This window comes from Mesorhizobium sp. USDA 3734 (assembly GCF_056279665.1).
Genome location: NZ_JBWCCW010000001.1, coordinates 2,038,241 through 2,945,496 on the forward strand (window position 1 = coordinate 2,038,241; position 907,256 = coordinate 2,945,496).

Consider the following 907,256-nt stretch of genomic DNA (forward strand, 5'->3'; position numbering starts at 1 on the left):
CTGATCGAATTCGTGCTGCAGGAAACGCATTACCGGCAGGATATGCTGAGCCAAGTGCCGCCGGCCTACTGGATCGCGCCGGCGCTGGCCTCCAGCCGCAGCTTCCTCGAGCCTCTGCAATGCGGCGGCATCCGCACCATGGGCATCCACAAGCCGTGGTCGCCGAGCCGCTCCTACGGGCTGGTGGTCAAGCTCGACCAGAAGATGCAGCCGCAATTCAGCCTGCACAGCCGCGCCAACGGCACGCGTCACGGCATCTGCAGTGTCGCCGAGAAGGATGGCCTTCTGTTCATCGCCTCCAGGGGCGGCGACTGCGTGCTGGCCATCGACCTCGCATCGGGAGGTTTCTGATGGAACCGATCATCCGTCTGGAGAACGTCACCAAGAATTATCGTGGCGTACCTGCGGTGAAGAATGTCAGTTTTGAGCTGCGCAAAGGCGAGATCCATGCGCTGCTCGGCGAAAATGGCGCGGGAAAATCGACGCTGACCAAAATCATCGCCGGCGTGGTCGATGCCACCTCAGGCAAGATGTTCCATAACAGTCGGGAGATCGCCTACGCTTCGCCGCATGCCGCACTTGAAGCCGGCATCGCCATGGTGTTCCAGGAGACCAGCCTGGTGCCGTCGATGACGGTCGCGCAGAACCTCTATCTCGGCACCGAAAAGTTCCTCAACCGGCTGCGCGGCACCTACATTTCGGCGCAGCAGTTTCTGCAATCGCTGAATTTTCCGGTCGACCCCAACGCCATGGTGGCAACGCTGGGTGCGGCCAAGCGGCAGATGGTCGAGATTGCGCGCGCCGTCCACCACAATGCCGAGATCATCATCTTCGACGAGCCGACGGCGACGTTGACGCCGGAGGAGAAGCGCCACTTCTTCGCGCTGATCCGCCGGTTGAAGACGAGCGGCGTGTCGATCGTCTTCATCAGCCACGCTCTGGAAGAAGCGCTTGATATTGCCGATCGCATCACCATCCTGCGCGATGGCGAACTGGTCATCACCGACGACACATCCGCCTTCGACCGCGACAGGATCGTCGCCGCCATGGTCGGGCGTACACTGTCGGGGCAGATCTACCGGCAGCGCGACGAAGCCAAGCTGCGCAAGGCGGGCCGAAAGGTGCTGTCGGTGCAGGACATTTCGATGAGCAATGTCGTGCGCAACACGTCCTTCTCGATATTCGAGGGCCAGATCACCGGCGTGTTCGGGCTGATCGGCTCCGGCCGCACCGAGACCTTCAAGATCGTCTCCGGTATCTACAAGCGCGATTTTCTGCGCGGCGGCGCGATTGAACTCGATGACAGACCGGTGCGCTATCTCGTGCCGAGCGAAGCGGTGGCCGACGGCATCGTCTACGTCACCGAGGACCGCAAGAGCGAAGGCATTTTCGAGACGATGGGGATTGCCGAAAACCTGTTCGGCGGGCTGCTGGCGGCGGGCCGCGAAAGGGCCTGGGTGATCAACCAGCAGGAGATGCGCGCGCTGTCGGCCGAATGGACGAAGACGCTGAACATCAAGGCGATCAACGACAATGCGCGTGTGGTCGAACTGTCTGGTGGCAACCAGCAGAAGGTGGTGATCGGCAAGGGACTGGTGCAGAAGCCGCGCATCGTCATCTTCGACGAGCCGACACGCGGCGTCGATGTCGGCGCGATCGCCGAGATCCACCAGATCATCAACCGGCTGGCCGATGAGGGCCTGGCCGTCGTCGTCATCTCGTCCTACCTGCCGGAGATCATGAACCTGTCCGACCGCATCCTGGTCTGCCGCCAAGGCCGCATCGTCGAGGAGTTTTCGCCGGCGGAGGCTACGGAGGAGAAGATCATGTACGCGGCCGTTCACTAGGGTTCGGGCCGATGCGTACGTCGATAATTGGCCGGGACGTCCATCCCTTCGTCATCCACGGGCGAAGCAAGGAGCGTAGCGACGCGGCGCAGACCCGAGGATCCATGCCGGGACTCCGTAGCGCTGCTGCGGTGCGGAATTCTGCTCAGCTGCACTCTTCGGCTAAGGCCACGGAATGGATCCCAGGGTCTCCGCGACGGCGCTTCGCGCCTGCTTCGCCCGGGGATGACGAAGGTTAGGTGCCTCGGCTAATCTTCAACGCTATTGCGCGCCAAAAACTGAGTCAAAGAAACTGGTTAGCCGCCTCTGCTCGAAATTTGATTCAACGAGCCAGTTCATCGATCCAAACGAAAGGAAATTCCATGGCGACCACAAGACTTCTCAGCGATGCCGAGGTCGAGAAAATCCCGGCGGTGAAGGCCGTCTTCGACGACATCCGCGCGACGCGCAAATCCGATTTCGTCAACAATTTCTGGCGCGGGCTGGCCAATGATCCCCCGGCGCTGAAGCGGATCTGGGAACAGTTGAAGGTGGTGATGGTCACTGAGAGCGCCATCGATCCGCTGACCAAGGAGATGATCTACATTGCGGTGTCGACCGCCAATGGCTGCTCCTACTGCGTCCATTCGCACACGGCCGCCGCTCGCGCGAAAGGCATGACCGACGCGCAGCATGGCGAGCTGGTGTCGATCATCGGATTGGCTGGGCAGACCAACCATCTGGTGACGGCGATGCAGATCCCGGTCGATCCGCAGTTCGAGGTGAAGTGAGGAGGCGCACGGTCTTCCCTCTTCCACGGAGGGAGAAGGGAAGAGCGTTCTCACACCGGCCGGTAGACCTTTTCCGCTGTGTTCCAGAAGATATCCGCCTCTGCGGCCGCACCATGCTTGGCCACCGCATCCCGGTGCGCCTTGATCAACTCGGCGTGGCTGATCCAAAGCTTCTCGATCGGGAAGTTCGAGCCGAACATCAGATGGTCGGCGCCCAGGATGTCGATCGCATTGTCGACGATATAGGCGATCAGCGCCGGGTCGTTGCGGTGGACGAAGGTGCCGAGGCCGGACAGCTTGGCATAGAAATTGGGCGCCGCCGACAGCGTGCGCAGGCCTTCCTTCCAGGCTTCGGTGGTTTCCGGTTCCATGCCGGTCAGCATGCCGGCGTGGGTGAGGATGAAGTTTGTCTCCGGGTTTTCACCGACCAACGTCAGGCCGTCCTTCATCTGGGCAGGGAAGAGCTGCAGATCGAAGGAGAGGCCATAATCCTTCAGCCTCGCCACGTTGGCGCGCACCTTCGGGTCGATCACCTGGTCGGCCGAAGCTGCGAAACGGAAGGCCGGCGTCTCGTGCCAATGCAGCTGCATGCGCACGCCGCGCAGCAGCGGATATTTTTTCAAGCGATCGATCTGCGGCCTGATATCGTCCACGGTCATGTCGGTGTAGCCGACGATGGCGTGTGGCCAGCCGGTCTCGTCGGCTGTCTTCTGCAGGAAGGCGACTTCCTTCTCGAAATCCTCCTTGGCCCAGTTGGTCTGGACATAGACGGCCTTCTCGACGCCGGCGCCTTTCTGGTCAGCCAGAAACTCCTCGATCGGGTAGTCGCGTCGGATCGGCTCGTAGGGGCCGAAGATGCGCGGCACCATCGGGCCGACCAGCCAGGGCTGGTCCTTCTGGCGCCAGATGTGGAAATGCGCGTCGATTGTTTTCTGCATCATGAAACCCTCTTCCAGATTGCCGCCGCCGCCGGGGCAGGGCGGGCAAGCGACAGGATGAAATCGGTGAGACCCTTGAGCGACGAGCCGTCGACGAGATCGTCGAGGTCAGGCAGGATGGCGCGAAGTGCCGCCGTTGCCGGCCGGAAGCGCGGGTCGCCGGCCAAAGGGGTTGCCAGCGAAAGCCGGAAGGCGCGGGCGCTCAGCCGGCGCATGGCTGTCTCCAATTCAGCATGGTCACCGCGTTCCAGTGCATCGGAGAGGATGACGACGGCAGCACCGCGGGCGAAGGACGAGAAGCGCGGCACCGAGAGAAAGGCGAGCAGCGTCGGCCCCATGCGGGTGCCGCCGTCCCAGTCGTCGACCTGGGCGGCCGCGCGCGCCAGCGCCTGGTCGCGGTCGCGGATGCGCAGCGCCGTGGTGATGCGGGTCAGCCGCGTGCCGAAGGTGAAGATCTCGGCACGGTCGGCGCCTTGCACAGCGGCATGCGCGAGCTTCAGATAATCCGCGGTGTGCAGCTTCATCGAGCCGGACACGTCGATCAGGAGCAGCAGCTTGCGCGGCACGGTCTGGCGGCGGCGCAGCAGCGGCGAGGGGACGTCGCCATCGGCGCTGACGATTTCCCTGAGCGACCGGCGCAGGTCGAGCTTGCCACGCGAATGCGTGCGCACGGTGCGGAAAGAGCGGCGGGCAGGCAGGGCGGAAGCGAGCTTGCGGCGGAAAGCTGTCAGCCGGTCGTCTTCGCGCCGAAAATCACGCGCGCTCAATTGCTCCAGGGCGGAGGATAGCTCTCCGCCTTCTTCGTTGCGCTTGGCCTCGGTCTGCTCTTCCTCGGCGCCGCCATCATCCTTGATGCGGGTTTCCTCGTCGGCGTCGCCTTCGACCACGGCGGATGTGTTGCCATAAAAATGGCTCTGGAAATGCGCCTCGAATTCGTCGCGGCGGTCGGGGGGCGGCGCCAGCGTCGCGAGGGCCGCCTCGCGGATGTCGGCCATCGAGCGCGGCCCGAGCAGCGTCACCGCCTGCATGAAGCCGGAGACCTGCTCGGGTGCAATGGCAAAGCCGTAGCGGCGCAGCAGCCGACCGAAGCCGAGCAGGGGCGTGGCCGCGCGAGGCAACGCGCTCACGCCAGCGCCTCCTCGACAATCCGGCCAAGCTCCGGTGCGATGTAGGAGAGATCCTCTTCGTCCTTGATCAGCACGCCGATGGCGCGGCGGAAGGCTTCCGGCCACGGACTGCCGCCTTTCTCGAGGATGGTGGCGGCATTGGCCCATTCGACCGCCTCGGCAATGCCTGGCGGCTTGGCGAGCGGGCGGGCGCGAATGGTCTGCACGGCTGCAGCCACGGCGCGCGCCGTTGCCTCGGCCACATCGCCGGCGCGCAGCATGATGATGGCGGCCTCGCGCTCGGCGTCGGGATAGCCGATCCAGTGATAGACGCAGCGCCGGCGCAGCGCTTCGGCGAGTTCGCGGGTGCGGTTCGAGGTCAGGATGACGATCGGCTGTGCCGTGGCGCGGATGGTGCCGCGCTCGGGAATGCTGATCTGGAAATCGGAGAGGAATTCCAGCAGCAGGGCTTCGAATTCATGGTCCGAGCGGTCGATCTCGTCGACCAGCAGCACGCGCTGCTCGGGCGCCCTCAGCACCTGCAGCAGCGGCCGGGCGATCAGGAAACGGTCGTCATAAATGTCGATCTCATGCTCGCCGGCATGGCGGATGGCGAGCAGCTGGCGCTGATAATTCCATTCGTAGAGCGCATGCGCGGCATCGATGCCTTCATAGCATTGCAGCCGCACCAGATCGCGGCCGAGCAGTTGTGCGATCGCCTTCGCCGCTTCCGTCTTGCCGACGCCCGGCGCGCCTTCGAGCAGCAGCGGCTTGCCCAGCCGGATCGCCAGGAAGATGGCGGTCGAAAGGCTTTCATCCGCCAGATAGCGCGAGGCGGCCAGATGCGACGCCACCGCCTCCGGCGAGGTCGCGACAGTCTCGGCGCTTGTCCCGGTCATTCCAGCCCTCAGTTCGCCGCTTGCGCCTTCAGCGCGCGCAGGATGCGCTCCGGCGTGATCGGCAGCGTGTCGATGCGCACGCCGACGGCGTCGAAGACGGCATTGGCGACCGCCGGAATCTGCGGGTTGGCGCACATCTCGCCCGGTCCCTTGGCGCCATAGGGCCCATCAGCCGAGGGCCGTTCCAGCACGATGATCTCCGTTTCGGCGAGGTCGCCGGGGCCGGGCATCAGATACTGGTTGAAGTCGGTGCCGCCATGGTCGCGGTTGGGATAGTAGGGCTCGGTGGTCTCATAGAGTGCGTGGCTGATGCCCATCCACGAGCCGCCGACCAGCTGTTGCTCGACCATTTTAGGGTTCAGCGCGCGGCCGATCTCGAAAATGTTCTTCACCGTCAGCACGGTCACCTCGCCGGTCTCGTCGTCGACCTCGACCTCGGCCACCGTGCAGGCGTGCGCGTAGCAGGTCGACGGCTTCATCGCGCCGGTCTCTTTCTCCGGATAGGAGCGCGGGATGAGGAACATGCCGCGGCCGGAGATCGAGCGGCCGCGCTTGAAATGCGCCGACAGCGCGACATCGAAGATCGAGATCGACTTTTGCGGCGCGCCCTTGACCAGGATGTTGCCCTGGCCGTCGGTCTCGAGGTCGGAGGCATTCACCTCCAGTTCCTCTGCCGCCACTTCCAGCATCACCTGGCGGGCTTCCCTGGCTGCCTGGATGACGGCGTTGCCGGCGCGGTGGGTGCCGCGCGAGGCAAACGTGCCCATGCAATGCGGGCCGGTGTCGGTGTCGGCGGTATCGACGACGACGCGGTCGGTCGGCACGCCGATCGTCTCGGCGCAGATCTGCGCCATGATCTGCTTCATGCCCTGGCCGAGATCGACCGAGGACAGCGTCACCATGAAATTGCCGGTCGGCGTCGAATGCACCAGGGCCTGGGTAGGGTCGCCGCCGAGATTCATGCCGGTGGGATAGTTGATCGCGGCGACGCCGCGTCCACGCCTGATCGCCATCTCAAGCTCCCTTCACGTAGGACGACATCGCCATGAATTTCTCCGCCACCGGCCAGTTGGCGGCGCGCGAGGCTTCCTGCATGCATTCGATCAGCGCCGCCCCCTCGGTCGGCTGGCGGTGCGCCTTCATGTCGCCGTCGCGATAGGCGTTGATGAAGCGGAATTCGAGCGGGTCCATGCCGATCAGCCGCGCCAGCTTGTCCATCTGCACCTCCAGCGCGAAGTCACCGATGGTGACGCCGAAGCCACGCATGGCGGAGGACGGTGTGCGGTTGGTGTAGACGCAATAGGTGTCGATCCAGACATTGGGGATCGTGTAAGGGCCGGGATAGTGCCCCGCACCCTTCTGCGCACCATAGGGCGAGTGGCGCGAATAGGCGCCGGCGTCGGTATAGCCGGTGACTTTTCGCGCGACGATGCGGCCGTCCTTCATGACGCCGTCCTTGATGACGACCTTTTCGGCCGCGCGCGGCGACGATATCTGCATCTCCTCCTCGCGGCTGTAGATAAAACAGACTGGTCGCCCGGTTAATTTTGCGCCGAGGATGGCGATCGGCTCGACAATGACGTCGACCTTGCCGCCAAAGCCGCCGCCGACGGTGCCGCCGACGAAATGCAATTTGCTGCCGGGCATCTGCAGAATGATCGAGGTGTTGTCGAGCGTGAAGAACATCGCCTGCGTGTTGGTGTAGCAGGTGAAGCGGTCGTTACCCTCGGGCGCCACGACGCAACCGGTGGTCTCGGTCGGCGCATGCTCGATCGGCGAGGACTGGTAGCTCTGTTCCAGCACGTGGTCGGCGCCGGCGAAGCCCGCTTCGACATCGCCGAAGCGCACCTTGCGGCACTCGCCGCTGTCATAGAGATAATAGTTCTGGCCGTGATATTCGTTGACCAGCGGCGCGCCGGGCTTCAGCGCCTCCTCCATGTCGAAGACGGCCGGCAGCACCTCGTAATCGATCTTGACCTTGGCGGCAGCCTCTTGCGCGGCGCGCTCGGTCTCGGCCAGCACCGCCACCACGGCCTCGCCCTTCCAGCGCACCTTGCCGTCGGCCAGCACCGTCTCGTCCTCCGGCCCGATCTGGATCAGGATCAGGATGGTGTAGACATTGTGCGGCACGTCCTTGGCGGTCAGAATTTTCACCACGCCCGGATGCTTCTCCGCCTCCGACGTGTCGATCGAGCGGATGCGGGCATGGTGATGCGGGCTGCGCACCATCTTCAGGTGCAGCATGCCGGGAAAGTTCCGGTCGGCGAAAAAGGCGGTCTTGCCGGTGACATGGCCGGGCGAATCCGAGCGCGGGCGGGGCTGGCCGATCTCGTGCAGATCGTCCTTGCGGACATCGGCGAAGTAGTTCTTGCGCAGTTCCATTCTTTTGTTCCCTCAAGCCGCGTTCTGAGAGTTGGATCGGGCGGCGGTCAGCACCGCCTGGATGATCGGCTCGTAGCCAGTGCAGCGGCAGATGTTCCCGGACAGCGCCTCGACCACCTCGTCGCGGCTGGGGTTGGGCGTATGGTCGAGCAGCACCTTGGCCGCCATGATCATGCCCGGCGTGCAGAAGCCGCATTGCGTGGCGAACGTGTCGAGGAAGGCGCGCTGCAAGGGATGCAAGACGCCGCTTTCCGAAAGGCCTGATGTCGTGCTGATGGTCGCCCCGTTGCAAGTCTCGGCCAAGGTCAGGCAGGAGAGCCGGAGCTCGTCGTCGATGATGACGGAGCAAGCGCCGCAGGTGCCTTGATGGCAACCGCCTTTCGGCGAGGTGTCGCCGATCTTGTCGCGCAAGGCGTGCAGCAACGTCGTGCCGCTGTCGACGAATTCGGCCTTTTCAGAACCGTTGAGCGTGAATTGAACCGGAACCTTTGCCATGTTTTCCCTCCCAGCGCGCCTGCCCGAACCATCGGACAGACGCGCGCCCCCCGAACGAAATATTATGCGAGCAGCAGCCGGCCGAGATGGACCGGCAGGACTTCGTTGCGATACCAGGCGCTGGCAATCGGATCGGTGATGGGCGAGGTGCCATAACCGGCTGCGGCCAAGGCCGGCGCGATGCCGTCAGCGGTCAGCGTCCGGCCGAGCAGGGCCTTTTCCGCCGCGCTGGCACGCACTGGCCGGTCGGCCATACAGCCGAGCGCGATCCGCGCCGAAGAGACGGTGCCGTCTGGCGACTGTGCCAGAATAGCGGCGATGCTGAGCACGGAGACGCCTTTGGGCTTGACCCTCGACACTTTCAGGAAGCGGAAACTGTCGGCCTTCGGAAGCGTGAAGCTCACCAAAGTGACGATGGCGCGACTGCCGTCCCGATCGGCCAGAAAAGTCTCGATCGGCATCTCGCCGTCATCGGTGCTGATCGTGGCGTCGAGCGCCAGCAGGGCAACGGCGAAATCGCCATAGGGAGCCGGGGCAAACAGATTGCCGCCGACCGTCGCCATGTTGCGGATTGCCGGGCCACCGACGGCGCGGGCGGCCTTGGCAAGTGCGCCGAGGTCCGGATGGCGGGCGATCGCCGCCATGGTCACCGAAGCGCCAATGCGGACTTTATCGCCCGCAACTGCGATGGTGGACAGAGACGGCTCGGTCGAGCGGATAAGACCGGAGACCGAAACATCGCCTTCATTGGCCGCGCGGACCACCAGTGTACCGCCACCGAGATAGCGCGTGCCAGCGGCTTTCAGCGCCGCGTTGGCGTCCTTCACCGTTGCAAAAGTCTGCAGTGCTAGCGCCATGGCTCGGCTCCTGTCAGCTCTGGCCGGCGAAATGGCTTTTCAGGGCGTTGAAGCCGCCCTGGAAGACATTGGCGCCCATGCCCTCGGCAATCTTGTCGGCTTCCTCGGGTGGCGCGTCGAAGCTGGCGGTCCATTCGGCATAGGTGCGGTCGCCATCGGTCACGCGACGCAACTGCAGCGTCGCCTTGTGATTGGTCAGCGGCTGCGGCGTCTCCAAGATGGAGTAGCTGACGAGGAAATTCTGATCGGAGAAGTCGAGCAGTTTTTCACGGATGCGGGCGCCGCTGGCGAGCTGGAAGTTGCGCACGCTGCCGATCGTTGAGGCGTCCTTGCCGTCTTCGATATGGCTTTCCACCATGCGCGGATGCCAACCTGGCAGGCCGTTGAAGTCGCGTATGCGCGCCCAGACCTTTTCGACCGGCGCGTCGATGACGCTGGAGATGGTGACTTTGGCCATTCAAATGTTCCCTTGCAAAAACGATCCGGAGCAAGGGTAGGGCGGCCGCTTCACCGGCGCTTATCAATGCGTCTTGAGCGCGTATCAAGGAGTCTGAAAAAGGGTTGACCTCCGGATTTCTTCCTTTGCCACACTTCAAGATGCATGAAGCCTTTGATTGCGCCGTTTGCCAGCAGCGATTGTAGGCTGCTGGGTCCGTTTTGCGCCAAGCTACCTCTCGCGGCGCATCCGCCTGGCTAGAAAGGGGCGGTGCCATACCGCCCCTTTCTGGACCTCAGTTCCGGCAATTGGGACTGACAGGGTCATATATTCGTGGGCTCACCCCGAGACACTTGGACGTCGGCTCGGCGCCGGCGTTCCCGATGGCCCCTGCCTGGACAGGGTCCACCATGGCTTTGGCGACGAACGAATCTCGAGTCGCCGGGTCGCCCCAAGTATCGAAGTCGCCATTGTCGGCACGTAGACTGTGAACGCCGACGAAGGGGGCGGTATTCGAGTAGGCGGCTTCGCTCACGATCGAGTTCGCCAAAAGGCCGAACACTACAAGTGAAACCGTACGAGTGGTGCGAGTAGTCTGGTTAGAAGCAAAGTACAACATGTCAACCTCCTTTTATTGATTATTAGTCTCTCGTGATTGAGAAACTGCATGGAGGTTACGAACGGGTCCGGAGCCTTCCGTGAAAAAAAGAAGCCCCGATCGTGAAAAACTCGAAACCGGAAATTCTGATTTGACGGGCGATGGCTGCCGGAAAAGGATTGGAGACCTAAGACGTGATACATGATATTGAGCTAAATTACACGATGTGAGGCGTCGTGACCTATGGTCGGAGCAACTGAACCAGACACGCGGCCGTACCTAAAGTTGCTGGGCAGAGTTGCCTTGCACGATTGCGACGGGCGCGACCTGACTCCAAAATCCCGAAGGTCTGTCTGCTTACTCGCTTTTCTGGCGCTCCAGCGCGATGGGCAAGCCACGCGAGAGAAAATCTGCGGATTGCTATGGAGTGGCAGAGGTGACGAACAAGCGCGCGACTCGCTTCGCCAAACCTTGGCCGACCTCAGGCGCACATTCGGAGCAAGAGCCAAGCAGCTCCTTCGAGCCACAAGAGACACGATTGGAATAGATCTGGGAGAACTTCGCGTCGATGTGCGGATAGTCGAACAGATGTTGGCTCAAGGGAACCCCGAAGCAATCCTCTTTGCGGCGGACCATTGGGATGGTGGACTCTTGGAGGGCCTGCTTTCTCCGGATCCCGAATTCGACGCCTGGTTGAGCATCGAGCGGATGCACATAACAGAAATTTTCGTACGTTCGGCTGGCGTGGCTCTGGCGGTCGCTGTTCGAACGGGATGCGAGCCGGACCTTCACAAACTGGCGGAGTATCTCATTCGAATTGAGCCAACAAACGAGGCTGCTCACTCGGCGTTGATTGGATGGGCGCTAGACAAAGGCAATGCATCCGCAGCTCTTCGACGCTATGAGGCATGCCGCGAGGCATTTAGACGTGATCTTGATTCCGAGCCCCCATTGGCTTTACGGCGGCTCGCCGAAGCCGCGCAGGGTCCCCAGCGCGAAGCTTTGAACCGACAAGAATCAGGCCGGTCATTGACTTGCCGGCGGCTGCCTTCCGTCGCGTTGATTGCCAGGCCACCAGTAGGGCCGCCGGAGTTTACCAACGGGCTCGCTGGTTTCCTGTTTGAGGAGCTGGTGGGTGCATTGGGACGATCGCACAGTCTTGCGTTGTTGCTCCCAACGCACCCCGACGAACGCCTCGATGCGACTTACACGCTCACAATGAATATGTGGGTCGACGAAAGGCGACTGCAGGCTTCTTTCAGATTGAGCAGGAACATCGATCGGACGCATCTCCTTTCGGAGCGAATGGACAATGAAAACCTGGGCATTGTTGCAGAGTCGCTGGCCGATTTGGATCGGATTGTCAGTCACGTCGAATACGCAATCGCCACCGACCATCGTCAGGCAGCCAAAGAACTAGAGGACGCTTACAGTCTATGGCTGAATGCCGACCAACTAACCGAAAGTTTTCGTCCTGCTGATCTCGCCAGCGCTGTCTCAATGTTGCATCGAGCCGCCGCGCTGGACTCGGGATTTTCTCGCCCAATCGCAGGACTTGCCTCCATTCAACTTTCTTACCCTATGGCGAATCCCGGCAACGAGGCCACGCCACATTCGTTTAGCGAGGCGCTCGCATTAGCGAAGAATGCAGTGGCGATCGATCCATGGGACGCCAGGAACCACGGAGTTCTAGGATGGGCTTATTATCGCACGGGCCTTTACACCCAAGGTGAAAGGGAGTTCAGACGCGCGGTCGAGCTTGACCCCTGTGATCCTTTGGTATTGATTGCCGCGTCTGAGGGCCTCGCTTACAGCGGTGACGCAAATGCGGCCGTCAGGTATGCCGAAAGGGCGTTTCTGCTTCATCCTGCCGCGCCCGACTTTTTCCACTGCTTCGGACTTCAGGCATTTGCCATACTCGGGGCCTACGAACGAGCCCTTTTCCACGGCTCGGCACTGCGGTCATTCGGATTGGCCGAGCCCCTTGCTTGGAATGCGTTCGCGTTGGCCAAAAGCGCGCGCCACGACGAAGCTCGCGCATCCACGGTTGCATTCCTGCAGGTAGTTGAAAATCATTGGGGAGGCGCGTGTAACTTTAGCCCTGCTGCTGCGCTAAAGTGGTTGGATCAGATCATCCTGGTGGCTGACAGGCACAGACGCGAGGAGTTTCTCGCCTGCATTGCCACACTTCTCACAGAGGTCACAGGTTCTCCGATGCCGATTACTATTTACACCCCATAATTGTCACGAAACCCAGCTCTCGTAGGTATTTTTTTAAGCCTCCTTTGCTCTCATTCACCACCGGTATCACGATATGCACGACAGACTTTTTGTCTCGGACAACCTTTATCGTCAAATCAGCCAACTGCGACGGCTTTATATCGGCTTGCCCCAAGAAGAGTTTTGGGTTCTCGGCGAACTTGTCGAATTCGGCTTTGTCAGTAGCGGCTCGATAAATAAGTTCTCCCACTTTCAGGCAGGCCGTTGAGTTGGCTTTAAAAGTTAGCGACTTGCTGCCCTTTACGGCAGGGATGGTCCGGAGTCGCATCTCATACCTCCTTGGTAAGCTTTTCAAGCTTTCGTAAGTCCAGAATGTATGGCTCAGAGCAATTTTAGAGAACTCTAACACATAAGACCGTCAGCACAAAGAGGGCGTACTGAACCGGTGAACCGAAATTTCGATTTACTTCATCTGGCGCATACTGATGCTCCTGCGGAGTTCATCATCGCTGCACGGGAGTCCGCTGGCAAAGCCGAGATACTCGGCTCGGGACGGGGTCTGACGCGCCAGAATGCGCTGGCATCCTGTCTAGGCGAAATGGCGGAGCGAGCGGCTGCTTCTCAAATCGATGCTCTCCAGATTATTGAGGCGCGTGCAACCGATCTGCCAGGAAGTTCTATCGCGCCCAACCATTTTTGGCAGTTTTCGGATATTCAACTCCGAGATGGTGCCGATCCAGGTGAATTGATCACACCGCGCGCATGGTCGGTCGTCAAGGAACATGTCTCCAACTGCACCAGTTGGTGCCTGGCGAAGCCAAATCGCGCTGGCCCAGACGTATTCGTGCCAATCGTCAACGTCGTGCTCGGTGAGGGACCGACAGATAGCAATGGTCTTGCCGCTGGCATTGACCGCTCCACCGCCCAGGTCGCCGCGCTGCTGGAACTTGTGGAACGAGATGCTGTCGCTATCTGGTGGTACGGACGCATAAGACGTCCTCCGGTGTCGCTCGGAACGCTTGATGAACCGGCCCATTCGGATCTGCGACGTTGGCTTGAGCGGCGGCAACGACGCACCTGGCTCCTGGATCTTACAAACGACCTCGGCGTGCCAGTCATCGCCGCCATTTCGGCCGATCAGAACGGCTCGAATATCGCCTATGGTTTCGCAGCGCATTTGTCGGTCCGGCAAGCCAGCCAGTCGGCCGTCCTCGAGATGTTGCAGAGCGAGCTATCGCTTATCCTCGCCGAGAAGAGGGCGTTGCAGTCCGGTAGGCCAGAAGGCCCAGCCGGACGGTTCTTGTCTTGGTCGCGCTCCGCATCGGTTACACGCATGGCCCACCTCTTGCCCGATCTCGACGCAACGACCATTCCTTCTACCAACTCGCCAGCTGCGGATCTGAGCGATGTAGTTGCGAAAAGGACAGGGGCACCAGTGGTATTTGTGGACCTTGATCTGCCGGACGATACATTCAAAGTTGTTCGTGCATTATCACCTTGCCTCCGGTCATGGCGGCCCAGGTTTCGAAGAGGCCGACTGCAGTCTGTACCTCGGACTCTTGGTTGGGCGCGCGAGGCATTCGACGAGACCTCTTTCGATGGTAACGTCATTCTAATCTAGCATCAGGGATCGCAATATCGACTGATGCTGAAGCCGGTCGGCTCCGCCAGCTAACAAGCGAGAGATAGCGCCGTCATCGCAACATTGGCGCGCTGCGGTAGTTCAATGCCCGCTGGGATCATCGGCAATTCGGCCGAGCGCAAACGAGCTTCCGCTCCGGGTCGATACGCGACGGTCCTGATGGCTATACCGCACGGGCGGCTGGCGGTTGGTTCAGGCGATCGCTCGCGCCGCTTCGCGGTAGAGCGTCGGCGGCACGCCGACATGGTCGCGGAAGAAGCGCGAGAAATTGCCTTGCGTGGTGAAGCCGAGATTGCAGGCGACCGAGATCAGCGGCTCCTGCGACCATTGCAGCTGCCGCACCGCTTCCTCCATGCGCAGCGTGTTCCAGTAGACGTTGGGCGTCAGATTGGTCTGTTCCTTGAACAGCGCGAAGAAATGCGGCCGCGACAGGCCGACGCTGCGTGCCACGTCGTCGAAGCAGATGCGCTCGCAGACATTCGCCTTCATCAACTGGATCGCCTTGCGGACGCGGAAATCCTGCATGGTGTTGATGCGGACACGCGCCTCCTGCGGCGCCGAGGCATCGGCGGCATCGAGCACGCTGTCGATGAAACGCTCGATCTCGTAATTGGCGATGTCGTCGATGCTCTCATTGTCGCTGAGATGGTCGAGCAGATTTGCGGCGGCCTGGTGCAGCCATGGTTCGAGCGTTATCGCCGCCTGCGCAAACAGCGGTGCGGCCGAAGGCAGGTCGCGCCGTCGCCGCGCCCAGTCCGGATCGATGTAGAAGGCGAGAAACAGACCGGGCGTCCCGTTTTGCGATAGAATATGGCTGTGCGGCTGGAAGGAGTTGATGCCGGCGGCGGTGCGCGGTCCAAGCGGCACCGTTTCGCGGCCTATGGTCATTTCTCCGGCCGTGCCTTCCAGCCAGATGATCAGATGTGCCTCGACATGGGCATGGGTGACGAAGTCGCTTGCGACATTCAGGACAGAAACATGTCCGAACCGGCCCCAGTAGAGCCTGATCGCTTCCGTCATGGGTATATCCTCCCGCAGACGACTGGCCTCCCTTCGCCTGCAACGGGGATAGTGTGGCTGAGTTCGGGCCCGCGTCAAGACGCGGGGTTGGGGCGAGGGTGAATGGTGGCCGATGTGGGCGGATTTTCAGACTGAGCGATAGGCGGGAAGGCAAGGTGGCCCTCAAACCGAAGCCGTCATGCCGCCATCGACATACAGCGTATGGCCGTTGACAAAGGACGAGGCATCTGACGCCAGAAACACCGCGGCGCCGATCAGCTCGTCGACATTTCCCCAGCGCCCGGCCGGCGTGCGCTTTTCCAGCCAGGTGGAAAATTCCGGATTGTCGACCAGCGCCTGGTTCATCTCTGTGCGGAAATAGCCGGGCGCGAGCGCATTTATCTGCAGGCCGTATCTCGCCCAGTCGGCGCACATCCCCCGGGTCAGGTTGCGGATCGCACCCTTGGTGGCGGTATAGGGCGCGATGTTCGGCCGGGCCAGTTCACTCTGCACGGAGCCGATGTTGATGATCTTGCCCTTGCCGCGCGGGATCATGTGGCGGGCGACCGCCTTGCCGGCATGGAAGGCGCCCGACACATTGGTCTTGAATAGCCGCTCCCATTGCTCCTCGGGAAAATCCTCGAGCGGGGCGCGGAACTGCACGCCGGCATTGTTGACGAGGACATCGATGGCGCCGATCTCGGCCTCGATGCGGGCAATGTCCGCGTTGACCGCTTCAAAATCGGTGACGTCGAAGGTCGAAGCATGCGCCTTGAAGCCGGCATCACGCAGCGTATCGACCGAGCTGCCGATCCTGGCGGCATCGCGGCCGTTCAGCACCACGCTGGCGCCGTGTTCTGCGAGACCGCGAGCCAAGGCGAACCCTATGCCTTGGCCGGAACCGGTGATCAGCGCAAGCCGCCCATCGAGGCTGAACAGGGAGTTCGTCACGGACTGTCCCGGCCTAGTCGCTGCGGCGGAAATTGCGGATGCGGTCGAACAGCACCGCCAGCAGGATGGCGCCGCCGATGAAGACACCTTGCCAGAAGGCATTGATGCCGAGCAGGCCAAGGCTGTTGCGGATCACCTCGATCAGCGCCGCGCCGACGATGGCGCCGAAGGCGGTGCCGACGCCGCCGGCCAGATTGGCGCCGCCGATGACGGTGGCGGCGATCACCTGGAGCTCCATGCCGGTGCCGAGATTGGTGGTGACGGCGCCCAGCCAGCCGGTCTGGATGATGCCGGCAATGCCCGCCGACAGCGCCGAGATCATGTAGACCGCGACCTTGATCTGTCGCACCGGAACGCCGCGTCAGCGTCGCCGCATGCTCGTTGCCGCCGATGGCGAAGATATGCCGGCCGAACTTGGTCCAACGCAGGATGAAGCCGGTGATCAGTGCCAGAAGGATCATGTAAAGCACCGGATTGGCGATGCCGAACACCCAGGCGCCGCCGCCCAATGCCAGAAGCTTGGCGTGATCCGGTCCGAACTGGAAGACGACGGTGTTGTTGGAGGCGACCATGGCCAGGCTGCGGGCGATCGACAGCATGCCGAGCGTCACCACGAAGGGTGGAAAGCCGAGATAGGCGATCAGGATGCCGTTGAAAGCGCCAATGGCGAGCGCGGTGGCGATCGAAGCCAGGATGCCGACCTCGATCGAGTAGCCGGCATGCATGGTGACGGCCAGCACCATCGACGACAGGCACAGCACCGAGCCGACCGACAGGTCGATGCCGCCGGTGATGATGACGAAGGTCATGCCGAGCGCGATGATGGCGACGAAGGTGATGTTGCGGGTGATGTTGTAGAGGTTCTTCGACGTGGCGAACGCGTCGGTGGCAAACGACAGGAACAGGCAGGCGAGGATGACGGCGATCACCACCCAGAAGGTCTGGCTGGCAAACAACCGCGCGGCCAAGGATTGCTGCTTGTGTTCGATCGGCTGGTCAATTGTCAGTGCCATCGTCGACCTTCATCTGCTGTGCGTGGTGGAATTCGCTGAAATCAAACCTGTTCGATGGCGCCGGTGATCAGCCCGGTGACTTCCTCGGGCGAACTCGACGCAATCGTCTTGTCGGCAACCTTGCGGCCGCGCCGCATGACGATGACGCGGTCGGCGACGGTGAAGACGTCAGGCATGCGGTGGCTGATCAGTACCACGGCGATGCCCTGATCGCGCAAATGGCGGATCAGATTCAGCACCTCGGCGACCTGACGCACCGAGATTGCCGCCGTCGGTTCGTCCATCAGCACGATCTTGGCCTGCGACAGCATGGTGCGGGCAATAGCCACCGCCTGGCGCTGACCGCCCGACATCTGCTTGACGAGGTCGCGCGGACGGGTCTCGGACTTCAATTCGGCGAAGAGCTGGCCGGCGCGCCTGTACATCGTCGCATAGTCGAGGATGCGGAACGGGCCGACGCCGCGCCGCAGCTCGCGGCCAAGATAGACATTGGCGGCGGCGGTCAGATTGTTGCAGAGCGCAAGGTCCTGGTGGACGATCTCGATGCCGTGCTGGCGGGCTTCCGCCGGCTTGTGCAGGATCAATTCCTTGCCGTCCATGTGCATGGTGCCATGGCTTGGGCGGAAATTGCCGGCGATCATCTTGACCAGCGTCGACTTGCCGGCGCCGTTGTCACCCATCAGGCCGACCACCTGTCCGGGCTCGATCGACAGCGAAACGTCGTTGACCGCCTGGATGGCGCCGAAATGCCTTGAGATGTTGGTGAGTTCGAGAACCGCCACCAGCCTTTGCCTCCCCGTGCCTTGCGGCCTGCTGCTGTTCCCGGCGTGAATGCCGGCGCTGCTTTGGCCCCGCTCTCCCCAGCTCCTCCCGGAAACAGCGTTAGCGTTGTTTTACGCAAAAGCCGGCGCGCGTCAATCAATTGTCGGACGAATTGAAGTCCGGGTTATTCTAAAAATCCGTTTTGTAGGACAAATAGCATTGACGTTGGCGGCGAGCCGATATTAGCTAAGCGTCGGAGGAGATTATGCCGATCCCCGCTGGCGGTTCGCCTGACGGAATCGGCGGAGGTTTATCGGTCGAGGGTCCGGCGGCACGCGTGTTTGAGCCGGTCCAAAGCCGCATCTGGAAATGCTTATCGATCTGTCCTGGCGACAAGAGCGCTCGCGAAACGAACGTCTGTCATCACGCATCCGGTCGATCTGTGTGGCGGGCACGCCGTGTCCGTCTGTTTCAAGGGAGGACTGACATGAGGAAAACACTTTTGCTCGCCGCCGTCGCCGCCATGGCATTGGGCGCCGGGCCGGCTTTGGCCAAGAAACAGCTCGTCATCGTTGTGAAAGGTCTCGACAATCCGTTCTTCGAAGCCATCCACCAGGGCTGCGAGAAATGGAACAAGGAAAACGCCAGCTCGGAATATGAATGCTTCTACACCGGTCCGGCGTCGACTTCCGACGAAGCCGGCGAGGCGCAGATCGTCCAGGACATGCTGAGCAAGGCCGACACGGTGGCAATGGCGATTTCGCCATCCAACGCGCCGCTGATCGCGCAGACGATCAAGACCGCCAATCCGACGATCCCGATCATGACGCTGGATGCCGACCTCAGCAAGGAAGATGCAGCCCTTCGCAAGACCTATCTCGGCACCGACAACTATTTGATGGGCAAGAAGATCGGCGAGTACATCAAGAAGGGCAAGCCGAATGGCGGCACGATCTGCACGATCGAGGGCAATCCCGCGGCCGACAACATCCTGCGCCGTGCCCAGGGCATGCGTGACGCATTGTCGGGCAAGGACGGCCTCGCCGCACTGGCCGGTGAAGGTGGCTGGACCGAAGTCGCCGGCTGCCCGGTGTTCACCAATGATGACGGCGCCAAGGGCGTGCAGGCGATGACCGACATCCTCGCCGCCAACCCCAAGCTTGACGCGTTCGGCATCATGGGCGGCTGGCCGCTGTTTGGCGCGCCGCAGCCCTATCGTGATCTGTTCGGGCCGCTCAAGGACCGGATCGCCAGCAACGACTTCGTCATCGGCGCCGCCGACACGATCGGCGACGAGGTGGCGATCGCCCGTGACGGCCTTGTGACTGCTCTGGTCGGTCAGCGGCCGTTCGAAATGGGCTACAAGGCACCGTCGGTGATGATCGACCTGGTCGAGGGCAAAGCCGTCGCCGATCCGGTGTTCACCGGCCTCGACGAATGCACCAAGGACACGGTCGACACCTGCATCCAGAAGTAGGGTTTCGATTTCGGGGCGCCCGGTGACGGGCGCCCCGTCAATTCCTCAACGGACGCGATAGGTTGGGGCAAAAGGCTCCGGCTTTGGTGCGCCCATAATCTGGATTTTCGGCAACGAGATCGGCGCGCCGCGCAGGTTCGGTCCAGTCCGGACGACAGACGGCCGACGCATTGGAACGTGGATGCCGGACGAGAAGTCAAAGAAGCGAGCCGCCCGGGCCAAGGCAGAAGCCAGCTCCCGTCCGGCCATCATGCGCAAGGCTGGTGCCGCGCACTTTGCGGGAGCCAGCGTCCATGTCTCGCTGGCCGGCGAGATTGGCCTGCGGATCGTGCGTGGCGACTATCCGCCCGGCACCATCCTGCCCAACGAAGCCAAATGGGCCGAGATCTTCAATGTCAGCCGTTCAGCCGTGCGTGAGGCCATCAAGATGCTGATGGCGAAAAGCCTGTTGGCATCGCGGCCCAAGATCGGCAGCTGGGTCGAGCCGAAGGAGCGCTGGAACCTGCTCGACCGTGACGTGCTGGCCTGGTACGCGACGGCGCCCGATCGCGAGGCGTTCCTGCGCACCGTGCAGGAATTCCGCCACATCATCGAGCCGGAAGCATCGGCCTTTGCCGCCACGCGGCGCAGCGACGAGCAAATGGCGGAAATCAGCCAGGCCTGCCGCGAGATGGGCGAGGCCTTGAGCCTGCAGGAGCGTATCCGCGCCGACACGCGATTTCACCTCGCCATCCTGCGCGCCTCGGGCAACGACCTCCTGGTGCCGCTCGGCGTGCTGATCGAGTCGGCGCTCGACCATCTCTTCGCATTTACGACGCAGCAGGTCGGCGATCAGCGCCAGGCTCAGAAGCTGCATGAGGCGATCGAAAAGAACATCCGCCTGCAGCGCCCGGCCGCAGCGCGTAACGCCGTGCACAAGCTGCTTGCGGATACCGATGAAGGGATCGGGCGCTGGAGGCGGTGATCCACGCTTGCGTTTGGCAATCTCAAATCGTCTGTTTCTTCCCATCCTTCATCGGCATCAGGTCGACACCGTTCACCTCAGCGATATGCGTCGCCAGCATCGGCACGAATTGCTCGGCCGGGCCGGTTGCATGGGCACCGGCGAAGGAGTTCTTGGTGGCGTTGCCGAGCGGGTTGGCGATGCCGGCGGCACCGGCCATGGATTCCAGATAGGTCAGGTCCTTGAAGGCGTTGGCGATGGTGAATTTGTGGGCGTCGCGGTCGCCCTCCAGCGTCCAGCGCATAAAGGTCTGGTAGAAGCCACAATCCATACGGCCATTGCGGATGACGCTGTCGAAGCGCGGCGGCGAGATGCCGACCTTCTCAGCCAATGCCAGCGCCTCGGAATAGATCGCGGCATAGCCGAGCGAGATGAAATTGTTGAGCAGTTTCATGCGGTGACCGTCGCCGGTGTCGCCGATATGGACGATGCGCCCGGCCCAGGTTTCGATCACCGGTTTCACCCTGGCAAAGAGGGCGTCCGGCGCGCCGACCATGGCGTCGAGCGTGCCTTCCCAGGCTTCCTTCGGCGTGCGGCTGAGGGGTGCGTCGACAAAATCGACGCCGAGCGCCTTGAGTTCCGCTGCCAGCGCTACTGTCGAGACCGGATCGGAGGTCGAGCAGTCGACGACGACCGAGCCCTTTTTCAAGCCCTCCTTGAGGCCGCCGGGGCCGCGAATGATGGCTTCGACCTCGCGTGAGCCGGTGACGCAGATGAAGACGATTGTCGATGCCGCCGCCACATCGCGCGAGGTCGATGCTTCCTTCGCACCCCGACCGAGCAGGTCCTCCGCCGGCTTGCGGTTCTTGCGGCCGAGGAAGGTCAGGCTGTAGCCCTTGTCGACGATGTTCTTGGCGATCCCGTGCCCCATCAGGCCAAGGCCGATGAAGCCGATCTTTTCGCTCGCGGCAGTCGTGTTCATGTCTTCAAGTCCTGTTGCAATGATTGATGTCAGGCGCTGCCGTTTTGCAGGCGAGGGTGGTTGCGGATGGCGATATTGTCTGACAATACACATAAATCCCAGAGGATGTGGAGAGCAAAATGACGAAGCGGATCATGTTCACCGGCGGCAGCGGCAAGGCCGGACGCCATGTCGTGCAGTATCTGGTGGAGCAAGGCTGCCAGGTGCTCAACATCGACACCAAGCCGCTCGACAATCCAAAGGTGCGTACGCTGATCACCGACATCACTGACAGCGGGCAGGTGTTCAACGCGCTGTCGAGCTATATGGGCCTGCATGAATTCGACCCGTCGCTGCGTCCCCAGCCGGTCGATGCCGTGGTCCATTTCGCCGCCATTCCGCGCATCATGATCACCACCGACAATGAGGTGTTCCGCATCAACGCGCTCGGCACCTACAACGTCATTGAGGCGGCGGTGAAGCTCGGCATCCGCAAGGTTATCATCGCTTCCAGCGAGACCACCTATGGCCTGGTCTTCGCCAACGAACCGCGCGATCCCAAATATTTCCCGCTCGACGAGGACTATGATGTCGACCCGATGGACAGCTATGCGTTGTCCAAGATCGTCAACGAGAAGACGGCGCGTGCCTTTGCGCAGCGCGATGGTACCGACATCTACGCCTTGCGCATCGGCAACGTCATCGAGCCGCACGAATATTCGCTGTTTCCGAAATGGTTCGCCGATCCGGGGTTCCGCAAGCGCATCGCCTGGAGCTATGTCGACGCGCGCGACCTCGGCCAGATCACGCTGCGCGCCATCGAGAAGGACGGCCTCGGCTATCAGGTTTTCAACGCCGCCAATGACGACACCTCGTCCGACCTGCCGACCGCTGAACTCTTGAAGCGGTTCTATCCGGGCGTTCCGGTCAAGGCCGAGCTCGGCGAATACGAGACGCTGCTCTCCAACCGCAAGGCGCGCGACGTGCTGGGTTTCCGCCCGGAGCATAGCTGGCGCAAATACGTCAAAACCGCCTAAGCGAGCAGGCAAACGGGGTTGGGCTGTGCATAGCAGTGCGCTTTGCGGCCCAACCGTTCGGTGGTGCTTGACAGCCTCTGCAAACCGGCCTTTCTGAAGTCTATGCGGGACGCAAAGCCGAACAAGGAAAAATCGCCGAAAAAGCCTGCAGCCGCCGAGCGCCCCTCAGGTGTTCGCCGGCCCGACGCGGCGCGTATTCCCGGCGCCAGCGTGCACACGTCGCTGGCCAGCGAGATTGGCCTGCGGATCGTGCGCGGCGACTATCCGCCCGGCACCATCCTGCCCAATGAAGCGAAATGGTCGGAGACCTTCAGCGTCAGCCGCTCGGCGGTGCGCGAAGCAATCAAGATGTTGATGGCCAAGAGCCTTTTGGCCTCACGCCCCAAGATCGGCAGCTGGGTCGAGCCGAAGGAACGCTGGAACCTGCTCGATCGCGATGTGCTGGCCTGGTACGCGACGTCGCCGGACCGCGAAGTGTTCCTGAAGACCGTGCAGGAGTTCCGCCACATCATCGAGCCGGAAGCGACGGCGTTTGCCGCGATGCGGCGCACGGACGAACAGATGGCCGAGATCAGTCTGGCCTGCCGTGAGATGGGAGAGGCGACGAGCCTGCAGGAGCGCACCCGCGCCGACACGCGATTTCACCTCGCCATCCTGCGCGCCTCGGGCAACGACCTCCTGGTGCCGCTCGGCGTGCTGATCGAATCCGCCTTCGATCATCTCTTTGCCTATACGACGCGGGAGATCGACGATCTCAACCACGCTCAGAAGCTGCACGAGGCGATCGAGAAGAACATCCGCCTGCAGCGGCCGGACGCGGCACGCAATGCCGTGCGAAAGCTGCTCGCCAACACCGACGGCGTCATCCGCGCCCGATAACCCGATAAAGGGAATAGCTTCTAGTCGTCCTTGTCGCGCCCGAAAGCGGTGCGCAGTTCGTTCTTGGCGTCCTCAAGCACTTTTTTGCGCGTGGCAGGCAGGTTCTTGCCCGCGCGGTTGATGTAGAAGTTGAGCATCGACATCGCGGACTGGAACGGCTCGGCCTTGCGCCGGTGGCTGTGTTCGGCGGATCGCTTGAGCGAGGCGGCGATATTCCTGGCGTCGTCAGATTCGAAGACGTGATCCTCGAGATCCATCGCGTCGCTGTGCTCGGTCACCTCGGCCGACCATTTTTTCCTGGTGGCGGTCATGGCTGGACTCCTCTGCGGGTTTGCTTGTCGGGAAACTCCGCATACTGGCATCGGTTCCTGCATTCGCCTTAGGTCTGGAGCCACGGATTTGCCCGCTGTGGCGCTGCTGCGGCCTGAGAATGCGCCGATAGTGGCGCAAACGGCAGCCGATTTTCGAGACAGCCGACAGGAAACGCCTTGACCCGAACCGATTTGAGCCGGCCGAGCCCCGGCATCGACAGCTCCTATGCCTGGATGCGGCTTGCCATTTCGATGCTGCTGGCGACGATCGGCGCCGTCGGCATGTGGGCTGTCGTCGTGGTGCTGCCCGCCGTGCAGGCCGAATTCGGCGTCGACCGCGCCGCGGCGTCCATGCCCTACACCGCGACCATGATCGGCTTTGCCGCCGGCAACGTGCTGGTCGGGCGCGCCATCGACCGGATGGGCTACTGGATCCCCGCGCTGCTCTCTACGATCGCGCTTTCCGCCGGCCTCCTGCTCGCGGCGCTGTCGACCTCGATCCTGCAATTCACCCTTGCTCAGGGGTTGCTGATCGGTGTCGGCACGTCGGTGATCTTCGGGCCGCTGATCGCCGATATCTCGCACTGGTTCAACCGCCGGCGCGGCGTCGCCGTGACCGCGGCGGCCGCCGGCAACTACCTCGCGGGAGCGTTCTGGCCGACCATCATGCCGACGCTGATGAAGGCGGAAGGCTGGCGTTTCACCTATGCGGCAATCGGCATCTTCTGCCTGGTCACCATGGTGCCGCTGGTGCTGATGCTGCGGCGCGGCGCTCCTGAGGCGGCCGCCGCCGGTTCGCCCGGAAGCCGGACGGTGCAGCCGATCTCGCTGTCGCCGGCGGCGTTGCAGGTGCTGCTGGTCGTCGCCGGGCTCGGCTGCTGCGTGGCGATGTCGATGCCGCAGGTTCATATCGTCGCCTATTGCATGGATCTCGGCTATGGCGTGGCGCATGGCGCCGACATGCTGTCGATCATGATGGCAGGCGGCGTCGTCAGCCGGCTGGCATCGGGCTTTCTCGCCGACCGCATCGGCGCTGTGTGGACATTGATGATCGGCTCGGTGCTGCAGTGCCTGTCGCTGCTGTTCTACATCCCGTTCGACGGGCTTGCCTCGCTCTATGTGGTGTCGCTGGTGTTCGGCCTGTCGCAAGGCGGCATCGTGCCTTGCTACGCGATCATCGTGCGCGATTACATGCCGGCCAAGGAGGCCGGGCAGCGTATTGGTATCGTCATGATGGCGACGATCTTCGGCATGGCGATCGGCGGCTGGATGTCGGGCTGGATCTATGACCTGACCGGCTCCTATGCGGCTGCGTTCCTGAACGGTATCGCCTGGAATTTGCTGAACATACTGGCGATCGGACTGTTGTTCTGGAGAGCAAAGCGCGGCGCCGCTGTGATGGCCTGAACTGTCCCCGACCATTTGGTTTGGAAACTGCGCGGCTTGACAACCACCCAAGGCTGCGCGACGCCGGAAGGCGAGTGTGTGCGGCAATAGGCCGGTTTGGCATGGCGACAGTGGCAAAGAATATGGTTCTGCAAGCGCTTGGTTGCACCAGCCTGTCGCAAGGAGCGCGTCCTTGACCAAGCCGCGCTCACGCCGGGGCGGCGGCCGCCCGACCATATCCGATGTCGCGCGCAAGGCCGGCGTCGGCGCCATCACCGTGTCGCGCGCCTTGCGCGAGCCGGAGCGTGTCTCGGAAGAATTGCGCCGCCAGATCCAGGCCGCCGTCGACGAACTCGGTTACGTGCCGGACCCGAATGCACGGGCGCTGGCCTCGGCGCGCGCCGAGGTGTTCGGCGTGCTGGTGCCGTCGCTCACCAACAATGTCTTCGCCGAGGTGGTGCGCGGCATCTATGACAGCCTGTCGGCCAGTCCGTTCCGCATCCAGCTTGGCAACACCCATTATTCCGGCCTCGAGGAAGAGCGGCTGCTGCAGGTGTTCGGCTCGCAGCGGCCGGCGGCACTCATCGTCGCCGGCATCGACCAGACGCCAACCTCGCGAAAGCTGCTGGAGAGCGCCGGCTGCCCGGTGGTGCAGGTCATGGAGACCGGGCCCGATCCGGTCGACATGATGGTCGGCTTCTCGCATCTCGATGGCGGCCGGACGGCGACGGAACATCTGGTCGAGGCGGGCTGCCGCCGGATCGGCTTCATCGGCGCGCGCATGGATCCCCGTTCGCAGCGGCGTCTTGCCGGCTATCGCGCGGCGATGGAGGCTGCCGGCCTGTTCGACCCGCGCCTTGTCACCACCACGCCGGTGCTGTCCAGCGTGTCGCTCGGCCGAGAGATGCTCCGCGACGCGCTGGCCAAGGTGCCGACGCTCGACGGTGTCTTCTGCAACAATGACGACATCGCGCTCGGTGTGTTGTTCGAGTGCCATCGCGCCTCGATCGCGGTGCCGAAGACGATCGGCATCGTCGGCTTCAACGACCTCGACATGATGCAGGTGGCGTTTCCATCGATCACCAGCATCCGCACCCATCGCTATGAGATCGGCAGGCGTGCAGTCGCCATGGCACTGGCGGCGATTGCCGGCAACAGGCCGGAGCAACGGATCGTCGATCTCGGTTTCGAACTCAAGCGCCGCGAGAGCACGGCGCGTTGAAACGCACAGAGGCGACTGTGCGAATGCCGGTTTACACACCAATTTGGTAGCGCTACCATCTTTGGTGAACGGGTGGACAAGCGACAGGTCGCGCCTGTTTATTATACATAAGCGACAACTAAACCTTGTTTATTATGGATAATATGATAATTTTCGCCCCGCTGGCGGCGACAAGGGAGGAACCGGGTCGGCCACCACCGGCGGCCAAAAAACGCGCATGGCGAGGCGGGAGGTGCCGGTCCATCGCTGGGAAATTTCGCAGAGCGAAAATCACAATCAGAACTGCAATCGGGAGGATTATCGATGATCAAGTCACTTGTTGGTGGCATCGTTGCCGCCAGTGCATTCGTCATGCTCAATTCGGCCGCCATGGCCGCCGGGCCCGAGGTCGTGCCGGGCCCCGCCGCTCAGGCGGACTGCTTCGCGCCGTGGAGCGCGGATACGAAATTCTTCAAATATCCCAAGAAGGAAGGCCCGTTCCGCATCGCTTTCGCCAATGGCTATATCGCCAACACCTGGCGCATCCAGATGGTGCAGACCGCCAAGGCGTATGCAGCGCAGCCCGACGTCAAGGCCAAGCTCAAGGAATTCAAGGTCGTGTCGACCGGCGAGGACGTGCCGGCGCAGATCTCGGCGATCAACAATTTCATCGATTCCGGCTATGACGCCATCGTCACCGACGCGCAGAACCCGACCGCCTTCGGGCCGGTCATCAAGCGCGCCAAGGAAGCCGGCATCGTGCTGGTCGCCTTCGACAACATCCTCGACACCAAGGACGCCATCAACGTCAATGTCGACCAGAAGGGGCTTGGCGAATTGTGGGCCAAGTGGCTGGTCGCCAAGATACCGAACGGCGGCAAGGTCCTGGAAGTGCGTGGTGTGGCCGGCACCTCCGTAGACACCGACCGCCACAATGGCATCCACGAGGTCTTCGACGCTTCCGGCAAGAAATGGGACGTCACCGAAGTCGCCGGCAAATGGGATGACGGCGTGGCGCAGAAGGTGACCGCCGACGCGATTGCCACCAACGGCCCGTTCGATGGCATCACCGGGCAGGGCGGCGACACCGGCATCGTGCAGGCGATGATCGACGCCAAGCATCCGTTCGTGCCGTTCGGCGGCGAGACCGAGAACGGCTTCCGCAAGTTCTGCGCCGCGCATTCGGCCGACGGGCTGAAGTGCTCGTCCGCTGGTTCGGGCCCTGCCCAGGTTGCTGTCGCCATCAAGACGGCGATTGCCGCGCTCGAGGGCGAAGTGGTGCCGCAAGAAGTGAAGCTGCCGCTGGCGATCGCCGAAGACCCGAATATGAAGGAAGGCACGGATTACTTCGCCAAGGAATCCGACAATTTCTTCGTCGGCAACTCCTTCCCGACCTGCGGCATCAATTTCAGCGCCCAGGAAATCATGGGTCAGACCAAGGAAAACCAGTAAATCATCGCTGGCTATCGCCTGGCGCCGCGGCTTAGGCTGCGGCGCCTGTTTCCAATCCCATAATCGCCCTGGGAGGGCCGATGGACGGTGTGGCTACGCTCTTTCGCATGGAAGGCATATCCAAGCGCTATGGCGGCGTGCGGGCGCTGGAAAAGGCCGAGCTCGTCGTGGAGGCCGGCAGCATCCACGCCATTCTCGGTGAAAACGGCGCTGGCAAATCGACGCTGATCAAGGTCATGGCCGGTGTGGTGGCGCCCGACGAGGGCCGCATGACCCTGGACGGGCGCGAGGTGGCCTTTGCCTCACCCGGAGCTGCCAACAAGGCCGGCATCGTCTGCATCTTCCAGGAACTGTCGCTGGTCCCCGAGCTCAGCGTTGCCGACAACATCGTCATTTCCGATCCGCCCAAACGCTTCGGCATGATCGACCGCAAGGCGCAGCGCCGCATTGCGGAAGAGGCGCTGGCACGCGCCGGTGCGGCCGACATCCACCCGCTGGCGCTGGTCAAGGACCTGCCACTGTCGCGCCGGCAGATGGTCGAGATTGCCAAGGCCCTGGCCCGCAAACCGCGCATCCTCATCCTCGACGAAGCGACCTCGGCGCTGACGGCGGCTGACGTCTCGAAGATCTTCGCGGTGCTGAAGCGGCTGCGCTCGGAAGGGCTGGCGCTGCTCTACATCTCGCACCGCATGAACGAGATCGCCGAACTGGCCGACCAGTGCACGGTGTTCCGCAATGGCCGCAATGTCGCCAGCTATCCGGCCGGTTCGAAGAGCGACAATGAAGTGGTCGAACTGATGATCGGCCGCGAATACAGCCACATCTTTCCGCCCAAGCCGGCGGCCGTGCCTGCCACCGCGGCCCCCAGGTTAGAGGCCCGCAAGCTCTCCTGGGCCGACCGGCTGCACGACATCTCGCTCACCGTCAGGGCGGGCGAGGTGGTCGGCCTCGGCGGCCTCGACGGCCAGGGCCAGCGCGAATTGCTGCTCGCCTTCTTCGGCGTGCTGCGCGGCCTCGGCGGCCAGATCCTGATCGACGGCAAGCCTGTGTCGATTACCAGTCCATCCGTTGCGCGCGACGACGGTATCGGCATGGCGCTCATTCCCGAGGACCGCAAGACCGAAGGCCTGATGTTGCCGATGACGGTGCGCGAAAACCTGTCCTTCGCAGCCCTCGATCGGCTGTCGAAGGCGGGCATCATCGATCGCGCCGCCGAGCAGCGGCTGATCGACGACATGGTCGGCCTTCTGGCAATCAAGACGGCGGGTCTCGACATTCCGGTCGGCGCGCTGTCAGGCGGCAACCAGCAGAAGGTGGTCATCGCCAAATGGCTGATGCGCCAGCCGCGCATCATCCTGCTCAATGATCCGACGCGCGGCATCGATGTCGGCACCAAGCAGGAACTGTATCAGTTGATGCGCAAGCTTGCCGATGCGGGGGCTGCGATCCTGTTCTATTCGACCGACTATGACGAGCTGATCGGCTGCTGCGACCGTGTGCTGGTGCTCTATGACGGGGCGGTCAAGCGCGAGCTGGTCGGCGCCGAGATCACCGAGCGGGCGCTGATATCAAGCGCACTCAACATCCATGGCGAGGAGAGCCCGGTGGGCCTGGGAGCAAGTGCGTGAAAGATTGGCGCTACTGGCTGGCCGAGCAGCGTGGAACGCTGCTGGCATTCGGCATTTTCATCGTCATGTTCGTCATCTACACCTCGAACCATCCGGCCGGCTTCACCGCCAATGTCGTGCAGACGGCGTCCAACAAGGGTGTGCTGCTGGCCTTCGTCGCCATGGCGCAGACGCTGGTGGTGATCACCGCCGGCATCGACCTGTCCGTCGGCATGATCTTCCTGCTCACCAACTGCCTGGCCTCCTGGCTGGTGGTCGGCACACCGATGCAGACGACGCTCGGCGTCATCGCCGTGCTGGCGGTGGGGCTGCTGTGCGGCGCCATCAATGGCGCCATCGTTATCTATGGCCGGCTGCAGCCGATCGTCGCCACCATTGCCACAGGGGCCGTCTATTACGGCATCGGCCTGTTGCTGCGGCCATTCCCGGGCGGCTCGGTCAATGAGGATCTGGCCGACGCGCTGACCGGCCGTGTGTTCGGCGTGGTGCCGGCGAGCCTGGTCGTGCTGTTGGTAATCGTGCTGGTGATCTGGGTGCCGTTCAGCCGCTCGGTGCTCGGCCGCGCCGCCTACGCAGCCGGGTCGTCGGAGACGGCGGCCTACATGTCCGGCGTGCCGATCCGGCGCGGCAAGTTCGCTGCCTACACGCTGGCCGGCCTGCTGGCGGCGATCGGCGGCCTGTTCCTGACCTTTTTCACCTATACGGGCGAGGCGGCCTACGCCAGCGGCAACTCCTACACGCTGTTTTCGATCGCCGCGGTGGTGCTCGGCGGCGTCTCGCTGTTCGGCGGCAAGGGCAGCGCGATCGGTGCGATCTTCGGCGCACTGGCCTTCCGCACCATCGGCGACCTGTTGTTCGTCTTCGATTTCGATCCGCTCTGGCAGCCGCTGTTCCAGGGCGTTATCCTGCTGGTCGCCGTCAGCCTCGGCGCCTTCGCCCTGTTTCGGGTCCGTAACCGGCTGGAGTGGTTCCTGTGAGCGAAACGACGCTTGGCGGCATTGCCGGCCGCATGCCCAGATTCATCCGCCGCGCCGATCCGGCGGTGCTGACGGCCTTTGCCTGCATCGTGCTTTTGCTGTTCCTGGGCAGTCTCTATTCCAGAAGCTTCCTGTCGCCTGAATATCTTCTGCAGCAGCTCAAGGTGGCGTCGTTCCTCGGCGTCATCGCCACCGGCATGATGCTGGTCATCCTGCTTGGCCAGATCGACCTGTCCGTGCCGTGGGCGGTGGCGGCGGGCGCGATGATGGCCTGTGCGGCGGCGGCCTATGGTCCAGTCGGTGTGGCGCTCGCCATTCCGTTCGGTATTCTCTGCGGCATGCTGATCGGCGTCGTCAACGGCATCGGCGTCGCCTATCTGCGTATCCCCTCGATGATCATCACGCTGGCCACCAACGCCGTCGCGCAAGGGCTGATGGTCGTCTACACCGGTGGCTTCTCGCCGCAGGATTCGGCAACGGGCGCGATGCGCTACCTGGCAACCGGCTTCACCATTCCGGGCGTGCCCAACGCGGTCATCATCTGGGCGCTGATCGGTGCTGCAATTGTGTTCGTGCTGACCCGCACCAGCTTCGGCCGCACCGTCTACGGCATCGGCAACCGCGAGCGTGCCGCCTACCTCTCCGGCATCGACACACGGCGCGTGGTGATGATCGCCTTCGCCGTGTCGGGCGGGCTCTCGGCTTTCGGCGGGGTGCTGCTCGCCGGCTATGCCTCCAAGGCCGCGCAGTCGATGGGTGATGCCTATCTGCTGCCATCGATCGCCGCTGTCGTGCTGGGCGGCACCTCGATCCTGGGTGGGCGCGGCTCCTATCTCGGCACCGTCGCCGGCGTGATCCTGATCACGCTGCTGCAATCCATCCTGTCGGTCATGCAGATGCCGGAGGCGGGGCGGCAGATCATCTACGGCGTCGTCATCGTCGCCATGCTGCTGCTCTACGGCCGCGCGCCGGCAAGCCGCTGACTGTGGACGAAAAGGCAGCACAGGCGCCAACGGGCGCTCCCGGCTCGGTGCCTCCGGCCATCGTGGTGATGGGCGTCGCCGGCTGCGGCAAGTCGGCCGTCGGTGTTGCACTGGCAGCCGCGCTGGGCGTTACCTTTATCGAGGGCGACAGGCTGCACCCGCCGGAAAATGTCGCACGCATGGCAAGCGGCGAGCCGCTCACCGATCAACTGCGCGAAGGCTGGCTCGACGCGATCGGCGAGCGCATCGCTGCGTCGGTTGGGAAGGGCGAAGGCGTGGTTGCCGCCTGCTCGGCACTGAAGCGCAGCTATCGCGACCGGCTGAGCGGCTTCTGCCCGCAAATCGTCTTCCTCTATCTGGAGATCGACCCTGCCACGGCCAGGCTGCGCGTCGGCAACCGCAAGGGCCACTTCATGCCGGCGAGCCTGGTCGATAGCCAGTTCGCTATCCTCGAGCCGCCGGCAGCGGATGAGCGGGCCTTGACGCTCGATGCGACACGCCTGGTCGGTGAAGTCGTCGCTGCCGCGATCCGCCAGATGCGCCGGTCATGAGCCTTCATCCGTGCCGATGCCGGTGCTGTCCTGAGCCTCGGTCAGCCGCTGCCGACGGGACCATGTCATCATCTGCTCGGGGCAGAACTTCAGCGCCTCCAGCAGGCGGTCGCGCTTGAGCAGGATGTAGTGTGCCTGCATGGCCAAGTTCCTGGTTCCATCCCTGGCTATGTCCGGTGCCGGGGTGACAGGCGCCTCCGGCATCAGCGCGGGGCTGAGCACGGCACGGTATTCGATGAAGGGAACCACTTCGAAGGTCGACATGGCAAACAGGGCAGTCCTGCCCCTGGCGGCGAAATTCGCCGGCGCCGAGGCGAGATGGGTCCAGCCGCTTTCGCCCATGGCGGCCTCGGTGAAGGTCGTGCCGGCATGGATGGTGTTGGTCATCATCACCACGCCATTCTGCTTCAGGATCTTCTGGATGCGGATTGTGACTTGATAGGCGTCGTCGCGATCAAAGGCGACCCGGCTTTTCAGGAACCGGTTCTCGACATTGATCAGCGGCGGGTTGAGGAAACGCAGGCCGAACGCCGTTTCGGAAATGCCGTGGGTGTGGACACTCACCTGATGCGCCTCGATACCAGCCTCGCATAAAGCGCGCTTGCCGATGATGGTCTGGGCGGTGAACTGATCGCACCAGAGGATCGCCCCGTGGCCCTGCTGCAAGGCCGACTGCAGCCCGTCCAACCCCTCCAGCCGGATCGTCGGCGACCAGCGGCGAGCCACCAGATGTGCGGCGAGCTGCAGGCGGCGGCGATGGCGCGCCGCCAGCAATCCCTCGAACAGCTTGCGTGCATCGGTGCCGTCGCCAAGCACCGCGCGTGTGGCGGCCGCGTAAGCGGGAAATTCCTTGCGCATATGGCGCTTCAGGCGAAACCTGGACATGCGGCCGCAGATCGGCGCCCACCAACGCACCGGCAGGGCCGCCGCGACCATGAGATAGAAGACGGACAGCAGGCTTTCGCGGAGGTCCCTGTTGGAAAAGCGGCGAAGCCGGCCGGGGTGAACCAGCTTGCGGGTGAAGAAACGCACCTCCTCGGCCCGTTCCGGGACGAAGACGTCAGCGATGATTTCAGTGCGGAAACTGGCTGCCGATGGCGGCTTGCGGGCCGCCTTGCGGGATTTTGCGAACCACGACAGCCTCATCGGTCCAGCCCGTTCTTCGAACCCCGCTTTACTGCGTCGGCATGGACCGCGCAACCTTGCGATGGCGAACGCCGGAGTTAGATTTGCGACGTCAGCTCGACCGGAAAATCATCATTGTCGGCATCGCGCATGGCGGCGAGGCTGCGGTTATCAAGCACTTCGGCGATCGCCTGCCGCACCTCCAGCATCATGTGCCGGACCTGGCAGGTCGCTTCGTCGCAGTCGTCACACCGCTGATACTGCGTGCGGCTGGCGCAGGGGATCGGCGCCAATGGCCCGTCAAGCACGCGTACGACATGGCCGATCTTGATTTCGGAGGCCGGCCGGGCGAGGCGATAGCCGCCTTCCTTGCCCTTGCGGCTCTGGACGAAGCCGGCATTGCGCAACTCGCCCAGGATGGCATCGAGGAATTTCTTCGGGATGTTGTTGGCCACCGCGATATCGTTGACGAAGGCCAATTGGCCGACCGGCAGGCCGGACAGGTGCACGAGAGCCTTGAGGCCGTATTTGCCTTTTTTTGTCAGCATGCCCAGATCAACCCATAAAAGCCCCAACCACCCGCATCTGGCGACTGTTTGTGTGCAAATAATGACGTTTTCGCCGCGCGATGATGTTTCGCGAAAACAACCCGCCGGATTGCACGTTAGGCACAAACGCGTTGATTCTTTGTAACGTTTTTCACGGACGGGGCCGATATTCCGCTGCAGACCGGGTCTCCGGCGCACAAAACGAAAAAGCCGGCAAAGCGCCGGCTCTCTCGTTTACCCTGGATATTGCTTTGTCAGCGGCTGCCATAGGTCTGGTCGAGCAGGCCGCCGGCGGCGAAATGCTCCTTCTGCACCTTGTCCCAGCCGCCAAATACCTCTTCGACCGTCAGCAGGCGGACATCGGGAAACTGGGCTTTGTACTTGGCCTCCACTGCCGCATCGCGGACCCTGGTGCCGTTCTGGGCGAGGATGTCCTGACCCTCCGGGGTGTAGAGGAAGTCGAGATAGGTCTTGGCCAGATCGCGGGTGCCGTGCTCGTCGGCGACCTTGTCGACGATCGCGACCGGGAATTCGGCGAGCAGACTGACCGAGGGCGTGACCTGCTCGAACTTGTCGTCGCCATACTCCTTGCGGATGCCGCGTGTTTCCGACTCGAAGGTGATCAGCACGTCGCCGATCTCACGCTGCACGAAGGTGGTGGTCGCGGCGCGGCCGCCGGTGTCGAAGATCGGCACGTTGTTGAACAGCTTGGTGATGAACTCCTTCACCTTGGCGTCGTCGCCCTTGAAGGCTTCCTTGGCGTAGGCGGTTGCCGCCAGATAGGTGTAGCGCGCATTGCCGGAGGTTTTCGGGTTGGGGAAGATCACCTGCACATCGTCTCGCACAAGATCGTTCCAGTCCTTGATGTGCTTGGGGTTGCCCGCGCGGACAAGGAACGAAGGCAGCGAATAGAAGGGCGAGGCGTTGTCGGGGAAATCCTTCTGCCAATCGGCCGAGACGAGCCCCTTCTTGACCAGAAAGTCGATGTCGGTGACCTGGTTGAAGGTAACGACATCGGCGCCAAGGCCCTCGGCGATGGCGCGCGCCTGCGCCGAAGTGCCGGCATGCGACTGGTCGACAGTGACGCCCGGATGCTGCGCGACGAAGGCCTTGTTGACCTGCACGAACAGTTCGCGGCCGACATCATAGGATGCGTTGAGCAGTTTGTCGGCCGACCACGCTTGAGAGGATGCGAGGAACAGGCCGGCGACGGCGGCAAGCCCGAGGAAAAATCGCTTCATGAAAACAGGCTCCGATGCAATGGTTTATGGTCGAACCATAGCCGTGGCGCAGGGCGCGCGACGAGGCATAGGTTCAGGGCTTAGTGCTCGTTCCTAGAAAAACCGTTGCCGAAATGGACGGTTCGTAGGATTTTCTTTCAGGGAAGATAGATACACATTGTGTATGCGAGTGTGTTATGATTGAGCACAGGAGTTTTTCATGACAAAGACCGCACCCGAGACCCACGCCAAACCTGTCAATCTGCGCATCCGAGAGGACATGCGTATACTGATTGACCGCGCTGCGAAAATACGCGGGAAAACCCGCTCCGACTTTATGATCGATGCCGCCTATCGTGCGGCAGAGGACACGCTGCTCGACCAGGCACTGATCAAGGTGGATATTGAGAGCTACCGCCACTATCTCGACATCCTCGATGAACCGCCGAACGGTGAAGGTTTTGCACGCCTTATGAACGTGCCCAAGCCGTGGTAGGGGTGATGCTATCGGCGCCCGCGCCTCTGGCCGAAAACCACGATCTCGACCTCTTCCAAAGCGGGACGGAAAGTCTCGACCAATGGCTTCGCCGCAGGGCTCGGGCCAACCAGGTCAGCGGCGCGTCGCGCACCTATGTGGTGGCGGAAGGTGCGCGCGTTGTCGCTTACTACTGTCTCTCTTCGGGCGGGCTTGATCTCGCGCAGGCACCCGGCGCCATCCGCCGCAACATGCCTGATCCTATTCCCATGGTCGTGCTCGGGCGTCTTGCCGTCGACGCGGACTGGCAAGGAAAGGGGCTGGGTGCCGCGCTGCTGCAAGACGCCGTTTTGCGGGCAGGTCACGCTGCGACGATCCTCGGCATTCGTGGTGTTTTTGTTCATGCCATATCGGATGAAGCGAAAGCCTTTTATGAGCACTATGGCTTCGCGGCTTCCCCGAAGAATCCAATGACCTTGGTGTTGTCGCTGAAGGGCGCGCTGAAAGAGTAGTCGATGCCGCTCAGCACGAAAGAGGCGACCGCCACCAGGTCGGGATGTTCCCCTTATAACTAGGCAGTCGGAAAAAGCTTCCAGCGTCCGGGGCGGAACGCCACCCGGCTTTTCTGGGCCGCGGGGTGATCGACCGGCAGTTCGATTTCGACCCGCTGGCGCTCGCCGCCGATCTCAAGCTCGACCCGGCGCGTGCCGGCGACGCGGCGGCTGGCGGCGACCGTGCCGGCGATGCAGCCGCTGCAGCCGTCCAGCAATTCGACATCGTGCGGGCGGAAGTAGAGCGTTGCATCGCCCGAGGGCTCGTTGGGCGCGGCAAGCCCGATCGGACGGTCGGCGAGCCAGATCTCGCCATTCTCGACCTTGACGGGAAGCGAGCTCGATTCACCGATGAAACCGTAGACGAAGGGCGAGTTCGGCGTGTCGTAGATGTCGTCGGCGGTGCCGACCTGCTCGATGCGGCCCTGGCTCATGACAACGACGCGGTCGGCAAGCTCCAGCGCCTCTTCCTGGTCGTGGGTGACGAAGACGGTGGTGTGGCCGGTGGCGTCATGGATTTCGCGCAGCCAGCGGCGCAATTCCCGGCGCACCTGCGCGTCAAGCGCGCCGAACGGCTCGTCGAGCAGCAGCACCTTGGGTTCGATGGCCATGGCGCGCGCCAGCGCCACGCGCTGCCGCTGGCCGCCGGAAAGCTGCGCCGGATAGCGCTTCTCCAGCCCCGACAGCTGGACAAGGTCGAGAAGCTCGGAGGCGCGGCGGCGGATCTCCTGCGCCGGCGGGCGCGACGGCCCGTGCCGGACCTTCAGGCCAAAGCCGATATTGTCGGCCACCGTCATGTGCCGGAACAGCGCATAATGCTGGAAGACAAAGCCGACATTGCGATCCTGGATCGACTTGTGCGAGGCGTCCTCGTCGCCGAAGAAGATGTTTCCCCGCGTCGGCCGCTCCAGTCCGGCGATCAGCCTGAGCAGCGTCGTCTTGCCGGAGCCGGACGGCCCCAGCAACGCGATCAGCTCGCCCGACTTGATGTCGAGCGACACATCGTGGAGGGCCGGAAACCGGTCGAACTCCTTGCGCACGTTGGCAACGCGAACTTCCATCGACAGAACCTTTTTATTTGATGCATGTCGTTATCCCAAAACCGCCAGGCACTTTTGGGCAACATGCATTAATGCCCGCGCGCGGCGGCGATCTCGGCGCCGTAACGCATCTCGAGAAGTGTTTTCAAGACCAGCGTGACGAGCGCCAGGCCCGCAAGCAATGAAGCGACGGCGAAGGCGCCGACGGCGTTGTACTCGTTGTAGAGGATCTCGACATGCAGCGGCATGGTGTTGGTCAGGCCGCGTATGTGGCCCGACACCACCGACACCGCGCCGAACTCGCCCATGGCCCGCGCATTGCACAAAAGCACGCCGTAGAGCAGCCCCCATTTGACGTTGGGCAAGGTCACGAACCAGAAGGTCTGCCAGCCATTGGCGCCAAGCGAGAGCGCTGCCTCCTCGTCGCCATTGCCCTGTTCCTGCATCAGCGGGATCAACTCGCGGGCGACGAAGGGGAAGGTGACGAAGACGGTGGCCAGCACGATGCCCGGCACGGCAAACAGGATGACGATGCCATGCGCTTTCAGCCAGCCGCCAAGCAGCCCCTGGGCGCCGAACAAAAGCACATAGACGAGGCCCGATATGACCGGCGAGACCGAGAAGGGCAGGTCGATCAGCGTGGTCAGGAAGGCCTTGCCCTTGAACTCGAACTTGGCGATCGCCCAGGCGGCGGAGATGCCGAAGACAATGTTGAGCGGCACCGAGATCGCCGCCACCAGCAGCGTCAGCCGGATCGCCGAGCGCGTGTCGGCATCACTCAGCGACTGCGTATAGGCACTGACGCCTTTTGCCAGCGCTTCGTGGAAGACGATGATCAGCGGCAGCAGCAGGAAGATGCCAAGGAAAGCGAAGACGATGGCCATCAGCACGGCCTGCGCCGGCCGGCTCTCGGTCACCGCCGCCGAGCGGCTCTCGTGATGCGGTGCGTAGGATTTGATCTCGGGATCAGCCATAGCGCTTGCGGCTCCATGACTGTGCGAGATTGACGATCAAAAGCATCAGGAACGACAAGAACAGCATGATCGCCGCGATCGCGGTCGCGGCCGGATAATTGTACTCCTCCAGCCGGATGACGATCAGAAGCGGCGCGATCTCGGATTTGTAGGGCAAATTGCCGGCAATGAAGATGACCGAGCCGTATTCGCCGACGCCGCGCGCGAAAGCCAGCGAAAAGCCGGTGGTGATGGCCGGCGCCAGGCCCGGAAACAGGATGCGGGTGATGATCTGGAAGCGGCTGGCGCCAAGCGTGGCGGCGGCTTCCTCCACCTCCTTGTCGATCTCCTCCATGATCGGCTGCACGGTGCGCACGACGAAGGGCAGGCCGATGAAGATCAGCGCGATGACGATGCCGAGCGGCGTGTAGGCGACCTTGATGCCAAGCGGCATCAGCAATTTTCCGATCCAGCCGTTCGGCGCATAGAGCGTGGTCAGCGCAATGCCGGCCACCGCCGTCGGCAGCGCGAAGGGCAGGTCGACCATGGCATCGACGATGCGGCGGCCGGGAAAGCGGTAGCGCACCAGCACCCAGGCGACCAGCGTGCCGAAGACGACGTTGACGGCGGCCGCGATGAAGGCGGTGCCGAAGCTGATTTCAAGCGCGTTGACGGTGCGACGGTCGGTTGCGATCGACCAGAACTCGGGCCAGCCCAAGGCGGCCGAGCGCCAGATCAGCCCCGACAGCGGGATGAGGATGATAAGGGTGAGGTAGGCAAGCGAGAAGCCGAGCGTCAATCCGAAACCCGGAATGACACTCGGCTGTCTGAACCGCCACCCAGCCTGCGCGGGTGCTGTGGTCATATCGTCCTGATCTAGATTTAGCTCACTGGGCCGGCTTGTAGATCTGGTCGAATATACCACCATCGCCGAAATGATAAGGCTGTGCCTTCTTCCAGCCGCCAAAAAGCGGATCGTCGATGGAGATCAGCTTGATTTCAGGTGTTTTGGGCAGATCCGCCGGAGCCACCAGTTCGGGCTTGGCCGGACGATAGTGGTTCTTGGCGATGATGGTCTGCGCTTCCTTGGAATAGAGCCAGCCCAGATAGGCTTCGGCGACCTTGCGCGTGCCCTTGGCGTCGACATTGGCGTCGACAATCGCCACCGGCGGCTCGGCCAGGATCGATGTCGGCGGGTAGACGATGTCGAAATTGTCGGCGCCGAATTCGTCGAGTGCCAGATAGGCATCGTTTTCCCAGCCGATCAGCACGTCGCCGATGCCCTTTTGCGCGAAGGTCACGGTCGAGCCGCGCGCGCCGGTGTCGAGCACCGGAGCATTGGCGTAGAGCTTGCCGACGAATTCCTTGTTCTTGGCCTCGTCGCCGCCGTCATTGGCGTTGGCGTAAGCCCAGGCGGCGAGATAGTTCCAGCGCGCGCCGCCGGAGGTCTTGGGATTGGGCGTGATCACCTGGACGCCGTCCTTGACGAGATCGCCCCAGTCGTGGATGCCCTTGGGATTGCCCTTGCGCACGAGGAAGATGATGGTCGATGTGTAAGGTGCCGAATTGTTCTCGAATTTCTTGCGCCAGTCGGGATTGATCTTCTTCGACTTCGAGACGATCGCATTGATGTCGCCTTCAAGTGCCAGCGTCACCACATCGGCATCGAGGCCATCGATCACGGCGCGGGCCTGGGCGCCCGATCCGCCATGCGACTGCTGGACGGTGACCGTCTCGCCGGTCTCGGCCTTCCAGTGGGCGACGAAAGCTTCGTCATAGGCCTTGTAGAGCTCGCGTGTCGGATCGTAGGACACGTTGAGGATGGTGGTATCGGCAAACGCGAAACCGAGCGTGCCTGATAGAACAGATGTGGCGACCAGTGCGCCGAGCAGTTTCCTGAAATGAGGTTTGGTCATTTCTGCCTCCGTTGAACCCGCGCCAAATCTACCGAATTGATAGAAATTAGATGCATTCAATGTTGCCTTTTTTGCCCCCTTGGAGAAAATATTCGACGATCTTTCGCTCTGTGGAGAAATTTCTTCCTCATGGCCGCATTGAGCGAGCTCCGAGCCCGTCTGATGTTTCATCTAGGCTTGGGAGCCGCCGGGACAAGAACTTCGCCGGCGAGGGAGGTTTGGCTCAGCCTTCGCTGTCGATGGTGATCAGCGAGGCCATGTTGGGGCTGTTGAGCGGCACCGACGAGGGACAGCGGCAGCCCGGAATGACGGCGATGTCGAACAGCTCGGTGATATGCCCCTTCAGTTCGATCCACTCGGCGATGCCGCCGGTATGCAGGTCGATTATGTAGAGCGCGCAGCGCGGCTCGGCGTCGCGTGTCTGGAGATTGGCCTGCAGCGGCAGATCCTTGAAAAGCCCATCGCGCGGCAGCGACGTGGTGACGATGGCAAAGCGGCCATGAAAGCTCAGACCGCGCAGGAAGCCGGGGCAGAAGGCGATATTCTGCTTTTCCTGCGTCCTGGGATCGATGCGGACCAGGAAGCCGCGGCCGGAATCGAGCACCCACAGCGCGCCGTCATGGACGCGCGGCGAATGCGGCATCGACAAATCGCCGACCACCACCTTGTCTTCGGTGATGTCGATGATCATGCCGCCTTCCCAGCGGCGGTCGCGCCAGCCGCCGACCGAGTCCGATCGGCTGATCGCGCTGACATAGCGGGCGCGCCCGTTCTGCATGGCGAGGCCGTTGAGATGACAGCGGTCCTCCGGCACCAGCTTGCTGATGAAGGACGGTTTCCACAGCGGCCGGAACGAATGCGTCGGGCTCAGCGTTGCCAGGCAAGAGAATTTTGTGTTGATGAACACGATCTGCCCATCCTCGCGGACGGCCAGCTCATGGATGTCCAGGTCGCCGGTGTAGGATGCGGCGCGGGGCACATACATGCGGTCATAGACGGCGTTGGCGACCTGATCGGGACCAAGGATGTTCTCCAGCCGCCACACCGCGGTGTCCGATGCGAGGATGATGCGCTGTCCGGCAACGGTTACGCCCATGGCCCTGGTGAAACTGGTCTGGTGGATGGACGCTTTCCGGTCGCCGGTGAGGCCGACGAGGAACAGCTGCCCGGTCTGGTAGGAGGTGAAGGCCAGCGAGCACTGCGCCGTCTCCATCCAGTTGATGAAGCCGCGCGACAGCGAGACGTTGGTCTGCTGTTCGGCCGGGGCGGCAGGCGCGGCTTCCGCCAGGATCTCGTTGGTCGCCTCGGATGTGCTCACGCTTGCTCCATGGATGGACACATTCATGACTACGCCGGCCACGAGGGCCGGCGCAAGAACTTCAAGATGCAATCCGCTTGACTACCAGCCGTAGCGGAGTGCCGCGCTGATGGAGCCGGCGCTGTAATTGTCGCCGAAGCGGACGCTGCCGTGCACCACCCCGGACCAGTTGCTGGCGCTCGCCACGTTCACGCCGACGCCGACCTCACCGAATGTGCCATTGCCGGCGCTGTCGGTGGCCGAGAAGGCGTTGCCGGGGAAGTCGATGTTGACCGCATTTTCGCTGCCGAAATGGTTCCACACGCTGAGCGTCAGGTCGGGGCTGACGGTCAAGCCGTTCATCTGCATGTCGGTGCCGACGCGCACGCCGATCCTGGCGCGGCCGCTGCTGCCGTTCTGGAAGTCGATATCGCCGCCGAACAGCGAGACCGAGTCCATGTTGGTATGCACCCATTCCAGGCTGGCTTGAGGTTCGACGAAGCCCCAGCTCGTGGCGACGCGGTAGCCGGTGTCCAGGCGCACGCCGAGGTTGGTGGCGTTGGTGCCAGCGCTGTCGCCGACGCCGCCCTGGCTGTCGTTGATGTCGACATTCAGGAAGTCCGCCTTGACGAGGCCGTCGAGGTAGAAGCCGCCGTTGAGATAAGTCGCATAGGCGCCGACCGTACCGCCCTTGTAGCTCCAGCTGTCATCCGTCGCCTTGAAGTCGAGCTTCGAGGTGACATAGCCGGCCATGACGCCGAACAGCATGTCACCGCCGGCGACGCCTTCCAATCCCATGTCAATGCCGCCGAGGAAAGCGCCGGTGCGCTGGCTGCGATCGAGATTGAGCGTTTCCGTCCGCAGCGAGACCGGATCTATGTAGCTGGCGTCTGCGTCGCGGCTGGACCAGTCGCCCATAGCGCGCGCCCAGACGCCGCCCATGCGTGCGGCGAGCTTTTCCTCGGGCATGTCGGCATTGTGGGTGCCGCTTGCCTGCGTGCGCAGGTCCGCCATGCGGTCCTGCCAGAAGCCGGTCGTGTCCTGCCAGACATCCTGCGCGCCGGTGATGCCGGCAGGCAGTTCGAAGGCGGCGTTGCCAAGGCCGACATAGCGCAGGCCATGCGTGTTGCCTTGCAGGAAGAGGTCGTAGGCGAACAGGCCGGCATTGACCGGTGCGGGAACATCGAAATTGCCGTCCGATGTCGTGCCGGTGACGGTGACGACCGGGATGAAGGTCGCGGTCGGCACGCCTGATGCAATAGCGGTGACGTTCACCACAAGGTTGGTATGGCCATAGGAGTTGCCGCCGATGGTCAGCGTGTCCGCTGTGTTGTTCGAGAAGTCGGTGTCGACGCCAAGCTTCGAATTGCCCTGGCCGGTGAAGTTGCCGCTGGTGGTCAGGCTGTCGCCGACCACGCCGTCGATCATCGTCGTCAGGCCGGGGCCGGAGCCAAGGCTGCCGTTGACGAAGTTTTCGAGACCGGTGAGCGTGACGGTGTTCGGCGATGAGCCGAAGTAGCTGCCCGATGCGTTGACGATACCGGAATTGTTGAGCGTATCGTTGCCGGCGCCAAAACTGCTGTTGGTAAACGCCCGGAAGGTGCCTTTGTCGTCGATGTTCATGACGTTGCCGGCGTCGCTCAACTCGACCCGGCCAGCAATCACGCCATTGTCGTTGATCTCGACCGTTCCGACCGTCGACTTGATGGCGAGGTAATTGTCGGCGCCGACATAGCCCGACGTGCCGATATTGACCGTCGCACCGCCAGTCGAATTGACCTTGATGCCGCCCATCTCGCCGTACACATCGCCATCGTTGGTTACGGTGATCGTGCTGGCGGCGCCGGTCGTCTCGGCAACAATTGCGTAATTGGCACCAAAAACGCTCGAGTTCTTTTCCGTGGTAATGATGATGTTGCTGTCGGTGCCGCTAGATTTAGCGTTGATTCCATCTTTGCTGTCGGAATAAATGCTGCCGCCATTGGTGATGGCTATCAAGCTCGACGGGCCGGTGGTCTCGGCAACCACTGCGTTGCCAGAGCCGTATATATGCGAATTTTCACCGGTGTTGTTGATGACGATACTGCTGTTGACGCCGCTTGCGTATGCCGCGAGCGCTGCCGCGGTGCCATACGCGTTGACGGATCCGGAGTTGGTGACGGTGACATTGCTGTTGTCCCCGTTCGATTTCGCAAAGATGCCTTCCTCATTGGCAGAGTAGACATCGCCTTTGTTGGTGACGGTGACCGTGCCATTCGAACCATAGGTATAGGCTCCGATGCCCTTGCCGCCCGCGTCGATGGTCGCGGCGTTGGTGACGGTGACCGTGCCGCCATTGTCGTCGTTGGGGGCTTGGTTCTGTGGGTTGACGCTTCCGGCTTGGGCGAAGATGCCAAAGGCGTCGCTGCCTGTCGTGGTGATCGTGCCGCCGGCCTTGTTGTTGACGACAACGCTGCCGTTGTTGGTGGGGACGATGACGTTACCGTCGCTAACACCATAATAGTTCGCGATCGCTGAAATGCCTGCCGCACTGGTGCCGCTTGTTGTGATTGCGCCGTTGTTGGTGACCGTAACCAGACTGTTGTCGCCATTGACGTCGGCGAATATGCCGGTCGATCCGCCATTGGTCGTGGCACTGGGCCCTGTCTGGATTGCGCCGCTGTTGTCGACGGTCACCACGCCATTGGCACCGGTTGAGGCGGCCTTGATGCCCGCTGATTCCGCGCCTGTCGTGATGCTGCCCGAATTGGTGACGGATATAACCAGGTTGGTGTCGTTGAACCCAGGGCCGTTGACGGCTTCGATGCCGACGGACTTGTCGCCACCGCTGGTCGTATCGATGTTGCCCGTGTTGGTGATGGTGATGGTCGAGTTACCGCTGTTGGCCGACGCCTTGATGCCATCCGAACCATCGGCGCCGCCGGTGCCTGATGTGACGTTGCCCTTGTTTGATATGGTGATGTTGCCGCCGCTGCCATAGGTGAAGCCGGCAACGCCGATGTAGCCGGCGCTGACGGTGGCCGCATTGGTGATCTTGACGGTGCCGCCATTGTTGGGATTGGGCGGTGAATTGGTCGGGGCGATGCTGCCGGCCTGGGCGAAGATGCCATAAGCGTCGTTGCCGGTGGTGGTGATATTGCCGCCGGCCTTGTTGTTGACGACGACACTGCCATTGTTGCCATGGTAATAGTTGGAGATCGCCGAGATGCCGGCCGCACTGGTGCCGATCGTCGTGATCGCACCGCTGTTGGTTACGCTCACCTTGGTGTTGTCGCCATCGGCGTCGGCGAAGATGCCGGTTGAGCCGCCGATGGTCGAAACGCTGGCGCCGGTCTCGATGGCGCCGCTGTTGTCAACGGTCACGACGCCATTGGCGCCGGTCGAGGCAGCCTTGATGCCGGCCGATTCCGCGCCCGTCGTGATGTCGCCAGAGTTGGTCACGGAGATGTTCAGGTTGGAGCCGGTGAACCCCGGGCCGTTGACCGCTTCGATGCCGACCGACTTGTCGCCGCCGCTGGTGGTATCGATGTTGCCGGAGTTGGTGATGGTGATGGTCGAGTTACCGCTGTTGGCCGACGCCTTGATGCCGTCGGAGCCGCCAGCGCCCCCGGTGCCGGACGTGATGTTGGCCTTGTTGTCGATGGTGATGTTGCCGCCGCTGCCATAGGTGAAGCCGGCAACGCCGATGTAGCCGGCGCTGACGGTGGCCGCATTGGTGATCTTGACGGTGCCGCCATTGTTGGGATTGGGCGGTGAATTGGTCGGGGCGATGCTGCCGGCCTGGGCGAAGATGCCGTAGGCGCTGACGCCGGTCGTGGTGATCGTGCCGCCGGCCTTGTTGTTGATGACGATGCTGCCATTGTCGCCATTGTAGTAGTTGGCGATCGCCGAGATGCCGGCTGCACTGGCGCCGATCGTGCTGATGGTACCGTTGTTGGTGACGTTGATCTTGGTGTTGTCGCCATCGACATCGGCGAAGATGCCGGATGAGCTGCCGCTCAGCGAGGCGCTGGATCCCGTCTGGATGTTGCCGCTGTTGTCGACCGTGACCATGCCGCCATCACCGACCGAGCGGGCGAAAATGCCTTCCGAATCTGCGCCCGTGGTGATGTCGCCCGTATTGGTCACCGAAATCTGCAGATTGGAGCCGGAGAACAACGGGCCGTTGATAGCCTCGATGCCGATCGAATTCGCGCCGCCCGCAGTGGTGTCGATGGCGCCGCTGTTGGTGACACTGAGCGTGGAATCGCTGCCATTGGCGACGGCCTTGATGCCGTCCGAGCCATCGCCGCCGCCGTTTCCGGAGGTTATGGCGGCTGTGTTGGATATGGTGATATCGCCACCGGTGCCGTAGGTGAAGGCACCGACGCCGATATAGCCGGAATTGATCGTGGCGGCATTGGTGAGCTTGATGGTGCCGCCATTGTCGGGATTGGCCGGGCCGATGCTGCCTGCCTGCGCAAAGATGCCGTAGGCGCCGTTCGTGGTGTTGATGATGCCGCCGGCCTTGTTGTTGATGACGATGCTGCTGTTCGAGCCGTTGTAGTAGCTGGCGATCGCCGTAATGCCGGCAGCACTCAGGCCCGTGGTGGTGATGGCGCCGCTGTTGGTGATGTCGACAAGCCCGTTGTCGCCGCCGACATTGCCGACGATGCCCGTCGAGGTGCCGGAGGTCGACGTGCTGTAGCCGGTCTGGATGCTGCCGCTGTTGTTGATCGTCACGACATTGCCGGCGCCATAGCTGGCGCGGGCGAAAATACCTTCGGCGTTGGGGCCTGCGGTCAGGTTGCCCGAATTGGTGATGGTGATGTGGGTGTCGTTGCTGAAAACGGTGCCGCTCGTGGCGGCATCGGTCGCCTTGATGCTGTCGCTGTACGAGTTGATAGTGCCGGTGTTCTTGATGGTGATGTCGGCGCCGATGCCGTTGGTGCCGGCATAGATACCGCGTGCGCCAGTCGACTGCGAGTAGCTGGGACCGGGAATGAGTGAGGTCGAAGTCGTCGTCAGCAAGCCGCTGTTGGTGATGTCGACGGTATTGCCGTTGCCGGTCGTCACAATGCCGATCGCGTTGTCGCCGGCCACCGTTGCGGTGCGCGCAACGGTGTTGGTGCACGAGATCGGTGTCGCTGCACCCGTAACTGTGATCGGTGAGGGCGAGGCCGGCTGCGTGCAGTTCGCCGCGAGGGACGGAGAGGCGGAGAACGCCATGAGCGTCGAGCCGAGCGCCGTGCCCAGAAGGAGCAAGCGGCGACGCTTTGGACACAGTTGAACAGTGCCGCGCGTGAACGCGACATCAACACCCGACGTAAGCCCCATAAGGAAAGCCCTCCCGCGGCCATGCCTACTCTTGCGGAAGAAAATTGCAATTGACTCGGGCCGTTTTTCGATCACGTCTTAGTCATCAGTAATTTGTGTTGTAATAATACAACAAAAATGAGGGCTAATTCTTGTTGACAAGGCATTTCCTGTGATCGAGGAGGCGGGGCGCCGATCATAACAGCAACCTCGGCCCTCTCGGCCCTAGTTGCCGGTAATGGGAAAGTCAAAACGCTCCTTGGCGAACGGTTCATTTGTCAGCGTGAAGTGCCACCATTCCCGTGCATAGTTCTTGAAGCCGGCTACATGCATGGCATCGACAAGCATCTTGCGGTTTGCCGCCGCTTCACTGGCGAGGCCGCGGTGGGCGGTTTCGCTCATCGGGTCGAAGCAGTCGAAGCCGGTGCCGAAATCGAGCGTGTCGGCATCAACGGCGCCGCAGGCCGGGTTTGGGCTGGACCTGCGGTCCGTTCGGGCGATGGCAACGTCGATGGTCGAGCCACGTGAATGGGTTGATAGTTCTCCGACATAGCCCTTGGCGATCAGCTCGCTGCGCCTGACCTTCGGATACCATTGCGGATCGGGCGGCCCGCCCTCACGCGTCCATTCGCCCATGTCGGCGACGGCGCGGGCAGGGCGGTAGCAATCGAACACCACCAGGGTCAGGCCTCTGGCGGCGATCGCCTTCTGGACCGCGGAGAGTGTCTTTGCCGCCTGCTCGGTGAGAATGCACGCCGGCGCGTCATAGCCGTTCACCTTGCGATGCAGAAAATTGTCCGATCCGGCGTAGGGGATGTCCTGGCGGATCGAGGGGTCGACATCGGCGAGCCGGACAAAGCCGGCGGGGAGGGGGTTGGCATGTGCCGGCGGAACGAAAGCTGCAAGCATCAGCGCGTAAAAGCCAATGCGCTGAATCGCCTGGCGCATTCTATTCAACGGACACTTTCACTCGACGAACACCTTGACGCTGGCCGCGCGTCCCGCGGCGTCGATCACGGTCAGCGTCGAATAGCCGGCGCCGTCGGGTTGCCAGGTCGCGGTGCGGCGGCGGTCGATGCCGGTGAGCGGCTTGCCATTGGCCAGCCAGCGGAACGGCGCGCGGCCGCCTTGCAGCTTCAGCACCAGCGGCGAGGCGTCGACTGAATTGGTGCCGAGATCGACGCGGGCGCCGTCGGGCGGGAAGATGATGGTCGGAGCGGGTTCGGTCACTGTCGCCTGCACCAGGCCGTCCGACCCGGCGCCAAAGCGGGCGAGCGTCACCGGCAAATCCTCGCGCCTGGGGCTGAACACGCCGGGCGGCTTGCCCGGCAATGGGACGGTGGCCAGGCCCGAGCGGACAAAACCCTCGAACAGAATGGGGGCGGCCGAGACATAGCCGGACAGGCCGGGCACCGCGCCGGCGTCGGGGCGGCCGACCCAGACACCCAGCACATAGCGGCCGTCGAAGCCGACCGACCAGGCGTCGCGGTAGCCGTAGGAGGTGCCGGTCTTGTAGGCGATGCCGCGCTGCAAGGCACCCTCGGGCGGCTTGACGCCCGACAATATGTCGATGATCTGCCAGTTGGCCTGACCATCGAGAATGGTGGCGCTGGTGCGCTCTGCAATGGCAGGCTCGGTGCCATCATGCAGCGTATGCGTCTTGCCGCCATTGGCGAGCCCCGTGTAGAGCTGGACGAGGTCGCGCAGAGTGACGCCTACGCCGCCAAGGCCGATGGCCAGGCCCGGCGCCTCGTTGACCGGCAGTATGGGGTTTACCCCTGCCTGGCGGAAGCGCGCCATCAGCCGCGTTGGCCCGACAGCGTCGAGCACACGGATTGCCGGCACGTTGAGCGACAGTTGCAGCGCTTGCCGGATGCTGACATCGCCCTGATAGCCCATGTCGAAATTCTTCGGGCGATAGCCGGAGAAATCGACGGGGCTGTCGTCGATCAGCGTCTCCTGCGCCACCAGGCCCTGTTCGAAAGCCAGACCGTAGATGAACGGCTTGAGCGTTGAGCCGGGCGAGCGGACGATCTTGGTCATATCGATCCAGCCGGAGCGGCTGGCGTCGAAGAAATTGGCCGAGCCGACTTCGCCAAGGATGTCTCCGGTGCGGGAGTCGGCCAGCACCATGGCGACCGACAGGCGAGGCCCAAGCTTGGTGGCCGCGTCCCTCGCCACCTGTTCCAGCCCTTCCTGGACGCTCTTGCGGATCGTCAGTTGCAAGGGCTGGCCGGGAACGGCTTTGGGCAGCATCGCATAGGCGGCGTGCGCGGCGAGCGCCGGCAGCGTGCGGCGCAGGCCCGCCACATCGTCGAGGGCGGCACGTGCGGCCTCGCGCTCGCCGAGCAGGCCGGAGGACACCATGCGGGTCAGCACCCGGTCGCGTGCGGCGTGGGCGATCTTCAAATTGCGATCGGGCCGGCGCTTTTCCGGCAGTTGCGGCAGGGCGACGAGAAGAGCGGATTCGGAAACGGTGAGCCGCTTCGGCTCCTTGCCGAAATAGGCGAGCGAGGCGGCGCGCACGCCTTCCAGATTGCCGCCATAAGGCGCCAGAGTCAGGTAGCGTTCGAGGATCTCGCGCTTGGATAGCCGCCGCTCGATCTGGATGGCGCGCAGCATCTGCTTGATTTTGGACCCGAGGCTGCGGCTTTCGCGCGGCTCGATCAGCCGGGCAAGCTGCATCGATAGGGTCGAGCCGCCGGAGACGATGTGGCCGCTGGTGGCGAACTGACCGGCGGCGCGCGCCAGCGCCAGCACGTCGACACCCTCATGGTCCCAGAAACGCTTGTCCTCATAGGTGACCAGCATGTCGACGAATTGCTTGTCGACCTGGTCGAGCCGGGTTTCGAGCCGCCAGTAGCCGTCCGGCGTGGCAAAGGCGCGCAACAGCTGGCCGTCGCGGTCCTGCACTTCGGTCGAGACCGTGAGTTCGGCCGGCAGCGGGGGCGGGAAGGCACGGTCGAGTTCCCAGAGGGACGCAGCGGAGAGAGCGAGGAGACCGACGCAGGAAGCTGCGGCTATGGCCGTCCGCTGGAGAAGTTTTCTGGAGAGCATGGCGCCGCCCCTCATCCGGCTGCCGCCACCGTCTCCCCGTATAGTGACGAGGAGACGGGAGCTGTGGCAAGCGTCGGCGCTATTTCTGCAACGTTCAAAGTTGGCGAAAGCTTCGGCGCAGGCCCCTTTCTCCCCGTCACTATACGGGGAGAAATGCCCGGCAGGGCAATGAGGGGCAGCGCAGGCCTCACGCTCATATTCGCCAAGGCCCCTTACGGCGCCTTGATCTCCATCATGCCGGTGGCGGTGCGGGCCGAGTATTGCGGCCGGTACATGTCCTCCACCGTCGCCGCCGGGTGCGCATAGGTGCCAGGTGTCACCGCGCGCACGACGTAGGCGAGGGTCAAATTGTGGTCGTGGTCGCCGTCGGCCGGGTTGAACGCCGCGACGAAACGGTCGTCGCGGAATTCGAGATGGGCCGCATCGGTCTGCGCCAGCCACGAGAAGTTCGTCAATTGGGCGCTGGACACCAGGCCGGGATTGTCGATCTCGAAGCCGGCCGGCAGCAGGTCGGTGACCAGCAGGCGCGACGGCCATGTGTTCTGCTCGTTGACCTTGAGCACGACGACATAGCGTTCGTTCTGCGTCGCCTCGGTGACGTTGGCTTCGGTGCCATCGAGCTTGTAGTAGGTGCGGCTGATGGTGAAGCCGTCGCCACCGGCCGGCAGGGGCTGGACCGGCGACGCCACCGTGGTGACGACGGCCTGCAGCGGGGTCTTGCCGGTGTTGGCGATGGTCAGCGGGCTGTCGACCAGGTCAGAACCTTCGACCTGGTTGGAATAGCCGCCGGAATGCGCAGCGCCATTGACGGTCAGCGTGATCGTATCATTGCCTTCCCTGAGCGCGCGTGCCGCCAGCAGCATCCAGGATTCGTCCTGGGTGCTGGTCCAGCGGGCTTCGGCGCGTTCCCTGGTCACCAGCTTGATCAGCTCCGGCACGATCGTCGGCACCGGCTTCGATTCCGCTGCCAGCGCCAGCATCGCCGCGCCGTCACGCAGCCGCGAGCCGTAGTCGGAGCGGTAGTAGTCATAGTCGGTGGTCGACCTGGCGAGCTGCAGGGCGGTTTTAAAGGTCGATTCCGCACGCGGCGTATCGCCGTAGAGCGCCAGGCTCGCCGCCAGCTGGGCAACGGCCATCGGGCTCGAGAAAGCTTCGAGCTGGGTGTCCGCGTAGTAGCGCAGGTCGCCGATCGAGGCCTTCTTGTTGCGGGCCAGAACGTAGAGGGCGTAGGCGATCTCGCTGCCACGGTCCTGTACGCTCTGGTCGTAGCCGAGCGAGTTCTGCAGGTTGCTCAGCGCCTGGTTCATGGCCAGGCTCGGCACGTCGTATTTCTGCTCGCGCGCCCTGGTCAGGAAGTCGGTGACATAGGCATCGAGCCACAGATCGCCGGAGCCCGGACCCCACAGGCCGAAGCTGCCGGCCGAGGCCTGGTAGCTCAGAACCTTGTAGATGGCGTCCTGGATGCGGCCATGGATGTCGGGGTCGCTGGCCATGCCGATGCCGGATGCCAACTCATTGACGTAGAGAAGCGGCATGGCGCGGCTGGTGGTCTGCTCGGCGCAACCATAGGGGTAGCGGTCGAGCGTCATCAACAGCGACGGCACGTCGAAGGCGGCGGCCTGCGAAACGCCGACGCTGACGGAGGCGCCGTCGAGCAGGCTGGCCGCCAGCAATTCCTTGTCGACGCGCAGCGCGCCGCCATTGCCCTTGAGGTCGACCACCAGGCGGGTGGTGACCGGCAATTGCGCCGGGCGCACCGGCACATAGAGCGTCTGCTCGACCTTGGTGCCGTCGGCATGGGCGAGCTTGATGGTGAGCGAGGCATTGCCGGCCGTCTGTGCGATCAGCGGCACGGTCAGCGTCTGGCGCTTGCCCTGGGCGAGCGTCAGCTTCTGGGGCAGGGGCTTGTCGCCTGTCGACAGGTCGCCCGTCGTTTCGATCGAGAAGGCGTAGTCGCCGGCAGGACCGTCGGTGTCGGCGACATCGAGGCGCATGACGGCGGCGTCACCGGGCGCCAGGAAGCGCGGCAGGCCGGCGGTGATCACGACGGGATCACGCACGATCACGTCGGACTGGGCGTGGCCGACCGCTTCCCTGGTCCAGGCGACGGCCATGACGCGCACGGTGCCGTTGAACTGCGGGATGTCGAAGTCGATCCGCGCCTTGCCGTCAGCGTCGAGTTCGACAGGACCGGAGAAGAAGGCGACCAGCTTTTCAGTCGGCGGGCTGCCTTGCGCCTGCATGTTGGCGCCGTCACCGCCGGTCCTGAGCTTGCCGGTGTTGCCCAGCGAGCCGTCGATCAGGCGACCGTAGATGTCGCGGATTTCCATGCCCAGCATGCGCTGGCCGAAGAACCATTCCTCCGGATCCGGCGCCTTGTAGTTGGTCAGGTTGAGGATGCCGACATCGACGGCGGCAACCATGACATAGGCGTTGCTGCCCGGCTGCACGCCGGCAACGGAAACCGGGATCGACAGCTGCTGGCGCGGCATGGTCTTGTCCGGTGGCGTCAAGGTGATGGCGAGCCTCTTCGAGCCCGGATCGACCTTCAGCCATTTCACGCCGATGGCGCGCGCCGGCATGCGCGTCTCCTGCGCCTCGCCCGGCCGGAACAGGGTTGCCGTGACATAGGCGCCGGCGCCCCAGTCGTCGCCGACCGGAATGTCGACGGTGCTGCCGCCGGCCGGCACTGACGCCGTGACGGTCTTCAACAGCTTGTCGGAACCGATGTTGATGAGAAGTTCGCCGGCAAAGTGCGGCGAGACTTTCAGCTTGGCCACTTCGCCGGCGGCATAGGTGTCCTTGTCGAGGGCGATCTCGAGGCCGTCAGGCGTTTCGGTGGTGGTCGAGGAGACATACCAGCCGGCATCGAACTCATAGCTGGTCGCCGGTCCCTCAGGATCCGATGTCTCGACCTCGAGGCGGTACTGGCCCCAGTCGACCGGCACGGAGACCGTTGCGTCGCCGTCGGCGTTGAGGTCGACCTGGCCGTTGGCGATCGACTTGGTGAAGGTGACCGGCTCGTAGTTCCAGGAATTGTTGGAGCGGTACCACTGGTAATTGCGTTCGACCTTGACCAGCGTCCATTGCGCGCCCTTCAATGCCTCGCGCTTGCCGTCGGGATCGACGGCGATCAGGCTGAACTTGGCTGTGCCGCCCTGCGGCACTTCATTGTCGGCGAAATCCGGGCGGATGCCGATCATATGGCCTTGCGGGCGGATGCCGATGTTGAGCGAGCGCTCGATGGCGCGGCCGCCGGTTTCGCGCATCCTGACCGTCACCTTGGCGTCGACCAGCTTGGTGGTCGAAGGCAGTTGCTCGACAGAGACCGGGAAGGTCACCTTGCCGTCATCGCCAACCACTGGCAGATCGGCGAGGGGGGTGACTGTGGGTTCGGCCGACTGCTCGTCGGCGAGACCGAAGGAAAAGCCCTGAAAACGGTCCCAGTCGCGCGACGTCGACAGCGTCAACTCCCCTTCCAGCGCCAGGCCTGCTGCCGGCGCGCCATAGAGGAAGCGGCCGTCAATGTTGATGGTGGCGGTTTCGCCCTGCGCGATTTCCTGCTTGTCGGCCTTCATGTCGAATTCGATGCGATCCGGCACGAAATCCTCGACCAGGAACATCTGGCTGGCCACCGCCGGCTGCTTGGGATCGGTGTAGATCGACACCGACCAGGTGCCGCGCATGGCGTTGGGTGCGAGCGGCAGGTCGACGGCATGGCCGCCGGCGGAGGCGCCGTCGCTGACGATGCGGCGGTCCTCGACGCCGTCGGGGCGCGAGAAGATGAAGGTCAGCGGCAGGTTCTCGACCGCCTTGGCGGCGCCGTCGCGGGCAAGGGCCGCGACATGAACATCCTCGCCGGCGCGGTAGATGCCGCGTTCGGTCCAGGCATAGACGTCAAGCGCGCCGGGCGCCGCGCGCCCGGTGACGCCGCGGTCGGACAGGTCGAAGCCTGCCCGGCCCATGTCGAGGAAGACGAAGTCATTGTCGCCCTGCTTGGCCATCAGCACGGCCGGCACCATGCCGCCGTCGCCGCGCGTCAGGCCGGGGTTGAAGACGGCATGGCCGTCGGCATCCGATGTCGCCGTGCCGAGAACCTCGTTGTTCCTGGCAACCAGGGTCAGCTCGGCGCCTGCTATCGGCTTGGCGCTGCCCAGCGAACGGGCAAAGACATTGAGCCCGTCCTGTCCGGTATAGGTCGACAGGCCGATGTCGGAGACGACGAACCATTGCGTGGCCATTGAATTGTAGTCGTCGGCCTTGTCGTTGACGGCCTGGGCGGTCAGCACATAGACGCCGGGCTTGCGCTGGGGCAGCGCTTCGTCGACCGGGAAGGAGGTGGTGACCTCCTTGTTGAGATCATTGGCGATGTCGAGCTGGCCTTGCCAGACCGGCGCGCCCATCTGCTCGGAAATGTTGGAGATGTCATAGCCGTCGAGCTGGTGCAGGAACTGGTAGCCCGACAGAAGCTGCGCCAGCGAACGGTCGCCGATGCGATAGAGCTTCATCTCGGCGGCGTTCATATTGACTGTGACGACCGGGATGCCGCGGCGCGCGCCGGCCGGCAGCACGAAGCTGTCGCCGGTGAAGCGGGCGGACGGTGCGCGGTCCTGGACATAGATCGACAGCACCACGGGAGCCGCGGTCACCTCGCCGATTGCGGCCGGCAGGCCGGCGCGGAAGGTGACGTCGTAATGCTGGCCGTGCTCCAGCCCCTCGACGCAGATCTGCTTGTCCTTGGCCTCGACGCCCTTGGGCGGCGCGTTGTCGACGGTGACAAACTGCGCGTAGTCGACGCCGGTCTTGACCAGATCCTCGGAAAATTGCGCGCAGATGCGAGGCGCGCTGGTGTCGGCATCGACGGTGTGGTCGATGACGCGGAAACCCTTGCGCGCCTTCAGATCGGCATAATCGGCCTGGACCGCGGGCGAAGGAACCAGGGCAAGGCTGGCTTCATAGGCCTGCAGCGCCGGCCGGTAGAGATCACGCTTGTCGAGGCCGTTGCCGAGCAGCGCCAGCACGTCGGCGCGCGTCTTGGTGGTGCGCAGCAGCTTGTAGGCGTTGAAAGCAGCCGAGGTGCCGTTTGCCGGCAAAGTGGATGCATCGGAGGTGTTGGCGGCCGGTTGCACTGCCAACGTTTCACGCGCCAGATTGAGCCAGAGCTGGCCATCGTCGGGCAGCACCGAGACCGCGGCTTCGTATTTCAGCATGGCGGAGTGGTGGTCGCCGGTCAGCACGGCCTGCTCGGTGGCATTCATCAAGGCCGCCATGCCCTCGGTCGGCTTGTCATAGGCCGGGCCGAGCAGCTTGTTGCGGTATTGCTGGGCCTGATCGGCCATCCAGTTGGGGAAGAAGGCGAGTTCCGGCGGCGCGCCGATATCAGGATCGCCATCGATGTTGACGACCTTGCCGGCGACCGCTCCATTGAAGGTTTTCAGCTGGTTGTAGTCGGATTTGAGGAAGCACCATTTGGCTTTTTTATTGTAGGTGAAGGCGCGGCAGGCCGGGTCGCCCAGACATGTCGTCTTGCACTGGTCGAGCGTGACATTCTGGTCGGACCTGAGATCAAAGCCGAAATAATCGGAATTGTCCGTCGTCGCGATTCGCCGGGCTTCTGCCGCTTGCGCGACACCGCTCCAGGCCAAGACATTGGCCCAGGCAAAAAACAGAAGAATCAGGATCGACAGACCACGAGCCGCGCGCATTGCCATAACACCCTCCAGACAGTGCTAACGTCCGGGCATGATCAAGCTTCAGTCAAGCTTGTCAACACAGGGACGCGGCAGGGTTCCGCCTGCCAACGGTTTCCTTTCCGGCCGATGACCGGTAGTACCTCCATAGGACAGGGGATCACGCTTTCTTGCGGCGACGCAAAAGGTGTGAATTCCAAGCCCGCCCTATTTCAGACAATTGGATTGTGGCCCCTTTACGAGCGCTTCAGAACTTCATTCCAATTTTAGTTTTATAACCTAGGTTGTCTTAATGCCGGCGCATGAAGAGCAGATGTCAGGAGGTCGCGCGCCAGGGCGTGCGCTTCCGCGCGCCCTGCTTTTGGCCATGATGTGCTCGACCGCGCTGGTCGCCGAATCGCGGCCGGCGGCGGCTTTCGAGCTTTTCGGCATCAAATTGTGGGGATCGTCCAGCGACGAGGATGCCGACATTGTCGATCCCATGCGCTACGCCGTCACCATCAATGCCCCCGACGCCGACAAGGATCTGGTCAAGAAGCTGGAAAACGCCTCGACGCTGAAAAGTGACGAGGAACGTCCGGTTTCCGGCTCGCTCGGACTGATGGCCAAGGCGCGCAGCGATCGCGAACAGCTTGTCGCCGCGCTCTATGCCGATGCCCGCTACGAAGGCGTCGTCACCGTCACCATCGACGGCAAGCCGCTCGACGATCTGCCGCCCGATGCCGAATTCAAGGGTCCGCAGCCGGTTCCCGTGGTCATCGACATTGTCAGCGGGCCGAAATTCACTTTGGGCAATATCCACCTTGAGGGCGACGCGGCGGGGCTGATGAGCGCCGATTACGGCCTGATATCGGGCGGCGACGCCGGGTCCGGCGCCGTGCTCAAGGCCGAGGCGCTGATCGTGCGGACGCTGAAGGAGCAAGGCAGGCCGCTGGCCAAGGTGACGGACCGCCAGATTGTCGCCGACCATGCCACCTCGACGCTCGACGTGACGCTGACGGTCGCCGCCGGGCCGGTCGCAGGCTATGGCCCGACCACGGTGGAAGGCACTGAAAAGGTCGATCGCGACTTCACCGAATACATGACCGGCCTCAAGCGCGGTCGGCAATACTCGCCGCAAGAGATCAGCGACGCGCGCGACCGGCTGCTGGCGCTCGAGGTGTTCAACAGCGTGACGTTCAAGGAAGCCGACGCGCTCGATGCCGACGGCAACATTCCGATCGGCGTCCAGGTCAGCGAGCGCAAGCCGCGCTATTTCGGCGTCGGCGGCACCTTCTCCAACACCGAGGGGCTGGGCCTGGAAGGCTATTGGGGCCACCGCAACCTGTTCGGCCGGGCCGAGAAGCTGCGCATCGACGGCGCCATCAGCGGCATCGGCAGCAATGATCTCGGCGAGCTCAACTACAATGCCGGCATCATGTTCGAAAAGCCCGGTGTGATCGGACCGGCATCGAAGTTCTTCGCCAGCGTCAAGACCGTGCTCGAACATCCGGATGCCTATGACCATTTCTCGGTCAAGGGCAGCACCGGCCTGTCCTACGAACTGACCAAGAAGCAGACGGTTTCGGCTGAGGTGGCGCTCGACTATTCCCGGATTCACGACGCCTTCGGCAAGCACAAATACCTGATCGCCAGCATTCCGCTGCAATATGTCTATGACAACCGAGACAACCGGCTGAACCCGACCAGCGGATTCCGCGTGCTGGCCTACGCCGAGCCCAGCTACGACATTTTGAGTGGTGCGGCCTTCCTCAAGCTGAAGGGCGAGGGATCGGCCTATCAGTCGCTGGATTCGGCTTCGAAGTTCGTGCTGGCCGAACGTGTCGCCATCGGTTCGATCGTCGGCACCAGCCTCGAACACGTGCCGGCCGACCGGCGCTTCTATTCCGGTGGCGGTGGTTCGGTGCGCGGCTACGCCTATCAGGGCATCGGCCCCAAGGACTTCACCGGCCAGCCGATCGGCGGCCTGTCCTTCTTCGAAACCTCGGTCGAGATGCGCATCGCCATCACTGACACGATCGGCATCGTGCCGTTCGTCGATGCCGGCACCGTGTCGACCAAATCGGTCCCCGATTTCTCCGACGTCAAGGTCGGTGCCGGCGTCGGCCTGCGCTATGTCACGCCGTTCGGGCCGCTGCGCATCGACGCGGCCGTGCCGCTCAACCGCGATCCGGGCGACCCGCATTTCGGCATCTATGCTGGCATCGGGCAGGCGTTCTGAGCGATGAAGACGGTCTGGCGCATCCTTCGCATTGTCCTTTACACGCTGCTCATCGTGGTCGCGGGAGCGATCGGTGCACTGGTCGTGCTGACCAAGACCGAGCGCGGACGCGACAATCTCGCCGGCATCATCTCACGCATGGCCTCGAGCGACGACCGCAAGATCACGGTCAGCGGCATAGACGGCATCTGGTCCGGGGCCCTCAGTGTCGACCATGTCGTGCTGGAGGACCGCGAGGGCGCCTGGCTGGTGGCACGCAAGGTGGCCGTCGACTGGTCGCCGCTGGCGCTGCTGTCGAAGAACTTCAGCGCCGACCGCATCGCGGCCGAGCGCATCGAACTGGCCCGGTTGCCGGTGGCCAGCACGCAGCCAGCGCAGAGCAGCGGCACGACGACGCTTCCCGTTTCGCTCGACATTAAGCAGATCGACCTGCCCGAGATCGCGCTGGGGCAAGACCTTGCCGGCAGCGGCATCGCCGAACTCGCCGCCAAGGGCATGCTCAAGGCCGATGCCGCGCCGCTGGCGGTCGAGACGACGCTCAACGTCTCCCGCCATGACGGCAAGCAAGGCAATGTCGACGCCAAAATCCACTTTGCGCCGGCAGACAACAGGCTCGATCTCGACCTTAAAGCCTCGGAGCCGGCAGGCGGCATCATCGCCAATCTGCTCAAGCTGCCCGATACGCCGCCGGTCGACATAATCGTCTCTGGCACGGGACCGCTTGCCAACTGGAACGGCATCGGCACGTTTTCGGTCGACGGCAAGATCGTCACCCAGCTGACGGGCCGCCATCAGTTGACCGACAAGGGAAATCACATCGAGGCCAAGGGCGACGGCGACTTCGCCCGCTTCCTGCCGGAGAATTTGAAGCCGCTGTTTGCCGGCAAGACCAGTTTCGATGTCGCGGGCACCGCCACCTCAGCCGGCGGTGTCAGCGTCGACCGCGCCAATATCGACAGCGATGCGGTGCATGGCACCGCCACCGGCATCGTCGATCCTGCCGGTGCCAGCGATCTCTCGGTCGAACTCGCCGCCAAGGGCCCGCCCGTGGTGATCAGCGTCGGCAGCAAGGCGCAGCCGATCACGCTGGCCATCAACAATGCCACCGCCCGCGCCTTCGGCGACGGCAAGGCGCCGATCATCGACATCGGCGCGTCCTTCGTTTCGATCGTCGCCGGCGGCACGCGGCTGGACGATCTGGCGGCGCAGATCCATTCCGACGGCTTCGACATCCAGAACCGCGCCGGGCCGGTCACCGTCAAGCTGGAGGCGGGTGGTCTCAAGACCGACGTGGCGACGCTGGCGCCGCTGATCACCGGTAAGGTCGATGTCGATCTGGCCGGGTCGGTCAGCAAGGACGCCATTGCCATCGACCAAGGCACATTGCGTTCCGACGCGCTCAACGCTTCGCTGACAGCCACGGTGGGACTTGCCGATCTGTCGATGCAGCTCAAGATGAACGCGGATGCCGTGGCGACGGCCTTTCCGCCGCAGATCGCCTCGGTGCTCGGCGCCCGCGTGAAATTCTCGGCCAGCGCGACGCGCGATCCGCAGGGGTCCTTCGCCGCGAATTCGATCGAGTTCACGTCCGGTACGCTCAGCGCCGCCGGCACGGCCAGCATGCAAGGCACCGACATCCAGGCCGACATCAAGGGCAAGCTGGGTGATGTTTCGGTGCTGTCGCCGACGGTCGGCGTGCCGGTTGCTGGTGGTATCGACTTCGCGCTGTCGGCAAGCGGCGCCATGACGGCGCCGGATTTCACTGTTACCGCCGACAGCGACAGCCTGACCGCCTCGGGCCGCACGGTGAAGACCGTCAAGCTGACGGCGAGCGGCAAGGCCGACATCGCCAGCCCCGCAGCCAATGTCTCGCTGACCGGTTCCGTCAACGACCAGCCGCTCGACATCAAGGCGCGGCGCTGGTGACGAGCGAAGGCAAGCGTTCGATCAATGGTTTTCTGGTTTCACTGGGCGACAACAAGGTCTCGGGCGATCTCGCGCTGGACGACAAGTACATGCCGCTCGGCACACTGACGCTCGACGCGCCCGCTATCGACCAGCTGGCCGCACTGGCCGGCCAGGCGGTGACGGGCGACATCGACGGCACCATCCGCTTTGCCAAGGAGGGCGACGCACCCTCCGTCGCCATCGACGCGAAGAGCACGTCGATCGCGCGCGGCGAGGTGACGGCCAAGGCCATCACCGTCAATGCGCTGATTGCCAATTATCTCAAGGCGCCGGCGATCGCTGGTTCGATCAAAGCCGACAGCATCACCTCGGGGACCACCGAAATCGGCGGCATCGGCGTCGACCTGAAACGCGACGGCGACTGGACCAATTTCACTGGCGGCGCCACCATAGCTGGCATTCCGGCAACCGCTGCCGGCCGGGTGAAGATTGCTGACGGCACGACCAGCGTCGAGATCGCCTCGGGCGAAGCCACTGTTCGCGGTATCAAGGCGGCAATCGCTCAAGCCTCGACGCTGAGCATCGCCAACGGCACGGCCAGCATTGAAAGGCTGGCGCTCGATGTCGGCGGCGGTTCGGTCACCTTGTCGGGTACCGCCGGCCAGACGCTCGACCTCGCGGCGCAATTTTCGGCACTGCCGGCAGCGCTCGCCAATGATTTCTCGCCGGGTCTCGATGCCGTGGGCACGCTCGGCGGCACGGCGCAGGTGACCGGATCGCCATCTGCGCCAGATGTCCGTTTCAACGCGCAACTGGCCGGCGTCGAAACCAGCCAGACCCGCCAGGCGGGGCTCGGGGCGCTGGCCGTCGACGCGGCAGGCAGCTACACCATGGCCGGCGGCGTTGTGCTCGACCATGCGACGCTGACCGGCGACAAGATTTCCGGCAAGGCGGCCGGCATCCTCAACCCGAACGGTGCCAGCGATTTCGCTCTCGACCTCATCTCATCCGGCCCCAGCCTGCCTCTGACGGTTGGCAGCGCCGAGAGTCCGGTCAAGATCGAGATCCAGTCCTTGTCGGCCAAAATGGCGGGCGAAAGCACACAGGCCCGGCTGGATATCTCCGCGATCCTGCCCTCGGTCACCACCAGTCCCGCCAAGGTGGACGGGCTTGTCTTGGCATTGCACTCGGATGCGTTCGATCTCAAGAGCCGCTCTGGGCCGGTTTCCGGCACGGTGTCGGTGGACAAGGTCGGTCTCGACAACCCCGCGATCGCGCCACTGATCGCCGGCAAGGTCACGGCAGCGCTCAACGGCCGCCTGACGGCCGATGCGGTTGCCATCGACAGCGGCTCGCTAAAGAGCGATGCGCTGAACAGCCAGGTCGCCGGCCAGGTGTCGCTGCGCGACGGCGCCATCGATCTCAACCTGAAGGCGGATGCTCCATCATCGGCCCTGCCGGCGGCGGCGCGCGGCATGCTTGGCGAACGCGCGCAGATCAGCGCCACGCTGAAGCGCGACCCCAACGGCAGTATCGATATAAACGCATTGAAGCTGGTCTCGGGCGCGCTGACCGCCGACGGGCAGGCGAGCCTTGCCGACAACAAGGTGGCCGCCGACATCAAAGGTGCGCTGAGCGACATCTCGTTGCTGTCGAAGGATGCCAAGGGCGCCATCGCCTTTGCGTTGAACGCGCAGGGGCCGGCCACGGCGCCGGATCTGTCACTCACGATAGACAGCGACAGGCTGCTGGTGGCATCGCGCGAGATCACCGGGCTGAAGCTGACCGCCACTGGCAAGGCCGATGCCGCCAACCCGGCGGCGAATGTGCAGCTGACCGGCAATGTCGCCGGCCAGGCGCTGCAAGGCAGTGCGGTGCTGGCGACGGCGGACGGCAAGAGCGCTATCAACGGCCTGCTGCTGTCGCTGGGCAAGAACAGGATTTCCGGCGATCTGGCGCTGGATGAGAAGTTCGTGCCGGTCGGCACCATCGCGCTCGACCTGCCCGATATCGGCCCGCTGGCGGCACTGGCGCTCGAAAAGGCCGAAGGCGACGTACGCGGCACGATTGCTTTCTCGAAGAACGGCACCGCACCGCAGGTCGCGATCAAGGCGGCGACAGCGTCGATTACGCGGGGCGACCTTCAGGCGAAAGCTGTCTCTATTGATGCGCTGGTCGCCAACTATCTCGCCGCACCCGTGATCTCCGGAAAGATCCGCGCCAATACCGTCACGTCGGGTGGCACCGTGATCAGCGGGATCGATGTCGATTTGAAGCGTGACGGCGACTGGACCGGCTTCTCCGGCGGCGCAACCGTCAAGGGCATTCCGGCACAGGCCGCCGGCCGGGTGAAAGTGGCCAACGGCACGACGACCATCGAGCTTGCGTCCGGCCAGGCGATTGTCCAGGGCATCAAGGCAGCCATCGCCCAGGCCTCGACCGTCACCATCGCCAACGGCACGACGACGCTGGACCGGCTGGTGCTGAACCTTGGCGGCGGTACGGCAACGGTGACCGGCAAGGTCGGCACGGCGCTCGACATCAACGCGACGCTGGCGCGGGTGCCGATGTCGCTCGCCAACGGTTTCTCGCCGGGGCTTGATGCCGCCGGCTCGATTTCGGGCACGGTCAAGGTGACGGGTGCGCCGGCGAACCCGACAATTGCCTTCAATATCGACGCGGCCGGCGTGCAGACGTCGCAGACCCGAGGTGCTGGTGTCGGTGCGGTGAGTATCTCCTCGTCAGGCACCTTTGCCGCCAACAAGCTGACCTTCAATGCCAATGTCAGCGATGGAGCCGGCCTCGGCCTCAAGGGCGGTGGCACCGTGACGACGGCAGGCACGCCGGCGCTGGTGCTCGACTTCAATGGCGCCGTGCCCTTCGGCCTGCTCAGTCAGAAACTTGCCGCGCAGGGCCTGGCGCTGACAGGAACGGCCAATGTCAACGTGCAGGTGCGCGGTCCCGCGACTTCGCCTGTCATCGGCGGCAGCGTCAGCACCTCCGGTGCGCGCCTGGTCGATGCGCGCTCAGGCCTGGCTGTCAACGATCTCGCCGCCGATGTCTCGATCGCCGGCGGTGTCGCCCGGATCAACCGGCTGACCGGAACACTGTCGACGCGCGGCAGCCTGTCAGCCAGCGGCACGGTCGGCATCAATCCGGCGCAGGGTTTCCCGGCCGACCTGTCGATCAAGCTGGTCGACGGCCGCTATACGGACGGCCGTGTGGTGACCGCCAATCTCGGCGGCGACCTGACGATCAAGGGACCGCTGACGTCCGCACCGGTGATTGCCGGCACCGTCAACCTCGCCAAGACGGTGATCACGGTTCCGGACAAGCTGCCGGGCTCGCTGGCGGCGCTCGACGTCAAACACAAGAATGCGCCGGGTGCGGTCAAAGCGCAGGACAAGGCGCTGCGGCCGCCGACGACCAGCGGCAAGGGCGGCGGCACGGGCCTCGCGCTCGATGTCACGGTCAACGCGCCGAACCAGATCTTCATCCAGGGCAGGGGTGTCGATGCCGAACTCGGCGGCTCGCTCAAGCTGACCGGCCCGGCCTCGTCGCCGCAAGCGGTCGGCACCTTCACCCTGCAGCGCGGACGGCTGTCGATCCTCGGCAAGCGGCTGACCTTCACCGAAGGCACGGTCGGCTTCTCCGGTTCGCTGGTGCCCTATCTCAACCTGACGGCGACCACGACGACGACCAGCGCCACCGTCACCATCGTGGTGTCGGGCGAGGCGACCAATCCGAAATTCACCTTCTCCTCGGTGCCGGCGCTGCCCGAGGACGAGGTGCTGGCGCAATTGATCTTCGGCCGCTCGATGTCGAACCTGTCGCCGCTGCAGATTGCACAGCTCGCGGAGGCCGCCGGACAACTGGCCGGTGTCGGCGGCTCGACGTCGCTGCTGGAAAACCTGCGCAGCGCGATCGGCGTCGACGATCTCGACGTCACCACGGACGACAAGGGCGGCACGGCGGTTTCGGCCGGCAAGTACCTCAACGACCGCACCTATGTGACGATCCAGAAGGGCGACAAGCCGGGCTCGGGCAAGGCGACGATCGACCTCAATGTCGGGCGCGGCGTCAAGCTGCGTGGCGAGGCCAACGATGCCGGCGAAGCCAAGGGCGGCATCTTTTACGAGAAAGAATACTGACCTTTCGATGGGGTTTTTGGCCCCATGTCAGCTCGGAGCTGGCGCTGTTCGAGCTCCGCTAAATGTCCCAGTTTAATCGACTATCGAGATTCCAGAGGAATCCGTCGCATAGTAGCAAATTTGCGCCAAGACTGTCGTTATCACGCGAACCGCTCCCGTTCCAAAGTTGCACATTCCCTAACATGTTCCCAATCCATGTCGTCTTTGACATCATGGCCTGGATGCGGAATGTTAAAAGGCGGAAAGCCAACAATGGGAGTTAAGTCATGACAATTTACAAGAGTAACGGCGATCGCGTTCCGGATCACATCCTGGCCATGGCCGAAGAAGCCAAGGCAGGCAGGGTCGATCGCCGCGAATTCCTGGCCATGGCCAGCGTCTTTGGTGCCTCGACGGCAATGGCTTACGGCTTGCTCGGCCTCGCCGACCCGACGCCGGCGAAGGCCGAAGAGGTGAAGGGCAAGAAGGGCGGCACGCTGAAGATCGCCCAGTGGATCAAGGATCCCAAGGACCCGCGCAAGGCCGACTGGTCGGAAATCGCCAATGCCGAGCGCCAGGCACTCGAACCGCTGGTCAAGTACACATCCGAATACACGTTCCGCCCCTATCTGCTGGAGAGCTGGGACGTCAACGACGACGCCACGCAGTACACGCTGCATGTGCGCAAGGGCGTCACCTGGTCGAATGGCGATGCCTTCACCGCCGATGACGTTATCTTCAACCTGAAGCGCTGGGCCGACAAGAAAGCCGAAGGCAATTCGATGCCCGGCCGTCTCGGCTCGCTGGTCAAGGACGACAAGCTCGACGAAAGCGCCGTCACCAAGCCGGACGACCACACGGTGGTGCTGAAGCTCACCAAGCCCGACATCGCGCTGATCCCGAACATGTGCGACTACCCCGGCCTGATCGTCCACAAGAGCTTCGATGAGAAGGGCGGCGATTTCAAATCCTGCCCGATCGGCACCGGTCCGTTCGAACTCGTCTCCTACGATGTCGGCCAGAAAGTGGTCTACAAGCGCCGCACCGATGACAAGTGGTGGGACGGCGAAGTGTTCCTCGATGGCCTGGAATTCATCGACTACGGCACCGATCCGGCGGCCATGGTCAGCGCTTTCGAAGCCGGCGAAGTCCACACCAATTTCGAGACCTCGGCCGACTACGTGTCGATCCTCGACGGCATGGACCTGGTCAAGTCGGAGATCGTCACCGCGTCGACCATCGTCTGCCGCACCAACGTCAACAACAAGCCCTATGGCGACCAGAAGGTGCGCAACGCGCTGCAGCTTGGCGTCGACAACAATGTCGTCCTCCAGCTTGGCTACGGCAATGCCGGCTCGGTCGCCGAAAACCACCATGTCTGCTCGATCCACCCGGAATATTACGAGCTGCCCAAGATTGCCCGTGATCCGGCCAAGGCGAAGGCGCTGATGGCGGAAGCCGGCCAGGCCGACTTCGAACACGAGTTGATCACGGTCGACGAGGACTGGCACAAGAACACCGGCGATGCGATCGCCGCCCAGCTGCGCGACGCCGGTATCAAGGTGAAGCGCACCGTACTGCCGGGTTCGACGTTCTGGAACGACTGGACGAAGTATCCGCTGTCGATGACCAACTGGAACATGCGCCCGCTCGGCGTCCAGGTCCTGGCCATCGCCTACCGCACTGGCGAGGCCTGGAACGAGGCCGGCTGGTCGAACCCGGACTGGGATGCCAAGCTCAATGCGGCGCTCGCCGTTGCCGACGCCGCCAAGCGCAAGGAAATGATGAAGGACATCGAGCAGATCCTGCAGGATTCCGGCATCCTGATCCAGCCGTACTGGCGCAAACTCTACAGCCACTCGGTCAAGGCGGTGCAGAACTACAAGATGCACCCGACCTTCGAGCGCGACTACGGCAAGGTCTGGCTCGACCAGGCTTGATCGCATCGATAGGGGGAAGGGGCGTCGCCCCTTCCCTCGCTCTTTGCATCGTCCGTCCCTGTTGGTCCGCGCTTTCTCAAAAAAGTTGCGGACTCGCGGGCAAGGCCATGCAACAAAAACAGGGTTGATCGCATCCGAAGGCCTGTTTGACAGCCAGCCCCGCCGGTCACGGCAGGGTTGGCTTTCATAGCCGGCTCAAACCCCAACCCATCGGCAGGGGGCCGCCATGCTTTCCTTCGTTATCAGGCGTCTTGGCACCATGGCATTGACGATGCTGTGTCTGACCATGGTCGTCTTCTTCCTGATCAACCTCGAACCCAATCTGAAGAAGCTGGCGATCAGCCAGACCGAAATGCACACGTCGGCCGAGCAGCTCGAGAGCTGGCTGGTCAACCATGGCTACCGGCAGAACTTCTTCGTCCGCTATGGGCAGTGGCTGGGCCTCGTGCCCAAGCAGCCGGTGACCGACCCGGCGACCGGCAAGCCGGCGCAGCGTTTCTCCTTCTGCAACGACCCGCTCGTGTCGACATTCTCCGGTGTTCTCGAAGGCGACTTCGGCTGCTCGACCAAGTTCAAGGCAACCGTCGCCTCGAAACTGTTTCCCGCGCTCGGCGCCACCGGCATTCTGATGTTCTGGGTGCTGGCTGTGATGGTGCCGATCTCGCTGCTGATCGGCATTCTGGCCGGCATGCGGGAGGGGTCGCGAACCGACCGCGTACTGTCGGTGGCCTCGATCGCCTCGACGGCGACGCCCGAATACGTGTCTGGCGTCATCTTCACCGTCATCTTCGCCTCATGGCTCGGCTGGCTGAACGGCTCGGCGGCCTCGGCCAGCCAGGGCATCACCTTCTACAATTTCACGCTGCCGGTGATGACGCTGGCGATCTACGGCATCGGCTACATCGCCCGCATGACGCGCGCTTCGATGGTCGAGGTGATGACGCAGCAATATATCCGCACCGCCCGGTTGAAGGGTCTCTCCTTCGGCAGCGTGGTGGTCAAACATGCGTTGCGCAACGCGCTGATCGCACCCTTCACCGTCATCATGCTGCAGTTTCCCTGGCTGCTCACCGGCGTCGTCATCGTCGAGGTGATGTTCCGCTACCAGGGCTTCGGCTACACGCTGGTCGAGGCGGCCGGCAACAACGACATCGACCTTCTGCTCGGCTGCTCGCTGGTCTCGGTGTTCATCGTCCTGATCACGCAGCTCATTTCCGATGTCGGCTACGCGTTTCTCAATCCGCGTATCAGAGTTCAGTAGGGGACGAAGCGGATGCCTGTTCAATATATCAGTGGCTTCACCGTCGTTCTCGAAGTGCTGTCGCGCTTCTGGCCGGTCTGGATCGCGCTCCTCATCGTCATGGGTGCGAGCTTCGCCTACAAGAAGAAGCTGGCGCTCTACGGCCAGCTGTTCGACAGCGGCGTCGGCATCGTCGGCGTCGGCATCTGCCTGTTCTGGCTGTTCACGGCGATCTTCGCCGCGACCATCTCGCCCTTCGATCCGCTGGCCCAGATCCCCATCATGAAGGACGTGCTGCCCGGCGCCGTCGAACCGCAATCGGGGCTGACCTATCTGTTCGGCGGCGACAAGCTGGCGCGCGACGTGTTTTCGCGCATGGTCTATGGCAGCCAGATCGTGCTGATCATCGCGCCTGCGGCAACTGGCTTCGCGCTGATGGTCGGCATCACGCTCGGCCTGCCCGCCGGCTATTACGGCGGCAAGATCGACACTGTGCTGTCGTTCCTGGCCAACCTTGTGCTCGCCTTCCCGGTGATCCTGCTGTTCTACCTGCTGGTGACGCCGGGCATCATGGACACGCCGATCCCCTATGGCATGGCCGGTGTCTTCTTCCTGTTTCCGATCATCTTCTTCAGCGTGCTGTTCTGGACGCGCTACAAGAACCGACCCGACCGGCTCTACATCCTGCTTGGCATTACCCTGATCCTCGGTGGCTGGATCTATGCCGGCCTGGTCTTCGACGCCGATCCGCTGAAGATCGTGCACATCGATCCCAACCAGCTCAACATCTTCGTGGCGGTGGTGTTCGCCTCCAGCCCCGGCGTGTTCCGCATCGTGCGTGGCCTGGTGATGGACATCAAGACACGCGACTATGTGGCGGCGGCGCAGACGCGCGGTGAATCGCCGTGGTACATCATGCTGTGGGAGATCCTTCCCAATGCGCGCGGGCCGCTGATCGTCGATGCCTGCCTGCGCATCGGCTACACCACGATCCTGCTCGGCACGCTCGGCTATTTCGGCCTTGGCCTGGCGCCGGAAAGTCCGGACTGGGGCACCGCGATCAAGGACGCCAGCCGCCTGCTGCGCTCCTTCATCCACCCGGCGCTGCCGCCGACGATCGCACTGATGTCGTTCGTGCTGGGCTTGAACCTGCTCGCCGACTCGCTGCGCGAACAATCGATGAAAGACTGATCTCACGGGTTTCGACCCGATGCGCCTGGAAGAACCAGGCCCGAAAGAACCAGGATTGGAGCGACCCATGAATGAGGCAGTTCGAAATCCCGCCAAGCCGACCCCCGGGCCAACCAAAGGGCCGATTATCGAGATCGAGAACCTGTCGATCTCCTTCTTCACCCGCAAGGGTGAGATACCGGCGGTCATGGATTTTTCCTGCACCGTCATGCCGGGCGAAGCGATGGGCATCGTCGGCGAATCCGGCTGCGGCAAGTCGACCGTGTCGCTCGGCATCATGCGCGACCTCTCCAACATCGGGAAGATCGTCGGCGGCAAGATCAAGTTCCAGGGCAAGGACATGGGCGAGCTGTCCGATGAGGAGTTGCGCTCCATTCGCGGCAACAAGATCGCGATGATCTACCAGGAGCCGATGGCGAGCCTGAACCCGGCAATGAAGGTCGGCCAGCAATTGATGGAAGTGCCGCTGATCCACGACAAGGTGTCGAAGGAAGAAGCGTATAAGCGCGCGCTTGATATGGTGCGCTCGGTCAAGCTGCCCGATCCGGAGCGCATGATGCGCTCCTATCCGCACCAGCTCTCCGGCGGCCAGCAGCAGCGCATCGTCATAGCCATGGCGCTGCTGTCGAAGCCGGCGCTGCTTTTGCTCGACGAACCGACGACGGCGCTCGACGTGACGGTCGAGGCGGGCATTGTCGACCTGGTCAAGGGGCTCGGCGAGAAGTTCGGCACATCGATGATCTTCGTGTCGCATAATCTCGGCCTGATCCTGGAGACCTGCGACCGCATCACGGTGATGTATTCGGGCGAAGCGGTCGAGACCGGCAAGATCAAGGACGTGTTCGACCGGATGCGCCATCCCTATACGCAAGGGCTGTTCCGCTCGATCCCGCTGCCTGGCGCCGACAAGAATTCAAGGCCGCTGATCTCCATCCCCGGACAATTGCCGCTGCCGCACGAGCGGCCCAAGGGCTGCAATTTCGGCCCGCGCTGCCACCATTTCGTCGAGGGCGTCTGCAACGCCGCCGAAATCCCGATGATCGAGGTCGCCGGACACGAAGGCCATTTCTCGCGCTGCGTGCGCTTCAACGAGATCGATTGGGAGGCACTGCCGCCCGGCGCCAAGAAGGTCAATGAGCGCGTCGTGCCCGGTGCGCCAGTGCTCAAGATCGAGGACCTCAGAAAATACTACAAGGTCGGCGGCAGCGAGGTGTTCGGTTCAAGCGAAGGCCGTGTCGTCAAGGCCAACGAGACGATCTCGTTCATGGCGCGCGAATCCGAGACGGTTGCCATCGTCGGCGAATCCGGCTGCGGAAAGTCGACGCTGGCCAAGGTGCTGCTCGGGCTGGAGACGGCAAGTGCCGGCACGGTGACGCTGGGCAACAAGGAAATCCAGTCGACCGGCATCGAGAAGCGCAGCGTCGAAACCGTATCGTCGATCCAGATGGTGTTCCAGAATCCGTTCGATACGCTCAATCCCAGCCATTCGGTCGGTTCGCAGATCATCCGCACGCTGGAGAAGTTCAATGTCGGCAAGACGGTTGCCGATCGCCGCAAGCGCATGCTGGAACTGCTCGACCTGGTGAAGCTGCCTCGGGCGTTCGAGACCCGCAAGCCGCGCCAGCTGTCGGGCGGCCAGAAGCAGCGCATCGGCGTTGCGCGGGCCTTTGCCGGCGATGCCAAGGTGGTGGTGGCCGACGAGCCGGTCTCGGCGCTCGACGTGTCGGTGCAGGCGGCGGTGACCGAACTGCTGATGGACATCCAGCGCAAGAACAAGACGACGATGCTGTTCATCAGCCACGACCTGTCCGTCGTGCGCTACATCGCCGACCGCGTCGTTGTCATGTATCTCGGCTACATCGTAGAGCAGGGCACGACCGACCAGATCTTCGCGCCGCCCTATCACCCCTATACCGAGGCATTGCTGTCGGCGATCCCGATCGCCGACACCAGCGTGGTCAAGCGGCACATCGTGCTGGAAGGCGACATCCCGTCGGCGATGAACCCCTCCGTCGGGCTGTCCGTTCCAGACCCGCTGCGGCTACAAGAAGCTGGTGCCGGACAATCTGTGCGAGACCAAGGTGCCGCCGGTCAAGCATCTCGGCGACGGCCATATGAGCTTGTGCTGGCTCTCCGACGACGTGCTGGCCAAGATGGAGCCGGTGATCAAGTTCGACAAGGAACACGCGGCGCATGAGGGTGTGCCGGAAGACGCGCCGCATGGTGATGGCCCTGGGTTTGTCGGCACGCCACCGAAACGTCCGCGCGGCAAGAAGCCGAACTTAACAGCATAGAGGCAATGCCGTGCGCGTGCCTCCGCAGCGTCGCGATACCTCATGTCTGTCAAAGAATGACAGGCTACGTTCGCTTGAATATGCCCGTCAATCGTTCTATGTGATGCGTGATGTTTGATGCGCAGTAAGGAAAAGTACTGTGAGAACGACACTTGCAATTGATGATGACGTCCTTCTTGCCGCCAAGGCCATGGCGCGACAACAGGATCGCAGCGTTGGCGAGGTCATTTCCGATTTGGTTCGCCGCTCATTGCGCAGGCCGCACGCTGGCGGCGAACGCAACGGCATCCCCTTACTTGCCTCGCGGCCCGATGGCCCTTTGGTCGATCTCGAAATGGTCAATGCGCTTCGCGATGAACTGCCGTGAGCTTTCTGCTCGACGTCAACGTCCTGATCGCGTTGATCGATCCGGCTCATGTCGCGCATGAAGATGCGCATCGGTGGTTCCAATCCACTGGGCATTCGTCGTGGGCTACATGTCCGATTACCGAGAATGGTGTCATCAGGATTTTGAGCAATTCGAAATACCCTAATTCTCCTGGTTCGCCTGCTGTCGTAGCGCAGATCGTCGGCAAACTGCATGCCCTTCCAGGGCACCAGTTCTGGTCGGACGACATCAGTCTCGTCGGTTCCAGCGACTTCGATACAGGCAAGATCCTAACCTCGGCGCAAGTAATGGACAGTTATCTGCTGGGACTGGCCAAGGCACGTGATGGCAAGTTGGCGACCTTTGACCGAAAGCTGTCGACGGCGGCAGTAAGGGGAGGAAAGCTGATCCTCCACTTGATCCCGAGCGAATGAATCGCTGAGGATCTATTCCGATCCGGAGTTGATTTCTCTTAGCAGCGAAATGCCCCGGCGAGTTAATTGCCGCACTCGCTCAACTGCTGCGCGTAGTCCCGTGCCATCTTTTCGGTGGCCCGGGCATAGCCCTGGACACCGGCATCGCCACGGTTGCCGCGGCCATAGGCGGTCCAGCCGAGATAGTAGGCGAGGTAGAGGTTGTAGGTGTCGTTGCGGGCGACGCCGAACGTGTCTGATGTCTTGGAGTGATACCAGCCGACGAAATCGACGGCATCGGCGAATTTCGTCCGCCGTGCCGCCCAGTTGCCGGTCTCTCGCTGATATTGCGACCAGGTGCCGTCCAGCGCTTGCGAGAAGCCGGTGGCCGACGAGACGTGCTTCCACGGAATGAAGCCGAGAAGCTTGGTGCGCGGCGGCCGGGCATTGCTCTTGAAACCGGATTCCTTGCGCACCGTCGCCATCAGCACGGGAACGGGGATGCCGTATTTCTGCTGGGTGCGCTCGGCGGCCGACTGCCAGTTGTCGAACCAGCCGTCATTCTGGTCGAAGACGGCGCAGACATTGTTGATGTGATTGGGCGGCGTGGCGCAGGCCGAAAGCGCCAGCAGCACGCAAACCGCACCAATTTTACTAAAACTCGAACTACGCATTGGCAGAGCAATAGGCCGAAATCATAAAGGGAATCTTGCAGCGTCCGTTAACGCTTCGCCCGAGCAATCGCTTGAGGAAATCCCGTATCAGCAATCCGACGCATTTCGTCGCTTTTTCTAAACAGATATTGCAAAAATGCCGCCGTGGCTAAAATCACGCCCGCAAACGGCGCATTTCTGACAGCTTGCCTGGTTTGCCGGGGCTTTGATGCCGGGCATGAACGAACCGAGACGCAAGCGCGGCGCCGAGCGCACCAGCAACAGGGGGCCGTCGGCCATCCCGCAATTGCCGCTCAGGCGGGTGACCAATCCCTATCCGCCGATGGCGATGCTGTCGCCCGACCAGATCGAGCAGATCCACCAGGCGTCGATGCATATATTGGAGAATTTCGGCATCGAGGTGATGAGCCCGCGGGCGCTGTCGCTGTTCGAGAAGGCCGGCGCCAAAGTCGATCATGCCTCGGCGAATGTCCGCATCGATCGCGGCCAGATCGCCGAGGCGCTGAAGACTACGCAGTCCAGCTATGTGTTGACGCCGCGCAATCCGGCCAAGTCAGTTCATCTCGGCGGCAACACCATCAATTTCACGCTCGTTGCCGGGCCGCCCAATGTGCACGACATGGAGCGCGGCCGCCGCGCCGGCAATTTGCGCGACTATGCGGACCTCACCCGGCTGGCGCAGCATTTCAACTGCATCCACATGCTCGGCAACCAGGTCTGCGCGCCGGTGGAGCTGCCGGCAAACTCCCGCCATCTCGACACCTACTTCACCAATCTGACGCTGACCGACAAGAGTTTCCATGTTTCGGCGATCGGACGGGGCAGGGCACTGGACGGCATCGAGATGATGGCCATCGCGCGTGGGTTGACGCTCGACCAGATGCGCGATGATCCCGGCATCACCACCATCATCTCGGTCAACTCGCCGCGCCGCTTCGATGAGATGATGGCCGAAGGGCTGATGACCATGGCCGAGTTCGGCCAGTCGGTGGCGGTGACGCCGTTCACGCTGATGGGGGCGATGAGCCCGGTGACGCTGGCAGGCGCGCTGGCGCAGCAGAATGCCGAGGCGCTGTTCGGCGTCGTGCTGACGCAGCTGGTCCGTCCAGGCGCTCCGGTCATGTATGGCGCCTTCACCTCCAATGTCGACATGAAGTCGGGCGCGCCGGCCTTCGGCACGCCGGAGAATACCAAGGCCAATATTGCGTCAGGGCAGTTGGCGCGGCGCTACGGGCTGCCGTACCGCACGACACCGGGCTCGGCCTCCAACGCCGCCGATGCGCAAGGCGCCTATGAGACGCTGATGGCGCTGTGGGGCGCGGTGCTCGGCCACGGCAACCTCGTCTACCATGCCGCCGGCTGGCAGGAGGGCGGGCTGACGGCGTCGTTCGAAAAACTTATTATCGATGTCGAGATGATCCAGCACATGATGGAGTTCTTGCGCCCGATCGAGGTCAACGAGGCCGAACTTGCCGTCGAGGCGCTGGGCGCGGTGCCGACCGGCGGCCATTTCTTCGGCGAGCCGCACACGCTCGAGCGCTACGCCACCGCCTTCTACCAGCCGATGCTGTCCAACTGGCAGAATTACGAGGCCTGGCAGGAGGCCGGCGGGCTCGACGCGACGGCGCGCGCGACGCGGCTGTGGAAAAAGGCGCTGGAGGACTATGTCGAGCCGGTGATGGATATCGCCGTGCGCGAGGCGCTGGAGGCTTACATGGCCAGGCGCAAGGAAGCGATCGGGCAGGGCGAGCCGTGATGCCTCGCAGCTTGAATCCACTCACCCATCCAACTCACTGATATCAGAGAAAAATCCATGAAATCGCATGCAAAGGTCGTGGTCATTGGCGGTGGTGTCGTCGGGTGCTCCGTTTTGTTCCATCTCGCCCGCCACGGCTGGACCGATGTCGTTCTTCTGGAGCGCGACGAACTGACATCGGGCTCGACATGGCACGCGGCCGGCGGCATGCACACAATCAATGGCGACCCCAACGTCGCCAAGCTGCAGAAATACACGATCAACCTCTACAAGGAGATCGAGGAGCTTTCCGGCCAGGCGACTGGCGTGCATCTGACTGGCGGCGTGCTGCTGGCGGCGACCGAGGCGCGGCTCGACTGGCTGCGCGGCGTCGTCGCCAAGGGCCGTTATCTCGGCATCGAGCTCGAGGAAATCTCGCCCAACGAAGCGGCCGAACTGATGCCGCTGCTCGATCCCAAGCAGTTCGTCGGCGCCGTCAGAAACAAGGAGGACGGCCATCTCGATCCGTCGGGCGTCACCCATGCCTATGCCAAGGCCGCACGGAAGTTGGGCGCCGAGGTCGAGCGCTTCACCAAGGTCGAGGACATCGTGCGGCGTCCCGACGGGCTGTGGCGGGTCATCACCAACAAGGGCGAGGTGGTGGCCGAACACGTCGTCAATGCCGGCGGCCTGTGGGCGCGCGAGGTCGGCCGCATGGTTGGCCTCGAACTGCCGGTGCTGGCGATGGAGCACATGTACCTGATCACCGAGGACATGCCGGAGGTCGCCGCCTGGAACGCCAAGACCGGCACGGAGATCATCCACGCGGTCGACTTCGACGGCGAGCTCTACCTGCGCCAGGAGCGTGGCGGTATGCTGATGGGGACCTATGAGAAGGCCAACAAGCCGTGGTCAGAATACCAGACGCCGTGGAATTTCGGCCATGAATTGCTGGCGCCCGACATCGACCGCATCGCGCCGTCACTGGAGGTCGGCTTCCGGCATTTCCCGGCCTTCCAGAACACCGGCATCAAGCAGATCATCAACGGCCCTTTCACCTTCGCGCCGGACGGCAACCCGCTGGTCGGACCGGTGCGCGGCCTGCCGGGCTTCTGGGTCGCCTGCGGCGTCATGGCCGGTTTCAGCCAAGGCGGCGGCGTCGGGCTGGCGCTGTCCAACTGGATGATCGAGGGCGATCCTGGCGCAGACATCTGGGCGATGGATGTCGCGCGCTACGGCGACTGGGCGACGATGGCCTACACCAACGCCAAGGTGCGCGAGAATTATTCCAGGCGCTTTTCGATCCGCTTTCCCAATGAGGAACTGCCCGCCGGGCGGCCGCTGAAGACGACGCCGGTCTACGACCTGCTGTCGGCCAAGGGTGCGCAATGGGGCGTTGCCTACGGGCTGGAGGTGCCGCTCTGGTACGCGCCGGAGGGCGTCAAGGACGAGTTCTCGTGGCGCCGCTCGAGCGACTTCACGCAGGTCGCCAGGGAGGTCGCGACCGTTCGTGACGGCGTCGCGCCTGTCCGAGATTTCGAGCTTCGCCAAATACAAGGTGACGGGCGAGGGGGCGGCCGCCTGGCTCGACCGGATCCTTGCCTGCAAGCTGCCGAAGCCCGGCCGCATGACGCTGGCGCCGATGCTGAAGGAGGATGGCAGGCTGATCGGCGACTTCACGCTGGCCAATCTCGGCCCTCTTGATCGAGATGGCTGGTTCCTCGCGGGCTCCGGCATTGCCGAGCAGTACCACATGCGCTGGTTCGAGAAGCACCTGCCTGACGATGGCTCGGTACGCATCGAGGCGCTGGGCGCGAAGCTCGCCGGCCTGTCGATCGCCGGGCCGAAGGCGCGCGATGTGCTGGCAAAGGTCACGCGCTCGGATGTCTCCAATAAGTCATTTCCATTCATGGCCATAGGCAGGATGGATATTGGCATGGCGCCGTGCCTGGTCGGCCGCGTCAGCTACACCGGCGATCTCGGCTACGAGATGTGGGTAGCACCGGAGTATCAGCGTGCCGCCTATCAGGCCCTGATGGCCGCAGGCGAGGAATTCGGCATCGGCTTGTTCGGCTCGCGCGCGCTCAATGCGCTGCGGCTGGAAAAGAACTACGGCTCATGGGGGCGCGAATACCGGCCGATCTATGGACCTCTGGAAGCTGGGCTCGACCGCTTCGTCGCTTATGGCAAGGAGGCCGATTTCATCGGCAAGGCGGCGGCTCTCGCGGAGCGCAAGCAGGGCGGCAAATTGCGCCTGCGCGCCTTCATCGTCGAGGCTGACGATGCCGATGTCATCGGCGACGAGCCTATCTGGTTCGACGGCGCCGTACGCGGCTGGGTCACTTCGGGCGGCTATGCGCATCATTCGAAGAAGTCCGTCGCCGTCGGCTACGTGCCGAAGGAGATCGCCGACGAGAGCGACGGCTTCGAGATCGAGCTGCTGGGCAAACGCCATGCGGCGCGCATGCAGCCCGCGCCGCTGTTCGATGCCAATTTCGAAAGGATGCGTGCCTGAAACCAGGCACGCTTTTTTCAAGGTCTCAAGACGTCAGGCGCTACGGCGATTGTCCAGCGCGAAGGCGCCGGCGCCGGCAAACACCAGGTAAAGGAAGATGAAGCAAAACGAGATTGCCGAATCACCGCCGTTGTTGACCGGGAAGAAGTCGCGCGGCATGTGCGCCATGAAATAGGCGATCGCCATTTCGCCGGCCAGAAGGAACGCGACCGGCCGGGTGAGCAGGCCCAGCGCCAGCAGGATGCCGCCTCCGAATTCGAGAATTCCAGCGGCGAGCGTCAGCCCGGTGAGGGTATGGGGTTGGTCGCTGACGGGAAAATTGAACAATTTCTGGCTGCCGTGCTCGATGAACTGCAGCGCGGTCATGATGCGCAGCACGCCCAGGGCGTGCGGCTGGCATTTGGCGAGGCCTTCGAAAAGCTTCATAAATGACTCCATTTTAGCCGCCCCGGCCATAGATTATCATCCGGCAATGGACCATTCATGTCCCATGGCCTGCCATCAACAATCGGTGATTGGAAATGTCCCCGCCTGATGGTCATATTGTTCTCGTCATAGTTGCATTTGTATCGCTATGGTTGTATTGATATATGGCTATTCCGAACATGTGGGGTCCACTTATCATGAAAAAATTCGCCATCAGCCTGTTCGCAATCCTTGCAGGCACCAGCTTCGCCATGGCGGAGGACGCCGGCTGTGAGGCGTTCAAGTGGCCGGTGACACGGGAACAGGCCCTGTTTGCTGCGGCACCCGCAACGCCGTCCGGAACGACGCTTGCGGTGGGCGCTGCCGCGGATCTGGCACTGGTGCCGGTCGAAAAGGCCGGCTTCGAGCTGTCGCCCGAACGTGCCCCGGCATCAGGCACGTTTGGTGCTGTCACCAGCGTGGAGGTGCCGGCCGAGGGGGCCATCCAGATAAGCCTCTCGGGCGAGGCCTGGATCGATGTCATTCAGGACGGCCAGGCCATCAAGTCGGCGGGGTATAGCGGCGTGAAAACCTGCCCCGGCATCCGTAAAAGCGTGCGGTTCAAGCTTGCTTCCGGCCCGGCAACCATCCAGTTCAGCGGTGCAAAAACGGCTGACCTGAAGGTCGCGGTGCTGACGCCGGAATAGGTCAGCGCTAAAGCCAGGAAAGACGCCCTTCATCGGTGGTACGATGAAGGGGCGGCCATTTGTATGTGCGCTGTTGATCGCCGTCAGCGCACCGGCGCCATCAAGGCGAAATGGGCGCCTTGCGGGTCCTGGCACTGGACGATCCAGCTGCCGCCGGGGACCTCCATCGGGCCCATCAGGATCTTGCCGCCATTGTCGGTCACCCGCTTGGCCGCCGCATCGATGGCCGGAACGTTGAAATAGAACTGCCACACCGGCACCGGAATCTGCTCCGGCTTGTTCATGATGCCGCCGCCGGATTCGGGGCCGGCCGTGAAGGTCTGGTAGGTGCCCATCGGGCCCATGTCGAAATCGCCGGCATCGACCCAGCCGAACTGGTCGGAATAAAAATCGAACGCGGCCTTCCAGTCACTCGTGTAAAGCTCGTGCCAGCCGATATGGCCCGGCGTGCTGGCCGGCACGACAGGCTGGTCCGGGCCGTTCGGCTGCAAGAACATGAACGTCGCGCCCTGCGGATCGGCGACGACGGCAAAGCGGCCGACGCCGGGAATGTCGTCGGGCTGGCGATGAACGGCACCGCCGGCCTTCTTCAGCGATGCCGTCGAGGCATCGACATCCCTGGTGTGGATATATCCGAGCCAGGCGGGCGGCATGCCCATCTTGGCGGCATCCTCCGGCATTGTCATCAGGCCGCCGACGCCGCGTTCGCCGACATTCATGACGACATAGCGCGGCATGCCGGGCGCCACGTCGAATGGCTGCGCCGTCCAGCCGACCACCTTGGGGTAGAACGCCTCGGCGGCGTCGAGATCTGATGTCATCAATTCGTACCAGAAGAAGGGCATCGGGGCTTTTGGCATTTTCGGTCTCCTCACCTTTCATGCATCGATCGTCGTCCGATCTATCATAGGACGATCCTCACGACGGAAATCCGACACCGCCCGGACAGTAATGGTCGAACCGCGGCAAGCGTTCCGAGGCTTGCACGCCGAGCGGTTTTCGATTTCTCTGCGGTGATGAGGGGATGTCGTTCATGCGCTTGATGTCGCTCACGCCCGAGCTTGTCGCACTGTGCCACCGGGAGGAGGCCGATCCCGGTCCGGACCCGAGCTGGACGGAGTTGAACGACGAGGATTTCCGGACCCTTGCCTTGCGGCTGTCCGAGGAAGCCGACGAGGGGCCACTATGGGTGTTCGCCTATGGGTCGCTGATCTGGAAGCCGGAATTCGAGTCGGTCGAGCAACAGCTCGCCACTGCCTTTGGCTGGCACCGCTCTTTCTGCCTCGACATGGTGCGCTGGCGCGGCAGCGCCGAGCAGCCGGGTTTGATGATGGCGCTCGAACGGGGCGGACGCTGCAACGGGGTGATCTACCGCTTGCCGGAGGGCGAAAAGCCGGTCCAGATCGAAAGGCTGCTGCGGCGCGAGATCAGCGACCATGAAAGCGTCGACACGGTCAGGTGGCTGCCGGTGCATACGGCGCAAGGTGCGCTGCGCGCGCTTGGCTTCTGGGTCGGCGTGAAGGGCAGGGGAACGTCGCTGAACCAGCCGCTGGACAGAGTGGCAAGCGTGCTGGCCAGAGCCTGCGGGCATATCGGATCCGGTGCCGAATACCTCTACAACACGGTCAGCCACCTCGAAGCGTTCGGCATCCACGACCGCAACCTGTGGCGGTTGCAGCAATTGGTCGCGGACGAGGTCAGGGCTATCCATGGCCATGGACTTGAGCCCGGCCATTCGCTCACGCTGCAAACGCAACCGCAGTCGCCATAACATGAGTAAAAAAATCAAGTTATTGTCGAGCCTTTTCAGGGGCTTACGCCGAAAATTGACCAATTGATAAAAAAATAAAACGTGCTAGCCTTCCCCAAAACAAAACATGGGGAACTGACGATGCCAGAAGGCCAGTTTAGGGAAGGCATTGCAGGCGGCAGGCTCTCGGCCGACCAGTATGCGGACAATTTTTCCGACATGCACCCGCCGCTCGATCACCACGAGGCGCTGGTCGAATCCGACCGCTGCTATTTCTGCTACGACGCGCCGTGCATGAATGCATGCCCGACCTCGATCGACATTCCGCTGTTCATCCGCCAAATCTCGACCGGCAATCCGATCGGTTCGGCCAAGACCATCTTCGACCAGAACATCCTGGGCGGCATGTGCGCCCGCGTCTGCCCGACGGAGACGCTGTGCGAGGAAGTCTGCGTGCGCGAAGTGGCGGAAGGCAAGCCGGTGCAGATCGGCCGCCTGCAGCGCTACGCCACCGATGTAGCCATGAGCGAGAACAAGCAGTTTTACCCGCGCGCCGAGCCGACCGGGAAGACAATCGCCGTGGTCGGCGCCGGCCCGGCCGGCCTTGCCGCCGCGCACCGGCTCGCCCGCCATGGCCATGACGTGACCATTCTGGAGGCACGGCCAAAGGCCGGCGGCCTCAACGAATACGGCATCGCCGCCTACAAGAGCGTCGACAATTTCGCCCAGGCCGAAGTCGACTACGTGACCGCGATCGGCGGCATCGATATCCAGAACGGCAAGGCGCTTGGCCGCGACTACCAGCTGTCCGACCTGATCCGCAATTACGACGCGGTGTTTCTCGGTATGGGGCTTGGCGGCGTCAATGCGCTGCGCGCCGATGGCGAGGACGCCGACGGCGTCATCAATGCGGTCGAGTTCATTGCCGAACTGCGTCAGGCCAGTGACCTTTCCGGCCTCCCTGTTGGCCGGCGCGTCGTCGTCATCGGCGGCGGCATGACGGCGATCGACGCCGCCGTGCAGTCGAAACTGCTCGGCGCCGAGGAGGTGACGATCTGTTACCGGCGCGGCCAGGAGCACATGAACGCCTCCGAGTTCGAACAGGATCTGGCCGCCGCCAATGGCGTCACCATCCGTCACTGGCTGCAGCCGAAGCGGGTGATCGCCGACGGCGGCAAGGTCAGCGCTATCGAACTCGAATATACGGCGTTGAACGGCGACAGGCTTGCCGGCACCGGCGAGACGCTGACGCTCAACGCCGACCAGGTGTTCAAGGCGATCGGCCAGAGCTTCGTGCCGGCCGCTCTCAACGGCAGCGGCGCCTCCATCGACCTCGAAGCCGGCCGCATCAAGGTCGACGCGGAAGGGCGCACCTCGCTGGCAACAGTCTGGGCCGGCGGCGACTGCATCTTCGGCGGCGACGATCTGACCGTCTCTGCGGTCGCGCAGGGCCGCGACGCGGCGGAGAGCATCAATCGAGCACTGACCTCGAACGGGAGGGCATGAGCATGGCAGACATCCGCAACAATTTCGTCGGCATCAAATCGCCCAATCCGTTCTGGCTGGCCTCGGCGCCACCGACCGACAAGGCCTACAACGTCATCCGCGCCTTCAAGGCCGGCTGGGGCGGCGTGGTGTGGAAGACGCTGGGCGAGGAAGGTCCGCCGGTGGTCAACGTCAACGGCCCGCGCTATGGCGCGATCTGGGGCGCCGACCGCCGCCTGCTCGGCCTCAACAACATCGAGCTGATCACCGACCGCGACCTGCAGGTCAATCTGCGCGAGATCAAGCAGGTCAAGAAGGACTGGCCCGACCGCGCCATCGTCGTCTCGCTGATGGTGCCTTGCGTCGAGGAGGCCTGGAAGGCGATCCTGCCGGTGGTCGAGGAGACGGAGGCCGACGGCATCGAGCTCAATTTCGGCTGCCCGCACGGCATGTCGGAACGCGGCATGGGTGCCGCCGTCGGCCAGGTGCCGGAATATATCGAAATGGTGGTGCGCTGGTGCAAACAGAACACCCGCATGCCTGTCATCACCAAGCTGACGCCCAACATAACCGATGTGCGCAAGCCCGCGCGAGCAGCACACGCCGGCGGCACCGACGCGGTGTCGCTGATCAACACCATCAACTCGATCACCGGCGTCGATCTCGACAGTTTCGCACCGCAGCCGACCATCGACGGCAAGGGCTCGCATGGCGGCTATTGCGGCCCGGCGGTGAAGCCGATCGCCATGAACATGGTGGCCGAGATCGCGCGCGATCCGGAAACTCACGGTCTGCCGATCTCCGGCATCGGCGGCATCACCACCTGGCGCGACGCGGCCGAGTTCATGGCGCTCGGCGCCGGCAATGTGCAGGTGTGCACCGCGGCGATGACCTACGGCTTCAAGATCGTGCAGGAGATGATCGCCGGTCTGGAAAACTGGATGGACGAGAAGGGCCATGCCTCGCTCGACGACATCGTTGGCCGCGCCACGCCCAACGTCACCGACTGGCAGTATCTCAACCTCAACTATGTCGCCAAGGCGCGTATCGACCAGGACGCCTGCATCAAATGCGGCCGCTGCCACATCGCCTGCGAGGATACCTCGCACCAGGCGATCACCAATATGGTCGATGGCGTCAGGCACTTCGAAGTGATCGAAGCCGAATGCGTCGGCTGCAATCTGTGCGTCAATGTATGCCCGGTCGAGAACTGCATCACCATGGAACCGCTGGCGGTCGGCGAGATGGACCAGCGCACCGGCAAGCCGGTGTCGCCGATCTACGCCAACTGGACAACGCACCCGAACAACCCGATGGCCAAGGTGGCGGCGGAGTAGGGAACCGTTCGACGAAAAAAGCGGCGTCTTCGGGCGCCGTTTTTTCATTTTCCTATTGCAGATAAAAATTATCCGCGATAAAATATATCCATGAATTGGAGATCAACACAATGAAGCTGGGCGAGGGCGTTGAAGCAGCCATCCACTGCGCCGCCACGCTGGCCAGTGTGGAAGGCAACAGCACCATGCCTGGCGCTGCTCTCGCTGAGGCCTTTGGCCTGTCACCGAGCTATTTGCTGAAGCACCTCAATATGCTGAGCGCCGCACACATTCTGGAATCGGTCTCGGGTCCCTCCGGTGGCTACCGGCTGGCTCGGCCGGCTGAGCGCATCACGCTGCTCGACATCGTGCTGGCCGTCGAGGGCCGCGAGCCGGCTTTTCGCTGTGGCGAAATCCGCCAGCGCGGTCCCGTGAAGCTCGATGCATCGGCCTATGTCAAACCCTGCGGCATCAATGCCGCGATGCTGAAGGCCGAGCGCGCCTATCGGGCCGCGCTCGCCGAGACCAAGCTGTCCGATATCGTGGCCACTTATGCGGCAGAAGGCGATCCGAGGTCGCTTGCCGCGAGCTGCGCCTTTGTCGAGCGCCACCAGCGGCCGCAGAAATCCAGTTAACCCGCAGACCCAAAACCCAAAGCAGACGTGAAAGGACAAGACGATGAAACAGAGGCTGCAATTTTTCGCCAAGGCGCCGGAAATCATGAAGGCGGTGTCGGCGCTCAACAAGGCGGTGGACGAATGCGGGCTCGAGGAAAGCCTGCTGCACCTGATCAAGTTGCGGGCGTCGCAGATCAATGGCTGCTCGTACTGCGTCGAGATGCACAGCCGCGAGGCGAGGCGCGACGGCGAGACCGAACAACGGCTCTATCTGGTTTCGGCGTGGAAGGAATCGCCGCTGTTTTCCGAGCGCGAACGCGCCGCCTTGGCGTGGACCGAGGCCGTGACCCTGATCGCCAGCAATGGCGTGCCGGACGAACTTTATGCACGCACGCTCGAGCATTTCTCGGAAGAGGAACTGGTCAAGCTGTCCGTTGCGCTCGGCATGATCAACACCTGGAACCGGCTGTGCATCCCGTTCCAGGCCATTCACCCGATGCCGGCGGCCAAGGCTGCCTGATTGTCCGGATTGTGTTTGGAGCGCCGTCGAAAGGCGGCGCTCCAATCGTTTTCAAAGGGAGAGTTTGATGCCCGCCGATTTGCCATCAATCTTGTTGTTTCTCGGCCGTCTGCTGCTCGGCGGCGCCTTTGTCTTCGCCGGCCTGCGCAACATCCAGAATGCGGCCTTCCTGACCCAGCTGATGGCCGCGCGCGGTGTGCCGCAGGCGGGGTTGGCGCTGTGGGCCGGTATCGTGCTTCAGGTCGCCGCCGGTATGCTGGTCATCGCCGGCCTGTGGACGGCAATCGCGGCTGGAGTGCTGCTGCTGTTCCTTGTCGTTGCCACGCCGATGTTCCACAATTTCTGGGACCATCAGGGCCCGGACCGCGCGTCGCGCATCAATGGCTTCGTCGGCAATGTTGCACTGAGCGGTGGCTTTCTGACGCTGATCGCTCAGTCTGCTTGATGCGGTTCCATGCCGACTTCGGCAGTGAGGCGCCGACGGCATCGATCTTAAATCGGAACCAATCCAGCCGTTGACGCATTTCGCACCTGTATGCCCAGCATCCAGGATGAAATATGAAAATCGCCCACGTCGCGCCGCTTTATGAATCGGTGCCGCCGAGACTCTATGGCGGCACCGAACGCATCGTCTCGTATCTGACCGAAGCGCTGGTCGATTTGGGCCATGAGGTGACGCTGTTTGCCAGTGGCGACAGCCAGACTTCCGCAAAGCTGGTGGCTGGCCGGGAATGCGCCCTCCGCCTCGATCCGCGTCCGCTGAAATCCGAGATCGCGGCGCATCTTTCGATGCTTGCCGAGGTGAGGAAACGGGCGTCGGAGTTTGACGTCATCCACTTCCACCTCAGCCACTTCCTGCATTTTTCCTTCTTCGAGGACATTGCGGGGCGGACGGTAACGACGCCGCATGGCAGGCTGGATTATGTCGACCTGGCGCCGGCCTATGAGCGTTTCCCGCGCTTTCCCCTGATTTCCATTTCGCACAGCCAGAAGGCTGGCCTTGCCAAGGCCAACTGGCTGGCAACGATCCATCACGGACTGCCGACCGGTATTTACGAACCGACTTTCGAGACGACGGCGGAAGAACCCTATCTTGCCTTCCTCGGCCGGTTCTCACGCGACAAGCGTCCCGATCGCGCCATCGAGATCGCCTTGCGCTCGGGGCTCAAGCTGAAGCTTGCGGCAAAGATCGGCGACGACGATCGCGCCTATTTCCATGAGGTGGTCGAGCCTTTGATCGACGGCGATCGTGTCGAGTATGTCGGCGAGATCGAGGAGGACAGGAAGGCGGAATTTCTCGGCAAGGCGGCCGGCCTGCTGTTCCCGATCGATTGGCCGGAACCGTTCGGCCTTGTCGCCATCGAGGCAATGGCCTGCGGCACGCCGGTTATCGGCTGGAATTGCGGCGCACTGCCCGAGATCATCGATCAGGGCGTGACCGGTTTTATCGCGGACACGACGGACGGCGCGGTCGCCGCGGTGCCTGACCTGCTGCAGCTCGACAGGCGAAAGGTGAGGGCCGTTTTCGAAAAGCGGTTTTCCGCCAGAAGAATGGCCGGCGACTATCTGGCCGCCTATGCGCGGCTGATCGGCGTCCCGAGCGAGGCGAAGGCGTCGTGAGCAGCGACGTGCGTCAGCGACAAGACCGCAACAACAGGGATCTGTGACCAATGGCTCTACTCGACGAGCGCCAGCTCGATCCCGCCGTAGCCCTTGCCTCGCTCGACGCGACCGCTCCTCGCGAGCCGCACCGGCTGTTTGCGCTCAAGCAGGGCGACTGCTTTGCGGTTGCGGATGCCTATGGCGACATACGCGGCGCCGGAGACGGTTTCTTTCGCGACGACACACGGGTGCTCTCCGAATTCCGGCTGACCGTCGGCGGCCGGCAGACATCGTTGCTTGGCGCCTCGCTCAGCCAGGACAATGTGCTGTTCACCACCAACCTGACCAATCTGCCGATGCAGAGTGCTGCCGGTCGCGACATTCCGCAGGGCGCGATTCATGTCGAACGCGTCAGGCTGCTGTGGCAAGACAGGCTGTTCGAACGCATCACCCTTTCCAACTACAGCCGGGAAACCTCGACAATCGGCGTTTCCCTGCACTTTGCCGCCGATTTCCGCGACATGTTCGAAGTGCGCGGCTCGACACGGCTGCGGCGCGGGCTGGCGCATGTGGCCGAGATGGACGCGACATCCGTGCTGCTGCGCTATGACGGGTTGGATGGGCTGGCGCGCGCATCGGCGATATCGTTCTCGCAGGCACCGGACCAGCTGACAGCCGACCGCGCCGATTTCCTGCTCGCCGTAACCAAGCGCAGCAGCAAGGTGCTCTATGTCGAGGTCGGTCCCGAGTTGGCCGAGCCGCCGGACCGCGACCGTTTCCGCGCCGCTGCCGCCCGGGCGCGCTTCGGCATGCGGGCCAAGCGTCGCCATGGCGCGACGGTGCACAGCTCCGGTCGCGTCTTCAACGACTGGGTCGAGCGCGCCCGCGCCGATGTCGCGCTGCTGACCACCGAGCTTGCGACCGGACCCTATCCCTATGCCGGCATTCCCTGGTTCTCGACGGCGTTCGGACGCGACGGCGTCATCTCGGCGCTGCAGATGCTCTGGCTCAATCCAGGCCTGGCGCGGGGCGTGCTGGCCTTCCTGGCCCAGCATCAGGCCACGGAGACGTCGCCGTTCAGCGATTCGCAGCCGGGCAAGATCATGCACGAGACCCGCAAGGGCGAGATGGCGGCGCTGCGGGAGCTTCCTTTCGGCCGCTACTATGGCGGCGTCGATACGACGCCGCTCTACATCCATCTCGCCTGTGCCTATGCCGATCGTACCGGTGACATGGCGTTCATCGACAGCCTGTGGCCGTCTCTGTGCGCCGCGGCCGAATGGACGGAGGAGGCGGGCCGCGAGACCGGCTTCGTGACCTACCAGCGGGCCGCCGAGTCCGGCCTCGCCAACCAGGGATGGAAGGATAGTTTCGATTCCGTCTTTCATGCCGATGGCCGCATTCCCAAGGGTCCGATCGCGCTGGTGGAAGTGCAAGGCTATGTCTTTGCCGCTTTCCGGGGGCTGGCGAAGCTTGCCCGCCGCCGTGGCGAGGACGAGAAAGCCGATCACTGGGAGGACCGTGCCGAGGCCATGCGGGTGGCGGTGGAACGCGATTTCTGGCTCGACGATCTCGGCTTCTACGCCCTGGCGATCGATGGTGAAGGCGAACCCTGCAAGGTGCGGACCTCGAATGCGGGCCATCTTCTCCTTGTCGGATTGCCTGAGCCGGCGCGGGCGCAGATGGTCGCAGACCAGCTGCTTTCCGCCTCCTTCCATTCCGGCTGGGGGCTGAGGACGCTTGCCGACGATGCCGTGTTCTTCAACCCGATGTCGTACCACAATGGCTCGATCTGGCCGCATGACACCGCCATGTGCGGTGCCGGCCTGGCGCGTTATGGCGAGCGTGAAAGCGTGGTCCGCCTGATGAGCGGCACGTTCGAATCCGCGGTCCATTTCAACATGCGGCTGCCCGAACTGTTCTGCGGTTTTACCCGCGCGCCGGGCGAAGCACCCATCGCCTATCCCGTCGCCTGCCTGCCGCAAGCGTGGTCGGCAGGCTCCGCCTTCATGCTGATGCAGGCGTGCCTTGGCCTGGAGATCGACGGCTGGGATGGCGAAATCCGGGTTACCCGCCCGAGGCTGCCGATCGGCATCGACACGCTCACGCTGCGCCACCTGGGCGTTGGCGAAAGAGTGGTCGATCTCACCTTCCAGCGCGTCGGCGACCGGGTCGTCGCTTTCCTCGCCGACCGCCATGAAGGGCTGGTGCCGCTCATCGTCAGAACATGATTCGAACAAAATTGGCGGAACCGATCCGGGCTTTGTGCGTTGCAAAAATACAGGTCCGGACGGCGACCCCTGTCGCCGCGGACAGTTTCAAATCGGAAACACGAACAAAACGGCCGCCGAACGGCCGGAGGTGAGTTGGCATTCCCATGACAAATTACGGTGCGGACCTGCTCTGGGTTCTGATCCTCGCGAGCCTCGGTTTTTCCGCTTTTGCCGTTTTCTTCTCTCTATCGCGGCAGCGCCGCAGTCATCCTCCGGCGGTTGCGCATACAGCGGGCGAAGACGTGGCCGCCGAAGCGGCGCGCAAGGTGATACGGGAGTTCGAGAAGAACGGCCAATCGGCCGATGCGGCGCTGGTGACGTGGTCGCCCGAAACATTGCGCAAGATCCTCGCCGACGATCTGCCCGATGCGCAGGTCATCGTGGTGTCCAACCGCGAACCCTATATCCACAACATCAGGGATGATGGCGTCGAATTGCTGGTGCCGGCCAGCGGGCTGGTGTCGGCGCTCGAGCCGATCACCCGTGCCTGTGGCGGCACCTGGATCGCCTATGGCGGTGGAACCGCCGACCGTCTGACGGTCGATCAGGACGACCGGGTACAGGTTCCGCCCGGCCATCCGTCCTACACGCTGCGCCGGGTCTGGCTGACGGAGGAAGAGCATCAGGGCTACTATCTCGGCTTCGCCAATGAGGGCCTCTGGCCGCTTTGCCATATCGCCTTCACCCGGCCGATTTTTCGCGCCTCGGACTGGGAGGCCTATGAGGCCGTCAACCGGAAGTTCGCCGACACGGTGGTTGCCGAAGCGCGCAACGAGCGGCCGATCGTGCTGGTCCAGGACTACCACTTCGCGCTGCTGCCGCGCATGATCCGCGAACGCCTGCCGGAGGCGATCGTCATCACCTTCTGGCACATCCCATGGCCGAACTCGGAAGTGTACAGCATCTGTCCGTGGCGTGAACGCATCCTGGAGGGGCTGCTTGGCAGCTCGATCATCGGTTTCCACACCCAGTTCCACGCCAACAATTTCACCGAAAGCGTCGATCGCTTCCTGGAAAGCCGCATCGAGCGGGCGGATGCGGCGATCTCCTATGGCGGGCAGACGACACTGGTGCACGCCTATCCCATCTCCATAGAATGGCCGGCGGACCTGCTGGCAAAATTGCCTGATGTCGATGACTGCCGCGCCCGCCTGCGCAACAGGTTCGGACTGAAAGCGGATGTGAAGCTGGCCGTGGGTGTCGAGCGTCTCGACTACACCAAGGGCATTCTGGATCGGTTTCAGGCGCTGGACGAATTGTTCAAGCGATACCCTGAATGGATCGGAAAGCTGGTTTTCCTGCAGATCGCGGCGCCCAGCCGCGGCACGCTCCCGGCCTACAAGCTGCTCCATGACGAATGCCACCGCTATGCCGAGGAGCTCAACCAGCGCTATGGCAGCGAGGGCTACAGACCGGTGGTCATGGTGGCCGAACATCACTCGCAGGAACAGGTCTACGAGATCTATCGCGCCGCCGACATATGCATGGTCACCAGCCTGCATGACGGTATGAACCTGGTCGCCAAGGAATTCGTCGCGGCGCGCGACGACGAACAGGGCGTCCTGATGCTCAGCACCTTCGCCGGCGCCTCGCGCGAATTGCTGGAGGCGCTGATCGTCAACCCCTACGACGCGGCCATGATGAGTGAAGCGCTGCTGCAGGCGCTGACCATGACGCCGGACGAACAGCGCGAGCGCATGCGGCCGATGCGGCAGATGGTCCGCGACAACAATGTCTATCGCTGGGCCGGCAGCATGCTTCTGGACGCGGCGCGCCTGCGCAAGCGCGGTGACCTCGATCGGGTAACAGGTGCTGGCGACCGGCCGGCCGGCATCGACAATGTCGTATCCATGTTCGAACGCAAACGGGTGGCAATGCTATGAGCGAGACCCTGCAAAAAATTGCTGGCGAAAGCTTGCAAAGGCCGCCGGCCTTGCTGACCGGCGAATGGGCGTTGTTCCTCGACATCGATGGCACGCTGCTTGAACATGCGGAACACCCGGACGCGGTCTCGGTCAGCGACGAGCTTCGCTCCTTGCTGCAAGGCCTGGATCGCAAGTTGGACGGGGCATTGGCCTTCATCACAGGCCGCTCCGTTGCGGCAGCGGACCAGCTGTTTCAGCCCTTGAAGCTGCGCGCTGCCGGGCTCTATGGCCTGGAACACAGGCTCCTGCCGGACGACAAGGTCGAGGTCGCCGGAGAGCCGGCGGATATCGCGGCGCTTGCCGATGAGATCCAGGCCGAGCTCGGTCGTGGGGCCTATATCGAGCGCAAAGGACGGGTGCTCGCCATCCACACGCGCGCTGCGCCGCATCTGCTTCCCCGCGCGACGCAGCTTGTCGAGCAGGCGCTGGCCACGCTGCCAAAGGGCTACCGCGTGGTTCCCGGCAATGCCGGTGTGGAACTGCTGCCGCTCGAGGCAGCCAAGGGCGCCGCGATCCGGCGTTTCATGGACATCGCGCCATTTGTGGGCCGCCGCCCGGTCTTCCTGGGCGACGACACCTCGGACGAAAACGGCTTCGAAGCCGTCAATGATGCCGGTGGCCTGTCAATACGGGTCAAGCCACCTGCGCATACCACCGCGCAGTACGGGCTCGCCGGCGTTGCCGAGACGCTGGCCTGGCTGAGAGCTCAACTTTAGGTCCAATCGAGGATGCCACCGCGCCCGCGCATCCTGGAAAGGGCAAGGAAAGGAACGGTTCGATGGGACGCTTTGCACAATTGGTTCGAGAGATCACGCCGAATTGGCTTCACTCCCGCTCCTCCCGCCATGGGATCGCCGCCGTTTCACCGTCCGATGCCGACTCCAGCTGGCAGGAAGCGATCGACAACAAGATGTATGGGGCTGATACGCCTGATTATTCCTATGTTCCGGAAAAGCCCGTTACGCCGCAAACCGCAGACCACCGTCGCAGGTCAGCACCTGACCGGTCATGAAGCCGTTGGAGACGAGGAAGGCGATTGCCGAGGCGACGTCTTCGGCACGGCCGATGCGGCCAACCGGCGTCTTGCCGGCATAGTCGGCAAAGATAGCCTGCCTCTGCTCCTCGGCCAGAAAATTCCACCAGGGCGTGTCGATGACGCCGGGCGCCACGACATTGACGCGCAGCGGCTTCAATTCCAGGGCCAGGATGGGCACCACGGTCAAAAGCATGCCGTTGATGGCGGCGATGCCGGCGACGCCGGGCGTTGCGAGCTGCGCCGAAACCGCCGAGATGAAGGTGACCGATCCGGCCTTGTTCAGAGTGGGCAAGGCCGCCTGCAGGCAGGATAGCTGCGGGCGGACTTTCTCGTCGACGCCACCGCCGATGTCGCTCAGGTCAAGCGTCGGGAAGGGGCCAAGGCCCTTGCCGCCGCTGGCCGCCAGCACCAGATGGTCGAAAGGACCGAGGTGCTCGAAGAACTGGCGGACCTCATCCGGCTTCGAGGCGTCGAAAGCCGCCTTGTCGGCAGCGCCGCCAAGGCTTTTCCACGCGCTCTTCAGTTTCTCCTCGTTGCGCCCGGTGATGGTCACCTTCATGCCTGGGCCGAGCAGGTTGCGCGCCGTCGCCAGGCCGATGCCGGACGAGCCGCCGATGATGACGGCATGTTCGATTGTCTTGGTCATGAATGCTGTTCCTCCGATGTGGGGGAGACCGGGCCGATGAGGTCGAGACTCAAAGCTCGCAACTGTTGCCTTGCCTTGGCGTCATAGGCCTGGGCGTCGGCACGGGATTCCCGCAGGCCGTCGAAATAGAGGCCGCTTTTTCCGTCAAGCGCGGGTGAGATGGCGAGGTTGAGGATGGCGTCGGCACCGGTTTCGACCGAGCTCCATGGCGTCACGCCGGCCTGCCGGACCATGGTGGTGTTCATGTAGCTCGCCGGATGCAGAGCGTTGACGGTGACGCCGCTGCCTTTCAACTGCTCCGCAAGGTCGACGGTGAACAGGATCTGCGCCAGCTTGCTCTGGCAGTAGGCACGCACGCCGTCATAGGAGCGGGTCAGCATGACATCGCTGAAATCGATCGCCTGCTGACCTGCCGAGGCGACATTGACGATGCGCGCCGGCGTGCTCTCCTTCAGCAATGGCAGAAGCTCGGATGTGAGCAGGAAACCGGCGAGGTAGTTGACGGCGAAGCGCAGTTCGTAGCCATCGGCGCTGACTTGCCGTTTGGCGCCCTGGCTCGCGGTACCGATGCCGGCATTGTTGATAAGGACGTCGAGCCGGTTCGTGCGGGCGCGCACCGCCTCGGCAAGGCGGCACACTTCTGCCAGCGAAGAGAGCTCGGCGACCAGAAGCTCCGCCTTGCCGCCGGCGGCTTCGATCTCGGTGACAACAGCCTTGCCGCGCGTCGCATCGCGACCATGCACCAGGACATGGGCGCCCGCGGCGCCGAGCCGTTGCGCGACGACGCGGCCAACGCCATCGGTTGACCCGGTGATGAGGATCGTCTTGTCTTTGAGTTCCATGTTCAGAGCCTCCATTCTGTTGCTCTGAACGGAAGATGGGACAGTTGGCGCGAGCCAAACAGTTCAAACTTTATCCTGGTATCAATACTGCTATAATAAGCCCATGGAGTCCCAACCCCATTCGGCCCCCACACACTCGGCTGAAGACAGCCGCCGGCGCGAACTCGGCGCCTTCCTGCGCTCGCGCCGCGAAAGGCTGACGCCCTCGGCCACAGGCATCGCCACCGGTCTCAGGCGACGTACGCCCGGCTTGCGGCGCGAGGAGGTGGCGATGATCGCCGGTGTCGGCACCACCTGGTACACATGGCTGGAGCAGGGGCGCGAGGTCAGGCCCTCGGTCGAGGTGCTGACGGCGCTCGCCGAAGCGCTGCGCCTCGACGCGGCCGAAAAACAGCATCTGTTCATCCTGGCCGACCGCCAGCAGCCGGAGCGCCGCGCCGTCGCGCCGGAAAAGGTCGATGGTCCGTTGCTGCATATGCTGCAGAGCCTGGTGCTGCAGCCGGCCTATGTCGTCGGGCGGCGCTGGGACGTGCTGGCCTGGAACCCGGCGGCGGTGGCGGTGTTCGGCGATTATGGCCTGCTGGAGGGTGACGCCCGCAACATCGTCCACATGGTGTTCACCAACCCGCACCATCGGCGCCTGCTGGTCGACTGGGAGGAATTGGCGCGCACCGTGCTGGCTTCGTTCCGGGCCGCGAGCGCCCGCTATGTCGGCGATCCGGATTTCGAGCGGCTGATCGAGTTGATGACGCGCTCGAGCCCCGAATTTCGCAGTTGGTGGCCGCAGCGCGACGTCGCGCACCGATTGTCGGGGGTGAAGCATGTCCGGCACCCGAGCGCGGGCGCCATGACCTTCGAGCATATGAGCCTGTCGATCGGCGACGGCTCCGACATGAAGCTGATCGTCTACACGCCGCTCGCCGAGCAGAACTCGGTCGCCAAGCTGCAGACATTGCTGGACGCGCTGCCGGCCGAGCGCCGCAGCGCCTGAGATTGGCCGGCGGCAGCCCCTCAACTTCGTCATCCACGGGCGGAGCGGGAGCGAAGCGGACGCGGAGATCCGAGAATCCATGCCGGGACGTTTGCCGAAGAGTACTACGGAGCAGAATTGGACCGTTGCGGCGCGTTGAAGTCGCGGCATGGATTCCTTGGGCTACGGAGCAGCTCCAGGGGGCTGCGCCGCGTCGCCTCGCTCCTTGCTTCGCCCGAGAATGACGAAGCCATCTAGCCCTTCGGCTTGAGCCCATCGAGGAACAACTGCTCGAGAAATCTTGCCGCATCCTCGAAGCGGCCGTCGCCGCCTCGGTTCGGCCCGAGCACGGCGCGGACCTGGACGTCGAAATCGGCATAATGCTGCGTCGTCGCCCAGATCGAGAAGATCAGGTGCCAGGGGTCGGTGCGTGCGATCTTGCCGGCGCGCATCCAGCCCTTGATGACGGCGGCCTTCTCGTCCACGAGCGTCTTCAGCTCGCCGGCCAGCAGCGGCATGATGCGCGGCGCGCCTTGCAGGATCTCGTTGGCGAACAGCCGGCTCTCGCGCGGAAAATCGCGCGCCATCTCCAGCTTGCGCCTGATGTAGCTGCGCAATTCGGTCAAGGGGTCGCCGATGTCGTCGAGTTCGCGCAGCGGCGCCAGCCAGGTGTCGAGCAGGCGCTGCATCAGTGTCTCGTGGATGTCTTCCTTGCGGCGGAAATAATAGAGCAGGTTGGGCTTCGACATGCCGGCGGCTTCGGCGATCTGGTCGATGGTCGAGCCGCGAAAGCCGTTGGTGGAGAAAACCTCGAGCGCCGCCTCCAGGATGAGTTCGCGCTTTTCCTGTTGGATGCGGGTGCGGCGAGGGGCGTCCGTGCTGGTGGTCATCGTTGCCAGCCCTCGCGTTGAGGGTCATCTGGACCAATTCTCTGGACCAGTTTTTCCCTAGCCTGTGGAACGCACTTCAGGTGCCGCATTTCCGCTAGTAATCCCTTGACCGCCGACAGGGCGGTGCTAACGTTTGTCCAATCGGTCAAAAATTTGCGTAGCATGAAAACGCAGCAAAGACCAAGCGTTGGGCGCACCGAAACAGATTACAAGGGGAAGTCCTGGTCATGTCCAACCGGCTGAAAGTCACGCCGAACGATCTCAGCGCATTCTGGATGCCGTTCACGGCAAACCGGCAGTTCAAGCAGGCGCCGCGCATGATGGTGTCCGCCAAGGACATGCATTACACGACCAGCGACGGCCGCAAGGTGCTCGACGGCACCGCCGGCCTGTGGTGCGTCAATGCCGGCCACTGCCGGCCGAAGATCACCGAGGCGATCCAGCACCAGGCCGCCGAGCTCGACTATGCGCCCGCCTTCCAGATGGGCCATCCGATCGTGTTCGAACTGGCCAACCGCCTGGTCGACCTCGCGCCCAAGGGCATGGATCATGTCTTCTTCACCAATTCCGGCTCGGAATCGGTCGAGACGGCGCTGAAAATGGCGATCGCCTACCACCGCGTGAAGGGCGAGGGGTCGCGCACCCGGCTGATCGGCCGCGAGCGCGGCTATCACGGCGTCAATTTCGGCGGCATCTCGGTCGGCGGCATCGTCACTAACCGCAAGATGTTCGGCACGCTGCTCGGCGGCGTCGACCACATGCCGCACACGCATCTGCCGGAAAAGAACGCCTTTACCAAGGGCGTGCCGGAGTATGGCGCGGAACTCGCCAACGAGTTGGAGCGCATTGTCGCCCTGCATGATGCTTCCACCATCGCCGCCGTCATCGTCGAGCCGGTGGCCGGCTCCACCGGCGTCATCCTACCGCCCAAGGGCTATCTGCAGAAGCTGCGCGAGATCTGCACCAAGCACGGCATCCTGTTGATCTTCGACGAGGTCATCACCGGTTTCGGCCGTCTCGGCACGCCGTTTGCCGCCGATTATTTCGGTGTGACGCCCGACATCATGACCACCGCCAAGGGCGTCTCCAACGGCGTCATCCCGATGGGCGCGGTGTTCGTGAAGAAGGAAATCCACGACGCCTTCATGACCGGCCCCGAGCACATGATCGAGTTCTTCCACGGCTACACCTATTCGGGCAATCCGATCGCCTGCGCAGCCGCACTCGGCACGCTCGACACCTACAAGGAAGAGGGCCTGCTGACCCGTGGCGAGGAACTGGCACCCTATTGGGAAGACGCCCTGCATTCGCTGAAGGGTGAGCCGAACGTCATCGACATCAGGAACATCGGACTGATCGGTGCGATCGAGCTGGCGCCGATTGCTGGTCAACCGACCAAGCGGGCCTTCTCGGCCTTCGTCAAGGCGTTCGAGCGCGGCGCGCTGATCCGCACCACCGGCGACATCATCGCGCTGTCGCCTCCGCTGATCATCACCAAGGGCCAGATCAACGAATTGATCGACCATGTGCGTGATGTGCTGCGGTCGATAGATTGAAGAACTGGGCGCGGATATCCCTCCCCCTTGAGGGGAGGGTGGCCGCGAAGCGGTCGGGTGGGGTCGGTGCGGCAGTGCGCCGACCTGATCTTTTGCTGCGAGGTCTATGCTGATGCCCCGTACCCGCGTGAGCTTCGAAATACGCCAGAAGCCGCGCGCGCTTCGAGTTCATGCGACTAAGGGCGAATCTCTGCTGTGGTATGAACTGCGTGAGCTGAAATCGAGCGGCATCAAGTTTCGCCGTCAGTGCCCGATTGGGCCTTACATCGTCGACTTCGCTTGCCTCGCGGTGAAGCTGATCGTTGAGGTCGATGGTGATCTGCACGAACACGAGAAGGGCAAGCGGCACGATGCTGTTCGTGATGCCTATCTGCGCTCACTCGGGTTTGATGTCTTCCGTGTTGACGAGCCCGATGTCATAAACAGCGCGTGGCATGTCGCGCAGGTGGTCAAGGAGAAGGTCGAGCATATGTCAGCCGACCCCACCCGACCGCTTCGCGGCCACCCTCCCCTCAAGGGGGAGGGGGACGCCGGCGATCCGCAATCGATGAGGTTTTAGAGCATGGCCGCACCCGGCGAGAATCTTCGAATCAATTCAGACCGTTTGTGGGATTCCATCATGGAGATGGCGAAGATCGGCCCCGGCATTGCCGGCGGCAACAATCGCCAGACCGTGACCGACGAGGACGGCGAGGGCCGGCATCTGTTCAAGCGCTGGTGCGATCAGGCCGGGCTCGAAATGGGCGTCGACGAGATGGGCACCATGTTTGCCCGCCGCGAAGGCACCGATCCCGGCCTGCCACCGGTCTATGTCGGCAGTCATCTCGATACGCAGCCGACCGGCGGCAAGTATGACGGCGTGCTGGGTGTGCTGGGCGGGCTGGAAGTGGTGCGCTCGCTCAACGACCTCGGCATCAGGACCAAACATCCGATCGTCGTCACCAACTGGACGAACGAGGAGGGCGCGCGCTTCGCGCCGGCGATGATGGCGTCCGGCGTGTTTGCCGGCGTACTCGAACAGGCCGATGTCTACGGGCATGTCGACAAGCAGGGCAAGAAATTCGGCGAGGAGCTCGAACGCATCGGCTGGAAAGGCAGCGAGAAGGTCGGCGACCGCAAGATCCACGCCTTCTTCGAACTGCATATCGAACAGGGACCGATCCTCGAGGACGAAGACATTGACATTGGCGTCGTCACCCACGGCCAGGGCCTGAAATGGCTGCAGGTGACGCTGACCGGCAAGGAAGCCCATACCGGCTCGACGCCGATGCCCAAGCGCCGCAATGCCGGGCTCGGCATGGCACGGGTGATCGAGCTGGTGCATGAGATCGCCATGGACTACCAGCCCGACGCCGTCGGCGCGGTCGGCCACATGGAGGTCTATCCCAACTCGCGCAACATCATCGCCGGGCGCACTGTCTTCACCGTCGACATCCGCTCGCCGGAAAAGGAAGTGCTGGATGCGATGGACGGCCGCATCCGCGAAGGCATCGACACGATCTGCGAGGCGCTCGATATCCAGTACAAGATCGAACAGGTCGGCGCTTTCGATCCGGTTACCTTCGACGCCGGCTGCGTCAAGGCAATCCGCGATGCCGCCGACCGCCTCGGCTATTCGCATCGCAACATCGTTTCCGGCGCCGGCCACGACGCCTGCTGGATCAACCGCGTCGCGCCCACCGCCATGGTGATGTGCCCCTGTGTCGACGGGTTGTCACACAACGAGGCCGAGGAGATCACCAAGGAATGGGCAGGCGCCGGCGCTGACGTGCTGTTCCATGCGGTGGTGGAGACGGCTGTCATCGTGGAGTGAGCCTAGAAATCTACCTTCCAAACGCTGCTCGCAAGAAGCGCGAAGAGAACAAGGGAACAGAAAATGACCAAAGTCATCAAGAACGGCACCATCGTCACGGCCGACCGCACGTGGAAGGCCGATGTGCTGATGCAGCATGGCAAGATCGTCGCCATCGGCTCCAATCTGCATGGCGACCACGAGTTCGACGCCACCGGCTGCTACATCATGCCGGGCGGCATCGACCCGCACACCCATCTCGAAATGCCGTTCATGGGCACCTATTCGGCCGATGATTTCGAATCCGGCACGCGGGCGGCCCTTGCCGGCGGTACCACCATGGTGGTCGATTTCTGCCTGCCGGCGCCGCAGCAGTCGCTGCTCGAAGCCTTGCAGATGTGGGACAACAAGACCTCGACGGCGTCCTGCGACTACTCCTTCCACATGGCGATCACCTGGTGGGGCAAGCAGGTGTTCGACGAGATGGCCACCGTCGTCGACAAGGGCATCACCTCGTTCAAGCATTTCATGGCCTACAAGGGCGCGCTGATGGTCGATGACGACGAGATGTATGCGTCGTTCCAGCGCTGCGCCGACCTCGGCGCGCTGCCCCTGGTGCATGCCGAGAATGGCGACGTGGTCGCCGCTTTGTCGCAGAAGCTGCTTGCCGCCGGCAACAACGGCCCCGAGGGGCACGCCTATTCGCGCCCACCGGAGGTGGAAGGCGAGGCGACCAACCGCGCCATCATGATCGCCGACATGGCCGGCGTGCCGCTCTATGTCGTGCATGTGTCCTGCGAGCAGAGCCACGAAGCGATCCGCCGGGCGCGCCAGAAGGGCATGCGCGTGTTCGGGGAGCCGCTGATCCAGCACCTGACGCTGGACGAGAGCGAGTATTTCGACAAGGATTGGGACCATGCGGCGCGCCGCGTGATGAGCCCGCCATTTCGCAACAAATTGCACCAGGATTCGCTGTGGGCCGGCCTGCAGGCGGGATCACTGCAGGTGGTGGCGACCGACCATTGTGCCTTCACCACCAAGCAGAAGCGCAACGGCGTCGGCGATTTCACCAAGATCCCGAACGGCACCGGCGGACTTGAGGACCGCATGCCGGTGCTGTGGACCACCGGCGTCAACACCGGCCGGCTGACGATGAACGAGTTCGTCGCGGTGACTTCGACCAACATCGCCAAGATACTCAACATGTATCCGAAAAAGGGCGCCATCGTCGAAGGCGCGGATGCCGACATCGTCGTCTGGGATCCGAAGCGGAAGAAGAAGATCTCCTCGAAGAAGCAGCAGTCGGTGATCGACTACAACGTCTTCGAAGGGTTCGAGGTGACCGGCCTGCCGCGCTTCGTCTTCTCGCGCGGCGAACTGTCGATCCAGGAGGCCGAGGTCAAGGCCAAGCCCGGCCATGGCGAGTTCGTTGGCCGCGAGCCGAATGCGGCGGTCAACCGGGCGCTGTCGACGTGGAAAGAGATTTCCGCGCCGCGCAAGGTGGAACGCACCGGTATCCCGGCGACCGGGGTTTGAGCTTGGCGCGTTCGGCCGCGCTCATTTCACTGGTCCTGGTGGCAAGTGTCGCCGGTCCGGCAGCGGCAGGCGGCGTGCTGGCCGGCTCCTGGGGCAATGATGTCGGCTGCGCCGGCGTCAAGGCCGGTTATCAGGACAGCGATGCCTATATCGTGCTGACGGCCGAAGGCATCGAGACTTATGGCAGCGGTTGCCGGTTCGCGCAGCAACTGACGCCGTTGCTGGGTGCGCAATCGCTGACTTCGACCTGTTCCGCCGAGGGCGAGGCCGGAACGACAATCGAAACCGTCGTGGTCACCAACAAGGGTGAGGATGGTTTCTTCGTCACCATTCCAGGCCTTGAGGAAATGGGGCCGCTGCAATCATGTTCGTGATGTCGGGGGGATGAGCATGCGCGGTTTTGCTCTGTCTGTTGCGATGGTACTCATGCTGGCTGCTGGTCAAGCGTCAGCGGCGGGCATCGATCTGTCCAAGCCCTATGGCAACAAGTCCGGCTGTATCAACAAGAACGGCCAGGAAGTCTATGCCGAAGACATGCTGCTGTTGACCGACACCGATCTGGTCACCGCGGCCAGCGCCTGTACCTTCACCGACAAGCAGGCGAAACCAGATGGCTCGCTCGCCATCAAGGCGCAGTGCGAAGCGGAAGGCGAGGATGGCCAGTCACCGACCGAATTCACCGTCAAGCGCAGCCCCAAGAATGCCAAGAAACTGGTGATCACCGATGCGGACGGCAATGTCATGGGGGAAGTCTCCCGGTGCCGATGACGATCAAGTTGCCATTGGTTTCAGGCAACCAGCGCATCCAGTTCCGGCAGCAGGACGACGCTTTCCTGTTCGTTGGGATCCGTGCGGGCAATGACGGCCGAAGACGGAGCGCCGCTCAGATTGGCCGGCAGATGCGGCACGCCGGCCGGAATGTAGAAGAGGTCGCCGGCCTTGACGACGATATGGTGCTCGAGCCGGTCGCCATACCAGGTATGAACTTCGCCGGAGAGGACATAGATCGCCGTCTCATGGCTCTCATGCATGTGCGCCTTGGCGCGGGCGCCGGGCGGCAAGGTGAGCAGGTGCATGCAGATGCCGGAGGAGCCGACGGTCTCCGTGGCGATGCCGGCGAAATAGGTCAGCCCTTGCTTGCCTTCATAAGTGCTTTCAGGGCGGATAAGATGACAAGTGGGTTTGGGCGACATCGGGAAACTCCGGGCGTCGATTGAGTGGGACAAGACCAATGGGACAGGGCGAGTGGAAAACAACATCGCGATAAAAGCAATCGGATTCCAGCCGGCGCCGCGGGGGCGGGAACGGGCAGGCGGCAGCCGATGACAGGGACTTCGCCAGCCGTCGTCGCGGCAAGCAAACTCGGACTGACCTTCCAAACCAATGACGGGCCGGTCCAGGCGCTGTCCAATGTCGATCTCACCATCGGCAAGGGGGAGTTCGTCTCCTTCATCGGGCCTTCGGGCTGCGGCAAGACCACGCTGCTGCGCGTCATCGCCGATCTGGAGAAGCCGACCTCGGGGACGATTTCGGTCAACGGCATGACAGCGGAACAGGCACGCGAGAAACGCGCCTACGGCTATGTCTTCCAGGCGGCGGCGCTGTTTCCGTGGCGCACCATCGAGCGCAATGTCGGGCTGCCTTTGGAGATCATGGGCCTGTCCAAGGCGGAACAGGCACAGCGCATCAAGCGCACGCTCGACCTCGTCAACCTCTCGGGCTTCGAGAAGAAATATCCCTGGCAGCTCTCGGGCGGCATGCAGCAGCGCGCCTCGATCGCCCGCGCGCTGGCCTTCGATGCCGACCTTCTGCTGATGGACGAGCCGTTCGGCGCGCTGGACGAGATCGTGCGCGACCATCTCAATGAGCAATTGCTGGAACTGTGGGGACGCACCAACAAGACGATCTGCTTCGTCACCCATTCCATTCCGGAAGCGGTGTATCTGTCGACGCGGATCGTCGTCATGTCGCCGCGGCCGGGCCGCGTGAGCGATGTCATCGAGTCGACGCTGCCGAAGGAGCGGCCGCTCGACATCCGCGAGACGCCGGAGTTCTTGGCGATCGCAGCGCGGGTCCGCGATGGGCTGCGGGCAGGGCACAGTTATGATGATTGAGCGCCCTGACAAGCGAGCGGCCAACCCTGCCTTCGTCATCCTAGGGCGAAGCAAGCGCGAAGCGGCCTGCTGGGAGGGAGCGGCCAACCATGCCTTCGTCATCCTAGGGCGGAGCAAGGAGCGAAGCGACGCGGCGCAGACCCTAGGATCCATGCCGTGACATCAGTCGAAAAACACAGACGGCCCAGAATGACCGCAAGGCAAATCACGGCGGCGGACTGTTTCCCTGGCTCGGGAGCCATGTTCAGCACCGTCGCGGAGCATAGAAGTAACGGCATGGATCCTAGGGTCTGCGCCGCGTCGCTTCGCTCCTTGCTCCGCCCTAGGATGACGAAGAAAAAGGCGCTCGACCTCCGCTTCGCTCCGGCCACCCTCTCCCCGTTGGGGAGAGGAGGGCGCCTGTCCGGCGAGGCTTGCTGATGGATAGCTTCCGCGACAAGCTCATTCCTGTCACCTCGATCCTCGCCGGCGTGGTCGTGCTCTGGTATGTCTTCGCCGTCATCCTCAACACGCCATTCCAGCGCGATCTCGACCGCCGCGCCGGTGAAACACATACTTTGAGCGAATTCATCGGCAAGACGCTGGCGCAGCCGAAGCCGACATTGCCGGCGCCGCATCAGGTGGCGGTGAATTTCTTTGAAAACACCTTCCTGCGGCCCATCACCTCGAACCGCAGCCTCGTCTACAATGCCTGGGTGACGCTGTCGTCGACACTGCTCGGCTTCGCTTTCGGCACGGCGCTCGGCATCATCATTGCTGTCGGCATCGTGCATGTGGCGACGCTCGACCGCAGCCTGATGCCGTGGATCATCGCCTCGCAGACCATTCCCATCCTGGCGGTGGCGCCGATGATCATCGTCGTGCTGGCGGCGATCGGCATCACTGGCCTGGTCCCGAAGGCGATGATCTCGACCTATCTGTCGTTCTTCCCGGTGACGGTGGGCATGGTGAAGGGCCTGCGCTCGCCCGAGATCATGCATCTCGACCTGATGCACACCTACAATGCCAGTCGTGCGCAGACCTTCTGGAAACTGCGCGTGCCGGCCTCAGTGCCGTTCCTGTTCACCTCGATGAAAGTGGCGGTGGCGGCAAGCCTGGTCGGCGCCATCGTCGGCGAACTGCCGACCGGCGCTGTCGCCGGCATCGGCGCCAAGCTGCTCGCCGGTGCTTATTACAGCCAGTCCATCGACATCTGGTCGGCGCTGGTTGCCGGTTCGGTGGTGGCGGCACTTCTGGTCATGGTGGTCGGCATTGCCGGGCGTATCGTCGACCGCGCCATGGGCGGGAGGCCGGCATGAACTGGCTGAAACCCTCCTGGCAAGCGGTGCTGGCGATCGTGCTGTGCCTGATCGCAGTCGCGCTCGGTGCCATCGCCGCGCCGAAAGTGGATCCACTGGCACAGCCCGCTGGCACGTTGATATATCCCTATGTAGCGACGACCTGGCCGATCTTCGGCGTGCTGCTTCTCGCCGCTTTGATCTCGATGGCCAGAATACCGTCCATCGTCGAAGCTGTTGTGCTTTTCATCGGCGCGCATCTGGTCGCCTGGCTGCTGATTGGAGGCATAGCCGGATTCGAGGGTCTGGCGCGGGCGCCGTTTTTCCTGCTGCTCACCGCTGCCTGGCTGCTTGGCTGGCGCTGCGTCGCCGTCCTGTCGGGCCTTCGCCCGATGGCAAGCTGGGCGCGGACCGCGCTGCGCCTGATCATCCCGGCCATCTTCGGCGCCTGGATCCTGATCATCTGGGAAGCGGTGACGCGCGGCGCCGGCATTCCCTTCATCCTTTTGCCGCCGCCAAGCGCCATCGGCGCCCGCATCGCCAGTTCGCTGCCGGTGCTCGGCGCCGATGTTCGCCAGACCATCTTCAAGGCGGTGATCTTCGGCTATGTCGTGGGCAGCGGCGCCGGATTCATCACTGCCGTGCTCGCCGACCGGGTGCCGTTCCTGCGGCGCGGCCTCTTGCCGATCGGCAACATGGTCTCGGCGCTGCCAATCATCGGCGTCGCCCCGATCATGGTCATGTGGTTCGGTTTCGACTGGCAGTCCAAGGCGGCGGTGGTCATCATCATGACCTTCTTCCCGATGCTGGTGAACACGGTCGCCGGGCTGGCCGCCTCCGGCCATATGGAGCGCGACCTGATGCGCACCTATGCGTCGGGCTATTGGCAGACGCTCTTGAAGCTTCGGCTGCCGGCCGCGGCGCCTTTCATCTTCAACGCGCTGAAGATCAACTCGACGCTGGCGCTGATCGGCGCCATCGTCGCCGAGTTCTTCGGCACGCCCGTCGTCGGCATGGGCTTCCGCATCTCGACCGAGGTCGGGCGGATGAACATCGACATGGTCTGGGCCGAAATCGCAGTTGCAGCACTTGCGGGTTCGGTCTTTTATGGCGTGGTCGCTCTTGTCGAAAGAGCCGTCACGTTTTGGCATCCCTCTGTCCGTGGTGGATAGGGGCGGTGGGTTTAAGGGCACTAACTTCAGAGGGTAAAAACATGAAAAGACTGATTATTCCCGTTCTGGCCGGCGCGATGTCGCTGGCCGCTTTCCAGGCAATGGCCGCCGACAAGGTGACGTTGCAGTTGAAATGGGTCACGCAGGCCCAGTTTGCCGGCTACTATGTCGCCAAGGCCAAGGGTTTCTATGAGGCCGAGGGTCTCGACGTCGACATCAAGCCGGGCGGTCCCGATATCGCGCCCGAGCAGGTGATCGCCGGCGGCGGCGCCGACGTCATCGTCGACTGGATGGGCGGTGCGCTGGCGGCCCGCGAAAAGGGCGTGCCGCTGGTCAACATCGCCCAGCCGTTCAAGAAGGCCGGCATGGAACTGGTCTGCCCGAAGGACGGCCCGATCAAGACCGAAGCCGACTTCAAGGGCCACACGCTCGGCGTCTGGTTCTTCGGCAACGAATATCCATTCTACGCCTGGATGAACAAGCTCGGCCTCAAGACCGAAGGCGGCCCGGATGGCGTCACGGTGCTCAAGCAGAGCTTCGATGTGCAGCCGCTGATTCAGAAGCAGGCGGATTGCATCTCGGTCATGACCTATAACGAGTACTGGCAGCTGATCGACGCCGGCTACAAGCCGGAGCAGCTGACCGTGTTCAACTACTCGGCGATGGGCAACGACCTGCTCGAGGACGGGCTCTATGCGTCGGAAGACAAGCTCAAGGATCCGGCCTTCGAAGACAAGATGGTGCGTTTCGTGCGCGCCTCGATGAAGGGCTGGAAATACGCCATCGACAACAATGACGAAGCCGCAGGCATCGTCATGGACGGTGGCGGCCAGGACGAGAACCACCAGAAGCGCATGATGAGCGAAGTCGCCAAGCTGATCGACAATGCCGACGGCAAGCTCGACCCGGCGACCTACGAGCGCACCGCCAAGGCGCTGCTCGACCAGAAGATCATCACCAAGGAGCCGACCGGCGCCTACACCACCGCCATCACGGACAAGGCTGTGAAGTAGGCCTAGTCGGCAACATATCGATCTAGAGACGGCGCCTTTTGCTAGAGGCGCCGTTCCTTTATGGTGTTCATGACGAAGCTGGTTTCGATCGAGGCGACGCATTTCAGCCGCGCGATCTTTTCCTTGATGAAGCGCTCGTATTGCTCGAGGTTTCCCGTCACCACCTTCAGCACATAGTCGCGCGAACCGGTGACGAGGTGGCATTCCAGCACCTCTTCCCAACCGCAGATCGCGTCCTCGAACATCACGATCTCGTCTTCGTTCTGGCGGCTGAGCCGGATGGTGGCGATGGCGACCATGCTCCAGCCGAAGGCTGAGGGATCGACCAGCGTGGTGTAGCCTCTGATGACGCCGGTTTCCTCCAGCCGCCGCACTCGCCTCAGGCACGGCGACGGCGACAGGCCGATCCGCTCGGCAAGCTCGTTGTTGGTGATGCGGGCGTCGGCCTGCAGCTCACGCAGGATCTTGCGGTCGAAATCATCGGCTATCTTCTGCTGCACTTTTGGTCTCTCCGGGCAATTTGTTGCGGGAATGCAGCCATGCGAGCCCAAGAATAGCAAGGACTGGCGGATCGGGATCGCATAAATTGCCGTACGACACTCCTCAAAAAGCAGGAAAAGCCATGACCGCGCCACGCCCGTCGAAAACCCATATCGGCAACCACAAGCTCCACCCGGAGACGCTGATGCTGAGCTATGGCTTCGATCCGCAGCTTTCGGAGGGCGCGGTCAAGCCACCAGTGTTCCTGACCTCGACCTTCGTGTTCAAGTCGGCGGAAGAGGGACGCGACTTCTTCGACTACACGTCCGGCCGCAAGGAGCCGCCGAGCGGCACGGCGTCCGGCCTGGTCTATTCGCGCTTCAACCATCCCAACAGCGAGATCGTCGAGGACCGGCTGGCGATCTATGAGGGGACGGATGCCTGCATCCTGTTTTCATCAGGCATGTCGGCGATCGCCACGACGCTGCTCGCCTATATCAGGCCGGGCGACGTCATCCTGCATTCGCAGCCGCTTTACGGCGGCACCGAGACGCTTTTGACGCGCACGCTTTCCGGTTTCGGCATCGGCGCTGTCGGCTTTGCGGACGGCGTCGATGAGACAGCGGTGCGCGCCGCCGCCGACGCGGCCGTCGCGAAGGGCCGCGTGTCGGTCATCCTGATCGAGACGCCGTCAAATCCGACCAACAGCCTGGTCGACATCGCGCTGATGCGGACGATCGCCGACGAGATCGGTGCGCGCCAGGGGTCGACGCCGATCGTCGTCTGCGACAACACATTGCTCGGCCCGGTGTTTCAACGGCCGATCGAACACGGCGCCGATGTCTCCGTTTATTCGCTGACCAAATATGTCGGCGGCCATTCCGACCTGATCGCGGGCGCCGCGATGGGCAGCAAGGCGGTCACCAAGCCGATCAAGGCGCTGCGCGGCGCAATCGGCACGCAGCTCGACCCGCATTCCTGCTGGATGCTCGGCCGCTCGCTGGAGACGCTGTCGATCCGCATGGAACGGGCCAACGACAATGCGCGCCTGGTCGCCGAATTCCTGCGCGATCATGCCAAGGTCGACAAGGTGCACTACCTGCCGTTCCTGGGCGAGGATACGCCGGCGGGCCGCGCCTACAGAGCGCAATGCACCGGTGCCGGCTCGACCTTCTCCTTTGATATCAAGGGCGGGGAGAAGGCGGCTTTCGCCTTTCTCAACAACCTGCAGATATTCAAGCTGGCGGTGAGCCTGGGCGGAACGGAATCCTTGGCCAGTCACCCCGCAGCCATGACCCATTCGGGCATTCCCTTCGAGGTGCGCCAGCGCATTGGCGTGTTGGAGACCACGGTCAGGCTGTCGATCGGTGTCGAGCATCCGGACGATCTGATCGCCGACCTGACGCAGGCGTTGGCAGCGGTCTGAACCGCCTCCGGGTCGTCCGCGGCTCCGTTTGCACATAAGCGTTACCGGGTGGAGCCTTCTGCTCTCACAACCGTTGTGTCGGTGCATCCGTGCGCCGGGGGGCCGCGGAGGATGTTGCTCGTCAAACGGAGATTCTCATGCGTATCCAATCCTTGGCACCAATGCTCTCGGCACTGGCCATCTCGGCGTCCTTCCTCATGGCTTCACCGGCTTTGGCTGAGACAGTGAAGCTGACGGCAACGCTGGACGGCGGCCAACAGAATCCGCCAGTGACCACGAAAGGCAAGGGAACGGCCGCTCTCACCTTCGACACGGTCAAGAAGAAGCTCAGCTGGAACGTCAAATATTCCGGGCTGAGCGGGCCGGCCACGGCCGGACACATTCACGGCCCAGCCGCGGTTGGTGAGAACGCCGGGGTGGCGATCCCGTTCAAGGGCAAGCTCAAGAGCCCGATCAAGGGTTCGGCTGTCCTGACTGACGCGCAGGCCGCCGACCTGATGGCCGGCAAGGACTATGTCAATTTGCACACGGCGGCCAACAAGGACGGCGAGATCCGTGGGCAGATCGAGGCCGCGAAATAGCGCGAGCGGTATGACAAAAAGGGGCGGGCGACCGCCCCTTTTTGTTTGGATTACGCCTTGTCGCGGATCTGGGTCATCGTCCGGGTCGGTGTGATCGCTTCGGGGTCGAGCCGGATTTCGACGATCGCCGGCTTGCCGCTGGCGCGCGCACGTTCGAAGGCCGGTGCGAAATCGGCGGTCTTCTCAACCGTTTCGCCATGACCGCCATAGGCGCGGGCGAGGGCCGCAAAGTCGGGGTTCTTGAGATCCGTGGCCACCACGCGGCCGGGATATTCGCGCTCCTGATGCATGCGGATGGTGCCGTAGATGCCGTTGTTGACGACGACGACGACGATCGGTAGGTCATATTGCACGGCGGTGGCGAACTCCTGCCCGTTCATCAGGAAGCAGCCGTCGCCGGCGAAAGCGACCACGGTGCGGTCCGGAAACAGCTCTTTGGCGGCGACCGCCGCAGGCGTGCCATAGCCCATCGAGCCCGATGTCGGCGCACCTTGGGTGGCAAAGCGGCGGAAGCGGTGGAAACGGTGCACCCAAGTGGCGTAATTGCCGGCGCCGTTGGTGAGGATGGCGTCGTCGGGCAGCATTTTTTCCAGGTAGTTCATGATCGGCCCCATCTGGACCGAGCCGGGGCCGCTTTCCGGCGGGGTCGACCAGTCGAGATAGGCGGCATGCAGTTTTGGCGTCTCGGCTGCCCAAGTTGGCGCCGAGGCCGGCTTGCGCTTGGCGAAAGCTTCGATGAAGGAGGAAGGCGAAGCGTTGATCGCCAGTGTCGGCCGGTAGACGCGGCCGAGTTCGCCGGCGTCGGCATGGACATGGACCAGCGTCTGGTCGGGGTAGGGGCTTTTCAACAGCGTGTAGTCGGACGACGGCATTTCGCCCATGCGGCCGCCGATCAGCAGCACGAGATCGGCTTGCTTGATGGCTGTGGCCAGCTTCGGATTGATGCCGATGCCGACATCGCCGGCATAGCTCGGATGCAGATGATCGAACAGCATCTGGCGGCGGAAGGAACAGCCGACCGGCAGCGACCACGCCTCGGCGATCGTGCGCATCCGCGCCACCGCCTCGGCATCCCAGCGCGTGCCGCCGAGGATGACGAAAGGCCGCTTGGCCTTGCCGAGCAGCTTCTCCAGCGCGTCGAGTTCGGCTTCGCCCGGCCGGGTTTCGACCGGTGTGTGCGGCAAGACGATGGGTGCCTCGACGACGCTGGTCAGCATGTCTTCCGGCAGCGAGATGACAACCGGGCCGGGGCGGCCCGATGTCGCCACCGCGAAGGCGCGGGTGACGAATTCCGGGATGCGCGAGGCATCGTCGATCTCGACCACCCATTTGGCGATGTCGCCGAAGAACCTGACGTAGTCGACTTCCTGGAAGGCCTCGCGCTCCTTGGCGTGGCTGGCGACCTGGCCGATGAACAGGATGACGGGTATCGAATCCTGCATGGCGATGTGGATGCCGGCCGAGGCGTTGGTGGCGCCGGGGCCGCGGGTGACGAAGCATATGCCGGGCTTGCCGGTCAGGCGGCCGTGGCAGTCGGCCATCATGGCGGCACCACCTTCCTGGCGGCAGACGATGGTGCGGATCGCTGAATCGTGCAGCGCGTCGAGCACCGCCAGATAGGATTCACCGGGCACGCAATAGATGCGGTCGGTGCCATTGGCTTCGAGCGCGTCGACGATCAGTTGTCCGCCGGTCTTCATTGTCCAGACTTCTCCAGTTCGGCAAGGATTTCTTGCGTGTGCTCGCCCAGGCGCGGTGAGGGGCGCTCGTAGACCAGCGGCGTGCCCGACATCACCATCGGCGCACGCACCGAAGGCAGAAGATTGCCATGGCCGTCGTCGAGATCGAGCCGCATGCCGCGCGCGATGGTCTGCGGATCGGCGAACATCTGGCCGATCGTGTTGATCGGGCTCGCCGGCACGCCGGCCGCTTCCAGCTTTGCCAGCAACGGATCGCGGTCGAAAACCTTCAGCGCCTCGATCATGCGCTCGCGCAGCTTGACCCGATTGGCGACCCGGGCAGGGTTGGTGGCGAAGTCGGGATTTGCAGGCAAATCGTCCAGCCCAACGGCAGCGCAGAACTTGGCGAACTGGCCGTCATTGCCGACCGCCAGGATGATGTGCCCATCCCTGACCGGCACCACCTCGTACGGGGCGATGTTCATATGCGCATTGCCCATCTGCACGGGCGACTTGCCAGAGACGAGGTAGTTCAAATTCTGGTTGCCTAGGGCCGAGATCTGGGTGTCGAAGAGCGCCATGTCGATGTGCTGGCCGTCGCCGGTCTGCTCGGCATGACGCAGTGCTGCCTGGATGGCGATGACCGAATAGAGGCCGGTGAAGATGTCGGAGATGGCGACGCCCGCCTTTTGCGGCTCGCGGCCGACCTCGCCGGTGATCGACATCATGCCGGCCATGGCCTGGATGATGAAGTCGTAGCCGGCGCGTGGCGCGTAGGGTCCGTCCTGACCAAAGCCGGTGATCGAGCAATAGACGAGGCGGGGGTTGATCTTGCGCAGGCTGTCATAGTCGAGGCCGTATTTCTTCAGGCCGCCGAGCTTGAAGTTCTCGATCAGTACGTCCGAAGTCGCGACCAGCCGTCGCACGGTCTCGGCTCCCTCCGGCATCGAGAAGTCGATGGCGATGGAGCGCTTGCCACGATTGCAGGAATGGTAATAGGCGGCCGACAGGTTCTCGCCGTCCTTGCCCATGACGAAGGGCGGGCCCCATTTGCGGGTGTCGTCGCCGCCATCGGGGCTCTCTACCTTGATGACATCGGCGCCGAGATCGGCAAGCAATTGCCCGGCCCATGGCCCGGCAAGGATGCGGGCGAGTTCGACGACGCGGACGCCTTTCAGCGGGGGCTCAGCCATGGATCACCGTGGTTGCTGCAATCACCTTGATTGCTGCGAAAGCAGAGCCTCTATCAAGCCCTGCAACGGCTGTCACGGCTCTTGCGATAGGCCAATCCGTTGCGCTTTCAGGATATCGTCCGCCCAATCTGTGAAATCACCCATGATGATGTCGCGGTTCACCTCGTTCAGGCTTTCGTGGCGGGTGTCGGCGTAAACCTTTGAAACCAGATTCGAAAAGCCCATCGCGCGCATGCGATTGGCAAGATGGGTGATCCCTTTGCCATAGTCGGAAGCCGGATCCTTTTCGCCGCCAACGATGCTGACGGGGAGGTCGCGCCTGATGCCGGCAAAGCCGGCATCCTTGCCGCCGTTGAGCGCCATCGAGACCACGTCGCGCCACATCGACACCGAGGCATCCCAGCCGCAGAGCGGATCGGCGATGTATTTCGCCACTTCCGCCTCGTCGCGTGACAGCCAGTCGAACAATGTGCGGTGGTTGGGTACCGCCTTGCCCCAGGCCTGGAAGGTGAGCTTCGGCAACAGCCGTGACGGCACGTCGGAGCCGAGCCGCATCCGTTCCCACGCAAGGATGCCAAGCGCTACCTGTCCGAGCAGGCCTTGGGAGAAATTGCCGTTCCAGATCGCGGCGGCATGAACGCGCGGCGAGTGGCGCAACAGGTAGTTCAGCGCCACGGAAGCACCCATCGAATGGCCGAAAAGGATGACGGGCAGGTTCGGCTGTTCGCTGGCGATCAGATCATGGATGGCGTCGACGTCGACGATCACCTTGGCGGGGCCGTCCCTGTCGGCGAACCTGCCGATCGGCGCGTCTGGGGCCTTGGTCGCGCCATGGCCGCGATGATCGTGGACATAGGTGTGGAAGCCGCGGGAGCCAAGAAAATCGGCAAAGCGGGCATAGCGCGCAGCGTGCTCGGCCAGGCCGTGATTGATCTGGACGACGGCACGTGCCCGGCCATCAGCCTGTTTGACGAAAAGATTGAGCTCGGCACCGGTCGGCGAGGTAACCACGCGCTGCTGGCTGAATGACATGCCGCTCGGTCTCCAGGCTCTGGCCGCCACCGTGGCGCCGGCTTTGTTTGCGCCGACGCCGGTTGTGCGTCAATTGGCAAAGCCGGCTTTTCCGCGACGATGTTTCTTGCGTTTGGCCAGCAAAATATCGCAATTCTGACATGGAGACAGCTTCAGTCTGTCGCCCACTTCTTCAGCCGGGGATTTTCCATGCGCATTGGTGTCGTTTTCGGATTGGCCATGCTGGCGGCTTCGCTGGCCGGGGCGGCGCGTGCCGACGTCAAGATGAGCGGCACTTTCGTTGCCGACGCTGCCTGTCCGGCGACGCAAGCCATCAAGAACGGCAAGAACCCCGGCAATGTCTCGACCGATGCCGGGCAGAGCTACCAGCTGCTTGCCGGCAACAAGGATGCGCCGACGCACTATCTCATCCTGGTGCCGGGCGCCGATCCGGAGCGCCGCTGGGTGAAGGTCACCTGCGGCCATGTTTCGGGCAGCAGTGCCGCGACGGTGCCGGCCGCACCGGGCGGGCAAGGCAAGCCGGCGGCGTCGGGAAAACCCGAATACGTCTTCGCGCTGAGCTGGCAGCCGGCCTTCTGCGAGACCAAGTCGAGCAAGACCGAATGCAAGGCGCAAAATGCTGGTGATTTCGACGCGACGCATTTCACCTTGCACGGCCTGTGGCCGCAGCCGAACGGCAATTTCTATTGCCAAGCGACAGCGAGCGACAAGGCCAACGACAATCCGGCCCACTGGAAGGACCTGCCGCCGGTCAATCTGGACGCCGACACCCGCACGGAACTCGATCAGGTGATGCCGGGGACAGCTTCGAAGCTCGAACGGCATGAATGGATCAAGCACGGCACCTGCTACGGCAAGAGCCAGCAGGAATACTTCTCCGACGCGCTCAACCTGATGCGCGCGGTGAACAGCTCGCCGGTGCGCGATCTCTTTGCGAAGAACATCGGCGGCAAGCTGACGGCTGACCAGATCCGCGGCGCCTTCGACACTGCCTTCGGGGCGGGAGCAGGGGACCGCGTGCGCGTTTCCTGCGTCATCGATCCGTCGAGCGGCAGGCGGCTGATCGGCGAACTGACGCTCGGCCTCGCCGGCCCGATCGGACCCAACAGCGCGCTCAAGGATCTGTTGCTGGCCTCGGTGCCAACCAACAAGGCGGGCTGTCCGACAGGCAATGTCGACGCGATCGGCTTCCAGTAACACTCAACAGAGACTCCGGACTGTCGCGCTGCCGCGCCCTGGTGCTATGCTGCGCGCGCATCATTCGGGCGGGGGTCGCAATGGATGGCATGACGAGCAGCGCACTGGCGCGGCTGGCTTTCTGGGCCAGGGGCATGGTCTCGATAAACGATGCCCGCATGGAATGGCCGGGCTTTTCCTATAGCGACGCAGAGTGGGCACGCATGCGAACGCTCTCCGAACCTATCGGCGTCGGCACCTACCGGCTGTTCACGATCGTCAATGCGGTGATTTTCATCGCTATTGCGGCGATCGGCATTTTCGGCGTCTTCCTGCCGATGGCGACGTTGCTGTTTCCTGTGCCGGCGGAAACCAGCACGCTGACGTTTTCGCTGCTGCTGGCGGCTTGTGCATTCCTGATCATTGGGCTCGGCCTGCCGATCTCGATGCGCCTTTCGGCCATGCTGGTGGGTGGCAAGACGATGCGAGCAGCACTTGTTTCCGCGCCCGGCGACGCGGCACTGGCGTCAAAAGTGTCCTGGCAGATCAACCGCATCATGCTGATCATGTGCGGCCTGCTGGTGCCAGGCATCCTGCTGTTCATTGCCTTCGATATCCAGGCCGGGCCGATCATCACGGCGCTGAAATGGCTGGCGATCGCGCTGATGGCGGTTTCCACCGGGACAGGCCTTCGGCGGCAGAAGAAGTCGCAACAACGGAATTAGATCTGCGCGGATTTCGTCCAGGCAATTGCTGCGTCGGCTTCGTGACCGCCCGGCTCGCCGACGACGCGATCGCGACCGGTCGATTTCGCCTTGTAGAGACGCTGGTCGGCAAGAGCGAACAGGTCGGCCAGGCAGCGTGTCGTTTCGCTGACGCTTGAAACGCCGGCACTGACGGTCAGCTCGAAGCGGCGGGTGGCGGCCGATGCCTTGACCGCGTAGCGGATGCTTTCGCCAAACAGCCTGGCGACCGAATGCGGGCGCGAACTGAGGATGGCGAATTCCTCGCCGCCGATCCGGAACACCTGGTCCTCGGCGCTTGCCGCCTCGCCAAGCAGGGCTGCGACCGCTTTCAGCACCTTGTCGCCTTCGGCATGGCCGAAACGGTCGTTGATCGACTTGAAATGGTCGACATCGATGATCAGCAGGCTGAGCGGCCTGGCGGTGCGCAGGCTTACCTGGACGGCGGCTTCACCGTCGGCGTCGAAGCGCCCGCGATGCAGCAGGCCGGTCAGGCCGTCACGTCCGACATGTTCGACCAGCGCTTCGTAGCGTTCGCGATAGGTTAGTGTTTCGAAAATGTCGGTCAGCCCGCGTGGCGCCGTGATCTGGCGCTCTTCGAACCATTTGAGATAGGCGACAAGCATGGTGCTGAAGGTCAGCGCCGCCGCCATCTTGGCGACCCAACCGCCGAAAAAGACTGCGATCGGTGCGCCGGCGACGAAATGCAGCGCGATGAAGAACCCGGCCTGGTCGAAGGTCAGCACGCAAGCGACCGAAATCAGGATGCGTGCGAACTGTGCCTTGCGCAGATGCCGCCCGAGCTTTTCATAGAGCAGTATGATCAGGATGGCGTCGACGAACAGCAGCGTCGTGCCCCAGACCATCAGCCAGCCCATCTGGTCGATGAAGCCGATGTCGGGAAGCCTGCCGTCGGGAAGTGCCGCGATGGCGTGGAGGCGCAGCAGCAGTACCAGTCCGATCATCAGCGCATTGCCAAGCAGCAGGCCGTAGATCGGCTGACGCACGGTGGCGGCATCCTCTTTCATGTAGAGCAGCAAAAGCATCACCAGCTTGCCGGAAAACAGCACTGCCGAGCCGGGAGAGACCATGCCGAACGGCAAGGCAACGTAAAAGACGCTGGCGAGATAGGTCTCGAGGAAGTGCATGACGCCGAGCGCGCAGACGAAGACGCCGAGGCCGATGCGCCGTCTAAAGCGGAAAAGCGTCACCATGACGCTGAAGTAGACGACCGCTTCGGCAAGGAGCAGGAAACTGTTCAGCAATGCCGTCGATCCGATCTTTCTCCTGAAATCGCGGCAAATCAGCGATTCCACCTCGATCCTGTTTTGACGCGGAAGGGTTAACCGGAGCTTTCAGCGCGCCCGGTGAGCGTGGAAAACCTCAGCGCTTGGCGGACACTTCCGCGTGTGAGCGGCCAGATGCGGCAAAAGCGATTGCCGTTCGCCGCCGCATCGCCTACATAGCGGCCAACCTCCATTCAATTCGACAATCCAGTCAGTTTTTTCAGGGAAAGCGCGCGTGGCACGCCAGTTCATCTATCACATGGCCGGCCTCAACAAGGCCTATGGCACCAAGAAGGTGCTCGAGAACATCCATCTGTCCTTCTATCCGGACGCCAAGATCGGCATCCTCGGCCCCAACGGCTCGGGCAAGTCAACGATCCTCAAGATCATGGCCGGGCTCGACAAGGAGTGGAACGGCGAGGCGTGGCTCGCCGAAGGCGCCACTGTCGGTTACCTGGCGCAGGAGCCGGCGCTCGATCCGGCTAAGACCGTGTTCGAAAACATCATGGAAGGCGTCGCTGCGAAGACCGCCATCATCGAACGCTACAACGAACTGATGATGAACTACTCCGACGAGACGGCCGACGAGTCGGCCAAGCTCCAGGATGAGATGGACCGGCTCAACCTCTGGGATCTCGAGCAGCAGGTCGAGATGGCGATGGAAGCGCTGGGCTGCCCGCCCAAGGATTCGGAAGTCACCAAGCTGTCGGGCGGCGAGCGCCGCCGCGTCGCGCTCTGCCAGCTCTTGCTGCGCCAGCCCGACCTTTTGCTGCTCGACGAACCGACCAACCATCTCGACGCTGAAACCACGGCGTGGCTGGAAAAGCATCTGCGTGCCTATCCGGGCGCCGTGATGATCATCACCCACGATCGCTACTTCCTCGACAATGTCACCGGCTGGATCCTCGAACTTGATCGCGGTCGCGGCATTCCCTATGAGGGCAACTACACCAAGTACCTCGAAGCCAAGGCCAAGCGGCTCAAGCAGGAAGGCCGCGAGGATGATGCCCGCCAGCGCGCCATCGGCCGCGAGCGCGAATGGATCCAGTCGAGCCCCAAGGCTCGCCAGACCAAGTCCAAGGCGCGTATCCAGGCGTTCCAGGATCTTTTGGATGCAGCCGACAAGCGGCGTCCGAGCGATACGCAGATCGTCATTCCGCATGGCGAGCGGCTCGGCAATGTGGTGATCGAGGCGGAAGGCCTGTCGAAGGGCTTTGGCGACACGCTTTTGATCGACGGGCTGGAATTCAAGCTGCCGCCCGGCGGCATCGTCGGCGTCATCGGCCCGAACGGCGCCGGCAAGACGACGCTGTTTCGCATGATCACCGGCCAGGAAAAGCCGGATGCAGGCTCCGTCCGCGTCGGCGAAACCGTGAAGCTCGGCTATGTCGACCAGAGCCGCGATGCGCTTGATCCGTCAAAGACGGTGTGGGAAGAAATTTCCGGCGGCGCCGAAGTGGTCAAGCTCGGCAAGTTCGAAGCCAACACGCGAGCCTATTGCGCGTCGTTCAACTTCCGTGGCGGCGACCAGCAGCAGAAGGTCGGCAACCTGTCCGGCGGCCAGCGCAACCGCGTGCATCTGGCCAAGATGCTGAAGACCGGCGGCAATGTGCTGCTGCTCGACGAACCGACCAACGATCTCGATACGGAAACGCTGGCCGCACTCGAAGACGCGCTGGAGAACTTCGGCGGTTGCGCCGTCATCATCTCGCACGATCGCATGTTCCTCGACCGTCTGGCGACGCATATCCTCGCCTTCGAAGGCGATAGTCACGTCGAATGGTTCGAGGGCAATTTCGAGGATTACGAGCAGGACAAGATCCGCCGCCTCGGCCCCGATGCCGTCAACCCGCACCGCATGACCTACAAGAGGCTGACGCGGTAAGGGGCAGGGGTCCGTTGCGGGCGATCGTCGTTTGACCTAAATTGGGTTGACGGAGCTTTTCATGATCACAGTGAAACTGCCGCAAAAGACCGAAAAGCTGCTGGCCGACATGGCCAAGGCGAGTGGCCGCACGACCGATCAGGTCGCAGTCGACGCGATCCTCGAGGCCATCGAGGATTGGCAGGACGCCAGGATTGCCGAGGAACGGGTCAGGAATGATGACGGTGTTCGTATCCCGCTGGAGGAGATGATCCGTCAGCTTGAACTTCGTGAACGCGACGAGCTTAGCAAGAAGCCCGCCGCTGAATGAGTTGGCGTGTCGAGTTCACGCCGCGCGCTAAAAAGGACATTGAGCGGCTTTCGACGAAGGATCAGCGCCGTGTCCTCGAATTCCTCGACGGGAGAGTTTCAGCGCATCCCGATCCAAGAGTTCTTGCCAAACGCCTTACCGCAACCAAAGAAGAAGCTTGGCGGTTTCGCGTCGGCGACTACCGGATCATCGTCCAGTTCTGGGATAGTCGTCTTGTCGTCCTGGTCGTGGAAATAGGCAACCGTCGCGAGGTCTATCGATGAACACCAGCGCCATTTCACAAAAGTCAGATTGGTCCGCCGCCCAATATCTGAAATTCGAGGACGAGCGCACCCGACCCGCGCGGGACCTTGTGGCGCAGGTGCCCGTCGACTTCCCGCGCCGGGTCGTCGACATCGGCTGCGGGCCGGGCAATTCGACCGAGCTGCTTGTCGAGCGCTGGCCGGATGCGCAGGTGAGCGGCTTCGACACCTCCCCCGACATGATCGAGAAGGCGAGGGCGCGCCTGCCCGAGGTCACCTTTGATCTCGCCGATGCCGCCAAATGGCAGCCGGCGGAGCCGGTCGACGTGATTTTTGCCAATGCGGTGTTCCAGTGGCTGCCCGAGCATCCCGCGGTCTTCCAGCGGCTGATGGGTTTTCTCGCCCCAGGCGGCGCGCTCGCCATCCAGATGCCCGACAATATGGGCGAGGACTCCCACCGCCTGATGCGGGAGACCGCCGCCGAAATGCCATTTGCCGAAAAGCTGAAGGGCGCTGCGCGCGGCCCGCTGCTGCCGGTGTCGTTCTATTATGACCTCCTGTCGCCGCTCAGTGATCGGCTTGATATCTGGCACACGATCTACAACCACCCGCTTGCCGACGCGCAGGCGATCGTCGAATGGGTGAAATCGACGGGCCTGAAGCCTTTTGTCGACCCGCTCGATGCGAATGAGAAGGCGCTGTTCCTCGACAGCTACACGGCCAAGATCGCCAAGGCCTATCCGAAGACGGCGAGCGGTAAGGTGCTCTTGCGCTTTCCGCGCATTTTCATCGTCGCCAAACGGGCCTGATTATCCACGTTGCACGGCGCCCGTTGCGGCCGCTTGACCCGGTTTCGCCGCCATGCATCGCGTTGGGGTCACGATGGCCCATGGCAGGGGGGTGGATGATGACATTGAAAAAGATGCTTTTCGGCGGCAGTGTGTGCGCGGCGGCACTTCTGGCGTTCTCGATCTCGGCGCAAGCCAAGCGGGCGCGCTGCTTCACCAGCGATGACGGCTATTTCGCATGCAGCTATCGTGCGATCGATGATGCGGGCAGCTTCCGCATCTCGGCGCCGGGCTATCCGACCTATGTGCTGGAGATCGACGGGCCGGGCTTTGCCTATGGCTATGTCAATCTCGGCCGTCGCAACGTGCCGTTGCCAGGCCAGTTCGTGCGCAGCCGCGACGACGGCGCCTGCTGGAACAACCCGCAGACCAACACCAAGCTCTGCGCCTGGTGAAACCAGGCTTAAGTTGGCCCAAACCTTTGGTTTAAGCCGGTGTAAACCGCCGCGGTGAGAAAAGTGTTGCGCCGGAGCGTTCCGGCGCCCACATGAAGCCCGCAACGCCTGCGGATGGGACGGACTGGATATATGCATCGCGTCATCATCAGCGGCATCGGCGTTGAAATCCCTGAAGCCAAGATCACCAACGAAGAGCTGGTCGCCAGCTTCAATGCCTGGGTCGACACGGAGAATGCGCGCCGCCTGGGCACCGGCGAGCCGCCGCTGCCGAAATCGGACAGTGACTTCATCGTCCACGCCTCGGGCGTGCGCACCCGTCATGTGATCGAGCGCGAGGGCATTCTCGATCCGACCCGCATGGCGCCGCGCATTCCGGCACGGCCTGATGATGCGCTGTCGCTCGAAGCCGAGTTCGGCATCGCCTCCGCCAAAAAGGCTCTCGATCATGCCGGGCTGAAGCCGTCCGATATCGACCTGGTGATCTGCTCGGCCTCGCATCACCAGCGGCCCTATCCGGCAATCGCCGTCGAAATGCAGGAGGCGCTGGGGACAAAGGGCGCTGGCTTTGACATGGGGCTTGGCTGTTCTTCGGCGGCGGCGGCCTTGCACATTGCCGTCAACCTGGTGCGGTCGGGCGCGCACAAACGGATTCTCGTGACGACGCCGGAGATCATCACTGGCCACCTCAATTTCCGCGACCGGCAGACGCATTTCATCTTCGGCGACGCTTCGGTGTCGATGGTGGTCGAAGGACTGGCCAAGGGCGACAAGCGGCCAGGGCGCTTCGAGGTGCTCGACACGCGCGTCTGGACGCAGATGTCGAACAATATCCGCACCAATCTGGGCTATCACACCCGCACTGCCCAAGATGATCCCTACATGATCAATCTGGAAGGCAATCTGATCAAGCAGGTCGGCAACAAGGTGTTCAAGGAAGTCACCGTCGCCGGGCAAAAATTCATCGTCGAATTCCTCGCCGAGCATGGGCTGACACCGCAGGCGATCAGGCGCTTCTGGCTGCATCAGGCCAATGCGCGCATGAATGCGATGATCCTGAAACTGTCGTTCGGCCACGAGGTCGACCACGATCGCGCGCCGATGGTGCTGGAGCGGCTGGGCAACACGGCGGGCGCCGGCGCCATCGTCGCGCTGTCGGAAAACCATGCCGACATGAAGCCCGGCGATTTCGGACTGATCTGCGCCTTTGGCGCGGGCTATTCGATAGGCGGCGCGCTATTGCGGATGCTGTAGAGCATTCGATGTTCAGGTGACGCCGGCCTGCAAATAGCGGCGTGCCCAAGGTGCTGCCCAGCCGGCTCACGCCCGTCTCCCATTCCCGCTCAGCCTGACCTGACGCTCAACACCCGCGTGTTGGGGCGTGTCCCGGTTTGAAATCAAACGATCTCGTTTCAGAAACGGAGGATTTTCCGATGGTTGATGCCCGATGCAGTTGCGGCGCTCTCACGTTGACGCTGCCAGGACCTTCAAAACTGGTCGTCGCCTGTCATTGTCTTGATTGCCAACGCAGAACCGGCGCGCCCTTTGGCGTCGGCGCCTTCTATCCGGCCGACGCGGTCGTCATTTCCGGACCCGCGAAAGAATTCATCCGCGATGCGGCAAGCGGCGGCAAGGTCCACACCTACTTTTGTCCAAATTGCGGCTCGACGATCTGTTGGAAGGCCGACAACCTGCCGTCGATGGTCGGTGTTGCCATCGGTGCGCTGGCAGACCCAAAAAGCCCGCCCCCTGTCAGATCGGTTTTCGAGCAGTCGAAACATGATTGGGTTCAAATCGGTGGCGCCGTCGAACATTTCCCGCAAAGCAGTGCGGCAAAGAAATCGGGCTGAGACTGGCATTCAACCACCGTGTCAGGCTGGGGCGAACGGCACCAGCATCGGCACGCGCCTGGCGTAGTCGTCATAGGCCGTGCCGAGTTCGCCGCGCAGGAAGCTTTCTTCCAGTCTTGCCTTAGTCACGATGCCGATGATGAGCAGGGCAGTTCCGGCTATGCCCCAGACGGTGCCCTTGGCCGCCATGGTGGCGAGGATCGCCAGCAGCAATCCGGTGTAGATCGGATGCCGGACAAGGCCGTACGGGCCGGTGTTGATGACCCGGTGCCCGGCCTTGGCGGTGATGGTGCCCGACCATAGCCTGCCAAGATGCAGGCGCGCCCACCAGGCAAAGGCGATGCCGATGGCGATCAGGGCGACACAAATCCAGGCTTCGGGGAGATCAGGCATCCACAGCCTGAGCCGGCCTTCATAGCCGTGCGCCGGAATGAACAGCAGCACCGCGCCGGCCAGCCAGAGACCCCGATAGCGGGCCTCCGCCCTCAATCCGGCGCGCTTCTGGGCAGGGTCGGACCACAAAGCGGCTACGGCCCAGGTTCCTGCCCAGATCAACCAAAGCAACGTGATTGCTGTCACGGGTCGCATCATCAGCCTCCGCGAACTGTCCTGATATCACCATGAAACCGGCACAGCGCGGCGGCAATGCGGCGCGACGCCGGACGGGCTTCATTCCTGGTAAGAAGATCGTGATCCGCGGGCCTATCCCCTGGAACAACTGAACATCCATTGCACGCCGAAGGCGTCGACCAGCATGCCGAAGCTGGCTCCCCAACCTTGCCGCGCCAGAGGCACGGTGATCCGCCCGCCTGCGCTCATGCGACCGAAGAGCTCCTGCATGGCGGCCAAGTCTTCGAACTCCAGGCAAAGGGCGGAGCCCTTCATCGGCTCGGCGTCGTCATTGTCGGAGGCATGAAACAGGACGCCGGAGCCTTCAAACCGGGCATGCAATACCTTTCCGCGCATGGCTTCGGTTCGCACCGGCATGTCGTTGTCTCCCCAGCGCAGCAGGATCGTTGCCCGGCCGAGACCGCACCGCTCGTAGAAGGCCAGTGCCGGCTCGCAATTGGTGGTGAAGAACAGCGAAGGGGAGAGCCGCATCAGGTAACTCCTGTTCATCACAACGGTCAGATCAGAGCGCGGCTGCGCTGGCGGCGGCGATGAGCATGTCGCCCGTATATTGTCGGTCACCGATGCCCCAGCCGCCGTCGGGCGCATTGACGATGTTGATCCAGGTGTTCTCAGGCCGGTGCCCCGGCACGCAGAGTTCGGCGACAATACCGGCGGCTGCGGTGATGAAGGTCCTGCGGGCTTCGACCGAGCCTAGTCCGATGTTGGGCAATTTCAATTCCACCATGACGACAGGCCGATTGGCGCCGCCCGCATAGATGTGGTGAGGCGGCAAGATGTGGACCGTGCCGCCGACGATCGCGGTGAAGAACGAATTGCCGGTGGCGCCGGAGGCTTCGATGAGGGCGGTGCTGAGACGCGGCAGGATCTCGCGCTCTCCTGCCGGGGTCAGTATGCCTTCCGGCGCGGTCACGGTTATTGGCATTTGGCCCTCCATTTTGCTGGTTCTCCATGGGCCTTCCGACTGACATGTCTTCCGGCTTGCCATGTTTCGTATCGATTGGTACGTTACACGGAGAAGTCGAGTCAATAGGTTTCGTATCGATCGCTATGGATAATTCGGAAAAGCCCCGCGGCGGCCGGCCGCGCGCTTTCGACCCCGACCGGGCGCTGGATGCGGCGATGCATCTGTTCTGGGAGCATGGCTATGAGGCGACGTCGCTGGCCATGCTGCGCGAGGCGATGGGGCTGACGCCGCCGCAGATCTACAACGCCTTCACCGACAAGGAGACTTTGTTCCGAAGGGCGCTGACACGCTACCACGAGACCGAGATCGGCTTTGCGCTGGAAGCGCTGAGCGCGCCGGTATCGACGCGGGAGGCGATCCGGCGATTGTTGCTCGGTGCGGCAGAAGCCTATTCGAGGCCCGGCAAGCCTGGTGGCTGTCTGTTCGTCAGCGGCGCGCTGGCAGCCTCGCCACAGGCGCAAGCCATTGCCGATGAACTCAGAACCTATCGCAAGGCGAGTGAAGCGGCGATCGCGGATCGGCTGGCCAGGGGCAGGGCGGTGGGCGACCTGCCGGCGGACTTGTCGGTCGAGGGATTCGCCAAATACCTGGCCGGCGTCATGAACGGCATGTCGATCCAGGCGCGGGACGGTGCTTCGGTCGAAGAGTTGCGCGTTTTGGCCCAAACCGCTCTTGCGGCCTTGCCAGCCGAAGGGCAAAACCAAGTGGCATCATCCAAGGAATGAAGCCATGCTGGATCTCTTCCCCGAGGCTGAAAAGCCGGTTGAAATCATCCCCGCGCAAAAGCTCACCGCCAAGGCGGCAGCGCTTTACGTGGCGCCAGCGGATCATTTTCAGACGCGCCCGGTGGACGAATTGCGGCTGGGCTTCGACGGCATATCGGGCGATTTCCATGCCGGACCGACACGGCGCTCAGGCGGGCGCGAGCCCTGGTATCCGCGGGGCACCGAAATGCGCAATGAACGGCAGATATCCATCGTGGCGGCGGATGAACTCGCCATCGTCGCCGAACGAATGAGCCTCACCGAAATCAAGCCAGAGTGGATCGGCGCCAATCTGGTGATCGAAGGCGTGCCGCATCTATCGATGCTGCCGGCCGGCACGCTGTTGTTCTTCAAGGGTGGCGTGACCGTCAAGGTCGACGCGCAGAACGGGCCTTGCCGCATCGCCGGCCGGTCGATCGCCGAAAATGCCGGAATGGCCGACGTCGAAGCCGGCGCGCTGCTGTTCCCGAAAGCGGCGAAGCGGCTACGTGGCGTCGTCGCCTGGGTCGAGAAGCCCGGCACGATTAAGGTAGGAGAGGAGATATCGGCGCGGGTACCCGAGCAGTGGATCTACACGGCATAGCCGCCGGTTCTCATACAGCCAAGGGTAGGGGGCTACGCCACCTTAAAAGGCGGCGTAGCAAAAGCGCTGGCCTTATGCCTTGCGGTTCTTCTTGGCGCCTTGCGCCATGATGGAAACGTGGTCCCACTTGTCCCAGGTGGCGAGGCGGTTGGCGTATTCCTGGCGTATCATGGGCAGGCCGCTGTCGCCGAAGAACACCCGGAGCGGCGGCTCGGCGGCGTCGACTATGGCCAGCATCGCAGGACCGGTGGCTTCGGGATCGCCGGCGACGGAATTGGCGCGGCGCTCGGCCATCTTGGCACGGGCGGGCGCATAGGCCTCGATCGGTTGGGACACCTTTGCAGACGGGCCGGCCCAGTCGGTGGAGAAGCCACCGGGTTCGACCAGCGTCACATGGATGCCGAATTCCGCGATCTCGATACTGAGCGACTGGCTGAAAGCCTCCAGCGCCCATTTCGAGGCGTGGTAGAGGCCGAGCGAGGCAAAGGCATTGACGCCGCCGATCGACGAGATCTGGATGATGTGGCCGGACCGCTGCGCCCGCATGATCGGCAGCGCGGCCTGGGTCACCCACAGGGCGCCGAAGACATTGGTTTCGACCTGGTCGCGGGCTTCCTGTTCGCTGACCTCCTCGATGGCGCCGAAATGGCCGTAGCCGGCATTGTTGATGACGACGTCGAGCCGGCCAAAGCGCTTGTGCGCCTCGGCGACAGCGGCATCGACGGCTTTCTTGTCGGTGACGTCGAGCTTTATCGCGGCGACGTTATCGCCATATTTGTCGACGAGATCGGCGAGCGTGCCGGCGTCGCGGGCCGTCGCCGCGACGCGGTCGCCACGCGCGAGCGCCGCCTCGGCCCAGACGCGGCCAAAGCCCTTCGACGATCCGGTGATGAACCAAACCTTGTTTGTCATGATGTGGAGTCCTTGCCCCTGCGGGCGCGATTTCAGGTGAAAGCGGAGGCTTCTCCGCTTTCAGGCATATACGGCTTAACCCGGTGACTTTCCAGAGGCGAGGGGAAATCTTTTGAAGAAGGCGCCGGGTAATCAGGGATAATTCACCTGAGACGACCAGGCCGGATCGTCGTGCTTTTCCCAGTAGCGTGCCATCAGCCGGCTGGTGATCGGCCCGACCTTGCCGTCCGCGATCCGCACGCCGTCGATCTCCGTCACCGGCATGATGCCGCCTGCGGTCGAGGTGATGAAAACCTCGTCTGCCCCGCGCAATGCGGCAACGCTGACATCGGTGGCGGTGGCGGCAAGACCTTCTTCGGCGCACAGATCAAAGACAGTGCGGCGGGTGATGCCGGGCAGCACGCCGATAGAAGGCGTCGACAGTTTGCCATCCTCGACGCAGAAGACATTGAAGCCCGGGCCTTCGGCGATATTGCCGTTGAAGTCGAGGAGCAGCGCGGTCTCGGCGCCGTGGTCATAGGCATCGTAGAGGCCGCGCACCAGATCGAGCCAGTGGTAGTTCTTGATCGCCGGGTCGATCGAGGCCGGCGGAATGCGCACCTTGTCGCTGATGGCGACACGCAGACCGCGCTCCAACTGCTCGGCATTGGCGACCGAGCCGAAGGGCACGGCAAACGCCATGAAGCGGTTGACCGCCTGGCGCGGGTCGCGGCTGAAGGTCGGCGAGGCGCCGCGCGTGCACAGCATTTCGACATAGGCGGCGCGATGACCCGACAGCGCCACGCAATTGTGCAGGATTTCGGCCACACCGTCGCGATCGAAGGGAATGGTCATGCGCAGCTTTTCCAGCCCGCCGAAGAAGCGGTCGAGATGCAAATCGAGGCGGAAGAAGCGGCCATTCCAGACATGCACGGTGTCGTAAGTGGCATCGGAATGCAGAAAACCCCAGTCCAGCACCGAGACCTTGGCTTGCGACATCGGCAGGTATTGGCCGTCGAGGAAAGCGACCCCCTCGGGGTAGGAGTGCGGGTCGATATGGAAAGCGCCGAGTGCAGGCAGTGAGTTCGCATCGGGCGTCGCTATCGTCTGGCTCATCGGTGCCTCCTCCAACCAGGGCGGATCAGCAGGCTATCGGCGCTGGGCAGAAGGCATAGAGCCACTCGCCCGGCGCTGTTTGGCCTCCATGGCGATCTCTCCGATACATCGGATCGGAATTGCCTTACAATTTGCGAGTTCTGAATGGGAGGGGAAGATGGGCAGGCTTGGGGCCGTCATAGCAGCCATGATGATGTTCGCCGTCGCGGGCGAAGCCAGCGCCCAGTGCGCGCGCGAAGGCGAGGAATTGTGCCAGAGCGGACAGATCTATCGCTGCGAGAAAACCGGCAGCGAATTGACACCGATCTTCCAGAACGTGCCTTGTGCGGTGAATCTGCCGTCGCTGAGTGGCACCTGGGTCGGCAGCGGCCACCAGAGCCCGGCCGGCGATGCCGGGGCCGACTGGCCGATTGCCATGACGATCAACGATGGCGGTGCGTCGATCGACTATCCGTCGCTCGGCTGCGGCGGGTCCCTGTCGCAGACGTCCAGGGACAACACATCGGCGGAATACCACGAGAGCATTACCTACGGTCAGGACAAGTGCATCGATGGCGGCAACATCACCGTCAGGTTTTGGAAATCTGTCCTGGACCTGGGTCGGCCAGGCCGACGGCCAGCCCTACAATGCGGTCGCCGTGCTGAAGCGGCGGTAGCGGCGTTCATTCCTCGTCGTCATCCGCGTCGAGCAGGCGCGTCGCGCGCCAGCGGGTGAGCACGATGTTGGTCTGCTCGATGACGAAGAAACGCGCCGAGTCGCGGTCGTAACCTTCGGCCAGAAGCTTTTCGTAGTCAGTGTGCATGTGGCGGATGTGGGCAATCGTCGCCAGCCATACGGCGATGCCTGGCGGCAAGGTCTTCATGTGAACCGCGCCGGCGTCGGTTCGGATCTTCTCCATATCGGCATAGGGCGCCAGCGGCAGAAGTGCGGTCAGCGCCTTGGCGATGGCGCGGCGGCGGCCGGTCGGCGCTGTCATCGCCGGATCCGATCGGGCTCATCGCGCCCTTCGATGGTCGCCTCGGCAATGGCGTCGGTCGAGGCGAAATAGGGTTTCAGGTCGATGACCGGCGTGCCGTCCAGCACGTCGATGGCGTCGAGATCGACGCGGCCGGTGCCGATGTCGACGGCAATGAGCCTGGCGATGTGCAGCCCGATGGGGTTCGGTCGGGCAGGGGAGCGCAGCGAAAATACGCCTTTCGCTTCAGCCGCATGGCGCGGTTTCTGCACAATCAGGTCCCGCGGCGAGTGATGCAGCCAGGACAGGATGATGACGTGGCTGGCGCGCTCCAGCCCTTGCAGGCCACTTCGGTAGGGTGCGTCGATGATCAGCACCGCGGGCTGTCCGGTCTCGCGCGCGGTGCGCATGTTCTTCGGGCAGGTTTCGCTCGTCTTCCATGGCGAGGTGATGCGGCCGATGAAGACGATCCCGCCATCCGGCGGCATAAGTGCCGGATCGTTCTCCAGCCTCTGCTCGCCTTCGCGCGTCTCGAACATCTCACGCGTTTCGGTCATCCTGCTCTCATCCCGCATCATTTTTTTGTGCATGTCATTGTCCGAAAACCGCGGCCCAGTTTTGGGCTATATGCATCGAGAGTCGACGCATGCGCCATTTTCTTGTCCGGAAGCGACATAGCGCTTGCAAGGTTTTGAAAATCGACATAAACATATGTTTATATCTTTTCAAAGAGAATACGCTGATGCATGTCTCGCTCGACACCATGGTGGATACATTGAAGGCGGCGGCCGAATCCAGCCGGCTGCGCATATTGGCACTGTTGTCGCGTGGCGACCTCACCGTTTCCGATCTTACCGAAATTCTCGGCCAGTCGCAGCCGCGCGTTTCGCGGCATCTGAAGCTGCTTCTGGAGGCCGGGTTGATCGGCCGCTACCAGGAAGGGTCGTGGGCCTTCTTCCGCCTGTCGGACGCGGATTCCGCGCGTGACTTCGTCATGGGGCTGGTTTCCGGCATTCGCGGTGCCGATCCGCAGGTCGAGCGCGATCTGGAGCGCCTGGCCTCGGTCAAGCGCAAGCGGCAGGACCGGGCGGTCGAGTATTTTTCCGTGAATGCGGCAAGCTGGGACCACATCCGCTCGCTGCATGTGCCGGACCGCGCCGTCGAAGCCGCGATGTTGAAGCTGGTCGGCAAGCGGCCGTTCCAGTCGATGCTCGATCTCGGCACCGGCACCGGGCGGCTGCTCGAGATCTTCTCGCCGCTCTATCGGCGCGGCGTCGGCATCGACATGTCGCGCGAGATGCTGACCGTGGCGCGCGCCAATCTCGACAAGGCCGGCGTTTCGAATGCGCAGGTGCGGCAGGGCGACATCTTCGCGCCGCCGGTCGAGCGCGATGCCTTCGATCTCGTCACCATCCATCAGGTGCTGCACTATCTCGACGATCCCGCCCGCGCCATCCACGAGGCGGCGCGGCTTTTGCGTCCGGCAGGGCGGCTGGTCATCGTCGATTTCGCGCCGCATGCGCTGGAATTCCTGCGCGAGGAGCACGCGCATATGCGGCTCGGCTTTTCCGACCGGCAGATTTCCGACTGGTTTTCGGAAGCCGGCCTCGATCTCGAAGACAGCCAGGAATTCGAGCCGCGCGGCGGCAACGAGGCCAGGCTCACCGTGAAACTCTGGCTTGGCCGCGATCGGCGCCTGCTGATCGCCGATCCTTCCAACGACACAAGGCAGATAAGGGAAATCGCCTGATGAACCAGTTCCGCTTTTCCCGCCGCCCCGACATTGGTGACAAGGTCCGGGTTTCCTTTGAATTCTTCCCGCCGAAGACGGACGAGATGGAAGCAAGGCTGTGGGAGACCGTCACAAGGCTGGAGCCGCTGAAGCCGAAATTCGTCTCGGTGACCTACGGCGCCGGCGGCTCGACGCGGGAGCGCACCGCACGCACTGTAAAGCGCATCCTGACGGAAACCGCTATTCCCGCCGCGGCGCATCTGACCTGTGTCGGGGCAACGCGCGACGAGGTCGATGCGGTCATCCAGGATTACAAGTCGATCGGCATCAACCGGTTCGTGGCGCTGCGCGGCGACCCGGCTTCCGGCGTCGGCGAGCCCTATCGGCCGCATCCCGGTGGCTACGAGAATGGCGCGGAACTCGTCGCCGGGCTTAAGGCGATCGCGGATTTCGACATCTCCGTCGCGGCCTACCCGGAAAAGCATCCGCAAAGCCCCGATTTCGCCACTGACATCGAGATGCTGAAACGCAAGGTCGACAATGGCGCGACGCGGGCGATCACCCAGTTCTTCTTCGACAACGATCTCTACGAGCGCTATGTCGAGCGCGTCCGCCGCGCCGGCATCTACATCCCCATCGTGCCGGGTATCCAGCCGGTTCATAGCTTCAGGCAGGTCGCGAACTTTTCCGCGAGGGCGGGCGCGCATGTGCCGGGCTGGCTGGCGGAACGGTTCGAGGGCCTTGACCGGGACCCGCAGACGCATGCGCTGGTGGCCTCGGCGGTGGCGGCCGAACAGGTCATGGACCTGGTCGAGCGCGGCGTCGGCGATTTCCACTTCTACACCATGAACCGGGCCGACCTGGTCTTCGCCATCTGCCACATGATCGGCATCCGGTCGCACGACGCGGAGACGGCGGGTTCTGCCGCGGCTTAGGGGCGCTCCGATATTCAGGTGAGACCGGCCTGCTCACGTATCCAAAAGTACGCTCCGTTCAGGTTCTCGGAATCCACCATTTTCGACTCGGCCTGACCTGAATCTCGACACACCCTGGCTCCAAAAGAGCGTCCGAAATGCAAAAAGGCCGGGTAAAAACCCGGCCTTTTCAATGATTTGGACTATGTGGTGCTGGTCTTCCCCGTCTTGGCGGGTCAGGGAAGAAAGCCCATAATAAGGGCTCCGATGAAAGCGAACGCAGCACAGATCATCAATGCGTTGATAGGCCTCGTAAGTCCCATGACATAGCCTCCTCTAAAGAGCTATGCCTGAGAGTCTAGGTTCATTTGTGCCACAGGCAAGCGGAAAATGTGCTGCATTGCGACGTGATTGTGGGATTTGCGACTCCGCTTTTGCCGTTACGCGTTGAAACTCCTAGGCAAAAACCGGCTTCAGACCTGTGAATAAATTATGGCGGCGGTGTGTCGCTACCGTGTCGTGGTAGCGCTACCTGCGAAAGTCGCCTTCGACTTTCGCAGATGCGAGGGTTCAATTAAGTGGGTAAAGCGTCCTTTGCACATCCAGGTGGACGCGCAGCACTCTAACGTCGACCAAGCAGTCGCCCGTCGATGGTGATAAGGCCGAGTCCGATCAGCAGCACGCCGCCAATCTCGAACAGCTCCAGCCGCTCGCCAAGGAACAGGAAGCCGAGCAGCATGGCGCTGGCCGGCACGACAAGCGTGACCAGCGAGGCGTTGGTGGCGCCGGCCGAGGCGACGAGGTTGAAATAGAGGATGTAGGCGAAGGCGGTGGACAAAAGCGCCAGCGCCAGCACCGCCGCCCAGACCGGCGGCGAGGCCGAGAACAGGCCGGATGGACCGTAAGTGAAGAGCACGATCGGGATCATGATGATGGTCGAAGCCGTCAACTGTCCAGTGGCGATGACCGGCGAGGGCACGCCCTTGAAGCGGCGGGCGACCATCAGCGCGACGCCGTAGGACAGCGAAGCGCCGATCAGCGCGAATTTTGCCCAGACCGGGCCGCCGAGTCCGGCAAGCAGGCCAGGGCCGACCATGACAGCCGTGCCGGCGATGCCGAGCGCAATGCCGGCGAGCTTGTTCCAGGAGAGCTTTTCGTCCGATGTCAGCGCGTTGGCGAGAATCAGCGTCCAGAACGGCGTCGTTGCGTTGAGCACCGAGGCGACGCCGGCGCCAAGCTCTGTCTGGCCGGCGAAGATCAGCGAGAAAGGGACGACGTTGTTGGTGAGCGCCAGCAGGAAGAACAGGCCGGCATGGGGAAGGGCGAGGCGGAAGGACGGGCCACGCAGGCCGAGATAGATCTGCAGCGCGATCGCGGCGATGGCGACGCGAAACAGCACCAGCACCAGCGGATGAAGTTCCGCCACCGCGATGCGGGCAAAGAAGAACGAGCCGCCCCAGATCGCACCGAGCAGCAGGAGTTGGGCCCAGTCCTTGAGCACCATCGGCCCGCGTGGTGCTGATGTCGCGGCTATTGCCATGTGAGTCGCCCTCCCAGACGGACTGTATGCCAGTGAGGCAGAAGCCATATCGGGTTCACAGACAAGGGCCACCCGAAACATGATTGCTGGCAACGGTCGGCCAAGGACCTAGCGCCGCTGCGTCAGCGCTGCGAGACACAGAATTGTTTTCATTAGCCGCTAGCTTGGATTAATTGTGCGCAGCCGAGGTGAGGATTCGTCCATGCAGCGATTCGAGAATGCCCGCGAAGCGGCACTGGCGCTTCGCCCGGACGATCCGATCTATTGCTTCCGCCCGCAGGTGCTGATGGCGGATGCCAGGCAGTTCATGGGCATGTTCCCCGGCAAGACCGCCTATGCGGTCAAGACCAATGGCGAGCAGATCGTGCTGAAGGCCCTGGTCGAGGCCGGCGTCAACGCTTTCGACGTCGCTTCGCCGGGCGAGTTCGCCGCCGTGCGTGCGGTCTCTCCCGATGCCGAAATGCTCTACATGCACCCGGTCAAGGCGCAGTCGGACATCAAGCTGGCGCTGGAGAAGTACGGTATCCGCGTCATTTCGCTCGACCATGAGGACGAGATCACCAAGCTGACGCGAGTGGTGCGGGCGCTCGACATCGATCCGGGCTCGATCAGTGTGTTCGTGCGCATCCAGACGAAAGGATCGGCCGCCTATGAACTGTCGAAGAAATTCGGCGCCGGGCCGGCCTATGCCGTCGAACTCGCCGAGCGGCTGAATCGTACCGGCTATAAGGTTGGTCTCTGTTTTCATGTCGGCAGCCAGATCGAGGATCCCGACACCTATGAACGGGCGCTGGCCTCGGCCGACTGGGTGCGCAACCGGCTGACCTTCGATATTGCCGGGCTCGATGTCGGCGGCGGTTTTCCCGCCGAATACGGCCACGATCCTAACCGCAAGCAGATCGAGATGCCATCGCTCGGCCAGATCATGTCGCGGCTGTCGGGCGATCTGAAAGAGTATCACTTCGACCAGATGCCACTGGTGGCCGAGCCGGGCAGGGTGATCGTGGCGCGCTGCCTGTCGCTGATCGTGCGGGTGCTGCTGCGCAAGGGCAAACGGCTCTACATCAATGACGGCATCTGGGCGTCGCTGTCGGATTCATGGACCGGCAAGATCACGCTGCCGGCGCGTTTCATTCCCGATCCGGCGATCCGCTCGCGCAATGGCGAGGAGAAGAACATCGTGCCGTTCAAGGTTTGCGGCGCGACCTGCGATTCCGTCGATATCCTGTCGCGGCCATTCTGGCTGCCGGAAACCGTCGATACCGGCGACTGGATCGAAATCGGCCATATCGGCGCTTATTCGCTGTCGCTGAGAACCCGCTTCAACGGCTTCTATCCCGACACCTTCGTCGAGGTGACGACGCCCTTCGATGAAGGCGACGCGCCGCAAGGGTTTGCGAGTCTGGAGACGATGGCGGATTAGGGAATAGGGAATAGGGAATAGGGAATAGGGGTGGCCGGCACTGCGTTCGGAGTAATTTTCTACTGCCTACTGCCTACTGCCTACTGCCTACTGCCTACTGCCCTACAATTTCCCCAACAGCTCCGGTGTCGGCCAGCCGTCCACCGCCAAACCTAGCCGCATCTGTTCCTTGCGGATAGCCTCGCGGGTGTTGGTGCCGAGGATGCCATCGACGGTGCCGACATCGTAGCCCCTGGCTTCCAGCTTGGTCTGCAGCGCCTTCATCTGTTCGTTGTTGAGGCCGGTCTCGGGATTGCGCGGGTCGAACTGTTTTGCCCCCGCCAGCCGGGCGGCGAGGTTGGCCGCGGTCAGCGCATAGGTGAAGGACTGGTTCCACTCGAGATAGACGTCGAAATTGTCATAGGCGAGGAAGGCGGGCCCCTTGCGGCCCATGGGCAGCGCAAGGCCGGCCTTGAGGCCGTTGTCGATCAGCGGCGTGCCGTCGGGGTTGGTGACGCCCCATTGCGCCCATTGCGACAGCGGCAGCTTGTTGGTGCGCCCGGTCTGGTCCCACGGCATGTCTTCGGGCACGCGGACTTCCTGGATCCAGGGCTCGTCGCGTTTCCAGCCGCGCGACAGCACCTTGTTGGCGGTGGTCATGATCACGTCCGGCACGCTGCCGCGCAGGTCGACCTTGCCGTCGCCGTCACCGTCGACGCCGCGCGCCAGGTAGTCGGAAGGCAGGATCTGCGTCTGGCCGATCTCGCCGGCCCAGGCACCCCTGACGTCGGCCGGCACCACGCCGCGATCGATCAATTGCAGAAGCGGTATCAACTGAGGCCGGAACAGTTGCGGGCGGCGGCAATCATGCGACAGCGTCACCAGCGCGCTCAGCGTGTGGAAATCGCCCTGGACGGCGCCGAAATCGGTCTCCAGCGCCCAGAAGGCGGCGATGATCGGCGCCTGGACGCCGAACTGCTGGTCGGCGCGGGCGAAGACGTCGGCGTATTTCTTTAGGTTTGCCGCACCTTGCTTCAGCCGGTAGGCCGAGATCATGCGGTTGGAGAATTCGATGAAGGTCTGGGTGAAGACGCCCTGGGCGCGGTCGCGCGCCAGAACCTTGTCGTCGATGGTCGCGGCCTCCAGCGCCTCGAGGCCAGCGGGGCCTACACCGGCAGCCTTGGCTTCCACCGCCACGCTTTGCTTCCAGGTTTCGAAGTCGCCGCCGCATTCCTGCGCCATCGCCGGCAAGGCCGTGGCGCACAGGAACAGCGCCGCGAGGGCTTGAGAACGCAGTCGCATCAGCTTCCTTTCGAAACGAATGGGGCATTTGTCTTGCTCCCCTGGGAAGCCCAACGCCCTGAATTGCCTGCGGTTGCACTCTTTGCCGCTGGCTGTGTCGAAAGCAGGCGGCAGGTCCGGTGTCAACGGGTGTTCTGCCGCAGCCATTTATTCCAGGCAGCTTCGCTGCCGTTGAAGACGTTGATGTCGGCCTTGCCGGGCATGCCGGGAATGATGCCGGTTCCGGTGTACTGCCAGAAGGTGAAGGGGTGGCTGCCGTACTTCTCGCGCGGGTGGCCGGCGACGGAGCGCAGCCAGTAGGGGTAGCCGCGGAAGCTCGACAGCTCGTTGTCGTCGAAGAAGTCGACCGAGGTGTAGATGATCGGCTTCTTGCCGTAGTGCCGTTCGACGATTTCGAGGAAGGTGGTCATCTCCGCGCGCACCGTGGCTGCGTCGGGGCGCAGCCTGCAGGTCGGCGATTGCGGGTTCCATTCCATGTCGAGAACCGGCGGCATCGCCGAGCGATCGACAGGGACGTTGCGGATGAACCAGCGCGCCTGCACGGCAGCCGGGGTGCAGAAATAGTAGAAATGATAGGCGGCTCGCGGAATGCCGTTGGCCTTCGTGCGCGCCCAATGCTCGTTGAAATACTCGTCGAAACGGTCGCCGCCCTCGGTCGCCTTGATGAAGGCGAAGGAAATTCCGCTGGCCCTGGCTGCCGGCCAGTCGACCGAGGTCTGGTATTTGGAAACATCAGTGCCGTGGACGGCATAGTTCCAGGGCGCGCCGCTGTCCCATTCATGCGGCTTGGAATCCTCGAAGCGCGGCGCACGCACGGCGACCGTCGGGCTGCTGGAAGCGGACGGCGACAGCGGCGACAGATCGTCCACGGTCGAGCAGGCGCCAAGCAGCGTCAGCATGATGAGGCCCGCGAACCGGCGCATCGCTTCTCCTGAGCCGGAATCAGCCGGCCGCTGATGGGTTCTGTTGCGGGTGGCCCCCTCGAATGGCCTTATCAAGCGATCGCCCCACAGCATCGCCCGTATATCCTGTGATCGCCGATCATGGTTGATATCAGGTTGATGGCGCTCGACAAGCACAGCGATTTGCTGAAGCAATGGCGGCAAATCGATGTCATCGGGTGGAACTCCGCTCGAACGAGGGTGAAAAATGCGGTTTGTCGTCAAGATCGTCAAATGGCTGCTTGGCCTGATCGCTCTGGCGATCGCTGCGCTTTTTGCATGGCTTTACATCGCGCCGCCGGAATTGATCCGCGTCGGCTCGGGCTATTCGGCCAAGATCGTCTGTTCGAACGTCTTCATCGCCGGCCGCGACGCCAATGAGGTGCTCGCCGTCGACGTGCAGGCGCCCGGGCACCCGCTGCTGCGGTTGATGCGGGTCTCGGTGGACAAGAACAGGGGAACGGTCTCGGCCGGCCTGCTTGGCTTCCTCGGCAAGAGCGTCGCTGTCGCCCGCGACGGGCTCGGTTGTGCATCGGTTCCGGACGGCGACGTCGGCAAGGTACGGCGCACGGCGATCCATGCGGAGCCGTCGGCGGTCAGTGAGGACGCGCTGTGGCCAGAAGGAGAGCGGGTCGAGGCATCACAGGATCCGGTGATAGCCAAGCTGCTGGACGATGCGGCACTTAACGGCACCGGCATGCGCGCGGTGGTGGTGGTCAAGAATGGCCGCGTCGTCGCCGAGCGCTATAGCGACGGCTTTTCGGCCAAGACGCCGCTGCTCGGCTGGTCGATGACCAAGACGGTGAACGCCGCCATCGTCGGCACACTGGTCAAGGACGGCAAGATGGCCATCACCGACAAAGAACTGTTCGCGCCGTGGAAGGCGGATGGCCGCACTGCCATCAGCCTTGCCGACATGATGGCGATGTCGAGCGGGCTGGAGTTCAACGAGGATTATGGCGATGTCGCCGACGTCACGCGCATGCTCTACCTCGAGTCCGACATGGCGGGCTTTGCCGAAGCCAAGCCGCTGGCGGCCGAGGTGGGCAAGGTGTTTTCCTATTCGAGCGGCACGGCGGTGATGCTATCGCGCCTCTGGCAGGACGCGATCGGTGACAAGGCCAAGGCGCTGACGTGGCCGCGCATCGCCCTGTTCGAGCCACTTGGCATGCACAGCGCGGTGCTCGAGACCGACGAGCAGGGCACTTTTGTCGGCTCGTCCTATCTCTACGCAACCGCGCATGACTGGGCGCGCTTCGGCCAATTCCTGCTGCAAGGTGGGGTGTGGAACGGCAACCAGATCCTGCCGGCAAGCTTCGTCGACTGGATGCGCGAGCCGGCACCGGCCTCGAAAGTCTACGGCAAGGGCCAGGTGTGGATCGAGGCCCCGGGCGATGAGGAAAACCCCGGCGCCGGCGTCGCCGCGGGTCTGCCCAAGGATACCTACTGGATGGAAGGCCATGACGGGCAGACGGTCGCCATCATTCCCTCGGAGCAACTGGTGGTGGTACGGCTGGGGCTAACGCCGGCCAAGCTCGGCTACCGGCCGCAGACGATGGTGGGAGCGCTGCTGAAGGCGCTACACTAGTTTCTATCGACGCGGCCCGATCACGGCCAGCCAGGCATAACCGCGATAAAACGTGCGGAAACGGAAGCTTGCGCCGGTTCGCCGAGATTCCGATTCCAGAACCTCGCACAGCGATTCACGCGGCGCGACGTGGAATTTTTTGAGCCAGCCACGCAGCAAGGTCCGGAACCAGTCCGGCAGGCCTTCCTGCTGGCCGAAATCGACAATGTGCAGCGAACCATTCGGTGACAGTGCGGCAAGCGCTGCCGACACGGTTTTTTCCCAGCCGGGGATCATCGACAGCGAATAGGACACGAAGACGCGATCGAAGCTATTGCGTCCGAACAGCGCGTTGGCATCGAATGCCGTGGCGTCGCCCTGAGCGAGCGTGACACGATCGACAAGGCCTTCGCGGGCAATCGCGGCACCGGCCGTCTCCAGCATTTCGGCTGAGATATCAAGGCCGTAGAAGCGGGTGCCGGGATAGCGGTGCGCGGCGAGGATGACGTTGCGGCCGGTGCCGCAGCCGAGTTCCAGCACGGTGCCGCCGGCCGGGACGTCGAGCCCGTCGATCAGCCGGTCGCGGCCGAGCAGGTAGTATTTGCGGGTCAGGTCGTAGATGTGGCGCTGCCAGCGGTAGACGCCGTCCATCAACTCGGCATGGCTGGCCGGCAGCTCGGTGGTGCTCATGCCGCGCGCTTCACATAGAGATGGAAGCCGCCATAGATGGCCGAGCGGTCGCGGGCCGAAAATTCCCGCGAAGCCTCGATCTGATACTCCCACTGGTCGAGCAGCGAGCTGGAGACGCGGCCAGGCAACAGGCTGGGCTCGGCGGCGGTGCGGAAGATGACGCGGGCGCCGGCGGAAGCGGTGCGGGTGATTTCTGCCCACAGCGCGTTGAGCTGATCGTCGGTCATCCAGTCCTGTGCATCGAGCAGGACGAAACGGTCGACCGCGCCGGCGTCCTTGCCGGCGAGGAATTCGATCAGATTGGCGTGGTGGATGGCCACGCGATCGATGTTGCCGCGGATGGTGCCGTAATTCTGTTTTTCGAGATAGGCGGGCAGGGCGGCCTCGCCGGGGTTCGGATAGCGCCGGGCGAAGGCCTGCCAGGCGAAGTAATTATTCTGCAACGGAAAATCGCAAGCGAGCTTTTCCAGCCGGGCTTTCAGCACACTGGCCATGGTGCCGTCACCGGAGGTGATCAGCGAATCGTACTGCGCCGGCGGAATGCCGAGGCCGAACAGCGAGGCCTTGCGCGACGTCGCCCATTTCAAAAGCTTCCTGTCGAAGACCGGCGCCAGTTCCTCATGGAAGAAGCGACGCTGCTCGCCGATGTTGCGGGCCTGCATGATGCCGGCAGGGTCGACGCCGAAGAACTTTGCCGTGCGGTGGCCCATGGCGATGAACAGGCCAAGCAGGCCGGTCTGGTAGAAGTTGCGGTCGAAAACAGCGATGCGCCTGATACCGCGCCAGTTGCGCCGCTCCCAGTAGTGGCGGCTGACCGGATCGAGATGCGGCGCGATGAAACGGTCGTAGGCTGCCGAATTGTGACTGGTGTCGGCGGCGCCGAAGAAGCGGAACAGGTCGCCCTGCGAAGGCAAATGACGCACCGCCTCCAGCTTCATGCGGTTCAGCGCGATGTGCGCGGCGTTGAGATCGACGGCGTCGACCCGTGCCGGCGAACGGGTGAGATAGGCCAGGATGTTGCAGCCGCCCGAGGCGATGGTGACGACGCGGTGGCCCTGGCCAAGCTGCATCGCCTCCATGTCGACGTCGGGGTCTTCCCAGATCTGCGGATAGACGAGGCCGGAAAACAGGAAGGCAAACAGCCGCTCGGAAATGCCGGCCTTCGACAGCGGGCGGTTCTGGTAGACGGCCTTTCCAACTTCCTTGCCCCGGCGAAAAACCAGATCTGCGGAGACGTCGGTCATGGCAAGATGATTCCCCATTTGCTTTGCCGCAAGCGGGTAGCGCAGGGTCATGACAGCCCGGTGACAGCCTGTTGACGCGTCCTTACAGCTTGCCAAACCCGCCCGGCGTCGGCGTCGTCAGGATGACGGCGTCGCCGGCCTGCAGCACGGTCTGGTCGCAGGCCTTCAGCACGTCGATCGTCCCGTCCTTGCGGCGGACCTTGGTCGAACCGACCTCGCCATCGCCACCGCCGTCCAGCCCTTGCGGCGGCCGGTTGCGGTGCGAGGACAGGATCGCGCATTCCATCTTTTCCAGGAAACGGATCGTGCGCCTGGTGCCGTCGCCGGCGCTCCATCTGCCCTTGCCGCCTGAGCCTTCGCGGATGTGGAAATCCTCGAGCATGACGGGAAAGCGCAGCTCCAGCACTTCGGGATCGGTGAGGCGAGAATTGGTCATGTGGGTGTGGACGCCGGAAGTGCCGGCAAAGCCGCGGCCGGAGTTCATCTGGCCGGCGGGTGAACCGGAGCAGATCGTTTCGTAGTACTGGTAGATCTTGTTGCCGAAGGTCAGGTTGTTCATCGTGCCTTGCGCGTTTGCCATGGCGCCCATGGCGCCGAACAGCGCGTTGGTGACATGCTGCGAGGTCTCGACATTGCCGGCAACGACGGCGGCGGGGTAGGCGGGTTTCAGCATGCAGCCATCGGGAATGATGATGTTGATGGGCCTGAGGCACCCGGCATTCATCGGAATCATGTCCTCGACCATGACGCGGAAGGCATAGAGCACGGCAGCGCGGGCGACGGGTTCCGGCGCGTTGAAATTGTTCTTCATGACCGGTGATGTGCCGGTGAAATCGACGGTCGCCTCGCGTTTTTGCCGGTCGACCGTGATCTTCACCTTGATGACCTGGCCGGTGTCGGTCGGGTATTCGTACCCAGAACTATCCGGCAGCCGCTCCAGCACGCGGCGCACGCTTTCGGCGGCGTTATCCTGGACATGGCCCATATAGGCCTCGACGACATCGAGGCCGAAATGCGTGACCATCTTGCGCAGTTCCGCGACGCCCTTCTCGTTGGCGGCGATCTGCGCCTTGAGGTCGGCGATGTTCTGGTGCGGGTTGCGGGCCGGGTATCGGTGATCGGTGAGCAGCGTTTCCAGCTCCTTCTCGCGGAATTTTCCGCGATCGACGATGCGGAAATTGTCGAACAGCACGCCTTCCTCGTCGACCGTGGTGGCAAGCGGCGTCATCGAGCCGGGTGCCGTGCCGCCGATATCGGCATGATGGCCGCGCGAGGCGGCCCAGAAGAGGATGTGCTGCTTGATATCGTCGAAAACCGGCGTCACCACGGTGATGTCGGGCAGATGCGTGCCGCCATTGTAGGGTGCGTTGAGGGCAAAGACGTCGCCGGGGTGGATGTCGCCGGAATTCAGCCGGATGATGGTTTCGACCGAACGGTCCATAGAGCCCAGATGCACCGGCATATGCGGCGCGTTGGCGACCAGCGCGCCGGTGCGGTCGAAGACAGCGCAGGAGAAATCCAGTCTTTCCTTGATGTTGACGGAATAGGCGGTGTTCTGCAGCGTCACGCCCATCTGCTCGGCGATCGACATGAACAAATTGTTGAAGACCTCCAGCATGACCGGGTCGGCCTCGGTGCCGAGCGCTGCCTGCCGGCGCTTTTTCTCGACGCGGCGCAGGAGCACATGGTTCCTGGCGGTGATTTCGGCCTGCCAGCCCGGCTCGATAACGATTGTCTGGTTCGGCTCGATGATCAAGGCAGGTCCCGCAATCCTGTTTCCCGGCTTCAGCGCCTCGCGGCGGAAGATGCCGGAAGCGCGCCACTCTCCCTCGGTGAAGATTTCGCGGGTCTGCGAAGGCCTTACGGCAAGGTCTTCGGTTTGCGATTCAGTTTCGTCGCGGCCGGTGCCGCCGGTGTCGGTGCCTTCGACGCCGACGGTCTCGACGATCATCGGCTTGTCGTCATAGACGAAACCGAACTGCGCCTTGTGGGCGATTTCGAAATCGCGCTTGGCCTGGAAAATCGAGTCCGCCTCGAAATTCACCGGCAGCGTCGTGTCGGTGCCGTCATAGCGAATGTGCAGCACCGGCTTGGCGGCGACCGTATCCTCGGCGATGCCTTGCGCTGAGAGTTCGGAGATGACTGCTTTTCTCAAGATGGCAATGAGGTTGCCGATCTCCGTTCTGGACTCTTCGGCAAGCGGCTTGAGCAGCGCCTGCTGGCGCGAGGCAAAGACCGAGGACAGGCCGATGCCATAGGCCGACAGCAGGCCGGAGAAGGGATGGATCAGCACCGCCTCCATGCCGAGCGCGTCGGCGACCAGGCAGGCGTGCTGGCCGCCGGCGCCACCGAAGCAGTTCAGGAGATATTCGGTGACATCATAGCCGCGCTGGACGGAGATCTTCTTGATGGCGTTGGCCATGTTCTCAACGGCAATGGTGACGAACCCTTCGGCGACAGCCTCGGGCGTACGGCTGTCGCCGATTTCGGCGGCCAGCACGGCGAATTTTGACCGCACCGTCTCGACATCGAGCGGCTGGTCCTGGCCGGGTCCGAAAATGGCCGGGAAGAAAACGGGCTGCAGCTTGCCCAGCATGACATTGGCATCGGTGACGGCGAGCGGGCCGCCGCGCCGGTAGGCGGCAGGGCCGGGATTGGCGCCTGCGGAATCCGGCCCGGCACGGAAGCGGCCGGCCTCGTAGTGCAGGATCGAGCCACCGCCGGCTGCGACAGTATGAATTCGCATCATCGGCGCGCGGATGCGCACGCCGGCGACTTCGGTGTCGAAGGCACGCTCATACTCGCCGTCATAGTGGGCGACGTCGGTGGAGGTGCCGCCCATGTCGAAGCCGATGACCTTGTTGAAGCCGGCGAGCTTCGCCGTCTCGACCATGCCGACAACACCGCCGGCCGGCCCGGACAGCAGCGCGTCCTTGCCCTGGAACATGTCGGCGGCGGTGAGGCCGCCCGACGACATCATGAACATGAGATGAGGTTGGTGCGGTCCCTCGGCGGCAGTGCTGGCGCCGCTTCCAGCAATGCCCAACTCTCCCGCCACCCTTTGCACATATCGCGACAGGATCGGCGACAGATAGGCGTCGACCACCGTGGTATCACCGCGGCCGACCAGCTTGATCAGCGGCGAAACCTCATGGCTGACCGAGACCTGGCTGAAACCAAGCTTGCGGCAGACTTTTGCCACCGCTTTCTCGTGGTCGGGGTATTTCCAGGCATGCATGAAGACGATGGCGACCGCATCGATGCCATCGGCCCTGGCCTGTTCGATCGCCGGCCGGCAGGCGGCGATGTCGAGCAATTGTTCGACGCAGCCGTCGGCGCGCACGCGCTCGTTGATTTCGATGACGCGCTCGTAGAGCTGTTCGGGAAGGATGATCTCCTTGGCGAAGATGTCCGGGCGCGCCTGGTAGGCGATCTTCAGCGCATCGCGAAAGCCCTTGGTGATGAGCAAAAGCACGCGATCGCCCTTGCGCTCCAGCAGTGCGTTGGTGGCAACCGTGGTCCCCATCTTGATGTCGCCGATCAGGCCGGGCGGGATCGCGTCGCCGGAGGACAAGCCGAGAAGGTCGCGAATGCCCTGGATGGCGGCATCGGTATAGGCTTCGGGATTTTCGGAGAGAAGCTTGCGGGGATGCAGCCCGCCTTGCGGGTCGCGGCCGATGACATCGGTGAACGTGCCGCCGCGGTCGATCCAGAAATCCCACTTGGTGGTCATGCGGCATGCTCCCGGCATTTTGTCGATGCAATCTGTTAGTTCGCAATGGCTTGGCCGGCAACGGCCATGCGCATGATGTTACATGCGGACACGCAACGTTACGAAACTCATGGCTAGCTGATGCATTTCCTATTCAACCGTTCACCGCAACGTGAACGTGTGTTGAAGGAGAGATGTTATGAAAAAGCTCATTCTTGCGTCCGTTTCCGCGCTGGCCTTGCTTGGCGTTGCCGCCTGTAGCGACAGCGGGACGGATAACACCACCACCCAGAGCACCAACCCGCCGGCCGCCGAACAGCCGATGAAGCCGGCCACGCCTGATGCACCGAAGCCTGCCGAACCGGCTCCGGCAACACCGGCTCCTGCGCCCGCGCAGTAGTTGAGTAAGCAGTACTTCGTGTGATGAATGAGAAAGGCCGGCTCACGTCGGCCTTTTTCATGTTGTCCGCTGAGGTTGCGTCGTCGTCAGCGTCAAGCTGATCGGACGTGTCGGGCCTGCGGCACTGTCCCGGCTTGATAGCGGGGGGCGGTGGCACTAAGAAGCAGGCCATGTCGATTTGGGATCGCCTTGGCGAGTTCATCACCCGCGTTTCATCCTCAACCTCGTCGGGTGTCGCCGACGTCGTCGAGGCCGTGCGCACGGTTTTCTCCGGCGATGCGGATCTGCGCCGGCGTGTCGCCTTCTCGGTGGCGATGATTGCGCTGTCGGCCAAGATGGCCAAGGCCGATGGCATCGTCACCCAGGATGAGGTGCGCGCTTTCCAGGAAATCTTCGAGGTGCCGCCGAAGGAGACGCGCAATGTGGCGCGGCTGTTCGATCTCGCCCAGCGCGACGTGGCCGGTTTCGAGACCTATGCCGAGCGGATGGCGCAGCTGTGCGGTTCCGGGCATTCCAACTGCGTGATGCTGGAAGACATACTCGACGGCCTCTTCCACATCGCCAAGGCCGACGGCCTTGTGCATGAGCACGAAGGGCTCTTCCTGCACCGCATCGCCGAGATTTTCCGCATCGACGAGGCGCATTACGAAAGCATCATGGCGCGGCACGTCAATCTGGGCGCCGGGGATCCCTATATCGTGCTCGGCATCGAGCGCGGCAAGCCGTTCGAAGAGGTCAAGAAGCGCTATCGCAAGCTGGTGTCCGACAATCATCCGGACCGGCTGATCGCGCGCGGCCTGCCACAGGAATTCATCAAGATCGCGACGACCAGGGTCGCGGCGATCAACGCCGCGTATGAGATGATCGAGCGGGGCCTGCGCCACGCATGAGCGGCTTCCTGCCCGACGAGCCACGTGCCGAGGTCAGGGTATCGCCGAATTTCGGTCCGCGGCGCGACACGCTCAAGCCTGATATGATCGTGCTGCACTACACCGGCATGGCGACCGGCGCCGGAGCCGAAGCGTGGCTGTGCGATCCGGCGAGCGAGGTCTCGTCGCATTATCTTGTCCATGAGAACGGCCACATCGTGCAGATGGTCAGGGAAAGCGACCGCGCCTGGCACGCCGGCAAGAGTTCGTGGTTCGGACGCGCCGACATCAATTCCTGTTCGGTCGGCATCGAGATCGTCAATCCGGGACATTCGCTGGGCTATCCCGGTTTCCCCAGGCGGCAGATCGATGCGGTGATCGAGCTGTGTAAGGGGATCGCCGGTCGGCATTCGATAGCCGCCGAGCGGGTGCTGGCGCATTCCGACGTGGCGCCGGGGCGCAAGATCGATCCGGGCGAGAAGTTTCCGTGGCGGACGCTGTTCGATGCCGGTGTCGGTCATCTCGTGGCGGCCGCACCTGTCAGGCGAGGAGCTACGCTGACAACCGGCGACACCGGCGGCGATGTCGAGGCCTTGCAGTCGATGCTGGCGCTCTACGGCTATGGCGTCGAGATATCGGCCATTTTCGACCGGCAGACGGAGATCGTCGTCGGGGCCTTCCAGCGGCATTTCCGGCCGCGCAAGGTGGATGGCGTTGCCGATGGCTCGACGCTGCGGACGCTGCAGAGGCTGCTTGCCTCCATGAGGTACTGACCCCTGGGGAGGCCTCTCTCAAGCAACCCCTTCCAGTCCTTAAATTACAAGTTGTCACTTAAAGTGACTTGCCTGGCCTTGTTTGACACCAATTCGAGCGTCAAACGGCTGACGTGCAGATGTCGGACCCCCAGCCCCCCGGGTTGTTCCGATATTGATTAGGCGTTGCTGCGTGAACATCTTCACGCGGTTCAGACAGAACAGGATCACATGCAGAAATTGACCGTTTTAACGGCAGCTCTTGCTGCTGGCGTAATGACTTTTGCCTTCAGTGCCGCAGATGCCACACCACTCAGCCCGCGGGCCGATCAAGGGCTTGTCTTGGCATCCGCAAAAAGCGGCAAGGCCACGCTGGCAAAGAGCGGCAAGGCAGGTCACGACGCCAAGGCGACAAAGCTGGCTTCCGCCAAAGCGGAAAAGGCAAGCTGGTCCAAAGCGAAGAAGTCCACCGCCAAAAGGCAGACGAAGCGCGGCCGCAAGACCGTCGACATGACGGCAACGGCATCGATTGGCCTCAGGAACGTCGCGGCGTCGACGGCCGCGGTGCCCAGCAGCGGCCAGTATTCCGCAATCGTTGCCCGCTATGCGGCGATCGAAGGCGTGCCCGTGTCGCTCGCCACGGCGGTTATCAAGATCGAGAGCAACTATCGGCCCAACATCGTCGGCAGCGCCGGCGAGATCGGCCTGATGCAGATCAAGCCGGCAACGGCGCGGATGATGGGTTACAACGGTTCCGCCAAGGGCCTCTTCGATCCCGACACCAACATCAAATACGGCATGAAATACCTTGCCATGGCGCGGAATCTCGGCGGCGGCACGACCTGCGGCACGATTCTGAAATACAATGCCGGACACGCTGCAACGCGGATGAACCCGGTGTCAGCCGCCTATTGCGGCAAGGTCAAGGTGCAGATGGCTGCGCTTGGATCGCCCGCATAAGTCTGCTTTTTCGTTTGCGTTTTCGGGCGTGAACCCCTTTATACGCCTTGCCAGCTGGCTGGGCGGCCGCACCCGCAAACGCCGAAAGGTCGCGGGTGAGGAAAGTCCGGGCTCCATGGAAACACGGTGCCGGTTAATGGCCGGCGGGGGCGACCCCAGGGAAAGTGCCACAGAAAGCAAACCGCCACGATCCGGCTTGCCGGATTCGGGGCAAGGGTGAAAGGGTGGGGTAAGAGCCCACCGCGCGACTGGCAACAGGAGCGGCACGGTAAACCCCACCGGGAGCAAGACCGAATAGGGGCGGTGCGAGGGGAAACTCTCGAGGGCTGTTTCCGGCTCACCGTCCGGGTAGGTTGCGTGAGGCGCATGGCAACATGCGCCCAAGATGAATGGCCGCCACGTTCTCGCCTTGCAAGGGGCGAGGGCCATACAGAACCCGGCTTACAGGCCAGCTGGCAATTCTCTCCATATCGAAGAGAAGTATTTTGAGATCAGCAGGTTGCGCCCTCGGGCGCGCCTGTCGATTCAAGCTTGTTCAGCGATCCATCCATGCAAGCCGGGACCGGCGATTGCTTGAAATTGGTGCGATTAAATCGTACCATGGATCGGGAAATGGTATCGGGAGCGCCTTATGGGACAGGTCGACAAACGCAGCATCACGCTGTCGCCGGAACTGGCGCAGGCAGTGGACGACGTGGTCGCCGCCGGCGAGTATGCGTCGGCCAGCGAAGTGATCCGCGATGCGCTGCGGCAATGGAAGGATCGGCGCGACCTGCACGGCTATACGGTCGAGGAATTGCGCAAGCTGGTGCAGGAGGGCATCGACAGCGGGCCGGCGCAAGACGGCCAGCCAATCATGGAACGTTTGCGCGCCAAATACATGAAAATGGCCGGGGCTTCCACGAGTGAAGTATCGCCTGCTTCCCCAAGCAGTGGTCGACCTCGAAGACATCGGTGATTACATTGCCGGCCATGATCCCCGGGCAGCAGTCCGTCTCGTGGATACGTTGGAAAGACGGTGGGATTTGCTGACTTTGCATCCCTTCTCAGGCGCGCCGCGCGACGATATCGCGCCAGGCATCCGTCATCTGGTCGTCGGCGACTATCTCACCTTGTATCGGGTTGGTGACGACGCGATCGAGATCATCCGCTTGCTGCACGGCCATCGCAACATCGAAGCCGATGATCTCGGCCCGTGATCGACCCAGTCAGCCGCTGATCTTGTCCAACGACGCCTCGATCGCCTTCCAAAGCTCTTCCACCGGCTCGCAGCCGACCGAGAGGCGAACGAAACCGGGGGGAACCGCATCACCTCGCTTCAAGCGCCGCTCGGCGGAGGTGTGGACGCCGCCGAAGGATGTCGCGGCCTGCATCAGTTCGCAATTGTTGATGAAATCTTCGGCTTTGTCTTCCGAGGCGAGCTCGAAAGAGATCAGAAAGCCGAAGCGCTCCATCTGGGCGCGGGCGAGGTTGTGCGACGGATCGCTTTCCAGCCCGGGAAAACGCAGGCCGCTGATTGCCCTGTGGCCTTTCAGCCGCTGTGCTATGACTTCCGCCGAGGAGCACATGCGATCGAAGCGCACATCCAGTGTCTCGAGGCCGCGATGCACCAACCACGCTTCGAACGGACCGGGAATGCTGCCCGAAACCTCGCGCCAGCCGGTCACGGCGGCGATGATATCGGCATTGCGGCTGGCGACATGGCCGAACAGCACATCGGAATGGCCATTGGGCGCCTTGGTGTCGGCGGCAATGACAATATCGGCGCCATGGTCGAGCGGCCGCTGGCCGAAGGGCGTCATGGTCGTGTTGTCGACCACCAGCAACGCGCCGGCTTTGTGAACAGCGTCGGCAACGGCCGCGATATCGCAGATATCCAGCCCCGGATTGGCAGGGGTTTCGACAAACGCCAGGCGATAGCCATCGAAGCCGCTATCGAGGAAGGTCGAGGTCGGCCTGACGTCGTAGGTGATGCCGAGTGGCTTGAGGAAGCGCTCGGCCAGCGCCCTTGTCGTGTGGTAGCCGTCCGAAGGCAGCAGGATACGGTCGCCGGTTTTGAGCACGGCAAAAAACGCCGCCGAGATTGCCGCCATTCCGGAAGGGAAGGCGACGCAGGGCGCGTCCTCCAGATGGGCCAGCATATGCTCAACCGCATCCCAGGTCGGGTTGCTGAAGCGGCCGTACTGGTTGAAGCCGGTAGCGTCGCCGGGCGCGTGAAAAATGGCGGCCATGGTCAGGGGCAGCGGGATGGAATCGCCCATGGCAAGCCTGCTGCGACGCAAATGAGGAAGTGCTGCCGCGCGTGACTTTGCTGTTTCAGACATCGAATTTCAAACCCTGTTTGTGACCGGCCGGATGCGGCGAGACGCTATGCTGGGCAGCGGCTCGCGGCAAGGCGCGTCCGGTTGGGCCAGGCGGCTCTAAACGCTTCGTTAGGCTTAATGATCCATAAAGACGAGACATGCCGTCACGGCTGCTCTCATTGGTTGCGGCGCGCGTGTTTGTGAAGCCTATTCCCGTTGACGCCCATAGTGCCCCATGATATCCCATTTCGACATCAAAGCCTTCGTTCCGCGTCAGGGTAAAGCGTACGCCAATCGGGCAGCCGCGGCGGCTGCGCGTTTGCCGGTTTTTGCCCATGCGAACGAGGTTGATACGGGGCAGGGAGCGCGCTGCGGCGGCGCGTGCGACAAGATGGAGAGGGGTGCGGCGGCGCAAGCGGCTGTAGCGTTTAATGGACCGGTTTCTGTCAAACACGGTAAGCAGGATCGATGCGAAGGGACGGGTGTCCGTTCCCGCGCATTTCCGTGCCGTCGTGCAGAAGCGCGGCTATTCGGAACTCTACGCACTGCGCTGCCTCGACCTGCCGGCGATGGATGTCGGCGGGCTCGACCTGCTCGACCGCTACGAGCAGCGCATCGCGCTCGAGGATCCCTTCCTGCAGACGGCGGACGATATGTCGTTCTTCTGCCATGGCGATGGCACCTTCTTGAAACTCGACCAGGACGGCCGCATCACGATGAGCGATTTCATTCGCGAACACACCGGCATTTCGGCGGAAGTGGCCTTTGTCGGACGCGGCAATTTCTTTCAGATCTGGGAGCCGGGACGGCTTGCCGCCTATGGGGCGCAGGCGCGAGCTCGGCTTTTGCAGCTTCGGCAGGGGACGAAGCCTGGGGAGCGACCGGAATGACGGCGAGCCACGGCGATGACCTGCCTCACGCCGTAGATGGGCACGCCGTTGGCGGATCGGCCCGCCACATTCCGGTCCTCCTTGGCGAAGTGCTCGAAGCACTGGCGCCGGCGCAGGGCGACATCATCATTGACGGCACGTTCGGCGCCGGCGGCTACACCCGGGCCATTCTGGCGACGGGTGCCTCCGTGGTGGCGATCGACCGCGATCCTGATGCCATTGCTGCCGGGCGCGATCTGGAAGTGCAGTCGGGCGGCCGGCTGCGGCTGGTGCAGGCACCGTTTTCGACGCTGGACGAGCATGTCGAGACCGCCGACGGCGTCGTGCTCGACATCGGTGTGTCCTCGATGCAGCTCGACCAGGCCGAGCGCGGGTTTTCGTTCCGCGCCGACGGGCCGCTCGACATGCGCATGGCGCAGGCTGGTTTGAGTGCCGCCGACGTCGTCAACAGCTTCAAGCCGGGCGACCTTGCGCGCATCTTCGGCTTCCTCGGCGAGGAGCGTCATGCCGGGCGCATCGCCCGCATGATCGAGGCTCGCCGCGAAAAGCGTCCGTTCGAGCGCACGCTGGAACTCGCTGACGCCATCGAGACTCATGTCGGTCGCGCGCCGAAGGACAAGATCCATCCGGCGACGCGCGTCTTCCAGGCGCTGCGTATCTTCGTCAATGACGAGCTTGGCGAACTGGCCAAGGCCTTGTTTGCCGCCGAACGCGCGCTGAAGCCGGGCGGACGGCTCGCCGTGGTGACGTTCCATTCGCTGGAAGACCGCATCGTCAAGCGTTTCATCGCCGATCGGGCCGACGTCGCCACCGGCTCGCGTCACCTGCCCGAGGCTCATGCGCGCACCGCGACCTTCCGCAAGGTGGGTGGCGGCGTGACGGCCGGCGATGCCGAGGTGGCGGCCAATCCGCGTGCCCGTTCGGCCAGGCTGCGCGCGGCGATCCGCACCGAGGCGCCGGCACGCAGCAGCGACTTTTCGATTTTCGGCCTTCCAAAGCTTCCCGGCCCAACACTTCCCGGCACAGGCCGGCCGGGGGAGAGGTAAGCACGTGTTTCGTACCAGCGACATCGTCCTGATCGCCGTCATGGTTGCGGCGGCCGCCCTTACCTACAAGGCCAAGCGCGAGGCTGAGGAACAATTGGCTTCGGTGCAGAAGATCCATGAGCAGATCCGCTATGAGGAGGACACGATCGACCTGCTCAAGGCCGACTGGAGCCTGCTCACCCAGCCGTCACGGCTGCAGAAGCTGACGGAACTCTACAAATCACAGCTCGAACTCGAGCCGGTCAGCGCCCGCCAGATCGTCGGCATCGGCGACCTGCCGGCCAAATCCCTGGACATTCAGGACATCCTGAACGGACGCCAGGGTGGTATGGCCGACAATTCCGACCAAGCGCCTCCGGGCAGCAGGGATCCCGTGGTGACCGGAGGCATCGCCCAATGATCGGCAAACTGCTGAAGCGTCGCGCCAGGACGAGTGAAGACGGATCGATCGTCGTCGAGGGCGCCCGCAAGGCGACCGGCGGCAAGGGCAGGACGCGCATCGTGATGACGATGGCGGTGTTCTTCGGCATCTTCTCGACCATTTCCGGGCGGCTGGTCTATCTCGGCTTCCAGACCCCCGACATGTCGGGCGGTCCGCAGAGCCGGGTGACGGCATCGCGGCCTGACATTGTCGACCGCAACGGCGAAGTGCTGGCGACGGACATCAAGACGGCGTCGCTGTTTGCCGAACCGCGTCGGATTGTCGACGCCGACGAGGCGATCGAGAAACTGTCGACGGTGCTTCCGGATATCGACTATGAGCAGACCTACCACAAGCTCAAGAGCGGCGCCGGTTTCGTCTGGCTGCAGCGGCAGCTGACGCCCAAGCAACAGTCCGACATCATGCAGCTCGGCATTCCCGGCTTCGGCTTCCGCACCGAGAAGCGCCGCTTTTATCCGAGCGGCGAGACCTCGTCCTACATTGTCGGCCTCACCAACATCGACAACCAGGGCATCTCCGGCATGGAGAAGTATGTCGATGAGCAGGGCCTGAGCGACCTGCAGGCATCGGGCCTCGCGGTGGCCAAGGATCTCAAGCCGGTGAAGCTTTCGATCGATCTGCGCGTCCAGCATATCGTCCGCGACGAGATTGCCGCCGGCCTGGAGCGCTACCGCGCCATGGGCGCCGGCGCCGTTGTGCTCAACGTCAAGACCGGCGAAGTGGTGGCGATGGCCTCGGTGCCGGACTTCGATCCGAACAATCCTTACAATGCGCAGGACAAGGACCGGCTGAACCGCATGTCGGCGGGGCTCTATGAGATGGGCTCGACCTTCAAGAGCTTCACCTCAGCCATGGCGCTCGATTCCGGCAAGGCAACGATGGCGAGCCGCTTCGATGCCTCGCATCCGATCCGGGTCGGCCATCAGGCGATTCACGATTTCCACGGCAAGAACCGTGTGCTGTCGTTGCCGGAGGTGTTCCTCTATTCGTCCAACATCGGGTCGGCCAGGGAGGCCGAGATGGTCGGCATCGAGGGGCACCGCGAATTCCTGCATCGCCTTGGCATTCTGGACAAGATGCAGACTGAACTGCCGGAAGTCGCCCGCCCGACTGAACCGAAGGTCTGGAAACAGGTCAATTCGTTCACCATCGCCTTCGGCCACGGCGTGTCGACGACACCGCTGCAAGCGGCTGTAGGCTGCGCGGCCTTGATGAACGGCGGCTTCCTGATGAACCCCACCTTCCTGATGCGTACGCAGGAGGAAGCGATGGCCACCGCCAAAAAGGTGGTCAGCGAAAAGACCGTTGAAGGCATGCGCTACCTCTATTCGCTCAACGCAGAGAAGGGCTCGGCCAGAAATGCCAGGGTCCCCGGCTATCGCGTTGGCGGCAAGACCGGAACAGCCGAGAAGGTCATCAACGGCCGCTACTCGAAGGACTTGAATTTCAACACCTTCGTCGCCGCCTTCCCGATGGACGATCCGCAGTATCTCGTGTTTACGATCGCCGATGCCCCGCACCCGGAAAAGCCTGGCATGACAGACGTCGCGGCCGCGAATGCGGGGGTTATGGCCGGTAATATCATCAGGCGTGCAGCGGCCATGCTTGGCGTGGAGCCAGATTTCAGCCATGAAAATGGTGCAACGCTGGTTTCCTATCAGTGATTCTTAGGGCGCGCCGGTAACTGCGCGCTATTTTATTGCGGTGAACGGGACTCGATGAAGCTCAGAGATCTAGCCGGTATCCTGCCCGTCGAGGGAATAGCTTCCGTCGATCTGGAGGTTACAGGGATTTCTTCGGATTCCCGCCAGGTAAAACCGGGCGTTGTCTTTTTTGCGCTCGCCGGAACCAAGGCCGATGGTGCCGTTTATGCCGCCGACGCCGCCGCACGCGGCGCGGCCGCGATCGTGGCGGGCAAGGGCAGCACCATTGCCGGGCTGTCGGTTCCGGTATTGGCGGTCGACGATCCGCGCCTGGCGCTGGCGCTGAGTGCGGCCCGCTATTTCGGCAAGCAGCCGCAGACCATGGTCGCGGTGACCGGCACCAGCGGCAAGACGTCGGTCGCTGCCTTCACCAGGCAGATCTGGGAGCAGGCCGGCTATGCCTCCGCTTCGATCGGCACCACCGGCGTGGTGGCGCCGGGCCGCAATGATTATGGCTCGCTGACGACGCCCGATCCGGTCGCCCTACATCAATTGCTGCGGGAATTGGCCGATGCTGGTGTCACCCACGCCTCGATGGAAGCCTCCAGTCATGGGCTCGACCAGCGCCGCCTCGATGGCGTGAGGCTGGCGGCCGGCGGCTTCACCAATCTCGGCCGCGACCATATGGACTATCATCCGACCATCGAGGACTACCACCGCGCCAAATTGCGCCTGTTCGACGCACTGCTGCCGAAGGGCGCGCCGGCCGTGATCTTCGCCGACGATCCATGGTCGGCGCCGACGATCCTGGCCGCACAAGCTGCCGGGCTCAAGGTGCTGACGGTCGGCCGCCATGGCGATTTCCTCAGGCTGAAGCGGGTCGAGCACGAGCGCCACCGCCAGCGCGCCGAAGTCGAGGCCGACGGCGTGCTCTACGAGATCGACCTGCCGCTGGCCGGTGATTTCCAGATTTCGAACGCGCTGGTTTCGGCGGGTCTTGCCATTTCCACGGGAACACCTGTCGCCAAGGCCTTGATGGCGTTGGAGAAACTGAAGGGCGCGCCGGGCCGGCTCGACCTCGTCGGCACCACCGGCAATGGCGCGCCGGTCTATGTCGATTATGCCCACAAGCCCGACGCGCTGGAGAACGTGCTGGCCTCGGTGCGCCCATTCACCACCGGCCGCGTCATCGTCGTGTTCGGCTGCGGCGGCGACCGCGACCGCGGCAAGCGACCGATCATGGGCGAAATCGCGACGCGGCTTGCCGATGTCGTGATCGTCACCGACGACAATCCGCGCTCGGAAGTGCCGGAAACGATTCGTGCCGCCATCCTCGCCGCTGCTCCCGGCGCCATCGAGATCGGCGACCGGCGCCAGGCGATCCATGAGGCGGTGGCTATGCTGCATGCCGGCGACACGCTGATCGTGGCCGGCAAAGGCCATGAGGAGGGCCAGACGATCGGCTCCGAGACCTTGCATTTCTCCGATCATGAGGAAGTCCGCGCAGCCCTCGTGGAGCGTGCCGCATGAGCTTGCTGTGGACCTCCGAGGCGCTGGTTGCTGCCATGGACGGTCGGCCGCTCGGGCCGATGCCGGAAGGCATTTCAGGCATTTCGATCGACAGCCGCAGTCTGCAGCCGGGTGACGCCTTCTTCGCCATCAAGGGCGAGGCGATGGACGGCCATGACTTTGCAACCGCCGCCATCAAGGCCGGCGCCGGCGTGTTGGTGGTGGCCGAAGGCAAGCTGCCGTCGCTCGGCCGGCTGACGGCGCCGATCATCGTCGTCGAGGACGTGCTGGTCGCGCTGGAAAAGCTCGGCGTTGCGTCGCGCGCCCGCTCGAGCGCGAAAATCATTGCGGTGACCGGTTCGGCCGGCAAGACCACCACCAAGGAAGCGCTGCGCCATGTGCTGCAAGCGGTCGGCAAGGTGCATGCCTCGGCGCAGTCGTTCAACAATCACTGGGGCGTACCGCTGACCTTGGCGCGGATGCCCGATGATTGCGATTATGCCGTGTTCGAGATCGGCATGAACCATCCCGACGAGATCCGTCCGCTGGTCAAGATGGTGAGGCCGCATGTCGCCATCGTCACCATGATCGCTGCCGCCCACCTTGGCTTCTTCCGCAATCTGGACGAGATCGCCAAGGCCAAGGCCGAGATTTTCGAAGGGCTGGAGCCTGAAGGTGCTGCCGTCCTCAACCGCGACGACGCGCGCTTCAAGATTCTCGACAAGATGGCGCATGCCGTCGGTGTCGAGCACGTTTACGGCTTCGGTGAGAATGCGCGCTCGACCTTCAAGCTCACCAAATGCGAATTGCATGCGGATCATTCCGACATCACCGCCAGGATCAGCGGCCACGAGGTGACGGCGCGGATCGGCGCGCCCGGCCGCCATATGGTGCAGAACGTGCTGGCGGTGCTGGGTGCGGCGCATCTGGTCGGCGCCGATCTCGACAAGGTGGCTTCATCGCTGGCCGATCTTTCGGCCGAACGCGGGCGCGGCAAGCGCCATGTGCTGCGCCATTCCGGTGGACTGATCACGCTGATCGACGAGAGCTACAACGCCAATCCGGCATCGATGGCTGCTGCCATGGCATTGCTCAACGCGACGCCGGTGACGGGCGAGGGCCGTCGCATCGCCGTGCTCGGCGATATGCTCGAACTCGGCGACCACTCGGCCAAGCTGCATGCAGCCCTTGCCGAGCTCATCGTTGGCACCGGGACACAGACGGTCTTTCTCGGCGGCCCCGAAATGCGGGCGCTGGCGCAGACGCTGCCGGCTGAGATCAAGACGGAATACCGCGCCGGTGTCGAGGAACTGAAGCCGGTGCTGCTTGCCGCGCTGAAGCCGGGCGACGTGGTGATGATCAAATCGTCGAAGGGCATCGGTTTTGCGAAACTGGTCGATGCGCTGCTGGGCAAATTCCCGGCTGAATCGACAACCAGAAAACAGACCTAGGTCGGGGGACGAAAAGCGCATGTTTACACTGCTCGTCGATTTTGCGGACAAGGTCTCGGTCTTCAATGTCTTCCGCTACATCACCTTCCGCACCGGCGGGGCGCTGATCACGTCGGCGCTGATCGTCTTCATCTTCGGGCCGACCATCATCAATTCGCTGCGGCTGCGGCAAGGCAAGGGCCAGCCGATCCGCGCCGATGGACCGCAGACGCATTTCAAGAAGGCCGGCACGCCGACCATGGGCGGTCTGATGATCCTGTCCGGCATTATCGGGTCGTCGCTTTTGTGGGCGAACCTGTCGAGCATCTATGTCTGGGTGGTGCTGCTGGTGACGCTGGGCTTCGGATCGATCGGCTTTTACGACGACTATCTGAAGGTGACCAAGCAGTCGCATCTCGGCTTTTCCGGCAAGGCACGCCTTGCGCTTGAATTCGTCATCGCCGGCATCGCCGCCTGGGTGATCATGCACAATGGCCAGGCGCCGTTCTCGTCGTCGCTGACATTCCCCTTCGCCAAGGAATTCATCATCAATCTCGGCTGGTTCTTCATTCCGTTCTCCTGCTTCGTCATCGTCGGCGCCGGCAATGCGGTGAACCTGACCGACGGCCTGGACGGGCTGGCGATCGTGCCGATCATGATCGCGGCGGCCTCCTTCGGCGTCATCGCCTATCTCTCCGGCAACGCCGTGTTCGCCGAATATCTGCAGATCCATTTCGTGCCCGGCACCGGCGAACTGGCGGTCGTGCTTGGCTCGGTCATCGGCGCCGGCCTTGGCTTCCTCTGGTTCAATGCGCCGCCGGCGGCGATCTTCATGGGCGACACCGGATCGCTGGCCATGGGCGGCCTGATCGGCACGGTCGCCGTCGCCACCAAGCACGAGATCGTGCTGGTCATCGTCGGCGGATTGTTCGTCGTGGAAATCCTGTCGGTCATCATCCAGGTCGGCTACTTCAAGATGACCGGCAAGCGGGTGTTCCTGATGGCGCCGATCCACCATCATTTTGAAAAGCTCGGCTGGACCGAAAGCCAGGTGGTGATCCGCTTCTGGATCATCGCCGTCATCCTGGCGCTGGTCGGCCTGTCGACCCTCAAGCTGAGATAGGAAGCCCTTTGATCCCCGCCGCATCCTTTTCAGGCAAGCGCGTTTCGCTCTTCGGGCTCGGTGGCTCGGGGATCGCGACGGCGCGCGCGCTGATCGAGGGCGGGGCGGACGTGCTGGCCTGGGACGACAATCCCGAAAGTGTGGCCAAGGCCGCCGTTGCCGGCATCGCAACCGCTGATCTGCGTGGCGCCGACTGGGCGAAATTCTCAGCCTTCGTGCTGTCCCCCGGCGTGCCGCTGACGCATCCCAAGCCGCATTGGACGGTGGAGTTGGCGCGCGGTTCAGGCGTCGAGATCATCGGCGACATCGAGCTTTTCTGCCGCGAGCGGATGCTGAGCGCGCCAACGTCGCCCTTCATCGCCATCACCGGCACCAACGGCAAGTCGACGACGACCGCGCTGACCGCGCATATCCTGAAAGCTGCGGGACGGGACACCCAGATGGGCGGCAATATCGGCCGCGCGGTGATGACGCTCGATCCGCCTGAGCCAGATCGGCACTATGTGGTCGAATGCTCGTCCTACCAGATCGACCTGGCGCCCTCGATCAACCCGACGGCCGGCATACTGCTCAATCTGACGCCCGACCATCTCGACCGCCACGGCACCATGCAGCACTACGCCGCGATCAAGGAACGGCTGGTGGCCGGCAGCGAGACGGCGATCGTCGGCATCGACGATTCCTGGTGCGCGCAGATCGCCGAGCGGTTGGAGCGGGCGGGGCGTCATGTCATCCGCATTTCCAAGCGGCTGCCGCTGACCGACGGCTATTTCGCCGATGGTGGCGATCTGATGGAGGCGGTGCACGGCCGCTACAGCCGTGTCGCCTTCCTCGAAGGCATCGGCTCGCTGCGCGGCCAGCACAATGCGCAGAACGCGCTGGCAGCGGTCGCCTCATGCCTCAGGGTCGGATTGGAGCTTGGCGAAATCCAGTCGGGGCTGGAAAGCTTTCCCGGCCTCGCGCACCGCATGGAGCAGGTCGGCCGCAAGGACCGTGTGCTGTTCATCAACGATTCCAAGGCGACCAACGCCGATGCGGCGGCCCCCGCGCTGTCGAGCTTTGCGCGCATCTACTGGATCGCTGGCGGCTTGCCCAAGGAAGGCGGCATCGAGCCGTTGCGCGGCTTCTTCCCGCGCATCGCCAAGGCCTATCTGATCGGCGAGGCCGCTCCCGCCTTTTCGGCGACGCTGGGCGAGGCCGTGCCCTACGAGATTTCAGGCACGCTGGCCGCGGCGGTCGAGCATGCCGCGCATGATGCGGCTAAGGACGACAGCGGCGAGGCGGTGGTGCTGTTGTCGCCGGCCTGCGCCAGTTTCGACCAGTTCAAGAATTTCGAAGTCCGCGGCGAAGCCTTCAGGCAAGCTGCGAATGCTATCGAGGGCGTGAAACCCATCGGAGGGGCACGATAATGCAGAGCCGTCTCGACAAAAGTCCGGTTGCGACCTGGTGGTGGACGATCGATCGCTGGTTCCTGGCGGCGTTCCTGTCGCTGATGGGGCTCGGCATCGTGTTGTCCTTCGCCGCCAGCCCGGCGGTGGCCGAACGCATCGGTCTCGACAGTTTCCACTTCGCCACAAGGCAGATCATCTTCACCGTGCCGGCGCTTGGCGTGATGCTGGCCGTGTCCTTCCTCGATTCCAGGCAGATCCGGCGCATGGCGCTGATCATGCTGTGCCTGATGCTGGTGCTGATGGTGGCGGTGCTCTACATCGGCGTCGAGGTGAAGGGCGCGCGCCGCTGGGTGTCGCTTGCCGGCCTGTCGATCCAGCCGTCGGAATTTCTGAAACCCGCCTTCGTCATCATGTGCGCCTGGCTGTTCGCCGAACACAAGCGCCAGCCCGACATTCCGGGCAATCTGTTCGCCATGCTGCTGCTGGTGCTGGTGGTGTCGCTGCTGGTGGCGCAACCGGACCTCGGCCAGACCATGCTGACGACCGGCACCTGGGGCATCATGTTCTTCATGGCTGGGCTGCCTTGGCTGTGGATCGTCGCACTGGGGGCGGCCGGCGTCGGTGGCGTTTTCGCCGCCTATACGGTGTTTCCGCACGTTGCCTTGCGCATCGACAAGTTCCTCACCGGCGAAGGCGACACGTTCCAGGTCGACATGGGGCGCGAGGCGCTGATCAATGGCGGCTGGTTCGGTGTCGGGCCGGGCGAGGGCACGGTCAAGCGGGTCATTCCCGACAGTCATGCCGACTTCGTCTTCTCGGTCGCCGGCGAAGAGTTCGGGCTGATCATGTGCTTCTTCATCATGTCGATCTTCGCCTTCATCGTGCTGCGCGGCCTCAACACGGCGCTGAAGGAGCATGACGATTTCACCCGCTATGCGGTCGGCGGCCTCGTCACCGTGTTCGGCCTGCAGGCCGTCATCAACATGTGCGTCAACCTGCAGCTGGTGCCGGCCAAGGGCATGACGCTGCCGTTCATCTCCTATGGCGGCTCCTCGCAGATCGCCATCGCCATCTCGATGGGCATGGTGCTGGCGCTGACACGCAAGCGGCCGGAAAAGCGCAAGCAAATGGGCTTTGGCCTGTCGCAACGCGCCGTGCCGGCGGAGTGATATGGCCAGAGGCGTCATCCTTCTCGCGGCGGGCGGAACCGGTGGGCATCTTTTCCCGGCCGAGGCGCTGGCGCATGAGCTGAACGAGCGCGGCTGGTCGGTGCATCTGGCGACCGACGACCGTGCCGAGCGTTTCGCCGGCCATTTTCCGGCCGCCGCCATCCATCCGATCCAGTCGGCGACGATGGGCTCGAAAAATCCTTTTGCCCTGCTTGGCGCCTTCTGGAAAATCTGGCGCGGCGTGCGCCAGGCTTCCGCCGTCATCGGCAGGATCAAGCCGGATGCCGTCGTTGGCTTCGGCGGCTATCCGACCTTGCCGCCACTCTACGCGGCGACACGGCGCAAGGTGCCGACGCTGATCCACGAGCAGAACGCGGTGATGGGGCGCGCCAACCGGGCGCTGGCCGGCCGTGTCGATGCCATCGCCGGCGGCTTCCTGCCGCGGGACACCAGTGCTGCCGGCGTCAAGACGGTGACGACGGGCAATCCGGTCAGGCCTGCCGTGCTGGAAGCGGCCAAGACGGCTTATGCGGCGTCGACGGGGGAGCAGCCGTTCCGCCTGCTGGTGTTCGGCGGCAGCCAGGGCGCCCAGTTCTTTTCCGATGCCGTGCCGGGAGCCATCGCGCTGCTTTCCGATGCGCAGCGCAAGCGGCTGGTCATTACCCAACAAGCTCGCGCGGATGACGTGGCGCGGGTCAAGGCGGCCTATACCGCCCTTGGCGTCGCCGTCGAGGTCTCGCCCTTTTTCACCGACATGGCGGCACGCATGGCGGCGGCGCATCTGGTGATCTCGCGCTCCGGCGCCTCGACGGTTTCGGAGATCGCGGTCATCGGCCGGCCGGCGTTGCTGGTACCTTATCCCTATGCGCTCGATCACGATCAGGCGGCGAACGCAGCGGCCCTTGCCGCTGCCGGTGGCGGCGAAGTGCACCCGCAATCCTCGCTTTCGCCCGAACGCATCGCAGCGCTTGTCGGGGGGCTGATGGACGCCCCCGAGCGGCTGGCGGCGATGGCAGCGGGCGCGAAATCGGCCGGCAGGCCGGACGCGGCACGGTTGCTCGCCGATCTCACAGAGGCTATTGCGTCCAAAAAAACCGTTTCGGATTTCAGGAAGGGGACGCACGCATGAAGATGCCGCAGACCATCGGCCTTGTGCATTTCATCGGCATTGGCGGCATCGGCATGAGCGGCATTGCCGAAGTGCTGCACAATCTCGGCTACAAGGTGCAAGGGTCCGACCAAGCCGAAAGCGCCAATGTGCAGCGGCTGCGCGACAAGGGCATCGAATGCTTTGTCGGCCACAAGGCCGAAAATCTCGGCGATGCCGAGGTTGTCGTCGTCTCGACGGCGATCAAGAAATCCAATCCGGAGCTGAAGGCCGCGCGCGAAAAGCTGTTGCCGATCGTGCGCCGGGCCGAGATGCTGGCCGAACTGATGCGCTTTCGCCAGGCGGTGGCGATCGGCGGCACGCATGGCAAGACGACGACGACCTCGATGGTGGCGACCTTGCTCGATGCCGGCGGGCTCGATCCGACCGTCATCAATGGCGGCATCATCAACGCCTATGGCACCAACGCGCGCATGGGGGACGGCGAATGGATGGTGGTCGAGGCCGACGAGAGCGACGGCACCTTCCTCAAGCTGCCGGCCGAGATTGCCGTCGTCACCAACATCGATCCCGAGCATCTCGATCACTATGGCAGCTTCGACAAGGTGCGCGAGGCGTTTCGCCAGTTCGTCGAGAACGTGCCGTTCTACGGTTTTGGCGTGATGTGCACCGATCATCCCGAGGTGCAGGCGCTGGTCAGCCGCATCGAGGATCGCCGCGTCGTCACCTATGGCGAAAACGCGCAGGCCGATGTGCGCTTCACCAACCACCGCATGGCGGGCGCGACTTCGGAATTCGACGTGGTGATCCGCGATCGCAAGACCGGCGGCCAGACGACGATAGCAGGCCTGCGCCTGCCGATGCCCGGCCGACATAACGTCTCCAACGCTACCGCGGCGATCGCCGTCGCGCATGAGCTTGGCCTGTCGGCCGAGGCGATCAAGAAGGGCCTGTCGTCCTTCGCCGGCGTCAAGCGCCGCTTCACCCTTACCGGTTCGTGGAACGGCGTCGATGTGTTCGACGATTACGGCCACCATCCGGTCGAGATATCGGCGGTGCTGAAGGCGGCGCGCAGCGCCACCAAGGGCCGCGTCATCGCTATCGCCCAGCCGCATCGCTTTACCCGGCTGCATGATCTGTTCAACGAGTTTTCCGCCTGCTTCAACGACGCTGACACGGTAATGGTGGCGCCGGTCTACGCGGCCGGCGAGGAGCCGATCGACGGCGTCAGCTCGGACGCGCTGGTGTCGCGCATCCGCGCCGGCGGCCATCGCGACGCGCGCTACATCGAGGGTCCGGCAGCGATTGCGCCCATCATCCGTGATCTGGCCAAGCCGGGCGATTTCGTCGTCTTCCTTGGCGCCGGCAACATCACCCAATGGGCCTATGCATTGCCCAAGGAGCTTGGCGGGACCGTCTCATGATGCACGGCCAGGCCCTGATCGACAGACTTGGCGACCGGCTAGCCGGCCTGCGCGGCCGCCTCACGCCGAATGCCGAGATGGACAAGATCACCTGGTTCCGTGCCGGTGGCCTGGCTGAAGCCTTGTTCCAGCCGGCCGATGAGGAGGATCTTGCAGCGTTCCTCAAAGCTGTTCCGGAGGACATCCCGCTGGCCATCGTCGGTGTCGGCTCGAACCTTCTGGTCCGCGACGGCGGCATCCCGGGCTTTGTCATCCGGCTTTCGGCCAAAGGCTTTGGCGAGGCCGAGGTGATTGGCCCAACAACGATCAAAGCGGGGGCTGCGACACCTGACAAGCGTGTTGCCGCAGTGGCGCTCGAGGCCGGCATTGGCGGTTTCCATTTCTACCACGGCATTCCGGGCGCCATAGGCGGTGCGCTGAGGATGAATGCCGGCGCCAATGGCGTCGAGACACGCGAGCGCGTCGTCGAAGTGCGCGCGCTCGACCGCAAGGGCAATGTGCAGACGCTGAGCAATGCCGATATGGGCTACGCCTATCGCCATTCGGCGGCACCTGCCGGGCTGATCTTCACCTCGGCCGTGTTCGAAGGCTTTGCCGAGGACAAGGCGGCGATCAAGGCGGCGATGGATGCGGTGCAGAGCCACCGCGAGACCGTGCAGCCGATCCGCGAGAAGACCGGCGGCTCGACCTTCAAGAATCCCGAAGGCACGTCGGCCTGGAAGGAGATCGACAAGGCGGGTTGCCGCGGCCTGATGATAGGCGGCGCGCAGATGTCGCCGATGCATTGCAACTTCATGATCAACACCGGAACCGCGACCGGCTACGACCTTGAATATCTCGGCGAGACGGTGCGCACGCGGGTGCTGGAGAATTCCGGCATCCGGCTGCAATGGGAAATCAAGCGCATCGGCAATTTCCGGCCGGGACATGCGGTTCAGGAGTTTCTCGGGCAACTCCTTTAGCCCGCCTTGAAGTTCATGTGATGCATGAACTTCAAGGGGGCTGAAACGGCCCAAAACCGTTGCTGTAAAGACTCAACGACACGCTTTTCGCATCCATTTTCTCAGAAAGTGAATCTCTCGGAATCGTAAGCACTTGCCAGTGAATCAACTCTCTGATTCTCTGCTCAAAAGCGTTTCCTGATTTGAGTCGTTCGACGCGTTACCCGCGTTTTCCGTCTGGGGGGTAGCCTACCGGGAGACTCGGACTCAATGTTGCGGAAAATCTTGGTTTTTGGTCCGCCGTGAGAGGGGATGCCGGGGAATGAAAAGCAAGCATGTGGCCGTCCTGCTGGGTGGGTTTTCGTCCGAGCGGCCCGTGTCTCTGTCCTCGGGAAAGGCTTGTGCCGATGAGCTCGAGAAGGAAGGCTACCAGGTCACGCGCGTCGATGTCGGGCGCGATGTCGGCTCGGTGCTTGCCGAACTCAAGCCCGATGTCGCCTTCAACGCGCTGCATGGCCCCTTTGGCGAGGATGGCACCATCCAGGGCATCCTTGAATATCTCGGCATTCCCTACACTCATTCCGGCGTGCTCGCTTCGGCTCTGGCCATGAACAAGGAGCAGGCCAAGCGGGTTGCCAAGGCGGTCGGCGTCCCGGTTGCCGAATCGAAGGTTGCCAGCCGCTTCGCCATCCAGAACAAACATCCGATGAAGCCGCCCTATGTGGTCAAGCCGGTCAATGAGGGCTCGAGCTTCGGTGTCGTCATCGTGCATGAAGGCCAGTCGCATCCGCCGCAGGTTCTTGGCTCGTCGGAATGGAAATATGGCGACACCGTCATGGTCGAGCGCTACATCCACGGCAGGGAGCTGACCTGCGCGGTCATGGGCGATGTGGCGCTGGGGGTCTGCGAGATCATCCCGACCGGCCATTCCTTCTACGACTATGATTCAAAATATGTCGCCGGGGGATCAAAGCACGAATGCCCCGCAAAAGTTTCACCGAATATTTACCAAAAAATACAAACACTGGCGCTCAAGGCTCACCAAGCGATCGGCTGTCGGGGCGTTTCCCGGTCGGACTTCCGTTATGACGATCGGCATTCCGAAAACGGCGAGATTGTCTGGCTCGAGGTCAACACCCAGCCGGGTATGACGCCGACGTCCTTGGTGCCTGAAATCGCCGCCCAGGCAGGGCACTCGTTTGGCGATTTGTTGAGTTGGATGGTGGAGGACGCTTCGTGTCTGCGTTGAAATGGGGGCAGGGTAAGGAGAGGGGCGCGGCCGGGCCGGCGCTGTTCGGCTTGCCGTTGTCGTTGGACCATTTCGTGCTGCCGCGGATGCTGCGTCGCCCGGTGCGCATTCTGACGCGCCTGGGTGTCGGGGAATTCCAGGCGCCGCGCTTTTCCGCGGCCATGATGTCGGCCGTGCTGATTGCTTCGAGCGGTGCCTATGGCGCCTATCTCGGCGGCCATGTCGACGGCATCGTGCAGAGCATCACCGCCCGCACCGGCTTTGCCGTCGATCAGGTCAAGGTGGTCGGCAATCGTCAGACCTCGGAGATAGATATTCTCGACAGGCTCGAACTCGACGGCTGGACGTCGCTGATCGGCTTTGACGCCGAGGCGGCGCGCGAGCGCATCTCCGGCCTGCCGTGGATCGAGGTTGCCGCGGTGCGCAAGGTCTATCCGCACACGCTGGAAGTGCGCGTCGAAGAGCGCGAGGCCTTCGCGCTTTGGCAGCAGGGCGACGAACTGTCCGTCATCGAGAAGGATGGCGCCGTGATCGCGCCGTTCTCAGGTGGCAAGCAGGTGCTGCTGCCGCTGCTGATTGGCACCGGCGCGCCGGCGAGCGCGCCCGACTTCATCGCCAAGATCGAAAAATATCCTGATCTCGCGACCCGGATCAAAGGCTATATCCGCGTCGGCGAACGCCGCTGGGACCTGAAGCTGGACAATGGCATCACCGTCAAGCTTCCCGAGGATGGCGAGGACCAGGCGCTCGCCGAACTCGTCAAGATGGACCAGGACAAGGGCCTGTTGTCGCGCGATATCGCCGCCGTCGACATGCGCCTGACCGACCGGCTGGTCGTGCAGTTGACGCCCGAGGCGGCAACGCAGCGCGAAGCCGCACTCAACGAAAAACCCAAGAGCCTGAAGCGCAAGCCGGAGACGAAGATATGAGCTGGCTTGGCGGTCATGGCGATGCCTCGTCGCGCCGGTCCGGCACCCTGACGGTGCTGGATGTCGGTTCGAGCAAGGTCTGCTGCATGGTGGCCAAGCTGAAGCCGTGCGATGACGGCAAGCTGTTGCGTGGCCGCTCGCACCGGATCCAGGTGATTGGCATCGGTCATCAGAAATCGCAAGGCGTGAAATCGGGCGTCGTCGTCGATCTCGACCGCGCCGAGCATGCCATCCGCCTCGCCGTCGATGCGGCCGAACGCATGGCCGGGCTGACGGTCGATTCGCTGATCGTCAACATGACGGCCGGCCGGCTGAAGAGTGAAGCCTATTCCGCTACCATCAATCTGGGCGGCCACGAGGCTGACGAGGCCGACATCAAGCGCGTTCTCGGCGCCGGCGCCAAGCAGGCGCTGAAGGCCGAGCGCGAGGTGATCCATTCGCTTCCTGTCGGCTTCTCGCTGGATGCGGAACGCGGCGTGCGCGATCCGCGCGGCATGGTCGGCGACGCACTCGGCGTCGACATGCATGTGCTGACCGGTGACGCGGCTCCGATGCGCAATCTGGAGCTTTCCATCAACCGTTCGCACCTGTCGGTCGAGCGCATGGTGGCGACGCCCTATGCCAGCGGGTTGGCGGCCCTGGTCGACGACGAACTGGAAATGGGCGCGGCCTGCATCGACATGGGCGGCGGCACGACGACGATCTCGGTGTTTTCGGAAGGCAAGTTCGTCCATGGCGACGCCATCGCCATCGGCGGCAATCATGTCACGCTGGACATGGCCAAGGGGCTGTCGACCTCGCTCGATGCGGCGGAACGGCTGAAGGTGATGCATGGTTCGGCGCTGCCGGGCAGTGCCGACGACCGCGACCTGGTCTCGATCCAGCCGATTGGCGACGATGGCGATGTGCCTTTGCAGATCCCGCGCTCGGTGATGACGCGCATCGTGCGCGCCCGCATCGACGAGACGCTCGAATTGTTGCGCGACCGGCTCAACAAGTCTGGCTACGGCAATGCGGTTGGCAAGCGTGTGGTGCTCACCGGCGGCGCCAGCCAGCTTGCCGGTCTGCCGGAGGCGGCGCGCCGCATCCTGGGACGCAATGTGCGCATCGGCCGTCCGCTTGGCGTGGCCGGCCTGCCGGAAGCGGCGAAGGGGCCGGCCTTCTCGGCAGCGGTGGGGCTTCTGATCTATCCGCAGATGGCGAACTTCGAGAGCCATCCGGCGAAAGGAATTTCCGGTCTCAGAATGACCGGAACGGGCGGAAAACTGCATCGCATGAGTCAGTGGTTGAGAGACAGTTTCTAAATTGACGGGGACAGCCCCATAGGCGGCCGCGGCGGCGAAGCGGCGTGAAAGGCAAAGGACGGAGACAATGACCATCAATCTGCAAAAGCCGGACATCACCGAGCTTAAGCCGCGCATCACCGTGTTCGGTGTCGGCGGCGGCGGCGGCAATGCCGTCAACAACATGATCACCGCCGGTTTGCGCGGTGTCGAGTTCGTGGTGGCCAACACCGACGCGCAGGCGCTGACCATGTCAAAGGCCTCACGGCTGATCCAGCTTGGCGCCCATGTCACCGAGGGTCTGGGCGCCGGCTCGCAGCCGGAAGTCGGCCGAGCGGCGGCGGAAGAGTGCATCGACGAGATCCTCGATCACCTGACCAACACCCATATGTGCTTCGTCACCGCAGGCATGGGCGGCGGCACCGGCACTGGGGCGGCTCCCGTCGTAGCGCGTGCCGCCCGTGAAAAGGGCATCCTCACCGTCGGCGTCGTCACCAAGCCGTTCCACTTCGAAGGCCAGCGCCGCATGAAGACGGCGGACTTCGGCATCGAGGAACTGCAGAAATGCGTCGATACGCTGATCGTCATCCCCAACCAGAACCTGTTCCGGCTGGCCAATGACAAGACCACCTTCGCCGACGCCTTCGCCATGGCCGACCAGGTGCTCTATTCCGGTGTTGCCTGCATCACCGACCTGATGGTCAAGGAAGGCCTGATCAATCTCGACTTCGCTGACGTCCGTTCCGTCATGCGCGAGATGGGCAAGGCGATGATGGGCACCGGCGAGGCTTCCGGCGAGGGCCGTGCGATGGCCGCCGCTGAGGCTGCGATCGCCAACCCGCTGCTCGACGAGACCTCGATGAAGGGCGCCAAGGGCCTGCTGATTTCGATCACCGGCGGCCGCGACCTGACGCTGTTCGAAGTCGACGAAGCGGCGACCCGTATCCGCGAGGAAGTCGACCAGGACGCCAACATCATCCTGGGCGCCACCTTCGACGAGGAACTCGAAGGCGTCATCCGCGTCTCGGTGGTTGCTACCGGCATCGACAAGTCGGCGGCTGAAATCGCTGCTGCGCCGATCTCGATCCGCACGGCGCCGCCGAAGCCGGTCAGCCGCCCGGCCGTTGCCGCGGTGGAAAGCCGCCCGGCGCCGGTCCAGCAGACTGCGTACGAACCGCGAGCCGTCGACCCGGTCGCCGAAGCCATCCAACTGGCCGAAGCAAATGCCGCGGCCATGGCTCAGGCGCGCCCGGCTCCGGTCGCTCACGCTGAAGATTTCCGCCCGCAGAGCAAGATCTTCCAGGCGCCGCCAGCACAGCCGATGCCGCAGCCGGTGGTCCAGCAGATGCAGCCGGCTCCGCAGCCGCGCGAAATGCTGCAGCGCGAAGCCCCGCAGCCGGTTGCCATGGCACCGCAGCGTATGCCGCGCGTCGAGGACTTTCCGCCCGTCGTCAAGGCCGAGGTGGATGCCAAGAGCCGCCCGGTCGACCACGAGAACAACAGCGGACCGATGGGCCTGCTGAAGCGCCTGACCAACGGCCTGACCCGCCGCGAAGAAGAGCCTGCACGGCTGCAGCCGGCGCAGCCGCGCGAGCCCAAGCTGCGCCAGGCAGCGCCCGAAGTGCGCCGTCTCGCCAGCCAGGACGCGCAGCTCTACGCGCCGCGCCGTGGTCAACTCGACGACCAGGGCCGCCTGACACCGCAGGTGAGGTCGACTCAGGAAGACGATCAGCTGGAGATTCCGGCGTTCCTGCGCCGCCAGGCCAACTGATTGGTAAACGGACTGTAACATTTGTTAACAGGCAAGCGAGGAATCGCTTGCCTGTTAACGTTTTAAATGATGTGATTTCAATCACTTACCAAGTAGCGCCCATTCCAGTTGCGGTTACACAGAGTAAGAAACCGTGATTTGGAGTCTCCCTGACGGGACATTATCTTCGCTGCCTACCATCGTCGGTTTGCCGGGATTTCGGGGGAAGTCGCCCTGCCTGCCGATTCACACAAGAGCCGCGCCCTCGGGCTGGAGAAGCGGACCTAGGCATTACGGGCTTATGGGGATTGTCTTGCACGACTATCAGACGACATTGAAGACGCGCGCGTCGCTTACCGGCACCGGCGTCCACAGCGGCAAGGAAGTGTCCATCAGCTTTTTGCCAGCGGATGCAGACACCGGCATCGTTTTCCAGCTTTTCAACGGTGCGGAGCAGGGCCGCGAGTTTCGTGCCCTGGTCTCGGAAGTCGGCGCCACCGACCTGTGCACCATGCTTGGTGATCCCGCTGGCGAGCACATCGCCACGGTCGAGCACATCATGGCGGCGCTGTTCGGGCTCGGCATCGACAATGTCGCCATCGAGATCGATGGTTCCGAGGTTCCGATCTTCGATGGCAGCGCCATGGCGTTCGTCGAAGCCATCGACCAGGCGGGCATCGAGACGCTCTCTGTCAAGCGCCGCTATATCAGGGTCATCAAGCCGGTCCGCATCGAGAACGGCGCCTCCTGGGCGGAGTTCAGGCCGTATGACGGCACCCGTTTCGAGATCGAGATCGACTTCGAGAGCCCGGCAATCGGCCGTCAGCTGTTCGCGTCCGACCTCAATGCCGATATCTTCCGCCGCGACATCGCCCGCGCCCGCACCTTCGGCTTCATGAAGGATGTCGAGCGGCTGTGGGCCGCCGGCTACGCGCTCGGCTCCTCGCTGGAGAACTCGCTGGTGATCGGTGACGACAACCGCGTCATCAACATGGGCGGCCTGCGCTATCCCAACGAATTCGTGCGCCATAAGACGCTGGACGCCATGGGCGACCTGGCGCTGGCCGGTGCCCGCTTCATCGGCTGCTTCCGCTCCTATCGCGGCGGCCACAGGATGAATGCCGCGGCCCTGCGCCGCCTGCTGTCGGATCGGACTGCGTTCGAAATCGTCGAGACGACGCGCCGCGAGCGCGGCCGCAGCGCCGAGATGAACGCCGTCAACGCGCCGCTCTACGCGCCCTGGATGATCTGATTTTCTTCATTTTTCTCGGGTTCCAGCGCGGGCGGCCGGTGTTGCATGAATGCACCACCTGCCGGTGAAATCACATGGGTGTCGGGCCGCCCGCTTGTCGCCACAAAAATGCGCGATTGGCCGGCGATAGCGTTGCCCGGCAAGGCGGTTATGGTTTATGGCTGCTGCCGTCGATTAGTGCATGTCGTTCAAAAGTGGGGACCAGTTTTGAAACAATGGCATGCAACCGGTATTGAAATAACGCCGAAAGGGCGGAATCCAATCATGTTCTTCAAGCGAGTTGGTCAATTGAAAGCGCCGCAGAGGGCTGTTTTCCTGGCGCTTTCGGTGGTTGTTCCATCGCTCTTCCTGTCAGCCTGCATGTCGTCGGAGAAAGATATCGACCTGTCGACCTATGTCGACCAGACCGAGCCGGCCGATGTTCTCTACAATCAGGGCCTCGCCAACCTCAATGCCGGACGCCTGCAGGAGGCAAGCCGCAAGTTCGACGCTGTCGACCGCCAGCATCCCTATTCGGAATGGGCCCGCAAATCCATGGTGATGGGCGCTTTCGCCGATTACCGCCAGGGCAATTATGACGAGGCGATCGGCTCGGCCAAGCGCTATCTCACGCTCTATCCGTCGACCGATGACGCTGCTTATGCGCAGTACATCATCGGCTTGAGCTACTACCGCCAGATCAAGGACGTGACGCAGGACCAGAAGGAAGCGCGCCAAACCGTTCAGACGATGCAGGACCTGGTGACGCGCTGGCCTACATCGGAATATGTCGACGATGCCAAGGAAAAGATCCGCTTCGCCAACGATCAGCTGGCCGGCAAGGAAATGCAGATCGGCCGCTATTATCTCGAGCGCCGCGAATACATCGCCGCCGTCAAGCGCTTCCGCACCGTGGTCGAGAGCTATTCCAACACGCGCCATGTCGAGGAGGCGCTCGCCCGCCTGACCGAAAGCTATTACGCGATGGGCCTGACCTCCGAGGCACAGACCGCCGCCGCCGTGCTTGGCACCAACTACCCTGACAGCCCGTGGTACAAGGATTCCTACAAGCTCTTGCAGAGCAATGGGCTTGCACCGCGCGAAAATGCCGGGTCGTGGATATCCAAGGCTGGGAAGATGATCACCGGCGCCTGATCCCAAGCAGACTGCGCGGGCTTCGCCTACGCGCGGTCCGCTTGGTTTTCCTGGTTTGTCGCAGGTTTCTTGTCGCAAAACCGCACGACACTTTTGCGCAACCTGCTTGGAGTACTCGGACCGAAGCGTGCGCAGCGCTTTTTCGGATTGATCCGATGCTCAAACAAAAAGATAGTGCGGCGCTGCGACTCCAAATGGTCGCGTGCCGTTCTAGATTCGGGTTCTGATGCTTTCCAGACTATCGATCCGCGATATCGTCCTGATCGAGAAGCTGGATATCGACTTCCAGCCGGGTCTTTCGGTGCTGACCGGCGAAACCGGCGCCGGCAAATCCATCCTGCTCGATGCCTTGTCGCTGGCGCTCGGTGCGCGCGGCGACGCGTCGCTGGTGCGCCATGGCGCGGCGCAGGGCCAGGTCATCGCGGTCTTCGACGTGCCGCGCAACCATCCGGTGCGCGCGCTGCTTGCCGAGAACGCCATCGAGGATGATGGCGACATTATCCTGCGCCGCCTGCAGACGGCGGATGGCCGCACCCGCGTCTTCGTCAACGATCAGCCTTCGAGCGTCACCTTGATGCGCGATGTCGGCCGCGCGTTGGTCGAAATCCACGGCCAGCACGACGAACGCGCGCTGGTCGATCCCGGCGCCCACCGCGAGGTGCTCGACGCTTTCGGCGGCCATCTCGGGGCCGTCCGCTCGACGGGCGAGGCATGGCGGCACTGGCGCGCCTGCGAGCAGGAGCTGTCGCGCCATCGTGCCAAGGTGGCGGCGGCCGCGCGCGAGGCCGACTATCTGCGTGCGGCGGTCGCGGAACTGACGAAGCTCGATCCGCAGCCGGGCGAAGAGACCGATCTTGCCGAACTGCGCGCGTCGATGATGCGCGTGGAGAAGATCGCCTCCGAAATCCATGATGCGCAGGATGTGCTGTCCGGTCCGTCCTCGCCCTTGCCGCAACTGGCCAGCCTGCTGCGACGGCTGCAGCGCAAGGTGACGGAGGCGCCCGGCCTGCTCGATGACGTGGTCAAGTCGCTGGATGAGGCGATGCTGTCGCTCGATGCTGCGCAATCGGGCGTCGAGGCCGCACTTCGCGCCACCGAATATGATCCGCAGCGGTTGGAGAAGGCGGAGGAGCGGCTTTTTTCGCTGCGCGCGGCCTCGCGCAAGCACAGCGTCGCCGTCGACGATCTGGCGCAGCTGCGCGACACGATGTCGGCCGATCTCGCCGATCTCGACGCCGGCGAGGAACGCCTGCACGGGTTGGAAAAGCAGGCCACTGCCGCGCGCGAGACCTATGACATCGCCGCCGCTCAGCTGTCCTCGCTTCGCCATGCGGCCGCGGTCGGCCTGACCAAGGCGGTCATGGCCGAATTGCCGGCGCTGAAGCTCGAACGCGCTGCCTTTATCGTGGAAATGAAGAGCGATGCCGAGAGCCGCATGGAAGAGGGCATCGACCAGATCGAATTCTGGGTGCGCACCAATCCCGGCACGCGACCCGGCCCGATGATGAAGGTGGCTTCCGGCGGTGAGCTTTCGCGCTTCCTTTTGGCGCTGAAGGTGGCGCTGGCGGACCGTGGCTCGGCGCCGACGCTGGTTTTCGATGAGATCGACACCGGCGTGGGCGGCGCTGTCGCCGACGCCATCGGCCAGCGGCTGGCGCGATTGTCGAAGCGCGTCCAGGTGCTCTCGGTGACGCACGCGCCGCAGGTTGCGGCGCGCGCGGCGACGCATTTCCTGATCTCCAAATCCGGCACCACCGACAGGGTTGCCACCGGCATTGCCGAGATGGACCGGCCGGCGCGGCAGGAAGAGATCGCGCGCATGCTGGCTGGCGCCACCATCACTGACGAAGCGCGCGCTGCCGCGGAGCGGCTGCTGCGTGAAAATACCACGGCGGCATAGGAACGACGGGTGTCAGGGATCGAGTCAGGATATGGCTCCATCCCGCTGTTCAGGAATGCTTTTCCCAAAATCCTGATCTATTGTGGCGGGCCACGGTTCGGGGAAGGAAAGCATGGCTGAAAAACCTGTCGATTCGCTCAGTGAGAACGAGGCCGAAGCCGAGCTGAAGCGCCTGGCGGAAGAGATCGCCGAGCACGACCGGCGCTACCATACCGAAGACGCGCCTGTTATCACCGACGCGGAATATGATGCCTTGGCTCGGCGCAACCTTGCCATCGAGGAGCGCTTTCCGGCTTTGGTGCGCGAGGATTCGCCGTCGCGCAGGGTAGGTGCGGCACCTGCGGAAGGCTTTGCCAAGGTGCGCCATGCGGTGCCGATGCTCAGCCTCGCCAAGGCCTATACCGACGAAGACGTCACGGATTTCATCGAACGCGGCCGGCGATTCTTCGATCGCGACAAGGATCTCGACATCGCCTTCACGGCCGAACCGAAGATCGACGGGCTGTCGGCTTCGCTGCGCTACGAGAAAGGCGTGTTCGTGCAGGGCGCAACGCGCGGCGACGGCACTGTGGGCGAGGACATCACCGCCAATTTGAAGACCATCGCCGACATTCCCGCCAAGCTGGAGGGATCGGGCTGGCCCGAAATCATCGAGATCCGTGGCGAGGTCTACATGACCTATGCGGAATTCGAAGCGCTGAAGCAGCGCTCGGCCGCGGTCGGCGGCCAGGATTACGTCAATCCGCGCAACACGGCGGCCGGGTCGCTGCGCCAGAAGGATCCGTCCGTCACCGCCAGCCGCAACCTCAAATTCTTCGCCTATGCCTGGGGCTACACGACAGCGGACCCGGCTCCGACCCAATATGATTCGGTGCAGAAATTCGCCGAGTGGGGGTTCAAGATCAGTCCGCTGATGGTGCGGGCCAAATCGGCCGAGGAGCTGATCGCGCATTATCATCGGATCGAGGAGCAGCGCTCGGCGCTTGGCTACGACATCGACGGCGTCGTCTACAAGGTCGACCAGCTGGAATTGCAGCGCCGATGGGGGTTCGTCACCGGCGAGCCGCGCTGGGCCGTCGCGCACAAGTTTCCGGCCGAACAGGCGATGACGACCGTGCAGAGGATCGACATCCAGGTCGGCCGCACCGGTACGCTGGCGCCGGTTGCCCGGCTGGCGCCGGTCACGGTTGGCGGCGTCGTGGTCGAGAATGTCACGCTGCACAATGAGGACTACATCAAGGGGCTGGACAGCACGGGCCAGCCGATACGCGACGGCATCGACGTGCGCATCGGCGACACGGTCGTGATCCAGCGAGCGGGCGATGTCATTCCGCAGATCGTCAGCGTCGTCATCGACAAGCGGCCCCCCGACGCCGTGCCATACGAATTCCCGCATACCTGTCCGATCTGCGGCTCCCCGGCGACGCGCGAGATCAACGAGAAGACCGGCAAGGAAGATTCGCGCCGGCGCTGCACCGGCGAACTGATCTGTCCGGCGCAAGCGGTGGAAGGATTGCGCCACTTCGTGTCACGCGGTGCCCTGGACATCGAAGGCCTTGGTGCCGAAAACATAGACACCTTCTTCAATGCGGGTCTGATCAAGACGGCCGCCGATATCTTCACGCTCAGGGATCGCCGCCCGGCCGTCACCAGGGCGCTGGCCGAGCGGCGCGAGGAGCAGGCCAGGCAGCGCGAGGCCGCATCGGGCAAGACGCGCAAGAACGTGCGCAGCGTCGAGGATCGCAACTATGAGGGCCTCGACAAGCTGTTCGCCGCCATCGACTCGCGCCGCGAGCCGGAACTCGACCGCTTCATCTTCGCGCTCGGCATCCGCCATATCGGCGAAACAACGGCCGCCGTGCTTGCCCGAACCTTCTCGACCATCGAGGAGCTGATCCGAGTCGGCAAGGAGACAGCGGCAGCAGCCGATCCGCACAGTGTTTTCCCATCGGTCAACGGCATCGGCGATACCGTGATCGATGCGTTGCGCGACTTCTTCGGCAATGAGCGCAATGACGACGTGCTTGATGCGCTGCTCACGCAGGTCAAGCCGAAGCCGTATATCGTCAACGTCTCGGCCGACAGCGAGGTCGCCGGCAAGACGGTCGTGTTCACGGGCTCGCTGGAGAAGATGACACGCTCCGAAGCCAAGGCCATGGCGGAGCGCCTCGGCGCTAAGGTCGCGGGCTCGGTTTCGGCAAAGACGGATCTGGTGGTCGCCGGGCCGGGTGCCGGCTCCAAGCTGAAGCTTGCCAGCGAACTCGGCATCGAGGTGATCGACGAAGATGCCTGGCTGGCGCGGATCGGCAAGGCGTGATGGAAGGCGCATTCAAAGGGTTCGGCCCAAAGGCCATTCCGTTCCTCAAGGCGCTGGACTTCCACCAGAGCCGCGAATGGTTCCTGGAAAACCGCGAGCTGTTCGAAAAGGAACTGCGCGATCCCTTTGGCGATCTCGTCGACACGCTGACCGAGCGCTTCGCAAAGGCAGGCCTCGGCCTGCGCGGCGACCGCAAGAAGTCGCTGTTCCGGATCAATCGGGATGTGCGCTTCGCCAAGGACAAGCGGCCCTACAACAGGCATCTGTCGGCCATCCTGTCGCCTGACGGCACCAAGATGGAGCAGGGCGTGTTCTACGTGCATATCGGGCTTGAGCGCTGCTTTGCCGACATTGCCTGGTGGCAGCCGGAGCCGCCGCTGCTGCTGGCGATGCGCAAAGCCATCGCGGCAAAGCCGGAAAAGTTTCGTGCCCTGGTGGCGGCGTTGAAGAAGAACCGTCTTGAACTCGAGACCGAAGGCCGCATGAAGCGCACGCCGCGTGGCTTCGAGGAAATCAGCGATCCCGATCTGGTCGCCGCCATCCGCCACCGGCATTTCTATGTCCAGCATGTCATCGATCCGGCGGGAATCCATACGGCTGATCTGGTCGACGAGCTCGTCGATTTCACCTTGCGCGCCAAGCCGCTACTTGACTGGGGCAGGGCGATCGAGGGCAAGGTTCTCGCCGGCTAACCCGTCTACAAGGCGCCATCACGATCATTTCCGCTGATCATTTGGCTCAAGCGAATTCGTGTGACAGCGCAGGTCGCGCCACCTACATACCGCCATTCCCTTGTTCCCAAAACCGCTACGCACTTTTGGGCGACATGCATCAGGAGTGGTCGATGGCGACGGACGTAATTTCCGAGAGCGGCGCGAAAAGCGATTTCTGGCAGGGCGTGCGGCTCTCGATGCCTGTCGTGGTAGCGTCGGCGCCGTTTGCGGTGCTGTTCGGTGCGCTCGCCGTCGACAATGGCTTCTCGGTCCTGGAAGCCTTCCTGATGAGCGCGCTGGTCTATGGCGGCGCCAGCCAGATGGTCGGCATCCAACTGTTCGGCCAGCATGTGGCGCCGTGGCTGATCGTGCTGTCGATCTTCGCCGTCAATTTCCGCCATGTGCTCTATTCCGCCGGCATCGGCCGGCGCATCGCCCACTGGCCCGTTATCAGCCAAGCGCTCGGCTATTTCATCCTCACCGACCCGCAATTCGCGGTTGCCGAGGCGCGGGCGCAATCCGGCCAGACAGTCGGCTTTGCCTGGTACCTGGGACTTGGCCTGCCGGTCTATGTGTTCTGGGTGATCGAAAGCGCGCTCGGCGCGGTGTTCGGCAAGCTGATCCCCGACACACATGCCCTGGGCATCGATTTCCTGCTGCCGATCTATTTTCTCGGTCTTGTGCTGGGCTTCCGCAAGCGGCCGCTGTGGCTGCCTGTCGTGATTGCCAGTGCGGCTGCCTCCATCGTCGCCTACAAGACGGTGGGCTCGCCCTGGCATGTCTCGATCGGCGCGATTGCCGGCGTGCTGCTGGCGGTCATCCTGCCACCTCACCACAGCGGCGTGAAGGCACGGCCATGAGCACGACATTCTGGATCATCATCGCCGGCGCGATCGCCACCTATCTGACACGGATCGGCGGCCATCTGGTCATCTCTCGCTTCGACACCATCCATCCGCGTGTGGAAGCCGGTCTCAACGCCGTGCCGGCGGCGGTGCTGACGACGCTGGTGGCGCCCGAACTGTTGAATGCCGGGCCGGCGGAATGGGCAGCTCTGGTCGTCACCGCTGTTGTGTCACTGCGCGGTGGGCTGATGGCGATGTTTCTGGCGGGCGCGGCGGTGTTGATTTTGGCGCGGCAATTTGTGGGCTAGGGTCTGGGCGCGATCGACTTGAACCGTTAGCGCTGCCCCTCATCTGCCTGCCGGCATCTTCTCCCCGTATAGTGACGGGAGAAGGGAGCTGTCTCAACCTCGGCGCTTTTCTGCAACGTTGGCGGTTGGCGAAATCGTCGATGACGGCATCCTTCTCCCCGTCACTATACGGGGAGAAGTGCCCGGTGTCCGAACCGGATAGATAGGTAACAGAATGGACCGATTAGATGGGTGACAGTTTTCTGCCTCGCCGGGAGGACCGGCGATGGTTTGGCGAGAGACTGCACTCATGGATGATCGGCTTCGGTTTGTTGTGGAATGCCTTTCTGGCGAGGAGACGATGACGCAGGTGTGTGCGGCCTTCGATATCTCTCGCAAGACCGGCTACAAATGGCTTGAACGCTACCGGGAGTATGGACCGGGAGGCTTGCATGATCTGCCGCGTGCGCCGCTCAATCACGGTCGGGCGACGGCCGTGGATGTGGTGGAGCGGATCGTGGCCATGAAGGAGGCGCATCCGTTGTGGGGACCCAAGAAGATCATTGCCAGGCTCAAGCTTGCGGAGCCCTGCTGCGGCTGGCCCGCGGTCTCGACGGCCGGTGAGCTTCTGAAGCGGCATGGACTTGTGGGGCGCAGGCGCAGGCGCTGGAGGGCGGCAGGCAACGGCCCATGGCCGGAAGCTTCGGAGCCGAACGCGGTGTGGACGGGGGACCACAAGGGCTGGTTCCGGACCCGCGACGGGTGGCGCTGCGAACCGCTGACGGTGATGGATGCGTTGAGCCGCTACCTGTTGGGGCTCGAGGCAACGAGCTCGACGTCGGATGAAGAGGCTTGGCCGGTGTTTGAGCGGTTGTTTGAGGAGAACGGCCTGCCGGATCGCTTCAGAAGCGACAATGGCTCCCCATTTGCGTCGGCCGGCGTCACCGGGCTGACGCCGCTTGCGGCGCGCTTCATCAAGCTCGGCATCGCCCTTGAGCGCATCCAGCCGGGCAAGCCGCAGCAGAACGGGCGCCATGAGCGTTTTCACCTGACCATGCTGCCGATGGCCAAGGCACCGGAGGCTGACAGGGCGGCTCAAGCCCAGGTCTTCGAGGCCTTCCGGCGCAGCTACAATGAGGAGCGCCCGCACGAGGCCCTTGGCATGGGCACCCCGGCGCAGCATTACCGTCCCTCGACCCGTCCCATGCCCAAGACGACCCCCGAGCCGGACTATCCGGCCGAGGCGGCCGTGCGCAGCGTGCGTCAGAACGGCGCCGTCAAATGGCAGGGCACCGAGATCTATGTCTCGGCCACGCTGGCAGGCGAGCCGATTGCCATCGAAGAGACCGAGAACGGCGAATGGGCGATGCGCTTCTATGCCCATCCGCTCGGCTTCATCGACCACAAGCACATGAAACTGGTTCGCCGCAGCGCCGCGCCAACCCAACCGCTCGGCGCTGCGCCGAACCCATCATAAGGGGAGAAAACTGTTACCTATGTATCCGGTTCAAACTGTTACCCATCTATCGGCTGGACACCGGCAGGGCGATGAGGGGCGGCGCCGCCCTTCCAAGACCGATTTCAAATCTTGGCATCATGCGGCAGCGGGGCCGTTGCCTTTTCCAGCCAGGCCAGCGTCTCGCCGTCGAGCATCGGCCCGATCTCGGCCAGCACGCGCGCGTGGTAGGCGTCGAGCCAGTGCAGCTCGTCGCGCGTCAGCAGGTCTGACCGCACCAGTCTGGTGTCGATCGGCGCCAGCGTCAGCGTCTCGAAGCCGTGCATGGCGATGTCGCCGCCCTCGATCTCTTGCGCCGGCGTCACCAGGATCAGGTTCTCGATGCGGATGCCGTAGGCGCCTTCCTTGTAGTAGCCGGGCTCGTTGGACAGCATCATGCCTTCGAGCAGCTTTTCGGTGCCGGTGCGGGCAATGCGCTGCGGCCCTTCATGCACGGCCAGATACGAGCCGACGCCATGGCCGGTGCCGTGGGCGAAGTCGCAACCGTGCTTCCACAGCGCCATGCGCGCGACGGCATCGATTTCCGAGCCGCGCGTGCCGGTGGGAAAGCGCAGCGTCGAGATGCCGATCATGCCTTTCAGTACCAGCGTGAAGCGTTCGCGCATCTCCTCGGTCGGCTGGCCGATCGGCACGGTGCGGGTGATGTCGGTGGTGCCGTCCTGATACTGCGCGCCTGAATCGAGCAGGAACAGTTCGCCGGTCTGCAGCTTGCGGCTGGTGGCGCGCGACACACGGTAATGCATGATGGCGCCGTTCGGGCCGGCGCCGGAAATGGTGTCGAAGGAGACGTCGCGCAGCGGCATCTGGGTTTCCTCGCCCGTCTGCCGGCGCGACTCCTCCAGCCTGGTGACGACTGATATCTCGTCAAGAGAGCCGGGTTTCTGCCGCTCCAGCCAGCACAGCAGCTTTGCCACAGCCGCGCCATCACGACGATGCGCGGCGCGTGAGCCGTTGATCTCGGCCTGGTTCTTGGTGGCGCGCGGGATGCGGGCTGGGTCGACTGCTGCAATCACGGTGCCGCCATTCTCCTCGACCAGCATGCGCAGCCTGTCGGCCGCCAGCACCGGATCGAGCGCGATTTTCGCGCCACTCTTGGCAAGCGCTGCGATCGCCGCTTCGAATTCGCCGGGCTCGTGCGGCTCGGCGAGCTGGGTGAGGTAGGCCGCGACCTGACGCGAGAACTTGCGCTTAGCCATGAAAATCTGGTGCGATCCGTCGGCGGCGAGGATGGCGAAGCCGAGCGCCAGCGGCGTGTGCGGCACGTCACCGCCACGGATGTTGAAGGCCCAGGCGATGGAGGAGGGGTCGGTGAGCACGGCATGGGTGGCGCCATCCTTGGCGATCGCAATTGCCAGCCGCGCCAGCTTGTCCTTGGCGAGTTCGCCGGCAAAGCCGATCGGGTGGAGTTCGACTGATGCCACCGGTGCCTCGGGCTGATCCTTCCAGATGATGTCGATCGGGTTCTTGTCGAGCGGCACCAGCACGGCGCCTGATTTGTCGGCCGAGGCCTGCAGCGCCTTGACCTCGCTGATCGTGTGCAGCCAGGGATCGAAGCCCAGCCGCGCGCCCTTGCCAAGATTGTCCTTGAGCCAGAGAGCCGGCGGATTGTCGACCAGGCTTTCGACGGAAAAGACGTCGAGATCGACCTCGCCGCGCACCTGCAGCGTGTAGCGCCCGTCAACAAAGACGAAGGCGCGGTCGCGCAAGACGATGGCGACACCGGCCGAGCCGCTGAAGCCGGTCAGCCACTTCAGCCGTGCCGAACGATCGGCGACATATTCGCCCTGATGCTCGTCCGCGCGTGGCACGATAAAACCATCGAGGCCATTCGCGGCCAGCCATTGGCGCAGCAGGGCCACGCGCGGCTTTCCGACTGCCGGGTCGCCGGCGGAATCGAAGGTCTGGAACATGATGGGCCTCCTGATGTCGCGTGACCGTAGCCTATGGGTCCGGAAAGCGGAATCGATTTCCGGTTGGCGCAACCTGCTACAGCGCTGCCTGGCTGACAACCAAATGGGGCTGGTCCAGCCGCAGCACGAAGGCTGGGTTGTCGTTGTTCATCCCCGACACGACGCGGCTTCGCTGCGCTGCCCGCCAGCACACGAGAATTGCAACCAGAAAAAGTCAGCAACGCCTGCTTTTTGAGCGTGCGTCACTTCGCACGGCAAGTTATCTGGTTCGGGGTCAGGGTTGGTGTCGGGAACCAATTTCGGCACGCTGTTGAAAGCCATGATGCTGGTCATGCGCCGCCTGCAGGGTCGATGTTGAAAATGAGGACTATATCCTGAGCCAGTCAGCCGGTAAAAAAACGTGCTTGTGCGCAGTCTGGCATCTGGTGTGGCCAAATATTGATTGATGCAAATTCGCAACGGATTTGCTCTGATTTCTTGTCTGAGCTCCGTGTTGCTTGGTTCCGGTAATCTTTACGGCTTACATTCGCTTGTCTCGCGGCAGCGGGTTTCGTAGCGTCGCCACGGGCTTAAAGGGTCGATTCAGCCAGTGGATGGTTGGTCGGGGGGATTTTGGATGAGACATTCTGTTTCCGCAGCGCGTGCCAAAGGCGATGGCGAGATGAATGCGCGGCTTGCGGGCTCGCTTCTGTCGTCCACGTCGCTTCCGGCTCTGCTGATAGCCGGGCTGATTGCGACCGCTGTAACGCCGATTATGTCAGGTGTCGCCTCGGCCGAGGATTTCGCTCACAACAGCGGCGATTGGGGTACGGCTGCGAACTGGACTCCCGCAACGGTTCCCAACGGCGTCGATGCGGTCGCGAACTTCAACCATGATGCGCCGGACCAAGGGCTCGGCTATACCGTTTTCCTGACTGGCGGACCCTATACGGTCGGCACGCTGAACTTGAATGCCACGAGCACCTCCGGCGGTTACCGGTTTTCAAGCGGCGTTTTGAATTTCCAGGCCTCCGGGCAGGCCTCGATCAACGTGCAGACGAACAATTTCATTCCCGACCTGGACGCCGGCGCCAGTTTCAATCTCGTCTCCGACACTGTCGTCACGGTCGATGCCGGTGCTCATTTTACGGCCGATGGAGTGATCTCAGGCGCAAGCCTCACCAAGAGCGGTGACGGCTTGCTTACCTTGAATGGCGCAAACACCTACACCGGCGGTACCAATCTCTATGGCGGCACGCTGAGCCTGGGCAACAATGCGGCGCTTGGGACGGGACCACTATCCGCCTTCAGCGGAACCGTGATCGACATCAAGGATGGCATCACGATCAACAACAACCTGACCATCGACACGATCCAGACCATCAATGTCGGTTCGGGAATAGCCACCTATGGTGGCCAGGTATCAGAAAACGAGGTTGCGACCATCCTCAAGACCGGCGCGGGCACGCTCGTTTTGACCAACAATACCAACAACTTTAGCCTGGGAGCCCAGATCAGCGGGGGCACGATCCAGGTTACGGCCGGCCACGTCCTTGGATTCGGGACGATTACAATGGACGGTGGCACTTTGCAGGCTGGAGCCGCCGATATCGAACTGGACAACAACCTCATCCAGTTCACGGCCAATGGCGGCTCGATCGACACGCAGAATTTCAATCTCACCACCCATGCTGTCATGACCGATATCGACACCGCATCTGGTACGTTCACCAAGAAGGGTTCGGGAACGCTGACCATCACCGGCATCTCGGACGGCAACAATTATTCGACGGCCACAGATGTTGCACAGGGTACGCTGAAAGCGGGCGCGACTGACATTTTCAGCGCAAACAGCGCATATACGGTCGACAGCGGCGCCACGCTTTCACTCAACAACTTCAGCCAGGTGATCGGTTCACTTGCCGGTGCCGGAACGGTTGATGGCGGAACAGGCACGCTGACGACCGGGGGCAATAATGGCTCGACGGTATTTTCGGGCGGCATCAGCGGTTCCGGCGGGCTGATCAAGGACGGGACGGGTACCTTCGAGCTGTCGGGTACGAACTCGTTGTCGGGCGGGACCGAGGTGAAGGCCGGTACCTTGCTGGTTTCCGGTTCTCTGATCGGTTCGGCCATAACAGTCGACAGCGGCGCCACGCTCGCCGGCGGTGGCGCGGTTGGTCCGCTCGCTGTTTCCGGCACGGTCGCGCCCGGCAAGAATGGGATCGGCATGCTGTCGGTCTATGGCGACGCCAGCTTCGCATCCGGCTCGACCTATGCGGTGGAACTGAATTCCACCGGCGCTGCCGATCTGATCAGTGCTGTAGGCACGGCAAGCATAATTTCGGGCGCCGGCTTGAGCGTGACCAACATTGGACTGGGCGACCTGGTGCCGGGTACCCGCTACACGGTGCTTCAAGCCGCCAGCGTCAGCGGAACCTTCACCCTGGTGGGCGATCCGCAGGTCTCCGCCTTCGTCAGTCTGAGCACCACGTCAGACACGACACATGCCTATGTCGACGTCACCCAGACAAAGACCTTCGGCTCGGCCGGCTTGACGCCGAACCAGATCGCCACCGGTGACGGGCTGGACAGCGCGGCCGGCAGTGCCTTGGTCAGCGCGGTGCTTGCCCTGCCGAGCGACGCAGCGGCGCAGGCCGCCTTCGACCAGCTTTCCGGCGAAATCCATGCCTCGGCCAAGGGCATGCTGGTGCAGGACAGCCATTTCCTGCAGGACGCGGTGACGGCGCGCCTGCGTGCCGCCTTCGGCGACAGCGGCAAGACCGCCTCGCTGCCGGTCATGGCCTACGGCGAGGACGGCGTTCAGCCCGTCGCCGCCGACACGGACCGTTTCGCCATCTGGTCGCAGGGTTTTGGCTCCTGGGGCGGTACCGACAGCGACGGTAATGCGGCGGCCTTCGACCGTTCGACGGGCGGCCTGCTGATCGGCGCCGACGGCCTAGCCGGCAACTGGCGGGTCGGCATGGTCGGCGGCTACAGCCGCACCAGCTTCGATGCCGATGACAGGAACTCGTCGGGCGACAGCGACAATTATCATCTCGGCCTCTATGGCGGGACCAATTGGGGTGCCATCGCCTTCCGTACCGGCGCCGCCTACACCTGGCATCGGATTTCGACGTCGCGCTCGGTCGCGTTCCAAGGCTTCACCGACAGTCTGTCGGCCGGCTACGACGCCGCGACCGCGCAGACCTTCGGTGAACTGGCCACCAAGACCGATGCCGGTCCGTTTGCCTTCGAGCCGTTCGCCAGTCTCGCCTATGTCAATCTGCACACCGATGGTTTCGCCGAGAGCGGTGGTGCCGCGGCGCTGACCAGCAGCAGTTCGACGACCGACGCGACCTTCACCACGCTCGGCGTCAGGGCTTCCACCGAAGTCACCATCGGTGGCGTGGCAGCGACCGCGCGCGGTATGCTCGGCTGGCGCCACGCTTTCGGCGATGTGACGCCGCTGTCAACCGTCGCCTTTGCCGGCGGTGGCGACTTCACCATCGCCGGTGTGCCGATAGCCAGGGATGCGATGCTGGTCGAAGCCGGCTTCGACGTGCAGCTGGCGCAGAGCGCAACCCTTGGCCTGTCCTATGCAGGACAGTTCGGGCCGGATGCCTTCGATAATGGCTTCAAGGCCAATCTGGGCATCAGCTTCTAATGCTTGAGGTGGATCGTCACCCAGCCTTCGCGGTGCAAGGTGCGCACGTGGCGAAAATTCTGGCCGACATAGGCTGAGATGACGGCGTCGCGCTGGCGCTCGAGGATACCCGACAGCACGATCGAGCCGCCAAGTGCGATGTGACCGGCCATTTGCGGCGCCAGCCGCATCAGCGGCCGCGCCAATATGTTGGCGACGATGAGATCGAAAGGCGCACGCTTGCCGAAGATCGGGTGGTGGAAGCCCGGCGCGGTCACGGTCTCCACCAGCGCCTTGACGTGGTTGAGCCGTGCATTGGCGGCAGCGACGCGTACTGCCACCGGATCGATGTCGGTTGCCAGCACCGGAATGTGCGCGAGCTTGGCGACGGCAATCGCCAGCACGGCGCTGCCGGTGCCGAGGTCGAGCGCGTTGCGCGGGTGTTCGCGCCGCACCACCTTTTCCAGCATCTCCAGGCAGCCGGCTGTGGTGCCGTGGTGACCGGTGCCGAAGGCGAGGCCGGCCTCGATTTCGATGGCGAGCTCGCCGCTGTGGCGCTTCCTGCGGTCATGCGCGCCGTGGACGAAGAAACGGCCGGCGCGCACCGGCTTCAGCCCCTCCAACGAGCGTGCCACCCAGTCGATGTCGGGCAGGGCCTCGCGCTCGATCGGCTTCGACAGGGAAAGCCCGGCAAGGATGTCCTTGACCTGCGCCTCCACCGCATCGACATCGCCATCGGTATAGAGCGACACTTCATAGATGTCGCGATCCTCATCGACCTCCAGCACGGCGATCGGCAGGCCTTCATCCTCGAAAGCCGCCTCGAACGCTGCAAAAATGCTGATGGACTCGATCTTTCCGGTGGTGAAGTAGAGGCGCGTCTGGGTCATGAAATGGTGATCAGCCTTTCGCCGCCAGCCGCTTCAGTTTGGCGACGGCCGTGTCCGAACTTTCGCCATACGCGATGGTGCCGGCAAAGTCTCCCTTGGCGTTGAGCAGCAGTACCGAGGCGGTGTGGTCCATCGTGTAGTCGCCGTCGCCAGTGTCGACCTTCTTCCAGTAGATGCCGAACGACTTGGCCATCGCATGGACCTTGTCCGGATCGCCTGTGATGCCGGTGATGCGGTCGGAGAAATTGCTGACATAGGCGTTCATCACCTCAGGCGTGTCGCGCTCCGGATCGACCGATACGAAATAGGCGTGCAGGTTCTTGCCGTCGTCGCCGAGTGTCTTCAGCCAGCCGGCCAGTTCGAACAACGTGGTCGGGCAGACCTCGGGACAATGGGTGAAGCCGAAGAAGACGACGCTGGGCTGGCCCCTGAATGCAGCCTCGGTGATCGGCGCGCCTTTCTGGTCGACCAGGGTAAAGGCGGCGCCGAAGGGCTCGCCGCCATAATGGCCGCGGTACCAGTCGAAGGTCAGCCAGCCAATGCCGGCCGCCATCAGGACGAGAATGCCGACCAGGATAGAACGCATCATCAGAAAAGTCCGTCTGCAGAAATCGTCGCGCCGGCTCAATGCCGCGCCTGTGCGACAGTCTTAGCGGTTCGGCCCCGCTCAGGCAAAGTGCCGCGTTGCCGCAACCGCCGTGGTGTTGACGTATCTGCTTGCAAAGCGAGGCTGCTCGCCCCACCTGTGACCGGCAACTCGAACCGCAGGAGGCTCCCTTGCACGGACTGAATGGGCACGGACTGATTGGGCACGGACGGATTGGGCGAAAACTGATCGGCGGCGCGTTGGCCGCGTGCGTTGTCCTTGGCGCTGGCGCTGCCGCCGCCGAGGAAGTCGGCAAGGTCGGCGTCGACTGGCTCGGCAACGACATCATCGTCGAGGCGATCAAGGATCCGAAGGTGGAGGGCGTGACCTGCCACGTCTCCTATTTCGATCGCGGCATCATCGATCGCCTGCACAAGGGGAACTGGTTCGAGGATCCGTCCGATTCCTCGATCTCCTGCCGCCAGACCGGTCCGATCACCATCGGCGATATCGACATGGGCGAGGGCGGCGAGGAAGTGTTCAAGCAAGGCATCAGCCTGATCTGGAAGAAGCAGGTTGTGAACCGCATCTACGACAAGGCCAACGAGACGCTGATCTACCTGTCGCATTCGCGCCAGGTGCAGAACGGATCGGCCAAGATGTCGGTCACCACCGTGCCGCTCTACGGCCAGAACGTGGTGTGGAGCAAAGGCAAGCCGCAATAGGCGGGTGGGCGTCTTTTGTGCTGATTGGCCCCACGGACAATTGCTCCTGCCTTGCAGGAGCAATTGCTCTGAAGTAAAGCGCCGCATGGACCGTTCTGAAAATCTCGTCCCGAAAGACCCCGAGCCGCGCATCCACCCGACCGCGGAGCTGAAGGCGTGCAAGCTCGGCCGCTATGCTTCGATCGGCGAGCGGGTGGTGCTGCGCGAGGTCACGGTCGGCGACTTCTCCTATTTCGAACGCCACTCGGAAGCGATCTACACGACGATCGGGAAATTCTGCTCGATCGCCGCCAACAGCCGCGTCAACGCACTGGAGCATCCCATCGAGCGGCTGACCCAGCACAAGGTCAGCTACCGTCCGAACGAGTATTTTCGCTGGCTGGGCGTCGACGCCGCCTTCCGCGAGCGGCGGCAGGCGAAAGCCGTGACCATCGGCCACGATGTCTGGATCGGCCACGGCGCGGTGATCATGCCCGGGATCACCATCGGCAATGGCGCGGTGGTCGGCGCCAACGCAGTGGTGACGCAGGACGTGCCGCCCTATGCAATCGTCGCAGGCGTGCCGGCGAAGGCGCTCCGGCCACGCTTCGCTGCGGATATTGCGGCGCGGATCGAAGCTCTCGCCTGGTGGGATTGGCCGGTCGAAAAGCTCGCCAGAGCGGTTCCCGACATGCAGGGCAATGCCGATCGAAGCCTTCCTCGACCGCTGGGAAAACGACGCCGTTTGAGCTTCCACAAACACGTCGACGCTAACCGGGCGGCGCTTTTGCGAAACCATGCTCCGCGCTCCACAGACTGAAACCCCTTCCGCCATGCGGGGGTGGCGCAGCGGAAGGGGCTGGAGGTAAACCGCTGTGAAGCGGAAGGAACAGGCTCTCTTGCCTGCACGGTTACTGTGCCATTGAACCCGTAAAGTGTGTTTTCGGCCGTATTCTCTTTATGCGTGTATTCAATTGTGCGGCTTGTATTTGTTTGCGCCGGGAACCTGAGACGGTCGCCGGTTGTTTCTCATCGCGTCGCAGCGTTGAGGGATTTCGGTACATGGAAAAGCTTTTCACCAAGATCGCCAACTGGGTCGCCCATATAACCGGCCTGCCGCTGACATTTGCCGTCTGCTGCCTGATCGTCATCGTCTGGGCGGTGAGCGGTCCGTTGTTCGGCTTTTCGGACACCTGGCAGCTCGTCATCAATACGGGCACGACCATCATCACCTTCCTGATGGTGTTCCTCATCCAGAACACCCAGAATCGCGACGGTGCGGCGATCCAGGCCAAGCTCGACGAACTGATCCGGGTCGGCGAGGGTCACAACCACTTCATCGGCATCGAGCACCTGACCGAATCCGAAGTTGAGGAGATCCGCGACAAATGCGAGCGTGCGGCCAAGCGGCATGACGAGAAGATCGCCGCCATGGCGGCGAAGAAGGCCGTGACGCAGAAGCGCGGGCCGAAAAAGCACGCGGCGTAAGGATCAGCCCTTCATGAACGCGGCGAACGCGTCCTTGTGGTCCGGATGCCAGCGCGACAGGGCAGGACGGTTCTCGATGATGTCGCCGATCGCCCAGGCCATGCGCTTTTCATCCAGCGGCCGCGCAGCCTCATTGTCCGGGCACAGGATATAGAAATCTCCCCTGGCCAGGGATGCCAGCATGAAATCGACAACCTGTTCGCCGGTCCAGGCGCCGGCCGGTTTTTCCGTCGCGCCCTCAGTGAGACCGGTAAAAGTGAATCCGGGGATCAGCAGATGCGCGGCGACATGAGCGCCGGGTTCGTTGCGCAGCGCATGCGCCAGGCCTTCGGTGAAGGTCTTCACCCCGGCCTTGGAGACATTGTAGGCAAGGTTGCCTGGCGGCATGGTGATGCCTTGCTTGGAGCCGGTGTTGACGATCAGGCCCGGCCTGGCCGAGGCCAGCATGCGCGGCGTGAAGGCCTCGACGCCATGCACGACACCCCAGAAATTAATGTCCAGCAGCCGTTTCCAGGCATCGCGGTTTTCCCAGGGCTTTCCGGGGTTGTCGCCGACGCCGGCATTGTTCATCAACAGCGACACGTCGCCGAAGGCGCCGAACGCCCGTTCTGCGAGGCGGTCCACCTCCTTCGCCTTCGAAACGTCGGCGGCGACGGCAAGCACGGCATCGTCGCCGGCAATCGCAGAGACGGCACGCGCGGCGTCGTCAAGGCGCGCGCCGCCAATGTCGGCCAGCACGATCTTCATGCCCATCATCGCAAACCGCTTGGCGGCCGCAAGACCGATGCCGCTGGCGGCACCGGTGATGACGGCGGCGTTGCCGGGGCCAAGCGCGGGCAGGGCGGTCTGAATCTCGGCGTCGGTGATCATGGGCGATGGTTTCCTTCTTCGATGGCGCCGAACTTAGCGCTGGAACCGGCTTGCGCAAGCCTCTGCCCGCCCAATGCGCGTCACGTTTGAGGGAGGTCCGTGCGGCGTGCTCGGGATCCTGTTTTTGTGCATGTCGGCGTCCCAAACCCGCCGCGCACTTTTGGGCGACATACATTGGCCCGGGTTGACCGCTCGGGTCGAGGCTGCGCATGTTGCCCCGGCAAAAGAAGACTTTTGCGGGGACAAATGGAGATTTCCTGATTGACGGACTGGGTCGCAATTCTGAAGGAGCAAACCGCCACCGGCGACCAGATGGGCCGTGAGGTGCCGCAGATGCTGGCCAATCCCGACATCAGCGAAGCGCAGGTGAAGACGCTCTTTTCCGCCTTGGAGAAACAAGCCGAATTCGTCGAGAAACTGCGCATGGCGCTGGAAAAGTTCGGCCATGATTTCTCGATCATCAAGGCCGCGGAACGGCTGGAGGAGCGCTATGCCGACCTTGCCGCATCGGTGGCGGAAAAACTGAAAGCGATGCGCAAGTAGAGTAGTGCTGGGAAGCAGCTACTTATCGATCACCCGCGCAAAACGCGTATCCGGCACGAGCCACACCATCGCGACCAGCACATAAAGTGCGACGCCGATCCACTGGCTGACGAAGGTCAGCACGACGGCTGCGATGTAGACGGCCAGCGAGAGCTTCCCCTTGCGGTCGTTGCCCAGTGCCTTGGCAAAGGCGGTGTCATTGCCGTGCAGGCGATGCAGCGCGGCGGCCAGTATGGTGTAGGCGATGGCGCATAGCGCGAGGTCGGCGCCATAGACGGCGACCGGCACCGGCGCAAAGTGGTTCTCGCCCATGAAGGCCGTCGTCACCGGCATCAGCGACAGCCAGAACAGCAGATTGAGGTTCGCCCACAGCACGCGGCCGTCGACCCGCTGCACGGCGTGGAACATGTTGTGCAGGTTGTTCCAGTAGATGCCGACATTGATGAAGGACAGCACGTAACAGAAGAAGATCGGCCACAACGGCACCAAGGCGGAGAAATCCTCGCCATGCGGCACTTTCAGCTCAAGCACCATGATGGTGATGATGATGGCCACGACGCCGTCGGTGAATGCCTCTACCCTGCCTTTGCCCATGGATCCCGCCTTTGCCCGCAACGGATTGTCGAAAGACGGTAAACTCTTAGCGGATGTTGAAGGGCCGATAAACGGCTGGACCCTCAGCCGTTCGGCGTTTCAGGCGAGAGATGCGCGCGTCCGCGCGGCACACCGAGCCCGGTGTCCGGCGGCTCGCCGGCGGCCGGCCTGTCCTCGATCATGTGCATGGTGCGCCAGCGGCCGAAGCGGTAATAGGCGGCGGCCAGCACGAGCGACGCGATCGAGCCGGCCGGGAAACTCCACCACAGCGCTTCTTCGCCGATGACGCCGCGCATGAAATAGGCAAAGCCGGTGCGTACGACCAGCACCGAGATCACCAGGATGATCAGCGGCGGCATCACCGCACCAGTAGCGCGCACCGTGGCAAACAGCACGATGGTGATGCCAAACAGGATGAACGACCACGACGCGACGCCGTTGATGTGGACGGCGATGTCGATCGCAGCACTGTCGCTGCTCAGGAACAGGCTCAGCACCGAACGGTCGAAAACCGACAGCACGGCAACCAGTGCGCCGGTCAGGACCAGGTTGAAGCCGACGCCGGAGGCGGCGATGCGGCCGATCCGGTCCCAGCGCCCGGCGCCGACATTCTGCGCCGCCATCGAGGAGACCGCAGCACCGATGGCGAGCGCCGGCATCTGGATGTAGGTCCACAGCTGCGCGGCGATCCCGTAGGCGGCGGCAACCTGCGAGCCGTAGGAATTGACCATGCCCATTACCGTCAATGCAGCCACGGAGATGACGATCATCTGCAGGCCCATCGGCACGCCTTTGAAGACGACGATGCGCAGCAAGGTGGGGTCGGGACGCAGCAAAGCGAGGTTGGCGCCGGCCAGCCGCAGCGGATGCTTGCGCACATAAAGCACGATGAGGATGGCGATCACGCTCACCGTCTGGCCGATCAGCGTGGACGTGGCGGAGCCCGCGATACCGAGTTCGGGAAACGGGCCGATGCCACGGATGAGCAATGGGTTGAGGACGATGTCGAGGACGACGGCCAGCGCCATGAAGAAGAACGGCGTGCGCGAATCGCCGGCACCGCGCAGCACGGTCATGACGAAGGAGAGGAGGTTCATCATCGGCACGGCGACGAAGATGATGCGCAGATAGGAGCGCGCCAGCGGCAAGGCGTCGGCCGGTGTGCCGAGCGCGCCCAGGATGGCATCGACCCAGATCCAGCCGCAGACCGCGAACACCATCGAGACCAGGAAGAAGAAGGTGGCGCTGGTGCCGACGATGCGGCGCGCTTCGGGCAGGTCGCGGGCGCCGACCGACTGCGCCACCAGGATGGTCGCCGCCATGCCGATGCCGAAAACCGTGCCGAGGATCAGGAACAGGACGAGGTTGGCGTTGGAGGTGGCGGTCAGTGCCGATTCGCCGAGGAACCGGCCGACCCAGACGGCGTTGATCGACCCGTTGAGCGACTGCAGCACGTTGGAGCCGAGCACCGGCAGGGCGAACAGCAAAAGCGTGCGCGGAATCGGCCCGCTGGTCAGGTCGCCGGTGCGCCGGCGCGTGGGCATTTTTTCGTCCATGGCTGGCAACTCGGCGAAGGTTTGTTTCAAGTCGCGGTCCGCGATGATTGCCGATTCAACGGAACAGGTCGTGCCTTGATCTAATCATGTTCTCAAAGCTTCCGGAATGGGATATTGATCCTCGGTGCGTGGGGCCGCATTCCTACATATCTTGGATAGACCGGGGGGTTCATGTCCGATATTCCGCTGTTTTATGAGCGCCTGAGCAGGCGCGCGTTCCTCGGTGCATCCGCCTTGGGCGCGGCCTCCGTGGCTCTTTCGGCGTGCACCACGACGGACGTGGCGCCGCCGCCGGTGGCAGCACCGAGCGATCCGGCTTTCGGCGACACCGCAAGCATGTATGCGGCGCGCGTCGATGAGGGCTATCAGCTGCCGGCAATCCCGGTCGCCAAGCTCGATCCGAAGTTCGTGCGCCAGATCGTGTCCGACCCGACCGGAGAGAAACCCGGCACGATCGTCGTCGATGTCTCCGAGCACTTTCTCTATCTGGTGCGCGACGGCGGCAAGGCCATCCGTTATGGCGTCAGCCTGGGCAAGGCCGGTTTCGGATGGACCGGCAGCGCCATGGTTCAGGCGAGGAAGAAGTGGCCGGTCTGGACGCCGCCGCCGGAAATGATCCAGCGCCGGCCGGAATTGGCGAAATACAAGGACGGCATGCCACCCGGCCCGCAGAGCCCGCTCGGCGCCCGCGCGCTGTATCTCTTCCGCGACGGCAAGGACACGATGTACCGTCTGCACGGCACGCCGGAGTGGGATTCCATCGGCAAGAACGCTTCGTCCGGCTGTGTCCGCTTCATGAACCAGGACATCATCGACCTCTACAGCCGGGTCAACGGCCCCGCCCAGGTCTTCGTGCGTCCCAACCTGTCGGCTGCCGGCAAGATCATGGCCGTGTCGAGCAGGACCGCCGAGCCGATCGATGCGGGTGTCCCGAAGGACGTGGAGTTCTTGAAGTAAGCCGTCACGACCTGCCTGGAACAATTCCAGGAAAAGGCCCCAGACGGACGCGCCAAGCGCGCCCGCCTGTGCCGTAGTTACTTCTTGGCGAGCCCCGGCAGCGTGACCTGATAGACCAGGAACATGGTGTCGACATCGGCGCCGTCTTCGGCCTTGTAGGGCGCGCCGACCTGGAAGCCGTCCTGGGCGAGGAAGTCGTTGTCGTTGGCGACGAACAGGAAGTAGTCGTCGGGCAGCTTCGGATCGAGAACGCTGACCACCGACATCGCCTCCCACTTCTCCGACAGGTTGTTCTTGTCGTTGGGCGCGCCATTGTGCAGGCCAAAGCGGCCGAGTTCGGCACTGTCGTTGATGTCGATGAACGGCGTCAGCTTGGCCGGCGTCACCGACGGGTCGAGCACGCCCTTGGGCGCCAGCGGCTTGTCGGCGGCATCGAAGGCGCCGTCGGCGATGTCGGTCGAGGCCGAGACGTCGACGACGAAGATCTGGCGCACCAGCGAAGTGTCGCCCTTCAACCCCTGGCCGTTGCCGCTGTCGCGCGCCAGCATCAGGAAGGTCTTGTCGGAGAGCGCCACGATCTCGCTCTGCGCGGCGACCTTGGTCTTGCCCTTGGCATCCTTGAACACCGGCAGCGGCACGACATACTCATGCGCCAGCTTGAGATGGGCGAGGTCGGAGGCGTCATAGACCAGCGCCCTGGTGTTCTGGCGGGTCGAGCCGGAATCGCCGCCATCCTGCCTGGTTGCCGACTGCAGCACGGCGATCAGGAACCTGCCGTCCGGCGTCATCGCCATGCCTTCAAGACCCTGGTTGTTCTGGCGACCGGTATCGGGATCCTTCGGATCGGGCTCGGCGGCACCCGGACCCGGATTGTCCGAGGCGAAGTTCGGCGCGCCGTGGCGCATCGGCACCAGCGCAGCCGGTGGCTGGGTCGCCGACAACAGATGTCCGTCGGCGGAGAACCGGTAGATGTTCGGGCCGTATTCGTCGGAGATGAACATCGAGCCGTCGGGCAGCCGCACGATGGCTTCGTTGTCGAGCGCCAGCTTGCCATTGTCGGCCTGCGGCAGGACCGGCATGTCACCGCTTGCCGCGCGCACGCCGTTGAGCGGATCGAGGCCGGTAGCATCAGCGCCCTTGTCGTCGGTGAGAAGCATGGTGTCGGCAAGCGTTGCCTTAACGCCCGTCTGTTCCTGGCCGGCAGCGGGTGCCGCACCCGGTGCGACCGGGGCAAACTCGATGCCGATCGTGTTGAGGCGCGGCCGGTAGTCGGTGGTGCCGACGAGATTGTAGCCGCGGTCCGGCAGCAGCCAGAGCGAACCCTTGTAGCCGGCGGCGTCATGCGTCCAGCCTGATGTGTCGATCGACATGCCGGAGCCCGAGCCGAACGTCTCGCCGAACTTGTCGCGCTGAGCGGCCGGGATGCGGCCGACGCCGACCAGGCCCTTGTTGACGAGGCCGCCGACGGTCGCGGTGCTGTCGGCGAGCGCCGGGGTCAAGGCGGTGAACAATGCCAGCGCGACGCCGAGCGACGCGGTTCGGTGCAGGTGTTTCATGGACAATCCTCTTTGTGACAGATGTGCCGGAGCGGCCGCAGGACGAAAAGCTGAAAGAGGTGCGACATCGATGATGCCGCGCGCGCCTCCCCGAAACGCGGTCTACGGCGCGAACATGATGCTTGCGTGACAGCGCGTGGTGCACGCCCGCCGTCTTCTTCACTTGCCGATAAAAACGTGCGCCTGGCGGAAAGAATTGATCACTCCGTCGGACTCCGGTCGACGAAAAGACGCGCGTGCGCTGGCACTGGACACTTATGTCTAGTGCGTATATGGTCCAGCCTTCGGACTAACCGTGGAGGGGAAGCCTTGAAGTCGCACTACCGCGCTGTCGTCATCGGGGGTGGCGTGGTCGGGGCCTCGGTGCTTTACCATTTGACGCGGTTCGGCTGGAGCGATGTGGCGCTGATCGAGCGTGCCGAACTGACGGCTGGTTCGACCTGGCACGCGGCGGCAGGCTTCCATGCGCTCAACGCCGACCCCAACGTGGCCGCGCTGCAGGACTACACCATCAATCTCTACCGTGAGATCGAAGCCGAATCCGGCCAGGATATCGGCCTGCACATGACCGGCGGCGTCAACATCGCCAGCGATCCCGCGCGCTGGGAGTGGCTGAAATCGGCCTGGGCGGTGTTTTCAGTCGGTCGGCATCGAGACCGCGCGGCTGGTTACGCCTCACGAGATCAAGGCGATCTGTCCGATCGTCGACGTCACCGGCGTTCTCGGCGGCCTGCATGATTCCAACGAAGGTCATCTCGACCCGTACGGCACGACGCACGCCTATGCGGGTGCTGCGAAGAAGCGCGGCGCCGACATCATCCTGCGCAACCGGGTCATCGAGCTGAGGGCGCGTGCCGACGGGCGCTGGGATGTCGTCACGGAGCAGGGCACCATCATCGCCGAGCATGTCGTCAATGCCGGCGGGCTGTGGGCAAAGCAGCTCGGCCGCATGGCCGGCATCGACCTGCCGGTGACGCCGATGGAGCACCACTATTTCATCACCGAGGACATTCCGGAGATCGCAGCACTTGACCGGGAGATCGGCATCGCCGTCGATCTCGACGGGTTTTCGTATCTGCGACAGGAGCGCAAGGGCGTGCTGCTTGGCGTCTACGAGCAGAACCCCAAGCACTGGAACATGGACGGCGCGCCGTGGGATTACGGCATCGAGCTGATCCCGGAAGACATCGACCGCATCAGCCCGGAACTCGCCAAGGCGCATGAGCGCTTCCCTTGCCTGGCGACGGCCGGTATCCGCAAATGGGTCAACGGCGCCTTCACCTTCACGCCGGACGGCAATCCGATCGTCGGGCCGGTGCGCGGCCTGAAGAACTACTGGGTCGCCTGCGGCGTCATGGCCGGCTTCAGCCAGGGCGGCGGCGTCGGCAAGTCGCTGGCTGAGTGGATGATTTATGGCGAGCCGCAGGCCGACATATTCGGCATGGACATCGCTCGCTACGGTGCTTTCGCCGCCAACCGGGAATATCTCAGGCAGACGACGCGCCAGTTCTATTCGCGCCGCTTCGTCATGACCTTTCCCAATGAGCGGCTGCCGGCCGGCCGGCCGCTCAAACGCCCCGGCGCCTATGACGGGATGAGCGCGGCGGGATGCGAATGGACGGCGTTCTGGGGCCTGGAAATCCCGGCCTATTTCGCGCCGATGGGTTTTCGCGAGAACACGACGCTGCGCCGCTCCAACGCCTTCGACATTGTCGGCGACGAGGCGCTGCAGGTGCGGCGCGCCGCCGGTCTCGTCGATATCTCGGCCTATTCGCGCTATGCGGTCTCGGGGCCTGGCGCTGAAGCGTGGCTCGACCGGCTGCTCGCCTGCAAGCTGCCGAAAGCAGGACAGGCGAGGTTGGCGCCGATGCTCGGCCATGACGGACGGCTGAAGGGCGACCTGACCGTCTTCAACTGGGGCGGCGGCGCCTATTGGCTGATGGGCTCCTATTATCTCAGAGAATTCCACATGCGCTGGTTCGAGAGCCATGCGGCGCAGGGCGTCACCGTCGCCGACCTGTCCGACACGATGAGCGGCTTCCTGCTGACCGGGCCGAATGCACGCAAGATCCTGGAGCGCACGACGCATCAGGACGTGTCCGGCGCGGCATTGCCATTCATGGCCTGCGGCGCTTTCGACATCGGCATGGTGCAGGCACGTGTGGCGCGGCTGTCGATATCAGGCGAACTCGGCTTCGAAATCAATTGCCCCGCCACCATGCATGCCACTCTGCGCGAAACCCTGCTGGCCGCCGGCGAGGATCTCGGCTTGGCCGAAATCGGCTACTATGCGCTCAACGCATTGCGGCTGGAAAAAAGCTTCGGCATCTGGTCGCGCGAATTCACGCAAGGCTATACGCCCGGCCTGACCGGTCTCGACCGCTTCATCACTTTCGGCAAGGGTGATTTCATCGGCCGCGAAGCGGCGCTGAAGGAGCGGGATGCCGGCAGCGGCCAATGCCTGGTGACCCTGGAAATCGATGTGCTCGACGCCGACGCCAGCGGTTTCGAACCGGTCTGGCACCAAGGCCGGCGCGTCGGCTTCGTCACTTCGGGCGGCTATGGCTATACGGCTGGCAAGAGCCTGGCGCTGGCGCTTGTCGACCGCGATTTCGCAGGCGAGGGCACCGCGCTCTCGGTGCATGTCGTGGGTGAGGAGCGGCCGGCGCGTGTCATCGCGGCTTCACCCTACGATCCCCTGGGCAAGGCGATGCGGCAATGAGGAGGATTTCTGATGGTCGATGACGCGGCACGGGACAGCAGGCGCGAGCGCCGGCGTGGACGCACGGGCGAGGCCGGCAGCGAAAGCAGCCGCCGGCCCAATTACCGGTCGCTGAAGAACCCGTTCCTGCCGCAGCCGATTTTTTCGGACGATCAGGTCGCCGCCATCCACGACACGGCTCTGCGCGTGCTGGAAGAGCTCGGCATCAAGGTCCTGCTGCCGCAGGCGCGTGAGTATTTCGCCAATGCAGGCGCCCTAGTCGACCCCGACACAGACATGGTGCGCATCGGCCGTGACATGGTAACCGCAGCACTCGCCTCGGCGCCGAAGTCGATCCACGCCCATGCCGGGTCCCGCGCCCGAGATTTGACGCTCGAACTCGGCTCGATGACCTTCCTGGCCGGGTGCGGGGCGCCGAACGTCACCGATCTCGAGCGCGGCCGGCGGCCGGGAACGCTGGCCGATTTCGAGGACCTGATGCGGCTAGTGCAGCATTTCGACGTGCTGCATATGCTGGGGCCCTGCATCGAGCCGCAGGATGTCGACAACCGTTTCCGCCACTATGCCGTCAACCGCGCGCAGCTGACGCTGTCCGACAAGCTTCCGTTCGTCTTCGCGCGCGGCACGCCGCAGGTCGAGGACGGTTTTGAGATGCTGCGACTGGCGCGCGGCCTGTCGGAGGACGAGTTTCTGGCGGGCGCACATTGCTACACCGTCATCAACACCAACTCGCCGCGCCAGCTCGACATTCCGATGGCGCAAGGCATCATCGATTTCGCCCGCGCGGGCCAAATCTCCGTCATCACGCCGTTCTGCCTGGCGGGCGCGATGGCTCCGATCACGGTGGCCGGCGCGCTGACGCTGCAGCATGCCGAGGCGCTGGCCGGACTGACGTTGGCGCAGATCGTGCGGCCGCGTGCGCCGGTGGTCTACGGCTCATTCTCCTCCAATGTCGACATGAAGTCGGGTGCGCCCGCCTTCGGCACGCCCGAGCATGTCAAGGCGACGCTGGGCGCCGGCCAGCTGGCGCGCTTCACCGGACTGCCGTGGCGGTCCGGCGGCGGCAGTGCGGCCAACATCTCGGACGCGCAGGCCGCGCACGAGACGCAGTTCGCGCTGTGGGGCTCGGTGCTGGCCGGGGCGACGATGTGCATCCATGCCGCCGGCTGGCTGGAAGGTGGTCTCAGCGTCTCCTTCGAGAAACTGGTCACCGACATCGAGGCTTTGCAGACGGTGGCGGAACTGTGCGCCGCAACACCCGGCGACGATGATTCCATCGGCTTCGAGGCGATCGCCGAGGTGCAGCCGGGCGGCCATTTCTTCGCGGCCGGCCACACCATGGCGCGCTACCGCACCGCCTTCTACGAGCCGCTGGTGGCCGACTGGTCGAATTTCGGCAACTGGACGCAGAGCGGTTCGAAGACGGCGAGCGAGCGCGCCACCGGCGTCTGGAGACGGGCGCTGGCCGATTTCGTGCCGCCGGCTGCGGCCGTCGCCACATCAGGCGTCCTCGACGAGTTCATTGCGCGACGCACCGCAGAGGGCGGAGCGGCGCCGGTTTCGTGAGCACTGGCGGAATTACAGCGATGATGCGGAACCGGCGGCATCCCCGGGCATTCATGGGAATGGCCAACGGAGGACGACATGGGATTCGACCAGTATCACGAACCGCCTGAAGAGCTGACGCAGAAGGTACGGACCTTTGCCCGCATGATCACCTCGCTGATCGAGGAGGCGGAAGCAATCGGCTGGTACGAACAGCGCATGTCGGTGGAGAAGGACCCGCAGGCCCGCGCCATCATGAAGAATGCGCAAGGCGAGGAGTTCAAGCATTTCGGCATGGATCTCGAATTCCTGCTGCGCCAGAAGAAGGACTGGCGGGCGGAACTGAAGGAAATCCTGTTCACCACGGGCGATATCGTCAAGGCCGGCGAGAGGGGCGAGAAGAAGGTGGATTGAGCGCCGTTGCCGGCTTCGCCCACCATCAATCGCTGTCGCGCGCCACCAGTTCCAGCGGCCAGACCTCGCGGATGATGCGCGGGCCTTCGGGGCCGGCGAAGGCCGGTAGCGAGGCCAGCAGCATTTCGGCCAGTCGCCTTCCCATCGGCTCCAGCGCCGGACGGAAGGCGGTCAGCGCCGGGGAGAAATAGCGGCAGAGCGGCGTATCGACGATGACGATCACTGCGATATCATGGCCGGGCCGGATGCCCATCTCGGCCAGCGCCTTGCAGCCGCCGAGCGCCATGGCGTCGTTGTTGAAGATGATGGCGGTGGGCCGATCCTTGGAGTGCATTACGTCCGCCGTCACCTGATAGCCGCCGGCCTCGTTGATGAAGCCGTCGGCGATCAGGCCGGGGTCGACTTCAATGCTGTGCCGCTCCAGCGCCTTGCGATAGCCGTCCAGGAACAGGTAGCCGAAGTTGAGGTCGAGCGACGGGCGAACAGCGGCGATGCGGCGGTGGCCGCGCGCGACCAGCCGGTCGACGGCTTCATCCCCCGCCTTCTCAAAATCGATATCGAGCGAAGGATAGGTATCGCCGCCGGATTGACTTCGGCCAAGCGTGGCAAAGGGAAAGCCGGCCTTGCTGAGATAGTCGATCCGATCGTCTTCCCGCCGTGTATTTGCCAACACGACCGCGTCGGCCCGGCGCGTCTCAACCACACGGCGCAGCCTCTCCTGCTGATATTGGCCGGGCTCGCCCATGACGACCATCAGATCCAGGCCATCGTCGGCGAGCCGCGCCTGCAGACCGGTCAGGAACGGAATGAAGAACGGTTCGCCATATTGCTGGTCGCCCGGATGCGGCTGCAGCATGAAAGCGATCGAATGGGTGGCGCCCTGCCGCAGACTGCGGCCGGACTGGTTGGGTGAATAGTTGAGCGTCCTGGCCGCCTCGAGCACGCGCTGGCGCGTGTCGGCATTGACGTCGGCGCGGCCGTTCAGCGCCCGAGACACGGTGCCGATGGAAATGTTCAGGTGACGGGCAAGGTCGTGAATGCTGGACGCCAAGTGACTGTTCTCCCCCTTGTTTGGCTAGCACCGGTGGCCGCTCAGGCCAAGGCGACAAGGCGATTTTCGCGAGCGGCCGATTGACATTCTACGCCTTCGGGTGTGTTCTCGTAAACGTTTACGGAAAAACGTTTACGGTCTTGCCGTGAATGCCGTGGCGATCGGTCTGGAGGGACCGAGCGGAGGAGGAGCGCTGGATGATCAATGTCGTCCTGGTCGGCTGCGGAGCGATGAGCAAGGCTTGGCTCGATGCCGCGCGGCAAATCGACGGGCTCGCCATTGCCGGCCTTGTCGATCTCGACGCCGACAGGGCACGGGCGAGGGCGCAAGAATACGACCTCACCAATGCCGTCATCGGCACCAGTCTCGACGCCATGCTTGACCAGACCAGGCCCGATGCCGTGTTCGATGTGGTGGTTCCCGCCGCCCGGCGAGAAGTCGCGCTGTCCGCCTTTGCGCATCATTGCCATCTCTTGACGGAAAAGCCGCTCGCCGACAGCCCGGAGAATGCGCGCGCGATCGTCGAAGCTGCCCGCCGCGCCGGACGCATTCATGCCGTCGTCCAGAACCGCCGCTATGTCGCCAATGTCAGGCGCATCAGGCGCTTTCTTTCTTCCGGCGCCATTGGCGCGCCGACCAGCATCCATGCCGACTTCTTCGTCGCGCCGCATTTCGGCGGCTTTCGCGAGGAGATGGCCCATGTCCTGCTGCTCGACATGGCGATCCACACCTTCGACGCCGCCCGCTACATGATGAATGGCGAGCCGTCCGGCGTCTATTGCCAGGAATGGGAGCCGGCCAATTCCTGGTACCGGCAGGGATCATCGGCCAGCGCCGTCTTCGACCTCGGCGGCGGCAAGGTCTTCACCTATGCCGGCAGTTGGTGTGCCGCCGGCTTCCGCACCAGTTGGGAAAGCAGCTGGCGCATCGTCGCCGAGTGCGGCAGCCTCATTTGGGATGGCCATGACGGGCTGAAGGCGGAAGTGGTGGTGCCGGGCCGTGACGGCTTGCTCGACAAAACCCAGGCAATCGAAGTGCCGCCACTCGCTCCCGCCGACCGCATCGGCGGCCATCTCGGCATCATCCAGGATTTCATCCGCGCCATCGAGACCGGCACCGAACCGGAGACGCGCGGCGCCGACAACATCAAAAGCCTGGCCATGGTTTTCGGCGCCATCGAGAGCGCCGAGACTGGCCGACGCGTGGCCATCACAGAGGAAGCACAATGATGCCGAACCCGCTTCTCGACATCCGGATCGGCACCATGGTGCGGGCCAATCTCGATGATCCGGCGGCCTACATCAAACAGATCCTGCCGCTCGGCTTCGAGAGCATCCAGCCGTTCTTCTGGCAGACGCTGGGCGGCAAGGATTTGCCGCGGCTCGCCGGCCAGATTCGCGAGGCGATCGGCGATGCCGATGTCACGGTGTCCTCGCTCGGCGTGTTCGGCAATCCGCTGGAGAGCGGCGAGGTTGATCGTGGCGTGCTCCAGGCCTGGGAAACCGTCATCGACAACGCGCATCTGTTCGGCACCTCGATGGTCAGCGGTTTCACCGGCCGCCTTCGCGGCAAGAAGCTGACGGAAAGCCTGCCGCGCTTCCGCGAGGTCTGGGGTCCGCTGGCCAAACGCGCCGCCGACAAGGGCGTGCGCATCGCCTTCGAGAATTGCGCCATGGACGGCAACTGGGCTGCCGGCGACTGGAACATCGCCCACAATCCGGACGCCTGGGAGCTGATGTTCAACGAATTGCCCGACGACAATCTCGGGCTGGAATGGGAACCCTGCCACCAGTTGGTCTATCTGATCGACCCGATGCCGCAGATCCGCAAATGGGCGCCGCGCATCTTCCATGTCCACGGCAAGGACGCGACTGTGCGCTGGGATGTCATCCGCGAACACGGCGTGTTCGGCCGGCTGCCCTTCGTGCAGATGCGCACGCCGGGTTTTGGCGACAGCGACTGGACGCGGGTGATCAGCGAGTTGCGGCTGGCCGGGTACAAGGGCGCCATCGACATCGAGGGCTGGCACGACCCGGTCTATCGCGGCGACCTCGAGATCACAGGGCAGGCAAGGGCCCTGGAGTATCTGAAGCAATGCCGGGGAGGCGCCAGCTACCTGCCTAACCCGGTGTGAGGATCGGCCGGCGGGAGGAGCCGGCCGTCAAGTGGTACTGCCGAAGCTATCGTCAGAAAGCCCCTCGGCTGACGAGGGAAACAATGGGAGGAACGTGCATGAGCATCGCGATCAGAACGACACTTCTGCGCTCGACCGTCTTGGCTGCCGCCACGGCGCTTGCCGCTGCGATCTCCACCTTGCCCGCGCAGGCGCTCGACGCCCAGTGGTGCAAGGACGTCCACATCCGCTTCTTCGTCGGCGGCGCCGAGGGCGACGCCTTCGGCACCATCGTCTACAATGGCGCCAAGCAGGCGGCGGCCGATCTCGGACCGAAGGTCGACTACATCTTCTCCCAGTGGGACGTTGAAAAGATGGTGCAGCAGTTGCGAGAGGCGGTCGCGGTCAAGCCCAACGGCATCGCCATGATGGGCCATCCCGGCGACGCGTCGATCATGCCGCTGGCCGAACAGGCGCACAAGGACGGCATCAAGATGATGTACCAGAACGTGCCGGTGCCGAAGGTGGTGGAAGCGTTCGGCGGCGGCTATGTCGGCGCCCAGCAGGAGCAACAAGGCCGCGCGCTCGGCGCCGAGGCGTTCAAGCTCGGCAAGCTCAAGGCCGGCGACAAGGCGATCATGATCGGCCCGTTCGAGAACGAGGCCCGCGGCGCACGCGAGCGCGGCACGGTGGCGGCGCTGAAGGAGGCCGGCGTCGAGGTCATCCAGCTGTCCTCGCCGCCGAGCGGCGAATGGGCGTCCGATCCCAACCTTGCGATCCCCGTGATCACCGCGGCACTGCTCAACAACCCCGATGTCAAGGCGGTCGGGTATCCCGGCGGGCAGATGCTCGGCAACGTCCCCACCTACATGCAGGCGGCCGGACGCAAGGCGGGTGAGATCTTCAACTTCGGCTTCGACACCAGCCCGCAGATCGTCGAGGGTTTCAAGGGGGGCTGGGTGCAGCTGACGGCCGACCAGCAGCCTTTCCTGCAGGGCTATCTGCCGATCCTCAGCCTCTGCCAGCAGGTGGTGTTGGGCCTGGCGCCGATGAATGTCGACACCGGCGCCGGCTTCGTCACGCCTGAGAATTACGAGATCGTCGCCGAGCTCGCCAAGCAGGCGCTGCGCTGATCATGTGAGCCTTGCCGGCCGGGAGACCGGCCGGCAGCCGAAACTTTCCTGGAATTGCTCTAGCGAGGATCGCCATGGTCGAACGCATCATCGAACTGCGCGACATCAGCAAATCCTACGGTCAGGTCTATGCGCTGGGCAGGGTCAATCTCAGCGTCGACCGCGGCGAGGTGGTCGGCCTGATCGGCGACAATGGCGCCGGCAAGTCGACGCTGATCAAGATCCTGTCCGGCGTGGTCAAGCCGACCAGCGGCGAGATCCTGGTGCGCGGCAAGCCGGTGACCGGCTGGAGTGCGGCACGCTCGCGCGATGCCGGCATCGAGACGGTGTTTCAGGATCGGGCGCTGGCCGTGCAGCAGACCATCGTGCGCAACATCTTCATGGGCCGCGAACTGACCGGCTTCATGGGCTTTCTCAGGGTTAACAAGGAGATCGAGGAGGCGAGCCGGCTGATGCGCGAGATCGGCTTCACCTCGAAAGTGTTCACGCCGCAGTCGATCGTCGGCCAGTTGTCGGGCGGCGAGCGCCAGGGCGTGGCGATCGCGCGCGCCATCTACAAGCAGGCAGAGCTGATCGTCCTCGACGAACCGACGACCGCGCTGTCGCTGACCGAGACCGCCAAGGTCTTCCACTTCGTGCGCCAGGTGCGGGCGAGCGGCCGCTCGATCCTGTTCATCGGCCACAACATCCACCATGTCTTCGACATTGCCGACCGCTTCGTGGTGATGGACCGCGGCAAGGTGGCGCTGACCGCCGATCGCACGGAGGTCAAGTCGGCCGAGGATCTCATCAACTTCATGGAAGACGTCGCGCATCCGGGCGGATTGGCTGGGCTGCATGACGCCGGCGACGCGGAGCACAGAGCACGATGAGCAAGACCATGGAACCGGATCTGCACGAGCCGTCCGCCGGCATTCCCCGCCCCAGCCCCCAGAAGGAGTGGAAGCACCCATCCGATCACTGGATGCGCGGCTTCGTCCTCGACAACCGCGCTTCGCTTGGCACGCTCGGCGTGTTCATCGTCATGATGGCGGTGTTCCTGATCGCCAACCCGACCGTCTTCACCACCTGGTATCTCTACCGCTCGGTGCTGACCACGCTCCCCGTTGCGCTGTTCGTGGTGGTGCCGCTGGTCTTCGTCGTCACCTGCGGCGAGATCGACCTATCGTTTCCGGCGACGATGGGTTTTGCCTCCTGGGTGTTCGCGCTGGTGGTGCAGGCCGGCTACGATCCGTTCCTCGGCATCGTCGCGGCGCTCATCACCGGCATGCTGCTCGGCTTCCTGGTCGGGTCGCTGGTCGTCTATGGCGGGCTGTCGTCGCTGATCGCCACGCTCGGCATGAATTTCCTGCTGCGCGGCCTGATCCAGATCATCAACGAAGGCAAGTCGATGGCGCTGACCGGCCTCAGCGACAGCTGGGCCTACACGATCTTCTCCAGCCAGCTCCTGGGCATCCCGGTGCAGATTTTCTGGGCCATCGCCTTCGTCGTGCTGTCGGCGATGCTCTACAACCGCCACCGCTTCGGCGCGCAGGTCAGGGTGGTCGGCGACAACCCCGACAGCGCCCAGCAGATGGGCATCGACGTCAAGCGCGTGCGGGTGAAAGTGTTCGTCTTCGTCGGCATTGGTGCCGCGATCGCCGGCACCTTCTCGGTGATGATCAACTTCACCTGGTGGCCGACCGCCGGCGACGGCTATCTCCTGCCGGTGCTGGCCTCGGTGTTCGTCGGCGGCACGCCGACCTGGGGCGGCATCGGCACGGTGGTGGGCGGCGCGATCGGCGCCGTCACCGTGTCCTTCATCCAGACTGGCGTCGTCGCGGCAGGGTTGAGCGGCTTCTATGTGCAGTTCTTCAACGGGCTGATCATCATCCTGTCGCTGCTGGGACATAAATGGAACCAGGCGCGGTATCGGTGAGGGGTTTTTCGTTGGCGGACCGCGTGCCTTGACGATTGGCGCAGACGCCCATCGTTTCGTCATCCACGGGCGAAGCAAGGAGCGTAGCGACGCAGCGCAGACCCGAGGATCCATGCCGCGACTTAAAAGTACCGCTCCGGTGCAGAATTCTGCTCCGCTGCATTCCTGGGCGAAGGTCGCGGCATGGATCCTCGGGTCTCCGCGACGTCGCTTCGCTCCTGCTCCGCCCGTGGATGACGAAGGTGGGGGGCTTCCGTCAGAGAAATGATCCCACTACTGGATATGTCGGATGTTGAAGTGATGATCGTATCGTCAGAGTAGACGTATACACAAGGCGGTCGCTTGTAGGACAAAAGTGGGTTTCACACCGCCGCGACGAACCCGTCCAGCACGCGTTTCTGGCCGGCCTTGTCGAAGTCGATGGTGAGCTTGTTGCCTTCGATGGCTGATATGTTGCCGTTGCCGAATTTCTGGTGGAAGACGCGGTCGCCGACGTTGAAGGCGGACGGCTTGTCGGCGACGGATTTGGCAACCAGTTCGCCGTCGATGGTGCGGCCCTTGACCGAGGTGCGGCCGGCGCCGTAGCCGCTGTCCGTCTCGCCATAGCCGATGCGCTCGACCTGATGGCCGGAGCGCGAGCCCCAGTTGCGGTCGGTCGCCTCGGTGCGGTTGGCCTGCGCGCGCTGCCAGCCTGGCGTCGCATAGGTGTTGGAGAAGGCGCCTGACTTTTCGGTGTCGGCGCCGACATTGTCGAAGCGCGAGGCGCCATAGGGGTTCTGTCGTCCTGCGCCCTGGCCGCCGCGGCCGGAGGCAAAAGAACCGCCGCCATAGGAATTGCCGTAGCCGCCATAGGAGTTGCCGCTTTCGGCGACCTCGACATGGGCTTCCGGCAATTCGTCGAGAAAACGCGACGGGATGGTCGACTGCCATAGGCCATGGATGCGGCGGTTGGAGACGAACCACAGATGCAGGTTCTTCTTGGCCCGCGTCAGGCCGACATAGGCCAGGCGGCGCTCTTCCTCCAGCCCGGAGCGGCCGCCTTCATCGAGCGCGCGCTGATGCGGGAACAGGCCTTCCTCCCAGCCGGGCAGGAAGACCGTCTCGAATTCGAGGCCCTTGGCCGAATGCAGCGTCATGATGCTGACGGCGTCGAGCCCGGCATTCTGCTCGGCGTCCATGACGAGTGCGACATGCTCGAGGAAGGAGCGCAGCGACTCGTACTCCTCCATCGAGCGGATCAGCTCTTTCAGGTTCTCCAGCCGGCCGGGCGCTTCGACCGAGCGGTCGTTCTTCCACATGTCGGTGTAGCCGCTCTCTTCGAGAATGGTCTCGGCGAGTTCGGTGTGCGGCGTGGTTTCCAGCGCCTTCTGCCAGCGTTCGAAATTGGCCGCCACTTCGCGCAAGGCGGCGCGCGGCTTCGGCTTCAACTCGTCGCTTTCGGCCAGCTTGGCGGCGGCCTCCAGCATCGGGATGCGCAGCGCACGGGCCGTGTCGTGGATCTGGCGGATGGTGGCTTCACCCAGCCCGCGCTTGGGCACATTGACGATGCGCTCGAAGGCGAGGTCGTCGGCGCCTTGCGCGACGACGCGGAAAAAGGCGAGCGCATCGCGGATTTCCATGCGCTCGTAGAAGCGCGGGCCGCCGATGACGCGGTAGTTGAGGCCGAGCGTGACGAAGCGGTCCTCGAACTCGCGCATCTGGAAGGAGGCGCGGACCAGGATCGCCATGTCGTTGAGATTGTGCTTTTGCCGCTGGTAGGTCTCGATGGTTTCGCCGACGGCGCGGGCTTCCTCCTCGGAATCCCAGGCGGCGTGGACATGCACCTTGCCATCCTCGGGATCGTTGCGGTCGGTGAACAGCGTCTTGCCGAAGCGGCCCTCATTGTGGGCGATGAGGTGGGAAGCAGCGCCAAGGATGTGTGCGGTCGAGCGGTAGTTGCGCTCCAGGCGGATGATGGTGGCGCCCGGAAAATCCTTGTCGAAGCGCAGGATGTTGTCGATCTCGGCGCCGCGCCAGCCATAGATCGACTGGTCGTCGTCGCCGACGCAGCAGATGTTGACTTTGTTTCCGCTCACGGGCTGTTCCGCGCCTGCCGGCGCGGGCCCTCCGCGCGGGCCTCGCAACGGCTCGGACGCCCGGTCGGGCTTGCGGCCTTCGGCCAGAACATCCCGGCCGTAGGAGGTGTTTGGTCTAACGTAGTTATCTTCTTCTGAAGGATCATCTTTTGAGGCCGCAGGTTTGTAGCTGCCCGGCTCAGTTCGATCAGGAGTCCTGGACGGGCTAGGATTTGGAACGAGGCCACCTGGAGCGCCACTTCTTGGCGGTTGTGGCTCACTTGGCGGTTGTGGCGCACTTGGCCTTTGCGCCAACAGCCGCAGCCACATGTACTGGGCGGTGTTGGTGTCCTGATACTCGTCGACGAGGATGTATTTGAAGCGCTTGTGGTATTCCTTCAGCACATCCGGATTGTCGCGGAAGATGCGGATCGGGTGGCACAGAAGGTCGCCGAAGTCGCAGGCGTTCAGCGTCTTCAGCCGCTCCTGATAGGCCTTGTAGAGTTCACGGCCCTTGCCGTTGGCGAAGGCGCGGGCATCGCCCTCGGCGATGTCGGCCGGACCTTGCCCCTTGTTCTTCCAGCCGTCGATCATCTGGGCGAACTGCTTGGCCGGCCAGCGCTTGTCGTCGAGCCCTTCGGCCTGGATCAGCTGCTTGATCAGCCTCACGACATCGTCGGTGTCGAGGATGGTGAAATCGGATCTCAAGCCGGCGAGTTCGGCATGTCTGCGAAGCAGCTTCACTCCAATCGAGTGGAAGGTGCCGAGCCATGGCATGCCCTCGACATTGCCTTCGCCGATCAGGACGCCGATGCGGGTCTTCATCTCGCGCGCGGCCTTGTTGGTGAAGGTCACTGCCAGGATCTGCGACGGGAAGGCCTTGCCGGTGGCGAGGATGTGGGCGATGCGGGTGGTCAGCACCCGGGTCTTGCCGGTGCCGGCGCCGGCCAGCACCAGAACCGGACCTTCCGTTGTTTCAACAGCTAGCCGCTGTTCCGGGTTGAGGCCCTTGAGATAGTCGGGTGCGTTGTTGTGGCCGCTGCGGGCAGCCATGGCGCGCGCGGCAATGCCCGACGGGGCCGAGGGCCGCGCATTGGGTTCGTCGAAAAAGGGCATGTCTTCGGAAAAGCCGGACATTGCCCCGAATGTAGTGATTCGGGAGCGAAAGACCAGAAGTGTCTACGTTTTGTTCCGGTAAAGTGCCTGATATCGCGGTTCAGGCCTTGCGGTAGCCGAGGGCGACGAAAAACCGATGTCCGAACGAGCGCGCCTCATCGGTCATCACCGCGCCGAGGGCGACCTGCATCTGGTCGTAATAGCGGCTGCCGGCGGGTGACGCCAGGAAAGCCTCATAAAGTTTGAGATCGTCAAGCGGCAGATCCCGGTAAATATAGGCTACGGAGTCCATGACATCCTTTTCGATGTCTCGGCGAAGCCCTTCGGATCGCTGACGCAGCAGGGCCATGATCTGGTCGTCGGGCAGAGCCTTTCCGGCCGCTCCCAGCATCTCGGAAAGCATCGTATAGCCCATGTTCAAGGCGACGGCTTCTCCGGTGTCGACGGCATTGAGATCGTCGACCAGCTTCTTGTAGAGGTCGAGCCGGGCCGGATCCCTGGACCGAAGGTCGCCGAGGATTCTAGGGCCTTCGATCTTCTTGCGTTCCCTCTCTTGCGGGGTGGAGGCCTGGATTTCCAGCGCCGTGACCTGTTTGCCGAGCGGCGATGCATAGAATGAGGTCAGGTCGGACAGGTCTTTGGCCGACAGCTTGTCCGCCATTCGCGATTCGATGGCTGCCTCCATCTTGTTTGCGTCAAACGCCCCTTCCATGGCCACTGCCAGCGCGTCCTGGACCTTTTGAGGCGGCGCTTCCGGTGCCGATTTCACGGCTGCGCTGAAACCCGGACCAATACCCGTCAGCATCTCGTGAAAGCCGTTCGCCTTGTTGATCTCACGAAGCGTCTGCGCCGGCGCGGCCACGCTGAGAGAGACAAGGCAGCAGAGGGCAAGCGCCAATCGCGTCAGCGGCGGAACGAATGACGTCATTTTGCTTGCTCCAGAGGCGAGATGATCCGAGGCAGACTGCTGGAAAACCCCGATACAGGCAAGATGGATTGCCACCTTGGCGTGTGGCCAACTTGACAGGCGCGGCAGGCAGGAGAAAGTTGTGTCCAGGGGCAGGAAGGTAACGCCGGGTTGCCCATGGCCGCGCCGCGAGAGCGCGCAACAGTCGAAGGAGTATCATCTTGGCTGTCACCATCACCTCCCTCATTCTCTTGCTCATCGGTCTGGCGCTCGGCGGCGGTGGTATCCGTCTCGCGATGCTGGGCGGCAGCTGGTATTACATCATCACCGGTCTCGCCTTCCTGATCGCCGCCTGGCTGCTCTACCGACGCCGGTCCACCGCGCTGTGGCTCTACGCGGCGATCGTGTTCGGCACGCTGGCCTGGGCCGTCTGGGAAATCGGCTTCGACTGGTGGGAACTTGGGCCCCGCGGCGGCATCATCGTGCTGGTGGCGCTGTGGCTGCTGACGCCGTGGGCGAGGCGGGGTCTTGTCGGCCCTGACGCGCGCGCGCCGATGATCCTTGCCGTGCTCGCATCGCTTGCCGTCGCCGGTTATTCGATGACAGCCGATCCGAAGGACATCGCCGGCGAACTCCCCACCGACAAGGTGATCGCCAACGCCAATCTCGGTAACGATGTGCCGGCCGGCGAGTGGCACTATTACGGCCGCACGCAGTTCGGCCAGCGCTATTCGCCGCTCGACCAGATCACGCCGGACAATGTCGCCAAGCTACAGCCGGCCTGGACCTACCGCACCGGCGACGTGAAGGGACCGGACGACGTCGGTGAGACCACCTACCAGGTGACGCCGCTGAAGATCGGCGACACGCTCTACATCTGCACGCCGCACAATTTCGCCATCGCCATCGACGCGGCGAGCGGCAAGGAGAAATGGCGCTACGATCCCAAGATCAAGCTCGACAAGGACCGCCAGCACCAGACCTGCCGCGGCGTGTCCTATTATGCCGATACGGCAATCGCCGCCGGGCAGCCCTGCGCGACCCGCGTCTACCTGCCGACCTCGGATGCGCGGCTGATCGCGCTCGACGCCGCCAACGGGCAGGTCTGCCCGGCCTTCGCCGAGGGCGGCACGCTGAACCTCCTGACCAACATGCCCTATCCGAAGTCGGGCTATTATTACTCGACCTCGGCACCGCTGATATCGGGCGGCAAGATCATCGTCGGCGGCGCGGTCAACGACAATTATTCGACGCAGGAGCCGTCCGGCGTCATCCGCGCCTACGACGCCGCCACCGGCGCACTGGTGTGGAACTGGGATTCCGGCAATCCGGACCAGACGACGCCGCTGGCGGCCGGCCAGACCTACACCGCCAATTCGCCCAACATGTGGTCGACGCCGAGCGCCGACGAGAAGCTCGGCCTGCTCTACGTGCCGCTCGGCAACCAGACGCCGGATCAGCTCGGCGCGGGGCGCAGCGCCAATGTCGAGAAGTTCTCGTCGTCGATCACCGCGCTCGACCTCAACACCGGGCAATTGCGCTGGGTGCGGCAGACCGTACACCACGACCTCTGGGACATGGACGTGCCGGCGCAGCCGAGCCTGATCGACATCACCAAAGCCGACGGCACCGTGGTGCCGGCGCTGGTCGGGCCGACCAAGCAGGGCGACCTCTATGTGCTCGACCGGCGCACCGGCGAGCCGGTCATTGCGGTCAACGAAGTGTCGGCGCCCGGCGGCGCCATCGAGGGCGACCACACATCGCCGACGCAGCCGGTCTCCGATCTTACCTTCATGCCGAAGCCGCTCACCGGCGCCGACATGTGGGGCCTCACCATGTTCGACCAGTTGGCATGCCGGATCGAATTCCAGGGCCTGCGCTATGAGGGTCGCTACACGCCGCCTTCCGTCCAGGGCTCGCTGATCTATCCCGGCAATTTTGGCACCTTCAACTGGGGTGGTGTCGCTGTCGACCCGGTCCGGCAGGTGCTGTTCGGCATGCCGACCTATCTGGCCTTCAAGTCGCAGCTCATTCCGCGCGACCAGGTGCCGCCGCCGGACGAGGGTCGCGGCAGCGAGCAGGGACTGAACCGCAACGAGGGCGCGCCCTATGCGGTGGTGATGGGACCGTTCCTGTCGCCGCTCGGCATTCCTTGCCAGGCGCCGCCCTGGGGCTATGTCGCGGGCGCTGATCTCAGGACCGGCAAGATCGCCTACAAGCATCGCAACGGCACCGTCTACGATATGACGCCGCTGCCGCTGCCGCTGAAGGTCGGGGTGCCGGGCATTGGCGGGCCGATGATCACCGCCGGCGGTGTCGCCTTCCTGGGTGCGGCGGTCGACGACTATCTGCGCGCCTATGAGCTGACATCCGGCAAGCAGCTGTGGCAGGCGCGGCTGCCGGCCGGCGGGCAATCGACGCCGATGACCTATACGGTCGCCGACGGACGCCAGTTCGTTGTCATCGTTGCCGGCGGCCACGGTTCGGTCGGCACCAAGCCGGGGGATTATGTGATGGCCTACGCGCTGCCGAAGTAGGGGAAGTAGGGGCGGACTGGCCGTGCCGTCCTAGCCAAGCCCCAGATGGCTCTTCAGGCTGGGCACCGAGCCGAGCACTTCGTTGGTCAGTTCGGGGCCGGCGGCCGCTTCGGCCTGCTGGATCAGCGTCGCGCCGGCCTTCTGGATCTGCGCCATATCGAGGCCGGAGGCCTTGAGCGCGGCGACGCCGTTGATCAGCGCGCCGGCCTTCTCGCCGAGAACGCCGCCAAGCGCGCCCTGCAGCGATGACAGGAAGCCGCCACCGCCGCCGGCCGGAGGGGCGGCCATGACGTCATATTGGTGGGCGAGATCGTCGGCGCCGGGGATCTTGGCGAAGAAAGCCGAGGCGCTGGTGCCTTCCGCCTCGTGTTCGAGCACCGAGAAAATGGTGCCGACGACTTTTTCCGTCGTCGCCTGGTCGAGGCCCGCTTTTTGCGAGACGGTGTTGACGATGTCCTGGACGTTCATGATCTCACCTCAACCCTTGAGTTTTTGTGTTTGTACGGCGGTTCGGGTCACTGCGGACCTTGACCAATGATCCTCTGTCCGCACTCACGACCATCGAGCGTAATGCAAGAGCAGCAGCGGCGGCGAGGACGACCGCGCTGGCGAGGATCGGGAAAGGCATGGTCATCGGCATCGCTCCTTCTGGGTCGGGACGTGAAGGCACCTGGTCCAAGGCGCCATCGATAGCCGGCAGCTTCCCTCACTATTGTGGCAGTGCCAGCAGGATTTGTCGGGGATGACTAAAAAGTGATGACATGGGCGCCTGTGGCGCCGGCTTTGCCGGGCCGGCGGGGCCGCCTGTACGCCACGAGACGATCCACGGCCGTGACAAATGCTCGACTGGATCATGGCGGCTGGGTCTCTATGTAGCTCAGGTATCGAAGCTCGAAGCCGAGGAGCACATCCATGACGAAACCGGACGCCAACACCAAGCCTGCCGTCACCCAAGCGATGATCGAAGCTTATGACGAATATACGCATCTGACGCTCGATCGCCGCCGATTCATGGAGCAACTGACCCGGCTTGCCGGATCAGGCGCGGCGGCGGCCGCGATCGCGCCGCTGCTGGCGGCAAATTCCGCGCAAGCGGCAATCGTCGCCGACAATGATCCGCGGGTGAAGTGCGAGGACATCAGCTATCCCGGCGGCAGCGGCGAGATGAAGGGTTATCTGGTCAAGCCGGCAGACCAGGCGGGTAAGCTCGGCACGGTCATCGTCGTGCATGAGAACAGAGGCCTCAACCCGCATATCCGCGATGTGGCGCGACGCGTGGCGCTGGAAGGGTTCGTGGCTCTGGCGCCGGATTTTCTGTCGCCGCTCGGCGGCACGCCAGCCGATGAAGACAAGGCGCGCGACATGTTCGCCAAGCTCGATCCCACGCAGACCGCCGCGAACGCCGTGGCAACGGTCGCCTTCCTCAAAGGCAACAAGGACGGCAACGGCAAGGTCGGCGCCGTGGGTTTTTGCTGGGGCGGCGGCACGGTCAACATGCTGGCCGTCGACGCGCCCGATCTCAGTGCCGGCGTTGCCTATTACGGCATGCAGCCGAAGGCCGCCGATGTGCCTGACATCAAGGCCGCATTGCTGCTGCACTATGCCGGGCTGGACGAGCGCACCAATGCCGGCATCGACGCCTTCAAGAAGGAGCTCGATGCGGCGCATGTCCAATACACGGTCTATGTCTATGAAGGCGCCAACCACGCCTTCAACAACGATACGTCGGCGGCACGCTACGACAAGAAGGCGGCCGACCTCGCCTGGGGACGCACGATCGCCTTCTTCAAGGAGAAGTTGAAGTAGCCGTCAGGCGGTCGAGGATGCCCAGACGGTTTCGAAGGCCGGCGATAGGGTGAAGCCGGCTGGCCGCACCGAGGTGGGGGGCGGGCGGCGCACACCCTCCTGCAGATAGCGCAAAGCCGAGCTCAGCCCGTTCATCGTGTAAGGCTTGGCAATGACCCCTATCGCGCCGGCGAAATGATCGGGAATGCGCTTCGGATTGGCGGTCATGAACACGACCATCGAGTTCTTCTTCTCGCCGATATACTCGGCCACCTCGACGCCAGTCGGGCCATCGGTCAAATGGATGTCGACAAAGGCGATATCGGCATCCGTCGAGTCCACCATGCTCTTTGCTTCGGCCGAGGAGGTTGCCCAGCCGACGACGCTGTGGCCGGCCTCCTCGACAAGGCTTTCCAATTCCATTGCCAGCAGCGCTTCGTCCTCGACGATCAGTACCTTGAGCGGTTCAATCATGACACATTCCCTTTTTGCTGCGGTTCGTTGGGCATCGAGATCACGACCCTGGTGCCGGGGCCGGCGTCGCGCCATTCGATGTCGGCACGCAGCTGACGGGCCAGAGACTTGATCAGCCGCATGCCGAAAGACGCGTCGCCACTGGCGTCGGCCATGCCGACGCCATCGTCTGACACTTCGATGTTAAAGTGGCCGTCGGGCTGACTCATCTTGATCCCGATGCGGCCTGCCATCGTTCCGTCCGGCCCTTCCTTGAAAGCGTGCTTCAAGGCATTGGTGACGAGTTCATTTACCATCAGCGCGACAGGCGTCGCCTTTTCCGCTGAAATCACAATGGGTTCGAGTTCGAGTTTCGACTTGATTCCGGAGCGCCCCGACGCCGTCAGCAGATCGGTCACGAGATCCTTGGCGAAATCCGAGACGTCGAATCGGCTGACATCCTTCGACTGGTAAAGGCGGCGATGCACGGTGCTCAGCGCTTCGATGCGCTCCAGCATGGTGGTCAGCGATTGCTTCGTCGCTTCATCCTTTATGGTTCGGCTCTGCATGACGATCAGTGACGAGATCATCTGCAGATTGTTCTTCACGCGATGGTCGACCTCATGCAGCAAGGTGGTCTGCGTTTCGAGTGCTGCTTCGAGTTCGCTGGTGCGTTCTTTCACCGCCTTCTCGAAGCGATCCTTGTCGGCCGTGATGCGATGCTCTGAGCGCTTGCGGTCCGAGACATCGAGTTGCGAGGCGAAAAAGAACTGCAATTCGCCTTTGTCGTTGGAAACCGGGCTGATGTAGAGCGCGTTCCAGAAGGTGGAACCGTCCTTGCGGTAGTTCAGAATATCGATGCTGACGTCGGTTCGGTCGTCGATCGCCGCGCGCAGCTTGGCGATCACGGACTTGTCAGTTCTTGGCCCCTGCAGGAAGCGGCAATTCTTGCCCATGACCTCGTGCCGCTCATAGCCGGTCAGCCGCAGGAACGCGTCATTGGCAAAGACGATCGGATTGTCCTGTTGTCGGGGATCGGTGATGATCATCGACATGCGGGTGGCGCGAATGGCTGCCGCGAACGGATCTCCCTTGCCGTGTTCGGCATGCAGATCGTCCGTCATGTGCCATGCGTCGGCCGGCTCCCTGGTTCTTTTCCAATCCATCTTGTCACTCCAAGCCGTTTTCGTGGGGGACAACGGCTCAGATGCGGAATTGGTTCAATCTTGAGCGGTCTTTTCGCAGGTTCTTCGCTGTCGAGGATTGGCGCCCGACCCTTGCAAAAGATCTGAAAACAAAAGGCTTTTCTACGGCCTAATCTGTGATGCCGGCTTGTGGAAAGCGACGCCTGCGACCACCATAGTAATGCCGAGGCAATCGGCGAAACTCGGAATCTGATGCAGCACGACGACGCCGATCAGCGTCGCGGTGACTGGTAGCAGCGATAGCATCAGGGCGAAGCTCGCGCGTGGTAGCCGCGACATGGCGAGCTGGTCGCAGATGTAGGGAATAACCGATGAACAGATGCCGACGCCGATGGCGGCGAGCAGCAGCGGCGGCGAGAAAAAGGCAGGCAGCGCATCGGTGAAGCCGATCGGCAGCACGACGACGAAGGCGATGGCCATGGCGGCGCCAAGGCTTGCGATGCCGCCGCCGGCGCCTGAAGCGGCGATGCGGTGGCCGAGCACGATGTAGCCAACAAACAGCGCGCCGTTGAGGAAGGCCCAGAACAGCCCGATGGGATCATCAGACCATTTGACGTCGATGAGCAGCAAGGTGCCGGTGACGGCAACGGCAAGGGCGGCGAGATTGCGCGGGCTCCTGAGGCCGATCACCGCGACGCCGATGGTGCCGACGAATTCGATCGCCGCCACCAGCGAGATCGGCAGGCGGTCAAGCGCCAGATAGAACGAACAGTTCATCACCGCCAGGCAGGCGCCGAGGGCCAGCAACAGCAGCCGCGTCGAGCCATCGGCGCGAGCGAAGGTTCGCCATGGACGGGTCAGCGGCGCGAAGATCAGCGCTGCGGTGGCGATGCGCAGCCATGCCATGCCGAGCACGCCGACATGCGGGAAAAGCAGCACGGCGAAGGCCGGCCCGAGATAGTGGAAGACGGCGCTGACGCCGAACCAGACATGCGGCGGCAGTTTTTCCGTCAGCCTGCCGAGGGTGGGGTTGCCAAGGGCAGGGATCGCCACGAGAGCTTGCGTTTGATCATCCATCGGATCAGTATCGCAGGCAGGTTTGCCTGTTTATATGGATGATGTTTGGTTCTTTCGGCTATCTTCTTCCCGGAAGAAAGGAGTTTTCGATGAAACGCCTTCGAACTGAAAGTGCCGACCTCGATGCCGCGGACATGAAGATCCTACGCCTGCTGGAGAAGGACGCGCGCATCAGCATGGCGGAGCTTGCGCGCTCGGTCGGCCTGTCGGCGCCGAGCGTGGCCGAGCGCATCAAGCGGCTGCAGGAAAGCGGCGTCATCGAGGCCTATTCGATCAGGATCAACCCCGCGGCACTCGGCCTGCCGCTATCGGCATGGCTGCGCATTCGGCCGGTGCCGGGGCAATTGGCGGTGGTGGCCGAAATCATCCGCGAGCTGCCGGAGATCGCGCAATGCGACCGGGTGACCGGCGAGGACTGTTTCATTGCGCTGGCGCATGTCGGCTCGGTGGCCGAACTCGAACGGGTGATCGACCGGATCATTCCCTACGCGATGACCAACACGGCCATTATCCAGTCGTCGCCGGTGGTGGCGCGCTCGGCCCTGGGGGCCATCAAGCGCCAGGCTTGATGCAAGGGGGCAGGCTTGGTGTAGGAGATGTCGGTTCCAGGGTTTTAAGCGTGGCCGCGCTTCATGCGCGCCTGCTTCAGGATGGCGCGCCAGCGGATCATGTCGAACGGGATCGGCTCGTTGTTGTTGGCGATGTGGAAAATCTCGTTGTTGACGTTCTTGAGGGAACGCCAGAAATCATAGTCGGTTATGCGCGGATCGGCGGCCAGCCTGTCCACCTCGACCTTGATGTCGGTTTTCATGCACGTTCCTCGAACCGGCTTCGCCCCGCCGCCCGTGTCGCTACCTCGGTGCAGATCGTTTTCGACCGACCCGCTGAGTCGCGCAACGGCTCAAATGGCTTGTTCCCGTTAAAACCTCGGTAAGGTTAACGCGAGCGCCGAGTCGCTTCAAGCGGTCTTGCGACGAATCCCGATCGAACGGCCGGCGCGCTCCGGCATCGGCAGTGCCGAATGGGCGGCACGCATGGCTTCGATCTTGGCAAGCACATCGGCGGGGAAGGGCGCGACCTTCGGCCCGGACATGTCGACATGCAGGGACAGGGTCTCGGAGGTGGCGGCGAGCCAGCCGTCGACATGGCGGATTTCCTGGTAGGTCCGCAGCCGCTTGTCGTCATGGTCGATGAGCTGGAGGGAGATGCGGACCTTGTGATCCAGATGCAGTTCCTGGACGTAGCAGACATGGATCTCGGCGGTGTAAATCGTGAGCCGCCGCTCCTTCACGTAATCCAGCCCCAGGCCCATCGCCTCGAAGGCTTCGTCCGAGCAGCGGTCGAACAGCACGTTGTAGTAGGCCATGTTGAGATGGCCGTTGTAATCGATCCAGTCCTTCTCGATATCCATGGGTTTGGAGACGAAGGGGGCGGGGATGGGCATCGAAACTTCCTTGTTCTGGCGCTGGACAGAGCGTGGCTGGTGAGACTAGATCGGTTCATCGTTTCATGGAAACGCTGAACCGCTCTCTCTTTGTTTGACGCAATTCCGGACGGAAAACCGCTTCACACTTTTCCTGGAATTGCTTTAGGCATCCATAGCTGCATAACAAGCGTGGGCGCTGGTCCATTCGCGGAGGAATTCATGGCTCTGAGCGACCTCAACCCGGTCGAACGCAACGAGGAAGGCATCGCGGCGGTGCTCGGCATCCTCAAGCAACAGCTTGGCGAGCGCTTCCAGACCGGCCAGGCCATCCGCTCCCAGCACGCGCACACCACCACCTATATTCCGACGCAGGCGCCGGACGGCGTCGCCTTTCCCGAGACGACCGCCGAGGTGCAGGAGATCGTGCGGGCCTGTGCCGCGCACCGCGTGCCGGTCATCGCCTTCGGCGTCGGCTCCTCGCTGGAGGGCCATACCAACGCGCCGGGCGGCGGCATATCGGTCGATACATCGCGCATGAACCGCATCCTGGCGGTCAATCCGCAGGATCTCGACTGCACGGTCGAACCCGGCGTCACCCGCGAGGATTTGAACCGGCATCTGCGCGACACCGGTCTGTTCTTTCCGATCGATCCGGGTGCCAATGCCTCGCTTGGCGGCATGGCGGCGACACGGGCGTCCGGTACCAACGCGGTGCGCTACGGCACGATGCGCGAGAACGTGCTGTCGCTGACGGCCGTGATGGCCGACGGCGAGACGGTGACGACCGGCAAGCGCGCGAAAAAGAGCTCGGCCGGCTACGATCTGACGCGGCTGCTGGTCGGCTCGGAAGGCACGCTCGGCATCATCACGTCGCTGACGCTGAAGCTGCAAGGCATCCCGCAAGCGATCTCCGGCGGCGTCTGCCCGTTTCCAAGCGTCGAGGCGGCCTGCAACGCGGTCATCGCGACGATCCAGATGGGCATTCCGGTGGCGCGCATTGAACTGGTCAACGCGTTGCAGATGCGAGCGATGAAGAATTATTCGAAGCTCGATTATCCCGAGAGCCCGTGCCTGTTCGTCGAGTTCCACGGCAGCGATGCCGGCGTGGCAGAGCAGGCCGAGACCTTCGGCATGATCGCGGAGGAAAATGGCGGCGGACCGTTCCTGTGGACCAGCGTTGCCGAGGAGCGCACGAAACTGTGGAAGGCCAGGCACGACGCCTATTGGTCGTCGCTGACGCTGCGGCCGGGCGCCAAGGGGCTGTCGACCGATGTCTGCGTGCCGATTTCGCGCTTTGCCGAATGCGTCCTGGAAACCGAAGCCGACATCGCCGAGATGGGCCTGATCGCGCCGATCGTCGGCCACGCCGGCGACGGCAATTTTCACGTGCTGGTGCTGATGGACGTAGACGATCCCAAGGAGATCGCGCTGTCGGAAAAATTCGTAGCGCGTCTCAACATGCGGGCGATCGCCATGGACGGCACCTGCACCGGAGAGCACGGCATAGGGCAAGGCAAGATCGGCTTCCTGCGCCACGAGCTCGGCCACGGCGTCGACATCATGCGCACGATCAAGCAGGCGCTCGATCCCCTGGACATAATGAACCCGGGCAAGATATTGCCAGCAATGGGGTAGGGATCATCCCGCCGCAGCAATGAAGGTACCGGCACGAAGCCGGCATCTCCAATGTCTTGAAATCTCTGATTACACTGGTGCCCGGCGTGCTGGCTCGGCTTGGTGGAGAAAGCCAGTGAAGGTGTCGGGCGACGATGGCTTCGACAATTGGGTCACCATGCGCCCGACCTCGCCACGATGATAGCCGCCATGAGTGATGACATGCGCCAGCATCTCCTCGCGTGACATCTGTCCGGGGGCGCCATCGGTAAAGGTAAAGGGGATCGTCTCCGCCAGTTCCTCTGGTTCCACCCGTTCGACATAGCGGAGGTACCACCGGTCGGTTTCGGTGATCGCCTCGGACAGCCCCGCGAGCGTCGGTGTGTTGCGCGTGCCCGTGTCCCGATAGGCGTGCTTCTCCTTCTGGAGGTTCGACGCAAAGATCCTGTCGACGACATGCGGTGATTGACGGTCTCAAGGATCGCGCCAAGCTGCTCCTCGGTTGTCTCGTTTTCGATCTCGGCCAGCAGAGCAAGGAGTTCATCATCCGCCCAGGATTTGTAGCGGAACAGGGATAGAAGCAGTGTCTTGCTGCTCATGATGGCCTCTCATTGACTTGCGTGGCAGGCTTGGCTCGATAAATGTGAGCGGACACCCGCATTTTGGTGAAAAAAGCCCTGATATGGCTACTCGCGTTCCCTCAAAGCATGGAAGCGTGCGCAAAGCGCCACGGCAGCAGCGTTCCCGTGCGACCGTGGATACGATTGTCGAGGCTGCGACTCGCGTTCTGGCCCGGCGGGGTTGGGCGCATTTCACCACCAATGAGACGGCTTCGGCCGCCGGGGTCAGCGTCGGCTCGATCTATCAGTATTTCCCCAACAAGCTGGCGCTGGCGGAAGAAATCCGCAAACGCCATCTCGACGCTGTGCTCGCGGCCATATCCGTTTCGGATGAGCGTGAGGGGGCGGCCACGCTCAAGCAGCGCGTGGCGAAGTTGATCGACGGCGTCGCCGCCGCCCACAGCGTCGATCAGGAGTTGCATCGCGTCTTGCTCGACGAGGTGCCGCTTGCCGCCCGCTCGATGCAGGATCAGTTCGAGGCGGAGTATCTGCGCCGCTACCAGGCCGTGATTTCATCGACCTCGGGCAAGCCCGATCCTGAGCGCGACGGAATTGCCGGACGTGTGCTGTCGGGCGCGGTCGAAGGGGTCGTGCATGCCGCGGCACGACATGGCGAGCTCGATTCGCCGGCATTGCGAGCGGAACTCATCGAGCTGGTCTGCGCCTATCTGCGCAGCCGATGCACGCGCTGATCGGCCCGGTATTCGACCCATCTGGGGGCATCGTCAGCAGGGCTATTCTTGACCGCCGCGGTTTTGGGGCAGAGGCTCGTGCAATGGCCTGAAGCCAACAGGCGTGCCAGCGGAGGAAAAGTGTCATGGCGATTTCACGCAAGGAAGAGGCGCGTGCGCTGAGCGCCGACGAACAGGAACTGGTGGAGAAATCGCACCATCCGGCGGTACAGGAGCTTTCCGACGCCGATCTTGCGGGTCTGGTCAAGCTGTTGCGGGAGCGGCGCGACAAGGCACAGACCGAAGCGCATCGCCGTCGCCGTGAAATACGCGGCAAGGGCGCGCCGAAAGGAGCTGCCGCCTCAAAAACCGATGGCGGCTCGCAGCTGAAGCTTGCGATGCTGGCCATGGCAATGCGGCGGCTGAATGGCGAGGCCGAGCGGCGCCGACAGCTGGCGGCCAGCGTTTCGCTGATCGAAAACGCGCGCAAGGCGTTTGCCATGAAGCGAGGGGCCGCCTCGGAAGGCCCCGCTTTCAATTCGCGCACCGCGCGCAAGGGGATGCGGTCGGTGGCAAACCTGAGGGCGCAGGACCTTGTCCGACCGATGGAGCTTGGCAGGCAGCGCAAGGCGGCCAAGGTGGCGCAGGCAAAGCGTGACGCACGCTGAGTTCTCGGTGATCGCGGGCTAAAACCGTTGAGGACACCTACCTACCGCGCGGCCGTAGGCTCCTCCTGCGCGGCCTTAACAAGTGCCTGCAGCATGGGGCGGGTTGGCGCGAAGAACGTCGTGCCGGTGTGCGGCGTCGAGAAATCAAGCAGGCGGTCGTAAGCGCCCGGCGGCTCACCGATGTACATTCGCTGCAGCATCTTCTCGATCACCCAGAGATACCTGGAATAGCCGATAAAGTAGGTGCCGAACTCCTGCTGCCCCGGCCGGCCAAAGGGCATGTTGTCGCGCAATATGTCGTATTCGTTGCCATCGGCATCCTCGATGGTGGCCAGCGACTTGTGCGATTTGCGCGGCGCGTCGTCATCGTCGATTTCGATGTTGTCGATCTTGGTGCGTCCGATGATCGCTTCCTGCTCGGGCGTCGGAATGCGCGCCCAGGCCTGCATGTCGTGCAGATATTTCTGGGCGACGACATAGCTGCCGCCGGCGAAGTCGGCATCTTCATCGCCGATGAGTGCCGAGGCGGGCAAATCGAGGCCGGTCGGGTTGGCGGTGCCGTCGACAAAACCGAGTAGGTCACGGGCATCGAAATAGCGAAAGCCCGTCACTTCGTCGACAACAGTGACGCCGGAACCGAGCCTGTCGAGCAGGATGCGCTCGAACTCGAAGCACATGTCGGGGCGTTCAGAGCGGATGTGGAAGAGAAGGTCGCCCGGCGTCGACGGCGCCGAATGGACCGCGCCTTTGATCGGCGCGAACGGTTTTAGCTCCAGCGGCCGCCGGCCGGGACTTAGACGGTCCCAGAGATCGCGGCCGATGCCGGCGATGCACGACAGGCGGCCGCCAAGGTCGCGGAACCCGACATTTTTGACCAGGTCGTCGAGTTCGCCGAGCACCGATGCGACCTTGGCGAGCGCGCTCTGCTCGCTGGCGACGGTGACGACAAGAAAGACCGCCGAAAGCGATAGCGGAGCGTCGATACTTTGCGCATCGATCGGCACGCGATCCCAGTTCTTCCCAGACATCCGAATTCTCCGCTTTGCGAGGATTTGTTTCAGATCATCAGGGATCGCGCAACACTGGATGAATTGCCTCTTTATCGACACGCGGATGCGGGTAGAGTGCGGCTGAATTTCAATCAACCCGTTCGGAGCTGATGCTCGCACGCCTGTTCGTGATCTTCGGTGGTCTTTTTGTGCTGGTGCTGTGTGCGGCGCTGGTGGTGCCGTATTTTGTCGACTGGACCGGCTACCGCGCCGAATTCGAGCGCGAGGCGAGCGCCATTCTCGGCCGCAAGGTGACCGTGCAGGGCGACGCCACGGCAAGGCTGCTGCCGTTCCCCTCGGTGACCTTCGCGAATGTCGCCGTCGCCGGTGGCCCCAATGGCCAGCCGGCCATGACCGTCGAGACGTTTTCGATGGATGCGGAACTGGCGCCCTTCCTGCGTGGCGAAGTGCTGATCTTCGACATGCGACTGGTGCGGCCGAAGGCGACCATCGATATTGCCAATGACGGCACGGTCGACTGGGCGATGCGGCCGTCCTCGCCCTTCGACCTCAACCAGATCTCGATCGAGAAGCTGACGGTAACGGAAGGGCAGATCGAACTGCGCCATGCCGCCGGCGGGCGAAGCCATCTGTTTTCCGAGATCAACTCGACCATCTCGGCCAAGTCGCTGGCCGGCCCGTGGCGCATGGACGGCACGCTGCGGCTGGACGGGTTGCGCACCACGGTCGCGGCGTCCACCGGTAAGGCCGAAGGCACTGGGCAGATGCGGCTGCGGCTGAAAGCCGATCCGGATGCCTATCCGCTGGTCATCGAGACCGACGGCAATGCCGGCATCGTCAATGGTGCTGCCGTCTATTCCGGCCAGTTCAAGATCTCCGGTGCCGACAAGAACAGCGCCCAGCTGCGCGGCACCGATGGCGAGACGGTGAAGGTCAGCGCCGGCAAGCCCGATCCGGGCTTTCGGCTGAACGGCAAGTTTTCGCTCGATCATCAGAAGTTGGGCGTCGACGAATTTCGTTTCGAGACCGGGCCGCTCGACAACCCCTACACCGCCGACGGCAAGGCCTCGGTCGATCTCGGGCTGAAGCCGAACTTCGCCATCGAGGCCAATGGCGCGCAGGTGCAGTTCGACGAGGCTGTGGGTGCTCAGGCCGGCGCCGGCCTGACACTCGATCAGCGCATTGCGGCGTTCGAGCAGGCGCTGCTCGATTTGCCGAAGCCGACCATACCCGGCACGGTCGAGGTCAAGCTGCCGGCGGTGGTGGTCGGCGACACCACGGTGCGCGACGTTCATCTTTCCGCCGAGCCGGTCGATGGCGGCTGGTCGGTGAAATCGCTTGCCGCGACCTTGCCCGGCCGCACCACGCTGGAAGCCGATGGCATGCTCCTGCTCAATTTGGAGGGCCATTTCGGCTTCAACGGCTCGATGCTGCTGGCCGTGGCGCAACCCTCTGGCTTTGCCGCCTGGCTGTCGAAGGATGTCGACGAGGCGATCCGCCGATTGCCCGCCGCCGGCTTCAAGGCCAAGGTCGAGCTCTCGGAGAAACGTCAGGCCTTCAGCGATCTCGAACTGATCCTGGGCAAGGCGAAGTTTTCCGGCCGCATCGATTCCAGCCAGCCCGACGATGCCAAGCCGTCGGTGCTGATGCGGCTCGAAGGCGGCGAACTCGATGTCGACGGGCTGGCGGCCTTCGCCTCGATCTTCGTCAGCGACAAGGGCGCCAATCGCTTTGCCGACCGCGACCTCGATTTCCAGATCAAGGCAGGGCCGGTCAGCGCCGGCGGGTTGACCGCCGACACGGTCGACACCGCACTGAGGTTACGCGACGGACTGCTCGAAATCGACCGGCTGTCGGTGGGCGGGCTGGCCGGCGCCTCGATCAGCGCCACCGGAAGGATCAAGGATTTCCCGGCGAGCCCGACCGGCAAGCTCGACGCCTCGGTGGTCGCCGTCGACCTGAAGCCGCTTATCGACGTCGCCACTCAGCATTATCCCGACAGTGCCGTGCTGAAAGGACTGGCAAGCCGTGCCGCCGCCTATCCCGAGCTGTTCCAGGACGCGCGCGTCGACCTGGTGGCGAGTGCGGCCGACAATGGCGACGGCACCTCGGGCCTGGCGGTGAGCGGGCAAGGCAAGGCCGGCGGCTCGGCCTTTTCCGCGTCACTGTCGGGGAAGGGGGCGGTGGACAAGCTTCTCGAAGCGCCGGTGGCGCTGACCTTCAACGCCAAGAACCCTGATGCCACCGCGCTGCTGGCCCTCTACGGCCTGCCGGCGCTGCCGCTCGGCATGCTGGGTGAGGCAAGCACGGACATTCAGGCCAAGGGCACGCTTGGCGGCGGCCTGGCAACGAGTTTCAGCCTTGCCGGCGACGACTTCAAGGCCGCTTTCGAAGGCACGATAGCCGATACGTCGCAAGGCCTCGCCGCCAAGGGCAAGCTCAGCCTCGATGCCGCCGACATCGAGCCATGGCTGATGACATCGGGGATCGGCCTGCCGGGCATGGGGGCGGGCATGTCGACGTCGCTCTCGGCGCAGGGCGACTATGGCAACGGTCTGCTGGTGCTGGACGAACTCAGCGGCGCCATCAACGAAGCGGCGGTGTCCGGCGACGTCAATGTCGACGTCAAAGACGGCATGCCGCATCTGGCCGGCGCGCTGGCGCTCGACGAACTCGATCTTGATCCAATGGCGGTGGCGCTGTTCGGCGATTCCGCCTTTCTTGTCGACCAGGAGGGGGCCGACAAGCAAGGGGCTGATAAGAGCGGGGTGTGGCCGGCCACACCGTTCAGCCAGAAATCCAACCTGCCGTTCACCGCCGACCTCGACCTGACGACGGCAGCGCTCGCCGCTGGTCGGTTCGCTACCGCGTATGATGCCGCCTTTTCGCTGAAGCTCGACCAGGAAGGCATCCGCGTTTCGGATCTGAAGGCGAAATTGCTGGGCGGGGCGCTGACCGGCCTGTTCGAGCTGAAGAACAATGACGGCACCGGACTTTTCACCGGCCAGATGAAACTGGCGGGTGCTGATCTGGCGAACGTGCTGCCGGATGCCGGCATCAGCGGCATCAGCGATTTCTCGATGGCGCTGTCAAGCAGCGGCAAATCGGTGGAAGGGATGGTGGCCGCCTTGTCCGGATCCGGTACGGCGACGCTGAGGAGCTTGCAGGTCGCCGGCGTCAATCCCGATGCGTTCAGTGCGTTCCTCGCCAAGGCGGATGCGATCGGGCGTGACATCGATGCGGCCAAGACCGCCGGCTTCGCGCCTGACATCGCCGCCGATGGCAGTCTTGCCGCCAAGGACACCGACATTGCGTTCACGGTTGCCGGCGGCATGCTGAGGGCGCCGCCGATCAACCTGGAGAATCCGGCGGCGACTTTGTCTGCCGACATCACGGCGGACCTCAACACAACCATGGTTTCCGCCAAGGGGGCGATCACCTATCGGCCAGGCGACGACGCCCTGGTCGGTTCCGAGCCGGTCGTGAACTTCACCGCCGAGGGGCCGTTCGGCGCCGTGAAACGAGAGTTCGACAGCGAGCCGCTGGCGCAGTTCCTGACCCAGCGCGCGCTGGAGAAGGAGCAGCAGCGCGTCGAGGCGATGCAGGCCGCGCTGCTCGAAAAGCAGCGGCTGCGGCGCGAGGTGCGCTATTACGCGGCGCTGCAGACCGAACGTGACAACGCCGCCGAGGAATTGCGCAAGCAGGAGGAAGCAGCACGGCTGAAAGCAGAGGCTGACGCCAAGGCCAAGGCCGAAGCGGACGCCCAGGCGAAAGCTGAAGCCGACGCCAAAGCTCAGGCCGACGCGGAGGCGAAAGCCAAGGCCGATGCGGATGCCAAGGCCAAGGCGGATGCGGACGCCAAGGCCGCTGCCGAACAGCAGGCCGCCGACGAAGCGGCCAAGGCGCAGGCCAACGAGCAGGAGCGACAGAAGGCGGAAGAGGCGATGCGCATCGAAAAGGCAAAGCTCGAGGCTGAACGCAAGACCGTGCAGCAGGCTCCGAAGGTGGAGCGTGCGCCGCTGCCGGAGGCTAACGACAATCCGCCGCCGGCCAAGCCAAAGTCCAATCCGTTCACGCTCGACAATTTGTTGAAGTCGCTGCAGTAGGCAGTAGGCAGTAGAAGAGGCCTTTCCGCCCCGAAATCGTTTCAAAGCACGAACAGTTCGGCACCGTCGGCGGTGTAGCGGGCGTGGCGGAAATCCCGGACGGTCAAGAGTTTGCCGTCCCGCCAGCCCAGCAGGATGAAATAGGACGGCAGCGCCACCGGGTCATCGCTATCGCGGACGAGGACTGCCGGCCTGTTTTCGACGAAGCCGGGCATAAGATGCCAATCCTGCACTCGGGAATAATTGCTGAAGTAAGTGCCGACTTCCTTGCGACCGTTCAGCCGCGCCCTGGCCACCAGCTCCAGCCGCACCTCATCGGCCAGCATGTCGCGCACCGCGTCGAAGTCGCGGGCGTTGAAGCGATCAATATAGGCGTCGAGCAGCAGACGCTCAGGCGCGCTGAGCCTGGGAGCCGGGCGGTCGTCGGGCTCATCGGCAAGCTGGCGCAACCGGCCGCGGCCGCGGTGCAGCGCCGCCTTGATGGCGGGAATGCTGGTGTCGAGCACGGCGCTGATCTCTTGCAGCGAATAACCCAGAACGTCCATCATGATGACGCTGCTTCGCTGCGTGACGGGAAGGCGCATGAAAGTATGCAGGCCGGCCGCCGCGGCCTGACGGTCGACTGTGGGATTTACCGGGTCGACGATCCTGTCCGGGTCCTCATCAGAAAAGGCCTTCTCACGGGCGCGCCGGCGCAGGAAATCAAGCGCCGCATTGTGGGCAATGCGAAACAGCCAGCCTTCCGGGTTGGCGATCGGGCCGGCGTTGGGCAGAGCTTCGAACGCCTTGGTCAGCGCTTCCTGCAGCACGTCCTCGCCGTCGATGACCGAGCCTGTCATGCGGGCGCAATAGCGGTGCAGCTTGGGGCGCATTTCGCCGAACAGACGGTTAAAAGGCTCGTGGATTTCGCCAGGTACGTTCATGCGCCTCTGGTTGCCGTTACTGGTCCAGCATCCGGTAGTGGCCCACAACTGTCATTTCCTCGCGCTGCGGACGCTCGATCAAGCGATCCCTGATGCCACTCTGAAAGGCCTCGAATGCCGCCAGCCCGGTGATGATGTCGGCATGGGCCTCGGTTTCCGTCTCGACCAGATGGACAAAAGTCCCGTCGCCGGACCGCCATGTCATGTAGCGAACGCCTTCCGGCGATTTTTCCCGCAGTTCCTGGAACACGGCCTTGACCAGCCGTTCATTCTCGTCGGTCCGTTCCGGTTTCGTCTTGTAGCGTATCAGGTGGCGTTTCATCGCGGTTGTTCCTCTTGGTTGCCCTGCGCCTTTGAGGTCGTTTATCTTCGAGACGTTATCGTGAGACGAAAGGATTCGGGCACGGGGAAATAATTCGTGTCGCTCACAAAACGCCGGAGTGTTCACGTGCGATCGAGCAGTCGCCGCAGCATCGGTTCGATGCGTGACAGTTCGTCGAGATGTGCCGCCGACAGCTCGGCCAGACAATCGTCGGCGCGCTCGGTCAGCTGCAGCAGCACGCGGCGGTGGTCGTCCTTGTCCTGATCCCTTGCGACCAGTCCCGCCTCGCTGAGGCGGTTGACCAGTTCGACGGCGCTGTGGTGGCGGATGCGCAGCCGTTCCGCGAGGTCGCCAACCGTCACCGGCCCGCCGCCCGGGAATCCCTTGATCGCCAGCAGCGCCTGATGCTGGCGCGGGGGCAGGCCGGCGTCTTCCGCCTGGATCTGGCTGAATTCGAGGAAGCGGCGGATCAGGTAGCGAAACTCGGACAGCCGCTGGTAGTCGGCTTGGCTGATGGCGGGGCGGGGTTTTTGTGGCTGCGACATACCCGACATTTGTTCGTTTTCCGAGAAAGCTCAAACGGTTTGAGGCAAAACCAGCTTGAATATTTATATCGTGTTACGATACATAGCCACCGATAAACCGGCTGGCCGCTTCGACCGTGCCGCATATCCGACATACGGCCCGCCACCAGGAAGCGAATTTGCCATGAAGACCCATCACTCGAACCCGGAGCATCTGCGTGATTTCACCACGGACGTCAGGGTGCTGCTCGTCGCCGCCATTGCCGTGGTGGTGGCGACAGCCGGGCTGTTTGCCGGCATCGCGCTTTTGAAACTGATCCGGCTGGCCACCAACATCGCTTATTTCGGCCAGTTCTCGCTTGCCGATCTGAAACTCGAGGATACACCACTTGGGCTTGCCGCCGTCATCGTTCCGGTGATCGGCGCGCTGATCATCGGCCTGATGGCGCGCTTCGGCAGCGAGAAGATCCGTGGCCACGGCATTCCCGAGGCCATCGAGGCGATCCTGCTGGGACGCTCAAAACTCGACGCCAAGGTGGCGATCCTGAAGCCGCTGTCGTCGGCGATCTCGATCGGCTCCGGCGGACCGTTCGGCGCCGAGGGTCCGATCATCATGACGGGCGGCGCGATCGGCTCGCTGATCGCGCAGATGCTGCCGGTCAGCGACAACGAACGCAAGACGCTGCTGGTGGCGGGCGCGGCGGCCGGTATGACGACGGTCTTCGGAACACCGATCGCCGCCATCATGCTGGCGGTCGAACTGCTGCTTTTCGAATGGACCCCGCGCAGCTTCATTCCCGTGGCGGTGGCGGCAATCATTGCCGAGGTCGAGCGCACCATGCTGCATCTGCCCGGACCGATCTTCCCGTTCCAGGGAGGCATGGCGGTGTCCTTTGTCGGCCTTGCCGGCTGGGTGGCGATCGGTGTCGCGGCCGGCCTGTTGTCGGGACTGCTGACGCAGATGGTCTATGCCTGCGAGGATGGTTTTCAGAAACTGCCCATCCACTGGATGTGGTGGCCGATGCTGGGCGGTCTGGTGGTCGGCATTGGCGGGCTGATCGAACCGCAGGCGCTCGGCGTCGGCTATGACAACATCGCCGACATGCTGGATGGCCACACGCTTGCCACCGCCGCACTCATCCTGCTGGTGGTCAAGGCCATCATCTGGTCGGTGGCGCTCGGGTCGGGGACATCCGGAGGCGTGCTGGCGCCGCTGCTGATCATGGGTGGGGCGATGGGGGCGGTGCTCGCCGGTTTCCTGCCGGCGGCGGACCCGGGCTTCTGGGCGCTGCTGGCCATGGCCGCCACCATGGGCGGCACCATGCGTGCACCGCTGACGGCCACTTTCTTCGCGGTCGAACTGACCGGCAACACCCATGTGCTGGTGCCGCTGATCGCGGCTTGCGCGGCGGCGCACGCCGTCACCGTGCTCTTGATGAAGCGGTCGATCCTGACCGAGAAGATCGCCAGGCGAGGGCACCACCTCGTGCGCGAATACCGTGTCGACCCTTTCGCTCTGACCAGGGTGCGCGAGGTGATGACGTCCGAGGTCGAGAGCGTGCCGGCGACGATGACGCTGCATGGCGCAGCAGCCTTCCTGACCGCACCGGAGACACGGCATCCGAGCTTTCCGGTGGTCGATGAAAACAGGCAGGTGCTGGGTCTCATCGATCCGCCGGCGATATTGCGCTGGCGCCGTGCCGGCACCCACCGCACCACGACGCTTGGCGCGTTGCTGGCCGGCAGCAAGGTGACGCTCGCCTATCCGGATGAGTATCTCGAAGGCCTTTCCGACAAATTGCTGCTGGCCAACGTCTCCCATCTGCCCGTCGTCACCCGCGAAGGCTCGCAGCTGGTCGGCTATGTCGGCTGGAAGGATCTGATGCGCGTGCGGTCGAGGAAACAGGCCGAGGAGCGCGATCGCTCGACCTTGCTTGGCTTCGGCACCGGACGCAGGAAAAAGGCAGACGTGGTCGAGGGCCTGTAGGCTGTAGACTCACCAGCCGCAAACGCTCCCTTTTCGCCGCTCGTCCATAAATTGGGCGTGCCCGTAAACGACCCTTGGCGATGTTCTGCGACCCGTGACAAAACCGCAAGATCGGTCGAGCACGTTATGGCCATGAGCGACTAGTTGGAGCCGCCACGGAGGAAGGACGATGAAGGCGGCGCTTCAAAACTACCATGCCCGGATGCAGCGAGTGCTGGACTACATCGACCGGCATCTTGGCAGTGATCTGGACCTGGGAACGCTGAGCGGTGTTGCGGCCTTCTCGAAGTTTCATTTCCACCGGCAGTTTAGGGCAACCTTCGGGTTGTCCGTGCATCGCTATGTCCAGCTTGCCCGTATGAAGCGCGCTTCGTATCGGCTGGCCTACCGAGACGCCCAAAGCGTCACGGACATAGCGATGGATGCCGGTTACGATGCGCCGGATGCCTTCGCCCGCGCCTTTCGGCAACGGTTCGGACAATCGCCTTCGTCGTTCCGGAAGTCTCCCGACTGGGAGCCGTGGCTTGCGGCCTTCGGGCCTCTCGACAACGCCAGGAGCAAGCTCATGCAGAAGACTTTTACCACTGACGACGTGACGATTCGCGATGTGGCCCCGACGCCGGTGGCGATCGTGGAGCATCGGGGCGACCCGGCGACGCTCGGCGCCACCATCCAGCGGTTCATCGCGTGGCGCAAGGCCGCTGGCCTGTCGCCCAAGACAAGTCCGACCTTCAATGTCTGGCGTTCCGAGCGGCGTCCTGCGTCGCCTGCCGATTATAGCGTGGACCTTTGTGTCGGGACTGGCCAACCGATCGAGGCGAACGGCGAGCAGGTCAAACCCGGCGAGATCCCTGGCGGACGCTGCGCGGTGCTGCGCGTCGTCGGCAACACCGACAATCTGGAGCCCGCCGCGCTCTATCTTTACCGCGACTGGCTTCCGGCCAGCGGCGAGGAAGCACGCGATTTCCCGATCTATTGCCAGCGGCTGGGCTTCTTCGCGGAAGTGCCGGAGCATGAGGCGGTCGCGGAGCTGTTTTTGCCGCTGAAATAGCGCCCTCCGACGGCGGCCTGTCCCATCCGATCGCAAGAAGCGGACAGGCCGCTATCCAGGAGTCGTTCCGCGCTTTGCCCATTCGAGGACATGGAGCCTCAGCGCCGAGGACAGGTTGGTGTCGCGCGGCCGCGTCTCGTCGACTTCGGCGACAAGAGCGGCGAGCGTCAATTGCCGGGCGGCCGCGATCGCGACGAGGTCGTCATAGAAAGGCTTTTCGAGCGAGTAGCTGGTGCGGTGACCGCGAATGGTCACCGAACGCTTTTCCACGGCGCTCACTGGTCGTCTTCAGCGCCGGATGGCTCGCGGCGGTGCCCAGCGACAAAGTTCTCGGCCTTGTTGGCGACTATGCGGTCGCGTTGCTTCTCACCTTTGGAACGGCCGTGCAGTGCCCGGTTCTGTTCGGCGACGCGCACTTTCTCGTCCCGCGCCTTATGCTTGCGAGCCTGGCGAAGGTTGACGATGTCGGCCATGGCGTGCCCGCCGGCCTATTTCTTGCGAAAGGCGTCGAGCGAGACCACTTCGGCGCCCTTGGTGGCGGCGTCCGCAGCCGCGGGCTTCTTCTCCGCCTCGGCTGCAGCCGCCTTCTTCTCGGCCTTCGGCTTTTTCTCGGAGACGATGGTCAGCGGCTCGGGCGTGGCTTGAGCGGCTGGCTCCTCGGCTGCACCGTCCGTCTTGACGTCGAATTCGAGTTCGAAGTTGACCGACGGATCATAGAAGCCGCGGACGGCCGAGAACGGGATTTCGAGCTTCTCCGGCACGTCGGAGAAGGACAGGCCGACCTCGAAGCCGGTGTCGGTCACCTTCAGGTCCCAATACTGGAACTGGATGACGATGGTCATCTGCTCGGGATAGCGCTCGCGCAGCCGCGAAGACACGCGCACGCCCGGCGCACCGGTCAGGAAGGTGATGAAGAAGTGGTGGTTGCCGGGGAGGCCGGTGCGCGCGACCTCGGCCAGGACCTTGCGCATGACGCCGCGCAACGCCTCCTGGGCCAGAATGTCGTAGCGGATGTGGTCGTCGGCCATGTGGCGGTCGGGTTCCGTTGAATCGTCCGCATAGCTGTAATCAAGCTTGAGGGCGGCGTAAACCTGATATAGACCACCGCCGCGCGGAAGCGAGGACTATTGCCGACGATTTGATCGCTCAGGCGCTGGCGAGCGCGCTTTGCTTTTCAACCGATGTCGCGGAGCGGCGCTTGCCGAAGGCGCGCAGGAAGGTGCGCACGCCATTGGTCGCGGATTGCAGCACTTCGTCCTCGCGCGGCGAACCGCCAAGCATGAAGGTCGTCTGCAGTTCGGCATTGACGAGGCCAAGGAACTGGCGTGCCGCCACGTCGGGGTCCTCGATCGTGAGGTAGCCGCCATAGGCGAGGCGGGCAAAGCGCGCCGCGATTGCCGGCCATGTCCTGCCCGGTCCCTGTTCGCGCCATTCGGCAAACAGTTCGGGATAGCGCTCGCCTTCGGTCTGGATCAGCTTGCGCAGGAATTTTCCATCGCGGTTGCAGATGCAATTCTGATTCAAGCGCACGGCAAAGCCGATCAGATCGGCTTCGAGATCCCCCGGCAGATCGGGGAAGGTGGCAATGGTGGCGAAGATGCCGGCATTGCAGCGTTCGGTGAGGTCGCGGACCACAGCAACGAACAATTTCTCCTTGTCGCCGTGATGGTTGTAGATGGTCTGGCGCGAGACGCCGGCTTCGGCGGCGATCAGATCGATATTGGCGCCAGCAAAACCTTCGCGGCAAAACACGGTGGCGGCGGAATCGACGATCGACAGGCGTTTGGCCTCATGGCCGCGTGGCGGGAAAATGTCAGGAGAAACGTGCAGCTTCATAAAAAACTATATAGAGGTGATTGACGATTTAGACAAGAGTGTCTAAATTTGTGGACACAAGATAAAGAGATTTCGCTCGCAGAGCCGTGTCGGAATCTCATGGGATGGAACGTCCTAGGTTAGACGTCGCCTGGCGGCGGCAACCAGATTTGAAAGAAGCCTTTATCATGAGTCCCAAATTCCTCCGCATTGCGGTCGTGCTCGGCCTGTTGTCCGCCATCGGCCCGTTCGCCATCGACATGTATCTGCCGGCACTGCCGTCGATCGGCGCGGATTTGCATGCCGGCACCGCTGCCGTGCAGATGAGTCTGTTGATCTTCTTCCTGTCGATGGGTTTTGGCCAGATCGTCGTCGGTCCGATCTCGGATATGGTCGGCCGCAAGCTGCCGCTTTACGGCGGCCTTGCGCTGTTCATGGTCGGCGGCATCGGTTCGGCAATGGCGCCGACCATCGAATGGCTGATCGCTTTCCGCTTCCTGCAAGGGCTTGGCGCCAGCGCCGGCATGGCCGTTCCGCGCGCCATCGTGCGCGACCTGCACACCGGCAATGAGGCCGCCAAGCTGATGTCCTTGCTGATGCTGGTGTTCTCGGTGTCGCCGATCCTGGCGCCGCTGACCGGCAGCGTGATCATCGAGAATTTAGGCTGGCGCGCCGTGTTCTGGACGGTGACGGGAGCTGCTCTGCTGGCCACCATCCTTTTGGCGACCTCGCTCAAGGAGACGCGGCCGGTTGAAGACCGTGCCGGATCCTCTTTCGGCACCGCGCTGTCGGCCTACCGCTTGCTGATGGGCGACCGTAACTTCCTCGGCCTGACGGCGATCGCCGGCTTCGGCATTGCGAGCTTCTTCGTCTATCTGTCGAGCTCGTCGTTCATCCTGATCGACCATTACGGCCTGTCGCCTTCGGTCTACAGCGTGTTCTTCTCGATCAATGCGGTCGCCTTCATCGGCATGTCGCAGATGACTGGACTGCTGGCCGAGCGTTTCGGGCTGCGGCGCGTGGTGCGCGTCGCTGTGACCGGCTATGCGACGACGATGGTGGTGCTGTTTGCGGTGATGGCGACCGGCATCGACCGGCTCGACGTGATGGCGGCACTGCTGTTCGTCGGCTACGGCTTCCTCGGTCTGGTCATTCCGACCACCTCGGTGCTGGCCATGGAAGAGCATGGCGAGATCGCCGGCACGGCTTCGGCGCTGATGGGCACGCTGCATTTCGCCATCGGCGCACTCGCCATGGGTGTTGCCGGCGTGTTCTTCGACGGCACGCCACTGCCGATGGTGGCTGGCATCACGCTGTGCGCGGTGATCTCCTTCACGCTGGCCAAGGTCACACTCGGCCGCTCGCGCGACGCCGTCGAGGCACCGGCGGAATAACAGACTTTCGATGAGAACAAAAAGGCCGGGTTCACCCGGCCTTTTTCATGCCAATCCTGCCTCGGCCAGCACGAAGCGCAGCCGTTCCTCGACCGGCGCCAAAGGCAGCGGGACCAGTTCATAGCCCAACTCCGTGTAGACGCCAGCCAGCGCATGATAGGTGCGCTCGGCCTCATCAGGCGTCTGCCTGCGCTCTTCATCCTGCGTGAAGATCTCCGGCCAGGGCGGGGCGACGAAGACGCGCTGATGATAGCGGAAGCGCCTGGCGGCGGCGTTGGCATGTTCGGGAACCGGCATGCCGCTCAGCCTGAGATAGCCAAGCGTGTCCGGCACGCCGCGATCGAAAAAAACAGGGCGCCCGGTCTGTTCGCGCGCAGCCTGATACGAGCGCATCTCCCACGACAGCATCAGTTCGGCGAACAGTGCGCGATCGTGCCAGGGCAGGGCAGGTCCGCCTATGGCGGACTGGTCGCGGATGATGCCGCGGCCGGCTTCGAGCGAGGTGGCAAAGCCTGTCCGGCGCAGGGCTTCGATCAGGGTGGTCTTGCCGGAGCCGGGACCACCGGTGAGCACGAAGAATCGATCGGAATCGTTTTGCATGTTTCGTCCATGGAGAAGGGCACGCGGCGGGGCGCCTTCGCGGCCCATAGGCCGCACGAAGGTCTGACCAGCGAGAGCTGCCGTTGTGCGTAAAGTATGTTGAGGAGGGGAGAAGTGGAGGTTTCTGTTGCCAGGTACCTCCGAACCCCGCCTAGAAGTGCGAACCTCTAGGGCTTGATTTGAAGCTATCGCACCGCTTACGCGGCGAGACGTGCTTCCGCATAGTTGTCATTTGCAACTACAGGTTTAGCCCGATGACGGTGGTACCATGCCGGGCAAAAGTACGATCTTTACACCTTCGTCGATCCTATTTCGCCCCCAGCAAAAACCGCTCTCTCATCGACCGCGGCTTTTGGTGGAGGCGCCGGGTACCGCCCCCGGGTCCGAACGGCTTATTTCATCGCCCATTTATCGCCATAGTCGGTCAAGCCGACAAACCGAATATAGGGGGCGATCGCAGGAAATGAAAGGCCGCAATGGCACTTTGTCCCCGTGTCAAAACCGCATCTCCATAGGGTTGACTTGGGCGCGGTCTCAACCGAAGCTTTGCCACGGTGAGGAGTTATCGACCTAGCGCACAAGTTGCAGCAGCGCGCCACAGCCCTCATCGATCGGATCCGTGGCGCCGACGAGGGGAATTTTGATGGCCGACTATCTTGCAGACGTGAAGAAATACGACGCGGGCGCCAGTGCGGATGTGGTCGAAAAGATCGTCAAGCACCTGGGTATCGCGCTCAGGAACCGTGATTCCTCGCTGGTATCCTGCACCGACCCGAAGGAACTCGGGCGTGTCAGGGACAACTGGGTCGCCAAGAAACTCGGCATCAGCGATGCAGCGAAGGCCGATGCATCAATCGAGAAGACCTGCAAGGCGATGGCCGCCGATAACACCAAGAGCCGGGTTACCTTCTATTACCTCGTTGCGAAGGACCTGGGCAAGCTCGGCTCCCTCTGACGATCGCGCGCCAACTGGGGAGGCCGGAGCGACAAGGGCAATAGCTTCAGGTCTGAGTTTGTACTTCACCGGGCGTTTGCGCCGCCCCTCATCTGGCTGCCGCTGTCCAGCCGATAGATGGGTAACAGATTGAACCGGATACATAGGTAACACTTCTCTCCCCTATGCGTCCGGCGCAGCGCCAAGCGGATTGGTTGGGGCGGCGCTGCGGCGGACAAGCTTCATGCGCCTGGTGTCGATGATGCCGAGCGGATGGGCATGGAAGGAGAGTGTCCATTCGCCGTCCTCGGTCTGCGCGGCAGCGACCGGCTCGCCGGCCAGCGCTTGCGAGACATAGATGAAGCCGCCATTCCACCTGATCTCACCATTGTGGCGCACACGGCGGACCGCAGCCTCGGCCGGATAGTCAGGCTCGGGTGGCGTCCTTGGCATGGCGCGCTGCGAGGGGCGGTAATGCTGGGCTGGGGTGTCCATGGCGAGTGCCTCATGCGGACGCTCCTCATTGTAGCTTTGCCGGAAGGCCTCGAAGGCTTGACCCTGGGCCGTTCTGTCGGCTTCCGGCGCCTCTGCCAGCGGTAGCATGGTCAGATGGAAGCGCTCGTGGCGTCCGTTCTGCTGCGGCTTGCCGGGTGCGATCCGCTCCAGCGCGATGTCGAGCTTGATGAAGCGCACCACAAGCGGCGTCAGCCCGGTGACGCCGGCCGATGCGAAGGGTGGGCCGTTGTCACTTCTGAAGCGATCCGGCAGGCCATGCTCCTCAAACAGCCGTTCGAACACCGGCCAAGCCTCGCTATCGGCCGTCGATCCCGTCGCTTCGAGCGCCAGAAGATAGCGGCTTGACGCATCCATCACCGTCAGCGGTTCGCAGCGCCACCCGTCACGGGTCCGGAACCAGCCCTTGTGATCGCCAGTCCACACTGCATTCGGCCTCTCGGCTTGCGGCCACGGTCCATTGCCGCAGGCCCGCAGACGCGGCCGTTTGCGGGCGCTGACAAGCCCATGCCGCGCAAGGATCGCCCCCACCGTCGAGGCCGACGGCCACATGAATTCGGGAGCCGTGCGCCTGAGCCGCGCCACGATCTTCTTGGGACCCCAGAGCGGATGCGTCTCCTTCGCCGCGACGATCTGCTCAACCAGATCAAGAGCTGTCGCCCGGCCATGATTGAGCGGGGCTCGCGGCCGGTCGTGCAAACCTTCCGGGCCTAGCTCCCGATAGCGTCCAAGCCATTTGTAGCCGGTCTTGCGTGAGATCTCGTGGGCCGCACAAAGCGCCACCATCGTCTCATCTCCAGAAAGACACTCCACAACAAACCGAAGCCGCTCGTCCATGATGCCAGTCTCTCGCCAAACCATCGCCGGTCCTCCGGCGGACAAGAAAACTGTCACCCATGCTATCGGTCCATTCTGTTACCTATCTATCCGGTTCGGACACCGCCATCTTCTCCCCGTATAGTGACGGGGAGAAGGACACTGCTGTTGATGGTTTCGCCAATCACCAGCGTTTCAAGAAGAGCGCCGGCATCCGGCCAGCCTCTTTCTCCCCGTCACTATACGGGGAGAAATGCCCGGCAGGGCAATGAGGGGCGGCCCAAACGCTGGGAATGGTGATGCAAACGACGCTTGCGCCGTTTTTTGCTGTGTTCGGCCGCCTGTCCGGCAGCTATAATGCCTGCACTCTCGAATCGAGCCGGAACCGATGCGCCAGTATCTCGACCTCCTGCAGCACGTGCTGGACAACGGTGCCGATCGCGGCGATCGCACCGGCACAGGAACGCGCTCCGTCTTCGGCCACCAGATGCGTTTCGATCTGGCGCGCGGCTTTCCCGTCACCACCACCAAAAAGCTGCATCTCAAGTCGATCATCCATGAACTTCTGTGGTTCCTGGCCGGCGACACCAACATCAAATACCTCACCGACCACGGCGTTTCGATCTGGGATGAATGGGCCGACGAGAATGGCGATCTTGGCCCGGTCTACGGCAAGCAGTGGCGTTCCTGGCCGGACGGCCATGGCGGTTCGATCGACCAGATAGCGAATCTTCTCAAGGAGATACGCAAAAATCCTCAATCGCGGAGGCTGATCGTTTCGGCGTGGAATCCGGCCGAGGTGGAGGCGATGGCGCTGCCGCCCTGCCACTGCCTGTTCCAGTTCTATGTTTCGGAAGGGCGGCTTTCCTGCCAGCTCTACCAGCGTTCGGCCGATATCTTCCTCGGCGTGCCGTTCAACATCGCTTCCTACGCCTTGCTGACCCTGATGGTGGCGCAGGTGACCGGGCTGAAGCCTGGCGACTTCGTCCACACGCTCGGCGACGCGCATCTCTACTCGAACCATTTCGAGCAGGCGCGCGAGCAGTTGCGGCGCACGCCGAGGACGCTGCCGACGATGTGGATCAATCCGGAGGTGAAGGACCTGTTCGCCTTCCGCTTCGAGGACTTCCGGCTGGAAAACTACGTCGCCGATGCATCGATCAAGGCGCCGATCGCCGTCTGACCCCGCGCTTTACTCAACCCTGAAATCAGGCGCCGATCAGTCGATGCCGACCATCACGTCCGAGGCCTTGACCACGGCATAGGCCTGCTTGCCCTTTTCGAGCCTGAGATCGGCGACGGCCTCGTTGGTGATCGAGGCGGTGACGATGGCGCCGCCGCTGATGTCGATCCTGACATGCGAGGTGGTGGCTCCCTTGACGATCTCGGTGATCGTTCCCTTGAGGATATTGCGGGCGCTGATCTTCATCGGAGTTTCCTTTCCGGGGTTTCTTGCCGGTCTTACCAGAACAATCGGCGTCGCACAGACGCTTTCACGGGGCGCCGGGCCTTCCCTTGTTATATTCATACGGATATATCGGTCAGTAGGCTTCGAGCCGATCGGATTTCAAACCAGGGAGAGTTTTCCATGACGCGCAGAGGTTTCGGGTTGAGGGCGATCGCCATTGGCGGTTTTGCGGCGACTTTGATGGCGGCGGTGCCGGCAGCACATGCGGAAGACAAGGTGGTGGTGTTTGCCGCGGCCAGCCTCAAGGACGCGCTGGACGCGGTGAACAAGGCCTGCGAGGCCGATGTCGGCGAAGCCGCAACCGTTTCCTATGCCGCAAGCTCGGCACTGGCCAAGCAGATCGAGGGCGGGGCACCGACCGACGTCTTCATCTCGGCCGACCTCGACTGGATGAAATATCTGTCCGACAAGAAGCTGACCAAGCCCGACACCGAAGTGAAGCTGCTCGGCAACGAGATCGTGCTGGTGGCGCCGAAGGACTCGACGGTCGAGACCAAGATCGAGAAGGGCTTTGACCTCGCCAAGCTGATCGGCGACGGCAGGCTCGCCATGGGCGATTTCAAGGCGGTGCCGGCCGGCAAATACGGCAAGGCCGCACTTGAATCGCTTGGCGTCTGGTCTTCGGTCGAGGGCAAGGTGGCACAGGCCGAGAATGTGCGCGCGGCGCTGAAGCTGGTTTCGACGGGCGAAGCAGCCCTTGGCATCGTCTATGCCACCGACGCGCATGCCGAAAAGGGCGTCAAGGTGGTCGGCACCTTCCCGGAGGATTCGCATCCGCCGATCATCTATCCGGTTGCCCAGACCGCCGATTCGAAGGACAAGGATACGCCGGCTTTCCTGAAATGCCTGCAGTCGGCCAAGGCCGGCGCGCTGTTCAAGGATCAGGGCTTTACCGTGCTCGCGCCGAGCAACTGAGTTCCAAGGGGCTTCATCTCGCATTATGAACTGGCTGCTGGACCTCACTCCCGACGAATGGAATGCGGTCCGGCTGTCCATCAAGGTGGCGACGGTGGCGATGCTTTTCAGCCTCCCACCGGGCATCCTGATCGCACTGCTGCTTGCTCGGGGACAATTCTGGGGCAAGACGCTGCTCAACGGGCTGGTGCATCTGCCGCTGATCCTGCCGCCCGTGGTGACCGGCTATCTGCTGCTGCTCACCTTCGGCCGGCGCGGCCCGGCCGGCGCCTTCCTGGCCGAGCATTTCGGCATTGTTTTCTCCTTCCGCTGGACGGGCGCGGCGCTGGCCTGCGGCGTCATGGGCTTTCCGCTGATGGTGCGGGCGATCCGGCTGTCGATCGAGGCGGTGGACCGCAGGATGGAGGCGGCGGCTGGAACGCTCGGCGCCAATCCACTGTGGGTGTTCGCCACCATCACGCTGCCGCTGATCCTGCCCGGGCTGATCGCCGGAGCCATCCTGGCCTTCGCCAAGGCGATGGGCGAGTTCGGCGCGACCATCACCTTCGTCTCCAACATTCCAAACGAGACGCAGACATTGCCGTCGGCGATCTACACCTTCACGCAGGTGCCGGGCGGCGACGAGGGCGCGCTCCGTCTGACGCTGATTTCCATCGTCATTTCGATGGCGGCACTTGTGGCTTCGGAAGTGCTGGCGCGGCGTGTCGGCCGGCGGATGGACATCGAATGAGCGTTCTCGTCGACATCAGCCATCGGCTGGGTGGTTTTGCCATCGACGCCCGCTTCGAAAGCGCCGGGCGGCTGACGGCGCTGTTCGGCCCGTCGGGTTCGGGCAAGACAACGCTGATCAACATGATGGCCGGGCTGATCCGGCCCGACAAGGGGCGCATCGTGGTTGACGGTCGCGTGCTGGTCGATATGGCTGCCGGCATTTTCGTGCCGAAGCACAAGCGCCGCATCGGCATGGTGTTCCAGGATGCGCGGCTGTTTCCACATATGAGCGTTGCCGGCAATCTGCGCTACGGCCGCTGGTTCACGCCGCCAGCGGAACGCTATGCCGACATGGATGCCGTTGTCGACCTGTTGGGCATTGGCCCGCTCATGAACAGGCGACCGGCAAAGCTCTCGGGCGGCGAGAAGCAGCGCGTGGCGATCGGCCGGGCTCTTCTTGCCAGCCCCGGACTGCTGCTCATGGACGAGCCGCTGGCCTCGCTCGACGAGGCGCGCAAGGCAGAAATCCTGCCCTATGTCGAGCGGCTGCGCGATGAGACCAAGATACCGATCGTCTATGTCAGCCATTCGGTAGCCGAGGTGGCGCGGCTTGCCAGCGATGTGGTGATGCTGGGGCAAGGCCATGTCATCGCCAGCGGCCCGACCGAGGCGGTGATGCAAAGGCTCGACCTGCTGCCCGCGGAGGAGCGTGGGGAGGGCGGCGCCGTGCTGTACACGAAGGTGCAGCATCATGACGAGAATTTTGGCATGACCGTGCTCGGATCGGCCGCCGGCGAGATTCGTGTGCCACGCCTGGCGATAAAAACAGGTGCGCCGGTGCGCATCCGTATCCGTGCCCGCGATGTGATGATCGCCACCGAGAAACCGACAGGCCTTAGCGCGCTCAATATCCTGCCTGGCACGATTGTCGTGATCAGCCCGGGCGAAGCGGCGACTGTCGACGTAGGCATCGACTGCAACGGTGCAATCGTGCTGGCCCGCATTACGGAACAGTCGCGGCAGGCGCTGAAACTTCGGCTCGGCGGCAAGGTTTTCGCGGTGGTCAAGACTGTGAGCTTCGACCGGACGAACACCAGCACCGGACTGCCCGCCGAGGCGGATGGATGATCATCGCTATGTCTTTTTGGAATAGCGGTTTCGCCAGGGAGCTTCTAGTGTGGGATCGGGCGTGACCGCGGAGGAGCAAAAATGCCGTCGCTGAGCTTGCGGATAAATCTCGATCCCGACGGGCGCATCGGACCGGGCAAGATCGAGCTCCTGGAACAGATCGCCGCCTTCGGCTCGATCTCGGCCGCCGCGCGCGGCATGGAGATGTCCTACAAGCACGCCTGGGACCTTGTCGAGGACATGAACCGGGTGTTCGGCAAGCCGCTGGTGGCGGCGCAGACCGGTGGCCGCAAGGGCGGTGGCGCGCAACTGACGGCCGTAGGGCTGGCAGTGGTCAGCCGCTTCCGCGCCATCGAGCGTGCGGCGGCCGCCGCGGCAGCGACGCATATGGAGGCGCTGCAGGCGGAGATTGATGCTGGCTAGCGTAGGGCAGTAGGGCAGTAGGGCAGTAGGGCAGTAGGGCAGTAGGGATAGGAAGTAAGCAGGCATTCGTGTGCTGTCTTCCTGCACAAACATCCTTCACCTACTGCCCTACTGCCTTACTCCCCTATTGCCTTCCTATTCGGACTTGCGAAGCAGATAGGTGTCCATGATCCAGCCTTTTTTCCGGCGGGCTTCTTCACGGGTTCTCTCGATCTCGGCGCCGATATCACCGAGGCGGCCCGAGATGAGAATTTCGTCCGGCGTGCCGAGATAGGCGCCCCAGTGGATGACGACATCTTGGTCCGCGAGTGTGTTGAAGGCGCATTTGCCGTCTAGCAGGACGACCGCGCTGCCGGCATTGTTCGGAATGCCTTCCTCGGTCAGGCGCCGGCCGGTTGTGATGAGGACGGAATCGCCGATGCGGTTCAGCGCCATCTTGTGGCCGGCGGCAAGCGCCTGGACGGCGGTGATGCCGGGTATCACCTCAAGCTCGAACGCGACATTGCCTCGCAGGCGCACGCGCTCAAGGATGCGCAGCGCGCTGTCATAGAGCGAAGGATCGCCCCAGATCAGGAAAGCGCCGCAGCCATCCCCGGCAATCTCGTCACGGATCAGACCCTCGTAGATCGCGGCGATGGCTTCATGCCAGTCATCGACGGTCGAGCGATAGGAGGAGGTCGGCCCATCTTCTACTGGCAGGTCGCGCACCGGCACGTCGAATTCGACACGGCGTGATTTCGGGTTGGTGACGAAGCGGTCGCAGATCAGGCGGCGCAGCTCGGCAAGGTCGTTCTTTTTCTCCCCCTTGTCGGGAATGAACAGCACATCTGCCTGGTTCAGGCCTGATATGGCCTGAACGGTCATATGGTCGGGATTGCCGGCGCCGATGCCGATGACGAGAAGCTTGCGCATGGGGCGAACTCCTGCCCGATCGGGACCTGTTAGTCCAGACCGCTTAGTCCAGACTCCTTTGGCACGCCCGCGGATGCGGAAGGGCTTTGAAACGCCACATTGAAACGGCTAGGGTCGCCAGAGCATTCTAGCCGAGGGGGCTTCCATGTTGCGATATGTTCTGACCGCCATGCTGGCCCTGTCGGCCGCGCCCGCACGCGCCAATGATTCGGTTGCCGAACTTGGCACCGGCGGCCTGATCCTGTCGCGCAGCGACGCCGTGGCGATGCAAAGCGAGGACCTCTTCATCTCGCCGGAAAAGGTGACGGTCGACTACGTCTTCCACAACAACACAGACAAGGACGTCGACGCCATTGTCGCCTTCCCGATGCCCGACATCTCCGGCAATCCCGAAGAAATCCCGGCGATCCCTGAAAATCAGAGCGACAATTTCCTCGGCTTCGAGGTGACGATCGATGGCGCACCGGCAAAGCCGCAGCTCGAGCAGAAGGTGTTGGCGCTCGGCATCGACGTCAGCGCCGAGCTGAAGGCGCAGAACGTGCCATTCTATCCTTTCGGCGATGCGGCGAAGATGGCACTGGCGAAGCTGCCGCAGGCGGTTACCGACGACTGGGTCAACCGCGGCATCATCATCGAGGACACCGGCAGCGACGGCACCGAGACGAACAAGGTCTACACGCCATTCTGGCAATTGCGTTCGACCTATTGGTGGCGTTCGACCTTTCCAGCCAACAAGGACGTTCACGTTTCCCACCGCTACAAGCCGAGCGTCGGCGGCACGTCTTCGGTCAGCTTTTTCTATGACGGCAAGTTCCAGGGGCAGTACGCCACCTACAAGACGCGCTACTGCATGGACGACACATTCGAGAACGCGGTGCGCAAGGCGGCCAAGGATGGCCCAGACGGCTATCCGCAGTACAACGAAAGCCGCATCGCCTATATCCTGACCACAGGCGGCAACTGGGCGGCAGGCACGATCGGCAAGTTCAAGCTGACGGTCGACAAGGGCAATCCGAAAGCCCTGGTCTCGTTCTGCGGCGACAATGTCAAAAAGGTCGGGCCGACGACATTCGAGATGACGGCGGATGATTTCTATCCCGAGCACGACATCGACATCCTGATCCTCGATCCAACGGACGACAATTGATGCACGTCGCAATCTACGTTGCCATCGCCGAGAACGGCGTCATCGGGCGGGACGGCGGGTTGCCCTGGCGGCTCTCCACCGATCTCAAGCGCTTCAAGGCCGACACGATGGGCAAGCCCATCATCATGGGCCGCAAGACCTATGAGGGCATCGGCCGGCCGCTGCCGGGCAGGCTGAACATCGTCGTCACCCGCGACAAGGCCTGGCGCGCCGAAGGCGTCGAGGTGGTGCATTCGCTCGAAGCCGCGATCCAGCTGGCAACTGTGCGCGGGCGCTGCATGGTCGGTGTGGACGAGGTCTGCGTCATCGGCGGCGGCGAAATCTATGCCCAGGCGCTGCTGCTGGCCGACCGGCTGCACGTCACTCATGTGCTGGCAGCGGTCGACGGCGATGCGCATTTCCCGCCGATCGATCCGGATTCCTGGCGTGTAGTCAGCTCGCAGGACGTTCCAGCCGGGGAAAAGGACAGCCACGCCACGCGCTATTCGGTTTACGAGCGCCGCCGCGCGAGACATTGAACGATAAACAGGGCATTGAAGGAAGACAAAGGGTCGCGACCGGACCAAATCGGACGAAGTCGGCAACGCATCGCGTTGAAAGCGCCTCGCGGCGTCCCTATAGAAGAACAATACTGGATTTTGCGCCGTAATACCGGCGCTTGAGGGAATTCCAAGCGAAAGGACATTCATGCCCTGGAACGATAAGAGCGGCGGTGGCGGCGGCCCATGGGGCGGCGGCGGCGGCAACAATCAGGGACCCTGGGGGCAGGGACCAAAGGGACCGAGCGGCCCACAGGGCTCGCCTCCCGATCTCGAAGACATCATCCGCCGCGGCCAGGACCGGCTGCGGCGCGCTCTGCCGGGTGGCGGTGGCGCAAGCCCGGCTATTTTCGCGCTGATCGCGGCGGCACTTGTGGTGCTGTGGGCGTTCAAGGCGGTTTACACCGTGCAGCCCGACGAGGTCGCGGTCGAACTGCGCTTCGGCAAGCCGAAGGCCGAACTGTCGCAGCCCGGCCTGCATTTCCATTGGTGGCCGCTCGAAACCGTCGAGACAGCCAAGATTTCCGAGCAGCTCGTCGATATCGGCGGCGGCGGCGCGACGAGTGGCAACACCTCCGGGCTGATGCTTACCGGCGACCAGAACATCGTCAACGTCCAGTTCTCGGTGGCCTATCAGGTCTCCGATCCGAGCGCGTATCTGTTCGACGTGTCCGATCCCGACGGCATGCTGCGGCAGGTTGCCGAAAGCGCCATGCGTGAAGCCGTCGGCCGCCGGCCGGCGCAAGACATCTTCCGCGACGACCGCCAGGGCATTGCCGCCTCGGTGCGTGAAATCATCCAGACGACGCTGGACGGCTACAAGGCCGGTCTCAACGTCAACGCCGTCTCGATCGAGGATGCGGCACCGCCACGCGAAGTGGCCGATGCGTTCGACGAGGTGCAGCGCGCCGAGCAGGACGAAGACAAGTTCGTCGAGCAGGCCAACCAGTACTCCAACCAGAAGCTCGGCCAGGCACGCGGCGAGGCCGCACAGATCCGCGAAGACGCGGCCGCCTACAAGAACCGGGTCGTGCAGGAAGCCGAAGGTGAGGCGCAGCGCTTCATCTCGGTCTACGACGAATATGCCAAGGCGCCCGATGTGACACGCAAGCGCCTCTACCTCGAAACCATGGAGAAGGTTCTGAAGGATTCCAACAAGGTCATCGTCGAGCAAGGCAACGGGCAGGGTGTTGTGCCCTACCTGCCGCTGCCGGCATTGCAGCCGAAAGCGCCGGCACCAGCCGCCGCTGGTGGCGTTACGGGAGGTAACCAGTGATGGCCAACCGTCTTCCCATCATCGTCGTGGCAGCGGCCGTCATCCTGTTCCTGCTCTATTCGTCGGTCTTCGTGGTCAATGCGCGCCAGCAGGCGCTGGTGCTCAGGTTCGGCGAGATCGTCGACGTCAAGAGCGAGCCCGGCATCTACTTCAAGGCGCCGTTCTCGTTCTTCGACGCCGATACGGTGCAACTGATCGAGAACCGGGTGCTGCGCTTCGACCTCGACAACATCCGTGTCCAGGTGTCGGGCGGCAAGTTCTATGAGGTCGACGCCTTCATCGCCTATCGCATCTCGGATCCGCGCGTCTTCCGCTCTGCCGTGTCCGGTCAGATCGAACTGGCCGAAGCCCGGCTCAGGACGCGTCTCGACGCTGCCTTGCGCCGCGTCTACGGTCTGCGCGACTTCGAGGCCGCGCTCTCCGAACAGCGCGCGGTGATGATGCGCGAAGTCCGCGACCAGCTCAGGCCCGATGCCACGTCGCTCGGCCTGCAGATCGAGGATGTCCGTATCCGCCGCACGGATCTCACGGCCGAGGTCTCGCAGCAGACCTTCGACCGTATGAAGGCGGAACGCTTGGCGGAAGCCGCGCGGTTGAGGGCACGCGGCAACGAAGCGGCACAGCGCATCACAGCCCGCGCCGATCGCGAAGTGGTCGAGATCGTCGCCGAGGCGCAGAAAGAGTCGGAAATCCTGCGCGGCGAGGGCGAAGCCCAGCGCAGTGCCACCTTCGCGGGAGCATATCAGCGCGATCCGGCTTTCTTCGATTTCTACCGGTCGATGAATGCCTATGGCACGGCGCTGGACAACACCGGAACGACGATGGTGCTGTCGCCGAACTCGGAGTTCTTCCGCTTCTTCCGCAATCCCGACGGCAGCGAGACGGCGGCGAAGCCGGTTTCGCCGGCACCTGCCGCGCCTGCGACACAGCCAAGCACCGGCCAGTAGCGGCCGGTGCAGGATTTTCTCGCCGCCATGGGCCTTGTCCTTGTGATAGAAGGTCTGGTCTATGGCGGCTTTCCCGGCCTTGCCAGGAAGCTTGCCACCGAGGTGCTGTCTCTGCCCGAGAACGCGCTGCGGATTGCCGGGCTGGCGGCGATCGCCATCGGTGTCGGCATCGTCTGGCTGGTGCGAGGCGGATGACGGCGGCGAGCTTCGGTTTTTCGGATACGAGCTTCGATACCCGGGATACGAGCTTCGATCCTGGGATACGAGCTTCGATCCTGGGATACGAGCTTCGATCCTGGGATACGAGCTTCGATCCTGGGATACGAGCTTCGATCCTGGGATACGAGCTTCGATCCTGGGATACGAGCTTCGATCCTGGGATACGAGCTTCGATCCTGGGATACGAGCTTCGATCCTGGGATACGAGCTTCGATCCTGGGATAATTGATGATTTATCCTCTGCCGATAGTCATAGCCGCAAACGTGCCGTATTTTTTGCCAACATGGCGCGATGCGGCGTTTTCGTCGAAGCGCTTTTCTTTTCAAGAATACCGGGAGGCTTCTCGATGACATCCAATACTATTTTGCGCGCGGCACGGCGGACGTTCATCGCCGGCGCGGCGGCACTTCTTGTCAGCGCCGCCGCTGTCCCGTCCTTCGTGACGCCGACATTTGCCGCGGATGGGCCTGCTTCGGTCGCCGACCTGGCACAGGGCCTGCTCGGCGCGGTGGTCAACATCTCGACCTCGCAGACGGTGAAGGGCACCGAAGGTCCGGGCGCGGTGCCGATGCCTCAGTTGCCCGAGGGCTCACCCTTCCAGGATTTCTTCGACGATTTCTTCAAGAACCGTGGCGGCGACAAGGACAATGGCGGGCAGAAGGTGCAGTCGCTGGGCTCCGGCTTCGTCATCGATGCCGAGCAAGGCATCGTCGTCACCAACAACCATGTCATCGCCGACGCCGACGACATCGAGGTCAATTTCTCCGACGGCATCACCTTGAAGGCGACGCTGGTTGGCACCGATACCAAGACGGATGTCGCGGTGCTGAAGGTCGATCCGAAGGGCCACAAGCTGACAGCCGTGAAGTTCGGCGATTCCACCAAGATGCGGGTCGGCGACTGGGTGATGGCGATCGGCAATCCGTTCGGTCTTGGCGGCACGGTGACGGTCGGCATCGTCTCGGCCCGCAACCGCGACATCAATTCCGGCCCCTATGACGACTTCATCCAGACCGATGCCGCGATCAATCGCGGCAATTCCGGCGGACCGCTGTTCAACAGCGCCGGCGAGGTCATCGGCATCAACACGGCGATCATTTCGCCTTCCGGCGGCTCGATAGGCATCGGCTTTTCCATTCCCTCGCAGCTCGCCTCGGGCGTCGTCGACCAGTTGCGCCAGTTCGGCGAGACGCGGCGCGGCTGGCTCGGCGTGCGCATCCAGCCGGTGACCGACGACATCGCCGAGAGCCTGGGCATGGCGACCGCCAAGGGCGCGCTGGTTGCCGGCGTCATCAAGGGCGGTCCTGTCGACAATGGCACCATCCAGGCTGGCGACGTCATCATCAAGTTCGACGGCAAGGACATCCATGAAATGCGCGATCTGCCGCGCGTGGTCGCCGAAAGCCCGGTCGGCAAGGCGGTCGATGTGCTCATCGTGCGCAAGGGTGTCGAGCAAACCGTGAAAGTGACGCTTGGCCGGCTCGAGGATGGCGAGAAGCTCGCCAGCGGCGAGGACGGCAGCAACACCGACCAGGACAAGGGCGACAAGGCTCCAGCCGTTTCCACGGCTTCGGTGCTCGGCATGACGGTCGGCGAACTCAACGACGAGACGCGTAAGAAGTTCAGCATTGCGGCCGATGTCTCGGGCGTCGTCATCACCGACGTCACCAAGGACTCTGCCGCCGCCGAGCGCGGCATCCAGCCGGGCGAGGTGATCACCGAGATCGCACAGGAATCGGTTGCCACGCCCAAGGATGTCATGGACCGGATCGGCGCCCTGAAGGAACAGGGGCGCAAGAATGCGCTTCTGATGCTGGCATCGAAGACCGGCGAGCTCAGGTTCGTGACGATCCGGATGGACTGAGGTCCGGAAGATCCGACAACACTGAAAGAAAAAGGGCGGCTAGCGAGCCGCCCTTTTTCTTGCCTGCCAGTCCTGGCGTGACAGTCTGTAGAGGACATGCCGCTTGAGGTGGGGATGGCTGTCGGGAATTTCGGGGTGGTCGAAGTCGGCGGACGGATCTGCGGTCATGCCAAGGCGTTGCATGACGGCGGTGGAGCGGCGGTTTTTCTCGACTGCGAAGGAGACGATCTCGCCAAGGCCCAGCGTTTCGAAGCCGTAGGCCAGCCAGGCTTCCGAAGCTTCGGTGACGTAACCCTTGCCCCAGAATTCCGGCGCGAGACGCCAGCCGATCTCGATCGTGCCGGCTGGCAGGACGTCGATATCTTCCGTCCCGGTTATCCCGACAAAGCCGATGCTCTCGCCCGTGGCGACAATCTCGGCCGCGGCGAAGCCGTAGCCGTCCTCATCTATCCATGCACGGACTTCGTCCATCTTGGCATCCGCGGCGGCACGGTCACGGCGGAACGGAAAGAACTCCATCACCTGTTCGTCGGAGTTGATGCGGTGGAACAGGTCGCGGTCGCGATCCTCCCAGTTGCGCAGGATCAGGCGCTCGGTACGCATTGGTTTCATTGCACAAACTCTTCCTGCCTATAGCCCTGCGCATAGAGCAATGCGGTCAGGTCGCCATGATCGATGCGGACCTTTGCCTGTGCCGCAACCGTCGGCTTGGCATGGAGCGCGACACCGGTGCCGGCCAGGCGGATCATGTCGAGATCATTGGCGCCGTCGCCGACGGCGATGGCGTCGGCGGGGGTCAGGCCAAGGCGCCCTGAAATTTCGATCAGCGCGTCGGCCTTGGCGGCGCGGCCGAGGATCGGCTCGCCGACCAGGCCGGTGAAGTGGCCGTCCTGTTCGAGCAGGCGGTTGGCGCGGTTCTCCTGGAAGCCGAGCATGGCGGCGATGCGCGTCGTGAAGACCTCGAAGCCGCCCGACACGAGTGCCGTCCAGGCGCCGTTGGCGCGCATGGTCTGAACCAGAGCGCGGCCGCCCGAGGCCAGCGTCAGCCGATTGGCGACGATGCGATCGACCACGGCGGCGTCGAGACCCTTGAGCAACGCCACCCGCTCGCGCAGGGCCGGTTCGAATGCGATCTCGCCATTCATCGATCGCGCGGTAATCGTGGCAACGCGATCCTTGACGCCGATCTCGTCGGCCAGCTCGTCGATGCATTCCTGGTCGATCATGGTCGAATCCATGTCGGCGATCAGGATTTTCTTGCGGCGGGTTTCGGCCTGCTGGACGATCACGTCGACCGCCTCGGTGGCGAGCGCCGTGCGCAAGATGGCACTCGTATCGGCGGCGTCAGCTGCCTCAGGCAGGACAAGATCGCAGGCAATCCCTTCAGCCAGCCAGACAACAGCGCTTGCGCCGACCGACCGTGACGCCATATTCGCAAGCGACAGCGACAAAGCGCGGTCGGTAGGGCGGGAAACAAGCGTGGCGATGAGCGGCATGGAACATTCCGGCGGAGAGGCGGGCGAGGGCCGCGTGAAGAACGCGATCCTGATAGCCGGGCCGACCGCCAGCGGCAAGTCGGCGCTGGCTCTCGATCTGGCCGAGCGCAAGGGTGGTGTGATCGTCAACACTGATTCCATGCAGGGCTATTCGGTGCTTGACGTGTTGACCGCCCGGCCGGAGGCGGCCGACCTCGCCCGCGCACCGCATTTCCTCTACGGCCATATCCATCCGGCCACGGCCTATTCCACCGGCGCCTGGCTGCGCGACGTGATGAAGCTGATCGACGACGGTACGCTCTCCGAGCGACCTGACGGCACGCTCTCCGAACGGCCCGTAATTTTTGTCGGCGGCACCGGGCTTTACTTTCGCGCGCTGGCCGAGGGCATTTCGGAAATGCCCGACATTCCGCAGCGGGTCCGCGACCGCTGGCGTTACGAGTTGAAGGAGCAGGGCGCCGTCAAGCTGCACGGCCTGTTGCTGCGCGAGGATTCGGCGACCGCCATGACGCTGAAGCCAACCGACAGCCAGCGCATCGTGCGTGCATTGGAGGTGCTCGATGCGTCGGGCCGTTCGATCCGCGAATGGCAGGCAGAACGCGGCCAGCCGCTCATCGACAGGGGGACCGCGCGTTTCTTCGTGATCGAGCCGGACCGGGCGGCGCTGGTCGGCCGCATCGAAAAACGCTTCGACCAGATGCTGCACAAGGGCGCGTTGGACGAGGTCACGCGGCTATCGGCGCTTGGCCTCGATCCCGAATTGCCAGCGATGAAAGCGATCGGCGTTCGCGAACTGCAGGCCGCGATGGCCGGAGCGATTGGCTTTCCCGAGGCGATCGAACGCGCCAAGATCGCGACAAGGCAATATTCCAAGCGGCAGACGACCTGGTTCAGGCATCAACTGGGGCCGGAATGGCTGAGATTGCGCCCCGGTGATGATCTGGAAACCACGATCTGATCACTTGTTTCCATTGCAACCTGAAAAGTTGACGCGCACGGAAAGGTTCCCGTTGCGGTTGTCCAAGTTAACCCTCCGTAAGCCCGCCCATGCCATAAGGTCAGTGGGCACTTTTCCAACGGGGAGCAGATGCGTTTCCACAAGGCGGAATCAGCATTTTTCGTCTTTATCTTCGTGATCCTGGCTGCTGGCCTGGTGACGCTTTACGCCTATGGACAGCTGCAAGCCTTTGCTGCGGACCTTCATACGCCCTCGGTCATCGAGAAGGTCGTCTATCTCAACAAGCTTTTGTTCGCGACCGGCGTGCTCCTGGCCACGGCGCTGTTCTTCGGCATTTTCTTCATCTATCCGCTGATCCGAAAACAGGCGACGGAAGAAGGCAAGCTGCGCGCCATGACGGTTTCGCTCAGCGCCCGCTCGGAAACGCTCGAGCATGCCGCCCTGACCGACGGCCTGACCGGCATGCAGAACCGGCGCTATTTCGATGATGCGCTGAAGGAGTATCTCGAAGAGTTCAGGCGCATCGAAAAGCCCGTCGGGCTGATGATCCTCGATCTCGACCATTTCAAGCAGGTCAACGACACCCACGGCCATGACGTTGGCGACGAGGTGCTCAAGGCCGTTGCGAACTGTCTCAAGGACATGACACGCTACCACGACGTGGTGGCGCGGTTGGGCGGCGAGGAGTTCGCCGTGGTCACGCCCAATATGGATGCAGAGCTTCTGGGCAAGTTTGCCGAACGCATCCGCAAGGCGATCGCCAACATGTCGGTGCTGTCAGGCAATGTCCGCCTCAAGATCACCACCAGCGTCGGGCTTGCCGTCTGGGACCGCAAGGAGACGGCGGAAGAGTTCTATCGCCGTGCCGATCGCCAGCTCTACGAGGCGAAGAGGCAGGGCCGCAATCGCGTCTGCGCCTAAAATCCCATCACTGAATTCGTGAGGCGGCCGCTTGGCGCCGTTTTCTGCGCTTCCGATGCTCAGGGACTCAAACGTCCGCTCCGCTTCGGTTCTCGAAAACGGCACCACCCGACTCAGCCTGACGAATTCCCTGACGGGATTTACCGAGCTGGCCGACGAAGTCGGAACCCTGAAAGTTAGGCGCGGCTGCCACGGTCGACCATTGACAGCTGGATTCGCAAACTCAATCGTTTTGCGGGCGCAGGCCGAAGGTTGCGGGCTTGAGACCGTAGCGCATGTCGAAGTCGTCGTCCGATGGCGCGCGCGCGGCGGGTGGTTTGCGGTAGTCGGGATCGCCCGCCTGGCGGCTTGAATCGACGACTTCCGCGAAAGCCATCGCCTGCTGCGTTGGTTTTGGCACGTTGCGCAGCCGTTCGACGATCGCCACCAGATCGACATCGTCGCCTGACTTCGACGAGGTGGCCTCTTCGCGCTTGGCCTTGCCGGGAAGCAGGTGGCTCGGCAGTTTTTCGAACTTCAGCCGCATGGTCGTCGCCACGCCTTCGCCGAAGGCGATGGCTTCGCGCTGGCCCATGGAGGACAGGAAGGCAAGCGACGAGGCGGAAGAGTCGGCAATTGCCGAGCGGATGATTGCCTGGTCCTGCTCATTGGCGAGCCGCATGGCGAAGAAGGTCGAGCATTGCGATAGAATGGTCGGGTCGAGTTCTCCAGGGCGCTGGGTGACGACGCCGAGATAGCAGCCATACTTGCGGCCTTCCTTGGCGATGCGCGAGAGCGCATGCCTGGTCGGTGCGAATCCGAGACTCGGGTCGGCCGGCATATAGCGGTGCGCTTCTTCGCACAAAAACAGAAGCTGCAGCTTGCCTTCGCTCCACAGAGCGAGGTCGAAGGCCAGGCGCGCCAGCACCGAACAGACGGAATTGACCACTTCGGACGGCATGCCGGCCATCTCGAAGCAGGTCACCGGGCGGCCATGATGCGGCACGCGGAAGATGTTGCCGATCGTCTCGTGGATGGTGTCCTCGATCAGGCGCGAGTTGAACATGAAGCGGTAGCGCGGGTCGGCGGCCGCAGATTCGATGCGCGTCTTCAGCGATCTGAGCGTCGGGCGATCGGTCTTGCTCTCGAGCATGCCCATGCGCTCGTCGATCTGCTTGAGGAGGTCGGCGATGCGGTAAGGCACCGGCGTATCGGCGGTCAGCGCATCGCTGCCGCGCCGCAGATAGGCGCCGGAATTCGGATTGCGGTAAAGGTTCTTGGCGGCCGGAATGAGGTCACGCAAGGCATCGATTTCTTCGGGCTCCGTCTCGCGGCCCCGGAACAGCACCTCGGCGAATTCCTCCAGCGTGAACATCCAGAACGGAAGATCCAGGGTTTTGGAATCAACCCTGACGCAGTATTCGGGCAGCGACGCCGCGAACTCGTTGTGCGGGTCGAGGATCAGGATGCGCAGGTCAGGCCGCGCCGCGATCGACTTGCGCAAGAGCAGCGAGACGGCGGTGGATTTGCCGACGCCGGTGGTGCCGACAATGGCGAAGTGACGCGCCAGCGTGTCGTCGATGGCGATGTTGGCGGCGATCGTCTCGTCCTGCGCGAGCGTGCCGATGGTGATCGAATGACGCCCGGCCAGATCATAGACCGCCTGCAGGTCGCGGGTGCGGATGCGGTGCGCAACGGCGCCGATATGCGGATAGGTTGTGATGCCGCGATCGAAGACCGGTCTGGCGCCGGGCTCTGTACCGTCACGCACTTCACCGACCAGCTCGATGCTGACCTCGATCGCGTTCTGGCCCTCATTGCTCCAGGCGCGATCCGACTTGCCGATACCGTAAACCAGGCCGACGGTTCGCGTGGATCCGAGATTGATGGAAATCATCTTGCCGACCGTCCACAGGCCGGTCACCGCACCGTCGATATCGTCCGCATAGGCGCTGATGGTGGCGCGCGCACCGTCGCATTGCACGACATTGCCCAGAATGCGCCTTTCGTTCTGCTCGGCGTTGCGGCGCTCCTGCGATGTCGGTTCTCCAACGGAGGCTTCGCGTTCGACATACATGGACAGGCCAATCCCCATTTCCCTGGAGTATCGACCCTACAGGAATGGGGTTAAGGCCCGATGAGGTTGGATGGTGTAGAGAGGATTAAGGGCCTCGTGAAAATTGTCGCGAGGCGGCTCTTTTCCGACGTCGATATTTCACTATAATAGACGAATGGATGGTATAGCGAACGATATTTCCTCGACGATCGGCCGAAGGATACACGCCGAAAGGATCATGCGGGACTGGTCTCTGGCCGAACTGGCGGAGCGTTCCGGCGTCTCGAAGGCGATGCTCAGCACGATCGAGCGCGGCAAGACCAGTCCGACGGCGGCTCTTCTGGTGCGCATTGCGTCGGCCTTCGGGATGACGCTGTCAACCTTGATAGCGCGCGCGGAGTTGCAGGGGGGCGGGCTGCTGCGCGAGGCCGACCAGCCGGTGTGGCGCGATCCCGGTACCGGCTATGTCAGACGGCACCTTTCGCCGGCTTCCGACATGCCGCTCGAACTGATCAGGGTGCAGCTGCCGGCGGGCGCCAAGGTCAGCTTCCCGGCCGCCTCCTATGCCTTCATCAAGCAGCAGATATGGCTGATTTCCGGGCGGCTCGAATTCACCGAGGGCGATGTGGTGCACGGGCTCGAACCAGGCGATTGCCTGGCGCTTGGGGCGCCGTCGGACTGCACCTTCCATGCCCTGGAGCCCGGCGCCGACTATCTCGTCGCGCTGGTCAGGGGCTGACATCATGGCGAGACGACCAAAGCGCTCCCACAATGGGGGGCCGCCTCTCGATGAGTACAAGGGGCCGCCATGGGGCAAGGGCGATCCCTACATCTTCCTTGCCTGGCAGGCTGCCCATGCCAAGGCGTGGAAGGCGCCTAGCCGCGAGGTCATGCTGCTGCGCATGGACAGAGCAGAGCGGCTGGGCCTGACCTATGAGGAGTACACGCTTGAGATTCTGGAGCGCGGGCGGCATCTCAGGGAAGAAGACACCGAACGCATCAGCGCCATCAAGGCAGCGCGAAAGCGACGCCGCGCGCGCCATCTGGACTGATGGAATGCGCTCGCATCTACGCAAATCACAGGACATCGTGCGCATGAACTCGATCGAGATCGGAACACTGACCCCGGCTGCCAGGACGCAAGACATGCTGGCCGAATTGCTGGTCGCAACGGTGGCGGCCGGGGGATCTGTCAGCTTCATGCATCCGCTGGCGCCGCAGGCAGCAAGGGCATTCTGGGAGCAATCGCTGGCTGCGGCGGACAGAGGGGAGAGGACGGTGCTTGGCGCCTGGGACGGCGAGGTCCTGGTCGGCACCGTGACCTTGCTGCTCGACTGCCCGCCCAACCAGCCGCACCGGGCCGAAATCGCCAAGCTGATGACATCAGTCGATTACCGGGGCAGGGGCGTGGGAACGCGCTTGATGCAGGCCGCCGAGAGCCTTGCCGTTGAGAAGGGTCGCACGCTGCTGGTTCTGGACACGGCTACCGATGAAGGCGCTTCCGGCCTCTATGAGCGGTTGGGTTTCACGCTGACCGGCGAAATACCGGACTATGCCCTGAAGCCGCATGGCGGGCTGACCGGCACACTCATCTACTGGAAGCGGATCGGGCCAATCTCGTAACCGGTCATGCCGGCGCGGAGAGGCGCGACAGCAGCCACTGGCGGAAATCCCGCTCAGCACCGGTCAGGCGCGCGGTCGACGCCTTGGTCAGAAAATGCCCCGATGTGCTCACGAGTTCGAAGTCGGAAAGCCTGACCAGCGTCTTGCTGTCGAGCGCCGCATCGACCAGGGGCCGCGAGCCCAACAACACGCCGGCGCCGGCGCTGGCCGCTTCCATGGCGACGACGAAACTATCGAAGCGGTGCGATCGCCTGGGGTGGCCAGCCAACCCGGCGGCGGCGAACCATTCCGCCCACATCTCGCGTGCGCCGGCAACCAGAAGCAGCGGCAGGGAGGTCCAGTCTGCGTCGCCGGCGAGCGCCGGCGCCACCACTGGTACGAGCCGCTCGGCGGTCAGCCTGTCGGCATCGCGGTCGGGAAAGGACCCGTTGCCAAAACGGATGTCGAGCACCGAGCCCGGCAGGTCATAGTCGGTTGGGCGATGGATCGTCACCAGGTCAAGCTGGATGCGGGGCAGTGCCTTCGCCAGATCGGGCAGCGCAGGGGCGAGCATCAACAAGGCAAAGGAGATCGGCGCGCGGATCGAGACGGTCTGGACGGCGCGCGGCTCGAACAGTTCCGCGGTGCTGCTGCCGATGGTGGCGAAGGCCGACTGGATGTGGGGCAGGTAGGCTGCGCCCTCTGGCGACAGCGCGACGCCGCGCGCCAGCCGCGAAAACAGACGTGTCTTCAGCCGCTCCTCGAGAAACCGGATGTGCTGGCTGACGGCTGCCTGGGTCAGGCCAAGCTCGGCTGCCGCCGCGGTGAAGTTCGACAGCCGCGCCGCGGCCTCGAAACTGCGCAGCCAGTCGAGCGGCGGCAAGGGCGGGTTTGTTCGAGCCATTAGAATTCTATGGTCATTGGCCAAAAAATGATAATTTGAGTTATGCCTGCCGCGCGATCAACATGCAATCGAAACCCTGCGGATCGGACCGCAGGCGTAGCGGACAGGAACGGATTTCCATGCTTACCCACGCGCTGATCGGCGACGAAGGCAGAACAATCGAACTTGGCTGGCAGGATGGGACACGCACCCGCTTTCACGCCATGTGGCTGCGCGACAATGCGCCGGACGACAAGACGCGCAGCGCCGGCAACGGCCAACGGCTCATCACCATTCTCGATATTCCCGCCGAGACCAGGATCGGCGCGGCGTCGATCAAGGGCGACGCCCTGGAGGTCAGCTTCGTGCCCGAGCAAAAAACGGTGAGTTTCCCGGCGGCATGGCTGAGCGCAAACGCCTATGATCGCGACGCCGCTCGCCAGCGCGGCTGGACAGGCGAGGACACCGTGCGATGGACCAAGGCCACCATGCAGAATTCGGTGCCGCGTGCCGGCTACCCTGCCGCCAGCCGCGACCGCGCCGTCTTGCGGCAATGGCTGTCGGCGGTGAAAACCTATGGCTTCGCGGTGATGGACGATCTGCCCACCGAATCCGGGGCGCTTTGCAAGGTGTCCGATCTGTTCGGCTACATCAGGGAAACCAATTACGGGCGCTGGTTCGAGGTGCGCGCCGAGGTCAATCCGAGCAATCTCGCCTACACGAATCTCGGCCTGCAGGCACACACCGACAATCCCTATCGCGACCCGGTGCCGACACTACAAATCCTGTCCTGCATCGAAAATACGGTTGAGGGTGGCGAGTCCAGCGTCGTCGACGGTTTTGCCGTCGCGGCAGCGCTGCAGGCTGAGAATCCCGAAGGCTTCCGGCTGTTGAGTTCATACCCCGCGCGCTTCGAATATGCCGGCTCTTCCGGCGTGCGGCTGCAGGCGAAGCGGCCGATGATCGAGCTTGGACCCGATGGCGAACTGATCTGCATCCGCTTCAACAACCGTTCGCTGGCGCCGACGGTCGACGTGCCGTTCGCCGACATGGAGGCTTACTACGCCGCCTATCGCAGATTTGCCGAGCTGATCGAGGATCCGTCCTTCGAAGTGACGTTCAAGCTCGAAGCGGGGCAGGCGTTCATCGTCGACAACACGCGCGTCATGCATGCGCGCAAGGCGTTTTCCGGCACCGGCAAACGTTGGCTGCAGGGCTGTTACGCCGACAAGGACGGTCTGCTGTCGACGCTCGCGGCGATCGAGCACGGGTTCAAGGAGGCGGCGGAATGAGCGGCCAGGATCTGAACGCGGACACCATCGTCGAGTTCATCGCCGACATCTTCGAGCGCCGGGGTGCGGAATCCTATCTCGGTGAACCCGTCACCATGTCCGAGCACATGCTGCAGGGCGCCTGGTTCGCCGAACAGGACGGCGCGCCGGACGAGCTGGTGGCGGCGGCCCTGCTGCACGACATCGGCCACTACACCAGCGAGTTCGGCACCTATTCGCCCGACGATGTCGAGGACAAGCATCATGACGAGGCCGGCGGCGAGGTGCTGGCGCCGTTCTTTCCGCCGGTCATCGTCGAATGCGTCAGGCTGCATGTCGCGGCCAAGCGCTATCTCTGCGCCACCGACCCGACCTATTTCGGCAAGCTTTCGCCGGCCTCGGTCCACACGCTGTCGCTTCAGGGTGGACCGATGAGCGCCGAGGAGGTGGCGGAGTTCCGCAAGAATCCCTTCCACGGGGAAGCGGTCCGGGTCCGCATCTGGGATGAAAGTGGCAAGATCGCCAACATGAAGACACGAACGTTTCGTGACTATGTCCCGCTGCTGCAACGGGTTGTCAGGAATTTTCAAGCCACCGCCTGAGGGTGGACCCAGGTTGGAGGTGCGGCATTGGCCGCACCTCCCTTCTTGGTGTCTTGTCGGCCGGTTATCCCTTATGGTGGACCTGCTGCAGCCCGTAGACCGGCGTCGCGATGCCTTCGTGCCGCGCCTTCAATTGCAGCGACAGGAATTGCGAATAGTGGCGCGACTGGTGCAAATTGCCGCCGTGGAACCACAGCGCTTCCTGTTGCGTCGGCTTCCACATGTTGCGCAACTCGCCTTCCCAGGGGCCTGGATCCTTGGTGGTGTCCGAGCCCAGGCCCCAGCATTTGCCGACCTTGTCGGCGGTTTCGCGCGATATCAGATCGGCGGCCCAGCCGTTCATCGAGCCGTAGCCGGTGGCGTAGACGATGAGGTCCGCGGGCAGTTCCGATCCATCGGAGAGCAGGACCGAATGCTCCTTGATCTCTTTGACGTCGACGCCGCTTTTCAGCTTGATCGAACCATCGATGACCAGTTGCGAGGCGCCAACATCGATGTAATAGCCAGAGCCGCGCCTGAGGTACTTCATGAACAGGCCAGACTCGTCATCGCCCCAGTCGAGCATGAAACCGGCCTTTTCCAGTCCCTTGTAGAATGCCGCGTCGCGTTTCTTCATTTCGGCATAGGCCGGGATCTGGAACTCATGCAGGATCTTGTAGGGCAACGAAGCAAAGATCAGGTCGGCCTTGGCCGTGGTGATGCCATTCTGCAGCGCCTGCTCCGAATAGAGCGAACCCAGTCCGATTTCCATCAACGTGTCGGATCTGGAGATGTGGGTGCTCGAGCGCTGCACCATGGTGACGTCTGCGCCGGCTTCCCAAAGTGCCGCGGCGATGTCATGGGCGGAATTGTTGGATCCGATGACAACGGCCTTTTTGCCGGCATAGGCGTCGGGACCCGGATGCCTTGAGGAGTGGTGCTGGTCGCCCTTGAAGGTCTCCATCCCCTTGAATTTCGGCAGATTGGCCTTGCCGGACTGTCCGGTCGCCAGCACCAGCTGCTTCGGCTTCAGCGTGATGTCCTTGCCGTCGCGGTGGACGATGACGGTCCATTCCTTCTTCTTGTCGTCATAGGAAGCGCTCTTGGCCTCTGTCGAGGACCAGTAGTTCAGCTCCATCACCTTGGTGTACATTTCCAGCCAGTCGCCGATCTTGTCCTTGGGCGAGAAGACCGGCCAGTTCTTCGGGAAGTCGATATAGGGCAGATGGTCGTACCAGACCGGGTCATGCAGGCAGAGCGACTTGTAGCGCTTGCGCCAGCTGTCGCCGGCCCGCTCGTTCTTCTCGATGATGATGGTTGGCACACCGAGCTGCCGCAGCCGTGCGCCAAGCGCGATGCCGCCCTGGCCGCCACCGATGATGACCGTATAGGGCTGCGTCTTGAAGCCGAGTTCGGCGGCCTCCTTCTCGCGCTCTTCCTTCCATGTCGGACGGTTCTTGCCCGAGCCGTGTTTGGCGCCCATCGGCCGCGCGAAACCCGCCGGCTCCTCGTGGCCTTTCAACTCGGCCATGGTGGTCAGCAGCGTCCAGATCTTGCCGTCCTTCAGCCTGATATGACCGAAGCCGCGCGCCACCTCCGTCTCGAAGCTGATCCAGCCCTCGATCAACCCGCCGCTCTCGGTCGCGTCCTCGCCCTTGGCGATGGCAAAATGCGACGGCCTGGTCTTCGACAACTGGCTTTTCAGCATGTCGCGGACCTGGTCGCGGCCTTCCATGGTCTTGATATTCCAGGTGAAGGTGACGAGGTCGCGCCAGTAGCAATCCTCCTGAAAGCAATCGACCGCTTTCTCGATGTCATTGGCGGCCAGGGCAGCGCCGAATTGGTCGAGCAGGTCGGACAGTTTCTTGCTAGGGGCCTTGTCGAGCATCAGGTTTCCTCCCGTGAAATCCAGATCGTCATGGTGGCTCCGCCGGACGTGCCGGCCGGACGAGCAAGTATCGGCAGAGATGGCCGCCCTCGTCACGCCCCACCATAGTTTTGAACGGTTTCAACGGCTTATCTTAAGAGCACGCTTCCGGACCCGGTTTGGGGGCGCCCTTGCGGGCGTCCGTCGCGCGATCGTGATGGCCATTTGCCGAGCCATGAAGTGTCTTCATCGCCGGCGCGATTTTTCCCGTTGACAGGCTGCCTTTCCCGCCCTTAGTGTCCGCCACCATGAAAACGGCACTCATTCTCGTAGGAAAGCGCGTGGGCAAGGCGGTGTAACCGCCGGGCGAAAACCCCCCATGCGCAAGACACAGGCTCCCTAGGGGGCCTTTTTTATTGCCTGAAACACGACTAAACGACCAGCAACGCCCAAATGGCGACAGTACGGGACCAGACCGATGAGCAACGGACAGAACGAGCGGCGCGAAATGACGGGCGCCGAAATGGTGGTGCAGGCGCTGAAGGACAATGGCGTCAAGCATGTCTTCGGCTATCCGGGCGGCGCTGTCCTTCCGATCTATGACGAGATCTTTCAGCAGGACGAGGTCGAGCACATCCTGGTGCGCCACGAGCAGGGCGCCGGCCATGCGGCGGAAGGCTATGCGCGCTCGACCGGCAAGGCCGGCGTGATGCTGGTGACCTCGGGCCCCGGCGCCACCAACGCCGTGACGCCGCTGCAGGATGCGCTGATGGATTCGATCCCGCTGGTCTGCCTGACAGGGCAGGTGCCGACCTCGCTGATCGGCTCCGACGCGTTCCAGGAATGCGATACGGTCGGCATCACGCGCCCCTGCACCAAGCACAACTGGCTGGTGAAGGACGTCAACGAACTCGCCGCGACCATCCACGAGGCTTTCCATGTCGCGACCACCGGCCGTCCCGGTCCGGTCGTCGTCGACATCCCGAAGGATGTGCAGTTCGCCAAGGGATTCTACGTCCCCCCGCAGATCGCGCCGCGCACCAGCTACCAACCCAAGGTCCAGGGCGATCTGGAGAAGATCAAGGCGGCGGTCGAACTGATGGCCGGCGCCAAGAAGCCGATCATCTATAGCGGCGGCGGCGTCATCAATTCCGGCCCGGAGGCGAGCCATCTGCTGCGCGAACTGGTCGATCTCACCGGTTTCCCGATCACCTCGACGCTGATGGGCCTCGGTGCCTATCCGGCATCGGGCAAGAACTGGATGGGCATGCTCGGCATGCACGGCACCTACGAAGCCAACATGGCCATGCACGATTGCGACGTGATGATCTGCATCGGCGCGCGTTTCGACGACCGCATCACCGGGCGGCTGACGGCGTTCTCGCCGAATTCGAAGAAGATCCACATCGACATCGATCCGTCGTCGATCAACAAGAACGTCCACACCGAGGTGCCGATCATCGGCGATGTCGGCCGGGTGCTGGAGGACATGGTGCGGCTGTGGCGGGCGAGCGCCAAGGCCGACAAGAAGGCGCTCTACCCCTGGTGGGAGCAGATCGCCAAATGGCGTGCGCGCGACTCGCTCGCCTACAAGATGAACAACGACGTGATCATGCCGCAATACGCGATCGAGCGGCTCTACGCGCTGACCAAGGACATGGACACCTACATCACCACCGAGGTCGGCCAGCACCAGATGTGGGCGGCGCAGCACTATCATTTCGAAAAGCCGAACCGCTGGATGACGTCGGGCGGACTGGGCACGATGGGTTACGGGCTGCCCGCGGCACTCGGCGTGCAGATCGCGCATCCGGACGCACTTGTTATCGACATCGCCGGCGATGCTTCGGTGCAGATGACGATGCAGGAGATGAGCGCTGCCGTGCAGCACAATGCGCCGATCAAGATCTTCATCCTCAACAACCAGTATATGGGCATGGTGCGGCAATGGCAGCAGCTGCTGCACGGCAACCGGTTGTCGCATTCCTACACCGAAGCGATGCCGGACTTCGTCAAGCTGGCCGAGGCCTATGGCGGCCACGGCATTCGCTGCGAGAAGCCGGATGAACTGGACGACGCGATCAAGGAGATGATTGCGGTGAAGAAGCCGGTGCTGTTCGATTGCCGCGTGGCGACGCTCGCCAACTGCTTCCCGATGATCCCGTCGGGCAAGGCGCACAACGAGATGCTGTTGCCCGACGAGGCGACCGACGAGGCGGTGGCCAACGCCATCGACGCCAAGGGCAGGGAACTGGTGTAGCCAGCAGATCGAGGCAGGGCTGTCGCGAGAAGCCGTGCGCAAACAGAGAATTAGCTCAAGAGCTTGAAATCGAGATTCATGTCATGAACGCACAGCTACAGCCGACCGGTTCGGCCTATTTCATCGCCAAGGAAACGGAAAAGCCTGAAAACCACACGCTTTCCGTGTTGGTCGACAACGAGCCGGGCGTGCTTGCCCGGGTCATCGGCCTCTTTTCCGGGCGCGGCTACAACATCGAAAGCCTGACCGTCTCCGAGACCGAACATGAGAAGCACCTGTCGCGCATCACCATCGTGACGCGCGGCACGCCGCATGTGCTGGAGCAGATCAAGCATCAGCTCGAGCGCATCGTGCCGGTGCACCGCGTCGTCGACCTGACCGTGCGTTCGCATGAATCCGGCCAGGAGCGGCCGCTGGAGCGCGAACTGGCGCTGGTCAAGGTTGCCGGCACCGGCGAGGCCCGCGTCGAGGCGCTGCGGCTGGCCGACGCGTTCCGCGCCAGCGTCATCGATGCCAACACCGAGCATTTCATCTTCGAGATCACCGGCAAGGGCTCCAAGATCGACCAGTTCATCGCCATCATGAAGCCGCTCGGCCTGGTCGAAATCTGCCGCACCGGCGTGGCGGCGTTGAACCGCGGCCCACAGGCGATGTAGGACTTCGGAGGCAAGCGCCGGGCCTCGCGCCTCTGAAAAAGGGGAGGATTCTGGCCCCGCTGTGGGCGGTCCGTGGCCTTTGTGCGGTCGCCGGGAAGAGACAATAGTGCTGACTTACCAGGGAGGATATCATGTCGCTTGACGCATTCCTTGCCCTGCTTGTCTACGCTTTCGTGACGTCGATCACGCCGGGGCCGAACAATCTCATGCTTCTGGCATCGGGCGTGAATTTCGGCCTCGTCAGATCGGTTCCACACATGCTTGGCATCAGCATCGGTTTCCTGGTGCTGCTGGTCGCCGTGGGCCTCGGCCTCGGCGCTGTGCTGACGGCGTTCCCGGCGCTGCACACCGGATTGAAGATCGCCGGCGGCGCCTATCTGCTCTATCTTGCCTGGAAGATCGCCATGTCGCGCTCACTCACCGGCAAGGGCGAGGTGAAGGCGCAGCCGATGCGCTTCATCGATGCGGCGGCGTTCCAGTGGGTCAATCCCAAGGCATGGGTGATGGCGATCACCGCCATGGCCGTCTACACCAATCCGGAGCATCCGTTCCTGTCGGTGGTGTTGATCTCGGTAGCCTTCACCATCGTCAATTTGCCGAGCGTCTCGGTATGGGCGGGTTTCGGCACCGCGCTACGCGGTTTCCTGTCGGACCCGGTGCGGCTGAAATGGTTCAACATCGCCATGGGCGTGCTGCTGGCGGCGACGCTTTGGCCGATGCTGAGGTAGGTTTGAGCGGCTTTGAAGCGCTGACGTGGCGTGAAAGTACGAGCATTATGTGAACTGCAATTCACGATCCGTTTGACTGTGTGTGAATTGTGGATTACAAATGCCCATGATCGAAGTCCGCAAAACTGCTGAATTCGCGGACTGGTTCAAGTCCCTCAAGGACATGCGGGCCAAGGCGCGCATTCAGGTCCGGATCGATCGTGTGGAGCTTGGCAATCTCGGCGATGCCAAGTTCTTCGACGGCATCGGCGAATTGCGGGTCGACCATGGCCCGGGCTATCGCGTCTATTTCGTCAAGACAGGCAACACGATCATCATTCTGCTCTGCGGTGGTGATAAGTCATCGCAAAAGGCTGACATCAGAGAAAGCCATCAGCATGGCGAAGGAGGTCCAATGACCGTCGAAACCACCAAATGGGACGCTTCCGAATTTCTCGACAGCGAGGAGGCAATCTTTGCCTATATCGAGGCGGCCTTCGAAGACGGCGATCCTGCCATTATCACCCATGCGCTCGGCAACGTGGCCAGGGCTCGGGGCATGACATCCATTGCCAAGGATGCTGGCGTCACACGTGAGGCGCTGTACAAGGCGCTGAGCGACAAGGGTGATCCTAAGCTTTCAACCCTGCTCGGCGTCATGAAGGCGCTCGGGCTCAGGTTGACGGCTGGGGCTGCACCAAAGGACAATTATGCCGAGGCGCGCCTCGCTGGCTAACCCGCCACGTGTGATCGCCCCCTCACCATGTTGAATTTGTCGTATCGACCCGTGTTGCACATCCATTGTGCAGTGCACATTAAATCTTCGTAATGCCGTGTTTTGGCCCTTTTCCGACAAAGGCGTGTCCTATCTATTCGGCGAAATCGCGGCAACGGGCCGTGATTTGCGATAGAATACGACCACCTGGCTATGGCGTGTCGGACAGAGAGGGCCTTTTGTCGATGCGTGGAAAAGTCATTCTTTCATTGCTTGCGGTCGCCTGCGTCGGTGCGGCCTGGCTCTATCTGTCTCCGGACGCGCTGAGCAGGGTTCAGCAACTCATCGGCGCAAAGCAGGTCGCGGCGGCGGACAAACCGGCAACCGACAAGCCGGCAGCCGGGGGCAAGTCGGCAGGTGGCGGCAGTGCCGCCCGCTCGGCCTCGATCGTCTCCGCGACGGCAACGACCGCCGATTTCCCGATCCGGCGTTACGCGATCGGCTTCGTCTCCTCTCCCGCCGTCGTCAGCATCAACGCCCGTGTGTCCAGCCAGATCGTCTCGATCGACGTCAAGGACGGACAGATGGTGAAGACCGGCGACGTTCTGTTTTCGCTCGATGATCGGGCGCTGAAGGCGCAGCTTGCCAAGGACCAGGCGACGCTCGCCAAGGACCAGGCGATGCTCGCCAGCTCGCAGTCCGATCTCCAGCGCGCCAAGGATCTGGTCGCCAAGCAGGCCGGCACGCAGCAGACCTACGACCAGGCCGTCGCTGCGGCGAAGGCTGCCGCGGCGACCGTCGATGCCGACAAGGCGACAATCGACGCCGACAACGTCCAGCTTGGCTTTGCCACGATCACGGCGCCGATTTCCGGCAGGCTGGGTGCTGTCAGCGTCGCCGTCGGCGACCTCGTTACCACCAGCAATGGCAACAGCAGCACGGCGACCCCGCTGGTGACCATCACCCAGATGGACCCGCTGCAGGTCAACTTCAATCTTCCCGAGAGCAATCTGGCGCTGTTGCACAAGGCATTGGCGGCGCCGACGCAAGGGGCTGTGACCCTGACCAAGGATGGTGACCCGACGCCGATCGGCAAGGGTACGCTCGATTTCGTCGACTCCAGCGTCGACACCGCTTCCGGCACCATCGCAACGAGAGCCAGCATACCCAATGCCGATCTTTCGTTGTGGCCGGGCCAGTATGTGAATGTCGTGCTCGACGCCGGCATCATGCCGCAGATGACATCGGTTCCGACGGTCGCGGTGCAGCCCAGCCAGAAGGGGCCGTTCGTCTATGTGGTCAAGCCGGACAACACCGTCGAGATGCGGCCGGTGCAAGTGGCGCTGACCGAAGGCGAGAACAGCGCCATCAGCCAGGGGCTGAAAAGCGGTGAGAAGGTTGTTACCGAAGGCCAGACAAGGCTGAAGGACGGCGCCGCCGTGCATGAAGGCAAGGCCACGGCGAGTGCTGCCGCGCCCAAGGTGGCCGAGGCGACCAACGCCGGCGAGGCGGCCCGATGATCTCCGAATTCTGCATTCGCAGGCCCGTCGCCACCCTTCTGATGTCGTTCGCCCTCGTGCTGGGCGGGCTGTTTGCCTACAAGTTCCTGCCGGTGGCAGCACTCCCAAGCGCCGAATTCCCGGTGGTCAATGTCTCGGCCTCGCTGCCTGGCGCTTCGCCGGAAACCATGGCCACATCGGTGGCGACGCCGCTGATCAAGCAGTTCGCGACCATCGCTGGCATCGATTCCATTTCAACCACGAACTCGCTTGGCCAGACCTCGATCGCCATCCAGTTCGTGCTCAACCGTGACATCGACGCGGCAGCGGCCGACGTGCAGGCGGCGATCGCGCGCACGCAGAAATCGCTCCCGCCGCAGATGACGGCGCCGCCGAGCTATCGCAAGGTCAATCCGGCCGACGCGCCGATCCTGCTGATGTCGCTGGTCAGCGACACGGTTCCGCTGACCGATCTCGATGCTTTCGCGGAAAACGTCATCTCGCCGTCGCTGTCGACCATCGACGGGGTGGCGCAGGTCTCGATCTTCGGCCAACAGAAATACGCGGTGCGCATCCAGATCGATCCGACCGCGCTTGCCGCGCGCGGCATCTCGATCGACCAGCTGCAGACGGCGATCGCGTCGGCCAACAGCAACACGCCGCTCGGCGTGCTGCAGAACGACAAGCAGCAGCTCACCATCACAGCCAACACGCAGCTCAACGACGCGGCCGGCTTCTCCAACATCATCATCGCCACCAAGAACGGTCATCCGGTACGGCTGGGCGAGGTGACCCGCGTCGTCGATTCGGTGCAGACCACCACGACCGCAAGTTGGTACGATGGTACCCGGGCTATCATCATGGCCGTGCAGCGCCAGCCCGACGCCAACACGGTCGACGTCGTCGACAAGGTCAAGGCGATGCTGCCGTCCTTCCAGGACCAGATGCCGGCCGCCGCCTCGATCAAGCTGCTCAACGACCGTTCGTCCTCGATCCGCCAGGCTGTCGACGACGTGCAGTTCACCCTGCTTTTGACCATCGCGCTGGTGGTGATGGTGATCTTCGTGTTCCTGCGCCGGGTGACGGCGACCATCATCCCGGCCGTGGCGGTGCCGATCTCGCTGATCGCCACGCTCGGCGCGATGTTCCTGTTCGGCTTTTCCATCGACAACATCTCGCTGATGGGCCTGACGCTTGCGGTCGGCCTCGTCGTCGACGATGCCATCGTCATGCTGGAAAACATCTTCCGCCATATGGAGGAGGATGGGCTGTCGGCCTTCGATGCGTCGCTGAAGGGCGCGCGCGAAATCGGCTTCACCATCATCTCGATCTCGATCTCGCTGGTGGCGGTGTTCATCCCGGTGCTGCTGATGGGCGGCGTCATCGGGCGCATCTTCAACGAGTTCGCCGTCGTGGTGACGGTCGCCATCCTGGCGTCGATGTTCGTGTCGCTGACGCTGACGCCGATGCTGTGCTCGCGGCTGCTGTCGGTGACCAAGGCCGATCGCGACGCGCATGGCCCTGGCCATAAGCAGGACCTCGTCACACGCGGCTACGACCGGGTCTTGAGTTTCTGCCTGCGGCACACCTTCCTGGTGTTCCTCGTCTTCGTCGGTACCGCGGCAGCGTCGGTGTGGCTGATCGAGGTCTCGCCGAAGGGCTTCTTCCCGCAGGAGGACATCGGCCAGATCTCGGTGACGACCATCGCGCGCCAGGACATCTCGTTCGACGCCATGTCCAAGCTGCAAGGGCAGGTCGCCACCGTCTTCTCGCATTCGCCCTATGTGGACCATGTGGCGTGGTCGGCGGGCAGCGGCAACAATGCGCTCAACCAGGGGCAGCTCTTCGTCCAGCTCAAGGGCAAGGACCATCGTCCCGATATCGAGAAGGTGCTTGCGGATCTGCGCAAGCAACTGGCTGGCGTGGCGGGTATCGAGACCTACATGCAGCCGGTTCAGAACCTGAGGTTGGGTTCGCGCTCGTCGGCCAGCGCCTACCAGCTTGTGGTTCAAGGGCTAGACACTGGACTGACCGACACCTGGGCGCAAAAGCTGAACGACGCGATGGCGGCCGACCATACGAATTTCACCGACGTCACCAGCGACCTGCAGAACAACGCGCTGCAGGCGACGCTGGTGGTGGATCGCGACAAGGCCGCCCAGCTTGGCATCGACACCGACACGCTGCGCTCCGCCCTCTATGGCGGGTTCGGCACAGACCAGGTTTCGACAATCTTCGGTTCGGCCGACAGCTACGAAGTCATCACCGAGCTCGATCCCAAGATCGAATGGTCGCCCGAGCGGATGCTCGCCATCCAGATGAGGACGGCGAGCGGCAGTCTGGTTCCGCTTGGCGCCTTCGCCCGGGTCGATCGCACGGCAGGCGCCCTGACGGTCAACCAGCTCGGCCAGCTTCCGGCGGTGACGATCTCCTACAACCTGCCGCAGGGGGTGGCGCTGGGTGACAGCGTGACGCGCATCAACGCGCTGAAAGAGCAGATCGGCATGCCGACGGCGATCTCGACGACCTTTGCCGGCACGGCCAAGACCTTCCAGGATTCGCTGGCCAACCAGGGTCTTCTGGTCGGCGGAGCGATCCTGACCATCTATATCGTGCTCGGCATCCTGTATGAGAGCTTCATCCACCCGCTCACAATCCTCACCGGCCTGCCGTCGGCCGTGCTCGGGGCGGTCGTTGCCTTGCGCTTCGCCGGCATGGACCTGTCTGTCATCGCGGTTATCGGCATCCTGATGCTGATCGGCATCGTCAAGAAGAACGGCATCATGATGGTCGACGTCGCGCTCGAACTGCGACGAGAAGGCATGTCCGCCAAGGAGTCCATCCACAAGGCGTGCCTGATGCGTTTCAGGCCGATCATGATGACGACGCTGGCGGCACTGATGGGCACGTTTCCGATCGCGCTCGGCACCGGCGCCAGCGCCGAGCTGCGCCAGCCGCTGGGCGTTGCCGTTGTCGGCGGTCTGCTCGCCTCGCAGGCGCTGACCTTGTTCGTGACGCCGGTGATCTATGTCTACATGGAGAATTTCTCGGGCTGGCTGGTCGGGCTTTGGTCGAAGCGCAAGGGCGAGCCGGGTCCGGTCGAAGATGTCGACCAGCCGTCGCTGTTCAAGCCCAGGGAAGAAATGCTGCCCGAACCGCAGCGGGCGGCCGCCGAATAGGGGTAGGGCCGTCGCCATGATCCGCTGGCCTAAACCGTCGTGCTTGCGGCAGCGTCACTGGAAACGTAATTTGCGGCCATGTCACATGATCATGACCACGACAACGAACTCGATCCGTTTGCCGCCCGCGTGCGCGCATTGGAAACCATCCTCACCCAGAAGGGGCTGATCGATCCGGCTGCGATCGACGTCATCGTCGATACTTACGAGACGAAAATCGGCCCGCGCAACGGCGCCAGGGTGGTGGCGAAAGCGTGGAGTGATCCAGCCTATGCCGACTGGCTGAAGCGCGACGCGACCGCGGCGATTGGGTCGCTCAGCTACACCGGCCGTCAGGGCGAGCATATGCAGGCGGTGTTCAACACCGAGGATACGCACAATCTCGTCGTCTGTACGCTGTGCTCCTGCTATCCGTGGTCGGTGCTCGGCCTGCCGCCGGTCTGGTACAAGGCGCCGCCCTATCGTTCGCGCGCCGTCATCGATCCGCGCGGGGTGCTGGAAGAGTTCGGGCTGACGCTGCCGGCGGACAAGAAGATCCGCGTCTGGGATTCGACCGCGGAGTTGCGCTATCTCGTCGTGCCGATGCGGCCCGAGAGCACCGAGGGCTGGAGCGAGGAACGCTTGGCCGATCTGGTGAGCCGCGATGCGATGATCGGCACCGGCCTGGCGAGGCAGCCGGCATGAACGGGCCGCAGGATCTTGGCGGACAGATGGGGTTCGGCCCGGTCGCGCCGGAGAAAGACGAGCCCTATTTTCATGCCGCCTGGGAAAGGCGCGCGCTCGGCGTGACGCTGACCGCCGGCGCCATGGGCGCGTGGAACATCGACGAGAGCCGGCACGCGCGGGAATCGCTGCATCCGGCCGACTATTATGCGTCGAGCTACTACGAGATCTGGATCAAGGCGCTGGAGGTGCTGCTCGAGCGCCATGGCTTCGTCAGCGAGCGCGACCTGGCCGGGGGCCGGGCGGTCGATCCGTCAGCGACTCCCAAAAGGGTGCTGAAGGCCGAAAACGTACCTGGTGTGCTGGCCAAGGGCGGGCCTTGCGACCGGCCAGTTGCGACGCCGGCGCGGTTCAAGGCCGGCGATCCCGTGCGGACCAAGAACTTCAACCCGACCGGCCACACGCGGCTGCCACGCTACGCCCGTGGCAAGCATGGAACGATCGAGGCCGTGCGCGATGGGTTCGTGTTCCCCGACTCGAACGCGCATGGCCAAGGCGAAAACCCGCAACGGGTCTATACCGTGGTTTTCGAAGGATCGGAAATCTGGGGCGAGGGCGCCGACCCGACGCTTGTTGTGTCGATCGATGCCTGGGAGAGCTATCTTGAACCGACGTGACACGGATTTGGCTGAGTCACCGCCGGGCGTCGATGCGCCTGTATTTGCCGAGCCATGGCAGGCCGAAGCCTTCGCCATGACGGTGGCGTTGCACGACAAGGGCCTGTTTTCGTGGAGCGAGTGGGCGCAGGCGCTGTCGAACGAAGTGAAGAGACCGGGCGCCGCGGCTGACGGCCATGACTACTACGAACATTGGCTGGCGGCGCTGGAAGGTCTTCTGGTCTCAAAAGGGCTGGCCGCCAAGTCCGACGTTGACGCGATGGCTGAGGCCTGGGAGCGCGCCGCACATGCTACCCCACACGGCAAGCCGATCCTGCTGGAGAACGACCCCCAGCTCGACCGCAGGTCGTAGCGGCCAGACCGGATAGGTCGTGGTGGATAGGCGGCCGATATCAGTCGAGTGGCTGCTTTCCACCCCTTGCGGACCTTCAGGATTATGTGTGCGATGCCAAGTCCGCACGATTAGTCGAGATTTGTAAGGCGCTTGCTGCCGTGCTTTTCCTGGCGGCGCGCCTGTCGCTCTGCCCTCGTCGCACAAACCCTGGCCGGGGAGGAAGACGATATGTCGGCCCATTCAGTTTGCAGCTCGCCATGTGGGTTACGCTTGTCCTCTGCCAATAGCGGTGGCGAGATGCCGATGCGGCGCATTGCGACCAACAGCGCGCTCAAATCATCTCGGGTGAAGTTGTTGTTCGGGCTCGTCCACATCGCCAGCAAAACAGGTTCGGCAACGGCGCGGCCAGGCGAACCAACCCGACAGAGACCTTCGATACCTGCTTTGTCGATCGAGGGGGACAGTGCGCGGGGGTTGACAAGATAGGGCAGCGCATCGGTCCCTAGATCGCCCAGCCGCCTGATCAGGGTGCCTGCCTCCCATAGCCAGTGTTTATCGTCTGCACGGGCATAGAGCACGAGAAGCCGGGGGCCAAACGCGACGAGTCGATCATGAGGCAGATAGGCCAGCAGTCCGGCAAGGATGCGACCGCTTTCTCGTGCGCGATATCGATCTTTGCCTTCGACACCCGCAGCACGTTCGATCCCCGTCATGATCGCGTCGGCATGAGAGTCCAGAATTTCAGGATGGGCCGAGACGACGCCGACCTGCCAATCGACGACCTTGGCCAGCGGATCGGCAATCATCAAGTCGATATTTGCAAGTTGGCGGGTTAGCGTCTCTTGCTCCACAAATGCGATCTTTGCCAGGATGGGGGCTGCGTCGCCGCTTCGGCGGTCAGCAATCGCGACGGGTTTCAGGCCCAACGCATTGGCGAGCACAGCGGAACCTCGACCATATCGCGTCTTGCCTGACACAATGGGAGTGAAGCCATCGCGCCGGAACCCGGCGACGCAGTCCCAGCTTGGCGCGCCCGAATTGAGTGCGCATCCCATGACCGGCATTGGGATCCAGCTGAGCGGCGCCGCAACGCCATCCAGGAGATGAAAGCTCTGTCCGTCAGGTGTGGTGATTGTCCTTGTGGTACGGGTGACAGGCAACCATCCTTCGAATGCCTTTTCCTCCTTGTGGGATACCCGCACCTGCGGTGCAATTGGTCTTTCCGGCATCGACAACGCGCAGAAACGTTCTTCCATTCGTCTGGCGCCGATGCCGTCTCCGTCGAAAAAGCCAAAAGCGTGGACAAAGGCGGCCTGCAATGCCCGGCTTTCACGCACCTGGGTGCAGACCGAAATCTCCATCATGCGATGGGATAGATGTTGTTCAGGAAAATTTGAATTGGCAGAGTACGCGACAGGCAGCGTGTAGTTCTGCGTGAGGTCGAGATCACTGCCGTCGTCCTCGAAAACGAGCACCTGATGAGCAGGATCAAACGGTATGGTGACGCGCGCATTGGCCGCGTCGAACGACTGTGTAAGCGCGTGCAGCTTCAGGTGGTCTTGCACCGCAACGACATAATAACCACCGTAAAATGCCAGCGGCAAAATCAACCACCAGCGTGATACACGACCGTTGAACGCTTCAAATGAGATGCCCAACATAGCCGCGTTCACAAGAACGATAGACCAGTAAGGCGCCGCCAGAAACATCAGAAAGATTCCAACCCAAGGAATTGCCTGAAGCCCGAAAGCCGCGCCGGCCGCAACCAAGAACAAGAGCGAAATCGGAAGAGAGGAACGCATCCGTTCAGTAATCGACACAACGCTGAACAATTCGTTCATAGCGGGTGATCGACTGTCGACCATTTCGGCAAAGTGATCGCGTCCGGCCGTAGCCGAAATTCAAACTGAGGCATGGCTGGTTCTTTGTTCCCTTTACGTTCTTGTTCCTGCCTGATAGCCTGATCCGTCGGCGGCGCTGAGACGTCCCGGCGCGTCGATGGTGGTGGCGGCTGTCTTGTCTTTCCCTTGCGAATCCGGTCTCTCGCGCTGATGGAATTCTCTCCCCAACAGGACGAGGCGCTGCAATCGGTTGCACGCTGGCTCAAGGAAGGCAGGCCGCAGCTGTTCCGGCTGTTCGGCTATGCCGGCACCGGCAAGACGACGCTGGCGCGTTATTTCGCCGAACATGTCGACGGCCAGGTGCAGTTCGCCGCCTTCACCGGCAAGGCCGCACAGGTGCTGCGCTCCAAGGGCGCGGTCAATGCGCGCACCATTCATTCGCTGATCTATCGGCCGAAGGGCGAGGAATCGGTATCGGACGAGGTCACCGGCAAGACCTCGATGTCGCCGACCTTTTCGCTCAACCGGCAGAGCCCGATCTCGCGGGCCAAACTGGTCGTCATCGACGAATGTTCCATGGTCGACGAGCAGCTTGGCCGCGATTTGATGAGCTTCGGCACGCCGATCCTGGTACTCGGCGACCCCGGCCAGTTGCCGCCGATCTCGGGCGGCGGCTTCTTCACCGACCACGAGCCGGACTTCCTGCTCACCGAAATCCACCGGCAGGCGCGCGACAACCCGATCCTGCGGTTGGCGCTCGATGTGCGCGAGGGCCGCGAGTTCATGCGTGGCGACTACGGCACGGCGCAGGTCATCGGCAAGGAAGACGTCACCCAGGAGCTGGTGCTGAAGGCGGACCAGGTGCTGGTCGGCACCAACCGCACGCGGCGCCGCTACAATCAGCGGCTGCGCGAGCTCAAAGGCTTCAATGCCGACTATCCGCAGGCTGGCGACAAGCTGGTCTGCCTGCGCAACGATCCGGCCAAGGGCCTGCTCAACGGTTCGTTGTGGAAGGTGATGACTTCGTCGCGCGAAACGGTGAAGCCCGGCATCAATCTGCTGGTTTCTCCCGAAGAGGACGATCCGGACCGCGGCGTCGCCAAGATCAAGCTGCTCAAGGCGGCCTTCGAGGATCCGGACGCCGACATCCCCTGGCAGCAGAAGAAGCGCTTCGACGATTTCGACTATGGCTACGCGCTGACCGTGCACAAGGCACAGGGCTCGCAGTGGAACGAGATCGTGCTGTTCGATGAAAGCTGGGCCTTCAAGGAAACCCGCCAGCGCTGGCTCTACACCGCCATCACGCGGGCGGCCGAGCGGCTGACGATCGTCAGGTAGGGACGTCGGAGTGGGCTCTGCGTGACGTTGCGTTCCGTTGGACGGTCAGGTTAGCTTTTCAGGCATGGCACGCGTTTTCCAACAAATCGTCAGTCTTGGCCCCGACTGCCGGACAATCCATCAGATCCGCGAGCGTTTTGGCAGGGTCAGCGGCAGGCGCGGTGTTTTCGACTGGCAAGGCACGCCGCCCGCGGTGGTGATGGACTATCTGCGGCGCGATTTTGTCGGGATGTTCGAGCGCGATGATTTGCAGGTCGCCGACGGCAAGGTCTCCAACCGACGATTCGGCACCAGCTACAAGCACCTGTTCCCGGATGGTGTTACCGAAGCGGTGCTCGACGCGCGCTATCCGGCTGTCCGAAAAAACCATGACCGATGGTGCAAGACGACGCGGACACTGATCCGAAATGGTCATACGACGCTGTTCGTTCTTGGTTTGCCTGTGGCCGGGCGGGATATGGATGAACTGTCGATGCTTCTCGAACAAGCCGCTCCCGGCCGGGACTTCCTGTTGCTGGCGCCTCCCGAAGGAGACAGAAGCGACGATTGGCGGGGCGACTATGATTTGTGGCGGGAGCATTTTTCCCCATTCTCGATCGAGCCGCCATTGGGAAGGCGGATCACCTTGAAATTCTATCGGCTCGGCAAGAGGATGTTTTTCAGGAACTCAAATCCCCTCGACGCCGACGAGTTGATCGGAACGCTGAACTGGCTTTGGAAGAAGCGCTAACCGGCCTGCTGCAAACTATTGCCCGCCAATCGGGCTGGCGCCGAGCCATTGCCAGGCAGCGGCCTCGTCTTCCGCCTTGAAATGCCTGAGTTCGATGGGCGGAGAGGACGGCAGGAAACGCTGTGCGTCCGCTATCCAGTCCGGTTCGCCGATCGTCGCGCACCGGCCGACATGTTCCAACGCATGGATGGCGCCCTGCTTCAGGGTCTCGTCCGCGATGTCGGCCCAGTCGACGCCATCATGGTCTACGAGGCGCACCAGCACATCGATGCGCGGGTGAAGGGCATAGGCAGCCTCCATCAGCCCGAAAAGGTTTTCGCCGTCGGCCGCGGAGACGTGCCCGACGATGTCGATGGCGAAGAGGTCGTCACGGCTGGTCTCGAGACGGCGGATCGCCGGTACGGTGTCGAGAAAATTCATGGGCGGTTCCTTTCCCGGGTTCGTTCATCAGGCTTGGAACACCCGAAACCCCCTGTCTGTTCCCGTTAAAGGCATTATAGGTGGCGCGTCGAACGATTTTACGAGGCCGCCCGCATGCCCGCAAAGCTCTCCGTCAATCTCAATGCCGTCGCCATGCTGCGCAACCGGCGCGACCTGCCGTGGCCTGATGTCATCGGTCTCGGCCGCATTGCGCTCGCGGCCGGGGCGCATGGGCTGACGGTGCATCCACGCCCCGACGAGCGGCACACAAGACGCTCCGATCTGCCCGCGATCCGGTCGCTGATCGACGACGAGTTTCCGCGCGCGGAATTCAACATCGAGGGCTATCCGACCGAGGATTTCCTGCTGCTTGTGGAAAAGAATCAGCCCGAACAGGTAACGCTGGTGCCGGACGATCCGGCCCAGGCGACATCGGACCATGGCTGGAACTTCGCGACCCAGGCCGCGTTCCTCACTCCGATCGTCAAGCGTCTGAAGAAGGGGGGCTTTCGCGTGTCGCTGTTTTCCGATCCGGACCCCGATTGCGTGGCGGCCGCACGCGACACCGGCGCCGACCGCATCGAGCTCTATACGGGTCCCTACGGCAGCTATCATTCCGATTCTGCAAAAGCGGACAAGGAGCTGGAAAGACTGGGAAAAACCGCCGACGCCGCCCTTGCTGCCGGGCTTCAGGTCAATGCCGGGCACGATCTGGTGGTCAGCAACCTGCCGGCACTTGCCAGGCGCATTCCGGCATTGGCCGAAGTGTCGATCGGACATGGGTTGACAGCCGACGCGTTGGAGTATGGCATGGCCGGCACGGTGGGTCGGTTCCTCAAGGCCTGCGGATGGTAGCGATGGCAGCCTCGCGTGGCAGGCATGGCAGCCATTACGCGACGGCACTTGATATTGCATCGCAGCAAGCGTAGAGCACCGCGCGCTTATCGGAGTGTCGTCCATGGCCCTTACCAATACTGGTAGTGAGGCAGAACCCGTCGAACAATCGAGCCATTCGGAAGTCGAGCAGCACAGCACCAAGGTTCTGATGCTGGGCGCGCTCGGTGTCGTCTATGGGGATATCGGCACCAGTCCGATCTACGCCTTTCGCGAGGCGCTGGTGGCGTCGTCGGGCGGCAATGTCGCCCAGCGCGGCGATATTCTCGGCGTGCTGTCGCTGATCATCTGGTCGCTGACGATTATCGTCACCATCAAATACATCATGTTCGTGCTGCGCGCCGACAACCGCGGCGAGGGCGGCGTGCTGTCGCTGATGGCCCTGGCGCGCGGCAGTTTCCCCAAGCGCTCGGCGCTGATGCTCGGCATCGGCATCGTCGGGGCATCGCTTTTCTTCGGTGACGCCGTCATCACGCCGGCGATTTCGGTGCTGTCGGCGGTCGAGGGCATGAATGTCGTCACGCCGACCTTCCAGCCTTATGTGGTGCCGCTGACACTGGTCATCCTGGCCATGGTGTTTGCGGTGCAGCGCTTTGGCACGGGCGGGGTGGGATTGGTGTTCGGCCCGGTGACCGCGGTATGGTTCCTGGCCATTGGCCTTTCCGGTCTCAACCACATCATCGCCGATCCGGAAATCCTGTGGGCGGTGAGTCCGCACTACATCGTCGCCTTCCTGATCAATTCGCCTGACGTCGCTTTCGTCACCATCGGCGCCATCTTCCTTGCCGTCACCGGCGCGGAAGCACTCTATGCCGATCTCGGCCATTTCGGCCGCAAGCCGATCGTGCTCGCCTGGCTGGCGATCGTGTTTCCCTGCCTGCTGCTCAACTATGCCGGGCAAGGCGCCTTCGTGCTGGCCAAGAACGGCGTCGTCGGCCATCCGTTCTTCGAGATGAACGAAGGCTGGACGCTGATCCCGATGGTCGTGCTGGCGACCGCCGCCACGGTCATTGCCAGCCAGGCGGTGATATCAGGCGCGTTCTCGCTGACCAGGCAGGCGGTGCAGCTCAACATGCTGCCGCGCCTGGAAATCCTGCACACGTCGGAGAAACAGTCCGGCCAAATCTATATGCCGCGCGTCAATCTCCTGCTGGCGCTGGTGGTGATGATGCTGGTCGTAGGCTTCGGCGAATCCAGCAGGCTGGCGTCGGCCTACGGCATCTCGGTGACCGGCAACATGCTGGTGACGACGGTGCTGCTCTATGTCGTCATGACGCGCATCTGGAAATGGAAGCTGTGGCTGGCGGTCTCGCTGACGGCGCTGTTCGGTTTCATCGACGTCGGCTTCTTTGCCTCCAACATCGTCAAGGTGTTCGAGGGCGGCTGGGCATCGCTGGCCGTGGCCTTCACCATCGTGCTGGCCATGTGGACCTGGGTGCGCGGCAGCCGCTATCTGTTTGACAAGACCCGCCGCAACGAGATCCCGCTCGATTTCCTCGCCGGCAATTTGTTGAAGAAAAAGCCGCAGTTGGTGTCTGGCACCGCCGTGTTCCTGACCAGCGATCCGCTCAGCGCGCCAACCGCGCTGATGCACAGCCTCAAGCACTACAAGGTGCTGCATGAGCAGAACGTCATCCTTTCGGTGGTGACCGCGCCGCAGCCGGTGGTGCCCGACAGCGACCGGGTCAAGATGGAGACGGTCAACGAGCTGTTCATGCGGGTGACGCTGACCTTCGGCTACATGGAGCAGCCCAACATCCCACGCGCGCTGGCGATCTGCCGCAAGCAGGGCTGGAAGTTCGACATCATGACGACCTCGTTCTTCCTGTCGCGGCGTTCGCTCAAGGCCTCGCCCAATTCCGGCATGCCGGTGTGGCAGGATCGGTTGTTCATCGGCCTGGCTCGCACGGCGGCCGACGCGACGGAGTACTTTCAGATCCCGACCGGGCGCGTGGTGGAGATCGGCACGCAGGTGGCGATCTAGGCATGTCTGGCGGATCGGCGAACGGACTGTGCCTCACGGCACAGTCCATGTCACTCCGCTTCAGCCGGCCAAGGCGGCCTTGTTCGCCTCGAGGAACTGCTTCAGCGTTTTCGACTTTCGGCCGGAAAGTGTCTCGACCGAGTCCGTCACCATGCCGAGGCCACCGACCCGCGTGGCCGCGTCGAACGACACGAGCAGCCGGGCGATGGGTTCGGGAAGACCGGCCGACTTCATTCCCTCGGTCAGGGCTTCGTCGGAAAGCTGGATGACCTGGATGGGCTTGCCGATCACTTCAGTGACGAGCGCCGCGACCTCGGCGGTCGTATAGGCTTTGGGTCCGGTCAGCGTGTAGGTCGTGCTTGCGCTGGTGTCCGAAGCGAGCCCAGCAGCTATTGCAGCAGCGAGATCGTCACGCGCGCCATAGGAAATGGCACCATCGCCCGCCGATGTATACCATTGGCCCGATGCGAGGACCTGCGGCATCGCCATGAACAGGTTCTCGTCATACCAGCCATTGCGGAAGATCGTGTAGGGGATGCGACTCGCCTTGATCGCCTGTTCGGTGTCGTAGTGGTCGGGGGCGAAGAGCACCGGTGAACCCGGCTCGGTGTTGGGCAGCGAGGTGTAGAGCAAATGGGCGACGCCTGCTTGTTTCGCGGCGGCGACGGCAGCGAGTTGCTGCTGGCGCCGCTTTCCCTGGATTGCCAGTTCGTTGGTCGAGATGATGAGCACCCGGTCGGCGCCTTGAAACGCCTTGGCGAGCGAAGCCGGATCGTCGAAGTCGGCCGCCCGAACGGCGACACCGCGCGCTGCCAGATCGGCAAGGTTGGCCGGCGTGCGGGTGGTGGCGATGATCCGCGCCGCCGGCACCTTGAATGTGTCCAGCAGGTGGTTGATGACGCTGCGGCCAAGCTGGCCGGAAGCGCCGGTGACGAGGAGAGTTTTGCTCATTGGTGATCCTGGCATGGGTCGGAGGGAAGAGGCAGGTGCCGGTCTCAAAAAGAGACCAGCTCTAAAATAGGAATTGACCCATGGCCGTAAAGAAGGCAGTTTTTCGGGAGGTAGGCACAGCCAAGGAACCATCCGTGGACAGCAAGATCGTCAATCTCAGATCCAAGCTCGAGATCTACAAAGCCATGACTGGCGGCGGAAACCTTGCCGATTGCCCGGTTCGCGATGTGATCCAGGGTCTCAGCGGAAAATGGAGTTCGCTGTTGATGGGCGCCTTGGCCGAGCAGCCCTACCGCTTCGGCGAGTTGCGGCGGCTGGTGCCCGACATTTCACAGCGCATGCTCACCCAGACGCTCCATGATTTGCAGCGCGACGGCTATGTGCATCGCGAAGTGTTCCCGACCAAGCCGCCGAGCGTCGAATACAGCCTGACCGACCTTGGGCGCTCGATGTTCGGCGCCTTGAACCAGCTGATCTTGTGGGCCGAGCTCAATCATGACGCCGTGCGCGACGCGCGCGCCGGCTTTGATGCAGCCCGGGCGTGAGCCGGACAAGGCCGTTGGCGACTTGATTTCGTCCGGCCGCTGAAGGATTGTCCCGGCCATTCGGCTTTGGGGGCATTGGCATTTCCTACGACATCGCAATTGCGGGCGCCGGGCCGGCGGGACTGGCTACGGCGCTCTATCTCAAGCGCGCCGGGCATCGGGTCACCGTCTTCGAGCGCTTCGACGAACCGAAGCCGGTCGGTTCCGGACTGATCCTGCAGCCGACCGGGCTGACGGTCCTGGCCGATCTTGGCCTGCTCGACGACATACTGGCGCTGGGCAGCCGCATCGACCGCCTGCACGGCGCCGACGCCCGCAGCGGCCGCACTGTGCTCGACGTCCGCTACGATGCGCAGCGAGGCCATCGTTTCGGGCTGGCGGTGCACCGGGCGGCCTTGTTCGGCGTGCTTTATCGGGCCGCGCAGCGCGAGAAGATCGCCATCGAGACCGGCGTTGAGATCGAGACTCTGGAGACCGGCGAACGGGCGACGTTGATTTGTGGCAACGGACGAAGGGCAGGGCCGTTCGACCTGGTCGTCGATGCCAGCGGTTCGCGCTCGAAACTGCGACGCAGCGCAAGCGCTCCAGGCGAGCCGCGGCCGCTGACCTATGGCGCGTTCTGGGCCTCGCTGGGCTGGTGCGGCGAAGGTTTTGACGAGCATGCGCTGCTGCAACGCTACGACAGAGCGAGCGTGATGATCGGCGTGCTGCCGATCGGCCGACCGGAGCCGGGCGCTGAAAAGATGGCGGCATTCTTCTGGAGCCTGAAGCCGTCGGATGCCGATGAGGTACGCGCCCGGGGTCTGAACGCCTGGAAGGAAAGGGTGGTCCGGCTGTGGCCCGAGAGCGAGGCGTACACCAGCCAGGTCGACAGTTTCGACCAGCTCTCGCTGGCGCGCTATGGCCACCACACGATGAAGCGGCCGGTTGGGCGGCGGCTGGCCATCATCGGCGACGCGGCGCACTCGACCAGCCCGCAGCTCGGGCAAGGGGCCAACATGGCGCTGCTCGACGCCGCCGCGCTCAGCCATGCGCTGGCGCGGACGCCAAACGTGGAGGCAGCACTGGAAGCGTATGCGAAGGCGCGGCGCTGGCATGTCCGCATCTTCCAGGCGCTGTCGCTGGCATTCACGCCGTTCTACCAGTCGGATTCAGTGGCGTTGCCCTTCATCCGCGACAGGCTGGTGGCTACGGTGGCAAAAATCCCGCCGGCGCCGCAATTCCTCGCCTCGATGGTAGCCGGCACTGTGATCGATCCGTTCAAGCGGATCGGGCTGACGGAAGCGCGGTGGGATTTCAGACAAAATCCGGGTCATGATACGACCGCATCCTAGAGTTTTCGCATCAGACCGATCCGCATGAACGCTGTCATGTCCATAGTCCGAAAATCGCGAGGCCGGATGCAGGTCGTTGCGTCCGTCCTGGCGATATTGGTTGTAGTGTTGCCGTTGCCGCATGCGCACGGACAAGAAACAGGCCAGGCCAGTCAGCAGGCTCCAATAGACAGTGAAGCGGCGCTGAAGGCCCGGATCGATGCGGCCTACAAGCTGATGATGGAGGTCGGACGCTTCGACGAAGGTTATGCGCAGTTGCGGGCAGCGCTTCTCGATACCGCCAGAAGCGACCTCTATGATTTTACGGTCGAGAGTTACTCGAACGCCGGTGCGACGTTCCTCAACAACCAGATTCTCGACAACGCCGAGGAGATTTTTGCCGAGGGCCTGAAAACCAGGGCGATGCAGCAGGATGTCGCGAAGCGTGCCGATTTCTATCTCAACTACGCGATGCTGAAGCAGGCCGAGAAAGACTACCAGGGCTTCGTTTCCATGTGCGCTACGGCAACCAATCTTTACGCCCATTACCATGGCACGGAATCCCCGGAACTCATGTATGCCAACGATGTGCTGGCGACAGGGATCGCCGCATTCGGTCAAATCGCTGCGGCGATCAATGTTGACCAGCGCAATCTGGAGATTGCGGAGCGGGTGCTTGGTCAGGATGATCGCTTCACCTGGAAACTGCAGAACAATCTGGCCGATATGCTGCGCCAGATGGGCGCGCCAACCCGCGCCTTGCAGTATGATCTGAACGTGATTGAGAAGCGCATCGGCTACTACGGGCCAAATCATTTCAATGTTCTGGTCAGCGCCAACAACACGGCTCAGGACTATCTCGACCTCGCCAAGTACGACGAGGCCTTGCGCTATTTCCAGCAAGACCGGGACATTGCCGTCGTTCTCAAGCAGGAAGGCAATTTGGTCGAGCAGGCCGATGCGTGGCTGCTCTACACCAGGGCGCTCTCTGGTGCACAGCCGCTCGACGCGCCGACGCTCGCACGCTTGCTGCCGCTGACCAACGACGCGAGCTATCCCGAGATATTGGCAATCAAGATCGCCAACCTGCTCGCCGCGCATTTCGCCGCCATGGGCGATACCGAAAACAGCATGAACCAACTCGATCGGGCCTATAGCATCGCCCGATCGACATACGGCTCGGTGCACCCGCTGACCTTTGCCGCGCGACAGGCTATGGCCAACCTGAAGGCGAAGTCGAATCCCGAGGCCGCAGCCGCCGATTTTGCGGCTCTCAACGATGACATGTTGCGTTGGAATTGGTTCCAGGTGAGCACGGCCGCCAACCCGGTCGTCGCTGAAGCCAGCCGGGCCTTGGCCGATGACATGCTCTACGACTATGCGCGGCTGGCAAAAAACAACGCATCGGCAGTGCCGGCATTCGCTGAAGCGGCGCGCCGCTGGCCGACGCTCGAAAACGACAAGCGGGATCAGTTGCGCAGACTGTCGCGTTTGATCGATCCGAACGACATGGAGACACGGCATTTGATCCAGGCCGGGATACGGCTGTCCCTGGCCTACCAGGAGGCTGCTTCCAGTGGCGACAGTGCCGACGATCCAGGTGCCGTGCAGCCCGACCAGGCTCAGGCGGCGTACGAAAAGGCGATCACGAGAGTCACGACCAGATACAGTTTCGGACAGAGCGCTGTGGACAATCCACTGCCATCCGCCAGCACGCTGCTGAAGCCCAATGAGGCGCTCGTCGACTATTTCATCACCCGCAAGTGGCGGGCGGACCGCGAGAGCGCCGATCCGATGGAAGACGAGCGCCTCTATGCGATCGTCACGCGCAAGGATCAGCAGCCGCGCCTCTATGATCTCGGCGATCCGCGCCGACTGATCCCGGCTGCTCATGAAACGCGCATGGCGAACCTTAGATCGACCCGTTCCGCGCAGGAGCGTGGCGCTGTGACTTTGGTCGATCTGAACGCCACATTCACCGGGCTCTATGCCGGTCTCATCGCACCTCTGGAGACGTCGCTTCGTGGCGCCGACACGCTTTTCGTGGTGCCGGACGGCAAACTGTTTTCGGTGCCGTTTCCCTTGCTGCAGGACGGCAAGGGCGCGTCGCTTGATGACCGCTTTCTCGTGCGCATGCTGACGCGGCCGGAATCGCTTCTGAACGCGGGCGTCGATCAAAGTTTCCCCAAGACCGGCAAGGCCTTGCTGGCCGGCGGCCTGGATTATGCGCGCGGTACGGAAAAGGGCGCCGAGCCGCTGCCGGGCACCCGCAAGGAGGTCGACGCGATCGCGTCGATCCTGCGCGGGGACCAATATTCGGTCGAGATGCTTACCGGAACGGCGGCCAGCGAGCGGGCGCTGCGCAAGGACATGGAGCAGGCGACGGTTGCGCATCTGGCCACGCACGGCGCCTATCGCGACGAGAAAGAGGGCGGCGTTGGCGCCGTCAATGCGCTGTGGCAGAGCGAGGTGGTGCTGTCGCGGTCGGGAAACCGGCAATCGATGAAGCGCGACGATGATGACGGCCGGCTCTATGGCATGGAACTGATGATGTGGGACCTGTCGAACCTCGACCTGCTTGTGCTGTCCGCTTGCGAGACGGCTCGTGGCCAGGAGACGTTCGTCGGCGGTTTGCGCGGCCTGCCGACAGCGATCAATATTGCCGGTGCGAAGCGCTCGCTGCTGACGCTATGGCCGGTGGACGATGCGGGAACCGCCGCCTTCATGGTCAGCTTCTACGACCACCTGGCCGCCGGGCAGACCTATCCGGAAGCGCTGCGCCAGGCCCGTCGCGATGCCCGCGACGGCAAGATATCTGGCGCGCAGGACCCGCGGGTCTGGGCGGCTTTCGTCATGTTCGAGAACTGACGGCTGCGAGCGAACGCTTGCTCGTGGTCGATCCGTTCAGGCGGGCAGGGCTTGTACAACCGGTTTGACCGGGTCGTTTCGGCCAATGAGGCTCGAAAGGTATGATCCTTTCGCTTGCAGGAAGGCATGCAGGCCTTGCGGGTAGTCCGGCGCCACGGCGTGCTTGATCGACGGGCGTTCACTCAAGGCTTTGCGCCAGGCTCGGACGAGCGGCTTGCCGTCAAGGATGCCGAAATCACCGATCCGGTCGAAGGCGTCCAGATAGCGGAAGACCGGGCCGTAAACGGCGTCGACCAGCGAAAAGTGCTTGCTGGCGAACCAGGGTCCGCCAGGCTCGTCCGCCAGCTCGGCTTCGAGACGATCGAACATGGCAGACAGCGTGCTGGATTCGGCCAGGAAGCCGGCCTCGGTCGAGGTTGAATAGAATCGGCCGATGGCATTGAGGGTTGCCGAACCGAACTCGATCCAGGCGCGGTGCCGGGCTCGGGCATAGGGGTCGGCAGGGTGGAGGGGGTTGGCCTGCGTCTCTTCGAGGAATTCGAGGATGACGGCCGATTCGAAGATTGCCGTTTCCTCGCCATTTCGCTGCACGCGCAGCAGCGGCACCTTGCCGAGCGGCGAGATCGCCTTGAACCAGCCCGGCTTGTTGGCGAGGTCGATATCGACGCGCTCGAACGGCACGCCTTTTTCGGCCAGTGAAATCGCGGCGCGCTGCACATAGGGGCAGAGATGATGGCTGACGAGAATGAGCTTGTGTTTCATGGGGCTTTCCAAAGTTAATGCAATTGCATCTATATAGATGCGGATGCATTGATCGTCAAGCTTGATGCAACTGCATCTATCGTCTAAGCATGCGGCCATGACCGAGAGAGCCACGCCTTCGCCCGAAGCCATCAAGGCCTGGGCTCGCCTGATGCGGGTTTCGCGCCAGCTGATGGAAAGCGCTGAAGAGGCGTTGAAGGCCGCAGGCCTGCCGCCGCTTGCCTGGTACGACGTGCTGCATGAGCTGGCCGAGGCGGGTGAGGGCGGGCTGCGGCCGTTCCAGCTGATCGAGCGCACTCTGTTTGCGCAATACAACATTTCGCGCCTGCTGGTCCGGCTCGAGGCCGATGGGCTGGTCGAAAAGCTGCCGGTGGCCGATGACGGCCGCGGCCAGACCATCCGCATCACCGCCAACGGGCGAGAGACACGCCGCCAGATGTGGGCTGTCTACGGACGGTCGATCGCCGAACTGGTTGGCGCCAAACTTTCGGCGGACGAGTTGACCATGGTCTCGGCATTGCTTGGACGGTTGCGCCATCCGCCAGCCAGCGATTAAGCGCGGCAACGCCCATCCACTTGCAGATATTTTGCGCTCATCCTCTTGCGCGCGGCCTCGGATTGCGCAATATGCCGAACCGTAACGTACGGTACGGCTCATCAGAATGACTGGTGGCCTTACCTTTCGAGAGAAGAGCGTGTTGCACAGCGTGCCCGAGATAGACACCAGCGAAGCGCTGACGGAGCGGCAGAAAGCCGTGCTCGACGCAGCGTTGCGGCTGCTGGTCGAGGAGGGCGATCAGCTGACCATGACCGCCGTGGCGCGCCGCGCCAGCTGCTCCAAGGAAACGCTCTACAAATGGTTCGGCGACCGCGACGGGCTGCTGACGGCGACGGTGCAATGGCAGGCGTCGAAAGTGCGGGTGGCGCAGGTCGACGGCAAGGGGCTCGATCTTGCCTCGCTGACTGCAAGCCTCGAACGGTTTGCCTCGGACTGGCTTAAGGTGATTTCAAGCGACACCTCGATTGCCCTCAACCGTGTGGCGGTCGGCCACGCGGGTTCGGGCAAGGATAATCTTGGCGCGGTCGTGCTGGAGAATGGCCGTTTCGCGCTGGCCAAACGGCTGAAGCCGGTGCTTGAGGCCGGTCGCCAGGCCGGACTGCTCGACTTTGCGGATGCCGAGACGGCGTTCCGCACCTTTTTCGGGCTGGTCGCCCGCGATGTGCAGATCCGTCTGCTGCTCGGCGACCGGCTGGAATTGACTGAGGTGGCGATCGACGGCGATGCCGCGCGGGCGACGCAGCAGTTTCTCGCTCTTTTCGGAGCAAAAACCGGCCGCAAGGCCTCTGATTCATAAAACGGGAAGGAAGACAAAATGCGCGTCTATTACGATCGTGATGCCGATCTCAACCTGATCAAGGGCAAGAAGGTCGCCATCATCGGCTACGGCAGCCAGGGCAGGGCGCATGCGCTCAACCTCAAGGATTCCGGTGCCAAGGAGATCGCCATCGGCCTCAAGGCCGGCTCGGCGACAGCCAAGAAGGTCGAGGCCGACGGGCTCAAGGTGATGAGCGTGGCGGACGCAGCCAAATGGGCCGACCTGATGATGATGGCGACGCCCGACGAATTGCAGGCCGACATCTACAAAAACGAGATCGCGCCGAACATCCGCGATGGTGCCGCGATCGCCTTCGCGCACGGTCTCAATGTGCATTTCGGCCTGATCGAGCCGAAGTCGACGGTCGACGTCGTCATGATCGCGCCGAAGGGCCCCGGCCACACGGTGCGCGGCGAATACCAGAAGGGCGGCGGCGTGCCGTGCCTGGTCGCCGTCAACCAGGACGCTTCGGGCAACGCGCTCGACCTGGCACTGTCCTACGCCTGCGGCGTCGGCGGCGGCCGTTCGGGCATCATCGAGACCAATTTCCGCGAGGAATGCGAGACCGATCTGTTCGGCGAGCAGGTCGTGCTGTGCGGCGGTCTCGTCGAACTGATCCGGGCCGGTTTCGAGACGCTGGTGGAAGCCGGCTACGCGCCGGAGATGGCCTATTTCGAATGCCTGCACGAGGTCAAGCTGATCGTCGACCTGATCTATGAAGGCGGCATCGCCAACATGAACTACTCGATCTCGAACACCGCCGAATGGGGCGAATATGTCTCAGGCCCGCGCATCATCACCGCCGAGACCAAGGCCGAGATGAAGCGCGTGCTGAAGGACATCCAGACGGGCAAGTTCACTTCGGAGTGGATGCAGGAATACCGCGCCGGCATGTCGCGCTTCAAGGGCATCCGCCGCAACAATGACAGCCACCAGATCGAGGAAGTCGGTGCCAAGCTGCGCGCGATGATGCCGTGGATTTCCAAGAACAAGCTGGTCGACAAGGCCAAGAACTAAGCGAAGACCCATACGCTCGAAGACAAGCGGCTTCGAACAGTCGAAAAAAAAACGGCGCCACGCGGCGCCGTTTTTCATTCTGTCGGTCAACTCAGCTACAGGCTAGCTCATCAATAGGGCGAGTAGCACTGCTGGCGCGGGCCGTTGTAGGGCTGGAACGTGTTGTCGTAGGCCCGGTACGACCGGTAACGGTTGTAGCACCATTGAACATGGGCGCTCGAAAGCCGGCCGGCACGATAGTAGCGACGCGGCGGCGGCGCATCGTAATAGTTGTAGTTGTTGTACATGCTGCCGATGCCGAGCCCCAGCCCAAGGCCCAGGAGTGCGGCCGCGCCATCATTGTGATGGCGGCCATGATAGTGGCGGCGGCCGTGACGCCAACGCCAGTCGTCTCCGCCATTCCAGTTGCCGCCACCGTTCCAGTGTCGACGGCCCCCGTTCCAGTTGCCCGAGCGGCGCCATCTCCAATCGTTGTTGAACTGACGGTCGTTGCCGCCCGCCCAGCTGTCGCGCACTGGCGTGACCGTCGGCGGCGCCGTGCTGGTGGGAATCGACATGTTCGGCTGCAGGATCGGCCCGGCGGCGGACGGCGCCGTGACGCCGGAAAGGATACCGAGGGCTATCAGCCCGGATTTGACCGTGGAAGAAAAGAGCGAATTCATTGCACTCTCCAAGAGTTACAGGCCCCACGCCCACCCGAGGAATGGGGCAACAATGGATGTTTGCATCTGAACGGCGGATGAACGGAAAGGTTCCGTCAACCATGGCGCGAATGCCCGAGGACCAATCGATCTGCGCTGGTGGTCCTGCGAGCTTGTTTTCTCCAGCGCTTGCGGGCAAAGGTCATGGCATGTCGCTGCGCCTTGCCACCTTCAATGTCGAGAACCTGATGAACAGGTTCGATTATTCCGGCTATCGCAACCAGCTCAACGAGGATCGCACGCTGGCGCTGTTCGATATCCAGAGCGAAGCCGAATACAGGACGCTGGAGCAGGCCCGCGCCATCGCCCAGTCCGACGATACGCGCCAACTTACGGCGCTGGCGATCGCGGCCACCCGCGCCGACATCATCTGCATGCAGGAAGTCGACAATATCGAGGCGCTGAAGGCTTTCGAATATGGCTATCTGTTCAAGATGGTGGGGCAGGGCTACCGGCAGAAATACACCACGTCGGGCAATGATTCGCGCGGCATCGACGTTGCCGTGATGATGCGCAACGAAACCGCGCAGGGCCAGCCGATCGAATTCGTGCGCATGACCAGCCACGCCTATGTCACCTACGAGCAGTTCGGACTGCACACGCCGGAGCTGGCGGCCCTCGGCAACCAGGCCAATGAGCGCATCTTCCGGCGCGACTGCCTGGAGATCGACGTCACCGTGGGCGGCGTGCCGTTGACGCTTTACCTCGTGCATTTCAAGTCGATGGGCTCGCCGCGCAACGGGCTCGACGGGCGCGAGGCGACGATGCCGGTGCGCATCGCGGAGGCGCAGGCTGTGCGACGGATCATCGAGGAGCGCTTCGGTGGGGAGCAGGCCGCCGACAAGCGCTGGGCGATCTGCGGCGACATGAATGATTATCGCCAGCGCGTGAAGATCGCCGGCGACGCGATCGACGGCTACCGCTTCGAGGTGGTGGACGAGGCCGTGTCCTGCATCAATGTGCTGACAGAAGGCGGCTTCTGCGAAAACGTCGTCGAGCGGCGGCCGGAGATGAACCGCTGGAGTCTGTACCACACGCGCGGACCGGAAGAGCGGCATCTGTGCCAGCTCGACTACATCCTGCTGTCGAAGGGGCTTGCCGCCAGCAACGCGACGGCCGTTCCCGACATCATCCGCAACGGCCAGCCCTGGCGCACCATTTTTCCGCCGGGGCAGGAAGTGGAGCGCTTTCCGCGCGCCGGCTGGGACCGGCCGAAGGCGTCGGACCATTGCCCGGTGGCCATTACCCTGGACATGACCTAAGCGGTGTTGATATTCAGGTGATGCCGGCCTGCAAACGACGGCTTTCTGCGCTCCCGGTGCTCACGGACCCAAATGTCCGCTCCGCTCCGGTTCTCGAAAGCCATCATTTTCGGCTCGGCCTGACCTGAATCTCAACACAGCTTAGAGCAACATGAGTTTCGACCTGCCGCGCAATGTCATCCTGCCGGTCGACGCCGTCGACGTCCGGCTCGATCCCGGTCCGCATCCCTTCGCCAGGGACAATGCAGAGGCGATCGCCGAGAATTGGCAGCGCGAGATCGCTGCCAATCCGGCGCTGTTCGACGGCACGGTGGTGCTGTTGTCGCAACTCGCCTACCGAGACAACCGTCTCGTCGGCCGCTGTCATGCGGTCACCTATTCGACTTTCATGCTGTGGCGAAAACAGCGCGAGAATTCGGGCGCCGAGCACGCCTATGCGCATGCAATGCTGGTGGCCGGCGACAACGCGCTGGTGGCTATCCGCATGGGACCGCATACGGTCAATGCCGGCAGCGTCTATTTCGCCGCCGGCTCGTTCGAGCCGGTCGATTTCCGCGACGGTCTGGTCGATGTCGATTTCAACATGATCCGTGAGGTGCGCGAGGAAACCGGCCTCGACCTGTCAGGTGCTGAACGCGGCAAGCGCTGGCACGCCCTGTCGACCAACAGCGGCACAGTGATCTTCCGCCGCTATCACGAGACGGCGCCGGCTGACGAGATCGCCCGGCGCATCTCGGCCTTCGTCGCTACCGAGGCCGAGCCGGAGATCGAGGGGCCGGTGATCATCCGCCATACCGCCGACCTGCCAGCCGGGCTGTCAGCGCACATGAAGCCGTTGATCGAGTGGCATTTTTCTGGCGAGGACTCTTTGGTTTGACGCAATTCCCAAGGGAAAGCGCTATGCGCTTTTCCCGGGAAAACCGCTTCACACTTTTCCTGGAATTGCTCTAAGGGCGCGTTTTGTCCTGCGCCACCTTGCGATCATTGCGGGCGGCGACGAGGAACAGGATAAAGCCGATGCCCAGCAAGCCGCCCATCGCCATTCCCATGGTCTGGCCAACGACTGCCTGAAAATCCGATGTGACGCGATCGGGATTGGCGAGGCCGTAGCGGGCGAGATACCACCAGATGCCGGCAAGGAAGGCCTCGATGATGACCATCGCCAGAAGCAGTCGCGCTTTCTTGCTCATCCCGCATTCCTCCACCCAAGGTGAATTGCCCTAGCATCGCGAACGGTGCGACGACAGTGGCGGGTAGGGTGGAAACGTCGAAGGCTGTGCAAAACCGGTCGGAGCGCTAGCTGCACCTCCGGCCGGGTTGCCTTATTCATGCCTTAGCGCGTCGATCGGGTCGAGCCTGGCGCCGCGCAGCGCCGGGAAGAAGCCGAAGACCATGCCGATCAGCGCCGAAAAGCCGACGGCGAGCAGGATGACCGCCGGGCTTGGCGCGAAGGGGATGGTCAGCGTCACCGAGGCGAGGCCGGCCAGCGCCAGCCCGATCAGGATGCCGATGATGCCGCCGAGCAGCGACAGCACCGTCGCCTCGACCAGGAACTGGATGAGGATGTGCTTTTCATGCGCGCCGATGGCCAGCCTGATGCCGATTTCGCGGGTGCGCTCGGTGACCGAGACCAGCATGATGTTCATGATGCCGATGCCGCCGACCAGCAGGCTGACGCCGGCCACCGCGCCCAGCATGCCGGTCATGGTGGTGGTGGCGCTGGCCATGGCGTCGGCGATCTGGGTCATGTCGCGGATGGCGAAATCGCTCTCGCGTTCGGGCGTGATGCGGCGCGCATCGCGCAAGATGTCCTCGACGCGCGGCTGCAGTTCGCTGGTCGGCGTGCGGTCGTCGGCGGCGATGTAGATGTTGTCGATGTCGCGGTTGCCGGCGATGCGGCGCTGATAGGCGTGCAGCGGCATCAGCACGACATTGTCCTGGTCCTGGCCGAAGCCGGTATAGCCCTTGGGCTCGAGCAGGCCGATGATCTTGCAGGAGGTGCGGTTGACGCGGATGATCTCGCCCTCGGGGTCGCCGGCGCCGAAGAATTGCTGGCGAACCGTCTCGCCGATCAGGCACACGCCGGTGCCCGAGCGGGTCTCGGAATCGCTGAACGGACGGCCGGACACCAGCTTCCAGTCGCGCGCATCGAGATAGGCGCTGTCGGTGCCGGTGATGCCTGAGGTCAGGCTTTCTGTGCCGAAGATGACGCGGACCTGCTTTTGCGAGGCCGGCGAAATGGCGCGGGCGCCCGTCAGATGGGCAACGAGTGCTGCCAGGTCCTTTTCGGCCAGCGGACGCACCGCCTGGTCGAGCCCGCCCGGAGCGCCGGGGCCGGCCGGGCGGCCGGAGCGGACGACCAGCAGATTGCTGCCGAGCTTGGAGATGTCGGCCTTGACCTTTTGCGTGGTGCCGGAGCCGATGGTGAGCATGGCAATGACGGCCGCAACGCCAATGACGATGCCGAGCAAGGTCAGGAACGAGCGCAGCACGTTGCGGCGGATCGAGCGGAGCGAGAGGCGGACGGTTTCCCAGATCATGCCAGCTCTACCTTCATGGTATCCGAGGCGACGTGACCGTCGAGGAAGCGGATGGTGCGCTCGGCATAGTCGGCGACATCAGCCTCATGCGTGACCATGGCGATGGTCAGGCCGAGCTCGGTGTTGAGCCGGGTCAGCAGCTCCATGATCTCGTGCGTGCGTGCGGTGTCGAGATTGCCGGTCGGCTCGTCGGCGACAAGCAGCGTCGGGCGGGTGACGATGGCGCGCGCGATCGCCACGCGCTGCTGCTGGCCGCCGGACAGTTCTGCCGGCGTGTGGTGCTCGCGGCCGACAAGGCCGACCTCCGCCAACGCATGCATGGCAAGGTCGCGGCGCTCGCGGCTGGCCACGCCGCGATAGATCAGCGGCAGTTCGACATTTTCGGCCGCCGTGGTGCGGGCCAGCAGATTGTAGCCCTGGAAGACGAAGCCGACATAGAGATTGCGCAACATGGCGCGGCGGTTGCGGTCGAGCCGGCCGGCGTCGATGCCCATGAAGGAATAGGTTCCGGCCGTCGGCGTGTCGAGGCAGCCGATGATGTTCATCGCCGTCGACTTGCCGGAGCCGGACGGCCCCATGATGGCGACGAATTCGCCGCGCCGGATGGCAAGGTCGACGCCGGCCAGCGCATGCACCTTGGCCTCGCCCTGGCCGTAGCTCTTCCAGACCTTGTCGAAGGTGATGAGGGGCGCGCCCGCGGCCACGGTATCAGCTCCGCTGCTGCGACGCGGTGATGATTTGCGCGCCTTCGTCCAGGCCCGAAATGATCTCGGTCAGTTCGCCGTCGGTCGAGCCGATCTTGACGTTGACCGGATGGGGACGCCCGTTCTCCAGCACATAGAGCGTGCGTGAGCCGTCGGTGGGCACCGTGGCGGCCTGGCGCTGGCGGTTGCCGCCGGGGCGGCCCATGCGGCCGGTGAACAGGTCGCTCAGGCTCCAGCCGCGTGCGGCTTGCTGGACCGGGCGATAGCGGAAGGCGGTGGCCGGCACGGTGAGCACACCCTTGGCCTGCTTGGTGACGACCGAGACGGTGGCGGTCATGCCGGGCCGCAGCAGCAGCTCGTTGTTGTCGACCTCAAGCCGCGCATTGTAGGTGACGACGCCGTCGGTGGTGACCGAGGCATAGGAGATGTCGCGGATCTCGGCATCGAACGGCCGCTCGGGGAAGGCATCGACGGTGAAGCGGGCATGCTGGCCGGATTTGACCGCGCCGATGTCGGCTTCGTCGACCGCCGCCACCAGTTCCATGTTCCTGAGATCAGCGGCGATGATGAACAGAACCGGCGCCTGCAGCGAGGAGGCGACCGTCTGGCCGGGGTCGACCGAGCGCGTCAGCACGATGCCGTCGATCGGCGCATAGATGGTGCTGTTGGCGAGGTCGGTCTGCTGCGATTTCAGATCGGCATTGGCGATGGCGAGATTGGCTTCAGCGCTGTCGAGCGCCGCCCTGGAACGATCGCGCGTCGCGGTCGCGGCCTCGAGCGACTGGTCGGTCGCCATGCCGCGCTTGGTCAGTGCCGCCGCGCGGACAAGCGCCTTTTCGTTCTCGGCGAGCGTCACCGTGGCGTCCTCGACATTGGCGGCCGCGCCCTTGGCGGAGGCCTCCGCGCGTTCGATCTGGACCTGCAGCTTGGTGGTGTCGAGCGCCGCCAGCACGTCGCCCTTCTTGACCTGCTGGTTCTCCTCGACCGACACCGAACGGATGATGCCGGAGAGCTGGCTGGAAATGTCGACCTGGGTGAGCGGCTGCAGCGTGCCGGTCGCCGACACCGCGACGGTGAGGTCAGCCTTGGCGGCAGGCACGGTGGTGTAATCAATCTTGGCTGGCGAGCCGGCATACCACTGATAGGCGCCAAGCCCGGCGACGAGCACGATCAGCGCCAGCAGCGCATAAAGCCAGCCGCGACGGCGCGACTTGCGCCGACCCGTCTTGTCGAGCCCAAGCGCCGTCTCGATGGCGGAATCCGATTCCGTCTTTGGCAGATTGACAATCTGGTCCACGCTGGACCCCTATAATGCGCAATGTCCCTATCTGTGCACAGATCAGGCTTACTGGTTCAAATATCAAATTAAATTTCGCCCATGTTGGGATTGAGGCAGGAATGAAAACCCGGAATTACTTGCTTTACGATGTGTTTACGACCGAGCGACTGGCCGGCAATCCTCTGGCCGTCGTGCTGGACAGCAAGGGATTGGACACGGCCGCGATGCAGGCCATCGCGCGCGAATTCAACCTGTCCGAATCGGTTTTCGTGCTGCCGCCGGACAATCCCAAGCACAGAAACCGCATTCGCATCTTCACCCCCGACTATGAAATGCCGTTCGCCGGCCATCCGACGGTCGGCGCGGCGATTGCGCTGGCCGAACTGGCGCAAGAGGGCGGCGCCGGCATCTTCGTGCTGGAGGAAAACATCGGCCCGGTGCGGTGCGCCGTCAGCAAGCATGACGGCAACACCTTCGCCGAGTTCGACCTGGCGAAGCTGCCGGAGCCGCTGGAGCTCGAGGCCGATCCGGAGGCGATCGGTGCCGCCCTTGGGTTGACGCCGCACGAGATCGGCTTCGAGAATCACCGCGTCGCGTTCTGGTCGGCGGGCGTGCCCTACGTCACCATCCCGGTTGCCAATCTCGAGGCGGCGGGCCGGGTCCGGCTGGACAACCAGGCCTGGTCGGAACTGGCGCCGCGCAAGAGCGAATGGGCCTTCGCCAGCCCCTATGTCTACTGCCGCGAGACGGTGAACCACGAAAGCGCCTTCCATGTGCGCATGATCGTGCCCGGCACGCCTTCCTATGAGGATCCGGCGACCGGCTCCGCAGCCGCGGCCTTTGCCGGCGCCATCATGCATTTCGACGCGCCGACCGACGGCATTTCGCAGCTGTGGATCGAGCAGGGGCTGGAGATGGGCCGGCCATCGCGCATCCGCCTCGAACTGACCGTGGAAGGCGGAAAACTGGCCTCGGCGCGCATCGGCGGCAACGCGATCAAGGTTGCGGAAGGCAAGCTGTTCGTCTGATCGCAGGCAGGCTCGGTCGATTTGTCGGGAAATGATTCCGGCAGGGCTGGACAGGACCGATGGTGGCGGCTATATGCCCGCCAACGCCGGTTTTTGCCGGCCGAGTGGGTGCGTAGCTCAGTTGGTAGAGCAGCTGACTCTTAATCAGCGGGTCCACAGTTCAATCCTGTGCGCACCCACCAAATTCTTCAAAGACTTGGTGGAAAGACCCTGAAAGCGAGACGCGTTTGACGCGCTTCGGGCATGCACAGCCATTCCGACGGGATGGTTATCGGGTTTGCAGAAATCTGGAAATGGTCTGGTCAGACACACTCTTGCCAGGTAGTCGCAATTCGACTGCAATGGAAGCCTGACCGCAATATGGCCGCGCTCCTTGATCGGGATCTGCGATCTGTCGCTGTAAATTCGTCACGCGATACCCTATGTTGAAGAGGCCGCTAATACTGCGCGGTGACTACGAATATTCCAGAGGAAACTAAATGACTGATAATATTGTAAAAACCGCCGATTTCCAAATGTTGAAGTTTGATCAGTTTGCCGGCAGTGGCGTCCAGGTGGAGGGAGACGATGTGTCGGTCGCCTTCATGACGGACGGTCCGTCGATCGATGTAACGATGAGCAGGAAGGACGCAAAGTACCTTGCTGAAGCGATTTTGGGAGTGCTGAAATAATTCGACTGGTTTCGGCCAGTTGACGCTCTGCCAACTGCTTCCTCACAAGACGGTGCTGACCGTGCTATCAAGGGCTGCTCAACCGGCAGCCCTTTTTCGTTTCCCCGGCAATCTGGGGAGGATCCATGCCGCTCAGCTACAGGCAGCGCCAAACCGTCTCTAAACGCCCCTAGCAAACCGCACACCTTGCACGCTTAGGGAAGGAGAGCGGCGCCAGTTTTGCGAAAAACCAGCGGTTACTTCTCCGACACACCCGCCTCGGCAAAACTCGCCATGCGGGCATGGCACTCCAGCGCCGAGCGGACGATGTTGACGGCGAGACAAGCGCCGGAGCCTTCGCCGAGCCGCATGCCGAGATCGAGCAGCGGCGGCAGGCCGAGCGCTTCGAGCAGGCCACGGTGGCCGGATTCGGCCGAGACATGGGCTGCGATTGTGTGGGCGAGCCCGGCCGGGTGCAGCCTGGCCAGCGGGGCTGCGGCTGCGGTGCAGACGAAGCCGTCGAGTAGCACGGGGATGCCCAGATGGCGGGCGGCCAGCGTGGCGCCGAAGATGGCGGCGAGTTCGCGTCCGCCAAGCGCGGCAGAGATAGCAAGCGGATCGGCAAGGGCGGCGGCGTGGCGCTTCAGGCCGGCTTCGATGGCGACCACCTTGCGCTTGAGGCCGGCGTCATCGACGCCGGTGCCGCGCCCGGTCCACTTTTCCGCGCCACCGCCGAACAGGGCGGCTGAGATTGCCGCTGCCGGCGTGGTGTTGCCGATGCCCATTTCGCCGAAGCAGATGAGGTCGAGGTCTTTTGTCACCGCGTCATAGCCGGTCGATACTGCGGCGAGAAACGCCTTCTCGTCCATCGCCGGACCTTGCGTGAAGTCGCCGGTCGGATGGTCGAGATCGAGCGGGATGACGTCGAGTTCAGCGCCGGCCATGCGGGCAAGCTGGTTGATGGCCGCACCGCCGCCGGCGAAATTCGCCACCATCTGCACGGTGACTTCCGAGGGATAGGCGGAAACGCCTTGCGCGGTGACGCCGTGGTTGCCGGCGAAGACGAAGACCTTGACGCGGTCGAGTTTTGGCATGTCGCGGCCCTGCCAGCGCGCCAGCCAGGCCGCGATCGTCTCCAGCCGGCCAAGGCTGCCTTGCGGCTTGGTCAGCGTGTCCTGGCGGCGGGCGACCGCATTGGCCGCAGCATCGCTGCCGGCCGGCAGGTCGAGGCAGGCAGCGCGCAATTCACTAAGCGATTTGAAGGGCATGGGGGCAAAGTCTCCGAAAGGGAATCAGGCCAAAAGGGAATCAGGAAAGCGCTACGGAAGCGACGAGCAGCACCGCGATTTCGCTCACCTGCTGCAAGGCGCCGATCGTGTCGCCGGTCTGGCCATCGATCTGGTTGAGGCAAAGGGCGCGGAAGGCGGCAAACAGCAGGCCAAGCAGGATGAGGGCGAAAACGGCGCCGCCGAGCCCAAGCAGTAGCAGCGGAACCGCACCGAGCACGGCGCCGGCGATGGCTGTTTCCTGCGAGACGGTGCCGGCGTCGGCCGAGAGGCCGTCGACCCGCGCTGGGGGTAAGAGATGCATGAAGGCGCCAAGCAGGCCGCGCGAGGCCGCGTGTGCCGCCAGGAGGGCAAACAGCGCCTGTGTAGGGTCGACGAACTCCGACAGCGCGCTCCAGCGGATCAGCAGCGACAGAACCAGCGCCGCCGCGCCATAGGCGCCGATGCGGCTGTCGCGCATGATCTCGAGTTTGCGGCCGCGTGATTTGCCGCCGCCAAAGCCGTCGGCGACGTCGGATAGTCCGTCCTCGTGCAGACAGCCGGTGGTGAGCATTGTTGCGACCAGGGCGAGGGCCGCCGCCGGCCCCATGGCAAGGCCGAACCGTTCCGCCGTGGCAAAGACGATGGCGCCGATCAGGCCGACGACGAGGCCGGCAACAGGGGCGACCCAAATCGCGGCGGCAAGGCTGCGGCCGCGAAAATCGAAGACGGGCAGCGGCAGCCTTGTGAAGAAGACCAGGCAAAGCGCGATGTCGTCGACGACCTGCCGCGGTGAAAGAGCCAGGTTCTTGAACTTCATGCTCTAGCCCCTCGCAATCGCATGGAAGAAGGTGCCGCTGACATGACCGCGCCGGTAGCCTGAGGCGCCGATCGGATTGCCCTGGCCGTCGGCGAGGTCGGCCAGCGGCTCGTCATTGCCGATAGAGGTCATCTGCGCATAGTGGAATTCGTGGCCACGGATCAGCGCCCCAGCTGAGCCCAGCGGGCAATCGGCGCGCAACCGCGCCTCCCGGTAGCCGAGGTTCATCTTGCGTTTGGCAAAGCTGGTGGAATGGCCGAGCAGGCGGAGCATCGCATGCGTTTCGCCTGACGCGTCCTCCAGAGCTTCGCCGAGCACCATGAAGCCACCGCACTCGCCATGGATGGGCTTTGTGGCGGCGAAACGGGTCATCCCGGCGCGGAAGGTCGCGGCGGCGGCGAGCCGGCCGGCGTGAAGCTCGGGATAGCCGCCCGGCAGCCAGCAGACATCGCACTCCTCGTCGGGTGCTTCGTCGGCGAGCGGCGAGAAGGGGACGATTTCGGCGCCAGCCTTGCGCCAGTAGGCGGCGACATGCGGATAGAGGAAGGTGAAGGCGGCATCCTCGGCCAACGCAATCCGCTGGCCGGGCGGCGCCAGTGCGTCGTCGAAGCCGCCAGGCGCTGGGGTGAGGGGTGTCGCCAGGGCCATGATGGCATTGAGATCGAGCGACTTTTCCGCCATGTCGGCCAGGCGGTCGAGATGCGCCATCAGGTCGTCATACTCGCCGGCCTGGACAAGGCCGAGGTGACGCTCGGGCAGGTTGAGGGTCGGGTCGCGCAGGATGGCGCCGACGACCGGCAAGCCGATCGCCTCGATGGCGTCGCCGGACAACCGGCGGTGCCGCTCGCTGCCCAGCCGGTTGAGCACGACGCCGGCCATGCGCACATCAGGATCATAGGTGGCAAAACCCTTGGCGACGGCGGCCGCGGTGGTCGATTGGCCGGAAACGTCGAGCACCAGTAGCACCGGCAAGCCATAGAGCCGGGCTAGGTCTGCCGCCGAACCGGTACGCCCCGGCGATGCCGGAATGCCGTCGAACAGGCCCATGGCGCTTTCAAGGATGACGAAATCGGTATCGTTGGCGGCTTGCGCGGCCAGCGCATTGAGCAGCGACGGCGGCATGGCCCAGCTGTCGAGATTGACGCCGGACAGCCCCGTGGCAGCGGTGTGGAAGCCGGGGTCGATATAGTCGGGGCCGGATTTGGCGCCGCGCACCTTCAGCCCGCGCCGGGTTAGTGCGCGCAGGATGCCGATGGTGACGCTGGTCTTGCCGGAGCCGGAGCGCGGTGCGCCGACGATGATCGCGCGGGCGGTCATGCTTCCCCCACCAGTGCCGCGCGCATGGCGACGATGCCGCCAACGACGATCAGCGCCGGCGAGGCAAGGCCGGCGGCGGCGGCTTCCTCGGCAATGGTGGCGAGCGTGGCGACGACGGTCCGCTCCTGCGGCGTCGTCGCGGCGACGATCACTGCGGCCGGTGTCGATGGCGCCAGCCCGCCATCCAGCAGTGCCGCGGCGATCAAGGGCAGATTGGCCATGCCCATATAGACGACGACAGGCTGGCCAGTGCGGGCGATCGCCGCCCAGTCGAGATCGTCATCGGTGCCGGCGGCGTGGCCGGTGGCCAGGATCACCGCCTTGTTGATGCCGCGCATGGTGGCCGGGATGCCGGTGGCGGCCAGCGCACTGAGGCCCGAGGTCAGGCCGGGCAGGACGCGGAACGGGATGGCTTCCCGCGCCAGCGCCAGAGCCTCTTCGCCGCCACGGCCGAAAATATAGGGATCGCCACCCTTCAGCCTGACGACGCGGCGGCCGTCGCGCGCCAGGCGCACCAAAAGGGCGGTGATGTCGTCCTGCTTCATCGACGGTTTTCCGCCACGCTTGCCGGCAAAGAAAAGCTCGGCGTTCTCGGCCACTGCGACGACATCCGATGAGACCAGCGCGTCGTAGACCAATGCATCCGCCTCGGCCAAAGCCGCCAGCACTTCCAGCGTCAGGCAGCCGGGGTCGCCGGGGCCGGCACCGGCCAGCCAGACGTGGCCCGGCTCAAGCCGGCGCGGCTTGAAGTTCAGCCGGGACAACGCCTGTTCGAGCGTGGCGTTTTCGCCGGTATTTTTGGTGCTGCCGCTCACAATCCGTCCCGTCCGCGAAAACGCCGCTGATAGTGGGCGTCGTACAATGAACTCTCGCCAAAACCTTCCGCCGCCAGCGAGCGGCCGACGAAGATGATCGCCGTGCGCTCCATCGGATCGGCGGCCAGCAGCGTTTCGATGGTCGCCAACGTCCCGGTCAGCACGCGCTCGTCCGGCCATGAGGCGCGGAAGACAATCGCCACCGGGCAATCGCCGCCATAGTGGGGCGTCAGCTCGGCGACGACGCGGTCGATGGCGTGGATGGCCAGATGAATGGCCAGCGTTGCGCCGGTGCGGCCGAAGCCGGCCAGCGTTTCGCCGGGCGGCATTTTTGATGCGCGCCCGGAGATGCGGGTCAGCACCAGGCTTTGCGCGACTTCGGGAATGGTGAGCTCGCGGCGCAGTGCGGCGGCGGCGGCGGCGAAGGAAGGCACGCCCGGCGTCAGCGTGTAGGGAATGCCGTGCTTTTCCAGCCGGCGGATCTGTTCGGCGACCGCGCTCCACACAGACAGGTCGCCGGAATGCAGCCGGGCGACATCGTGGCCGGCCTTGTGCGCCGCTACATATTCGGCCTCGATCTCGTCGAGCGACATCGGCGCGGTGTCGATTAGTTTTGTCCCCGGTGCGCAGTGCTGCAGCAATTCGGGCGCGACGATCGAACCGGCATGGAGGCAGACCGGGCAGCTTGCCAGCAGCCTCGCGCCGCGCAGCGTGATGAGGTCGGCCGCACCTGGACCGGCGCCGATGAAATGCACGGTCATGGCACGTCTCCGCTGATGGCGATGGCGCAGGTGACCGGGCCGAGCACCGTGCGGGGGCCGAGCAGTCCGGCGCCTTTGCCGGCGACGGCAAGGGCGGATGCTTCGGAAACCGATGGCGTGCCGGCCAGATCCTGCGAGAGATCGGAATGGCTGAGGATGTCCGGCGAGGCGGCCTCGATCGCAGCCGCATCGGCGACGATGACCGGAAGATTGAGTCGATGACCGGCAGCGACGATGGCGTTTTCGTCTTGCTTCAGAGGGGCAGTCGCCAATGCCGAAAGCGCCGTCATCGTCAGGCCATGGGCCTCGAGCGCGGTTTCGATCGCCGCAAGCACATCTTCGACAGTCACGCCCTTTCGGCAGCCTATGCCTGCGACCATCATGGCTTCACCCAGCTCCATTGGGTGATCGGCATGGCCGGCCGCCAGGCCTGCATCGAGCCAACTGGCGAGGCCCGGGAGATGTTTATCCGGGTGAGATCGCCGCCAAGCTTCGTATGCTGGGCAAGAAGCAGGGCCTCCATCTCCAGCGTCACCGCGTTTGCCACGAGACGGCCGCCAGTGCGCAGCACCTTGATAGCAGCGTTCAAGACGCCGGTGTCGCTGCCGCCGCCGCCGATGAAGATCGCGTCCGGCGTGTCCAGCCTGGCCAGTGCCTTGGGCGCGCTGCCTTCCACCACGACAAGGCCGGGAACGCCACAGGCGCCGGCGTTGCGGCCAATGCGGGCGGCGCGGATCGGGTCGGCCTCGACGGCAATCGTGCGCATCGAGGGATGGGCCAGCATCCATTCGATGCCGATGGAACCGGAGCCGGCGCCGATGTCCCACAGCAATTCGCCACGTCTCGGCGCCAGCGCCGACAGGGTGATCGCACGGATTTCGCGCTTGGTGATCTGGCCGTCATGGTCGAACAGATGATCGGCAAGGCCAACCGTGAACGGCAGGATGCGCGCGTCCGGACCGGATTCAATCTCGATCGCCAGGACGTTGAGCGGATTGATGTTATCGAGATCGAAGGCGTCGGCGCGGGTCGTGTGCAGGTTTTCGTTCGGACCACCCAACGCTTCCAGGACCGTCAGCCGCGATGCGCCGAAGTCGAGTTCGGTGAGCAGGCGGGCGATTGCCGCAGGGGCTTCGGCATCCGACGTCAGTGCCAAAATGCGCGCGTTTGGCTGCAGCAGCGGCCGGATCAGGTCGAGCGGCCGGCCATGCAGCGAGACGGTTTCGATATCCTGCAGCGCCCAGCCGAGCCGAGCGGCTGCCAGTGAAACGGCCGACGGCGCGGGAATGACATGCATCTCCTGCGGCTTGACCTTGCGGGCGAGGGTGGCGCCGACGCCGTGGAAGAACGGATCGCCGGAAGCGAGCACGCAGACGCGCCTGCCGGCAAGGGCGAGTACCTCTCGCATCTCGGCATCGAACGGAACCGGCCATGGGTGCGGCTCGCCCTTGGCGAAGGAGGCGACCAGCGCCAGGTGCCGCTTGCCGCCGAAGATGACTTCCGCCTGGGCAATCCGCTGCTTGGCCTCGTCGCCGAGACCCGCTAAACCGTCCTCGCCGATGCCGACGACTGTAAGCCATCTTGAGTTGAGCTTGGCACCGCGCGGACCCTCAGCAGGCATGATGACCCACCGCATTCTGATCCTCGGCGGCACCACCGAAGCCCGGCAACTGGCCGGAAAGCTCACCGCGCGCGCCTCGATTACGCTGTCGCTGGCTGGCCGCACGGAAAGCCCGGTCGCACAGGGCGTGCCGGTGCGAACCGGAGGCTTTGGCGGTGCCGATGGGTTGGCCGCTTACCTGCGGGAGATGGGCACCGACTTGCTGATCGACGCCACGCATCCCTATGCGGCGCGGATTTCCGCCAATGCGGCGCAAGCCGCGCGCGTGGCCCGTGTGCCGATCCTTGCCCTGCGACGCCCCGGCTGGGCGCCTGTCGAGGGCGACCGCTGGACGCTGGTCGATAAGGTTGGCGATGCCGTGCAAGCGCTTGGATCCGCGCCGCGCCGCGTTTTTTTGGCACTGGGCCGGCAAGAGGTTGCGGTTTTCGAAGCCGCGCCCCAACACCATTATCTCATTCGCAGTGTCGATCCGGTCGAGCCCACTCTGGCTGTGCCTCATGCCGTATATCTGTTGGCCCGTGGCCCGTTTCGCGAGCCCGACGAGCGCGCGCTGCTCGAAAAGCATCGCATCGATGTCGTCGTGTCCAAGAACAGCGGGGGCGAGGCCACCTACGGCAAGATCGCCGCGGCGCAAGCGCTTGGGATCGACGTGGTGATGGTCCGCAGGCCGGCCTTGCCGGACGTTCCCGCGGCCGAGACCGTCGAAGCGCTGACCGCGATGGTCGATCATTTTGTCCGTCCCGTGGACGAGCGCGGTGTGTAGACCAGCGCCGGCTTCTCTGCGCGCTTGATGATCCTGGTTTCCGGCGAGCCGATGATGATGCAGGTCGCCATGTCGGCCTTCTCAGCCTCGACTTCGGCGAGCAGAGTGACCTCGATGCGCTCGTCCGGGCGGCCGGCGGCGCGGCCGAAAATCACCGGCGTGGTGCCGGGCAGGATCGCGGCGAGGCACTCGAAGGCGCGGCCGAGCTGCCAGGGGCGCGCTTTGCTGATCGGATTGTAGAGCGCGATGACGAAGCCGGCGCCGGCCGCCGCCAGCAGGCGCAGCTCGATCAGTTCCCAGGGCTTCAGATTGTCGGACAGCGAGATGGCGCAGAAATCATGGCCGAGCGGGGCGCCGATGCGGGCGGCAACCGCGAGCATGGCGGTGATGCCGGGCACGACGGCGACATCGACGGCGCGCCATTCGACCGGGCCGGCCTCGATCGCCTCGCAGACGGCGGCCGCCATGGCGAAGACGCCGGGATCGCCGCCGGAGACCACGGCAACATCGTGGCCCTCGGCCGCCTTGGTCAACGCGTCCTTGGAGCGGGCGAGTTCCTCGCGATTGTCGGAAGCGACGCGGGTCTGGTCTGGGCGCAATTCAAGCCGGTCGAGATAAGGTTTGTAGCCATAGAAGAATTTGGCCTCGGCGACAGCGCGGCTGGCTTCCGGGGTGACCTGATCGGTATTGCCGGGGCCAAGCCCGATGACGGTGAGGCGGCCGCTCATGCTTGCGCTCCCAAAACGCCGGGGCGGCCGGACCAGCCGGCAACCAGCACGATGGCGAAGTAGGGCGCCTTGTCGTCCTGTTTGTCGGCAAGCTTCATCGACACACTGCCGGCCATGGTGCCGCGCTCGACATAGACGGCGCGCGTGAGCTTGCCGGTGGCTTCCAGCGCCCGCCTGATCTTGGGCAGGTTGCGGCCGACCTTCATGATGACGGCGGCATCGGTGTCGGCCAGCCGCCGCGTCAGCTCGAATTCGCTCATCGTGCCGGGCAGCACCGTCAGCACGTCGTCGCCCTGGACGATCGGAATACCGGTCTGCGACCAGCAGCCTGACATGGCGGTGACGCCGGGAATGACCTCGGTCGGAAAGCGATGGGCGAGCCGCACATGCAGATGCATGTAGGAGCCGTAGAAAAGCGGGTCGCCTTCCGACAGCACGGCAACCATTTTGCCTGCCTGGAGATGCTCGGCAACCTTCTCGGCCGACTCCTCGTAGAAAGCCGTGATCTGCGAGCGGTAGTCGTCGTGATCCTTGTCGATTTCGGTCGTGACGGGATAGAGCAGCGGCAGCTCCAGCATATCCGGCCGGAAGCGTGTTTCGACAATGGCACGCGCGTTGCTGTTGTTGCCGCGCTTGGCGAAATAGGCCACGACATCGGCTTCCGCCAAGGCGCGCGCGGCCTTCAGCGTCAGCAGTTCTGGGTCGCCGGGACCGGTGCCGACGCCGACGAGACGCCCTTTTGGAAGCGCGTTCACAGGCCCGGCCTCGCCAATGAATTGAGCGCGGCGGCGGTCATGGCGCTGCCGCCAAGCCGGCCACGCACGATGGCGTAAGGCACGCCATAGGAATTCTCGGCCAGCGCATCCTTGGATTCGGCAGCGCCGACGAAGCCGACCGGCATGCCGATGATTGCCGCCGGCTTCGGCGCGCCATCGCGCAGTTTTTCCAAGAGGTAGAAGAGCGCGGTCGGCGCATTGCCGATGGCGACCACCGAACCGGCCATGCGTTCGCCCCACAGGTCGATCGCGGCCGCCGAACGGGTGTTGCCGATCTCCCTGGCGATGTCGTGCGTGCGCGGGTCGCGCAAGGTGCAGATCACTTCATTGCCGGCCGGCAGCCGGGCGCGGGTGACGCCATGCGAGACCATTTCCGCGTCGCAGAAAATTGGCGCGCCAGCCGCCAGGGCGGAGCGCGCGGCGGTCACGAAATCGGTGGAGAAGACAAAATGACTTGATGCTTCGACCTGGCCACAGGCGTGGATCATGCGGATGGCGACATCGGCCTCGGCTTCGGAGAAGCGCGACAGATCGGCCTCGGCGCGGATGATGGCGAAGGAGCGCTCATAGATCGCCGTGCCGTCATGAATGTAGTCGTAGGCGGACATGCTCATTCCTGTTGGTAAGTTCGGGCCTGTCGGTAAGCCTCGGCGATACCGGCCGGCCCGAGCCTTGTCAGGCAAGCGGCGGCGGTTTCGTCGGGAAGTCGTGCGCTGCGGATCATTGCCGCGACGCGGCCGATGCCGCGCGCGGCGTCATAGCCCGGCCTGTAGCCGGCAGGAAGAGCCTTTGCCGTCGCGTTCACGACAAGTCCGGCTCCGTTTTCGCCGCCGACGATTGTGAGCGCCGCCGGGCCGGGGTGGGCGCAGCCCTTGGCGCATCCGGAAATGTGCAGGGTGAAGTCGAGGATGTCGGCGTTTTCAGCGGCAATCGTCTCGGCAATGTCGCGCGTGGCGATGCGGCCGGAGGCACAGGCCGGTGTACCGGGACAAGCGGCAATACGGGTGCGGGGGTCGGTGGGGGCGGTGACGAAGCCGAGAGTGGCGGCGGTGTGCTGAAGTGATGAATTGGCGGCTGTCGGCTGGCCGAGGAAAAGCAGGGCACGGCCTGGGGCGAGACGGATTTCGGTTGTGCCTAGGGTGAGGGCGGTTTGCGTGAGAGCGATGATTTTGGCCGCCGGCATGCTGCCATAGGGGAGACCGATGCCGAGGGCGTGGTCGGTCGATAAGGAGAAATGACCGATAGGTCGGCGATCCTGCACACCCCCCTCTGTCCTGCCGGACATCTCCCCCGCAAGGGGGGAGATTGAGCCGTGATCGGCGCTTTCGCCAATTGCCGACGTCACGCCCACCGCCGAGGTTGCAGGACGAGAGCCGGCGTCGGAACTGCTGATCTCCCCCCTTGCGGGGGAGATGTCCGGCAGGACAGAGGGGGGTGTGACGGAGTGCCAACCTGCGAGAGAAGCCAATTGGCGCTCCGTCAAATCCCTTGCATGGGATTCGCGGCCTTTCTCGGCAACCATCCTCAGCACTGCAACGGCGACATCGCGCGCTGCGTCTTCATCGACCGTTGCGAATAGGTTCGCACTTTGGCTGTCACCGGCAACGGATACAGCCCACAGGATGCCAGCGCTTGCGCGCACCGCCTTCAGCCTGACATCGGCCGTGACCGTGTCCATGACCAACTGCCCACCGCCGTCTACAACCACCGAAACCTTCGGCCCGAGCCGTTGCGTCAGCCGAGCCTCTTCAACCGTTGCCCTGATCCGTTCAGCTAGTGGCCGGGGATCGGCGATCTCCTGCGGATCAATGCCGGCCAGTGGGCCGGTCTCGATCGGCACGCCGGCGCGCACCGCGATGCCCAGCGCATCGACCTCCGCCGCCAACAGAGGCGCGCTTTGCGGCGTCAGGCCGCGTATCTGCAGGCTGCCGCGCGCGGTGACTTCCATGATGCCGTTGCCATGACGCAAAGCGGATTCCGCGAGTCCGATCAAAAGCTTCGGCGACAATCCCCCAGAAGATGGGCCTCCCGCGACCGGGTTGAGCCGCACCAGCAGACCGTCGCCGGTTTGCATCGGCGCCGACAGGGCCGGACAGGCGCCGCGACGCGAGAAGGCGTTCATGCCGCCTCCCCAAGTGCTTCTGCCTCGGCAATCAGGGCGGCGAGGTCATCGTCGATCGAATTGCGCAGGGGATGCCAGAGGCCGCGCCGGCGCGCCGAGAGAAAACGCTCGGCAATGACTTTGGCGGCGGCCGGGTTCTCGCGCAGGATGAAGGCGCGGACCATGGGATCGCCGAGATAGGCATCATGCACCGCCTCGATCAGCGTTCCCGAAATGGCGTGGGTGGTTTCGGCAAAGCCGACCAGCCGGTCGACGGTTTCGGCGAATTCGGAGGCGCCACGCGGGCCGTGGCGCATTTGCCCTGATATGAAGCGTGGATTGACGGCGCGGGCACGCACGACGCGCGATACGGCCTCGCCGACCGAACGCGGCTTCGGCTTTTGCGGGTCCGTGGTGTCGAGCACGATGACGTCGGCATTCCTGCCGAGCGCCGCAAGGGCGGCCGAAAAGCCGCCAATGAAGGCGACATCGGCGGAGCCTTCGAGGATGTCGCGGCCGGGATCGTCGCCGGTGTGGACGAGAAGATCAGCCTCGGCGATGCGGGTTTCGAAGGCGCCGGGGGCCGAGATGCCTTCGCCCCCGGCGCCGCCATAGGCATGCGATGTGGCGTCGAGATAGGCGCGGCCGATCTCTTCACGCGCCGCCCAGTCACCGGAGGACAAAAGGTCCTCGACGCCGGCGCCATAGGTGCCGGGCGAGGTGCCGAAAATACGTGGGCTGATCTTGCCGTCAGCGCGGGTTTTGGCCGCGAGCGGGTTTTCCGAATCGTCCTCGTCGCGGGCGGCAACGGCGTTGGCGGCAGCATCGATCAGCGCGATCTGGGTCGGGAACATGTCGCGGAACAGGCCTGATATGCGCCAGGTGACATCGACGCGTGGGCGGCCAAGCGTGGCCGGCGGCAGCACTTCGATGCCGGTGATACGGCCAGTCGCCGAATCCCATTGCGGCCGGCAGCCCATCAACGCCAGGCCTTGCGCGATCTCCTCGCCGCCGGTGCGCAGCGATGCCGAGCCCCAGAGATCGATGACCAGCGAGCGCGGCCAGTCGCCATGCGACTGCATGTAGCCGCGCACGACTTCCTCCGCTGCTGCCTTGCCCAGATCATAGGCGGTCGGCGTCGGCATGGTGCGCGGGTCCGACGTGAACAAATTGCGGCCGGTGGGCAGAACGTCGGAGCGGCCGCGCGCGGGCGCGCCGGCCGGCCCTGCCTTGACGTGGCGGCCATCGAGCGCGGCGAGCAGCGCCGTCTTCTCGCCTTCGGCACTTTGGCGGCGCATGGCGTCGGGCTCGTCCTCGGGGGCGCGGCCATAGATATGCAGCCCGTCCTTGATGGCGAAGTCCTTGAGGTCGCAGAGCCAGGCGTCGATGCGGCGCAGCGCTTCGTCCGGAGCGTCGGTCCTGGCGACGCCGGCTTCGGTGGCGAGGCCGGTTTTTTGCGCGGTGTCGACGATCAGCTTGGCCAGGCGGTCGCGGCGGCGACGGTCGAGCCCGTCGGCCTGGGCATATTCGTCGACCAGCCGCTCGAGCTTGTGCTGATCCTCATCCAACCCGGCGCCGGTCAGGGGCGGTGGCAGATGGCCAAGGGTGACGGCGGCGATGCGCCGCTTGGCCTGCGCCGCTTCGCCTGGGTTGGAGACGATGAAGGGATAGATGACGGGCAGGGGACCGGTGACGATCTCGGGAAAGCAGTTTTCCGACAGCGCTACCGTCTTGCCCGGCAGCCACTCCAGCGTGCCATGGGCGCCGACATGGACCAGCGCGTGGACGCCGAGCGATTTGCGCAGCCACAGGCCAAAGGCGATCAGCGCATGGCGCGGCGGTAGCGTCGGGTCGTGGTAGTCGGCGCGGCGGTCGGCGGAGCGGCCGCGATCGGGGGCGAGTGCTACGGTGATGTTGCCGAAGGTCACGGCGCGGAAGGGGAAGTGGGCCGAGGTCGGCGCTTGAACACCCCCCTCTGTCCTGCCGGACATCTCCCCCGCAAGGGGGGAGATTGCGCTCTCATCTCTGCCTTCGCCAATCTCCAACTTTGCAAGAGTGGTCCTGGCGTTGAAACTGCCAATCTCCCCCCTTGCGGGGGAGATGTCCGGCAGGACAGAGGGGGGTGCCTCGCACAAACCTACCTCATATTCAGTCTTCCAAGCTGCATCTACGGCAGCAATTGCCGCAGATGGGAGTGCCTTCGAGAACTCCACATAATCCCTCAAGGCCAAGCCATGCCCGCCCCGTTCCAACGCATCCAGCAACCCACGCGGCGTCTCCGGAATGCCCTCAACGCCATAGCCCTGTTCCCTGAGGTCCTGCAGTATGGCCAGCACGCTGGACGGGACATCCAAGCCCACGGCGTAGCCGGTGCGGCCGGGGGCGCTGGGATAATCGGGGATCAGGATGGCCAGCTTGCGCTCGGCGCGCGGCGTCTCCTGCAGACGGATGAACGCCGCGACGCGGTCCGCCACCTGCGCGACACGATCCGGCTCCGGCCGGTTGGCTAAGGCGCGGTGGCCAAGTGCGGGATCGGTCTCGCTCTCACCCTTGAAGGAAATGGCGCCGGCGAGGATGCGGCCGTCGAGTTCGGGCAGCACGACATGCATGGCAAGGTCGGCGGGCGCCAGGCCGCGCTGGTTGTTCTCCCAGATGTCGCGGCGGGTGGTGGCGACAATGACCTGGAAGACAGGTACGCCGGCGCGGTCGAACAGGGTTTCGACGCCGGGTTCGGCGCCGGACGCGAAGGCGGTCGCGGTGATGATGGCGGCGGGTTTCAGCGCGGCTAGCGCTGTTTGCACGAAGGCGAGCGACGCCGGGTCCTTCAGGCTGGAGACGAAGATGGGGACCGGGGTGATGCTGCGCTGGCGAAGCGCCTCAAACACGGCATCGATGGGCGCGACATCAGCGGCGAGCAGCATCGAGCGGTAGAACAGGATCGGCACGACCTTTCCCTCCCCCTCGAGGGGAGGGTGGCCCGCAGGGCCGGGTGGGGTCGGTACGACCGGACTCGACGTCTCTTCAAGCCGGCGCACTTCGGAGGGGACCCCACCCCCGGCCTGCGGCCGGACCCTCCCCTCGAGGGGGAGGGGGACGACGCCGCGGCCGGGGTCGTAGTAACCGGCTTTCGGCACAGCGACCGGCTCTTCGACGGCCGCATCCTGTCCCGTCAGCCGCGCCAACCTCCGCACCAGCGCATTCATATTCGCCGGGCCGCCCTCGCGGAAATAGTCGAGCAGGCCGTCCAACTCCTCGCGCGGCAATGTCGAGGCTTCGATCAGGCGCAGATCCTCGTCATGGCTCTCGCCGGGCAGCAGCGCCAGTTTTATGCCGCGCTCTCGGGCGGTCGAGGCGAGCTGGTCGCAGCCGTAGCGCCACCAGTCGTAGCCGCCGAGGATGCGCACGAGGATGATTTTGGCGTGGCGGGCGACACTGTCGATCCAGAGGTCGACGGACATGGGGTGGCGCAGGTCGCGCAGGGCGGCCAGCCGCATCGAGGGCAGGCGGGCGGCATCGGCCTTCCACGCCGCCGCCAGTCCGGCGAGGTCGCTGTCGGTGAAGGACAGGGCCACGATATCCGCCGGCGTCTGCCGCAGATCGACCGGCTCGGCGAGGTCGTCGAGCGAGGCGGATGTCGTGGTGAGGATGTGCATCGCGACCCGTGTCCGAAATCAGCCGGCGAGTATACGCTCGATCGCCGGGCGGTTCAGCCCCTTCAGGCCGATGACGACGAGGCGCGAGCGGCGGTCGTCCTGCGCCGTCCAGGCGCGGTCATAGTAATGGTTGACGCGCGGCCCGACCGCCTGCAGCAAGAGCCGCATCGGCTTGCCGCCGACCTCGACGAAGCCTTTCACGCGCAGCACATTTTCTTCTTCGGCGACGGTGGCGACGCGTTTTGCCAGATCATCGGGATTGGCGATCGAGGCAATGTCGACGATGAAGGTGTCGAAGTCGTCATGCTCATGGTCGAAGGCGCCGTCATGATGGGACTTGCGGTTCTCGATGTCGTCCTCGACGGCCAGACCGAGCCCGAGCAACACGGAGGGATCGACCTTGCCATGCGACGTCGGCACGATCTTAACCGCGCGGGCGGAGTGTTCGTTGATGATGGCGTTGGCGCGAGCGGTGCCAGCGGCGTCCATCAGGTCGCTCTTCGACAGGATGATCAGGTCAGCGCAGGCAATCTGGTCCTCGAACACTTCTTCCACCGGGTCGTCGTGATCAAGCGTCTCGTCCTCAGCGCGCTGCGCCTGCAAGGCGTCCATGTCGTTGGCGACGCGGCCCTCGGCCAATGCCGGGCCGTCGACCACAGCGATGACGCCGTCGACGGTCACCCGGCTTTTCACGCTCGGCCACTGGAAAGCCTGGACCAGCGGCTTGGGCAGAGCCAGGCCCGAGGTCTCGATCAGAATGTGGTCGACCCTCGGCGTCAGCGCGAGTATCTGGTCAAGCGCCGGGACGAAGTCGTCGGCGACGGTGCAGCAGATGCAGCCATTGGCCAGTTCGACGATGTTTTCCTCCGGGCAGGTGTCGATGCCGCAGCCCTTCAGGATCTCGCCATCGATGCCGATGTCGCCGAATTCGTTGACGATGATGGCAATACGCTTGCCACCGGCGTTTTCCAGCAGATGGCGGACCAGCGTCGTCTTGCCGGCGCCGAGGAAGCCGGTGACGACGGTGCAGGGAACACGGGATACGGAGGCGGTCATGGTCAGTCCTTCAGCATGTCGAGGGGAGGGATGCGGGCAACGAGGCCACGCTTCAGGCTATCGGGTCGGCCGCGCCACGGAATCAGGCCATCGGTCGAGGTGGCGAAGAGTTTGGCGCCGGTGACGAGGTCGGCGCCGCTGGTCGCGGTCAGGTCGCCGAAGACATAGCTCCAGCAACCGTCGCGCAGGATGGCGGCACTCAGGCGCCGCTTGCAATTGCCAAGGCATTCGACGCTGCGGATGCGGATGTCTTCGCCAGATGCAGCGCGGCGCGTGTCGTCCGCCAGCAATTCGCCGGCGCGGGGATGGGCGTCGGAGCCTGTCTCGTCGCGGCAGGAGGCGCAGACGATGACGGTGACGCCGGCCAAGGCATCATCATGGCCGGACGATATATCCGCTGTGCCAGCCGAAAAACTGCTGTCGTGGTCCAAAAATCGGGCTCCTTGCCCGGAAACCCGCCGGGCGATCGGATTCTACAGTCGCAGACGGCAGGTCTCCTGGCTCGCGGGTCATCGCCTTGGTAGCCGCCTTCCCGGGAACTCCCAGTGGCTTTCGGCCTTGGCTCTTCGCTTACAGTTGCGGGGACAGCCGCGGATTTGGGATTTTGTCCCGCACCGCATTCCCTCTTGGCTCCTCTCGTTGAAGAGAAGAGACCGTCTGGAACGGATTTAGGCTTTTGCGGGCAGCGGTGTCAACGCGAGCTTACGACACGGTCAGGTCGGCCAGCGCCGGACCCAAATCACCGGCGGGCGTCGCTTCGATGCGTTCGAGGCCGAGCCAGCCCTGCATCTGCTTCAATTCCTCGAACAGCTGAGCGGCGGTTTCAGGCGGCGCGCCAGACTCGGCATAGGCCGCATGGACCCGCAGCACGCTTGCCGGGCGGTCTGCCTTGAGGTCGACGCGCGCGACGATCCTGTCGCCGAGCAGGAAGGGCAGGACGTAGTAGCCATATTGCCGCTTGTCGGCAGGGGTATAGATCTCGATGCGGTAGTGGAAATCGAACAGGCGCTCGGTGCGCGAGCGTTCGAAGACGACCGGATCGAACGGCGCCAGCAGGGCGCGGGCCTCGACCTTGCGTGGCAGACGGGCGTCTTTATGAAGATAAGCCGGCTTGTCCCAGCCTTCGACGCGCACCGGCAGCAGTTCGCCTGTTTCGACCAGTTCCTCCAGTCGGCCTTTCATATCGGCCGGCGACAGGCGGAAATAGTCGCGCAAATCGCCTGATGTCGCCACGCCGTGGGCGCGGGCGGAAATGCGCAGCAATTCGCGGTGCGCGTCCTCGGCCGCAGGCACCGGCAGATCGAGGATCGCCTGCGGCAACACGCGTTCAGGCAGGTCATAGAAGCGTTCGAAGCCGCGCCGGTGCGCCGTGGTGATGCGCCCGGCCCAGAACAGCCATTCGAAGGCATGCTTGGCATGGCTCCAGCCCCACCAGCCGCCCGAACCTTTCTGGCCTTCCAGCGCGGAAGCGGCGATCGGGCCGCGCTCGGCGACCTGGCGGTAGATCTCTTCGATATAGGCGGCGTGTTCGCGGCCCCATTTGGCCAGCCCCAGATACATCTCGTCACCGCGCTCGGCGCGCTGCATGCGCCAGCGCATCAGCGGGTAGGTCTCGACCGGCAGGAAGGAGGCCTCGTGCGCCCAATATTCGAACACCGTGCGCTTGCGCGTCATGGCCGCGTTGTCGAGCAAGGCGAGCGGGTAGGGGCCTAGGCGTGAATAGAGCGGCATATAATGAGCGCGCACCACCGCACTGACGGAATCGATCTGCAACAGGCCGGTGCGGGAGAGCGTGCGGGCAAAATGCCGGCGGTCCGGCGTGCCGGTCGGGCGGGGATCGAGGAACCCCTGGGCGGCAAGCGCAATGCGCCGGGCCATGGGGAGCGAGATCTTTTCCTTCATGCAGGCATCACTTTGAAGTGTTTTGACCGAGGGTCGGATGGATGATTCCGGGCCATGCTAGCAGGGTTTTGGCGGCAACCATGTCAGGAGAGAAAAGTGGAGTAAAAAGCGAAGGAAATCAAACAAGAGCGGATCGGACCAGTTTCCCCGGATATGCCGTCCAGGTCAGTGTTTTGAACAAGGTTTGACTTGCTTCGCTGGAAGTGCTGCGCTAACCCTCGCCGCGTTGCAGCATAGGCCCTTAAAACGGTTCAGCGGTTAAACTGTCACGCTTCCGCATTAGGGTCCGGTGCTGTAATCAAAGTGGATTGGCGCCAACGGAAAGCCGAGCATGAACGCACTCTTGAGCTCATACCTGCCCATCGTCCTGTTCATAGGCGTGGCGCTGGTTGTCGGCCTGGCGCTGCTGGCCGCACCCTTCCTGGTGGCCTACCGCAATCCCGATCCCGAAAAGCTTTCCGCCTACGAGTGCGGTTTCAACTCGTTCGATGATGCCCGCATGAAATTCGACATCCGATTCTACCTGGTGTCGATCCTGTTCATCATCTTCGACCTGGAAGTGGCCTTCCTGTTTCCGTGGGCGGTGTCGTTCTCGAAGATCGGCATGCTCGGCTTCTGGTCGATGATGGTCTTCCTGGCGGTGCTGACCATCGGCTTTGCTTATGAATGGAAAAAAGGAGCGCTGGAATGGGATTGAACGACAGTTCAGGCACCCTCGTCGCGCCGAAGCCCAAAGGTATCATCGATCCCAACACCGGCAGGCCGGTGGGGGAGGACGATCCCTTCTTCCTCGAGATCAACAATGAGCTGGCCGACAAGGGCTTTCTCGTCACCTCGACCGAGGCGCTCATCACCTGGGCGCGCAGCGGCTCGCTGATGTTCATGACCTTCGGTCTCGCCTGCTGCGCGGTCGAGATGATCCACACTTCCATGCCGCGCTATGACTCGGAGCGGTTCGGCGTCGCGCCGCGCGCGTCTCCGCGCCAGTCCGACATCATGATCGTCGCCGGCACGCTGACCAACAAGATGGCGCCGGCGCTGCGCAAGGTCTACGACCAGATGCCGGAGCCGCGCTACGTCATCTCGATGGGCTCATGCGCCAATGGCGGCGGCTACTACCACTATTCCTATTCGGTGGTGCGCGGCTGCGACCGCATCGTGCCGGTCGACATCTATGTGCCCGGCTGTCCGCCGAGCGCCGAAGCGCTGCTTTACGGCATTCTTCTGCTGCAGAAGAAGATCCGCCGCACCGGCACGATCGAACGGTAAATCCATGACCGCATCCCTGAGCGAACTGTCGACCTATCTCGGCGAGAAGCTGATCGGCCGCGTGAACGACGCTAATATCGCCTATGGCGAGCTTACCGCTCACGTCGAGCCGCGCGATCTGGTCGAGGTGATGACCTTCCTGCGCGACGATGCGCGCTGCCAGTTCATCTCGATCATCGACGTCTGCGGCGCCGACTATCCGTCGCGGGCCAAGCGTTTCGACGTCGTCTACCACCTGTTGTCGCCGAAGCAGAATGTGCGCATCCGCGTCAAGGTGCAGGCTGACGAGGAAACCATGGTGCCGTCGATCACCGGCGTGTTCCCCGGCGCCGACTGGTTCGAGCGCGAGACCTACGATCTCTATGGCGTGCTGTTCTCGGGCCACCCCGATCTGCGCCGCCTGCTGACCGACTACGGTTTCGAAGGCCATCCGCTGCGCAAGGATTTCCCGCTGACCGGCTTCGTCGAGGTGCGTTACGACGACGAGGCCAAGCGCGTCATCTATGAGCCGGTCGAGCTGAAGCAGGAATTCCGCAATTTCGATTTTCTTTCCCCTTGGGAAGGCACCGATTATGTGCTGCCCGGGGACGAAAAAGCCAAGACGAATTGAGGCGCCAGAATGGCTGAAACCTCCGTCCGCAATTTCAACATCAATTTCGGCCCGCAACACCCTGCGGCGCACGGCGTTTTGCGCCTTGTGCTGGAGCTGGACGGCGAGGTTGTCGACCGCGTCGATCCGCATATCGGGCTCTTGCATCGCGGCACGGAAAAGCTGATCGAGGCCAAGACCTATCTGCAGGCGATCCCTTATCTCGACCGGCTCGACTATTGCGCGCCGATGAACCAGGAGCACGCCTTCGCTCTCGCAGCCGAGCGTCTGCTCGGCATTGACGTGCCGAAGCGCGGCCAACTGATCCGCGTGCTTTACTGCGAAATCGGCCGCATCATGTCGCATATCCTGAATGTGACGACGCAGGCGATGGACGTCGGCGCGCTGACGCCGCCGCTGTGGGGTTTCGTCGAACGCGAAAAGCTGATGGTGTTCTATGAGCGCGCCTCCGGCTCGCGCATGCATGCCGCCTATTTCCGTCCCGGCGGCGTCCATCAGGACCTGCCGCAGAAGCTGGTCGAGGACATCGGCAAGTGGATCGACCCGTTCCTGAAGTCGATCGACGACCTCGATCAGCTGCTGACCGGCAATCGCATCTTCAAGCAGCGCAATGTCGACATCGGCACCGTTTCGCTGGCCGATGCCTGGGCCTGGGGTTTTTCGGGCGTCATGGTGCGTGGCTCGGGCGCTGCCTGGGACCTGCGCAAGTCGCAACCCTATGAATGCTATTCGGAAATGGATTTCGACATTCCGATCGGCAAGAACGGCGACTGCTACGACCGGTACCTCGTGCGCATGGAAGAAATGCGCCAGTCTGCGAAGATCATGCGCCAGTGCGTCGACCTTCTGCTCGGCAAGGAAAGCATCGGTCCGGTGTCGAACCTCGACGGCAAGGTGGTGCCGCCCAAGCGCCAGGCGATGAAGCGCTCGATGGAAGCGCTGATCCATCACTTCAAGCTCTACACCGAGGGTTATCGCGTGCCGGCCGGCGAAGTCTATGCGGCGGTCGAAGCGCCGAAGGGCGAGTTCGGCGTCTATCTGGTCTCCGACGGCTCCAACAAACCCTACCGCTGCAAGCTGCGCGCGCCCGGTTTCGCGCATCTGCAAGCGATGGATTTCCTCTGCCGCGGCCACATGCTGGCCGACGTCACCGCCGTTCTCGGCTCCCTCGACATCGTGTTTGGTGAGGTCGATCGCTAAATGTCAGTCCGCCGTCTCGCAGAAGCCAGCGTCCAGCCAGCCTCCTTCGCCTTCAACCGGGCGAATGCCGCGGCTGCGAAGCAATGGATCAAGAAGTACCCGAAGGGCCGTGAGCAGTCGGCCATCATCCCGCTTCTGATGATCGCACAGGAGCAGGAAGGCTGGGTGACGAAGGCGGCCATCGAGACGATCTCCGACATGCTCGGCATGCCGCGTATCCGCGGCCTCGAAGTCGCGACCTTCTACACGCAATACCAGTTGAACCCGGTCGGTACCCGCGCCCACATCCAGGTCTGCGGCACCACGCCCTGCATGCTGCGCGGTTCGGAAGCGCTGATGGATGTCTGCCGGTCAAAGATCCATCACGACCAGTTCCACACCAACGACAAGGGCACCTTGTCGTGGGAAGAGGTTGAATGCCTCGGCGCCTGCGTCAACGCGCCGATGGTCATGATCTTCAAGGACACGTTCGAAGACCTGACGCCGGAACGGTTGGCCGAGATCATCGATCTCTACGGCGCCGGCAAGGGCGCCTCGGTGCCAGCGGGGCCGCAGAACGGCCGCACCGGTTCGGAGCCGGCCTCCGGACTCACAACCCTGAAGAGCGAAAAGGCGATCCTCAAATCGACCCGCGACAGGGAAGCCAAGGCAGCGACCAAGGCCGCCCAGGCGGCGCCCGACGCGATCGTCGCTGCGCCCGTTCCGGCACCGGCCGCTGCCCCAGTCGCACCGTCCAATGCCGGCAAGCCGAAGACCGATGCGCCGGAAACCAGCCCGGCCTTGAAGACGCCTTCGAAGACCAAGGTCGCGCCGGCCGTTGAAAAGGCGGCGAGCGTTTCGGCGCCGCTGCATTCGGCCGCCAATGCCAACAAGGCGGCGCCTGAGGTCGAGCAGATTTCCAAGCAGCGCAATGGTCCGAAGGCCAAGGCCGAGCCGGCAGCCGCTTTCAAGGCGCCGGAGACCAGGGCGCCGGCCGTGAAAGCTGCCAAGCCGTCGCTGGAAGACAGGAACCGTCCGGCCGGCATCGACAAACCGGCGCTTGTCGACGACCTCAAGCTGATTTCCGGCGTCGGCCCGAAGATCGAGGGTGTCCTGCATTCGCTTGGCATTTTCACCTTCGCGCAGGTCGCGTCCTGGAAGAAGGCCGAGCGCGAGTGGGTGGATGGCTATCTCTCTTTCCAGGGCCGCATCGATCGCGACGACTGGGTCAAGCAGGCCAAGGCGCTCGCCAAGGGTGGCGTCGCCGAATACATCCGTGTCTTCGGCAAGAAGCCGGTCTGAGGGACGAAAAATGCTTCAGGACAAAGACCGCATATTCACCAACATCTACGGCCTGTTCGACAAGTCGCTGGCCGGCGCGATGGCGCGCGGCGCGTGGGACAACACGCCCGGCATCGTCGCCAAGGGGCGCGAGTGGATCGTCAACGAGATGAAGGCGTCGGGCCTGCGCGGCCGTGGCGGCGCCGGCTTCCCGACCGGACTCAAATGGTCGTTCATGCCCAAGCAGAGCGACGGCCGGCCGAGCTATCTGGTCATCAATGCCGACGAATCCGAGCCCGGCACCTGCAAGGACCGCGACATCCTGCGCAATGACCCGCACACGCTGGTCGAAGGTGCGCTGCTTGCCGGTTTCGCTATGGGCGCGATTGCGGCCTACATCTATGTGCGCGGCGAGTTCATCCGCGAGCGCGAGGCGCTGCAGCGGGCGATCGAGGAGGCCTATGAGGCCAAGCTGATCGGCAAGAACAACACGTCGGGCTACGACTTCGACATCTACATGCATCACGGCGCCGGCGCCTATATCTGCGGCGAGGAGACAGCACTCCTCGAAAGCCTCGAAGGCAAGAAGGGCCAGCCCAGGCTGAAGCCGCCATTCCCGGCCAATGTCGGCCTCTATGGCTGCCCGACCACCGTCAACAATGTCGAATCGATCGCCGTTGCGCCGACCATCCTGCGCCGCGGCGCCGCCTGGTTCTCGTCCTTCGGCCGACCCAACAATGTCGGCACGAAGCTGTTCTGCATCTCCGGCCACGTCAACAATCCGTGCACGGTCGAAGAGGCGATGTCGATCCCGTTCCGCGAGCTGATCGAGACGCATTGCGGCGGCATTCGCGGCGGCTGGGACAACCTGCTGGCGGTCATTCCGGGCGGCGCTTCGGTGCCGCTGGTGCCGGCCGAGCAGATCATCGACACGCCGATGGATTTCGACGCGCTGCGCGACCTCAAATCCGGCCTTGGCACGGCGGCTGTCATCGTCATGGACAAGTCGACCGATATCGTTAAGGCCATCGCGCGGCTTTCTTATTTCTACAAGCATGAGAGCTGCGGCCAGTGCACGCCGTGCCGCGAAGGCACCGGCTGGATGTGGCGGGTGATGGAGCGGCTGGTGCGCGGCGAGGCGCAGAAGCGCGAGATCGACATGCTGCTCGACGTCACCAAGCAGGTCGAGGGTCACACGATCTGCGCGCTGGGAGACGCCGCGGCATGGCCGATCCAGGGCCTGATGCGGCATTTCCGCGGCGAGGTGGAGCGACGCATCGACGAGTTTTCGCGCAACGCGCACCGGGCCGAACCGGTGATGGTGGCGGCGGAATAGACGACTTTGTGAATGCGGGCGAAAGTCCGAGCGAAATACGGGCAAGTGCCCGATTTGAAATACGGGCAAGTGCCCGATCTGAGACAACCGGGGCGGGCGAACGAACAAACGACCAGGAGAACTCTATGGCGCCGTATTCGACACCCAACCCGCTGATGCCCAATTTGGACCAGATCGAGAAGATGAACCAGGACCTGACCAGGATGATGCCGAAGGAGATGGCCAGCGCCGTCAACCTTCTCGTGCACCCCGTGGCGGGTGCGGCGGCGATGTCGGCGCTCGGCCTCGGGCTCGCCAACCACGCTTTCGGCGTCTGGCTGGGCGCGCTTTCGGGAGCGGCCGAAGCTTCGCAGCGGCTGCTGCAGCCGATCGTCGATGATTTCGAGGCGCGCGTCGCGCAGTTCGACGACCCGAACTCTTCCTCCACCAAGGCACGGGCGACGGCGAAAACCATGATCGCCGAGGCGCAGTCCTTCGCGCAGGAAGTCACCGATATTGCCGCCAAGGAAGCCGCCACCACGGCGCCGGTGGCAAATGCCGGTCCGGTAGAAGGCGACGCCGCCAATGTGCTGATGCCCGAGGATTTCAGGCAGCCCGGGGCCATGGAGAAGCCGGCGAAGCCGGCGGATCTCAAAGCCATATCGGGCATCGGACCCAAGCTGGAAAAGGTTCTCAACGGCCTGGGCATCTGGACGTATGCGCAGATCGCGGCATGGACGCCGCAAGAGGTTGCCTGGGTCGAGGATTACCTGTCGCTCTCCGGCCGCATCGGCCGCGACGATTGGACAGCCCAAGCGGCGGCACTCGCCGTCAAGAAGTGAATGAAGTGCCGGGTCCGGTTTCGACCGTGCCCGGAAAAAGAGATTGCGGGAACTCCGCAGGGGTTTGAGGCGAATGGCAAAGCTCAAGGTCGACGGGAAAGAGATCACTGTACCCGACCACTATACGCTGCTGCAGGCGGCGGAAGACGCTGGCGCGGAAGTGCCGCGCTTCTGCTTCCATGAGCGGCTGTCGATCGCCGGCAATTGCCGCATGTGCCTGATCGAGGTGAAGGGCGGGCCGCCCAAGCCGCAGGCTTCCTGCGCCATGAACGTGCGTGACCTGCGTCCAGGGCCGAATGGCGAGGCGCCGGAAATCTTCACCAACACGCCGATGGTCAAGAAGGCCAGGGAAGGCGTGATGGAGTTCCTGCTGATCAACCATCCGCTGGATTGCCCGATCTGCGACCAGGGCGGCGAATGCGACCTGCAGGACCAGGCGATGGCCTTTGGCGTCGATTCCTCGCGCTATCACGAGAACAAGCGCGCGGTCGAAGACAAATACATCGGACCGCTGGTCAAGACGGTGATGAACCGCTGCATCCATTGCACGCGCTGCGTCCGCTTCACCACGGAAGTCGCCGGCATTTCCGAGCTTGGCCTGATCGGCCGCGGCGAGGACGCCGAGATCACCACCTATCTCGAACAGGCGATGACCTCTGAGCTGCAGGGCAATGTCATCGACCTTTGCCCGGTCGGCGCGCTAACCTCAAAACCCTTCGCCTTCCAGGCGCGGCCGTGGGAGCTGACCAAGACCGAATCCATCGACGTGATGGATGCCGTCGGCTCGGCGATCCGCGTCGACAGCCGGGGCCGCGAAGTGATGCGCATCCTGCCGCGCGTCAACGAAGCGGTGAACGAGGAGTGGATTTCCGACAAGACCCGCTTCATCTGGGACGGCTTGCGCACGCAGCGCCTCGACCGCCCCTATGTGCGCAAGGACGGCAAGCTGGTTCCCGCCAGCTGGGCCGAGGCCTTTGCCGCGATCAAGGATGCGGCTTCCAAGGCTGCACCCGAAAAGATCGGCGCCATCTCGGGCGATCTCGCCGCCGTTGAAGAAATCTACGCGCTCAAGCTGCTGATGGCTTCGCTCGGCTCGAAGAACACCGATTGCCGTCAGGATGGCGCCGCACTCGATCCGGCGCTCGGGCGCGCCAGCTACATCTTCAACCCGACCATCGAAGGCATCGAGCAGGCCGACGCGGTGCTGATCATCGGCGCCAACCCGCGCTATGAAGCCTCGGTGCTCAACGCCCGCATCCGCAAGCGCTGGCGGATCGGCAATCTGCCGGTCGGCGTCATCGGCGATGTCGGCGACACGCGCTACGACTACGAGCAGCTGGGCGCCGGGCCGGATTCGCTGAAGGATCTGGCGGACGGCAATGGCAAGTTCTTCCAGACGCTGAAGAAGGCGACGCATCCGCTGATCATTGTCGGCCAGGGCGCTTTGGCGCGTGCCGATGGCGCGGCTGTGCTCGGCCAGGCGGCCAAGCTCGCCACCGCCGTCAACGCTGCGCGCGCGGACTGGAACGGCTTTGCCGTGCTGCACAATGCGGCCGGACGTGTCGGCGGTCTCGATCTCGGCTTCGTGCCGGGCGAGGGCGGCAAGAGCGTCGTCGGCATGCTGGGCGAGATGGAGCTGCTGTTCCTGCTTGGCGCCGACGAAATCGACATGGCCAAGACCGGCGGCGCCTTCGTCGTCTATATCGGCACGCATGGCGACCAGGGCGCGCACCGCGCCAACGTCATCCTGCCGGCGGCTGCCTACACCGAAAAGTCGGCCACCTATGTCAACACGGAAGGCCGTGTACAGCAGACCAACCGCGCCGGCTTCGCGCCGGGCGATGCGCGCGAGGACTGGGCGATCCTCAGGGCGCTGTCAGATGTGCTGGGCAAGAAACTGCCGTTCGATTCGCTGCCGCAGCTGCGCGCCAAGCTCTATGGCGAATACCCGCATCTGGCCCGCATCGATCAGGTCGCGGCCGGCAATGCCGAGGACATCGCTGAGGTGGCGAAGCTCGGCGGGCGGCTGAACAAGGGAACGTTCACCTCGCCGGTGACGGACTTCTACCTGACCAACCCGATCGCGCGGGCATCGGCCGTGATGGCGGAATGCTCGGCGCTGGCCAAGAGCGGCTTCAAGCAGGCGGCGGAATAAGCATGGACACTTTCTTCTCCTTCTACGTGCTGCCGGCGCTGCTGATCCTCTTGAAGTCAGTCGTGCTGATCGTCGTGCTTTTGATCTTCGTCGCCTACATCCTCTACGCCGACCGCAAGATCTGGGCGGCGGTGCAGCTGCGCCGTGGTCCGAACGTCGTCGGTCCCTGGGGCACGCTGCAGGCTTTTGCCGATCTCTTGAAATTCGTCTTCAAGGAACCGATCATTCCGTCGGGCGCCAACAAGGGCGTTTTCCTGCTGGCGCCGCTGGTCTCGGCGGTGCTGGCGATCTCGGCCTGGGCGGTCATTCCGGTCAGCCAGGGCTGGGCGATCGCCAACGTCAATGTCGGCATCCTTTATGTCTTTGCCATCTCCTCGCTCGAAGTCTATGGCGTGATCATGGGCGGCTGGGCTTCGAACTCGAAATATCCGTTCCTCGGCGCGCTGCGTTCGGCGGCTCAGATGGTGTCCTACGAAGTCTCGATCGGCTTCGTCATCGTCACCGTTCTGCTCGCCGCCGGCTCGCTCAACCTCAGCGATATCGTGCTGTCGCAGCATGATGGAATTGGTACGCGGCTTGGCCTGCCCAACACCTTCCTGGACTGGAACTGGCTGGCGCTGTTCCCGATGTTCATCATCTTCTTCATCTCGGCGCTAGCCGAGACGAACCGGCCGCCTTTCGATCTGGTGGAAGCCGAATCGGAACTGGTCGCCGGCCACATGGTCGAATATTCGTCGACGCCGTTCCTGCTGTTCTTCCTCGGCGAGTATGTCGCCATCGTGCTCATGTGCGCGCTGGCCACCATCCTGTTCCTTGGCGGCTGGCTGCCGCCCTTCGACTTCGCGCCGTTTACCTGGGTGCCTGGTGTCATCTGGTTCGTGCTGAAAGTCTGCTTCGTGTTCTTCGGCATCTCCATGGTGAAGGCCTTCGTGCCGCGCTACCGCTACGACCAGCTGATGCGGCTCGGCTGGAAAGTGTTCCTGCCGATCTCGCTGTTCATGGTGGTCGCCACCGCAGCCTTCCTCAAGATCACGGGGTTTGCGTGATGTCCGCTCTGTCCCAAGCCGCAAAATCGCTGCTGCTGCAGGATTTCGTCAGCGCCTTCTTCCTGTCGATGCGCCAGTTCTTCGCGCCGAAGGAGACGATCAACTATCCGCACGAGAAGGGGCCGACCAGCCCGCGCTTCCGGGGCGAGCACGCTTTGCGCCGCTATCCCAATGGCGAGGAACGCTGCATCGCCTGCAAGCTGTGCGAGGCGATCTGCCCGGCGCAGGCCATCACCATCGAGGCCGGTCCGCGCCGCAATGACGGCACGCGCCGCACGGTGCGTTACGACATCGACATGGTGAAGTGCATCTATTGCGGCTTCTGCCAGGAAGCCTGCCCGGTCGACGCCATCGTCGAGGGGCCGAATTTCGAATTCGCGACGGAGACGCGCGAGGAACTTTACTACGACAAGGACAAGCTGTTGGCGAATGGCGACCGGTGGGAGCGCGAACTGGCGCGCAACATCTCGCTGGACTCGCCGTACCGCTGATATTTGACGCATGGACGGGGCGAGGGGCCTCGTCTAAGGAAACACGCAACTTGCCGACCGGAGGCGGTCGCAAAAATCGAACAGGACGAACGTCCTGTTTCGGACAGGAACCCGGGGGAACCCCATGTTGAGTGGACTAGAGGCGGCCTTTTTCTACCTCTTCGCCTTTGTCGCGGTGGCGTCGGCGTTCATGGTCATTTCGTCGCGCAACCCCGTGCATTCGGTGCTGTTCCTGATCCTGACCTTCTTCAACGCCGCCGGCCTGTTCATGCTGACCGGGGCCGAGTTCCTGGCAATGATCCTGCTCGTCGTCTATGTCGGCGCGGTGATGGTGCTGTTCCTGTTCGTCGTCATGATGCTCGACGTCGATTTCGCCGAGATGAAGGAAGGCGCCCTGCAATATGCACCGATCGGCGCGCTGGTCGGGCTGATCCTGGCGGCGGAGCTGATCGTCGTGCTGGGCGGCTACACATTTGCGCCGCAGCTCGCCTCGACGGTCTCCAAGCCCATTCCGGATCTTGCCACGCGGACCAACACGGCCGCGCTCGGCGACATCCTCTATACCGACTACCTCTACTACTTCCAGATTTCGGGCCTCGTTTTGCTGGTCGCCATGATCGGCGCCATCGTGCTGACGCTGCGCCACAAACCAGGCGTCAAGCGGCAGTCGATCGCAGCCCAGGTCGGCCGCACGCCGGCGACCGGCATGGAAATCCGCAAGGTCAAGACAGGCGAGGGACTCTGAGATGGTTGTCGGCATCGCGCATTATCTGACCGTATCGGCGATCCTGTTCACGCTTGGCGTGTTCGGCATCTTCCTGAACCGCAAGAACGTCATCGTCATCCTGATGTCGGTCGAGCTGATCCTGCTGGCGGTCAACATCAATTTCGTCGCCTTTTCGGCAGCGCTCGGCGATCTGGTCGGCCAGGTGTTCGCGCTGTTCGTGCTGACGGTCGCGGCGGCCGAAGCCGCCATCGGGCTTGCCATTCTTGTCGTCTTCTTCCGCAACCGCGGCTCGATCGCGGTCGAAGACGTGAACATGATGAAGGGTTGACGGAACCACCATGTATCAGGCCATCGTCTTCCTTCCCCTGCTCGGCTTCCTGATCGTCGGCCTGTTCGGCACGTCGCTCGGCGCCAAGGCGTCCGAATACATCACCTCCGGTTTCCTGGTGATCGCGGCGGTGCTGTCGTGGGTCGCTTTCTTCACCGTCGGTTTCGGCCATGGCGAGGTGTTCACCGTGCCGGTGATGCGCTGGATCCAGTCAGGCGGACTGGAAGCGTCCTGGGCGCTGCGGATCGACACGCTGACGGTGGTGATGCTGGTGGTGGTCAACACCGTGTCGGCGCTGGTTCACATCTATTCGATCGGCTACATGCACCACGATCCGAACCGGCCGCGCTTCTTTGCCTATTTGTCGCTGTTCACCTTCGCCATGCTGATGCTGGTGACATCAGACAATCTGGTGCAGATGTTCTTCGGCTGGGAAGGGGTGGGCCTCGCCTCCTATCTGCTGATCGGCTTCTGGTACAAGAAGCCGTCGGCCAATGCCGCGGCAATCAAGGCCTTCGTCGTCAACCGCGTCGGCGATTTCGGTTTCGCGCTCGGCATTTTTGGCCTGTTCGTGCTGTTCGGCTCGGTCAATCTCGGCACCATCTTCGCCAATGCGGCAACGTTCATTCCGGCCGAAGGTGCGCCACAGGGCGGCGCCGTGCTGACCTTCCTTGGCTATGCGCTGGACAAGCAGGCGGCCATGACGGTCGTCTGCCTGCTCTTGTTCATGGGCGCCATGGGCAAGTCGGCGCAGGTGCCGCTGCACACCTGGCTGCCGGACGCCATGGAAGGCCCGACGCCGGTTTCCGCACTCATCCATGCCGCCACCATGGTGACGGCCGGTGTGTTCATGCTGGCGCGGCTGTCGCCGCTGTTCGAACTGTCGCATTCGGCGCTGACGGTCGTGACCTTGATCGGCGCCTTCACCGCCTTTTTCGCCGCGACGGTCGGTCTCGTGCAGAACGACATCAAGCGCGTCATCGCCTATTCGACCTGTTCGCAGCTCGGCTACATGTTCGTGGCGCTCGGCGTCGGCGCTTATGGCGCGGCGATCTTCCATCTGTTCACGCATGCCTTCTTCAAGGCGCTGCTGTTCCTCGGTTCGGGCTCGGTCATCCATGCCGTCTCCGACGAGCAGGACATGCGCAAGATGGGCGGCCTGCGCAAGCTGATCCCGACCACCTACTGGATGATGGTCATCGGCACGCTGGCGCTGACCGGCGTCGGCATCCCGGTGACGGTCATCGGCACCGCCGGCTTCTTCTCCAAGGACGCCATCATCGAAAGCGCCTTTGCCGGCCACAATTCGGTTGCCGGCTTGGCTTTCGTGCTTTTGGTCATCGCCGCCTGCTTCACCTCCTTCTATTCCTGGCGGCTGATCTTCATGACCTTCCACGGCGAGCCGCGGGCCAGCCACGAGGTGATGCACCATGTTCATGAATCGCCGCCGGTGATGCTGGTGCCGCTGTTCATCCTGGCGGCAGGCGCACTGTTTGCCGGCATCATCTTCCACGGCGCCTTCATCGGCGAGGGCTATGCCGAGTTCTGGAAGGCATCGCTGTTCACGCTGCCGGACAATCACATCCTGCACGAGATCCACGAATTGCCGCTGTGGGTCGAGCTGTCGCCCTTCATCGCCATGCTGATCGGCTTCGCGCTGGCCTGGAAATTCTACATCCGCTCGCCGGAAATGCCGGTCAATCTGGCAGCGCACCATCGCGGGCTCTACGCCTTCCTGCTCAACAAGTGGTATTTCGACGAGCTCTACGATTTCCTGTTCGTGCGGCCCGCCAAGCGCCTCGGCCATTTCCTGTGGAAGACCGGCGACGGCACCATCATCGATGGTCTTGGCCCGGATGGCATTTCGGCGCGCGTCGTCGATGTCACCAACCGCGTCGTCAAGCTGCAGACCGGCTATCTCTACCATTATGCCTTCGCCATGCTGATCGGCGTTGCCGCACTCGTCACCTGGATGATGCTCTGATGACCGCATGGCCAATCCTCTCGCTGGTCACCTTCCTGCCGTTGGTTGGTGTGCTGCTTATCCTGTTCATCAACGATGACAGCGAAAATGCACGCCGCAACATCCGCGCCATCGCGCTGTTGACGACGACGTTCACGTTCATCATCTCGGTGTTCATCTGGACCGGCTTCGACAATTCGCAGGCCGGCTTCCAGTTCGTCGAGAAGGTTGCCTGGCTCGACTCCGGGATTTCCTATCATATGGGCGTCGACGGCATTTCCATGCTGTTCGTCATCCTGACGACCTTCCTGATGCCGCTCTGCATCCTGGCGTCGTGGGAATCGATCGAGAAGCGCGTCAAGGCCTACATGATCGCCTTCCTGCTGCTCGAAACGCTGATGATCGGCGTGTTCTGCGCACTCGATATCGTGCTGTTCTACGTCTTCTTCGAAGCCGGCCTGATCCCGATGTTCATCATCATCGGCGTCTGGGGCGGCAAGCGGCGCGTCTATGCCTCGTTCAAGTTCTTCCTCTACACGCTCGCCGGCTCGGTGCTGATGCTGCTCGCCATCATGGCGATGTTCTACCAGTCCGGCACGACCGACATCCCGACGCTGCTGACGCACAATTTCCCGGCCAACATGCAGACATGGCTATGGCTTGCCTTCTTCGCCTCTTTCGCGGTGAAGATGCCGATGTGGCCGGTGCACACCTGGTTGCCCGATGCGCACGTCGAGGCGCCAACGGCAGGCTCGGTGATCCTGGCCGCCATCCTCTTGAAGATGGGCGGGTACGGCTTCCTGCGTTTCTCCTTGCCGATGTTCCCGCTGGCGTCCGAAATGTTCGCGCCGCTGATCTTCGCGCTCTCGGTCGTCGCCATCATCTACACCTCGCTGGTGGCGCTGATGCAGGACGACATGAAGAAGCTGATCGCCTATTCGTCGGTCGCCCATATGGGCTTCGTCACCATGGGCATCTTCGCCATGAACCAGGAAGGCGTGCAGGGCGCCATCTTCCAGATGCTCAGCCACGGCCTGGTTTCCGGCGCGCTGTTCCTGTGCGTCGGCGTCATCTATGACCGCATGCACACACGCGAAATCGCGGCCTATGGCGGCCTGGTCAACAACATGCCGAAATACGCCACGGTGTTCCTGATCTTCACCATGGCCAATGTCGGCCTGCCCGGAACCAGCGGATTCGTCGGCGAATTCCTGACCATGCTCGGCGTGTTCCGGGTCAACACATGGGTGGCGTTCTTCGCCGCCACGGGTGTCATCCTGTCGGCCGCCTACGCGCTCTGGCTCTATCGCCGGGTGATCTTCGGCGCGCTGACCAAGGACAGCCTGAAGGGCCTGCTCGACCTGTCGCCGCGCGAGAAGGTGATCATCTACCCGCTGGTCGTGCTGGTCATCTTCTTCGGTGTCTATCCCGCACCGGTCTTCGACGCGACGGCCGAATCGGTCAAGTCGCTCGTCACCAATGTCACTGCATCCATCGGCGCCGCGCAGACCGCGGCGGCGAATTAACCCAAGGGTTTTGCGAACCATGACGCCGGACCTTCTCTCCAGCCTGTCGCTCTCGACGCCAGAGCTGATCCTTGCCGTCGGCGCGCTGGCGCTGCTGATGGTCGGCGCCTATTCGCGCGCCAACACCGCCAACACGGTGACCGGCCTTGCCGTCGCTGTGCTGGTGGTCGCGGGCGCCTGGCTGATCTTCCAAACCGGGCAGGGCAGCGCCTATGGCAATGCCTTCATCCAGGATTCCTTTGCCCGCTTCATGAAGGTGCTGGCGCTGGTGGGTTCGGCGGTGACGCTGGCGATGTCGATGCGCTTCGCCAGGGCGGAGCATTTCGACAAGTTCGAATATCCGGTGCTGGTGCTGCTCAGCACACTCGGCATGATGCTGATGATCTCGGCCAACAGCATGATCGGGCTCTATCTCGGCCTCGAGCTGCAGTCGCTGGCCATCTACGTGCTGTGCGCGATCAATCGCGACAATCTGCGTTCGACCGAGGCGGGCCTGAAGTACTTCGTGCTCGGCGCGCTGTCGTCAGGCATGCTGCTCTATGGCATCAGCCTGGTCTATGGCTACACCGGCAACACCGGCTTCCAGGAGATCGCTTCGGCGCTGGGCAGCGGCGAGCGCCAGCTTGGCCTCGTCTTCGGTCTCGTCTTCGTGCTGGCTGGCCTTGCCTTCAAGATCTCGGCGGTGCCGTTCCACATGTGGACGCCGGACGTCTATGAGGGTGCACCGACGCCGGTGACGGCCTTCCTGGCGGCCGCACCCAAGATGGCGGCGATGGCGCTGATGGTGCGCGTCACCATGGGCGCGTTCAAGCCGATCGCCTCCGACTGGCAGCAGATCATCGTCTTCATCTCGATCGCCTCGATGGCGCTGGGCGCCTTCGCGGCCATCGGCCAGACCAACATCAAGCGACTGATGGCCTATTCCTCGATCGGCCATATGGGCTACGCGCTGGTCGGCCTTGCCGCCAACAGCCAGGCCGGCGTGCGCGGCGTTGCCATCTACATGCTGATCTATCTGGTGATGACGCTCGGCACCTTCGCCTTCATCCTCGCCATGCGGCGCAAGGAAGGCAATGTCGAGCAGATCAGCGATCTGGCCGGCCTGTCGTCGACCAATCCGATCATGGCGACGATCCTGACCATCCTGATGTTCTCGCTGGCAGGCATCCCGCCGCTCGCCGGCTTCTGGGGGAAGTGGTACGTCTTCCTCGCCGCCATCAACGCCAATCTCTACGCGCTGGCGATCATCGGCGTGCTGGCCTCGGTGGTGGGCGCCTATTACTATTTGCGCATCATCAAGATCATGTGGTTCGACGAACCGGTCGGTGGCTTCGTGCCGATGGCGACAGAATTGCGTGTCGTGCTCGGCGTCTCCGGCGCTTTCGTGCTGTTTTATGTGCTGATCGGCGGGCCGATCGGCACCTATGCCGAAGCCGCAGCCAAGACGTTTTTCTAGACGGCATGGCATTTCGGCTGGCTCCAACCTCGGCGTCGGAAGGGTTCCGGCTCGAGGCGCATGACAGTGTCGGCTCCACCAATGCGCTGGCGCTGGATCATGCAAGGGCAGGCGACGCCGGCAAATTGTGGGTCGTTTCCAAGAAGCAGGAAAGCGGGCGTGGCCGGCGCGGCCGTGTCTGGGCGACCCCCGAAGGCAACCTCGCGGCGACGCTGCTCGTCATCACCAAGGCAGAGCTTCGCCTTGCCGCAACGCTGGGCTTCGTCGCAGGACTGGCGCTGGCGGATGCGCTTGATGCCGTGGTGCCGAAGGGCCGGATTGCCATCGGCCTCGACGGTGGCAGCGAAGGCAAAAACCGTTTCGAGCTGAAATGGCCGAATGATGTGCTTGCCTCGGGCGCCAAGCTGGCTGGCATCCTGCTGGAATCGGCGATCCTGGAAGGCGGCCGTTTCGCGGTGGCGGTCGGCATCGGCGTCAATGTTGTGGCTTATCCCGAGAATTTGCCTTATCCGGCAACATCGTTGCGCGCACTGGGTGCGGCATGCGATGCGGAAACGCTGTTCCTGGCGCTGTCGGACGCCTGGAGCGAGAATGCCCGGTTGTGGGATGAGGGGCGCGGACTTGCCGCCGTCAGGCGACGGTGGTTGGCTCGCGCGGCGGGGCTCGGCGGCGAGGTTGCTGTCAGGATTGACGGTAATGTGGTGCGTGGGGTGTTTGAAACCATTGACGAAGACTGCCGTTTCGTGATCCGCGACGATGAAGGTTCGGTTCTGACGATCGCCGCCGGCGACGTGCATTTCGGCGCGGTGGCGTCGGCTCGGGTTTAGGGCGGCTCATTGTTTCGACAGAAACAGTGGACGGCTCTAACTATTTGTTTCTGAGCAATTCTGGACGGAAAACCGTTACACGCTTTTCCTGGAATTGCTTCAACGGCTTGGCCTGAGGGCCAGGAAGGAAAAAATCATGGCGAAAGCCGAAAACGCTGAACTCGTCTTCGTGCCGCTTGGCGGCGTCGGCGAGATCGGCATGAACTTCGCTCTTTACGGCTACGGCCCGCCCAGTGCGCGCGAATGGATTGTCATCGATGTCGGTGTGACCTTCCCCGACGCCAGCCTGCCTGGCGTCGATCTGGTGCTGCCCGACACGCGCTTCATCGAGGAGAACCTCGCCAATCTGCGCGGCATCATCATCACGCATGCGCATGAGGACCATTATGGCGCGCTGCTCGACACCTGGCCGAAGCTGAAGGCGCCGGTCTGGATGACGCCGTTCAGCGCCGGCTTGCTCGAAGCCAAGCGGCAAGGCGAACAGGGCGCGCCGAAAATACCGGTCACGATCTACAAAGCGGGGGAGAAATTCACCGTCGGCCCCTTCGAGATCGAAGCCATTCCGGTCGCGCACTCGATTCCCGAACCGATGTCGCTGGCGATCACCTCGCCGGCCGGCACCGTCATCCACACTGGTGACTGGAAGATCGATCCGGAGCCGACGATCGGGCCGAAGACCGACGAGGCGCGTTTCCGCGCCTATGGCGACAAGGGCGTTCTGGCGCTGATCTGCGATTCGACCAATGCGCTGCGCGAGGGCGAGTCGCCTTCTGAAGTGGCCGTCGGCGAGGGCCTCAAGGGCGTCATCCAGGCTGCCAAGGGCCGCGTCGCCGTGACCACGTTTTCCTCCAATGTCGGACGCATCGTCTCCATCGCCAGGGCGGCACGCGATGCCGGTCGCCAGTGCCTGGTGCTCGGCCGCTCGCTGAAGCGGGTCATCGATGTGGCTGGCGAACTCGGCTACATGGACGGTCTGCCGGAGTTCATCGCCGAGGAGGATTTTGGCTTCATTCCGCGCGAAAACCTGGTCATCATCTGCACCGGCAGCCAGGGCGAGCCGCTTGCCGCACTGGCCAAGCTGTCGCGCGAAGAGATGAAGTCGGTGTCGCTGACGGCCGGCGACACGGTGGTGTTTTCCTCGCGCACCATTCCGGGCAACGAGAAGGCGATCCTCGAGATCAAGAACCGCCTCATCGATCTCGGCGTCAAGATCATCGAGGACGGCGACGCGCTGGTGCATGTCTCCGGCCATCCGCGGCGCAGCGAATTGCGCAAGATGTATGAATGGGTGCGCCCGCAGATCGGCGTTCCCGTGCATGGCGAGGCGGCGCATCTGGTGGCGCAGGGGTCGCTGATGTCGACGTCGGGCATCGGCCAGGTGGCGCAGGTGCGCGACGGCGACATGCTGCGGCTCGCTCCCGGCCCTGCCACCATCATCGACCAGGTGCCGTTCGGCCGCGTCTACAAGGATGGCAGACTGATCGGCACCGATCAGGCGATGGGCATCCGCGACCGGCGCAAACTTTCCTTTGCCGGCCATGTCTCGGTCAATGTCGTGCTCGACGACAAATATGAGCTTGCCGGTGACCCCGATCTGGTCGCCATCGGCGTCGCCGAGGCCGATGGCCGTGGCGAGACGCTCGAAGATCTGATGATCGATGCGGCAATCGGCGCGGTGGACTCGATCCCCCGTCAGCGCCGAAAAGACCTCGACCTGGTGCAAGAAGCAGTACGGCGCGCCGTGCGCGGCGCCGCCAACGAAGCCTGGGGCAAGAAGCCGCTTGTGACGGTGTTCGTCACAAGGTGACGAAAGGGAGTAGGGCAGTAAGGCAGTAGGGCAGTAGGGATTTCGATACGAGGCACGGTCAGCTTTTCCCCTACTGTCCTACCTTGCTGCCATGAGGAAAAACCTATGCTCGGACGTCTGAACCATGTCGCGCTTGCCGTGCCGGACCTGACGGCAGCCGTCGCAGCCTATCGCAACACGCTGGGCGCCGAAGTGATGGAGCCGCAGGCGCTGCCGGAGCATGGCGTGACGGTGGTGTTCGTCAATGTCGGCAACACCAAGATCGAACTTCTGGAGCCTTTGGGCGAGGGGTCGCCGATCGCCGCCTTCCTGGAGAAGAATCCTTCCGGCGGCATGCATCATCTTTGCTACGAGGTCGATGACATCCTGGCCGCGCGCGATCAGCTCAAGGTGGCAGGCGCCCGCGTGCTGGGCGACGGCAACCCGAAGATCGGCGCCCATGGCAAGCCGGTGCTGTTCCTGCATCCGAAGGATTTCTTCGGTACGCTGATCGAGCTGGAGCAATCATGAGCTGGGTTTCGTTCACCGCCCTGTTTTTCGCGACCTGGTGGGTGGTGCTGTTTGCCGTGCTGCCGTTCAGCGTGAAGACGCAGGACGACGATCATGATGTGACGCTGGGCACGGTTCCAAGCGCGCCGCGCGGCCCCCACATGCTGCGCGCCGTGATCCGCACCACCGTCGCCACCGCGATCCTGATGGGCATTTTCTATGGTCTGACGCACGGCTTGGGATACAGCCTCAACGACATCCCGCACATCGTGCCGGATTTTGGCCAGACGCCAGCCAAATAGACTGTCCGGGTTTCGGACAGGAATGCCGTAACGTTTTGTGGTCGGGGGGTGCTGACGCAAGGTAAGGTGGTTTGGCAACGCGTTGCGCTAAGCAGGTGATTGCACAAAAAAAATGCAAGGCACAAGGCCTTGCAATTTAAACGCGTCCGATCTGTTTCCGGTTTCCGGCGGCAGCGAGTTACCGCGCCTAGATCGCATCCTCCCAAGACTTTGACCGCGTAGGAGAGCAGATTTTTTTCTGCCCTCTCGGTTATCGAGGCACATTAGCCTAACGCGAATGAAAATGTCACGAAGAATTTTGCCTCGAAACAGGCATTCTCGTGCTGCACTGCACAATAGTGTGGCAGGCTTTGCTTTCGAAACGTCCAGCAGGACCAGCGGAGCCTTTACCCACCCTTCTGAATTGTCGCGCGTAAAGAATTAGCGAGCCGCGCCCGAAGATGTTGGGCTCTCTCGCGCCTTCGGCTGGGCCCTATTTTACGAGGCCGGCCTCAGCCATTGCTTTCTCGACCATGCCGATCCAGCCTTCGTTGGCACCCGGCAAGCGTCCCTCCGATTTCAGGCCGATCAGCATCGCCAGCGCGGCCTTGAGATTTGCCGACGGGTCAACCCCGGCCACTGCCAGCTTATAGCGGCTGTAGGCGGCATCGACCATGCGCTGTGCGTTGCCCGGATCGGCTCGGGACTGCGCGTTGGCGATCACGAAACCGGCTTGGTACTCGGCTGCCGCGCCGATTTTGTCCCCCCTGCTCATCAGCATGTCGCCGATCCGGTTGTGGCCAACCGCAATGTCGCGCTGCCATTCGGCGTTGTCGGGGTCGAGTTCAGCCAGGTATTCCGCGATCGCCTGCCCTGAACGGCGGTCGGAGATCGCTCCGTCGAGGTCGCCAGCCTCGGCACGGGCGTCGGCCACCTTGCCCAGCGCAAGCTCGAGGTCACGCCGCCATAGCGTGTTGCCGGGATCCCGCGCCACCAGCTTCTGCGCGATATCGACGCTGCGCTGGTAGGGTTCGAAAGCCTTTTCGTTGTGCCCGGTAAGCCGCTGCAGGTCGCCGATAGCGGTGAGGCTGACGGTGATGTCGCGCTGCAGTTCGGCGTCGTCCGGCGTCTTCTTCGCCAGTGCCTCGGTGATCTGCAAGGACACTTCATATTCGGCGATCGAGCCTTCGAGGTCGTTGGTCAGCCTGAGCGCCAGCCCGACCTTGGAATGGCTGACGGAAAGGTCGCGCCGAAAGCCGTCATTATCAGGCGCTTTCTCGACCAGGAATTCGGCCACCTTGAGTGCCGAACGGTAGTTCGCCAGCGCGCCAGGTCCGTCGCCCGAAGTCCGCATGGCGTCGCCGATGCGGTTGAAGCAGACGGCGTAGTCGCGCAGATAGCCAAGCGTAGGCTCCTTTTCGAGGATCGCCTTCATTGTGGCGAGAGCCTGCTGGTAAAGCGCGATCGCGCCGGCGGTATCGCCCATCGCCTTCTTGACGTCGGCAACCTTGTTCTGCGCCACGGCAAGGTCGCGCTGGTGGTCAACCTTGTCGGGCTCGGCGGCCGCGCGTTTCTCGGCGGACCGGACCATCGAATCATAGGCTTTGCCGGCTTCCTGCAAATTGCCGACGGTCGTTTCCAGCGTGCCGATAAACTCCCAGGACAGTGTCTGCTGGTAGTGCGCGTCGTCGGGTATGTGGAAACCTTCGACATCAGCGTAGAGTGCTACGGCCTTGCGGTAGTCGTCGATGGCGAGGTCGTAGCGCAATTGCGCCCGCGAGGCGCCGCCGGCGAGATAATGTGTCGTTGCCTCCGATAGCGTACGCTCGATGAATCGGGTTTTCAGATCGTCGCGCGACTTGCCGTCTATATCCGCCGCCTTGCCAAGCAGTTCGCGTGCCTCGTCGAACGAGCCGAGCGCCAATTGCGCCTCGGCCTGTTGGCGCAGCGCCGTCACTTGCGGATCGGAGGAGGCGAAGTTGCGCAAATCGGCCCGGACCTTTGTGAAAGCGTCGGCCGCTTCCCGGAGTTTCTGCTGGCGTTGCCCTGGTCCCATCGCCTTGCCGTCGGAGGTGATAAGGGCGGCGTATAGCGGTGCCAGCGGCATGTCGGCGTTGGCCGCCACCGCCTCGACCTCGACGCGCAGGTCCGGCGTGACATCAGCCATGGCGAGCAGCAGCCGATCGCGCTCGGGCAGGGCGTCCTTGCTGGCCTGCGCGGCGAAGAAGAGTTGCGGCAAGCCGCTTTCGACATAGGGAAGCTGTTTGCCACGCGACAGATCGTAGACCTGCTGCTGCACCAGCGTCAGCACGGAGCGTATTTCCAGGCCGTCCGTGGGCAGGAACCTGGCCAAAGCGGCGGAAAACTCGGAGTTGCCTGATGCACCGTCGGAGGCGGTCTGCCCGGGCGCCGCGGAGAAGGCGAACAGCACGTTTTCCGCCCGCCCCATGCGTCCGAGGCCCGGCCTGGCTCCGGCTTTCACCTCCGGCGCAATGGACACCACGCCGCGTCCTTCACCAGATTGACCGTCTCCGGATTGACCAAAAGGGTTGTCGCGGCAAGCATCGAGCACCACGAGGCCGATCTTGCCGACCGCGGTCACCGTCTCGCGTACCTCTTCAAGCTGAAGGGTTGTGGCCTTCAATCGATCCAACGAAGACGGATCGGCATCGACCGGCAGAAGCCGGTTGTCGCCCGCGATCTCGACGCCATGACCAGAGAAATAGATCAGCGCGACATCCGCGCCGGTTGCGTCGTCGCGAAAGTCCTCCAGCGCGCGGCGCATACGCTTCAAGTCACGGTTCGCTTCGGTTGTGACGTCGAAGCCCAGCTTTTTCAGCGCGGTTTCGATCGTGCGGCTGTCGTTCACCGCGTTTTTCAGCGGACGCAGATTCCGGTAGTCGTCGGCCGCCAGGATGAGCGCGACCCGCCGCTCGGCATGGACCGCCGAGACGAAAAAGACCGCCAGGATGACTGCCAGGTAAAACCGCAATGACCCAATCCACCCCCGTCTGACAGACTCCCACGGCTTGTCAGTGCAAGCAAGCCGGCGCGACAAGATGCAGGAACTGAATGGATTGCGGGCGCGAAGGCATCGATGTGCCGCCTTCGCCGGGTTCCCATTGCGCCATGAAATGGCTATGAAGCCGGGTCAAGCAAGCCTGCGTCGCGTCGATTCTGGCGCGGCCATCCTCACTCACGGACCTGTCCATGCGTTTGTCGCGCTATTTCCTGCCTATCCTCAAAGAAAATCCGCGCGAGGCTGAAATCGTCTCGCACCGGCTGATGCTGCGCGCCGGCATGATCCGCCAGCAGGGGCAGGGCAGTTTTTCGTGGCTGCCGCTCGGCAAGCGGGTGCTGGACAAGGTCTGCCGCATCATCCGCGAGGAGCAGAATCGCGCCGGCGCGCTGGAAATCCTGATGCCGACCATCCAGTCGGCCGATCTGTGGCGCGAAAGCGGCCGCTATGACGACTACGGCAAGGAGATGCTGCGCATCAAGGACCGGCAGGACCGCGACATGCTCTACGGCCCGACCAACGAGGAAGTGGTCACCGAGATCGTCCGCGCCTATGTGAAGTCCTACAAGGACCTGCCGCTCAATCTCTACCATATCCAGTGGAAGTTCCGCGACGAAGTGCGGCCGCGCTTCGGCGTCATGCGCAGCAGAGAATTCCTGATGAAGGACGCCTATTCCTTCGACCTCGACTTCGAGGGCGCCAAGGCGGCCTACAACAGGATGTTCGTGTCCTATCTCAGGACTTTTACGCGCATGGGGCTGCAGGCTATACCGATGCGGGCCGACACCGGGCCGATCGGCGGCGATCTCAGCCATGAATTCATCATCCTCGCCGACACCGGCGAAAGCCAGGTCTTCTGCCATCGCGACTATCTTTCGCTCGATGTGCCCGGGGCCAATACCGACTTTGCCAATGACGGCGAGATCGCCGATATCGTCAAGACGTGGACGACGCCCTACGCCGCCACCGACGAGATGCATGACGAGGCGGCGTGGGAAAAGATCGGCGAGACCGACAAGGTTTCGGCGCGCGGCATCGAGGTTGGCCACATCTTCCATTTCGGTGACAAATATTCGAAGCCCATGGGCGCCAAGGTGACCGGGCCCGACGGCAAGGATCATTTCGTCTCCGGCGGCTCCTACGGCATCGGTCCGTCGCGCCTGGTCGCGGCGATCATCGAGGCCAGCCATGACGACAACGGCATCATCTGGCCGGAAGCCGTGGCGCCGTTCGACATCGGGCTGATCAACATGAAGGCGGGCGACGCCGAGTGCGACCGCGTCTGCGACGAGCTGCATGCCGCTTTCGTCGCCGCCGGCAAGGACGTGCTCTACGACGACACCGACCAGCGGCCCGGCGGCAAGTTCGCCACCGCCGATCTGATCGGCCTGCCATGGCAAGTGATCGTCGGGCCGCGTGGTGTCGCTGCTGGCGAGATCGAGATCAAGAATCGCAAGACCGGCGAGCGCGAGACGCTGCCGATCGCGGACGCGAAGAAGCGCTTCGGTGTCGCTGCATGAGCGAGGCGGTGGCGGCACGGTCGGCGGGCGCCGGACCCTTTTCCATCTTCGAGCGCATGGTCGCGTGGCGCTATCTGCGCTCGCGGCGCAAGGAGACGGTGATCTCGGTGATCGCCTCGATCTCCTTCCTCGGCATCATGCTGGGCGTCGCCACGCTGATCGTGGTGATGGCGGTCATGAACGGCTTCAGGGCGGAGCTTTTGACGCGCATCCTAGGCGTCAATGGCCATCTGATCGTGCAGCCGCTCGATTCGCCGCTGGAGGACTACGCGCAGGTCGCCGGCCGCATCAATGGTGTATCAGGCGTCAAATACGCCATCCCGCTGATCGACGGCCAGGTGCTGGCGCAAGGCAATGTCGGCGGCGGCACCGGTGCGCTGGTGCGCGGCATCCGCGGTGAGGATCTCAGCAAGATCGCCATCGTCGCCAGCAACATCAAGCAGGGCTCGATTGCCGATTTCGACAGCGGCGAGGGCGTCGCCATCGGCAAGCGCATGGCCGAGAATCTCGGCCTGACGCTTGGTGACACCATCACCTTGATCTCGCCCGACGGCGACGTGACCCCGATTGGCACGACGCCGCGCATGAAGGGCTACAAGATCTCGGCGATCTTCGAAGTCGGCATGTCCGAATATGACACTTCCATCGTCTACATGCCGTTCTCCGAGGCGCAGCTCTATTTCAACATGGACGGCCGGGCGCAGACGATCGAGATCTATGTCGACAATCCCGACGATGTCGACGCGCTGAAACCGAAGGTGGAGGCGGCGGCGCAGCGGCCGATCGACATGGTCGACTGGCGCCAGCGCAACGAGACCTTCTTCTCAGCCCTGCAGGTCGAGCGCAATGTCATGTTCATGATCCTGACGCTGATCGTGCTGGTGGCGGCGCTCAACATCATCTCCGGCCTGATCATGCTGGTGAAGGACAAGGGGCACGACATCGCCATCCTGCGCACCATGGGGGCGTCGCGCGGCGCCATCCTGCGCATCTTCCTGATGACGGGTGCGGCGATCGGCGTGACGGGCACGCTCGCCGGTGTGTTGCTCGGCGTGCTGATCTGCACCAACATCGAATCCATCCGCCAGTTCTTCTCGTGGATGACCGGCAAGGTGCTGTTCAACCCGGAACTCTATTTCCTCAGCCAGCTGCCGGCGAAGATGGATCCGCGCGAGACGACCTATGTCATCCTGATGGCGCTCGGGCTGTCGTTCCTGGCAACGGTGTTTCCGGCATGGCGGGCCGCGCGTCTCGATCCTGTCGAAGCCTTGAGGTACGAGTAGTGGCCGAGGTCATTATCGAGCTGAAGAGCGTCGAGCGGCACTATGTCCAGGGGCCGCGCAAGCTCACCATTCTCAATGGCGCCGATTTCGCGCTGAAGCGCGGCGAGATGGTGGCGCTGGTGGCGCCGTCCGGCACCGGCAAGTCGACCCTCTTGCACACTGCCGGCCTGCTGGAGCGTCCCGACGCCGGCGACGTCATCCTGGCCGGCCGGGCCTGCGGGCGGCTCTCCGACGACGAACGCACGGCGATCCGCCGCAACGATGTCGGCTTCGTCTATCAGTTCCATCACCTGCTGCCGGAGTTCACGGCGCTGGAAAACATCATGATGCCGCAGCTCATCAAGGGGCTGAGCCGCAAGGAGGCATCCGAGCGCGCGGCGCAGCTGCTCGACTACATGCAGATCGGCAAGCGCGCGTCGCACCGGCCATCCGAGCTCTCCGGCGGCGAGCAGCAGCGCGTCGCCATTGCACGCGCGGTTGCCAATGCGCCACTGGTGCTTTTGGCCGACGAGCCGACCGGCAACCTCGACCCGGTCACTGCCTCCTATGTGTTCGACGCGCTGGGCGCACTGGTCAAGCAATCGGGCCTCGCCGCGCTGATCGCCACCCACAATCACGAACTGGCATCGCGCATGGACCGGCGGGTGACGCTGGCCGACGGCAAAGTGGTGCCGCTTTAGTCTCCGATGTCGTCATCCTAGGGTCTGCGCGCGTCGCTCCTTGCTCCGCCATAGGATGACGAAGCGATGGGTGTATTGGCCAATCGCAAAGGCTGCGATCTGCCCACGTAGCACTGTCCGACGCCCCGTAACTTTTCCTTAACCCTGCCGAATTGATCGCCGCGATTCCGGAAAATGCCCGGATTGTGCGCGTTGACATTGAAACAAAATTAGAACAAACTACGAACATATCAACGACAGGAGAGAGTTATGACCGATCTGGTTCAGGATGTCATCTCACTGGTTTGCATGAGCACCTTCCTCGTTTCCATGGCGATCTGGATCGGAGCCATGTGATTTGGCGGCATTCGCCGCCGTGATCCTGAGTGGGCTATGACCCGTTCCGCCGTTAAGCTTTTCTTGCCGCCGCGACGTTAGGGTGCCCTGAAAGACAGGGAGCGTCGCGTGTCGCCCATCGTCACGGCCATTCTGGTGGCCAGCAATCTCGGGCTGATCTTTCTCTTGATGACCGTGCCGCTTGGTCTGCGCACGGTCCGGCTCAGCCGCGTGATAGCAGCGGACCGGCAGCGCCTCTGGCAGGCGCTGTGGCCGCTCGGCAGCGATGCCGGCTGGTCCGGCGAGATCCTCTCGGCCGAAGCGTCGGACGGCGAGGGCGTGGCTCGAATCATGCTGTCCTGGGAAGGTCGCGACGGCAGGCCGATCGAGCGCAAGTCGCGGTTTGAAGACGTGGTCGAGGGCAGCAGCTTCTCGATGCGTGTCCTCGATGACACCGCGCTCGACGCTTCGTTCTGGAAGGATTTTCGCGAAACCGCTGAACTCGTTTCCGAGGGCAACGGTACGCGGGTGACGCTCAGCCAGACCGATCGCTACCGCGGCGTTGCCTTCCTGGTGTTCCGCTATTTCGCCATGCGCCGCGAACTCTCCAAGCTGCAGCGCTGGGCGCGGACCGGGCAGTATCGCAAGGGCGGCTGGTTCGAGCATCCGCTGAGCCAGGTCGGCTTCGCCGCGCTGTCGGCATTGATCCTGTGGCCGTTCTTCGGGCTTCATTTCGGCGGGCTGGCGCTGGCCGCGATCCTCACATCGGTGGTCGCCCTGCACGAGCTCGGCCATATGGCGGCATTTCGCCTGATGGGCCACAACAGGGCGCGGATGATCTTCATCCCGCTGCTCGGTGGCATCGCCATTGGCGGGCGGCCCTATGACAGCCGTTTCGAGGTGGCCTTCGTGGCATTGATGGGCGCCGGCTTCTCCGCCTTCCTGGTGCCGATCGCAATCGCCGCCAGTACCTTTGCCGGTGCGGAAGGACATCGGCTGGCGGCAATGCTGCTGGCGGCTCTGGCGGGGTTTGCTGCTCTGTTCAACATCGCCAATCTGGTGCCGGTGTGGAAATTCGATGGGGGCCAGGTGCTGCGCCAGATCTGCCCGGGGCCGATCGCGCTGGCACTGGCCTCGTTTTTCCTGCTCTCGGCCTTTCTGGCTGTGGGTTGGCAGGCCGGCTTTTCCGCCAATTTTCTGCTCGCGGCGGGAGCGGTGTTTTCGATCCTCAGCCTGCTGACGATGAGCAGCGGGGTAAAGCCGCGTTACGAGTTGAAGCCGATTCGCGCCATCGACCGCTTCGCCATGGCGGCAGCGCTGCTAGCGGTGTTCGCCATCCATGGCTACGGCGTATTGTGGGCCTCCGCCCAGCTCATCTAAGGTGTGTTGATATTCAGGTGATGCTGGCCTGCAAATAGCTGATACCTGCGCTTCCCCGTCTACCGCGTCGCGGTAGAACTGTGCTCACGTACCTAAGTACGCTCCGCTCCGGTTCTCGGTATCAGCCATTTTCGACTCGGCCTGACCTGAATCTCAACACACCTTGAGCCGTACCGGATCGGGAAGTCTCAATCGGCCTTGCGTGGGGCTTCGACAGGCAGAGCCGTGCGGGGCCGAAGACATCCTCGAAGGCGGATTTCAGCGCCAGATCAAGGTCGGCCATCGTCAGGGGAAGGCCGAGGTCGACGAGGCTGGTGACGCCGTGGTCCTGCACGCCGCAGGGCACGATGCCGCTGAAATGGTCGAGGTCGGGCTCGACATTGATGGCAATGCCATGAAAGCTGACCCAGCGCCGCAGCCTTATGCCTATTGCCGCGATCTTGTCCTCGGCCGGCGAGCCGTCCGGCAAAGCAGGGCGATCCGGCCGCACCACCCAGACGCCGACCCGGTCCTCGCGGCGTTCGCCCTGCACGTTGAAGGCGGCCAGCGTGCCGATGATCCACTGTTCGAGCGCCGCAACGAAGGCGCGGACGTCCTCGCGCCGCCGCTTGAGATCAAGCATGACATAGGCGACCCGCTGGCCCGGCCCATGATAGGTGTATTCGCCGCCCCGTCCTGCCGCAAACACCGGGAAGCGGTTCGCGTCGATCAGGTCCTCGCCGCGGGCGCTGGTGCCGGCGGTGTAGAGCGGCGGGTGTTCGACCAGCCAGACCATCTCGCCGGCAGCCCCGCTTCGGATCGCCTCGGCGCGCGCCTCCATGAAGACGATCGCATCCGGATAGGCGGTGAGGCCAGGTTCGATGCGCCATTCGACCGGAGCCGAACCGGGGAGCGGCAGGAAAGACATGGCGATCTGGCTGCGTTCTGGCATGATGTGTCGCTTTTTGCTTATGCATGTTGTGACCCCAAAACCGCCTTGCACTTTTGGGCGACATGCATTTGCCCTCCATATGGCGATATCGGGCCGAAACGTCCAGTTCGGGCTATGCATTCGAACCCTGTGGAGCATTATGCCAATCGCCTGACATTATTGCTTGCCGTGCACTTGTTTCGCCGGAAACGATTTGCTACACGCCGCGAGCCGGTCGGTTCCGGCTCTACCACGTGCGGTCGTGGCGGAATTGGTAGACGCGCAGCGTTGAGGTCGCTGTGGGGCAACCCGTGGAAGTTCGAGTCTTCTCGACCGCACCATTCCCTCTTCCCAGAATCCGATTTGTGCCAGCCTCCGTCCGCTACGGGCAGGGCGCATTTCGTTTGATATTCCCGCACTTTACGCCACTTTTCCTTTGAGCACCGGATTCTCCCAAAACCGGTTTCCACTTTTGTGTCCGATGCTCTAGACCTGAGACGCACCTTTTCCGGGATTGCGATGGCGGGAGGCGCTGGTGGAAGGCGAGCACGAACGGACGACCGGCGCCAGGGCCGCCGAAGAACATCACGCCGACATCTATGGCGAGGACGGCGCCGTCCTTTCGTCCTTCCTGGCGCGGATTGGCGCGGCGATCGCAGACCGCGACACGCTCACCCTCAAGCATGAAGTCGACGACCTGCATCAGTCGGAACTCGGCGACCTGCTCGAGGCGCTGCATCCCGAACAGCGCCGCGCGCTTGTCGAACTCCTGGGCGCCGACTTCGACTTCTCCTCGCTGACCGAGGTCGACGAAGCGATCCGTATGGAGATCGTCGACAATCTGCCCAACGCGCAGATCGCCCAGGCGGTGCAGGAGCTCGATTCCGACGACGCCGTCTACATTCTCGAAGACCTCGAGAAGGAAGACCAGGACGAGATCCTGTCGCAGTTGCCGTTCACCGAGCGGATCAGGCTACGCCGTTCGCTCGACTATCCCGAAGAGACGGCCGGCCGGCGCATGCAGACCGAGTTCGTCGCGGTGCCGCCGTTCTGGACGATCGGCCAGACCATCGACTACATGCGCGAGGACAAGAACCTGCCTGAGCGCTTCAGCCAGATCTTCGTCATCGATCCGACCTTCAAGCTGCTCGGCGCCATCGACCTCGACCAGATCCTGCGCACTAGGCGCTCGGTCAAGGTCGAGGAGGTCATGCATGAGACGCGGCACGCCATTCCTGCCACCATGGACCAGGAAGAGGCGGCGCGGGAATTCGAACAGTATGACCTGCTTTCGGCCGCCGTCGTCGACGAGAACGAGCGGCTGGTCGGTGTGCTGACCATCGACGACGTCGTCGATGTCATCCAGCAGGAGGCCGAGGAAGATCTGATGCGCATGGGCGGCGTCGGTGATGAAGAACTGTCCGACAGTGTTTTCTCCACCTCGCGCTCGCGCGTTCCATGGCTGTTGATCAATCTGTTGACGGCATTCCTGGCCGCATCGGTGATCAGTCTGTTCGATCGCACGATCGAGCATATCGTGGCGCTGGCGGTGCTGATGCCGATCGTCGCCGGCATGGGCGGCAATGCCGGCTCGCAGACCATGACTGTGACGGTGCGGGCGCTGGCGACAAAGGATCTCGACATCTACAATGCCGGCCGCATCATCCGCCGCGAGATGGGCGTCGGCTTCATCAACGGCATCGTCTTCGCCATCCTGATCGGCATCGTTGCCGCGGCCTGGTTCCGCGACCCCAATCTGGGCGGCATCATCGCGGCGGCGATGATCATCAACATGTTCGCAGCCGCCCTGGCCGGCATCCTGATCCCGCTGTTGCTCGACCGTTTCAAGGTCGATCCGGCGGTCGCTTCGGCGGTCTTCGTCACCACGGTCACCGATGTTGTCGGCTTCTTTGCGTTTCTCGGCATTGCCACGTGGTGGTTCGGTGTGCCCTGAAGACACCTGTCGTGCTCAATTGACTTTTACGTAAATGCCATGCGAGGCTTGCGTGGGGCGCGATGTCGATTCCGGCATGGCATGGGTTTGGTTCGGGACGGAAGGGCGACGCATGGCGATCGTTTGGGATTCCGGCGTGCGGGAGTGGCAATGCGAGAATATTATTCGATCACCGAGTTGACTCGCGAGTTCGACGTGTCGACGCGGACGCTGCGCTTCTATGAGGACGAGGGGCTGGTGCAGCCGGTGCGGCGTGGCCGTACGCGGCTGTTTCGCCCGTCCGACCGCCACCTCATCCGCCAGATCATGCGGGGAAAACGGCTCGGCTTCTCGATCAACGAGATCCGCGAAATCATCCAGATGTACAAGGCGCCCGCCCGGCGAGGTGGGTCAACTCAAGCTGATGATCAAGCGCATCGAGGAAAAGCGCGAGGATCTCAGGCAGAAGCGCCGCGACCTTGAAGAGACGCTCGCCGAACTCGACCAGGCCGAGGAGTCTTGTGTGGAGCGGCTGGTGGAGCTTGGCGTGAACACCTGAGCCTTCGTCATCCTAGGGCGAAGCAGGAGCGTAGCTCCGTCGCGAAGACCCTAGGATCCATGCCATACCCTCAGTCATGGAATGCAACGGAGCAGCATTCTGCGCCGTGGCATCGTGCAGAAGTCGCGGCATGGATCCTCGGGTCTGCGCTGCGTAGCTACGCTCCTTGCTCCGCCCGTGGATGACGAAGAAGTTCCAGCTCAAATCCAGCGCCGCACGCGTTTTGCGTAATCGCGGTATTTCTTGCCGAACTTCGCTGCGAGCACCTTTTCCTCGCCTTCGATCGCGACCTTCTGCGTGGCATAGGCAGCGATGAACGCGAGAGGCAGGAACCATACGATCCCCGAGACAAGGGCGACGCCGATCAACAGCAGCGTGTTGGCCAGATACATCGGATTGCGGGTGATGCCGAAGGGACCCGTGGTGACAAGGTGATCGGGCACCGCGTTGGGGTTGAGCGTGGTCTTGGCCCGCATCATGGTGCGGATCGCGGTGAACCAGAGTGCGGCGACGGCGAACAGTGCCACCCAGCCGGCGGCGAACAGGATATCGCCCAGGATGTCGCCGATCCAGGGCAGGGGGTAGAGCAGGCCAAGCGCGATGCTGATGGCGATGGCGGCGATATAGATCAGCGGCGGCCACGGTATAAGCCCCGGCTTCGGCTGGTTATCGGTCATTTGACCCCTTCCTCCATCAACTTGCTGTCGGTTTTGGCGGTGCACATCCCAGCAAGATCGGACAAATGTGCCTTCCATTCCGCAGTCTGGTCGTTGTTGTAGAGCCGATCAAGCGTGGCCTCGCCCTCGAGCGTATCGAGCATGCAGACACAGTAGCTCGAACAGAACTCGGTGTCGCGCGACTGCTCGCAAGACAGCTGGCAGGTTTTGAGGAAGTTCACCTGCGGGGTTTCGACCTGTGCCGGCATGATCTGCGAGAACAGCCACACGCAGCCGATCAGCAGCGGCTGGTGGATCAGGTAGAAGGCCAGGCTGTGGCGGCCGATGAAAAGCAGCGGGTTGGCCCAGCGGCCGGGCTTGAGGTTCGCCAGCCACGCCAAGACACCCGCGCCCGCGGCAAGCTTGGTGACGCCGATGCCGACAAGCACAGCGCCGAACCATGGAAACATCGGCACGTAGTCGTTGGAGCGCGGATTGTTCGCCGACAGGCCGACCCACCATAGCCACGGGTGATCGAACGCCTCGAAGCGCAGATAGACAGGCGCCGCGATGATGAGCGCGGCAACGACCAGCGTCAATAAAGCCGGCAGCCGCAGGAAGGCGAGGCCAAGCAGGCTGGCCAGCGCGATCTCGTGCAAGATGCCGAAGAAGATGAAACCGTCCGGGGTGGCGATGCGGGTGACGACCGAAATCGCGATCGCGGCTCCAGCGACCATGGCGAACCGCTTCCAGAAGCCGTTCCAGCGGATCTTTTGGCCATGGGCGAGATACAGGCTGACGCCGACCAGGAACAGGAAGGTCGAGGCGATGCAACGCGCGTAGATCTTCCACCAGCCGAAGGCGGTCAGGCCGGGATCGGTGTAGCCGAAGAATTCCAGGTCCCAGGTGAAATGGTAGCTCGCCATGGCGATCAGCGCGATGCCGCGCACGATGTCGATGGCGACGATGCGCTTTGGTCGATCCTGAACGGGTGCGGTCGGCGTTTGGATGCTCATGGTCTCGCATTCTGATTCAGCCCCGCTGGAGGACTATCACGGTTGCCCCGGACAAAAGAAGACCGAGAGCTTTGCCAAGGACTGTGCCGCGGCCGTTGGATCAGCCGCCGCTTTGGGCCAGTGGCGGGAAGCCTTTGACCGGTTTCGCTTTTTGCCGGCTGCGCGTCGGTTTCCTCTTATTGGCGCGGGGGGCGCCACGGCAGATTTGACCGGTGATTCTGCTTTGGGGAAGCAATGTCCACCCATGTGCGCCATCCGATCTGGCTACCGGCCCTCAAGGCCGCGGATGCGCGCACCTTCGCGTCGCTCTATGCGGTCGAATCCTTCGCCCGCGCCACCGTGTCGAGCGTCATCCCGATCCAGGCCTACGAGATCCTCCACAACGAGCAGATCGTCTCGATCCTCTACACCGTCGTGGCGATGCTCGGCCTGTCGGTGACGCTGTTCATGCCGATGCTGATCCGCCGCTTTGCCCGCCGCTGGGTCTACACATCAGGCGCCTGCCTGCTGGCCATCGGCTCGCTGTTCTTCGTCACCGACACGCTTGCCGGGCAATTGGCCGGCATGCTGTGCCGGGTGATGGGCGCCAGCGCGCTGTCGATCACGCTCAACCTCTACATCATGGACCACATCCGCAAGACCGATTTCATGCAGGCCGAATCGCTGCGCATGGCGTGGTCGATGCTGGCCTGGACCGGTGGGCCGACGCTCGGCATCTTCCTCTACACGCGCTTCGGCATCTATGCCGCGCATGGCGCGGTGGCGGTGTTCGCGTTTGCCCTGCTGGCGCTGTTCTGGACCTATCGGCTCGGCGACAACCCGTCGATCCGTCCGGGCAAGACGCGACCGGCCAACCCGCTCGCCAATATAGGCCGCTTCATCGCCCAGCCCAGGCTGCGGCTGGCCTGGCTGATCGCCTTCGGCCGCTCTTGTTTCTGGACGACGTTCTTCGTCTATGGGCCGCTGTTCATGGTGATCACCGGCGAGGGCAAGCTGGCCGGTGGCCTGCTGGTTTCGGCCGGCAACGCGCTTTTGTTCATGGCCATTTTCTGGGGCAAGGCAGGAAAGCGCTTTGGCGGCCGCAGGACCATGACATTCGCCTATTTCGCCATATCGGCCATGCTGCTGGCGGCGGGCCTCGTCGGCGAAACCGTGCCGCTGCTCACCGGCGCCTTCCTGCTTGGCGGCGCCTTCTTCACCATTGCACTCGACGCACTCGGCTCGACCGCCTTCATGCGCTCGGTGCGCTCCTATGAAAGATCGCAGATGGCGGCGGTCTATCGCACCTATCTCGATTTTTCCGAACTGACGCCGCCGCTGGTCTATTCCGTGGTGCTGGCCTTCTTCGGGCTCGGCTCGGTGTTCGTCACGCTCGGCCTGCTGGCGGCAGTCTGTGGCTTTGTGACCTGGCGTTATCTGCCGAAATCGCTTTAGTCGACCTTGATAATTCTACTCCGGCGGACATCTGTCGCGATTTTCTCCGCTTCCGGTGCTCACGGACCCAAAAGTCCGCTGCGCTCCGGTTCTCGAAAACCACTCCATATGCCTCGTCGGAGCGAATTCTGAAGGCCGACTAGGTGGTTGCCTTGCGTACTGCGTGGCGCTCGCACACCCAGTTGTGGAAGCGGTGCAGGTCGTATTCCTCGGGCATCAGCACGCCGGCTTGGTGGCGCATCGAGCGCAGGCCTCTCTGATTGACCTCGCAGATATCAGCGTCCTCCTCCAGCACCTGCGTGCCGAAGGCGACGATGTTGTCGATGTCGGTCGTGGCGAGCGCTTCGGGCGCGAACAGCCACTCCGCGACAAGCTCGGTCTGCTCGGGGCCGAGCGGCACCAGCCGCACCGTCCTGACATAGTCGACATGGCCGACGACGAACATCGACGGCAGGCTGGTGGCGTATGTCTGGCCCGCAGTGCGCTCGGCCGGTGTCAAGCTCGAGAAGACCGGCCCATGCGCCTGGCCGTCGCGCGACCAGGTTTCGGCGCCGGCGCGCAGGCCGCCGGAAAACTCCGGCGCGTCATTGTCGGCATGGCGAACCCATTCGGGATCGTCGTGACGGCCCATCAGGCCGCGGCCATAGATCGGCACCAGCCGCGACAGGTCCTTGTGGACGCCTGGGCAATGCAGGCACTCGTTGAAGTTTTCCCAAAAAATCTTCCAGTTGCAGTTCATCACCTTGCGCAGCACGTGGCCGCTCACCAGCGTCTCCAGCGGCCAATTGCCGAGATCGCCGGAGGCGGGATCGAAGGATGTTTGCGCCGAGCCGGCGGCGTCCTCCTGCAGGTTGACGAAAACGAAGCCGCGCCACACCGAGAGTGCTACCCGATAAAGCGGATGGTCGGCCTTGTCGAAGCCTTCAGGCAGCGATTTCGACGGCACACGCACGAGGTCGCCACGCAACGAGTAGGACCAGGCGTGGTAGGGACAGGTGATCAGCCGCGCCTTCAGCCGACCTTCGCTTTCCTGGCAGAGCTGCGAGCCGCGATGGCGGCAGGTGTTGTGAAAGGCGCGCAGTTCGCCGGTCTCGTCACGCAGCACGAGGATGTCTTGCGTGCCGATGCGGAATCTGCGGAAAGCCAGTGGTTGCGCAAGGTCGGCCTCGCGGCAGACGAGCAGCCAGCTTCGATACCAGATGGCGTCGAGATCTTCTTGATAGCTGCCTGCATCCCAATAGGCCGAAGACGGCAGCGTCGGTTCGGCCCGGGTCAGGCCATTGTAGGGATCGCGCTCGCTGGCAGTGGGCTGCATGGCTGGCTTCCTCCAAGGATGCCAGCCGACACCCGGCCAGGAAAATTGTCAATTGCGGCACCGGCGGGCCTCGGCTGGTACGACGCATTCGCAATGGTTGTCGGCGGAATTTGGTTTGCCGGAGGCGAGGATTCTGCCTATAGTCGCTGATGTCGTCGGTTCCATTTTGGAGCCAAGAGGGAATGCGGTGCGGGCGAGTTTCGCCCAATGCCGTGGCTGCCCCCGCAACTGTGTGCGGTAGTCCTCTCCATATGCCACTGAAGATTTTTTCTTCGGGAAGGTGGGGAAGGGCGCTGATCCGCGAGCCAGGAGACCTGCCGGCGACAGGAAACTGACTTCGATGCCCTCGGGTGGAGGGCGAAAGGACAAGACATGACTACCGCTTCCGTCTCCCTCGGCGCCGCCGTCTCCTCGCAGTCGCGCTTCATGCAGCTCGCGCTCGCGGCGCTGCTCGGCATCTTCGTCATCGGCTTTGTCGGCTTCTCGCATATCGATGCGGTCCACAATGCAGGCCATGACAATCGCCATTCGATGGCGTTTCCCTGCCACTGACGAGGATCTGACATCATGAATCTGTTTCGCAACGTCGTGTTCATCGCGGCGATCGCCGGGCTCGTGGCTGGCGTCGTTCTCGCCTGCATGCAGGCCTATGCCACCGTGCCGCTCATTCTCAAGGCGGAAGTCTACGAACAGGCCGAAGGCGGCCACAGCCATGACCATGCCGCGGCGCCTGCCGACGCCACCAGCGGCAACGCGATGAGCTCGGCCGCACCGGCGACAAACACCATGAGCGCCGCCACGCCGGCACCGGCGGAAGCGGCGGCTCCCGCTGAGGACGAGGGCTGGGCGCCGGCCGACGGCTTCGAGCGTTTTGCCTTCAACGTCGTTTCCAATGTCGTCACCGGCATCGGTTTCGCGCTGATCCTGGTCGCGGTTTCCGAATTCGCCGGTGGCATCGGTGGTTGGCGTCAGGGCGTGTTCTGGGGCTTGGCCGGCTTTGCCGTGTTCACGCTGGCGCCGGGCCTCGGCCTGCCGCCGGAACTGCCGGCCATGCCGGCGGCCGACCTGACCCAGCGCCAGATCTGGTGGACGGCAACCGTGGTGGCGACCGCCATCGGCCTTGGCCTGATCGCGTTCCGCAAGTCGCTGCCGCTGGCGATCCTGGCCGTGGCGTTGATCGTCGCGCCGCATATTGTCGGCGCGCCGCAGCCCGACAGTTTCGAGACGCCGATCCCTGAAGGCCTGCATCACCAGTTCGTGGTGGCGGTGACGCTGACCAATCTGGTGTTCTGGCTGGTGCTCGGCGCGGTCGTCGGCATGGTGCGTGGCCGCTTCACCGGCACGGCGACCAGCCTGCGCGACAGCTTTGCCTGAAGGCAGGGCCCTGACCTTCCTCATCGGTGGTGCGCGCTCCGGCAAGAGCGCGCACGCCGAAACCCTGGCGACGGGTTTGCCGCCGCCATGGACTTATGTCGCCACGGCGCAAGCCTATGATGACGAGATGCGCGAACGCATTTCGCTGCACCGGTCGCGGCGCGGCGAAGGCTGGACGACCATCGACGCACCGCTCGATCTCGCCGGCGCGCTCGCGGCCTTGCCGGACGACCAGCCGGTGCTTGTCGACTGCCTGACGCTGTGGCTGACCAATCATATGCTGGCCGAACATGATCTCGACCTGGAATGCCGGCGATTGGCGGACGTGCTGTCGCGACCACGCGGACCGTGGTTCGTGGTGTCCAATGAAGTCGGCCAGGGTATCGTACCGGACAATGCACTGGCGCGCCGTTTCCGCGATGCCGCCGGCCGGCTCAACCAGCAGGTCGCTGCCATCGCCGACACGGTGCTGCTGATGGTGGCGGGATTGCCGCTCAAGGTGAAATGACATGACCGACATCGAAGACCGGGACGAAGAACGCCATCGCGCCAAGATGGCCAAGCGCAAGGCCGTGCAGGATGCCGAGGTGGCGAGCAAGACGGTCGAGAAGGGGCTGCTGATCGTCAACACCGGCCCGGGCAAAGGCAAGACGACAGCCGCCTTCGGCCTGGCGCTGCGGATGCTCGGCTACGGCAAGCGCGTCGGCGTCGTCCAGTTCATCAAGGGTAAATGGCACACAGGCGAGAAAGACGCCTTCGCCGCCTTCGGCGACCGCGTCGTCTGGCACGCGATGGGCGAGGGCTTCACCTGGGAAACGCAGGATCTTAAGCGCGACATCGCAGCCGCCGAAGCGGCGTGGGCCAAGGTGCTGGAGCTGATGGCCGATCCGTCGATCAGCCTACTGGTGCTCGACGAACTGAACATTGCGCTGCGCTACGACTATCTTGATCTCGACAAGGTGGTAGCAGCGTTGGAGGCCCGGCGCGAGGGCCTGCACGTCGTCGTTACCGGCCGCAACGCCAAGCCGGCGCTGGTCGAGGCCGCCGACCTCGTCACCGAGATGGGCGTGACCAAGCACCATTTTTCCGCGGGCGTGAAGGCCCAGCAGGGCATCGAATTCTAAACGGCGATCGATCCGTCACGCCACAATGACGACCACCGCGACCAACCCAAACAGCGCGATCAGGAGATAGTCGGCGACGCGATAGAGTTTCAGCGCCTGCCTGATGTCGACGCTGTCGGCTTCGCGCCGCCCACCTTCGCCCATGAAGACGTCATCGACCAGCACGCCACCGTAGCTGCGCGGCCCGGCGAGTGCGAGACCGAGTGCACCGGCCATCGCGGCTTCCGGCCAGCCGGCATTGGGCGAGCGGTGCTTTTTGGCGTCGCGCCACACCGCGTGCCAGGCACTGCGCGGATCGGCGCCCCTGACCAGGAAAGCGGCCAGCACGATCAGCAGCGCCGTCAGCCGCGAGGCCGGCAGGTTGATCCAATCGTCGAAGCGCGCCGCCGCCCAGCCGAAGGCCTCGTGGCGCGGGGTGCGGTGGCCGATCATCGAATCGGCGGTGTTGGCGGCCTTGTAGGCGACGCCGCCGGCCAGGCCGCCGACGCCGGTCCAGAAGGCGGGGGCAACGATGCCGTCGGAAAAATTCTCGGCCAGGCTCTCGATCGCCGCGCGGCAGACACCGGCCCTGTCCAGTGTTTCGGGATCGCGGCCGACGATTCGCGAGACGGCCACGCGGCCCAGAGCGAGGCCACCGGTATCGAGTGCGTCGGCCACCGCCTCGACGTGCTCGTAGAGGCTCTTCTGCGACAGAAGCGACGTCGCCAGAAGGGCAGTGATGAATAGCCCCATGGGAACGAACCAGAGCAAGACCTGCACGCCGAGGCCAATTATCGCCGGCACCAGCACGATGACCAGCAGCGCCTGGACACCACGCTTGCGACGCAGCGCGTCGGGATCAGTGGCGTGGTTGAGCCTGCGGTCGAGAAAGGATATCAGCCTGCCGAACCACGTCACCGGATGGCCGATGGCGCGAAAACAGCCAGTCGGGGTAACCGAGGGCGAATTCGACGGCCAATGACAGGAAAGCGATCAGGACTGACATGAAGCTTCTTGAAGGAGCGGTGGACCATGGTGGAAGTCTTGGCCGGGCGAGGGCGCTTTTCCCCAACGCCATGCTGCCTTTCGTCGACCTCTCGACCGGTATCAATCCGCACTCCTACCCGCTTTTCGAGCTGCCCGCCACCACCCTGTCGCGGTTGCCGGAAGCCGCGCGCACGCGTGACCTGACAGAGATCGCGGCCAGCACCTATGGCGCGCCGTCGCCAGCCAACGTCGCGGCGGCTCCGGGCACGCAGATCCTGTTGCCGCGCGTCGCCTCGCTGATCGCGCCCGGCAAGGCGCTGGTGCTGGGTCCGACCTACGCCGAACATGCCCGCGCGGCAGCGATCGCCGGGCACGAGGTGATCGAGGTCGGCGATTTCGCTGATCTGGCCGGCGCCGACCTTGCCATCATCGTCAATCCGAACAATCCGGATGGCCGCATCATCGAGCGCGACCGTCTGCTGGCGCTGGCCGCCGGACTGCGCGCCAAGGGCGGGCTGCTGGTCGTCGACGAGGCGTTCATGGATGTCGGCCCGCGCGAGCACAGCCTCGCGGGCGATGTCGACCAGAGCGGCATCGTCGTGCTGCGTTCGTTCGGCAAGTTTTTTGGGCTGGCCGGTTTGCGGCTCGGCTTTGCACTTTCTGATGTGGCGACGGTCGAGCGGTTGGAAACGCAATTCGGCCCATGGGCAGTCGCCGGGCCGGCGCTGGAATACGGTATCCGCGCGCTTGCCGATATCGACTGGCAGGACGCGATGCGGGCATCCCTTGCGGATGCATCGGCGCGGCTCGATGCACTGTTCGGCGGCTTCGGCATTCCTGTCGTGGGCGGCACCACGCTGTTCCGCTATCTTCGCCTGGCCGATGCCAACGATTTATTTTCCGCTCTTGGCGAGCGCGGCATCCTGCTTCGCCATTTTGCCGACCGGCCGCATGTCCTGCGCGCCGGTCTGCCAGAGAGTGAGCTGGAATGGCAGCGGCTCGAATCCGCTCTTGCCGATTGGGCGGCGCGGCGCGAGGATCAATCGAAGGGTTCAAAACAATGATCCATGTCTGCTCGCTGGCAAAGATCGAGGAAACGGTGGCCAGGACCGGCGCCGACCGCATGCTGTCGTTGCTCGCCGCCGGAACGGAGGTGGTCCGTCCGGCCTCGATCTCGAGGGAAAACCATCTGCATCTGGTCATGCATGATATAGCGGTGGCGCAGGACGGCATGACCATGCCGGGCGAGGATCATGTTCGCAATCTGCTCGATTTCGCGCGCCGGTGGGACCGGGCAAGGCCGATGGTCGTGCATTGCTATGCCGGCATCAGCCGCTCGACCGCTTCGGCCTACATCATCGCCGCGGCATTGGCGCCAAAGCGTGACGAGGCCGAGCTGGCGCGGACGCTACGGACGCTGTCGCCCTCGGCGACGCCCAATCCGCGACTGATCGCCGTGGCCGATGCGCTGCTCGATAGAAAGGGCCGCATGGTCGAGGCGATCGAATCGATCGGGCGTGGCGCGGATGCCTTCGAAGGCACGCCCTTCGCGCTGAAGATCGACAGTTAGCTGCCTATATATCGTTGTTGGATTATCGAGTGCCTTCGTTCGCCCAATCTTCATGCCCGTGGCGGTACCCGGACAATGAACACGTCGCCGTCGGCTTCGATCCGGTAGACGACAAGATGGGCCTTGAAGGGATGGATACGCATCGGTGGCGCCAATTCAAGCCGCTCCCGCGCTATTCGGGGACTGGCGGCGATCAGGTCAAAGATCGCGAACAACTCGTCATGATACTGTCTGGCCTGCACAGCGCCGAACAGGCGTACCCCTTGCTCGGCAATGCCGACAATGTCCTCTTCCGCAGCTGAAGAAAGGCGAAATCCCACTACCCGGGTGTCTTTTCAGCGCGCTTAACCGCCTCAGTGAAAAGCGCGTCCCTGGATCGATTGCCGATGCCACTCCTCAAGCCATCATCGACAAAGCGCTGCATGGCGGCAATCTTGTCATTGCGCTCCTGATCCCGACGGATCAAATCGCGCACATAATCGCTCGCGTTGGCGTAGCGGCCCGTTTCGGCTTGCGCCTCAACCCAATCCTTCATCGGGTCGGGCAATGATACGTTCATTGTTGCCATACTGGCCTCCATATCCCGTCCAGTATGGTCCATTTTGGCAAAGTTTGTCAAAATCTCTTGTGGCAGCGCCTGCCTTTCGATGCCAGGCCACTGGTTTGGAGGCTACTTCAACCACTCTGCGAGCTTCGCCTTGCGCACATCGCGCAGCAGGCTGATGAAGCCGTCAGCCTGATGTTCCGCTGTCAGCCGGCCTTTCTCCGCCGTTGCGATGCTGGCGTCGCCGACCACGCCGTTAGGGTTGAGATCGCCTGCGATCCAGGCGAAGGCATGGGTGCCGGTGTGGCGCAGCAGTGCGAATTCCTTCTCGGCCTTGGCGACGTTGGAAACGAAATTGTCGGCCTTGCCCATGTCGACGAGGTCCGGCCTGAAATGCAGCATCAGCGAGGTCTCAACATCGCCGCCATGGATGCCGTGACGGTCCTCGAGTTCGGTGTACATGCCGGCCGGGCGGCCGAAGCGTTGCCAGCTGGTTTTCACCGCCAGCATCTTTTCGCGCACGCGCAATTCACGCGTGACGATGCCCATGATCTCTTCGTTGCCGCCATGCGAATTGACGACGATCAGCTTGCGCACGCCGGCGCGCGCGATCGACAGGCCAAGCTCGGTCCAGGCGTCGACCAGCGTCGTTGCCGGCAAGGTGAGCGTGCCAGGCGCATGCAGATGCTCGTTCGACTTGCCGACCGCCTGGACCGGCAGGATGCGGATGTCGAGATCGTCGGGTAGGCGCGAAATGACCGTGTCGAGCATGCCGTTCATGATCGAGGTGTCGGTCGAGACAGGCAGATGGGGGCCATGCTGCTCGATCGCCGCCACCGGGAGCACGGCGATCGTCGCCTCCGGGTCGATCGAGGCGTATTCGGTGGTCCGGTAATCGCCCCACCACGCGCGTTTTTTTATTTCGTTCATTTTCGAGCCTCGACGGAATTGATCTAACGTCGGCGCTGCCCCTCACCCTTACCCTCTCCCCGTGAAGAACGGGGAGAGGGGTCGCCAGCGTTGGAGCTTCACCCTTCTCCCCGTCACTATACGGGGAGAAGGTGCCGGCAGGCGGATGAGGGGCAGCGCAGACTTTGGTGTGGTGTAGCTTCAGATTGCCAGCCTGTCGATTCGCCGCGCCTCGCTTAGGCCCTCTCACCCGGCTGCGATGGCCTCGACCTCGACCTTGAATTCGGGGCGGGCAAAGCCGGAAACGATCATCAGCGTCGAGGCCGGCGCTGGGCTCGAAAACAGCCGGTCGCGGACATCCATATAGGGCCGCAAATACGCGCGGTCGGTGACATAAGCGTTGATGCGCACAATATCCCCAAGTCCCAGCCCAGCTTCGCCGAGGATCGCCTCGATGTTGCGGAAGCAGAGCTCGGCCTGCGCGCCGGCGTCCTCGGGAATCTGGTCGTCCGCCGTCATGGCGACCTGGCCCGAGCACAGCACCAGCCGCTTGCCCGGCGGCACCTCGACGCCGTGGCTGTAGCGGGCAAAAGGCGGCTTGATCGACTTCGGGGTGAGGAATCTGAACATGGCAATCTCCTGCATACCGCCAGCCTAGGGCGGGATGCGTTACAGGTTCAAGATGGCGGTGCATGTTGCCCGTGCGATTGTGGACAGGCGTTCAAAAAATAGGCACGATGCCTCCGGTGCAGCACGACCTTTCCGGCTTTCGCAGATGGCTGTGGTGCAGGCGGGCGGGTCCCGGCGCGAGACGCCGGTGGCATGTGTCTTGCTTCTTGAATCTTTGGTGTCGAGCCTGGCGCGTGGCGCGCCGGAGCAAACAAAGGGTGGTGTCGATGTACGGAAGACAGAAGATCTCGGTGGTGGTTGTGGCCTTGCTTGCAGCCAGCACGCTGGGTGCGGCTGCGAATGAAAAAGTCACCTTCGGCACCAACTGGTTGGCCGAGCCGGAACATGGCGGATATTATCAGTCCGTAGCGGACGGCACCTACGCTGCCTGCGGCCTCGACGTCACCATCATGCAGGGCGGTCCGCAGGTCAGCGGCCGGCCGATGCTGCTGGCCGGCAAGATCGACTTCTACATGGGCGGCAATCTGCTGTCGGCTTTCGATGCCGTCCAGCAAGGCATTCCGATGCGCGTCGTGGCAGCCGACTTCCAGAAGGACCCGCAGGTCATCATGTCCCACCCCGGCGAGGGGCTCGACAAGTGGGAAGATCTCAAGAACGCCGACCAGTATATTCTGGGTGACGAAGGTGTGCAGACCTTCTTCCAGTGGATGGTCACGGCGCTTGGCTTCGACGCCTCCAAGCGCGCGCCTTACACCTACAACACCGCTCCCTTCCTCGCCAACAAGAAGTCGATCCAGCAGGGCTACGTCACCTCCGAGCCGTTCGCGGTCAAGAAGGAAGGCGGCTTCGTGCCGAACCAGTTCCTGCTTGCCGACTATGGCTGGGACACCTACTCGACCACGATCGAGGTGATGCAGGACACGATCGACAAGAAGCCGGAGGTGGTCCAGTGCTTCGTCGATGGTTCGGCCAAGGGCTGGTACAAATATCTCTACGGCGACAACAAGGCCGCCAACGACCTGATCAAGAAAGACAATCCCGACATGAGCGACGAGCAGATCGCGTTCTCGATCGAGCAGATGAAGAAGTTCGGCCTGGCCGATTCCGGCGACACCGAAAAGCTCGGCATCGGCGCCATGAGCGACGAGCGGATCAAGAGCTTCTACGAGAAGATGGTCAAGGCCAAGGTCACGCCTGATGGCATCGACATCAAGAAGGCCTACACGCTGACCTTCGTCAACAAGGGCGTCGGGCTCGACCTGAAGAAATAGGCCGGTCCCGGCATGATAAGGGAAAAGGTGGCGCAAGCGCCGGCTCCGGACGTTGCTTCGACATTGCTGGCGCTGAGGGGCGTCGGCAAGGTCTTCTCCAACGGCGTGACAGCGCTGAGCGATGTCAACCTGACGATCCGGGAAGGCGATTTTCTCAGCCTGCTCGGTCCGTCGGGTTGCGGCAAGTCGACGGCGCTGCGGCTGATCGCCGGCCTGTCGATGCCGACCTCCGGCGTGCTCGATTGGCGCGGCGGCGGCTCGCTTGACCGCTCGAACATCGGCTTCGTCTTCCAGGAGCCGACGTTGCTGCCCTGGGCCAGCGTCTTCGACAATGTCTGGCTGCCGCTTCGGCTGAAAGGCATTTCGCGCGCCAAGGCCGCGCCGGCGGTGACGGAAATGCTGGCGCGGGTTCATCTGACCGGCTTCGAAGACGCGGTGCCGCGCGAACTGTCGGGGGGCATGAAGATGCGCGTCTCGATTGCGCGCGCCATGGTGACCAAACCGCGCGTGCTGCTGATGGACGAGCCGTTCGCGGCACTCGACGAGATCACCCGCTTCAAGCTCAACAATGATCTGCTGGACCTGTGGCAGGACGAGCGCTTCACCGTCGTCTTCGTCACCCACAGCGTCTTTGAAAGCGTGTTTCTCTCCAACCGTGTCGTCGTCATGGCGGCGCGGCCGGGCAGGGTGTTCGACGAACTCGCCATCGAGGCTTCCTATCCGCGCGACGAGGCGTTTCGCACTTCACCCGACTATGCGGCACTCTGCCGTCAGGCCTCCGACGTGCTGGTCAAGGCCATCAATTCAACAGCAGGCGCGCATCATGACGGCCATTGACGAGCGCGTGCTCGAACTCGACCCCGAGGAAGCACGCCGCGTGCGCCAGGAGCGGTTCGAACGGATCGGCCGCTGGGTGCTGCCGCTCGCGATCATGATCCTGGCGATCTGGCTGTGGGACCGCATCTGCGTGTGGAACGCGATCCCGCAATACATCCTGCCGCGTCCCGGTGTGGTGCTGTGGACGCTCTACAACGATGCCGGCCTGCTGTTTTCCTCACTGCTGGTCACCTTGCGCATCACCTTCCTCAGCCTGGCTCTGGCCGTCATCGGCGGGGTCGGGCTGGCGGTGCTGTTTGCGCAATCGAAATGGGTGGAGATGTCGTTCTTCCCCTTCGCCATCGTGCTGCAGGTGACGCCGATCGTGGCGATCTTTCCACTGATCAACATCTATGTGAACGACCAGACGACCAAGCTTCTGCTCTGCGCCTGGATCGTCGCCTTCTTTCCGATCCTGTCCAACACGACGCTTGGCCTCAACTCCGTCGACCGCAATCTGCGCGACATGTTCAAGCTCAATGGCGCGACGCGCTGGCAGCAGTTGCGCTATCTCAGGCTGCCGGCGGCGATGCCTTATTTCCTCGGCGGGTTGAAGATCGCCGGCGGCCTGTCGCTGATCGGCGCCGTGGTGGCCGAGTTCGTCGCCGGCACGACCGGCCAATCGTCTGGCCTTGCCTCGCGCATCATCGAGGCCGGCTACCGGCTCAACGCGCCGCGGCTGTTCGCGGCGCTGTTCTTGATCTCGCTCACCGGCATTTTGATCTTCCTCGTGCTGTCGCTGATTTCGCATCTCATTTTGCGGCGCTGGCACGAAAGCGCACTGAAGCAGGAGCGCTAGGTCCTTGATTCCGAACACAGGTTCATACCGGCTCGCCAATGTCAGGCTTCACACGTCCCTGACCCCAGGCCTTGGCGCTGCCCGCGACAGCGATGGCTTCGCGCTTGCCGACATCACCGTCGGCGACGGCAAGATCGCAGGCATTGCCGCGCATGGCCGATTGAGCCCGCCGGCGGATGCTGTCGATCTTGGCGGCCGCATCGTGCTGCCATGCTTCGTCGATTGCCACACGCATATCGACAAGGGCCATATCTGGCCGCGAAAACCCAATCCCGACGGCACGTTCATGGGCGCGCTGAATGCCGCCGGTGCCGATCGCGTGGCGCGCTGGAGCGCCGAGGACGTTGCCCGGCGCATGGATTTTTCGCTGCGCTCGGCCTACGCGCATGGCACCAAGGCGCTGCGCACGCATCTCGACAGCGTCGCGCCGCAGGAGGAAATCTCCTGGCCGGTGTTCGAGGCAATGCGTGAGACATGGCGCGGCCGCATCGAGTTGCAGGGCGCCTGCCTGCTCGGCATCGAGGGCGTGCGCGACAAAAAATGGTTCGACAGGCTGGCAAAGAGGGTTGCCGCTGCCAAAGGCGTGCTCGGCGTCGTCACCTATATGGTGCCGGATCTCGAAGAGCTGCTCGACCATGTCTTCGCGCAAGCCATCAAGCATGGCCTCGATCTCGATTTCCATGCCGACGAGACCGACGATATTTCCGCCATATCGCTGAAGAAGATCGCCGAGGCCGCACTCTGGAACGGCTTCGAAGGAAAGATCCTCGTCGGCCATTGCTGTTCGCTGGCACGCCAGCCGGACCTCGACGTGCTCGACACGCTGGACAAGGCGGCGAAAGCCGGGCTCGCCGTCGTCTCGCTGCCGATGTGCAATCTCTATCTGCAGGACCGGCGCGGCGACGGCACCACGCCGCGCTGGCGTGGCGTGACGCTGCTGCACGAGATGAAGGCGAGGGGCATTCCGGTGGCGGTCGCTTCCGACAACACGCGTGATCCTTTCTATGCCTATGGCGATCTCGACATGCTGGAGGTTTATCGCATGGCGACGCGCATCCTGCACTTCGATCATCCGGTCGCTGACTGGCCGCAAACGGTCACCGCGACGCCGGCCAGCGTGATGCGGCTCGACGGCTTCGGCACGCTTGCGGCTGGCGGGAATGCCGATTTCATCGTGTTCAAAGGTCGAAGCTGGACGGAATTGCTGTCGCGACCCGAATCGGATCGCATCGTCGTACGCGCCGGATATGTGATCGACCGGCAATTGCCCGATTATGCCGAACTCGACGAGCTGATGGTGGAATGATGGACGTTTCGGCGCTCAACCGCGATCTCGAAGGCCTGAAGGTCGACGACAATCCGGCCATCGTCCAGCAGAAGAGCCGCGACTTCTACTGGTACAGCCCGGTGCTGAAGCAACAGCTCGACCATGTCACCGGCGATTTGATCGTGACGCCAAAGACCGAGGCCGAACTGATCCGTGTGCTTGCCGCCTGTCATCGCCACGGCGTGCCGGTGACGCCGCGCGGCAGCGGCACCGGCAATTACGGCCAGGCGATGCCGCTCTCCGGCGGCGTCGTGCTCAACCTTGCCGAGATGAACGAGATCAAGTCGATCGCGCCGGGTCGCGTTGTGACCGGACCGGGGGCGATCCTGGCTGACATCGACAAGGCGACGCGGGCGCATTCCGGGCAGGAGCTGCGGCTGTCGCCATCCACCTACAACACGGCCTCGATCGGCGGCTTCATCGCCGGCGGTTCGGGCGGCGTCGGCTCGATCAATTTCGGCGGCCTGCGCGATTTCGGCAATGTGCTGCGGCTGCGCGTGGTGACCATGGAGGCCGAACCGAAAGCGCTCGAACTCACCGGCGAGGATCTGCACAAGGTGACCCATGCCTACGGCACCAACGGCATCATATCGGAAGTCGAGATGCCGCTGACGGCAGCCTATGACTGGGTCGATGTCATCGTCGGTTTCGACGGCTTCATGGACGCGGCCCGCTACGGTAATGCGCTGGCCTGCCAGGACGGCATCCTGACCAAGCTGATCACGCCGATAGCCGCACCCGTGCCGCAGCTCTATTTCAAGCGGCACCAGAAATTCCTGAGCGATGGGCAAAGCATCTGCGTCGTCATGGTGGCGCAGCATGGGCTGGATGCCTTCCTGGCCTTCACCAGGCGTGCCGGCGGGGCGGTGATCTTCAACGCCGCAACCGCAACGCCGGACGAAAAGAAGGGCCTGCCGCCGGCCTATGAGCTGGCCTGGAACCACACGACACTGAGGGCGCTGCGCGTCGACCCTTCGATCACCTATCTGCAATCGCTCTATCCCTTTCCCAACCAGCTGGCGCTGGTCGAGAAGATGGACGCGATGTTTCCCGGCGAGGTCTTCTCGCATCTCGAATTCGTGCGGCTGGACGGGAACATTACCTGCTTCGGCCTGCCGCTGGTCAAGTTCACCAGTGAGGCTCGGCTCGACGAGATCGTGCGCCTGCATGAGGAGAATGGCTGCCCGATCTTCAACCCGCATCGCTACACGCTTGAAGAGGGCGGCATGAAGCAGACCGACGCGGTGCAGCTAGCCTTCAAGCGCGAGACCGATCCGCAAGGCCTGCTCAACCCCGGCAAGATGATCGCCTGGGAAAACCCGGACTACGACTACCGTTCGGGCCGGACTTTTCTGTTCAAGGGGCTGCAAAGGCTGGGATGAGGACAGGTTTGCGCTTGAACACCCCCCTCTGTCCTGCCGGACATCTCCCCCGCAAGGGGGGAGATTGGCAGCCTCTGAGTCGCGACCATTCTGCGGCGTTGACAGTTGGCGAAAGCGATGCGGCAGTCCGATCTCCCCCCTTGCGGGGGAGATGCCCGGCAGGGCAGAGGGGGGCGCCTCGCACTGACCTAAGGGATATTCCCCTGTGAACATCCTCGTCCTCTACGCCCATCCGGTCGAGACCAGCTTCAATGCCGGCCTCCACCGGATGATCGTCGAGCGGTTGACGGCGGCGGGCCATACAGTCGACGACTGCGACCTCTATGCCGAAGGTTTCGATCCGCGGCTGACGCGCCGGGAAAGACTGGACTATCACAACCAGCGCGGCTCCGCCGATGCGGTGGCTTCCTATGTCGAACGTCTGCTGCGCGCCGATGCGCTGGTGCTGTCCTATCCGGTCTGGAATTACGGCTTTCCTGCGATACTGAAAGGCTTCTTCGATCGCGTCTTCCTGCCGGGCGTGTCGTTCAAGCTGGTCGACGGCAAGGTGCAGCCGTCGCTGCACAACATCCGCAAGATCGCGGCGGTTACCACCTATGGCGGCAGCCGGTTCCGCGCCATGCTGATGGGCGATCCGCCGCGCAAGCTGATCAAGCGCATGCTGCGGGCCACCGTAAAACCGGGCGCACCGGTGAGCTATCTCGCGCACTACGCAATGAACCTGTCGACCGACGAAACGCGGAAGTCCTTCATGACGAAGGTTGCGGCGAGCATGGATGCGTTCTGATGCGGGTCCTCGTGGTCTACTGCCATCCGGTACCGGAGAGTTTTTGCGCCGCAATCCGCGATACCGCCGTGGACGTGCTGAAGGCGAGTGGCTGGGAGGTGCGGCTGCTCGACCTCTATGCAGAGAAATTCGACCCGGTGATGGGCTGCGACGAGCGGCGCTCCTACAATGACCAGGCGCCGCAGGATCCGGCGTTGAAGCCGCATTTCGAGCTGCTCAGCTGGGCCGAAGCGATTCTGTTTGTCTATCCGACCTGGTGGTACGGGCTGCCGGCGATGCTGAAAGGCTGGCTCGACCGGGTGTGGGCGACGGACGTCGCCTTCAAGCTGCCCGCCGGTAAGGGACGGATCAAGTCGCTGATGACGCATGTGACCAAGGTCGGCGTCATCACCACTTGCGGCGCGCCGACCTGGTGGAGCGTCGTCGTCGGCCAGCCGGGACGCAAGACCCTTTTGCGCGGCATGCGGGCACTGTGCGCGACGCGCTGCCGAACCTTTTTCCTGGCGCATTATCTGATGGACGCCTCGACGCCGCAGACGCGGGCGGCGTTTCTGGCCAAGGTGCGGGCGAAGTTGGAGCGGTTTTAGGAACAGCTTTCTTCGCCCCGTAAACGGGGAGAAGGTAAGAGGCGCTACATTCTCGTCCGCTCCGACTTCGGATCATACATCGGCTTCAGCGACGCCTCCGCCGCAAAACGCTCGCCGGCGATCTCGATCTCGTAGGATGAGCCCAGCACATCCGCCTCGCTCTCGCCCTGGCATGGTACATAACCCAGCCCGACGGCGCCGCCGAGGTGATGACCGTAATTGCCAGACGTGATCGGACCAACGATCTTGCCGTCACGCAGGATCGCCTCGTTGTGGAAGAGCAGGGGTTGCGGGTCTTTCAGCCGGAACTGGACCAGCCTGCGTGACAGACCAGCTTCCTTTTTCTTCAAAACTGCATCACGGCCGATGAAGCCGCCCTTGGCCGTCTTCACAGCGAAGCCAAGGCCGGCTTCCAGCACATTGTCCTCATCGGTGATGTCGTGGCCGAAATGGCGAAAGGCTTTTTCGATGCGGCAGGAATCCAGCGTGTGCAGGCCGCAGAGTTTCAGGCCGACTTCGGTGCCGGCCTCGTCGATTGCTTCGAAAACATGGGCCGCTTGGTCGGTCGAGACATAGAGCTCCCAGCCGAGTTCGCCGACATAGGTGACACGATGCGCGCGGGCCAAGCCCATGCCGATCTCGATCTCCTGGAACGTGCCGAACGGGTTGGTCTCGTTGGAGAAATCGTTCGGGCTCACCTTCCGGATCAGGTTGCGCGCATCCGGCCCCATCAGGCAGAGCACGCTTTCGGCCGCCGTCACATCGGTGACGACGACGAATTCGTCGGTGATGTGCTTGCGCAGCCAGGCAAGATCGCGCTGCAGCGTCGCGCCTGGCACGACGAGGAAATAGGCCGTATCCGACAGCCGCGAGACTGTCAGGTCGCTCTCGATGCCGCCGCGCTGGTTGAGCATCTGCGTGTAGACGATCTTGCCCGGCGCGACATCCATGTCGTTGGCGCACAGCTTCTGCAGGAAAGCACAGGCGTCGCGGCCCTCGACACGAATCTTGCCGAACGAGGTCATGTCGAACAGGCCGACGCCGTTCCTGACCGCGAGGTGTTCCTCGCGCTGGTTGTCGAACCAGTTCTGGCGCTTCCAGGAATAGCGGTATTCGCGCTCCTGGCCCTCGCGGGCAAACCAGTTGGCGCGCTCCCAGCCGGCAACTTCGCCGAAGACCGCGCCGCGCGCCTTCAGGTGCTCGTGCAGCGGCGAACGCCTGACATTCCTCGAGGTCGCCATCTGGCGATAGGGGAAGTGGTCGGCATAGAGCAGGCCAAGCGTTTCGGAGACGCGCTCCCGGAGGTAACGGCGGTTCTTCTGGAACGGCTGGGCGCGGCGGATGTCGACTTCCCATAGGTCGAAGGGGGCTTCGCCATCATTGATCCACTGCGCCAGCGCCATGCCGGCGCCGCCGGAGGAGACGATGCCGATCGAATTGTAGCCGGTCGCCATCCAGTAGCCGGACAGCTCCGGCGCCTCGCCGAGATAGTAGCGGTCGTCGGGCGTAAAACTCTCGGGACCGTTGAAGAAGGTGTGGATGCCGGCGGTCGCCAGCATCGGCATGCGGTTGACGCCCATTTCGAGGATCGGCTCGAAATGCTCCATGTCCTCGGGCAATTGGTCGAAGCAGAAATCCTCGCGGATGCCGTCCATGCCCCAGGGCTTTGCCACCGGCTCGAACGCGCCCAGCATCATCTTGCCGGCGTCCTCCTTGTAGTAGGCGCACTCGTCGGGCACGCGCAGCACCGGCAGACGAGTGAGACCGGGGATCGGCTCGGTGACGAGATAAAAATGCTCGCAGGCATGCAGCGGGATTGTGACGCCGTTCTGCGCGCCCAGTTCGCGCGCCCACATGCCGGCGCAGTTGACGACGATGTCGGCTTCGATGGTGCCTTGGTCTTCGCCCTGTGCCCAGGACACGCCGGTGACGCGGCCGGCCTTGGTGTGGACCTTGGTGACCTTCACATTCTCGACGATGGTGGCGCCGCGCTGGCGTGCGCCCTTGGCCAGGGCCATGGCGATGTTGGCGGGGTCGCACTGACCGTCGAGCGGCAGATGCACAGCGCCGACGACGTCCGAGACATTCAGATGCGGGTACATCTGCTTGACTTCATTGGGAGAAATCTCGCGGACATCGACATCGAAGGCGCGAGCGAGCGATGCCTGCCGGTAGATCTCGTGCTTGCGCTCCTCGGTCAGCGCCACGGTGATGGAGCCGACTTGGCGCATGCCGGTGCCGACTTCGGTTTCGGCTTCCAGCTTGACGTAGAGGTCGGCCGAATATTTCGCCAGCCGGGTCATGTTCTGGGAGCCGCGCAACTGGCCGATCAGGCCGGCGGCATGCCATGTCGTGCCCGACGTCAGCTGCTTGCGTTCCAGGAGCACGATGTCGGTCCAGCCAAGCTTGGCCAGATGGTAAGCGACCGAACAGCCGGAAACGCCGCCGCCGATGATGACGGCTCTTGCTTTGGCGGGAATTGCCTTGGCGGTCATGCTGCCTCACGACGGTAGCTGGAAGCGAAACGACGCAGCCGGAGCGCTGCTTCCTGCAGCATGGGTTCGGGCTGGCAGAGGCTGATGCGAATATGGCCGGCGGCTGCCTCGCCGAAGCTGGAACCCGGCATCACGCCGACATTCTCCTTGTCGAGGAAAGCGAAGGCGAATTTCTCGTCGTCCGGCTCGATGTCGCCGATGTCGAGCATGACATACATGCCGCCCTCGGAGCCGCGCACGGTGATGTTGTTCATGCCGCGCACGGCATCGAGGAAGACGGTGCGGCGCGCGGCGTAGCGTTCGGCAATGTCCTTGACGCCATAGCGGTTCTCGAGCGCCTCGGCGCAGGCGATCGAGATGAAGGCCGGCAGGCCGTAAGTCGTCACCAGATTGAGATTGGTGAGCAGCGTGATCATCGCTTCAGGACCGGTCAGCCAGCCCATGCGCCAGCCGGTCATGCCGTGGCTCTTCGACATCGAATTGATGACCAGCGTTCGTTCAGCCATGCCGGGCAATGAGCGCGGCGAGACATGCTCGCCGCCGCCCAGCGTCCAATAGACTTCGTCCGACAGCAGCCAGAGGTCATGCTCGCGGCAGATCTCGGCAAGCTGCTCCAGCCGCTCGCGCGAATAGACTGCACCGGTCGGGTTGTTCGGCGTGTTGATGAGAATGGCGCGCGTGTTCGGCCGGAGTGCCGCGCGGATCATCTCGGCACGTGGCTGGAAGCCGTCCTCGGCGGGTGTCTCGACCACGGTGAAACTGGCGCCGGCGGCGCTGAACGTGTTGGGGTAGGTGGCGTAATAGGGCGCTACGACGATGGCGTGGTCGCCCTGGTCGAGCACGGCTTGCACCGCCGCGTAGAGTGCGGCCTGGCCGCCCGGCGTGGCGATGACTTGATCCGGCGTCGTCTCGACGCCGGTGCAGGCGCTCGAGGCTGCCGCCATGGCCTTGCGCAGGCGCGGCAGGCCGGAAAGCGGCGTGTAGTGGTGGTTGCTGCCGCGAACCGCGGTCACGCACGCTTCGATCGTTTCCGAAGGCGTGTCGAAGTCGTGATCGCCGACCGACAGCATGATGATGTCTTCGCCGGCCGCCTTGCGGGCCCAGGCGGCCGAATGGACTTCCCAGCCGTCCTTGCCCGAAGGCACGATGCCGGAAATGCGCGATGATGGTCTAGGCATGCAAAACTCCCGAAATTTCGTAGCCGGCCTGTTCGAGCCGGTCGCGCAGAGCGGCGATATGCGCCGGTCCGACTTCGCAGCAGCCGCCGACAATGTCGGCGCCGGCCTCGACCCAGCCGATCGCCTGGTCGGCATAGGCGTCCGGACCAAGGTCGTGACGGGCATGCAGCACATCGACGGTGCCGCCATGCTTGAGCGCTTCGGTGGAGGTGAAGCCATTGGCATAGGCGCCGACCGGGCCGCCGAGATCGATCAGTTCAGGCAAGGCCGCCGCGATCGCTTCGGGCCGGCAGCAGTTGAGCAGCCGCGCCGCGACGGCCAAGCCGTCGAGCGCACCTGCCGCTGCGGCTATTGTCTCGCCGCTGCGCAGCTGCGGCTTGCCATGGTCGGCGAGCGTCCACGACACCCATACCGGCTTGCCGCTTTCCGATGCCGCGGTGACGGCCGCGCGTGCTTCGTCCGCCGACGCCATGGTTTCGCACAGGAACAGGTCGACACCATCCGCCTGCTCGGCAACGATGCGGCGGTAGATGTCGAGCGTGTCCTGATATGAGATGGTCAGTGCCGGCGCGTAGCTGCCGAACAGCGGCGACAGGCAGCCGGCGATGGTTGCATCGCCTGCCTGCTCGCAAGCCTGCCTGGCCAGTTCGATGCCGCGCTTCTGCAACGGCTTGAAGAGGTCTTCCGCGCCCTCGCGCGCCAGGCGTTCGGGTGTCGCAGAATAGGTGTTGATGGTGATGACACGGGCGCCGGCACGGATGAATTCCGCGTGCAGGTCGCGCACCAGATCCGGCTCGTCGATCAGCACCCTGGCCGACCATAGCGGCGTCGGCTCGGATTGGCTGCGGCGGACCAGTTCCTGGCCCATGCCGCCATCGGTGAGGATGATCTTCTTCATGCGCGCAGCCTGTCGTTCTTCGGATCCCACAGTGGCTCGTCTTTCTGCACGATCGCCTGAAAACGCTCGCCGAAAATCTCGACCTCGATTGCGGTGCCGGGTTCCGCCAGGTCCGCACGCAGCATGCCGAGCGCGATCGATTTGTCGATACGATGACCCCAGCCGCCTGACGTCGTCTCGCCGACGATCTTGCCGTCATGCCACAGCGTCGACACCGAAGGGGCGTCACAATCGCCGGGATTTTGGACAACCAGCGTGACGAAGCGCTTCTTCACGCCTTGCTGTTTTTCGTTCAGCAATGCCGTCTTGCCGCGGAAGTCGGGCTTGTCCCATTTGACGAAGCGCTCGAGCCCGCCCTGCAGGATCGAATAGTCGGTCGACAGATCGCCCTTCCAGGTGCGGTAGCCTTTTTCGAGCCTGAGCGAATCCAGCGCATACATGCCGAACGGCTTCAGCCCGTGATGTTGTCCTGAAGCACAGATGGCGTCGAAGATGGCGGCGGTGTCGTCGACCCTTGTGTGGATTTCCCAGCCGAGTTCACCGGCGAAGGAGACGCGCACCAGCTTCGCCCACCGACCGGCGATCTTCGTCTCCTGATGCGTCAGCCATGGCAGAGTGAGGTCGGCTTCACAGACATCGGCGAGGACTTTTCGCGAGTTCGGGCCGGCCAGGATCTGGGTCGAGAATTCCTCGGTCCGGTCGATCAGCCTGAACGGCGCGTGCTTGGGCAGACCTGATTTCAGCCACTCGAAATCATGCCATTGCGCGACCGCCGCGGTGATCAGCGTCATCATAGTCTCGTCGTGGCGCACGACGGACATTTCGGTGACGATGCGGCCCTTGTCGTCGGCGAAATAGACGAGGCCGATGCGACCAGGCTTCGGCACCAGCCCGGTGACCTGCAGGCTCAGCCATTCGGCGGCACCCGGGCCTTCCAGGTTGAAGCGGGAGAAGCCCGGCAGATCCAAAATGCCGGCGGCGTCACGCACGGCCAGGCATTCTTCGCGCACGCGATGCTGCCACGGTCCTTCGCGGCGGAAGGTCAGCGTCGCTTCCTCGGAAACATCATCGCCATCCTGCGCATACCAGGTGGCGCGCTCCCAGCCATTATAGGCGTCGAAGCGGCCACCGAGCGCCTTGATGCGATCGTGGATCGGCGACAGCTTGCGGTCGCGGCCTTCCGGCCAGGCATGGCGCGGAAACTGGATGGCGTATTCGTTGCCGTAGATCTCCATGCCTTTGGCGACGCAATAGTCCGGGGCCGAGGCAAAGGACGTGAAGCGGCGCGGATCGCACGACCACATGTCCCATTCGGTCTGGCCCTCGGTCACCCATTCGGCCAGCACCTTGCCGGCGCCACCGCCCTGGGCGATGCCGAAGGTGAAGACGCAGGCCTCGAAGGCATTGGGAACGCCGGGCATCGGCCCGATCAGCGGATTGCCGTCCGGTGTGTAGGGGATCGGCCCGTTGATGACCTTGGACAGGCCGGCGGTGCCCAGGATCGGCACGCGGGCGACGGCGTCGGACAGATAGTGCTCCAGCCGGTCGAGATCGTCGGGGAACAGCTGGAAGGAAAAATCCTCCGGCATCGGGTCGTTGTGGGTGGCCCAATGCGCGCGGCAATTGCGCTCATAGGGGCCGAGATTCATGCCGTTCTTTTCCTGACGCAGATAGTAGGAGGTATCGACGTCGCGCAGCAGCGGCAGCTTTTTGCCCTGTTCTTTCGACCATGCCGCCAGTTCGGGAATCTCCTCGAACAGGATGTACTGATGGCTCATCACCATCATCGGCACGTCGCGGCCGAACATCTTGCCCACTTCGGCGGCGCGGTAGCCGGCGGCATTGACGACGATCTCGCAGCGGATCTCGCCTTGTGCCGTCTCGACCACCCACTCGTCATTCTCGCGGCGCGCGCCCGTGACCGGGCAGAAGCGGATGATCTTCGCGCCCATGTCACGCGCGCCCTTGGCCAACGCTTGCGTGAGCTGTGCCGGGTCGATGTCGCCATCGCTCGGATCGTAGAGCGCGCCTTTCAGATCATGTGTCTCGATGAAGGGATAGCGGCGCTTGATCTCGTCGACGCCGACAATATCGATGTCCATGCCCTGGTAGCGGCCCATGCCCTTGGCACGCTGAAATTCCTGCATGCGCTCTTTCGTATGGGCAAGGCGCAGCGAGCCGGTGACGTGATAGTTCATGGGATAGTCGACCGCGTCGGCCAGCCCGCGATAAAGCTCGGTCGAATAGCGCTGCATGTTCATCAGCGACCAGGACGAGGAGAAGGTCGGCACATTGCCGGCGGCATGCCAGGTCGAGCCGGAGGTCAGCTCGTTCTTTTCGAGCAGCACGCAGTCGGTCCAGCCCGCCTTGGCGAGATGATAGAGCGAGGAGGTGCCGACGGCGCCGCCTCCGATGATCACCACGCGCGCCGTGCTCGGCAAACCCGCCATGTTCTTCTCCCAAATCTTCAGCGCGTTGCGCTTCTATTTTTGTTTTGATGCACGTCGTTGTCCCAAAACCGCTGCACACTTTTGGGCGACATGCATTCAATAAACCGGCGGCGAAACCACCCAGATGACAATTGCCGGCTCGGTCCCCGGATTGCGCCAGCGGTAAGGCTTGCCTTCGAAGCGAAAGGAATCGCCCTCGCCAAGCCGATGCCAGATGCCTGCTATCTCGATGTCGAAGAGTCCGGACGCGACATATCCGGCTTCCTCGGTCGGCCGCCGCGCCTCGGCCTTCAGTTCCGCGCCGGGCGCGAAGACCGAACGCACCATCTCGAAGCTACCGCCGAGATCGGGCGACAGAAGCTCCTCCACCAGGCCGGTTTCGCTTGTGCCAAGCGTGCGGCGCCGGCCGGCGCGCACGACCACGCCGCGCTCGCTTTCGACGGGCACGTCATGGCTGAAGAACAGGCTGATCGGCACGCCGAACAGTTCGGCGAAGGCTCTGAGATCGCTGAGCGACGGCGTCGACAGGCCACGCTCGACCTGGCTGACCCAGCCGACCGAACGGCCAAGCTTCAGGCCGATCTCGGCGAGCGTCAGCCCGCGCGCCCTGCGCAAGGCCCTGATATCGCCGGCAAGCACGCGCTCGTCAGGTCCCTGCAATGTTCTTGCTGTAGGCGAAGGCAAAACGCTCACTTCATGAAAAAATCCAGTCAAATTTCATGAGAAATCAAGCTCGTGAAAAAATCAAGTGGATTTTCACGGATGCACAAGATTTGCTTGCGCGATTTTGGCGGTTCATGCAAAGGCTCGGGCACGAACGGCGAGTGGGGACGTCCGGTCGAGACGAGGGTTAAGGGACGGCCCATGCTGAAAAACAACACCCGAATTGCGAGCGATGCCGAGATTGTCGACGAGGCAATCCTGTCGCGCCGTTCGGTGCGCGCATTTCTGCCCGACATGGTCGACGACGACACCATCCGCGCCATCCTGGCGGTTGCGGCGCGGGCTCCGTCCGGCACCAACATGCAGCCGTGGAAGGTCTACGTCACCAAGGGCGAGACCAAGCAGCGGATATCGGACGCCATTCTCAATTCCGGCATTCGCGCCGAAAAGGCCGACTGGGACGAATACCGCTACTATCCCACGCAATTCTTCGAGCCTTATCTGACCCGCCGCCGCGCCAACGGCTTCGGCCTCTATGGCGCGCTCGGCATCGGCCGCCGCGAGGTCGACAAGATGCGTGCCCAGCACGACCGCAATTTCGTCTTCTTCGACGCGCCGGTCGGCATGATCTTCACCATCGATCGCCGGCTCAACCAGGGCTCATGGATCGACTATGGCATGTTCCTGCAGAACATCATGGTCGCGGCGCGGGGCAGGGGTCTGCACACCTGCCCGCAAGCGGCCTTCGCGCCCTATCACCGGCAGATCAGGCCGGTGCTCGACATTCCGGACGAAGAGATCGTCGTCTGCGGCATGGCGCTAGGCCATGAGGACACGTCAAAACCTGAAAACACCTTCCGCACCGACCGCGTGCCGCTGGAAGAGTGGGTGACGTTCAGCGAATAGCGGCAGCCTGGCCAATCGGCCAACATGGGCGGCATGCACTATTCCGTGTTCATCTGAGCGCCGTGGCCGCTGACATGGGCGCCGTCCTGCGGCGTCAGCTTGAGGTAGGCGAGCAGCGCGCAGAGCGTGATGACGCCCTCGATCACGAACAGGATGCGGAAGTCGTCGGCGACGGCTGGACCACCGCCGGCCAGGAACGACAGTGCCGCGGCGGCCAGGCCGACGCTGATCGCCACCGCCAGCTGCCACAGTATGTAATAGAGGGCGCTGAAGCGGGCGAGCTGTTCGGGCGCGATGTCGGAATAGGCCAGATTGCCGGTCGAAGCCCATTGCGCGGAGCGGAAGACGCCGAAGACGAAGATGTAGGTCAGCACGATCCAAACCGGCGTGGTCGCCTGCATCAAGGCGAAGCCGGCGACCATCACGGCGACGATCGGGGTGTTGTAGACCAGCACGCGGCGGAAGCCGAAGCGGTTGAGGACGCGCGGCATGAAGAAGCGCATCGCCACCGAGCCGACCGCGGCGACGAAGGTCAGCGATCCCGCCTGCACCGCGCTCATGCCGAAGCCGAGCTGGAACATCAGCGGCAGCAGGAAGACGACGGAGCTGAGACCGATTGTGTCCAGCCCGCCGCCGGTGAGGAACGAAATGCGGAAGGTGCGGATGCGCAAGAGCTTGAGATCGAGCAGCGGATTGCGCACGCGCAGGCAGTAGAACGAGGCGATGGTCAGGATGACCAGCGCCAGCGCCAGTTCGCAGGCGATGATGCCGCCGGCAGCATCCTTGGCGGCAAGCGAATCCATGCCGAAGACCAGCAGCACCATGCCGCCGCCGACCAGCAGGAAGCCTGGAAAGTCGAACGGCGTGCGCACCGGCTTGGTCATCGTCGGAAACAGCGAGGCGGCAAGAATTGCCGCCGCCAGCGCGAAAGGCACATTGATGAAGAAGATCCAGCGCCATGAAATGTAGGTTGTCAGCGCGCCGCCGACGAGCGGCCCGACCAGCGGTCCGGACTGGCCGGCCAGCGAGATATACATGTTGATCTTGAGCGTGCGGCTGCGCGGAAAGGTCGACAGGATGACGACCTGGCCGAGCGTGCCCATCAAGGCGCCGCCGAAGCCTTGCAGCGCGCGCGCGCCAACCAGCATCCAGATGTTATCAGACAGCCCGCACAGCGCCGACGAGGCGGCGAACACCAGCAAGGCAAAGCAGTAGACGTTGCGCAGGCCAAAGCGGTCGGCGGCCCAGCCGCCTAGCGGCATTGAGATGATCAGGCTGGCGACATAGACGGTGATGAGCAAGCCGAGCTGGCTGGGCGGACGGCCAAGGCTTTCGCTGATGCCGGGCAGTGCCGTCACCACGACATTCTGGTCGAGGCTGGTCATGAACACGCCGCAGGCGACCGTCAACGGCAGCAGGAGCAAGGCTCTGGCCGGCACATCGGCGCGATCCGTGGCGCCGGCGGATAGTTCAGCGGTCATGGGGATGTTCGAACCAAACGGATGTGCCGACTCTTGAAGAAGGGATTTCATATCCCTGGGCCGGTTGGGCGGCCATTCTCCCACCATGGGCGCCTGCGGCGCGATTCTCTAGCGGCAGAACCGGCTGGCCTTGATGCCAGAAGCTGAGGCGATGCGACCGTCCGGCTGCACCACCTACTGCACCTCGTAGCCGACTTCCTCGCTGGCATGACAGAGCGCCTTCCAGAACGAGCGTGCGAACGAGCGGAAGACATAGATGTCGAACTGGTCGGCGCTGCTCCGCTGGATCTGGGCGAAGACGTCGTGATGGGTGGTCGATCGGCCGGCACCAACCGGAAAGGCCGGCAGTGCGAAGTCGATGGCGAAGAATTTCGCCAGCACCCATTCGGCCTTCGGCCCGGCAATGCGGATGGCGGTGCGGCCATGTGAAAGGTCGGTGACCGTGCCGATGGCCGGGGTCACCACCTTGGCAAAGGCCGTGGCCAGACCTTCGGCCTCGTCGGCAACGGTGAACTTTCCCGGTGCGAAGCCGAACACCGACTTCACGCCGTCGCTCACACCACCGCCGGCGCCATCGGGCAGGGCAAGTCCGTTGACGGTGCGGATGGCCGCGATCAGCTTCTTCTCCTCGCCCGGCCAGGCGGCGAGCTGCACGATCGAGCCCGGCCGCGTCTCGGTCAGGATGATCTCGACGCCATGCTCGAAATTGCCATGCGAGCCGACGTGAAATTCCGGCTCAAGCGGTGATTGGCGCTCAACCATGCATGCGGCTCCCGTCCGGGTCGTAGAAGTGGTTGGAGACGATCTCGACCGGTCCGAACCGGTTGCGCAAGGGATCGGAGACATGAGCGCGTGTGCCCCGCCGTGCCTTGCCGCCCTTGACCAGCGCCAGCGCGATATGCTTGCCGAGCGCCGGCGAATAGCAACACGCGGTGATGTGGCCGATCGAGCCGTGCGGATTGGCCTCGTCAACCTCCTCGACGATGTGTGAGCCGCCGTTAAGCGGCCGGTTGTCGAGGGCAATCAGGCCGACCAGTTCCAGGCGGTCGGACGCGATCAGGCCTTCGCGGTCCATCATCGCCGAGCCGATGAACGGCTTCTTCTTCGACAGCATCCAGTCGAGATGCAGGTCGCGCGCCGTGGTACGGCCGTCGATCTCGGCACCTGTGACATGGCCCTTCTCGATGCGCATCGTGCCCAGCGCCTCGAGCCCGTAGGTGACCAGCCCGAACGGCTTGCCGGCTTCAACAAGCGCTTCCCAGACATGGGTGCCGTAGCCGGCGCCGGAATAGACCTCGAACGCCATTTCACCGGAGAAGGACAGCCGGCAGATCATTACCGGCACGCCTGCTATCTCGCCGCGCACGATGCCCATGAAGGGCAAGGTGGCATTGTCGACTGCCGTGCCGGTGACACAGGCGGCGAGGATCTGCCTGGCCTTTGGCCCGCCGATCGCGGCGCCTGCCCATTCGTCGGTCACCGAGGTGACGTGGACCTTGAGCTCCGGCCAGATCACGTCGAGGAAATATTCCAGATGCTGCATCACCTTGCCGGCGTTGGCCGTGGTGGTGGTCATCAGGAAATCCTGCTCGCCGAGGCGCCATGTGGTGCCGTCGTCGAAGGCGAAGCCGTCCTCGCGCAGCATCAGACCGTAGCGGGCCTTGCCGACGGCCAGCGTCGAAAACATGTTGGTGTAGACGCGGTCGAGGAATAGGGCGGCGTCGGGCCCTTGTACGGCAATCTTGCCCAGCGTCGAGACATCGACGATGCCGGCGCTTTCGCGCGTCGCCTTGGCTTCGCGCACATAGGCCTGCTCGGCCGTCTCGCCCGCATGGCCATAGATCATCGGCCGATACCAGAGACCAGCGGAGTACATCGTCGCGCCATTGGCTAGATGCCAGTCATGCATCGGCGTCAGCCGTTCGGGCTTCAGGTCGCCGAAGCGTTCCGCCGCCAGCGAGCCGATCGACACCGGCGCGAAGGGCGGCCGGAAGCGCGTCGTGCCGACCTCGGGGATCGGCTTGCCCAGCGCTTCGGCCATGATGGCAAGGCCAGGGACGTTGGAGCTCTTGCCCTGGTCGGTCGCCATGCCGAGCGTGGTGTAGCGTTTCAGATGCTCGACCGAGACGAAGCCTTCGCGATGCGCCAGCCGGACGTCCTCGGCTGTCACGTCGTGCTGGAAATCGACAAAGCTCTTGCCCTTGGCCCTGATCTCGAACACCGGGGCGGGATCGGGATCGCCGGGCACGGCTTCTACCACCGGCAATACAGAAGGCGTGCTCTGTCCACCGGCCGCAGCCAGACCGGCGGCGCGTCCTTCGGCGAGCGCTTCGAGCGTCGAAAAACTGCCGGTGAAGGCGCCGGCGCCGATCCATTGCTGCGTTGGTTTCGGCGGCAGGAAGGCCTGCCGCGCGGCATTCCATTCCGCCTTGGCGCCGGCCTGGCTGGCCAGATGGATGGTCGGCGACCAGCCGCCCGACATCAGCAGGCAATCGGCATGGATGCTGCGTGCATCACCGATCAGCGCGCCATTGGTCATGTCGAAGCGTTGCAGCTTGAGGCCGGACAGCGCCTTGCTGCCCTCGGTGGCGACCACGGCATGGCCGGCGAAGATCTCGGCCTCGGCTTGCGCGGCCAGCTTGCGCATCTCCGGCGAAAGTTCCGGCCTGATATCGGCGATGGCGACGACCGCGGCGCCGGCCTTTTTCAAGGCGATGGCAGCGCGATAGGCGCTGTCATTGTTGGTGAACAGCGCGATCCGCTCGCCCGGCAGCACGCCGAATTCGTTGGCATAGCGCTCGGCCGCATGCGCCAGCATCACGCCTGGCCGGTCATTGCCCGGGAAGACGAGCGGGCGCTCAAAAGCCCCGGTGGCCAGGACCACGGATTTAGCGCGGATCGCCCAGTAGCGATGGCGCGGCTCGCCTTTGCTTGGCTGTTCCTTGTGGTCGCTGACCCGTTCGAGCGCGGCAAGCGTGTTGTTGTCGTAATAGCCCCACACCGTGGTGCGCGGCAGAAGGCGGACATTGTCGCGGCCTTCGAGCTGGGCGACGATGCGGCGGGCCCAATCGGTGGCCGGCGCGCCATCGATCGTTTCATCCGACCAGTTGGCCGAGCCGCCGAAACGCGGCTCGAGATCGGCCAGCATGACGCGCGCGCCCTGATCGGCGGCGGCCTTGGCGGCCATCAGCCCGGCCGGCCCGGAGCCGACCACCAGCACGTCGCAAAAGGCGTTCATGCGTTCGTAGCGGGCCGGGTCCTTCGCCGATCCGGCGCTGCCGAGACCGGCGGCGCGGCGGATGAAATGCTCGCAGAACATCCAGAAGCGCGTGCCTTTGAGCGGACCGAACACAGGTCCCATGAAGGTCTTGTAGTAGAAGCCGGCCGACAGGATCTTGCCGCCGAGCTGGTTGACCGCGTTGATGTCCCAGGCCAGCGAGGGAAAACGGTTCTGGCTGATGGCGACAAGCCCGTCATGGATCTCGACCATGGTCGCCGGAATGTTGGGCTCGCGGACCTCGCCCTTCAGCACCGTCACCAGGGCGTTGGGCTCCTCAACGCCTGCGGTCAGCAGGCCGCGCGGGCGGTGGTATTTGAACGAACGTCCGTAAAGCGTCACGCCCTTGGCCAGCAGGGCTGACGCCAGCGTATCGCCGGCATGGCCGGTGTAGGGCGCGCCATCGAAGGTGAAGCGGATGGTTTTCAGCCGATCGATGCGGCCGCCAGTATCGGTGCGGCGCGGGCTCATGACTTGTCCTCCGCCTTGGGGCGCGCGGCCGAGCCATGATCGCGCCCGTGATCACCCCGTATGAAGGCAACGCTGGAAATCTCATGCGTCAGCGTGTTGCGCACGACCCGCAGATGCATGCGGCAACCGCCGGAATGCTGCCATATCTCGTTGTGATCGCCGGCCGGGTTCAGCCGGTCGTAGACATAAGCGTTCCACGCCTCGAAATTCTGCGAGGCGGGGTCGGGACGCTCGCGATTGCCGTCCCCCTGATAGGTGAACTCGATGACGTCGCGCGGGCCGCAATAAGGGCAAGTGATCAACATTGGATTCTACCTAATGCCTAATGCAGCCTGGGGTTTGCACCCTGGCCCTTGTCGTCGATCACCAGGCCACGGTGGAAGCGGTCGAGCGTGAAGGGGGCGTTGAGGTCGTGCGGCTGGTCCTTGGCGATGGTCCAGGCAAAGCACCAGCCGGAAGCCGGCGTCGCCTTGAAGCCGCCATAGCACCAGCCGCAGTTGAGATACATGCCGGGCAGGGGACCGGTGGTGATGATCGGCGAGCCGTCCATCGACATGTCGCAGACGCCACCCCAGGAGCGCAGCATGCGCACGCGCGCAAGCCCCGGAAACAGCGCCAGCATCTCGCTCATCACTTCGTCGACGATCGGCAAATTGCCGCGCTGGGCATAGCTGTTGTAGCCGTCGATGTCGCCGCCATAGATGAGGCCGCCCTTGTCCGACTGCGACATGTAGAAATGGCCCATGCCGAAGGTCACGACGGTGTCGATGAAGGGCTTCAGTGATTCGGTGACGAAGGCCTGCAGCACGTGGCTCTCGATCGGCATCGTCTCGATGCCGGCCAGCCGCATGACGCGTCCGGTGCTGCCGGCGACCGCAACGGCCACCTTCTTGGCGCGGATGTCGCCGCGCGAGGTGGACACGCCTGATATGCGGTCGCCGTCGCGCAGGAAGCCGGTGACCTCGCAATTCTCGATGATGTCGACGCCGCGACGGTCGGCGCCGCGCGCATAGCCCCAGGCCACCGCATCGTGGCGGGCGGTGCCGGCGCGCCGTTGCATCAGGCCGCCGACCACCGGAAAGCGTGCGTTGTCGGAGATATCGAGCGCGGGGATCAGACGTTTGATTTGGGCGGGCGTCATCAGTTCGGCGTCGACGCCGAGATGGCGCATGGCGTTGCCACGCCTGGCATAGTCGTCGAACTGGGCCGGCGTGTGCGCCAGGTTCAGGCAGCCGCGCTGCGAGAACATGACGTTGTAATTGAGTTCGTGCGAGAGGTTCTCCCACAGCTTCATCGAATGTTCGTAGAACCGGGTGTTGGCCGGCAGCAGGTAGTTCGAGCGCACGGCCGTCGTGTTGCGGCCGACATTGCCGGAGCCGAGCCAGCCCTTTTCCACAACGGCGACATTGGTGATGCCGTGTTCCTTGGCAAGATAATAGGCGGTCGCCAGCCCATGACCGCCGCCGCCGATGATGATGACATCATAGGACGCCTTCGGATCCGGCTTGCGCCAGGCCGGCTTCCAGTCCTTGTTTCCCTTGAGCGCGTTCGCGAGCAGCGAAAAGGCCGAGTACTCTGCCATCATTGTCATCCGGTTCGGGCGATGCGGCAGACTATAGAGCAGGCCGCATCCGCAAAGCCAATATTGCGCCATTGCCTTTCGACTGGCCGACGCCTGGACTTGATCGGAGAGGCCCAGCGATCAGGGGGTGAGTGATCGATGCGACGGCTTGCCCCATGATATGGCCGTCTTTATCAAGGACAGGCTTTTCAAATTGCCTTTGCCGTCCATGAGTCGCCAACAAATCATGCTTTTCCGATTGCTTCGTCTCATTTTGCTCCTCGCGCTTGTCGTTTCGGCGCCACCGTCATTCGACGCGTCGGCGCAAGGCCTCGGTCAGGCACCTGCCGGGCTGATCGCCGACCAGCAGAAGATCCTCCAGGATTTGACGACCAAGACCGACAATTTCGAGAAGCAGATCCAGCAGGACGCCGAGGACGACGGCAGCCTCGTCGATATCCGCTTGCAGTTGGAGGAACTGTCACACCAATCGCTGAACAGCGCGCTGGCCTTCCGCACCCGCCTTGGCGAGATCAACAGCCGGCTTGAGCAACTTGGCGCTGCGCCCGCCGCCGGCCAGCCGCCGGAGCCCGACATCGTCAGTGGCGAACGCCAAGCGCTGGTGTCGGAAAAGGCGGAAATCAACTCGGTCATCGCCGTGGCGCAAACGCTTTCGATCCGCATCAACGGGCTGATCGACAAGATCGGCAACATGCGCAGCGAACTGTTCCGCAATTTGCTCACCAAGCGCTACGTGCTGTCCGACGCGCTGAGTCCGCAGGTTTTTTCCGACGCCCAGAACGAATACACCAATCTGTACAAGGCGGTTTCGTCCTGGCTGGTCTTCGCCTTCAAATTCAAGTTCCAGGCCATCCTTGCAGCGACCTTCGTGGCGCTCGGCCTGGCGCTGGTGCTGCTGGTCGGCGGTCGGCGCCTATTCGGACGCATATTCGAAGCCAATCCGAGGGTCGAGGAGCCGTCCTATCTCAGCCGCTTGTCGGTGGCCTTCTGGTCGACATTGCTGCCGTCTCTGGCGGTCAGCGTGTTCCTGGCCTCCACGGTGTTCTTTTTCAACTATTACAATGTGTTGCGTGGCGACATCGGCGTCTTTCTGAATGCGCTGGCGGCCGTCATCGCGGTGGTGTTCTGCGTCAACCGGCTGACCAATGCGGCGCTCGAGCCGCGGCTGCCGAACTGGCGGCTCATTCCCGTCGAAACCGGTCCGGCGCGCTGGCTGGTGCGGCTGACGACCGCCATGGCCGTGGTCATCGGCGTCAACTATTTCCTCTCGATCGTCAACGACAAGATGGGCTCGCCGCTGTCACTGACCATCGCCCGCAGCTTCGGCGCCACCATCATCGTCGGCGTCATCCTGATCCTGATGGCGATGCTGAGGCCATTCAAGGCGCGTGACGGAAGCTGGCGGCCGTGGCCGGCATGGCTGCGCTACACATCGCTTGCGCTTGGCCTGTTCACCATCGTTGCTGCGCTGCTCGGCTATATCGGCCTTGCCCTGTTCGTTTCAATACAGGTCGTCGTTACCGGCACCGCGCTGATCACCGCCTATATCGGCTTCCTGTCGGCGCGGGCGATCGGCGAGGAGGGCGCGTTCGCCGACACCTCCGTCGGACGCTGGCTGTCGGCCAATTCGAGTTACGAAGACGCTGCGCTCGATCAACTCGGCCTCGTCGTCAGCGTCGCCATAAATCTGATGATCGTGCTCGTGTTCCTGCCGCTGATCCTGCTGATGTGGGGCTTCCAGCCCGGCGACATCCAGGCCTGGGCCTACAAGCTGGCGACGGGGATCAATATCGGGTCGGTGACGATTTCGGTCACCGGCATCCTCTCCGGCGTCATCGTCTTCGTCATCGGTTATTTCCTGACGCGCTGGTTCCAGGGCTGGCTCGACGGTTCGGTGATGGCGCGCGGCAAGGTCGATACCGGAGTGCGCAACTCGATCCGGTTGGCGGTCGGCTATGCCGGCGTCGCGCTTGCGGCACTCGTCGGCATATCGGCGGCAGGCATCGACCTGTCCAGTCTGGCGCTGGTCGCCGGTGCTCTTTCCCTCGGTATCGGTTTTGGCCTGCAGAATGTGGTGTCCAATTTCGTCTCCGGCCTGATCCTTTTGGCCGAGCGGCCGTTCAAGGTCGGCGACTGGATCGTCGCCGGCGATGTCAGCGGAACGGTCAAGAAGATCAGCGTGCGCGCCACCGAAATCGAGACCTTCCAACGGCAGTCGGTGATCCTGCCCAATTCGAACCTGATCAACAACGCCGTCGGCAACTGGACGCACCGCAACAAGCTCGGCCGCGTCGACATCAAGGTCGGCGTCGCCTATGGCAGCGACGTCAAGCAGGTTCATGCCATCCTGCTGGAGATCGCACGCGGCCATCCGCTGGTGTTGAAGAACCCAGAGCCCTTCGTGCTGTTTTCCAATTTCGGTACGGCAGCGCTCGAATTCGAGATCCGCGTGTTCCTGGCCGATGTGATGAACGGCAACGTCGCGCAGAACGACATCCGTTTTGCGGTGCTTGAAAAATTCAGTGGCGAGCACATCGAGATTCCCTCGACGCCGCGCGCCGTGGTCGAGGTGCACAAGCCCAAGGCCTGGCCGACCGACGACGACAAGATCGAGGCCGACTTCGCCGAACAGGAACAGGTGAAGGCCGAAGTCGAGGCAGAGAAGAATCGCCTGGCCAAGTCCCGCAAGACCAAGAAGCCCGATCCGGATTAGGCTGGAATCCGTGGGTCTCAATCCCCGAAAGCCAATTGCGGCATGAATGCGGCATTCAGTTGCGGTTCAGCTTCCATCTCATATAAGCTCCCATGCAAAGGCGAGAATGCCTTGCGAAATGCAACAGAGGCGGTGGGAACACCGATATTGCACCATGTGGAAGTCTCTCGTCGCTGCCGTCGCCCTGGTCGCCGCCATCGGCTCGGCCCATGCCGCGAGCGCGGTCAACAAGGACGCCGAGACCCGCACGCTGGTCGTGACCGAGGGCGGCAGCAAGACCGACCTCGCGCTGGCCGGTGGCGAAACGGTTGAGTTCTGCCCGAATGGCTGTTTCGTCACCTTGCCGAACGGCGACCTCGAGGCCCTGACCGGTTCGGAAACCGTCGAAATCTCGGGTGGCGTCGCCCGCATCAAGTAATCTTGACGGCATGATTGGAAAGGCCGGGCATTTGCTCGGCCTTTTATCGTTTCCGGTACCGATTCTTTAACAATGACGCCGGAAATACCGCCGCGGCAGCCGTCTACAACCGGGCGTTTTAACGTTCGCTATGCCGTTCCCGGCTATACCAGCTTCAAGACGCCGAAACGCGGCGCGCAACGAGATCCGTTCTGCGGATCATACGCTGGCAGGGCAGGACGGACATGGATGCGCGGTCGGACAGGAACGCAATACCGCTTGCGGTCGATCTCGATGGCACGCTGATCGCGACCGACCTGTTGTGGGAAGGGCTGTTCATCCTTCTCAAGAAGAACCCGCTCTATATCTTTCTCGTGCCGTTCTGGGCCGCCGGCGGGCCGGCGCGGCTGAAGCAGGCGATCGCGCAGCGCATCGACATCGATCCGGCATCGCTGCCCTATCGCGAGGTGCTGCTTTGCCGCCTCCGTACCGAGCACGCGGAGGGCCGCAAGATCGTGCTGGCGACCGGTACGCCGCGCAAGTTCGCAGACGCCATATCAGCCCATCTCGGCATTTTCGACCGGGTGCTGGCCACCGATGGTCTCTCCAATCTCACCTCGGGCAGGAAGCGCGCATCGCTGATCGCGGCCTATGGCGACGGTGGCTTCGACTACGCCGGCAACAGCCGCCATGACCTGCAGGTCTTCGACGCCGCGCGCAACGCGATTGTCGTCGCGCCCGACCGCCATGCCGCGCGCTGGCAAGCCGCACACGGCGCCGAGACGATGCCGGTGCCGAAGCCGACTTTGCGGACCATCGTCAAGATGCTGCGCGTGCATCAATGGCTGAAGAATTCGCTGATCGCAGTGCCGATGGTGCTCTCGCACGAATACTTCAACACCGACATGATCTGGGAATGCCTGCTGGCGTTCGTCTCGTTCAGCGCGGTGGCGTCGGCCATCTACATCCTCAATGATTTCTTCGACCTCGCGCTCGACCGCAAACACCTCACCAAGCGCAACAGGCCGTTCGCCAGCGGTGCGCTGTCGATCCCGTTCGGGCTTGGCGCGATCGCGGTGCTTCTGGCGGTCGGCATCGGCACCGGGCTGTTTCTGTCGCCCGAATTCCTGGCTGTGCTCGGCGGCTACATGGTCGTCACCACGGCCTATTCGCTGTCGTTCAAGCGCATGCTGCTGGTCGACGTGCTGACGCTCGCCGGCCTCTACACGATCCGCGTTCTGGCCGGTGCGGCGGCGACCGGCGTCGATGTCTCGTTCTGGCTGCTGGCCTTCTCGATCTTCTTCTTCCTGTCGCTGGCACTTGTGAAGCGCTTCGTCGAACTGCGCACCACCGCCATTCCGCCCGGCGAGCGCATTGCCGGCCGCGGCTATCGCACCGAAGACCAGGAGATCGTCGCCCAGGCCGGCATGGCCTCGGCCTTCTCCTCGGCGCTGGTGCTGGCGCTCTACATGGACAGTGTCGCGGTGCGCGAACTCTATCCGCATCCGTGGCTGATCTGGCCGCTGGCGCCGATCGTGCTTTACCTCACCATGCGCGTCTGGATCCTGGCGCGCCGCGACGAGATGCATGACGACCCGGTCGTCTTCATCATTCGCGACTGGCGCAGCCAGATCGTGGTGCTGATCGGCGCGGTGATGCTGGTCCTCGGGGGCTGGTAGGCATGGCCACGGAGCGATTCCCGAGCTTTGGCCTTGCCACACCGCCGGCGCCGCGCGCCATCGGTGCTGATGAGGCGATCATGCTGCTGAAGGGCGGTCAGGCCAAGCCAGCGTCGCTGCTTGCCTATGGCAATGGCCGCTCCTACGGCGATTCCTGCCAGAACCAGGCCGGCGCGGTCGTCGATATGCGGTCGCTGAACCGGATCCGCGCCTTCAACGCCGAAACCGGTGTTCTCGAGGCGGATGCCGGCGTGCTGTTGTCCGACATCATCGCCCACGCTGCCCCTTACGGCTTCTTCCCCGCCGTTGTACCAGGCACCCAATTCGTCACGCTCGGCGGCGCCATCGCCAATGACGTGCATGGCAAGAACCATCATCGGCGCGGCACCTTCGGCTGCCATGTCGAGAGCTTCATGCTGCTCAGGTCCGACGGAAAGACCCACCGCTGCTCGGCGACAGACAATGCGCGGCTGTTTGCGGCGACCATCGGCGGCATGGGGCTGACCGGCCTCATCCTGTCGGCTTCGATCCGGTTGATGCGTGTTCCTTCCCTCGACATCATCGAAAAGGCGACGCCGTTTCGCGACCTTGGCGAATTCTTCGACCTCGCCGCGGCGGCCGATCAGGCCAATGAGTACGCGGTCGCCTGGATCGACCAGCTTGCGGGTGGCCGCAACAGCGGTCGCGGGTTGCTGTTGTCAGGCAATCACGCCGAGCACGGCTCGCATGCCGCCTCGCGCGCCGGCGGCAATCTCTCGGTACCGGTGCAGCCGCCGTTCAATGTGCTCAACCGGCCGTTCCTGGCCGCCTTCAACGCCGCTTACAGGTGGAAGAAAGGGCGCTCGACGACGCCGCGCCAGACCGGTTACCAGGGCTTCTTCTTCCCGCTCGATGGCGTGCGCGACTGGAACCGGCTTTACGGGCCAAAAGGGCTTTTCCAGCACCAGAGCGTGGTGCCGGAAGAGGCGGCGCGCGAGGCCGTGCCGGCACTGCTGGCGGCTGCAAGGCAAGCCGGGCAGGGCTCGTTCCTCACCGTGCTGAAACGCTTCGGCTCCATCCGCTCGCCGGCGCTGCTGTCGTTCCCGCGTCCCGGCTACACGCTGACGCTGGATTTTCCCAACAGGGGGGCCGCGACGCTCGCCTTGTTGCGGGAACTCGATCGCATCACGGTCGAGGCCGGCGGCGCGGTCAATCCCTACAAGGACGCTCGCATGGGCGCCGACATCTTCGCTTCGTCCTTTCCCGAATGGCCGCGGCTGGAGGCACTGCGCGATCCCGCCTTCCTGTCGAGCTTTTGGGCGCGGACGGCAAGGAAGCTGGACATGCGGCGAGATGCGGTCGAAGCGGCGGAATAGATAAAACTCGAGTAATTCTTGGTTACCGAATCGTTAAAACAACGATTCACTCAAAACATTCTTGTGGCTTCACGAAATGTTTGCGGGTTTGTAATAGGAAGCGTGAAGGGGTGGCTTGGAACACATGAAATACATCGTCTTCATTCTCTTTACCGTCATGACCAATGCTGCTGCACAGCTGATGCTGAAGCAAGGCATGATGTCGCTTGGGCCGATCTCGTTCGAGGGCGTCAATCCGCTCGTCAAACTGTTGCAGGTCGTCTTCAGCCCGTGGGTGTTCCTGGGCCTCTGCACCTTTGTCATCTCGATGGCCTCGCATCTCTATGTGCTGTCCAAGGTCGAGCTTTCCTTCGCCTATCCGTTCCTCAGCCTCGCCTATGTCGCCGTTGCCATCTTCGCCTATTTCGTCTTCCGCGAGGACCTCAATGGCTGGCGCATCGCCGGCATCGCCTTCATCTGCGTCGGAACCGTGTTGATCGCCCAAAGTGGCCGCGATTTGGGTGGGCAAGGGCATGAAGACCAGACGGCTTCCATCACGCCCGACAAGATCCAAGCAAACGAGACTGTTCGATGAGACATGTGATTTTCGGCGGCGACGGTTTCGTCGGCCGCCATCTTGCCCCGAAGCTTGTCGCCGATGGTGAAGAGGTCGTCGTCGCAGACATCGTCAAGAGCGACCTGCCGCATTACCGCAATGTCCGCTTTATCCAGTGTGACGTCGCAGATCCGGCCTCGGTCGCCGCGGTTGGGCTCAAAGCCGACGACATGGTCTACAATCTGTCGGCCAAGATGCTGTCGCCGATCCAGGTCCGCGCCAAGCGGCACGACTTCTTCTTCCCGGTCAATTTCCACGGCACCGAGCACATCATGCAGGCCATGGACAGAGCCGGCGCAGCCAAGCTCGTCCATTACACGACCGACATGATCTACGGCCACACGGTCACCCAGCCGATGACCGAGGAGCATCCGGTCGCGCCGCTCGGTGAATATGGCTGGTCGAAGCAGAAGACCGAGGAACTGGCCGCCGAATGGCGCAAGCGCGGCATGTCGATCTCACTGTTTCGCCCGCGCCTGATCATCGGTCCCGGCCGGCTCGGCATCCTGGAAAAACTCTTCAAGCTGATCGACTGGAATCTTCCCGTGCCGATGATCGGTTCGGGCAGGAACCCCTATCAGTTCATTTCCGTTTTCGATTGTGCGGAAGCTGCCCGCGCGGCCTGGAAAGCCGGCGTGCCGAACGAAGCCTACAATCTAGGCTCGCTCAACCCGCCGCCGGTGAAGAAACTGCTCGGCGACCTGATCAGGCATGCTGGCTCGAAATCGATCCTGATCCCGACACCGGGCTGGGCGGTCAAGCGCACGCTCGACCTGCTCGACCTCATGAACATGCCGATCATGGATCCGGAGCAATATCTCATCGCCGACGAGGAGTGCGTGCTCGACGTGTCCAAGGCCGGGCGTCAGCTCGGCTGGGTGCCGCAATATCGCGACGAGGACATGCTGATCGCCGCCTACAGCGAGTACCGCGCCAAGAAGGCCGGACACGCTGTCGCCACCAAACATGTGCCCGCCGAATAGCGGCTCGCAAAACAGCTTTCGTCGCGCCCGATCCTGGTCGTGCGTGCAGACAGGAGATTGAAATGACCGTCATGGCCAAGCCCGAAAAGACGAACGTGCGCACCATGGTCAGCGCGCCGTCGCTGTCGCCCGCAACCATCGCCAAGCCCGACCTGATCAGCGTCGAGCAGGCCAAGGCGATGGATGTCGCCCGCATGACCGACCTGTTCAAGGCGCATCTCAACCCCGGCCAGCTGCATTTCATGAAGCTGCTCGGCTTCCACAAGATCAAGATCGAGCGCGCCGAAGGCATGTTCTATATCGACCAGAATGGCCGCAAGATCCTCGATTTCTTCGGTGGCTTCGGTTCGCTGGCCTTCGGCCACAACCATCCGCGCATTCTGGAAGCACGCAAGAAATTCCAGGAGGAGAAGCGCCAGGAAATCGCCATCGCCTTCATGTCGCAATATGCGGCGGCTCTGGCGCACAACATCGCGAAATGCTCGCCCGGCGATCTCGACATGGTGTTCCTGGGTTCGTCCGGCTCCGAAGCCATGGAAGCGGCGGTGAAGCTCGCCGAGCGCGCCGCCGGCCCGAAGCGGCCGAAGATCGTCTATGCCGAGAATTCCTTCCACGGCAAGACCAAGGGTGTGCTGGGCATCACCGACGGACAGCTCTACCGCGCCGACTTCAAGGTGGCGGACAATACGGTCCGCATCCCCTTCGCCGACATCGAAGCGGTCGAGCGGCTGTTCCGCTCCGACCCGGAGGTCGGCGTCATCGTGCTCGAGACCATCCAGGGCGGCGGCGGTATCATCCAGGCGCCGACCGAATATTGGCAGAAGCTGCGGGCGCTGTGCGACCAGCATGGCGTGCTGTGGGTCGCTGACGAAGTGCAGTGCGGTTATGGCCGTTCGGGTCGCTTCTATGCCTTCGAGCATTACGGCGTCATTCCCGACGTGACGGCGCTGGCCAAGTCGCTCGGCGCCGGCAAGGCGGCTGTGGGCGCCATGATTGCCCGGCGCGAAGTCTACATGAAGGCCTATGGCACGCCGAAGACGGCGATGATCCATGCCATGGCGACCTTCGGCGGCATGGGCGAGGCCTGCGTCACCGCGATCGAGGGGCTCAACGTGCTCTATGACGAGGGGTTGATCGACAATGCCGCCGTCACCGGCGACTATCTGCTGCAGCGGCTGCAGGCGCTCAGGGAAAAATACCCGAAGATCATCAAGGATGTGCGCGGCAAGGGTTTTATGATCGGCGTGGAGTTCCACGATTTCTCGCAGACCTTGCCGATGGTGCTGCGGCCAATCGTCAGCGTTCTCGACGACAAGCTGAAGGGTTCGCTGTCGGGCTTCGTCGGGGCGCTGCTGTTGCGCGATTACGACGTGCTCGTCGCCTTCACCGAATACAACCGCAACGTCATCCGGCTCGAGCCGCCGCTGATCTGCCAGCGCGAGCATGTCGACCGCTTCGTCGATGCCTTCGACAGCCTGCTGTCGCGCGGCATCGTGTCGATCGTCAAGGATTTCGTCAAAAGCCAGGTCCGTTAAAGCGAGGGTCGCCGAGCAAGAACCATGCTGACCAAGTCGCCCGCTGCGAAAAACCCACTCGACCGGCTCACCGAGACCGGCTTGGCGTGGGGTGAGGGGACCTATGCGCGGCTGGCAGCACCGATCGGCGCGGCGGCCTTCGCGCTCTACATCTTTTTTACAGCGTTCACCGCCTGGGTGTTGCCGGACGCCAACTGGGACATGCTGCCCTATCTCGCCATATCAGAGGAAGGCACTTATCCCGATGCCCAGGCCCTGCACGACTATGCCTACAACACCGTCAAATCAGGCGTTTCAGCTGGCGACTACAAGGCACTGACCGATGATGGCGGCGGCTTCCGCAGCCACATGACGGAGAATGCCGCCGATTTCCATTCGCTGCTCGGCATGTACCGGATCAAGTTCCTCTATGCCGAGATCCTGTCGACGATGAGCGCGGTGATGTCGCCGGTCGAGGCGATGCGCCTGGTCTCAGTGTTCTCGGTTCTGCTGTTTGGCGCGATCACGCTGCTGTGGCTGCGCTCCGAGGGGGCGCTGGCCTTGGCGCCTTTGGTCGGCGCGGTGCTGATCATGGCCGATTTCGGCGATGCGGCGCGCGCCTCGACGCCTGATCTGCTCACTTCAGCGCTGCTGCTCGGGGGGCTCTATGCCTATGTCCGCGGCCGCGAGGCGGCGACCGCGATCCTGCTCTCCCTCGCCTTCATGGTGCGGCCGGACAACATTGTTTTCCTTGCCATTTTCGCTGTGCTGCTGGTTGCGTTCCGGCAGAAGGCATGGGGCGCGCTGGCCGGTTTTGCCGCATCCTTCGTCGCCTATTTTGCCATCTCGCACTGGGCGCATCATCCTGGCTGGTGGCCGCATCTGTGGTTCTCCAGCATCGAGCAGCACTACAATATGGACGGGTTCGAACCGCCATTCTCGGTGGTCGCTTATCTCAGGGCCTTTGCAGCCTCACTGCTGCGCGCCGTCAGCCTGAACAGCTGGGTCGGCGTGTCGGTGCTGGCACTGGCCGGCTGGTTTGCTGCCGCCCGCGCCGGCTTCCGCCTCGATCGCCGCGCCGGCATCCTGTTTGCAGCACTGGTGCTTGGCGCGCTGGCGAAGTTCAGCGTCTTCCCGATCCACGACACGCGCATCTATTTCCCCCATCTGATCCCGCCATTCCTGCTGCTGGCGACGCCGTTCATGGCGCTGTGGGCAGCAGTGGGGCGTGGTCAGAATCGCGCCGCCTTGCCAATCATTCCCGGAGACAAGTCATGAGGTCGCTATCCAGCCTGGCGCGCATTGCCCTGTCGCTCGCTCTTCCGAAGGGCGTTCTCGATCGCGGTCCGTCGCTGCGCGGCACGAAGTTCCTGGCCAAGGCGGCGCTGAAGGCGCGCTTTGGCGGCGCCGGGCGACCGTTCCAGATGGTCAATGTCGGCGCTTGTGACGGGGCGCTGTTCGACGATGTCACGCCGTGGCTGCACCGCATAGCTGGGGCACGCGCCATGCTGGTCGAGCCGATCCCGTACAATCAGAAACGGCTGCGCGCCAACTACCCCGACACCAGCCGGTTCATCATCGAGCCGGTGGCGGTGACGAAGGCCAAGGGCACGATCACCGTCCACACCTTCGATGCCGCCGCGCTCGAGGCCGGCACGCTGCCCATCGAGTTCATCGGCTGCTCGTCGGTCACCGACACCAATTTGATGTCGGGCAAGAATGCCTGGGGCGAGGCCGACACCAACTTCAACAAGTTCGCACCGCATCTCAGGGACATCGAGGTGCCATCCGAGACCTTGCAGACGCTGCTCGACCGCAACGGCATCACCCATATCGACGCCTTCCTCGTCGATTGCGAGGGCGCCGACTGGATCGTCTTCGAACAGCTCGACCTCAAGCGCTACCGTCCCGGCATGATCAAGGTCGAGATCGGCGCGCTGCCGGCGGCCGAGATCGGCCAGGTCGTGGTCAAGCTGAAGACCTCAGGCTATCAGGTCGGCTTCCAGGCCGAGGACATCTGGGCCTTCGCCTGAGCTGACGGTCCAAGGCTATATCGTTGGTTCACGCGTCGTCCGCTGTTGCTGTTCCGCGCCGTTCGGCCATGTAGCGGCCCGGTGACGTGCCGAACGCCTTTCGGAACATCGTCACGAAGCTGCCCGCGCTTTCATAACCAAGGTCCAGCGCCACGCTCTGGATCGAAGCGCCGGCGGCCATCCATTGCAGTGCGAGCATGATCGTCAGTTGCTGGCGCCAGCGGCCGAAGCTCATTCCGGTCTCGCGCGCCAGAACGCGCGCAAACGTCCGCTCGCTGAGCCCGGCCCGCCTGGCCCAACTCTCCATCGTGCCGCGATCGGCGGGATCGGCCATCATCGCCTCGACGACACGGCGCAGCCGCTCGTCCCTCGGCATCGGCAGGTGCAGATGCTCGACCGGAGCCGCAGCGATCTCGTCAAGCAGCAGCGTGCCCAGGTGCGATTCCCGGCCACCTTCGGGATAGTCCAGGGGAAAGCTTGCTGCCCGGATCAGCAATTCGCGCAGCAACGGCGAGACGGACAGTGTACAGCAGGTGGCCGGTAACGCAGCCGCCACCGTTGGATTGATGAAGACGTTGTAACCCTCGATCGGCCCGGACGCCTTGATAGCGTGCACGGCACCACCGGGCATCCAGATCGCGCAGTGCGGCGGCACCAGCCACAGCCCGCTCTCCACCTCACATGTGAAGACGCCACGCAGTGTGAGCAGCAACTGGGCCTTGCGGTGCGCGTGATGGCCGAGCTCGATGACACCGGTCGCCAGCGTCAAGCCATAGACCACAACCGGCCGAGGCACATCGTCCGGATCGGGAAAATCGGCAGGTTTGGGATGCGCATCCAGAATAGGCATGTGGGTCCTTCAGTCTTCCACATTGGCAGGATCTCCAAACATTTTGTCATATTTGCCCGATGTCGCCAACCGCCCAAAGCCGTAGTGATTACCCTCGAACCCAGGGGAAATGCCAGTACGGAGCCCGTTAGGAGATCATGAAGGGTGGCAACGAGGTCGTGAACGTCGACAACCAGCGCGTCCCGCCCAAACGCGGAGTGTTGCAATGAACAAGCCGATCGATACCGCCGCCCTGTTGAAAGCGACCGTGGCCGCGACCCTGCCGCCGACGAACTTCAGGGTTGTCGGTCACCTCGACGAGGACGCGCTGCGCTGGATTGCGGCATCGCCGCTGGTGTTCGCCGCGTTTGGAGACAGTTCCGGGCTCAATGTCACCATTGGCGGTGGCGAGGCTGGTTTTGCCAGCGCCGATAGGTACGAACTTCGACTGCCGATCGCGCGGCTCGATGATCCGGCATTGGCGCAGCCTGGCCAGGGCTTCGGTTCGCTGTTCCTGCTGCCTTGCATCGGTGAGACGATGCGTGTCAACGGCACGGTGATGGAGGTTCGCGACGGCGAGATCCGCATTGCCGTTGAGGAATGCTATGGTCATTGCGGCAAGGCGTTGATCCGCGCCGAATACTGGGCGGCCCTGCTTGAGATGCTGGCGCCTCATGGCGTTTGCGCATTCGCCGCCGCCAGTCGCTTCATGGCGCTGGCGACCGTCGATGGGTGGGGCCGTGTCGAGCTCAGTCCAAAGGACGATCCGGCCGGCATGCTGGCGCGGATCGAGACCGGCGGGATTTGTTTCGACGACCGTCAGGGCGATCGTGTCACCGGCCACTTTCTTCCGCAGCCTCAGGTCGCTGCCATGCTGATGGTCCTGGGGTCGGCTGAGGTAACTCGTGTGTTGGGCAACGCCCGTATATCGGCCGATCAGGCGGTATGGGCACAATTCGTCTTCCAGGATGAGACGTCATCGCTGGTCGCCATCATCGAGGATACTGCCGTCAAGACCGGTGAGAGCCCGACGCTCCAGCGCCTCAACTTCTGGCCCGGCAAAGCGGCGGCCCACGGCATCGAGACGGCCAAGCCGTTCGCCGAGCACATCGCGTGCAATCGCGATAAAGGCCTTGGGGCCGAACTGGCGAGTGCGGCACTGTCGGTTTCCGGTGCTTCCGATCTTTTGAGGAAAGGATTGGAAACGGTCAGCAAGGGCTACTTCTATTGACGTCCAATCGGGGTCGGTCCCGCCGGCCCATGGTGCCGATATGCTGGCAAGACCTCTCCAACGGAGTGAAGCTTTGACCGATCCCGCCCACCGTTTCCAGGCCGCCACGCCCGCGCCCCAGCCAGGCTATGTCACGCGAACCTTGTTGCGCTGGCTGATGCGTCCCGCGCGCGTCGTCGCCGTGGAGGCTCTCTCGGAGCATTTCCGCCTGGTCGATCTTGAAGGCGAGGCACTCAAGGGTGTCGACTGGGCCGTTGGCCAGAAGCTCCAGATATCGATGGGTGCGGGCCTGACTGCCCGAACCTATACGCCGATGTCCTGGGACGCGGAGCGTGGCAAGACACGGCTGCACGCCTTCGCGCATGGCGATGGTCCCGGCAGCCGATGGGCAAGTGGCCTGCGCGAGGGCGACACTTGCCACTTCTTCGGTCCACGCCGCTCGCTCGATCTCTCCGGCCTTGGAGCGCCGCTGGTGCTGTTCGGGGATCAAACGTCTTTCGGCCTGGCGGCAGCACTCCGCGCCATGCCGGGGTTCAACGCGACCTGTATCTTCGAAGCGACTGACATCGCGGAATCCCGGTCGGTGCTGGATGCGATTGGCGTCGGCGACGCGAGCCTGATCGAACGCGTCACCGACAATGGGCATCTCACTGCGGTTGCCGCGAAGGTGTCTTCCCTGGCCGCCGGCGGCGCGCATTTCGTGCTGACGGGGAGGGCGCAGTCGATCCAGCATGTGAGCCGCCTGCTGAAGACGGATAGCGTCGGCTCGTCGCGCGTGAAAGCCAAGGCTTACTGGGCGCCGGGCAAGATCGGGCTGGACTGAGCCTGGCATTCTGCCGTCGGGTCGCTCGGCTTTTTGCCAATGTCGCAAACAGGCTTCATCAGGCCCATCGCTCCGCCCTATAGTCCGCCCGCTTTATCACTTTGGAGTCGCGGGCAATGGCAGAGTTTCCGAAAAAGGCGAAGGTCGTCATCGTCGGCCTGGGCGGTATTGTCGGCGCATCGATCGCCCATCATCTGATCGAACGCGGCTGGGATGATATCGTCGGCATCGACAAATCCGGCATCCCGACCGATATCGGCTCGACGGCGCACGCCTCCGACTTCTGCTACACGACCAGCCACGATTTCCTGTCCTGCTGGACGACGCTCTACTCCATCGATTTCTACGAGAAGATGGGCCATTACGCGCGCATCGGCGGTCTCGAGGTCGCGCGCGTCGGCGACGACAGCCGCATGGAGGAGATCAAGCGCAAGATCGCCTCGGCCAAGGCGTTTGGCACGCGCGCGCGGCTGATCGAACCGGCCGAGATCAAGGAAAAATTCCCGCTCATCGAAGAAGGAATAGTGCAGGGCGGCCTGTGGGATCCCGATGCCGGTCTCGTCATTCCGCGCTCGCAGACCGTCGCCGGCAAGCTGGTCGACCAGGCGGAAGCGTCGGGCAAGCTCAAATCCTTCGCCAACACGCCGGCCCGGTCGCTTGTCGTCAAGGACGGCCGCATCACCGGCGTGGTCACCGACCGCGGCACCATCGAGGCCGACTATGTCGTCGTCTGCGCCGGCATATGGGGCCGGCTGATCGCGGAAATGGTCGGCGAGGACCTGCCGGTCATGCCGATCGACCATCCGCTGACCTTCTTTGGCCCCTACAACGAGTTTGCCGGCACCGGCAAGGAGATCGGCTGGCCGCTGCTGCGCGACCAGGGCAACTCGGCCTATATGCGCGACACCGGCGATCCCAAGACCGCCGAGGGCGGGCAGATCGAATGGGGCTATTACGAAGAGACCAATCCGCGCCTTTGCCATCCGCGCGACCTGCTGGAGAAGGATCAGGCGCGTCTGTCGCCTTCGCAGCGCGACCTCGACATGGAACAGATCCTGGCGCCGCTCGAACGCGCCATGGAGCTGACACCGATCCTCGGCGAACTCGGCTACAACGAGAGCCATTCCTTCAACGGCCTGCTGCAGGTGACGGCCGACGGTGGCCCGTCCATGGGCGAAAGCCAGAAGGTGCGGGGCCTTTGGTATGCCGTCGCCATCTGGGTCAAGGACGGCCCCGGCATGGGCAAGCTCATCGCCGACTGGATGACCGACGGCCGCACCGCGATCGATCACCACGCCATCGACTATGCGCGCTTCTATCCGCACCAGACGAAGGAGCAGTTCATCTGGGATCGCTGCACCGAGACGGCGATGAAGGTCTACAATCCAGCGGTGCATCCGCGCGAGCCGTTCTCCAAGGCCCGCAACATCAGGCGATCGCCGTTCTGGGAGCGCGAGAAGGAGCTCGGTGGCTATTTCATGGAGCTGGGCGGCTGGGAGCGCGCCCATGGTTATGCCGCCAACGAGCACCTGCTGGAGAAATACGGCAACCGGGTGCCGGTGCGTGAGAACGAGTGGGACAACCGGCATTTCTGGCGGGTCTCGAATGCCGAACACCTCGCCATGAGCGAGGATTGCGGCATCGTCAACCTGTCGCATTTCGCTATGTACGACATCGAAGGTCCCGACCATGTCGCGCTGCTGGAATGGCTGTGCGCGGCCAAGATCGGCGGCGACAACAACATCGGCAAGGGCATCTACACCCACTTCCTCGACGAGGAAGGCATGGTGCGGGCCGACTTTACCGTCATCCGCATGCCCGACCGCTGTCGTCTGATCGACGGGGCGGACGCCGGTCCGCGCGACTTCCAGTACATGCGCCGCACGGCGCAGGACAAAGGTTTCGACGTTACGATCACCGACGTGACCGAGAAATATGTCACCATCGGCATTTGGGGTCCGAACGCCCGAGCGACCCTGCAGAAGGTGGTCGAAAATCCGGATGGGCTCTCTGTTGAGAATTTCCCGTTCGCGGCGATCAAGCCGGTCAGGATCGGCGGCAAGGACGTCACTGCTTTCCGCATCTCCTATGTCGGCGAGCAGGGCTGGGAGCTGCACATGCGCTACGAGGACGGCCTGGCCGTCTGGGACGCATTGCGCTCGACCGGCGTGATGCCCTTCGGCGTCGAGACCTATGCCAACACGCGCCGCATGGAGAAGAGCCTGCGCCTGCAGAACGCCGACCTTTTGACCGAGTACAATCTGCTCGAAGCGGATCTCGCCCGTCCGAAGGTCAAGGAGAACGACTTTTGCGGCAAGGCCAGGCATGTCGAGTTCCGCGCTCGCGAGCACCAGCCGGCGATGCTGTGCACGCTGGTGATGACCGAAAACGTCGATGCGAAAGGCGTTGCCCGCTATCCCGTGGGCATCATGCCGGTGATGGACCCGAAGACCGGCGAAACGCTGGTCGACGACCTCGGCCGCCGGTCCTTCACCACCTCGATGGCCTATGGGCCGACCATCGGCAAGAACATCGGTCTCGCCTATCTGCCATGGGCGTACGCCCAGGAAGGCCGCAAGCTCACCATTGAGTATTTCGGCGAGACATACCCGGTCGAAGTCGCCGCCGTCGGCTACAAGCCGCTCTATGATCCGGAGAATCTGAAGCCGCGCAGCTGATCGCCGGACAGGCGCAAAAGGTATGAAGGCAAAAGCCTGGCCATCGGCCGGGCTTTTCTCTTTTTAAACAGGCTGTTTTCGCTTACCCTTGCGGCATGTCTGCTTTTGCCTGCGCAAGACATTTCCTTTCAGGCTGCGCCGCGTTCGCGCTGACGCTCTGGCTGACGCCCTCGACCCAAGCGGACGAGCCCGTCGATGTCGAACTGGTGCTGGCCGTCGACGTTTCGCTGTCGATGTCTCCGGAGGAACTGGAGATTCAGCGCCACGGCTACGCAGCCGCCTTGACGCACGAGAATGTGCTGCAGGCCATTGCCGATGGCGCCCACGGCAAGATCGCCGTCACCTATGTCGAATGGGCCGGCACCACCTGGCAGCGCGTCATCGTGCCGTGGACGGTGATCGCCAGCCGCACCGATGCGGAGCGGGTGGTTGCACAATTGTCCGCCCAGCCGCCCAACAGCGCGCGGCGCACCTCTATCTCCGGTGCGCTCGAGTTCGGCTACGATCTGTTCGCCGAAAGCGGCTACCAGGGAACGAAGCGTGTCATCGATATTTCTGGCGACGGTCCCAACAACCAGGGCGCGCCGGTCAACCTCACCCGCGACGGGCTGATCAAGCAAGGCATCGTCATCAACGGCCTGCCGCTGATGACCCGAGGCGGTTTTTCCGGCGCCTACGACGTCAATAATCTCGATCGCTACTACAGCGACTGCGTCATCGGTGGTCCCGGAGCCTTCATGATCCCGGTCAACGACTGGACGCAGTTTCCCGAAGCCATCCGCCGCAAGCTGGTGCTGGAACTCGCTGGCCCGGCCTCGCCGCAATGGGCGGCGGAAGAAGCCGCGCATCCGCCAGTGGTGTTGGCGCAGGACAGGTCCGCCACCGACTGCCTGGTCGGTGAGAAAATGTGGCGCAACCGCAGCTGGATGTTCGACAGCCGCTAAAGCGCGTCACGTTTGAACGGATTCGGGCGACGCGCTTTAGCTCTTTGTTTTTCATGCATGTCGTTCTCCCAAACCGGGGCCACTTTTGGGCGACATGCATTAGGCGGCCGAAGCATTGGCAAAATGACCGGACCGCGCTATCCAGTCGGAGGGGGCCGCGGCAAAAACCGAGGAAACATCAGATGAAACGTCTAGCCATCCTGACTGCTGTCGCGTCCGTGCTTTTTGCCGACGTCGCCAGCGCCCAATACAATGACGAGCCCGCCTGCATGATGTTCGAGCACGCGAATTTTCGCGGGCGGTCCATCGGTATGGGACCTGACGATTCCGTAAACTTTCGCGGCGGCCAGTTCTGGAACGACCGTGTGTCGTCGGTGATCGTGCGCCGCGGCTGCACGCTCGTTGCCTATGAGGATTCTCGGATGGGGGGTCGTTCGATCGAGATCCGGCGCAGGATCCGCGATTTTGGTGGCAGCGACTGGAACGACCGCATCTCTTCGGCGGAGTGCTATTGCAACGACTACTGAGGTTGGATTTCAGGCGGCGTGGCGCTGCTGCCTGAGACTCTCATGACAATTCGCCTGTTGTCCGTGGATCTATCGGATCAGGCCGCCAGCAGCTGCTTGCGGTCGACGCGCTCCTGCTGCGGCGAGCGGGCGTAGAGTTCGCGGTAGCATTTGGAGAAATGCGAGGCCGAGACGAAGCCGCAGGCCACCGCCACCTCGACCACCGGCATCGACGACTGGATCAAGAGGTGCCTGGCGCGGTCGAGCCGGATTTCGAGGTAATAGCGAGCAGGGGAGCGGCCCATTTCGGTGCGGAACAGCCGCTCGATCTGACGGCGCGACAGGTCGACATGGTCGGCGATCTCGATCAGCGACAGCGGCTCGGACAAGTTTGCCTCCATCAGTTCGATGATGGTCAGCACTTTCGAGTTCTGGACGCCGAGGCGTGCGCGCAGCGGCAGGCGCTGGCGGTCGGTCGGGCTGCGCACGCGGTCGGTCAGCACCTGCTCGCAGACCCGGTTGACGAGATTTTCGTCGAAGTCGTCGCCGATCAGCTTCAGCATCATGTCGAGTGCGGCGGTGCCGCCGGCGCAGGTGTAGATGTTCTGGTCGATCTCGAAGAGGTCGGCAAAGACATTGGCCTTCGGGAACGCCTCGGAAAAGCCCGGCAGGTTCTCCCAGTGGATGGCGCAGCGCTTGTTGGACAACAGGCCGGCGGCGGCGAGGATATGCGCGCCGGTGCACAGGCCGCCGACGGCGACGCCGCGATTGTATTCCTCGCGCAGCCAGGCGAAGGCGGACTTGTTCTGGTAACGCTCGACATTGATGCCGCTGCAGACGATGGCCATGTTGGGCCGGTCGGGGCCTGCCATCTTCTTGCGTTCATCCTCCAGCGAGGTGTTGACCGCGCATTCGACCCCGTTCGAGGCACGCACAGGCTTGCCGTCGATGCTGGCAAGGCGCCAGCAATAGGCCTCGTAGCCGAGCATGCGGTTGGCCGAGCGCAACGGGTCGAGCGCGGTCGCAAAAGCGATCATGGTGAAGTCGGGAACAAGGAAGAATACAAACGATCGCTTGATCGGATGCTTTACGGCGTTCAAGGGAACCTCACACAGCCATGGCGCGAACAGGATGTCGCGAATAGCATAGCGACATCAGGAAAAACCATGTCTGTCAATCGGCTACGCCGCTACGACAAGATTAAATTTGCGACATGGGTCGCAAATGGGCAATCGGCATGCAGCGAGCCCCGGAAGTGGCACCAACTGTTCAAGCGAGAGGCAGCGTACGGCCTGCGGGCAGAACAAAAACGCCGCCTTGGCTGGAGCCAGGCGGCGTTACAGTTTTAAAGCAGCGGCAGGGATGCGCTGCCTCTAAAAATCTTCAGGCGACGAAGCCGAGGCGCGCCGCATTCATGGCGCCGGTCTGGCCGGGCATGGTGTTGGCGAGGCGCTGACGCTCGAGAGCGGTGGTCAGGTTCATTTCGCGGCGGGCAAAGAGGCGTGCAAAAAGCTTCATGATCATCTCCATTTGTTGCTCAGACGGGTCGCCTTCGCTTGATGGAGTGGGGCAGCTCGTTTGCTGGCGCTGATATAGGCTTGTGTAAGCAGAAACTAAATCGCAAAAGCGAAGCGCTTGATATGAAATGCGACATCGATTGCGACAAATTTGGACAAGGTGCCCGAAATTTGCGATTATTTACAAGGCATTAATTGGAAACGGGAGCTGCTATGCGGCTTTCTCATATGCGTCATGCGCTGGCGACATGGCTCCGAAAATCATTTGAGTACAAATAAAACGGAGAAGGCCTGCCGGGCGGGCTGCGCGGCAGGCCTTCAGCACTTGGTGCACACGATCTACTTTGCTCCAGCCCAGGATCCGACGCCATTGCGTGAATTGGTCTTGGTGTCGGAAGCCTCAGGCCAGCCGATATCCTTCTGCAGTTCGATCGGCAGGGAGCGGATGGCGCGTTCGGTCTGGTAGCGGGCGCGGGCCGCGCTGAATTCGGTCGCGATGCGACCAAGGGACGACAGGATAGACATTTCATTCTCCTTTGGTGCCGGGCAGGGATGCCAGGCAGCGTATTGGTTACCTCGGGTCTGTTTCAACTTCATTTCGTGTCGATTGCAGGTTTGTGTCGTGGTCGTTTCATGGCTGCTTATGGCAGCAGCCTGCTTCGACGGAGTTGACTATCCTCCCAATCTGATGTTCAATCAAACGAAATGGAATGATGCTTTGTATCAGAAAAATTGAAGGTCAGTTCCCATGAACGCCCCGCTCAATCATCCGCTGCCACTGCTCGATCTCGACGTTTTGCGCACTTTCGTGGCGATTGCCGAGACCGGCAGCTTCACCACCGCCGCCAATGCCGTGTTCCGCACGCCGTCGGCCGTTTCCATGCAGATCAAGAAGCTGGAGGACATTCTCGGCCGCTCGGTGTTCGCGCGCGACGCGCGCTCGGTGTCGCTGACCACCGACGGCGAAATGCTGCTCGGCTATGCCCGCCGGCTGCTGTCGATCAACCGCGAGGTGGTGTCGAAGTTCATCATTCCCGAGATTGTCGGCGTGGTGCGGCTTGGTTCGCCGGACGATTACGGCGAGCGCGTGCTGCCACATGTGCTGAAGCGTTTCGCGCAGTCGCACCCGTCGATCGCCGTTGACGTCACCATCGACCAGAGCAGCAATTTGCGCCGGCGCATGGACGACCGGGCGCTCGACATCACCCTCTTGACCAATTCCTACAAGACCAGCGCACTCGGTGCCGAGGTGCTGCTGACCGAGCCGATCGTCTGGGCCGGTGCCAAGGGCGGCTCAGCGCATCTGCGCGAGCCCTTGCCGGTGTCGCTGTGGGAAGAGGGCTGTGCCTGGCGCGCCGGAGCGCTCGATGCGCTTGGCCGCGAAGGCCGCAACTATCGCATCGCCTATATGAGCGCGCACACGGCCGGCCAGCGCGCCGCGATCATGTCCGATCTCGCCGTGGCACCGCTGCCGAAGTCGTTCCTGGGCAACGACATGGTCGAACTCTGCCCGAAGGACGGCATGCCCGACATCGGCACCTACAATCTGGCGATGGTGGTGGCGCCGGACGCCAGCGCGCCGGTCAAGGCGGTTGCCGACCACATCCGCGCGACCTTCGAAGTGTTCCGGGAAACCGGCAAGTTCTGATCCGCCGGCAGGGGCCGATCCTGAATAGAAAGCGCTACTCCGCCGCCTCGGCGGAGGGCGCTTCAAATATCGTTCTCGTGTCTTGCCTGATCGGCGAGGGGCTCTCGCTGAGAAACGCGACGATGTGCTGGCGGGCGCGGCGTGATTCCGGCATGTCGATCAACGGCCAGACGTGGAACATGCCTTCTTCATGGACGACATCGACCTCGACGCCGACGGCACGCGCCTTCTCGGCGAAGATCAGATTGTCGGGGGTCAGAAGATCGCGCGAGCCGGTCAACAGCAGCGTTTTCGGCAGCACCGACAGATCGCCGTAGAGCGGGCTGATGTGCCAGTCGCTGCGGTCGATGCCGGCGCTGTACATCCGGATCGCTTCCAGGCCGCCGGGAATGCCGAGCCACGGGTCATTGCGTTCGGCCTCGAAGAGTTTTGGGTTCGAAAGCGACATATCGAGACCGGGTGAAATCAGCACATGGCGCGATGGCGGCGGCAAGGCCTCTTCGGCAGCCATCATGGTCAGCACCACGGCCATGTTGCCACCGGCGGAATCGCCCATGAACACGATGTCTTCGGCCTCCGTCTCGTCGAGCATCTGGCGGTAGACGTCGCCAACCATGCCGAACATGGCGTGGAAATCGTGTTCGGGGGCGATTGGATAGATCGGCACGGTGATGCCGTAGCCGAGCCGATCCGCCATGTCGGCGATCAGATGCCAATGATAGGGCGTGATTTCAAAGACATAGGCGCCGCCGTGCAGATACAGAATCCGCTTCTGCTCGCCGGTCCTGGGGGCAATTTCGTAGACGGGGAAGCCATCGACCGTATGCATCTCGATGCCGAGACGCTGGTGCAGCGAGGCAGGGGGCTGGTGGTTCTCGGTCTTGCGCGCGGCCGCGATCCAGCGCTGCAGGTTCTCCGGGCTGGCAAATGCCTGCTTGCGGCTGTGCCGCAGGACGAAGGACACGACGTGGCTTTTCAAACTTGGCATGCGGATACACGAACTTCGGCCAAAGCCGACTAAGAGAACCCCACTATCTCCGAAGATCGTGCCGTGGCTGAAAATGTCAAGATTTACGCTGTGTCTACACGGTGGTGTGATCCGCGCCGCAGTGCTCAGCGACGCGGCAAGAGTGCCGCACGCAGCCGGTTGCTGGTGGTCGCCGGGGACATGCGAGATCCCCGGCGTCTGCCGAGCAATTTGCATTTGTCGGCGAAAGTCATCAGCGCGGCGTACCCAGAAGCAGCGAGGTAAGTGCGGCTTGCGGATCGTTCGGCGGCGATGCCGGCCAACCAATGTCCCTCTGGACATGCGGCGGCAGGCTGTTCAGCGCGCGGATCGCCTTGTTCCTGGCGTGGGTCTGCCTGATGGTCACACCGAAGCGACCGAGATTTCCGAACATCGACATTTTCATCTCCCTTGAAGAACGGCAGCGGTCGAGGATTATCTTCGGCCGCCGTTCGATGCCCGGGTAATGCACCTGCCATGTATCGGATGGATTTCGCGAAAACAGCGTTTCGGTTTCCGGATCAGGCGATCCGGAAACATTTGCATGCAAATGAGTTTGGAGAGGCGGCGGCCTGGGCTTGGCCGCCTATTCCCGCCCGCGCCGCCGCCCCTCGTGGCCTTCGCGCGAACGCCGGCGCGGGGTGGCGTCGCCGGCAACGCCGTCCTCGCTGACCGTCTTGCGCGGCGGCAGCTTCACCACCGCCGACAGTTTCGGGAACGGATCGACCTTGTTGGGCAGCGCCATGGCGTAGACGAAATGCTCCTGGAATTTCGGTTCCAGCGCCGTCTCGATCTTCTCGATCTTGCTGACCGTGTCCTCGATCTCGCGGCGATAGCCGCGATTGAGCAGGGCCATGCGCGCACCGGCACCGGCGGCGTTGCCGACCGCGGAAACCTTGTCGAGGTCGCAATCCGGGATCAGACCCAGCACCATGGCGTATTTCGGATCGATGAAGGAGCCGAAGGCGCCAGCGAAATGGATGCGGTCGACATGCTCGGTGTTCTGCTTTTCCATCAACAGCTTGGTGCCGGCATAAAGCGCCGCCTTGGCGAGCTGGATGGCGCGCACGTCGGTCTGGGTAATGGTGATCTTCGGCCCATCTTCCTTCAATGCGGCAGAGCCTTCCTTCAGCACATAGGAGAAGGTGCGGCCGTTGGCGGTGACGCGCGGCGAGCGGGCAGAAAGTCCGCCGTCGATGACGCCATCCTCGGAAATGATGCCGGCGAGATACATCTCGGCCACGACTTCGATGATGCCGGAGCCGCAGATGCCGGTGACGCCGGTTGCCTGGACACTGTCCAGGAAGCCCGGCTCGTCCGACCACAGTTCCGAGCCGATGACCCGGTATTTCGGCTCCAGCGTGTCGGGATCGATGCGCACGCGCTCGATGGCGCCTGGGGCGGCGCGCTGGCCGCCGGAGATTTCGGCCCCCTCGAAGGCCGGGCCGGTCGGAGAAGAAGCTGCCACGACCCGCGCACGATTGCCGAGCACGATCTCGGCATTGGTGCCGACATCGACGATCAGCATCATCTCGTCCTGGCGATGCGGGCCTTCCGACAGCGTTACCGCCGCCGCATCGGCGCCGACATGGCCGGCGATGCAAGGCAGCATATAGAGCCGGGCGCCCTGGTTGAGCTTCAGGCCGATGTCGGATGCCTTGATGTGCACCGCGCCCGAAACGGCGAGCGCGAAGGGGGCGCCGCCAAGCTCGGTCGGATCGATGCCGAGGAACAGATGGTGCATGATCGGATTGCCGACGAAGACGGAATCCAGGATGTCGTTGCGCTGCACATTGCCTTCGGCGCAGACCTTGTCGACCAGGCTCGAGATCGCCTCGCGCACGGCGACCGTCATGCCTTCGCGGCCATCCGGGTTCATCATCACATAGGAGACGCGGCTCATCAGATCCTCGCCGAAGCGGATCTGCGGGTTCGACGTGCCGGACGAGGCAGCGACGCGGCCCGACAGCAGCGACACCAGATGCATGGCGATGGTGGTCGAGCCGATGTCGCAGGCCAGGCCATAGGCTTCGTTCTTGAGGCCGGGCCACAGTGCCACGACGCGCGCGGTCTCTGAGTCGGCATCCTTGTAGATGGCGGCGGTCGCGGTCCAATTGCCCTTGCGCAGGATGCCTTGCACCTGCGGCAGCAGATAAAAATCGAAATCGAGGTTTTTCAGGCCCCAATCGTGCATCAGCGCGATCTTCAGGCGGTCGAGGTCGCCAAGCGGCTTGTGCATGTCGGGCTCTTCGATCTCGACATAGCACATGCGGATCGCTGAATCGCGGGCGATCACCCTGGTATCGGCATCCTTGCGGATGGTCTGCGCGTTGATGACCGTATCCTGCGGCACGTCGATGACGAGGTCGCCGAGGATCTGCGCCGAGCAGGAGAGGCGGCGCCGCTCTGGCAGGCCGCGGACGCGCTCATAGCGCTCTTCCTTGGCGCCCTTGGGCGAAATGTGGTCGTTGGAGGAGACGATCTTGTGCTTGGCGAAATTGCCTTCCTGCACCTCGATCTGGCAGCGCCCACAGGTGGCGCGTCCGCCGCAGACGCTTTCGACATAGACGCCGAGCTGGCGCGCGGCATCGAGCACCGGGGTGCCAACAGGAAACCGCCCGCGCTTGCCCGACGGCATGAACAGCACGAGCGGGTCGGTGATGTTTGCAGGTGAATTCACGATTGCGCGCTTATCCTCGGCCCATCCGGGCTTCACGGCCGCCACGGCGGCGACCGCCGTTGCTGGCGCCTTCGCCCGGCGCATTGACCTGCGTCGGGGCGGCAACGGCCTGGCCGCCTTCGGCCGGCTTGTAGTCCTTGTAGGTCCTGATCCAGTTGGTGCAGTTCTCGTCGGTGCCGTTCAGCACATTGGCGCCGCGCACGGCTTCCATTTCCTGCGGCCGCACCGGGTTCATGATGGCTGATGTCATGCCGGCGCCGATCACCATCGGGATGAAGGCGGCGTTGATGCCGTGGCGGTGCGGCAGGCCGAACGAGATGTTGGACAGGCCGCAGGTGGTGTTGACCTTGAGCTCCTCGCGCAGACGGCGCAGCAGCGCGAAGACCTGACGGCCGGCATCGCCCAGCGCGCCGATCGGCATCACCAAAGGATCGACGACGACGTCATGCGCGGGAATGCCGAAATCGGCGCAGCGCTGCACGATCTTCTTGGCGACGGCGAAGCGCACGTCCGGGTCCATCGAAATGCCTGTCTCGTCGTTGGAGATGGCAACGACCGGCACGTTGTATTTCTTGACCAGCGGCAGGATGGCTTCGAGCTTTTCTTCCTCGCCGGTGACGGAGTTGACCAGCGGGCGACCCTTGGCGACCTTCAGTGCGGCTTCGATCGCGGCGGTGACCGAGCTGTCGATCGACAGCGGCAGGTCGACCAAGCCCTGCACGATCTCCAGCGTCTGCACCAAAAGACCGGGTTCGGTCTCGTTCGGATTGACCGAGGTGACGCCGGCATTGACGTCGAGCATGGTGGCGCCACAGGCTGCCTGCTCCAATGCGTCCCTGATGACGGTCTCGAAATTGCCCGCGATCATCTCGGCGGCCAACTTCTTGCGGCCGGTCGGGTTGATGCGTTCACCGATCACGCAGAACGGCTGGTCGAAGCCGATGATGATTTCTCGTGTCGCCGAGGCGACAATGGTACGGGTCATGAAGTCTCTCCGCCGTGATATAAAGATTTCTTTATATCGTTGTCTGGTTTCGTTCAAGCGAATGGGTGGCCGTCCGCGCCGTCAGTGCGCGGTCTTCACCATGTCCACCTGCGTTTCGGTAATGTCGTCGTGCAAGATGCTGTCGAGCCGGTCGGCAACCATCTGGTCGTCGCGACGGATTTCGCGTTTCCATGGCTGGCGCCCCTTCAGAACGCCCGATTCATCGACGATCTCGGCCACATATTCCTCCTGCCGGTAGGCCATCACGTGAACGCCGGAAACGCCTGATATTTCCTTCACCTCGTTGATGATGTCGATGCAGAGCTGCTTGCCTTCCTTCTTCTGGTCCTGGGCGCCTTCCAGCCGCTTGATAACCGAATCGGGGATATGGATGCCCGGCACGTTCGAGCGGATCCACTTGGCCGTCTTGGCCGATGCGAGCGGGCCGACGCCGACCAGGACGAAGCATTTTTCGGTGTAGCCGAGGTCGCGGACCTTTTGCATGTAGGTGCGGAACATCGGCACGTCGAAGCAATACTGGCTCTGCACGAATTGCGCGCCAGAGGCGATCTTCTTGCCCAGCCGATGCGGACGGAAGTCGATCGGCGGCGCGAACGGATTGATCGCGGCACCAAGGAAAAGCTGCGGCGGCGTCGTCAGCTTGCGGCCGGACAGGAACTTGCCATTGTCGCGCATGATGCGGCAGGTCTCGAGCAGCGACATGCAGTCGAGGTCGAACACCGGCTTGGCGCCGGGCTGGTCGCCGGCCTGCACGCCGTCTCCGGTGAGGCACAGCATGTTGGCGACGCCCATCGCCGCCCCGCCCAGCACATCGCCCTGGATGGCGATGCGGTTCTTGTCGCGGCAGGCGATCTGCATGATCGGCGCATAGCCCATGCGGGTCAGCAACGCGCAGATGCCGACCGACGACATGTGGCAGTTGGCGCCCGACGCATCGACGGCGTTGATGGCGTCGACCCAGCCGTCGAAGATTTTTGCCCTGTTATAGACATCTTCCGGATCGGCGCTGTCGGGCGGATTGAGCTCGGTCGTCACGGCGAATTCGCCGCGCCGCAGGACGCGCTCCAGCCGGCCGCGCGAGGTATGGCCGGGCAGGGGGGCGAGCGGCAGGTGGATGCCGTCCGGGTTCTCATCGCGCTGGCGGCCGATCATGCCGACGCCCCGGTGTTTGCTGCCCCATTCTTGCCGGCAGCGGCGGCTTCGCGCGCTGCGGCGGCCTGCGCGGTCACCCGCAGCCAGGCCGAGGTTTCGCGCAGCGACTGGTCGACCGGCTTCTGCACCGTCAGGATCCTCTCGCTGTGCACCATGTTCTGCGAGCCTTCCCAGGCCTTGACCCAGACGCAAGGCATATCGGGCTCGACCTCGCAATTGCCGTTGGCGCGCACGCCGCCGCAAGGGCCGTTGCGCAATTGCTTGGGGCAGTTCATCGGGCACGACATGCCGGTCGACGACAAGATGCACTGGCCGCACATGCGGCAGTCGAACATGAAGCCCTTGACGCGCTTCTCGACAAATTTGATCGGCCCTTCGACGCGGCCGTAGCCGATGCCTTTCCACAAGGGGTGGAGAAGCAGGAACATGTCGGCGAATTTGGAGTAGAACCATTCGAGCAGGCGGGAGTGCCTGATCGACCACAGCCGGACCGCGAAGGAACGCTGCACGCGCCGCTGCGGCGACACGTCGGCCGGCTTGTAGTCGGATTTCGGCGCTGCCTTCTTGACCAAAGTGGCCTGGGTAACCGCCGGCTGGGTGTCAGACATTTTCCTTGCCGCCCGCTTTGACCAGAGCGACCAGCCGCTCGCGGTCGTATTTGGTGTCGATATCCTGAAATGCCTTTTCGACTTCGGCTTCGAGGTCGTCGCCGACCGGAATTGGATCGGCCTTGCGCCATTCGGCGAGATAGTCGTCGGTGCCGCCGGCGCCGGTGCGCATGGCGCACATGTCGATCGCCTCGGTGAAGCGCAGCGGCAGTTCGCGCTTGGCGTTCTGCCGACCCTTCTTGACGATGACCTGGGCAGGGATGTCGCGCCAGTAGACGACGATCAGATCGGCCATGAATTCTCACTCCCGTAGAGCGCCGCACGTTCCAGTTGGATGCGCAAAGGACGCTCTACCACTTCAATTTGCTGCATCGTGCTTTCCGAAGATCGATTCCGATTTTCGGGCCGATGCAGTATCGGAGCATTGCCGGAAGCGCAGGTGGGCCGCTTGTTATGGGACGACGCGCGCGCATTCAAAAGCGACGCATTTCGATGTCGTAAAATGAAAGGTGGGTTTATTCGTTTGCAGCGTGTGCCAGCGGCAGGTTTTGCGTATCGGAATAACCGTCGCGCGGCATGCGGATCCGGGCGAGGAACGCGTTACCAGATGCCGGTTTTCAGGCCTGTCCAGAGATAAAACCAGATCGTCGGGTGATACCATTGTTGCGACGGCAGGCCCGGGTCGATGGTGGTGAGTTTTCCGGCCAGCACGTCGCTGACCGCCTCGACGCAAATGTCGCGCGAGAACGCGGCCTGGCGCAGTGCGTAGCTGGAGATAGTGTCGCCGCGCTTGGGCTCACCGCGCACCTGTTTCAGCACGGCGCCCGTGTCGACGCCGGCATCGACCAGGTGCACGGTGGTGCCGAAATTCCGCGGGTCGCCTGATGTCAGCGCCCAGTAGCCGCCATTCATGCCGCGGTATTTCGGCGTGATGCCGGCGTGATAGTTGAGCACCGGGCAAGGCATCCTGGCCAGCATGCCCTTCGACAACAGCCTGCAGCCGTTAAGCAGGACAACGCCAGGCTGGATCTTCTCGATCGCCGCGAGGCATTCCGGCCCGTTGGCGGAAGCAACATGGATGATCTCCTGGTCCTGCCGCGGCTCGATCTCGAGCTTCTCCTCGGCAATCAGCCGCTCGGCACGGCCGGCGAGGAGCCGCTTGCCAAGCCTGCTCAGCACCATCGTGCCGAGCTGGCCGATGGCGGAGATCCAGCCCTGGCGGCGAGCGCGACCGATCAGCAATTGCTTTTTGGATTCAGGCGTTTCGAGGATAACGCTGACAGACCCGACGCGGTCGGCGATCGCATTGACGATAGCCCAGACATGGGGGCCTCCTCCGGTGACGACCACGATCGGACGCGTACTGGATCCTGATGCTGCCATGGATCTTGCCCCCTCCAAGCAACCCGTTCTCGACAATGGGCGGGATGCTAGGGCGTCCGGGTTAATCCTTGGTGATCAGCTCTTCGATACACTGTCAGCGCTTGAATTCGATGATATCGAGCTTCGATTCATAGTAGGGCGCCGGAAATTCAATGCGCCATTCCTTGGCGCTGTTGCGAAAGGCGTAGCCGACCTGATCGGTCTGCGGGCCGCTGCCATAGGGCTTTGCCGGATCATCGTTGACATAGAAGGAGCCGAGATAGATCGCACGTTTTTCGCCATCGTCGAAGAAACGGCCCTTGGTGCGCTGCGAGCCGCTGATCTTTTCCAGCCGCCAGCCGGAACCGTCGTCGGTCACCTTGCATTTGAACCAGCCATAGATGACGAGTGGTAAAGGTCCGCCGGCCTTGATGGTGCGGCACTGCCAGTTGCCGGTCAGGTCCTTGTCGGAAAAGGCCACCAGCGGCTTCGCCAGCAAGGCGTCGAGTTGCTTGACCTCGGCGGGATCGCCGGCTTTCGCCTCGGCGAGCGCTGCCTTGCGGGTCTCGCCATATTTGTCGAGCCGCGTCTTGTCGGCGGCGGTGATGAGTTTCTGCACCTCGCCATCGGCGAGCACTGGGAGAGTGCAGCAGAGCAGGCTGACAAGGGCGAGCAGCGGGCGAAGTTTCATCGGAGGCCTCCCGGTTGATGTCTGGCGCAGCGCCGCTGGTGCATAACTTATCGGATCGCTGGCGCCTGTCATCCGTGCTTAACAGCGTCACGGTCAAAAATCATGGTGTGACGAATGCGAATCTTGCTCACGGGATCGTCGGGTTGGCTGGGCAGCGCGCTGGCGCCGCGTCTGCGCGCGCTTGGGCACGACGTCACCGGGCTCGATCCGGTGCCGTCGGCGGAAACGCAGATGATCGGCTCGATCGCCGACCGCGACCTTGTCATGCATACAGTTCGGGACAACCGGATCGAGGCGATCATCCACAGCGGCGCGCTGCACAAGCCCAACATCGAGAACCGCGCCAACAGCGATTTCGTCGCCACCAATGTGCAAGGCACGCTCAACCTGCTCGACGCGGCGGTGGCGGCCGGCGTGCAGCGCTTCGTTTTCACCTCGACGACGTCGTTGATGATTTCGCAGGCGATACGCGACGGCTTCAGCGGTGGCGCGCGCAAGGCGGCCTGGCTGACGGAGGCGATGTCGCCCGAGCCGCGCAACATCTATGGCGTCACCAAGCTTTCAGCCGAGCATCTCTGCCGCCTCTATCATATCCAGCACGGGCTGCCGGTGGTGGTGCTGCGCACGGCCCGCTTCTTTCCCGAAGCCGACGACATGGCGCATGCGATCGAACAATCGGACGCCAACACCAAGGCCAACGAGCTGTTGTTTCGCCGGTTGACGGTGGAAGACGCGGCCGATGCCCACATCCTTGCTCTCGAAAAGGCGCCGCAGCTGGGCTTTGACATTTTCATCGTCTCTGCGCCGACGCCGTTCCGGCCCGATGATTGCGCGGTGCTGATCGCCGACGCGCCGTCGGTCGTCACGCGCTATTTTCCGGATTTTCCTGCGCTTTACGCGCGAAAGGGCTGGACGATGTTTTCCTCCATCGACCGGGTCTACGATGCGTCGCGGGCGAGGGACAGGCTGGGTTTCGTCTGCAAGACGAGCTTCGCCGATGTGCTTGCGGCGCTGCGGGCGGAAGAGGGGGCCGCCTAGCCCGTGACAGCAGCGGCTTGCGCCATTCCGGCCGTCAGGTCGCCATAGCCGGTGGCGCGGCGTTCGTAGACGAGACCGAGCATTTTGGCGGCTTTTTCGGCGACCTTGTCGAGTTCCGGATCGTTGGTCTGGGCCAGATAGATCAGCTTCTCGTAGTTGCCGAAATAGTCCTTGATCAGCTCCGGGTGCTTGTCGAGGCCGAGCGGCTTCATGAAGAAAGCGTCGAACTGCCGGCAGAGGAAGTCGGTCATGTAGAACGACATCATGTCGTCGTCGGCGATTTTCTGGTAGGCCTCCATGCCTTGATAGAAGGCGAAACAGTGCGGGCCGGCCATGCGCTCGACGCCGTGCTTTTCGCAGATACGGTCGAGCAGGCCGCCGGTGCCGCAATCGGCATAGCCGACGAAGATGTTGATGTAGCCTTCGGCCTTGGCCTTTTCGATTGCCTTGTCCATGGCCGGAGCGATGCGGTCGGGATAGAAATGGAATTCCGCCGGCAGGCAGGTCAGGTCGAGGTGATCCAGTCCGAGCTGTTCCTTGACGGCCAGAACTTCGCGCGCAATCATCCCGCAGGCGATAACGAGCAGCCTGTCGTCTTGATTCGGTTTCGTTTTTTGCGTCTTGGCCATGGAACCCGTCGAGCCGGCCTTCGTTGCTGTCGCGCTAATTTATCTGTTGAGGGAGACACCGTCCATGAAACTGCTTCGCATCGCACCGATTGCCATTCTTGCTTGTGTCCTTGCCCTTACGGCTTGCGCGAACACCGTTCGCGGCGTCGGCAAGGACGTCAAATCGACGGCCAGGGCGGTCAAGGACACTGTCGCCAACTGATTGGCAGCCTCGTCCATCATCTGGGAACAAAAAAGCCGCGCTGCAAGGCGCGGCTTTTCTTGTCGGTCCATCCTGATGCCTTGGGTCAGGCCGAAGCGCGGACGTTGTGCTTGCGCTTCATGAAGTCCTTGGCGGTCTCGACCGCCACCGCGGCATCGCGGCAATAGGCATCGGCGCCGACGGCCTTGCCAAATTCCTCGTTGAGCGGCGCGCCGCCAACCAGCACGACATAGTCGTCGCGGATCCCCTTTTCCTTCATCGTGTCGATGACGACCTTCATGTAGGGCATGGTCGTGGTCAAAAGCGCCGACATGCCGATGATGTCGGGCTGGTGCTGCTCGATCGCATCGAGATATTTCTCGACTGCATTGTTGATGCCGAGATCGATGACGTCGAAGCCGGCGCCTTCCATCATCATGCCGACGAGGTTCTTGCCGATGTCGTGGATGTCGCCCTTGACGGTGCCGATGACCATCTTGCCCTGCTTGGGCGCGCCGGTGGCGGCGAGCAGCGGACGCAGGATGAACATGCCGGCCTTCATCGCGTTGGCCGACAGCAGCACTTCGGGAACGAACAGGATGCCGTCGCGGAAATCCTCGCCGACGATGCGCATGCCTTCGACCAGCGCCTCGGTCAGCACCTTGTAGGGCACCCAACCGCGCTCGAGCAGGATGTTGGTACCTTCCTCGATCTCTTCCTTCAGCCCGTCATAGAGATCGTCGTGCATCTGCTGCACCAACTCGTCGTCGGAAAGTTCGGAAAGGATGATCTCGTCGTCGGACATTTGTATCGAGCTCCTGCCGGCATCGCGACCATGTCGCAAAGCACAAAATATTCGCGTTCATACCTAACCCGCTCAGGGCATGTATCCATAGCTGATTTGCGACTTCCCGCAAAAGGAAAGCGACCGTAACTCTCTTGGAATTCTTGTCGATTTTGCGACAGGCGTTGGCGCTGGCGGGCCGTTTCGAATAGGGTGCATGGCTACGATCTGGCAAGAAGCGGCGAGAGGCAGCCGCTATGGATTCCAGACAAGAACAGATTCAGGGAAGAACCACCATGGGCGAACACGCGGCAGTCGATCAGGAAGCGTCAAACGCGCGACGTGGGCGCGGCGCCAGCGGCGGGGCTGCTGCCCGGCGGGCAGCACGTTCTGGCGGTGGTCCGGGCACGCAGCTCACCTACATCAAGCGCAAGATCAACGTTTATGAGGTGCTGGACGAGGAAGGCCTGGCGCTGATCGAGAAGAACACCGACACGGTGCTCGAGGAGATCGGCATCATCTTCCGCGACGATGCGGAAGCGCTGCAGCTGTGGAAAGAGGCCGGCGCCGACGTCAAGGGCGAGCGTGTGCACTTTCCGAAGGGGCTGTGCCGTTCGCTGCTCAAGACCGCGCCGCCCGTCTACACCCAGCATGCCCGCAATTCCGAGCGCTCGGTGCAGATCGGCGGAAATGCCACCGTTTTCGCGCCGGTCTACGGCCCGCCCTTCGTGCGCGACCTCGATGGCGTCAGGCGTTACGCGACGATCGAGGATTTCCAGAATTTCGTGAAGCTCGCCTATATGGCGCCGTCGATCCACCATTCGGGCGGCACGGTGTGCGAGCCGGTCGATGTGCCGGTCAACAAGCGCCACCTCGACATGATCTACAGCCACATCAAATATTCCGACAAGCCGTTCATGGGTTCGGTGACCGCGCCGGAGCGCGCCGAGGATACGGTTGCCATGGCCAAGATCGTGTTCGGCGACGATTTCGTCGAGAACAACACGGTGCTGACCAGCCTGATCAACGCCAACTCGCCGATGGTGTTCGACGAGACCATGCTCGGCGCGCTGAAGGTCTATGCGCGCCACAACCAGGCCTGCATCGTCACGCCATTCATCCTTGCCGGCGCGATGAGCCCGGTGACGGTGGCCGGCACGCTGACGCAGGTTCTGGCCGAAGTGCTGGCCGGCGCCTCGTTCACGCAGCTGATCCGGCCGGGCGCGCCGGTTCTGTTCGGCACCTTCGCCTCGTCGATCTCGATGCAGTCGGGCGCGCCGACCTTCGGCACGCCGGAGCCGTCGCTGGTTTCCTATGGCGCGGCACAGCTTGCCCGCCGCCTCGGCCTGCCGTTCCGTACCGGCGGTTCGCTCTGCGCGTCCAAGGTTCCGGATGCACAGGCGGCCTATGAGAGCGCCAACACGCTGAACTCGACCATCCTCGCCGGCACCAATTTCGTGCTGCATTCGGCCGGCTGGCTCGAGGGCGGGCTCGCCTCCTGCTACGAAAAATTCATGATGGACATCGACCAACTCGGCATGACGCAAAAATTCTCCGAGGGCGTCGACCTGTCGGAAAACGGCCAGGCGATGGACGCCATCCGCCAGGTCGGGCCGGGCAGCCACTATCTCGGCTGCGACCACACCCAGGCGAATTTCCAAACCGCCTTCTACCGCTCCAACATTGCCGACAACAATTCCTACGAGCAGTGGCTGGCCGAAGGCCAGAAAACCGCGCCGCAGCGCGCCAACGAACTCGCTCGCCGCTGGCTGGAAAGCTACGAGGCGCCGTATCTCGATCCGAGCATCGACGAGGCGCTGAAGGAGTTCATCGCCAAGAAGAAGGGGTCGATGCCCGACGCCTTCACTTGAAAGGAGCCCGAGTCAGGCGGGGCTAAAGTCGCCAACATCATCCACAAGGAAGTCTGGCGGAGCGCGTTCTCCGATCCGGTCAAGAAGGAATGATTGCGCCTGCCGGCAGCGTTGACCGCATTGCTGCGGCGCTTCACGCCAACGGCCTAGTTCTTCGTGGCGGGTTCAATTTTGCTCCAGGTGAAGCGCCGCCAACGGGCTCATCCGGTGCGCAGGCAGCGGCCGTCCTGCTTGTGGGGCAGGCGGGTGCGGCGCCCTGGCCGCATTTTCTGCGTTGGCGGGAGCAACAGCCACAAGTAGTCGCCAATCCGCTCGACACCTGGTCGCGCGAAGTGATCGGTGCGGTGGCGGAGACATTCGGGGCGAGGGCCGTTTCGCCTTCCGACAAGCCCTATCTGCCGTTCCAGCAATGGGCGATGCGGGCGGAGGGGTTGAGGCCTTCACCGCTCGGCATCCTCATGCATCCGCGATACGGGCTCTGGCACGCCTATCGCGGTGCGCTGCTGTTCGAGGACGAGCTTCCGGTTCAAGCCGCTGAAGCAGTGACCCATCTTTGCGATACATGTATCGAAAAGCCCTGCCTGAAATCCTGTCCGGTCGACGCTTATTCCGCGCAAGGGTTCGCCTATCAATCCTGCCTGGCGCATGTGCGGGGAGCGAATGGCGAACCGTGCCGCAGCAGCGGCTGTCTCGACCGCAATGCCTGTCCCTATGGCACCGACTACCGTTATCCTCCGGAGGTCCAGGCGTTTCACATGGCAAGCTTTGTGGCGGCGGCCGGCTGATCGAAATGCAGCCCTGATGCAGGCAGTAGCTTGACGGCCAACTGCAGTAGGCCTATTCATCAAGTCATCAGATGACTTGATGAATAGGCCGATGCAACCCGCGATCAGAACCAATCTTACCGACAGCGCCACCGAAAGCTTGCGTGCCGAGATCGTCAGCGGCCGCTGGGGCGTCGGCGAGCGTATTCCCAATGAGGTAGCCCTGACCGATCTTTTGTCGGTCAGCCGCGGCACGGTGCGTGAAGCGGTGCGGGTGCTAGTCTCGCAGGGATTGCTGGATACGCGCCAGGGCTCGGGCACTTATGTGCGCTCGACCGTTGATTCATCGGCCGCGCTCGACCGGGTCAAGCGCAGCGGCCTGCGCGATCAATGGGAGGCGCGGGCAGCGCTGGACCTCGAGGCCGCACGGCTCGCCGCCTTGCGTCATACGCCTGATGATCTCGAGCGGATGCGGCAATTGCTTGCCGAGCGCGGCACCGTCGCTGACGGCGGAAGCGATGCCTTCATCCGCCGCGATCTCGCCTTTCACAAATCGGTTGTCGCTGCGTCCGGCAACAGAGCGATGATGGAGCTCTACGACTTCTTCACCGCCGCCATCACCGAGACCATCCATGCCACCCTCGACGGCGGTCTGCCGGAACCGGACCAGCAAGCGCACGCGGCAATCGTCGACGCCATCGCCGCGAGTGATCCCGAGCGCGCGGTTGCCGCCGTCCGCGCCTTCATGACGCCGGTGCTTGCCCAACTTGAAAGACTGCTTTCGCAATGAACCAGAGTTTTCGTCACCCTGACTCGAAGCCGCAATCCGAGGCCATCAAGGGTCTGGAACTCATCGATGCGGAAGCCGACAGCCTGCCCGTGCCGCAGCCGCCTGAACTGCGCAGCCGTGCCGCGCGTATCGTGCTTGGCGCGAGCCTCGTGCTGATCGCCTTCAGCCTGCGGCCTCTGTTTTCCAGCCTGTCGGTGCTGTTGCCCGAAGTGATGCAGGCAACCGGGCTTTCGACGACAGGCGCCAGCCTGCTGACGACGTTGCCCGTCTTGTGCCTGGGTCTGTTCGCGCCCTTCGCGCCAAAACTTGCCCAACGCTATGGGGCTGAACGCACCTTGCTCGGCGCACTCGCGCTGCTGGTTCTGGGAACCGGACTGCGCTGGTTCGAATCGGTTCCCCTGCTGTTCGTCGCAACCTTCCTGGCCGGCGGCGCCATTGCCATCGGCAACGTGCTGCTGCCGGGCCTGGTGAAGCGTGATTTCGCCGACAGGGCCGCCATCATGACCGGGCTCTACACCATGGCCTTGTGCGCCGGTTCGGCGGCGGCGGCCGGCTTCACCCTGCCGATCGAGCATTTTATCACCGGTTCATGGTCGGGAGCGCTCGCGGCCTGGGCGGTGCCGACGCTGATCGTGCTGCTGATCTGGATTCCGCAGGCGCTGGGCAGCCGCCGGCAGGTGAGCCATCAAGGGTTTCGCGTCGTCGGGCTTTGGCGCGATCGCTTGGCTTGGCAAGTCACGCTGTTCATGGGGCTGCAGTCGGCGCTTGCCTATTGCATCTTCGGCTGGCTGGCGCCGATCCTGCGGGAGCGCGGCTTCGATGCCGCCACCGCCGGGGCCATGGTTTCGGTGTCGGTGATGGCGCAGGTCATCACGTGCCTTGCCGTGCCGTCCTTTGCGATGCGGCTGAAGGACCAGCGCGGCATCAATGTGGCACTCGTTGCAACAGCAGTGATTGCGCTGCTCGGCATTCTCTTCGCACCGACCTCGACCGTGCTGTTCTGGGCGGTCCTGCAAGGCATCGGGCAGGGCGGCCTGATCGCGGCTGCCATGAGCCTGATCGTGCTGCGTTCGCCGGATTCGCATGTCGCGGCCCATCTTTCTGGCATGGCGCAAGGCGTCGGCTATGTGCTTGCGGCCTTCGGCCCGCTGCTGGTGGGCCTCATCCGCGGCTGGACCGGCAGTTTTTCGGGAACGGCCTTCCTGTTCGTCGCGCTCGGGCTTGGCGTAGCCATCATGGGCCTCGGTGCCGGCCGCGCGCTGCATGTGGGCGCACGGACCGTGCGCGCCGACGACCGATAGCGCGTCACCAATCCTGCACGAAATGTTGACTGTCAGGTTCAGGGAACGCCTTGCCGTATCGGCTTGGCCGGATATGTATCGCGCATCAATCGAACGGAGCGGGCGATGACGAAACAGGACCTTCAGATCAAGACCAGGGATGGCGTTGCCAAAGCAGGGCTTTTCCGCTCGGCAAACGTATCTTCGGCCAGGGCCGGCGTCATTCTCTATCAGGACGCCTTCGGTCCGCGGCCGGCGCTCGACAGCATGGCCGAGCGGCTGGCGAATGAAGGTTATGCGGTGCTGGTGCCCGACTTGTTCTACCGCAACGCGCCCTACGGGCCCTTCGACGCCAAGACTGCCTTCGTCGAGGAAAAGACCAAGGCAGCGCTGATGGCGCTGGTCACCGGCACCTCACAGGATATGACCATCAGCGACAGCGGCGCTTTCCTCGATGCGCTTGCTGCCGAGGGCATCACCGGGCCGATCGGCACCGTTGGTTACTGCATGGGTGGCGCCCGGGCATTGAATGCCGCCGCAACCTATCCCGACAGGATAAAAGCAGCGGCGAGTTTCCATGGCGGCAATCTGGCCAGCGACGCCGCTGACAGCCCGCATCGCAAGGCGGCCTCCATCAAGGCGCGTGCCTATGTCGGCACATCCGGTGTCGACAGAAGTTTCCCGCCGGAACAGTCGGCGCGACTGGCCGAGGCGCTCAGGGTTGCGGAAGTCGACCATGTCATCGAGAACTATGCCGGCATGGCGCATGGCTGGTGCGTACCCGATCACAGCGTTTTCAATGCCGCAGGTGCGGAACGCCACTGGAAGCGATTGACGACGCTGTTCGCCGAGACACTGATCTGAGCCCTTCGTTCGGCTGTTCTTGTCTGTTGGCTGCCCGTCCCGTTCGAGGTATCAGGCAGCATGAATGGCGCGACCCCAGATGAGCGGATCGAGCGGGAACGAATAGCCTGATGCAATCCTATGATGTCGTGATCATCGGCGCGGGTGCCGCCGGAATGATGTGCGCCGTGGAGGCGGCCAAGCGCGGCCGTTCGGTGCTGATCCTCGATCACGCGGCGGCGCCTGGCGAAAAAATCCGCATCTCCGGCGGAGGCCGGTGCAATTTTACCAACATCCATGCCAGCCCGAAGAATTTTCTCTCGGGCAATCCGCATTTCTGCATTTCGGCGCTCAGCCGCTATACGCAGCGCGATTTCATCGCCCTCGTCGAACGCCACCGCATCGCCTATCACGAGAAGACGTTGGGACAGCTGTTCTGTGACGGCTCGGCACGCCAGATCATCGACATGCTGGTCTTGGAAATGCAGAGCAGAGGCGCGGAGCTGGCACTGTCGACCAAGGTTGAGGATGTCCGCAAGACCGAGGAGGGGTTTGTGCTCACCCTCTCCACGGGCACGGTCACTTGCCAGTCCGTTGTTGTGGCCTGCGGCGGTAAGTCGATCCCCAAGATGGGGGCGACCGGTTTCGGCTACGAGCTTGCTGAACAGTTTGGCCTTGCCATTGTCGAAACGCGGCCGGCGCTGGTGCCGCTGACCTTCGATGCAAACACGCTCGAGCGGTTGGCGCCCCTGGCCGGCAACGCCGTCGACGCGGAAGTCGCCTGCGGCAAGACGCGGTTTTCCGAAGCGATGCTGTTTACGCATCGCGGCGTCAGCGGGCCGTCCATCCTGCAGATTTCTTCCTATTGGCGCGAGGGCGATGAAATCCGCATCGCCATGCTGCCGGGAGTTGATGTGGCGGACCTTGTTCGTGCCGCCAAGCGCGGCAATGGGCGGCAAGCGGTGCAGACGGTGCTGGCAAACCATCTGCCGAAGCGGCTCGCACAGTCGATCGCCGAGCGCACCGGGATCGACGGCAACCTCGCCGATCTTTCCGACGCCCAGATCAAAACCGTCGCCGCCGCGGTCAATGACTGGCGCATCAAGCCTGCCGGTTCAGAGGGCTACCGCACCGCCGAAGTGACGCTCGGCGGGGTCGACACCAACGGACTCGACCAGAAGACGATGCAGGCGAAATCCGTGCCGGGCCTGTTTGTCATTGGCGAAGCCGTCGATGTCACGGGCTGGCTGGGCGGCTACAATTTCCAGTGGGCGTGGTCGTCGGGTTGGGTGGCGGGCCAGGCGGCCTAGGGGCTCGTTACTTCTTTGCTTTCACCGGAGCAGCCGCGGGCGCTTTCTTCTTTTTGGCCCGGTTGTAGTCGACGGCGGCACGGACGAGCTCTTTGAGAGCGCCTTCATTGATCCCGTCTCCCTCGAAAAGATCGATTGCCCGCCACACCTTTCCGCCAAAACCGTTGTTGAACAGTTTGTCGGGATCCGCCAGGCTTGCGCCATGGGAAAAGGTCAGCTTCACCTTGTCCTTGTGGGCGTTGCCGACCACGATGTTCCCGTCGAGGCACCATACCGGGCTGCCCATCCACTTCCACTCCTCGACGATGTCGGGGTCGGCTGCAAGGATGGTCTTGCGGATGCCGGCGAGCGTCTCGGCGCGCCAGTCCGAGAGGCCGGCGATCAGCTGGTCGATCTGTTCGGATGGGCTCATTGGGTGCCTTCCTGTATCTCGACGCGTTTCAACCGCCGCTCGTCACCAGCGCGCCAGCTGGGTGATCTGAACGAGGTTGCCGCAGCTGTCGTTCAGGTGGGCGATGGTCGAACCGGTCACCTCGGTCGGCGGCTTGATGAACGCGCCACCCTTCGCCTTGATGCGCTCGTAGTCGCCCTTGACGTCATCGGTGAAGAACATGACCGCGGGCTGGCCCTGCTTGAAGATGGCTTCCTGATAGGCCTTGGCGGCCGGATTGTCGTTGAGCGCGAGCTGCAGCTCGGTTCCATCAGGCTCGTCGGCTGAGGTCACGGTAAGCCAGCGATAGGGCCCATTGCTGAAATCGGCCTTCTTGGTGAAGCCCAGCACGTCGGTGTAGAAGCGCAGTGCGTTTTCCTGGTTGTCCACGTACACGCTGGTCAGCTTGATCTTCATCGCACTTTCTCCTCTGTCGTATTCGGTCGTTACGGGATCCAGCCGGGCTGCGCGGACGCCTGCTTGATCCAGTCCGCCATCCGCGCCTCGTCGAACTGGTCTTCGCGGATGTCGATCCAGCGCACGTCCTTGCTTTTTATCGTGCCACCCGGCGGTATCGGCTGCAGTGACATGCCGCTGAAGAAGGTCACCTTCAAATAGTGGGTGAAGACATGAAACGACACGAACCAGCCCTGGCCTTCGATGCCGTAGAAGGGCGAGTTCCATCGCACGGCCTTGCGGACGGCGGGCACGTTTCGCTCGATGAGCGCGTCGAGGCGCTCGCCGAGACCGCGCTTCCAGCCCGGCATTGCGGCTATGTAGGCCTGCACCGGGGCGTCGCCGTCGCCCTTGGCGATTTGCGGGTTGCCGCCCGAGAGCAGGACCGGCGCAGCCTTGGTCGATTGTCCCAGCGTCTTGGCCATTCTGCCCACTCCTATCCGCCGGCACGCTGCGCGCCGCGCTCCTTGGCGACATAGGGCAGCACGAACATGTACAGGCCGCTGAACAGCAGCAGGAAGAGCGGCAAGAGCGGCGAGTAGACCACCCAGGCGGGAGGCTGCCCAAATGCCATGGTGACGAAGTTGGCGATGACGGTCAGCGTAAAGATGATCGACAGCCAGCGATGAATTTGCCGGATCCACTTGTTCCAGTCCAATGGCACCTCCCGTCAAAGCGAGCCGAAGCGGACCTGCGATCCGCTTGCAGGCGTGTTTCAATCCAGCCGCGCCAGGACATCCTCCAGGGCGGTAAGGAACTTCTGCCATCCGACCGTGGCGCCGCGGTAGTACGGCTGCTGATCCGGCCGGAAGCCCGTCTGCTCCATGCGCAGATGGGTCCCCGTGCTCGTAGCTGTGAGCGTCCAGGTGACCACACTCTCGAGATCCTTGGTGTCCCAGGTGTAGGACAGCGTTTTGTTGGGCTCGACCGTCTGGACCTGACAGTCGACGCCGCCCCAGTCCGCGCTGAGATTGAAGCGGTGGTCCACGACTGGCTTGAAGTTGTTCTTCATCAGCCACTCCTCGATCAGATGCGGTTGGGTGAGCGCGCGCCAGATCTTCTCCGGCGGATAGGGGATCTCACGTTCGACGACGACGGAGCGCGTTTCGGTCGCAGTGTTGGTCATTGGTCCATTCTTTTGAGCAAATTTTCGAGGTCGTCGAACCGGGTCTGCCAGAACGCGTTCATCTGGTTCGTCCAGTCGACTAGTGGGGAAAGTGCTGCGAGCTGGGCGCTATAATGGGTCTGCCGTCCTTCATGGCGGTCGCGCACCAGCCCGGCCTGCCGGAGCAGGCCGAGATGCTTCGACACCGCCGGCTGCGAAACCCCGGATTGAGCCGTCAGCGCGCCGACTGTCTGCTCGCCCTCGCGGCACAGGCGCTCGAAGATCGCCCGGCGCGTCGGATCGGAGAGTGTTCTGAAGAGGACATCGTGAGCGTTGGTCATTTGGGATCGATAACCCGATGGCTATTGATTGACGTATAACCGCCGAGATATGTATATGTCAAGCGGGAGCGCGGGTGGTCACGATCCACCCGTTTCCAAAAAAATCTTTCCATTACCCCAAGGATTGGCCATTAGCCTTCGTCCAACAGGCAAATGATGGCGATGATGCTGGATGAAAGCGAAGCCTCCGACGCCGAACTGATCGGGCGGGCGAAGGGCGGAGACAGGGGGGCCTTCAGCACATTGCTGGAGCGTCACTATGACTTCGTCTATCGCGCCGCCTATCGCTGGTGCGGCAGGAAGGCCGATGCCGAAGACATCGCCCAGGAAGTCTGCGTCCGGCTCGGCAAGGCGATCCGCGACTATCGCGGCGGCGGCGCTTTCACGACATGGCTCTATTCCGTGACGATGAATGCCGCGCGCGACATGATGCGCAAGACCGCGCGCGAGACCGTCAAGACCGAGGCCTATGGCGTCCATGCGCTGATCTCGGGCGAAGCGTCGGTCGAACCGGAAGACCCGGCCGAGGCGCTCTGGGCAGCGGTTCGGCAACTGCCGGACAAGCAGCGCGACGCGGTGCTGCTGGTCTATGGCGAGGGCCTGAGCCACGCGGCCGCCGCCGAGGCGATGGCGATCTCGGAGACGACGGTTTCCTGGCACATCCATGAAGCGAAGAAACGGCTGAAGACGCTGATGCGCTCGGCCGGGGAAGTGTGACCATGGTCGACGACAACGAACTCGAGAGACTGCGTGATATCGCGGCGCCGGCGCCCGCCCAGGACGCCAAGGCACGTGCTTTCGAAGCCGCCCTGCGCGCATACGATCAGGAAAATATTTCTGCCGTCACCCAAGGATCGGCTGGCGGGCTTCGTCTCACAGAGCGAGCACAAAAGCTCTGGAGCGAGATCATGCAAAAGAAACTCATTGCCACGCCGGCCCTTGCCGGGCTCGTCGCCCTGCCGATCGCCGGATACGCCACCTTCCATCTGCTGAGGGATCAGCCGCCCAAATTCGGCGGCGACGAGAAGATCAGCGAGACGCTGGCCGACAAGCCGGCGACGGTGAAGCCGACGACCGCCGAGCCGAAGCCGGCTCCCACCGAGCTGGCGAAGGACAAGAAGGCCGACGCCGATGTCGAAAGCCGTGACGCCACCGATGCGCTTGTGGCGCCGGCCTCGCCGCCGAAATCCGAATCGACCGTTGCCGGCGGTGCGGCACAGGAATCGGCGACGGGCGCTCCCCGCCAGGATGCCTCTGGCACCGGAAGAGTGATCATGAATATTGCACCTCCTGCGCCAGCCCCGACGGGCGAGTTTGCGCTGGACGGCACCACAAGCGCGCCCAGCACCTCTCGGGCCGCCCGCATGCCGGCCGAGTCCAAGCTGATGGTGCAGCCGCCGTCGACCTTGCCGGCCGACCAAATGCAGCCGCAACCGGAAAACCGCGACCGCATCGAGGATTTCAAGACAAATCCGGTGCATGCGGCACTCGAGGATCCGGTCTCGACCTTCTCGATCGATGTCGACACGGCCTCCTATTCCTTCGTGCGCAGTTCCCTGAAGCAGGGGTACCTGCCGCAGGCCGATACGGTGCGCGTCGAGGAGATGATCAACTACTTCCCCTATGACTGGAAGGGTCCGGACTCGGCTTCGACGCCGTTCAACTCGACCGTTAGCGTGATGCCGACGCCGTGGAACACGCAGACCAGGCTTATGCACGTCGCCATCAAGGGTTTCGACGTCAAGCCGACCGAGCAGCCGAAGGCCAATCTGGTCTTCCTGATCGACGTCTCGGGTTCGATGGACGAGCCCGACAAGCTGCCGCTGCTCAAATCGGCTTTCCGGCTGCTGGTCAGCAAGCTGAAGGCGGACGACACCATCTCGATCGTCACCTATGCGGGTGACGCCGGCACAGTGCTGGAGCCGACCAAGGCGTCCGAAAAGGACAAGATCCTCAGTGCCATCGACAATCTGACGCCCGGTGGCAGCACGGCTGGCGAGGCGGGCATCAAGGAAGCCTACAGGCTGGCGCAAAAATCCTTCGTCAAGGACGGTGTCAACCGTGTGATGTTGGCCACAGACGGCGACTTCAATGTTGGCCAGACTGATGATGACGACCTCAAGCGGTTGATCGAGAGCGAGCGCAAGACCGGTGTCTTCCTGTCGGTGTTCGGCTTCGGCCGCGGCAATCTGAATGACCAGATGATGCAGACCATCGCGCAGAACGGCAACGGCACCGCCGCCTATATCGACACGCTGGCAGAGGCTGAAAAGGTGCTGGTCGAGGATGCGTCCTCGACACTGTTCACCATCGCCAAGGACGTGAAGATCCAGGTCGAGTTCAACCCGAACAAGGTCTCGGAATATCGCCTGATCGGCTACGAGACCCGGGCGCTCAACCGCGAGGATTTCAACAATGACCGCGTCGATGCCGGCGACATCGGTTCGGGCCACTCGGTCACCGCGATCTATGAGATCACGCCCAAGGGCAGCGGTGCAGAGCAGATCGATCCGCTGCGTTATGGCCAGGCTACGGTCAACAATGGCGGCGTCGCCAATGCGGACGAATATGCCTTCGTCAAGATCCGTTACAAGCTGCCGAATGAAGACGTCTCGAAGCTGATCACCACGCCGGTGACCTCCGCCAACGAGGTATCATCGTTCGACCAGGCCAGCACCGACCAGCGTTTCTCGGTCGCTGTCGCCGCCTTCGGCCAGAAGCTGCGCGACGAGGATGCGACCGCGAAGTTCGGTTACGACAAGATCATGGAGATCGCCACTGCCGCTCGAGGAGCCGACCCGTTTGGGTACAGGTCCGAGTTCCTCTCGCTTGTGCGCCTTGCCTCGGCGCTGGGTGGTAACCGGTAGTGGTGATGACGGCCGGTTTCTTTCAGATGGGATCGTTCTGATACGGGAAACCGACCGCGGGCGGGTGAGGCAGGCCGGCGAGGGATCTTTCCCTTGCCGGCCTTTTTTTCGGATTCGCCGATATTCAGGTGATGCCGGCCTGCAAATGGTGCCTTCCTGCGCTTCCGGTGCTCACGTACCCAAAAATACGCTCCGCTCCGGTTCTCGGAAGACACCATTTTCGGCTCGGGCCTGACCTGAATCTCAACGAATCCTGGGCGCAGCGTTTGTGGTCGTTAAATTGCACGGCATTTCCGGTACCGGATCGCAACTCCCTCTTGTTACACGGGACAGGTGTACTGGGCTTGAGGGAGCCGAAATTGCAGATCAGAAGTATCGCCAACTCGACGCCCCCGGCACGGGACGTCTCGGTTCCATCAGCCCCATCGTCAGAATCCAGGCGTATCAGCGACGATGTCGCGCAGGCGCGCAACACCGCCATGTCGGCGCTGACCAACGACCGCTTCCGCGTCATGCTGGAGCAGATCACCGATCCGGTTTCATCTGGTGCGCTGATGACGATGCGCGGCGACAATGTGGTCGACTTCAAGTCGGCGCAGTCGAGCTACGCCGACAACAGCGAATAGTCGAAAAACCGATAAGGTCAGGCCCGGCTGCGGCGGCGCTCGCGGCGGGCTTCGCTGGTCTCGGCGGTGTTTTCCGTAGCCACCTTGTTGCGCATCGGACCAATGCGCTCGACGATCGCGGCAACCGTCGGACGATCCGCCTTGGTGTGCGCGTCGAGCGCCTTGCGCATGGCGGCAAGGTGCTGGAACGAGGTGCCGCAGCAGCCGCCGATAATTTTGGCGCCGCCATCGACGGCGAGCCTGACATAGTCGGCCATCAGTTCGGGTGTGCCGGAATAATGGATTTCGGTGCCGCGGAATTCCGGAATGCCGCAATTGCCCTTGACGATCACCGTCGCTTCCGGCTTCGCCTCGGTCATATCGAGCAGCGAGGCCAGGATGTCGGACGCGCCGACGCCGCAATTGGCGCCAACGCCGAGCGGCGCTTGCGACAAGCCATCGGCGACCCCATGGATATCCTTCGGCAGCAAGCCCATCATGGTGCGGCCGGCGGTGTCGAAGGAACCGGTGTAGGTGTAGGGCAGGCCGACGCGGATGGCAGCCTCGGCGGCGGCGCGGATCTCGTCGGGAGCCGACATGGTCTCGATCCAGGCGACTTCGGCGCCGCCTTCCTTGAGACCCTCGATCTGCTCGGCGAAGGCGTCGACCGCCTCGTCATAGGTCATGGCGCCGAGCGGCACCAGCAATTCGCCGGTCGGGCCGACCGAGCCGGCGACGATCACCTTGCGGCCGGCCTTGTCGGCGACGGCGCGTGCAAGCTCGGCGGCGCGCTTGTTCAGTGCATGCACGCGGTCCTGCGCATGGTGAAGCTTCAAGCGGTGACGGGTACCACCAAAGGAATTGGTGAGGATGATGTCGGCGCCGGCATCGACGAAATTCTGGTGCAGGCTGGTGATGGTGTCGGGCGCCGTCTCGTTCAGCAGCTCGGGTGCCTCGCCGGCCTCCAGACCCATGGCAAACAAATTGGTGCCGGTGGCCCCATCGGCCAGCAGCACGCCCTTTTCAGCCAGCAGCGCATCGATCGGGTTGGTGGTCGTCATCGGATTGGCTTTCATGTTTCGAAGTCGAATAAGGATATAAAGAAGTCTTTATGTGTAGTCAATGATTTGCCCCCGTGACATCGCTAAATCGGAGGGATCCTCACGGTGATTGCCGAAGCTCAGGCAGTGCCTGTCGGGAACGACATACCGGCCAGTCTGTGCGCGAAGCCGGCCGCCTCGTGTGCATTGATGTCGGCGGCGCGGATCAGATTGTCGAAGTGCTGGATCAGCGTCTGGATCGGCTGGGTGGCGTTAAGCACCAGATACATGTCGCCGACATAGATGGCGGCACGGTAGGGGCCGAAGATGGTGTAGGGGATCGAATAGCGCATCCGCCCGTCATAGAGAAACAGCCGGAAGGTCGGGTAGAGGTCGTCGAGCAGCGTCGCCATGTGCAGCAACTGGGCGCGGCGGTCGGCTTCCGGGAAACGGTCCCAGACACCCAGCCCGCGGGCAAAGATCTCCAGCGTGTGGCGCGGCATGCAAACTTCCATGTCGGTTTCCGGCCGCCTGTTATAGTCGATGCGGTATTGCGTTTCGCCGGCCTGGGCGAGGCGGCTCTTGTTGGTGATGCCCGCTTCGTAGTCGACCAGCGCTTCGGTGCGCAGAAGGTCGGGAATGCCGGCCGGAACGTAGCGGATCTTGGTGCCCGCCGCCTCGGCATGCCATTTGGCCAGCAGCGTGCGGTCGAAGCCGTCGGGCGCTTCCTCGATCTCCAGGCTCTCGCGGATTTCGCCGGTGAGGCCCTCGTCCTGGCTGAGGCCGAGAAGCCAATCGAGCGAGACCTTGAACTCGGCGGCGATGTTGAGCAGCGTTTCAGCGCGCGGCAGGCGGGTCGAGGCGCCCGACAGCAGCTGCGACAGCGCCGAGCGGTCGATGCCAACCGCGGTCGCGAAGGCCGACTGGTTGAGGTCGGAGCGTGTCAAGAGCATTTTCAGGCGTTCGCGGAAGATCGTCGACAGGTCGCGCTTGTCCATGTCCGTGCTCCAGGCCGAATGAGGAAAAATTTGCGCCGAAGCCCCTCTGGGCGTGCCTCAGGCGTAAATGAATCCCTAAGTCTGTTTACAATGTATAACATGTGCGGTCAAAAATGCGCAATCGCAACAGTTTGTGCACTTTGTCTCGTTGAGTCGAATCATTTCTCCTGACACAATGCTGTCAGGAACCAATTGGGGTTCCGGCGACTGAGGGACAGTGGTCGATAGCATGACGAGCAAGAGCATCAGGCGACATGACGTACCGGCCATCGAGTGGCCGACCGTGGTACTCGCCTTCTTCTGTTACGCGACATGGCTCGCCACCGGTTTCCTGCTCTGGCCATCCTACCCCGTCCTGGCGCTCGCCGTCCTGGCTTTCACCGCCGCACTGCAATCTTCGATCATGCACGAAGTGCTGCACGGTCATCCGACACGCAATGCGCGGGTGAACGAAGCCTTTGTGTTCCTGCCGATCGGTCTGGTCTGGCCGTTCCGCCGTTTCAAGACCATCCATCTGCGCCATCACGCCGACGAGCGGCTGACCGACCCGCTGGACGATCCCGAGAGCTATTATCAGGCTCTCTGGCAGCATGACGAGCTGCCGCCGACGATGAAATTCCTGCTCAAGGTCAACAACACCATGGCCGGACGGTTCGTGCTCGGCCCCTGGCTGTCCTGCGTCGGTTTCTTCATCGACGACGCCAGGCAGATGTTCGCCGGCGACAAGGCGATCCGCAAGGCGTGGCTGCTGCATGCGATCGGCCTCGCCATCGTGATACCGATCGTCCAGTTCGGCTTCGGCATCCCGCTGTGGCTTTACGTTCTGGTGCCGGTCTGGCTCGGCCAGTCGCTGATCTCGATCCGTACTTTCGCCGAGCATCAATGGTCGGAACATCCGGAAGGCCGCACGGTGATCGTCGAGCGCTCGCCGCTGTCGTTCCTGTTCCTCAACAACAATCTGCACTTCGTCCACCACAAGACGCCGACCGTGGCCTGGTACAAGCTACCCAAGCTGTTTCGTGACCGCCGCGAGGAATGGCTGCGGATGAACAATGGCTATGCCTATCCGAACTATTTCGCGCTGATCAAAGCCTATGCCTTCAAGGCGAAAGAGCCGATCGTGCATCCGGTGTTGCGGCGTCAAGCCGAGCCGGGCAGGGCCTTCAAGCCGCGCATCAGGGCGCGCAGCATCAGCGGGCTTGGCAGTGCGCCGGTTCCCGCCGAGCCGCCCAAGGAATAATTCCGACATATCCGGGATTCGTGTCGGCCAATTCTGATTGGACGCCGCGTTTTTGCGATCCTCTTTCCAGACATGATGATTGAGTGTCGGCATGAGTGAATTGGTTGCGGCGTTGCCGATGTATGACTGGCCCGAAGTGCGCGACGAGGTCGACGCGCAATGGGCACGATTGCGCGATGCCTTCCGGCAAAAGGGTGTCGCCGCGCCGCAATCCATCGTGCGCCGCAATGGTGACCTGCCACTGGTGCCAGGCGGTATTCGCGATGCTGAGGGGAAACTCGTTGCGCCCGACCCGGCGACATTGCCGCCGGACGAATTCGATTTTCACAGACTGTGGCTGCACCCGGCGCTGCTTTTCGCGCAGACCTGCTGGGGGCCGATGGAACTCGGCCTGTCCAGGCATGTGCAGGTGGTTGCCCAGCCAGGCTACGACGCCTATGAAGGCGGGCAGGGCGAGCTCTATTCGAGCGCTCTGGTGATGCGGAAAGGCGAGGGGCCGGAAGTTCGATCGCCTGCGGATGGCAGCCCCTTGCTCCCGCTGGATCTGATCCGCGGCAAGCGCTTCACCTTCAACAGCCTCGATTCGATGTCGGGATTCCTCGGATTGACGCGCGACCTGCAAGCGGCCGGCGAAAGCCTGGACATGTTCTCGTCGCGCAGCGAAAGCGGCGGCCACCGCGCTTCGATCATCGCCATTGCCGAAGGCAGGGCCGATGTTGCGGCGATCGACTGCGAGAGCTGGGCGCTGGCGCAGCGCTTCGAGCCGGCGGCGAAAAAGGTGGCGGTCGTCGGCTGGACGGGACGGCGCAAAGGCCTGCCTTACATCACCGCCGCAACGACGCCGGAAAAGACGGTCAAGGCGCTGCGTGAGGCCATTGCCGGACTAGGCGAGCAGCCTCGCATCCAACGGGTAGGTTGAGAGCTGTTCGTTACCGGTTTCGGTGATCAGGATCTGCTCCTCGATCTTGACGCCCTCGCGGCCACCAAGCCTGCCGATATAGCTTTCCACGCACAGCACCATGCCGGGCTCCAGCACGCCGTCCGGAGTGTCTGATGTCCAGTCGCTGACATGCGGCAGCGTCGGGTATTCATCGGCCAGCCCGACGCCGTGATAGAGCACGCCATAGCGCGTCGGGAAGCAGTCGCCGGGCGGCACCGCCGAGCGTTCGACAAGGTCGCGAAACGAGATGCCCGGCTGCATCAGAGCCGTGTTGTGTTCGATCTGATCGGCGGCGATGCGAAACAGGTCGCGCTGCTCGTTGGTTGGCATTGTATCGCCGCACAGCCATGTGCGCGAGAGGTCGGCGCAGAAGCCGTAAGGGCCGATCAGGTCGGTGTCGAAGGCGACGAGGTCGCCAGCCTCGATCTTGCGTGACGAGCATTCCTGGAACCATGGATTGGTGCGCGGGCCCGACGCCAGCAGCCGGGTCTCGATCCATTCGCCGCCGCGCGCGATGTTGCCGCGATGAAGTTCCGCCCACAATTCGTTCTCGGAAATGCCCGGCTTCAGCGCCTGTTCCATCTCGCCCATTGCCGCCTCGCAGGCGACAATGGCACGGCGCATGGCGAGGATCTCGTCGGGTGATTTGATCAGCCGCGCGTTTTCCATCACCGCTTCGCCGTTGCCGATGGAAATGCCGAGGCGAGCCAGTTCTTCGACGCCTTCCGGATTGATGTGGTCGACGGCGATGCGGCTGTTGCCGCCGCCATGTTCCCTGACTAGGTCGGCGATTCCGGCGGCCCAGCGGCGGACTTTCTGCTCGGTCAGCTCGCCGCCATAGAGATACATCCACGATACCGCCGGCCGCACCTCGTCGACGACGCCGGAATGGTCGGACAGGTGCTCGCAGGAGAAATAGTCGAACAGCACCACCGGCCCGTCGGTGGCGACAAAACAATGCCGCGTCGGGTTATGCGCCACCCACAGCTGCATGTTGGTGCTGTCGGTTGCATAGCGGATGTTGACGGGGTCGTAGAGCAGGGCGCCGGCATAGCCACGGCGCTTCAACTCGGCGCGAATACGCTTCAACCGGTATTGGCGCATCGCCGGAAGATCGGGTGCGGCAATGCCTGCCGCGGCCCATTCAGCTTCCGCCTGTGCGCCATAGCCCAGCACATGCTGGTTGAGCGACGCCGCCTTCTGGCGGGAAGCGTCACGCAAAGCTTCGATCGAGCCGGGCTCGAACGGCATGATCTTGCGATGGCGGCCAAAGCTGCCCTTTGGCGCCCCATTGTCCATGATCGAACCTCAGGTTCGCATCTTCTCGCCGCTCGGGTCGAAAGGCGCTTCGACATTGATGCGGGCCGGTCGGCGGTGTCCGAGGATCTCGATCTCGAACAGCCCGGCACTTTCGTCCTCGGCAAGAGCCGCCGGCACATAGCCCTGCGCCATCGATTTCCTCACATAGTGGGCATAGCCGCCCGACGTGACCCAGCCAACCACGCGCCAGTCGCCGTCGACGATACCGCGCACGGCGGAAGCGCCTTCGGCCGCCTTAGAGCCACGTACTTCCTTGCCACTCTTGTCAAAGCGCGGCGCGCCATAGCCATGTGGCTTTTCCACCGTGCCGTAGTCCTTGCTGACCTTGGCCCAGATCGGCTCGTCGCCCATCACATCGGCGTCGGCGGCATCGACGATGAAGGAGACGCGGCGCAGTTTTGGTCCTTCCGCCTGCTCCTTGGCGGCAGCCTCGCGACCGATGAAGTCGTTCTTCTCGAGCTTGATGAAGCGATCCATCGCGCCTTCGAACGGTCCGTAGATCGGCCGCAATTCGCGGAACCAGGTCGGAAAATTCTTTTCGAGGCGCATGGAGAGCAGAGCGCGCATGCCGAAATCGACGAGGCCGAACTCCTCGCCGGCGTTCTTGATCGCCTGATAGACGAGGCGCTGGTATGCCGGCGCCATCCAGATTTCGTAGCCGAGATCGCCGGTGTAGGTGATGCGGTTGACCAGGCACGGCGCGCCGCCGACCGCCATCTCGCGGAAATCCATGAAGCGGAAGGATTTGGTCGAGATGTCGACGTCGACCAGCTTCTGCAGCAAGTCGCGTGACTTCGGTCCGGCGATCGAAAGTCCCACAAGAGTCTGGTCGAAACGGTGGATGCGCACCGACCCGTCCTTCGGCAGATGCTTCTCGAACCAGCGCATGTGGTATTTCTGCGCCGCCGACGAGCCCCAGATCATGAAGCGGTCTTCTGCTGCCTTGGCGATGGTGAAGTCGCCGATCAGCTTGCCGAATTCGTTGAGCATCGGCGTCAGAACGATGCGGCCGGTCTTCGGCATGCGGTTGGTCATCAGCCGGTTGAGGAAATCCTCGGCCGCAGGTCCCGACACTTCGTATTTGGCGAAGTTGGCGATCTCGGTGACGCCGACACGCTCGCGCGTGGCGCGCACTTCCTCGCCGATCGGCCCGAAGTCGTTGGAGCGGTGGAAGGAGACGATATCCTTCGGTTCCTTGCCCTTCGGTGCGAACCAGAGCGGCGTTTCGAGACCCCACGAGTCGCCCATGACGGCATTGTTGGCCAGCATCGTGTCGTAGAGCGGCGTGGTCTGCGCCGGGCGTGCGGCCGGCAGTTCCTCATTGGGAAAGCGGATGGAGAAGCGGCGCGAATAGTTTTCGCGCACCTTGGCGTTGGTGTAGCGCAGGCCGGCCCATTCGCCGAAGCGGGTGACATCCATGCCCCAGACGTCGAAGCCGGGATCGCCATGCACCATCCAGTTCGACAAAGCGAGGCCGACGCCGCCGCCCTGGCTGAAGCCGGCCATGACGGCACAGGCGCACCAGAAATTGGTCAGGCCCTGCACCGGGCCGACCAGAGGGTTGCCGTCGAGCGCGAAGGTGAAGGGGCCGTTGATGATCTGCTTGATGCCGGCCTTCTCGATGCCGGGGAAATGCTTGAAGCCGATTTCGAGCGACGGCGCGATGCGGTCGAGGTCCGGCGGCAGCAATTCGTGACCGAAATCCCACGGCGTGTTGACCGGCGACCACGGCTTGCAGGCCTTCTCATAGGTGCCGAGCAGGATGCCGTTGCGCTCCTGGCGGGTGTAGATCTCGCCCTTGAAGTCGAGCACGCCGATCATTTCGCGGCCGGTCGACTTGTTGAATTCCTCGACCTCGGGCATTGGCTCGGTCAAGAGATACATGTGCTCCATGGCCAGCACCGGCAGTTCGACGCCGACCATCCGGCCGATCTCGCGCGCCCATAGGCCGCCGCAGTTGACGACATGCTCGGCCTTTACCGTGCCCTTTTCGGTGACGACGTTCCAGGTGCCGTCGACCTCCTGCGTCAGTTCGACGACACGGTTGCGCAGCACGATCTCGGCGCCGAGTTTTTTCGCCGCCTTGGAATAGGCGATGGTGGTGCCTGAAGGATCGAGATGGCCTTCGACCGGGTCCCACATGGCGCCGACGAAATTGGTCTCGTCCATCAGCGGAAACATCGCCTTGGCTTCGGACGGGGTGATCAGTTCGGTGTCCATGCCGAGATAGCGGCCCTTGGCGTGGGCAAGGCGCAGGAAATCCATGCGCTCGGGCGTATCGGCCATCATTACGCCGCCGGTCAAATGCAGCGAGCACGACTGGCCGGATATTTCCTCTATCTCCTTGTAGAGCTGCACCGTATAGGCCTGCAGCTTGGCGACGTTGGGATCACCGTTCAGCGTGTGGAAGCCGCCCGCCGCATGCCAGGACGAGCCGGAGGTCAGCTCCGAGCGCTCGATCAGCATGATGTCGGTCCAGCCGGCCTTGGCCAGGTGATAGAGAACCGAGCAGCCGACGACGCCGCCGCCGATGACAACCGCTTTTACGTGAGATTTCATCAAGATAGATCCGTTTTTGAAGAGATTGAATCGGGTGAGCGCTGCGCGAAGACAAAGCGGAGGTCGGAGACTGCGACGTTTTCGGCCAGCCTGCCATCAAGCGCGGCAAGAATGGCTTCACAGACGGAAGTACGATGTTTCAGGACATCATGGCTCCAGACACGCAGGATCGAATAGCCTTGGGCGCGCATGAAGTCGTCGCGGCGGCGGTCATAGGAATTGTCTGCGTGTTGGTGTCCATCGAGTTCGACGACGAGCCATTTTTCGCGGCAGGCGAAGTCTGCAAAAAATGGGCCGATGGAGAACTGACGCGTAAAACGATAGCCGCCGAGCTTGCGCGCCTTTAGCTCAAGCCAAAGCAAGGCTTCCGCTTGATTGCCTGCTTGCCGAAGGTTACGCGCACGGTGGGTTGTGCCTGTCTTGCGGCGACTGCGGGTTTGACCAGCGGCTTCCCCCACTCCGTCGCCGCTTCGCGGCGCCACCTCTCCCCCCTCCGGAGGGAGAGGAAGGGAGCCAGCCGGCGTAAGTTCACGCCTTTCCTCTCCCCCGTCGATCGGGGGAGAGGTGGCGAGCGCAGCTCGACGGAGTGGGGGTCGACTGTTCATCAACAACATTGATCAAAAATCGGTTGGCGCGCCGCCCTCGGACCGGCGCTTGTCGACGAAGGCGTTGAGTTCCTCGCGGATGGCCGGGTCCATATAGGGCTCTTCGTAGGACGCAAGCCGTTCCTTCCAGACCTTGTTGGCCTTTTCGAGCGCCGTCGGCGAGCCGGCTTCCGCCCAGGTCTCGTAATTGCGCCAATCGGACAGGATCGGCGAGTAGAAGGCGGTCTTGTAGCGGTCCTGTGTGTGCTGGGTGCCGAAGAAATGGCCGCCCGGGCCGACCGACTGGATGGCGTCGAAGCCGAGCGCCTCCTCGGAAAGGTCGAGCGGGGTCAGGAATTCGGCCACCATCTGCAGCAGGTCGATGTCCAGAATGGTCTTCTCGTAGGAGCAGCGCAGGCCGCCTTCGAGCCAGCCGGCGGCATGCATCATCAGATTGCCGCCACCCTGGATGGCGCCCCACAGCGAGAACACGCTTTCATAAGCCGCCTGCGCGTCGACCGTGTTGGCGGCGCAGGTGTTGGAGGTGCGGTAGGGGATGTTGTAGCGGCGGGCAAGCTGGCCACCGACCAGCTGTGCCTTCATGTATTCCGGTGTGCCGAAGGCCGGCGAACCGGACTTCATGTCGACATTGGAGGTGAAGCCGCCATAGCCGACGGGGGCGCCCTTGCGCACCATCTGGGCGAAGGCGATGCCGGACAGCGCTTCGGCGTTCTGCTGCACCAGCGCGCCGGCAATGGTGACCGGCGCCATGGCGCCCGACAGCGTGAACGGCGTCACGACGACGACCTGGCCCTTGCTCGACATCTGGATGATGCCTTCCATCATCGGCACATCGAGCTTGAGCGGCGAATTGGTGTTGATGATGGTGAAGACGGACGGTTCTTCGAGCATCTGCTCGTGGCTGATGCCGCGCGCGATCCTGGCGATCTCGATGCCGTCGACATTGCGCTCCTTGCCGAGCGAATAGATGTGGAACACCTTGTCGGTGAGCACGCTGAGATCGCGGATGCATTCGAGGTGGCGGACGGACGGATGGATGTCGGTCGGCTCGACCGGATAGCCGCCCGTACAGTTCAGGATATTGTGCATCTGCGCGAGCTTGAGGAAGTTGCGGTAGTCCTGCTGGTTGCCGGGCCGGCGACCGCGATCGATGTCGGAGCAATTGGGCGCCGATGCCATCATCGAGATAATCACATTGTTGCCGCCGAAGCGCACATTGTGCGCGGGGTTGCGGGCATGGATGGTGAACTCCGACGGGCAGTGCGACACAAGTTCGAGGATCATGTCGCTGTCGAAGCGCACCCGCTCGCTGCCCTCGCGTACGTCGGCGCCATGCGCCTTCATGATGCTGCGTGCTTCGTCATGCAGCACGTCGACGCCGATTTCCCGCAGAACGCGCAAGGAAGCGAGGTGGATCGATTCCAGCTCGTCGTCGGAGACCAGCCTGGTCGGCGTCAGCGGGTTCTTCAGCTGGCGAAAAGCCGGCTGCTCGAACGCGGCCGAGCCGCCGGCGCGCTTTCCGGCGCGGCCGCCGCGACGGGCGCGGTCGGTGGCCAGTGCCGGTTCCGAGGGTTGTAGGGCGGCGGTCATGATGGTCCTCGTACGATGCGATAGCGGGCGGCATAATGGACCGGCGGCTGTCCAGCCATTGCGGAGGCGGCGACCACTAGGGCGAGGGAAGCGACATGCCGGAACGGCAGCTGTGCGACCACGGCATCGGCTTGATCCCACCACCCCGTTGGCGCAAGCGGATTTCGCCGTCCGGCCCTTCCTTTGCTCGGATCGAACCACTAGCTAGTCGGGCTTGCTGGCCAGGAGAGCCAGCGCTTCACATGGATGACAGAATCAGCATGGTCGCGACCGGCTCGAGCGAAGGCGAAGCGGGAACGCAATGGGCAGCGCTTGCCGGTGTCACCGCGGCACTTGCCATGTTCGGCGCGGCGCAAGGGCTGAGCTCGCCCCTGTTCACGCTGCTGATGCAGAAGCAAGGCATGTCGCCGGCGCTGGTCGGCCTGTCGGCGGCAATGATGCCGCTCGGCCTGATCCTGTCGGCCTCCTTCGTGCCGGCGGCGGTGCGGTGGGTCGGCGCGCGCAACCTGGCGGTCGGCTGCTCGCTGATCGGCGCGCTCTGCTTCCTGGGCATCGGCTATCTGCAGGACTGGGTGGCCTGGTTCGTCATCCGCTTCATCATCGGCGTGGTCATCAACCCGCTCTACATCCTTGGCGAGGTGTGGGCGCTGTCGCTGGCGCCGCCGTCGCGGCGCGGCAGGGTGATGGGCGTGTTCAACACGTTGCTGGGCGCCGGTTACGCGACCGGGCCATTCGCGCTGACCCTGCTGGGCACGTCGGGCTGGGCGCCCTTCCTGGTCGGTGTCGCCGGCTTCACGCTCTGCGCGGTGATCCTGCACGCCGTCTCGTCAAAGCTGACCGGTTTCGAGGATGACGGCCAGTCTGCGAGCGGCCTAGTCGGCTTTGCCAAAATGGCGCCGGCGCTGCTGCTTGCCGTGCTGGTCTCGGCGGCGGTCCAGCAGAGCACCTATGCGTTGGTTCCGGTCTTCGGCGCCAGTTACGGTCTGGCGGAAGCGGTGCTGGCCTTGCTGGTGATGGCGCTTTCCCTGGGCAACATCCTGCTGCAGATTCCACTCGGCCTCTTGGCGGAGCGTTTTGGTGGCCGTGCCATGATCATCGTCTGTGCGTTGGCAACGAGCGCCTGCGCGCTTTTGCTGCCGCTGCTGATCATGACGCCGCTGATCTGGGTCGTGCTGCTGGTGATGGGCGCGGTCGGCTACGGCGTCTACACCATGGCGCTGGTCGAACTCGGCAGCCGGTTCAAGGGCTCGGTGCTGGTCGCCGGCAACGCTGCCTTCGCGCTGATGTGGGGCGCAGGCGGCATCGTCGGCCCGCCCGGCGCCGGCCTGCTCATGCAAGGCATCGGCCCGCTCGGCCTGCCGGTCGTGATCGCCGGCCTCGACGCTGTGCTGGTGGTGTTCGCGCTGTATCGCTCGTCGGTGCGCCGAGCTTCCTGACAGGCCCAGCTTCCTGACAAGCATTGTCTGGAACATGCGGTTTTCGCCCGCCGGGTACTTACCACCATCCAACTCAATCGCTAATCCTGCAGCCCGATGGCGGTGCACACAATGACTCTGGCCGAATCGAACGACGATGAGACGATGCAATGGGCCGCGATTACCGGTGTGATCGCGACCGTCTCGGTGTTCGCCATCGCGCAGGGGCTGTCCTATCCGCTGTTGAGCTTCATTTTGCAGCGCCAGGGTGTTTCTCCGGCGATGATCGGCCTGTCGGCGGCGATGACGCCGGTCGGCTTCATCCTGTCGTCACCGCTGATCCCGGCGCTGGCGCGGCGGTTCGGGGCAGGACGCACGGCGCTTACCTGTGCGGCTCTGTCCGCAATCGTGCTGGCGCTGATCGGCTGGACGCAGAATGTCTATCTGTGGTTTCCGCTGCGCTTCCTGATCGGCGTGGTGACCAATCCGCTCTACGTGCTGAGCGAGATCTGGGTGATTGCGCTGGCGCCGCCGGCGCGGCGCGGCCGCGTCATGGGCGTCTATACGACGATCATCTCGGCCGGCTTCGCGGCCGGGCCGCTTTGCCTGCTTGCCGTCGGCACTGAGGGCTGGCCGCCCTTCCTCGTCGGCATTTTCGCCTTCGTGCTGTGCGGCATCTGCCTGGCCTTGGTGCTGCCGCGCTTGCCAAAGGTCGACAAGGCCGGGCATCAGGTTTCCGTCCTTGGCTTCGTGCCGCTGGCCTGGCTGCTTTTGTTTGCCGTCATGGTGACCGGCGGCTTCGAAACGGGAGCGCTGGCGCTGCTGCCTGTCTATGGCACCCATCACGGCATCACTGAAACCCGCATGTCGGCGCTGCTGTCGGTGATGATTGCCGGCAACATCGCCATGCAGGTGCCGCTCGGCCTGCTGGCGGAGAGGCTTTCCGCGCGCCTGGTGCGGCTTGCCTGCGTCGCGATCACGGTGCTCGGCTGCCTGCTTCTGCCGCTTCTCATCGAGACGCCGCTGATCTGGCCGATGATCTTTGTCTGGGGCGCTGTCTCTTACGGCATCTACACGATGTCGATCATCGAACTCGGCGAGCGCTTCACCGGCTCGACACTGGTCGCCGGCAATGCCGCCTTTTCCTTGATGTGGGGCGTCGGCGGTATCGCGGTGCCGCCGCTGGCGGGCACCGCCATGGATATCCTGGGCGCGAGAGGTTTGCCGATCACGCTCGGTCTGATGTGTCTAGCGCTGGCGATCGCGAGCCTGGTTTGTCGGCGGAAAGCCTCAATCGTGCGCTGAACATATTGAATATCGGACACAGCATATCGATGTTGGCAGTGCCAAGAAAAGCGACACGTTTATCGGAGACCTCATGACCAAACCCGCCACCAAGACGCCAAATTCCGCTCCTTCGACCGACGATCCGTTTCTCTGGCTGGAGGACAGGACTGCCAAGCAGTCGCTCGACTGGGTGCATCGCCAGAACGAGGTCACGGTTGGCGAACTGCAGGGGGATCCGTCCTATCAGGCGTCGTTCCAGACCGCGCTCGACCTGATGACGGCGGAGGACAACATCGCTGTCGGCGCCGCCATTGCCGGCCATGTCTATAATTTCTGGCAGGACAAGACCAATGTGCTCGGCCTCTGGCGCCGCACAACGGTCGCTTCCTACAAGACCGAGAAGCCCGACTGGGAAACGATCGTCGACTTCGACCAGCTTGCGGCGAAGGAGGGGATCAAATGGGTGTTCAGCGGCGCCAGCCGGCTCTATCCGGACTTCAACCTTTGCCTGGTCTCGATGTCGCCGGATGGCGGCGACGCCAGCGAGATGCGCGAATTCGACATCGAAACCAAATCGTTCGTAGAAGATGGGTTTCACGCGCGGGCTTCCAAGTCGGGCTTCAGCTGGCTGGACAAGGATACCGTGATTGTTTCCGCCGCGTTCGAAGAGTCCGACAAGACCGACTCCGGTTATCCGCGTGTGATCAAGCTCTGGAAGCGCGGCACCAAGCTTGAAGACGCGACACCGATCTTCGAGGCGCAGAAGGAGGATCTCGCCGTTGGTGCCGCCGTCGAGTTCGATGGCGACAGACGCTATCTGATCCTGGCCCGGACGCTGAATTTCTTCGCGTCGCACATCTTCCTGCGGCTACCTTCCGGCGAAAACAAACAGCTGCCGCTGCCGGACGACATGACCGATACGGCAATCTTCAGGGATCAGCTCGTCTTCGGCGTGCGTAGCCCATGGACGGCGCCCGACGGCACGGTTTGCAAGCCTGATGGCCTCTATTCGCTGGATCTGGCGCACTGGGTCGAGACCGGCGCGCTCGGACCTGTGGAAACCTTGTTCGAGCCGGCATATCGCGTGTCCATCGCCGGCATTGCCCGCACGCAGGACCGGCTGTTCATCAACCTGATGGACAATGTGCGCGGCAAGGTCGTCGTCTGCGAGCGCAAGGATGGCAGTTGGTCGCTGAAACCGGTCGCGCTGCCCGAAAACGGTAATGTCGGCATCAGCCATGCCGAGCATTTCGGCTCGACCGTCTCCTTCTCCTTCACCGATTTCCTGACGCCGAGTTCGATCATCTGGTCTGACGACAATGGCGAGACGCTCGCTACCGTGAAGTCGCAGCCGGCGCGTTTCGATGCCTCGCCGCTGATCTCGGAACAGTTCGAGGCGCGCTCGAAGGACGGCACGATGATCCCCTATTTCGTCGTCAGGCGGCGCGACCAGAAAGGTCCGGTGCCGACGCTGCTCTATGGCTATGGCGGTTTCGAAGTGCCGCTGCTGCCCGGCTATGCCGGCGTGCGCGGCCGCTTGTGGCTGGAGAAGGGCAATGCCTATGTGCAAGCCTGCATCCGCGGCGGCGGCGAGTTTGGCCCGGCCTGGCATCAGGCGGCGCTCAAGGGCAATCGCCAGAACGGATTCGACGATTTCGCCGCGGTTGCGCAGGATGTCGTTCGACGCGGGATTGCGACAGCAGCCTCGCTCGGCATCCAGGGCGGTTCGAATGGCGGCCTGCTGACGGGCGTTTCGCTGACGCAGCATCCCGAGCTGTTCGGCGCCGTCATCATCGAGGTGCCGCTGCTCGACATGCTGCGCTACACCGAATTGCCGCCCGGCGCTTCATGGATGGCCGAATATGGCGATCCGTCGAAACCGGAAGACGCGAAGTGGCTTTCAGCCTACTCGCCCTATCAGCATGTCGACGCCGATGCGGCCTATCCGCCGGTGCTGCTGACGACGTCAACCGCTGACGACCGGGTCCATCCCGGCCATGCGCGCAAGATGGCCGCACGCCTGCAGGAAGCCGGTCATGCCAAGACGATGTTCTTCGAGGAGACCGAGGGCGGGCATGGCGGCCGGGGCGACCGCCGGCCGCAGGCGGCGCAAACGGCGATGAAATATGTCTTCCTCCAAAGGGCGCTGGCCGGGAAGGCATAACCGGAGGAGGGAAGCATTGCCGACGCAAAGGGTGGTTCACCTCGACCGCCCTTTGCTCTAAGGTGCCTTCCATGGCTCTCGCTAGACTATCAGCTCGTGCATTTCGGGTCGCGGTGACACCGTCATCGCGCACGCTGCGCGCCGAGCTTTTGCGGCTGTGCGCCCGCATCGGCTATTCGCCACCTGTCTGCCTCTGACGCATTCGCCCCGGCCTGGGCCGGATAGAAGCCAGAGGAAAGATCAGATTCATGACCTATCAGAATTATTCGCTGAAGCAGCTTCAGCAGATCGACGCCGCGCATCATCTCCATCCGTTCACCGACCACAAGGAACTGCGCGAAGCCGGTTCGCGCATCATCACCCATGCCAATGGGCCGTTCATCTACGATTCCGAAGGGGCCGAAATCCTCGACGGCATGGCGGGGCTGTGGTGTGTCAACATCGGCTATGGCCGTGACGAACTGGCCGAGGCTGCCTATGCGCAGATGAAGGAGCTGCCTTACTACAACTCCTTCTTCAAATGCTCGACCCCGACGCCGGTGCTGCTGTCCAAGAAACTGGCGGAGATCGCACCGAAGCACGTCAACCAGGTGTTCTACGGCTCGTCCGGTTCGGAAGCCAACGACACCGCGCTGCGTCTCGTGCGCCACTACTGGGTGCTGGAGGGCAAGCCGGAGAAGAACCGCATCATCTCGCGCAAGATGGCTTATCACGGCTCGACCGTTGCCGGCACGTCGCTCGGCGGCATGGACGGCATGCACAAGCAGCTCGGCGGCGCGGTGCCCAACATCGTCCATGTCATGATGCCCTATGCCTATGAGCTGGCTCTGGCCGGCGAAAGCGATCATGATTTCGGCCTGCGCGCCGCAAAGGCCGTGGAGGATGCCATTCTCGAAGCCGGCGCCGACAAGGTCGCCGCTTTCATCGGCGAGCCGGTGATGGGGGCGGGCGGCGTGAAGATCCCGCCGGCCAGCTACTGGCCTGAGGTGCAGCGCATCTGCCGCAAATATGATGTCCTGCTGATGCTGGACGAGGTCATCACCGGCTATGGCCGCACCGGCGAGTGGTTCGCTGCGCAGACGCTCGGCATCGAGCCCGACACGATCACCACGGCCAAGGCGCTGACCTCGGGCTATCAGCCGCTGTCGGCATTGCTGGTCGGCGACCGCATCGCCTCGACGCTGGTCGAGAAGGGCGGCGAGTTCAATCACGGCTACACCTATTCCGGACACCCGGTGGCCTGCGCCGTGGCGCTGAAGAACCTCGAGATCATCGAGCGGGAAGGGCTGGTCGATCGCGTCCGGAACGATACCGGCCCTTACTTCGCTAAGGCGTTGCAGGAGCGCATTGCAGGGCATGACCTGGTCGGCGAAGTGCGCTCGATTGGACTGATGGGCGCGATCGAGATCGTCAAGGACAAGGCGACCAGGGAGCGCTTCCTGCCGGCTGGAAGTGCGGCGGTGATGTTGCGTGATCACGCGATCGCGCACGGCATGATGCTGCGCGCCACCGGCGATACGATGATCCTGTCGCCGCCGCTGATCTGGACTCGCGACACCATCGACATGGCCTGCGACCGCATCTCGAAGGCGCTGGATCTGGCGCAAGCCGATTTGCGCAAGCGGTAAGGCTCGGAACCTCGGCCGGGCGTTCCTGGTGGGAACGCCCGGCTTCCAGGTCCATGCTGAAGCGAAGAGGGAACGAATCCCATCCCCAGCGCGTAGTGTGTGGGGCAGCGGCTGATTCGGCTGCGACAAGGGGTTTGTTTTCATGAGAAAGACCGGCAAGAGCCGACGGACGCAAGAAGCGGCCAGCATCAGCGGCGACCTGATGCTGGCGCCGCTGGTGGCGATGATGCGGCTGCCGTTGATGGCCATGGATGGCGGGAGCAGCCAGCCATGGAGCACGGAGACCGCGCGTGCGGTGAACGAAAAGACCACCGCCATGGCCGAAGGCGCGTTTGCGGCGCAAATGTCTTTCCTGCAGTCGGCATCGCGTTTCTGGCCGGAAGTCTTTTCCGGCCGCACGCCGTCGCTGTTCAACGGTGTCGCCGCGGAACGCTCGATCAGCGCCGCGCTGAAGCCGGCAAGCCGTACCGTGAAAGCGAATTTTCGCCGGCTGTCCAACAAGACCTGACCGAGGTTGCAGAACTTTGATTTTGCGCATCGAGGAGCGCATGCGCTAGAACCAGTCGGTGCAGTTACCGATGGGGGACACGATGGCCGGACAACCGCTCAACCAGCCGGCTGAAATTCCAGCCGAACTCGACCGCTGGAACTGGGGCGCCTTCTTCCTCAACTGGATCTGGGGCATCGGCAACAGCACCTTCATCGCGCTGCTGGCGCTGATCCCTGTCGTCAACATCATCATGATCATCGTGCTTGGTGCGCGCGGCAGTCGCTGGGCGTGGCAAAACCGCGCCTGGCGCGACGCGGAACAGTTTCGCAAGACGCAACGCAACTGGGCAATCGCCGGGCTTGCCGTCTGGGTGGTCGGGATCGGCGGCTGCGCAACGATGGTCGGCAGCATCCCCTACGTCCTGAAAGGCAGCGATGCCTACCACATGACGATGGACCGGCTTCGCGCCGACGACCGCGTCAAGGCGGCGCTGGGTGATGATTTGGCCGACAGTTTCTGGGTCGGTGGCCATCTCAATGTCAATGCGAATGGGGCGGGCGACGCCCAGTTCAGCATTCCGGTCCACGGCGCCAAGGGAAAGGGCACTGCCTACTCAACCGCTGTCCGCACAGCCGGCACATGGAGCCTGCGCCTGCTGGTCGTCAGGGTCGAGGGAGCCGATGCACCGATCGTGCTGATCAACGAAGATCATGTCCCGATCCCGAATGCGGCAATCGGAATATAGCAGGGCAAAACGCAAAATCGCGGCCTATAGGCGGCGCGACGGCTGACGGTTCGGCTGGCTTTGTGGCCCAACACGCGGGTGACCTCTGCTGCGTTCCCCTCAAGGAAAAGTGCTGAAAAACCAGAGGCCGTCTGACAGTATGCGGACGCGTTCATGTGGACCGGTGGCAATTTCATACAAGGGCACGCGCATATGGTGAGTTCTGTTCGTGCGGTCGTGGTCGGTGGCGGCTGTGTGGGTGCCGGCATTCTCTACGGCCTGGCAAAGCGCGGCTGGACCGATGTGGCGCTGCTGGAGCGAACACAGCTTACGGCCGGGTCGACATGGCATGCCGCGGGGCTCATCCCCTCTTACGCACGCAGCCGCAATGTCGGCCGCATGATCGTCAGGTCGATTGAGATCTATGAGGGCCTGGAGGCGGAGACGGGCCAGAACGTCGGCTGGCACAAATGCGGCCAACTGCGCATTGCCAATACGCGCGACAGGCTGGACGAGTACAAAAGCTATATGGACGTCGCCGAGGTCCAGGGTGTGCGGGCCCGGATCGTCTCGCCCGCGGAGGCGCGAGAGATCTGGCCGCTGCTCGACAACAACAGCATGCTGGGTGCCCTCTACCATCCCGATGACGGCCACATTGCACCGGCTGATGTCACCCAGGCCATGGCCAAGGGTGCACGCGACCTTGGCGCGAAGATCCATCTTGATACCGAGGTTGTGGGTTTCGAACGGATGCCGAGCGGCGAGTGGAGGGTCAGGACCTCACGCGGTGACATCGTCTGTGAACATGTCATCCTTGCGACCGGCAATTACGCACGCCAGACAGGCGCCATGCTGGGCCTGGACATTCCCGCGATCCCGATCCTGCATCAGTACTGGATCACCGAGGCGGTTCCCGAAATTGTGGAACGCAAACGGCTTGGTCTTCCGGAGATGCCGATCCTCAGGGACGAGGGTTACGAGGGCTATCTGCGCGAAGAGGGGGACGGGCTGATGTTCGGTCCCTATGAGCGTACCGAACAGCTCAAGCTGTTCGCCGAAAACGGCGTCCCGGAATGGTTCGGCGCCGATCTGCTCGATGAGGATTTCGATGCCGTTTCCTGGAATTGGGAGCGCGCGACCGAGTTGGTTCCCGCGCTCGGACGCGCCGGCATCAAGCGGAACGTGCGCGGGCCTTTCCAGATGACAGCCGACGAACTGCCACTGATGGGGCAGGCGTGGGGCCTGGAGAATGTCTGGCTCGCCGAAGGGGTGCCGGGAGGCATCCTTTGGGGCGGTGCAATTGGCTACTACCTCTCCGAACGGATCGTGGAGGGTGGCAACAGCATCGACACGGCGGAGCTGGATCCCCGCCGGTTCGGCCAATATGCCAATAAGAACTGGACCCGGGCAAAGGTCCGGGAAGCTTGGGGCACTCACGCCGCACAGCATTATCCAGGCCAGGACATGCCAGCGGCGCGACCGCAGAAAACGGCCCCGTCCTATGACCGTCTAAGCCAGCTCGGCGCGGTATGGGATGTGTTGAACGGCTGGGAGATGCCGAGCTGGTTTGCGCCCGCGGGTGTCGAAGCGCGCAATTTCTACAGCTGGCGCTGGACCTCCAAAGGGAACCACGTCGCCGCGGAGGTCCAGGCGGTCCGCCAGGCCGCTGGCTTGGTCGAGATGACACCAATGACCAAGTTCGAGGTCAGCGGACCGGGCGCCGAGGGCTGGCTCGACGGGATCCTGGCCAACAGACTGCCGCGACCCGGTCGTGTCGCTCTTGCCCATCACCTGACGCCGGCCGGCGGTGTGCAGGCCGAGTATGTGGTGGCGCGGCTGCGGAGCGATCTGTTCTACCTCATATCGACGCCGCGCGCCGAGCGCTGGAACCTTGACGATCTCGGCCGGCTGTTGCCGAAGGACGGCAGCGTGCATCTGCGCAACGTCACCGAGGATCGCGGCAGCTTCACGGTGGTTGGGCCGAAGGCGCGCGACATATTGCAGCCGCTGACGGAGATCGACCTCTCCAACGAGGCCTTCCCATGGTTCAGCGTGCAGTCCGGCACCGTCGGCATGGCCAGCGATGTGCGACTGCTGCGCGTCAATTATTCGGGCGAACTGGGATGGGAACTCTATCATCCACTCTGCTATCAGCGGCATTTGCTGGATGCACTTCTCGTATCGGGAGAGGCGCACGGGCTGAGGCTGGTCGGACTTCAAGCGCTGGAATCGCTTCGTCTCGATAAATCCTACCGTGCCATGTATCGCGATATGAACCTCGAACTGTCTGCCTGGGAAAGCGGTCTCGACCGCTTCGTCAGCCTCGACAAGGGGGACTTCATCGGCCGCGCGGCATTGGCCGCAAAACAGAAGCAGGGAACGGCACGCCGGATCGCCACGCTGTCGATCGACACCGACGGCGCGAGCGCGTTCGCTTTCGAGGGAGTTTACCGCGAAGGCGAGCTCGTCGGCCACGTCACTTCGGCAGGCTACTCCTATACTTTTGGTCACGACATCGCACTTGCGCTGCTGCCTCTGGAGCTTGTGTCGCCCGGCACCGAGCTCGAGGTATCCATCCTCGGCGAGCGCCGCACGGCAACAGTGATCGCCGACTCGCCCTATGATCCGGAAGGCGCCCGCGGGCGCATGTGAGGCATCCCGGAGTATAGTTGCCCGGGTTTGTCTATGGTCTCAAAGCGCGCCGCAGGGCAAAACGCAAAAACCGCGCTCCATCGGAACGCGGCTTTGCCAGATACGCATGGCGCTTCGCTACTCGAACACTTTGCGAAACTTACGGGCTCCGGTACGCGAGACCTGATCCGGAGCGCCGGGCGGATGCGATATGTCCGCCTCGCAATCCGTTTTATAGGGACATCGTTACCGGGGGGTTATCGAGAGCTTAAGCAAATCTAAATTTGCATTTTTTCTGCCGAAGAAAATCGGAAAAAGTCCACCAAATCCGTTGGTTACGCTGGGTAACCCCTTAGAAAATTAATTATGCCGGAGAAATCCGTGCCGCCATGTCCCTGGGCGTTGAACAAGGCATAGAGCTGGGCTGCTTCGGCGCCAAGTGGCGTCACGGCGCCGGCACTTTGCGCGGCTTCCTGGGACAACTTCAGGTCTTTCAGCATCAGTGCCGCTGCAAATCCTGGGTTGTAGTCCCTGTTTGCGGGCGAAGTCGGCACCGGGCCGGGCACCGGGCAATAGGTGGTCAAGGACCAGCATTGGCCGGAGGAGGTCGAGGCGACGTCGAACAGCGCCTGATGCGACAGGCCGAGCTTTTCGGCCAGGACGAAGGCTTCGGCGACGCCGATCATCGAGATGCCAAGGATCATGTTGTTGCAGATCTTTGCCGCCTGGCCGGCGCCGTCGCCGCCGCAATGGACGATGCGGCCGGCCATCGGTTTCAGGATCGGCTCGGCAGCAGTGAAGGCATCGCCGGAGCCTCCGGCCATGAAGGTCAGCGTGCCGGCGGCAGCACCGCCGGTGCCGCCCGAGACGGGCGCATCGATGGACAGCAGGCCGTGTTTGGCGGCAATGGCATGCGCCTTGCGCGCCGATTCGACGTCGATGGTCGAGGAATCGATGAACAGCGCGCCTTTTTTCGCCTTGGGCGCGATGTCCTCATAGACCGACAGCACATGCTTGCCCGCAGGCAGCATGGTGATCACCACGTCGGCATCCTTCACCGCGGCCGGCCCGTTGGCCATGATGACGACGCCATGCTCGCGCGCGACGGTCAAATTCTCTGGCATCAGGTCGAAGCCATGCACGGCATGACCGGCCTTGACCAGGTTGGCGGCCATCGGATTGCCCATATTGCCAAGGCCGATGAAGGCGATCGTCGTCATTGTCTCTCTCCCGGAGTTTGCTGGCTTCAGCGGCCGATCAGGGCGCGCGCAATGATGACGCGCATGATCTCGTTGGTGCCTTCGAGAATCTGGTGAACACGCAGGTCCCGCACCAGCTTCTCGATGCCGTAGTCGTGCAGGTAGCCGTAGCCGCCGAGCAGTTGCAGCGCATCGTTGGCGACATTGAAGCCGGTATCGGTGACGAAGCGCTTGGCCATCGCCGACCATTTGCCGGCATCCGGCGCCTTGCGGTCGAGCTTGGAGGCGGCGGCATAGAGGAAGATGCGCGCTGCCTGCAGCTCGGTCTCCATGTCGGCCAGCCTGAACTGCAAAGCCTGGAACTGGTTGATCTTCGAGCCGAAGGCCTTGCGCTCGGCGGTATAGGAAAGGGCCTTGTCGAGCGCCGACTGCGCGCCGCCCAGCGAACAGGCGGCGATGTTCAGCCGGCCGCCGTCGAGCCCGGCCATGGCAATGCCGAAGCCCGCACCTTCGCCGGACAAAAGGTTCTCCGCCGGCACCTTGCAATCCTCGAAGATGACCTGGCGGGTCGACTGCATGTGCCAGCCCATCTTGTGCTCGTTGGCGCCGAACGAGAGGCCTGGTGCATCTTTCGGCACGACGATGGTGGAAATGCCTTTCGGCCCGTCAGCGCCGGTGCGCACCATGACGGCATAGACATCGCTATCGCCGGCGCCGGAGATGAACTGCTTGGTGCCGTTGAGGACATAGTCACCGCCGCTCTTGACCGCACGCGTTTTCAGCGCCGCGGCATCGGAACCGGAGCCGGGCTCGGTCAGGCAGTAGCTCGCCAGCCATTCCATCGAGGTGAGCTTCGGCAGGAAGTGCTGACGCTGCTCGTCATTGCCGAAACGGTCGATCATCGAGGCCACCATGTTGTGGATCGAGATGAAGGACGAAAAAGCCGGATCGGCGTGCGACAACGCCTCGAAGATCAGGACGGCATCGAGCCGGCCAAGCGCCGAACCGCCGACATCGTCCCTGATATAGATGCCGCCGAGCCCGAGCGGCCCGGTCTCGCGGATCACGTCGGCCGGGAAATGCTTGTTGCGGTCCCAATCGAGCGCATTCGGCGCGACGCGGTCGGCGGCGAAGGCCTGCGCCATCTCCTGGATGGCGCGCTGTTCCTCGTTGAGCTCGAACTGGCTGGTGCTCGCATCGACCGCGGCGTCCATGGCGTGCTCCCTAATATCTTCGACCTGTTGGCCTGTCGTTTTTGGCTTTGCGCGCGCACCAATCTAGACCAATGATGCCGCCGCGCAACCCGATCCCCTGCGGAGCGGCTGTGCACCAATGCATGTCCGGAGCAAGATGTGACGACAAAATTCGATGACCTGCTGGGCCGGTTCCACGCATACCTTGCATCCGTCGATCACGCCCTGGTGCGCGATGCCGTGGCCCGGATCGACTGGGACATGCCGGCCCGCACGCTGGAGCCGCACCCGCTTGCCTGCCTGCGCCATCTCGATCGCGCCGCCGAACTGGCGCCGCCGGATGCCAGGCCGCTGGTGCAACTGCTTGCCGAGCGTCGGAATGATTTCCGCTGGGGGCAGACCTATGGGGAGGCGGACTTTGGAAAAGAGTTCATCGACAATTACGGCTGGCTGGAAGTGTTCGGCACCCGAGGCCACTTCGCCAATGACGCGGCCGCCGCCGGCCTGCTTATCCTTGGACCAGATATCGTCTATCCCGACCACCATCACCTTGCCGAGGAAATCTACATTCCGCTGACCGGCGGCACCCAGTGGCGCATGGGCGAGAGCGGCTTTTGCTTGCGCACAGCCGGCGAGGTCGTCCACCACGCGTCCAACGTCAATCATGCGATGCGTACCGGCAAAGAGCCGTTGCTGGCGCTCTACATCTGGCGCGGCGGGCCGCTGGCGCAGAAATCCGATATCACCGGAACCGTGACGCAGGGCAGTGGCTGATGGCCAAAGCGATCATGCTGCAGGGCACGGGTTCCGATGTCGGCAAGACGGTGCTGGTCGCCGGCCTCTGCCGCGCGGCAAAAAAGCGTGGCCTGAAGGTGCGGCCATTCAAGCCGCAGAACATGTCGAACAACGCCGCTGTCGCCGACATACCGGGCGACAACAATGCCGGCGGCGGTGAGATCGGCCGCGCGCAATGGCTGCAGGCGATCGCTTGCGGCGTGGCGCCATCAGTCCACATGAACCCGGTGTTGCTCAAGCCGCAGACCGATGTCGGCGCGCAGGTCATCGTGCAGGGCAAGGTGTTCGGCGAGGCGCGGGCGCGCGACTACCAGGCGATGAAGGGCCGGCTGATGGACGCCGTGCTGGACTCCTGGGGCAAGGTCGGCGAGGGCGCCGATCTGGTCATCGTCGAGGGCGCCGGCTCGCCGGCCGAGATCAACCTTCGTAGCCGCGACATTGCCAATATGGGCTTTGCCACACGTGCCGACGTGCCGGTGGTGCTGGTCGGCGACATCGATCGCGGCGGCGTCATCGCTTCGGTGGCCGGCACGCATCTGATCCTGCCGGAGGAGGACCGGCGCATGATCGTCGGCTACCTCATCAACAAGTTTCGTGGCGACGTTTCGCTGTTCGACGACGGCATCAGGTCGATCGAGACATTCACGGGCTGGCGCTGTTTTGGCGTCGTACCATGGCTGAAGGCGGCGGCGCGCTTGCCTTCGGAAGATTCGGTGGTGCTGGAGCGGCTGGCTTCCGGCGAGACGCGCGCGCTGAAGGTGGCCGTGCCGGTGCTTGGCCGTATCGCCAATTTCGACGATCTCGACCCGCTCAAGGCCGAACCGCAGGTCGAGGTGGTGTTCGTGCCGCCGGGAAAACCGCTGCCCGCCGATGCCGGGCTGGTGGTCATTCCAGGCTCGAAGTCGACGATCGGCGATCTCCTGAAATTCCGCGAGAACGGCTGGGATCGCGACCTTCTTGCCCATCGCAAACGTGGCGGCCATGTCGTCGGCATTTGCGGCGGCTTCCAGATGCTGGGCCGCATGGTGCGCGATCCCGACGGCATCGAAGGCAGCGTCACCGAGGCCGAGGGGCTTGGCCTGCTCGACGTCGAAACGGTGATGGAACCGGAAAAGACAGTGCGCAATGTCAGTGCCCGCTCGGTGCCGTTCGACCTGCCGCTCGAAGGCTACGAAATCCATCTCGGCCGCACCACCGGGCCAGATACGCTGCGGCCGTCGGCAATCATCAATGGCGTCGAGGACGGGGCGGTGTCGGCCGACGGCAAGGTGATCGGCACCTATATGCACGGCCTGTTTGGCGCCGACGGCTTTCGCGGGAAATTCCTCGAAAGCCTCGGCATCAAGGGCGGGGGCGTCGACTACCGGGCCGAAGTCGAGCGGGCGCTGGACGAGGTCGCAGCGGAGTTGGAGACCCATCTCGACTGCGACGCGATCTTTGCGTTGGCTCGGTAATTTCGGCGCAGGCGATTAGCAAGACCGCCTATCGCTTCGTCATCCACGGGCGGAGCAAGGAGCGTAGCGACGCGGCGCAGACCCGAGGATCCATGCCCCGACTTCCGCGCGCTGCTGCGGTGCAGAATTCTGCTCCGTTGCACCCAGAGTCAAGGTCACGGCATGGATACCAGGGTCTCCGCGACGGAGCTTCGCTCCTGCTTCGCCCTGGTATGACGAAGTTGGGGGCCTTCGCCAACCGGCAATCCTGGCGATTGAAGCGCTCAGCCCTTATCCCCAGCCTTCGGCCAGTAGGTGCCAAACGACCAGACATTGCCTTCCGGGTCACGGCAGATGAACTCGCGGCTGCCATAGTCGCGGTTCGTCAATTCCTGGATGATCGTGGCGCCGGCCTTCCTGGCCTTGGCATAGGCGGCATCGGCATCATCGACGGCAATGTAGATCGACTTGCCGCCGCCTGTGCCGGGTTCGCCGACCATCTTGCCGTAGTCGTCGTCGCGCACCGTGCCCAGCATGATCATTGAGGAACCGAAAACCAGTTCGGCATGGTGCACGACATCGCCTTCGCCATAGCGGGCACGGACGCTGAAGCCGAAAGCCTCGCCCAGCCAGTCGATCATTTTTGCCGCGTTCCTGTAGCGTAGGGCGGGGTAGAGGCGGGGCGCTTCGGTGGTGGTGGTCATGGGAACTCCTTCAGTTGGGTTGGTCGATGAACCCTGTTTGTGCATGTCGTTGCCCCAAAACCGCTGCGCACTTTTGGGTGACATGCATCACTCTGTTCGAAGGCCGTTCCAGGGTCTTGAAGAAATGTTACCTGACTGAGAGTGCGGTCGGTGTCTCGCCGGCGAGGTCGCGGAATTCGCGCACCAGATGCGCCTGGTCGGCATAGCCGCAATCGGCGGCGATATCCGCCCAGTCGACAGTCTGCTGCCTCGACAGGCCGAGCGCACGGTTGAAGCGGACGATGCGCGACAGCGTTTTTGGGCCGATGCCGGTTGCGTCGGTGAACTTTCCGGCGAGATGTTTGCGGCTCCAGCCCAGTCTTTCGGCGATCGACGCAATGCGGGTCCGGCCGCCGGATGTGATGATGCGGTCATAGGCCCAGGCGATTTCGAGCGGCGTTTCCGCGGCATTCTCGAGACGGGCGGTGACGAAGGCTTCGGCGATGTCGAAACGCGTCGTCCAGTCCGGCACGTTGCCCAGGCGTTCACGCAGCGCCATGCCTTGCGCGCCAAGCACGTCGTCGAGGACGACCATGCTGTCGGCCAGTTCGCTCATCGGCAGGCGGAAGAAACGGCGTGCGCCAAGCGGCGTGAAGTTGACCTGGACGCAGCAGGCGCCGCCGAAGGATTCGATCACCACCGGTCCGGCATAGAGGCCTGCGGCGAAACTGGCGAAGCGGTCATTGTTATCAGGCGCTTTGCCGAGGCCGATCGCGAAGGGTTCGGCAAAGCTGATGACCAGCGGTACGATGAGCGACGCGTATTCGACGTTGCGCAGATGGCCGGGCGCTGTTTCGCGATAGCCGCAAATGTCTGACACAATGCCCTGAAGTCGAGGATTGGGCAGGCGCCGGCGCATCTCGAACCGCCCGGCGACGGAGCGGTCCTGCTCTTGCTGGGGTTGCATCTCGACTGGCATCGACCATCCTTGCGCCAAGTCAAATCTAGCAGACCCGGGGGCGGAATCAAAAGCGCCCGGCTTTTGGCCGGGCGCTCTTCGTCCCCACTTCAAGGGAAATGGTCAGGCGCCGCGCATCAAGCAGCCGCCGGCAAGCACGATGAAAGCAATAAGAACAATCCACACCGATGCGAGTGGAATGAACGCAAGAACGCCAAGCGCGGCGAGAACGCCGATGATGGCGATAACAACGGAGATAATAAAAACGATCTGGGTAGGTGCGCTAAGATTCATGTGTGGCTCCTTCCAACATGATTCGAACAGCGGCATTCTATCAGGGCGCATGATCACACACCAATCAAAGCCCGCAGCGGGTTCGCAGGGTCGGCCAACAGCTTCACCGCAAGCGCCAGGCACACGATCACCAGCAGCGGCTTGATCAGTTTTGCGCCGATGCGCATGGCCAGGCTGGCGCCGACGCGGGCGCCGAGGAACTGGGCAACGCCCATCATCAGGCCGATCTTCCAGTAGACGACGCCGAAGGCCGCGAAGACGATGAAGCCGCCGATGTTGGAGGCGAAATTGAGCAGCTTGGTATGCGCCGTCGCCTTGAGCACCCCGTAGCCGGCAAGTGCCACGAAAGCCAGCATGTAGAAGGAGCCGGCGCCTGGCCCAAACAGGCCATCGTAGAAGCCGATGGCGGGCACCAGGGTCAGTCCGAACAGGAACGGCGACAGGCGCTCGGCGCGATCGACATCGTTCATGTTGGGCTTGAACGCGAAGTAGAGCGCGATGGCGATCAGCACGAGGGGCAGGGCAGCCCGCAGAATGTCACCCGGCACGATTGTCGCCAGCAAGGCGCCGATGGCGCTCCCGACAAGGGCCAGAAGCGCCGACGGCAATTGCCGGCGCAGGTCGACATGACCCTTCGACGCGTAGTGAATGGTCGCCGACCCCGAGCCGAACATGCCTTGCAGTTTGTTGGTGGCGAGTGCCTGGACTGGCGTGAAGCCGGCAAGCAGCAGCGCCGGCACGGTGATCAGCCCGCCGCCGCCGGCGATCGAATCGACAAAGCCCGCGGCAAAGGCGGCAAAAGCAAGCATGGCGACGGTCTGGATGCTAAGGTCGATCATCTGATGTATGGAGGTGTCCGGCCGGCTGAAATATCGCGCGTTCGACCACGACCGCCCTGTTTGCGCAAGGTCGATTCCGCGCTACCTCTATCCAAGCGCATCGCGCTTGGATTTGTGTTTGTGTTTAGTTAACCCGGAAAGAGGCTCCTGATGGCATTCGCATTGCTGGACCAGATACGTCAGATCTTCGACGGCGACCCGGGCGTGCGCAAGGTGGCGGACGATCCGGTCCTGTCGGCGGAACTGCTGATGCTGTTTCGCATGATCCTGGCCGACGGATCGGTCAGCGAGAGCGAAATGGTTGCCTTCCGGCGCATCTGCAAGGACGCCTTCGGCATTGCCGAAACCAGCATCGACGCCGTCATCGAATATCTCAACGAGTTCGGCTACGAGACCAATGGCTCGCAGGCGATTGCATTGTTCCGCGACCTCGACATCGAACGGCGCAAGCAATTGGCCCAGCATATGGCGGAGATCGCCAAGGCGGATTCGCAACTGGCCGAGAGCGAGGTGCGCCTGCTGCGCCGCACGCTCGACCTGCTCGACATCAGCCCGGTCGATGCGGTGAAGCCGGAAGAGTAGGCGGGAACCAGGCTCGACGGCTGCCTTGCCGGGTCCCCGCTGCTCTGCAGCGTCCCGGCGTTCGCCGGCCTTTCATCGTGCCACTGGCACGATGAATTCGCTTCGCGAACCGGCTGCTCACCCTTGCTCCTGCATCCGCCGGGCGATCGCCCGGTGCAGATCAGGGGCTGCGGTGACAAGTGCCTTGGCCGCCTCCGACTGCGGGTGATCCAGCACCTCGTTTGTTTTGCCGCGTTCGACGATCTTGCCATCATGCATGACCAGCACCTCATCCGTGATGGCGCGGGCGACGGTCAGGTCGTGGGTGATGAAGAGGTAGGCGATGCCGAGCTTCTGGTTGAGCTCCGCGAACAGATCGAGGATCTGGGCTCGGATCGAGACATCGAGCGCCGAGACCGGCTCGTCGGCGACGACCAGTTTCGGGCGGGTAATGATGGCGCGTGCGATCGACAGGCGCTGGCGCTGGCCGCCCGAAAACTCGTGCGGGTATTTGTCCATGTCGCGCTGGTCGAGGCCGACTTCGTGCAGCGCATGCGCCACCATCTCGCGGCGCTCAGCGCGCGTCGGCTTTTTCTCCAGCACATGCAGGGGTTCAGCTACCAGTTTTTCCACCTTCTGGCGCGGGTCGAAGGATCCGTAGGGATCCTGGAAAACGACCTGCATGTCACGTCGCGCCGGCTTCAGTTCGGTTTCGCTCTTGCCGGTGATGGTCTCGCCGCGAAACCGGATCGTGCCTGATGTCGGTCGATCCAGCGCCAGGATCATGCGGGCGAGCGTTGACTTGCCGCAGCCGGAGCGGCCGACCAGCGCCACCGATTGGCCCGGCGCCATCGACAGCGAGACATCGTCGACGGCGCGGATACCAGGCGCGCGCTTGAACAGCGAGGTACGCCGGCCGGGATAGTTGCGGGTCACGCCCTCGACCCGAAGCAGGGGGTGGCCCGTCTCGATACCATGCGGCCTCGCGCGCGTCGGCACATGCATCGAGGCCTGCGCCAGTTGGCGCGTGTAGGGGTGGAGCTGTTCGGACAGCGTGCGTGCCGTGTCGCCGGCCTCCATCACCTCGCCGCGGCGCAGGATGGTGATGCGGTCGGCCATCTCGGTCACCACGGCGAGGTCATGCGAAATCAGGAGCAGGCCCATGCGGTTTTCGGCGACGAGATCGCGCAAAAGGTCGAGGATCTGTGCCTGCAGCACCACGTCGAGCGCCGTCGTCGGCTCGTCGGCGATCAGCAGCTTCGGCTTCAGCGCGCAAGCGATGGCGATGACCACGCGCTGGCGCTGGCCGCCCGACAGTTCGTGCGGATAGCGCGACATTGGGAATTTCGTTTCGGGCAGGCCGACACGGTCGAGCATCTTTCGCGCCCGGTCTTCGGCCTCGGCGCGGCTGGCCTTGGTGTGCCAGCGTATGCCTTCGGCAACCTGTTCGCCGATGGTCTTGACAGGGTTGAGCGCGGTCATCGGCTCCTGGAACACCATGCCGATGTCGTCGCCGCGCAGCGCGCACATCTGGTCCTCGGTTGCCGCCAGGATGTCGATGCCGTCGAAAGCAACGCGCCCGGTGGCGCGCGCGGCATGGGGCAGAAGCTGCATCACCGTCAGCGCGGTCATCGACTTGCCCGAACCGGATTCGCCGACCAGCCCCATCACCTCACCGGGTGCGACGGAAAGCTCCATACCCTTGAGGATCTGCGTGTCGCCGATGGTCAGCGACAGGTTCTCGATGTCGAGCAGGCTCATCGCTGCCGCCGCGATTTCGGATCGAGGATGTCGGCGATGCCGTCGCCCAGGAGGTTCAGCCCCAGCACGGCGACAACGATCGCCATGCCGGGAAAGATCGCCATCCATGGCGCCACCACCATGCGGGTCTGGGCGTCGAACAGCATGCGGCCCCAACTCGGCATTGGCGGTTGCGCACCCAGGCCCAGATAGGAAAGCCCGGTCTCGGCCAGGATGCCCAGCGCGAACTGGATGGTGCCTTGCACCAGGAGCAGGGTGGCGATGTTGGGCAGCACATGTTCGATGGATATCTGGGTACTGCTCTTGCCGGCGGCGCGCGCGGCGAGAATAAACTCGCGCGGCCAGATCGCCAGCGCGCCGGCCCGGGCGACACGGGCAAAGACCGGGATGTTGAAGATACCGATGGCGATGATGGCGTTGACGGCGCCCGGGCCGAAGATGGCGGTGATCATGATCGCCGACAGCAGAGCAGGGAAGGCGAAGACGAGGTCGTTCAGCCGCATCAGTGCCTCGTCGACGAGGCCGCCGCGTGCCGCGGCAAAGGCGCCGAGCGGCACGCCGACCCCCATGCCTATGCCGACCGCGACCAGCGCCACGGCAATCGAATTGCGGGCGCCGACCATGACCATCGACAGGATGTCGCGGCCGAAATGGTCGGTGCCGAACCAGTGCGCCAGCGAGGGCGCGTGTGTCTTGTCCGATATCACCAGTTTCGTGACGTCGTAGGGCGTCCACGCATAAGAGACGATTGCCATTGCCAGGATCAGCAAGGTGATGGCGAAACCGGCAACGAAGGCGGTATTCCTGAATGCCTTGGCCAGGATGCTGCGGAGCGTCTCCTCGGGAATGTCGGTATGCAGCGTCATTGCCGGCTTCTCAGGCGCGGATCGACGACCGCATAGGAAAGGTCGACGAGGAGGTTGACGGCAATGACGGCCGCGACCAGCAGCATGACGACGCTTTCAACGACGATCAGGTCGCGCTGGGTGATCGCCTGGAACACCAGCCGGCCGAGGCCGGGCAGATAAAACACATTCTCGATGATGATGGTGCCCGCAAGCAGGAAGGCGAACTGCAGGCCCAGAATGGTCAGCACCGGAATCATGGCGTTGCGCAGTGCATGCCGCCACAACACAGTGCGATAGGGCAGGCCTTTGGCACGGGCGGTGCGGATATAGTCTTCGTTCAGCACCTCGATCAGCGCCGAGCGGGTGACGCGCGCCAGGATCGCGGCCTGCGGCAAGGCAAGCGCCACCGCCGGCAGCAGCAGCGATTTCAAGGCTGGCCAGATGCCGGCACTCCAACCGGGAAAGCCGCCTGCAGGGACCAGCCGCAGCCAGACGGCGAAGACATAGATCAGCATCAGCGCGAACCAGAAATTGGGCACGGCGACGCCAAGCTGTGCGGCGCCCATGGAAATCGTATCGCCGGCCCGTCCACGGCGGCCGGCGGAAAACAGGCCGACGGGAATTGCGATGATGGTGGAGAGCGCAAGCGCAATCAGCGCCAGAGGCAGCGAGACGGCCAGCCGCTCGCGCACCAGGTCGATGACCGGCACCGAATAGGTGTAGGAGCGGCCGAAATCGAGGCTAAGCAGGCCGCCGGCCCAGTGCAGATAGCGCCAAGCCAGCGGCGCGTTGAGGCCCATCTGGTTGCGCAGCAATTCGACCTGATCGGCACTGGCGTTCAGGCCCAGCATCAGCCGCGCCGGGTCGCCGGGCAGGATCTCCAGCACGGCGAACACCACCATGGAAGCCAGCAACAGCGTGGCGAGCGCAATGGCGAGGCGCTTGAGGAGGTAGGCGGTCATGGAAGGTAGGGGACCGCTGTTTTGCCCAGTGCGAAGGAATGCAAGTTTCGCCCGTTGCCCAACAGCCTCACTCGCTCCACTTCACCTTGGTCAGGTCATTGGCCTGGATCGGTGCGTTTTCCCATAGCCCCTGCAGCTTGGAGTCCCAGACGCCGACCTTCGGCAATTCGTAGAGGAAGCCGACCACGGCGTCGTCGGCCAGGATCTTCTGCGCCTGCCCCAGCAATTCCTTGCGCTTGGCTTCGTCGGAGGTGACACCGAGATCGGCGATCACCTTGTCGAAGGCCGGGTTGTCGTAGTTGAAATAATAATCCTTGCGCGAATAGATATCGATGTCGTTGGGTTCGGTGTGCGAGACGATGGTCAGGTCGTAGTCCTTCTTGGTGAACACCTGATCCAGCCACTGCGCCCATTCGACCGGAATGATCTCGAGATCAATACCGACGTCGCGAAGCTCCGAGGCGATGATCTCGCCGCCGAGCCTGGCATAGGACGGCGGCGGCAGCTTCAGTGTCGCCTTGAAGCCGTTCTCTAGGCCTGCTTCCTTCAGCAATTCCTTGGCCTTGGCGACATCATGCGGATAGCGGCCGGTGAGGTCGACATAGTCCTTGCTGGCCGGGGACATGTGCGAGCCGATTGGCAGGCCGAGGCCCGCCGAAGCGCCATCGATGATCGCCTTGCGGTCGAGCGCGTAGGAAATCGCCTGCCTCACCTGCAGCTTGTCGAAGGGCGGCTTCTTGTTGTTGATCGACAGGATGGTCTCGCCCTCGGTCGAGCCGATCACCACCTTGAAGCGCGGGTCGTCCTTGACCTGCGCGACGCTGTCGGGATCAAAGAAGGGAAAGGCCTGGATATCGCCGGAGAGCAGCGCCGGCACGGCGGCCGCGGCATCCGGAACGATGCGGAACTCAGCCTTGTCGAGAGACGCTGGCGTGCCCCAGTAACTGTCCGATTTGACCAGCGTGATCGTCGACCCCTTGGCCCAGCTCTGGAACTTGAACGGGCCGGTGCCGATCGGTTTCTCCTTGTTGGTCTCGGCCGATTCAGGCGCGACGATCACCGCGTCGCCCCAGCCCATATTGTAGAGGAAGGAGCCTTGCTGGTTTTTCAGCGTAACCTTGACGGTCGCCGGATCGACGACGTTGACCTTTTCGATGGCTGCGAAAAGACCCTTTTGCGCGTTGACGGAATTGTCGGCGCGCGCGCGATCAAGTGAGAATTTCACGTCGTCCGCGTTGAAATCGGTACCGTCATGGAATTTCACACCGGTGTGCAGCTTGAAGGTGTAGACCTTGCCGTCATCGGAAATGGTCCAGCTTTCGGCCAGATCGGGCAGCACCTCGCCATTCGGCCCGATGCGGGTCAGACCCTCGAACACATTGGCGTAGAGAACCTCATCGATGGCCGCGGCGGCACCGGCGGTCGGATCGAGATGCGGGGGTTCGAGCGGAATGCCGATGACCAGGTCGGTTCGTGCGGCAAACGCCTGACTTCCGGCGGCCAATGACAGCACTGCGGCGGCCAGAATGGTTTTCCACAATTTCATCGTGCAACTCCCCATGCGTTTCAGACAGGTGCTCAAACCCGGGCGATAGAAGCGTGATTTTGCCACGGAGTAAATTGCGTTTCGTTCTGCCCGTTAGCGTGGCCGGGAATGTTTTTGTCCTGGCGGCCTCATCGGCGGGTCGAAGCTTGTCGCGATGCGCGCCTTATCCCGCGGCTGTGCCGCGCAGCAGCACGTTGAGCCCGATCGCCATCACCTTGGCCGATTCCACCATGTCCGATATCCCGACCCATTCGTCCGGCCGGTGGGCGAGGTCGAGAATGCCAGGGCCATAGGCAATGCAATCATAGATATGGCCGATGCGGGCAATGTGCTTCTGGTCGTAGGTGCCCGGCGAAATGACGTAGTCGGGTTCGCGGTCGAAGATCGCCATGATGCCTTGCGCCACCGCCTTGACCACCGGGGCGTCGCGCTCGGTCATCAGCGGCAGCACTTCCATGAGGTCGCGGATTTCATAGTCGAATTTGTTCCGCTCGCGCTTCAACCGGTCGAGAATGCCGGTCACTTCACCTTTGACGGTGTCGAGATCTTCCTCGAGCAGGAAACGGCGGTCGATGGTCAGCCGGCAGGAATCAGGCACGTTGGGCGAGGGCAGGCCGGGCCGGAAATCCTCGGTCTGGCCGCCATGGATCGAATTGATGTTCATGGTCGAGCGTTTTGCGCCTTCGGGCACGACCGGCATGCGCGTCATCTTGCGGTCGAGCGCAGGGAACAGTTCGTCCTCGAATGCCCTGAGTACGGCACCCATATGGCGTACCGCATTGTCGCCGAGAAACGGCATCGAGCCGTGCGCGATCTCGCCCTTGGTCTCGATCTCCGCCCACCAGACGCCGCGATGACCGAGGCAGATGCGGTCCTTGTTCAGCGGCTCGGGAATGATGACGTGGTCGACCCTGGGTTTCGAGAAATAGCCGAGCCTGGCCAGGTGGGCGACGCCGCCGAAGCCGCCGGACTCCTCGTCGACGGTACCGGATATTTCGATGGCGCCGGGAAAGTCGGGGAACACTTCCAGGAAGGCTTCGGCGGCGATGATCGAGGCGGCAAGGCCGCCCTTCATGTCGCAGGCGCCGCGGCCATAGACCTTGCCGTCCCTGACGATGCCGGCAAAGGGATCGACGGTCCAGCCGTCACCGGCTTCGACCACGTCGATATGCGAGTTGAAGTGGACGCAGGCGCCGGGCGACCTGCCGTCGAAACGGGCAACGACATTGACGCGCGGGTAGCGGTCGGTGTCGCCGGGTGTGCCTTCGGCGCGGATGAATTCGGTCTCGAAACCGCTCTTCTTCAGCCGCGCGGCGAGATATTCGGCGCATGGCCGGTAGGCCTCGCCGGGTGGATTGATGGTCGGAAAACGGATCAGCTCGGCGGTCAGCGCGACGACATCGTCGCGCCTGTCATCGATTGCCTGGAGGAGTCGCTCGTTCATGCGCAGAGTTGAGCAGCGATCGACTTGGTTTTGCAAGCCCGCTGGTGATCAAGCCCGTGCGGCGTGTCGTTGCGGCAACTATCGCGCGAAATCGTTCAAATTCGCTGCTTTGGATTGGCGAATTGGTCAAGGAGTGTGTGTTACCTCATTCACCTGCCATTAAAAAGATGAAAAACAACGTGATGGCAGGCAAGTAAGGGGCAATCAAAGGGGTTTGATCGCATGAAAAAGATAGTTCTCATGGCAGCCGTGTTTCTCACGATGCTGTTCGGTGCTTCGGGGCAGGGCCGGGCAGCCAGCCTCGTTGCAAACATAGACGTGTCCTCGCAGACGATGACGGTCAGATATGGCCTGTCGGTTTACCGGTGGAGTGTCTCCACGGCCCGCAGCGGCTATTACACGCCGCGCGGTACCTATCGGCCGCAGCGCACGGCCCGGATGTGGTATTCGCGCAAATACGACATGTCGCCGATGCCCTATTCCGTGTTCTTCCATGGCGGCTATGCCATCCACGGAACAGGCGCGGTCAGGCAGCTCGGCCGCCCCGCTTCGCATGGTTGCGTGCGGCTGCATACGGCCAATGCCGCAGCGTTCTATTCGATGGTGCGGGAAGTGGGGTTCGGCAACACGCGGATTGTCGTCACCAACTGAGCGTTCCGGTTCGCTGATGTCGGCGCCTCTGGTGCAGGGCTAACCTCCGCACCAGTGGCTAGCCTTGAGCGTTTGCGGCCGGAGCGGGCTTCGGTCGACGCTTTGGCCGCCCGCCGCCGATCTCCCACCTTTTGTGGAACCACATCCACTGGCCGGGATCTTCGCGCACCCAGCGTTCGACCACATCGCAGAGCAACTGGGTGGTGGCGTGTACATCGACGCTGCCGTCAGCGGTGCGCGGCAAGGTCAGCTTGTCCTCGATCTCGAGCCGAAAGCGATTGCCTGGCAGCCTGACGCAGCGCGCCGGATAAACGTCGCAGTCGTAGTGACGGGCAAGGGTGCCCAGCACTCGGTTGCTCTGGCAGGGGCGGCCGAAGAATGTCGTCTCCAGGCCGTTGGAGAATTTCTGGTCGACAAGGACGCCGATGTTGCCGCCATTCTCCAGCACCCCCGCCAACGCGAATGAGGCGCCGGCCATCGACGGCAGCAACGAGCCCATGGTCGAGCGGCGCGTCGACAGGATGTAGTCGGCGAGATAGGGGTTGTTGGGTGGGCGAAACAGCGCGGTGATGTTCATGCCGAAGGTCGCCGCCGCCACCGGCAGCAACTCGAAATTGCCGAGATGGCCGGTGAAGACGATATGCGGCCGCTTCTCGGCGGCGATCTCGACGAAGTGTTCTATTCCCTTGACCTCGACGCGGCCGGGTTTGCTCGCCGCGGGGTCGTAGTCGAACAGGGCGTCGAGAAAAATATACTCGGCGGCCAGCCGGGCCATGTTGCCCCACATGTCGGAGGCGATCGCCTGGATTTCGGCCTCGCTCTTTTCCGGATAGGCCTTGCGCAGATTGTCAACGGCGACTTGATGGCGCCCCGCCCGCGGACCCACGCGGCGTGCGACGCGGTCGGCGAAATTCAGCGCACTGTCGGCCGGTAGCAGGCGCAGGACCGAGATGATCATCATCGCCGCGCGCGCCACCAGCCAGTAGTTGAGCTGGCGGAGCTGCCTGCCGTAACGAAATTTGAGGTCCCGGCGGAACTTCTTGAACACAGAGGTCAAGGCTCTAGCCGACGCGCAGGATGATCTTGCCGAACACGTCGCGGCCTTCCATGCGCTTCAGCGCCGCATCGATACCGTCGAAGTCGACTTCGGTGTCGATGACCGGTGCGACCTGTCCTGCCGCCATCTTCTGCATGGCGTTGGCCATGTTCTCCATGCGGCAGCCAAAGGAGCCGAGCAGTTTCAATTGCTGCTGGAACAGCTGCATCAAATTGATCTGCGTCGACACGCCGGAAGTCGAACCGCAGGTCACCAGGCGGCCGCCACGCTTCAGGCACAGCATCGAGGCGGCAAAGGTGTCGGCGCCGACATGTTCGAAGACGACATCGACGCCCTTCTTCTTGGTCAGCTTGCGCACGACGCCTTCGAAACGATCGTCGCGATAGTTGATGACATGGTCGGCGCCAAGCGCCTTGGCCTTGTCGATCTTGTCGTTGGAGCCGACCGTGGTGATGATGGTGCAGCCCATCCGCTTGGCCAACTGGATGGCGGCCGAGCCGATGCCGGATCCGCCGGCATGGATGAGAATGGTCTCGCCGGGCTGCAGCCTGGCGTTGTCGAACAGCATGTGCTCGACCGTGCCGAAGGTGACGGGCGCCACCGCCGCACCGATATCGGTCACGCCGGGCGGAGCAGGGACCAGCAGGCGGGCCGGCAGGTTGATCTTTTCCTGCGCGAAGCCGTCAAGATGGAAGCCATGAACGCCCGAAACATGTTCGCAGAGATTGTCGCGGCCTTCGCGGCAGGCTCGGCAAAGGCCGCAGGTGCGCGCGCCGTAGATCGACACCAATTGTCCGGGCAGCAGGCTGGAAACGCCGGGGCCGACCGCCTCGACCTCACCGGAGGCTTCGGCGCCGACGACCAGCGGCAGCTTGCGCTTGGCGAAGGCCATGCCGCGCCAGCCCCAGACGTCGATGTGGTTCAGCGCCACTGCCTTGATGCGCAGCGTGACTTCGCCCAGTGCTGGCGGTGGGGGAGGCGGCAGGTCCACCGTCTCAAGACGGCGGTCCTCGATAAGTTGCAGTGCGCGCATGGAGCCTGTCGGTTCTGTTGAGCGGAAAGCGCTCGCTTAGACCGGTTCCCGCGCCATGACAAGGCAAGTGTTCTGGCCGCCGAAGCCGAAGGAGTTCGACAGAACGGTGCGGACCTCGGCATTACGCTTCTTGTTCGGCACCACGTCGAGCACGATCGCCGGGTCCGGATTGTCATAGTTGATGGTCGGCGGAATGACGCTTTCGCGCATCGTCATCAGCGAGAACGCCGCCTCGACCGCACCTGCCGCTGACAAGGTATGGCCAATCATCGACTTGTTCGACGAAACCGGCATGGAACTTATACGCTCGCCGAACACAGTCGACAGCGCCAGATGTTCCATCTTGTCGTTCTCCGGAGTCGACGTACCGTGGGCGTTGACATAGTCGATCTCGTCTTCACTCAGGCCGGCATCGGCGAGGGCGGCGCGAACCGCGGCGATGGCCGGCGAAGCGTCCGGCTTCGAGCGGGTGCGGTGGAAGTCGTCGGCCTTCTCGCCGCAACCGCCCAGGACGCCGAGAACAGTCGCGCCGCGCGCCAATGCCGCCTCAAGCGATTCCAACACCAGCGCCCCGGATCCCTCGGCCAACACGAAGCCGTCGCGATCCCTGGAGAAAGGCTTCGATGCCTTTTCGGGAATGTCGTTGTGCGTGGAGAGCGCCGAAAGCAATGAGAAACGGATCAATGCCTCGGCGGTGGCAGAGCCGTCCGCGCCGATCGATAGCGCCCGGTCGCATTCGCCGCGTCGGATCGCCTCGACACCGAGCTGGATCGCGGTGGCACCTGAAGCACAAGCCGTCGACAGCGTGATCGGCAGACCGCGTGTGCCAAGACGGTCGGCAAGGCGGTCGGCGATCGAACCGAACTGGGTGGTCTCGAAAATATCCAGCTCTTTCAAGCTACGCGCGACCCGAAGCAGTCTTTCGGCGGCGGTGTCATGCTTGTCCTTGTCAGAATTGTAGAGCGAAAAGCGCTCGGCCCAGTCGAGTTCGACCGGCGGCGATGCGAGGAAGAGCGGTCCGCCGAAATCGCTGGAATCAAGACCGGCTTCGGTCACCGCTTCGAGGCCCGCAAGCTCAGCTAACTCATAGGTGAGTGGGCTGGCACCTTTCGAACTCGATGGCAGGAAATCGACCATGCCGGAGATGCGGGTGTTCAGTTGATCGATGGGAAAGCGGGTGATCGGGTGAATGCCCGACTTGCCCGAGGTCAGCGCCGCCCAATTGTCTGATTTGCCGACGCCAAGCGAGGTGACCACGCCGATGCCGGTGACGGCGACGATTGGCCTGCCCATGTGATCATTCAGATTGGCCATCCGGGAGCCCTCGATCGTTTATCGTTGCAGCATGGGTCGGTCAGCGCCCGCCTTACGCGGCGTTGACCAGCGCCATGCCCTCGAATTGGTGATAGCCGATCGCCGTTGCAAGGACGGCTGCGGGAATGCCTTCGAACGGCGTCTCCGCTGCGGCATCAAAAACAGGGTAGGCGGCCTTGCGGTCGACGGCCAGTGCGGCGAGCGCCACGGCGAACGGAAACTGCGCTTCCTTCATGTGCCCGGTCAGCGTGGAGAAACCGCGCGCGGCGATCGCCGGATTGGCATCGAGCGCGGCTTTCTCGGCAGTGGTTGCCGCATGCGCGCCCGAGGCGCCCGACATCGCAAGCAGCTTGCCGTTCGGCAGCGCCGCCTGGCTGAGCAATGCGGCGATCCCGGCATCGAGCTCTCCGCGCGAGCGCCTGGCGCGGCCGGAGACGACCGGCCCGAGCTCGGCATAGATCTTTCGGCCACGGCTTGTCGCGTGTTCGCGCTGTTCCAGCACCAGGAAGGCGCCGCCGGACCCGGTCACGACGCCGCCGCCCTCGGCGCCCTGTCTTTGCCAGACCGGCTTCCACGGGCCGCGATGCAAATAGCCGGCAAGCTCATAGCCGAGCAGCATGTCGGAATGTTCGGTCTGGAAGGCGCCGCCGACCAGGATGTGAGTCGACTGGCCCGAGCGGATGCGCGCGGCGGCCGTCTCGACCGCGGCGACGCCGGCACCTTCCTCGCCCATGAAGGTTCTGGACGAGCCGGTGACCTTGTGGACGATGGAGATGTTGCCGGCGAGCAGGTTGGACAACTGGGCCAGGAACAGTGTCGGCCGCAATTCGGTGGTCAATTTCTCGTTGAGCAGCACATCGCGGTCATTGCGGTTTTCCGAAGCGGCGAGAATGGCGGCATCGACCGCCTCGTCGCGCTCGCCACCGCCTGCGGCCACAACCATGTCCATGGTCGCGCAGAGTTCGTCATTGCCCTTGATGCCGGCGTCGTCCAGCGCAAGGCCGGCAGCATAGGTGCCGAGCCTCTGCCAGGTTTCCATCTGGCGCTGGTCGCCGCGCTTGGCGATCTGCAGGTTCCAGTCGATCTCAGGCAGCGGATGGACGGTGTAGGGCGCGAAGCGCGCCGCGTCGAGCACCGGCTGCAGGCCAGGCTGCGCGAGCTTCTGCCAATGGGTATCAGGACCTTCCCCCAGCGAGGAGACAAGGCCGATACCAGTGATGACGACGTCGCGGGGGCTGCTCATGGGCGGCTTTGTGGGTCAGGCGGCAGAGCGCGTCAAGATCGTGCGCTCAACTGACGTCAGGCGGTCTTGGCGGCGACCAGTGCGTCGATCTTGGCGCACAGGTTCTTCATGACGAAGTAATCGTCGGTCGAAGCCTTGCCGTCATTGACCTCCTGGGTCCACTTTTCCAGCGGCACCTTGATGCCGAATTCCTTGTCGATGGCGAAGACGATGTCGAGGAAATCGAGGCTGTCGATGCCGAGATCGTCGATCGTGTGGCTTTCGGGCGTGATGGTGTCGATATCGATCTCGCTGGTGTCGGCAATGATCTTGGCGACTTTGTCGAACGTGGTGGACAAGGGCTTTTCCTTCGGTTGCGGGCGGAATCTGTCCGCATCTTGTTTGGGCGCTGTCTAATCGGTTTTTCCCGGCAGGAAAAGGCCTGATACGCCGGGCGCAGATGGGTAGGGTGCCTAGGAAACGCAAGAAGGGCCGCCGGTCGACCCGGCGGCCCTTCTGTTGACGCTACGTCAGTCTTTGTTTCGATGCATGTGGTTTTCCCAAAACCGGAACCACTTTTGGGCGACATGCATCAGCTGTCGCGGAGCTTGACCAGGTCGTTCAGCAGCCCGCCCGTTCCGTTGTGGACGGTCAGCCGCTCGACCTTGCCGGCGATGGTTTCCAGAGCCTCGAGCTCCTTCAACCGCAGCATCACCGGGTTTTCCGCCATCACCCTGGCCGTGTTGAGCAGCGAACGCGTGGCGTTCGTCTCCTCGCGGCGGCGGATGATGTTGGCCTCGGCCTGCTTTTCGGCCGACACCACCTGGTTGAGGATCTCGCGCATCTCGCCCGGCAGGATGACATCCTTGAGGGCGATATCGCTGACCTCAACCCCGATCTCGGCCATGTCGGCGCGGACCTTGGCTGCCGCTTCCTCGTCGATCGTCACCTTCTTTTCGAGGATCTGATCGAGTGTCAGCGCGCCAAGCGTCTTGCGGAAGGCATACTGCAGGGCGCGGTAGAGGGCTTCGGAGAAGTCCTTCACCATGCTCACCGCCTTGACCGGATCGACGACCCGGTATTCGGCGGCGATGTTGACGCGGATCGTGACGCGATCCTTGGTCAGCACTTCCTGCCCGGCAACGTCGAGCGACTGGCGCTTGAGGTCGACGACCTTGATCTGCACCATGCGTCCGACGTTCCAGAAGCCATGCACGCCCGCCGTCAGCGTCCGGACCAGGACACCGTCGATGAAGAGCAGTCCGGCCTGACCGTCGACGACCGGATGGACGGACATCAATTCCGCCTTCCGGGCCTGGCCGAGCCGGCGCATGGCCGCCGCATCGATGGCGAGATCGACTGATGTGTCGATCAGCGTCACCTTCCACGGACCGGCATCCGTCCACAGCACCAGCTTGCGGTCCGGCGCCAGCACGGCGTGCAGATTGCCGTCACGTTCGATGACGGCAACATCCGTGCGCCCGGTGCGAACGACGGTGAAATGACGCGCGGCCACATCCGGGAGCTTGTCGAACAACGCCTTCTCGTATGCCGAAACGAATTCCGGGTTCTTCAGATCGTGCCGGGACACTTCAAGGCTGCCGTGCCGGTTGGCGAGTGAGTGCTCGCCCGGCAGCAGGACAGCCTTGATCTCCCCCTTGTGGAGGGTGAGGGCACGTTCGTTTTCCTTTACGAGGACGCGCTCGCGTCCAAGAACCTTGTCGAGAATTGTCATTGTCTTACTCCTGTCGGGCATGGCCCCATGCGAGGCGTCACGTCATGCGTCGATCGTCCTTTCGTTTCTCGTCGTCTCTTGCCATCGTCCGGGCACGAATGATCCAGGGACTGGTGGCATCGATCCGTGGCGGGCCTTCGGGAGCGGATCGCGGGGCAGCGAAGCGGGCGCTGGAGGCCGAAGCTTCCTTTGCCGGCGACATTGCGCCTTGATCGTCACCGCGGGCCTGGCCGCGAGCCGATGGCGTCGGACCTTTCGATACGGCCCGCACCCGAAGGCTTGTGCCGTCCGTCAGATCTTCAGCATTCCAGTCCCCGGACCGTTTTTCAGATAACACCGTGGCAGGGTGCTGGCTTATCAGGCCAATGGAGAAGGAATCGAACCTTCGACAGTCAGATTCTCGATCTGATGCTCTCCCAACTGAGCTATCCGTGGTGCAGATGAAGGGAATTGAACCCCCGACCTCCGGACCCAAATCCGGCGCTCTCCCGCTGAGCTACATCCGCGATCCCAATCCCCAAAGCGGCGCCGTATACAGGGCGGCAATGCCGCCTGCACGGGCGGAGACGAAAGCTCCAACCGTTGTGCTCACTTCGGTTCTCGTGACCGGGAGCGCGCCTATAGCGCCTGCGACGGGTTGTCGCAAGCGGCATTGTCGTGGCGGATTTGCGGCTTCTTTCAATGGTGGCATTTCGGCAACACCGCTTCCGGCGCCAGCGATCACGCGTAGCGCTCAGAAGGTGACGCGGCCGAGCACGCGCAGGCCGTCGCCCTGCGGCTCGACGACCACGGCCTCGCCTTCGCGTGGCGAGATGCCGGTCAGTGCCACAATGTCTTCCAGATGGGTGACCATGACCAGATTGTCGGAGCCGGAATAGGCGCGGATTTCCTTCATGATCGCCGCGATCTGCGCGGCTTTCTGCGTCTCGTCGCCCTTCAGGAGATCGAGCGGTGCAAACAGTTCCGGTTCGGCCTCGAAGGCGATGCGGGCGGTGTCAAGGCAGCGGCAATAGCGGCTGGACAGCACGCGCTCGATCGGTGCCGCCCGAGCGGCAAACAGAGCGCCGATCTTGCTCGCCTGCTGCTTGCCGCGCGCCGACAGGTTCATCTGGGTGGCACAGCTGTCGATGTCGAAATTGGCCGGGTCGGTGGTGCCGGTGACCATGGCATGGCGCAGCAGCACGACATGGCCGCCATCGCGCAGCAGCGCCCAGCCTGCATCCGTGGCGTGAGCCACGCCGGGAACAACAAGCAGGAACAACGCCAAGGCAAATCGAATCATCCGCTATCCTTCTCCGGTTCCCGGCAATGGGTTCCGGTGACGAGACATATAGGGACGGTAAAGCCAGCCGAAAGACAAGGCGCGGTCGGTGGGAAGGGTAGACCTACTTCTTCGCCATCTGCTTCTTCACCAGATCGATCTTCTGGTCGGTGAGCGGGATGGGGATCGTGTAGCCGGCTTCGGTAAAGCCCTGCTTGGCGTTCTCGAAGAATTCGATCGCCTTTTGATATTCGGCCTTGCCGCCGCCATAGCTGGCCCGGTTCCAGTGGATGTCGCCGAGATTGTTCTGCGCGAAGGCCCATTGCATGGGCAGGCTTTCCCGGGTGAACACCTTCAGCGTCGCCGTGAAGGCGGCCTCGGCATCGCCGAGATATTTGTCGGTGCGTTCGAGATTGCCGAGGTTGAGCAGGCTCATGCCGATGCCGTTCTGGGCGTTGGCCCAGTCGACCGGTGCCCCGTCGACGGTCAGCACTTCGAGTGCTGCCCTGCGGGCCGTGACAGACTCAAGCAAGGTCTTGGGGTCGGCATTGCTCATGCTCAGCCAGTGCAAGGTCGAGCCGAGGCCGGCCTGGGCCAGCGCCCATTGGCGCGGGTTCGTCTCGCGCTTGTACTCGCGCAACGCATCGCGGTAGGCGGCAATGGCCTCACCGTAATGTTCCGGCTTGTCGGTGACGCCGCCGAGAAGCTGCAGCGTGTTGCCGAGATTGTAGTGGCTCATTGCCCAGTCCTGCGGGAATTTCCGTCTGATATAGACCTGCCGGGCGGCCTGGAACGCCGCGGCCGACTGCTCCAGCCTGGCCGCGTCACGGGTGCGCTGGCCAAGCGTCTGGTAGATCGAACCGAGATTGTTCTGCGCCGACGCCCAGTCCATGGGGAAACGCTGCCGGGTAAACACCGTCAGCGCATCGTCATAGGCCGCGGCTGCCTCTTCGAGCGCGCCGGTGCCCATATCGAAGCGGGCGACACCGCTCAGCGCGTTGCCGAGGTTGAGCCGGCTGGTTGCCCACGAGACCGGGAAGGTTTCACGGGTTCGCACCTCGAGTGCGGCACGGAACGCGTTGGCCGCTTCGTTGATCTTCGCCTTGTTGTTGAGCTGGATGCCGAGCGACACCAGCGTGTTGCCGAGATTGTTCTCGACCATCGCCCATTCAACCGGCGCTTTTTCGCGCGTGTATTCCTCAAGTGCCAGCCGGTAGGCCGCCTCGGCTTGCGTCAGATGTTCGCCGGCGGCTTCGCGCTCGGACAGCGCATAGAGCGCCAGGCCGAGATTGTTCTGCGAAGCGGCCCAGTCGAGCGGCACTTTTTCGCGCGGGCGTTTCTCCAGCGTCGCGCGCATCGCCACCACCGCCTCGTTCAGTCGCTTCGGGTCGCTTTCGCGTTCGCCGATCTTCAACAGCACATTGGCCAGATTGTTCTGCGCGGCGGCCCAATTGAGATCGTCCTTCTCGCGCTCGAACACGACAAGGGAGGCGCGAAAGATCTGTGCTGCCTCCTCAAGGCGTGCGGTCTCCGTCTCGCGCTCGCCGATGGTCTGCAGCACCACCGCCATGTTGTTGCGAGTGATCGCCCAGTCGCGATTCTGTTCGCCATTGGGGATGAAGTTCAGGATGGTGCGATAGGCCTTGATGGAGTGCTGCAGCGCATCGAGGTCGCCGGTGGCGTAGCCGTAGGCGTTCAGCGCCTCGGCTTCCTGGTTCTTGTAGTTCCAGCGCAGCTTGTCGTCCCATTTTTCGGCCAGCGAAAACGCCTTGGCGTAGTCGCCGGCGGCGGACTTGTAGTCGAATACCAGCCCCGAGGCGTCGGCGCGTCTGGCGTAGATCGCGGCATCGGCAAGGCGCTTCTGCTTGACGAGATCCTCGGCCTCATCGACCGCGTCGTTGGTCTGCTCGACCCGGCCGACCGCGTCATCGAGGAACTTCCGCGCCGTCACGATGGCGCCCTGGCCGATCGCCTTGTCGGCGGAGGCGACCAGGCGTTTGATCTCCGGATCGTCGGTACGAAGTGCTGCGCGCTCCGACATCATTTTCTTCAGGCGCTCGGCCTGGGCGTCGAGCACCTTTTGCAGATCGGTCGGGTCTTCGGGGATTTGTTCCGTGCCGAGCGCCTTCAGCACGCCATAGAGTGCATCGAGCGGCACGCCTTCCTGCAGCGAGGCCAGTTCTACCTGCGCCCGTTTCGGGTCGGGCAGGTCGGAAATCGTCAGCAGGAGCTGGCGCCGCTCGCCGGTGATCAGCCCGTCGTCGCCGGTTGGCTCCGCTGGCGCGACACCAAAATAAAGCAGCCGGCGCAGGCTTTCATTGATCCAGGGGCGCTGCTTTGCCTTGGTGTCGAGATAGACTTCTTCGGTCACCATGCGCATGACCGAGCCGAATTCGGTGCCCTTCATCGCCGCGAGGTGGCGCAGCAGGGCGGACGCGTAAGGGCTGTTTTCGCCAGCGGCGCCATCGAGCGCCGGGCGACCCGGTTCGGCGGCAAAGCCGACCACCGTGCCGAGGCTCGCGTCGGTCGCGGGCGCATTGCCAAGCGCTTTGGCGCCGCGCACCGGCTCCAGTCCACCGGCGCCAATCGGCGAGGCGGAGGCTGTCGGCGCGCGCCGCACGACTGCATCGGGTGGAAACGGATTGGTGCGGCAGGCGTCGAGCAGCACGATCATCACAGGCACGGTCTTTTTCAACGCGTCCATGAGGGCGGAAATCGGCACCAAGGCCGCGTCGGCATCCCTCAGTGACGACACGTCGGCATCGACCGGAACCAGATAGTTCTCGCCGCCGGCCTCGATGCCGTGACCGGAATAATAGATGAAGGCGACATCGGCGCCTTCGGCATCTTCCGTGAATCGCTCCAGGTCGCGCTTCAGCTTGGTGGCGTCGCGATCGGTGACGCTGCGCGCGTCGAAGCCGAGGTCGGTCAGCATCTTGGCCATGTCGCGGGCGTCGTTGGCTGGGTTGGGGAGGGCGGCGATGTGCTCGTATTTCGACTGGCCGATGATCAGCGCCACGCCCTTGAGGCTCTTTGTTTCGGCATCTGCAAGCGCGGTCGCGGCAAAGCAAAGCAGTGCGGCGACGAAAGCCGTCAGCCACGCCTGCCGCAAAAGATTATGCTTCGTGGTTTCGACAAAGGCCATTTGTCGTTGGTGTCCGCCCTGATGATCCAAACCCTCTATAACGCTGCCAGCCGACGATGATCAAATTCGGGCGCGATTGCGTCGCGGTCGTGGCTCGCCTATCACGGGAAATTCGCCCGTCACGGTAAAAATGTCTCCGCTCACCGAAACCGTCCTTTTCGTCTTCAGCCTTGTCGCACTCGGCTACCTCGCCGGGTTGACCGGCTATTTGAAGCCGGCGAGCGGCGAGGGGATAGCCGATTTCGCGGTCTCAGTGGCGATGCCGCTGCTGTTGTTCCAGACCATGGTGAATGCCGATTTCCACGGCGTGGCACCTTGGTCGCTATGGGGCGCCTATTTCGCGGCGGTGGCGATCACCTGGGCCGCCGGCCATGTCGTCACCACGCGGATATTCGGACGGGATGCACGCGCCGGCGTCGTCGGCGGCGTATCGTCGTCCTATTCCAATGTCGTGCTCCTCGGTGCTCCTTTTATCCTTGGCATATTCGGCCCGAGCGGCTTCGAAGTGCTGTCGCTGCTGGTCTCTGTGCATCTGCCGATCATGATGATGGCTTCGATCGTTCTGTTCGAGATGTTCGGCCGGAGCGGTGGGGAAACCTTACATCCCTTGCGCATCATCCGCAGTTTCCTGAGGCGGCTGTTCATCAATCCGCTGATCATCGGCATTCTGGCGGGGCTCGCGTGGCGCCTCAGCGGCGTGCCGCTGCCTGACTTTGCGATGCGGTTGGTCGATGCGCTGGCCGACACGGCCGGGCCGGTAGCGCTGTTTGCCATGGGGCTCAGCCTGCGCCGCTTCGGCATATCAGGCAATGTCCGGCCGGCGCTGGCGCTTTCGGTGCTGAAGCTGTTCCTGATGCCGGCGCTGGTCCTCGTCTTCGTCTGGCTGCTCGGCCTGCCGCCCTTGACGGCCAAGGTGGCGGTTGTGGTGGCGGCGCTGCCGTCCGGCATCAATTCCTATCTCATCGCCGTACAGTTCAACACCGGCCAGGCGCTGGCGTCGAACCAGATGACCATCGCCACGGCCTGCGCCGCCGTCACCACCGCTTTCTGGCTGACGGTTGTCGTGCAGGTTTTTGGATAGAGTTTTTGGGGGCGACGCATGGCTGCCTGACCTCGTCTCGCGCTGGCCTAACCCCTATATGCCATCTTGCGATTGCTTGCGGGTCTTGCCCTAGGTAAAGAGCAGTGGCTCCGGCGTGCCGGCTTCAGTCCATGGCGCACGCCCACCGAAGACTTCACAGACCGGCCCGTCAGCGCGCCGAACGGAGGATAGACCATGCTTCAGAAAACCAGCCATTTCATGCGGCAGGCCAATCTCATCAATGGCGAATGGGTGCAGGCCGACAGCGGCCAGACGGTCGACGTCAACAACCCGGCCACTGGCCTCAAGATCGGCACAGTGCCGAAGTCGGGCAAGGCCGAGACGCGCCGCGCCATCGAGGCCGCCGCCGCCGCCTTCAAGTCGTGGCGCAAGACCACCGCGCTCGAGCGCTCGAAGCTGCTGCGCAAGCTGCACGACGCGATGATGGACAATCAGGATGTGCTGGCCGAACTGCTGACCATCGAGCAGGGCAAGTCGCTGTTCGAATCGAAGGGCGAGATCGGCTCGGCCGCGGCCTACATACTGTGGTTTGCCGAAGAGGGCCGCCGCACCTATGGCGACGTCGTGCCCTCGCCATGGGCAGACCGCCGCATCCTGGTGACCAAGGAGCCGGTCGGCGTCATTGCCGCCATCACGCCGTGGAATTTCCCGTCGTCGATGCTGGCCCGCAAGCTCGGCCCGGCGCTCGCGGCCGGCTGCACCGCCGTGGTCAAGCCTGCTTCGCAGACGCCGTATTCGGGTCTCGCCTGGGGCGCCCTCGCCGAAGAAGTCGGCTTCCCCAAGGGCGTCGTCAACATCCTGACCGGTTCGGCCGGCGAGATCGGTGACGAGATCTGCGCCAATCCGCTGGTGTCGAAAATCACCTTCACCGGATCGACCGAGGTCGGCAAGCTTCTCATCCAGAAGTCGTCGGTCACCGTCAAGAAGGTGTCGATGGAGCTCGGCGGCAACGCGCCGTTCATTGTCTTCGACGACGCCGATCTCGAGCGTGCCGTCGCTGGCGCCATCACCGCCAAGTACCGCAATTCCGGCCAGACCTGCGTCTGCACCAACCGCTTCCTTGTCCAGGCTGGTGTCTATGACAGGTTCGTCGAGAAGTTCGCCGCCGCCAGCAACGGGTTGAAGGTCGGCTCCGGCCTTGAGGACGGCGTGCAGCAGGGACCGCTGATCGACGAGAAGGCGGTCGAGAAGGTCGAGGAACTGATTGCCGATGCCACATCCAAGGGCGGCAAGATCGTAGCCGGCGGCAAGCGCCATGCGCTCGGCGGTTCGTTCTTCCAGCCGACGGTCATCGCCAACGCGACACCCAAGATGCGCTTCATGAAGGAAGAGATCTTTGGCCCGGTCGCACCGGTGTTCAAGTTCGAGACCGAAGAGGAAGCCGTCGCTCTCGCCAACGACACCGAGTTCGGCCTCGCCTGCTACTTCTACACCGGCGATCTCGGCCGCGCCTTCCGCGTCATGGAAGGGCTGAAATACGGCATGGTCGGCGTCAATGAAGGCCTCATCACCACGCCGGAAGCGCCGTTCGGCGGCGTCAAGGAATCCGGCCTCGGCAAGGAAGGCGGACATCAGGGCATCGAGGATTATCTCGACACCAAATATGTCTGCATCGGCGGCCTCGGCCTCTGATAGGCTATCCCGGAGATGGGGAGGCCAATGGCCTGCCCATCTCTCGTCGGAAAACCAGCCGAAGTCCTCTGGATCAACTGGCATTTACGGGCATGGCGATGAAGGACGGCGAGGTTTTCGGCACGACGCAGGCAGGCGAGCCGGTGCGTCGCTTCACGATCAGGGGCGGCGGTATCACCGCAAACATCATCGGCTTGGGCGCAATCATCCAGGATCTGCGCCTGACCGGGCACGATGCGCCGCTGGTGCTCGGCTATGACCGTCTGGAAAGCTACGAGACCGATACGGCCTTCTTCGGTGCTATCGTCGGCCGCTATGCCAACCGCATCCGCGACGGCCGTTTCACCATTGGCGGCAGCCGCTACCAGACCGAGCAAAATTTCCTCGACAAGCATACGCTGCATGGCGGCTCGCAAGGTTACTCCCACCGGCCGTGGACGGTTTCCTTGCACGGCAGGGATTTCGTCACGCTGACCCTGCACGATCCCGACGGCACGATGGGCTTTCCCGGCGCGCTCGACGTCACCTGCACCTACCGGCTGAAGATCCCCGGCACGCTCAGCGTCGAGCTGACCGCCACCTGCGAGGAGCCGACGCTGTGCAATCTCACCCAGCATTCCTATTTCAACCTGGATGATGGCGGCGCCGGCGACATTCTCGACCACAGGATGATGCTGAATGCCGGCGCCTACCTGCCGGTCGATGGCGACATGATCCCGACCGGGGTGGTCAAGCCGGTTGACGGCACGCCGTTCGATTTCCGCCAGGCACGGCCGCTGCGCATGGAGACCGAGGGCGAACAACTGCCCTACGACCAGAATTTCTGCCTTGCTTCGACGCGCGGGCCGCTCAAACAGGCGGCATGGGCACAAGGCGCCAGTTCCGGTGTCGAGATGGAGGTCTGGACCACCGAGCCCGGCGTCCAGCTCTATACGGGCCAGTATGTGACGCCGCGCATCGGGCTGGAAGGGCGGAACTACAAGGCCTTTTGCGGTTTCTGCCTGGAGCCGCAGATATGGCCGGATGCGCCGAACCGACCCTATTTCCCGCAGGCAACGCTGTGGCCGGGCGCGATCTATCACCACGTGACGGAGTACCGCTTCCGCCTGCCTTAAGGTCCGCCGAAATTCAGGTGAGGCCGGCCTGTAAACAGCAGTTTCCTGCGCTTCCGGTGCTCACGTACCCAAAGTACGCTCCGCTCCGGTTCTCGGAACCTACTGTTTTCGGCTCGGCCTGACCTGAATCTCGACAGACCTTAGCTTAGCCTTCGAAAGCGGTTCGCAGCGTCTCGAACGGCGCCAGCGCGCCGCGTACCTGCACCACGGCGGCGGCGACACGATGGGCACGGCGCGCGGCTTCCTGCGGGTCATGGCCGGCAAGACGAGCCGCAAGGTAGCCGCCGTTGAAGGAATCACCGGCGCCCGTCGTATCGGCGGGAGCGGCGACATGGATCGCCGGGACTTCGCGCAACATTTCTCCTTGGGCAATCAGCGCCGGCGCTTCGCCGTTCTTGACGACGACTTCGCCGACCCATTGCCCGAGCCGCTCCGCGGTCGCTCGCGGCGCTGTATCCCCAAACAGCATCTCCTCGTCGGGGAAGGTCGGCAATGCGATGTCGGTGACGGCAAGGGCTTCGATGACCGCTGCCTGCGCCTCCTCGCGATTGCGCCAGAGCCGCGGCCGATAGTTGGGGTCGAAGGCGACAGTCGAGCCTGCCGAGCGCGCCTTGGCGACGGCCGCTAGCAACGTGGCGCGCGCGGCGTCGTCCAGAATTGCCAAAGTGATTCCGGAAAAATAGACAAGCGCCTGATTTTCCAAGTTTTTCGACAGCGCGGCCGGGTTCGAGGCGAGCTGGCGCGCGGCGGCGTCGCCACGCCAATAGGTGAAGGAGCGCTCGGCGCCGGTCAGCGTGATGGCATAGAGGCCAGGCCGCGCACCCGCTATGACCGGGCTGGAGCCGATGCCGATGCCGTTCTCGGCGAAGAAATCGATCTGGCCTTGCGAGAAGGGATCGTCACCGAAGGCCGAGATATAGGTTGCCGGCCGCTCAGTGCTCAACGCATGCAGCGCCCACAGCGTGTTGAACGTGTCGCCGGCAAAGCCCATGCGCCAGTTCGGCCCCGTCTGGCCCGACAGTTCGAGCATGCATTCGCCGATCGAGGCGACGCCGGTTCCCGCCATCTACAGTCCTCCAGTGATCTCGGTGCTGTAGCTTTTTGCCATCGGCAGCGCCATGCTTGGCAAGCAGGGTTTTTTCCGCCACAGCGTTTTCCCACAGGCTGGCGGGATGCGATCCGTTCGGCAGAGCGTTGTCTGCAGAAGAGGAACCGGTTTGGCATCACTATGGCGCTATCTCTTAGCAGGTCTTGGTCTGGCTGCCTTGCTGGTCGGCATTCTCGCGGTCGTCTACCTGACGGCGCCGCGGTCGGCGCAGCCCGCCGGCCCGGATGTCGCGCGGACGAAGAAGACCGACAACGGGCTGTACATGGCGAGCTTCGTGCCGGAACGGGGCGTGGTGCGGCAGGGCGAATTGGAATCCTGGCTGCTGACCCTGAAAACAAAGACAGGGGCTTCGGTGGAGGGCGCCGCGATCGCCATCTCCGGCGGCATGCCGCAACACAATCACGGCCTGCCGACCAGCCCGCAGGTCACCGATTACCTGGGCGAAGGCCGTTACCGCATCGAGGGGCTGAAATTCACCATGAGCGGCTGGTGGCAACTTCGTTTCGCCATCTCGTCCGGCGCCGGCTCCGACACAGTACTGTTCAACGTGGTGTTGTGAGCGATCGATGAAGCGCCTCTTCTGCTTTCTGGCGCTGATGGTCGCCGTCATCCTCGTCGGCTGCGGCAAACCGGATTTCTCCGACGCCGAGACGAAGACCATCGCCTCGCTGGCGTTGAACATGCTGCCGTCGCTGAAGCCGGACACCACAAACCGCTTTGCCGACGTGCCGGCGGCTGCCGCACTCGGCTCGACGCTGTTCTTCGACCTCGGTATGAGCCGCGACGGCACGGTGTCGTGCTCGACCTGCCACAAGATCGACCGCCAGTTCCAGGACGACCTGCCGCAAGCGGTCGGCGTCGGTCACACCAACCGGCGCACCATGCCGCTGGCCGGCGTGGCCCGCGATCCCTGGTTCTTCTGGGACGGCCGCCGCGACAGCCTGTGGGCGCAAGCGCTGACGCCGCTCGAAAATCCGCTGGAGCAGGCGGGAAACCGCACCGCCTATGCGCATTACATCAAGGCGCGCTTCGGCGAGCGCTATGAACGCATCTTCGGGCCGCTGCCCGACTTTTCCGGCATGCCGTTGAATGCCAGCCCGCTCGGAAACGACGCCGAGAAGGCTGCCTGGAACGCGATGAGCGGCGCGCAGCGTGATGCCATCAACGGCGTCTTTGCCAATATCGGCAAGGCGATCGCTGCGTTCGAACGGTCGATCGAGCCGGCGCCGACACGCTTCGATCGCTTTGCGCTGGACCTTGTCACGGGGGCCGAGCCGAAAGGCGACGCCGCCTTCTCGAAGGAGGAAATCCTTGGGCTGAAACTGTTTATCGGCAAGGCCAATTGCGTGACCTGCCACGACGGCCCGCGCTTCACCGACAACAGCTTTCACAACACCGGCGTGCCGCCCGTTGCGGATCTGCCGCCGGATCGCGGCCGTATCGATGCGGTGCACCAAGTCGAGGCCGACCCGTTCAACTGCCTTGGTGCCTTCCGCGATGGCGACGCCGGCGCCTGCGGCGAGCTGCGCTTCATGGTCAAGGATGCGCCGCAACTTATCCGCGCCTACAAGACGCCGTCGCTGCGCGGCGCGGCAACGCGGCCACCCTACATGCATGCCGGGCAGTTTTCGTCGCTCGACGAGGTCGTGGCGCACTACGCCAAGGCTGCGCCCAGCGTGGAGGGCACGTCCGAAGTTCATCCGCTGCAGCTTTCAGACCGAGAGCGTGCGGCGCTGGTGGCGTTCCTGAAGACTCTGGCGGAGTGAGCTACCGATCCTTGACCGTCTCCATTGCCACGAAGGTCGAGGTCTGGGCCACATGGGGCAGGGCCGAGATACGCTCGCCCAGGACGCGGCGGTAGGCGGCGATATCCCGGGTGCGGACCTTCAGCAGATAATCGAAGCTCGACGCCATCATGTGGCACTGCTCGATCTCCGGCACGGCCTGCACGGACCGGTTGAAGGCGTCGAGCGCGGCGGAACGGGTGTCGGACAATTTCACCTGGACGAAGGCGACATGGCCTTCGCCCATGCGCTCGCGATCGATGATCGCCTGGTAGCCCCTGATGTAGCCGTCCTTCTCCAGCCGCTTCACCCGAGCCTGCACCGGGGTCTTCGACAAGCCGACCTTTGCGGCCAGTTCGGACATGGAAAGCCGGCCATCGCTTGCCAGCGCCGCCAGGATATTCCTGTCGATGCGGTCCAATTGGTCTTCTGTCATCGAAAGCGCAGTCCATATGTCAATTTCAGGCCATCAGGATAGATCGAATGACCTGCAATGTCGATTTCTTTGGACCGGCCGAAATTTCGCATTTGTGCTAGCTTGCGCCATTCGGTCCGGTGCCGCCGGCCCGCTCCCTGATGCTCGCTCCGCAGGACCGCCATGCCGCTCGATACCATCCGCCAGCAGATCCGCGCCAACTACCTGCCCGATGAAGACGAGGCCGTGAAGCGGCTGGCCGAGGCGACGAGCCTTTCAGCGAAAGACCGCAAGGCGATCTCGGCCCGGGCCGCCGATCTGGTGCGGGCGGTGCGCGGCTCGTCGGATCCTCGCCTGATGGAAGTTTTCCTCTCCGCCTACGGTCTTTCCACCAAGGAAGGCGTGGCGCTGATGTGCCTGGCCGAGGCGCTGTTGCGCGTGCCCGACACCGAGACCATGGACGACCTCATCGCCGACAAGATCGCGCCGCACGACTGGTCGGCGCATTCGGGTGGTTCGAGCTCCATCTTCGTCAATGCCTCGACCTGGGCGCTGATGCTGACCGGCCGCGTTCTCGATGAGGGCGAGGGCGGCATCGAGGGCACGCTGCGCTCGATGGTGCGGCGGCTGGGCGAGCCGGTCATCCGCAAGGCGGTGGCCGCCGCCATGCGCGAAATGGGCGAGCAGTTCGTGCTCGGCCGCACCATCGCCGAAGCCGTCAAGCGCGGCAGGCCGATGACGCAGAAGGGCTATCTCTATTCCTTCGACATGCTGGGCGAGGCAGCCCGCACCGAGGCCGACGCCTTGCGCTATCATAAGGCCTATGCCGACGCGATTTCCTCGCTCGATGCCGGCTCCAACGGCCCTGATATCCGCCAGAACCACGGCATTTCGGTCAAGCTTTCGGCGCTGCATCCGCGCTATGAGGTGGCGCAGAAGGAAGAGATGCTGCCGGTCATGGCCGAGCGGCTTTTGTCGTTGGCGCTTGCCGCACGCCATTCGCGCATGGGCCTCAACATCGACGCCGAGGAAGCCGACCGCCTCGATCTGTCGCTCGACGTCATCGAGCGGGTGCTGGCAGAGCCGGAACTCGCCGGCTGGAACGGTTTTGGCGTGGTGGTGCAAGCGTATGGGCCACGCGCGGCCTTCGCCATCGACTGGCTCTACGCGCTGGCGAAGAAATACGACCGCAACATCATGGTGCGGCTGGTCAAGGGTGCCTATTGGGACACCGAGATCAAGCGGGCGCAGACGCTCGGGCTCTCCGGCTATCCTGTCTTTACCCGCAAAGCTAACACCGACGTTTCCTATATGGCTTGCGCGAAGAAGCTGCTTGGCATGACCGACCGCATCTATCCGCAATTCGCCACCCACAATGCCCACACCGTCGCCGCCATCCTGTCGATGACGGAGAATCGCGATTCCTTCGAGTTCCAGCGCCTGCACGGCATGGGCGAGGCGCTGCACGAGACGGTGCGACGGTCCGAAGGCACGCGCTGCCGCATCTATGCACCGGTCGGTGCGCATTCCGATCTGCTGGCCTATCTGGTCCGCCGGCTGCTGGAGAACGGGGCCAATTCCTCCTTCGTGCACCAGCTGACCGATGAGGATGTCGAGCCGGAGGACATTGCGCGTGATCCGCTTGAAACGGTCGAAAGCCAGGGTCCGGCCGCCAATCCGGCGATTGCCCGGCCTTCCCAGATTTTTGGGACCGGCCGTCGCAACTCGAAGGGATTTGATATCACCGACACGGTGACGCTGGCGGCGATTGACAAGGCCAAGGCGGCCTTCGCCGGGCCGGATCGTTGGCATGCCAAGCCGATCACCCGTGCCGCCGGCTACGGCAAGCAGCGCCCGATCCTGAATCCGGCAAAGCCTTCCGAAGTGGTCGGCACGGTCAGCGAAGCCGCTGCCAAGCAAGTCGCGACCGCCGTGCGCTTTGCGGTGGAAGCGCAGCCGGCCTGGGCAAAACGTCCTGTCGCCGAGCGCGCCGCCATCCTCAACCGCGCCGCCGATCTCTATGAGGTGAATGCCGTCGAGTTCTTTGCACTCGCCACAAGGGAGGCCGGTAAATCGCTGGCTGACGGTGTGGCCGAAGTACGCGAGGCGGTCGACTTCCTGCGCTACTACGCCACTGAGGCGGCAAATGCCGAGGCGGGCACGCAAGCACGTGGCGCCATCGTCTGCATTTCGCCGTGGAATTTCCCGCTCGCCATCTTCACCGGCCAGATCGCCGCAGCGCTGGTGACCGGCAATTCGGTCATCGCCAAACCGGCCGAGCAGACGCCTCTGATCGCCTTCCGCGCTGTCGAACTGCTGCGCGAGGCCGGCGTGCCGGAAGATGTCATCCAGCTTCTGCCCGGCGACGGCCCATCGGTCGGCGGGCCGCTCACCGCCGATCCGCGCATTGCCGGCGTCTGCTTCACCGGCTCGACCGAGGTCGCCAAGCTGATCGAGAAACAACTGGCCGAGACGGCCGCGCCCGATGCCATGCTGATCGCCGAGACCGGCGGCCTCAACGCCATGATCGTCGATTCCACCGCGCTGCCCGAGCAGGCGGTGCGCGACATCCTGGCCTCGGCCTTCCAGAGTGCCGGCCAGCGCTGCTCGGCGCTGCGCGTGCTCTATGTGCAGAAGGACGTCGAGAAGAAGATGCTGGAGATGCTGAAAGGCGCCATGGAGGCACTCAGCATCGGTGATCCCTGGCGGATTTCGACCGATGTCGGCCCGGTCATCGACGACGAGGCGCAAGGCTCGATCCGCGAGTACTGCACGAAGATGGGTCTGCAGGGCAGGCTGATCGCCAAGCTCGAGGCGCCGAAGGAAGGCCGCTTCGTCGCGCCCCACGTCTTCCGGGTCAAGGGCATCGAAGACATGGAGCGCGAGGTGTTCGGGCCGGTGCTGCATGTCGCCACCTTCGACGCCGACGAGATCGACGCGGTCATCGCCGCCATCAACCGCAAGGGCTATGGCCTGACCTTCGGCCTGCACACCCGCATCGAGGGCCGCGTGCAGCATTTCGTCGACGGGATCCATGCCGGCAACATCTATGTCAACCGCAACCAGATCGGCGCCGTCGTCGGCTCACAGCCGTTTGGTGGCGAGGGGCTATCTGGCACCGGGCCGAAGGCCGGCGGCCCGCACTATCTCCGGCGCTTTCGCAAGGGGCCGGAGGCCGGCACCCATTTGCAGGATGGCCATAAGGTGACGGCGACCGAACTTGCCGACAATCTGCCTGATCCCACACTTGGCGGCTGGTCGACTCGGCCCGACCGGATCGCCATCCTGAGGAAGCATCTGCGCGGCAAGGGTGCCGCTGCCATAGGTGCCGCCGCCGGCATCGATTTCGGCCAGGTCGACCTGCCCGGGCCGACCGGCGAGGCCAACACGCTCTCGCTGTCGCCACGCGGACGGGTGCTGTGCCTCGGTCCTGATGGCGATACGCTGCTCGCGCAGACGATCCAGGCGCTAGCCGCCGGCAATGCGGTGCTGGCGGTGGCGCCCGGCGCACCGGCTGCCCTTTCCGCATTGACCGGCAAGGGCTTGCCGCTTGCCGCAATCGACGGTCGTCCTGATCCTGTCGAAGCGCGCTCGTTGCGCGTCGACGTCGTTGCTTTTTCAGGCACGCCAGAGGCCGCGCGCATCGTACGCAAGGTCATCGCTGACCGCACAGGCCCGATCGTGCCGCTGGTCAGCGAGGTGCTGAACCCGGCGGCCTATGCACATGAACGGGCTGTCTGCGTCGACACCACAGCCGCCGGCGGCAATGCGAGCCTGCTGGCCGGAGCCTGACCCCGGCCAGTCGTTGTGTTTTTTTGCTTGTCGTTGTCCCAAAACCGGGACCACTTTTGGGCGACATGCATTACGCGCCTTCGACGACCGCAAAACCCTCGAACTGGGGGTGGCCGAGATAGTGGACCTTTGTCGTGCCGACATTTCGATGGGCGGCACGGAAATTCTCCGACTTGGTCCAGGCGATAAAATCCTCGTGGCTCGCCCACACCGTGTGCGACGCAAACAGCGTGTAGCCTTCGGCCTCGTTGACCGGGCCACGCAGCAGATGGAATTCCCGAAAACCCCTCATCTCCGCGAGGCTGGAATCGCGGTTCTTCCAGACGGCTTCGAAATCACTCTCCGAGCCGGTCTGCACCTTGAAGCGGTTCATGGCGATGTACATGGCGGTTCCTTTCAATGTTGGTGAACTGTGATGACTGACGGATGTTCGAGCGGCGAGGCGGGGGCTCTCAAAACGGACCGATCGCTCCGGTGAACACAAGACTGTCGCCGACCTTCGGCGGAATGGGTGGGAAGGGCGCCGCCTTGCGCACGATGCCGAGCACGACCTGATCGAAGTTTGGCGATCCGGAGCTTTGCAGAATGCGCAGTTCATCGATACCGCCACGGCTGCCGATGACGAATGTCACAACGGCATTGTTGCGGGCGGTCAATTGCACCGAAGGCGGGACGGCACGATTGACGCGGCTGAGCTTTCGGATGACGTCGCTGCGGTAACTGTCTTCCGCGGCGCTGCCTGCCTCTTTCTGCTTGTTGCCCTTGCTGGCGGCCTGCGCCAACCGGTCCTGACCATCCGCCGTGCCGCGCTTCTCATCCGCCGCCTTCGAAGGGGCAGCTGCCGGAGTTGGCCTGGCGCTGGGGATCGGCGGCTGCTCTGGAGCGGCGACAGGCACTTCGGCGCTCTCGGCCTGAACGGTCGGCTGCGCCGGCGTTTCGCTCTTGGGAGCCACGCTCTGGTCATCGGGGCGTGGGGCGCCGGCCACCAATATGTCTGGGGTGACCGTCTGATGTTTGACAGGTTCCGGCAAAGGCTTGAGCGGCGGCTTTGCTACTTCCCCGGCTGGTCGAGAAGGCTCCGTTGGTCGCGACGGCTTGGGTGGCGTTGCCGGCTGTGGTTTGGCCGCTTGCGGGTTCGGCACCAGCGCGACATTTATTGCCGCCGGGTCCTTGTCCAGCGCGCTGCCGGCCACCTTGGTGCCCGACTGTTCACTGCCTTCCGGCTGCATTGCGTCCTGGAAACTGGATGGCCCTGAAGGCGAGATCAGAAAAGCCGCCGCCACCGCGGCATGGAGCAGACAGGAGACGACGACCGCCGCCGTCCATTTGCGGTTCCAGGCCGATGGCCGCGGCAGCGCAAGCGGCTCGGTCGGTTCTATGGCCAGCTCGGCGCTGGCGTCTGGGAGGGGGCTGATGTCCTGCATGTCTCGCCGCGAGACCTGCAGCGACAAGAGCAGAATTGTCAAATCAAGATCGTTCGCTGGCAGCGGCAGTCGGCCGTGGCCGGCAATTGGCCACGCCACGGTGTTTCGCGTGAGTGCGGGATGCAGTCCCACCTCAGACGCCGAAAGCGATCCCGGTCCTGGTATCCGTCTTCAGCTTGCGCATGCAGGCATTCGGTTCGACGCCGGCTCCGGTGCATTCGGTCGCGCTGTTGATCAGCACGCGACTGACTTTCGAGCACTCGGTACCGGCCAGATCGAAACGCGTCACCTTGGTCTTGCCCGCCGGCAATTCCTTGAAGTCGAGGACGGTCAGCCGGTCGACGACACCGGCCTGGTTGAACAAGGCGATCTCGAACGCCGCCTTGGACAGATCGGCGCCGAGATTGTTGTTGACCACGAACGTCAGGCGGCAACCCTTGTCGGAAGGTTGCGCAGCGTTGAGTTCGAGGCTGAGCGCGGGGACCGGCGCGGACTCTTGTGCCCACGCCGGAACCATCGCAAGCGACATCGCCAGCGTCGAGGTCAGCAGACGAAGGGATGTCGTCAAGCTCGTCATTGTCGTCAGCCTCCAAACCGCATCGTTGCCGCCAACTTCAACGTTATGCCTGGCTCGTAGACAACCGACGTTGTCGAGGCATTCAACGCGTTGGCGTATTTGACATCGAACAGATTGTCGGCGCGAAAATCGATCTTGAAATTGTCGGTCGCCTGGTAGCTGGCAAAGGCATTGACCAGCGTATAGTTGTCAGCTCGCACACTGCCCTTCGGCTTGCCGTTGTATTGGACTTCGCCGCCGACTGTCAGCTTGTCTTCCAGGAACCGTAGCCCAAGCTGGGCGGAAACCTGGCTTGACGGAACAGTTGAAAGATCTTCACGAACCCCATCGTAGTCCACGGTGTGACCGTTGGTGATGGAGGCCGAAAACCCTGCAAAACCCCAGGCAGCCTCGTAGACGCTTTCGAACTCAAATCCTTGGATCACCGCGTTGGCGTAATTCTGATACTGGGCGCAGGTGGGGATATAGGGTGGTATCGGCAGTCCGGGGACGAACGGGCAGCCGTTTGTGCCGATATTAACTTCCTCATTCAGGCCGATGTAGTCGTCGACATTGTTGTGGAAATATGCCGCCTTGATGCGCAGGGCATCGTCGGGCCGCGCCACGCCGTTGGCCTTGTAGTTGATGCCGGCTTCCCAGGTCTTTCCGGTTTCTGGCCTCAGGTTGGGATTAGGAAGGAACGGGAAGGTAACGCCGGCAGGATGCATTCCACTTATCAGTGTCTCGGTGATTGATGGGGAACGATAACCCTCGGCGTAGGTGCCGTAGAATTGCAAGCCATCGAGGCCGGCAGTGTCGAACGGTGATACACCGACCGTGACGCGCGGCGACAGGCGGTCTCCAGACGTGTCACCCTCGTCGCTCTTGAGACTGTAGCTGTCGTAACGCAGGGCAGCGATGACCTCCAGCCAGTCCCAGGAGATCTTGTCTTGGACATACCCACCCGACACGCGCCGCCTGCCGGAAGGGGAGTAGAAGCTGTCACCTCCCGTCGTGCCGGAATTGTCCACATCGTCCGTCACCAAGTCGCCACCATAGGTCAGCTCATGCGCGAAATCCCCAGTTTCGAAACGCGATGTGTTCCATATGTCGAGACTGAAGGTGTCCAAATCGTAGATCGACTTCGAGCCTGCTGGCAGGAGTACCGGCAAGCCGGTTGACGGGTCATAGCGGTTGAGAGCGATGAGACTGGTCTGGTCCAGTTTCGTCTTGCCGTAGGAAGCGTTGACGTGCAGATCGAGCCAGCTCTTGGCATCATCGGTGACGTTGTATCGGCCGGTGAAGGTATTCTGCTTGAGGTCAACATCATAGGCCGGCACTCCGCTGCTGGTTTCCTGCCAGCTGTCGCTCGTACCGTTCCAACCCAGTTTCAGTTCGCTGTTCTCGCTGGGGCGGATGGTGGTCTTGAGCAGGCCGCTCAATACGTCGAAGCCCGTCCCATTGACCGTGTCGCCGCCGCCATCCTTGTAGTCGTCGTAGTTGCGGTAGACGACATTGCCCAGCACGTCCCAGTTTTCGTTGAAGCGGTAGGCACCGGCGGCGCTGGTGGTCCAGCCGCTGCCGTTGCTCTCATATCGGCCGGTCGTGGATGCTGCCCAAGTCTCATCTGGCCTGAGGAAGTCTTCGGCATCCTTGGTTTCAAAGAAGACGACGCCGCCGATAGCCCCCGAGCCATAGGTGTTGGCGACAGGGCCGCGGATCACGTCGGCGGACTTCAACAATTCGGGATCGATCCAGAATGTCGATTGGGTACCATGGCCCGAGCGTTGGAAATCCTGGCGTGCACCATCGACGATAACCTGGACGCGGCCAAAATCCTGCAGGCCACGGATGTTGGCACTGGAACTGACACGCCTTGCATCGGCCTGCATGGTGATACCCGGAACCCCAAAGAATACATCGTTCGGCGTCGTCGCCATGCGGCGGTCTAGCTGTTCCTGATCGACATGGCTGGCAGAGGCAAGCGATTCGATCGCCGTCTCGCCGGTGCGGCTGATGACCAGGATCTTGTCGAGCAACGTTGCTCCCGCTGGTGCGGCCTTCTCTTCGTCAGCCTTCTTCGTTTCCGTCTGTTGGCCCGCCGGCTGTGCCGCCTGCTGAGCGTTGGCCAGTTGCGCCGACAAGGCGATCGCCGCCACGCTTGCCAGCAAAGCCGCCGCGCCGTTCGCCGCCGACCGGCCGCGCCATTCCCAAGTCACCAACCCCATGCCCCAACTCCAAAGTCCAGGTTTCATGCTGGCTGGCCCGGGGCTGGCTGGCATTTTTGATCGTGTCCGGCGTCTTAAATCTTGACTCATTTAATCCGGTATTGCACTGACTAATAAACATGATTATTCAAGTCAAGAATGAATCGGATTACGCAACGCCTAGCCAGACGCCCGGCACAGGAAAGGGATCCATCCAGATGAACACACATAATCCCAACGATTTTCGCTATCGCGTCCGCCGTTCCGACGATGCCTCCGCCCGTTTCGATCGGGTTCCGCTGGCGGTGCGGACCCTGTCCAGCAACACCCTGTTCCAGGGCGAGCACGAGATCGGCATCGAGCATCACGGCGCGCTCTACCGGCTGAAGATCACCCGCCAGGGCAAGCTCATTCTCAACAAGTAAGACAAGGCAGTAGGGACGAGACATGGACCAGCGCGTAAAACCCGCCCCGCATGAAATCCGGCGGGCACGGGCAGATAATCCTAAGACGCGCGAGCGCGATCTGGCTGTCCAGCTCGGCATTTCGGAGGCCGAGCTGGTCGCCGCGCATTGCGGCGACGGCGTCGTCCGCGTCGAGCCACGTGTCAACGATCTTTTGACCGGCCTCGAAGCCGTCGGCGAGGTCATGGCGCTGACCCGCAATGAAAGCGCGGTGCACGAAAAGATCGGCGTCTATGACAAGGTCGTCACCGGCAACCACAATGCCATGGTGCTTGGCGAAAACATCGACCTGCGCATCTTCCCGAAGGTGTGGGCACACGGCTTTGCCGTGGAAAAACGCGAAGGCGACGAGATTCGCCGCAGCCTGCAGTTCTTCGACGCGGCAGGCGAGGCCGTGCACAAGGTGCATCTGCGGCCGGCCTCCAGCCTCTATGCCTATCAGAAGCTGGTCGCCGCGCTCGAATCGTCCAACCAGGAGCCGACTGTCCACATTTCAGGGCCTCTGCCTGATGACGAGATCCATGCTGACCAAGCGACCGCCGATCTCGACGATCTGCGCGACCGCTGGAGCCGGCTGACCGACGTGCACCAGTTCTTCGGCATGCTGAAGACCCTGAAGCTCAGCCGCCGGCAGGCGGTGCGCATGGTCGGCCAGGACTATGCCTGGCTGCTCGACAATGATGCCGTCCGGGCCATGTTCCATCACGCCGCGGAGGGCGAGATGCCGATCATGTGCTTTGTCGGAAACCGCGGCTGCATCCAGATCCATTCCGGTCCGATCAAATCCATCAAGCCGATGGGACCATGGATCAATGTGCTGGACGAAACCTTCCACCTGCACCTGCGAACCGATCACATCCACGAGGTCTGGGCCGTGCGCAAGCCGACCAAGGACGGTCATGTCACCTCGCTCGAGGTCTATGACGCCGACGGCAAGATGATCATCCAGTTCTTCGGCAAACGTCATGAAGGTGAAAGCGAGCGTGACGACTGGCGGTTCCTGGCGGAAAACCTGCCGCGCATCCCAAGCCCGACCGCAGCCTGAGGATTTTAGAAATGGTTTCCTTTTCCAGACTGGCGCCTGTCCTCAGCTTGGCGCCCGTTCTAAGATCGGCAATGGGGCCGGCGATCGGTCTCTCCCTGGCTTTTATGGCGCTGCAACCTGCTGGCGCCGCCGAAGGCACGGACGTGTTTGCCGATCCCTCGAAGATAGCCGCCATTGGCGGCTCGATCACCGAGATCGTCTATGCGCTCGGCGAGGAGAAGCATCTGGTGGCGCGCGATTCCACCAGCCGGTATCCGAAGGCGGCGCTTGAGCTGCCCGATGTCGGCTACATGCGTGCGCTGTCGCCGGAAGGCGTGCTGTCGGTCAATCCGACCGGCATTCTGGCGCTGCATGGCAGCGGTCCCAAGGAAGCCGTCGATGTCTTGAAGAAGACGAGCGTTTCGTTCATCGAGGTGCCCGAGCACTATAGCCATGAAGGCATCCTCGAGAAGGTCCGCATCGTCGGCAAGGCGCTCGGCGTCGATGCCAAGGCCGAGGTGCTGGCCAAGGAGCTTGATGCCAAGCTCACGGCAGCCGAGAAGCAGACCGCCTCGATCAAGGAGCGCAAGCGCATCCTGTTCGTGCTGTCGATACAGGGCGGCAAGATCCTGGCGGCCGGCAGCGAGACCGCCGCCGACGGCATGGTCAAGCTGGCTGGCGGCGTCAACGCGGTCGAGGGCTTTTCCGGCTACAAGCAAATGTCCGACGAGGCGATCATAACGGCCAGGCCGGACGTGATCCTGATGATGAGCAATGCCGGGCCTCCGGTATCGGACGAAGAACTGTTCGGCAATCCGTCGATCGCCTCGACGCCGGCCGGAACCGCGCGCAAGCTGATCCGCATCGATGGCGCCTATCTGCTCGGCTTCGGGCCACGCACGGCCGATGCCATCCACGACCTCGCTGTCTCGCTTTATGGCGGGCAGGTCACGGACTGAGCAGGCAGATCATGGTCGATCAATCGATCGCCGACCCGGTGATGGCGAGCGCATCCGAAGGCGACCGGTCGGGCCGCGCCCGCATCGTCATTCTTCTGCTGTGCCTGGGGCTTGCGGCTGCCGTTTTCCTGTCGCTGACATCGGGGGCGTCGGACGCATCGGCCGTCAACGTCATCGACCACTGGCTGTTCGGCACAGTACCTGATGACGCCGCGTTGAGCACCCGCGACAGCCTGATCGTCTACGACATTCGCCTGCCGCGCATCATCCTCGGCATGCTGGTCGGCGCGGCGCTCGCGGTTTCCGGCGCGGTCATGCAGGGGCTGTTCCGCAATCCGCTGGCCGACCCCGGCCTGATCGGCGTTTCGGCCGGCTCGAGCCTCGGCGCGGTTGCCGTCATCGTGCTTGGCGCTACGGTATTGGCTCCGGTCACAGCCATGCTCGGCACGCTTGCACTGCCGTTGGCAGCCTTCTGTGGCGGGCTCGCCACGACGCTTGTGCTTTATCAGGTCGCGACACGGCGGGGGCAAACTTCGGTTGCCACAATGCTGCTCGCCGGAATCGCGCTGGCGGCGCTCGCGATGGCGCTGACCGGCATCCTCATCTTCATGGCCGACGATCGCCAGTTGCGCGACCTGACCTTCTGGCAGCTCGGATCGCTCGGTGGCGCGACCTGGGCGAAGATTGCTTCCGTCGGGCCGATCATCGTGCTGGCGCTGGCGGCGATGCCGTTCCTGGCACGCGGCCTCAACGCGCTGGCGCTGGGCGAGGCGACCGCCGGTCATCTCGGCATTCCGGTGCAGCGGCTGAAATACACGGCCATCATCGGCGTCTCGGCGGCGGTCGGCGCGTCCGTCGCCGTCAGCGGTGGTATCGGCTTCGTCGGCATCGTGGTGCCGCATCTGCTGCGTCTGCTGATCGGTCCGGACAATCGCTATCTGCTGCCGGCGTCCGCGCTGCTCGGCGCCTCGCTGCTGCTGCTGGCCGATGCGGTCGCGCGCACCATTGTGGCTCCGGCCGAATTGCCGATCGGCATCGTCACCGCGATATCAGGCGCGCCATTCTTCCTTTGGATATTGCTGCGCAAGCGCGGCGTCGTTGATTTGTGAGAGTTGGGACCTGTGAGGCTTGGATGATCGAGGCAAGGGACGTTTCCGTGGCGATTGCCGGCAAGCCTATCGTCGCCGGTGTCGATTTCCAGGCGCGGCCCGGCGAGATCGCCGCCATCGTCGGCCCCAATGGTTCGGGCAAGACGACCTTCCTCAAGGCGCTTTCCGGCGAACTCGCCTACACCGGGCGCGTCGTGCTCAACGGCCGCGATCTCTGCGCGATGAAGCCGGTCAAGATCGCCGTCCATCGGGCAGTGCTGCCGCAGGCGACGACGCTGTCGTTCCCGTTCACGGTGCGAGAAGTGGTCAAGCTTGGCCTTGTCGGCGGCCGTTCGGGCGTCTTGCCGGGCGAGGATGCGCGGCTGCCGGAACGGGCGCTGGCGCGCGTCGATCTCGACGGCTTTGCCGGACGTTTCTACCAGGAGCTTTCGGGCGGCGAGCAACAGCGCGTCCAGCTGGCGCGCGTGCTGTGCCAGGTCTGGGCTCCGGTGCTCGACGGCAAGCCGCGCTATCTCTTTCTCGACGAGCCGGTTTCCAGCCTCGACATCAAGCACCAGCTGATTATCATGAACATTGCCCGCGACTTCGCCAGAAGGGGCGGCGGCGTGGTTGCCATCCTGCATGACCTCAATCTCACGGCCATGTATGCCGACCGGATCTTCGTCATGCATCGTGGCCGGCTGGCCGCCACCGGGTCGCCGCAGGACGTGCTGAGCGATGATCTGATCGAAAAAGTGTTCGACTGCCGGCTGAGGGTCGGCGTGCTGCCGGCCGGAAACATGCCGTTCGTGCTGCCCCAGTCCGCGGCCTAGGTTATTGCAGTAAGTCTAGCCAGACCACGACGTGGCCAAGTTCAGGCAGCCGGGGCGCGGCGCTCCATCAGCATGTCGATGCCGAGCAGGTTGCGCACATTCGGCCGCGCCGCCACCAGATCGGCGATCGTGTAGCGGGCGAGCACGGCGAAGAACGCGTTCAGCGCCTCGCGTAGCGCCGAATTCAGTGCGCAGCTGTCGACCAGCGGGCATTCGGCGGCATCGTTCTCGAAGCATTCGGCCATGGCGAAGCTCTCTTCCGTCACGCGCACGACATCGAACAGGCTGATGGCTTCAGCCGCCCGGCCAAGTTTGACGCCGCCATTCCTGCCACGCACGGTCTGGACCAGGCCGTGCTCGACAAGAGGCTGCAGGATCTTGAACAGGAAAAGCTCCGACACCGAATAGGCGGCCGCGATCTCGGGGATGCGGCTCAATCGGTCATCATTGGCCGCGCAATACATCAAGATGCGCATGGCATAGTTGGTCTGGCGCGTAAGCCGCATTTTGTCCTCACAAGGCACTGGTGCGGTGAAACCACGCCAGATCTGGAAATTTTGCTGATGCGGCTTTGACCCGAAATTCCGGATTCGCCACATTGGCCTCGGCGGAATATGGCCTATACCTTGGAACAATTCCAGACTAGCTTCGACCAATAGATGAATTTTCTCCTCAACTTTGTGTGCGCGCCCGAGCAAGATTTGGCGCGAAACCGGCTGTCGCGGGTATTTTGGCCGTCAAACCACTAAATAGCCTGAGATCGACGAGGAGCGGCTCACCCATGTCACAATCGGCTTCGTCCCTGGCGCCTGTCCGTTTCGATACCGACGCGGATGCCAAGCTTTCCGCGTTACGGCGGACAAAATTCGTCGCAGCGGCTGCATTGGCGCTTTGCGTGCTGGTGTTTGCGCTCGCCAAATCATTCGAGCACATCCATCCGTGGCTCGGCTTCGTCGCTGCCTTTGCCGAGGCGGCGACCATAGGCGGGCTGGCCGACTGGTATGCGGTGGTGGCGCTCTTCCGGCGGCCGCTGGGGCTGCCGATCCCACACACCGCCATCATCCCCGAGAACCAGAACCGCATCGCCGACAATCTCGGCCGCTTCATCGAGGTCAACTTCCTGGCGCCCGAGCCGGTGCGTGAAAAGCTCGCCGAGGTCGATTTTTCGGCGCTCGTCGCCGACTGGCTGGCCGATACCGAGCGCGCCGCCGGCCTGTCGCGCTTTGTCGTGCGGCTGGTGCCGCAGACCCTTGCCGCCGTCGAGCAATCCGGCCTGCGCGGCTTCGTCACCAGCCGCATGCTCGAACAGATCGAAAAGGTGCCGCTGGCGCCGCTGGCCGCCGAGCTGTTGTCGGCGCTTACCGACGACCGTCGCCACCAGAAACTGTTCGACGAATTCACCAAGGTGATCGGCCGGTTCCTCAACGACGAACAGGCGCTGGCGACGATGCGCGAGAAGATCCGCGAGGAGTTGCCCTCGCTGTTCAACCTATTCAGAGCCGACGCCTATCTCCTGAAGAAGATCGTCGCTTCGGCGGGCTCGCTGCTCGATGAGGTGAGGGCCGATCCCGACCACCCGATGCGCGCCGAATTCGACCGTTTCGCGCAGAGCTTCATCGAAAAGCTGAGGACATCGAAGCAATATGCCAAGCGCGCCGAGAAGCTGAAGCGCGATTTCCTGGCCCGTCCGGAGGTCAGGGGATTGGCAGGCGACATGTGGGCAAGCCTCAGCCAGTTCATCGAGCAGGACGCCAAGGCGCCGAATTCGGTTATCCGTGCGCATCTCACCAACATGTTCGTCGAGGTCGGGCGCCATCTTGCCAGCGATGCGCAGATCAGGGCCGACATGAACCAGGGGTTCGTGGTGGCGCTGGCGTCGTTCGTGGAGAGCCAGAAGAGCGGCGTGTCGACATTCATCGCCGACCAGGTCAAGCGCTGGGACCTGGCGCAACTGACAAGGCTGATCGAGATGAACATCGGCCGGGACCTGCAATATATCCGCTTCAACGGCATGATCATCGGCGGCCTCGCGGGTGTCGTGCTCTATGTCGCCGAACTGCTGTTCCTCGTGAATTGATGCGCGGTGGCGCAGTGCTGATTCCATCGCGTTCGAAATGGACTCACGGCACGCGAGTGCTATTCTCATGCTGAGGGCGCCTGCATCCGCGGCAAAGGGGAGCAAACGAGCATGGCAAAACAACCGGAATCCGATTCCTTCATGGACATGTTCGGCAGGTTCGGCCGCGACTTGAAGGTGCCCAATGTCGATGTCGAGGCGATCCTCGCCCATCATCGCAAGAACCTCGAAGCACTGGAGAAATCGGCACGGGCCGGTGCCGCCGGTGCGTCCTCGCTGTTGTCCAGGCAGCGCGAGATGCTGCAGGACACGCTGCGCGAGGTCACTGAGATGGCGCAAAGCTACAGGGCGCCGGGCAATCCGCAGGGACTGATGGCCAAACAGACGGAGTTTGCCAGAAAGTCCTTCGAAGTTGCATTGAAGAATGCTGGCGAAGTGGCCGAACTGGTCAAGAAATCCGGCACCGAATCGGTCGATATCCTGCGCACGCGCATCAAGGAGGCGATGGAGGAAATCCGCGCCGGTTACGAGAAGAAGTAGCAGAGGTGGCCGTGGCCGGCTCGTTGCCGCCGGCTGCTCTGAAAGCCGAGAAATCCCGATTTGACCTGCCGTTGCGCTTGGAGGCATGGCGCGATTGCGGCCGGATTCGGCGGAACGGATTCACGCAGGGCGAATTGACAGAGGCCGTCAGTTCGTGGTCCGGAGGCGTTGCAAGCGATCGGGAAAGCAGGAATGACTGAAATACGGCCTAAAACGCCGCCGACCTTCGACCAGTTGAGGACGATGGCCGGGCAGGAGCTCGGTGTATCGGAATGGACGACGGTCGACCAGAACCGCATCGACCAGTTCGCCGAATGCACCGGAGACCATCAGTGGATTCATGTCGATCCTGAAAGGGCACGGCGGCAAAGCCCGTTCCGCACGACGATCGCGCATGGCTATCTGACGCTGTCGATCATCGGCGCGCTGGCTCTTGGCATGGGCATCGTGCCTGAGAATACGCAGGCCGCCTTCAACTATGGCTTCGACAAGGTGCGGTTCCTGGCACCGGTCAGGGTCGGCGCGCGCATCAGGCTGCGCACCACGCTGCTGTCCATGGAGGACAGGGGGCCTGGCCAATATCTGATGAAGGCGGCCAACACGGTCGAAATCGAAGGCGAGGAAAAGCCTGCTCTGATGGCTGAAACACTGGTCATGCTCTATGAGCGTCGCAAGCGGGCAGGGGCCTGAGAGCGATCCGCTAGGAGCCGTCGGTTTACGCAAAGTCAGAGGTTTTTGACGCGTCCACCAGTCTCTGCCGTCTGAACTCGGTGCGGGTCGAGATCAGTGCGAGGACCAGCGCGACCAGCGCCAGCACCGTCGCCGTCTGAAATGTGATCTGCATTCCCCGGGCGGCGGCCTCGGAACTCAGAAGACCAATGCCTACGTGCTCTTCGGCCGATGCAACGGCGAAGACGGCACCCATCAACGACGCGCCGGTGATGAGGCCGAGATTGCGCGCAAGGTTGAGCAGGCCGGAGACGACGCCGCGCTGGCCGGCTCCGACACCCGTCATGACGGCTGCATTGTTCGACGTCTGGAACAGTGCGTAGCCAATACAGGTGACGGTGATCGGAACGACATAGCCGGCAATGCCGAGTTTGGTCATGGCGAGCGACAGCAGGAACGTGCCTATGGCGAGGCTGAGCAGGCCGGCGACCATCATCCTGTGGGCGCCGAAGCGGTCGGTCAGGCGTCCGGCCACCAGCGCCGACAGGGTCGAGACAAGCGGACCGGTCGACAGCACCACGCCGACCATTGCGGCATTCAGCCCGAGCCCGCGCGACAGGTAGAAGGGAGCCACCACCAGGGTCGCCATCATGACCGTGGCGACGATCAGGCTCATGACGAGACTGGCGCTGAGCGAGAGATCGCGGAAGCTGGCAAGCTGGATCAGCGGGTTTTCCAGCTTCGTCTGCACACTGGCGAACAGAATGACCCCGAACCCGGCGGCGACCAGCAGGCTGATGTTGAGCGCGCCGAAATTGCCTCTGCCAAGCGTCATGGCCAGCGCATAGGCGGCCAGTGTCAGGCCCAGCAGGACCGTGCCCATGACATCGAACGTGCCTCGGTCGACCTGCGCTGTCTTGCTTCGTGCCGGCAAGGCACGCCAGGCGAGAGCGAAGGTCAGCACACCCAGCGGGACATTGACGAGGAAGATCGCTCGCCAGCCGAAGCCGGCGATCAAAAGGCCGCCGAGCGAGGGACCAAGCGTCGTGCCGATCGCGGACATGGCGCCGAGCAGGCCCATGGCGCTGCCGGTCCGTTCCTTGCTGACCGTTTCGGCGACAAAGGCCAGCGTCAGCGCCATCATCAGCGCCGCGCCAAGCCCTTGCACGGCGCGGGCGGCGATCAGCAGCCACAGCGTCGGCGCCAGGCCGCAGAGCACCGATGCCGATGTGAACAGCGCGATGCCGCCAAGCAGCAAGGGTCGGCGCCCGAACATGTCGGCCAACCGGCCGGCGCTGACGATCAATGTGGTGATGGCGAGCAGATAGGCCAGGACGACCCATTGAACGGACTGGAACGACGCGCCGAAATTCTGCATCAGCGACGGCAGGCCGACGCTGGCAATGCTGGTTCCCAGCGACGACAGCAGCGTGGCGAGCGACAGGCTTGCCAGCGCCCAGCGGGCGGATTGCATCCGTGGCGGCGCCGATGCGCGCCCGTTCCGATCTTGCTCAGCGATTGTCACGGCGATCTCCTTCCATCAGCCCCACAACCAGAGCTGGCGGAGATCTAGCCGTTCGGCTGACATGGCGGAAGGCGCAGCACTTGCATCTTATTCGTGCGTTTAACGCCATATCATGCCATGATCCGCCGATGATATCGCCCGATCTCAACCTGCTCTTTGCCCTCGATGTCCTGCTGACCGAAGGCAGCGTGGCGCGCGCCGCCGGCCGTCTGCGCCTCAGTCCCTCGGCGATGAGCCGGACGCTGGCGCGGCTGCGCGAGGCGACGGGCGATCCGCTGCTGGTTCGTGCCGGTCGCGGCCTGGTGGCGACGCCGCGTGCGGAAGAACTGCGACAGCAGGTTGGTCGTGTCGTTCAGGATGCGGAGGCGTTGCTGCGTCCTGCCACCCTGCTTGATCTCCGGAGCCTGGACAGGGTCTTCACGCTGCGCACCAATGAGAGTTTCGTCGAAGAATTCGCGCCTCGTCTCGTCGCCCGTATCCAGGCCGATGCGCCCGGCGTGCGGCTGCGCTTTGCACCGAAGTCCGACAAGGACGTCATGTCGCTGCGCGACGCGGCGATCGACCTGGACATAGGCGTCGCTGGCGAGACCGGACCGGAGGTGCGCATCCAGGCGCTGCTTCGCGACCGCTTCATCGGCGCCGTGCGAACGGGCCATCCCTTGAGTGAGGGCACGGTGACGCCAGAGCGTTATGCGGCAGGCCGGCACATCAGCGTTTCACGGCGTGGCCGCGAGAAAGGGCCGATCGACGAGGCCTTGAACCTGCTCGGGCTACAGCGGACAGTCGTGTGCATGGTTTCCGGTTTCTCGGCAGCCCTTGCCATGGCCCGCACATCAGACCTGATCGCCAGCGTGCCCGAGCGGCATACCGAGGGTGCACGTCCCGGCATGCATAGTTTTCCCCTACCGGTTGCCACCGCTGGGGTCACCATCTCCATGCTGTGGCACCCGCGCCTCGATGCCGATCCGGCGCAACGCTGGCTGCGCGATTGCGTGCGGGAGGTCTGTACGAACCGCTAACGGACGAGAGTGCGCGTCAACGCGCCATCGCCGCCTCGAGCACCCTGAAAATCCGCTCGTCAGCGCATTGGGCAACGTTGAAGCGCAGGAAGCGGCTGGCTGTTCCGGACAGGCTGAATGCGTTGCCGGGCGCCAGCACGATGCTGTCGGCCAGAGCGCGGCGGGCCACTTCGGCCGCGTCCACGCCATCCGGTAGGCTGCACCACAGGAACAGGCCGGCCGGCTGGTCGATCCAGGGCGTGACGCCGATCGCCTTCAGGCGGGCGCTCGTCTCGCCCATGGCGCGCGCAAGCTTCGCGCGCAGCAGGTCCATGTGCTTGCGGTAGCTGCCATCCTTGAGCAAGGTCAGCACCAGTTCGGCCGCCAGCCGCCCGCCGCCAAAGGTCGTGGCGATCTTGAGGTCGGTCAGCGGCTCGATCCAGTCGCGCGGTGCGGCGATGAAGCCGCAGCGAACCGACGCCGAAAGCGTCTTGGAGAAGCTGCCGATATGGACGACGCGGTTGAGGCCATCGAACGCGGCCAGGCGGGGCGCTGGGGTGTGCTCGAAATCGGCAAAAATATCGTCTTCGACGATGGTCAGGTCCGACTGGTCGGCGAGCTTGAGCAGCCGGTGTGCGGTGACCGGCGACAGCACCGCGCCGGTCGGGTTGTGGATGGCGGAGTTGGTGATGTAGAGGCGCGGCCGATGCTCGGCCAGCGCCTGCGCGAACAGGTCGATATCCGGCCCCGACGGCGTGTAGGGGACGCTGACGACCTTGGCCCGGTGGGCGCGCAGCAGAGCATGGAAATTGAAATAGCAGGGATCGTCGACGAGTACGGTATCGCCGGGTTCGATCAGGAAGCGGCAAAGCAGGTCGATGGCCTGCGTGCCCGATTCCGTCAGCATGATTTGTTCGGGGGAAGCTTCGATCCCGTACCCGGCCATGCGCCGCGCCAGCAATTGCCGCAGCGGCGGCAGCCCGAGCGGCGTGCCGTAGTCGGCCAGCGCGATATCGTCGGCACGCGCCACCGTGCGCAGTGCCCGGCGCAATCCGGCCTGTGGCATCCAGGAGGCCGGCAACCAGCCGCAGCCGGGTTTCAGCATGTCGTCGCCGGCCTCCAGGGACTGGCGTGAGATCCAGAGCGGATCGACGGCGCGGTCGAGGCGGGGGCCGATTTCGGCCAGCGATAGCGGCGCCAGCGAGCCGGCGGCATAGAAGCCCGAGCCCGGCCGCGAGCGGATCGCGCCTTCGGCGGCGAGCCGCTCATAGGCTTCGACCACGGTGGATTTGGACACCTGCATGGATTTGGCGAAGGCGCGGATCGAGGGCAGTCGTGCTCCCGGCGTCAGGCTGCGCGCCGCGATCCGCTGGCGGATCGTCGCCATGACGCCTTCGACCAGCGTTCCGCTGCCCTCGCTTCCTGTGGTATGTCTGTCCATCCGTACTGCTCGATTGCCCATGACAGTTTTGTATAAGTGTACCCCATTGTCTCTGGCAATGCCACGAGCTCCGCACGATACAGAGCCGACAAACGGAGCATAAGATGGACAAGACCGCGGGCGGCTGGATGAACGGATTCATCGGTGTGTTGATCTTCAGCGGCTCGCTGCCGGCGACGCGCGTGGCGGTGAAGGATTTCGATCCGACATTCCTGACGTCGGCCCGAGCGGCGATTGCCGGTTTGCTTGGCCTGGCGCTGCTCATCCTGTTCCGGCAAAAACGCCCGGAGCGCGGCGATCTGCTGTCGCTGGTGATCGTGGCGCTGGGCGTGGTGGTCGGCTTTCCCTTGCTGACCGCTCTGGCGCTGAAGCACGTCACCACGGCTCATTCCATCATCTTCGTCGGCCTGCTGCCGCTGGCGACCGCGATCTTCGGCGTGCTGCGCGGCGGCGACCGTCCGCGCCCGGCGTTCTGGCTGTTTTCATGCATCGGCAGCGCGCTGGTCGCGGGTTTTGCCCTGACGCAGGGCGTGACGGCCTCGCCGATCGGCGATGGCCTGATGCTTGCCGCCATCATTGCCTGCGGTCTGGGCTATGCCGAGGGCGCCGTGCTTTCACGCAAGCTCGGCGGCTGGCAGGTGATCTGCTGGGCGCTGGTGCTGTCGCTGCCAATCATGCTGGTGCTGACTTCTGCGACACTGCCGCCATCCTTCGCCGGTGTCGGCTCGAATGCCTGGATCGGGCTGGCCTATGTCTCGCTGTTCAGCATGCTTATCGGCTTCGTCTTCTGGTACCGTGGCCTGGCGCAAGGCGGCATCGCCGCGGTGGGCCAGTTGCAATTGCTGCAGCCCTTCTTCGGCCTGGCACTGGCGGCAACGCTGCTGCACGAGCAGGTTAGCCCGTTGATGGTGGTGGTTACGCTCGGGGTCGTCGCGTGTGTGTTCGGGGCGAAGAGGTTTGCGCGGTAAGGGTACTGCTGTCGCGGATGCTCACTGAGGCGACTTGCCTATGTACGCTAAACCAGGACATTCGGAGGAATCGACGGCTTTCTCGCGATCCTCGTAACGCTTGACGAATTTGCGTCTTGTCCACTCAAAATCTTGACGAACGCACACGGCATTTTCTGAAGGTTCTACCCAAGCAACCCTCATCAACCGGCTTCCCACGTAGTATTCCAAATCCAGCTGGTAGCCCCCCGGAATCCAAAAGAGCTGACCGGTGCGCAAATCAATCATGCGTGCGGCAGTGCAAGAGGTACCGCAATTGACCAGAACAACTGAGAAGTGACCGGCGAAATCGGCGCCATGTTTCATTGCTTCGCGAATATCCGGTTTAACTGCCTGCGCCCAGGAATCATTAGGGTGAACTTGGATGTTCTTCGCAGCCTTCCTTTGGAAAATTTTCGCCGGAAAATCTTCGAACCGCAGAGTGGATTCCTTTGCTGTCGCTGACTCTTTGGAAGTCGAGGCACCCTGACTTGGCGCTTGGGCTCCATCGGCAACTTCACTGTCTTGCGCCCAGGCACTGTCCGTAGGCCACAGCAACAAAAGACAGAGCAGAAAAAGTCTCATTTCCGGCCTCAGCCAAGAGAACAGATCATAGCAATCTATGCGTGTGATTTCAAATTAATCTACTTAAGATTGTATTTGTTTTGACGCCGGTTGTAAAGCGATCACAAAATTTTTCATCGGATAGCTCTCAGAACTTCGTCACCACGCCAATGCCGATGCCCTCGAAACCGCCCATCGCCATCAGGGCCGCGGGCGCCTCGTCGAGGCTGATCTTCTTGCCGACCAGCAGTTCGGGTTTGAGCTTGCCGTTGCGGATCATGTCCATCATCGCCTGGTAGCGATAGGCCTGCATGCCGTGGCTGCCGAGGATTTCGAGCTCGAAGGCGATCACCTTGTCCATCGGCACCTGCGGCCGGGCATGCTCGCCCAGCATCAGGCCGACCTGCACATGGCGGCCGCGCCGGCGCAGATTGGAGATCGAGTTGAACGAGGTGGTGGGGTGGCCGAGCGCGTCCATCGACATATGCGCGCCGCCATTGGTGATCTGCTTGACCGCCTTGACCACATTCGGCGTCTTCGACGCATTGATGGTGGCGACAGCGCCGATCTTCCTGGCGAAATCCAGCTTCTCGTCGGTGAGGTCGATGGCGATGACATTGGCGCCCATGGCGCTGGCGATCATGATCGCCGACAGGCCGACGCCGCCGCAGCCATGCACCGCCACCCATTCGCCCGGCGTCACCCGGCCCTGGTCGACAATGGCGCGAAACGAGGTGACGAAGCGGCAGCCAAGGCTGGCGGCGGTGGCGAATTCCATCTCTTCGGGCAAGCGCACGAGATTGGTGTCGGCGTGTTCGATGGCGACATATTCGGCAAACGAGCCCCAGCCGGTGAAGCCAGGCTGCGTCTGGTGCTCGCAGACCTGGTGGTTGCCAGAATTGCACTCGAAGCAGCGGCCGCAGCCGACGGCGAACGGCACGGTGACGCGCTCGCCGGCTTTCCAGCGGGTGACCTGCTTGCCGGCGGCGACCACGATGCCGGCCAGTTCGTGGCCCGGCACGTGCGGCAGCGTAATGCTGTCGTCATGACCCATCCAGCCATGCCAGTCGCTGCGGCAAAGCCCGGTCGCCTCGACCTTGATGACGACGCCATCGGCGGCCGGCTTCGGATCGGGAACGGTCTGGATCGTCGGCGCTTCGCCGAATTTCTCGAAGACGACGGCTCTCATCGGTCACTCCACCCTGCTGTGCTGCGGGAAACGATAGCCGATTCCCTGTCCGGTCAAGCGGAAATCGATTCCGCCAGACACGCTGTTCCGGCGCTGACCTGCGCGTCGGCGGATGAAGCCTATTCCGCATCGATCTGGTTCTGGGGTGCGGCTTTCTGGAAGGCCGGCAGCGCCATGCAGGCGGCATTGATGCGCGCGATCGTCGGGTAATTCGTCATATCGACGCCGAAGCGGGCGTTGTTGGTGACCTGCGCGGCCAAGCAGATGTCAGCCAGGCCCGGCGCCTCGCCATGGCAGAATGTGCCCGTCTCGGCCGACGAAGCCAGGATCTTCTCAAGCGGCTGAAAACTTTCGTTCACCCAGTGGCGGAACCAGTTGACGACGTCCTCGTCCCCGGCGCCGAACAGGGTGCGCAGCGAGGTCAGCACGCGCAGATTGTTCACAGGATGGATGTCGCAGGCGATCATCTGCGCCAGCATTCTCACGCGTGCCCGCCCGGCGGCATCCTTCGGCAGCAGCGGTGGTTCGGGGCTGGTCTCGTCGAGGAATTCGATGATCGCCAGCGACTGCGTCAGCAGCGTGCCGTCGCCGAGGATCAGCGCCGGCACCAGGCCTTGCGGATTGACCGCGAGATAGGCTGGTTCCAGATGCTCGCCATGGCGCAAGTGATGCGGGACGTAGTCGAAGCTTAGCCCCTTCATCTCCAGCGCGATCCGCACCCGATAGGAGGTGGAGGAGCGATAGTAGTTGTGCAGGACGAGTTCGCTCATGCGCTCACTTCGGTTGGCCGATGGTCACTTCGATCGTGCCGATGCCGTCGACGCCGCCCGTCATCGTGTCGCCAGGGCTGACCGCGCCGACGCCGGCCGGCGTGCCGGTGAAGATCAGGTCGCCGGGCTTGAGCTCCATCGCCTCGCTGCAGATCGACACGATATCTGATATCGGCCAGATCAGCTCGGCGAGGTCGGCGTCCTGCCTGACCTGGCCGTTGACGGCGAGCCAGATGCGGCCCTTCCGCGGGTGGCCGGATTTCGCCGCGGGGACCAGCGGGCCGCAAGGCGCGGAGCGGTCGAACGCCTTCGACCAGTCCCACGGACGGGCGGCCTTCTTGGCCTCGTCCTGCAGGTCGCGGCGGGTGAGGTCGATGCCGACGCCATAGCCCCAGACATAGTCGAGCGCCTTGTCACGGGGAATGCGGAAACCGGCTTTGCCGATCGCGGCGACCAGTTCGATCTCGTGGTGAAGATTGGCCGTCAGCGGCGGGTAGGGGATATCAGTGCCGGAATCGACCACCGCGTCTGCCGGCTTGGTGAAGAAGAAGGGCGGATCGCGCTCGTCATTGCCGAATTCGCGGGCATGCGCCGCGTAGTTGCGGCCGACGCAGAAGATGCGGCGCACCGCAAAACGCTTAGGCGAGCCCGCAACGGCCACCGATGCGATCGCGGGCGAGGGAAGGACGAAGTCTGTCATCAAGGGTCTCTGCCTGGTTGCCGGGAACATTCGACCGATTTGGGCGTTCGGGCAAGGCGGTTGGTCGAGAAAGTGCCGGCGGCACTTTCCGCCGGAGATGGCGATATACTATTTGGCAATAATCTGGCCATGGTGGCGGGGTTATTCTAATTGCCCACGAACCGAAACGAACCCCATGACCGCAACCCACGATCGCGCCCGGTTCCTGATCATCGACGACCACCCGCTGTTTCGCGAGGCGCTGCACAGCGCTGTGCAGATGGCCTATCCGGAAGTCGACACGGTGGAGGCGCGCTCGATCACCGAGGCGCTCGATCTGCTGGCCGGCGGCAAGCCGTTCGATCTCGCGCTGCTCGACCTCTCGATGCCCGACGTGCACGGCTTCGAAGGCCTGCTGCAGCTCCGGACCCGGTATCCGCGCCTGCCGGTGGTGATCGTTTCGGGCTATGAGGAGCCGAAGATCATTTCCGAGGCGCTGTCCTATGGCGCAGCCGGCTTCATTCCGAAATCGGCGCGCAAGAGCGACCTCGCCGCCGCCATCCGTTCGGTGATGGAAGGCGCGATCTATGTGCCCGAAACCTACGAAGGCCGCACGCCCGACGCCGAAAGCGTCGACCGCGCCGACATGGTGCAGCGCCTGTCGACCCTGACGCCGCAACAGCTGCGCGTGCTGCAGATGCTGCGCCAGGGCCTGCTCAACAAGCAGATCGCCTACGAACTGCAGGTGGGAGAGACCACCGTGAAAGCGCATGTCTCGGAAATCCTGCGCAAGCTTAATGTGTATAGCCGCACGCAAGCGGTGATCGAGGTGTCGAAGCTGGACAATGCGGAGCTCTTTCGGGATCAGGCTGGGTTTTGAGGCTGACATTCCCGGTTGTGGGAGGGTGTCAAGCTAAGCCAGCAGATGCGCCAGCAGCGCCCTTAGCTGCGCCGGCTTCAGCGGCTTGCGCATCAGTTCGATGCCGCCGGCGCGGGCTGCCTTGGCCACCGCCTCGGAACTGTCGGCGGTGACGATCAGCGCCGGCACGGCGCGGCCGAGATAGTCGCGAACCTCGGCGATAGTTGCGGTGCCGAGATCTCCGCCGTCGAGATGCTGGTCGGCAATGACGATGTCGGGCACCCAGTCGGTGTCGCCAAGCATGTCGAGGGCATCGTCGGTCGAGGTCGCGGCCCGCACCAGGCATTGCCAGCGTTCGAGCAGGAAGGTCATGGCCTGCAGCACCTCGACATCGTTCTCGACCAGCAGCACCTTGGTGCCGAACAGGCCATAGCCGCGCGGCCGTTCCATGTCGGCCAGGCTGGCGATGGCGTCGGCCGGGGCGCCGATGCCGACGGGGACATCGATGTGGAAGATCGTGCCTCGCCCGACCTTCGATGAAAATGTCACGGGATGGCCGAGCGCGCTGGCCATGCGACGCACGATGGCGAGCCCGAGACCGAGACCACCGCCGTCCAGTTCGGCATTGGCCGAGGAGGTGCCGCGGTGGAATTCCTCGAACACCGCCTCGCGCTGGTCGTCGGGAATGCCGCAGCCGGTGTCGGCGACGTCGATGCGGATGGTGTCGCCGCGATGCCTGGTGCCGACCAGCACGCCGCCCGAGCGTGTATAGCCCAGCGCGTTGGAGAGAATGTTCTGCAGGATGCGGCGCAGCAGCGTGCGGTCGGAGCGGACCACGGCATTGACCGGCCGGAATTTCAGCGACAGCCCCTTCAGTTCCGCCACCGGCAGGAAATCCGAGCGCAGCGACGAGAACAGCGCCTCCAGGCTGACGTCGCCTATGTCGGGCTGCACCACGCCGGCGTCGAGCTTGGAGATGTCGAGCAGGGTACGCAGCAGGTCCTCCATCGTCTCCAGCGAGCGTTCGACCTGCCGCACCAGCTTCTTGCCCTCGTCGCTGGTCTGCACTTCCGCGAGCGCCGAAACCGAGAGGTGGGCCGCATTCAGCGGCTGCAGCACGTCGTGGCTGGCGGCGGCGAGGAAGCGGGTCTTCGACAGGTTCGCCAGTTCGGCGTTTTCCTTGGCGGCGCTGAGGTCGATGTTGGATTGCTCCAGCCGGCGCAGCGTCGAATGCAGCTCCTCGGTGCGTGTGCGCACCCGATTTTCCAGCGAAATCGCGGTCTGGAACAGCGAGAAGGCGTTGCCTTGCTGGTCCATCGAGCGCTCGACGCGGCTGACCAGCGCCGCGTTGATCTTCTTCAGCTTTTCAAGATCGTTTATGTCCCTCAGCGGCATCTTGTTGCGCCGTCCTATTCGGCCGCCTGGCGCTCGCCAAAGGCGATGCCGGTAAAGGTCTGGTTCAGATGCATCGACCGGTACTGTTCGCCATAGGTGCCGAAGCCGATGACATTGTTGACCCGGTAGAGCTCCGAGATGTCACGAAACACCTGCCGGTTGCGCGCATCCAGCCGGCGCAGCACGCAGTCGAAGCCGAGGATCATGTCGATGCCGCCAAGCCTCTCCTCGACATCGCGCAGTGCCGCGCGCGTCGCTTCGACCATGTCTTTGGGCTGGGCGATCGACAGCACGACGCCGTCGTCTATGGCGCAGAAGAACGACAGCGAACCATCGGGATGCATCTTCTGGATCGACCGGCAGTAATATTCGCCGCCCACCTTCACCACCACCGGATGCGAGGCAAAGCTCAGCGGCGTCAACGTCTGCGCGACGATGCCGACGGAGGCGGCATATTCCTCCGCCGCATTGGTGGCGTTGAACTCGCGCACGATGCGGTGATCGGGATCGGACGCCGTCACCACCAGCTTTTCATCAGTGGGAACGAAATTGTCGGTCTTGAAGACATGGAAGGGAATTTCCGTGGCGATCAGCACGATGATGGCGCTGTCGGAGGTGACCTTGCCGTTCGAGATCAGCCGCGTCGTCTCGAACTTCAAATCGTCGCCGGCCGAGCCGCCGAGCAGCGGTATGTCGTCGAGGCCCCAATGGATGGCCGAACTCACCGCTTCCTCGGCATAGGAGAGCCCGTCGATGAAGCAGAGCGCGAAGGTGCCTTGGGTGCGGTCGCAACCCAGGCGCGCGCGCAACGACCGCCGCAAGGCCTCGACCTCGCTGGTGATCCTGTCCATGCCCGACGACGACAGATTGTCGACCATCACGCTGACGGCGGTGAACGCTGCGGACGGCAGCAGCATGGCGAGCACGTGGCCATCCTCGAGACCTTGCGGCGTGATCTCGCCGGCGGTCGAGCAGCCGGCGTGGTGGAGCGCCGGCGCGTGGGTCATGAGCGCCTGGGAAAGGGCGCTGGCCTCGACCAGGCTCTGGGAAAAGAACAGCAGCGCAAAGCCGGCGTCGATGGCGGCTGCTTCCAGCGCGATCGCCCTGGCGAACGCCTCCATGTCGGGCTCATCCGTGGTGAGCGCCGACAGGCCGCATGCATAGCGCGTCCGTGAACTGGCCAGCGATGTTCTCCGCATTTCCTCCGACGCGTTTTTGTGCGCGGCTGTTTTTACATGCTTCTGGCGCGCGGGCGTCGGCCAACATTGTTGCCCTCAATCGGTGGTTTGGCAATGGGGCGACCGGGACTGCGCGTTTGGGCTCGGCCATGACCGAAAGTACAATGTGCCGCGTTTGCGACGTGCTGTTTTTTGTCCGTTGTGCAGTGTACGAATAACGCATGACCGAAGCGCCAACACCGCCTCGGCAGCGTGATGACCAAGGTTGATACCCAGGGAGGATTCATGTCGGACGTTTCGTTGATGGTGAACGGAAAACGGGTCAGCGGTGCTGCCGAGGACCGAACACTTCTGGTTCACTTCCTGCGGGAAAATCTCGGCCTTACGGGAACGCATGTCGGCTGCGACACCTCGCAATGCGGCGCCTGCGTTGTCCATGTCGACGGCAAGGCGGTCAAATCCTGCTCGATGCTGGCGGTGCAGGCCTCTGGGTCGACCGTGGTGACGATCGAGGGCTTGGCCAATGGCGCCGACCTGCATCCGGTGCAGGCCGCCTTCAAGGAACATCACGGGCTGCAATGCGGCTTCTGCACGCCGGGCATGATCATGACGGCGACCGACATGATCAGCCGCCACCCCGAAGGCCTCGACGAGGCGACGGTGCGCGCCGAGCTCGAAGGCAACATCTGCCGCTGCACCGGCTACCACAACATCGTCAAGGCGATCCTCGCCGCATCGAAGACGATGTCGAAGGTGGCTACCAAGGCTAAGGCGAAACAGGCTGCGTGAACGAGGCAGTAGGGCAGTAAGGCAGTAGGGCAGTAGGGAATCGGAGCCAATTTTTCCCTACTGCCGTACTGCCCTACTCACCTACTCCCCTACAATCTCGGGAGGAATTTCTTATGGGCATTGAAGGTGTTGGCGCTCGGGTCGCGCGCAAGGAAGACAAACGATTCATCACCGGCGCCGGCCGTTATGTCGACGACATGGTGGTTCCCGGCATGAAGCATGCCGCCTTCGTGCGCAGCCCGCACGCGCATGCGCAGATCAAGAAGATCGACGTCAAGAAGGCTCAAGCCATGCCTGGCGTCATCGGCGTGCTGACCGGCAAGGAACTCAAGGCCGACGGCATCGGCAACCTCATATGCGGCTGGATGATCCATTCAAAGGATGGCTCGCCGATGAAGATGGGGGCGTGGTCGCCACTCGCTTTCGATCGGGTCCGTTATGTCGGCGATGCTGTCGTGATCGTCGTGGCCGAAACCAAGGGGCAGGCGCGTGATGCCGCCGAGGCGGTCGAGATCACCTACAAGGAACTGAAGGCTGTCGTCGATGCCTCAAAGGCGATGGACAAAGGCGCGCCGCAGATCCACCCCGAGGCCGACAACAATCTGATCTTCGACTGGGACATCGGCAATGCCGACGACACGGAAGCGGCCTTCAAGACGGCGGCCCATGTCGTCAAGATGGACATCATCAACAACCGGCTGGTGCCCAACGCCATGGAGCCGCGCGCGGCCCTTGGCCATTACGACAAGGCCGAGGACCACTACACCTGCTGGACGACCTCGCAGAACCCGCATGTGGCGCGGCTGGTGATGAGCGCCTTCTACAACGTCGCGCCGGAAAACAAGCTGCGCGTGATTGCGCCCGATGTCGGAGGCGGCTTCGGCTCGAAGATCTACATCTATCCCGAAGAAATCGTCTGCCTGTGGGCGTCGAAGAAGACCGGCGTGCCGGTCAAGTGGGTGGCCGACCGCACCGAAAGTTTCCTCACCGACGCGCATGGCCGAGACCATCACACCCATGCCGAAATGGCGTTCGACAAGGATCACAGGATTGTTGGCCTGAAGGTCGAAACCCAGGCCAATCTCGGCGCCTACATGTCGCTGTTCTCGTCGGCGACGCCAACCTACCTCTATGCGACGCTGCTGTCGGGCCAGTACAACATCCCCGCCATCCACGCCAATGTGAAGGCGATCTACACCAACACAGCGCCCGTCGATGCCTATCGCGGCGCAGGGCGGCCGGAAGCGACCTTCGTCATGGAACGCATGATGGAGACCGCCGCGCGCCAGTTCGGCGTTTCACCCGCCGAGTTGCGCCGCAAGAACTTCGTCACCTCGTTCCCGCATCAGACGCCGGTCATCATGTGCTATGACGCCGGCGACTACGCGGCTTCGCTCGACGCGGCGATGAAGGCGTCGGACTATGCCGGCTTTGCCAAGCGCAAGGCCGCCGCCGCCAAGAAGGGGCTGCTGCGCGGCATCGGCATGAGCTGCTACATCGAGGCCTGCGGCATCGCACCGTCGGCGGCGGTCGGTTCGCTGGGCGCCGGTGTCGGCTTGTGGGAAAGTGCCGAGGTTCGCGTCAATGCCGTCGGCACGATCGAGGTGCTGACCGGCTCGCACAGCCACGGCCAAGGTCATGAGACGACATTCGCGCAACTGGTCAATGAGCGCTTCGGCGTATCGCTTGATTCCGTCTCGATCGTGCATGGCGACACCGACAAGGTGCAGATGGGCATGGGCACCTATGGCTCGCGCTCAGGCGCGGTCGGCATGTCCGCCATCGTCAAGGCGCTCGACAAGGTCGAGGCCAAGGCCAAGAAGATCGCCGCCCATCTGCTCGAGGCCGACGAGGGTGACATCATCATCGAGAACGGCGCGCTGAAGGTCGCCGGCACCGACAAAAACGTGCCTTGGTTCCAGATGGCGCTCGCCGCCTATACCGCCCACAATCTGCCGGGCGGCATGGAGCCGGGATTGAAGGAGACGGCATTCTACGATCCGTCGAATTTCACCTTCCCGGCGGGCTGCTACATCTGCGAGGTCGAGGTTGATCCGGAAACCGGCATGACCGAGATCATCCAGTTCGTCGCCGCCGACGATTTCGGCAACATCATCAACCCGATGATCGTCGAGGGCCAGGTGCATGGCGGGCTGGCGCAGGGTATCGGCCAGGCGCTGCTCGAAGGCGCCCACTATGACAATAGCGGCCAGCTGCTGACCGCGAGCTACATGGACTACACCATGCCGCGCGCCAGTGACCTGCCGTCATTCAAGGTCTCGACCTCGAACACGCCGTGCCCGGGCAATCCGCTCGGCATCAAGGGCTGCGGCGAGGCCGGCGCCATCGGCTCGCCGCCGGCGGTGATCAACGCCATCACCGACGCCATCGGCAGCAACGATCTTGCCATGCCGGCTTCGCCGTCCACCGTGTGGGCAGCGATCCGCGCGACGACGAAACACTGAGGAGGACGAGCATGTATTCGGTCAATTATCACCGCGCCGCCTCGGTCGCCGATGCCGCCAAGCTGATCAAGACGGGTGACGCCAAGCTGCTTTCGGGCGGCATGACGCTGATCCCGGCGATGAAGACGCGGCTCGCCGCACCTTCCGACCTTGTCGACCTGTCGCGGATCAAGGAGCTGCAGGGCGTCAAGGTGTCGGGCAAGACCGTCACCATCGGCGCTGCCACCACGCATCACGCCGTTGCCAATGACGAGAAGCTGAAGAAGGCCTGTCCAGCACTTGCCCATCTGGCATCGCTGATCGGCGATCCGGCGGTGCGCCACAAGGGGACGATCGGCGGCTCGATCGCCAACAACGATCCGGCGGCCGACTATCCGGCGGCGCTGCTGGCGTTGGGCGCCACCATCGTCACCAACAAGCGCCAGATCGCGGCAGACAAGTTCTTCAAGGGCCTGTTCGAGACGTCGTTGAAGGACGGTGAGATCGTCACTGCCGTCACCTTCACGGCGCCGGCCAAGGCGGCCTATGAAAAATTCCGCAACCCGGCATCGCGCTACGCCATCGTTGGCGTGTTCGTGGCCAAGGGCAAGGATGGTGTCAGCGTCGCCGTTACCGGCGCCGGCGACGACGGCGTCTTCCGTTCGAAGGAGGTCGAGGCCGCATTGGCCAAGAATTTCGCGGCTTCGGCACTCGACGGCGTGAAAGTGCCGGCGAAGAATCTGATGACCGACATCCACGCTTCCGCCGACTATCGCGCCAATCTGATCGCGGTGATGGCCAAGCGCGCGGTGGCTGCCGCCAACGCCTGACTCGCCAGAGCAAATTTCGAAACAGTTTTCCGATACGATGAGTTGCAGACAAGGAAAGGGGCCCTCGGGGCCCTTTTTTGTGTGTGGCGACCTGTATCTGTCCAGTTGATGATGGAACCGCCACCGTGCAGCAATTCTCTGCTTGAAGCAATTCCGGCCGATACTTCGCCCGGCACTGATCCGGCAGCAATCTCGCACTTGCACAAATTTATCTTGCACTGCAATATGGCTTGGGGCGGGAATGCGAGCCGGGTTCGGAGTGTACCGCCGTGCCCTTTCGCATGCCTAATGCGAAAGGATCGGCATGACCGACATCTCCGCGACGCATGCCGTTCCATCTCGGTCCGCCGTCGACAGACCCGCCAGAACGAGACTGGCCTATCTCGACGGCTGGCGCGGCCTGTCGATCGCCCTGGTGCTGATCGGCCATTTCTTTCCTGTCCCCGGAATCAATCTCGGGGTTCTGGGCGTCGAATTCTTCTTCGTGCTCAGCGGCCGGCTGATGGGCGAGATCCTGTTCATCGAACGCTACCCGCTGAAGAAATTCTTCAAGCGCCGCTTTTCCCGCATCTATCCGGCTCTTCTGGTCTTCGTGGTCGTCGCGATGGTTGCGCTTTCCAGCACATTCATCGCCTTCAAATGGAAGGCGGCGCTGACAGCGCTGACATTCACCTACAATTATGCCGGCATTCTCGTGACGCGGGCAGGGGCGCTCGACCATATCTGGTCGCTCTGCATCGAGGAGCACGCCTACGTCATCCTGGCGCTGATCAGCGTCGTCGTCTCAAGTCGCTCTCGCGTCGTCGTGCTGCTCCTGGCGCTGGCCTTGCTTGCCATGGCCAATGGCGCGGTTTCGTACTGGGTCTTCGGGATGGACTACGAAACCACCTATTGGCGCACCGACGTGCATATAGGGTCGATCCTGCTGTCGGCTTCGATCTGCCTGCTCAAGGCCGATGGCAGGCTGCCGGCGGTCTTGAGAGGCAAGCATGTGGCCCTGGCGGCATCGATCTGCGCCGTTCTGCTGTTCCTCGATCCGGTGCCGACACCGATCCACTATCTGTTCGCAGTGCCGCTGCTGGCTCTGGCCGTCAATGTGCTCGATTTCAGCCCGCGCTATTTTTCCGGACTGCTGTCCTCCTGGCCGATGGCAACGCTGGGACTGTGGTCGTACTCGCTCTATCTGTGGCAGCAGCCGTTCTACAAATTCGTCTATGAGCAAGGCAGCGCGCCGATCCCGATGCTGGCCGGCGTCTTCGTCTGCGCGCTCTGCAGCTACTACTTGATCGAACGACCGGCACGCGAATGGCTCAACCGCAACTGGTGAATGACGCCGGCATCGTCAAGCCGAGGAACTGCTTTTCCGCGCCCTAAGATACCGCCGCAGGCCGGTCTCGCCGCGCGGCGTCGTCCAGCGGTGATTCCACGCGAAGGCTGGCCGCAGCAGTGGTGCGAGCAATTTGAGGATCGGCCTCAATACCGTGACCTGCCAGGTCAATTGCACATGGGTGCCGGTGCCGAACGGCGACAATTCCGCCCTCCACAGCCCGTCGAAATCGCCGCGAGTTTTCACCACCACCAGGTGGCCGGGTACGAGTTCCGCGGCCTCGATGATGAAATTCAGCTCATAGGGCAGGGCGCCGCGAGCCCTGGCTCTTGCACGCGAACCGATGGTCGCCTTGCCCTTGTTGTCGAGCGGCACCACTTCCTTGTAGACGTCGCCCCACCAGAGCGGCAGCAACTCGGCATCCGAGAGAACCTCCCACACTTCCTGCGGCGTGCCCTCGGGGATGTTCCAGCTTTCATCGAAGCGGAAGACGTTGCTTGGCATTGCGTTTCCTCCGGTTGGCGGAAACACCTACATTAGCTTTGGCTGCTTTGTGAGGCCAGCGCAGCGGATCAGGCGGTGATCTGCCTGACGTAATAGCGCACCGCTTTCTTGCCGCCATGGATCACCGCGTCACCGGCCTCGGTGAAGCCGAGGGCTGCGTGAAAGGCATCCGAGGCAGGGTTGGGCGGGTCGGTGTTGACCTCGCAGGTGATCAGCGTGTGGCCGGCGCTTTCAACGTGGGCGAACAGGTCCTGATAGAGACGGCGGGCATGGCCCCGGCCACGCGCTTGCGCCGCCACCACCACACGGTCGACATAGACGAAGCGCTCGTAGCGCTCGCGGAACCACAAGAAATTCGGGCTGTCGTAGCGGGCGTCCTGGTCGAAGGTCATGATGAAGGCTTCGAGGTCCCCAATGCGGCGCGTGTAAAACGCTTCGCCGAGCAGGAAGGACAGCCGTTCGGGCTCCAGCCACGACAGTTCGGCGGCGTGCGCATTGTTGAGCGCCAGGATCGCCGCTTCGTCTGCAGCCGATACAGGGGCTATCGGAGCAGGGGCTGCGCTCATGCCTTGGCTGCCGCGATGGTGGCTGCCACGAGGTCGGTGTCGGTCAGCGTATTGCGATATTCGCGGTCGAGGTCGGAACCGCCCATGCCGACATGGGGATTTCGGTAATCCATGGCGCTCGGCACATCCTTGAGGGCGGCGAAATGCATTTCGGCCAAGCCGGTTTTGCTGCGCACTTCGGCGATGTTGCCAAGATCGAGCCCGCCGCAGCCGAGGATGACGATGCGGTCGCCGGCCTGCCGCACCAGATCCGCCAGGAGTGAAGCGCCTTCGACTGCCGTGTCACGCTGACCGCTGGTCAGCACGCGGCCAACTTTGCATCGGATCAACGCTTCGAGCGCCTCGGCCGGGTCGCGCGTCATGTCGAAGGCGCGGTGGCAGGTCACGTTCAAGGCGCCGGCGGCCTGCGTCAGTTCGCTCATGCGCGCTTCGTCGATGGTGCCGTCGGCGTTCAGGCAGCCAAACACCACGCCGCGCACGCCGAGATCGCGCAGCGAGATGACATCGCCCAGCATCGAGGCGTATTCGGTGTCACTGTAGAGAAAATCGCCGCCGCGCGGCCGCACCATGACGTGAAACGGCACGCTTGCCTGGTCGAGGGCGGCGCGCACCGTGCCAAGGCTCGGCGTGATGCCGCCTTCAATGAGGCTGGCGCACAATTCGACCCGGTCGGCGCCGGCAGCCTGTGCTGCCAGCAGGCCGTCAATGCCTTCGACACAGATTTCGATCAGCGGCAGGCGAGTTTCTCTGGTCAAGGGGCGATCCAATCCATGATGTCGCCGACAGCCCTAGCATCGGGCCGGTTGGCGCGAAAGCATGAACAGCGCACGGCCATTTGGGCCAGGCGGCATTCCCCGCTTGACAGTCTTATAACCATCGAGTTATGGGTTATCGCATAGCCAATTGGTTATGGATTTGCTGTTGGCAGCACGGCGTCGCAGCCGAGAATGTTTTCAAACTCGCAAACCCGGATGCATGGCATCCGGGCCGGCAAAACACGCCCTGACGAAACACTTCAAGGAGAAAGACCATGCAAGCAAGAATCAAAAACCCGGTGGTGCTCATTCCCGGATCCGTGCAGGCGCTGCTGGCACTGGACAAGTCGACCGAGGCGGCCGAATTGCCCTATGTCACGCGCAAGCTTATCCATCTGCGCGCCAGCCAGATCAACAGCTGCAGCGTCTGCGTCGACATGCATGCGCGCGAACTGAAGAAGGCCGGCGAAAAGGACGAGCGCATCTTTGCCCTCGTGGCATGGCGGGAGACGCCTTACTTCACCGACGCCGAACGCGCGGCGCTGGCGCTGGCTGAAGCTGGCACACGGCTCGCCGACCGGCCGGACGCGGTGCCGGACGATGTCTGGGACGAGGCCGCCCGGCACTATGATGAAAAGGCGCTTGCCGCGCTGGTCATCCAGATCGCCCTGATCAACGCCTTCAACCGGATCAACGCCACGACACGACAGACGGTGGGCGCCTGGGGCTGAGTTGGAAGAGGGGTGGTTGTGCGCGACGGTGCGGTGACACGCGGCGCGATACCAGGCAGCGAAATGATGGCGCTAACGGCTGTCTTAGTTTGTTCATCGCGCTGACCTACAAAGTGGCATCAACGATGGAGTGTGCCATGCCAATCGACACGTCAGATCTCGACCAGCTCCAGGGCGCCTACAAGGCTGCGGTGGAGGAATGGATAGCGGCGATCAAGCAGGAAGAGGAACTCGCGTCTGTCAATCATTCAATAGCCGAGATCGACAAATGGGAAGCGGCGCACTTCAAGGAAGATGAGGTGCGCGGCAAGGTTCTGGAATTGAAGAAAGAGTACGAAGATGCGTTGCGCAAGGAGCAATTCGGCTTCTGAAATTGTCGACTGAGCAAGGCACACCAAGGATATTTGCATCACCATGTTCAGACGGGTGGTCAGAAGCCTTATCGACATTCCTGGGTACATTCGTCGACATGTCGAACGTATCCTGGGCGGCCAAAGCTACTGGCGCAGTTCCGTGTTCTTGGCGCCTTCCTTGACTTGATCGATCACCAGAAGCTTGACCTCGATATCACCGACATTGGTGGCCTGATGCCACTGGCCGATCATTTCGATGATGAAATCGCCAGTCTTGTAAGTGTTGCTGCTGCCGGTCTCGACATTGGTGACCTTCAGCGTGCCGGCCTGGACATAGGCGTAGCGCGGGAAGGGGTGTCTGTGGACTGGCAAGGTCGCGCCCGGCGCGATGTCGTAGGTCGACACCAGCACCTGCGCGTTCTTCTGCGGCAGCGTGATCGGCTGGCCGGACGCCGTCGTCGTGCGTGACGCCAGTGGCGTCACCACGACAGGCGTTCCGCTGCTGTCCAGCGCCCAAGCCGGGTGTGCGGAAAGGGCGACCGCGAGCAGCAGCCCCGACATCGGAATTTTTCGCATGATTCTCTCCAACCGTGGTGTCAGCATCGCGCGGTAGTCATCTGCTAGCAAGTCGTGACCCCGGGCGAAGAGCTGTCGGGTAGTTTGTCCCAAGTCATCGAACGCTGCCGCCGTTCTAAGGACTACGCGACGGCTCTGAGCCTCGGTTCTGCCAGCGTACCCAGGCCTGCGCATGCCGAGCAGGCGATCGTCTTTCCGGGGCAACCGGTCCGATGAGTCCCCTGCGGGCAGCAATGCCCGTTTGACGCGCACCATTTGGAGCAGTCGAAAACCCTGCCGCTGCCATGACAGCCCAGGCATTCCCTATTCACTGAAGTCATTGCCAATTCTTGCTCAACCCAAACACATTGTCCCCACGTCGCAAGTAACAGGAATCATTGCGCTTTCAAGCACGGCACCCTGACTTAAATTGGGTGGATCGACGACGAGGGAAGATGGCCGGCATCGACAAGCAAGGGCTGGCTGGGCGCAAGATCAATCCACGCCCGCAACGGCGGACTATTGTTGCCCGGCCGCCACTAGGGTCGTCCTGATGAGCTTCCTCGCCTCAATCCGCTTGAGGCAGTGATCGGGAATATTTGGCCACGTCGCCTTGGCGCATTCTTTCTCTGTGACCGCGATGGATGCCCCTGGCTGCACGTTCGCGGCCTGGGTAGTGGTGGATGACGCGAAGAGAACCGTCTGGGTCAGCAGAGCCGAGAAAGCAGCGACCTGGAACAGCACAGCGGCAAAGGCGATCTTTTTGAGCATGCCAGAGAACGCTCTTCAAAGCCCCGGGTTCCTCCGGCTTTCAGTTTTCCGGCTCCTTAGCGGGAACAGAAGGCCGGCGTTCCGGTTAACTGGATTATGCCAAACAAGATCAAAGAACCGCCATCGAGGCCCATGCCGAAGAAGGTACCTCTCGATCGTCGCGACAAAGAGGCACCATCGGAACTTGAACACGTCGATCCGCCACCGCGAGACGTGCGAGAGGCGCCGGTACCCAATCCAAATGGCGACAAGAAATCCTAACGAGGTCGCCGAAGGCGAAGCAAGGCCATATGCCTGCTCCGCCAAAACGCGGCCGCCCGCCGCCGCGAAAGGCGGCGGGGCCAGCCTTTCCAGAATCGACCTACCGACTCCCGATTCCGTAGACATGCTGTAGATCAGCCTTTTTGGGGTGATCGACTGAAGGTCTCAAGGCTTTGAAAGATTTGGCTCCCCGGGGCTGAACGAAACTGCGAACTATGTGTTGCCGATCCCTCTCTCAAAATTACGCCGAGAGCCCCCGGCGAGGATGTGGAGAGCCGGCGCGTGGGCACGATGATGGCTGCGGCTCGTGCCATGGCTCCGAATCGCACCTGTCGCGGCAATCGACAGGCTGGTTTGATGCTGTGTAATAAAACGATTCAATTTTTCGGTAAAAATTCATTATTCGTAAGTTAAATTATGGTATTTCTCAAATAGTCCTTGAGCAATTGGCTCGGCAAATACCTTTCCGATCAACCAAAATAGGGGTCACTTCGGTGGCGAGGCCAATGAACGATCTTGCGCGCGCCGATAACTCGGTATCCGACCAGCTCACTGGCCCCGACCCGAAGCTCGTTCAGCTGGAAAACAAAACCTCGGCGACTCCCTCGGGCGCGGTCGAGCTGCAGTCTCTACTGGGCAAGCACTTCCGCGACAACAGCGACGACGACGCTGTGCTTGCGATACCCGCGGCAGCGCGGCCGGCGGCATGGAGCTGGACGTCTCGCCTTGTCAAAAGCGCCGCCGGGCTGGCGTTGGTGGTTGCAGCTGGATGGATGCCGGCGCAGCGACTCTTCCAGATTTCAAGCGTGGAGGCTGTCGTAAACGCCCGGCTCATCACCGTGCGAGCGCCAATCGACGGAATTGTCCGACTCGATACCCGATATGCGGGCCTTGGTGAGACGATAGATTTCGGCGCCCCGCTGGTAACGGTTACCAACCCCCGTGCGGACCGTAGCCGCCTGGAGACCGCAGGCGACGAACTCAGCAACGCCGAACAGGAACGTCAAGCTCTCTCCTTGAAGCTGCTGAACCTCAAAGGCATTCGCGAGAACCTGCGCGTGCAACTTGCAGCGTTTCATTCGAACCGTCTTCTTCAGCTTGATGCCGAGAACGCCGAGGCCGATGCGGGCATTCAGGCATCAGTCGCCGAGCAGGCCAGGGCGGACGCGATCCGCTCCAGGCAGGCGACACTTGCGCAATCGGGGTCTGTCTCACAATCACGAATGGACGACGCCGAGCGTGACTCAATGGTTGCTGTAGCCGCGGTTGCGGCGGCGCGCGCTCGTCGCGTGGTCCTGGTGGTCGAACGCGATGCCCTCAATGCCGGAACCTACCTTGGCGACGCCTACAACGACCAGCCACGCTCGGCGCAACGCCTCGATGAGGTGGAACAGGCCATCGCGGGCCTCGACGCCGATATGACTCGGCTCGCGACGCGCATGAACCGTGCCGAAGATGCAGTTCGCGACGAGGAGCAAAGGCTCGCTATGAATGTCCAAGCGCTGCTGACAGCTCCGGCCGATGGTACGGTCTGGGAGGTTCTCACCGCTCCGGGGGAGCAGGTAACGGCAGGTCAACCACTGTTCAGCCTTCTAAATTGCTCGGATGCGATTGTCACGGCCATCGTCAGCGAAGCCGTGTACAACACCCTGAGCGTCGGCATGCCAGCCACATTCACCTACCGGGGAAGCGGTGTGGCACTGGCGGGCAAGGTCGTTCAGCTCAGCGGCGTTGCATCTGCTTCGTCGCACTTCGCGATCACGCCATCCGCCTTGACCAAGGAGTCCTACAGGGTCGCAGTATCCGTCGGCAAACTGGCCCTCGACGGGTCATGTCCGGTCGGGCGCACGGGCCGTGTCGTGTTCGAGCCGCCGGCGAGTTGATGGTAAGATCGGGGCAGGCCGCCGCATCATGAACCCGATGATCTCTGTCTTAGCCGAAGGGCTGACACCGGCTCTGATCGCACTCGGCGGACTGCTGTTACTGCTGCCCTGGATCGATCGCGAATCGCAATGGCGAGCCGTGCCGATCGTCATCGTGATAGCGCTGACGCTGCGCTATCTGATGTGGCGCGCAACCATGACAATCCCGTCGGTGAGTGAACCCGCCGACTTCGTCGCCGGTTGGCTGTTTTTCGTTCTCGAATGTGCTGCCGCAATCGGATCGATCCTCTCCTACATCACGCTGACACGCATCAAGGACCGCTCACCGGAAGCGGACGCCAACACCGAATGGTTGCTTTCACGCAAGAAGGCGCCGCTGGTTGACGTGTTCATCTGCACCTACAACGAGGAGCGCGAGATCCTCGAACGCACTATGCTCGGCGCCGTCAGCATATCCTATCCCAATTTTCGCGTCTGGGTTCTCGATGACGGACGGCGCGCCTGGCTTGCCGACCTCGCGGTAGAGCTGAAGTGCAACTATCTGACAAGGCCGGACCATGCGCACGCAAAAGCGGGAAACATCAACCACGCGCTGCGGCACGTTTGTGCGCTCGACACGCCGCCGGATTTCGTCTCCATACTGGACGCCGATTTCGTTCCGACATCGGCGTTCCTCTCGCGTGCCCTCACGCTGTTTCGAGAAGAGGATGTCGGCATCGTTCAGACGCCGCAGCATTTTATCAATCCGGATCCGATTCAGGCCAATCTGCAGGCCTCCGACGCATGGCCGGACGAGCAGCGCTACTTCTTCGACATCCTGATGCCGGCGAAGGATGCGTGGGGAACCGCATTCTGTTGCGGCACCTCCTCGGTGATACGCATGCAGGCTTTGGCCAAGGTCGGGGGCTTTGCCACCGAGTCGGTCACCGAGGACTATCTGTTGACGTTGCGGCTAAAGCGCCACGGGTACCGCACGGTCTATCTAAACGAGCGCCTTTCGCTCGGACTGGCTCCTGAGGGAATCAAGGAATACACCACCCAACGCAGCCGCTGGTGTCTCGGCTTCATGCAGATCATCCGCGGCGGAGATGGGCCGTTCAAGCGCGGCAACGGCTTACATTTCCTCGACCGGATGAGCCTCATCGAGAGCCTGCTTCACTGGACGGCCTCCTATCTGTTTCGGATTGCTGGTCTGGTGATCCCGATCCTCTACCTGCTCTTCGACGTCCAGGCCGTGAATGTTGGAACCGCGGACGGCATCGCACACTTCGTTCCTTACTATCTTGCCCAGGTCGGCGTGATGGCATGGCTGTCGGGACAAAGGGTGCTTCCGGTAATGTCCGACGTGTCACAACTTCTCGCAGCGCGCGAGATACTGACGGCAGCCGCGATCGGGCTCTTCCGTCCAAAGGGTCAAAGATTCAAGGTTACAGCCAAGGGAGGAGATCGAAGCGAGACGTTGATTCAATGGCGGATGCTAATCCCTTTCAGCGTATTGCTCGGCCTGACCGTCCTCGGCATTCTTGTTTCCTTCGGCGGCGACGGACCGCTGCAGGACTCGAGCATCGTCGCGCTCTATTGGTGCTGGTACAATATGGTCATCCTTATCTCCACCATTGCTGTCTGCATCGAGCGGCCGCGGCTGCGGCGCAACGAACGGCTTCGCAGTGTACTGCCCGTTATCGTGACGATCGGTGCCCGGTCTCATGTCTATCAGACTGCGGATATTTCGCTGGGTGGAATGCGGCTGATGGGCATGGTGCACGCCCCGATTGGCACGGAAGTAAGGGTTCAGATCGGTGGGGCTTGGCTCAATGGACGCATCGTCAGGAGCTCTGGCCACGATTTCGCGGTCGAGGTCGAACGCAGTATGGGTGCCCGCGCCGCAATGGTCCGACAAGTCTATTCGAGTGGCTTCGTGTCGAGCGTGGGCCGTGTGCGGCCGCGTCAGGTCGCCGGCAAGGTTTTGGCGCGACTTTTCAAGTGAGACGCGCCAGCGATCTCGGTGCCGGTTGATCGGCAACAGATGCCGACACGGAGCCACCTACATGGCCTGATCACGGACGAGGCGGACCTCTTGCGCTATCGCGACAGCCGCTCGGAGAGATTTCGGAAAGGCGCCTTTGGGCTGGCGGCGCTATCAGGACATTTAGTCACCTTGGGCGCCAACAGATCGGAAAAGGCGTGCTTGGAGGAAGCTTACGCCACGGCCGGCTGTCGAGCGAGAAGGCGACGAATGGACCAACGGTTCACGCCCGCACAGGTTCGACAAGCGCGATGCCGATAGCGGCTCGTCGTCTGGGTGCTCCAAGTTTTGAAAAGATTGGCTCCCCGGGCCGGATTCGAACCAGCGACCAACCGGTTAACAGCCGGTTGCTCTACCACTGAGCTACCGGGGAACGGAGGCTCTTATGTGAGTGGCGCAGCCTATAGCTGCCCTTTTCGGCTTTGCAAAGAAGCATTTCGCATTTTTCCGAGGCTTTTTCGCGCAGGGGTTTCTCGCAATCGTCGAGGGATGCCCTCATATTAGCCGTCTTGGCAGGGGTAGGGAACCGAAAGCGCGGCTGCGGCTTTGGTTTAACGATGCTTCCGAACGATCAAAACGGGTCAATCTTTCGAGACGATGACAGCACAAGACAACCAGATGCCAGCGCGAAAAATCTCGGTTTTTGGGCGTGAGTTCAAGATGCCGCGCTCGCGCGGGCTCAGAATCACCATCGGTATCCTGCTGACCATTGGCGGTATCCTGGGTTTCCTGCCGATCCTCGGCTTCTGGATGGTTCCGCTCGGATTGCTGGTGCTGTCCTATGAATTCGCCATGGTGCGGCGGCACCGGCGCCGCTTTGTCGTCTGGTGGGAACGGCGCCGCCGGCCGGATTGACGGCCGAGAGCGCAAGATGGCGCGCCTTAGCGGCCAGCGTGCTCTTCCAGTGCCTCGTGGATCTGCTTGAGAATGGTCGCGGCTGAGGCAAGCCTTGCCCTGTCGCGCGGCGAAAGGTTGCCCGCACCTTCGATGGACAGGCGATCGATGGCGTAGTGCAAAAGCTCTCCGCACTGCGGCAGAGATAAGCTGGCCGACGTGTTCTTGTCTTTTACCACCGCTGCCTGATGCATGACTTTGCCTCCTGGCGTGCTCAACGCATGGGCCGTGGATGCGTTTCTTCCAGCGACAAGCCATGCTTAACAATCCGCTAATATGCCGTTGTGTTGCCTGGTAATGAGGATTTGACGGATGCTGCCCGGAGCTGGCGAGGAGGAAACCGTTCGGAATGCACGGTGGCCGCTTGACGGCATTTTCGCCGCAACCTATTGGAACCGGGTGGAACGCCGGGAGCAACGAGGCCTCGTGGCGGAGTGGTTACGCAGAGGACTGCAAATCCTTGCACCCCGGTTCGATTCCGGGCGAGGCCTCCAATGCCCGGGCCCCCGCGCAGCAGCGCAGGGGCCTGAAGTTCCTGACATAATGAACCGCGGTTCTGGCGCGGCAAGCGGATTGGTTAGGACATGAGCGCTGATTTCTCCGAGCTTCGCGTCAAAATGGTCGACGGCCAGGTTCGCACCACCGATGTGACCAGCGCGCCGCTGATCGATGCCATGCTTGTCGTCCCAAGAGAGGTCTTTGTCGGCGCCGCCCAGCGCGATCTCGCCTATATCGACGAGGACATCCGCATTGCCGCCGGCACCGACGGCGCGCGCTACCTGATGGAAGCCTCGCCGCTGGCCAAGCTGATCCAGCTGGCCGAGATCAACCCGACCGATTCGGCGCTCGATGTCGGCTGCGGCACAGGCTACGCCTCGGCCATCCTGTCGCGGCTGGCCGGATCCGTGGTGGCGCTCGAAAGCGATTCGGCGCTGGCCGAAACCGCCAAATCGACGCTTTCGTCGCTTGGCTGCGGCAATGTGACCGTTGTCCAGGGGGCGTTGCCGCAAGGGCATGCAGCCAAGGCGCCCTATGATGTCATTTTCGTCGGCGGCAGCGTCGCGGAAGTGCCGGCGCCGCTGCTCGACCAGCTTGCGGAAGGCGGCCGACTCGTCGCCGTCGAAGGGCAGGGCAATTCCGGCGTGGCTCGACTTTTTTTGAAGTCCGGGGGGGTTGTAACCGGAAGACGCGCGTTTAATGCGGCAATTAAGCCACTACCGGGATTCGAACGCATTCGTGCCTTCGAATTCTGAGTGATTTTGCCTTGCAGGAGAGGCCTTGTCATGGTCGCTTGCATTTGAACGATCATTGCTGATCCCAGACTGGGGGCACTTTGGGGCTGAGCAGCAGGGACATGAAACACGCCGCCACAGCTGCTCAAAGGAGAAGCTGGGGCGGCGCGGTTCCCATGGAAAACGAATGAGGGTTTAACCGTGCCGTCTGTACGCAAGTCATTTTTCACCGCCGTCCTCGCTTCGGCGACCATGCTGTCCCCACTGGCCGCTTCGGCCGAAAGCATCTCCGGCGCGCTTGCAAAGGCCTATCAGTACAATTCTTCGCTGAATTCGGCCCGTGCCGGCGTTCGTGTCACCGATGAGGGTGTCGCCATCGCCAAGTCGGGCTGGCGCCCGACTGTCACCGGCTCGGCGAATATCGACTATTCGAGCAGCCATCTCAACGGCACCAACTCAAGCGTGCGGCTGACCACCGGCAATTTTGGCGTCCAGATCAATCAGACGCTGTTCGACGGCTTTCAGACCAGGAACAATGTCGCCGCCGCCGAAGCGCAGGTCCGCGCGTCGGTCGAAAGCCTGCGCAACACCGAAGAGGGCATCCTGTTCAGCGCGGCCCAAGCGTATATGAACGTGATTCGCGACCGGCAGGTCGCCGTGCTGACCGAGCAGAACCTGCAGTTCCTGACCGAAACGGCGCGTGCGGCGCGTTCACGTTTCGAGGTTGGCGAGGGTACGCGCACCGACGTCGCGCAGGCCGACGCTTCGCGCGCCGCCGCCGTGGCATCGCTGAGTGCTGCCCGGGCGCAGGCGCTGGCAAGTGCGGCAAGCTATCGCCAGATCGTCGGCGACGAACCCGGCAAGCTCAAGGGTGCTTCGCCGGTGGCAAAATTGTTGCCGTCGAGCCTAGCGGCCGCCGTCGGGGTGGCCGCGAACGAGCATCCGGCCATCCTTGCCACCCAGCATCTGGTCGACGCAGCGGCGTTTTCAGTGAAGTCGGCCGAAGGCGCTCTGCTGCCTCAGCTGTCGGCTTCCGCAGGTGTTTCGAGCGCCTATCGCAACACTTTGCCGGGCGTTGCTTCAAGCCAGGACGGCACCACCAATTCGGCCAGCGTCGGGGCAACGCTGACCATCCCGATCTATTCCGGTGGCCGCACCTCGGCGATCGTGCGCCAGGACAAGGAATCGCTCAGCCAGGCCCGCATCGAAGTCGACGTCAGCCGCGACCAGGTGCGCCAGGCCGTTACCGCCGCCTGGACCGAGTACACCGCCGCGCAGCAGCAGCTGACGGCCAACAGGCAAGTGATCGAGGCCGCGAAACTGGCGCTGAACGGCGTCATCGAAGAACGCAATGTCGGCCAGCGCACCACGCTCGACGTCCTCAACGCACAGGCGACGGTCATCACCGCCCAGATCAACCAGGCCGGCTATGAGCATGATGTTGTGGTGGCAAGCTACGCCATCCTGCAGGCGACCGGCCGTCTATCCGTCGACCGCCTCGGCTTGCAGGTGGCGAAATACAAACCTGAAGAACACTACAACGCGGTCAAGGACAAGTGGTACGGCCTGCGCACGCCGGACGGCCGCTGAGGGCGTTCGGCCCGGACTTTGCCGTTTCCCTGTTTGAGCGGGTTTTTTTGGTCCGCTGCCCTTGGGTTCGGGATCGGCTCTTTGTCTGGCGCAATTCCGGACGGAAAACCGTTTCACACTTTTCCTGGAATTGCGCTAATCTGTTGAAATCCCACAAGTCCCCAGATTGGGGATTCTCGTGCGGCGCTCCGTCGGTTACGCTGTCGCCATGATTCGATCCGGCTTTGCCGGAACGGAAACCCACAGGGGTCACAAAGGCGGCGGATGTGACGATGGCAACGGCAAGCAGCGCACAGCGCGAACCTTCCATGGAAGAGATACTGGCTTCCATCAGGCGGATCATCGAGGACAGCGACGGCGGCCGCAAGCAGCCGGGCGATGCCGATGAACTGCTCCAGGATCTGGAGCGCGTGTCGAGCGCCGATGCAGCCCCCGACGTCGAAGCATTTCGTGCCGACCTGCATGCCGCGCCCGAGGTCAGGAAGCCGGTCACGCTGGCGGAAGTCCAGGCACAATTGCCGGCGGCCGAGCCGGCGATTGCGCGCATGGAAACGCCGGTGCACCCCGATCCCGCCCCGGCAAGGCCCTCGATGACGCTTGCCGAGGTCAGCGCCCGCGTTGCCGCCGAGCCGGCTGCGGTCGACACACCAGCGCCGCGTTCTGTCCCTGCTGCCGACGTCGCCGATTGGCGGCGCGAGATCGCCGCGGTTGGTGAGCAGGCGAGGGCGGTGTCAGACAGGGGCGAGGCACGCAAGACGGTCGCCCAGCCGCTGGTGGAGACTCCAAGGGACGAACCGACCGCGAAAGCAGCCGTCGAGCCGTCTCGTCCGGATGCAAGCGTGCGGCCAGCGGCCAGCGATGCGCCGCGTCCGGCGATCGTTTCCGAGCACACCGGCCGGCAGGTCGCCGCCGCCTTTGGTGAGCTGTCCGATGCGTTTGCCAGCCGCAGCAAGAAGACGTTCGACGAGATGGCCGAAGAGATGCTGCGCCCGATGCTGCAGGATTGGCTCGACAACAATCTGCCGACACTGGTCGAAAGGCTGGTGCGCGAGGAGATCGAGCGCGTGGCGCGCGGGGCGCAGTAATTCCCATACCGATTGCCAAGGAGAAACGGCGCCTTTCGTGGCGCCGTTTCTTTTTGGTGAGGTCAGTTCGCGCTAGTGGCGAAGCAGATGAGGTTTCCGTCGGGATCCCTGACGATGAACGTGCGCCCACCCCACGGTTCGGTTCGCAACGTCTGGTGGAGCGGAGCCATCGCTGCCTGATACTCCAGAAACAGCGCCTTGATGTTGTCGACGGCAATCGTTGCCGCCAGCAGATCGTCGCCGTGGCTGTTGGTGAAAAGCGGCTTGTCGACATGGCGCAGGTTGAGCCGCGCGCCATCGCGGATGATTTGTGCGTAGAAGGGCGGCTCGCCATAGGTGAAGCGTGTTTCGAAGCCGAGTGTTCGCCGGTAGAAATCACAGGCTGTTTCGATATCGGAGACAAAGAGCTGCGGCTCGGCGAAGGCGAGGTGCGGTTTTGCGACATCTGTTGCCATGCGGTCGGTCACGGTTTGAGGGCGTTTCTTCAGCGCCTGCCAGTTCTCGAAGCCTGACTTCCTGGCGACCAGTTCCTGGGCGTCGGCGAGCTTGAACTCGTGATCGAGGATCTGGCTGTCGCTGAGGTCGCGGAAACGCGGCAATATCCATCCAATCACAGCGGCGACGGGATAGTACCGTTCGCGGTGCCATTTGAGATAGAGCTTGGCCTGTTTCTTGTGGTGTTCGAGCGTTGGCATGGGCGCACTGCGGGTTGAGATGGCGTAGGCGGGCCATGCCCCTCCGGCCGGAAGCCGATGCGCCCTACAGCAGCGTTGGCAATGTATTGCGGCGCCACCTGCCGGTCAAGGCGCGAGTGCCCCGGCTTTCCCTGGGAATAGGGGTGCTGCAATTCAGATGGGTAGATCACGGACGGCTCCCGCTTGATCCGATCCGGGCCACGCCTATTTGACGTCGAGGGTCCAAGACAGCCCTTGCGGTTGACTTGGCCAAAACCTTCCGATTTACACCGGACCAGCAAAACTCCCGACAGCGCGGACCATTTTCCCATGCTTGAAAAGACCTACGACGCCAAAACCGTCGAGCCGAAGATCGCCAAAGTCTGGGAAGAGGCCGACGCGTTTCGCGCCGGTGCCGGGGCTGAGGAGGGGGCGGAGGCCTTCACCATCGTCATCCCGCCGCCGAACGTCACCGGTTCGCTGCATATGGGGCACGCGCTCAACAACACGCTGCAGGACATATTGGTGCGCTTCGAACGCATGCGCGGCAAGAACGTCTTGTGGCAGCCAGGCATGGACCATGCCGGCATCGCCACGCAGATGGTGGTCGAGCGCCAGCTGATGGAAAAGCAGATCCACCGCCGCGACCTGACCCGCGAGCAGTTCATCGAGAAAGTGTGGGAGTGGAAGGCCGAATCCGGCGGCGCGATCTTCAACCAGCTGAAGCGCCTCGGCGCCTCGGCTGACTGGTCACGCGAACGCTTCACCATGGACGAAGGCCTGTCCAAGGCCGTGCTCGAAGTGTTCGTGACGCTCTACAAGGAAGGGCTGATCTACAAGGACAAGCGCCTTGTGAACTGGGACCCCAAGCTGTTGACCGCGATCTCCGATCTCGAGGTCGAGCAGCAGGAGGTCAACGGCAATCTCTGGCACTTCCGCTACCCAATAGAGGGCCAGGTCTTCGACCCGGAAAACCCAAAAACCTTCATCACCGTGGCGACGACACGCCCCGAGACGATGCTGGGCGACACGGCCGTCGCCGTGCACCCCGACGACGAGCGCTTCCGGCATCTGGTTGGCAAGAACGTCGTCCTGCCGATCGTCGGCCGCAAGATTCCCGTGGTGGCGGACGAGTATTCCGATCCGGAAAAGGGCTCTGGCGCGGTCAAGATCACGCCGGCGCACGACTTCAACGACTTCGAGGTCGGCAAGCGCCACAAGCTGCCGGCGATCAATATCCTGACCACTGAGGCGGCGGTCATCCTCAAGGATAATGAGGATTTTCTCGCCGGTCTCGAGGTGACACCGGATCGCCAGGCGGTCTGGGATGAACTCGACGGCCTCGATCGCTTCGTCGCGCGCAAGAAGATCGTCGAACTGATGGAAGAGGGCGGCTTCCTCGAAAAGGTCGAGCCGCATCGCCACGCGGTGCCGCATGGCGATCGCGGCGGCGTGCCGATCGAGCCGTTCCTGACCGAGCAGTGGTATGCCAATGCGGCGGAACTCGCCAAGCCGGCGATCGCATCGGTGCGCGAGGGCCGCACGAACTTCGTGCCGAAGAACTGGGAAAAGACCTATTTCGACTGGATGGAGAACATCCAGCCCTGGTGCATCTCGCGCCAGCTCTGGTGGGGTCACCAAATCCCGGCCTGGTACGGGCCTGACGGGCGCGTCTTCGTCGAGAAGACCGAGGAAGAGGCGCTGAGCGCCGCGATCGAATTCTATCTGGCGCTGGAAGGGCCCTGGAAGGGCTGGGTCGAGGACAAGCTCGAGAACTTCAAGCCGGGCGAGATCCTGACCCGCGACGAGGATGTGCTGGACACCTGGTTCTCCTCGGCGCTGTGGCCGTTCTCGACCTTGGGATGGCCTGATGAGACGCCCGAACTGAAGACCTACTACCAGACCGACGTGCTGGTGACCGGCTTCGACATCATCTTCTTCTGGGTCGCCCGCATGATGATGATGGGCCTGCATTTCATGGACGAGGAGCCGTTCCACACCGTCTATGTCCATGCGCTGGTGCGCGACAAGAACGGACAGAAGATGTCGAAGTCGAAAGGCAACGTCATCGATCCGCTCGACCTGATCGATGAATACGGCGCTGATGCGCTGCGCTTCACCCTGACGGTGATGGCGGCGCAAGGCCGCGATGTGAAGCTCGATCCGGCGCGCATCGCCGGTTATCGCAATTTCGGCACCAAGCTGTGGAACGCGACCCGTTTTGCCGAAATGAACGAGGTCGCGCGCAATGACGATTTCTGGCTGAACGACGCCAAGTTGGCGGTCAACCGCTGGATCCTGACCGAACTGACGCGGGCTGCGCGAGAAATCACGGACGGCATCACCTCATACCGCTTCAACGAGGCGGCGGGCGCTGCCTACCGCTTCGTCTGGAACCTGTTCTGCGACTGGTATCTGGAACTGCTGAAGCCGGTGTTCATGGGCACCGACGAGGCGGCCAAGGCCGAAAGCCGTGCCTGCGTCGCCTTCGTGCTCGACGAGATCTACAAGCTGCTGCATCCGATGATGCCGTTCATGACCGAAGAACTGTGGGCGCAGACCGCAGGCGAAGGCAAGGAACGGTCGTCGCTGCTGTGTCATGCCGCGTGGCCGTCGCCGGACTTCGAAGATGCCGAGGCCGCCGCTGACATCAACTGGCTGGTCGACCTCGTCTCCGGCATCCGTTCCGTGCGCTCCGAGATGAACGTGCCACCGGCAGCTATTGCACCGCTCGTCGTGGTCGGCGCCAACGCTGTGACGCGCGAACGGCTGGTTCGCGAGGAGTCGGCGATCAAGCGGCTGGCGCGTGTCGGCGACATCTCGCTGGCCGATGTCGCGCCAAAGGGTTCGGCGCAGATCGTGCTCAACGAGGCGACGATCTGCCTGCCGCTCGGCAGCCTGATCGATCTCGCCGCCGAGGCGGCACGGCTGCAGAAGGAACTGGGCAAGGTGACCGAGGAAATCGCGCGCCTGCACAAGAAGCTGTCCAACGAAAGGTTCGTCGCCAGCGCGCCGGCCGAGATCGTCGACGCCGAGCGTGAAAAGCTCGCCGAATACCGCGATGCGCAAGACAAGCTATCGGTCGCGTTGACCCGGGTTCGCGACGCCGGCTGAGGGCGGATTCGAGAGACTTTAGTTCTCTCTAAAGTGGCGGTGTTTTGCCCGGAAAACAGGCATTCCGTTGCGTTAATGTTGACGTAAACGGAAGTTTTAGCCCCATTGTTGCCATAATGTAACAATGGGGCCGTATACCCCGCAAAACACCCTTTTCCAGAGCCGTTTTGCACAAGTTCGCCGATTTTATTGGTCCATTTGCACCCAGATACCGGGTTTCCGGTCTTATGGGGAACGTCGGAACTTGCCGAAAACGCACTCTGATCAACTGTACGTGTACGCTTCCAGAATTCGTTGTTGCACCGTTAACCTGAATTGGTTCTAGCTCGATGCACTGGTTATTCGGGGAGGACATTCATGAACAATCTGCGTCTGAAAGCACTGCTGGGGGCAGGGTGCTTTTCGCTGGCTTTGATGGGCTCGGTGCATGCTGGCGGTTTCTCGCGCGGCTCGGCCGACACCGACATTATTTTTGAAGACGGCAACTTCAACATGCGTACAAGCGTGACGTATGTTTCGCCGCATCGTGAATTCACCAAGAACCCGAATCCAGCGCTCGTCGGCACTGAATACACAGACGATTACGTTGTCCCGTCCGCTGCGGTGAAGTTCAATCTCACCGACAATTTCCGCTGCGCCGGGACCATGGTCGACAACAATGGTGGTTCGACCACTTACGATTTCCCGAAGGTGAGCGGCAAATTGGCAGAGGAGTTCACCACTAACGAAAAAGCTGTGACCTGCGGCGTTAAATTTAGCCTTGGACGCGGCAATCTGTGGCTTCTGGGCGGTGGGTTTGTCGAAAATCTTGATTACAACCGAGTGAATGCGCTTGGTTCTCTTCCGGGTAACGTCGTACTGCCAAATGCAAACCTCGAGCTGGCGGGGCAGGATTATGGCTATCGCCTCGGGGTGGCATACGACATTCCTGAGATAGCCTTGCGGGCCCAGCTTATGTATCGGTCCGGAACCAGCTATGGTGCAGACGGAAACCTGACCGTGCCGACGGCGGCACTGCTGGGTGCGCAGGCCAAGCAATTGCAGGCAGCCGCAGTAGCTGCCCTCGGTCAAGGCAATGTCGGGCTTGCCCAGCAGCTTGGTGCGCAAGCAGCAACGGCGCTGCAGCAAGCCTATCTCGCCGCCGCCAATGGCTTGGACACGACAGCGCCTGCCACGGGAACCGGCAATCTACCCCAGAGCGTTGAATTGAAACTTCAGTCTGGCATCGCGCCTGGCTGGCTGGCTTTTGGTTCGGTGAAATGGATGGACTGGAGCGTCCAGAAGGCGTTGATTGTAAACTCCCCCATAACCAACACCATCGATACTTATAACTGGAAGGACGGATGGACCGTCACCGGTGGCGTCGGGCACGCGTTTACGGAGCGCCTCTCTGGTCTTGTCAGCCTGACATGGGATCAGGGCGTTGGGACTGGTTGGGATCTGACGAGCGATACCTATACGCTCGGCATTGGCGGCTCCTACAAGGACGGTATCGGCGGAGAATTGCGCGGCGGCGTTGGTTTGAGCTATCTGACATCTGCAACCGAGACGCAGTATGTGGAAGTTCCGGGCGTATCCGGGAACCAGGCCGTTAAGGCTGGCTATGCTGTCGCGCTGAATTTGGGCTACGCCCTGAAGTGGTAAGCTCGTTGTCATTTGAAAAAGGCTGGGCATCGCCCGGCCTTTTTTGTTTCTTCGAAAGAACCCTCAAATAGGCCAATCCCTTGCGTCTCATTGACGTAAACGGAAGTTTTCGCCGCATTGTTGCCATAATGTAACAGCGGACAAATTAGCTACCGAAGATGTTATTTGTAGGCCGGTTTAGGCTGATTTCCTTGGGTTTTTAACCGTGCTTTGCGTGCAAACGGGCATTACCGCTCTGTGGCATTGATGGCCACAGCATAGAGAATTCATTTTCTCAAAATATGTACATGTACGCCTCTTGAAATCGTTCTTGCGCTACCCACGCAAATTGGTTCTTGCTTGGGTTGTGTTCGTTTGGGGAGAGACTCATGAACAACCTGCGACCAAAGGCGCTGCTGGGGGCCGGGTGCTTTTCGCTGGCCTTGATCGGAACGGCGATCGGTCCGACGCATGCCGGCGGCCTGGAGCGCGGCGGCTACGATATCGACCTGTTGTTCGACCCGGCGCCTTTCGCTACGGATGCCGAAGCGACTTACGTGATGCCGGATCGCAAACTCAAGAACGCGGTGGATACCTCAGGCAACCCAGTTGCTTTGACAGGTATGAGTACGGCGAACGATAGCGAGAATTATTGGGTGCCGCGCATCGGCGCCAAGGCGCAGATCGTCCAAGGCGTCGACTGTATGGTTGACTATTCGCAGCCGTGGGGGGCGCATACCGCCCCCGGTATCTGGAACGGCTCGTACTCAAACATCGAAACCGATATCAAAAGCGACAACTACGCAGCCACCTGTTCCTATAAGATGGATGCGGGCAAAGGCCAGCTTCGGTTCATAGGCGGCGTGTTCTACCAGAAGGTCTATGGCTTCAAGGAAAGCTATACGGACATCGGCTTTGGTCCGATGATCGGTCGTGTCGATCTTGAAAGTAGCGGTTGGGGCTGGCGGGCGGGCATCGCCTATGAAATTCCCGACATCGCGCTCCGCGCCAGCCTAGTCTACAATTCGCAAGTGAAGCTCGACAATATTGCGGGTAACCTCACTGTCGCTGGTGTACCCACCCCAATTTATGGCGCGACGGAGAGTATGCCGGATTCGCTGGAACTGAAGTTGCAGTCAGGTATCGCGCCTGGCTGGCTTGCCTTTGGTTCGCTCAAGTGGGTCAATTGGAGCATCCTGCAAAGCGTTCCGATCTGCCCGGTGGGTTTCCCCGCTTCCTCATGCTTTACGGGTTCTCCTGCTGCTGTCACCTCGCTCGACCTGATGTATCGTGACGGCTGGACGGTCACGGGCGGTATCGGTCACAAGTTCAACGATCAGTGGAGCGCGGCCGGCCAGCTTTCCTGGGATCGGGGCACCTCGCACGGATATGGCTCGCAGACCGATACTTGGACGCTGGGCGGCGGCGTTGCTTATACGCCGAAGCCGAATATCGAGGTTCGGCTGGCGGGTGCGATCGGCGTGCTGACCAGCGGCCACTCAGGTGTCCTGGACGGCGAGAACGGATATCAGGCCGGCACCGACGTCAGCTATGACTTCGGCAACGATCTGGTCACGGCTATTTCTGGTGGCCTCAAGATCAAGTTTTAAGCCTTTGAAAATATAGACGAAAGGCCGGGCCATGCCCGGCCTTTTCCGTTGAAACGGCCTTTGCCTGCGATTGTCTCATCCAAGCTGCGCTGCATATCAGCCGCACTGGTTTCGCCTCGTGCGATTGTGATGTTTTGGCAACACTTTCTGAACAACCCCTGCGCTAGAAGTCGGGCTGAGGAAATTGCCCATTTCCCGCCATAAACCCGGCGCACCTCGATCTTGTCTCGGGACACGCGCCAAAAGGCTCGGCGATGGGGCAGGCCGCACCGCCCGCGGCAAGGAACAGTATGGACGCCAGAGTCATTTCCAAGGCTAAACTTCCCAGCCGCCATGTGACCGTCGGTCCGGCGCGTGCGCCGCACCGTTCCTATCTTTATGCGATGGGCTTGTCGGCGGCCGAGATCGCGCAGCCGCTGGTCGGTGTCGCGTCCTGCTGGAATGAGGCGGCGCCCTGCAACATCTCGCTGATGCGCCAGGCGCAGGTGGTCAAGAAAGGCGTCGCGGCCGCCAGCGGCACGCCTCGCGAATTCTGCACCATCACCGTCACCGACGGCATCGCCATGGGCCACCAAGGCATGAAGTCGTCGCTGGTGTCGCGTGAGGTCATCGCCGATTCGGTCGAGCTCACCATGCGCGGCCATTGCTACGATGCGCTGGTTGGCCTGGCCGGCTGCGACAAGTCGCTGCCTGGCATGATGATGGCCATGGTGCGTCTCAACGTGCCGTCGATCTTCATCTATGGCGGCTCGATCCTGCCCGGCAGCTATCGCGGCCGCCAGATCACCGTGCAGGACGTGTTCGAGGCCGTCGGCCAGCACTCGGTCGGCACGATCGACGATGCCGAGTTGCTTGAAATCGAACAGGCGGCCTGTCCGTCGGCCGGCTCCTGCGGCGCCCAGTTCACCGCCAACACAATGGCCACCGTCGCCGAGGCGATCGGCCTGGCGCTGCCCTATTCCTGCGGCGCGCCGGCACCTTACGAAATGCGCGACCGTTTCAATTTCGCCTCGGGCGAAAAGATCATGGAGCTGATCGCGAAAAATATCCGGCCGCGCGACATCGTCACGTTGAAGGCGCTGGAAAACGCGGCGACCGTGGTGTCGGCCACCGGCGGCTCGACCAACGCAGCACTTCATCTGCCGGCGATCGCACACGAGGCCGGCATCAAGTTCGACCTGTTCGACGTGGCCAAGATCTTCGAGAAGACGCCTTACATCGCCGACCTCAAGCCTGGCGGCAAATATGTCGCCAAGGACATGTTCGAGGCCGGCGGTATTCCGCTGTTGATGAAGACGCTGCTCGACCACGGTTATCTGCATGGTGACTGCCTGACCGTGACTGGCCGCACTTTGGCCGAAAACATGCAGCACGTTGCCTGGAATGAACATCAGGATGTGGTCCGCCCGGCCAACAGACCCATTACCCAAACCGGCGGTGTCGTGGGCTTGAAGGGAAACCTTGCCCCCGAAGGCGCGATCGTGAAGGTCGCGGGCATGGCGGAGTTGAAGTTCTCCGGCCCGGCGCGCTGCTTCGATTCGGAAGAGGAATGTTTCGAGGCGGTGACGCATCGCAACTACAGGGAAGGCGAGGTTCTCGTCATCCGTTACGAAGGGCCGCGCGGCGGTCCCGGCATGCGCGAGATGCTGTCGACGACGGCAGCGCTCTACGGCCAGGGCATGGGCGGCAAGGTGGCGCTGATCACCGACGGGCGCTTCTCGGGCGCGACACGCGGCTTCTGCATCGGCCATGTCGGCCCCGAGGCAGCCGTGGGCGGTCCGATCGGGCTGCTCAGGGATGGCGACGTGATCTCGATCGACGCGGTGAACGGCACAATCGAGGTGGCGTTGTCCGATGGTGAACTGGCGGCGAGGGCAAAGACCTGGAAGGCGCGCACGACCGACTATCAGTCGGGCGCGATATGGAAATATGCACAGACGGTAGGGCCGGCGCGCGATGGCGCGGTGACCCATCCGGGCGGTGCGAAAGAAACACATTGCTATGCGGACATCTGAGTTGTTGAGGTCGTCTGTCTTTTCGGCACTGGTCGTGGTCGCCACTTTTGGCGCGACCTTTGGCGCCGTGGGCCAGGCTATGGCCTTCGACGACAAGGTGTTCGACGACAAGACCGGCGTGAAGCCGCAGTCCAGCCCGTGGGCGGTGTTCCAGTTCGGCTTCTCCGCCTACAAGAACGGCCACAAGGAACAGGCCGCCGAGGCCTACAAATACGCCGCCGAAAACGGCCAGATCGGCGCCACTTGGAAGCTTGCCCGCATGTATGCCGAAGGCGACGGCGTGGCGCGCGACGACTATGAAGCGTTCAAGTTCTTCTCGGAGATCGTCGACCAGGATGTCGAACCCGGCTCGCCGGAGGAAAGCTATGTCTCCGACGCGCTGGTGGCGCTTGGCGACTATCTGCGCAAGGGCATTCCCGGCAGCCCGGTCACCGAGAACGAGGTGGCGGCCCAAGAATATTACATGCGCGCCGCCGCCAACTACCGCAATCCGAACGCGCAGTTCGAGATGGGGCAGATGTTCCTGAAGGGCGAGGGCGGCGTGAAGGCCAGCGTCAAGCAGGCCGGGCGCTGGTTCCAGCTCGCCGCCGAAAAGGGCCATGCCGGCGCCCAGGCGACGCTGGGCCACCTGCTGTTCCAGAGCGGCAAGATCGTTCGCGGCCTGGCGATGATGACCGCAGCGCTCGAACGCGCTTCGCCGGCCGATCAGCCCTGGATCCGCGGCATGCAGGAGGAGGCATTCGCCACCGCCGGCGAGGCCGACCGCCGCACCGCGATCTCGCTGGCCGACGACATCCTCACCAAGGGCGGCAACGCAGACCAGTAGTTTTTTGCTGGCGGCTGAACTGCCGATCTCCCCCACAAGAGGGGAGATTGGCTCAGTTCTCGGTTGGTTCCGTCGGCACCATGCTGGGAGCCGGCGTCGAAATCGGCGTGGCGTGCAGGTGCGGCGCCATCGTGTTTGCGGGGCAACTGTCCGCGACCTTCGTCCACGAGGTATTGTTGAGCACCAGATCGCAGCGGGCCAGATGGCTCTGGTCGGCAACCGTCAGGCAGGCGACCTGGCCAAGCTGGTAGGATTTTCCATTGGCCAGGCATTCCTGGTCGGCAAATGCGGCCGCAGGAGCGGCCATGGCAAATGCCAGGCCGATCGGACAAAGAGAAAATCGAATGATCATGGGAACCCCAGCCGCCATGCTGATCTCCCATCATGCCCCGGAATGTGGCTACATGAGGTCCAGCGCAGGTGTGCCCGGCCTCAGGCCAGGGTTCTCTCAGGCCGGCTGCAGCGCGAGATCAATCGCCACCGGCACGTGATCGGACGGCTTTTCCCAGGCACGCACATGCTTTTCGATCGAGGCCGATGAGAATCGGTTGGCGGCTTCCGGCGACAAAAGCAGATGGTCGATGCGGATGCCATTGTTCTTCTGCCAGGCGCCGGCCTGATAGTCCCAGAACGTATAGGTGTCGGGCGCGTCGGTGACCGCGCGCACCGCCTCGGTGAAACCAAGGTTGAGCAGCCGCCTGAAGGCTTGCCGCGTCTGCGGCTGGAACAGCGCGTCGCCCAGCCAGTTCTCCGGAAACCGCGCGTCGATCGGCTCGGGAATGACATTGTAGTCGCCGGCCAGCACTAGGGCCTCCTCCAGCTTGAGCCGTTCTTCGGCCCAGCGCTCCAGCCGCGCCATCCAGGACAGCTTGTAGGGGAACTTCTTCTCGTCATCGATCGGATTGCCGTTCGGCAGATAGAGCGAGGCGACCCGCAGCGCGCCCTTGTCGGTGGAGAAAACGCCTTCGATGAAACGCGCTTGCTCGTCGGCATCGTCGCCGGGCAGGCCGCGATTGACTTCATCGAAGCGCAATTTCGACAGGATGGCGACGCCGTTGAAACCCTTCTGGCCATGGGTTTCGACATTGTAGCCAAGCGCCTCGATCTCGGCGCGCGGGAATTGCTCGTCGACGGTCTTGATCTCCTGCAGGCAGACAATGTCGGGCGCGCTTTCGGTCAGCCAATGGGTCAGGTTGCCGATGCGGGCGCGGACGCCGTTGATGTTCCAGGTGACGATTTTCATGACGGTCTCGATGCTGTTCAGTTGGGCTCTTGCTGCGGATGGCGCTCGACCAGGCCGATCGTATTGCCAGCCGGGTCCTTTAGGAAGGCCATCCATTCGCTTTCCCCCGCTGGACCGAACTGGCCCTCGGTGTCGCGATGGACGAGCGTCGGCGGCGCGGTGAAGGGGACGCCGGCGGCTTTCGCCTCGATATGGAAGTCGTCGAGGCCTGATATGTCGAGATAAACGGTCCCGGCGGGTATGCCGTCGGTGAACAACAGCCTGATATCGCCGGCCATGATGAAGGCGATGCCCGGCGGATCAAAGCGCGCGTGGACAGCCATCCCGAGCACGTCGCGCCAGAAAGCCAGCGTCGCGTCGAGGTTGCGTCCAGCCGACAGCGCGATCTGACGGACCGCGCCGATGGCAGGCATTTCTATATGGAGAAGCTCGTGCCGCAGCCGCAGGAGGCGACGGCATTCGGGTTCCTGATCTGGAACGACTGGCCCATCAAATCATCGACGAAATCGATCACCGAGCCGCCCATATAGACCAGCGACAGATCGTCGATCAGCACCGTGGCGCCATCCTTCTCGATGGCGACGTCGTCGTCATTCGCACCTTCGACCAGGTCGAACTTGTAGGAGAAGCCCGAGCAACCGCCGCCTTCGACCGACACGCGCAGCGCCGTCTTGCCCGCCTCGCCCGAGACAATTTTGGCGATCCGCCTGGCGGCGGCCTCGGTCATGTCGACTTTCATGGCAGTCTTGGCATCAGCGCCCATGGGCGTCACCTTGCTTTCGGTTTCACATGATAGGTATGAAGCGCAACGGGGCAAGTCAACTGCGGCATCGATCATGACCAATGAGTTGGGCGACATCGGATTCGGCTATCGGCCACGCGCCGCCTATGCCTGCGATCCGGCAAAGTCGCGCGGACGGCTGTTCGACGAGGTGGAAAGCCCGACACGCACGCCGTTCCAGCGCGACCGTGACCGCATCATCCATTCGACGGCGTTCCGCCGGCTGAAACACAAGACGCAGGTCTTCATCGCGCATGAAGGCGACCATTATCGCACCCGGTTGACCCATTCGATCGAAGTGGCCCAGATCGCGCGCGCCCTGGCGCGGGCGCTGCGTGGCGACGAGGATCTGGCCGAGGCGGTGGCGCTGGTGCATGATTTCGGCCACACACCCTTCGGTCATACCGGCGAGGATGCGCTGAACGAGAAGATGGCTGCCTGGGGCGGCTTTGATCACAACGCGCAATCGCTGCGCATCGTGACAAGGCTGGAGGCGCGCTATGCCGAGTTCGACGGGCTCAATCTGACCTGGGAAACACTGGAAGGCCTGGTCAAGCACAATGGACCGCTGACGGATACCAGCGGCAAAGGCCTGAAAGGGCCGGTGCCGCAGGCGATCCGTGATTATTCTGAGCTGCACGACCTCGAGCTCGACCGGTTTGCCGGCATCGAGGCGCAGTGCGCGGCGATCGCCGACGATATCGCCTACAACACGCATGATATCGATGACGGGTTGAGGGCAGGGCTCTTGACGCTGGACATGCTGGAGACGGTTTCGCTGCCGGGAACCATCCTGAAAGGCGTTCGCGCACGCTATCCCTCCCTCGATGATGTGCGCACCGGCCACGAACTGATGCGGCGGCAGATCACAGCCATGGTCGAGGATGTCATTGTCTCCACGTCAGCTAATCTGGAGCGCATCAAGCCGCAGAGCGCCGATGCGGTGAGAGCGGCGGGCGAGACTATGGTCACTTTCTCGGCGGAAATGGCCGCCCTGGAGAAAGAACTGAAGGCGTTTCTCTACAAGCATCTTTATAGGCATGCGGAGGTCATGCGGGTGCGCGCGGACGCAGAGCAGATCGTCAAGGATCTGTTCGACGCCTATGTCGCCGATCCGCGCGCCATGCCGGACGGCTGGCGCGAGGGGCTGGATCGGGCCGACGATCGCATCAAGGCGCGTAGCGTCGCCGACTTCCTGGCGGGTATGACCGACACCTACGCGCTCAAGGAACACCGGCGTTTGTTTGACCATACGCCTGAATTGAGCTAGGGCGGGCTCGATTTTGCCGGCCAACGAGCCGGATTCGCTGCAAAGCCGCCAGAGCCAGACCCCAGAGTCACACAAATGAACATCTTCGCCGATTTCACCGCGCGAATCATAAAAGCCGTCGAAGCGCTTGATTTGAAAGACAATGATGGCGTTTCGCCGGATCTGTCGCGCATTGCCGTCGAGCCGCCGCGCGACGCCAGCCATGGCGACCTGGCGACCAACGCGGCCATGGTGCTGGCCAAGCCGACCGGCCAGAATCCGCGCGCGCTGGCCGAAAGACTGGCGCAAGCGCTGCGCGACGACAAGGATGTCGCCGCGACAGAAGTGGCCGGTCCTGGTTTCGTCAATCTCAGGCTCAAGGACGGCTTCTGGCAGACACATCTGACCGCACTGCTTGGCGAGGGCCGCAACTATGGCCGCTCGACGGTTGGCGGCGGCAGGAAGACCAATGTCGAATATGTCTCGGCCAATCCGACCGGGCCGATGCATGTCGGCCATTGCAGGGGTGCTGTCGTCGGCGATGCGCTCGCCAACCTGATGGCCTTCGCCGGTTACGACGTGACCAAGGAATATGTCATCAACGATGCCGGCTCGCAGATCGACGTGCTCGGCCGTTCCGCATTCCTGCGCTACCGCGAAGCGCTGGGCGACGACATCGGCGAAATACCCGCCGGTCTTTATCCCGGCGATTACCTGGTGCCAGTCGGTCAGGCGCTGGTCACGGAATTCGGCCGCTCGCTGCTGCAGATGCCGGATGACGAGGCGCTCGCTATCGTCAAGGACCGCACCATCGATGCGATGATGGCGATGATCCGCGAGGATCTGGCGATGCTCAACGTGCATCACGACGTGTTCTTCTCCGAGCGCACGCTGCACGCCGACAATGCCAAGAAGATCCGCTCGGCGATCAACGATCTGACACTGAAGGGCCACATCTACAAGGGCAAGCTGCCGCCGCCCAAGGGCGAGAAGCCCGACGATTGGGAGGACCGCGAGCAGACGCTGTTCCGCTCGACCGCGGTCGGCGACGACATGGACCGGGCGCTGGTCAAGTCGGATGGCTCATTCACCTATTTCGCCGCCGACGTGGCCTATCTCAAGGACAAGGTCGATCGTGGCTTCGTCGACCTGATCTATGTGCTCGGCGCCGACCATGGCGGCTATGTCAAGCGGCTGGAAGCGCTGGCGCGGGCCATTGCCGGCGAAGAGGTAAAGCTCACCGTGCTGCTTTGCCAGCTGGTGAAACTGTTTCGTGACGGCGAACCGGTGCGCATGTCGAAGCGGTCCGGTGATTTCGTGACGCTGCGCGAAGTGGTGGAGGAGGTCGGCCGCGACGCGATCCGCTTCATGATGCTCTACCGCAAGAACGATGCACCGTTGGATTTCGATTTTGCCAAGGTCACCGAGCAGTCCAAGGACAATCCGGTGTTCTATGTGCAGTACGCTTCGGCGCGCTGCCATTCGGTGTTCCGGCAGGCGAGCGAGCAATTGGGCGAAGCCAATTTCGACCGCAACAGCCTGGCGTCCGCCGTGGCTTTGCTGACCGACGAGGGCGAAATCGGCCTGATCCGCAAGCTTGCCGAGTACCCGCGCCTGATCGAGTCCGCGGCACTTGCGCTCGAGCCGCACAGGCTGGCATTCTACCTCTATGATCTGGCTTCCAGCTTCCACGGACACTGGAACCGTGGCACGGATAATCCGGACTTACGTTTTGTTAAGGTTAACGACCGACAATTGACGCATGCCAGACTAGGGCTGGTGCAGGCTGTTTCGGACGTTTTGACGTCCGGCCTGACGTTGATCGGAGCCGCCGCGCCCACCGAAATGCGTTAGGTTTGACTAAATAACCTGTCACCTTTTGCCCACATTGCGCTGGTAAGGGCCAACCCTACGCGACGTCCATGGCGTCCGAATGAGTGCGAGTTCGGGAACAATAATGGCAGACAGAACCCAGCTGAGAGTAGCCGACAACAACGACATCGCTGACGATGATCCGTTCGCGGAACTGACCAGGATCATGGGATTCGACCCGCGCCAGCCGGTCAAGCCGCAATCGCCCGCCCAGCCGAAAGCCCCAGCCGCTGATCTTGTGGCGGAAGAGGGCGATTTCGACATCGATCTCGAGAAGGAAATGATGGGCGAGTTCGGCGCTGACGACAGCGACGCCGCTCCGGTTGCCGAGGCTCATGAGCCGACATTCGCGCATGAGCCGGCGTTCGCCAGCGCAATGGACGACGAGCTTTCGGTGTCGCTCGACGACGATTTCCATCTGGACCTGGACGAAGTCGACGACCACGCAGCCGGCGTCAGCCATTCGGCCGCTGCTGAAACCACGTCAGCTGTAGGGCCGGCTTTCGATTCCGATTTCGACAATGCCGTCGCCAGTTCGCTCGAAGACGTTTCGCCCTTCGAGGACGATCAGCCGATGGCGGACGAGCTTGCCGCGTCGCTCGACCAGGACTTCCGGATCGATGAGGAAGCCGAAGAGGCCCAGCACGCTGTTGCCTTCGCCGACGCGCCAGCTTCAGTCGAGCCGGCTTCCGATCATGAATTCGACAATGCGGTTGCGATCTCGCTCGAAGACGAGTTGATGCTCGACGACCATTCCGTGGTGGAACAGTCCTACACGGCTGCCGATCCCGTCGAGTATCCCATGCCGGAGCAGGCGGCTGCGCATGACGCCCAGGCAATCTCCGACGAGAATTTTGCCGGCGACTTCGACGACGCCATGGCTGATGTCGACATGGATTTTGACATTCGCGCTGATGAGCCGGTCGCATTCGACGAGCCGGAAGCGCATGATGTGCTTGCCGATACCGCGGATGCGAGGGGCGAGACTCCCAGCCCAGAAGGCGCGTCGGATGATGCTTTCGACCTGAACTTCGACGACACGTTTGCCGAAACGGTCGAAGAGCCGGTCGCTGAAATTGCCACCGCTACGGTCCTGCCGGTGGCGCCAGCCGCTGATATGGGCGAGACGGTGCAAGCCCCGATCGCGGACGAACGAAGCCTGGAAGACGAGTTGAACGCGCTGCTGGGCGCCATGACCGCGCGTGCGGCGCCCATGGCCAAGGAGCCCGTCACGGCTCAGCCAGCTGTCGCCGCTCCGCCGCCTGTCGCCGAAGCAGCAGACACTGCCGAAGAACCGGCCGAACTCGTCGGCGACCTTCACTGGGATCTTGATGAATCCGCGCCTGAGCAGCCTCAGCACCTTGGTAGTGCGCAAGCGGCCGATGCGAATCTCGACGATCTTCTGCTTGATGAAGTTGAGGGCCTGGATTCGGGCTCGGATGCTGCCGGGCAGGGTGATGTCGATTTCGACAACGATGCGTTCGACGCGGCTTTGGCCAAAAGCCTCGACCCGCGTGACGTGGCCCGGGACAATTCGGCGGATTCTCTCGATTGGCTGGCGGAACGTTCCACGCCGCCAGAGCCAGCCCGTTCGTGGAGCCGCGTGACACCGGTCCCGCAGCAGCCGTCATTCAGCGCTCAGCCTGCGTTTGGCGCTCAGCCGGCCGCTTCGATGGCATCCATGGCTGCAGTACCGGCAGTCGCTGCGGCGACGTCTTATCGTTCGGCCGAGCCGGTCGAGACCGTCGCACCCGCAGCCCCTGTATCGGCGCCGCAATCGCGCCAGTCCGCGCGTTACGAAGACATGCCCGATGTCGAGACAGTCGATGTGCCCGAGCGTGTCGTGGCGCTGGCGGACGATCTCGATATTCCGGAACTGCACTTCGAGGAAGATCAGCCGGCGACGTCTGGCTATGACGATCTCGACGCTGAGTTCTCCAGCCTTCTCTCCGAGATGAACGCGGTGGAGGTCACTGCCGCTCCCGCGGGCGGCGTGGCCGGCGCGTCTTACGATGATGACTCCTACGCTGCGGGCTTCAAGCCGGGTTATGACCGTGTCAAGCCGGGCCATGACGGTGTCAGCCCGGGCTATGATGGGGGCAAGCCGGGCTATGACAGCGTCAAGCCGGCTTATGAGCCGGAAGCGCGGACATATGCGGCACGACCGATGGACGTGTCTGCCCGCGCGGCGGCGCCCACGGGTTATGCCGATGCCGCTGACGGCTTCGATCTCGACAGTCTGCCCGGCAGCCAGCCGGTTTCACAGGCAGATGATTTCACCGTCGATGAATTGGACTACGATCCCGAGCTCGACGAGGCGATGGCTGTTCCGGGTCTCGGCGAGCGCGAAGCCGCGAGGCCTTCGCGCGGACGTGGCCTGTTCATCGCAGCGATTGTCGGCGCGGTGGCGGTCGCAGGCGGCCTCGGTGCCTTTGCGCTGTCTTTCGGCGGCAAGGGCGGCAGCGATGTACCGGTAATCGTCAAGGCCGATAACGCGCCGATCAAGGTCAAGCCGGAGAATCCGGGCGGTGCCGTGGTGCCGAACCAGGACAACAAGGTCTACGACGCGGTCAGGGGCGCGAAGCCCGCAGAGCCGGTCCAGGAGAAACTGGTCACCAACACCGAAGAACCGGTGGACGTCCAGGCGAAGGATCCGGCCCGCGCCATCGATCTTTCACCGGACCAGAACGCAGGTGCCGCTGGAACCGATGTCGGCAATGGCGCGCCTACGGCCGGCGACGCTTCGGCCGACAACACGGCGGCCACGCCCAAGTCCGAGGACCGCATCGCACAGGTGCTGCAGGATGCCGACAAGGGCACCAATGCCGATGTCGTCGCCGTTGCGCCGCGTAAGGTGAGGACCATGGTGGTCAAGTCGGACGGTTCGCTGGTGCCGCGTGAAGATCCGGCGCCGGCCGCACCGCAAGTGGCCGCAACAGAGCCGGTCGACCCGGCGCCGCAGCATGTTGCCCCGTCGGCGCAAGCCGATGCGGACCAGACCGGGACCGTGGCGCCTGCCGCCGCTCAAGCGGACGACGAGCCAGCCCTCAAGCCGGCAGCCAAGCCCACCAAGGCTGAGGCCAAGGCGCAGTCGGCCAACACGCCGGCCAAGGTTCCGCTCGCGCCGCAGCGCCCGTCCGACCAGCCGGTTGATGTCGTCGGCGAGGTCAAGCCCGATCAGGTTGCGTCCATCGATCCGGCATCGACCGCGACCGGCGGTGGTTCGTGGTCGATGCAGATCGCTTCACAGCCGACGGTCGAAAGCGCCCAGTCCAGCTATCAGGACCTGCAGCGCCGCTACGGCAGCGTGCTTGCCGGGCGTACCGCCAACATCGTCAAGGCCGAGATCGCCGGCAAGGGCACGTTCTACCGCGTGCGCGTCCCGGCCCAGTCGCGCAATGACGCGATCAATTTGTGCACCAGCTACAAGGCCGCCGGCGGCAACTGTTTCGTCTCGCGCTAGAGCCGGAGCCACCCAGTCAAAAGCCGGCGCGGTCACCGCGCCGGCTTTTTTCATGGGGAAAGCAGATCTGACGTTTGACTGCTTGTGATCCGGATGATTCCCTTTGATCGCGCGAAGCTTTAGACTCCTGACATGACCGAATCAAAATCCATGATCCTCGGCTGTGCCGGGAAATCGCTCACCCGCGAAGAAATCAATTTCTATCGCAATGAATGCCCATGGGCCTTCATCCTGTTTGCGCGCAACATCGGCGAGACCGAACAGATCCGCGATCTGGTCGCCTCGATGCGTGACTGTATCGGGCGCCCGGACGCGCTGGTGTTCATCGACCAGGAAGGCGGCCGTGTGCAACGACTGCGGCCGCCGCTGGCGCCGAACTATCCGGCCGGTGGTGCGCTCGGCGCGCTGTGGCGCGACGATCATGATGCCGGCGCTCGCGCGGCGTGGCTTATGGCGCGGCTGCATGCCTTCGACCTCCTGCGCTACGGTATCACCGCCGACTGCCTGCCGGTGCTCGACGTGCCGATCGAGGGCGCCAGCGACGTTATCGGCGCGCGCGCCTATGGCAAGGACCCACGACCGGTGATTGAACTCGGTCGTGCCGCCGCGGAAGGGCTAATGGCAGGCGGCGTGCTGCCTGTCATGAAGCATATTCCGGGCCATGGACGCGCCTTTGCCGACACGCATTTCGAATTGCCTGTGGTCAATGCCTCGCTGAGCGATCTGCAGCGGCATGATTTCGCCCCGTTCAGGGAGCTCAACCATCTGCCGATGGCAATGACGGCTCATGTCGTCTACAGCGCGATCGACCCCAACAACCCGGCGACCACCTCCGGCAAGGTCATCGATGAGATCATCCGGCGCGAAATCGGCTTCGACGGGCTGCTGATGAGCGACGACACCTCGATGAAGGCACTTTCTGGGGATTTCCCGACAAAGGCGGCCTCGATCCTTGCGGCGGGCTGCGATCTGGTCCTTCACTGCAATGGCGTTTTCGAGGAGATGGCCGGCATCGCATCGCGCACCACGGGGCTTGAGGGCACGTCGCTGGAGCGGGCAAAGCGGGCGCTGACCTATATAAAGAACCGTGACACGGTTGAAGAAACCGAAATACGTGCCGAATTCGCCACCTATTTCGATGCGGTGGCATAGCAAAGGGAAAGTGACAGGCAGTGGCGGAAACATTGGAAAGCAAGGCCGCAAAGGCCGCACCGATGGACCGTCTGTGGGCCGAGAATGACGATTCACGCGTGACCGGCGACCCGTCGCTGGTCGTCGACGTGGCCGGCTTCGAAGGTCCGCTCGATCTTCTGCTGCATCTTGCCCGCACCCAGAAGGTCGATCTGGCACGCATTTCGATCCTGGCGCTGGTCGAGCAATATCTGACCTTTGTCGAGACGGCGAGGGCGCTCAGGCTCGAGCTAGCCGCCGACTATCTGGTGATGGCGGCGTGGCTGGCCTTCCTCAAGTCGAAGCTCCTGATCCCCAAGCAGCCGGGCGACGAGGGCGAAAGCGGCGAGGAACTGGCGGCGGTGCTGCAATTCCGGCTGAAGCGGCTGGAAGCCATGCGCGACGCTTCGGCGCGCCTGGTCAACCGCAACCGGCTCGGCCGAGACGTGTTCGCGCGCGGCATGCCGGAAATGGTCATCGTCGAAAAGCGCAACGCCTATTCGGCCTCGCTCTACGATCTCTTGACCGCCTACGCCCAGCAGCGGCAGAAGCAGGCGATCAACAATGTCACGATCGCCAGGCGCGGTGTCTGGTCGCTCAAGGACGCGCGCGATATCCTGACCCGTCTGGTCGGGGCCGTGAGCGACTGGACGACGCTGGAAAGTTTTCTGATCGTGTACATGACCAGCCCCGAGGAGCGGCGCACGGCGATCGCCAGCTCGTTTGCGGCGACGCTGGAACTGGTGCGCGAAGGCACGATGGACATGCGGCAGGATGAAGTGTTCGCGCCGATCTATCTGCGCGGCCGCACGCAGGCAATCAAGGCAGTCGAGGTGGCATCATGAGCGAACGCGCCAACGCTTCGGTTATCCCGTTCAAGGTCGGCGATGAATCCGAAGAGGAGTCGCTTTCCCAGGACCCGGCCGAGCAAAAGGTACAGAATCCGGCCGAGCGGCTGCATCTGGCGGAAGCCGTGCGCATGGCCGAGGCGATCGTGTTCGCCAGTGCTGAGCCTGTCAGCGAAAAGCAACTTGCGGCACGCCTGCCAGACGGCATCAACATCGCGCTGGCCATGACCGAACTGCAGCAGATCTATGCGCGGCGCGGCGTCAATCTGGTGCGTATCGGCGACGCCTGGGCGTTCCGCACGGCCGGTGATCTCGCTTTCCTGATGAGCCGGGATACTGTCCAACAAAGGAAGCTCTCCCGCGCGGCCCTCGAAGTGCTGGCGATCATCGCCTATCACCAGCCGGTGACGCGCGCCGAGATCGAGGATATCAGGGGCGTCGAAACCTCGAAAGGCACGCTCGACACGCTGCTGGAAACGGAATGGGTGCGCATGCGCGGCCGGCGCAAAACGCCGGGACGCCCTGTCACCTACGGCACCACCGACACCTTCCTCGACCATTTCGCGCTGGAGGAGATTCGCGATCTCCCCGGCATGGAGGAACTGAAGGGGGCCGGACTGCTTTCGGGCCGCATGCCGTCGAATTTTGCCATTCCGCTGCCGCCGGCCGATCCCGACGCGCTGACCGACGACGAGGACGCGCTGACCGACATCGATCTCGAGGAACTCGGCCTGCTGACGCCGCGCGTCACGGAAGATTGACTGGCATTGGCCGCCGATCTGTCGAGGATGCGCGGATTCGTAGCGGGCCGTCACGCCGAAAATGCGTGACATCCGCCACCCTTTCATAAACTCTGTCGCAGTTGTGTTTGAATCCCAACGCGAAAACGCATAGATCATCGCCAGGGAAAACATTCGAGAGAGATTTGCTATGGGTTCATTTTCGATTTGGCACTGGATGATCGTGCTGGTGATCGTGCTTTTGGTGTTCGGCCGCGGCAAGATTCCCGAGCTGATGGGCGACATGGCCAAGGGCATCAAGAGCTTCAAGAAGGGCATGGCCGACGACGACGTTGCCGAAGACAAGCGCACCGTCGAACATCGTGCCGACGAGACCGTTGCGGCCGCGAAGGAAAAAGCCAGCAAGAGCTGAGCCACAGGTTCTAGTCGGAACAGAGTGCCATGTTTGAAGTCGGCTGGACCGAAATGCTGGTCATCGCGATCGTCATGATCGTGGTCGTCGGGCCCAAGGATTTGCCCAATATGCTGCGCACCTTCGGCCGCACGACGGCGAAGCTGCGCGCCATGGCGTCCGATTTCCAGAAACAGTTCAACGAGGCGCTGAAGGAAGCCGAGCTCGACGACGTCAAGAAGTCCGTCGACGAACTCAGGGGCATGAGCCCGATGGCCGAGATCAGGAAGCAGCTCAATCCGTTCGAACAGGCCGCGGCCGACGTTCGCTCCGGTGTCGACGCGGCGATGAAGCCGAAGCCTGCGGATGATCCGGCAACACCTGCCGCTTCGACCCCGCAGGCGGCCGAGCCGTTGAAGAACGGTGCAGCGACCATGCCTGGCGTCAACGGGCCGGAAGCAGCACCAGCAGCGCCGATTTTCCCGGCAATGACCGACGAATCGGTGGTGACGTCGTCACTGCCGACGGCACCTGTTGCGGCGCCGAAGGCGTCCGCGGCGAAGAATGCAGCCAAGCCTGCGCCGGCAAAGGCGACGCCGGTTGCAAAAGCATCGGCCAAGGCTTCGGCAAATGGCGCAAAGGCTCCTGCGCCGGCGAAAACGGTCGCCGTGAAGGCCATGCCTGTGCCCAAGGCGCCGGCGAAGACCGTGGTGGCGGCAAAGCCTGAAACGCCCAAAGCCGTGAAGCCTGCCGCGGCCAAGGCCATCGCGACAAAGGCCGTGGCAAAAGCCGAACCGAAGCCTGCTGCGGCGAAGAAGCCGGCGGCCAAGAAGACGGCTGGAGCCGCCAAGTGAGCGTTTCGGACAAGGAGAAGGACGAGATCGAGAAATCGTCGGCGCCGCTGATGGAGCACCTGATCGAGTTGCGCCGGCGGCTGATCTGGTCATTGGGCGGCTTCTTCGTTGCCTTCCTGGTCTGTTTCTTCTTCGCCAAGAAGCTGTTCAACCTGCTTGTGATCCCGTTCAAATGGGCGACGAAATGGGCGGGGCTCGATCCGCACAAGGTCGAGCTGATCTACACCGCGCCGCAGGAATTCTTCTTCACCCAGGTCAAGCTCGCCATGTTCGGCGGCATGGTGATCGCCTTTCCGCTGATCGCCACGCAGATCTACAAGTTCATCGCGCCCGGCCTCTACAAGAACGAGCGCAATGCCTTCCTGCCGTTCCTGATCGCATCGCCCATCCTGTTCCTGATGGGCGCGTCGCTGGTCTATTTCTTCTTCACGCCGATGGTGATGTGGTTCTTCCTCGCCATGCAGCAGGCCGGTACCGACGATCAGGTGCAGATCTCGCTGCTGCCGAAAGTGTCGGAATATCTCAGCCTGATCATGACGCTGATCTTCTCCTTCGGCCTGGTGTTCCAACTGCCGGTGGTGACCAGCCTGATGACGCGAGTCGGCATGCTGTCGTCCAAGGGTCTGGCCGAGAAGCGCAAATGGGCGATCGTCATCGCCTTCGTCGTCGCGGCCGTGCTGACGCCTCCCGATCCGATGAGCCAGATCGGCCTCGCCATTCCGACCATACTTCTCTACGAGGTCTCCATCTGGGCCGCCCGGCTGATCGAGCGCGATCAGGAAAAGCAGCGTGTGGCGCGCGAGAAGCAGGACGCGGCGGAAACCGTGGCGGAGAAAGCCCCGGACGAGCCTCCAGCGTCGGCAGCCTCGTAATACCCGGCTGCGTGGAAAACGGCAGCCGCAGCCTAGCCTCATCTTGCATCGATCTCAGATGCGGTTTACGCCCTCTCGCTGAAACGCATCGCACTCAACGCGATGCGTTTCAGTTTTGTTTGAAGCATGTCGTTGTCCCAAAACCGCTGCGCACTTTTGGGCGACATGCTACCCAGGAGCGTTCAAACCATGCTTGACATCAAATGGATTCGCGACAACCCGAAGGCCCTTGTCGAGGCGCTGGTCAAGCGCTCGTGGTCGGCGGGTGAGGCGCAGTCCACGGTCGACGGGCTGATCGCCTCGGACGAGGCGCGGCGCGAACACGTCACCGAGTTGCAGATCAAGCAGGAGCGCCGCAATGCCGCCTCGAAGGAGATCGGCAATGCCATGCGTTCGGGCGACGCGGCGCTTGCCGAGACGCTGAAAGCCGAAGTCGGCGAGATCAAGACCTTCATCCAGAACGGCGAGGCACGGGAACGAGAGCTCGACAAGGCGCTGAACGACGCGCTGGCGGTATTGCCCAACGTGCCCTTCGACGATGTGCCGGTCGGCAAGGATGAGCACGACAATGTGGTCAAGCACATTGTCGGCAAGGCGCCGACGCGGCCGAACTGGGTGAAAGAGCATTTCGAGATCGGCGAAGCACTCGGCATGATGGATTTCGAGCGGGCGGCCAAGCTGTCAGGCTCGCGCTTCACCGTGCTGAAAAGCGGGTTGGCGCGGATGGAACGCGCGCTCGGCCAGTTCATGCTCGATTTGCATACGACCGAGCATGGCTACGAAGAAGTCATCCCGCCGCTGATGGTCAAGGACGACGTTCTGTTCGGCACCAACCAGTTGCCGAAGTTCGAGGAAGATCTGTTCTTCACGCCGCATGGGGAGGGCAGGCTTGGCCTGATCCCCACCGCCGAAGTGCCGCTCACCAACCTGGTGCGCGAGGAAATCACCGCGCATGAAAAACTGCCGTTGCGCTACACTGCGCTGACGCCATGCTTCCGTTCGGAAGCCGGCTCGGCCGGGCGCGACACGCGCGGCATGTTGCGCCAGCACCAGTTCTACAAGGTCGAGCTGGTGTCGATCACCGACCAGGAATCGTCACTTGCCGAGCATGAGCGGATGACGCAATGCGCCGAGGAAGTGCTGAAGCGGCTCGGCCTGCCGTTCCGCACCATGACGCTGTGCACCGGCGACATGGGCTTTGGCGCGCGCAAGACCTACGACATAGAGGTCTGGCTGCCCGGCCAGAACGCCTATCGCGAAATCTCGTCCTGTTCGGTGTGCGGCGATTTCCAGGCGCGCCGCATGGACGCCCGCTACAAGGACAGAGACGGCAAGGGCAACCGCTTCGTCCACACGCTCAACGGTTCGGGCACCGCCGTTGGCCGCGCGCTCATCGCCGTCATCGAAAACTACCAGAATGAGGACGGCAGCGTAACCATTCCTGAAGTGCTGCGGCCTTACATGGGCGGCCTGGAAAAGATCGAAGCGAAATAATGCGCATTCTCCTGACCAATGACGACGGCATTCATGCCGAGGGCCTGGCGTCGCTCGAACGCGTCGCGCGCACACTGTCCGACGATGTCTGGGTGGTGGCGCCGGAGCAGGACCAGTCCGGCTACGCGCATTCGCTGTCGATCTCGGAGCCGCTGCGGCTGCGCAAGATCGGCGAGAAGCATTTTGCCGTGCGCGGCACGCCGACCGATTGCGTCATCATGGGCGTCAAGAAGATCCTGCCCGGCGCACCCGACCTGATCCTGTCCGGCATCAATTCGGGCGCCAACATCGCCGACGACGTCACCTATTCCGGCACCGTCGCCGGTGCCATGGAGGGCGCGCTGCTCGGCATCCGCTCGATCGCGCTCAGCCAGGGCTACAGCTATGTCGGCGAAGATCGCGTCGTTCCCTACGAGACGACCGAGACGCTGGCGCCGGCCTTGCTGAAGAAATTGATCGCGACGCCGCTGCCGGACGGCGTGCTCCTTAACGTCAATTTTCCCAACTGCCTTCCCGAAGAGGTCACTGGGACGGTGGTCACCACGCAAGGCAAGCTCGTGCACAGCCTGTGGGTTGACGAGCGCCGCGACGGGCGCGGCCTGCCTTACTACTGGCTGCGCTTCGGCCGCGAGCCGGTCGAAGGCAAGCAAGGCACCGACCTCTACGCTCTGCGCAACAGGCTGGTGTCGGTGACGCCCCTGCAACTCGACCTCACAGCGCATGAAATCCGTGACCAACTGAGCAAGGCGCTTGCATGAACCAGGGCCTCCAGATCGATGACCGCGAAGGCTTTGCCGCCTTTCTGCTGCGCCTGCGCGGCCGGGGAACGGTGCCCAAGGCGCTGATCGCCGCCTTCGAGGCGACACCACGCCGCGGTTTCCTGGCTGCCCAGTTCCATCAGATCGCCTGGTCGGACCGCATGCTGCCGATCGAATGCGGCGAGGCGATCGAAGGCGCCGACTTGCAGGCGGCGGTGATCGCGGCGCTCGCCATCGAGCAGGGCAACCGCGTGCTCGAGGTCGGCACCGGCTCTGGCTATACCTCGGCGGTGATGTCGCGGCTGGCGGCGCGGGTCGTCACCACCGATCGCTACAAGACGCTCGTCGAGCAGGCGAGGCAGCGCTTCGAGGCACTCGGCATTGGCAATGTCATCGTGCGCCACGCCGATGGTTCCGGCGGGCTGCCGAATGAAGGGCCGTTCGACCGCATCGTCGCCTGGGCCGCCTTCGACAGCCTGCCGCGCTTCCTGCTCGACCAATTGTCGAGCGGCGGCATCGTCATCGCCCCGATCGGACCCGAAGAGGGCGAACAGGTGCTGGCCAAGCTGACCAAGGTCGGCAGCCGGTTCGAGCGCGAGGACATCGGCCTCGTTCGCCTGCAGCCGATCATGCGCAGTGTCGCCGCCGTCATCTAGGGGCGTTGATATTCAGGTGAGGCCGGCCTGCAAACGTTGGTTTCCTGCGCTTCCGGTGCTCGCGTACGAAAAGTACGCTCCGCTCGGCGCAAGGGCGACCCCGGAAGCCACCTTGTTTGGTCGCTTCGCACCCCGTCTTCGACTCCGGCTCCGCCTGACCTGAATCTCAACACTCCTCTCGCCCTCTAATATTTTAAGAAAATTGCGCCGGATTCCATGAGGTTAACCGTCGAGTAACATTAACGCGCTTTAATCATGCCTAGTTTGTACCGGGTATGTGCGGGTCAGTGCGATGCAACTCAGTGTTTTGAAGGCAAATGGACGCAATCTGGCGCGAGGCTGCGCCGTCCTCATGATTGCAGGCGCCGCGGCCGGGTGCAGTTCCCAGGTTTCGCGGTTCAATGGCGTCGACGACGTCTTCACGTCCTCGACCAACAATCAGCGCGCCATCATCAACAAGCAGGATGCCGTACAGCAGCCCTATCCGGGCGATGTCGCCGCCGCTCCGATCGATGGCACCCACACACAATCGGTCAGCCGCTCCAGCCTCGAGCCGGTCTCGACACGGCCGCTGCCGCCGCCCGTTGCCCAGGCACAGCCGGCTCCCGCAGCGAAGCCGATGCGCACCGCATTGGCTCCGGCACCGCATGTCGACAGGACCACGACCGGCACCGTCGCTCCGGCGGCATCGCCTTTCAAGGTTGCGCAGCCCGACGAACCGCGCGTGGCGTCCTCTGGTAAGCCGCATGCAACCGAGATTGTCGTTCGGGACGGCGAAACGATTGGCGGCCTGGCGCAGCGCTACAAGGTGCCGTCCGACGTGATCATGAAGGTCAACGGGCTGAGCGCGACCAAGGGGCTGAAGACCGGCCAGAAGCTGATCATTCCGGCCTATGCCTATTCGAGCAAGGGCGAGGCGAAGGTCGCCGATGCCAAGCCGGCGAAAGACGGTAAGCACGATCTGCCGGCCACTGCGCCGGACAAGGTCGCCGTCCTGCCGCAGCAGCCGAAGCTCAAGGAAGGCAAGTCCGCCGCTCAGGTCGACACGTCGGCCGCGGCAAGCCAGCCCAAGGAGCCCAAACCGCAGGTGGCCGCGGCCAAGGCGACTGGCGCCGCTGGTACCTACACGGTCCAGTCGGGCGATACGATGTCCTCGATTGCCAGGAAGACCGGCGTCGGCGTCGTTGCTCTCAAGCAGGCCAACGGGATGAGGGATGGGCTGCTCAAGATCGGCCAGACCCTGAAGGTGCCGGCGGGCGGGACCGCGACGGTCGCCAGCGCCAAGCCGGCCAAGATCGATCCGGTGACCACGGCCACCACGCAAGCCCCGGCAAAGGCCACGCCGTCGGAGACGCTGGCGTCCTACACCCCGCCGAAGAAAGATTCGAAGGTCATCCAGCAGGCCGAGGACGACGACGCCGTCGCGCCCGACGCCACTGGCATCGGCAAGATGCGCTGGCCGGTGCGCGGCCGTGTGATCTCCGGTTTCGGCTCGGGCAAGGATGGCGTCGACATCGCCGTGCCGTCGGGAACGCCGGTCAAGGCGGCCGAGAACGGCGTCGTCATCTATGCCGGCGACGGTCTCAAGGAATTCGGCAACACCGTGCTGGTGCGCCACGAGAATGGACTGGTCACCGTCTATGGCCACGCCAGCTCGATCGAGGTGCAGCGCGGCCAGAAGGTCAAGCGCGGCCAGGAAATCGCGCTGTCGGGCATGAGCGGCACGACGGACTCGCCGAAGCTGCACTTCGAAGTGCGCAAGAATTCGGCTCCGGTCGACCCCTCCGGCTATCTCGAATAGAAGAAAAAAAGCAATTGCGGGACGTCTGACCTCCAGTCCGCCCGCCGGCTCAGCCCGTTCCGCAAGGAACGGGCTTTTTCAGTTGGTTGCGGGATTTCACGTCTTTCAATGCACGGTCGTTGTCCCGAAAACGAGACCACTTTTGGGCGTGAAAATCCCATCAGGCATTCAGTAATTTTCTTTGCCTATGATCGCCAGCATAGGGGACCAATCGCAAGGCAAATCGTGGCAAGTTTGGATATGTGGCGTCAGATCAGGATGTGGCTGCTGATTGGTGTGCCGCTCGTGGTTGGCGGCACGCTTCTTCGCCACTACAGTTTTCATGCCTTCGAGCTTTTGATGTTCGGGTCCTCGATTGCGCTGACCCTTTTCTCGATCTGGCTTATTTACCGCAGTTGGCCGAGCCGGGAGCAAAGACTGCCAGGCAAGACCGGCGCCGCCTATGCCGGCGTGATCATGGCCTCATTCCTTCTTATTGTGTCCCTCTACGGAAACTACGTCGTCCTGCCTGTGGTAACCGGCTGATCGATATTGGCTCGAACGCTTGAAAAAGCTGCGAAGGTTCGACTGACCACATTCGGGGACACAATCGACAAGGTGACTGCTTCTCACCCATCGCAGCCATTTGCCGCAACCAGCTAAATTGAGCTTCGACCCAGTTTAGTCCTTCAGCGGCTTGCCAAGCCGTCCAGCCAGGTCCTGGGTGAACTGCCAGGCGACGCGGCCCGAGCGGCTGCCGCGCGTCGTCGCCCATTCCAGCGCCTCGGCGCGTAGCTGCTCGGGATCCATGACAAGGCCATGATGGCTGACATAGCCGTCGATCATGTCGAGATACTCGTCCTGCGAACATTTGTGGAAGCCGAGCCACAGGCCGAAGCGGTCGGACAGCGACACCTTTTCCTCGACCGCTTCGGACGGGTTGATCGCGGTCGAGCGCTCATTGTCGATCATGTCGCGCGGCAACAGATGGCGGCGGTTCGAGGTGGCATAGAAGATGACATTGGCCGGGCGGCCCTCGACGCCGCCTTCGAGCGCTGCCTTGAGCGACTTGTAGGAGGTGTCGTCGTGGTCGAAGGATAGGTCGTCGCAAAACAGGATGAAGCGGAAGCGGGCTGCCTTGAGCAGGCCCATGAGCTTCGGCAGCGTGTCGATGTCCTCGCGGTGGATTTCGATCAGCTTCAGCGGCAGGTTGGACTTGGCCTTGGCGTTGATCTCGGCGTGCACCGCCTTGACCAGCGACGATTTGCCCATGCCGCGCGCTCCCCACAACAACACGTTGTTGGCTGGATAGCCGGCGGCGAAGCGTTCGGTGTTGTCGACAAGGATGTCGCGGACGCGGTCGACGCCACGGATCAGGCCGATATCGACGCGGTTGACCTTGCGCACTGGTTCCAGATAGCCCGGATCGGCCTGCCAGACGAAGCAATCGGCCTCGCCGAGGTCTGTTTCGGGCACCGGCGGCGGGGCGAGGCGGCTCACCGCCTCGATCAGCCGGTCGAGTTTCTGGTTCAGGGCTTCAATGCTGCTGTCGGTCATGTCTGTCTTTTGTTTTCGGGTTTTTGATGTGTGGGAGCGTGGACCCGGCCGATTCCGTCTGACACAAAACCGGTGGCAACCTTTTGTTTGAACGTGATCTCTGGACAAACGGAAACCGTTTGGCCGAGAAAACGGTCTCGCGCTTTTCGCGATCATGCTCTAACACGGCTCAACAGGCCGGAAAAGCAGCCGATTTGGCCGGCCGCGCAGTTGCATTGACAACTTTACCGACTATATTCCGGCCAAATTTCAAGGGGCCGCCAAATTGGCGGCTGTTTTCAAAATTCAGGAGTACCTCGATGTTCGTGACACCGGCATACGCCCAAGGCGTCGGCGCTTCTCCCGACATGTTCATCAGCATTTTGCCGTTTGTCCTGATTTTCGTGATCATGTATTTTCTGATCATCCGGCCGCAGCGCACGCAGCTGAAGAAGCGCGGCGAGATGCTGGCGGCCGTTCGTCGCGGCGACACGGTCGTCACCGGGGGCGGCTTCGTCGGCAAGGTGACAAAGGTGATCGACGATAACGAGCTTGAGGTCGACCTCGGTAATGGCTTGAAGGTGACGGCGCTGCGCTCGACGATCGCCGATGTGCGCGTCAAGGGCGAGCCGGTGGCGAACCAGAACGCCAAGAAATAATCCAATTTCAGGCGGAGCGATCCGCGGACACGCTCTGACGGACGACGCCATATGCTGTATTTTTCGCGCTTCAAGATGATCCTGATCTGGGTGGCCGTGGCCATCACAGTGATCCTCGCCGCGCCCAACCTCATCCCCGCAAGCACCTTGGCCCAACTGCCCAGCTGGGTGCCGAAGCGTCAGATGACGCTCGGCCTCGATCTGCAGGGCGGCTCGCACATCCTGCTGGAGATGAATCAGAACGATCTGATCAAGGACCGGCTGGAGACGACGCGCGACGAGATCCGCACGCTGCTACGCGACGCCAAGATCGGCTATACCGGCCTTGCCGGCACCGGACGGACCTTGCAGGTCCGCATCACCGACCCCGCCCAGGTCGATGCCGCCAAGACGGCGCTGAAGACGCTGACCGATCCGGTCGCTGCCGGCCTGTTCACCGGCGGCTCCATCCAGGAAATGACGCTCGACGATTCCGAGCCCGGCCTGCTCAAGTTCAACGTCACCGATGCCGGCATCAAATATCGCACATCGACCGCATTGACGCAGTCGATCGAGGTGGTCGAGCGCCGCGTCAACGAACTCGGCACCACCGAACCTATCGTGCAGCGGCAGGGCGACGACCGTATTCTTGTCCAGGTGCCGGGTCTCCAGGACCCGCAAAGACTGAAGGAAATCCTCGGCCAGACCGCCAAGCTGACCTTCCAGATGGTCGACCAGTCGATGCCGGTGCAGGACGCGCTCAATGGCCGTCCGCCTGCCGGCTCGTCGGTGCTGTATTCGCAGGACGATCCGCCGGTTCCGTATCTCATCGAGAACCGCGTCATCGTCTCGGGTGAAAACCTCGTCGATGCTCAGGCGACCTACAATTCGCAGAACAACGAGCCGGTGGTGTCGTTCCGCTTCGATTCGAAGGGTGCGGCGCGTTTCGGCCAGGCCACCGCGCAGAATGTCGGCAAGCTGTTCGCCATCATCCTCGACAACCAGGTGATTTCGGCGCCGCAGATCCGTGAGCCGATCCTGGGCGGCACCGGCCAGATCTCCGGCAATTTCACCGCCCAGAGCGCCAACGATCTCGCGGTGCTGTTGCGCGCCGGCGCCTTGCCCGCGACATTGACGGTGATCGAAGAACGCACCGTCGGTCCGGGTCTCGGCCAGGATTCCATCCATGCCGGCAAGGTGGCCGGCATCATCGGTTCTATCCTCGTCGTCGCCTTCATGTTCGTCGCCTATGGCTTCCTCGGCTTCCTCGCCAACATCGCGCTGGCTGTGCATGTGGCTATGATCGTCGGGGTGCTCTCGGTGCTTGGCGCGACGCTGACCTTGCCGGGCATCGCCGGTATCGTGCTGACTATCGGCATGGCGGTCGATTCCAACGTTCTGATCTACGAGCGCATTCGCGAGGAGCGACGTGCCGGCCGCTCCGTGATCCAGGCGATCGATACCGGTTTCACCAAGGCGCTGGCGACCATCGTCGATTCCAACATCACCTCGCTGATCGCCACCGTGGTGCTGTTCTATCTCGGTACCGGACCGGTGAAGGGCTTTGCCATCACGTATGCGATCGGCATCCTGACAACCGTCTTCACCGCCTTCACCTTCACCCGACTGCTGGTCTCGATCTGGCTGCGCCGTGCTCGCCCGAAGGAATTGCCGCGCGCGCCGGTGACCTTCGTTCCGCCCGGCACCAAGATTCCCTTCATGGGCATCCGTCGCTGGACGTTCACGCTCTCGAGCGCACTTTCGATCCTGTCGGTGGTGTTGTTCATGACCGTCGGCATCAATTACGGCATCGATTTCAAGGGCGGCTCGCTGATCGAGGTGCAGGCCAAGAGCGGCAACGCCGACCTTGCCGACCTGCGTGCCAGATTGACGGAACTCAACATCGGCGAAGTCCAGGTGCAGCAGTTCGGTGCGCCGAACGACGTGTTGATCCGCGTCGGGACGCAGGATGGTGGCGAGAATGCCGAGCAGACCGTCATCGACAAGGTGCGCGGCGAGCTGCAGGACAATTATGACTTCCGCCGCGTCGAAGTGGTGGGACCGACCGTCTCCGGAGAACTCGCCAAGCAAGGCACGATCGCCATGCTGATCGCGCTGCTCGGCATCCTGGTCTATGTCTGGTTCCGCTTCGAATGGCAGTTCGCGGTTGGCGCCATCGTTGCGACGGTGCACGATGTGGTCATGACACTTGGCTTCTTCGTCATCACCGGACTGGAGTTCAACCAGTCATCGCTGGCGGCGATCCTGACCATTATCGGCTATTCGCTGAACGATACGATCGTGGTCTATGACCGTGTCCGAGAGGATCTGCGAAAATACAAGCGCATGCCGCTGCCGCAACTCTTGAACAACGCCATCAACGAGACGCTGTCGAGAACGACGCTGACCTCGGTGACGACGATCCTGGCGCTGCTGGCGCTGGTGCTGTTCGGCGGCGAGGTGATCCGCTCGTTCACGATGGCCATGCTGTTCGGCGTCGTCTTCGGCACCTACTCGTCGATCTTCATCGCTGCACCCCTGCTGATCCTGTTCAAGCTGCGGCCGCAGGCTACGGCCGACGAGGAGAAGCCGGTCGGCGGTGGCAAGGCGGTCGCGACCTGACGCGCCGCCCCAAAGGGGTGACAAAACGGTGACCGGCAAAGGCATCGTCATCCGCGAAGCGCATTTCCCTGGCCGCGCGCCGATCGAGGCCTACGGCAATGGCGGGTTCCGCTTTGCCGACATGTCGCATCGCGGCTCGCTGCTATGTCTGCCATCCGGCATCCATGGCTGGGAGCCGGCAGACCCCTTGGTGCTGACGGTGGCGGATTTCGACAGGCTGCTGACTGAGGCCGATAAGGTCGAGATCCTGCTGGTCGGCATGGGTAGAGATCTCCGGCCATTGCCCGCCGCATTGCGGGCCGCGCTGAAGGCGGCAGGCATTGCGTCCGACCCGATGTCTACCGGTGCCGCGGTGCGGACCTATAATGTCCTTCTGGCGGAAGAGCGCGCCGTGGCCGCCGCGCTCATCGCTGTCGATTGACATGTCCCAGAATGGCAAAATCGTCATGGACGCGGTGCGCGCCGCCGACCATGACCGCTATTTGACCGCGCTCTACGCGCCGGCCGACAAGCGCGACGCGCTGATTTCGCTCTACGCCTTCAATGCCGAGATCGCAGGCATTCGCGATCGGATCCATGAGGCGCTGCCGGGCGAGGTGCGGCTGCAATGGTGGCGCGATGTCATTGCCGCCGGCGGCGAGGCGGGTGCCGGCCATCCCACAGCTGAAGCCTTGAATGCCACCATAGCGACATTCAACCTGCCGAAACTGGCCTTCGAGAACATGCTCGATGCGCGCATCTTCGACCTCTACGACGACCCGATGCCGTCGCGCACCGATCTGGAAGGCTATTGCGGCGAGACGGCCGCCGCGCTCATCCAGCTTGCGGCGATGATGCTCGATCCCGGCGAGGCGCCGCGCTTTGCCGAACTGGCGGGCAGGGCAGGCTGTGCGCAGGCGATGACCGGCCTGCTGCTCCTGTTGCCGCTGCACCGCAAACGCGGGCAATGTTTTATCCCGGCCGATATCCTTGCTGCGGCTGGCTCTTCGCCGCAGGAGTTCATCACCGGCGATGGCGGTCCTGGCGCCAAGCGCGCGGTGGCGGCAATGATCGCGCTGGCCCGCGACCATTTTTCCGCCTTCGAACAGGGCGCATCGGCCTTGCCTGTCTCGCTGCGCCCGGCATTCCTGCCACTGGCCCTGTCGCGCGCCTACCTGACAAAAATGGAAAGTGGCTCGCCGCTCGATGGTGTGGCGCGGCTATCGGCTTTGCGCCGGCATTGGCTGCTGCTGCGTCGTGCGACCAAGGGCTGGCCGGCACTTTGACGTAAACGTCAATCATGCTAAGGATTCCCCCGAGCCGAAAACTGTCGCCGCAGACGACAGGCCGGCTCGGAGGAGATACCCATTCATGAGCTTGCCGTTGCTGGTCGCGATCGTCGCTTTTGGCATTGCGCTGTCGGTTGCCGCGGTGCATTTCACCGGCGGCAGCAAGACGGCGACGCTTGCCGGAACGGATCAGGCGCTGAGCCGTTTCGCCGAGGATTTTCCCGACGAGGTGGCGACTGTGGTGCGCCTGACGGCGGATGCCAGGACGGCGTTTCTGGATATCGGGCGAGGGCGCATCGGGATCGTTCACAGCATCGGCGACTGCTTCTTGACCCGCATCGTCACGCCTCAAGATGTCGCGGTTTTGAACGCCGGAGATGTGAATACGGTCTCGTTCCGGCTCGCCGATTTCACCTGGAAGGGCGGCCGCTTCCGCTTTGCCAGCGCTGTTGATGCGCAAGGCGTGCTGGAAGCGCTTGAGCCGCAACATCCGAATTCCGCCAGGGAGGCCGCGTGATGGACAGCTACAATTTCCCGCAAGTCACCCAACTGGCCATCCCGTTCTTCGTTGTCGCGATCCTGATCGAGCTTTGGTTGGTGCGCACCGGCCGTGCCAAGGGTTCGTTCGAGACGCGCGACACCTTGACCAGCCTGATGATGGGCACCGGCAATGTCGTTGCCGGGCTGCTGCTTGGCGTCGTGTCCTACTGGGCGTTGCTGTGGCTCTGGCAATTCCGCGTCTTCAATCTCGGCCTGTCGGTCTGGGTGTTCCTGGCCGCCTTCCTGCTCGATGATCTGCGCTACTACGTCTATCACCGCATCGCACACCGGGTGCGCTGGGTGTGGGCCGAACACGTCAACCACCATTCCAGCCAGCACTACAATCTGTCGACAGCGTTGCGGCAAAGCTGGACCGGCCTGTTCACCTTCATGTTCGTGCTGCAGGCGCCGCTGGTGCTGCTTGGCTTCCACCCGGCGGTCATCGCCTTCACCTTCGGCTTCAACCTGGTCTGGCAGTTCTGGATCCACACCGAGACCATCGGCAAGATGTGGGGCTGGTTCGAGTTCGTCTTCAACACGCCGTCGCACCACCGCGTCCACCACGCCACCAATCCGCGCTATCTCGACGCCAATTATGCCGGTACGCTGATCATCTGGGACCGCATGTTCGGCACCTTCGTCGAGGAGTTGGATGAGGACCGGCCGCGCTATGGCATCGTCAGGAATCTCGGCACCTTCAATCCGCTGAAAGTGGCGTTCCATGAATGGATCGGCATGTTCAGGGATGCCTTCGCGCCGGGTCTGACCTTGAGTGATCGCTTGAACTATCTGATCAAGCCGCCAGGCTGGAGCCATGACGGCTCGCGCGAAACCTCGGAGAGTCTCAAGGCCGCCTATGTCAGGAGAAATCCTGATGAGGCCGGAAAGCCGGGGCTGCCGATGGCGAGTGTCGAGCCTGCTGAATAGGGAGGTTACTCCGCCGCTTCGGCCGTTTCCGTTTGCACCGGCAGTCCCAGCCATTGCCGGCAATCGGCGCGTGCGCGCGAGGTGATGGCATGCCGCTTGGCTGATGTCTTGTCCTTGCCGCGCATGCGTTTGCCCTCAGTCTTCGGCGCTTCGACGGGCGGGAACAGGCCGAAATTGACATTCATCGGCTGGAAGGAACGCTTTCCTGGTTCGTCATCGGAGACGATGTGGCCGCCGGTGATGTGGTTGAGCAAGGCGCCGAAAGCGGTGGTGAGCGGCGGCAGGGACGGTGCCTGGCCGAGCCGCTCAGTGGCGGCGAAGCGGCCGGCGAGCAGGCCGATGGCGGCACTTTCGACATAGCCTTCGCAGCCGGTGATCTGTCCGGCAAAGCGCAGGCCCGGGCGCGACTTCAGCTGCAGAGAAGCATCGAGCAAGGTCGGCGAGTTGATGTAGGTGTTGCGATGCAAGCCACCGAGGCGGGCGAAATCGGCGTTTTCGAGACCCGGTATGGTGCGGAACACGCGCACCTGCTCGGCATGCTTCAGCTTTGTCTGGAAACCTACCATGTTGTAGAGCGTGCCCAGCGCATTGTCCTGCCGCAGCTGGACGACAGCATAGGCCTTCACCGTCGGATTGTGCGCGTTGGTCAGCCCCATCGGCTTCATCGGCCCGTAGCGCAACGTCTCGACGCCGCGCTCGGCCATGATTTCGATCGGCAGGCAGCCGTCGAAATAGGGTGTGCCTTCCCATTGCTTGAATTCGGTCTTCTGGCCATCGACCAGCGCCTGCACGAAGGCAAGGTACTGGTCCTTGTCCATGGGGCAATTGATGTAGTCTTTGCCGGTGCCGCCGGGTCCGACCTTGTCGTAGCGCGATTGGAACCAGCAGGTATCCATGTCGATCGTGTCGAAGTGGACGATCGGCGCGATGGCGTCGAAGAAGGCCAGCGCATCGGCGCCGGTCGCTTCGGCGATCGACTGGGCAAGTGAGTGCGAGGTCAATGGACCCGTGGCAATGATCGCCTGATCCCACTCCGCCGGCGGCAGGCCCGCTATTTCCTCACGCTGGATGGTGATCAGCGGGTGTGCTTCGAGTTGTTTCGTCACCGCGTCGGCGAATCCGTCGCGGTCGACCGCAAGCGCACCGCCGGCTGGCACCTGGTTGGCGTCACCTGCGCTCATGACCAGCGAGCCGGCCAGCCGCATTTCGGCGTGCAACAGGCCGACGGCGTTGTTGTCGGCGTCGTCGGAGCGGAAGGAATTGGAACAGACGAGCTCGGCCAGGCTATCGGTCTTGTGGGCATCGGTGCCGCGAACGGGCCGCATTTCATGCAGGATGACGGGAACGCCCGCTTGCGCCGCCTGCCAGGCAGCTTCGGAGCCGGCGAGGCCGCCGCCAATGATGTGGATGGGATTTTTGCTCATGAGCGCCGGAATAATCGCTTGGTGCGGCGATTGCAATTGCCGTGCGTGGTGTGGGGCAAACAGCAGCTCTGGGAATCAACCCCTGAAAACAACAACACCCGCCGGGGGAGGAGGTCCGGCGGGTGTCGTTTTTGGGGTCGACCCTCGGGAGGAGGTGAAGGCCGACCGTATTCGTCATCGCCGGGGAGGAGGTCGGCTTTGACGAAATCTCTTGTCGCTTTTGAAAAGGAGCGAAACCTTTGGGGCAAAATTCGTTTTGCCCCGGGAAACAGCGCCCGCCGCGGGAGGAGGTGCGGCGGGCGCCGTTTTGGTGGTCAACCCTCGGGAGGAGGTGAAGGTTGACCGGATCCGTCAGGGTCGGGGAGGAGGTCGACCCTGGCGAAATTCTGGTTAGATCGCCTGGCGGGCGATGGTCTTGATTTCGTCGCGGACGATACCGAGGTCATGCAGCTGGCGGTTCGAAAGGCGACCCAGCTCGGTAACCGTCTCGCGATAAACGCGCCAGTTACGATAGTTGCGGATCAGGTTCATTGTCGTTCTCTTTTTCAAAACTGGTTCGGACCATTCGCGGTCCGAAGAATTAGACCGCCTTGCGAGCGACGTAAGGAATGTCGCTGCGGCTGATGCCGAGGTCGGTCAGTTCACGGTTGCTCAGGCGGCTCAGCTCGGACACGGTGTCCCTGTAGCGGCGCCAGTTGCGGTAGTTGCGGATCAGGTTCATGGTAGTTCTCGTTTCGTCTTTCTTGCGGATCATTCCGTTTGTGTACGAACCATAAATAGGCGGACACATATCGATTTAAAAGCGCTATGGCTGCATGGCAGCAATGCAAATTGTGCAATGCAACATTAACGAGCGTTCACGGACCTGACACAAAGAAACCCGAATCGGAAAATGCCTTAGCGTCAACGGTTTGACCGGATCGGCTGAAAAAAAGACCAAACTGGGGGAGAAGCGGGGATGGCGAGTTATTCGTCGCGGGTCAGGGCGGATATCGCGCGCTGGCAGAAGAGCGGGCTGATCGACGCCACCATTGCCGATTCCCTGGCGCGCGATGTCGAGGCCAACGAGCGCAAGTCGCTCAGCTTCGGCTCTATCCTGGCGATGATGGCCGCCTTGCTGTTCGGCGCCGCAATCCTGATTTTCGTCGCCGCCAACTGGGACGCGATTCCGAGGCTGGCGCGCGTTCTGGCACTCTTTGCCGTCATTCTTGGCGGCTATGTTGGCGGCGCGCTCTTGAAGACGCGCGACCATGCGGCGATCGGCGAGGCGCTGTGGATCGTGGCGGCGGCTGCTTTTGGCGGCTCGATCGCGCTGATCGGCCAGATGTATCATCTCACGGGCGACGAGGCGTCGGCTCTGGTCACCTGGGGCGCCGGCACGGCACTGGCGGCGGTGGCGCTGCGCTCGAATCCTCTGACCGTGGCTTCGGTCGGAATTGCCGATGCCTGGCTGTTCCTGAAAGGCTTCGATTATTACAGCCGCAGCGAATTTCCGCATGCCTTCGTCGTCATGGCGATCGTGCTGTTTGCCGTGTCATTCTGGACCCGCAGCCAGCCGGCGCGGCACCTGATCATCCTGTCGGTGCTGTTCTATCTGGTGCTGCTGGTCACCAACCACGACACGCTGCAGGTGGCGATCCCGCTGGTCATCGTCTCAGCGCTGCTGTTCGCGGCCTCGATCTTCGCGCCGGACCCGGTCGACAAGATCGTGCAGCTTGGCGGCCGGTTGCCCTTGCATGCGCTGCTCGGCTTCCTCACCGGTCTGGCGATGATCCAGTTCGAGCTGGCCGATGAAAGCACTTACAGCAACGGTTTCGCCATCGCTTCGGTGCTCGCGCTGGCCGGCATCGTCGCCGCAATCGTGCTGGCAGGTCGGGAGAGCCGCGGTCTGCGCTGGCTTGCCTATGCCGGCTTCGCCTTCGAACTCGCCATCATTTATGTGGTGACCTTGCAATCGATGCTCGATACGGCCGGCTTCTTCCTTGCCGCCGCGGTGCTGCTCGGCATCCTTGCCCTGGTCATCATCCGTGTGGAAAAACGCATGAAGGGTCCAGTCACCAAGGGAGCCACGGCATGATGACCGGGAAAAGACTTGTCATCTCGGCGCTGGTGCTGGCGCTTGTCCAGATCGGCTTCCTGAGCTGGATCATCGCCGGCCGCGCGGCAATCCTGCGCAGCGGCAAGGAAGTGCTGCTGAAGGTCGAGCCCGTCGATCCGCGTGATCTCCTGCGCGGCGACTATATCATCCTGGGCTACGAGATTTCGCGCATACCGGTGAAAATGATCGCCAATATTCCGTCCGACAAACTTTCCAGCGACGATACGTCGATTGTCGTCCGCCTGAAGAAAGGCGCCGACGGCTATTGGCAGCCGACGACCGCCTGGTTCGGCAAGGCGCCAACGCCGGCCGCTGCCGACGAAGCCGATATATCGGGCCACGTCGCCGAGGGCTGGGATCTTCGCGGCGAAGAGGCGACCATCGCGCCGGACTACGGCATCGAGCGCTTCTATCTGCCGGAAGGCGAGGGGATGGCGATCCAGAACGACATGCGGGTGCGGCCGTTCGGCATCCGCCTCGCGCTCGCCGGTGACGGCACCGCGCAGATCAAGGCGCTGGTGGACGGCGACAAGACGCTGTTCGAGGAGCCACTCTATTAGTATTCGTACCTGCCGTATTAGCATCCATACCGTGGTGTGAAGCATGCCAGTTAGCCTGTCTGCGCGTGAGGACATCAACCTCGACACTGTTTTTCGCGTCGCCTGGAAGAAGGACACGGTGGAGATCGCCGAGAAGGCACTGCAGCGCATCGCCGAATGCCGTGCTTCCTTCCTCAAGCTGATTGAATCCGATCCGCCACCGGTCATCTATGGCGTCACCACAGCCATGGGGGAGTTGGCGAGCCGCAAGCTCGAAGCTGACGAGCGGGACCGCCATGCGCGCATCAAGGCGTTCGCCGCCGCGACCTCCTTCGGCGATCCCTTGCCGGATCGCGTGGTCAGGGCGATCGTGCTTGCCCGCCTGACGAATTTCATCGAGGGCAATGCCGCCACCACACCGCGCATAGCGCTTGCCGTTGCCGCGATGCTGGACGGTGGGCCGATGCCAAAGGTGCCGGCCTGGGGCCAAGGCGGCGCCGGCGAGATCCTGGCGCTCTACCCCTTGTTTGCCGAACTTTCGACGCGCTTCGACCTTGAGGTCAAGGAGCGGGGCTCGCTGATCAACGGTTCGCCTTGCGCTGCCGCGCTGGTGGCCGACGCGGCACTCGCGGCACGCCGCCGCATCCGCATGGCGCAAAAAGTGTTCGCGCTGTCGATCGAAGCCTTTCGTGCGCCTCTCGAGCACTATGACGCGGCCCTCGACGTGCTGTGGGGCGATGAGCATGAGGCGGCGGCCCTGCAGGGGTTGCGGGAATTTCTGGTCGGCGCCGGCGATGGGCGACGCAACTATCAGGCTCCGGTCAGCTACCGCATCGTGCCGCGCGTCCTCGGCCAGGCGCATCGCGCATTGTCGACAGCCGAGCGCGCGGCCACCGTGTCACTGGCCTCGATATCGGACAATCCGGTCTACATCCCGCCCGACGATGCACATCCACTCGGCCGCTGCATCAGCACGGGCGGCTATCACAACGCCATGGCGACGCCGGCGCTGGACGATCTGGCGGCGATATGGGCCGATATCTGCCTGCTTTGCGACCGCCACGCCTCAAAGCTCCTCAACGGCAAGGTGTCGCTGCTGCCGGATCTCCTGATGACCGGACGGCACTCAGCCGACAGCGACGGCCACGGCAATGTCGGCTACGTGCCGATGGCTATCACCGGCTATCTCGAGCAGGCCAAGCTGGCCGCGCAGCGCACCTTCATTCCGGGCACGGAGTCGGCCGGCGCCGGGCAGGACGATGTCGCCACGACGGCGTTCTTCGCATGGACCAAGGAAGCGACCGCCGGACGCTGCGTCGATGCCGCCATGGCAATGCTGGCGATGATCGCCTCCCAGGCGCTGCACGTCACCGAACGCGCGCCACCGCTAGCGCTGCAATCATTCGTCACTGAGGTCAGAAAGATCGTCCCGCCTGTCGACGACGATCGCGTGCTGGGGCCGGAGCTTGCAAATTTGAGCGCATGGTTCACCCGCCAGGTCTTCGAGCCCTAGCCAGGCTTGTCAGGCCGGAGCAACGGCACCGATTTGCGGACGTCGGCGGCTCAGTCGCAGCAGGACCAGAAGCGCGCTGCATGAGCACAACATGGCGAGCCAAAGCACGGCATTGCCGCCGGAATGCGTTAACAGGCCTGCCAGGACCGGCGGCGAAAGCGCGGAGATCAGGTTGAGTGGCAAGGCGATGTGCGATGCGGCTCTCGCATAGGCTGACTTGTCGTAGAACACCAAGGGTATGGTCGCACGAGCGACCGCAAGCGTGCCGCTGCCTAGACCGTAGAGGAGGATGAAGGAGGCAATCGACCAAAGCGCGCCTTCGCCGGCCATCAGGAGCAGCATCGCAAGTGGCAAAGCGATGCCTGCAAACAGGCCGGTGGTGATCCCGTCCCATCGTCCACCGCCCAGGATATCGAGGCCTCTGGCGCCGACTTGAAGCACCCCCAGCATCGACCCGAAGGCAATTGCCTCGGATGGCGGCAATCCTTCGATCTTGAGAAGTTCTATCAGCACGGCACTGAAGCCAAAGGTGACGAAAGCATTCAGCGTGATCGCGCAAACAATGAGGTAGAACGTGCTCTTCTGCACAACCAAAGCCGGCTCTTTATCCGTGGTGGACGGCAATCGAGGAGCGTTCTTCGTCGTCGCCCGGCGCGGCAATCCGAAGAAATAGAGCGGGAGGCACACCAAAACCATCGCCGCCGCGTAGATGAGGCAGGTAGTCCTCCAGCCTACCATCTCGGACAGGAACGCGGTGGTCGGCCAAAAGATGCTGCTGGACAATCCCGTCACCAGCATTAGCGCGCTGATCGCGCTCTTGGTGTTGCTGCCGGCAATCTCGTTGAGCATGATATAGGCTGCGGTCGTCAGCGTTGCGCTGCCAGCCGTGCCGAGCACCACCCATGCCGTGAAATAAAGGGCGGGTCCATGCGTCAGAGCCAGCAGGACAAAGCCCGGTGCGGCAAGGGTTGTTCCGACAATCATCACGTTGCGAGCGCCAAGCCTTGTGAATGCCTTGGCCAGCCAGGGCGCCGACAGGCCCATGGCCACATAGAAGACCGAATTGCCGGCAAACATGGCGGCCATGCTCATATGAAGGTCGGCGGCGATCTGCCTGCCGACAATGGCCAATAGGCCTACCGTGCCCCAGCCAACAAGCTGGGCAATCGCGAGAACGATCAGGGTTCGAACGATTGTCTTGTCCGGTATCGCGAAGCGCATGCAGCCTGCCAGCCAATAGCAAAATCTGGCTGCTAGCAGACCCTGCATGTCGGTTTGATGACGCTGCGGGCTGAACGGAGAGTTCGAATCCGCGCCAGTCCTCCTTCGCCAAGGCTTCGGAGGACAATCCTTCGTCTAACGAGCGAAGGGTGGTGCGGGTAGAGGGACTCGAACCCCCACGATCTCTCGCCAGAACCTAAATCTGGTGCGTCTACCAGTTCCGCCATACCCGCATGGACCGGCAATCCCATGTAGCCATCATTCTGTCAATGTCAGACAAGATGTTGGGTCAGGGCCAAAATGGTGGTTGTTCGCCGATATGCGAAGACTGTTGAAAATTAGCCTCGCCTGTGACAAAAGGCGTGTCAAATGTGACGGGACGCGACGATCCGCTTCTACAGAATGTGATAAGAAGTAGGAAAAACAAGAACTTATTCACATTTTGGAACGCAGTTTGGGAGAGTTTGAGCCGTATTTTCGGTCAAATCGCCAGGTTCCGTACCAAAAGCCATTCCCGGCAAGAATATACCGGCAGGCTGTAAACGGCAGAGGCCGTGGCAGTCTCATTGGTGAAAACAAAGGTTTTACGATGCAGGTCACCGAAACGCTCAACTCCGGTCTCAAGCGCGAGATCAAGATCACCGTGCCGGCCGGTGACATGGAAGCCAAGCTGATGGCGCGGCTCTCGGATGCCAGGAACAAGGTCCGCATCAACGGCTTCCGTCCCGGCAAGGTGCCGGTGCAGCACCTGCGCAAGGTCTACGGCAAGTCGTTCATGGCCGAAGTGGTCAACGAAATCCTCAACGATTCGACCCGTTCGATCATCACCGGGCGTGGCGAAAAGGCTGCCATGCAGCCCGAAGTCATCATGACCGAGGACGAGAAGGAAGCCGAGAAGATCCTGGCCGGCGGCGCCGATTTCGAGTTCCGCCTCAACTACGAGATCATTCCGGCGATCGAGATCAAGGATTTCTCCGACATCAAGGTGACCCGCCAGGTGTTCGACGTGCCGGACACCGAGATCGACGAGCAGGTCCAGCGCGTTGCCGAATCGGCACGCAGCTACGAGCCGAAGACGGGCAAGGCCGCCAATGGCGACCGCGTCTCCATCGACTATGTCGGAAAGATCGATGGCGAGGCCTTCAATGGCGGCGCCGGCACCGATCAGCCGCTGGTGCTTGGCTCGAAGGAGTTCATCCCCGGCTTCGAGGATCAGCTTGTCGGCGCCAAGGCCGGTGACGAAAAGCAGGTCACCGTGACCTTCCCGGAAAACTACCAGGCAGCGCATCTGGCCGGCAAGGAAGCGACCTTCGACGTCACCGTCAAGGAAGTGTCCCAGCCCGGCGCGCTGGAAATCAACGACGAGACCGCCAAGAAACTCGGCCTGGAGTCGCTGGAGCGCCTGCGCGACGTCGTGCGCGGCCAGATCGAGAACCAGTTCGGCGCCATGACGCGCCAGAAGGTCAAGCGCCAGCTGCTCGACCAGCTCGACGCGGCCTACTCGTTCGAGGCGCCGTCGAAGCTCGTCGATGCCGAGTTCAACAACATCTGGGCGCAGGTCAATCGTGACCTGGAAGCAGCCGGACGCACCTTCGCCGACGAAGAGACGACGGAAGACGAGGCGCGTGCCGAGTATCTGCGGCTTGCCGAGCGCCGCGTGCGCCTCGGCCTGGTGCTGGCTGAAATCGGCGAGAAGGCCGGTGTCACCGTATCGGACGAGGAGTTGCAGCGCGGCCTGTTCGAGCAGGTGCGCCGCTATCCGGGCAACCAGCAGCAGGAAGTCTTCGAGTTCTACCGCAACAACCCGGAAGCGTTGAACACGTTGCGGGCGCCGATGTTCGAGGAGAAGGTGGTCGACCATCTGCTCGGCCAGATTTCGGTCACCGACGTCAAGGTCAGCAAGGAAGAGCTGATGGCCGACGACGAGGAGGACGAAACCGCCGTCAAGGCGAAGCCGGCGAAGAAAGCCGCCGCCAAGAAGGCCGACGACAAGACGAGCGATGCCAAATCTGGCGACGACGCGGAAGAGCCCAAGAAGAAGGCCGCACCGAAGAAGAAGGCCGCCAAGGACGCCTGACGACACCAGCGCTCCGCTGAAACAGGAAAGGCCGCCCTCGAGGCGGCCTTTTTCGTTGCCAAACTGCAACAGCCGGCACGCTTCGCGAGCGATGGCCTGTGGCGACCAAGCTTTGATCATTATCTGCGCTCTTATTGAAAGCCGCTTGGCTGTTGGAGGGCGTGTTGAGACTGTTCGTCGAATTGGGACACGCCGCGGCAATCGCGCTGGTCCTTGTCTCGGTCTGCGGCATTGCCCGAGCCGATACGGTGCCTGACAATTGGCGGTTCGAAACGGGCGAAGATGGCCTCGTCAAGGCTTCCGTGTACGCCACCAACAAGCTGATCACCGGCGGCGGCGCCTTGAGCTACAGCCCGATCCTGACCATTGCCTGCCGGGCAAACGGCGAGCCGCATTGGACCGAATGGCTGCAACTGAACGATGGCGTCTCGGCCAGCCGCAAGATCACCATGTCGGTCACGCTCGACCAGGGCAGCAAGTTCGATGAAAGCTGGTCGGTTGGGCCGCGTGGCAGGATGCTGGTGCGCGATGGCGCCGATGGCATCAGGCGCCTCGTCGCCGCGAACCGGCTCCAGCTTTCGTGGCGGTTCGGGCTGCTGTCGGGACGCGGCGAGGCCGATTTCGACCTCGCCGGGTTCGGCGAAGCGGTCAACCAGGTTGCCGGCAGCTGCAACACGGATGTACCTTGAGCGGCTTCAGACCACCTAAACCTTTGTACGGTTGACCTCTTCTACCTGCCGGTCAGATTCTGTGGTACATAGGTGCCGCAGTTCCATATGGGGAGAAGCGAATAATCCTGTTCCGCCGTGCAAGGTGCCTTGCTGGGTACCGGCATGCGCAGATCATCTCAGGCACATTTGACGATCAGGGAGGAAAAGTCATGCGCTTAGTCGCGTTTTTCGCCGTCGTGTCTGTTGCAACCTTCGTCGCCAATCCATCGCAGGCCCAGGATACTGCGGCTGGCGAGAAGGTCTTCACCAAATGCAAGGTCTGCCACATCGCAGACGAGGACAAGAACAAGATCGGTCCATCGCTGCACGGCGTCATCGGCCGCACCGCCGGTACGCATCCGGATTTCAAATATTCCGATGCCATGATTGCGGCCGGAAAATCCGGCGTCAAATGGGACGAACCAACATTGACGACCTATCTTCACGATCCCAAGGCCATGGTCAAAGGGACCAAGATGGCGTTTCCCGGCCTCAAGAACGATGCAGATGTGGCCAACGTCATTGCCTATCTGAAAACGTTCTCCAAGTAACCCGGCTCCTCTGCCATGCGTCCAACCTATTGTTTTGCCGCGATCTTATCCAAACCGAGGGCAGCGTAAGCAAAAACCGGGTTTCAGTTTTCGCTCGCGCGCCCTCAGTTCGGGATCATGGCCCAGGTTGCCTGCTTCCATCGGTCTGAGATGTCGACTAGGGAAAACCGCCTCAAGGATACCAGCATCCGCCTCTCGGAAGCGACGGCGGGTGATTTCTTCGCGCTTTTGAAGCCTCGGGTCATGGTGCTTGCCGTATTCACTGCCTTCGTTGGCCTGATGGCGGCGCCTGGCGCGATGAATCCGGTCATCGCCGCGATTGCTATCGGTGCGATTGCGATCGGAGCAGGAGCGGCCGGGGCCCTCAACATGTGGTACGACGCGGATATCGACGCGCTGATGTCGCGCACATCAAAGCGGCCGGTTCCGTCGGGCCGCATCACGCCAGGCGAAGCTCTCGGCTTCGGCCTGGTGCTTTCCGCGCTTTCGGTCACGACGCTCGGCGTGTTGGTGGGCTGGCTTGCCGCATCGCTGCTGGCCTTCACCATCTTCTTCTACGTCGTCATCTATACGATGTGGCTGAAGCGTTCGACGCCGCAGAACATCGTCATCGGTGGCGCGGCGGGCGCCCTTCCTCCTGTCATTGGCTGGGCGGCCGCAACTGGCACCATCGGCGTTGAAAGCCTCATCCTGTTCCTGATCATCTTTCTGTGGACGCCACCGCATTTCTGGGCGCTAGCGCTATTCAAGGTCGGCGACTACGCCGCCGCCGGCATCCCGATGATGCCGAACGTGGCTGGCCAAGCCTCGACCAAAAAACAGATATTCGCCTATTCACTGCTCCTGGCGCCAATCGGCGTGCTGCCCTGGGCATTCGGATACGCGAGCGGGTTCTATGGAATTGCTTCGGCTGCATTGGGCGCAGGTTTCATCTGGCACGCCTGGACGGTTCTGGTCGTTCCAGACAAGGAGATGAAGCCTGCTAAGGCGCTGTTTGCCTTCTCGATTTTCTATCTCTTCGCGATCTTTGCCATACTGCTTGCCGACACCATCGCAATGCGAGCGTTCATGTCGACCGGAGGTTGACGGTATGATCGCTGTTGTCGAAACATTCGCCCGGTCAAGACGCCGGTCTGTAGTTGCTGCGTAGAAGACGTTGCAGACCAGCATAGGCTCGAACATCACGATGGTATTGCACAGAATCCCAGGATCAGCAGGGCGACTATGCCAAGGCCGAGTATGAGAAGCGTCCTTCCGTCCATGACCTTCACCTTCGACCCTAGAATATCGAAAAAAGACCACCAGAGCTAGCCGGACCGCCGGGGCTCTTCCGACAAAGGGCGACAAGTCTCTGGCAAGAGAGTATGTTGATTGCGGTGCAGGTCGCGGTTTTGCGTGGCCAGTCACGCAGAACGGCAGCACCGCGAAACCGCGACCTAACCGGACCAGGTCTGGAGGAACGGTCATGGCAAGCTTTCATGTGATAGCAGGCGCCAGCGAGACGCTGGAACATACCAAAATTCGAAAAATCGGCGTTTCCGACCTTTTCGACGCGCTCAAGCGGGGCGTCGACGACTTCATGGTCAAACCGTCGCACATCGTTTTTCTCTGCCTGATCTATCCGCTCGTAGGCGTCGTGCTCGCCGCCTGGACTTCTGGCGCCAATGCGTTGCCGTTGTTGTTTCCGCTGGTCTCCGGTTTTGCGCTGATTGGCCCATTCGCGGCGATAGGTCTCTACGAAATCAGCCGCAGACGGGAGGCCGGACTCGATACCTCCTGGAGACACGCTTTCGAGGTCCGGAATTCTCCGGCGCTGCCGGCCATCGCGGCGGTCGGGATCATGCTGTTTGCAATCTTCATCACCTGGCTTTTGACGGCGCAGATGTTCTACCAATATCTTTTCGGCCCGGCTCCGCCGGAATCCATATCCGGCTTCATCAATGAGATATTTGCCACCGGACGCGGCTGGACGCTGATTATCCTGGGGCACGCCATCGGCTTCGTCTTCGCTGTGGTGGTGTTGTGCACAACGGTCGTCGCCTTCCCATTGTTGCTCGACCGCGACGTCGGCGCGTACGAAGCCATCCACACCTCGGTTCGTGCGGTGCTGGCGAACCCGATCACCATGGCTGTCTGGGGACTGATTGTCGCCGTCGCCCTGATCATCGGCTCGTTGCCGGTGTTCGTCGGGCTGGCCATCGTGTTGCCGATCCTCGGTCACGCCACCTGGCATGTCTACCGCAAGGTCGTGGAGTCGCCTGCAAGACCGGCGAGTTGAGGAAGCGCCTCACCGCACCGGCGAGGGGTGCCGGTGCAAGTTTGATCGAAGCCGTCAGTAGGCCGGGTGACTGAAGCGGGCTTGGTATGCACCCATGGTCAGGTTGCGAAAATCCTTGCCGCTGACATGCACCAGCGTTCTGTGGTCGCCGCCTTCGAAGTAGACTTCGGCGGCATCGCCAAGGCTTTCATCGACAATCACCGGCACATCGTAAGCTGCGCCGATCGGCGGGATGGCACCAGTGTCGCAATCACCGAAGAGCAAGATCACCTCGTCTTCGGAGGCGAGTCCGAGACGCTTGTCCATGACGTCTTGCAACCTGCCAAGCTCGATCCTGTGGGTGCTCGGAACCACGGCCAGCGTATAGCCAAGCTCGTGGTGAACGACCACGGATTTCGCCATGATGCTGCCGGGCACATGCGCGGCGATTGCTGACTGCCGGCTTGTTGAAGTGCGATGATGAGCGACGGTGTCGTATGAAATGCCTTTCCCGTCGATGAAGTCCTTCAGTCTGGTTGCGATCGTCATCTTGGCCTCCCTTGCCGGAGCTCGCGACGCTTGGGAGCGTCAGGGCCCGGATCCGAAAAACGTCAGCCGGGTGAAAAGCGTGTAGTCGGCTTCGAAGACCATCATTGTCACGAACACCAGCACCAGTATCGGCGGCAGGATGATCGCATAAGCCAGTGCCAGCCGTTCCCAGGCCATGTGCATGAAGACAGCGACGATCAGCCCTGCCTTGAGGATCATGAAGATCAGGATCAGCGACCATCTGAGATAGCCGTGAAGGCCGAAATAATCGACCAGGTAGGAGCAGGTGCTGAGGATGAACAGCCACGCCCAGACCACCAGATAGAGCTTGATCGGGTGCTCCTGGTGAACCTCTACATGGGCGATGCCGGTCGCCGGCGCTTCATGCGCATGACCAGTGTGAAGTGCGTGTTGCCCCAGGCCGTTTGCGGTTGCCTCAGCCATGTCTGCCTCTCACCAAAGATAGAAGAATGCGAAGATGAACACCCAGACCAGATCGACGAAGTGCCAGTACAGCCCCATGATCTCGACGTTCTCGTAGCGGCCCGTGCGGCTGGTGAAAAAGCCGCGCCGTCCGGTGTCGAAATCTCCGCGCCAGACCTTTCGGGCCACGATGATCAGGAAGATCACCCCGATCGTCACATGGGTGCCGTGGAAACCGGTGATCATGAAAAAAGACGAACCGAATTGTGCGGCGCCCCAGGGATTGCCCCAGGGCCGCACCCCTTCAGTGATCAGCTTGGTCCATTCGAAGGCCTGCATGCCGACAAAGGTCGCGCCGAGTGCCGCGGTCAGAAGCATGAGGATCGCCGTCTTGCGGCGGTCGCGGCGATAGCCAAAATTGACCGCCATGGCCATCGTCCCGCTGCTTGAGATCAGCACGAAGGTCATGATGGCAATAAGAATCAGCGGGATATCCGAGCCGCCGATACGAAGCGCAAAGACCTCGCTCGGATTGGGCCACGGCACGCGGGTCGAAATGCGCGCGGTCATGTAGGAGAGCAGGAAGCAGCCGAAGATGAAGGTGTCGCTGAGCAGGAAGATCCACATCATGGCCTTGCCCCAGGACACGTTCTTGAACGCGCGCTGATCTGAGGACCAGTCGGCGGCAATGCCTTGCCAGCCTGTGGGCCGTGCCTCCGTCTGGCTGATATGCGTCAGTGTCTCTGCCATCCGCTTGATCCCCCTTAGGTCAGCAACTGTCGGCAAATGTCGATGAACGTCGCGGCCCAACCTGCCAGCAGGGCGAAGATGGCGAGCCAGACGAAGAGCAGGAAATGCCAGTACATGGCGCACAGTTCGACACTGAGACGAAGCCGCTCCGGCCGCGCTCCATTCCAGGCGCCGGCGGTCGTTCTGCCGAGGCCCACCAGCCCGCCCAGTATGTGCAGGCCATGCATGCCGGTGATCAGGTAGAAAAAGCTGTTGGCCGGATTGGAGCTCAGCAGATAGCCATCTTCGGTCAGCTGTCGCCATGCGATCAGCTGTCCGATCAGGAAGGCGAGCGCCGTGAGCCCGGCCGTGGCAAGGCCGAGCCTGACCATGTCGATCTGCCGCTTGCGCGCGGCGACGACGGCGCATTGCAGCGCGATGCTGCTCAAGACCAGCACGCCTGTGTTGAGCCAGAGCAGGCGCGGCAGCGGCAGCGGCTGCCAGTCCGACACCGCCATCCGCATGAAATAGGCGCTGGTGAAGAGCGCGAACAGGCAGCCGACGACGGCGAGGAAGACACCGAGGCCGATCTTGGCGGTGGGCAACGCCGACCGGTCGAAGCCGACAAAATCGCTGGCCAAGCCTTGTTCGAGCCATGGCTTGGTCATCAGCCTCTGGTGCGAAAGCCACCATCCGGCAAAGCCGGCGATGACGAGCAGGAAGACCAGGATGACGCTCATGCCGGCTCCCTTGAGGGGCCGAAGGAGCCCGGCATGTTCTGCGGGATGAAATCCTCCTTGGCGCCCGGTACGCTGTAGTCATAGGCCCAGCGATAGACGATCGGCAGGTCCTTGCCGAAATTGCCGTGGGCCGGCGGTGTTTGCGGTGTCTGCCATTCGAGGGTCGTGGCCCGCCACGGATTGCCGCCGGCCTCGCGGCCATGGCGGATGCTCCAGATCAGATTGAACAGAAACACCATTTGGGCAAAGCCGACGATGAAGGCCATGATGCTGATGAACGAATTCAGATGGTGGGCCGACTCCGTCATAACTGTCATGTCGGTCAGTTCAGCGTAGCGCCGCGGCACACCCATCAGGCCGAGGTAGTGCATGGGGAAGAAGATCAGGTAGGCGCCGAGGAAGGTGACCCAGAAATGGAACCGGCCCAACGTCTCGTTGAGCATCCGGCCGGTGACCTTCGGGTACCAATGGTAGATCGCGCCAAAAACCACGAGGATCGGGGCGACGCCCATGACCATATGGAAATGGGCGACGACGAACATCGTGTCGGACAGCGGAACATCGACGACGACATTGCCGAGGAACAGGCCAGTCAGCCCGCCGTTGACAAAGGTGACGATGAAGGCCAGGGCAAAGAGCATAGGTATGGTGAGATGGATGTCGCCGCGCCATAGGGTCAGCACCCAATTGTAGACCTTGATGGCGGTCGGAATGGCGATGATCAGCGTCGTGGTGGCGAAGAAGAAGCCAAAATAGGGGTGCATGCCGCTGACATACATGTGGTGCGCCCAGACCACGAAGCTGAGTGCGCCAATGCCGACGATGGCCCAGACCATCATCCGGTAGCCGAAGATGTTCTTGCGTGCATGGGTGCTGATCAGGTCGGATACGATGCCGAAGGCCGGCAGCGCCACGATGTAGACCTCGGGATGGCCGAAGAACCAGAACAGGTGCTGGAACAGGATCGGGCTGCCGCCATTGTGCTGCAATTGCTCGCCCATCTCGGAGATCGCCGGCATGAAGAAGCTGGTTCCGAGGACGCGGTCAAGCAGCATCATCACGCTGGCGACGAACAGCGCCGGAAAGGCGAGCAGCGCCATGACGGTTGCGGTGAAGATGCCCCAGACGGTCAGCGGCAGGCGCATCATTGTCATGCCGCGCGTGCGGCCCTGCAGCACCGTCACCACATAGTTCAGGCCGCCCATCGTGAAGCCGATGATGAACAGGATCAGCGAGGAGAGCATCAGGATGATGCCCCAGTCCTGGCCGCCTGGTGTGCCGCTCATGATGGCTTGCGGCGGGTAGAGCGTCCAGCCGGCCCCCGTCGGTCCGCCGGGCGCAAAGAAGCTCGACACCAGAACCAGCACGGCGAGCAGGTAGATCCAGTAGCTCAGCATGTTGACATAGGGAAAGACCATGTCGCGCGCACCGACCATCAATGGGATCAGATAGTTGCCAAAGCCGCCGAGGAAGAGGGCGGTGAGCAGGTAGATGACCATGATCATGCCGTGCATGGTGATGAACTGGTAGTAGGCTTCCGGGGTGATGAAGTCGAACGTACCAGGGAATCCGAGTTGCAGCCGCATCAGCCAGGATAGAACCAGAGCAACAAGGCCGATTCCCGTTGCAGTCGCCGAATACTGGATGGCGATAACCTTGGCGTCCTGCGAGAAGACGTATTTCGTCCACCAACTGTGCGGATGGTAGAGTTCCATTTCCGCGACTTCGGCCGGTGGAATGCCGTCTGCAGGCGTGATGTCGACCATAGGAACACCTCCGTGTCCTTTTCAGCGAGACCCGACCGTTTCGAGCCTTGCTGCAATTTTCAAACCTGACGCCGTCGTCTTGCCCGGCGCCTGGTCTACCGAGCCTGTCTGCTGGGGTGGCGACAATTGGGCGAAAGTCTGCTGCTGACCAAGCCAGGCCACGTAGTCTTGCTGCGTGTCGACCATGACCACACCATGCATCAAAGGATGGCCCTGGCCGCAAAGTTCGGCGCACAAGACCTGAAAGGTTCCGGTCCTGGTCGGGGTGAACCAGAAATAGGTGACCGAGCCCGGGATCATGTCCATCTTGGCGCGGAATTCCGGCACATAGAAATCATGCAGCACATCGATCGAGCGGAGCAGCATCTTGACCGGTTTGCCGACCGGCAGATGCAGATCAGCCGCTTCGACCACGACATCGTCCTGACCATTGGGATCGCTGGCAATCACGCCCAGCGGGTTGTCAGCGGTGACGTCGCGGGTGTCGGACGTGCCAAGCTTGCCGTCCTTGCCGGGCAGACGGAAACTCCACTGCCACTGCTGGCCGACGACCTCGACGTCGGTTGCGTCGCTCGGGACGTTGACAAACCGGCTCCAGACGAACAGGCCGGGAACCAGCAACGCCGTGACCCCAACCGCGGTGACGATCGTCAGCCACGATTCGAGCCGTTTGTTCTCTGGTTCGTAGGCGGCCCGGTTTCCTTCCCGATGACGGAAGCGGAAGACGCAATAGGCCATGAACAGGACCACGGCAGCGAAGACGACGCCGGTGATCCAGAAGGTGATGATGATGGTGTTGTCGATATAGGCCCAGTTCGAGGCAATCGGCGTCCACCACCATGGGCTCAGGAGGTGAAACAACACTGAGCCCACGACAATCAAAACGAGTACAAGCGCTACGGCCATGTCCCGTTCCTCCCGGCATTCCAAGGGGCGCGAAGCCGTCCCGGGAAATACCAAGTTCATCATGCTCTTTTTGCGGTCGAAATTCCAGAGCCGACTATCTCTAGGGAAAAATGCCGGCTTTTGCCGCCGCGACCCCTCCGAGAAGAGCCGGCCCTAGATCAGCAGCAGACCCTTCATGCTGGCGTGTCCCTTCCGTCCGATGATGATGTGGTCGTGCACGCCAATGCCCAGGCGCTTGGCCGCGTCGATGATCTCCTTGGTCATCTCGATATCGGCCCGCGATGGCGTCGGGTCGCCTGACGGGTGGTTGTGCACCAGGATAATGGCGGTCGCCGAGAGTTCGAGCGCGCGCTTGATCACTTCCCGGGGGTAGACCGGCGTGTGGTCGACAGTGCCCGTCTGCTGCACCTCGTCGGCAATCAACGCATTCTTCTTGTCGAGGAACAGGATGCGGAACTGCTCGCGCGCCTCGAAGGCCATGGCTGAGCGACAATAGTCGAGAAGCTGCTGCCAGGACGAGAGGATCTCGCGGCCGTGGACCTCGCCGCGTGCCATGCGCTGCGCCGTCGCGGCGACGATTTTCAGGTCGAGTGCCACCGCCGGGCCGATGCCCTTGACCTCCTGCAACAGGCCGAGAGGCGCGCCAAGCACTTCGGCCAGCGTGCCGAAGCGCGCCAGCAGCGCCTTGGCGACCGGCTTGGTGTCGGCGCGAGGGATCAGGCGAAAGAGCAGAAGTTCCAGCAGTTCGTAATCGGGCAGGGCGTCCGGACCTGCCGAGGCAAAGCGCTCGCGCAAGCGGTCGCGATGACCGATATAGTGCGGCTTCTCGTCTACCGCCTTGGCTTTCGCTGTTGGCCGCATCGGTGCTTCGGAGAAGAAACTCCGCTCGTCGTCGTCGCCGGTGTTGCCCATATGCCGCCCACACTCCTCCGATGCGGACATTAAAACCGTTCTCGGCTGGATTGAAAACCGTTCTGTTCTGCGAACGTGAGACGACCGGCGCGGGCGTCATGCCGGCTTGTGTTGTCAACTTCCGGCTTCTCTCGCACGGGCGCCAAGATGAGACCAAGATTGCGCAACAAAACTTAACATCACTTCATGCATGCGGCCATTTTCACCTGAAATAGTCGGAGCATCAGGGGTTCACCGCCTCGCTGTTCTGGAGCACGCATGTTCGCCAAGATCGATTCTGGAATGTTCGCTGGCCGGGCCTCTCTTGCGGCGATGGCAGTTCTGTTTTCAACGCATTCGGGGATCGTGCTGGCGGCCGACGCCATTGCAGTCGATACCGACGATTTGATCCCGCCGCCCGAGCCTTCCCGTTTCGGGCGCATCGAACAGAAATTGGCCGACTGGCATGTCGTGCTTGGCGGTGGCGCCATCATCGTCCCCAAATACGAGGGCAGCGACGAGTTCAAGATCATGCCGGTGCCTTTCGTCACGGCAACATTCCGCGACACAGTGACGATCGATCCGACAGGCGCCAACATCGCCGTCTATGACCAAGGGCCGTTCGCATTGAGCGCGCGGCTTGGCTATGAGATGGGCCGCAAGGAAGACGACTCCGATCATCTGCGCGGCTTGGGCGATGTCGACATGGGCGCGACAGTCGGCGCGAAGGCCGCGGTGAAGTTCGGCCCGGCTGAAATCTTCGCACAACTGGACAAGACCATCGGCGGCAGCGATGGCCTGTTGGGCACGGTCGGGATCGAGGTGAGCCAGCCTCTGTCGCAATCGTTGATGATCGGCGCCAGCGCATCCGTTGTCTTCGCCGACAAAAATCACATGCAGGCCTATTTTGGCGTCACGCCGGAACAGTCGGCTCGTTCGGGGCTGGCGCGCTATGATGCCGGCGCCGGGTTGAAGCGCGCCGATTTTTCCGTCTCCGCCACATATATGCTCAACGAGAACTGGATGGTGCGTGGCCAGGCGGGGGTCGGCATTCTTGTGGGTGACGCCGCCGACAGCCCTATTGTCGTCGACAAGATCCAGCCTTCTGGGATGCTTCTTGTCGGATACAGGTTTTAATGCCCAAACAGGTAACGATGCAGGCTGCGGCAAACGCGAGCCGGAGCGATTTGAGCGCCGAGTTCAAATCGGCAAGGCAAGGTTCGCGTATCCTCATTGTCGAAGACGATGTCGAGATCGCGCGCATGCTGGGTGAGACACTCACCGATAACGGCATGATCGTGGAAATTGCCGAGAGCGGCGTCGAGATGAATGCCGCGCTTCGCAGCCAGAAATTCGATCTCATCGTGCTTGATGTCATGCTGCCGGGTGAAAACGGTCTCAGCATCTGCCGCCGTCTTCGTGCGGGAACGAACATTCCGATCCTGATGCTGACCGCGCTTGGCGAAGAAATCGACCGTATCTTCGGACTGGAAATCGGCGCGGATGACTATGTGACGAAACCATTCAGCGCGCGCGAGCTGACGGCCAGGATACGGGCGCTGCTGCGCCGCACGGCCTATGCTCCCGACGAGCGGGACCGGTCGAAGGTGCTTCGCTTCGACGGCTGGAGTCTCGACCCCATACGCCGGCGACTGCATGATCCGAACAATGCGCGGGTCGCGACCACGACGCATGAATTCGACCTGTTGCTTGCGTTCTGCCGCAATGCAGGCCGGGTTCTCTCGCGCGAGGAGCTTCTTGGCGTAACCCATGCCGGGCTCGCCGGGCCGATCGAGCGAAGCATCGATGTCCATATCAGCCGGATCCGCCAGAAGATCGAAAAGGACGCGCGCGATCCGATGCTTCTCAGGACCGTTCGGCTGGGTGGCTACATCTTCACCGCGACGGTGGAGGAAGCATGAGGGTTTTCGTCCGCCGTTTCCTGCCCCAATCCGTGCGTGGGCAGTTTGCGGCAATCATTGTCCTCGCGTTGGTTGTGATCCTGTCCGTCGGATCGGTCGTCGAAAATTTTATAGAGAACGTCGACCTTCCGGTCCTTGACGATGGGGCCAGACGGGCTGCCGTTGTTGCTGCCTTGTTGCGCGAAACGCCAACGGAAGCGCGTGGCGCAATTCTGGCTACGGCTAGGCGAGCTGGTTTTGATTTCAAGGTGCTGCCCAAGGAACAGATACGCAGCATTCCATATTCTTATCTGCAATGGCGAAGTATCGAATGGCTTTTCCGTATCGACAGGGGGGCCGTTGATGGGCGCTGGATAAGGATCGGTGGCCGATACGCGTTTGTCCTGGACCTGGACCAGCGGGACGTCCTGGCTCATTTCGGCATGCCCGATTCTTTACTGACATCAGGCTTCGTCCGCACCTTGTTCTATAGGTTCATGGGTTTCGTCGCCTTGCCCCTCCTGATCTGGCTGTTTGCGGTATGGGCGGTGACGGACCCGTTGAAGCGCATCTCGGCGGCAGTCGGTTCGACCGAGATCGAGAATAGCGACCAGCTTTTCGTCGAACGCGGCTCCATTGAGATGATCGGTCTGGCGAGCGCGCTGAACAGGATGAGAACGCGTATCCGGACGATGATCGAAACCCGCACGCGCATGTTGCGCAGCGTCAGTCATGATCTGCGCACGCCTTTGACGCGGCTGCGGCTTCGCGCCGAGCGCATGGATGACGGCCCCGTTCGAACCGCGATCCTGTCCGATGTCCAGCACATCGAAGTCCTGATCGACGAGACCCTGACCTATCTGCGCAACGATGTTTCGACGGAGAAGCTGCAGCGCGCCGACATTGCCAGCGTTCTGCAAACCGTCTGTGCTGAATTCTCCGATGTCGGGTTTCCGGTCTCATATTCCGGACCGGATCGGCTTCTGGGCTGGTGCAAGCCCAATGCGCTGGCGCGGGCGATCGCCAATCTCTGCGACAACGGGGTCAAATTCGCTGGCAATGTCACTGTCGCCCTGACGGCGACCGATACGACGGCACGCATCACGGTTGGCGATGACGGGCCGGGCATTCCGATGACGGCGCGCGCTCGTGTTTTCGAACCGTTCTTCAAGGAAGATGCGTCGCGCGGCATTGCGTCGAAGCATGGCTTCGGCCTGGGTCTTTCGATCGTTGCCGACATCGTCCAGGCTCACGGCGGCAGGATCGAATTGCAGGACAACCAACCCAACGGACTGGTCGTCACCATCGACCTGCCGAATGATCCAAGTGCCCAACCGTCATAGACGGCCTTGTGCCGGGTAAGACGGTTTAAGCCGGCAGGCCGGGGCGGTCGAGCTTTTTGGGCGACAGGGTGAAAATCTCGCAGCCGGTGTCGGTTACGCCGATCGTGTGCTCGTACTGCGCCGACAGCGAGCGGTCGCGCGTCACCGCGGTCCAGCCGTCCGACAGAACCTTCACGTGCGGCCGGCCGAGATTGATCATCGGCTCGATGGTGAAGATCATGCCAGGCCGCATCTCGACGCCCTCATTGGCACTGCCATAGTGCAGGATGTTCGGTGCGTCATGGAAAAGCTGGCCGACGCCGTGGCCGCAGAAATCGCGCACCACCGAGCAGCGCTCGCCCTCGGCATAGGTCTGGATGGCGGCGCCGATGGCGCCGGTGCGGGCGCCGGGCCTGACCGCCGCTATGCCGCGCATCAGGCATTCATGCGTGACTTCGAGCAGGCGCTCGGCGGCGCGCTTGATCGTGCCGACCGGATACATGCGCGAGGAATCGCCGTGCCAGCCGTCCAGGATGTAGGTGACGTCGATGTTGACGATGTCGCCATCCTTGAGCGGCTTGTTGTCGGGAATGCCATGGCAGACGACATGATTGATCGAGGTGCAGGACGATTTCGTGTAGCCGCGATAGTTGAGTGTCGCCGGCAGCGCGCCATGGTCCATGCCGAATTCGAAGACGAAGCGGTCTATTGCTTCAGTGGTGACGCCGGGCTCGACCATCGGCACCAGTTCGTCGAGACAGCGCGCGGTGAGATCGCATGCCTTGCGCATGCCGGCAAAGCCGTCCTCGCCATAGAGGCGAATCTGGCCGGTGTTTCTGAGGGGTGCCGTGGCGGCGTCGAGATAGGTGACCATTTTGTCCGTGTAGCCGGTAGGACCCTGCAAGAGGGCCGACGTGAAAATCTCCCCAGATTTGGCACTTGAGGGCGAAAGGTTCAAGGAAGAACTGCCTGATGCAGCCGTGCATTCGGGATATTCGCCTTGCATGGGCTAATGTCTTGCCGGGTTTTGCCCGGTTTGCTTTCCTTTCTGGCCATCGTGCGGTAGGGCGGGTGATGTTTTCGAGATCGCGCCCCTTCACGGCCGCCAGGCAAGCCAGATGGCTTGAAGCGCCGCTGACGGCAGCCTGCTCATGCCTGATGGGCATGGTGCTGCTGGCGATGCTGTGCCTCGGCCAGCCGGTGGTGCCAGCCTTCCCGGATAGTGCGCTGGGCGGCGCCAGCGTCGGTGTCGAGCGGTCTGGCGAGGTGGCGGCGCTGCTGCGTGTCACCGGCAAGGCGCAAGCGCTGGAAGTTCGCGCCGTCCGTCCGGCCCTGGTCAAGTTCGCCGGCGGCCACCCCGCTCTGCCGGTTCCCGACGTTGTCTTCCTTTGGGTCGAACGGACGCCGCCGAGAGCGGGTGTTTCGGGATACGGGACAGCCTCGGTTCTGAGAGCGAGCACCAATCAGCCGCGCGCACCGCCGAGCATCGCGGCCTGAGCGGTCCAGAACCGCCCCTTCACCCCATCACTATCCCTGTTCGCGTCGTGATCGTGCGGCGGCTGTCGGCCGCGCCGCGGTCGCGTGGCGCGTCATTTCCGGACTATTTTTCAATGCAACAACGGATCAAGACTTTCAAAACCCTGTCGCGTGCGGCCTCGGCTGCCGCGTTCCTCTGTGTCCAGGCGCTCATCTGCATCGGAACCATCTATTGGGCGGTTGCCGAGACGCTCGGCCTGTCGGCGATGGCGGCCCTTGTTCTCGGCTGCATCTTTGCTGTGCCGACGATATTTGTGCTGATTACCGCCATTCGCATGGCTTTCGACGCGGAGACGGATCCGGCGAACCAGTGAGCGCAGTCGCCCAAAGCATATCCTCGAGTGCGCGATTGTTTTGGGCGACATGGCGGTTCAGCGACCCAAGTGGCGACACATTTCTGGGCCAAAAGCCGGTCAAAGCAACTTTTGACGACGAATGGCGTTGCCTCGGTGACGCCAATTCGGGAGCTAGGAAATGGACAGACTGCAATTCGAGGTGCCGGTGCGCATCGCACCCGCGCCCGGCCTGCCAGTCGAGGAAATTTACGGCGTCGAGCAGGCGCTCGATTTTCTTCAGGACTGGCCCGCGCGCCGTCAGGGCCCGATCTATCAGAAAGCGTTCAACGCCTGCTTTGGCGCCACGGTGGACGTGGTCAAGACCGAGGATGCGTGCCGGGCGTTCATGGCGTTTTGCCGGGCGAGCGGACTGATGGCCAGGGACATGATGACGCCGCGCAAGCGCGGCGGCGAGGCGAGGGCGCTCCAGGCCTGAGGGCCGTCGCCCGTTTCGCCTGCCCGATTGCAACGCCAACGATGGTGTTTGAACGCACACGGCGATGTCGTGAGCGTATCGCCGCGCCCTTTTGTCCCCGACGATCGCACCAGGCGCACCAACGTCATCGTCGTTAAGCTTCCGTTTCCACCTTCCCGGCTACGCCATTGCTTGTTGGCAATGGTTGATTCGTTGCGTCAGTCTCATGGTTCGGAAGATGTCCCCAGAAAAAGTTCGTGCATTCCCGATCGACCGTCAGGTGTTCTTGGTCAGAGAGGTTGCCACCAAACTCGGCAATCTGCATGGCGAGACCGCCACCTCCTTCTGGAGGGCCAAGGCGTCGGAGTTGCTCGATCTCGTGGTCGGATCCGGCAGGGACAAAACAGCAGCCAGCGATGAAGTGCGCAGGTTTTTCCTGGCCGTACAGCGAGAGATGTTGGCCGGAACGGCTGCGGAGTCGATGCCAATTCTTTCCGCTTAAAGAAAATATCGCGGATCTGGCTTCTATTGAGTCCTCCAATAGCGGCCGTGTCTTGATGGCGCTGGCTCCATTCGCCCGCCAAGACACGCGACTATGAAAAGAGCTCGCACCGGGCGAACTGGCGCAGGCAAGGAGCGTCATGTCCAAAATCCGTCGATCAGTCGATGAATCCCCTTCTTTGGAAGCCAATGGATCACCGATCAAACAATGAACGGAACTTTTAGCCATTCGTTAATATATGCGTGATTTCTAATCTATGTCATGGCTTTCAATTGCTTCACCCCAATTCGGCTTATGGCGGACGGTATATGCCGGAGCACGGGCGCAAATGTTGCCACCATCTTCGCCCTGACCTTGCCGATCGTTGCCGGCGCCGCCGGCTTCGGTGTCGAGACCTCCTATTGGTATTACAACAGCCTGAGATTGCAGGCGATGGCCGATGCCGCCGCCTATGCCGGCGCGCTTGAACAGATCTCGGGTTCCGACAAGCCGACGATCATCGCGGCCGCGACCCAGTCGGCCACGTCGAACGGGCTGGGTTCGGGCACGATCGTCGTCAATACGCCGCCGGCGTCCGGACCGAATACAACGAAGAAAGCTGTCGAGGTGATCGTCGGCCAGAAGCTCGACCGGATGTTCACCTTGATCTTCACGCAGGCCCAGGTTCCCGAGCAGGCGAGGGCGGTGGCCCTCATCACCGACGCCTCGAGCGCCTGCATGCTCGCGCTCGATCCATCCGCTTCCCAGGCGGTGCTGTTTTCCGGCAGCACCAGCGTGAAGCTCATCGGCTGCTCGGTGATGTCCAATTCGATCGCCTCTGATGCCATCAAGCTTCAGGGCTCGGCGGGGCTCCAGGCCGATTGCCTGCTATCGGCGGGCGGTGTCTCCCTCAGCAATCCTGTCACGACCGTATGCGCGGCCCCGATCACCCAGGCACTGCCTGCCGCCGATCCATTTGCCGGCCTACCGGCTCCAACGCCCTCGCCCCCCTGCCAGAACGATAACAAGGCGACGCTCAGTCCAGGCACCTATTGCAGCGGCATGACGCTGAAGGGCAATGTCTCGCTTTCGCCTGGCGTCTATGTCGTTCAGGGCAGCTTCAAGATAAACGCCAACGCGGCCATCACCGGCAGCGGGGTGACCATCTTCATGTCGGGCAGTTCGACGGTCAGCATGAATGGCAATGCCTCCGTGCAGCTCAGCGCGCCGACTTCTGGCACCTACTCAGGCGTCCTCTTCTACGGCGACAGGACCGGTACCAGCGCATCCAGCACATTCAACGGCACAGCGGACTCGCTTTTGACCGGAGCCATCTACTTCCCCAAGCAGCAAGTGAACTATCTTGGCAACTTCTCGGGCAATGGCGGCTGTACCCGGGTCGTCGCCGATACGATCCAATGGTCTGGGAATTCAACCATCAATCAGGATTGCACGAGTCTGGGAGTGCCCAACATTCCGGCCGCGCGGTCCGTTGCACTGGCCGAGTAGCCTCGTGGAACGCCGATCGATGCCGATCCTTGGCGATGATACGGGCGTTGCGGCGGTCGAGTTCGCGATGGTGCTGCCCATCCTGTGCCTGGTGCTGCTTGGTATTCTGGACGGCTGGTCCTACGTGACGAGTTCGCTGTCGATGCGCGCCGGCGTCAAGACTGCCGCGAACCTGGTCATGGGCGGATCGAACGATGATACGGTGATCAAGGCCATTGCCATTTCGAGCTGGCAGAATCGGCCGGAGGACGGCCAGGTCACGCTGACCCGAATTCATATGTGCGCGACGACCGTGGTCGACGCTGCCGCCTTGTGCAGCGGGTCGAAGGTGCCATCGATCTATGTCCAGATCCAGGCATCGGCCACCTGGGTGCCGCCCGTTGCCTTCGGCGCCTTTGCTGCTTCCACCACGATCGGCCACCAGGAGATGATCCGTGTTCGCTAGGGCAAGCGCGTTCGAGCGGGATCGATCGGGCGGGGCGGGGCTGGAGTTCGCGGTGATCGCGCCCTTCCTCATCATGCTGCTGTTCGGGATCTTCGCCTTCGGCTGGTCGATGCACTCGGTCTCCACCGTTCGCTACACGCTGGAGACGTCATCGCGCTCGCTGCAGCTTCAGAACACGTTGACCCAGGCCGATATCCAATCGATCGCCACGCAGAAATTGCAGGCCCTGGGTTTGAAGGATGTGAACGTCACGATCGCCATCGACCCGGTGAGTGGCGGCTTCCGCATGGCGCATCTCACCGCCACCTACGCCTTTGTCATCGATTTCCCTTACTTCACCGACTTCCCGATCAACTACGCGACAACCGTCACCGTGCCGCTGGTCGGCGGCTAGGCTCTGGCAGGACAGCGATCGGCGAGACCGCGCGCTTGGGGTTCTGCTTACCTGTAAGCCTTGAGCGCGATCAAACCACAGAGGATGATTATCGCCATCAGGATCAGCGGCCACGACACGATGCTATGCGATAGACGCCTCCGGCGACCGCGCAGGGCTCGGTCTCGCCAGCGTTTAGCCTGATCAGCCCCTATGTTTAGTTATCCTTTTCCCCATGAGCAGAATGCAACTCAGCTGCATGAACGGTCGAGCGAGCATGCCCGTCCGCGAAGCTGGACGGAATGGGGGTGTGGGGCCTCATGCCCTACGTCTTCCTTGTGTTGGCGCCAAAGCCGCGCGCGCGAGGACATTCGCCGCTTCCCAAAGGTCAGAGACTGAGCGTCTGACTGGCTTCCAGATGCATCAAAACTACCGAAGGTGCGATCGTCACGTCCGTGTCACGTTGTCGGGTGGCCTCGACCAAAACGGCCGCTGCCTGTTCAACCCGATCGGCCGCATGGTCGACCTGGTCGAGCTTCTTCGCCAGGCGGCCGCGCAGGGTCGAAAGCCGTGTTGCGTGGTAGGCGGCGCTTCGCTTTCGGCCGTCCAGGGTGAGCGGTTCAAAGAGCATCGTGACGGCTCCTCACTGTACGATGGCCACCTATACGCCGCCTCTTCACGGTTCGCGATTCCCTCAAAAGGAGAACGCCATATCCCTTTGGTCCCGACCCGGCTCCTCCTCAGAGCTGGGTCCGGGTATGGGTGCTAGTCGTTCTGGATGACCACGTGGCGATGGCGACGCGAGCGCTTGATAACGACGGGGTCGCTGTTATGCTGGTGCCAATGGCGCTTGCCGTTATCATAAAACGCTTCGGTGCCGGTATTGCAGCCGAAAATATTCTCCCAGTGATCGGATGACGATCAACAGGGAGAATGCCAATTTGAAATCTATGCAAGCCGTGCGTGGGTGGGGCGAGTCATAGTTAGAGCCGTTCGCCCTTATCCAGCCCTAGCCGTAAAGCCAAGGCATAAGCGCCATATCGCGGCGGTGCGCGCCCCTCCATTTCGCCTCACCCCATCGAGACATACCCCACACCGCAGTCTCGGTCGGAACTCGAACATGCGTAACTGCGGTGACCATGGCTTGGAGAGCGTTTCGCTTTGTGGGATCGGATGTCCGCTCGATTTCGTCGTTCTGGATATGCGTGATCACAGGCTCCCATTCTGCTGGGATTGAGGCAGGATCGATCGAACCTTCCACGAGATGGTTGAAGACATTTGTGTCCAGCATCACCTTCATGGGCCAACTCCAAAGCCAATGTTCGCTGAAATCCGCCTGCGTTTATTCGGCGCATCGGTATCAAAACTAACTAAGACATTGAAAAGCCTGGTACGCCCAAGGGGAATCGAACCCCTGTTACCGCCGTGAAAGGGCGGTGTCCTAACCGCTAGACGATGGGCGCGCTCAGACGAAGCGGCTTATACTGGCGTTGTGCGCAACCGGCAACCCGTCAGGTGCCACCTTGGACAACTTTTTTCCGAGCCTTGTAATCAAGGATCTCGCTATGTCCGGCAAGGTGCGGAATTCTGCTCTGCTGCACTCGTCGGCTACCGTCCTGGCATGGATTCCAGGGTCTTCGCGACGGAGCTTCGCTCCTGCTTCGCCCTGGGATGACGAAGTTGCCGCTAGCCGTCGCCACCACCGCTGCGCCGGCGGCAGCGCCAGTTCCAGTCGCGCTCCGGACCGACGTCGACGTGAACCGATTCTGTGTGGCAGTAGGTGCCGACACCGCCGCGGCCGGGCATGCTTCTGATGTAGCTCGCCAGCTCCCATTTCGAAACGCCGGGCACCTGGATGTCGGCGGCGGCGCAATACATGTGCAGCGAATTCTTGGCGCCGTTGGCGCGCCGGTTGCGGGCCGGGTCGCGATAGCCTGACGTCACCGTCATCTTGCGGCCGTAGTGGCCTTCGATCGTCTTCAGCACGCGCACCAGCGACGGCTTCAGGCAGGCCACATCGACGCTCTCGTTCTGCTTGAGCAGCCCGTTGGGCGCCAGGCGGGCCATGCCGGCGGCGGACGCAACCTGATAGGAGCCGCCGACTGGTCCCTCATCTTCGTTGAGGTCGACGTCGCTTTCGTCGTCGAGGCCGGACTTGCGCTTGATTTCGAACAGGGCTGTCTGGCGCACGCCGGGCAGGGCGTCGCTGCCAGTGATGTGGTTGCTATCGCCGCCGAGCGAAGCCAGTTGCACCGGCTTTGCCGTGGAATTGGCCGAGGCCAGCGTGATGATCGGCTTTACCGCCGCCGGCGCCGCGTTTGCCTGCGCCGCAGGCTGTTCGCCCGACCTCGTGTTTACGAGAGGCGTCGCCGAGGCCGGCGTCGCGCCAAACATCGAGGCCAGAAAACCTTTTTTCCTTGGCGCTTCGGCCTGCGGCATCTCGCCAGCCGTCACATAGACCGGATTGTTCATGGCCGGAGCGGCTGTCGGCTTCGGCGCGTTCACGCCGGCATCGGCGGCGGCGATCTGCTGAGCAACCGTGTCGTTCTGCTGCGCCGTCTGCGCCTGCTGTGTCAGCGACTGCGGCGTGTTGCCGACGATTGTTTCGGCGCCGGCCGGCGTGGTCAACGGAAAGGCAGCTTGGGGATTGGCGATCGGCACATAGGCGACCTTCTCTGGCAGCGCCGTATCGCTCGCCGTCATCACGGTCGTCTGCTCGGTCGTGACCTCAGACGAATCGGAGGCGACGGTCGCCTTGCCGCTGGAGGCAGCACTTATGTCTGATGCGGTGGCATTGTAACCGGGCATTCCGACCGACATCGTCGGGTCGCCAGCCGAGGTGCAGGAGGCCAGAAGCAAGGAACAGAGCGCTGCCACAATGGCGCGGCGTTCTCCCTTTGCGAGGCTCCATCCTGCTGATTTCAAAGCCAAATTCCCCCTCGATGTCCGGTCGGCATGTCCTTGGCGCGGCACGCATACGTCGCTGTCAAGGTGACCTTTGTCTCCGATCCGGAAACGAGACCTGTGTCAAATCCGCAAGCCTGGAAGTATTTTGCAGTGATTGCCGAATTACGGCTGCTTGATGGTTGACGACACCATTTCGCCCGCTTTTACCGGCCCGTCAACTCACCAGACATTACAGTCCGTTACACACGCACCTTCACATAGGTACCGGGAGCATCCCCCAAGGTTTTCATATGCTTGCCGGGTTTGCGGGCCGGCACGCGGGTGTTGTCCTTGGCCTCTATCCAGCTCTGCCAGTGCGGCCACCAGGATCCTGGGTGGGCGGTGGCCTTGGCTACCCATTGGCCGAAGTCGCCCGTCGGCGTATCCCCGGTCCAGTACTGGTATTTGTTGGATGCCGGCGGGTTTACGACACCTGCGATGTGGCCCGATCCCGCCATCACGTACTCGACCTTGCCGCCGAAATATTTCGAGCCGAGGAACACCGAAAGCGCCGGCGCGATGTGATCTTCCTTGGAGGCAAGGTTGTAGACCGGGATAGTGATGTCGCCGAGCGAGACCGTGTGGCCCGCCAGCTCCATCATGCCTTGCGAGAGGTTGTTCTCGAGATAGCAGTTGCGCAGGTAAAAAGAGTGATTGGCCGCCCCCATGCGGGTCGAATCGGCATTCCAATAGAGCAGGTCGAAGGGCAGGGGATCCTTGCCGCGCATGTAGTTGTTGACGACATAGGGCCAGATCAGGTCGCCTGAACGCAGCATGTTGAAGGCGGTCGCCATCTTGGTGCCGTCGAGATAGCCCTTTTCGCTCATCGACTTTTCCACCGCTGCGACCTGCTCCTCGTCGACGAACACTTTCAGGTCGCCGGCATGGGTGAAGTCGACCTGCGTGGTGAAGAAGGTGGCCGACTTGATGCGGTCGTCGCCCTCGCGCGCCATCAGCGCCAGCGCCGCCGCCAAAAGCGTGCCGCCAACGCAATAGCCGATGGCGTTGACGTCGCGTTCGCCGGTGGCCTTCTCGACCGTGTCGAGGCCATATTGCAGGCCCTCGCGGATATAGGCCTCCCAACCCTTGGTGCCGTGGCGCTCGTCCGGGTTGATCCAGGAGATGACGAACACCGTGTGGCCCTGTTCGATCGCCCAGCGGATGAAGGATTTCTGCGGGTTCAGATCAAGGATGTAGAATTTGTTGATCCATGGCGGGCAGATCAGCAGCGGCCGCTTGAGCACCGTCTCGGTCGACGGGTCATACTGGATGATCTCGGCGACATCGCTGCGGCCAACCACCTTGCCAGGGGTGGTGGCGATGTTCCTGCCGATCTCGAAGGGTGAATAGTCGGCCTGGCGCAGCTTCAGGTCGCCCTTGCCGGCGGCGATGTCCTCGGCCAGCATCTTCATGCCGCGCACCAGGTTCTCGCCGTTCGAGGCGATGGTTTCGCGAAACAGCTCCGGATTGGTCAGGATGAAATTCGACGGCGAGATGGCGTTGGACACCTGCTTGACGTAGAAGCCGGCCTTGTGGCGGGTGTGCTCGTCCAGGCCTTCGGCGTGCTCGACCAGATCGGCCGCCCAGCGCGAGGTGACGAGATAGGCCTGCTTGAGAAAATCGAAGAAGGCGTTGCGGCCCCATTCGGGATCGAGGAAGCGCTTGTCGCCGCGCTCCGGCTTGACGGCGTCTTCCGTCGCTTCCGCAGCGTTGCTGGTGCGCTGAATGGCGTTGGCCCAGACCGTCATGTAGCCGGAGAACAACCGCGTCTGCGCTTCCAGCGCGCGCTGCGGATCGGCAAGCCAGTATTCGCTGAGCTTGGAGAAGGTCTTCACCATGTCGACGACCGGCTCGGCGACGTGATCGCGCACCTCGCCTTTTTCGCGCGGCTCGGCCCAGGCGGAAGCGGCTTTGCCGGCCTGCTCGATCATACGCGCCATGTTCAGGGCGAAGCGTTCCGGGTCCTTCACCAGATATTGCTCGACGGTCGAAGGCTCGTCATCTTCCGCTTTGCCCGAATCGGGTGTTTTGGACATGGTTGGCGGGGTTCCTCCCGAGGCCTTTTCTTGACATATTAACATGGGACATCCGACCGGGCCAATCTCGCTCTACCTCGGCTGCCAAGGAAACAATATGACGATTAATATTGGCGAGACTGTTTTTTTCGGCGCCGGACGTTTTTGCCGCATCGGCGCGGCGATCGTCCTCATGGGGATTGCCGGGTGTTCGAGCGCCAACACGAATGGCCCGACGCCTGTCGCCGCGGGCACGGGACCGAAGGATACCGGCACCTTTCCGAACCTGAACATCAAGCCGCAAGTGGCCGCGCCGCAGTTTACCGAAGCCGAGAAGAACGCCAAGCTAGCGCAGTTGAAGGCGGATGAGAATTCGCAGGCGGCAAAAGGCGGCGGCCCGAAGGTCGCCAACCAGGCCGCGCTGACGGATCTCGCCAAGAGGCATGGCGCCGAAACGCTGAAGCAGATCGAAGCCAAATGCGACCCCGCCCTCGACCCTACCTGCAAATAAGTATATAGCGCGCGCCCAATAGCCTTAGATTTCTTGGGCCCCTTTCTGTCTGGAACTGCCATGGAAGAATTTCACAAGGTTCGCCGGCTTCCGCCTTACGTCTTCGAGCAGGTCAACCGGCTCAAGGCCAGCGCCCGTTCGCGCGGCGCCGACATCATCGACCTCGGCATGGGCAATCCGGACCTGCCGACGCCCAAGGCCATCGTCGACAAGCTGTGCGAGGTCGTGCGCGATCCGCGTACGCACCGCTATTCCTCGTCGCGCGGCATTCCGGGCCTGCGCCGCGCCCAGGCCGCCTACTATAGCAGGCGCTTCGGCGTGAAGCTCAATCCCGATACGCAAGTGGTGGCCACGCTTGGTTCGAAGGAAGGCTTCGCCAACATGGCGCAGGCAATCACGGCGCCGGGCGACGTGATCCTGTGCCCGAACCCGACCTATCCGATCCACGCCTTCGGCTTCATCATGTCGGGCGGCGTCATCCGCTCGCTGCAGGTGGAGCCCGACGACGGCTTCATCCCGGCGCTCGAGCGCGGTGTCAAGCATTCGATCCCGAAGCCGCTGGCGCTGATCCTCAACTACCCGTCGAACCCGACGGCGCTGGTCGCCTCGCTCGATTTCTACAAGGACGTGGTCGCCTTCGCCAAGAAGAACGACATCATCATCCTGTCTGACCTTGCCTATTCGGAGATCTATTTCGACGGCAATCCGCCGCCTTCGGTGCTGCAGGTTCCAGGAGCGATCGACGTCTGCGTCGAGTTCACCTCGATGTCGAAGACCTTCTCGATGCCGGGCTGGCGCATGGGCTTCGCCGTCGGCAACGAGCGGCTGATCTCGGCGCTGACCAGGGTGAAATCCTATCTTGACTACGGCGCCTTCACGCCGATCCAGGTGGCGGCGGCACACGCGCTCAACGGCGACGGCGCCGACATCGCTGAGGTGCGCGATATCTATCACAAGCGCCGTGACGTGATGGTCGATGCCTTCGGCCGTGCCGGCTGGACCATTCCGGCACCGGCGGCGTCGATGTTTGCCTGGGCGCCGATCCCGGAGCCGTTCAGGCATCTCGGTTCGCTCGAATTCTCCAAGCTGCTCATCGAACATGCCGACGTGGCAGTGGCGCCCGGTGTCGGCTTCGGCGAACATGGCGACGATTTCGTGCGCTTGGCGCTGGTCGAGAACGAGCACCGGATCCGCCAGGCGGCGCGCAACATCAAGCGCTTCCTGTCGACCAGCGCCAAGCAACCCAACAATGTGGTTCCGCTTTCCGCTCACCGGTAAGTTTGCCGCACACCATTTCGATCTGACTTGAGGGACGTTGCCTTCCATGGCTGAAGCATTGCGTGTTGGAATTGCCGGCCTCGGCACGGTTGGCGCGTCGGTGGCGCGCGTGCTGCGCGACAAGGCGGCGGAGCTGACCCGCCAGTGTGGTCGTGACGTCATCGTCACCGCTGTCTCGGCGCGCGACCACAAGCGTGATCGCGGTGTCGATCTGAGCTCGGCAAAGTGGTTCGACGACCCGGTCAAGATGGCCCAGACCGCCGAAATCGACGTGTTCGTCGAACTGATCGGCGGCGACGAGGGGCCGGCGCGCTCATCGGTGAAGGCGGCACTCGAAGCCGGCCGTCACGTCGTCACCGCCAACAAGGCGCTGCTGGCCAAGCATGGCGTGGCGCTGGCCGAGATCGCCGAGAAGAAGGGCGTGCTGCTCAACTACGAGGCGGCTGTGGCGGGCGGCATCCCGGTCATCAAGACGATGCGCGAGGCGATGGCCGGCAATTCGGTCACCCGCGTCTTCGGCATCCTCAACGGCACCTGCAACTATATCCTGACCCGCATGGAGGCCGAGGGCATCTCGTTCGACGCCTGCCTGAAGGACGCGCAGCGACTGGGTTATGCCGAGGCCGATCCGACCTTCGACATCGAGGGCCACGACACCGCGCACAAGCTGTCGATCCTGACCAGCCTTGCGTTCGGCACAAGGATCGCCGCCAACGACATCTACATGGAAGGCATTTCCAACATCACCCAGGCCGACATCCGCGCGGCCGGCGATCTTGGCTACCGGATCAAGCTGCTTGGTGTCGCCCAGCGCACCGAGAGCGGCATCGAGCAGCGGGTGCATCCGACCATGGTGCCGACCGCCTCGGTCATCGCGCAGGTGCATGGCGTCACCAATGCGGTGGCGATCGAGACCGACATTCTGGGCGAGCTGCTGCTGTCCGGTCCCGGTGCTGGCGGCAACGCCACCGCCTCGGCCGTCATCGGCGACATCGCCGACATTGCCAAGAGCCGGCCCGGCTTCCAGCACGGTCCGGTCTTCGGCCGGCCGGCGAAGGAGCTGAAACCTTACAAGAAGGCGCAGATGCGCAGCCATGCCGGCGGCTACTTCATCCGGCTGACCGTGCATGATCGCATCGGCGTGTTTGCGGCAATAGCCAAGCGCATGGCCGACAATGACATTTCGCTGGAATCGATCGTCCAGCACGCGGTCAGCGGTGAGGCGGCCGTGCAGAAGACCGTGATCCTCGTCACCCACGAGACGACGGAGGCCGCCGTGCGCAAGGCCGTCGACGGCATCACCAAGGACGGCCATCTGACCGACAAGCCGCAGGTCATCCGCATCGAGCGGGCAGGGTAGTTTTCTCGCCCGGTAGTCGCGTGGGACAAGAATCTCGCAGGCATTGAGGTCCGGCCGGACGGCAAACAGCCGCGCCCGGCCGGAACGAATTCGCGCCGCCGCCGTTCTCTTGGTCAGCAACCAAAGGAACCGCTCTATGGCCGATACCAACAAATCCGACCTCCCGCATATCGACGATATCCAGAAGACTCTGGAAAAGCAGATTGCCGAACTGCGCAAGGAGATCACCAAGATCAACAAGAGCATTTCGGCGCGGAGCGCGGAGATGCTCGATGACGCCAGCGAACAGGCTTCCGATCTCTACGACACGGCGGCGGCCCGCGCGTCGCGCACCGCCCAACAGCTGCGCAGCCAGGCCCATGCTGTTTCGGAAGTCGCGCGCGAAAATCCCGGTACGACGACAGCCTTGGTCGGCGTGATCGGCCTGCTCGGCTTTTTGGCCGGCTTCGCCATTGGCCAGTCGACGAACGATACGTCGCGCCGCTGGTATTGACCGCGGCGCGATAGGGCCGCTTTCGCCGGCCCATTTTTTCTCTTTTCAGAACATCATTTTAAGGAGGGCACCATGGCTTCATCCGCGTTGATCAGCATCCTGATCACATTCCTCGTCATCATCCTCGTTCTCTATCTGGTTCAGCGCCTGCCGCTTGATGCCCGCATGAGGCAGATCGCCCAGGTCATCGTCATCATCATCGGCATCATTTCGCTGCTCAAATATCTTGCGGTTTTCTAGGCCGCGAAGGGCATCGATCTTCAATTTCTCATGCCGGCCCGGTTCCTTTCGACCGGGCCGGCGTCGTTTCAAGATGGTGTTTAATCGATTGATATTGCTGACTATTCGATAAAATTTTCGACGGGTCTTGCCGTTGTCATGCTCGCCTGACAAAACAGGCCCGCCTCCGGCGGGAGGCCGCATTGCCAACGAGGAAATCACCAGATGAATGTGGCCCAGAACATCGTCGCCGGTCTTGACCGGATACTCACCATGGAACTGGTGCGCGTCACCGAACGGGCCGCCGTCGCGGCCGCTAGGCTGCGCGGGCGCGGCGACGAAAAGGCGGCCGACCAGGTCGCCGTCGATGCCATGCGCCAGGAGCTCAACCGGCTTGCCATCAAGGGCACGGTGGTGATCGGCGAGGGCGAGCGCGACGAGGCACCAATGCTCTATATCGGCGAGGAGGTCGGATCGGGCAAAGGTCCGGCCGTCGATATCGCACTCGATCCGCTCGAAGGCACGACGATCTGCGCCAAGAACCTGCCCAATGCGCTCGCCGTCATCGCTATCGCCGAGAAGGGCAGCCTGCTATTTGCACCCGATGTCTACATGGACAAGATCGCCATCGGCCCGGGCTATGCGGACGGCGTCATCGACATCGACGCCTCGCCGGCCGAGAACATCGCCAGTTTGGCCCGGGCCAAGGGCGTCGCTATATCGGACATCACCACCTGCATTCTCGACCGGCCACGTCATGCCAAGCTGATCGATGCCGTGCGCGCCACGGGCGCCGCGATCCGGCTGATCGGCGACGGCGATGTCGCCGGCGTCATCCACACCACGGATCCGGAGGAAACCGGCATCGACATCTATCTCGGCACTGGCGGCGCACCCGAGGGCGTGCTGGCTGCTGCCGCGCTGCGTTGCACCGGTGGCCAGATGCAGGGCCGGCTGATCCTCGACACGCCGGAAAAGGTCGCCCGCGCGGCAAAGATGGGTATTTCCAATCCGAAACGGGTCTATCGGACGGAGGACATGGCGCGCGGCGATGTGCTGTTCGCGGCCACCGGTGTCACCGACGGCAATATGCTGGCTGGCGTCAAGTTCGGTCGCAATTACATCACCACCCACACGATCGTGCTGCGCTCGTCGTCGCGGACGGTGCGCGAGATCAAGGCCAGGCATCAGGACCTGGATAAGTTCTGACGCTCGCTTGCGAAGCCACCTTGCAATTGTTAGCCATTCGGGCGCATCCGATGCTGGCTGCAAGGATTTGACGATGAAACCGTTCGACTGGCACGCGGATACGATTTCGCGCGCCACCGCCATCACGAAGTCCTATCGCAACACCCAGAACGTGCGCCGCTTTCTCATCCGGGAATGCGGCGATGCGTTCAGGTTCGACCGGCCTTTCATGGCCTGGCTCAAGGACGGTGCGGACAAGACGATGGGCGATGCGGCCGACGAATGGCTTCGGCGTCAGGCTGAAAAGCGGAAAGCGTAGTTTTCTTGACATCATCCGCGACGGCGCACACCCGTGAACCGCTTGGCTTTGCCTGCCTTTGGCCTGAAGCGCATCGCGTTCACGCGACGCGCTTTGGGTTGTTGTTTCCCAAAACCGCTGCACACTTTTGGGCGACATGCACTATCGTGCGGCCAATCATGAGTTGGCAAAGCGTATGACCGGCGAAAAACGCCTCTTCCTCGATGTCAGGCAGTCGGCTACCGGAGTCTCCTGGGAGCACCGGCTGACCGAGCGGCAGGACATGATCGCGCTCGCTATCGCGCAGGGCCATGGCGTGCCTGACGTCGTCGCGCGGGTGCTTGCCGGTCGTGGCGTCACCGCTGAGCAGACCGAGCGATTTCTCGATCCGACGATCCGCGATCTTCTGCCGGATCCGGCATCGCTGACCGACATGGACAGGGCGGCGGCCCGCATCGCCGCCGCGGTTATGGCCAGGGAAAAAGTGGCGATCTTCGGTGACTATGATGTCGACGGCGCCGCCTCGTCGGCCTTGCTGAAGCGGTTCCTTGCGCATTTCTCGGTGCCGTCGGAAATCTACATCCCGGATCGTATTTTCGAGGGCTATGGCCCCAACCCCGACGCCATGCGCGAACTTGTTTCGCGTGGCGCGACGCTGATCGTCACTGTCGATTGTGGCACCAACAGCGCCGTTTCCGTCGATGCAGCCAACGAGGCCGGGGCCGATGTCGTCGTGCTCGACCACCACCAGGTCGGCGGTGCCTTGCCGGCGGCAATCGCCGTCGTCAATCCCAATCGCGACGACGATCTTTCCGGGCAGGGTCATCTCTGTGCCGCTGGCGTGGTCTTCCTCGCCCTTGTGCAGACGGCCAAGATCCTGCGCGGCCGCATGGCCGATGCCGCACCGCCGGACCTGCTTTCGCTGCTTGATATCGTGGCACTGGCCACCGTCTGTGACGTGGTGCCGCTGACCGGCGTCAACCGCGCCTTCGTGGTCAAGGGGCTGCAGATGGCGCGCCAGCAGAAGAATGAAGGGCTGGCGGCACTGGCACGGGTGTCGCGCATCGGCGAGCCGATCAGCACTTTCCATCTGGCCTATCTGATCGGCCCGCGCATCAATGCCGGCGGGCGCATAGGCGATGCCGCACTTGGCAGCCGGCTGCTTGCGACCGACGATCCGGTCGAAGCGCGCACCATTGCCGAGACGCTCGACCGGCTCAACCAGGAACGGCAGCTGATGGAGCAGGAGATGCTCGCGGCAGCGCGCGCCGAGGCCGATGCCGAGCTTGCCGGCGGCAATGGTCCGGCCATCGTCGTCACCGCCAGCAACAACTGGCATCCGGGCATTGTCGGCCTGCTCGCCTCACGGCTGAAGGACCATGCGCGGCGGCCGGCCTTCGCCATCGCCTTCAACGCCAACGGCGTCGGCACCGGTTCGGGCCGCTCAGTGTCGGGTTTCGACCTCGGCCGTCTGGTGCGCGAGGCGGCCGATGCCGGGCTGATCGTCAAGGGCGGCGGCCATGGCATGGCGGCGGGCATCACCGTGGAGCGGGCGAAGCTTGGCGAGCTCAGGGCGTTTTTCGAAGAGCGGGCGGCGGCCGATGTGTTCCGGCTGCAAGGCGAGGAAAGCCTGGCGATCGACGGCGCGCTTGCCGCCGAAGGCGCGACGCTCGGACTTCTCGACGCGCTCGAAAAGGCCGGACCCTTCGGCGCCGGGCATGCAGCACCCGTTTTCGCGCTGCCGCGCCATCGGCTGGCGGACGCCAGGCCGGTCGGCACCAATCACATCCGCGTCGAGCTGCAATCGGAAAGCGGCGGCCGCATCCAGGCGATCGCCTTTCGCGCCGTCGATACCGCGCTTGGCGAATTCCTGTTCAAGAGCCGGGGCAAGACAATCCACGTCGCCGGTTCGCTGTCGGGCAATTACTGGAACGGCGACCGCACGGTGCAGTTTCGCATTGTCGATGCGGCGCGCGCGTAAGAAAAATGCGCAGACGGTCGGCATATGCCGACTGTCCGGTGCGGCCGAGGGACTTAGAATGTGCTCCGGGACGTGGACCACCATGTGAAGGAGTAAGACGATGCCCGAGAAACAAGTGTTTCTATACGCCCAAGCGGAGATCTCGATAACCAGAATGAGTTCCGACGGGCCTGGTGACGAAGACGTCAACACCAAGGGAGGTCGGCGGACCGTCGTCACCGTCAAGACCGATATGCCCGCTCCGGCGGCAGGAGGTCGAGAAATACAAGTATACGTGGACTACACCATCAGTGAGGGTTCGAAGGACTACACCCACCTGAGTGCCCGCGCGGTTGCCACGATCCAATTGGACAACGGTATGACCTTCAATTCACTCGGAGCGGGTTTCAGGCAAGCGGACTACTCGGAGTCGATAGGTGGTGAAAACCATGATTGGATCGATATTTCGACCAGGCCGGGCATTGCAGGTTCGGTGCTGTCCTGGTGCCAAATCAAAATCGATGGCAAGGGCGACGACATTCGAGGAAACGCCCAATTGATAGCCCATCTTTCCGTGCCGTTGGTGGCGAATGTCTGGATCGAGAATCCGGCCAGTGGCGGAGAGACTTCGGAGGGCACCGGTATGCTCGGACCACTCACCGTGTCCGATGTTCAACGCCTACCAGGCGCGCAAGTTGAACGGTTTCTCGACATGATCAAGGGAAAACACCAGGCCAAGGTCGATGTAAAGATTTTGCCAAGTCCCCGGGCTGCAAAGTCTCGGATCAAAGACCCCGTCTAACTGCGACAGGCGCGAGATGCCGGTCCGCACTGGGCTGTCATCTCGCAGCCTAAGACTAAGCCAAAACGGACTGCAGCCGGGTCAACTCACCGATCTGGGCCATCGTCGCCTGATAGCCGAGGTTGATCGCCTCGTCGGCGCGGTGGAACTCGGTCAGGCCGATATGGCTGAGCTTCGGCTGTAGCGACATATCGGGCGGGTCACCGGCAAGCCTGGCGCGCGAAATGCGGTCCTGAATGATGTTGAAGGCCTCGACCATGACGCCGGTGATGCCGAGCCGCGTCTGATGCGACTGGTGTTCGGCGTCGACCTGGCCGGGCCTCGGCGCGTCCTTTTCGATGACCAGTTCGCCGGCGCTGTGTTTTATCACCGCGGCGCGCCCGAACAGGTCGTAGTGAAGGTTGACCGCCACCACGAGCGGCTGCTCATAGGCGCGGCAGACCGAAACCGGCACCGGGTTGACCAGGGCGCCGTCGACCAGCACGCGGCCGTTGCAATTCACCGGCTCGAACACGCCGGGCAGCGCGTAGGAAGCGCGCATGGCGGTGATCAGCGAGCCACTCGACAGCCAGATTTCGTGGCCGGTGCGGATTTCCGACGTGACTGCGACGAACGGCTTGGCCAGGTCCTCGAAACGAATACCGGCCATGTGCTCGCGCAGCCGGGCGTCAAGCTTCATGCCGCCGAACAGGCCGCTGCCGCGCAGGTTGAGATCGAGCAGGCCGAAGATGCGTCGCTTGGTCAGGCTGCGGGCGAATTCTTCCAGTTCGTCCAGTTTGCCGGCGAGATAGCAGCCGCCGACCAGCGCGCCGATCGAGGTGCCGGCGATCATCGACACTTCGATACCGGCTTCGTCGAGCGCGCGCAGCACGCCGATATGCGCCCAGCCGCGGGCGCAACCGCCGCCCAAGGCGAGGGAAATGCCTGTTTTCTTCGGAGGTTTCGTTTCGGACGCGCCGCCTGACGAGGACAGGCCATTGGCCTCCCTGACATCTGATCTGTTACGCAATGACGCCCACTCGAGCATCATAATCTCCCTTGTCCCACTCCCCTTCTACAGGAAGTACGTTTGAGAATAGTGAACATGAGTGGTTTGTGAATATTGAATGGTTCACAAAGGCTTCCGATACGTGTTTTCCGCATCGAACAGCGGTTTGCTGCCGTCGTCAGCAAGCGTCCCCTTGCCATCGACCAGCCCCACCGTCCGATAAAAGCATGAACGCCGACCGGTGTGACAGGTTGCGTCGTGGCCCAACACTTTGACGCGCAGCCACAATGCATCCTGGTCGCAATCGGTCCGCATCTCGACAACATGCTGGAAATTGCCTGATGTTTCGCCCTTTTTCCAAAGCGCGTTGCGGGAGCGCGACCAGTAGTGGGCGATGCCTGTCTCCAGCGTCAGCGCCAGCGCCTGCGCATTCATGTGCGCAACCATCAACAACATGCCGTCCTGGGCGTCGGTGACGACGACAGTGACGAGACCGGCAGCGTCGAAGCGCGGTGAAAACACCGCGCCTTCCTCGAGCGTTTTCTTGTCTGACGGAGCTTTCGGGAATTCCAGTGCCAACATCGCCGGTCTATTTTCCTGTTTGACCATGATCTCTGGGCAAACGGCTTCCGTTTGTCCGAGAAAACCGGTTTCCACTTTTCGGGATCATGGCCCAGCGAAGTCGGTGGGGCTATCAGACCCCACCGCCGCGCACCATGGTGACGAAACGGACCTGCTCTTCGGGCGTGTCCTTGAAGACACCGGTGAAGGTCGAGGTCAGTGTGGTTGAACCCTGCTTGCGGATGCCGCGCATGGCCATGCACATGTGCTCGGCCTCGATCATAACGGCGACGCCGCGCGGATTGAGCACGTCCTGGATGACGCCGGCGATCTGCGCCGTCAGGGCCTCCTGCGTCTGCAGGCGGTGGGCGAAGATGTCGACGACACGCGCGATCTTGGACAAGCCGACAACCTTGCCGTCCGGCAGATAGCCGACATGCGCCTTGCCGATGATCGGCACCATGTGGTGCTCACAATGCGAATGGAAGGTTATGTCCTTGACGATGACCAGGTCATCGTAGCCGGCGACCTCCTCAAAGGTGCGGCCGAGTTCTTCGGCCGGGCACATGTCGTAGCCACCGAACATTTCGCGATAGGCCTTGGCCACGCGCTTGGGCGTGTCGATCAGCCCTTCGCGGTCCGGATTGTCGCCGGTCCAGCGCAAAAGCGTGCGCACGGCGGCCTCGACTTCGGCTTCGCTCGGCCGGTCGGTAACCGGCTTCTCCATATAGGCTGACTGGGGCATGAGTTTCTTGATGACGGCATCCATAAAAAGGCGTCTCCCGTAGTCCCTCTCGGTGGAGGAACGAGTTGAACGGACCACGACCTTTCGGTGTCGGAAACTCGCCCCGTTTCCAGCCCCGCAAGTGGCGTGAACTTCCCGGCAAGGACACTGACTTTCGTTGTCTTGTCGATACCGGACTGCCAGCATTATATATGGTCATGATGAGCGAAAGGAAGACACGACAGCGGCAATCGCTGTTCGCTTGGCGGCGACGGATTGGAAAATTATGATAAACGACGTCTACAATGCGAAAATTCTCGGTTTTGCCGGAAACATCGCCCGCATCGGCCGCCTCGATCATCCCGACGCGACCGCCAAGGCGCATTCCAAGCTGTGCGGCTCGACCGTCACCGTCGACCTCAAGATGCGCGATGGCGTGGTTACGGACTTTGCCCATGACGTGAAGGCCTGCGCGCTCGGCCAGGCGTCATCCTCGATCATGGCGCAGCATGTCGTCGGCGCGAGCGCCGAGGAATTGCGCGCGGTGCGCGACACCATGCTGAAGATGCTGAAGGAAAATGGCGCCCCGCCGGACGGCCGCTTCGCCGACTTGAAGTATCTGGAGCCGGTGCGCGACTACAAGGCCCGTCATGCCTCAACCATGCTGACTTTCGATGCCGTGGTCGACGCGATCGGCCAGATCGAGAAGAGGCGCGCCGAAGAAGCGGCCTGAGGGCCGATAACCGACCGTTACAGAGCACGTCTGCTTTCGGCAAATTCGCCGCGTACCCAGTCGGCGAACGCGGCGGCAGGTTCAGAAAGATCGCGCAAGCTTCTGGCCACCAGCCAGTAGGCGCCGGATGCGACGTCGATGTCGAACGGCTTGACCAGCATGCCGGATTTGATTTCCCCGCCGATCTGCAAGAGATCGCCAAGCGCCACGCCATGTCCGAGCAGGGCGGCCTGCTTTGAAAGCGACGCGTCCGCCAGCATCGGACCGCGCGCGGGCACGGCGTCGGCTGGCACGCCAGCTGCTTCGAACCAGCGCGCCCAGCCCTGACGGTTCTCCTCATGCAAAAGTGTATAGCGACCAAGATCGATCGGCCTCTCGAGGGCAGGGCCAGAAGCTAGCAGCGCCGGCGACAGAACCGGCGAATCGACTGTCGAGGCAAGCCGCTCAGCCTGGCTGCGCGGCCACGAGGTAGCATGTGCGCTGAAGCGCAAGGCGAGTTCGGGCTGATCGCTGCGGAACTCGATCAGCCTTGGGTCGACTTCGAGAGAGACGTCGATATCGGGCCGCAATTGGCGAAATCGATTGAGCCGGGGCACCAGCCACACGGATGCAAGCGACGGCTCGACACTGACGCGAACCACGGACTGCATCGGCGTCGCCACCAGTTCCCCAAGCAAGGTGTCGATGGCGTCGAAACTTCTAACGAGCTGATCCAGCAGACGCTGACCTGCATCCGTCAGCTCGACGCGGCGATGGTGACGTTCGAACAGGGGTTGTCGCAGAAAGATTTCGAGCTCGCGGATCTGCCGGCTGATCGCCGCCTGCGAGACGAAAAGCTCCTCGGCGGCCCTGCTGAAGCTCAGATGTCGGCCAGCCGCCTCGAAGCTTCTCAATGCCGTCAGCGGCAAGCGTCCGCGCTTCATTCGCATAACCCAGGATTATCCGAAGTGGAAATTATACTCGTTTGAAGGCGAAGGCCAGCGGCGGTCTAATCGCGTCAAAGGAGATACGACCATGATCCAGTTCCTGAGCATCTTCGGCGATGTCATGCGGATCGCGACGTTCCAATGGCGTAACGAAAGACAGCATGGAAAGCGCGGCGAAGAGCCGGCCAGCCCCGGCTGCTGGACGCCTTCGGTCGACAGGCAGCCGTTTCGCCGTTCCCGCCCATGACGACAGGCAGACAGGCGGGGATTGCGTTCTTCCGCCGAAGCCCACATCTATCGAGCTGGAACGTGATACGGAGACCGCGGTGGATCCGCATGGGCATGCCCATATTGCCAAACCGTCGGGGCGCGGCCGCAACTGGCCCGGCCCGTGGCGCAAGACGCCCGGCCGTCTGCTCGGTACGTCGCTCGTTCGCCTTTATCAGCTGACGCTGTCCGGCTTTGTCGGCAATTCCTGCCGGCATCTGCCGACCTGTTCGGAGTATGCGCATGAGGCGATCGCCCGCCATGGCTTGTGGGCCGGCGGCTGGATGGGGTTTTTCCGCGTGCTGCGCTGCGGGCCATTCGGCACGCACGGCATCGACCGCGTGCCGGAAGCCTTGGCGGAGCGCTACGTCTGGTTCATGCCTTGGCGATACTGGCGGATCGGCAGCAAGCGCGGCGAAGCGCAGGGCTTATAGCGCCGGTCATCTCCCGGCGGCACTGCGCGTTTACGATCTGGTAGGGTTAACGCAAGCCTGCACAAAGACTGCGCATTTGAGACAAAATCGAGACAAGAGACCTCGCTAAGCCGCTCGCGAACCCCCTTCTGGAGCGAGCAGAAAATGCGCAATTTCGACCGTCTTCCCTTCATCTTTGCCGGAATCCTGTTCCTGCTCGCATGGCTGCTGGGATTTCCGTTGCGCGCGCAATCGGCGCCGCTGAAGGACGTCGAATGCACGGTGATCGCTGACGCGGCGAGCGGCAAGACGCTCTACCAAGATGGGGTTTGCGACCAGAGGTTCAGCCCGGCTTCGACGTTCAAGGTGCCGCTGTCGCTGATCGGTTATGACAGCGGGATCCTGAACGACGAGCACACGCCGAGCTGGGATTACAAGCCTGAATTCAACGCGGTGAAGCGGGATCAGAAGACAGTTGACCCGGTGGTCTGGGAGCGGGATTCGATCCTGTGGTTCTCCCGGGAAATCACCCGCCGGCTCGGGCAGCAGAGTTTTGCCGGCTACGTCTCGAAATTCGACTACGGCAACGCCGATGTTTCCGGCAACCCCGGCAAGAATGATGGTCTCACCCAGTCCTGGGTGAATTCCTCGCTCAAGATCACGCCGGTCGAACAGGTCGATTTCCTGCGCAAGCTGCTGGACCGCAAGCTGCCTGTCTCGGCCAAGGCCTACGACATGACATCGGCCATCATCCCGACCTTCCAGGCCGGAGGCTGGACGGTGCAAGGCAAGACCGGCAGCACCAGGCTGCGCAACGACGCCGACAAGGTCCAGGACAAGCGCTCGCTCGGCTGGTTCGTCGGCTGGGCGAACAAGGATGGCCGCCAGATCGTCTTTGCGCGGCTTGTCGTCGACACCAACCGCACCGATATGCCGAAGGGCCTCAAGACCCGGGCCGCGTTCCTGAAGGATCTGCCGCTGCTCATCAAATGAAGGCCTGACACCTGAGCCGGGCTTTACGGCGGCGGAATCTGTCCATAAAAGACAGCCGCCGCCGGACGCATCCGGCTTTTCCCTATGCATGTCCTAACCCCAAAACCGCCATACACTTTTGGGCGACATGCATTTTAACCACCCGCGCTCGTTTGCGGGACTGGATAGGAGATACACATGCTGAATTCCGTTTCCCTGACATTTCCCGATGGCTCCGTGCGCGAATACGACGCGGCGATGACCGGTGCTGGCCTGGCCGAATCGATTTCGAAGTCCCTGGCCAAGAAGGCCGTCGCCTACGCCATCGACGGGACCGTGCGCGACCTCAGTGACCCGCTGGGTAAGTCCGGCAAGGTCGAGATCGTCACCCGCGATGATCCGCGCGCGCTGGAACTGATCCGCCACGACACAGCACACGTGCTGGCGGAAGCCGTGCAGGAGATATGGCCGGGAACGCAGGTGACCATCGGGCCGGTGATCGAGAACGGGTTCTACTACGACTTTGCCCGCAACGAGCCGTTCACGCCTGACGATTTTCCGGTGATCGAGAAGAAGATGCGCGAAATCATTGCGCGCAACAAGCCGTTCACCAAAGAGGTCTGGTCGCGCGACAAGGCGAAAAAAGTGTTTGCCGACAAGGGCGAACGCTACAAGCTGGAGCTGATCGACGCCATTCCCGAGGATCAGGACCTCAAGATCTATGCGCAAGGCGACTGGTTCGATCTTTGCCGTGGCCCGCACATGGCCTCGACCGGGCAGATCGGCAACGCCTTCAAACTGATGAAGGTAGCCGGCGCCTATTGGCGTGGTGACTCGAACAACCCGATGCTGACCCGCATCTACGGCACGGCCTGGGCCGACCAGGCGCAGCTCGAAGCCTACCAGACGATGCTGGAGGAGGCCGAGAAGCGCGACCACAGGAAGATCGGCCGCGAGATGGACCTGTTCCATTTCCAGGAAGAGGGGCCGGGCGTCGTCTTCTGGCACGCCAAGGGCTGGAAGATGTTCCAGAACCTGGTCAACTACATGCGCCGCCGCCTCGATGAGCAGGGCTATCAGGAAGTCAACGCACCGCAGGTTCTCGACAAGAGCCTGTGGGAGACGTCAGGCCACTGGGGTTGGTATCGCGACGCCATGTTCAAGGTGACGGTCGCCGGCGACGACACCGATGACGACCGCGTCTTCGCGCTGAAGCCGATGAACTGTCCGGGCCATGTGCAGATATTCAAGCATGGGTTGAAGTCCTATCGCGATCTACCCGTAAAGCTTGCAGAATTCGGCAATGTGCACCGTTACGAGCCGTCCGGAGCACTGCACGGGCTGATGCGCGTGCGCGGCTTCACGCAGGACGATGCGCACATCTTCTGCACCGAGGAACAGCTGGCAGCGGAATGCCTGCGCATCAACGATTTGATCCTGTCGACCTATGCCGATTTCGGTTTTGAAGAAGTCAGCGTCAAGCTGTCGACACGGCCGGACAAGCGCGTCGGCACCGACGAGGCGTGGGACCACGCCGAGGCAATCATGGGCAACGTGCTGGAGACGATCAGGGCAAGGTCCGGCAATCGGATCAAGACCTCGATCAATCCGGGCGAGGGCGCCTTCTACGGGCCGAAATTCGAGTATGTGCTCAAGGATGCTATCGGCCGCGAATGGCAGTGTGGCACGACGCAGGTCGACTTCAACCTGCCGGAACGCTTTGGCGCCTTCTATATCGGCTCGGATTCCGAGAAGAAGCAGCCTGTGATGGTGCACCGCGCCATCTGCGGTTCGATGGAGCGCTTCCTCGGCATCCTGATCGAGCACTACTCCGGCCATTTCCCGCTGTGGTTCGCGCCGCTGCAGGTGGTGGTGGCGACGATCACGTCCGACGCCGACGGCTATGCGACCGAGGTGGTGGCACGGCTGAAGGCCGCAGGGCTGTTGGCGGAAGCGGATCTGCGCAACGAGAAGATCAACTACAAGGTCCGCGAGCACTCTCTGGCCAAGGTTCCGGTCATCCTCGTCTGCGGCAAGCGTGAGGCGGAGGAGCAGACGGTCAACATGCGCCGGCTGGGCTCACGCGACCAGGAATCGCTTGGCCTCGACCAGGCGATCGCGCAGTTGACCGAAGAGGCTGTTACACCCGACCGCAGGCGCAAACGCGCGGCCTGATCGGCATAGTTCCAGACGACATGGCGGTGGAGCGATCCACCGCCATTTTCATATCCCTGTCACGCCGACCTTGTAACGAGCCCCTATGCTCAAGCTGAAATTGCGCGAACGACCCTTTCCCGAGCTTTCCTATGCCAATCCGCGCCAGCCGGCGCTGACGCGCTGGTTCATTCATTCGGTTGAAGGCTTGTCGGGCCGCGACCGCTACACCGCGCTTTATGATTTCTGGCGCCGCCAGGTCGTGCCATCAGGCGAACGCGTGTTCGGCCGCATGCTCGACCTGATCGACGTCCGGGTGCGGACATCAGATCAATGGCCGCCAGCGCAATTGCCGGATACCCCGCTGGTGATCGTCGCCAATCATCCGTTCGGCATTGGTGACGGCATTGCCGTGCTGTCGCTGGTGGAGCAGCTCGGGCGGCCGTTCCGGGTGATGATCCACAAGGACTTGCTCAAGATCCGCGAGATGGAGCCTTACTCGCTGCCGATCGACTTTTCCGAGACCAAGGACGCGCTGAAGAACAACATGGCCGTGCGCCATGAAGCGGTGCGGCTGCTGAAAGAGGGCGTTACCATCGTGGTGTTTCCGGCCGGCGGCGTCGCCACCGCGCCGAAGGGCTTTGGCCGGGCGCGCGACTTGCCGTGGAAGATGTTTCCGGCCCGTCTCGTCCAGGACGCCAGGGCGTCGGTCATTCCGATGCATTTTTCCGGGCAGAACGGCAGGCTGTTCCATCTGGTCAGCGGGCCGATGAATATGGCAGAGCGTGACGGCCGGGTGGCCAAGTTCGTCGGCAAGGCCTCGCTGACATTGCGCACGTCGCTGCTCATCCACGAATTCGCGCGGCTGTCCGGCAAGGCGATCGAGGTGCGCGTCGGCGATGTGCTGAGCTGGAACGAGCTGGAGCCGTTGCGCGACCGCAGGGCGTTGCTCGACCGCCTCTATCGCGGCGTGTTCGACCTGGCGCCAGTCGTGGCGCGCCGCCGGCTTCCGTTCCTGCCGGCGCGGACCAAGATGGCAGCCTGAAAACAGGAAATCTGATGAGGAAGGTTAGTCCGCGCCTTCTTCAGGATCCATCGCCGCGGCCTCGGTGGCCAGGACCTCGATCTCCTGGTTCTGGCCGGCCACGACCGTAAAATCCTTCTGATAGATGCGGTCGCGATTCTTGGCGATGATGGTGTAGTCGCCCTCGGCCAGCACCATCGAGGCGAAGGCGCCGACGGTTTCCTTGATCGGATCACCGGATTCGTTGAGCAGCGACCAGGACGTATCGGCGATCGCCTCGCCACCGGTTTCGCGCACCAGCTTCATCGTGATCTCGGCGGCGTGGTGCTCGACGGTGGCTTCGGTCAGCTTGCCGGCCTCGACGCGGATGTCGGAGCGAATGACCGCGTTGACCGCGCCATAGGTCGAGACGACGTGATAGATGCCAGCGTTGAGCCGCACGACACTGTTGGGCTCGACATCGGGAATGATCAGTGCGCGGTCGCCATTGGCCTCGGCGGTGCCCTCGTAGATCGAAAAGCGCAGCTTCTTCGGCGGAATGCGCACGCCGCCGGACAGCACCGCGTCGAGCTTGAGGCCGCCGGCGTCGAGGACGAGGCTCTCACGCTTGGCGTCCTTGCCGACAGTGATGCGCTTGGTGGCGCCGGCCCGGCCGTAGGAGGCATGAACCAGATAGCTGCCAGGCTCGAGCTGGAAGACGGCGGTGCCGCCGTGGGCGGAGGCGACCATCGGCAATTTGCCGTTGACGGCTTCGGGCTTGAAGACCCGCCAGACGATGCCGCGCGTGATGTCGGCGCCCTTGTCGGTCAACTGGGCGGACAGTGTGATGGCGCCGCCTCCGCTCAGCGCCAGCGATGTCTCACCTTTCGGCGTCGCGTAGCTCGAAATTCCCGGAAGCTTCAGGTCGCTGACGCCGTCGACGTTCTGCGCCATGGCGAACGAAACCGGCGCCATGAACAGCAGGGCGCCGAGCCAGACCAGGAAAAGACGGACAGTCCCCTCAAACATGCCTTGCGTTGAAGCCCATGGCGGTGGCAATTTCAAGGCTTAAGAGTCCGGTCGACACGACTCTTCGTCCGGCGTATTCCGCGCCAATGCCCGAGCCGCCCGAATTCCCGATGGTGCGCTTCAGCTCAAAACAGAGTGTCTAGGAGACTTGCGCCCATGGCGTCGCCGATCATCGACTTCCTGCTGACCCGAAACTCCGCACCGATCCCTGATCTGAAGGAGCCGGCGCCGAGCGATGCGGAGATCGCGACGATGATCACTGCTGCCTCGCGGGTACCCGACCATGGGCGACTGGAGCCTTGGCGTTTCATCCTCTATCGTGGCGACGCTCGTATCGAGATCGGCAGGCAACTGGCGGCCCTTGCCGAGCAGCGGGAGGGCCCCTTGCCGGAGGGCCGTCGCAACCAGGAACTGGCTCGGTTTTCGCGTGCGCCGCTGGTGATCGGTGTCGTGTCTATCCCCAGGGAGAATCCCAAAATCCCGCAATGGGAAATGTTCCTCTCGGGCGGCATGGCGGCGATGAACCTGATGATTGCAGCCAACGCGCTGGGTTATGGCACCAACATGATCAGCAACTGGTATTCGGATGTGCCGGAGGGCAGGGCGCTGCTGGGGCTGGCGCCGCAGGAGCGGGTCATCGGCTTTATCCATATCGGCTCCTATGCCGGCCCGGCGCCGGAGCGGCCCCGGCCCGATCCGGCAAAGCTTTACGGCGATTATGCCGGGCCGTGGGCGGGCTGAATGTTCTACGAACCTTCAAAGGGCCACGGCCTGCCGCACGACCCTTCGAAGGCGATCGTGGCGCCGCGTCCGATCGGCTGGATTTCGACACTGAATAAGGCTGGTGAGGTCAACCTCGCGCCATACTCCTTCTTCAACGCCGTTTCGACGCGGCCGTTCATCGTCTGGTTCTCCTCCGAAGGCGAGAAGGACAGCGCCTCCTTTGCCCAGGAAACCGGTGAGTTCGTCGCCAATCTCGTCAGCCGCGATCTTGCGGAGAAGATGAACCGCACATCCGTCAGCGCACCGCGCGGCGTCAATGAGTTCGTCTATGCCGATCTTGCCATGGCGCCGTCGCGCCTGGTCGCGCCGCCGCGCGTGGCGGCAGCGCCGGCAGCGCTCGAATGCCGGGTGACGGAGATCTTTCGGCCAAAGGCTCTGGACGGATCGTCGACAAGTGCCGTCGTCGTCGCCGGTGAAGTGGTCGGCGTATACATCGACGACGCCTTCCTGAAGGACGGTCTGTTCGACATCACCAAAGCCGGCAATGTCGCCCGACTCGGCTATATGGACTATGCCAGCGTCGGCGAGGTGTTTTCGATGCGCCGGCCGCGCTGGGACAAGGACTAACCCTGGTTCGGTCGCCATCCGGCGCGTCGGCGGATTCCATGACCGTGAGCACGCGAAAGCGATTCCCCTTTATCTGAACACAGGCTAAGAGAGCGGCTTCGGCGATGCGTAGGGGTTGCGCATCGACCTTGGGGATATTGCGGGGCGCGGGCGACATGAAGAAACGAGACTCGCTGGGAACCCGGCTGCGCTATGGGTTCGACAAGAGCATGGCCGCCGGTCCGATCGCGCTGATCGGCTGGCTCGCCGTCGCTTCGCTGCTGATCATCATCGCCGCCGCGGCTTTCCTTGCCGTGACCCGCATCGCGCCGGAAGGCGGCGAGCCGCTGAACTTTGTCGAGGCGTTCTGGGAATCGCTGATGCGCACGCTCGATTCCGGCACGATGGGCGGTGACACAGGCTGGGCCTTCCGCCTCGTTATGCTCTTCGTCACGCTTGCGGGCATCTTCGTCGTGTCGGCCCTCATCGGCGTGCTCAGCGCCGGCGTCGACAGCAAGCTCGACGAACTGCGCAAAGGCCGTTCGCGGGTGCTGGAGACCGATCACACCATCATCCTCAACTGGTCGCCGTCGATCTTCGACGTCATCTCCGAACTCGTCATTGCCAATGCCAGCCGCCGCCGACCGCGCATCGTCGTCATGGCCAATATGGACAAGGTCGAGATGGAGGACGAGATCGCGGCCAAGGTTGGCAAACTGGGCAACACGCGCATCATCTGCCGCAGCGGCGACCCGACCGATCTCTATGATCTGGCCATCGTCAATCCGCAGACCTCGCGGTCGGTCATCGTGCTGTCGCCGGAGGGCGACGATCCGGATTCGCAGGTCATCAAGACGGTGCTGGCGCTGGTCAACGACCCGAGCCGGCGCACCGACCCTTACAACATCGCCGCCGAGATCCGCGATGGCAAGAACGCCGACGTCGCACGCGTCGTCGGCGGAACCGAGGTGCAACTCGTGCTGGCGGACCAGCTGATCTCGCGCATCGTCGTGCATTCGAGCCGGCAGTCGGGTCTCAGCGGCGTCTATTCGGAGCTGCTCGATTTCGACGGCTGTGAAATCTACACGACCGAGCAGCCGGGCCTCACCGGCAAGACCTTCGGCGAGGCGGTGATGGCATATGAGCACTGTACGCTGATCGGGCTTTGCGACCCCAGCGGGCGCGTCAATCTCAACCCGCCGTCGGAGCTGGTGATCGGCAAGGACATGCGCGCCATTATCATCGCCGAGGACGATGCCGCGATAAAGCTGGGAAGTGCCCGGGTCGAGACCAACGCGGCGGCGATCCTCGGTCCGCGACCCATCGAGGCGAAGCCGGAGCGCACGCTGATCCTCGGCTGGAACCGGCGCGGTCCGATCATCACCTATGAACTGTCGCGCTACGTCGCGCCTGGGTCGATCCTGACCATTGCCGCCAACACGCAGGGCCTCGAGCAGGAAGTTGCCGAACTGCCGGTCGTCGGCGACAATCTGGCGGTCTCCTGTCGCGTCACCGACACGTCGAGCAGCACCGCGCTGGCAAGCCTGGACGTGCCTTCCTACGACCACGTGCTCGTCCTCGGCTACAGCGAAACCATGGCAGCGCAACCCGCCGATACGCGCACGCTGGTGACGCTGCTGCATCTGCGCAAGATCGCGGATGATGCCGGCATGCATATCAGCATCGTCAGCGAGATGATCGACGTGCGCAACCGAGAGCTTGCGGCGGTGACCAAGGCCGACGATTTCGTCGTCAGCAACAGGCTGGTCAGCCTGATGCTGGCGCAGGCGTCCGAGAATCAGTACCTCGCCGCGATTTTCGATGACCTGCTCGACGAGAAGGGCTCTGAAATCTACATGCGTCCGGTCGGCGACTATGTCGCCATCGACCGGCCGTTAACCTTCTGGACGATAGCGGAATCGGCTCGGTTGCGCGGCGAGATCGCCATAGGGTACCGGCGCATCCGCGCCGGAGGGGCCGACCAGCGGGCGCTGGGCGGGGTCACCGTCAACCCGCTGAAGGCGGAGGCACTGGCCTATCTGCCGGAGGACCGGATCATCGTGCTGGCGCGGGACTGAGACTAAGCCGAAACACCTGCCGCCTTTGCCCGCGCCAGCAGTCGTTCAGCCAGCCGCAGATGCGGGCGGTCGTACATCTTGCCGTCGATGCCGACGACGCCGGGATTTCCCGCTGCCGCGAACGCGGCGACGATTGCCGCCGATTGTCTCACCGCCTCGCCCGACGGCGTGAAGGCGGCGTTGATGACCGACACCTGATCGGGGTGGATCGCCATCTTGCCGGTGAAGCCATCGCGCTCGGCTTCCATGCATTCCGCTTGGAAGGCCGCCATGTCGCGAAAATTCGGGAAGACGGTGTCGATCGCCGCGACCTCCGCCGCACCAGCGGCAAGTATTGTCATGGTGCGGGCGTGACGGAACACGTCCGTGTAGCGGCCATGTTCGTCGCGGGCCATGCGTGCGCCGATCGCCGCCGACAGGTCTTCCGCGCCCCAGGTGAGACCGGCAAGCCGCGCGCTCGTCCCGGCATAGGTCACCGCCGCCAGCACGCCTGCCGGCGTTTCGGTGATGATTGGCAGGATCTTGATCGCGCCGTCGGCCAGGCCGTTTTCAGCCTCGCGAACCCTGAGCTTTGCCGACAGGTGCTGCACATCCTGGCCGCTGTTCGACTTGGGCAGCATGATGCCGTCGGGCTTGGCTGAAACGAGTGCCGCCAGATCGTCATCCGTCAGCCCCGTCGACAGGTCGTTGACCCTGACATAGATCGCCGAGCTGGTTTGCACCCTGCGTTCGGCGATGAAGCGCGCCGCCACCTCGCGTGCCAGCGCCTTGTTGTGCGGCGCCACGGAATCTTCAAGATCGACGATGACCACGTCGGCGCCGGCACCAAAACCCTTTTCCAGCTTCCTCTCGGAATCGCCGGGGACGAACAGCAGCGAACGCATGCGTCAGATCGCCTTCTTCAGCATCATCGCTTGCCTGGTGCATTTGGCAACGAGATCGCCATGCTGGTTGTAGGCGCGATGCTCGAATTCGACGATGCCGCGATCGGGTTTCGATTTCGACTCCCGCACCGAGATGACTGTCGTCTCGACCCGGATGGTGTCGCCATGGAAAACGGGATGCGGAAACACGGTTTCCTTCATGCCGAGATTGGCCACCGTGGTGCCGACGGTGATGTCGTTGACTGAAATGCCGATCATCAGCCCGAGCGTGAACAGCGAATTGACCAGCGGCTTGCCCCATTCGCTCTTGGCGGCAAAGTCGAAGTCGATATGCAGCGGCTGCGGGTTCAGGGTCATCACTGAAAACAGCATGTTGTCGCTTTCGGTGACGGTCTTGCGCAGCGTGTGCTGGAAGACATGGCCGACGATGAACTCTTCGAGATAAAGTCCGGCCATTTTCTCTCTCCTCCGCTGTCTAACGGTTGATAGGCGCTGCAAATCACGCTCGCAAGCCAGTTAATGAACATGGTGAACCGTTCGTAAACCATTTCTGCCTACGGTCCTGACCGGGGCCGGAAACATTCTGGCAAGGGGCGTAAGCAGGCGGACATGGTTGTTGTTTCGCATTTCCTGAAATGGATCTACACGGCCAGGGTGTCGGAGCGCGCCGCCGCGGCCAGCGCGTTGGCCCGAGCCTATGTCAATTCCGACCTGCCATTCGAGGACCGTTGCGCCGCCGAGGCGGCGCTGACGCTGTTGCTCGACGATGCCTCGTCGAAGGTGCGTCTGGCGATGGCCGAGGCGTTGTCCATGAGCCACCACGCGCCGTTGCAGATCATCAGCGTGCTGGCCTCCGACCAGCCGGAAGTCGCCGGCGTGGTGCTGGCGCGCTCGCCGCTGCTTACCGACGCCGATCTCATCAACCGCGTGGCCTCAAGTCCGGAGGCGACGCAAAAATTGATCGCCGACCGGCCGCTCGTCTCGATGGCGGTGTCGGCGGCCATCGCCGAGATCGGCGAGGCGGAGGCCTGCGCCGTGCTGCTCGCCAACAGCGGCGCCGACATCGCTTCGCTCAGCTTCCGCCGCATGGCCGAACGTCACGGCCATGCGCCTTTGGTGCGCGAGGCGCTGATATCGGATGCCCGCCTGCCGGCCGACTGCCGGCATATGCTGCTCGTCAAGCTCGGAGAGATGCTGAAAACGTCGCCGCTGGTGATGGCATTGATGGGCGCGGCGCGAGCCGACCGCGTCATGCGCGACGCCTGCGTCAAGGCCTCGGTGACGCTGATCGAGGGCACGCGCCAAGAAGAACATGCTGCACTGATCGAGCATCTCAGGCTGCGTGGCGATCTCACCGCGAGCTTCCTCATCCGCACCATCGCGCATGGCAAGGTCGATTTCTTCGGCTCGGCACTGGTCGCGCTCAGCCAGCAGTCCGAACAACGGGTGAGGGCGCTGCTGGCCGGCGGGCACGATGTCGCCTTGCAGGCGTTGTTCCGCAGCGCCGGCCTCGCCGCCGCCACGCATGCCATCATCCTGCGCGCGCTGAAGATCTGGCGCGAGGTCGCCAACGGCAAGCGCGTCGCCGGTGTGCAGGAGGTCAGCTGGCTGATGCTCAAGGAAGTGGGCGGGCAATCCGCCGAAGGCGATCTCGCCGCCTTGGTCAAGTCGATCCATCTCGATGCGCTGCGCGAGAACGCGCGGGGCCACGCGCTGGCGATCGCTGCCGCTTAACCTTTATCCCTTGCGAAGAAATCCGGAAAATCCTCCATCGCCGCGGCGATGATTCGCAGGGATGCTGCGATCTGCAGCATCTCACCAGAACCGTCTCTTTGGGCGATGCCAGCCGCATATTGGCGGGCGACGGCGACGGTCGAGGTCTGGGGATCCCCGGGGGCGCGGAAGAGCAGTTCGCGCGCCAGCCCCCTCAGGAAGTTGGCAATCGAAAGCGCGGTCTCGGATGGGATGGCATGGCCTTGGCTTGCGCCGCGCAGCCGCAGGATCTCCAGGCCGACGGTGACGGCGGCGACGCCGCCGCCCAGAACCGCATCGCCCTTCCTGCCGCCGTTCTGCACCAGCGGCATCAGCTGGTTGATGCGGTCATAAGCGAGGCTCTCGAAGGCCGAGCGCCTCGGCACGCGCTCATGCAGGCAAAGCCGCGCCAGATCCTCGCGCATGGCCCGCACGATGCGGTTGGCCGCCAGCCATGGATCGGCGGGCAGCACGACGATGAAGACGCCGATCGCCAGCAGGATGCCGACCAGGATCGACGCCGAACCGGCGAAGAAAGGGCCGGGATCGTAGATCATCGCCTGATGCGGGCTGAGGAAGGCGAGGAAGTTGATGGCGAAGGCCGTCGCCACGCCGACATAGCGCGGATTGGCCATGGCCAGCGCCGTCGGCACCAGGATAGGCACGACAAACAGCATGAACCAGCCGAAGCCGGGCAAAGCGGGCAGCGCGACCTGGCCGACGAGAAAGGCAAAGGGCAGCGCCAGCAGCGTTCCCTTGAAGAAGCCCCAGGCCACCTGCACGGGGTCGGGGCGAGCGGCAAACAGGCTCGATACAACGGCAACGAGAATGACCGTGCCGGCCGCTTCCGACCATTTCGTGGTCAGCCAGAAGGCCGCGACCAGCAGCGTGGCAAGGGCAGCGCGGACAGCATTGCGCGATGCTCCGGGGTAATCGCGATGTACCACCAGCGCAGGCTGCCTGCTGCCCCGGACCGGGCGCGTGGCAGGCGCGCGCAAGGCGTCGAGGCCGCGCAGCACTTGCTTCAGCGCCTCGGCGAAATCGGCGGCGATGGTGAGCCGGGTGATGGTGCCGACCCTGTCGTCGCCCTGGTCGGTCGAGGCATCGGGCATCTGCCTGGCCTTGGCCGAGATGGTGTCGAGCCGCGCCACCCAGGGTGCGGTGTCATCCAGCGCGCCTGACTTGGTCGCCAGTTCGCTGACAAGGGTCTGCAACTCTAAGCGCACCGGAATGAGTGCGGCGTTCTTCGGGGCGGCGTGCGAATGCAGCGCGCGTGCCGCCGAGAGCGCCGAGAGCAGCTGTCCTATGGTGCGCCGGACCGGATGGGCGCGGGGCGCGAAGCTCGGCGCCTCGAGCCTGGCATAGGCACGCATCTCGCCGAGCGTCTGGGTATCAGTGACCAGCTTTCGGTGCAGGCCGGAGAGCGTTGCGGGATCGCCGCCGGAGAACGCACCGCCGGCATAGGTGGCAAGATCGAGAATACAGCGTTTCAGGCGCGAGATGATGGCGTCGCTGGCCAGTTTCGGCAGGATCAGCCGGCTGGTCAGGCCGGCACAGACAATACCGAGCACGATCTCGGCACAGCGCGCGATCGCGAGGTCGACGACGAGGTGCGGCTGTCCGAAGGCAGGCAGGCCGATGATCATCGCGGTGTAGCCGGCAAGGGCGGCACCATAGGCTTCGGGATTGCGCAGCAGCGACGAGACGAAGGTGCAGATGCCGATCCAGACGGCAAGCACCGTCACCAGCACCCAGGGGCCGGTGCCGAAAACCGTGGTGATGCCGATTGCCGCAACGCCGCCGACCAGCGTGCCGAGCAGCCGGTAGAAACCCTTCGCCAGCACCATGCCGGCAACCGGTTGGGCGACGATGAACACCGTCATCATGGCCCATTGCGGGTGGTCGAGCTTCAGCGCATAGGCGGCCAGCAGCGCGATCAGGCCGGCTGAAACGGTGCGCAGCGCGAAAATCCAGTCCGAGCGCGTCGGTTGCGTGAGTCCGGCCAAACTGGTTTCGAAATAGCCTTTCAGCCGCGCCCTGATCACATGCTCGTCTCCGCAACTGGAGCCTTGTTATGGACCGGCTGGCGGCTAGATATCCAGCACTTCCGCCGCGGCGAATTCGGCGCGTTCCTGGATGAAGCGGAAGCGCGCCTCCGGCTTGGTGCCCATCAACGCATCGACGGCGTCCTTGGTCGCCGCCTCGGCGTCGATCACATCGATCCTGAGCAGCGTGCGCTTCCTCGGATCCATGGTGGTTTCCTTCAGCTGCGCGGCCATCATCTCGCCCAGACCCTTGAAGCGGCCAAGCTCGACCTTGCCGCGCCCGGTGAACTCGGTGCGCAGGAGTTCGTCCTTGTGCGCGTCGTCGCGGGCATAGGCGACCTTGCCGCCTTGCCTGATCGAATAAAGCGGTGGCACCGCAAGATAGAGATGGCCGCCACGCACCAGTGCCGGCATCTCCTGGTAGAAGAAGGTGATCAGCAGCGAGGCAATGTGGGCACCGTCGACGTCGGCGTCGGTCATGATGATCACGCGGTCGTAGCGCAAATCCTCGTCGCGGTATTTCGACCGCGTGCCGCATCCGAGCGCCTGGATCAGGTCCGAGATCTGCTGGTTGCCGGCAAGCTTGTCGTTGCCGGCGCTGGCGACGTTAAGGATTTTTCCGCGCAGCGGCAGGACGGCCTGGCTGGCTCGGTCGCGCGCTTGCTTGGCCGAGCCGCCGGCCGAGTCACCTTCAACGATGAACAGTTCAGCGCCGGCCGCGGCATTCTGCGTGCAGTCTGCGAGTTTGCCCGGAAGGCGCAATTTGCGCACTGCGCTCTTGCGCGACACCTCTTTTTCCTGGCGTCGGCGCACCCGTTCGTCGGCGCGTGCGATCACCCATTCGAGCAGCTTCGAGGCTTCCTGTGGATTGTCGGCCAGCCAATGGTCGAACGGATCGCGGATCGCGGTCTCGACGATGCGGATTGCCTCGATCGTCGCCAGCCTGTCCTTGGTCTGGCCAACGAATTCCGGCTCGCGGATGAAGACCGACAGCATGCCCGCCGCCGAGATCATGACGTCTTCCGAGGTGACGATCGAGGCGCGCTTGTTGCCGACGAGATCGGCATAGGCGCGCAGGCCGCGCGTCAGCACGTTGCGGAAGCCAGCCTCGTGGGTGCCGCCTTCGCCGGTCGGGATGGTGTTGCAGTAGGAATTGATGAAGCCGTCGCCGCCGAACCAGGTCACCGCCCATTCGAGCGAGCCATGGCCGCCTTGTTTCTCGCTCTTGCCGGCGAAAATCTCGCGCGTCACCTGGAAGTCGTCGCCGAGCGACGCCTTGAGATAGTCCTTCAGGCCGCCGGGAAAATGGAATTCAGCCTTGGCCGGTGTTTGATCCTTTTCCTTGATCAGTGACGGATCGCAGGTCCAGCGGATTTCGACGCCGCCGAACAGATAGGCTTTCGAACGCGTCATGCGGTAGAGCCGCGCCGGTTCGAATGCCGCGCCCTTGCCGAAAATCTGCTCGTCGGGGTGGAAGCGGATTTTTGTTCCGCGCCGGTTGTGGACCTCGCCCAATTGTTCCAGGCCGGTCACGGGAACGCCGCGCGAGAATTTTTGCCGATAGAGCTGGCGGCCACGCGCGACCTCGACCTCGAGATGGTCCGACAGCGCGTTGACCACGGACACACCGACGCCATGCAGGCCGCCCGATGTCTCGTAGACCTTGGAGTCGAACTTGCCGCCCGAATGCAGCGTCGTCATGATCACTTCGAGCGCCGGCTTCTTGAACTTCGGATGCGGATCGACCGGAATGCCGCGGCCATTGTCGGTGACGGCGAGATAGCCGTCGGCCGAGAGTTCGACATCGATGAAGGTGGCATGACCGGCCACCGCTTCGTCCATCGAATTGTCGATGACCTCGGCGAACAGATGGTGCATCGCCTTGTCGTCGGTGCCGCCGATATACATGCCTGGCCGGCGGCGCACCGGCTCCAGCCCTTCCAGCACCTCGATGTCGGCGGCGCTATAGCCTTCGCTGCCATCCTTGGTCGCGGCAGGACGCTTGGTGGCCTGAACCAGCGGATCCGCCGGCCGCGCCGGCGTGCGAACCGGCTGCGGCTGCTTGTCCATATTGCCGAAGAGATCGTTGTTGTCGTCCATGCCTGCCATAGGGTCCGATGCTGCGAATCACCTCGCGATACTGCCACGCTTTTCAGCGCCAAGCGACCGAGGTTCCTGTTCCGTTCGGGGATCTGGTCCCTCTTAACCCAAAACCATTCGATAACCAAGCCGGTGGAAATAGATCTAATACCACCGCGCAAAATTCCTGATTCTTTAACAATGCCGCCTAGGGTGAGCCCAACAAAACAAGAAACTGCGGGCATCAGGGGTTTCGGCGTGAGGGGCAAGGCCATATCGATGATCGGCATCGCCGCCGTTTTTGGCGCGATCTCGATCTTTGCCGCGGATTTCTGGGTCAAGAGCCAGGCCAAGGCCGATTCCGAAGAGAAGACGGCGTCGATCCCGGCACCTGTCGTGCCCAGGGTAGAGTTCAAGACCATCGTGGTGGCGAATGCGCCGCTGCGTTACGGCATGGAACTCGACCGTGCGCAGCTTAGCGAAATTCCGTGGTCGGAAGAGTCCGTGCCGCAGGGCGCCTTCACCACCATCAATGCGTTGCTCGCCGACGGCAGCCGCGTGGTGCTGTCGCCGATCGAAGTCAACGAACCGGTGCTGCTGACCAAGCTGTCCGGGCCAAATGGCCGCGCGACGCTCTCCAACATGATGACGCCCGGAATGCGGGCGGTGACTATCCGCACCGACGAGATCGCCGGGGTTGGCGGCTTCGTCACGCCGGGTGACCGGGTTGATGTCGTGCTGACACGCGATGCCGGCGAAATCCAGGAAGTGGCCAAGAACGCTCAGGGCGCTGCCGGTTCCACCATCACCTCCGAGATCGTTGTCGCCGATGCCAAGGTGCTGAGCGTCGGGCAGGGCGCCGACGAGCGTCAGACGACGCCGCAGATTTCCAATTCCGTGACCATCGAGGTGACCACCGACGGCGCGCAGAAAGTGGCGCTTGCCCGCACCGTCGGCACCTTGTCCTTGTCGCTTCGGTCCTCCAGCGAAGGCGGCGACGGCAAGAACGGTGTCACCACCATCTCTTCCTTCGGTGGATCGGTCGCCTCGAATGTGCAGGCCGCGGCCGGCTCATTGTTCGATGCCGTCACCAAGGAGCCGGAGAAACCGAAGTTCAAGACGGTCATCGTAACGCGCGGCACAAAGGCCGAGGAATACCAGGTTCCTTCGCGGGACCAGAAATAGAAGCCAGTGGGGACTGGGTGAGGGACGGGACAATGTTTGGGCTGATCACATATTCGGTCATGGGACGGTTGCGCGTTTTGCGCACTGTGGCTGTCGCCGCTTCGCTGGCTGCCGCCGCGACGCTGGCCTTCGGCACCTCCGCCAGGGCCGACAACGACATCGTCTATGTGTCGTCGACCAAGAATGCGTCGATCAAGGTTGCCAAGGGCAAGCCGAAGACGATCATGACCAGTGCCGCCTTCTACCAGATCGTCATCGGCGATCCGGAGATCGCCAACGTCAATCCGCTGACCGACAAATCCTTCTACGTGCTCGGCAACAATCTCGGCACCACCGGCATTGCGCTGTTCGACGAGAAGAAGCAGCTTGTCGGCACCGTCGACATCGAGGTGACGCTCGACACCGACCAATTGGCCAGCACCATTCGCGCCAGCGTGCCGGATGCCAGGATCAAGGTCGGCTCGGCCAATGGCCGTGTCGTGCTGTCGGGTGAGGCGGATGACGCCGTCGCCGCGGAAAAGGCAAACAAGATCGCGACGCGCTTTTCCGGCACCGAAGAGGTGATCAACTCGGTCAACATCTCGTCGTCGCAGCAGGTCCAGCTCAACGTCCGCTTTGTCGAGATCAACCGTCAGGCGGGCCAGGATCTGGGCGCCAAGTACGCCGCCAATTTCGCCTACGGCATCGGCGGACGCGATGTGACAATCGCTCCGGGTTCGGTGCCGACCGCCGGCACCGGCGAGATCATCGGCCGGCTTTTGTCGAACGGCGTGTCGATCGATATTGCCATCAAGGCGCTGGAAGAGCGCGGCCTGGCGCGACGGCTGGCCGAGCCGAACCTGATCGCCCGGTCCGGCCAGACGGCGAGCTTCCTCGCCGGCGGCGAGTTCCCGATCCCGGTCTCCGAGGACAACGGCAAGATCTCGGTCAGCTACAAGAAATACGGCGTCAGCCTGGATTTCACGCCGACCGTCCTGAAGGACGGGCTGGTCAGCCTGGACATCGCGCCGGAAGTCTCCTCGATCGACGCGTCGGCTTCCTACAATATCGGCACTATCTCGGTTCCCGGCTTCATTGTGCGCCGTGCCAGGACGTCGGTCGACCTGAAGAACGGCCAGAGCTTCATGATCGCCGGATTGCTGCAGTCGCAAAACGACATCACCACGTCGCGCATTCCCGGTCTCGGCAAGATGCCGGTGCTTGGGGCGCTGTTTTCCTCGAAATCCTATCAGCGGCGCGAGACCGACCTGGTCATCATCGTCACCCCCTATCTGGTCAAGCCGGTCGATCCGTCGAAGAAGCTCGTCGAGCCGACCGACGGCACGCAGCCGGCCAGCAACGCCGACTATTTTCTCAACAACACAGAGGAAGTGAAGACGTCCGACGCCAACCGCGCGCTGGCAATGGCCGACGGCAGCGTCGCGCAGCCGGCTGCCGTCACCACGGTAGGGCATTTCCTCGACCTGCCGAAGGACTGAAGTCATGCGCCTGGTCTTGAGATCGAGCATCGCCTTGCTGCTGGCAGGTTTTGCCGCCGGCTGCACCAGCGACGACTATGTGCGCAGCGAAGGGCCGACGATCGGCGCCGGCGAAGCGCAGGCCGCCAACACGGTCATGCAGATGGTCGATCCCTGGAAATACGGGGTCCAGAACACCAGGCTTCTGGTGCCCGCCCAGCGAGGCAGCGCGGCGGCCCTCACACCCGACCAGGCGGCCGATGCGAAGGCGTCGCAGTCCACCACGAGCAACTGATTCAACGGGCAACTGGTCAACGGGCGACCTGACAGGCTGACAGAATGGCAAACGGCATCAAGACCAGGAAGATCCTGCTCGTATCGACCGACAGGACCTTTGTGCAGGACACGCGGACCGCATTCGCCTCCTCCGAGATCATCCAGCTCGCGACAGTGGAGAAGAATGTCACGGAGCTGCGTGGCGAGATCCAGGAAGCCGACTTCGGCGCCATCATCGTCGACATGGATGCGGCAAGACTGGAGGAGGTCGAGTCGCTGCAGCGCGTCATGCGCCGGCTCGAGGACAAGGTGCCGGTTGTCGTCGTCACGCAGGAGTTCAACGCGGCCGCGGTGCGCATTCTGGTGCAGCTCAAGGTCGCGGATTTCCTGGTCAAGCCGATCACCACCGCCGATCTCGTGCGCTCCGTGGTGCGGGCGCTGCAAGGACCCGGGCGCGAGGAAAACACCGAGTCGCAGATCTACACCTTCATGCCGGCCGCGGGCGGCGTCGGCACCACGACGCTGGCGCTGCAAACCGCCTTCCAGCTGCATCATTCGGTAACGCGCGGTGCGTCGACCTGCGTGGTCGACCTCAATTTCCAGCAGGGCGCCTGTGCCGAATATCTCGACCTCGAACCGCGCTTCGACATCACCGAGATCGAGAACCAGCCCGAGCGCCTCGACCGCCAACTGCTCGACGTGATGCTGTCCAAGCACGCCAGCGGACTCTGTGTGCTGGCGGCGCCGACGCATCCCTCGGAAATGCGCTCGTTCAAGACCGATGTCGTGGTGCGCATGCTGGACCTCGTTTCGGCCTATTTCGACAATGTCGTCATCGACATGCCGCGTACCTGGTTTCCATGGACGGAGACGGTGCTGCTCGGTTCCAACAAGCTTTACATCGTCGCGGAAATGACGGTGCCGTGCCTGCGCCATACGCAGCGGCTGATCCAGGCGGTCTACGAGACCGCCGGCAAGGAGGTGAAGCCGAACGTCATCGTCAATCGCTTCGAACAGAAGATGTTCGACAACGGCATCAAGCAGGCGGACGTCCAGGAAATCCTCGGCGAGCACTTCGTCGGCGGTATCGCCAACAATTACAGGCTGGTGCGCGAGGCAGTCGATCGCGGTGTGCCGCTGCACGAGATCGACCCGAACGCCAATGTCATCAACGATCTGAAGAAGATCATCCTGCCGGAGGAAGCCGTCCCGACCCGGGCGAAATCACGCTCGCTGTTTGGCATGGGCCGTGGATTGCTGAAGAGGAAAGCCGGATGACCAGCCGCTTCTCCACCCTGCAGAACCGCGATGCGCGTCCGCAGCGCGCTGCCGAGCCAATGCCGGTCGCCCATCATGCCGTCGTCATTCCGACGAGCCGAAAGGCTTTGCCGGCAAAGCCGGAAGCAGCACCGGCAAAGAATGCCAACAAGGTGCTCGATGCGCGTGTGCGTATCCATCGGCTGCTGCTCGAAGAGATCAATCTTGTCGCACTGGAGCGTCTGCCCAAGGATGAGATGCGCCGGCAAGTGCATGATTTCGTGTCGGAAAAGACCAAGCAGGAGCGGATGGCGATCAACACCGTCGAGCTTGATGCGCTGGTCGACGACATCGTCGACGAGATGGTCGGTCTCGGTCCGCTCGAGCCGCTGCTCAAGGACCCCGACATCAACGACATCCTGATCAACGGCCACCTGAACTGCTTTGTCGAAAAGAAGGGCAAGCTGCAGCCGGTTCACATTCCGTTCAAGGACGAGGCGCATCTCTTGCGCATCGTCAACAAGATCGTTGCCGCGGTCGGTCGTCGCGTCGACGAATCGCAGCCGATGGTCGATGCGCGCATGCTGGACGGCTCGCGTTTCAACGCGGCCATTCGTCCGGTTGCGGTTGACGGGCCGCTGGTGTCGATCCGCAAATTCTCCAAGAACAAGCTTGGCCTGCACAAACTGGTCGAATTCGGTGCCATCACCCAGAACATGGCCGAAGTGCTGGCGGCGGCCGTGCATGCGCGCAAGACGACGATCATTTCGGGCGGCACCGGTACCGGCAAAACGACCATGCTGAACGCGCTGTCGGCCTTCATTCCGGAAGATGAGCGGCTGATCACCATCGAGGACGCGGCCGAGCTGCAATTGCAGCAGCCGCATGTCGCGCGCATGGAAACACGTCCGGCCAACATCGAAGGCCATGGCGAGCTGAAGCAGCGCGACCTGGTCAAGAACGCGCTGCGCATGCGCCCCGACCGCGTCATCCTCGGCGAGTGCCGCGGCGAGGAAGCCTTCGACATGCTGCAGGCGATGAACACCGGTCACGAAGGGTCGATGGCGACCATCCATGCCAACACGCCGCGCGATGCCATTTCCCGGCTTGAGCAGATGCTTGGCATGACCGGCATGCCGATGACGGTGCAGTCGATCCGCAGCCAGATCGCCAGCGCGCTCGACCTGATCGTCCAGCTGACGCGGCTGTCCGACGGCAAACGCAAGGTGACCAGCGTCGCCGAGGTGACCGGCATGGAAGGCGATGTCATCCAGATGCAGGAGATCTTCCGCTTCGTGCGCACCGGCATGGAGGCCGACGGCAAGATCCTCGGCTACTACGAGGCGACCGGCATCCGGCCGCGGTTCCTCGAGGATCTGCGCGCCATGGGCATCGAGTTCCCCGGACGATATTTCGAACCCGGCCGGCCGCAGGAGTAGCCCAAGTGTTCGACGGACTCAGCGCGATCTATGTCGTCTATGCCGCGGCTGCCCTGACCGGCATCCTGATCGCCGAGGCCTGCTATCTGCTTTATGCTGGCCGCAGCGACAAGCGCACCGCCATCAACCGGCGCATGAAGCTGCAGGAAAACAAGATCAGCCAGGAGCAGGTGCTCGTCCAACTGCGCAAGGAGCGGGGCCTTGACGCGGGTACGCCGCTGTTTTCGCCGGACCGCTTCCGTGCTCTGCGAACCCAGTCGGGCATGATCATGCCGCTGCCGAAATTCCTGATGATCACCTGCGGCGTGGCATTCGCCGCAGGTCTGGTCGCTATCTGGTATGGCTTGCCGCCGCTGATGGGGCTTGTGCTGTTTGTGATGCTTGTGCCGGTGCTGCCGGTGATGACGCTGCGTTTCAAGCGCAAGCGCCGGCTGAAGCGGTTCGGTATGCAACTGCCGGAGGCACTGGAACTGATCACGCGCGGCCTGAAGGCCGGCCATCCGGTGCCGGTGGCGATCGCCATGGTCGCGCGTGAGATGCCCGACCCGATCGGCACCGAGTTCGGCGTCATCGCCGACGAAGTGACCTACGGATCGGATCTGGTTTCGGCGTTGAACTCACTGTTCGACCGGGTCGGCCATGAGGACCTGCCGCTGTTCATAACCGCCGTTTCGATCCAGAGCAGTTCGGGGGGCAATCTGCGCGAAATCCTCGATGGCCTGGCGCTGACGATCCGCGAGCGCGGCAAGCTGCGCCGCAAGGTGCGCGCCATTTCGACCGAAGGCCGCATGTCGGCCTACATCCTGACGGCTATACCGGCGCTGCTATTTGCCGCCATCATGGCGCTGATGCCGGGATTCTACCGCGATGTGTGGGGCGAACCGAAGACCTGGTACCTGATTGGCGGCTCGATCACCTGGCTGATGCTGGGCAATCTGATGATGTTCAAGATGTCGAATTTCCGGTTCTGACATGCAAGGCTTCATCGAACTCCTCGCCTCGCTTGCGCCGACCTCGTTGATGCCGGTGGCCATCCTGCTGCTGGCTGCGGGCGCTGCCGCTGTAGCGTGGCCGATGATGGCGGCGAAGGGCGACCGCAACGAGGTCATGCGTCGGCTCAAGGTCGGCGATGGTGCGGTGGCCGCAAAACCAGAGCCGGTGCAGAAGAAGAACGCCGGTATCGTGCGTGAGAAGGCGGTGAAGCGGGCGCAGGAATTCTACGCCAAGAGCGATCCGGAAAATGTCGCCCGGCTGCGCATGAAGCTGATCCAGGCGGGCTACATGGAGCCCCGCGCCGTCGGCATGTTTTTCCTTATCCGGTTCACCGCCATGATCGGCACGGCAATCGGTGTCTTTGTACTCAACCAGTGGATGGCCAGCCCGGACGCGACGATGGCCAGCCGTTGGACATTCGTCATCCTGTCGGGAGCAGCGGGTTATTTCCTGCCGGGTCTGGTGCTGACCCAGAAGACGCGGGAAAAGAGGCGCGAATACCGCAACGGGTTTCCCGATTTCATGGATCTGATGATCGTCTGCTCGGACGCCGGCATGAGCATGGAGGCCGGCATCGAGCGCGTCTCGAAGGAGCTCGCCAAAACCTATCCCGCGCTCAGCATGAACCTGCAGCTTGTATCGCTGGAGCTGAGGGCAGGGCGCAGCCTGGACGACGCGCTGAAGGCGCTCGCCGACCGCCTTAGCCTGGACGAGGTGCGCTCCTTCGCCACGCTGCTGCAACAATCCAAGGAACTCGGCACCAGCCTGTCGGGGGCGCTGCGCGTCTTTTCTGACGAAATGCGCCACAAGCGCATGTCGCTGGCCGAGGAAAAGGCGCACGCCCTGCCGGCCAAGATGTCGGTGCCGGTAACGGTCTGCATCCTGCCGGTGGTGCTGATGATTGCGATCATCCCGATTATCGTCAAAATGACGGCGGCGCATTAGCGGGCGCCCCTCGAGGGGCTGATGACCCTGCCCGAACTTGGCCCTGCGACGTGAGAAGCCCATGCGACTGCTGTTGCGTACTCTGTTCCTCGGCCTCGCCGCCGCCAGCCTGTTGCCCGCCTGGGCCGCGGCCGACGATTGCGGCGATGTTGCCGCCCTGGTGCAGCAGGCCTATCCCAAGGCTCGAAAGAGCGCCGACGGCGCCTCGTTCGTGCTCGAACCCCATATCAGCATTCCGCTGAAGCCCGCGGATGGCGATACGCCATTTGTCCTGGTCTGCAAGATCTGGCCCGCCCATGACGGCCTGCTGTTGGTCGCAGTGCCGCTGACCGACAGCGCCCGATCCAGCGATGACGGGCATGTCGGCGACATCGAGCTTCTGGTCGTCGACAGGAACAGCCTGCAGGTGCGCCAGCGCCTGCTCCAGCCAGGGCTGATCACCGATGATGCCATAGCCATCCGCAAGATCGAACTCGATACCGGCCGCTATAGGCTGGCGCCCGAGGTCTCCGCCTTTGGCCTGCGCATCGAAATCGCAAACCATTCGCAGGCCAACCCCTTCAGCGAAACCGACCTGCGGCTCTATGCGCTCGCCGGCGATGCCTTGCGGCTGGTGCTCGACGGCCTCGTCGTGGCCAGCAATGGCGGCGAAGGCGATGCCAATTGCGCGGGATCCTTTCATTCGAGCCAGGTCAGCCTGGCAATGAGCCCGGTGAGCCATCACGGCTATCACGACATCTCGGTGGCCGAGCGGACGGATACCGACAACCCGTCTCCCGACAAGGATGGCGAGTGCCAGTCCCATCCCGGCAAGCCGGTGAACCGGACCTACCGGCTGCGCTATGACGGCAGCCGCTACCCGGTTCCAGAGGCGCTCAAGGTCATGGGGCCGTGAAAGGCGGCTTGCGTCCCTGGTGCAGGGGTTCTCTCGGGAATAGATCTCTCGTGCCTTGTGGTTAATGGCTGGTGTGTGCGAAACCAAATTTTAGTGGCGTTTCGGCACCGAAGTTTAATCGCCGCTCATGTAACGTGTTTCCTGAAGAACGACCCGGCAAATCGGGCGATGAGGCAGGGGCATGCGTCACAGTAAGTTCACGGCAATGGCCGCGATGGCGGCCGTCTTGATGATGTCTGGTTGTACGACAAGAGGGGTCGACACGACCAAGACCACCGCCATCCAACCGGCGGCGAAAGACACCGAAACCTCCGATCTGGCGCAAGGCAAGGCGCAGTTTCGCGACGCCAATTACGGCCTCGCCGAAAAGCACTTCCGCAAGGCCGTCGAGTTGAAGGCCGACAATGCGGAGGCCTGGATGGGGCTCGCTGCTTCCTATGACGAGCTCGGCCGCTTCGACTTCGCGGACCGTGCCTACGGCCAGCTTTTGAAAGTCGCCGGCCGCAAGCCACAGATCGTCAACAACATGGGCTATTCGCAACTGCTGCGCGGCAATCGCAAGAAGGCCAGGGCGCTGCTGCTCGAAGCGAGGGCCGGCATGGCCGATCCCACCGTCGTCAACGCCAATCTCGCTTTGTTGAACAAGGGTTGATCCGGTCGTCGCGTCCAAGGCGCGGCTTCGGGACACATGGCATCGACGCTTTGTAAACCCTATCGGCAGGTTGCGTCGAAAGATCGGCTGAAAACCATGTCTGAGGGTTGCCGCTGACCTAGAATACAGCGCAACCGCCGACGCTCGAGAGGCCTTCGCCCGATATGCTGGACTTCAGTTCGCTCCTGCTCGCAGCCGCGCTGTCGGGCATCTGCCTCAGCGTCACCATGCTGGCGATCTGGTTCACCGCGCCCAAGGCAGGCTTCGTCCTGACGGTGGCGTGCGGGATTCTGGTGCTGGTCGCGCATGTGATCCTGTTCTGGCGATACACCAGGGATCCTGACCCGCTGCTTTGCCAGATCGTGCTTGCGCTGCTCAGCCTGGGGTTTCTGATCCTCTGCGTGTCGGCCATGCAATATCTGGGCGTGCCGGGTTACAGACGCGCCATTGCACCGGTGCTTGCCGCCATGGCCATCTGTGCCGCGGTGACCTTCCTGGGTCTTGACGGCGTCGGCTTCATCGTCACCTACAGCACGGTGACGGCGCTGCTGTCGGCGATCGGCGCCATGTTCTGGATCAACGGCAGTCACGATCGCCGCATCCTGCTGGTGGTTTCGTTTCTGAGCGGCACCTGCGCGGTGTCGTTTGCGCTCTGCGGCATGGTTCTGCTGACCAAGGGGCAATGGGCCCTTGGGGCCGCGCCCGACAATTGGGCCGAACGATTGAACTCCGTCGTGGCGGTGGCCTGCATGACCGGGCTCGGCGCATTGACGCTCTCCCTCCATCATCTGCAGGCGCAGATCGAGCTGAAGGCCGAGACCATGACCGATCCGCTGACGGGCCTGATGAACCGTCGAGGGCTGATGTCACTCTACAGCGAGCGGAGTTTCGGCCCGTTTATGGCGATCGTCATGTTCGACCTCGACCATTTCAAGCGCACCAACGACGTCTACGGTCACCCGGTCGGAGACCAGGTTCTCTGCCGCTTCGCCGCGGTCATCAAGAGATATGCCAGGACCGGTGTCGACGCTTTTCGCCTGGGCGGCGAGGAGTTCGCAATCGTCATGTCGCGGATGACGGAAGAGCGGGCCTATGATCTCGCCAGCAAGATCGGCGTTGCCTTCGGCACCGAAATCGTTCCCACCCAACTCGGCAAGTTGCGCAGCACGGTCAGCGGCGGCATCGGTTTTGGCGAGGCAGTCGGCAGCAGCCTGGACGCGGTGCTCGCGGAGGCAGACGCGGCACTCTACGCGGCCAAGCGTGCCGGGCGAAATTGCGTCATCAGCCGCAAGAGGATGGGCAAGGCCGACCTGGTCGAGCCGGCCTTGCGCTCAGCCTAGTCTGAGAGGTTATTCCGCCGCACCCAGATAGTCCGACAGGGGCGGGCACGAGCAGACCAGATTGCGGTCGCCGGCGACATTGTCGATGCGTGACACCGGCGGCCAGTACTTGGCCGCCGTATCGGCATCGCCGGCGGGATAGGCTGCCTCCAGGCGCGAGTAGGGATGGGTCCACTGGCCGGCCAGTGCTTCGGCTGCCGTGTGCGGCGCGTTGACCAGCGGATTGTCGGCCAAAGGCCATTCACCCCTGGCGACTTTCGCCGCTTCGCCTGCGATGGCGATCATCGCCTCGCAGAAGCGGTCGAGTTCCCGCTTGGGTTCGGATTCGGTCGGCTCGACCATCAGCGTGCCGGCAACAGGGAAGGACATGGTCGGCGCGTGAAAACCATAGTCGATCAGGCGCTTGGCGACATCGTCGACACTGATGCCGGCGCTGTCCTTGAGCACGCGGGTGTCGAGGATGCACTCATGCGCGACGCGTCCCTGCCTGCCCTTGTAGAGCACTGGGAAATGCGCAGCGAGCCGCGTCGCGATGTAGTTGGCGGACAGGATCGCCGTTTCGGTCGCTTGCTTGAGGCCCGACGCGCCCATCATGCGGATGTACATCCAGGTGATCGGCAGGATTGAAGCGCTGCCGAAGGGGGCGGCGGACACCGCATGGCGCGAACCTTCGGTGACATGGCCGGGCAAATAGGGCTTCAGATGCGCCTTGACGCCGATCGGGCCGACGCCGGGACCGCCGCCGCCATGCGGGATGCAGAAGGTCTTGTGCAGGTTCATGTGGCAGACATCGGCTCCGATGTCGCCGGGACGGGCAAGCCCGACCAGCGCGTTGAGGTTGGCGCCGTCGAAATAGACCTGTCCGCCATGCTCGTGGATCAGCGCGCAGAGATCGCGCGCGCCTTCCTCGAACACGCCATGCGTCGAGGGGTAGGTGAACATCAGCGCCGCGAGATTTTGCGCATGCTCAGTCGCCTTGGCCTTCATGTCGTCCATGTCGATGTTGCCGTCTTCGGTGCAGCGCACGACGACGACGCTCATGCCGGCCATGGCCGCGCTTGCCGGGTTGGTGCCATGCGCCGAGGACGGGATCAGGCAGACGGTGCGGTGGTTGTCGCCGCGCGAGCGGTGATAGCCGCGAATGGCGAGCAGTCCGGCATATTCGCCCTGGCTGCCGGCATTGGGCTGCAAGGTGACCGCATCGAAACCGGTGATCTCCGACAGCCAGCCCTCCAGTTCGCCGATCATGGCGCGATAGCCGGCCGAGTGCGCGGCCGGCGCGAAGGGATGCAGGTTGGCGATGCTTGGCCAACTCACCGGCATCATTTCGGCGGCGGCGTTGAGTTTCATGGTGCAGGATCCAAGCGGGATCATGGCGCGATCAAGCGCCAGGTCCTTGTCGGCCAGCCGGCGCAGGAAGCGCATCATCTCGGTTTCCGACTTGTTTTCGTGGAAAACAGGCTGGGTCAGGAACTCCTTGCCACGCGGCTTGCCAGGCACCGTGCTGCCGGCAGAGGAGCCAGGCTTGGCGCCGAACAGGGCCGCGATCGCATCGAGATCGGCATCGGTCGAGGTCTCATCGAAGCTGATGCCGACATGGTCGGCATCGATGACGCGCAGCAGCCGGCCGGTCTTTTCGGCCGCGGCGGCGATCTGTGCCGCCTTGCCCTTGGTCTCCACCGTCACCGTGTCGAAACGACTGGAGCCGATCACCGAAACGCCTGCCGCCTCGAGGCCGCTTGCCAGACGGTTGGCCAGCGCATGGATGCGCCCGGCAATCGCCTGCAGCCCGGCGGGGCCGTGCCAGATGGCATAGGCGGTCGCCATGTTGGCGAGCAGCGCCTGCGCGGTGCAGATGTTGGAGGTCGCCTTGTCGCGGCGGATATGCTGCTCGCGTGTCTGCAAGGCAAGCCGGTAACCGGGCCGGCCCTTGCTGTCGGTGGATTGGCCTACCAGGCGGCCGGGCATCAGCCGCGTCAACTTGTCGGAGACCGCGCAATAGGCCGCGTGCGGGCCGCCAAAGCCCATAGGCACACCAAAGCGCTGCATCGGGCCAACGGCAATGTCGGCGCCAAGCTTGGCCGGTGCGTCGGTCAGCGCCAGGCCGAGCGGGTCGGCTACGAAGACGACTATTGCGCCGGTCGCACGCGCCTTGTCGATCGCCGCCTTGTGGTCGCCATAGACGCCAAACGTATCCGGCCAGGAGACGAGCAAGGCGGCGGTGTTGTCGTCGATCGTCTCGCCATCGATCTCGATGCCGAGCGGCTCGGCGCGGGTGCGCACCACGTCCAGCGTCTGCGGGTGCGGTGTACCGGCAAGGGCGATCTTGGTGCGCTTGTCGCGGTGATGGCGCAAGGCGATGCCGACCGCTTCAGCCACGGCGGTTGCTTCATCGAGAAGCGAGGCCGACGCCACCGGCAGGCCGGTCAGTTCGGCGACCAGGGTCTGGAAGTTGAACAGCATTTCGAGCCGGCCCTGGCTGATCTCGGCCTGATAGGGTGTGTAGGCCGTGTACCAGGCCGGGTTCTCGAACAGGTTGCGCTGGATCACCGGCGGCACATGGACGCCATGATAGCCGGCGCCGATGAAGCTCTTGAGCACCGTATTGCCAGCCATGACAGCCGAAAGCTCGGCCAGCGCTTCCGCCTCGCTCGCCGGTGCTGGCAAGGCAAGCGGCCGATCGAGCCGGATCGACTTCGGCACTGACTGGCTGATCAGCGTCTCGATCGAGGGCACGCCGATTGCGGCCAGCATCGCTCTGGTGTCATTGAGGCCGGGACCGATATGGCGGGCCGAGAAAGGGTAGGGTGCTGCGGTCATGTCTTTCGGGTCCTGATATCAGCCGATATGGGCTTTGTAGGCGGCCTCATCCATGAGGCCGGCGAGCTGGCTTTCGTCGGCGAGCTTCATCTTCCACAGCCAGCCGGCTCCGGTTGCCGCGGAATTGACCAGTGATGGATCCGACGACAGCGTGCCGTTGGCTTCGGTGATCTCGCCATCGACGGGCGCATAGACATCGGATGCCGCCTTGACGGATTCGACCACGACGGCGGTGTCGCCCTTGGTCAATTTCTTTCCAGTCTCCGGCAGTTCGACGAAGACGAGATCGCCGAGCTGCTCCTGCGCATAGTCGGTGATGCCGACAGTGGCGATGCCGCCCTCGACGCGGAGCCATTCGTGATCCGATGTGAAATAGGTCGTTGCCATTGAGATCATCCTTTGCGGTAGCGATGCGGTGTGAAGGGCAGGGAGCTGATATCGACTGGGATTTTCGTGCCGCGAACATCGGCGAAAACCCGTGTTCCGGGCTTGGCCAGCGCTGCCGCGACATAGCCCATGGCGACCGGATGGCCGGCCGAAGGGCCGAAGCCGCCCGATGTGACGTGGCCGGCCGGGTTGCCGTCGGCGTCAAAGAGCGCAGCACCGGCGCGCACCGGCTGGCGGCCCTCCGGCTTCAGCCCAACCCGCTTTTGCGCGGGTCCTCGTTCGACGGCGGCGCGGAGGGCGTCGGCGCCGATGAAAGCGCCGGAAGCGCGGATGCCCTTCGGGATGGCCCATATCAAGGCGGCGCTGGCCGGGTCGGTCTCCGGCGTGATGTCCTGACCATGTAGGCAGAGCCCTGCCTCCAGCCGCAGGCTGTCGCGGGCGGCCAGACCGATCCACAGCACGCGTTCATCGCCGAGCAGCTTCGCGATGAGATCGCGCGCATCGGCCTCCGGCAGGCCGATCTCGAAACCGTCCTCGCCGGTATAGCCGGAGCGGCTCATGAACCAGTTCTTCCGCGGTTCGACCCCATGCATGAACAGCAGTGAGCCGGTCTCGATGCCAGCGCGGGAAAGGGCGGCCCAGGCTTCAGGACCCTGGACGGCGAGGAAGACGCGGTCGAGCGGCTCGACCTTGGCGTCGAAATCCGCGGCAAGCGCACGCAAATGCTTTTCGTCGGCCACGGCGTTGCCGGCGTTGGCGACCACCATGAACCTGGTGTCGCCAAGCCTGGTGACGATCAGGTCGTCCAGAATGCCGCCTGCTTCATTGAGGAAGAAGGACAATTTGGACTGCGAGATTTCAAGCGCGCCTGCATCCAAAGGGCAAGCACGATTGAGCAGCGCAACCGCTTCCGGCCCGCTGACCTCGAACAGTTTCATATGCGAGATGTCGAACAGGCCTGCCTGCTCGCGGGTGTGAAGATGTTCCTTCATGACGCCGGCCGGATAGGTCAGCGGCATCGACCAGCCGGCAAAGGCGCCGAAGCGCGCACCGGCGGCCATGTGGATATCTTCGAGAGGAAGGTGTTTTGTGTCGTCGCCCGTCATGTCGTCTCCAGAGTCGCACGCAATCGGTCGCGAATGGCGACCAGTCCGTGCCCCTCTGTCTGAAGCCTGAGAGACTCGCGCAGCCGGAACTCTGTCAGCGGCGCTTACACCTTCGGCGCGGGGGCAAGCCCCGACTTTCCAGAGTGTCTTTCCCGTCTACGGTTCTTTTGCCTGAGAGATTTCGGGCGATTTCCCCTTCGGCGGCAGCTTTCGCTGCTCTCTCCCGCAAACAGGTAGGACTCAGACCCTGAGTCCTCGACGCGCCATCCATAGCTTGTGCGCGACGGCTTGTCACCTGTCAGCGACATCTAAAGCGCGTCGCGCTGAAACGGATTCAGGCGATGCGCTTTAGCTCTTTGTTTTGATGCATGTCGTTCCCCCAAAACCGCGGCACATTTCTGGGCGACATGCACTGGCCGACAAGTCTTCGCTAACCACGCCGTTTGCCGGTTTTTCAAGACACTGCTGATATGGTGGCGGGTATGACGCTTTGGGGCCGGCGCTTGCCGGCAGCGGACGGGGACGACAAATGGGCGAATTGATCATGAGCGCGCCGGTGGCCGGGCTGACCTCGAAAAGCCGCATCGCCGCGGAGGACGTGGCGATGTTGCGCCATGAGGTGTTCGGCGACGGCGTGGTGACGCGCGGCGAGGCCGAGGCGCTGTTCGCGCTCGACGCCACGGCCAAGGACAAATGCCAGGAATGGCCGCCCTTCTTCATCGAGGCGGTCACCGACTACATCGTCCACCAGGAAAAGCCGTCGGGCTATATCTCGCAGGACAATGCCGACTGGCTGATCCGCACGATCTCGCGTGACGGCATGGTCGACAGCCGGACCGAACTCGAATTGCTGGTCCATGTGCTGGAAGAGGCGAGATCGTCGCCGGGCCAGCTTTGCGTCTATGCGCTGGAGCAGGTGGCGCATGCCGTTATCGACGGCAAGGGGCCGCTGATGCTCGGCGGTGCGCTGGTTCCCGGACTGATCGCCAAGACCGAGGTCGAGCTGCTGCGCCGGATCCTCCATGCCCATGGCGGCGACGGCAACATTGCCATCACGCGCGCCGAGGCCGAGGTGCTGTTCAGGATCAATGAGCGGACAGCCCAAGCCAACAACGATCCGTCCTGGAACGACCTGTTCGTCAAGGCGATCGCCAATTTCGTCATGTGCTCGGCCGGCTACGAAGCGCCGACGCGCGATTTGGCGCTGCGCCGTGATGCCTTCCTCGAACATGCCGATCCGGAAATCGGCGGTTTCTTCAGCCGCATGATCTCCGGCGGCCTTGCCGGCATCATGGAAGCCTACCGGTCTCCAGGCGACATCGAGGCCGAATGGGAAGCCAAGAACAGGGCGGCCGAGGCCCTGGCCCGCCGCGCCGAGACGATCGATGCCGGCGAAGCCGGCTGGCTGATCGAGCATATCGGCGCGGGCCGGCCTCTCTATGAGAACGAACGCGCGCTGCTGACCCTGATCAAGCAAGCCTCGCCGGAAATCCACCCGGCGCTGAGGCCGCTGCTCGACAAGGTTGCCTGACCGGTAAAGGGTTGCCTGATCAGATCAGATCGGCGTCGACGTATATCCGTGCCAGGCCTTCCCGAACGGTCGACATGGCATCGGCGACGCTGATGGCGATGTGGTCATGCAGGAGCCTGGCGGCGCTATCGGCATCGCGGGCGACCATGGCCCGGGCGATCTCGCTGTGTTCGGTGTAGGTCGTCGACAGTCGCCGGTGCTTCTCCACTTCGATCTTGCGAACGAAATGGATGCGCGTGTTGATGCCTTCGAGCATGCGCGCCAGTTCGGGATTGCCTGACAGCCTGGCGATGCGGATGTGAAATTCCTCGTCCCTGGCGGTCAGCTCGGCGCTGGAAAATGAGTCGGCGCGCGCCATGGTCAGCGTCCACCAGTCGACGAGCGCGGCGAGTTCCTCATTGGTCGCGCGCTGGATTGCCAGCCTGAGGGAGCGGTCCTCGAGCACGGCCCGCACATCGGAAAGATTGACGATTTCGTCGACATCGAAGCCGCGGCAGAAGAAGCCGCGATTGGTCTGGAAGGTGATGAGTTCCTCCGTGACCAGCCGCTGGAGGGCCTCCCGGATCGGGCTGCGGCTGACGTTCAGCCTCGCGGCAAGCGCCACTTCGTTGATGCGTTCGTTCGGCTTGAAGCGATAGTCCATCGCCATCCGACGGATCTCTTCATAGACACGCGGGCCGGTCTTGATCGGCTTGGATGCCGACGCCGGATTGTTGTCCTGGTTGCTTTGCCTGGTGGGTCGGAGCATGGCGTCGATCAAGCCTTTGCGGCGCTTGGTTCGGCCAACCGCGCCTGTGTGGGAAGGACACCATCGAGGGCGATTGGCGCGGCCCGGCCGGCGATCAGATCGGCGACGATGCGGGCCGATCCATGCGCCATGGTCCAGCCGATATGGCCGTGGCCGGTGTTCAGCCAGAGGTTTCGGATGTTGCGCACACCGAGGATCGGCAGATTGTCGGGCGTCATGGGTCTCAGGCAGGCCCGCATCTCGGCGCGATCATAGGCGATACCGCGCGGGAACAGATCCTGCGTGACGCGCTTCATGAAGGCGAAATCGGAAGGCTTGTGGCTGCGATCATAGCCCGCGAACTCCGCGGTGGCGGTGACGCGGATGCGATCGCCCATTGGCGTGATGGCAACGAGGTTGTGCTCATCGATAACGGGAAGCTTTGGAGCCAGGGCCTGATCGACGATGGGAATGGTCAGGGAATATCCCTTGATCGGGTAGATCGGCAGAGCAAGGCCGATCTTGCGGGCGAGGATCGGGCTTTCCGCGCCCAGACACAGAACGTAGGTGTCGGCCAGAAACTCTCCCTGGTCGGTGACGACCCGGGTGATCGCTTCGTTCCTGCGCTCTATCCCGACGATCCTGGTGCCTGTCAGGATCTTGCCGCCCCTCGTTTCGACGATGGCCGCCAGTGCGCGCGTGAACTTCGCGGCGTCGCCGGTTTCGTCGGTCGGACACAGTATGCCGCCGGCAATGCCGCCGCGCGACGAAGCCAGCGCCGGCTCGCGGTCAACGATTTCCTGCGCGTCGACAATGCGGATCTCCTGGCCGTCGGCCTCCAGCAGGCGCATGTTGGCAACGCCCTTGTCGAGCGCCTGACGGCTGCGGTGGAAGTAGAGAATGCCGGCCGAGGTCCTGTCGTATTGGATCGCTTCCTCCCTGACGACCGCCTGCAGGACCGATTGGGAATGGACCGCAAGCCGATGTTTGAGCAGGGTGTTGCGACGCGCCCTTGCGGCCGTGCATTCCCTGAGGAAGCGCAGCGACCAGGTGTAGAGATGCGGGTCGGCGGAAAGTTTGAAACGAAGCGCCTGGTCTTTCTGGAAAAGCGACTTGAGCAGGATTTTTGGGGCGGCTGGCGACGACCAGACGAAGGAGTGGCCGGGCGCGATCATGCCGGCATTTGCCCAGCTCGCACCCTCGGCCACCCGCGCTGCCTGCTCGAGAACGGTGACCGTGTGGCCGTCCTTTTGCAGTTGATAGGCAGTGGTGATCCCGACAACGCCCCCGCCCAAGATCAATACGCGCATTGCCGTCCCGAATGGCTGTCGTTTCTATTGTCGACAATTCAATATGAAGACGCAGATCTTTGTCAACGGCGCATGGGCGGCGACTGACGAGCGATCCAGCCAGGCCTATAATTCCGGCGTTTCCTGGTTTTCAAAATCCGCACGGAGCTCTTGACAGTTTCGATGATGTTGCCGTTTCTATTGTCGACAATTCTGATTGGCATCAGGAAGGGGATTGCACCATGGACGCCCCGGGTACCCGCGCCGACGACACGCTTGTCCTCGACAAGGAACACATTCCCTTCAAGACCGACGACGGTATCGGCACCCGCGCCAATCTCGGCCTGCTCGTGCTGCGGACCGACCAGACCATCGAGGATGAATTCCGCTATGCACTGCCCGCGCGCGACATCGCGCTGTACGAGGCCCGTCTCTACAGTGATGTGGAGATCACGCCGGAAAACCTGATGAAGATGTCGGCCGTGATCCCAGGAACGGTCGGGCTTTTGCCCGACGTCAAGTTCGATGTGATCGGCTTTGCCTGCACCTCGGGAGCGCTGGTCATCGGCGAGGACAAGGTTGCCGCGCGCGTTCACGAGGTGCTGCCAAGCGTGCAGGTCACCAACCCGGTGACGGCGGCGCGGGCGGCGCTGAAGGCCCTGGGCGTCTCGCGGATCGCGCTGCTCACCCCTTACCTCGCCAAGATCAATCACTCGCTGCGTGCATCGCTGATGGCGCGAGGAATGGATATTCCGGTCATGGGCTCCTTCAACGAGGCGGACGACAATGTCGTTGCTCGCATCACGCCGGCATCGGTCAAGCAGGCCATCCTGGAAATCGGAGCGTCGAGCGACTGTGAGGCCGTGTTCGTTTCCTGCACCAGCATGCGCGTTGCCCGGATCATCGAGGAGGTCGAGAAGGAGCTGGGGAAACCGGTCACCTCGAGCAACCATGCCCTGGCCTGGCATATGCTGCGGCTTGGCGGCATTGGCGAGCGGATTGCCGGAAAAGGCGAGCTGTTTCGCCACTCGTTGTAAGCGGTTGCGCTTGCCCTGAGGGCTAGCCGCTTCCGCCGCGGTGGTCGGTGAGATCGCGCAGGGCCATGCTGACCAGCCTCACCAGCTCCGATTGCCGGCGCACGCCGGTTCGGCTGTAGGCTGCCTTGAGGTGATAGCGGACGGTGTTCATCGAGATGCCGGTCCGGTCGGCATAGGCTTGCAGATCTTGGTTGGCGGCAATCGCCGCAACGAGCTGCGCGGTGCCTTTCGGCAAGCCGAAAAGCGCGCCGATCGTCTGCGCGTCCGACTGTGCCTCGAGCAGCGGGTCATGGAGGATGAACATGACGCCGCGTGGCCGCGATCTTGTGGTGTCGACGCCATGATCGAGGAAGAATGGCGCAACCATGACGCCGTACGACGGCTTGCCAGCCGCGCGGGCTGCCCGCATGACGCCTCCAGGGCCGCCTGAGCGGACATCGTTCTCGAGTTCGGCGAGCCTGTTGTTGGCGGCACGGCTCAAGGCGAAAAGCCGGCCGCCACGGTCAATAGACAGACCGTCATTGGCGCTGGCGATCTTGCGAGCCGCGGCGTTGACGAACAGGCTGCGCCCGTACTCGTCGAGCGCCACGACGCCGGCCGCCAGCCGGTCACATATTTCGGACATGGCGCCGGCGGCGCCTTCGAGTTCAAGAAAGCTGCGGCGAAGCTGCAGCGCTCGCGCCAGATGCGGCATCAGCGCTTCGAGCCTGGCTATGTCGTCGTCGTCGAAGGGCTTGCGATCGCGCGGCCGCTGCAGGCCGATCATGGCGAAACGTGCTTTGGTCGATGCGAGCGTGCCGCCGAGGCATTCCTCCAGCCCCAATGGCCGGAAGAACTCGTTGAAGAAAACGCCAGGTTTGCGCGTCTCTTCCGGAAGCAGGCGATAGGTCGGCATGGCGGTGCCAGCGGGCACGGCCATGAACGCTCTTGGCGCGGGGTCCAATGTCGCGAAATCGCGTTGATAGCGATCCATGACCTCGCCCTTGAAAAGCCCGACCGACGCTTGCGCCGACACTTGCGGCCGCGCCGCGTCGAAATCCAGCAAAATGGCCGTGGCGACGTCGAACAGGCCGCCGAGAAGATCAAGCGAGGCGTCAAATTCTGCCCGGTCACGCACCCCAAGATAGAGGGCGTCGAGAAACCGCGCCTCGCGCTTCTGCATCAAGGTCAAGCCCGCCCCCCGGCTTCCGGCAGCGGCGCACGATCAGCGCACGCAGCATGCCCGAAATAAAATCTGCCTGAATACCCCGGCCCATCGTCCCCGACTGAGGGCAGCTTGTCAAACGGTGGTTGGCGGAGGCCAGAACGGATGCCGGATGAAAAGCACCTGCCGCCTACCTGTTTGGGTAGGGTTCTCCCCTGGTGAAACTGCTTTCCTGCTGGACGGGACGTCCACTCAGGGAGAACAACACATGACCGCATTTCGTAAGATGCTTGCTCTTGCATTTGCCGCCGGCCTTGGCTCGACAACGCTGGCCTTCGCCGGCGGGATGACGCCGGAGAAACAGGCCGATGCGCGCACCAAGGTCGAAACCGCCGTGGCGCTGGCCAACATCGCCAAGGCCGACAAGGATGGCGAGGCCATGCTCGTCGCCGCCAGAATGCTGGCCGAGGCCGGGCCGGTGGCCGAGCAGGGCGCCAAGATGAAGGATGGCAAACCGACGCTCATGGACACCGGCAAGATGGCCAAGATGGCCAAGGAAATGGGCGCGGATGCCAAGAAGGCCGATGCTCTCGCCACCATGGCCACGTCGAACGGTGAAACGGCGCGCAGCGACGGCTACTGGTACTACAGCTGCGATTCCTACAACAATTGTCAGTGGATCTACGCCGGCTATTGAGCGGGGGCCGGGGGCTCAATCTCTTGTGAGCATCGGATTTATCCGAAAACCGCTACATGGTTTTCGGTCCGGTGCTCTGGCCAGGCGTAATTGATCGGCCCGTTGCCTCCAACGGGCCGATCATCGTTTGCGGTTTGCGGTTCAGATTCCGCCATACCAGTCGTAGCCATTGTCTTCCCAATAGCCGCCCCTGCCGCCGCCGATAGTGGCAAAGCCGTCGACGAGTTCGATCTTGTAGAGATATTTCGGCATCTTGTAGCCGAGCTGGCGCTCGACGCGGACACGCAGCGGCGCGCCGTTCTCGACCGGCAGCGGCTTGCCGTTCAGGCCATAGGCGAGGATCGTCTGCGGGTGACGGGCATCGATCAGGTCGATGGTGCCGTAATATTTGATGTCGCCGGACAGGCTGCGGTCGATCGTGTCGAGGCAGTGGAACATGACGTAGCGCGCCTGCGGCTTGACCACCGCCTGGTCCAGCACCAGCGACAGCGGCGTGCCGGTCCATTTGGCGATGCAGCTCCAGCCTTCGACGCAGTCATGGCGGGTGATCTGGGTGCGGCTCGGCATGTTCTGAAGCTGCTCGCGGCTGAGCGACAGCGGCTTCTCGACCAGGCCTGAAACCTCCAGTCGCCAGTCGGCGAAATTGTTGGCGAGCAGGCCCTTGTAGGTGTCGTCGTCCGGCGCCGTCACACCGTTCGGCCGCTGCGGCTGGCGGATGTCGGCTTCGGTGAATTCCGGTGCGAGTGCGTCGCGGCCGGCGAGCAGCCGCTGTGCGCGGTATGTCAGGCCATTGGCGTTTTCGAGGAAACTGCGCAAGCCGCCGCCGACGCTTAGCTGGCTGTCGAAAGCGTCGCAGCCCGACAGCATGATGCCGGAGGCGCCGAGGCTGGCACCGGTCAGGAATTTGCGGCGGCTTATCTCAAACTTCGCCATGTCACGCACTCCTCTCGGCGGGTTTGTCGTCCTGTGCGGGAGGATCGGTGCGATACCAGCCGGTGATGATCGAGCGCAGTTCGTTGATCGGACCGGCGGCCAGGATCATCAGGATATGGACGATGAAGAAGGCGACCAGCAGCACCATGACGGTGAAATGGATGGTGCGTGCCGTCTGCCGGCCACCGAGCAGATCGTTGAGGAACGGCAGCACGGAATTCATGCTTGGCGACATAGCCAGGCCAGTGATGATCATCAGCGGCAACAGCACGAACAGCACACCGCCATAGGCCATCTTCTGCAGCGTGTTGTATTCGCGCCTGTGGTGGAATTTGAGTTTTGCGTGGTCGATGATGTCCTGCGGCAGCCGCTTGATATCGTCGAGGCGCGGCGCGAGATCGCGCCGCAGATGGCCATTCATGGTGCTGGCGACCAGCCAGACGATCAAGGTCGTGGTCAGTATCCAGGCAAAGAAGAAATGGATGACGCGGGCGGTGCCGAGATCGTAGTAGGACGGGATGGTCGCCCAGGACGGAAAGGCGCGGGACGTCTCCTGGCCTGCCGGCCCCGACCAGCCGAGCACCCCCGTGGTGTCGAAGCGTTTGCCGAAGATTTCAGTGTAGCCGCGTGGCCCGGTGTTGGTGTTCTCGGCGCCGATGGCGAAGATGGTGTTGTTGTAGTCGAAGCCCGACTGCTTGCCGATATAGAGCTGCGGGCGGGCATTGAAGATCTGCAGGCCGGACAGCAGCATGAAGAACAGCGAGATGGCCCAGAGCCAATGCGTCAGCCGCGTCCAGCGCGACTGCCGATAGATCAGCGTCTTTTCGTTCGACGCCGAAGCGCCTGGGCCCGCGGCGGATTGGCTTCTGGCAACGGATTCCATCTTGTCTCGTCTCCTGGCCTTGGCGACCTGGCCTGTGCGTTCATTGTCCTCCTGATACGTCGCGATCCAAACCAATGTTTCATCCGATCACGGATTTATTACGGAGCGCCCAGGCTGACGGCGAGATTGACGGCCGCGGCGACGATGACCGTGTTGAAGAAGAACGACAGGATCGAGTGGACAAGTACGACACAACGCATATGCGTCGTCGAGATGTTGGTGTCGGCGGTCTGCGCCGTCATGCCGATCACCGTCGAGAAGTAGAGGAAATCCCAGCCTTCCGGTCGTTTGTCGCCAGGAAACAGCAGTCCGCCGACCGGCATCTTCTTCTTGGTCTCGGCGTCGATCGCATCGCCGTCCATCCAATAGACATGGGCATAATGGAGCGCTGCCATGGCATGGATTGTGAACCAGCCGAGTGGGATCGACAGCAGCGCGAAGCCAAGCTCGATGGGGTGGGCGCTGTCTTTCTGGTTGATCAACTGAAACAGCGAAAAGGTGGCAACGCCGACGACGACGAGCGTCACGGCGAAGATGACCAGCACCGGCTGGTCGGTGGCGCGCGCATTCTTGCTCAGATACCTGCCGGTGAACTTCGGCATCTGGGCGACGACAAGGATGACGTAGGTAGCAAAGAACGCGTTGGCGCCGATCGAATAGGCGAGCGAGGTATGCAACAGCAACGCCACGACCAGTGCCACAACGCCGAAGCCGAACGATACCGCGAACAGCATGTGGCGCTGCATGGGAGGCTTCATCGGAATTTCGGCAGCCATGGCGGTTCCAACCTTGGATGGCGCTCGGTTTCTATTGCGGTGTGGCGGATTTGAGCGCCCGCCGCAAGATGCGGTCGAGTTCGCCGAGAAACCGTGAGCGGTCCTGCGGGGCGAAGCTGGCATTGTAGCCCTTGCTTTCGCCGGTCTCGCGCAAGTGCTGCTTGAGATCGCGCATCGCCACCGCCATGCCGATCGTTTCCGGCGTGAAGGGGCGCCCGGTCGGTCCAAGCACGTGCGCGCCGAGTGCCACCGCGCGGGCGGCAAGCGGAATGTCCGCGGTGATCACGATGTCGTTGGATTTTGCGTTTTCGACAATCCAGTCGTCGGCGGCGTCGGCGCCCTTGGACACCACGACGTTGCGGATCATCGGGTCGCGGGAGGGGCGCAAGCCACCATTGGAGACGTAGGTGACGACGACGCCATGGCGCTCGGCGACCTTTTCGACCTCGGCCTTGACCGGGCAGGCGTCGGCGTCGACGAGAATGGCGGGTGAGGGCATTGTCTCTCCAGAACGAGCAGGGGCCGGAAACGTGTCCGGCCCCAAACCTGAAATTTCACGACTGTCAGGCCGGCAAGGCACCGGATTTCTTCGCCGTCCAGGTCGCTATATAGTCCATCAGGCCTGGGTTGAGGCAATCATAGGGTTCCAACCCGATCGACTTCAGTTGCGCACGGATGCCGTCCATCCGCTTTGGATCGACGCCGGACTCGATGATCGACGAGACGAAGGCGGTGAAGCCAGGAGGCGACCAGCCGTCTTCCTCGAAGCGCTCGGGATGGATGAAGGACAGGCCCTTGAACGGGTGGTCGCGCTCGACCGGCCCGTGCATGTGGACGCCGCAGCCGGTGCAGGCATGGCGCTGGATCAGCGCTGAGGGGTCGACCACCTTCAGTTTGTCGCCATTCTCGGTGACGGTGACGTCGCCCGTGCCGGCCACGGCAACGACCGAGAAGATCGCGCCTTCGGGCTTCCAGCATTTGGTGCAGCCGCAGGCGTGGTTGTGGGCGATCTGGCCCTTGACCTTCACCTTCACCGGCTTGCTGGTGCAGGCGCAGACCAACGTGCCGCCGGCAAAGCTTGCGCTTTCCCTGGGCAAGCCATTGTCGATTTTCGGGTGCAGTTTCTCCGCCATTCTTTTCTCCTCCCAGTTGTGAACCACAGAGGTCGCAGGCCGGTTGGTCGGCGGCTTGTGGTCTTCCTCAGTAAACGACGACGCTTCGGATCGACTTGCCCTCATGCATGAGGTCAAAACCCTTGTTGATGTCCTCGAGCTTCAGCGTGTGGGTGATCATCGGGTCGATCTGGATCCTGCCGTCCATGTACCAGTCGACGATCTTCGGCACATCGGTGCGGCCGCGCGCGCCGCCGAAGGCGGTGCCCATCCAGGTGCGTCCGGTGACCAGTTGGAACGGCCGCGTCGAGATTTCCTGGCCGGCGCCGGCGACGCCGATGACGACCGACTTGCCCCAGCCGCGATGCGAGGCTTCCAGCGCCTGACGCATGACCTTGGTGCTGCCCGTGCAGTCGAATGTGTAGTCGGCGCCGCCGATCTGGTCGGCGCCGCGCTTGGTCATGTTGACGAGGTGGGGGACGACATCGCCGTCGATCTCCTTCGGATTGACGAAATGCGTCATGCCGAACCGCTCACCCCATTCCTTCTTGTCGTTGTTCAGGTCGACACCGATGATCATGTCGGCGCCGGCAAGTTTCAGGCCCTGGATGACGTTGAGGCCGATGCCACCGAGGCCGAAGACGACAGCGGTCGCGCCTTGTTCGACCTTGGCGGTGTTGATCACGGCACCAATGCCGGTGGTGACGCCGCAGCCGATGTAGCAGATCTTGTCGAAGGGCGCGTCGGGGTTGACCTTGGCCAGCGCGATCTCGGGCAGCACGGTGAAATTGGAGAAGGTCGAGCAGCCCATATAGTGGAAGATCTTGTCCTTGCCGATCGAGAAGCGCGACGAACCATCCGGCATCAGCCCCTGGCCCTGCGTGGCGCGGATCGCCGTGCACAGATTGGTTTTGCGCGACAGGCAGGACGGGCACTGGCGGCATTCGGGCGTGTAGAGCGGGATGACGTGGTCGCCCTTCTTGACCGAGGTGACGCCCTTGCCGACATCGACGACGACGCCAGCGCCCTCATGGCCGAGGATGGCCGGGAACAGGCCTTCGGGATCGGCGCCAGACAGCGTGAATTCGTCGGTGTGGCAGATGCCGGTTGCCTTGATCTCGACCAGCACCTCGCCATCGCGCGGACCCTCAAGGTCGACCTCCATGATCTCCAGCGGCTTTCCGGCGGCGACAGCGACAGCGGCGCGGGTCTTCATGGGTCAGTTCCTCCCAGGCATTCAAGGTTTCAGTTTTTGAATGCATATTCAATGCTGCGATGCGCAGCAAATTGCAATGCCGGGAGCGGCTGTAGACTAATCTTCCATGGGCTGGATGACCGCCTGCGAGGAAGACCCCGAAACGCGGGCGCTTTGCTGGCCTTCCTTGCCCACCGGGTCCGATTGAATTGAAACCGTGTAGATCGAACAGTTTCCATACTGTTCTTTGATAGCGGCGCAATCCTTGTAGATCGCCTGATAGATTTCCGCGCGCTTTTTCCTGGCAGGCCCCGGATCGGTCAACGAGAATCTCACATCGCCATCATCCTGGTATCTGAACGAGATTGTGTTGGCGATCAATTTTTCACTTTTGGCGACGGTCCCGAAATCGCCTTTTTGCACAAACTGGAGGCTAAACCGGATCATTGCCGTTTTGCCTGTCCAGAGGTCGGCGGACGTATCCGATACCCGGCATTTTTCAGCGAATGTCTTCAAGAATTCCTGGCATTCGTCCCGCGCATATTCGAGCGCTGCGATCCGGGCGGCGGATTTCTTGCTCGAAGCGGTGGAGCCTTGAAAGAGACCAGCGTCCAAGACGAGCTGAATGCTGGCCACCCGCAGCCTGTCGAACTCCTTGAAATGCTCGATAGACGACAAGGCGTACCCTTTCTTGGGATTGTAGACATTCTGGTATTTGCCATCCGCGGGCGTATCTTTCGCCTGCCTTGCTGGCTCCTGCCTCATCTGCGGCGCGAAATAGCTGGAAAGCGCGGCATTCAGTCCGATGCCGGCGAAATTGATCAGGATCATATACGCCGGTATCGCCAGAGCGATGCTGATCGCCAGGACTGCTAGCCATTTTGCTATTTTGACCATTGAAGTTCGTCTACCGTCTCTTCTGCGGACCCTGAAATATGCCTATCGCCTGTTCTTTAATTTGTCGGTGTGAAAGTCAGTAGAATTGAACTCGTGAGGGGCCGGACACGCCTCCCGGGCCCGCCCCTTGAGGCGCGCCGAAATTGTCCATAGAACTGGACCGCGTCGCCGGAGGAACGACATCCGCATGTTCACCAAAATCCTGATCGCCAATCGTGGCGAGATTGCCTGCCGCGTCATCAAGACGGCGCGCAAGATGGGCATCGCCACCGTTGCGGTCTATTCCGATGCCGATCGCGATGCCGTGCATGTCGAGATGGCCGACGAGGCGGTGCATATCGGGCCTTCGCCCGCGGCGCAAAGCTATCTCGTCCCGGAAAAGATCATCGCCGCCTGCAAGGAGACCGGCGCTCAGGCCGTGCATCCCGGCTACGGGTTCCTGTCCGAGCGGGCGGCCTTCTGCGAGGCGCTGGAAGCGGAAGGCATCATTTTCATCGGCCCGAAGCCCAGGGCGATCAGGGCGATGGGCGACAAGATCGAATCGAAGAAGTTCGCCAACGCCGCCAAGGTTTCCACTGTGCCCGGCTGGCTCGGCGTCATCGAGAATGCCGACCATGCCGAGAAGATCGCCGGCGAGATCGGCTATCCCGTGATGATCAAGGCTTCCGCCGGCGGCGGCGGCAAGGGCATGCGCATCGCCTGGGATCGGTCGGAAGTGCGCGACGGCTTCGACCGGGCGCGCTCGGAAGCCAAGAGCTCGTTTGGTGACGACCGCGTCTTCATCGAGAAGTTCGTCGTCGATCCGCGCCATATCGAAATCCAGGTGCTGGCCGACGCGCATGCCAACGCGCTCTATCTCGGCGAGCGCGAATGCTCGATCCAGCGCCGCAACCAGAAGGTCGCCGAAGAGGCGCCGTCGCCGTTCCTTGATGCCGAGACACGCAAGGCCATGGGCGAGCAGTCGGTGGCGCTGGCCAGGGCCGTCAACTACCAGAGCGCCGGCACGGTCGAGTTCATCGTCGACAAGGACAAGAACTTCTATTTCCTTGAAATGAATACACGATTGCAGGTCGAGCACCCGGTGACGGAGCTCGTAACCGGCATCGATCTGGTCGAGCAGATGATCCGCGTCGCCGCCGGCGAGAAGCTCGCCATCAAGCAAAGCGACGTCAAGCTGAATGGCTGGGCGGTGGAAAGCCGGCTCTACGCCGAAGACCCGTACCGCAACTTCCTGCCCTCGATCGGCCGGCTGACGCGCTACCGGCCGCCGGAGGAGGGGCAATTCGGCGATGTCGTCATCCGCAACGACACCGGCGTCACCGAAGGCTCCGAAATCTCGATGTTCTACGATCCGATGCTCGCCAAGCTGTGCACCTGGGCGCCGACGCGTATCAAAGCCATCGATGCCATGTCGGAAGCGCTCGACAGCTTTGTCGTCGACGGCATCGAACACAACATTCCGTTCCTGGCTGCCTTGATGCAGCATCCGCGCTGGCGGGAAGGGCAGATATCGACCGCTTTCATATCAGAGGAATATCCTGACGGCTTCGCGCCTGTCGTACCGAACAACGATGAGAAAGCCGTGCTGGCGTCGATCGCGACCGTTGTGGAGTTGCTGCGCCGCGACCGGCTCGACCGGCTGGGCGGGCGGCTGGCGCCCCATTCGGGAGCGCTGAAACGCGACTGGGTGGTGAAGATCGGCGATGATTATCTGTCGGCGTCGATCCTCGAGGGCATGATTTCCATCCCGATGGAAATCGATCTGTCGATCGAGGGCGGCAAGGCGCTGACCGTTAGCTCCGACTGGCGGCCGGGCGACCTGATCTGGCGCGGCAAGGTCGGCCAGCGCAAGGTTACGGCTCAGATCAGGCCGGTTGCCAATGGCTTTCGCATTGCCTGGAAGGGCATGTCGGTGACCGCGCGCGCCATGCTGCCGCGCATCGCCGAGATGGAAAGGCTGATGCCGGAGAAGATAGCGCCGGACACGTCGAACCTGCTGCTTTGCCCAATGCCCGGCCTTGTCGTGTCGATTGCGGTCGTCGAAGGCCAGGAGGTCAAGGCCGGCGAGACGCTGGCGGTGGTCGAGGCGATGAAGATGGAAAACGTGCTGCGCGCCGAACGCGACCTTGTCGTCTCGAAACTCAACGCCAAGCCTGGTGACAGCCTGGCCGTGGATGCGGTGATCATGGAATTCGCCTGATCTTTTGCGCCGCAATCGAGGACGGGCAGGCAGCCGCTCCTCGATCTCGGGGTCAAGCGGGCGCGGCCACCATGCTCTGGTCTGTAATGACGTGGACGCAGGCGCGGCAGGCATCGGCGCCGTGCTGACTGTACCAGCGGCAGGAGCCGCGAATGGCGCAGCTCGGCAGGTTTTCAGCCGGCGCAATCATCTGCTCGGCCATGCCGGTTAGCACCTTTTCGATGACGCCGCAGGAATTGCCGGTCCATTGCCTGCATTTGCCCTCGACGCAACGGCTGGCAAAGCGGAAGCGCGCTTCCGGGGCGCCGGCCTCGCTTGCCTGTTCGACGAATTCGGCGTCGATTTCGAACCGCTTCGGGATCGGCCGCACGATGCCGTCCGGCCCGACCACGCCGATCAGCAGCGCTCCCGCTTCGGCGCGAGCGCTCGGGCAGGACTTTTCGCCCCCATCGACGAGCTTGGGGCTGATTGGAACCGGTTTCATATCTGCCAGAGCGAGCCACATGTTCAGCGCATCATCCCGACAAAACGGCTAGTCATGAGAATTTCCCTGTTGAAAGACGATTTCACAATGGCAGGGTGCGATTGGCGCGCTCCGTCGACCATGAAGCGCTTCACACTGGTCCCGGATCGGCCTGGCGGCCGGCGGTAGGAGGTTTCCGGGTATGGGCAAGGCGCCGGGACCGAGAACGCTGGCAGGTCAAAGCGCGGGAGCCTAGATTAGGGCGGAAAGTCAAGATTCGCGGATCAGATTGAAAGCAGGACCCGGTGGCCGACGAAAAACTTCCCCGCGATCCCCTGAAGCGCGAAGCAGCGATTGCTGCCGCGAGGCCGGAGGCGCCGGCGCGGCCCTTCGTCCATCTGCGCGTGCATTCGGCCTATTCGCTGCTGGAAGGCGCCTTGCAGATCGGCAAGGTGGTGGCTCACGCGGTCAAGGACGAAGCCCCGGCCATTGCCGTCACCGACACCAACAATCTGTTCGGCGCGCTTGAGTTCGCGCAGAAGGCGGTCAAGGACGGTATCCAGCCGATCATCGGTTGCCAGACTGCGCTCGCCTTTTCCGGCGAAAACAGCGATGGCCAGCGCGATCGCAGGCGGCAAGGTCCTGACATGCGGCCGGTCGTCCTGCTTGCCGCGACCGAAGCCGGCTATTCCAATCTGGTCAGGCTGGTCAGCCGCGTCTACCTCGAAACGCCACCCGGCGAGCCGGTGCACCTGACCACCGAAATGATGCAAGGCTATTGTGACGGGCTGATCTGCCTCAGCGGCGGGCCGCGCGGACCGATCGGCATTGCGCTCAAGGAAGATCGCCGCGATCTGGCCGAAGCACGGCTTTTGACCCTCAAGGCGATGTTCGGCGACCGGCTCTATGTCGAGCTCGATCGGGTTTCCGGCTATGATCGCGTGATCGAGAAATCCTCGATCGATCTGGCTTATGCCCATCAATTGCCTCTTGTCGCCACCAACGAGGCGTTCTTCTCGGCTCGCGACGATTATGACGCGCATGACGCGCTGATCGCCATCGCCGAGGGCTCGGTTGTCGCCGCCGACAACCGCCGCCGGCTGTCGCCGGACAATTTCCTGCGCAGCCAGGCCGATATGGCCAGGCTGTTCGCCGACCTGCCGGAAGCGATTGACAACACCGTCGAGATCGCGCTGCGCTGTTCGTACTACCCCAAGAACCGCAACCCGATCCTGCCGCGCTTCACCGGCGGCGATGTCGCCGACAATGACGCGGCCGTGCAGGCGGAAGCCGACGAGCTGGCCCGCCAGGCGCATGAGGGGCTCGACGCGCGGCTGGCCGCGCACGGCCCGACGCCCGGCTACACGGTCGAGCAATATCGCGAGCGGTTGAATTTCGAGCTCGGTATCATCACCAAGATGAAGTTTCCCGGCTACTTCCTGATCGTTGCCGACTTCATCAAATGGGCCAAGGCACAGGGCATTCCGGTCGGGCCGGGCCGCGGCTCGGGCGCTGGCTCGCTGGTCGCCTATTCGACGACCATCACCGATATCGATCCGCTGCGTTTTTCGCTGCTGTTCGAGCGCTTCCTCAATCCAGACCGCGTGTCGATGCCCGACTTCGACATCGACTTCTGCCAGGATCGGCGTGAGGAGGTCATCCGCTACGTCCAGCAGAAATACGGTCGCGACCAGGTCGGCCAGATCATCACCTTCGGTACGCTGCAGGCGCGCGCCGTGCTGCGCGATGTCGGCCGTGTGCTGCAGATGCCCTACGGCCAGGTCGACAAGCTCTCCAAGATGGTGCCGCAGAATCCGGCCAATCCGGTCAAGCTTGCCGACGCCATCGCCAACGAGCCGCGCTTTGCCGAAGAGGCCGAGAGGGAGCCGATCGTCCAGACGCTGCTCGACATGGCGCAGAAGCTGGAAGGCCTTTACCGCCATGCCTCGACCCACGCCGCCGGCATCGTCATCGGCGACCGGCCGCTGTCGGAACTGGTGCCGATGTACCGCGATCCGCGCTCGGACATGCCGGTCACCCAGTTCAACATGAAATATGTCGAGCAGGCCGGACTGGTGAAGTTCGACTTCCTCGGCCTGAAGACGCTGACCGTGCTGGAGACGGCGGTCAAGCTGATCCGCCGGCGCGGCATCGAGATCGACCTGGCGACGATCCCGCTCGACGACCCCGACACCTATGCCATGCTGTCGCGCGGCGAGGTGGTCGGCGTGTTCCAGGTGGAAAGTGCCGGCATGCGCAAGGCGCTGATCGGCATGCGGCCCGACTGCATCGAGGACATCATCGCGCTGGTCGCGCTGTACCGGCCGGGGCCGATGGAGAACATCCCGACCTACAACGCCAGAAAGCATGGCGAGGAGGAGATGGCGTCGATCCATCCCAAGATCGACCATCTGGTGAAGGAGACGCAAGGCGTCATCGTCTACCAGGAACAGGTGATGCAGATCGCGCAGGAGCTTGCCGGCTACTCGCTCGGCGAAGCCGACCTTCTGCGCCGCGCCATGGGCAAGAAGATCCGCGCCGAGATGGACAAGCAGCGCGAGCGCTTCGTCTCCGGCGCGGTCGAGCGAGGCGTCGGCAAGCCGCAAGCCGACTTTATTTTCGACCTGCTGGCCAAGTTCGCCGACTATGGTTTCAACAAGTCGCACGCCGCGGCTTACGCGGTGGTTTCGTACCAGACCGCCTATCTCAAGGCGCATTATCCGGTCGAGTTCCTGGCGGCATCGATGACGCTCGACATGGGCAACACCGACAAGCTCGCCGACTTCCGCCAGGATGCGTTGCGTCTCGGCATAGAGGTTCTGGCGCCGTCGGTGATATCGAGCTTCCGTCCCTTCGAGGTCGGTGAGAACCGCATCTATTATTCGTTGGCCGCACTCAAGGGCGTCGGCGACGCGGCGGTCGAGCACATCGTTGCCCAGCGCGGCGAAAAACCGTTCAAGAACCTCGCTGATTTCTGCGAGCGGGTCGATCCCAAGATCGTCGGCAAGCGCGTCTTCGAAAGCCTGATCATGGCCGGCGCGCTCGACTGCTTCGGCCATGATCGCGCGTCGATGATGGCGGGCGTGGAGCGCATGATGGGGCTGGCGTCGCTGGCGCAGCAGAATGCGGTTTCCGGCCAGCACGACATCTTCGGCGCCTCGCTCGGCGCCCAGTCGCAGGCGCTCAATCTGCCGGCGACGGAGCCATGGCTCGCCGCCGACCGGCTGCACCGCGAATTCCAGGTGGTCGGCTTCTATCTCTCGGCGCACCCGCTCGACGAGTACAAGGCGGCGCTGCAGAAGATGCGGGTGCAGACGTGGGCCGAGTTTTCGGCGGCCGTCAAGCGCGGTGCCGCCGCCGGACGTCTGGCCGGCACGGTGACATCCAAGCAGGAGCGCAAGACGCGCACCGGCAACAAGATGGGCGTTATCGCCTTTTCCGATACGTCCGGCCAGTACGAAGCCGTGCTGTTTTCGGAAGGACTGGCGCAGTATCGCGATCTGCTCGAGGCCGGCCGCTCCGTCGTTATCACCGTTGCCGCCGAGGACAGGCCGGAAGGCGTCAATTTGCGCATCAACTCGGTACAGTCGCTGGAGGATGAGGCAAGCCGCATCCAGAAGGCGCTGCGCATTTTTGTGCGCAACGCCGCGCCGATCAACACACTGGCCGGCCAATTGGCCGTCAGGGGCGAGGGCCAGGTCAGCTTCGTGCTGATCAAGGAAGAAGGCGAGGGGGAAATCGAGATCGAGCTGCCCAACCGCTACCGGATTTCGCCACAGATCGCCTCGGCGATGCGCGCGGTGCCGGGCGTCGTGGAAGTGGAACTGGTATAGGCTGTTCAGGTGAACTCGTTTACCGGCACGCAAAACCGTCTATAACTTTGATCCCGTGGGCACCGTCTCATCGAACCGATAATCAGAAACCGGAACTGCTGATATGGCACCGTCCATGCAGCAGAGGCGGCTTCCAAAATCTTCGAGGTTACGATGAACGACGCAAGCTCCGTCCGTTTCGGCCGTATCGCCGCCATGCTGCCTGTCCGCGACATGCAAAAGGCCACCGCCTTCTATTGTGGCGTGCTCGGCTTTTCCAAGACATTCGAGAATGGCGATCCGGTCGGCTTCATGATCCTGAAACGTGACGACGCCGAACTGCATCTGACTTTGCAGAAGGATCACCGCGCGGCGCACTTCAATGTCGCGCACATGATGGTCGAGAATGTCGACGCCTTGCACGATGTCTGCAAGGCGCACGGCCTTCGCATCGTCAAAGGCTTGCGCGACCACGATTACGGTTTGCGTGCTTTCGTCTTCGAGGACCCGGACGGCAATCGGATAGATGTCGGCCAGCACATCGCGGATTGAGTTCGCGCTAGGCCTGGCATCCTGTCTGATAGGGCCAGGGTGCGAGCTGCGGTTGAAGTTGTTGTGGCTTGAACCACATGCATCGAGCACGCTCGAAAGAAATTCGCCGTTTCAACCCCCCAATCAGCGCCTCGGCGGTGCGGCCGCGGCCAGACAGGAATGCGCCATCATGCCCAGCCGCGAACGCGTGGAAACCTTCCTCAAGGAAGTGGTTGAAGGCAGCCACGTCACGGCGATCGCCGACTTCTACCATGACGATGCGACCATGCAGGAGAATCTCGGCGTTCCGCGTCAGGGCAGGGAGGCGCTGATGGCACGCGAGCAATCGGTTCTGGAAAGGATCCAGAAGATGCATACGCATCCGGTCCGGATTTTCCTGGTCGACGGCGACAACGTCGCCATCCGTTGGACGTTCGACAGGATCGACAAGGACGGCACCGTCCGGCGCCTGGAAGAGGTGGCGCTTCAGCAGTGGCGCGGCGACCGCATTGCCAAGGAGCAATTCTTCTATGATACGGCCACCGCCTGGGGTCTTGTCGGACACGACGGCACAGTGGTGCAAGGCTGAGGGCTCCCGCAACTCAAGCCACTGGACGGCCTTGGCCGCGGACGCTACGCAATCGTCATGAAAACAGCGGGCAAGGACGGATTGCAGGAAAATTCGGCGATGACGCGGCTACGCAACCGGCTGCGCAAGCTCTATCACGGGCGCACGCCGGCCGCTTTTCGGTTCCAACTGGTGGCTGTCGTCATCGACCTCGCCATCATCGCTTTCTTCATCGCGACGCCCGTTCTCCAGGACAAGCCGTCATTCCTTTGGCTCGACTATTCGGCGGCTGCTCTCGTCGCCGCGGACCTGGCCGCGCGGCTGCTCGCCTCCAACGACATGCTGCGGCTGATGAAGCAGCCGACATCGTGGGTCGATGTCTTCATCCTGCTGACGTTGCTGATGCCGACGGCTTTCGCTAATCTCGCTTTCCTGCGCATTTTGCGGCTGTGGTCGCTGTCGCGCAGCGGTTCGCTCTGGCGGCATCTGGAGATGCGGGGCCTGCGACCGTGGCGAGAGGCGAGCCACGCGGTCATCAACCTTTTGACCTTCCTGTTCGTCATCACCGGCTTTGTCTACACGTTCTTCTTCCGCACCGGTGCCGGCCTGGAAAACTATATCGACGCGCTTTATTTCACCGTCGCCACGGTAACGACGACAGGCTTCGGCGACATCGTGTTGCCGGGCATAGCCGGCAAGCTGACGGCAATCGTCACCATGATCATCGGCATATCGCTGTTCGTCAGGCTGGCGCAGGCGATCTTCCGGCCGGCCAAGGTGTTCTTTCCCTGTCCGCAGTGCGGCCTACAGCGGCATGAGCCGGATGCCGTGCATTGCAAGGCCTGCGGCCATCTTCTCAACATACCCGATGAGGGGAACTGACCTCTGCGGCGGGGTTACGACGCCGCCACTTCAGCCGGCTTTGTCGGCCTGCGCTGAAGGTTGAGCAGATTGCCCATCAGGATCAGCAGCGCACCGCCGGCGGTGAAGGCGTCGATCTGTTCGCTATAGAGCAGCCAGCCGATCAGCGCTGACAGCGGCACGCGCAGGAAATCCATCGGCGAGACGATGGTCGCGTCGGCATAGCCAAGCGCCCGGGCCATGCAGAAATGCGACGACATGCCGGTGAAGGCGATCAGCACGATCCATGGCCAAAGCTCCAGCGGTGGGTTGCGCCACGTATAGAGCGCCGGCACGAGGCCGACCACCGACTGGATGATCAGCATCCAGAAGATGATGCGCACGACGCTGTCCGTCCGCGTCAACGACTTGACCATGACCACCGAGATGCCGAAGCAGGCCGCGGCACCGAGCACGACGAGATGGCCCGGATCGAGTGATCCAACACCGGGGCGCACGATGATCACCACGCCGATCAACCCCAGCACGATCGCTGCAAGCCTAGGCCGGGAGAGCCTTTCGCCGAGAAAAACCACCGCCAGGATAGCCGTCCAGATCGGTGTGGTGAATTCGATCGAGATCAGCACGGCCAGCGGGATCAGCGTCAAGGCGTAGAGCCAGGCCGCCTGGCCGGAATAGTGGATGATGTTGCGGGCAATATGGGCGACGGGGCGCTGCGTGCGCATGGCGGGAAAGCCGCCGCTCATCATCACCAGTGGCAGAAGGATGAAAAAGCCGATCACCGAGCGCAGTTCCAGCACCTGGAAGACATTGAGCTCGGCTGTCGTGGCGCGGCCGGCGACCGACATCGCCAGGAACGAGGCAATCGACAGCGCCATCCAGAACGCGGCCTTTGGAATCGAGGGGGTGGGTGCCATCCGCGCTATGTCGCAGGCCAGGGCTTCTCCCGCAATCGCTAGTTGTTGCCTTCTTCTGGGCCAGTCGCAAAGGCTGGATGCTTCAAAACAGTCATGTGGTGAGCGGAACCTGACACGGCAAAACGCGTTAAGTCCCGGTATTCAGCCGTGCATTGTGTTGCAGGCAGTCCTGCCTTTTCAAAAATTGACGAGGAGAGCTTCGATGAGACTACTCGCACAATTCGCGCTTACTGGCGCTCTGTTGGTTGCGGCAGGCGCGGTGCATGCTGACGAAACCAAATTTCTCCAGTCGTTCAAGGGTAATTTCGCCGGCAAAGGCACTGTCCAGGTGACCACGGATGTGCCGAACGTTGGCGTATCTTGCAGCTTCAAGTCGAATGCGACCTCAACCTCGCTTTCGCTGGACGGCAATTGTCGTGGTCTCGTTGTGGTGTCGCGGGCCATCAGTGCCAATCTGAAGGTCACGGGCGCGAAATACAGCGGCACCTATGTCGGCTCTCGTACCGGGCCGGCGCAACTCAACGGCAGCCGCTCGGGCAATGCGATCAATCTCGGCATCCGCTGGGCCAAGGAGGTCAATGGCGACCGCAAGGCGCAGATGACGGTCGAGAAGAGAGGCGAGAACGGCATCCGGCTGACTGTCACCGACACCGACCCGAAAACCGGCAAGAGCGTGGTGACGAGCCGGATCGATTTGACGCGAACTTGATCGCTCAATCTTCCAGCGGCTCCGGCGGGTGGGCGTCGCGGCCCTTGCCGAACGTATATCCGGTTTCCACTGCTTTGCGACCGAACTTGTCGCGCAAGGCATCGATGGCGCCTTCGGCCATGGCGCGCTTGCGCGACTGGACGTCGACCAGATCGGGCGGGTCGGCCTTGTCGTCGTCCGAGAGGTCGCTGACGCCGATGCCGAGTAGCCGATACTTCGTGCCATCGGTTTCCTTTCGCAGAAGCTCCACTCCGGTCTGAAAGATGCGGTCGGCGAGCCGTGTCGGGTCACCGAGCTGGCGATTGCGCGTGCGCAGCTTGAAACCCTGGGTCTTCAGCTTCAGCACCACGGTACGCCCGGCAATGCCTGACTTTTTCAACCGTGCCGAGACCTTTTCCGAAAGCCCCCTCAGCACCGCGACCAGTTCTTCCAGCGACGCGATGTCGGTGTCGAAGGTGGTTTCGGCCGATACGCTCTTGGCGTCCTGGTCGGGATCGACGCGGCGAACGTCCTCGCCACGCGAAAGATGGTAGAGCCGGTCGCCCATCGTGCCGTAACGGCGCATCAGGTCGCCACGTTCCATTTTCTGAAGCTGGCCGATGGTGCGGATGCCGTCACGCTCCAGCGTGGCGTTGAACGCCTTGCCGACGCCCCAGATCATGGTCACCGGTTGCGCCGCCAGGAAGCCGACCGCCTCGGCTTCGCCGATGACCGAGAAGCCGCGCGGCTTGCGGAAGTCCGACGCTATCTTGGCGAGGAACTTGCAGTAGGACAGGCCGGCCGAAACGGTGATGCCGATCTCCTTCTCGACCGCCAGCGCAAAGCGCGCCAGGACCACCGCCGGTGGCAGGCCGTGCAGCCGTTCGGTGCCGGCGAGGTCGAGAAACGCCTCGTCGATCGAGAGCGGCTCGACCAGCGGCGTCAGCGCCTGCATCATGGCTCGCACCTCGCGGCCGACGCGCACGTATTTTTCCATGTTGGGGCTGATGACGATGGCCTCGGGGCAGGCTTCGAGCGCCTTGAACATCGGCATCGCCGAGCGCACGCCCTGGATGCGGGCGATGTAGCATGCGGTAGAGACGACCCCGCGCTTGCCGCCGCCGATGATCAGCGGCTTGTCCTTGAGCGCCGGATTGTCGCGCTTTTCGATCGCCGCGTAAAAGGCGTCACAATCAATATGGGCCAGATGCAGCCGGTAAAGCTCGGGATGACGCGCAAGCCGGGGGCTGCCGCAGTGCTCGCAGCGGCGCGTCTGGCTGCGCTGAAACGTCAGGCAGTCGCGGCAAAAACCGTGATCTGGATTGTTGACAGGGGCCGCCATCGCTGCGAACATAAAGAGAACAGAGGCAATGGTACGACAGTGCAAGGCCATCGACAAGGCTGGCCTGGGGAGAACGCATGAGCACGACCATAGCGCCGCTTGCGCCTGAGCTTTGGGCGGAATTCGAGGACCTCTTCGGCAAGCAGGGGGCCTGCTACGGCTGTTGGTGCACGCATTTCCGGCTGGCCCCGGCGGTGCGCCGCGAAAGCAGCCGCGAACGCAACAAGGATCACATCAAGGCGCGCATCGAAGCCGGCCCGCCGCCGGGTCTGCTGGCATTCGAGGATGGCCAGGCGGTCGGCTGGATGCAGATCGGACCGCGCGCCGACGTGCCCGAATGGAACAATCAGGGCAGGGGGTCGGCACCGGTCGATCCTGCCGACGCTGCGGATCCGGCCGTCTGGGCAATCTCCTGCTTCTTCATCCGCAGCAAGGCGCGCGGCAGGGGCATCACGCATCGCCTCGTCGAAGGCGGCATCGATTTCGCCCGCCAGAATGGCGCCCGGCTGCTCGAGGCGTGCCCGATAGACCTGTCGCGCGATTCGCGTTCGATCGGCCTGTTCGTTGGCTCGTCGCGGGTCTTCGAGAAGGCTGGTTTCGAGAGGCTTGTGGAACGCAAGGCGGGCCGGCCACTGATGCGGCTCGTGCTTTGATCGAGATTGTCCGCCTGGATGCCTTGTTGATCTCACCTTGCGGTTGCAGCGGTAATTTCATACCAGACGAACGAAGCGTTCCTTGAAGGCCAAAACGGAGAATTCGCGTGGACCGTGCCCTGCCATTCGTGTTCCTTCTTGCGTTGAGTGCACCTGCTTTCGGTCAGACCGTCGACAGCCAGGGTGCGAAGCAATTGTCCGAGGACCTGTCCCGCTATGTCGGCAAGCAGGCGATCGACAAAGGCATCCTGAAGGTTTCGCTCGAAGGCGGCGCCTACAAGATCCTGTTTGATTTCAAGGCACTTGCCGCATCATTCCCGGACCAGAAGCTGCTGAAGCTCGATTTCGCGCCCTATGCCTTGATGGTGAAGCCGCGCAGCGATGGGGCCTGGGATGTCTCGATGGATTTCTCGCAAAGCGCTTCCTTCGAGTTCAATGGGCCGGAGGGGCTGCAAAGCACGCAGTTTTCGATCAAGGACGGCAAGGGCTCGGGCATCTACGATCCCAATCTGGCGGCCTTCACCAGCGGCACCAGCTCAATGGCCAGCATGACCATGGCATCGAAGGATGCCAAGCAGCACATGGAGGCCAGCACCGGGGCCAGCACTGCGACCATTGCCGCGACCAAGTCCGCGACCGGCGGCGTCGATTTCACCACCTCGCAAAAGGTGTCGAGTTTTGTCGAAGCGATCAACTTCGACGATCCGGAGAGCGGGTTGAAATTCCCGGTCACCGTCAGGTCGCCGGAACTGTCGGTCGAAGCCGGCGGCAAGGGCGTGCGGACAAAGCCGTTGCTCGATCTCCTGGCATTTGCCGTGGCCAATGAAAACGAGGTGACGCTGAAGGCCAACCAGGCGCAACTCAAATCGCTTCTGCTCGCCGCCTTGCCGCTTTGGGAACGTGTCGAGGGAACCTACGGCTTCAAGGATTTCGCGGTGGAAAGCCCGGTCGGCAATTTCGGCGCCACCCAGCTCAGCACTGTGTTCGGCACCGACGGCGTCGCCCAGAACGGCAAAATCACCTATGGCATCAAGGCGTCGGGGCTGACCGTGCCGCAGCAGCTTGTGCCGAGCTGGAGTGTCGCGCTGCTGCCCACCGACGTCGACCTGAACTTCGGCGGCGCCAATATCGATCTCGACAGCATGGCGAAGAAGGCGATCGAAGCCTTTGATCTCAATCAGGATCCGCCGCTGTCGGCCGAATTCGGCGAGCAGCTTAAAGCCGACTTCATGGCCAAGACGCCGAAGGTCGTGCTCGGCCACAGCACCGTCAAGAACAAGGACACGGAGATCGCACTGGAAGGTGAGATGACGTTCCCCGGCGAAAAGCCCGAAGGAAACGTGACGGTCGATGTCACCGGCTTCGACAAGCTTGTCGAAGGCCTGCAGGAGGCGGCAAAGTCGGAACCGGAGGTGGCGCAGTATGTGCCTGTCGCCCTGATGGCGAAAGGTTTTGGCAAGACGCTGCCCGATGGCCGGCTGGAATGGGTCATCAATGCCAAGGCCGACGGTTCGGTCGCAGTCAATGGCGTCATGCTGAAGCCCGCCGATCCGGCCGTGGACGACAGCGTCGATGATGGTGACGGCGGGGACGATGATGGTGGAGACGCCAGCGGCGGTAGCGACAATGGCGGGGCAGGGGCGAAACTGAACCCTTAAGGGCTTTGGGCTTTAGAGCCCCAGCGCGCTCGCGATCTTCGGCGCGGCTTCATGCCAGTCCTGGACGACGACGATGTCGTCGGTCACCGGCGGCAGGAACGCGCGCAGCGAATTGTCGGCCATCAAATGGATAAGATGCGCGTCACTGACTGAGTTGCGCACCGACGCCAGATTGTGCGGCTGATCGTCGACGAAGACCACCGGCCTAGCGGCCTTGCCGCGCAGCTTGGCCACTGCTGGTCCCTTGGCCATTTCGGTGGTGAGAAGCGGGTAGCTCAGCCCGAGGGCATCGAGATGGGCGCGACGCACGGCACGGTGTCTGTGCGGCATGGCCGTCAGCAAGATGATTTCCGCGCGGTCGCCGAGCCCTGCCAGGGTTTCTGCAGCGCCGTCCGTAATGCTCTGCCAATCGGCTTGTGCGTCGAAGAAATCGCCCAGAAGTGCCGTGACTTCGGGCTGCTCGATCAGGCGCCCGCTCGCCGTCTCGGCAATGTTGCCGGTCAGACGGAAGGAGGCCAGCGTCAGGCCATAGCCGCGCGCCTTGAGGAAATTCGGAAACGGACGGATAAATTCGAGCACGACGTCGTCGACGTCGAGCACCAGCAGCGGCCGGTCGTCAGCCGCCAGTTCCGCGATCTGGCGCGCGGTTTCGGGATCATCGCTCATGTCGAATGCTCGTGGTTGTCGTCGCCCAGCGGCAGCGCCCGCAAGGCCTTGCCGACGGCGGCCGGCGGCGTGCCGGTTTCCTCGGCAAAGCGCATCAGCGTCGGCTCATGGGCGAGAATGAACTGCAGGACACCGGCCAGAAAACCCGGCTCGCTGGCGGCTTTACGGATAGAATGCGCCTCTATGCCGGTAATTGCGAGAAAGCGCGGCAACAGCTCCGGATCGGAGGCGACGAAGCCCAGGGCCTTCACGGCAATCGATTCCGCTTCTTCACGCATTGACGCTGCGTTTGCCATCACTACCTTCGGTGTGTGGAATGAGTCTCTCCCGCAGTAATGGCAAGAGTTGCTTGCGGCAAGCCATTAGAGCGTGGCGCGCCCTTTGGACGCGCAGGGATGAGGTGGAATTTGCGTTGTTTTCCAGCCGCGGATTTCCGTTTCGTCAATCATATTGCCGTAAAGTGAAGCAGGGTTTGGTGCGTCTGGACATGGGCGCATGACGGTCGCCTTCGAGCGGAAGGACGACCGGGACGGGATATCGATGCCGAAGAAGGTCATGATCGTCGAGGACAACGAGCTCAACATGAAGCTCTTTCGGGACCTCATCGAAGCAAGCGGTTACGAGACCGTGCGCACCCGCAACGGTCTGGAAGCGCTCGATCTGGCGCGCCTGCACAAGCCGGATCTCATCCTGATGGATATCCAGCTGCCTGAAGTGTCGGGCCTGGAGGTGACCAAATGGCTGAAGGAGGACGACGAGCTGCACGTCATCCCGGTCATCGCGGTGACCGCCTTCGCGATGAAGGGCGACGAGGAACGCATCCGCCAGGGTGGCTGCGAGGCCTATATTTCGAAGCCGATCTCGGTGCCGCGTTTTATCGAAACCATCAAATCCTATCTGGGTGATGCGTGATGTACCCTTTCAGCCGAGCCGGAGCCTTGTGAAATGACTGCGCGGATCCTCGTCGTCGACGACATCCCTGCCAATGTGCGGCTGCTGGAAGTCCGGTTGCTGGCCGAATATTTCGAGGTGCTGACCGCCACCAACGGGCCGGATGCGATCGAAACCTGCGAGAACGGCAAGGTCGATGTCGTGCTGCTCGACGTGATGATGCCTGACATGGACGGCTTCGAGGTCTGCCGGCGGCTGAAAAGCGATCCGGCGACATCGCACATTCCGGTGGTGATGATCACCGCGCTCGACCAGGTTTCCGACCGCGTACGCGGGCTCGAGGCCGGCGCCGACGACTTCCTGACCAAGCCGGTCAACGATTTGCAGTTGATGACGCGCGTCAAGAGCCTGGTCCGCCTGAAGTCGCTGACCGACGAGTTGCGGCTGCGCGCCTCGACGACGCGCAACATCGGCATCGAAGAGCTTTTGAGCCGCAATTTCGCGTCCGAGGACACGACACCGAAAGTGCTTTTGATCGACGAGCGCAAATCGTCCGTCGAGCGCATCCAGAAGATGCTGCGCGACCGCGCCGACCTCGATGTCTCCAGCGATCCGCATGCCGGCTTCTTCCAGGCCGCCGAGACGTCCTATGAATGCGTGATGATCTCGACCGCGTTCGCCGATTTCGATCCGCTCAGGCTCTGTTCGCAGTTGCGCTCGCTTGATCGCACCCGCTTCGTGCCGATCATTCTTTTGGCGGAGGAGGGCGAGGAGGAACGCATCATCCGCGGCCTCGAACTCGGCATCAACGACTATCTGATGCGGCCGATCGACCAGCAGGAACTGACGGCACGGCTGCGTACCCAGGTGCGCCGCAAGCGTTACAACGACCAGCTGCGCGCCAGCGTCACCCAGACCATCGAAATGGCGGTGACCGACGGCCTGACCGGGCTGCACAACCGCCGTTATCTCGACAGCCATCTGCAGACGCTGTTCGATCGCGCCGTGGCACGGCGCCGGCCGCTGTCGGTGATGATCACCGACCTCGACCGCTTCAAGGCCATCAACGACGCGCATGGCCATGACGGCGGCGACGAAGTGTTGCGGGAATTTGCACGGCGGCTGCGCAAGAATGTCAGGGGTATCGACCTTGCCTGCCGTTTTGGCGGCGAGGAATTCGTCGTGGTGATGCCGGACACCGAGGGCGCGGTGGCCGAGAAGGTGGCCGAACGCATTCGCGCCGAAATTGCCCAGGCGCCTTTTGCCATCGGCCAGGACGGCAAGACGATCGAAGTCACGGTCAGCGTCGGCGTGTCGTCGGTGCTGAAGGGCGTGGATACGGTGGCGGCGCTGATGAAGCGTGCCGATCTCGCGCTCTACGAAGCCAAGAGCGGCGGCCGCAACCGCGTCGTCGCCAAGGCGGCGTAACCGGTCCAGCCCCGATTATCCAGTCAACCCGACAGGGTTACCCGTTTACCTTAATCCAAGCGATTCGCGAGCTTTGGTTAAGAAACTGTTGATTTTCATAAGCTCTTGCGCAAGTGTGCAGGCCAAGACGAAGCCGGCACGAGGATAGACAGCCGGCTCGATCCCCAGAATACCCCATGATGCTCAGGTCCGCCGCATCTCCTGGGTCCGTGGGGTCGGCCGGCCGGCGCTGGCACATAGTGGCCTCCTCGTACCGCTGCCAAACGCCGACCGGCCCCCTTCTTTCCAATGAGCATCAGAGCTCCGTGCCAAAGCACGGAAGACTCTGCGTTTTGCGTGTGAAAATCCGGATATCGTTATGGAACCGCGACGGCGATGGCCGTTCCGTACGCTGCTACTGCGCGAGAAGCTTGTTCGTGGCAGCCAACGATGAGGAAGGGTACCCCTCCATTTCATACATATGGCGCACAAGGGGCTTGCGGCAAGACCCGGCTCTCCCCGTAAAACCGCGGCCCAGGCCAACGGAAAACGGGAGTGGCGAGAATGGGTGTGATGTTGCCGGCAGACGGATCGCGTCGGGATCATGCAGTGGTGATCGCCGGGGGCGGTCCGACGGGATTGATGCTGGCAGGCGAGCTCGCATTGGCGGGCGTCGGTGTCGCCATCGTCGAGCGGCGCCATAACCAGCAACTGATCGGCTTGCGCGCGGGTGGCTTGCACGCACGCACGATCGAGGTGCTCGATCAGCGCGGAATCGCCGATCGTTTCCTCTCGCAGGGACAGCCATCGCCGTCCGTGGGCTTCCACATGATCCGGTTGGACATCAGCGATTTTCCCACGCGGCACAATTATCTGCTGGCGCTGCGACAAAACCATATCGAGCGGATATTGGCCGACTGGATCAGCGGGTTGCAGGTGCCGATCTATCGCGGACAGGACGTTGCGGGTTTCGCACAGGACGATGGCGGCGTCGATGTGGAGCTGGCCGATGGCCAACGATTGCGGACGCAGTATCTCGTCGGCTGCGACGGAGGACGCAGCGTGATCCGAAAGGCGGCGGGCATCGAGTTCGCTGGACAGGATCCGACGATGAGTTGGATGATTGCCGAGGTCGAGATGGTGCAGGAGCCGGCATGGGGCTTTCGCAGCGACGCCTACGGTATCCATGCGATAGGCAAGATCGAGGAAGGCGGCCGGGTCGGTGTCGTGCTGACCGAGAGGCAACTGACCGTCGGAGGCGAACCGACGTTGCGCGATCTCAGCGAGGCGCTCGTCGCGGTCTACGGCACCGATTACGGGGTCCACAACCCGACCTGGCTCTCCCGGTTCACGGATATGACGCGACAGGCTGCCGCTTATCGCGACAGACGCGTCCTGCTGGCTGGCGACGCCGCGCATGTCCATCCACCGATGGGTGGACAGGGGCTCAATATTGGTGTGCAGGACGCGGTGAATCTTGGATGGAAACTGGCCCAAATGGTCAAGCGGATATCACCGGAAAGCCTTCTAGACAGCTATCACGCCGAGCGTCATCCGATTGCCGAGCGCGTACTGCGCAACGCCATGGCACAGGTTGCGCTTCGTCGCATGGATGCCCGCACCAAGGCATTGAACGATATCTTTACCGAGTTGCTTGGCATGGAAGAGCCTCGCAAACGGATCGCCGCTGAGATGTCCGGCCTGGGTGTCCATTACGACCTAGGGGAGGGGCATCCATTGCTTGGGCGACGAATACCCGACCTCGATCTGGCCACCGCCAACGGGCCGTTGCGGCTCTTCACCCTGCTGCACGACGCGCGGCCGGTGCTCCTCAACCTCGGTGAGCCCGGCAGGCTGGACATCGCGCCCTGGGCCGATCGGGTCAGGCAGATCGACGCCGGGTACGCCGGCGTCTGGGAACTCCCGGTCCTCGGGACGGTCACCGCGCCTGACGCCGTCTTGATCCGGCCCGATGGTTATGTGGCTTGGGTTGGGGTGGGAACCCAACAGGGACTGGTGGATGCGCTGACCACCTGGTTCGGACCGCCCGCTGCCGCGGGTTAGCAGGCACGCTCGAAGCGGGCTCGCGCGAGCGCCTGAAACGCACTGCCTCGCTTCCCTTCGACAGTTCTCCTGACAGCCGATTGACAGGAGCTTCCATCCGTGCAGAAATTGGTTGGACCATTGGACCACTTGGAGCAGATGTGGATCAGAACAGCTTGCCACCCATTCAGACGACGGCGCGCGATGACGCCGTGCTGAAGGCGTTGGTAGGCTTTGTTCGCGCCGAGGCCTTGCAGCCGGGCGAGCGGCTTCCAACCGAGCGTATTCTGGCCGAGCGGCTGAAGGTCAGTCGCAACACGGTGCGCGAGGCGCTGACACGCTGGGAAGGGCTCGGGCTCGTCGAGCGCCGGCAAGGCAGCGGCACCTATCTCAAGGCGGCCGTCTCACACGATATGTTGCACATGCCGTTGACGTTGGCGGGTGGCAATGATTTCACCAGCCTGATGCAGACGCTGGAGATCCGCCGCGCGCTGGAAGCGGAGGCCGCAGCACTTTGCGCCGAACGCGCCAGCCAGGCCGACATCGCCGAGATCGCGCGCAAGCTCGACGTCATGGAGCAGGTGTTCCGCACGCGCGACGGCATGTCGGCGGAAGAGGACTGGGAGTTCCACCAGGCGATCTACCGCGTCTCCGGCAATCCGCTGTTCGAGCAGATCATCGCCGCCATGCACGAATTGTTCCATCGCTTCTGGGAGCATCCGCTCGGCGTGCGTGACTTCGGCCACGCCAGTTTTCCCTACCATCGCACCATTTACGAGTGCATCGCCGCGCGCGATCCGCAGGGCGCCCGGGCCGAGGCGCTCAAGCTGATCGCCACCGTCGAGGACGATCTCAAGCGCGGTGCCGCCAAACTCAAACTTTCGAGCCAGACATGAACGAGCATCCATCCGGTTTCGATCACGACTATCTTGCCGAGGCGGCGACCCTCTTGGCGCATGACGAACCGTTTCCCGGCGGTGCGGTGGTGCCGCCGATCTACCAGACCTCGCTGTTCACATTCGCCAACTATGCCGAGATGGCCGACACCTTTGCCGGCAAACGAAAGCAGCCGATCTACTCGCGTGGTGACAATCCAACGGTGATGGAGTTCGAGGCGCGCGTGGCAGCGCTTGAGGGCGCAGAAGCGGCGCGAGGCTTTTCCAGCGGCATGGCGGCGATCAGCGCCACGGTTCTTGCCTTTGTCGGTGCGGGCGAGCGCATCGTCGCCGTGCGCAATTGCTATGGCGACGCCTACCGGCTGTTCGAGCGGCTGTTACCGCGACTCAACATCAAGGTCGACTACGTCGACGGTTCCGACCCGGACGCGGTGGCGGCGGCACTTCCCGGCGCCAAGCTGCTTTACCTGGAAAGCCCGACCTCGATGATGTTCGAGTTGCAGGACATCGCGCATCTGACGCGGTTGGCCAAGGAGCAAGGTATCGTCACCACCATCGACAATTCCTGGGCGACGCCGGTGTTCCAGAAGCCGATCACGCATGGCGTCGACCTGGTGCTGCATTCGGCCTCGAAATACCTTGGTGGCCACAGCGACACCGTCGCCGGCGTCGTGGCGGGTTCGGTCGCCCACATCAAGCACATCAACGAGCAGACCTATTCGTATCTCGGCGGCAAGCTGTCGCCGTTCGAGGCCTGGCTTTTGCTGCGCGGCCTGCGCACGCTGCCACTGCGCCTGCCGCACCACATGAAGAGCGGCTTGACCATCGCCGAACGGCTGAAGGCGCATGCCAATGTCGAGCGGGTCAACCATCCCGTCTATTCGAACCATCCGGGCAAGGCGACGCTGGCCGGCTATGCCGGTCTGTTCTCCTTCGAGGTGACGGACGATATCGACATCCCCGTCTTCGTCGATGCGCTGAAATATTTCCGCATCGGCGTCAGCTGGGGCGGGCATGAAAGCCTGGTCGTGCCGGCCAAGGCGTCGCTGGAGCAGACGCCGGGCCTGAATTCGATGGCGCGCTTCGGCGTCAGCCCCCGAACCATCCGCTTCAATGTCGGATTGGAGAGTGTCGAAGACCTGTGGACGGATGTCGCCCAAGCCTTCGAAAAAGCCAGAAAATAACAAGCGGGTTCAAAATGGGAGTCTTGAACATGAAAAAACTGACCGTCATGCTTGCCACCGTTGCGGGGCTGGCGATTTCCGCCGGAAGCGCTATGGCCGATTCGACCCTGAAAATGGTCGAAGTCATCACCAGCCCGCCACGCACCGAATTCCTGAAGAAGCAGATTGCCGAGTTCGAAACGGCCAATCCGGGCGTCAAGGTCGAGCTGATCTCGCTGCCCTGGGGCCAGGCCTTCGAGAAATTCCTCACCATGGTGCAGGCCGGCGATACGCCCGACATCGTCGAGATGCCGGAACGCTGGATGGGCCTCTATGCCAACAATGCCCAGCTCGAGGATCTCGGCCCCTACATGGCCAAATGGGACGACGCCAAGACGCTTGGCGACCGCGCCAAGCAGTTCGGCTCGACCGTCAACAACACCCAGTTCATGATCCCTTACGGCTACTATGTGAACGCGCTGTTCTGGAACAAGAAACTGTTCAAGGAGGCCGGCCTCGATGGCCCGCCGGCGACGCTGGAAGATTTCATCGCCGATTCCAAGAAGATCTCCGCGCTCCCGGGGAAGTACGGCTACTGCCTGCGCGGCGGGCCGGGCGCCTTCAACGGCATGCACATGTTCATGAACATCGCCGCCGGCAAGGGCGGCTACTTCAACGAGGACGGCACCTCGACCATCAACGACGAAGGCTCGGTCAAGGGCCTGCAGATGCTGGCCGACATGTACAAGGAAGGCTTGGCGCCGAAGGATGCGGTGAGCTGGGGCTTTAACGAAACGGTCACCGGCTTCTATTCCGGCACCTGCGCCATGCTCAACCAGGATCCCGACGCGCTGCTTGGCATTGCCGACAAGATGAGCGCCGAGGACTTCGCCGTGGCGCCATTGCCGGTCGGGCCAAGCGGCAAGTCCTATCCGACACTCGGTTACGCTGGCTGGGCGATGTTTGCCAACTCGCAGCACAAGGACGACGCGTGGAAGCTGATGGCGACGCTTTTGTCGCCGAAGGACAATCTGGAATGGGCCAAGGAAGTCGGCGTCGTCCCGATCCACAACGGCGCCGACCAGGATCCCCATTTCAAGACCGAGCAGTTCAAGGGCTGGTTCACGGAGCTGAGCGACAGCTCCAAATATGAGATGGTGACGCCGCCGACGCATCTGGAGAACCTCGGCAACTTCGTCGACCAGGTGGCGATCAAGAATTTTCAGGAAGTCCTGCTTGGCCAGAAGACGGCCAAGGAAGCGGCCGATGCATGGGCCACGTTCCTGACCAAGGAACAGCAGGACTGGCTGGCCAAGAACAAGAAGTAAGCGCCTCTTCTTCCTTCTCCCCGTTCACGGGGAGAAGGCGGCCCGAATGCATGTCGCCCAAAAGTGCGTAGCGGTTTTGGGATAACGACTTGCACAAGCAAGGCCGGATGAGGGGCGGCGCTATGCCTCGATAGGTTCGCGTTGCCCCTCATCTGCCTGCCCGGCATCTTCTCCCGTAAACGGGGAGAAGGACGCTATCCCCGACGCCATGGAGCCGATCCACAGCCAATGACCTATGCCGTGTCCGAAATACGATCCGCAGGCCAGCCGCGAAAGAAGCGGCTTAGCTACGCAAATTTCGAGCCATGGCTCTATCTCAGTCCGGCGATCATCCTGCTGGTCGTGGTGCTCTTGGTGCCGCTGGTCATCGGCATCAGCTACTCCTTCCGCAAATTCTCCGCGTTCAAGTCCGAATATGTCGGGCTCGGGCAGTATCAGGCGATGCTGTCGGATCAGGTGCTGGGGCAGGCGCTGGTCAACACGCTGTGGTGGACGGTCGCCAGCCTGTTTTTCCAGTTCTTCCTCGGGCTTGGCCTCGCGCTGCTGCTCGACAAGCCGTTTCGCGGCCGCAAGGCTGTACAAGCCCTGGTGTTCCTGCCTTGGGCGGTGCCGTCCTTCCTGTCGGGCTTGACCTGGGCCTGGCTGTTCAATCCGATCATCGGCCCGTTGCCGCACTGGCTGTTTGCATTGGGGCTGAAGGCCGAGCCGACCAATGTGCTGTCCGATCCCGCCACCGCCATGTGGGGGCCGATCGTCGCCAATATCTGGTTCGGCATTCCATTTTTCGCCATCACGCTTTTGGCGGCGCTGAAGTCCATTCCATCGGAACTGCATGAGGCAGCGGCCATCGACGGAGCCTCGCCCTGGCAACGCTTCACCAAGGTGACGCTGCCGTTCCTGGCGCCGACCATCGCCATCACCGTCATGTTGCGCACCATCTGGATCGCCACCTTCGCCGACCTGATCTTCGTCATGACCGAGGGCGGACCGGCCGGTTCGACCAACACGGTGCCTGTCTACATCTATGTCAGCGCCTTCAAGTCGCTGGACAAGGGCTATGCCTCGGCTGTGGCGGTGCTGCTGCTCGTCCTGCTCATTGCCTATGCGATCGCGCTGATCGGTATCCGCCGCACGCTGGTGAGGCACGTCTGATGATCGCAGGACGTTCAATCTCGCAGCGCTTCTTCGGCGGCATCGGCCTCTACGCGGCAATAGCGGCTTACGTGCTCTTTGCCCTGTTTCCGATCTACTGGACGCTGAAGATCTCGGTCACGCCGGAGCGGCTTCTCTATTCCGAAGGCATCACCTTCTGGCCGTCGCACATGACGCTGCAGAATTTCATCACCGTGCTCGAGGCCACCGATTTCCCGCGTTATTTCCTCAACAGCGTCATCGTCTCGGTATCGACGGCGGCACTGGTGACAATCATCGCCACGCTTGCCGGTTATGCCATGTCGCGCTTCACCTTTCGCGGCAAGGCGGCACTGGCGCTGATGCTGCTTTTGACCCAGACCTTTCCGCTGGTGATGGTCATTCCGCCGATCTACCGCGTGATGGGTCAGATCGGCCTGATCAACAGCCTGACCGGCCTGATCATCATCTACACCGCCTTCAACACGGCCTTTGCCACCTTCCTGATGCAGTCGTTCTTCGACGGCATTCCGAAGGATCTGGAAGAGGCGGCGATGATCGATGGCTGCACCCGCGCGCAGGCAATGCGCAAGGTGATCGTGCCGCTGACGCTGCCGGGCATGGGCGCAACGCTGGGCTTTGTCTTCACCGCCGCCTGGAGCGAGCTTCTGTTCGCGCTGATGCTGATCTCCAGTGACGACCAGAAGACCTTCGCGGTCGGCCTGCTCACCTTCATCGGCAAGTTCGCCGTCGATTGGGGGCAGATGATGGCGGCATCCATCCTGGCGCTTATCCCTGTCTGCATCTTCTTCGCCTTCCTGCAACGCTATCTCGTCACCGGCCTGACTGCCGGCGCCGTCAAAGGATAGATCGATGGCCTCTGTTACGCTCGAAAAAGTCCGCAAGGATTATGGCGCCGTCCGCGTCCTGCACGCTGTCGACCTTGAAATCGCCGATGGCGAGTTCGTCGTCCTGGTTGGGCCGTCAGGCTGCGGCAAGTCCACGCTCTTGCGCATGATCGCCGGGCTGGAGGAGGCTTCCGGCGGCGAGATCCGCATCGGCGAGCGGCTGGTCAATGACGTAGCGCCCAAGGACCGCGACATCGCCATGGTGTTCCAGTCCTACGCGCTCTATCCGCATATGGACGTGTCGAAGAACATGGGTTTCAGCCTGCTCTTGAAGAAGGCGCAGCAGTCGACGATCGAGGCGAGGGTGGACGGCGCCGCCAAGCGGCTCGGGCTCGACACCTTCCTGCAGCGCCTGCCGCGGCAATTGTCCGGCGGCCAACGCCAGCGGGTCGCCATGGGCCGCGCCATCGTGCGCGACCCCAAGGTGTTCCTGTTCGACGAGCCGCTGTCGAACCTCGACGCCAAGCTGCGCGTCCATATGCGCGCCGAGATCAAGGCGCTGCACCAGCAGCTGAAGACGACATCGGTTTATGTCACGCACGACCAGATCGAGGCGATGACCATGGCCGACCGGATCGTCGTCATGCATGACGGGCTGATCCAGCAGGTCGGCGCGCCGCTCGATCTCTATGACCGGCCCGCCAATATGTTCGTCGCCGGTTTCATCGGTTCACCTGGCATGAATTTTCTGCCGGCGACGGTTCGTCAGCGTGGTACGGAGGCCGTACTGGCCGATGGTCAGGCACTGCGCCTGCCGGAAGGCCTGCCGCTGAAGGACGGTGACGCCATCACAATCGGTTTGCGGCCCGAGCATATCCGGCTGGCGGATGACGGCATGTTGAAGGGCGAGGTGGGGGTGGTGGAACCGCTCGGGCTTTCGACGCAGTTCTACGTCAAACTGGCCGGCCAGCAGCTTTGCGTCTTTGCCATGGGCCGTGCCGGCGTGAAGCCCGGCGACATGGTGCGATTGTCGGCCGATCCGGAGTCGCTGCATTTGTTCGATCCGAAAAACGGCGATCGCATCGGCTGAGGGATCCCAGCCCGGGCTGGGGCATTCGGGACGCGATTGACCCGTTTCACATCTACACGGAGCGCTGAACCTGCAGAACGGCAGACCTGCGGATTACGAATGGTCGCATCAGGCGCGGATGTCGGCTGGGAAAATAGAAGGGAAGATCATATCTCGATTGACTAAAATAACGGAACGTCCAACAGACATTTCCGGAACCTAACAGGACCCCTCGGACCTTTGCGTGTAGCGCACTAGACCTTAGTCCCGCCGCCTTCTGAAAAGAACGGAAGCCATTTCATCACGAAGTAGGGCCGCCGTGCCAGAGGTCAATACCGGCGGCTGCATCTGCAAATAAGGGCGAATCGGCGGTGTGCAGGTATGGTGCGATCGCGGAAGGCGGCTGTGGCGTCTAACCGCGAAGGTTTCTTTTAGGCAGCGGCGAGCTGTCCATTGGGTTCTCGGCCGACTTGGCTGATCGCCGCTCCTTTAACCACAGGGACTTCTTTCTTCTTGCCAGGATCTCGTCTCGAACGCTGTCTTCGGCGGTCACTTCGCCATGCGTCGCGGCAATCGCGTAGTCGGCTCTGTTGGTTCGATAATCACCTTTTTGAATGGACATCGTTTTCTCCCAGGTCGAGGCATTCCCCCTTAGCCTGACGCTGGAACTAACTGCCTATCCATCGTGCGAGTCCACCAATTGGCGATTGTATTAAAACGATACACTCCGCAGGTGTGGTGATGGCGCGAGGTGAGTGGCGTGCGGCGCAGGTTCGGTAGAAGGTGAAGAGGGATTACAAACGAAAACGCCGCCCAGTGGGCGGCGCTTCGGCATTGCAGAGGGAAAACCCAGATTACTTGATCTTGGTTTCCTTGAATTCGACGTGCTTCTTGGCAACCGGGTCGTACTTGCGGAACGACAGCTTGTCCGTCTTGGTGCGGCTGTTCTTGCTGGTCACGTAGAAGAAACCGGTGTCGGCGGTCGACAGAAGCTTGATCTTGATGTTTGCGGCTTTGGCCATGATATCAGTCCGTTTGTTCGTGGGGTTTTGGCCGCTGGAGCACGGGGAAACACCCGGACGCGGGAAACTTGGCGCGACACATAAAGAACGCGCCCGGAAAGTCAAGCCCGGTAGGCCTTGTGCGACCTGCTTGAGCCGGCTGGTGAGCGGAAATCATGCGGTTTCCGTCACTGACACCGCAACCTTCTTCCAGTCTCCGGTCGTGTTCCACCAGCGATTCGGATTGGCGCGGTCGTCCAGCCCCTTGGAACGGCTGGCAAGGATCGGTTGAATGCGGATCACCGGTTCCTGGTAGGAATGGGCCTGGAAAATAGCCTCGACGACGCGGGCGGCCAGCGTCTGGTCGTCCGGCAGTTCGAAGGAAACCTCGACCGTGCCGGGGCGCCGCCGCAGCTCCGTTTCGGCGCCGGCGGCCGCACCATCAAGCGGCCTGTAGCGTTCGATGCCATGCGCCGACTGATAGGCATTGCGGTCATATTTGCCCATGGCCAGCGGTGCGATCGCGACCACCGCGTCCATGATGCGGTCGACGTCGGCGGCCGGGGCCTGGAAGGTCACGAGCAGAAGCAGTGTCATTCGTAGCGATGTGGTTTCAAAGCCGCTGTCGATCATGGAAGTGTCCTCAAGTGTTTTGGGACACCCTTCTAGCCCTGTGCTGCTGACACGGTTCTGTCAGCAGCGTGTCGTCGGCCAATGTGAATGCAGGGCTGGCAGCAGTCGCGCTACAGGAGGATCTTGCGGACCAGCCTGACGGCGACCAAAGCAATGTAGGCGGCGAAGAATAGGCCGAGCGACCAGCCGAAGCCGGACGGACCGAACGCATCCATGCCGATGCCGATCGCTTGCGGGCCGAGCACCATGCCGACGCCGTAGCACAGCACGAAGGCGGCGTTGGCCGACGCCAGTTCGTGGCCCGAAAGCTGCGAGCCGAGATGGGCAAGGCCGATCGTGTACATGGCAGCGACGACGCCACCCCAGACAAACAGAAGTGCGGCCATCAAATGCCAGTTCTGGGCGAAGAAGGGCATGAAGACGGTGCCGACAAGACCGACCGTGGCGCAGGCAATCAGCAGATAGCGGCGGTCGCTGACGCGGTCGCTGATCATGCCGATCGGGATCTGCAACAGCACGTTGCCAAGACCGATCATGGTCAGGAGAAGGGCTGCATCGGCTTCGGAATAGCCGATGCGGCTGCCATAGATCGGAAACAGCGCAAAGCCACCGGTTTCCACCGCGCCGAACACCAGCACGGCAGCGGTCGCCGACGGCACCAGCCAGATATAGCGCAGGAAATTGCTGGTCTCGCCGTCGGAGGCGATCGTCGGGCTCTCGTTGCGCGCCGCCAGCACGGGTATGGCTGCCAGCGTCACCAGGCCGATGATGACGCCGAACGGCCTGAAGCCGGAACTGCCGAGATGAGCGAACAGCCACGGACCCGCGGCAAAGCCGAGCGACAGAACCGTTGCGTAAATGCCGAGGACAAGGCCGCGCCGGTGTGGCGGCGCCGAGGTGCTGATCCAGAATTCAGACAGGATGAACAGCACCGTCAGCGCGATGTGCAGCACGATGCGCAGCGGAAACCACATCCAGAAATCGGGTGCGAAATGGAAGCCGACAAAGGCCAGCGCGCCGGCGGCGATCATGGCGATCATGGTCCAGGCGACGCCGAAGCGCATGGCGAGCGGTGTCGCCAGCGGCGCACCGGCGATCGAGGCGAGGCCGGCGACGGCCGTGTTGAGGCCGATCATCGAGGCCGAATGGCCGCGTGTTTCGAGGATGACGCTGAGCAATGGCATGCCAAGGCCGATGGCGATGCCGACGACGCTGATCGACGAGATCGCCGCCACCATAGGCAGCCAGTGTACGCGTTCGTCGCCCTGTGGTTGGGTATCGACCGTCATGGGATGCTGAATACTCTGTCTTTTTGATCTTACGCAATTCCGGACGGAAAACCGCGTCACACTTTTCCTGGAATTGCTCTAGAGAAGTTCGCGGGTGAAGCGGTTGCGGACAAGCCGGTAGAAGGGCACGGGACCGCCCGGACGCAACAGCGGGTCATGGGCGAGGCGCTTTTGCAGCTCGTCCAGGATCATTCGGGTGATGTCGGGTATGTCGGCTTCCCTAGCCTTGGCAAGCGGCAGCCAGACCAGCTCTTCAAGCTCGTTGGTCGGGCCGCCACCGGGCAGTTCGACCGCGACGTCGTCGCGCCAGGCGCTGAAGAAGCGCGTGTCGAAGCGACGCACCCGGTTGGGCGGCGTGATGGCGCGCGCGACGAAGCGCAGCATGTCGAGAGAGGGCTGCACGCCGTGTTCGGCAAAGCCTTGCCAATCCGCCCTGACGGTGGCGAAAGCGCCTTTGCGGCCGATCAGCAATCCGGCTTCCTCATAGGTCTCGCGGATGGCCGACAAGGCGATGGCGCGGGCCCGTGCGGCGCTTGTGCGGCCCGGTCCGGCGATCAGCCTGGCTTCCTGCTCCGGGTGCAATGCGGCGGCGACGGGGATGCGGCTGTCGGCCGGATCGGTGCGGCCGCCGGGAAAGACGAACTTGCCCGGCATGAAGGCGTGGCCGGCATGACGGCGGCCCATCAGAACCAGCACGTCATCGCCCTTGCGGTCGAGCAGGATCAGGGTTGCCGCATCGCGCGGGCGAATTGGCCGGTCGCTGTGAGCGATCATGCTCCGCCCGATCTTGTCGACTTCCGCCTTGGTCATACCGTCCATGCGCAGGACCTAGCGGAAACTTCTGGCAAGCGAAAGTGGCCTTTCACGGTCGGTATGTTGCGCCAGGCCACATTCTTGGCTGCAGCTCAGGCTCCTGGATGCGGCTCGATCACGTCGTGTTCGCCGCCGAAGCCGTGCATATAGAAGGCCCATTGCAGTCCGATGACGGCGCCCTTGACCGGCTGCAGCAGCGCGACCGAGAGAGCGATGGTCAGCGGCACCCAGATGGCGATGTGCTGCCATGTGGACAGGGTGGAGGTTGCCTCGACGCCCATGAAAGCGCCGAGCACGATGTGGCCGACGATGACGATGACGAGATAGGCGGGCAGGTCGTCGGCACGGTGGTGATGCAGTTCCTCGCCGCAGACACTGCATGTGTCGACGGTCTTGGTGAAGGCGCGAAACAGCTTGCCTTCGCCGCAATTCGGGCAGCGGCCGAGCAGGCCGCGCTTCATCGCCGTCCACAGCGGGCGGGTAGCCCGGCCCGAGTGATGTTCTCCGCCGAAAACCTGTTCTTCCGTGGCTGTTGTCATCATCGTCTCCTGCCGCGCGAACCCGGTCGCGTTTGCGACGCGCGGGCGCGGCCTTTGGCCTTGTGAAACGACCGCTTGGAGCCCGGCAAAGGCTTCGGGTCGGTCAACATCTCGAAGCGCATCGCTCCTGCCATCGGCGCCACCTCGACAAGTCGGACCTCGACGCGGTCCGCGAGCTGGTAGCCTTTGCCCGAGCGTTCTCCGAACAGGGAGCGGGCCGCTTCGTCGTATATATAGTAATCGCCGTTCAATGTTGACACCGGGATGAAACCATCCGCGCCGTACTGCGGCAATTGGACAAATAGTCCTGATTTGGTGACGCCGGAGATGCGGGCATCGAAACGGTCGTCGATACGCTCGGCGAGATAAGCGGCGACCAGACGGTCGACCGTGTCCCGCTCGGCCGCCATTGCGCGGCGTTCCGTGCCTGAAATCAGCACTGCGACATCTTCGAGCCGTGCCGCTTCGTCCTGCGTCAGCCCGCCCGGACCAAGGCCAAGTGCGGCAATAAGTCCGCGATGCACGATCAAATCGGCATAGCGGCGGATCGGCGAGGTGAAATGAGCGTAGCGCCTGAGGTTGAGACCGAAATGGCCGATGTTCTTGGGCGAGTATTCGGCCTGGCTCTGCGAGCGCAGCACCACTTCGTTGACCAGGCCTTCATTGTCGGCGCCGCGCACGCGCTCCAGGATGCCGTTGAACTGGCTCGGCTGCATCTGCGCGCCGCGGGCGAGCGACAGGCCAAGCGTCTGTAGAAACTCGCGCAGCGATTCCTGCTTGGCCAGCGAAGGCGCGTCATGGACGCGGTAGACCAGTGCCTCTTTCTTCGCTTCGAGCGTCTCGGCCGCGGCGACATTGGCCTGGATCATGAATTCTTCGATCAGCTTGTGGGCATCGAGCCGTTCCGGCACGATGACGCGATCGACGGTGCCGTCCGGCTTGAGCAGGATCTTGCGCTCCGGCAGATCGAGCTCGAGCGGCTGGCGGCCATCGCGGCCACGCTTCAGGATCGCATAGGCGTCCCACAGCGGCTTCAGCACCGTATCGAGGATCGGACCGGTCTTCTCGTCCGGCACGCCGTCGATCGCGGCCTGTGTCTGGGTGTAGGCAAGCTTTGCCGCCGACTTCATCATGACGCGATGGAAGGAGTGCCTGAGCTTGCGGCCCTCGGCCGAAAAAACCATGCGCACGGCGAGCGCCGGCCGATCCTGGCCCTCACGCAGCGAGCAGAGATCGTTGGAGATGCGCTCGGGCAGCATCGGTACGACGCGATCGGGGAAATAGACCGAATTGCCGCGCTTCAGCGCTTCCCGATCGAGCGCCGTGCCATAGCGCACATAGGCGGCGACGTCGGCGATCGCCACAGTGGCGACCACGCCGCCGGGGTTCTTCTCGTCGAGATCCGGCGTGGCGAAGACGGCATCGTCATGGTCCTTGGCGTCGGCCGGATCGATGGTGACGAGCGGCAGGTCGCGCCAGTCCTCGCGGTGATCAAGCGTCGCCGGCTTGACGGCTTCGGATTCTGCGATGACGTCGGCCGGGAAGATATGCGGAATGTCATGCGCGTGGATGGCGATCATCGAGACCGCCTTTTCGCTGGTCAGCGAACCCAGCACGTTGAGCACCTTGGCTCTCGGCAGCCCATAGCGGGAGGCGCGCGCCGGCTCGACCTCGACGAGATCGCCATTCTTGGCGCCGTTCTGGAATTCCTTGTCGACGATCAGCTCGGGCTGGCGCCGTTCCACCGGTTCGATGCGGAAGGTGCCGTCCTGCAGGATGCGAAAGATACCGAGCACGGCATCGGTGCGCTTCTCGAAAATCTTCATCACCCGCCCGGTGTAGGCGGGGCCGGTCGCTTCGTTGGTCGGAAAGGTTTTGGCCAGCACGCGGTCGCCGATGCCGGGCGCCGGGCCGTTGCCGCCACGCGACACGCGGATCGAGACGACGGGCGGTTCGCCCGTTCCCACCGCCTCGGCCGGGTGCGCCAGCAGAATGCCGTCACCGTCACGGCCGAAGATGTCGAGCACGGCGACATGGGGCAGGGCGCCGACGCGGGCCAGTTGCTTGCGCTCCTTGGTCAGGACGCCTTCGTCCTGCAGGTCGCGCAAAATGTCCTTCAGCCAGATGCGGTCGTCGCCACGCAGGGCGAACGCCTTGGCGATGTCGCGTTTTCCCGCGCGATCGGGATTTTCGGCGATGTAGCGCAGGATTTCGTCGCGCGATGGCCGGTAGTCGTCCTTGACCTTGGCTCTCGTGTCGGCGGTGCGCGGATCGCCGTGGCTCCTACCGGTGATCCTGCGCGCCACGCTGTCCTACCCTTTTTTCTTCGCGGCCGGCTTCTTGGCCGCCGCTTTCTTGGCTGCGGGCGCCTTGGCCGCAGTTGCCTTGCGGAACGGCTTCTTGCCGCCACCGCCCTTGGCTTCCTTCTCGGCAATCAGCGCCAGCGCATCCTCGATCGTCACCGACTGCGGATCCCTGCCCTTGGGCAGGGTGGCGTTGACCTTGCCGAAATTCACGTAGGGCCCGTATTTGCCATCGCGCACGACGATCTTGCCGCCGCCGTCGGGATGGTCGCCAAGCTCCTTCAGCGCAGCGGCAGTGCCGCCATTGCGGCCGCCTTTGCCCTTCAATTGCTTCTCGGCGATCACCGACACGGCGCGGTTGAGGCCGATCGAGAACACGTCCTCGATGCTGTCGAGATTGGCGTAGGTGCCGTCATGCAACACGAACGGGCCGTAGCGGCCGAGCCCCGCGGAGATCATCTTGGCCGTTTCCGGATGCTGGCCGACGTCGCGCGGTAGCGACAACAGGGCGAGCGCCTTCTCGTGGTCGATCGATTCTGCCGTCCAGCCCTTGGGCAGGCTGGAACGCTTGGCTTCCTTGCCGTCGCCGCGCTGCAGATAGGGGCCAAAGCGGCCGCTGCGCAGCGTGATTTCCTCTGACGTGTAGGGATCCTTGCCGATCACCTTGGTGCCGTCCTCGCCGCCGCCATTCTCGCCATTCGGGTTGGCGGCGTCGCCGAGCTGGCGGGTGAAGGAGCATTCGGGATAGTTGGAGCAGCCGACAAAGGCGCCGAACTTGCCGAGCTTCAGCGACAGATTGCCGGAGCCGCATTTCGGGCAGATGCGCGGGTTCGAACCATCTTCGCGCGCGGGAAACACCAGCGGCGCCAGTTCTTCATTGAGCGCGTCGAGCACGTCCGTGACGCGCAGTTCCTTGATGTCGGCGACGGCGCCGGAAAAATCCTTCCAGAAATCGCGCAGCACGTCCTTCCAGGCGAGCTTGCCGTCGGAAATCTCGTCGAGCTTTTCCTCGAGGGACGCGGTGAAGTCGTACTCTACGTAGCGCTTGAAGAAGCTTTCGAGGAAGGCTGACAACAGCCGGCCCTTGGCCTGCGGCACCAGCCGGCGCTTGTCGATGGTGACGTAGTCGCGATCTTCGAGCGTCTTCAGGATCGCCGTATAGGTAGAAGGCCGGCCGATGCCGAGTTCTTCCAATTTCTTGATCAGCGAGGCTTCGGAATAGCGCGGCGGCGGCTCGGTGGTGTGCTGGGTCGCATTGATCGCCTGGCGGGCAAGCTGTTCGCCAGCGCGGATTTCGGGCAGGCGACGATTTTCCTCGTCTTCCGCATCGTCGTCTTTCTGGTCGGTGTAGGCGGCAATGAAGCCGTCGAAGCGAACGACCGAACCGATGGCGCGAAGCTCAGCGGTGCGCGATCCGTTGACCGCCTCGATCTCTGCGGTGGTGCGCTCGATCTCGGCGGACTGCATCTGGCTGGCGATGGCGCGCTTCCAGATCAGCTCATAGAGCCGCATCTGGTCGGAATCGAGATATTGCCTGACCGATGCCGGGGTGCGCATGAAATCGGTCGGGCGGATGGCTTCGTGTGCTTCCTGGGCGTTCTTGGCCTTGGCGGTATATTGGCGCGGCTTTTCCGGCAGGTATTTTGCGCCGAATTCCTTGGCGATGGCGTCGCGGGCGGCCGAGATCGCCTCGGGCGCCATCTGCACGCCGTCGGTTCGCATATAGGTGATGAGACCGGTGGTCTCGCCGCCGATCTCCATGCCTTCATAGAGCCGCTGCGCCACCTGCATGGTGCGGCTGGCCGAGAAGCCGAGGCCCGATGAGGCAGCCTGCTGCAGCGTCGAGGTGGTGAAGGGCGGGCCGGGATTGCGCTTGGTCGGCTTGGCTTCCACCGACACCGCCTTGAAGGTCGCGCCTTCGAGCATCGACTTGATGTCGTCGGCCTGCGCCTTGTTGGAAATGTCGAGCTTTTGCAGCTTCTTGCGATCGAAGGCGGTCAGCCGAGCTTCGAAATTCTCGTTGCGCGGCGTGCCCAAGAGAGCAGCGATCTGCCAGTATTCTTCGCGGATAAAGCGCTCGATTTCGGATTCGCGGTCGCAGACCAGGCGTAGCGCAACCGACTGGACGCGGCCGGCCGAGCGGGCGCCCGGCAGCTTGCGCCACAGCACCGGCGACAGCGTGAAGCCGACGAGATAATCCAGCGCCCGGCGGGCGAGATAGGCATCGACCAGCGGCGCATCGATCTGGCGCGGATTGGCCATTGCCTCCAGCACCGACGATTTGGTGATGGCGTTGAAGACGACGCGGCTGACCGGCTTGTCCTTCAGCGCGCGCTTCTGCTTCAACACTTCCAGCACGTGCCACGAAATGGCTTCACCCTCGCGATCCGGATCGGTGGCGAGGATCAGGCCGTCGGCATCCTTGACCGCCTTGGCGATGTCGGCAAGGCGCTTGCCAGAGGCGGTGTCGACGGCCCAGGACATGGCGAAATCCTCGTCCGGACGCACCGAGCCATCCTTGGCCGGCAAATCGCGGACATGGCCGAACGAGGCCAGAACCTTGTAGTTCTTGCCGAGGTATTTGTTGATTGTCTTCGCCTTGGCCGGCGATTCGACGACGACGACGTCCATGAGGTCTCATATCAGCTGTGGTGCGGCAGAAGAATTCCGCTGCGCGCGACGAAATCTCGTTCTATTTGTCGCTCACATGGCCGCGCTTTTGCATCCGGTCAAGGGGAAGCGCCCAAATTGCGGGGCTCTCCGCAGCAATACACTCTTAGAGTGTATGGAGAAAATCACAGAATTTCGGGAAAGGGAGATGGTGGTCCCGAGTCATCGAAAACGACCCGATTCACTTTTTTCCACCGAGTCGAGGAAAAGTTCCTGGTTACCGCTGGGTCGACGTCGTGACAGTCTGGTTGACGCCGGTCGCCGGCTGCATGGAGATGCCCGGCGACCAGCCCTTGTCCCGCCAGCAGGCGGGAATGGCGTACCTTAGTCGGCCTTGACGATGTGCCAGACCTCGCCGACGCCGTCGCCGTTCACGTCGCCGGCCTTTTTATCCTTGATGAAGGTGTAGACCGGCTTGCCGTCATAGGCCCACATCTTGGTGCCGTCGGTGCGGTCGACAACGCTCCATTCGTCATCCGCCTTGGCGCCGGCTTCGGCTTTCAGCGGCGGCCAGTTGGTGGCGCATTTGTCGTAGCAATTGGTCTTGCCCTTCTCGTCCTTGTCATAGGTATAAAGCGTCATGCCGTTGGCATCGGTGTAGATCTTGGTGCCATTGACCTCGGCTTCCTTCCACGCGTCGGCGGCGAAGGACGCGGCGGTGCTGAGCAAAAGCGCTGCGAGCCCTACGGTTATGGTTTTCATGGAAATCTCCCTGACTGATATCTGGAGACGCGCGGGAAATCGCGGTCTCGCTGTATCAACGCTTGCGGGCCGCCGTTTCTTCCCCGGCATGTGCGTCGGCCAGGGATGATCAAGGGATGATCTTGCCAACACAATGGTGATTGGTGGACAAGGCTGCGCGTCGCTATATCGGCGTGACGGTATCGGAGTTTTTGGAAATGGCATTGGACATCGGCTATGTCAGCGCGGTTGGGGCGGGAGCGATCTCGTTCCTGTCGCCTTGCGTGCTGCCGCTGGTGCCGCCCTATCTCTGTTATATGGCCGGCGTGTCGGTCGACGATTTTCGCGGCAATGCGGGTGCGACGGCGCGCGAAGGCGCGCGTGGCGCGCTGCTCTATTCCTCGATCGCCTTCGTGCTCGGTTTCTCGACCGTCTTCGTGGCGCTCGGCGCCGGCGCCTCGACCATCGGCCGGCTGCTGCGTGTCTGGCAGGAGCCGCTGGCGATGGGCGCCGGTGTGCTGATCATCCTGATGGGTCTGAACTTCCTCGGCATCCTGCGCATTCCGCTGTTGTCGCGCGAGGCGCGCTTCCAGTCGCAGGGCAAACCAGCCAGTGCTGTCGCCGCCTATGTCATGGGGCTGGCGTTCGCCTTCGGCTGGACACCGTGCATCGGCCCGGTGCTGGGGCCGATCCTGACGCTGGCCGGCGGCCGCGAGACGGTGGGCGAGGGCGCATTGCTGCTTGCCGCCTATTCGCTCGGTCTCGGCATCCCGTTCCTGATCGCCGCCCTGTTTTCCGGCGCCTTCATGCGCTTCCTCGGCAAATTCCGCGTCCATCTCGGCCGCGTCGAAAAGGCGATTGGCGCGCTGCTGGTCGTTGCCGGGGTGTTTTTCCTCACCGGTGGCGTGCAGACCGTATCCTACTGGCTGCTGGAGAATTTCCCGGTGCTGGGGCGGTTGGGGTAGCTTTGACTGCGGCGGGAGACGCGCAGGATTGAACTGCGGACCCGCTGATTAAGAGATAGCTGCTCCACCATCTCACCGGAATTTAACCGCATTGGTGCAGCATGGCGCCAGATGCTACCTATCTGCGATTCCTGATCCCTTTTCATATGGTTGTCCTTCCATGAGCCAGAGATCCTGCCTGTCCGTCATCCTCGCCGCCGGCGAAGGCACGCGCATGAAGAGTGTGCTGCCGAAGGTGCTGCACCAGATCGCCGGGCTGCCGATGGTGGCCCATGTGGTGAAGGCGGCGGAAGCCGCGGGCGCCGGCGACCAGGCGCTGGTGATCGGCCATGGGGCGGAGGAAATGCGCAAGGCCGCGGTAAAGTTCGCGCCGAGGGCCGAGACCTTCGTGCAGGAAAAGCGCCTCGGCACCGCGCATGCCGTGCTCGCCGCTCGCGAAGCGATATCAAAGGGTTACGACGATGTGCTGGTGATGTTTGGCGACACGCCGCTGATCGATCCGGGCGCGCTCACCGTGGCGCGGTTGAAATTGGCGGAAGGTGCTGCCGTCGCTGTCATCGGCTTCCGCACCCCCAATCCAACCGGCTACGGCCGGCTGATCGAAAAGGGCGGTAAGCTGGTCGCCATCCGCGAGGAGAAGGATTGCAGCGAGGAAGAGCGGAAGATCACCTTCTGCAATGGTGGGCTGATGGCAGTGGCCGGCGCCCAGGCGCTGAAGCTGCTTGACGCGGTCGGCAACAAGAATGCCAAGGGCGAATACTACCTCACCGACATTGTCGAGATCGCCAGCGGGCATGGCCTTGATGTGGTTGCAACCGAAGCCAGCTTTGAAAATGCACTCGGCATCAACAACCGCGCCGAGCTGGCGCAAGCCGAGGGCATCTGGCAGGCGCGTCGCCGCCACGAGGCAATGCTGTCGGGCGTGACGCTGATCGCGCCGGAGACCGTGTATTTCTCGCACGACACCGAGATTGGCGCCGACACCATCGTCGAACCCAATGTCTGGTTCGGTCCGGGCGTGAAGATAGCCACGGGCGCCAAGATCCATGCCTTCAGCCATATCGAGGGCGCCACCATTGCGTCCAATTGCGATGTCGGGCCGTTCGCGCGGCTGCGGCCAGGTGCTGATCTCAAGCAAAAGGCCAAGGTCGGCAATTTCTGCGAGGTCAAGCAGGCTGTTATCGAGGAGGGCGCCAAGGTCAACCATTTGACCTATATCGGCGACGCCCGCGTCGGCGCGGGCGCCAATATCGGCGCCGGCACCATCACCTGCAATTATGACGGCTATTCGAAGTTCTTCACCGATATCGGCGAGGGCGCTTTTGTCGGCTCGAATTCCTCGCTGGTGGCGCCAGTCACCATCGGCAAGGGCGGCTACATCGCCTCGGGCAGCGTGATCACCGAAAGCGTGCCCGACGATGCGTTGGCGTTTGGTCGTGCTCGCCAGAAGACCATCCCTGGCAAAGGCAAGGAATTGCGCGAGCGCTTTGCTTCGGCCGCGGCGGCGAAGAAAAAGTAAGCCGTCCCGCAAAAAACCGAACGATTGCAGTAACCGGATTGCAAGAGCGGTCTGTCATGGTGCATCGACCAGGAATGAGCGTTCCGTTATACGGAACGAAATGCAATGTGACTTTCGCGGCAGGCCGGCCATCCCTAAATAGCGCTGGTTTTCCACGGGGAATCGGGGGCTGTCTGCATGTGCGGTATCGTTGGAATCGTCGGCCACTCGCAGGTTGCGCCGCTCATCGTCGATGCGCTGAAGCGGCTTGAATATCGTGGCTATGACTCGGCCGGCGTTGCCACCATCGAGCATGGTGAGCTTGGCCGCCGCCGCGCCGAAGGCAAGCTGATCAACCTCGAGCGCCGGCTCAAGGACGAGCCGCTCGCCGGCACGATCGGCATCGGTCACACACGCTGGGCGACGCATGGCGTGCCCAACGAGACCAATGCGCATCCGCATTTTTCCGACGGCGTGGCCATCGTCCACAACGGCATCATCGAGAATTTCGCCGAACTGCGCGACGAGCTGATCCGCGACGGCTATTCTTTCTCGTCGCAGACCGACACAGAAGTTGTCGCGCATCTGGTGGCGCGCGAGCTGGCCAAGGGGCTGAAGCCCGTCGAGGCCGCGCACCAGGCGCTGAAGCGGCTGGAAGGCGCCTTCGCGCTGGCCATCATGTTCAAGGGTGACGAGGATCTGATCGTCGGCGCGCGCAACGGCCCGCCGCTGGCCGTCGGCCATGGCGATGGCGAGATGTTCCTGGGTTCCGATGCCATCGCGCTCGCTCCGTTCACCAACTCGATCACCTATCTCGAAGATGGCGACTGGGCGGTGGTGCGCCGCAACGGTGTTGAGATCTTCGATATCGACGGCAAAAAGGTCGACCGCAAGCGCCAGCAGTCGCTGTCGACCAGCTTCATGGTCGACAAGGGCAACCGGCGCCATTTCATGGAGAAGGAAATCCATGAACAGCCCGAGGTGATCTCGCACACGCTGGCGAATTATCTGGATTTTGTCGGCGGCGTCTCCAAGCCACTCGACCTGCCGTTCGATTTCGCCAAAATCGACCGGCTGGCGATTTCGGCCTGCGGTACGGCGTATCTTGCCGGCCTGATCGGCAAATACTGGTTCGAGCGCTATGCGCGGCTACCGGTCGACATCGATGTCGCCTCCGAATTCCGCTACCGCGAAATGCCGCTGTCGAAGAATGATGCCGCCTTCTTCATCTCGCAATCGGGCGAGACCGCCGACACGCTGGCCTCGCTGCGCTACTGCCGCAAGGCGGGGATGAAGATCGGCGCCATCGTCAACGTGCGCGAATCGACCATGGCGCGCGAATCCGACGTGGTGCTGCCGACGCTGGCCGGACCGGAGATCGGCGTTGCCTCCACCAAGGCGTTCACCTGTCAGCTTTCGGTGCTGGCGTCGCTTGCCGTGCGTGCCGGCGTGGCGCGCGGCACGATTTCGAAAGAGCAGGAAAAGACCTTTGTGCGCGAACTGTCGGAGGCGCCGCGCTTTGCCAACCAGGTGCTGAAGCTCGACCATCAGATCGAAAAGATCGCGCGCGACCTCGCGCACTACAAGAACGTGCTCTATCTCGGCCGCGACACCAATTTCCCGCTGGCCATGGAAGGCGCGCTAAAACTCAAGGAAATCTCCTACATCCACGCCGAAGGCTACGCCGCGGGCGAACTGAAGCATGGGCCGATCGCGCTGATCGACGAGAACATGCCGGTCATCGTCATCGCGCCGCACGACCGCATTTTCGAAAAGACCGTTTCGAACATGCAGGAAGTGGCGGCGCGTGGCGGCAAGATCATCCTGATCACCGACAGCAAGGGTGCGGCATTGACGAGCGTCAAGACGATGGAGACGATCGTTCTGCCCGACGTGCCGGAAATCATCTCGCCGATCATCTACGCGCTGCCGATCCAGATGCTGGCCTACTTCACCGCCGTGTTCATGGGCACCGACGTCGATCAACCGCGCAATCTGGCGAAATCGGTGACGGTGGAGTAGGTTTTTGCCTCCCAAACCGGGAGGTTGATCCGAATGGCATCGAAGTTTGCACGTCCAGTTCATCCTGGAGAAGTCCTGCCTGAAGAGTATCTCATCCCGCTCGGCATGAGTGCAGGCGCACTGGCGAAAAAGCTCAATCTTCCGCGCACCCGTATCGAGCGCATTGCCAAGGAGGAGATCGGCTTGACCCCAGATACGGCCCTGCGCCTTGCCCGGTATTTCAACACCACGCCTGAATTCTGGATGAATTTTCAGCAGGCCTATGAGCTTGAAACCGAAGCCAGGAAGCTGGCGCCGGAACTCGAGAAGATTGAGCCGTTGGAAGCGGCGGCATAATCGACCTTTAAAAACTTCGCAGTTCCAATGCGCTCTCTGGTTCATTATGTTGCGCTGCAACCCGCGCGCCCGGTGAACCATGTCCGATGCTCCCAAGACCTCCGGCATGACCCGGCTGAGGAACTATTTCCTCACAGGTTTCGTCGTCTGCGCGCCGCTGGCGATCACCGCCTACATCGCCTGGTCGTTCATCGGTTGGGTCGATTCCTGGGTGAAACCCTATATTCCGGCCCGTTACAGCCCGGACTCCTATCTGCCGTTTCCGGTGCCGGGTTTCGGACTGATCGTTGCTCTGATCCTGATCACGCTGATCGGTTTCCTGACGGCCAACATCGTCGGCCGTGCCATCGTCAATTTCGGCGAGCGCCTGCTTGGCCGCATGCCGCTGGTGCGCGGCATCTATGGCTCGCTGAAGCAGATTTTCGAGACCGTGCTGTCGAACAAGGGCGACATGTTCCGCCAGGTCGGGCTGGTCGAATATCCGCGCAAGGGCGTGTGGTCGCTGGTGTTCGTCGCCAGCGAGAAGGAAACCGAGATCAACCAGAAGCTCGATCAGGAAGGCGATCCGCTGATTGCCGTGTTCATGCCCTGCACGCCGAACCCGACCACCGGCTTTCTGATGTATGTGCCGAAGTCCGACATCGTGCTGCTCGACATGACGATCGAGGACGGCGCTAAGCTGATCGTCTCGGCCGGATTGGTGGCGCCCGAGGTCAAGCAAATGGTTGTCGTGAACGGCGAACCGATCGAGGGAACGCTTGCCAACCCTTCGGTTGCCGCCTTGGCTCAGCCGGCGCGCAAGAGCCGCACGGCTTCGTCGCGCCCGAACAAGTAAAGCAGCAGGCGCAGCGCCTCGCCACGCTCGGATTGCAGCTCCGGATCGCGCGACAGGACCAATCTGGCATCGTCGCGGGCGGCCTCCAGAAGGTCGGCATGCGCCTCGATGCGCGCCACCTGGAAACCTGGCGTGCCGGACTGGCGGGTGCCCAGGAGTTCGCCTTCGCCGCGCAGCTTCAGATCCTCCTCGGCGATCAGGAAGCCGTCCTCGGTCTCGCGCATGACCGACAGCCGGCGTTTCGCGGTCTCGCCAAGCGGGTCCTTGTAGAGCAGCACGCAGGAGGAGGGCTTGTCACCACGCCCGACCCGGCCGCGCAACTGGTGCAACTGGGCGAGGCCGAAGCGCTCGGCGTGCTCGATGACCATGACGGTCGCGTCCGGCACGTCGACGCCGACCTCGATGACCGTGGTGGCGATCAGGATGCGGGTCTCGCCCTGCTTGAAGGCGCGCATCGCCTCGTCCTTCTCGGCGCCCTTCATGCGGCCGTGGACGAGGCCGATGCGGTCGCCGAACAGTGGTTTCAGCGAGGCGAAACGGTCCTCGGCCGACATCAGCTTGATCTCTTCGGATTCCTCGACCAGCGGACAGATCCAGTAGATCTTCTGGCCGCCGGCGACGGCGTCGACCATACGGCCGACCAGTTCGTCCAGCCGTTCGAGCGGCAGCGTGACGGTGCGGATCGGCTGTCGGCCGGCCGGTTTTTCCGTCAGCTTCGACACGTCCATGTCGCCGAAGGCGGTCAGCACCAGCGTGCGCGGGATGGGGGTGGCCGTCATCACCAGCATGTCGGGCGCGTCGCCCTTGGCGGTGATGGCAAGCCGCTGGTGGACGCCGAAGCGGTGCTGCTCGTCGATGACGGCGAAGACCAGGTTGTGGAAGGTGACCGTGTCCTGGAACAGCGCGTGGGTGCCGACGACGATGTCGACGTCGCCGCTCGCCAGGCCGGCCAGCGTGTCCGTGCGCTCGCGGCCCTTTTCGCGGCCTGTGAGGATGGCGATGCGCATTCCGACCTTGGCCGCAAGCGGCGCGATGGTCGCCAGATGCTGGCGGGCCAGGATCTCGGTCGGTGCCATCAAGGCTGCCTGGCCGCCGGCCTCGACGGCGCGCGCCATCGCCAGCAGCGCAACGACCGTCTTGCCGGAACCGACATCGCCTTGCAGAAGCCGCAGCATGCGTTCGGGATCGGCGAGGTCGGCATTGATTTCGGCGAGCGCAAACTCCTGGCTTGATGTCAGCGAATAGGGCAGTGCGGCGCGCAATTTTTCAACGATGCTGCCGTCGCCGACCAGGGGGCGCCCGGACAGGCGGCGGACTTTTGCCCGCACCAGCGCCAGCGAGACCTGGCCCGCCAGCAACTCGTCATAGGCGAGGCGCCGCCACGCGGCGCCATCGATGGAGACGTCGATCGGGTCGGCCGGATTGTGGATGCGGGCGAGCGCATCGCCAAAGGCCGCAAAGGTGTGCCGGCGCATGAAGGCGCCGTCCTGCCATTCGGGAAATTCAGGCACGCGCGCAAGCGCCTGGCCGATCGCCCGGCGCAGCACCTTGCCCGAGAGGCCTGCGGTGAGTGGGTAGACCGGTTCGACCAGCGGCAGGTTTTCCGCCTCGCTGGCGAGCGCAATATGGTCGGGGTGGACCATGGTCGGGCGGCCGTTGAACCATTCCATGCGGCCGGAGACCACGACATGCTCGCCCTCGGGCATCGCCTTTTCGAGATAGGAAGCGTGAGCATGGAAGAAGGTCAGCGCGATCTCGCCGGTGTCGTCATGGGCGTAGACGCGGTAGGGCACCGATTTGTTGCCGCGCGGCGGCGGCTGGTGGCGGTCGATGCGCACCTCGAGCGTGACGATCTGGCCTTCCGCGGACCCTGCGATACCCGGCCGGCTGCGGCGGTCGATGACGGTGTGCGGCAGGACGAACAGAAGGTCGCCCGCGCGCGCCGCGCGATCACCCAGATCGGCGGCGACAACCTTTTCGATCAGGGCACCGACCTTCGGTCCGACGCCGGCAAGCGAGGTGATCGGAACAAACAGCGGATCGAGGATGGAAGGACGCATGATGTCAGCTTATGTCGCGACGGCTACAGCGCAAGGCTGACAGCACCTTCTATCCACGCTATATGCGCCGCAGCAAGTGAGGATGCGGCACAATGACCGGAACGACGAGATCAAGCGAGGGACTGGACGCCCACCGCCGCAAGCTTCTGTTTCGCTCCTGGCATCGCGGCATGCGCGAGATGGACCTTATCCTCGGCACTTTCGCCGACGCTGAGATCGGTGCCTTGACGGCTGAGGAAATCGACCAATATGAGAGGCTCCTCGACATTCCCGACACCGAATTCCTGCCCATGGTCACCGGCGAACGCCCGGTCCCGGCCGATATCGATTGTGCCGTCCTGCAAAAGATCCTGGCTTTCCGCCACTCGATGACATTCTGAACACAAGCAATTCCAGGAAAAGTGCGAAGCGGTTTTCCCTGGGGAATTGCGATAAAACAAGACCGTGATTTCATGAGCCTCATTCCCACCATCGGTCTGCCGAAGGGCCGCGCCGGCCAGTTCATCGTCGACGGCGTCGCCGATGGCTATGAAGCCTTTGCGTTGGTGCAGGCGGCACTCGAAATCGCGCCCGACAAGCCGGTGCTGTTCGTGGCGCGTGACGGCCAGCGCCTGCCGGCGATCGTCGAGGCGCTGTCCTTCGCGGCCCCCGGCCTGCCCATTCTGGAACTGCCGGCGTGGGATTGTCTGCCTTACGACCGCGTCTCGCCCGGTTCGGATGCCGCCGCCAAGCGCCTCGATGCGCTGACGGCCATGATCGCGCTGGCGAAGAAACCGCACCGCGCCGTCATCCTCACCACCGCCAATGCACTGCTGCAGCGCATTCCGCCGGCAGAGCTGGTCGAGGCGCAGACGTTCCACGCCAGGCCCGGCAACCAGATCGACATGAACGTACTGGTGTCGCGGCTGGAAACTTCCGGCTTCGAGCGCGTGCCGACAGTGCGCGGTATCGGTGAATTCGCGGTGCGCGGCGGCATTCTCGATCTGTTCGCCCCGGGCTGGACCGAAGCGCTCAGGCTCGATTTCTTCGGCGACACGCTGGAGTCGATTCGTGTCTTCGATGCCGCCACACAGCGCACCACCGGCCAGCGCAAGTCGATGGCGCTGCAGGCGATGAGCGAAGTGGCGCTGACGCCGGAAACCATCAGCCGCTTCCGCCGCTCCTATATCGAAGCTTTTGGCGCACCGCAGCGCGACGACGGGCTTTATGCGGCGGTCAGCGAAGGACGACGCTTCGCCGGCATGGAGCACTGGCTGCCGTTCTTCTACGAGCGGCTCGAGACGGTGTTCGACTATCTGCCTGATACACCTGTTATCTTCGACCATCTGGCGCATGAGGCGCTGGCCGAGCGCCATACGCTGATCCTCGATCACTACGAGGCGCGCAGGAAGCAGGCCGATGGTGCCTTGAAGGATGCGGTGCCCTACAAGCCGGTGCCGCCGGACCTGCTCTATCTTTCGCCGGAAAACCTGATCGCCTCGCTCGGGCCACGTGAAGCGATCGATTTCACGCCGTTCGACGCGCCCGACGCCGGCTCGAAAAAAGTCTACCACGCCGGTTCGCGCCATGGCCGCAGCTTTGTCGAGGAGCGCGCCGACCCCAGCATCAATGTCTTCGATGTCGTCGTCAAACACATCGCTGACGAGCGCGCGGCGCGCCGCCGCATTGTCATTGCCGGCTGGACCGAAGGCTCGCTCGACCGGCTTGGCCAGATCCTTGCCGAACATCATCTCGGCAACCTCAAGCAGGTTGCAACGCTGGCGGAAGCCGAAAGGCTCGAGCCGGGTCAGGCGGCCCTGGCCGTGCTGCCGCTCGAATCCGGCTTCGAGACTGAAAAACTGGTCGTCGTCGCCGAACAGGACATTTTGGGCGACCGGTTGATCAGACGCTCGAAACGCAAGAAGCGTCCCTCGGATTTCATTGCCGAAGCCTCGGCGCTGTCGGCCGGCGATATTGTCGTCCACGCCGACCACGGCATTGGCCGCTTCATCGGCCTGCGCACCATCGAAGCGGTCGGCGCACCGCATGATTGCCTGGAAATCCACTATGCCGGCGACGACCGGCTGTTCCTGCCGGTCGAGAACATCGAGCTTCTGTCGCGCTACGGCTCCGACACAGCCGAGGCGACGCTGGACAAGCTTGGCGGCGGCGCCTGGCAGTCGCGCAAGGCGCGGCTGAAGAAGCGCCTGCTCGACATGGCCGGGCAGTTGATCCGCATCGCCGCCGAGCGGCAGATGCGCTCTGCGCCGCCACTGGTGCCGGCCGAAGGCCTCTATGGAGAGTTCGCCGCGCGCTTCCCTTATGAGGAGACCGACGACCAGCAGACGGCGATCGACTCGGTCCGGGACGATCTTGCCGCCGGCAAGCCGATGGACCGGCTGATCTGCGGCGATGTCGGCTTCGGCAAGACCGAGGTGGCGCTTCGCGCGGCCTTCATCGCGGCGATGGAAGGGTTTCAGGTGGCGGTGGTGGTGCCGACGACGCTGTTGTCGCGCCAGCATTTCAAGACCTTTTCGCAACGCTTTTCCGGCTTGCCGATCCGTGTTGCCCAGGCCTCGCGGCTGGTCGGCGCCAAGGAGCTGGCCGAAACCAAGAAAGGCATCGCCGAGGGGCAAGTCGACATCGTCATCGGCACCCATGCGCTGCTCGGTTCCGCGATCTCGTTCAAGAACCTTGGCCTGCTGATCATCGACGAAGAGCAGCATTTTGGCGTCAAGCACAAGGAGCGGCTGAAGGACCTGAAGACCGATGTGCATGTGCTGACGCTGTCGGCGACGCCGATCCCGCGCACGCTGCAACTGGCGTTGACCGGGGTGCGCGAGCTGTCTCTGATCGCCACGCCGCCGGTCGACCGCATGGCGGTGCGCACCTTCATCTCGCCCTTCGATCCGCTGGTCATTCGCGAGACGCTGCTGCGCGAGCGTTATCGTGGCGGGCATTCCTTCTATGTCGTTCCGCGCATCAGCGATCTGGCGGAAATACATGATTTCCTGCGAGAATCCGTGCCTGAACTGAAGGTTGCGGTGGCCCATGGCCAGATGCCGCCGGGCGAACTCGACGACATCATGAATGCCTTCTATGACGGCCAGTACGATGTGCTGTTGTCGACGACGATTGTCGAATCCGGCCTCGACATCCCGACCGCCAACACGCTGATCATCCATCGCGCCGACATGTTCGGCCTGTCGCAGCTCTACCAGCTGCGCGGCCGCGTCGGCCGCTCGAAGGTGCGTGCCTATGCGCTGTTCACGCTGCCGGCGAACCGCAAGCTGACCGACACCGCCGAGCGTCGGCTGAAGGTGCTGCAATCGCTCGACACGCTGGGCGCAGGCTTCCAGCTGGCCAGCCACGACCTCGATATCAGAGGCGCCGGCAATCTTCTCGGCGAAGAGCAGTCCGGCCACATCAAGGAGGTCGGCTTCGAACTCTACCAGCAGATGCTGGAAGAGGCCGTCGCCGAGGTGAAGGATTCCGGCGAGGTGCAGGATGGCGGCTGGTCGCCGCAGATCGCCGTCGGCACGGCGGTGATGATCCCGGAGAGCTATGTGCCGGACCTGCAGCTCAGGCTGGCGCTTTATCGCCGTCTGGGCGATCTCGAAAACACCGAGGAAATCGATGCTTTCGGCGCCGAGCTGATCGACCGCTTCGGCCCGCTGCCGGAGGAGGTCAAGCATCTCCTCAAGATCGTCTTCATCAAGGCGCTGTGCCGCAAGGCCAATGTCGAAAAGCTTGACGCCGGTCCGAAGGGTGTCGTCATCCATTTCCGGAAGCGCGAATTCTCCAACCCGGTCGGGCTGGTCCAGTTCATCGGCGAGCAGGGCTCGTTGGCCAAGATCCGGCCGGACCACAGCGTCGTGTTCGTGCGTGACTGGCCGACAGCCGAGAAGCGGCTGGCGGGCTCCGCGGTGGTGATGACGCAGTTGGCACGGCTGGTAGAGAAGGCGGCATAGCGCAGCCGGCGCATTCGCCAGCGCTGAAATTCCGGTCTAGAATAGGAAATCGGCTTCGTGTATGGAGCCGCCACCCCATATAGGGGCGGGAAAAGACGGGCGAGGGTGTCCGCCGGAAAGAGCGTTGGGTGCAGCGATGACGAAATGGTCGCCGAATTCGTGGAGAGCAATGCCGATCAAGCAGGTTCCTGCCTATCCGGATCTTGCCGCGCTGAAGAGCACGGAGGCCCAGCTCGCAACCTTTCCGCCGCTGGTTTTTGCAGGTGAGGCGCGCAAGCTGAAGAAGCAGCTCGCTTCTGTCGCTGCCGGTGACGCCTTCCTTCTCCAGGGCGGCGATTGCGCCGAGAGCTTCGCCGAGCATGGCGCGGACAACATCCGCGACTTCTTCCGCGTCTTCCTGCAGATGTCGGTGGTGCTCACCTTCGCCGGCGCGCAGCCGGTGGTGAAGGTCGGCCGCGTTGCCGGCCAGTTCGCCAAGCCGCGCTCGTCCGACAACGAGACCAAGGGCGGGGTGACGCTGCCCAGCTATCGCGGCGACATCATCAATGGCATCGAATTCGACTCCAAGTCGCGCATTCCAGATCCTGCCCGCCAGGAGATGGCGTACCGCCAGTCGGCGGCGACGCTCAACCTTCTGCGCGCCTTCGCGCAAGGCGGCTATGCCAGCCTGGAGAATGTGCACCGCTGGATGCTCGGCTTCGTGTCCGACAGCCCGCAGGGCGAAAAATATGAGTCGCTCGCCAACCGCATCACCGAGACGATGGACTTCATGAAGGCCGTCGGCATCACCTCGGAGACCAACTACGCGCTGCGCGAGACCGATTTCTACACCAGCCACGAGGCGCTGCTGCTTGGCTACGAGGAGGCGCTGACCCGCGTCGATTCGACCTCCGGCGACTGGTACGCCACCTCAGGCCACATGATCTGGATCGGCGACCGCACCCGCCAGCCCGATCACGCGCATGTCGAATATTGCCGCGGCATCAAGAACCCGCTCGGCCTGAAATGCGGCCCATCGCTGACGCCGGACGGCTTGCTGGAGCTCATCGACCTGCTCAACCCCGAAAACGAGCCCGGTCGGCTGACGCTGATCGCGCGCTTCGGCTCCGACAAGGTCGCCGACCACCTGCCGAAGCTGGTGCGCGCTGTGCAGAAGGAAGGCCGCAGCGTCGTGTGGTCGTCGGACCCGATGCATGGCAACACGATCGAGGCCGCCGGCTACAAGACGCGGCCGTTCGACCGCATCCTCAAGGAGGTGCAGACCTTCTTCGAGGTGCACCGCGCCGAAGGTACGCATCCGGGCGGCATCCACGTCGAGATGACCGGCAAGAACGTCACCGAATGCACCGGTGGCGCGCGCGCCATCACCGCCGAGGAGCTGCAGGATCGCTACCACACCCATTGCGATCCGCGCCTCAACGCCGACCAGGCGATCGAGCTGGCGTTCCTGGTCTCGGATTTGTTGAAGAAGAGCCACCCGGTGCAGCACAAGCAGGCCGTCAACGGCTAATTCCGGCCCATTGGACCGGTAAAGGAAAGGCGCCTGGGAAAGCCGGCGCCGTTTCCTTTTTCAGCTCATCGTTCGCGCTCCCACCCAAGCCGGCGCTATCGGCAAAAGACGTCAGTCCTTCTTGTAGAGCAGCCAGCTCTTGCCGGCCCGGCCAGCCATCGTCGAGTGCTTGGTGACGCGGTTGCGGCCGCTGACCTTCGAGCGATAGAGCGCCCGGTCGGCCTTGGTGTAGAGATCCTCCGGCCCCTCGGCCTCGGATGCCATGCAGATGCCCATCGAGACGGTGACGGTGCCGTAATTCGTGCCGGTCTGGCTGCTGGTGAACGGCGTCTGCTCGATCAGGGCGCGAATGCGCTCGGCGATCTCATAGGTGGCGTCCTCGCTGGCGCCCTCGATGATCAGCGCGAACTCCTCGCCGCCGGTGCGGGCGACGAACATGTCGCCGCGAATGCTGGTCTGGAAGATGTCGGCGATGATCTGGATGATCTTGTCGCCGACCGGGTGGCCGTAGCGGTCGTTGATGTCCTTGAACCGATCGATGTCGGCAAGGATCAAGGCGTTGAACAGGATACCCTTGTTGCTGTTGTAGATCCTGGTGATTTCCTTGTCGAAGGCGCGGCGATTCCAGATATGGGTCAAGGGATCGGTGTCGGCCAGCCGCTTGTATTCCTCGAGCTTCGACTTGACGCTCTCGAGTTCGGCCGTCTTGTCGCTGAGCGTCGAAGCCACCTGCCGGCCGTGATCGATCGTCGAATTGGTGGCAATCGCCATGGCGTTGGCGATCTTCTGCAAAAGATCCTGAGAGAGAAGGCTGCGGCCGCTGAGGCCGCTCGATGTCTCATCGAGGATCCTGCCGTATTTCTCGATGTGGCTGCGCTCGCTCCTCAACAGCGAAGCGACCTCCTCGAGCTCCCTGGCAATGACGTCTCTGGCATGCTCGACAATGCCGCGACCATGATTATGGGCAAAGAAAGTGCGCCCGATCTGATCCAGTTCATCCTGTGTCGGCCGGCTGCTCAGCGAAACGACGGCGAGGCTGAGTTCGCGATTGGTGCCGCTCAGTGCCTCGTAGAAGATCTCGTAGTTGCGCGGCAGGCCGAGCACGCCCAGCTGGCGCATTGTGGCAACAGCGGTGGCTGCGATGTCGGTGCTTCGTTCGGTCGGGACAGCTGCCGGCTGCATTTTTGATTCTTCCCCTCGGATCCCACCGCAGAATTCGCGGGTTCCATTTGTCGCCGACCCTGGGGAATGCGACCGACGCCACAAAACAACTTGCGAAGGGATGCGTCCCCACCCACGACCTTCACTTGCCGTGACCATAAATGCGCCGGCGCTAAAGTTTCCTTAATTTGTAAAAAACGAACACGTTTTCTCTATCTGCGGCTGTAAAAGCTCTTAATCCGCGCACAACGATCCATACCGACGCCAGTTCGGCGGCTTTGAATCCGAAATTCGCGCGTTGCGCTCTTGAAAATGGAACTGAATTTCGGATTTGCCGCGCCAATACATGTCGCATTTGCTTGCGTGCGGGTGCCGCAAAGCTGGAATCCTGATGGCGATGCTGATGCCAGTCAGAGTTTTCTTCAAGAAGGGGGCGACATGAGCGACAATCACACGGGAGCGTGTCTGTGCGGAGCGGTTCGCTTCAGGACGCGCGGAGCGCTGCGCGGCGTCATTTATTGCCATTGTTCGCAATGCCGCAAGCAGAGCGGACATTTCTATGCCGCGACCAATGTCGCCGACGCCGATATCGTGATCGAAGGCACGGAAAGCATCACCTGGTACGAAGCGTCCGCCTTTGCCAGGCGCGGGTTTTGCAAGACATGCGGGTCGGTGCTGTTCTGGAAGCCGCGAGACCAGGACTACATTTCAGTCATGGCGGGATCGTTCGACAGGCCGACAAGCCTCGAGGGAGAATGCCATATCTTTGTCGGTGACAAGGGCGACTATTATTCGATCGACGACGGGCTGCCGCAGTTTGAAAAGTCGACGCCGTCCATACCGGTCGCGGAATGAATCTTGGACAAGTCACCTTATTCCATTGATCTGGCCAGCCATTGCATTATCCCGTGCCGGTGATTCGGAAAGGGGTTTGGCATGCAGCGGCTGATCGACGCTTATTTCAATTCGGTGCGCGCGTTTCGCAAGCTGGCCGTCAGCGAGAAGGCTTTTCAGCAGGAACTGATGCTGCTGGCGCTTGCCTTGCCGCTCGGCTGGTTCGTTTCGATCTCATGGCGCGGCTATGCGTTGCTGATCGGCGCGGTGCTGCTCTTGATCATGGTCGAAGTGCTGAACACCGGCATCGAGGCGGCATGCGACGCCTTCAGCCGCGAGTTCAATGTCGACATCCAACTGGCCAAGGACTGCGGTTCGCTGGCGGTGCTGATTTCGGTGCTCATCGTTGCCGGCGTCTGGGGCATCGCCATCATCGAGCGGATCACGGGGCTACCGATCTGATGCTTCAGTTCCTACATGTCGGTTACCAAAGGAAACCGTCATGTCTGAAGCCACCAACTTTCTGCTTCTTGAGCGAGCCGGCCTGCCAGACGATCTGGGCTGGCTCGTCGAAAAATACCCGCGTGAAAACTGGCAGGACCATGCAAACATCCATGGCATCGCCAATATGTGGCTGCAGCGGCACGACATGTTCCGCGAACTTGGCGGCATGCTGACCAAGGGCATTGGCGACTACCGCGAGGGCAGGCTGACGGCGCCCGACTTCGCAAGCTGGTTCGCGCCGCGCCTCAATCATTTTCTTGGGCATCTCGACGGTCACCACAATGTCGAGGACCATCACTATTTCCCGGTCTTCACCAAGGCCGAGCCCCGGCTGAAGCGCGGCTTCGAGATCCTCGATGCCGACCACCACACCATCCATGAAGGGCTGGAGCGCAATGCCGAGGCGGCCAATGCCTTCATCAAGACGCTTCAGGAGAGCGAGGACAGACAGCGCTTCGCCGCCGACGCTTATGCCGACGAAAACAGCCGGCTGATCGCCATGCTGACCCGGCATCTTGCCGACGAGGAAGACCTGATCGTCCCGCTGATCCTCGATCGGGGTGATGTGGCGCTCGGCGTAGACTAGGACGTGCCTGACGGCCTGCCCCGAATCTCAGAGTCCAAATCAGCTCTCCTTGGCGCGCTCCTTCCTGGCGATGTGACGGGCCACGAACCAGGCAAGGATCGCCACGATCAGGCCGATGCCTAGCCCGACGAGCAATCGTTCGTGACGCATCAACGCCTGGCCGACGAAGTGTTCTGCGCCCAGTCCAAAGACATAACCGATCGTGCCGAACAGCACCGCCCAGATCGCCGATGAGATGGCGTTGAGGACGACGAAGCGCGGCGCCGGTATGGTCGAAAGGCCGGCCGCGATGCCACCCACCAGGCGCATGCCGTAGACGTAGCGGTTCGACAGCACGAAGATGTTGGGGTGGGTATTGAGCAGACGGTAGGCGCGGCGAAAGCCGGGCCGCTTGCGCAATCTCGTGACATAGCGATGGTCGGCAAAGCTTCGTCCAAGGATGAAGAAGAAGGTATCGCCGACGAAGGCGCCGAGGCCAGCAGCGAGGAAGGCGTGCCACAAGACGAAGACCTGCTGGTGCGCGAAGAAGCCGCCGAGGATGGCGGCACTTTCACCCTCCGCGAGGCAGCCGATGAAGACGGCAAGCAGTCCATACTGTTCGATGAAATGATGGATGGCCTGCGTCATGAGGGTTGGGTCTGGGGGGTGAGCCGTTCGTCAATCCGCTTCAGCTGTTCGGCTATCTGCGCGATCTCGTCGCGCATGCCGATGATCTGGCTGTGGCGCAGCTCATCCAGCTTTTCGTGCAGCGCCATGATCTCGATCTCGGCCTTCAAATTGACTTCGTAGTCGTGGGCGGCGTCGATGCGGTCGCGCGCCGCCTGGCGGTTCTGCGACATCATGATCACCGGAGCCTGCAAGGCGGCGATCATCGAGAGCACGAGGTTGAGGAAGATGAAGGGGTAGGGGTCGAACGACTCTCGCCCCAGCAGCCACCAATTGGCGCCGATCCAGAGGATCAGGAAGGCGATGAAGGACAGGATGAACGTCCACGAACCGCCGACGCGCGCAATGGCATCGGCGATACGGTCGCCCGCGCCCTGAAGGCCGGCAAGACTGTCGTTGATGTCCTGCGATATGGGCTTGCGGTCGACGGTACTCTGCAGCACCCGCCTCTCAAGCTCGCTCAAATTCTCCGGGTTTCGCTTCAGCCAGCGATTGGCCAGTTCGGGCACGGTCTTGTTCATGGATGTCTCCATACAAAGCGTCGGCTTGGCAGCCTGGTTTCCATATAGGAAGATGCCGGTTCGTCAAAAGCACGACGTGAGGACGCAAGCAGAATGCCCGATTTCGCAAAAATCCGCGCACGTGCCGCAAAACGCAAGGGTGGCGAGGAGGAACTGACGTCACTGCTGGGTCCGGCGCCCGACAATGCCGCCGTGGCAGACATTGCGGACGATCGGATTCTGTCTGTTATGGCCGAGCGCGTCTTTGCTGCCGGTTTTGTCTGGCGCGTCATCGAACAGAAATGGCCAGGCTTTGAAGAGGCGTTCCTGCACTCCGAGCCGAAGCGGCTGTTGTTCCAGCCTGATGATTTCTGGCACGATCTGGCTTCCGATCAGCGCATCGTGCGCAATCCGCAGAAGATCAAATCCGTTCGCGACAACGCTGCCTTCGTCGAGCGCGTGTCGAAGGAATATGGCGGCTTCGGCGAATTCCTCGCCAGCTGGCCGGCCGACGACCAGGTCGGGCTGATGGCCTGGCTCGGCAAGCATGGCAGCCGACTCGGCGGCAACACCGGCCAGTATTTTCTGCGCTGGCTGGGCTGGGACGCTTTTGTCATATCGGCTGACATGGCGGCGGCATTGCGAGACGCCGGCCTCGACATCGCCGAAAGCCCGACCTCGAAGAGGGATCTCGACAAGATCCAGGCACAGATCAACCAGTGGGTCGTGCAGACAGGTCTGCCGCGCCGCCATATCTCGCGCATCCTGGCGATGTCGATCGGTGACAACCATTCGCCGCAAGCGTTGCGCGAATATATGGGCGACGACTGATACAGGGCGGCCCAACCTCGATCGAAGTCCGCCAGTCGGTCCAGACAGGAACGGCGTCTGCTATTCAGTCCGAAGTGGTCCAAACGAACGCCATTGCCCGGCGAATTTTGCCGCGCTAAGTCAGCAGGCATGACCAAGAAACTCGATATCCTGCGCATCGCCGTTGCCCAGCTCAATCCGACTGTTGGCGACATTGCTGGCAACCTCGCCAAGGCCCGCGAGGCGAGGGCGGATGCCGCCCGCCAGGGTGCCGATCTCGTGCTCTACACCGAGCTTTTCCTCGCCGGCTATCCGCCGGAAGATCTGGTGCTGAAGCCGGCCTTCCTGAAAGCCTGCGAAAAGGCGGCCGAAGACTTCGCCAGGGATACCGCCGATGGCGGCCCGGGCGTCATCATCGGCACGCCGCTGAAGCGAAAGAGCGGCACGCACAATTCGATCGTCTTCGCCGACGGCGGCAAGATCATTGCCGAGCGCTACAAGCTCGATCTGCCGAACTACGGTGAGTTCGACGAGAAGCGCGTCTTCCAGGCCGGACCGGAGATCCAGGGACCGGTCAATTTCCGCGGCGTACGCATCGGGATTCCGATCTGCGAGGACATCTGGGGCGATGTCGACATCTGCGAGACGCTGGCCGAAAGCGGCGCGGAAATCCTTCTGGTGCCGAACGGTTCGCCCTATTATCGCGCCAAGATCGATGTCCGCCACCAGGTCGTCATCCGCCAGGTCATCGAATGCGGGCTGCCGATGATCTATGCCAACCAACTTGGTGGCCAGGACGAGCTGATCTTCGACGGCGCGTCCTTCGCCATTGGCGCCGACAAGACACTGGCCTTCCAGATGAGCCAGTTCGAGGAAGCCGTCGACGTCACCACCTGGAAAAGACAAGGCGAAGGCTGGGTCTGCTCGGAAGGGCCGATGTCGAAAATCCCGGAACGGGAGGAAGCCGACTATCGCGCCTGCATGCTGGGCCTGCGCGACTACGTCAACAAGAACGGTTTCAAGAATGTCGTGCTTGGTCTCTCGGGTGGTATCGATTCGGCGATCTGCGCGGCCCTTGCCGTCGATGCGCTCGGCGAGGAACGGCTGCGCGCGGTGATGATGCCCTACCGCTATACCTCGAAGGACTCGCTGAAGGATGCCGAGGACTGCGCGCGCGCCCTCGGCTGCCGCTATGACATCGTGCCGATCTTCGAACCAGTCGAAGGGTTCCTGCACGCACTGACGCAGATGTTCGAAGGCACCAAGGAAGGCATTACCGAGGAGAATTTGCAGAGCCGCGCGCGCGGCACCATCCTGATGGCGATCTCCAACAAGTTCGGCTCGATGGTCGTGACCACCGGCAACAAGAGCGAGATGTCGGTCGGCTATGCCACGCTCTACGGCGACATGAATGGCGGCTTCAATCCGATCAAGGACCTTTACAAGATGCAGGTCTATGCGCTGTCGCGCTGGCGCAACAGCCACGTGCCGCCGGGCGCTCTCGGGCCCTCGGGCGAGGTGATCCCGAAGAACATCATCGACAAGGCGCCGTCGGCGGAATTGCGCGAGAACCAGACCGACCAGGATTCGCTGCCGCCCTATCCGGTGCTGGACGATATCCTCGAATGCCTGGTCGAGAACGAGATGGGCGTCGACGATATCGTCGCGCGCGGCCATGACCGGGCGACGGTGACGCGCATCGAGCATCTGCTCTACATCGCCGAATACAAGCGCCGGCAGGCAGCACCCGGTGTGAAGATCACCAAAAAGAATTTTGGCCGCGACCGCCGCTATCCCATCACCAACCGTTTCAGGGATCGGCTAGACACTGTTTCCTGACCGAAAGTTCTGGCATGCCGCAGGCAAGGGTAGTCATGCCCGACTGTGAAATCAGCTTCGACCTGTCACGGATCGATTTCCGGGCGACATCCGACCTGTTGATGGCAAGCTATTGGGGCGCCGGGCGCAGTGACGAAGTCCATCGCCGCGCCTTTGCCAATTCGCTTTGCGTCGGCGCCTATATCGATGGCAAGCAAGTCGGCTTCGGCCGGGCGATCACGGACCGCACGGTGTTCGCCTATCTCGCCGACATCATCATCTGGCCCGAGCATCGCGGGCAGGGCATCGGCAGCCGGCTCGTCCAGGCCCTGATCGATCATCCTGAAGTCAGGACTGTTTTCCACTGGAGCCTGTCGACCAGCGACGCCCATGGTTTGTATGAAAAGCTTGGATTCAAGCCATCGACCGATGGCCGTTACATGCGGTTCGATCGCGATCCCGGATGAAGCGGCGCGCGGCGATGGTTTGCCGCATTGTTGCAAAATAATCGCAGTGGTTGGACCAGATACACTTTTGGCGTGAGCTGATCTTGGCGGTGCATCGGGGCGTCTCTATAAGGACCTCTCCGCGATTCATTTGCGGGAGGTCCGAATGGCAGTATTTCAAATGGTAATGCGAGGCCGCGAAGCCTAGGTCTCCAGCGTTCCGCGAGGGTTTATCCTTCGCTCTGATGCCGGATCGAGCACAGGCTTATGCCGATGCCGGTCGCCGCCCGATTGCGGGCGAGACGCCAGATATGCCAATCCGCTTTCTGGGCACTCATTGGCCCCTTGCGCGGCTTCTTCAATTTTCGACCTTACTGGGATCGGGCTCGTTTGCGCCCGAATGACATCATGGCTCGTTTCAAGATCGATTTGCGCGCGAGCGCCTTTCGCAGCGTTCTTGGCTTCACGTTCACCCATTGGCGGCGTCAGCCGTGGCGGCTTTCGCTCATCATGGGCGGCTTCCTGCTGTCGACGCTGGCCGACGTTTTGACGCCGCTCTATTCCGGCCGGCTGGTCGACGCCGTCGCCAGCAGCGCCGGCGCGGACGCCATTGCCTGGAATGCCGCGATGGCGGCGTTTTCGATGCTGATGGCCCTGGCATTGACCGGCGTCGTGCTGCGCAACCTGGCGTTCATGGCGATCGTCGAGCTGACGCTGAAGATGATGGCTGACATTGCCGCCGACGCCTTCCATCGCGTCCAGCGCTTTTCCACCGACTGGCATGCCAACAGCTTTGCCGGCTCGACCGTGCGCAAGGTGACGCGCGGCATGTGGGCGCTCGACCTGCTCAACGACACCATCCTCATCGCTCTGCTGCCGTCCGTCGTCATGCTGGTCGGCTCGACGCTGCTGCTCGGCTGGTTCTGGCCGCTGATGGGCGCCGTCGTTGCCGCCGGTTCGGTGCTGTTCATTATGGTGACGGCGATGCTGTCGCTTGGCTATGTCGCCCCGGCGGCAAGGCTCGCCAATACCTGGGACACGCGCCTCGGCGGCTCGCTGGCCGACGCGGTAAGCTGCAACGCCGTGGTCAAGGGTTTTGGCGCCGAGGAGCGCGAGGAGCGCCGCCTCGCCAGGGTCGTCGCCAAATGGCGTGCGCGCACGCGGCGCACCTGGGTGCGCGGCACCATCAACGGCACCACGCAAGGGGCGCTGCTGCTGGTCATGCGGGCGGCGGTGATCGGCCTGGCGCTGATGCTGTGGTCGTGGGGGCAGGCGAGCGCCGGCGACGTCGCCTTCGTGCTGACCTCGTTCTTCGTGCTGCAGGGCTATCTCAGGGATATCGGCACGCATATCCGGAATCTGCAGCGCTCGATCAACGACATGGAGGAGCTGGTCGATTTCCAGTTCGAACCGCTCGGCATCGAGGACCGGCCCGGCGCCAAGCCGATCCGGATCACTGAAGGACGGATCAGCTTCGACAACGTCACCTTTCACTATGGCAATCACCGGTCAGCGCTCTATCGCGACTTTTCGGTCGACATCGCGCCGGGCGAACGTGTCGGACTGGTCGGCCATTCGGGTTCGGGCAAGACGACCTTCGTCAAGCTGATCCAGCGGCTCTATGACGTGAATGCGGGAAAAATCCTGGTCGACGGCCAGGACATCTCGCAGGTGGCGCAGGCGTCGCTGCGCGGGCAGATCGCCATCGTCCAGCAGGAGCCGATCCTGTTCCACCGGTCGCTGGCCGAGAACATCGCCTATAGCAGGCCGAGTGCGACGCAAGACGAGATCGAGCACGCCGCGAAGCTGGCGAGCGCGCACGACTTCATCACCAACCTGCCGAAGGGCTACGGCACGCTGGTCGGCGAACGCGGCGTGAAACTGTCGGGCGGCGAGCGTCAGCGCGTGGCGATCGCGCGCGCCTTCCTTGCCGATGCGCGCATCCTGATCCTGGATGAGGCGACATCGAGCCTCGATTCGGAATCGGAGGTGCTGATCCAGCAAGCGATGGAGCGGCTGATGGTCGGCCGCACGACGCTGGTCATCGCGCACCGGCTATCGACGGTGCGGGCGCTCGACAGGCTGCTGGTCTTCGATCGTGGCAAGATCGTTGAGGAAGGCTCGCATGACGAACTGATCCGGCTGAAGGGCGGGATCTATCGCCGCCTGTTCGAGCGCCAGGCGCTGGAGCTGACCAAGGGTCTGGTGATCTGACCTGGGGTGGCCTCCGGCTTCGGCTGGAGGCCACCTCTATCAGGCGCTATCAGCCAAGGCGGGGGTGGCGCAGGCACGCAATCGCAGGGCGGAGCCGAACCTGTTGCGAGCAGATCGGCGGACCTGAGACGCCCGAAGTCCCTGTCGCTCAGCGTATGCCGGCCGAGCCAATCCGCCTGTGAAGTCCTGAGTTTTTGAGGCGCCTGTTCATCATACCAATCGAGATACGTTGTTTCTACCTTTGGTTGATATATATTTTGGCGAAGCAACCCAGGGGCGCTCTTCACGATGCATCTTGTTTCCACAAATGCCGGTCCGGGCAAGGTGGCCGCGCCGTCGGTGCTGGAAGCGCACGGCTCGGTCCGGCCGCTCGCTGCCGAAGATCTCGAGAGCGTCGCCGCGCTCTTCCTGACGAAGTTTCGCCGGCGGCGGCGTCATCTCCTCGATCGAGCGATCGCGGAGACAGCGGCGTATATGAGAGAGATCTATCTTGACCCTGCCGGCCAGTCCGGTGCGACCAGCGCTCTTGTCCAACTCAGCCGACAGGGTCGTCTGGGTGGGTTTCTCGGCGTCCTGAAAGCCCGCTATGAGCTCAACGGAGCGGCATTGAATGCGGCAATCATCGGTCCGCTCATGGCCGACCCCGGCACCGATGACGGCTCGGCAGGACCGCAATTGCTGCGTGCCTTGCACCAAGGCGAATTCGATCTGCAGCTGACCGATTCGGCCAACCGGACATCTTTGGCCTTCGCGCGCCCGATGAAGTATCAGCTGCTGCCGGTGCATTGTCTGGGATGGACCTGCATTTTCCGGCCGGCCGCGATGGCCGCCGCCACACTGCACCGTAAGTGGCCCGGCCTGCCTCGCTTGGCCCTCGATCCCTGCGCGAGAGCATTCGATGCTCTTGCGAAAAGACGGTTCGAGTTCCCCGTCCAGGCTTTGTCGTCGCACCGGGTTCACCGTGAGCCGATCGATTCCGCGCAATTTGCCGAGCGGCTGCCGACCCTGCTGTCCGACTACTCGCTTCGGCCGAGCTGGAAGGATGGCGAACTGCCACGGCTGCTCGCGCTGGCGGCCGAGAAGCGGGCCGACGGCCCACTTCATTTCGGCGGAACCTACGACGAGACAGGCAAAATGCTCGGTTGCTATGCCTTCTACGGTCGAGCCGGCGACATTGCGAGCCTGTTGCAGATCCAGGCGTCCGGATCTCACTGGCGCGCGACGCTGGATGGCCTTATCGCGGCGGCGTGGGATATGGGCTGCGTGGGCATCACCGGGCAGACGCAGAGCAAATTCATGCCTCAACTCTTCGGCTACAGGAATGTCTTCTTCCGCTATGCCGGGGGGACGATGGTCCGCTCGCGAAACGCCGAGGTCACGCAAGCGGTCCGCTCCGGTGACATCTTTATCGGTGGGGTGATGGGTGACCGCTGGACCCGCCTCAGTTCCGACGACTTCGGCCACTCATCGCCTTAACGACCGGTTCGTCGGCGCCACCGGCTGGCTGCGCCCGGTGATGGCGGGCGCCTCCGGACTGGCCGCGGCCTACGCGCCACCTGAGGCGCGCGCTGCCCCGGTCTTTTCATTGTGTGCGCCATGTTCTATGTCTGCCCGGCAGCGCGGGGGCGCGTCTTGTCAATCACAAAAGCATCCGGTACGCCCCGCTCATGACAGTTACCGTTCGTTTCGCCCCGTCGCCAACCGGCCGCATTCATATCGGCAATGCGCGCACGGCTTTGTTCAACTGGCTGTTTGCCATGAATAACAAGGGCCGCTTCATCCAGCGCTTCGACGACACCGACATTGCGCGCTCGAAGCAGGAGTTTTCCGACGCCATCCTCTACGATCTGCATTGGCTGGGCATCTTCCCGGATGCAACCGAGTACCAATCACGGCGCTTCGAGGTCTATGACGCGGCGGTCGAGAGGTTGAAGGCGGCAGGCGTTCTCTACGCTTGCTACGAAACGCCGGAGGAGCTCGATCTCAGGCGCAAGGTGCGCCGCACGCGCGGCCTGCCGCCGGTCTATGGCCGCGAGGCGCTGGCGCTGACGCACGAGCAGATCGCCGAATACCAGGCCGATGGCCGCCGGCCGCACTGGCGTTTTCTCCTCCCCAATTTCTCAGGCGATCCGCAGCAGCCGGAACGGACCGAAATCCACTGGAACGATCTGGTGCGCGGCGAGGAAACCGTCGACCTCGCTTCGCTTTCCGATCCGGTCCTTGTGCGCGAGGACGGCACTTACCTCTATACGCTGCCTTCGGTGGTCGACGACATCGAGATGGGTGTCAGCCATGTCATCCGCGGCGACGACCACGTCACCAACACCGGCGTGCAGATCGCCCTGTTCAAGGCGCTGGCTGCCGAGCCGCCGGTGTTCGGCCACCACAATCTCCTGACCACCGCATCGGGCGAGGGACTGTCGAAGCGCACCGGCGCGCTATCGATCGAAAGCCTGCGCGAGGACGGCATCGAGCCGATGGCGGTCGCTTCGCTGGCCGTGCTGGTCGGCACCTCGGAGAATGTCGCGGCGGTGCCGACGATGGGTGAACTCGCTGAGCGCTTCGACCCAGCGGCGACATCGAAATCGGCGGCCAAGTTCGATCCGGACGAGTTGTTCGTGCTCAACCGGACATTGCTGCACCACATGCCGTTCGCCGAGGCGCAAGACCGGCTGATCGTGCTCGGCGTCTCGGGCGAGCAGGCCGAGCCGTTCTGGCTGGCTGTGCGCGGCAATCTCGACAGGCTGGCCGATGCGCTCAACTGGTGGCGTATCCTGCGCGAGGGGCCGCAGGAGAAACCGGAATTTTCCGATGACGACCGTGATTTCCTTGGCCAGGCATTCGATCTGCTGCCGGAGGACCCCTGGACCGCGACGATCTGGAAAGACTGGACGGGCAAGATCAGGGAAGCGACAGGCCGCAAGGGCAAGGCGCTGTTCATGCCGCTCAGAACAGCCCTTACCGGACTGCCTTCGGGGCCGGAGCTTGCAGATCTATTGCCGCTGATGGGTCGGGAAGGAACGTTGGCCCGACGACCCTGACCTTGCGCTGTTCCGGCGGCAGCGCGGACACCGGCGACGTCACCGGCTTGACGGAAAGCCGCTTGATCGCCTCGCGGTCGAGCCCGCCTTCCAGATTGGCCAGGGTTTCCGGATCGGCACCTGGGTCCGGCTTGGACACCGGGACGGGGATGAACGGTGCAGCGTCCGTTTGAGGCTGCGACTGTTCTGGGTTCGGCGGGTTGCCGGCAATGATCTGGAAGCCCTGCGCGGCGGCGTTGCAGCCGCAAGCCGGCGGCCGAGACATGTCGGGCTGCTTGTAGAGATAGGCGGTCGGCAATTCGCTGTAGGGCCGGCCCGTGACCGATGATGTCATCGAGGCCGAATCGTCATCCATGCCGCGTGAGTAGAAAACCTGCATCTCGGTGCCGGGGCAGCTCGATTCGCAATTCTTCTGGTCGCGTTCGAAATCGCTTGATGACGCCGAATTCGACATCGGGAAGAAATAGCCGTCGCAGGTGCGTACACAGGAGGTGTGGAATTCACCGCCGACGCTCGCAAAGTCCGGTACGCCGGGCCGGTTGAGCACCCGGCGGACGCTGCGCTCCTCGTCGGGATCGTCAGGCTGGTCAAGTGCATTGTCGGGCATATCGAGCTGCCGGCTGTTGCCGCCGAAAAGCTGGTCGAACAGGTTTGTGCTGCCGCCTTCGCGGTTCGCTTCCTGCAAGGGCGCACGCCGTGGCGCAACGGTGTCGTCGCGGCAGCCATTGGCGTCAAGCGCCGCCAGGATGCGTCCGCGGTCACGGCGTGAGCCGTCGCCGGCCAGCCGCTCGCGTTTGCTTTGCAGCGCATCGAGGTTGGCATTCATGCGATCGATGGTGGCGTTGAGCCCAGCGCATTCATTGAGGTTGCGGCCGAACAGCGAAAGGCCGCAGCCAGCCCGATTAGCCTGGCTGCGGGCCTTCGAAATCTGTTCATGCTGCCTGGCAATTGCGGAATCGTATTTCCGGATCAGTGCCGGACCACCACCGCCGCCGCGTGAGGCTGAGGCAAGATCGGCCTCCAACTGGCGGCAGATCCGCGAGGCGGCCTGTGGCTCGGCCACTCCCCAGGCTGCAGACAACAGAAGGCCAAGCAGCACGGCAGCATGCGCCTGCTTCCACCCTCCGCTTGCCATCCGCCCAAACTCCGCTGCCCAAATCCCGCCCGTTGGCCCGCAAGGCTACCGTGTTCGCGGTTAATTGCAGTTTACCGCGAAATCCGTGTTCAGCCCAGATTGACGACCGCCTGCGCCTTGTGGGCGGCTTCGACCACGGCGAGCGCCGTCATGTTGACCACGCCACGCGAGGTGACCGACGGCGTCAATATGTGCGCCGGCATGTCGGTGCCGAGCAGGATCGGCCCGACATGCAGCGCGTCCATCATGGTTCTGAGCGCGGTCAGCGTGATGTTGGCCGAATCGAGGTTGGGGAACACCAGCAGGTTGGCTTCGCCCTTCAGCCTGGAATGGGGATAGACGCGCTGGCGCAGATGCTCGGACAAGGCAGTGTCCGCGTGCATCTCGCCGTCGCACTCCAAATCAGGCGCGATACGCGCCAGGATCGCCGCCGCTTGCCGCATCTTCAGCGCACTCGGCGAATCGCGCGAGCCGAAATCCGAATGCGACAGCAGTGCTGCCTTCGGCTCGATGCCGAAGCGCTGGATTTCTTCTGCCGCCAGCACCGTCATCTCGGCAATCTCCTCGGCCGTCGGGTCGACAGAGACGTGGGTGTCGGTCAGGAAGATGATGCCACGCTGCGAGATCAGCATGGAAAGCGTCGACAGGTCGTGGTCCTTGACGCCGGCGCGAGGGCCGATGATCAAGGTGACGTTGCGCAGATGCCGCTCGAAGCGGCCTTCGAGGCCGCAGATCATGGCGTCCGCATCGCCGCGCTTCAGCGCCAGGGCCGCAATGACCGTGTTGTCGGTGCGCACCATGGTGCGCGCCGCTTCAGTCGTCACGCCGCGCCGGCCGGCGAGTTCGATCAGCAGGTCGACATAGTGGCGATAGCGCGGATCGTCCTCCGGGTTGATCAGGCCGAAATCGATGCCGGGCTTGATGCGCAGCCCGTAGCGCTTCAGGCGCACCTCGATGACGTGAGGGCGGCCGATCAGGATCGGTTCGGCGATGCCTTCCTCAAGCACCACCTGGGCGGCGCGCAGCACCCGCTCGTCCTCGCCGTCGGCATAGATGACGCGCTTGGCGGTCGATGCCTTGGCCGACGAGAACACCGGCTTCATCACCAGGCCGGAGCGGAAGACGAAGCGGTTCAGCTTGTCGATATAGGCGGCGAAGTCGGTGATCGGCCTTGTCGCGACACCGGTGTCGCAGGCAGCCTTGGCGACCGCCGGTGCGATGCGCAGGATGAGGCGCGGATCGAAGGGCGAGGGAATCAGGAACTCCGGTCCGAAGATCGGCGTCTCGCCGGAATAGGCGCGGGCCGCGACATCGGAGGGTTCCTCCCGTGCCAGCGCTGCGATCGCCCGCACCGCTGCCATCTTCATCTCCTCATTGATGGCGCTGGCGCCGCAGTCGAGCGCACCGCGAAAGATGTAAGGAAAACACAGTACGTTGTTGACCTGATTGGGAAAATCGGACCTGCCGGTGCAGATCATTGCATCGGGACGCGCCGCACGCGCTATTTCCGGCATGATTTCCGGGTTGGGGTTGGCCAGTGCCAGGATCAGCGGTTTTGGCGCCATGTGCTGGAGCAGTTCCGGCTTCAGCACGCCTGCCGCCGAGAGGCCGAGGAAGACGTCGGCGCCGGAGATGACGTCGGCCAGCGTGCGCGCCTCGGTGTCCTTCACATAAGGGTCTTTCCAGCGATCCATCTCGTCGGTGCGGCCCTTGTAGGCGACGCCGAAACGGTCGGTGACCCAGATGTTTTCGACCCGCGCGCCGAGCGAGACCAGCAGGTTAAGGCAGGCAAGGGCGGCGGCGCCGGCGCCGGAAGTGACGATCTTGATGTCCGATATGGTCTTGCCGGCGAACTCCAGCCCGTTGAGCACGGCGGCGGCGACGATGATGGCGGTGCCGTGCTGGTCGTCGTGGAACACCGGTATGCCCATGCGGGCCTTCAACTGCTCTTCCACCTCGAAGCATTCGGGTGCCTTGATGTCCTCGAGGTTGATGCCGCCGAAGGTCGGCTCCAGCGCCGAGATCGTCTCGACCATGCGTTCGATACCGGGCGCATCGATCTCGATGTCGAAGACGTCGATGCCGGCGAATTTCTTGAACAGGACAGCCTTGCCTTCCATGACCGGCTTGGAGGCCAGCGGGCCGATATTGCCGAGGCCGAGCACAGCCGATCCGTTGGAGACGACACCGACCAGATTGGCGCGCGCCGTGTAGTCGGCGGCGGTCGCTGGATCGTCGCGGATTTCCAGGCAAGGGGCGGCGACACCAGGCGAATAGGCGAGCGCAAGGTCGCGCTGATTGCCGAGCGGCTTGGTCGCCTGGATCTCGAGCTTTCCCGGCCTTGGATACTTGTGGAAGTAGAGGGCGGCTTCGTCGAGGTCCGAACGTGCCGTCTTTTTGCTCTCGCCTTCCATGCGGCCGCTCCCTCGAAATCTGCCTGGAGATTCCCTTTTAGCATGCAGCCGAGGTTTTTCGCGACGCTAATTGACGCGCCGGCGGCTTTACCGGCCGGCGTGTCGAAAGCCATGATCTATCAGACGCTTATGCCGATTTCATAGCAGATGAGTCTTGCTGTTTGGTAGGTGCGTTGATCAAAAGGCGCTGACGTAGAGACCACCATCGACCGGTATGTTCTGCCCGGTCAGATAGCCGGCATGGACCGAGCACAGGAAGGCGCAGATCTGGCCGAATTCCTCCGGCGTGCCGAGCCGCTTGGCCGGAACATCGGCGCTGATGCGGGTCTTGCGCGCGGCAGCCGCAGCAGGATCCTCGACGGTGCCGGCTTCATGCGGGCCGCGCAGCCGGTCGGTATCGAGCTTGCCTGGCAGCAGGCTGTTTATGGTCACGTTGCGGTCGATCACCGTCCTGGCCACGCCGGCAAGGAATGAGGTCAGGCCGGCGCGCGCGCCGGATGACAGGTCGAGGCCGGGAATGGGCACATAGACCGACAGCGAGGTGATGTTGACGATGCGGCCGAAGCCGCGCGCCGCCATGCCGTCGAGGACAGCCTGGACCAGCTCGATCGGCGTCACCATGTTCTGGGTGACGCCTTCGAGGATCTTTTCACGATCAAGCGTGCGGAAGTCGCGAAGCGGCGGTCCGCCATTGTTGTTGACGAGGATATCCGGGTTCGGGCAGGCCGCGAGCAGCGCCTTCTGTATCTCGGGCCTGGAGACGTCGCCAACGACTTCCGTCACCGTGACGCCATAGCGCTGGCGCAATTCCGCGGCGGTTTTCGCCACCAACTCGGCATTGCGCCCGTTGACGACGATGTCGCAGCCGGCCTCGGCCAGCGCCATGGCACAGCCGCGCCCAAGTCCCTTGCTCGAAGCGCAGACGATGGCTTTCTTCCCGCTGATACCGAGATCCATGATGATTTTCTCCTTGTGAGCCGGCGGCAAGCTAGTCCCTTGGCTGGACCAATCGCAACCGTCATACGGTTGTTGCATGAATCGGGGCATAGCCTCTCGCGAAAGCAACGGTGAAATCGCGATGTCCGGCCAAGAGCCCCGCACTTTCCGCAGCATGTTTATTTCCGATGTCCACCTCGGTTCGAAGGCGGCCAAGGCCGAATTCCTGATCGATTTCCTTAGACATCACGACGCCGATATCATCTATCTGGTCGGTGACATCGTCGACGGCTGGCGGTTGCGGCGGAGTTGGCACTGGCCGCAAAGCCACAATGACGTCGTGCAGAAATTGTTGCGCAAGGCGCGCAAGGGCGCCAACATCACCTACATCGCCGGCAATCATGACGAATTCGCGCGCCAGTTCCAGGGCGTGCATTTCGGCGGCATCGTCGTCGCCGACCGCGCCATCCACGAGACCGCCGACGGCAAACGCCTCCTCGTCATTCATGGCGACCAGTTCGACACCGTCGTCCACAATGCGCGCTGGCTCGCCTATCTCGGCGACCACGCCTATGACGCGGCCATGCTGGTCAACCGCGTGGTGACGCGGCTGCGCCAATTGCTCGGCCTGCCTTACTGGTCGTTTTCCTCCTGGGCCAAGGTCAACGTCAAGAAGGCGGTGAACTTCATCGGCTCGTTCCAGACCATGCTTGCGGACGAGGCGCGCCGCTCGCATGTCGACGGCGTCATCTGCGGCCACATCCATCATGCCGTCATCGAGAATTTCGGCGATGTCCAGTACATCAACACCGGAGACTGGGTGGAAAGCTGTACGGCTGTGGTCGAGCACTTTGACGGTCGGATGGAAATCCTGACCTGGGCGCAGGTGCTGCCCGAGGCGCCGGACGAGCCCTTTATCCCGCTGCTCATCGAAGACCGGGTAGGGCAGGCGGCATAGTGCCGGAGTTCGTTCCGGCTCCGGGATCAATCGATTAGTCCAGCCGGTTTCGCCCGGTTTTCGCCCATGTTAAGGGATCGATACGCGCTGCCGTCCGGCCGAGTGCAGCGTGATTGGATCGATTCATGTCCCTGCCGCCGCTTTCGCCCGAACAACTCGTCAAGCCGCGCCATTTCGAACTGCGCATGAGCCTGATCTTCGCGACGCTGTTTGTGTCGCAAGGCACGCATCTGCCCTATTTTCCGCTCTGGCTGCAGGCGAAGGGCTTCGGCGCCGAACAGATCGCCGTGATCCTTGCCGCACCGATGTTCCTGCGCGTCGTGACGACGCCCATGCTGACGGCATTTGCCGACCGGGCGAAGGACCGCGCCAACGTCTATATCGCGCTGGTCGCGGCAACGATGGCCATTTCGGCCGGCTATTTCCTGCCAGCGACTTACGCGATCGTGCTGGCCGTATCGCTGGTTTTGACGATCGTCTGGACACCGCATTCGCCAATGGCCGATTCGCTGGCGTTGTCTGGGGTGCGTCGCTTCGGCTCGAATTACACCGCTATGCGCAAATGGGGCTCGATCTCCTATCTCTGCGCCAATGTTGTGGGTGGCTTCATCCTGGCGGCGGCCGGAGCCAAAGCCGTGCCGATAATCATATTCGTGGCGCTTGCCGCAGCGCTTGCCGCAGCCTTGTTTGCGCCGCGAATGGGGCGGCCGCGCAAGGCTTCGCCGCTGTCGGCCGCAGAAATCCAGCACGCCGCGCCTAGCCTGTTCAATGCCTATTTCCTCTACTTCACCTTTGGTGTCGGCATCATTACCGCCAGCCACGCCTTCCTCTACGGCTTCGTCTCCATCTACTGGAAATCGATCGGCATCAGCGATTCCGTCGTCGGCCTGCTGTGGGCCTGGGGCGTGGTGTGCGAAGTCTGCATGTTTTTGTTTTTCAATCGCATTTTCGCCTCCGTGTCCGTCGTCAAAGTGATGGTGATCGCCGGCATCGGTTCGATCGTGCGCTGGATCATCTTTCCACTGGTATGGCCGCTCGGTCTTGGCATCCCCGGCTTCTTCGCCGTGCAGTCGCTGCATTCGGTGTCTGTCGCAATGGTGCTGATCGGCCTGCAGAAAATGATCGCCGAGACTGTCTCCGAAGAGCGCACCGGTGCTGCGCAAGGCATTGCCTATTTCTTCAATGGCTTCTTCATGGCCGCTGTTACGCTTGCTTCCGGCCCGCTCTATGACCGTCTCGGCGTCGATGGGTTCCTTGTGATGATTCCGATCGCTGTCGTCGGCCTCGTGCTGATCGGGCTTGCAGCGCGCTCAGCCCCACAGCGTCGTATCGGGTGGTGACACCAGCGATCCCTGGTAGACAAGGCCGGGCACCCGGTCGCGGGCAAGCAGCAGCGGACCGTCGAGGTCGACGAAATCGGCATCCTGTGCGAGCAACACCGCCGGCGCCATGGCCAGCGATGTACCGACCATGCAGCCGATCATCACGCCGAAGCCGAGTTCGCGGGCGCGATCGCGCAACACCAATGCGGCTGTCAGGCCGCCCGACTTGTCGAGCTTGATGTTGACGGCGTCGTAGAGGCCGACAAGCGCTTCGAGGTTCTTCGCCTCGTGCACGCTTTCATCGGCGCAGATCGGCACGGGATGCGCGATATGGCGCAGGATTTCGTCATGCCCGGCCGGCAACGGCTGTTCGATCAGCGCGATGCCTTGTTCGGCGGCAAAGGCGAGGTTCGCAACGATATTGTCGTCGCTCCAGCCCTCATTGGCGTCGAGGATGATGCGGCTGTCGGGCGCCGCTTGCCGGACCGCGCGGATGCGGGCGATATCGTTGTCGCCGCCGATCTTGACCTTGAGCAGCGGCCGCGCCGCGTTGGCGCTGGCTTGCGCCGCCATCGCCTCCGGCTCGCCGAGCGACAGCGTGTAGGCGGTTTCGAGCGCCCGCAATGGAGCGGCACCTATCGCATCCGCCACCGATGTTCCGTTGATCTTTGCCTCCAGGTCCCACAGGGCGCAGTCGATGGCGTTGCGGGCCGCTCCGGCCGGCATGGCATCGAGCAGGGCGGTTCGGCTGATGCCGCCGGCGATCCGGCCGCGCATCGCCTCGATCGCGTCGCGGACGCCGTCCATGGTCTCGCCATAGCGCTTGTAGGGAACGCATTCGCCACGTCCGGCGTGGCCGCCCTCGCTGATCGAGCAGGAGATCACTTCGGCTTCGGTCTTGGAACCGCGTGAAATGGTGAAGGTTCCGGCGATGGGAAAACGCTCGGCCTCAACCGAAATGACACGCGCCATATTTTTCTGCTCCGGCTATGCGACAAGCGTCGTCGGCAAATCGACAGGTCAGACTCGTCAGGCTAAACAGGACGCCATGTTGACCATCGGCAAGCGCGACGCAAGCGGCACGACCGCAGGGGAGGCTGACCACGAACCGCGCGTGGCGATCGGCGAGGAGGACGGCGTTCTCGGCTGCGCTTTCTCCGGAGTCTGGACGACACGGACCGTCGCACTGATCGACGCGGAGATGCGCAAGATCGAGAAGCGAAGCGGTTTCAAGACCTTGGCGCTCGATCTTTCCAACATCGAGAAGATGGACACCGCTGGCGCCTGGCTGATCGACCGGCTGGTCAGCGCCTTCGAGAAGAAGGGCGTCAAGATCCAGATGCAGGGCCAGAGCGAGATCGCTTCGATCCTGCTCGACGCGGTGGGCGAGGCCGTGCGGCGCGAACCCGAATCCGGCCCGGCGCGACCGCCCAACATCATCATTCGAGCGCTTGAGGCGGTCGGCCGGCGCGTCTACGAGATGCGCGACGATTTCCTCGCCTCGATGAACATCCTCGGCGCCACCATCCGTGGCGCGCAGATGAAGCTCGGGCGCGGTCATGCCGTCAACCCGGCGGCGATCTTCAACCAGATCGATCGTATGGGCGTCGGCGCCATTCCGGTGGTGGTGCTGATGTCGGCGATCGTCGGCGCCATCGTTGCCCAGCAAGGCGCCTACCAGCTCAGCTATTTCGGCGCCGATATCTTCGTCGTCGACCTCGTCGGCGTGCTGATCCTGCGCGAGCTTGGCGTGCTGATGACGGCGATCATGATCGCCGGCCGCTCCGGCAGCGCGATCACCGCCGAGATCGGCTCGATGAAGATGCGCGAGGAGGTCGACGCGCTGAAGGTCATCGGGCTCAACCCGATCGGCGTCCTGGTGTTTCCACGGCTCGTGGCGCTGGTCATCGCCTTGCCGTGCCTGACCATCATTGCCAATTTCGCCGCACTCGGCGGCGGCATCCTGGCCGCGTGGCTCTATTCCGACATTCCGCCGGCTGCCTTCATCGACCGGTTACGCGTCGCCATCGACCTCAGCACGATCTTTGCCGGCCTGATCAAGGCGCCATTCATGGCGATGATCATCGGCACGATCGCCTCGGTCGAAGGCATGAAGGTTGGCGGCAGCGCGGAATCGCTTGGCCAGCACGTCACCGCCTCAGTGGTGAAGTCGATCTTCGTCGTCATCATCCTCGACGGGCTTTTTGCCATTTTCTACGCAGCGATCGAGTTCTGAGATGAAGCTGCGAAACAGGAAAAGGGCGGATGCACCGGCGAATGATGCGGGCGAGGGCGACATCGTGCTTTCCGCGCACGACATCAGCGTGTCCTTCGCCGACAAACTCATCCTGGACAAGCTGTCGCTCGACATAAGGCGCGGAGAGATCCTTGGCTTTGTCGGCGCCTCGGGTGCCGGCAAGTCGGTTCTGCTGCGTACCATTCTCGGCCTGACGCGCAAGCAGTCGGGCACGATCAAGCTGTTCGGTGTCGATGTCGAGAAGGCGAGTGACATCGAGCGGCTGCGCATCGACATGCGCCTTGGCGTGCTGTTCCAGCATGGCGCCCTGTTTTCGGCGCTGACGGTGCTGGAGAATGTCCAGGTGCCGATGCGCGAATATCTCGATCTGCCGCGAAAGCTGATGGACGAACTGGCATTGCTCAAGATCGAGTTGGTCGGGCTGCCGCCCGATGCGGCGCAAAAATTCCCGTCCGAACTGTCCGGCGGCATGATCAAGCGGGCGGCGCTGGCTCGCGCCTTGGCGCTCGATCCCGACATCGTCTTCCTCGATGAGCCGACGTCGGGTCTGGATCCGATCAGCGCGGCGGAATTCGACGAACTGGTGGTCAAGCTGCGCGACACGATGGATCTGACCGTCTACATGGTCACGCATGATCTCGACACGCTTTTCACCGCTTGCGACCGGGTGGCCGTACTTGGCAAGAAGAAGGTGCTGGTCGAAGGCACCATCGACGACATGCTGAAGAGCGAGGAACCGTGGGTAAAGTCCTATTTCCGCGGAAAACGCGCCCGGCAACTTGATCTTGCGGCGCGCGCATAGCCATAAGTGAGACAATGGAAACCAGAGCCAACTACGTCATTGTCGGCATTTTCACGCTGGCTGCGATCCTGGCGGCGTTCGCCTTCGTCTACTGGACGGCGGCGATCGGCGACAAGGGCGAGACGACGTTGCTGCGCGTGCGTATTCCGGGCTCGGCCTCCGGGCTCGGTCGCGGCAGTTTCGTGCTGTTCAACGGCGTCAAGGTTGGCGACGTCAAGCGCGTCTATATCGACGTCGACAATCCGACGGTTGCCATCGCCGACACCGAGATCGACCGCCTGACGCCGATCACCAAGTCGACGCAGGCCGATATCGGTCTCGCCGGCCTCACCGGACAGGCCAACATCGAGCTCAAGGGCGCCGATCCCAAGGAAGTAAAACTCCTCGACCAGGCGGAAAAGGAAGGCAAGGTCGCCGAGATCGTCGCCAACCCATCGGCGGTGACCAACCTTTTGCAGACGGCGCAGAACATCTTCACCCGCGCCGACAAGGTGCTGACCGAGCTCGAAGGCTTCACCAAGGACGTTCGCGGGCCGCTCACACAGACCGTGCAGAATGTGCAGACCTTCTCGGATGCGCTGGCCAAGAATTCGGACGGCATCGACAAGTTCCTGTCCGCCGCCAGCACGCTGGCGGATGAGCTGAAAGGCGTTTCCGGCAAGCTCGATGGCACGCTGAAGGCAGCCGAAGGCCTTCTCAATGCCGTCGACAAGGACAAGATCAAGAGCATTGTCGCCAATATCGACACGGTGACCGGGAACCTCAAGGAGACTTCGAAGCAGCTCGACGGCGTGATCAAGAATGTCGATACCGCGGTCGGGTCCGTCAACGATTTCGCCAAGCAGACGCAAGGCACGCTGGCCAAGGTTGACGGCGTGCTCGACGGCATCGATCCGGCGCAGGTGCGCACGGCGCTCACCAACATCCAGAAGGCCAGCAAAAACGCCGACAAGGCCGCTGCCGATATCGCAGAGGTGACCGACAAGTTCGCCAATCGGGCCGACGACATCGACCAGACGATCAAGGATGCCAGGCAATTGGCGCAGCGCCTCAACGACGCCTCGGTGCGTGTCGACGGCATCCTCGCCAAGGTCGACACCTTGCTCGGCTCAGGCCAGGCCGACGGCGTGATGGCCGACGCCCGGAACACGCTGAAATCGTTCAAGCAGGTCGCCGACACGCTGAATTCGCGCCTTGGGGTCATCACCGACAATCTGGCGCGCTTCTCCGGCCAGGGGCTTTCGAATGTCGAGGCGCTGGTGCAGGACAGCCGCCGTTCGATCAGCCGCATCGAGGAGGCGGTGACCGATCTCAGCCGCAATCCACAGCGCATCCTTTCCGGTGGCGATGGCGAGGTTCGGCAGTTCGATGGCAGGGCGCGGCGTTGACTTCGGCGTCGGCGAGCCTCAAGAACAAGGGCCGAGAATGCGGGTTGATCTTACGATCCGGGGACAGCGGGGATCGCGCGTGAAGTCTGTATGGGTGAAAACGGGCGGGTTGACATCGGCTGCGGCACTGCTTGCCCTGACGCTAGCCGGCTGCGCGGCGTTGGGCGGCAAGCCTGCACCACTCGATACGTTCGAGCTGTCGGCGCCTACGGTCGACGCGCATGGCCATAGCCGCCGCCAGATCCTGATCGCGCAGCCTTCGGCGCTCAAGGCGCTGGACAGCCAGAACATCGTCATCAAGCCGTCGGATCGCTCGATCCAGTATCTCAAGGGCGCGCAATGGGCCGACCGGCTGCCGCTGATCGTGCAGGCGCGGCTGGCCGAGACGTTCCAGCGTTCGGGCAGCTTTTCCGGTGTCGGCAAGCCGGGCGAGGGCCTGGCGATCGACTATCAGGTGATCGTCGAGATTCGATCCTTCGAGGTGCGCGTCGACGGCGGCGAGCATGCCGAGGTCGACCTGTTCGTGCGCATTCTGAACGACCGCAACGGCGAGGTGCGCGCCTCCAAGAGCTTCACCGCATCCGCGCCCGTTTCGGGCAGCGGCAATCCCGCCTATGTCAGCGCGCTCGACAATGCGTTCGGCGATGCCGCCAGCCAGATCGTACGCTGGACGGATTCGGTCATCTAATTTCCGTAATAGCTTGATCGCACAGCACTTCTGACAGTGCTGATGCCCGAGGCCCTGCAAGGGACGCGGCGCCGCAGACGCGCCAACCGCACAAATCGGTCGACATGAAAAAGGCGGGAAATTTCCCGCCTTTTTGTTTTTTGCCCTATCGGCTGATCAATGCAGACGGCCGCTGGCATGGGCCAGCATGGTGTAGACCTTGCCGGTATCCGAGGTCAGGTAGGTCTGCGCCATGATGTTGTCGCGGTCGTTGCGCGAGACATCCTTGAGCAGCTTCTCGAAATCGTCGCAGTAGCGATCGACGGCGGCGCGGAACTCGGCCTCCGCCTGATATTTGCGACGGATCTCATCGAACGTCTGCTGGCCCTTCAGCGTGTAGAGTCGCCTTGTGAACACGTCACGCTCGCCGCGCCGGTAGCGGTTCCACAACTCGATCGAAGCATCGTGGTCGATGGCTCGTGCGATATCGACGGAGAGCGAGTTCAGCGATTCCACGACATGCAGGGGCGAGCGCTGGGCAGGAGCCGCGCGCGGTGCTTCCGCAGGTGCCGACGGTGTTACCGACCTCAAATCCTCGTCATTCGACGCCGCGGTCAGGAGATCGCGCACCCAGCCGCCCTGCGGCGTGCGGGCGTTGGCGTCTGGACGCTGGCGCGGTGCCGCCTCGGCCGGACGCTCAAGGTCGAGCGTGCCGCGCAATGCAGGGCCGCCCAAGGGCGCCTGAGGCGTGCGCAGCTCCGGCTGCGGAGCCGGTGCTCGGCGTGGCGGCTCGGCAGCGCGTGCGGCCGGCGCTTGCGGCGCGGGACGCAGATTGCGTGGCTCGGACCCATCGCCGCCGCGGCCGGACTTCGCAACGATGTCCGAAAGCTCCTTCAGGGCGTTGATCTGCTCGGAGACGGCGCGGCGGATGGCCGAGGTCGATTCCTTGGCCTCTTCCGGCATCTCGATGACGCCCTTCTTGAGCTCGGCGCGGGTCAAGTCGAGCTCGCTTTTGATCGAGCCCGCGGTGCGCCGCATCTCCTCGGTCGCATCGGCGAAGCGCTTGGTTGCCGAATCGACGACGTCGGTGATGGCGATGCGGATCTTGTCGGCCGACTCCATCGTCTTGCCTTCGGCGTTCTGCAGCGTCTGGCCGACGAGATTTTCGAACGAGCGCATGACCCTTTCGAGATCTTCCGACTTCTTGACCAGGCCGACGGCGAGGTCTTCGAGCGACGACTGCCGTTCGAGCGTGTGCTCGAGGTTGCTCTGGGCCGAGCTCAACAGGTCCGAAGCGCTGGACAGCAGGCGGCTGTGCTCGTCGAACTTGGTGGCGATCGACGCGACCTCGCGCAAGGTGGACGACGACAGTTCCGTCAGCCTTGTCGTGTTCGAATCGACCAAACGCGCCGAGCTGGCAAAGGTCTGCGCGGCCTTCTCGGTGGTGGCGGCGAAGCTTTGTGTGCTGCCGCTCAGGCGTTCATCGACCTGGCCGAGATTGACCGCGGCCTGCTCGATCAGCTGACCGAGCTGCGAGCTGGAGTTGGTCATGCGGCCGATGAGGTCGGCGACGCTGTCGGACAGCGACGAGCGGGCGCCTTCGACCGCCGACAAGGTTTCGGCGGTGCGGCTGGCGAGCGCGTCGACAAGAGCGGCATTCTCGCTGCGCAGCTTCTCGGTGGCGCGTTCGGTGACCTCTTCCATGCTCTTTTGCAGTTCCGAGCCGCCCTGGGCGAAGCGCTCGACCAAAGGCCGTGCGGTTTCGTCGAGGATCTTCGACATTTCGGCCGAACGCGCCGCGAGCATGGTGTTGAGTTCGCGGGTGTTGGCGCCGATCGTCTTGGCGGCATCGTTGGTGCTCTGGCCGATATGCTGGCCAACCGCGGTGAAGGTCTCCGCGATGACATTGGCACGCGAGACGAGTTGCGCCTCGGCATTCGACACCTGCTCGTTGAGCTTCTGGCCCATCGTCTCGGCCGTGTAGGCGAGGCGGTTCTCGACGCCCGAGACCTGCTCTTCGACACGGGCAGCCGCGGCGGCCGCGCTCGATGCGAGCCGCTCGTCGGCACCGGCAAGCGCCTGCTCGATTTCACGGGCATGCACGGCCATTTCCTGGCCGGTCCGCCTGGCGCGTTCGGCGACCCGTTGCTCGGTATCGGCAAAGGCACCGACGATGGTCTCGGCATGCTCGCCGATCGTGGTGGTGCTGTTGGCGATGCGCGACACCAGACGCTGATCCGCGTCGTCGAAGATGCGGCCGATTTCCGAGGCCCGGCTCGACAGCGCTTCCGAACCTTCGGCGATGCGCGAGACCAACTGCTGGTCGGCCGCGTCGAAGATGCGGCCAAGGTCCGATGCGCGTGCGGCAAGCGCTTCGGCCGATTCGCCGATGCGCACGCCGAGCCGCTGGTCGGCGCCTTCGAAGTTGCGCAGGATGTCGCCGGCGCGCGCGGCCAGCGACTGGGCCGTTTCGATGGCGCGGGCGACCAGCTTCTGGTCGGCGGCATCGAACGTACCGGCAATCTCGCTTGCACGGGCTGCCAGATGGTCGGCGGTGTCCTGGACCCGGGCAGTCAGCTGATCGGCGGTTTCCTGGGCGCGGGCGGCGAGCTTCTGGTCGGCCACGTCGAAGGCGCCGGCGATCTGGCTTGCACGAGCGGCCAGCTGATCCGCTGTTTCATGAGCGCGGGCCAGCAGCGAGCTGGATGTATCGTCCGCGCGGGCAAGCAAGGCGTTCGACGTATCTTCCGCACGGGCGTGCAGGCGACGGTCGGCGTCCTCGAACGTGCGGGCGATGTCTTCGGCCCGCGCCAGCAGGGCAGCAGAGGTCTGCTCGGCGCGCTCGGCGATCTTGCGGTCGGCGTCACTGAAAGCGGCACCGGCCTGCTCATGCAGCGTGCTGGTGACTTCCAGCACCTTTTCGCGCAGGGCGCCGGCGACAAACACGGCGCTCTTCTCGAGCACGGCACGGACGTTGTCGACACCTGTCGAGAGCGCACGCTCCATGGTGCTGGCGCGCTCCTCGATGATGCCGGTCTGACGGCTGAAGGCCTGCTCGATCTTCTCGACGTCCCCGGCGATTGCCGCGGAGATATCGGTGCTCCTGGCGGCGATCTGATCGATATGGCCCGACAGCGAGCGGTCGACGTCCCTGCGGGTCTCGGCGAGCTTGCCGAGATCGTCTTCCAGCGCGCGGGTCAGCATATTGCGACCTTCGGACAGCTTGCCGACATGTCCGGCAATGACGTCGTCGATATCGCTGCGGCTTTCGGTCAGCTTCTGCAGGTCAGCTTCGAGGGCGCGTTTGAGAATGTCGCGGCCCTCGGCCAGTTTCTCCACCTGACCAGCGACCAAACCGTCGATGCTGGAGCGGCTTTCGGCCAGCTTGGCCAGATCGGCTTCCAGCGCGCGCTTGAGAACGTCGCGGCCTTCGGCGAGCTTCTCGACCTGGCCGGCGACCAGGCCGTCGATGCTGGAGCGGCTCTCGGCCAGCTTGGCGAGATCGTCCTCGAGCGCCTTCGACAGGGTCGAGCGCTCCTGGACAAGCCTTTCCGCGTGGCTGTTGACGAGGCCGCCGACGTTTTCAAGATCGGCCTCGAGTGACCTCGACAGTGTCGAACGATCCTGGGCGAGCCTTTCGGAATGGCTGTTGATCAGACCGCTGACGTTCTCGAGGTCGGCCTCGAGCGCTTTCGACAGCGTCGAACGATCCTGGACGAGCCTTTCGGAATGGCTGTTGACCAGGCCGTTGACGCTTTCGAGATCGGCCTCGAGCGCCCGGGCGAACTGTGCCCGGTCATCGACCAGTTTCTGCGACTGGTCGGCAATGGTCCCCTTGATCGCATTGAGGTCGGCTTCCAGAGCGCGCCGCAGGATGTCGCGGCCTTCCGACAGCTTCTCGACCTGACCGGCGACCAGCCCGTCGATGCTGGAGCGGCTGTCGGCAAGCTTGGCGAGGTCATCCTCAAGGGCCTTGGACAGGGCGGAGCGATCCTGAACCAGTCTGTTCATGTGGTCGGCGATGACGCTGTTCACATTCTGCAGGTCGGTTTCCAGCACCCGCGAAAGCTGCCCGCGATCCTCGGCCAGCCTTTCCGACTGGCTCGATATGACGCCCTTGATCGTGTTCAGGTCGGATTCCAGCGCGCGCTTGAGAATGTCGCGACCTTCCGCCAGCTTCTCGACCTGACCGGCGACCAGACCGTCGATGCTGGAGCGGCTCTCCGCCAGCTTCGCAAGGTCGGCTTCAAGGGTCTGCGACAGCAGGCTGCGGTCCTCGGCCAGCCGTCCCGAGTGGCTTTCGATCAGGCCGCGTATGCCGGACAGATCGTTGTCGAGCGAATGGGAAAGCTGCGTGCGGTCCTCCGCCAGTTTGGCGGAATGGGTTTCGATGAGGCTCTTGATGCCGATGATGTCGTTTTCCAACGCCTTGGCGAGCACGGCGCGCCCCTCGGCGATCTTTTCCACCTGACCGGCGACGAGACCGTCGATGCTGGCGCGGCTGTCGGACAGTTTGCCGAGATCGGCTTCCAAAGCGCGCGACAGGATGTTGCGGCCCTCGGCGAGCTTTCCGACATGCCCGGCAACCATTTCATCAATGATCGTACGAGCTTGCACCAGTTTCCCGGAGTCTTCGTTCAAGGCAGTGGAGAGCCTGTTGCGGCCTTCTTCCAGCCTTTCGAGATGGCTGCCGAGCGACGCATCGATGGCCGCTCGCGATTCATTGACCTTGCGCAGGTCCTCTTCGAGAGCGCGCGAGATCAGGCTGCGGCCTTCGGCCAGCTTCTGCACCTGGTTGGTCACCGCCGCATCGATGCCGGCGCGGCCCTCGGCGAACTTCGCCAGGTCGGCCTGCATCGCCTCGGCCATGCGCTCGCGGCTTTCGGACAGTTTTCTGCTGTGGTTCTCGACAGCTTCCTCGATACCGACGCGGGCGTCGGCGAGCCGCTGGATGTCGCTGTCGAACGAACGCGATACGACGTGACGGGCGGCTTCCATGCGCCCGGCGAAGTCGCTGGCGCGGGCTTCGAGCATGGAGGAGGTCGAGGTGACGATGTCGGCCATGTCGGCGCCGATCTGGGTCTTGCCCTGATCGATCATCGCCGACAGCGTATCCTTGCTCTCGGCAAAGGTGTGGGCGATTTCGCGGGCGCGCTCGACCAGCGTCTCGTTGATCTGGCGGGCGCGAGCCTCGAGTGCCGCATTGAGCTTCTGCGTTCCCGTGTCCAGCGCCTCGGCGCGGGTCTGGAATTCGCTGATCAGCGCCTGGCCGCGTTCGGCGAGCGTCCGCTCGATGCCGTTGAGGCTGGCCTCGAATTCGGAATTGAGGGTGCGCGCGGCACCGCCAAGCAGGGACACCATGCCGGTGGTGCGATCGTCGAGCAGATCTGTCAACGACCGCGTCAGGCCGTCCGTGGTGTCCGTCAGCTTGGCAATGCGGGTGTCGAGAAGGCTGGCGAAGGCCTCGCCCGAGGTCGACAGCCGGTCGGTGATCGAATCAAGCCGGCCTTCTACCGAATCGAAGATCGACATCGAGCTTTCGTTGATGCGGTCGATGAGCGTGTCGCCGGAATTGGTGATCGTCATCGACAATTTGGTCGATGCATTGAGGATCGAGTCGCGGATGATGTCGGAGGCGGCGCCGATCTCGTCCTTCAGCGTCTCATGCGCGCCGGTGATCGAGGCGCGGACGCGCTCGGCATGGGTGACGACGGCTTCGCGCTCGCTGCCGAGCCCGTCGACCAGCGAACGGATGCGGGATTCGTTCTCGGAATAGGAGCGTTCGATCTGGTTGACTTCGCTGTGGACCAGCGTTTCCAGCTCGACGGCGCGGGCAAGCGTGCGTTCGATGCCTTCGCCCATGGCCGCGACCTCGCGACGAACGGCCTGGCCGATCATCATGACGCGATCCTGGGCAAGGTTTTCCGGCTCGGTCAGGCGGAAGGCCACTTCGGTCATCGACTGAGCAGCGATGCGCATTTCCTGGGCGCGGCGAATCATTGCCGCGAAGGCCCAGAACAGGATGACGGGCACGATCGCCGCGACGGCGAGGCCGATCAGCTCCGGACGGGCAAGGAACTGGTCGAGCGTGCGGATTCTCCAGATGCTCGGTCCGAAAAGGAGGTTGGCCAAGCCGCCGGCGCCGGCGAACCAGGCGAGCGAAACGAAGGCAACCACCCAGTAAATGGTGTTCGAGGCACGCCTGTTAAGGCTGTGCAGAAGCGTCTTGTAGTCCTTCTGGCGATCGTCATTGGCCGGCGCGAAACCCGCGGGCTGGGCGCCATTGCGTGTTTCCACGGGGCGCAACTCGGCAGGCTTGGCCTTTGGCGCGGGTTTTGCGGCCTGGCTCGGGGCCAGGCTCTGATTGACCACGGACTCTGGTTTCTGATTGCGTCCCTCGCGCGCCAGCTCATCGGCGGCCTGGGATATCTGCGCTTCCAGATCCTCCATCGAAGCCGCGATGTCGAGGTCGCCGCTGCCGATATCATTGCTGAGGTCGAGATCGAGCGCCTTTTCCAGTTCCCTGGCCACGTCGCTGTCGAGAGTTCTCGTCGTCGTTGGTTTCTTTGCCATGCCTTCGCTACCCTGTACTAGCTGCCGCGGGCTTATAATTCTGTTTGTCGTACCCCGCGCAGGAGGCTGAAAATGGACCCCTCGTATCGTAATGACACAGGGGGGTAAAGAAAACATGCATTCCGCGAGATACGTAAAACTTTAAATATAAGGTTAACGCAACCGTGATTTGGGCGCCGTTTTGGCAACATTTTTCCGGGCCATTCATTAACCCGTTGTCCATTGGATTCGCCTAGGTTTTTGGGCGATCGAAGAAACGGAGTTCGAGTTCATGCGTGGCGAAAGCGGCATTGCCTTCTCAATGCCCGGGGGCGACGTATCCGGACCAAGGCGGTCACGGCCGGTCGATTTGGCACACCTTGCCCGCCAGACCATGGGCGACCGCAGCCTCGAGCAAGAGGTGCTGGCGCTGTTTGTACAACAGGCGCTGTCGGTGCGCGACAAAATACTCGATGCCGACATCAAGGACCGGCTTCTGCTGGCGCATGGGCTGAAGGGTTCGGCACGGGGTGTCGGCGCCTTTGCCATCGCCGATTGCGCCACCGAGATCGAGCACCGGCCGGAAGACAACCAGACGCTCAGGCGGCTTGGCATGCTGATCGACGAAGTGCGCGATTTCATCGCCGCCATCAATCGCTGAATCCGGCGCTGAGGCCGGTTTGCAGAAAAACGTCACGGAGCGGCGCTTTCGCGCGGCAGTTGACTTGCTCGCCGGAGTGATTATCTCGGCTGAGACTCCCTTCAGGTGACAAATGACCAAGCTGACTTTCATCGCCCATGACGGCACACATTTCGACATGGACGCCGAGAACGGCTCGACGGTCATGGAGAACGCGATCCGCAACGCCGTGCCCGGAATCGAGGCGGAATGCGGCGGCGCCTGCGCCTGCGCCACCTGTCACGTCTATGTCGACGAAGCATGGACGGCTGAAGTCGGCGAGCCGGAAGCCATGGAAGAAGACATGCTGGACTTCGCCTACGACGTCCAGCCGAACTCGCGGCTGTCGTGCCAGATCAAGGTGCGCGACGCGCTTGACGGTCTCATTGTGCGGGTGCCCGCCCGTCAGGGCTGAGACGCCGGTTTTTTGCCGACTGCTGCTTGGCAGCGGCGGATTGCTCATGCAGTGTCTCGACAACATACAGCGAGGCATCGCATGACCGGCACCATCACCACAGACGTCCTCATTGTAGGGGCAGGGCCAGTCGGCCTCTTCGCGGTGTTCGAACTCGGCCTGTTCGACATGAAGTGCCACCTGATCGACATCCTCGACCGGCCGGGCGGCCAATGCGCGGAACTCTATCCGGAAAAGCCGATCTACGACATTCCCGGCTGGCCTTCGATCTCGGCGCAGGGGCTGGTCGACAAACTGCTCGAGCAGATCGCGCCGTTCAAGCCTGATTTCACCTACAACCGCATGGTTTCCAGCCTGGAAAAGCTGGAGGACGGCAGCTTTCGCGTCACCACCGACGAGAATGAGGTGTTCGAGGCCAAGGTGGTGGTGATTGCCGCCGGCGGCGGCTCCTTCCAGCCCAAGCGTCCGCCGATCCCGGGCATCGAGCCCTATGAAGGCAAGAGTGTCTTCTATTCGGTGCGCCGGATGGAGGATTTTCGCGGCCACGACCTTGTCATTGTCGGCGGCGGCGACTCGGCGCTCGACTGGACGCTCAACCTGCAGCCGGTGGCAAGGAGCGTGACGCTGGTGCACCGGCGGCCCGAATTCCGCGCGGCGCCCGACAGCGTCAACAAGATGTATGCCATGCAGGAGATGAAGCAGATGCATTTCCAAGTGGGGCAAGTGACCGGATTGACCGGCGCCGACGGCCAGCTGTCATCGGCCACCATCAAGGGCCCGGACGGCGATGTCGAGGTGCCTTGCACGCGCATGCTGCCGTTCTTCGGCCTGACCATGAAGCTCGGCCCGATCGCGGAGTGGGGGCTCAATCTTCACGAGAACCTCATTCCGGTCGATACCGAGAAGTTCCAGACATCGGTGCCAGGCATTTTCGCGGTCGGCGACATCAACTGGTATCCGGGCAAGCTGAAGCTGATCCTGTCGGGCTTCCACGAGGTGGCGCTGATGGCGCAGGCCGCCAAGCGCGTCATCAGCCCCGGCGAGCGTATCGTATTCCAGTACACGACCTCGTCGACCAGCCTGCAGAAGAAGCTCGGCGTGGTGGAAGCTTCCTGAAGCGCGTCGCTTTGAATCAAATGCAGCCTACGCACTTCACGTCTTTTGTCAGTCAGCCAGCACCGGAGCCTCGGGATGGCCGCGCAGCGGCTTTTCCGGCATCAGCACCAGCGCGACGAGCGCCATGACCAGCATCGCTGCCGCGGTGAAGAAGATCATCACGAATGCCAGGGCCTCGACGGCGGCGCTGGCCGCCTGGGTGCCTTCTCCGGCAAGCGGCAGGCCGTAGCCGAGCGCGACCGCACCAAGGATGGCGACGCCAAGCGCGCTGCCCAAAGAGCGAAGGAAGGTCAGTACACCGGTGGCGACGCCCAGATGGGCCTGATCGACGGCGTTCTGAACCGACACGGTGGCAACCGGAAATGTCGTGCCGCTGCCCAGGCCGATGCAGGTCGTCAGAATCTCGACGATCAGCAGGGAAGCATGCCCCGCCACAAGGCTGAGTATGCCGAGGCACAGGATGGCGAAGGTCACCCCTATCATCGCGATCCGCTTGTAGTGAACGAACCGGGAAATCGTGCGGCCGCTGAATGTCGCGCCCGCAACGGTGCCGAGCATGAGCCCAAGCATGGCGGTTCCCGATTCACTGGCCGAAAGCCCGAGGATGGACTGCAAGTAGACCGGCAGGTAGACCGCGAGCCCGATATTGGCGGCCTGCAGCAGGAACAATGACAACGTGCCGGCAAGGACGATCGGATTGCCAAGCACCTCGAGCGAGATCAGCGGTTCGGCCGCGCGCAGCAGCCGCAACGCAAAGGCGCTCCAGATGACCGCCGAACAGGCGAGCAGCCCGAAGATTTCGCGTGACAGCCATGGATATTCGCTGCCACCCCAGTTCAACGCCAGCAACAGCAAGGCGGTGGCCGCGACGAGCAGCAACGCGCCGAGGCCATCGATGCGATGGTGTTTTGCAGCGATCGGCAGCTTTCTCAGCGGCTTGTTGATGATGGCCATGGCGAAGAGACCAAGCGGAATGTTGATCCAGAAGATCAGCGACCAGTGGAGATGCTCGGCGAAGGTGCCGCCCAAAAGCGGGCCTGCGATGCTGGCGACCGCCCAGGTTCCCGCGATCCAGGCCGAGTAGCGCGCGCGCTCGCGCGGCGGCACGAGGTCACCGATCACGGTCTGTGCCAGCGCGAACAGGCCGCCGCCACCGGCGCCCTGGATCGCGCGGCCGACGATCAGGACCAGCATATTAGGCGCCATGGCGCTAACCAGGGATCCGGCAAGGAAGATGAGAATTGCCGCGTAAATCGTTGGCCGACGACCATAAACGTCCGATATCTTGCCATAGAGCGGAGCCATCGCGGTGGCGGTCAACAGGTAACCGGTCACGATCCAGGGCAGATATTCGGCATGGCCGAGCAGGCGCGCCATGGTCGGCATCGCCGGCGCGACGATGGTCTGGTCAAGCGCGGCCAGAAGCATCGACAGGAGTACGCCACCGATGATGGCGTTCTTTTCGCTTTCACTGAGAGGCACGTCGGCCTTCACCACGGTCTGACTATCGACAGCCTGGTCCATGATCGTTCATCCGTAAGCTTGCGATCCGCCGGCGCTGTTTGGCCGTTCCGGTCCTTTGACCGTCTTGATCACATTGGTTTTGAACTCGCGCCTGGCGAGCCTGACATATGTCGTCCCATATAGGCCGATTTCGACGGGGGCTCGAAAAGTTTTTCGAAGCTGGCACTACGCTTCGGCGAATTTGGCTTTCGTCAGTTCGAGTGCGTTCAGGCCGGCGGCAGTTGGCCGTTCCCGATGCGCTCCATCCGGTAGCGCAGCAGCCTCAGGATGCGGCTTTCGAAATTGACGCTTTCGACACGGTCGAACTGGAGCTGGGCCCGGTCGTGGCTGGCAAGAACAGCCGCGGTGATTGCGGCGGCCTTGGCTTTGGCGGCATCGCAGTTCTTTTGCGGATAGGTGGCTTTCAGGGCCTCTTCGAGTTCGCGGCCATGGTTCTTGGCAATCTCGACATGGCGCTCCTCGTGGCGTTTGATGTCGGCGGACAGCGTATCCCAGAACAGCCTGACATCGGCATCCGCCTTGCGCGGGCGGCGCCACTCGGGAAGGATCACCTTCACCTTGACGGTCACCACAGCGTCGGCGATCCGGCAGGAGTTCGACGTCTGCGCATAGCTGATACGGGTGGTGAAGGCCATCTGCGTGGCGCCGGGGTGACGCGCGCCCGTGCTTTTCACCTCCGGCCCGCGTTTGGAAAGCTGTGCCTCGATGTCCTCGAGCGTACTGCCGCCAATGGCGAAGTAGCTGTACGTCTTGACGAGATTGGCCGCACCCGCCGGAAGCGGGGTCGCGGCGAGCAGCAGTGCGCAAGCCAGGGATTGTTTCATGCCAGGCATGGATCGTTTCATCATGTTGCCTCTTCGACCACCTTGCTTTACGGCCGTTGCCGACGCAACGGAATTGATCCGCCAGGGATCACACATGGTTGATGAACTCCATGGTTGATGAGCAATGACGGCCAGGCGATGGCAGTTGGCGCATGGACGCCATCTCGACCTTGGCGGCAAGGCCGTGGTCGTCGGCATCCTTAATGTCACGCCCGACAGCTTTTCCGACGGCGGCCTGTTCGACGCCCCCGAAAAAGCGCTGGTCCAGGCACGGCGCATGATCGGGGAAGGGGCGCTGGTCGTCGATGTCGGCGGAGAATCGACTCGCCCGGGGGCCGGCGCGGTATCGGCCAGCCAGGAACAAGCCCGCATCCTGCCGGTGATCGAAGCGCTGGCGGGCGCCGGCGAGGTGCTGATTTCGGTCGACACCTATCGTGCCGACACGGCGCGGCTTGCGGTTGCCGCGGGCGCGCATATCGTCAACGATGTCTGGGGCTTGCAGCGCGAACCCGACATTGCGCGTATCGCCGCCGATACCGGTGCCGGGCTTGTCATCATGCATACCGGGCGGGATCGCCAGAAGCTGCCGGACGTGATTGCCGATCAGTTGGCGTTCCTGCGGAAGTCGCTCGAAATCGCCCGCCAGAACGGCGTTGCCGACGATCATATCGTGCTCGATCCCGGGTTCGGCTTCGCCAAGGAGACGGCGGAGGAAAATCTCGACCTGATGGCTCGCTTTTCGGAGCTGCATGCACTCGGCTTGCCGCTGATGGCCGGCACGTCGCGAAAACGCTTCATCGGCACGGTCACAGGCCGCGATGCGGCCGACAGAGGTGTCGGAACCGCGGCGACCAGCGTCATCTTGCGGCTCAAGGGCGCCGACCTGTTTCGCGTCCACGATGTCGCATTCAACGTGGACGCATTGGTGCTCGCAGATGCTATGCTGGCGCGTCAAACCGACCGGGCGAGAAACTGAGCGATGTATGTCATCCGCATGAAGAACTGCGCTTTCTTGTGCCCGGCATGGCGTGCTGGACGAGGAGGAAAGGCTCGGCCAGCGCTTCTATGTCGATGCCGCTCTCACCGTCGATCCTGGCCGGGCGCTTGTCGAGGATTCCATCGAGGACACCGTCAACTACGGCATTGCGTTCACGGTGATCGAAAAGATCATCACCGGGCAGCGCCGTTTCCTGATCGAGTCCCTGGCGCTCGAAGTGGCCCGTGCGCTGACGGCGCGTTTTCCGCAGATCAAGAAAGCCGAGATCACGGTGCGCAAGCCCAACGCCCCGGTGCCCGGCGTGCTCGATTACGTCGAGGTGACCGTTGTCTGGCCCGAATAGCACAGTCTATCTCAGCCTTGGCGGCAATCTTGGCGACCCGGCGAAATCAATGGGCGCGGCGCTGCGCATGTTGGATGCCGATACGGACACGCGTGTCACCGGCGTCTCCTCGCTCTATCGCACGCCGCCCTGGGGCAAGCTCGATCAGCCGGACTTTCTCAATGCCGCCGCCGAAATTTCCACCGGGCTTGCACCGCGCGCCTTGCTCGACCTCTGCCTCGATGCGGAGCGCAAGCTGAAGCGGGTGCGCGAGGAGCGCTGGGGGCCGCGGCTGATCGACATCGACATTCTGGTGTTCGGCGACCGCGTCATTCACGAGACCGGGCTGGAGGTGCCGCATCCGCGCATGCTGGAGCGCGCCTTCGTGCTGGCTCCGCTGGCCGAGATCGCGCCCGACCTGGTTGTCAGCGGTCGCAGCATCACGGACCGGTTGGCCGCCGTCGACACGTCCGGCATCGAGCGCTTGTCGTCCGGCCGGGACTGGTGGCTGGCTTGATTTCCGGATGAGGCGGCGGCCAAAGTTCAGCCCGAGAATCCGCCGCCATCTAGGAATGTCTGCTCCTGCGGGGTGGTTTCGCGGCCAAGCATTTTGTTTCGGTGCGGAAAACGGCCAAAATTCTGGATGATGTCGCGGTGCTCGACTGCGTACTTCAGATAGGGTTCGGCCCTGGCCTGGGTCAGATCGACCGATATATGCTGGTCGGCGAGCAGTTCCGAATGCTCGTATGGCAGATAGAGGAAGACGCGGATTTCTTCCTCGAGCGCCAGATCATGGCCGGCCGCGATCGCCTTTGCGGCAAAATATCTGGCGAGCGGGTCGGTCGCGTACATGTGGCCGGTGCCGCGAAAGCAGTTGCGCGGAAACTGGTCGAGCAGGACCATAAGCGCCAGCGAGCCTTCGGCATGCTCCAGCCAGCCGTCGCATTCACGCCGCGCGGCGGCGTGGTGCAGATCGAGAAAGCGGTCGCGGAAGTCGGCATCGAAGGCCTCATTCTTCTCGAACCAGGCATCCTCGCCGGCATCGCGCCAGAATTTGGTGACCGACAGGGCTCTACTGTCCAATTCCATGCCTGATTCCTTGCTCAGTCGGCGGGTTCGGATTTGTGCAACACGCCGGCCGTCTCTTCGTTGAGTGCCTGACCAGGGCGGCGCGGGGTGGAGAGTGGTGTCGGAATCGGCGTGCCGATATTGCCTCTCAGGAAGCGCTGTCCGGCGCGAATGCCTTCGGCGAGCTGGGTTTCGAAGCGGTCGGTGTCGCGGCGTCTGACGTCTTCGATCGTTTCAGCCACGTCTTCCGGATCGACACCCAGCGATTCCAGAGCCGAGCCGCCGAAAACAAGTGCGGATTCGAAGGTTTCACGCAGCTGGTAATCGACGCCGGCGCGAATGAGTTGCAGCGCGGTACCACGATCGAAAGCGCGTGCCAGCACGGTGAGCAAAGGAAACTCAGCCTTGACGAGCTCCGCGATGCGGACGGCCTCGTCAGCCTTGTCGACGCAGATCAGCACGGCGCGCGCCCGGCCGGCGCCGGCCGCATGCAGGATATCCAGCCGCGTGCCATCGCCATAGTAGACCTTGAAGCCGAAATCGGCCGCTGCCTGGATCATTTCGACGTCATTGTCGATGATCGAAACGTCGATGCCGCGCAGCAGCAGCGGCTGGCTGGCGATCTGGCCGAAACGGCCGAAACCGATGATCAGCACGCTGCCGGTCAGGCCATCGGCGACATCGACCCCGTCGAGCGACTGCTCGTCGCGCGGCGTCAGATAGCGCAGCGCGATGATCGCCAGCGGCGTCAGCACCATGGAGATGATGACGATCGCCGTCAGCGTCGCGTTGGCGTTGCCGTCGATGATGCCGACCGCCGCGGCCGCCGAATAAAGGACGAACGCGAATTCACCGCCTTGCGCCATGAAGACCGCGCGCTCCAAAGCTTCGCGGTGGCCGGTTTTCAGGATACGGGCGACGATGTAAATGCCGAATGCCTTCATCACCATGTAGGCGACGACATAAATGGCGATCAGCCGCCAGTTCGCGGCGACCACATGCAGGTCGAGCGACATGCCGACGGCAAGGAAGAACAGGCCGAGCAGGATGCCGCGGAAAGGTTCGATGTCGGCTTCGAGCTGATGGCGGAAGGTCGATTCGGACAGCAGCACGCCGGCCAGGAATGCGCCCATCGCCATCGACAGGCCGCTGAGCTGCATGGCGAGCGCGGATCCGAGAACGACCAGAAGTGCTGCCGCCGTCATCACCTCGCGGGCGCGGGCATCCGCCAGGATGCGGAAGAACGGGTTGAGCAGATAGCGGCCGGCCACCACCAGGCCGACGATCGCGGCGAGGCCGATGCCGACCTCGGTAAGCCGCTCCGACAGGCTGGTGTCGGCACCGCCGGGCGCCAGGAACGCGATCAGGGCCAGCAGCGGCACGATGGCCAGGTCCTCGAGCAGCAGGACCGATACGATGCGCTGGCCTTTCGGTGCGGCGATTTCGCCGCGCTCCTCCAGAAGCTGCATGACGATCGCGGTCGAGGTCAGCACGAAGCCGGCGCCGGCGACGAAGGATTGCGCGATCGGAAACCCTCCCGCCATGCCGACACCGGTCAGCAAAACCGCGCATACGCCGACCTGCAGCGCGCCGAGGCCAAAGATCTCGCGGCGCAGGCCCCACAGCCGCGACGGCTGCATTTCCAGCCCGATGATGAACAGGAACATCACGACGCCGAGCTCGGCGACATGAAGAATGGCTTCCGATTCGGAAAAGACGCCGAGGCCGAATGGGCCGATGACCACGCCTGCGGCCAGATAGCCGAGGATCGAGCCGAGGCCCATGCGCTTGAAGATCGGAACGGCGACAACGCCGGCCGCGAGCAGCGCCACCACCTGGACCAGATCGCTGCTCGATGCCTCTACCGCCATGCCGCCGTTCCGCTCGTTTGAGGACCGATTCCGATTTCGGGTTTATGTAACAAGGGGCGAAGATAGGGGCTTCGGCGGGCATCGAACAGCCCGAATCCGGATCGTCGGCGATGTTGCAAGCGCGATACACAAGTTGACACCGGGAACACGTTGCATCTTGCCACAATCAATGGCTAAGGACGCTTGGCTTCGGCCATTGGAGGGTGATCGACGATCAAGTCGCGCCCTTTTTGAGGAGATGACTGACATGAAGAAGTTTTTGTTTGTTGCCGTCGGCCTGGCGGTGCTTGCCGGTTCGGCTTGCTCGAAGGCGCCTGAGTGCACGGCGGAGATCGCGACCAAGAAAGCGCAGGACATGGCTGCCGCGCTGCAGGAAGCGATCACCAAGGACCCGTCCAAGGCGGCTGATCTGACCGCCAAGGTCCAGGCGGTGACAACCAAGTATCAGGGCGCCACGACGTTGGCCGACGCCTGCAAGGCGTATGACGAAGTGACGGCCGCGATCAAGGGCTAACGCCCTGATTCGAGATCACGGGGCCAAGCGCCTGATTCTACCGGTTCAAACGAGGCGGCGACCGTTGGGTCGCCGCTTCTTTGTTTTCAGGGATCGATGATTGTTCAGTTCGGCGCGATGGAGCCGACTTCGACGGCGTCGACGCGCTTCAGGCTCATGCCGATCACCGGCACCAACTGGTCGTCGACGCGCACGGCAATGGTCACCGTCATCGAATTGTCGTCGGGGATGCGAGCCTGCATGACGCCGCGCAACTGGTTGCGGTTGATGGTGAAGACCACCTTGCGGGCATCGACGACGTTGCCGCCGATGATGTCGAGGCCGGAACCGGCCGCGCCACCCATGAAGCTGCCTTTGTAGCCCTCGCGGCCTTGGCGCTCGATCTTGGCCGACATCGGCTGGGTGAACATGCCGACCCGGCAGCCGCCGTCGAGCGACATGCCGACCTTGCCGCCTGGCGTCGAGCCGGTGAAGCTGCAGTTGAACTTGGTGCCCTTGTACTTGCCGGCGACGATTTCGCCAGGACCGATCCACTTGCCTTCGGCCGACTGGAAGAATTGCTTGTCCGGCTCCGCCGCGGAGGCCGCTCCGGCAATGCCGACGAGAGCTGTGATCACGGTTGCCAGGGGCAGGACGCTGGATAGTACTACGCTTTTCATCGACGACACCCGGCAACAAAGAGGCTGTTTGGAACCCGTCTGACCATGAACAAGATTGGTTAATGCTTCGTCACTGCGGGGCCGCCACAAAGCAGTCCGGTAACAAATCCGAAGGTCCAAACGCTCCAGTCCGGCTCACTTGCCGGACGGGGTTGTTTCTCCATCTTTCCTGGTTGCAAACGATGTCAGCGCGGAGAGGAAATCGCCCAGTCCGGGACGCTTCGCGGCGCTGAAGGGCAGGGGGCGCGCCGTCTCCATCGCCGCGATGCCGATGCGCGCCGTCATCATGCCGTTTACGACGCCCTCGCCAAGCTTGGCCGAAAGGCGCGCCGCCAGGCCGTGACCGACGATCTGCTGGACGAAACTGTCGCCGACCGCGATCGAGCCGGTAACCGCCAGATGCGCCAGCACGCTGCGCGCCAGGCGGAAGAAACCCAGCGTTCCCGGCCGCCCGCCATAGAGCTCCGACAGGCGGCGAATGAGCCGTCCGGCCTCGAACACGACATAGGCGACATCGACAAGTGCGCGCGGACTGACCGCCGTCACGAGCGAGACGCGTTTGGCGGCCTCGAGAATCATCACCTTCGCCCTGGCATCGAGTGGTCCGAGAATTTCGGCTTCGGCCAGGCGCACCAGATTGCCGCCGTCGATGATTTCGCCGCGCAGTTCGGCCAGCGCGCGCCGGCCGGCCGCGGTCTCGGGTTTGGCCGCGACAAAGGCCGACAATTCATCGACGACCGATCGTGCTGCCTTCGGATCGTCACGCGCGATCGCATCGAGTGCCCGCTTCTGCAGCTTTTCGACCTCGGCAAGGCGGGCAATCGCCAGGAATTCGCGAATCAGGATCACCACAAGCGCCAGCACGGCGATGGCGGCCATGCCGGCGGCCAGCCAGCCCAGCCATTCGGCGCGCGCAAAGAGGTCGCGTATGAGCTGGTCGGTCCACAGGCCGACGGCCAGCGAAACCAGCACGCCAAAGGCGCCAAGGAAGATGCTGCCGAGCAGCGAGCGTTTTCTCGGCGCGATGGCCGGTGGCGGCTCTGCGGCAATGTCAGGCTCGTCGAAAACGTCGACTTCCGCCGGTATGACCATGGCGACATCGGTCCTCATCGCGCGGGGTTTGCGCTGGGTGTCGGCCTGGACACGAGCGTCGGCCTGGGCACGGGTACCGGCCTGGGCACGGGTACCGGCCTGGGCGTGGCGCGTCTCCGGCGTTTCTTGTCTCGATGAGGCTTCCGGCTCGATGCGGAATGCCGCCGGCTTGCGGGGCGCGGTCATGCCAGATGATCTCCGATCAGGAACTGCAAGGCACGGTCGAGCCTGATATGCGGCAACGACAGCGTGATGCCTTCGGCCGTGCGTTCGAGCTTGGGCGGACGGAACCGGACGAAGCGGATTGCCGGGTCTGCGGAGTCCTGCTTGTGGTCGGCGCCCGAAATATCGAAAACAGCGTCAATATTCTCCGGTAAGTCACCGGGAAATATAGCTGTTTCTGTCTTTCCATCAAAGGTCTCGCCGTTGATCTTCTCGCCGGCGATAGGCGTGCCGATGATGACGGGAAGCGTCTCCCGGCCTTGCTTGACGGTGCCTTCGCGTGTCGCGCGCACCGCCGCCATGGCGACCACATCTACATCGGCGCCGGTGAAGTTCGCCCGTGCCACGGCGCGGTCGGCAAGCCGCCGCACGATCGCCTGCAGGCGATCGTGGCTTTCGTGGTGCAGATGGTCGGCCTTGGTCGCGGCAACCAGTATGCGGTCGATGCGCCGCGAGAACAGGTCGGTGAGGAAGCTGCCCCTGCCGGGACGGAAACAGCTGAGGATCTCGGTCACCGCGCGCTCCAGGTCGGCCATGGCGCCGGGGCCGGCGTTCAGGGCCTGCATGGCGTCGATCAGCACGATCTGCCGATCGAGGCGGGTGATGTGTTCGCGGAAGAAAGGTTTGACGACATGCGTCTTGTAGGCCTCGTAGCGCCTGTCCATCATGGCGTGCAGCGACCCTGGGCGCGGACGCCTGTCGCCTATCCCGGCCAGGGGTGCGAAGGTCAGTGCCGGCGAGCCTTCGAGATCACCCGGCATCAGGAAGCGGCCGGGCGGCAAGGTCGAAAGCGCGCGCTCGTCGAGTTTGCACGCCTTCAGATAGGCGGCGAAGCTCTCGGCCAAGCGGCGCGCCGTCATCTCGTCGGCATCGGCGTTCGGGTCGATCTCCGCCGACAGCGCCCGCCAGGCCTGCGAAAGGTCCTCGCGCACCGGCAGAACGGCCATTTCGAAGGCTTCGTGCGAAAAATCGGCGAAGGATTTGCCGAGCAGCGGCAGATCGAGCAGCCATTCGCCGGGATAATCGACGATATCGACCGACAGTCTGCCCGAGGAAAACATGCGGCTCCAGCCGGAGGCCGATTCATATTCGATGGTCAGCCGCAGCTCCGAAATGGCGCGCGTCGAATCGGGCCAGGCGCGGTCGTTGACCAGGGCGGCGATGTGATCCTCGTACTGGAAGCGCGGCACGGCGTCGTCCGGCTGCTGCTCGAGGAAGGCGCGGGCGATGCGCCCCGATTTCTGGGACTCGAACAGCGGCAGGCGCCCGCCATGGATCAAATTGTGGACAAGGGCCGATATGAACACCGTCTTGCCGGCGCGGGACAATCCGGTCACGCCGAGGCGCAGCGATGGGGAAAAAAGCCCGGTGGCGCGGCCCGATAGCGTGTCGAGGGCAATCCTCGCCTCGTCGGTGAAGGTGGTCAGCGATGATGCCAAAACATGCTCTCTCGGACTTCGGTCCGTCCGATATAGGCTCTGCAACCAGGCTTTGAAATGGCTTCAGAGATCGGCCGGCGTCAGGAACGCTTCGAGATAGCCGGCGCCCTGGGCGGCTTTAGCGAGGCCACCGTCGAAGCGGACGACCGCCAGCCCCGAGGTCGGGAACCCGTGGTTGAGCGTGGCCCGCGCCGTCTCGTCACCGTCGCCCGAAACCGCCATGGCGAGATCTTCCGTCATCGGGTTGTGGCCGATGACCAGCAATGAACCCACCCCGCCATTGTCGCGGATGAGGTGGAGGTAACCGGCCGCGTCCGCGCTGTAGAGCGTGTCGAAGAACAGGACCCGGCCGGTGTCGGTCTGGCCGGCCAGGCCTTCCAGCGTCTCCTTGGCGCGTTTGGCATTGGAGCACAGCGTCAGGTCCGGAACATAGGAGCGGGAGCGCATGGCGGCGCCCATCATTTCGGCATCGGCACGGCCGGATGCATCGAGCGGGCGATCGAAATCGCGTACGCCGGGCAGCGCCCAGCCAGCCTTGGCATGCCGCAACAGATAAAGCCTGCTCACCCAACCTCCGAATGCCGAAGCCTTTCAGGATTAGCCACGAGAACGGCGTTGCGCACAATGGCCCGTATTCTTCGAACACAGCGAATCACCATGCCGCGGTGCCGCAAAAGGTGCCTGTGCATCGGCCCGAAGATCACGGTCGATCTTCGGAAAGCATGTTTCGCCGGATCCAAAGTGTCGCAGCGTAGTTTGGTACCAAAGCGACCGTACGCTGCTGCAAAGGCGCGCGCCGGTGCACATTAACAATTGCGTGAGACAGCAGCCGATTGCGCTTGTGCAGGCGTCGGGCGACGAATATATAGGCGCGAAATTTGGGGCAGTTTGGGTGAGTCGAATGAACGACATCGTTACCGCCGATTACGTACCCTCCGAAGACGAGCCGTTCATGAACGAGCGGCAGAAATCCTACTTCCGCTCAAAGCTCGTCACCTGGAAGAATGACATATTGCGCGAAGCGCGCGAAACACTGGAAATCCTGCAGCAAGAGAACGCCAACCACCCCGATCTGGCCGATCGAGCCTCTTCGGAAACCGACCGCGCCATCGAACTCAGGGCCCGTGACCGTCAGCGAAAGCTCATTGCAAAGATCGATTCCGCCCTGCAGCGTATCGACGAAGGCACCTACGGCTATTGCGAGGAGACCGGCGAGCCGATCGCGCTGAAGCGGCTCGATGCGCGTCCGATCGCGACGTTGTCGATCGAAGCGCAGGAGCGGCACGAGCGCCGCGAAAAAGTCTACCGCGACGACTAAGGATCAAGGCTGGCAGCGTACGACCAGCCGTCCATGAGCGACGTTGATTTTGAAATGGCCGGGTTTCCGGCCATTTTCATTGGCGCGGCAGCCAACATTCAAGACGCGCGAAATCCACAAACCCTTGACTTATGGGTCTCCCGAAAAGGGTGGTTCGGCGGCCAAACCGGCTACGATTTTCGCTTGGGATGGCGACTCAGCGGCCGCTCATCGCTTCTGGCTGGAGAGTTCGCCGAGAAGCTTGGTCATTTCATCGTCGAGCGACTGCGGCGCCTTGGCCACCGGTTTGCCCACAGGGCCGCTCGAGCGGGGCTGGTCGAGCGACACTTCGAGTTCCCTCATCAGCGTGTCGTCGATGCTGTCCTGCACAGGTGGAGGCGGTGGCGCGTGCCGGATGACATTGGCATTGGCGGAGCCGTAGGCGGGCAGCGGCGTGACATTGGTCGGCTGGTAGCTTTGCACCGCCGGCTTTGGCGCAGGTGCGGGTGCCGGCGCTATTTGGCGCGGGCGGGCGGGCGGCGCGGTGTTCACCGGCTGCGGAGCGGGTGCCTGTCTTGCCGGCGGTGGAGCGGGTTGCGGCGGACGCGGCCTTGCTGCCGGGGCCGCAGTGGCCGGCACCGGCTGCAAGCCGCCGTCTCCGGTCAATGCCGGACGGCGTGGCGCCGAAAGGCGGATATCGCGCTCGACGACGACGTCGGTCGGGCCGCCGATCAAAAGCAGGTGCTCGATGTCGTCGCGGCGCACCAGCACCAGCCGGCGATGGCTGTCGACAGCGGTGGCATCCATGACGGCCAGCCGCGTCTTGCGGTTCCGGCCGCCGGCAACGAAGGTTCCGAACGTCAGATTGCGCACCAGCTTGACGATGACGAGAACGATGACCAGCAAGACAAGTGCTGCAAAAGTCCACAACAGTGCTGCGGCATAACCAGGGCCCGCCACGCTATCCAGCCATTGCATTGGTTACCCCTGATTGCCCTTGGAAGTGATGCGACACTAGACCGTTGCGGCGGGCCACCGCAAGTTGCGTTTCACCGTGGTGAACAGCTAGAAAAACTCCGAAGGCCGCAAGACATCATTTTTATCCGACATTTGCCGCCCAGGCCTTTTCCGGACTAGGAGAATGTGATTCAACCCGGTACGGGCGGGTGTCGGAACACCGGAATTCACGAGCAGGGGGCATATGGCCAAGGAAGCGCGCGGCGATTTCTATCCGGTACCGATCGTCGACCAGAATACGCGACCGGGCGCGGTCACCCGGCTTATCATTTTCATCGTCGTTCTGACGGGGGCGGCGATCGTATTCGGCCTGTTCCGCGAGCGCCTCGGCGATCCCTTCCTGCTCGGCATGCTCGGCGTGCTGGCGATGATCGGCGTTGGCTTCCTGTTTGCCACGGCGATCGGCTTCGTGCAGGTCACGCCGCGCTCGACAGGCGACGAACTGTCGAAATCCTTCGTCGATTCCATGTCGCAGGGCCTTCTCGTCACCGACACCAAAGGCCGCGTCGTCTACGCCAATCGCGCCTATGCCGACATGACCGGAGCGTCGTCTGCGGCCGACCTGAAGACAGTCGAGGGGTTGCTCTCGGATGTCCCTGAAGCCTCGGTGACGATCTATCGCCTGGCGTCGGGCCTGCGCGACGCCCAGCCGGGTGACGGCGAGTTTCGGCTCGCGCAATCCATCCGGCCAGGCGCCGAGCCCGGCGCCCGCTGGTACAGGGTGCGGGCGCGCACCTTCGGCGTTCCGGGCCAGCGGCTGCCGATGCTGGCCTGGCAGTTGGCCGACATCTCGCAGGAGCGGGCCGAGCAGGAGCGTTTCTTCCTCGATTTGCAAAAGGCGATCGATCATCTCGACCACGCGCCGGCCGGCTTCTTTTCGGCCGACCAGGAGGGCCGCGTCACCTACATCAACGCCACGCTCGCCGAATGGCTGGGCATCGACCTCACCAGCTTCACGCCCGGTGCCGTCTCCCTGGCCGAAATCGTGGCCGGCGACGGCATGGCGCTGGTCCGCTCGGTCAAGGCCGATCCCGGCACGACGCGCAACGCGGTGATCGATCTCGATTTGACAACGATGACGGGCGAGGCGCTGCCGGTGCGCTTCATGCATCGCGTTTCGGCCAGCCGTGAAGGCGTCAACGGGCCGACGCGCACGATCGTGCTCAACCGCACGCAAGGCGAGGACTCCTCAGCCGATCTGCGGGCCTCGGAAGTGCGTTTCACCCGCTTCTTCAACTCGACACCGATGGCGATAGCCGGCGTCGACCACAACGGGCGCATCCTGCGCACCAATGCGCCGTTCCTGTCGCTGTTTTCAGCCGTCGTCGATCGCGACGCCGTCGATCGCCGTGTGCGGCTCGACACGGTGATCCATGAGCGCGACCGGCCGGCCTTTGCGGCTGCTTTCGAAAAAGCGCAGCAGCGGCAGGCCGACATCGAGCCGATCGACACGCTTCTGCCCGGCAACGACGAGCGACACATCCGTTTCTACGTCAACGCGGTCGCCGACGGCACCGGCGGCGAGGGCGCCGAGGAGTCGGCCATCGTCTACGCCGTCGAGACGACGGAGCAGAAGGCACTCGAAGGGCAGATGGCGCAGAGCCAGAAGATGCAGGCGGTCGGCCAGCTTGCCGGCGGCATCGCGCACGATTTCAACAATGTGCTGACAGCCATCATCATGGCGTCGGACCTTTTGTTGACCAACCACCGTCCGTCGGACCCGTCCTTCCCCGACATCATGAACATCAAGCAGAACGCCAACCGGGCGGCTTCGCTGGTGCGACAACTGCTCGCCTTCTCGCGCAAGCAGACATTGCGGCCGGAAGTGCTCAACCTGACCGACGTGCTCGCCGATCTCAGGATGCTGCTTGCCCGCTTGGTCGGCAACGACATCAAGCTGAAGGTCGACCATGGCCGCGACCTGTGGCCGGTCAAGGTCGATATCGGGCAGTTCGAGCAGGTGGTGGTCAACCTCGCAGTCAACGCGCGCGACGCAATGCCGGCGGGTGGCGATCTCACCGTGCGCACCCGCAATGTGACCGCCGAGGAGTGCAAGGCCTTTTCCTATCGCGAACTCGCCCCGGCGGACTATGTCGTGGTCGAAGTCGAGGACACCGGCAGCGGTATCGCGCCCGACGTGCTCAAGAAGATCTTCGAGCCCTTCTTCACCACCAAGGAAGTCGGCAAGGGTACCGGCCTCGGCCTGTCGATGGTCTACGGCATCATCAAGCAGACCGGCGGCTTCATCTTCTGCGATTCCGAAGTCGGCAAAGGCTCGACTTTCCGCATTTTCCTGCCGCGTCATATTGCGGAAGCGAAAAAAGCGGGCGAGCCCGACGATGTGCCGGCAGCGCCGGCGAAAGTCGCGGATGCGGCCAAGGATCTGTCGGGCTCCGCCACGGTGCTGCTCGTCGAGGATGAGGATGCCGTGCGCATGGGCGGCATGCGGGCGCTGACTTCGCGCGGTTACACCGTGCACGAGGCATCGTCGGGCGTGGAGGCGCTGGAAGTGTTCGAGGCGCTGGGCGGCAAGGTCGACATCGTCGTTTCCGACGTTGTGATGCCGGAAATGGACGGACCGACGCTGCTTGGTGAGTTGCGCAAGCGCCAGCCGGACATCAAGTTCGTTTTCGTGTCGGGCTATGCCGAGGACGCATTCGCCAGAAACCTGCCTGCCGACGCGCATTTCGGCTTCCTGCCAAAGCCGTTCTCGCTCAAGCAACTGGCGACGATCGTCAAGGACGTGCTGGAGTCCTAGAACCTCCTTCACATTCTTTCCTTGTGCTGCGCCGCGACAACGCCATGATTGCGGGTGAAACGGCAGGCGGGCCCGGGGGAGCAACTGGTGACGCCACACAACGAAGCGGACAAGGGCGACTACGCCGACACAGTGTTGTTGCCGGGCGATCCGCAGCGCGCCGAGTGGATGGCGCAAACGTTTCTGGAAGCGCCGCGCTGCATCAATCGCCGACGTGGCGCGCTTGGCTTCACCGGGCTGTTTGGCGGCAAACCCGTCAGCATTCAGGCGACGGGCATCGGCGTTTCATCGTTTCTGATCTATGCACATGAATTGCTGGACCATTTTGGTGCGCGAACGTTGATCCGCACCGGCACCTGCGGCAGCCTGACCGCCAAGGCAAAACTGCGCAGCCTTGTCATCTCGCAATCGGCACAGGCGGAGAGCGCCCAGAGCGGTCAGGTTTTCGGCCTTTATGGACCCGCCGGCCCGGATCCGGCGCTTCTCGCCTGTGCGTTGGCCAAGGCGACGGAACTTGGCATCGACCATCGTGCCGGCCTGACTGTGTGCAGCGACATCTTCTATCACCCTGAAGGACGCGCCCGTTTTGCCGATGCCCAGGCAGAAGGAGCTCTGGCCGTGGATATGGAAACCAGCGCGCTCTATCGCATATCAGCGCATTTCGGGGCTCGCGCGCTGTCGATGTGTGTCGTGGTCGACAACATCGAGACTGGCGAACAGACCGACTATTCCGAGCGCCAGGCGCTTTTCACCGACATGAGCCGGCTGGCGCTCGCTGTCGCTGTGGAAGCGGGCTAGGCGGCTTTGCGCTTCGGCACCATCTGCTCTTCCATGCCCGGCCGGTGGCCGCGCAGGTAGAGCGCGCAGGTGGTGCGCAGCATCGACGCAAAGTTCGGGATGGCGCCGTTGATCTCGATGGCTTCGTCATAAAGCTTCGAGATGAATTTTGGCGTCGTCAAACCCTGGTTTTCGGCGATTTCGTCCAGCAAAGCCCAGAATGTCGCTTCAAGCTGGATGCTGGTCGAGTGGCCGTCGATGCGAATCGACCGGTTGATCTGGCGATAGCCTTCGGGATCCTGGCCCGCAAACACCCTGCACATCCGACAAACCTCCCATGATTGTTGGTCTTGGGTGGACGGGCGTGCAGCCTGACACTGCTCACCCTGTCCCCACATGCATTGTCGGGCAAAATTGGTGGAACGGCAATCGGACTTTCGTCCCCGTCGCCGAAGCAGGACAATTCACGGGTCTTGAGCGTGGTAACCGGCTGCCACCACCTTTTTTCCGCCCTGCCCATAATCGTTTCCGCACACCAGGACGGAGACTGATTTGGCCAAGGCGATTCACAGCATGATCCGGGTTCTCGACGAGGCCCGATCCGTCGATTTCTACAGAAATGCCTTCGGGCTCGATATCGCCGACAGGCTGGACTTCGAGACATTCACGCTCATTTACCTCAGCAATACCGAAACGGGGTTCGAACTCGAACTGACCGTGAACAAGGACCGGCAGCAACCTTATGGGCTCGGCGATGGCTACGGCCACCTCGCGGTCTCGGTCGCCGACCTCGACAGCGAGCATGACCGTCTCGGCGCGCTCGGGCTCAATCCGAAGAAGATCGTCGAGTTCAACCGCGACGGGTCGCTGATCGCCCGCTTTTTCTTCATCGAGGATCCGGACGGCTACAAGATCGAGGTTCTGCAGCGCGGAGGTCGCTTCCAATAGGAGACATAGCAACCGCACCGGCAGGTGCGGCGCCAGCAACGGCGCTTACCAGAGCGCAGATAGCAAGCAGGGAGGAATAAAATGGTCACGATCTATGACGCGAAGCCCGGGCTTTCACGTCGCGAGCTTCTCAAACGCGGTGGCATCGGCGCACTGCTCGTCATCTCCGGCAGTGCCGTCATCAGCCCCGAACATGCCTGGGGGCTCGAGACATCGGCACTCAAGCCCGAAACCATGGCGACGCTGATCCAGATGGCGCGCGACATCTATCCGCACGATCAGGTTCCCGACAAATATTACGCCATTGCCGTGAAGGGCCATGACGAGCAGGCCGGCAAGGACGCCGCCTACAAGGCGATGATCGAAGACGGCATCGCCGACCTCGACAAGAAGTCCGGCGACGGCGGCTATCGGGGTCTCGGCTGGGAGGAGCAGCGCGTCGGCGTGCTGAAGCAGATCGAGGCGACGCCGTTCTTCCAGGCCATCCGTGGCGGGCTCGTCGTCAGCCTCTACAACCAGAAAGAGGTGTGGCCGATCTTCGGTTACGAGGGCGAGTCCTATTCCAAGGGTGGCTACATCGCGCGCGGTTTCAACGACATAGAGTGGCTCTGAGCCCCGTCGCTCCTGAACCCGCAAACAGAAATCATGGGAGGAAACCATGGCAGCTTCATTTGATCTGAACAACGACGGTGTGGTCGTCATCATCGGCTCGGGCGCCGGCGGCGGCACGCTCGGCAACGAACTGGCCCAGAAGGGTGTCGACGTCGTCATCCTGGAAGCCGGCGCGCGCCACGAATATGAGGATTTCGTCAATGACGAGTGGGGTTCGTTCGCCCAGCTCGCCTGGACCGACAAGCGCACCACATCCGGTGACTGGCGTGTGGCCAAGGATTTTCCGAACCTGCCGGCCTGGATCGTCAAGTCGGTCGGCGGTTCGACCACGCATTGGGCCGGAGCCTCGCTGCGCTTCCAGGAGCATGAGTTCAAGACGCTGTCGACCTACGGCAAACTGGAAGGCGCCAACCTGCTCGACTGGCCGATCACGCTGGCCGAGATGGAGCCTTATTACGCCAAGGCCGAAGCCAAGATGGGCGTCACCGGCACCAATGACTGGCCAAGGCTGCCGGGCAACAACAATTTCAAGGTGTTGAAGGCCGGCGCCGACAAGCTCGGCTACAAGGAATGCCACACCGGCAACATGGCGATCAACTCGGTCGATCGCGACGACCGCATGTCCTGCCAGCAGACCGGCTTCTGCTTCCAGGGCTGCAAATGGGGTGCCAAATGGTCGACGCTCTACACCGAGATCCCCAAGGGCGAGGCGACAGGCCATCTCGAAGTCAGGCCGAACGCCATGGCGATCAAGATCAACCATGACGCTAGCGGAAAAGTGACCGGCGTCGTCTATGCCGACAAGGACGGCAAGCTGCAGGAGCAGAAGGCGCGCATCGTCGCCGTTGCGGGGAATTCGATCGAGAGCCCGCGGTTGCTGCTCAATTCGGCGTCTGGCAAATTCCCCGATGGTCTTGCCAACTCGTCGGGGCAGGTGGGCAAAAACTACATGCGCCACACCACTGGCTCGGTCTATGCCATCTTCGACAGACCGGTGCACATGTATCGCGGCACCACCATGGCCGGCATCATCCGCGACGAGGCGCGCCATGATCCGTCACGTGGGTTCGTGGGCGGCTACGAGTTCGAGACGCTGTCGCTCGGCCTGCCGTTCATGGCGGCCTTCCTCGATCCCGGCGCCTGGGGCCGCTCGTTCACCACCGCACTCGACCACTACGACCACATGGCCGGCCTGTGGATTGTCGGCGAGGACATGCCGCGCGCGGAGAACCGCATCACGCTGCATGCCGATGAGAAGGACGCGCACGGCATGCCGATCGCCGACGTGCATTTCGACGACCATCCGAACGACACCGCGATGCGCAACCACGCCTACAAGCAGGCCACGGCGCTTTACGATGCGGTTGGTGCCACGCGCACCTTCCCGACGCCGCCCTATCCGTCGACCCACAATCTCGGCACCAACCGGATGAGCGAAAAGGCCGCCGACGGCGTCGTCAACAAACACGGCCAGGCGCACGACATCAAGAACCTGTTCGTGTCGGATGGCAGTCAGTTCACCACTGGGGCCGCCGAAAACCCGACCCTGACGATCGTCTCGCTGGCGATCCGCCAGGCCGACTACATCGCCGCGCAGATGTCGGCAAAGACGATCTAGTCCCACCCTCCCGACTGCCTGCTGGCGCGGAACCCACAAGGTTCCGCGCCTTTTTCTTGCAGCCTCATTGCTTGGTGCAGGTCGAGGCGGTGAACGCGCCGTCAGGCTGCTTCATGATGATGTCGAAGGAGGGCGTGGTCTGGCCGTCGAGCGTTGCCTGGGTCAGCGACAGCGCGTTGCCGCCGATGGTATAGCCGCCCAACGGCCCCAGCCAGGAGATCACGCCGTTTGCATCCATTTGATAATTGTACCCCTGCTGCGCGGTGCCGGAGTTGCCAAGGCCGGTGTAAATTGGGCCGCTATAGACGTTCCCCTTGATGGTGATGTCGCCGAGGCTGAGGAACATGCCGAGCAGGTAGACCTCGCAGTGATAAGTGCCGTCGGGCATCTTGCCGTCGCCGAAGTCGGCTCGTGCGGAGCCAGTTGCTGCCGCCAGAAGCAATATGCCGACAAAAATGCGTGAAATGCAGGAAGCCATGACGTCGCTCGTTTGAGGAACGAGCTTGCCCTATTTTTGCGTCACGCCGCAACATCGGTCGTCGGTGATCCACCTGTGAAGACCAAAATCTAGGCACTTGGCAAAATTGGGCGAAAATTAGGCAATAGCCCCGCGCGCTGCGCAAATTTCTCTCAATCGATTTTTAACCGGCTCTCTTTGTTTTTGTAAGCCTAATATTTCAAGCTGCTGATAATGCTGGATTTACTGGTCTCAATTTGGCGTCGCCAAGCGATTGGCATGGGGGTTGCATTGTAGTGTTGCGGTGCAATCAACCAGCTTGGGAGTCTGTAATATGAGGGGTAATTTCTCGACCATAACAAAAATGTTTTCGGCGAGCGTGGTTGCCGCCGGCCTGTTGATGTCCGCTCCCGCCAAGGCTGCCGACGACACCATCAAGGTCGGCATTCTCCATTCGCTGTCGGGGACCATGGCGATTTCGGAGACGACGCTGAAGGACGCCATGCTGATGCTCATCGACGAGCAGAACGCCAAGGGCGGACTACTCGGCAAGAAGCTCGAGGCGGTCGTCGTCGATCCTGCTTCCAACTGGCCGCTGTTTGCCGAAAAGGCGCGCGAGCTGATCTCCAAGGACAAGGTCGCGGCGGTGTTCGGCTGCTGGACCTCGGTGTCGCGCAAGTCGGTTCTGCCGGTGTTCTCCGAACTCGACAACATCCTGTTCTACCCCGTCCAGTATGAGGGCGAGGAAAGCGAGCGCAACGTGTTCTACACGGGTGCCGCACCCAACCAGCAGGCGATTCCCGCCGTCGACTATCTGATGAGCGAGGATGGCGGTTCGGTGAAGCGCTGGGTGCTCGAAGGCACCGACTATGTCTATCCGCGCACCACCAACAAGATCCTAGAGGCCTATCTGAAGGCCAAGGGCGTCGCGGCGGAAGACATCATGGTCAATTACACGCCGTTCGGCTTCTCCGACTGGCAGACCGAGGTTTCGGCGATCAAGAAGTTCGGTTCGGCCGGCAAGAAGACAGCCGTCGTCTCGACCGTCAACGGCGACGCCAACGTGCCGTTCTACAAGGAACTCGGCAACCAGGGCATCAAGGCCGAGGATATCCCGGTCATGGCCTTCTCGGTCGGCGAGGAAGAGCTTGCCGGTCTCGACACCGCGCCGCTGGTCGGCCATCTCGCCGCCTGGAACTACTTTGAGAGCATCGACACGCCCGAAAACAAGAAGTTCATCGCCGACTGGCACAAGTTCATCAAGAACGACAAGCGCACCACCAACGACCCGATGGAAGCCCACTATATCGGCTTCAACATGTGGGTGAAGGCGGTCGAGAAGGCCGGCACCACCGATCCGGACAAGGTCATCGACGCCATGATCGGTGTCTCGGTGCCGAACCTGACCGGCGGCTATTCGACGATGATGCCGAACCACCACATCACCAAGCCGGTGCTGATCGGTGAAATCCAGGCCGACGGCCAGTTCGAAACCGTGTCGCGCACGCCGGGCCTGGTGATGGGCGACGAATGGTCCGACTATCTGCCTGACTCCAAGGACCTGATCTCCGATTGGCGCGCGCCTCTGTCCTGCGGCAACTTCAATGTTGCCACCGGCAAGTGCGGCGGCAAGGGCACAAACTGATCCTCCCCGGGCTGACCTAGTCAGACCGCGCGCGTCCGGACGGCTTCCTCCGTCGTCCGGACGCCCAATTCAATCTTCAAAGGGGTCACCAAAAACCGATGAACCTGTTTCGTGCAATTGGTTTGACGCTGTTGTTCCTGCTGGCGATGCTGTCGTCATCGGGCGCCGGCGAAGCCGATCTGCGCGCCATCATCGCCAAATTCGCGACGGCCAAGGGGTTTTCGGAGATCGGAGCCGTCGTTCACGAACTGGCTGCTGCCGGCGATCCGGCGGTGGAGCGGCCGCTTGCGGCACTGGCCGACGGTAACCTCTATGTCCGCAAGGCCGATTCGCTGGTGTTTGTCGGCAAGGAAGCGGGCGAAAGCGTCCAGCTTTTCGACCCTTTGAGCGGCGAGGCCTCGGGCGAGGCGGCCAAGGACGACATCACCAAGATCAAGGTCAACAACACGCTGCGCCGCGTCATTCGCGATGCGCTGGGCACGCTGACGCTTGGCGCCAAGGATCCGGCCGTGCGTATTGCGGCTGCCGATACCATGTTCAAGACGCCCGATGCGGCAAACCTCGGACCGCTCGATGCGGCAATCGCCAGCGAGACCGTGGCCAGCGTCAAGGCTCTGCTCGAACAGGCCCGCGCGGCCTCCGTGCTGGTCTCCGATCGGCCGGATGCCGACAAGCTTGCTGCCATCGCGCTGATCGGAGCGCGTGGCGACCGTGATGCGGTTTCGCTGCTCACATCGGTCGAGGCGAATTCCTCGGACGCGGTCAAGGAAGCCGCGACTGCCGCGATCGCCAACATCAATTCGACGCTGGCCTTCTGGGATGCCGGGCAGAACATCTGGTACGGCATTTCGCTGGGCTCGGTGCTGCTGCTGGCGGCGATCGGCCTTGCCATCACCTTCGGCGTCATGGGCGTCATCAACATGGCGCATGGCGAGATGGTCATGCTGGGCGCCTACACGACCTTCGTCGTCCAGCAAGTGATCCGTACATCTTTTCCGCACCTGTTCGACTGGTCGCTGGTCATCGCGCTGCCGCTCGCTTTCCTTGTCTCGGCTCTGGTTGGCCTGATCATCGAGCGCGGTGTCATCCGCTTCCTCTATGGCCGGCCGCTGGAAACACTGCTGGCGACATGGGGCGTCTCGCTGATCCTGCAGCAGGCGGTGCGCTCGATCTTCGGGCCGACCAACCAGGAGGTCGGCAACCCCTCGTGGATGTCGGGCTCGTTCAATATTGGGCAACTTGCGATCACCTGGAACCGGCTTTGGATCCTGGTTTTCGCGCTCACCGTGTTCGCGGTGCTGCTCTATGTGATGAAGCGCACGCCCTGGGGCCTCCAGATGCGCGCTGTCACCGCCAACCGACGCATGGCGGCTTCCATGGGTATCAAAACGCCATGGGTCGACGCGCTGACCTTCGCGCTCGGCTCCGGCATTGCCGGCATCGCCGGTGTCGCGCTCAGCCAGATCGACAACGTCTCGCCCAATCTCGGCCGTGGCTACATCATCGACAGTTTCATGGTCGTCGTCTTCGGCGGCGTCGGCAATCTGTGGGGGACGCTGGTCGGCGCCTTCTCGCTCGGCATCGTCAACAAGTTCCTCGAGCCCTATGCTGGCGCGGTGCTCGGCAAGATCGTCGTGCTGGTGCTGATCATCCTGTTCATCCAGAAGCGCCCGCGCGGCCTGTTCGCGCTCAAGGGCAGGGCGGTGGAAGCATGATCACAGGACGCTTCTTTGCCGCCGGTGCGGACCGCCGCGTCGCCGTCACGATCTTCATCCTACTGGCGGTGGCCGTCATCGTGCCGCTGCTCAACCTGGCTGTTTCGCCGGCCAGTGCCTTCTATGTGCCGTCCTACATCGTCGCGCTGACCGGCAAATATCTCTGCTATGCGCTGCTCGCCTTGGCGCTCGATCTTGTCTGGGGCTATTGCGGCATTCTCTCGCTCGGCCACGGCGCCTTCTTCGCGCTCGGCGGCTATGCGATGGGCATGTATCTGATGCGCCAGATCGGCTCGCGCGGCGTCTATGGCAACCCGATCCTGCCGGATTTCATGGTGTTCCTGAACTACAAGGAATTGCCCTGGTTCTGGACCGGTTTCGACCATTTCTGGTTCGCGGCGATCATGGTGCTTGCCGTGCCTGGCCTGCTGGCCTTCGTCTTCGGCTGGTTCGCCTTCCGCAGCCGCGTCACCGGCGTCTATCTCTCGATCATCACGCAGGCGATGACCTACGCGCTGCTGCTTGCGTTTTTCCGCAACGACATGGGGTTCGGCGGCAACAACGGCCTGACCGATTTCAAGGATATTCTCGGCTTCAACGTGCAGGCTGACGCGACGCGTTCGGCGCTGTTCGCGGCCAGCGCCGTCACGCTCGCGCTCGCCGTCTTCGTCACCTGGGCGATCGTCGGCTCCAAATACGGCAAGCTCTTGATGGCGGTGCGCGACGCCGAGAGCCGCACGCGCTTCCTTGGCTGGCGGGCAGAGAACGTAAAACTGTTCGCCTTCACCGTATCGGCTGTCATGGCAGGCATTGCCGGCGCGCTCTACGTGCCGCAGGTCGGCATCATCAACCCGGGCGAGTTCGAACCGGCCAATTCGATTGAAGTCGTGGTGTGGGCCGCCGTCGGCGGGCGCGGCACCATTGTCGGGCCGATCATCGGTGCGTTGCTGGTCAATGCCGGCAAGTCCTGGTTCACCGGCGTGCTGCCGGAGTTCTGGCTGTTTGCGCTCGGTGGGCTGTTTGTCGCCGTCACGCTTTTGCTGCCCAAGGGCATCATCGGCATGTGGGACAGCTGGCGCGGCAACGCCAAGGCGTTGCGGGCAGCCTCGATCGCCGAGGAAGCCGGCACCGATGCCGACGTTCCGGCGAAAATTGTTCGCAGCGCGGCGAGAAAGCCCGGCGACTGGTCCGCATCCAGCCCCGAACCGCAGCCGGCGGAGTGAGCGACCATGTCAAAGTCGAACACCATCCTCTATCTCGACGGCGTCTCGGTTTCCTTCGATGGCTTTCGTGCCATCAACAACCTGTCGCTGGTGCTCGACAAGGGCGAGATGCGCGCCATTATCGGCCCCAACGGCGCCGGCAAGACGACGATGATGGACATCGTCACCGGCAAGACGCGGCCCGACGAGGGCGAGGTGTTCTTCGACGGCCAGGTCGATCTCACCAAGCACGATGAAGCCGAGATCGCCATGATGGGCATCGGCCGCAAGTTCCAGAAGCCGACCGTGTTCGAAAGCCACACGATCGAGGAAAACCTGATGCTGGCGCTGAAGGGGCCGCGCTCGATCTTCCCGGCGCTGTTTCATCGCCGCTCGGCCGCCGAAGCGCGGCAGATCGACGACATCCTCGGCATCATCCGGCTTGGCGACAAGCGTGGCGAATTGGCGGCCAATCTCAGCCATGGACAAAAGCAGTGGCTCGAGATCGGCATGCTGCTGGCGCAGGATCCGAAGCTGCTGCTGGTCGACGAGCCGGTCGCCGGCATGACCGACGCCGAGACCGAGGAAACCGCGCGGCTGCTCAAGGATATCGCGCGCGACCATTCGGTCATCGTCGTCGAGCACGACATGCATTTCGTGCGCGAGCTCGGCGTCAAGGTCACCTGCCTGCACGAGGGCTCGGTGCTTAGCGAAGGCACACTCGATTTCGTGTCGGCCGACGAGCGCGTCGTCGAAGTCTATCTGGGGAGATGAGCATGGTCTGGCGGGTTCAATTCCATCGCTTCGATCTGTCGTTTCTCAGGTCCTGGAGAAGGCGCTGACATGCTCGAAGTTTCTGATGCCACGTTGCACTACGGCGCCGCCCAGGCGCTGCGTGGCGTGTCGCTGAAGGCCGGCGCCGGCAAGATCACCTGCGTGCTCGGCCGCAACGGCGTCGGCAAGACCAGTTTGATGAGATCGATCGTCGGCCACCACCGGCTGACGAGCGGAAGCGTTGCCTTCGAGGGGAAGGCGCTCGACCGGAGCGCGGCGTATGACCGCGCCCGGTCGGGCATCGCATTCGTGCCGCAGGGCAGGGAGATCTTTCCCCTGCTCACGGTGCGCGAAAACCTCGAATCCGGTTTCGCGCCGCTGAAACGGGCCGATCGCAACATTCCGGCGCATGTGTTCGAATTGTTCCCGGTGCTCAAGCAGATGCTTGGCCGCCGTGGCGGCGACCTTTCCGGCGGTCAGCAGCAGCAGCTCGCCATCGGCAGGGCGTTGGTGATGCGGCCGAAGCTGCTGGTGCTCGACGAGCCGACCGAAGGCATCCAGCCGTCGATCATCAAGGATATCGGCCGCGCCATACGCTATCTGCGCGATCAGGCCGGCATCGCCGTGCTTTTGGTCGAACAATATCTCGATTTCTGCCGCGAGCTCGCCGACGAGGTCAACATCATGGACCGCGGCCTGATCGTCCATACCGGCCCGCCGGAAGATTTGGACCGTGCTGATGTCAGGAAGTTCCTGACGGTCTAGTATCGTCGTTGGACTTCAGTTGACGGTCCGAAATCCTTAGCAAGTCTAATATTTTCCGATCCAGCCATCCGCGTCACTGGCGCACCATGGGCTGCGTGCTAGTCTTTCCCATGGCTTTTGTGAGTCGGCCGCTTCCGTATCAGTCTGGTTGGTTGCAGATAGAGGGAAGGCGCAGGCTCCAGCCGGCAAGTTTCACGCAAGCAAGGCTTCCTAGCTTCCCTCCTGCGATCTCTGTCGTTCAAACGCGTTTGGGCACACAGGCTAAGGGACAGCCATGGAACGTTACGTCGAGGACTACCAAAAGCGGCGGCTTACCGAACGTGTCGACATCATCGCCGCCATCAACATCCTGAGATCACAGGGCTGCGAATACGACGACCTGATCGAGGAGATCACCAAGGTGTTCTATGTCGACCTCGATACCTTCAATGAAATCGTCATGGCGGCATAGGGTCGCTTAGATCGCAATCAGTTTACACCACGGACGCAGCGATAGTTGATCGCTCTGCGCGCGGGCTTAACTATCTGCCCCGAGCTCCAACATATCGAGATGCCTTTCATCTAGTTGTCCTGCCGGTGCTTCTCGATTTGGTAGGTCAGCCAGCGGCAGAGCATCCCGACGATGGACAGCGCTGCGCCGCCAATCAAACAGGCGGTGAGAACGGGGCTTTTTGCAGCACTCGACCAACTCACGATGGCGAGCAGGATCACACTCCCGGTCGAGATCAAATAACCGATCCCCTTCAGAAGATGCAGCGAAGCTTTTGTCATGCATGGGCTCTCCCGAAAGGTTTTGCCCTTCGGAACATTCTTCGCGTTGTGAAGTTCCACCGCTGCCACGGCGCAATGCGAATTGCGCCGTGATTTCCGTGGGCGCCGCGACACAACCAAAAGAGAGAGGCATCTTGATGCCCAACTATTTGAAGCTGGCTACAACCACGAAGGGCCTCATCAGGGTGGTGATCGAAACGCCGCGTGGTGCGACGGCGAAACTTGCTTTCGAGCCTGAAACGCAGATGTTCGGCTATGTCCGTCCTTTGCCGGTCGGCATGATGTATCCCTATGACTGGGGTTTCATTCCTTCGACGGTAGGCGAAGATGGCGACCCTCTCGATGGGCTTGTGATTCATCAGGCAGCCACGGCCCCAGGCGTGGTGATCAAATGCAACCTGCTAGGCGCTTTGCGCGTCAAGCAGAAGGACGAAGGCGGTGAGGTTCTGCGCAACGACCGCTATGTCCTCTGTCCGCATCGGGAGGATGCTCCCGATCAGCCCGTTGCAGCGGATCACGTTTCAGATGACCTGCGGCGCGAGATCGAGCAGTTCTTTGTCTCCTCGGTGCTTGGAACCGGCAAGACCATCAAGTTCAAGGGCTGGCAAAATGCGGCCGAAGCTCGCAAGGCCATCAAGAGGGGCATGAAGGCCTTTTCAACTCGTCGTTGAGCGGATCGAGGTTGCGACTCTCGGCGCGCCTGCTCGTCGAAACCCAGAACGTCCTGCCCGTCAGATTTTATCACGCGGCATCAAATCCATGCGGAACCGTTCGTCAAGTCGCAGGTTGCAACATCTCTACTCAACAGGAGATGCAGCTATGGATCACACCAACCACGTACGCCTTACCAGCAATGAATTGACCTCCGACGTACTCGACGGCGCGACCATCTACGGTGCGGATGATGAGAAGGTCGGCACTGTCTCTCATCTGCATGGCAGCGAGGTCGTCGTCGATGTCGGCGGCTTCCTGGGCATCGGGGCAAAGCCTGTTGCCGTGCCCGCCAGCCAACTCGACTTCATGCGTGACGAGGACGGCGACGTTCACGCGGTCACCACCTGGACCAAGGATCAGCTCAAGGCCATGCCCGAGCACGGGGATTGAGGATCAATGGGGGCCTGGCTTCGGCCGGCCCCCAGCCTTGTGAGGATAACAGGAGGCCGCCATGCAAATCGTTCGAACCGAAATCACGAATGCCGCGGCACTGGATGGGCGGCCGATCCTTCGTGTCATGTTTTGCGGTGAGGGCAGTGAATGTGTCACCGTGGACATGGAGGGGACCGACGGCAAGAGCGGGGATGACGCGCTGGCCCGTGCGAAAGCCATCCTGATCCAGATCGCCACATTCGATCTTGCCGCCAACGACTATGACGCCAACAGCAATGGCAATTTCGATCAGGTTGCGGTCACGTCGGCGAGCGACGGGATTGGCGATGCGTATATCTTTGAATACCGCGACGAGGAGACTACCCGACGGATACCGCCATCCAGGATGCCGAGCCTCGATGCCGCCCGGTCGGAGGCAGTTCGCTGTGCAGTCGATCTCCTGGTCGACTTGCAGCCCGGTACAGACGATTTATCCGGCTGGCTGGTTCGGGTGTGCAATGAAAACGGCGAACTCGTCTGTGTGGTTGACGTGGCCGAGGCGGAAGCTGCAAGGCAGACAAGTCAGTAGCGCACAGTCGACGGAGACCGGCTGTGGCAGCTAGAGGGTTGGTTCACGGGCCGCTTGGCGAAAATTGCCTGCATATCTGCGTCGACATGCAGCGCCTGTTCGGACCGGCCGGGCCTTGGGCGGTGCCATGGGCCGAGAAAGTGGTGCCGGCCATAGAGGAACTGGTCGCCAGACATCCACAGCGAACAGTTTTCACCCGCTTTATCCCAGCCGAGCGACCAGGTGAGGGACCGGGGATGTGGGCGCGCTATTATCGCCGGTGGGCGGAGGTGACGCTTTCACGTATCGATCCGGGCCTGATCGAGCTCATGCCGCAACTTGCACGCTTCGTGCCACCGGCCAAGCTTGTCGACAAGCGCGTCTATTCGCCATGGACGGAAGGTCATCTCGACGCCCTGTTGCATGGCTCAGGCATAAACACCTTGGTGATTACGGGAGGTGAAACCGATGTCTGTGTGCTCGCCACAGTGCTTGGCGCCATCGATCGTGGCTTTCGCATCGTTGTTGTCACCGACGCCATCTGCAGTTCCGCGGATCAGACGCATGATGCGCTGATGGAGCTTTATCGCTCGCGGTTCAGTGAGCAGGTCGAGGCCGTGACGATGCGGGAAGTCACGGACAATTGGCAGTAAGATATCAAGGCTGACCAGTCTAACCAGCGCGCCGGAATGCCGAAGCGGTGACGCGGTTGCGGCCGCCGCGCTTGGCGGCATAGAGCGCCTTGTCGGCGGCGCTGAGCACCTTGTCGAAGCTGAGCCCCTCCTTGGTGCCAAAGGCATATCCGGCGCTGACCGTGCACATCAGCGAGCCCGTCTCGGTTTCGATGCGACGCGCTGCGAAAGCTGCCCGTATGGCCTCGGCGGTGGCCTCCACCGTTTCAGGCAAGGTCCGCTTCAGCACCAGCGCGAACTCCTCGCCGCCCATGCGCGCGGCGACGTCGGCCGGGCGAAGATTGCCGGCGAGTTCCCTGGCGAACACCTTCAGCACCTCATCGCCAGCGGCGTGGCCGAATTCGTCATTGATGGCCTTGAAGCTGTCGAGGTCGAAGACAACCACGGCCGTGAAGGCGCCGACCGGGGCATCGCCGTGCAGGTCGAACAGGGCTCGACGGTTGAGCAGGCCGGTCAGCGGGTCGGTCAGGGCATTGTGGCGATGGTGCCTGGCCAGACGCCCCTGATTGAGCGCCAGGGAAAGCGCTCCGATACCGGTCATGCTGGCGATGACGATGATGAGGCTGAGCTCCTCGGCCCAGTTGCTGGGCGCATGACCAAGGATCAGCTTTCCGTCCCAGGCAAGGACCATGGCGCACAGAGCGAAGGATGTGGCCGTGGCCGAATAGAGCGCGGTGATACCGATCGTCAGGGCAGGGGCTTCGTCGCGGCCTTTCCAGTATTCGAGCGCCGTTGCGAACAGAAGCAATGCGGCGAAGGCGTTTTCGAACATGAAGCCCAGCCCGTCATAGCCAAGAGCCATGGGCGGCAACGTCACAACCAGCGAAATGGCGCTGACAAGCACCATTCGCGGCATTGGCGAGCCGCCGGTCCTGAACTGGTAGGCGGCGCCCAGCATTGTCGAAAAACCGAGCAGCAGAAAAGCCAGCGTGGCGATGCCCAGCAGGCGCCCAGGCATGTCGATATAGGCGTCATAGATAAAAATATCGCCGACCACGAACACCAGGCTGATCGCCCATGTCAGCAGGAACCTCTCCGAGCGAGCGGTCAGCCACATGCCGAACAATGTCAGGCTCAGGCAGGCGGCGGAAAATCCGACAGCCAGAAGAAGTGAAGTGTAGTCGAGCGACATGCCCCTCGTTTCCTTGCCGGCGGCGGATACGGCTCTGCAACTTGGCGTGCCGGATTCATGCAGCAAGGAAGTATCGATAAGGTTACGATGGCGCTGAATACGCCACGATCAAGCACTTGCTACGCGCAAAACGCATAGGAGACGCGCTTCAGTCCGTCACGCGCTTCATCAACGCCATGGCACCGAACGGCGCGCGCACCTTGCCCTCGGTGATGAAGTAGACGAACACGTCGCGCGGCTTGACCGGGGCCTCGGTCGAAGGATCGGCACGTCGGAGATCGGCAGGCACCTTGCCTGCCGCCCAGGTTTTGGCGCGCGCCGCCCACTCATCGAGGCCCTTCGGCGTGTAGCAATCGGGATTATCGTCGCTGCCGGTCTGCAGCCGGGCATAGATGAAATCGCCGGTGACATCGGCGATATCAGGATATTTAGCATGGTCGGCATAGACGATCGCCACCTTGTATTTGCGTACGAGCGCGGCGAATTCCGGCACGACAAAGCTGTCGTTGCGCACCTCGACCGCATGGCGCAGCGCAACGCCGTCCTGCTTTTCCGGCAGCAGTTTCAGGAAGGCTTCGAAATCGTCCGGATCGAATTTCTTGGTCGGCGCGAACTGCCACAGGATAGGCCCGAGCTTTTCGCCGAGCGCGGCAATGCCCGAGCCGAGGAATCGCATCATCGACTCGCCGGCCTCCCCGAGCACGCGGCGGTTGGTGACGAAGCGGTTGCCCTTCAGCGCATAGACGAAACCGTCCGGCGCCTCGCTGGCCCATTTGACGAAGGTCGGCTCCTTGAAGCTGGAATAATAGGTGCCGTTGACCTCGATGCTCGGCACCTGGCGGCTGGCGTAGTTCAGCTGCTTGGCCTTGGAAAGCTTGTCGGGATAGAAGGACGTATCCCAGGGCTCGAAGGTCCAGCCGCCCATGCCTGCGCGGATTGTTCCCGATGTGCTCATTGTCATCCTCCCAAATGCTGAAAAAGATCAGGCTGCGGTGATCTCATCGACGGCTTTGGCCATGTCGACGAGCACCCATCCTGGCCGATAGGGATTGGGCCGGCGACCCGTTTCGTGGAAACCATAGGCCAGATAGAGCGCGATGTTCCGCTCCATCCTGGCGTTGGTGTAAAGCCGTACCTCGGGCAGGCCCCACAAGCGCGTCTGTTCGTCCGCGTGTTTCAGCCACGCGATGCCGAAGCCCTTGCCCTGAAAGTCAGGGGAGACCGCGACGGAGAAGATCATCGTGTGGTCGTCATGCCGCTCCAACGTGAGCAGTCCGGCTAACCTGTCGCCGTCCTCGAGAAGCCAGACTTCGCCGCCCTCGATGCGTGGCGCATAGTCTTCGGTGACCGGAATGGGCGGTGCGCCCAACAGTGCGGTGTAGGGCGCATAGGCTTCTTCCGTCAGCGAGACGACGGTTTGGAGATCACCGGCAAGCGCTCTTCTGATTGTCATTCAAAAGCTTCTCCAGGCGCCAACCGGTCCGATCGTCACTCCGCGCGCTTCGCGCTTGCCTCCGGGGCGCCGTTCCAGCAGTTCCTTGAGGAACTGGCCGGTGTAGCTGCGCTTCTCGCGCACGATCGCTTCCGGCGTGCCTGAGGCGACCAGTTCGCCGCCGCCGTCGCCACCTTCGGGGCCGAGGTCGAGCACCCAGTCGGCGGTCTTGATCACTTCGAGATTGTGCTCGATGACCACCACCGTGTTGCCCTGGTCGACCAGTTCGTGCAGCACTTCCAACAGCTTGGCGACATCGTGGAAATGCAGGCCGGTGGTCGGCTCGTCGAGGATGTAGAGCGTCTTGCCGGTCGCCTTGCGCGACAGTTCCTTGGCCAGCTTGATGCGCTGCGCCTCGCCGCCGGACAGCGTCGTCGCCTGCTGGCCGATATGGATGTAGCCAAGGCCGACCTGCTTCAGCGTGTCGAGCTTGTCACGCACGCCGGGCACGGCGGCGAAGAAGTCGACGCCTTCCTCGACCGTCATGTCAAGCACGTCGGCGATCGACTTGCCCTTGAACAGGACATCGAGCGTCTCTCTGTTATAGCGCTTGCCATGGCAGACGTCGCAAGTGACGTAGACGTCGGGCAGGAAGTGCATCTCGATCTTGATGACGCCGTCACCCTGGCAGGCCTCGCAGCGGCCGCCCTTGACGTTGAACGAGAAGCGTCCTGGCTGGTAGCCGCGCGCCTTGGCTTCGGGAAGCCCGGCGAACCAGTCGCGGATCGGCGTGAAGGCGCCGGTATATGTGGCGGGGTTCGAACGCGGGGTCCGTCCAATCGGCGACTGGTCGATGTCGATGACCTTGTCGAGGAATTCGAGGCCCTCGATGCGGTCGTGGTCGGCAGGATGCTCGCGCGAACCCATGATACGGCGCGACGCCGCCTTGAACAGCGTCTCGATCAGGAAGGTCGACTTGCCGCCGCCCGACACGCCGGTCACGGCGGTGAAGGTGCCGAGCGGGATTTCGGCGGTGACGTTCTTCAGATTGTTGCCGCGCGCGCCGACGATCTTGAGGCGCCGGTTCTTCTTCGCTTCACGCCGCACGCCGGGTGTTGCCACTTCGAGAGCGCCCGACAGATATTTGCCGGTGATCGAATTGGGATTGGCCATGACCTGCTGCGGGGTTCCCTGGGCAATGATCTCGCCGCCATGGATGCCGGCGGCAGGGCCCATGTCGACGACATAGTCGGCATGCAGGATGGCGTCCTCGTCATGCTCGACGACGATCACCGTGTTGCCGATATCGCGCAGGTGCTTGAGCGTATCGAGCAGGCGCGCATTGTCGCGCTGATGCAGGCCGATCGACGGTTCGTCCAGCACATAGAGCACGCCGGTCAGGCCGGAGCCGATCTGCGACGCCAGCCGAATGCGCTGGCTTTCGCCGCCCGATAGCGTGCCTGAATTGCGCGATAGGGTCAGATAGTCGAGCCCGACATCGTTGAGGAAGCGCAGCCGCTCGCGGATCTCCTTCAAGACGCGCACCGCGATCTCGTTCTGCTTGTCGTTGAGTGACGCGGGCAGGTCGGTGAACCACTGGTCGGCCTTGCGGATGGAAAGCTCGGTGACTTCGCCGATGTGCCTGCCGGCAATCTTGACGGCCAGCGACTCCGGCTTCAGCCGATAACCCTTGCAGACCGGGCAAGGCGTCGCCGACATGAAGCGCTCGATCTCCTCGCGCATCCAGGCGGATTCTGTCTCTTTCCAGCGCCGCTCGAGATTGGGGATGACGCCTTCGAAGGTTTTCGTCGTCTTGTAGGAGCGCAGGCCGTCATCATACTGAAAGGTGATTTCGCGCTCGCCGGTGCCGCGCAGGATGGCTTCCTGGGCTTCCGCGGTCAAATCCTTGAACTTGTCGCCGAGCTTGAAGCCATAGGCCTTGCCCAGCGCTTCCAGCGTCTGCGCGTAATAGGGCGAGGTCGACTTGGCCCACGGGCTGACGGCGCCGTCGCGCAGCGAGATGTTTTCGTCCGGCACGATCAGATTGCCGTCGATGGCGCGCTGGCTGCCGAGACCGTCGCAGGTCGGGCAGGCGCCGAACGGATTGTTGAACGAGAACAGGCGCGGTTCGATTTCCGGAATGGTGAAACCGGACACCGGGCAAGCGAATTTTTCCGAGAACAGGATGCGCTCATGCGTCTCGTTCTTCGACTTGTTGACCGAATCCTCGCCGGTCTGGCTGGAATCGAGCGGCTTGTCGGCGAATTCGGCGACCGCCAGCCCATCGGCCAGTTTCAGCGCGGTTTCGATGGAATCGGCGAGCCGCGTGGCGAGATCGCCGCGCACGACGATACGGTCGACGACGACGTCGAGGTCATGCTTGTACTTCTTGTCCAGCGCCGGCACATCGGCGATCTCATAGAAGACGCCGTCGACCTTGACGCGCTGAAAGCCCTTCTTCTGCAGTTCCAGCAATTCCTTGCGGTATTCGCCTTTGCGGCCGCGCACCATCGGCGCCAGGATGAACAGTCGGGTGCCTTCCTCGACCGCCAGCACGCGGTCGACCATCTGCGAAACCGTCTGGCTTTCGATCGGCAGGCCGGTGGCCGGCGAATAGGGGATGCCGACGCGCGCAAACAGCAGCCGCATGTAGTCGTAGATCTCGGTGACGGTGCCGACCGTCGAACGCGGGTTCTTCGAGGTGGTCTTCTGCTCGATGGAAATGGCTGGCGACAGGCCGTCGATCTGGTCGACGTCCGGCTTCTGCATCATTTCGAGGAATTGCCGGGCGTAGGCCGAAAGGCTTTCGACGTAGCGGCGCTGGCCCTCGGCATAGATGGTGTCGAAGGCAAGCGACGATTTGCCGGAGCCCGACAGGCCGGTCATGACGATCAGGCTGTCACGCGGCAGGTCGAGATCGACATTCTTCAGATTGTGTTCGCGCGCCCCGCGAATGGAAAGATATTTATGGTCGGCCATAGCCGGTCGCCGCCTCAGAATCTGGAATTTCCTGGAATGGCGGGTTTTCCCGGCCATCCCCTATGTAGGTAGTTTTGCCGCCACGTCGAGAGACGCCACAATTCCCGACAGAGCGTTTAACCGTCTTTCGCGTGCACGGGCAAGCGGAAAGAACAAAGGCCGAACACGCTCCTGACAAAGCTGTGCAAAAACTGACTTGCACGTAACCTGCCCGCGATCACATTTTTAGGTAACCGGCTATTGATGGTTGACGCCACCGACTCAGGGGCGCAGACTTCAGCAGTTCACGAAGCTGGCCGTCTTTCGATGGCCTCGCCGCCCAGAGGCGGCCTGCGAGACGCCGCAGGTATTCGCGATTTGTGCTTCGGGACAACACGTCGCAACGGACACAGGAGCGGAGCTATGACGCCACCGGATCGTCCCCTAGGGTTCCAGTTGTCACTGGAGCCGGGGCAGGCATAAGTGCCGGGGTTTAGCGTTTGCGCCACCCGACAAACCGTGACCTGCCATATCCCACAACAATCAGAGACTGCTAGTCGGATCGTCGGCTGAATGCCGCGGTGCATCCGAAATCAAACGCCGGCAGTACACTCCCGGCAAAATTGGATTTGAGATCCAAAAGGCCCCGTCCGTTTGCGCAAAGCACGGCGGGGCCGTTTTTATGTGCGGATTGCGCTTGGGTTTTCAGCTTGTCTTAGGACAAGGTATCAAGGTTTGTGCTGCCCCTCATCGCCCTGCCGCGCACTTCTCCCCGTATAGTGACGGGGAGAAGGGGCTGACCCTTGTCGTTGGCACTCTCTCCTGCAAGGCTTGCGATTGGGTGAAACCGTCGATGACAGCGCCCCTCTCCCCGTCACTATACGGGGAGAGGATGCCGGCAGGCAGGTGAGGGGCAGCGCCAACGACTGAAGGGTAGCCGAGTGGTGTCAACCTGCGGCCATTGTGCCCTACCGATTGGATGGCTTGATCCCGCCCACGCCGACATCGACGGTGATGCTACCGGAAATCCTGACATCCGTATCGCCGATCTTGAACTGGCCGTTGCCGTTGCCGGGGAACGCGTCGTCGGGTTCGGGCTTGGGAGCCGGCTTGGCGATACGATAGTCGCCGGTCACGCCGGGCAGGGCGCCTTTCTGCGTTGGCGAACTGTCCTCTGCAAAAGCCGCGCCGCTCACGAAGCCGGCAAAAGCGAGCACCACGACAGCGATGACGCGGTGCAGTGGTCTGGACGGATGTGTGTCGATCATCCCAAGACTATAGTGACGTGCCGGCGACGGGACCAGACCGGTACCGTCAAATCTTCGACAACCGGCAGGAGCTGGATAGGGCCCTGGCTTCAAGCCGCCTTTTTGCGCGTGTCGAAAACATGGTCGACGATGCCCCATGCCTGGGCCTCTCGAGCCGTCATGAAATGGTCGCGATCCAGCGTGCGCTCGACCTCTTCATAGGTGCGGCCGCAATGCTGCGCGTAGAGTTCGGCCATGTGCCGTTTCGTCTGGCCGATGCGCTCGGCATGGCGCTGGATGTCGGAGGCCTGGCCCTGGAACCCGCCCAGCGGCTGATGAAGCAGGATGGTGGCGTTCGGCAGCGAGATGCGACGCCCCGGTGTGCCTGCCATCAGCAGGAAAGAACCCATCGAGGCGGCAAAGCCCATGCACACGGTGGACACCGGGCAGCTGATATATTGTATCGTGTCGTAGATGGCGAAGCCGCTGGTCACCACGCCGCCCGGTGAGTTGATGTAGAGCGAGATCTCCTTGTCGGGATTGTCCGATTCCAGCGACAGCAGCTGTGCGCAGACCAGCGCCGAGATGTCGTCGTTGATCTCGCCGTTGATGAAGATGATGCGCTCGCGCAGCAGCCGTGAAAATATGTCGAAGGCACGTTCGCCGCGGCTCGATTGCTCGATCACCATCGGCACCAGACTGGCAAGGCCGCTCATTGTATGTCTCCGTTGCTGTGTTGTCGCTCAGGCTGCGCGCAGCAAGAGGCGAGGCGTGTTCGCGGCGATCGGCTTGCGTGAACCGGTTGCGTCGAGTGAAAGCCGGCAGCCGGCGCCGGCCATGGCAATTGCGGGGGCGAAGCCGCCATGGACGATGCGCAGATGCGTGCCGCCGGAAACGGTGCGGGCGAGTGTGAAGGTGACAATGCTGTCCAATGGGCTGTCGAGTGGACCCTGCCGCGCCGCGCCGCCTGGCTGCGAGCGCTCCCGCCAGGAATAGCGCAACAGGCGTTCGGGCTCGGCGTCGAGGATTTCGCATTCGATCGGCGCATCCGGACCGGCGAAGGCAAAACGATTGCCGATCTCGGGGCTGATGTCGTTCGGCATCATCCAGGCGGCGAGCAGCTCCGGTACGGTCAGGGCCCGCCACACCTTTTCCGGCGGCTCGGCAAGGTCGTATTCGAACTCGATCGCATCCGGGGCGTCGCTTTGGCTCTCGTCGATCATTGATCCCGACTTCTTCATTGATCCCACGTCCTTCACTGGTCCATGTCCTTCAAAACCGCCTTCAGCCTTTCGATGCGTTCCGGCCAGAAGGTCCGGTAGCGTTCGATCCAGGAGAGCAGGGGGGCGAGTCCCTGCGGGGCAGCGCGGTAGAAGGCGTTGCGGCCCGCACGCCGCTCGACCACCAGGCCGGCGCCGCGCAGCACCGCCAGATGCTGCGACACGGCCGGCTGCGAGACCGTCATGCCGGTGCGCAATTCCGACACGCTCATCTCGCCGGCGGCGAGCCGCTCAAAGACGGCGCGGCGCGTCGGGTCGGCCAAGGCCCGGAAAATCTCTGCTTCGATCATGACCGAAGCATAAGTCTACACTTATTGATTTGGCAAGCGCTCTTTTCAAACCCATATGAGAGCTTCGGACATTGCTGCCATTCCTTGACAATCAGCAGGGGTGCAGATAAGAACGAACAGGGAACAAAAACCTTGTGGGTAAAGACAGCCATGGCAGGCGGCTGAGGTCTGCAGCCTGTAAGGTGCTGCGACAAAATTTGTTTCGGATGAGCGCGGAGAAATATCATGGCGGGTAGCGTCAACAAGGTCATTCTGGTCGGCAACCTCGGTGCGGACCCTGAAATCCGCCGGCTGAACTCGGGCGAGCCGGTCGTCAACATCCGCATCGCCACGTCGGAAAGCTGGCGCGACAAGAATTCCGGCGAGCGCAAGGAAAAGACCGAGTGGCACAACGTCGTCATCTTCAATGAGGGCATCGCCAAGGTCGCCGAGCAGTATCTGAAGAAGGGCATGAAGGTCTATGTCGAGGGCCAGTTGCAGACGCGCAAATGGCAGGACCAGACGGGCGCCGACAAGTACACGACCGAAGTCGTGCTGCAGAAATTCCGTGGGGAACTGCAGATGCTGGACGCACGCGGACAGGGCGAAGGCGGGCAGGTCGGCGGCTATGCCGGTGGTGGCAGCAACCGTGGTTCCGATTTCGGCCAGTCCAGCCCGAGCGAAGGCTTCAATCGCGGTGGCGGCGGCAACGCTCCGAGGGGCGGCGGTGGCGGCGGTTCGTCGCGCGAACTGGACGACGAGATCCCGTTCTGATCGCAACGGCAGATGCTATTTTTGGCTTAAGTCAAACATTGCGCCCCGAGAGTCCCTCATGGACTTTCGGGGTTTTGCATTGTCGAATTGAGCGCCGACTTGGCGATCAACGAAATATGGCGAAGGACGACTTCCATGAAAGCACGCGTAAAGTGGGTCGAGGAGCGCACCTTCCTCGGCGAGTCCGGCAGCGGCCACAAGGTCGTGCTCGGCACGGCGCCCGGACCGGAAGGCAGGACGCCGGGGCCAAGCCCGATGGAACTGGTGCTGATCGGCACCGGCGGCTGTTCGGCCTATGATGTCGTGCATATCCTCGAAAAGGGGCGTGAGGCGGTAGAGGACTGCGTGGTTGAACTCGACGCCGACCGAGCCGAAACCGAGCCCAGGGTGTTCACCCGCATCCACATGCATTTCGTCGTCAAGGGCAGGGCGCTGTCGCCCGGCAAGGTCAAACGGGCAATCGACATCTCGATCGAAAAATATTGCTCGGCCTCCGCGATGTTGGCCAAGACCGCCACGATTACCCACGATTTCGAAGTGATCGATACGACGGCGAAGTAGGCAGTAGGCAGTAGGCAGTAGGCAGTAGGCAGTAGGCAGTAGGCAGTAGGCAGTAGGGACTGTCGTTCAGCCCGCCATCAGCGCCTTGATGCCGTCCGCCACGAACTGCACGGCAAGTGCCGCCAGGATGACGCCGAGCAGCCGGGTCAGGATCGAGCGGCCGGTCTGGCCGAGGATGCGGTCGATGCGTTCCGACAGCACGAACACCAGATAGGTGATGGCGAGGCAGACGAAGATGATGCCGACCAGCGCCGCCTGCGCGGCAAAGCCCTGGAACGAGCCGGAGAGCAGCACAGTCGCCGAAATGGCGCCGGGTCCGGCAATCAGCGGGATCGCCAGCGGGAAGGCAGCGATGTTGTGGATCATGTCCTTGGTGATGGCGACGTCGCCGATCTTTTCCTTGCGGTCCTGCCGGCGCTCGAACACCATTTCGAAGGCGATGAAGAACAAGAGGAAACCGCCGGCGACGCGGAAGGCCGGCAGCGTGATGCCGAACACCGACAGGATCGAGGCACCGGCAACCGCAAACAGCGCCATCACCAGGAAACCGATGATCGAGGCGCGGACGGAAACCTGCTGCCGCTCCTCGCGGTTCATGCCGCGCGTCACGGCGAGAAACAGCGGCGCCAGACCAGGTGGATCGATGGTCACGAGGATGGTGACGAAGGCGTTGAACAGGCTGTCGAAACTCGGCATCTCTGACCCTCCCACCGGGCCGTGCCCGTACCAGGATATTGGTAGAGCAAAGCCCGTTCGGTGGGAACTGTCGGGACAGCGAAACCGGGTTTAGCCGGCAGTGCCGCAATAGGCCTCGATGCGATAGCCGTCCGGGTCGACGACAAACGCGGCATAGTAGTTGTCGCCATAGTCGGCGCGCAGACCCGGCGCGCCATTGTCGCTGCCGCCTTCGCGCAGAGCGCCGGCATGGAAAGTGTCGACGCTGGTCCGCGTTGGTGCGGCGAAGCAGAAATGCAGGCCGGATTTGTCGTCTGATGGCACAGGCCGCGCCGCCTCGTTCACCCATAGCACGACGTTTTGAGCGCCATAACCAAGCGAGCCCGGCGACTGGCTGAGGCAGCTGTAGCCAAGCGGCTTCAGTGCGGCATCATAGAAGCGCTTGGAGGTGGCGGCGTCGCGGACGCCGATCGAGATATGATCGAACATGATTTTCTCCATCATTACAATGTCTTGCGGTGTCATCTTGCAGCTGCTCTGCGCGCCAGGAACTCGACTTCCAGCCGCCATGTCGCACCATTGTCGTGCGAGCGCTCGCCAAGCCAGCGGAAGGAATTCTCGGTGATCCGCGAAAAGCTCCAGCGCACCGACGAGCCGGTCCCGTCGGCGCCCACTTGCACGATCGTGTTGCCCTCGGCGCGGCCGAACTGGCGGCTGAAATACTGGTTGCGCGGATCGCTCCAGAAGATGTGCCAGGCATCCGCGCCGGGATCATAAACGCGTAGCGTGGTGCCGTAGAACGTCCAGGCGCCGAGTGAGGGCGAGGGGCCGGCATCCCGCGCGGGCAGGATCCAGACGTCCTGGATCGCCCGGCCTTCCAGCACCCAGCCGAAATGCACCTCACCACGCCCGCTCAGCACCGTGCCGTCCTCGAGATGGCGCGAGGCGTCAAACGTCCAGGCGCCGACGAAGCGGCCGTAAAGGCTCAGTTTTTCAGCAAGCCCTTCCGTTGGTCCGGGGCTGTGCAGGGCTTCGGCAAAGGGGTCGAACATGGTTCCGGTCTCTTCTTGTCAGGAGACCGAGAGGAGTAGGCGGTGACGGGGTTCAGGGCTTGGGAAAAATTGCTATATTCCGGTCATGACAGCGACCACGCACACGCTCGCATCCGGACCCGGCTGGCACGTGACGGATGTGATCTGCACGGCTGGCGCCGGCGACCGGCCGTTCGAGGAAGCGCATCAGGATTTCTGCATTGCTGCGGTCACCAGCGGCACGTTCCGCTACCGCGCCCAACAAGGCACGGCGATGCTGGCGCCAGGTAGCCTCCTGCTCGGCAATCCCGGCACATGTTACGAATGCGGGCACGAGCATGGCAGCGGCGACCGTTGCCTCTCGTTCCATTTCGGGCCGTCCTACATGGAACGGATCGCGGCTGGCGTGCCGGGCGCCAGGAAGCTGGCCTTCGAGGCGGCGCGCTTGCCGCCTTTACCGGTCCTGGCGCCACTGCTGGCCGAGGCGGAAACCGCGCGCGAGATGGCCGACATCGACGCCTTCGAGGAACTTTCCCTGCGCATGGCCGGTGCTGCCGTGGCTACAGCCTCTGGCGCTACGCATGTCAGGCGCGCACCAAGCCGCCGTGATCAGAAACGGGTTGCCGAGGCCGTGCGGCGGATCGAACTGGATGCCGACGGGCCGGTCTCGCTTTCAGCACTTGCCGGCGAAACGGCGACCAGCCCCTATCATTTCCTGCGCATTTTCCGGCAGGTCGCGGGCATGACGCCCTACCAGTTCCTGCTCAAGACGCGATTGCACAGGGCAGCGGTGCGGCTGTGCATGTCGGACGATGCGGTCTCGGCGATCGCCTTCGAGGCCGGCTTCAACGATCTGTCGACCTTCAATCGTCGTTTTCGGCGGATCATGGGGGAGACGCCGGGCCAGTATCGCAGCCGCCGCGCTGCGGCCCGCTGAAGCTTGCAGCATAAGCTGCGTTGAGATTCAGGTCAGGCCGGCATCACCTGAATATCATCGCAGCTCAGTCCGATGTTGGTCCGCACCAGCCTGGCAGATAGTCCGCGTCCTTGTTCTTGGAGAGGCTCAGGGCTTCCTTCATCGCCTTGTCGAAATTCTTCGCCACCGCATCCCGGTCGATGCGCCGGCGAAAAAAGTCCGCCCACAGGAATTCACTGAACGGCGTGGTGTCCTTGGCAAAGCCGCCCTGCCGGCGCAGTTCGCCGGCCAGGCTCCTGTAGGGATCGTCGACGAGGTCGGCCATGGTTCTTGGAATGGCGTCGTAGTCCCGGCGCGGGCCCTTCTCATCAAACGGGTGCATCCAGCCTCTGTTATCGAGCACGACGAAAAAAGCCTCCTTGTCGAGCCCCGACAGGTCGCTGATCACAGTCACCAGAACATCCCTGATGCCTTCCTCGAGCAGGGCGTGGGCAAGATGGTGGTGATCGGTGACATAATTGCGCTTCTTCGGCCCCAGCACGACCGGAACCATGTGGCTGCCGAGAAACGTGCCGGTCTTCCTGGCACTCTGCGAGCGGATCATCTGGCGCTTCAAGGCGACTTCGCGCATGCCGACGCTGATCTGCGTCGGCCGCAAATCCCTGACAGCGACGGGGGTCAGCAAGGGTTCCCGCTGGGTCGTCATTTGACTTCGTCCTGTTGTTGCGGTTTTTGGTCTGGGCCGAGCGCCTTGATGGCGGCATCGACGCTGTGAAAGATCCGCTCGGGACCGATCAGCTCGGCGATGCCAAATCGTGCCAGCGCCGCCTGGGCACGCAGCGATTCCAACCGCGCGATGGCAAATATCGCGCCCGCCTTGCGGCAATGGGTGATGGTGTCGATCAGGGCTTGCGCGGCTGTATAGTCGATTTCGACGATGTTGCTGGCCTCCAGCACGATCAGCTTCACGCTTTCGCTCCTGGCGTCGACGAGATCGCAAAGACCGCGCTTGAAGCGGTCGGCGTTGACGAAAGACAGCGGCGCCTGGAACGCCGCGACCAGCACGCCGGGGAGCTGTTCGCCGGCAGCTGGGTTGCCGGGTGGCCACCACACCGAAGTGCCCGGCACCTGTTCCAGTTCGATCGGAAGCGTGCGGGTCGCGCTCCAGATTCCGTGCAGCAGCGACAGGCCGATGCCGATCGCCACGCCGGTCTCGATCGGCAGCACGACGATGGCCGCCATGGTGATGAGGATCAATGCGAATTCGACCGGCGCCTGCCGGTAGACATTGGTGAACACCTTCCAGCGCAGAATGTGCTGCGCCACGAACAACAGAACGCCGGCAAGGGCGGCCTGCGGAACATCGGCAAGCAGGCCGCCGCCGAAAGCACCAAGCGCCAGCACGATGGCCGCGGCAATGAGGCCGGACAATTGCGAGCGGCCGCCCGACTGGGCGACGATTGCGGTGCGCGGCGGGCTGGCATTGACGGCAAAGGCGCCGAACAGGCCCGATACGATGCTGCCGGCGCCAACGCCGACGAAATCGCGATTGACGTCGGGAGCCTCGCCCTGTTGCGGCGCGAAAGAGCGGGAAGTGGCCGCCGTCTGCACCATGACGACAATGGCGATCAGCAATGCCAGTGGAAACAGCGCCTGCACATCATCAAGGCTGGCAAGCGGCAGGCCCGCCTGTGGCAGCCCGTTGGGCAAAGCGCCGAGCACCTCGACGCCGCGGTCCTTAAGGCCGAAGACGGTAACCGCTGATGTGGCGAGCACCATGCCGATCAACGCGCCGGGGACGCGGGCGCTGATCCGGTCGGCGCAGAACACGATCGCGAACACGCCGAGGCCAAGTCCGAGGCTCCAGGGATTGGTGAGATGGAGATTGCCGGCGATCTCACCGATGCGCCGCAACGTCTCGCCGCTTTCGGCGGGCAGGCCGAGCAGTCCGGGCAATTGCGAAACGATGATATGGACGGCGATGCCGGCCAGAAAACCCGTTGTGACCGGCACCGACAAGAGGTCGGCGATCCAGCCAAGGCGAAAGACACCGCTCAGGGTCACGATCAGCCCGACCATCAGCGCCAGCATGGCCGCCAGCGCCAGATAGTGCGGCGACCCGGATGCCGCCAGTACGGCGAGGCCACCGGCAAACAAGGGCGTGATGGTCGAGTCCGCGCCGGACGAGAGATGCCGGTTGGCACCGAACAGGGCAAATACCACCGAACCGGCAACAAAGGCGAAGAAGCCGATCTCCGCGGCAAAGCCGCCCAGCCGGGCCGTTGCCATCTGTTCGGGAATGGCAATCGCCGCCAGTGTCACGCCCGCGATCAGATCGCTGTTGAGATCCCGGGGTCGCCAACCGCTCAGTGCTCGCAAAGGCAGCCACGGGGTCCAATTCATCGCGCTCGTGGCTTTCGCAGGGGAAAACGGTCCATTGCAGGCTTTTGCCTTAGTGCGGCGAAAACCGCCTTGGCCATATCGTCGCAATCAGTGGTATCCATTTGAAATTACCACCAAAAATGACACTGGAAAAGTGCCTGACATGTTGGAGTTTCAGCCTTGCTTCCTATATAAGCACCAAGTGATTCCTGATTAGATTGTGATCCGATTTGACCGACCAGAAGACACCGCGCGGCGCCGACGGCGGCCCCACCGGCATCGAGCCGATATCCATCGTCGAGGAGATGCAGCGTTCCTATCTCGATTACGCTATGAGCGTGATCGTCAGCCGCGCGCTGCCCGATGTGCGCGACGGCCTGAAGCCGGTGCACCGCCGCATTCTCTTCGCCGCCCATGAGAGCGGCTACCACTGGAACCGCAAATATGTGAAGTCGGCGCGTCCGGTCGCCGACGTGATGGGTAAATACCATCCGCATGGCGACGCTTCCATCTATGACGCCTTGGTGCGCATGGCGCAGGACTGGTCGCTGCGCGTGCCGCTGATCGACGGGCAGGGCAATTTCGGCTCCATCGACGGCGATCCGCCGGCGGCAATGCGCTACACGGAAGCGCGGCTGACCAAAGTCGCGCATGAGCTTTTGGAGGATATCGACAAGGACACCGTCGATTTCCAGGATACGTATGATGCGTCGGGCAGCGAACCGAAGGTTCTGCCGGCACGGTTTCCCAATCTTCTGGTCAACGGCTCCGGCGGCATCGCGGTTGGCATGGCGACCAACATCCCGCCGCACAATCTCGGCGAAATCTGCAACGGCGCAATCGCCATCATCGACAATCCGGCGATCGACCTGCCAGCGCTGATGGAGATCATTCCGGGACCGGATTTTCCGACCGGAGCCATCGTGCTTGGCCGTTCCGGCATCTACAGCGCCTATTCGACCGGCCGCGGCTCCATCGTCATGCGCGGGCGTGTCAACATCGAACAGCGCGGCAACGACCGCGAGTCGATCATCATCACCGAAGTCCCCTATCAGGTGAACAAGTCGTCGATGATCGAGAAGATGGCCGAACTGGTGCGCGACAAGCGCATCGAGGGCATTTCCGACATTCGCGACGAGAGCGACCGTCAGGGCTACCGCGTCGTCATCGAGTTGAAGCGCGACGCCGTTGCCGACGTCATCCTCAACCAGCTCTATCGCTTCACGCCGCTGCAGACCTCTTTCGGCGCCAATATGGTGGCACTGAACGGCGGCAAGCCGGAAGTGATGAACCTGACCGACATGCTGAAGGCGTTCGTCGCTTTCCGTGAAGAGGTGATCACAAGGCGGACGAAGTTCCTGCTGCGCAAGGCGCGCGACCGCGCCCATGTGCTGGTCGGTCTCGCCATTGCCGTCGCCAACATCGACGAGGTCATCAAGCTGATCCGCACCGCGCCGGATCCGCAGACGGCGCGCGAGCAGTTGATGGAGCGGCGCTGGCCCTCCGGCGACGTGGAATCGCTGATCCTCCTGATCGACGATCCGCGCCACCGGATCAACGAGGACGGCACCTACAATCTGTCCGAGGAACAGGCGCGCGCCATCCTCGAACTGCGCCTGCAGCGCCTGACCGCGCTCGGCCGCGACGAAATCGCCGACGAGTTGAACACGATCGGCGCCGAAATCATTGATTATCTGGACATTTTGTCGTCCCGCGCGCGCGTCCAGCAGATCGTCAAGGATGAGCTTGCCGCCGTGCGCGACGAGTTCGGCACGCCACGCCGCACCGAGCTCACCGACGGTGGGTCGGACATGGAAGACGAGGACCTGATCCAGCGCGAGGACATGGTCGTGACGGTGAGCCATTCCGGCTACATCAAGCGCGTGCCGCTGTCGCTCTACCGGGCGCAGCGCCGCGGCGGCAAGGGCCGCTCCGGCATGTCGACCAAGGAAGAGGATTTCGTCACAAGGCTGTTCGTGGCCAACACGCATACGCCGGTGCTGTTCTTCTCCTCGCGCGGCATCGTCTACAAGGAAAAGGTCTGGCGGCTGCCGATCGGCAATCCGCAGTCGCGCGGCAAGGCGCTGATCAACATGCTGCCGCTGGAGCAGGGCGAGCGCATCACCACCATCATGCCGCTGCCCGAGGACGAGACCAGCTGGGGCGAGCTCGACGTGATGTTCGCCACCACGCGCGGCACCGTGCGCCGCAACAAGCTTTCCGACTTCGTCCAGGTCAACCGCAACGGCAAGATCGCCATGAAGCTGGAGGAGGAAGGCGACGAAATCCTCGGCGTCGAGACCTGCACCGACAATGACGACGTGCTGTTAACCGCCAGTTCCGGCCAGTGCATCCGCTTCTCGGTCGGCGACGTGCGCGTCTTCCAGAGCCGCAATTCTGTCGGTGTGCGCGGCATAACCATGGCCGAGACCGACCGCATCATCTCGATGTCGGTGATCGAGAATGTCGATGCGCCGCCGGCCGAGCGCGCAGCCTATCTGAAGCGGGCGGCGGCCGAACGGCGGCTTGCCGCCGGCATAGCAGCCGGCGAAGAGGAAGAGATCGCGCTGACCAATGAAGAGGTCGGCGAGGAGACGGAGCTTTCCGATGAGCGCTACGAGTTCCTCAAGGCGCATGAGAAGTACGTGCTGACGGTGACCGAATTCGGCTACGGCAAGCGCTCTTCGTCCTATGATTTCCGGCTGACCGGACGCGGCGGCAAGGGCATCCGTGCCACCGATGTGTCGAAGGTCGCCGAGATCGGCCGGCTGGTGGCGACGTTCCCGGTCGGCAATGACGATCAGATCATGCTGGTGTCGGATGGCGGCACCGTCATCCGGGTTCCGGTCAACGGCATCCGTTTCGCCAGCCGCGCCACCAAGGGCGTGACCATCTTCAACACGGCTGAAGGTGAAAAGGTGGTTTCGGTCGAGCGAATCTCGGAACCGCAATCGGACGAAGAAAGCGAAGAGACCGTGGATGGCGGTGCTGATGCCGCTCCGGCGCCTGACGCCAGTCCGGAGGGTGCGGAGTAAGACCGGCACCCAGGTTTTGACATAGCAACGCCGGCCCATCGGCCGGCGCGGCAGCAAGTTCAGGCTTTATCAGTAGTGACGATACGGCTTGCGAGGGCCGAAGCCTTCGAAGCGCTTGGTGTTTGCCTTGACGCGGACGCGCTGTGCCTCCTGATGCAGCCCAAATACGGTGGCGATCAGCATGGCGACGGTCATTGCGGTGGCGAGCATGTAGATCAGCATGTGCGTGTTCTCCTGCGCCTAACAACGGATAGATGGGATTTTGGTTTCATCTAATTAAGGTGCAACCTAGTGAACGCTGCGTGAAGGCTTCGTGATCAGCGTGTTCATCTGTCGTTCATGTGCCGGAAAAGGTTCACGGCCGGCGCGCCGATCGGATTTGCCTTTGCGAGAGAGGCTCGCTAGAGCCTGTTCCATCTTGATGGACGGAAGATGGAACAGGCTCTAGCTTTCATTTGAGCATGATCTCTAGGACAAACGAAAAACCGTTTGTCCGCAAAAACCGGTTTCCACTTTTTGGGATCATGCATTAGAAGCACCTGCCATGACTGAACGCATCGCCCTCTATGCCGGCTCCTTCGACCCGCTGACCAACGGCCATCTCGATGTGCTGAAGGCGTCGCTGGCCGTGGCCGATATCGTCTATGCGGCGATCGGCATCCATCCGGGCAAGCAGCCGCTGTTTTCTTTTGAGGAACGGGTGGCGCTGATCGAGACCGCCACGAAAGCGGAATTCGGCCGCGACGGCGCCCGCATCAAAGTTGTTGCCTTCGACGGGCTGGTCATCGACGCGGCCAGGAAGCAGGGCGCCTCGATCATGATCCGCGGCCTGCGCGACGGCACCGACCTCGACTATGAGATGCAGATGGCTGGCATGAACGAGACCATGGCGCCTGAGTTGCAGACGGTTTTTCTACCCGCCAGCCCCTCCGTGCGCACCATTACCGCCACACTTGTCCGCCAGATTGCCTCGATGGGAGGCGACATCCGCCCCTTCGTGCCGGCGGCTGTCGCCGGCGCGCTCACCGCCAAATTCAAGAAATAAGACCCCGGAGACAGATATGCAGCTGAAAAAGCTCGCCTCGTTCCTCGTTGTGCTTGCCGGTCTTGTGACCGCATCGGTCTCGGCCTTTGCCGCCGATCCGGAAAACACCATGATCATCACGCTGAAGGACGGCGACGTCACCATTGCTCTGAGGCCCGATCTCGCGCCCAAGCATGTCGAGCAGATCAAGAAGTTGGTGCGCCAGGGCGCCTATGACAATGTCGCTTTCCACCGCGTCATCGACGGCTTCATGGCGCAGACCGGCGACGTCAAGTTCGGCAATATGAAGAAGGGCTTCAGCGCCGAGGCTGTCGGCACTGGCGGTTCCGATCTGCCCGACCTGCCGGCCGAATTCTCGCAGACCGAACACTACAAGCGCGGCGTGGTTGGCATGGCCCGTTCTCAGGACCCCAACTCCGCCAATTCGCAGTTCTTCATCATGTTCGCGCCGGCGCCGCCGCTCGATGGCCAGTACACCATCGTCGGCAATGTCGTCAGCGGCATGGAACTGGTGGATCACGTCAAGAAGGGCGACCAGGCGGACAACGGCACGGTCAGCGACCCCGACCGGATGATCAAAGTGCGCATCGCCGCCGACAAATAACTCTGTTTTTCTGAAAAAGGATATCTGACATGGCCGAAATCAAGGACCGCGAGAACGCGCTCATTCTGGAAACGACCAAGGGCAAGGTCGTCATCGAACTTTTCCCCGACCTGGCGCCCGGCCATGTCGCCCGCATCAAGGAACTGGCTCGCGAAGGCGCCTATGACGGCGTGGTCTTCCACCGCGTCATCGAGGGCTTCATGGCGCAGACTGGCGACGTCAAGTTCGGCAATTCCTCGAAACCGACATTTGCTCCATCCCGCGCCGGCATGGGCGGCTCGGAAAAGCCGGATCTGAAGGCCGAGTTTTCCAATGCCAACCATGGCCGCGGCACCTGCTCGATGGCCCGTTCGCAGAACCCGAACTCGGCCAATTCGCAGTTCTTCATCTGCTTCGACGATGCCGCCTTCCTCAACCGCCAGTACACGGTCTGGGGCCAGGTCATCGAAGGCATGGACAATGTCGACAAGATCAAGCGCGGCGAGCCGGTGCAGGATCCCGACAAGATCGTGTCGCTGAAGGTCGCGGCCGACGTCAAGTAAGGGTAAACGACAATGATGGGCGTCGTCTGGTCGCTTCTCGGCATCCTGTCCGGCGCCTTCATTGCCATTCAGGCACCGATCAATTCGCAGCTGGCGCGCGGCCTGGGTCTCCCGGTCGCGGCGGCTGCGTTTTCGTTCCTGTCGGGCGCGATCGTGCTCGGCATCATCTCCGTCGCGGTGGTGAAGCTGCAAGGCATCTCGCTCGACTGGAAAGCGCCGGCGCCCTGGCTGTTCGTCGCCGGCGGCATGCTCGGCGGCTTTTATGTCACGCTGTCGACGATTCTGACGCCACGCATCGGCGCCGCCGCGCTGATGGCGTTTCTGGTCGCCGGCCAGTTGCTGGCCGGTATGCTCATCGATCGCGTCGGCTTCCTCGGCGTCGCGGTGCGTGAAATCTCGCTCGGCCGCATCGCCGGCGCGGTGCTGCTGCTGGCCGGAGCGCTGCTCGTCCGGCTCTACTGATGCGCGTCGATCTCTTCGACTTCGACCTGCCGGAGGAGCGCATCGCGCTTCGCCCTGCGGAGCCACGCGACAGCGCCAAGATGCTGGTGGTCAAGTCAGGCGAAGGGCTCGACGACCGCAGGGTTGGCGACCTGCCGTCCTTGCTCAGCGCCGGCGACGTGCTGGTGTTCAACGACACCAAGGTCATTCCGGCGCAGCTCAAAGGCATCAGGCGGCGCGGCGAGGCACAGGCGCAGGTCGAAGCCACGCTGCATATGCGCATGGCACCGGACCGCTGGCTGGCCTTCATGCGGCCGGGCAAGCGCATCGCCACCGGTGATCGCATTCATTTCGGCCATAGCGGCAATTCCTGTTTCCTCGGTCAGCTCGACGCCACGGTGATCGAGAAAGGCGAGGGCGGAGAAGCGCTGCTTGCCTTCGACCTGTCGGGGCCTTTTCTCGACGAGGCACTGCACGCGGTCGGCCACATTCCGCTGCCCCCCTATATCGCCTCGAAGCGTGACGACGACGAACGCGACCGGGCCGATTACCAGACCATCTATGCCCGCGAGGAAGGCGCCGTCGCGGCACCGACAGCGGGCCTGCATTTCACGCCGGAGCTTTTTGCGGCACTCGATGCCAAGGGCATCGAACGCCACTTCGTCACCTTGCATGTCGGCGCCGGCACGTTCCTGCCAGTGAAGGCAGACGACACCGCCGATCACAAGATGCATGCCGAGACCGGTTCGGTCAGCGCAGAAACAGCGGACGCGCTCAATGCGGCCAAGGCGAGGGGCGGGCGCATCGTTGCTGTCGGCACGACGTCGCTGCGCCTGCTGGAGAGTGCGGCGCGTGAGGACGGCACTCTGCTTGCCTGGTCCGGCCCGACCGATATCTTCATCACACCCGGCTACCGCTTTCGCACCGCCGACATGCTGATGACCAATTTCCATCTGCCGCGCTCGACGTTGTTCATGCTGGTTTCGGCCTTCAGCGGCCTCGACACGATGCGTGCGGCCTATGCGCATGCGATCGAGAACCGCTACAGGTTCTATTCCTATGGCGACGCAAGCCTGCTTTTCCGAGCGGAGACGAGCGATGGACGATGATCTCGAGAGCCTGGACCGCGATGCCCTGATCGCGGAGGCCAGGAAATTGCGCGCTGGCATTCGCCAGCATCGCGATGCGACCGGCCATGATCTGTGCTGGCACCACCCCGATCTGTGGGACCTTTTGCCGGAGAAGACCGAACCATCGATCGCCGTGCCGCCCTGGCCCAAATTCATGCGCGGCTGCATCCACTACCGCCAGTCGCTCGACAAGCAGGTTCCGGGCGCGCCGCTACATGACAAGGAATTCAATGGCTAAGCCGTTCAGCTTCAAGGTTCTGGCCACTGAAGGCAAGGCGCGGCGCGGTGTGATCGACATGCCGCGCGGTGAAATCCGCACGCCAGCCTTCATGCCGGTCGGCACCGGCGGCACGGTCAAGGCGATGTATATGGACCAGGTGCGCGGCGTCGGCGCCGACATCATCCTGGGCAACACCTACCATCTGATGCTGCGGCCCGGCGCCGAGCGCGTGGCGCGTCTGGGGGGCCTGCATGAATTCGCCCGCTGGCCGCATCCGATCCTGACCGACAGCGGCGGTTTCCAGGTGATGTCGCTGTCGAAGCTGAGAAAGCTGACCGAAAAGGGCGTCACATTCCGCTCGCATATTGACGGCGCCGCCTACGAGATGTCGCCGGAGCGCTCGATCGAGATCCAGGGGCTGCTCGATTCCGACATCCAGATGCAGCTCGACGAATGCACGGCTCTGCCGGCCGAGATGAAGGAGATCGAGCGCGCCATGGAGCTGTCGCTGCGCTGGGCCGAGCGCTGCAAGACGGCGTTCGGCGACCAGTCGGGCAAGGCGATGTTCGGCATCGTGCAAGGCGGCGACAACGCAGCGCTGCGGGTGCGTTCGGCGCAGGCGCTAAGCGCGATGGGGCTGAAGGGCTATGCGGTCGGCGGCCTGGCCGTCGGCGAGCCGCAAGCGGTGATGCTCGAAATGCTCGACATCACCTGCCCGGAACTGCCAGCGGACAAGCCGCGCTATCTCATGGGCGTCGGCACGCCGGACGATATCCTGAAATCGGTGGCGCGCGGCATCGACATGTTCGACTGCGTGATGCCGACGCGAGCCGGCCGGCACGGCCTTGCCTATACCAGGCGCGGCAAGGTCAATCTGCGCAACGCCCGCCATGCCGACGATCCGCGCCCATTGGACGAGGAAAGCGATTGCCCGGCGGCCCGGGACTACTCGCGCGCCTATCTGCACCATCTGGTGCGCTCGCAGGAGGCGCTGGGTGCGATGCTTTTGACGTGGAACAACCTTTCCTACTATCAGAAGCTGATGCAGGACATCCGCGCTGCGATCGAGGCCGGCAGTTTCGAGGCGCGCGGCGCGGAAATCACCGAGGGCTGGGCGAGGGGCGACATCCCGTTGCTGTGAGGCCTCAGGTGCTGAGCGAGTTCGACGCGCGCAGGCTGCAGCCGGTGATCTGGAACGTGCCATCGGGCTGTTGCTGCAGCGTGTAGACAGCCTCGTAATCCTTGCCGTCGGGACCGACGATCAGCACCTGCTGGACGATCGAACCCGGGGCCGTCTCCTCGACCTTGCCGAAGGAATAGGTCTGCGGCTTGCGCACCGGTGGGTAGCCGTTGGTCACCATGTTCATGAAGGCGTCGACGGTCGGGAAGATTCGTTTCACATTCGGGGCGGCGAAGCTGTAGGCGGTGGCGCCGTCATTGGCGATGAGGGCCTTCAACTGACCGTCAATGACGGACTGTCCTGCCTTGATCTCGGCATCGCCGGCGAATGCCGACGACACGAAGAGGAATGGAACGACTGCGAATGCGAAAAAGGCGCGGCGCATGGCCTGTCTCCGTTGTCCCGCGAAATATCTTCCCTCAAAAACAGTGCTGTCCGAAGACGCATCATAACATACGCTTGGCAGCGCATAGCGGTTTCAGCAATTGCGATTATTCGCCAGCTGCGGGATACGCCGGCCCTGGTGGTCGGCGGCAGGCTGTTCAAGCGCGGCATGCCGGTGGCGGAGCTGCGGGAGGTCGTGGCCCAGGTCCGGGCCGGCTAAGCATTCATTCCAGCGCTTGAAAGCCCGCCTCCAGTCTGCCAGAAGGGCCGCTGGACTTGGACGTTTAGCGGGACGAAGCCATGAAGGCGTTTTTCGTGCAGATCAAATGCGAGCTGGGCAAATCCTATGAGGTTGCCAGCGCGCTTGCCGATGCCGAGATCGCCTCGGAAATCTACTCCACTGCCGGCAACTACGATCTGCTCGCCAAATTCTATGTCGACGACGAGGAAGATGTCGGCCATTTCGTCAACGAGAAGGTGCAGATTCTCCCCGGCATCAAGGACACGTTCACCGTGGTGACATTCCGCGCTTTCTAGCTGCTAAACCCACTTGCCCGGACACGAGGCAAAGCCTGATTACTGTCATATTTCGGCTGCCGCAATTTTAGGCAGGCGCAACATACTGACCGCCCGTATCTCCCAAATCACCGATTGCGCTTGATTTTCTCCGGCGACGCCAGTGAAATGGCATCACAGGGGAGTATGCGATTGGCAGCGTTCGATGAAATGCTTCCGGAAGTCTCCGGATTGAGAAGACCGTATTCGGCTTATGATCGCTGGCTGAAGGAGCAGGATCCGGCCAGGCTGACCGAGAAGATGCAGGACGCCGAACGCGTCTTCCGCAAGACCGGCATCACCTTCGCCGTCTATGGCGAGCAGGAAGCCTCCGAGCGGTTGATCCCGTTCGACATCGTTCCACGCATCATTTCAGGCAATGAATGGCGGCGCCTCACGCAAGGCATCGAGCAACGCGTGCAGGCGCTTAACGCCTTCCTCGACGACATTTATCATCGCCAGGAAATCCTGCGCGCCGGGCGCGTTCCCAGGGAGTTGATCGCCAGGAACGAGGCATTCTTGCCGGAAATGATAGGCGTCAGGCCCCCGGCCGGCGTCTACACCCATATCATCGGCGTCGACATCGTCCGCATCTCAGAGGACGAATTCTATGTGCTGGAGGACAATGCGCGCACGCCGTCGGGTGTCTCCTACATGCTGGAGAACCGCGAGACGATGATGCAGCTGTTTCCCGAGCTGTTCCAGAAGATCAAGGTGCGGCCGGTGGAAAACTATCCGCAGCTTCTGCGCCAGTCGCTGGCGGCGGTGCGGCCGCAAAGCACCAAGGGCGCGCCGACCATTGCGGTGCTGACGCCCGGCAGCTTCAACTCCGCCTATTTCGAACACGCCTTCCTCGCCGACCAGATGGGGGTGCAGTTGGTCGAGGGCCAGGATCTGCGCGTCGTCGATGGCCATGTCGCCATGCGCACGACCGAAGGCTACAAGCAGATCGATGTGCTCTACCGGCGCGTGGACGATTCGTATCTGGACCCGCTGACGTTCCGGCCGGACTCGGCGCTTGGCGTGCCCGGCATCATGGATGTCTATCGGGCCGGCAACATCACCATCGCCAACGCGCCGGGCACCGGCATCGCCGACGACAAGGCGATCTATTCCTACATGCCCGAGATCATCGAATTCTACACCGGCCGCAAGGCGATCCTCGGCAACATTCCGACCTGGCGCTGCTCGGAGCCGGACAGCCTGAAATATGTGCTCGAGCACATCGACGAACTGGTGATCAAGGAAGTGCACGGTTCCGGCGGTTACGGCATGCTGGTCGGGCCGGCGGCGACCAAGAAGGAATGCGAGACGTTTGCCAAGAAGCTTGCGGCAAAACCCTCGAACTATATCGCCCAGCCGACGCTGGCCCTGTCGACATGCCCGATCCTGACAGAAAAAGGGTTGGCGCCGCGCCATGTCGATCTCAGGCCTTATGTGCTGGTTTCCGATCGCATCCAGATCGTGCCCGGCGGGCTGACCCGCGTCGCGCTCAAGGAAGGCTCGCTGGTGGTCAATTCCTCGCAGGGCGGCGGGACGAAGGACACGTGGGTGCTGGATGATTGAAGCGAGTGAATAGGGAAATAGGCAGTAGGCAGTAGGCAGTAGGCAGTATTGAAAGTAGAGGGGAAGCGCATGCCATATTCAATTGAGATTCAAAGACTTACTACTCCCTGTTCCCTATTCCCTACTCACTAGCCCGAAGGGCCTCTTCCATGCTTCTAGGCCGCACCGCCAACGGGCTTTACTGGATGAACCGCTATATCGAGCGGGCGGAAAACATGGCGCGGCTGGTCGATGCCGGCCTGCGCATGGCGCTGACCCGCACGCAGAGCGCCTCGGAAGAGTGGAATTCGGTGCTGCTCAGCGCTGGTTCCGACGTCACCTTCAGCCAGAAATACTCTGACTATACCGCCGCCAATGTCGCCGACTTCCTTTTGCGCGACACGTCGAACCCGTCGAGCACGATGGCGTCGATCGAGACGGCCCGTAACAATGCCCGCATGGTGCGCACCGCGCTGACGCGCGAGACCTGGGAAAGCATCAACGAGGCCTGGATGTCGCTGAAGCGGATGCTGGCCAGGCCGATCGATGAGCGCGACCTGCCCAGCGTGCTCGACGCGATCAAGCGCGAGACGGCACTGATCCGCGGCTCATTCTACGGCACCATGCTGCGCAACGAGATCTTCGACTTCTCGCAGCTCGGCACCTATGTCGAGCGCGCCGACAACACGGCGCGCATCCTCGACGTGAAATACTATGTGCTCCTGCCGTCGATCTCCTGGGTCGGATCGACGCTCGACAACTACCAGTGGGAATCGATCCTGCGCTCGGTCTCGGCGCATCGCTCCTACCGCTGGGTCTATGACGCCGATTACAAGCCGACCAACATTGCCGACTATCTGATCCTCAATGTCCGCATGCCGCGCTCGCTGATGTTCTGCTATCGCTTCCTGTCGGAGCATCTGAAATTCCTCGGCGACGATTACGGCGAGCGCCATGCCTGCCACGCAACGGCCGAGAAGACGCAGACAATGCTGAGAGCCGGGTCGATCAAGGATATTTTCGATGCCGGCCTGCATGAATTCCTGGCCAAGTTCATTCGCGACAACACCAAGCTCGGCGACGAAATCGCACAAGATTACCGGTTCAATTGAGCATGGTCCCGAAAAGTGGGAACCGGTTTTCGGGCAAGATCATGCTCACAAACGGAAAAAAAGCATGCGGCTGAAGATCACCCACCGGACCGAATACCGTTACGACGCACCGGTGCACTATCTGCTGCAGCGGCTGCGGCTGCTTCCGGTCAGCGGATCGACGCAGACCGTTCTGTCCTGGGGCCTTACCATCGAAGGCGCGCGCGAAGAGGTCCGCTTTGTCGACCATTTCGGCAACGACACAAGGCTGTTGAGCGTCGAGGGCGAGCGCGACTTCATCACGGTGGAAGCATCAGGCGAAGTGGTGACGCGCGACACTGCGGGTGTCTCGGGACCACACCAGGGTTTTACGCCGCTCTGGCTGTACAGCCATGAAACACCATTGACGACGATCGGCAGCGGTGTTCGTGAACTCGCGGCATCGGTCGGCAAGGGCACCGACATCGAAAGGCTGCACCGGCTGATGGCTGTCATAGGCGAGCGCGTTGCCTACACGCCCGGCACCACCAATGCGACGACGCCGGCGGAGGAAGCCTTGGCACTCAAGACCGGTGTCTGCCAGGATCACACCCATATCTTTGCCGCGGCGGCGCGCGCCATGGGCTTTCCGGCCCGCTATGTCAGCGGCTATCTGATGCTGGATGCGACGGTCGAGCAGGCCGCAAGCCACGCTTGGGCCGAAGCGCATGTTTCGGGTCTCGGCTGGGTTGCCTTCGATGCCGCCAATGGCATTTCGCCTGACGAGCGCTATGTAAAGGTGGCAACGGGCCGCGATTACCGCGACGCCACGCCGGTGTCGGGAATTCGGCTGGGACAGGCGGAAGAACAGCTTGCGGTCACCGTCACGGTGGAGCAGTAATCCTTCGCAAGATTGCTGCCGAGCGATTCATCGTTTCAAGGAAACGCCGAACCGCTCTATCCCTTTGTTTTAACGCAATTCCGGACGGAAAACCGCTTCACACTTTTCCTGGAATTGCTCTAGAAGAGATTCAATGACTTATTGCGTTGGCCTGAAGATCGATCGCGGGCTCGTGTTCATGTCGGACACGCGCACCAATGCCGGCATGGATTCGATTTCCACCTTCCGCAAGATGCATATCTGGGAGCAGCCGGGCGAGCGCGTCATCGTTTTGATGTCGGCGGGCAACCTGGCGACGACGCAGGCCGTGGTCAGCCTGCTCGACGAACGCACCAAGGCAATTGCCGACCGCCACGCCACCCTTCTGGAAACGCCGTCTATGTATCAGACGGTGCGGCTGGTCGGCGATACGGTCAAGGAGGTCATCGCCAGTTCGTCGCCTGCGGGCGAGAAGGCGGATTCCTACTTCAATGCTTCCTTCATCCTCGGCGGCCAGATCAAAGGCAGCGAGCCGCGCCTGTTCATGATCTATCCCGAAGGCAATTTCATCGAATCGACCGATGACACGCCGTTCTTCCAGATCGGCGAGACCAAATACGGCAAGCCGATCATCATCCGTGCCTATGAAAAGACGATGAGCCTCGCCGAGACGGTGAAGCTGCTTTTGGTGTCGTTCGATTCGACGTTGAAATCGAACCTGTCCGTCGGCTTGCCGCTCGATTTGCTCTTCCTGGAGAAGGACGCCTTCAAGGTCGGGTTGAAGAAGCGGATCGGCCAGGACGACCAGTATTATCGCACGATCTCGGACGGCTGGTCGAATGCGCTGAAGACGGCCTTTGCCAGCCTGCCGGATTTCCCTGGCTGAAGCGTGCAGCATTCGCTGCCGGTTGCATATATTTCACGCGTTAATTAACAAAGAGGGGCCAGCCATGATGGATGGCGGCGAGGGATCATGTCGGGAGGACACGATGAACAATGATGATTTCCGGCAATGGTCGCGGCGAGCCGCCGACTGGGGCGCCGACTACCGCAACTCGCTGCGCGAGCGGCCGGTGCGGCCGCTGGTCGAACCGGGCGACATTTTTCGGAGCATAGAGGCTTCACCGCCCGAAGACGCCGAACCGATGGATCGGATTTTCGCCGACTTCGAAGAGAAGATTTTGCCGGGGATGACGCATTGGCAGCATCCGCGCTTCTTCGCTTATTTCCCGGCCAATGCGGCGCCGGTTTCGGTGGTGGCGGAATATCTGGTTTCGGCGATGGCCGCGCAATGCATGCTCTGGCAGACGTCGCCGGCAGCGACCGAACTCGAAACGCGCACCGTCGACTGGATGCGCCAGGCGCTCGGCCTGCCGGAAGGTTTCTCGGGCGTGATCCAGGATTCGGCCTCGTCGGCGACGCTGGCCGCGGTGCTGACCATGCGCGAGCGGGCACTCGAGTGGCAAGGCAACAAACAGGGCTTGGCAGGGCAGGCGCGGTCGCGCATCTATTCCTCCGATCAGGTGCACACCTCGATTGATCGGGCGATCTGGGTGTCCGGCATTGGCGAGGACAATCTCGTGCGTATTCCCGTCGGCGGCCGCTTTCGCGCCATGGACACGGCAGCACTCGAGGCGGCAATCGTCGCCGACCGGAAAGCCGGCATGCTGCCGGCCGGCATCATTGCTTGCGTCGGCGGCACCAGCACCGGCGGAACCGACGACATTGCGGCGGTTGCCGAGGTGGCGCGGCGGCATGGGCTTTATCTACACGTCGACGCCGCCTGGGCGGGGTCGGCGATGATCTGTCCGGAGTACCGGCATTTCTGGACCGGTGTCGAAGGTGCCGATTCGATTGTTTTCAATCCGCACAAATGGCTGGGCGCCCAGTTCGACTGCTCGATCCAGTTCCTGCGCGATCCCGAAAGCCATGTGAGGACGCTGGCCATCAAGCCGGATTATCTCAAGACGCACGGTCATGACGGCATCATCAACTATTCCGAATGGTCGGTGCCGCTCGGCAGGCGCTTCCGCGCGCTGAAATTGTGGTTCCTGCTGCGTGCCCATGGGCTGGAAAGCCTGCGCACAATGATCCGCAATCATGTCGCGTGGAGCGAAGGGCTTGCCGCGCGGCTGGCAAGGGAGCCGGATTTCGAGATCGTCAGCGAACCGATGCTGTCGCTGTTCTCGTTCCGGCACAAGGCCGCGCCTGGCACCGATGCGGATGCGCACAATCTGCGGCTGGTCGAGGCGATCAACGACGATGGCCGCATCTACCTGACGCAGACGAAGGTCGATGGACTGATAGCAATCCGTTTCCAGGTCGGCCAGTTCGAGGCGACCGCCGCCGATGTCGATATGGCCTTCACTGTCATCACGGAAATCGCGCGCGCAATGGCCTGATCCGGCACAATCTGGTTTGCGTTCGCATTTGCCTTGGCAATCACATACATTTCATTAGCCGGCTTATGCCTTTTCATTGGTTTCGTTTTCGACTATAGACAAGAAAAACGAAAACGGGAGGTTGCCTATGTATCTGTCGCCACGCCATGCCGAAATCATCCAGATGGCCAAGGATCATGGTCGCGTGCTGGTCGATGACCTGGCCACTCACTTCAATGTGACGCCGCAGACCATACGCAAGGATCTCAACGATCTGTGCGACCAGCGGCTGCTTTCGCGCATCCATGGCGGCGCGTTGTTCCCGTCCGGCATCGAGAACATGGAGTATGAGGCAAGGCGCAAGATCGCCGCCGACGAGAAGGAGGCGATCGGCCGTGCGGCAGCCAGGCTGATCCCCGACAATGCCTCGCTGTTCATCAACATCGGCACCACGACCGAGTCGGTCAGCAAGGCGCTGCTCGATCACAACGGGCTTATGGTCATCACCAATAACATCAATGTTGCCAACAGGATGCGGATATATCCGTCGATCGAGGTGGTGATTGCGGGCGGGGTTGTGCGCGGTTCCGATGGCGGTGTGGTCGGCGAAGCTGCGGTCGACTTCATCAGGCAGTTCAAGGTCGACTATGCGGTGATCGGCGCTTCGGCGATCGACCATGACGGCGCCTTGCTCGACTTCGATTTCCGCGAGGTCAAGGTGGCGCAGGCGATCATAGCAAATGCAAGGCATGTCATCCTGGTTTCCGACCAGACGAAATTCGAGCGAACCGCACCGGTGCGCATCGGCCACCTGTCGCAGGTCAACACCTTCATTACCGACCGTTGCGACATCCCGTCGGTGCGCAAGATCTGCCAGGAAGCAGAGGTTCAGTTGATCGAAACGTCGCTCGCCTAGGCGGTTTCCGCCTGACATCACGCGCGCGTGATATTTCGTTTGACATTCGTTATCATTTCGAAATAATTCCGACACGGTTTCGTAAAAGCCCAAAAATGGTGCAATGCGAAATCGTTGGAGGAATTTGTGGACGCATCTCCGATCCGTGACATTTTCGTCATTGGTGGCGGCATCAATGGCTGCGGTATCGCCCGCGATGCCGTCGGGCGTGGCTTTTCCGTCTTTCTCGCCGAGATGAACGACCTCGCCAGCGGAACCTCCTCCGGCTCGACCAAATTGATCCATGGCGGCCTGCGCTACCTCGAATTCTACGAATTCCGCCTGGTACGCGAGGCCCTGATGGAGCGCGAGGTTCTGTGGAAGAACGCGCCGCATATCATCTGGCCGATGCGCTTCGTGCTGCCCTATGCCAAGGGCCTGCGCCCGGCCTGGCTGATCAGGCTCGGTCTCTTTCTCTACGACCACATTGGTGGGCGCAAATTGCTGCCGGCGACCAGGACGCTGGACATGGCCAGGGATCCGGCCGGCAAGCCTTTGAAACCGCTGTTCAAAAAGGCCTTCGAATATTCGGATGGCTGGGTCAACGATGCGCGGCTGGTGGCGTTGAACGCGCGTGATGCCGCCGACCGCGGCGCAACGGTCCGCACCCGTACGAAAGTGGTCGGTGCGCGCCGCGAAAACGGTTTGTGGACGGTTCAGATCGAGGATTTGCAGACCGGCGAGACCGAGGAGATCAAGGCGCGGCTGCTGGTCAATGCCGCCGGACCCTGGGTCGATCATGTGCTTTCCGGCGTCGTCGGCCTCAACGATGTGCACAATGTCCGCCTTGTGCAGGGCAGCCACATTGTCATCGCCAAGAAGTTCGACGATCCGCGCGCCTATTTCTTCCAGAACAAGGATGGCCGCATCATCTTCGCCATTCCCTATGAGGAAGAGTTCACCCTGATCGGCACCACCGACCAGGATTACCCCGGCGATCCGCATGACGTGAAGATCAGCGACACCGAGATCGATTACCTCTGCGCCGCGGCAAGCGAATATTTTGCGCAGCCGGTCAAGCGCTCGGACATCGTCTGGACCTATTCGGCCGTCCGCCCGCTCTATGATGACGGCGCCTCCAAGGCGCAGGAAGCGACGCGCGACTATGTGCTCAAGGCCGATGGCGGCGAGGGCGCTGCCCCGATCGTCAATGCCTTCGGCGGCAAGATCACCACCTATCGCCGGCTGTCGGAATCGATGCTGGAAAAGATCGAGGGCTTTCTCGGCAAGCGCGGCAAGCCGTGGACGGCAAACGCGCCACTGCCGGGCGGCGATTTCCCGGCCACCGGTTTCGATGCCGAAGTGGCGAAACTGAAGACTGCCTATCCGTTCCTCGACGCGCGCCTGGCCCGCCGGCTGACCCGGCTCTACGGCACCCGGGCAAGGATGCTGTTGGGGCTAGCCAAATCAAATGCTGATCTCGGCCGTAACTTCGGCGCCGATCTTTACGAAACCGAGGTGCGCTATCTCGTTCAAAACGAATGGGCGGTCACATCAGAAGATGTATTGTGGCGCCGGACCAAGCGCGGTCTGCATCTCAGCCGCGAGCAGGTGGCGGCGCTCGATGAATTCATGCGCGGCATAAGCCGGCGACATGTCGCGGCTGCCGAATGAAGAGGGGTTTGAGCTGATGCAGAAGGCCTGGGAGGAGGCGTCATGCTGGAACTGAGAAACGTCACCAAGACGGTCGGTGCGGCAGAGCATATCCGCGATGTGTCGCTGACGCTTCAGCACGGCTCGCTCAACGTCCTGCTCGGACCCACGCTCTCCGGCAAGACCAGCCTGATGCGGCTGATGGCCGGCCTCGATGTGCCGACCTCCGGTTCGATCTGGTTCGATGGCCAGAATGTCACCGGCGTGCCGGTGCAGAAGCGCAAGATCGCCATGGTCTACCAGCAGTTCATCAACTATCCGGCGATGACCGTCTATGAGAACATCGCTTCGCCGCTCCGGGTGGCCGGCACCGATCAGGCGAAGATCGACAAGGAAGTGCGCAATGCCGCGGCACTTCTCAAGCTGACGCCCTATCTCGACCGCACGCCGCTCAGCCTGTCCGGCGGCCAGCAGCAGCGCACCGCACTGGCACGCGCCATCGTCAAGAACGCCAGCCTGGTCCTGCTCGACGAACCGCTCGCCAATCTCGACTACAAGCTGCGCGAGGAACTGCGCGCCGAATTGCCCAGGATATTCGCCGCCGCCGGCACCATCTTCGTCTATGCCACGACCGAGCCGCACGAAGCTCTGCTGCTCGGCGGCAACACGGCGACGCTTTCTGAAGGGCGGATCACCCAGTTCGGACCGACCATCGAGGTGTTCCGCAAGCCGGCCGACCTGGTGACGGCCAGGACGTTTTCCGATCCACCGCTCAACACTATCGTGCTGGCCAAGAGGGGCCGGGATTTCCTGCTCGAGGGTGGTGTGAACCTGCCGGTGCCGCCCGAACTCTCCGGCATCGCCGACGCCATCTACACGATCGGCTTTCAGCCGCACCACCTGTCGCTCGAACGGCCCAACGCTGCGGCGGTGCCGGTGCGGGCCAAGGTGACGATTACCGAGATCACCGGGTCGGAGAGTTTCATCCATCTCGATTTCGCCGATGCGCGCTGGGTCATGCTGACCCACGGCATTCGCGATTTCGAGCCAGACGAGGTGGTCGAGGTGTTCATCGATCCGCGCCACATCATGGTTTTCGACGAGCACGGCCGCGCCGTGACCGCGCCGAAGCTTGCGGCCTGAGGGGAAAGAGATGGCGCGCATCGACGTCAACCATGTCAGGCATTCCTACCTGCCCAACCCGCGGAAGGATGCCGATTTCGCGCTCAAGGAAGTGCATCACACCTTCGAGGACGGCGGCGCCTATGCGCTGCTTGGTCCGTCCGGTTGTGGCAAGACCACGCTGCTCAACATCATTTCGGGATTGCTGCATCCCTCGCATGGCCAGCTGCTGTTCAACGGCAAGGACGTGACCAATTTGTCGACGCAGGAACGCAACATCGCGCAGGTGTTCCAGTTCCCAGTCATCTACGACACCATGACCGTCTACGACAATCTGGCCTTCCCGCTGCGCAACCGCGGCGTGCCGGAAGCCGACGTCGACCGCAAGGTGCGCGAGACGCTGGAGATGATCGACCTGGCGTCTTGGGCGAAGAAGAAGGCGAGGGGCCTGACCGCCGACCAGAAGCAGAAAATCTCGCTCGGCCGCGGACTGGTGCGCTCGGACGTCAACGCCATCCTGTTCGACGAGCCGCTGACCGTCATCGACCCGCATATGAAATGGGTGCTGCGCTCGCAGCTGAAACAGCTGCACCGCCGGTTCGGCTACACCATGGTCTACGTCACGCACGACCAGACCGAGGCGCTGACCTTCGCCGACCAGGTCGTGGTGATGTATGATGGCGGCATCGTGCAGATCGGCACGCCGGCCGAATTGTTCGAACGGCCACGGCACACTTTTGTCGGCTATTTCATCGGCTCGCCTGGCATGAACGTCATGCCGGTGGCAATCGACGGCAAGACGGCAACGCTCGGCTCGCAGCGGATCGAACTGCCGGGCGCGCCCAAGGCAGGCAGCGGCGCCATCGAGCTTGGTATCCGCCCCGAATATGTCCGGCTCGGCCGCGACGGCATGGCCGTTTCGATCAGCAAGGTCGAGGACCTCGGTCGCCACAAGGTGGTCCGCGCCAAGCTCGAAGGCCGCGAGATTGCGGCCGTGATCGGTGAGGACGAAACCGTACCCGCCGATCCGAAGGTGCGGTTCGACCCGGCCGGCATCAACATCTATGCCGATTCCTGGCGCGTCGAGATGGGGGCATAGATGGAAAAGACCTGGAACAACAAGGCCTGGTTCCTGGTGCTGCCGGTGCTGGTGCTGGTGGCGTTCTCGGCGGTCATCCCGCTGATGACCGTCGTCAACTATTCGGTGCAGGACACGTTCGGCAACAATGTCTTCTTCTGGGCCGGCACCGAGTGGTTCGAGGAGTTGCTCTCTTCCAGTCGCTTCTGGGAGGCGATGGTCCGCAACCTGATCTTCTCCTTCATCATCCTCGCCATCGAAGTGCCGCTCGGCATCTTCATCGCGCTCAACATGCCGAAAAAAGGCTGGGGCGTGCCGGTTTGCCTGGTGCTGATGGCGCTGCCGCTGTTGATCCCGTGGAACGTCGTTGGCACCATTTGGCAGGTCTTCGGGCGCAATGACATCGGCCTGCTCGGCTACTACGTCAACGCGCTCGGCATCGATTACAACTACGTGCAGGATCCGTTCGACGCCTGGGTCACCGTCATCGTCATGGATGTCTGGCACTGGACCAGCCTCGTCGTGCTGCTCTGCTATGCCGGCCTGGTCTCCATTCCGGATGCCTTCTACCAGGCGGCCAAGATCGACGGCGCCTCACGCTGGGCGGTGTTCCGCTACATCCAGCTGCCGAAGATGAACCGCGTTCTCCTGATTGCCGTGCTGCTGCGCTTCATGGACAGCTTCATGATCTACACCGAACCCTTCGTGGTGACAGGCGGCGGTCCCGGCAATTCGACGACCTTCCTGTCAATCGACCTCGTCAAGACGGCGCTCGGCCAGTTCGACCTCGGTCCGGCCGCGGCCATGTCGCTGGTCTACTTCCTCATCGTCCTTCTGCTGTCATGGGTGTTTTACACCGTGATGACCAACTACGACGCGGAGCGCTGAGATGAGCGGCGCCAACGAAAGAACGACGAGGCAGGACAGAGTGAGCGAAACGACGGCTTCCGAAGGACTTGCCAGCGCAATGTCGCAAGACCAGATCGCGCGGCTGATGCGTCGTCGCGGCGAGGAATCGCGCTGGTGGTGGATCGTGCCGACGGTCTACATCATCGTGCTTTTGCTGCCGATCTACTGGCTCATCAATATGAGCTTCAAGACCAATGCCGAGATCGTCTCCTCGCTGACGCTCTATCCGCACCAGCCGACGCTGGCCAATTATGTCACCATCTTCACCGATGCATCCTGGTACTCGGGCTACATCAACTCGATCACCTATGTGGTGATGAACATGGTGATCTCGGTGGCCGCGGCGCTGCCGGCGGCCTACGCCTTCTCGCGCTATCGCTTCCTTGGCGACAAGCATTTGTTTTTCTGGCTGCTGACCAACCGCATGGCGCCGCCGGCGGTGTTCGCGCTGCCGTTCTTCCAGCTCTACTCGGCTTTCGGCCTGATCGACACCCACATTGCGGTGGCACTGGCGCATTGCCTGTTCAACGTGCCATTGGCGGTGTGGATCCTCGAAGGCTTCATGTCGGGCGTGCCGAAGGAAATCGACGAGACCGCTTACATCGACGGTTATTCGTTCCCGCGCTTCTTCATCAGGATCTTCATGCCGCTGATCGCGAGCGGCATCGGCGTCGCCTGCTTCTTCTGCTTCATGTTCTCATGGGTCGAATTGCTGATCGCGCGCACGCTGACCACCACCGACGCCAAGCCGATCGCCGCCACCATGACCCGCACCGTTTCGGCCGCCGGCATGGACTGGGGTCTGCTCGCCGCCGCCGGCGTGCTGACGCTGATCCCCGGCGCGCTCGTCATCTGGTTCGTCCGCAACTACATCGCCAAGGGCTTCGCCCTGGGGAGGGTATGATGAAACAAACGCAAGAGTTCGCGCGCAACACCATCGCCAAGGGCTTCGCCCTGGGGAGGGTGTGACCATGAATTTCGATCTCACCTGGATGGCATGGACCTGGCCGACGGCGGCCTTTTTCGGAACCATCTTTCTGCTGCTTTGCGGCATGGCGGCGTGGGAATACGCCTCGCCGGGCGGCAATCCGCGTGTCGGTGTGCTGCGCTTCGAGACAACGCGCGGCGACCGTCTTTTCCTGTCGCTGCTTGGCAGCGCCTTTATCCATCTCGCTTGGTTGGGTCTTGTCGGATCCAACCTGTGGTGGGCTCTCGCTCTCTCCGTGGTCTACGCCGTTGGCGTGTTCCGCTACGTATAGAGGGGGAAACTGTTGGAGCGACCGCGTGCCGGCGGCCGCTCCAGATCGCACTTGAAACCTGTAACGTGGAGGAAACACATGCGACGGCAATTTTTAACATCAACGACTGCGCTTGTCCTGTTGCTCGGGGTTGGCAATGCCTATGCCGGAATGGACGAGGCAAAAGCCTTCCTGGACAAGGAAATCGGTCCGCTTTCGACGCTCGACCGCGCCGGCCAGGAAGCCGAGATGCAGTGGTTCATCGATGCCGCGAAGCCTTTCGCTGGCATGGATATCAAGGTCGTTTCGGAAACCATCGCCACGCACCAGTATGAATCGCAGGTGCTGGCGCCGGCCTTTACCGCCATCACCGGCATCAAGATCACGCATGACGTCATCCAGGAAGGTGACGTCGTCGAGAAGATCCAGACCCAGATGCAGACCGGCCAGAACCTTTATGACGGCTGGGTCAACGATTCCGATCTGATCGGCACCCACTGGCGCTACCAGCAGGTGCGCAACCTGACCGACTGGATGGCGGGCGAGGGCAAGGATGTCACCAACCCGAACCTCGACCTGAAGGACTTTATCGGCACCTCGTTCACGACGGCACCGGACAAGAAGCTCTACCAGCTTCCCGACCAGCAGTTCGCGAACCTCTACTGGTTCCGTTACGACTGGTTCAACGACGAGAAGAACAAGGCCGACTTCAAGGCCAAGTACGGCTACGACCTTGGCGTTCCCGTCAACTGGTCGGCCTATGAGGATATCGCCGAGTTCTTCACCGGCCGCGAGATCGACGGCAAGAAGGTCTATGGCCACATGGATTACGGCAAGAAGGACCCGTCGCTCGGCTGGCGGTTCACCGACGCCTGGCTGTCGATGGCGGGCAATGGCGACAAGGGCCTGCCGAACGGTCTGCCGGTCGACGAATGGGGCATCAAGGTCGACGAGAATTCTCGGCCGGTCGGCTCCTGCACGGCACGCGGCGGCGACACCAATGGCCCGGCCGCCGTCTACTCGATCCAGAAGTACCTCGACTGGCTGAAGGCCTACGCACCGGCCGAAGCCCAGGGCATGACCTTCTCTGAATCGGGCCCGGTTCCGGCGCAGGGCGCGGTTGCCCAGCAGATCTTCTGGTACACCGCCTTCACCGCTTCGATGGTCGATGCCGGCGCAAAGGCAGTTCTGAACGACGACGGCACGCCCAAGTGGCGCATGGCGCCGTCGCCGCATGGCGTCTACTGGAAGGACGGCATGAAGCTCGGCTATCAGGACGTCGGTTCCTGGACGCTGATGAAGTCGACACCGACCGACCGCGCCAAGGCTGCCTGGCTCTACGCGCAGTTCGTCACCTCGAAGACCGTCGACGTGAAGAAGAGCCATGTCGGCTTGACCTTCATCCGGCAGAGCACGATCGACGACAAGAGCTTCACCGAGCGTGCTCCGAAGCTCGGCGGCCTGATCGAGTTCTACCGCTCGCCGGCGCGCGTGCAGTGGTCGCCAACCGGCACCAACGTGCCTGATTATCCGAAGCTGGCACAGCTTTGGTGGCAGGCGATCGGCGATGCGTCGTCGGGTGCCAAGACGGCGCAGGAAGCGATGGACTCGCTCTGCGGCGAGCAGGAAAAGGTGATGAGCCGCATCGAGAAGTCGGGCGTCCAGGGCGATATCGGCCCGAAGATGGCCGAAGAGCATGACCTCGCCTACTGGAACGCCGACGCGGTCAAGAAAGGTAATCTCGCTCCTCAGTTGAAGATCGAGAACGAGAAGGAAAAGCCGATCACCATCAACTACGACGAACTGGTGAAGAGCTGGCAGAAGTAACCTTGGTGTCGGCGTTCGCGCCCGCATCATGAGAATAGGGGGAGGCGGCATGTTGCCGTCTCCCCTGTTTGTGTAAAAGACTAAGCGGGGAGGCAGAATGACCGGATACATCCTTGCCATCGATCAAGGTACCACATCGACTCGGGCGATCCTGTTCGACGGCCAGATGAAAGTCGCCGGCAGCGGGCAACAGGAGGTCACGCAGCACTATCCGGCCTCCGGCTGGGTCGAGCATGATCCCGAGGATATCTGGGCTGGTGTCGTGGCAACCGTGAAGGCGGCGCTAAAGCAAGCTGGCCGGCATGCTTCCGAGGTGGCCGCGCTCGGCATCACCAATCAGCGCGAAACCGTCGTCATCTGGGACAGGGCGACCGGCAAGCCGATCCACAATGCCATTGTCTGGCAGGACCGGCGCACCGCGCCGCTATGCCAGAAACTCAAGAAGCAGGGGTTGGAGAAGAAATTCACGAAAAAAACCGGCCTGCTGCTCGACCCCTATTTTTCCGGCACCAAGATCGCCTGGATGTTGGACAAGGTGAAGGGCGCCAGAAAGCGCGCCGAGAAGGGCGAACTGCTCGCTGGCACCATCGACAGTTTCCTGATCTGGCGGCTGACCGGCGGCAAGGTCCATGCGACGGACGCCACCAACGCCTCGCGCACGCTGGTCTACAACATCGAAAAAAATGTCTGGGACGACGAACTGCTGGCCATTCTCGACATCCCGGCAAAAATGCTGCCGGAGGTCAAAGACTGTGCCGATGATTATGGAATCACGGAGAAAAATCTATTTGGCGCCGAGATAAGAATCCTCGGTGTTGCCGGCGACCAGCACGCCGCGACCATCGGCCAGGCCTGTTTTGAGCCAGGCATGATGAAGTCGACTTATGGCACCGGCTGTTTTGCGCTGCTGAACACTGGCAGCGACCTGGTGCGCTCGAAGAACCGGCTGCTGACCACCATTGCCTACAGACTGAACGGCAAGACGACCTATGCACTGGAAGGCTCGATCTTCATTGCCGGTGCCGCGGTGCAATGGCTGCGCGATGGCATCAAGGTGATCGGCAAGGCCGAGCAGAGCGGCAAGCTGGCTGATGAAGCCGATCCGACGCAAAACGTCTATCTGGTGCCGGCCTTTGTCGGGCTTGGCGCACCGCATTGGGATGCCGAAGCACGCGGCGCCATTTTCGGCCTGACCCGCAATTCAGGACCTGCCGAGTTTGCACGCGCCGCCCTTGAATCGGTTGCCTATCAGACGCGCGATCTGCTCGACGCCATGCGCAAGGACTGGAAAGGGGCTTCGGCCAAGACCGTGCTGCGGGTCGATGGCGGCATGGTTGCGTCGGACTGGACCATGCAGCGTCTGGCCGATATCCTGGATGCGCCGGTCGACCGCCCGACCATTCTGGAGACGACGGCACTGGGTGCCGCATGGCTGGCCGGCTCGAAGGCGGGCGTGTGGCCGGAAGCCAGGAAGTTCGCGAAAAGCTGGGCACTCGAACGGCGCTTCAAGCCGGACATGGATGGTTCCGTGCGCGTAGCCAAGCTTGCCGGTTGGCGCGATGCTGTGCGCAGGACGCTGAGCGTGTCATAAACAGCCATCAGTGGTGGGTGATGGGGCGCGAGGAATGCAGCCGGACTGGTATCCTGCTTGGCGCGACGAGGCTATCGAACAGCTGAAGGCCAAGAATGGACGCTTGAAGAAAGATCTCCACCTCGGTAGCTGGTCGCGCTATGACTATGATCTGACGGCCGGAACGCTTCTGTTCTCGCAAGACGGGGTGGTCAAGGTCGTCACCGAGATCCAGATTGTCGGCTCAACGAGCGCCGAGGCCGGCAACTGGCTGTGGGCTTGGGCAAATTCAAGCCTGCCCAGCGAGCTCCTCAGCGAAGCAAAGCTGGTTCGATCCTTCGGTGAACAGCATGGCATTGACGAACTGGCCCAAGCCTATGCGACACACGCGGACAATGCGCTGGAAGTGCTTGGTTGGGAACTCAGCGCGGTGATGTCTCGAATCTGCGACGGGTTGGGTCTATCGTTGTCCCAGCAGAGAAGACGGCGGGGGGCTTTATTTGATGTTCAAGAGCATCAACTGGGCAAGCTGACGGCAACTCGGCGTCTTCCAGCGTATCGTTCAAAAGCCCGCGCCGTTGCCGGCGCGGGCTTTACTCAACGCATCTCAGCTCTCAAACGCACCTTGATCAGTAAGGCGAGCGGCACTCCTTGCGGGGGCCGTAATTCGGCTGGAACGTGTTGTCCGAAGAGCGGTAACTGCGATAGTGGTCGTAGCACCACTGCACATGCGAGTTGCCTTCATAGACGCGGTTGTTTTCACTGTTGATGATCGCGCCGGTGATCAGGGCGCCAGTGGCGAAAGCAGCCAGCGGGAACCAGTTGTCGCCATGGCGACGATAGCCGCGATGGTATTCGCGATAGCCGCGATGCCCGTTCCAATACACGCCACGATCATTGTTGCGGGCAAAGTTCCGATTGCCGTTGAAATTGCGGCTGAAATTACGGCGATCGCCGTGACGCTTCCACTCAGGATGTTGGGCTGGCGTGTCGCCGGCTGCGACGTTCAGGATATTTGACGACGCCTCCGGTGCCTGCGGCACAAACATTTGAGCCGCATTGGCCGGACCGGCGGCTGCCGCGAACGAAACTGACAATGTGGTCGCCAGTATACCCGATACGATCTTGTTCATTATTTTTCTCCTTCGAAAGGGTGATTGACGTCCCTTGTGGCGAGGAAACGGGCGAGGTGGCTTATAGTTCCCCTGGAAATGCCAAGTTACTGATTTGTAATATTTCTCCGACCTTCTGGCGACGCGGCAGACCGGTCGCGCACTTGCTCTGCCAAGGCGGCGCCTCTCATGATCGAAGCGGCTGCCCAGACCCGGTGGTCGTGCTGGAAAAGCCCGGCCTGAGAATGCTGTTTTTCCGGTTGACCGGTCGCGGCACTCTCCCTATGTTCCGCGCAATTTCGAGGGTCGCCTTTCGCGCCCGCGGGAGCGCGTAGCTCAGCCGGTAGAGCAACTGACTTTTAATCAGTAGGTCATGGGTTCGAATCCCATCGCGCTCACCATTGCTCACTCATTTGCAAACACCAGCGAGACATTGCCGCCGGCATGGCGCTCGAGGCGGCCGGCGAGGTCGAGTTCCAGCAGCACCATGAAGACCTGAGCCGGATGCAGGCCTGTGTGGCGGATGATCTCGTCGATCGACACCGGCGTGGGTCCAAGCGCCTCTATGACACGGGCGCGGTCGCTTTCGCCGGGCGGTGGTGTGGCCGAGAAGTCGGGCGGCTCTTCGAACGGTGGCACGTCGGGCGCTCGCATGCCGGTCAGCGGGGCGATTGCCCGCGAAATGTCCGATGCCTCGGTGACCAGGGTGGCGCCATCCTTGAGCAGGCCGTTGGTACCGGCGGCGCGTGGATCGAGCGGTGAGCCCGGTACGGCGAAGACCAGCCGGCCCATTTCGCCGGCAAGCCTGGCGCTGATCAGTGATCCCGAACGTTGCGCTGCCTCGACCACCACCAGCCCAAGGGCCGCACCCGCGACAAGACGGTTGCGGCGGGGAAAATCCTGGGCGCGCGGCTGCCAGCCGAATGGCATTTCCGAAATGACTGCGCCGCGCTCGGCAATCTCGTCGCACAGGCCGGCATTTTCAGGCGGGTAGGGCAGGTCGAGGCCCCCGGCCAGGACGCCGATGGTGCCGGTCGCCAGACTGCCCTGATGCGCCGCCGTGTCGATGCCGCGCGCCAGGCCGGAGACGATTGCATAGCCGTCGCGGCCAAGATCCGCAGCCAGCACGCGCGCCATCTTGATGCCGGCCAGCGATGCATTGCGCGCGCCGACGATGGCGATCCCCGGTAGCCGGAAGACAGCGGCATTGCCTTTGATCGCCAACAGTGGCGGCGGATGGTCCATGTTGCGCAAGAGCGGCGGATAGTCTGTTTCACCGATGCCGACAAAACGCGCGCCAGCCTTTCGGGCTGCCTCAAGCTCGGCCTCGGCTTCGGCAACGGAAGGGATGCGGGCGATCCGGTTGGCGCCGCCCGAAATCATCAGCTCGGGCAATACTTCCAGCGCTACTTCGGCCGAACCAAAGCGGTTGATCAGGTCGCGAAAGGAGGCGGGGCCGACATTCTGGGTGCGGATCAGCCGCAGCCAGCTCAGCCGCTGCCGGTCGCTGAGGCGCGGCCCGGCGGCCGGCTCGCTCACCACGGTGGCGCGATCGCTCAACCCTTGGCTCCGATCTTGCCCTCGGTGCCGGCAAGCAGGCGGGAAAGGTTTTCCCTGTGTTTGATGAAAACGATGATGCTCATCACAACGAACAGTCCCGCATTCTGCGGCGTGCTCAGGACATAGAGCGCGATCGGGACGATAATGGCTGCCGTCAGCGCAGCAAGCGAGGAATAACGGAACAGGAAGGCCATCACCAGCCAGACGACGGCGAAGATCAGCGCTACCTGCCAGGCCAGGCCGATCAGCACGCCGAGATATGTGGCGACGCCTTTGCCGCCCCTGAACCCGAGCCAGACCGGGAAGAGATGGCCGAGAAAGGCGCCAAGGCCGGCCCAGATCGCCAGTCCAGGCGCAAAATGGCCTGCAACAAGCACGGCGGCCGTGCCCTTCAGCGCATCGAACAGCAGCGTTGCGGCGGCAAGGCCCTTGTTGCCGGTGCGCAGCACATTGGTGGCGCCGATGTTGCCGGAGCCGATCTTGCGCACGTCGCCAAGGCCGGCGGCGCGTGTGAGCAGGAGCCCAAAGGGAATCGAGCCAAGCAAATAGCCGAACACGAGCGCTGGGATGAGGCTGTAAGTCATTGTTTCCCCCGCATTTCCCCCTGACGAACCGAGTCAGGCGCGATGCGCCACGCCCAGTTCAGACGGAGAACACTGTGCGGCCCGCAACCAGCGTTTGCAAGACCTTGCCTTGCAGTCGCGCGCCTTCGAAACAGGTGTTTTTCGAGCGCGAACGAATGCCGCTTTCGTTGACGATCCAGGGTTCGTCGAGATCGACAAGCGCAAGATCGGCGACAGCACCCGGCTTCAGCGTGCCGCCGGGCAGTCCGAACAGTTTTGCGGGAGCGGTGGACAAGGTTTCGATCAGTCGGAGCAACGGCACGTCGCCATTGTGGTAGAGCCGCAATGCCGCGCCGAGAAGCGTCTCCAACCCGATGGCGCCGGCCGCCGCGTCGGCGAAGGGCAGGCGCTTGGTGTCGACATCCTGCGGATCGTGCGAGGAGACGATGATGTCGATCGTGCCGTCCCTGACCGCCTCGATCATCGCCAGCCGGTCTTCCTCCGCGCGCAAAGGCGGCGTCAGGCGAAAGAAGGTGCGGTATTCGCCGACGTCATTTTCATTGAGCGATAGATTGTGGATCGCGACGCCTGATGTGACGGCCGCGCCATCGGCTTTCGCACGCGTCACGGCGTTTGCCGCCATCGCCGTCGATATCTTTGCCGCATGGTATGAACCGCGCGTCAGCCGCGCCAGCGCAAGGTCGCGCTCCAGCGGGATGGATTCGGCTTCGCGCGGAATGCCGGAAAGGCCGAGCCAGCTGGCGTAAAGGCCTTCGTTCATCACGCCGGATGACCCCAGGTCTGCATCCTGCGTTTCATGCACGATGGTGGCGCCGAAGTCGCGTGCATAGGTCAGCGCACGGCGCATCACCAGCGCGCTTGATATGGTGTGGCGGCCATCGGTGAAGGCGACGGCGCCGGCTTCGCGCAGCAGGCCGAATTCGGTCATCTCGCGCCCATCGAGGCCCTTGGTGATCGCCGCAGCCGGAAAGACGTTGACGCTTGCGGTGTCCTTGGCAGTGCGCAGCACGAACTCGACCAGCGCGACATTGTCGATCACCGGATCGGTATCGGGCATCATGACGATGGAGGTGACGCCGCCGGCCGCCGCCGCGACACTTGCCGACGCAATGGTTTCACGATGCTCGCCGCCCGGCTCGCCGATGAAGACGCGGCCGTCGATCAGGCCGGGAATGATGGCCTTGCCGGCGCAGTCGATGACAATAGCGCCCTCGGGTGTCCCCTGGTTGAGCGCTGCCTTGCCGGCGGCAACGATCTTGCGGCCATCGACGATGACCGCGCCGACTTCGTCGATGCCGCGCGACGGGTCGACGATGCGCGCGCGCTCAAAGACCGTTATGCTCATGCGCCGCGGCCCTCATGGTTGCGGCGCGGGTCGAGCAGCGCTTCCATGACGGCCATGCGCACGGCAACACCCATCTCGACCTGTTCCTGGATGACGCTTTGAGGGCCGTCGGCGATTTCCGAGGCGATCTCGACACCACGGTTCATCGGGCCGGGATGCATCACCAGCGCGTCATCCTTGGCGGCCTTCAGTTTCTCGGCATCAAGGCCGAAATAGCGGAAATATTCGCGCACCGAAGGCACGAAGGCGCCCTCCATGCGCTCGCGCTGCAGGCGCAGCATCATTACCACATCGGCGCCCTTGAGGCCTTCGGCCATCGAACGGGTGACGATGACGCCCATCTTCTCGATACCGTTGGGCAGCAGCGTCGACGGCGCCACGACGCGCACCTGCGCGCCGAGCGCGTTGAGCAGCATGATGTTGGAGCGCGCCACGCGTGAATGCAGGATGTCGCCGCAGATCGCCACGATCAACTTCGACAGCGGCCCCTTGGCGCGGCGGATGGTTAGCGCATCGAGCAGCGCCTGTGTCGGGTGCTCATGCGCGCCGTCGCCGGCATTGACCACCGAGCAGCCGACCTTCTGCGCCAGAAGGGCGGCAGCGCCCGCCGACTGGTGGCGGATGATCAATATGTCGGGACGCATCGCGTTCAGCGTCATCGCCGTGTCGATGAGCGTCTCGCCCTTCTTCACCGAGGAACTCGCCACCGACATGTTCATGACATCGGCGCCGAGCCGCTTTCCGGCAAGCTCGAACGACGACTGCGTGCGGGTCGAGGATTCATAGAACAGGTTGATCTGGGTGCGGCCGCGCAGCGTCGAGGTTTTTTTCTCGGACTGCCGCGAGATCGCGACTGCGCGGTCCGCCCGGTCGAGCAATAGCTCGATGTCGGCGGGCGAAAGATCGCGGATGCCCAGAAGATGGCGGTGAGGGTAGAGTGGCAGGGACGAAGCGTCGGTCATCTCAAGGCGCTGCTATAGGGTGGAGATTTTGCGGCTGCAAGCGCCAGCTTTGGATTGGAGCCGTTCTCCTCAATTTTTTCGTGTAGATGGCCGATTGTATCGGCCGGTATTTTCATCGCGCGCGCTGCAAGGCTTGGCTATATCTAGCCGACGGCCTCGGATTCGTGGCTTTCTGACGACAAGGGCCTTTCTACCGATAGAAGGATTGGGCGTGACCGACGACGTGACCAACCAGCCGCCGCCGCTGACGGGCGGCAACGCCTGGCGGGGCGATCCGTTGCTGATCCAGCTCGCGGAGCGTTTTTCCGATCCGGTGCGCAAGGATCTCGACGGGCTCGGCCGTTTCGTGCTGACGCAGGAGGCGCAGGAACTGGCCCGCCTCGCCAATGTCGAGACACCGAAGCTCAGGACGCATGATCGCCAGGGACGGCGTATCGACGTGGTCGAGTTCCATCCCGCCTATCACGCGTTGATGCGCCGCTCGGTGGCCAACGGCCTGCATTCCTCAGTGTGGGAAAACGGCGACGCCGAGATCGGCCGCCGCCATCAGGTCCGTGCCGCCCGGTTTTACCTGACGGCAGAGCTGGAGACCGGGCATCTGTGCCCGATCACCATGACCAACGCTTCGCTTGCCGCCCTGATGGCCAGCCCAAAACTGTTTCGCGAATGGGCGCCGCGCGTGACGACGCGCAAATATGACCAGAGCCAGAAGCCACCGGTCGAGAAGACCGGGCTGACGCTCGGCATGGGCATGACCGAGAAACAGGGTGGCACAGATGTGCGTGCCAATGTGACAAGGGCGGAACGCGCCGGCAGCGGGTTTTATCGCCTGACCGGACACAAATGGTTCATGTCGGCGCCGATGTCGGATGCCTTCCTGGTATTGGCGCAGGCGCCGGAGGGACTGTCGTGCTTCCTCGTGCCGCGCGTTCTCGGCGACGGCTCTGGCAACGGCTTCCGCTTCCAGCGACTGAAGGACAAGCTCGGCAACCGCTCCAACGCGTCCTCCGAAGTGGAATTCGTCAACGCCATCGGCGAGATGGTCGGCGAACCCGGTGCTGGTGTGAAGACGATCATGGACATGGTCACCCTGACCCGACTCGATTGTGCCATAGCCTCGTCGGCGATCATGCGCGCGGGCCTCGCCGAGGCCGTTCATCATGCCCGCCACCGACAGGTGTTCGGCTCAACCTTGATCGAGCAGCCGCTGATGCAGCGTGTGCTGGCCGACATGGCGCTCGATGTCGCCGCCGCCACCGCGCTGTCGTTCCGGCTGGCGCGGTCCTTCGACGAGGCGGCGAGCGATCGCGGCGAGGCGGCTTTTGCCCGCGCCATGACGCCGGTCGTCAAATACTGGGTCTGCAAGATCGCGCCACCGCTGCTGTATGAGGCGATGGAGTGCCTCGGCGGCAACGGCTATGTCGAGGAGGCGCCACTCGCCCGCTATTATCGCGAAGCCCCGGTCAACGCGATCTGGGAAGGCTCGGGCAATGTCATGGCGCTCGACGTGCTGCGCGTGCTTGGCCGTGCGCCCGGCCTGTTCGAGGATGTGCTGGCCGGCATCGACCGCGATCTCGGCGCCGGCGGACGCGGCACGATCGGCGTGCTGAAGGCAGCGATGCAAGTCGCTTCAACCGACGAAGGCTCGGCCCGGCTGCTCACCGAGCAACTGGCACTGTCGGCGGCGGCGGCGGAGTTGCGCCGGCTGGGGGCAGGGCGAATCGCCGACGCTTTCGTCGAGACGCGTCTGGCCGGCCAATGGCGCAACACCTATGGCATGCTCGATTCGCGCCACGATGCGCGCATGATCATCGACACGCTCTATCCACCAGTGAATTGAGCCGCGAGCGTCGCAAAAAAGACCGGCGCCTCCACAGTTTTGAGGCGTTGGTGGGTATCCTCATGTGTATGGCTAATCGCCGTTAACCTTAACAAATGGTTTCCGTTGCGATGGCGAGCGGCAAAGCCCACTGTTCCGGCGCAAGCAGGGAATGGTTAAATTGGCCGTCCCTTGCTTGGCGAAGCAGGAACACCGATGCGACAGCTACTGACCTCTTTTCTGGCCTTGCACTGGGCGATCGTTTTCGCCTTGCTTGCGCTCATCTGCATCGACGGAAACCGCGGCGTGGCGGCGGCGCTCGGCGTACTGGGTACCACAATCGAGGGTACCCGCTTCGTCGACCTCGACAACGTCGTCGTCGTGGCGCCGCTTGCCACCGCATTGCTTGTCGTCGCTGTGCTGTTTTTCTGGGCCTTTGTCGAAGCGCTGATCAACGACGCGACCAGCCAGGGCGCTGACAGCGTTGCCCGCATCGCCTTCATCTCATCGTCCGGCGTGTTGTCGCTGATCGTCATCGGAGGTGCTGCGCAAGGCATCAACGGGCTGTTCATGGCTGTCGCCGTGCAGTTGGCGGCACTTCTGGCGTCCTATGTCGCCATGCTCGCCGAGCGGCGGTCCGTGGTTGTGGCAGCTGCTTCGGGCGAGGGCGAGGTCCGCGCCGTCGCGCATGGCATGGCAAAGGCCGCGGCCCACAATTCGCTGCTTTCACTCATATCGGGCCGAACGGTCTCTAAGACAGGCTCCAATCCCAGGGGAGGCCGCTGATGCGATACATCTTTGCATTCTGGGCGGCCCCGATGGCGATTTTCTGGGGCTGGTTCTATCTGTCGGCCAATGACATCAATTTCGGCTACACGATGCTCAGCCGACAGATGCACGACTTCTTTTTCCAGCTCTATGGTCAGATGCTCGGCATCGATCCGGCGATCATTCCCGGCATGGTGGCGAAGACGTGCGTCTTCGACGGTTTGCTGCTGATGGCGCTTTGGGCATTCCGCCGTCGCCGCGAAATCGCCGGCTGGGTCAAACAGCGCTGGGCGGGTCCGGTTCCGTTCGAGCGGATGCGTGGAGCGACTGAAGCCGGTCCAAAACTCCCTGCAGAATAAACGCGGCCGCCGCCGAATCGATCTTGCCGGCGCGCTTGCGGCGCGAGAAATCCATCTCGATCAGCGTCCTTTCGGCCGCGACCGTCGATAGTCTTTCGTCCCAGAGCACGAAAGGCAGGTCGCTCATCTGTGCCATGTTGCGGACGAAGGCGCGCGACTTCTGCGCACGCGGCCCTTCCGAACCGTCCATGTTGATCGGCAGCCCAATCACCACCGCGCCGGCATTCTCCTTCCGCAGCAAGGCGAGCAGCACCGCCGCATCGAGCGAGAATTTCCTTCGCATGATGACCGGGCGCGGATGGGCAAAGGAAAACCTCTGGTCCGAGACCGCGACGCCGATCGTCTTGTCGCCGAGGTCAAGCCCCGCCAGCGTTTTGCCGCCGGCCAGCCGCGCCGGCAATTCCTCGATCGTGATAATGCCCACCGGCCGTCCTTCGCCTCTCACCACCACGTGTTTTGTCAAACGCGCAACGGACACAGTAACCCTTTGATCTCGGGGCCATCGGCGTTCTATCCTTTGGCAAGCCAAAAATCGAGGAATGCATTCATGAAACTGACCTGGTACGGCCACTCGGCCTTTCGCATCGAAACGGCTGACGCTAGGATCCTCATCGATCCCTATCTGATCGGCAATCCGTCCTGGACGGGCGGCTGGGAGGGACCGGCCGAGGGGATCACGCATGTGCTGCTGACGCATGGTCACAGCGACCACATCGGCGGCGCGGTGGAAGTGCTCGGCAAAAGCGGTGCCCAGCTGGTCGCCAATTTCGAGATCTGCATGTACCTCGTCGGCAAGGGCGTCAGCGACAAGAAGATCAATCCGGGCAACATTGGCGGCACTGTCGATTGCGGCAGCTTCACCACCACTTTCGTCCAGGCTCTGCACTCATCCTCGTTCCCGGGCGAGGGCGGCCAGAACACCTATCTCGGCAATCCGGGTGGCCTCGTCCTGCATTTCCCGGAAGACAAAACGCTCTATCACATGGGCGACACCGACATCTTCTCCGACATGGCGCTGATCAACGAGTTGCATGAACCGAAGATCGGCGTCGTGCCGATCGGCGATCGCTTCACCATGGGCGGTGCGGTGGCGGCCCTTGCCTGCCGCCGCTTCTTCAAGTTCGACACAGTGGTTCCCTGTCACTTCGGCACGTTTCCGATGATCGATCCGACCGCCGACAAGTTCGAGGCCGGCCTGGAGGGGTCCGGCGTGAAGGTGGCGTTGCCGAAGATCGGTGAGACGATTACGATCTAGACGCTGCAAAAGGGGGACAAATCCATGGCGTTGGGGCGATCTCTTTGCGTGTCCATGTTTGTCGCGGCATCGCCCGCGCTCGCCGCGGATGATTTCATCGAAGGCGTCTACCTTCAGTCCGAGGAGCTTTGCACGCAGGCCAAAAAGGACACGCTGCAAACGATCATCGACGCCGGCAACATCGTGCTTTCGGCGCACGGCCTGCAGAGCGTCGAATACAATTGCGAGTTTCTGCAGATCAGCAAGGCGACGGCTTCGCCGAGCTGGGCGGTGACGGCCATCTGCCAGGAACCAGGCTATGTCTTTCCCGATGTCCTCTCGGTGACGCAAATGAACGAGAAGCAAGTCGATCTCGTGTCGGTCCGGCCCGTCGACGACGAAAGCGAGGCAAGCGGCAACAGTGGCAGCTACTATCTGTGCGATGGCGTTGCCCTGCCATGACGATGCTGCAACGTGTCAGTTCGCTTTTTCGCGGCGAGCGGCCTGTGTTCCGAAAACTGGAACTGCATGTCGCGCATGGCTGCAACCTGTCCTGCGAAAGCTGCTCGCACTACTCCAATCATGCCCATGCCGGCACCGTCTCGCTCGAGGAGGCTGACCGCTGGATGGGACTCTGGAGCCGATGCGTGTCGGTGACGCGCTTCAGCCTGCTTGGAGGAGAGCCCAGCATTCATCCGCAACTGCCGGGCTTTGTCGGGCTGGTGCGGCGGCACTGGCCGCGTGCCCACATTGAGATTGTCAGCAACGGCTTCTTCCTGCATCGTCACCCGTCGCTGCCGGCGATCCTTGCCGCCGATCCCGATGCACGGCTGGTCGTGTCGGTCCATCATGATTCAGAGGAGTACCGGGAGAGGCTGAAGCCGGTTTTCGAATTGCTGGAGGGATGGCAGCGGGACCACAAATTGCGGCTCGAGATACGCCCTTCGGACAGGAACTGGACCCGACGCTACGAGGGCTTTGGCAATGCCATGTTGCCATTCGAGGACGGTGACACTCGCGCCAGTTGGGAAATCTGCCCGGCTCGCCACTGCAAACAACTGCATGACGGGCAAATCTGGAAATGCGCACCGCTGGCCTATCTGCCGATGCAGAAGGCGAAATACCGCCTTTCCGAGAAATGGGATCCCTATCTCGCCTATCGGCCACTTGAACCGGGCTGCTCCAAGGCCGAATTGCGGGCATTCGCCGCGCTCGAGGACGAGGACGCGTGCGGCATGTGTCCGGCAAAACAGCGCGTTTTCGAATTGCCCAACCCTTTGCGTCGCCCCAAGGACCGGGTGAGCACCGCGGCCTAATGCACGTCGCCCAAAAGTGGTCCCGGTTTTTTTGGGAGAACGACGTGCATGAAAACAAAGACCTAAAGCGCGTCGCTTGAATCCGTTCAAACTCGACGCGCTTTAGGCTTGGCACCCGGCACGATGCATGTTGCGCAGCGCGCGCGGCGCCGCTATAGCCCGAACTGGTTTTCCCCGAGGCAGAAACATGTCCGTAGATCTTCAGACAGTGAAGCGCGTCGCGCGTCTCGCCCGCATCGCGGTGAGCGAAGAAGATGCCGAGCGCATGACCGGCGAGCTGAACGCCATTCTGGGCTTCGTCGAACAGCTGAACGAGGTCGATGTTTCCGGCGTCGAGCCGATGACCTCGGTGACGCCGATGGAGATGAAGAAGCGCCAGGACGTTGTCACCGACGGCGGCAAGGCGGCCGACATCGTCGCCAACGCGCCGGCGACCGAAGAGAATTTCTTCCTCGTGCCGAAGGTCGTGGAGTAAGTCGGCGATGGCAATCGAGATCGCCATTGAAACGCCGCTGCAGGACGACGTGCGCGGGCTGGTCAAGGAACTCAACGAGACCTTGCTCGAACTGACGCCGCCGGAGCACTGCTACCATCTGACGGTCGAGCAGATGGCCGGTGAGGACACGACCGTTTTCATCGCCCGCGACAACGGCTTGGCCATTGGCTGCGGCGCGCTGAAGCGCCATGACGGCGCCATCGGCGAGGTCAAGCGCATGTACACGCGGCCTTCGCATCGCGGCCGCAAGATCGGCGCCAGGATTGTCGAGCGGGTAGAGGCGCTGGCGCGCAATGAGGGGCTGAAGCGCCTGGTGCTGGAGACGGGCGATCGTCATCCCGCGGCGTGGGCCGTCTACGAACGTGCCGGGTTTTCGCGCTGCGGTCCGGTGCTGGATTATCCCGATTCCGAGTGGTCGGTGTTTTACGAAAAGAGCCTTTGATGAGCGACCTGACCCAGCTGACGATTTCACAGGCCCGCGCCAAGCTGCGCGGCAAGGAAATCACCGCGACCGAGATCACCGAGGCCTATCTCTCGGCCATCGATCGCGCCAATCCCGCGCTCAATGCCTATGTCGCAGTGACCGGCGACAAGGCGCGCGACATGGCCAAGGCGTCCGACGCAAGGCTGGTCAAGGGCGAGGGCGGTGTGCTGGAAGGCATCCCGCTCGGCATCAAGGACCTGTTCGGCACCGAAGGCGTCCATACCCAGGCCTGCAGCCATGTGCTCGATGGGTTCAAGCCGCGCTACGAATCGACCGTTACATCAAATCTGTGGGCCGACGGCGCCGTCATGCTGGGCAAGCTCAACATGGACGAGTTCGCCATGGGCTCGTCCAACGAGACGTCCTACTATGGCCCGGTCATCAATCCGTGGCGGCGTTCGCGCCTCGACACGGTGGTGATGCCGACGACGCATCAGGGCGATGGCGGCTTCGTCTCGGCCGGCGGCACCAAGACCGCGCGCAGCCTGGACAATGCGCAGCTGGTGCCGGGTGGTTCTTCCGGCGGTTCGGCCACGGCAGTCTCCGCCTTCCTGTGCGCCGGCGCGACGGCGACGGACACTGGCGGCTCGATCCGCCAGCCGGCCGCCTTCACCGGCACGGTCGGCATCAAGCCGACCTATGGCCGCTGCTCGCGCTGGGGCATCGTCGCCTTCGCCTCATCGCTCGACCAGGCCGGGCCGATCGCCCGTGACGTGCGCGATGCCGCGATCCTGCTGAAGTCGATGGCGTCCGTCGATCCGAAGGACACGACGTCGGTCGACCGGCCGGTGCCGGACTACGAAGCGGCGATCGGCAAGCCGATCAAGGGCATGAAAGTCGGCATTCCCCGGGAATACCGCGTCGACGGCATGCCCGAAGAGATCGAGGCACTGTGGCAGAAGGGCATTGCCTGGCTGAAGGACGCCGGCGCCGAGATCGTCGACATTTCGCTGCCGCACACCAAATACGCGCTGCCGGCCTACTACATCGTGGCGCCCGCCGAGGCTTCGTCCAACCTCGCCCGCTATGATGGCGTCCGCTACGGATTGCGCGTGCCGGGCAAGGATATCGTCGACATGTATGAGAAGACCCGCGCCGCCGGTTTCGGCCGCGAGGTCAAGCGCCGCATCATGATCGGTACCTATGTGCTGTCGGCCGGCTATTATGACGCCTACTATCTGCAGGCGCAGAAAGTGCGCAATCTGATCAAGCGGGATTTCGAGACTGTCTTCGCCGCCGGCGTCGATGTCATCCTGACCCCGGCAACGCCGTCCGCCGCCTTCGGCATCGCCGACGAGGACATGGCTGCCGATCCGGTCAAGATGTACCTGAACGACATCTTCACGGTCACCGTGAACATGGCCGGCCTGCCGGGGATCGCCGTGCCCGCCGGGCTCGACGCCAAGGGCCTGCCGCTCGGGCTGCAACTGATCGGCCGGCCGTTCGATGAGGAAACCCTGTTTCAGACCGCTGCCGTCATCGAGCAGGCCGCAGGCACTTTCCAGCCGGAGAAATGGTGGTAGCATGCCGCCGCCGTCTCGCATTTCCATCGTCGAGACGGGAGACGAACTGCTGATAACCAACCCACCACGCACCTCGGATTTCAGGACGGGCTTCGTCCTGATTGGGGCCGGGATCGTTGCCTACACCGGCTACATGGGATTGACCGACACGTCGCCCGCAACCGTCGCCAGCGGCACTCTCGGACTGCTGTCGTTCACGGCGATCATTGCCCTCTTCACCTATTTCCTCGGCAAGGATTTCATCTGGCTGGTATTCGGCAACGAAACCCTGCGGCTAACCAACGCCGCAGCCGTGCGCGACGTCAGGGGTTTTTTGCGAAATCGTTCGTCATTGCCTTTGAAAGGGCACCTTGAGGCCGAAATCCTCGACCATACCTATCCAACGGATGAAGCGGGTCTGTCGGAAGTTATCAGGTTGACCAACACTAACGGCGTCCTTGTTTTCGGCAGGGAGTTGAGTCGGGCCGAGGCCGAGGCTGTGACGAGTGCCGTCGAGCACTTCATCGGTCGTGAGAATTCGAGCCGACGATAGGCAGCCAATGTTCTTCTATCTTTCCAAGATTTTCTGGTTCTTCGTCCAGCCGCTCAATCTGGCGATCTTCCTACTGCTGGCCGGACTGCTCGCGGCCATGATCGGCCGGCGGCGGCTTGCCGCCACAGGCAGCGTGCTGGCATTTCTGATCCTTGCGTTGTCGGCCTGGACTTCGCTCGGCGCCATGATGCTCAACCCGCTCGAGGAGCGCTTTCAACGCCCGCCGCTGCCGGAAAAGGTCGATGGCATCGTCGTGCTCGGTGGCGGCTTCGAGGGCGCCATCAATCTGGTGCGCGGCGGCTATGAGTTGAACAGCGGCGGCGACCGCATGGTCGAGACCGCTATTCTGGCCCGGCGCTTCCCGACTGCAAAGGTGATCGTTTCCGGCGGCACCGGCGAGTTGTTTCTCGAAGGTGAGGGCGACGCCACCACCGCGCCCCGTCTGCTCACCGCGCTTGGTGTGACGGCCGATCGCCTGATACTCGAAAACAAATCCCGCAACACCTATGAGAATGCGGTGTTCACCAAGGAACTGGTAACGCCCAAGCCCGGCGAGACCTGGCTGCTGGTGACCTCGGCCTTCCATATGCCGCGCGCCAAGGCGCTGTTCGACAAGGCCGGCTTTGCGACCGTTCCCTGGCCGGTCGACTACCGTACATCAGGACGGGAAGGCATCGGCCTGTTCCGCGACAATCCAGCCGATTCGCTGCAGGCCACCGCCACGGCCATCCGCGAATGGATCGGTTTGATCGCCTACTGGCTGTCAGGGCGGATCGATCAGCCTTTTCCGGGCGGCTGACCGATCACCGCCTGTCTGGCCGCCGAGAAGAACTGGCGCCGCACCAGCACGGCCAGCAGCAACAGCGTCGACAACACGAACACCGTGGGGTCGACGAACCAGCCGAGATAACCGATCGAGAAGAACACGCCGCGCAGGCCGGAGTTGAAGTGCTTTCCGGCGAGCATGTTCATCTGTGCCGCACGCCACACCGCCGTTTCGGTGACGGGATTGCGTGAGGCTTCGCCATGCGGGATCGGCACGGCGCCGATCAGGATCGTGCAATAGTTGAACAGCCGGTACGCCCAGCCGAATTTGAAGAACGAAAACGCCAGGATCAGCACCAGCCCGAACACCTTTATCTGAAAGGCCGCGCGCGACGGCGCGCCACCCAGGGGCAGGTCGCTCAGCACTTCAAGGACCCGGTCAGACGCGCCGAGCAAGGCAAAGCAGCCGCCGATCGCGATCAATGAGCTGGAGGCAAAGAAGGCGGTGCCTTGCTGCAGGCCGCTCATGATGGCGGTGTCGACGATGCGGATCTCGCGCTCGGCCATGGTCCGCATCCAGGCTTGCCGCTGTGCATTCATCGCCGTCGTCAGCGACACGCGGCTGACAAGCTTGCCGTCGGAGGCGAATGTGTGCAGCAGCCACGCGACGAGAAAGAAGGCCAGCGCCGCGAGATCGGCTGTCGAAAGATCGAGGGAATCGCCCATGGTCTGAATTTATCACATTCAGCGCCCTCGCTTCGATGTCCGCATACAGCGATCGGCACCAATGTCGCTGCCGGAGCAAACAAGGTCGGCGGGTGCAGCGCCGCGATTTCCAAAAGAGCGGAAACATCCTGGGAATTCCTATATGTAGTCCTCGACCTGACTCCAGGAGACAACGCCGCGTGTTCCTTTCGGTTTTCGACCTGTTCAAGATCGGCATAGGACCCTCGAGTTCGCACACGATGGGGCCGATGACCGCCGCTGCGCGGTTTCTCGACGAGGTCGCGGGAAATGACTGGCCGCGTCCGGCGGGTGTGAAGGTCGACCGGCTTGGCGCCAGCCTGCACGGGTCACTCGCCTACACCGGCATCGGCCACGGCAGTGATCGCGCCGTCATCCTCGGCCTTGCCGGTCTGACGCCGCAGACAGTCGATCCCGATCAGGCCGATGGCATTGCCAGCCGGATCACCGCCGAAAAGCGCATTTCGCCGCCCGGCCATCCCTCCTATCGCTTCGACCCGGCCACTGATCTGGTGCTGGACCGCAAGACGCCGCTCACCGGTCACGCCAACGGTATGGCGTTCTACGCCTATGACGCTGGCGGCCGCCTGCTGCTCAAGCGCATCTATTATTCGATCGGCGGCGGCTTCGTGGTTTCGGAAGAAGAACTGCAGCGGATGAAGGCCAAGGGGTCGGTGACGACTGAAGGCAAGAAAGTGCCTTATCCGTTCAAGAATGCGGTCGAGATGCTGGCCATGGCCGGCAAAAGCGGGCTTTCCATCGCCGATATGAAACGCGTCAACGAGGAGACGCAGATGTCGCGCGAGGAGCTCGACGCCGGCCTCGACGGCATCTGGAGCGCCATGAAGGGCTGCATCGAACGCGGCCTGTCACAGGATGGCATCATGCCGGGCGGGCTGAAGGTGCGCCGGCGCGCGCGCATGCTGCACGACAAGCTGCAGGAGCAGTGGCAGCAGAACAAGCCCAATCCCTTGCTCGCCAATGACTGGCTGTCGATCTACGCCATGGCGGTGAACGAGGAGAATGCCGCCGGCGGCCGCGTCGTCACCGCGCCGACCAATGGCGCGGCCGGCACGCTGCCGGCGGTGCTGCGCTACTGGCTGCATTTCCATCCCGAGGCCGACCAGCCGAGCATCCGCGATTTCCTGCTGACGGCCGCAGCCGTCGGCGGCATCATCAAGACCAATGCCTCGATCTCGGGCGCCGAGGTCGGCTGCCAGGGCGAGGTCGGGTCCGCATCGGCGATGGCCGCGGCCGGCCTGTGCGCCGTCATGGGCGGCACGCCCGAACAGGTCGAGAATGCCGCCGAGATCGCGCTCGAACATCATCTCGGCATGACCTGCGATCCGGTCGGCGGGCTGGTTCAGGTGCCGTGCATCGAGCGCAATGCGCTGGGCGCCGTCAAGGCGGTGACCGCCGCGTCGCTGGCCATCAAGGGCGACGGCATCCATTTCGTGCCGCTCGACGCAGCGATCGAGACAATGCGCCAGACCGGCCTCGACATGAACGAGAAGTACAAGGAAACCAGCCTTGGCGGGCTCGCCGTCAATGTCGTGGAGTGCTGAGAGGCCCGTTTGTGGCTTGGTACTGTGGAGAAGTCGATCAGGCCGTTGACGCCTCCGCGCGCGGGACTAAACCTTAAGCGATGTCTCTCAATCTCATAAAACTCTGTGTCGGCTGCGACAGCGTCGAGGATCTCGAAGAGTGGATCGCCTTCCGCCTCGACGAGCGGCGGCGCGCCGGTGAGCCGGTCGAGCAATACCACACCACCCGCATGATGCCGACGCGCGGCGCCGAGGTTACCGATGGCGGTTCGCTTTACTGGGTGATCAAGGGCAACGTGCAGTGCCGCCAGCTTATCACCGAGATCCGGCCGTTCACCGACGGTGAAGGCATCGGCCGCTGCCACCTGATTCTCGACCCCGAGGTTGTTCGCACTGACTGGCAGCCGCGCCGGGCTTTTCAGGGCTGGCGCTATCTGAAGCCGGCGGACGCGCCGCTCGATCTCGGCAAGGGCAAAGCCGGGCTGATCGAGATGCCGCCGAAACTCAGGCGCGAGCTTGCCGATCTCGGTCTGCTCTGACCCCAGGTGGCCTCATCGTCTGGCCCTTTGTGCCACCCGGTGTGGGGCTTGCAAGCGATGTAACAACGCCACATCTTGTTTTCATGAGCGACAAGAAGCAGCCCGTGCCCGCGAGGGCCAATCCTGCGCCGATCAAGCCTCAATCCAACGCCGGCGAGATCGACGCCTTCATTCGTCAGGCGAGGATACTTGCCGCGTCGGCGACCGGCTCGGGCAGGCTGATCCTTGCCCTCGACGCGACGATGAGCCGCCAGCCGACCTGGGATCTGGCCTGCACGCTGCAGGGCCAGATGTTCGACGCTGTCGGCAAGGCCGGAACCCTCGGCGTGCAACTGGTTTATTTTCGCGGTCTCGGCGAGTGCCGTTCGTCCGCTTTCGTGAGCGACACCAATGCCTTGAAGCAGCTGATGACGCGGATCGAATGCCGCAGCGGTCACACCCAGATCGGCAAGGTGTTGGCGCATGCGCTGAAACAGACGGCTGCCGCCAAGGTCAATGCGCTGGTCTATATCGGCGATGCGATGGAAGAGGATATCGACGATCTGGCCGAAAAGGCCGGCAGCCTCGGCCTGCATGGTGTTCCTGTCTTCGTCTTCCAGGAAGGTCATGATTCCGGCGCAGAAAAGGCGTTTAAGGAAATCACGCGGTTGTCCAAAGGGGCTTGGTTCCGATTTGATCGGCGGGCTGCCGCGACTCTGGCAGGACTGCTTTCGGCGGTTGCGGTGTTTGCAACCGGCGGGCTGAAGGCGCTTGAGGCCAGAGGCAGGCCGGAAGACCGGCTGATGATCGAGCATTTGCGGGGTGGCGGGGACTGATGGGCGCAATCATCGCATTGGTAGCATTGCTTTTGGTGCTTCTCGGCGCGGCCACGATCTTCCTCCGCGCCGACCCGGCAAAACTGGCCAGCGGCATGAAGACACTCGGGCCGGTCCTTCTGGGGCTGGTCGGCATCGCCATGGTTGTGGTCGGGCGCGAAGGCATCGGGGGCATAATTCTGTCGGCGGCAATCGCCTGGTATGGTTCCATGCGGATGAAGCGGCCAACGGCAAAGCTCGCGCCGGGCAAGCGGTCGACGGTGCGCACCGCAGCATTGGAGATGGAGCTCGATCACGATACCGGCGGCCTCGAAGGACTGGTCCTGGCTGGCCGCCACGAAGGCAAGATGCTTGGCGCGATGGGGTTGGCGGAGTTGCAACATCTCTACCGGGAACTCTCCGGCGATCCGGAGAGCCGGCAGTTGCTAGAGACGTATCTTGACGGCAGATTTCCCGTCTGGCGCAAAAACACTGAGACGAACGGTGGCGAAGGGCTGGGTGTTGCGCCAGGTTCGGGCGCCATGACTAAGGAGGAGGCCTACAAGGTCCTTGGTCTTGAAGCGGGGGCCGCCGCGGCGGATGTCCGCAAGGCGCACCGCCGCCTGATGCAGCGCCTGCACCCCGATATCGGCGGCACGTCTTTCCTGGCGGCGCGGATTAACGAAGCCAAGGACGTCTTGCTCTCCAATCACAACTAGTCTCCTTCGATGCAGAACTTTTCCGGGAGATGACTTCCACGCCGTCCTACTGCTGGACGGCGTAGCACTCGATGTTCTTCTTCTTCAAAGCGGTGCAGGCCTTCCAGGCCGCGGTCTTCGAACCAAAGCCGCCGAAGCGGGCGCGGTAGTAGGTGACGCCGTCCTTGTCGAAGGCGACGGTGAAGCCGGACGCGTCGGCAAGCACCTTGGGTGCCTGCTTGGTGGTCTTGTCGAGGAAGGCCTGGGCTTCGGACTGCTTTGGCGACGAGGCGACCTGAATGGCCCAGCCCGACGGTACCGACGCTGTGTTGACCGGGTCGACAGCCGCCGGAGTTGGCTCGGCATAGGCAGCGACGACCTGGGCCGTGGCAATTTGAGGGGCCGACACGATGACGGTCTTGACCTTCCTGGTCTTGACGACGGGCGCTGTCTCCTCGACTGCGGCCGTTGTCTGCTCGTCGGTCGCGTCCGCAGACGTCGGATCGTCGTTGGACGCCACGGCATCGTCTTCGACCATCGGTTTGTCGTCCGGCGTCGGCGCGTCGTGCTTGGGCAGGAGCACCTTGGCAAGGGCGGTGATCGGGTTGTTGCCACTGGCCTTGGCGACCAGATCGCCGCCGCCGCGGGTCGAAGCCCTCGGCATATAGGTGTTGATCAAGTTGGCCATCTGATTGTCGCGGCTGCCGCCGGAGGTGCCGCCCATGACCACGCCGACGATGCGGCGATTGCCGTCGGAAACCGACGAAACGAGGTTGAAGCCTGAGGCGCGGGTGTAGCCCGTCTTGATGCCGTCGACGCCCTTGATGCGCCCGAGCAGACGGTTGTGGCCGTTGATGCGCTGGCGGCCATAGAGAAAGGAACGCTGCGAGAAATAGCCGTAATACTGCGGGAAGTGCTCCCTGAGAGCGATGCCAAGCGTGGCCATGTCGCGCGCGGTGGTGAACTGGCCGGGGTCGGGCAGGCCATTCGCGTTTCGGAACACGGTGCCGTTCATGCCCAGCGCCCGCGCCTTGGCGGTCATCATGCGGGCAAAAGTGGGTTCATCGCCGCCGAGCATTTCACCGAGCGCGGTGGCCGAGTCATTCGCCGACTTGGTAACGATCGACAGGATCGCGGTCTCGACCGTGACAGAACCGCCCGGCTTCACCCCGAGTTTCGTCGGCGCCTCGGCGGATGCATGGGCCGAAAACACGACTGGCGAGTTCCTGCTGATCTTGCCCTTCGCCATCGCTTCGAAGGTCAGATAAAGCGTCATCATCTTGGTCAGCGATGCCGGATAGCGCCTGCCGTTGGCGTCCGCGGAGTAGAGCACCTTGCCAGTCTTGGCGTCCACGACAATGGCTGCCTGCCTGGCCGCCAGCGACGAGACGACGTCGCCACAAACGAAAGCCATCGCCATGGCGATGATCATTATCGTCTTGAGAGGGGAGGTGGATTTGGAAACGATGCCCAACAACGCCTTACGCACTGGTACTTCCCTTGAATTTCTTCGTTGCGCTGGAGGCGGCAAAGGGTCCTGCCTCGCTTCCGGCCAAGCTACCGGGGCAGCGTTACCAATCCGTTTATGGTAACCGCCGCGTTCACCATTTTCTTCGGGCTTGAAGCTCTCTTTATTCGATTTTTAGCCATTGGCTGCGCAGGCGGGTTCGCACGCCAGTGAAATATTGACTTTTGTGCGACGCACAATATATTATCTTGCATTGCACAAGGGCGCCCCGAAGAAGGACGCCTCAACCGTCAAGGGAATCGTGAAATGACCCAGACCTATGAGGACTTCAGCAAATACGGCAAAGAGTTCGCCGACACCGGATTGAAGAGCTTCGCGTCGCTCTCCAAGGGCGCGCAGGCGATCGCGACCGAGGCTGGCGAATATACCAAGAAGAGTTTTGAAGCCGGCAGCGCCACCGTGGAGAAGCTGTTTTCGGCCAAGTCACTGGAAAAGGCGATCGAGATCCAGTCGGATTACGCCAAGCAATCCTACGAGGCGTTCGTTGCCGAGGCCACCAAGATTGGCGACCTCTATGCCGAACTCGCCAAGGAAGCCTACAAGCCGTTCGAATCGATCGTTGCCAAGGCGAAGTAATTTCGCCCGGGCGAAGTCATTTCGCCTGATATGACCCAAATCCGGCCCTTTGGGTCCGGGCCAAAACCCGGCTGCGGAAACGCGGCCGGGTTTTTTCATGCCGATTTCCGCTCCAGGGCCTCGCGCGCCTTCACGATTGCGAAAATCGTCCAAGTTTGGTCACCTAGCCATATTGTCAGCTAACCAGAAGGGCTTAAAATCGTCCATCGAACACCTACATGTCGAACTCGCATGGGGATTCGAAAGAGGCAGGAATACGTGACGATCGGTTTGACTGCCACGAGACACGTGGCGCGGATGCAAAACGGCGACGGCAACGGCAATGAGGCCGGCCGTGGGACGGCCGTCATTACGCGCACCAAAACCAAAACCAAGAAGCCCAGCCTTTATCGGGTCCTCATCCTCAACGACGACTACACGCCCATGGAGTTCGTGGTTCACGTGCTGGAGCGTTTTTTCCAGAAGGACCGCGAAGCCGCCACACGCATCATGCTTCATGTTCACAATCATGGAGTGGGCGAGTGCGGGGTCTATACATTCGAGGTGGCCGAGACCAAAGTGTCCCAGGTCATGGATTTCGCCCGACAGAATCAGCATCCGCTGCAATGCGTGATGGAGAAGAAGTGAGGTAACATGCCGGCTTTCTCCCAAGGCCTGGAAAAGGCGCTTCACCAGGCGCTGACGCTCGCCAATGAGCGGCACCATGAATATGCAACCCTTGAACATTTGCTGCTCGCGCTCATCGACGACACCGAGGCGGCCGCCGTCATGCGCGCCTGCAATGTCGATCTCGATGAGCTCAAGCACACGGTTCTCACCTATATCGACACCGAGCTCGACAACCTCGTCACCGGTTACGACGAGGACTCCAAGCCGACGGCCGGTTTCCAGCGCGTCATCCAGCGCGCGGTGATCCATGTCCAGTCGTCGGGCCGCGAGGAAGTGTCGGGCGCCAACGTGCTCGTCGCCATCTTCGCCGAGCGCGAGAGCCATGCCGCCTATTTCCTGCAGGAACAGCAGATGACCCGCTACGACGCGGTCAACTACATCTCGCACGGCATTGCCAAGCGTCCGGGCGCGTCGGAGACACGCCCGCCGCGCGGCGCCGATGACGAGCAGGGCGGCCAGAACGGCGCCGAGCCGCAAGAGGAAGGCGGCAAGAAGAAGCAGCAGCAGGACGCGCTGACGGCTTATTGCGTCAACCTCAACAACAAGGCCAAGGCCGGCAAGATCGACCCGCTGATCGGCCGCGAGTCCGAGATCAACCGCACCATCCAGGTGCTGTGCCGCCGCTCCAAGAACAACCCGCTCTATGTCGGCGACCCCGGCGTCGGCAAGACGGCAATCGCCGAAGGCCTGGCCAAGCGCATCGTCGAGGGCGACGTTCCCGAAGTGCTGCACAATGCCACCATCTTCGCGCTCGACATGGGCACGCTGCTCGCCGGCACGCGCTATCGCGGCGATTTCGAGGAACGGCTGAAGCAGGTCGTCAAGGAGCTCGAGGATTATCCAGGTGCCGTGCTGTTCATCGACGAGATCCACACGGTGATCGGGGCAGGGGCCACATCGGGCGGCGCCATGGACGCGTCCAACCTGTTGAAGCCGGCCTTGTCGTCGGGTGCGATCCGCTGCATCGGCTCGACCACCTACAAGGAATTCCGCCAGTTCTTCGAGAAGGACCGTGCCCTGGTGCGGCGCTTCCAGAAGATCGACGTCAACGAGCCGACCATCGAGGACGCCATCGAGATCATGAAGGGCCTCAAGCCCTATTATGAGGAGTTCCACAAGGTGAAGTTCACCAACGAGGCGATCAAGGCCTCGGTGGAACTGTCGGCACGCTACATCAACGACCGCAAGCTGCCGGACAAGGCGATCGACGTGATCGACGAGACCGGCGCCTCGCAGATGCTGGTGCCGGAAGCCAAGCGCAAGAAGACCATCGGCATCAAGGAGATCGAGGCGACGATCGCCACCATGGCCCGCATCCCGCCGAAGACGGTTTCGGCCGACGACGAGAAGGTGCTGCAAGGCCTCGATATCGAGCTGAAGCGCGTCGTCTATGGCCAGGACACCGCAATCAGTGCGCTGACCTCGGCGATCAAGCTGGCACGTGCCGGACTGCGCGAACCGGAGAAGCCGATCGGCTCCTACCTGTTCTCCGGCCCGACCGGCGTCGGCAAGACCGAAGTGGCCAAGCAGTTGGCCGCGTCGCTCGGCGTCGAGCTGATCCGCTTCGACATGTCGGAATATATGGAACGCCACACCGTGTCGCGGCTGATCGGCGCGCCTCCCGGCTATGTCGGCTTCGACCAGGGCGGTCTTTTGACCGACGGCGTCGACCAGCATCCGCATTGCGTGCTGTTGCTGGACGAAGTCGAGAAGGCGCATCCGGACCTGTTCAACATCCTGTTGCAGGTCATGGACCACGGCAAGCTGACCGACCATAACGGCAAGCAGATCGACTTCCGCAATGTGATCCTGATCATGACCACCAATGCGGGCGCGTCGGATGCTCAGCGCGCGGCGATCGGTTTCGGTTCGACCAAGCGCGAAGGCGACGATGTCGAGGCGATCAACCGGCTGTTCACGCCGGAATTCCGCAACCGTCTCGATGCGATCATCCCGTTCGGCTCGCTGCCGGTGCCGGTCATCCATCAGGTGGTGCAGAAGTTCGTCATGCAGCTTGAGGCCCAGCTTTCCGAGCGTGGCGTCACCTTCGACCTGTCGGCGGATGCGATCGCCTGGCTCGCAGACAAGGGCTATGATGAGCGCATGGGCGCGCGGCCGCTCGGCCGGGTCATCCAGGAGCACATCAAGAAGCCGTTGGCCGACGAGGTGCTGTTCGGCAAGCTCAAGAAGGGCGGCACGGTGCGTGTCACCGTCGAGAAGAAGGAAACCGGCGAGACCGGCCTGAAGCTCGAATCGCTCGCCGACGAGGCGCCGGTGAAGCCCAAGAAGGAAGAGCCGGAAGAAACCCCGAAGCCCAGAAAGGTCGTGGCGAAAAAGCCCGCGGCCAAGAAGCTGGTGGCGCAGAAGCCCGAGGCCAAGGGCAAGGACGGCGGCAAGCGCAGCCTCGTGCCGCAACTGCCCCGAAAGAACTGAGCCTTACGAAAGTCGAAAAAGCCCCGGAAACGGGGCTTTTTTCATTGGAACACGAGGTGACGCATGGCCGGCCAGATCATCATCCTGAACGGCGCGCCGCGATCGGGAAAATCAAGCATCGCCAGAGCTATTCAGGAGAGTTTCGATGGCGTCTGGATCAATCTCGGTGTCGACGTTTACGAGCAGGCCACGCCGGCACGCTATCGGCCTGGAATTGGGTTGCGGCCGGGTGGCGAGCGGCCGGATCTCGAAAGCGTCGTGCCCGGACTATACGCAGCGCTCTACGAATCGATAGCCGCTCACAGCCGGCTGGGGCTGAATGTCGTTGCGGATGTCGGCCACCACGATGCCTATTCGAAACCCCTCAACTGCCTGGTCGATTGCGCCCGCCGTCTCGCCGGCCTGCCGGTGCTGCTTGTAGGCGTTCGCTGCCCGATCGAAATCATCATGGAGAGGCGAGCCGCCAGCGCGGCGGACAAGGGATATGTGACCGCCTCACCTGACGATCCCGCGCCATTGCCCGTGCGTCTGTGGCAGGAAGAGGTACACCGTTCAGGCGTGTACGACCTGGAAGTCGACACTTCGCTTTTGAGCCCCGTACAGTGCGCGGACACAATCCGCCGGCGGCTGGAGCAAGGCATCGCTCGGCCAAGCGCCATTGAGCAACTGGCCCAGACCCCGGCCGGCTAAACTGCTTTCCAGTCTGTAGGTGACTGCGGCGTCAGCTTTGCAGTGCCGACCGTATCTTGCCGGCATTTTCGGCCAGCACCTCCGGTTTTTCCATCCCCGCCCGTGTGAGGCTTCAGGGGAATGCCGTCGAAGCGGGGGATGACATGTACATGCAGATGATAGACGGTCTGCCCCGAGGCTGGCTCATTGAATTGCAGGACCGTGACGCCGTCGGCGCCGAAGGCCTTTTTCACAGCCAGCGCCACTTTCTGAACGACGGTGAAAAGCGGGCCAAAAATTGATGGATCGGCGTCGAGCAAGTTGCGCGACGGCGCCTTCGGCACCACCAGCGTATGGCCGGGACCCTGTGGCATCACATCCATGAAGGCTATGACCGCTTCGTCCTCGTAGACGCGCTGCGAGGGAATTTCGCCGCGCAGGATCTTTGCGAAGATGTTGTCGGTGTCATAGGCGGCCTCGGCCATGGCGAACGCTCCGGATTGTGCCTTTCGTGTAGCGAAGGCGTCGAAAGTCGGCAAGACGATCGGGCGAAGTCGACCCTGCTCATCAGGGCGGCCCTGTTGCTACTCCTCCAGATCCTTTCGGAAAGGGGTGTGCTCTTCGAGATATTCGCTCATCCGCTCCACCTCTTGCCGCTCGCGCCTGAGATAGTCGGCGACGGCGTTGCGCAGGCCAGGGTGCGCGATGTAGTGCGCGGAATGCATGATCACCGGCCGGTAGCCGCGCGCCAGCTTGTGCTCGCCCTGCGCGCCCGCCTCGACCACCTTCAGTTTGCGTTCGATGGCGAAGTCGATCGCCTGATGGTAGCAGACCTCGAAATGCAGGAAAGGATGGTCCTCGATGCAGCCCCAGTTGCGGCCATAGAGTGCGTCGGAGCCAATGAAGTTGATGGCGCCGGCAATATAGCGCCCGTTGCGCCTGGCCATCACCAGCAGGATGTCGTCGGCCATGCGTTCGCCGATCAGCGAGAAGAATTGGCGGTTGAGATAGGGGCGGCCCCATTTGCGGCTGCCGGTGTCCATGTAGAAGGCGAAAAAATCGTCCCAGGCCTTCTCGGTGAGATCCTTGCCGGTCAGCCGGTCGATCGAAATGCCGTTGGCAAGCGCTTCGCGCCTTTCCTTCTTCATCGCCTTTCGCTTGCGCGAGGCTAGGGTGGCGAGGAAGTCGTCATAGGTTGAAAAGCCTTCGTTGAAGAAATGGAATTGCTGGTCGGTGCGATGCAGGAATCCTGCCGCCTCCAGCACCTCCACGTCGCCCTCCTGCGCGAAGGTGACATGCGCGGAAGAGACACCGAGTTTTTGCGTCACCGCTTTCAGGCCTGCCGCCAAACCGGCCTTCACGGTGACAATATCCTCGCCCCTGGTGACCAGCAGGCGAGGGCCGGTGACCGGGGAGAATGGCACAGCACTTTGCAGTTTCGGATAGTAGCGGCCACCGGCGCGCTCGAATGCATCCGACCAGCCATGGTCGAACACATATTCGCCCTGGCTGTGCGATTTGAGATAGCAGGGCACCGCGCCCAGCAATCTGCCTTGCCCATCCTCCAGCCTGAGGTGGTGGCCCTGCCAACCGGTGCGCCGCACGGCGCATCCGGAATCCTCAAGCGCGCTCAGAAAAGCGAAGGAAACCAAAGGATTGTAATTGGTTTCTGCATCGCCGCGCGTCGTTCCGGCAAAGCTGTTCCATTCCTCTGGGGTGAAAGCGCCAATGCCAGCGGCGACGCGGATCGAATAGTCCGCATTTGCTGTCTGGCCATCGCCCTCGTCGCCTTGATCCATGAGGCTTATTTAAGCTCCGTCCGGCTTGGTACAAGTCACGTTTCAGACACTCGACTTCAGGCGACTTTGACCAGATCGGGTTCAAAGCCCTCGAACGTCATCTGGTCGGCATATCTGAAGGTCAGGTCGACCGCGGGCTGGTCATGCACGGTCCAGGTGATGACAGGCATTTTCAGCTTTTCACGCACGAAGCTGACGAACCGGTTCGGCAGGTCGCCGGCGGCATAGGAAGTGAAGGCGATCTCGTGCGCCAGCATGGCGAAATGCGCCTCGATCAGCTTGACGTCCTTGCCGTAGGCGGTCAGGCCACCCGGAATGCCCGGTGCATGTTTCGGGAAATCGCGGATCAGCCAGTGGTCGAACGACATGATCGCGGCTTTGCCGTTGTAGCGCTTGAGCATCTTGCCGACGCTGGCCACCAGGCCTTCGTCACGACCGGGAATCCCTTTCAGCTCGACAACCATCGGCACGCGGCCGTCAACCAGGTCGAGCGCTTCCTGCAGCGTCGGCAGGTGGTCCGATGTGCCGCCGATCTTGAGCGTCACAAGTTCCGCCGCGGTGCGTTGCCAGACGAAACCGTCCTGGCCGGTCAGCCTTTGCAAATCGTCGTCATGAATGATCACGGGAACGCCATCCGACGACAGGTGCACGTCGCATTCGATCGCATAGCCGCGCTCGGCCGCCGCCGCGAAAGCGGAAAGCGTGTTTTCCCAGCGCGTCTTGTTCATGTCGTGGAAACCGCGATGGGCGACGGGCCGGGCGGTCAGCCAGGATAGGTCGGTCATATCTATCCCCTGGCTCATTCGACTTCGAAGATGGCTTCGATTTCCACTGCGGCATTAAGCGGCAGGCAGGCGGTGCCGACGGCGGAACGGGCATGCTTGCCGCGTTCGCCAAGTGCCGCGACCAGGAAGTCGGAGGCGCCGTTGGCAACCAGATGCTGCTCGACAAACTCAGGTGTCGAGGCGACGAAAACGGTGATCTTCACCAGCCGGCGGATCTTCTCGAGGTCGCCGAGCGCTGCCTTGGCCTGTGCCAGGATGTTGATCGCGCAGTACTTTGCCGCGTCCTTGCCGCCTGCCGTGTCGACATCGCGGCCAAGCAGGCCGCTCGCCTGCAGCTTGCCGTCCTTGAGCGGCAATTGGCCGGCGGTGAACAGCAAATTGCCGGTTCTGCAATAGGGCACGTAGTTGGCGGCGGGCGCGGCGGCGACAGGAAGCGCCACGCCCAGATCGCTTAGCCGCTTTTCGATTGTTTCACTCATGGTATTTCCCTATTGCTTGGTGACGCCGCGCGGGCCGGGCCGAAATTGCTATTTTTGCCTCGCTTCCGCCACGACTTTTTTTAAGCTGGACCATCTTTCCCTGCGGCTTGCCATCAGCCGCGACGATCGGAGTACCTCATGCGCGCAACGCGCTTTGCATTCCATGCCGTTCTGTTGTCGGGGGTCTTCTCGATAGGCCCAGCCTTTGCCGTGCCGGCGCTGCAAGCCCACCGCGCCGTTTACGACCTTACCCTCAAGAAGGCGTCCGATCAGTCCGGCATCACAGGCATATCCGGCCGCATGGTCTATGAGTTCAACGGCTCGGCCTGCGAAGGCTATACGGTGAAATTCCGCTTCGTCACCCAGATTGTCACTGCCGACAACACCAGGCTGACGGATCAGCAGACGACCACTTTCGAGGACGCCGAAGGCAAGACCTTCTCATTCGTGACAAAGTCCTTCGTCGACCAGAACCTCGACAAGGAGGTCAAGGGCGTCGCCACGAAAGAGACCAAGGGCCTGAAGGTCGATATCGACAAGCCTGAAAAGAACAGCGTCGAGTTGGCTACCACCCAATTCCCGACCCAGCATCTGGTCGAACTGATCGGCAAGGCCGAAAAGGGCGAGAACTTCTACGAAACCAACCTGTTCGACGGTTCCGAAGACGCCAACAAGGTGATGACCACCACCGTCGTCGTCGGCAAGAAAACCGATTCCGACAAGGCCGACCCGGAGGCTCCGGCACTGGCGAAGCTCGCCACCGACAAATACTGGCCGGTCGACATCGCCTATTTCGACGACACCGACAAGACAGGCGAAGAGGTGCCGGAATACCGCATCAGCTTCAAGCTGCATGAGAACGGCATCACCCGCGATCTTGTCATGGACTATGGCGACTTTTCGATGACCGGCAAGCTGGTCAACCTGTCGCTGTTCGACCAGACGAAACCCTGTCCGGCAAAATAGGGCTTCATCCGGCCGGTTGATTAACCGCGACACGGCGTGGTCGTGACGAACGACTTGAACGCGCCGCAATCGTCTCTCAACTTCTTCTCCAGCGTCCAGGCGCAAGGGGGAGCAGCTTGAGCAAGATCGATGTCTTCGTGGCGCCGCGGCCCAACCCGGCACTGATCAGGGCCATGACATCCGTCAACCGGATCGTCATGCTGCGCGGCATTCCCGGATTTCGTGATCTGTTGCCGTTCAACCGCCTGGCCGGTCTGCGTGGCGTCGCCAATGTCCGCCACATCGACTTTCCCGACGCCGACCTCGAGCGGTTGAAGGCCAGTTGCGGGGCGGGGAAGGCGACCTTCATCACGCCCAATCATCCCGAGTTTTTCACCGACTGGATGATCGACAAGGAGATCGTGTCGCAGGTCAGCCCGCTCGCGGCCTCATGGGCGACGAATGGTGTCGTCAACGGTCTTGGCCGGCTGATGCAGAAATTCTGGCTGGCCAACAATCTGATCGCCCAGATTCCCGGCAACAGCGGGGCAGCCAAGGAACATTCCGTCGCCTGGGCCTTGAAAGGCCATGGAGTACTGCTGCATCCCGAAGGGGGCGTCGGCTGGCATGCCAACATCGTTGCGCCGTTGCTGCCGGGTGCCGTCGAGATGGGGCTCGAGGCCCTCAAGCGCGGTCGGGCCACGGCCCCCGATTTCAAGGTCTGGATCGCCCCTGTCGTCTGGAAGCTTGCCTTCACCAGGAATGTCGAAGCGGCGCTGACGAAGGAATGCGCCTATGTTGAGAAAAGCCTCAACATAGAACGCCACGCGACCGACACGCTGCCGCAGCGCGTCCACCATATCTATTCGACGCTGCTGACCCGCGACGAAGCCGCGTGGGGCATGCCGTCAGACGAAGGTGCGACCTATGCCGGGCGCCAGCAGGGGTTGGTCACCGAACTCGGCCGCCGGCTCGGCGAAAGTATCTCACCCGAAGCTGCCATCACCGACACCACCGAGCTTCTGCGGCGGGTACGTCGCTGGCAGCGCGAAAACACCGGCGACGCCGAAGGGCAAACCCAGGTCCGCACGCTTGCTGACACTGTTCAGAGGCTGCAACGCATCGGGCCCTGGGCCTCGGCCAACCCGCGCATCACCCAGGAGGAGATCGCCGAACATCTGAAGCGTATCCGCAACGACTATTGCCGGGGCGGACTGCGTGACACGATGAACCGGTTCATTCCGCAGCCGGCCGGGCCGCGTTGCGCCTATATCCGAGTGCCGGAGGCGCTGGGTCTGCATGCCTATGCCGGCTCGATCGACGATGCGGTTGCCGAGCTGCACCGTCGCATGCAGGAAGCCATCACCAGCACCGTGACCGAACTTGCAGCCAAAGGCAGCTTCATTTTCTATCCGAATCCATTCTATCGTCACTGACGGACGGACGGGCCATGCGGCCGACTGTCGTGAAGGATGGAAGGCAGACAGCAAGCTTCATGGCAGTCTATGTCGACGCAGCGATCTGGAACTGGGCTGGCCATCGCTGGTGCCATCTGTTGGCCGACGACACCGACGAACTGCATCGCTTCGCCGCAAAGCTGGCGATCAAGCGTTCATCCTACCAGGGGCCGCCCAAGACATCGGCGCCGCATTATGACATAACTGGCTTCGAGCGCGACCGTGCGGTGCGACTTGGCGCCATCGAATGCAGCCGCGAGGAGATCGTCGCGGTCTTCCGGCGGGTTCGGGTGCCGAACGGGAAGATCAAGCGCTGACGGCAGGGCGCGGATCGTCGCACGCCGCACCACAGATCCCGCGGCGCTTGCGTTTGTCGCGCATCCCCTCTATATGCGCGCTCATTCCACACACGGACTTTGGTGTCTGCCCGGGAGAAATCCGGCTGAAACCTCCGGTGGCGTTCGAGGACAAAGTCCAAAAATGCCTGTGTCCGTGGAGGCTAACCGGAAAGGAACTTTGAATGGCACTGCCTGATTTCAGCATGCGCCAGCTTTTGGAAGCTGGCATTCACTTCGGCCACCAGACCCACCGCTGGAACCCGAAGATGGCGCCCTACATCTATGGCGCCCGCAACAACATCCACATCATCGACCTCTCGCAGACGGTGCCTTTGCTGCACCAGGCGCTGAAGCAGGTTTCCGACACCGTCGCCAAGGGCGGCCGCGTTCTGTTCGTCGGCACCAAGCGCCAGGCGTCCGACATCGTCGCCGATGCGGCACAGCGTTCGGCCCAGTACTACGTCAACTCGCGTTGGCTCGGCGGCATGCTGACCAACTGGAAGACGATCTCGAACTCGATCCAGCGCCTGCGCAAGCTCGACGAGATGCTGGCCGGCGAGGCGCAAGGGTTGACCAAGAAGGAGCGCCTGAACCTCGACCGTGAGCGCGAGAAGCTCGACAAGGCGCTGGGCGGCATCAAGGACATGGGCTCGACGCCCGACCTGATGTTCGTCATCGACACCAACAAGGAAGCGATCGCCATCCTCGAGGCCAAGCGTCTCGGCATCCCGGTCGTCGCCATCATCGATTCGAACTGCGATCCGGACAAGATCGACTTCCCGATCCCTGGCAATGACGACGCGGCCCGCGCCATCCAGCTCTATTGCGACCTGATCGCCAAGGCCGCGATCGACGGCATCGCCCGTCAGCAGGGCGCGCTCGGCGTCGACATCGGCGCTTCGGTCGAAGCTCCAGTCGAACCCGCGCTCGATCCGGCTCCGGCCCCGGCGTCGGAAGCCCCCGAAGCTTGACAATCGAAGGCCGGTTACGGCCTTCATCTTTCTCATATTTTGGCACGCTAAACAGACGCACCATCGAACACCGATGGTGCGTCGGTGCATTCTAGACAAAGAGGCGACAATGAGCATTTCGGCTGCACAGGTCAAAGAACTCCGCGACTTGACCGGCGCGGGCATGATGGACTGCAAGGCGGCGTTGACCGAGACCAACGGCAACATGGAAGAGGCCGTCGACTGGCTGCGCAAGAAAGGTATTTCCAAGGCCGACAAGAAGGCTGGACGTACTGCAGCGGAGGGCCTGATCGGCGTTGATTCCGGCGTTCGCGAAGCGGCCGTCGTAGAAGTCAATTCCGAGACCGACTTCGTTGCCCGCAATGCCGCGTTTCAGGAAATCGTCGCCAACGTTGCCAAGGTTGCTCTGGCCTATGGCGCGACAGAGGCTGTGGCTGCCGCAAAGTATCCGGGGTCGGACAAGTCTGTCACCGACACCATCAAGGACGCTGTCGGCACCATCGGCGAGAACCTGGGCTTCCGCCGTTCGGCCAAGCTGACCGTTCCACACGGTGCCGTCGCTACCTACGTTCACAATGCTGTTGCCGATGGCCTCGGCAAGCTCGGCGTTCTGGTCGCCATCGAGACCACGGGCAACGAGCATGCGGCCAATGCCTTTGCTCGTCAGGTCGCCATGCATGTTGCCGCCACCAACCCGATGGCGCTGACCGCAGAGCAGATCGATCCGGCCGCGGTCGAGCGCGAGAAGGCGATCTTCTCCGACCAGGCGCGCCAGTCCGGTAAGCCGGAAGCCATCATCGAGAAGATGGTCGAAGGCCGTCTGCGCAAGTTCTACGAGGAAGTCGTGCTCCTGAAGCAGGCCTTCGTGCTCAATCCCGACATCACCGTCGAGAAGGCGCTGAAGGATGCCGAGAAGGACATCGGCGCGCCGGCCAAGATCACCGCCTACCTGCGCTTTGCGCTGGGCGAGGGCATCGAAAAGGAAGAGACCGATTTCGCCGCGGAAGTCGCGGCTGCGGTCAAGAAGTAAGCCGCCAGCCGGCTTTTCGGCTCAGGCAACTCGGTCGGGCGCACGCAAGGGTGTCCGGCCGATTTCTTGTGCGATGTCGACGAAGGCGCGCAGCTTCGGCGCCATTGCCGCCCGGCGCGGAAAGTAGAGAAACAGGCCTGGTTCCTCGATTGCCGACTGCGGCAGCACCTGGACAAGTCGACCGGCGGCCAGGTCGGCGCGCACCAGCGGCTCGAACACATAGGCCAGTCCCATCCCCGATAGCGCCAGGTCGATAGCGGCAAGGGAATCGGTGACGACAGCGGTGCCGCGCGTTTCCACGGCCACGTCCTTGCCGTCTTCCGTCAAATCCCAACGATAGATCGCGCCGGATCGCACCAGGCGGTAACCGATGCAATTGTGGGCGGCGAGATCTGCCAGGCTATGTGGGCGGCCATGCCGGGCGATATAGGCTGGCGAAGCGACGATGATCACCTGGAAGGGCGGCGTCATCCGGATCGCGATCATGTCCTGCGCGATCATTTCGCCAAGTCTGATGCCGGCGTCAAAGCCTTCGCCGACGATGTCGACCAACCCTTCGTTGGCAAAGATTTCCACAGTCACATCCGGATAGCGCTCCGCCATGGCCGTCACCACCGGCGTCACCGCCATCGGGACGGCGACATGCGAAACATTGATTCTGAGCAGTCCAGCCGGGCGACCCTTGATGCCGCGGATACGCTCCATCCGCTCCGCGATATCCTGCAGCGCGGGCTCCACTGTCGCGACAAGCGCCTGACCGGCCTCGGTCAGTGATACGCTGCGTGTCGTGCGCGCAAACAGCGGTTGGCCGATGCGCTCCTCCACCAGCTTGACCGCATGGCTGACCGCCGAAGGGCTCATGCCAAGCTCTGCCGCGGCAAGTGCAAAGCCGCCGCGCCGGGCCACGGCGACGATGACGGGAAGATGGCTGAGCAGATCGCGATCCATTCATGCATCATATCGCATAGTACATGCAGATAATGCAACATTATCAAACGAAGTGAGCTGGAGCATCTAACGCTGCATCAACGCCGTTTGGCGAAGCAGCAAGGAGACGTTCCATGACCATGTCCTACTACACCCTTGGCAGCAGCGGGCTGCGTGTCACCCGGCTTGCACTTGGCACCATGACCTTCGGCACCGAATGGGGCTGGGGCGCCGACAAGGAGACGGCGCGCGACCTGGTCGATGCCTATGTCGAGGCAGGCGGCAATTTCTTCGATACGGCCGACGCCTACACCGGCGGCACCTCCGAGACCTGGCTTGGCGAGTTCATCGCCGAACACGGTCTGCGCGACAAAGCGGTGATCAGCACCAAGTTCAGCATGAATCTGGAGCAGGGCAATCCAAATGCCGGCGGCAATGGCCGCAAGAACATTATCCGCGCCGTCGAAGGCTCTCTGAAACGGCTCGGCACCGATTATATCGACCTCTATATCCTGCATGCCTGGGACAGGCTGACTTCGCCGGAAGAGGTGATGCGGACGCTGGACGATCTGGTGCGCGCCGGAAAGATCCGCCATGTCGGTCTCTCCGACGTCCCCGCCTGGTACGCAAGCAGGGCGCAGTCCGTCGCCGAGCAGCGCGGCTATGAGCCGGTTTCGGCGCTGCAGCTCGAATATTCGCTGGCCGAGCGCAACATCGAGCATGAATTCGTGCCGTTCGGCACGCGCTACGGCGCCGGCATCATGGTCTGGAGCCCGCTGGCCAGCGGCTTGCTGAGCGGCAAATATCGTCCAGATACAATCGGCAGGGCGGGCGGCCGATTGGAGACGATGCGCGGTTCGACCAATCCCGGCTTCCAGAAATTCACCGACCGCAACTGGGCAATCGTTGCCGAACTGGAAAAGGTCGCCGGCGAACTCGGCCGCGGCATGGCCCAAATCGCCCTGAACTGGGCAGCGACACGGCCCGGTATCGCTTCGGTGATCATCGGCGCGACGAAGCTCGATCAGCTCAAGGACAATCTCGGAGCGCTCGATTTCGAGATTCCCCAGGAAATCCTGGCAAGGCTCGACGCGGTCAGCCAGCCGGTCACGCCGTTTCCGTACTCGTTCTTCGGCCCGGAAATCCAGGGCGGCCTCACTGGCGGCCAGGCGGTCGGCGACAAGCCGGCGGGCTACTTCCCGGACCTGCTCATGGAAGGTGCTTTTGCCGGTGTGAGTTGACAAAAAGCGAGCGAATTCCGGGTCGGGCGCCGCGTGACATCGCGGCGCCCTTCGTGTATCGGAACACGGCATCGCGCCATTGTTTCGGGGCGGCGCCTGCGCGAGGGCGGTAGCCACCCGGAACGCGCCACATGCAAAATGAAGAGGCCCAGATGACGGTGAAGCCCCTCTACCGACGTGTCTTGCTGAAAGCGTCGGGCGAAGCATTGATGGGCGAACAGCATTTCGGCATCGACGTTTCGGTCGTCGATCGCATCGCCGGCGACATCGCCGAGGCGCGTGCACTGGGCATCGAGGTCGGCGTCGTCATCGGCGGCGGCAACATTTTTCGCGGCGTGGCGGTTGCCTCCAAGGGCGGCGACCGCGTCACTGGCGACCACATGGGCATGCTTGCCACGGTGATCAATTCGCTGGCGCTGCGCACGTCATTGAACAAGATCGGTGTCGACGCCGTGGTGCTTTCGGCGATCGCGATGCCCGAACTTTGCGAGAGCTTTTCGCAGCGCCAGGCGACCGCCTACATGAACCAGGGCAAGGTGGTGATCTTTGCCGGCGGCACCGGCAATCCGTTCTTCACCACTGATTCGGCCGCCGCACTTCGTGCGGCTGAAATCGGCGCCGACGCGCTGTTCAAGGGCACTCAGGTCGACGGCGTCTACTCGGCGGACCCGAAGAAAGACCCGAATGCGACGCGTTTCGAGCGCATCAGCCACGGCGAAGTCATAAAACGCGGCCTTTCCATCATGGATACGGCAGCGATTGCACTTGCGCGCGAAAACAACATTCCGATAATCGTCTATTCGATCCACGAAAAAGGTGGTTTCGGCGATATTCTGAGGGGCGGCGGCCGCTGCACGGTCGTCGCGGACGATTGATCGGGGGCCTGATCCCGGAAGGGGAAGCCGGTTTTCGACAATCAGGTTCGAACACGGGCCCGAAGCAGTGAACCCGCGTTAGACGGGTCGAGGAGATAAAGATGAGTGGTGAGTACGACGATCTCAAGCGGCGCATGGATGGGGCGATCGCCGCGTTCAAGCACGATCTGGCTTCGCTGCGGACCGGTCGCGCCTCCAGCAATTTGCTCGATGCGATCCAGGTGCAGGCCTATGGCACCACCATGCCGATCAACCAGGTCGCCAACGTCTCGGTGCCGGAGCCGCGCATGATCTCGGTTTCGGTCTGGGACAAGTCTATGGTCGGCGCGGTCGATCGCGCCATCCGCGAATCCAATCTGGGTTTCAACCCGATCGTCGACGGCACCAACCTCCGGATTCCACTGCCCGAACTCAACGAACAGCGCCGCAAGGAGCTGGTCAAGATCTCGCACACCTATGCCGAGAATGCCCGGGTCGCCGCGCGACATGTGCGCCGCGACGGCATGGACTTCCTGAAGAAGGCGGAGAAGGACGGCGACATCAGCGAGGACGATCAGCGCAAGCGCTCTGACCAGGTCCAGAAACTTACCGACGAGACGATCAGCACAATCGACCACCTGCTTTCCGATAAGGAAGCTGAAATCATGCAGGTTTAGGGTCTTGGCCACCGGCTGACCCGAAAGCGAGAACATGGCAACGCCCGCGCATGTCGCGATCATCATGGACGGAAACGGACGCTGGGCCAAGGCGCGCGGCATGCCTCGTCTCGCGGGCCATCGTGCCGGCGTCGAGGCGCTGCGCAAGACGGTGCGCGCCGCACCCGGGCTCGGCATCTCCTACCTGACCGTCTACGCTTTCTCGTCGGAGAACTGGTCACGGCCGAAGTCCGAGGTCAGCGACCTGATGGGCCTCCTGAAAATGTTCATCCGCCGCGACCTGGCCGAGTTGCACCAGAGCGGCGTGCGGGTCAGAATCATCGGTGACAGGGCAGGGCTGCAGCCCGACATCAGGGGCCTGCTCGACGAGGCCGAATCGCTGACTGCCGCCAATGAATCGCTGACGCTGGTGATCGCTTTCAACTATGGCGGACGCGACGAGATCGTTCGCACGGCGCAAAAGCTTGCGTCGGCCGTGGCGCGTGGCGAACTCGACGCCGAGGCGATCACAGCCGAAAGCTTTGCCGGCGCTCTGGACACGCAGGGCATTCCCGACCCCGAGTTGGTCATCCGCACCAGTGGTGAACTCCGGCTGTCGAACTTCCTGCTGTGGCAGGCCGCCTATAGCGAGCTCATCTTCCTGCCTTGCTACTGGCCCGACTTCAGCCGCGAGCACCTTGCCGACGCCTTGCGCGAATTTGCCAGCCGCGAACGCCGTTTCGGCGGACTTGGGGCCCAGGACGTTGCTTCGCGACCGGCCGCGGGATGAGCAATCTTCAGCTTCGCGTCATTTCGGCGATCGTGCTTGCCATCATCACCCTTGGTTTGACCTGGCTCGGCGGGCTGTCGTTCCGGCTGCTGTGCGCCGTCATGGTGGCGGCGATCTTCTATGAATGGACCCGTATGTCTCGCCCGACCGGGGCCACGGGGCTGGGGTTCCTGCCGGAAGCGCTGCTGGTTGTCTTCATTGGCGCCTTGATCGCCGGCCTTGCCGCCTCCTGGCTGCTGCCGCTTGTCGTGGTCATGGTTGCCGCAACGGCGATTGCCGGGTCGGTTCGCAAGTCCGGACAATGGGATGCGAGCGGCCTTGCCTATGCCGCGGTCTCAGGCCTGTCTCTCGCCTTGCTGCGCGATGGCGACCGTTCAGGCCTCATTGCCATCCTGTTCCTGTTCGCGGTCGTCTGGGCCACCGATATCCTTGCCTATTTCGTTGGTCGTGCGGTTGGAGGCCCGAAACTGGCGCCGGCGATCTCGCCCGGCAAGACACGCAGCGGCGCGCTCGGCGGTGCTGCCGGCGGCGTCATCGCGGGGCTGGTCCTCGCCGCCGCTGCCGGTGTCGGCAATCTGGCATTGCTCGGCCTGGTGGCACTCGTGCTTTCGATTGTCTCCCAGGCCGGCGACCTGTTTGAATCCTGGGTCAAGCGCCGTCACGGCCGCAAGGATTCGGGTGCGCTCATCCCAGGCCATGGCGGCGTCATGGATCGTGTCGACGGGCTTGTCGCGGCGGCTTTCGCCCTATACGTCATCGGTTGGATTTCGGCGACCGCCGATCATCCGGCGCAGGGTCTGTTTCCCGTTTGAGTGTTGCCATTTTAGGGTCCTATGCGCGACGCGCCTTGGATTCGCCCGGATTGGTGTCACAGTCACGGCACATTCTGCGCCGTGGAAGAATTTGAGGGTTTGTCTTGAACGAGATTCTTCACGCGCTTTTCAGCACAGAAGGCTTTGTCCTGGGCACGCTGGTGCCGTTCCTGTTTGTGCTGACCGTGGTCGTGTTCGTCCATGAGATGGGCCATTACCTTGTCGGGCGCTGGTGCGGCATCGGCGTCAAGGCCTTCTCGATAGGCTTCGGCCCGGAGCTCTTCGGCTTCAACGACAGCCACGGCACGCGCTGGAAACTGTGCGCGATACCGCTCGGCGGCTATGTCAAATTCGTCGGCGACATGAATGCCACCTCGAGCCAGCCCACTTCGGCAGAGATCGAAACGCTGACCGAGGAGGAGCGCAAGGTCGCCTTTCACACGCAGCCGATCTGGAAGCGCGCGGCAACCGTGGTGGCCGGGCCGCTGTTCAATTTCCTGCTGACGATCGTCGTCTTTGCCGTGCTGTTCACCACCTATGGCCGCTATGTCGCGGAGCCCATGGTGGCCGAGGTGACCGCCGACAGCCCGGCGGCGAAGGCCGGCATCCTGCCCGGAGACCGATTCGTCAGCGTCGACGGCAACAAGGTCGAAACCTTTGGCGACGTCCAGCGGCTGGTCTCGGGCCGCGCCGACGACATCATCACCTTCGTCATGCTGCGCGACGGCAAGGAGGTCACGGTGACCGCGGCGCCGCGGCTGATGGAACAGGAAGACGCGCTCGGCAACAAGGTCAAGGTCGCCGTGATCGGTGTCGTCAACAACAAGGAACTCGGCCAGCCGCGGCTCATAACCTACACGCCGGTCGGAGCGGTTGCGGCGGCAGTCGAGGAAACCGGACACGTCATCCAGCGCACCGGCCAGTTCCTGCAGCGCTTTGTTGTTGGGCGCGAAGACAAATGTCAGTTGGGCGGCCCGGTGAAGATCGCCGACATGGCCGGCAAGGCGGCGAAACTGGGGTTCGAATGGCTCGTGCAACTGGTCGCACTGCTGTCGGTTGGCATCGGGTTTCTGAACCTTTTGCCGATTCCCCCCCTCGACGGCGGCCATCTCTTGTTCTACGGGGTGGAGGCCGTCATTCGCCGTCCGGTGTCGGAACGGATGATGGAAATGGCCTACCGGGCCGGGTTGCTTCTGGTGCTGTGCTTCATGGGGTTCGTTTTCTGGAACGATCTGTTTGGGTGCTGAAATCATGAAGAAATTTGGCTTCTGCATGGACGATGTTGAGACGCCGTTTACCATGCATGGGGATATGAGTGACGCGAAAGCCACGCCGCAGGGTTAAGTAAATACAAATTAACCAGAAGCCTTGCGTGTAGGGAAAATCCGGTTAATACGGTAGGGGAAATTACCGCACGTCCGGTTTTCTCGCCGTGGGGACTACGAGAAAAGGTTATTAAGCCCGATGAAGGCAGCATCCAAGTTTCTGAGCGCCGCGTCCGCGGTGACCCTGTCCGCGGCTCTTGTCGTGCCAGGCGCGCTCGCAGTGCAGTTCGTTGCCACATCGGCGGCCGAAGCCGCTGTCGTCAGCAGAGTCGAAGTCAGCGGCAACCAGCGTATCGACGCTGACACCATCCGCAATTACATCACCATCAAGCCGGGCAAGGCCTTCTCCAGCTCCGATATCGACAGTGCGGTCAAGGCGCTGTTCGGCACGGGTCTGTTCTCGGATGTGCAGATCAACCAGGTCGGCTCGACGCTGGTGGTCAAGGTTGCCGAGTACCAGGTCGTCAACCAGGTGCTGTTCCAGAACAACAAGAAGCTCAAGGACAATGCGCTGGCGATGGCGGTGCAGCTGAAGCCGCGTGGAACGTTCTCGCAGGCAACGCTCGATGCCGACGTCGAATCGGTCAAGGCCGCCTACAAGCGGATTGGCCGCGACGATGTGACCGTGACCACGCAGGTCATGCAGCTCGGCGACAACCGCGTGAACGTGGTCTTCAACATCACCGAAGGCGATCGCACGCAGATCGCGGCTATCAATTTCGTCGGCAACAGCGCGTATTCCAGCCGCCGCCTGTCTGATGTCATCAATACCAAGCGTTCGTCCTGGCTTTCCTTCGTCCTGCGCGACGACGTCTATGACGACGACAAGCTGCGCGCCGACCAGGAACTGCTGCGCCGCTTCTACTACAATCACGGCTATGCCGACTTCCAGGTTGTGTCCGCTGTCGGCGAGCTCGACAGCGCGACGAACAAGTACACGGTCACCATCACCGTTCAGGAAGGCGACCGCTACACATTCGGTGACGTCAGCGTCGAAAGCACGATCCCGGAAGTCGACAGCAAGTCGCTGGAATCGGTGGTCGAGACCCAAAAGGGCGACGTCTACAACGCCAAGGACGTCGAGGATTCCATCATCGCGCTGACCGAGAAGGTGGCCGGTTCCGGCTACGCCTTCGCGCAGGTGACGCCACGCGGCGACCGCAATTTCGAGAACCACACCATTTCTGTGGTCTACACGGTCGATCAGGGCACCAAGGCCTATATCGAGCGCATCGAGATTCGCGGCAACGATCGCACGCGTGACTATGTCATTCGCCGCGAGTTCGACGTCAGCGAAGGCGACGCCTTCAATCAGGTGCTCATCCAGCGTGCGAAGAAGCGCCTGGAAGCCCTAAATTACTTTGACAAAGTCGACATCTCGACGGCGCCGGGCTCGCAGCCCGACCAGGTCGTGCTGGTGGTCGACGTGGTCGAGAAGTCGACCGGTGAATTCTCCGTCGGTGCCGGTTATTCGACCGGTGGTGACACGGCCGGTCCGTCGGTCGAAGGATCGGTCACCGAGCGCAACTTCCTCGGCCGTGGCCAGTTCATCAAGCTGTCGGCGGGCGGCGGCAAGAATTCGCGCGACTACAGCATTTCGTTTACAGAGCCTTATTTCCTCGGACGGCGCATCGCCGCCGGCTTCGACGTCTTCAAGCAGACGAGAAATTACGACAACTACGACAGCGATACGTTGGGCGCGACGGTGCGCTTCGGCCTGCCGATCACCAACAGCATCACGACACAACTGGCTTACAACATCTCGCAAGAGAAATATAAGCTGGATGATGGTTGCGTGACCCTTGGCATCTATGACCCCCTCAAGTGCGATGTTTCCGCCGCTATCCTGGATGGCATAGAGCAAAGCCCGTGGATCAAGTCTTCGGTTAGCTTGGGGCTGGTCTACAACACCATCGACGACATGAAGAACCCACACGAGGGTATCTACGCCAACACGACAGTGGAAGTGGCGGGCCTCGGCGGCGACGCTAAGTTCGTCAAGGTCACGGGGCGCGGCAGCATCTATCAGACGCTGTCGGAGCAGTACGATCTGGTTGGTCTCGTTTCGGGCGGTGCCGGTCATGTCGAGGGCTACGGCAGCGACGGCGACCTGCGCGTATTCGATCACTTCCAGAGCACCGATCGCATGATCCGCGGTTTTGCTTATGGCGGCATCGGCCCGGTCGCGTCCGGTACCAGCGGCGACCATCTGGGTGGCACCACCTATTTCAATGCCTCCGCGGAAGCCCAGTTCCCGCTGCCGGTCATTCCTGAGAGCTTCGGTCTGCGCGGCGCGGTCTTTGCGGACGCGGCGACACTTTACGGCAGCAAGGTTGCCACCGGCTTGGTCAATCAGGATTCTACCGGCATGAAGCTGCGCGCCTCGGTCGGCTTCGGCCTGATGTGGGCGTCGCCGTTCGGCCCGATCCGTATCGACTATGCGATCCCGGTCAAGAAGGAAGCGTCCGACGACGTGCAGGAATTCAACTTCGGCATATCGACCCGCTTCTGATCGGCGGTTAACGATGCTCCCGGGTCTTTCAGGTCCGGGAGAAATGTTCCGACCTAGCTGGATATAGCTTCTGGAATGACCGATCCGGTGTTCTTCGCGCCATCACGCCGGTATACGGCGGGCGAAGTCGCGAATCTGACCGGCTCGCTGCTTGTCGATTCCGGCCACTCCGATATTTCTATTGAGGCGCTCGCGCCGGCCAGCGATGGCGGCGAGAATGCGCTCGTCTTTGTCGACGGCAAGCGCAATTCCGCGCTGATGCCGTCATTGCGGGCGGCCGCGGTCCTGTGCCCGGCGGAATTTGCCGGCAAGGCGCCGGCCGGCATTGCCGTTCTTGTTCATCCGCGGCCGCAGCAGGCTTTCGCGCTGGTTGGGCGTCTGCTGTTTCCAAGGGCCGCGACGCCAGGGCCGATGACCAGTGAAACCGGGGTTTCGCCGCACGCTCATGTCGATGCGACCGCACATGTCGAAGCCGGTGCCGTCATCGAGGCCGGCGCGGTCATCGGGCCAGGTGCTTCGATCGGCAGCGGTACCGTCATCGCGCCCAACGCCGTCATCGGACAATCATGCCAGATCGGCCGCGACGGCTATGTCGGTCCGGGCGTCAGCATCCAGTACGCCTTGATCGGCAACCGTGTCATCATCCACGGCGGTGCCAGGATCGGCCAGGATGGTTTTGGCTTCGTCGGCGGCGCCAAGGGCCCCGAACGCGTGCCGCAGATCGGCCGTGTCGTCATTCAGGACGACGTCGAGATCGGCTCCAACACCACCGTCGATCGCGGCGCCATGTCGGATACGATCATCGGCCAGGGCACCAAGATCGACAATCTCGTGCAGATCGCCCATAACGTCCGCATCGGCCGCAATTGCATAATAGCCGGGCTTTCGGGTATTTCGGGTTCCGTGGTCGTGGGTGACAATGTCACCATGGGCGGCGGCGTCGGGCTGGCGGATCACCTGACCATCGGGTCCGGGGCCAAGCTTGCCGCCAGAAGTGGATTTATGAGCAATGTCCCTGCAGGCGAGATCTGGGGCGGTTATCCGGCACAGCCGATGGCGGAAGCGATGCGGGAGATAGCCATGCTGCGCAGGCTCGCCAGGACCCGCAAACAGGGCGAGGGAGGCAATGGCTGACATGATCGCGTCGACGACGCTGGAAGCGGTCGACATTATGGGGTTGATGAAGCTCCTGCCGCATCGCTATCCGTTCCTGATGATCGATCGAATCGTTGATATCGACGGCGACGAGTCCGCGGTCGGCATCAAGAACGTGACCATAAACGAGCCGCATTTTCAGGGCCATTTCCCCGAGCAGCCGGTCATGCCGGGGGTGCTCATCGTCGAGGCGATGGCGCAGACCGCCGGCGCCATCTGCATCCGCAGCCTTGGCACTGAAAAGCCGTCGCTGGTCTATTTCCTGACCATCGACAACGCCAAATTCCGCAAACCGGTCGTTCCCGGCGACCAGTTGAAGATCTATGTCAAGAAAATCAAGAAACGCGGCAACCTGCTCAAATTCGCTTGTGAAGCCATGGTCGACGGCGCCAAGGCGGCCGAGGCCGAGATTTCAGCCATGATGGTCACCAGCGACTGACGATCGAATGCTTATGAAAATCAAGACATCCATCCATGCTTCCTCCGTTGTGGAGGAAGGCGCCCAAATCGGCCAAGGTGTGCGCATCGGGCCGTTCTGCCACGTCGGCGCCGATGTGGTGATCGGCGATGACGTCGAACTGGTCAGTCATGTTTCGGTGATGGGCGCGACCACTATCGGTGCCTCGACCAAGGTGTACCCGATGGCGACATTGGGCGCACCGCCGCAGAACACCAAGCACAAGGGCGGTCGCACCACCTTGGTTATCGGCAAGAACTGCACGATCCGCGAAGGCGTGACCATGCATCTCGGTACCGATTCCAGCCGTGGCGAGACGACCGTCGGCGACAATGGCAATTTCCTCGCCTACGCCCACATTGCCCATGATTGCGTCGTCGGCAACAATGCCACGTTCGCCAATGGCGCGACACTGGGCGGCCACTGCGAGGTCGGCAACAACGTCTATATTGGCGGTCTGACCGCTGTGCATCAGTTTGTCCGCATCGGCGACAACGCCTTTCTGGGCGGCTGCTCCGCGATCGTCGGCGATGTCATTCCCTATGCCATCGCGGTCGGCAACCGCGCCAGTCTGCGCGGCCTCAACATTATCGGCCTGAAGCGCTCCGGCCTGCCGAGGTCCGAAATCCTTGTGCTGCGCAAGGCTTACAGGATGATCTTCGATCGTTCCCGCACCGTTGGCGAGAACATCGAGTTCGCCAAGGCGGAGTTCGCGTCGTCGTCGACCGCCATGAAGATCATCGATTTCATCACCAGTCGCGGCAAGCGGCACTATGCTGTGCCGTCGCTCAAGGGCGGCGATGGCGACGATGTCGATGACGAAGACTGAGGCAGCGGCGGCGCGTCTTGATCTCTCGCCGGGCTCCAGGGTCGGCATCATCGCCGGCGGAGGCAGTCTGCCGGTCGAAGTCGCGGCCGGTTCGGCTGAACAAGGCTATCCACCCTTCGTCATTCTGATGGAAGGCGAGGTCGACCGGATGGCGGAACTCTCCCGATATGAGCATGACAGCCTCGCCCTGGAAGGTATCGGCTCGCTGATACCGTTGCTGAGGCGGCACCGGATCACCCATCTGGTGCTTGCCGGCGAGATCAAGCGCCGGCCAAGACTGACACAGCTCCGTCCAAGTCTCAGCCTGCTCGCAGTGATACCGGTTGTTGTCGCGGCCCTGGCGCGTGGCGACGATGGCCTGCTGAAGGTCCTGGCACGGGGCCTTGAAGCGCGTGGAATAAAGGTTGTCGGGGCGCATGAAATCGTGCCAAACCTTGTCGCTGCCGAAGGTGTCCTGACCAAGGCCGAGCCGCGAAAATCGGACTGGCGCGACATCGAGGCAGGCCTTGCAGCGGCCAAGGCCATCGGCGCGCTGGATATCGGCCAGGCGGCGATCGCGGTCGGCGGTCGAACGATCGCGCTGGAAGGCATCGAGGGGACGGCCGGACTGCTTGATCGTGCGAAGCTGCTGCGCGGCCATGGCCGTATTGCGGGGAAGACCCGCGGCGTGCTGGTCAAGTGCGCCAAGCCCGGTCAGGAACTGCGCGCGGATCTTCCTTCCATCGGCCCGCAAACGGTCGAAGCCGTGCATGCGGCCGGGCTTGCCGGCATTGCCGTCGAGGCGGGACGTTCGCTGGTTCTCGAAGGCCCCGAAACCATCGCGCGCGCCAACGCACTCGGTCTGTTCGTCATTGGTCTGCCTGCCGCGACGGAGCCACACAATGGCTGACAGGGCATTGAAGATCGCGATCGTTGCCGGAGAGGAGTCCGGCGATCTGCTCGGCGCCGACATCGTGCGTTCGCTCAAGCAGGCTACCGGGCGCGAGGTGCAACTCGTCGGCCTCGGCGGCCGCCATTTGCAGGCGCTGGGACTGGCATCGCCATTCGATGCCGGCGAGATCGCCCTCATGGGTTTCAGCGCCATCCTGCGCGACCTGCCACGCCTGATGCGGCGGATCAGTCAGCTGGCCAGGACCGTCGCGGACGCAAAGCCGGACTGCCTCGTCACCATCGACAGCCCGGACTTTTCGTTGCGCGTCGCCAAAAAGGTGCGGGCGGCCAATCCATCGATCCCGATCATCCATTATGTCTGCCCGAGCGTCTGGGCATGGCGGCCGGGCAGGGCTGTCGCGATGAAGCCCTATGTCGACCATATCCTCTGCATCCTGCCGTTCGAGGTGAAGGAACTCGAGCGGCTGGGCGGCCCACCGGGCACCTATGTCGGGCATCGCCTGACGCACGACGCGGGCGTGCTCGCCGCGGCCAAGACGCAGGACCTGCCGCGCGATCTTGCCGCGGACCGCGTGAAGACGCTGCTCGTCCTGCCCGGCTCGCGGCGCGGCGAGGTGCGGCGCCTGCTCGACCCGTTCGGCGAGACAGTGTCGATGCTGCGCGCGCGCGGGCATCGCCTGCGCCTGCTGCTGCCGACGGTTCCGCATGTCGCCGACCTCGTCAAATCCGCGGTCAACCGCTGGGATGAGAAGCCTGAGGTCATCGTCGATTCCCAGCGCAAATGGCAGGCCTTCGGCAAAGCCGATGCCGCGCTGATCGCGTCCGGGACAGTATCGCTGGAGCTGGCGCTGGCCGGTGTGCCGATGGTCTCCTGCTACAGGCTCGATCCCGTCGCCCGAGTCGTGGCGCCTTACCTGCTGTCCGTCTGGTCGGCGCTGCTGCCAAATCTGATCTCGGATCGAGCCTTAATTCCGGAATTCTACAATGAGTATGTCAAGCCGAACAATCTGGCCCGGCAATTGGAAGCGCTGTTTGCAGACAGTGGGATGCGCGCCTGGCAGAAGCAGGGCTTCGCCGAGATCACGCGGCGCATGGCGACCAACAAGCCTTCCGGCGAGATCGCGGCGGGCATTGTGCTGCGTCACATAAAAAAGGCGCCCTGACGGGCGCCTTTTTCAATCCAGAAAGCCTCGATCACCGCTTTGCGATCGGCACATAGTCACGCTCCGGCGCACCGGTATAGAGCTGGCGCGGGCGGCCGATCTTCTGGCGTGGGTCCTCGATCATCTCCTTCCACTGCGCGATCCAGCCGACGGTGCGGGCGACCGCGAACAGCACGGTGAACATGGTGGTGGGAAAGCCCAGCGCCTTCAGCGTGATGCCGGAATAGAAGTCGACGTTCGGGTAGAGCTTCTTCTCGATGAAATAGGGATCGGTCAGCGCGATCTTTTCCAGTTCCATGGCGATGTCGAGCAGCGGATCGTCCTTGATGCCAAGCTCGCCCAGAACCTCGTGCGCGGTCTTCTGCATGATCTTGGCGCGCGGATCGTAGTTCTTGTAGACACGGTGGCCGAAGCCCATCAGCCGGAACGGGTCGTCCTTGTCCTTGGCGCGGGCGATGAACTCCGGGATGTGATCGACATGGCCGATCTCGCCCAGCATGTTGAGCGCCGCTTCGTTGGCGCCACCATGCGCCGGGCCCCAAAGGCAAGCGATGCCGGCAGCGATGCACGCGAACGGGTTGGCGCCCGACGATCCGGCGAGACGAACGGTCGAGGTCGAGGCGTTCTGTTCGTGATCGGCGTGAAGTATGAAGATGCGCTCCATGGCGCGCGCCAGCACTGGATTGATCTTGTACTCCTCGCACGGCACGGCAAAGCACATGTGCAGGAAGTTGGCAGCGAAATTCAGCTCGTTCTTCGGGTAAATGAAGGGCTGGCCGATGTGGTATTTATAGGCCATCGCCGCGATCGTCGGCATCTTGGCGATCAGCCGCATGGAGGCGACCATGCGCTGGTAAGGGTCGGAGATGTCGGTGGAGTCGTGGTAGAAGGCCGACAGCGCGCCGACCACGCCGCACATCACCGCCATCGGATGCGCGTCACGGCGGAAGCCGGTGAAGAAGCGCGACATCTGCTCATGCACCATGGTGTGGCGCGTCACGCGGTAATCGAAATCGTCCTTCTGCGCCTTGGTCGGCAATTCGCCGTAGAGCAGGAGATAGCAGACCTCGAGGAAGTCGCCGTGTTCGGCCAACTGGTCAATCGGATAGCCGCGGTGCAAGAGGATGCCGGCGTCGCCGTCGATGAAAGTGATTTCGGATTCGCAGCTTGCCGTCGAGGTGAAGCCGGGATCGTAGGTGAAGGCGCCGGTGGTGGAATAGAGCGAGGCGATGTCGATGACATCAGGCCCGACCGAACCGCTTCGCACCTTGAATTCGTGAGTCTTGCCGGCGAATTCAAGCGTTGCCGTGGCCTCCTGGGTCTTGCCGCCCAAATCCAGTTTTTTCGCAGCTTCGGTCATTGCAAACTCCTTGTTGTTTCCTCATGCCGGCAAAGGCAAAATCTTGCAAAGCGACACGTCGAAATCACCGCAATGCGCGTATTCGCCACCGCATTTCAGGAGGTGCGTGCCAGATTGGGCCAAGGCCTAATGTTGCACTGCGAAACCCGCCTTTCAATGCCAATCTTCTTGGGCCAGTTTGCTCCTAATCGATTTGATCGGTTATGCGCGCCAGGCTTTCCTCGCGGCCGAGCACGGCGAGCACATCGAACACGCCCGGCGAGGTGCTCTTGCCGGTCAAAGCGGCGCGCAAAGGCTGGGCCACGGCGCCGAGCTTGTGGCCACCAGCGAGTGCAACCTCGCGGATCGTGGCCTCCGCTGCAGCGGCCGTCCAGTCACCTGTAAGCCCGTTCAAAGCTTCGTGAGCACCGCGCAGGATCTTGCGGGCATCGTCATTGAGCAGAAGGGCGGCCTTGTCATCGATCGGCAGCGGTCGCGTGGCAAACAGGAAGGCTGCGCCATCGACGAGTTCGACCAGCGTTTTGGCGCGCTCCTTCAGGCCCGGAAGTGCTGCCAGCAACTGCGCCTTGTTGGCGTCGTTCAAGCGCGAGGCCATTGCCGGGCCACCCTCCAGATAGGGCAGGGTGGCGATGAAGATATCGAACAGCTCGGCATCGCTCATGCGGCGCATATGCGCACCGTTGATCGCTTCCAGCTTGGCGAAATCGAAGCGGGCCGCGCCCTTGTTGACATCGCCGATGTCGAACCAGGAAATCATGTCCGTGATCGACATGATCTCGTCGTCGCCATGGCTCCAGCCGAGACGCGCCAGGTAGTTGAGCAGCGCCTCCGGCAGGTAGCCCATGGCGCGATAGGCCTCGACGCCAAGCGCACCGTGCCGCTTCGACAGCTTGGCACCATCGGCGCCGTGGATCAGCGGGATATGCGACATGGACGGCACGTCCCAGCCCATGGCGTCATAGATCACGGTCTGGCGGGCGGCATTGGTCAGATGGTCGTCGCCACGGATGATGTGGGTGACGCCCATGTCATGGTCGTCGACGACGACGGCATGCATATAGGTCGGGTTGCCGTCCGAACGCAGGATGATGAAGTCGTCGAGATCCTTGTTGGGGAAGCGCACCTCGCCCTGGACGCGGTCATGGACGATGGTCTCGCCCTCGGTCGGCGCCTTGATGCGAATGGCGCCCTTGGCGCCCGCAGGCGCCTCTGAGGGGTCGCGGTCACGCCAGCGGCCGTCATAGCGGGGCGGCAGGCCCTTGGCTCTGGCGGCCTCGCGCATTGCCTCCAGCTCGGCCGGCGTCGCGTAGCAATAATAGGCCTTGCCCATACGCACCAGTTCCTCGGCCACCTCACGGTGGCGCGGCGCACGCTCGAACTGCGACACCGGCTCGCCGTCCCAGGTCAGGCCGAGCCAGGAAAGTCCGTCGAGAATGGCAGCGGTGGCGGCTTCGTTGGAGCGTTCGCGGTCAGTGTCCTCGATGCGCAGCAGCATCGTGCCGCCAGTGTGCTTTGCATACAGCCAGTTGAACAGCGCCGTGCGCGCTCCGCCTATGTGCAGGTAGCCGGTGGGCGAGGGGGCAAAACGGGTGACGACCTTGTCGGACATGGAACTCTCGGAAACCATCTGAAGCGGGGTGGTGTCGCGCGGACTTTCGCGCGGTTGGCGTTCATGTAGCATAGGGTGTCGAGGGCGCAAGGGGCAGACCCGATGGCTGGACGAGGCTGGGGCTCGGATCAGGGCGAGGACGCTGTCATTGGCGTCAGCGAACGGTCCCTTTTTGCGCCTCTGCCAGCCCCGCTGCCGCCACCGTCGACCCTTGCGCCGGCTCCCGGCAAATCGCCGTTACAAGCGGATGCCGCCGCCTCTGTTCCAGTTGCCGAAACCGGCAGGATCGTGCGCGTGCGCCGGCAAATCGGCCTGGTATCACTGCCTCGCCTGCGCCATAGCGTGGCCACAGCAGCGGTCCTGGAACTCGACCGAGGCGTGACCTTCCTGCTGGTGCCGGTCTGCCTGGCGATCGGAGCGATCGGCTATTTCTCGTTGGCGGCAGAGCCCGACTTAGCAAAACCCGTCGCGGTCGTCGCCCTTGCGGGGCTCTGTGCGCTTGTCTCGCGTTCATGGCCGAAGACTCATCTGTGCTTCATGGCGGTACTTTTGTGCGCGCTCGGGCTGCTTGCTGCAAAAGTCGAGACGTGGCGCGCGGGCACGCAGATGCTGGGTTCGGAAATCTCGACGCAGGTGACCGGCCGGGTCGTCTCGCTCGACCGGATGGAGACCGGCCGCATCCGGTTGACCATCGACGTGACGTCGACCGCAAGGCCGAAATTGCGCTATGCGCCGGAGCGGGTGCGGCTTTCGGCAAGAAAGATCCCGACAGACATAATCGCCGGGTCCCTGATCACTGGATATGCCAAGCTGTTGCCGCCGACCGGTCCGGTGCGGCCGGACAGCTACGACTTCTCCTTTGACAGTTATTTCGCAGGCATCGGCGGCAGCGGGTTCTTTCTCGGCAATCCAAAGCTTGTCGTCACCGATGACGGCGACATGCCGCTGTCGGCCCGCCTTTCCTCCAGCGTGGAAAATGCCCGTGAAGCGATTGCCGACCATATCAGGGCCAGCGTCGGTGGTGCCGAAGGCGAAATCGCCGCTGCGCTGATCGTCGGGGTACGCGCCGGCATTCCCGATGAAATCAATGAAGCGATGCGGCGTACCGGCATCTACCACATCATCTCCATTTCCGGGCTGCACATGGCGCTGGTCGCCGGCACCATCATGGGTTTGCTGCGCGGTGCCTTCGCCCTGTTCCCGGACTTTTCCGCGCGCCGTCCGGTCAAGAAATATGCAGCCGCCGCGGCACTGTTCTCGATCGCCGCCTATCTCATCATCTCTGGCGTCGTCGTTGCCGCCGAGCGCAGCTTCATCATGCTGGCGGTGATGCTGATTGCCGTGCTGTTCGATCGGGCAGCACTCACCATGCGCAATCTGGCGATCTCGGCGATCGCCGTCATTGTGGTGTCGCCGCATGAGGTGGTCGGCCCGAGTTTCCAGATGTCCTTCGCGGCGACCGCAGCACTTGTCGGCGCCTATGCCGGCTGGTCGGATCATCGTGCGGGGAAAACCAGACCGCCGCCGCCAAAGCGATCCTTGCCTGGCTTCCTGACGCGAAAATTCCTGCTGGCGGCGGGAGGCTTGGCCATGACATCCATCATCGCCGGCAGCGCCACGGCGCTGTTTGCCATCTGGCATTTTCAGCGCGTGTCGCCGCTCAGCCTGTTCGCCAATCTGGCCATCATGCCGATTGTGTCACTGGTTGTCATGCCTTTTGCCGTCCTCAGTGCGCTGGCGATGCCCTTTGGCGCCGATGGTCCCTTTCTCTATGTGATGGGCAAGGGCCTGACGGCGATGATCGCCATGTCCGGATGGATTTCCGAGCGTTCACCTGTCGATGGGGTCGGATTGATTTCGCAGCAGTCCGTGCTGCTGGTGGCGATTGCCCTGGTCATCGCGACGATGGCGACGACGTGGCTGCGGCTTGCGGCTCTTCCCTTCGCGCTTGTTGGCCTGTTGACCTTCTCGGATACGCGCACGCCGGACGTGCTGATCTCGGAGGACGCCCGACTGGTTGCGTTGCCGATCGGCGGCGGCGAGCTCGCCGTCAGCCGCGCACGGCCGAACGAATTCACGGTCGACAACTGGAAACGCGCACTGACATCCGAAACCATCGTCGTGCCGGAGGTGTTCGACAAGGGCGACGGGCAATTCGAGATCGCGGATGCCCCGGAACTGCCGCCGGGATCGCCGTTCTATTGCACCTCGGGCGTCTGTCTGGCCAGGCACACGTCCGGTGCGATCATTGCCTATGTCGAAGACCGAAAAGACACCTGGAAAGCCTGCGGCTTTGCCGAGCTGATCGTTGTCAATGACGCGACGGCCTATGACGCCTGTCACAATCCGCTGGTTCTCGTCATCACCAAGCGACAACTGGCTCGCAAAGGCAGCGCTGCCATCTTCTTCGATCGCCAGTCGGCGACCACGCCGGCAACCGTCAGCTTCGCGGTGGACAGGCCCTACCGGCCCTGGCATGTGCAACGCAAATTCTCACGCGAGGCGAGGGGACTGCCGCCCTTCAAGAAACCCGAGAAGCCAGTGGTTAAACCGCAGCCACCTCAGTAGCGGCGGATCAGGCCGACGAGCTTGCCTTGCACCTTGACCCTGTCCGGGCCAAAAATACGGGTTTCATAGGCTGGATTGGCGGCTTCGAGAGCAATCGAGGCGCCCTTGCGGCGGAACCGCTTCAGCGTTGCTTCCTCTTCATCCACCAGCGCCACGATGATTTCACCAGGGCTCGCCGTATCGGCATTGCGGATGATGACGGTATCGCCGTCGAAGATGCCGGCATCGATCATCGAGTCGCCCTTGACCTCCAGGGCATAGTGCTCGCCGCCCATGATCATGTCCGGCGGCACAGAAATCGAGTGCGTCTGATGCTGGATGGCATCGATCGGCACACCTGCCGCGATGCGGCCCATCACCGGGATCGAAATGGCGGAGACCACGTCGTCGTCATTGCCGGCCGAAGACATCCGCGAAGGCGCCGGCTTGACCTGACGGCCAAGGCCGCCTTGACCAAGACTGCCCTGGATGATGCTCGGCGAGAACTTTTTTGCCGCGTTGAGGCCGGGAGCGATCGAATCCGGCAGCCGCAACACTTCCAGCGCGCGTGCCCGGTTGGGCAGCCGGCGAATGAAGCCGCGCTCCTCCAGAGCCGTGATCAGCCGGTGAATCCCGGATTTGGAGGCAAGATCGAGCGCCTCCTTCATCTCGTCGAAGGATGGCGGAATGCCGCTTTCCTTGAGGCGTTCATGGATGAACATCAGCAGTTCGTGTTGCTTGCGCGTCAGCATGGCGGCCCCCAGGGTACCTGAAACCAGAATCAGAAAAACAAACCCAGAACAAACACTATCTGTTCCAGTTGTGTTCTGCAACTGTTTAAAGTTTAATGAATTTGTTAAGGTGGCGGAAATTATTCGGCGTTTTCCAGCGGGTCTCGTCGCCGGCTGCATGCCGTCAAAGTGCCCTTTCCCGCATTGAAATTGTTATGGTTAATTGCCTGTGGCCCATCCCGAGCTCAGGTTTGGCATGATCCGCCGATAAGCCCTCGACGGGAGAATTGCCAGTTTTCCTGGGGGCTCGTTTGCCGTGAACGAAACGAAGCCAAAACGCCAACCTTGGTTAATTATCGCAGCCAGCGCTGGCCACCAGCAATGAACGCGTTTGCGAGCTGGAAATTCGTCCCTCGGTCATCTGACTAAGGGGGAGCCGGCGACAACAGATCGTCGAGAGGGCTGCGTCAGGTAACGGCCTCCTTGACGGCGAAACGCTGGTCCTTCCATGCACCCGTGCGCAGAATGTCTTCCAGCACCTCAACCGCCAGCCACACATCCTTGTAGCCGACATAGAGCGGCGTGAAGCCGAAACGGATGGTCGATGGCGCGCGGAAGTCACCGATCACCCCACGCTCGATCAGCGCCCGCATGATTTGATAGCCATGGTCGTGAAGGAACGATACCTGGCTGCCGCGTCTGGTCGCGTCGCGGGTGGTCTCCAGCGTGAGACCATAGGCGCCGCACTTCGCTTCGACGAGCTGGATGAACAGTTCGGTCAGCGCGACGCTCTTCTTTCGCAATGCCGCCATGTCGACGTCGTTCCAGATGGCAAGCGCACCCTTGAGCGCCCGCATCGACAGGACCGGCTGCGTGCCGCACAGAAAGCGGCGGATGCCGGTGCCGGCAACATAGCCCCGTTCGAAGGCAAAGGGCCGCACATGCCCCCACCAGCCGCTGAGTGGCTGGCTGATCTCGCCGTGGTGGCGCTGCGCGGCATAGATAAAGGCCGGCGCGCCCGGACCGCCGTTGAGGTACTTGTAGGTGCAACCGATGGCGAAATCGGCATTTGCGTGGTCGAGCTCGACCGGCAGAGCACCCGCGGTGTGGCAGAGATCCCAGACGATCAGCGCTCCGGCCGCATGAGCCTTGCGCGTCAGCGCCGCCATGTCGCGCAGTTCACCCGATTTGTAATTGACGTGGTTGACCAGCACCACCGCGACGCTTTCGTCGATCAGCTCTTCGATGGTTGGCGCGTCGACGCCCGCGAGGCGCAGCAGGACGCCATCCCTGGTCGAGGCCACGCCTTCGGCGATGTACAGGTCGGTGGGAAAACTGTCCCCCTCGGCGACGATGGCCAGCCGGCCGGGCCGCATCTGCAGCGCCGCATGCAGCACCTTGTAGATGTTGGTCGACGTCGTGTCGCAGACCACGGTCTGGCCTGCCGCGGCTCCTATCAGTCGCCCGAGCTGGTCGCCGAGTTCGATCGGCATCTCGAACCATCCGGCTGTATTCCAGGCTCGGATGAGATCCTGGGCCCATTCCTGGGTCGCCGCTTGCTGCAGTTCGCCGAAAACGGCATGCGACGCTGCCCCCAGTGAATTGCCGTCGAGATAGATCACCCCCTCCGGCAGAATGAAACGATCGCGCATGGCACGCAGCGGATCCGTGGCATCCATCGCTTCGATTGCAGCGAGATCAGGTATTCCACTCATGGTCGGTCAGTCCTCGGTTATTCGCGAAGGGTTTTCCGCCACAAGCGCTTCCCCTCAGTGTGCCTGTTTTCATTTCGATGATGTCAGAGCCGGGTGCGGACCGTCCACAGCTCCGGGAACAGCACCACCTCGAGCATCTTCTTCAGATACGAAGCACCCGAGGTTCCTCCGGTGCCGCGTTTCAGGCCGATGATGCGCTCGACCGTGGTGACGTGGTTGAAGCGCCAGCGGCGGAAATAGTCCTCGAAGTCGACCAGCTTCTCGGCCAGTTCGTAGAACATCCAGTAGCGCTGCGGATCGCGGTAGATGGTCTGCCAGGCGACCAGGACTTCCTCATTCTCCGTTCGCGTCTCACGCCAGTCCGTGCGCCTGGCATCGGCGCCGATGTCGAATCCGTTGCGCGCCAGAAGCAGCAGCGCTTCGTCGTAGAGCGATGGCTCGGCCAGGATCGCCTCCAGCTTCCCGCTGAGGTCCGGCCGGTGCTTGTGCGGCCCGAGCATGGCGGGGTTGCGGTTGCCGGCCATGAACTCGATGGCGCGATACTGCCAGGACTGGAAACCCGAGGACTGGCCGAGCGCGTCGCGGAACTCGGTATATTCGCTGGGCGTCATCGTCCGCAGCACGTCCCAGGCGTTGTTCAACTGCTCGAAGATGCGGGCGACGCGGGACAGCATCTTGAAGCTCGGCTCCAACCGGTCGGCGCGGATCGAACGGATCGCGGCACCAATCTCGTGGAGAGCGAGCTTCATCCAGAGTTCGGAGGTCTGGTGCTGGATGATGAACAGCATCTCGTCATGCGCCGACGACAGCGGCGTCTGCGCCTCCAGCACTTTCTCCAGGTGCAGATAGTCGCTGTAGGACATGCGCTCCTTGAACGACATCTGTGCGCCTTCGGACGCCGGATCATAGGGCTCGCTCAATTGATTTTCTCCGTGCGCAGCCGGAAGCGCTGGATCTTGCCGGTCTGGGTCTTGGGCAGAGCGGCGATGAATTTCACTGACCGTGGATATTTGTAAGGGGCGATCGTCGCCTTGACGTGGTCCTGCAGGCGCTTGGTGGTCAATGCGTCGGGCGCCACGCCCTGCATCAGCACGACATGCGCCTCGACGATCTGGCCGCGCGCGGCATCCTCGGCGCCGATGACCGCGCATTCGGCGACGTCCGGATGCGACAGCAGCGCTGCCTCGACCTCGGGGCCGGCGATGTTGTAGCCGGCGCTGACGATCATGTCGTCGGAGCGCGCGGCGAAATGGAAGAAGCCGTCTTCGTCCTGCGTGAAGGTGTCGCCGGTTATGTTCCAGCCGTCGCGCACGTATTCCTTCTGCCTGTCATCGGCCATGTAGCGGCAGCCGGTCGGGCCGCGCACCGCCAGCCTGCCGGTCGCACCGCGCGGCAGTTCGCGCATCTCGTCGTCGACGATGCGCGCCTCGTAGCCGCCCACGGGCTTGCCGGTCGACGCAGGCTTCATGTCACTGAGGCGGTTGGAGATGAAGATGTGCAGCATTTCGGTGGCGCCGATGCCGTCGAGGATCGGCTTGCCGGTCTTTTGCGTCCACTCCTCGAAAACCGGGGCGGGTAAGGTTTCGCCGGCCGAAACGGCGACGCGCAGCGATGACAGGTCGGCCCCTTCATCCATGGCCTTCAGCATGGCGCGGTAGGCGGTGGGCGCGGTGAAGGAGATGGTCGCTTTGTAGGTTTCGATGATGTGGATCATGTTGGGCGGTGTCGCCTGTTCCAGCAGCGTCGCCGCCGCGCCAAAGCGCAGCGGGAAGATGGCGAGGCCGCCAAGGCCAAAGGTGAAGGCCAGCGGCGGCGAGCCGACAAAGATGTCGTCCGGCGTCACCTGGAGGATTTCGCGGGCGTAGGCGTCGGCGATGATCAGCAAGTCGCGGTGGAAATGCATCGTCGCCTTCGGTACCCCTGTCGTGCCCGAGGTGAAGCCGAGCAAGGCGACGTCGTCGCGGCCGGTGTTGACGGCGCTGAACGTCACCGGCTTGTCGAGAGCAGCACGATCGAGTTCGGCATCGTGGTTGGCGGTGCCGTCGAAACCGATCACCTGTTTGAGGAATTTGCTGTTCTTGGCGCAGGCGGTCATCTCGTCCATCAGCCGGGTGTCGCAGAGCGCGACGGTGATTTCCGCCTTGTCGACGATCTTGGCGAGTTCGCCGGCGCGCAGCATCGGCATGGTGTTGACGACCACGGCACCGACCTTGGTGGCGGCCAGCCAGCAGGCGACCATGGCGGGATTGTTGGCGGAACGGATCAGCACCCGGTTGCCCGGCCTGACGCCGTAATTCTCGACCAGCGCATGGGCCAGCCTGTTCGTCCAGTCGGACAGTTCCTTGTAGGTGCGGCGGCGGCCATTGCCGATCAGCGCGGTGTGGTCGCCGAGGCCCTTCTCGACCAGCCTGTCGGTCAATTCGACGCCGGCGTTGAGATGTTCGGGATAGTCGAAGCCGTCGAGCAGGAGGTCAGGCCATTGATCCGGCGGCGGCAGGTGATCGCGCGTAAACGTGTCGATATGCGCTGAAGGCCCAAGCATGTCGCCGCTGTCCTGTCTGCTGCCTGGCCAGTGCGCGAGGGCCTAGCCGGAGGTGGTGGATTTGAAGTTCCTGTCTTTCGCGGGAGGCTTCGTGCCACCAATCGTGCCTGCTCGCCGAGAAAGGATGAGCATCTGCGGTGGGTAGGGCAGCACAGCAGACCTCCCATTTTGTCGGCTGTTCGTCATGGTAGGATCGCACCAGTCGAAATTTGTTTCAAGCCTAAAATGTTTTCGCCCTGAAGCATTGACGCATGGCGTGGCGGTGGCCATTGCTAGCTCAGAAGCGATGCCGTTTGGGGGAGGGCGCAGATGCTGGAACGTCACATTGTCGATTGGGATGATGCCTATGCCAACGGCGCGAACATCGCCGGCAGCGACCGCTGGCCGGCCGCCTGGGCGGAGCCGGCGCAAGCGTTTCGCAATGCGCTTTCGGCAGAGGGCCGGGCACGGCTCGACATCGCCTATGGTGACGGGCCGCGCAATCGGTTCGATCTTTTCCTTCCCAAAGCCGCTCCCAAGGGGCTCGTGGTGTTCATCCATGGCGGTTACTGGCTGGAGTCCGACAAGAGTACCTGGTCGCATCTCGCCAATGGCGCGGTCGGCAGCGGCTTCGCCGTGGCGATGCCTTCCTATACGCTATGCCCGGACATACGCATCGCCGGCATCGTCAGCGAAATCGGCGCGGCGATTGGCAAGGCAGCGGCAATGGTCGGCGGGCCGCTGATGCTGACCGGACATTCGGCCGGCGGCCATCTCGCGACCCGGATGGTGACCACAACCACACCGCTGGTGGCCGATGTGGCGCGGCGCATACGCCATGTCGTTTCGATTTCGGGCCTGCATGACCTGCGTCCGCTCATGCGCACCGGCATGAACACGGCGCTGGCCATCGACGAGCAAGAGGCGCTGACTGAAAGCCCGGCGCTGCTGCGTCCCATGGATGGTGCCCGCATCACCTGCTGGGCCGGTGGTGGCGAGCGCGCCGAATTCCTGCGCCAGAACGCCTTGCTTGCCAACATCTGGACCGGCCTTGGCGCCGCCACCAGCATCGTGGTCGAGCCCGATCGGCATCATTACGACATTGTCGACGGCCTTGCCGATCCGGCGCATCCGCTGACCCGGACCTTGATCTCGGAATAGGGCCGAGATCGTTTTCCATATTGCTATTAAAGGCTTGTCTTGCGGTTCTTCAGCGCAGCATCAGCACGCTGCAAGCCTCGCCCGCGGCTGCTCCAGGGGCAAACGGCGCCCGCACGATCAGACCGTTGGCGTCGGCCAGCATTCTCAGCATCGAGGAATCCTGGATGCCGAATGGCGTCGCCACCAGCGCGCCGCCTTCTTCCCCGACCACGGCCCGAACATAGTCCTGGCGCAGGTCATTGGCCGGCATTGCGGCGCCCAATCGCGCCGGGCGTACGTCCTGGCGATGATTGCGGCCGCCGAGCCGCGCCAGCAGCGGCTTCAGGAACAGTTGCGAGCAGACCAGGCTTGCCACCGGATTGCCGGGCAGGCCGATGCACCTGATATCGCCGAGGCGGCCGAACATCAGCGGCTTGCCGGGACGCATGGCGATCTTCCAGAAGCCGAGCGTCATACCTTCGCCGGTCAGCACATCGTGGATCAGGTCGTGATCGCCGACCGAGGCGCCACCGAGCGTCACGATGACATCCGCACCGGCCGCGACCGCTTGTCTGACCAGCGCTGCGATGGCCTCCTTGCGATCGGCGGCAATGCCGAGATCGAGCGCGCGGGCGCCAACTGACTGTGCGGCGGCGGCAACGCCATAGGCATTGGACGATATGATCTGGTCCGGCCCGAGTTCGCTGCCGGGCGGCAACAATTCGTCGCCGGTGGCGATGATGGCGACCAGCGGCCGTTTCACCACGCTGACGCGGGGGTGGTTGGCCGATGCCGCCAGCGACAGCGCTGCCGGGTCGAGCACGCGGCCTTTTTCGAGCAGCACGTCGCCCTTTGAAAAGTCGAGCCCGATACGGCGGATGTTGCGCCCTTCGGCGGTGGGTTCGGTCACTTCGATGTCGCCGTTACCGAGGTCGCGGACATTCTCCTGGATAACGATGGTGTCGGCGCCTTCGGGCAGCGGCGCGCCGGTGAAGATACGCACCGCCTGTGCCTTGCCGACCGTGCCGTCAAAGCCACGTCCGGCGGGCGCCATGCCGATCACCGAAAGCCGTGACGGCACCGACGCCACATCGGCCGCACGCGCTGCGTAGCCGTCCATGGCGGAAGCATTGAAAGGCGGTTGGGTGCGGAGCGCAACGACCGGTTCCGCCAGCACGCGATCCACGGCGTCCAAGAGCGCAACGCTTTCGCCGGCCAGCGGCGCAGCGCCTTCCAGCAGGCGCTCGAGCGCCTCCGCGACCGGAACCAGCGCCATTAGGAACTCGCCTTGTGGTCGCCGGCCTTATAGTCACTTGACTTGCCGCCGGTCTTTTCGACCAGCCGGATTCCGGAGATGATCATGGCACGATCCACCGCCTTGGCCATGTCGTAGATGGTCAGGCAAGCGACGGAGGCTGCCGTCAGCGCTTCCATCTCGACGCCTGTCTTGCCGGTGACGCGGGCGAGTGCTGTGACCTTCAGGCCGGGCAAAGCATGGTCCGGCTCGATGTCGACGGAAACCTTGGTCAGCAGCAGCGGATGGCAGAGCGGGATCAGTTCATGCGTCTTCTTCGCCGCCATGATGCCGGCGATGCGCGCGGTGCCGAGCACATCGCCCTTCTTGGCGTTGCCGGCGAGGATCGTCTTCAGGGTCTCGGGCTGCATCGCGACAAAGCCCTCGGCGATCGCCGTGCGCGTCGTCTCTGCCTTGTCGCCGACATCGACCATGTTGGCCTCGCCCTGCGCGCCGAGATGGGTAAGGGCTGATGTCATCGTCAGAAAGCCTCGACGGGCGCCTTGCCTGTCAGCAGCAGGTGCGTCGCGGTGGTGACATCCTGTTGCCGCATCAGGCTCTCGCCGACCAAGAAGGTGCCGATGTCGCTCTTTTGCAGCCTGAGGCAATCGTCATGCGAGAAGATGCCGCTCTCGCTGACCAGCAAGCGGTCGGCCGGCACCATGGTCGCCAGCCGCACTGAAGTGTCGAGGCTGGTCTCGAATGTGCGTAGATTGCGGTTGTTGATGCCGATCAGCCGCGACGACAGCTTTAGCGCGCGCTGTGTCTCGGCCTCGTCATGCACTTCGACCAGCGCATCCATGCCGAGTTCGAATGCCGTCGATTCGAGGTCGCTGGCCAGGGCGTCGTCGACGCTGGCCATAATGATCAGGATGGCATCCGCGCCCCAGGCGCGGGCTTCGTAGACTTGATACGGATCGAACAGGAAATCCTTGCGCAGCGCGGGCAGGGCGACGGCGGCTCGCGCCCTGGTGAGAAATTCCGGCGCGCCCTGGAAGGACGGCGCGTCGGTCAGCACCGAAAGACAGGCAGCACCGCCCTTGGCATAGGCCTGCGCCAGCGCCGGTGGATCGAAATCGGCGCGGATCAGGCCCTTGGACGGGCTCGCCTTCTTGATCTCGGCGATCAGCGCGAAGGCGCCGGCTTCGCGCTTTGCCTCGAGCGCGGCAAGAAAGCCGCGCGGCGCGTCCGCGTCCTTGGCTCGCGCCTTGATTTCGGCCAGCGGCACGCGTGCCCTGGCCGCCGCGATCTCGTCGCGCTTGTAGGCCTCGATCTTGCGAAGAATATCAGACACGTTCTATCCGTTCGAAATCTCGACCAGCCTGTCGAGCACTTGCAGGGCCCGGCCGCTGTCGATGGCTTGCGCGGCGAGCGCGATGCCGTCACCAAGCGTCGTCGCCTTGCCCGCAACCACCAGGCCGGCGCCGGCATTCATCAGCACGGTGTCGCGATAGGCACCGGCAGCGCCGCCCAGCATATCGCGCAATGCCTTGGCGTTGTAGGCCGCGTCACCGCCGCGCAATTCGTCCTTGGTGTGGCGCGCCAGCCCAACCGCCTCAGGGGTCAGCGTGAAGCTGCGAATCTCGCCGCCGATCAGTTCGGCGACCTGCGTCTCGCCGGTGGTGGTGATCTCGTCATAGCCGTCGCCATGGGCGACCCAGGCATGCTCGGCGCCCAGCGCCTTCAGCGTCTCGGCCACCGGCAGGATCCATTCCGGCAGGAACACACCGACCATCTGCCGCTTGACGCCGGCCGGATTGGAAAGGGGCCCGAGCAGATTGAAGATGGTGCGGGTGCCGAGTTCGACCCGGGTCGGACCGACATGCTTCATCGCCGGATGGTGCGCGGGCGCGAACATGAAACCGACGCCTGCCTCATGAATGCAGCGGCCGATGAATTCGGGCGAGATATCGATCTTGACGCCGAGCGCAACCAGCACGTCGGCGGCTCCTGTCAGCGAGGACAGGCCACGATTGCCGTGCTTGGCAACCGGCACACCGCTGCCGGCGATGACGAACGCCGATGCCGTGGAAATGTTGACGCTGTGGGAATTGTCGCCGCCCGTGCCGACGATATCGATGGCGCCGTCAGGTGCGTCGACGCGCAGCATCTTGGCGCGCATGGTGGCGACGGCGCCGGAAATCTCATTCACCGTCTCGCCGCGCACGCGCAGTGCCATCAGGAAGCCGCCGATCTGGCCGGGGGTGGCGTCACCCGACATGATGATGTCGAAGGCCTCCCGCGCTTCCTCGAAGGAGAGCGCGCTTCCGGTCGCGACCTTGGCGATATGGGTTTTCAGCGCGCTCATCTTGTCGAGGCTTGGGCAACGGCGGCCTGGTCGATGCGAACGTCGTACTGCGTCTGCAACTGCGCCACCAACTGATCGAGCAGATCATCCGACATGCCGGAGGTGAAGGATTTCTGCGCATCGTCCGGCACCGAGCTGGCATCGGCCCCAGCGGGCTCGAACACTTCGGCGACCTTGTACAGGATCTGACCGTCGCCAGTGGGCGAGGGGATCAGGCCGGTGCCGCCTTCGCCGACGCCGAACATCGCCGCCGCGCCATCCTTGCCGAAATCGACATCGTCGGCCTCGCGCTTGACACCGCGCTTGGTCTGCTTCTCCAGCTTGAGTTCACCCGCAATGACGTCGAGCGTGGCACCGGCCTTGAGCCGCTTTTCGAGCTCGTCAGCCTTGGCGGCGAGCCGCTTGGTGGTCTCGGCCGCCGTCCAGTCGGCGACGGCTTTCTGACGAACCTCGTCCAGCGTCCGGTCGCGAGCCGGCGTGACGGAAGCCACCTCATAGAAAACGAAGCCGTTGTCCGCCGTGGTCAAAGCTTCGTTCTCCGTGCCGGGTTCGGCGTCGAAGACAGCCTTGATCAGCTCCGGCGATTGCGGCAGGTCCTTGACGATGCTTGCGTCAGGCCGCAAGCCGCTGCGATCGATGGCGTCGACGGTGACGAGCTTCAGCTTGAGCTTGGTCGCGGCGTCGGCCAGCGAACTGCCAGCGGCGCGGGTGTCTTCATAACTGTCGCGCACGTCCAGAAGGATGCGGCTTGCCTCGCCCAGCGCCAGGTCCTTGCGGATCTGGTCGGACACCTCGGTCAGCGGCTTCACCACCTCGGGCTTGATCTCGGTGACGCGCAGCAGCACCGGACCAAAGGCACCCTGCACGACCTGGCTGACTTCATTGGCATTGAGGGCGAAGGCCGCGTCGGCGACCGCCTTGTCGGCGATCTTGTCCTTGGCCAGCGTGCCAAGCAGCGTATCGGCCGGGGTCTTGCCTTCCGCCGTGACGAGCTTGTCGAAAGTGGCGCCGGCCTTGAGCGAATCGAGCGCGGCCTTGGCCGCATCCGGCGTCTTGAACACAAGCTGCTCGATGGTGCGCAGTTCCGGCGTGGTGTAGCGCGCCTTGTTCTTGCTGTAGTCGTCGCTGATCTGGCTGTCGGTGACGGCGGTCGTGTCCATGATGTCGACCGGTTCGAGGCGGACATAGGAGAATTTGCGGTATTCGGGCGCCGCGTATGTCTTCTTGTTTGCGTCGAAATAGGCCGAAAGCACGCTGTCGGACGGCGCCTGGATCGGCTCGACCAATGCCTTGGGCAGCGTCAAATAGTCGATGGTGCGGTCTTCGCCGCGATAGAGCGCAACCGCTTTGAAGAAAGTGTCCGGAGCCTTGAGGCCATCCGAGACCGCCTCGACGATCTGCTGACGCACCGCCACCTGCGCACGGTTCTTCAGATAGTCCTCAGGCCGCATGCCAATCTGCTGCAGCATATATTCGAATGTTCTGCGGTCGAACTGGCCGCCCGGGCCCTTGAACGCCGGGTCTTCGCGCGTCAGCTCGGCCAGCCGGTCCTTGGAAAGTCCGAGGCCCAGTTTGCGGGCCTGTTCGTCGAGAACGGCACCCGAGACGAGCTGGGCCAGCACCTGGTTATCGACGCCGAGCGCCTTTGCCTGTTCGCGGCTGAGACGTTGGCCGAACTGCTGCGACATGACGGCGAGCTGGCGGTCATAGGCGAGACGGTATTCGTTGATGGACACCTTGGTGCCGCCAGCGGTTATGACCGAATCATGGCCGGCGAGACCGCCCATCAACCGTCCGGAAACGCCCCAGACCAAAAAGCTGAGCACCAGCAACACCAACAGCCCCTTCGCGACCCAGGTGCCTGCCGCGCTTCTCAATATACCAAGCATTTTTACTTCCGATTTTTGCGCATTTTCGCATGCGCCGAGTCTGAAACAAGCGCAATAGCGCCCTTCCGGTCCACTGTCGATTGCTTTGTGGCCTGATTTTGGTAGTGAGGGCCAGAGCCTGATATCGCCCGGAGAAGCAAACCCATGACACCAGGAATTCGCCCGCTCGTCGCCGGCAACTGGAAAATGAACGGCACCAGTGCCTCGCTCAACGAGCTCAGGATGATCGGCAACGGTTTCATGAGTGGACTCGATGCGGAGACCGAAGCGCTGGTTTGCGTTCCCGCGACCTTGCTTGCCCATGCCGCGGAGATCCTGTCGCGCACGCCGGTGCATGCTGGCGGTGAGGATTGCCACACCAAGGAGAGCGGCGCCTACACCGGCTGCATCTCGGCGGAAATGCTCAAAGATGCGGGCGCCAGCCATGTCATCGTCGGCCATTCGGAATGCCGCGAGCAACGGGGCGAGGATGATGCGACGGTCCAGGCCAAGGCATCGGCCGCCTGGCGCGCCGGGCTTGTGGCCATCATTTGCATTGGTGAGACGCAGCAGCAGCGTGAAGCAGGCGCGACGCTGGACGTGCTGTCGCGGCAGGTCGACGGCTCGGTACCGCCAAGCGCCACCCCGTCCAACACCATCATTGCCTATGAGCCGGTGTGGGCGATCGGCACCGGCCTGACCCCGACCGCGGCCGATGTGGCCGAAGCACACGCACATATCCGCGAAAGGCTGTCGGAAAAACTCGGCAGCGTCGCGGCGAAGGTGCGCATTCTCTATGGCGGCTCGGTCAAGCCCTCCAACGCGGTCGAACTGCTCGGCGTCAGGAATGTCGACGGCGCGCTGGTCGGCGGCGCCAGCCTGAAAGCGGCTGATTTTCTCGCCATCGCCGAGGCTTATCGCAATATCGGTTGAACATATTCGCCACGCCGGACGGGGCGGACGGCACCGGAAATCGTTGCAAAGGGCGGGTTGCTTCCCATATTCCGGCCACGGGCTTGGAAATGCCGTCAAAGCATTGTATTGAGCCGCCTCCAATTCACCGGTCGTGTTCGCGGCCGGGCAAGGCCTTGCCAGGATAAACTATGGAAACCGTACTGATCGTCATCCATCTCATGGTCGTGCTCGCCCTTGTCGGCGTGGTGCTGCTGCAGCGTTCCGAAGGCGGCGGCCTTGGCATCGGTGGCGGATCCGGCTTCATGACCGCGCGTGGTGCTGCCAATGCGCTGACGCGTGCGACGGCGATCCTGGCGGCTGCCTTCTTCGCCACGTCACTGACATTGTCGATCGTTGCCCGCTACGGCGAGAAGCCGATCGACATCCTCGACCGCGTGCCGGCGACATCGGACGGTGCCGGCAAGGGCGTGCTCAACCAATTGCCCGGCACGACCACCCCGGCGCCCGCCGGCAGCACCACCCCGACGCCGCCGTCCGGCAACGACGCTGCGGCTCCGGCGACTGCCCCGGCCACGGCGCCTGCCGCAGGTTCGACGCCACCGGCAACCAATGGCGCCGCTCCTGCCGCGCCGGCGACCCCGCAGGTCCCGAACCAGTAGTCTTCGGCGCCTGACGCCGCGATCTGTGCTCGTTTGAACACAGTCGCGGCAAATGCGGCAAAATCACGAAGATTCGACCGGGTGAGGCGCGGCCTCACGCTTGAGGCGTCCGCGCTTATTCGACTATAGATTGCGCGCGGCATTTCCGGCGCCCTTGGGGGGCGCTGGGCGACGCCGTGGGCAACAAGCATAGAACGATCGGATCTTCGCCATGCAGCTTCGCAGCTTCATTTTCCTGGGACTTTGCGCCGCACTCGGCATGAGTTCCCCAGCCTTCGCCGGCGCGCCGGCAAATATGGCAGCACCTTCAGTTGAGAAAACCGGCGCTATCAATGTCGCCGTCAAGAGCGATGCGTCGCAATTGAAGCTTCTCAAGAAGAAGAAAAACCCGACACCGGACGACCTCGCCCAGATCAAGAAGATCGAGGCCAAGATCGTTGCCGACAAGGAAGCCGCCAAAGCCAAGGCGCTCGAAGCCAGGAAACTGGCGATGCGCGAGGCGGCCAAGGCCAGGGCCGACGCGGAACGGCAGGCGTTCCTGGCCAAGAAGGGCAAGAGCGCGCCGGCAACCGAGGTGGCCGATGCCAAGCCGGCCAAGAAGCAGGCTGCCAAGATCATCGAGCCAATCGAACCCATCGTGCCGATCCAGTCGGCCGAGCCGCTTCCGGCGGAGGCGATGAACGTCGCCTTGACCGGCAACAATGGCGAACTGCGCAGCGAGGTCATCGGCCAGAAGCAGCCGAGCAGCGGCGGTCTGTTCGCCGGTCTCTTCGGCGGCACCTCGTCCTCTTCGTCGATTTCATATCTCCCGGAAACCCGTGCCCTCGACCAGGCTCTCGCCAAGAGGGAAGCCAAGAAGCAGTTCAAGGTGAAGCCGGAATTCGTGCCGCAGGACGTGGAATTCAGCGGTTACGATGCGGGCACCATCGTCATCGACACCAGCGCGCGGCGCCTCTATCTCGTCGAATCGTCCTCCACCGCGCGCCGCTACGCCATTGCGGTCGGCCGCGAGGGCCTGCAGTTCAAGGGCACGGTTGCGGTTGGCGACAAGCAGGAATGGCCGCGCTGGATACCGACGCTGGACATGCAGAAGCGCGAGCCGAAGCACTACGGCCAGTACAAGGACGGCATGCCCGGCGGTGGCCAGAATCCGCTCGGTGCACGCGCTATCTATCTCTATGACGGCAAGAAGGACACGCATCTGCGCATCCACGGCACCATCGCGCCGCAGTCGATCGGAACCAGCGCCTCGAATGGCTGCTTCCGCATGATCAACGAGCACGTCATGGACCTCTACAGCCGCGTCAGGGTAGGCACCAAGGTCGTCATTATCTGACGTTTTCGTCATTCTGCCGAAAGGGCCGGCTCAGCCGGCCCTTTTGTTTTGCCTTGGACCCGAACCGATCCCGATCGAACGGCCGGGCCTGTTGGACGATGCTGTTATCCGAAAACCGGATCCCGCCTCTCGGGATCTTGGTCCAAGCGCCTTCTTGGGAAAAAACCTTCGCGGCGGTTTTTTCTCTGGCGGAATCAATCCGGCCGCGTTAAGCGATGACTCCCATGGCGCGATATGTATTCATCACAGGCGGCGTGGTTTCCTCACTTGGAAAAGGCATAGCCGCAGCGGCCCTTGGGGCTCTCCTGCAGGCGCGAGGCTATCGCGCACGCATCAAAAAACTCGATCCTTATCTCAATGTCGATCCGGGCACGATGTCGCCGTACCAGCATGGCGAGGTTTTCGTCACCGACGACGGTGCGGAAACCGATCTCGATCTTGGCCATTACGAGCGCTTCACAGGCCGCTCCGCCAATCAGCAGGACAACATCACCACCGGGCGGATCTACAAGAACATCATCGAGCGCGAGCGGCGCGGCGACTATCTCGGCGCCACCGTGCAGGTCATTCCGCACGTCACCGACGAGATCAAGAATTTCGTCCTCAACGGCAATGACGACTATGATTTCGTGCTGTGCGAGATTGGCGGCACGGTGGGCGACATCGAGGCGATGCCGTTCCTCGAGGCTATACGCCAGCTCGGCAACGACCTGCCGCGCAACAACGCCGTCTACGTCCATCTGACGCTGATGCCCTACATCCCCACGGCGGGCGAGCTGAAGACCAAGCCGACCCAGCATTCGGTCAAGGAACTGCGCGGCATCGGCATCGCGCCCGACATCCTGCTGGTCCGCGCCGACCGCGCCATCCCCAAGGAAGAGCGCAGAAAGCTGTCGCTGTTCTGCAATGTGCGCGAGAGTGCCGTGATCCAGGCGCTCGACGTACCGCATATCTACGATGTGCCGATGGCCTACCATAAGGAAGGGCTCGATTCGGAAGTGCTGGCCGCCTTCGGCATTGATCCGGCGCCGAAGCCGCGCATGGAGCCCTGGCAGGCGGTATCCAACCGCATCCACAATCCGGAAGGCGAGGTGACCATTGCAGTGGTCGGCAAATATACCGGCCTCAAGGATGCGTACAAATCGCTGATCGAGGCGCTGTCGCATGGCGGCCTGGCCAACCACGTCAAGGTCAAGCTCGACTGGATCGAATCGGAGATCTTCGAAAAGGAGGATCCGACGCCCTGGCTGGAAAAGGTGCATGGCATCCTGGTTCCCGGCGGCTTTGGCGAGCGCGGTTCCGAAGGCAAGATCCTGGCGGCGAAATTCGCGCGTGAGCGGAAAGTGCCGTATTTCGGCATCTGCTTCGGCATGCAGATGGCTTGCATCGAGGCGGCGCGGTCGCTGGCCGGCGTCGAGCATGCGTCTTCGACCGAGTTCGGCCCGACCGAGGAGCCGGTTGTCGGCCTGATGACCGAATGGCTGAAAGGCAACATGCTGGAGAAGCGCCGGGAAACCGGCGACCTCGGCGGCACGATGCGGCTCGGCGCCTATCAGGCCGAGCTCGCCAAGGGGTCCAAGATCGCCGAGATTTATGGCGACACGCAGATTTCCGAGCGCCATCGCCATCGCTACGAGGTCAATGTCGACTACAAGGAACGGCTCGAGGATTGCGGCTTGGTGTTTGCCGGCATGTCGCCCGACGGCGTGCTGCCGGAGACGGTCGAGTATCCCGACCATCCCTGGTTCATCGGCGTGCAGTATCACCCGGAACTGAAAAGCCGGCCGCTCGACCCGCATCCGCTGTTCGCCAGCTTCATCGAGGCGGCGGTGGAGCAGAGCCGGCTGGTGTAGCGACCTGCCTGGCGGCAATGCGGACCTATGTCGCGCTGCTCTACAGCATCATCCTTAGCGAAGGACGCCGGCTCGTCATGGCCGACCTCAAGGCCATGGCTGAAGAGCTCGAGCTGAAGAACCCGCGCACGCTGGTGGCGACAGGCAATTTGGTCTTCGAGGCGCCGGCGACTGATATCGCCGGTCTGGAACAGCGGCTGGAATCAGCCTTTGAAAAAACCTTCGGCCGCCATGTCGACATCATCGTGCGTGGCGCCGAGGACTGGCTGGAGCTTGCCGCGGCCAATCCGTTCCCGGCCGAATCTGCCGAGGCAGGCGATCAGGTGGCTGTACGGGTGATGCGCAAGCCTGCACCCATGGAGGCCGTGACGGGGCTTCAGGCCTATGCCGACGAGGACGAGAAAGTGACGTCGGTCGGCGGCAACATCTGGGTCGTCTTTTCGCGCGAGAGGCCAAGCTCTCGACTGCTCGCGGCGATGAACCACAAGCGCATGGGCACAGGCACGTCGCGCAACTGGAACACCGTGCGCAGATTGGCCGAGATGGTAGGCAGTAGGCAGTAGGCAGTAGGCAGTAGGGAAGCAGTTCTCTACTTCCTAGCGCTACTGCCTACTCCCTCATTTTCAAGCCTTTGCCGTCTTCACTCCGGCGCCGAGGGCGGCGGTGCGCAACACGTAGTAGATGATGCCGGCAATCGCCACGCCGAAGAACCAACCATAGACTCCCCACCAGGACGGCAGCCAGTTGGTGAAGTTCGGCAGGATCGATGAGAAGATGGCGCCGATGCCAGCGGCGATGAAGGCGTTGACGTGCCAGCCGCCCTGGAAGCGGAACTCGCCGTCCTCACGATAGAGCGCCTCGACGTCGACCTCACCCTTCCGGATCAGGTAGTAGTCGACCATCATCACGCCGAAGATCGGCCCCATCGTCGCGCCGATGATGTTGACGAAGGAGGCGGCACTGCCTTCCCACGGTGCGAAGGGATAGAGCAGCAGGGCGATCACGGCCGCGATGTAGCCCCCCTTCTTGAAGTCGATCTGCCTGGGAAAGACGTTGGAGAAGTCGAAGGCCGGCGAGACGAAGTTTGCCACCACGTTGATGCCGAGGGTTGCTACTGCAAAGGTCAAGGCTGCGAGCGCTGCCAGGAACCAGCTGTCGAATTTCGCCGAGATCTGGTCGGGATGCAGCAGCACTTCGCCATAGACGTCAAAGGCGGCAATGGTGGTGACGCCGGCGACCAGCGAGAACAGGATCAGGTTGATCGGCAAGCCCCAGATGTTGCCCTTGCGCAGCGATGCCTTGTCTGGCGCGTAACGGGCGAAATCGCAGAAATTGAGATAGAGCGCGGAAAAGTAGGTGACCCAGATCGCCGCCACCGCAAACAGCGATGTCCACGAACCCGGCGTGCCGGGCACGCCCGCATCCTTGGTCTTGTCCAGCAGCACATCCATCGGGATGTCGCTGGTGAAGGCAAATCTCCCGGATTTGACGCAGAGATAGATCGCCAGCACCAGCATCATCACCCAGACCGCTGGCCCGGCCCAGTCCTGAAAGCGGCGCACTGTTTCCATGCCGTTCTGGATGATCAGCAGTTGCAGCGCCCAGATGACCACGAAACAGATCACTTCGAGGCCGGTATGGCCGAGGAAATGCGTGCTGGCGTTGAAGTCGGCAAACCATTGTGAGCGGATCAAAAGCGCCACGATGGCGCCGGAGGCGGCGGCCGTCTGTGCGCCATACCAGAAGCAGGCGACGACGGCCCGCACCAGTGCCGGTATGTTGGCGCCCCAGATGCCGAAAGAGGCGCGGGCAAGCACGGGGTAGGGCACGCCGGTCTTGACCCCAGCATAGCCGACCATGTTCATCATCACGTAGATGATCAGCGAACCGATGCCGATGGCGATGATGAAGTTGACGAAGCCGCCGCAGAACAGGAACAGGCTGGCGGCGAGGTAGTAGCCCCAGAGGCTGTGAACGTCCGACGTCCACACGTTGAAGATCGAGAATGGTCCCCAGTTTCGGATTTTTGCCGGAGCCAGATCCTCGTTGTACAGATCAGGCGATGCGCCCTGTATGGTCACTGCGATGTCCTCCCCTTGATGACCACGCACTTTCGCGCGTTGGCCGCGCAGGTTAAGCCTGACGCGGGGGAACCGACAAGCAACCTATTTGCCGGCTTTGGCCTTAAAGATATTCAATGAGAACTGCGATTATCGATGCGACTCGATGGTGGGTCACCGTTGAAACCCACCACGGATGATTCGAATTTCGCTGGTGTTTCAGTCTAAGCGGTGGCTCCCGACATCTCCGGTATCCGGGTCCATCTAAGCGATGGCCATCACCCGCTTGTGGTCCGCGACTTCGGCGAGCAACCAATCCTGAAACAGGCCGGTGCCGGGCTTGTTGCCGATGCTAGGACGCTGAATGCAGGTAAATGCCGGCCGGGTAGGTGTGGCGGGCACGAAACGGAACGACAAGTTTGCCTTGCTGCAGAAGATCCGGTCGCAAAGACAAATTTTTTAAAGATTCCATTTTCTGCGTGGAACCAACTGGCAGATGGCGCGTTTGGTGGGGTTCGATCGAGCGCATCGCGGTCGACCGGGAGGAAACGATGGATTACTTGCATTTCTTTTCGCCTGTGCGGATTTCGCGCGGGCAGGGACATCCTGCTGAAGAAATCGATAGTGTTGCCGAGGCCATGGTGTTCTTGCGGAAATGGCCGACGGGACGGCGCGGTCCGGTCTATCGGTGCGCGCTGAATTGCTGCTCGGCCGCCTTGTCGGGCCAGATGTCGGCCGAGGAAGCAAGGAGAGCATTCACAGGTTTTGCCCGCATCACGCGCCTTCTCGATGATGACATGGCGCTGCCGGTGGCTGGCGAAAGCATGGCAAGCGTTTACGCGCTGCGGCGGTAGGCGCCTGTTGTCTTGACGGTGTTGCAAGGTCTCGCGCCATGGCGGCGCGGGTCCTGCGCCGTTGCGGATGCCAGTCGTCAATACCCCGAGGATGATCGCCTTCGTATCCGCGGTTCATTCGCTCATATTGTGAAGAGCATCGTGCTTGACGATTTCGACGCCGCGCAGGTTGAGCAGGCGGATGACGCCCCAGGGGTGGATTTCCGCGCCGGCGGGATAGAAACTGAGTGGTTGCAGCAGCGCGGGCTCGAAAGCCTCCGGCAGTGAAGACAGCTATTCACTTGCTTCGCGGCCCGACACCTGCTCGATCAAGATACGGAAGAAAACGTGGGGTGCGCTGTCCGACACCGGAGGCATGACCGGCTTGAGGGCGCCGGGCTCCCACCAGTCCGCATGCTTGCTCAGCACAGACCACGCACGGTCGCGCTCGAGCTTATGGCCAATCCGGTCCGGCAGTTCCTCATAGCGGCCATCGACGACAACGCTTCTCCAGCCTCGCCCCTGGCCGTGTTCACCCACCTGGACGGACACCAGTGGATTGGCGCGCATCCAGTCGATCTTCTTGCCGGGCATGGAAAACGCGTAGAGGTGATTGTCGGCGTGCGCATAGTGCACAGGCACCACGTAGGGCTGCCCGTCCTTCGCGCATGCCAGATGGCCGACACGGTTGGCGGTCAGCAATTTCGTGCATTCCAAGGCGGGTAATGTGCGGATCAGCATGTGCGATCTCCTGAGTTCATTGGTCGTTCCACAGACTGTTGGCCCAGTCGCCGGGGCGGTCATTGATCGCGATCAAGGAGGCTTGCCGTTCGCGCGCAGCGGCATAAGCGGCAATTTCGGAAAAATGATTCAAATCAAGGCGCTGCTTGCCGCTTCCCCCGATCATGGGGAGATGTGGAAGCCAATCCTGAGCGCTCCGTTTGGTCACGAACTCGAACTCGCCGTCTTCGACGAGGACGGTGAACATGCGCTCGTATTTCCCTGCACAAAGGAGCGGCAGGGTTGGAAGAACGCCGGGACTGGCGTGCGCGTCGATATCCGCCCGACCCATTGGCGTTACTGGAAGTCGAAGACAGTGCCGACAGACGACGGCAAGTCTGTCGGGGACGCTTGCTAGGGTTTGGATTCCACAATCAACGCCATGCGCACGAGATGCGACAGGCTGCCCGCGGCCATCTTGCTCATGACATTGGCGCGGTGGATCTCGACCGTGCGCGGGCTGATGCCCAGATCATAGGCGATCGTCTTGTTCGGCAGACCCGACACGAGCCCGTCCAGAACCTGACGCTCCCGCTCCGAAAGTGTGGCCAGGCGCCCGTGGATTTCCGCGGATTGCGGATGCGTTGCACCTACCTGATCGCGGTTGTCCAACGCCGAGCGGATCGCATCGATCAAAACCTGGTCGTCGAACGGTTTTTCAATGAAGTCGGAAGCGCCTTCCTTCATCGCCTGAACGGCCAGCGCCACATCGGCGTGCCCCGTCATGACGATCACCGGGAGTGTATGGGAGCGCATTCTGAGCTGGCGTAGCAACTCGATACCGTCAATGCCCGGCATGCGCACGTCGGTCACGATGCAACCGTCGATCTGGCCTGTCGCCGTGGACAGAAATGCCGTGGCCGATTCATGCAGGCGCACGGCGAAGTCGGCCGTTCCTAGAAGAAAGCCAAGCGATTTGCGGACGTCCACATCGTCGTCGACCACATGCACGACATCGTTACCGGCCATTGGCAACCTCTTCCCTTTCAACGATCCGCAAGGTGAAGCGGAAAGCTGTCCCTCCGCCGGGGACGGCTTCCGCCCAGATGTGGCCGCCATGCGACTCGACGATGGTACGGCAAATGGAAAGACCGACACCCATGCCCTGCTTCTTGGTGGTGACAAAGGGTTGGAAAAGCTGGGCCGAGACTTCCGGCGCAATCCCTGTGCCCGTATCGATCACGCTTACCTCAGCCATCCCGTCATTCCGGGCGACGGTCATGACGTGCAATTCGCGGCGCGGCACACCTTGCATGGCCTCCACCGCGTTGCGCATCAGATTCAGCAGAACCTGCTGGATCTGGATGCGGTCGGTCAGGACCAGTTCTGCGGCGGGATCAAGCTTGTAGCTGACGTGCATATCGATTTCCCGTGCACCGACCAAAGCAAGTGAGGAGGCTTCCTCGATCAGCACCGGCAGATGCTCGACCTGACGCTCGCTCTCGCCTCTCGCGACGAAGTCCCTGAGATGTCGAATGACATCTCCGGCCCGCAACGCCTGCTCGGCGGCCTTTTCGACGGCCTCACGCAGCATCGGCGCGTGCTCTTCGGTGCTCTTCTCGAGCAGCCGGCGGCTGCCCTTGAGGTAGTTCGTGATGGCGGTGAGCGGCTGGTTGATCTCATGTGCAAGCGTCGAAGCCATTTCGCCGAGCGCGGTGAATCGCGCCATGTGGAGCAGCTCCAGCTGCTGCTCCTGGATTCGCGCTTCCGCCCTGTGGCGCTCGGTCAGGTCGCGGCAAAAGCCGGTAAAGAAGCGCCCGGTCCCAGGATTCATCTCGCCGACGGAAAGCTCCATCGGAAAGGTCGAGCCATCCTTGCGCATCCCGGTGACGGTGCGGCCAAGCCCGATGATCCGCCGCTCTCCCGTCGTCAGGTAGCGATGAAGATAGGCGTCATGCTCGCCACGATAGGGCGACGGCATCAACATGTTGACGTTTTTGCCGATGACTTCGCTTGACTGATAGCCAAAAAGCGTTTCGGCAGCGGTGCTGAAGGATTGGATCCGGCCTTGTTCGTCGATGACGACCATTGCGTCAGGCACAGTCGCCAGGATCGAACGCAAATGATCTTCGCGCAATTGAAGCGCAGCGTTTGCGAAGGAAAGCTCGCTGACGTCGGTGCCTTCTACAAAGATGGCCGTAATGCGGCCATCGTCGGCCTTGATGGGCTGATAGACGAAATCGAGAATGCGCTCTTCGGCAGGTTCGTCATCCTTGCGCAGCGCGACTTTCACTGCCCGTCCCCTGTACGGCTCACCCGTTTCATAAACCTGGTCCAGTAGTTCGTAGAACCCTTGACCTTCGAGCTCGGGAAGGGCCTCCCGCACGGACTTTCCAATCACTTGCCTGTGGCCGATCAGCCGTTGGTAGGCAGTATTGGTCAGTTCGAAGACATGATTTGGCTCACTCATGAGAGCCATGAAGCTCGGAGCCTGTTCGAACATTTGCGATAGGACTGTCTTAAGCGTCGTCCCGCCGGCCGACAAAATAAGCGCTTCGTCTTGGCTCACCTGAGATCCCTGGATTCGATACGCCTACAAGAAAGGCTAACTACCACTTCTCTCCATACACGCAAAACGGATCGAGGCCGACGTTTTCGCATGCAGATGCAATTGGCCGGTTCCTTGACGCGCATCAAAGCCTCGGGCGCTGGCGAATGCAATTCATCGCGCATTCGACGGTTCCAGTGAAAGGCGCCTGCAATGTCCTACAAGTCGATTATCGTGAACCTCGCGGTAGATGCTTCCCCCGTGCCCATAGTGAAGTTGGGGATCGAGCTCGCGGAACGGTTTGGCGCCCGTCTCATCGGTCTGGCGGCTGCGGATGTTCCGCCCTTGGTCGCGACAGGCGACGGCATGGTCTACGAAGGGGAGATCATGCAGATCCAGCGCACGGAAATCGAAAAGCGGCTTGCCGAACTGCGTGCTGAATTCGAAAGACTGGTTCCGGCTTCGATCCTTAGCGAATGGGGACAAGCTGTTTGCAGCCCAACCCGCTTCCTGAGTGTTTCGGCCCGAGCCGCCGATCTTGTCGTTACCGGCAGCGAGAAAGGGGAAAATGTCTTTCGCGCAGTGGACGTCGGCAGCCTTGTGCTCGGTACTGGACGGCCGGTCCTGGTCGCCGCGAGCAATGTCGAACATGTCATGGCGAAAACCGTGCTGGTTGCCTGGAAAGACACGAGGGAAGCGCGGCGGGCGACAGCAGATGCGTTGCCCCTTCTGGCCAAGGCCAACGAAGTCGTCGTTGCCACAATCGATACGGACCGCGACGAGAGCATCCGCGACAGTCTCGCCGATGTCGCGGTTTTTCTGGAACATCACGGCATTATGGCACGAACCGAACTGATTGCCGGCGAGGCTGACGGTGATCAGTTGCTGACATTTGCGCGGTCAATCCATGCGGACCTGATCGTCTCGGGTGCCTATGGGCACAGCCGTCTGCGGGAATGGGCGTTCGGCGGGGTGACGCGCTCGCTGATTGAAGAGAGCGGCATCAACCGCTTCATGTCGTATTGATGGGTCGACGTCCCTAGTATTTCACCGTTTCACGGAAACGGCGAACCGCTCTATCTCCTTTCTTGGAGCAATTCCCAAGGGAAAGCGCTACGCGCTTTTCCCGGGAAACCGTTTCACACTTTTCCCGGAATTGCTCTAGCGACCGAGAGCTCAGCAGGTCCTTAGGACCTTCAATCTGTCCCTTTCGCCGCCTTGGCTTGGCAACGGCTTCGTCTGTTGATCGAGATCAAGTCGTCGGCTGCCTGCATGGCTATGATTCTCAGAAGGCAGGAGTGACCAAGATGAGCTTTCTCGATTACCTGATTTCAGTCGACGCCAGGGCCGCCTTGATGGGGCGCATGATGCGGACGCTGGGTGTCGACAGGCAGTTGAAAGTGGTGCCGGACCATGCAGCCGTCACCGATCGGGCGGTCAACCGCTGCCGATCCTGCGGCCATCAGGACGAATGCTCGACTTGGCTCGACCAAAACGAGCAAGCTGATGCTCCGCCAGATTATTGCCGCAACCACGACCTGATCGCACGGCTGCAGCATGCGGCCGGCCAGCGTTAGAGCGTCCTGCGGCTACGCACACAGTTCGCCCCAGGAAAATGCTGGTGATCGTCCCTTGGCTACGAGACCAGGATGACGGACAAGGGCTCGGCGCAAAATAGATCGTCCTCAACGCCTTTGACGCCGGCGACGTTTTCGGCCGCGACGATGGCTGCCTGGCGCTCGCGTTCGTCGAAGATGGCGCCGCCCAGTTTTACGATCCCTTTGTCGACAGTGACATTGATCAGGTCCTTGCCAGCCCATTTCTGCGCTGCAAGCTCCGCGACGATGCTCTGGCGTATCTGTTCGTCGTCAATGGCCGTCGGGGTTGAGGCTGGCTGCGTGTGCAGCAGCGCACGAAGAAGATCGGAGCGGGCAATCACGCCGACAACTTTACCGCCGTCGACGATCGGGACGCGTTTGATGCGGTGATGCGTCATCAGTTCGACAACCTCGGCAAGCGATGCATTGGGGGATGCCGTGACGACGCTGTCGGTCATCACCTCCTCGACCCGCCGTCCGTTGGCGAGGACATATTCTTCTGCAACTCTTCCCGGGCTGACAAGAAATTCCAGCCAGCGCGGGCGCTTGCGCTGCGTGCCCAGTTCTCCGCGGCGCAGGAAATCTCCTTCGCTGATAATGCCCACCAGCGCACCGTCGCTGCGAATGACGGGAAGCCCGCTGATCTTGCTGGAGAGCATCAATCCGGCCGCATCGGCGATCGACGCAGACGGATCTATTGCAACGACCGGCGTGGTCATTATGGTTTTGGCTTGCATACCAACCTCCTCAGACACTTTAATCCCTATTTATCGAGGTTACGCGCGCCGTGTCTTGATCTGAATCATTTTTTAAATTGCGAAAGCGCAACGAGGGCGGTCCGAACGAGATTTATGAAGAGGCTTCGCAAAGAGCGGAGACTTCATCGTGAAGCAGCGCAGTTCGATCAGTCCGGACACGGTCGTCGACGAGATCATGAGGAAATGGCCGGCAACGGTGGCAGTGGTGTTGAGATACAAGATGCTCTGCGTCGGCTGTCCGATCGGTACATTCCATACCGTGGCCGAAGCATGCCGGGAACATCAGATCGACGAGACCCGCTTCATTCTGGACCTGGAATCGGCTGTTCGAGGAGAACAGTGAGGATCACCCCTTGTCCCGGTTCTCGGCCAGAACCACAAGGCGATGCGCATCCTTGACGGTGACTTTCTGGCGCCCGCTGACGATGATCCCCTTCTCCTCCCACTTGCTGAGGAGCCGGCTAACGGTGTGAAGCGTCGTCCCTGTCATCTCGGCAATGTCCTGCCTCGAGATCGGGAAGTCGATTTCGATGCCGCCATCGGTCTTTCGGCCGGTCTGGTTCGCCAGTCGCAGCAGCGCATGCGCAACCCGCTGCTCCACCTGTTCCGTTGACATCTCCACCACCCGCGTCTGGGTCTCCTGCAGCCTGGTTCCAACCGTCCTGTAGGTGGTTGCTCCAAACACCGGGAACCGACGCGCCAGCTCCGGCCAAAGAGCGTTGGGCCAGGCCAGCACCACGCAATCCACCGCCGCGACAGCACTGGCGGGGTAGGTCGTCCGGCCAAGGGCTGCGGCGACGCCAAAGATCTCGCCTTCGCTGATGTATCTGGCGATGACCTGCTGTCCATCCGGTGTGGTGCGGACGACGCGTATGTGCCCGGCGATCAGCACGAAGAAGGAGTGGGCCTCTGCCTCCTGCTCGAAGATCGTTGAGTCCTTGGCATAGCGTGACGATCGAGCGTTTGTGAGAATCTCGCTTTGCTCTTCGGGCGCCAGCCCTTGGAAGAGGGGCAGCCGCGATATCAGCGATCGGTCCAGCGCAACCAAGCGAATTTCCTCACGGCCCTTCCGCACCAATCGTGCAGATGCCCTTTCTTATCCCGAGTTTGCGCCAGCGCAAATTGTCTCCGGCCGCATCAGGCTAAATGGGACGGAACGGCGCAATGCCGCGAAGACGAAACAAAGGACAAATCGATGAAACTCTCCATCCTCGCCGCCGCAATCTCCATCCTGGCGCTGGCCAGCGGCGCAAGCGCCGAAGAGCATGTGGTGCAAATGCTCAACAAGGGCGAAAAGGGCGCCATGGTTTTCCAGCCGGCCTTCGTCAAGGCAGCCCCCGGAGACACCGTCAAGTTCGTGCCGACCGACAAGACGCATGATGCCGAGTCTATCAAGGGCATGCTTCCGGATGGCGCCGAAGCCTTCAAGGGAAAGCCCAACGAGGAGATTACCGTCACGCTGACCCAGGAAGGTGTGTACGGCGTCAAATGCGCGCCTCACTACGGCATGGGCATGGTCGCTCTGATCGTTGTCGGCAAGCCGGTCAACCTCGACGCAGCCAAGACGGTCAAACATGCGGGGAAGGCAAAGACGGTGTTTGCCGACCTGTTCAGCCAAATCCCGGCCAACTGACCGGCAATCGATACAGCCATGCCTGTCCACAAAGGGGCGGGCGCGGGCCGGACGAACCGAGGGCGGCGGTTCATCCGGCCCTGTTCATTTGGAGACGCAGATCATGGGAATTCCACGCCTGCGGGCCTACACTGGGCCCGCATTTCTTTCCTACGGATTCAGGCCCTTCTTCTTCCTCGGGTCGCTGTATGCCACGCTCTCCATTCTGCTTTGGCTACCGATCTATGCCGGCGAACTCGATGCCCACAGTGCGTTCGTTGCCGTCGACTGGCACATTCACGAGATGCTGTTCGGCTATCTGCCGGCGATCGTTACCGGGTTCCTGCTGACCGCCATCCCGAACTGGACCGGCCGGCTGCCCGTGCAAGGCTTGCCGCTGCTGGCGCTGGTGGTCTTGTGGCTTGCTGGGCGCGCGGCTGTTTTCTTCTCGGCGGATATCGGCTGGGAAGCAGCGGCCGTGATCGATAGCTGCTTTCTGCTTGCTGTCGCTGCCGCGGCGGCCCGCGAGATCGTCGCGGGACGGAACTGGCGCAATCTCAAGGTGCTGCTGCCGCTTGCCGTCCTGGCGTGCGCCAACGGCGTGTTCCATATCGAGGCGCACCTTCAAGGCACATCCGACATCAGCCGCAGGCTCGGTATGGCCGCGGCGATTGTGCTCATCTCGCTGATCGGTGGGCGCATCATTCCGAGCTTCACGCGCAACTGGCTCGTTCGCGAAAATCCTGGCAGGCTGCCCGCGCCGTTCGGCCGTTTTGACATCGTATCGATAGCCATCTCAGCTATTGCGCTGGGAGCATGGACGTTCGCCCCCGACAACCGCGCCTCGGGAGTGCTTATGGCCGTCGCTGCAATCTGCCAGGCGTGGCGTCTGTCGCGCTGGGCTGGCGAACGCACATTGCGGGATCCGCTCGTGCTCATCCTCCATCTTGCATATGCCTTCGTGCCGATCGGCCTCGCCCTTATATCGGCTTCGATCTTCTTTCCTTCCGCCGTGCCAGCTGCTGCGGGGTTCCACGCGCTCGGAACGGGTGCGGTCGGCGCCATGACGCTTGCCGTGATGACCCGCGCAACACTCGGGCATACAGGAAGAACGCTCAAGGCTGGGAACGGCGCCTCGTTCATCTTCGTGGCCATCCTGCTCGCGGGAACATTGAGAATCCTGGCCGCCTTCGTCCCCTCAGGCGCGGTGATCGATATGGCCGGGGCCGCATGGGTGGCTGCATTCGTCGGCTTCCTGCTGATTCACGGAACCGCGTTGACGACACCCAAGGCACGGTGAGGCGAGGGCGGCGGGGGGGCTCGCGAAGGTCGAGATGACGTGGCCCGCTATTCCTGCTTTTCAGACGATGCCAAGCCAGCCAAGGATCCGGCCTGCCCATCCCAAATGGTCCCGGACCAATCTGAATCCCAGATTGTCGGGAGGCGTGCCAACGGCACAGCCTCCGCTTTTCCCGTCACTGACGAAGTTCGACATGTAGGCTCTGTGAAGCCCTTCAAGGACGTGGACGCCGCAATTATCGACCGAACTCGCAACACCGCTTCCATCCGCAGCCAACGTGGTGCGGACATAGCAGGTCGAAGTCCACTCCCAGACGTTGCCGGAAAAGTCGGCGAGGCCCAGGGAATTGAAACCAAACGAGCCACGGCTTTTGGGCATCGGGTCCGGTTTGCGATTGAGGTCCACCTCGGCCTTGTAGCTGGTGAGCCATCGTCTGGCTGGGTTGCTGGCGTCGTTTTCGACACCCTCGAATTCGCCTGCGAACCGCTCCGCCGCGGCAAACGCCCACTCCTCGTCGGATGGCAGCCGCCATTGGTCGCCGGTCACTTGCGAATACCACCGGGCGTAGGCATTGGCATCGAGATAGCTCACTCCGGTGACGGGAGCATTGCTCGGGATCGCGCGCGTCTCCTGTGCCGGCTGACAGCCGCCAGCCGATACGCAGTCCGCATAGTCGGCCGCGCCGACCTGATAGGCCATGATTTCGAGAGGTCTGTCGAGTTGCCGCTCGAGGCGGGGATTGCCTTGCGGGCGTCCCTCTTTCAGGAACTCGCCCGGAGTCGGATAGATGATCGAACCGGAAAGCAAGACAACCGTCATAGCGATGGGGTGGGGTTGTCGATCCCCGAAGACCGCCTGTAGCGAGAGCCCTACCGGAACAGCAGCGACGGCCAGGGCGACCGGCAGAACCTTCAGGATGAAAAGAGACATGGCTTTTGTCCATGCCCGGACAGCGATGCTGTCCGGGCAAATTGGAGTGCCGTCAGTTGGTGGCTATGGGTTTGGGCGCCTCGACCTGCGTCATCAGGTCGTCATCCCACTCGCCTTCGACCATGAAGTGAGCGGTCGCTCCGAGTTCCACAGCCTCAATCAGATTGTGATTGACGTAGGCGTAGACACCCGGCTGCAGGAACGTATAGAGGGCCGAGCCCGCCGAACCGCCGCGGATGAACCAGGTTTCCAGGTCCTTGGCCGGCGGGTTGGCGAATTTGCCCTGTTCCCAGACATAGTCGCCATGACCGCCGATCAGATGCGGCCGCGTATCGCGGTTGGCCTGTGAATGGACGATCAACACGGTCTCGCCGACTTTGGCTTTCATCGCGTTGTCGCCGGTCAGGGAACCGACCTTGCCGTTGAACACGACATGCGTCGGGATCAGTCCGCGCATGACCTTGACGATGTCGTCGTACCCGTCACCGGCCGATTCGTAGTTCTTGAAGTTGCCCTTCTCGTCGCGCGGAATGTAGAAGTCGTTCTCGCCGATGTAGAAGATCTTGTCGTATTTTACCGGTTCGCCCTTGTCGTTCCTGAGCCCATCGCGCGGCAGGACCATGATTGCGCCGCTCATGCCCGAGACGACATGCCAAGGGATCATGGCGCCACCAGGTGCGCAATGATAGACGAATGTTCCCGTTCGCGTCGCCTTGAAGCGCAAGGTCACCTGTTCGCCGGGATTGATCAGCGTGAGACCGCCGCCGCCCAGAGCGCCCGTCGCGGCGTGGAAGTCGATGTTGTGGGCGAGTGAGTTGGTGTCGGGATTGATGAGCGTCAGCTCCAGATAGTCGTCCTGATGCACGACCATCAGCGGGCCGGGGATCGAGCCGTTGTAGGTCATCGCATTGAGCGTCGTGCCGTCGGCATCGATGACGACAGGCTTTTCCTCGATCGTCATGGTGAACTCGACGATCTTCGGCCCACCCTTGGCGACCTGATCGTGCGGATGCACAAACGGCGGTGCCACAAGCGCGATCTTTTCGCGCGCGAGCCCTCGAATGTCCGCCTTTGTCGCAGTTGCCGAAAATGCGGGCAGTGCTGCCACGGCGGCAGCGCCAATCGCTGCCCCGAACAGAGCTTCACGTCGCGTGATCATGTCAGTCTCCTATCTCTCAACCGTTGCGGATGAGCAGAACCTAGCTGACCTGACGCAGCGTTTCTTTGCGCTGGCGCAAATTGGTGGAGTTCTTTTTTTGGGACGCAAGAGCCTCGGATACATCGATCTAGCCCGTCATAGTCAAGGTGGAGACGGTCGTGTCCGGTTATTTTGCCAGCACTTGGCTAGTGGCCGAGCTTGTCTTCCCGATCGATAAGGATCCGCTCGGCGGCACCGTCGAGATCTTCGTACTGACCACTCTTCAAAGCCCACAGGAAGCCCCCCAGGCCAAGCGCACCAAGGAAGAGGGCCACAGGTATGAGGTAGGCAAGGGTCGTCATGAGAATCGGGCCAATCTGATCATGTCGGGACGGCTGTCGCGCCGCACATTTTTCGCTGGCGAATTTGGTATGGAACTCCGCAGACGCAGCGCATTTCCGATCACAAGCAGCGAAGAAGCGGACATGGCAATCGCTGCGATAAGAGGTGTGACGTGGCCCAGTATGGCGATCGGCACGGCGACGGCGTTGTAGACGATCGCAATCGCGATGTTCTGCCGGATCAGCCGTCCGGCCTTGCGCGAAACGTCCAGCGCGAGAGGGACAGCTAGAAGGCTTTCGCGCAGAAAGACGAAGTCCGCTGCGTTGCGGCCAATGTCGGCTGCGCTGGCCGGAGCGATCGAGACATGCGCCGCGCTCAGCGCCGGCGTGTCGTTGAGGCCATCGCCAACCATCAGAACCTTGCGTCCGTCTTTCGCCAAGGTCTCGATGCGTTCGACCTTGCCGGACGGCAGCAGGCACGGAATGAAATCGTCGACACCCAGCATTTTTGCAACTTCGCCGCAGGCGCCCGCGGTATCGCCCGACAGCATTTCCACCGACACCCCAGCATGGCTCAATTGCCCGATCGCCGCCCTGGCGTCGGCGCGCAGAGCGTCCTCAAAATCGAAGGTCGCGACAATGAACCCGTCTTTTGTCAGCACCGTTCCGCCATAGCCATGTTTGCCTTCGCCGCCGGTCCGGGCCTTCCATCCAGCCCATCCGCGTCGGCCCAGCCGCCAGGTGCTTCCGGCGACAGTGGCTTCGATTCCGAACCCCGGATGCTCGGTGACGGCATCGAATTTGTGCTGCCCGCCAGGGCGGGCAAAACCGGCTATGGCCTTTGAAAACGGGTGACGCGAGTGCGCGGCCATGTCGGCCGCGATTGCCAGCATGGCCGGATCGATCGACGACGCATTGACGAGCCGGGGCTGGCCGAGCGTGAGCGTTCCGGTCTTGTCGAACACTGCGTTATCAATCGTCGCAAGGCGCTCCATGGCCGAACCGTCCTTGACCATGATGCCGTTCTCGAACAGGCGCCGCGCCGCGACCACCTGAACAATCGGCACGGCGAGGCCGAGCGCGCACGGGCATGTGATGATGAGAACGGCAATGGCGATGGTTATCGCCCGGTGCCAGTCGCCAGTCGCCGCCATCCAGCCAAGGAACGTCGCGAAGGCTGTGAGATGAACCACCGGGGCATAGAGCGCTGAAACGCGATCGGCGATCCGGCGATAATGCGCGCGGCCGCCCTCCGCGGCTTCCATGAGCCGAACCATTTCCGCCAGAAACGAATCTTTCGCGGCGGCTGTCGCCTCAATCGTCAGCGGACCGGTTAGATTGAGGACACCAGCCTGCACGGCTTCGCCTGCCGCAACGCTTCGAGGCGTGCTCTCGCCTGAGACAAGCGAACAGTCCAGATCCGATGCCCCTTGAAAGATTTTGCCGTCGACGGGTATCCTCTCGCCGGCTGCAATCAGCAACTGCATCCCTGGTTCGATCTCGCCAACCGGCAGATAGTCGCGTGCGCCGTCGCCGCGCAGCACCATGGCGCCACGTGCGGCCAACTGGGACAGGCCTTTCACCGCGGTCCGGGCACGTTCGCGCATCACGTGGTCCAACGTGCGGCCGATCAACAGGAAGAACAGCAGCGACACCGATGCATCGAAATATGCGTGGTCGCCATGGTTGATCGTCTCATAGAGGCTCATGGCGTAGGCGAGGGACACGCCGACCGCGATCGGCACGTCCATGTTCATGCGGCCGTGACGCAGCGCATTCCAGGCCGAGCGGAAGAAGATGCCGCCGGCGAAGGCCAGTGCAGGGATCGCGATCAGCGCCGAGACCCAATGAAACAGGTCCCGCGTTGCGCCTTCGGCGCCGGACCAGACCGAGACTGAAAGCAGCATGATATTGCCCGCCGCGAAGCCGGCGACAGCAACGGCGCGGATCAGCTCCGAAAGCGTCTTGTCCTTGTTGTCGACCTCGGGGTCGAACAGATGCGCCTCGTAGCCCAGCCGTCCCAGCGCGGCGACGAATGGTGGCACTTGGTTGCCACGCCAGCGGACCGCGACCCGCTTCGTCGACAGGTTGACACGAGCGCTCTCCACCTGATCGAGCTTTCCCAGGGCTGTCTCGATCGCCTGGATGCAGGCCGCGCAATGAACCGCCGGTACTGAAAGATCGGTCTGGCGGAGATCATCGCCAAGCGATCGGCTCGCCAGCCTGATCTCCTGGCTGGACGGCAGGACCGATGCGGTGTTGACCAGATCAAGCGCCATTTCGGCGCCCGGTGCACAACAACTCATTGCAGCGCTCCATTGGAAATCATGATCCTGCGGACGTCGCGATACGGTTTATCCAGACCGGCGTCGGCGTCGACTTCGACAATCCAGACGCCGTCCTTCGGCATGTGCTGGGCTGCGAATTCCTGGCCCGAGGCGAGTGCGAGGGTGACCGACTTGTCCTCTTTCTCGTAAGCGGGATGGCGAAACAGCACCTTGACGCTATGCAAGGGAACCGGCTTGCCGGCGGCGTCGATGAGGCCATAGCGAACTTCGCCCCATGCGATGGTCAGCTTGCCGGTCCAGCCAAGAGCTGCCTGCGCCCGTCCTTCCTCGGCCTTCTTGTTGAATTGCTGGCTCGCAACATAGGTGTTTTCGACGACTAGTCCGGTCCAGCTTGTGTTGGCGAGCGTCGCCATGGTCAGATTGACCGCGATGACCACGCCGAAAAAGGCTAGGATGATGACCAGCATGTGCCTGCCGGTGAATTCGCGGGGTTTTTCAGCGTTAGCGGTCATCTGGCGATCTCCGGCGCGTTGAAGGTGGCGGTGTATTCGTCCGTCTCAAAGCTCGACTTGTCCTCGACACGGAACGTGAAGGTTTGCGTTGCGCCACGGATTTGGTCGGCCGGCTGGCGCACGAAGACCTTCAGCATTTTCAGGCGATCGGGTTCGACCGGGATGGCGAAGGAGCGGCCTGCCGTGATGTCGTCGCCGATCACGCTCATGTCGGCTCCCTGCAAACCTTGAATCGTGACGACGATCGTCCTTGGCTCGGGGATCATGTTGAGCAGCTTGACGGTGTAGCCGTTGCGGATCGAGCCGTCGGACAGCGTGACGAATTGTGGATTGCGGTCGTGCAGCACGTTGACTTCGAGCCTGTCACGCGTCAGCAGCGAATAGAGCAGACCCAGGCCGATCAGCGACCACATGCCCATGTAGACGTAAGTGCGTGGCCGGAAGATCTTGCTGACATGGAAATGCGCCACCTTGTCGGAGAACAGGCCATCAGCGGTCCTGACCAGCGACGGGTTGACTGAACTGGAGCCGCCCGCGGTCGCCAGCATCATGTTGGCGTTGTAATCGGAGAGCGTCGCGTAGGAAATCAGTCCACGCTCCCTGCCGAGCTTGTCCATGACGCCGTCGCAGGCGTCGATGCAAAGCGCGCAAGTGATGCATTCGAGCTGCTGGCCGTCGCGAATGTCGATCCCCATCGGGCAGACCGCGACACAGGCATTGCAGTCGACACAGTCGCCGACGGACTGTCCTGCAGCTTGCACCTTCTTCGCATGACGCGAACGCGGTTCGCCGCGCCAGTCATTGTAGGTGACGGTGAGTGAACTTTCGTCGAGCATCGCTGCCTGGATGCGCGGCCATGGGCACATATAGGTGCAGACCTGCTCGCGCATCAGCCCGCCGAACGTATAGGTCGTGGCCGTCAGCACGGCGACGGTGATGTACGCGACGGGTGCCGCGGTGCCGGTGAAGAGTTCGCCAACCAGCGTCGGCGCATCGGCAAAATAGAAGATCCAGGCGCCGCCGGTCGCCGCCCCTATGACCAGCCAGATGGCGTGTTTGGATATCCGCAGCGCAAGCTTGCGGGCGGTCCATGGGCCGGCATCGAGTTTCATGCGTGCGTTGCGATCACCCTCGATGGCGCGCTCGACGACCAGAAACAGATCGACCCATACGGTCTGCGGACATGTATAGCCGCACCAGGCCCGGCCGACAGTCGACGTGATCAGGAAAAGACCAACGCCGGCCATGATCAGAAGGCCGGCCACATAGTAGAATTCCTGCGGCCAGATCTCGATGAAGAAGAAGTAGAAGCGCCGGTTGGCGAGATCGAGCAGCACGGCCTGGTCCGGGGCAAACGGGCCACGGTCCCATCGCAACCACGGTGTCAAGTAGTAGATACCGAGTGTGATCGCCATCACCAGCCACTTGAACCGGCGAAAGCTCCCCGTTGCCCGTTTCGGGAATATCTTCTTGCGCGCGGCATACATTGGCTGACGCACTTTGGCGGAGTTGACCGCTTCGGCTTCGAGCCGCTCTACCTGCGTATTGTCCAGCACATGCATCTCCACTCGCGCAGGCGACAATCTGCCCATGCCCGGGCTGCCAGCGTGGGCAAGTCTTGCCGCGGGGCGGGGGCAGGCGCGTTGATGCAAGTCAATCGCCGGTGCCGAATACAGGTCGAGGCCCGGCATGGCCGGGCCTCGTCGCTTGGCTGGCGAAGGGTCGGGATTAGGTCCCCGCTTCCTATTCCCCACCACCAAGCGAATGGATGTAGACGGCGAGTTCCTTGACCTTGGTCTCGCCCAGGCGTGCGCCCCAGGCCGGCATGACGCCCTGTTTGGGCGCACGGACCTGGGCGGCGATGGCTGTCTCGCCGGACCCGTAGAGCCATATCGCATCGGTCAGATCGGGCGCGCCGAGCTCCTTGTTGCCCTTTGCATTGTCGCCATGACAGGCCACGCAATTTTCGGCAAAGACCTTGGCGCCGGGCTCGACGAGGCTGGCATCCTGGACCTTCCCCGACAGGCTGGCGACATAGGTGCTGACCTGAGCGATCTGGTCAGTGGTTATGATGTCGCCAAAGGCAGGCATTTCCGACAGGCGCGTGTCCGGATCGGACGCGAAGCGGATGCCGTGCGTAATCGTCTGCTGGATCTGCTCGGCCTTGCCGCCCCACAGCCAGTCGTCGTCGTTGAGATTGGGAAAGCCCTTGGAACCTTGGGCGCCGGAGCCATGACATTGTACGCAATTGACCTTGAAGGCGGCGCCGCCGGCGGCGATTGCGAATTCGCGCAGGCCGTCGTCCGCGGAAATCTCCGAAACGCTCTTGGACTCCACCGCCGAGATATATTTGCCCTTGGAGGCTTCAGCCGCCGTCAACTCGTTCCTGACCTCGTTGCGGCTGGAATAGCCGAGCACACCCTTCGTCGCCGAGTGCAGCAGAGGCCATGCCGGATACGCGATGGTGTAGCCGATGGCCCAGACAATGGTGACGTAAAACGTGATGACCCACCATCTGGGAAGCGGGTTGTTCAGCTCCCGGATACCATCCCATTCGTGGCCGGTGGTCGAGACGCCGGAGATTTCATCGATATGCTCGTCGCTCATGATCACTCATCCTCAAGGGGAATCCGGGCAGCTTCGTCGGCCAGCTTGCGGCTGCCGGGTCGGAGCGCGAAGGCAATTGCACCGACAAAGAAAAGTGCCATGGCGACCAGACCCCAACTGTCCGCAAACTCTCGCATCAAATTGTAATCCATGGATAAAACTCCCTCAGCGGTAGCCGGCGGCTTCGTCGTAGTTCTTGAAATCGACCAGTGTGCCGAGCATCTGGAGGTAGGCGACGAGGGCATCCATTTCGGTGACCTGTTGCGGGTTGCCGTCGAAGTCGCCGATCTTGGCTTTGGGGTAGCGGGCTTCGAGGCCGGATGTATCGGCGTTGGGATCGGCTTGCGCCATCAGGTCGACATTGGCGTGGGCGATCATGTCATCGTTGTAGGGGACACCGACCCGGCTATTGGCGACCAGATGCGTCGAGAAGTCCTTCACCTCGATCGGCGCGTCTTTGAGGAACGCGTAGCTCGGCATGATCGATTCCGGCACCACCGAGCGCGGATCCGTGAGGTGCTCGACATGCCACACATTCGAGTAGCGATCGCCAACCCTGGCGAGATCCGGCCCGGTGCGCTTCGATCCCCACTGGAAAGGATGATCGTACATCGACTCGGCAGCCAGACTGTAGTGGCCGTAGCGCTCGACTTCGTCGCGGAACGGCCTGATCATCTGGCTGTGGCAGAGATAGCAGCCCTCGCGCACATAGATGTTGCGCCCGACAAGTTCGAGCGGCGAGTAGGGGCGCATGCCTTCCACCTTCTCGATCGTGTTGTCGAGATAGAAGAGCGGTGCGATCTCGACGATGCCGCCGACGGTCACCACAAGAAGAGAGCCAACGAGAAGAAGCGTGGCGTTCTTCTCGATGAGTGCGTGTTTGTCCATCAAGCCCATTGTCTGGCTCCTTATTCGGCAGGCTGAAGGGCGGGAACAGAGCCCGGCATCGGCTCCTCCTCGCGCTGATATCCGAGGATGGTCATGGCGATGTTCCAGGCCATGATCAGGGCGCCGGAGAGGTACATGGCTCCGCCGATGGCGCGCATGACATAGTAGGGGTGCATGGCGGCAACGGTTTCGGCGAAGGAGTAGACCAGGAAGCCCTGCTCGTCGTATTCGCGCCACATCAGGCCCTGCATGACGCCGGAAACCCACATGACGGCGGCGTAGACGACGATTCCGAGTGTCGCCAGCCAGAAGTGCCAGGTGACGAGTCTCAGCGAGTAGAGCCGTTCACGGTTCCAGAGCTTCGGCACCATGAAGTAGATTGCGCCGAACGAGATCATGCCGACCCAGCCGAGTGCGCCGGAGTGCACGTGGCCAATGGTCCAGTCGGTATAATGCGACAGCGAATTGACCGCCTTGATCGACATCATCGGACCTTCGAAGGTGGACATGCCGTAGAAGGCGATGGCCATCACCATCATGCGGATGATGGGATCTGTGCGGAGCTTGTCCCAGGCGCCCGACAACGTCATCAGGCCGTTGATCATGCCGCCCCATGACGGCATCCACAGCATGATCGAGAACACCATGCCGAGCGTCTGCGCCCAATCGGGCAGGGCGGTGTAGTGCAGGTGATGCGGCCCTGCCCAGATGTAGAGGAAGATGATCGCCCAGAAATGGATGATCGACAGCCGATAGGAATAGACCGGCCGGTTCGCCTGCTTGGGCACGAAGTAATACATCATGCCGAGGAAGCCGGCAGTCAGGAAGAAGCCGACGGCGTTGTGGCCATACCACCATTGCGTCAGGGCGTCCTGGACCCCGGAAAAGGCGGAGTAACTCTTGGAGCCCAGGAACGAGGCCGGCATCGACAGGTTGTTGATCACATGCAGCATCGCGATGGTCACGATGAAGGAGAGGTAAAACCAGTTGGCGACGTAGATATGCGGTTCCTTGCGCTTGAAGATCGTACCGAGGAACAGGATCAGGTAGGCGACCCAGACGATGGTCAGCCAGATGTCCACATACCATTCGGGTTCGGCGTATTCTCGGCTCTCGGTGATGCCGAGCAGATAGCCGGTCGCGGCCATGACGATGAAAAGCTGATAACCCCAGAACACGAACCAGGCGAGATCGCCGCCGAACAGGCGCGCGCGGCAGGTGCGTTGCACGACGTATAATGACGTGCAAAGCAATGCATTGCCGCCGAATGCGAAGACCACTCCGGACGTATGCAGCGGCCGCAAACGGCCGAAGTTGAACCAGGGCTGGATGTTGAGATCGGGGTAGGCAAGCTGCAGCGCGATGACCACGCCGACAAGCATGCCGACGACACCCCAGAACATGGTGGCGATGGCGCCGTAGCGGATTGGACCGTCCATGTAAGCGGATGGGTCAATCGGAGCGGCCACCTCGAAATTCGTGTTGCGGATGAGGATGGCGACAAAGCCAAGCAACACAAAAAACAGCACCCACATATGCTGTCGAAATGGCTGGTCCACGCCGAAGCCAGCGGCCACCAGGGCCGCAAATGTGAAAAGGCTCAAAGCGAAGATTTGCGTGCCGAACTTCATGAGATATCCCCGACCTCGGATTCCGATGCGCGGACGCCAATCCGCGTAGACACCAATTCAGCAGCCGCGTTGTCGCCGCCTTGATCCATGTCAAAGCTCAGCCCTTTCTGATTGGGCAGCGTGGTCTTGCAAACGAACGGAGGCCGCCGTTGAGCCGGAAGAAAGGGCTGGGATCGTCGCTGTTCGAAGCAGGCGATGAAAATCCCGCGCCAACTGATCGATCCAGCAGGGAAGTGGTCCCGGCCGCGGTAATGAAGCGCGCGCACAGGGAAAAGCTGCAGCTCTGCGACGCCCTGGAAAGAATCGCGGACGCCTTGCCCAGCGTCGACCGTCTGAAGTGCCTCGGCGCGGCCAACGCGATCGTTCCGCTGCTGCGCAATATTCATCAATACGAAGAGGCGGTCATCTTTCCCGCTTACGAGGACGCCGTGGTCGGCAGCAATGCGAACCTTGCCTCAACCCGGCGATTGCGGGCCGAACATGTGGAAGACGAATGCTTTGCCGGCGAGGTGACCGAAATTCTGCTGGCCATCGGTCATGGCGAGACGGTCGAGAACCCCGAAGCCGTCGGGTTCATGTTGCGGGGCCTGTTCGAGAACTTGCGCCGGCACATCGCGTTTGAACGCGAGCATGTCCTGCCGATGATCGGGATCGTCGACCGAGACTAGAGCAATTCACCGTTTCACGGAAATGGCGAAGCGCTCTAACTCTTTGTTTTGACGCAATTCCCAAGGGAAAGCGCTATGCCCTTTTCCCGGGAAAACCGTTTCACACTTTTCCTGGAATTGCTCTAGGCGCCGGAGCGGCTCGCCAACCGGGCAAGGCTGTCCACGGTCACATGGCGGTTGTTGTCGATCCGGATCACGCCATCCGTTCGCAGCCGGGTCAACTGGCGGCTCACCGTTTCGATCGTCAGGCCGAGGAAATCGGCGATGTCGGAACGTGTGAGCGGCAGCTCGAAACTCGTCGAGTTGGTGGTTGGATCAAGCGTGGGATCGATGTTTCTGGCAATCATCAGCAGAAAGCTCGCCACTTTTTCCGCAGCGGTCTTGCGTCCCAGCGTGACCATCCAGTCGCGTGCATCGTCGAGTTCGTTTAGCGTCTGCTTGAGCAGGCGGTGCTCGAGTTCCGGCGACTCCCTCATCATCCTTTCGACGGACGCCCTTGGAAATGAACACAAGGAGACGGCAGTTGCCGCTTCCGCGTTGATCGCGCTTTCCACCTTGAATGGCCGTCCCAGAAAATCGGGGGCAAACTGAAGCCCGACAATCTGCTGGCGCCCATCCGAAAGACTTTTCGTCAGCTTCACCACGCCGGAAAGCACGTTGGAATAGCTGTCGACGGTTTCGGCGTCGCCAATCAGTTCCACCCCCGGTTCAATGGTGTGCTTTGACGAGGTCTTGGCGAGCCCGACCAATTGATCGGGATCGAGTGCGCCGCAGACGCCACGGTGGCGCGCTTCGCACGATTGGCAAAGCACGGGAATGCCGGCGTTGTGAACATCCTGACGCACTGTCACCACGATCGCCCAAAAATGAAAAGCTCAAGCAGGATATAGCATCAGCCCAAGAAAAAGCCCTTGCGGCAGTTTGTCCGCAGAAAGATGGTATTGACCGAAATCAAGGCTGTCGGCGTCCAAATGGGATCAATCTCGCGCCATTCAAGTGGAGCGATAGAGACATGCGGCCAGACATAGTTGCCAGACTTGGCGAGAACGTGCCGCGCTATACGAGCTATCCGACAGCGCCGCATTTTAATGCAAGTGTTGATGCCGCCATTTGTCGTGGCTGGCTGCAGGGGCTCGATGAGGGCGACGAAATCTCGCTCTATCTGCACATACCGTACTGCGACAAGCTTTGCTGGTTCTGCGCCTGCCATACCAAGCAGACACGCCACTACGAACCGGTGACTGCGTATCTGCGCTCACTGCATGCCGAGATCGCAACCGTGTCCAGTCTTGTCGCAGGCAAGGGCAGCGTGCGCGCGGTCCACTTCGGTGGCGGCTCCCCGACGATGCTGAAGCCCGAGGACATGGTGGCGCTAGGGAAAGCATTGCGCAATAACTTCACCTTTCTCCCTGGTGCCAGGATCAGCGTCGAAATCGAACCCAACGATATGGACGATCCCCGCCTCGACGCACTCGCCGAAATCGGCATGACCCGCGCGAGCCTCGGTGTCCAGGACTTCGATCCGAAGGTGCAAAAGGCGATCAACCGCGAGCAGACGTTCTTGCAGACCAAGACGGTTGTCGACGGCGTTCGTTCGCGCGGCGTCGAATCCGTCAATCTGGACCTACTCTACGGCCTGCCGCACCAGACCCGGGAGAGCGTCTCCTCCACGGTCGCGCAGGCACTGACCCTGGAGCCGGACCGGATAGCGCTTTTTGGCTATGCGCATGTGCCGTGGTTCAAGAAGCATCAGACGATGATCGACGAGGCATGGTTGCCGGGTCCGGCAGAGCGGTTTGCTCAATCACAACTGGCCGCGTGTCTTATACTGAACGCGGGATATGAGCCCATCGGCTTCGACCATTTCGCCAAGCCCAACGATGCGTTGGCCGTAGCGGCCCGAACCGGCTGCTTGCGTCGCAATTTCCAAGGCTACACGGAGGATCGCTGCGAAACATTGATCGGCCTCGGCCCATCATCCATCAGTCAATTTCGCCAAGGCTATGCGCAGAACATGCCTTCGACTGCCGAGTATGCGCGCATGGTCGCCGACGGCGGACTGGCCGCGGTCCGCGGTGTCGCGCTTTCCGACGACGACCGCGTTCGCGGCTGGATCATCGAGCGGCTGATGTGCGACTTCGGCTTCTCGGCGATCGAACTGGTGGAGCGCTTTGGAGAAGCTGGCCAAAGACTTCTCGTGAAAGCAAGTTCCACGGCTCTTCACGATCCTGCGCGGTTGCTTGAACTCGACGGTGACCGCTTCGTCGTGACGGCGGAAAGCCGTCCCTTTGTCAGGAGCGTCGCGGCAAAGTTCGACAAATATTTCGAAACCGGGAAAGCCAGGCATTCGGTGGCGGTCTGAGCATCGCCATCAGAAATGCTCGCCGGCCTTGAATGGGCCGATGCGGGTGCCTGCCGCGATCAGATAGGCGGTCGACCAGCCAATGAGCAGGAACCCGTTTACACCCTCGAGCGCCGCCAGGACACGCCACGCATGAGCGGGCACGATGTCACCGTAGCCGACCGTCGAAAAGGTGATGGTCGAAAAATAGAGTGCAGTCTCGAAGTCGGCGAAGATATCGAGCAACCGGTATAGCCCCGCCCACAGCCACACCTCCGCTGTCATGACGGCGAAGAGCCCCATCACCACACTGATCATCGCGACGATCCGGCTGCGGCGCCCATGCATGCGAAACCGGGCGACGAGGTATCCCATCGCATGCGTGACGGCGATCAGACCAAACGTATGGACCAGGACCGTCAGACTTATGACGATGGTACCGATGAGCAGATTGAGGACCATGCGCGGAACGTAGCCATCCAGAGGCCTTGGTCCTTGTGCGAGATCAAATCCTTCATCGCACGCTGCAAACCGTGACCGTTGAATGTGCGAGTCATATGCGCGTAGAAAGGCTGGGGATTGCGCCCACACGAACGCATTGGCTGCCGTCACTGAAGATACAGCCCCTCAAGCTTCGTGTGCACCATGTGGGCAGTGAGAGACGTATCTAGCAAAATGGCTTTCAGCTGCAGCGGCAAAATCGTAACATCGGTTGCGTTTGGATAGACATATGTTGCCAAATTCCCCGACCTTTCCAACAGGGAATTGGACAGACCGAGCTATAAAAAAGATACTGAAATGAGTATTTCACACCACAAACTCGCCATAGCGCCTATGATGGATTGGGCAGATAGTTAAATAAAATCAGTTACTTACAGGGTTTCACGTGCAAAAATCGCACACGAAAGTTCTGCTTCTCTTCTTTTTCGTTCCCACGAAGGAGCCGCCGACAGCCCTTTCCGGACGCTCTTCTGCCGACGATTTTGACCACTCTAACGTGGAGGTTCGGCATGTGTTCGCGAGCGCCAGCAATGCGCCCGCTTACAGCTATGATCCATACGGAAATCCGCTTCAGATTTCTGCATCTCTCACAGATTTGGCTATGCTGGCATGGCCTAGCGTACTCGCCATCTGCACTGGCGCGCGTGTCAGTCTCGCCAAGAGAGCGAGCGCTGCCTCGTTCCGAAAGCCGGCATCAAAGTCATCGGCCTTTTGCGTGCCCGTGGTGAAGGGAGTTCGTTCAATTCCGTTGGTAGGGTCCAGATAGTAGGCCTCTCGACCTTTTTGCCAGGCTTCGTTGCTTTGCGTCATGTGTTCACTCCGGGGCGGGATTCCCGTTTGCATTATAGCAATCTCGTGCTGGATTGACGGTCGAGAACGAAAAAATCGTCGTGAGGTGAGATGCGCGCATGATATTTGATCGTGGCAAGTTGCAGTCATCGAGCGGCACTCTTGTGGAGTAGGGCCGGTTAGTTGCATCCCGCTGCTCCGTACATCGCGCCATCACCCGAAGAACTGTAATTACTACACAGTCTCTCTTTGGTTTGACGGTCAATCTCTTCTTGGCTCCGCATTATCTGGTCGGCTATTGCATTGTCGTCATACACCGGCTCGTCGGGTGCGGCAGGCTGCTGCGCCTTCATCAGCGCTGTCGCTGCCAGTATCGCCAGAATTCCTTCAAACACGTCGACGGTCGGATCCGTTACTGAACTGGCATCGGAGTTTTCGCCAGAACTGGTGCCGGCGTCACCCTGCATGATCTTCAGGTTTTCCGCCGCGGGCTCGTACCCGACCTCTGCAGCATTTTGGGTATGCCGGAGCGCCTCTTGCCGATCGACGGACCGCCCTTCGCCGTTCCACTCCATGACACCCAAGGTCGTCTGAGCCAGGGGATCGCCTCCAGATGAGCCTAGGCTGAACAATTTGTATGCCTTGGCAAGATCCTTCGGCACACCGTCACCAATGTAGTACGCCACGCCCAGCTTGGTGTAGATGTATGCAGAATATGTAGAATAAACTGATGCCGCAATATTTAACTCCTCGATACGCTTGGCCGTATCGCCTGTACGACCGTAAACTCTAGACAGATGATAGTGATCCATTGGAGATGCGTCGGATGCAGCCACGGCAGCGAGACAGGCTGGCAATGCTTGCTCGACGTCGATGTTTTCCGGGGCTACGCCGCGATTTTTTTCGGGGTAATACTCGTCAGGATCTGCGGCCAGATTGGCGCACTTGTTCGAAACTTCAGATGCATTCTGAGCAAAGGCCTGAACTGATAAGAGCGTCAGGCCCAGTGAAATGACTGCCACCGTTCGCATGTACCCCTCCCGAGGTTGTAGCAGCTTTGCGCTTCCGAATGGTGTCACGCAAGTTAGCATTTTGATGCATTCTTCCTCGCGTTTCGATGAGGTGCGCGAGGCATCCCATGACACATCGATCTGAGCGGATCGTACTTCCATCGAGCGGGATACCGTCCGCTACCCCCTATGGCTCCATTGCTTCTGCTTTTGGAAACTGCCGCCCTAGCTGGTCCCTTGGGGCGGTGCTTCATTTCGCCAGCCGGCTAGCTCAGGTAGGTCATCAAGCCAGCTTTCTCAGTCATCGAGGCATCGCCGGCCTGCCGTTCAGCCTCGGTAGCGTTTTGAATGAGCCAGTCCATCCACTTTCGGTAGGCAGCCGGGTCCAGTTGGAGCAGCAGTACCTTGGCCTTGGCCAGCATGCGTTTGCGGAAACTGACACGCCTGCGCAGTTTGGTCGTCGTGAACTTGATTGCCTTGCTCTGGTATTCAACCGTCCAGCAACCATCGCCGTGGCTGGCGAGCGTGTCGATGGCGAAACCGGCATCGACCGGTCTATCGCGCCAGGGAAGCTCGATGGCATTCCTCCTCAAATCGAGTGCCCATCTCCTGGTGTTGGCCCCGACGCGCTGGGGCGGCAGCACACCCGTCTGTTCGAGGATTTTCCTGCGGAAGGTAGGCTGCTTCTTGAACTGGCCGGTGGTCAGCTCGACGCGATGCCCACGGAATTCGACGTGCCAGCGTATCCTCCCGTTGCCGAAATACTTCGCCAGCCTTTCGATGACGAATTCGTCATCGAAAGCATCCCGCACCCTTGGCTGATGCGTTCGAGAATGTACTGGCTATCGGTGGGCATGAGGCGGCCTCGTGCAGGAATCTTTCACGAAGCTTAGCCCGTGGCACGCCCCAGCGGCCACCGATCTTTTCGCTCCGGGAATCTCGCCTGCCTCAATGTCGATACCGAGAGTCATCGGCCCGGCACCTTGGGCGGCTCGATCACGACCGAAGCGAATGAGCCGTTCGCGATCGAGTGCAGAAATGTTGCACTTCCCAAGATGCCTTTGCAGCATATCGAGAGCTGCGGCCTTGGAGCGGCGAGGGGACTTGCCTACATCGCACATGTCGTCGATATCAAGGTCGATGAGTTCGCCGAAAGTTTTCAGGCGCGCTATACGGGACTTGGTCGGCGTCTCACCGCGATCGACTTGGCGCTCGGTTTCGGTTGCCCAGCGCCTGGCGTCGTCTCGGCGCAGAAAGGTCTCGCTGACGTAGCGACCTTTGCGACGGACTTGGACACGCCAGGAACCGGACGAGAGTTTTGTGTAGGTGCCATTCTTTCGTGTGCGCTCCGTGTGCACTGAGAGATCGAAACGTGGCGAAAATGGTCGTATTCTGGCGTAAATTCGTGTGCACTCGGCAGGTTCTAACGATTTGATGTTAAAAAAATGCTGAAAAATCAAGATCATAGAGTGGCCATTGCCCCGATGATGGACTGGACGGACCGGCATTGCCGATTCTTCCACCGCCAGTTGACGAGCCGTGCTCTGCTCTACACCGAGATGGTGGTGGCCGATGCGGTCATTCACGGCGCTCGCGATCGGCTGCTCGGCTTCGATGCAGCGGAACATCCGGTTGCCCTGCAACTCGGCGGCTCGGATCGCGAAAAACTTGCCGAGGCGGCGCGCATCGGCGAGGCTTTTGGCTATGACGAGATCAACCTCAATGTCGGCTGTCCGTCGGATCGCGTCCAGTCGGGTACGTTCGGCGCATGCCTGATGAAAGTGCCGGACCTCGTCGCCGGCTGCGTCGCGGCGATGAAAGCGGCGGCGACAATTCCCGTCACCGTCAAATGCCGCATCGGCGTCGACGACCAGGATCCGGAGCCGGCCCTCGATGCGCTGGCGGATGGTGTCTTCGACGCCGGCGCCGACGCGCTGTGGGTGCATGCGCGTAAGGCGTGGCTGGAAGGGCTAAGCCCCAAGGAGAACCGCGACATCCCGCCACTCGACTATAGCCGGGTCTATCGGCTGAAGGCCAGAAAACAGAACGAATTCATCGGCATCAATGGTGGTATTCAGTCGATTGAGGAGGCGCGGGCGCATCTCGATCATGTCGACGGCGCCATGCTTGGCCGCGCCGCCTACCACACGCCTGGCATTCTGGCCGGCGTCGATGCCGCTTTCTACGGCGCCCAGTCCGAGGCGTTCGATTTCGCCGCGCTGATCGATGTGATGGCGGACTATGCGGCACGCCATATCGAGCAGGGCGGGCGGCTTGGCCATGTCACCCGCCATATGGTCGGCCTGTTCCACGGTTTGCCCGGTGCGCGTCGCTACCGCCAGATCCTGTCCACCGATGCGGCCCGGCCGGGAGCCGGACCGGACGTGCTGAAGACGGCTTTTGCCGCCGTTGAGTTCAGTGCAACTGCGGCCGAAGCGGCTTAGCGCGGGGGTCAGTCCCTGAGGATCATGCGGTCGCCGCGAACGTCGAAGCCCGACAGTGAACCGATGAAGTTCATGCCGAGCAGGGACTGGCTGAGCATGCCGGGTGCGGCGATCATCACCGGCATGTCCCTGCGTGTGATGCCACCGATCGCGATCTGATCGGTTTTCACGGCCGCGGCGCGCGCCATGCCGTTGGCGGTCGAAACCGGAATGGTATAGTTGAGCGCCGCTGGATTGAATCCGGCGGCTTGTGCGTCTTCGGACGTCAGCACGGTGCTGGTCGCGCCGGTATCCACCACGGCTCGGATCGGGTTGCCGTTGACCAGGATGCGCGCTTCGAAATGGCCGTTGTCCGCCTTGTCGAGCGTCACCGTGGCGTGACCATCTTCGACGCCAAGGGCAAGCGGGCTGCCGGGAACAAGGCCCGCGGTCACCCGGCTGGCGACATCCTGCAGTTCATAGCGATACTGGTAGCCGGCGATCAGCGCGAGCACGATCGCCACCCAGGCGCCGAGGTTGCGGGCCATGGCGCCCAGGGGTCTTCCCGAGCGAAGCAGGCCAGCGCCGATGAGGGCGCCAAAGGCGCCGAGCCAGATCAGCCGACTGAAATCATAATTTTCGACACCCAGCGTGCTACCGGCGGAATCGTTGAGCATGAGCAGGACTGCTCCCACCCCGATCGCGGCCATCAATATCCAGAACAGTCGGCTCATCCGCGTGGTCGCCTCACGAAAGCGCGTCTCGTTCGCGCGCCATGCGGGTGCGGCGCGTTTCCCGGCGCGGCCGGCGTTCGACCGTCTCCAGCCGGGCCGGCAATTCGGCCATGACGCTACGGCGCGTTTCCGGCGTCATCCCGATCCAGGCGCCGATTTCCTCGCGCGTGCGGCCGCACCCGAAACAGAAGCCGGTTTTCATGTCGATCGAGCAGACCAGGATGCACGGGGATTCGATGGCCGTCATGACTTTCTCTTGGGCTTCCAACCGGAATCCCTTGTTCCATCTCCACATGGTGCAACGGCAATGCCAATGCAAGCCCTCGCGATTGCGCCCTTCGCGGCCAGCTTTGCGGCAAATGCAGGACCATGATCCAGGAGGTTGTGCCAACCGCGCAAGGCGGCTATGCCGCTCACCAACTCCAGGGAATGATCGCCAACGTGATGACCAGCGCACTGCCTTTCGACGATTTTCGCAACCTGCTGGCCAATCTGCCGGCGGCCGACACGGCAGCCGAAACCCGCGTGCGCACGCTGTTTGCCAAGGCCGGCAAATCAGGCAATTCACTTGGCCGCATCGAGGATATCGCCGCGTGGCTGGCCGCCTGGAGCGGGCGGGCTCCGCCCGCGGTGACAAGACCACTGATGGCGGTCTTTGCCGGCAATCACGGTGTTGTCAGGCACGGCATTTCGCCACGGCCCGTGGCGGCGACCGCTAATGCGGTCGAGCTTTGCGCCGCCGGAGGTGCTGCGATCAACCAGATCTGCATTGCCAACGATCTCGGGCTGAAGGTCTTCGATCTTGCCCTGCACATCCCGACCGCCGACATCACCGAAGACGCCGCACTGGATGAGCGCGGCTGTGCCGCCACCATGGCCTTCGGCATGGAAGCGATCGCGGGCGGTACCGATCTCTTGTGCCTCGGCGATCTCGGCGTCGGCAACTCCACCGTCGCAGCAGCCCTGTTTGCGGCGCTGTTCGGGGGCAGGGGCGTCGACTGGGTCGGCTCGGGATCGGGCGCCGATGCGGCGATGCAGGCACGCAAGGCGGACGTGGTCGATGCGGCGCTGGCTTTTCACGGCGGCCATCTCGGCGACCCGCTCGAGGCGCTGCGCCGGGTCGGCGGCCGTGAGTTCGCGGCGATCGCTGGTGCCATCCTTGCCGCGCGGATGCAGAAGATTCCAGTGCTGCTCGACGGGCTTGCCGCAACGGCCGCCGCAGCGGCGCTGCATGCCGCCAACCCTGCCGCGCTCGATCATTGTCTTCTCGCTAGCCTGTCGCCAGAACCCGCGCATTCCCGCGCCGTTCAACGGCTAGGTCTGCGCCCGTTGCTTGATTTGGACATCAGCCATGGCGAAGGGGCAGGGGCCGCCCTTGCCGCGGGTCTGGTCAAGGCCGCCGCGCTCACCAGCTCGGGCATGGCTGCGGCTGTGCGCGGTTAAGCACCGGGCGCACTGTATCTCAACGACTTCGACTATCGCCGCCGAGCTGCTACCGCCGCTGTCGGCAGCGCGGGCAATTCCTCCATCACCCGGCTCAGCGGGAAGATGGCGATCGCCTCTGTCCCTTCGCGCAGCTTGGAATGAAGTTCGAACTCACCGCCATGCATGGCAAGCAGGCCTTGCACGATCGGCAGGCCAAGTCCGGTGCCTTGCTCGGCGCTCTTGATGGCGATCGAACCCTGGCCGAAGGCTGAGAGCACCACCGGGATTTCGTCTTCCGGTATGCCCGGGCCATTGTCCTTGATCGATATGTATTGCCCGCCGCCCGCCGTCCAGCCGACGCGGACGCGGATTTCGCCGCCGGTGGCGGTGAACTTGATCGCATTCGACAGAAGGTTGAGCGTGATCTGCCGCACCGCCCGCTCGTCGGCGAACAGGCGGGGCAACTGATGCTCGAAATCCTGGACGATGCGGATGTCTTTGTTGCGCGCCCTCAGTTCCATCATGTGACAGCAATCCTCGACGATGTTCAGCAGCATCACCGGCTCTTCATTAAGCTGGTAGCGGCCGGCCTCGATGCGCGACAGGTCGAGGATCTCATTGATCAGGTCGAGCAGATGCTGGCCGGATTCGTGCACGTCGTGCGCGTAGTCGCGATAGGTGGGATTGCTCATCGGCCCCAGCACCTCGTTCGACATCACCTCGGAAAAGCCAAGAATGGCATTGAGCGGCGTGCGCAGTTCGTGGCTCATCGAAGCAAGGAACCGCGATTTCGCCAGATTGGCGTCTTCCGCCCGCCGCCGCGCCTCGTCCGACATCGATTTCGCCGTCTCCAGTTCGGCGATCAGCGCATCCTTTTCAGAGCGGAACGACAACACCATCAGGGACGAGCGGTTGAGGTGACGCGCCACGTAGGCAAAGAAGGGCAGCGACACGACCAGCAGCCCGGCCATGATCGCCTCGACCGGCATCCATAGCTTGAAGCCGGCATAGGCGTAGAGCGCCACGGGAACGGCAAACGTCGCCAATAGCGCCCCGCCCAGGGATGAGGTCATCACCGCGGTCGCCGCCATGGCGAACAGCAGCACCACGGCCTTGACCAGCTGGAACTGGTCGACCTGGCAGGCACCGCAGCCAAGCCAGACGAACCAGGCCCAGCCGAGACCGCAAAGGAAATGGCAGACCAGGAATTCCCGTCGTGTTTGCAAAGGGTTGAGTTCGGAAGCTTCCGTGCGCTCAATGCGCCGCGCCATGAAGGCGACGATGGTGTAGCAGGTCAGTGTGAACAGTGCCCAGAGCCCGATCTCGTTGCCGACGCCGGCCAGACGGCCAGCAGCCGCGATCGCCAGGATGAGAAGCGGGATGGCGATGGCGCCGCTTGTCATTGCGCGGGCGTGGAGCTTCAGCAGTTCGCGATCGAAATCGGGATTGCCGGCCTGCTGTGAAAGACGGTCACGCGTCTTGCGCACCGCGCGCGCCACATCGCTGTTGCGATGAGGTTTCCTGCGGTCCACAATGAACTTGTCCGCTGTGTTCGAGCGTTGCAAGGGCATCAAAACTTCAATTTATGCGAGCAGCGGTTTCCAAGTGTTAAGCTACGTTCGAATGATTAACCAACCGTTTGCCATATGAGCCGATCCTGGTCGCCGAGGCCGCGCCGGCGATACGTTGCGCCACCCAGAAGCCTGTGGCGCCGGCTGGTGGATTACGGGCTTACATCAATCATTCTCGGGCTATTGATCCTGCTGGCGGCCCGCCTCGACCGGGTTGAAACCCGCAAGACGCAAGGCGTGGCAATCATCAACGACGGCGATTCGATCACGCTTGGCACTGAGCGCATCCGCATGCGCGGCATCGATGCTCCGGAGTATATGCAGACTTGCCGCAGAAATGGCGCCGACTATCCCTGCGGCACGCTCGCGCGTCAGTCGCTCGTGCGCCTGATCGCCGGCAAGCCTGTCTCTTGTGCCGGCTGGCAGCGTGACCGCTATGGCCGGCTGCTTGGCGACTGCACCGCCGGCGGCAAGGATCTCAACCGCGCGCAGGTCGAGGCGGGCTGGGCGGTTGCTTATGGCGACTTCGAGAGCGAGGAAGCCGTCGCCCGTACGGGAAAGGCCGGCATCTGGGCGGGAACGTTCGACCCGCCGCAGGACTGGCGCGACAGCCATCACGGCGAAGTCGTCGAGAGAAAGCACGGCACACTGGCGTCGATCGGCGATGCCGTGCGTGAGATTTTTCGCTTCTGGTGATGCGCATCCTGTAACTGAACCGCGACGAATGGGAGGATGGACATGAAGCTCTTCGACGGCGGCCGGGCGCCTAATCCACGGCGGGTCCGCGTTTTCCTCGCCGAGAAAGGCATCACGGTTCCACAGGTAGCCATCGACATGGGGGCACTGGAGCACAGACAACAGGTGGTCAGCTCGCGCAACCCCTTGCAGCGTCTGCCGGTGCTGGAACTCGACGACGGCACTGTCATCACCGAATCCGTCGCCATCTGCCGCTATTTCGAGGAGTTGTATCCGGAGCCCGCTTTGTTCGGGCGTGGCGCGCTCGGCAAGGCGCAGGTCGAGATGTGGCAGCGACGGATGGAATTCAATTTGCTCAGTTGTGTCGCGCAGGCCTTTCGCCACATCCATCCGGCCATGAAGAAATGGGAAATCCCGCAGATCCCCGAATGGGGTGAGGCCAACAAGCCGAAGGCCGTTGAGTTCCTCAGGCTGTTGGACGGCGAACTGAGCAACCGGGAGTTCATCGCCGGCGACAGCTATTCGATCGCCGATATCACCGGCCTGATCGCCGTCGACTTCATGAAGCCTGCACGCATCAAAGTGCCGGATGAATGCGCGAATGTGTTGCGCTGGCATCAGGTCGTCTCCAGCCGTCCGAGCGCATCAGCCTGAGTATGACTGTCGAACTCGAAAGCTTGACTGCCACGGTCCGCGCTTGCCGCATCTGCGTGGAAAACCCGATCGGCAAGCCGTTGCCGCACGACCCACGCCCGGTTTTGCGACCCTCGTCCAGCGCCCGAATCCTGATCGCCAGCCAGGCGCCGGGGACCAAGGTGCATCTGTCGGGTATGCCGTTCACCGATGCCTCCGGCGACCGCTTGCGCAGTTGGCTTGATGTGACGAGCGACGAATTCTACGACATCGAAAAATTCGCCATCGTGCCGATGGGCTTCTGCTTTCCCGGCCAGGATGCCAAGGGTGGGGACCTGCCGCCGAGGCGCGAATGCGCGCCGGCCTGGCGCGCGCCCTTGATGGCCTTGATGCCACGGATCGACCTGGTGCTGACGATCGGCATCTATGCGCAATCCTGGCACATGGGTGCGGCGCGCCGGCCCTCGCTGACGGAAACGGTGATGGACTGGCGTGCCATCTGGGAGAATTCCAGCGGCCTGAAAGTGCTGCCGCTGCCGCATCCGTCGTGGCGCAATACCGGCTGGCTGAAGAAGAATCCATGGTTTGAAATGGATTTGCTGCCTTTTCTGCGTTCGGAAATCCGCTATCGCCTCAGTTGACCTTTCAGCAAGAAATCACTCGCTTTTTGCCTGATCGGCAGAATTTCTTTCTTGTGAAAGGCCCAGATAAGGCAGAGTATAGGCAATCTATTCCCTTGGGAGCACGATATGGATCGCCTCGATAGAAAAATTCTCCGCCTCTTGCAGGAAGACGCGACACTCGCGGTCGCCGATGTTGCCAAGAAAGTCGGGCTGTCGACGACGCCTTGCTGGAGGCGCATCCAGAAGCTCGAGGAAGAGGGCGTCATCAAGCGGCGCGTTGCCATTCTCGACCATGAAAAGGTCAATGTGCGCGTCACCGTCTTCGTGTCGATCCGCACCAATTCGCACAGCCATGAATGGCTGCGGCGTTTCTCTGAAGTCATCCAGGAGTTTCCCGAGGTGGTCGAGTTCTACCGCATGAGCGGCGACGTCGACTATCTCCTGCGCGTCGTGGTGCCCGATATCGCCGCCTATGACGCCTTCTACAAGCGGCTGATCGCCAAGATCGAAATCCGTGACGTGTCTTCGTCCTTCGCCATGGAGCAGATCAAGTACACCACGGAAATTCCGCTCGACTACATGGTGCTGGACAAGGAATCGGGTGCCAACGCTGCCTGAGCTTGGCCTTGCACAAGGTTGTCCCGCTTAGTTCTTCTTTTTGTTGAGGAAACTCCAGGGCGAGTTCACCGGCAGCGTAATGGTGTCCGGCACGCTGTCGACGGCGGCCACCTCTGCCTTGCGCACCGTGTAGCCGGATTGGATGACGCTGACGCCGTCGAGAATGAACAGCTGGCTCTTCTCCATGTCCGGCTTCAGCGCCCCGGTGACGGCGACCGGCTGGTAGGCTTGCGACATCTTGTAGGGGTGAGCCGGCGTGACCAGAACGATCTGGTTGGGCGGCGGCGTCGGCATGTGGCTGCAGGCCCCCGTCCACGGCACCAGCAGGAACTGATAGACGAGATCACCATCGCGATCGACGGGTAATGCATAGCCGGCCAACTGAATGCTCTTGTCCTGCAGGTTGAGGGACAGCGTCTCGCCATGGTCGGGCAATTTTGCCGCGATCATCGGCAGCCCGACGTTTTCGGCGGCGGATTGCGTGGCCGGGCGCAGATCCTTCCAGAATATGTGCGCGGTCTCGGCCGAGGCATCAGAAGCAACGAGCGCAGACAACGCAACTGCGAGCGCTATGGTTGATCTGATAGGATTGCTCATTGGCCGCGTCCTTTAAATCTGGAGTAAAGACGCCGCCACCAACGACGTCAACGCTCCAGCCGCATCACATGTCGTCGAGAGCCGGCCATCCCAGTCTCTTGGAACCCGCGAGCCGCGAACATGTCGCGAAAGCCCATGAAACTGTAGCTCGGCGACGCCTGATCGACCGGGTAAGCCTCGATCGTGCTGGCGCCCTTGGCGAAGGCGTGATCTATCGCCGCGTCGAGCAGCGCCGACGCCAACCCGCCGCCGCGCAGGGCTCTCGGCACATAGAAGCAAACGATCGACCACACGCCGGTCTCGCTGTCGTCCTGCTGCCGGGAAAGCCGGCGATAGGTCTCGCGCGGCGCAACCGAGCACCAGCCGAGGGTTCTGCCTTCAACCTGGGCGAGGATGCCGACGGGCGTATCGGCCTCGATGAGCGAAATGATGGCCCGTTTCTTTTCGTCGTTCGGGACATGCTCGCGGCTGGGAAGGTTGCGCCAGGCCATGCACCAGCAATATTTCGGCCCGCCCGGCTCCTCGAACAGGTTTTCGAAATCGGCGCGTGTCGATCGCGTCACCTCCGAGAAGCGGATTTCCGCTCCGTCAGCCTTTCCTGGCGGCGATACGCTCGAGCGTCTTGGCATTGGTCAGCTCCCGCACTGCGTCCTTGCCAATCCAGCGCGCCGTCTTGTCGGTCGACTGCGCCAGCCGTTCGGCGACAGCAAGGGCAGCGCCGTGCATATTCATGGATCGTTTGCCGATCGACCGGAGCGCCCAGTTCACGGCTTTCTTCACGAAATTGCGGCTGTCGGTGGCATGCGCTTCGATGATCGGCAGGAAGGCGAGAAAGGTCGTCTCCGGCTCCTTCTTCCGGTGGACGACCGACCAGGCCATCATGGCAAAGGCCGTGCGCCGAACGAATTCCCGCTCGTCGGCCGCGAATTCGGCGATCAGTTCTTTCCAAGCGTCCGTATCGACAAAGAGATCCGAGACGCCATCGACGATGTCCCAGGAATCGAAGGACGCCGCCCATTGCCTTGCATCTTCAGCAGAAAACCGCTGCGGGTCAGCCGTGACGGAAGCGATGAACTGCGCCTCCATGATCCCCGTCTCCCACAGCTCGAAGGCGCGCTCATGGTTGCGTTTGATCGTCCGCGCGATCTGCCGCTGCACACCGTGCGAGATGCCAAGCGCGCGCTCGATCTTGATACCGTAGCGCAACATGCCGAGGCGGTTCTCCTCCGAGCCGATGGCGCGCAGGTGGGCGACAATTTCCCCGGCACTGGATTGAGGCGAGAGCGCTGCCACCGCAGAAACCTATTTCTCGAGACGCGCCAGCAGCGAAGACGTGTCCCAGCGCTTGCCGCCCATCGCCTGCACATCCTTATAGAACTGGTCGACGAGCGCGGTCACCGGCAATTTGGCGCCGTTGCGGTCGGCTTCCGCCAGGCAGATGCCAAGGTCCTTGCGCATCCAGTCGACGGCGAAGCCAAAATCATATTTGCCGGCATTCATCGTCTTGTGGCGGTTCTCCATCTGCCAGGAGCCTGCGGCGCCCTTGGAAATCACCTCGATGACCTTCTCGATGTCGAGCCCGGCCTTCTTGCCGAAATGGATACCTTCGGAAAGTCCCTGCACCAGTCCGGCGATGCAGATCTGGTTGATCATCTTGGTGAGCTGGCCGGCCCCGGCCGACCCCATCAGGCCGACCATGCGGGCAAAGGCATCGATGACAGGCTTCGCCCTGTCGAAAGCGTCCTGCTCGCCGCCGACCATGACGGTCAGCAGGCCATTCTCGGCACCGGCCTGGCCACCCGAGACCGGCGCATCCAGGAATGAAAAACCGCCAGCTTCCGCCGCCGCCGCCAGTTCGCGTGCGACCTCGGCCGAGGCCGTGGTGTTGTCGATGAAGACCGAACCCTTCTTCATCGATTTGAAGGCGCCTTCCGGACCCGTCGTCACCGAACGCAGATCGTCGTCATTGCCGACGCAGGAGAAGACAAAGTCCTTGCCGTCGGCGGCCTGCGCCGGCGTCACCGCCAGGCTGCCGCCATGCTGGCCAACCCATTGCTCGGCCTTGGCCTTGGTGCGGTTGTAGACCGTGACGTCGTGGCCGCCCTTGTTCTTCAAGTGCGCGGCCATCGGATAGCCCATCACGCCAAGACCGAGAAATGCAACAGATGCCATGAGCCTGCCCTTCAGAATGGAAATGGAATTTGCTGCGAAAGCTCTAGGCTCTGCGCTCAATTCGTCAAGACGCGTATGGCCGGATCGACTGGCACAGCCGAACTGAAAATGGTCAGCGTTTCAGGTGAATGGTGATCCGGCGCTCGATCCATTCAATGCCATGGCGCAGAATCTCGACCATCACCAGATAGACGAGGGCGACCCAGATATAGGCCTGAATGTCGAACGAGTTGGCGAAGGCGAGCTTTGCATTGCCCATCAGATCATAGACCGTGATGATGGCGACGATGGCGGACGCCTTGACCATCAGGATCAGTTCGTTGCCATAGGGCCGCAAGGCGACGATCAAAGCTTGCGGCAGGATGATCTTGCGCAAGGTCTGCAACTTGTGCAGGCCAAGCGAGGCCGCCCCTTCCCATTGCCCTCTTGGCACGCTCTCGATGGCGCCGCGCAGGATCTCTGCCTGGTAGGCGGCGGTGTTGAGCGCAAAGGCAAAGACGCCGCAGTTGAACGCATCCTTGAAAAAATCCCAGAGGCCAACCGACTGGAGTTCGACCCTGAACGAGCCCAATCCATAGTAGACCAGATAGGTTTGGACCAGCAGCGGCGTGCCGCGGAAGAAATAGACGTAGCAATAGGCGAGGCCGGACAGGATCCGGTTCTTGGACATGCGCCCATAGGCGACAGGCACCGACAGTATCGCACCGAGCACCATTGATATGGAAACCAGTGCGAGCGTTACCCCAAGCCCTCGCAAATAGGCCGGCGCATATTTGGCGAAGAAATCGGCGTTCCAGGCAAGGACCAGATAGCTGACGATGCCAATGCCGAATAAAATCCACAGGCAGACCAGCGCATAACCGGCAATACGCCTGCGCGGCCAGCCGCGCGCCCGTGGCGGGGGCCGTTCGACCATGGCTGCGGCGCTCATCGTTGCGCCTCCCGCCGGCCAAGCGAGCGCAAAATTGCGCTGGTGGCGAAGGACGACACGACGGCCAGGCCAAGAAAGACCAGGGAGGCAACGCCGAAGAACAGGAAAGCGTGCTTGGTGACGCGGGCGGCAATGCTGGCATTGCGCAGCGTCTCGGCCAAGCCGACGACCGATACCAGAGACGTGTCCTTGAGCAGGCTGAGCCAGCAGTTCTCCAAGCCTGGAAACGCGATGCGAAGCAGCTGCGGCACGATCACCTTGCGCATGGTCAGCCAGTTGGAAAGACCGATGGCGTAGCCGCCCTCATACTGGCCTTTCGGAATGGCGCGGAAGGCCGAAAGGAAAACCTCGCTGGCATAGGACGAGAAGATCAGCGCAAGCACGATCATGCCGGCGACGAAGCTGTTGACGTCGATGGTGGCGTCAGGCCGGAAATACCGGACAAGATGCTGCAGCAGGATCGGCATGCCGAAGAAGAACAGGAAAAGCGTCACCAGCTCCGGCAGGCCGCGAAAGACCGTGGTGTAGATGTTGGCGGCAAGGCGCAGCGAGGGTTCCTCGGACTGCTTGGCGAGCGCAATGAAAAAGCCGATCGCCAATCCGATGGGCAGCGTGGCAAGCGCAAGCGCAATGGTGATCAGTGCGCCATAGGCGATATCGTCAAGCCAGCCTTCAGGTCCCCAACTGAGAAGTGTCCATATGCTCTGGGCTGGCATTGACCGGTCTTATCTCCACGGCGTTCCCGAGACGAATAGAAAGACGGCGGGGAAATTCCCCGCCGTCTTGAGCCTAGTTATCAGGACTCGGCGCCGTAGACGTCGAACTTGAAGTACTTGTCGTTGATTTCCTTGTATTTTCCATTGGCGCGGATGGCGTCGATGGCCGAATTGAGCTTGTTGACTAGGTCGGTCTCGCCCTTGCGCACGGCAATGCCTGCGCCCGGCCCGAAGATCTCGACCGGTTGCGGCGAAGGCTGGCCGAGGATCTTGCAGCAGGCGCCATCAGGCGAATCCAGAAACTGCTGCAGCACGACGATATCGTCCTCGATGGCGTCGAGGCGACCATTGGCGAGATCTGCCTGCTCCTCGGGGCTGCTCGGATAGCCCTTGACGGTGCTGTCGGTGTACGTCTTCGAGGCATAGTTGAAATGCGTGGTGGTGGTGGCGACGCCGATGGTCTTGCCGGCGAGATCTTCCTTGGTCACGCCTTTCAGCGTGCTGTCCTTGGGTACGGCGATCGCAGACGGCGTGTTGTAGTATTTGTTCGAAAAGTCGACCTTCTCCTTCCGCTCCGGCGTGATCGACATCGAGGCGACGATGGCGTCGAATTTGCCAGCCTGGAGGGCTGGAATGATGCCGTCCCAATCCTGGGCTACGAAGGTGCACTTGACCTTCATCTCATCACAAAGCGCCTTGGCGATGTCGATGTCGAAGCCCACGAGCTGGCCGTCGGACGTCAAATTGTTGAATGGCGGGTAGGCGCCTTCGGTGCCGATCCTCAGGGTCTTTTCCTGGGCCTGGGCTACGCCGAGCGTCAGCAGCGCGGCCGAAGCGGCGAGCGCGATACGCAGTGCAATACGCATGATAGTCCTCTCTTTATGGTCCCGGCCGTCGTTCCATACGGCTCTGTGGGGCGGTGCTTTTGACCGCCCGCTGGCGCGATACTCCCACTCTTTCCAAGAAAAAAGCAACTGCAAAACCACAAAAATGGGCAAGGATATTCTGCCGCTGCGTCAGCGCTCAAGCAACGAGCCCAGTGGCGCGCTCGATGAAGTCGGCTATCGACTTTGCATCGTTGAGATCGAATACCGGCAGATGCTCGCCTTCAGCCGCAAAATCGGCGGCGACGGCGACGATGTTGGGATCGCCTGCTGAAAGCGGCGTGCGGTCCTTCGCGTCCAGCCGGCGGGTTTCGATCTTGCGGTGGGCCTCACGCTTGTAGCCTTCGACCAGCACCAGATCGCAAGGGGCAAGCCGCGACAGAATCGCCTCCAGGGTCGGCTCGTCCTCGCCGCGCAATTCATGCATCAGCGCCCAGCGGTTTCCCGACACAATCGCGACTTCGGTGGCGCCGGCCTGCCGGTGGCGGAAGCTGTCGGCGCCTGGCTTGTCGATGTCGAAGTCATGATGGGCGTGTTTCACCGTCGATACTTTCCAGCCGCGCCGGACAAGTTCGGTGACCAGCTTTTCGGTCAATGTCGTCTTGCCGGAGTTTTTCCAGCCGGTGATGCCGAAGACGCGCCTGTTCATGGTTTCATGCTCTGCAACAGACGCTCGGCAGAGACAAGATCATCAGGCTCGTTGATGTTGAAGAAAGGGTCGACCGGGCGGCCCGCCGATTGCAGAACAGGGAATTCCACCTCGACAAAACCGTGCCGGCCGATGAAAGCCGACACCCGCCTGTTATCCTCGTCGACCAGAAAATGCCGCAAGGCGTCGCGGCAGGCGAGCGGCCAGAGTGCGAAGGTCGGATGCCGCTTGCCGGCCGAGCAAGCGACGGCAATCGAACCTGGACTTTGATCGGTGGCCGCCGCCAGCCGTTCGACAAGGTCCAGCGGCAGGAAGGGCGTGTCGCCGGCAGCGGTGACGATCGCCCTGCAAGTCGTGTTGGCGACGGCCCAGTCCAGGCCGGTGAGGATTCCGGCAAGCGGGCCGGCAAAGCCGGTCACCATGTCGGCAAGCACCGGCAGGCCAAAGCGTGCGAATCGTGCCGGATCGCCATTGGCGCTGAGCGCCAGGGGGGCGGTCTGCGGGCCAAAGCGCGAGACGACCTGGTCAAGCACACAGCCGCCGCCAAGCGGCAACAGGCTCTTGTCGCCACCGCCCATCCGTCTCGATTGGCCGCCGGCCAGAATGATCCCCGCAAGGTCTCGCTTCATGCCATGAAGCCTGTACGCCAGCCGCCGGAAATCACAAGAACCTTCAAATGACCCGGCTAGATTCCGTCGGGCACCATGCTCGGCCCGGTGCTTTCGGCGACGATCCTTCGCCGGCCGACGATCCGCTCGCGGTAGAGCGCATAGAGGCCGGAACCGATGATGATCGTGGCGCCGACGATCATCGGCAGATCGGGAATATCGGCGAAGATGAACAGGCCAAGCAGGATCGACCAGATCAGGGCCGTGTAGCGGAACGGCGCGATGAAGGAGATGTCGCCCGCACGCATCGCCATGATGATGAACTGGTAGCCGATCAGCACCAGGACAGCAGCCAAGGCCAACAAGGCTGTGCTGTTGCCCGTCATCGGTGTCCAGCCCCCCATCGGCGACAACAGCACCGCGCCGACAATTGTCATGGCAAGCGCGGTCGCGGTCGACACCAGCAATGTCGGAATAGCCTTGGGAATCCGCTTGGTGGCGAGATCGCGCACCGCACAACAGGCGACGCTGGCCAGCGCCGACAGCGAGTAGGTGCTGACCCCTTCGAAGCCAGGCCGCACGATGATCAGCACGCCGGCAAATCCGATGGCGATGGCCAGCCAACGTCGCCATCCGACAGCCTCGCCGAAGACAAGTGCTGCCCCCATCGTCACCGCCAGCGGCAGCGCCTGCAGCACCGCTGAAACATTGGCGATCGGCAAATGGGCGAGGGCGACGAGAAAACTCACCGTTGCGCCGGCCTCGCCGATCACGCGCAAGGCCACCAGAGGCTGCAGCATCGAGCCTGGGCGGGCGAGCGCGCCGCGCTGCCAGGCGAGCAAGCCGACGAAAAGCGAAGCAAAAGCCCCACGGATCAACATGACCTGCGCCATGTTCATCGATTGCGACGAGTATTTGGTGATGGCGTCGTTGAGGGTGAAGCCGGCCATCGCCACCATCATGAACAACGCGCCGCGAAGATTGGGAGACAGGGGCAAGACGACTACCGGTTCCGCTTTGCAGTAAGCCTGTAACAGCCGGGCACGAAACAGCAACAGCAAAGGGCTGGGCCACAGCCTTTGTTTGCGGCCCACAAGATCGGCTGCAATGGCGGCAGAACTTACTTCTTCGGCGTCAGCACCTCGGTGCCATTGCCTTCCTTGCCGGCGATCGTCCACAGACCATGCAACGAGCCGTCGTCCATCATCTTGTAGACGACGAGGCCGATATCCTTGCCCATGACATAACCGGCGGAGAAGGCGTCATCGTTGCGCATGCAGATGCCATCGGACGACGAGCCGCCCGTCTCCCAGTGGATCGTGCAGGTCGTTCCGCTGGTCAGCGCGATGGTTGCCTCGCCGCCATAGGGCGATCCATCGAAGTTGGTGCCGACGACCGTATAGGTACCGCCGATCGACTGGGCCGCCGCGGGCACGGTCGCGAGACCAAGCAATGCAAGAGAAAGAACGAGTTTGCGCATGGTGTATTCCCCCTGTGAGCGAAGAACCGCTTCCAGGGGAAGGCTAGGCTGGAACAAGCTGGCCGTAAATCCGGCTGCGGCTCGCGAACAAGACTTTTTCTGGGGTGTGGTCCGAAACCGTCATTTCCCCTTGAGACTGCCCGCGATGGCGCCGACCAGCGGGTCGTATTTCGACTTCAGGGCCGGCGGGTAGTCGACCCAAACCGTGCGGATGACACCATCTTTGCCAAACAGGCGCCGCTCGTAAAAGACCTTTCCATCCTTCAAGCCGGACAGCACTGCCCAGTCCTTTCCGGCCTTGCTGTAGGTGACCTTGTAGCCCTGCTCCTTGCTCGCCTTCTCCGCCGCGACAAAGCCTTTCGGCGTGTCGTCGTCGATGTTGAGGATGCCCGAGCAGATCAGGCTGGCGCCATCGGCACTTAGCCATTGCTGTCCGTCGCCATTGTCGGGCTCGGGCTGGCGCTCGGTGAAGACATCGTCGGGAAAGGTGCAGACGGTTGCCGAAGCGCTCGTTCACATAGGTGAACGGCGCGGCAATTGCGGTGCTCGCGATCGCAGCGAAAAACGTCCCGATTGAAAAGAGCCGCCGCATGTCTTGCCCCGAAGTCGATGACCGCACGGCAAGTCTTGCACAGATCGGCGGGAAGGTCAGCCGCCGGTGACGCTCATATGCCGCGAAACGGAGGGGCGGCTGGTGCGGCGGTCGATGATGAAGTCATGGCCTTTCGGCTTGCGGCCGATCGCTTCGTCTATTGCCGCGGCGACCAGTTCGTTGCCTTCGGAGGCGCGCAACGGCGCGCGCAGGTCGGCGGCGTCTTCCTGGCCGAGGCACATATAGAGCGTGCCGGTGCAGGTCAGCCGGACGCGGTTGCAGCTCTCGCAGAAATTATGCGTCATCGGTGTGATGAAGCCGAGGCGCCCGCCAGTCTCGGCGACATGCACGTAACGCGCCGGGCCGCCGGTCTTGAAGGGAATGTCGGTCAGCGTGAACTGGCGTTCCAGCGACGCGCGCAGCAGCGACAGCGGCAGGTACTGGTCGGTGCGGTCGGCATCGATCTCGCCCATCGGCATGGTTTCGATGACCGTCAAATCCATGCCGCGGCCATGTGCCCAGCGCATCATCCCGGGCAGCTCGGCGTCGTTGAAATCCTTCAGCGCCACCGCGTTGAGCTTGACCTTCAACCCGGCCGCCTGCGCGGCATCGATGCCTTGCATGACCTTGTCGAGATGACCCCAGCGGGTGATCTTGTGGAATTTGTCGGCATCGAGCGTATCGAGCGAGACGTTGATGCGCTTGACGCCGCAATCGGCGAGTTCGGCGGCAAAGCGCGACAGTTGCGAACCGTTGGTGGTCAGCGTCAGTTCTTCCAGCGCGCCGCTGTCGAGATGCCGCGACAGCTGGCGCACCAGATGCATGATGTTCTTGCGAACCAGCGGCTCACCGCCGGTGAGGCGCAATCTCCTGACGCCTTTTTCGATGAAGACCGTGCAGAGCCGGTCGAGTTCTTCCAGCGACAGCAGGTCCTTCTTTGGCAGGAAAGCCATGTCCTCGGCCATGCAATAGGTGCAACGGAAATCGCAGCGGTCGGTGACCGACACTCTGAGATAGCTGATCGTGCGACCAAAGGGGTCGATCATGTCCATGCTTCAAACGCTTCCCGTGGCCGTGAACGGCGTCGTTATATACCGCTATGTGATACGATCCGGCCGCTCATTCAAGATACCGCTTCTCGATCTTTGGTAACATCCTTCAGCCGACATCGCATGTCGGTCGGCCTGAAACAGCCTTTTCCCGTTTGGCGAAGCGGCGTAGGGAAGGGTGGATGACACGGGATCGAGCAGCATGACCGCACCGAAAGAACTCAGGGTCTCGAAGGACCGCAAGCTGCTGTCCGTCACCTTTCCAGACCATCGGCCGTTCGAACTACCGGCGGAACTGCTGCGCGTCGCCTCGCCATCGGCCGAAGTGCAGGGCCATTCGCCCGAACAGCGGGTGACGGTTCCCGGCAAGCGCAATGTCGCGATCCTGAAGATCGAGCCGGTCGGCAACTACGCCGTGCGCATCACCTTCGACGATTTCCACGACACCGGCATCTTCACCTGGAATTACCTGCATACGCTCGGCCACGAGAAGGATGCACGCTGGGACGCCTATCTCGCCGAGCTTGCGGAAAAGGGCTTGAGCCGGGACCGATAGAGCAATTCCAGGAAAAGCGCGAAACGGTTTTCCCGGGAAAAGCGCATAGCGCTTTCTCTTGGGAGTTGCGTCAAATCAAAGAGTCTAGGTTGCTCCCGACACTGTCGTCAAAGCGTCATCGAGGTGGGGTAACGCCGGCAAAGGTTTGGAGACGAAAAAGATGTCCGTCATCACCACGGTCGAGCAGCTCGAGGCGCTCTATGGCGTTCCGGGCGAGGCCTCGCTGGTCAAGGAACTCGACCACGTCATTCCAGAATATGCCGCCTTCATCGAAGCCTCACCTTTCGTCGCGCTGGCGACCAGCGGGCCGGAAGGGCTTGATTGCTCGCCGCGCGGCGATCTCGCCGGCTTCGTGCGAATCCACGATCCGAAAACCCTGATGATGCCGGACCGTCGCGGCAACAACCGCGCCGATTCGCTGAGAAACATCATCCGCGACCCGCGCGTCGGCCTGCTGTTCCTGGTGCCTGGCTCCGGCACGACGCTGCGCGTCAATGGCCGCGCTCATATCACTACGGATACAGCGCTGTGCGCGTCATTCATGGTGAACGGCAAGGCGGCGCGCTCAGTAACCGTCGTCGACATCGATTCAGTCTACTTCCAATGCGCCCGCGCCATCGTCCGCTCGGAGCTCTGGAACCCGGCGAGGCATGTCGACCCGAAGTCGCTGCCGACGCCGGGACAGATCCTGGAAATCACCAGCCGCAAGACCATCGACGGCGAGACCTACGACAAGGAATGGCCGGAACGGGCGAAGAAGACGATGTGGTGAGTTTGGGCTGAAGGGCCGTTACGCCTCCTTCAGCACCTCATAAATCTTGCGCATCTGATCGCCGATCATGTCGCATTGTTCCGGCGTTGACTGGCTCATCGCCTTCTCGATCAGCGCCATATGCACTTTCAGCGCCTGCATCAGCAGCGCCTCGCCGGCCTCGGTGAGAGCTAGCCGCAGGATGCGCTTGTCCTTCTCGTCGCCTTCGCGGCGCAGCAGGCCACGCGCTTCCAGTTGCGGCAGCAGCATGGTGATGTTGGAGCGGCCGACGAGCAGCTTGCGGGCAAGGTCGTGCTGCGACATGCCGGGATGGCGATAGAGGTTCATCAGCACGTCGAGCTGCGCCGGCTTCAGGTCGAGCGGGGCGAGCTTCACCGCCAGCGTGCGCTCCAGCACATGGCAGGCGCGCGCCACCGCGACCCAGTTGCGAAAACGCGGGTTGTCCCAAGGTAGCTCTTGTTTATTGTTCATCTTTGAACTATTATGTTCATGCTTGAACGTATGGATGGATTCTCACTATGGCATCATTCGGGCTGAAGGTCATCCGGGGCGTGTTTGGTGCGGCCGAGCGTGTCGCGCCACGCCTGACCGGTCGCGCGGCGTTCGAATTGTTCTGCCGCACGCCGAACGTCAAGGCGCTCAGCGATGGCGAACGCCGCGCCATCGACCGTGCTGCCGCGTTCATGACCGAGGCGCGTCATCACCGGCTGAAGACCGCGACCGGCTGCGTCATGGTGCACGAGTTCCGGCCGGAGCCGGGCAGGGCAGTCGCCGGCACGGTGCTTGTCGTCCATGGCTGGCGCTCACGCACCGAGTATATGCGCGCGTTGATCGAAGGCTATCGCGCCGCCGGCTACAGGGTCGTTTCGCTTGACCTGCCTGGCCACGGCCAGTCGCAGGGCCGTCGGCTGAACATGGTCAATGCCGTGGATGCGGTGCGGGTTGCCGGCGAATGGTTCGGCCCCTTCGTGGCAGCCGTCGGTCATTCCTTCGGCGGCGCGGTCGCCGCCAATGCCATCGCCGGTTCGGTCAAGAACATCCCGCCGCTGGCGGCCGATCGCCTGGTGCTGATTGCGGCGCCGAGTTCCTTGCCGGCGATTTTTGCCGACTTCAGCCGCATGCTCAATGTCGGCCCGCGCTCGCAAGCCGCCATGGCCGACCGTGTCGAACATCTTTCCGGCCGGCCGCTGCACGAATTCACCGGCGACCGCCAGCTTGCCCACGCGCCGGTGCCGACCCTGGTCATCCACGCCCCCGATGACCGCGAAGTCTCGGCCGATCACGCAAGGCGCTATGCAGGCGCCGGCGGCCACGTGCGGCTTTACTGGGCCGATGGGCTCGGCCACCGCCGCATCCTTGCGGACAAGGGTGTGGTCGAACGCGCGGTCGGCTTCGTAACGCACCGCGAGCCGTCGCTGCTGCACTGAGCGGCGATCGACCTATTTCTTCTTCTCGCCGGGTTCGACCGGCAGTCCGGCGGCTTTCCAGGCGGTATAGCCGCCGAGGATGTGCTTGACCGGCGAAAGCCCCATGTCCTGGGCCGTCTTGGTGGCCAGCGCCGAGCGCCAGCCGCCGGCGCAGAAGAACACGAAGCTCTTTCCCGAGGCGAAGAATGGCTTGTGGTAAGGGCTTTCAGGGTCGATCCAGAATTCCAGCATGCCGCGCGTGACATGTTTGGCGCCGGGAATCCTGCCGTCGCGTTCCACCTCGCGAGGGTCGCGCAGATCGACGAAGATGGTGTCTTCATCGTCGAGCAGTCCGGCTGCTTCCTCCGGCGACACCACCTTGATCTCGGCGTTCGCCTCGTCCAG

At 62.9% G+C, this 907,256-nt stretch carries 846 protein-coding genes, 9 tRNA genes, 2 other RNA genes, 14 pseudogenes and 3 riboswitches (2 of these 874 running past the window's edge); of the genes and pseudogenes, 506 read left to right on the top strand and 365 right to left on the bottom strand.

Annotated elements, in window-relative coordinates; genetic code table 11:
* The 3 genes from ACZ89F_RS09780 to ACZ89F_RS09790 form a co-directional block, all read left to right on the top strand.
* Window positions 1–351, top strand: partial view of an NHL repeat-containing protein gene (locus ACZ89F_RS09780; RefSeq protein WP_476091508.1) — the 3' end only. The gene continues 705 nt to the left of window position 1, outside the view; the window shows 351 of its 1,056 coding nt (coding positions 706–1,056); its start codon lies beyond the left edge, outside the window; it ends in the stop codon at window positions 349–351.
* The gene (locus tag ACZ89F_RS09785; RefSeq protein ID WP_476091509.1) at window positions 351–1,847 is read left to right on the top strand and encodes a sugar ABC transporter ATP-binding protein; all 1,497 of its coding nucleotides are present in this window, start codon (window positions 351–353) and stop codon (window positions 1,845–1,847) included. Before ACZ89F_RS09780 ends, ACZ89F_RS09785 begins: the two co-directional genes overlap by 1 nt.
* 362 nt (window positions 1,848–2,209) lie before the next feature.
* Window positions 2,210–2,617, top strand: coding sequence for a carboxymuconolactone decarboxylase family protein (locus ACZ89F_RS09790; RefSeq protein ID WP_476091510.1), 408 nt, complete (start codon window positions 2,210–2,212; stop codon window positions 2,615–2,617).
* A 50-nt stretch (window positions 2,618–2,667) separates the two neighbouring features.
* Here the strand turns inward: ACZ89F_RS09790 and ACZ89F_RS09795 are convergent, their stop codons facing one another.
* The 8 genes from ACZ89F_RS09795 to ACZ89F_RS09830 all read right to left on the bottom strand — a co-directional run bounded on the left by ACZ89F_RS09795 (window position 2,668) and on the right by ACZ89F_RS09830 (window position 9,751).
* Window positions 2,668–3,555 carry an amidohydrolase family protein gene (locus ACZ89F_RS09795; RefSeq protein WP_476097254.1) on the bottom strand — a complete coding sequence of 296 codons (888 nt, stop codon included), beginning with the start codon at window positions 3,553–3,555 and terminating at the stop codon, window positions 2,668–2,670.
* Window positions 3,555–4,673, bottom strand: coding sequence for a vWA domain-containing protein (locus tag ACZ89F_RS09800; protein WP_476097255.1), 1,119 nt, complete (start codon window positions 4,671–4,673; stop codon window positions 3,555–3,557). Before ACZ89F_RS09800 ends, ACZ89F_RS09795 begins: the two co-directional genes overlap by 1 nt.
* A gap of 5 nt (window positions 4,674–4,678) precedes the next feature.
* Window positions 4,679–5,560 carry an AAA family ATPase gene (locus ACZ89F_RS09805; protein ID WP_476091511.1) on the bottom strand — a complete coding sequence of 294 codons (882 nt, stop codon included), beginning with the start codon at window positions 5,558–5,560 and terminating at the stop codon, window positions 4,679–4,681.
* An 8-nt stretch (window positions 5,561–5,568) separates the two neighbouring features.
* Window positions 5,569–6,573, bottom strand: coding sequence for a xanthine dehydrogenase family protein molybdopterin-binding subunit (locus ACZ89F_RS09810; RefSeq protein WP_476091512.1), 1,005 nt, complete (start codon window positions 6,571–6,573; stop codon window positions 5,569–5,571).
* Window position 6,574: 1 nt separating this feature from the next.
* On the bottom strand, window positions 6,575–7,942 hold the full coding sequence (locus ACZ89F_RS09815; RefSeq protein WP_476091513.1) for a xanthine dehydrogenase family protein molybdopterin-binding subunit: 1,368 nt from the start codon (window positions 7,940–7,942) through the stop codon (window positions 6,575–6,577).
* Window positions 7,943–7,954: 12 nt separating this feature from the next.
* Window positions 7,955–8,437 (bottom strand): (2Fe-2S)-binding protein, encoded by a 483-nt coding sequence (locus tag ACZ89F_RS09820; RefSeq protein ID WP_476091514.1) that lies wholly within the window; start codon window positions 8,435–8,437, stop codon window positions 7,955–7,957.
* 62 nt (window positions 8,438–8,499) lie between these two features.
* Window positions 8,500–9,294 (bottom strand): FAD binding domain-containing protein, encoded by a 795-nt coding sequence (locus tag ACZ89F_RS09825; RefSeq protein ID WP_476091515.1) that lies wholly within the window; start codon window positions 9,292–9,294, stop codon window positions 8,500–8,502.
* A 13-nt stretch (window positions 9,295–9,307) separates the two neighbouring features.
* The gene (locus tag ACZ89F_RS09830; protein WP_476091516.1) at window positions 9,308–9,751 is read right to left on the bottom strand and encodes an SRPBCC family protein; all 444 of its coding nucleotides are present in this window, start codon (window positions 9,749–9,751) and stop codon (window positions 9,308–9,310) included.
* Between the two features lie 1,147 nt (window positions 9,752–10,898).
* Here ACZ89F_RS09830 and ACZ89F_RS09835 point away from each other — a divergent pair.
* Entirely contained in the window at window positions 10,899–12,569 is a 1,671-nt protein-coding gene (locus ACZ89F_RS09835) for a BTAD domain-containing putative transcriptional regulator (RefSeq protein WP_476091517.1), read from the top strand.
* Here ACZ89F_RS09835 and ACZ89F_RS09840 read toward each other — a convergent pair.
* Window positions 12,553–12,876, bottom strand: coding sequence for a hypothetical protein (locus tag ACZ89F_RS09840; protein ID WP_476091518.1), 324 nt, complete (start codon window positions 12,874–12,876; stop codon window positions 12,553–12,555). The genes ACZ89F_RS09835 and ACZ89F_RS09840 overlap by 17 nt on opposite strands.
* Before the next feature lie 117 nt (window positions 12,877–12,993).
* Between ACZ89F_RS09840 and ACZ89F_RS09845 the strand changes: the two genes are divergently transcribed.
* Window positions 12,994–14,169 carry a YcaO-like family protein gene (locus tag ACZ89F_RS09845; RefSeq protein ID WP_476091519.1) on the top strand — a complete coding sequence of 392 codons (1,176 nt, stop codon included), beginning with the start codon at window positions 12,994–12,996 and terminating at the stop codon, window positions 14,167–14,169.
* Between the two features lie 213 nt (window positions 14,170–14,382).
* Here ACZ89F_RS09845 and ACZ89F_RS09850 read toward each other — a convergent pair whose 3' ends face one another.
* From ACZ89F_RS09850 to ACZ89F_RS09865, 4 genes and pseudogenes are all read right to left on the bottom strand, one after another.
* A complete protein-coding gene (locus ACZ89F_RS09850; RefSeq protein ID WP_476091520.1) occupies window positions 14,383–15,210 on the bottom strand; it encodes a helix-turn-helix domain-containing protein in 828 nt (275 codons plus the stop codon).
* 162 nt (window positions 15,211–15,372) lie between these two features.
* A complete protein-coding gene (locus ACZ89F_RS09855) occupies window positions 15,373–16,140 on the bottom strand; it encodes an SDR family oxidoreductase (protein WP_476091521.1) in 768 nt (255 codons plus the stop codon).
* 13 nt (window positions 16,141–16,153) lie between these two features.
* Window positions 16,154–17,153: pseudogene (locus ACZ89F_RS09860) on the bottom strand (ABC transporter permease).
* A gap of 41 nt (window positions 17,154–17,194) precedes the next feature.
* A complete protein-coding gene (locus tag ACZ89F_RS09865; RefSeq protein WP_476091522.1) occupies window positions 17,195–17,935 on the bottom strand; it encodes an ATP-binding cassette domain-containing protein in 741 nt (246 codons plus the stop codon).
* Window positions 17,936–18,402: 467 nt separating this feature from the next.
* On the opposite strand from ACZ89F_RS09865, the gene ACZ89F_RS09870 reads away from it, so the two are divergent.
* Entirely contained in the window at window positions 18,403–19,392 is a 990-nt protein-coding gene (locus ACZ89F_RS09870) for a sugar-binding protein (protein ID WP_136621389.1), read from the top strand.
* Window positions 19,393–19,573: 181 nt separating this feature from the next.
* The gene (locus ACZ89F_RS09875) at window positions 19,574–20,356 is read left to right on the top strand and encodes a FadR/GntR family transcriptional regulator (RefSeq protein ID WP_476091523.1); all 783 of its coding nucleotides are present in this window, start codon (window positions 19,574–19,576) and stop codon (window positions 20,354–20,356) included.
* A 22-nt stretch (window positions 20,357–20,378) separates the two neighbouring features.
* On the opposite strand, the gene ACZ89F_RS09880 is transcribed toward ACZ89F_RS09875, so the two are convergent.
* Window positions 20,379–21,317: an NAD(P)-dependent oxidoreductase gene (locus tag ACZ89F_RS09880; protein ID WP_476091524.1), complete on the bottom strand. Its 939-nt coding sequence runs from the start codon at window positions 21,315–21,317 to the stop codon at window positions 20,379–20,381.
* A gap of 119 nt (window positions 21,318–21,436) precedes the next feature.
* Between ACZ89F_RS09880 and ACZ89F_RS09885 the strand changes: the two genes are divergently transcribed.
* On the top strand, window positions 21,437–22,333 hold the full coding sequence (locus ACZ89F_RS09885) for an NAD-dependent epimerase/dehydratase family protein (protein WP_476091525.1): 897 nt from the start codon (window positions 21,437–21,439) through the stop codon (window positions 22,331–22,333).
* Window positions 22,334–22,435: 102 nt separating this feature from the next.
* Window positions 22,436–23,212 (top strand): FadR/GntR family transcriptional regulator, encoded by a 777-nt coding sequence (locus ACZ89F_RS09890; protein WP_476091526.1) that lies wholly within the window; start codon window positions 22,436–22,438, stop codon window positions 23,210–23,212.
* A gap of 20 nt (window positions 23,213–23,232) precedes the next feature.
* Here the strand turns inward: ACZ89F_RS09890 and ACZ89F_RS09895 are convergent, their stop codons facing one another.
* The gene (locus ACZ89F_RS09895; protein ID WP_476091527.1) at window positions 23,233–23,523 is read right to left on the bottom strand and encodes a DUF3175 domain-containing protein; all 291 of its coding nucleotides are present in this window, start codon (window positions 23,521–23,523) and stop codon (window positions 23,233–23,235) included.
* A gap of 177 nt (window positions 23,524–23,700) precedes the next feature.
* Between ACZ89F_RS09895 and ACZ89F_RS09900 the strand changes: the two genes are divergently transcribed.
* From ACZ89F_RS09900 to ACZ89F_RS09930, 7 genes are all read left to right on the top strand, one after another.
* Window positions 23,701–24,930 carry an MFS transporter gene (locus ACZ89F_RS09900; RefSeq protein WP_476091528.1) on the top strand — a complete coding sequence of 410 codons (1,230 nt, stop codon included), beginning with the start codon at window positions 23,701–23,703 and terminating at the stop codon, window positions 24,928–24,930.
* Window positions 24,931–25,102: 172 nt separating this feature from the next.
* Complete coding sequence (gene gntR, locus ACZ89F_RS09905; protein ID WP_476091529.1) at window positions 25,103–26,131, top strand: HTH-type transcriptional regulator GntR; 1,029 nt, start codon at window positions 25,103–25,105, stop codon at window positions 26,129–26,131.
* A 303-nt stretch (window positions 26,132–26,434) separates the two neighbouring features.
* A complete protein-coding gene (locus ACZ89F_RS09910) occupies window positions 26,435–27,562 on the top strand; it encodes a sugar ABC transporter substrate-binding protein (protein WP_476091530.1) in 1,128 nt (375 codons plus the stop codon).
* 80 nt (window positions 27,563–27,642) lie between these two features.
* Window positions 27,643–29,190 (top strand): sugar ABC transporter ATP-binding protein, encoded by a 1,548-nt coding sequence (locus tag ACZ89F_RS09915; protein ID WP_476091531.1) that lies wholly within the window; start codon window positions 27,643–27,645, stop codon window positions 29,188–29,190.
* Complete coding sequence (locus tag ACZ89F_RS09920) at window positions 29,187–30,167, top strand: ABC transporter permease (RefSeq protein WP_476091532.1); 981 nt, start codon at window positions 29,187–29,189, stop codon at window positions 30,165–30,167. Before ACZ89F_RS09915 ends, ACZ89F_RS09920 begins: the two co-directional genes overlap by 4 nt.
* Complete coding sequence (locus ACZ89F_RS09925) at window positions 30,164–31,150, top strand: ABC transporter permease (RefSeq protein ID WP_476091533.1); 987 nt, start codon at window positions 30,164–30,166, stop codon at window positions 31,148–31,150. The genes ACZ89F_RS09920 and ACZ89F_RS09925 overlap by 4 nt, the downstream gene beginning before the upstream one ends.
* Window positions 31,151–31,152: 2 nt before the next feature.
* Window positions 31,153–31,701: a gluconokinase gene (locus ACZ89F_RS09930; RefSeq protein ID WP_476091534.1), complete on the top strand. Its 549-nt coding sequence runs from the start codon at window positions 31,153–31,155 to the stop codon at window positions 31,699–31,701.
* Here the strand turns inward: ACZ89F_RS09930 and ACZ89F_RS09935 are convergent.
* From ACZ89F_RS09935 to ACZ89F_RS09945, 3 genes are all read right to left on the bottom strand, one after another.
* Complete coding sequence (locus ACZ89F_RS09935) at window positions 31,696–32,847, bottom strand: hypothetical protein (protein WP_476091535.1); 1,152 nt, start codon at window positions 32,845–32,847, stop codon at window positions 31,696–31,698. The genes ACZ89F_RS09930 and ACZ89F_RS09935 overlap by 6 nt on opposite strands.
* Before the next feature lie 77 nt (window positions 32,848–32,924).
* The gene (locus ACZ89F_RS09940; protein ID WP_136622569.1) at window positions 32,925–33,374 is read right to left on the bottom strand and encodes an RrF2 family transcriptional regulator; all 450 of its coding nucleotides are present in this window, start codon (window positions 33,372–33,374) and stop codon (window positions 32,925–32,927) included.
* A gap of 254 nt (window positions 33,375–33,628) precedes the next feature.
* Window positions 33,629–34,615, bottom strand: a complete 987-nt coding sequence (locus ACZ89F_RS09945) for a sulfate ABC transporter substrate-binding protein (protein WP_476091536.1) — start codon at window positions 34,613–34,615, stop codon at window positions 33,629–33,631.
* Between the two features lie 199 nt (window positions 34,616–34,814).
* Between ACZ89F_RS09945 and ACZ89F_RS09950 the strand changes: the two genes are divergently transcribed.
* Window positions 34,815–35,090, top strand: coding sequence for a type II toxin-antitoxin system TacA family antitoxin (locus ACZ89F_RS09950; protein ID WP_476091537.1), 276 nt, complete (start codon window positions 34,815–34,817; stop codon window positions 35,088–35,090).
* 5 nt (window positions 35,091–35,095) lie between these two features.
* Window positions 35,096–35,581, top strand: a complete 486-nt coding sequence (locus ACZ89F_RS09955; RefSeq protein WP_476091538.1) for a GNAT family N-acetyltransferase — start codon at window positions 35,096–35,098, stop codon at window positions 35,579–35,581.
* A gap of 59 nt (window positions 35,582–35,640) precedes the next feature.
* Here ACZ89F_RS09955 and ACZ89F_RS09960 read toward each other — a convergent pair whose 3' ends face one another.
* The 9 genes from ACZ89F_RS09960 to ACZ89F_RS10000 form a co-directional block, all read right to left on the bottom strand.
* Window positions 35,641–36,681, bottom strand: a complete 1,041-nt coding sequence (locus ACZ89F_RS09960; RefSeq protein WP_476091539.1) for a sulfate/molybdate ABC transporter ATP-binding protein — start codon at window positions 36,679–36,681, stop codon at window positions 35,641–35,643.
* 68 nt (window positions 36,682–36,749) lie between these two features.
* Window positions 36,750–37,634, bottom strand: a complete 885-nt coding sequence (cysW, locus tag ACZ89F_RS09965; protein ID WP_476091540.1) for a sulfate ABC transporter permease subunit CysW — start codon at window positions 37,632–37,634, stop codon at window positions 36,750–36,752.
* Window positions 37,627–38,478 (bottom strand): sulfate ABC transporter permease subunit CysT, encoded by an 852-nt coding sequence (gene cysT / locus ACZ89F_RS09970; RefSeq protein WP_476091541.1) that lies wholly within the window; start codon window positions 38,476–38,478, stop codon window positions 37,627–37,629. The genes cysW and cysT overlap by 8 nt, the downstream gene beginning before the upstream one ends.
* Window positions 38,479–38,500: 22 nt before the next feature.
* Complete coding sequence (locus ACZ89F_RS09975) at window positions 38,501–39,529, bottom strand: sulfate ABC transporter substrate-binding protein (protein WP_476091542.1); 1,029 nt, start codon at window positions 39,527–39,529, stop codon at window positions 38,501–38,503.
* A gap of 223 nt (window positions 39,530–39,752) precedes the next feature.
* Entirely contained in the window at window positions 39,753–40,847 is a 1,095-nt protein-coding gene (locus ACZ89F_RS09980) for a TIGR03032 family protein (protein ID WP_476091543.1), read from the bottom strand.
* A gap of 81 nt (window positions 40,848–40,928) precedes the next feature.
* Window positions 40,929–46,070, bottom strand: coding sequence for a beta strand repeat-containing protein (locus tag ACZ89F_RS09985; protein ID WP_476091544.1), 5,142 nt, complete (start codon window positions 46,068–46,070; stop codon window positions 40,929–40,931).
* 276 nt (window positions 46,071–46,346) lie between these two features.
* Window positions 46,347–47,069 (bottom strand): M15 family metallopeptidase, encoded by a 723-nt coding sequence (locus tag ACZ89F_RS09990; protein ID WP_476091545.1) that lies wholly within the window; start codon window positions 47,067–47,069, stop codon window positions 46,347–46,349.
* A gap of 18 nt (window positions 47,070–47,087) precedes the next feature.
* Window positions 47,088–49,178: a penicillin-binding protein 1C gene (gene pbpC / locus ACZ89F_RS09995; protein WP_476091546.1), complete on the bottom strand. Its 2,091-nt coding sequence runs from the start codon at window positions 49,176–49,178 to the stop codon at window positions 47,088–47,090.
* 212 nt (window positions 49,179–49,390) lie between these two features.
* Window positions 49,391–54,889, bottom strand: coding sequence for an alpha-2-macroglobulin family protein (locus ACZ89F_RS10000; RefSeq protein ID WP_476091547.1), 5,499 nt, complete (start codon window positions 54,887–54,889; stop codon window positions 49,391–49,393).
* A gap of 271 nt (window positions 54,890–55,160) precedes the next feature.
* Between ACZ89F_RS10000 and ACZ89F_RS10005 the strand changes: the two genes are divergently transcribed.
* The 8 genes and pseudogenes from ACZ89F_RS10005 to ACZ89F_RS10040 all read left to right on the top strand — a co-directional run bounded on the left by ACZ89F_RS10005 (window position 55,161) and on the right by ACZ89F_RS10040 (window position 70,593).
* Entirely contained in the window at window positions 55,161–57,089 is a 1,929-nt protein-coding gene (locus tag ACZ89F_RS10005; RefSeq protein ID WP_476091548.1) for an autotransporter assembly complex protein TamA, read from the top strand.
* Window positions 57,090–57,092: 3 nt separating this feature from the next.
* Window positions 57,093–63,148, top strand: a pseudogene (locus ACZ89F_RS10010) (translocation/assembly module TamB domain-containing protein).
* Window positions 63,149–63,414: 266 nt separating this feature from the next.
* Window positions 63,415–65,067: an ABC transporter substrate-binding protein gene (locus ACZ89F_RS10015; RefSeq protein ID WP_476091549.1), complete on the top strand. Its 1,653-nt coding sequence runs from the start codon at window positions 63,415–63,417 to the stop codon at window positions 65,065–65,067.
* 226 nt (window positions 65,068–65,293) lie between these two features.
* A complete protein-coding gene (locus ACZ89F_RS10020) occupies window positions 65,294–66,328 on the top strand; it encodes an ABC transporter permease (RefSeq protein WP_109668419.1) in 1,035 nt (344 codons plus the stop codon).
* 12 nt (window positions 66,329–66,340) lie between these two features.
* Window positions 66,341–67,498 carry an ABC transporter permease gene (locus ACZ89F_RS10025; protein ID WP_476091550.1) on the top strand — a complete coding sequence of 386 codons (1,158 nt, stop codon included), beginning with the start codon at window positions 66,341–66,343 and terminating at the stop codon, window positions 67,496–67,498.
* A gap of 67 nt (window positions 67,499–67,565) precedes the next feature.
* Window positions 67,566–69,792: pseudogene (locus ACZ89F_RS10030) on the top strand (dipeptide ABC transporter ATP-binding protein).
* A 139-nt stretch (window positions 69,793–69,931) separates the two neighbouring features.
* Entirely contained in the window at window positions 69,932–70,159 is a 228-nt protein-coding gene (locus ACZ89F_RS10035; RefSeq protein ID WP_476091551.1) for a CopG family transcriptional regulator, read from the top strand.
* On the top strand, window positions 70,156–70,593 hold the full coding sequence (locus ACZ89F_RS10040) for a TA system VapC family ribonuclease toxin (protein ID WP_476091552.1): 438 nt from the start codon (window positions 70,156–70,158) through the stop codon (window positions 70,591–70,593). The genes ACZ89F_RS10035 and ACZ89F_RS10040 overlap by 4 nt, the downstream gene beginning before the upstream one ends.
* A gap of 62 nt (window positions 70,594–70,655) precedes the next feature.
* On the opposite strand, the gene ACZ89F_RS10045 is transcribed toward ACZ89F_RS10040, so the two are convergent.
* Window positions 70,656–71,246, bottom strand: coding sequence for a transglycosylase SLT domain-containing protein (locus ACZ89F_RS10045; protein WP_476091553.1), 591 nt, complete (start codon window positions 71,244–71,246; stop codon window positions 70,656–70,658).
* Between the two features lie 217 nt (window positions 71,247–71,463).
* Between ACZ89F_RS10045 and ACZ89F_RS10050 the strand changes: the two genes are divergently transcribed.
* The gene (locus ACZ89F_RS10050; protein WP_476091554.1) at window positions 71,464–73,002 is read left to right on the top strand and encodes a trimethylamine methyltransferase family protein; all 1,539 of its coding nucleotides are present in this window, start codon (window positions 71,464–71,466) and stop codon (window positions 73,000–73,002) included.
* A gap of 57 nt (window positions 73,003–73,059) precedes the next feature.
* Window positions 73,060–75,496 (top strand): annotated as a pseudogene (locus ACZ89F_RS10055) (GcvT family protein).
* Window positions 75,497–75,529: 33 nt separating this feature from the next.
* Here the strand turns inward: ACZ89F_RS10055 and ACZ89F_RS10060 are convergent.
* Entirely contained in the window at window positions 75,530–75,922 is a 393-nt protein-coding gene (locus tag ACZ89F_RS10060) for a DoxX family protein (RefSeq protein WP_476091555.1), read from the bottom strand.
* Between the two features lie 197 nt (window positions 75,923–76,119).
* On the opposite strand from ACZ89F_RS10060, the gene ACZ89F_RS10065 reads away from it, so the two are divergent.
* On the top strand, window positions 76,120–76,608 hold the full coding sequence (locus ACZ89F_RS10065) for a hypothetical protein (RefSeq protein WP_476091556.1): 489 nt from the start codon (window positions 76,120–76,122) through the stop codon (window positions 76,606–76,608).
* Between the two features lie 83 nt (window positions 76,609–76,691).
* On the opposite strand, the gene ACZ89F_RS10070 is transcribed toward ACZ89F_RS10065, so the two are convergent.
* Window positions 76,692–77,468, bottom strand: a complete 777-nt coding sequence (locus ACZ89F_RS10070; RefSeq protein WP_476091557.1) for a VOC family protein — start codon at window positions 77,466–77,468, stop codon at window positions 76,692–76,694.
* 173 nt (window positions 77,469–77,641) lie between these two features.
* On the opposite strand from ACZ89F_RS10070, the gene ACZ89F_RS10075 reads away from it, so the two are divergent.
* The 10 genes from ACZ89F_RS10075 to otsB all read left to right on the top strand — a co-directional run bounded on the left by ACZ89F_RS10075 (window position 77,642) and on the right by otsB (window position 88,812).
* Complete coding sequence (locus ACZ89F_RS10075) at window positions 77,642–78,379, top strand: gamma-glutamylcyclotransferase (RefSeq protein WP_476091558.1); 738 nt, start codon at window positions 77,642–77,644, stop codon at window positions 78,377–78,379.
* A 120-nt stretch (window positions 78,380–78,499) separates the two neighbouring features.
* Window positions 78,500–79,864: an NAD(P)-dependent oxidoreductase gene (locus ACZ89F_RS10080; protein ID WP_476091559.1), complete on the top strand. Its 1,365-nt coding sequence runs from the start codon at window positions 78,500–78,502 to the stop codon at window positions 79,862–79,864.
* A 2-nt stretch (window positions 79,865–79,866) separates the two neighbouring features.
* On the top strand, window positions 79,867–81,180 hold the full coding sequence (preA, locus tag ACZ89F_RS10085; RefSeq protein WP_476091560.1) for an NAD-dependent dihydropyrimidine dehydrogenase subunit PreA: 1,314 nt from the start codon (window positions 79,867–79,869) through the stop codon (window positions 81,178–81,180).
* Window positions 81,181–81,290: 110 nt separating this feature from the next.
* Window positions 81,291–81,794 (top strand): RrF2 family transcriptional regulator, encoded by a 504-nt coding sequence (locus ACZ89F_RS10090; RefSeq protein ID WP_476091561.1) that lies wholly within the window; start codon window positions 81,291–81,293, stop codon window positions 81,792–81,794.
* 43 nt (window positions 81,795–81,837) lie between these two features.
* Window positions 81,838–82,296: a carboxymuconolactone decarboxylase family protein gene (locus ACZ89F_RS10095; protein ID WP_476091562.1), complete on the top strand. Its 459-nt coding sequence runs from the start codon at window positions 81,838–81,840 to the stop codon at window positions 82,294–82,296.
* A gap of 67 nt (window positions 82,297–82,363) precedes the next feature.
* Window positions 82,364–82,741, top strand: a complete 378-nt coding sequence (locus tag ACZ89F_RS10100) for a DoxX family protein (protein ID WP_476091563.1) — start codon at window positions 82,364–82,366, stop codon at window positions 82,739–82,741.
* A gap of 113 nt (window positions 82,742–82,854) precedes the next feature.
* Window positions 82,855–83,916: a glycosyltransferase family 4 protein gene (locus ACZ89F_RS10105; RefSeq protein WP_476091564.1), complete on the top strand. Its 1,062-nt coding sequence runs from the start codon at window positions 82,855–82,857 to the stop codon at window positions 83,914–83,916.
* Between the two features lie 50 nt (window positions 83,917–83,966).
* Entirely contained in the window at window positions 83,967–86,129 is a 2,163-nt protein-coding gene (locus ACZ89F_RS10110) for an amylo-alpha-1,6-glucosidase (RefSeq protein ID WP_476091565.1), read from the top strand.
* Window positions 86,130–86,275: 146 nt separating this feature from the next.
* On the top strand, window positions 86,276–88,054 hold the full coding sequence (locus ACZ89F_RS10115; RefSeq protein WP_476091566.1) for an alpha,alpha-trehalose-phosphate synthase (UDP-forming): 1,779 nt from the start codon (window positions 86,276–86,278) through the stop codon (window positions 88,052–88,054).
* Entirely contained in the window at window positions 88,051–88,812 is a 762-nt protein-coding gene (gene otsB / locus ACZ89F_RS10120) for a trehalose-phosphatase (RefSeq protein WP_476091567.1), read from the top strand. The genes ACZ89F_RS10115 and otsB overlap by 4 nt, the downstream gene beginning before the upstream one ends.
* Before the next feature lie 243 nt (window positions 88,813–89,055).
* Here otsB and ACZ89F_RS10125 read toward each other — a convergent pair whose 3' ends face one another.
* Together ACZ89F_RS10125 and ACZ89F_RS10130 are read right to left on the bottom strand one after the other, a co-directional pair.
* A complete protein-coding gene (locus tag ACZ89F_RS10125; RefSeq protein WP_476091568.1) occupies window positions 89,056–89,778 on the bottom strand; it encodes an SDR family oxidoreductase in 723 nt (240 codons plus the stop codon).
* Complete coding sequence (locus ACZ89F_RS10130; protein WP_476091569.1) at window positions 89,775–90,620, bottom strand: SDR family NAD(P)-dependent oxidoreductase; 846 nt, start codon at window positions 90,618–90,620, stop codon at window positions 89,775–89,777. The genes ACZ89F_RS10125 and ACZ89F_RS10130 overlap by 4 nt, the downstream gene beginning before the upstream one ends.
* Window positions 90,621–90,723: 103 nt before the next feature.
* On the opposite strand from ACZ89F_RS10130, the gene ACZ89F_RS10135 reads away from it, so the two are divergent.
* On the top strand, window positions 90,724–91,611 hold the full coding sequence (locus tag ACZ89F_RS10135) for a helix-turn-helix transcriptional regulator (RefSeq protein WP_476091570.1): 888 nt from the start codon (window positions 90,724–90,726) through the stop codon (window positions 91,609–91,611).
* 233 nt (window positions 91,612–91,844) lie between these two features.
* Here ACZ89F_RS10135 and ACZ89F_RS10140 read toward each other — a convergent pair whose 3' ends face one another.
* The gene (locus ACZ89F_RS10140) at window positions 91,845–92,480 is read right to left on the bottom strand and encodes a TetR family transcriptional regulator C-terminal domain-containing protein (RefSeq protein ID WP_352657330.1); all 636 of its coding nucleotides are present in this window, start codon (window positions 92,478–92,480) and stop codon (window positions 91,845–91,847) included.
* Window positions 92,481–92,707: 227 nt separating this feature from the next.
* Between ACZ89F_RS10140 and aptA the strand changes: the two genes are divergently transcribed.
* From aptA to ACZ89F_RS10170, 6 genes are all read left to right on the top strand, one after another.
* Entirely contained in the window at window positions 92,708–94,036 is a 1,329-nt protein-coding gene (aptA, locus tag ACZ89F_RS10145; RefSeq protein ID WP_109668365.1) for an omega-aminotransferase AptA, read from the top strand.
* 112 nt (window positions 94,037–94,148) lie between these two features.
* On the top strand, window positions 94,149–94,595 hold the full coding sequence (locus ACZ89F_RS10150) for an endonuclease domain-containing protein (protein WP_476091571.1): 447 nt from the start codon (window positions 94,149–94,151) through the stop codon (window positions 94,593–94,595).
* A gap of 3 nt (window positions 94,596–94,598) precedes the next feature.
* Complete coding sequence (locus ACZ89F_RS10155; RefSeq protein ID WP_476091572.1) at window positions 94,599–95,849, top strand: Zn-dependent hydrolase; 1,251 nt, start codon at window positions 94,599–94,601, stop codon at window positions 95,847–95,849.
* A 63-nt stretch (window positions 95,850–95,912) separates the two neighbouring features.
* Entirely contained in the window at window positions 95,913–97,364 is a 1,452-nt protein-coding gene (gene hydA, locus ACZ89F_RS10160; RefSeq protein ID WP_476091573.1) for a dihydropyrimidinase, read from the top strand.
* 2 nt (window positions 97,365–97,366) lie between these two features.
* Window positions 97,367–97,738: a hypothetical protein gene (locus ACZ89F_RS10165; protein WP_476091574.1), complete on the top strand. Its 372-nt coding sequence runs from the start codon at window positions 97,367–97,369 to the stop codon at window positions 97,736–97,738.
* A 10-nt stretch (window positions 97,739–97,748) separates the two neighbouring features.
* Window positions 97,749–98,132: a hypothetical protein gene (locus ACZ89F_RS10170; RefSeq protein ID WP_476091575.1), complete on the top strand. Its 384-nt coding sequence runs from the start codon at window positions 97,749–97,751 to the stop codon at window positions 98,130–98,132.
* Window positions 98,133–98,152: 20 nt separating this feature from the next.
* On the opposite strand, the gene ACZ89F_RS10175 is transcribed toward ACZ89F_RS10170, so the two are convergent.
* On the bottom strand, window positions 98,153–98,557 hold the full coding sequence (locus ACZ89F_RS10175) for a cupin domain-containing protein (protein ID WP_109668350.1): 405 nt from the start codon (window positions 98,555–98,557) through the stop codon (window positions 98,153–98,155).
* A gap of 129 nt (window positions 98,558–98,686) precedes the next feature.
* Here ACZ89F_RS10175 and ACZ89F_RS10180 point away from each other — a divergent pair, with 129 nt between their 5' ends.
* The 4 genes from ACZ89F_RS10180 (at window position 98,687) to ACZ89F_RS10195 (ending at window position 102,940) form a co-directional block, all read left to right on the top strand.
* Window positions 98,687–99,478 (top strand): ABC transporter ATP-binding protein, encoded by a 792-nt coding sequence (locus ACZ89F_RS10180; RefSeq protein ID WP_476091576.1) that lies wholly within the window; start codon window positions 98,687–98,689, stop codon window positions 99,476–99,478.
* 419 nt (window positions 99,479–99,897) lie between these two features.
* Window positions 99,898–100,776 (top strand): ABC transporter permease, encoded by an 879-nt coding sequence (locus ACZ89F_RS10185; protein ID WP_476091577.1) that lies wholly within the window; start codon window positions 99,898–99,900, stop codon window positions 100,774–100,776.
* Window positions 100,773–101,927 carry an ABC transporter permease gene (locus ACZ89F_RS10190; protein ID WP_476091578.1) on the top strand — a complete coding sequence of 385 codons (1,155 nt, stop codon included), beginning with the start codon at window positions 100,773–100,775 and terminating at the stop codon, window positions 101,925–101,927. Before ACZ89F_RS10185 ends, ACZ89F_RS10190 begins: the two co-directional genes overlap by 4 nt.
* A gap of 41 nt (window positions 101,928–101,968) precedes the next feature.
* Window positions 101,969–102,940 carry an ABC transporter substrate-binding protein gene (locus tag ACZ89F_RS10195; RefSeq protein WP_013530916.1) on the top strand — a complete coding sequence of 324 codons (972 nt, stop codon included), beginning with the start codon at window positions 101,969–101,971 and terminating at the stop codon, window positions 102,938–102,940.
* Window positions 102,941–102,981: 41 nt separating this feature from the next.
* Here the strand turns inward: ACZ89F_RS10195 and ACZ89F_RS10200 are convergent, their stop codons facing one another.
* On the bottom strand, window positions 102,982–103,440 hold the full coding sequence (locus ACZ89F_RS10200; protein ID WP_476091579.1) for an Lrp/AsnC family transcriptional regulator: 459 nt from the start codon (window positions 103,438–103,440) through the stop codon (window positions 102,982–102,984).
* A gap of 122 nt (window positions 103,441–103,562) precedes the next feature.
* Between ACZ89F_RS10200 and ACZ89F_RS10205 the strand changes: the two genes are divergently transcribed.
* Entirely contained in the window at window positions 103,563–104,846 is a 1,284-nt protein-coding gene (locus tag ACZ89F_RS10205; protein ID WP_476091580.1) for a cystathionine gamma-synthase family protein, read from the top strand.
* Window positions 104,847–104,983: 137 nt separating this feature from the next.
* Complete coding sequence (locus ACZ89F_RS10210) at window positions 104,984–105,427, top strand: CHRD domain-containing protein (protein WP_476091581.1); 444 nt, start codon at window positions 104,984–104,986, stop codon at window positions 105,425–105,427.
* A 50-nt stretch (window positions 105,428–105,477) separates the two neighbouring features.
* Here the strand turns inward: ACZ89F_RS10210 and ACZ89F_RS10215 are convergent, their stop codons facing one another.
* The 3 genes from ACZ89F_RS10215 to ACZ89F_RS10225 all read right to left on the bottom strand — a co-directional run bounded on the left by ACZ89F_RS10215 (window position 105,478) and on the right by ACZ89F_RS10225 (window position 109,331).
* Window positions 105,478–107,127 carry a thiamine pyrophosphate-binding protein gene (locus ACZ89F_RS10215; protein WP_476091582.1) on the bottom strand — a complete coding sequence of 550 codons (1,650 nt, stop codon included), beginning with the start codon at window positions 107,125–107,127 and terminating at the stop codon, window positions 105,478–105,480.
* Complete coding sequence (locus tag ACZ89F_RS10220) at window positions 107,124–108,299, bottom strand: CaiB/BaiF CoA transferase family protein (protein WP_476091583.1); 1,176 nt, start codon at window positions 108,297–108,299, stop codon at window positions 107,124–107,126. Before ACZ89F_RS10220 ends, ACZ89F_RS10215 begins: the two co-directional genes overlap by 4 nt.
* Before the next feature lie 72 nt (window positions 108,300–108,371).
* The gene (locus tag ACZ89F_RS10225; RefSeq protein WP_476091584.1) at window positions 108,372–109,331 is read right to left on the bottom strand and encodes an alpha/beta fold hydrolase; all 960 of its coding nucleotides are present in this window, start codon (window positions 109,329–109,331) and stop codon (window positions 108,372–108,374) included.
* Window positions 109,332–109,520: 189 nt separating this feature from the next.
* Here ACZ89F_RS10225 and ACZ89F_RS10230 point away from each other — a divergent pair, with 189 nt between their 5' ends.
* The gene (locus ACZ89F_RS10230; RefSeq protein ID WP_476091585.1) at window positions 109,521–110,528 is read left to right on the top strand and encodes a ribonuclease T2 family protein; all 1,008 of its coding nucleotides are present in this window, start codon (window positions 109,521–109,523) and stop codon (window positions 110,526–110,528) included.
* Between the two features lie 80 nt (window positions 110,529–110,608).
* Window positions 110,609–111,232, top strand: coding sequence for a hypothetical protein (locus tag ACZ89F_RS10235; protein WP_476091586.1), 624 nt, complete (start codon window positions 110,609–110,611; stop codon window positions 111,230–111,232).
* On the opposite strand, the gene ACZ89F_RS10240 is transcribed toward ACZ89F_RS10235, so the two are convergent.
* On the bottom strand, window positions 111,229–112,515 hold the full coding sequence (locus tag ACZ89F_RS10240) for a GGDEF domain-containing protein (protein WP_476097256.1): 1,287 nt from the start codon (window positions 112,513–112,515) through the stop codon (window positions 111,229–111,231). The two genes, ACZ89F_RS10235 and ACZ89F_RS10240, sit on opposite strands and share 4 nt — an antisense overlap.
* A gap of 256 nt (window positions 112,516–112,771) precedes the next feature.
* Between ACZ89F_RS10240 and ettA the strand changes: the two genes are divergently transcribed.
* The 7 genes from ettA to ACZ89F_RS10275 all read left to right on the top strand — a co-directional run bounded on the left by ettA (window position 112,772) and on the right by ACZ89F_RS10275 (window position 118,066).
* Window positions 112,772–114,421: an energy-dependent translational throttle protein EttA gene (gene ettA / locus ACZ89F_RS10245; protein ID WP_436160784.1), complete on the top strand. Its 1,650-nt coding sequence runs from the start codon at window positions 112,772–112,774 to the stop codon at window positions 114,419–114,421.
* A 61-nt stretch (window positions 114,422–114,482) separates the two neighbouring features.
* On the top strand, window positions 114,483–114,731 hold the full coding sequence (locus ACZ89F_RS10250) for a DUF6290 family protein (RefSeq protein ID WP_476091587.1): 249 nt from the start codon (window positions 114,483–114,485) through the stop codon (window positions 114,729–114,731).
* The gene (locus ACZ89F_RS10255) at window positions 114,728–114,994 is read left to right on the top strand and encodes a type II toxin-antitoxin system RelE family toxin (RefSeq protein WP_476091588.1); all 267 of its coding nucleotides are present in this window, start codon (window positions 114,728–114,730) and stop codon (window positions 114,992–114,994) included. The genes ACZ89F_RS10250 and ACZ89F_RS10255 overlap by 4 nt, the downstream gene beginning before the upstream one ends.
* Window positions 114,991–115,782 (top strand): trans-aconitate 2-methyltransferase, encoded by a 792-nt coding sequence (gene tam, locus ACZ89F_RS10260; RefSeq protein ID WP_476091589.1) that lies wholly within the window; start codon window positions 114,991–114,993, stop codon window positions 115,780–115,782. The genes ACZ89F_RS10255 and tam overlap by 4 nt, the downstream gene beginning before the upstream one ends.
* 98 nt (window positions 115,783–115,880) lie before the next feature.
* On the top strand, window positions 115,881–116,216 hold the full coding sequence (locus ACZ89F_RS10265) for a hypothetical protein (RefSeq protein ID WP_476097257.1): 336 nt from the start codon (window positions 115,881–115,883) through the stop codon (window positions 116,214–116,216).
* 132 nt (window positions 116,217–116,348) lie between these two features.
* Window positions 116,349–117,470 carry a beta-ketoacyl-ACP synthase III gene (locus tag ACZ89F_RS10270; RefSeq protein ID WP_476091590.1) on the top strand — a complete coding sequence of 374 codons (1,122 nt, stop codon included), beginning with the start codon at window positions 116,349–116,351 and terminating at the stop codon, window positions 117,468–117,470.
* A gap of 179 nt (window positions 117,471–117,649) precedes the next feature.
* Entirely contained in the window at window positions 117,650–118,066 is a 417-nt protein-coding gene (locus ACZ89F_RS10275) for a GFA family protein (protein ID WP_476091591.1), read from the top strand.
* A 21-nt stretch (window positions 118,067–118,087) separates the two neighbouring features.
* Here the strand turns inward: ACZ89F_RS10275 and ACZ89F_RS10280 are convergent, their stop codons facing one another.
* From ACZ89F_RS10280 to ACZ89F_RS10290, 3 genes are all read right to left on the bottom strand, one after another.
* A complete protein-coding gene (locus tag ACZ89F_RS10280) occupies window positions 118,088–118,654 on the bottom strand; it encodes a methyltransferase family protein (RefSeq protein WP_476091592.1) in 567 nt (188 codons plus the stop codon).
* A 114-nt stretch (window positions 118,655–118,768) separates the two neighbouring features.
* Entirely contained in the window at window positions 118,769–119,167 is a 399-nt protein-coding gene (locus ACZ89F_RS10285) for a VOC family protein (RefSeq protein ID WP_476091593.1), read from the bottom strand.
* A gap of 31 nt (window positions 119,168–119,198) precedes the next feature.
* Window positions 119,199–119,621 (bottom strand): tautomerase family protein, encoded by a 423-nt coding sequence (locus tag ACZ89F_RS10290; protein ID WP_476091594.1) that lies wholly within the window; start codon window positions 119,619–119,621, stop codon window positions 119,199–119,201.
* Between the two features lie 125 nt (window positions 119,622–119,746).
* Between ACZ89F_RS10290 and ACZ89F_RS10295 the strand changes: the two genes are divergently transcribed.
* Window positions 119,747–120,388: a TetR/AcrR family transcriptional regulator gene (locus ACZ89F_RS10295; protein ID WP_476091595.1), complete on the top strand. Its 642-nt coding sequence runs from the start codon at window positions 119,747–119,749 to the stop codon at window positions 120,386–120,388.
* A gap of 4 nt (window positions 120,389–120,392) precedes the next feature.
* Window positions 120,393–121,010, top strand: coding sequence for an MOSC domain-containing protein (locus tag ACZ89F_RS10300; RefSeq protein WP_476091596.1), 618 nt, complete (start codon window positions 120,393–120,395; stop codon window positions 121,008–121,010).
* Between the two features lie 72 nt (window positions 121,011–121,082).
* Here the strand turns inward: ACZ89F_RS10300 and ACZ89F_RS10305 are convergent, their stop codons facing one another.
* Together ACZ89F_RS10305 and ACZ89F_RS10310 are read right to left on the bottom strand one after the other, a co-directional pair.
* Window positions 121,083–121,922 carry an SDR family oxidoreductase gene (locus ACZ89F_RS10305; RefSeq protein WP_476091597.1) on the bottom strand — a complete coding sequence of 280 codons (840 nt, stop codon included), beginning with the start codon at window positions 121,920–121,922 and terminating at the stop codon, window positions 121,083–121,085.
* A 132-nt stretch (window positions 121,923–122,054) separates the two neighbouring features.
* Complete coding sequence (locus tag ACZ89F_RS10310) at window positions 122,055–123,017, bottom strand: D-amino acid aminotransferase (RefSeq protein WP_476091598.1); 963 nt, start codon at window positions 123,015–123,017, stop codon at window positions 122,055–122,057.
* Window positions 123,018–123,204: 187 nt separating this feature from the next.
* On the opposite strand from ACZ89F_RS10310, the gene ACZ89F_RS10315 reads away from it, so the two are divergent.
* A complete protein-coding gene (locus ACZ89F_RS10315; protein ID WP_476091599.1) occupies window positions 123,205–123,732 on the top strand; it encodes a hypothetical protein in 528 nt (175 codons plus the stop codon).
* On the opposite strand, the gene ACZ89F_RS10320 is transcribed toward ACZ89F_RS10315, so the two are convergent.
* Both ACZ89F_RS10320 and tsaA read right to left on the bottom strand, forming a co-directional pair.
* A complete protein-coding gene (locus tag ACZ89F_RS10320) occupies window positions 123,680–123,994 on the bottom strand; it encodes a DUF2293 domain-containing protein (RefSeq protein ID WP_476091600.1) in 315 nt (104 codons plus the stop codon). The two genes, ACZ89F_RS10315 and ACZ89F_RS10320, sit on opposite strands and share 53 nt — an antisense overlap.
* Window positions 123,991–124,530 (bottom strand): tRNA (N6-threonylcarbamoyladenosine(37)-N6)-methyltransferase TrmO, encoded by a 540-nt coding sequence (gene tsaA, locus ACZ89F_RS10325; RefSeq protein ID WP_476091601.1) that lies wholly within the window; start codon window positions 124,528–124,530, stop codon window positions 123,991–123,993. Before tsaA ends, ACZ89F_RS10320 begins: the two co-directional genes overlap by 4 nt.
* 185 nt (window positions 124,531–124,715) lie before the next feature.
* Here tsaA and ACZ89F_RS10330 point away from each other — a divergent pair, with 185 nt between their 5' ends.
* Entirely contained in the window at window positions 124,716–125,723 is a 1,008-nt protein-coding gene (locus ACZ89F_RS10330) for an ArsR/SmtB family transcription factor (RefSeq protein ID WP_476091602.1), read from the top strand.
* The gene (gene metF, locus ACZ89F_RS10335; protein ID WP_183450893.1) at window positions 125,723–126,640 is read left to right on the top strand and encodes a methylenetetrahydrofolate reductase [NAD(P)H]; all 918 of its coding nucleotides are present in this window, start codon (window positions 125,723–125,725) and stop codon (window positions 126,638–126,640) included. The genes ACZ89F_RS10330 and metF overlap by 1 nt, the downstream gene beginning before the upstream one ends.
* 601 nt (window positions 126,641–127,241) lie before the next feature.
* Here metF and ACZ89F_RS10340 read toward each other — a convergent pair.
* The gene (locus ACZ89F_RS10340; RefSeq protein WP_476091603.1) at window positions 127,242–128,159 is read right to left on the bottom strand and encodes a DMT family transporter; all 918 of its coding nucleotides are present in this window, start codon (window positions 128,157–128,159) and stop codon (window positions 127,242–127,244) included.
* A gap of 202 nt (window positions 128,160–128,361) precedes the next feature.
* Between ACZ89F_RS10340 and ACZ89F_RS10345 the strand changes: the two genes are divergently transcribed.
* The gene (locus tag ACZ89F_RS10345) at window positions 128,362–129,582 is read left to right on the top strand and encodes an alanine racemase (RefSeq protein ID WP_476091604.1); all 1,221 of its coding nucleotides are present in this window, start codon (window positions 128,362–128,364) and stop codon (window positions 129,580–129,582) included.
* 102 nt (window positions 129,583–129,684) lie between these two features.
* On the opposite strand, the gene ACZ89F_RS10350 is transcribed toward ACZ89F_RS10345, so the two are convergent.
* Both ACZ89F_RS10350 and ACZ89F_RS10355 read right to left on the bottom strand, forming a co-directional pair.
* The gene (locus ACZ89F_RS10350) at window positions 129,685–130,863 is read right to left on the bottom strand and encodes a lytic murein transglycosylase (protein WP_476091605.1); all 1,179 of its coding nucleotides are present in this window, start codon (window positions 130,861–130,863) and stop codon (window positions 129,685–129,687) included.
* Between the two features lie 122 nt (window positions 130,864–130,985).
* Entirely contained in the window at window positions 130,986–131,786 is an 801-nt protein-coding gene (locus ACZ89F_RS10355; protein ID WP_476091606.1) for a glycoside hydrolase family 25 protein, read from the bottom strand.
* A gap of 226 nt (window positions 131,787–132,012) precedes the next feature.
* Between ACZ89F_RS10355 and ACZ89F_RS10360 the strand changes: the two genes are divergently transcribed.
* Entirely contained in the window at window positions 132,013–133,392 is a 1,380-nt protein-coding gene (locus ACZ89F_RS10360) for a serine hydrolase domain-containing protein (RefSeq protein WP_476091607.1), read from the top strand.
* A 3-nt stretch (window positions 133,393–133,395) separates the two neighbouring features.
* On the opposite strand, the gene ACZ89F_RS10365 is transcribed toward ACZ89F_RS10360, so the two are convergent.
* The 3 genes from ACZ89F_RS10365 to ACZ89F_RS10375 are packed head-to-tail and all read right to left on the bottom strand — an operon-like array spanning window position 133,396 to window position 139,038.
* A complete protein-coding gene (locus ACZ89F_RS10365; RefSeq protein ID WP_476091608.1) occupies window positions 133,396–134,061 on the bottom strand; it encodes a class I SAM-dependent methyltransferase in 666 nt (221 codons plus the stop codon).
* Window positions 134,058–135,356: a BtaA family protein gene (locus ACZ89F_RS10370; protein WP_476091610.1), complete on the bottom strand. Its 1,299-nt coding sequence runs from the start codon at window positions 135,354–135,356 to the stop codon at window positions 134,058–134,060. The genes ACZ89F_RS10365 and ACZ89F_RS10370 overlap by 4 nt, the downstream gene beginning before the upstream one ends.
* 31 nt (window positions 135,357–135,387) lie before the next feature.
* On the bottom strand, window positions 135,388–139,038 hold the full coding sequence (locus ACZ89F_RS10375; RefSeq protein ID WP_476091612.1) for a hydantoinase B/oxoprolinase family protein: 3,651 nt from the start codon (window positions 139,036–139,038) through the stop codon (window positions 135,388–135,390).
* 178 nt (window positions 139,039–139,216) lie between these two features.
* On the opposite strand from ACZ89F_RS10375, the gene ACZ89F_RS10380 reads away from it, so the two are divergent.
* The 7 genes from ACZ89F_RS10380 (at window position 139,217) to ACZ89F_RS10410 (ending at window position 143,197) form a co-directional block, all read left to right on the top strand.
* Window positions 139,217–139,417 (top strand): hypothetical protein, encoded by a 201-nt coding sequence (locus tag ACZ89F_RS10380; protein WP_224663107.1) that lies wholly within the window; start codon window positions 139,217–139,219, stop codon window positions 139,415–139,417.
* Between the two features lie 170 nt (window positions 139,418–139,587).
* The gene (locus tag ACZ89F_RS10385; RefSeq protein ID WP_476091614.1) at window positions 139,588–140,307 is read left to right on the top strand and encodes a TerB family tellurite resistance protein; all 720 of its coding nucleotides are present in this window, start codon (window positions 139,588–139,590) and stop codon (window positions 140,305–140,307) included.
* On the top strand, window positions 140,304–141,059 hold the full coding sequence (locus ACZ89F_RS10390; RefSeq protein ID WP_476091616.1) for an N-acetylmuramoyl-L-alanine amidase: 756 nt from the start codon (window positions 140,304–140,306) through the stop codon (window positions 141,057–141,059). Before ACZ89F_RS10385 ends, ACZ89F_RS10390 begins: the two co-directional genes overlap by 4 nt.
* 210 nt (window positions 141,060–141,269) lie before the next feature.
* Window positions 141,270–141,998 carry a lytic transglycosylase domain-containing protein gene (locus ACZ89F_RS10395; RefSeq protein WP_476091618.1) on the top strand — a complete coding sequence of 243 codons (729 nt, stop codon included), beginning with the start codon at window positions 141,270–141,272 and terminating at the stop codon, window positions 141,996–141,998.
* 50 nt (window positions 141,999–142,048) lie between these two features.
* Window positions 142,049–142,458, top strand: an RNA gene (gene rnpB / locus ACZ89F_RS10400) — RNase P RNA component class A.
* A gap of 171 nt (window positions 142,459–142,629) precedes the next feature.
* Window positions 142,630–142,956 (top strand): type II toxin-antitoxin system ParD family antitoxin, encoded by a 327-nt coding sequence (locus ACZ89F_RS10405; protein ID WP_476091620.1) that lies wholly within the window; start codon window positions 142,630–142,632, stop codon window positions 142,954–142,956.
* On the top strand, window positions 142,931–143,197 hold the full coding sequence (locus tag ACZ89F_RS10410; RefSeq protein WP_476091622.1) for a type II toxin-antitoxin system RelE/ParE family toxin: 267 nt from the start codon (window positions 142,931–142,933) through the stop codon (window positions 143,195–143,197). The genes ACZ89F_RS10405 and ACZ89F_RS10410 overlap by 26 nt, the downstream gene beginning before the upstream one ends.
* A gap of 9 nt (window positions 143,198–143,206) precedes the next feature.
* Here ACZ89F_RS10410 and ACZ89F_RS10415 read toward each other — a convergent pair whose 3' ends face one another.
* Window positions 143,207–144,322, bottom strand: a complete 1,116-nt coding sequence (locus tag ACZ89F_RS10415) for a cystathionine gamma-lyase (RefSeq protein WP_476091624.1) — start codon at window positions 144,320–144,322, stop codon at window positions 143,207–143,209.
* A gap of 410 nt (window positions 144,323–144,732) precedes the next feature.
* Here ACZ89F_RS10415 and mraZ point away from each other — a divergent pair, with 410 nt between their 5' ends.
* The 24 genes from mraZ (at window position 144,733) to ACZ89F_RS10535 (ending at window position 173,553) form a co-directional block, all read left to right on the top strand.
* On the top strand, window positions 144,733–145,191 hold the full coding sequence (mraZ, locus tag ACZ89F_RS10420) for a division/cell wall cluster transcriptional repressor MraZ (RefSeq protein ID WP_056582893.1): 459 nt from the start codon (window positions 144,733–144,735) through the stop codon (window positions 145,189–145,191).
* Window positions 145,188–146,237: a 16S rRNA (cytosine(1402)-N(4))-methyltransferase RsmH gene (gene rsmH, locus ACZ89F_RS10425; RefSeq protein WP_476091625.1), complete on the top strand. Its 1,050-nt coding sequence runs from the start codon at window positions 145,188–145,190 to the stop codon at window positions 146,235–146,237. The genes mraZ and rsmH overlap by 4 nt, the downstream gene beginning before the upstream one ends.
* Before the next feature lie 4 nt (window positions 146,238–146,241).
* Window positions 146,242–146,637 carry a cell division protein FtsL gene (ftsL, locus tag ACZ89F_RS10430; protein ID WP_476091626.1) on the top strand — a complete coding sequence of 132 codons (396 nt, stop codon included), beginning with the start codon at window positions 146,242–146,244 and terminating at the stop codon, window positions 146,635–146,637.
* On the top strand, window positions 146,634–148,343 hold the full coding sequence (locus ACZ89F_RS10435) for a peptidoglycan D,D-transpeptidase FtsI family protein (protein WP_476091627.1): 1,710 nt from the start codon (window positions 146,634–146,636) through the stop codon (window positions 148,341–148,343). Before ftsL ends, ACZ89F_RS10435 begins: the two co-directional genes overlap by 4 nt.
* A 54-nt stretch (window positions 148,344–148,397) precedes the next feature.
* Window positions 148,398–149,852 (top strand): UDP-N-acetylmuramoyl-L-alanyl-D-glutamate--2,6-diaminopimelate ligase, encoded by a 1,455-nt coding sequence (locus tag ACZ89F_RS10440; protein WP_476091628.1) that lies wholly within the window; start codon window positions 148,398–148,400, stop codon window positions 149,850–149,852.
* Window positions 149,849–151,282 carry a UDP-N-acetylmuramoylalanyl-D-glutamyl-2,6-diaminopimelate--D-alanyl-D-alanine ligase gene (locus ACZ89F_RS10445; RefSeq protein ID WP_476091629.1) on the top strand — a complete coding sequence of 478 codons (1,434 nt, stop codon included), beginning with the start codon at window positions 149,849–149,851 and terminating at the stop codon, window positions 151,280–151,282. Before ACZ89F_RS10440 ends, ACZ89F_RS10445 begins: the two co-directional genes overlap by 4 nt.
* A gap of 19 nt (window positions 151,283–151,301) precedes the next feature.
* Window positions 151,302–152,384 carry a phospho-N-acetylmuramoyl-pentapeptide-transferase gene (mraY, locus tag ACZ89F_RS10450; protein ID WP_476091630.1) on the top strand — a complete coding sequence of 361 codons (1,083 nt, stop codon included), beginning with the start codon at window positions 151,302–151,304 and terminating at the stop codon, window positions 152,382–152,384.
* A gap of 8 nt (window positions 152,385–152,392) precedes the next feature.
* Window positions 152,393–153,793, top strand: coding sequence for a UDP-N-acetylmuramoyl-L-alanine--D-glutamate ligase (gene murD / locus ACZ89F_RS10455; protein WP_476091631.1), 1,401 nt, complete (start codon window positions 152,393–152,395; stop codon window positions 153,791–153,793).
* Window positions 153,793–154,944 carry a putative lipid II flippase FtsW gene (gene ftsW / locus ACZ89F_RS10460; RefSeq protein WP_027034940.1) on the top strand — a complete coding sequence of 384 codons (1,152 nt, stop codon included), beginning with the start codon at window positions 153,793–153,795 and terminating at the stop codon, window positions 154,942–154,944. The genes murD and ftsW overlap by 1 nt, the downstream gene beginning before the upstream one ends.
* Window position 154,945: 1 nt before the next feature.
* Window positions 154,946–156,073, top strand: a complete 1,128-nt coding sequence (murG, locus tag ACZ89F_RS10465; protein WP_476091632.1) for an undecaprenyldiphospho-muramoylpentapeptide beta-N-acetylglucosaminyltransferase — start codon at window positions 154,946–154,948, stop codon at window positions 156,071–156,073.
* Window positions 156,070–157,476 carry a UDP-N-acetylmuramate--L-alanine ligase gene (gene murC, locus ACZ89F_RS10470; RefSeq protein ID WP_476091633.1) on the top strand — a complete coding sequence of 469 codons (1,407 nt, stop codon included), beginning with the start codon at window positions 156,070–156,072 and terminating at the stop codon, window positions 157,474–157,476. Before murG ends, murC begins: the two co-directional genes overlap by 4 nt.
* A complete protein-coding gene (gene murB, locus ACZ89F_RS10475; RefSeq protein ID WP_476091634.1) occupies window positions 157,473–158,438 on the top strand; it encodes a UDP-N-acetylmuramate dehydrogenase in 966 nt (321 codons plus the stop codon). Before murC ends, murB begins: the two co-directional genes overlap by 4 nt.
* A gap of 301 nt (window positions 158,439–158,739) precedes the next feature.
* A complete protein-coding gene (locus ACZ89F_RS10480; RefSeq protein ID WP_476091635.1) occupies window positions 158,740–159,666 on the top strand; it encodes a D-alanine--D-alanine ligase in 927 nt (308 codons plus the stop codon).
* The gene (locus ACZ89F_RS10485) at window positions 159,654–160,595 is read left to right on the top strand and encodes a cell division protein FtsQ/DivIB (protein ID WP_476091637.1); all 942 of its coding nucleotides are present in this window, start codon (window positions 159,654–159,656) and stop codon (window positions 160,593–160,595) included. The genes ACZ89F_RS10480 and ACZ89F_RS10485 overlap by 13 nt, the downstream gene beginning before the upstream one ends.
* The gene (gene ftsA / locus ACZ89F_RS10490) at window positions 160,592–161,899 is read left to right on the top strand and encodes a cell division protein FtsA (protein WP_476091639.1); all 1,308 of its coding nucleotides are present in this window, start codon (window positions 160,592–160,594) and stop codon (window positions 161,897–161,899) included. The genes ACZ89F_RS10485 and ftsA overlap by 4 nt, the downstream gene beginning before the upstream one ends.
* Window positions 161,900–161,966: 67 nt before the next feature.
* A complete protein-coding gene (gene ftsZ, locus ACZ89F_RS10495) occupies window positions 161,967–163,649 on the top strand; it encodes a cell division protein FtsZ (RefSeq protein WP_476091641.1) in 1,683 nt (560 codons plus the stop codon).
* 280 nt (window positions 163,650–163,929) lie between these two features.
* The gene (gene lpxC, locus ACZ89F_RS10500) at window positions 163,930–164,880 is read left to right on the top strand and encodes a UDP-3-O-acyl-N-acetylglucosamine deacetylase (protein WP_126069554.1); all 951 of its coding nucleotides are present in this window, start codon (window positions 163,930–163,932) and stop codon (window positions 164,878–164,880) included.
* A gap of 264 nt (window positions 164,881–165,144) precedes the next feature.
* Window positions 165,145–166,014 carry an outer membrane protein assembly factor BamD gene (locus ACZ89F_RS10505; RefSeq protein WP_476091643.1) on the top strand — a complete coding sequence of 290 codons (870 nt, stop codon included), beginning with the start codon at window positions 165,145–165,147 and terminating at the stop codon, window positions 166,012–166,014.
* Between the two features lie 226 nt (window positions 166,015–166,240).
* Complete coding sequence (recN, locus tag ACZ89F_RS10510; RefSeq protein ID WP_476091645.1) at window positions 166,241–167,914, top strand: DNA repair protein RecN; 1,674 nt, start codon at window positions 166,241–166,243, stop codon at window positions 167,912–167,914.
* A gap of 112 nt (window positions 167,915–168,026) precedes the next feature.
* A complete protein-coding gene (gene ligA, locus ACZ89F_RS10515) occupies window positions 168,027–170,231 on the top strand; it encodes an NAD-dependent DNA ligase LigA (protein WP_476091647.1) in 2,205 nt (734 codons plus the stop codon).
* Window positions 170,231–170,923 carry a DUF2461 domain-containing protein gene (locus ACZ89F_RS10520; protein WP_476091649.1) on the top strand — a complete coding sequence of 231 codons (693 nt, stop codon included), beginning with the start codon at window positions 170,231–170,233 and terminating at the stop codon, window positions 170,921–170,923. Before ligA ends, ACZ89F_RS10520 begins: the two co-directional genes overlap by 1 nt.
* 152 nt (window positions 170,924–171,075) lie before the next feature.
* Window positions 171,076–171,804 (top strand): AzlC family ABC transporter permease, encoded by a 729-nt coding sequence (locus ACZ89F_RS10525; protein WP_109668480.1) that lies wholly within the window; start codon window positions 171,076–171,078, stop codon window positions 171,802–171,804.
* A complete protein-coding gene (locus ACZ89F_RS10530; protein WP_057142891.1) occupies window positions 171,801–172,097 on the top strand; it encodes an AzlD family protein in 297 nt (98 codons plus the stop codon). The genes ACZ89F_RS10525 and ACZ89F_RS10530 overlap by 4 nt, the downstream gene beginning before the upstream one ends.
* Before the next feature lie 265 nt (window positions 172,098–172,362).
* Entirely contained in the window at window positions 172,363–173,553 is a 1,191-nt protein-coding gene (locus ACZ89F_RS10535; RefSeq protein ID WP_476091651.1) for an integrase core domain-containing protein, read from the top strand.
* Window positions 173,554–173,657: 104 nt separating this feature from the next.
* Here the strand turns inward: ACZ89F_RS10535 and ACZ89F_RS10540 are convergent, their stop codons facing one another.
* Complete coding sequence (locus ACZ89F_RS10540) at window positions 173,658–175,502, bottom strand: aminopeptidase P family protein (RefSeq protein ID WP_476091652.1); 1,845 nt, start codon at window positions 175,500–175,502, stop codon at window positions 173,658–173,660.
* A 147-nt stretch (window positions 175,503–175,649) separates the two neighbouring features.
* Entirely contained in the window at window positions 175,650–175,835 is a 186-nt protein-coding gene (locus ACZ89F_RS10545) for a hypothetical protein (protein ID WP_476091654.1), read from the bottom strand.
* A gap of 283 nt (window positions 175,836–176,118) precedes the next feature.
* Here ACZ89F_RS10545 and ACZ89F_RS10550 point away from each other — a divergent pair, with 283 nt between their 5' ends.
* Complete coding sequence (locus ACZ89F_RS10550) at window positions 176,119–179,148, top strand: autotransporter outer membrane beta-barrel domain-containing protein (protein ID WP_476091656.1); 3,030 nt, start codon at window positions 176,119–176,121, stop codon at window positions 179,146–179,148.
* On the opposite strand, the gene ACZ89F_RS10555 is transcribed toward ACZ89F_RS10550, so the two are convergent.
* Together ACZ89F_RS10555 and ACZ89F_RS10560 are read right to left on the bottom strand one after the other, a co-directional pair.
* A complete protein-coding gene (locus ACZ89F_RS10555; RefSeq protein WP_476091658.1) occupies window positions 179,145–180,017 on the bottom strand; it encodes a 50S ribosomal protein L11 methyltransferase in 873 nt (290 codons plus the stop codon). The two genes, ACZ89F_RS10550 and ACZ89F_RS10555, sit on opposite strands and share 4 nt — an antisense overlap.
* A gap of 10 nt (window positions 180,018–180,027) precedes the next feature.
* Entirely contained in the window at window positions 180,028–180,606 is a 579-nt protein-coding gene (locus ACZ89F_RS10560; RefSeq protein WP_476091660.1) for an SCO family protein, read from the bottom strand.
* Window positions 180,607–180,794: 188 nt separating this feature from the next.
* Between ACZ89F_RS10560 and ACZ89F_RS10565 the strand changes: the two genes are divergently transcribed.
* The 3 genes and pseudogenes from ACZ89F_RS10565 to ACZ89F_RS10575 all read left to right on the top strand — a co-directional run bounded on the left by ACZ89F_RS10565 (window position 180,795) and on the right by ACZ89F_RS10575 (window position 182,795).
* A complete protein-coding gene (locus tag ACZ89F_RS10565; protein ID WP_476091662.1) occupies window positions 180,795–181,328 on the top strand; it encodes a CreA family protein in 534 nt (177 codons plus the stop codon).
* An 85-nt stretch (window positions 181,329–181,413) separates the two neighbouring features.
* Window positions 181,414–182,056 (top strand): annotated as a pseudogene (locus tag ACZ89F_RS10570) (transferase hexapeptide repeat family protein).
* A gap of 313 nt (window positions 182,057–182,369) precedes the next feature.
* Window positions 182,370–182,795: a low affinity iron permease family protein gene (locus ACZ89F_RS10575; protein ID WP_476091664.1), complete on the top strand. Its 426-nt coding sequence runs from the start codon at window positions 182,370–182,372 to the stop codon at window positions 182,793–182,795.
* A 3-nt stretch (window positions 182,796–182,798) separates the two neighbouring features.
* Here ACZ89F_RS10575 and ACZ89F_RS10580 read toward each other — a convergent pair whose 3' ends face one another.
* Window positions 182,799–183,665: an SDR family NAD(P)-dependent oxidoreductase gene (locus tag ACZ89F_RS10580; protein ID WP_476091666.1), complete on the bottom strand. Its 867-nt coding sequence runs from the start codon at window positions 183,663–183,665 to the stop codon at window positions 182,799–182,801.
* A gap of 261 nt (window positions 183,666–183,926) precedes the next feature.
* Here ACZ89F_RS10580 and ACZ89F_RS10585 point away from each other — a divergent pair, with 261 nt between their 5' ends.
* Window positions 183,927–184,208, top strand: coding sequence for a hypothetical protein (locus ACZ89F_RS10585; protein ID WP_023668298.1), 282 nt, complete (start codon window positions 183,927–183,929; stop codon window positions 184,206–184,208).
* An 18-nt stretch (window positions 184,209–184,226) separates the two neighbouring features.
* On the opposite strand, the gene ACZ89F_RS10590 is transcribed toward ACZ89F_RS10585, so the two are convergent.
* Both ACZ89F_RS10590 and ACZ89F_RS10595 read right to left on the bottom strand, forming a co-directional pair.
* The gene (locus tag ACZ89F_RS10590; protein ID WP_476091668.1) at window positions 184,227–184,802 is read right to left on the bottom strand and encodes a TMEM175 family protein; all 576 of its coding nucleotides are present in this window, start codon (window positions 184,800–184,802) and stop codon (window positions 184,227–184,229) included.
* Window positions 184,803–184,885: 83 nt separating this feature from the next.
* Window positions 184,886–186,358, bottom strand: a complete 1,473-nt coding sequence (locus tag ACZ89F_RS10595; protein ID WP_476097258.1) for an MATE family efflux transporter — start codon at window positions 186,356–186,358, stop codon at window positions 184,886–184,888.
* 171 nt (window positions 186,359–186,529) lie between these two features.
* Here ACZ89F_RS10595 and ACZ89F_RS10600 point away from each other — a divergent pair, with 171 nt between their 5' ends.
* Window positions 186,530–187,315 carry a L,D-transpeptidase gene (locus ACZ89F_RS10600; RefSeq protein WP_476091670.1) on the top strand — a complete coding sequence of 262 codons (786 nt, stop codon included), beginning with the start codon at window positions 186,530–186,532 and terminating at the stop codon, window positions 187,313–187,315.
* 77 nt (window positions 187,316–187,392) lie between these two features.
* Here ACZ89F_RS10600 and ACZ89F_RS10605 read toward each other — a convergent pair whose 3' ends face one another.
* On the bottom strand, window positions 187,393–188,871 hold the full coding sequence (locus ACZ89F_RS10605) for an esterase-like activity of phytase family protein (protein WP_476091672.1): 1,479 nt from the start codon (window positions 188,869–188,871) through the stop codon (window positions 187,393–187,395).
* Window positions 188,872–189,180: 309 nt separating this feature from the next.
* On the opposite strand from ACZ89F_RS10605, the pseudogene ACZ89F_RS10610 reads away from it, so the two are divergent.
* The 3 genes and pseudogenes from ACZ89F_RS10610 (at window position 189,181) to ACZ89F_RS10620 (ending at window position 193,552) form a co-directional block, all read left to right on the top strand.
* Window positions 189,181–191,593: pseudogene (locus tag ACZ89F_RS10610) on the top strand (GcvT family protein).
* Between the two features lie 12 nt (window positions 191,594–191,605).
* Window positions 191,606–193,159, top strand: a complete 1,554-nt coding sequence (locus ACZ89F_RS10615; RefSeq protein ID WP_476091674.1) for a trimethylamine methyltransferase family protein — start codon at window positions 191,606–191,608, stop codon at window positions 193,157–193,159.
* Window positions 193,160–193,237: 78 nt separating this feature from the next.
* Entirely contained in the window at window positions 193,238–193,552 is a 315-nt protein-coding gene (locus tag ACZ89F_RS10620; RefSeq protein ID WP_109668196.1) for a ferritin family protein, read from the top strand.
* A 25-nt stretch (window positions 193,553–193,577) separates the two neighbouring features.
* Here ACZ89F_RS10620 and ACZ89F_RS10625 read toward each other — a convergent pair whose 3' ends face one another.
* Window positions 193,578–194,603, bottom strand: coding sequence for a LacI family DNA-binding transcriptional regulator (locus tag ACZ89F_RS10625; protein WP_476091676.1), 1,026 nt, complete (start codon window positions 194,601–194,603; stop codon window positions 193,578–193,580).
* A gap of 197 nt (window positions 194,604–194,800) precedes the next feature.
* Between ACZ89F_RS10625 and ACZ89F_RS10630 the strand changes: the two genes are divergently transcribed.
* From ACZ89F_RS10630 to ACZ89F_RS10650, 5 genes are all read left to right on the top strand, one after another.
* Complete coding sequence (locus ACZ89F_RS10630; protein ID WP_476091678.1) at window positions 194,801–195,832, top strand: Gfo/Idh/MocA family protein; 1,032 nt, start codon at window positions 194,801–194,803, stop codon at window positions 195,830–195,832.
* Window positions 195,829–196,737, top strand: a complete 909-nt coding sequence (locus tag ACZ89F_RS10635; protein ID WP_476091680.1) for a sugar phosphate isomerase/epimerase family protein — start codon at window positions 195,829–195,831, stop codon at window positions 196,735–196,737. Before ACZ89F_RS10630 ends, ACZ89F_RS10635 begins: the two co-directional genes overlap by 4 nt.
* Window positions 196,738–196,835: 98 nt before the next feature.
* Window positions 196,836–197,849 (top strand): substrate-binding domain-containing protein, encoded by a 1,014-nt coding sequence (locus tag ACZ89F_RS10640; protein WP_476091682.1) that lies wholly within the window; start codon window positions 196,836–196,838, stop codon window positions 197,847–197,849.
* A gap of 74 nt (window positions 197,850–197,923) precedes the next feature.
* On the top strand, window positions 197,924–198,721 hold the full coding sequence (locus ACZ89F_RS10645; protein ID WP_476091684.1) for an ATP-binding cassette domain-containing protein: 798 nt from the start codon (window positions 197,924–197,926) through the stop codon (window positions 198,719–198,721).
* On the top strand, window positions 198,718–199,767 hold the full coding sequence (locus tag ACZ89F_RS10650) for an ABC transporter permease (protein WP_476091686.1): 1,050 nt from the start codon (window positions 198,718–198,720) through the stop codon (window positions 199,765–199,767). Before ACZ89F_RS10645 ends, ACZ89F_RS10650 begins: the two co-directional genes overlap by 4 nt.
* 362 nt (window positions 199,768–200,129) lie before the next feature.
* Here the strand turns inward: ACZ89F_RS10650 and ACZ89F_RS10655 are convergent, their stop codons facing one another.
* Both ACZ89F_RS10655 and ACZ89F_RS10660 read right to left on the bottom strand, forming a co-directional pair.
* On the bottom strand, window positions 200,130–202,958 hold the full coding sequence (locus tag ACZ89F_RS10655; RefSeq protein ID WP_476091688.1) for an ATP-dependent helicase: 2,829 nt from the start codon (window positions 202,956–202,958) through the stop codon (window positions 200,130–200,132).
* 79 nt (window positions 202,959–203,037) lie between these two features.
* Window positions 203,038–203,865, bottom strand: a complete 828-nt coding sequence (locus ACZ89F_RS10660; RefSeq protein ID WP_476091690.1) for a DUF2059 domain-containing protein — start codon at window positions 203,863–203,865, stop codon at window positions 203,038–203,040.
* A 200-nt stretch (window positions 203,866–204,065) separates the two neighbouring features.
* Between ACZ89F_RS10660 and ACZ89F_RS10665 the strand changes: the two genes are divergently transcribed.
* The gene (locus ACZ89F_RS10665) at window positions 204,066–206,381 is read left to right on the top strand and encodes a glucose/quinate/shikimate family membrane-bound PQQ-dependent dehydrogenase (RefSeq protein ID WP_476091692.1); all 2,316 of its coding nucleotides are present in this window, start codon (window positions 204,066–204,068) and stop codon (window positions 206,379–206,381) included.
* Between the two features lie 30 nt (window positions 206,382–206,411).
* Here the strand turns inward: ACZ89F_RS10665 and ACZ89F_RS10670 are convergent, their stop codons facing one another.
* Entirely contained in the window at window positions 206,412–206,849 is a 438-nt protein-coding gene (locus tag ACZ89F_RS10670; RefSeq protein WP_476091694.1) for a hypothetical protein, read from the bottom strand.
* A 4-nt stretch (window positions 206,850–206,853) separates the two neighbouring features.
* Entirely contained in the window at window positions 206,854–207,015 is a 162-nt protein-coding gene (locus ACZ89F_RS10675) for a hypothetical protein (protein WP_476091696.1), read from the bottom strand.
* Between the two features lie 278 nt (window positions 207,016–207,293).
* On the opposite strand from ACZ89F_RS10675, the gene ACZ89F_RS10680 reads away from it, so the two are divergent.
* Window positions 207,294–208,187: a dienelactone hydrolase family protein gene (locus ACZ89F_RS10680; RefSeq protein ID WP_476091698.1), complete on the top strand. Its 894-nt coding sequence runs from the start codon at window positions 207,294–207,296 to the stop codon at window positions 208,185–208,187.
* A gap of 3 nt (window positions 208,188–208,190) precedes the next feature.
* Here the strand turns inward: ACZ89F_RS10680 and ACZ89F_RS10685 are convergent, their stop codons facing one another.
* The 3 genes from ACZ89F_RS10685 to ACZ89F_RS10695 all read right to left on the bottom strand — a co-directional run bounded on the left by ACZ89F_RS10685 (window position 208,191) and on the right by ACZ89F_RS10695 (window position 210,841).
* Window positions 208,191–208,640, bottom strand: a complete 450-nt coding sequence (locus ACZ89F_RS10685) for a response regulator (RefSeq protein WP_476091700.1) — start codon at window positions 208,638–208,640, stop codon at window positions 208,191–208,193.
* Entirely contained in the window at window positions 208,637–209,785 is a 1,149-nt protein-coding gene (locus ACZ89F_RS10690; protein WP_476091702.1) for a histidine kinase dimerization/phosphoacceptor domain -containing protein, read from the bottom strand. Before ACZ89F_RS10690 ends, ACZ89F_RS10685 begins: the two co-directional genes overlap by 4 nt.
* Before the next feature lie 141 nt (window positions 209,786–209,926).
* The gene (locus ACZ89F_RS10695) at window positions 209,927–210,841 is read right to left on the bottom strand and encodes an EamA family transporter (protein ID WP_476091704.1); all 915 of its coding nucleotides are present in this window, start codon (window positions 210,839–210,841) and stop codon (window positions 209,927–209,929) included.
* 89 nt (window positions 210,842–210,930) lie between these two features.
* Here ACZ89F_RS10695 and ACZ89F_RS10700 point away from each other — a divergent pair, with 89 nt between their 5' ends.
* Window positions 210,931–211,410 (top strand): Lrp/AsnC family transcriptional regulator, encoded by a 480-nt coding sequence (locus ACZ89F_RS10700; protein ID WP_476091706.1) that lies wholly within the window; start codon window positions 210,931–210,933, stop codon window positions 211,408–211,410.
* 44 nt (window positions 211,411–211,454) lie between these two features.
* On the opposite strand, the gene ACZ89F_RS10705 is transcribed toward ACZ89F_RS10700, so the two are convergent.
* A complete protein-coding gene (locus ACZ89F_RS10705) occupies window positions 211,455–211,652 on the bottom strand; it encodes a hypothetical protein (protein ID WP_013531006.1) in 198 nt (65 codons plus the stop codon).
* Between the two features lie 147 nt (window positions 211,653–211,799).
* A complete protein-coding gene (locus ACZ89F_RS10710; RefSeq protein WP_476091708.1) occupies window positions 211,800–212,285 on the bottom strand; it encodes a thioesterase family protein in 486 nt (161 codons plus the stop codon).
* Window positions 212,286–212,486: 201 nt separating this feature from the next.
* Between ACZ89F_RS10710 and ACZ89F_RS10715 the strand changes: the two genes are divergently transcribed.
* Window positions 212,487–213,902, top strand: a complete 1,416-nt coding sequence (locus ACZ89F_RS10715; RefSeq protein ID WP_476091710.1) for an FAD-binding oxidoreductase — start codon at window positions 212,487–212,489, stop codon at window positions 213,900–213,902.
* Between the two features lie 69 nt (window positions 213,903–213,971).
* Here the strand turns inward: ACZ89F_RS10715 and ACZ89F_RS10720 are convergent, their stop codons facing one another.
* Window positions 213,972–214,325, bottom strand: a complete 354-nt coding sequence (locus ACZ89F_RS10720) for a DinB family protein (protein WP_476097259.1) — start codon at window positions 214,323–214,325, stop codon at window positions 213,972–213,974.
* Between the two features lie 271 nt (window positions 214,326–214,596).
* On the opposite strand from ACZ89F_RS10720, the gene ACZ89F_RS10725 reads away from it, so the two are divergent.
* Window positions 214,597–215,193 carry a TetR/AcrR family transcriptional regulator gene (locus ACZ89F_RS10725; RefSeq protein WP_476091712.1) on the top strand — a complete coding sequence of 199 codons (597 nt, stop codon included), beginning with the start codon at window positions 214,597–214,599 and terminating at the stop codon, window positions 215,191–215,193.
* Between the two features lie 125 nt (window positions 215,194–215,318).
* Window positions 215,319–215,840 carry a hypothetical protein gene (locus ACZ89F_RS10730; protein WP_476091714.1) on the top strand — a complete coding sequence of 174 codons (522 nt, stop codon included), beginning with the start codon at window positions 215,319–215,321 and terminating at the stop codon, window positions 215,838–215,840.
* Window positions 215,841–215,881: 41 nt separating this feature from the next.
* Here the strand turns inward: ACZ89F_RS10730 and ACZ89F_RS10735 are convergent, their stop codons facing one another.
* Complete coding sequence (locus ACZ89F_RS10735; RefSeq protein ID WP_476091716.1) at window positions 215,882–216,868, bottom strand: Dyp-type peroxidase; 987 nt, start codon at window positions 216,866–216,868, stop codon at window positions 215,882–215,884.
* A 131-nt stretch (window positions 216,869–216,999) separates the two neighbouring features.
* Here ACZ89F_RS10735 and ACZ89F_RS10740 point away from each other — a divergent pair, with 131 nt between their 5' ends.
* On the top strand, window positions 217,000–220,956 hold the full coding sequence (locus ACZ89F_RS10740; protein ID WP_476091718.1) for an AsmA family protein: 3,957 nt from the start codon (window positions 217,000–217,002) through the stop codon (window positions 220,954–220,956).
* A gap of 41 nt (window positions 220,957–220,997) precedes the next feature.
* Here the strand turns inward: ACZ89F_RS10740 and ACZ89F_RS10745 are convergent, their stop codons facing one another.
* The 3 genes from ACZ89F_RS10745 to ACZ89F_RS10755 all read right to left on the bottom strand — a co-directional run bounded on the left by ACZ89F_RS10745 (window position 220,998) and on the right by ACZ89F_RS10755 (window position 222,755).
* Window positions 220,998–221,879, bottom strand: coding sequence for a sigma-70 family RNA polymerase sigma factor (locus ACZ89F_RS10745; protein ID WP_476091720.1), 882 nt, complete (start codon window positions 221,877–221,879; stop codon window positions 220,998–221,000).
* Between the two features lie 16 nt (window positions 221,880–221,895).
* Entirely contained in the window at window positions 221,896–222,201 is a 306-nt protein-coding gene (locus ACZ89F_RS10750) for a hypothetical protein (protein WP_476091722.1), read from the bottom strand.
* A 122-nt stretch (window positions 222,202–222,323) separates the two neighbouring features.
* Window positions 222,324–222,755, bottom strand: a complete 432-nt coding sequence (locus tag ACZ89F_RS10755) for a MarR family winged helix-turn-helix transcriptional regulator (RefSeq protein ID WP_476091724.1) — start codon at window positions 222,753–222,755, stop codon at window positions 222,324–222,326.
* Window positions 222,756–222,909: 154 nt separating this feature from the next.
* Between ACZ89F_RS10755 and ACZ89F_RS10760 the strand changes: the two genes are divergently transcribed.
* Window positions 222,910–224,712 (top strand): chloride channel protein, encoded by a 1,803-nt coding sequence (locus ACZ89F_RS10760; RefSeq protein WP_476091726.1) that lies wholly within the window; start codon window positions 222,910–222,912, stop codon window positions 224,710–224,712.
* A 169-nt stretch (window positions 224,713–224,881) separates the two neighbouring features.
* Window positions 224,882–225,763, top strand: a complete 882-nt coding sequence (locus ACZ89F_RS10765; RefSeq protein ID WP_476091728.1) for an AraC family transcriptional regulator — start codon at window positions 224,882–224,884, stop codon at window positions 225,761–225,763.
* 51 nt (window positions 225,764–225,814) lie between these two features.
* Here ACZ89F_RS10765 and ACZ89F_RS10770 read toward each other — a convergent pair whose 3' ends face one another.
* From ACZ89F_RS10770 to ACZ89F_RS10785, 4 genes are all read right to left on the bottom strand, one after another.
* Window positions 225,815–226,042, bottom strand: a complete 228-nt coding sequence (locus ACZ89F_RS10770; RefSeq protein ID WP_476091730.1) for a ribbon-helix-helix domain-containing protein — start codon at window positions 226,040–226,042, stop codon at window positions 225,815–225,817.
* The gene (locus tag ACZ89F_RS10775; protein ID WP_476091732.1) at window positions 226,039–226,236 is read right to left on the bottom strand and encodes a DUF4169 family protein; all 198 of its coding nucleotides are present in this window, start codon (window positions 226,234–226,236) and stop codon (window positions 226,039–226,041) included. The genes ACZ89F_RS10770 and ACZ89F_RS10775 overlap by 4 nt, the downstream gene beginning before the upstream one ends.
* Window positions 226,237–226,251: 15 nt before the next feature.
* On the bottom strand, window positions 226,252–226,791 hold the full coding sequence (locus tag ACZ89F_RS10780; RefSeq protein WP_476091734.1) for an SspB family protein: 540 nt from the start codon (window positions 226,789–226,791) through the stop codon (window positions 226,252–226,254).
* Window positions 226,792–226,909: 118 nt separating this feature from the next.
* Window positions 226,910–227,599 (bottom strand): TetR/AcrR family transcriptional regulator, encoded by a 690-nt coding sequence (locus ACZ89F_RS10785; protein WP_476091736.1) that lies wholly within the window; start codon window positions 227,597–227,599, stop codon window positions 226,910–226,912.
* Between the two features lie 167 nt (window positions 227,600–227,766).
* On the opposite strand from ACZ89F_RS10785, the gene ACZ89F_RS10790 reads away from it, so the two are divergent.
* The gene (locus tag ACZ89F_RS10790; protein WP_476091738.1) at window positions 227,767–228,972 is read left to right on the top strand and encodes a multidrug effflux MFS transporter; all 1,206 of its coding nucleotides are present in this window, start codon (window positions 227,767–227,769) and stop codon (window positions 228,970–228,972) included.
* Window positions 228,973–229,017: 45 nt separating this feature from the next.
* Here ACZ89F_RS10790 and ACZ89F_RS10795 read toward each other — a convergent pair whose 3' ends face one another.
* Entirely contained in the window at window positions 229,018–229,572 is a 555-nt protein-coding gene (locus ACZ89F_RS10795; RefSeq protein WP_476091740.1) for an AAA family ATPase, read from the bottom strand.
* A gap of 113 nt (window positions 229,573–229,685) precedes the next feature.
* Window positions 229,686–230,045, bottom strand: a transfer-messenger RNA (tmRNA) gene (ssrA, locus tag ACZ89F_RS10800).
* 170 nt (window positions 230,046–230,215) lie between these two features.
* Here ssrA and ACZ89F_RS10805 point away from each other — a divergent pair.
* Window positions 230,216–230,527, top strand: a complete 312-nt coding sequence (locus tag ACZ89F_RS10805; RefSeq protein ID WP_476091742.1) for a DUF2853 family protein — start codon at window positions 230,216–230,218, stop codon at window positions 230,525–230,527.
* A 162-nt stretch (window positions 230,528–230,689) separates the two neighbouring features.
* Here ACZ89F_RS10805 and ACZ89F_RS10810 read toward each other — a convergent pair whose 3' ends face one another.
* Complete coding sequence (locus ACZ89F_RS10810; protein WP_476091744.1) at window positions 230,690–231,880, bottom strand: helix-turn-helix domain-containing protein; 1,191 nt, start codon at window positions 231,878–231,880, stop codon at window positions 230,690–230,692.
* Between the two features lie 343 nt (window positions 231,881–232,223).
* On the opposite strand from ACZ89F_RS10810, the gene ACZ89F_RS10815 reads away from it, so the two are divergent.
* Window positions 232,224–233,018 (top strand): thymidylate synthase, encoded by a 795-nt coding sequence (locus ACZ89F_RS10815; RefSeq protein ID WP_476091746.1) that lies wholly within the window; start codon window positions 232,224–232,226, stop codon window positions 233,016–233,018.
* Between the two features lie 36 nt (window positions 233,019–233,054).
* Here the strand turns inward: ACZ89F_RS10815 and ACZ89F_RS10820 are convergent, their stop codons facing one another.
* Complete coding sequence (locus ACZ89F_RS10820; RefSeq protein ID WP_476091748.1) at window positions 233,055–233,264, bottom strand: TOBE domain-containing protein; 210 nt, start codon at window positions 233,262–233,264, stop codon at window positions 233,055–233,057.
* 159 nt (window positions 233,265–233,423) lie between these two features.
* Here ACZ89F_RS10820 and modA point away from each other — a divergent pair, with 159 nt between their 5' ends.
* From modA to ACZ89F_RS10840, 4 genes are all read left to right on the top strand, one after another.
* Window positions 233,424–234,218 (top strand): molybdate ABC transporter substrate-binding protein, encoded by a 795-nt coding sequence (modA, locus tag ACZ89F_RS10825; protein WP_476091749.1) that lies wholly within the window; start codon window positions 233,424–233,426, stop codon window positions 234,216–234,218.
* A 25-nt stretch (window positions 234,219–234,243) separates the two neighbouring features.
* Window positions 234,244–234,948 carry a molybdate ABC transporter permease subunit gene (modB, locus tag ACZ89F_RS10830; RefSeq protein ID WP_127265019.1) on the top strand — a complete coding sequence of 235 codons (705 nt, stop codon included), beginning with the start codon at window positions 234,244–234,246 and terminating at the stop codon, window positions 234,946–234,948.
* On the top strand, window positions 234,945–236,057 hold the full coding sequence (modC, locus tag ACZ89F_RS10835) for a molybdenum ABC transporter ATP-binding protein (protein ID WP_476091751.1): 1,113 nt from the start codon (window positions 234,945–234,947) through the stop codon (window positions 236,055–236,057). The genes modB and modC overlap by 4 nt, the downstream gene beginning before the upstream one ends.
* Before the next feature lie 81 nt (window positions 236,058–236,138).
* The gene (locus tag ACZ89F_RS10840; RefSeq protein WP_095087111.1) at window positions 236,139–236,480 is read left to right on the top strand and encodes a winged helix-turn-helix domain-containing protein; all 342 of its coding nucleotides are present in this window, start codon (window positions 236,139–236,141) and stop codon (window positions 236,478–236,480) included.
* A gap of 135 nt (window positions 236,481–236,615) precedes the next feature.
* Here the strand turns inward: ACZ89F_RS10840 and cobF are convergent, their stop codons facing one another.
* Entirely contained in the window at window positions 236,616–237,392 is a 777-nt protein-coding gene (cobF, locus tag ACZ89F_RS10845; protein ID WP_476091753.1) for a precorrin-6A synthase (deacetylating), read from the bottom strand.
* 145 nt (window positions 237,393–237,537) lie between these two features.
* Between cobF and ACZ89F_RS10850 the strand changes: the two genes are divergently transcribed.
* The 6 genes from ACZ89F_RS10850 (at window position 237,538) to ACZ89F_RS10875 (ending at window position 243,385) form a co-directional block, all read left to right on the top strand.
* Window positions 237,538–238,539: a DUF4424 domain-containing protein gene (locus ACZ89F_RS10850; RefSeq protein WP_476091755.1), complete on the top strand. Its 1,002-nt coding sequence runs from the start codon at window positions 237,538–237,540 to the stop codon at window positions 238,537–238,539.
* Window positions 238,539–239,057 (top strand): dihydrofolate reductase, encoded by a 519-nt coding sequence (locus ACZ89F_RS10855; RefSeq protein ID WP_476091757.1) that lies wholly within the window; start codon window positions 238,539–238,541, stop codon window positions 239,055–239,057. Before ACZ89F_RS10850 ends, ACZ89F_RS10855 begins: the two co-directional genes overlap by 1 nt.
* A 169-nt stretch (window positions 239,058–239,226) precedes the next feature.
* Complete coding sequence (gene hflK, locus ACZ89F_RS10860; protein ID WP_476091759.1) at window positions 239,227–240,354, top strand: FtsH protease activity modulator HflK; 1,128 nt, start codon at window positions 239,227–239,229, stop codon at window positions 240,352–240,354.
* Window positions 240,354–241,301: a protease modulator HflC gene (hflC, locus tag ACZ89F_RS10865; protein ID WP_476091761.1), complete on the top strand. Its 948-nt coding sequence runs from the start codon at window positions 240,354–240,356 to the stop codon at window positions 241,299–241,301. Before hflK ends, hflC begins: the two co-directional genes overlap by 1 nt.
* Before the next feature lie 6 nt (window positions 241,302–241,307).
* Complete coding sequence (locus tag ACZ89F_RS10870; RefSeq protein WP_109668107.1) at window positions 241,308–241,496, top strand: DUF2065 domain-containing protein; 189 nt, start codon at window positions 241,308–241,310, stop codon at window positions 241,494–241,496.
* Between the two features lie 371 nt (window positions 241,497–241,867).
* Window positions 241,868–243,385: a DegQ family serine endoprotease gene (locus ACZ89F_RS10875; protein WP_476091763.1), complete on the top strand. Its 1,518-nt coding sequence runs from the start codon at window positions 241,868–241,870 to the stop codon at window positions 243,383–243,385.
* Between the two features lie 39 nt (window positions 243,386–243,424).
* Here ACZ89F_RS10875 and ACZ89F_RS10880 read toward each other — a convergent pair whose 3' ends face one another.
* Together ACZ89F_RS10880 and serB are read right to left on the bottom strand one after the other, a co-directional pair.
* A complete protein-coding gene (locus ACZ89F_RS10880) occupies window positions 243,425–243,997 on the bottom strand; it encodes a GNAT family N-acetyltransferase (RefSeq protein WP_476091765.1) in 573 nt (190 codons plus the stop codon).
* Complete coding sequence (gene serB, locus ACZ89F_RS10885) at window positions 243,994–244,881, bottom strand: phosphoserine phosphatase SerB (protein ID WP_476091767.1); 888 nt, start codon at window positions 244,879–244,881, stop codon at window positions 243,994–243,996. The genes ACZ89F_RS10880 and serB overlap by 4 nt, the downstream gene beginning before the upstream one ends.
* Between serB and miaA the strand changes: the two genes are divergently transcribed.
* Window positions 244,871–245,839, top strand: a complete 969-nt coding sequence (gene miaA, locus ACZ89F_RS10890) for a tRNA (adenosine(37)-N6)-dimethylallyltransferase MiaA (protein WP_476091769.1) — start codon at window positions 244,871–244,873, stop codon at window positions 245,837–245,839. The two genes, serB and miaA, sit on opposite strands and share 11 nt — an antisense overlap.
* A gap of 129 nt (window positions 245,840–245,968) precedes the next feature.
* Window positions 245,969–246,760, top strand: coding sequence for a GGDEF domain-containing protein (locus tag ACZ89F_RS10895; RefSeq protein WP_476091771.1), 792 nt, complete (start codon window positions 245,969–245,971; stop codon window positions 246,758–246,760).
* A 223-nt stretch (window positions 246,761–246,983) separates the two neighbouring features.
* Here the strand turns inward: ACZ89F_RS10895 and ACZ89F_RS10900 are convergent, their stop codons facing one another.
* Window positions 246,984–248,816: an ATP-binding protein gene (locus ACZ89F_RS10900; protein WP_476091773.1), complete on the bottom strand. Its 1,833-nt coding sequence runs from the start codon at window positions 248,814–248,816 to the stop codon at window positions 246,984–246,986.
* 154 nt (window positions 248,817–248,970) lie between these two features.
* Here ACZ89F_RS10900 and ACZ89F_RS10905 point away from each other — a divergent pair, with 154 nt between their 5' ends.
* Genes ACZ89F_RS10905 through ACZ89F_RS10915 form a run of 3 tightly spaced genes read left to right on the top strand, consistent with a single transcriptional unit; the run spans window position 248,971 to window position 250,418 of the window.
* Entirely contained in the window at window positions 248,971–249,534 is a 564-nt protein-coding gene (locus tag ACZ89F_RS10905) for a helix-turn-helix domain-containing protein (protein ID WP_476091775.1), read from the top strand.
* Between the two features lie 4 nt (window positions 249,535–249,538).
* Window positions 249,539–249,847 (top strand): hypothetical protein, encoded by a 309-nt coding sequence (locus ACZ89F_RS10910; protein ID WP_476091777.1) that lies wholly within the window; start codon window positions 249,539–249,541, stop codon window positions 249,845–249,847.
* A gap of 43 nt (window positions 249,848–249,890) precedes the next feature.
* Complete coding sequence (locus ACZ89F_RS10915) at window positions 249,891–250,418, top strand: GNAT family N-acetyltransferase (protein ID WP_476097260.1); 528 nt, start codon at window positions 249,891–249,893, stop codon at window positions 250,416–250,418.
* A 4-nt stretch (window positions 250,419–250,422) separates the two neighbouring features.
* On the opposite strand, the gene ACZ89F_RS10920 is transcribed toward ACZ89F_RS10915, so the two are convergent.
* Complete coding sequence (locus ACZ89F_RS10920; protein WP_476091779.1) at window positions 250,423–251,301, bottom strand: LysR family transcriptional regulator; 879 nt, start codon at window positions 251,299–251,301, stop codon at window positions 250,423–250,425.
* Between the two features lie 119 nt (window positions 251,302–251,420).
* Here ACZ89F_RS10920 and tmpA point away from each other — a divergent pair, with 119 nt between their 5' ends.
* Window positions 251,421–252,572 (top strand): 2-trimethylaminoethylphosphonate dioxygenase, encoded by a 1,152-nt coding sequence (gene tmpA, locus ACZ89F_RS10925; protein WP_476091781.1) that lies wholly within the window; start codon window positions 251,421–251,423, stop codon window positions 252,570–252,572.
* Entirely contained in the window at window positions 252,569–253,153 is a 585-nt protein-coding gene (gene tmpB, locus ACZ89F_RS10930) for a (R)-1-hydroxy-2-trimethylaminoethylphosphonate oxygenase (RefSeq protein WP_476091782.1), read from the top strand. Before tmpA ends, tmpB begins: the two co-directional genes overlap by 4 nt.
* A 64-nt stretch (window positions 253,154–253,217) precedes the next feature.
* Here the strand turns inward: tmpB and ACZ89F_RS10935 are convergent, their stop codons facing one another.
* Complete coding sequence (locus ACZ89F_RS10935; RefSeq protein WP_476091784.1) at window positions 253,218–255,020, bottom strand: NAD(P)-binding domain-containing protein; 1,803 nt, start codon at window positions 255,018–255,020, stop codon at window positions 253,218–253,220.
* A gap of 457 nt (window positions 255,021–255,477) precedes the next feature.
* On the opposite strand from ACZ89F_RS10935, the gene ACZ89F_RS10940 reads away from it, so the two are divergent.
* The 9 genes from ACZ89F_RS10940 (at window position 255,478) to ACZ89F_RS10980 (ending at window position 265,707) form a co-directional block, all read left to right on the top strand.
* Complete coding sequence (locus tag ACZ89F_RS10940; protein ID WP_476091786.1) at window positions 255,478–257,259, top strand: acetolactate synthase 3 large subunit; 1,782 nt, start codon at window positions 255,478–255,480, stop codon at window positions 257,257–257,259.
* 83 nt (window positions 257,260–257,342) lie between these two features.
* The gene (ilvN, locus tag ACZ89F_RS10945) at window positions 257,343–257,915 is read left to right on the top strand and encodes an acetolactate synthase small subunit (protein ID WP_023757090.1); all 573 of its coding nucleotides are present in this window, start codon (window positions 257,343–257,345) and stop codon (window positions 257,913–257,915) included.
* 131 nt (window positions 257,916–258,046) lie between these two features.
* Window positions 258,047–258,643, top strand: coding sequence for a LysE family translocator (locus tag ACZ89F_RS10950; protein WP_476091788.1), 597 nt, complete (start codon window positions 258,047–258,049; stop codon window positions 258,641–258,643).
* Between the two features lie 100 nt (window positions 258,644–258,743).
* The gene (locus tag ACZ89F_RS10955; protein ID WP_476091790.1) at window positions 258,744–259,358 is read left to right on the top strand and encodes an addiction module antidote protein; all 615 of its coding nucleotides are present in this window, start codon (window positions 258,744–258,746) and stop codon (window positions 259,356–259,358) included.
* 224 nt (window positions 259,359–259,582) lie between these two features.
* Window positions 259,583–260,857, top strand: a complete 1,275-nt coding sequence (locus ACZ89F_RS10960) for an efflux RND transporter periplasmic adaptor subunit (RefSeq protein ID WP_476097261.1) — start codon at window positions 259,583–259,585, stop codon at window positions 260,855–260,857.
* Window positions 260,854–264,015 carry an efflux RND transporter permease subunit gene (locus ACZ89F_RS10965; protein WP_476091792.1) on the top strand — a complete coding sequence of 1,054 codons (3,162 nt, stop codon included), beginning with the start codon at window positions 260,854–260,856 and terminating at the stop codon, window positions 264,013–264,015. Before ACZ89F_RS10960 ends, ACZ89F_RS10965 begins: the two co-directional genes overlap by 4 nt.
* 78 nt (window positions 264,016–264,093) lie before the next feature.
* On the top strand, window positions 264,094–264,699 hold the full coding sequence (gene nthA / locus ACZ89F_RS10970) for a nitrile hydratase subunit alpha (protein WP_476091794.1): 606 nt from the start codon (window positions 264,094–264,096) through the stop codon (window positions 264,697–264,699).
* A complete protein-coding gene (gene nthB / locus ACZ89F_RS10975) occupies window positions 264,696–265,355 on the top strand; it encodes a nitrile hydratase subunit beta (protein ID WP_476091796.1) in 660 nt (219 codons plus the stop codon). Before nthA ends, nthB begins: the two co-directional genes overlap by 4 nt.
* Window positions 265,342–265,707: a nitrile hydratase accessory protein gene (locus ACZ89F_RS10980; protein ID WP_476091798.1), complete on the top strand. Its 366-nt coding sequence runs from the start codon at window positions 265,342–265,344 to the stop codon at window positions 265,705–265,707. Before nthB ends, ACZ89F_RS10980 begins: the two co-directional genes overlap by 14 nt.
* 110 nt (window positions 265,708–265,817) lie before the next feature.
* On the opposite strand, the gene ACZ89F_RS10985 is transcribed toward ACZ89F_RS10980, so the two are convergent.
* On the bottom strand, window positions 265,818–267,530 hold the full coding sequence (locus tag ACZ89F_RS10985) for a hypothetical protein (protein WP_476091800.1): 1,713 nt from the start codon (window positions 267,528–267,530) through the stop codon (window positions 265,818–265,820).
* Window positions 267,531–267,740: 210 nt separating this feature from the next.
* Here ACZ89F_RS10985 and ACZ89F_RS10990 point away from each other — a divergent pair, with 210 nt between their 5' ends.
* Both ACZ89F_RS10990 and ACZ89F_RS10995 read left to right on the top strand, forming a co-directional pair.
* Window positions 267,741–268,868 (top strand): ATP-dependent DNA helicase, encoded by a 1,128-nt coding sequence (locus tag ACZ89F_RS10990; RefSeq protein WP_476091802.1) that lies wholly within the window; start codon window positions 267,741–267,743, stop codon window positions 268,866–268,868.
* A gap of 64 nt (window positions 268,869–268,932) precedes the next feature.
* The gene (locus tag ACZ89F_RS10995) at window positions 268,933–269,598 is read left to right on the top strand and encodes a hypothetical protein (RefSeq protein WP_476091804.1); all 666 of its coding nucleotides are present in this window, start codon (window positions 268,933–268,935) and stop codon (window positions 269,596–269,598) included.
* Between the two features lie 15 nt (window positions 269,599–269,613).
* Here the strand turns inward: ACZ89F_RS10995 and ACZ89F_RS11000 are convergent, their stop codons facing one another.
* Complete coding sequence (locus tag ACZ89F_RS11000; RefSeq protein ID WP_476091806.1) at window positions 269,614–270,018, bottom strand: SpoIIAA family protein; 405 nt, start codon at window positions 270,016–270,018, stop codon at window positions 269,614–269,616.
* Between the two features lie 114 nt (window positions 270,019–270,132).
* Here ACZ89F_RS11000 and ACZ89F_RS11005 point away from each other — a divergent pair, with 114 nt between their 5' ends.
* Together ACZ89F_RS11005 and ACZ89F_RS11010 are read left to right on the top strand one after the other, a co-directional pair.
* Complete coding sequence (locus tag ACZ89F_RS11005) at window positions 270,133–270,873, top strand: pyridoxine 5'-phosphate synthase (RefSeq protein ID WP_476091808.1); 741 nt, start codon at window positions 270,133–270,135, stop codon at window positions 270,871–270,873.
* Window positions 270,874–270,976: 103 nt separating this feature from the next.
* The gene (locus ACZ89F_RS11010; RefSeq protein WP_476091810.1) at window positions 270,977–272,896 is read left to right on the top strand and encodes a potassium transporter Kup; all 1,920 of its coding nucleotides are present in this window, start codon (window positions 270,977–270,979) and stop codon (window positions 272,894–272,896) included.
* 60 nt (window positions 272,897–272,956) lie between these two features.
* Here ACZ89F_RS11010 and ACZ89F_RS11015 read toward each other — a convergent pair whose 3' ends face one another.
* Window positions 272,957–273,847 carry an NmrA family NAD(P)-binding protein gene (locus tag ACZ89F_RS11015; RefSeq protein ID WP_476091811.1) on the bottom strand — a complete coding sequence of 297 codons (891 nt, stop codon included), beginning with the start codon at window positions 273,845–273,847 and terminating at the stop codon, window positions 272,957–272,959.
* A 134-nt stretch (window positions 273,848–273,981) separates the two neighbouring features.
* Between ACZ89F_RS11015 and ACZ89F_RS11020 the strand changes: the two genes are divergently transcribed.
* The 3 genes from ACZ89F_RS11020 (at window position 273,982) to ACZ89F_RS11030 (ending at window position 278,573) form a co-directional block, all read left to right on the top strand.
* Window positions 273,982–274,392 (top strand): winged helix-turn-helix transcriptional regulator, encoded by a 411-nt coding sequence (locus ACZ89F_RS11020; protein WP_476091813.1) that lies wholly within the window; start codon window positions 273,982–273,984, stop codon window positions 274,390–274,392.
* A 47-nt stretch (window positions 274,393–274,439) separates the two neighbouring features.
* Entirely contained in the window at window positions 274,440–275,726 is a 1,287-nt protein-coding gene (locus ACZ89F_RS11025) for an FAD-dependent oxidoreductase (protein ID WP_476091815.1), read from the top strand.
* Between the two features lie 66 nt (window positions 275,727–275,792).
* Window positions 275,793–278,573: a CHAT domain-containing protein gene (locus ACZ89F_RS11030; RefSeq protein ID WP_476091817.1), complete on the top strand. Its 2,781-nt coding sequence runs from the start codon at window positions 275,793–275,795 to the stop codon at window positions 278,571–278,573.
* Window positions 278,574–278,609: 36 nt separating this feature from the next.
* On the opposite strand, the gene ACZ89F_RS11035 is transcribed toward ACZ89F_RS11030, so the two are convergent.
* The gene (locus tag ACZ89F_RS11035; RefSeq protein ID WP_476091819.1) at window positions 278,610–279,335 is read right to left on the bottom strand and encodes a glutathione S-transferase family protein; all 726 of its coding nucleotides are present in this window, start codon (window positions 279,333–279,335) and stop codon (window positions 278,610–278,612) included.
* A 97-nt stretch (window positions 279,336–279,432) separates the two neighbouring features.
* On the opposite strand from ACZ89F_RS11035, the gene ACZ89F_RS11040 reads away from it, so the two are divergent.
* The 3 genes from ACZ89F_RS11040 to ilvC all read left to right on the top strand — a co-directional run bounded on the left by ACZ89F_RS11040 (window position 279,433) and on the right by ilvC (window position 281,728).
* Complete coding sequence (locus tag ACZ89F_RS11040; RefSeq protein ID WP_476091821.1) at window positions 279,433–279,891, top strand: MarR family winged helix-turn-helix transcriptional regulator; 459 nt, start codon at window positions 279,433–279,435, stop codon at window positions 279,889–279,891.
* 139 nt (window positions 279,892–280,030) lie between these two features.
* Window positions 280,031–280,690 (top strand): TetR/AcrR family transcriptional regulator, encoded by a 660-nt coding sequence (locus ACZ89F_RS11045; protein ID WP_476091823.1) that lies wholly within the window; start codon window positions 280,031–280,033, stop codon window positions 280,688–280,690.
* A gap of 18 nt (window positions 280,691–280,708) precedes the next feature.
* A complete protein-coding gene (gene ilvC / locus ACZ89F_RS11050; RefSeq protein ID WP_013531065.1) occupies window positions 280,709–281,728 on the top strand; it encodes a ketol-acid reductoisomerase in 1,020 nt (339 codons plus the stop codon).
* Window positions 281,729–281,838: 110 nt separating this feature from the next.
* Here ilvC and ACZ89F_RS11055 read toward each other — a convergent pair whose 3' ends face one another.
* Window positions 281,839–282,390: a BA14K family protein gene (locus ACZ89F_RS11055; protein WP_476091825.1), complete on the bottom strand. Its 552-nt coding sequence runs from the start codon at window positions 282,388–282,390 to the stop codon at window positions 281,839–281,841.
* 188 nt (window positions 282,391–282,578) lie between these two features.
* On the opposite strand from ACZ89F_RS11055, the gene ACZ89F_RS11060 reads away from it, so the two are divergent.
* Entirely contained in the window at window positions 282,579–283,691 is a 1,113-nt protein-coding gene (locus tag ACZ89F_RS11060; RefSeq protein ID WP_476091827.1) for an endonuclease/exonuclease/phosphatase family protein, read from the top strand.
* Between the two features lie 151 nt (window positions 283,692–283,842).
* Window positions 283,843–284,568: a hypothetical protein gene (locus ACZ89F_RS11065; RefSeq protein WP_476091829.1), complete on the top strand. Its 726-nt coding sequence runs from the start codon at window positions 283,843–283,845 to the stop codon at window positions 284,566–284,568.
* Between the two features lie 70 nt (window positions 284,569–284,638).
* Here ACZ89F_RS11065 and ACZ89F_RS11070 read toward each other — a convergent pair whose 3' ends face one another.
* The 4 genes from ACZ89F_RS11070 to ACZ89F_RS11085 form a co-directional block, all read right to left on the bottom strand.
* Window positions 284,639–284,881, bottom strand: coding sequence for a hypothetical protein (locus ACZ89F_RS11070; RefSeq protein ID WP_476091831.1), 243 nt, complete (start codon window positions 284,879–284,881; stop codon window positions 284,639–284,641).
* Between the two features lie 132 nt (window positions 284,882–285,013).
* Window positions 285,014–286,231 (bottom strand): ABC transporter permease, encoded by a 1,218-nt coding sequence (locus ACZ89F_RS11075; protein ID WP_476091833.1) that lies wholly within the window; start codon window positions 286,229–286,231, stop codon window positions 285,014–285,016.
* Window positions 286,228–286,935, bottom strand: a complete 708-nt coding sequence (locus tag ACZ89F_RS11080; RefSeq protein ID WP_476091835.1) for an ABC transporter ATP-binding protein — start codon at window positions 286,933–286,935, stop codon at window positions 286,228–286,230. The genes ACZ89F_RS11075 and ACZ89F_RS11080 overlap by 4 nt, the downstream gene beginning before the upstream one ends.
* 4 nt (window positions 286,936–286,939) lie before the next feature.
* Window positions 286,940–288,232 carry an efflux RND transporter periplasmic adaptor subunit gene (locus tag ACZ89F_RS11085; protein ID WP_476091837.1) on the bottom strand — a complete coding sequence of 431 codons (1,293 nt, stop codon included), beginning with the start codon at window positions 288,230–288,232 and terminating at the stop codon, window positions 286,940–286,942.
* 101 nt (window positions 288,233–288,333) lie between these two features.
* Between ACZ89F_RS11085 and ACZ89F_RS11090 the strand changes: the two genes are divergently transcribed.
* The 3 genes from ACZ89F_RS11090 to ACZ89F_RS11100 all read left to right on the top strand — a co-directional run bounded on the left by ACZ89F_RS11090 (window position 288,334) and on the right by ACZ89F_RS11100 (window position 289,913).
* Complete coding sequence (locus tag ACZ89F_RS11090) at window positions 288,334–289,242, top strand: PhzF family phenazine biosynthesis protein (protein WP_476091839.1); 909 nt, start codon at window positions 288,334–288,336, stop codon at window positions 289,240–289,242.
* A gap of 106 nt (window positions 289,243–289,348) precedes the next feature.
* Window positions 289,349–289,424: transfer RNA gene (locus tag ACZ89F_RS11095), tRNA-Lys, on the top strand.
* Window positions 289,425–289,721: 297 nt separating this feature from the next.
* Window positions 289,722–289,913 carry a hypothetical protein gene (locus tag ACZ89F_RS11100; protein WP_476091841.1) on the top strand — a complete coding sequence of 64 codons (192 nt, stop codon included), beginning with the start codon at window positions 289,722–289,724 and terminating at the stop codon, window positions 289,911–289,913.
* Window positions 289,914–290,149: 236 nt separating this feature from the next.
* On the opposite strand, the gene cobT is transcribed toward ACZ89F_RS11100, so the two are convergent.
* The 7 genes from cobT to cbiE are packed head-to-tail and all read right to left on the bottom strand — an operon-like array spanning window position 290,150 to window position 296,491.
* The gene (cobT, locus tag ACZ89F_RS11105; RefSeq protein WP_476091843.1) at window positions 290,150–291,160 is read right to left on the bottom strand and encodes a nicotinate-nucleotide--dimethylbenzimidazole phosphoribosyltransferase; all 1,011 of its coding nucleotides are present in this window, start codon (window positions 291,158–291,160) and stop codon (window positions 290,150–290,152) included.
* A 40-nt stretch (window positions 291,161–291,200) separates the two neighbouring features.
* Window positions 291,201–291,977 carry an adenosylcobinamide-GDP ribazoletransferase gene (gene cobS, locus ACZ89F_RS11110; RefSeq protein ID WP_476091845.1) on the bottom strand — a complete coding sequence of 259 codons (777 nt, stop codon included), beginning with the start codon at window positions 291,975–291,977 and terminating at the stop codon, window positions 291,201–291,203.
* Window positions 291,978–291,980: 3 nt separating this feature from the next.
* Window positions 291,981–293,294, bottom strand: coding sequence for a cobyrinate a,c-diamide synthase (locus tag ACZ89F_RS11115; protein WP_476091847.1), 1,314 nt, complete (start codon window positions 293,292–293,294; stop codon window positions 291,981–291,983).
* On the bottom strand, window positions 293,291–294,109 hold the full coding sequence (gene cobA, locus ACZ89F_RS11120; RefSeq protein WP_476091849.1) for a uroporphyrinogen-III C-methyltransferase: 819 nt from the start codon (window positions 294,107–294,109) through the stop codon (window positions 293,291–293,293). Before cobA ends, ACZ89F_RS11115 begins: the two co-directional genes overlap by 4 nt.
* Window positions 294,106–294,870 (bottom strand): precorrin-4 C(11)-methyltransferase, encoded by a 765-nt coding sequence (gene cobM, locus ACZ89F_RS11125; RefSeq protein WP_476091851.1) that lies wholly within the window; start codon window positions 294,868–294,870, stop codon window positions 294,106–294,108. Before cobM ends, cobA begins: the two co-directional genes overlap by 4 nt.
* Window positions 294,867–295,253 (bottom strand): cobalamin biosynthesis protein, encoded by a 387-nt coding sequence (locus tag ACZ89F_RS11130; protein WP_476097262.1) that lies wholly within the window; start codon window positions 295,251–295,253, stop codon window positions 294,867–294,869. Before ACZ89F_RS11130 ends, cobM begins: the two co-directional genes overlap by 4 nt.
* Window positions 295,250–296,491 (bottom strand): precorrin-6y C5,15-methyltransferase (decarboxylating) subunit CbiE, encoded by a 1,242-nt coding sequence (cbiE, locus tag ACZ89F_RS11135; protein ID WP_476091853.1) that lies wholly within the window; start codon window positions 296,489–296,491, stop codon window positions 295,250–295,252. The genes ACZ89F_RS11130 and cbiE overlap by 4 nt, the downstream gene beginning before the upstream one ends.
* Before the next feature lies 1 nt (window position 296,492).
* Between cbiE and ACZ89F_RS11140 the strand changes: the two genes are divergently transcribed.
* Window positions 296,493–297,254 (top strand): cobalt-precorrin-6A reductase, encoded by a 762-nt coding sequence (locus ACZ89F_RS11140; RefSeq protein ID WP_476091855.1) that lies wholly within the window; start codon window positions 296,493–296,495, stop codon window positions 297,252–297,254.
* On the opposite strand, the gene ACZ89F_RS11145 is transcribed toward ACZ89F_RS11140, so the two are convergent.
* From ACZ89F_RS11145 to ACZ89F_RS11180, 8 genes are all read right to left on the bottom strand, one after another.
* Window positions 297,218–297,982 carry a precorrin-3B C(17)-methyltransferase gene (locus ACZ89F_RS11145; RefSeq protein ID WP_476091857.1) on the bottom strand — a complete coding sequence of 255 codons (765 nt, stop codon included), beginning with the start codon at window positions 297,980–297,982 and terminating at the stop codon, window positions 297,218–297,220. The two genes, ACZ89F_RS11140 and ACZ89F_RS11145, sit on opposite strands and share 37 nt — an antisense overlap.
* Window positions 297,979–298,737, bottom strand: a complete 759-nt coding sequence (locus ACZ89F_RS11150; protein ID WP_476091859.1) for a precorrin-2 C(20)-methyltransferase — start codon at window positions 298,735–298,737, stop codon at window positions 297,979–297,981. The genes ACZ89F_RS11145 and ACZ89F_RS11150 overlap by 4 nt, the downstream gene beginning before the upstream one ends.
* Window positions 298,734–299,366, bottom strand: coding sequence for a precorrin-8X methylmutase (locus tag ACZ89F_RS11155; protein ID WP_476091860.1), 633 nt, complete (start codon window positions 299,364–299,366; stop codon window positions 298,734–298,736). Before ACZ89F_RS11155 ends, ACZ89F_RS11150 begins: the two co-directional genes overlap by 4 nt.
* Before the next feature lie 2 nt (window positions 299,367–299,368).
* Entirely contained in the window at window positions 299,369–300,880 is a 1,512-nt protein-coding gene (gene cobG, locus ACZ89F_RS11160; RefSeq protein WP_476091862.1) for a precorrin-3B synthase, read from the bottom strand.
* Window positions 300,877–304,512 carry a cobaltochelatase subunit CobN gene (locus ACZ89F_RS11165; protein WP_476091864.1) on the bottom strand — a complete coding sequence of 1,212 codons (3,636 nt, stop codon included), beginning with the start codon at window positions 304,510–304,512 and terminating at the stop codon, window positions 300,877–300,879. Before ACZ89F_RS11165 ends, cobG begins: the two co-directional genes overlap by 4 nt.
* A gap of 18 nt (window positions 304,513–304,530) precedes the next feature.
* Window positions 304,531–305,568: a cobalamin biosynthesis protein CobW gene (cobW, locus tag ACZ89F_RS11170; protein ID WP_476091866.1), complete on the bottom strand. Its 1,038-nt coding sequence runs from the start codon at window positions 305,566–305,568 to the stop codon at window positions 304,531–304,533.
* Window positions 305,569–305,570: 2 nt separating this feature from the next.
* Window positions 305,571–305,999: a DUF1636 family protein gene (locus ACZ89F_RS11175; protein ID WP_476091868.1), complete on the bottom strand. Its 429-nt coding sequence runs from the start codon at window positions 305,997–305,999 to the stop codon at window positions 305,571–305,573.
* A 39-nt stretch (window positions 306,000–306,038) separates the two neighbouring features.
* A riboswitch (cobalamin riboswitch) is annotated at window positions 306,039–306,241 on the bottom strand.
* Between the two features lie 29 nt (window positions 306,242–306,270).
* The gene (locus ACZ89F_RS11180; protein ID WP_476091870.1) at window positions 306,271–307,470 is read right to left on the bottom strand and encodes a winged helix-turn-helix domain-containing protein; all 1,200 of its coding nucleotides are present in this window, start codon (window positions 307,468–307,470) and stop codon (window positions 306,271–306,273) included.
* A gap of 331 nt (window positions 307,471–307,801) precedes the next feature.
* On the opposite strand from ACZ89F_RS11180, the gene ACZ89F_RS11185 reads away from it, so the two are divergent.
* The 19 genes from ACZ89F_RS11185 to ACZ89F_RS11275 all read left to right on the top strand — a co-directional run bounded on the left by ACZ89F_RS11185 (window position 307,802) and on the right by ACZ89F_RS11275 (window position 327,083).
* A complete protein-coding gene (locus ACZ89F_RS11185; protein WP_010910112.1) occupies window positions 307,802–308,167 on the top strand; it encodes an NADH-quinone oxidoreductase subunit A in 366 nt (121 codons plus the stop codon).
* Window positions 308,158–308,739 carry a NuoB/complex I 20 kDa subunit family protein gene (locus ACZ89F_RS11190; protein WP_013531090.1) on the top strand — a complete coding sequence of 194 codons (582 nt, stop codon included), beginning with the start codon at window positions 308,158–308,160 and terminating at the stop codon, window positions 308,737–308,739. Before ACZ89F_RS11185 ends, ACZ89F_RS11190 begins: the two co-directional genes overlap by 10 nt.
* Before the next feature lie 4 nt (window positions 308,740–308,743).
* The gene (locus tag ACZ89F_RS11195) at window positions 308,744–309,349 is read left to right on the top strand and encodes an NADH-quinone oxidoreductase subunit C (RefSeq protein WP_476091872.1); all 606 of its coding nucleotides are present in this window, start codon (window positions 308,744–308,746) and stop codon (window positions 309,347–309,349) included.
* 9 nt (window positions 309,350–309,358) lie between these two features.
* Window positions 309,359–310,549, top strand: a complete 1,191-nt coding sequence (locus ACZ89F_RS11200) for an NADH-quinone oxidoreductase subunit D (protein WP_476091874.1) — start codon at window positions 309,359–309,361, stop codon at window positions 310,547–310,549.
* A complete protein-coding gene (locus ACZ89F_RS11205; protein WP_476091875.1) occupies window positions 310,550–311,830 on the top strand; it encodes an NADH-quinone oxidoreductase subunit E in 1,281 nt (426 codons plus the stop codon).
* 10 nt (window positions 311,831–311,840) lie between these two features.
* Window positions 311,841–313,145 (top strand): NADH-quinone oxidoreductase subunit NuoF, encoded by a 1,305-nt coding sequence (gene nuoF, locus ACZ89F_RS11210; RefSeq protein WP_292182636.1) that lies wholly within the window; start codon window positions 311,841–311,843, stop codon window positions 313,143–313,145.
* Window positions 313,146–313,270: 125 nt separating this feature from the next.
* A complete protein-coding gene (locus tag ACZ89F_RS11215; protein WP_476091877.1) occupies window positions 313,271–313,966 on the top strand; it encodes an NADH-ubiquinone dehydrogenase in 696 nt (231 codons plus the stop codon).
* A 73-nt stretch (window positions 313,967–314,039) separates the two neighbouring features.
* Window positions 314,040–316,121 (top strand): NADH-quinone oxidoreductase subunit NuoG, encoded by a 2,082-nt coding sequence (nuoG, locus tag ACZ89F_RS11220; protein ID WP_476091879.1) that lies wholly within the window; start codon window positions 314,040–314,042, stop codon window positions 316,119–316,121.
* Between the two features lie 2 nt (window positions 316,122–316,123).
* Window positions 316,124–317,167: an NADH-quinone oxidoreductase subunit NuoH gene (gene nuoH, locus ACZ89F_RS11225; RefSeq protein ID WP_476091881.1), complete on the top strand. Its 1,044-nt coding sequence runs from the start codon at window positions 316,124–316,126 to the stop codon at window positions 317,165–317,167.
* Window positions 317,167–317,658, top strand: coding sequence for an NADH-quinone oxidoreductase subunit NuoI (nuoI, locus tag ACZ89F_RS11230; protein WP_023812382.1), 492 nt, complete (start codon window positions 317,167–317,169; stop codon window positions 317,656–317,658). The genes nuoH and nuoI overlap by 1 nt, the downstream gene beginning before the upstream one ends.
* A 124-nt stretch (window positions 317,659–317,782) precedes the next feature.
* Entirely contained in the window at window positions 317,783–318,403 is a 621-nt protein-coding gene (locus tag ACZ89F_RS11235; protein ID WP_127267204.1) for an NADH-quinone oxidoreductase subunit J, read from the top strand.
* Window position 318,404: 1 nt separating this feature from the next.
* Window positions 318,405–318,713 (top strand): NADH-quinone oxidoreductase subunit NuoK, encoded by a 309-nt coding sequence (gene nuoK / locus ACZ89F_RS11240; RefSeq protein ID WP_019858930.1) that lies wholly within the window; start codon window positions 318,405–318,407, stop codon window positions 318,711–318,713.
* Between the two features lie 10 nt (window positions 318,714–318,723).
* Window positions 318,724–320,697: an NADH-quinone oxidoreductase subunit L gene (gene nuoL, locus ACZ89F_RS11245; protein WP_476091883.1), complete on the top strand. Its 1,974-nt coding sequence runs from the start codon at window positions 318,724–318,726 to the stop codon at window positions 320,695–320,697.
* Entirely contained in the window at window positions 320,697–322,202 is a 1,506-nt protein-coding gene (locus ACZ89F_RS11250; RefSeq protein ID WP_476091885.1) for an NADH-quinone oxidoreductase subunit M, read from the top strand. The genes nuoL and ACZ89F_RS11250 overlap by 1 nt, the downstream gene beginning before the upstream one ends.
* A gap of 19 nt (window positions 322,203–322,221) precedes the next feature.
* Entirely contained in the window at window positions 322,222–323,658 is a 1,437-nt protein-coding gene (nuoN, locus tag ACZ89F_RS11255; RefSeq protein WP_476091887.1) for an NADH-quinone oxidoreductase subunit NuoN, read from the top strand.
* A 5-nt stretch (window positions 323,659–323,663) separates the two neighbouring features.
* Entirely contained in the window at window positions 323,664–324,485 is an 822-nt protein-coding gene (locus tag ACZ89F_RS11260) for a biotin--[acetyl-CoA-carboxylase] ligase (protein WP_476091889.1), read from the top strand.
* Between the two features lie 136 nt (window positions 324,486–324,621).
* Window positions 324,622–326,292, top strand: coding sequence for a ribonuclease J (locus ACZ89F_RS11265; protein WP_476091891.1), 1,671 nt, complete (start codon window positions 324,622–324,624; stop codon window positions 326,290–326,292).
* A 105-nt stretch (window positions 326,293–326,397) separates the two neighbouring features.
* Entirely contained in the window at window positions 326,398–326,802 is a 405-nt protein-coding gene (gene mce, locus ACZ89F_RS11270) for a methylmalonyl-CoA epimerase (protein ID WP_476091893.1), read from the top strand.
* The gene (locus ACZ89F_RS11275) at window positions 326,799–327,083 is read left to right on the top strand and encodes a DUF1467 family protein (RefSeq protein WP_056596715.1); all 285 of its coding nucleotides are present in this window, start codon (window positions 326,799–326,801) and stop codon (window positions 327,081–327,083) included. Before mce ends, ACZ89F_RS11275 begins: the two co-directional genes overlap by 4 nt.
* 472 nt (window positions 327,084–327,555) lie before the next feature.
* Here ACZ89F_RS11275 and ACZ89F_RS11280 read toward each other — a convergent pair whose 3' ends face one another.
* Window positions 327,556–330,054: a caspase family protein gene (locus tag ACZ89F_RS11280; RefSeq protein ID WP_476091895.1), complete on the bottom strand. Its 2,499-nt coding sequence runs from the start codon at window positions 330,052–330,054 to the stop codon at window positions 327,556–327,558.
* A gap of 218 nt (window positions 330,055–330,272) precedes the next feature.
* On the opposite strand from ACZ89F_RS11280, the gene proS reads away from it, so the two are divergent.
* The 4 genes from proS (at window position 330,273) to ACZ89F_RS11300 (ending at window position 335,259) form a co-directional block, all read left to right on the top strand.
* Window positions 330,273–331,601 (top strand): proline--tRNA ligase, encoded by a 1,329-nt coding sequence (proS, locus tag ACZ89F_RS11285; protein ID WP_476091897.1) that lies wholly within the window; start codon window positions 330,273–330,275, stop codon window positions 331,599–331,601.
* The gene (locus ACZ89F_RS11290) at window positions 331,598–332,884 is read left to right on the top strand and encodes a lipoprotein-releasing ABC transporter permease subunit (protein ID WP_476091899.1); all 1,287 of its coding nucleotides are present in this window, start codon (window positions 331,598–331,600) and stop codon (window positions 332,882–332,884) included. Before proS ends, ACZ89F_RS11290 begins: the two co-directional genes overlap by 4 nt.
* On the top strand, window positions 332,836–333,564 hold the full coding sequence (locus tag ACZ89F_RS11295; protein WP_476091901.1) for an ABC transporter ATP-binding protein: 729 nt from the start codon (window positions 332,836–332,838) through the stop codon (window positions 333,562–333,564). The genes ACZ89F_RS11290 and ACZ89F_RS11295 overlap by 49 nt, the downstream gene beginning before the upstream one ends.
* A 444-nt stretch (window positions 333,565–334,008) precedes the next feature.
* Window positions 334,009–335,259: a site-2 protease family protein gene (locus ACZ89F_RS11300; RefSeq protein WP_476091902.1), complete on the top strand. Its 1,251-nt coding sequence runs from the start codon at window positions 334,009–334,011 to the stop codon at window positions 335,257–335,259.
* A gap of 188 nt (window positions 335,260–335,447) precedes the next feature.
* Here the strand turns inward: ACZ89F_RS11300 and lipB are convergent.
* Window positions 335,448–336,190 (bottom strand): annotated as a pseudogene (gene lipB, locus ACZ89F_RS11305) (lipoyl(octanoyl) transferase LipB).
* Between the two features lie 235 nt (window positions 336,191–336,425).
* Between lipB and ACZ89F_RS11310 the strand changes: the two are divergent.
* From ACZ89F_RS11310 to ACZ89F_RS11320, 3 genes and pseudogenes are all read left to right on the top strand, one after another.
* Window positions 336,426–336,510 (top strand) — tRNA-Leu (locus tag ACZ89F_RS11310).
* A gap of 194 nt (window positions 336,511–336,704) precedes the next feature.
* A complete protein-coding gene (gene mgtE / locus ACZ89F_RS11315) occupies window positions 336,705–338,123 on the top strand; it encodes a magnesium transporter (protein WP_476091904.1) in 1,419 nt (472 codons plus the stop codon).
* Between the two features lie 150 nt (window positions 338,124–338,273).
* Window positions 338,274–338,661, top strand: a pseudogene (locus ACZ89F_RS11320) (MerR family transcriptional regulator).
* 200 nt (window positions 338,662–338,861) lie between these two features.
* Here the strand turns inward: ACZ89F_RS11320 and ACZ89F_RS11325 are convergent.
* Together ACZ89F_RS11325 and ACZ89F_RS11330 are read right to left on the bottom strand one after the other, a co-directional pair.
* The gene (locus ACZ89F_RS11325) at window positions 338,862–339,338 is read right to left on the bottom strand and encodes a methyltransferase family protein (protein ID WP_476091906.1); all 477 of its coding nucleotides are present in this window, start codon (window positions 339,336–339,338) and stop codon (window positions 338,862–338,864) included.
* On the bottom strand, window positions 339,335–340,333 hold the full coding sequence (locus ACZ89F_RS11330) for an acetyltransferase domain-containing protein (protein ID WP_476091908.1): 999 nt from the start codon (window positions 340,331–340,333) through the stop codon (window positions 339,335–339,337). Before ACZ89F_RS11330 ends, ACZ89F_RS11325 begins: the two co-directional genes overlap by 4 nt.
* A gap of 234 nt (window positions 340,334–340,567) precedes the next feature.
* Between ACZ89F_RS11330 and ACZ89F_RS11335 the strand changes: the two genes are divergently transcribed.
* Entirely contained in the window at window positions 340,568–341,767 is a 1,200-nt protein-coding gene (locus ACZ89F_RS11335) for an MFS transporter (RefSeq protein ID WP_476091910.1), read from the top strand.
* A 139-nt stretch (window positions 341,768–341,906) separates the two neighbouring features.
* Here the strand turns inward: ACZ89F_RS11335 and ACZ89F_RS11340 are convergent, their stop codons facing one another.
* The gene (locus ACZ89F_RS11340) at window positions 341,907–343,082 is read right to left on the bottom strand and encodes an aromatic ring-hydroxylating oxygenase subunit alpha (protein ID WP_476091912.1); all 1,176 of its coding nucleotides are present in this window, start codon (window positions 343,080–343,082) and stop codon (window positions 341,907–341,909) included.
* A 139-nt stretch (window positions 343,083–343,221) separates the two neighbouring features.
* Window positions 343,222–343,418, top strand: a riboswitch (cobalamin riboswitch).
* Window positions 343,419–343,454: 36 nt separating this feature from the next.
* Between ACZ89F_RS11340 and ACZ89F_RS11345 the strand changes: the two genes are divergently transcribed.
* From ACZ89F_RS11345 to cobO, 4 genes are read left to right on the top strand one after another with little or no spacing between them, the layout of a single operon-like run.
* Window positions 343,455–343,634: a CbtB domain-containing protein gene (locus ACZ89F_RS11345; RefSeq protein WP_476091914.1), complete on the top strand. Its 180-nt coding sequence runs from the start codon at window positions 343,455–343,457 to the stop codon at window positions 343,632–343,634.
* 15 nt (window positions 343,635–343,649) lie between these two features.
* Window positions 343,650–344,456, top strand: a complete 807-nt coding sequence (locus ACZ89F_RS11350) for a CbtA family protein (RefSeq protein ID WP_476091916.1) — start codon at window positions 343,650–343,652, stop codon at window positions 344,454–344,456.
* Entirely contained in the window at window positions 344,449–344,964 is a 516-nt protein-coding gene (cobU, locus tag ACZ89F_RS11355; RefSeq protein WP_476091918.1) for a bifunctional adenosylcobinamide kinase/adenosylcobinamide-phosphate guanylyltransferase, read from the top strand. Before ACZ89F_RS11350 ends, cobU begins: the two co-directional genes overlap by 8 nt.
* Window position 344,965: 1 nt before the next feature.
* Entirely contained in the window at window positions 344,966–345,580 is a 615-nt protein-coding gene (cobO, locus tag ACZ89F_RS11360) for a cob(I)yrinic acid a,c-diamide adenosyltransferase (RefSeq protein ID WP_476091920.1), read from the top strand.
* A gap of 15 nt (window positions 345,581–345,595) precedes the next feature.
* Here cobO and cbiB read toward each other — a convergent pair.
* Window positions 345,596–346,565, bottom strand: a pseudogene (cbiB, locus tag ACZ89F_RS11365) (adenosylcobinamide-phosphate synthase CbiB).
* On the opposite strand from cbiB, the gene cobD reads away from it, so the two are divergent.
* Both cobD and ACZ89F_RS11375 read left to right on the top strand, forming a co-directional pair.
* The gene (gene cobD / locus ACZ89F_RS11370) at window positions 346,564–347,610 is read left to right on the top strand and encodes a threonine-phosphate decarboxylase CobD (protein ID WP_476091922.1); all 1,047 of its coding nucleotides are present in this window, start codon (window positions 346,564–346,566) and stop codon (window positions 347,608–347,610) included. The pseudogene cbiB and the gene cobD overlap by 2 nt on opposite strands.
* Window positions 347,607–348,116 carry a tyrosine phosphatase family protein gene (locus ACZ89F_RS11375; RefSeq protein ID WP_476091924.1) on the top strand — a complete coding sequence of 170 codons (510 nt, stop codon included), beginning with the start codon at window positions 347,607–347,609 and terminating at the stop codon, window positions 348,114–348,116. The genes cobD and ACZ89F_RS11375 overlap by 4 nt, the downstream gene beginning before the upstream one ends.
* Before the next feature lie 22 nt (window positions 348,117–348,138).
* Here ACZ89F_RS11375 and ACZ89F_RS11380 read toward each other — a convergent pair.
* The 4 genes and pseudogenes from ACZ89F_RS11380 to ACZ89F_RS11395 form a co-directional block, all read right to left on the bottom strand.
* Window positions 348,139–348,436 (bottom strand): annotated as a pseudogene (locus tag ACZ89F_RS11380) (type II toxin-antitoxin system RelE/ParE family toxin).
* On the bottom strand, window positions 348,436–348,684 hold the full coding sequence (locus ACZ89F_RS11385; RefSeq protein WP_183451247.1) for a type II toxin-antitoxin system ParD family antitoxin: 249 nt from the start codon (window positions 348,682–348,684) through the stop codon (window positions 348,436–348,438). Before ACZ89F_RS11385 ends, ACZ89F_RS11380 begins: the two are co-directional and overlap by 1 nt.
* Before the next feature lie 102 nt (window positions 348,685–348,786).
* Entirely contained in the window at window positions 348,787–349,590 is an 804-nt protein-coding gene (locus tag ACZ89F_RS11390; RefSeq protein WP_476091926.1) for a creatininase family protein, read from the bottom strand.
* A 225-nt stretch (window positions 349,591–349,815) separates the two neighbouring features.
* On the bottom strand, window positions 349,816–350,199 hold the full coding sequence (locus tag ACZ89F_RS11395) for a RidA family protein (protein WP_476091928.1): 384 nt from the start codon (window positions 350,197–350,199) through the stop codon (window positions 349,816–349,818).
* A gap of 266 nt (window positions 350,200–350,465) precedes the next feature.
* Here ACZ89F_RS11395 and ACZ89F_RS11400 point away from each other — a divergent pair, with 266 nt between their 5' ends.
* From ACZ89F_RS11400 to ACZ89F_RS11430, 7 genes are all read left to right on the top strand, one after another.
* Window positions 350,466–351,470, top strand: coding sequence for an ABC transporter substrate-binding protein (locus tag ACZ89F_RS11400; protein ID WP_476091930.1), 1,005 nt, complete (start codon window positions 350,466–350,468; stop codon window positions 351,468–351,470).
* Between the two features lie 12 nt (window positions 351,471–351,482).
* Window positions 351,483–352,307, top strand: a complete 825-nt coding sequence (locus tag ACZ89F_RS11405; RefSeq protein WP_476091932.1) for an ABC transporter ATP-binding protein — start codon at window positions 351,483–351,485, stop codon at window positions 352,305–352,307.
* The gene (locus tag ACZ89F_RS11410; protein ID WP_109667888.1) at window positions 352,294–353,145 is read left to right on the top strand and encodes an ABC transporter permease; all 852 of its coding nucleotides are present in this window, start codon (window positions 352,294–352,296) and stop codon (window positions 353,143–353,145) included. The genes ACZ89F_RS11405 and ACZ89F_RS11410 overlap by 14 nt, the downstream gene beginning before the upstream one ends.
* Window positions 353,146–353,149: 4 nt before the next feature.
* Window positions 353,150–354,451: a cytosine deaminase gene (locus tag ACZ89F_RS11415; RefSeq protein ID WP_476091934.1), complete on the top strand. Its 1,302-nt coding sequence runs from the start codon at window positions 353,150–353,152 to the stop codon at window positions 354,449–354,451.
* Entirely contained in the window at window positions 354,451–355,854 is a 1,404-nt protein-coding gene (locus tag ACZ89F_RS11420) for an FAD-binding oxidoreductase (RefSeq protein ID WP_476097263.1), read from the top strand. Before ACZ89F_RS11415 ends, ACZ89F_RS11420 begins: the two co-directional genes overlap by 1 nt.
* A gap of 205 nt (window positions 355,855–356,059) precedes the next feature.
* Window positions 356,060–356,641: an NAD(P)H-dependent oxidoreductase gene (locus ACZ89F_RS11425; RefSeq protein ID WP_476091936.1), complete on the top strand. Its 582-nt coding sequence runs from the start codon at window positions 356,060–356,062 to the stop codon at window positions 356,639–356,641.
* Window positions 356,641–357,228 (top strand): NAD(P)H-dependent oxidoreductase, encoded by a 588-nt coding sequence (locus tag ACZ89F_RS11430; protein ID WP_476091938.1) that lies wholly within the window; start codon window positions 356,641–356,643, stop codon window positions 357,226–357,228. Before ACZ89F_RS11425 ends, ACZ89F_RS11430 begins: the two co-directional genes overlap by 1 nt.
* A 44-nt stretch (window positions 357,229–357,272) precedes the next feature.
* Here ACZ89F_RS11430 and ACZ89F_RS11435 read toward each other — a convergent pair whose 3' ends face one another.
* The 5 genes from ACZ89F_RS11435 to ACZ89F_RS11455 all read right to left on the bottom strand — a co-directional run bounded on the left by ACZ89F_RS11435 (window position 357,273) and on the right by ACZ89F_RS11455 (window position 364,909).
* Window positions 357,273–359,723: a GcvT family protein gene (locus ACZ89F_RS11435; protein WP_476091940.1), complete on the bottom strand. Its 2,451-nt coding sequence runs from the start codon at window positions 359,721–359,723 to the stop codon at window positions 357,273–357,275.
* A complete protein-coding gene (locus tag ACZ89F_RS11440) occupies window positions 359,720–360,901 on the bottom strand; it encodes a pyridoxal phosphate-dependent aminotransferase (RefSeq protein WP_476091942.1) in 1,182 nt (393 codons plus the stop codon). The genes ACZ89F_RS11435 and ACZ89F_RS11440 overlap by 4 nt, the downstream gene beginning before the upstream one ends.
* Entirely contained in the window at window positions 360,894–361,799 is a 906-nt protein-coding gene (locus ACZ89F_RS11445; RefSeq protein ID WP_476091944.1) for a homocysteine S-methyltransferase family protein, read from the bottom strand. Before ACZ89F_RS11445 ends, ACZ89F_RS11440 begins: the two co-directional genes overlap by 8 nt.
* The gene (locus ACZ89F_RS11450) at window positions 361,796–364,249 is read right to left on the bottom strand and encodes a GcvT family protein (protein ID WP_476091946.1); all 2,454 of its coding nucleotides are present in this window, start codon (window positions 364,247–364,249) and stop codon (window positions 361,796–361,798) included. The genes ACZ89F_RS11445 and ACZ89F_RS11450 overlap by 4 nt, the downstream gene beginning before the upstream one ends.
* Before the next feature lie 96 nt (window positions 364,250–364,345).
* Window positions 364,346–364,909, bottom strand: a complete 564-nt coding sequence (locus tag ACZ89F_RS11455) for a helix-turn-helix domain-containing protein (RefSeq protein WP_476091948.1) — start codon at window positions 364,907–364,909, stop codon at window positions 364,346–364,348.
* 204 nt (window positions 364,910–365,113) lie between these two features.
* On the opposite strand from ACZ89F_RS11455, the gene ACZ89F_RS11460 reads away from it, so the two are divergent.
* On the top strand, window positions 365,114–365,818 hold the full coding sequence (locus tag ACZ89F_RS11460) for a nitroreductase (RefSeq protein ID WP_476091950.1): 705 nt from the start codon (window positions 365,114–365,116) through the stop codon (window positions 365,816–365,818).
* Window positions 365,819–365,856: 38 nt separating this feature from the next.
* Here the strand turns inward: ACZ89F_RS11460 and ACZ89F_RS11465 are convergent, their stop codons facing one another.
* The 5 genes from ACZ89F_RS11465 to ACZ89F_RS11485 all read right to left on the bottom strand — a co-directional run bounded on the left by ACZ89F_RS11465 (window position 365,857) and on the right by ACZ89F_RS11485 (window position 372,629).
* Window positions 365,857–367,299, bottom strand: coding sequence for an MFS transporter (locus tag ACZ89F_RS11465; RefSeq protein WP_476091952.1), 1,443 nt, complete (start codon window positions 367,297–367,299; stop codon window positions 365,857–365,859).
* 174 nt (window positions 367,300–367,473) lie between these two features.
* On the bottom strand, window positions 367,474–368,061 hold the full coding sequence (locus tag ACZ89F_RS11470) for a sarcosine oxidase subunit gamma (protein WP_476091954.1): 588 nt from the start codon (window positions 368,059–368,061) through the stop codon (window positions 367,474–367,476).
* Window positions 368,054–371,047, bottom strand: coding sequence for a sarcosine oxidase subunit alpha (locus ACZ89F_RS11475; protein WP_476091956.1), 2,994 nt, complete (start codon window positions 371,045–371,047; stop codon window positions 368,054–368,056). Before ACZ89F_RS11475 ends, ACZ89F_RS11470 begins: the two co-directional genes overlap by 8 nt.
* Window positions 371,044–371,352, bottom strand: a complete 309-nt coding sequence (locus ACZ89F_RS11480) for a sarcosine oxidase subunit delta (protein ID WP_476091958.1) — start codon at window positions 371,350–371,352, stop codon at window positions 371,044–371,046. The genes ACZ89F_RS11475 and ACZ89F_RS11480 overlap by 4 nt, the downstream gene beginning before the upstream one ends.
* 17 nt (window positions 371,353–371,369) lie before the next feature.
* Window positions 371,370–372,629: a sarcosine oxidase subunit beta gene (locus ACZ89F_RS11485; protein ID WP_476091960.1), complete on the bottom strand. Its 1,260-nt coding sequence runs from the start codon at window positions 372,627–372,629 to the stop codon at window positions 371,370–371,372.
* Between the two features lie 226 nt (window positions 372,630–372,855).
* Between ACZ89F_RS11485 and ACZ89F_RS11490 the strand changes: the two genes are divergently transcribed.
* From ACZ89F_RS11490 to ACZ89F_RS11530, 9 genes are all read left to right on the top strand, one after another.
* Window positions 372,856–375,342, top strand: coding sequence for a mechanosensitive ion channel family protein (locus tag ACZ89F_RS11490; protein WP_476091962.1), 2,487 nt, complete (start codon window positions 372,856–372,858; stop codon window positions 375,340–375,342).
* A gap of 154 nt (window positions 375,343–375,496) precedes the next feature.
* Window positions 375,497–375,760, top strand: coding sequence for a hypothetical protein (locus ACZ89F_RS11495; protein WP_056596396.1), 264 nt, complete (start codon window positions 375,497–375,499; stop codon window positions 375,758–375,760).
* Between the two features lie 224 nt (window positions 375,761–375,984).
* A complete protein-coding gene (locus ACZ89F_RS11500) occupies window positions 375,985–377,418 on the top strand; it encodes a UbiA family prenyltransferase (protein WP_476091964.1) in 1,434 nt (477 codons plus the stop codon).
* A gap of 2 nt (window positions 377,419–377,420) precedes the next feature.
* On the top strand, window positions 377,421–378,773 hold the full coding sequence (locus ACZ89F_RS11505; RefSeq protein ID WP_476091966.1) for an FAD-binding oxidoreductase: 1,353 nt from the start codon (window positions 377,421–377,423) through the stop codon (window positions 378,771–378,773).
* A gap of 124 nt (window positions 378,774–378,897) precedes the next feature.
* Window positions 378,898–379,347, top strand: a complete 450-nt coding sequence (locus ACZ89F_RS11510) for an EamA family transporter (RefSeq protein WP_476097264.1) — start codon at window positions 378,898–378,900, stop codon at window positions 379,345–379,347.
* Window positions 379,344–380,351 carry an NAD-dependent epimerase/dehydratase family protein gene (locus ACZ89F_RS11515; protein ID WP_476091968.1) on the top strand — a complete coding sequence of 336 codons (1,008 nt, stop codon included), beginning with the start codon at window positions 379,344–379,346 and terminating at the stop codon, window positions 380,349–380,351. Before ACZ89F_RS11510 ends, ACZ89F_RS11515 begins: the two co-directional genes overlap by 4 nt.
* A 104-nt stretch (window positions 380,352–380,455) precedes the next feature.
* The gene (locus ACZ89F_RS11520; protein WP_476097265.1) at window positions 380,456–381,886 is read left to right on the top strand and encodes an aspartate aminotransferase family protein; all 1,431 of its coding nucleotides are present in this window, start codon (window positions 380,456–380,458) and stop codon (window positions 381,884–381,886) included.
* 24 nt (window positions 381,887–381,910) lie between these two features.
* The gene (locus ACZ89F_RS11525) at window positions 381,911–383,143 is read left to right on the top strand and encodes a glycosyltransferase 87 family protein (protein ID WP_476091970.1); all 1,233 of its coding nucleotides are present in this window, start codon (window positions 381,911–381,913) and stop codon (window positions 383,141–383,143) included.
* Window positions 383,140–383,898, top strand: a complete 759-nt coding sequence (locus ACZ89F_RS11530; protein ID WP_476091972.1) for an FkbM family methyltransferase — start codon at window positions 383,140–383,142, stop codon at window positions 383,896–383,898. The genes ACZ89F_RS11525 and ACZ89F_RS11530 overlap by 4 nt, the downstream gene beginning before the upstream one ends.
* 28 nt (window positions 383,899–383,926) lie before the next feature.
* On the opposite strand, the gene ACZ89F_RS11535 is transcribed toward ACZ89F_RS11530, so the two are convergent.
* Window positions 383,927–384,748, bottom strand: a complete 822-nt coding sequence (locus ACZ89F_RS11535) for an AraC family transcriptional regulator (protein ID WP_476091974.1) — start codon at window positions 384,746–384,748, stop codon at window positions 383,927–383,929.
* Between the two features lie 205 nt (window positions 384,749–384,953).
* Here ACZ89F_RS11535 and ACZ89F_RS11540 point away from each other — a divergent pair, with 205 nt between their 5' ends.
* The 5 genes from ACZ89F_RS11540 (at window position 384,954) to ACZ89F_RS11560 (ending at window position 390,930) form a co-directional block, all read left to right on the top strand.
* Window positions 384,954–385,958, top strand: coding sequence for a pyridoxamine 5'-phosphate oxidase family protein (locus ACZ89F_RS11540; protein WP_476091976.1), 1,005 nt, complete (start codon window positions 384,954–384,956; stop codon window positions 385,956–385,958).
* Window positions 385,959–386,031: 73 nt separating this feature from the next.
* Window positions 386,032–386,781 (top strand): siderophore-interacting protein, encoded by a 750-nt coding sequence (locus tag ACZ89F_RS11545; protein ID WP_476091978.1) that lies wholly within the window; start codon window positions 386,032–386,034, stop codon window positions 386,779–386,781.
* 116 nt (window positions 386,782–386,897) lie between these two features.
* Window positions 386,898–389,459, top strand: coding sequence for a GcvT family protein (locus tag ACZ89F_RS11550; RefSeq protein ID WP_476091980.1), 2,562 nt, complete (start codon window positions 386,898–386,900; stop codon window positions 389,457–389,459).
* 95 nt (window positions 389,460–389,554) lie between these two features.
* Entirely contained in the window at window positions 389,555–390,403 is an 849-nt protein-coding gene (locus tag ACZ89F_RS11555; RefSeq protein WP_476091982.1) for a DUF1194 domain-containing protein, read from the top strand.
* A gap of 182 nt (window positions 390,404–390,585) precedes the next feature.
* The gene (locus tag ACZ89F_RS11560; protein ID WP_056596364.1) at window positions 390,586–390,930 is read left to right on the top strand and encodes a peptidase inhibitor family I36 protein; all 345 of its coding nucleotides are present in this window, start codon (window positions 390,586–390,588) and stop codon (window positions 390,928–390,930) included.
* A 77-nt stretch (window positions 390,931–391,007) separates the two neighbouring features.
* On the opposite strand, the gene ACZ89F_RS11565 is transcribed toward ACZ89F_RS11560, so the two are convergent.
* The 3 genes from ACZ89F_RS11565 to ACZ89F_RS11575 all read right to left on the bottom strand — a co-directional run bounded on the left by ACZ89F_RS11565 (window position 391,008) and on the right by ACZ89F_RS11575 (window position 392,951).
* Entirely contained in the window at window positions 391,008–391,946 is a 939-nt protein-coding gene (locus ACZ89F_RS11565; RefSeq protein ID WP_348271741.1) for a GlxA family transcriptional regulator, read from the bottom strand.
* Between the two features lie 346 nt (window positions 391,947–392,292).
* A complete protein-coding gene (locus tag ACZ89F_RS11570; protein WP_013531161.1) occupies window positions 392,293–392,427 on the bottom strand; it encodes a hypothetical protein in 135 nt (44 codons plus the stop codon).
* Window positions 392,428–392,765: 338 nt separating this feature from the next.
* Window positions 392,766–392,951: a hypothetical protein gene (locus ACZ89F_RS11575; protein WP_292638219.1), complete on the bottom strand. Its 186-nt coding sequence runs from the start codon at window positions 392,949–392,951 to the stop codon at window positions 392,766–392,768.
* 223 nt (window positions 392,952–393,174) lie between these two features.
* On the opposite strand from ACZ89F_RS11575, the gene ACZ89F_RS11580 reads away from it, so the two are divergent.
* Window positions 393,175–394,074 (top strand): LysR substrate-binding domain-containing protein, encoded by a 900-nt coding sequence (locus ACZ89F_RS11580; RefSeq protein WP_127411553.1) that lies wholly within the window; start codon window positions 393,175–393,177, stop codon window positions 394,072–394,074.
* A 34-nt stretch (window positions 394,075–394,108) separates the two neighbouring features.
* On the opposite strand, the gene ACZ89F_RS11585 is transcribed toward ACZ89F_RS11580, so the two are convergent.
* The 9 genes from ACZ89F_RS11585 to ACZ89F_RS11625 all read right to left on the bottom strand — a co-directional run bounded on the left by ACZ89F_RS11585 (window position 394,109) and on the right by ACZ89F_RS11625 (window position 402,579).
* A complete protein-coding gene (locus tag ACZ89F_RS11585; RefSeq protein ID WP_476097266.1) occupies window positions 394,109–395,062 on the bottom strand; it encodes an alpha/beta hydrolase in 954 nt (317 codons plus the stop codon).
* Window positions 395,063–395,294: 232 nt separating this feature from the next.
* Window positions 395,295–395,480: a hypothetical protein gene (locus ACZ89F_RS11590; RefSeq protein ID WP_476091984.1), complete on the bottom strand. Its 186-nt coding sequence runs from the start codon at window positions 395,478–395,480 to the stop codon at window positions 395,295–395,297.
* A gap of 186 nt (window positions 395,481–395,666) precedes the next feature.
* A complete protein-coding gene (locus ACZ89F_RS11595; protein WP_476091986.1) occupies window positions 395,667–397,760 on the bottom strand; it encodes an ASKHA domain-containing protein in 2,094 nt (697 codons plus the stop codon).
* A 10-nt stretch (window positions 397,761–397,770) separates the two neighbouring features.
* A complete protein-coding gene (locus ACZ89F_RS11600; RefSeq protein WP_476091988.1) occupies window positions 397,771–398,745 on the bottom strand; it encodes a methyltetrahydrofolate cobalamin methyltransferase in 975 nt (324 codons plus the stop codon).
* A gap of 81 nt (window positions 398,746–398,826) precedes the next feature.
* The gene (locus tag ACZ89F_RS11605; RefSeq protein WP_476091990.1) at window positions 398,827–399,918 is read right to left on the bottom strand and encodes a methylenetetrahydrofolate reductase; all 1,092 of its coding nucleotides are present in this window, start codon (window positions 399,916–399,918) and stop codon (window positions 398,827–398,829) included.
* Entirely contained in the window at window positions 399,915–400,526 is a 612-nt protein-coding gene (locus ACZ89F_RS11610) for a methylenetetrahydrofolate reductase C-terminal domain-containing protein (protein ID WP_476091992.1), read from the bottom strand. The genes ACZ89F_RS11605 and ACZ89F_RS11610 overlap by 4 nt, the downstream gene beginning before the upstream one ends.
* Window positions 400,519–400,821 carry a virulence factor gene (locus ACZ89F_RS11615; protein WP_476091994.1) on the bottom strand — a complete coding sequence of 101 codons (303 nt, stop codon included), beginning with the start codon at window positions 400,819–400,821 and terminating at the stop codon, window positions 400,519–400,521. The genes ACZ89F_RS11610 and ACZ89F_RS11615 overlap by 8 nt, the downstream gene beginning before the upstream one ends.
* A 305-nt stretch (window positions 400,822–401,126) precedes the next feature.
* Entirely contained in the window at window positions 401,127–401,909 is a 783-nt protein-coding gene (locus ACZ89F_RS11620; protein ID WP_476091996.1) for a formyl transferase, read from the bottom strand.
* Window positions 401,910–402,003: 94 nt separating this feature from the next.
* Window positions 402,004–402,579, bottom strand: a complete 576-nt coding sequence (locus tag ACZ89F_RS11625) for a DUF4893 domain-containing protein (protein WP_476091998.1) — start codon at window positions 402,577–402,579, stop codon at window positions 402,004–402,006.
* A 114-nt stretch (window positions 402,580–402,693) separates the two neighbouring features.
* On the opposite strand from ACZ89F_RS11625, the gene ACZ89F_RS11630 reads away from it, so the two are divergent.
* The gene (locus ACZ89F_RS11630) at window positions 402,694–403,617 is read left to right on the top strand and encodes an NAD-dependent epimerase/dehydratase family protein (protein ID WP_476092000.1); all 924 of its coding nucleotides are present in this window, start codon (window positions 402,694–402,696) and stop codon (window positions 403,615–403,617) included.
* Here the strand turns inward: ACZ89F_RS11630 and ACZ89F_RS11635 are convergent.
* Window positions 403,614–404,246, bottom strand: coding sequence for a DUF1638 domain-containing protein (locus tag ACZ89F_RS11635; protein WP_476092002.1), 633 nt, complete (start codon window positions 404,244–404,246; stop codon window positions 403,614–403,616). The genes ACZ89F_RS11630 and ACZ89F_RS11635 overlap by 4 nt on opposite strands.
* A 64-nt stretch (window positions 404,247–404,310) precedes the next feature.
* On the opposite strand from ACZ89F_RS11635, the gene ACZ89F_RS11640 reads away from it, so the two are divergent.
* On the top strand, window positions 404,311–404,448 hold the full coding sequence (locus ACZ89F_RS11640; protein ID WP_057142997.1) for an entericidin A/B family lipoprotein: 138 nt from the start codon (window positions 404,311–404,313) through the stop codon (window positions 404,446–404,448).
* A gap of 85 nt (window positions 404,449–404,533) precedes the next feature.
* On the opposite strand, the gene ACZ89F_RS11645 is transcribed toward ACZ89F_RS11640, so the two are convergent.
* Window positions 404,534–405,232 carry a corrinoid protein gene (locus ACZ89F_RS11645; RefSeq protein ID WP_027029468.1) on the bottom strand — a complete coding sequence of 233 codons (699 nt, stop codon included), beginning with the start codon at window positions 405,230–405,232 and terminating at the stop codon, window positions 404,534–404,536.
* Between the two features lie 275 nt (window positions 405,233–405,507).
* Here ACZ89F_RS11645 and ACZ89F_RS11650 point away from each other — a divergent pair, with 275 nt between their 5' ends.
* The 6 genes from ACZ89F_RS11650 to ACZ89F_RS11675 all read left to right on the top strand — a co-directional run bounded on the left by ACZ89F_RS11650 (window position 405,508) and on the right by ACZ89F_RS11675 (window position 412,069).
* Window positions 405,508–407,082, top strand: coding sequence for a trimethylamine methyltransferase family protein (locus ACZ89F_RS11650; RefSeq protein WP_476092004.1), 1,575 nt, complete (start codon window positions 405,508–405,510; stop codon window positions 407,080–407,082).
* A gap of 89 nt (window positions 407,083–407,171) precedes the next feature.
* Window positions 407,172–407,867 carry a hypothetical protein gene (locus tag ACZ89F_RS11655; RefSeq protein ID WP_476092006.1) on the top strand — a complete coding sequence of 232 codons (696 nt, stop codon included), beginning with the start codon at window positions 407,172–407,174 and terminating at the stop codon, window positions 407,865–407,867.
* A gap of 91 nt (window positions 407,868–407,958) precedes the next feature.
* Entirely contained in the window at window positions 407,959–408,636 is a 678-nt protein-coding gene (locus ACZ89F_RS11660; RefSeq protein WP_476092008.1) for a FadR/GntR family transcriptional regulator, read from the top strand.
* Entirely contained in the window at window positions 408,633–409,937 is a 1,305-nt protein-coding gene (locus ACZ89F_RS11665) for a CynX/NimT family MFS transporter (RefSeq protein WP_476092010.1), read from the top strand. Before ACZ89F_RS11660 ends, ACZ89F_RS11665 begins: the two co-directional genes overlap by 4 nt.
* Before the next feature lie 105 nt (window positions 409,938–410,042).
* A complete protein-coding gene (locus ACZ89F_RS11670) occupies window positions 410,043–410,780 on the top strand; it encodes a dienelactone hydrolase family protein (RefSeq protein ID WP_476092012.1) in 738 nt (245 codons plus the stop codon).
* Window positions 410,781–410,890: 110 nt separating this feature from the next.
* A complete protein-coding gene (locus tag ACZ89F_RS11675) occupies window positions 410,891–412,069 on the top strand; it encodes a BaiN/RdsA family NAD(P)/FAD-dependent oxidoreductase (protein WP_476092014.1) in 1,179 nt (392 codons plus the stop codon).
* Between the two features lie 7 nt (window positions 412,070–412,076).
* On the opposite strand, the gene ACZ89F_RS11680 is transcribed toward ACZ89F_RS11675, so the two are convergent.
* Genes ACZ89F_RS11680 through ACZ89F_RS11705 form a run of 6 tightly spaced genes read right to left on the bottom strand, consistent with a single transcriptional unit; the run spans window position 412,077 to window position 414,401 of the window.
* Window positions 412,077–412,481, bottom strand: a complete 405-nt coding sequence (locus ACZ89F_RS11680; protein WP_476092016.1) for a DUF1801 domain-containing protein — start codon at window positions 412,479–412,481, stop codon at window positions 412,077–412,079.
* Window positions 412,482–412,523: 42 nt separating this feature from the next.
* Window positions 412,524–412,916 (bottom strand): VOC family protein, encoded by a 393-nt coding sequence (locus tag ACZ89F_RS11685; protein WP_476092018.1) that lies wholly within the window; start codon window positions 412,914–412,916, stop codon window positions 412,524–412,526.
* Window positions 412,917–412,945: 29 nt separating this feature from the next.
* A complete protein-coding gene (locus tag ACZ89F_RS11690; protein WP_476092020.1) occupies window positions 412,946–413,380 on the bottom strand; it encodes a DUF1801 domain-containing protein in 435 nt (144 codons plus the stop codon).
* Between the two features lie 11 nt (window positions 413,381–413,391).
* Window positions 413,392–413,613, bottom strand: a complete 222-nt coding sequence (locus tag ACZ89F_RS11695; protein WP_476092022.1) for a hypothetical protein — start codon at window positions 413,611–413,613, stop codon at window positions 413,392–413,394.
* A gap of 57 nt (window positions 413,614–413,670) precedes the next feature.
* The gene (locus tag ACZ89F_RS11700; protein ID WP_476092024.1) at window positions 413,671–414,081 is read right to left on the bottom strand and encodes an SRPBCC family protein; all 411 of its coding nucleotides are present in this window, start codon (window positions 414,079–414,081) and stop codon (window positions 413,671–413,673) included.
* Window positions 414,078–414,401, bottom strand: a complete 324-nt coding sequence (locus ACZ89F_RS11705) for an ArsR/SmtB family transcription factor (RefSeq protein WP_476092026.1) — start codon at window positions 414,399–414,401, stop codon at window positions 414,078–414,080. The genes ACZ89F_RS11700 and ACZ89F_RS11705 overlap by 4 nt, the downstream gene beginning before the upstream one ends.
* A 156-nt stretch (window positions 414,402–414,557) precedes the next feature.
* Between ACZ89F_RS11705 and ACZ89F_RS11710 the strand changes: the two genes are divergently transcribed.
* The 3 genes from ACZ89F_RS11710 (at window position 414,558) to ACZ89F_RS11720 (ending at window position 417,894) form a co-directional block, all read left to right on the top strand.
* On the top strand, window positions 414,558–415,118 hold the full coding sequence (locus ACZ89F_RS11710; RefSeq protein ID WP_476092028.1) for an RNA polymerase sigma factor: 561 nt from the start codon (window positions 414,558–414,560) through the stop codon (window positions 415,116–415,118).
* A 2-nt stretch (window positions 415,119–415,120) separates the two neighbouring features.
* Window positions 415,121–417,268, top strand: coding sequence for a vWA domain-containing protein (locus ACZ89F_RS11715; RefSeq protein WP_476092030.1), 2,148 nt, complete (start codon window positions 415,121–415,123; stop codon window positions 417,266–417,268).
* 359 nt (window positions 417,269–417,627) lie between these two features.
* Entirely contained in the window at window positions 417,628–417,894 is a 267-nt protein-coding gene (locus ACZ89F_RS11720; protein ID WP_476092032.1) for a hypothetical protein, read from the top strand.
* A gap of 17 nt (window positions 417,895–417,911) precedes the next feature.
* Here ACZ89F_RS11720 and bmt read toward each other — a convergent pair whose 3' ends face one another.
* Together bmt and ACZ89F_RS11730 are read right to left on the bottom strand one after the other, a co-directional pair.
* Complete coding sequence (gene bmt / locus ACZ89F_RS11725; RefSeq protein WP_476092033.1) at window positions 417,912–418,934, bottom strand: betaine--homocysteine S-methyltransferase; 1,023 nt, start codon at window positions 418,932–418,934, stop codon at window positions 417,912–417,914.
* 119 nt (window positions 418,935–419,053) lie between these two features.
* Window positions 419,054–419,911 (bottom strand): helix-turn-helix domain-containing protein, encoded by an 858-nt coding sequence (locus ACZ89F_RS11730; protein WP_476092035.1) that lies wholly within the window; start codon window positions 419,909–419,911, stop codon window positions 419,054–419,056.
* Window positions 419,912–420,140: 229 nt separating this feature from the next.
* Here ACZ89F_RS11730 and ACZ89F_RS11735 point away from each other — a divergent pair, with 229 nt between their 5' ends.
* Together ACZ89F_RS11735 and ACZ89F_RS11740 are read left to right on the top strand one after the other, a co-directional pair.
* A complete protein-coding gene (locus ACZ89F_RS11735) occupies window positions 420,141–421,151 on the top strand; it encodes a fatty acid desaturase (protein WP_476092037.1) in 1,011 nt (336 codons plus the stop codon).
* Between the two features lie 91 nt (window positions 421,152–421,242).
* Entirely contained in the window at window positions 421,243–422,070 is an 828-nt protein-coding gene (locus tag ACZ89F_RS11740; RefSeq protein WP_476092039.1) for a phosphate/phosphite/phosphonate ABC transporter substrate-binding protein, read from the top strand.
* On the opposite strand, the gene ACZ89F_RS11745 is transcribed toward ACZ89F_RS11740, so the two are convergent.
* The 4 genes from ACZ89F_RS11745 to ACZ89F_RS11760 form a co-directional block, all read right to left on the bottom strand.
* Window positions 422,035–423,390: a M24 family metallopeptidase gene (locus ACZ89F_RS11745; protein ID WP_476092041.1), complete on the bottom strand. Its 1,356-nt coding sequence runs from the start codon at window positions 423,388–423,390 to the stop codon at window positions 422,035–422,037. The two genes, ACZ89F_RS11740 and ACZ89F_RS11745, sit on opposite strands and share 36 nt — an antisense overlap.
* Before the next feature lie 9 nt (window positions 423,391–423,399).
* The gene (locus tag ACZ89F_RS11750; protein ID WP_476092043.1) at window positions 423,400–425,970 is read right to left on the bottom strand and encodes a GcvT family protein; all 2,571 of its coding nucleotides are present in this window, start codon (window positions 425,968–425,970) and stop codon (window positions 423,400–423,402) included.
* Window positions 425,970–426,452 (bottom strand): endonuclease domain-containing protein, encoded by a 483-nt coding sequence (locus tag ACZ89F_RS11755; RefSeq protein WP_476092045.1) that lies wholly within the window; start codon window positions 426,450–426,452, stop codon window positions 425,970–425,972. Before ACZ89F_RS11755 ends, ACZ89F_RS11750 begins: the two co-directional genes overlap by 1 nt.
* Window positions 426,453–426,587: 135 nt before the next feature.
* Entirely contained in the window at window positions 426,588–428,165 is a 1,578-nt protein-coding gene (locus tag ACZ89F_RS11760) for a trimethylamine methyltransferase family protein (protein ID WP_476092047.1), read from the bottom strand.
* Window positions 428,166–428,425: 260 nt separating this feature from the next.
* Between ACZ89F_RS11760 and ACZ89F_RS11765 the strand changes: the two genes are divergently transcribed.
* The 7 genes from ACZ89F_RS11765 (at window position 428,426) to ACZ89F_RS11795 (ending at window position 438,525) form a co-directional block, all read left to right on the top strand.
* Window positions 428,426–429,601, top strand: a complete 1,176-nt coding sequence (locus tag ACZ89F_RS11765) for an MFS transporter (protein ID WP_476097267.1) — start codon at window positions 428,426–428,428, stop codon at window positions 429,599–429,601.
* 111 nt (window positions 429,602–429,712) lie between these two features.
* Window positions 429,713–430,885 (top strand): MFS transporter, encoded by a 1,173-nt coding sequence (locus tag ACZ89F_RS11770; protein ID WP_476092049.1) that lies wholly within the window; start codon window positions 429,713–429,715, stop codon window positions 430,883–430,885.
* A gap of 73 nt (window positions 430,886–430,958) precedes the next feature.
* Window positions 430,959–433,031 carry a prolyl oligopeptidase family serine peptidase gene (locus tag ACZ89F_RS11775; RefSeq protein WP_476092051.1) on the top strand — a complete coding sequence of 691 codons (2,073 nt, stop codon included), beginning with the start codon at window positions 430,959–430,961 and terminating at the stop codon, window positions 433,029–433,031.
* Window positions 433,032–433,279: 248 nt separating this feature from the next.
* The gene (locus ACZ89F_RS11780; RefSeq protein ID WP_476092053.1) at window positions 433,280–434,659 is read left to right on the top strand and encodes an aspartate aminotransferase family protein; all 1,380 of its coding nucleotides are present in this window, start codon (window positions 433,280–433,282) and stop codon (window positions 434,657–434,659) included.
* A gap of 142 nt (window positions 434,660–434,801) precedes the next feature.
* On the top strand, window positions 434,802–435,167 hold the full coding sequence (locus tag ACZ89F_RS11785; protein ID WP_476092055.1) for a hypothetical protein: 366 nt from the start codon (window positions 434,802–434,804) through the stop codon (window positions 435,165–435,167).
* Window positions 435,168–435,249: 82 nt separating this feature from the next.
* Window positions 435,250–435,894 carry a cytochrome c oxidase assembly factor Coa1 family protein gene (locus tag ACZ89F_RS11790; RefSeq protein WP_476092057.1) on the top strand — a complete coding sequence of 215 codons (645 nt, stop codon included), beginning with the start codon at window positions 435,250–435,252 and terminating at the stop codon, window positions 435,892–435,894.
* 192 nt (window positions 435,895–436,086) lie between these two features.
* A complete protein-coding gene (locus ACZ89F_RS11795; RefSeq protein ID WP_476092059.1) occupies window positions 436,087–438,525 on the top strand; it encodes a GcvT family protein in 2,439 nt (812 codons plus the stop codon).
* Window positions 438,526–438,839: 314 nt separating this feature from the next.
* On the opposite strand, the gene mmsB is transcribed toward ACZ89F_RS11795, so the two are convergent.
* Both mmsB and ACZ89F_RS11805 read right to left on the bottom strand, forming a co-directional pair.
* The gene (mmsB, locus tag ACZ89F_RS11800) at window positions 438,840–439,724 is read right to left on the bottom strand and encodes a 3-hydroxyisobutyrate dehydrogenase (RefSeq protein ID WP_476092061.1); all 885 of its coding nucleotides are present in this window, start codon (window positions 439,722–439,724) and stop codon (window positions 438,840–438,842) included.
* Between the two features lie 26 nt (window positions 439,725–439,750).
* Window positions 439,751–440,917: an isobutyryl-CoA dehydrogenase gene (locus ACZ89F_RS11805; RefSeq protein ID WP_476092062.1), complete on the bottom strand. Its 1,167-nt coding sequence runs from the start codon at window positions 440,915–440,917 to the stop codon at window positions 439,751–439,753.
* A gap of 138 nt (window positions 440,918–441,055) precedes the next feature.
* Between ACZ89F_RS11805 and ACZ89F_RS11810 the strand changes: the two genes are divergently transcribed.
* Both ACZ89F_RS11810 and ACZ89F_RS11815 read left to right on the top strand, forming a co-directional pair.
* Window positions 441,056–441,670, top strand: coding sequence for a dimethylsulfonioproprionate lyase family protein (locus ACZ89F_RS11810; protein ID WP_476092064.1), 615 nt, complete (start codon window positions 441,056–441,058; stop codon window positions 441,668–441,670).
* Window positions 441,670–443,145, top strand: a complete 1,476-nt coding sequence (locus tag ACZ89F_RS11815; protein WP_476092066.1) for a cobyric acid synthase — start codon at window positions 441,670–441,672, stop codon at window positions 443,143–443,145. The genes ACZ89F_RS11810 and ACZ89F_RS11815 overlap by 1 nt, the downstream gene beginning before the upstream one ends.
* Before the next feature lie 263 nt (window positions 443,146–443,408).
* Here ACZ89F_RS11815 and ACZ89F_RS11820 read toward each other — a convergent pair whose 3' ends face one another.
* The 4 genes from ACZ89F_RS11820 to ACZ89F_RS11835 form a co-directional block, all read right to left on the bottom strand.
* Complete coding sequence (locus ACZ89F_RS11820; RefSeq protein WP_476092068.1) at window positions 443,409–443,828, bottom strand: VOC family protein; 420 nt, start codon at window positions 443,826–443,828, stop codon at window positions 443,409–443,411.
* Window positions 443,829–443,955: 127 nt separating this feature from the next.
* On the bottom strand, window positions 443,956–444,786 hold the full coding sequence (locus tag ACZ89F_RS11825) for a helix-turn-helix domain-containing protein (protein WP_476092070.1): 831 nt from the start codon (window positions 444,784–444,786) through the stop codon (window positions 443,956–443,958).
* A 102-nt stretch (window positions 444,787–444,888) separates the two neighbouring features.
* Window positions 444,889–445,059: a hypothetical protein gene (locus ACZ89F_RS11830; protein WP_023812274.1), complete on the bottom strand. Its 171-nt coding sequence runs from the start codon at window positions 445,057–445,059 to the stop codon at window positions 444,889–444,891.
* Window positions 445,060–445,112: 53 nt separating this feature from the next.
* Window positions 445,113–445,898, bottom strand: coding sequence for a TSUP family transporter (locus ACZ89F_RS11835; protein ID WP_476092072.1), 786 nt, complete (start codon window positions 445,896–445,898; stop codon window positions 445,113–445,115).
* Window positions 445,899–446,048: 150 nt separating this feature from the next.
* Here ACZ89F_RS11835 and ACZ89F_RS11840 point away from each other — a divergent pair, with 150 nt between their 5' ends.
* The gene (locus tag ACZ89F_RS11840; RefSeq protein WP_476092074.1) at window positions 446,049–446,480 is read left to right on the top strand and encodes a TerB family tellurite resistance protein; all 432 of its coding nucleotides are present in this window, start codon (window positions 446,049–446,051) and stop codon (window positions 446,478–446,480) included.
* 117 nt (window positions 446,481–446,597) lie between these two features.
* On the opposite strand, the gene ACZ89F_RS11845 is transcribed toward ACZ89F_RS11840, so the two are convergent.
* The 5 genes from ACZ89F_RS11845 to ACZ89F_RS11865 form a co-directional block, all read right to left on the bottom strand.
* A complete protein-coding gene (locus ACZ89F_RS11845) occupies window positions 446,598–448,220 on the bottom strand; it encodes an ABC transporter ATP-binding protein (protein ID WP_476092075.1) in 1,623 nt (540 codons plus the stop codon).
* Window positions 448,217–449,086 carry an ABC transporter permease gene (locus tag ACZ89F_RS11850; protein ID WP_476092076.1) on the bottom strand — a complete coding sequence of 290 codons (870 nt, stop codon included), beginning with the start codon at window positions 449,084–449,086 and terminating at the stop codon, window positions 448,217–448,219. Before ACZ89F_RS11850 ends, ACZ89F_RS11845 begins: the two co-directional genes overlap by 4 nt.
* Window positions 449,083–450,030: an ABC transporter permease gene (locus ACZ89F_RS11855; protein WP_476092077.1), complete on the bottom strand. Its 948-nt coding sequence runs from the start codon at window positions 450,028–450,030 to the stop codon at window positions 449,083–449,085. The genes ACZ89F_RS11850 and ACZ89F_RS11855 overlap by 4 nt, the downstream gene beginning before the upstream one ends.
* Window positions 450,031–450,097: 67 nt before the next feature.
* Window positions 450,098–451,576, bottom strand: coding sequence for an ABC transporter substrate-binding protein (locus tag ACZ89F_RS11860; protein WP_476092078.1), 1,479 nt, complete (start codon window positions 451,574–451,576; stop codon window positions 450,098–450,100).
* 163 nt (window positions 451,577–451,739) lie between these two features.
* Complete coding sequence (locus tag ACZ89F_RS11865) at window positions 451,740–453,020, bottom strand: acetylornithine deacetylase/succinyl-diaminopimelate desuccinylase family protein (RefSeq protein WP_476092079.1); 1,281 nt, start codon at window positions 453,018–453,020, stop codon at window positions 451,740–451,742.
* A gap of 222 nt (window positions 453,021–453,242) precedes the next feature.
* Here ACZ89F_RS11865 and ACZ89F_RS11870 point away from each other — a divergent pair, with 222 nt between their 5' ends.
* Entirely contained in the window at window positions 453,243–453,671 is a 429-nt protein-coding gene (locus tag ACZ89F_RS11870; RefSeq protein WP_476092080.1) for a L,D-transpeptidase, read from the top strand.
* Between the two features lie 58 nt (window positions 453,672–453,729).
* On the opposite strand, the gene ACZ89F_RS11875 is transcribed toward ACZ89F_RS11870, so the two are convergent.
* From ACZ89F_RS11875 to ACZ89F_RS11920, 10 genes are all read right to left on the bottom strand, one after another.
* The gene (locus ACZ89F_RS11875) at window positions 453,730–454,719 is read right to left on the bottom strand and encodes a lipid A biosynthesis lauroyl acyltransferase (protein WP_476097268.1); all 990 of its coding nucleotides are present in this window, start codon (window positions 454,717–454,719) and stop codon (window positions 453,730–453,732) included.
* 13 nt (window positions 454,720–454,732) lie between these two features.
* Window positions 454,733–455,761, bottom strand: coding sequence for a zinc-binding dehydrogenase (locus ACZ89F_RS11880; RefSeq protein WP_027039032.1), 1,029 nt, complete (start codon window positions 455,759–455,761; stop codon window positions 454,733–454,735).
* A 36-nt stretch (window positions 455,762–455,797) separates the two neighbouring features.
* On the bottom strand, window positions 455,798–457,075 hold the full coding sequence (locus tag ACZ89F_RS11885) for a beta-ketoacyl-ACP synthase (RefSeq protein ID WP_476092081.1): 1,278 nt from the start codon (window positions 457,073–457,075) through the stop codon (window positions 455,798–455,800).
* Between the two features lie 52 nt (window positions 457,076–457,127).
* A complete protein-coding gene (locus ACZ89F_RS11890; protein WP_476092082.1) occupies window positions 457,128–458,318 on the bottom strand; it encodes a beta-ketoacyl-ACP synthase in 1,191 nt (396 codons plus the stop codon).
* A 56-nt stretch (window positions 458,319–458,374) separates the two neighbouring features.
* Entirely contained in the window at window positions 458,375–458,656 is a 282-nt protein-coding gene (locus ACZ89F_RS11895) for an acyl carrier protein (protein WP_010909964.1), read from the bottom strand.
* A 233-nt stretch (window positions 458,657–458,889) separates the two neighbouring features.
* Window positions 458,890–460,032: a slipin family protein gene (locus ACZ89F_RS11900; RefSeq protein WP_476092083.1), complete on the bottom strand. Its 1,143-nt coding sequence runs from the start codon at window positions 460,030–460,032 to the stop codon at window positions 458,890–458,892.
* 362 nt (window positions 460,033–460,394) lie between these two features.
* Window positions 460,395–460,462, bottom strand: a tRNA-Leu gene (locus ACZ89F_RS11905).
* 2 nt (window positions 460,463–460,464) lie between these two features.
* Window positions 460,465–460,538: transfer RNA gene (locus tag ACZ89F_RS11910), tRNA-OTHER, on the bottom strand.
* 227 nt (window positions 460,539–460,765) lie between these two features.
* On the bottom strand, window positions 460,766–461,314 hold the full coding sequence (locus tag ACZ89F_RS11915) for a histidine phosphatase family protein (RefSeq protein WP_476092084.1): 549 nt from the start codon (window positions 461,312–461,314) through the stop codon (window positions 460,766–460,768).
* 103 nt (window positions 461,315–461,417) lie between these two features.
* Window positions 461,418–464,438: a caspase family protein gene (locus ACZ89F_RS11920; RefSeq protein WP_476092085.1), complete on the bottom strand. Its 3,021-nt coding sequence runs from the start codon at window positions 464,436–464,438 to the stop codon at window positions 461,418–461,420.
* Window positions 464,439–464,568: 130 nt separating this feature from the next.
* On the opposite strand from ACZ89F_RS11920, the gene ACZ89F_RS11925 reads away from it, so the two are divergent.
* The 3 genes from ACZ89F_RS11925 (at window position 464,569) to ACZ89F_RS11935 (ending at window position 468,287) form a co-directional block, all read left to right on the top strand.
* Window positions 464,569–465,519, top strand: a complete 951-nt coding sequence (locus ACZ89F_RS11925) for an AEC family transporter (RefSeq protein WP_476092086.1) — start codon at window positions 464,569–464,571, stop codon at window positions 465,517–465,519.
* 195 nt (window positions 465,520–465,714) lie between these two features.
* On the top strand, window positions 465,715–467,172 hold the full coding sequence (locus tag ACZ89F_RS11930; RefSeq protein ID WP_476092087.1) for an NAD-dependent succinate-semialdehyde dehydrogenase: 1,458 nt from the start codon (window positions 465,715–465,717) through the stop codon (window positions 467,170–467,172).
* Window positions 467,173–467,264: 92 nt separating this feature from the next.
* Complete coding sequence (locus ACZ89F_RS11935) at window positions 467,265–468,287, top strand: aldose epimerase family protein (protein ID WP_476092088.1); 1,023 nt, start codon at window positions 467,265–467,267, stop codon at window positions 468,285–468,287.
* A gap of 145 nt (window positions 468,288–468,432) precedes the next feature.
* On the opposite strand, the gene ACZ89F_RS11940 is transcribed toward ACZ89F_RS11935, so the two are convergent.
* Window positions 468,433–469,353: a sugar kinase gene (locus ACZ89F_RS11940; protein ID WP_476092089.1), complete on the bottom strand. Its 921-nt coding sequence runs from the start codon at window positions 469,351–469,353 to the stop codon at window positions 468,433–468,435.
* A gap of 151 nt (window positions 469,354–469,504) precedes the next feature.
* Here ACZ89F_RS11940 and ACZ89F_RS11945 point away from each other — a divergent pair, with 151 nt between their 5' ends.
* Together ACZ89F_RS11945 and ACZ89F_RS11950 are read left to right on the top strand one after the other, a co-directional pair.
* Window positions 469,505–469,954, top strand: a complete 450-nt coding sequence (locus ACZ89F_RS11945; protein WP_476097269.1) for a FixH family protein — start codon at window positions 469,505–469,507, stop codon at window positions 469,952–469,954.
* 7 nt (window positions 469,955–469,961) lie between these two features.
* Window positions 469,962–471,161, top strand: coding sequence for a cytochrome-c peroxidase (locus ACZ89F_RS11950; RefSeq protein WP_476092090.1), 1,200 nt, complete (start codon window positions 469,962–469,964; stop codon window positions 471,159–471,161).
* A gap of 1 nt (window position 471,162) precedes the next feature.
* On the opposite strand, the gene ACZ89F_RS11955 is transcribed toward ACZ89F_RS11950, so the two are convergent.
* On the bottom strand, window positions 471,163–471,615 hold the full coding sequence (locus tag ACZ89F_RS11955) for an Lrp/AsnC family transcriptional regulator (protein ID WP_056596145.1): 453 nt from the start codon (window positions 471,613–471,615) through the stop codon (window positions 471,163–471,165).
* Window positions 471,616–471,777: 162 nt separating this feature from the next.
* On the opposite strand from ACZ89F_RS11955, the gene putA reads away from it, so the two are divergent.
* Window positions 471,778–475,386 carry a bifunctional proline dehydrogenase/L-glutamate gamma-semialdehyde dehydrogenase PutA gene (gene putA / locus ACZ89F_RS11960; RefSeq protein ID WP_476092091.1) on the top strand — a complete coding sequence of 1,203 codons (3,609 nt, stop codon included), beginning with the start codon at window positions 471,778–471,780 and terminating at the stop codon, window positions 475,384–475,386.
* Window positions 475,387–475,456: 70 nt separating this feature from the next.
* Here the strand turns inward: putA and hmuQ are convergent, their stop codons facing one another.
* The 4 genes from hmuQ to ACZ89F_RS11980 all read right to left on the bottom strand — a co-directional run bounded on the left by hmuQ (window position 475,457) and on the right by ACZ89F_RS11980 (window position 479,594).
* Window positions 475,457–475,771: a heme-degrading protein HmuQ gene (gene hmuQ / locus ACZ89F_RS11965; RefSeq protein ID WP_476092092.1), complete on the bottom strand. Its 315-nt coding sequence runs from the start codon at window positions 475,769–475,771 to the stop codon at window positions 475,457–475,459.
* A gap of 67 nt (window positions 475,772–475,838) precedes the next feature.
* Window positions 475,839–476,852 carry an energy transducer TonB family protein gene (locus ACZ89F_RS11970; protein WP_476092093.1) on the bottom strand — a complete coding sequence of 338 codons (1,014 nt, stop codon included), beginning with the start codon at window positions 476,850–476,852 and terminating at the stop codon, window positions 475,839–475,841.
* 91 nt (window positions 476,853–476,943) lie between these two features.
* Window positions 476,944–477,387: a hypothetical protein gene (locus ACZ89F_RS11975; protein WP_476092094.1), complete on the bottom strand. Its 444-nt coding sequence runs from the start codon at window positions 477,385–477,387 to the stop codon at window positions 476,944–476,946.
* Window positions 477,388–477,392: 5 nt separating this feature from the next.
* Window positions 477,393–479,594 (bottom strand): TonB-dependent hemoglobin/transferrin/lactoferrin family receptor, encoded by a 2,202-nt coding sequence (locus tag ACZ89F_RS11980; RefSeq protein ID WP_476092095.1) that lies wholly within the window; start codon window positions 479,592–479,594, stop codon window positions 477,393–477,395.
* A gap of 197 nt (window positions 479,595–479,791) precedes the next feature.
* On the opposite strand from ACZ89F_RS11980, the gene hemP reads away from it, so the two are divergent.
* The 5 genes from hemP (at window position 479,792) to ACZ89F_RS12005 (ending at window position 483,941) form a co-directional block, all read left to right on the top strand.
* Window positions 479,792–479,998, top strand: coding sequence for a hemin uptake protein HemP (gene hemP / locus ACZ89F_RS11985; protein WP_023757683.1), 207 nt, complete (start codon window positions 479,792–479,794; stop codon window positions 479,996–479,998).
* 22 nt (window positions 479,999–480,020) lie between these two features.
* Complete coding sequence (locus ACZ89F_RS11990) at window positions 480,021–481,082, top strand: hemin-degrading factor (protein WP_476092096.1); 1,062 nt, start codon at window positions 480,021–480,023, stop codon at window positions 481,080–481,082.
* A 71-nt stretch (window positions 481,083–481,153) separates the two neighbouring features.
* Window positions 481,154–482,020 carry a heme/hemin ABC transporter substrate-binding protein gene (locus tag ACZ89F_RS11995; protein WP_476097270.1) on the top strand — a complete coding sequence of 289 codons (867 nt, stop codon included), beginning with the start codon at window positions 481,154–481,156 and terminating at the stop codon, window positions 482,018–482,020.
* 11 nt (window positions 482,021–482,031) lie between these two features.
* The gene (locus ACZ89F_RS12000; RefSeq protein ID WP_476092097.1) at window positions 482,032–483,129 is read left to right on the top strand and encodes a FecCD family ABC transporter permease; all 1,098 of its coding nucleotides are present in this window, start codon (window positions 482,032–482,034) and stop codon (window positions 483,127–483,129) included.
* A gap of 23 nt (window positions 483,130–483,152) precedes the next feature.
* On the top strand, window positions 483,153–483,941 hold the full coding sequence (locus ACZ89F_RS12005) for a heme ABC transporter ATP-binding protein (RefSeq protein WP_476092098.1): 789 nt from the start codon (window positions 483,153–483,155) through the stop codon (window positions 483,939–483,941).
* A 41-nt stretch (window positions 483,942–483,982) separates the two neighbouring features.
* Here ACZ89F_RS12005 and rirA read toward each other — a convergent pair whose 3' ends face one another.
* Window positions 483,983–484,447, bottom strand: a complete 465-nt coding sequence (rirA, locus tag ACZ89F_RS12010) for an iron-responsive transcriptional regulator RirA (RefSeq protein WP_013531245.1) — start codon at window positions 484,445–484,447, stop codon at window positions 483,983–483,985.
* Between the two features lie 275 nt (window positions 484,448–484,722).
* Here rirA and ACZ89F_RS12015 point away from each other — a divergent pair, with 275 nt between their 5' ends.
* From ACZ89F_RS12015 to ACZ89F_RS12025, 3 genes are all read left to right on the top strand, one after another.
* On the top strand, window positions 484,723–486,018 hold the full coding sequence (locus ACZ89F_RS12015; protein ID WP_476092099.1) for a DUF445 domain-containing protein: 1,296 nt from the start codon (window positions 484,723–484,725) through the stop codon (window positions 486,016–486,018).
* 111 nt (window positions 486,019–486,129) lie between these two features.
* Entirely contained in the window at window positions 486,130–486,558 is a 429-nt protein-coding gene (locus tag ACZ89F_RS12020) for a phasin family protein (RefSeq protein ID WP_476092100.1), read from the top strand.
* A 192-nt stretch (window positions 486,559–486,750) separates the two neighbouring features.
* The gene (locus ACZ89F_RS12025; RefSeq protein ID WP_056596087.1) at window positions 486,751–487,248 is read left to right on the top strand and encodes a MaoC family dehydratase; all 498 of its coding nucleotides are present in this window, start codon (window positions 486,751–486,753) and stop codon (window positions 487,246–487,248) included.
* Between the two features lie 25 nt (window positions 487,249–487,273).
* Here ACZ89F_RS12025 and ACZ89F_RS12030 read toward each other — a convergent pair whose 3' ends face one another.
* Window positions 487,274–488,701, bottom strand: a complete 1,428-nt coding sequence (locus tag ACZ89F_RS12030) for an MFS transporter (protein WP_476097271.1) — start codon at window positions 488,699–488,701, stop codon at window positions 487,274–487,276.
* A 179-nt stretch (window positions 488,702–488,880) separates the two neighbouring features.
* Here ACZ89F_RS12030 and ACZ89F_RS12035 point away from each other — a divergent pair, with 179 nt between their 5' ends.
* Window positions 488,881–489,771 carry a LysR family transcriptional regulator gene (locus ACZ89F_RS12035; RefSeq protein WP_476092101.1) on the top strand — a complete coding sequence of 297 codons (891 nt, stop codon included), beginning with the start codon at window positions 488,881–488,883 and terminating at the stop codon, window positions 489,769–489,771.
* A gap of 16 nt (window positions 489,772–489,787) precedes the next feature.
* Here the strand turns inward: ACZ89F_RS12035 and ACZ89F_RS12040 are convergent, their stop codons facing one another.
* The gene (locus ACZ89F_RS12040; protein WP_476092102.1) at window positions 489,788–491,191 is read right to left on the bottom strand and encodes an aminotransferase-like domain-containing protein; all 1,404 of its coding nucleotides are present in this window, start codon (window positions 491,189–491,191) and stop codon (window positions 489,788–489,790) included.
* A gap of 104 nt (window positions 491,192–491,295) precedes the next feature.
* Between ACZ89F_RS12040 and ACZ89F_RS12045 the strand changes: the two genes are divergently transcribed.
* Window positions 491,296–492,159 carry a DMT family transporter gene (locus tag ACZ89F_RS12045; RefSeq protein ID WP_476092103.1) on the top strand — a complete coding sequence of 288 codons (864 nt, stop codon included), beginning with the start codon at window positions 491,296–491,298 and terminating at the stop codon, window positions 492,157–492,159.
* A 21-nt stretch (window positions 492,160–492,180) separates the two neighbouring features.
* Here ACZ89F_RS12045 and ACZ89F_RS12050 read toward each other — a convergent pair whose 3' ends face one another.
* The 4 genes from ACZ89F_RS12050 to ACZ89F_RS12065 form a co-directional block, all read right to left on the bottom strand.
* Window positions 492,181–492,762: a hypothetical protein gene (locus ACZ89F_RS12050; RefSeq protein ID WP_476092104.1), complete on the bottom strand. Its 582-nt coding sequence runs from the start codon at window positions 492,760–492,762 to the stop codon at window positions 492,181–492,183.
* A gap of 127 nt (window positions 492,763–492,889) precedes the next feature.
* Entirely contained in the window at window positions 492,890–493,930 is a 1,041-nt protein-coding gene (locus tag ACZ89F_RS12055) for a zinc-dependent alcohol dehydrogenase family protein (RefSeq protein WP_476092105.1), read from the bottom strand.
* A gap of 119 nt (window positions 493,931–494,049) precedes the next feature.
* Complete coding sequence (maiA, locus tag ACZ89F_RS12060; protein ID WP_476092106.1) at window positions 494,050–494,700, bottom strand: maleylacetoacetate isomerase; 651 nt, start codon at window positions 494,698–494,700, stop codon at window positions 494,050–494,052.
* A gap of 4 nt (window positions 494,701–494,704) precedes the next feature.
* Complete coding sequence (locus ACZ89F_RS12065; protein WP_476092107.1) at window positions 494,705–495,400, bottom strand: fumarylacetoacetate hydrolase family protein; 696 nt, start codon at window positions 495,398–495,400, stop codon at window positions 494,705–494,707.
* Between the two features lie 175 nt (window positions 495,401–495,575).
* Between ACZ89F_RS12065 and ACZ89F_RS12070 the strand changes: the two genes are divergently transcribed.
* On the top strand, window positions 495,576–496,259 hold the full coding sequence (locus tag ACZ89F_RS12070; RefSeq protein ID WP_476092108.1) for a response regulator: 684 nt from the start codon (window positions 495,576–495,578) through the stop codon (window positions 496,257–496,259).
* A gap of 33 nt (window positions 496,260–496,292) precedes the next feature.
* Here ACZ89F_RS12070 and ACZ89F_RS12075 read toward each other — a convergent pair whose 3' ends face one another.
* Window positions 496,293–497,633, bottom strand: a complete 1,341-nt coding sequence (locus tag ACZ89F_RS12075; protein WP_476092109.1) for a hybrid sensor histidine kinase/response regulator — start codon at window positions 497,631–497,633, stop codon at window positions 496,293–496,295.
* Window positions 497,634–497,647: 14 nt separating this feature from the next.
* The gene (locus ACZ89F_RS12080; RefSeq protein ID WP_476092110.1) at window positions 497,648–498,832 is read right to left on the bottom strand and encodes an FIST N-terminal domain-containing protein; all 1,185 of its coding nucleotides are present in this window, start codon (window positions 498,830–498,832) and stop codon (window positions 497,648–497,650) included.
* 264 nt (window positions 498,833–499,096) lie between these two features.
* On the opposite strand from ACZ89F_RS12080, the gene ACZ89F_RS12085 reads away from it, so the two are divergent.
* From ACZ89F_RS12085 to ACZ89F_RS12100, 4 genes are all read left to right on the top strand, one after another.
* Window positions 499,097–499,600, top strand: a complete 504-nt coding sequence (locus ACZ89F_RS12085; protein ID WP_476092111.1) for a (2Fe-2S)-binding protein — start codon at window positions 499,097–499,099, stop codon at window positions 499,598–499,600.
* Window positions 499,601–499,713: 113 nt separating this feature from the next.
* Window positions 499,714–502,065 carry a xanthine dehydrogenase family protein molybdopterin-binding subunit gene (locus ACZ89F_RS12090; RefSeq protein WP_476092112.1) on the top strand — a complete coding sequence of 784 codons (2,352 nt, stop codon included), beginning with the start codon at window positions 499,714–499,716 and terminating at the stop codon, window positions 502,063–502,065.
* 11 nt (window positions 502,066–502,076) lie between these two features.
* A complete protein-coding gene (locus ACZ89F_RS12095) occupies window positions 502,077–502,874 on the top strand; it encodes an FAD binding domain-containing protein (RefSeq protein WP_476092113.1) in 798 nt (265 codons plus the stop codon).
* Window positions 502,875–503,178: 304 nt separating this feature from the next.
* Window positions 503,179–504,201 (top strand): acyltransferase family protein, encoded by a 1,023-nt coding sequence (locus ACZ89F_RS12100; protein WP_476092114.1) that lies wholly within the window; start codon window positions 503,179–503,181, stop codon window positions 504,199–504,201.
* A 15-nt stretch (window positions 504,202–504,216) separates the two neighbouring features.
* Here ACZ89F_RS12100 and ACZ89F_RS12105 read toward each other — a convergent pair whose 3' ends face one another.
* From ACZ89F_RS12105 to ACZ89F_RS12115, 3 genes are all read right to left on the bottom strand, one after another.
* A complete protein-coding gene (locus ACZ89F_RS12105; RefSeq protein WP_476092115.1) occupies window positions 504,217–504,705 on the bottom strand; it encodes an SRPBCC family protein in 489 nt (162 codons plus the stop codon).
* Window positions 504,706–504,773: 68 nt separating this feature from the next.
* Window positions 504,774–505,271, bottom strand: coding sequence for a GNAT family N-acetyltransferase (locus tag ACZ89F_RS12110; protein ID WP_476092116.1), 498 nt, complete (start codon window positions 505,269–505,271; stop codon window positions 504,774–504,776).
* A complete protein-coding gene (locus ACZ89F_RS12115) occupies window positions 505,268–506,026 on the bottom strand; it encodes a copper homeostasis protein CutC (RefSeq protein WP_476092117.1) in 759 nt (252 codons plus the stop codon). Before ACZ89F_RS12115 ends, ACZ89F_RS12110 begins: the two co-directional genes overlap by 4 nt.
* A 275-nt stretch (window positions 506,027–506,301) precedes the next feature.
* On the opposite strand from ACZ89F_RS12115, the gene ACZ89F_RS12120 reads away from it, so the two are divergent.
* Both ACZ89F_RS12120 and ACZ89F_RS12125 read left to right on the top strand, forming a co-directional pair.
* Window positions 506,302–506,757, top strand: a complete 456-nt coding sequence (locus ACZ89F_RS12120; RefSeq protein WP_476092118.1) for a carboxymuconolactone decarboxylase family protein — start codon at window positions 506,302–506,304, stop codon at window positions 506,755–506,757.
* A gap of 89 nt (window positions 506,758–506,846) precedes the next feature.
* Window positions 506,847–507,128: a hypothetical protein gene (locus ACZ89F_RS12125; protein ID WP_476092119.1), complete on the top strand. Its 282-nt coding sequence runs from the start codon at window positions 506,847–506,849 to the stop codon at window positions 507,126–507,128.
* Between the two features lie 126 nt (window positions 507,129–507,254).
* On the opposite strand, the gene ACZ89F_RS12130 is transcribed toward ACZ89F_RS12125, so the two are convergent.
* Together ACZ89F_RS12130 and ACZ89F_RS12135 are read right to left on the bottom strand one after the other, a co-directional pair.
* A complete protein-coding gene (locus tag ACZ89F_RS12130; protein ID WP_476092120.1) occupies window positions 507,255–507,686 on the bottom strand; it encodes a cupin domain-containing protein in 432 nt (143 codons plus the stop codon).
* Window positions 507,687–508,184: 498 nt separating this feature from the next.
* On the bottom strand, window positions 508,185–508,436 hold the full coding sequence (locus tag ACZ89F_RS12135; RefSeq protein ID WP_476092121.1) for a hypothetical protein: 252 nt from the start codon (window positions 508,434–508,436) through the stop codon (window positions 508,185–508,187).
* A gap of 767 nt (window positions 508,437–509,203) precedes the next feature.
* Here ACZ89F_RS12135 and ACZ89F_RS12140 point away from each other — a divergent pair.
* Complete coding sequence (locus ACZ89F_RS12140; RefSeq protein WP_476092122.1) at window positions 509,204–510,580, top strand: HlyD family secretion protein; 1,377 nt, start codon at window positions 509,204–509,206, stop codon at window positions 510,578–510,580.
* Between the two features lie 28 nt (window positions 510,581–510,608).
* Window positions 510,609–512,567 (top strand): glycosyltransferase, encoded by a 1,959-nt coding sequence (locus ACZ89F_RS12145; RefSeq protein ID WP_476092123.1) that lies wholly within the window; start codon window positions 510,609–510,611, stop codon window positions 512,565–512,567.
* A gap of 337 nt (window positions 512,568–512,904) precedes the next feature.
* On the opposite strand, the gene ACZ89F_RS12150 is transcribed toward ACZ89F_RS12145, so the two are convergent.
* Window positions 512,905–512,979, bottom strand: a tRNA-Asn gene (locus ACZ89F_RS12150).
* 224 nt (window positions 512,980–513,203) lie between these two features.
* Between ACZ89F_RS12150 and ACZ89F_RS12155 the strand changes: the two genes are divergently transcribed.
* Window positions 513,204–513,461: a hypothetical protein gene (locus ACZ89F_RS12155; RefSeq protein WP_024503836.1), complete on the top strand. Its 258-nt coding sequence runs from the start codon at window positions 513,204–513,206 to the stop codon at window positions 513,459–513,461.
* 26 nt (window positions 513,462–513,487) lie between these two features.
* Here the strand turns inward: ACZ89F_RS12155 and ACZ89F_RS12160 are convergent, their stop codons facing one another.
* The gene (locus ACZ89F_RS12160) at window positions 513,488–513,694 is read right to left on the bottom strand and encodes a hypothetical protein (RefSeq protein ID WP_476092124.1); all 207 of its coding nucleotides are present in this window, start codon (window positions 513,692–513,694) and stop codon (window positions 513,488–513,490) included.
* 226 nt (window positions 513,695–513,920) lie between these two features.
* Here ACZ89F_RS12160 and ACZ89F_RS12165 point away from each other — a divergent pair.
* The 4 genes from ACZ89F_RS12165 (at window position 513,921) to ACZ89F_RS12180 (ending at window position 517,407) form a co-directional block, all read left to right on the top strand.
* Window positions 513,921–513,994: transfer RNA gene (locus ACZ89F_RS12165), tRNA-Cys, on the top strand.
* Between the two features lie 90 nt (window positions 513,995–514,084).
* Window positions 514,085–514,753, top strand: coding sequence for a protein-L-isoaspartate O-methyltransferase family protein (locus tag ACZ89F_RS12170; RefSeq protein WP_476092125.1), 669 nt, complete (start codon window positions 514,085–514,087; stop codon window positions 514,751–514,753).
* Window positions 514,754–514,933: 180 nt separating this feature from the next.
* Window positions 514,934–516,322 carry a TolC family outer membrane protein gene (locus tag ACZ89F_RS12175; RefSeq protein WP_476092126.1) on the top strand — a complete coding sequence of 463 codons (1,389 nt, stop codon included), beginning with the start codon at window positions 514,934–514,936 and terminating at the stop codon, window positions 516,320–516,322.
* Window positions 516,323–516,594: 272 nt separating this feature from the next.
* Window positions 516,595–517,407, top strand: coding sequence for a PopZ family protein (locus ACZ89F_RS12180; protein WP_476092127.1), 813 nt, complete (start codon window positions 516,595–516,597; stop codon window positions 517,405–517,407).
* Window positions 517,408–517,469: 62 nt separating this feature from the next.
* Here the strand turns inward: ACZ89F_RS12180 and ACZ89F_RS12185 are convergent, their stop codons facing one another.
* The gene (locus tag ACZ89F_RS12185; protein ID WP_476092128.1) at window positions 517,470–518,102 is read right to left on the bottom strand and encodes a bleomycin resistance protein; all 633 of its coding nucleotides are present in this window, start codon (window positions 518,100–518,102) and stop codon (window positions 517,470–517,472) included.
* A 309-nt stretch (window positions 518,103–518,411) separates the two neighbouring features.
* On the opposite strand from ACZ89F_RS12185, the gene ACZ89F_RS12190 reads away from it, so the two are divergent.
* From ACZ89F_RS12190 to ACZ89F_RS12210, 5 genes are all read left to right on the top strand, one after another.
* The gene (locus ACZ89F_RS12190; protein ID WP_476092129.1) at window positions 518,412–521,195 is read left to right on the top strand and encodes a valine--tRNA ligase; all 2,784 of its coding nucleotides are present in this window, start codon (window positions 518,412–518,414) and stop codon (window positions 521,193–521,195) included.
* Window positions 521,196–521,552: 357 nt separating this feature from the next.
* Window positions 521,553–522,839, top strand: coding sequence for an outer membrane protein transport protein (locus ACZ89F_RS12195; protein WP_476092130.1), 1,287 nt, complete (start codon window positions 521,553–521,555; stop codon window positions 522,837–522,839).
* 368 nt (window positions 522,840–523,207) lie between these two features.
* Window positions 523,208–524,428: an outer membrane protein transport protein gene (locus tag ACZ89F_RS12200; RefSeq protein ID WP_476092131.1), complete on the top strand. Its 1,221-nt coding sequence runs from the start codon at window positions 523,208–523,210 to the stop codon at window positions 524,426–524,428.
* A 290-nt stretch (window positions 524,429–524,718) separates the two neighbouring features.
* Complete coding sequence (gene ilvD / locus ACZ89F_RS12205) at window positions 524,719–526,443, top strand: dihydroxy-acid dehydratase (protein WP_476092132.1); 1,725 nt, start codon at window positions 524,719–524,721, stop codon at window positions 526,441–526,443.
* The gene (locus ACZ89F_RS12210) at window positions 526,430–527,269 is read left to right on the top strand and encodes a tetratricopeptide repeat protein (RefSeq protein WP_476092133.1); all 840 of its coding nucleotides are present in this window, start codon (window positions 526,430–526,432) and stop codon (window positions 527,267–527,269) included. The genes ilvD and ACZ89F_RS12210 overlap by 14 nt, the downstream gene beginning before the upstream one ends.
* Before the next feature lie 52 nt (window positions 527,270–527,321).
* Here the strand turns inward: ACZ89F_RS12210 and ACZ89F_RS12215 are convergent, their stop codons facing one another.
* The 4 genes from ACZ89F_RS12215 to erpA form a co-directional block, all read right to left on the bottom strand.
* A complete protein-coding gene (locus ACZ89F_RS12215; protein ID WP_476092134.1) occupies window positions 527,322–527,639 on the bottom strand; it encodes a hypothetical protein in 318 nt (105 codons plus the stop codon).
* Window positions 527,640–527,717: 78 nt separating this feature from the next.
* Window positions 527,718–528,512, bottom strand: a complete 795-nt coding sequence (gene xth, locus ACZ89F_RS12220; protein ID WP_476092135.1) for an exodeoxyribonuclease III — start codon at window positions 528,510–528,512, stop codon at window positions 527,718–527,720.
* Window positions 528,513–528,529: 17 nt separating this feature from the next.
* Window positions 528,530–528,925, bottom strand: coding sequence for a VOC family protein (locus ACZ89F_RS12225; RefSeq protein WP_476092136.1), 396 nt, complete (start codon window positions 528,923–528,925; stop codon window positions 528,530–528,532).
* Between the two features lie 2 nt (window positions 528,926–528,927).
* Window positions 528,928–529,275 (bottom strand): iron-sulfur cluster insertion protein ErpA, encoded by a 348-nt coding sequence (gene erpA / locus ACZ89F_RS12230; RefSeq protein ID WP_352655190.1) that lies wholly within the window; start codon window positions 529,273–529,275, stop codon window positions 528,928–528,930.
* Between the two features lie 73 nt (window positions 529,276–529,348).
* Between erpA and ACZ89F_RS12235 the strand changes: the two genes are divergently transcribed.
* The 14 genes from ACZ89F_RS12235 to ACZ89F_RS12300 all read left to right on the top strand — a co-directional run bounded on the left by ACZ89F_RS12235 (window position 529,349) and on the right by ACZ89F_RS12300 (window position 545,986).
* Window positions 529,349–530,563: a deoxyguanosinetriphosphate triphosphohydrolase gene (locus ACZ89F_RS12235; protein WP_476092137.1), complete on the top strand. Its 1,215-nt coding sequence runs from the start codon at window positions 529,349–529,351 to the stop codon at window positions 530,561–530,563.
* A 75-nt stretch (window positions 530,564–530,638) separates the two neighbouring features.
* Complete coding sequence (gene argS / locus ACZ89F_RS12240) at window positions 530,639–532,396, top strand: arginine--tRNA ligase (protein WP_476092138.1); 1,758 nt, start codon at window positions 530,639–530,641, stop codon at window positions 532,394–532,396.
* A 103-nt stretch (window positions 532,397–532,499) separates the two neighbouring features.
* Window positions 532,500–535,877, top strand: a complete 3,378-nt coding sequence (locus tag ACZ89F_RS12245) for an SPOR domain-containing protein (RefSeq protein WP_476092139.1) — start codon at window positions 532,500–532,502, stop codon at window positions 535,875–535,877.
* 132 nt (window positions 535,878–536,009) lie between these two features.
* Window positions 536,010–537,029, top strand: a complete 1,020-nt coding sequence (nagZ, locus tag ACZ89F_RS12250) for a beta-N-acetylhexosaminidase (protein ID WP_056581993.1) — start codon at window positions 536,010–536,012, stop codon at window positions 537,027–537,029.
* Between the two features lie 62 nt (window positions 537,030–537,091).
* Window positions 537,092–537,892 (top strand): segregation and condensation protein A, encoded by an 801-nt coding sequence (locus tag ACZ89F_RS12255; protein WP_136616288.1) that lies wholly within the window; start codon window positions 537,092–537,094, stop codon window positions 537,890–537,892.
* On the top strand, window positions 537,889–538,656 hold the full coding sequence (gene scpB / locus ACZ89F_RS12260; RefSeq protein WP_476092140.1) for an SMC-Scp complex subunit ScpB: 768 nt from the start codon (window positions 537,889–537,891) through the stop codon (window positions 538,654–538,656). The genes ACZ89F_RS12255 and scpB overlap by 4 nt, the downstream gene beginning before the upstream one ends.
* A 169-nt stretch (window positions 538,657–538,825) precedes the next feature.
* On the top strand, window positions 538,826–539,047 hold the full coding sequence (locus ACZ89F_RS12265; protein ID WP_013531295.1) for a twin-arginine translocase TatA/TatE family subunit: 222 nt from the start codon (window positions 538,826–538,828) through the stop codon (window positions 539,045–539,047).
* Between the two features lie 29 nt (window positions 539,048–539,076).
* Window positions 539,077–539,880, top strand: a complete 804-nt coding sequence (gene tatB, locus ACZ89F_RS12270; RefSeq protein ID WP_476092141.1) for a Sec-independent protein translocase protein TatB — start codon at window positions 539,077–539,079, stop codon at window positions 539,878–539,880.
* On the top strand, window positions 539,877–540,752 hold the full coding sequence (gene tatC, locus ACZ89F_RS12275) for a twin-arginine translocase subunit TatC (RefSeq protein WP_476092142.1): 876 nt from the start codon (window positions 539,877–539,879) through the stop codon (window positions 540,750–540,752). Before tatB ends, tatC begins: the two co-directional genes overlap by 4 nt.
* A gap of 189 nt (window positions 540,753–540,941) precedes the next feature.
* Window positions 540,942–542,246, top strand: a complete 1,305-nt coding sequence (serS, locus tag ACZ89F_RS12280; RefSeq protein WP_476092143.1) for a serine--tRNA ligase — start codon at window positions 540,942–540,944, stop codon at window positions 542,244–542,246.
* The gene (gene surE, locus ACZ89F_RS12285) at window positions 542,246–543,004 is read left to right on the top strand and encodes a 5'/3'-nucleotidase SurE (protein ID WP_476092144.1); all 759 of its coding nucleotides are present in this window, start codon (window positions 542,246–542,248) and stop codon (window positions 543,002–543,004) included. The genes serS and surE overlap by 1 nt, the downstream gene beginning before the upstream one ends.
* Window positions 543,001–543,660, top strand: a complete 660-nt coding sequence (locus ACZ89F_RS12290; RefSeq protein WP_476092145.1) for a protein-L-isoaspartate(D-aspartate) O-methyltransferase — start codon at window positions 543,001–543,003, stop codon at window positions 543,658–543,660. The genes surE and ACZ89F_RS12290 overlap by 4 nt, the downstream gene beginning before the upstream one ends.
* 292 nt (window positions 543,661–543,952) lie before the next feature.
* Window positions 543,953–545,461: a peptidoglycan DD-metalloendopeptidase family protein gene (locus ACZ89F_RS12295; RefSeq protein ID WP_476092146.1), complete on the top strand. Its 1,509-nt coding sequence runs from the start codon at window positions 543,953–543,955 to the stop codon at window positions 545,459–545,461.
* Window positions 545,462–545,719: 258 nt separating this feature from the next.
* The gene (locus ACZ89F_RS12300) at window positions 545,720–545,986 is read left to right on the top strand and encodes a hypothetical protein (protein ID WP_476092147.1); all 267 of its coding nucleotides are present in this window, start codon (window positions 545,720–545,722) and stop codon (window positions 545,984–545,986) included.
* Window positions 545,987–546,121: 135 nt separating this feature from the next.
* Here ACZ89F_RS12300 and ACZ89F_RS12305 read toward each other — a convergent pair whose 3' ends face one another.
* On the bottom strand, window positions 546,122–546,997 hold the full coding sequence (locus ACZ89F_RS12305) for an ATP-binding protein (protein WP_476092148.1): 876 nt from the start codon (window positions 546,995–546,997) through the stop codon (window positions 546,122–546,124).
* Between the two features lie 299 nt (window positions 546,998–547,296).
* On the opposite strand from ACZ89F_RS12305, the gene yajC reads away from it, so the two are divergent.
* The 6 genes from yajC to ACZ89F_RS12335 all read left to right on the top strand — a co-directional run bounded on the left by yajC (window position 547,297) and on the right by ACZ89F_RS12335 (window position 552,971).
* The gene (yajC, locus tag ACZ89F_RS12310) at window positions 547,297–547,635 is read left to right on the top strand and encodes a preprotein translocase subunit YajC (protein ID WP_013531305.1); all 339 of its coding nucleotides are present in this window, start codon (window positions 547,297–547,299) and stop codon (window positions 547,633–547,635) included.
* 51 nt (window positions 547,636–547,686) lie between these two features.
* On the top strand, window positions 547,687–550,236 hold the full coding sequence (gene secDF, locus ACZ89F_RS12315; protein WP_476092149.1) for a protein translocase subunit SecDF: 2,550 nt from the start codon (window positions 547,687–547,689) through the stop codon (window positions 550,234–550,236).
* Between the two features lie 28 nt (window positions 550,237–550,264).
* A complete protein-coding gene (locus ACZ89F_RS12320; protein ID WP_476092150.1) occupies window positions 550,265–550,657 on the top strand; it encodes an Mth938-like domain-containing protein in 393 nt (130 codons plus the stop codon).
* Between the two features lies 1 nt (window position 550,658).
* Window positions 550,659–551,501, top strand: a complete 843-nt coding sequence (locus ACZ89F_RS12325) for a phytoene/squalene synthase family protein (protein WP_476092151.1) — start codon at window positions 550,659–550,661, stop codon at window positions 551,499–551,501.
* A gap of 85 nt (window positions 551,502–551,586) precedes the next feature.
* Window positions 551,587–552,021, top strand: a complete 435-nt coding sequence (locus tag ACZ89F_RS12330; protein WP_476092152.1) for a hypothetical protein — start codon at window positions 551,587–551,589, stop codon at window positions 552,019–552,021.
* Entirely contained in the window at window positions 552,021–552,971 is a 951-nt protein-coding gene (locus tag ACZ89F_RS12335; protein WP_476092153.1) for a sterol desaturase family protein, read from the top strand. The genes ACZ89F_RS12330 and ACZ89F_RS12335 overlap by 1 nt, the downstream gene beginning before the upstream one ends.
* Window positions 552,972–552,976: 5 nt before the next feature.
* Here ACZ89F_RS12335 and trmFO read toward each other — a convergent pair whose 3' ends face one another.
* The 3 genes from trmFO to ACZ89F_RS12350 form a co-directional block, all read right to left on the bottom strand.
* Window positions 552,977–554,395: a methylenetetrahydrofolate--tRNA-(uracil(54)-C(5))-methyltransferase (FADH(2)-oxidizing) TrmFO gene (gene trmFO / locus ACZ89F_RS12340; RefSeq protein ID WP_476092154.1), complete on the bottom strand. Its 1,419-nt coding sequence runs from the start codon at window positions 554,393–554,395 to the stop codon at window positions 552,977–552,979.
* 390 nt (window positions 554,396–554,785) lie between these two features.
* Window positions 554,786–554,926: a DUF1127 domain-containing protein gene (locus ACZ89F_RS12345; protein ID WP_140633601.1), complete on the bottom strand. Its 141-nt coding sequence runs from the start codon at window positions 554,924–554,926 to the stop codon at window positions 554,786–554,788.
* Window positions 554,927–554,975: 49 nt separating this feature from the next.
* On the bottom strand, window positions 554,976–555,116 hold the full coding sequence (locus tag ACZ89F_RS12350; protein ID WP_013531315.1) for a DUF1127 domain-containing protein: 141 nt from the start codon (window positions 555,114–555,116) through the stop codon (window positions 554,976–554,978).
* A gap of 237 nt (window positions 555,117–555,353) precedes the next feature.
* Here ACZ89F_RS12350 and ACZ89F_RS12355 point away from each other — a divergent pair, with 237 nt between their 5' ends.
* From ACZ89F_RS12355 to ACZ89F_RS12365, 3 genes are read left to right on the top strand one after another with little or no spacing between them, the layout of a single operon-like run.
* On the top strand, window positions 555,354–556,472 hold the full coding sequence (locus tag ACZ89F_RS12355) for a DUF2157 domain-containing protein (protein WP_476092155.1): 1,119 nt from the start codon (window positions 555,354–555,356) through the stop codon (window positions 556,470–556,472).
* Entirely contained in the window at window positions 556,469–557,053 is a 585-nt protein-coding gene (locus tag ACZ89F_RS12360) for a GDYXXLXY domain-containing protein (protein WP_476092156.1), read from the top strand. The genes ACZ89F_RS12355 and ACZ89F_RS12360 overlap by 4 nt, the downstream gene beginning before the upstream one ends.
* A 43-nt stretch (window positions 557,054–557,096) precedes the next feature.
* Entirely contained in the window at window positions 557,097–558,545 is a 1,449-nt protein-coding gene (locus ACZ89F_RS12365; RefSeq protein WP_476092157.1) for an aromatic amino acid lyase, read from the top strand.
* Between the two features lie 9 nt (window positions 558,546–558,554).
* On the opposite strand, the gene ACZ89F_RS12370 is transcribed toward ACZ89F_RS12365, so the two are convergent.
* Window positions 558,555–559,766: an MFS transporter gene (locus ACZ89F_RS12370; RefSeq protein WP_476092158.1), complete on the bottom strand. Its 1,212-nt coding sequence runs from the start codon at window positions 559,764–559,766 to the stop codon at window positions 558,555–558,557.
* A 150-nt stretch (window positions 559,767–559,916) separates the two neighbouring features.
* Window positions 559,917–559,999 (bottom strand) — tRNA-Leu (locus ACZ89F_RS12375).
* Window positions 560,000–560,355: 356 nt separating this feature from the next.
* Between ACZ89F_RS12375 and tig the strand changes: the two genes are divergently transcribed.
* From tig to ACZ89F_RS12400, 5 genes are all read left to right on the top strand, one after another.
* Entirely contained in the window at window positions 560,356–561,843 is a 1,488-nt protein-coding gene (tig, locus tag ACZ89F_RS12380) for a trigger factor (protein ID WP_476092159.1), read from the top strand.
* A gap of 164 nt (window positions 561,844–562,007) precedes the next feature.
* Window positions 562,008–562,532 carry a hypothetical protein gene (locus ACZ89F_RS12385; RefSeq protein WP_476092160.1) on the top strand — a complete coding sequence of 175 codons (525 nt, stop codon included), beginning with the start codon at window positions 562,008–562,010 and terminating at the stop codon, window positions 562,530–562,532.
* Between the two features lie 191 nt (window positions 562,533–562,723).
* Window positions 562,724–563,104: a c-type cytochrome gene (locus tag ACZ89F_RS12390; protein ID WP_183451564.1), complete on the top strand. Its 381-nt coding sequence runs from the start codon at window positions 562,724–562,726 to the stop codon at window positions 563,102–563,104.
* A gap of 150 nt (window positions 563,105–563,254) precedes the next feature.
* Window positions 563,255–564,190, top strand: a complete 936-nt coding sequence (locus ACZ89F_RS12395) for a heme o synthase (RefSeq protein ID WP_476092161.1) — start codon at window positions 563,255–563,257, stop codon at window positions 564,188–564,190.
* Window positions 564,191–564,569: 379 nt separating this feature from the next.
* Window positions 564,570–565,382 (top strand): DUF2189 domain-containing protein, encoded by an 813-nt coding sequence (locus ACZ89F_RS12400; RefSeq protein WP_476092162.1) that lies wholly within the window; start codon window positions 564,570–564,572, stop codon window positions 565,380–565,382.
* 54 nt (window positions 565,383–565,436) lie between these two features.
* On the opposite strand, the gene ACZ89F_RS12405 is transcribed toward ACZ89F_RS12400, so the two are convergent.
* From ACZ89F_RS12405 to radC, 7 genes are all read right to left on the bottom strand, one after another.
* Window positions 565,437–565,910, bottom strand: coding sequence for an aminoacyl-tRNA deacylase (locus tag ACZ89F_RS12405; protein WP_476092163.1), 474 nt, complete (start codon window positions 565,908–565,910; stop codon window positions 565,437–565,439).
* A gap of 39 nt (window positions 565,911–565,949) precedes the next feature.
* Window positions 565,950–566,354 (bottom strand): cytochrome C oxidase subunit IV family protein, encoded by a 405-nt coding sequence (locus tag ACZ89F_RS12410; RefSeq protein WP_476092164.1) that lies wholly within the window; start codon window positions 566,352–566,354, stop codon window positions 565,950–565,952.
* A 9-nt stretch (window positions 566,355–566,363) separates the two neighbouring features.
* On the bottom strand, window positions 566,364–567,083 hold the full coding sequence (locus ACZ89F_RS12415) for a heme-copper oxidase subunit III family protein (protein ID WP_476092165.1): 720 nt from the start codon (window positions 567,081–567,083) through the stop codon (window positions 566,364–566,366).
* 14 nt (window positions 567,084–567,097) lie between these two features.
* Window positions 567,098–567,802 (bottom strand): cytochrome c oxidase subunit 3, encoded by a 705-nt coding sequence (locus ACZ89F_RS12420; RefSeq protein ID WP_476092166.1) that lies wholly within the window; start codon window positions 567,800–567,802, stop codon window positions 567,098–567,100.
* Complete coding sequence (gene ctaD, locus ACZ89F_RS12425; RefSeq protein ID WP_476092167.1) at window positions 567,799–569,568, bottom strand: cytochrome c oxidase subunit I; 1,770 nt, start codon at window positions 569,566–569,568, stop codon at window positions 567,799–567,801. The genes ACZ89F_RS12420 and ctaD overlap by 4 nt, the downstream gene beginning before the upstream one ends.
* Before the next feature lie 21 nt (window positions 569,569–569,589).
* Window positions 569,590–570,474, bottom strand: a complete 885-nt coding sequence (locus tag ACZ89F_RS12430) for a cytochrome c oxidase subunit II (protein WP_476092168.1) — start codon at window positions 570,472–570,474, stop codon at window positions 569,590–569,592.
* A gap of 153 nt (window positions 570,475–570,627) precedes the next feature.
* A complete protein-coding gene (radC, locus tag ACZ89F_RS12435) occupies window positions 570,628–571,386 on the bottom strand; it encodes a RadC family protein (RefSeq protein ID WP_476092169.1) in 759 nt (252 codons plus the stop codon).
* Window positions 571,387–571,644: 258 nt separating this feature from the next.
* On the opposite strand from radC, the gene ACZ89F_RS12440 reads away from it, so the two are divergent.
* Both ACZ89F_RS12440 and ACZ89F_RS12445 read left to right on the top strand, forming a co-directional pair.
* On the top strand, window positions 571,645–572,502 hold the full coding sequence (locus ACZ89F_RS12440) for a MipA/OmpV family protein (RefSeq protein ID WP_476092170.1): 858 nt from the start codon (window positions 571,645–571,647) through the stop codon (window positions 572,500–572,502).
* A 17-nt stretch (window positions 572,503–572,519) separates the two neighbouring features.
* Complete coding sequence (locus tag ACZ89F_RS12445) at window positions 572,520–573,287, top strand: response regulator (RefSeq protein WP_476097272.1); 768 nt, start codon at window positions 572,520–572,522, stop codon at window positions 573,285–573,287.
* Here ACZ89F_RS12445 and ACZ89F_RS12450 read toward each other — a convergent pair.
* Window positions 573,254–573,703, bottom strand: a complete 450-nt coding sequence (locus ACZ89F_RS12450; protein ID WP_476092171.1) for a hypothetical protein — start codon at window positions 573,701–573,703, stop codon at window positions 573,254–573,256. The genes ACZ89F_RS12445 and ACZ89F_RS12450 overlap by 34 nt on opposite strands.
* Before the next feature lie 6 nt (window positions 573,704–573,709).
* Here ACZ89F_RS12450 and ACZ89F_RS12455 point away from each other — a divergent pair, with 6 nt between their 5' ends.
* Window positions 573,710–574,609, top strand: coding sequence for a sensor histidine kinase (locus tag ACZ89F_RS12455; protein WP_476092172.1), 900 nt, complete (start codon window positions 573,710–573,712; stop codon window positions 574,607–574,609).
* A 25-nt stretch (window positions 574,610–574,634) separates the two neighbouring features.
* Here the strand turns inward: ACZ89F_RS12455 and map are convergent, their stop codons facing one another.
* Window positions 574,635–575,462 (bottom strand): type I methionyl aminopeptidase, encoded by an 828-nt coding sequence (gene map, locus ACZ89F_RS12460; RefSeq protein WP_476092173.1) that lies wholly within the window; start codon window positions 575,460–575,462, stop codon window positions 574,635–574,637.
* A gap of 200 nt (window positions 575,463–575,662) precedes the next feature.
* Here map and ACZ89F_RS12465 point away from each other — a divergent pair, with 200 nt between their 5' ends.
* The 7 genes from ACZ89F_RS12465 to ACZ89F_RS12495 all read left to right on the top strand — a co-directional run bounded on the left by ACZ89F_RS12465 (window position 575,663) and on the right by ACZ89F_RS12495 (window position 579,703).
* Window positions 575,663–576,085, top strand: coding sequence for a hypothetical protein (locus tag ACZ89F_RS12465; RefSeq protein ID WP_476092174.1), 423 nt, complete (start codon window positions 575,663–575,665; stop codon window positions 576,083–576,085).
* A 47-nt stretch (window positions 576,086–576,132) separates the two neighbouring features.
* Complete coding sequence (locus ACZ89F_RS12470) at window positions 576,133–576,438, top strand: hypothetical protein (protein ID WP_476092175.1); 306 nt, start codon at window positions 576,133–576,135, stop codon at window positions 576,436–576,438.
* A 160-nt stretch (window positions 576,439–576,598) separates the two neighbouring features.
* On the top strand, window positions 576,599–576,895 hold the full coding sequence (locus ACZ89F_RS12475; RefSeq protein WP_013532001.1) for a DUF982 domain-containing protein: 297 nt from the start codon (window positions 576,599–576,601) through the stop codon (window positions 576,893–576,895).
* A 217-nt stretch (window positions 576,896–577,112) separates the two neighbouring features.
* Complete coding sequence (locus ACZ89F_RS12480; RefSeq protein WP_476092176.1) at window positions 577,113–577,376, top strand: DUF6074 family protein; 264 nt, start codon at window positions 577,113–577,115, stop codon at window positions 577,374–577,376.
* Window positions 577,377–577,637: 261 nt separating this feature from the next.
* Window positions 577,638–578,864, top strand: a complete 1,227-nt coding sequence (locus ACZ89F_RS12485; protein ID WP_476092177.1) for a DUF7305 domain-containing protein — start codon at window positions 577,638–577,640, stop codon at window positions 578,862–578,864.
* A 19-nt stretch (window positions 578,865–578,883) separates the two neighbouring features.
* On the top strand, window positions 578,884–579,309 hold the full coding sequence (locus ACZ89F_RS12490) for a TadE family protein (RefSeq protein ID WP_476092178.1): 426 nt from the start codon (window positions 578,884–578,886) through the stop codon (window positions 579,307–579,309).
* The gene (locus ACZ89F_RS12495; RefSeq protein ID WP_476092179.1) at window positions 579,299–579,703 is read left to right on the top strand and encodes a TadE/TadG family type IV pilus assembly protein; all 405 of its coding nucleotides are present in this window, start codon (window positions 579,299–579,301) and stop codon (window positions 579,701–579,703) included. Before ACZ89F_RS12490 ends, ACZ89F_RS12495 begins: the two co-directional genes overlap by 11 nt.
* A 367-nt stretch (window positions 579,704–580,070) precedes the next feature.
* Here the strand turns inward: ACZ89F_RS12495 and ACZ89F_RS12500 are convergent, their stop codons facing one another.
* Window positions 580,071–580,313 (bottom strand): hypothetical protein, encoded by a 243-nt coding sequence (locus ACZ89F_RS12500; protein WP_476092180.1) that lies wholly within the window; start codon window positions 580,311–580,313, stop codon window positions 580,071–580,073.
* 155 nt (window positions 580,314–580,468) lie between these two features.
* Here ACZ89F_RS12500 and ACZ89F_RS12505 point away from each other — a divergent pair, with 155 nt between their 5' ends.
* Window positions 580,469–580,600, top strand: a complete 132-nt coding sequence (locus tag ACZ89F_RS12505; RefSeq protein ID WP_476092181.1) for a hypothetical protein — start codon at window positions 580,469–580,471, stop codon at window positions 580,598–580,600.
* 91 nt (window positions 580,601–580,691) lie between these two features.
* On the opposite strand, the gene ACZ89F_RS12510 is transcribed toward ACZ89F_RS12505, so the two are convergent.
* The 4 genes from ACZ89F_RS12510 to ACZ89F_RS12525 all read right to left on the bottom strand — a co-directional run bounded on the left by ACZ89F_RS12510 (window position 580,692) and on the right by ACZ89F_RS12525 (window position 584,664).
* Complete coding sequence (locus tag ACZ89F_RS12510) at window positions 580,692–580,982, bottom strand: hypothetical protein (protein WP_476092182.1); 291 nt, start codon at window positions 580,980–580,982, stop codon at window positions 580,692–580,694.
* An 88-nt stretch (window positions 580,983–581,070) separates the two neighbouring features.
* A tRNA-Glu gene (locus tag ACZ89F_RS12515) sits at window positions 581,071–581,145 on the bottom strand.
* Window positions 581,146–581,368: 223 nt separating this feature from the next.
* Complete coding sequence (locus tag ACZ89F_RS12520; RefSeq protein ID WP_476092183.1) at window positions 581,369–582,613, bottom strand: YcbK family protein; 1,245 nt, start codon at window positions 582,611–582,613, stop codon at window positions 581,369–581,371.
* A 215-nt stretch (window positions 582,614–582,828) separates the two neighbouring features.
* The gene (locus ACZ89F_RS12525) at window positions 582,829–584,664 is read right to left on the bottom strand and encodes a PHA/PHB synthase family protein (RefSeq protein ID WP_476092184.1); all 1,836 of its coding nucleotides are present in this window, start codon (window positions 584,662–584,664) and stop codon (window positions 582,829–582,831) included.
* A gap of 97 nt (window positions 584,665–584,761) precedes the next feature.
* Between ACZ89F_RS12525 and ACZ89F_RS12530 the strand changes: the two genes are divergently transcribed.
* From ACZ89F_RS12530 to ACZ89F_RS12570, 9 genes are all read left to right on the top strand, one after another.
* A complete protein-coding gene (locus tag ACZ89F_RS12530; protein ID WP_476092185.1) occupies window positions 584,762–585,154 on the top strand; it encodes a hypothetical protein in 393 nt (130 codons plus the stop codon).
* Between the two features lie 60 nt (window positions 585,155–585,214).
* Window positions 585,215–586,432, top strand: coding sequence for an LL-diaminopimelate aminotransferase (locus ACZ89F_RS12535; RefSeq protein WP_476092186.1), 1,218 nt, complete (start codon window positions 585,215–585,217; stop codon window positions 586,430–586,432).
* A gap of 46 nt (window positions 586,433–586,478) precedes the next feature.
* On the top strand, window positions 586,479–587,792 hold the full coding sequence (locus ACZ89F_RS12540) for a homoserine dehydrogenase (protein ID WP_476092187.1): 1,314 nt from the start codon (window positions 586,479–586,481) through the stop codon (window positions 587,790–587,792).
* A gap of 136 nt (window positions 587,793–587,928) precedes the next feature.
* The gene (locus ACZ89F_RS12545) at window positions 587,929–588,285 is read left to right on the top strand and encodes a hypothetical protein (RefSeq protein WP_476092188.1); all 357 of its coding nucleotides are present in this window, start codon (window positions 587,929–587,931) and stop codon (window positions 588,283–588,285) included.
* 72 nt (window positions 588,286–588,357) lie between these two features.
* Complete coding sequence (locus ACZ89F_RS12550; RefSeq protein WP_082525241.1) at window positions 588,358–588,525, top strand: Thivi_2564 family membrane protein; 168 nt, start codon at window positions 588,358–588,360, stop codon at window positions 588,523–588,525.
* 204 nt (window positions 588,526–588,729) lie between these two features.
* A complete protein-coding gene (gene glpX, locus ACZ89F_RS12555) occupies window positions 588,730–589,713 on the top strand; it encodes a class II fructose-bisphosphatase (protein WP_136619476.1) in 984 nt (327 codons plus the stop codon).
* A gap of 73 nt (window positions 589,714–589,786) precedes the next feature.
* Window positions 589,787–590,011, top strand: coding sequence for a DUF6434 domain-containing protein (locus tag ACZ89F_RS12560; protein ID WP_476092189.1), 225 nt, complete (start codon window positions 589,787–589,789; stop codon window positions 590,009–590,011).
* Between the two features lie 175 nt (window positions 590,012–590,186).
* A complete protein-coding gene (gene recJ, locus ACZ89F_RS12565) occupies window positions 590,187–591,971 on the top strand; it encodes a single-stranded-DNA-specific exonuclease RecJ (RefSeq protein WP_476092190.1) in 1,785 nt (594 codons plus the stop codon).
* A gap of 100 nt (window positions 591,972–592,071) precedes the next feature.
* Window positions 592,072–592,752 (top strand): hypothetical protein, encoded by a 681-nt coding sequence (locus ACZ89F_RS12570; RefSeq protein WP_476092191.1) that lies wholly within the window; start codon window positions 592,072–592,074, stop codon window positions 592,750–592,752.
* A 55-nt stretch (window positions 592,753–592,807) separates the two neighbouring features.
* On the opposite strand, the gene ACZ89F_RS12575 is transcribed toward ACZ89F_RS12570, so the two are convergent.
* The 3 genes from ACZ89F_RS12575 to folE form a co-directional block, all read right to left on the bottom strand.
* Window positions 592,808–593,779 carry a patatin family protein gene (locus tag ACZ89F_RS12575; RefSeq protein WP_476092192.1) on the bottom strand — a complete coding sequence of 324 codons (972 nt, stop codon included), beginning with the start codon at window positions 593,777–593,779 and terminating at the stop codon, window positions 592,808–592,810.
* 84 nt (window positions 593,780–593,863) lie between these two features.
* Complete coding sequence (gene hisI / locus ACZ89F_RS12580; RefSeq protein ID WP_476097273.1) at window positions 593,864–594,322, bottom strand: phosphoribosyl-AMP cyclohydrolase; 459 nt, start codon at window positions 594,320–594,322, stop codon at window positions 593,864–593,866.
* A gap of 112 nt (window positions 594,323–594,434) precedes the next feature.
* Window positions 594,435–595,070 (bottom strand): GTP cyclohydrolase I FolE, encoded by a 636-nt coding sequence (folE, locus tag ACZ89F_RS12585; RefSeq protein WP_109671533.1) that lies wholly within the window; start codon window positions 595,068–595,070, stop codon window positions 594,435–594,437.
* A gap of 241 nt (window positions 595,071–595,311) precedes the next feature.
* On the opposite strand from folE, the gene ACZ89F_RS12590 reads away from it, so the two are divergent.
* Complete coding sequence (locus ACZ89F_RS12590; RefSeq protein ID WP_476092193.1) at window positions 595,312–595,758, top strand: iron-sulfur cluster assembly scaffold protein; 447 nt, start codon at window positions 595,312–595,314, stop codon at window positions 595,756–595,758.
* A gap of 17 nt (window positions 595,759–595,775) precedes the next feature.
* Here ACZ89F_RS12590 and ACZ89F_RS12595 read toward each other — a convergent pair whose 3' ends face one another.
* Entirely contained in the window at window positions 595,776–596,681 is a 906-nt protein-coding gene (locus tag ACZ89F_RS12595) for a LysR substrate-binding domain-containing protein (RefSeq protein WP_476092194.1), read from the bottom strand.
* Between the two features lie 91 nt (window positions 596,682–596,772).
* Between ACZ89F_RS12595 and ACZ89F_RS12600 the strand changes: the two genes are divergently transcribed.
* The 5 genes from ACZ89F_RS12600 to ACZ89F_RS12620 all read left to right on the top strand — a co-directional run bounded on the left by ACZ89F_RS12600 (window position 596,773) and on the right by ACZ89F_RS12620 (window position 601,535).
* Window positions 596,773–596,931, top strand: coding sequence for a hypothetical protein (locus ACZ89F_RS12600; protein ID WP_109671530.1), 159 nt, complete (start codon window positions 596,773–596,775; stop codon window positions 596,929–596,931).
* A gap of 79 nt (window positions 596,932–597,010) precedes the next feature.
* On the top strand, window positions 597,011–597,385 hold the full coding sequence (yidD, locus tag ACZ89F_RS12605; RefSeq protein ID WP_476092195.1) for a membrane protein insertion efficiency factor YidD: 375 nt from the start codon (window positions 597,011–597,013) through the stop codon (window positions 597,383–597,385).
* A gap of 144 nt (window positions 597,386–597,529) precedes the next feature.
* Entirely contained in the window at window positions 597,530–598,357 is an 828-nt protein-coding gene (blaOXA, locus tag ACZ89F_RS12610; protein WP_476092196.1) for a class D beta-lactamase, read from the top strand.
* 177 nt (window positions 598,358–598,534) lie between these two features.
* Window positions 598,535–600,511, top strand: a complete 1,977-nt coding sequence (gene thrS, locus ACZ89F_RS12615) for a threonine--tRNA ligase (protein WP_476092197.1) — start codon at window positions 598,535–598,537, stop codon at window positions 600,509–600,511.
* Between the two features lie 85 nt (window positions 600,512–600,596).
* Window positions 600,597–601,535 carry a lysophospholipid acyltransferase family protein gene (locus ACZ89F_RS12620; RefSeq protein WP_476092198.1) on the top strand — a complete coding sequence of 313 codons (939 nt, stop codon included), beginning with the start codon at window positions 600,597–600,599 and terminating at the stop codon, window positions 601,533–601,535.
* A gap of 24 nt (window positions 601,536–601,559) precedes the next feature.
* Here ACZ89F_RS12620 and ACZ89F_RS12625 read toward each other — a convergent pair whose 3' ends face one another.
* Window positions 601,560–602,522, bottom strand: a complete 963-nt coding sequence (locus tag ACZ89F_RS12625; protein WP_476092199.1) for a hypothetical protein — start codon at window positions 602,520–602,522, stop codon at window positions 601,560–601,562.
* Window positions 602,523–602,678: 156 nt separating this feature from the next.
* Here ACZ89F_RS12625 and ACZ89F_RS12630 point away from each other — a divergent pair, with 156 nt between their 5' ends.
* From ACZ89F_RS12630 to ACZ89F_RS12640, 3 genes are all read left to right on the top strand, one after another.
* Window positions 602,679–603,263 carry a nitroreductase family protein gene (locus tag ACZ89F_RS12630; protein ID WP_476092200.1) on the top strand — a complete coding sequence of 195 codons (585 nt, stop codon included), beginning with the start codon at window positions 602,679–602,681 and terminating at the stop codon, window positions 603,261–603,263.
* Window positions 603,264–603,872, top strand: a complete 609-nt coding sequence (locus tag ACZ89F_RS12635; protein ID WP_476092201.1) for a flavin reductase family protein — start codon at window positions 603,264–603,266, stop codon at window positions 603,870–603,872.
* 155 nt (window positions 603,873–604,027) lie between these two features.
* Window positions 604,028–605,929 carry a CASTOR/POLLUX-related putative ion channel gene (locus ACZ89F_RS12640; RefSeq protein WP_476092202.1) on the top strand — a complete coding sequence of 634 codons (1,902 nt, stop codon included), beginning with the start codon at window positions 604,028–604,030 and terminating at the stop codon, window positions 605,927–605,929.
* A gap of 2 nt (window positions 605,930–605,931) precedes the next feature.
* Here the strand turns inward: ACZ89F_RS12640 and ACZ89F_RS12645 are convergent, their stop codons facing one another.
* Both ACZ89F_RS12645 and ACZ89F_RS12650 read right to left on the bottom strand, forming a co-directional pair.
* Entirely contained in the window at window positions 605,932–606,813 is an 882-nt protein-coding gene (locus ACZ89F_RS12645) for an HpcH/HpaI aldolase/citrate lyase family protein (RefSeq protein WP_476092203.1), read from the bottom strand.
* A 3-nt stretch (window positions 606,814–606,816) separates the two neighbouring features.
* Entirely contained in the window at window positions 606,817–607,311 is a 495-nt protein-coding gene (locus tag ACZ89F_RS12650) for a MaoC family dehydratase (protein ID WP_476092204.1), read from the bottom strand.
* Between the two features lie 111 nt (window positions 607,312–607,422).
* Between ACZ89F_RS12650 and ACZ89F_RS12655 the strand changes: the two genes are divergently transcribed.
* Window positions 607,423–608,547, top strand: a complete 1,125-nt coding sequence (locus ACZ89F_RS12655; protein ID WP_476092205.1) for a DUF2336 domain-containing protein — start codon at window positions 607,423–607,425, stop codon at window positions 608,545–608,547.
* Here ACZ89F_RS12655 and ACZ89F_RS12660 read toward each other — a convergent pair.
* Window positions 608,544–610,610: an FUSC family protein gene (locus ACZ89F_RS12660; protein ID WP_476092206.1), complete on the bottom strand. Its 2,067-nt coding sequence runs from the start codon at window positions 610,608–610,610 to the stop codon at window positions 608,544–608,546. The two genes, ACZ89F_RS12655 and ACZ89F_RS12660, sit on opposite strands and share 4 nt — an antisense overlap.
* 45 nt (window positions 610,611–610,655) lie before the next feature.
* Window positions 610,656–612,710 carry a DNA topoisomerase IV subunit B gene (gene parE, locus ACZ89F_RS12665; protein WP_476092207.1) on the bottom strand — a complete coding sequence of 685 codons (2,055 nt, stop codon included), beginning with the start codon at window positions 612,708–612,710 and terminating at the stop codon, window positions 610,656–610,658.
* Window positions 612,711–612,947: 237 nt separating this feature from the next.
* Here parE and cpaB point away from each other — a divergent pair, with 237 nt between their 5' ends.
* From cpaB to ACZ89F_RS12715, 10 genes are all read left to right on the top strand, one after another.
* Window positions 612,948–613,874, top strand: a complete 927-nt coding sequence (gene cpaB, locus ACZ89F_RS12670) for a Flp pilus assembly protein CpaB (protein ID WP_476092208.1) — start codon at window positions 612,948–612,950, stop codon at window positions 613,872–613,874.
* A 59-nt stretch (window positions 613,875–613,933) separates the two neighbouring features.
* On the top strand, window positions 613,934–615,352 hold the full coding sequence (locus ACZ89F_RS12675; RefSeq protein ID WP_476097274.1) for a type II and III secretion system protein family protein: 1,419 nt from the start codon (window positions 613,934–613,936) through the stop codon (window positions 615,350–615,352).
* A gap of 4 nt (window positions 615,353–615,356) precedes the next feature.
* Window positions 615,357–615,626, top strand: a complete 270-nt coding sequence (locus ACZ89F_RS12680; RefSeq protein ID WP_476092209.1) for a hypothetical protein — start codon at window positions 615,357–615,359, stop codon at window positions 615,624–615,626.
* A gap of 44 nt (window positions 615,627–615,670) precedes the next feature.
* Window positions 615,671–616,885, top strand: coding sequence for a CpaE/TadZ family protein (locus ACZ89F_RS12685; RefSeq protein ID WP_476092210.1), 1,215 nt, complete (start codon window positions 615,671–615,673; stop codon window positions 616,883–616,885).
* Window positions 616,882–618,303 carry a CpaF family protein gene (locus ACZ89F_RS12690; protein ID WP_476092211.1) on the top strand — a complete coding sequence of 474 codons (1,422 nt, stop codon included), beginning with the start codon at window positions 616,882–616,884 and terminating at the stop codon, window positions 618,301–618,303. Before ACZ89F_RS12685 ends, ACZ89F_RS12690 begins: the two co-directional genes overlap by 4 nt.
* A 5-nt stretch (window positions 618,304–618,308) precedes the next feature.
* Window positions 618,309–619,274 carry a type II secretion system F family protein gene (locus ACZ89F_RS12695; RefSeq protein WP_476092212.1) on the top strand — a complete coding sequence of 322 codons (966 nt, stop codon included), beginning with the start codon at window positions 618,309–618,311 and terminating at the stop codon, window positions 619,272–619,274.
* A gap of 1 nt (window position 619,275) precedes the next feature.
* Window positions 619,276–620,241, top strand: a complete 966-nt coding sequence (locus ACZ89F_RS12700) for a type II secretion system F family protein (RefSeq protein ID WP_476092213.1) — start codon at window positions 619,276–619,278, stop codon at window positions 620,239–620,241.
* A 61-nt stretch (window positions 620,242–620,302) separates the two neighbouring features.
* Window positions 620,303–621,136 carry a PA3715 family protein gene (locus ACZ89F_RS12705; RefSeq protein WP_476092214.1) on the top strand — a complete coding sequence of 278 codons (834 nt, stop codon included), beginning with the start codon at window positions 620,303–620,305 and terminating at the stop codon, window positions 621,134–621,136.
* A gap of 181 nt (window positions 621,137–621,317) precedes the next feature.
* Entirely contained in the window at window positions 621,318–621,788 is a 471-nt protein-coding gene (locus ACZ89F_RS12710; RefSeq protein WP_476092215.1) for a hypothetical protein, read from the top strand.
* Window positions 621,789–621,952: 164 nt separating this feature from the next.
* Window positions 621,953–623,128, top strand: coding sequence for a GGDEF domain-containing protein (locus ACZ89F_RS12715; protein ID WP_476092216.1), 1,176 nt, complete (start codon window positions 621,953–621,955; stop codon window positions 623,126–623,128).
* A 9-nt stretch (window positions 623,129–623,137) separates the two neighbouring features.
* On the opposite strand, the gene gcvP is transcribed toward ACZ89F_RS12715, so the two are convergent.
* From gcvP to gcvT, 3 genes are read right to left on the bottom strand one after another with little or no spacing between them, the layout of a single operon-like run.
* Window positions 623,138–625,948, bottom strand: a complete 2,811-nt coding sequence (gene gcvP, locus ACZ89F_RS12720; protein ID WP_476092217.1) for an aminomethyl-transferring glycine dehydrogenase — start codon at window positions 625,946–625,948, stop codon at window positions 623,138–623,140.
* 18 nt (window positions 625,949–625,966) lie between these two features.
* Window positions 625,967–626,335 carry a glycine cleavage system protein GcvH gene (gene gcvH, locus ACZ89F_RS12725; protein WP_013531953.1) on the bottom strand — a complete coding sequence of 123 codons (369 nt, stop codon included), beginning with the start codon at window positions 626,333–626,335 and terminating at the stop codon, window positions 625,967–625,969.
* Between the two features lie 5 nt (window positions 626,336–626,340).
* Entirely contained in the window at window positions 626,341–627,441 is a 1,101-nt protein-coding gene (gcvT, locus tag ACZ89F_RS12730) for a glycine cleavage system aminomethyltransferase GcvT (protein WP_476092218.1), read from the bottom strand.
* Between the two features lie 149 nt (window positions 627,442–627,590).
* Window positions 627,591–627,677: riboswitch (glycine riboswitch) on the bottom strand.
* A gap of 293 nt (window positions 627,678–627,970) precedes the next feature.
* Between gcvT and ACZ89F_RS12735 the strand changes: the two genes are divergently transcribed.
* A complete protein-coding gene (locus ACZ89F_RS12735; RefSeq protein ID WP_476092219.1) occupies window positions 627,971–628,972 on the top strand; it encodes a hypothetical protein in 1,002 nt (333 codons plus the stop codon).
* Window positions 628,973–628,991: 19 nt separating this feature from the next.
* Here ACZ89F_RS12735 and ACZ89F_RS12740 read toward each other — a convergent pair whose 3' ends face one another.
* Both ACZ89F_RS12740 and ACZ89F_RS12745 read right to left on the bottom strand, forming a co-directional pair.
* Window positions 628,992–629,720 (bottom strand): GntR family transcriptional regulator, encoded by a 729-nt coding sequence (locus tag ACZ89F_RS12740; protein WP_476092220.1) that lies wholly within the window; start codon window positions 629,718–629,720, stop codon window positions 628,992–628,994.
* Window positions 629,721–629,728: 8 nt separating this feature from the next.
* The gene (locus ACZ89F_RS12745) at window positions 629,729–631,009 is read right to left on the bottom strand and encodes a D-amino acid dehydrogenase (protein ID WP_476092221.1); all 1,281 of its coding nucleotides are present in this window, start codon (window positions 631,007–631,009) and stop codon (window positions 629,729–629,731) included.
* Window positions 631,010–631,230: 221 nt separating this feature from the next.
* Between ACZ89F_RS12745 and ACZ89F_RS12750 the strand changes: the two genes are divergently transcribed.
* The gene (locus ACZ89F_RS12750; RefSeq protein ID WP_476092222.1) at window positions 631,231–632,025 is read left to right on the top strand and encodes a maleate cis-trans isomerase family protein; all 795 of its coding nucleotides are present in this window, start codon (window positions 631,231–631,233) and stop codon (window positions 632,023–632,025) included.
* A gap of 22 nt (window positions 632,026–632,047) precedes the next feature.
* On the opposite strand, the gene ACZ89F_RS12755 is transcribed toward ACZ89F_RS12750, so the two are convergent.
* A complete protein-coding gene (locus ACZ89F_RS12755) occupies window positions 632,048–633,196 on the bottom strand; it encodes a helix-turn-helix transcriptional regulator (RefSeq protein WP_476092223.1) in 1,149 nt (382 codons plus the stop codon).
* 241 nt (window positions 633,197–633,437) lie between these two features.
* Here ACZ89F_RS12755 and ACZ89F_RS12760 point away from each other — a divergent pair, with 241 nt between their 5' ends.
* Window positions 633,438–633,866 (top strand): hypothetical protein, encoded by a 429-nt coding sequence (locus tag ACZ89F_RS12760; RefSeq protein ID WP_476092224.1) that lies wholly within the window; start codon window positions 633,438–633,440, stop codon window positions 633,864–633,866.
* A gap of 141 nt (window positions 633,867–634,007) precedes the next feature.
* Here the strand turns inward: ACZ89F_RS12760 and ACZ89F_RS12765 are convergent, their stop codons facing one another.
* The 7 genes from ACZ89F_RS12765 to ACZ89F_RS12795 all read right to left on the bottom strand — a co-directional run bounded on the left by ACZ89F_RS12765 (window position 634,008) and on the right by ACZ89F_RS12795 (window position 639,662).
* Entirely contained in the window at window positions 634,008–634,799 is a 792-nt protein-coding gene (locus ACZ89F_RS12765; protein ID WP_476092225.1) for a molybdopterin-binding protein, read from the bottom strand.
* Window position 634,800: 1 nt separating this feature from the next.
* A complete protein-coding gene (locus ACZ89F_RS12770) occupies window positions 634,801–635,682 on the bottom strand; it encodes a cytochrome b/b6 domain-containing protein (RefSeq protein WP_476092226.1) in 882 nt (293 codons plus the stop codon).
* A gap of 98 nt (window positions 635,683–635,780) precedes the next feature.
* Window positions 635,781–636,458, bottom strand: a complete 678-nt coding sequence (locus ACZ89F_RS12775; protein WP_476092227.1) for a DUF1345 domain-containing protein — start codon at window positions 636,456–636,458, stop codon at window positions 635,781–635,783.
* A gap of 31 nt (window positions 636,459–636,489) precedes the next feature.
* Complete coding sequence (locus ACZ89F_RS12780) at window positions 636,490–636,957, bottom strand: YaiI/YqxD family protein (RefSeq protein WP_109671498.1); 468 nt, start codon at window positions 636,955–636,957, stop codon at window positions 636,490–636,492.
* Between the two features lie 64 nt (window positions 636,958–637,021).
* A complete protein-coding gene (gene gfa, locus ACZ89F_RS12785) occupies window positions 637,022–637,591 on the bottom strand; it encodes an S-(hydroxymethyl)glutathione synthase (RefSeq protein WP_476092228.1) in 570 nt (189 codons plus the stop codon).
* Window positions 637,592–637,658: 67 nt separating this feature from the next.
* Window positions 637,659–638,786, bottom strand: a complete 1,128-nt coding sequence (locus tag ACZ89F_RS12790) for an S-(hydroxymethyl)glutathione dehydrogenase/class III alcohol dehydrogenase (protein ID WP_476092229.1) — start codon at window positions 638,784–638,786, stop codon at window positions 637,659–637,661.
* 96 nt (window positions 638,787–638,882) lie between these two features.
* Window positions 638,883–639,662: a hypothetical protein gene (locus ACZ89F_RS12795; RefSeq protein ID WP_476092230.1), complete on the bottom strand. Its 780-nt coding sequence runs from the start codon at window positions 639,660–639,662 to the stop codon at window positions 638,883–638,885.
* A 187-nt stretch (window positions 639,663–639,849) separates the two neighbouring features.
* Here ACZ89F_RS12795 and ACZ89F_RS12800 point away from each other — a divergent pair, with 187 nt between their 5' ends.
* Complete coding sequence (locus tag ACZ89F_RS12800) at window positions 639,850–641,862, top strand: acetyl-CoA carboxylase biotin carboxylase subunit (RefSeq protein ID WP_476092231.1); 2,013 nt, start codon at window positions 639,850–639,852, stop codon at window positions 641,860–641,862.
* A 52-nt stretch (window positions 641,863–641,914) separates the two neighbouring features.
* Here the strand turns inward: ACZ89F_RS12800 and ACZ89F_RS12805 are convergent, their stop codons facing one another.
* Window positions 641,915–642,346 (bottom strand): hypothetical protein, encoded by a 432-nt coding sequence (locus tag ACZ89F_RS12805; RefSeq protein ID WP_476092232.1) that lies wholly within the window; start codon window positions 642,344–642,346, stop codon window positions 641,915–641,917.
* Between the two features lie 284 nt (window positions 642,347–642,630).
* Between ACZ89F_RS12805 and dnaE the strand changes: the two genes are divergently transcribed.
* The 4 genes from dnaE to ACZ89F_RS12825 all read left to right on the top strand — a co-directional run bounded on the left by dnaE (window position 642,631) and on the right by ACZ89F_RS12825 (window position 648,118).
* Window positions 642,631–646,158, top strand: a complete 3,528-nt coding sequence (gene dnaE, locus ACZ89F_RS12810; protein WP_476092233.1) for a DNA polymerase III subunit alpha — start codon at window positions 642,631–642,633, stop codon at window positions 646,156–646,158.
* Window positions 646,159–646,311: 153 nt separating this feature from the next.
* Window positions 646,312–646,689 (top strand): bleomycin resistance protein, encoded by a 378-nt coding sequence (locus ACZ89F_RS12815; RefSeq protein WP_476092234.1) that lies wholly within the window; start codon window positions 646,312–646,314, stop codon window positions 646,687–646,689.
* Between the two features lie 169 nt (window positions 646,690–646,858).
* Complete coding sequence (locus tag ACZ89F_RS12820) at window positions 646,859–647,257, top strand: nuclear transport factor 2 family protein (protein ID WP_476092235.1); 399 nt, start codon at window positions 646,859–646,861, stop codon at window positions 647,255–647,257.
* Window positions 647,258–647,314: 57 nt separating this feature from the next.
* Window positions 647,315–648,118, top strand: a complete 804-nt coding sequence (locus ACZ89F_RS12825; protein WP_476092236.1) for a potassium channel family protein — start codon at window positions 647,315–647,317, stop codon at window positions 648,116–648,118.
* 14 nt (window positions 648,119–648,132) lie between these two features.
* Here ACZ89F_RS12825 and ACZ89F_RS12830 read toward each other — a convergent pair whose 3' ends face one another.
* Window positions 648,133–649,014 carry a DMT family transporter gene (locus ACZ89F_RS12830; protein WP_476092237.1) on the bottom strand — a complete coding sequence of 294 codons (882 nt, stop codon included), beginning with the start codon at window positions 649,012–649,014 and terminating at the stop codon, window positions 648,133–648,135.
* A gap of 202 nt (window positions 649,015–649,216) precedes the next feature.
* On the opposite strand from ACZ89F_RS12830, the gene ACZ89F_RS12835 reads away from it, so the two are divergent.
* Window positions 649,217–649,723 carry a hypothetical protein gene (locus tag ACZ89F_RS12835; protein ID WP_476092238.1) on the top strand — a complete coding sequence of 169 codons (507 nt, stop codon included), beginning with the start codon at window positions 649,217–649,219 and terminating at the stop codon, window positions 649,721–649,723.
* A gap of 4 nt (window positions 649,724–649,727) precedes the next feature.
* On the opposite strand, the gene ACZ89F_RS12840 is transcribed toward ACZ89F_RS12835, so the two are convergent.
* Window positions 649,728–651,056 (bottom strand): DNA polymerase IV, encoded by a 1,329-nt coding sequence (locus ACZ89F_RS12840; protein WP_476092239.1) that lies wholly within the window; start codon window positions 651,054–651,056, stop codon window positions 649,728–649,730.
* 65 nt (window positions 651,057–651,121) lie between these two features.
* Between ACZ89F_RS12840 and ACZ89F_RS12845 the strand changes: the two genes are divergently transcribed.
* The gene (locus tag ACZ89F_RS12845; protein WP_056582153.1) at window positions 651,122–651,697 is read left to right on the top strand and encodes a GNAT family N-acetyltransferase; all 576 of its coding nucleotides are present in this window, start codon (window positions 651,122–651,124) and stop codon (window positions 651,695–651,697) included.
* 107 nt (window positions 651,698–651,804) lie between these two features.
* Window positions 651,805–653,355, top strand: a complete 1,551-nt coding sequence (locus ACZ89F_RS12850) for a hypothetical protein (RefSeq protein WP_476092240.1) — start codon at window positions 651,805–651,807, stop codon at window positions 653,353–653,355.
* 12 nt (window positions 653,356–653,367) lie between these two features.
* Here the strand turns inward: ACZ89F_RS12850 and ACZ89F_RS12855 are convergent, their stop codons facing one another.
* Both ACZ89F_RS12855 and ACZ89F_RS12860 read right to left on the bottom strand, forming a co-directional pair.
* Window positions 653,368–654,021, bottom strand: coding sequence for a hypothetical protein (locus tag ACZ89F_RS12855; RefSeq protein WP_476092241.1), 654 nt, complete (start codon window positions 654,019–654,021; stop codon window positions 653,368–653,370).
* Complete coding sequence (locus tag ACZ89F_RS12860; protein WP_136620600.1) at window positions 654,018–654,317, bottom strand: DUF3572 domain-containing protein; 300 nt, start codon at window positions 654,315–654,317, stop codon at window positions 654,018–654,020. The genes ACZ89F_RS12855 and ACZ89F_RS12860 overlap by 4 nt, the downstream gene beginning before the upstream one ends.
* A gap of 259 nt (window positions 654,318–654,576) precedes the next feature.
* Here ACZ89F_RS12860 and ACZ89F_RS12865 point away from each other — a divergent pair, with 259 nt between their 5' ends.
* The 9 genes from ACZ89F_RS12865 to ACZ89F_RS12905 all read left to right on the top strand — a co-directional run bounded on the left by ACZ89F_RS12865 (window position 654,577) and on the right by ACZ89F_RS12905 (window position 664,818).
* Complete coding sequence (locus ACZ89F_RS12865) at window positions 654,577–654,933, top strand: response regulator (RefSeq protein WP_276325614.1); 357 nt, start codon at window positions 654,577–654,579, stop codon at window positions 654,931–654,933.
* Window positions 654,934–654,966: 33 nt separating this feature from the next.
* On the top strand, window positions 654,967–656,340 hold the full coding sequence (locus tag ACZ89F_RS12870; RefSeq protein ID WP_109671486.1) for a PleD family two-component system response regulator: 1,374 nt from the start codon (window positions 654,967–654,969) through the stop codon (window positions 656,338–656,340).
* Window positions 656,341–656,883: 543 nt separating this feature from the next.
* The gene (locus ACZ89F_RS12875) at window positions 656,884–658,383 is read left to right on the top strand and encodes an FAD-dependent monooxygenase (RefSeq protein ID WP_476092242.1); all 1,500 of its coding nucleotides are present in this window, start codon (window positions 656,884–656,886) and stop codon (window positions 658,381–658,383) included.
* A gap of 140 nt (window positions 658,384–658,523) precedes the next feature.
* Complete coding sequence (locus ACZ89F_RS12880) at window positions 658,524–659,258, top strand: FadR/GntR family transcriptional regulator (protein WP_476092243.1); 735 nt, start codon at window positions 658,524–658,526, stop codon at window positions 659,256–659,258.
* Window positions 659,255–660,442: a PLP-dependent transferase gene (locus ACZ89F_RS12885; protein ID WP_476092244.1), complete on the top strand. Its 1,188-nt coding sequence runs from the start codon at window positions 659,255–659,257 to the stop codon at window positions 660,440–660,442. Before ACZ89F_RS12880 ends, ACZ89F_RS12885 begins: the two co-directional genes overlap by 4 nt.
* A gap of 29 nt (window positions 660,443–660,471) precedes the next feature.
* The gene (locus ACZ89F_RS12890) at window positions 660,472–661,749 is read left to right on the top strand and encodes an ABC transporter substrate-binding protein (RefSeq protein ID WP_476092245.1); all 1,278 of its coding nucleotides are present in this window, start codon (window positions 660,472–660,474) and stop codon (window positions 661,747–661,749) included.
* Window positions 661,750–661,977: 228 nt separating this feature from the next.
* Complete coding sequence (locus ACZ89F_RS12895) at window positions 661,978–662,901, top strand: carbohydrate ABC transporter permease (protein ID WP_476092246.1); 924 nt, start codon at window positions 661,978–661,980, stop codon at window positions 662,899–662,901.
* Entirely contained in the window at window positions 662,901–663,749 is an 849-nt protein-coding gene (locus ACZ89F_RS12900) for a carbohydrate ABC transporter permease (protein ID WP_476092247.1), read from the top strand. The genes ACZ89F_RS12895 and ACZ89F_RS12900 overlap by 1 nt, the downstream gene beginning before the upstream one ends.
* 4 nt (window positions 663,750–663,753) lie before the next feature.
* On the top strand, window positions 663,754–664,818 hold the full coding sequence (locus ACZ89F_RS12905; RefSeq protein ID WP_476092248.1) for an ABC transporter ATP-binding protein: 1,065 nt from the start codon (window positions 663,754–663,756) through the stop codon (window positions 664,816–664,818).
* A 391-nt stretch (window positions 664,819–665,209) separates the two neighbouring features.
* On the opposite strand, the gene ACZ89F_RS12910 is transcribed toward ACZ89F_RS12905, so the two are convergent.
* The 9 genes from ACZ89F_RS12910 to ACZ89F_RS12950 all read right to left on the bottom strand — a co-directional run bounded on the left by ACZ89F_RS12910 (window position 665,210) and on the right by ACZ89F_RS12950 (window position 674,747).
* On the bottom strand, window positions 665,210–665,419 hold the full coding sequence (locus ACZ89F_RS12910; RefSeq protein WP_476092249.1) for a hypothetical protein: 210 nt from the start codon (window positions 665,417–665,419) through the stop codon (window positions 665,210–665,212).
* 232 nt (window positions 665,420–665,651) lie between these two features.
* On the bottom strand, window positions 665,652–665,819 hold the full coding sequence (gene rpmG, locus ACZ89F_RS12915; RefSeq protein ID WP_006201775.1) for a 50S ribosomal protein L33: 168 nt from the start codon (window positions 665,817–665,819) through the stop codon (window positions 665,652–665,654).
* 153 nt (window positions 665,820–665,972) lie between these two features.
* Window positions 665,973–666,431, bottom strand: a complete 459-nt coding sequence (locus tag ACZ89F_RS12920) for a YqfO family protein (protein WP_476092250.1) — start codon at window positions 666,429–666,431, stop codon at window positions 665,973–665,975.
* A 110-nt stretch (window positions 666,432–666,541) separates the two neighbouring features.
* Window positions 666,542–667,720: an MFS transporter gene (locus tag ACZ89F_RS12925; RefSeq protein ID WP_476092251.1), complete on the bottom strand. Its 1,179-nt coding sequence runs from the start codon at window positions 667,718–667,720 to the stop codon at window positions 666,542–666,544.
* Between the two features lie 78 nt (window positions 667,721–667,798).
* The gene (locus tag ACZ89F_RS12930; protein WP_476092252.1) at window positions 667,799–668,539 is read right to left on the bottom strand and encodes an NUDIX hydrolase; all 741 of its coding nucleotides are present in this window, start codon (window positions 668,537–668,539) and stop codon (window positions 667,799–667,801) included.
* Window positions 668,540–668,625: 86 nt separating this feature from the next.
* Window positions 668,626–669,072 carry a DUF983 domain-containing protein gene (locus ACZ89F_RS12935; protein ID WP_476092253.1) on the bottom strand — a complete coding sequence of 149 codons (447 nt, stop codon included), beginning with the start codon at window positions 669,070–669,072 and terminating at the stop codon, window positions 668,626–668,628.
* Window positions 669,072–671,378: a ribonuclease R gene (rnr, locus tag ACZ89F_RS12940; protein ID WP_476092254.1), complete on the bottom strand. Its 2,307-nt coding sequence runs from the start codon at window positions 671,376–671,378 to the stop codon at window positions 669,072–669,074. Before rnr ends, ACZ89F_RS12935 begins: the two co-directional genes overlap by 1 nt.
* A 6-nt stretch (window positions 671,379–671,384) precedes the next feature.
* Window positions 671,385–674,006, bottom strand: coding sequence for a type I DNA topoisomerase (gene topA, locus ACZ89F_RS12945; protein WP_476092255.1), 2,622 nt, complete (start codon window positions 674,004–674,006; stop codon window positions 671,385–671,387).
* A gap of 363 nt (window positions 674,007–674,369) precedes the next feature.
* Window positions 674,370–674,747 carry a COG4315 family predicted lipoprotein gene (locus ACZ89F_RS12950; RefSeq protein WP_476092256.1) on the bottom strand — a complete coding sequence of 126 codons (378 nt, stop codon included), beginning with the start codon at window positions 674,745–674,747 and terminating at the stop codon, window positions 674,370–674,372.
* 197 nt (window positions 674,748–674,944) lie between these two features.
* Between ACZ89F_RS12950 and ACZ89F_RS12955 the strand changes: the two genes are divergently transcribed.
* The 5 genes from ACZ89F_RS12955 to ACZ89F_RS12975 all read left to right on the top strand — a co-directional run bounded on the left by ACZ89F_RS12955 (window position 674,945) and on the right by ACZ89F_RS12975 (window position 680,382).
* A complete protein-coding gene (locus tag ACZ89F_RS12955; protein WP_015317638.1) occupies window positions 674,945–675,691 on the top strand; it encodes a cytochrome c biogenesis CcdA family protein in 747 nt (248 codons plus the stop codon).
* A gap of 160 nt (window positions 675,692–675,851) precedes the next feature.
* Complete coding sequence (gene glmU / locus ACZ89F_RS12960; protein WP_476092257.1) at window positions 675,852–677,210, top strand: bifunctional UDP-N-acetylglucosamine diphosphorylase/glucosamine-1-phosphate N-acetyltransferase GlmU; 1,359 nt, start codon at window positions 675,852–675,854, stop codon at window positions 677,208–677,210.
* Window positions 677,211–677,387: 177 nt separating this feature from the next.
* Window positions 677,388–679,211, top strand: a complete 1,824-nt coding sequence (glmS, locus tag ACZ89F_RS12965; protein ID WP_476092258.1) for a glutamine--fructose-6-phosphate transaminase (isomerizing) — start codon at window positions 677,388–677,390, stop codon at window positions 679,209–679,211.
* A 33-nt stretch (window positions 679,212–679,244) separates the two neighbouring features.
* Window positions 679,245–679,547, top strand: coding sequence for a HigA family addiction module antitoxin (locus ACZ89F_RS12970; RefSeq protein WP_476092259.1), 303 nt, complete (start codon window positions 679,245–679,247; stop codon window positions 679,545–679,547).
* Between the two features lie 79 nt (window positions 679,548–679,626).
* Window positions 679,627–680,382 (top strand): DUF502 domain-containing protein, encoded by a 756-nt coding sequence (locus tag ACZ89F_RS12975; RefSeq protein ID WP_126068965.1) that lies wholly within the window; start codon window positions 679,627–679,629, stop codon window positions 680,380–680,382.
* On the opposite strand, the gene recG is transcribed toward ACZ89F_RS12975, so the two are convergent.
* A complete protein-coding gene (gene recG / locus ACZ89F_RS12980) occupies window positions 680,334–682,442 on the bottom strand; it encodes an ATP-dependent DNA helicase RecG (protein ID WP_476092260.1) in 2,109 nt (702 codons plus the stop codon). The genes ACZ89F_RS12975 and recG overlap by 49 nt on opposite strands.
* A gap of 92 nt (window positions 682,443–682,534) precedes the next feature.
* Between recG and ACZ89F_RS12985 the strand changes: the two genes are divergently transcribed.
* The 3 genes from ACZ89F_RS12985 to ACZ89F_RS12995 all read left to right on the top strand — a co-directional run bounded on the left by ACZ89F_RS12985 (window position 682,535) and on the right by ACZ89F_RS12995 (window position 687,902).
* Window positions 682,535–682,822 (top strand): succinate dehydrogenase assembly factor 2, encoded by a 288-nt coding sequence (locus ACZ89F_RS12985; RefSeq protein WP_476092261.1) that lies wholly within the window; start codon window positions 682,535–682,537, stop codon window positions 682,820–682,822.
* A gap of 72 nt (window positions 682,823–682,894) precedes the next feature.
* A complete protein-coding gene (mfd, locus tag ACZ89F_RS12990; RefSeq protein WP_476092262.1) occupies window positions 682,895–686,392 on the top strand; it encodes a transcription-repair coupling factor in 3,498 nt (1,165 codons plus the stop codon).
* A gap of 136 nt (window positions 686,393–686,528) precedes the next feature.
* Complete coding sequence (locus ACZ89F_RS12995) at window positions 686,529–687,902, top strand: class II 3-deoxy-7-phosphoheptulonate synthase (RefSeq protein ID WP_476092263.1); 1,374 nt, start codon at window positions 686,529–686,531, stop codon at window positions 687,900–687,902.
* Window positions 687,903–688,013: 111 nt separating this feature from the next.
* Here the strand turns inward: ACZ89F_RS12995 and ACZ89F_RS13000 are convergent, their stop codons facing one another.
* Window positions 688,014–689,084, bottom strand: a complete 1,071-nt coding sequence (locus ACZ89F_RS13000) for a GGDEF domain-containing protein (RefSeq protein ID WP_476092264.1) — start codon at window positions 689,082–689,084, stop codon at window positions 688,014–688,016.
* Window positions 689,085–689,501: 417 nt separating this feature from the next.
* On the opposite strand from ACZ89F_RS13000, the gene ACZ89F_RS13005 reads away from it, so the two are divergent.
* From ACZ89F_RS13005 to ACZ89F_RS13015, 3 genes are all read left to right on the top strand, one after another.
* A complete protein-coding gene (locus ACZ89F_RS13005; RefSeq protein ID WP_476092265.1) occupies window positions 689,502–689,918 on the top strand; it encodes a GFA family protein in 417 nt (138 codons plus the stop codon).
* Between the two features lie 81 nt (window positions 689,919–689,999).
* A complete protein-coding gene (locus ACZ89F_RS13010) occupies window positions 690,000–690,359 on the top strand; it encodes a diacylglycerol kinase (RefSeq protein WP_109669321.1) in 360 nt (119 codons plus the stop codon).
* A gap of 40 nt (window positions 690,360–690,399) precedes the next feature.
* Window positions 690,400–690,987, top strand: coding sequence for a hemerythrin domain-containing protein (locus ACZ89F_RS13015; protein WP_476092266.1), 588 nt, complete (start codon window positions 690,400–690,402; stop codon window positions 690,985–690,987).
* Window positions 690,988–691,026: 39 nt separating this feature from the next.
* Here the strand turns inward: ACZ89F_RS13015 and ACZ89F_RS13020 are convergent, their stop codons facing one another.
* Together ACZ89F_RS13020 and ACZ89F_RS13025 are read right to left on the bottom strand one after the other, a co-directional pair.
* Window positions 691,027–691,614: a DedA family protein gene (locus ACZ89F_RS13020; RefSeq protein ID WP_476092267.1), complete on the bottom strand. Its 588-nt coding sequence runs from the start codon at window positions 691,612–691,614 to the stop codon at window positions 691,027–691,029.
* Complete coding sequence (locus ACZ89F_RS13025; RefSeq protein WP_476092268.1) at window positions 691,611–692,174, bottom strand: DUF1003 domain-containing protein; 564 nt, start codon at window positions 692,172–692,174, stop codon at window positions 691,611–691,613. Before ACZ89F_RS13025 ends, ACZ89F_RS13020 begins: the two co-directional genes overlap by 4 nt.
* A gap of 93 nt (window positions 692,175–692,267) precedes the next feature.
* On the opposite strand from ACZ89F_RS13025, the gene ACZ89F_RS13030 reads away from it, so the two are divergent.
* The 6 genes from ACZ89F_RS13030 to gltX (ACZ89F_RS13055) all read left to right on the top strand — a co-directional run bounded on the left by ACZ89F_RS13030 (window position 692,268) and on the right by gltX (ACZ89F_RS13055) (window position 700,482).
* Entirely contained in the window at window positions 692,268–692,984 is a 717-nt protein-coding gene (locus tag ACZ89F_RS13030; RefSeq protein WP_476092269.1) for a DNA-3-methyladenine glycosylase I, read from the top strand.
* A gap of 129 nt (window positions 692,985–693,113) precedes the next feature.
* Window positions 693,114–694,802, top strand: a complete 1,689-nt coding sequence (locus tag ACZ89F_RS13035) for an NAD+ synthase (RefSeq protein ID WP_476092270.1) — start codon at window positions 693,114–693,116, stop codon at window positions 694,800–694,802.
* A gap of 35 nt (window positions 694,803–694,837) precedes the next feature.
* Window positions 694,838–695,248 (top strand): GNAT family N-acetyltransferase, encoded by a 411-nt coding sequence (locus ACZ89F_RS13040; RefSeq protein WP_476092271.1) that lies wholly within the window; start codon window positions 694,838–694,840, stop codon window positions 695,246–695,248.
* A gap of 387 nt (window positions 695,249–695,635) precedes the next feature.
* Window positions 695,636–697,441 carry an ABC transporter ATP-binding protein gene (locus tag ACZ89F_RS13045; RefSeq protein WP_476092272.1) on the top strand — a complete coding sequence of 602 codons (1,806 nt, stop codon included), beginning with the start codon at window positions 695,636–695,638 and terminating at the stop codon, window positions 697,439–697,441.
* Window positions 697,442–697,729: 288 nt separating this feature from the next.
* A complete protein-coding gene (locus ACZ89F_RS13050; protein ID WP_476092273.1) occupies window positions 697,730–698,917 on the top strand; it encodes a hypothetical protein in 1,188 nt (395 codons plus the stop codon).
* A 191-nt stretch (window positions 698,918–699,108) separates the two neighbouring features.
* Window positions 699,109–700,482 (top strand): glutamate--tRNA ligase, encoded by a 1,374-nt coding sequence (gene gltX, locus ACZ89F_RS13055; RefSeq protein WP_476092274.1) that lies wholly within the window; start codon window positions 699,109–699,111, stop codon window positions 700,480–700,482.
* Here gltX (ACZ89F_RS13055) and ACZ89F_RS13060 read toward each other — a convergent pair.
* From ACZ89F_RS13060 to ACZ89F_RS13070, 3 genes are all read right to left on the bottom strand, one after another.
* Window positions 700,400–701,617, bottom strand: a complete 1,218-nt coding sequence (locus ACZ89F_RS13060; protein ID WP_476092275.1) for a DUF2865 domain-containing protein — start codon at window positions 701,615–701,617, stop codon at window positions 700,400–700,402. The two genes, gltX (ACZ89F_RS13055) and ACZ89F_RS13060, sit on opposite strands and share 83 nt — an antisense overlap.
* Window positions 701,618–701,706: 89 nt before the next feature.
* Window positions 701,707–704,031: an NADP-dependent malic enzyme gene (locus ACZ89F_RS13065; protein WP_476092276.1), complete on the bottom strand. Its 2,325-nt coding sequence runs from the start codon at window positions 704,029–704,031 to the stop codon at window positions 701,707–701,709.
* A gap of 177 nt (window positions 704,032–704,208) precedes the next feature.
* Complete coding sequence (locus ACZ89F_RS13070; protein ID WP_476092277.1) at window positions 704,209–704,988, bottom strand: SDR family oxidoreductase; 780 nt, start codon at window positions 704,986–704,988, stop codon at window positions 704,209–704,211.
* A 154-nt stretch (window positions 704,989–705,142) separates the two neighbouring features.
* Here ACZ89F_RS13070 and ACZ89F_RS13075 point away from each other — a divergent pair, with 154 nt between their 5' ends.
* Together ACZ89F_RS13075 and ACZ89F_RS13080 are read left to right on the top strand one after the other, a co-directional pair.
* Window positions 705,143–705,925 (top strand): UDP-2,3-diacylglucosamine diphosphatase, encoded by a 783-nt coding sequence (locus ACZ89F_RS13075; RefSeq protein WP_164548688.1) that lies wholly within the window; start codon window positions 705,143–705,145, stop codon window positions 705,923–705,925.
* Window positions 705,926–706,050: 125 nt separating this feature from the next.
* Window positions 706,051–707,265, top strand: coding sequence for an MFS transporter (locus tag ACZ89F_RS13080; protein WP_476092278.1), 1,215 nt, complete (start codon window positions 706,051–706,053; stop codon window positions 707,263–707,265).
* On the opposite strand, the gene dgcA is transcribed toward ACZ89F_RS13080, so the two are convergent.
* Window positions 707,236–708,219 carry an N-acetyl-D-Glu racemase DgcA gene (gene dgcA, locus ACZ89F_RS13085; RefSeq protein ID WP_476092279.1) on the bottom strand — a complete coding sequence of 328 codons (984 nt, stop codon included), beginning with the start codon at window positions 708,217–708,219 and terminating at the stop codon, window positions 707,236–707,238. The two genes, ACZ89F_RS13080 and dgcA, sit on opposite strands and share 30 nt — an antisense overlap.
* A gap of 76 nt (window positions 708,220–708,295) precedes the next feature.
* Here dgcA and ACZ89F_RS13090 point away from each other — a divergent pair, with 76 nt between their 5' ends.
* Genes ACZ89F_RS13090 through ACZ89F_RS13105 form a run of 4 tightly spaced genes read left to right on the top strand, consistent with a single transcriptional unit; the run spans window position 708,296 to window position 712,382 of the window.
* Window positions 708,296–709,483 carry an ABC transporter permease gene (locus ACZ89F_RS13090; RefSeq protein ID WP_476092280.1) on the top strand — a complete coding sequence of 396 codons (1,188 nt, stop codon included), beginning with the start codon at window positions 708,296–708,298 and terminating at the stop codon, window positions 709,481–709,483.
* 1 nt (window position 709,484) lies between these two features.
* A complete protein-coding gene (locus tag ACZ89F_RS13095) occupies window positions 709,485–710,306 on the top strand; it encodes an ABC transporter ATP-binding protein (RefSeq protein ID WP_476092281.1) in 822 nt (273 codons plus the stop codon).
* 14 nt (window positions 710,307–710,320) lie between these two features.
* Window positions 710,321–711,694 carry an MlaD family protein gene (locus ACZ89F_RS13100; RefSeq protein ID WP_476092282.1) on the top strand — a complete coding sequence of 458 codons (1,374 nt, stop codon included), beginning with the start codon at window positions 710,321–710,323 and terminating at the stop codon, window positions 711,692–711,694.
* Between the two features lie 37 nt (window positions 711,695–711,731).
* Window positions 711,732–712,382 carry an ABC-type transport auxiliary lipoprotein family protein gene (locus tag ACZ89F_RS13105; protein WP_476092283.1) on the top strand — a complete coding sequence of 217 codons (651 nt, stop codon included), beginning with the start codon at window positions 711,732–711,734 and terminating at the stop codon, window positions 712,380–712,382.
* Window positions 712,383–712,538: 156 nt separating this feature from the next.
* On the opposite strand, the gene ACZ89F_RS13110 is transcribed toward ACZ89F_RS13105, so the two are convergent.
* Entirely contained in the window at window positions 712,539–718,934 is a 6,396-nt protein-coding gene (locus tag ACZ89F_RS13110) for a coiled-coil domain-containing protein (protein WP_476092284.1), read from the bottom strand.
* Window positions 718,935–719,205: 271 nt separating this feature from the next.
* On the opposite strand from ACZ89F_RS13110, the gene ACZ89F_RS13115 reads away from it, so the two are divergent.
* The 3 genes from ACZ89F_RS13115 (at window position 719,206) to ACZ89F_RS13125 (ending at window position 721,123) form a co-directional block, all read left to right on the top strand.
* Window positions 719,206–719,574 (top strand): Hpt domain-containing protein, encoded by a 369-nt coding sequence (locus tag ACZ89F_RS13115; RefSeq protein WP_476092285.1) that lies wholly within the window; start codon window positions 719,206–719,208, stop codon window positions 719,572–719,574.
* 112 nt (window positions 719,575–719,686) lie between these two features.
* The gene (locus ACZ89F_RS13120; protein WP_056582251.1) at window positions 719,687–720,007 is read left to right on the top strand and encodes a 2Fe-2S iron-sulfur cluster-binding protein; all 321 of its coding nucleotides are present in this window, start codon (window positions 719,687–719,689) and stop codon (window positions 720,005–720,007) included.
* A gap of 81 nt (window positions 720,008–720,088) precedes the next feature.
* Entirely contained in the window at window positions 720,089–721,123 is a 1,035-nt protein-coding gene (locus ACZ89F_RS13125) for an NAD(P)/FAD-dependent oxidoreductase (RefSeq protein ID WP_476092286.1), read from the top strand.
* A 48-nt stretch (window positions 721,124–721,171) separates the two neighbouring features.
* Here ACZ89F_RS13125 and ACZ89F_RS13130 read toward each other — a convergent pair whose 3' ends face one another.
* Both ACZ89F_RS13130 and ACZ89F_RS13135 read right to left on the bottom strand, forming a co-directional pair.
* A complete protein-coding gene (locus ACZ89F_RS13130; RefSeq protein ID WP_476092287.1) occupies window positions 721,172–722,647 on the bottom strand; it encodes an MDR family MFS transporter in 1,476 nt (491 codons plus the stop codon).
* A 206-nt stretch (window positions 722,648–722,853) separates the two neighbouring features.
* Window positions 722,854–723,471, bottom strand: coding sequence for a DUF922 domain-containing Zn-dependent protease (locus ACZ89F_RS13135; RefSeq protein ID WP_476092288.1), 618 nt, complete (start codon window positions 723,469–723,471; stop codon window positions 722,854–722,856).
* Between the two features lie 124 nt (window positions 723,472–723,595).
* Between ACZ89F_RS13135 and folP the strand changes: the two genes are divergently transcribed.
* The 3 genes and pseudogenes from folP to folK all read left to right on the top strand — a co-directional run bounded on the left by folP (window position 723,596) and on the right by folK (window position 725,307).
* Window positions 723,596–724,447, top strand: a complete 852-nt coding sequence (gene folP, locus ACZ89F_RS13140; protein ID WP_476092289.1) for a dihydropteroate synthase — start codon at window positions 723,596–723,598, stop codon at window positions 724,445–724,447.
* A gap of 3 nt (window positions 724,448–724,450) precedes the next feature.
* Window positions 724,451–724,811, top strand: a pseudogene (gene folB, locus ACZ89F_RS13145) (dihydroneopterin aldolase).
* Window positions 724,795–725,307: a 2-amino-4-hydroxy-6-hydroxymethyldihydropteridine diphosphokinase gene (folK, locus tag ACZ89F_RS13150; protein WP_476092290.1), complete on the top strand. Its 513-nt coding sequence runs from the start codon at window positions 724,795–724,797 to the stop codon at window positions 725,305–725,307. Before folB ends, folK begins: the two are co-directional and overlap by 17 nt.
* Window positions 725,308–725,333: 26 nt before the next feature.
* Here the strand turns inward: folK and ACZ89F_RS13155 are convergent, their stop codons facing one another.
* Together ACZ89F_RS13155 and ACZ89F_RS13160 are read right to left on the bottom strand one after the other, a co-directional pair.
* Window positions 725,334–725,879, bottom strand: coding sequence for a DUF924 family protein (locus ACZ89F_RS13155; protein ID WP_476092291.1), 546 nt, complete (start codon window positions 725,877–725,879; stop codon window positions 725,334–725,336).
* A gap of 14 nt (window positions 725,880–725,893) precedes the next feature.
* Window positions 725,894–727,729, bottom strand: coding sequence for a monovalent cation:proton antiporter-2 (CPA2) family protein (locus ACZ89F_RS13160; RefSeq protein WP_476092292.1), 1,836 nt, complete (start codon window positions 727,727–727,729; stop codon window positions 725,894–725,896).
* A gap of 247 nt (window positions 727,730–727,976) precedes the next feature.
* Here ACZ89F_RS13160 and ACZ89F_RS13165 point away from each other — a divergent pair, with 247 nt between their 5' ends.
* The gene (locus tag ACZ89F_RS13165) at window positions 727,977–728,243 is read left to right on the top strand and encodes a hypothetical protein (protein WP_056582264.1); all 267 of its coding nucleotides are present in this window, start codon (window positions 727,977–727,979) and stop codon (window positions 728,241–728,243) included.
* Between the two features lie 104 nt (window positions 728,244–728,347).
* Here ACZ89F_RS13165 and ACZ89F_RS13170 read toward each other — a convergent pair whose 3' ends face one another.
* From ACZ89F_RS13170 to ACZ89F_RS13185, 4 genes are all read right to left on the bottom strand, one after another.
* Entirely contained in the window at window positions 728,348–728,902 is a 555-nt protein-coding gene (locus tag ACZ89F_RS13170) for a hypothetical protein (protein ID WP_476092293.1), read from the bottom strand.
* Between the two features lie 135 nt (window positions 728,903–729,037).
* Window positions 729,038–730,180 (bottom strand): YcjF family protein, encoded by a 1,143-nt coding sequence (locus ACZ89F_RS13175; RefSeq protein WP_476092294.1) that lies wholly within the window; start codon window positions 730,178–730,180, stop codon window positions 729,038–729,040.
* Window positions 730,177–731,655, bottom strand: a complete 1,479-nt coding sequence (locus ACZ89F_RS13180) for a YcjX family GTP-binding protein (protein ID WP_476092295.1) — start codon at window positions 731,653–731,655, stop codon at window positions 730,177–730,179. Before ACZ89F_RS13180 ends, ACZ89F_RS13175 begins: the two co-directional genes overlap by 4 nt.
* Window positions 731,656–731,718: 63 nt before the next feature.
* On the bottom strand, window positions 731,719–732,222 hold the full coding sequence (locus ACZ89F_RS13185; protein ID WP_476092296.1) for a SixA phosphatase family protein: 504 nt from the start codon (window positions 732,220–732,222) through the stop codon (window positions 731,719–731,721).
* A gap of 334 nt (window positions 732,223–732,556) precedes the next feature.
* Between ACZ89F_RS13185 and dksA the strand changes: the two genes are divergently transcribed.
* On the top strand, window positions 732,557–732,973 hold the full coding sequence (gene dksA, locus ACZ89F_RS13190) for an RNA polymerase-binding protein DksA (protein WP_013531862.1): 417 nt from the start codon (window positions 732,557–732,559) through the stop codon (window positions 732,971–732,973).
* Window positions 732,974–733,180: 207 nt separating this feature from the next.
* Here dksA and ACZ89F_RS13195 read toward each other — a convergent pair whose 3' ends face one another.
* Window positions 733,181–733,930, bottom strand: a complete 750-nt coding sequence (locus ACZ89F_RS13195; protein ID WP_476092297.1) for a hypothetical protein — start codon at window positions 733,928–733,930, stop codon at window positions 733,181–733,183.
* A gap of 223 nt (window positions 733,931–734,153) precedes the next feature.
* Between ACZ89F_RS13195 and cckA the strand changes: the two genes are divergently transcribed.
* Complete coding sequence (cckA, locus tag ACZ89F_RS13200) at window positions 734,154–736,727, top strand: cell cycle histidine kinase CckA (RefSeq protein ID WP_476092298.1); 2,574 nt, start codon at window positions 734,154–734,156, stop codon at window positions 736,725–736,727.
* A gap of 87 nt (window positions 736,728–736,814) precedes the next feature.
* Window positions 736,815–737,525: a purine-nucleoside phosphorylase gene (locus ACZ89F_RS13205; RefSeq protein WP_476092299.1), complete on the top strand. Its 711-nt coding sequence runs from the start codon at window positions 736,815–736,817 to the stop codon at window positions 737,523–737,525.
* Here the strand turns inward: ACZ89F_RS13205 and ACZ89F_RS13210 are convergent.
* A complete protein-coding gene (locus tag ACZ89F_RS13210; protein ID WP_476092300.1) occupies window positions 737,522–737,827 on the bottom strand; it encodes a ribbon-helix-helix domain-containing protein in 306 nt (101 codons plus the stop codon). The two genes, ACZ89F_RS13205 and ACZ89F_RS13210, sit on opposite strands and share 4 nt — an antisense overlap.
* 229 nt (window positions 737,828–738,056) lie before the next feature.
* Here ACZ89F_RS13210 and ACZ89F_RS13215 point away from each other — a divergent pair, with 229 nt between their 5' ends.
* The 3 genes from ACZ89F_RS13215 (at window position 738,057) to ACZ89F_RS13225 (ending at window position 740,682) form a co-directional block, all read left to right on the top strand.
* A complete protein-coding gene (locus ACZ89F_RS13215; RefSeq protein WP_476092301.1) occupies window positions 738,057–738,452 on the top strand; it encodes a VOC family protein in 396 nt (131 codons plus the stop codon).
* Between the two features lie 81 nt (window positions 738,453–738,533).
* On the top strand, window positions 738,534–739,064 hold the full coding sequence (locus tag ACZ89F_RS13220) for a gluconate 2-dehydrogenase subunit 3 family protein (protein ID WP_476092302.1): 531 nt from the start codon (window positions 738,534–738,536) through the stop codon (window positions 739,062–739,064).
* A 46-nt stretch (window positions 739,065–739,110) separates the two neighbouring features.
* Window positions 739,111–740,682 (top strand): GMC family oxidoreductase, encoded by a 1,572-nt coding sequence (locus tag ACZ89F_RS13225; protein WP_476092303.1) that lies wholly within the window; start codon window positions 739,111–739,113, stop codon window positions 740,680–740,682.
* Window positions 740,683–740,746: 64 nt separating this feature from the next.
* Here ACZ89F_RS13225 and ACZ89F_RS13230 read toward each other — a convergent pair whose 3' ends face one another.
* Window positions 740,747–741,160 (bottom strand): hypothetical protein, encoded by a 414-nt coding sequence (locus ACZ89F_RS13230; RefSeq protein WP_476092304.1) that lies wholly within the window; start codon window positions 741,158–741,160, stop codon window positions 740,747–740,749.
* 313 nt (window positions 741,161–741,473) lie between these two features.
* On the opposite strand from ACZ89F_RS13230, the gene urtA reads away from it, so the two are divergent.
* From urtA to ACZ89F_RS13260, 6 genes are all read left to right on the top strand, one after another.
* Window positions 741,474–742,784: an urea ABC transporter substrate-binding protein gene (gene urtA, locus ACZ89F_RS13235; protein ID WP_127258859.1), complete on the top strand. Its 1,311-nt coding sequence runs from the start codon at window positions 741,474–741,476 to the stop codon at window positions 742,782–742,784.
* 98 nt (window positions 742,785–742,882) lie between these two features.
* Window positions 742,883–744,499: an urea ABC transporter permease subunit UrtB gene (gene urtB / locus ACZ89F_RS13240; protein ID WP_476092305.1), complete on the top strand. Its 1,617-nt coding sequence runs from the start codon at window positions 742,883–742,885 to the stop codon at window positions 744,497–744,499.
* Window positions 744,496–745,722 carry an urea ABC transporter permease subunit UrtC gene (gene urtC, locus ACZ89F_RS13245; RefSeq protein WP_476092306.1) on the top strand — a complete coding sequence of 409 codons (1,227 nt, stop codon included), beginning with the start codon at window positions 744,496–744,498 and terminating at the stop codon, window positions 745,720–745,722. The genes urtB and urtC overlap by 4 nt, the downstream gene beginning before the upstream one ends.
* Window positions 745,723–745,728: 6 nt before the next feature.
* A complete protein-coding gene (gene urtD / locus ACZ89F_RS13250) occupies window positions 745,729–746,475 on the top strand; it encodes an urea ABC transporter ATP-binding protein UrtD (protein ID WP_476092307.1) in 747 nt (248 codons plus the stop codon).
* Window positions 746,476–746,544: 69 nt separating this feature from the next.
* Window positions 746,545–747,240, top strand: a complete 696-nt coding sequence (urtE, locus tag ACZ89F_RS13255) for an urea ABC transporter ATP-binding subunit UrtE (RefSeq protein ID WP_476092308.1) — start codon at window positions 746,545–746,547, stop codon at window positions 747,238–747,240.
* Between the two features lie 274 nt (window positions 747,241–747,514).
* Complete coding sequence (locus ACZ89F_RS13260; protein WP_010909636.1) at window positions 747,515–747,691, top strand: hypothetical protein; 177 nt, start codon at window positions 747,515–747,517, stop codon at window positions 747,689–747,691.
* A 110-nt stretch (window positions 747,692–747,801) separates the two neighbouring features.
* Here ACZ89F_RS13260 and ACZ89F_RS13265 read toward each other — a convergent pair whose 3' ends face one another.
* The gene (locus tag ACZ89F_RS13265; RefSeq protein ID WP_476092309.1) at window positions 747,802–748,011 is read right to left on the bottom strand and encodes a hypothetical protein; all 210 of its coding nucleotides are present in this window, start codon (window positions 748,009–748,011) and stop codon (window positions 747,802–747,804) included.
* A 137-nt stretch (window positions 748,012–748,148) separates the two neighbouring features.
* Here ACZ89F_RS13265 and ACZ89F_RS13270 point away from each other — a divergent pair, with 137 nt between their 5' ends.
* From ACZ89F_RS13270 to ACZ89F_RS13285, 4 genes are all read left to right on the top strand, one after another.
* Entirely contained in the window at window positions 748,149–748,682 is a 534-nt protein-coding gene (locus ACZ89F_RS13270; protein WP_476097275.1) for an inorganic diphosphatase, read from the top strand.
* 148 nt (window positions 748,683–748,830) lie between these two features.
* Window positions 748,831–749,115, top strand: a complete 285-nt coding sequence (locus ACZ89F_RS13275) for a PRC-barrel domain-containing protein (RefSeq protein ID WP_476092310.1) — start codon at window positions 748,831–748,833, stop codon at window positions 749,113–749,115.
* 61 nt (window positions 749,116–749,176) lie between these two features.
* Window positions 749,177–749,686, top strand: a complete 510-nt coding sequence (locus ACZ89F_RS13280; protein WP_476092311.1) for a DUF6894 family protein — start codon at window positions 749,177–749,179, stop codon at window positions 749,684–749,686.
* A gap of 23 nt (window positions 749,687–749,709) precedes the next feature.
* Window positions 749,710–750,318 (top strand): cysteine hydrolase family protein, encoded by a 609-nt coding sequence (locus tag ACZ89F_RS13285; protein WP_476092312.1) that lies wholly within the window; start codon window positions 749,710–749,712, stop codon window positions 750,316–750,318.
* Between the two features lie 19 nt (window positions 750,319–750,337).
* Here the strand turns inward: ACZ89F_RS13285 and ACZ89F_RS13290 are convergent, their stop codons facing one another.
* The 8 genes from ACZ89F_RS13290 to ACZ89F_RS13325 all read right to left on the bottom strand — a co-directional run bounded on the left by ACZ89F_RS13290 (window position 750,338) and on the right by ACZ89F_RS13325 (window position 758,696).
* Window positions 750,338–751,489 (bottom strand): GGDEF domain-containing protein, encoded by a 1,152-nt coding sequence (locus ACZ89F_RS13290; protein WP_476092313.1) that lies wholly within the window; start codon window positions 751,487–751,489, stop codon window positions 750,338–750,340.
* A 148-nt stretch (window positions 751,490–751,637) separates the two neighbouring features.
* On the bottom strand, window positions 751,638–752,444 hold the full coding sequence (locus ACZ89F_RS13295) for a DUF72 domain-containing protein (protein ID WP_476092314.1): 807 nt from the start codon (window positions 752,442–752,444) through the stop codon (window positions 751,638–751,640).
* A gap of 27 nt (window positions 752,445–752,471) precedes the next feature.
* A complete protein-coding gene (locus ACZ89F_RS13300) occupies window positions 752,472–752,942 on the bottom strand; it encodes a GNAT family N-acetyltransferase (RefSeq protein ID WP_476092315.1) in 471 nt (156 codons plus the stop codon).
* A complete protein-coding gene (uvrA, locus tag ACZ89F_RS13305; protein WP_476092316.1) occupies window positions 752,943–755,900 on the bottom strand; it encodes an excinuclease ABC subunit UvrA in 2,958 nt (985 codons plus the stop codon).
* 947 nt (window positions 755,901–756,847) lie between these two features.
* Window positions 756,848–757,147, bottom strand: coding sequence for a hypothetical protein (locus tag ACZ89F_RS13310; RefSeq protein WP_476092317.1), 300 nt, complete (start codon window positions 757,145–757,147; stop codon window positions 756,848–756,850).
* Window positions 757,148–757,236: 89 nt separating this feature from the next.
* Window positions 757,237–757,842 (bottom strand): ATP-dependent Clp protease proteolytic subunit, encoded by a 606-nt coding sequence (locus ACZ89F_RS13315; RefSeq protein ID WP_476092318.1) that lies wholly within the window; start codon window positions 757,840–757,842, stop codon window positions 757,237–757,239.
* A gap of 27 nt (window positions 757,843–757,869) precedes the next feature.
* Complete coding sequence (locus tag ACZ89F_RS13320; RefSeq protein ID WP_476092319.1) at window positions 757,870–758,367, bottom strand: SRPBCC family protein; 498 nt, start codon at window positions 758,365–758,367, stop codon at window positions 757,870–757,872.
* Window positions 758,368–758,381: 14 nt separating this feature from the next.
* The gene (locus ACZ89F_RS13325; protein ID WP_476092320.1) at window positions 758,382–758,696 is read right to left on the bottom strand and encodes an ArsR/SmtB family transcription factor; all 315 of its coding nucleotides are present in this window, start codon (window positions 758,694–758,696) and stop codon (window positions 758,382–758,384) included.
* A gap of 225 nt (window positions 758,697–758,921) precedes the next feature.
* Here ACZ89F_RS13325 and ACZ89F_RS13330 point away from each other — a divergent pair, with 225 nt between their 5' ends.
* Both ACZ89F_RS13330 and ACZ89F_RS13335 read left to right on the top strand, forming a co-directional pair.
* Window positions 758,922–759,449 (top strand): single-stranded DNA-binding protein, encoded by a 528-nt coding sequence (locus ACZ89F_RS13330; RefSeq protein ID WP_476092321.1) that lies wholly within the window; start codon window positions 758,922–758,924, stop codon window positions 759,447–759,449.
* Between the two features lie 135 nt (window positions 759,450–759,584).
* Window positions 759,585–760,010, top strand: coding sequence for an OsmC family protein (locus ACZ89F_RS13335; protein WP_476092322.1), 426 nt, complete (start codon window positions 759,585–759,587; stop codon window positions 760,008–760,010).
* Between the two features lie 66 nt (window positions 760,011–760,076).
* On the opposite strand, the gene ACZ89F_RS13340 is transcribed toward ACZ89F_RS13335, so the two are convergent.
* The 3 genes from ACZ89F_RS13340 to ACZ89F_RS13350 form a co-directional block, all read right to left on the bottom strand.
* Entirely contained in the window at window positions 760,077–760,706 is a 630-nt protein-coding gene (locus ACZ89F_RS13340) for a MarC family protein (protein WP_023670949.1), read from the bottom strand.
* 90 nt (window positions 760,707–760,796) lie between these two features.
* On the bottom strand, window positions 760,797–761,174 hold the full coding sequence (locus ACZ89F_RS13345) for a VOC family protein (RefSeq protein WP_476092323.1): 378 nt from the start codon (window positions 761,172–761,174) through the stop codon (window positions 760,797–760,799).
* A gap of 32 nt (window positions 761,175–761,206) precedes the next feature.
* Window positions 761,207–761,737: a hypothetical protein gene (locus ACZ89F_RS13350; protein ID WP_476092324.1), complete on the bottom strand. Its 531-nt coding sequence runs from the start codon at window positions 761,735–761,737 to the stop codon at window positions 761,207–761,209.
* 85 nt (window positions 761,738–761,822) lie between these two features.
* Between ACZ89F_RS13350 and ACZ89F_RS13355 the strand changes: the two genes are divergently transcribed.
* Window positions 761,823–762,653: a helix-turn-helix transcriptional regulator gene (locus tag ACZ89F_RS13355; RefSeq protein WP_476092325.1), complete on the top strand. Its 831-nt coding sequence runs from the start codon at window positions 761,823–761,825 to the stop codon at window positions 762,651–762,653.
* A 64-nt stretch (window positions 762,654–762,717) separates the two neighbouring features.
* Here ACZ89F_RS13355 and ACZ89F_RS13360 read toward each other — a convergent pair whose 3' ends face one another.
* Both ACZ89F_RS13360 and ACZ89F_RS13365 read right to left on the bottom strand, forming a co-directional pair.
* On the bottom strand, window positions 762,718–763,338 hold the full coding sequence (locus ACZ89F_RS13360; protein ID WP_476092326.1) for a ParB-like protein: 621 nt from the start codon (window positions 763,336–763,338) through the stop codon (window positions 762,718–762,720).
* Window positions 763,335–765,035, bottom strand: a complete 1,701-nt coding sequence (locus tag ACZ89F_RS13365; protein ID WP_476092327.1) for a SulP family inorganic anion transporter — start codon at window positions 765,033–765,035, stop codon at window positions 763,335–763,337. The genes ACZ89F_RS13360 and ACZ89F_RS13365 overlap by 4 nt, the downstream gene beginning before the upstream one ends.
* A gap of 209 nt (window positions 765,036–765,244) precedes the next feature.
* Between ACZ89F_RS13365 and gyrA the strand changes: the two genes are divergently transcribed.
* On the top strand, window positions 765,245–768,049 hold the full coding sequence (gyrA, locus tag ACZ89F_RS13370; RefSeq protein ID WP_476092328.1) for a DNA gyrase subunit A: 2,805 nt from the start codon (window positions 765,245–765,247) through the stop codon (window positions 768,047–768,049).
* 69 nt (window positions 768,050–768,118) lie between these two features.
* On the opposite strand, the gene ACZ89F_RS13375 is transcribed toward gyrA, so the two are convergent.
* Complete coding sequence (locus tag ACZ89F_RS13375; RefSeq protein ID WP_082525247.1) at window positions 768,119–768,271, bottom strand: hypothetical protein; 153 nt, start codon at window positions 768,269–768,271, stop codon at window positions 768,119–768,121.
* A gap of 322 nt (window positions 768,272–768,593) precedes the next feature.
* Here ACZ89F_RS13375 and coaD point away from each other — a divergent pair, with 322 nt between their 5' ends.
* The 7 genes from coaD to tgt all read left to right on the top strand — a co-directional run bounded on the left by coaD (window position 768,594) and on the right by tgt (window position 773,172).
* On the top strand, window positions 768,594–769,094 hold the full coding sequence (coaD, locus tag ACZ89F_RS13380; protein ID WP_476092329.1) for a pantetheine-phosphate adenylyltransferase: 501 nt from the start codon (window positions 768,594–768,596) through the stop codon (window positions 769,092–769,094).
* A 109-nt stretch (window positions 769,095–769,203) separates the two neighbouring features.
* Window positions 769,204–769,698 (top strand): peptidylprolyl isomerase, encoded by a 495-nt coding sequence (locus ACZ89F_RS13385; RefSeq protein WP_476097276.1) that lies wholly within the window; start codon window positions 769,204–769,206, stop codon window positions 769,696–769,698.
* A gap of 29 nt (window positions 769,699–769,727) precedes the next feature.
* Window positions 769,728–770,240, top strand: a complete 513-nt coding sequence (locus ACZ89F_RS13390) for a peptidylprolyl isomerase (protein WP_476092330.1) — start codon at window positions 769,728–769,730, stop codon at window positions 770,238–770,240.
* A 12-nt stretch (window positions 770,241–770,252) separates the two neighbouring features.
* Entirely contained in the window at window positions 770,253–770,702 is a 450-nt protein-coding gene (locus tag ACZ89F_RS13395) for a DMT family transporter (RefSeq protein ID WP_476092331.1), read from the top strand.
* Window positions 770,702–771,790 carry a tRNA preQ1(34) S-adenosylmethionine ribosyltransferase-isomerase QueA gene (queA, locus tag ACZ89F_RS13400; protein ID WP_476092332.1) on the top strand — a complete coding sequence of 363 codons (1,089 nt, stop codon included), beginning with the start codon at window positions 770,702–770,704 and terminating at the stop codon, window positions 771,788–771,790. Before ACZ89F_RS13395 ends, queA begins: the two co-directional genes overlap by 1 nt.
* Window positions 771,780–772,049: a hypothetical protein gene (locus ACZ89F_RS13405; protein ID WP_476092333.1), complete on the top strand. Its 270-nt coding sequence runs from the start codon at window positions 771,780–771,782 to the stop codon at window positions 772,047–772,049. The genes queA and ACZ89F_RS13405 overlap by 11 nt, the downstream gene beginning before the upstream one ends.
* Window positions 772,042–773,172, top strand: coding sequence for a tRNA guanosine(34) transglycosylase Tgt (gene tgt / locus ACZ89F_RS13410; protein ID WP_476092334.1), 1,131 nt, complete (start codon window positions 772,042–772,044; stop codon window positions 773,170–773,172). Before ACZ89F_RS13405 ends, tgt begins: the two co-directional genes overlap by 8 nt.
* 4 nt (window positions 773,173–773,176) lie before the next feature.
* On the opposite strand, the gene ACZ89F_RS13415 is transcribed toward tgt, so the two are convergent.
* Window positions 773,177–773,596: a DUF4864 domain-containing protein gene (locus ACZ89F_RS13415; protein ID WP_476092335.1), complete on the bottom strand. Its 420-nt coding sequence runs from the start codon at window positions 773,594–773,596 to the stop codon at window positions 773,177–773,179.
* Window positions 773,597–773,895: 299 nt separating this feature from the next.
* Between ACZ89F_RS13415 and ACZ89F_RS13420 the strand changes: the two genes are divergently transcribed.
* From ACZ89F_RS13420 to ACZ89F_RS13495, 16 genes and pseudogenes are all read left to right on the top strand, one after another.
* Complete coding sequence (locus tag ACZ89F_RS13420; RefSeq protein WP_010909609.1) at window positions 773,896–774,132, top strand: Lrp/AsnC family transcriptional regulator; 237 nt, start codon at window positions 773,896–773,898, stop codon at window positions 774,130–774,132.
* Window positions 774,133–774,303: 171 nt separating this feature from the next.
* Window positions 774,304–775,716 (top strand): circularly permuted type 2 ATP-grasp protein, encoded by a 1,413-nt coding sequence (locus ACZ89F_RS13425; RefSeq protein WP_164548689.1) that lies wholly within the window; start codon window positions 774,304–774,306, stop codon window positions 775,714–775,716.
* 149 nt (window positions 775,717–775,865) lie between these two features.
* Complete coding sequence (locus tag ACZ89F_RS13430) at window positions 775,866–776,807, top strand: alpha-E domain-containing protein (RefSeq protein ID WP_476092336.1); 942 nt, start codon at window positions 775,866–775,868, stop codon at window positions 776,805–776,807.
* A 64-nt stretch (window positions 776,808–776,871) separates the two neighbouring features.
* Window positions 776,872–777,666 (top strand): transglutaminase family protein, encoded by a 795-nt coding sequence (locus ACZ89F_RS13435; RefSeq protein WP_476092337.1) that lies wholly within the window; start codon window positions 776,872–776,874, stop codon window positions 777,664–777,666.
* Window positions 777,667–777,799: 133 nt separating this feature from the next.
* The gene (locus ACZ89F_RS13440) at window positions 777,800–778,531 is read left to right on the top strand and encodes a proteasome-type protease (protein ID WP_136618994.1); all 732 of its coding nucleotides are present in this window, start codon (window positions 777,800–777,802) and stop codon (window positions 778,529–778,531) included.
* Between the two features lie 103 nt (window positions 778,532–778,634).
* Entirely contained in the window at window positions 778,635–780,047 is a 1,413-nt protein-coding gene (locus ACZ89F_RS13445) for a pyridoxal phosphate-dependent decarboxylase family protein (RefSeq protein ID WP_476092338.1), read from the top strand.
* 127 nt (window positions 780,048–780,174) lie between these two features.
* Window positions 780,175–780,942, top strand: a complete 768-nt coding sequence (locus ACZ89F_RS13450; RefSeq protein ID WP_027029086.1) for a DeoR/GlpR family DNA-binding transcription regulator — start codon at window positions 780,175–780,177, stop codon at window positions 780,940–780,942.
* 126 nt (window positions 780,943–781,068) lie between these two features.
* Window positions 781,069–782,595 carry a glycerol-3-phosphate dehydrogenase gene (glpD, locus tag ACZ89F_RS13455; protein ID WP_476092339.1) on the top strand — a complete coding sequence of 509 codons (1,527 nt, stop codon included), beginning with the start codon at window positions 781,069–781,071 and terminating at the stop codon, window positions 782,593–782,595.
* Between the two features lie 42 nt (window positions 782,596–782,637).
* Window positions 782,638–783,717 (top strand): ABC transporter ATP-binding protein, encoded by a 1,080-nt coding sequence (locus tag ACZ89F_RS13460; RefSeq protein ID WP_476092340.1) that lies wholly within the window; start codon window positions 782,638–782,640, stop codon window positions 783,715–783,717.
* A 10-nt stretch (window positions 783,718–783,727) separates the two neighbouring features.
* Window positions 783,728–784,795 (top strand): ABC transporter ATP-binding protein, encoded by a 1,068-nt coding sequence (locus ACZ89F_RS13465; RefSeq protein WP_476092341.1) that lies wholly within the window; start codon window positions 783,728–783,730, stop codon window positions 784,793–784,795.
* Window positions 784,796–785,662, top strand: coding sequence for a carbohydrate ABC transporter permease (locus tag ACZ89F_RS13470; protein WP_057145738.1), 867 nt, complete (start codon window positions 784,796–784,798; stop codon window positions 785,660–785,662).
* 1 nt (window position 785,663) lies between these two features.
* Window positions 785,664–786,587: a carbohydrate ABC transporter permease gene (locus tag ACZ89F_RS13475; protein ID WP_476092342.1), complete on the top strand. Its 924-nt coding sequence runs from the start codon at window positions 785,664–785,666 to the stop codon at window positions 786,585–786,587.
* Between the two features lie 67 nt (window positions 786,588–786,654).
* Window positions 786,655–786,942: a DUF2160 domain-containing protein gene (locus ACZ89F_RS13480; protein WP_057145740.1), complete on the top strand. Its 288-nt coding sequence runs from the start codon at window positions 786,655–786,657 to the stop codon at window positions 786,940–786,942.
* Between the two features lie 78 nt (window positions 786,943–787,020).
* Entirely contained in the window at window positions 787,021–788,748 is a 1,728-nt protein-coding gene (locus tag ACZ89F_RS13485) for an ABC transporter substrate-binding protein (RefSeq protein ID WP_057145741.1), read from the top strand.
* 97 nt (window positions 788,749–788,845) lie between these two features.
* Window positions 788,846–790,339: a glycerol kinase GlpK gene (gene glpK, locus ACZ89F_RS13490; protein WP_476092343.1), complete on the top strand. Its 1,494-nt coding sequence runs from the start codon at window positions 788,846–788,848 to the stop codon at window positions 790,337–790,339.
* 34 nt (window positions 790,340–790,373) lie between these two features.
* Window positions 790,374–790,721 (top strand): annotated as a pseudogene (locus tag ACZ89F_RS13495) (DUF6882 domain-containing protein); the annotation flags it as partial.
* Between the two features lie 226 nt (window positions 790,722–790,947).
* Here ACZ89F_RS13495 and ACZ89F_RS13500 read toward each other — a convergent pair.
* Window positions 790,948–791,451, bottom strand: a complete 504-nt coding sequence (locus ACZ89F_RS13500) for a BA14K family protein (RefSeq protein WP_476092344.1) — start codon at window positions 791,449–791,451, stop codon at window positions 790,948–790,950.
* Between the two features lie 304 nt (window positions 791,452–791,755).
* Here ACZ89F_RS13500 and ACZ89F_RS13505 point away from each other — a divergent pair.
* Window positions 791,756–791,831, top strand: a tRNA-Lys gene (locus tag ACZ89F_RS13505).
* Between the two features lie 4 nt (window positions 791,832–791,835).
* On the opposite strand, the gene dprA is transcribed toward ACZ89F_RS13505, so the two are convergent.
* From dprA to ACZ89F_RS13525, 4 genes are read right to left on the bottom strand one after another with little or no spacing between them, the layout of a single operon-like run.
* Window positions 791,836–792,969, bottom strand: coding sequence for a DNA-processing protein DprA (gene dprA, locus ACZ89F_RS13510; protein ID WP_476097277.1), 1,134 nt, complete (start codon window positions 792,967–792,969; stop codon window positions 791,836–791,838).
* Window positions 792,970–792,986: 17 nt separating this feature from the next.
* A complete protein-coding gene (gene plsY, locus ACZ89F_RS13515) occupies window positions 792,987–793,574 on the bottom strand; it encodes a glycerol-3-phosphate 1-O-acyltransferase PlsY (protein ID WP_476092345.1) in 588 nt (195 codons plus the stop codon).
* A 58-nt stretch (window positions 793,575–793,632) separates the two neighbouring features.
* Window positions 793,633–794,919, bottom strand: a complete 1,287-nt coding sequence (locus ACZ89F_RS13520; RefSeq protein WP_476092346.1) for a dihydroorotase — start codon at window positions 794,917–794,919, stop codon at window positions 793,633–793,635.
* On the bottom strand, window positions 794,916–795,881 hold the full coding sequence (locus ACZ89F_RS13525) for an aspartate carbamoyltransferase catalytic subunit (protein WP_476092347.1): 966 nt from the start codon (window positions 795,879–795,881) through the stop codon (window positions 794,916–794,918). The genes ACZ89F_RS13520 and ACZ89F_RS13525 overlap by 4 nt, the downstream gene beginning before the upstream one ends.
* 211 nt (window positions 795,882–796,092) lie before the next feature.
* Between ACZ89F_RS13525 and ACZ89F_RS13530 the strand changes: the two genes are divergently transcribed.
* From ACZ89F_RS13530 to ACZ89F_RS13540, 3 genes are all read left to right on the top strand, one after another.
* Window positions 796,093–797,721, top strand: coding sequence for a DNA alkylation response protein (locus tag ACZ89F_RS13530; protein ID WP_109669365.1), 1,629 nt, complete (start codon window positions 796,093–796,095; stop codon window positions 797,719–797,721).
* 195 nt (window positions 797,722–797,916) lie between these two features.
* Window positions 797,917–798,486 (top strand): hypothetical protein, encoded by a 570-nt coding sequence (locus tag ACZ89F_RS13535; protein WP_476092348.1) that lies wholly within the window; start codon window positions 797,917–797,919, stop codon window positions 798,484–798,486.
* Window positions 798,486–798,827, top strand: a complete 342-nt coding sequence (locus tag ACZ89F_RS13540) for a DUF6105 family protein (protein ID WP_476092349.1) — start codon at window positions 798,486–798,488, stop codon at window positions 798,825–798,827. The genes ACZ89F_RS13535 and ACZ89F_RS13540 overlap by 1 nt, the downstream gene beginning before the upstream one ends.
* On the opposite strand, the gene ruvX is transcribed toward ACZ89F_RS13540, so the two are convergent.
* Window positions 798,745–799,251: a Holliday junction resolvase RuvX gene (ruvX, locus tag ACZ89F_RS13545; RefSeq protein ID WP_476092350.1), complete on the bottom strand. Its 507-nt coding sequence runs from the start codon at window positions 799,249–799,251 to the stop codon at window positions 798,745–798,747. The two genes, ACZ89F_RS13540 and ruvX, sit on opposite strands and share 83 nt — an antisense overlap.
* Before the next feature lie 123 nt (window positions 799,252–799,374).
* Between ruvX and ACZ89F_RS13550 the strand changes: the two genes are divergently transcribed.
* The 8 genes from ACZ89F_RS13550 to ACZ89F_RS13585 all read left to right on the top strand — a co-directional run bounded on the left by ACZ89F_RS13550 (window position 799,375) and on the right by ACZ89F_RS13585 (window position 805,211).
* The gene (locus ACZ89F_RS13550; protein ID WP_476092351.1) at window positions 799,375–800,082 is read left to right on the top strand and encodes a metal-dependent hydrolase; all 708 of its coding nucleotides are present in this window, start codon (window positions 799,375–799,377) and stop codon (window positions 800,080–800,082) included.
* Window positions 800,083–800,106: 24 nt separating this feature from the next.
* Window positions 800,107–800,523, top strand: a complete 417-nt coding sequence (locus ACZ89F_RS13555; protein WP_476092352.1) for a hypothetical protein — start codon at window positions 800,107–800,109, stop codon at window positions 800,521–800,523.
* Complete coding sequence (locus ACZ89F_RS13560; RefSeq protein ID WP_476092353.1) at window positions 800,520–801,377, top strand: radical SAM protein; 858 nt, start codon at window positions 800,520–800,522, stop codon at window positions 801,375–801,377. Before ACZ89F_RS13555 ends, ACZ89F_RS13560 begins: the two co-directional genes overlap by 4 nt.
* A 187-nt stretch (window positions 801,378–801,564) precedes the next feature.
* The gene (gene gatC, locus ACZ89F_RS13565) at window positions 801,565–801,852 is read left to right on the top strand and encodes an Asp-tRNA(Asn)/Glu-tRNA(Gln) amidotransferase subunit GatC (RefSeq protein ID WP_354458747.1); all 288 of its coding nucleotides are present in this window, start codon (window positions 801,565–801,567) and stop codon (window positions 801,850–801,852) included.
* A 7-nt stretch (window positions 801,853–801,859) separates the two neighbouring features.
* Window positions 801,860–802,315, top strand: coding sequence for a GNAT family N-acetyltransferase (locus ACZ89F_RS13570; protein WP_476092354.1), 456 nt, complete (start codon window positions 801,860–801,862; stop codon window positions 802,313–802,315).
* Window positions 802,315–803,880: an amidase gene (locus ACZ89F_RS13575; protein ID WP_476092355.1), complete on the top strand. Its 1,566-nt coding sequence runs from the start codon at window positions 802,315–802,317 to the stop codon at window positions 803,878–803,880. The genes ACZ89F_RS13570 and ACZ89F_RS13575 overlap by 1 nt, the downstream gene beginning before the upstream one ends.
* 1 nt (window position 803,881) lies before the next feature.
* Entirely contained in the window at window positions 803,882–804,412 is a 531-nt protein-coding gene (locus tag ACZ89F_RS13580; RefSeq protein WP_476092356.1) for a hypothetical protein, read from the top strand.
* A 7-nt stretch (window positions 804,413–804,419) separates the two neighbouring features.
* On the top strand, window positions 804,420–805,211 hold the full coding sequence (locus ACZ89F_RS13585; RefSeq protein WP_476092357.1) for a YdcF family protein: 792 nt from the start codon (window positions 804,420–804,422) through the stop codon (window positions 805,209–805,211).
* Here ACZ89F_RS13585 and ACZ89F_RS13590 read toward each other — a convergent pair.
* Window positions 805,190–805,903, bottom strand: a complete 714-nt coding sequence (locus tag ACZ89F_RS13590; protein WP_476092359.1) for a DUF599 domain-containing protein — start codon at window positions 805,901–805,903, stop codon at window positions 805,190–805,192. The two genes, ACZ89F_RS13585 and ACZ89F_RS13590, sit on opposite strands and share 22 nt — an antisense overlap.
* 179 nt (window positions 805,904–806,082) lie before the next feature.
* Between ACZ89F_RS13590 and ACZ89F_RS13595 the strand changes: the two genes are divergently transcribed.
* The 4 genes from ACZ89F_RS13595 (at window position 806,083) to ACZ89F_RS13610 (ending at window position 809,517) form a co-directional block, all read left to right on the top strand.
* The gene (locus ACZ89F_RS13595) at window positions 806,083–807,486 is read left to right on the top strand and encodes an L-serine ammonia-lyase (protein ID WP_476092360.1); all 1,404 of its coding nucleotides are present in this window, start codon (window positions 806,083–806,085) and stop codon (window positions 807,484–807,486) included.
* Between the two features lie 80 nt (window positions 807,487–807,566).
* Window positions 807,567–808,004, top strand: coding sequence for a DUF1489 family protein (locus tag ACZ89F_RS13600; protein ID WP_056587530.1), 438 nt, complete (start codon window positions 807,567–807,569; stop codon window positions 808,002–808,004).
* An 83-nt stretch (window positions 808,005–808,087) separates the two neighbouring features.
* Window positions 808,088–808,819, top strand: a complete 732-nt coding sequence (locus ACZ89F_RS13605) for a VWA domain-containing protein (RefSeq protein WP_476092361.1) — start codon at window positions 808,088–808,090, stop codon at window positions 808,817–808,819.
* Window positions 808,819–809,517, top strand: a complete 699-nt coding sequence (locus ACZ89F_RS13610; RefSeq protein ID WP_476092362.1) for a DnaJ domain-containing protein — start codon at window positions 808,819–808,821, stop codon at window positions 809,515–809,517. The genes ACZ89F_RS13605 and ACZ89F_RS13610 overlap by 1 nt, the downstream gene beginning before the upstream one ends.
* Window positions 809,518–809,563: 46 nt before the next feature.
* Here the strand turns inward: ACZ89F_RS13610 and ACZ89F_RS13615 are convergent, their stop codons facing one another.
* Window positions 809,564–810,985, bottom strand: coding sequence for a D-alanyl-D-alanine carboxypeptidase (locus tag ACZ89F_RS13615; protein WP_476092363.1), 1,422 nt, complete (start codon window positions 810,983–810,985; stop codon window positions 809,564–809,566).
* A 285-nt stretch (window positions 810,986–811,270) separates the two neighbouring features.
* On the opposite strand from ACZ89F_RS13615, the gene ACZ89F_RS13620 reads away from it, so the two are divergent.
* The 4 genes from ACZ89F_RS13620 (at window position 811,271) to ACZ89F_RS13635 (ending at window position 815,392) form a co-directional block, all read left to right on the top strand.
* Window positions 811,271–811,600, top strand: coding sequence for a phasin family protein (locus ACZ89F_RS13620; protein ID WP_056587548.1), 330 nt, complete (start codon window positions 811,271–811,273; stop codon window positions 811,598–811,600).
* 297 nt (window positions 811,601–811,897) lie between these two features.
* Window positions 811,898–812,227 (top strand): ATP-dependent Clp protease adapter ClpS, encoded by a 330-nt coding sequence (gene clpS / locus ACZ89F_RS13625; RefSeq protein WP_056587551.1) that lies wholly within the window; start codon window positions 811,898–811,900, stop codon window positions 812,225–812,227.
* Between the two features lie 6 nt (window positions 812,228–812,233).
* On the top strand, window positions 812,234–814,702 hold the full coding sequence (gene clpA / locus ACZ89F_RS13630; protein WP_476092364.1) for an ATP-dependent Clp protease ATP-binding subunit ClpA: 2,469 nt from the start codon (window positions 812,234–812,236) through the stop codon (window positions 814,700–814,702).
* Window positions 814,703–814,765: 63 nt separating this feature from the next.
* On the top strand, window positions 814,766–815,392 hold the full coding sequence (locus ACZ89F_RS13635) for a chloramphenicol phosphotransferase CPT family protein (protein WP_476092365.1): 627 nt from the start codon (window positions 814,766–814,768) through the stop codon (window positions 815,390–815,392).
* A 31-nt stretch (window positions 815,393–815,423) separates the two neighbouring features.
* Here the strand turns inward: ACZ89F_RS13635 and ACZ89F_RS13640 are convergent.
* The 4 genes and pseudogenes from ACZ89F_RS13640 to ACZ89F_RS13655 all read right to left on the bottom strand — a co-directional run bounded on the left by ACZ89F_RS13640 (window position 815,424) and on the right by ACZ89F_RS13655 (window position 818,434).
* Window positions 815,424–815,856: pseudogene (locus tag ACZ89F_RS13640) on the bottom strand (HIT family protein).
* 99 nt (window positions 815,857–815,955) lie between these two features.
* Complete coding sequence (locus ACZ89F_RS13645; protein ID WP_476092366.1) at window positions 815,956–817,170, bottom strand: GNAT family N-acetyltransferase; 1,215 nt, start codon at window positions 817,168–817,170, stop codon at window positions 815,956–815,958.
* Between the two features lie 56 nt (window positions 817,171–817,226).
* Window positions 817,227–817,955, bottom strand: a complete 729-nt coding sequence (locus ACZ89F_RS13650) for a glycerophosphodiester phosphodiesterase (RefSeq protein WP_476092367.1) — start codon at window positions 817,953–817,955, stop codon at window positions 817,227–817,229.
* A 14-nt stretch (window positions 817,956–817,969) separates the two neighbouring features.
* A complete protein-coding gene (locus ACZ89F_RS13655; RefSeq protein ID WP_109669061.1) occupies window positions 817,970–818,434 on the bottom strand; it encodes a RidA family protein in 465 nt (154 codons plus the stop codon).
* A gap of 138 nt (window positions 818,435–818,572) precedes the next feature.
* Here ACZ89F_RS13655 and ACZ89F_RS13660 point away from each other — a divergent pair, with 138 nt between their 5' ends.
* The 5 genes from ACZ89F_RS13660 to tsf all read left to right on the top strand — a co-directional run bounded on the left by ACZ89F_RS13660 (window position 818,573) and on the right by tsf (window position 823,175).
* Entirely contained in the window at window positions 818,573–819,400 is an 828-nt protein-coding gene (locus ACZ89F_RS13660) for a cell envelope integrity EipB family protein (RefSeq protein WP_476092368.1), read from the top strand.
* Window positions 819,401–819,516: 116 nt separating this feature from the next.
* The gene (locus ACZ89F_RS13665; protein ID WP_476092369.1) at window positions 819,517–820,815 is read left to right on the top strand and encodes a lysophospholipid acyltransferase family protein; all 1,299 of its coding nucleotides are present in this window, start codon (window positions 819,517–819,519) and stop codon (window positions 820,813–820,815) included.
* A 59-nt stretch (window positions 820,816–820,874) separates the two neighbouring features.
* Entirely contained in the window at window positions 820,875–821,153 is a 279-nt protein-coding gene (locus tag ACZ89F_RS13670; RefSeq protein ID WP_352811983.1) for a DUF4031 domain-containing protein, read from the top strand.
* Between the two features lie 203 nt (window positions 821,154–821,356).
* Window positions 821,357–822,145 (top strand): 30S ribosomal protein S2, encoded by a 789-nt coding sequence (gene rpsB, locus ACZ89F_RS13675; protein ID WP_023812937.1) that lies wholly within the window; start codon window positions 821,357–821,359, stop codon window positions 822,143–822,145.
* A gap of 109 nt (window positions 822,146–822,254) precedes the next feature.
* Window positions 822,255–823,175: a translation elongation factor Ts gene (gene tsf / locus ACZ89F_RS13680; protein ID WP_476092370.1), complete on the top strand. Its 921-nt coding sequence runs from the start codon at window positions 822,255–822,257 to the stop codon at window positions 823,173–823,175.
* 21 nt (window positions 823,176–823,196) lie between these two features.
* On the opposite strand, the gene ACZ89F_RS13685 is transcribed toward tsf, so the two are convergent.
* Window positions 823,197–824,123 (bottom strand): LysR family transcriptional regulator, encoded by a 927-nt coding sequence (locus ACZ89F_RS13685; RefSeq protein ID WP_476092372.1) that lies wholly within the window; start codon window positions 824,121–824,123, stop codon window positions 823,197–823,199.
* Between the two features lie 113 nt (window positions 824,124–824,236).
* Between ACZ89F_RS13685 and ACZ89F_RS13690 the strand changes: the two genes are divergently transcribed.
* The 12 genes from ACZ89F_RS13690 (at window position 824,237) to lpxB (ending at window position 836,787) form a co-directional block, all read left to right on the top strand.
* Window positions 824,237–825,343, top strand: coding sequence for an aldo/keto reductase (locus ACZ89F_RS13690; RefSeq protein WP_476092373.1), 1,107 nt, complete (start codon window positions 824,237–824,239; stop codon window positions 825,341–825,343).
* A gap of 152 nt (window positions 825,344–825,495) precedes the next feature.
* A complete protein-coding gene (gene pyrH / locus ACZ89F_RS13695) occupies window positions 825,496–826,218 on the top strand; it encodes a UMP kinase (protein ID WP_091574801.1) in 723 nt (240 codons plus the stop codon).
* A 101-nt stretch (window positions 826,219–826,319) separates the two neighbouring features.
* Entirely contained in the window at window positions 826,320–826,874 is a 555-nt protein-coding gene (frr, locus tag ACZ89F_RS13700) for a ribosome recycling factor (protein WP_013531759.1), read from the top strand.
* 34 nt (window positions 826,875–826,908) lie between these two features.
* Window positions 826,909–827,643 (top strand): isoprenyl transferase, encoded by a 735-nt coding sequence (locus ACZ89F_RS13705; protein ID WP_476092375.1) that lies wholly within the window; start codon window positions 826,909–826,911, stop codon window positions 827,641–827,643.
* Window positions 827,640–828,455 (top strand): phosphatidate cytidylyltransferase, encoded by an 816-nt coding sequence (locus ACZ89F_RS13710; protein WP_476092377.1) that lies wholly within the window; start codon window positions 827,640–827,642, stop codon window positions 828,453–828,455. Before ACZ89F_RS13705 ends, ACZ89F_RS13710 begins: the two co-directional genes overlap by 4 nt.
* Before the next feature lie 104 nt (window positions 828,456–828,559).
* The gene (gene rseP / locus ACZ89F_RS13715) at window positions 828,560–829,702 is read left to right on the top strand and encodes an RIP metalloprotease RseP (RefSeq protein WP_476092378.1); all 1,143 of its coding nucleotides are present in this window, start codon (window positions 828,560–828,562) and stop codon (window positions 829,700–829,702) included.
* 217 nt (window positions 829,703–829,919) lie between these two features.
* Complete coding sequence (bamA, locus tag ACZ89F_RS13720; RefSeq protein WP_476092380.1) at window positions 829,920–832,292, top strand: outer membrane protein assembly factor BamA; 2,373 nt, start codon at window positions 829,920–829,922, stop codon at window positions 832,290–832,292.
* Window positions 832,293–832,367: 75 nt separating this feature from the next.
* Window positions 832,368–833,426, top strand: a complete 1,059-nt coding sequence (gene lpxD / locus ACZ89F_RS13725; RefSeq protein WP_476092381.1) for a UDP-3-O-(3-hydroxymyristoyl)glucosamine N-acyltransferase — start codon at window positions 832,368–832,370, stop codon at window positions 833,424–833,426.
* Window positions 833,419–833,886 carry a 3-hydroxyacyl-ACP dehydratase FabZ gene (fabZ, locus tag ACZ89F_RS13730; protein WP_027036657.1) on the top strand — a complete coding sequence of 156 codons (468 nt, stop codon included), beginning with the start codon at window positions 833,419–833,421 and terminating at the stop codon, window positions 833,884–833,886. Before lpxD ends, fabZ begins: the two co-directional genes overlap by 8 nt.
* Window positions 833,887–833,899: 13 nt before the next feature.
* Window positions 833,900–834,733, top strand: coding sequence for an acyl-ACP--UDP-N-acetylglucosamine O-acyltransferase (lpxA, locus tag ACZ89F_RS13735; RefSeq protein ID WP_476092383.1), 834 nt, complete (start codon window positions 833,900–833,902; stop codon window positions 834,731–834,733).
* Window positions 834,705–835,622, top strand: coding sequence for an LpxI family protein (locus ACZ89F_RS13740; protein WP_476092384.1), 918 nt, complete (start codon window positions 834,705–834,707; stop codon window positions 835,620–835,622). Before lpxA ends, ACZ89F_RS13740 begins: the two co-directional genes overlap by 29 nt.
* Window positions 835,615–836,787 carry a lipid-A-disaccharide synthase gene (gene lpxB / locus ACZ89F_RS13745; protein WP_476092385.1) on the top strand — a complete coding sequence of 391 codons (1,173 nt, stop codon included), beginning with the start codon at window positions 835,615–835,617 and terminating at the stop codon, window positions 836,785–836,787. Before ACZ89F_RS13740 ends, lpxB begins: the two co-directional genes overlap by 8 nt.
* 31 nt (window positions 836,788–836,818) lie before the next feature.
* On the opposite strand, the gene gltA is transcribed toward lpxB, so the two are convergent.
* Together gltA and gltX (ACZ89F_RS13755) are read right to left on the bottom strand one after the other, a co-directional pair.
* A complete protein-coding gene (gene gltA / locus ACZ89F_RS13750) occupies window positions 836,819–838,147 on the bottom strand; it encodes a citrate synthase (RefSeq protein WP_476092386.1) in 1,329 nt (442 codons plus the stop codon).
* Window positions 838,148–838,331: 184 nt separating this feature from the next.
* Window positions 838,332–839,756, bottom strand: a complete 1,425-nt coding sequence (gltX, locus tag ACZ89F_RS13755; RefSeq protein ID WP_476092387.1) for a glutamate--tRNA ligase — start codon at window positions 839,754–839,756, stop codon at window positions 838,332–838,334.
* Window positions 839,757–839,858: 102 nt separating this feature from the next.
* On the opposite strand from gltX (ACZ89F_RS13755), the gene ACZ89F_RS13760 reads away from it, so the two are divergent.
* Window positions 839,859–842,324: a ComEC/Rec2 family competence protein gene (locus tag ACZ89F_RS13760; RefSeq protein WP_476092388.1), complete on the top strand. Its 2,466-nt coding sequence runs from the start codon at window positions 839,859–839,861 to the stop codon at window positions 842,322–842,324.
* Here the strand turns inward: ACZ89F_RS13760 and lexA are convergent.
* The 4 genes from lexA to ACZ89F_RS13780 form a co-directional block, all read right to left on the bottom strand.
* Window positions 842,318–843,055 (bottom strand): transcriptional repressor LexA, encoded by a 738-nt coding sequence (gene lexA, locus ACZ89F_RS13765; protein ID WP_476097278.1) that lies wholly within the window; start codon window positions 843,053–843,055, stop codon window positions 842,318–842,320. The genes ACZ89F_RS13760 and lexA overlap by 7 nt on opposite strands.
* A gap of 446 nt (window positions 843,056–843,501) precedes the next feature.
* Window positions 843,502–844,749, bottom strand: coding sequence for a kynureninase (gene kynU, locus ACZ89F_RS13770; RefSeq protein WP_476092390.1), 1,248 nt, complete (start codon window positions 844,747–844,749; stop codon window positions 843,502–843,504).
* Window positions 844,750–844,832: 83 nt separating this feature from the next.
* Window positions 844,833–845,669 carry a tryptophan 2,3-dioxygenase gene (gene kynA, locus ACZ89F_RS13775; protein WP_476092391.1) on the bottom strand — a complete coding sequence of 279 codons (837 nt, stop codon included), beginning with the start codon at window positions 845,667–845,669 and terminating at the stop codon, window positions 844,833–844,835.
* Window positions 845,666–847,291 carry an AMP-binding protein gene (locus tag ACZ89F_RS13780; RefSeq protein WP_476092393.1) on the bottom strand — a complete coding sequence of 542 codons (1,626 nt, stop codon included), beginning with the start codon at window positions 847,289–847,291 and terminating at the stop codon, window positions 845,666–845,668. The genes kynA and ACZ89F_RS13780 overlap by 4 nt, the downstream gene beginning before the upstream one ends.
* Window positions 847,292–847,600: 309 nt before the next feature.
* Between ACZ89F_RS13780 and ACZ89F_RS13785 the strand changes: the two genes are divergently transcribed.
* Window positions 847,601–848,431: an alpha/beta hydrolase gene (locus tag ACZ89F_RS13785; RefSeq protein ID WP_476092394.1), complete on the top strand. Its 831-nt coding sequence runs from the start codon at window positions 847,601–847,603 to the stop codon at window positions 848,429–848,431.
* A 49-nt stretch (window positions 848,432–848,480) separates the two neighbouring features.
* Here the strand turns inward: ACZ89F_RS13785 and ACZ89F_RS13790 are convergent, their stop codons facing one another.
* The 5 genes from ACZ89F_RS13790 to ACZ89F_RS13810 are packed head-to-tail and all read right to left on the bottom strand — an operon-like array spanning window position 848,481 to window position 853,901.
* Entirely contained in the window at window positions 848,481–849,686 is a 1,206-nt protein-coding gene (locus ACZ89F_RS13790; protein WP_476092395.1) for a molybdopterin molybdotransferase MoeA, read from the bottom strand.
* Window positions 849,686–850,183, bottom strand: a complete 498-nt coding sequence (moaC, locus tag ACZ89F_RS13795) for a cyclic pyranopterin monophosphate synthase MoaC (RefSeq protein ID WP_476092397.1) — start codon at window positions 850,181–850,183, stop codon at window positions 849,686–849,688. The genes ACZ89F_RS13790 and moaC overlap by 1 nt, the downstream gene beginning before the upstream one ends.
* A 2-nt stretch (window positions 850,184–850,185) precedes the next feature.
* Window positions 850,186–850,998 (bottom strand): indole-3-glycerol phosphate synthase TrpC, encoded by an 813-nt coding sequence (gene trpC, locus ACZ89F_RS13800; protein ID WP_476092398.1) that lies wholly within the window; start codon window positions 850,996–850,998, stop codon window positions 850,186–850,188.
* A gap of 3 nt (window positions 850,999–851,001) precedes the next feature.
* The gene (gene trpD, locus ACZ89F_RS13805; protein WP_476092399.1) at window positions 851,002–852,012 is read right to left on the bottom strand and encodes an anthranilate phosphoribosyltransferase; all 1,011 of its coding nucleotides are present in this window, start codon (window positions 852,010–852,012) and stop codon (window positions 851,002–851,004) included.
* Complete coding sequence (locus ACZ89F_RS13810; RefSeq protein ID WP_476092400.1) at window positions 852,009–853,901, bottom strand: SurA N-terminal domain-containing protein; 1,893 nt, start codon at window positions 853,899–853,901, stop codon at window positions 852,009–852,011. The genes trpD and ACZ89F_RS13810 overlap by 4 nt, the downstream gene beginning before the upstream one ends.
* Before the next feature lie 144 nt (window positions 853,902–854,045).
* Here ACZ89F_RS13810 and tpiA point away from each other — a divergent pair, with 144 nt between their 5' ends.
* From tpiA to ACZ89F_RS13835, 5 genes are all read left to right on the top strand, one after another.
* Entirely contained in the window at window positions 854,046–854,813 is a 768-nt protein-coding gene (tpiA, locus tag ACZ89F_RS13815; RefSeq protein ID WP_476092401.1) for a triose-phosphate isomerase, read from the top strand.
* A gap of 170 nt (window positions 854,814–854,983) precedes the next feature.
* Window positions 854,984–855,454 carry a preprotein translocase subunit SecG gene (gene secG / locus ACZ89F_RS13820; RefSeq protein WP_476092403.1) on the top strand — a complete coding sequence of 157 codons (471 nt, stop codon included), beginning with the start codon at window positions 854,984–854,986 and terminating at the stop codon, window positions 855,452–855,454.
* 211 nt (window positions 855,455–855,665) lie between these two features.
* Entirely contained in the window at window positions 855,666–856,790 is a 1,125-nt protein-coding gene (locus tag ACZ89F_RS13825) for a L,D-transpeptidase (RefSeq protein ID WP_476092404.1), read from the top strand.
* 215 nt (window positions 856,791–857,005) lie between these two features.
* Window positions 857,006–858,643, top strand: a complete 1,638-nt coding sequence (locus ACZ89F_RS13830; RefSeq protein WP_013531733.1) for a CTP synthase — start codon at window positions 857,006–857,008, stop codon at window positions 858,641–858,643.
* 17 nt (window positions 858,644–858,660) lie between these two features.
* The gene (locus tag ACZ89F_RS13835) at window positions 858,661–859,206 is read left to right on the top strand and encodes a DUF1697 domain-containing protein (RefSeq protein WP_476092405.1); all 546 of its coding nucleotides are present in this window, start codon (window positions 858,661–858,663) and stop codon (window positions 859,204–859,206) included.
* A gap of 60 nt (window positions 859,207–859,266) precedes the next feature.
* Here the strand turns inward: ACZ89F_RS13835 and ACZ89F_RS13840 are convergent, their stop codons facing one another.
* Window positions 859,267–860,724, bottom strand: a complete 1,458-nt coding sequence (locus ACZ89F_RS13840; protein WP_476092407.1) for an NCS1 family nucleobase:cation symporter-1 — start codon at window positions 860,722–860,724, stop codon at window positions 859,267–859,269.
* 368 nt (window positions 860,725–861,092) lie between these two features.
* Between ACZ89F_RS13840 and ACZ89F_RS13845 the strand changes: the two genes are divergently transcribed.
* Both ACZ89F_RS13845 and ACZ89F_RS13850 read left to right on the top strand, forming a co-directional pair.
* A complete protein-coding gene (locus ACZ89F_RS13845; RefSeq protein WP_476092408.1) occupies window positions 861,093–861,557 on the top strand; it encodes a DUF982 domain-containing protein in 465 nt (154 codons plus the stop codon).
* 12 nt (window positions 861,558–861,569) lie between these two features.
* A complete protein-coding gene (locus ACZ89F_RS13850) occupies window positions 861,570–861,824 on the top strand; it encodes a hypothetical protein (protein ID WP_476092409.1) in 255 nt (84 codons plus the stop codon).
* 6 nt (window positions 861,825–861,830) lie between these two features.
* On the opposite strand, the gene ACZ89F_RS13855 is transcribed toward ACZ89F_RS13850, so the two are convergent.
* The 4 genes from ACZ89F_RS13855 to ACZ89F_RS13870 form a co-directional block, all read right to left on the bottom strand.
* Window positions 861,831–862,277 (bottom strand): pyridoxamine 5'-phosphate oxidase family protein, encoded by a 447-nt coding sequence (locus ACZ89F_RS13855; protein WP_476092410.1) that lies wholly within the window; start codon window positions 862,275–862,277, stop codon window positions 861,831–861,833.
* Between the two features lie 16 nt (window positions 862,278–862,293).
* Window positions 862,294–862,524 carry a hypothetical protein gene (locus ACZ89F_RS13860; RefSeq protein WP_476092411.1) on the bottom strand — a complete coding sequence of 77 codons (231 nt, stop codon included), beginning with the start codon at window positions 862,522–862,524 and terminating at the stop codon, window positions 862,294–862,296.
* A gap of 146 nt (window positions 862,525–862,670) precedes the next feature.
* Window positions 862,671–863,285 carry a response regulator FixJ gene (gene fixJ / locus ACZ89F_RS13865; RefSeq protein WP_476092412.1) on the bottom strand — a complete coding sequence of 205 codons (615 nt, stop codon included), beginning with the start codon at window positions 863,283–863,285 and terminating at the stop codon, window positions 862,671–862,673.
* Window positions 863,275–864,825 (bottom strand): PAS domain S-box protein, encoded by a 1,551-nt coding sequence (locus tag ACZ89F_RS13870; protein WP_476092413.1) that lies wholly within the window; start codon window positions 864,823–864,825, stop codon window positions 863,275–863,277. Before ACZ89F_RS13870 ends, fixJ begins: the two co-directional genes overlap by 11 nt.
* A 192-nt stretch (window positions 864,826–865,017) precedes the next feature.
* Here ACZ89F_RS13870 and ACZ89F_RS13875 point away from each other — a divergent pair, with 192 nt between their 5' ends.
* Together ACZ89F_RS13875 and ACZ89F_RS13880 are read left to right on the top strand one after the other, a co-directional pair.
* Window positions 865,018–865,830, top strand: coding sequence for a universal stress protein (locus ACZ89F_RS13875; RefSeq protein ID WP_476092415.1), 813 nt, complete (start codon window positions 865,018–865,020; stop codon window positions 865,828–865,830).
* A gap of 281 nt (window positions 865,831–866,111) precedes the next feature.
* Window positions 866,112–866,381, top strand: a complete 270-nt coding sequence (locus ACZ89F_RS13880) for a DUF6455 family protein (protein WP_476092416.1) — start codon at window positions 866,112–866,114, stop codon at window positions 866,379–866,381.
* A gap of 59 nt (window positions 866,382–866,440) precedes the next feature.
* On the opposite strand, the gene ACZ89F_RS13885 is transcribed toward ACZ89F_RS13880, so the two are convergent.
* Window positions 866,441–867,139, bottom strand: a complete 699-nt coding sequence (locus tag ACZ89F_RS13885) for a CBS domain-containing protein (RefSeq protein ID WP_476092418.1) — start codon at window positions 867,137–867,139, stop codon at window positions 866,441–866,443.
* 148 nt (window positions 867,140–867,287) lie between these two features.
* Between ACZ89F_RS13885 and ACZ89F_RS13890 the strand changes: the two genes are divergently transcribed.
* Window positions 867,288–867,503: a DUF1858 domain-containing protein gene (locus ACZ89F_RS13890; protein ID WP_476092420.1), complete on the top strand. Its 216-nt coding sequence runs from the start codon at window positions 867,288–867,290 to the stop codon at window positions 867,501–867,503.
* Between the two features lie 3 nt (window positions 867,504–867,506).
* Here ACZ89F_RS13890 and ACZ89F_RS13895 read toward each other — a convergent pair whose 3' ends face one another.
* Window positions 867,507–868,208, bottom strand: a complete 702-nt coding sequence (locus ACZ89F_RS13895) for a Crp/Fnr family transcriptional regulator (RefSeq protein WP_476097279.1) — start codon at window positions 868,206–868,208, stop codon at window positions 867,507–867,509.
* Between the two features lie 147 nt (window positions 868,209–868,355).
* On the opposite strand from ACZ89F_RS13895, the gene ACZ89F_RS13900 reads away from it, so the two are divergent.
* Window positions 868,356–868,793, top strand: coding sequence for a pseudoazurin (locus tag ACZ89F_RS13900; protein WP_476092421.1), 438 nt, complete (start codon window positions 868,356–868,358; stop codon window positions 868,791–868,793).
* 103 nt (window positions 868,794–868,896) lie between these two features.
* Window positions 868,897–870,072: an NnrS family protein gene (locus ACZ89F_RS13905; RefSeq protein WP_476092422.1), complete on the top strand. Its 1,176-nt coding sequence runs from the start codon at window positions 868,897–868,899 to the stop codon at window positions 870,070–870,072.
* 60 nt (window positions 870,073–870,132) lie between these two features.
* Here ACZ89F_RS13905 and ACZ89F_RS13910 read toward each other — a convergent pair whose 3' ends face one another.
* The 10 genes from ACZ89F_RS13910 to ccoN all read right to left on the bottom strand — a co-directional run bounded on the left by ACZ89F_RS13910 (window position 870,133) and on the right by ccoN (window position 880,407).
* A complete protein-coding gene (locus ACZ89F_RS13910) occupies window positions 870,133–871,002 on the bottom strand; it encodes an SUMF1/EgtB/PvdO family nonheme iron enzyme (protein ID WP_476092423.1) in 870 nt (289 codons plus the stop codon).
* A gap of 52 nt (window positions 871,003–871,054) precedes the next feature.
* Window positions 871,055–872,161 (bottom strand): copper-containing nitrite reductase, encoded by a 1,107-nt coding sequence (gene nirK / locus ACZ89F_RS13915; protein ID WP_476092425.1) that lies wholly within the window; start codon window positions 872,159–872,161, stop codon window positions 871,055–871,057.
* Between the two features lie 185 nt (window positions 872,162–872,346).
* Window positions 872,347–872,502 carry a cbb3-type cytochrome oxidase assembly protein CcoS gene (gene ccoS, locus ACZ89F_RS13920; RefSeq protein WP_476092427.1) on the bottom strand — a complete coding sequence of 52 codons (156 nt, stop codon included), beginning with the start codon at window positions 872,500–872,502 and terminating at the stop codon, window positions 872,347–872,349.
* Entirely contained in the window at window positions 872,499–874,787 is a 2,289-nt protein-coding gene (locus tag ACZ89F_RS13925; RefSeq protein ID WP_476092429.1) for a cation-translocating P-type ATPase, read from the bottom strand. The genes ccoS and ACZ89F_RS13925 overlap by 4 nt, the downstream gene beginning before the upstream one ends.
* On the bottom strand, window positions 874,784–875,281 hold the full coding sequence (locus tag ACZ89F_RS13930; RefSeq protein WP_476092431.1) for a FixH family protein: 498 nt from the start codon (window positions 875,279–875,281) through the stop codon (window positions 874,784–874,786). The genes ACZ89F_RS13925 and ACZ89F_RS13930 overlap by 4 nt, the downstream gene beginning before the upstream one ends.
* The gene (gene ccoG / locus ACZ89F_RS13935; RefSeq protein ID WP_476097280.1) at window positions 875,278–876,843 is read right to left on the bottom strand and encodes a cytochrome c oxidase accessory protein CcoG; all 1,566 of its coding nucleotides are present in this window, start codon (window positions 876,841–876,843) and stop codon (window positions 875,278–875,280) included. Before ccoG ends, ACZ89F_RS13930 begins: the two co-directional genes overlap by 4 nt.
* 181 nt (window positions 876,844–877,024) lie before the next feature.
* Entirely contained in the window at window positions 877,025–877,888 is an 864-nt protein-coding gene (ccoP, locus tag ACZ89F_RS13940; RefSeq protein WP_476092432.1) for a cytochrome-c oxidase, cbb3-type subunit III, read from the bottom strand.
* A 2-nt stretch (window positions 877,889–877,890) separates the two neighbouring features.
* A complete protein-coding gene (locus tag ACZ89F_RS13945) occupies window positions 877,891–878,040 on the bottom strand; it encodes a CcoQ/FixQ family Cbb3-type cytochrome c oxidase assembly chaperone (protein ID WP_023759205.1) in 150 nt (49 codons plus the stop codon).
* A 13-nt stretch (window positions 878,041–878,053) separates the two neighbouring features.
* Entirely contained in the window at window positions 878,054–878,785 is a 732-nt protein-coding gene (ccoO, locus tag ACZ89F_RS13950) for a cytochrome-c oxidase, cbb3-type subunit II (RefSeq protein ID WP_476092433.1), read from the bottom strand.
* Between the two features lie 11 nt (window positions 878,786–878,796).
* Window positions 878,797–880,407: a cytochrome-c oxidase, cbb3-type subunit I gene (gene ccoN, locus ACZ89F_RS13955; RefSeq protein WP_476092435.1), complete on the bottom strand. Its 1,611-nt coding sequence runs from the start codon at window positions 880,405–880,407 to the stop codon at window positions 878,797–878,799.
* A gap of 251 nt (window positions 880,408–880,658) precedes the next feature.
* On the opposite strand from ccoN, the gene ACZ89F_RS13960 reads away from it, so the two are divergent.
* A complete protein-coding gene (locus ACZ89F_RS13960; RefSeq protein ID WP_476097281.1) occupies window positions 880,659–881,075 on the top strand; it encodes a hemerythrin domain-containing protein in 417 nt (138 codons plus the stop codon).
* Between the two features lie 122 nt (window positions 881,076–881,197).
* On the opposite strand, the gene ACZ89F_RS13965 is transcribed toward ACZ89F_RS13960, so the two are convergent.
* On the bottom strand, window positions 881,198–881,926 hold the full coding sequence (locus tag ACZ89F_RS13965; RefSeq protein WP_476092437.1) for a Crp/Fnr family transcriptional regulator: 729 nt from the start codon (window positions 881,924–881,926) through the stop codon (window positions 881,198–881,200).
* Window positions 881,927–882,087: 161 nt separating this feature from the next.
* Here ACZ89F_RS13965 and hemN point away from each other — a divergent pair, with 161 nt between their 5' ends.
* A complete protein-coding gene (gene hemN, locus ACZ89F_RS13970; protein WP_476097282.1) occupies window positions 882,088–883,437 on the top strand; it encodes an oxygen-independent coproporphyrinogen III oxidase in 1,350 nt (449 codons plus the stop codon).
* 9 nt (window positions 883,438–883,446) lie between these two features.
* Here hemN and ACZ89F_RS13975 read toward each other — a convergent pair whose 3' ends face one another.
* From ACZ89F_RS13975 to ACZ89F_RS13990, 4 genes and pseudogenes are all read right to left on the bottom strand, one after another.
* Window positions 883,447–883,878: a potassium channel family protein gene (locus tag ACZ89F_RS13975; protein WP_027035444.1), complete on the bottom strand. Its 432-nt coding sequence runs from the start codon at window positions 883,876–883,878 to the stop codon at window positions 883,447–883,449.
* 609 nt (window positions 883,879–884,487) lie between these two features.
* The gene (locus ACZ89F_RS13980) at window positions 884,488–884,727 is read right to left on the bottom strand and encodes a hypothetical protein (protein ID WP_476092438.1); all 240 of its coding nucleotides are present in this window, start codon (window positions 884,725–884,727) and stop codon (window positions 884,488–884,490) included.
* 158 nt (window positions 884,728–884,885) lie between these two features.
* Complete coding sequence (locus tag ACZ89F_RS13985) at window positions 884,886–885,737, bottom strand: tetratricopeptide repeat protein (RefSeq protein ID WP_476092440.1); 852 nt, start codon at window positions 885,735–885,737, stop codon at window positions 884,886–884,888.
* Between the two features lie 204 nt (window positions 885,738–885,941).
* Window positions 885,942–886,572: pseudogene (locus tag ACZ89F_RS13990) on the bottom strand (hypothetical protein).
* Window positions 886,573–886,612: 40 nt separating this feature from the next.
* Here ACZ89F_RS13990 and ACZ89F_RS13995 point away from each other — a divergent pair.
* Window positions 886,613–887,077: a hypothetical protein gene (locus ACZ89F_RS13995; protein ID WP_476092441.1), complete on the top strand. Its 465-nt coding sequence runs from the start codon at window positions 886,613–886,615 to the stop codon at window positions 887,075–887,077.
* Between the two features lie 84 nt (window positions 887,078–887,161).
* Window positions 887,162–888,160 (top strand): tRNA dihydrouridine(20/20a) synthase DusA, encoded by a 999-nt coding sequence (gene dusA / locus ACZ89F_RS14000; protein WP_476092443.1) that lies wholly within the window; start codon window positions 887,162–887,164, stop codon window positions 888,158–888,160.
* A gap of 8 nt (window positions 888,161–888,168) precedes the next feature.
* Here dusA and ACZ89F_RS14005 read toward each other — a convergent pair whose 3' ends face one another.
* Entirely contained in the window at window positions 888,169–888,873 is a 705-nt protein-coding gene (locus ACZ89F_RS14005; protein WP_476092445.1) for a TIGR02281 family clan AA aspartic protease, read from the bottom strand.
* Between the two features lie 13 nt (window positions 888,874–888,886).
* Window positions 888,887–889,120 (bottom strand): DUF1289 domain-containing protein, encoded by a 234-nt coding sequence (locus tag ACZ89F_RS14010; protein ID WP_024503316.1) that lies wholly within the window; start codon window positions 889,118–889,120, stop codon window positions 888,887–888,889.
* A 197-nt stretch (window positions 889,121–889,317) separates the two neighbouring features.
* Between ACZ89F_RS14010 and ACZ89F_RS14015 the strand changes: the two genes are divergently transcribed.
* Window positions 889,318–890,316: a nicotinate-nucleotide--dimethylbenzimidazole phosphoribosyltransferase gene (locus ACZ89F_RS14015; RefSeq protein ID WP_476097283.1), complete on the top strand. Its 999-nt coding sequence runs from the start codon at window positions 889,318–889,320 to the stop codon at window positions 890,314–890,316.
* Window positions 890,317–890,348: 32 nt separating this feature from the next.
* On the opposite strand, the gene ACZ89F_RS14020 is transcribed toward ACZ89F_RS14015, so the two are convergent.
* Window positions 890,349–891,869 carry a sensor histidine kinase gene (locus ACZ89F_RS14020; RefSeq protein ID WP_476092446.1) on the bottom strand — a complete coding sequence of 507 codons (1,521 nt, stop codon included), beginning with the start codon at window positions 891,867–891,869 and terminating at the stop codon, window positions 890,349–890,351.
* A gap of 75 nt (window positions 891,870–891,944) precedes the next feature.
* Here ACZ89F_RS14020 and ACZ89F_RS14025 point away from each other — a divergent pair, with 75 nt between their 5' ends.
* The 4 genes from ACZ89F_RS14025 (at window position 891,945) to ACZ89F_RS14040 (ending at window position 894,439) form a co-directional block, all read left to right on the top strand.
* Entirely contained in the window at window positions 891,945–892,565 is a 621-nt protein-coding gene (locus ACZ89F_RS14025; protein WP_476092447.1) for a thermonuclease family protein, read from the top strand.
* 42 nt (window positions 892,566–892,607) lie between these two features.
* Window positions 892,608–893,219: a glutathione S-transferase gene (locus tag ACZ89F_RS14030; RefSeq protein ID WP_476092448.1), complete on the top strand. Its 612-nt coding sequence runs from the start codon at window positions 892,608–892,610 to the stop codon at window positions 893,217–893,219.
* Window positions 893,159–893,839 carry a uracil-DNA glycosylase family protein gene (locus tag ACZ89F_RS14035; protein WP_476092449.1) on the top strand — a complete coding sequence of 227 codons (681 nt, stop codon included), beginning with the start codon at window positions 893,159–893,161 and terminating at the stop codon, window positions 893,837–893,839. Before ACZ89F_RS14030 ends, ACZ89F_RS14035 begins: the two co-directional genes overlap by 61 nt.
* 108 nt (window positions 893,840–893,947) lie before the next feature.
* Window positions 893,948–894,439 (top strand): Lrp/AsnC family transcriptional regulator, encoded by a 492-nt coding sequence (locus ACZ89F_RS14040; protein WP_006205209.1) that lies wholly within the window; start codon window positions 893,948–893,950, stop codon window positions 894,437–894,439.
* A gap of 27 nt (window positions 894,440–894,466) precedes the next feature.
* Here the strand turns inward: ACZ89F_RS14040 and ACZ89F_RS14045 are convergent, their stop codons facing one another.
* The 13 genes from ACZ89F_RS14045 to moaA form a co-directional block, all read right to left on the bottom strand.
* Window positions 894,467–895,036, bottom strand: coding sequence for a DUF3299 domain-containing protein (locus ACZ89F_RS14045; RefSeq protein WP_476092451.1), 570 nt, complete (start codon window positions 895,034–895,036; stop codon window positions 894,467–894,469).
* A 47-nt stretch (window positions 895,037–895,083) separates the two neighbouring features.
* Window positions 895,084–895,665 (bottom strand): GNAT family N-acetyltransferase, encoded by a 582-nt coding sequence (locus ACZ89F_RS14050; RefSeq protein ID WP_476092452.1) that lies wholly within the window; start codon window positions 895,663–895,665, stop codon window positions 895,084–895,086.
* The gene (locus ACZ89F_RS14055; protein WP_476092454.1) at window positions 895,625–896,329 is read right to left on the bottom strand and encodes a DNA alkylation repair protein; all 705 of its coding nucleotides are present in this window, start codon (window positions 896,327–896,329) and stop codon (window positions 895,625–895,627) included. The genes ACZ89F_RS14050 and ACZ89F_RS14055 overlap by 41 nt, the downstream gene beginning before the upstream one ends.
* A gap of 9 nt (window positions 896,330–896,338) precedes the next feature.
* Complete coding sequence (locus ACZ89F_RS14060; RefSeq protein ID WP_476092456.1) at window positions 896,339–897,208, bottom strand: NAD(P)-dependent oxidoreductase; 870 nt, start codon at window positions 897,206–897,208, stop codon at window positions 896,339–896,341.
* A 112-nt stretch (window positions 897,209–897,320) separates the two neighbouring features.
* Window positions 897,321–898,139, bottom strand: coding sequence for an ABC transporter permease (locus tag ACZ89F_RS14065; RefSeq protein WP_476092458.1), 819 nt, complete (start codon window positions 898,137–898,139; stop codon window positions 897,321–897,323).
* The gene (locus ACZ89F_RS14070) at window positions 898,136–898,855 is read right to left on the bottom strand and encodes an ABC transporter permease (protein WP_476092460.1); all 720 of its coding nucleotides are present in this window, start codon (window positions 898,853–898,855) and stop codon (window positions 898,136–898,138) included. Before ACZ89F_RS14070 ends, ACZ89F_RS14065 begins: the two co-directional genes overlap by 4 nt.
* A gap of 80 nt (window positions 898,856–898,935) precedes the next feature.
* The gene (locus tag ACZ89F_RS14075; protein WP_476092461.1) at window positions 898,936–899,721 is read right to left on the bottom strand and encodes an ABC transporter substrate-binding protein; all 786 of its coding nucleotides are present in this window, start codon (window positions 899,719–899,721) and stop codon (window positions 898,936–898,938) included.
* Window positions 899,722–899,878: 157 nt separating this feature from the next.
* Window positions 899,879–900,388, bottom strand: coding sequence for a molybdopterin-guanine dinucleotide biosynthesis protein B (mobB, locus tag ACZ89F_RS14080; protein ID WP_476092463.1), 510 nt, complete (start codon window positions 900,386–900,388; stop codon window positions 899,879–899,881).
* The gene (gene mobA, locus ACZ89F_RS14085) at window positions 900,385–901,017 is read right to left on the bottom strand and encodes a molybdenum cofactor guanylyltransferase MobA (protein WP_476092465.1); all 633 of its coding nucleotides are present in this window, start codon (window positions 901,015–901,017) and stop codon (window positions 900,385–900,387) included. Before mobA ends, mobB begins: the two co-directional genes overlap by 4 nt.
* 56 nt (window positions 901,018–901,073) lie before the next feature.
* Window positions 901,074–901,994, bottom strand: coding sequence for a DMT family transporter (locus tag ACZ89F_RS14090; RefSeq protein WP_476092467.1), 921 nt, complete (start codon window positions 901,992–901,994; stop codon window positions 901,074–901,076).
* 122 nt (window positions 901,995–902,116) lie between these two features.
* Complete coding sequence (locus ACZ89F_RS14095; protein ID WP_476092469.1) at window positions 902,117–902,476, bottom strand: hypothetical protein; 360 nt, start codon at window positions 902,474–902,476, stop codon at window positions 902,117–902,119.
* Between the two features lie 120 nt (window positions 902,477–902,596).
* Window positions 902,597–902,755 (bottom strand): hypothetical protein, encoded by a 159-nt coding sequence (locus ACZ89F_RS14100; protein ID WP_476092471.1) that lies wholly within the window; start codon window positions 902,753–902,755, stop codon window positions 902,597–902,599.
* A gap of 369 nt (window positions 902,756–903,124) precedes the next feature.
* Complete coding sequence (gene moaA, locus ACZ89F_RS14105) at window positions 903,125–904,120, bottom strand: GTP 3',8-cyclase MoaA (RefSeq protein ID WP_476092473.1); 996 nt, start codon at window positions 904,118–904,120, stop codon at window positions 903,125–903,127.
* Between the two features lie 199 nt (window positions 904,121–904,319).
* Between moaA and ACZ89F_RS14110 the strand changes: the two genes are divergently transcribed.
* Entirely contained in the window at window positions 904,320–904,673 is a 354-nt protein-coding gene (locus ACZ89F_RS14110) for a gamma-butyrobetaine hydroxylase family protein (RefSeq protein WP_109671237.1), read from the top strand.
* 160 nt (window positions 904,674–904,833) lie between these two features.
* Window positions 904,834–905,445, top strand: a complete 612-nt coding sequence (locus ACZ89F_RS14115) for a pyridoxamine 5'-phosphate oxidase family protein (protein ID WP_476092474.1) — start codon at window positions 904,834–904,836, stop codon at window positions 905,443–905,445.
* Window positions 905,446–905,463: 18 nt separating this feature from the next.
* On the opposite strand, the gene ACZ89F_RS14120 is transcribed toward ACZ89F_RS14115, so the two are convergent.
* Window positions 905,464–905,916: a MarR family winged helix-turn-helix transcriptional regulator gene (locus tag ACZ89F_RS14120; RefSeq protein WP_109671239.1), complete on the bottom strand. Its 453-nt coding sequence runs from the start codon at window positions 905,914–905,916 to the stop codon at window positions 905,464–905,466.
* A gap of 47 nt (window positions 905,917–905,963) precedes the next feature.
* Between ACZ89F_RS14120 and ACZ89F_RS14125 the strand changes: the two genes are divergently transcribed.
* Window positions 905,964–906,872, top strand: a complete 909-nt coding sequence (locus ACZ89F_RS14125) for an alpha/beta hydrolase (RefSeq protein ID WP_476092475.1) — start codon at window positions 905,964–905,966, stop codon at window positions 906,870–906,872.
* A 12-nt stretch (window positions 906,873–906,884) separates the two neighbouring features.
* Here ACZ89F_RS14125 and ACZ89F_RS14130 read toward each other — a convergent pair whose 3' ends face one another.
* Window positions 906,885–907,256, bottom strand: partial view of a rhodanese-like domain-containing protein gene (locus tag ACZ89F_RS14130; protein ID WP_476092476.1) — the 3' portion only. It continues 24 nt past the right edge of the window; 372 of the gene's 396 nt are visible here — the last part of the coding sequence; the start codon falls outside the window, past its right edge; it ends in the stop codon at window positions 906,885–906,887.

Coding starts and splice junctions, on each gene's coding strand:
- ACZ89F_RS10575 (WP_476091664.1), top strand. CDS start 182,370: ATGGAAAAGCTTTTCACCAAGATCGCCAACTGGGTCGCCCATATAACC.
- ACZ89F_RS11075 (WP_476091833.1), bottom strand. CDS start 286,231: ATGATCTGGGAAACCGTCCGCCTCTCGCTCCGCTCGATCCGCCGCAAC.
- ACZ89F_RS10670 (WP_476091694.1), bottom strand. CDS start 206,849: ATGAACGTCCAGGACATCGTCAACACCGTCTCGCAAAAAGCGGGCCTC.
- ACZ89F_RS14025 (WP_476092447.1), top strand. CDS start 891,945: ATGAGCCGATCCTGGTCGCCGAGGCCGCGCCGGCGATACGTTGCGCCA.
- ACZ89F_RS12925 (WP_476092251.1), bottom strand. CDS start 667,720: ATGACGGTCGATACCCAACCACAGGGCGACGAACGCGTACACTGGCTG.
- glmS (WP_476092258.1), top strand. CDS start 677,388: ATGTGCGGTATCGTTGGAATCGTCGGCCACTCGCAGGTTGCGCCGCTC.
- tpiA (WP_476092401.1), top strand. CDS start 854,046: ATGACACCAGGAATTCGCCCGCTCGTCGCCGGCAACTGGAAAATGAAC.
- ACZ89F_RS10730 (WP_476091714.1), top strand. CDS start 215,319: ATGGCGATTTCACGCAAGGAAGAGGCGCGTGCGCTGAGCGCCGACGAA.
- ACZ89F_RS12675 (WP_476097274.1), top strand. CDS start 613,934: ATGGGACGGTTGCGCGTTTTGCGCACTGTGGCTGTCGCCGCTTCGCTG.
- ACZ89F_RS12860 (WP_136620600.1), bottom strand. CDS start 654,317: ATGGCAAACGCAGCGTCAATGCGTGAAGAAGCGGAATCGATTGCCGTG.
- nuoI (WP_023812382.1), top strand. CDS start 317,167: ATGTCCGCTCTGTCCCAAGCCGCAAAATCGCTGCTGCTGCAGGATTTC.
- ACZ89F_RS13040 (WP_476092271.1), top strand. CDS start 694,838: ATGCCCGACTGTGAAATCAGCTTCGACCTGTCACGGATCGATTTCCGG.
- ACZ89F_RS12455 (WP_476092172.1), top strand. CDS start 573,710: ATGCCCGATTCTTTACTGACATCAGGCTTCGTCCGCACCTTGTTCTAT.
- ACZ89F_RS10105 (WP_476091564.1), top strand. CDS start 82,855: ATGAAAATCGCCCACGTCGCGCCGCTTTATGAATCGGTGCCGCCGAGA.
- recG (WP_476092260.1), bottom strand. CDS start 682,442: ATGCGTCCTTCCATCCTCGATCCGCTGTTTGTTCCGATCACCTCGCTT.
- cobG (WP_476091862.1), bottom strand. CDS start 300,880: ATGAACGCCTTCTCGCGTCGCGGCGCCTGTCCGGCCCTGTCGGCGCCG.
- ACZ89F_RS10630 (WP_476091678.1), top strand. CDS start 194,801: ATGATCAATGTCGTCCTGGTCGGCTGCGGAGCGATGAGCAAGGCTTGG.
- ACZ89F_RS13070 (WP_476092277.1), bottom strand. CDS start 704,988: ATGGATCTCGGTATCAGCGGGAAGAAAGCCATCGTCTGCGCTTCGAGC.
- ACZ89F_RS12430 (WP_476092168.1), bottom strand. CDS start 570,474: ATGGCCGTAGCGCTTGTACTCGTTTTGATTGTCGTGGGCTCAGTGTTG.
- ACZ89F_RS12450 (WP_476092171.1), bottom strand. CDS start 573,703: ATGAGCCAGGACGTCCCGCTGGTCCAGGTCCAGGACAAACGCGTATCG.
- ACZ89F_RS12855 (WP_476092241.1), bottom strand. CDS start 654,021: ATGAGCGATGATCCCGAAACCGCGCGCCAGATCGCGGAACTGGCGGCT.
- ACZ89F_RS10025 (WP_476091550.1), top strand. CDS start 66,341: ATGCCTGTTCAATATATCAGTGGCTTCACCGTCGTTCTCGAAGTGCTG.
- ACZ89F_RS12200 (WP_476092131.1), top strand. CDS start 523,208: ATGAACAACCTGCGACCAAAGGCGCTGCTGGGGGCCGGGTGCTTTTCG.
- ACZ89F_RS11030 (WP_476091817.1), top strand. CDS start 275,793: ATGCAGGTCGTTGCGTCCGTCCTGGCGATATTGGTTGTAGTGTTGCCG.
- ACZ89F_RS13030 (WP_476092269.1), top strand. CDS start 692,268: ATGCCCGATTTCGCAAAAATCCGCGCACGTGCCGCAAAACGCAAGGGT.
- ACZ89F_RS14005 (WP_476092445.1), bottom strand. CDS start 888,873: ATGAGCCGACTGTTCTGGATATTGATGGCCGCGATCGGGGTGGGAGCA.
- ccoO (WP_476092433.1), bottom strand. CDS start 878,785: ATGGGCTTGATGGACAAACACGCACTCATCGAGAAGAACGCCACGCTT.
- ACZ89F_RS11560 (WP_056596364.1), top strand. CDS start 390,586: ATGAAACGTCTAGCCATCCTGACTGCTGTCGCGTCCGTGCTTTTTGCC.
- cobD (WP_476091922.1), top strand. CDS start 346,564: ATGAAGCTTCTTGAAGGAGCGGTGGACCATGGTGGAAGTCTTGGCCGG.
- ACZ89F_RS12415 (WP_476092165.1), bottom strand. CDS start 567,083: ATGGCAGAGACACTGACGCATATCAGCCAGACGGAGGCACGGCCCACA.
- ACZ89F_RS11845 (WP_476092075.1), bottom strand. CDS start 448,220: ATGAGCCTGCTCGACATCGAGAACCTGTCGCTGACCATCGGCGACACG.
- ACZ89F_RS11155 (WP_476091860.1), bottom strand. CDS start 299,366: ATGTCCGCCTACGACTACATTCATGACGGCACGGCGATCTATGAGCGC.
- ACZ89F_RS12465 (WP_476092174.1), top strand. CDS start 575,663: ATGTTTTCGAGATCGCGCCCCTTCACGGCCGCCAGGCAAGCCAGATGG.
- ACZ89F_RS10850 (WP_476091755.1), top strand. CDS start 237,538: ATGTTGCGATATGTTCTGACCGCCATGCTGGCCCTGTCGGCCGCGCCC.
- ACZ89F_RS13160 (WP_476092292.1), bottom strand. CDS start 727,729: ATGGCGGTAGAGGCATCGAGCAGCGATCTGGTCCAGGTGGTGGCGCTG.
- ACZ89F_RS13395 (WP_476092331.1), top strand. CDS start 770,253: ATGATGGGCGTCGTCTGGTCGCTTCTCGGCATCCTGTCCGGCGCCTTC.
- ACZ89F_RS11890 (WP_476092082.1), bottom strand. CDS start 458,318: ATGAGCAGCCCCCGCGACGTCGTCATCACTGGTATCGGCCTTGTCTCC.
- murB (WP_476091634.1), top strand. CDS start 157,473: ATGATGCACGGCCAGGCCCTGATCGACAGACTTGGCGACCGGCTAGCC.
- preA (WP_476091560.1), top strand. CDS start 79,867: ATGGCAGACATCCGCAACAATTTCGTCGGCATCAAATCGCCCAATCCG.
- ftsW (WP_027034940.1), top strand. CDS start 153,793: ATGCAGAGCCGTCTCGACAAAAGTCCGGTTGCGACCTGGTGGTGGACG.
- ACZ89F_RS12845 (WP_056582153.1), top strand. CDS start 651,122: ATGAGCACGACCATAGCGCCGCTTGCGCCTGAGCTTTGGGCGGAATTC.
- ACZ89F_RS11680 (WP_476092016.1), bottom strand. CDS start 412,481: ATGAGCCCATCCGAACAGATCGACCAGCTGATCGCCGGCCTCTCGGAC.
- ACZ89F_RS13705 (WP_476092375.1), top strand. CDS start 826,909: ATGGCAACGCCCGCGCATGTCGCGATCATCATGGACGGAAACGGACGC.
- ACZ89F_RS11935 (WP_476092088.1), top strand. CDS start 467,265: ATGGCGATGAAGGACGGCGAGGTTTTCGGCACGACGCAGGCAGGCGAG.
- ACZ89F_RS13480 (WP_057145740.1), top strand. CDS start 786,655: ATGAATTTCGATCTCACCTGGATGGCATGGACCTGGCCGACGGCGGCC.
- rpmG (WP_006201775.1), bottom strand. CDS start 665,819: ATGGCCAAAGCCGCAAACATCAAGATCAAGCTTCTGTCGACCGCCGAC.
- ACZ89F_RS13430 (WP_476092336.1), top strand. CDS start 775,866: ATGCTTCTAGGCCGCACCGCCAACGGGCTTTACTGGATGAACCGCTAT.
- rirA (WP_013531245.1), bottom strand. CDS start 484,447: ATGCGGCTTACGCGCCAGACCAACTATGCCATGCGCATCTTGATGTAT.
- ACZ89F_RS12985 (WP_476092261.1), top strand. CDS start 682,535: ATGACCGGAACGACGAGATCAAGCGAGGGACTGGACGCCCACCGCCGC.
- ACZ89F_RS10140 (WP_352657330.1), bottom strand. CDS start 92,480: ATGACCACCAGCACGGACGCCCCTCGCCGCACCCGCATCCAACAGGAA.
- ACZ89F_RS11715 (WP_476092030.1), top strand. CDS start 415,121: ATGGTCGACGACAACGAACTCGAGAGACTGCGTGATATCGCGGCGCCG.
- ACZ89F_RS13325 (WP_476092320.1), bottom strand. CDS start 758,696: ATGATCGAAGCAGAGATTTTCCGGGCCTTGGCCGACCCGACGCGCCGC.
- ACZ89F_RS10095 (WP_476091562.1), top strand. CDS start 81,838: ATGAAACAGAGGCTGCAATTTTTCGCCAAGGCGCCGGAAATCATGAAG.
- ACZ89F_RS12130 (WP_476092120.1), bottom strand. CDS start 507,686: ATGCGAAAAATTCCGATGTCGGGGCTGCTGCTCGCGGTCGCCCTTTCC.
- ACZ89F_RS11450 (WP_476091946.1), bottom strand. CDS start 364,249: ATGGCGGGTTTGCCGAGCACGGCGCGCGTGGTGATCATCGGAGGCGGC.
- ACZ89F_RS13015 (WP_476092266.1), top strand. CDS start 690,400: ATGTCTGAAGCCACCAACTTTCTGCTTCTTGAGCGAGCCGGCCTGCCA.
- ACZ89F_RS11580 (WP_127411553.1), top strand. CDS start 393,175: ATGAACGCCCCGCTCAATCATCCGCTGCCACTGCTCGATCTCGACGTT.
- ACZ89F_RS13230 (WP_476092304.1), bottom strand. CDS start 741,160: ATGGCTTCCTGCATTTCACGCATTTTTGTCGGCATATTGCTTCTGGCG.
- ACZ89F_RS14010 (WP_024503316.1), bottom strand. CDS start 889,120: ATGACGGCCATCGAATCCCCGTGCATCCTGGTCTGCTCGATCGACATG.
- ACZ89F_RS10545 (WP_476091654.1), bottom strand. CDS start 175,835: ATGACCAGCATCATGGCTTTCAACAGCGTGCCGAAATTGGTTCCCGAC.
- ACZ89F_RS13830 (WP_013531733.1), top strand. CDS start 857,006: ATGACTCCCATGGCGCGATATGTATTCATCACAGGCGGCGTGGTTTCC.
- ACZ89F_RS13900 (WP_476092421.1), top strand. CDS start 868,356: ATGAAACTCTCCATCCTCGCCGCCGCAATCTCCATCCTGGCGCTGGCC.
- ACZ89F_RS13605 (WP_476092361.1), top strand. CDS start 808,088: ATGAGCGACAAGAAGCAGCCCGTGCCCGCGAGGGCCAATCCTGCGCCG.
- trmFO (WP_476092154.1), bottom strand. CDS start 554,395: ATGAGCAAAAATCCCATCCACATCATTGGCGGCGGCCTCGCCGGCTCC.
- ftsZ (WP_476091641.1), top strand. CDS start 161,967: ATGACCATCAATCTGCAAAAGCCGGACATCACCGAGCTTAAGCCGCGC.
- ACZ89F_RS10175 (WP_109668350.1), bottom strand. CDS start 98,557: ATGTCGCCCAAACCCACTTGTCATCTTATCCGCCCTGAAAGCACTTAT.
- ACZ89F_RS10660 (WP_476091690.1), bottom strand. CDS start 203,865: ATGACGTCATTCGTTCCGCCGCTGACGCGATTGGCGCTTGCCCTCTGC.
- ACZ89F_RS12765 (WP_476092225.1), bottom strand. CDS start 634,799: ATGGCGAAGTTTGAGATAAGCCGCCGCAAATTCCTGACCGGTGCCAGC.
- ACZ89F_RS10650 (WP_476091686.1), top strand. CDS start 198,718: ATGAGCAAGACCATGGAACCGGATCTGCACGAGCCGTCCGCCGGCATT.
- ACZ89F_RS13435 (WP_476092337.1), top strand. CDS start 776,872: ATGCGGCTGAAGATCACCCACCGGACCGAATACCGTTACGACGCACCG.
- ACZ89F_RS13485 (WP_057145741.1), top strand. CDS start 787,021: ATGCGACGGCAATTTTTAACATCAACGACTGCGCTTGTCCTGTTGCTC.
- ACZ89F_RS09890 (WP_476091526.1), top strand. CDS start 22,436: ATGCGGGACGCAAAGCCGAACAAGGAAAAATCGCCGAAAAAGCCTGCA.
- ACZ89F_RS10745 (WP_476091720.1), bottom strand. CDS start 221,879: ATGAACGTACCTGGCGAAATCCACGAGCCTTTTAACCGTCTGTTCGGC.
- gltX (WP_476092274.1), top strand. CDS start 699,109: ATGACAGTTACCGTTCGTTTCGCCCCGTCGCCAACCGGCCGCATTCAT.
- ACZ89F_RS11335 (WP_476091910.1), top strand. CDS start 340,568: ATGTCCACCCATGTGCGCCATCCGATCTGGCTACCGGCCCTCAAGGCC.
- ACZ89F_RS11955 (WP_056596145.1), bottom strand. CDS start 471,615: ATGACAGAAGACCAATTGGACCGCATCGACAGGAATATCCTGGCGGCG.
- ACZ89F_RS09785 (WP_476091509.1), top strand. CDS start 351: ATGGAACCGATCATCCGTCTGGAGAACGTCACCAAGAATTATCGTGGC.
- ACZ89F_RS12185 (WP_476092128.1), bottom strand. CDS start 518,102: ATGCCAACGCTCGAACACCACAAGAAACAGGCCAAGCTCTATCTCAAA.
- ACZ89F_RS10580 (WP_476091666.1), bottom strand. CDS start 183,665: ATGATCACCGACGCCGAGATTCAGACCGCCCTGCCCGCGCTTGGCCCC.
- ACZ89F_RS11610 (WP_476091992.1), bottom strand. CDS start 400,526: ATGTCTGACACCCAGCCGGCGGTTACCCAGGCCACTTTGGTCAAGAAG.
- ACZ89F_RS12055 (WP_476092105.1), bottom strand. CDS start 493,930: ATGAGAGCCGTCGTCTTCGAGAAATTCGGCGAAGCGCCGACGATCCAG.
- ACZ89F_RS12590 (WP_476092193.1), top strand. CDS start 595,312: ATGATAAACGACGTCTACAATGCGAAAATTCTCGGTTTTGCCGGAAAC.
- ACZ89F_RS10090 (WP_476091561.1), top strand. CDS start 81,291: ATGAAGCTGGGCGAGGGCGTTGAAGCAGCCATCCACTGCGCCGCCACG.
- ACZ89F_RS10045 (WP_476091553.1), bottom strand. CDS start 71,246: ATGCGTAGTTCGAGTTTTAGTAAAATTGGTGCGGTTTGCGTGCTGCTG.
- ACZ89F_RS10370 (WP_476091610.1), bottom strand. CDS start 135,356: ATGACCCTGCGCTACCCGCTTGCGGCAAAGCAAATGGGGAATCATCTT.
- ACZ89F_RS10405 (WP_476091620.1), top strand. CDS start 142,630: ATGGGACAGGTCGACAAACGCAGCATCACGCTGTCGCCGGAACTGGCG.
- ACZ89F_RS13975 (WP_027035444.1), bottom strand. CDS start 883,878: ATGGTCCTCAATCTGCTCATCGGTACCATCGTCATAAGTCTGACGGTC.
- ACZ89F_RS11265 (WP_476091891.1), top strand. CDS start 324,622: ATGGCGAAAGCCGAAAACGCTGAACTCGTCTTCGTGCCGCTTGGCGGC.
- ACZ89F_RS13910 (WP_476092423.1), bottom strand. CDS start 871,002: ATGTCTCTTTTCATCCTGAAGGTTCTGCCGGTCGCCCTGGCCGTCGCT.
- ACZ89F_RS10415 (WP_476091624.1), bottom strand. CDS start 144,322: ATGTCTGAAACAGCAAAGTCACGCGCGGCAGCACTTCCTCATTTGCGT.
- tig (WP_476092159.1), top strand. CDS start 560,356: ATGCAGGTCACCGAAACGCTCAACTCCGGTCTCAAGCGCGAGATCAAG.
- ACZ89F_RS11070 (WP_476091831.1), bottom strand. CDS start 284,881: ATGAGCAAGAAAGCGCGACTGCTTCTGGCGATGGTCATCATCGAGGCC.
- ACZ89F_RS10285 (WP_476091593.1), bottom strand. CDS start 119,167: ATGCGGCTCTCCCCTTCGCTGTTCTTCACCACCAATTGCGAGCCGGCA.
- recN (WP_476091645.1), top strand. CDS start 166,241: ATGCTTTCCAGACTATCGATCCGCGATATCGTCCTGATCGAGAAGCTG.
- ACZ89F_RS10365 (WP_476091608.1), bottom strand. CDS start 134,061: ATGAGCACCACCGAGCTGCCGGCCAGCCATGCCGAGTTGATGGACGGC.
- ACZ89F_RS10960 (WP_476097261.1), top strand. CDS start 259,583: ATGCGTGGAAAAGTCATTCTTTCATTGCTTGCGGTCGCCTGCGTCGGT.
- ACZ89F_RS10790 (WP_476091738.1), top strand. CDS start 227,767: ATGAGTCCCAAATTCCTCCGCATTGCGGTCGTGCTCGGCCTGTTGTCC.
- ACZ89F_RS13000 (WP_476092264.1), bottom strand. CDS start 689,084: ATGCAGCCGGCAGCTGTCCCGACCGAACGAAGCACCGACATCGCAGCC.
- ACZ89F_RS11625 (WP_476091998.1), bottom strand. CDS start 402,579: ATGAAACTTCGCCCGCTGCTCGCCCTTGTCAGCCTGCTCTGCTGCACT.
- ACZ89F_RS13985 (WP_476092440.1), bottom strand. CDS start 885,737: ATGCGAACGGTGGCAGTCATTTCACTGGGCCTGACGCTCTTATCAGTT.
- ACZ89F_RS13320 (WP_476092319.1), bottom strand. CDS start 758,367: ATGAAGAAGTCGGGATCAATGATCGACGAGAGCCAAAGCGACGCCCCG.
- ACZ89F_RS11635 (WP_476092002.1), bottom strand. CDS start 404,246: ATGGCCAAGACGCAAAAAACGAAACCGAATCAAGACGACAGGCTGCTC.
- ACZ89F_RS13125 (WP_476092286.1), top strand. CDS start 720,089: ATGACCGGCACCATCACCACAGACGTCCTCATTGTAGGGGCAGGGCCA.
- ACZ89F_RS11275 (WP_056596715.1), top strand. CDS start 326,799: ATGAGCTGGGTTTCGTTCACCGCCCTGTTTTTCGCGACCTGGTGGGTG.
- ACZ89F_RS10080 (WP_476091559.1), top strand. CDS start 78,500: ATGCCAGAAGGCCAGTTTAGGGAAGGCATTGCAGGCGGCAGGCTCTCG.
- lexA (WP_476097278.1), bottom strand. CDS start 843,055: ATGCTGACGCGCAAGCAACACGAACTGCTGATGTTCATCCATGAACGC.
- ACZ89F_RS10395 (WP_476091618.1), top strand. CDS start 141,270: ATGCAGAAATTGACCGTTTTAACGGCAGCTCTTGCTGCTGGCGTAATG.
- ACZ89F_RS11855 (WP_476092077.1), bottom strand. CDS start 450,030: ATGACCGCCTACCTCCTCAAGCGCCTCGCCATTGCGCTCGCCACGCTG.
- map (WP_476092173.1), bottom strand. CDS start 575,462: ATGGTCACCTATCTCGACGCCGCCACGGCACCCCTCAGAAACACCGGC.
- nuoG (WP_476091879.1), top strand. CDS start 314,040: ATGGCAAAGCTCAAGGTCGACGGGAAAGAGATCACTGTACCCGACCAC.
- nirK (WP_476092425.1), bottom strand. CDS start 872,161: ATGATCACGCGACGTGAAGCTCTGTTCGGGGCAGCGATTGGCGCTGCC.
- ACZ89F_RS10270 (WP_476091590.1), top strand. CDS start 116,349: ATGCATCGCGTCATCATCAGCGGCATCGGCGTTGAAATCCCTGAAGCC.
- ACZ89F_RS13195 (WP_476092297.1), bottom strand. CDS start 733,930: ATGCAATGGCTGGATAGCGTGGCGGGCCCTGGTTATGCCGCAGCACTG.
- ACZ89F_RS12815 (WP_476092234.1), top strand. CDS start 646,312: ATGAACGACGCAAGCTCCGTCCGTTTCGGCCGTATCGCCGCCATGCTG.
- rpsB (WP_023812937.1), top strand. CDS start 821,357: ATGGCACTGCCTGATTTCAGCATGCGCCAGCTTTTGGAAGCTGGCATT.
- ACZ89F_RS12235 (WP_476092137.1), top strand. CDS start 529,349: ATGACCAATGAGTTGGGCGACATCGGATTCGGCTATCGGCCACGCGCC.
- ACZ89F_RS12105 (WP_476092115.1), bottom strand. CDS start 504,705: ATGCCAAGCAACGTCTTCCGCTTCGATGAAAGCTGGAACATCCCCGAG.
- ACZ89F_RS11485 (WP_476091960.1), bottom strand. CDS start 372,629: ATGGCAGAGTACTCGGCCTTTTCGCTGCTCGCGAACGCGCTCAAGGGA.
- surE (WP_476092144.1), top strand. CDS start 542,246: ATGCGCATTCTCCTGACCAATGACGACGGCATTCATGCCGAGGGCCTG.
- otsB (WP_476091567.1), top strand. CDS start 88,051: ATGAGCGAGACCCTGCAAAAAATTGCTGGCGAAAGCTTGCAAAGGCCG.
- ACZ89F_RS11100 (WP_476091841.1), top strand. CDS start 289,722: ATGACTGATAATATTGTAAAAACCGCCGATTTCCAAATGTTGAAGTTT.
- ilvD (WP_476092132.1), top strand. CDS start 524,719: ATGGACGCCAGAGTCATTTCCAAGGCTAAACTTCCCAGCCGCCATGTG.
- ACZ89F_RS11480 (WP_476091958.1), bottom strand. CDS start 371,352: ATGTTGATCACTTGCCCTTATTGCGGCCCGCGCGACGTCATCGAGTTC.
- ACZ89F_RS13925 (WP_476092429.1), bottom strand. CDS start 874,787: ATGAGTTGTTGTGCACCGGGCGCCGAAATGGCGCTTGATCTGGTCAAC.
- ACZ89F_RS12645 (WP_476092203.1), bottom strand. CDS start 606,813: ATGCGTTCGCTGCTGTTCGTCCCCGGCGATTCCGAGAGGAAGCTGGAA.
- ACZ89F_RS11055 (WP_476091825.1), bottom strand. CDS start 282,390: ATGAATTCGCTCTTTTCTTCCACGGTCAAATCCGGGCTGATAGCCCTC.
- ACZ89F_RS13540 (WP_476092349.1), top strand. CDS start 798,486: ATGCGATACATCTTTGCATTCTGGGCGGCCCCGATGGCGATTTTCTGG.
- ACZ89F_RS12895 (WP_476092246.1), top strand. CDS start 661,978: ATGACCTATGCCGTGTCCGAAATACGATCCGCAGGCCAGCCGCGAAAG.
- ACZ89F_RS12750 (WP_476092222.1), top strand. CDS start 631,231: ATGGACGCCCCGGGTACCCGCGCCGACGACACGCTTGTCCTCGACAAG.
- ACZ89F_RS12780 (WP_109671498.1), bottom strand. CDS start 636,957: ATGCCCTCACCCGCCATTCTCGTCGACGCCGACGCCTGCCCGGTCAAG.
- ACZ89F_RS12155 (WP_024503836.1), top strand. CDS start 513,204: ATGACAGCACAAGACAACCAGATGCCAGCGCGAAAAATCTCGGTTTTT.
- ACZ89F_RS12625 (WP_476092199.1), bottom strand. CDS start 602,522: ATGTTTGAGGGGACTGTCCGTCTTTTCCTGGTCTGGCTCGGCGCCCTG.
- ACZ89F_RS13165 (WP_056582264.1), top strand. CDS start 727,977: ATGAAGAAGTTTTTGTTTGTTGCCGTCGGCCTGGCGGTGCTTGCCGGT.
- ccoG (WP_476097280.1), bottom strand. CDS start 876,843: ATGCATGTGCTGGACAATACGCAGGTAGAGCGGCTCGAAGCCGAAGCG.
- ACZ89F_RS13315 (WP_476092318.1), bottom strand. CDS start 757,842: ATGAGCGGCCTTGCCAGTCTGGTGCCGATGGTGATCGAGCAATCGAGC.
- ACZ89F_RS10305 (WP_476091597.1), bottom strand. CDS start 121,922: ATGACAAACAAGGTTTGGTTCATCACCGGATCGTCGAAGGGCTTTGGC.
- ACZ89F_RS14070 (WP_476092460.1), bottom strand. CDS start 898,855: ATGCCAGCCCAGAGCATATGGACACTTCTCAGTTGGGGACCTGAAGGC.
- ACZ89F_RS12080 (WP_476092110.1), bottom strand. CDS start 498,832: ATGCGGAGAACATCGCTGGCCAGTTCACGGACGCGCTATGCATGCGGC.
- ACZ89F_RS11460 (WP_476091950.1), top strand. CDS start 365,114: ATGCTGAAAAACAACACCCGAATTGCGAGCGATGCCGAGATTGTCGAC.
- ACZ89F_RS13590 (WP_476092359.1), bottom strand. CDS start 805,903: ATGGGCGATTCCCTCGATCTTTCGACAGCCGATCTCGCGGCGCTGGCC.
- ACZ89F_RS11590 (WP_476091984.1), bottom strand. CDS start 395,480: ATGTCGATGTTCGGAAATCTCGGTCGCTTCGGTGTGACCATCAGGCAG.
- nuoL (WP_476091883.1), top strand. CDS start 318,724: ATGTATCAGGCCATCGTCTTCCTTCCCCTGCTCGGCTTCCTGATCGTC.
- ACZ89F_RS10015 (WP_476091549.1), top strand. CDS start 63,415: ATGACAATTTACAAGAGTAACGGCGATCGCGTTCCGGATCACATCCTG.
- ACZ89F_RS13340 (WP_023670949.1), bottom strand. CDS start 760,706: ATGCCGAGTTTCGACAGCCTGTTCAACGCCTTCGTCACCATCCTCGTG.
- ACZ89F_RS11665 (WP_476092010.1), top strand. CDS start 408,633: ATGAACCAGAGTTTTCGTCACCCTGACTCGAAGCCGCAATCCGAGGCC.
- ACZ89F_RS12440 (WP_476092170.1), top strand. CDS start 571,645: ATGTTCGCCAAGATCGATTCTGGAATGTTCGCTGGCCGGGCCTCTCTT.
- ACZ89F_RS10375 (WP_476091612.1), bottom strand. CDS start 139,038: ATGACCACCAAGTGGGATTTCTGGATCGACCGCGGCGGCACGTTCACC.
- miaA (WP_476091769.1), top strand. CDS start 244,871: ATGAGCGGCATGGAACATTCCGGCGGAGAGGCGGGCGAGGGCCGCGTG.
- gcvH (WP_013531953.1), bottom strand. CDS start 626,335: ATGGCAACGACCTATTTCACATCGGATCACGAATGGCTCCGCGTCGAG.
- ACZ89F_RS09935 (WP_476091535.1), bottom strand. CDS start 32,847: ATGAGGCTGTCGTGGTTCGCAAAATCCCGCAAGGCGGCCCGCAAGCCG.
- ACZ89F_RS12180 (WP_476092127.1), top strand. CDS start 516,595: ATGGCAACGGCAAGCAGCGCACAGCGCGAACCTTCCATGGAAGAGATA.
- ACZ89F_RS12550 (WP_082525241.1), top strand. CDS start 588,358: ATGGCTTCATCCGCGTTGATCAGCATCCTGATCACATTCCTCGTCATC.
- ACZ89F_RS12870 (WP_109671486.1), top strand. CDS start 654,967: ATGACTGCGCGGATCCTCGTCGTCGACGACATCCCTGCCAATGTGCGG.
- dusA (WP_476092443.1), top strand. CDS start 887,162: ATGCTGAAAAATCAAGATCATAGAGTGGCCATTGCCCCGATGATGGAC.
- ilvC (WP_013531065.1), top strand. CDS start 280,709: ATGCGCGTCTATTACGATCGTGATGCCGATCTCAACCTGATCAAGGGC.
- ACZ89F_RS13335 (WP_476092322.1), top strand. CDS start 759,585: ATGAAAGCACGCGTAAAGTGGGTCGAGGAGCGCACCTTCCTCGGCGAG.
- ACZ89F_RS11765 (WP_476097267.1), top strand. CDS start 428,426: ATGGTCGCGACCGGCTCGAGCGAAGGCGAAGCGGGAACGCAATGGGCA.
- ACZ89F_RS11615 (WP_476091994.1), bottom strand. CDS start 400,821: ATGGCCGATCTGATCGTCGTCTACTGGCGCGACATCCCTGCCCAGGTC.
- ACZ89F_RS13685 (WP_476092372.1), bottom strand. CDS start 824,123: ATGGATCGCGATCTGCTCAGCCATCTTCCCGTCATCGTCGCCGTGGCC.
- ACZ89F_RS13270 (WP_476097275.1), top strand. CDS start 748,149: ATGCCCAACTATTTGAAGCTGGCTACAACCACGAAGGGCCTCATCAGG.
- ACZ89F_RS10070 (WP_476091557.1), bottom strand. CDS start 77,468: ATGCCAAAAGCCCCGATGCCCTTCTTCTGGTACGAATTGATGACATCA.
- ACZ89F_RS11865 (WP_476092079.1), bottom strand. CDS start 453,020: ATGAACGAGCGACTCCTCCAGGCAATCGATGACAGGCGCGACGATGTC.
- ACZ89F_RS10695 (WP_476091704.1), bottom strand. CDS start 210,841: ATGGATGATCAAACGCAAGCTCTCGTGGCGATCCCTGCCCTTGGCAAC.
- ACZ89F_RS12015 (WP_476092099.1), top strand. CDS start 484,723: ATGTCACAATCGGCTTCGTCCCTGGCGCCTGTCCGTTTCGATACCGAC.
- ACZ89F_RS09850 (WP_476091520.1), bottom strand. CDS start 15,210: ATGACGGAAGCGATCAGGCTCTACTGGGGCCGGTTCGGACATGTTTCT.
- ACZ89F_RS10820 (WP_476091748.1), bottom strand. CDS start 233,264: ATGAAGATCAGCGCCCGCAATATCCTCAAGGGAACGATCACCGAGATC.
- ACZ89F_RS11655 (WP_476092006.1), top strand. CDS start 407,172: ATGATTGCGCCTGCCGGCAGCGTTGACCGCATTGCTGCGGCGCTTCAC.
- ACZ89F_RS11885 (WP_476092081.1), bottom strand. CDS start 457,075: ATGGCCAATCTGAATGATCACATGGGCAGGCCAATCGTCGCCGTCACC.
- dgcA (WP_476092279.1), bottom strand. CDS start 708,219: ATGGCGCGTGTCATTTCGGTTGAGGCCGAGCGTTTTCCCATCGCCGGA.
- cobO (WP_476091920.1), top strand. CDS start 344,966: ATGACCGACATCGAAGACCGGGACGAAGAACGCCATCGCGCCAAGATG.
- ACZ89F_RS10905 (WP_476091775.1), top strand. CDS start 248,971: ATGGATGGTATAGCGAACGATATTTCCTCGACGATCGGCCGAAGGATA.
- ACZ89F_RS13500 (WP_476092344.1), bottom strand. CDS start 791,451: ATGAACAAGATCGTATCGGGTATACTGGCGACCACATTGTCAGTTTCG.
- ACZ89F_RS12690 (WP_476092211.1), top strand. CDS start 616,882: ATGACCAGCCGCTTCTCCACCCTGCAGAACCGCGATGCGCGTCCGCAG.
- ACZ89F_RS11975 (WP_476092094.1), bottom strand. CDS start 477,387: ATGACGAGCTTGACGACATCCCTTCGTCTGCTGACCTCGACGCTGGCG.
- ACZ89F_RS10675 (WP_476091696.1), bottom strand. CDS start 207,015: ATGACCATGCCTTTCCCGATCCTCGCCAGCGCGGTCGTCCTCGCCGCC.
- ACZ89F_RS11750 (WP_476092043.1), bottom strand. CDS start 425,970: ATGAAATCTCACGTAAAAGCGGTTGTCATCGGCGGCGGCGTCGTCGGC.
- ACZ89F_RS12830 (WP_476092237.1), bottom strand. CDS start 649,014: ATGGCACCCACCCCCTCGATTCCAAAGGCCGCGTTCTGGATGGCGCTG.
- ACZ89F_RS12100 (WP_476092114.1), top strand. CDS start 503,179: ATGACCGACATCTCCGCGACGCATGCCGTTCCATCTCGGTCCGCCGTC.
- ACZ89F_RS12065 (WP_476092107.1), bottom strand. CDS start 495,400: ATGACAGACTTCGTCCTTCCCTCGCCCGCGATCGCATCGGTGGCCGTT.
- cobF (WP_476091753.1), bottom strand. CDS start 237,392: ATGCGCAAGCTTCTCGTCATCGGCATCGGCGCCGGCAATCCCGACCAT.
- gatC (WP_354458747.1), top strand. CDS start 801,565: ATGTCCGTAGATCTTCAGACAGTGAAGCGCGTCGCGCGTCTCGCCCGC.
- moaC (WP_476092397.1), bottom strand. CDS start 850,183: ATGACATCAGCCCTTACCCATCTCGGCGCGCAGGGCGAGGCCAACATG.
- ACZ89F_RS12355 (WP_476092155.1), top strand. CDS start 555,354: ATGGCGAGTTATTCGTCGCGGGTCAGGGCGGATATCGCGCGCTGGCAG.
- ACZ89F_RS13290 (WP_476092313.1), bottom strand. CDS start 751,489: ATGTCGCTCGACTACACTTCACTTCTTCTGGCTGTCGGATTTTCCGCC.
- ACZ89F_RS12345 (WP_140633601.1), bottom strand. CDS start 554,926: ATGAACCTGATCCGCAACTATCGTAACTGGCGCGTTTATCGCGAGACG.
- ACZ89F_RS11395 (WP_476091928.1), bottom strand. CDS start 350,199: ATGTTCAGATTCCTCACCCCGAAGTCGATCAAGCCGCCTTTTGCCCGC.
- ACZ89F_RS11650 (WP_476092004.1), top strand. CDS start 405,508: ATGGGCGAACACGCGGCAGTCGATCAGGAAGCGTCAAACGCGCGACGT.
- ACZ89F_RS11015 (WP_476091811.1), bottom strand. CDS start 273,847: ATGAGCAAAACTCTCCTCGTCACCGGCGCTTCCGGCCAGCTTGGCCGC.
- ACZ89F_RS11090 (WP_476091839.1), top strand. CDS start 288,334: ATGAAAACCCGGAATTACTTGCTTTACGATGTGTTTACGACCGAGCGA.
- ACZ89F_RS12030 (WP_476097271.1), bottom strand. CDS start 488,701: ATGCAATCCGCCCGCTGGGCGCTGGCAAGCCTGTCGCTCGCCACGCTG.
- ACZ89F_RS10550 (WP_476091656.1), top strand. CDS start 176,119: ATGAGACATTCTGTTTCCGCAGCGCGTGCCAAAGGCGATGGCGAGATG.
- ACZ89F_RS13550 (WP_476092351.1), top strand. CDS start 799,375: ATGAAACTGACCTGGTACGGCCACTCGGCCTTTCGCATCGAAACGGCT.
- recJ (WP_476092190.1), top strand. CDS start 590,187: ATGACCGGCGAAAAACGCCTCTTCCTCGATGTCAGGCAGTCGGCTACC.
- dksA (WP_013531862.1), top strand. CDS start 732,557: ATGAACGACATCGTTACCGCCGATTACGTACCCTCCGAAGACGAGCCG.
- ACZ89F_RS11490 (WP_476091962.1), top strand. CDS start 372,856: ATGCTTTTCCGATTGCTTCGTCTCATTTTGCTCCTCGCGCTTGTCGTT.
- ACZ89F_RS11515 (WP_476091968.1), top strand. CDS start 379,344: ATGAGACATGTGATTTTCGGCGGCGACGGTTTCGTCGGCCGCCATCTT.
- ACZ89F_RS11180 (WP_476091870.1), bottom strand. CDS start 307,470: ATGAAGGAAAAGATCTCGCTCCCCATGGCCCGGCGCATTGCGCTTGCC.
- ACZ89F_RS13420 (WP_010909609.1), top strand. CDS start 773,896: ATGAAGGCGTTTTTCGTGCAGATCAAATGCGAGCTGGGCAAATCCTAT.
- ACZ89F_RS13065 (WP_476092276.1), bottom strand. CDS start 704,031: ATGGAAGGCGAGAGCAAAAAGACGGCACGTTCGGACCTCGACGAAGCC.
- ACZ89F_RS11145 (WP_476091857.1), bottom strand. CDS start 297,982: ATGAGCGGCCGCCTCACCGTCATCGGGCTTGGCCCCGGCAATACCGAT.
- argS (WP_476092138.1), top strand. CDS start 530,639: ATGAACATCTTCGCCGATTTCACCGCGCGAATCATAAAAGCCGTCGAA.
- ACZ89F_RS10810 (WP_476091744.1), bottom strand. CDS start 231,880: ATGGTTTGGCGAGAGACTGGCATCATGGACGAGCGGCTTCGGTTTGTT.
- ACZ89F_RS10555 (WP_476091658.1), bottom strand. CDS start 180,017: ATGACCCAGACGCGCCTCTACTTCACCACCGGAAAGATCGAGTCCATC.
- ACZ89F_RS12970 (WP_476092259.1), top strand. CDS start 679,245: ATGGCATCGAAGTTTGCACGTCCAGTTCATCCTGGAGAAGTCCTGCCT.
- urtA (WP_127258859.1), top strand. CDS start 741,474: ATGAGGGGTAATTTCTCGACCATAACAAAAATGTTTTCGGCGAGCGTG.
- ACZ89F_RS10750 (WP_476091722.1), bottom strand. CDS start 222,201: ATGAAACGCCACCTGATACGCTACAAGACGAAACCGGAACGGACCGAC.
- ACZ89F_RS11770 (WP_476092049.1), top strand. CDS start 429,713: ATGACTCTGGCCGAATCGAACGACGATGAGACGATGCAATGGGCCGCG.
- ACZ89F_RS13155 (WP_476092291.1), bottom strand. CDS start 725,879: ATGGAATTGGACAGTAGAGCCCTGTCGGTCACCAAATTCTGGCGCGAT.
- ACZ89F_RS09795 (WP_476097254.1), bottom strand. CDS start 3,555: ATGCAGAAAACAATCGACGCGCATTTCCACATCTGGCGCCAGAAGGAC.
- ACZ89F_RS13135 (WP_476092288.1), bottom strand. CDS start 723,471: ATGAAACAATCCCTGGCTTGCGCACTGCTGCTCGCCGCGACCCCGCTT.
- ACZ89F_RS10385 (WP_476091614.1), top strand. CDS start 139,588: ATGTCGATTTGGGATCGCCTTGGCGAGTTCATCACCCGCGTTTCATCC.
- ACZ89F_RS13740 (WP_476092384.1), top strand. CDS start 834,705: ATGGCGACGATGTCGATGACGAAGACTGAGGCAGCGGCGGCGCGTCTT.
- ACZ89F_RS09820 (WP_476091514.1), bottom strand. CDS start 8,437: ATGGCAAAGGTTCCGGTTCAATTCACGCTCAACGGTTCTGAAAAGGCC.
- ACZ89F_RS12085 (WP_476092111.1), top strand. CDS start 499,097: ATGTCGGACGTTTCGTTGATGGTGAACGGAAAACGGGTCAGCGGTGCT.
- ACZ89F_RS10435 (WP_476091627.1), top strand. CDS start 146,634: ATGATCGGCAAACTGCTGAAGCGTCGCGCCAGGACGAGTGAAGACGGA.
- ACZ89F_RS13445 (WP_476092338.1), top strand. CDS start 778,635: ATGAACAATGATGATTTCCGGCAATGGTCGCGGCGAGCCGCCGACTGG.
- ACZ89F_RS10135 (WP_476091570.1), top strand. CDS start 90,724: ATGGAGTCCCAACCCCATTCGGCCCCCACACACTCGGCTGAAGACAGC.
- ACZ89F_RS12905 (WP_476092248.1), top strand. CDS start 663,754: ATGGCCTCTGTTACGCTCGAAAAAGTCCGCAAGGATTATGGCGCCGTC.
- ACZ89F_RS10505 (WP_476091643.1), top strand. CDS start 165,145: ATGTTCTTCAAGCGAGTTGGTCAATTGAAAGCGCCGCAGAGGGCTGTT.
- ACZ89F_RS10310 (WP_476091598.1), bottom strand. CDS start 123,017: ATGAGCCAGACGATAGCGACGCCCGATGCGAACTCACTGCCTGCACTC.
- ACZ89F_RS13785 (WP_476092394.1), top strand. CDS start 847,601: ATGCTGGAACGTCACATTGTCGATTGGGATGATGCCTATGCCAACGGC.
- ACZ89F_RS13760 (WP_476092388.1), top strand. CDS start 839,859: ATGGCTGGACGAGGCTGGGGCTCGGATCAGGGCGAGGACGCTGTCATT.
- ACZ89F_RS11140 (WP_476091855.1), top strand. CDS start 296,493: ATGACCCACCGCATTCTGATCCTCGGCGGCACCACCGAAGCCCGGCAA.
- moaA (WP_476092473.1), bottom strand. CDS start 904,120: ATGGACATGATCGACCCCTTTGGTCGCACGATCAGCTATCTCAGAGTG.
- ACZ89F_RS12395 (WP_476092161.1), top strand. CDS start 563,255: ATGTCGACTAGGGAAAACCGCCTCAAGGATACCAGCATCCGCCTCTCG.
- ACZ89F_RS10805 (WP_476091742.1), top strand. CDS start 230,216: ATGGCCGACTATCTTGCAGACGTGAAGAAATACGACGCGGGCGCCAGT.
- hemP (WP_023757683.1), top strand. CDS start 479,792: ATGAACACACATAATCCCAACGATTTTCGCTATCGCGTCCGCCGTTCC.
- ACZ89F_RS12245 (WP_476092139.1), top strand. CDS start 532,500: ATGGCAGACAGAACCCAGCTGAGAGTAGCCGACAACAACGACATCGCT.
- ACZ89F_RS10220 (WP_476091583.1), bottom strand. CDS start 108,299: ATGGCTGAGCCCCCGCTGAAAGGCGTCCGCGTCGTCGAACTCGCCCGC.
- ACZ89F_RS12120 (WP_476092118.1), top strand. CDS start 506,302: ATGCAAGCAAGAATCAAAAACCCGGTGGTGCTCATTCCCGGATCCGTG.
- ACZ89F_RS12370 (WP_476092158.1), bottom strand. CDS start 559,766: ATGCGCTTCGCGATACCGGACAAGACAATCGTTCGAACCCTGATCGTT.
- ACZ89F_RS12410 (WP_476092164.1), bottom strand. CDS start 566,354: ATGGCTGAGGCAACCGCAAACGGCCTGGGGCAACACGCACTTCACACT.
- ACZ89F_RS13980 (WP_476092438.1), bottom strand. CDS start 884,727: ATGACGCAAAGCAACGAAGCCTGGCAAAAAGGTCGAGAGGCCTACTAT.
- ACZ89F_RS12885 (WP_476092244.1), top strand. CDS start 659,255: ATGAACGAGCATCCATCCGGTTTCGATCACGACTATCTTGCCGAGGCG.
- ACZ89F_RS11495 (WP_056596396.1), top strand. CDS start 375,497: ATGTGGAAGTCTCTCGTCGCTGCCGTCGCCCTGGTCGCCGCCATCGGC.
- urtE (WP_476092308.1), top strand. CDS start 746,545: ATGCTCGAAGTTTCTGATGCCACGTTGCACTACGGCGCCGCCCAGGCG.
- ACZ89F_RS11385 (WP_183451247.1), bottom strand. CDS start 348,684: ATGGCAACAATGAACGTATCATTGCCCGACCCGATGAAGGATTGGGTT.
- ACZ89F_RS10710 (WP_476091708.1), bottom strand. CDS start 212,285: ATGCCCATCCCCGCCCCCTTCGTCTCCAAACCCATGGATATCGAGAAG.
- ACZ89F_RS10190 (WP_476091578.1), top strand. CDS start 100,773: ATGAACTGGCTGAAACCCTCCTGGCAAGCGGTGCTGGCGATCGTGCTG.
- ACZ89F_RS13090 (WP_476092280.1), top strand. CDS start 708,296: ATGTTGACCATCGGCAAGCGCGACGCAAGCGGCACGACCGCAGGGGAG.
- hemN (WP_476097282.1), top strand. CDS start 882,088: ATGCGGCCAGACATAGTTGCCAGACTTGGCGAGAACGTGCCGCGCTAT.
- ACZ89F_RS09990 (WP_476091545.1), bottom strand. CDS start 47,069: ATGCGCCAGGCGATTCAGCGCATTGGCTTTTACGCGCTGATGCTTGCA.
- ACZ89F_RS11790 (WP_476092057.1), top strand. CDS start 435,250: ATGGCCGGACAACCGCTCAACCAGCCGGCTGAAATTCCAGCCGAACTC.
- ilvN (WP_023757090.1), top strand. CDS start 257,343: ATGAACGCACAGCTACAGCCGACCGGTTCGGCCTATTTCATCGCCAAG.
- ACZ89F_RS11465 (WP_476091952.1), bottom strand. CDS start 367,299: ATGACCGCTGAACTATCCGCCGGCGCCACGGATCGCGCCGATGTGCCG.
- ACZ89F_RS11785 (WP_476092055.1), top strand. CDS start 434,802: ATGAGAAAGACCGGCAAGAGCCGACGGACGCAAGAAGCGGCCAGCATC.
- ACZ89F_RS10775 (WP_476091732.1), bottom strand. CDS start 226,236: ATGGCCGACATCGTCAACCTTCGCCAGGCTCGCAAGCATAAGGCGCGG.
- ACZ89F_RS10350 (WP_476091605.1), bottom strand. CDS start 130,863: ATGCGACTGCGTTCTCAAGCCCTCGCGGCGCTGTTCCTGTGCGCCACG.
- ACZ89F_RS11035 (WP_476091819.1), bottom strand. CDS start 279,335: ATGAAACACAAGCTCATTCTCGTCAGCCATCATCTCTGCCCCTATGTG.
- ACZ89F_RS09975 (WP_476091542.1), bottom strand. CDS start 39,529: ATGACCAAACCTCATTTCAGGAAACTGCTCGGCGCACTGGTCGCCACA.
- ACZ89F_RS11630 (WP_476092000.1), top strand. CDS start 402,694: ATGCGAATCTTGCTCACGGGATCGTCGGGTTGGCTGGGCAGCGCGCTG.
- mobA (WP_476092465.1), bottom strand. CDS start 901,017: ATGAAGCGAGACCTTGCGGGGATCATTCTGGCCGGCGGCCAATCGAGA.
- tmpB (WP_476091782.1), top strand. CDS start 252,569: ATGAGCGGCCAGGATCTGAACGCGGACACCATCGTCGAGTTCATCGCC.
- ACZ89F_RS10440 (WP_476091628.1), top strand. CDS start 148,398: ATGAAGCTCAGAGATCTAGCCGGTATCCTGCCCGTCGAGGGAATAGCT.
- ACZ89F_RS14110 (WP_109671237.1), top strand. CDS start 904,320: ATGACCGCACCGAAAGAACTCAGGGTCTCGAAGGACCGCAAGCTGCTG.
- ACZ89F_RS12290 (WP_476092145.1), top strand. CDS start 543,001: ATGAACCAGGGCCTCCAGATCGATGACCGCGAAGGCTTTGCCGCCTTT.
- urtB (WP_476092305.1), top strand. CDS start 742,883: ATGAACCTGTTTCGTGCAATTGGTTTGACGCTGTTGTTCCTGCTGGCG.
- ACZ89F_RS10300 (WP_476091596.1), top strand. CDS start 120,393: ATGCTGGATCTCTTCCCCGAGGCTGAAAAGCCGGTTGAAATCATCCCC.
- urtD (WP_476092307.1), top strand. CDS start 745,729: ATGTCAAAGTCGAACACCATCCTCTATCTCGACGGCGTCTCGGTTTCC.
- gcvT (WP_476092218.1), bottom strand. CDS start 627,441: ATGACGGGCGACGACACAAAACACCTTCCTCTCGAAGATATCCACATG.
- ACZ89F_RS11980 (WP_476092095.1), bottom strand. CDS start 479,594: ATGGGGTTGGTGACTTGGGAATGGCGCGGCCGGTCGGCGGCGAACGGC.
- ACZ89F_RS12635 (WP_476092201.1), top strand. CDS start 603,264: ATGTTCTACGAACCTTCAAAGGGCCACGGCCTGCCGCACGACCCTTCG.
- ACZ89F_RS10705 (WP_013531006.1), bottom strand. CDS start 211,652: ATGAAAACCGACATCAAGGTCGAGGTGGACAGGCTGGCCGCCGATCCG.
- hflK (WP_476091759.1), top strand. CDS start 239,227: ATGCCCTGGAACGATAAGAGCGGCGGTGGCGGCGGCCCATGGGGCGGC.
- glpK (WP_476092343.1), top strand. CDS start 788,846: ATGACCGGATACATCCTTGCCATCGATCAAGGTACCACATCGACTCGG.
- ACZ89F_RS12170 (WP_476092125.1), top strand. CDS start 514,085: ATGAGCGCTGATTTCTCCGAGCTTCGCGTCAAAATGGTCGACGGCCAG.
- ACZ89F_RS11390 (WP_476091926.1), bottom strand. CDS start 349,590: ATGAACGAAATAAAAAAACGCGCGTGGTGGGGCGATTACCGGACCACC.
- hisI (WP_476097273.1), bottom strand. CDS start 594,322: ATGTTGGCACTGGAATTCCCGAAAGCTCCGTCAGACAAGAAAACGCTC.
- ACZ89F_RS10620 (WP_109668196.1), top strand. CDS start 193,238: ATGGGATTCGACCAGTATCACGAACCGCCTGAAGAGCTGACGCAGAAG.
- ACZ89F_RS12795 (WP_476092230.1), bottom strand. CDS start 639,662: ATGGTCAAAATAGCAAAATGGCTAGCAGTCCTGGCGATCAGCATCGCT.
- ACZ89F_RS11185 (WP_010910112.1), top strand. CDS start 307,802: ATGAACGCACTCTTGAGCTCATACCTGCCCATCGTCCTGTTCATAGGC.
- ACZ89F_RS12195 (WP_476092130.1), top strand. CDS start 521,553: ATGAACAATCTGCGTCTGAAAGCACTGCTGGGGGCAGGGTGCTTTTCG.
- hmuQ (WP_476092092.1), bottom strand. CDS start 475,771: ATGTACATCGCCATGAACCGCTTCAAGGTGCAGACCGGCTCGGAGAGT.
- ACZ89F_RS11685 (WP_476092018.1), bottom strand. CDS start 412,916: ATGAAGATCAAGCTGACCAGCGTGTACGTGGACAACCAGGAAAACGCA.
- ACZ89F_RS11040 (WP_476091821.1), top strand. CDS start 279,433: ATGACCGAGAGAGCCACGCCTTCGCCCGAAGCCATCAAGGCCTGGGCT.
- ACZ89F_RS10265 (WP_476097257.1), top strand. CDS start 115,881: ATGACATTGAAAAAGATGCTTTTCGGCGGCAGTGTGTGCGCGGCGGCA.
- ACZ89F_RS13835 (WP_476092405.1), top strand. CDS start 858,661: ATGCGGACCTATGTCGCGCTGCTCTACAGCATCATCCTTAGCGAAGGA.
- ACZ89F_RS14120 (WP_109671239.1), bottom strand. CDS start 905,916: ATGAACAATAAACAAGAGCTACCTTGGGACAACCCGCGTTTTCGCAAC.
- bamA (WP_476092380.1), top strand. CDS start 829,920: ATGAAGGCAGCATCCAAGTTTCTGAGCGCCGCGTCCGCGGTGACCCTG.
- ACZ89F_RS13440 (WP_136618994.1), top strand. CDS start 777,800: ATGACTTATTGCGTTGGCCTGAAGATCGATCGCGGGCTCGTGTTCATG.
- ACZ89F_RS10780 (WP_476091734.1), bottom strand. CDS start 226,791: ATGGCCGACGACCACATCCGCTACGACATTCTGGCCCAGGAGGCGTTG.
- ACZ89F_RS11065 (WP_476091829.1), top strand. CDS start 283,843: ATGAGTTTCGACCTGCCGCGCAATGTCATCCTGCCGGTCGACGCCGTC.
- putA (WP_476092091.1), top strand. CDS start 471,778: ATGCCGCTCGATACCATCCGCCAGCAGATCCGCGCCAACTACCTGCCC.
- ACZ89F_RS13535 (WP_476092348.1), top strand. CDS start 797,917: ATGCGACAGCTACTGACCTCTTTTCTGGCCTTGCACTGGGCGATCGTT.
- ACZ89F_RS10050 (WP_476091554.1), top strand. CDS start 71,464: ATGAACGAACCGAGACGCAAGCGCGGCGCCGAGCGCACCAGCAACAGG.
- ACZ89F_RS10130 (WP_476091569.1), bottom strand. CDS start 90,620: ATGGAACTCAAAGACAAGACGATCCTCATCACCGGGTCAACCGATGGC.
- ACZ89F_RS11005 (WP_476091808.1), top strand. CDS start 270,133: ATGCCCGCAAAGCTCTCCGTCAATCTCAATGCCGTCGCCATGCTGCGC.
- ACZ89F_RS12360 (WP_476092156.1), top strand. CDS start 556,469: ATGATGACCGGGAAAAGACTTGTCATCTCGGCGCTGGTGCTGGCGCTT.
- ACZ89F_RS13210 (WP_476092300.1), bottom strand. CDS start 737,827: ATGTGCAGGGTGTTTGCGGGCCAGGATCCCGAAGGCTATCGCCAGATC.
- ACZ89F_RS12325 (WP_476092151.1), top strand. CDS start 550,659: ATGTCCCAGAATGGCAAAATCGTCATGGACGCGGTGCGCGCCGCCGAC.
- ACZ89F_RS12655 (WP_476092205.1), top strand. CDS start 607,423: ATGGTTGTTGTTTCGCATTTCCTGAAATGGATCTACACGGCCAGGGTG.
- ACZ89F_RS11260 (WP_476091889.1), top strand. CDS start 323,664: ATGGCATTTCGGCTGGCTCCAACCTCGGCGTCGGAAGGGTTCCGGCTC.
- ACZ89F_RS10125 (WP_476091568.1), bottom strand. CDS start 89,778: ATGACCAAGACAATCGAACATGCCGTCATCATCGGCGGCTCGTCCGGC.
- ACZ89F_RS12140 (WP_476092122.1), top strand. CDS start 509,204: ATGAACGATCTTGCGCGCGCCGATAACTCGGTATCCGACCAGCTCACT.
- ACZ89F_RS12840 (WP_476092239.1), bottom strand. CDS start 651,056: ATGTTCGCAGCGATGGCGGCCCCTGTCAACAATCCAGATCACGGTTTT.
- ACZ89F_RS12930 (WP_476092252.1), bottom strand. CDS start 668,539: ATGGACGGTATGACCAAGGCGGAAGTCGACAAGATCGGGCGGAGCATG.
- ACZ89F_RS12745 (WP_476092221.1), bottom strand. CDS start 631,009: ATGCGCGTATTGATCTTGGGCGGGGGCGTTGTCGGGATCACCACTGCC.
- ACZ89F_RS11445 (WP_476091944.1), bottom strand. CDS start 361,799: ATGAAGAAGATCATCCTCACCGATGGCGGCATGGGCCAGGAACTGGTC.
- ACZ89F_RS13355 (WP_476092325.1), top strand. CDS start 761,823: ATGACAGCGACCACGCACACGCTCGCATCCGGACCCGGCTGGCACGTG.
- parE (WP_476092207.1), bottom strand. CDS start 612,710: ATGGACGACAACAACGATCTCTTCGGCAATATGGACAAGCAGCCGCAG.
- nthA (WP_476091794.1), top strand. CDS start 264,094: ATGTCACATGATCATGACCACGACAACGAACTCGATCCGTTTGCCGCC.
- ACZ89F_RS10985 (WP_476091800.1), bottom strand. CDS start 267,530: ATGAACGAATTGTTCAGCGTTGTGTCGATTACTGAACGGATGCGTTCC.
- pyrH (WP_091574801.1), top strand. CDS start 825,496: ATGACGGTGAAGCCCCTCTACCGACGTGTCTTGCTGAAAGCGTCGGGC.
- ACZ89F_RS11520 (WP_476097265.1), top strand. CDS start 380,456: ATGGTCAGCGCGCCGTCGCTGTCGCCCGCAACCATCGCCAAGCCCGAC.
- kynU (WP_476092390.1), bottom strand. CDS start 844,749: ATGAGTGGAATACCTGATCTCGCTGCAATCGAAGCGATGGATGCCACG.
- fabZ (WP_027036657.1), top strand. CDS start 833,419: ATGGCTGACATGATCGCGTCGACGACGCTGGAAGCGGTCGACATTATG.
- ACZ89F_RS12490 (WP_476092178.1), top strand. CDS start 578,884: ATGCCGATCCTTGGCGATGATACGGGCGTTGCGGCGGTCGAGTTCGCG.
- ACZ89F_RS13415 (WP_476092335.1), bottom strand. CDS start 773,596: ATGCGCCGCGCCTTTTTCGCATTCGCAGTCGTTCCATTCCTCTTCGTG.
- ACZ89F_RS12700 (WP_476092213.1), top strand. CDS start 619,276: ATGCAAGGCTTCATCGAACTCCTCGCCTCGCTTGCGCCGACCTCGTTG.
- ACZ89F_RS13780 (WP_476092393.1), bottom strand. CDS start 847,291: ATGCTTGGGCCTTCAGCGCATATCGACACGTTTACGCGCGATCACCTG.
- ACZ89F_RS13050 (WP_476092273.1), top strand. CDS start 697,730: ATGCATCTTGTTTCCACAAATGCCGGTCCGGGCAAGGTGGCCGCGCCG.
- ACZ89F_RS13470 (WP_057145738.1), top strand. CDS start 784,796: ATGGAAAAGACCTGGAACAACAAGGCCTGGTTCCTGGTGCTGCCGGTG.
- ACZ89F_RS09955 (WP_476091538.1), top strand. CDS start 35,096: ATGCTATCGGCGCCCGCGCCTCTGGCCGAAAACCACGATCTCGACCTC.
- ACZ89F_RS13860 (WP_476092411.1), bottom strand. CDS start 862,524: ATGTTCACCGTCCTCGTCGAAGACGGCGAGTTCGAGTTCGTGACCAAA.
- ACZ89F_RS10170 (WP_476091575.1), top strand. CDS start 97,749: ATGAGCATGCGCGGTTTTGCTCTGTCTGTTGCGATGGTACTCATGCTG.
- ACZ89F_RS11115 (WP_476091847.1), bottom strand. CDS start 293,294: ATGACCGCCCGCGCGATCATCGTCGGCGCACCGCGCTCCGGCTCCGGC.
- ACZ89F_RS10950 (WP_476091788.1), top strand. CDS start 258,047: ATGTCGCTTGACGCATTCCTTGCCCTGCTTGTCTACGCTTTCGTGACG.
- ACZ89F_RS12095 (WP_476092113.1), top strand. CDS start 502,077: ATGTATTCGGTCAATTATCACCGCGCCGCCTCGGTCGCCGATGCCGCC.
- ACZ89F_RS13365 (WP_476092327.1), bottom strand. CDS start 765,035: ATGAATTGGACCCCGTGGCTGCCTTTGCGAGCACTGAGCGGTTGGCGA.
- cysW (WP_476091540.1), bottom strand. CDS start 37,634: ATGGCTGATCCCGAGATCAAATCCTACGCACCGCATCACGAGAGCCGC.
- ACZ89F_RS13130 (WP_476092287.1), bottom strand. CDS start 722,647: ATGGACCAGGCTGTCGATAGTCAGACCGTGGTGAAGGCCGACGTGCCT.
- ACZ89F_RS10390 (WP_476091616.1), top strand. CDS start 140,304: ATGAGCGGCTTCCTGCCCGACGAGCCACGTGCCGAGGTCAGGGTATCG.
- ACZ89F_RS11200 (WP_476091874.1), top strand. CDS start 309,359: ATGGCTGAAACCTCCGTCCGCAATTTCAACATCAATTTCGGCCCGCAA.
- ACZ89F_RS10230 (WP_476091585.1), top strand. CDS start 109,521: ATGCGCATTGGTGTCGTTTTCGGATTGGCCATGCTGGCGGCTTCGCTG.
- ACZ89F_RS12875 (WP_476092242.1), top strand. CDS start 656,884: ATGGGTGTGATGTTGCCGGCAGACGGATCGCGTCGGGATCATGCAGTG.
- ACZ89F_RS12800 (WP_476092231.1), top strand. CDS start 639,850: ATGTTCACCAAAATCCTGATCGCCAATCGTGGCGAGATTGCCTGCCGC.
- ACZ89F_RS13465 (WP_476092341.1), top strand. CDS start 783,728: ATGGCGCGCATCGACGTCAACCATGTCAGGCATTCCTACCTGCCCAAC.
- modC (WP_476091751.1), top strand. CDS start 234,945: ATGAGCGTTCTCGTCGACATCAGCCATCGGCTGGGTGGTTTTGCCATC.
- ACZ89F_RS10315 (WP_476091599.1), top strand. CDS start 123,205: ATGATGATGTTCGCCGTCGCGGGCGAAGCCAGCGCCCAGTGCGCGCGC.
- ACZ89F_RS09910 (WP_476091530.1), top strand. CDS start 26,435: ATGATCAAGTCACTTGTTGGTGGCATCGTTGCCGCCAGTGCATTCGTC.
- ACZ89F_RS11550 (WP_476091980.1), top strand. CDS start 386,898: ATGGCAGAGTTTCCGAAAAAGGCGAAGGTCGTCATCGTCGGCCTGGGC.
- ACZ89F_RS12110 (WP_476092116.1), bottom strand. CDS start 505,271: ATGAGCGCAGCCCCTGCTCCGATAGCCCCTGTATCGGCTGCAGACGAA.
- ACZ89F_RS12475 (WP_013532001.1), top strand. CDS start 576,599: ATGGACAGACTGCAATTCGAGGTGCCGGTGCGCATCGCACCCGCGCCC.
- ACZ89F_RS12330 (WP_476092152.1), top strand. CDS start 551,587: ATGAGCTTGCCGTTGCTGGTCGCGATCGTCGCTTTTGGCATTGCGCTG.
- ACZ89F_RS12705 (WP_476092214.1), top strand. CDS start 620,303: ATGCGACTGCTGTTGCGTACTCTGTTCCTCGGCCTCGCCGCCGCCAGC.
- ACZ89F_RS12540 (WP_476092187.1), top strand. CDS start 586,479: ATGGCTGAAGCATTGCGTGTTGGAATTGCCGGCCTCGGCACGGTTGGC.
- nuoH (WP_476091881.1), top strand. CDS start 316,124: ATGGACACTTTCTTCTCCTTCTACGTGCTGCCGGCGCTGCTGATCCTC.
- ACZ89F_RS10250 (WP_476091587.1), top strand. CDS start 114,483: ATGATCACAGTGAAACTGCCGCAAAAGACCGAAAAGCTGCTGGCCGAC.
- ACZ89F_RS10765 (WP_476091728.1), top strand. CDS start 224,882: ATGAAGGCGGCGCTTCAAAACTACCATGCCCGGATGCAGCGAGTGCTG.
- ACZ89F_RS11880 (WP_027039032.1), bottom strand. CDS start 455,761: ATGCGCGCACTGCAACTTATCGAGGACCGCCGTCTTGAGACGGTGGAC.
- ACZ89F_RS10360 (WP_476091607.1), top strand. CDS start 132,013: ATGCGGTTTGTCGTCAAGATCGTCAAATGGCTGCTTGGCCTGATCGCT.
- ACZ89F_RS12760 (WP_476092224.1), top strand. CDS start 633,438: ATGACCGCATTTCGTAAGATGCTTGCTCTTGCATTTGCCGCCGGCCTT.
- ACZ89F_RS11995 (WP_476097270.1), top strand. CDS start 481,154: ATGGGGCCGGCGATCGGTCTCTCCCTGGCTTTTATGGCGCTGCAACCT.
- ACZ89F_RS11605 (WP_476091990.1), bottom strand. CDS start 399,918: ATGATCGGCCGCCAGCGCGATGAGAACCCGGACGGCATCCACCTGCCG.
- ACZ89F_RS11345 (WP_476091914.1), top strand. CDS start 343,455: ATGACTACCGCTTCCGTCTCCCTCGGCGCCGCCGTCTCCTCGCAGTCG.
- ACZ89F_RS11000 (WP_476091806.1), bottom strand. CDS start 270,018: ATGAATTTTCTCGACACCGTACCGGCGATCCGCCGTCTCGAGACCAGC.
- ACZ89F_RS11820 (WP_476092068.1), bottom strand. CDS start 443,828: ATGACCACCACCACCGAAGCGCCCCGCCTCTACCCCGCCCTACGCTAC.
- ACZ89F_RS11870 (WP_476092080.1), top strand. CDS start 453,243: ATGAAAAAGATAGTTCTCATGGCAGCCGTGTTTCTCACGATGCTGTTC.
- ACZ89F_RS11575 (WP_292638219.1), bottom strand. CDS start 392,951: ATGTCTATCCTGTCGTCCCTTGGTCGCATCGCGACCGAATTCAGCGCG.
- uvrA (WP_476092316.1), bottom strand. CDS start 755,900: ATGGCCGACCATAAATATCTTTCCATTCGCGGGGCGCGCGAACACAAT.
- ACZ89F_RS13600 (WP_056587530.1), top strand. CDS start 807,567: ATGTCTCTCAATCTCATAAAACTCTGTGTCGGCTGCGACAGCGTCGAG.
- ACZ89F_RS12040 (WP_476092102.1), bottom strand. CDS start 491,191: ATGGACAGACATACCACAGGAAGCGAGGGCAGCGGAACGCTGGTCGAA.
- gltX (WP_476092387.1), bottom strand. CDS start 839,756: ATGTCCGACAAGGTCGTCACCCGTTTTGCCCCCTCGCCCACCGGCTAC.
- ACZ89F_RS11570 (WP_013531161.1), bottom strand. CDS start 392,427: ATGAAGCTTTTTGCACGCCTCTTTGCCCGCCGCGAAATGAACCTGACC.
- maiA (WP_476092106.1), bottom strand. CDS start 494,700: ATGAGCGAACTCGTCCTGCACAACTACTATCGCTCCTCCACCTCCTAT.
- secDF (WP_476092149.1), top strand. CDS start 547,687: ATGCTGTATTTTTCGCGCTTCAAGATGATCCTGATCTGGGTGGCCGTG.
- ACZ89F_RS10155 (WP_476091572.1), top strand. CDS start 94,599: ATGGCCGCACCCGGCGAGAATCTTCGAATCAATTCAGACCGTTTGTGG.
- queA (WP_476092332.1), top strand. CDS start 770,702: ATGCGCGTCGATCTCTTCGACTTCGACCTGCCGGAGGAGCGCATCGCG.
- proS (WP_476091897.1), top strand. CDS start 330,273: ATGCGTTTGTCGCGCTATTTCCTGCCTATCCTCAAAGAAAATCCGCGC.
- ACZ89F_RS12900 (WP_476092247.1), top strand. CDS start 662,901: ATGATCGCAGGACGTTCAATCTCGCAGCGCTTCTTCGGCGGCATCGGC.
- ACZ89F_RS11060 (WP_476091827.1), top strand. CDS start 282,579: ATGTCGCTGCGCCTTGCCACCTTCAATGTCGAGAACCTGATGAACAGG.
- ACZ89F_RS10185 (WP_476091577.1), top strand. CDS start 99,898: ATGGATAGCTTCCGCGACAAGCTCATTCCTGTCACCTCGATCCTCGCC.
- ACZ89F_RS11990 (WP_476092096.1), top strand. CDS start 480,021: ATGGACCAGCGCGTAAAACCCGCCCCGCATGAAATCCGGCGGGCACGG.
- ACZ89F_RS11405 (WP_476091932.1), top strand. CDS start 351,483: ATGATAAGGGAAAAGGTGGCGCAAGCGCCGGCTCCGGACGTTGCTTCG.
- ACZ89F_RS11165 (WP_476091864.1), bottom strand. CDS start 304,512: ATGCACATCCTCACCACGACATCCGCCTCGCTCGACGACCTCGCCGAG.
- ACZ89F_RS13115 (WP_476092285.1), top strand. CDS start 719,206: ATGCGTGGCGAAAGCGGCATTGCCTTCTCAATGCCCGGGGGCGACGTA.
- ACZ89F_RS11295 (WP_476091901.1), top strand. CDS start 332,836: ATGGCGGGCCGCGCGTCTCGATCCTGTCGAAGCCTTGAGGTACGAGTA.
- ACZ89F_RS12530 (WP_476092185.1), top strand. CDS start 584,762: ATGACGATTAATATTGGCGAGACTGTTTTTTTCGGCGCCGGACGTTTT.
- ACZ89F_RS10195 (WP_013530916.1), top strand. CDS start 101,969: ATGAAAAGACTGATTATTCCCGTTCTGGCCGGCGCGATGTCGCTGGCC.
- ACZ89F_RS13020 (WP_476092267.1), bottom strand. CDS start 691,614: ATGACGCAGGCCATCCATCATTTCATCGAACAGTATGGACTGCTTGCC.
- ACZ89F_RS10760 (WP_476091726.1), top strand. CDS start 222,910: ATGAAGACCCATCACTCGAACCCGGAGCATCTGCGTGATTTCACCACG.
- ACZ89F_RS10740 (WP_476091718.1), top strand. CDS start 217,000: ATGCTCGCACGCCTGTTCGTGATCTTCGGTGGTCTTTTTGTGCTGGTG.
- ACZ89F_RS13810 (WP_476092400.1), bottom strand. CDS start 853,901: ATGCTTGGTATATTGAGAAGCGCGGCAGGCACCTGGGTCGCGAAGGGG.
- ACZ89F_RS13555 (WP_476092352.1), top strand. CDS start 800,107: ATGGCGTTGGGGCGATCTCTTTGCGTGTCCATGTTTGTCGCGGCATCG.
- ACZ89F_RS12775 (WP_476092227.1), bottom strand. CDS start 636,458: ATGGCTGCCGAAATTCCGATGAAGCCTCCCATGCAGCGCCACATGCTG.
- ACZ89F_RS13710 (WP_476092377.1), top strand. CDS start 827,640: ATGAGCAATCTTCAGCTTCGCGTCATTTCGGCGATCGTGCTTGCCATC.
- pbpC (WP_476091546.1), bottom strand. CDS start 49,178: ATGCTCTCCAGAAAACTTCTCCAGCGGACGGCCATAGCCGCAGCTTCC.
- ACZ89F_RS11330 (WP_476091908.1), bottom strand. CDS start 340,333: ATGAGCATCCAAACGCCGACCGCACCCGTTCAGGATCGACCAAAGCGC.
- ACZ89F_RS12805 (WP_476092232.1), bottom strand. CDS start 642,346: ATGAAACCGGTTCCAATCAGCCCCAAGCTCGTCGATGGGGGCGAAAAG.
- ACZ89F_RS13475 (WP_476092342.1), top strand. CDS start 785,664: ATGAGCGGCGCCAACGAAAGAACGACGAGGCAGGACAGAGTGAGCGAA.
- ACZ89F_RS13520 (WP_476092346.1), bottom strand. CDS start 794,919: ATGAGCATAACGGTCTTTGAGCGCGCGCGCATCGTCGACCCGTCGCGC.
- tatB (WP_476092141.1), top strand. CDS start 539,077: ATGTTTGAAGTCGGCTGGACCGAAATGCTGGTCATCGCGATCGTCATG.
- gfa (WP_476092228.1), bottom strand. CDS start 637,591: ATGGCGGAGAAACTGCACCCGAAAATCGACAATGGCTTGCCCAGGGAA.
- ACZ89F_RS13025 (WP_476092268.1), bottom strand. CDS start 692,174: ATGAACAAGACCGTGCCCGAACTGGCCAATCGCTGGCTGAAGCGAAAC.
- ACZ89F_RS13375 (WP_082525247.1), bottom strand. CDS start 768,271: ATGCTGATCTACATGCTCGCCACCGCAATGACCGTCGCCATGCTGATC.
- ACZ89F_RS12575 (WP_476092192.1), bottom strand. CDS start 593,779: ATGCTCGAGTGGGCGTCATTGCGTAACAGATCAGATGTCAGGGAGGCC.
- cobT (WP_476091843.1), bottom strand. CDS start 291,160: ATGCCCTTCAAATCGCTTAGTGAATTGCGCGCTGCCTGCCTCGACCTG.
- ACZ89F_RS11815 (WP_476092066.1), top strand. CDS start 441,670: ATGGCCAAAGCGATCATGCTGCAGGGCACGGGTTCCGATGTCGGCAAG.
- ACZ89F_RS11215 (WP_476091877.1), top strand. CDS start 313,271: ATGGCGCCGTATTCGACACCCAACCCGCTGATGCCCAATTTGGACCAG.
- ACZ89F_RS13345 (WP_476092323.1), bottom strand. CDS start 761,174: ATGTTCGATCATATCTCGATCGGCGTCCGCGACGCCGCCACCTCCAAG.
- ACZ89F_RS11670 (WP_476092012.1), top strand. CDS start 410,043: ATGACGAAACAGGACCTTCAGATCAAGACCAGGGATGGCGTTGCCAAA.
- lpxD (WP_476092381.1), top strand. CDS start 832,368: ATGACCGATCCGGTGTTCTTCGCGCCATCACGCCGGTATACGGCGGGC.
- ACZ89F_RS11860 (WP_476092078.1), bottom strand. CDS start 451,576: ATGAAATTGTGGAAAACCATTCTGGCCGCCGCAGTGCTGTCATTGGCC.
- clpA (WP_476092364.1), top strand. CDS start 812,234: ATGCCGGCTTTCTCCCAAGGCCTGGAAAAGGCGCTTCACCAGGCGCTG.
- ACZ89F_RS12035 (WP_476092101.1), top strand. CDS start 488,881: ATGATATCGCCCGATCTCAACCTGCTCTTTGCCCTCGATGTCCTGCTG.
- ACZ89F_RS11470 (WP_476091954.1), bottom strand. CDS start 368,061: ATGGTTGAGCGCCAATCACCGCTTGAGCCGGAATTTCACGTCGGCTCG.
- ACZ89F_RS14015 (WP_476097283.1), top strand. CDS start 889,318: ATGACCAGCGCACTGCCTTTCGACGATTTTCGCAACCTGCTGGCCAAT.
- ACZ89F_RS09815 (WP_476091513.1), bottom strand. CDS start 7,942: ATGGAACTGCGCAAGAACTACTTCGCCGATGTCCGCAAGGACGATCTG.
- gltA (WP_476092386.1), bottom strand. CDS start 838,147: ATGACCGAAGCTGCGAAAAAACTGGATTTGGGCGGCAAGACCCAGGAG.
- ACZ89F_RS10935 (WP_476091784.1), bottom strand. CDS start 255,020: ATGCTCGACAAGGCCCCTAGCAAGAAACTGTCCGACCTGCTCGACCAA.
- ACZ89F_RS10225 (WP_476091584.1), bottom strand. CDS start 109,331: ATGTCATTCAGCCAGCAGCGCGTGGTTACCTCGCCGACCGGTGCCGAG.
- ACZ89F_RS10965 (WP_476091792.1), top strand. CDS start 260,854: ATGATCTCCGAATTCTGCATTCGCAGGCCCGTCGCCACCCTTCTGATG.
- ACZ89F_RS10915 (WP_476097260.1), top strand. CDS start 249,891: ATGAACTCGATCGAGATCGGAACACTGACCCCGGCTGCCAGGACGCAA.
- ACZ89F_RS12740 (WP_476092220.1), bottom strand. CDS start 629,720: ATGCTCCGACCCACCAGGCAAAGCAACCAGGACAACAATCCGGCGTCG.
- ACZ89F_RS10940 (WP_476091786.1), top strand. CDS start 255,478: ATGAGCAACGGACAGAACGAGCGGCGCGAAATGACGGGCGCCGAAATG.
- nuoK (WP_019858930.1), top strand. CDS start 318,405: ATGGTTGTCGGCATCGCGCATTATCTGACCGTATCGGCGATCCTGTTC.
- ACZ89F_RS13120 (WP_056582251.1), top strand. CDS start 719,687: ATGACCAAGCTGACTTTCATCGCCCATGACGGCACACATTTCGACATG.
- ACZ89F_RS12825 (WP_476092236.1), top strand. CDS start 647,315: ATGAAAACAGCGGGCAAGGACGGATTGCAGGAAAATTCGGCGATGACG.
- ACZ89F_RS12535 (WP_476092186.1), top strand. CDS start 585,215: ATGGAAGAATTTCACAAGGTTCGCCGGCTTCCGCCTTACGTCTTCGAG.
- cbiE (WP_476091853.1), bottom strand. CDS start 296,491: ATGCCTGCTGAGGGTCCGCGCGGTGCCAAGCTCAACTCAAGATGGCTT.
- ACZ89F_RS11190 (WP_013531090.1), top strand. CDS start 308,158: ATGGGATTGAACGACAGTTCAGGCACCCTCGTCGCGCCGAAGCCCAAA.
- mfd (WP_476092262.1), top strand. CDS start 682,895: ATGAGCCTCATTCCCACCATCGGTCTGCCGAAGGGCCGCGCCGGCCAG.
- ACZ89F_RS11540 (WP_476091976.1), top strand. CDS start 384,954: ATGAACAAGCCGATCGATACCGCCGCCCTGTTGAAAGCGACCGTGGCC.
- ACZ89F_RS12225 (WP_476092136.1), bottom strand. CDS start 528,925: ATGCCTGCCATCGGCGCGGTCCGTCAGATCGCGCTGTCGGCTGGACGC.
- ACZ89F_RS10320 (WP_476091600.1), bottom strand. CDS start 123,994: ATGACAGCGCCGACCGGCCGCCGCCGCGCCATCGCCAAGGCGCTGACC.
- serS (WP_476092143.1), top strand. CDS start 540,942: ATGCTTGACATCAAATGGATTCGCGACAACCCGAAGGCCCTTGTCGAG.
- nuoN (WP_476091887.1), top strand. CDS start 322,222: ATGACGCCGGACCTTCTCTCCAGCCTGTCGCTCTCGACGCCAGAGCTG.
- ACZ89F_RS11805 (WP_476092062.1), bottom strand. CDS start 440,917: ATGGACGCCGCGGTCGATGCGAGCACCAGCCAGTTCGAGCTCAACGAG.
- thrS (WP_476092197.1), top strand. CDS start 598,535: ATGCTGAATTCCGTTTCCCTGACATTTCCCGATGGCTCCGTGCGCGAA.
- ACZ89F_RS14050 (WP_476092452.1), bottom strand. CDS start 895,665: ATGCCAAGACGCTCGAGCGTATCGCCGCCAGGAAAGGCTGACGGAGCG.
- ACZ89F_RS10005 (WP_476091548.1), top strand. CDS start 55,161: ATGCCGGCGCATGAAGAGCAGATGTCAGGAGGTCGCGCGCCAGGGCGT.
- ACZ89F_RS10875 (WP_476091763.1), top strand. CDS start 241,868: ATGACATCCAATACTATTTTGCGCGCGGCACGGCGGACGTTCATCGCC.
- ACZ89F_RS11475 (WP_476091956.1), bottom strand. CDS start 371,047: ATGAGCCCGCGCCGCACCGATACTGGCGGCCGCATCGATCGGCTGAAA.
- secG (WP_476092403.1), top strand. CDS start 854,984: ATGGAAACCGTACTGATCGTCATCCATCTCATGGTCGTGCTCGCCCTT.
- ACZ89F_RS13620 (WP_056587548.1), top strand. CDS start 811,271: ATGACCCAGACCTATGAGGACTTCAGCAAATACGGCAAAGAGTTCGCC.
- bmt (WP_476092033.1), bottom strand. CDS start 418,934: ATGACGACCACCAACCCGATCGATGCGCTGCTGGCTGAAAAGGGCGTG.
- ACZ89F_RS14035 (WP_476092449.1), top strand. CDS start 893,159: ATGCGCGAATGTGTTGCGCTGGCATCAGGTCGTCTCCAGCCGTCCGAG.
- ACZ89F_RS12350 (WP_013531315.1), bottom strand. CDS start 555,116: ATGAACCTGATCCGCAACTACCGCAACTGGCGCCGCTACAGGGACACC.
- ACZ89F_RS10380 (WP_224663107.1), top strand. CDS start 139,217: ATGAAAAAGCTCATTCTTGCGTCCGTTTCCGCGCTGGCCTTGCTTGGC.
- ACZ89F_RS13855 (WP_476092410.1), bottom strand. CDS start 862,277: ATGCTGATCCGCACATTACCCGCCTTGGAATGCACGAAATTGCTGACC.
- ACZ89F_RS11700 (WP_476092024.1), bottom strand. CDS start 414,081: ATGACCAACACTGCGACCGAAACGCGCTCCGTCGTCGTCGAACGTGAG.
- ACZ89F_RS13105 (WP_476092283.1), top strand. CDS start 711,732: ATGCGGGTTGATCTTACGATCCGGGGACAGCGGGGATCGCGCGTGAAG.
- ACZ89F_RS10075 (WP_476091558.1), top strand. CDS start 77,642: ATGCGCTTGATGTCGCTCACGCCCGAGCTTGTCGCACTGTGCCACCGG.
- cobS (WP_476091845.1), bottom strand. CDS start 291,977: ATGAAGTTCAAGAACCTGGCTCTTTCACCGCGGCAGGTCGTCGACGAC.
- ACZ89F_RS11010 (WP_476091810.1), top strand. CDS start 270,977: ATGGCCCTTACCAATACTGGTAGTGAGGCAGAACCCGTCGAACAATCG.
- ACZ89F_RS11205 (WP_476091875.1), top strand. CDS start 310,550: ATGTCAGTCCGCCGTCTCGCAGAAGCCAGCGTCCAGCCAGCCTCCTTC.
- ACZ89F_RS13360 (WP_476092326.1), bottom strand. CDS start 763,338: ATGACGACCCAGCGGGAACCCTTGCTGACCCCCGTCGCTGTCAGGGAT.
- ACZ89F_RS10560 (WP_476091660.1), bottom strand. CDS start 180,606: ATGATGCGTTCTATCCTGGTCGGCATTCTCGTCCTGATGGCGGCCGGC.
- ACZ89F_RS12920 (WP_476092250.1), bottom strand. CDS start 666,431: ATGATCGACAGCGGCTTTGAAACCACATCGCTACGAATGACACTGCTT.
- murC (WP_476091633.1), top strand. CDS start 156,070: ATGAAGATGCCGCAGACCATCGGCCTTGTGCATTTCATCGGCATTGGC.
- ACZ89F_RS13885 (WP_476092418.1), bottom strand. CDS start 867,139: ATGCAAGCCAAAACCATAATGACCACGCCGGTCGTTGCAATAGATCCG.
- ACZ89F_RS10065 (WP_476091556.1), top strand. CDS start 76,120: ATGAAAAAATTCGCCATCAGCCTGTTCGCAATCCTTGCAGGCACCAGC.
- ACZ89F_RS11920 (WP_476092085.1), bottom strand. CDS start 464,438: ATGGCCTTTGTCGAAACCACGAAGCATAATCTTTTGCGGCAGGCGTGG.
- ACZ89F_RS12735 (WP_476092219.1), top strand. CDS start 627,971: ATGGGCGAATTGATCATGAGCGCGCCGGTGGCCGGGCTGACCTCGAAA.
- ACZ89F_RS13035 (WP_476092270.1), top strand. CDS start 693,114: ATGACCAAGAAACTCGATATCCTGCGCATCGCCGTTGCCCAGCTCAAT.
- lpxC (WP_126069554.1), top strand. CDS start 163,930: ATGGGGATTGTCTTGCACGACTATCAGACGACATTGAAGACGCGCGCG.
- cysT (WP_476091541.1), bottom strand. CDS start 38,478: ATGACCACAGCACCCGCGCAGGCTGGGTGGCGGTTCAGACAGCCGAGT.
- ACZ89F_RS11645 (WP_027029468.1), bottom strand. CDS start 405,232: ATGTCCGACGACGAGATCATCCTTTCCGAACTTTCCGACGACGAGTTG.
- fixJ (WP_476092412.1), bottom strand. CDS start 863,285: ATGGCCGGTAACGATGTCGTGCATGTGGTCGACGACGATGTGGACGTC.
- ACZ89F_RS13880 (WP_476092416.1), top strand. CDS start 866,112: ATGAGCTTTCTCGATTACCTGATTTCAGTCGACGCCAGGGCCGCCTTG.
- ACZ89F_RS10920 (WP_476091779.1), bottom strand. CDS start 251,301: ATGGCTCGAACAAACCCGCCCTTGCCGCCGCTCGACTGGCTGCGCAGT.
- ACZ89F_RS13945 (WP_023759205.1), bottom strand. CDS start 878,040: ATGGATTACAATTTGATGCGAGAGTTTGCGGACAGTTGGGGTCTGGTC.
- ACZ89F_RS11640 (WP_057142997.1), top strand. CDS start 404,311: ATGAAACTGCTTCGCATCGCACCGATTGCCATTCTTGCTTGTGTCCTT.
- ACZ89F_RS10525 (WP_109668480.1), top strand. CDS start 171,076: ATGGCGACGGACGTAATTTCCGAGAGCGGCGCGAAAAGCGATTTCTGG.
- ACZ89F_RS11780 (WP_476092053.1), top strand. CDS start 433,280: ATGACCTATCAGAATTATTCGCTGAAGCAGCTTCAGCAGATCGACGCC.
- ACZ89F_RS13525 (WP_476092347.1), bottom strand. CDS start 795,881: ATGACCGACGCTTCGTCCCTGCCACTCTACCCTCACCGCCATCTTCTG.
- gcvP (WP_476092217.1), bottom strand. CDS start 625,948: ATGACCGCAGCACCCTACCCTTTCTCGGCCCGCCATATCGGTCCCGGC.
- serB (WP_476091767.1), bottom strand. CDS start 244,881: ATGCCGCTCATCGCCACGCTTGTTTCCCGCCCTACCGACCGCGCTTTG.
- ACZ89F_RS10000 (WP_476091547.1), bottom strand. CDS start 54,889: ATGGCAATGCGCGCGGCTCGTGGTCTGTCGATCCTGATTCTTCTGTTT.
- ACZ89F_RS14040 (WP_006205209.1), top strand. CDS start 893,948: ATGGATCGCCTCGATAGAAAAATTCTCCGCCTCTTGCAGGAAGACGCG.
- ACZ89F_RS13295 (WP_476092314.1), bottom strand. CDS start 752,444: ATGAGCACATCGGGAACAATCCGCGCAGGCATGGGCGGCTGGACCTTC.
- ACZ89F_RS10990 (WP_476091802.1), top strand. CDS start 267,741: ATGGAATTCTCTCCCCAACAGGACGAGGCGCTGCAATCGGTTGCACGC.
- ACZ89F_RS11835 (WP_476092072.1), bottom strand. CDS start 445,898: ATGATCGACCTTAGCATCCAGACCGTCGCCATGCTTGCTTTTGCCGCC.
- ACZ89F_RS14065 (WP_476092458.1), bottom strand. CDS start 898,139: ATGAGCGCCGCAGCCATGGTCGAACGGCCCCCGCCACGGGCGCGCGGC.
- ACZ89F_RS10880 (WP_476091765.1), bottom strand. CDS start 243,997: ATGAAACCAATGCGTACCGAGCGCCTGATCCTGCGCAACTGGGAGGAT.
- ACZ89F_RS14045 (WP_476092451.1), bottom strand. CDS start 895,036: ATGAGCAATCCTATCAGATCAACCATAGCGCTCGCAGTTGCGTTGTCT.
- ACZ89F_RS10995 (WP_476091804.1), top strand. CDS start 268,933: ATGGCACGCGTTTTCCAACAAATCGTCAGTCTTGGCCCCGACTGCCGG.
- folE (WP_109671533.1), bottom strand. CDS start 595,070: ATGGATGCCGTCATCAAGAAACTCATGCCCCAGTCAGCCTATATGGAG.
- ACZ89F_RS12935 (WP_476092253.1), bottom strand. CDS start 669,072: ATGACAACAGCCACGGAAGAACAGGTTTTCGGCGGAGAACATCACTCG.
- ACZ89F_RS12500 (WP_476092180.1), bottom strand. CDS start 580,313: ATGCTCTTTGAACCGCTCACCCTGGACGGCCGAAAGCGAAGCGCCGCC.
- ACZ89F_RS10530 (WP_057142891.1), top strand. CDS start 171,801: ATGAGCACGACATTCTGGATCATCATCGCCGGCGCGATCGCCACCTAT.
- ACZ89F_RS14095 (WP_476092469.1), bottom strand. CDS start 902,476: ATGCGCAAACTCGTTCTTTCTCTTGCATTGCTTGGTCTCGCGACCGTG.
- ACZ89F_RS12685 (WP_476092210.1), top strand. CDS start 615,671: ATGGCAAACGGCATCAAGACCAGGAAGATCCTGCTCGTATCGACCGAC.
- ACZ89F_RS10215 (WP_476091582.1), bottom strand. CDS start 107,127: ATGAAGACCGGCGGACAACTGATCGTCGACGCGCTCGAAGCCAATGGC.
- ACZ89F_RS12445 (WP_476097272.1), top strand. CDS start 572,520: ATGCAGGCTGCGGCAAACGCGAGCCGGAGCGATTTGAGCGCCGAGTTC.
- ACZ89F_RS10815 (WP_476091746.1), top strand. CDS start 232,224: ATGCGCCAGTATCTCGACCTCCTGCAGCACGTGCTGGACAACGGTGCC.
- ACZ89F_RS12335 (WP_476092153.1), top strand. CDS start 552,021: ATGGACAGCTACAATTTCCCGCAAGTCACCCAACTGGCCATCCCGTTC.
- mobB (WP_476092463.1), bottom strand. CDS start 900,388: ATGAACAGGCGCGTCTTCGGCATCACCGGCTGGAAAAACTCCGGCAAG.
- ACZ89F_RS13905 (WP_476092422.1), top strand. CDS start 868,897: ATGGGAATTCCACGCCTGCGGGCCTACACTGGGCCCGCATTTCTTTCC.
- cobW (WP_476091866.1), bottom strand. CDS start 305,568: ATGACCGCCTCCGTATCCCGTGTTCCCTGCACCGTCGTCACCGGCTTC.
- ACZ89F_RS10655 (WP_476091688.1), bottom strand. CDS start 202,958: ATGTCCGGCTTTTCCGAAGACATGCCCTTTTTCGACGAACCCAATGCG.
- ACZ89F_RS09940 (WP_136622569.1), bottom strand. CDS start 33,374: ATGCTGACAAAAAAAGGCAAATACGGCCTCAAGGCTCTCGTGCACCTG.
- ACZ89F_RS11375 (WP_476091924.1), top strand. CDS start 347,607: ATGATCCATGTCTGCTCGCTGGCAAAGATCGAGGAAACGGTGGCCAGG.
- ACZ89F_RS11410 (WP_109667888.1), top strand. CDS start 352,294: ATGACGGCCATTGACGAGCGCGTGCTCGAACTCGACCCCGAGGAAGCA.
- ACZ89F_RS10605 (WP_476091672.1), bottom strand. CDS start 188,871: ATGAAACACCTGCACCGAACCGCGTCGCTCGGCGTCGCGCTGGCATTG.
- ACZ89F_RS12020 (WP_476092100.1), top strand. CDS start 486,130: ATGGCAAAACAACCGGAATCCGATTCCTTCATGGACATGTTCGGCAGG.
- ACZ89F_RS12975 (WP_126068965.1), top strand. CDS start 679,627: ATGTCCGATGCTCCCAAGACCTCCGGCATGACCCGGCTGAGGAACTAT.
- ACZ89F_RS14060 (WP_476092456.1), bottom strand. CDS start 897,208: ATGGCATCTGTTGCATTTCTCGGTCTTGGCGTGATGGGCTATCCGATG.
- ACZ89F_RS11830 (WP_023812274.1), bottom strand. CDS start 445,059: ATGAATCTTAGCGCACCTACCCAGATCGTTTTTATTATCTCCGTTGTT.
- ACZ89F_RS09810 (WP_476091512.1), bottom strand. CDS start 6,573: ATGGCGATCAGGCGTGGACGCGGCGTCGCCGCGATCAACTATCCCACC.
- ACZ89F_RS11430 (WP_476091938.1), top strand. CDS start 356,641: ATGCGGGTCCTCGTGGTCTACTGCCATCCGGTACCGGAGAGTTTTTGC.
- ACZ89F_RS12090 (WP_476092112.1), top strand. CDS start 499,714: ATGGGCATTGAAGGTGTTGGCGCTCGGGTCGCGCGCAAGGAAGACAAA.
- ACZ89F_RS11940 (WP_476092089.1), bottom strand. CDS start 469,353: ATGGCGGGAACCGGCGTCGCCTCGATCGGCGAATGCATGCTCGAACTG.
- rsmH (WP_476091625.1), top strand. CDS start 145,188: ATGACGGCGAGCCACGGCGATGACCTGCCTCACGCCGTAGATGGGCAC.
- ccoN (WP_476092435.1), bottom strand. CDS start 880,407: ATGAAGTTCGGCACGCAAATCTTCGCTTTGAGCCTTTTCACATTTGCG.
- ACZ89F_RS11620 (WP_476091996.1), bottom strand. CDS start 401,909: ATGGCAGCATCAGGATCCAGTACGCGTCCGATCGTGGTCGTCACCGGA.
- ACZ89F_RS09945 (WP_476091536.1), bottom strand. CDS start 34,615: ATGAAGCGATTTTTCCTCGGGCTTGCCGCCGTCGCCGGCCTGTTCCTC.
- ACZ89F_RS10635 (WP_476091680.1), top strand. CDS start 195,829: ATGATGCCGAACCCGCTTCTCGACATCCGGATCGGCACCATGGTGCGG.
- glpX (WP_136619476.1), top strand. CDS start 588,730: ATGAATGTGGCCCAGAACATCGTCGCCGGTCTTGACCGGATACTCACC.
- hydA (WP_476091573.1), top strand. CDS start 95,913: ATGACCAAAGTCATCAAGAACGGCACCATCGTCACGGCCGACCGCACG.
- trpD (WP_476092399.1), bottom strand. CDS start 852,012: ATGAGCGCGCTGAAAACCCATATCGCCAAGGTCGCGACCGGAAGCGCG.
- ACZ89F_RS13095 (WP_476092281.1), top strand. CDS start 709,485: ATGAAGCTGCGAAACAGGAAAAGGGCGGATGCACCGGCGAATGATGCG.
- ACZ89F_RS10180 (WP_476091576.1), top strand. CDS start 98,687: ATGACAGGGACTTCGCCAGCCGTCGTCGCGGCAAGCAAACTCGGACTG.
- ACZ89F_RS11555 (WP_476091982.1), top strand. CDS start 389,555: ATGTCTGCTTTTGCCTGCGCAAGACATTTCCTTTCAGGCTGCGCCGCG.
- ACZ89F_RS10615 (WP_476091674.1), top strand. CDS start 191,606: ATGGTCGATGACGCGGCACGGGACAGCAGGCGCGAGCGCCGGCGTGGA.
- ACZ89F_RS11950 (WP_476092090.1), top strand. CDS start 469,962: ATGAAGCGCCTCTTCTGCTTTCTGGCGCTGATGGTCGCCGTCATCCTC.
- ACZ89F_RS12525 (WP_476092184.1), bottom strand. CDS start 584,664: ATGTCCAAAACACCCGATTCGGGCAAAGCGGAAGATGACGAGCCTTCG.
- ACZ89F_RS11290 (WP_476091899.1), top strand. CDS start 331,598: ATGAGCGAGGCGGTGGCGGCACGGTCGGCGGGCGCCGGACCCTTTTCC.
- ACZ89F_RS12595 (WP_476092194.1), bottom strand. CDS start 596,681: ATGAAGCGCGGACGCTTGCCGCTGACGGCATTGAGAAGCTTCGAGGCG.
- ACZ89F_RS11740 (WP_476092039.1), top strand. CDS start 421,243: ATGAGTGAATTGGTTGCGGCGTTGCCGATGTATGACTGGCCCGAAGTG.
- ACZ89F_RS11660 (WP_476092008.1), top strand. CDS start 407,959: ATGCAACCCGCGATCAGAACCAATCTTACCGACAGCGCCACCGAAAGC.
- ACZ89F_RS11900 (WP_476092083.1), bottom strand. CDS start 460,032: ATGACAATTCTCGACAAGGTTCTTGGACGCGAGCGCGTCCTCGTAAAG.
- ACZ89F_RS12890 (WP_476092245.1), top strand. CDS start 660,472: ATGAAAAAACTGACCGTCATGCTTGCCACCGTTGCGGGGCTGGCGATT.
- ACZ89F_RS13060 (WP_476092275.1), bottom strand. CDS start 701,617: ATGGCAAGCGGAGGGTGGAAGCAGGCGCATGCTGCCGTGCTGCTTGGC.
- ACZ89F_RS14020 (WP_476092446.1), bottom strand. CDS start 891,869: ATGCCCTTGCAACGCTCGAACACAGCGGACAAGTTCATTGTGGACCGC.
- ACZ89F_RS11710 (WP_476092028.1), top strand. CDS start 414,558: ATGGCGATGATGCTGGATGAAAGCGAAGCCTCCGACGCCGAACTGATC.
- ACZ89F_RS12210 (WP_476092133.1), top strand. CDS start 526,430: ATGCGGACATCTGAGTTGTTGAGGTCGTCTGTCTTTTCGGCACTGGTC.
- frr (WP_013531759.1), top strand. CDS start 826,320: ATGAGTGGTGAGTACGACGATCTCAAGCGGCGCATGGATGGGGCGATC.
- ACZ89F_RS12950 (WP_476092256.1), bottom strand. CDS start 674,747: ATGAAAACCATAACCGTAGGGCTCGCAGCGCTTTTGCTCAGCACCGCC.
- ACZ89F_RS13170 (WP_476092293.1), bottom strand. CDS start 728,902: ATGAAAAGCGTAGTACTATCCAGCGTCCTGCCCCTGGCAACCGTGATC.
- folP (WP_476092289.1), top strand. CDS start 723,596: ATGACGGCCAGGCGATGGCAGTTGGCGCATGGACGCCATCTCGACCTT.
- ACZ89F_RS13635 (WP_476092365.1), top strand. CDS start 814,766: ATGGCCGGCCAGATCATCATCCTGAACGGCGCGCCGCGATCGGGAAAA.
- ACZ89F_RS13005 (WP_476092265.1), top strand. CDS start 689,502: ATGAGCGACAATCACACGGGAGCGTGTCTGTGCGGAGCGGTTCGCTTC.
- ACZ89F_RS11760 (WP_476092047.1), bottom strand. CDS start 428,165: ATGACCGCCGCCCTACAACCCTCGGAACCGGCACTGGCCACCGACCGC.
- ACZ89F_RS11420 (WP_476097263.1), top strand. CDS start 354,451: ATGGACGTTTCGGCGCTCAACCGCGATCTCGAAGGCCTGAAGGTCGAC.
- ACZ89F_RS10150 (WP_476091571.1), top strand. CDS start 94,149: ATGCCCCGTACCCGCGTGAGCTTCGAAATACGCCAGAAGCCGCGCGCG.
- glmU (WP_476092257.1), top strand. CDS start 675,852: ATGAGCCAGAGATCCTGCCTGTCCGTCATCCTCGCCGCCGGCGAAGGC.
- ACZ89F_RS11195 (WP_476091872.1), top strand. CDS start 308,744: ATGACCGCATCCCTGAGCGAACTGTCGACCTATCTCGGCGAGAAGCTG.
- ACZ89F_RS13385 (WP_476097276.1), top strand. CDS start 769,204: ATGATCATCACGCTGAAGGACGGCGACGTCACCATTGCTCTGAGGCCC.
- ACZ89F_RS12215 (WP_476092134.1), bottom strand. CDS start 527,639: ATGGCGGCTGGGGTTCCCATGATCATTCGATTTTCTCTTTGTCCGATC.
- lpxA (WP_476092383.1), top strand. CDS start 833,900: ATGAAAATCAAGACATCCATCCATGCTTCCTCCGTTGTGGAGGAAGGC.
- ACZ89F_RS13650 (WP_476092367.1), bottom strand. CDS start 817,955: ATGACCGACCTATCCTGGCTGACCGCCCGGCCCGTCGCCCATCGCGGT.
- ACZ89F_RS09805 (WP_476091511.1), bottom strand. CDS start 5,560: ATGACCGGGACAAGCGCCGAGACTGTCGCGACCTCGCCGGAGGCGGTG.
- ACZ89F_RS11730 (WP_476092035.1), bottom strand. CDS start 419,911: ATGGACAAGCGCGACCTGTCGACGATCTTCCGCGAACGCCTGAAAATG.
- ACZ89F_RS10955 (WP_476091790.1), top strand. CDS start 258,744: ATGCCCATGATCGAAGTCCGCAAAACTGCTGAATTCGCGGACTGGTTC.
- ACZ89F_RS10795 (WP_476091740.1), bottom strand. CDS start 229,572: ATGCAAAACGATTCCGATCGATTCTTCGTGCTCACCGGTGGTCCCGGC.
- ACZ89F_RS13655 (WP_109669061.1), bottom strand. CDS start 818,434: ATGAGTGAAACAATCGAAAAGCGGCTAAGCGATCTGGGCGTGGCGCTT.
- ACZ89F_RS12045 (WP_476092103.1), top strand. CDS start 491,296: ATGGACAAGACCGCGGGCGGCTGGATGAACGGATTCATCGGTGTGTTG.
- tsf (WP_476092370.1), top strand. CDS start 822,255: ATGAGCATTTCGGCTGCACAGGTCAAAGAACTCCGCGACTTGACCGGC.
- ACZ89F_RS12300 (WP_476092147.1), top strand. CDS start 545,720: ATGTGGCTGCTGATTGGTGTGCCGCTCGTGGTTGGCGGCACGCTTCTT.
- mmsB (WP_476092061.1), bottom strand. CDS start 439,724: ATGACGACGATCGCCTTCATCGGCCTTGGCAATATGGGCAATCCGATG.
- ACZ89F_RS11530 (WP_476091972.1), top strand. CDS start 383,140: ATGAGGTCGCTATCCAGCCTGGCGCGCATTGCCCTGTCGCTCGCTCTT.
- ACZ89F_RS14125 (WP_476092475.1), top strand. CDS start 905,964: ATGGCATCATTCGGGCTGAAGGTCATCCGGGGCGTGTTTGGTGCGGCC.
- ACZ89F_RS13010 (WP_109669321.1), top strand. CDS start 690,000: ATGCAGCGGCTGATCGACGCTTATTTCAATTCGGTGCGCGCGTTTCGC.
- coaD (WP_476092329.1), top strand. CDS start 768,594: ATGACTGAACGCATCGCCCTCTATGCCGGCTCCTTCGACCCGCTGACC.
- ACZ89F_RS13690 (WP_476092373.1), top strand. CDS start 824,237: ATGACCATGTCCTACTACACCCTTGGCAGCAGCGGGCTGCGTGTCACC.
- ACZ89F_RS10735 (WP_476091716.1), bottom strand. CDS start 216,868: ATGTCTGGGAAGAACTGGGATCGCGTGCCGATCGATGCGCAAAGTATC.
- ACZ89F_RS11500 (WP_476091964.1), top strand. CDS start 375,985: ATGGATGCGCGGTCGGACAGGAACGCAATACCGCTTGCGGTCGATCTC.
- mraZ (WP_056582893.1), top strand. CDS start 144,733: ATGGACCGGTTTCTGTCAAACACGGTAAGCAGGATCGATGCGAAGGGA.
- ACZ89F_RS09895 (WP_476091527.1), bottom strand. CDS start 23,523: ATGACCGCCACCAGGAAAAAATGGTCGGCCGAGGTGACCGAGCACAGC.
- topA (WP_476092255.1), bottom strand. CDS start 674,006: ATGGACGTCGTCGTCGTCGAATCGCCGGCCAAGGCGAAGACAATCAAC.
- ACZ89F_RS11735 (WP_476092037.1), top strand. CDS start 420,141: ATGACGAGCAAGAGCATCAGGCGACATGACGTACCGGCCATCGAGTGG.
- modA (WP_476091749.1), top strand. CDS start 233,424: ATGACGCGCAGAGGTTTCGGGTTGAGGGCGATCGCCATTGGCGGTTTT.
- nthB (WP_476091796.1), top strand. CDS start 264,696: ATGAACGGGCCGCAGGATCTTGGCGGACAGATGGGGTTCGGCCCGGTC.
- ACZ89F_RS10330 (WP_476091602.1), top strand. CDS start 124,716: ATGCATGTCTCGCTCGACACCATGGTGGATACATTGAAGGCGGCGGCC.
- ACZ89F_RS13610 (WP_476092362.1), top strand. CDS start 808,819: ATGGGCGCAATCATCGCATTGGTAGCATTGCTTTTGGTGCTTCTCGGC.
- ACZ89F_RS10755 (WP_476091724.1), bottom strand. CDS start 222,755: ATGTCGGGTATGTCGCAGCCACAAAAACCCCGCCCCGCCATCAGCCAA.
- ACZ89F_RS11250 (WP_476091885.1), top strand. CDS start 320,697: ATGACCGCATGGCCAATCCTCTCGCTGGTCACCTTCCTGCCGTTGGTT.
- metF (WP_183450893.1), top strand. CDS start 125,723: ATGAACCAGTTCCGCTTTTCCCGCCGCCCCGACATTGGTGACAAGGTC.
- ACZ89F_RS10205 (WP_476091580.1), top strand. CDS start 103,563: ATGACCGCGCCACGCCCGTCGAAAACCCATATCGGCAACCACAAGCTC.
- ACZ89F_RS12820 (WP_476092235.1), top strand. CDS start 646,859: ATGCCCAGCCGCGAACGCGTGGAAACCTTCCTCAAGGAAGTGGTTGAA.
- ACZ89F_RS10060 (WP_476091555.1), bottom strand. CDS start 75,922: ATGAAGCTTTTCGAAGGCCTCGCCAAATGCCAGCCGCACGCCCTGGGC.
- tsaA (WP_476091601.1), bottom strand. CDS start 124,530: ATGACCGAAACGCGTGAGATGTTCGAGACGCGCGAAGGCGAGCAGAGG.
- ACZ89F_RS09790 (WP_476091510.1), top strand. CDS start 2,210: ATGGCGACCACAAGACTTCTCAGCGATGCCGAGGTCGAGAAAATCCCG.
- ACZ89F_RS10680 (WP_476091698.1), top strand. CDS start 207,294: ATGACGAAACCGGACGCCAACACCAAGCCTGCCGTCACCCAAGCGATG.
- ACZ89F_RS09885 (WP_476091525.1), top strand. CDS start 21,437: ATGACGAAGCGGATCATGTTCACCGGCGGCAGCGGCAAGGCCGGACGC.
- ACZ89F_RS11675 (WP_476092014.1), top strand. CDS start 410,891: ATGCAATCCTATGATGTCGTGATCATCGGCGCGGGTGCCGCCGGAATG.
- ACZ89F_RS12865 (WP_276325614.1), top strand. CDS start 654,577: ATGATCGTCGAGGACAACGAGCTCAACATGAAGCTCTTTCGGGACCTC.
- ACZ89F_RS10590 (WP_476091668.1), bottom strand. CDS start 184,802: ATGGGCAAAGGCAGGGTAGAGGCATTCACCGACGGCGTCGTGGCCATC.
- ACZ89F_RS13960 (WP_476097281.1), top strand. CDS start 880,659: ATGAAGCGCGCGCACAGGGAAAAGCTGCAGCTCTGCGACGCCCTGGAA.
- plsY (WP_476092345.1), bottom strand. CDS start 793,574: ATGACTTACAGCCTCATCCCAGCGCTCGTGTTCGGCTATTTGCTTGGC.
- ACZ89F_RS11745 (WP_476092041.1), bottom strand. CDS start 423,390: ATGGACAATGGGGCGCCAAAGGGCAGCTTTGGCCGCCATCGCAAGATC.
- ACZ89F_RS13450 (WP_027029086.1), top strand. CDS start 780,175: ATGTATCTGTCGCCACGCCATGCCGAAATCATCCAGATGGCCAAGGAT.
- ACZ89F_RS10910 (WP_476091777.1), top strand. CDS start 249,539: ATGGCGAGACGACCAAAGCGCTCCCACAATGGGGGGCCGCCTCTCGAT.
- ACZ89F_RS10645 (WP_476091684.1), top strand. CDS start 197,924: ATGGTCGAACGCATCATCGAACTGCGCGACATCAGCAAATCCTACGGT.
- ACZ89F_RS10520 (WP_476091649.1), top strand. CDS start 170,231: ATGGAAGGCGCATTCAAAGGGTTCGGCCCAAAGGCCATTCCGTTCCTC.
- murG (WP_476091632.1), top strand. CDS start 154,946: ATGGCCAGAGGCGTCATCCTTCTCGCGGCGGGCGGAACCGGTGGGCAT.
- ACZ89F_RS12570 (WP_476092191.1), top strand. CDS start 592,072: ATGCCCGAGAAACAAGTGTTTCTATACGCCCAAGCGGAGATCTCGATA.
- ACZ89F_RS13080 (WP_476092278.1), top strand. CDS start 706,051: ATGTCCCTGCCGCCGCTTTCGCCCGAACAACTCGTCAAGCCGCGCCAT.
- ACZ89F_RS11235 (WP_127267204.1), top strand. CDS start 317,783: ATGTTGAGTGGACTAGAGGCGGCCTTTTTCTACCTCTTCGCCTTTGTC.
- ACZ89F_RS10115 (WP_476091566.1), top strand. CDS start 86,276: ATGACAAATTACGGTGCGGACCTGCTCTGGGTTCTGATCCTCGCGAGC.
- ACZ89F_RS09870 (WP_136621389.1), top strand. CDS start 18,403: ATGAGGAAAACACTTTTGCTCGCCGCCGTCGCCGCCATGGCATTGGGC.
- ligA (WP_476091647.1), top strand. CDS start 168,027: ATGGCTGAAAAACCTGTCGATTCGCTCAGTGAGAACGAGGCCGAAGCC.
- ACZ89F_RS10235 (WP_476091586.1), top strand. CDS start 110,609: ATGGATGGCATGACGAGCAGCGCACTGGCGCGGCTGGCTTTCTGGGCC.
- xth (WP_476092135.1), bottom strand. CDS start 528,512: ATGAAAATCGTCACCTGGAACATCAACGGCGTCCGCGCCCGCATCGGC.
- ACZ89F_RS10700 (WP_476091706.1), top strand. CDS start 210,931: ATGAAACGCCTTCGAACTGAAAGTGCCGACCTCGATGCCGCGGACATG.
- cckA (WP_476092298.1), top strand. CDS start 734,154: ATGGCCAAGGAAGCGCGCGGCGATTTCTATCCGGTACCGATCGTCGAC.
- ACZ89F_RS11925 (WP_476092086.1), top strand. CDS start 464,569: ATGTCTCCGCTCACCGAAACCGTCCTTTTCGTCTTCAGCCTTGTCGCA.
- cobM (WP_476091851.1), bottom strand. CDS start 294,870: ATGACCGTGCATTTCATCGGCGCCGGTCCAGGTGCGGCCGACCTCATC.
- lpxB (WP_476092385.1), top strand. CDS start 835,615: ATGGCTGACAGGGCATTGAAGATCGCGATCGTTGCCGGAGAGGAGTCC.
- ACZ89F_RS13175 (WP_476092294.1), bottom strand. CDS start 730,180: ATGACCGCGCCCCGCAAGCCGGCGGCATTCCGCATCGAGCCGGAAGCC.
- ACZ89F_RS12365 (WP_476092157.1), top strand. CDS start 557,097: ATGCCAGTTAGCCTGTCTGCGCGTGAGGACATCAACCTCGACACTGTT.
- ACZ89F_RS10540 (WP_476091652.1), bottom strand. CDS start 175,502: ATGTTCCAGACCTTCGATTCCGCCGGCGACCCGGCAGTCGGAAAGCCG.
- tgt (WP_476092334.1), top strand. CDS start 772,042: ATGGCTAAGCCGTTCAGCTTCAAGGTTCTGGCCACTGAAGGCAAGGCG.
- ACZ89F_RS10210 (WP_476091581.1), top strand. CDS start 104,984: ATGCGTATCCAATCCTTGGCACCAATGCTCTCGGCACTGGCCATCTCG.
- nagZ (WP_056581993.1), top strand. CDS start 536,010: ATGACCGAATCAAAATCCATGATCCTCGGCTGTGCCGGGAAATCGCTC.
- ACZ89F_RS10855 (WP_476091757.1), top strand. CDS start 238,539: ATGCACGTCGCAATCTACGTTGCCATCGCCGAGAACGGCGTCATCGGG.
- radC (WP_476092169.1), bottom strand. CDS start 571,386: ATGGGCAACACCGGCGACGACGACGAGCGGAGTTTCTTCTCCGAAGCA.
- ACZ89F_RS10685 (WP_476091700.1), bottom strand. CDS start 208,640: ATGATTGAACCGCTCAAGGTACTGATCGTCGAGGACGAAGCGCTGCTG.
- ACZ89F_RS09915 (WP_476091531.1), top strand. CDS start 27,643: ATGGACGGTGTGGCTACGCTCTTTCGCATGGAAGGCATATCCAAGCGC.
- ACZ89F_RS10900 (WP_476091773.1), bottom strand. CDS start 248,816: ATGTATGTCGAACGCGAAGCCTCCGTTGGAGAACCGACATCGCAGGAG.
- ACZ89F_RS13280 (WP_476092311.1), top strand. CDS start 749,177: ATGCAAATCGTTCGAACCGAAATCACGAATGCCGCGGCACTGGATGGG.
- ACZ89F_RS13930 (WP_476092431.1), bottom strand. CDS start 875,281: ATGACCGCTAACGCTGAAAAACCCCGCGAATTCACCGGCAGGCACATG.
- ACZ89F_RS13660 (WP_476092368.1), top strand. CDS start 818,573: ATGCGCGCAACGCGCTTTGCATTCCATGCCGTTCTGTTGTCGGGGGTC.
- ACZ89F_RS13670 (WP_352811983.1), top strand. CDS start 820,875: ATGGCAGTCTATGTCGACGCAGCGATCTGGAACTGGGCTGGCCATCGC.
- blaOXA (WP_476092196.1), top strand. CDS start 597,530: ATGCGCAATTTCGACCGTCTTCCCTTCATCTTTGCCGGAATCCTGTTC.
- ACZ89F_RS10785 (WP_476091736.1), bottom strand. CDS start 227,599: ATGAAGCTGCACGTTTCTCCTGACATTTTCCCGCCACGCGGCCATGAG.
- ACZ89F_RS12255 (WP_136616288.1), top strand. CDS start 537,092: ATGGACCGTCTGTGGGCCGAGAATGACGATTCACGCGTGACCGGCGAC.
- tmpA (WP_476091781.1), top strand. CDS start 251,421: ATGCTTACCCACGCGCTGATCGGCGACGAAGGCAGAACAATCGAACTT.
- ACZ89F_RS12995 (WP_476092263.1), top strand. CDS start 686,529: ATGACGAAATGGTCGCCGAATTCGTGGAGAGCAATGCCGATCAAGCAG.
- ACZ89F_RS13330 (WP_476092321.1), top strand. CDS start 758,922: ATGGCGGGTAGCGTCAACAAGGTCATTCTGGTCGGCAACCTCGGTGCG.
- ACZ89F_RS11325 (WP_476091906.1), bottom strand. CDS start 339,338: ATGACCGATAACCAGCCGAAGCCGGGGCTTATACCGTGGCCGCCGCTG.
- ACZ89F_RS10020 (WP_109668419.1), top strand. CDS start 65,294: ATGCTTTCCTTCGTTATCAGGCGTCTTGGCACCATGGCATTGACGATG.
- ACZ89F_RS11525 (WP_476091970.1), top strand. CDS start 381,911: ATGCTGACCAAGTCGCCCGCTGCGAAAAACCCACTCGACCGGCTCACC.
- ACZ89F_RS10600 (WP_476091670.1), top strand. CDS start 186,530: ATGTCCGATATTCCGCTGTTTTATGAGCGCCTGAGCAGGCGCGCGTTC.
- ACZ89F_RS12295 (WP_476092146.1), top strand. CDS start 543,953: ATGCAACTCAGTGTTTTGAAGGCAAATGGACGCAATCTGGCGCGAGGC.
- ACZ89F_RS13645 (WP_476092366.1), bottom strand. CDS start 817,170: ATGGATCAAGGCGACGAGGGCGATGGCCAGACAGCAAATGCGGACTAT.
- ACZ89F_RS11435 (WP_476091940.1), bottom strand. CDS start 359,723: ATGACCGCCAAGGCAATTCCCGCCAAAGCAAGAGCCGTCATCATCGGC.
- ACZ89F_RS10110 (WP_476091565.1), top strand. CDS start 83,967: ATGGCTCTACTCGACGAGCGCCAGCTCGATCCCGCCGTAGCCCTTGCC.
- mce (WP_476091893.1), top strand. CDS start 326,398: ATGCTCGGACGTCTGAACCATGTCGCGCTTGCCGTGCCGGACCTGACG.
- ACZ89F_RS13310 (WP_476092317.1), bottom strand. CDS start 757,147: ATGATCGACACACATCCGTCCAGACCACTGCACCGCGTCATCGCTGTC.
- ACZ89F_RS10480 (WP_476091635.1), top strand. CDS start 158,740: ATGAAAAGCAAGCATGTGGCCGTCCTGCTGGGTGGGTTTTCGTCCGAG.
- ACZ89F_RS12790 (WP_476092229.1), bottom strand. CDS start 638,786: ATGAAGACCCGCGCCGCTGTCGCTGTCGCCGCCGGAAAGCCGCTGGAG.
- ACZ89F_RS13390 (WP_476092330.1), top strand. CDS start 769,728: ATGGCCGAAATCAAGGACCGCGAGAACGCGCTCATTCTGGAAACGACC.
- ACZ89F_RS13405 (WP_476092333.1), top strand. CDS start 771,780: ATGGACGATGATCTCGAGAGCCTGGACCGCGATGCCCTGATCGCGGAG.
- tam (WP_476091589.1), top strand. CDS start 114,991: ATGAACACCAGCGCCATTTCACAAAAGTCAGATTGGTCCGCCGCCCAA.
- ACZ89F_RS12390 (WP_183451564.1), top strand. CDS start 562,724: ATGCGCTTAGTCGCGTTTTTCGCCGTCGTGTCTGTTGCAACCTTCGTC.
- ctaD (WP_476092167.1), bottom strand. CDS start 569,568: ATGGTCGACATCACGCCTGCAGACGGCATTCCACCGGCCGAAGTCGCG.
- ACZ89F_RS12405 (WP_476092163.1), bottom strand. CDS start 565,910: ATGACGATCGCAACCAGACTGAAGGACTTCATCGACGGGAAAGGCATT.
- ACZ89F_RS12135 (WP_476092121.1), bottom strand. CDS start 508,436: ATGCTCAAAAAGATCGCCTTTGCCGCTGTGCTGTTCCAGGTCGCTGCT.
- ACZ89F_RS12630 (WP_476092200.1), top strand. CDS start 602,679: ATGGCGTCGCCGATCATCGACTTCCTGCTGACCCGAAACTCCGCACCG.
- mraY (WP_476091630.1), top strand. CDS start 151,302: ATGTTTACACTGCTCGTCGATTTTGCGGACAAGGTCTCGGTCTTCAAT.
- ccoS (WP_476092427.1), bottom strand. CDS start 872,502: ATGACGACCCTTGCCTACCTCATACCTGTGGCCCTCTTCCTTGGTGCG.
- nuoF (WP_292182636.1), top strand. CDS start 311,841: ATGCTTCAGGACAAAGACCGCATATTCACCAACATCTACGGCCTGTTC.
- ACZ89F_RS13225 (WP_476092303.1), top strand. CDS start 739,111: ATGGCAGCTTCATTTGATCTGAACAACGACGGTGTGGTCGTCATCATC.
- ACZ89F_RS12485 (WP_476092177.1), top strand. CDS start 577,638: ATGGCTTTCAATTGCTTCACCCCAATTCGGCTTATGGCGGACGGTATA.
- hflC (WP_476091761.1), top strand. CDS start 240,354: ATGGCCAACCGTCTTCCCATCATCGTCGTGGCAGCGGCCGTCATCCTG.
- ACZ89F_RS13260 (WP_010909636.1), top strand. CDS start 747,515: ATGGAACGTTACGTCGAGGACTACCAAAAGCGGCGGCTTACCGAACGT.
- aptA (WP_109668365.1), top strand. CDS start 92,708: ATGTCCAACCGGCTGAAAGTCACGCCGAACGATCTCAGCGCATTCTGG.
- ACZ89F_RS12710 (WP_476092215.1), top strand. CDS start 621,318: ATGCGTCACAGTAAGTTCACGGCAATGGCCGCGATGGCGGCCGTCTTG.
- ACZ89F_RS12000 (WP_476092097.1), top strand. CDS start 482,032: ATGGTCGATCAATCGATCGCCGACCCGGTGATGGCGAGCGCATCCGAA.
- ACZ89F_RS11340 (WP_476091912.1), bottom strand. CDS start 343,082: ATGCAGCCCACTGCCAGCGAGCGCGATCCCTACAATGGCCTGACCCGG.
- ACZ89F_RS11505 (WP_476091966.1), top strand. CDS start 377,421: ATGGCCACGGAGCGATTCCCGAGCTTTGGCCTTGCCACACCGCCGGCG.
- ACZ89F_RS12510 (WP_476092182.1), bottom strand. CDS start 580,982: ATGAAGGTGATGCTGGACACAAATGTCTTCAACCATCTCGTGGAAGGT.
- ACZ89F_RS11510 (WP_476097264.1), top strand. CDS start 378,898: ATGAAATACATCGTCTTCATTCTCTTTACCGTCATGACCAATGCTGCT.
- ACZ89F_RS10355 (WP_476091606.1), bottom strand. CDS start 131,786: ATGCGCCGGTTCGCGGGCCTCATCATGCTGACGCTGCTTGGCGCCTGC.
- ACZ89F_RS10345 (WP_476091604.1), top strand. CDS start 128,362: ATGCAGCGATTCGAGAATGCCCGCGAAGCGGCACTGGCGCTTCGCCCG.
- ACZ89F_RS10690 (WP_476091702.1), bottom strand. CDS start 209,785: ATGGATTGGAAAAGAACCAGGGAGCCGGCCGACGCATGGCACATGACG.
- ACZ89F_RS12050 (WP_476092104.1), bottom strand. CDS start 492,762: ATGAGACTTTTTCTGCTCTGTCTTTTGTTGCTGTGGCCTACGGACAGT.
- ACZ89F_RS12025 (WP_056596087.1), top strand. CDS start 486,751: ATGACTGAAATACGGCCTAAAACGCCGCCGACCTTCGACCAGTTGAGG.
- ftsA (WP_476091639.1), top strand. CDS start 160,592: ATGAGCTGGCTTGGCGGTCATGGCGATGCCTCGTCGCGCCGGTCCGGC.
- ACZ89F_RS13825 (WP_476092404.1), top strand. CDS start 855,666: ATGCAGCTTCGCAGCTTCATTTTCCTGGGACTTTGCGCCGCACTCGGC.
- ACZ89F_RS09950 (WP_476091537.1), top strand. CDS start 34,815: ATGACAAAGACCGCACCCGAGACCCACGCCAAACCTGTCAATCTGCGC.
- ACZ89F_RS10255 (WP_476091588.1), top strand. CDS start 114,728: ATGAGTTGGCGTGTCGAGTTCACGCCGCGCGCTAAAAAGGACATTGAG.
- ACZ89F_RS10295 (WP_476091595.1), top strand. CDS start 119,747: ATGGATAATTCGGAAAAGCCCCGCGGCGGCCGGCCGCGCGCTTTCGAC.
- ACZ89F_RS13100 (WP_476092282.1), top strand. CDS start 710,321: ATGGAAACCAGAGCCAACTACGTCATTGTCGGCATTTTCACGCTGGCT.
- ACZ89F_RS09880 (WP_476091524.1), bottom strand. CDS start 21,317: ATGAACACGACTGCCGCGAGCGAAAAGATCGGCTTCATCGGCCTTGGC.
- ACZ89F_RS11565 (WP_348271741.1), bottom strand. CDS start 391,946: ATGATCGCTTTTGCGACCGCGCTCGACCCGTTGCGCTCGGCCAACCGC.
- ACZ89F_RS10715 (WP_476091710.1), top strand. CDS start 212,487: ATGGCTCTGAGCGACCTCAACCCGGTCGAACGCAACGAGGAAGGCATC.
- ACZ89F_RS11535 (WP_476091974.1), bottom strand. CDS start 384,748: ATGCCTATTCTGGATGCGCATCCCAAACCTGCCGATTTTCCCGATCCG.
- clpS (WP_056587551.1), top strand. CDS start 811,898: ATGCAAAACGGCGACGGCAACGGCAATGAGGCCGGCCGTGGGACGGCC.
- ACZ89F_RS11400 (WP_476091930.1), top strand. CDS start 350,466: ATGTACGGAAGACAGAAGATCTCGGTGGTGGTTGTGGCCTTGCTTGCA.
- ccoP (WP_476092432.1), bottom strand. CDS start 877,888: ATGAGCGACGAGCATATCGATGAAATCTCCGGCGTCTCGACCACCGGC.
- ACZ89F_RS13575 (WP_476092355.1), top strand. CDS start 802,315: ATGAGCGACCTGACCCAGCTGACGATTTCACAGGCCCGCGCCAAGCTG.
- yajC (WP_013531305.1), top strand. CDS start 547,297: ATGTTCGTGACACCGGCATACGCCCAAGGCGTCGGCGCTTCTCCCGAC.
- ACZ89F_RS14030 (WP_476092448.1), top strand. CDS start 892,608: ATGAAGCTCTTCGACGGCGGCCGGGCGCCTAATCCACGGCGGGTCCGC.
- ACZ89F_RS12305 (WP_476092148.1), bottom strand. CDS start 546,997: ATGACCGACAGCAGCATTGAAGCCCTGAACCAGAAACTCGACCGGCTG.
- ACZ89F_RS13275 (WP_476092310.1), top strand. CDS start 748,831: ATGGATCACACCAACCACGTACGCCTTACCAGCAATGAATTGACCTCC.
- ACZ89F_RS11775 (WP_476092051.1), top strand. CDS start 430,959: ATGACCAAACCCGCCACCAAGACGCCAAATTCCGCTCCTTCGACCGAC.
- ACZ89F_RS12640 (WP_476092202.1), top strand. CDS start 604,028: ATGAAGAAACGAGACTCGCTGGGAACCCGGCTGCGCTATGGGTTCGAC.
- ACZ89F_RS10840 (WP_095087111.1), top strand. CDS start 236,139: ATGCCGTCGCTGAGCTTGCGGATAAATCTCGATCCCGACGGGCGCATC.
- ACZ89F_RS12005 (WP_476092098.1), top strand. CDS start 483,153: ATGATCGAGGCAAGGGACGTTTCCGTGGCGATTGCCGGCAAGCCTATC.
- ACZ89F_RS12715 (WP_476092216.1), top strand. CDS start 621,953: ATGCTGGACTTCAGTTCGCTCCTGCTCGCAGCCGCGCTGTCGGGCATC.
- ACZ89F_RS12560 (WP_476092189.1), top strand. CDS start 589,787: ATGAAACCGTTCGACTGGCACGCGGATACGATTTCGCGCGCCACCGCC.
- ACZ89F_RS13045 (WP_476092272.1), top strand. CDS start 695,636: ATGGCTCGTTTCAAGATCGATTTGCGCGCGAGCGCCTTTCGCAGCGTT.
- ACZ89F_RS10290 (WP_476091594.1), bottom strand. CDS start 119,621: ATGCCAATAACCGTGACCGCGCCGGAAGGCATACTGACCCCGGCAGGA.
- ACZ89F_RS11440 (WP_476091942.1), bottom strand. CDS start 360,901: ATGCCTAGACCATCATCGCGCATTTCCGGCATCGTGCCTTCGGGCAAG.
- ACZ89F_RS12680 (WP_476092209.1), top strand. CDS start 615,357: ATGCGCCTGGTCTTGAGATCGAGCATCGCCTTGCTGCTGGCAGGTTTT.
- ACZ89F_RS11350 (WP_476091916.1), top strand. CDS start 343,650: ATGAATCTGTTTCGCAACGTCGTGTTCATCGCGGCGATCGCCGGGCTC.
- ACZ89F_RS10895 (WP_476091771.1), top strand. CDS start 245,969: ATGCGTTTCCACAAGGCGGAATCAGCATTTTTCGTCTTTATCTTCGTG.
- ACZ89F_RS10275 (WP_476091591.1), top strand. CDS start 117,650: ATGGTTGATGCCCGATGCAGTTGCGGCGCTCTCACGTTGACGCTGCCA.
- ACZ89F_RS11930 (WP_476092087.1), top strand. CDS start 465,715: ATGCTTCAGAAAACCAGCCATTTCATGCGGCAGGCCAATCTCATCAAT.
- ACZ89F_RS12070 (WP_476092108.1), top strand. CDS start 495,576: ATGACCGCAACCCACGATCGCGCCCGGTTCCTGATCATCGACGACCAC.
- ACZ89F_RS11825 (WP_476092070.1), bottom strand. CDS start 444,786: ATGCCAGTCGAGATGCAACCCCAGCAAGAGCAGGACCGCTCCGTCGCC.
- ACZ89F_RS12910 (WP_476092249.1), bottom strand. CDS start 665,419: ATGTCCATTCAAAAAGGTGATTATCGAACCAACAGAGCCGACTACGCG.
- ACZ89F_RS12955 (WP_015317638.1), top strand. CDS start 674,945: ATGGCATTGGACATCGGCTATGTCAGCGCGGTTGGGGCGGGAGCGATC.
- ACZ89F_RS11795 (WP_476092059.1), top strand. CDS start 436,087: ATGGTGAGTTCTGTTCGTGCGGTCGTGGTCGGTGGCGGCTGTGTGGGT.
- urtC (WP_476092306.1), top strand. CDS start 744,496: ATGATCACAGGACGCTTCTTTGCCGCCGGTGCGGACCGCCGCGTCGCC.
- ACZ89F_RS12600 (WP_109671530.1), top strand. CDS start 596,773: ATGATCCAGTTCCTGAGCATCTTCGGCGATGTCATGCGGATCGCGACG.
- ACZ89F_RS13570 (WP_476092354.1), top strand. CDS start 801,860: ATGGCAATCGAGATCGCCATTGAAACGCCGCTGCAGGACGACGTGCGC.
- ACZ89F_RS13300 (WP_476092315.1), bottom strand. CDS start 752,942: ATGACAATCAGAAGAGCGCTTGCCGGTGATCTCCAAACCGTCGTCTCG.
- ACZ89F_RS11915 (WP_476092084.1), bottom strand. CDS start 461,314: ATGATTCGATTTGCCTTGGCGTTGTTCCTGCTTGTTGTTCCCGGCGTG.
- ACZ89F_RS12400 (WP_476092162.1), top strand. CDS start 564,570: ATGGCAAGCTTTCATGTGATAGCAGGCGCCAGCGAGACGCTGGAACAT.
- ACZ89F_RS13580 (WP_476092356.1), top strand. CDS start 803,882: ATGCCGCCGCCGTCTCGCATTTCCATCGTCGAGACGGGAGACGAACTG.
- ACZ89F_RS14075 (WP_476092461.1), bottom strand. CDS start 899,721: ATGCGTATTGCACTGCGTATCGCGCTCGCCGCTTCGGCCGCGCTGCTG.
- ACZ89F_RS10100 (WP_476091563.1), top strand. CDS start 82,364: ATGCCCGCCGATTTGCCATCAATCTTGTTGTTTCTCGGCCGTCTGCTG.
- erpA (WP_352655190.1), bottom strand. CDS start 529,275: ATGGGCGCTGATGCCAAGACTGCCATGAAAGTCGACATGACCGAGGCC.
- ACZ89F_RS12160 (WP_476092124.1), bottom strand. CDS start 513,694: ATGCATCAGGCAGCGGTGGTAAAAGACAAGAACACGTCGGCCAGCTTA.
- ACZ89F_RS13585 (WP_476092357.1), top strand. CDS start 804,420: ATGTTCTTCTATCTTTCCAAGATTTTCTGGTTCTTCGTCCAGCCGCTC.
- ACZ89F_RS12075 (WP_476092109.1), bottom strand. CDS start 497,633: ATGCCGCTGAGGGACATAAACGATCTTGAAAAGCTGAAGAAGATCAAC.
- ACZ89F_RS13875 (WP_476092415.1), top strand. CDS start 865,018: ATGTCCTACAAGTCGATTATCGTGAACCTCGCGGTAGATGCTTCCCCC.
- ACZ89F_RS12480 (WP_476092176.1), top strand. CDS start 577,113: ATGTCCCCAGAAAAAGTTCGTGCATTCCCGATCGACCGTCAGGTGTTC.
- ACZ89F_RS13220 (WP_476092302.1), top strand. CDS start 738,534: ATGGTCACGATCTATGACGCGAAGCCCGGGCTTTCACGTCGCGAGCTT.
- ACZ89F_RS13265 (WP_476092309.1), bottom strand. CDS start 748,011: ATGACAAAAGCTTCGCTGCATCTTCTGAAGGGGATCGGTTATTTGATC.
- ACZ89F_RS11705 (WP_476092026.1), bottom strand. CDS start 414,401: ATGACCAACGCTCACGATGTCCTCTTCAGAACACTCTCCGATCCGACG.
- ACZ89F_RS09960 (WP_476091539.1), bottom strand. CDS start 36,681: ATGGAAGTTCGCGTTGCCAACGTGCGCAAGGAGTTCGACCGGTTTCCG.
- ACZ89F_RS11690 (WP_476092020.1), bottom strand. CDS start 413,380: ATGGCCAAGACGCTGGGACAATCGACCAAGGCTGCGCCGGTCCTGCTC.
- ACZ89F_RS13350 (WP_476092324.1), bottom strand. CDS start 761,737: ATGTTCGACCCCTTTGCCGAAGCCCTGCACAGCCCCGGACCAACGGAA.
- ACZ89F_RS09840 (WP_476091518.1), bottom strand. CDS start 12,876: ATGCGACTCCGGACCATCCCTGCCGTAAAGGGCAGCAAGTCGCTAACT.
- ACZ89F_RS12620 (WP_476092198.1), top strand. CDS start 600,597: ATGCTCAAGCTGAAATTGCGCGAACGACCCTTTCCCGAGCTTTCCTAT.
- ACZ89F_RS12190 (WP_476092129.1), top strand. CDS start 518,412: ATGCTTGAAAAGACCTACGACGCCAAAACCGTCGAGCCGAAGATCGCC.
- ACZ89F_RS12145 (WP_476092123.1), top strand. CDS start 510,609: ATGAACCCGATGATCTCTGTCTTAGCCGAAGGGCTGACACCGGCTCTG.
- ACZ89F_RS10280 (WP_476091592.1), bottom strand. CDS start 118,654: ATGCGACCCGTGACAGCAATCACGTTGCTTTGGTTGATCTGGGCAGGA.
- ACZ89F_RS13110 (WP_476092284.1), bottom strand. CDS start 718,934: ATGGCAAAGAAACCAACGACGACGAGAACTCTCGACAGCGACGTGGCC.
- ACZ89F_RS10340 (WP_476091603.1), bottom strand. CDS start 128,159: ATGGCAATAGCCGCGACATCAGCACCACGCGGGCCGATGGTGCTCAAG.
- ACZ89F_RS12265 (WP_013531295.1), top strand. CDS start 538,826: ATGGGTTCATTTTCGATTTGGCACTGGATGATCGTGCTGGTGATCGTG.
- ACZ89F_RS14115 (WP_476092474.1), top strand. CDS start 904,834: ATGTCCGTCATCACCACGGTCGAGCAGCTCGAGGCGCTCTATGGCGTT.
- ACZ89F_RS13790 (WP_476092395.1), bottom strand. CDS start 849,686: ATGGCGCTGGTTCCGGTCGCGGAGGCGCTCGAGCGCCTGCTGGAAGGC.
- ACZ89F_RS09825 (WP_476091515.1), bottom strand. CDS start 9,294: ATGGCGCTAGCACTGCAGACTTTTGCAACGGTGAAGGACGCCAACGCG.
- ACZ89F_RS11850 (WP_476092076.1), bottom strand. CDS start 449,086: ATGACGCTGCATACCGACATTCCCGAGGAGACGCTCCGCAGCATCCTG.
- scpB (WP_476092140.1), top strand. CDS start 537,889: ATGAGCGAACGCGCCAACGCTTCGGTTATCCCGTTCAAGGTCGGCGAT.
- ACZ89F_RS13460 (WP_476092340.1), top strand. CDS start 782,638: ATGCTGGAACTGAGAAACGTCACCAAGACGGTCGGTGCGGCAGAGCAT.
- ACZ89F_RS11840 (WP_476092074.1), top strand. CDS start 446,049: ATGGCATTCGCATTGCTGGACCAGATACGTCAGATCTTCGACGGCGAC.
- ACZ89F_RS09875 (WP_476091523.1), top strand. CDS start 19,574: ATGCCGGACGAGAAGTCAAAGAAGCGAGCCGCCCGGGCCAAGGCAGAA.
- ACZ89F_RS10640 (WP_476091682.1), top strand. CDS start 196,836: ATGAGCATCGCGATCAGAACGACACTTCTGCGCTCGACCGTCTTGGCT.
- ACZ89F_RS10535 (WP_476091651.1), top strand. CDS start 172,363: ATGGTTTGGCGAGAGACTGCACTCATGGATGATCGGCTTCGGTTTGTT.
- ACZ89F_RS10445 (WP_476091629.1), top strand. CDS start 149,849: ATGAGCTTGCTGTGGACCTCCGAGGCGCTGGTTGCTGCCATGGACGGT.
- ACZ89F_RS12770 (WP_476092226.1), bottom strand. CDS start 635,682: ATGGAATCCGTTGCCAGAAGCCAATCCGCCGCGGGCCCAGGCGCTTCG.
- ACZ89F_RS09830 (WP_476091516.1), bottom strand. CDS start 9,751: ATGGCCAAAGTCACCATCTCCAGCGTCATCGACGCGCCGGTCGAAAAG.
- ACZ89F_RS13075 (WP_164548688.1), top strand. CDS start 705,143: ATGTTTATTTCCGATGTCCACCTCGGTTCGAAGGCGGCCAAGGCCGAA.
- ACZ89F_RS12835 (WP_476092238.1), top strand. CDS start 649,217: ATGAGACTACTCGCACAATTCGCGCTTACTGGCGCTCTGTTGGTTGCG.
- ACZ89F_RS11585 (WP_476097266.1), bottom strand. CDS start 395,062: ATGCCAAGTTTGAAAAGCCACGTCGTGTCCTTCGTCCTGCGGCACAGC.
- ACZ89F_RS12420 (WP_476092166.1), bottom strand. CDS start 567,802: ATGAGCGTCATCCTGGTCTTCCTGCTCGTCATCGCCGGCTTTGCCGGA.
- ACZ89F_RS11130 (WP_476097262.1), bottom strand. CDS start 295,253: ATGATGGTCGCAGGCATAGGCTGCCGAAAGGGCGTGACTGTCGAAGAT.
- ACZ89F_RS12545 (WP_476092188.1), top strand. CDS start 587,929: ATGGCCGATACCAACAAATCCGACCTCCCGCATATCGACGATATCCAG.
- modB (WP_127265019.1), top strand. CDS start 234,244: ATGAACTGGCTGCTGGACCTCACTCCCGACGAATGGAATGCGGTCCGG.
- ACZ89F_RS11600 (WP_476091988.1), bottom strand. CDS start 398,745: ATGACCCGTACCATTGTCGCCTCGGCGACACGAGAAATCATCATCGGC.
- ACZ89F_RS10595 (WP_476097258.1), bottom strand. CDS start 186,358: ATGGACGAAAAAATGCCCACGCGCCGGCGCACCGGCGACCTGACCAGC.
- ACZ89F_RS13560 (WP_476092353.1), top strand. CDS start 800,520: ATGACGATGCTGCAACGTGTCAGTTCGCTTTTTCGCGGCGAGCGGCCT.